Annotated in this window: 877 protein-coding genes, 7 tRNA genes, 1 other RNA gene and 19 pseudogenes (2 of these 904 cut by a window edge); 338 read left to right on the forward strand and 566 right to left on the reverse strand. The window is 67.8% G+C overall.

What is annotated here, in order from left to right; translation table 11 throughout:
• A protein-coding gene (locus G6N34_RS11935) for a helix-turn-helix transcriptional regulator (protein WP_085151236.1) crosses the window boundary here: on the reverse strand, positions 1-797 show its 5' portion. It extends 196 nt beyond the left edge of the window; only the first 797 of its 993 coding nucleotides appear in the window; the start codon lies at positions 795-797; the stop codon falls past the left edge of the window.
• Positions 798-814: 17 nt separating this feature from the next.
• Positions 815-2,173: a Pup--protein ligase gene (pafA, locus tag G6N34_RS11940; RefSeq protein ID WP_109788407.1), complete on the reverse strand. Its 1,359-nt coding sequence runs from the start codon at positions 2,171-2,173 to the stop codon at positions 815-817.
• Positions 2,174-2,315: 142 nt separating this feature from the next.
• Between pafA and G6N34_RS11945 the strand changes: the two genes are divergently transcribed.
• Together G6N34_RS11945 and G6N34_RS11950 are read left to right on the forward strand one after the other, a co-directional pair.
• Complete coding sequence (locus G6N34_RS11945) at positions 2,316-2,594, forward strand: DUF7162 family protein (RefSeq protein ID WP_085151136.1); 279 nt, start codon at positions 2,316-2,318, stop codon at positions 2,592-2,594.
• On the forward strand, positions 2,591-4,306 hold the full coding sequence (locus G6N34_RS11950; RefSeq protein WP_085151137.1) for an alpha/beta hydrolase: 1,716 nt from the start codon (positions 2,591-2,593) through the stop codon (positions 4,304-4,306). Before G6N34_RS11945 ends, G6N34_RS11950 begins: the two co-directional genes overlap by 4 nt.
• A gap of 15 nt (positions 4,307-4,321) precedes the next feature.
• Here the strand turns inward: G6N34_RS11950 and G6N34_RS11955 are convergent, their stop codons facing one another.
• Positions 4,322-5,329, reverse strand: coding sequence for an oxygenase MpaB family protein (locus G6N34_RS11955; RefSeq protein WP_085151138.1), 1,008 nt, complete (start codon positions 5,327-5,329; stop codon positions 4,322-4,324).
• Positions 5,330-5,390: 61 nt separating this feature from the next.
• On the opposite strand from G6N34_RS11955, the gene G6N34_RS11960 reads away from it, so the two are divergent.
• Together G6N34_RS11960 and G6N34_RS11965 are read left to right on the forward strand one after the other, a co-directional pair.
• A complete protein-coding gene (locus tag G6N34_RS11960) occupies positions 5,391-5,993 on the forward strand; it encodes a TetR/AcrR family transcriptional regulator (protein ID WP_085151139.1) in 603 nt (200 codons plus the stop codon).
• 31 nt (positions 5,994-6,024) lie between these two features.
• A complete protein-coding gene (locus G6N34_RS11965) occupies positions 6,025-7,338 on the forward strand; it encodes an adenylate/guanylate cyclase domain-containing protein (RefSeq protein WP_085151140.1) in 1,314 nt (437 codons plus the stop codon).
• Positions 7,339-7,413: 75 nt separating this feature from the next.
• Here G6N34_RS11965 and G6N34_RS11970 read toward each other — a convergent pair whose 3' ends face one another.
• Complete coding sequence (locus G6N34_RS11970) at positions 7,414-7,914, reverse strand: Dps family protein (RefSeq protein ID WP_085151141.1); 501 nt, start codon at positions 7,912-7,914, stop codon at positions 7,414-7,416.
• Between the two features lie 116 nt (positions 7,915-8,030).
• On the reverse strand, positions 8,031-8,768 hold the full coding sequence (locus tag G6N34_RS11975) for an SDR family oxidoreductase (protein ID WP_085151142.1): 738 nt from the start codon (positions 8,766-8,768) through the stop codon (positions 8,031-8,033).
• 64 nt (positions 8,769-8,832) lie between these two features.
• Here G6N34_RS11975 and G6N34_RS11980 point away from each other — a divergent pair, with 64 nt between their 5' ends.
• Positions 8,833-9,408: a TetR/AcrR family transcriptional regulator gene (locus G6N34_RS11980; protein WP_085151143.1), complete on the forward strand. Its 576-nt coding sequence runs from the start codon at positions 8,833-8,835 to the stop codon at positions 9,406-9,408.
• A gap of 4 nt (positions 9,409-9,412) precedes the next feature.
• Here G6N34_RS11980 and G6N34_RS11985 read toward each other — a convergent pair whose 3' ends face one another.
• The 7 genes from G6N34_RS11985 to G6N34_RS12015 form a co-directional block, all read right to left on the reverse strand.
• On the reverse strand, positions 9,413-11,239 hold the full coding sequence (locus G6N34_RS11985; protein WP_085151144.1) for a DUF2339 domain-containing protein: 1,827 nt from the start codon (positions 11,237-11,239) through the stop codon (positions 9,413-9,415).
• A gap of 55 nt (positions 11,240-11,294) precedes the next feature.
• Positions 11,295-11,930, reverse strand: a complete 636-nt coding sequence (locus G6N34_RS11990; protein WP_085151237.1) for a response regulator — start codon at positions 11,928-11,930, stop codon at positions 11,295-11,297.
• A 26-nt stretch (positions 11,931-11,956) separates the two neighbouring features.
• Positions 11,957-13,111 (reverse strand): MacS family sensor histidine kinase, encoded by a 1,155-nt coding sequence (gene macS / locus G6N34_RS11995; protein WP_407663224.1) that lies wholly within the window; start codon positions 13,109-13,111, stop codon positions 11,957-11,959.
• A complete protein-coding gene (gene stpK7, locus G6N34_RS12000) occupies positions 13,108-14,862 on the reverse strand; it encodes a serine/threonine protein kinase StpK7 (RefSeq protein ID WP_085151145.1) in 1,755 nt (584 codons plus the stop codon). Before stpK7 ends, macS begins: the two co-directional genes overlap by 4 nt.
• 123 nt (positions 14,863-14,985) lie before the next feature.
• Positions 14,986-15,747: an amino acid ABC transporter ATP-binding protein gene (locus G6N34_RS12005; protein ID WP_085151146.1), complete on the reverse strand. Its 762-nt coding sequence runs from the start codon at positions 15,745-15,747 to the stop codon at positions 14,986-14,988.
• Between the two features lies 1 nt (position 15,748).
• Positions 15,749-16,669, reverse strand: a complete 921-nt coding sequence (locus G6N34_RS12010; protein WP_085151147.1) for an amino acid ABC transporter permease — start codon at positions 16,667-16,669, stop codon at positions 15,749-15,751.
• Positions 16,670-16,685: 16 nt separating this feature from the next.
• Positions 16,686-17,597, reverse strand: coding sequence for an ABC transporter substrate-binding protein (locus G6N34_RS12015; protein WP_085151148.1), 912 nt, complete (start codon positions 17,595-17,597; stop codon positions 16,686-16,688).
• A gap of 249 nt (positions 17,598-17,846) precedes the next feature.
• Here G6N34_RS12015 and G6N34_RS12020 point away from each other — a divergent pair, with 249 nt between their 5' ends.
• From G6N34_RS12020 to G6N34_RS12045, 6 genes are all read left to right on the forward strand, one after another.
• Positions 17,847-18,434 (forward strand): HdeD family acid-resistance protein, encoded by a 588-nt coding sequence (locus tag G6N34_RS12020; protein ID WP_085151149.1) that lies wholly within the window; start codon positions 17,847-17,849, stop codon positions 18,432-18,434.
• A 93-nt stretch (positions 18,435-18,527) separates the two neighbouring features.
• Positions 18,528-20,027 (forward strand): cytochrome ubiquinol oxidase subunit I, encoded by a 1,500-nt coding sequence (locus G6N34_RS12025; protein WP_085151150.1) that lies wholly within the window; start codon positions 18,528-18,530, stop codon positions 20,025-20,027.
• A 14-nt stretch (positions 20,028-20,041) separates the two neighbouring features.
• Positions 20,042-21,088: a cytochrome d ubiquinol oxidase subunit II gene (cydB, locus tag G6N34_RS12030; RefSeq protein ID WP_085151151.1), complete on the forward strand. Its 1,047-nt coding sequence runs from the start codon at positions 20,042-20,044 to the stop codon at positions 21,086-21,088.
• Positions 21,089-21,174: 86 nt separating this feature from the next.
• Positions 21,175-22,752 carry a thiol reductant ABC exporter subunit CydD gene (gene cydD / locus G6N34_RS12035; protein ID WP_234812838.1) on the forward strand — a complete coding sequence of 526 codons (1,578 nt, stop codon included), beginning with the start codon at positions 21,175-21,177 and terminating at the stop codon, positions 22,750-22,752.
• The gene (cydC, locus tag G6N34_RS12040) at positions 22,739-24,448 is read left to right on the forward strand and encodes a thiol reductant ABC exporter subunit CydC (protein ID WP_407663269.1); all 1,710 of its coding nucleotides are present in this window, start codon (positions 22,739-22,741) and stop codon (positions 24,446-24,448) included. Before cydD ends, cydC begins: the two co-directional genes overlap by 14 nt.
• Positions 24,445-25,023 carry a DUF4190 domain-containing protein gene (locus G6N34_RS12045; protein WP_085151152.1) on the forward strand — a complete coding sequence of 193 codons (579 nt, stop codon included), beginning with the start codon at positions 24,445-24,447 and terminating at the stop codon, positions 25,021-25,023. The genes cydC and G6N34_RS12045 overlap by 4 nt, the downstream gene beginning before the upstream one ends.
• Positions 25,024-25,071: 48 nt before the next feature.
• Here the strand turns inward: G6N34_RS12045 and G6N34_RS12050 are convergent, their stop codons facing one another.
• The 12 genes from G6N34_RS12050 to G6N34_RS12105 all read right to left on the reverse strand — a co-directional run bounded on the left by G6N34_RS12050 (position 25,072) and on the right by G6N34_RS12105 (position 41,965).
• A complete protein-coding gene (locus tag G6N34_RS12050) occupies positions 25,072-25,965 on the reverse strand; it encodes an acyl-CoA thioesterase II (RefSeq protein ID WP_085151153.1) in 894 nt (297 codons plus the stop codon).
• A 30-nt stretch (positions 25,966-25,995) separates the two neighbouring features.
• Complete coding sequence (gene pyk / locus G6N34_RS12055; RefSeq protein ID WP_085151154.1) at positions 25,996-27,414, reverse strand: pyruvate kinase; 1,419 nt, start codon at positions 27,412-27,414, stop codon at positions 25,996-25,998.
• A 77-nt stretch (positions 27,415-27,491) separates the two neighbouring features.
• Positions 27,492-28,994, reverse strand: a complete 1,503-nt coding sequence (locus G6N34_RS12060; RefSeq protein WP_085151155.1) for a glutamate synthase subunit beta — start codon at positions 28,992-28,994, stop codon at positions 27,492-27,494.
• Positions 28,987-33,570 carry a glutamate synthase large subunit gene (gene gltB / locus G6N34_RS12065; protein WP_085151156.1) on the reverse strand — a complete coding sequence of 1,528 codons (4,584 nt, stop codon included), beginning with the start codon at positions 33,568-33,570 and terminating at the stop codon, positions 28,987-28,989. Before gltB ends, G6N34_RS12060 begins: the two co-directional genes overlap by 8 nt.
• A 191-nt stretch (positions 33,571-33,761) precedes the next feature.
• Positions 33,762-34,178 (reverse strand): DUF2752 domain-containing protein, encoded by a 417-nt coding sequence (locus G6N34_RS12070; protein WP_085151157.1) that lies wholly within the window; start codon positions 34,176-34,178, stop codon positions 33,762-33,764.
• Positions 34,168-34,647 carry an NINE protein gene (locus G6N34_RS12075; protein WP_085151158.1) on the reverse strand — a complete coding sequence of 160 codons (480 nt, stop codon included), beginning with the start codon at positions 34,645-34,647 and terminating at the stop codon, positions 34,168-34,170. Before G6N34_RS12075 ends, G6N34_RS12070 begins: the two co-directional genes overlap by 11 nt.
• Before the next feature lie 153 nt (positions 34,648-34,800).
• On the reverse strand, positions 34,801-36,726 hold the full coding sequence (gene lgt, locus G6N34_RS12080) for a prolipoprotein diacylglyceryl transferase (RefSeq protein ID WP_109788408.1): 1,926 nt from the start codon (positions 36,724-36,726) through the stop codon (positions 34,801-34,803).
• Positions 36,723-37,529, reverse strand: coding sequence for a tryptophan synthase subunit alpha (gene trpA / locus G6N34_RS12085; protein ID WP_085151160.1), 807 nt, complete (start codon positions 37,527-37,529; stop codon positions 36,723-36,725). Before trpA ends, lgt begins: the two co-directional genes overlap by 4 nt.
• The gene (trpB, locus tag G6N34_RS12090) at positions 37,526-38,794 is read right to left on the reverse strand and encodes a tryptophan synthase subunit beta (protein WP_085151161.1); all 1,269 of its coding nucleotides are present in this window, start codon (positions 38,792-38,794) and stop codon (positions 37,526-37,528) included. Before trpB ends, trpA begins: the two co-directional genes overlap by 4 nt.
• Positions 38,795-38,836: 42 nt before the next feature.
• The gene (trpC, locus tag G6N34_RS12095) at positions 38,837-39,655 is read right to left on the reverse strand and encodes an indole-3-glycerol phosphate synthase TrpC (RefSeq protein WP_085151162.1); all 819 of its coding nucleotides are present in this window, start codon (positions 39,653-39,655) and stop codon (positions 38,837-38,839) included.
• A 101-nt stretch (positions 39,656-39,756) separates the two neighbouring features.
• Complete coding sequence (locus G6N34_RS12100) at positions 39,757-40,437, reverse strand: TIGR02234 family membrane protein (protein WP_085151163.1); 681 nt, start codon at positions 40,435-40,437, stop codon at positions 39,757-39,759.
• Entirely contained in the window at positions 40,430-41,965 is a 1,536-nt protein-coding gene (locus tag G6N34_RS12105) for an anthranilate synthase component I (RefSeq protein ID WP_109788422.1), read from the reverse strand. The genes G6N34_RS12100 and G6N34_RS12105 overlap by 8 nt, the downstream gene beginning before the upstream one ends.
• A gap of 51 nt (positions 41,966-42,016) precedes the next feature.
• Between G6N34_RS12105 and G6N34_RS12110 the strand changes: the two genes are divergently transcribed.
• Positions 42,017-42,472 (forward strand): peroxiredoxin, encoded by a 456-nt coding sequence (locus tag G6N34_RS12110; protein ID WP_085151165.1) that lies wholly within the window; start codon positions 42,017-42,019, stop codon positions 42,470-42,472.
• A 2-nt stretch (positions 42,473-42,474) separates the two neighbouring features.
• Here G6N34_RS12110 and G6N34_RS12115 read toward each other — a convergent pair whose 3' ends face one another.
• The 9 genes from G6N34_RS12115 to hisD (G6N34_RS12155) all read right to left on the reverse strand — a co-directional run bounded on the left by G6N34_RS12115 (position 42,475) and on the right by hisD (G6N34_RS12155) (position 49,944).
• Positions 42,475-43,497 (reverse strand): zinc-dependent alcohol dehydrogenase family protein, encoded by a 1,023-nt coding sequence (locus G6N34_RS12115; protein ID WP_085151166.1) that lies wholly within the window; start codon positions 43,495-43,497, stop codon positions 42,475-42,477.
• A 69-nt stretch (positions 43,498-43,566) separates the two neighbouring features.
• Positions 43,567-43,914, reverse strand: a complete 348-nt coding sequence (gene hisI, locus G6N34_RS12120) for a phosphoribosyl-AMP cyclohydrolase (protein ID WP_085151167.1) — start codon at positions 43,912-43,914, stop codon at positions 43,567-43,569.
• Complete coding sequence (gene hisF, locus G6N34_RS12125; protein WP_407663225.1) at positions 43,911-44,693, reverse strand: imidazole glycerol phosphate synthase subunit HisF; 783 nt, start codon at positions 44,691-44,693, stop codon at positions 43,911-43,913. Before hisF ends, hisI begins: the two co-directional genes overlap by 4 nt.
• Entirely contained in the window at positions 44,690-45,508 is an 819-nt protein-coding gene (locus tag G6N34_RS12130; protein WP_085151168.1) for an inositol monophosphatase family protein, read from the reverse strand. The genes hisF and G6N34_RS12130 overlap by 4 nt, the downstream gene beginning before the upstream one ends.
• A gap of 6 nt (positions 45,509-45,514) precedes the next feature.
• The gene (gene priA, locus G6N34_RS12135) at positions 45,515-46,261 is read right to left on the reverse strand and encodes a bifunctional 1-(5-phosphoribosyl)-5-((5-phosphoribosylamino)methylideneamino)imidazole-4-carboxamide isomerase/phosphoribosylanthranilate isomerase PriA (protein ID WP_085151169.1); all 747 of its coding nucleotides are present in this window, start codon (positions 46,259-46,261) and stop codon (positions 45,515-45,517) included.
• A complete protein-coding gene (hisH, locus tag G6N34_RS12140; RefSeq protein WP_085151170.1) occupies positions 46,258-46,884 on the reverse strand; it encodes an imidazole glycerol phosphate synthase subunit HisH in 627 nt (208 codons plus the stop codon). The genes priA and hisH overlap by 4 nt, the downstream gene beginning before the upstream one ends.
• Positions 46,881-47,489 carry an imidazoleglycerol-phosphate dehydratase HisB gene (gene hisB, locus G6N34_RS12145; protein WP_085151171.1) on the reverse strand — a complete coding sequence of 203 codons (609 nt, stop codon included), beginning with the start codon at positions 47,487-47,489 and terminating at the stop codon, positions 46,881-46,883. Before hisB ends, hisH begins: the two co-directional genes overlap by 4 nt.
• Positions 47,486-48,619 (reverse strand): histidinol-phosphate transaminase, encoded by a 1,134-nt coding sequence (locus G6N34_RS12150; RefSeq protein ID WP_109788409.1) that lies wholly within the window; start codon positions 48,617-48,619, stop codon positions 47,486-47,488. Before G6N34_RS12150 ends, hisB begins: the two co-directional genes overlap by 4 nt.
• Positions 48,616-49,944, reverse strand: coding sequence for a histidinol dehydrogenase (hisD, locus tag G6N34_RS12155; protein ID WP_085151243.1), 1,329 nt, complete (start codon positions 49,942-49,944; stop codon positions 48,616-48,618). Before hisD (G6N34_RS12155) ends, G6N34_RS12150 begins: the two co-directional genes overlap by 4 nt.
• A 79-nt stretch (positions 49,945-50,023) precedes the next feature.
• On the opposite strand from hisD (G6N34_RS12155), the gene rhtB reads away from it, so the two are divergent.
• Entirely contained in the window at positions 50,024-50,659 is a 636-nt protein-coding gene (gene rhtB, locus G6N34_RS12160) for a homoserine/homoserine lactone efflux protein (RefSeq protein ID WP_109788411.1), read from the forward strand.
• A 7-nt stretch (positions 50,660-50,666) separates the two neighbouring features.
• Here the strand turns inward: rhtB and G6N34_RS12165 are convergent, their stop codons facing one another.
• The gene (locus G6N34_RS12165) at positions 50,667-51,614 is read right to left on the reverse strand and encodes a sensor domain-containing protein (RefSeq protein ID WP_133057737.1); all 948 of its coding nucleotides are present in this window, start codon (positions 51,612-51,614) and stop codon (positions 50,667-50,669) included.
• 300 nt (positions 51,615-51,914) lie between these two features.
• Here G6N34_RS12165 and G6N34_RS12170 point away from each other — a divergent pair, with 300 nt between their 5' ends.
• Both G6N34_RS12170 and G6N34_RS12175 read left to right on the forward strand, forming a co-directional pair.
• Entirely contained in the window at positions 51,915-52,490 is a 576-nt protein-coding gene (locus G6N34_RS12170; protein WP_085151173.1) for a hypothetical protein, read from the forward strand.
• A gap of 5 nt (positions 52,491-52,495) precedes the next feature.
• A complete protein-coding gene (locus tag G6N34_RS12175) occupies positions 52,496-53,572 on the forward strand; it encodes a PrsW family intramembrane metalloprotease (protein ID WP_085151245.1) in 1,077 nt (358 codons plus the stop codon).
• Positions 53,573-53,586: 14 nt separating this feature from the next.
• Here G6N34_RS12175 and nadC read toward each other — a convergent pair whose 3' ends face one another.
• Genes nadC through nadA form a run of 3 tightly spaced genes read right to left on the reverse strand, consistent with a single transcriptional unit; the run spans position 53,587 to position 57,088 of the window.
• Positions 53,587-54,438 carry a carboxylating nicotinate-nucleotide diphosphorylase gene (gene nadC, locus G6N34_RS12180; protein WP_234812839.1) on the reverse strand — a complete coding sequence of 284 codons (852 nt, stop codon included), beginning with the start codon at positions 54,436-54,438 and terminating at the stop codon, positions 53,587-53,589.
• An 11-nt stretch (positions 54,439-54,449) separates the two neighbouring features.
• Positions 54,450-56,048 carry an L-aspartate oxidase gene (locus tag G6N34_RS12185; RefSeq protein ID WP_085151175.1) on the reverse strand — a complete coding sequence of 533 codons (1,599 nt, stop codon included), beginning with the start codon at positions 56,046-56,048 and terminating at the stop codon, positions 54,450-54,452.
• Complete coding sequence (nadA, locus tag G6N34_RS12190; protein ID WP_085151176.1) at positions 56,045-57,088, reverse strand: quinolinate synthase NadA; 1,044 nt, start codon at positions 57,086-57,088, stop codon at positions 56,045-56,047. Before nadA ends, G6N34_RS12185 begins: the two co-directional genes overlap by 4 nt.
• Before the next feature lie 45 nt (positions 57,089-57,133).
• Between nadA and G6N34_RS12195 the strand changes: the two genes are divergently transcribed.
• Positions 57,134-57,826 carry an NUDIX hydrolase gene (locus G6N34_RS12195; protein ID WP_085151177.1) on the forward strand — a complete coding sequence of 231 codons (693 nt, stop codon included), beginning with the start codon at positions 57,134-57,136 and terminating at the stop codon, positions 57,824-57,826.
• 67 nt (positions 57,827-57,893) lie between these two features.
• Positions 57,894-59,231 carry a lipase family protein gene (locus G6N34_RS12200; RefSeq protein ID WP_085151178.1) on the forward strand — a complete coding sequence of 446 codons (1,338 nt, stop codon included), beginning with the start codon at positions 57,894-57,896 and terminating at the stop codon, positions 59,229-59,231.
• Here the strand turns inward: G6N34_RS12200 and G6N34_RS12205 are convergent.
• The 3 genes from G6N34_RS12205 to bioB are packed head-to-tail and all read right to left on the reverse strand — an operon-like array spanning position 59,197 to position 61,109.
• Positions 59,197-59,847 carry a DUF2567 domain-containing protein gene (locus G6N34_RS12205; RefSeq protein ID WP_234812834.1) on the reverse strand — a complete coding sequence of 217 codons (651 nt, stop codon included), beginning with the start codon at positions 59,845-59,847 and terminating at the stop codon, positions 59,197-59,199. The genes G6N34_RS12200 and G6N34_RS12205 overlap by 35 nt on opposite strands.
• Positions 59,844-60,092, reverse strand: coding sequence for a biotin synthase auxiliary protein BsaP (bsaP, locus tag G6N34_RS12210; protein ID WP_109788423.1), 249 nt, complete (start codon positions 60,090-60,092; stop codon positions 59,844-59,846). The genes G6N34_RS12205 and bsaP overlap by 4 nt, the downstream gene beginning before the upstream one ends.
• A gap of 9 nt (positions 60,093-60,101) precedes the next feature.
• Positions 60,102-61,109, reverse strand: a complete 1,008-nt coding sequence (gene bioB, locus G6N34_RS12215; RefSeq protein ID WP_085151181.1) for a biotin synthase BioB — start codon at positions 61,107-61,109, stop codon at positions 60,102-60,104.
• A gap of 67 nt (positions 61,110-61,176) precedes the next feature.
• Here bioB and G6N34_RS12220 point away from each other — a divergent pair, with 67 nt between their 5' ends.
• Positions 61,177-61,788: a TetR/AcrR family transcriptional regulator C-terminal domain-containing protein gene (locus tag G6N34_RS12220; protein WP_085151182.1), complete on the forward strand. Its 612-nt coding sequence runs from the start codon at positions 61,177-61,179 to the stop codon at positions 61,786-61,788.
• Here G6N34_RS12220 and G6N34_RS12225 read toward each other — a convergent pair.
• From G6N34_RS12225 to G6N34_RS12240, 4 genes are read right to left on the reverse strand one after another with little or no spacing between them, the layout of a single operon-like run.
• The gene (locus G6N34_RS12225) at positions 61,785-62,306 is read right to left on the reverse strand and encodes a 2'-5' RNA ligase family protein (protein WP_085151183.1); all 522 of its coding nucleotides are present in this window, start codon (positions 62,304-62,306) and stop codon (positions 61,785-61,787) included. The genes G6N34_RS12220 and G6N34_RS12225 overlap by 4 nt on opposite strands.
• A gap of 2 nt (positions 62,307-62,308) precedes the next feature.
• Positions 62,309-62,986 (reverse strand): dethiobiotin synthase, encoded by a 678-nt coding sequence (gene bioD / locus G6N34_RS12230; RefSeq protein WP_085151184.1) that lies wholly within the window; start codon positions 62,984-62,986, stop codon positions 62,309-62,311.
• Complete coding sequence (locus tag G6N34_RS12235; protein WP_085151185.1) at positions 62,983-64,137, reverse strand: 8-amino-7-oxononanoate synthase; 1,155 nt, start codon at positions 64,135-64,137, stop codon at positions 62,983-62,985. Before G6N34_RS12235 ends, bioD begins: the two co-directional genes overlap by 4 nt.
• Positions 64,138-64,179: 42 nt before the next feature.
• A complete protein-coding gene (locus G6N34_RS12240) occupies positions 64,180-65,466 on the reverse strand; it encodes an adenosylmethionine--8-amino-7-oxononanoate transaminase (protein ID WP_085151186.1) in 1,287 nt (428 codons plus the stop codon).
• A 94-nt stretch (positions 65,467-65,560) separates the two neighbouring features.
• Here G6N34_RS12240 and G6N34_RS12245 point away from each other — a divergent pair, with 94 nt between their 5' ends.
• Genes G6N34_RS12245 through treZ form a run of 4 tightly spaced genes read left to right on the forward strand, consistent with a single transcriptional unit; the run spans position 65,561 to position 73,972 of the window.
• Entirely contained in the window at positions 65,561-67,729 is a 2,169-nt protein-coding gene (locus G6N34_RS12245; RefSeq protein WP_085151246.1) for an acetyltransferase SucT, read from the forward strand.
• Between the two features lie 52 nt (positions 67,730-67,781).
• Positions 67,782-69,947, forward strand: a complete 2,166-nt coding sequence (gene glgX / locus G6N34_RS12250; RefSeq protein ID WP_085151187.1) for a glycogen debranching protein GlgX — start codon at positions 67,782-67,784, stop codon at positions 69,945-69,947.
• A gap of 4 nt (positions 69,948-69,951) precedes the next feature.
• Entirely contained in the window at positions 69,952-72,237 is a 2,286-nt protein-coding gene (gene treY, locus G6N34_RS12255) for a malto-oligosyltrehalose synthase (protein WP_085151188.1), read from the forward strand.
• Entirely contained in the window at positions 72,230-73,972 is a 1,743-nt protein-coding gene (gene treZ / locus G6N34_RS12260; RefSeq protein WP_085151247.1) for a malto-oligosyltrehalose trehalohydrolase, read from the forward strand. The genes treY and treZ overlap by 8 nt, the downstream gene beginning before the upstream one ends.
• Here the strand turns inward: treZ and ilvA are convergent.
• Together ilvA and G6N34_RS12270 are read right to left on the reverse strand one after the other, a co-directional pair.
• Positions 73,969-75,249 (reverse strand): threonine ammonia-lyase IlvA, encoded by a 1,281-nt coding sequence (ilvA, locus tag G6N34_RS12265; RefSeq protein WP_085151189.1) that lies wholly within the window; start codon positions 75,247-75,249, stop codon positions 73,969-73,971. The genes treZ and ilvA overlap by 4 nt on opposite strands.
• Before the next feature lie 50 nt (positions 75,250-75,299).
• On the reverse strand, positions 75,300-75,737 hold the full coding sequence (locus G6N34_RS12270; RefSeq protein ID WP_085151190.1) for a nitroreductase family deazaflavin-dependent oxidoreductase: 438 nt from the start codon (positions 75,735-75,737) through the stop codon (positions 75,300-75,302).
• A gap of 81 nt (positions 75,738-75,818) precedes the next feature.
• Between G6N34_RS12270 and G6N34_RS12275 the strand changes: the two genes are divergently transcribed.
• On the forward strand, positions 75,819-76,049 hold the full coding sequence (locus tag G6N34_RS12275) for a hypothetical protein (RefSeq protein ID WP_085151248.1): 231 nt from the start codon (positions 75,819-75,821) through the stop codon (positions 76,047-76,049).
• Between the two features lie 115 nt (positions 76,050-76,164).
• Positions 76,165-76,821 (forward strand): LLM class oxidoreductase, encoded by a 657-nt coding sequence (locus G6N34_RS12280; RefSeq protein WP_085151191.1) that lies wholly within the window; start codon positions 76,165-76,167, stop codon positions 76,819-76,821.
• A gap of 67 nt (positions 76,822-76,888) precedes the next feature.
• On the opposite strand, the gene G6N34_RS12285 is transcribed toward G6N34_RS12280, so the two are convergent.
• The 4 genes from G6N34_RS12285 to G6N34_RS12300 form a co-directional block, all read right to left on the reverse strand.
• Complete coding sequence (locus G6N34_RS12285; protein ID WP_235680627.1) at positions 76,889-78,421, reverse strand: HNH endonuclease signature motif containing protein; 1,533 nt, start codon at positions 78,419-78,421, stop codon at positions 76,889-76,891.
• A 383-nt stretch (positions 78,422-78,804) separates the two neighbouring features.
• Positions 78,805-79,974 carry an MFS transporter gene (locus G6N34_RS12290; RefSeq protein ID WP_085154702.1) on the reverse strand — a complete coding sequence of 390 codons (1,170 nt, stop codon included), beginning with the start codon at positions 79,972-79,974 and terminating at the stop codon, positions 78,805-78,807.
• Positions 79,975-79,981: 7 nt separating this feature from the next.
• On the reverse strand, positions 79,982-83,521 hold the full coding sequence (gene dnaE, locus G6N34_RS12295) for a DNA polymerase III subunit alpha (RefSeq protein WP_085154704.1): 3,540 nt from the start codon (positions 83,519-83,521) through the stop codon (positions 79,982-79,984).
• Between the two features lie 115 nt (positions 83,522-83,636).
• Positions 83,637-84,245 carry a SecDF P1 head subdomain-containing protein gene (locus tag G6N34_RS12300; RefSeq protein ID WP_085154706.1) on the reverse strand — a complete coding sequence of 203 codons (609 nt, stop codon included), beginning with the start codon at positions 84,243-84,245 and terminating at the stop codon, positions 83,637-83,639.
• Between the two features lie 88 nt (positions 84,246-84,333).
• On the opposite strand from G6N34_RS12300, the gene G6N34_RS12305 reads away from it, so the two are divergent.
• Positions 84,334-84,690 carry a hypothetical protein gene (locus G6N34_RS12305; protein WP_085154708.1) on the forward strand — a complete coding sequence of 119 codons (357 nt, stop codon included), beginning with the start codon at positions 84,334-84,336 and terminating at the stop codon, positions 84,688-84,690.
• Here G6N34_RS12305 and rarD read toward each other — a convergent pair.
• The 3 genes from rarD to lspA are packed head-to-tail and all read right to left on the reverse strand — an operon-like array spanning position 84,586 to position 87,169.
• Positions 84,586-85,581: an EamA family transporter RarD gene (gene rarD / locus G6N34_RS12310; protein WP_085154710.1), complete on the reverse strand. Its 996-nt coding sequence runs from the start codon at positions 85,579-85,581 to the stop codon at positions 84,586-84,588. The genes G6N34_RS12305 and rarD overlap by 105 nt on opposite strands.
• Positions 85,578-86,504: an RluA family pseudouridine synthase gene (locus tag G6N34_RS12315; protein WP_085154712.1), complete on the reverse strand. Its 927-nt coding sequence runs from the start codon at positions 86,502-86,504 to the stop codon at positions 85,578-85,580. Before G6N34_RS12315 ends, rarD begins: the two co-directional genes overlap by 4 nt.
• Positions 86,504-87,169: a signal peptidase II gene (lspA, locus tag G6N34_RS12320; protein ID WP_085154844.1), complete on the reverse strand. Its 666-nt coding sequence runs from the start codon at positions 87,167-87,169 to the stop codon at positions 86,504-86,506. Before lspA ends, G6N34_RS12315 begins: the two co-directional genes overlap by 1 nt.
• A 76-nt stretch (positions 87,170-87,245) precedes the next feature.
• Between lspA and G6N34_RS12325 the strand changes: the two genes are divergently transcribed.
• Positions 87,246-88,148, forward strand: a complete 903-nt coding sequence (locus G6N34_RS12325; RefSeq protein ID WP_085154847.1) for an asparaginase — start codon at positions 87,246-87,248, stop codon at positions 88,146-88,148.
• Between the two features lie 3 nt (positions 88,149-88,151).
• On the opposite strand, the gene G6N34_RS12330 is transcribed toward G6N34_RS12325, so the two are convergent.
• Positions 88,152-89,477 carry a DNA polymerase IV gene (locus G6N34_RS12330; protein WP_234813043.1) on the reverse strand — a complete coding sequence of 442 codons (1,326 nt, stop codon included), beginning with the start codon at positions 89,475-89,477 and terminating at the stop codon, positions 88,152-88,154.
• A gap of 66 nt (positions 89,478-89,543) precedes the next feature.
• Here G6N34_RS12330 and G6N34_RS12335 point away from each other — a divergent pair, with 66 nt between their 5' ends.
• Positions 89,544-89,786 (forward strand): RNA-binding S4 domain-containing protein, encoded by a 243-nt coding sequence (locus G6N34_RS12335; RefSeq protein WP_085154714.1) that lies wholly within the window; start codon positions 89,544-89,546, stop codon positions 89,784-89,786.
• Positions 89,787-89,821: 35 nt separating this feature from the next.
• Here G6N34_RS12335 and ileS read toward each other — a convergent pair whose 3' ends face one another.
• Both ileS and G6N34_RS12345 read right to left on the reverse strand, forming a co-directional pair.
• Positions 89,822-93,004 carry an isoleucine--tRNA ligase gene (gene ileS, locus G6N34_RS12340; RefSeq protein ID WP_085154716.1) on the reverse strand — a complete coding sequence of 1,061 codons (3,183 nt, stop codon included), beginning with the start codon at positions 93,002-93,004 and terminating at the stop codon, positions 89,822-89,824.
• Between the two features lie 257 nt (positions 93,005-93,261).
• The gene (locus G6N34_RS12345; RefSeq protein ID WP_133057806.1) at positions 93,262-93,729 is read right to left on the reverse strand and encodes a hypothetical protein; all 468 of its coding nucleotides are present in this window, start codon (positions 93,727-93,729) and stop codon (positions 93,262-93,264) included.
• 220 nt (positions 93,730-93,949) lie between these two features.
• Between G6N34_RS12345 and G6N34_RS12350 the strand changes: the two genes are divergently transcribed.
• The 5 genes from G6N34_RS12350 (at position 93,950) to G6N34_RS28285 (ending at position 99,627) form a co-directional block, all read left to right on the forward strand.
• Complete coding sequence (locus G6N34_RS12350; RefSeq protein WP_085154720.1) at positions 93,950-94,318, forward strand: transcriptional regulator; 369 nt, start codon at positions 93,950-93,952, stop codon at positions 94,316-94,318.
• Between the two features lie 34 nt (positions 94,319-94,352).
• On the forward strand, positions 94,353-95,087 hold the full coding sequence (locus G6N34_RS12355; protein WP_085154722.1) for a hypothetical protein: 735 nt from the start codon (positions 94,353-94,355) through the stop codon (positions 95,085-95,087).
• A 155-nt stretch (positions 95,088-95,242) separates the two neighbouring features.
• On the forward strand, positions 95,243-98,323 hold the full coding sequence (locus G6N34_RS12360) for an MMPL/RND family transporter (RefSeq protein ID WP_179965748.1): 3,081 nt from the start codon (positions 95,243-95,245) through the stop codon (positions 98,321-98,323).
• Positions 98,324-98,354: 31 nt separating this feature from the next.
• Positions 98,355-99,071 carry a GAP family protein gene (locus G6N34_RS12365; protein WP_085154724.1) on the forward strand — a complete coding sequence of 239 codons (717 nt, stop codon included), beginning with the start codon at positions 98,355-98,357 and terminating at the stop codon, positions 99,069-99,071.
• 49 nt (positions 99,072-99,120) lie between these two features.
• Entirely contained in the window at positions 99,121-99,627 is a 507-nt protein-coding gene (locus tag G6N34_RS28285) for a hypothetical protein (protein ID WP_109788619.1), read from the forward strand.
• A 12-nt stretch (positions 99,628-99,639) separates the two neighbouring features.
• On the opposite strand, the gene G6N34_RS12375 is transcribed toward G6N34_RS28285, so the two are convergent.
• The 10 genes from G6N34_RS12375 to mutA form a co-directional block, all read right to left on the reverse strand.
• Positions 99,640-100,881 carry an Rv1490 family membrane protein gene (locus G6N34_RS12375; protein ID WP_085154726.1) on the reverse strand — a complete coding sequence of 414 codons (1,242 nt, stop codon included), beginning with the start codon at positions 100,879-100,881 and terminating at the stop codon, positions 99,640-99,642.
• Positions 100,882-100,896: 15 nt separating this feature from the next.
• Positions 100,897-102,177 (reverse strand): esterase/beta-lactamase LipL, encoded by a 1,281-nt coding sequence (gene lipL / locus G6N34_RS12380; RefSeq protein ID WP_234813039.1) that lies wholly within the window; start codon positions 102,175-102,177, stop codon positions 100,897-100,899.
• Between the two features lie 66 nt (positions 102,178-102,243).
• Positions 102,244-104,007 carry an AMP-binding protein gene (locus tag G6N34_RS12385; RefSeq protein ID WP_109788620.1) on the reverse strand — a complete coding sequence of 588 codons (1,764 nt, stop codon included), beginning with the start codon at positions 104,005-104,007 and terminating at the stop codon, positions 102,244-102,246.
• 91 nt (positions 104,008-104,098) lie between these two features.
• The gene (locus G6N34_RS12390; RefSeq protein WP_234813040.1) at positions 104,099-105,484 is read right to left on the reverse strand and encodes a hypothetical protein; all 1,386 of its coding nucleotides are present in this window, start codon (positions 105,482-105,484) and stop codon (positions 104,099-104,101) included.
• Positions 105,477-106,901, reverse strand: a complete 1,425-nt coding sequence (locus tag G6N34_RS12395; RefSeq protein WP_163645376.1) for a condensation domain-containing protein — start codon at positions 106,899-106,901, stop codon at positions 105,477-105,479. Before G6N34_RS12395 ends, G6N34_RS12390 begins: the two co-directional genes overlap by 8 nt.
• Positions 106,902-106,920: 19 nt before the next feature.
• Positions 106,921-108,381 carry a condensation domain-containing protein gene (locus G6N34_RS12400; protein ID WP_085154730.1) on the reverse strand — a complete coding sequence of 487 codons (1,461 nt, stop codon included), beginning with the start codon at positions 108,379-108,381 and terminating at the stop codon, positions 106,921-106,923.
• A gap of 28 nt (positions 108,382-108,409) precedes the next feature.
• Complete coding sequence (gene pks2, locus G6N34_RS12405; protein WP_234813044.1) at positions 108,410-114,655, reverse strand: sulfolipid-1 biosynthesis phthioceranic/hydroxyphthioceranic acid synthase; 6,246 nt, start codon at positions 114,653-114,655, stop codon at positions 108,410-108,412.
• 953 nt (positions 114,656-115,608) lie between these two features.
• Complete coding sequence (gene meaB, locus G6N34_RS12410) at positions 115,609-116,595, reverse strand: methylmalonyl Co-A mutase-associated GTPase MeaB (protein WP_085154732.1); 987 nt, start codon at positions 116,593-116,595, stop codon at positions 115,609-115,611.
• A 1-nt stretch (position 116,596) separates the two neighbouring features.
• Positions 116,597-118,873: a methylmalonyl-CoA mutase gene (gene scpA, locus G6N34_RS12415; RefSeq protein ID WP_085154734.1), complete on the reverse strand. Its 2,277-nt coding sequence runs from the start codon at positions 118,871-118,873 to the stop codon at positions 116,597-116,599.
• A 4-nt stretch (positions 118,874-118,877) separates the two neighbouring features.
• Positions 118,878-120,755, reverse strand: a complete 1,878-nt coding sequence (mutA, locus tag G6N34_RS12420; protein WP_085154736.1) for a methylmalonyl-CoA mutase small subunit — start codon at positions 120,753-120,755, stop codon at positions 118,878-118,880.
• 212 nt (positions 120,756-120,967) lie between these two features.
• Between mutA and G6N34_RS12425 the strand changes: the two genes are divergently transcribed.
• Positions 120,968-121,720, forward strand: a complete 753-nt coding sequence (locus G6N34_RS12425; protein WP_407663226.1) for a TVP38/TMEM64 family protein — start codon at positions 120,968-120,970, stop codon at positions 121,718-121,720.
• Here G6N34_RS12425 and G6N34_RS12430 read toward each other — a convergent pair.
• Genes G6N34_RS12430 through G6N34_RS12440 form a run of 3 tightly spaced genes read right to left on the reverse strand, consistent with a single transcriptional unit; the run spans position 121,627 to position 123,636 of the window.
• The gene (locus G6N34_RS12430; protein ID WP_085154740.1) at positions 121,627-121,995 is read right to left on the reverse strand and encodes a DoxX family protein; all 369 of its coding nucleotides are present in this window, start codon (positions 121,993-121,995) and stop codon (positions 121,627-121,629) included. The two genes, G6N34_RS12425 and G6N34_RS12430, sit on opposite strands and share 94 nt — an antisense overlap.
• Positions 121,992-123,182 (reverse strand): SPFH domain-containing protein, encoded by a 1,191-nt coding sequence (locus G6N34_RS12435; RefSeq protein WP_085154859.1) that lies wholly within the window; start codon positions 123,180-123,182, stop codon positions 121,992-121,994. Before G6N34_RS12435 ends, G6N34_RS12430 begins: the two co-directional genes overlap by 4 nt.
• A gap of 19 nt (positions 123,183-123,201) precedes the next feature.
• On the reverse strand, positions 123,202-123,636 hold the full coding sequence (locus tag G6N34_RS12440; RefSeq protein ID WP_085154742.1) for an NfeD family protein: 435 nt from the start codon (positions 123,634-123,636) through the stop codon (positions 123,202-123,204).
• 89 nt (positions 123,637-123,725) lie between these two features.
• On the opposite strand from G6N34_RS12440, the gene G6N34_RS12445 reads away from it, so the two are divergent.
• Positions 123,726-124,589, forward strand: coding sequence for an Rv1486c family protein (locus G6N34_RS12445; RefSeq protein ID WP_085154744.1), 864 nt, complete (start codon positions 123,726-123,728; stop codon positions 124,587-124,589).
• Here the strand turns inward: G6N34_RS12445 and G6N34_RS12450 are convergent.
• The 9 genes from G6N34_RS12450 to G6N34_RS12490 all read right to left on the reverse strand — a co-directional run bounded on the left by G6N34_RS12450 (position 124,555) and on the right by G6N34_RS12490 (position 133,650).
• Positions 124,555-125,610 carry a ferrochelatase gene (locus tag G6N34_RS12450; RefSeq protein WP_085154746.1) on the reverse strand — a complete coding sequence of 352 codons (1,056 nt, stop codon included), beginning with the start codon at positions 125,608-125,610 and terminating at the stop codon, positions 124,555-124,557. The genes G6N34_RS12445 and G6N34_RS12450 overlap by 35 nt on opposite strands.
• An 8-nt stretch (positions 125,611-125,618) precedes the next feature.
• Positions 125,619-126,428, reverse strand: coding sequence for an NADH-dependent enoyl-ACP reductase InhA (gene inhA, locus G6N34_RS12455; protein WP_085154748.1), 810 nt, complete (start codon positions 126,426-126,428; stop codon positions 125,619-125,621).
• A 49-nt stretch (positions 126,429-126,477) separates the two neighbouring features.
• Positions 126,478-127,242, reverse strand: coding sequence for a 3-oxoacyl-ACP reductase FabG1 (fabG1, locus tag G6N34_RS12460; protein ID WP_085154750.1), 765 nt, complete (start codon positions 127,240-127,242; stop codon positions 126,478-126,480).
• Between the two features lie 96 nt (positions 127,243-127,338).
• Positions 127,339-128,346 (reverse strand): VWA domain-containing protein, encoded by a 1,008-nt coding sequence (locus G6N34_RS12465; RefSeq protein WP_085154752.1) that lies wholly within the window; start codon positions 128,344-128,346, stop codon positions 127,339-127,341.
• A 46-nt stretch (positions 128,347-128,392) separates the two neighbouring features.
• Positions 128,393-129,337, reverse strand: coding sequence for a DUF58 domain-containing protein (locus tag G6N34_RS12470; protein WP_085154754.1), 945 nt, complete (start codon positions 129,335-129,337; stop codon positions 128,393-128,395).
• Positions 129,334-130,464 (reverse strand): chaperone MoxR1, encoded by a 1,131-nt coding sequence (gene moxR1, locus G6N34_RS12475; RefSeq protein WP_085154756.1) that lies wholly within the window; start codon positions 130,462-130,464, stop codon positions 129,334-129,336. Before moxR1 ends, G6N34_RS12470 begins: the two co-directional genes overlap by 4 nt.
• A 171-nt stretch (positions 130,465-130,635) precedes the next feature.
• On the reverse strand, positions 130,636-131,361 hold the full coding sequence (ripB, locus tag G6N34_RS12480) for an NlpC/P60 family peptidoglycan endopeptidase RipB (RefSeq protein ID WP_085154758.1): 726 nt from the start codon (positions 131,359-131,361) through the stop codon (positions 130,636-130,638).
• 16 nt (positions 131,362-131,377) lie between these two features.
• Positions 131,378-132,838, reverse strand: a complete 1,461-nt coding sequence (gene ripA, locus G6N34_RS12485; RefSeq protein WP_085154760.1) for an NlpC/P60 family peptidoglycan endopeptidase RipA — start codon at positions 132,836-132,838, stop codon at positions 131,378-131,380.
• A 212-nt stretch (positions 132,839-133,050) separates the two neighbouring features.
• A complete protein-coding gene (locus G6N34_RS12490) occupies positions 133,051-133,650 on the reverse strand; it encodes an Rv1476 family membrane protein (protein ID WP_085154762.1) in 600 nt (199 codons plus the stop codon).
• 165 nt (positions 133,651-133,815) lie between these two features.
• Between G6N34_RS12490 and G6N34_RS12495 the strand changes: the two genes are divergently transcribed.
• Both G6N34_RS12495 and G6N34_RS12500 read left to right on the forward strand, forming a co-directional pair.
• Positions 133,816-136,620, forward strand: coding sequence for an aconitate hydratase (locus tag G6N34_RS12495; RefSeq protein WP_085154764.1), 2,805 nt, complete (start codon positions 133,816-133,818; stop codon positions 136,618-136,620).
• A 22-nt stretch (positions 136,621-136,642) separates the two neighbouring features.
• Positions 136,643-137,206, forward strand: a complete 564-nt coding sequence (locus tag G6N34_RS12500; RefSeq protein ID WP_085154765.1) for a TetR/AcrR family transcriptional regulator — start codon at positions 136,643-136,645, stop codon at positions 137,204-137,206.
• Here G6N34_RS12500 and G6N34_RS12505 read toward each other — a convergent pair.
• From G6N34_RS12505 to G6N34_RS12555, 11 genes are all read right to left on the reverse strand, one after another.
• Positions 137,203-137,403, reverse strand: a complete 201-nt coding sequence (locus G6N34_RS12505; RefSeq protein ID WP_085154767.1) for a helix-turn-helix domain-containing protein — start codon at positions 137,401-137,403, stop codon at positions 137,203-137,205. The two genes, G6N34_RS12500 and G6N34_RS12505, sit on opposite strands and share 4 nt — an antisense overlap.
• Positions 137,404-137,506: 103 nt before the next feature.
• Positions 137,507-139,135 (reverse strand): ABC-F family ATP-binding cassette domain-containing protein, encoded by a 1,629-nt coding sequence (locus G6N34_RS12510; protein WP_085154768.1) that lies wholly within the window; start codon positions 139,133-139,135, stop codon positions 137,507-137,509.
• Positions 139,136-139,154: 19 nt separating this feature from the next.
• Positions 139,155-139,970 carry an enoyl-CoA hydratase gene (locus tag G6N34_RS12515; RefSeq protein ID WP_085154770.1) on the reverse strand — a complete coding sequence of 272 codons (816 nt, stop codon included), beginning with the start codon at positions 139,968-139,970 and terminating at the stop codon, positions 139,155-139,157.
• Positions 139,971-140,015: 45 nt separating this feature from the next.
• Entirely contained in the window at positions 140,016-140,381 is a 366-nt protein-coding gene (trxA, locus tag G6N34_RS12520) for a thioredoxin (RefSeq protein ID WP_085154771.1), read from the reverse strand.
• A 64-nt stretch (positions 140,382-140,445) separates the two neighbouring features.
• Positions 140,446-140,787, reverse strand: coding sequence for a metal-sulfur cluster assembly factor (locus G6N34_RS12525; protein ID WP_085154773.1), 342 nt, complete (start codon positions 140,785-140,787; stop codon positions 140,446-140,448).
• The gene (gene sufU / locus G6N34_RS12530; protein ID WP_085154774.1) at positions 140,780-141,256 is read right to left on the reverse strand and encodes a Fe-S cluster assembly sulfur transfer protein SufU; all 477 of its coding nucleotides are present in this window, start codon (positions 141,254-141,256) and stop codon (positions 140,780-140,782) included. The genes G6N34_RS12525 and sufU overlap by 8 nt, the downstream gene beginning before the upstream one ends.
• The gene (locus G6N34_RS12535; RefSeq protein ID WP_085154776.1) at positions 141,256-142,530 is read right to left on the reverse strand and encodes a cysteine desulfurase; all 1,275 of its coding nucleotides are present in this window, start codon (positions 142,528-142,530) and stop codon (positions 141,256-141,258) included. The genes sufU and G6N34_RS12535 overlap by 1 nt, the downstream gene beginning before the upstream one ends.
• A gap of 1 nt (position 142,531) precedes the next feature.
• On the reverse strand, positions 142,532-143,305 hold the full coding sequence (gene sufC, locus G6N34_RS12540; RefSeq protein WP_085154778.1) for a Fe-S cluster assembly ATPase SufC: 774 nt from the start codon (positions 143,303-143,305) through the stop codon (positions 142,532-142,534).
• The gene (gene sufD, locus G6N34_RS12545) at positions 143,305-144,501 is read right to left on the reverse strand and encodes a Fe-S cluster assembly protein SufD (protein ID WP_085154779.1); all 1,197 of its coding nucleotides are present in this window, start codon (positions 144,499-144,501) and stop codon (positions 143,305-143,307) included. The genes sufC and sufD overlap by 1 nt, the downstream gene beginning before the upstream one ends.
• Positions 144,501-145,931 (reverse strand): Fe-S cluster assembly protein SufB, encoded by a 1,431-nt coding sequence (gene sufB, locus G6N34_RS12550; protein ID WP_085154781.1) that lies wholly within the window; start codon positions 145,929-145,931, stop codon positions 144,501-144,503. Before sufB ends, sufD begins: the two co-directional genes overlap by 1 nt.
• 61 nt (positions 145,932-145,992) lie before the next feature.
• Positions 145,993-146,739: a helix-turn-helix transcriptional regulator gene (locus G6N34_RS12555; protein WP_085154782.1), complete on the reverse strand. Its 747-nt coding sequence runs from the start codon at positions 146,737-146,739 to the stop codon at positions 145,993-145,995.
• A 93-nt stretch (positions 146,740-146,832) separates the two neighbouring features.
• Between G6N34_RS12555 and mptB the strand changes: the two genes are divergently transcribed.
• From mptB to G6N34_RS12595, 8 genes are all read left to right on the forward strand, one after another.
• Positions 146,833-148,503, forward strand: coding sequence for a polyprenol phosphomannose-dependent alpha 1,6 mannosyltransferase MptB (mptB, locus tag G6N34_RS12560; protein WP_085154784.1), 1,671 nt, complete (start codon positions 146,833-146,835; stop codon positions 148,501-148,503).
• Between the two features lie 29 nt (positions 148,504-148,532).
• On the forward strand, positions 148,533-149,441 hold the full coding sequence (locus G6N34_RS12565) for an ABC transporter ATP-binding protein (RefSeq protein WP_085154861.1): 909 nt from the start codon (positions 148,533-148,535) through the stop codon (positions 149,439-149,441).
• Entirely contained in the window at positions 149,438-150,214 is a 777-nt protein-coding gene (locus tag G6N34_RS12570) for an ABC transporter permease (RefSeq protein ID WP_085154785.1), read from the forward strand. The genes G6N34_RS12565 and G6N34_RS12570 overlap by 4 nt, the downstream gene beginning before the upstream one ends.
• 151 nt (positions 150,215-150,365) lie before the next feature.
• Entirely contained in the window at positions 150,366-151,802 is a 1,437-nt protein-coding gene (locus G6N34_RS12575; protein ID WP_085154787.1) for an APC family permease, read from the forward strand.
• Positions 151,799-152,515, forward strand: coding sequence for a cysteine hydrolase family protein (locus tag G6N34_RS12580; protein WP_085154789.1), 717 nt, complete (start codon positions 151,799-151,801; stop codon positions 152,513-152,515). Before G6N34_RS12575 ends, G6N34_RS12580 begins: the two co-directional genes overlap by 4 nt.
• A 60-nt stretch (positions 152,516-152,575) precedes the next feature.
• Positions 152,576-153,535 (forward strand): LysR family transcriptional regulator, encoded by a 960-nt coding sequence (locus G6N34_RS12585; protein WP_085154790.1) that lies wholly within the window; start codon positions 152,576-152,578, stop codon positions 153,533-153,535.
• Positions 153,536-153,656: 121 nt separating this feature from the next.
• Entirely contained in the window at positions 153,657-154,952 is a 1,296-nt protein-coding gene (gene hisD, locus G6N34_RS12590; RefSeq protein WP_085154792.1) for a histidinol dehydrogenase, read from the forward strand.
• Positions 154,940-156,352 (forward strand): aspartate ammonia-lyase, encoded by a 1,413-nt coding sequence (locus G6N34_RS12595; RefSeq protein ID WP_085154794.1) that lies wholly within the window; start codon positions 154,940-154,942, stop codon positions 156,350-156,352. Before hisD (G6N34_RS12590) ends, G6N34_RS12595 begins: the two co-directional genes overlap by 13 nt.
• On the opposite strand, the gene G6N34_RS12600 is transcribed toward G6N34_RS12595, so the two are convergent.
• Entirely contained in the window at positions 156,294-157,007 is a 714-nt protein-coding gene (locus G6N34_RS12600) for a hypothetical protein (RefSeq protein ID WP_234813041.1), read from the reverse strand. The two genes, G6N34_RS12595 and G6N34_RS12600, sit on opposite strands and share 59 nt — an antisense overlap.
• An 87-nt stretch (positions 157,008-157,094) precedes the next feature.
• Here G6N34_RS12600 and G6N34_RS12605 point away from each other — a divergent pair, with 87 nt between their 5' ends.
• Positions 157,095-157,676, forward strand: coding sequence for a TetR/AcrR family transcriptional regulator (locus G6N34_RS12605; RefSeq protein WP_109788623.1), 582 nt, complete (start codon positions 157,095-157,097; stop codon positions 157,674-157,676).
• A gap of 49 nt (positions 157,677-157,725) precedes the next feature.
• Positions 157,726-158,670 carry a COX15/CtaA family protein gene (locus G6N34_RS12610; protein ID WP_085154795.1) on the forward strand — a complete coding sequence of 315 codons (945 nt, stop codon included), beginning with the start codon at positions 157,726-157,728 and terminating at the stop codon, positions 158,668-158,670.
• On the opposite strand, the gene G6N34_RS12615 is transcribed toward G6N34_RS12610, so the two are convergent.
• Positions 158,620-159,555 (reverse strand): ATP-grasp domain-containing protein, encoded by a 936-nt coding sequence (locus G6N34_RS12615; protein ID WP_085154863.1) that lies wholly within the window; start codon positions 159,553-159,555, stop codon positions 158,620-158,622. The two genes, G6N34_RS12610 and G6N34_RS12615, sit on opposite strands and share 51 nt — an antisense overlap.
• Positions 159,556-159,586: 31 nt before the next feature.
• On the opposite strand from G6N34_RS12615, the gene G6N34_RS12620 reads away from it, so the two are divergent.
• Positions 159,587-160,561 carry a quinone oxidoreductase family protein gene (locus G6N34_RS12620; RefSeq protein ID WP_085154797.1) on the forward strand — a complete coding sequence of 325 codons (975 nt, stop codon included), beginning with the start codon at positions 159,587-159,589 and terminating at the stop codon, positions 160,559-160,561.
• A 6-nt stretch (positions 160,562-160,567) separates the two neighbouring features.
• Here the strand turns inward: G6N34_RS12620 and G6N34_RS12625 are convergent, their stop codons facing one another.
• Entirely contained in the window at positions 160,568-161,485 is a 918-nt protein-coding gene (locus tag G6N34_RS12625; protein ID WP_085154798.1) for a heme o synthase, read from the reverse strand.
• 196 nt (positions 161,486-161,681) lie between these two features.
• On the opposite strand from G6N34_RS12625, the gene tkt reads away from it, so the two are divergent.
• The 5 genes from tkt to pgl are packed head-to-tail and all read left to right on the forward strand — an operon-like array spanning position 161,682 to position 168,124.
• Complete coding sequence (gene tkt, locus G6N34_RS12630) at positions 161,682-163,772, forward strand: transketolase (protein WP_085154800.1); 2,091 nt, start codon at positions 161,682-161,684, stop codon at positions 163,770-163,772.
• Positions 163,773-163,819: 47 nt separating this feature from the next.
• Complete coding sequence (gene tal / locus G6N34_RS12635; protein ID WP_085154801.1) at positions 163,820-164,938, forward strand: transaldolase; 1,119 nt, start codon at positions 163,820-163,822, stop codon at positions 164,936-164,938.
• Positions 164,935-166,473, forward strand: coding sequence for a glucose-6-phosphate dehydrogenase (gene zwf / locus G6N34_RS12640; protein ID WP_085154803.1), 1,539 nt, complete (start codon positions 164,935-164,937; stop codon positions 166,471-166,473). The genes tal and zwf overlap by 4 nt, the downstream gene beginning before the upstream one ends.
• Positions 166,470-167,381, forward strand: a complete 912-nt coding sequence (gene opcA / locus G6N34_RS12645) for a glucose-6-phosphate dehydrogenase assembly protein OpcA (protein WP_085154865.1) — start codon at positions 166,470-166,472, stop codon at positions 167,379-167,381. The genes zwf and opcA overlap by 4 nt, the downstream gene beginning before the upstream one ends.
• A complete protein-coding gene (gene pgl / locus G6N34_RS12650; protein ID WP_085154804.1) occupies positions 167,378-168,124 on the forward strand; it encodes a 6-phosphogluconolactonase in 747 nt (248 codons plus the stop codon). The genes opcA and pgl overlap by 4 nt, the downstream gene beginning before the upstream one ends.
• A gap of 2 nt (positions 168,125-168,126) precedes the next feature.
• On the opposite strand, the gene G6N34_RS12655 is transcribed toward pgl, so the two are convergent.
• From G6N34_RS12655 to G6N34_RS12665, 3 genes are read right to left on the reverse strand one after another with little or no spacing between them, the layout of a single operon-like run.
• Positions 168,127-168,747 (reverse strand): LutC/YkgG family protein, encoded by a 621-nt coding sequence (locus tag G6N34_RS12655; RefSeq protein ID WP_085154806.1) that lies wholly within the window; start codon positions 168,745-168,747, stop codon positions 168,127-168,129.
• The gene (locus tag G6N34_RS12660) at positions 168,744-170,243 is read right to left on the reverse strand and encodes a lactate utilization protein B (RefSeq protein ID WP_085154807.1); all 1,500 of its coding nucleotides are present in this window, start codon (positions 170,241-170,243) and stop codon (positions 168,744-168,746) included. Before G6N34_RS12660 ends, G6N34_RS12655 begins: the two co-directional genes overlap by 4 nt.
• Positions 170,240-171,001, reverse strand: coding sequence for a (Fe-S)-binding protein (locus tag G6N34_RS12665; protein WP_407663227.1), 762 nt, complete (start codon positions 170,999-171,001; stop codon positions 170,240-170,242). Before G6N34_RS12665 ends, G6N34_RS12660 begins: the two co-directional genes overlap by 4 nt.
• A 68-nt stretch (positions 171,002-171,069) precedes the next feature.
• Here G6N34_RS12665 and G6N34_RS12670 point away from each other — a divergent pair, with 68 nt between their 5' ends.
• On the forward strand, positions 171,070-171,447 hold the full coding sequence (locus G6N34_RS12670) for an ATPase (protein WP_085154809.1): 378 nt from the start codon (positions 171,070-171,072) through the stop codon (positions 171,445-171,447).
• Positions 171,448-171,469: 22 nt separating this feature from the next.
• Here the strand turns inward: G6N34_RS12670 and G6N34_RS12675 are convergent, their stop codons facing one another.
• Entirely contained in the window at positions 171,470-172,717 is a 1,248-nt protein-coding gene (locus G6N34_RS12675; RefSeq protein WP_407663228.1) for a sulfotransferase family protein, read from the reverse strand.
• A 73-nt stretch (positions 172,718-172,790) separates the two neighbouring features.
• Here G6N34_RS12675 and G6N34_RS12680 point away from each other — a divergent pair, with 73 nt between their 5' ends.
• The gene (locus tag G6N34_RS12680; RefSeq protein ID WP_085154812.1) at positions 172,791-173,939 is read left to right on the forward strand and encodes a DUF1214 domain-containing protein; all 1,149 of its coding nucleotides are present in this window, start codon (positions 172,791-172,793) and stop codon (positions 173,937-173,939) included.
• On the opposite strand, the gene G6N34_RS12685 is transcribed toward G6N34_RS12680, so the two are convergent.
• From G6N34_RS12685 to G6N34_RS12755, 15 genes are all read right to left on the reverse strand, one after another.
• Positions 173,932-174,546, reverse strand: a complete 615-nt coding sequence (locus G6N34_RS12685) for a TetR/AcrR family transcriptional regulator (protein WP_085154814.1) — start codon at positions 174,544-174,546, stop codon at positions 173,932-173,934. The genes G6N34_RS12680 and G6N34_RS12685 overlap by 8 nt on opposite strands.
• Positions 174,547-174,600: 54 nt before the next feature.
• The gene (gene ppc / locus G6N34_RS12690; RefSeq protein WP_085154869.1) at positions 174,601-177,408 is read right to left on the reverse strand and encodes a phosphoenolpyruvate carboxylase; all 2,808 of its coding nucleotides are present in this window, start codon (positions 177,406-177,408) and stop codon (positions 174,601-174,603) included.
• A gap of 63 nt (positions 177,409-177,471) precedes the next feature.
• On the reverse strand, positions 177,472-177,705 hold the full coding sequence (secG, locus tag G6N34_RS12695; RefSeq protein WP_085154815.1) for a preprotein translocase subunit SecG: 234 nt from the start codon (positions 177,703-177,705) through the stop codon (positions 177,472-177,474).
• Between the two features lie 79 nt (positions 177,706-177,784).
• Positions 177,785-178,570, reverse strand: a complete 786-nt coding sequence (gene tpiA, locus G6N34_RS27985) for a triose-phosphate isomerase (protein WP_085154817.1) — start codon at positions 178,568-178,570, stop codon at positions 177,785-177,787.
• A gap of 9 nt (positions 178,571-178,579) precedes the next feature.
• Positions 178,580-179,794 (reverse strand): phosphoglycerate kinase, encoded by a 1,215-nt coding sequence (locus G6N34_RS27990; protein WP_085154818.1) that lies wholly within the window; start codon positions 179,792-179,794, stop codon positions 178,580-178,582.
• Positions 179,795-179,799: 5 nt separating this feature from the next.
• Positions 179,800-180,822, reverse strand: a complete 1,023-nt coding sequence (gap, locus tag G6N34_RS12710; RefSeq protein WP_068255985.1) for a type I glyceraldehyde-3-phosphate dehydrogenase — start codon at positions 180,820-180,822, stop codon at positions 179,800-179,802.
• Between the two features lie 93 nt (positions 180,823-180,915).
• Complete coding sequence (locus tag G6N34_RS12715; RefSeq protein WP_085154820.1) at positions 180,916-182,346, reverse strand: glycosyltransferase family 2 protein; 1,431 nt, start codon at positions 182,344-182,346, stop codon at positions 180,916-180,918.
• Between the two features lie 53 nt (positions 182,347-182,399).
• A complete protein-coding gene (gene whiA / locus G6N34_RS12720; protein WP_109788629.1) occupies positions 182,400-183,377 on the reverse strand; it encodes a DNA-binding protein WhiA in 978 nt (325 codons plus the stop codon).
• Entirely contained in the window at positions 183,374-184,423 is a 1,050-nt protein-coding gene (locus G6N34_RS12725; protein ID WP_085154823.1) for a gluconeogenesis factor YvcK family protein, read from the reverse strand. The genes whiA and G6N34_RS12725 overlap by 4 nt, the downstream gene beginning before the upstream one ends.
• Positions 184,420-185,343: an RNase adapter RapZ gene (rapZ, locus tag G6N34_RS12730; protein WP_085154825.1), complete on the reverse strand. Its 924-nt coding sequence runs from the start codon at positions 185,341-185,343 to the stop codon at positions 184,420-184,422. Before rapZ ends, G6N34_RS12725 begins: the two co-directional genes overlap by 4 nt.
• Positions 185,340-187,376, reverse strand: coding sequence for an excinuclease ABC subunit UvrC (uvrC, locus tag G6N34_RS12735; protein WP_085154827.1), 2,037 nt, complete (start codon positions 187,374-187,376; stop codon positions 185,340-185,342). The genes rapZ and uvrC overlap by 4 nt, the downstream gene beginning before the upstream one ends.
• A 95-nt stretch (positions 187,377-187,471) precedes the next feature.
• The gene (locus G6N34_RS12740) at positions 187,472-187,924 is read right to left on the reverse strand and encodes a PH domain-containing protein (RefSeq protein ID WP_085154828.1); all 453 of its coding nucleotides are present in this window, start codon (positions 187,922-187,924) and stop codon (positions 187,472-187,474) included.
• The gene (ribH, locus tag G6N34_RS12745) at positions 187,921-188,403 is read right to left on the reverse strand and encodes a 6,7-dimethyl-8-ribityllumazine synthase (RefSeq protein WP_085154830.1); all 483 of its coding nucleotides are present in this window, start codon (positions 188,401-188,403) and stop codon (positions 187,921-187,923) included. The genes G6N34_RS12740 and ribH overlap by 4 nt, the downstream gene beginning before the upstream one ends.
• Positions 188,400-189,725 carry a bifunctional 3,4-dihydroxy-2-butanone-4-phosphate synthase/GTP cyclohydrolase II gene (locus G6N34_RS12750; protein ID WP_085154871.1) on the reverse strand — a complete coding sequence of 442 codons (1,326 nt, stop codon included), beginning with the start codon at positions 189,723-189,725 and terminating at the stop codon, positions 188,400-188,402. The genes ribH and G6N34_RS12750 overlap by 4 nt, the downstream gene beginning before the upstream one ends.
• Positions 189,726-190,020: 295 nt before the next feature.
• The gene (locus G6N34_RS12755) at positions 190,021-190,629 is read right to left on the reverse strand and encodes a riboflavin synthase (RefSeq protein ID WP_085154832.1); all 609 of its coding nucleotides are present in this window, start codon (positions 190,627-190,629) and stop codon (positions 190,021-190,023) included.
• 51 nt (positions 190,630-190,680) lie between these two features.
• On the opposite strand from G6N34_RS12755, the gene G6N34_RS12760 reads away from it, so the two are divergent.
• Together G6N34_RS12760 and G6N34_RS12765 are read left to right on the forward strand one after the other, a co-directional pair.
• Positions 190,681-191,397 (forward strand): LppX_LprAFG lipoprotein, encoded by a 717-nt coding sequence (locus tag G6N34_RS12760; RefSeq protein WP_109788625.1) that lies wholly within the window; start codon positions 190,681-190,683, stop codon positions 191,395-191,397.
• Positions 191,397-192,968: an MFS transporter gene (locus G6N34_RS12765; RefSeq protein WP_085154835.1), complete on the forward strand. Its 1,572-nt coding sequence runs from the start codon at positions 191,397-191,399 to the stop codon at positions 192,966-192,968. Before G6N34_RS12760 ends, G6N34_RS12765 begins: the two co-directional genes overlap by 1 nt.
• Here G6N34_RS12765 and ribD read toward each other — a convergent pair.
• The 8 genes from ribD to G6N34_RS12805 all read right to left on the reverse strand — a co-directional run bounded on the left by ribD (position 192,965) and on the right by G6N34_RS12805 (position 202,233).
• On the reverse strand, positions 192,965-193,963 hold the full coding sequence (ribD, locus tag G6N34_RS12770) for a bifunctional diaminohydroxyphosphoribosylaminopyrimidine deaminase/5-amino-6-(5-phosphoribosylamino)uracil reductase RibD (protein WP_085154836.1): 999 nt from the start codon (positions 193,961-193,963) through the stop codon (positions 192,965-192,967). The genes G6N34_RS12765 and ribD overlap by 4 nt on opposite strands.
• A gap of 14 nt (positions 193,964-193,977) precedes the next feature.
• On the reverse strand, positions 193,978-194,667 hold the full coding sequence (gene rpe, locus G6N34_RS12775; RefSeq protein ID WP_085154873.1) for a ribulose-phosphate 3-epimerase: 690 nt from the start codon (positions 194,665-194,667) through the stop codon (positions 193,978-193,980).
• Positions 194,668-194,672: 5 nt separating this feature from the next.
• A complete protein-coding gene (locus G6N34_RS12780; protein WP_085154838.1) occupies positions 194,673-196,064 on the reverse strand; it encodes an RsmB/NOP family class I SAM-dependent RNA methyltransferase in 1,392 nt (463 codons plus the stop codon).
• Entirely contained in the window at positions 196,061-196,990 is a 930-nt protein-coding gene (gene fmt, locus G6N34_RS12785; protein ID WP_085154840.1) for a methionyl-tRNA formyltransferase, read from the reverse strand. The genes G6N34_RS12780 and fmt overlap by 4 nt, the downstream gene beginning before the upstream one ends.
• Positions 196,991-197,032: 42 nt before the next feature.
• On the reverse strand, positions 197,033-197,569 hold the full coding sequence (locus G6N34_RS12790) for a LemA family protein (protein ID WP_085154842.1): 537 nt from the start codon (positions 197,567-197,569) through the stop codon (positions 197,033-197,035).
• Positions 197,563-199,386 (reverse strand): DUF2207 domain-containing protein, encoded by a 1,824-nt coding sequence (locus tag G6N34_RS12795; RefSeq protein WP_163645378.1) that lies wholly within the window; start codon positions 199,384-199,386, stop codon positions 197,563-197,565. Before G6N34_RS12795 ends, G6N34_RS12790 begins: the two co-directional genes overlap by 7 nt.
• Positions 199,387-199,528: 142 nt before the next feature.
• Positions 199,529-201,496 carry a primosomal protein N' gene (locus tag G6N34_RS12800; protein ID WP_085157635.1) on the reverse strand — a complete coding sequence of 656 codons (1,968 nt, stop codon included), beginning with the start codon at positions 201,494-201,496 and terminating at the stop codon, positions 199,529-199,531.
• Positions 201,497-201,546: 50 nt separating this feature from the next.
• Positions 201,547-202,233 (reverse strand): lysoplasmalogenase, encoded by a 687-nt coding sequence (locus G6N34_RS12805; protein ID WP_085157610.1) that lies wholly within the window; start codon positions 202,231-202,233, stop codon positions 201,547-201,549.
• Positions 202,234-202,322: 89 nt separating this feature from the next.
• On the opposite strand from G6N34_RS12805, the gene G6N34_RS12810 reads away from it, so the two are divergent.
• Positions 202,323-203,258 (forward strand): alpha/beta hydrolase, encoded by a 936-nt coding sequence (locus G6N34_RS12810; protein ID WP_085157607.1) that lies wholly within the window; start codon positions 202,323-202,325, stop codon positions 203,256-203,258.
• A gap of 78 nt (positions 203,259-203,336) precedes the next feature.
• Here G6N34_RS12810 and metK read toward each other — a convergent pair whose 3' ends face one another.
• The 5 genes from metK to mihF form a co-directional block, all read right to left on the reverse strand.
• Complete coding sequence (gene metK, locus G6N34_RS12815) at positions 203,337-204,548, reverse strand: methionine adenosyltransferase (RefSeq protein WP_179965749.1); 1,212 nt, start codon at positions 204,546-204,548, stop codon at positions 203,337-203,339.
• Between the two features lie 128 nt (positions 204,549-204,676).
• Entirely contained in the window at positions 204,677-205,918 is a 1,242-nt protein-coding gene (coaBC, locus tag G6N34_RS12820; RefSeq protein ID WP_085157600.1) for a bifunctional phosphopantothenoylcysteine decarboxylase/phosphopantothenate--cysteine ligase CoaBC, read from the reverse strand.
• Between the two features lie 47 nt (positions 205,919-205,965).
• Positions 205,966-206,280, reverse strand: coding sequence for a DNA-directed RNA polymerase subunit omega (gene rpoZ, locus G6N34_RS12825; RefSeq protein WP_085157597.1), 315 nt, complete (start codon positions 206,278-206,280; stop codon positions 205,966-205,968).
• A gap of 54 nt (positions 206,281-206,334) precedes the next feature.
• Positions 206,335-206,928: a guanylate kinase gene (gene gmk / locus G6N34_RS12830; protein WP_085157594.1), complete on the reverse strand. Its 594-nt coding sequence runs from the start codon at positions 206,926-206,928 to the stop codon at positions 206,335-206,337.
• 7 nt (positions 206,929-206,935) lie between these two features.
• Positions 206,936-207,253 carry an integration host factor, actinobacterial type gene (gene mihF, locus G6N34_RS12835; RefSeq protein WP_068246092.1) on the reverse strand — a complete coding sequence of 106 codons (318 nt, stop codon included), beginning with the start codon at positions 207,251-207,253 and terminating at the stop codon, positions 206,936-206,938.
• A 499-nt stretch (positions 207,254-207,752) separates the two neighbouring features.
• On the opposite strand from mihF, the gene G6N34_RS27735 reads away from it, so the two are divergent.
• On the forward strand, positions 207,753-208,208 hold the full coding sequence (locus G6N34_RS27735) for a hypothetical protein (protein WP_085157590.1): 456 nt from the start codon (positions 207,753-207,755) through the stop codon (positions 208,206-208,208).
• Positions 208,209-208,325: 117 nt separating this feature from the next.
• Here G6N34_RS27735 and pyrF read toward each other — a convergent pair whose 3' ends face one another.
• From pyrF to pyrR, 7 genes are all read right to left on the reverse strand, one after another.
• Positions 208,326-209,144 (reverse strand): orotidine-5'-phosphate decarboxylase, encoded by an 819-nt coding sequence (gene pyrF, locus G6N34_RS12845; RefSeq protein ID WP_085157587.1) that lies wholly within the window; start codon positions 209,142-209,144, stop codon positions 208,326-208,328.
• Between the two features lie 2 nt (positions 209,145-209,146).
• On the reverse strand, positions 209,147-212,488 hold the full coding sequence (gene carB, locus G6N34_RS12850; RefSeq protein ID WP_085157584.1) for a carbamoyl-phosphate synthase large subunit: 3,342 nt from the start codon (positions 212,486-212,488) through the stop codon (positions 209,147-209,149).
• Positions 212,489-212,576: 88 nt separating this feature from the next.
• The gene (gene carA / locus G6N34_RS12855) at positions 212,577-213,701 is read right to left on the reverse strand and encodes a glutamine-hydrolyzing carbamoyl-phosphate synthase small subunit (RefSeq protein ID WP_085157582.1); all 1,125 of its coding nucleotides are present in this window, start codon (positions 213,699-213,701) and stop codon (positions 212,577-212,579) included.
• The gene (locus tag G6N34_RS12860) at positions 213,698-214,228 is read right to left on the reverse strand and encodes a PH-like domain-containing protein (protein WP_085157579.1); all 531 of its coding nucleotides are present in this window, start codon (positions 214,226-214,228) and stop codon (positions 213,698-213,700) included. The genes carA and G6N34_RS12860 overlap by 4 nt, the downstream gene beginning before the upstream one ends.
• Positions 214,225-215,526, reverse strand: a complete 1,302-nt coding sequence (locus G6N34_RS12865) for a dihydroorotase (protein WP_085157576.1) — start codon at positions 215,524-215,526, stop codon at positions 214,225-214,227. Before G6N34_RS12865 ends, G6N34_RS12860 begins: the two co-directional genes overlap by 4 nt.
• Positions 215,523-216,464 carry an aspartate carbamoyltransferase catalytic subunit gene (locus tag G6N34_RS12870; RefSeq protein WP_085157573.1) on the reverse strand — a complete coding sequence of 314 codons (942 nt, stop codon included), beginning with the start codon at positions 216,462-216,464 and terminating at the stop codon, positions 215,523-215,525. The genes G6N34_RS12865 and G6N34_RS12870 overlap by 4 nt, the downstream gene beginning before the upstream one ends.
• A complete protein-coding gene (gene pyrR, locus G6N34_RS12875; protein ID WP_085157570.1) occupies positions 216,461-217,033 on the reverse strand; it encodes a bifunctional pyr operon transcriptional regulator/uracil phosphoribosyltransferase PyrR in 573 nt (190 codons plus the stop codon). Before pyrR ends, G6N34_RS12870 begins: the two co-directional genes overlap by 4 nt.
• A 95-nt stretch (positions 217,034-217,128) precedes the next feature.
• On the opposite strand from pyrR, the gene G6N34_RS12880 reads away from it, so the two are divergent.
• Together G6N34_RS12880 and G6N34_RS12885 are read left to right on the forward strand one after the other, a co-directional pair.
• Complete coding sequence (locus G6N34_RS12880; protein ID WP_085157567.1) at positions 217,129-217,743, forward strand: class I SAM-dependent methyltransferase; 615 nt, start codon at positions 217,129-217,131, stop codon at positions 217,741-217,743.
• A gap of 38 nt (positions 217,744-217,781) precedes the next feature.
• Entirely contained in the window at positions 217,782-219,002 is a 1,221-nt protein-coding gene (locus G6N34_RS12885; protein WP_179965829.1) for a serine hydrolase domain-containing protein, read from the forward strand.
• Here the strand turns inward: G6N34_RS12885 and G6N34_RS12890 are convergent.
• The 10 genes from G6N34_RS12890 to G6N34_RS12935 form a co-directional block, all read right to left on the reverse strand.
• Complete coding sequence (locus G6N34_RS12890) at positions 218,999-220,144, reverse strand: acyl-CoA dehydrogenase family protein (RefSeq protein ID WP_085157564.1); 1,146 nt, start codon at positions 220,142-220,144, stop codon at positions 218,999-219,001. The two genes, G6N34_RS12885 and G6N34_RS12890, sit on opposite strands and share 4 nt — an antisense overlap.
• A 175-nt stretch (positions 220,145-220,319) precedes the next feature.
• The gene (locus G6N34_RS12895) at positions 220,320-220,952 is read right to left on the reverse strand and encodes a GPR1/FUN34/YaaH family transporter (protein WP_085157560.1); all 633 of its coding nucleotides are present in this window, start codon (positions 220,950-220,952) and stop codon (positions 220,320-220,322) included.
• Between the two features lie 11 nt (positions 220,953-220,963).
• Positions 220,964-222,010, reverse strand: coding sequence for a hypothetical protein (locus G6N34_RS12900; RefSeq protein WP_085157557.1), 1,047 nt, complete (start codon positions 222,008-222,010; stop codon positions 220,964-220,966).
• Between the two features lie 30 nt (positions 222,011-222,040).
• Complete coding sequence (locus G6N34_RS12905; protein WP_085157554.1) at positions 222,041-223,279, reverse strand: acyl-CoA dehydrogenase family protein; 1,239 nt, start codon at positions 223,277-223,279, stop codon at positions 222,041-222,043.
• 68 nt (positions 223,280-223,347) lie between these two features.
• Complete coding sequence (locus G6N34_RS12910) at positions 223,348-224,295, reverse strand: LysR family transcriptional regulator (protein WP_085157552.1); 948 nt, start codon at positions 224,293-224,295, stop codon at positions 223,348-223,350.
• Between the two features lie 62 nt (positions 224,296-224,357).
• Complete coding sequence (locus G6N34_RS12915) at positions 224,358-225,350, reverse strand: isopenicillin N synthase family dioxygenase (RefSeq protein ID WP_085157549.1); 993 nt, start codon at positions 225,348-225,350, stop codon at positions 224,358-224,360.
• A gap of 86 nt (positions 225,351-225,436) precedes the next feature.
• Positions 225,437-225,649, reverse strand: a complete 213-nt coding sequence (locus G6N34_RS12920) for an Rv1893 family protein (protein WP_085157547.1) — start codon at positions 225,647-225,649, stop codon at positions 225,437-225,439.
• Between the two features lie 77 nt (positions 225,650-225,726).
• Complete coding sequence (gene nusB / locus G6N34_RS12925; RefSeq protein WP_085157545.1) at positions 225,727-226,230, reverse strand: transcription antitermination factor NusB; 504 nt, start codon at positions 226,228-226,230, stop codon at positions 225,727-225,729.
• Positions 226,223-226,786, reverse strand: a complete 564-nt coding sequence (gene efp, locus G6N34_RS12930; protein ID WP_085157543.1) for an elongation factor P — start codon at positions 226,784-226,786, stop codon at positions 226,223-226,225. Before efp ends, nusB begins: the two co-directional genes overlap by 8 nt.
• A 12-nt stretch (positions 226,787-226,798) precedes the next feature.
• Positions 226,799-227,899: a M24 family metallopeptidase gene (locus tag G6N34_RS12935; RefSeq protein WP_085157540.1), complete on the reverse strand. Its 1,101-nt coding sequence runs from the start codon at positions 227,897-227,899 to the stop codon at positions 226,799-226,801.
• A gap of 33 nt (positions 227,900-227,932) precedes the next feature.
• Between G6N34_RS12935 and G6N34_RS12940 the strand changes: the two genes are divergently transcribed.
• Complete coding sequence (locus tag G6N34_RS12940; RefSeq protein ID WP_085157520.1) at positions 227,933-228,532, forward strand: B-4DMT family transporter; 600 nt, start codon at positions 227,933-227,935, stop codon at positions 228,530-228,532.
• 17 nt (positions 228,533-228,549) lie between these two features.
• On the opposite strand, the gene aroB is transcribed toward G6N34_RS12940, so the two are convergent.
• The 9 genes from aroB to G6N34_RS12985 all read right to left on the reverse strand — a co-directional run bounded on the left by aroB (position 228,550) and on the right by G6N34_RS12985 (position 237,853).
• On the reverse strand, positions 228,550-229,650 hold the full coding sequence (gene aroB / locus G6N34_RS12945; RefSeq protein ID WP_085157517.1) for a 3-dehydroquinate synthase: 1,101 nt from the start codon (positions 229,648-229,650) through the stop codon (positions 228,550-228,552).
• Positions 229,647-230,360, reverse strand: coding sequence for a shikimate kinase (locus G6N34_RS12950; RefSeq protein WP_085157514.1), 714 nt, complete (start codon positions 230,358-230,360; stop codon positions 229,647-229,649). Before G6N34_RS12950 ends, aroB begins: the two co-directional genes overlap by 4 nt.
• Before the next feature lie 8 nt (positions 230,361-230,368).
• Positions 230,369-231,577 (reverse strand): chorismate synthase, encoded by a 1,209-nt coding sequence (gene aroC, locus G6N34_RS12955; RefSeq protein ID WP_085157511.1) that lies wholly within the window; start codon positions 231,575-231,577, stop codon positions 230,369-230,371.
• Positions 231,578-231,620: 43 nt separating this feature from the next.
• On the reverse strand, positions 231,621-232,031 hold the full coding sequence (locus G6N34_RS12960) for a prepilin peptidase (protein WP_109788702.1): 411 nt from the start codon (positions 232,029-232,031) through the stop codon (positions 231,621-231,623).
• 55 nt (positions 232,032-232,086) lie between these two features.
• A complete protein-coding gene (locus G6N34_RS12965; RefSeq protein WP_234813129.1) occupies positions 232,087-232,908 on the reverse strand; it encodes a shikimate dehydrogenase in 822 nt (273 codons plus the stop codon).
• A complete protein-coding gene (gene mltG, locus G6N34_RS12970) occupies positions 232,898-234,142 on the reverse strand; it encodes an endolytic transglycosylase MltG (RefSeq protein ID WP_085157503.1) in 1,245 nt (414 codons plus the stop codon). The genes G6N34_RS12965 and mltG overlap by 11 nt, the downstream gene beginning before the upstream one ends.
• Entirely contained in the window at positions 234,135-234,653 is a 519-nt protein-coding gene (gene ruvX / locus G6N34_RS12975) for a Holliday junction resolvase RuvX (RefSeq protein WP_085157502.1), read from the reverse strand. Before ruvX ends, mltG begins: the two co-directional genes overlap by 8 nt.
• A 5-nt stretch (positions 234,654-234,658) precedes the next feature.
• Complete coding sequence (alaS, locus tag G6N34_RS12980) at positions 234,659-237,367, reverse strand: alanine--tRNA ligase (protein WP_085157501.1); 2,709 nt, start codon at positions 237,365-237,367, stop codon at positions 234,659-234,661.
• 84 nt (positions 237,368-237,451) lie between these two features.
• Positions 237,452-237,853, reverse strand: a complete 402-nt coding sequence (locus G6N34_RS12985; RefSeq protein WP_085157500.1) for a secondary thiamine-phosphate synthase enzyme YjbQ — start codon at positions 237,851-237,853, stop codon at positions 237,452-237,454.
• A 214-nt stretch (positions 237,854-238,067) separates the two neighbouring features.
• Here G6N34_RS12985 and G6N34_RS12990 point away from each other — a divergent pair, with 214 nt between their 5' ends.
• Positions 238,068-238,358 (forward strand): GlsB/YeaQ/YmgE family stress response membrane protein, encoded by a 291-nt coding sequence (locus G6N34_RS12990; protein ID WP_085157499.1) that lies wholly within the window; start codon positions 238,068-238,070, stop codon positions 238,356-238,358.
• 50 nt (positions 238,359-238,408) lie between these two features.
• Here G6N34_RS12990 and G6N34_RS12995 read toward each other — a convergent pair whose 3' ends face one another.
• Positions 238,409-239,791 (reverse strand): replication-associated recombination protein A, encoded by a 1,383-nt coding sequence (locus G6N34_RS12995; protein WP_085157497.1) that lies wholly within the window; start codon positions 239,789-239,791, stop codon positions 238,409-238,411.
• A 129-nt stretch (positions 239,792-239,920) separates the two neighbouring features.
• On the opposite strand from G6N34_RS12995, the gene G6N34_RS13000 reads away from it, so the two are divergent.
• The gene (locus G6N34_RS13000; protein WP_085157496.1) at positions 239,921-240,502 is read left to right on the forward strand and encodes a hypothetical protein; all 582 of its coding nucleotides are present in this window, start codon (positions 239,921-239,923) and stop codon (positions 240,500-240,502) included.
• Position 240,503: 1 nt separating this feature from the next.
• Here G6N34_RS13000 and G6N34_RS13005 read toward each other — a convergent pair whose 3' ends face one another.
• The 7 genes from G6N34_RS13005 to G6N34_RS13035 form a co-directional block, all read right to left on the reverse strand.
• Complete coding sequence (locus tag G6N34_RS13005) at positions 240,504-241,343, reverse strand: DUF3097 domain-containing protein (protein WP_085157495.1); 840 nt, start codon at positions 241,341-241,343, stop codon at positions 240,504-240,506.
• A gap of 55 nt (positions 241,344-241,398) precedes the next feature.
• Positions 241,399-242,469 carry a zinc-binding metallopeptidase family protein gene (locus G6N34_RS13010; protein ID WP_085157494.1) on the reverse strand — a complete coding sequence of 357 codons (1,071 nt, stop codon included), beginning with the start codon at positions 242,467-242,469 and terminating at the stop codon, positions 241,399-241,401.
• Complete coding sequence (locus G6N34_RS13015) at positions 242,462-243,406, reverse strand: transglutaminase family protein (RefSeq protein WP_085157493.1); 945 nt, start codon at positions 243,404-243,406, stop codon at positions 242,462-242,464. Before G6N34_RS13015 ends, G6N34_RS13010 begins: the two co-directional genes overlap by 8 nt.
• Positions 243,403-246,075 carry a circularly permuted type 2 ATP-grasp protein gene (locus G6N34_RS13020; RefSeq protein ID WP_234813128.1) on the reverse strand — a complete coding sequence of 891 codons (2,673 nt, stop codon included), beginning with the start codon at positions 246,073-246,075 and terminating at the stop codon, positions 243,403-243,405. The genes G6N34_RS13015 and G6N34_RS13020 overlap by 4 nt, the downstream gene beginning before the upstream one ends.
• A 108-nt stretch (positions 246,076-246,183) precedes the next feature.
• Positions 246,184-249,495, reverse strand: a complete 3,312-nt coding sequence (locus G6N34_RS13025) for a transglutaminase family protein (RefSeq protein WP_085157487.1) — start codon at positions 249,493-249,495, stop codon at positions 246,184-246,186.
• Positions 249,496-249,555: 60 nt separating this feature from the next.
• Positions 249,556-250,896 (reverse strand): hypothetical protein, encoded by a 1,341-nt coding sequence (locus G6N34_RS13030; RefSeq protein WP_085157485.1) that lies wholly within the window; start codon positions 250,894-250,896, stop codon positions 249,556-249,558.
• The gene (locus G6N34_RS13035) at positions 250,893-251,384 is read right to left on the reverse strand and encodes a winged helix-turn-helix transcriptional regulator (protein ID WP_085157483.1); all 492 of its coding nucleotides are present in this window, start codon (positions 251,382-251,384) and stop codon (positions 250,893-250,895) included. The genes G6N34_RS13030 and G6N34_RS13035 overlap by 4 nt, the downstream gene beginning before the upstream one ends.
• Before the next feature lie 86 nt (positions 251,385-251,470).
• On the opposite strand from G6N34_RS13035, the gene G6N34_RS13040 reads away from it, so the two are divergent.
• The 3 genes from G6N34_RS13040 to G6N34_RS13050 all read left to right on the forward strand — a co-directional run bounded on the left by G6N34_RS13040 (position 251,471) and on the right by G6N34_RS13050 (position 256,310).
• Positions 251,471-252,655, forward strand: coding sequence for a thiolase family protein (locus G6N34_RS13040; protein ID WP_085157478.1), 1,185 nt, complete (start codon positions 251,471-251,473; stop codon positions 252,653-252,655).
• Between the two features lie 73 nt (positions 252,656-252,728).
• Positions 252,729-253,658, forward strand: coding sequence for an alpha/beta hydrolase (locus tag G6N34_RS13045; protein ID WP_234813127.1), 930 nt, complete (start codon positions 252,729-252,731; stop codon positions 253,656-253,658).
• A 93-nt stretch (positions 253,659-253,751) separates the two neighbouring features.
• Complete coding sequence (locus G6N34_RS13050) at positions 253,752-256,310, forward strand: flavin-containing monooxygenase (RefSeq protein ID WP_085157461.1); 2,559 nt, start codon at positions 253,752-253,754, stop codon at positions 256,308-256,310.
• Here G6N34_RS13050 and G6N34_RS13055 read toward each other — a convergent pair.
• Positions 256,307-256,756 (reverse strand): nitroreductase family deazaflavin-dependent oxidoreductase, encoded by a 450-nt coding sequence (locus G6N34_RS13055; RefSeq protein ID WP_085157458.1) that lies wholly within the window; start codon positions 256,754-256,756, stop codon positions 256,307-256,309. The genes G6N34_RS13050 and G6N34_RS13055 overlap by 4 nt on opposite strands.
• Positions 256,753-258,528 carry an aspartate--tRNA ligase gene (gene aspS, locus G6N34_RS13060; RefSeq protein WP_085157455.1) on the reverse strand — a complete coding sequence of 592 codons (1,776 nt, stop codon included), beginning with the start codon at positions 258,526-258,528 and terminating at the stop codon, positions 256,753-256,755. The genes G6N34_RS13055 and aspS overlap by 4 nt, the downstream gene beginning before the upstream one ends.
• A gap of 144 nt (positions 258,529-258,672) precedes the next feature.
• Here aspS and G6N34_RS13065 point away from each other — a divergent pair, with 144 nt between their 5' ends.
• Positions 258,673-259,194: an SRPBCC family protein gene (locus tag G6N34_RS13065; protein WP_085157451.1), complete on the forward strand. Its 522-nt coding sequence runs from the start codon at positions 258,673-258,675 to the stop codon at positions 259,192-259,194.
• Positions 259,195-259,355: 161 nt separating this feature from the next.
• Here G6N34_RS13065 and G6N34_RS13070 read toward each other — a convergent pair whose 3' ends face one another.
• Positions 259,356-260,846, reverse strand: coding sequence for a carboxylesterase/lipase family protein (locus G6N34_RS13070; RefSeq protein ID WP_234813126.1), 1,491 nt, complete (start codon positions 260,844-260,846; stop codon positions 259,356-259,358).
• Positions 260,847-260,927: 81 nt separating this feature from the next.
• Between G6N34_RS13070 and ypfJ the strand changes: the two genes are divergently transcribed.
• On the forward strand, positions 260,928-261,815 hold the full coding sequence (gene ypfJ / locus G6N34_RS27995) for a KPN_02809 family neutral zinc metallopeptidase (protein ID WP_234813125.1): 888 nt from the start codon (positions 260,928-260,930) through the stop codon (positions 261,813-261,815).
• Between the two features lie 18 nt (positions 261,816-261,833).
• Here the strand turns inward: ypfJ and G6N34_RS13080 are convergent, their stop codons facing one another.
• Positions 261,834-262,715, reverse strand: coding sequence for an acyl-CoA thioesterase (locus G6N34_RS13080; protein WP_085157433.1), 882 nt, complete (start codon positions 262,713-262,715; stop codon positions 261,834-261,836).
• Complete coding sequence (locus G6N34_RS13085; RefSeq protein WP_085157431.1) at positions 262,712-263,584, reverse strand: LLM class flavin-dependent oxidoreductase; 873 nt, start codon at positions 263,582-263,584, stop codon at positions 262,712-262,714. The genes G6N34_RS13080 and G6N34_RS13085 overlap by 4 nt, the downstream gene beginning before the upstream one ends.
• 135 nt (positions 263,585-263,719) lie before the next feature.
• Between G6N34_RS13085 and G6N34_RS13090 the strand changes: the two genes are divergently transcribed.
• The 5 genes from G6N34_RS13090 (at position 263,720) to G6N34_RS13110 (ending at position 268,651) form a co-directional block, all read left to right on the forward strand.
• Complete coding sequence (locus G6N34_RS13090; protein WP_085157626.1) at positions 263,720-264,334, forward strand: TetR/AcrR family transcriptional regulator; 615 nt, start codon at positions 263,720-263,722, stop codon at positions 264,332-264,334.
• A 133-nt stretch (positions 264,335-264,467) separates the two neighbouring features.
• The gene (locus G6N34_RS13095; RefSeq protein ID WP_085157429.1) at positions 264,468-265,697 is read left to right on the forward strand and encodes an amidohydrolase family protein; all 1,230 of its coding nucleotides are present in this window, start codon (positions 264,468-264,470) and stop codon (positions 265,695-265,697) included.
• A 90-nt stretch (positions 265,698-265,787) separates the two neighbouring features.
• Positions 265,788-266,921, forward strand: coding sequence for an acyl-CoA dehydrogenase family protein (locus tag G6N34_RS13100; protein ID WP_085157426.1), 1,134 nt, complete (start codon positions 265,788-265,790; stop codon positions 266,919-266,921).
• A gap of 2 nt (positions 266,922-266,923) precedes the next feature.
• Positions 266,924-268,186, forward strand: coding sequence for an acyl-CoA dehydrogenase family protein (locus G6N34_RS13105; protein ID WP_085157423.1), 1,263 nt, complete (start codon positions 266,924-266,926; stop codon positions 268,184-268,186).
• Between the two features lie 18 nt (positions 268,187-268,204).
• A complete protein-coding gene (locus tag G6N34_RS13110; protein ID WP_085157421.1) occupies positions 268,205-268,651 on the forward strand; it encodes a nuclear transport factor 2 family protein in 447 nt (148 codons plus the stop codon).
• Here the strand turns inward: G6N34_RS13110 and G6N34_RS13115 are convergent.
• The 3 genes from G6N34_RS13115 to G6N34_RS13125 are packed head-to-tail and all read right to left on the reverse strand — an operon-like array spanning position 268,648 to position 271,260.
• Positions 268,648-269,700, reverse strand: coding sequence for a class I SAM-dependent methyltransferase (locus G6N34_RS13115; RefSeq protein ID WP_085157419.1), 1,053 nt, complete (start codon positions 269,698-269,700; stop codon positions 268,648-268,650). The two genes, G6N34_RS13110 and G6N34_RS13115, sit on opposite strands and share 4 nt — an antisense overlap.
• Positions 269,701-269,751: 51 nt before the next feature.
• On the reverse strand, positions 269,752-270,762 hold the full coding sequence (locus G6N34_RS13120) for an Rv2578c family radical SAM protein (protein ID WP_085157417.1): 1,011 nt from the start codon (positions 270,760-270,762) through the stop codon (positions 269,752-269,754).
• Between the two features lie 51 nt (positions 270,763-270,813).
• Positions 270,814-271,260, reverse strand: coding sequence for an Rv2576c family protein (locus G6N34_RS13125; protein WP_085157415.1), 447 nt, complete (start codon positions 271,258-271,260; stop codon positions 270,814-270,816).
• 276 nt (positions 271,261-271,536) lie between these two features.
• Between G6N34_RS13125 and urtA the strand changes: the two genes are divergently transcribed.
• From urtA to G6N34_RS28000, 6 genes are read left to right on the forward strand one after another with little or no spacing between them, the layout of a single operon-like run.
• Positions 271,537-272,778, forward strand: coding sequence for an urea ABC transporter substrate-binding protein (gene urtA, locus G6N34_RS13130; protein ID WP_179965750.1), 1,242 nt, complete (start codon positions 271,537-271,539; stop codon positions 272,776-272,778).
• A 3-nt stretch (positions 272,779-272,781) separates the two neighbouring features.
• Positions 272,782-273,666 carry an urea ABC transporter permease subunit UrtB gene (gene urtB / locus G6N34_RS13135; RefSeq protein WP_085157413.1) on the forward strand — a complete coding sequence of 295 codons (885 nt, stop codon included), beginning with the start codon at positions 272,782-272,784 and terminating at the stop codon, positions 273,664-273,666.
• Positions 273,663-274,772, forward strand: coding sequence for an urea ABC transporter permease subunit UrtC (gene urtC, locus G6N34_RS13140; protein WP_085157411.1), 1,110 nt, complete (start codon positions 273,663-273,665; stop codon positions 274,770-274,772). Before urtB ends, urtC begins: the two co-directional genes overlap by 4 nt.
• 59 nt (positions 274,773-274,831) lie before the next feature.
• A complete protein-coding gene (gene urtD / locus G6N34_RS13145; RefSeq protein WP_085157619.1) occupies positions 274,832-275,608 on the forward strand; it encodes an urea ABC transporter ATP-binding protein UrtD in 777 nt (258 codons plus the stop codon).
• Positions 275,609-275,614: 6 nt separating this feature from the next.
• On the forward strand, positions 275,615-276,304 hold the full coding sequence (urtE, locus tag G6N34_RS13150; RefSeq protein WP_085157616.1) for an urea ABC transporter ATP-binding subunit UrtE: 690 nt from the start codon (positions 275,615-275,617) through the stop codon (positions 276,302-276,304).
• Positions 276,305-276,347: 43 nt separating this feature from the next.
• Positions 276,348-276,887, forward strand: coding sequence for a hypothetical protein (locus tag G6N34_RS28000; RefSeq protein WP_234813124.1), 540 nt, complete (start codon positions 276,348-276,350; stop codon positions 276,885-276,887).
• Here G6N34_RS28000 and hisS read toward each other — a convergent pair.
• Positions 276,870-278,141, reverse strand: a complete 1,272-nt coding sequence (gene hisS, locus G6N34_RS13160) for a histidine--tRNA ligase (RefSeq protein WP_234813123.1) — start codon at positions 278,139-278,141, stop codon at positions 276,870-276,872. The genes G6N34_RS28000 and hisS overlap by 18 nt on opposite strands.
• Positions 278,142-278,154: 13 nt before the next feature.
• Positions 278,155-278,778, reverse strand: a complete 624-nt coding sequence (locus G6N34_RS13165; protein ID WP_085157407.1) for an MBL fold metallo-hydrolase — start codon at positions 278,776-278,778, stop codon at positions 278,155-278,157.
• A 102-nt stretch (positions 278,779-278,880) separates the two neighbouring features.
• Here G6N34_RS13165 and G6N34_RS13170 point away from each other — a divergent pair, with 102 nt between their 5' ends.
• Both G6N34_RS13170 and G6N34_RS13175 read left to right on the forward strand, forming a co-directional pair.
• Positions 278,881-279,777, forward strand: coding sequence for a peptidylprolyl isomerase (locus G6N34_RS13170; protein WP_085157405.1), 897 nt, complete (start codon positions 278,881-278,883; stop codon positions 279,775-279,777).
• A 7-nt stretch (positions 279,778-279,784) separates the two neighbouring features.
• Positions 279,785-280,795: a peptidylprolyl isomerase gene (locus G6N34_RS13175; protein WP_085157403.1), complete on the forward strand. Its 1,011-nt coding sequence runs from the start codon at positions 279,785-279,787 to the stop codon at positions 280,793-280,795.
• A gap of 98 nt (positions 280,796-280,893) precedes the next feature.
• Here G6N34_RS13175 and G6N34_RS13180 read toward each other — a convergent pair.
• From G6N34_RS13180 to yajC, 6 genes and pseudogenes are all read right to left on the reverse strand, one after another.
• A pseudogene (locus tag G6N34_RS13180) lies at positions 280,894-283,158 on the reverse strand (RelA/SpoT family protein); the annotation flags it as partial.
• A 176-nt stretch (positions 283,159-283,334) separates the two neighbouring features.
• Positions 283,335-283,865, reverse strand: coding sequence for an adenine phosphoribosyltransferase (locus G6N34_RS13185; RefSeq protein ID WP_085157399.1), 531 nt, complete (start codon positions 283,863-283,865; stop codon positions 283,335-283,337).
• Positions 283,866-283,871: 6 nt separating this feature from the next.
• A complete protein-coding gene (locus G6N34_RS13190; RefSeq protein WP_109788701.1) occupies positions 283,872-285,530 on the reverse strand; it encodes an ABC transporter substrate-binding protein in 1,659 nt (552 codons plus the stop codon).
• A gap of 2 nt (positions 285,531-285,532) precedes the next feature.
• On the reverse strand, positions 285,533-286,795 hold the full coding sequence (gene secF / locus G6N34_RS13195; RefSeq protein WP_085157396.1) for a protein translocase subunit SecF: 1,263 nt from the start codon (positions 286,793-286,795) through the stop codon (positions 285,533-285,535).
• A 3-nt stretch (positions 286,796-286,798) separates the two neighbouring features.
• Positions 286,799-288,667 (reverse strand): protein translocase subunit SecD, encoded by a 1,869-nt coding sequence (gene secD / locus G6N34_RS13200; protein WP_085157394.1) that lies wholly within the window; start codon positions 288,665-288,667, stop codon positions 286,799-286,801.
• 86 nt (positions 288,668-288,753) lie between these two features.
• Entirely contained in the window at positions 288,754-289,077 is a 324-nt protein-coding gene (yajC, locus tag G6N34_RS13205) for a preprotein translocase subunit YajC (protein WP_085157392.1), read from the reverse strand.
• Between the two features lie 204 nt (positions 289,078-289,281).
• Between yajC and gabT the strand changes: the two genes are divergently transcribed.
• On the forward strand, positions 289,282-290,622 hold the full coding sequence (gene gabT, locus G6N34_RS13210) for a 4-aminobutyrate--2-oxoglutarate transaminase (protein WP_109788700.1): 1,341 nt from the start codon (positions 289,282-289,284) through the stop codon (positions 290,620-290,622).
• A 35-nt stretch (positions 290,623-290,657) separates the two neighbouring features.
• Here gabT and G6N34_RS13215 read toward each other — a convergent pair whose 3' ends face one another.
• Together G6N34_RS13215 and G6N34_RS13220 are read right to left on the reverse strand one after the other, a co-directional pair.
• Positions 290,658-292,493 (reverse strand): AMP-dependent synthetase/ligase, encoded by a 1,836-nt coding sequence (locus G6N34_RS13215; protein WP_085157388.1) that lies wholly within the window; start codon positions 292,491-292,493, stop codon positions 290,658-290,660.
• A gap of 54 nt (positions 292,494-292,547) precedes the next feature.
• Positions 292,548-293,216: a hypothetical protein gene (locus G6N34_RS13220; protein WP_085157386.1), complete on the reverse strand. Its 669-nt coding sequence runs from the start codon at positions 293,214-293,216 to the stop codon at positions 292,548-292,550.
• Between the two features lie 229 nt (positions 293,217-293,445).
• Between G6N34_RS13220 and car the strand changes: the two genes are divergently transcribed.
• On the forward strand, positions 293,446-296,952 hold the full coding sequence (gene car, locus G6N34_RS13225; protein WP_085157384.1) for a carboxylic acid reductase: 3,507 nt from the start codon (positions 293,446-293,448) through the stop codon (positions 296,950-296,952).
• 136 nt (positions 296,953-297,088) lie between these two features.
• Positions 297,089-297,409: a hypothetical protein gene (locus G6N34_RS13230; RefSeq protein WP_133057830.1), complete on the forward strand. Its 321-nt coding sequence runs from the start codon at positions 297,089-297,091 to the stop codon at positions 297,407-297,409.
• On the opposite strand, the gene G6N34_RS13235 is transcribed toward G6N34_RS13230, so the two are convergent.
• Both G6N34_RS13235 and G6N34_RS13240 read right to left on the reverse strand, forming a co-directional pair.
• The gene (locus G6N34_RS13235) at positions 297,351-297,755 is read right to left on the reverse strand and encodes a DUF1304 domain-containing protein (protein ID WP_085157379.1); all 405 of its coding nucleotides are present in this window, start codon (positions 297,753-297,755) and stop codon (positions 297,351-297,353) included. The two genes, G6N34_RS13230 and G6N34_RS13235, sit on opposite strands and share 59 nt — an antisense overlap.
• A gap of 183 nt (positions 297,756-297,938) precedes the next feature.
• A pseudogene (locus G6N34_RS13240) lies at positions 297,939-298,202 on the reverse strand (hypothetical protein); the annotation flags it as partial.
• 89 nt (positions 298,203-298,291) lie between these two features.
• Here G6N34_RS13240 and G6N34_RS13245 point away from each other — a divergent pair.
• The 3 genes from G6N34_RS13245 to G6N34_RS13255 all read left to right on the forward strand — a co-directional run bounded on the left by G6N34_RS13245 (position 298,292) and on the right by G6N34_RS13255 (position 301,690).
• Positions 298,292-299,059, forward strand: coding sequence for a helix-turn-helix domain-containing protein (locus G6N34_RS13245; protein ID WP_133057829.1), 768 nt, complete (start codon positions 298,292-298,294; stop codon positions 299,057-299,059).
• A 227-nt stretch (positions 299,060-299,286) separates the two neighbouring features.
• Positions 299,287-300,306 (forward strand): ParA family protein, encoded by a 1,020-nt coding sequence (locus G6N34_RS13250; protein ID WP_085157371.1) that lies wholly within the window; start codon positions 299,287-299,289, stop codon positions 300,304-300,306.
• Between the two features lie 115 nt (positions 300,307-300,421).
• Positions 300,422-301,690: a DNA sulfur modification protein DndB gene (locus tag G6N34_RS13255; RefSeq protein WP_085157369.1), complete on the forward strand. Its 1,269-nt coding sequence runs from the start codon at positions 300,422-300,424 to the stop codon at positions 301,688-301,690.
• Between the two features lie 260 nt (positions 301,691-301,950).
• Here G6N34_RS13255 and G6N34_RS13260 read toward each other — a convergent pair whose 3' ends face one another.
• From G6N34_RS13260 to G6N34_RS13300, 9 genes and pseudogenes are all read right to left on the reverse strand, one after another.
• A complete protein-coding gene (locus tag G6N34_RS13260; RefSeq protein ID WP_085157366.1) occupies positions 301,951-302,793 on the reverse strand; it encodes a phage major capsid protein in 843 nt (280 codons plus the stop codon).
• Positions 302,794-302,971: 178 nt separating this feature from the next.
• Positions 302,972-303,472 carry a hypothetical protein gene (locus G6N34_RS13265; RefSeq protein ID WP_085157363.1) on the reverse strand — a complete coding sequence of 167 codons (501 nt, stop codon included), beginning with the start codon at positions 303,470-303,472 and terminating at the stop codon, positions 302,972-302,974.
• Positions 303,469-303,717, reverse strand: a complete 249-nt coding sequence (locus G6N34_RS13270) for a hypothetical protein (protein WP_085157360.1) — start codon at positions 303,715-303,717, stop codon at positions 303,469-303,471. Before G6N34_RS13270 ends, G6N34_RS13265 begins: the two co-directional genes overlap by 4 nt.
• Before the next feature lie 91 nt (positions 303,718-303,808).
• Positions 303,809-304,114, reverse strand: a complete 306-nt coding sequence (locus tag G6N34_RS13275) for a hypothetical protein (protein WP_085157357.1) — start codon at positions 304,112-304,114, stop codon at positions 303,809-303,811.
• A 145-nt stretch (positions 304,115-304,259) separates the two neighbouring features.
• Entirely contained in the window at positions 304,260-305,861 is a 1,602-nt protein-coding gene (locus G6N34_RS13280; RefSeq protein ID WP_085157354.1) for a DNA primase family protein, read from the reverse strand.
• Positions 305,858-305,971, reverse strand: a pseudogene (locus G6N34_RS13285) (hypothetical protein); the annotation flags it as partial. The gene G6N34_RS13280 and the pseudogene G6N34_RS13285, both read right to left, overlap by 4 nt.
• Before the next feature lie 56 nt (positions 305,972-306,027).
• Positions 306,028-306,204 carry a helix-turn-helix domain-containing protein gene (locus G6N34_RS13290; RefSeq protein WP_085157351.1) on the reverse strand — a complete coding sequence of 59 codons (177 nt, stop codon included), beginning with the start codon at positions 306,202-306,204 and terminating at the stop codon, positions 306,028-306,030.
• A 160-nt stretch (positions 306,205-306,364) separates the two neighbouring features.
• Positions 306,365-307,696 carry a recombinase family protein gene (locus G6N34_RS13295; RefSeq protein WP_085157348.1) on the reverse strand — a complete coding sequence of 444 codons (1,332 nt, stop codon included), beginning with the start codon at positions 307,694-307,696 and terminating at the stop codon, positions 306,365-306,367.
• A complete protein-coding gene (locus G6N34_RS13300) occupies positions 307,620-308,837 on the reverse strand; it encodes an HNH endonuclease signature motif containing protein (RefSeq protein WP_085157345.1) in 1,218 nt (405 codons plus the stop codon). The genes G6N34_RS13295 and G6N34_RS13300 overlap by 77 nt, the downstream gene beginning before the upstream one ends.
• A 424-nt stretch (positions 308,838-309,261) precedes the next feature.
• Between G6N34_RS13300 and G6N34_RS28005 the strand changes: the two are divergent.
• From G6N34_RS28005 to G6N34_RS13325, 5 genes and pseudogenes are all read left to right on the forward strand, one after another.
• Positions 309,262-309,407: pseudogene (locus G6N34_RS28005) on the forward strand (adenylate/guanylate cyclase domain-containing protein); the annotation flags it as partial.
• Between the two features lie 462 nt (positions 309,408-309,869).
• Complete coding sequence (locus G6N34_RS13310; RefSeq protein WP_133057828.1) at positions 309,870-310,925, forward strand: hypothetical protein; 1,056 nt, start codon at positions 309,870-309,872, stop codon at positions 310,923-310,925.
• A gap of 177 nt (positions 310,926-311,102) precedes the next feature.
• Positions 311,103-311,384, forward strand: a complete 282-nt coding sequence (locus tag G6N34_RS13315; protein ID WP_085151461.1) for a transposase — start codon at positions 311,103-311,105, stop codon at positions 311,382-311,384.
• Positions 311,385-311,529: 145 nt separating this feature from the next.
• Positions 311,530-311,811: an IS3 family transposase gene (locus G6N34_RS28460; protein ID WP_407663270.1), complete on the forward strand. Its 282-nt coding sequence runs from the start codon at positions 311,530-311,532 to the stop codon at positions 311,809-311,811.
• Positions 311,724-312,176, forward strand: a complete 453-nt coding sequence (locus G6N34_RS13325; RefSeq protein ID WP_163645384.1) for a DDE-type integrase/transposase/recombinase — start codon at positions 311,724-311,726, stop codon at positions 312,174-312,176. The genes G6N34_RS28460 and G6N34_RS13325 overlap by 88 nt, the downstream gene beginning before the upstream one ends.
• A gap of 23 nt (positions 312,177-312,199) precedes the next feature.
• On the opposite strand, the gene G6N34_RS13330 is transcribed toward G6N34_RS13325, so the two are convergent.
• The 10 genes from G6N34_RS13330 to G6N34_RS13375 form a co-directional block, all read right to left on the reverse strand.
• A protein-coding gene (locus G6N34_RS13330; RefSeq protein WP_163645385.1) for an IS3 family transposase occupies positions 312,200-313,344 on the reverse strand; the annotation gives its coding sequence in 2 pieces (ribosomal slippage) (positions 312,200-313,077 and positions 313,077-313,344; 1,146 coding nt in all).
• Between the two features lie 480 nt (positions 313,345-313,824).
• Positions 313,825-314,682, reverse strand: coding sequence for a flotillin family protein (locus tag G6N34_RS13335; protein ID WP_085151474.1), 858 nt, complete (start codon positions 314,680-314,682; stop codon positions 313,825-313,827).
• A gap of 542 nt (positions 314,683-315,224) precedes the next feature.
• Complete coding sequence (locus tag G6N34_RS13340; protein WP_085151473.1) at positions 315,225-315,521, reverse strand: CDGP domain-containing protein; 297 nt, start codon at positions 315,519-315,521, stop codon at positions 315,225-315,227.
• Positions 315,522-315,611: 90 nt separating this feature from the next.
• Positions 315,612-316,676, reverse strand: coding sequence for a Holliday junction branch migration DNA helicase RuvB (ruvB, locus tag G6N34_RS13345; RefSeq protein WP_085151472.1), 1,065 nt, complete (start codon positions 316,674-316,676; stop codon positions 315,612-315,614).
• A complete protein-coding gene (gene ruvA / locus G6N34_RS13350; RefSeq protein ID WP_085151471.1) occupies positions 316,673-317,266 on the reverse strand; it encodes a Holliday junction branch migration protein RuvA in 594 nt (197 codons plus the stop codon). Before ruvA ends, ruvB begins: the two co-directional genes overlap by 4 nt.
• Positions 317,263-317,835: a crossover junction endodeoxyribonuclease RuvC gene (gene ruvC, locus G6N34_RS13355; RefSeq protein WP_085151470.1), complete on the reverse strand. Its 573-nt coding sequence runs from the start codon at positions 317,833-317,835 to the stop codon at positions 317,263-317,265. The genes ruvA and ruvC overlap by 4 nt, the downstream gene beginning before the upstream one ends.
• A gap of 74 nt (positions 317,836-317,909) precedes the next feature.
• The gene (locus tag G6N34_RS13360) at positions 317,910-318,260 is read right to left on the reverse strand and encodes a hypothetical protein (protein WP_179965752.1); all 351 of its coding nucleotides are present in this window, start codon (positions 318,258-318,260) and stop codon (positions 317,910-317,912) included.
• Between the two features lie 22 nt (positions 318,261-318,282).
• Positions 318,283-319,539 carry a formamidase gene (gene fmdA, locus G6N34_RS13365; RefSeq protein ID WP_085151469.1) on the reverse strand — a complete coding sequence of 419 codons (1,257 nt, stop codon included), beginning with the start codon at positions 319,537-319,539 and terminating at the stop codon, positions 318,283-318,285.
• Between the two features lie 11 nt (positions 319,540-319,550).
• Entirely contained in the window at positions 319,551-319,832 is a 282-nt protein-coding gene (locus G6N34_RS13370) for an FmdB family zinc ribbon protein (RefSeq protein ID WP_109788448.1), read from the reverse strand.
• Positions 319,833-320,198: 366 nt separating this feature from the next.
• Positions 320,199-321,197: an SDR family NAD(P)-dependent oxidoreductase gene (locus tag G6N34_RS13375; protein WP_085151468.1), complete on the reverse strand. Its 999-nt coding sequence runs from the start codon at positions 321,195-321,197 to the stop codon at positions 320,199-320,201.
• Between the two features lie 39 nt (positions 321,198-321,236).
• Between G6N34_RS13375 and G6N34_RS13380 the strand changes: the two genes are divergently transcribed.
• The 4 genes from G6N34_RS13380 to G6N34_RS13395 all read left to right on the forward strand — a co-directional run bounded on the left by G6N34_RS13380 (position 321,237) and on the right by G6N34_RS13395 (position 323,652).
• Complete coding sequence (locus G6N34_RS13380) at positions 321,237-322,208, forward strand: AraC family transcriptional regulator (RefSeq protein ID WP_234812854.1); 972 nt, start codon at positions 321,237-321,239, stop codon at positions 322,206-322,208.
• A 65-nt stretch (positions 322,209-322,273) separates the two neighbouring features.
• Complete coding sequence (locus tag G6N34_RS13385; protein ID WP_109788447.1) at positions 322,274-322,450, forward strand: AMP-binding protein; 177 nt, start codon at positions 322,274-322,276, stop codon at positions 322,448-322,450.
• Positions 322,447-322,794: an AMP-binding protein gene (locus G6N34_RS13390; RefSeq protein ID WP_085151466.1), complete on the forward strand. Its 348-nt coding sequence runs from the start codon at positions 322,447-322,449 to the stop codon at positions 322,792-322,794. Before G6N34_RS13385 ends, G6N34_RS13390 begins: the two co-directional genes overlap by 4 nt.
• A gap of 9 nt (positions 322,795-322,803) precedes the next feature.
• Positions 322,804-323,652 carry an AMP-binding protein gene (locus tag G6N34_RS13395; RefSeq protein WP_085151465.1) on the forward strand — a complete coding sequence of 283 codons (849 nt, stop codon included), beginning with the start codon at positions 322,804-322,806 and terminating at the stop codon, positions 323,650-323,652.
• A gap of 2 nt (positions 323,653-323,654) precedes the next feature.
• On the opposite strand, the gene G6N34_RS13400 is transcribed toward G6N34_RS13395, so the two are convergent.
• From G6N34_RS13400 to G6N34_RS13455, 12 genes are all read right to left on the reverse strand, one after another.
• Positions 323,655-324,410, reverse strand: a complete 756-nt coding sequence (locus G6N34_RS13400; protein WP_085151464.1) for a YebC/PmpR family DNA-binding transcriptional regulator — start codon at positions 324,408-324,410, stop codon at positions 323,655-323,657.
• Between the two features lie 101 nt (positions 324,411-324,511).
• Positions 324,512-325,111 (reverse strand): pyridoxal 5'-phosphate synthase glutaminase subunit PdxT, encoded by a 600-nt coding sequence (gene pdxT / locus G6N34_RS13405; protein ID WP_085151463.1) that lies wholly within the window; start codon positions 325,109-325,111, stop codon positions 324,512-324,514.
• The gene (gene tesB / locus G6N34_RS13410) at positions 325,108-325,950 is read right to left on the reverse strand and encodes an acyl-CoA thioesterase II (protein WP_085151462.1); all 843 of its coding nucleotides are present in this window, start codon (positions 325,948-325,950) and stop codon (positions 325,108-325,110) included. The genes pdxT and tesB overlap by 4 nt, the downstream gene beginning before the upstream one ends.
• Before the next feature lie 9 nt (positions 325,951-325,959).
• Positions 325,960-326,877, reverse strand: a complete 918-nt coding sequence (gene pdxS / locus G6N34_RS13415; protein ID WP_163645387.1) for a pyridoxal 5'-phosphate synthase lyase subunit PdxS — start codon at positions 326,875-326,877, stop codon at positions 325,960-325,962.
• A 70-nt stretch (positions 326,878-326,947) separates the two neighbouring features.
• Complete coding sequence (locus G6N34_RS13420; protein WP_085152499.1) at positions 326,948-327,994, reverse strand: NUDIX hydrolase; 1,047 nt, start codon at positions 327,992-327,994, stop codon at positions 326,948-326,950.
• A complete protein-coding gene (locus G6N34_RS13425; RefSeq protein ID WP_085152500.1) occupies positions 327,994-329,118 on the reverse strand; it encodes a glycosyltransferase family 4 protein in 1,125 nt (374 codons plus the stop codon). Before G6N34_RS13425 ends, G6N34_RS13420 begins: the two co-directional genes overlap by 1 nt.
• Positions 329,118-330,086 carry a phosphatidylinositol mannoside acyltransferase gene (locus G6N34_RS13430; protein ID WP_085152501.1) on the reverse strand — a complete coding sequence of 323 codons (969 nt, stop codon included), beginning with the start codon at positions 330,084-330,086 and terminating at the stop codon, positions 329,118-329,120. Before G6N34_RS13430 ends, G6N34_RS13425 begins: the two co-directional genes overlap by 1 nt.
• On the reverse strand, positions 330,086-330,775 hold the full coding sequence (gene pgsA / locus G6N34_RS13435; protein WP_085152695.1) for a phosphatidylinositol phosphate synthase: 690 nt from the start codon (positions 330,773-330,775) through the stop codon (positions 330,086-330,088). The genes G6N34_RS13430 and pgsA (G6N34_RS13435) overlap by 1 nt, the downstream gene beginning before the upstream one ends.
• Positions 330,772-331,335 carry an ATP adenylyltransferase gene (locus G6N34_RS13440; protein ID WP_085152502.1) on the reverse strand — a complete coding sequence of 188 codons (564 nt, stop codon included), beginning with the start codon at positions 331,333-331,335 and terminating at the stop codon, positions 330,772-330,774. Before G6N34_RS13440 ends, pgsA (G6N34_RS13435) begins: the two co-directional genes overlap by 4 nt.
• Entirely contained in the window at positions 331,332-333,398 is a 2,067-nt protein-coding gene (thrS, locus tag G6N34_RS13445; protein WP_085152503.1) for a threonine--tRNA ligase, read from the reverse strand. Before thrS ends, G6N34_RS13440 begins: the two co-directional genes overlap by 4 nt.
• Before the next feature lie 91 nt (positions 333,399-333,489).
• Positions 333,490-333,846, reverse strand: coding sequence for a TIGR02611 family protein (locus tag G6N34_RS13450; RefSeq protein WP_234812930.1), 357 nt, complete (start codon positions 333,844-333,846; stop codon positions 333,490-333,492).
• A gap of 53 nt (positions 333,847-333,899) precedes the next feature.
• Positions 333,900-334,526: a PaaI family thioesterase gene (locus tag G6N34_RS13455; protein ID WP_085152505.1), complete on the reverse strand. Its 627-nt coding sequence runs from the start codon at positions 334,524-334,526 to the stop codon at positions 333,900-333,902.
• Between the two features lie 62 nt (positions 334,527-334,588).
• On the opposite strand from G6N34_RS13455, the gene G6N34_RS13460 reads away from it, so the two are divergent.
• Both G6N34_RS13460 and G6N34_RS13465 read left to right on the forward strand, forming a co-directional pair.
• Positions 334,589-335,092 (forward strand): DUF1990 domain-containing protein, encoded by a 504-nt coding sequence (locus G6N34_RS13460; protein WP_085152506.1) that lies wholly within the window; start codon positions 334,589-334,591, stop codon positions 335,090-335,092.
• 9 nt (positions 335,093-335,101) lie between these two features.
• Positions 335,102-336,004, forward strand: a complete 903-nt coding sequence (locus G6N34_RS13465; protein ID WP_085152507.1) for a hypothetical protein — start codon at positions 335,102-335,104, stop codon at positions 336,002-336,004.
• Here the strand turns inward: G6N34_RS13465 and G6N34_RS13470 are convergent.
• Both G6N34_RS13470 and G6N34_RS13475 read right to left on the reverse strand, forming a co-directional pair.
• Complete coding sequence (locus tag G6N34_RS13470; RefSeq protein ID WP_234812941.1) at positions 335,919-337,004, reverse strand: hypothetical protein; 1,086 nt, start codon at positions 337,002-337,004, stop codon at positions 335,919-335,921. The two genes, G6N34_RS13465 and G6N34_RS13470, sit on opposite strands and share 86 nt — an antisense overlap.
• Positions 337,005-337,119: 115 nt before the next feature.
• Positions 337,120-338,802, reverse strand: a complete 1,683-nt coding sequence (locus G6N34_RS13475; RefSeq protein WP_085152508.1) for an acyl-CoA synthetase — start codon at positions 338,800-338,802, stop codon at positions 337,120-337,122.
• A 75-nt stretch (positions 338,803-338,877) separates the two neighbouring features.
• Here G6N34_RS13475 and G6N34_RS13480 point away from each other — a divergent pair, with 75 nt between their 5' ends.
• On the forward strand, positions 338,878-339,033 hold the full coding sequence (locus G6N34_RS13480; protein ID WP_163645389.1) for a hypothetical protein: 156 nt from the start codon (positions 338,878-338,880) through the stop codon (positions 339,031-339,033).
• 10 nt (positions 339,034-339,043) lie between these two features.
• Here G6N34_RS13480 and G6N34_RS13485 read toward each other — a convergent pair whose 3' ends face one another.
• Entirely contained in the window at positions 339,044-340,534 is a 1,491-nt protein-coding gene (locus tag G6N34_RS13485) for an FAD-dependent oxidoreductase (RefSeq protein WP_085152509.1), read from the reverse strand.
• Between the two features lie 116 nt (positions 340,535-340,650).
• Here G6N34_RS13485 and G6N34_RS13490 point away from each other — a divergent pair, with 116 nt between their 5' ends.
• Positions 340,651-341,121: a DUF4383 domain-containing protein gene (locus G6N34_RS13490; RefSeq protein ID WP_085152510.1), complete on the forward strand. Its 471-nt coding sequence runs from the start codon at positions 340,651-340,653 to the stop codon at positions 341,119-341,121.
• Here G6N34_RS13490 and G6N34_RS13495 read toward each other — a convergent pair whose 3' ends face one another.
• Complete coding sequence (locus G6N34_RS13495; protein WP_085152511.1) at positions 341,122-343,377, reverse strand: molybdopterin-dependent oxidoreductase; 2,256 nt, start codon at positions 343,375-343,377, stop codon at positions 341,122-341,124. It abuts the gene before it with no gap.
• 86 nt (positions 343,378-343,463) lie between these two features.
• Between G6N34_RS13495 and G6N34_RS13500 the strand changes: the two genes are divergently transcribed.
• The 3 genes from G6N34_RS13500 (at position 343,464) to G6N34_RS13510 (ending at position 346,484) form a co-directional block, all read left to right on the forward strand.
• Positions 343,464-344,246, forward strand: a complete 783-nt coding sequence (locus G6N34_RS13500; protein ID WP_109788527.1) for an SDR family oxidoreductase — start codon at positions 343,464-343,466, stop codon at positions 344,244-344,246.
• 105 nt (positions 344,247-344,351) lie between these two features.
• Positions 344,352-345,695, forward strand: a complete 1,344-nt coding sequence (locus G6N34_RS13505; protein ID WP_085152512.1) for an NAD-dependent succinate-semialdehyde dehydrogenase — start codon at positions 344,352-344,354, stop codon at positions 345,693-345,695.
• Between the two features lie 102 nt (positions 345,696-345,797).
• Positions 345,798-346,484, forward strand: coding sequence for a hypothetical protein (locus G6N34_RS13510; RefSeq protein ID WP_085152513.1), 687 nt, complete (start codon positions 345,798-345,800; stop codon positions 346,482-346,484).
• On the opposite strand, the gene G6N34_RS28465 is transcribed toward G6N34_RS13510, so the two are convergent.
• The 4 genes and pseudogenes from G6N34_RS28465 to G6N34_RS28480 all read right to left on the reverse strand — a co-directional run.
• A complete protein-coding gene (locus G6N34_RS28465) occupies positions 346,474-348,990 on the reverse strand; it encodes a beta strand repeat-containing protein (RefSeq protein ID WP_407663271.1) in 2,517 nt (838 codons plus the stop codon). The two genes, G6N34_RS13510 and G6N34_RS28465, sit on opposite strands and share 11 nt — an antisense overlap.
• A pseudogene (locus G6N34_RS28470) lies at positions 348,991-349,413 on the reverse strand (PPE family protein); the annotation flags it as partial.
• A gap of 117 nt (positions 349,414-349,530) precedes the next feature.
• Positions 349,531-350,298: pseudogene (locus G6N34_RS28475) on the reverse strand (hypothetical protein); the annotation flags it as partial.
• 90 nt (positions 350,299-350,388) lie between these two features.
• A pseudogene (locus G6N34_RS28480) lies at positions 350,389-352,500 on the reverse strand (hypothetical protein); the annotation flags it as partial.
• 559 nt (positions 352,501-353,059) lie between these two features.
• Here G6N34_RS28480 and G6N34_RS13520 point away from each other — a divergent pair.
• Together G6N34_RS13520 and G6N34_RS13525 are read left to right on the forward strand one after the other, a co-directional pair.
• Entirely contained in the window at positions 353,060-354,403 is a 1,344-nt protein-coding gene (locus G6N34_RS13520; RefSeq protein WP_276061026.1) for a tyrosine-type recombinase/integrase, read from the forward strand.
• An 86-nt stretch (positions 354,404-354,489) separates the two neighbouring features.
• Positions 354,490-355,470 carry a hypothetical protein gene (locus G6N34_RS13525; RefSeq protein ID WP_133057773.1) on the forward strand — a complete coding sequence of 327 codons (981 nt, stop codon included), beginning with the start codon at positions 354,490-354,492 and terminating at the stop codon, positions 355,468-355,470.
• 202 nt (positions 355,471-355,672) lie between these two features.
• On the opposite strand, the gene G6N34_RS13530 is transcribed toward G6N34_RS13525, so the two are convergent.
• From G6N34_RS13530 to G6N34_RS13545, 4 genes are all read right to left on the reverse strand, one after another.
• A complete protein-coding gene (locus G6N34_RS13530; protein WP_085152515.1) occupies positions 355,673-356,578 on the reverse strand; it encodes an HGGxSTG domain-containing protein in 906 nt (301 codons plus the stop codon).
• A gap of 294 nt (positions 356,579-356,872) precedes the next feature.
• Positions 356,873-359,389: a bifunctional DNA primase/polymerase gene (locus G6N34_RS13535; protein WP_163645393.1), complete on the reverse strand. Its 2,517-nt coding sequence runs from the start codon at positions 359,387-359,389 to the stop codon at positions 356,873-356,875.
• Positions 359,390-359,806: 417 nt separating this feature from the next.
• On the reverse strand, positions 359,807-360,526 hold the full coding sequence (locus tag G6N34_RS13540; RefSeq protein ID WP_085152517.1) for a hypothetical protein: 720 nt from the start codon (positions 360,524-360,526) through the stop codon (positions 359,807-359,809).
• Positions 360,527-360,761: 235 nt separating this feature from the next.
• Positions 360,762-360,968, reverse strand: a complete 207-nt coding sequence (locus G6N34_RS13545; protein ID WP_085152518.1) for a helix-turn-helix domain-containing protein — start codon at positions 360,966-360,968, stop codon at positions 360,762-360,764.
• A gap of 235 nt (positions 360,969-361,203) precedes the next feature.
• Between G6N34_RS13545 and G6N34_RS13550 the strand changes: the two genes are divergently transcribed.
• Entirely contained in the window at positions 361,204-362,388 is a 1,185-nt protein-coding gene (locus tag G6N34_RS13550) for a hypothetical protein (RefSeq protein ID WP_234812931.1), read from the forward strand.
• A 700-nt stretch (positions 362,389-363,088) separates the two neighbouring features.
• Here the strand turns inward: G6N34_RS13550 and G6N34_RS13555 are convergent.
• The 3 genes from G6N34_RS13555 to G6N34_RS13565 all read right to left on the reverse strand — a co-directional run bounded on the left by G6N34_RS13555 (position 363,089) and on the right by G6N34_RS13565 (position 364,994).
• Positions 363,089-363,988 carry a hypothetical protein gene (locus G6N34_RS13555; protein ID WP_133057774.1) on the reverse strand — a complete coding sequence of 300 codons (900 nt, stop codon included), beginning with the start codon at positions 363,986-363,988 and terminating at the stop codon, positions 363,089-363,091.
• A 356-nt stretch (positions 363,989-364,344) separates the two neighbouring features.
• Positions 364,345-364,644: a helix-turn-helix domain-containing protein gene (locus G6N34_RS28485; RefSeq protein ID WP_085152520.1), complete on the reverse strand. Its 300-nt coding sequence runs from the start codon at positions 364,642-364,644 to the stop codon at positions 364,345-364,347.
• 275 nt (positions 364,645-364,919) lie between these two features.
• Positions 364,920-364,994: transfer RNA gene (locus tag G6N34_RS13565), tRNA-Val, on the reverse strand.
• A 393-nt stretch (positions 364,995-365,387) separates the two neighbouring features.
• On the opposite strand from G6N34_RS13565, the gene G6N34_RS13570 reads away from it, so the two are divergent.
• The 3 genes from G6N34_RS13570 (at position 365,388) to G6N34_RS13580 (ending at position 365,647) form a co-directional block, all read left to right on the forward strand.
• Positions 365,388-365,460 (forward strand) — tRNA-Gly (locus G6N34_RS13570).
• Positions 365,461-365,487: 27 nt separating this feature from the next.
• A tRNA-Cys gene (locus tag G6N34_RS13575) sits at positions 365,488-365,558 on the forward strand.
• A gap of 14 nt (positions 365,559-365,572) precedes the next feature.
• Positions 365,573-365,647, forward strand: a tRNA-Val gene (locus G6N34_RS13580).
• On the opposite strand, the gene G6N34_RS13585 is transcribed toward G6N34_RS13580, so the two are convergent.
• The 3 genes from G6N34_RS13585 to G6N34_RS13595 all read right to left on the reverse strand — a co-directional run bounded on the left by G6N34_RS13585 (position 365,618) and on the right by G6N34_RS13595 (position 368,029).
• Complete coding sequence (locus tag G6N34_RS13585) at positions 365,618-366,004, reverse strand: nucleotidyl cyclase domain-containing protein (RefSeq protein ID WP_407663229.1); 387 nt, start codon at positions 366,002-366,004, stop codon at positions 365,618-365,620. The two genes, G6N34_RS13580 and G6N34_RS13585, sit on opposite strands and share 30 nt — an antisense overlap.
• Before the next feature lie 108 nt (positions 366,005-366,112).
• Entirely contained in the window at positions 366,113-367,030 is a 918-nt protein-coding gene (locus tag G6N34_RS13590) for an alpha/beta fold hydrolase (RefSeq protein ID WP_085152521.1), read from the reverse strand.
• A gap of 594 nt (positions 367,031-367,624) precedes the next feature.
• Positions 367,625-368,029, reverse strand: a complete 405-nt coding sequence (locus G6N34_RS13595; RefSeq protein ID WP_085152522.1) for a DUF4267 domain-containing protein — start codon at positions 368,027-368,029, stop codon at positions 367,625-367,627.
• 385 nt (positions 368,030-368,414) lie between these two features.
• Here G6N34_RS13595 and G6N34_RS28490 point away from each other — a divergent pair, with 385 nt between their 5' ends.
• Positions 368,415-369,128, forward strand: a complete 714-nt coding sequence (locus tag G6N34_RS28490; protein WP_234812932.1) for a C40 family peptidase — start codon at positions 368,415-368,417, stop codon at positions 369,126-369,128.
• Between the two features lie 4 nt (positions 369,129-369,132).
• Here G6N34_RS28490 and G6N34_RS13605 read toward each other — a convergent pair whose 3' ends face one another.
• Positions 369,133-369,828 (reverse strand): CATRA system-associated protein, encoded by a 696-nt coding sequence (locus tag G6N34_RS13605; protein WP_085152523.1) that lies wholly within the window; start codon positions 369,826-369,828, stop codon positions 369,133-369,135.
• Between the two features lie 49 nt (positions 369,829-369,877).
• On the opposite strand from G6N34_RS13605, the gene G6N34_RS13610 reads away from it, so the two are divergent.
• From G6N34_RS13610 to G6N34_RS13630, 5 genes are read left to right on the forward strand one after another with little or no spacing between them, the layout of a single operon-like run.
• The gene (locus tag G6N34_RS13610; RefSeq protein ID WP_085152524.1) at positions 369,878-370,369 is read left to right on the forward strand and encodes an SRPBCC family protein; all 492 of its coding nucleotides are present in this window, start codon (positions 369,878-369,880) and stop codon (positions 370,367-370,369) included.
• A gap of 32 nt (positions 370,370-370,401) precedes the next feature.
• Complete coding sequence (locus tag G6N34_RS13615) at positions 370,402-371,139, forward strand: Clp protease N-terminal domain-containing protein (protein WP_085152525.1); 738 nt, start codon at positions 370,402-370,404, stop codon at positions 371,137-371,139.
• Positions 371,140-371,147: 8 nt separating this feature from the next.
• Positions 371,148-371,567, forward strand: a complete 420-nt coding sequence (locus tag G6N34_RS13620; protein ID WP_085152526.1) for a TIGR03618 family F420-dependent PPOX class oxidoreductase — start codon at positions 371,148-371,150, stop codon at positions 371,565-371,567.
• A gap of 48 nt (positions 371,568-371,615) precedes the next feature.
• Positions 371,616-372,122: a DUF1942 domain-containing protein gene (locus G6N34_RS13625; protein WP_085152527.1), complete on the forward strand. Its 507-nt coding sequence runs from the start codon at positions 371,616-371,618 to the stop codon at positions 372,120-372,122.
• A gap of 1 nt (position 372,123) precedes the next feature.
• Positions 372,124-372,663, forward strand: a complete 540-nt coding sequence (locus tag G6N34_RS13630; RefSeq protein ID WP_085152528.1) for a GNAT family N-acetyltransferase — start codon at positions 372,124-372,126, stop codon at positions 372,661-372,663.
• A 116-nt stretch (positions 372,664-372,779) separates the two neighbouring features.
• Here G6N34_RS13630 and zapE read toward each other — a convergent pair whose 3' ends face one another.
• Positions 372,780-373,808, reverse strand: coding sequence for a cell division protein ZapE (gene zapE, locus G6N34_RS13635; protein ID WP_085152529.1), 1,029 nt, complete (start codon positions 373,806-373,808; stop codon positions 372,780-372,782).
• A 35-nt stretch (positions 373,809-373,843) separates the two neighbouring features.
• On the opposite strand from zapE, the gene G6N34_RS13640 reads away from it, so the two are divergent.
• From G6N34_RS13640 to msrB, 4 genes are read left to right on the forward strand one after another with little or no spacing between them, the layout of a single operon-like run.
• Positions 373,844-374,617 (forward strand): pyrimidine reductase family protein, encoded by a 774-nt coding sequence (locus G6N34_RS13640; protein WP_085152530.1) that lies wholly within the window; start codon positions 373,844-373,846, stop codon positions 374,615-374,617.
• A 31-nt stretch (positions 374,618-374,648) separates the two neighbouring features.
• Positions 374,649-376,208, forward strand: coding sequence for an alpha/beta fold hydrolase (locus G6N34_RS13645; protein WP_085152531.1), 1,560 nt, complete (start codon positions 374,649-374,651; stop codon positions 376,206-376,208).
• A 36-nt stretch (positions 376,209-376,244) separates the two neighbouring features.
• A complete protein-coding gene (aftC, locus tag G6N34_RS13650; protein ID WP_109788542.1) occupies positions 376,245-377,540 on the forward strand; it encodes an arabinofuranan 3-O-arabinosyltransferase in 1,296 nt (431 codons plus the stop codon).
• Positions 377,537-377,959 (forward strand): peptide-methionine (R)-S-oxide reductase MsrB, encoded by a 423-nt coding sequence (msrB, locus tag G6N34_RS13655; protein WP_085152533.1) that lies wholly within the window; start codon positions 377,537-377,539, stop codon positions 377,957-377,959. Before aftC ends, msrB begins: the two co-directional genes overlap by 4 nt.
• Before the next feature lie 4 nt (positions 377,960-377,963).
• Here msrB and hemQ read toward each other — a convergent pair whose 3' ends face one another.
• From hemQ to hemE, 3 genes are read right to left on the reverse strand one after another with little or no spacing between them, the layout of a single operon-like run.
• A complete protein-coding gene (hemQ, locus tag G6N34_RS13660) occupies positions 377,964-378,659 on the reverse strand; it encodes a hydrogen peroxide-dependent heme synthase (RefSeq protein ID WP_085152534.1) in 696 nt (231 codons plus the stop codon).
• Positions 378,660-378,719: 60 nt separating this feature from the next.
• A complete protein-coding gene (locus tag G6N34_RS13665; protein ID WP_085152699.1) occupies positions 378,720-380,066 on the reverse strand; it encodes a protoporphyrinogen oxidase in 1,347 nt (448 codons plus the stop codon).
• Entirely contained in the window at positions 380,066-381,127 is a 1,062-nt protein-coding gene (gene hemE, locus G6N34_RS13670; RefSeq protein WP_085152535.1) for a uroporphyrinogen decarboxylase, read from the reverse strand. Before hemE ends, G6N34_RS13665 begins: the two co-directional genes overlap by 1 nt.
• A 133-nt stretch (positions 381,128-381,260) precedes the next feature.
• Between hemE and G6N34_RS13675 the strand changes: the two genes are divergently transcribed.
• A complete protein-coding gene (locus tag G6N34_RS13675) occupies positions 381,261-381,797 on the forward strand; it encodes a DUF3000 domain-containing protein (protein WP_234812943.1) in 537 nt (178 codons plus the stop codon).
• Between the two features lies 1 nt (position 381,798).
• Positions 381,799-383,073, forward strand: a complete 1,275-nt coding sequence (locus tag G6N34_RS13680; protein ID WP_085152537.1) for an HRDC domain-containing protein — start codon at positions 381,799-381,801, stop codon at positions 383,071-383,073.
• Between the two features lie 54 nt (positions 383,074-383,127).
• On the opposite strand, the gene G6N34_RS13685 is transcribed toward G6N34_RS13680, so the two are convergent.
• The 6 genes from G6N34_RS13685 to G6N34_RS13710 all read right to left on the reverse strand — a co-directional run bounded on the left by G6N34_RS13685 (position 383,128) and on the right by G6N34_RS13710 (position 391,742).
• Entirely contained in the window at positions 383,128-384,018 is an 891-nt protein-coding gene (locus G6N34_RS13685; protein ID WP_085152538.1) for an alpha/beta fold hydrolase, read from the reverse strand.
• A gap of 9 nt (positions 384,019-384,027) precedes the next feature.
• Entirely contained in the window at positions 384,028-385,215 is a 1,188-nt protein-coding gene (locus tag G6N34_RS13690) for an alpha/beta hydrolase family protein (protein ID WP_179965754.1), read from the reverse strand.
• A 32-nt stretch (positions 385,216-385,247) separates the two neighbouring features.
• Positions 385,248-387,161, reverse strand: a complete 1,914-nt coding sequence (dxs, locus tag G6N34_RS13695; protein WP_085152539.1) for a 1-deoxy-D-xylulose-5-phosphate synthase — start codon at positions 387,159-387,161, stop codon at positions 385,248-385,250.
• 28 nt (positions 387,162-387,189) lie between these two features.
• Positions 387,190-388,485, reverse strand: a complete 1,296-nt coding sequence (gene nhaA, locus G6N34_RS13700) for a Na+/H+ antiporter NhaA (protein WP_085152701.1) — start codon at positions 388,483-388,485, stop codon at positions 387,190-387,192.
• Positions 388,486-388,569: 84 nt separating this feature from the next.
• On the reverse strand, positions 388,570-389,751 hold the full coding sequence (locus G6N34_RS13705) for a class I SAM-dependent RNA methyltransferase (protein ID WP_085152540.1): 1,182 nt from the start codon (positions 389,749-389,751) through the stop codon (positions 388,570-388,572).
• Positions 389,748-391,742, reverse strand: coding sequence for an APC family permease (locus G6N34_RS13710; protein ID WP_085152541.1), 1,995 nt, complete (start codon positions 391,740-391,742; stop codon positions 389,748-389,750). Before G6N34_RS13710 ends, G6N34_RS13705 begins: the two co-directional genes overlap by 4 nt.
• 116 nt (positions 391,743-391,858) lie before the next feature.
• Between G6N34_RS13710 and G6N34_RS13715 the strand changes: the two genes are divergently transcribed.
• The gene (locus G6N34_RS13715) at positions 391,859-392,530 is read left to right on the forward strand and encodes a potassium channel family protein (protein ID WP_085152542.1); all 672 of its coding nucleotides are present in this window, start codon (positions 391,859-391,861) and stop codon (positions 392,528-392,530) included.
• Positions 392,527-393,183 carry a potassium channel family protein gene (locus tag G6N34_RS13720; protein ID WP_085152543.1) on the forward strand — a complete coding sequence of 219 codons (657 nt, stop codon included), beginning with the start codon at positions 392,527-392,529 and terminating at the stop codon, positions 393,181-393,183. Before G6N34_RS13715 ends, G6N34_RS13720 begins: the two co-directional genes overlap by 4 nt.
• A gap of 3 nt (positions 393,184-393,186) precedes the next feature.
• On the opposite strand, the gene G6N34_RS13725 is transcribed toward G6N34_RS13720, so the two are convergent.
• Together G6N34_RS13725 and G6N34_RS13730 are read right to left on the reverse strand one after the other, a co-directional pair.
• Complete coding sequence (locus G6N34_RS13725) at positions 393,187-393,855, reverse strand: DUF3159 domain-containing protein (protein WP_085152702.1); 669 nt, start codon at positions 393,853-393,855, stop codon at positions 393,187-393,189.
• Between the two features lie 45 nt (positions 393,856-393,900).
• Positions 393,901-394,272, reverse strand: coding sequence for an OB-fold nucleic acid binding domain-containing protein (locus G6N34_RS13730; RefSeq protein WP_085152544.1), 372 nt, complete (start codon positions 394,270-394,272; stop codon positions 393,901-393,903).
• Positions 394,273-394,423: 151 nt separating this feature from the next.
• Here G6N34_RS13730 and G6N34_RS13735 point away from each other — a divergent pair, with 151 nt between their 5' ends.
• A complete protein-coding gene (locus G6N34_RS13735; RefSeq protein ID WP_085152545.1) occupies positions 394,424-395,125 on the forward strand; it encodes an alpha/beta fold hydrolase in 702 nt (233 codons plus the stop codon).
• Positions 395,126-395,132: 7 nt separating this feature from the next.
• Here the strand turns inward: G6N34_RS13735 and G6N34_RS13740 are convergent, their stop codons facing one another.
• Positions 395,133-395,915: a DUF3710 domain-containing protein gene (locus G6N34_RS13740; RefSeq protein WP_085152546.1), complete on the reverse strand. Its 783-nt coding sequence runs from the start codon at positions 395,913-395,915 to the stop codon at positions 395,133-395,135.
• Complete coding sequence (dut, locus tag G6N34_RS13745; protein WP_085152547.1) at positions 395,915-396,379, reverse strand: dUTP diphosphatase; 465 nt, start codon at positions 396,377-396,379, stop codon at positions 395,915-395,917. Before dut ends, G6N34_RS13740 begins: the two co-directional genes overlap by 1 nt.
• A gap of 25 nt (positions 396,380-396,404) precedes the next feature.
• On the opposite strand from dut, the gene G6N34_RS13750 reads away from it, so the two are divergent.
• The gene (locus G6N34_RS13750; RefSeq protein ID WP_109788529.1) at positions 396,405-396,902 is read left to right on the forward strand and encodes a DUF3093 domain-containing protein; all 498 of its coding nucleotides are present in this window, start codon (positions 396,405-396,407) and stop codon (positions 396,900-396,902) included.
• Between the two features lie 19 nt (positions 396,903-396,921).
• Here the strand turns inward: G6N34_RS13750 and G6N34_RS13755 are convergent, their stop codons facing one another.
• Positions 396,922-397,224, reverse strand: coding sequence for a DUF4193 domain-containing protein (locus G6N34_RS13755; RefSeq protein WP_085152549.1), 303 nt, complete (start codon positions 397,222-397,224; stop codon positions 396,922-396,924).
• Between the two features lie 189 nt (positions 397,225-397,413).
• On the opposite strand from G6N34_RS13755, the gene cei reads away from it, so the two are divergent.
• Positions 397,414-398,064 (forward strand): envelope integrity protein Cei, encoded by a 651-nt coding sequence (gene cei, locus G6N34_RS13760; RefSeq protein ID WP_085152550.1) that lies wholly within the window; start codon positions 397,414-397,416, stop codon positions 398,062-398,064.
• Between the two features lie 2 nt (positions 398,065-398,066).
• Here the strand turns inward: cei and G6N34_RS13765 are convergent, their stop codons facing one another.
• The gene (locus tag G6N34_RS13765; protein WP_085152551.1) at positions 398,067-398,927 is read right to left on the reverse strand and encodes an inositol monophosphatase family protein; all 861 of its coding nucleotides are present in this window, start codon (positions 398,925-398,927) and stop codon (positions 398,067-398,069) included.
• 74 nt (positions 398,928-399,001) lie between these two features.
• On the opposite strand from G6N34_RS13765, the gene ppgK reads away from it, so the two are divergent.
• The 3 genes from ppgK (at position 399,002) to G6N34_RS13780 (ending at position 402,563) form a co-directional block, all read left to right on the forward strand.
• Positions 399,002-399,784 (forward strand): polyphosphate--glucose phosphotransferase, encoded by a 783-nt coding sequence (ppgK, locus tag G6N34_RS13770; RefSeq protein ID WP_085152552.1) that lies wholly within the window; start codon positions 399,002-399,004, stop codon positions 399,782-399,784.
• 186 nt (positions 399,785-399,970) lie between these two features.
• Complete coding sequence (locus tag G6N34_RS13775; RefSeq protein ID WP_234812933.1) at positions 399,971-401,395, forward strand: RNA polymerase sigma factor; 1,425 nt, start codon at positions 399,971-399,973, stop codon at positions 401,393-401,395.
• Between the two features lie 73 nt (positions 401,396-401,468).
• Positions 401,469-402,563 (forward strand): methyltransferase, encoded by a 1,095-nt coding sequence (locus tag G6N34_RS13780; protein WP_085152554.1) that lies wholly within the window; start codon positions 401,469-401,471, stop codon positions 402,561-402,563.
• Positions 402,564-402,576: 13 nt separating this feature from the next.
• Here the strand turns inward: G6N34_RS13780 and G6N34_RS13785 are convergent, their stop codons facing one another.
• Positions 402,577-402,942: a DUF952 domain-containing protein gene (locus G6N34_RS13785; protein ID WP_085152555.1), complete on the reverse strand. Its 366-nt coding sequence runs from the start codon at positions 402,940-402,942 to the stop codon at positions 402,577-402,579.
• A 130-nt stretch (positions 402,943-403,072) separates the two neighbouring features.
• Here G6N34_RS13785 and G6N34_RS13790 point away from each other — a divergent pair, with 130 nt between their 5' ends.
• Entirely contained in the window at positions 403,073-403,264 is a 192-nt protein-coding gene (locus tag G6N34_RS13790) for a DUF7455 domain-containing protein (protein ID WP_068252867.1), read from the forward strand.
• Between the two features lie 61 nt (positions 403,265-403,325).
• A complete protein-coding gene (locus G6N34_RS13795; RefSeq protein ID WP_085152556.1) occupies positions 403,326-404,333 on the forward strand; it encodes a YihY/virulence factor BrkB family protein in 1,008 nt (335 codons plus the stop codon).
• Here the strand turns inward: G6N34_RS13795 and G6N34_RS13800 are convergent.
• Positions 404,323-404,559 (reverse strand): DUF3039 domain-containing protein, encoded by a 237-nt coding sequence (locus G6N34_RS13800; RefSeq protein WP_085152557.1) that lies wholly within the window; start codon positions 404,557-404,559, stop codon positions 404,323-404,325. The two genes, G6N34_RS13795 and G6N34_RS13800, sit on opposite strands and share 11 nt — an antisense overlap.
• A gap of 77 nt (positions 404,560-404,636) precedes the next feature.
• Between G6N34_RS13800 and G6N34_RS13805 the strand changes: the two genes are divergently transcribed.
• The 3 genes from G6N34_RS13805 (at position 404,637) to G6N34_RS13815 (ending at position 407,011) form a co-directional block, all read left to right on the forward strand.
• Positions 404,637-405,062, forward strand: coding sequence for a DUF3099 domain-containing protein (locus G6N34_RS13805; protein ID WP_085152558.1), 426 nt, complete (start codon positions 404,637-404,639; stop codon positions 405,060-405,062).
• Between the two features lie 147 nt (positions 405,063-405,209).
• A complete protein-coding gene (locus G6N34_RS13810) occupies positions 405,210-406,172 on the forward strand; it encodes a sigma-70 family RNA polymerase sigma factor (RefSeq protein ID WP_085152559.1) in 963 nt (320 codons plus the stop codon).
• Between the two features lie 146 nt (positions 406,173-406,318).
• Positions 406,319-407,011, forward strand: coding sequence for an iron-dependent transcriptional repressor DtxR (locus G6N34_RS13815; protein WP_085152560.1), 693 nt, complete (start codon positions 406,319-406,321; stop codon positions 407,009-407,011).
• Here G6N34_RS13815 and G6N34_RS13820 read toward each other — a convergent pair.
• Positions 406,941-408,050, reverse strand: coding sequence for a DUF4192 domain-containing protein (locus G6N34_RS13820; protein ID WP_085152703.1), 1,110 nt, complete (start codon positions 408,048-408,050; stop codon positions 406,941-406,943). The two genes, G6N34_RS13815 and G6N34_RS13820, sit on opposite strands and share 71 nt — an antisense overlap.
• A gap of 168 nt (positions 408,051-408,218) precedes the next feature.
• Here G6N34_RS13820 and sthA point away from each other — a divergent pair, with 168 nt between their 5' ends.
• The 4 genes from sthA to G6N34_RS13840 all read left to right on the forward strand — a co-directional run bounded on the left by sthA (position 408,219) and on the right by G6N34_RS13840 (position 412,617).
• A complete protein-coding gene (gene sthA, locus G6N34_RS13825; protein WP_085152561.1) occupies positions 408,219-409,634 on the forward strand; it encodes a Si-specific NAD(P)(+) transhydrogenase in 1,416 nt (471 codons plus the stop codon).
• Between the two features lie 173 nt (positions 409,635-409,807).
• Positions 409,808-410,785: a proteasome assembly chaperone family protein gene (locus tag G6N34_RS13830; protein ID WP_085152562.1), complete on the forward strand. Its 978-nt coding sequence runs from the start codon at positions 409,808-409,810 to the stop codon at positions 410,783-410,785.
• Positions 410,786-410,843: 58 nt separating this feature from the next.
• Positions 410,844-411,866 carry an alpha/beta fold hydrolase gene (locus G6N34_RS13835; RefSeq protein WP_085152563.1) on the forward strand — a complete coding sequence of 341 codons (1,023 nt, stop codon included), beginning with the start codon at positions 410,844-410,846 and terminating at the stop codon, positions 411,864-411,866.
• 55 nt (positions 411,867-411,921) lie between these two features.
• On the forward strand, positions 411,922-412,617 hold the full coding sequence (locus tag G6N34_RS13840; protein WP_085152564.1) for a PhzF family protein: 696 nt from the start codon (positions 411,922-411,924) through the stop codon (positions 412,615-412,617).
• Positions 412,618-412,647: 30 nt separating this feature from the next.
• On the opposite strand, the gene nrdR is transcribed toward G6N34_RS13840, so the two are convergent.
• Together nrdR and G6N34_RS13850 are read right to left on the reverse strand one after the other, a co-directional pair.
• Positions 412,648-413,106 (reverse strand): transcriptional regulator NrdR, encoded by a 459-nt coding sequence (gene nrdR / locus G6N34_RS13845; protein WP_085152704.1) that lies wholly within the window; start codon positions 413,104-413,106, stop codon positions 412,648-412,650.
• Positions 413,107-413,242: 136 nt separating this feature from the next.
• Positions 413,243-413,749, reverse strand: a complete 507-nt coding sequence (locus tag G6N34_RS13850; RefSeq protein WP_163645397.1) for a LysM peptidoglycan-binding domain-containing protein — start codon at positions 413,747-413,749, stop codon at positions 413,243-413,245.
• A 274-nt stretch (positions 413,750-414,023) separates the two neighbouring features.
• Between G6N34_RS13850 and lexA the strand changes: the two genes are divergently transcribed.
• A complete protein-coding gene (gene lexA / locus G6N34_RS13855; RefSeq protein WP_085152566.1) occupies positions 414,024-414,722 on the forward strand; it encodes a transcriptional repressor LexA in 699 nt (232 codons plus the stop codon).
• An 18-nt stretch (positions 414,723-414,740) separates the two neighbouring features.
• On the opposite strand, the gene G6N34_RS13860 is transcribed toward lexA, so the two are convergent.
• Together G6N34_RS13860 and G6N34_RS13865 are read right to left on the reverse strand one after the other, a co-directional pair.
• Positions 414,741-417,011, reverse strand: a complete 2,271-nt coding sequence (locus tag G6N34_RS13860) for a sunset domain-containing protein (RefSeq protein ID WP_085152567.1) — start codon at positions 417,009-417,011, stop codon at positions 414,741-414,743.
• Positions 417,012-417,213: 202 nt separating this feature from the next.
• Complete coding sequence (locus tag G6N34_RS13865; protein WP_085152705.1) at positions 417,214-418,374, reverse strand: acyl-CoA dehydrogenase family protein; 1,161 nt, start codon at positions 418,372-418,374, stop codon at positions 417,214-417,216.
• A 113-nt stretch (positions 418,375-418,487) separates the two neighbouring features.
• Between G6N34_RS13865 and G6N34_RS13870 the strand changes: the two genes are divergently transcribed.
• On the forward strand, positions 418,488-420,836 hold the full coding sequence (locus tag G6N34_RS13870) for a molybdopterin guanine dinucleotide-containing S/N-oxide reductase (protein ID WP_085152568.1): 2,349 nt from the start codon (positions 418,488-418,490) through the stop codon (positions 420,834-420,836).
• On the opposite strand, the gene G6N34_RS13875 is transcribed toward G6N34_RS13870, so the two are convergent.
• From G6N34_RS13875 to G6N34_RS13890, 4 genes are read right to left on the reverse strand one after another with little or no spacing between them, the layout of a single operon-like run.
• Positions 420,775-421,389 carry a TetR/AcrR family transcriptional regulator gene (locus tag G6N34_RS13875; RefSeq protein ID WP_085152569.1) on the reverse strand — a complete coding sequence of 205 codons (615 nt, stop codon included), beginning with the start codon at positions 421,387-421,389 and terminating at the stop codon, positions 420,775-420,777. The genes G6N34_RS13870 and G6N34_RS13875 overlap by 62 nt on opposite strands.
• On the reverse strand, positions 421,386-423,608 hold the full coding sequence (locus tag G6N34_RS13880; protein WP_085152570.1) for an acyl-CoA dehydrogenase family protein: 2,223 nt from the start codon (positions 423,606-423,608) through the stop codon (positions 421,386-421,388). Before G6N34_RS13880 ends, G6N34_RS13875 begins: the two co-directional genes overlap by 4 nt.
• 10 nt (positions 423,609-423,618) lie before the next feature.
• Positions 423,619-424,032, reverse strand: a complete 414-nt coding sequence (locus tag G6N34_RS13885; RefSeq protein WP_085152571.1) for a Zn-ribbon domain-containing OB-fold protein — start codon at positions 424,030-424,032, stop codon at positions 423,619-423,621.
• 2 nt (positions 424,033-424,034) lie between these two features.
• Entirely contained in the window at positions 424,035-425,240 is a 1,206-nt protein-coding gene (locus tag G6N34_RS13890) for a thiolase family protein (protein ID WP_085152572.1), read from the reverse strand.
• Between the two features lie 140 nt (positions 425,241-425,380).
• Between G6N34_RS13890 and G6N34_RS13895 the strand changes: the two genes are divergently transcribed.
• On the forward strand, positions 425,381-427,048 hold the full coding sequence (locus G6N34_RS13895) for a PE-PPE domain-containing protein (RefSeq protein WP_085152573.1): 1,668 nt from the start codon (positions 425,381-425,383) through the stop codon (positions 427,046-427,048).
• Positions 427,049-427,162: 114 nt separating this feature from the next.
• On the opposite strand, the gene hflX is transcribed toward G6N34_RS13895, so the two are convergent.
• From hflX to G6N34_RS13920, 5 genes are read right to left on the reverse strand one after another with little or no spacing between them, the layout of a single operon-like run.
• Complete coding sequence (gene hflX, locus G6N34_RS13900) at positions 427,163-428,575, reverse strand: GTPase HflX (protein ID WP_085152574.1); 1,413 nt, start codon at positions 428,573-428,575, stop codon at positions 427,163-427,165.
• A gap of 49 nt (positions 428,576-428,624) precedes the next feature.
• On the reverse strand, positions 428,625-429,494 hold the full coding sequence (gene dapF / locus G6N34_RS13905; RefSeq protein ID WP_085152575.1) for a diaminopimelate epimerase: 870 nt from the start codon (positions 429,492-429,494) through the stop codon (positions 428,625-428,627).
• A 4-nt stretch (positions 429,495-429,498) separates the two neighbouring features.
• Positions 429,499-430,404 carry a tRNA (adenosine(37)-N6)-dimethylallyltransferase MiaA gene (gene miaA / locus G6N34_RS13910; RefSeq protein ID WP_085152576.1) on the reverse strand — a complete coding sequence of 302 codons (906 nt, stop codon included), beginning with the start codon at positions 430,402-430,404 and terminating at the stop codon, positions 429,499-429,501.
• Positions 430,401-431,084, reverse strand: coding sequence for a class III extradiol ring-cleavage dioxygenase family protein (locus G6N34_RS13915; RefSeq protein WP_085152577.1), 684 nt, complete (start codon positions 431,082-431,084; stop codon positions 430,401-430,403). Before G6N34_RS13915 ends, miaA begins: the two co-directional genes overlap by 4 nt.
• Positions 431,085-431,094: 10 nt before the next feature.
• Complete coding sequence (locus G6N34_RS13920; protein ID WP_085152578.1) at positions 431,095-431,976, reverse strand: DMT family transporter; 882 nt, start codon at positions 431,974-431,976, stop codon at positions 431,095-431,097.
• 98 nt (positions 431,977-432,074) lie between these two features.
• On the opposite strand from G6N34_RS13920, the gene G6N34_RS13925 reads away from it, so the two are divergent.
• Positions 432,075-433,415 carry a DUF349 domain-containing protein gene (locus tag G6N34_RS13925; RefSeq protein WP_085152579.1) on the forward strand — a complete coding sequence of 447 codons (1,341 nt, stop codon included), beginning with the start codon at positions 432,075-432,077 and terminating at the stop codon, positions 433,413-433,415.
• On the opposite strand, the gene G6N34_RS13930 is transcribed toward G6N34_RS13925, so the two are convergent.
• On the reverse strand, positions 433,412-433,987 hold the full coding sequence (locus tag G6N34_RS13930; RefSeq protein ID WP_085152580.1) for an Rv2732c family membrane protein: 576 nt from the start codon (positions 433,985-433,987) through the stop codon (positions 433,412-433,414). The two genes, G6N34_RS13925 and G6N34_RS13930, sit on opposite strands and share 4 nt — an antisense overlap.
• Positions 433,984-435,513, reverse strand: a complete 1,530-nt coding sequence (gene miaB / locus G6N34_RS13935) for a tRNA (N6-isopentenyl adenosine(37)-C2)-methylthiotransferase MiaB (RefSeq protein WP_234812934.1) — start codon at positions 435,511-435,513, stop codon at positions 433,984-433,986. Before miaB ends, G6N34_RS13930 begins: the two co-directional genes overlap by 4 nt.
• Positions 435,514-435,642: 129 nt before the next feature.
• On the opposite strand from miaB, the gene G6N34_RS13940 reads away from it, so the two are divergent.
• The 4 genes from G6N34_RS13940 to G6N34_RS13955 are packed head-to-tail and all read left to right on the forward strand — an operon-like array spanning position 435,643 to position 438,785.
• Positions 435,643-436,371, forward strand: a complete 729-nt coding sequence (locus G6N34_RS13940) for an amino acid ABC transporter ATP-binding protein (protein ID WP_085152582.1) — start codon at positions 435,643-435,645, stop codon at positions 436,369-436,371.
• Positions 436,372-436,388: 17 nt separating this feature from the next.
• On the forward strand, positions 436,389-437,201 hold the full coding sequence (locus G6N34_RS13945) for a glutamate ABC transporter substrate-binding protein (RefSeq protein ID WP_085152583.1): 813 nt from the start codon (positions 436,389-436,391) through the stop codon (positions 437,199-437,201).
• Between the two features lie 43 nt (positions 437,202-437,244).
• On the forward strand, positions 437,245-437,925 hold the full coding sequence (locus G6N34_RS13950) for an amino acid ABC transporter permease (RefSeq protein ID WP_085152584.1): 681 nt from the start codon (positions 437,245-437,247) through the stop codon (positions 437,923-437,925).
• A complete protein-coding gene (locus G6N34_RS13955) occupies positions 437,925-438,785 on the forward strand; it encodes an amino acid ABC transporter permease (RefSeq protein WP_085152585.1) in 861 nt (286 codons plus the stop codon). The genes G6N34_RS13950 and G6N34_RS13955 overlap by 1 nt, the downstream gene beginning before the upstream one ends.
• 3 nt (positions 438,786-438,788) lie before the next feature.
• Here G6N34_RS13955 and G6N34_RS13960 read toward each other — a convergent pair whose 3' ends face one another.
• The 6 genes from G6N34_RS13960 to G6N34_RS13985 form a co-directional block, all read right to left on the reverse strand.
• Positions 438,789-439,610 (reverse strand): TIGR03560 family F420-dependent LLM class oxidoreductase, encoded by an 822-nt coding sequence (locus tag G6N34_RS13960; protein WP_085152586.1) that lies wholly within the window; start codon positions 439,608-439,610, stop codon positions 438,789-438,791.
• Between the two features lie 35 nt (positions 439,611-439,645).
• Entirely contained in the window at positions 439,646-440,170 is a 525-nt protein-coding gene (gene recX / locus G6N34_RS13965; protein ID WP_085152587.1) for a recombination regulator RecX, read from the reverse strand.
• Entirely contained in the window at positions 440,139-441,188 is a 1,050-nt protein-coding gene (gene recA / locus G6N34_RS13970) for a recombinase RecA (protein WP_085152588.1), read from the reverse strand. The genes recX and recA overlap by 32 nt, the downstream gene beginning before the upstream one ends.
• 151 nt (positions 441,189-441,339) lie before the next feature.
• Positions 441,340-442,029: an alpha/beta fold hydrolase gene (locus tag G6N34_RS13975; protein ID WP_085152589.1), complete on the reverse strand. Its 690-nt coding sequence runs from the start codon at positions 442,027-442,029 to the stop codon at positions 441,340-441,342.
• Positions 442,030-442,042: 13 nt separating this feature from the next.
• Positions 442,043-442,237 (reverse strand): DUF3046 domain-containing protein, encoded by a 195-nt coding sequence (locus G6N34_RS13980; RefSeq protein WP_085152590.1) that lies wholly within the window; start codon positions 442,235-442,237, stop codon positions 442,043-442,045.
• Between the two features lie 9 nt (positions 442,238-442,246).
• A complete protein-coding gene (locus G6N34_RS13985; RefSeq protein ID WP_085152706.1) occupies positions 442,247-443,410 on the reverse strand; it encodes a glycosyltransferase in 1,164 nt (387 codons plus the stop codon).
• Between the two features lie 35 nt (positions 443,411-443,445).
• Between G6N34_RS13985 and G6N34_RS13990 the strand changes: the two genes are divergently transcribed.
• Positions 443,446-443,886, forward strand: coding sequence for a limonene-1,2-epoxide hydrolase family protein (locus tag G6N34_RS13990; protein ID WP_085152591.1), 441 nt, complete (start codon positions 443,446-443,448; stop codon positions 443,884-443,886).
• A gap of 11 nt (positions 443,887-443,897) precedes the next feature.
• Entirely contained in the window at positions 443,898-444,305 is a 408-nt protein-coding gene (locus tag G6N34_RS13995) for a DUF5313 domain-containing protein (RefSeq protein WP_085152592.1), read from the forward strand.
• 11 nt (positions 444,306-444,316) lie between these two features.
• Here the strand turns inward: G6N34_RS13995 and pspM are convergent, their stop codons facing one another.
• The 4 genes from pspM to pgsA (G6N34_RS14015) form a co-directional block, all read right to left on the reverse strand.
• Positions 444,317-445,138, reverse strand: a complete 822-nt coding sequence (pspM, locus tag G6N34_RS14000) for a phage shock envelope stress response protein PspM (protein ID WP_085152593.1) — start codon at positions 445,136-445,138, stop codon at positions 444,317-444,319.
• Between the two features lie 18 nt (positions 445,139-445,156).
• Positions 445,157-445,960, reverse strand: coding sequence for a phage shock protein PspA (gene pspA / locus G6N34_RS14005; protein ID WP_085152594.1), 804 nt, complete (start codon positions 445,958-445,960; stop codon positions 445,157-445,159).
• 115 nt (positions 445,961-446,075) lie between these two features.
• Complete coding sequence (gene clgR / locus G6N34_RS14010; protein WP_085152595.1) at positions 446,076-446,402, reverse strand: transcriptional regulator ClgR; 327 nt, start codon at positions 446,400-446,402, stop codon at positions 446,076-446,078.
• A gap of 85 nt (positions 446,403-446,487) precedes the next feature.
• Positions 446,488-447,096, reverse strand: coding sequence for a CDP-diacylglycerol--glycerol-3-phosphate 3-phosphatidyltransferase (gene pgsA, locus G6N34_RS14015; protein ID WP_085152708.1), 609 nt, complete (start codon positions 447,094-447,096; stop codon positions 446,488-446,490).
• Between the two features lie 54 nt (positions 447,097-447,150).
• Here pgsA (G6N34_RS14015) and G6N34_RS14020 point away from each other — a divergent pair, with 54 nt between their 5' ends.
• Positions 447,151-447,663: an amino-acid N-acetyltransferase gene (locus G6N34_RS14020; RefSeq protein ID WP_085152707.1), complete on the forward strand. Its 513-nt coding sequence runs from the start codon at positions 447,151-447,153 to the stop codon at positions 447,661-447,663.
• A 58-nt stretch (positions 447,664-447,721) separates the two neighbouring features.
• Here the strand turns inward: G6N34_RS14020 and G6N34_RS14025 are convergent, their stop codons facing one another.
• Complete coding sequence (locus G6N34_RS14025) at positions 447,722-450,427, reverse strand: FtsK/SpoIIIE family DNA translocase (protein WP_407663230.1); 2,706 nt, start codon at positions 450,425-450,427, stop codon at positions 447,722-447,724.
• Positions 450,428-450,443: 16 nt separating this feature from the next.
• Between G6N34_RS14025 and G6N34_RS14030 the strand changes: the two genes are divergently transcribed.
• From G6N34_RS14030 to G6N34_RS14045, 4 genes are all read left to right on the forward strand, one after another.
• Positions 450,444-450,758, forward strand: coding sequence for a putative quinol monooxygenase (locus G6N34_RS14030; protein WP_085152597.1), 315 nt, complete (start codon positions 450,444-450,446; stop codon positions 450,756-450,758).
• Entirely contained in the window at positions 450,758-451,588 is an 831-nt protein-coding gene (locus tag G6N34_RS14035; RefSeq protein ID WP_085152598.1) for a mycofactocin-coupled SDR family oxidoreductase, read from the forward strand. The genes G6N34_RS14030 and G6N34_RS14035 overlap by 1 nt, the downstream gene beginning before the upstream one ends.
• Before the next feature lie 10 nt (positions 451,589-451,598).
• On the forward strand, positions 451,599-452,471 hold the full coding sequence (locus G6N34_RS14040) for an SAM-dependent methyltransferase (RefSeq protein ID WP_085152599.1): 873 nt from the start codon (positions 451,599-451,601) through the stop codon (positions 452,469-452,471).
• Positions 452,472-452,773: 302 nt separating this feature from the next.
• Positions 452,774-453,505, forward strand: coding sequence for a TMEM165/GDT1 family protein (locus tag G6N34_RS14045; RefSeq protein ID WP_085152709.1), 732 nt, complete (start codon positions 452,774-452,776; stop codon positions 453,503-453,505).
• Between the two features lie 7 nt (positions 453,506-453,512).
• Here the strand turns inward: G6N34_RS14045 and G6N34_RS14050 are convergent, their stop codons facing one another.
• The 3 genes from G6N34_RS14050 to thyX are packed head-to-tail and all read right to left on the reverse strand — an operon-like array spanning position 453,513 to position 456,882.
• Positions 453,513-455,189, reverse strand: coding sequence for a ribonuclease J (locus G6N34_RS14050; protein ID WP_085152600.1), 1,677 nt, complete (start codon positions 455,187-455,189; stop codon positions 453,513-453,515).
• A gap of 6 nt (positions 455,190-455,195) precedes the next feature.
• A complete protein-coding gene (gene dapA, locus G6N34_RS14055; RefSeq protein ID WP_085152601.1) occupies positions 455,196-456,098 on the reverse strand; it encodes a 4-hydroxy-tetrahydrodipicolinate synthase in 903 nt (300 codons plus the stop codon).
• A gap of 34 nt (positions 456,099-456,132) precedes the next feature.
• Positions 456,133-456,882 carry an FAD-dependent thymidylate synthase gene (thyX, locus tag G6N34_RS14060; RefSeq protein WP_085152602.1) on the reverse strand — a complete coding sequence of 250 codons (750 nt, stop codon included), beginning with the start codon at positions 456,880-456,882 and terminating at the stop codon, positions 456,133-456,135.
• A 93-nt stretch (positions 456,883-456,975) separates the two neighbouring features.
• Between thyX and G6N34_RS14065 the strand changes: the two genes are divergently transcribed.
• On the forward strand, positions 456,976-457,563 hold the full coding sequence (locus G6N34_RS14065) for a tRNA-specific adenosine deaminase (protein ID WP_085152603.1): 588 nt from the start codon (positions 456,976-456,978) through the stop codon (positions 457,561-457,563).
• A 102-nt stretch (positions 457,564-457,665) separates the two neighbouring features.
• On the opposite strand, the gene G6N34_RS14070 is transcribed toward G6N34_RS14065, so the two are convergent.
• From G6N34_RS14070 to G6N34_RS14095, 6 genes are all read right to left on the reverse strand, one after another.
• On the reverse strand, positions 457,666-460,551 hold the full coding sequence (locus G6N34_RS14070; protein ID WP_085152604.1) for an MMPL/RND family transporter: 2,886 nt from the start codon (positions 460,549-460,551) through the stop codon (positions 457,666-457,668).
• Positions 460,548-460,952 (reverse strand): MmpS family transport accessory protein, encoded by a 405-nt coding sequence (locus tag G6N34_RS14075; protein WP_085152605.1) that lies wholly within the window; start codon positions 460,950-460,952, stop codon positions 460,548-460,550. The genes G6N34_RS14070 and G6N34_RS14075 overlap by 4 nt, the downstream gene beginning before the upstream one ends.
• Before the next feature lie 399 nt (positions 460,953-461,351).
• Entirely contained in the window at positions 461,352-462,248 is an 897-nt protein-coding gene (locus G6N34_RS14080) for a haloalkane dehalogenase (protein WP_085152606.1), read from the reverse strand.
• 3 nt (positions 462,249-462,251) lie between these two features.
• The gene (locus tag G6N34_RS14085; RefSeq protein ID WP_085152607.1) at positions 462,252-463,460 is read right to left on the reverse strand and encodes a winged helix-turn-helix domain-containing protein; all 1,209 of its coding nucleotides are present in this window, start codon (positions 463,458-463,460) and stop codon (positions 462,252-462,254) included.
• Complete coding sequence (locus G6N34_RS14090) at positions 463,460-463,945, reverse strand: dihydrofolate reductase (protein WP_085152608.1); 486 nt, start codon at positions 463,943-463,945, stop codon at positions 463,460-463,462. Before G6N34_RS14090 ends, G6N34_RS14085 begins: the two co-directional genes overlap by 1 nt.
• Positions 463,942-464,736, reverse strand: a complete 795-nt coding sequence (locus G6N34_RS14095) for a thymidylate synthase (RefSeq protein ID WP_179965830.1) — start codon at positions 464,734-464,736, stop codon at positions 463,942-463,944. Before G6N34_RS14095 ends, G6N34_RS14090 begins: the two co-directional genes overlap by 4 nt.
• Before the next feature lie 83 nt (positions 464,737-464,819).
• Here G6N34_RS14095 and G6N34_RS14100 point away from each other — a divergent pair, with 83 nt between their 5' ends.
• Positions 464,820-465,557 (forward strand): dienelactone hydrolase family protein, encoded by a 738-nt coding sequence (locus G6N34_RS14100; protein WP_085152610.1) that lies wholly within the window; start codon positions 464,820-464,822, stop codon positions 465,555-465,557.
• 28 nt (positions 465,558-465,585) lie between these two features.
• Positions 465,586-466,506: an HpcH/HpaI aldolase/citrate lyase family protein gene (locus G6N34_RS14105; RefSeq protein WP_085152710.1), complete on the forward strand. Its 921-nt coding sequence runs from the start codon at positions 465,586-465,588 to the stop codon at positions 466,504-466,506.
• Positions 466,507-466,510: 4 nt separating this feature from the next.
• Here G6N34_RS14105 and G6N34_RS14110 read toward each other — a convergent pair whose 3' ends face one another.
• Together G6N34_RS14110 and G6N34_RS14115 are read right to left on the reverse strand one after the other, a co-directional pair.
• A complete protein-coding gene (locus tag G6N34_RS14110; RefSeq protein ID WP_085152611.1) occupies positions 466,511-466,978 on the reverse strand; it encodes a hypothetical protein in 468 nt (155 codons plus the stop codon).
• A gap of 9 nt (positions 466,979-466,987) precedes the next feature.
• Positions 466,988-467,941, reverse strand: a complete 954-nt coding sequence (locus G6N34_RS14115; RefSeq protein ID WP_234812936.1) for a DUF1214 domain-containing protein — start codon at positions 467,939-467,941, stop codon at positions 466,988-466,990.
• Between the two features lie 246 nt (positions 467,942-468,187).
• Between G6N34_RS14115 and G6N34_RS14120 the strand changes: the two genes are divergently transcribed.
• Both G6N34_RS14120 and G6N34_RS14125 read left to right on the forward strand, forming a co-directional pair.
• Complete coding sequence (locus G6N34_RS14120) at positions 468,188-469,285, forward strand: ferredoxin reductase (RefSeq protein ID WP_085152612.1); 1,098 nt, start codon at positions 468,188-468,190, stop codon at positions 469,283-469,285.
• Between the two features lie 16 nt (positions 469,286-469,301).
• The gene (locus tag G6N34_RS14125) at positions 469,302-470,696 is read left to right on the forward strand and encodes a fatty acid desaturase family protein (protein WP_085152613.1); all 1,395 of its coding nucleotides are present in this window, start codon (positions 469,302-469,304) and stop codon (positions 470,694-470,696) included.
• 17 nt (positions 470,697-470,713) lie between these two features.
• On the opposite strand, the gene G6N34_RS14130 is transcribed toward G6N34_RS14125, so the two are convergent.
• The 5 genes from G6N34_RS14130 to aldR all read right to left on the reverse strand — a co-directional run bounded on the left by G6N34_RS14130 (position 470,714) and on the right by aldR (position 474,629).
• Positions 470,714-471,169 carry a flavodoxin family protein gene (locus G6N34_RS14130; RefSeq protein ID WP_085152614.1) on the reverse strand — a complete coding sequence of 152 codons (456 nt, stop codon included), beginning with the start codon at positions 471,167-471,169 and terminating at the stop codon, positions 470,714-470,716.
• A gap of 119 nt (positions 471,170-471,288) precedes the next feature.
• Entirely contained in the window at positions 471,289-471,744 is a 456-nt protein-coding gene (locus tag G6N34_RS14135) for a hypothetical protein (RefSeq protein ID WP_085152615.1), read from the reverse strand.
• On the reverse strand, positions 471,744-472,481 hold the full coding sequence (gene dapB / locus G6N34_RS14140; RefSeq protein WP_085152616.1) for a 4-hydroxy-tetrahydrodipicolinate reductase: 738 nt from the start codon (positions 472,479-472,481) through the stop codon (positions 471,744-471,746). The genes G6N34_RS14135 and dapB overlap by 1 nt, the downstream gene beginning before the upstream one ends.
• A gap of 38 nt (positions 472,482-472,519) precedes the next feature.
• On the reverse strand, positions 472,520-474,040 hold the full coding sequence (gene phoA / locus G6N34_RS14145) for an alkaline phosphatase (protein ID WP_085152617.1): 1,521 nt from the start codon (positions 474,038-474,040) through the stop codon (positions 472,520-472,522).
• A gap of 94 nt (positions 474,041-474,134) precedes the next feature.
• Positions 474,135-474,629 carry an HTH-type transcriptional regulator AldR gene (gene aldR, locus G6N34_RS14150; protein ID WP_109788534.1) on the reverse strand — a complete coding sequence of 165 codons (495 nt, stop codon included), beginning with the start codon at positions 474,627-474,629 and terminating at the stop codon, positions 474,135-474,137.
• A gap of 128 nt (positions 474,630-474,757) precedes the next feature.
• On the opposite strand from aldR, the gene ald reads away from it, so the two are divergent.
• Complete coding sequence (gene ald, locus G6N34_RS14155) at positions 474,758-475,870, forward strand: alanine dehydrogenase (protein ID WP_085152619.1); 1,113 nt, start codon at positions 474,758-474,760, stop codon at positions 475,868-475,870.
• A gap of 1 nt (position 475,871) precedes the next feature.
• Here ald and G6N34_RS14160 read toward each other — a convergent pair whose 3' ends face one another.
• From G6N34_RS14160 to G6N34_RS14195, 8 genes are all read right to left on the reverse strand, one after another.
• A complete protein-coding gene (locus G6N34_RS14160; RefSeq protein ID WP_085152620.1) occupies positions 475,872-476,261 on the reverse strand; it encodes a YchJ family protein in 390 nt (129 codons plus the stop codon).
• A 19-nt stretch (positions 476,262-476,280) separates the two neighbouring features.
• On the reverse strand, positions 476,281-477,081 hold the full coding sequence (locus G6N34_RS14165) for a VOC family protein (RefSeq protein WP_085152621.1): 801 nt from the start codon (positions 477,079-477,081) through the stop codon (positions 476,281-476,283).
• A 30-nt stretch (positions 477,082-477,111) separates the two neighbouring features.
• Positions 477,112-478,023, reverse strand: coding sequence for a class A beta-lactamase (bla, locus tag G6N34_RS14170; protein ID WP_109788535.1), 912 nt, complete (start codon positions 478,021-478,023; stop codon positions 477,112-477,114).
• Position 478,024: 1 nt separating this feature from the next.
• Positions 478,025-479,353, reverse strand: coding sequence for a M16 family metallopeptidase (locus G6N34_RS14175; RefSeq protein ID WP_085152622.1), 1,329 nt, complete (start codon positions 479,351-479,353; stop codon positions 478,025-478,027).
• Entirely contained in the window at positions 479,331-481,601 is a 2,271-nt protein-coding gene (locus G6N34_RS14180) for a polyribonucleotide nucleotidyltransferase (protein WP_085152623.1), read from the reverse strand. The genes G6N34_RS14175 and G6N34_RS14180 overlap by 23 nt, the downstream gene beginning before the upstream one ends.
• 277 nt (positions 481,602-481,878) lie before the next feature.
• Positions 481,879-482,391 carry an LppU family putative lipoprotein gene (gene lppU, locus G6N34_RS14185; protein ID WP_085152624.1) on the reverse strand — a complete coding sequence of 171 codons (513 nt, stop codon included), beginning with the start codon at positions 482,389-482,391 and terminating at the stop codon, positions 481,879-481,881.
• Positions 482,388-482,657, reverse strand: coding sequence for a 30S ribosomal protein S15 (gene rpsO / locus G6N34_RS14190; protein ID WP_085152625.1), 270 nt, complete (start codon positions 482,655-482,657; stop codon positions 482,388-482,390). The genes lppU and rpsO overlap by 4 nt, the downstream gene beginning before the upstream one ends.
• A gap of 121 nt (positions 482,658-482,778) precedes the next feature.
• Positions 482,779-483,756 carry a bifunctional riboflavin kinase/FAD synthetase gene (locus G6N34_RS14195; protein WP_085152626.1) on the reverse strand — a complete coding sequence of 326 codons (978 nt, stop codon included), beginning with the start codon at positions 483,754-483,756 and terminating at the stop codon, positions 482,779-482,781.
• A gap of 136 nt (positions 483,757-483,892) precedes the next feature.
• Here G6N34_RS14195 and mntR point away from each other — a divergent pair, with 136 nt between their 5' ends.
• The gene (gene mntR, locus G6N34_RS14200; RefSeq protein WP_085152627.1) at positions 483,893-484,615 is read left to right on the forward strand and encodes a manganese-binding transcriptional regulator MntR; all 723 of its coding nucleotides are present in this window, start codon (positions 483,893-483,895) and stop codon (positions 484,613-484,615) included.
• Here mntR and G6N34_RS14205 read toward each other — a convergent pair.
• The 4 genes from G6N34_RS14205 to G6N34_RS14220 all read right to left on the reverse strand — a co-directional run bounded on the left by G6N34_RS14205 (position 484,612) and on the right by G6N34_RS14220 (position 487,613).
• Positions 484,612-485,022, reverse strand: a complete 411-nt coding sequence (locus tag G6N34_RS14205) for a CBS domain-containing protein (protein ID WP_085152628.1) — start codon at positions 485,020-485,022, stop codon at positions 484,612-484,614. The two genes, mntR and G6N34_RS14205, sit on opposite strands and share 4 nt — an antisense overlap.
• A gap of 76 nt (positions 485,023-485,098) precedes the next feature.
• Complete coding sequence (truB, locus tag G6N34_RS14210; protein ID WP_085152629.1) at positions 485,099-485,992, reverse strand: tRNA pseudouridine(55) synthase TruB; 894 nt, start codon at positions 485,990-485,992, stop codon at positions 485,099-485,101.
• On the reverse strand, positions 485,989-486,657 hold the full coding sequence (gene pptT / locus G6N34_RS14215; protein ID WP_085152630.1) for a 4'-phosphopantetheinyl transferase PptT: 669 nt from the start codon (positions 486,655-486,657) through the stop codon (positions 485,989-485,991). The genes truB and pptT overlap by 4 nt, the downstream gene beginning before the upstream one ends.
• Positions 486,654-487,613, reverse strand: coding sequence for an ACP phosphodiesterase PptH (locus G6N34_RS14220; RefSeq protein WP_234812938.1), 960 nt, complete (start codon positions 487,611-487,613; stop codon positions 486,654-486,656). The genes pptT and G6N34_RS14220 overlap by 4 nt, the downstream gene beginning before the upstream one ends.
• Positions 487,614-487,737: 124 nt before the next feature.
• On the opposite strand from G6N34_RS14220, the gene G6N34_RS14225 reads away from it, so the two are divergent.
• Together G6N34_RS14225 and G6N34_RS14230 are read left to right on the forward strand one after the other, a co-directional pair.
• Complete coding sequence (locus G6N34_RS14225) at positions 487,738-488,307, forward strand: DUF3558 domain-containing protein (protein ID WP_085152632.1); 570 nt, start codon at positions 487,738-487,740, stop codon at positions 488,305-488,307.
• Positions 488,308-488,341: 34 nt separating this feature from the next.
• Positions 488,342-490,015, forward strand: a complete 1,674-nt coding sequence (locus tag G6N34_RS14230) for a CocE/NonD family hydrolase (protein ID WP_085152633.1) — start codon at positions 488,342-488,344, stop codon at positions 490,013-490,015.
• Positions 490,016-490,035: 20 nt separating this feature from the next.
• Here G6N34_RS14230 and G6N34_RS14235 read toward each other — a convergent pair whose 3' ends face one another.
• The gene (locus tag G6N34_RS14235; RefSeq protein WP_085152634.1) at positions 490,036-490,581 is read right to left on the reverse strand and encodes a DUF1802 family protein; all 546 of its coding nucleotides are present in this window, start codon (positions 490,579-490,581) and stop codon (positions 490,036-490,038) included.
• Positions 490,578-490,859 carry a DUF2277 domain-containing protein gene (locus G6N34_RS14240; protein ID WP_085152635.1) on the reverse strand — a complete coding sequence of 94 codons (282 nt, stop codon included), beginning with the start codon at positions 490,857-490,859 and terminating at the stop codon, positions 490,578-490,580. The genes G6N34_RS14235 and G6N34_RS14240 overlap by 4 nt, the downstream gene beginning before the upstream one ends.
• Positions 490,860-490,906: 47 nt before the next feature.
• Between G6N34_RS14240 and G6N34_RS14245 the strand changes: the two genes are divergently transcribed.
• Complete coding sequence (locus G6N34_RS14245) at positions 490,907-491,674, forward strand: enoyl-CoA hydratase (RefSeq protein ID WP_085152636.1); 768 nt, start codon at positions 490,907-490,909, stop codon at positions 491,672-491,674.
• A gap of 49 nt (positions 491,675-491,723) precedes the next feature.
• Positions 491,724-492,107, forward strand: coding sequence for a hypothetical protein (locus G6N34_RS14250; RefSeq protein ID WP_133057775.1), 384 nt, complete (start codon positions 491,724-491,726; stop codon positions 492,105-492,107).
• A gap of 1 nt (position 492,108) precedes the next feature.
• On the opposite strand, the gene G6N34_RS14255 is transcribed toward G6N34_RS14250, so the two are convergent.
• The 7 genes from G6N34_RS14255 to rimP all read right to left on the reverse strand — a co-directional run bounded on the left by G6N34_RS14255 (position 492,109) and on the right by rimP (position 499,794).
• Positions 492,109-493,449: an MATE family efflux transporter gene (locus tag G6N34_RS14255; RefSeq protein WP_085152638.1), complete on the reverse strand. Its 1,341-nt coding sequence runs from the start codon at positions 493,447-493,449 to the stop codon at positions 492,109-492,111.
• A 9-nt stretch (positions 493,450-493,458) separates the two neighbouring features.
• A complete protein-coding gene (locus tag G6N34_RS14260) occupies positions 493,459-494,457 on the reverse strand; it encodes a DHH family phosphoesterase (protein ID WP_085152639.1) in 999 nt (332 codons plus the stop codon).
• Positions 494,432-494,917 (reverse strand): 30S ribosome-binding factor RbfA, encoded by a 486-nt coding sequence (gene rbfA, locus G6N34_RS14265; protein WP_085152640.1) that lies wholly within the window; start codon positions 494,915-494,917, stop codon positions 494,432-494,434. The genes G6N34_RS14260 and rbfA overlap by 26 nt, the downstream gene beginning before the upstream one ends.
• Positions 494,917-497,742, reverse strand: a complete 2,826-nt coding sequence (gene infB, locus G6N34_RS14270; RefSeq protein ID WP_163645399.1) for a translation initiation factor IF-2 — start codon at positions 497,740-497,742, stop codon at positions 494,917-494,919. Before infB ends, rbfA begins: the two co-directional genes overlap by 1 nt.
• Positions 497,743-497,820: 78 nt before the next feature.
• Positions 497,821-498,066, reverse strand: a complete 246-nt coding sequence (locus tag G6N34_RS14275; RefSeq protein WP_308213165.1) for a YlxR family protein — start codon at positions 498,064-498,066, stop codon at positions 497,821-497,823.
• A 175-nt stretch (positions 498,067-498,241) separates the two neighbouring features.
• Positions 498,242-499,273: a transcription termination factor NusA gene (gene nusA, locus G6N34_RS14280; RefSeq protein ID WP_085152643.1), complete on the reverse strand. Its 1,032-nt coding sequence runs from the start codon at positions 499,271-499,273 to the stop codon at positions 498,242-498,244.
• On the reverse strand, positions 499,270-499,794 hold the full coding sequence (gene rimP / locus G6N34_RS14285; RefSeq protein WP_085152713.1) for a ribosome maturation factor RimP: 525 nt from the start codon (positions 499,792-499,794) through the stop codon (positions 499,270-499,272). Before rimP ends, nusA begins: the two co-directional genes overlap by 4 nt.
• A 173-nt stretch (positions 499,795-499,967) precedes the next feature.
• On the opposite strand from rimP, the gene G6N34_RS14290 reads away from it, so the two are divergent.
• Both G6N34_RS14290 and G6N34_RS14295 read left to right on the forward strand, forming a co-directional pair.
• A complete protein-coding gene (locus tag G6N34_RS14290) occupies positions 499,968-500,486 on the forward strand; it encodes a hypothetical protein (RefSeq protein WP_163645401.1) in 519 nt (172 codons plus the stop codon).
• Positions 500,483-500,956, forward strand: coding sequence for a ferritin-like domain-containing protein (locus G6N34_RS14295; protein ID WP_085152644.1), 474 nt, complete (start codon positions 500,483-500,485; stop codon positions 500,954-500,956). The genes G6N34_RS14290 and G6N34_RS14295 overlap by 4 nt, the downstream gene beginning before the upstream one ends.
• A 33-nt stretch (positions 500,957-500,989) precedes the next feature.
• On the opposite strand, the gene G6N34_RS14300 is transcribed toward G6N34_RS14295, so the two are convergent.
• From G6N34_RS14300 to mqo, 8 genes are all read right to left on the reverse strand, one after another.
• Positions 500,990-502,744, reverse strand: a complete 1,755-nt coding sequence (locus tag G6N34_RS14300) for a proline--tRNA ligase (protein WP_085152645.1) — start codon at positions 502,742-502,744, stop codon at positions 500,990-500,992.
• A 120-nt stretch (positions 502,745-502,864) separates the two neighbouring features.
• On the reverse strand, positions 502,865-504,442 hold the full coding sequence (locus tag G6N34_RS14305; RefSeq protein WP_085152646.1) for an MFS transporter: 1,578 nt from the start codon (positions 504,440-504,442) through the stop codon (positions 502,865-502,867).
• Between the two features lie 47 nt (positions 504,443-504,489).
• On the reverse strand, positions 504,490-505,719 hold the full coding sequence (cobA, locus tag G6N34_RS14310; protein WP_085152647.1) for a uroporphyrinogen-III C-methyltransferase: 1,230 nt from the start codon (positions 505,717-505,719) through the stop codon (positions 504,490-504,492).
• A 9-nt stretch (positions 505,720-505,728) separates the two neighbouring features.
• Entirely contained in the window at positions 505,729-507,087 is a 1,359-nt protein-coding gene (locus tag G6N34_RS14315) for a cobyrinic acid a,c-diamide synthase CobB (RefSeq protein ID WP_085152648.1), read from the reverse strand.
• Complete coding sequence (gene cobO / locus G6N34_RS14320) at positions 507,081-507,695, reverse strand: cob(I)yrinic acid a,c-diamide adenosyltransferase (RefSeq protein WP_085152649.1); 615 nt, start codon at positions 507,693-507,695, stop codon at positions 507,081-507,083. Before cobO ends, G6N34_RS14315 begins: the two co-directional genes overlap by 7 nt.
• Positions 507,696-507,715: 20 nt before the next feature.
• Positions 507,716-509,563, reverse strand: coding sequence for a magnesium chelatase subunit D family protein (locus tag G6N34_RS14325; protein ID WP_085152650.1), 1,848 nt, complete (start codon positions 509,561-509,563; stop codon positions 507,716-507,718).
• Complete coding sequence (locus tag G6N34_RS14330) at positions 509,560-510,027, reverse strand: GNAT family N-acetyltransferase (RefSeq protein ID WP_085152651.1); 468 nt, start codon at positions 510,025-510,027, stop codon at positions 509,560-509,562. The genes G6N34_RS14325 and G6N34_RS14330 overlap by 4 nt, the downstream gene beginning before the upstream one ends.
• Positions 510,024-511,610: a malate dehydrogenase (quinone) gene (mqo, locus tag G6N34_RS14335; RefSeq protein ID WP_085152652.1), complete on the reverse strand. Its 1,587-nt coding sequence runs from the start codon at positions 511,608-511,610 to the stop codon at positions 510,024-510,026. Before mqo ends, G6N34_RS14330 begins: the two co-directional genes overlap by 4 nt.
• 138 nt (positions 511,611-511,748) lie before the next feature.
• Here mqo and G6N34_RS27745 point away from each other — a divergent pair, with 138 nt between their 5' ends.
• Together G6N34_RS27745 and mtr are read left to right on the forward strand one after the other, a co-directional pair.
• On the forward strand, positions 511,749-512,786 hold the full coding sequence (locus G6N34_RS27745) for an alpha/beta hydrolase (protein ID WP_085152653.1): 1,038 nt from the start codon (positions 511,749-511,751) through the stop codon (positions 512,784-512,786).
• Position 512,787: 1 nt separating this feature from the next.
• Positions 512,788-514,203, forward strand: coding sequence for a mycothione reductase (mtr, locus tag G6N34_RS14345; protein WP_085152654.1), 1,416 nt, complete (start codon positions 512,788-512,790; stop codon positions 514,201-514,203).
• 3 nt (positions 514,204-514,206) lie between these two features.
• Here the strand turns inward: mtr and G6N34_RS14350 are convergent, their stop codons facing one another.
• The 10 genes from G6N34_RS14350 to G6N34_RS14395 form a co-directional block, all read right to left on the reverse strand.
• Positions 514,207-514,953 carry an energy-coupling factor ABC transporter ATP-binding protein gene (locus tag G6N34_RS14350; protein ID WP_085152655.1) on the reverse strand — a complete coding sequence of 249 codons (747 nt, stop codon included), beginning with the start codon at positions 514,951-514,953 and terminating at the stop codon, positions 514,207-514,209.
• Positions 514,950-515,726 carry a cobalt ECF transporter T component CbiQ gene (cbiQ, locus tag G6N34_RS14355; RefSeq protein WP_085152656.1) on the reverse strand — a complete coding sequence of 259 codons (777 nt, stop codon included), beginning with the start codon at positions 515,724-515,726 and terminating at the stop codon, positions 514,950-514,952. Before cbiQ ends, G6N34_RS14350 begins: the two co-directional genes overlap by 4 nt.
• Positions 515,727-515,730: 4 nt before the next feature.
• Positions 515,731-516,069 (reverse strand): PDGLE domain-containing protein, encoded by a 339-nt coding sequence (locus G6N34_RS14360; protein ID WP_085152657.1) that lies wholly within the window; start codon positions 516,067-516,069, stop codon positions 515,731-515,733.
• Positions 516,066-516,749, reverse strand: a complete 684-nt coding sequence (locus G6N34_RS14365; protein ID WP_085152658.1) for an energy-coupling factor ABC transporter permease — start codon at positions 516,747-516,749, stop codon at positions 516,066-516,068. The genes G6N34_RS14360 and G6N34_RS14365 overlap by 4 nt, the downstream gene beginning before the upstream one ends.
• A gap of 86 nt (positions 516,750-516,835) precedes the next feature.
• Positions 516,836-517,156, reverse strand: coding sequence for an ArsR/SmtB family transcription factor (locus G6N34_RS14370; protein ID WP_085152715.1), 321 nt, complete (start codon positions 517,154-517,156; stop codon positions 516,836-516,838).
• A 10-nt stretch (positions 517,157-517,166) separates the two neighbouring features.
• Positions 517,167-517,901 carry a FadR/GntR family transcriptional regulator gene (locus tag G6N34_RS14375; RefSeq protein ID WP_085152659.1) on the reverse strand — a complete coding sequence of 245 codons (735 nt, stop codon included), beginning with the start codon at positions 517,899-517,901 and terminating at the stop codon, positions 517,167-517,169.
• A 5-nt stretch (positions 517,902-517,906) separates the two neighbouring features.
• A complete protein-coding gene (locus G6N34_RS14380; protein ID WP_179965757.1) occupies positions 517,907-518,689 on the reverse strand; it encodes a 3-oxoacyl-ACP reductase in 783 nt (260 codons plus the stop codon).
• Positions 518,690-520,063 carry an aldehyde dehydrogenase family protein gene (locus tag G6N34_RS14385; protein WP_085152660.1) on the reverse strand — a complete coding sequence of 458 codons (1,374 nt, stop codon included), beginning with the start codon at positions 520,061-520,063 and terminating at the stop codon, positions 518,690-518,692.
• A complete protein-coding gene (locus G6N34_RS14390) occupies positions 520,060-520,824 on the reverse strand; it encodes a gamma-glutamyl-gamma-aminobutyrate hydrolase family protein (RefSeq protein WP_109788538.1) in 765 nt (254 codons plus the stop codon). The genes G6N34_RS14385 and G6N34_RS14390 overlap by 4 nt, the downstream gene beginning before the upstream one ends.
• Entirely contained in the window at positions 520,811-522,175 is a 1,365-nt protein-coding gene (locus tag G6N34_RS14395) for a glutamine synthetase family protein (RefSeq protein WP_234812948.1), read from the reverse strand. Before G6N34_RS14395 ends, G6N34_RS14390 begins: the two co-directional genes overlap by 14 nt.
• Positions 522,176-522,370: 195 nt before the next feature.
• On the opposite strand from G6N34_RS14395, the gene G6N34_RS14400 reads away from it, so the two are divergent.
• The 3 genes from G6N34_RS14400 (at position 522,371) to ngg (ending at position 527,598) form a co-directional block, all read left to right on the forward strand.
• Positions 522,371-523,900 (forward strand): amino acid permease, encoded by a 1,530-nt coding sequence (locus G6N34_RS14400; protein ID WP_085152662.1) that lies wholly within the window; start codon positions 522,371-522,373, stop codon positions 523,898-523,900.
• 111 nt (positions 523,901-524,011) lie between these two features.
• Entirely contained in the window at positions 524,012-525,826 is a 1,815-nt protein-coding gene (locus G6N34_RS14405) for an N-acetylglutaminylglutamine amidotransferase (RefSeq protein ID WP_085152718.1), read from the forward strand.
• Complete coding sequence (gene ngg / locus G6N34_RS14410; RefSeq protein ID WP_085152663.1) at positions 525,823-527,598, forward strand: N-acetylglutaminylglutamine synthetase; 1,776 nt, start codon at positions 525,823-525,825, stop codon at positions 527,596-527,598. Before G6N34_RS14405 ends, ngg begins: the two co-directional genes overlap by 4 nt.
• Position 527,599: 1 nt before the next feature.
• Here the strand turns inward: ngg and G6N34_RS14415 are convergent, their stop codons facing one another.
• The 4 genes from G6N34_RS14415 to map form a co-directional block, all read right to left on the reverse strand.
• A complete protein-coding gene (locus tag G6N34_RS14415; protein WP_276061034.1) occupies positions 527,600-528,148 on the reverse strand; it encodes an alpha/beta fold hydrolase in 549 nt (182 codons plus the stop codon).
• Positions 528,149-528,237: 89 nt separating this feature from the next.
• A complete protein-coding gene (locus tag G6N34_RS14420) occupies positions 528,238-528,888 on the reverse strand; it encodes a hypothetical protein (RefSeq protein WP_085152665.1) in 651 nt (216 codons plus the stop codon).
• Between the two features lie 10 nt (positions 528,889-528,898).
• Positions 528,899-530,389, reverse strand: coding sequence for a cobyric acid synthase (locus G6N34_RS14425; protein WP_085152666.1), 1,491 nt, complete (start codon positions 530,387-530,389; stop codon positions 528,899-528,901).
• On the reverse strand, positions 530,386-531,243 hold the full coding sequence (gene map / locus G6N34_RS14430) for a type I methionyl aminopeptidase (RefSeq protein ID WP_085152667.1): 858 nt from the start codon (positions 531,241-531,243) through the stop codon (positions 530,386-530,388). The genes G6N34_RS14425 and map overlap by 4 nt, the downstream gene beginning before the upstream one ends.
• Positions 531,244-531,360: 117 nt before the next feature.
• Here map and G6N34_RS14435 point away from each other — a divergent pair, with 117 nt between their 5' ends.
• Positions 531,361-531,744 carry a PaaI family thioesterase gene (locus tag G6N34_RS14435; RefSeq protein WP_109788539.1) on the forward strand — a complete coding sequence of 128 codons (384 nt, stop codon included), beginning with the start codon at positions 531,361-531,363 and terminating at the stop codon, positions 531,742-531,744.
• A gap of 3 nt (positions 531,745-531,747) precedes the next feature.
• Here G6N34_RS14435 and G6N34_RS14440 read toward each other — a convergent pair whose 3' ends face one another.
• From G6N34_RS14440 to dxr, 6 genes are all read right to left on the reverse strand, one after another.
• A complete protein-coding gene (locus tag G6N34_RS14440) occupies positions 531,748-532,332 on the reverse strand; it encodes a DUF1707 SHOCT-like domain-containing protein (RefSeq protein ID WP_085152668.1) in 585 nt (194 codons plus the stop codon).
• Between the two features lie 54 nt (positions 532,333-532,386).
• Entirely contained in the window at positions 532,387-534,201 is a 1,815-nt protein-coding gene (locus G6N34_RS14445; RefSeq protein ID WP_085152669.1) for a penicillin-binding transpeptidase domain-containing protein, read from the reverse strand.
• A gap of 129 nt (positions 534,202-534,330) precedes the next feature.
• Positions 534,331-535,185, reverse strand: coding sequence for a GNAT family N-acetyltransferase (locus tag G6N34_RS14450; protein ID WP_085152670.1), 855 nt, complete (start codon positions 535,183-535,185; stop codon positions 534,331-534,333).
• 48 nt (positions 535,186-535,233) lie between these two features.
• Positions 535,234-536,400, reverse strand: coding sequence for a flavodoxin-dependent (E)-4-hydroxy-3-methylbut-2-enyl-diphosphate synthase (gene ispG, locus G6N34_RS14455; RefSeq protein ID WP_085152671.1), 1,167 nt, complete (start codon positions 536,398-536,400; stop codon positions 535,234-535,236).
• Positions 536,401-536,432: 32 nt separating this feature from the next.
• Positions 536,433-537,659 (reverse strand): M50 family metallopeptidase, encoded by a 1,227-nt coding sequence (locus G6N34_RS14460; protein WP_085152672.1) that lies wholly within the window; start codon positions 537,657-537,659, stop codon positions 536,433-536,435.
• Positions 537,656-538,831 carry a 1-deoxy-D-xylulose-5-phosphate reductoisomerase gene (dxr, locus tag G6N34_RS14465; protein ID WP_234812939.1) on the reverse strand — a complete coding sequence of 392 codons (1,176 nt, stop codon included), beginning with the start codon at positions 538,829-538,831 and terminating at the stop codon, positions 537,656-537,658. The genes G6N34_RS14460 and dxr overlap by 4 nt, the downstream gene beginning before the upstream one ends.
• A gap of 103 nt (positions 538,832-538,934) precedes the next feature.
• Between dxr and G6N34_RS14470 the strand changes: the two genes are divergently transcribed.
• From G6N34_RS14470 to G6N34_RS14480, 3 genes are all read left to right on the forward strand, one after another.
• Positions 538,935-540,011 carry an oxygenase MpaB family protein gene (locus G6N34_RS14470; RefSeq protein WP_085152674.1) on the forward strand — a complete coding sequence of 359 codons (1,077 nt, stop codon included), beginning with the start codon at positions 538,935-538,937 and terminating at the stop codon, positions 540,009-540,011.
• Positions 540,008-540,631 (forward strand): TetR/AcrR family transcriptional regulator, encoded by a 624-nt coding sequence (locus tag G6N34_RS14475; protein ID WP_085152675.1) that lies wholly within the window; start codon positions 540,008-540,010, stop codon positions 540,629-540,631. The genes G6N34_RS14470 and G6N34_RS14475 overlap by 4 nt, the downstream gene beginning before the upstream one ends.
• 95 nt (positions 540,632-540,726) lie before the next feature.
• Positions 540,727-541,392 carry a fasciclin domain-containing protein gene (locus G6N34_RS14480; RefSeq protein WP_085152676.1) on the forward strand — a complete coding sequence of 222 codons (666 nt, stop codon included), beginning with the start codon at positions 540,727-540,729 and terminating at the stop codon, positions 541,390-541,392.
• A 20-nt stretch (positions 541,393-541,412) separates the two neighbouring features.
• Here the strand turns inward: G6N34_RS14480 and G6N34_RS14485 are convergent, their stop codons facing one another.
• Both G6N34_RS14485 and G6N34_RS14490 read right to left on the reverse strand, forming a co-directional pair.
• Positions 541,413-542,183: an SDR family oxidoreductase gene (locus tag G6N34_RS14485; RefSeq protein WP_085152720.1), complete on the reverse strand. Its 771-nt coding sequence runs from the start codon at positions 542,181-542,183 to the stop codon at positions 541,413-541,415.
• A complete protein-coding gene (locus G6N34_RS14490; protein WP_109788540.1) occupies positions 542,180-542,992 on the reverse strand; it encodes a MerR family transcriptional regulator in 813 nt (270 codons plus the stop codon). Before G6N34_RS14490 ends, G6N34_RS14485 begins: the two co-directional genes overlap by 4 nt.
• A 75-nt stretch (positions 542,993-543,067) precedes the next feature.
• Between G6N34_RS14490 and G6N34_RS14495 the strand changes: the two genes are divergently transcribed.
• A complete protein-coding gene (locus G6N34_RS14495; protein WP_085152677.1) occupies positions 543,068-544,375 on the forward strand; it encodes a cryptochrome/photolyase family protein in 1,308 nt (435 codons plus the stop codon).
• 34 nt (positions 544,376-544,409) lie between these two features.
• The gene (locus G6N34_RS14500; protein ID WP_085152678.1) at positions 544,410-544,664 is read left to right on the forward strand and encodes a DUF2631 domain-containing protein; all 255 of its coding nucleotides are present in this window, start codon (positions 544,410-544,412) and stop codon (positions 544,662-544,664) included.
• Between the two features lie 31 nt (positions 544,665-544,695).
• Here G6N34_RS14500 and rlmN read toward each other — a convergent pair whose 3' ends face one another.
• Both rlmN and G6N34_RS14510 read right to left on the reverse strand, forming a co-directional pair.
• Positions 544,696-545,787, reverse strand: a complete 1,092-nt coding sequence (rlmN, locus tag G6N34_RS14505) for a dual-specificity RNA methyltransferase RlmN (RefSeq protein WP_085152679.1) — start codon at positions 545,785-545,787, stop codon at positions 544,696-544,698.
• On the reverse strand, positions 545,784-546,653 hold the full coding sequence (locus G6N34_RS14510) for a LysR family transcriptional regulator (protein ID WP_085152680.1): 870 nt from the start codon (positions 546,651-546,653) through the stop codon (positions 545,784-545,786). The genes rlmN and G6N34_RS14510 overlap by 4 nt, the downstream gene beginning before the upstream one ends.
• 161 nt (positions 546,654-546,814) lie before the next feature.
• On the opposite strand from G6N34_RS14510, the gene G6N34_RS14515 reads away from it, so the two are divergent.
• Entirely contained in the window at positions 546,815-547,750 is a 936-nt protein-coding gene (locus tag G6N34_RS14515; RefSeq protein ID WP_085152681.1) for a DMT family transporter, read from the forward strand.
• Here G6N34_RS14515 and G6N34_RS14520 read toward each other — a convergent pair.
• Genes G6N34_RS14520 through pyrH form a run of 3 tightly spaced genes read right to left on the reverse strand, consistent with a single transcriptional unit; the run spans position 547,661 to position 549,891 of the window.
• Entirely contained in the window at positions 547,661-548,536 is an 876-nt protein-coding gene (locus G6N34_RS14520) for a phosphatidate cytidylyltransferase (RefSeq protein WP_085152682.1), read from the reverse strand. The genes G6N34_RS14515 and G6N34_RS14520 overlap by 90 nt on opposite strands.
• 9 nt (positions 548,537-548,545) lie before the next feature.
• Positions 548,546-549,103, reverse strand: a complete 558-nt coding sequence (gene frr / locus G6N34_RS14525; RefSeq protein ID WP_085152683.1) for a ribosome recycling factor — start codon at positions 549,101-549,103, stop codon at positions 548,546-548,548.
• 41 nt (positions 549,104-549,144) lie between these two features.
• The gene (gene pyrH, locus G6N34_RS14530) at positions 549,145-549,891 is read right to left on the reverse strand and encodes a UMP kinase (RefSeq protein WP_085152684.1); all 747 of its coding nucleotides are present in this window, start codon (positions 549,889-549,891) and stop codon (positions 549,145-549,147) included.
• 140 nt (positions 549,892-550,031) lie between these two features.
• On the opposite strand from pyrH, the gene G6N34_RS14535 reads away from it, so the two are divergent.
• Entirely contained in the window at positions 550,032-550,733 is a 702-nt protein-coding gene (locus G6N34_RS14535) for an SDR family oxidoreductase (protein ID WP_085152685.1), read from the forward strand.
• A 1-nt stretch (position 550,734) separates the two neighbouring features.
• On the opposite strand, the gene G6N34_RS14540 is transcribed toward G6N34_RS14535, so the two are convergent.
• Positions 550,735-552,702 carry a primary-amine oxidase gene (locus G6N34_RS14540; protein WP_085152686.1) on the reverse strand — a complete coding sequence of 656 codons (1,968 nt, stop codon included), beginning with the start codon at positions 552,700-552,702 and terminating at the stop codon, positions 550,735-550,737.
• A gap of 157 nt (positions 552,703-552,859) precedes the next feature.
• On the opposite strand from G6N34_RS14540, the gene G6N34_RS14545 reads away from it, so the two are divergent.
• Positions 552,860-554,380 carry an alpha/beta hydrolase gene (locus G6N34_RS14545; RefSeq protein ID WP_163645402.1) on the forward strand — a complete coding sequence of 507 codons (1,521 nt, stop codon included), beginning with the start codon at positions 552,860-552,862 and terminating at the stop codon, positions 554,378-554,380.
• A gap of 1 nt (position 554,381) precedes the next feature.
• On the opposite strand, the pseudogene G6N34_RS14550 reads toward G6N34_RS14545, so the two are convergent.
• From G6N34_RS14550 to rpsB, 5 genes and pseudogenes are all read right to left on the reverse strand, one after another.
• Positions 554,382-554,612 (reverse strand): annotated as a pseudogene (locus G6N34_RS14550) (APC family permease); the annotation flags it as partial.
• 167 nt (positions 554,613-554,779) lie between these two features.
• Positions 554,780-556,204: an amidase gene (locus tag G6N34_RS14555; protein WP_085152688.1), complete on the reverse strand. Its 1,425-nt coding sequence runs from the start codon at positions 556,202-556,204 to the stop codon at positions 554,780-554,782.
• A gap of 27 nt (positions 556,205-556,231) precedes the next feature.
• Positions 556,232-557,095: an LLM class F420-dependent oxidoreductase gene (locus tag G6N34_RS14560; RefSeq protein WP_085152722.1), complete on the reverse strand. Its 864-nt coding sequence runs from the start codon at positions 557,093-557,095 to the stop codon at positions 556,232-556,234.
• A gap of 176 nt (positions 557,096-557,271) precedes the next feature.
• Positions 557,272-558,087, reverse strand: coding sequence for a translation elongation factor Ts (gene tsf / locus G6N34_RS14565; protein WP_085152689.1), 816 nt, complete (start codon positions 558,085-558,087; stop codon positions 557,272-557,274).
• Positions 558,088-558,114: 27 nt separating this feature from the next.
• Entirely contained in the window at positions 558,115-558,936 is an 822-nt protein-coding gene (gene rpsB, locus G6N34_RS14570; RefSeq protein ID WP_085152690.1) for a 30S ribosomal protein S2, read from the reverse strand.
• A gap of 257 nt (positions 558,937-559,193) precedes the next feature.
• On the opposite strand from rpsB, the pseudogene G6N34_RS14575 reads away from it, so the two are divergent.
• A pseudogene (locus G6N34_RS14575) lies at positions 559,194-559,697 on the forward strand (M23 family metallopeptidase); the annotation flags it as partial.
• On the opposite strand, the gene G6N34_RS14580 reads toward G6N34_RS14575, so the two are convergent.
• The 9 genes from G6N34_RS14580 to G6N34_RS14620 form a co-directional block, all read right to left on the reverse strand.
• A complete protein-coding gene (locus G6N34_RS14580) occupies positions 559,640-560,560 on the reverse strand; it encodes an alpha/beta fold hydrolase (RefSeq protein WP_085152691.1) in 921 nt (306 codons plus the stop codon). The pseudogene G6N34_RS14575 and the gene G6N34_RS14580 overlap by 58 nt on opposite strands.
• On the reverse strand, positions 560,557-561,471 hold the full coding sequence (locus G6N34_RS14585) for a tyrosine recombinase XerC (RefSeq protein ID WP_085152692.1): 915 nt from the start codon (positions 561,469-561,471) through the stop codon (positions 560,557-560,559). The genes G6N34_RS14580 and G6N34_RS14585 overlap by 4 nt, the downstream gene beginning before the upstream one ends.
• 18 nt (positions 561,472-561,489) lie before the next feature.
• The gene (locus G6N34_RS14590; protein ID WP_085152693.1) at positions 561,490-562,335 is read right to left on the reverse strand and encodes a siderophore-interacting protein; all 846 of its coding nucleotides are present in this window, start codon (positions 562,333-562,335) and stop codon (positions 561,490-561,492) included.
• Between the two features lie 129 nt (positions 562,336-562,464).
• Positions 562,465-562,728 (reverse strand): hypothetical protein, encoded by a 264-nt coding sequence (locus G6N34_RS14595; RefSeq protein WP_085152694.1) that lies wholly within the window; start codon positions 562,726-562,728, stop codon positions 562,465-562,467.
• Positions 562,729-562,899: 171 nt separating this feature from the next.
• Complete coding sequence (locus G6N34_RS14600) at positions 562,900-564,633, reverse strand: HNH endonuclease signature motif containing protein (RefSeq protein ID WP_235680637.1); 1,734 nt, start codon at positions 564,631-564,633, stop codon at positions 562,900-562,902.
• Between the two features lie 355 nt (positions 564,634-564,988).
• Entirely contained in the window at positions 564,989-565,222 is a 234-nt protein-coding gene (locus G6N34_RS14605) for a hypothetical protein (protein ID WP_085151601.1), read from the reverse strand.
• A gap of 456 nt (positions 565,223-565,678) precedes the next feature.
• A complete protein-coding gene (locus tag G6N34_RS14610) occupies positions 565,679-565,912 on the reverse strand; it encodes a hypothetical protein (protein WP_085151601.1) in 234 nt (77 codons plus the stop codon).
• Positions 565,913-566,080: 168 nt separating this feature from the next.
• Positions 566,081-566,512 carry an SRPBCC family protein gene (locus G6N34_RS14615; protein WP_085151600.1) on the reverse strand — a complete coding sequence of 144 codons (432 nt, stop codon included), beginning with the start codon at positions 566,510-566,512 and terminating at the stop codon, positions 566,081-566,083.
• Positions 566,509-566,838 (reverse strand): ArsR/SmtB family transcription factor, encoded by a 330-nt coding sequence (locus G6N34_RS14620; protein WP_085151863.1) that lies wholly within the window; start codon positions 566,836-566,838, stop codon positions 566,509-566,511. Before G6N34_RS14620 ends, G6N34_RS14615 begins: the two co-directional genes overlap by 4 nt.
• Before the next feature lie 80 nt (positions 566,839-566,918).
• Between G6N34_RS14620 and G6N34_RS14625 the strand changes: the two genes are divergently transcribed.
• Positions 566,919-567,662 carry a DUF899 domain-containing protein gene (locus tag G6N34_RS14625; RefSeq protein ID WP_085151599.1) on the forward strand — a complete coding sequence of 248 codons (744 nt, stop codon included), beginning with the start codon at positions 566,919-566,921 and terminating at the stop codon, positions 567,660-567,662.
• A gap of 64 nt (positions 567,663-567,726) precedes the next feature.
• Here G6N34_RS14625 and G6N34_RS14630 read toward each other — a convergent pair whose 3' ends face one another.
• From G6N34_RS14630 to rplS, 9 genes are all read right to left on the reverse strand, one after another.
• Positions 567,727-567,954, reverse strand: a complete 228-nt coding sequence (locus tag G6N34_RS14630) for a hypothetical protein (RefSeq protein ID WP_133057753.1) — start codon at positions 567,952-567,954, stop codon at positions 567,727-567,729.
• Positions 567,955-568,084: 130 nt separating this feature from the next.
• The gene (gene dprA / locus G6N34_RS14635) at positions 568,085-569,221 is read right to left on the reverse strand and encodes a DNA-processing protein DprA (protein WP_085151597.1); all 1,137 of its coding nucleotides are present in this window, start codon (positions 569,219-569,221) and stop codon (positions 568,085-568,087) included.
• Positions 569,218-570,729 carry a YifB family Mg chelatase-like AAA ATPase gene (locus G6N34_RS14640; protein ID WP_085151596.1) on the reverse strand — a complete coding sequence of 504 codons (1,512 nt, stop codon included), beginning with the start codon at positions 570,727-570,729 and terminating at the stop codon, positions 569,218-569,220. Before G6N34_RS14640 ends, dprA begins: the two co-directional genes overlap by 4 nt.
• Positions 570,729-571,094, reverse strand: a complete 366-nt coding sequence (locus G6N34_RS14645) for a YraN family protein (RefSeq protein WP_407663272.1) — start codon at positions 571,092-571,094, stop codon at positions 570,729-570,731. The genes G6N34_RS14640 and G6N34_RS14645 overlap by 1 nt, the downstream gene beginning before the upstream one ends.
• 108 nt (positions 571,095-571,202) lie before the next feature.
• Positions 571,203-571,619 (reverse strand): DUF6188 family protein, encoded by a 417-nt coding sequence (locus G6N34_RS14650; RefSeq protein ID WP_085151594.1) that lies wholly within the window; start codon positions 571,617-571,619, stop codon positions 571,203-571,205.
• 98 nt (positions 571,620-571,717) lie between these two features.
• On the reverse strand, positions 571,718-572,023 hold the full coding sequence (locus tag G6N34_RS14655) for a DUF2469 domain-containing protein (protein ID WP_003893809.1): 306 nt from the start codon (positions 572,021-572,023) through the stop codon (positions 571,718-571,720).
• A gap of 47 nt (positions 572,024-572,070) precedes the next feature.
• The gene (locus tag G6N34_RS14660) at positions 572,071-572,766 is read right to left on the reverse strand and encodes a ribonuclease HII (protein ID WP_085151593.1); all 696 of its coding nucleotides are present in this window, start codon (positions 572,764-572,766) and stop codon (positions 572,071-572,073) included.
• Positions 572,767-573,570 carry a signal peptidase I gene (gene lepB / locus G6N34_RS14665; RefSeq protein WP_085151592.1) on the reverse strand — a complete coding sequence of 268 codons (804 nt, stop codon included), beginning with the start codon at positions 573,568-573,570 and terminating at the stop codon, positions 572,767-572,769. It lies immediately after the preceding gene.
• 63 nt (positions 573,571-573,633) lie between these two features.
• A complete protein-coding gene (gene rplS, locus G6N34_RS14670) occupies positions 573,634-573,975 on the reverse strand; it encodes a 50S ribosomal protein L19 (protein WP_085151591.1) in 342 nt (113 codons plus the stop codon).
• A gap of 317 nt (positions 573,976-574,292) precedes the next feature.
• Between rplS and G6N34_RS14675 the strand changes: the two genes are divergently transcribed.
• On the forward strand, positions 574,293-575,210 hold the full coding sequence (locus G6N34_RS14675; protein WP_085151590.1) for a serine hydrolase: 918 nt from the start codon (positions 574,293-574,295) through the stop codon (positions 575,208-575,210).
• Here the strand turns inward: G6N34_RS14675 and trmD are convergent, their stop codons facing one another.
• From trmD to G6N34_RS14700, 5 genes are all read right to left on the reverse strand, one after another.
• Positions 575,211-575,909: a tRNA (guanosine(37)-N1)-methyltransferase TrmD gene (gene trmD / locus G6N34_RS14680; protein WP_085151589.1), complete on the reverse strand. Its 699-nt coding sequence runs from the start codon at positions 575,907-575,909 to the stop codon at positions 575,211-575,213. It abuts the gene before it with no gap.
• The gene (gene rimM, locus G6N34_RS14685) at positions 575,906-576,433 is read right to left on the reverse strand and encodes a ribosome maturation factor RimM (RefSeq protein WP_085151588.1); all 528 of its coding nucleotides are present in this window, start codon (positions 576,431-576,433) and stop codon (positions 575,906-575,908) included. Before rimM ends, trmD begins: the two co-directional genes overlap by 4 nt.
• A 6-nt stretch (positions 576,434-576,439) precedes the next feature.
• The gene (locus G6N34_RS14690; protein ID WP_003878715.1) at positions 576,440-576,682 is read right to left on the reverse strand and encodes an RNA-binding protein; all 243 of its coding nucleotides are present in this window, start codon (positions 576,680-576,682) and stop codon (positions 576,440-576,442) included.
• On the reverse strand, positions 576,679-577,143 hold the full coding sequence (gene rpsP, locus G6N34_RS14695; RefSeq protein WP_085151587.1) for a 30S ribosomal protein S16: 465 nt from the start codon (positions 577,141-577,143) through the stop codon (positions 576,679-576,681). Before rpsP ends, G6N34_RS14690 begins: the two co-directional genes overlap by 4 nt.
• A gap of 187 nt (positions 577,144-577,330) precedes the next feature.
• Positions 577,331-577,750 carry a nuclear transport factor 2 family protein gene (locus tag G6N34_RS14700; protein WP_085151586.1) on the reverse strand — a complete coding sequence of 140 codons (420 nt, stop codon included), beginning with the start codon at positions 577,748-577,750 and terminating at the stop codon, positions 577,331-577,333.
• A 105-nt stretch (positions 577,751-577,855) separates the two neighbouring features.
• Here G6N34_RS14700 and G6N34_RS14705 point away from each other — a divergent pair, with 105 nt between their 5' ends.
• The 3 genes from G6N34_RS14705 to G6N34_RS14715 all read left to right on the forward strand — a co-directional run bounded on the left by G6N34_RS14705 (position 577,856) and on the right by G6N34_RS14715 (position 581,206).
• On the forward strand, positions 577,856-579,421 hold the full coding sequence (locus G6N34_RS14705) for a diflavin oxidoreductase (RefSeq protein ID WP_085151585.1): 1,566 nt from the start codon (positions 577,856-577,858) through the stop codon (positions 579,419-579,421).
• A gap of 21 nt (positions 579,422-579,442) precedes the next feature.
• Positions 579,443-580,315 carry a D-alanyl-D-alanine carboxypeptidase family protein gene (locus G6N34_RS14710; protein WP_085151584.1) on the forward strand — a complete coding sequence of 291 codons (873 nt, stop codon included), beginning with the start codon at positions 579,443-579,445 and terminating at the stop codon, positions 580,313-580,315.
• A gap of 96 nt (positions 580,316-580,411) precedes the next feature.
• Complete coding sequence (locus G6N34_RS14715) at positions 580,412-581,206, forward strand: D-alanyl-D-alanine carboxypeptidase family protein (RefSeq protein WP_407663273.1); 795 nt, start codon at positions 580,412-580,414, stop codon at positions 581,204-581,206.
• On the opposite strand, the gene G6N34_RS14720 is transcribed toward G6N34_RS14715, so the two are convergent.
• From G6N34_RS14720 to ftsY, 6 genes are all read right to left on the reverse strand, one after another.
• On the reverse strand, positions 581,196-582,275 hold the full coding sequence (locus G6N34_RS14720) for an amidohydrolase family protein (protein WP_085151582.1): 1,080 nt from the start codon (positions 582,273-582,275) through the stop codon (positions 581,196-581,198). The genes G6N34_RS14715 and G6N34_RS14720 overlap by 11 nt on opposite strands.
• A gap of 2 nt (positions 582,276-582,277) precedes the next feature.
• Positions 582,278-583,843 (reverse strand): signal recognition particle protein, encoded by a 1,566-nt coding sequence (gene ffh, locus G6N34_RS14725; RefSeq protein ID WP_085151581.1) that lies wholly within the window; start codon positions 583,841-583,843, stop codon positions 582,278-582,280.
• A 42-nt stretch (positions 583,844-583,885) separates the two neighbouring features.
• The gene (locus G6N34_RS14730) at positions 583,886-586,360 is read right to left on the reverse strand and encodes a [protein-PII] uridylyltransferase (RefSeq protein WP_085151580.1); all 2,475 of its coding nucleotides are present in this window, start codon (positions 586,358-586,360) and stop codon (positions 583,886-583,888) included.
• An 87-nt stretch (positions 586,361-586,447) separates the two neighbouring features.
• Complete coding sequence (locus G6N34_RS14735) at positions 586,448-586,786, reverse strand: P-II family nitrogen regulator (protein ID WP_085151579.1); 339 nt, start codon at positions 586,784-586,786, stop codon at positions 586,448-586,450.
• A gap of 39 nt (positions 586,787-586,825) precedes the next feature.
• Positions 586,826-588,178: an ammonium transporter gene (locus tag G6N34_RS14740; protein WP_085151862.1), complete on the reverse strand. Its 1,353-nt coding sequence runs from the start codon at positions 588,176-588,178 to the stop codon at positions 586,826-586,828.
• Positions 588,179-588,361: 183 nt separating this feature from the next.
• Entirely contained in the window at positions 588,362-589,693 is a 1,332-nt protein-coding gene (gene ftsY / locus G6N34_RS14745; RefSeq protein WP_085151578.1) for a signal recognition particle-docking protein FtsY, read from the reverse strand.
• 48 nt (positions 589,694-589,741) lie between these two features.
• Between ftsY and G6N34_RS14750 the strand changes: the two genes are divergently transcribed.
• Positions 589,742-590,191 carry a type II toxin-antitoxin system Rv0910 family toxin gene (locus G6N34_RS14750; protein ID WP_085151861.1) on the forward strand — a complete coding sequence of 150 codons (450 nt, stop codon included), beginning with the start codon at positions 589,742-589,744 and terminating at the stop codon, positions 590,189-590,191.
• On the opposite strand, the gene smc is transcribed toward G6N34_RS14750, so the two are convergent.
• The 6 genes and pseudogenes from smc to G6N34_RS14780 form a co-directional block, all read right to left on the reverse strand.
• The gene (gene smc, locus G6N34_RS14755; protein WP_085151577.1) at positions 590,188-593,772 is read right to left on the reverse strand and encodes a chromosome segregation protein SMC; all 3,585 of its coding nucleotides are present in this window, start codon (positions 593,770-593,772) and stop codon (positions 590,188-590,190) included. The two genes, G6N34_RS14750 and smc, sit on opposite strands and share 4 nt — an antisense overlap.
• A gap of 29 nt (positions 593,773-593,801) precedes the next feature.
• Positions 593,802-594,086 carry an acylphosphatase gene (locus G6N34_RS14760; RefSeq protein ID WP_085151576.1) on the reverse strand — a complete coding sequence of 95 codons (285 nt, stop codon included), beginning with the start codon at positions 594,084-594,086 and terminating at the stop codon, positions 593,802-593,804.
• A complete protein-coding gene (locus tag G6N34_RS14765; protein WP_085151575.1) occupies positions 594,083-594,496 on the reverse strand; it encodes an OsmC family protein in 414 nt (137 codons plus the stop codon). Before G6N34_RS14765 ends, G6N34_RS14760 begins: the two co-directional genes overlap by 4 nt.
• Before the next feature lie 92 nt (positions 594,497-594,588).
• Positions 594,589-595,446, reverse strand: a pseudogene (gene mutM / locus G6N34_RS14770) (bifunctional DNA-formamidopyrimidine glycosylase/DNA-(apurinic or apyrimidinic site) lyase); the annotation flags it as partial.
• A 1-nt stretch (position 595,447) separates the two neighbouring features.
• The gene (gene rnc / locus G6N34_RS14775; protein ID WP_085151573.1) at positions 595,448-596,140 is read right to left on the reverse strand and encodes a ribonuclease III; all 693 of its coding nucleotides are present in this window, start codon (positions 596,138-596,140) and stop codon (positions 595,448-595,450) included.
• Positions 596,140-596,721, reverse strand: coding sequence for a YceD family protein (locus G6N34_RS14780; RefSeq protein ID WP_179965758.1), 582 nt, complete (start codon positions 596,719-596,721; stop codon positions 596,140-596,142). Before G6N34_RS14780 ends, rnc begins: the two co-directional genes overlap by 1 nt.
• A gap of 211 nt (positions 596,722-596,932) precedes the next feature.
• On the opposite strand from G6N34_RS14780, the gene G6N34_RS14785 reads away from it, so the two are divergent.
• Both G6N34_RS14785 and G6N34_RS14790 read left to right on the forward strand, forming a co-directional pair.
• Positions 596,933-598,102, forward strand: a complete 1,170-nt coding sequence (locus G6N34_RS14785) for an LLM class flavin-dependent oxidoreductase (RefSeq protein WP_085151572.1) — start codon at positions 596,933-596,935, stop codon at positions 598,100-598,102.
• Positions 598,099-599,319 (forward strand): SfnB family sulfur acquisition oxidoreductase, encoded by a 1,221-nt coding sequence (locus tag G6N34_RS14790; protein WP_085151571.1) that lies wholly within the window; start codon positions 598,099-598,101, stop codon positions 599,317-599,319. Before G6N34_RS14785 ends, G6N34_RS14790 begins: the two co-directional genes overlap by 4 nt.
• Before the next feature lie 13 nt (positions 599,320-599,332).
• Here G6N34_RS14790 and sepIVA read toward each other — a convergent pair whose 3' ends face one another.
• Positions 599,333-600,070, reverse strand: a complete 738-nt coding sequence (gene sepIVA, locus G6N34_RS14795) for a cell division protein SepIVA (protein ID WP_085151570.1) — start codon at positions 600,068-600,070, stop codon at positions 599,333-599,335.
• Positions 600,071-600,162: 92 nt separating this feature from the next.
• Positions 600,163-600,642 carry a pantetheine-phosphate adenylyltransferase gene (gene coaD, locus G6N34_RS14800; protein ID WP_085151569.1) on the reverse strand — a complete coding sequence of 160 codons (480 nt, stop codon included), beginning with the start codon at positions 600,640-600,642 and terminating at the stop codon, positions 600,163-600,165.
• A gap of 190 nt (positions 600,643-600,832) precedes the next feature.
• Here coaD and G6N34_RS14805 point away from each other — a divergent pair, with 190 nt between their 5' ends.
• A complete protein-coding gene (locus tag G6N34_RS14805; protein WP_085151568.1) occupies positions 600,833-601,924 on the forward strand; it encodes a helix-turn-helix transcriptional regulator in 1,092 nt (363 codons plus the stop codon).
• On the opposite strand, the gene rsmD is transcribed toward G6N34_RS14805, so the two are convergent.
• The 7 genes from rsmD to G6N34_RS14840 form a co-directional block, all read right to left on the reverse strand.
• The gene (rsmD, locus tag G6N34_RS14810) at positions 601,914-602,471 is read right to left on the reverse strand and encodes a 16S rRNA (guanine(966)-N(2))-methyltransferase RsmD (protein WP_085151567.1); all 558 of its coding nucleotides are present in this window, start codon (positions 602,469-602,471) and stop codon (positions 601,914-601,916) included. The genes G6N34_RS14805 and rsmD overlap by 11 nt on opposite strands.
• Positions 602,468-605,851, reverse strand: a complete 3,384-nt coding sequence (locus G6N34_RS14815; protein WP_085151566.1) for a pyruvate carboxylase — start codon at positions 605,849-605,851, stop codon at positions 602,468-602,470. The genes rsmD and G6N34_RS14815 overlap by 4 nt, the downstream gene beginning before the upstream one ends.
• Before the next feature lie 75 nt (positions 605,852-605,926).
• Entirely contained in the window at positions 605,927-606,781 is an 855-nt protein-coding gene (locus tag G6N34_RS14820; RefSeq protein ID WP_085151565.1) for an HTD2 family dehydratase, read from the reverse strand.
• Positions 606,778-607,932 carry an acyl-CoA dehydrogenase family protein gene (locus tag G6N34_RS14825; protein ID WP_085151564.1) on the reverse strand — a complete coding sequence of 385 codons (1,155 nt, stop codon included), beginning with the start codon at positions 607,930-607,932 and terminating at the stop codon, positions 606,778-606,780. Before G6N34_RS14825 ends, G6N34_RS14820 begins: the two co-directional genes overlap by 4 nt.
• 80 nt (positions 607,933-608,012) lie before the next feature.
• Positions 608,013-608,654, reverse strand: coding sequence for a vitamin K epoxide reductase family protein (locus tag G6N34_RS14830; RefSeq protein ID WP_085151563.1), 642 nt, complete (start codon positions 608,652-608,654; stop codon positions 608,013-608,015).
• A complete protein-coding gene (locus G6N34_RS14835; RefSeq protein WP_085151562.1) occupies positions 608,651-609,433 on the reverse strand; it encodes a DsbA family protein in 783 nt (260 codons plus the stop codon). The genes G6N34_RS14830 and G6N34_RS14835 overlap by 4 nt, the downstream gene beginning before the upstream one ends.
• 76 nt (positions 609,434-609,509) lie before the next feature.
• Entirely contained in the window at positions 609,510-610,586 is a 1,077-nt protein-coding gene (locus G6N34_RS14840; RefSeq protein WP_085151561.1) for an alpha/beta hydrolase, read from the reverse strand.
• Positions 610,587-610,721: 135 nt separating this feature from the next.
• Here G6N34_RS14840 and G6N34_RS14845 point away from each other — a divergent pair, with 135 nt between their 5' ends.
• Entirely contained in the window at positions 610,722-611,570 is an 849-nt protein-coding gene (locus tag G6N34_RS14845; RefSeq protein ID WP_085151560.1) for an aldo/keto reductase, read from the forward strand.
• A gap of 1 nt (position 611,571) precedes the next feature.
• Here G6N34_RS14845 and G6N34_RS14850 read toward each other — a convergent pair whose 3' ends face one another.
• The 3 genes from G6N34_RS14850 to G6N34_RS14860 are packed head-to-tail and all read right to left on the reverse strand — an operon-like array spanning position 611,572 to position 616,140.
• On the reverse strand, positions 611,572-612,282 hold the full coding sequence (locus G6N34_RS14850) for an HNH endonuclease family protein (protein ID WP_085151559.1): 711 nt from the start codon (positions 612,280-612,282) through the stop codon (positions 611,572-611,574).
• Entirely contained in the window at positions 612,279-614,504 is a 2,226-nt protein-coding gene (gene recG / locus G6N34_RS14855) for an ATP-dependent DNA helicase RecG (RefSeq protein ID WP_085151558.1), read from the reverse strand. The genes G6N34_RS14850 and recG overlap by 4 nt, the downstream gene beginning before the upstream one ends.
• A 4-nt stretch (positions 614,505-614,508) precedes the next feature.
• Positions 614,509-616,140 (reverse strand): fatty acid kinase ATP-binding subunit FakA, encoded by a 1,632-nt coding sequence (locus G6N34_RS14860; RefSeq protein WP_085151557.1) that lies wholly within the window; start codon positions 616,138-616,140, stop codon positions 614,509-614,511.
• A gap of 193 nt (positions 616,141-616,333) precedes the next feature.
• On the opposite strand from G6N34_RS14860, the gene rpmB reads away from it, so the two are divergent.
• Together rpmB and G6N34_RS14870 are read left to right on the forward strand one after the other, a co-directional pair.
• Positions 616,334-616,528 (forward strand): 50S ribosomal protein L28, encoded by a 195-nt coding sequence (gene rpmB, locus G6N34_RS14865; RefSeq protein ID WP_068250986.1) that lies wholly within the window; start codon positions 616,334-616,336, stop codon positions 616,526-616,528.
• A gap of 60 nt (positions 616,529-616,588) precedes the next feature.
• The gene (locus G6N34_RS14870; protein WP_133057752.1) at positions 616,589-616,948 is read left to right on the forward strand and encodes a hypothetical protein; all 360 of its coding nucleotides are present in this window, start codon (positions 616,589-616,591) and stop codon (positions 616,946-616,948) included.
• Positions 616,949-616,952: 4 nt separating this feature from the next.
• On the opposite strand, the gene G6N34_RS14875 is transcribed toward G6N34_RS14870, so the two are convergent.
• Both G6N34_RS14875 and G6N34_RS14880 read right to left on the reverse strand, forming a co-directional pair.
• Positions 616,953-617,633, reverse strand: a complete 681-nt coding sequence (locus G6N34_RS14875) for a uracil-DNA glycosylase (protein ID WP_085151555.1) — start codon at positions 617,631-617,633, stop codon at positions 616,953-616,955.
• Positions 617,634-617,644: 11 nt separating this feature from the next.
• Positions 617,645-618,604 carry a thiamine-phosphate kinase gene (locus tag G6N34_RS14880; protein WP_085151554.1) on the reverse strand — a complete coding sequence of 320 codons (960 nt, stop codon included), beginning with the start codon at positions 618,602-618,604 and terminating at the stop codon, positions 617,645-617,647.
• A 131-nt stretch (positions 618,605-618,735) separates the two neighbouring features.
• Between G6N34_RS14880 and G6N34_RS14885 the strand changes: the two genes are divergently transcribed.
• Both G6N34_RS14885 and G6N34_RS14890 read left to right on the forward strand, forming a co-directional pair.
• Positions 618,736-618,975, forward strand: coding sequence for an Lrp/AsnC family transcriptional regulator (locus G6N34_RS14885; protein ID WP_085151553.1), 240 nt, complete (start codon positions 618,736-618,738; stop codon positions 618,973-618,975).
• The gene (locus G6N34_RS14890) at positions 618,972-619,493 is read left to right on the forward strand and encodes a DUF3515 domain-containing protein (RefSeq protein WP_085151552.1); all 522 of its coding nucleotides are present in this window, start codon (positions 618,972-618,974) and stop codon (positions 619,491-619,493) included. Before G6N34_RS14885 ends, G6N34_RS14890 begins: the two co-directional genes overlap by 4 nt.
• Before the next feature lie 174 nt (positions 619,494-619,667).
• Here the strand turns inward: G6N34_RS14890 and G6N34_RS14895 are convergent, their stop codons facing one another.
• Genes G6N34_RS14895 through G6N34_RS14905 form a run of 3 tightly spaced genes read right to left on the reverse strand, consistent with a single transcriptional unit; the run spans position 619,668 to position 622,922 of the window.
• Complete coding sequence (locus G6N34_RS14895) at positions 619,668-620,780, reverse strand: D-alanine--D-alanine ligase family protein (protein ID WP_085151551.1); 1,113 nt, start codon at positions 620,778-620,780, stop codon at positions 619,668-619,670.
• A 12-nt stretch (positions 620,781-620,792) separates the two neighbouring features.
• Entirely contained in the window at positions 620,793-621,908 is a 1,116-nt protein-coding gene (locus tag G6N34_RS14900) for a cystathionine gamma-lyase (protein WP_085151550.1), read from the reverse strand.
• Between the two features lie 3 nt (positions 621,909-621,911).
• The gene (locus G6N34_RS14905) at positions 621,912-622,922 is read right to left on the reverse strand and encodes an NAD(P)H-dependent glycerol-3-phosphate dehydrogenase (protein ID WP_085151859.1); all 1,011 of its coding nucleotides are present in this window, start codon (positions 622,920-622,922) and stop codon (positions 621,912-621,914) included.
• A 75-nt stretch (positions 622,923-622,997) separates the two neighbouring features.
• Between G6N34_RS14905 and cofC the strand changes: the two genes are divergently transcribed.
• From cofC to mutT1, 3 genes are read left to right on the forward strand one after another with little or no spacing between them, the layout of a single operon-like run.
• Positions 622,998-623,678 carry a 2-phospho-L-lactate guanylyltransferase gene (cofC, locus tag G6N34_RS14910; RefSeq protein WP_085151549.1) on the forward strand — a complete coding sequence of 227 codons (681 nt, stop codon included), beginning with the start codon at positions 622,998-623,000 and terminating at the stop codon, positions 623,676-623,678.
• A gap of 14 nt (positions 623,679-623,692) precedes the next feature.
• Entirely contained in the window at positions 623,693-625,894 is a 2,202-nt protein-coding gene (locus tag G6N34_RS14915) for an RNA degradosome polyphosphate kinase (RefSeq protein WP_085151548.1), read from the forward strand.
• Between the two features lie 48 nt (positions 625,895-625,942).
• The gene (mutT1, locus tag G6N34_RS14920) at positions 625,943-626,854 is read left to right on the forward strand and encodes an 8-oxo-(d)GTP phosphatase MutT1 (protein ID WP_085151547.1); all 912 of its coding nucleotides are present in this window, start codon (positions 625,943-625,945) and stop codon (positions 626,852-626,854) included.
• Between the two features lie 63 nt (positions 626,855-626,917).
• Here mutT1 and G6N34_RS14925 read toward each other — a convergent pair whose 3' ends face one another.
• The 3 genes from G6N34_RS14925 to leuC all read right to left on the reverse strand — a co-directional run bounded on the left by G6N34_RS14925 (position 626,918) and on the right by leuC (position 629,837).
• Positions 626,918-627,586 (reverse strand): HU family DNA-binding protein, encoded by a 669-nt coding sequence (locus G6N34_RS14925; RefSeq protein ID WP_085151546.1) that lies wholly within the window; start codon positions 627,584-627,586, stop codon positions 626,918-626,920.
• A 201-nt stretch (positions 627,587-627,787) separates the two neighbouring features.
• On the reverse strand, positions 627,788-628,384 hold the full coding sequence (gene leuD, locus G6N34_RS14930) for a 3-isopropylmalate dehydratase small subunit (RefSeq protein ID WP_085151545.1): 597 nt from the start codon (positions 628,382-628,384) through the stop codon (positions 627,788-627,790).
• Between the two features lie 25 nt (positions 628,385-628,409).
• Complete coding sequence (leuC, locus tag G6N34_RS14935) at positions 628,410-629,837, reverse strand: 3-isopropylmalate dehydratase large subunit (RefSeq protein ID WP_179965759.1); 1,428 nt, start codon at positions 629,835-629,837, stop codon at positions 628,410-628,412.
• A 74-nt stretch (positions 629,838-629,911) separates the two neighbouring features.
• On the opposite strand from leuC, the gene G6N34_RS14940 reads away from it, so the two are divergent.
• The gene (locus G6N34_RS14940) at positions 629,912-630,613 is read left to right on the forward strand and encodes an IclR family transcriptional regulator (protein WP_085151544.1); all 702 of its coding nucleotides are present in this window, start codon (positions 629,912-629,914) and stop codon (positions 630,611-630,613) included.
• On the opposite strand, the gene G6N34_RS14945 is transcribed toward G6N34_RS14940, so the two are convergent.
• On the reverse strand, positions 630,610-631,854 hold the full coding sequence (locus G6N34_RS14945) for an APC family permease (protein ID WP_264016882.1): 1,245 nt from the start codon (positions 631,852-631,854) through the stop codon (positions 630,610-630,612). The two genes, G6N34_RS14940 and G6N34_RS14945, sit on opposite strands and share 4 nt — an antisense overlap.
• A gap of 63 nt (positions 631,855-631,917) precedes the next feature.
• Here G6N34_RS14945 and G6N34_RS14950 point away from each other — a divergent pair, with 63 nt between their 5' ends.
• Positions 631,918-632,415, forward strand: a complete 498-nt coding sequence (locus tag G6N34_RS14950; RefSeq protein ID WP_085151542.1) for a pyridoxamine 5'-phosphate oxidase family protein — start codon at positions 631,918-631,920, stop codon at positions 632,413-632,415.
• Between the two features lie 60 nt (positions 632,416-632,475).
• Here the strand turns inward: G6N34_RS14950 and G6N34_RS14955 are convergent.
• The 5 genes from G6N34_RS14955 to G6N34_RS14975 form a co-directional block, all read right to left on the reverse strand.
• Positions 632,476-632,548 (reverse strand) — tRNA-Glu (locus G6N34_RS14955).
• 72 nt (positions 632,549-632,620) lie between these two features.
• Positions 632,621-632,692 (reverse strand) — tRNA-Gln (locus G6N34_RS14960).
• Between the two features lie 115 nt (positions 632,693-632,807).
• A complete protein-coding gene (gltX, locus tag G6N34_RS14965) occupies positions 632,808-634,280 on the reverse strand; it encodes a glutamate--tRNA ligase (RefSeq protein WP_085151857.1) in 1,473 nt (490 codons plus the stop codon).
• Positions 634,280-635,056 carry a fumarylacetoacetate hydrolase family protein gene (locus G6N34_RS14970; RefSeq protein ID WP_085151541.1) on the reverse strand — a complete coding sequence of 259 codons (777 nt, stop codon included), beginning with the start codon at positions 635,054-635,056 and terminating at the stop codon, positions 634,280-634,282. Before G6N34_RS14970 ends, gltX begins: the two co-directional genes overlap by 1 nt.
• Before the next feature lie 95 nt (positions 635,057-635,151).
• Entirely contained in the window at positions 635,152-635,766 is a 615-nt protein-coding gene (locus G6N34_RS14975; protein WP_085151540.1) for a TetR/AcrR family transcriptional regulator, read from the reverse strand.
• 94 nt (positions 635,767-635,860) lie between these two features.
• On the opposite strand from G6N34_RS14975, the gene G6N34_RS14980 reads away from it, so the two are divergent.
• The 3 genes from G6N34_RS14980 to G6N34_RS14990 all read left to right on the forward strand — a co-directional run bounded on the left by G6N34_RS14980 (position 635,861) and on the right by G6N34_RS14990 (position 638,746).
• Positions 635,861-637,069 carry an oxygenase MpaB family protein gene (locus G6N34_RS14980; RefSeq protein WP_085151539.1) on the forward strand — a complete coding sequence of 403 codons (1,209 nt, stop codon included), beginning with the start codon at positions 635,861-635,863 and terminating at the stop codon, positions 637,067-637,069.
• Between the two features lie 63 nt (positions 637,070-637,132).
• Positions 637,133-638,335, forward strand: a complete 1,203-nt coding sequence (locus G6N34_RS14985) for an MFS transporter (protein WP_085151855.1) — start codon at positions 637,133-637,135, stop codon at positions 638,333-638,335.
• Positions 638,336-638,365: 30 nt separating this feature from the next.
• On the forward strand, positions 638,366-638,746 hold the full coding sequence (locus G6N34_RS14990; protein WP_085151856.1) for a hypothetical protein: 381 nt from the start codon (positions 638,366-638,368) through the stop codon (positions 638,744-638,746).
• Between the two features lie 17 nt (positions 638,747-638,763).
• Here the strand turns inward: G6N34_RS14990 and G6N34_RS14995 are convergent, their stop codons facing one another.
• Together G6N34_RS14995 and serA are read right to left on the reverse strand one after the other, a co-directional pair.
• Positions 638,764-639,777 carry a 3-isopropylmalate dehydrogenase gene (locus G6N34_RS14995; RefSeq protein WP_085151538.1) on the reverse strand — a complete coding sequence of 338 codons (1,014 nt, stop codon included), beginning with the start codon at positions 639,775-639,777 and terminating at the stop codon, positions 638,764-638,766.
• Positions 639,774-641,360, reverse strand: a complete 1,587-nt coding sequence (gene serA, locus G6N34_RS15000; RefSeq protein WP_085151537.1) for a phosphoglycerate dehydrogenase — start codon at positions 641,358-641,360, stop codon at positions 639,774-639,776. The genes G6N34_RS14995 and serA overlap by 4 nt, the downstream gene beginning before the upstream one ends.
• 12 nt (positions 641,361-641,372) lie before the next feature.
• On the opposite strand from serA, the gene G6N34_RS15005 reads away from it, so the two are divergent.
• Both G6N34_RS15005 and G6N34_RS15010 read left to right on the forward strand, forming a co-directional pair.
• The gene (locus G6N34_RS15005; RefSeq protein ID WP_085151536.1) at positions 641,373-642,812 is read left to right on the forward strand and encodes a phytoene desaturase family protein; all 1,440 of its coding nucleotides are present in this window, start codon (positions 641,373-641,375) and stop codon (positions 642,810-642,812) included.
• A 42-nt stretch (positions 642,813-642,854) separates the two neighbouring features.
• A complete protein-coding gene (locus G6N34_RS15010; protein ID WP_085151535.1) occupies positions 642,855-643,274 on the forward strand; it encodes a hypothetical protein in 420 nt (139 codons plus the stop codon).
• Positions 643,275-643,330: 56 nt separating this feature from the next.
• Here G6N34_RS15010 and ilvC read toward each other — a convergent pair whose 3' ends face one another.
• From ilvC to G6N34_RS15025, 3 genes are read right to left on the reverse strand one after another with little or no spacing between them, the layout of a single operon-like run.
• The gene (gene ilvC / locus G6N34_RS15015; RefSeq protein ID WP_179965832.1) at positions 643,331-644,332 is read right to left on the reverse strand and encodes a ketol-acid reductoisomerase; all 1,002 of its coding nucleotides are present in this window, start codon (positions 644,330-644,332) and stop codon (positions 643,331-643,333) included.
• A gap of 45 nt (positions 644,333-644,377) precedes the next feature.
• On the reverse strand, positions 644,378-644,881 hold the full coding sequence (gene ilvN / locus G6N34_RS15020) for an acetolactate synthase small subunit (protein ID WP_085151533.1): 504 nt from the start codon (positions 644,879-644,881) through the stop codon (positions 644,378-644,380).
• Positions 644,881-646,719, reverse strand: coding sequence for an acetolactate synthase large subunit (locus G6N34_RS15025; RefSeq protein WP_085151532.1), 1,839 nt, complete (start codon positions 646,717-646,719; stop codon positions 644,881-644,883). Before G6N34_RS15025 ends, ilvN begins: the two co-directional genes overlap by 1 nt.
• Before the next feature lie 265 nt (positions 646,720-646,984).
• On the opposite strand from G6N34_RS15025, the gene G6N34_RS15030 reads away from it, so the two are divergent.
• Positions 646,985-647,368 carry a PH domain-containing protein gene (locus G6N34_RS15030; protein WP_234812865.1) on the forward strand — a complete coding sequence of 128 codons (384 nt, stop codon included), beginning with the start codon at positions 646,985-646,987 and terminating at the stop codon, positions 647,366-647,368.
• Positions 647,369-647,372: 4 nt separating this feature from the next.
• Here the strand turns inward: G6N34_RS15030 and G6N34_RS15035 are convergent, their stop codons facing one another.
• Positions 647,373-648,203 (reverse strand): DoxX family protein, encoded by an 831-nt coding sequence (locus G6N34_RS15035; RefSeq protein ID WP_085151530.1) that lies wholly within the window; start codon positions 648,201-648,203, stop codon positions 647,373-647,375.
• Positions 648,204-648,361: 158 nt separating this feature from the next.
• Here G6N34_RS15035 and G6N34_RS15040 point away from each other — a divergent pair, with 158 nt between their 5' ends.
• Both G6N34_RS15040 and G6N34_RS15045 read left to right on the forward strand, forming a co-directional pair.
• On the forward strand, positions 648,362-649,480 hold the full coding sequence (locus G6N34_RS15040; RefSeq protein ID WP_085151529.1) for a PQQ-dependent sugar dehydrogenase: 1,119 nt from the start codon (positions 648,362-648,364) through the stop codon (positions 649,478-649,480).
• 174 nt (positions 649,481-649,654) lie between these two features.
• Entirely contained in the window at positions 649,655-650,608 is a 954-nt protein-coding gene (locus tag G6N34_RS15045) for a hypothetical protein (protein WP_234812864.1), read from the forward strand.
• A gap of 31 nt (positions 650,609-650,639) precedes the next feature.
• On the opposite strand, the gene gatB is transcribed toward G6N34_RS15045, so the two are convergent.
• Genes gatB through gatC form a run of 4 tightly spaced genes read right to left on the reverse strand, consistent with a single transcriptional unit; the run spans position 650,640 to position 655,037 of the window.
• The gene (gene gatB, locus G6N34_RS15050; RefSeq protein ID WP_085151527.1) at positions 650,640-652,148 is read right to left on the reverse strand and encodes an Asp-tRNA(Asn)/Glu-tRNA(Gln) amidotransferase subunit GatB; all 1,509 of its coding nucleotides are present in this window, start codon (positions 652,146-652,148) and stop codon (positions 650,640-650,642) included.
• Between the two features lie 22 nt (positions 652,149-652,170).
• A complete protein-coding gene (locus G6N34_RS15055) occupies positions 652,171-653,202 on the reverse strand; it encodes an ATP-dependent 6-phosphofructokinase (protein WP_085151854.1) in 1,032 nt (343 codons plus the stop codon).
• A gap of 48 nt (positions 653,203-653,250) precedes the next feature.
• Positions 653,251-654,741 carry an Asp-tRNA(Asn)/Glu-tRNA(Gln) amidotransferase subunit GatA gene (gene gatA, locus G6N34_RS15060; protein WP_085151526.1) on the reverse strand — a complete coding sequence of 497 codons (1,491 nt, stop codon included), beginning with the start codon at positions 654,739-654,741 and terminating at the stop codon, positions 653,251-653,253.
• Complete coding sequence (gene gatC, locus G6N34_RS15065; protein ID WP_085151525.1) at positions 654,738-655,037, reverse strand: Asp-tRNA(Asn)/Glu-tRNA(Gln) amidotransferase subunit GatC; 300 nt, start codon at positions 655,035-655,037, stop codon at positions 654,738-654,740. Before gatC ends, gatA begins: the two co-directional genes overlap by 4 nt.
• A 76-nt stretch (positions 655,038-655,113) precedes the next feature.
• Between gatC and G6N34_RS15070 the strand changes: the two genes are divergently transcribed.
• Positions 655,114-656,883, forward strand: coding sequence for an ArnT family glycosyltransferase (locus G6N34_RS15070; RefSeq protein ID WP_085151524.1), 1,770 nt, complete (start codon positions 655,114-655,116; stop codon positions 656,881-656,883).
• A gap of 53 nt (positions 656,884-656,936) precedes the next feature.
• On the forward strand, positions 656,937-657,596 hold the full coding sequence (locus G6N34_RS15075) for an ACT domain-containing protein (protein WP_085151853.1): 660 nt from the start codon (positions 656,937-656,939) through the stop codon (positions 657,594-657,596).
• 7 nt (positions 657,597-657,603) lie between these two features.
• On the opposite strand, the gene G6N34_RS15080 is transcribed toward G6N34_RS15075, so the two are convergent.
• The 3 genes from G6N34_RS15080 to ligA form a co-directional block, all read right to left on the reverse strand.
• On the reverse strand, positions 657,604-658,635 hold the full coding sequence (locus G6N34_RS15080; protein ID WP_085151523.1) for a DUF4878 domain-containing protein: 1,032 nt from the start codon (positions 658,633-658,635) through the stop codon (positions 657,604-657,606).
• Between the two features lie 4 nt (positions 658,636-658,639).
• The gene (locus G6N34_RS15085; RefSeq protein WP_085151522.1) at positions 658,640-659,752 is read right to left on the reverse strand and encodes an Rv0361 family membrane protein; all 1,113 of its coding nucleotides are present in this window, start codon (positions 659,750-659,752) and stop codon (positions 658,640-658,642) included.
• 176 nt (positions 659,753-659,928) lie between these two features.
• On the reverse strand, positions 659,929-662,013 hold the full coding sequence (ligA, locus tag G6N34_RS15090) for an NAD-dependent DNA ligase LigA (protein ID WP_085151521.1): 2,085 nt from the start codon (positions 662,011-662,013) through the stop codon (positions 659,929-659,931).
• A 41-nt stretch (positions 662,014-662,054) separates the two neighbouring features.
• Here ligA and G6N34_RS15095 point away from each other — a divergent pair, with 41 nt between their 5' ends.
• Positions 662,055-662,453: an MmcQ/YjbR family DNA-binding protein gene (locus tag G6N34_RS15095; protein WP_085151520.1), complete on the forward strand. Its 399-nt coding sequence runs from the start codon at positions 662,055-662,057 to the stop codon at positions 662,451-662,453.
• Here the strand turns inward: G6N34_RS15095 and G6N34_RS15100 are convergent.
• The 3 genes from G6N34_RS15100 to G6N34_RS15110 form a co-directional block, all read right to left on the reverse strand.
• On the reverse strand, positions 662,444-662,761 hold the full coding sequence (locus G6N34_RS15100) for an ArsR/SmtB family transcription factor (protein ID WP_085151519.1): 318 nt from the start codon (positions 662,759-662,761) through the stop codon (positions 662,444-662,446). The two genes, G6N34_RS15095 and G6N34_RS15100, sit on opposite strands and share 10 nt — an antisense overlap.
• Positions 662,758-663,240, reverse strand: a complete 483-nt coding sequence (locus G6N34_RS15105; protein ID WP_085151518.1) for an SRPBCC family protein — start codon at positions 663,238-663,240, stop codon at positions 662,758-662,760. The genes G6N34_RS15100 and G6N34_RS15105 overlap by 4 nt, the downstream gene beginning before the upstream one ends.
• An 80-nt stretch (positions 663,241-663,320) precedes the next feature.
• The gene (locus G6N34_RS15110; RefSeq protein WP_085151517.1) at positions 663,321-664,331 is read right to left on the reverse strand and encodes a methionine synthase; all 1,011 of its coding nucleotides are present in this window, start codon (positions 664,329-664,331) and stop codon (positions 663,321-663,323) included.
• 37 nt (positions 664,332-664,368) lie between these two features.
• Between G6N34_RS15110 and G6N34_RS15115 the strand changes: the two genes are divergently transcribed.
• A complete protein-coding gene (locus tag G6N34_RS15115) occupies positions 664,369-665,037 on the forward strand; it encodes a sensor domain-containing protein (RefSeq protein ID WP_179965760.1) in 669 nt (222 codons plus the stop codon).
• Positions 665,038-665,041: 4 nt separating this feature from the next.
• On the opposite strand, the gene G6N34_RS15120 is transcribed toward G6N34_RS15115, so the two are convergent.
• Complete coding sequence (locus G6N34_RS15120) at positions 665,042-665,800, reverse strand: DeoR/GlpR family DNA-binding transcription regulator (RefSeq protein WP_085151515.1); 759 nt, start codon at positions 665,798-665,800, stop codon at positions 665,042-665,044.
• 9 nt (positions 665,801-665,809) lie between these two features.
• Complete coding sequence (locus G6N34_RS15125) at positions 665,810-667,759, reverse strand: PTS mannitol transporter subunit IICBA (RefSeq protein WP_085151514.1); 1,950 nt, start codon at positions 667,757-667,759, stop codon at positions 665,810-665,812.
• 227 nt (positions 667,760-667,986) lie between these two features.
• On the opposite strand from G6N34_RS15125, the gene G6N34_RS15130 reads away from it, so the two are divergent.
• On the forward strand, positions 667,987-669,045 hold the full coding sequence (locus tag G6N34_RS15130) for a zinc-dependent dehydrogenase (RefSeq protein ID WP_085151513.1): 1,059 nt from the start codon (positions 667,987-667,989) through the stop codon (positions 669,043-669,045).
• Between the two features lie 109 nt (positions 669,046-669,154).
• Here the strand turns inward: G6N34_RS15130 and mnmA are convergent, their stop codons facing one another.
• The 6 genes from mnmA to G6N34_RS15160 all read right to left on the reverse strand — a co-directional run bounded on the left by mnmA (position 669,155) and on the right by G6N34_RS15160 (position 675,101).
• On the reverse strand, positions 669,155-670,228 hold the full coding sequence (gene mnmA, locus G6N34_RS15135; RefSeq protein WP_085151512.1) for a tRNA 2-thiouridine(34) synthase MnmA: 1,074 nt from the start codon (positions 670,226-670,228) through the stop codon (positions 669,155-669,157).
• Positions 670,228-671,421 carry a cysteine desulfurase family protein gene (locus tag G6N34_RS15140; RefSeq protein WP_085151511.1) on the reverse strand — a complete coding sequence of 398 codons (1,194 nt, stop codon included), beginning with the start codon at positions 671,419-671,421 and terminating at the stop codon, positions 670,228-670,230. The genes mnmA and G6N34_RS15140 overlap by 1 nt, the downstream gene beginning before the upstream one ends.
• Positions 671,422-671,467: 46 nt before the next feature.
• Complete coding sequence (locus tag G6N34_RS15145; RefSeq protein WP_085151852.1) at positions 671,468-672,250, reverse strand: lysophospholipid acyltransferase family protein; 783 nt, start codon at positions 672,248-672,250, stop codon at positions 671,468-671,470.
• 41 nt (positions 672,251-672,291) lie between these two features.
• Positions 672,292-673,119: a GNAT family N-acetyltransferase gene (locus G6N34_RS15150; protein WP_085151851.1), complete on the reverse strand. Its 828-nt coding sequence runs from the start codon at positions 673,117-673,119 to the stop codon at positions 672,292-672,294.
• A 200-nt stretch (positions 673,120-673,319) separates the two neighbouring features.
• The gene (locus tag G6N34_RS15155; protein ID WP_085151510.1) at positions 673,320-674,276 is read right to left on the reverse strand and encodes an electron transfer flavoprotein subunit alpha/FixB family protein; all 957 of its coding nucleotides are present in this window, start codon (positions 674,274-674,276) and stop codon (positions 673,320-673,322) included.
• A 33-nt stretch (positions 674,277-674,309) separates the two neighbouring features.
• Positions 674,310-675,101 (reverse strand): electron transfer flavoprotein subunit beta/FixA family protein, encoded by a 792-nt coding sequence (locus tag G6N34_RS15160; RefSeq protein WP_085151509.1) that lies wholly within the window; start codon positions 675,099-675,101, stop codon positions 674,310-674,312.
• Positions 675,102-675,329: 228 nt separating this feature from the next.
• On the opposite strand from G6N34_RS15160, the gene G6N34_RS15165 reads away from it, so the two are divergent.
• The 3 genes from G6N34_RS15165 to G6N34_RS15175 are packed head-to-tail and all read left to right on the forward strand — an operon-like array spanning position 675,330 to position 678,906.
• A complete protein-coding gene (locus tag G6N34_RS15165; protein ID WP_085151508.1) occupies positions 675,330-676,154 on the forward strand; it encodes a class I SAM-dependent methyltransferase in 825 nt (274 codons plus the stop codon).
• Complete coding sequence (locus tag G6N34_RS15170) at positions 676,151-677,680, forward strand: 1,4-alpha-glucan branching protein domain-containing protein (RefSeq protein ID WP_085151507.1); 1,530 nt, start codon at positions 676,151-676,153, stop codon at positions 677,678-677,680. The genes G6N34_RS15165 and G6N34_RS15170 overlap by 4 nt, the downstream gene beginning before the upstream one ends.
• A complete protein-coding gene (locus tag G6N34_RS15175) occupies positions 677,677-678,906 on the forward strand; it encodes a glycosyltransferase family 4 protein (protein WP_085151506.1) in 1,230 nt (409 codons plus the stop codon). Before G6N34_RS15170 ends, G6N34_RS15175 begins: the two co-directional genes overlap by 4 nt.
• A gap of 17 nt (positions 678,907-678,923) precedes the next feature.
• On the opposite strand, the gene G6N34_RS15180 is transcribed toward G6N34_RS15175, so the two are convergent.
• Positions 678,924-679,661 (reverse strand): acyltransferase, encoded by a 738-nt coding sequence (locus tag G6N34_RS15180; RefSeq protein WP_085151505.1) that lies wholly within the window; start codon positions 679,659-679,661, stop codon positions 678,924-678,926.
• 80 nt (positions 679,662-679,741) lie between these two features.
• Here G6N34_RS15180 and G6N34_RS15185 point away from each other — a divergent pair, with 80 nt between their 5' ends.
• Complete coding sequence (locus G6N34_RS15185; protein ID WP_109788451.1) at positions 679,742-681,046, forward strand: BamB-related PQQ repeat family beta-propellar protein; 1,305 nt, start codon at positions 679,742-679,744, stop codon at positions 681,044-681,046.
• 1 nt (position 681,047) lies between these two features.
• Here the strand turns inward: G6N34_RS15185 and G6N34_RS15190 are convergent, their stop codons facing one another.
• From G6N34_RS15190 to yczE, 8 genes are read right to left on the reverse strand one after another with little or no spacing between them, the layout of a single operon-like run.
• Entirely contained in the window at positions 681,048-681,737 is a 690-nt protein-coding gene (locus tag G6N34_RS15190; RefSeq protein WP_085151504.1) for an esterase, read from the reverse strand.
• A gap of 21 nt (positions 681,738-681,758) precedes the next feature.
• Positions 681,759-682,430, reverse strand: coding sequence for an esterase (locus G6N34_RS15195; RefSeq protein WP_133057751.1), 672 nt, complete (start codon positions 682,428-682,430; stop codon positions 681,759-681,761).
• Positions 682,431-682,443: 13 nt separating this feature from the next.
• A complete protein-coding gene (locus G6N34_RS15200) occupies positions 682,444-683,658 on the reverse strand; it encodes a THUMP-like domain-containing protein (protein WP_276061701.1) in 1,215 nt (404 codons plus the stop codon).
• Positions 683,616-684,590, reverse strand: a complete 975-nt coding sequence (locus G6N34_RS15205; protein ID WP_085151502.1) for a class I SAM-dependent methyltransferase — start codon at positions 684,588-684,590, stop codon at positions 683,616-683,618. Before G6N34_RS15205 ends, G6N34_RS15200 begins: the two co-directional genes overlap by 43 nt.
• 36 nt (positions 684,591-684,626) lie before the next feature.
• Positions 684,627-685,349 carry an enoyl-CoA hydratase gene (locus G6N34_RS15210; protein WP_085151848.1) on the reverse strand — a complete coding sequence of 241 codons (723 nt, stop codon included), beginning with the start codon at positions 685,347-685,349 and terminating at the stop codon, positions 684,627-684,629.
• 8 nt (positions 685,350-685,357) lie between these two features.
• Positions 685,358-686,161 (reverse strand): NUDIX hydrolase, encoded by an 804-nt coding sequence (locus G6N34_RS15215; protein ID WP_085151501.1) that lies wholly within the window; start codon positions 686,159-686,161, stop codon positions 685,358-685,360.
• Entirely contained in the window at positions 686,158-687,009 is an 852-nt protein-coding gene (locus G6N34_RS15220) for an ABC transporter ATP-binding protein (protein ID WP_085151500.1), read from the reverse strand. Before G6N34_RS15220 ends, G6N34_RS15215 begins: the two co-directional genes overlap by 4 nt.
• Complete coding sequence (gene yczE / locus G6N34_RS15225; RefSeq protein WP_234812874.1) at positions 686,958-687,569, reverse strand: membrane protein YczE; 612 nt, start codon at positions 687,567-687,569, stop codon at positions 686,958-686,960. The genes G6N34_RS15220 and yczE overlap by 52 nt, the downstream gene beginning before the upstream one ends.
• A gap of 302 nt (positions 687,570-687,871) precedes the next feature.
• Between yczE and yczR the strand changes: the two genes are divergently transcribed.
• Positions 687,872-689,347, forward strand: coding sequence for a MocR-like transcription factor YczR (yczR, locus tag G6N34_RS15230; protein WP_085151498.1), 1,476 nt, complete (start codon positions 687,872-687,874; stop codon positions 689,345-689,347).
• A 7-nt stretch (positions 689,348-689,354) separates the two neighbouring features.
• Here the strand turns inward: yczR and serB are convergent, their stop codons facing one another.
• Both serB and ctaD read right to left on the reverse strand, forming a co-directional pair.
• A complete protein-coding gene (gene serB / locus G6N34_RS15235; RefSeq protein WP_085151497.1) occupies positions 689,355-690,602 on the reverse strand; it encodes a phosphoserine phosphatase SerB in 1,248 nt (415 codons plus the stop codon).
• Positions 690,603-690,605: 3 nt separating this feature from the next.
• Positions 690,606-692,351 carry an aa3-type cytochrome oxidase subunit I gene (ctaD, locus tag G6N34_RS15240; protein ID WP_085151847.1) on the reverse strand — a complete coding sequence of 582 codons (1,746 nt, stop codon included), beginning with the start codon at positions 692,349-692,351 and terminating at the stop codon, positions 690,606-690,608.
• Positions 692,352-692,524: 173 nt separating this feature from the next.
• Here ctaD and G6N34_RS15245 point away from each other — a divergent pair, with 173 nt between their 5' ends.
• The 3 genes from G6N34_RS15245 (at position 692,525) to G6N34_RS15255 (ending at position 695,069) form a co-directional block, all read left to right on the forward strand.
• On the forward strand, positions 692,525-693,598 hold the full coding sequence (locus G6N34_RS15245) for an iron-siderophore ABC transporter substrate-binding protein (RefSeq protein ID WP_179965761.1): 1,074 nt from the start codon (positions 692,525-692,527) through the stop codon (positions 693,596-693,598).
• A gap of 7 nt (positions 693,599-693,605) precedes the next feature.
• Positions 693,606-693,881 carry a YciI family protein gene (locus tag G6N34_RS15250; RefSeq protein ID WP_085151496.1) on the forward strand — a complete coding sequence of 92 codons (276 nt, stop codon included), beginning with the start codon at positions 693,606-693,608 and terminating at the stop codon, positions 693,879-693,881.
• A gap of 141 nt (positions 693,882-694,022) precedes the next feature.
• Positions 694,023-695,069, forward strand: a complete 1,047-nt coding sequence (locus tag G6N34_RS15255) for an NAD(P)-dependent alcohol dehydrogenase (protein WP_085151495.1) — start codon at positions 694,023-694,025, stop codon at positions 695,067-695,069.
• On the opposite strand, the gene G6N34_RS15260 is transcribed toward G6N34_RS15255, so the two are convergent.
• Together G6N34_RS15260 and G6N34_RS15265 are read right to left on the reverse strand one after the other, a co-directional pair.
• The gene (locus tag G6N34_RS15260; protein WP_234812862.1) at positions 695,066-695,416 is read right to left on the reverse strand and encodes a DUF3349 domain-containing protein; all 351 of its coding nucleotides are present in this window, start codon (positions 695,414-695,416) and stop codon (positions 695,066-695,068) included. The genes G6N34_RS15255 and G6N34_RS15260 overlap by 4 nt on opposite strands.
• Positions 695,417-695,453: 37 nt before the next feature.
• Entirely contained in the window at positions 695,454-696,500 is a 1,047-nt protein-coding gene (locus G6N34_RS15265) for a cupin domain-containing protein (RefSeq protein ID WP_085151845.1), read from the reverse strand.
• Between the two features lie 154 nt (positions 696,501-696,654).
• Between G6N34_RS15265 and G6N34_RS15270 the strand changes: the two genes are divergently transcribed.
• On the forward strand, positions 696,655-697,308 hold the full coding sequence (locus G6N34_RS15270) for a response regulator (RefSeq protein ID WP_085151493.1): 654 nt from the start codon (positions 696,655-696,657) through the stop codon (positions 697,306-697,308).
• A gap of 3 nt (positions 697,309-697,311) precedes the next feature.
• Here the strand turns inward: G6N34_RS15270 and G6N34_RS15275 are convergent, their stop codons facing one another.
• Positions 697,312-697,674, reverse strand: coding sequence for a response regulator (locus G6N34_RS15275; RefSeq protein ID WP_179965762.1), 363 nt, complete (start codon positions 697,672-697,674; stop codon positions 697,312-697,314).
• Positions 697,675-697,759: 85 nt separating this feature from the next.
• Here G6N34_RS15275 and G6N34_RS15280 point away from each other — a divergent pair, with 85 nt between their 5' ends.
• Both G6N34_RS15280 and G6N34_RS15285 read left to right on the forward strand, forming a co-directional pair.
• Complete coding sequence (locus G6N34_RS15280) at positions 697,760-699,265, forward strand: GAF domain-containing sensor histidine kinase (RefSeq protein WP_234812861.1); 1,506 nt, start codon at positions 697,760-697,762, stop codon at positions 699,263-699,265.
• Between the two features lie 1,159 nt (positions 699,266-700,424).
• Positions 700,425-701,662, forward strand: a pseudogene (locus tag G6N34_RS15285) (IS256 family transposase).
• A gap of 376 nt (positions 701,663-702,038) precedes the next feature.
• On the opposite strand, the gene G6N34_RS15290 reads toward G6N34_RS15285, so the two are convergent.
• The 7 genes and pseudogenes from G6N34_RS15290 to G6N34_RS15310 all read right to left on the reverse strand — a co-directional run bounded on the left by G6N34_RS15290 (position 702,039) and on the right by G6N34_RS15310 (position 708,519).
• Positions 702,039-703,013 (reverse strand): hypothetical protein, encoded by a 975-nt coding sequence (locus tag G6N34_RS15290; RefSeq protein ID WP_133057700.1) that lies wholly within the window; start codon positions 703,011-703,013, stop codon positions 702,039-702,041.
• A 182-nt stretch (positions 703,014-703,195) separates the two neighbouring features.
• Positions 703,196-703,783, reverse strand: coding sequence for a DUF732 domain-containing protein (locus G6N34_RS28035; protein WP_234812792.1), 588 nt, complete (start codon positions 703,781-703,783; stop codon positions 703,196-703,198).
• Positions 703,767-703,949 (reverse strand): hypothetical protein, encoded by a 183-nt coding sequence (locus G6N34_RS28040; protein WP_234812793.1) that lies wholly within the window; start codon positions 703,947-703,949, stop codon positions 703,767-703,769. The genes G6N34_RS28035 and G6N34_RS28040 overlap by 17 nt, the downstream gene beginning before the upstream one ends.
• A gap of 140 nt (positions 703,950-704,089) precedes the next feature.
• A pseudogene (locus tag G6N34_RS28045) lies at positions 704,090-704,980 on the reverse strand (serine/threonine-protein kinase); the annotation flags it as partial.
• 269 nt (positions 704,981-705,249) lie between these two features.
• Complete coding sequence (gene nrdF, locus G6N34_RS15300; RefSeq protein WP_085147913.1) at positions 705,250-706,212, reverse strand: class 1b ribonucleoside-diphosphate reductase subunit beta; 963 nt, start codon at positions 706,210-706,212, stop codon at positions 705,250-705,252.
• 126 nt (positions 706,213-706,338) lie between these two features.
• Positions 706,339-707,817, reverse strand: coding sequence for a flavin-containing monooxygenase (locus tag G6N34_RS15305; RefSeq protein ID WP_085147915.1), 1,479 nt, complete (start codon positions 707,815-707,817; stop codon positions 706,339-706,341).
• A gap of 45 nt (positions 707,818-707,862) precedes the next feature.
• Positions 707,863-708,519, reverse strand: a complete 657-nt coding sequence (locus G6N34_RS15310) for a TetR/AcrR family transcriptional regulator (protein WP_165763634.1) — start codon at positions 708,517-708,519, stop codon at positions 707,863-707,865.
• 139 nt (positions 708,520-708,658) lie between these two features.
• Between G6N34_RS15310 and G6N34_RS15315 the strand changes: the two genes are divergently transcribed.
• On the forward strand, positions 708,659-710,260 hold the full coding sequence (locus G6N34_RS15315; RefSeq protein WP_085147918.1) for an MFS transporter: 1,602 nt from the start codon (positions 708,659-708,661) through the stop codon (positions 710,258-710,260).
• A 3-nt stretch (positions 710,261-710,263) separates the two neighbouring features.
• Here G6N34_RS15315 and G6N34_RS15320 read toward each other — a convergent pair whose 3' ends face one another.
• Positions 710,264-711,025 (reverse strand): TetR/AcrR family transcriptional regulator, encoded by a 762-nt coding sequence (locus G6N34_RS15320; protein WP_085147921.1) that lies wholly within the window; start codon positions 711,023-711,025, stop codon positions 710,264-710,266.
• A 221-nt stretch (positions 711,026-711,246) separates the two neighbouring features.
• Here G6N34_RS15320 and G6N34_RS15325 point away from each other — a divergent pair, with 221 nt between their 5' ends.
• Together G6N34_RS15325 and G6N34_RS15330 are read left to right on the forward strand one after the other, a co-directional pair.
• Positions 711,247-712,428, forward strand: coding sequence for a geranylgeranyl reductase family protein (locus tag G6N34_RS15325; RefSeq protein WP_085147924.1), 1,182 nt, complete (start codon positions 711,247-711,249; stop codon positions 712,426-712,428).
• 10 nt (positions 712,429-712,438) lie between these two features.
• On the forward strand, positions 712,439-712,858 hold the full coding sequence (locus G6N34_RS15330; RefSeq protein WP_085147927.1) for a VOC family protein: 420 nt from the start codon (positions 712,439-712,441) through the stop codon (positions 712,856-712,858).
• Position 712,859: 1 nt separating this feature from the next.
• Here G6N34_RS15330 and G6N34_RS15335 read toward each other — a convergent pair whose 3' ends face one another.
• From G6N34_RS15335 to G6N34_RS15365, 7 genes are all read right to left on the reverse strand, one after another.
• Positions 712,860-713,204 (reverse strand): cupin domain-containing protein, encoded by a 345-nt coding sequence (locus G6N34_RS15335; protein ID WP_085147930.1) that lies wholly within the window; start codon positions 713,202-713,204, stop codon positions 712,860-712,862.
• Between the two features lie 29 nt (positions 713,205-713,233).
• Positions 713,234-713,908 carry a helix-turn-helix transcriptional regulator gene (locus tag G6N34_RS15340; protein WP_085147933.1) on the reverse strand — a complete coding sequence of 225 codons (675 nt, stop codon included), beginning with the start codon at positions 713,906-713,908 and terminating at the stop codon, positions 713,234-713,236.
• Between the two features lie 12 nt (positions 713,909-713,920).
• Positions 713,921-714,721, reverse strand: coding sequence for a class I SAM-dependent methyltransferase (locus tag G6N34_RS15345; RefSeq protein ID WP_085147935.1), 801 nt, complete (start codon positions 714,719-714,721; stop codon positions 713,921-713,923).
• On the reverse strand, positions 714,714-715,496 hold the full coding sequence (locus tag G6N34_RS15350) for an ABC transporter permease (RefSeq protein ID WP_085147938.1): 783 nt from the start codon (positions 715,494-715,496) through the stop codon (positions 714,714-714,716). Before G6N34_RS15350 ends, G6N34_RS15345 begins: the two co-directional genes overlap by 8 nt.
• Complete coding sequence (locus tag G6N34_RS15355) at positions 715,493-716,194, reverse strand: ABC transporter ATP-binding protein (protein ID WP_085147942.1); 702 nt, start codon at positions 716,192-716,194, stop codon at positions 715,493-715,495. The genes G6N34_RS15350 and G6N34_RS15355 overlap by 4 nt, the downstream gene beginning before the upstream one ends.
• The gene (locus G6N34_RS15360; protein WP_085147945.1) at positions 716,191-716,691 is read right to left on the reverse strand and encodes an MTB12 C-terminal domain-containing protein; all 501 of its coding nucleotides are present in this window, start codon (positions 716,689-716,691) and stop codon (positions 716,191-716,193) included. The genes G6N34_RS15355 and G6N34_RS15360 overlap by 4 nt, the downstream gene beginning before the upstream one ends.
• A 112-nt stretch (positions 716,692-716,803) precedes the next feature.
• Positions 716,804-717,511, reverse strand: coding sequence for a LysR family substrate-binding domain-containing protein (locus G6N34_RS15365; protein ID WP_085147948.1), 708 nt, complete (start codon positions 717,509-717,511; stop codon positions 716,804-716,806).
• A 28-nt stretch (positions 717,512-717,539) separates the two neighbouring features.
• Between G6N34_RS15365 and G6N34_RS15370 the strand changes: the two genes are divergently transcribed.
• The gene (locus tag G6N34_RS15370) at positions 717,540-717,926 is read left to right on the forward strand and encodes a DUF5997 family protein (protein WP_085147951.1); all 387 of its coding nucleotides are present in this window, start codon (positions 717,540-717,542) and stop codon (positions 717,924-717,926) included.
• A gap of 12 nt (positions 717,927-717,938) precedes the next feature.
• Here G6N34_RS15370 and G6N34_RS15375 read toward each other — a convergent pair.
• The 5 genes and pseudogenes from G6N34_RS15375 to G6N34_RS15390 all read right to left on the reverse strand — a co-directional run bounded on the left by G6N34_RS15375 (position 717,939) and on the right by G6N34_RS15390 (position 720,477).
• A pseudogene (locus G6N34_RS15375) lies at positions 717,939-718,221 on the reverse strand (hypothetical protein).
• Positions 718,222-718,235: 14 nt separating this feature from the next.
• A complete protein-coding gene (locus G6N34_RS27610) occupies positions 718,236-718,373 on the reverse strand; it encodes a hypothetical protein (RefSeq protein ID WP_179965764.1) in 138 nt (45 codons plus the stop codon).
• 100 nt (positions 718,374-718,473) lie between these two features.
• Positions 718,474-718,806, reverse strand: coding sequence for a contact-dependent growth inhibition system immunity protein (locus tag G6N34_RS15380; RefSeq protein WP_085147957.1), 333 nt, complete (start codon positions 718,804-718,806; stop codon positions 718,474-718,476).
• Positions 718,803-719,696 (reverse strand): RNase A-like domain-containing protein, encoded by an 894-nt coding sequence (locus G6N34_RS15385; RefSeq protein WP_133057701.1) that lies wholly within the window; start codon positions 719,694-719,696, stop codon positions 718,803-718,805. Before G6N34_RS15385 ends, G6N34_RS15380 begins: the two co-directional genes overlap by 4 nt.
• A gap of 37 nt (positions 719,697-719,733) precedes the next feature.
• The gene (locus tag G6N34_RS15390) at positions 719,734-720,477 is read right to left on the reverse strand and encodes a hypothetical protein (RefSeq protein WP_163645407.1); all 744 of its coding nucleotides are present in this window, start codon (positions 720,475-720,477) and stop codon (positions 719,734-719,736) included.
• 193 nt (positions 720,478-720,670) lie between these two features.
• Here G6N34_RS15390 and G6N34_RS15395 point away from each other — a divergent pair.
• Positions 720,671-720,787 (forward strand): annotated as a pseudogene (locus G6N34_RS15395) (DUF5997 family protein); the annotation flags it as partial.
• A gap of 12 nt (positions 720,788-720,799) precedes the next feature.
• Here G6N34_RS15395 and G6N34_RS15400 read toward each other — a convergent pair.
• The 3 genes and pseudogenes from G6N34_RS15400 to G6N34_RS15410 all read right to left on the reverse strand — a co-directional run bounded on the left by G6N34_RS15400 (position 720,800) and on the right by G6N34_RS15410 (position 722,385).
• A pseudogene (locus G6N34_RS15400) lies at positions 720,800-721,129 on the reverse strand (hypothetical protein).
• A gap of 117 nt (positions 721,130-721,246) precedes the next feature.
• A complete protein-coding gene (locus G6N34_RS28380; protein ID WP_163645409.1) occupies positions 721,247-722,107 on the reverse strand; it encodes an Imm61 family immunity protein in 861 nt (286 codons plus the stop codon).
• Positions 722,104-722,385 carry a hypothetical protein gene (locus tag G6N34_RS15410; RefSeq protein WP_085147966.1) on the reverse strand — a complete coding sequence of 94 codons (282 nt, stop codon included), beginning with the start codon at positions 722,383-722,385 and terminating at the stop codon, positions 722,104-722,106. Before G6N34_RS15410 ends, G6N34_RS28380 begins: the two co-directional genes overlap by 4 nt.
• Before the next feature lie 269 nt (positions 722,386-722,654).
• Between G6N34_RS15410 and G6N34_RS15415 the strand changes: the two genes are divergently transcribed.
• From G6N34_RS15415 to G6N34_RS15425, 3 genes are read left to right on the forward strand one after another with little or no spacing between them, the layout of a single operon-like run.
• Positions 722,655-722,843 (forward strand): hypothetical protein, encoded by a 189-nt coding sequence (locus tag G6N34_RS15415; RefSeq protein WP_085147969.1) that lies wholly within the window; start codon positions 722,655-722,657, stop codon positions 722,841-722,843.
• Positions 722,844-724,814, forward strand: a complete 1,971-nt coding sequence (locus G6N34_RS15420; protein ID WP_085147972.1) for an RNase A-like domain-containing protein — start codon at positions 722,844-722,846, stop codon at positions 724,812-724,814. It abuts the gene before it with no gap.
• Positions 724,811-725,140, forward strand: coding sequence for a contact-dependent growth inhibition system immunity protein (locus G6N34_RS15425; protein ID WP_085147975.1), 330 nt, complete (start codon positions 724,811-724,813; stop codon positions 725,138-725,140). Before G6N34_RS15420 ends, G6N34_RS15425 begins: the two co-directional genes overlap by 4 nt.
• Positions 725,141-725,206: 66 nt before the next feature.
• Here the strand turns inward: G6N34_RS15425 and nrdE are convergent, their stop codons facing one another.
• From nrdE to G6N34_RS15445, 4 genes are all read right to left on the reverse strand, one after another.
• The gene (gene nrdE, locus G6N34_RS15430) at positions 725,207-727,375 is read right to left on the reverse strand and encodes a class 1b ribonucleoside-diphosphate reductase subunit alpha (protein ID WP_085147979.1); all 2,169 of its coding nucleotides are present in this window, start codon (positions 727,373-727,375) and stop codon (positions 725,207-725,209) included.
• The gene (gene nrdI / locus G6N34_RS15435) at positions 727,342-727,794 is read right to left on the reverse strand and encodes a class Ib ribonucleoside-diphosphate reductase assembly flavoprotein NrdI (protein ID WP_085147982.1); all 453 of its coding nucleotides are present in this window, start codon (positions 727,792-727,794) and stop codon (positions 727,342-727,344) included. The genes nrdE and nrdI overlap by 34 nt, the downstream gene beginning before the upstream one ends.
• A gap of 28 nt (positions 727,795-727,822) precedes the next feature.
• On the reverse strand, positions 727,823-728,065 hold the full coding sequence (locus G6N34_RS15440) for a redoxin NrdH (protein ID WP_085147985.1): 243 nt from the start codon (positions 728,063-728,065) through the stop codon (positions 727,823-727,825).
• Positions 728,066-728,597: 532 nt separating this feature from the next.
• Positions 728,598-729,149, reverse strand: coding sequence for an NAD(P)H-dependent oxidoreductase (locus tag G6N34_RS15445; RefSeq protein ID WP_085147988.1), 552 nt, complete (start codon positions 729,147-729,149; stop codon positions 728,598-728,600).
• Positions 729,150-729,242: 93 nt separating this feature from the next.
• On the opposite strand from G6N34_RS15445, the gene G6N34_RS15450 reads away from it, so the two are divergent.
• The 5 genes from G6N34_RS15450 (at position 729,243) to G6N34_RS15470 (ending at position 733,589) form a co-directional block, all read left to right on the forward strand.
• Positions 729,243-729,851, forward strand: coding sequence for a TetR/AcrR family transcriptional regulator (locus G6N34_RS15450; protein WP_085147991.1), 609 nt, complete (start codon positions 729,243-729,245; stop codon positions 729,849-729,851).
• The gene (locus tag G6N34_RS15455) at positions 729,848-730,903 is read left to right on the forward strand and encodes a DNA polymerase IV (protein ID WP_085149909.1); all 1,056 of its coding nucleotides are present in this window, start codon (positions 729,848-729,850) and stop codon (positions 730,901-730,903) included. The genes G6N34_RS15450 and G6N34_RS15455 overlap by 4 nt, the downstream gene beginning before the upstream one ends.
• A gap of 61 nt (positions 730,904-730,964) precedes the next feature.
• Positions 730,965-731,675, forward strand: a complete 711-nt coding sequence (locus tag G6N34_RS15460; RefSeq protein WP_085147994.1) for a sensor domain-containing protein — start codon at positions 730,965-730,967, stop codon at positions 731,673-731,675.
• Between the two features lie 23 nt (positions 731,676-731,698).
• Entirely contained in the window at positions 731,699-732,463 is a 765-nt protein-coding gene (locus G6N34_RS15465) for a sensor domain-containing protein (protein WP_085147998.1), read from the forward strand.
• 10 nt (positions 732,464-732,473) lie between these two features.
• Complete coding sequence (locus G6N34_RS15470) at positions 732,474-733,589, forward strand: AAA family ATPase (RefSeq protein ID WP_085148001.1); 1,116 nt, start codon at positions 732,474-732,476, stop codon at positions 733,587-733,589.
• On the opposite strand, the gene G6N34_RS15475 is transcribed toward G6N34_RS15470, so the two are convergent.
• Together G6N34_RS15475 and G6N34_RS15480 are read right to left on the reverse strand one after the other, a co-directional pair.
• Positions 733,555-734,463: an SDR family oxidoreductase gene (locus tag G6N34_RS15475; protein WP_085148004.1), complete on the reverse strand. Its 909-nt coding sequence runs from the start codon at positions 734,461-734,463 to the stop codon at positions 733,555-733,557. The genes G6N34_RS15470 and G6N34_RS15475 overlap by 35 nt on opposite strands.
• A gap of 14 nt (positions 734,464-734,477) precedes the next feature.
• On the reverse strand, positions 734,478-735,131 hold the full coding sequence (locus G6N34_RS15480) for a TetR/AcrR family transcriptional regulator (RefSeq protein ID WP_085148007.1): 654 nt from the start codon (positions 735,129-735,131) through the stop codon (positions 734,478-734,480).
• A gap of 118 nt (positions 735,132-735,249) precedes the next feature.
• Between G6N34_RS15480 and G6N34_RS15485 the strand changes: the two genes are divergently transcribed.
• Positions 735,250-736,737 carry a cytochrome P450 gene (locus tag G6N34_RS15485; RefSeq protein ID WP_234812712.1) on the forward strand — a complete coding sequence of 496 codons (1,488 nt, stop codon included), beginning with the start codon at positions 735,250-735,252 and terminating at the stop codon, positions 736,735-736,737.
• Between the two features lie 6 nt (positions 736,738-736,743).
• On the opposite strand, the gene G6N34_RS15490 is transcribed toward G6N34_RS15485, so the two are convergent.
• Positions 736,744-737,160, reverse strand: a complete 417-nt coding sequence (locus G6N34_RS15490) for a 2-isopropylmalate synthase (RefSeq protein WP_085149911.1) — start codon at positions 737,158-737,160, stop codon at positions 736,744-736,746.
• Between the two features lie 221 nt (positions 737,161-737,381).
• Between G6N34_RS15490 and G6N34_RS15495 the strand changes: the two genes are divergently transcribed.
• Together G6N34_RS15495 and G6N34_RS15500 are read left to right on the forward strand one after the other, a co-directional pair.
• The gene (locus G6N34_RS15495; protein WP_085148013.1) at positions 737,382-737,759 is read left to right on the forward strand and encodes an ArsR/SmtB family transcription factor; all 378 of its coding nucleotides are present in this window, start codon (positions 737,382-737,384) and stop codon (positions 737,757-737,759) included.
• Entirely contained in the window at positions 737,756-739,396 is a 1,641-nt protein-coding gene (locus G6N34_RS15500) for a SulP family inorganic anion transporter (protein ID WP_179965766.1), read from the forward strand. The genes G6N34_RS15495 and G6N34_RS15500 overlap by 4 nt, the downstream gene beginning before the upstream one ends.
• 2 nt (positions 739,397-739,398) lie before the next feature.
• On the opposite strand, the gene G6N34_RS15505 is transcribed toward G6N34_RS15500, so the two are convergent.
• The 5 genes from G6N34_RS15505 to hypF all read right to left on the reverse strand — a co-directional run bounded on the left by G6N34_RS15505 (position 739,399) and on the right by hypF (position 745,592).
• On the reverse strand, positions 739,399-740,778 hold the full coding sequence (locus G6N34_RS15505) for a PE-PPE domain-containing protein (RefSeq protein WP_085148015.1): 1,380 nt from the start codon (positions 740,776-740,778) through the stop codon (positions 739,399-739,401).
• A gap of 81 nt (positions 740,779-740,859) precedes the next feature.
• Positions 740,860-741,930, reverse strand: coding sequence for a hydrogenase expression/formation protein HypE (gene hypE / locus G6N34_RS15510; protein ID WP_085148017.1), 1,071 nt, complete (start codon positions 741,928-741,930; stop codon positions 740,860-740,862).
• Complete coding sequence (gene hypD, locus G6N34_RS15515) at positions 741,923-743,026, reverse strand: hydrogenase formation protein HypD (RefSeq protein ID WP_085148019.1); 1,104 nt, start codon at positions 743,024-743,026, stop codon at positions 741,923-741,925. Before hypD ends, hypE begins: the two co-directional genes overlap by 8 nt.
• Positions 743,023-743,310, reverse strand: coding sequence for a HypC/HybG/HupF family hydrogenase formation chaperone (locus tag G6N34_RS15520; RefSeq protein WP_085148021.1), 288 nt, complete (start codon positions 743,308-743,310; stop codon positions 743,023-743,025). The genes hypD and G6N34_RS15520 overlap by 4 nt, the downstream gene beginning before the upstream one ends.
• Positions 743,301-745,592 (reverse strand): carbamoyltransferase HypF, encoded by a 2,292-nt coding sequence (hypF, locus tag G6N34_RS15525; protein ID WP_234812713.1) that lies wholly within the window; start codon positions 745,590-745,592, stop codon positions 743,301-743,303. Before hypF ends, G6N34_RS15520 begins: the two co-directional genes overlap by 10 nt.
• Positions 745,593-745,711: 119 nt before the next feature.
• Here hypF and G6N34_RS15530 point away from each other — a divergent pair, with 119 nt between their 5' ends.
• From G6N34_RS15530 to G6N34_RS15580, 12 genes are all read left to right on the forward strand, one after another.
• A complete protein-coding gene (locus G6N34_RS15530; protein ID WP_085148026.1) occupies positions 745,712-746,047 on the forward strand; it encodes a hydrogenase maturation nickel metallochaperone HypA in 336 nt (111 codons plus the stop codon).
• Positions 746,048-746,059: 12 nt separating this feature from the next.
• Entirely contained in the window at positions 746,060-746,866 is an 807-nt protein-coding gene (gene hypB / locus G6N34_RS15535; RefSeq protein ID WP_085148030.1) for a hydrogenase nickel incorporation protein HypB, read from the forward strand.
• Positions 746,867-746,935: 69 nt separating this feature from the next.
• Positions 746,936-747,991, forward strand: coding sequence for an NADH-quinone oxidoreductase subunit B family protein (locus G6N34_RS15540; RefSeq protein ID WP_085148032.1), 1,056 nt, complete (start codon positions 746,936-746,938; stop codon positions 747,989-747,991).
• A gap of 30 nt (positions 747,992-748,021) precedes the next feature.
• Positions 748,022-749,818, forward strand: coding sequence for a nickel-dependent hydrogenase large subunit (locus tag G6N34_RS15545; protein WP_085148035.1), 1,797 nt, complete (start codon positions 748,022-748,024; stop codon positions 749,816-749,818).
• Positions 749,819-749,821: 3 nt separating this feature from the next.
• A complete protein-coding gene (locus tag G6N34_RS15550; protein WP_085148038.1) occupies positions 749,822-750,763 on the forward strand; it encodes a NifU family protein in 942 nt (313 codons plus the stop codon).
• Positions 750,760-751,377, forward strand: a complete 618-nt coding sequence (locus tag G6N34_RS15555) for a DUF5947 family protein (protein WP_085148041.1) — start codon at positions 750,760-750,762, stop codon at positions 751,375-751,377. Before G6N34_RS15550 ends, G6N34_RS15555 begins: the two co-directional genes overlap by 4 nt.
• Positions 751,374-752,012, forward strand: a complete 639-nt coding sequence (locus tag G6N34_RS15560) for a DUF6084 family protein (RefSeq protein WP_085148044.1) — start codon at positions 751,374-751,376, stop codon at positions 752,010-752,012. The genes G6N34_RS15555 and G6N34_RS15560 overlap by 4 nt, the downstream gene beginning before the upstream one ends.
• Positions 752,009-753,280, forward strand: a complete 1,272-nt coding sequence (locus tag G6N34_RS15565; protein WP_085148047.1) for a hypothetical protein — start codon at positions 752,009-752,011, stop codon at positions 753,278-753,280. Before G6N34_RS15560 ends, G6N34_RS15565 begins: the two co-directional genes overlap by 4 nt.
• 12 nt (positions 753,281-753,292) lie before the next feature.
• Positions 753,293-753,412: a DUF6893 family small protein gene (locus G6N34_RS28495; protein WP_407663231.1), complete on the forward strand. Its 120-nt coding sequence runs from the start codon at positions 753,293-753,295 to the stop codon at positions 753,410-753,412.
• A gap of 3 nt (positions 753,413-753,415) precedes the next feature.
• Entirely contained in the window at positions 753,416-753,910 is a 495-nt protein-coding gene (locus G6N34_RS15570; protein WP_085148050.1) for a hydrogenase maturation protease, read from the forward strand.
• Positions 753,910-754,155, forward strand: a complete 246-nt coding sequence (locus tag G6N34_RS15575; protein ID WP_085148053.1) for a HypC/HybG/HupF family hydrogenase formation chaperone — start codon at positions 753,910-753,912, stop codon at positions 754,153-754,155. Before G6N34_RS15570 ends, G6N34_RS15575 begins: the two co-directional genes overlap by 1 nt.
• On the forward strand, positions 754,152-754,904 hold the full coding sequence (locus G6N34_RS15580) for a DUF6390 family protein (RefSeq protein WP_085148056.1): 753 nt from the start codon (positions 754,152-754,154) through the stop codon (positions 754,902-754,904). Before G6N34_RS15575 ends, G6N34_RS15580 begins: the two co-directional genes overlap by 4 nt.
• On the opposite strand, the gene G6N34_RS15585 is transcribed toward G6N34_RS15580, so the two are convergent.
• The 5 genes from G6N34_RS15585 to G6N34_RS15605 are packed head-to-tail and all read right to left on the reverse strand — an operon-like array spanning position 754,876 to position 758,743.
• Positions 754,876-755,685, reverse strand: coding sequence for a class I SAM-dependent methyltransferase (locus tag G6N34_RS15585; RefSeq protein ID WP_234812714.1), 810 nt, complete (start codon positions 755,683-755,685; stop codon positions 754,876-754,878). The two genes, G6N34_RS15580 and G6N34_RS15585, sit on opposite strands and share 29 nt — an antisense overlap.
• 31 nt (positions 755,686-755,716) lie before the next feature.
• Positions 755,717-756,574, reverse strand: a complete 858-nt coding sequence (locus G6N34_RS15590) for an SDR family oxidoreductase (protein ID WP_085148061.1) — start codon at positions 756,572-756,574, stop codon at positions 755,717-755,719.
• Positions 756,575-756,598: 24 nt separating this feature from the next.
• Positions 756,599-757,078 (reverse strand): nuclear transport factor 2 family protein, encoded by a 480-nt coding sequence (locus G6N34_RS15595; RefSeq protein WP_085148063.1) that lies wholly within the window; start codon positions 757,076-757,078, stop codon positions 756,599-756,601.
• Positions 757,075-757,944 (reverse strand): LLM class F420-dependent oxidoreductase, encoded by an 870-nt coding sequence (locus G6N34_RS15600; protein WP_085149915.1) that lies wholly within the window; start codon positions 757,942-757,944, stop codon positions 757,075-757,077. Before G6N34_RS15600 ends, G6N34_RS15595 begins: the two co-directional genes overlap by 4 nt.
• A gap of 7 nt (positions 757,945-757,951) precedes the next feature.
• Positions 757,952-758,743: an SDR family NAD(P)-dependent oxidoreductase gene (locus G6N34_RS15605; protein WP_085148065.1), complete on the reverse strand. Its 792-nt coding sequence runs from the start codon at positions 758,741-758,743 to the stop codon at positions 757,952-757,954.
• A gap of 43 nt (positions 758,744-758,786) precedes the next feature.
• On the opposite strand from G6N34_RS15605, the gene G6N34_RS15610 reads away from it, so the two are divergent.
• Positions 758,787-759,593, forward strand: coding sequence for an SDR family NAD(P)-dependent oxidoreductase (locus G6N34_RS15610; RefSeq protein WP_085148067.1), 807 nt, complete (start codon positions 758,787-758,789; stop codon positions 759,591-759,593).
• Between the two features lie 3 nt (positions 759,594-759,596).
• On the opposite strand, the gene poxB is transcribed toward G6N34_RS15610, so the two are convergent.
• From poxB to G6N34_RS15630, 4 genes are all read right to left on the reverse strand, one after another.
• Complete coding sequence (poxB, locus tag G6N34_RS15615; protein ID WP_085148069.1) at positions 759,597-761,330, reverse strand: ubiquinone-dependent pyruvate dehydrogenase; 1,734 nt, start codon at positions 761,328-761,330, stop codon at positions 759,597-759,599.
• Positions 761,331-761,339: 9 nt separating this feature from the next.
• Positions 761,340-762,743, reverse strand: a complete 1,404-nt coding sequence (locus G6N34_RS15620) for a FadR/GntR family transcriptional regulator (RefSeq protein ID WP_085149917.1) — start codon at positions 762,741-762,743, stop codon at positions 761,340-761,342.
• A gap of 5 nt (positions 762,744-762,748) precedes the next feature.
• On the reverse strand, positions 762,749-764,923 hold the full coding sequence (locus G6N34_RS15625; RefSeq protein WP_085148071.1) for an acyl-CoA dehydrogenase family protein: 2,175 nt from the start codon (positions 764,921-764,923) through the stop codon (positions 762,749-762,751).
• A gap of 107 nt (positions 764,924-765,030) precedes the next feature.
• Positions 765,031-765,789 (reverse strand): SDR family NAD(P)-dependent oxidoreductase, encoded by a 759-nt coding sequence (locus G6N34_RS15630; protein ID WP_085148074.1) that lies wholly within the window; start codon positions 765,787-765,789, stop codon positions 765,031-765,033.
• Positions 765,790-765,917: 128 nt separating this feature from the next.
• On the opposite strand from G6N34_RS15630, the gene G6N34_RS15635 reads away from it, so the two are divergent.
• The 5 genes from G6N34_RS15635 (at position 765,918) to G6N34_RS15655 (ending at position 772,364) form a co-directional block, all read left to right on the forward strand.
• A complete protein-coding gene (locus G6N34_RS15635; protein ID WP_085148076.1) occupies positions 765,918-767,417 on the forward strand; it encodes a molybdopterin-dependent oxidoreductase in 1,500 nt (499 codons plus the stop codon).
• An 8-nt stretch (positions 767,418-767,425) separates the two neighbouring features.
• Positions 767,426-768,952 carry an ATP-dependent DNA ligase gene (locus tag G6N34_RS15640; protein WP_085148079.1) on the forward strand — a complete coding sequence of 509 codons (1,527 nt, stop codon included), beginning with the start codon at positions 767,426-767,428 and terminating at the stop codon, positions 768,950-768,952.
• An 83-nt stretch (positions 768,953-769,035) separates the two neighbouring features.
• On the forward strand, positions 769,036-771,327 hold the full coding sequence (locus tag G6N34_RS15645; RefSeq protein ID WP_085148082.1) for a carbon starvation CstA family protein: 2,292 nt from the start codon (positions 769,036-769,038) through the stop codon (positions 771,325-771,327).
• Positions 771,273-771,464: a YbdD/YjiX family protein gene (locus G6N34_RS15650; RefSeq protein WP_085148086.1), complete on the forward strand. Its 192-nt coding sequence runs from the start codon at positions 771,273-771,275 to the stop codon at positions 771,462-771,464. Before G6N34_RS15645 ends, G6N34_RS15650 begins: the two co-directional genes overlap by 55 nt.
• Positions 771,465-771,470: 6 nt before the next feature.
• The gene (locus tag G6N34_RS15655) at positions 771,471-772,364 is read left to right on the forward strand and encodes a hypothetical protein (protein WP_085148089.1); all 894 of its coding nucleotides are present in this window, start codon (positions 771,471-771,473) and stop codon (positions 772,362-772,364) included.
• Positions 772,365-772,463: 99 nt separating this feature from the next.
• Here G6N34_RS15655 and G6N34_RS15660 read toward each other — a convergent pair whose 3' ends face one another.
• Positions 772,464-773,681 (reverse strand): MFS transporter, encoded by a 1,218-nt coding sequence (locus tag G6N34_RS15660; RefSeq protein ID WP_085148091.1) that lies wholly within the window; start codon positions 773,679-773,681, stop codon positions 772,464-772,466.
• 177 nt (positions 773,682-773,858) lie between these two features.
• On the opposite strand from G6N34_RS15660, the gene G6N34_RS15665 reads away from it, so the two are divergent.
• On the forward strand, positions 773,859-775,046 hold the full coding sequence (locus tag G6N34_RS15665; RefSeq protein WP_085148095.1) for an ROK family protein: 1,188 nt from the start codon (positions 773,859-773,861) through the stop codon (positions 775,044-775,046).
• On the opposite strand, the gene lhgO is transcribed toward G6N34_RS15665, so the two are convergent.
• Positions 775,036-776,229, reverse strand: coding sequence for an L-2-hydroxyglutarate dehydrogenase (lhgO, locus tag G6N34_RS15670; RefSeq protein WP_085148098.1), 1,194 nt, complete (start codon positions 776,227-776,229; stop codon positions 775,036-775,038). The genes G6N34_RS15665 and lhgO overlap by 11 nt on opposite strands.
• Before the next feature lie 151 nt (positions 776,230-776,380).
• Here lhgO and G6N34_RS15675 point away from each other — a divergent pair, with 151 nt between their 5' ends.
• From G6N34_RS15675 to G6N34_RS15685, 3 genes are all read left to right on the forward strand, one after another.
• Positions 776,381-777,613 (forward strand): acyl-CoA dehydrogenase family protein, encoded by a 1,233-nt coding sequence (locus tag G6N34_RS15675; protein ID WP_085148101.1) that lies wholly within the window; start codon positions 776,381-776,383, stop codon positions 777,611-777,613.
• 8 nt (positions 777,614-777,621) lie between these two features.
• The gene (locus G6N34_RS15680) at positions 777,622-778,725 is read left to right on the forward strand and encodes an acyl-CoA dehydrogenase family protein (protein ID WP_085148104.1); all 1,104 of its coding nucleotides are present in this window, start codon (positions 777,622-777,624) and stop codon (positions 778,723-778,725) included.
• 362 nt (positions 778,726-779,087) lie between these two features.
• Complete coding sequence (locus tag G6N34_RS15685) at positions 779,088-779,504, forward strand: hypothetical protein (RefSeq protein ID WP_133057702.1); 417 nt, start codon at positions 779,088-779,090, stop codon at positions 779,502-779,504.
• Positions 779,505-779,515: 11 nt separating this feature from the next.
• Here G6N34_RS15685 and G6N34_RS15690 read toward each other — a convergent pair whose 3' ends face one another.
• Positions 779,516-780,973, reverse strand: a complete 1,458-nt coding sequence (locus G6N34_RS15690) for an HNH endonuclease signature motif containing protein (RefSeq protein WP_235680629.1) — start codon at positions 780,971-780,973, stop codon at positions 779,516-779,518.
• A gap of 251 nt (positions 780,974-781,224) precedes the next feature.
• On the opposite strand from G6N34_RS15690, the gene G6N34_RS15695 reads away from it, so the two are divergent.
• Positions 781,225-781,995, forward strand: coding sequence for an SDR family NAD(P)-dependent oxidoreductase (locus tag G6N34_RS15695; protein ID WP_085148110.1), 771 nt, complete (start codon positions 781,225-781,227; stop codon positions 781,993-781,995).
• A gap of 64 nt (positions 781,996-782,059) precedes the next feature.
• Here the strand turns inward: G6N34_RS15695 and G6N34_RS15700 are convergent, their stop codons facing one another.
• A complete protein-coding gene (locus tag G6N34_RS15700) occupies positions 782,060-782,821 on the reverse strand; it encodes an SDR family NAD(P)-dependent oxidoreductase (RefSeq protein WP_085148114.1) in 762 nt (253 codons plus the stop codon).
• Between the two features lie 203 nt (positions 782,822-783,024).
• On the opposite strand from G6N34_RS15700, the gene G6N34_RS15705 reads away from it, so the two are divergent.
• From G6N34_RS15705 to G6N34_RS15720, 4 genes are all read left to right on the forward strand, one after another.
• The gene (locus G6N34_RS15705) at positions 783,025-784,215 is read left to right on the forward strand and encodes a lipid-transfer protein (RefSeq protein ID WP_085148116.1); all 1,191 of its coding nucleotides are present in this window, start codon (positions 783,025-783,027) and stop codon (positions 784,213-784,215) included.
• On the forward strand, positions 784,212-784,661 hold the full coding sequence (locus tag G6N34_RS15710) for a MaoC family dehydratase N-terminal domain-containing protein (protein ID WP_085148119.1): 450 nt from the start codon (positions 784,212-784,214) through the stop codon (positions 784,659-784,661). The genes G6N34_RS15705 and G6N34_RS15710 overlap by 4 nt, the downstream gene beginning before the upstream one ends.
• A complete protein-coding gene (locus G6N34_RS15715) occupies positions 784,658-785,074 on the forward strand; it encodes a MaoC/PaaZ C-terminal domain-containing protein (protein ID WP_085148122.1) in 417 nt (138 codons plus the stop codon). Before G6N34_RS15710 ends, G6N34_RS15715 begins: the two co-directional genes overlap by 4 nt.
• A 94-nt stretch (positions 785,075-785,168) precedes the next feature.
• Positions 785,169-786,353 (forward strand): TetR/AcrR family transcriptional regulator, encoded by a 1,185-nt coding sequence (locus tag G6N34_RS15720; RefSeq protein WP_085148124.1) that lies wholly within the window; start codon positions 785,169-785,171, stop codon positions 786,351-786,353.
• Between the two features lie 37 nt (positions 786,354-786,390).
• On the opposite strand, the gene G6N34_RS15725 is transcribed toward G6N34_RS15720, so the two are convergent.
• Positions 786,391-787,311 carry an alpha/beta hydrolase gene (locus G6N34_RS15725; protein ID WP_085148127.1) on the reverse strand — a complete coding sequence of 307 codons (921 nt, stop codon included), beginning with the start codon at positions 787,309-787,311 and terminating at the stop codon, positions 786,391-786,393.
• Between the two features lie 156 nt (positions 787,312-787,467).
• Between G6N34_RS15725 and G6N34_RS15730 the strand changes: the two genes are divergently transcribed.
• Positions 787,468-788,295 carry an SDR family NAD(P)-dependent oxidoreductase gene (locus G6N34_RS15730; RefSeq protein ID WP_085148129.1) on the forward strand — a complete coding sequence of 276 codons (828 nt, stop codon included), beginning with the start codon at positions 787,468-787,470 and terminating at the stop codon, positions 788,293-788,295.
• Between the two features lie 65 nt (positions 788,296-788,360).
• On the opposite strand, the gene G6N34_RS15735 is transcribed toward G6N34_RS15730, so the two are convergent.
• Genes G6N34_RS15735 through G6N34_RS15785 form a run of 11 tightly spaced genes read right to left on the reverse strand, consistent with a single transcriptional unit; the run spans position 788,361 to position 799,078 of the window.
• Positions 788,361-788,861, reverse strand: coding sequence for a CAP domain-containing protein (locus G6N34_RS15735; RefSeq protein WP_109788271.1), 501 nt, complete (start codon positions 788,859-788,861; stop codon positions 788,361-788,363).
• Positions 788,831-789,403 (reverse strand): Rv1363c family protein, encoded by a 573-nt coding sequence (locus G6N34_RS15740; protein ID WP_085148132.1) that lies wholly within the window; start codon positions 789,401-789,403, stop codon positions 788,831-788,833. Before G6N34_RS15740 ends, G6N34_RS15735 begins: the two co-directional genes overlap by 31 nt.
• Positions 789,400-789,918, reverse strand: coding sequence for an Rv1363c family protein (locus G6N34_RS15745; RefSeq protein ID WP_085148135.1), 519 nt, complete (start codon positions 789,916-789,918; stop codon positions 789,400-789,402). Before G6N34_RS15745 ends, G6N34_RS15740 begins: the two co-directional genes overlap by 4 nt.
• Complete coding sequence (locus G6N34_RS15750) at positions 789,885-791,336, reverse strand: MCE family protein (RefSeq protein WP_085148138.1); 1,452 nt, start codon at positions 791,334-791,336, stop codon at positions 789,885-789,887. The genes G6N34_RS15745 and G6N34_RS15750 overlap by 34 nt, the downstream gene beginning before the upstream one ends.
• 1 nt (position 791,337) lies before the next feature.
• Positions 791,338-792,468 carry an MCE family protein gene (locus G6N34_RS15755; protein ID WP_165763635.1) on the reverse strand — a complete coding sequence of 377 codons (1,131 nt, stop codon included), beginning with the start codon at positions 792,466-792,468 and terminating at the stop codon, positions 791,338-791,340.
• 17 nt (positions 792,469-792,485) lie between these two features.
• Positions 792,486-793,721: an MCE family protein gene (locus G6N34_RS15760; protein ID WP_085148141.1), complete on the reverse strand. Its 1,236-nt coding sequence runs from the start codon at positions 793,719-793,721 to the stop codon at positions 792,486-792,488.
• Positions 793,721-794,998 carry an MCE family protein gene (locus tag G6N34_RS15765; protein WP_085148144.1) on the reverse strand — a complete coding sequence of 426 codons (1,278 nt, stop codon included), beginning with the start codon at positions 794,996-794,998 and terminating at the stop codon, positions 793,721-793,723. Before G6N34_RS15765 ends, G6N34_RS15760 begins: the two co-directional genes overlap by 1 nt.
• On the reverse strand, positions 794,995-796,023 hold the full coding sequence (locus tag G6N34_RS15770) for an MCE family protein (RefSeq protein ID WP_133057703.1): 1,029 nt from the start codon (positions 796,021-796,023) through the stop codon (positions 794,995-794,997). Before G6N34_RS15770 ends, G6N34_RS15765 begins: the two co-directional genes overlap by 4 nt.
• A gap of 16 nt (positions 796,024-796,039) precedes the next feature.
• A complete protein-coding gene (locus tag G6N34_RS15775; RefSeq protein WP_085148147.1) occupies positions 796,040-797,419 on the reverse strand; it encodes an MCE family protein in 1,380 nt (459 codons plus the stop codon).
• Positions 797,420-797,423: 4 nt separating this feature from the next.
• Positions 797,424-798,278 carry an ABC transporter permease gene (locus G6N34_RS15780; RefSeq protein WP_085148150.1) on the reverse strand — a complete coding sequence of 285 codons (855 nt, stop codon included), beginning with the start codon at positions 798,276-798,278 and terminating at the stop codon, positions 797,424-797,426.
• Positions 798,275-799,078 (reverse strand): MlaE family ABC transporter permease, encoded by an 804-nt coding sequence (locus G6N34_RS15785; RefSeq protein ID WP_085148153.1) that lies wholly within the window; start codon positions 799,076-799,078, stop codon positions 798,275-798,277. Before G6N34_RS15785 ends, G6N34_RS15780 begins: the two co-directional genes overlap by 4 nt.
• Positions 799,079-799,870: 792 nt before the next feature.
• On the opposite strand from G6N34_RS15785, the gene G6N34_RS15790 reads away from it, so the two are divergent.
• The 4 genes from G6N34_RS15790 (at position 799,871) to G6N34_RS15805 (ending at position 805,234) form a co-directional block, all read left to right on the forward strand.
• The gene (locus tag G6N34_RS15790; RefSeq protein WP_085148156.1) at positions 799,871-801,064 is read left to right on the forward strand and encodes a cytochrome P450; all 1,194 of its coding nucleotides are present in this window, start codon (positions 799,871-799,873) and stop codon (positions 801,062-801,064) included.
• A gap of 5 nt (positions 801,065-801,069) precedes the next feature.
• On the forward strand, positions 801,070-802,071 hold the full coding sequence (locus G6N34_RS15795; protein WP_085148159.1) for a PDR/VanB family oxidoreductase: 1,002 nt from the start codon (positions 801,070-801,072) through the stop codon (positions 802,069-802,071).
• A gap of 191 nt (positions 802,072-802,262) precedes the next feature.
• On the forward strand, positions 802,263-803,315 hold the full coding sequence (locus tag G6N34_RS15800; protein WP_085148161.1) for an LLM class F420-dependent oxidoreductase: 1,053 nt from the start codon (positions 802,263-802,265) through the stop codon (positions 803,313-803,315).
• Positions 803,312-805,234 (forward strand): flavin-containing monooxygenase, encoded by a 1,923-nt coding sequence (locus G6N34_RS15805; RefSeq protein ID WP_085148163.1) that lies wholly within the window; start codon positions 803,312-803,314, stop codon positions 805,232-805,234. The genes G6N34_RS15800 and G6N34_RS15805 overlap by 4 nt, the downstream gene beginning before the upstream one ends.
• A 74-nt stretch (positions 805,235-805,308) precedes the next feature.
• Here the strand turns inward: G6N34_RS15805 and G6N34_RS15810 are convergent, their stop codons facing one another.
• Positions 805,309-806,856 (reverse strand): long-chain-fatty-acid--CoA ligase, encoded by a 1,548-nt coding sequence (locus tag G6N34_RS15810; protein WP_085148166.1) that lies wholly within the window; start codon positions 806,854-806,856, stop codon positions 805,309-805,311.
• 155 nt (positions 806,857-807,011) lie between these two features.
• Here G6N34_RS15810 and G6N34_RS15815 point away from each other — a divergent pair, with 155 nt between their 5' ends.
• The gene (locus G6N34_RS15815) at positions 807,012-808,214 is read left to right on the forward strand and encodes an acyl-CoA dehydrogenase family protein (protein WP_085148169.1); all 1,203 of its coding nucleotides are present in this window, start codon (positions 807,012-807,014) and stop codon (positions 808,212-808,214) included.
• Between the two features lie 65 nt (positions 808,215-808,279).
• Here G6N34_RS15815 and G6N34_RS15820 read toward each other — a convergent pair whose 3' ends face one another.
• Both G6N34_RS15820 and G6N34_RS15825 read right to left on the reverse strand, forming a co-directional pair.
• Complete coding sequence (locus G6N34_RS15820) at positions 808,280-809,638, reverse strand: histidine phosphatase family protein (RefSeq protein WP_085148172.1); 1,359 nt, start codon at positions 809,636-809,638, stop codon at positions 808,280-808,282.
• A gap of 157 nt (positions 809,639-809,795) precedes the next feature.
• Positions 809,796-810,692, reverse strand: a complete 897-nt coding sequence (locus tag G6N34_RS15825) for an alpha/beta hydrolase (RefSeq protein WP_085148175.1) — start codon at positions 810,690-810,692, stop codon at positions 809,796-809,798.
• Positions 810,693-810,858: 166 nt separating this feature from the next.
• On the opposite strand from G6N34_RS15825, the gene G6N34_RS15830 reads away from it, so the two are divergent.
• On the forward strand, positions 810,859-812,940 hold the full coding sequence (locus G6N34_RS15830) for an acetate--CoA ligase family protein (protein ID WP_085148178.1): 2,082 nt from the start codon (positions 810,859-810,861) through the stop codon (positions 812,938-812,940).
• A 62-nt stretch (positions 812,941-813,002) separates the two neighbouring features.
• On the opposite strand, the gene G6N34_RS15835 is transcribed toward G6N34_RS15830, so the two are convergent.
• Positions 813,003-814,844 (reverse strand): acyl-CoA dehydrogenase, encoded by a 1,842-nt coding sequence (locus G6N34_RS15835; RefSeq protein ID WP_085148181.1) that lies wholly within the window; start codon positions 814,842-814,844, stop codon positions 813,003-813,005.
• Positions 814,845-815,092: 248 nt separating this feature from the next.
• On the opposite strand from G6N34_RS15835, the gene G6N34_RS15840 reads away from it, so the two are divergent.
• Positions 815,093-816,331 carry a TetR/AcrR family transcriptional regulator gene (locus tag G6N34_RS15840; RefSeq protein ID WP_085149925.1) on the forward strand — a complete coding sequence of 413 codons (1,239 nt, stop codon included), beginning with the start codon at positions 815,093-815,095 and terminating at the stop codon, positions 816,329-816,331.
• On the opposite strand, the gene G6N34_RS15845 is transcribed toward G6N34_RS15840, so the two are convergent.
• From G6N34_RS15845 to G6N34_RS15885, 9 genes are all read right to left on the reverse strand, one after another.
• Positions 816,328-816,726, reverse strand: coding sequence for a hypothetical protein (locus tag G6N34_RS15845; protein WP_085148184.1), 399 nt, complete (start codon positions 816,724-816,726; stop codon positions 816,328-816,330). The two genes, G6N34_RS15840 and G6N34_RS15845, sit on opposite strands and share 4 nt — an antisense overlap.
• A 1-nt stretch (position 816,727) precedes the next feature.
• Positions 816,728-817,771 carry a phosphotransferase family protein gene (locus tag G6N34_RS15850; protein WP_085148186.1) on the reverse strand — a complete coding sequence of 348 codons (1,044 nt, stop codon included), beginning with the start codon at positions 817,769-817,771 and terminating at the stop codon, positions 816,728-816,730.
• Between the two features lie 13 nt (positions 817,772-817,784).
• Complete coding sequence (locus G6N34_RS15855; RefSeq protein ID WP_085148188.1) at positions 817,785-818,561, reverse strand: SDR family NAD(P)-dependent oxidoreductase; 777 nt, start codon at positions 818,559-818,561, stop codon at positions 817,785-817,787.
• Entirely contained in the window at positions 818,561-819,700 is a 1,140-nt protein-coding gene (locus G6N34_RS15860) for an acyl-CoA dehydrogenase family protein (RefSeq protein ID WP_085148190.1), read from the reverse strand. The genes G6N34_RS15855 and G6N34_RS15860 overlap by 1 nt, the downstream gene beginning before the upstream one ends.
• Positions 819,693-821,249, reverse strand: coding sequence for an AMP-binding protein (locus tag G6N34_RS15865; RefSeq protein ID WP_085148193.1), 1,557 nt, complete (start codon positions 821,247-821,249; stop codon positions 819,693-819,695). The genes G6N34_RS15860 and G6N34_RS15865 overlap by 8 nt, the downstream gene beginning before the upstream one ends.
• Positions 821,250-821,271: 22 nt before the next feature.
• Positions 821,272-822,255 (reverse strand): DUF7064 domain-containing protein, encoded by a 984-nt coding sequence (locus G6N34_RS15870; protein ID WP_085148196.1) that lies wholly within the window; start codon positions 822,253-822,255, stop codon positions 821,272-821,274.
• 19 nt (positions 822,256-822,274) lie between these two features.
• Positions 822,275-823,144 (reverse strand): enoyl-CoA hydratase-related protein, encoded by an 870-nt coding sequence (locus tag G6N34_RS15875; protein WP_085148199.1) that lies wholly within the window; start codon positions 823,142-823,144, stop codon positions 822,275-822,277.
• A complete protein-coding gene (locus G6N34_RS15880; RefSeq protein ID WP_085148202.1) occupies positions 823,141-823,968 on the reverse strand; it encodes an SDR family NAD(P)-dependent oxidoreductase in 828 nt (275 codons plus the stop codon). The genes G6N34_RS15875 and G6N34_RS15880 overlap by 4 nt, the downstream gene beginning before the upstream one ends.
• Positions 823,969-824,191: 223 nt before the next feature.
• A complete protein-coding gene (locus G6N34_RS15885) occupies positions 824,192-825,775 on the reverse strand; it encodes an HNH endonuclease signature motif containing protein (RefSeq protein ID WP_109788272.1) in 1,584 nt (527 codons plus the stop codon).
• A 172-nt stretch (positions 825,776-825,947) separates the two neighbouring features.
• On the opposite strand from G6N34_RS15885, the gene G6N34_RS15890 reads away from it, so the two are divergent.
• A complete protein-coding gene (locus G6N34_RS15890) occupies positions 825,948-826,889 on the forward strand; it encodes an esterase family protein (RefSeq protein WP_085148207.1) in 942 nt (313 codons plus the stop codon).
• Between the two features lie 114 nt (positions 826,890-827,003).
• Positions 827,004-828,386 carry a magnesium transporter gene (gene mgtE, locus G6N34_RS15895; protein ID WP_085148209.1) on the forward strand — a complete coding sequence of 461 codons (1,383 nt, stop codon included), beginning with the start codon at positions 827,004-827,006 and terminating at the stop codon, positions 828,384-828,386.
• Here mgtE and G6N34_RS15900 read toward each other — a convergent pair.
• Complete coding sequence (locus G6N34_RS15900) at positions 828,383-829,462, reverse strand: NAD(P)H-dependent amine dehydrogenase family protein (protein ID WP_085148211.1); 1,080 nt, start codon at positions 829,460-829,462, stop codon at positions 828,383-828,385. The two genes, mgtE and G6N34_RS15900, sit on opposite strands and share 4 nt — an antisense overlap.
• A gap of 5 nt (positions 829,463-829,467) precedes the next feature.
• Positions 829,468-830,493 carry a Rieske 2Fe-2S domain-containing protein gene (locus G6N34_RS15905; RefSeq protein ID WP_085148213.1) on the reverse strand — a complete coding sequence of 342 codons (1,026 nt, stop codon included), beginning with the start codon at positions 830,491-830,493 and terminating at the stop codon, positions 829,468-829,470.
• 79 nt (positions 830,494-830,572) lie between these two features.
• Here G6N34_RS15905 and G6N34_RS15910 point away from each other — a divergent pair, with 79 nt between their 5' ends.
• From G6N34_RS15910 to hpxO, 5 genes are all read left to right on the forward strand, one after another.
• Positions 830,573-831,205: a TetR/AcrR family transcriptional regulator gene (locus G6N34_RS15910; protein WP_085149927.1), complete on the forward strand. Its 633-nt coding sequence runs from the start codon at positions 830,573-830,575 to the stop codon at positions 831,203-831,205.
• Positions 831,206-831,252: 47 nt separating this feature from the next.
• Positions 831,253-833,157: a PbuX/PucJ/PucK family nucleobase permease gene (locus G6N34_RS15915; protein WP_085148215.1), complete on the forward strand. Its 1,905-nt coding sequence runs from the start codon at positions 831,253-831,255 to the stop codon at positions 833,155-833,157.
• Complete coding sequence (gene uraD / locus G6N34_RS15920; protein WP_407663233.1) at positions 833,154-833,651, forward strand: 2-oxo-4-hydroxy-4-carboxy-5-ureidoimidazoline decarboxylase; 498 nt, start codon at positions 833,154-833,156, stop codon at positions 833,649-833,651. Before G6N34_RS15915 ends, uraD begins: the two co-directional genes overlap by 4 nt.
• A 97-nt stretch (positions 833,652-833,748) precedes the next feature.
• Positions 833,749-834,066, forward strand: coding sequence for a hydroxyisourate hydrolase (gene uraH / locus G6N34_RS15925; protein WP_085148221.1), 318 nt, complete (start codon positions 833,749-833,751; stop codon positions 834,064-834,066).
• Positions 834,067-835,245 (forward strand): FAD-dependent urate hydroxylase HpxO, encoded by a 1,179-nt coding sequence (hpxO, locus tag G6N34_RS15930; RefSeq protein WP_085148223.1) that lies wholly within the window; start codon positions 834,067-834,069, stop codon positions 835,243-835,245. It begins immediately after the preceding gene.
• Here the strand turns inward: hpxO and G6N34_RS15935 are convergent.
• Positions 835,232-836,563, reverse strand: a complete 1,332-nt coding sequence (locus G6N34_RS15935; RefSeq protein WP_085148225.1) for a guanine deaminase — start codon at positions 836,561-836,563, stop codon at positions 835,232-835,234. The two genes, hpxO and G6N34_RS15935, sit on opposite strands and share 14 nt — an antisense overlap.
• Before the next feature lie 85 nt (positions 836,564-836,648).
• On the opposite strand from G6N34_RS15935, the gene G6N34_RS15940 reads away from it, so the two are divergent.
• Complete coding sequence (locus tag G6N34_RS15940; RefSeq protein ID WP_085148227.1) at positions 836,649-837,476, forward strand: FAD binding domain-containing protein; 828 nt, start codon at positions 836,649-836,651, stop codon at positions 837,474-837,476.
• Positions 837,473-840,169, forward strand: coding sequence for a molybdopterin-dependent oxidoreductase (locus G6N34_RS15945; protein WP_085148229.1), 2,697 nt, complete (start codon positions 837,473-837,475; stop codon positions 840,167-840,169). Before G6N34_RS15940 ends, G6N34_RS15945 begins: the two co-directional genes overlap by 4 nt.
• Here G6N34_RS15945 and G6N34_RS28055 read toward each other — a convergent pair.
• Positions 840,159-840,605 (reverse strand): annotated as a pseudogene (locus tag G6N34_RS28055) (SRPBCC family protein); the annotation flags it as partial. The gene G6N34_RS15945 and the pseudogene G6N34_RS28055 overlap by 11 nt on opposite strands.
• An 18-nt stretch (positions 840,606-840,623) precedes the next feature.
• A pseudogene (locus tag G6N34_RS28060) lies at positions 840,624-841,313 on the reverse strand (DUF899 domain-containing protein); the annotation flags it as partial.
• Positions 841,314-841,445: 132 nt separating this feature from the next.
• On the opposite strand from G6N34_RS28060, the gene G6N34_RS15955 reads away from it, so the two are divergent.
• Positions 841,446-842,225 carry an SDR family oxidoreductase gene (locus G6N34_RS15955; protein WP_085148233.1) on the forward strand — a complete coding sequence of 260 codons (780 nt, stop codon included), beginning with the start codon at positions 841,446-841,448 and terminating at the stop codon, positions 842,223-842,225.
• 108 nt (positions 842,226-842,333) lie between these two features.
• Positions 842,334-842,672: a hypothetical protein gene (locus G6N34_RS15960; RefSeq protein ID WP_133057705.1), complete on the forward strand. Its 339-nt coding sequence runs from the start codon at positions 842,334-842,336 to the stop codon at positions 842,670-842,672.
• A gap of 16 nt (positions 842,673-842,688) precedes the next feature.
• On the opposite strand, the gene G6N34_RS15965 is transcribed toward G6N34_RS15960, so the two are convergent.
• The 4 genes from G6N34_RS15965 to G6N34_RS28065 form a co-directional block, all read right to left on the reverse strand.
• Positions 842,689-845,055, reverse strand: coding sequence for an ATP-binding cassette domain-containing protein (locus tag G6N34_RS15965; RefSeq protein ID WP_109788273.1), 2,367 nt, complete (start codon positions 845,053-845,055; stop codon positions 842,689-842,691).
• An 18-nt stretch (positions 845,056-845,073) separates the two neighbouring features.
• On the reverse strand, positions 845,074-845,484 hold the full coding sequence (locus G6N34_RS15970; RefSeq protein ID WP_109788320.1) for a VOC family protein: 411 nt from the start codon (positions 845,482-845,484) through the stop codon (positions 845,074-845,076).
• A 5-nt stretch (positions 845,485-845,489) separates the two neighbouring features.
• Positions 845,490-845,870 carry a helix-turn-helix transcriptional regulator gene (locus tag G6N34_RS15975; protein ID WP_085149929.1) on the reverse strand — a complete coding sequence of 127 codons (381 nt, stop codon included), beginning with the start codon at positions 845,868-845,870 and terminating at the stop codon, positions 845,490-845,492.
• A 100-nt stretch (positions 845,871-845,970) separates the two neighbouring features.
• Entirely contained in the window at positions 845,971-846,219 is a 249-nt protein-coding gene (locus G6N34_RS28065) for a VOC family protein (RefSeq protein ID WP_407663274.1), read from the reverse strand.
• On the opposite strand from G6N34_RS28065, the gene G6N34_RS15985 reads away from it, so the two are divergent.
• Together G6N34_RS15985 and G6N34_RS15990 are read left to right on the forward strand one after the other, a co-directional pair.
• Entirely contained in the window at positions 846,179-846,496 is a 318-nt protein-coding gene (locus G6N34_RS15985; protein ID WP_276061405.1) for a TetR/AcrR family transcriptional regulator C-terminal domain-containing protein, read from the forward strand. The two genes, G6N34_RS28065 and G6N34_RS15985, sit on opposite strands and share 41 nt — an antisense overlap.
• 27 nt (positions 846,497-846,523) lie before the next feature.
• A complete protein-coding gene (locus G6N34_RS15990; protein ID WP_085148240.1) occupies positions 846,524-846,862 on the forward strand; it encodes an ArsR/SmtB family transcription factor in 339 nt (112 codons plus the stop codon).
• Position 846,863: 1 nt separating this feature from the next.
• Here G6N34_RS15990 and G6N34_RS15995 read toward each other — a convergent pair whose 3' ends face one another.
• Positions 846,864-847,901: a TIGR03857 family LLM class F420-dependent oxidoreductase gene (locus G6N34_RS15995; RefSeq protein ID WP_085149933.1), complete on the reverse strand. Its 1,038-nt coding sequence runs from the start codon at positions 847,899-847,901 to the stop codon at positions 846,864-846,866.
• A gap of 20 nt (positions 847,902-847,921) precedes the next feature.
• Complete coding sequence (locus G6N34_RS16000; protein ID WP_234812717.1) at positions 847,922-848,323, reverse strand: nuclear transport factor 2 family protein; 402 nt, start codon at positions 848,321-848,323, stop codon at positions 847,922-847,924.
• A 51-nt stretch (positions 848,324-848,374) separates the two neighbouring features.
• Here G6N34_RS16000 and G6N34_RS16005 point away from each other — a divergent pair, with 51 nt between their 5' ends.
• Together G6N34_RS16005 and G6N34_RS16010 are read left to right on the forward strand one after the other, a co-directional pair.
• On the forward strand, positions 848,375-849,457 hold the full coding sequence (locus tag G6N34_RS16005) for a protein kinase family protein (protein WP_085149937.1): 1,083 nt from the start codon (positions 848,375-848,377) through the stop codon (positions 849,455-849,457).
• 17 nt (positions 849,458-849,474) lie between these two features.
• Entirely contained in the window at positions 849,475-850,092 is a 618-nt protein-coding gene (locus G6N34_RS16010) for a TetR/AcrR family transcriptional regulator (RefSeq protein ID WP_163645413.1), read from the forward strand.
• Here G6N34_RS16010 and G6N34_RS28300 read toward each other — a convergent pair.
• The gene (locus G6N34_RS28300) at positions 850,070-850,192 is read right to left on the reverse strand and encodes a hypothetical protein (RefSeq protein ID WP_264016581.1); all 123 of its coding nucleotides are present in this window, start codon (positions 850,190-850,192) and stop codon (positions 850,070-850,072) included. The genes G6N34_RS16010 and G6N34_RS28300 overlap by 23 nt on opposite strands.
• A gap of 354 nt (positions 850,193-850,546) precedes the next feature.
• On the opposite strand from G6N34_RS28300, the gene G6N34_RS16015 reads away from it, so the two are divergent.
• From G6N34_RS16015 to G6N34_RS16020, 3 genes and pseudogenes are all read left to right on the forward strand, one after another.
• Positions 850,547-850,939, forward strand: a complete 393-nt coding sequence (locus G6N34_RS16015; protein WP_085148245.1) for a CDGP domain-containing protein — start codon at positions 850,547-850,549, stop codon at positions 850,937-850,939.
• Between the two features lie 434 nt (positions 850,940-851,373).
• Positions 851,374-851,472 (forward strand): annotated as a pseudogene (locus tag G6N34_RS28500) (DUF2510 domain-containing protein); the annotation flags it as partial.
• Positions 851,473-851,652: 180 nt separating this feature from the next.
• Positions 851,653-852,231: a hypothetical protein gene (locus G6N34_RS16020; protein WP_234812718.1), complete on the forward strand. Its 579-nt coding sequence runs from the start codon at positions 851,653-851,655 to the stop codon at positions 852,229-852,231.
• 132 nt (positions 852,232-852,363) lie between these two features.
• Here the strand turns inward: G6N34_RS16020 and G6N34_RS16025 are convergent, their stop codons facing one another.
• The 3 genes from G6N34_RS16025 to G6N34_RS16035 all read right to left on the reverse strand — a co-directional run bounded on the left by G6N34_RS16025 (position 852,364) and on the right by G6N34_RS16035 (position 855,470).
• Positions 852,364-853,020 carry a cutinase family protein gene (locus G6N34_RS16025; RefSeq protein WP_109788275.1) on the reverse strand — a complete coding sequence of 219 codons (657 nt, stop codon included), beginning with the start codon at positions 853,018-853,020 and terminating at the stop codon, positions 852,364-852,366.
• A 152-nt stretch (positions 853,021-853,172) separates the two neighbouring features.
• The gene (gene sigJ / locus G6N34_RS16030) at positions 853,173-854,156 is read right to left on the reverse strand and encodes an RNA polymerase sigma factor SigJ (protein WP_085148254.1); all 984 of its coding nucleotides are present in this window, start codon (positions 854,154-854,156) and stop codon (positions 853,173-853,175) included.
• 114 nt (positions 854,157-854,270) lie between these two features.
• A complete protein-coding gene (locus G6N34_RS16035) occupies positions 854,271-855,470 on the reverse strand; it encodes an NAD(P)/FAD-dependent oxidoreductase (protein WP_085148257.1) in 1,200 nt (399 codons plus the stop codon).
• Between the two features lie 129 nt (positions 855,471-855,599).
• Between G6N34_RS16035 and G6N34_RS16040 the strand changes: the two genes are divergently transcribed.
• The 4 genes from G6N34_RS16040 to G6N34_RS16055 all read left to right on the forward strand — a co-directional run bounded on the left by G6N34_RS16040 (position 855,600) and on the right by G6N34_RS16055 (position 859,121).
• Positions 855,600-856,046, forward strand: coding sequence for a hypothetical protein (locus G6N34_RS16040; protein WP_085149939.1), 447 nt, complete (start codon positions 855,600-855,602; stop codon positions 856,044-856,046).
• A 179-nt stretch (positions 856,047-856,225) separates the two neighbouring features.
• Positions 856,226-856,837, forward strand: a complete 612-nt coding sequence (locus tag G6N34_RS16045) for a sigma-70 family RNA polymerase sigma factor (protein ID WP_234812719.1) — start codon at positions 856,226-856,228, stop codon at positions 856,835-856,837.
• Between the two features lie 27 nt (positions 856,838-856,864).
• Positions 856,865-857,779: an SDR family oxidoreductase gene (locus G6N34_RS16050; protein WP_197746685.1), complete on the forward strand. Its 915-nt coding sequence runs from the start codon at positions 856,865-856,867 to the stop codon at positions 857,777-857,779.
• Between the two features lie 127 nt (positions 857,780-857,906).
• Positions 857,907-859,121, forward strand: a complete 1,215-nt coding sequence (locus G6N34_RS16055; RefSeq protein WP_085148263.1) for an NAD(P)/FAD-dependent oxidoreductase — start codon at positions 857,907-857,909, stop codon at positions 859,119-859,121.
• A gap of 258 nt (positions 859,122-859,379) precedes the next feature.
• Here G6N34_RS16055 and G6N34_RS16060 read toward each other — a convergent pair whose 3' ends face one another.
• Positions 859,380-860,123 (reverse strand): vWA domain-containing protein, encoded by a 744-nt coding sequence (locus G6N34_RS16060; protein ID WP_085148266.1) that lies wholly within the window; start codon positions 860,121-860,123, stop codon positions 859,380-859,382.
• A 95-nt stretch (positions 860,124-860,218) separates the two neighbouring features.
• Between G6N34_RS16060 and G6N34_RS16065 the strand changes: the two genes are divergently transcribed.
• The gene (locus G6N34_RS16065; RefSeq protein WP_085148269.1) at positions 860,219-860,995 is read left to right on the forward strand and encodes an NUDIX hydrolase; all 777 of its coding nucleotides are present in this window, start codon (positions 860,219-860,221) and stop codon (positions 860,993-860,995) included.
• 82 nt (positions 860,996-861,077) lie between these two features.
• On the opposite strand, the gene G6N34_RS16070 is transcribed toward G6N34_RS16065, so the two are convergent.
• From G6N34_RS16070 to pgm, 3 genes are all read right to left on the reverse strand, one after another.
• Positions 861,078-861,150, reverse strand: a tRNA-Ala gene (locus G6N34_RS16070).
• Positions 861,151-861,206: 56 nt separating this feature from the next.
• Positions 861,207-862,472, reverse strand: coding sequence for an MFS transporter (locus G6N34_RS16075; RefSeq protein ID WP_085148272.1), 1,266 nt, complete (start codon positions 862,470-862,472; stop codon positions 861,207-861,209).
• A complete protein-coding gene (gene pgm / locus G6N34_RS16080) occupies positions 862,469-864,115 on the reverse strand; it encodes a phosphoglucomutase (alpha-D-glucose-1,6-bisphosphate-dependent) (RefSeq protein ID WP_085148275.1) in 1,647 nt (548 codons plus the stop codon). The genes G6N34_RS16075 and pgm overlap by 4 nt, the downstream gene beginning before the upstream one ends.
• 37 nt (positions 864,116-864,152) lie before the next feature.
• Here pgm and crcB (G6N34_RS16085) point away from each other — a divergent pair, with 37 nt between their 5' ends.
• The 6 genes and pseudogenes from crcB (G6N34_RS16085) (at position 864,153) to mbtN (ending at position 868,980) form a co-directional block, all read left to right on the forward strand.
• Positions 864,153-864,581 carry a fluoride efflux transporter CrcB gene (gene crcB / locus G6N34_RS16085; protein ID WP_085148278.1) on the forward strand — a complete coding sequence of 143 codons (429 nt, stop codon included), beginning with the start codon at positions 864,153-864,155 and terminating at the stop codon, positions 864,579-864,581.
• On the forward strand, positions 864,578-864,946 hold the full coding sequence (gene crcB, locus G6N34_RS16090; RefSeq protein WP_085148281.1) for a fluoride efflux transporter CrcB: 369 nt from the start codon (positions 864,578-864,580) through the stop codon (positions 864,944-864,946). Before crcB (G6N34_RS16085) ends, crcB (G6N34_RS16090) begins: the two co-directional genes overlap by 4 nt.
• Positions 864,943-865,929, forward strand: a complete 987-nt coding sequence (locus G6N34_RS16095; RefSeq protein WP_085149941.1) for a DUF190 domain-containing protein — start codon at positions 864,943-864,945, stop codon at positions 865,927-865,929. The genes crcB (G6N34_RS16090) and G6N34_RS16095 overlap by 4 nt, the downstream gene beginning before the upstream one ends.
• A 47-nt stretch (positions 865,930-865,976) precedes the next feature.
• Positions 865,977-866,240: pseudogene (locus G6N34_RS16100) on the forward strand (acyl carrier protein); the annotation flags it as partial.
• Positions 866,237-867,814: a long-chain-fatty acid--ACP ligase MbtM gene (gene mbtM, locus G6N34_RS16105; protein WP_085148284.1), complete on the forward strand. Its 1,578-nt coding sequence runs from the start codon at positions 866,237-866,239 to the stop codon at positions 867,812-867,814. The pseudogene G6N34_RS16100 and the gene mbtM, both read left to right, overlap by 4 nt.
• A complete protein-coding gene (mbtN, locus tag G6N34_RS16110; protein WP_085148287.1) occupies positions 867,811-868,980 on the forward strand; it encodes a mycobactin biosynthesis acyl-ACP dehydrogenase MbtN in 1,170 nt (389 codons plus the stop codon). Before mbtM ends, mbtN begins: the two co-directional genes overlap by 4 nt.
• Positions 868,981-868,999: 19 nt before the next feature.
• Here mbtN and G6N34_RS16115 read toward each other — a convergent pair whose 3' ends face one another.
• From G6N34_RS16115 to G6N34_RS16135, 5 genes are read right to left on the reverse strand one after another with little or no spacing between them, the layout of a single operon-like run.
• Complete coding sequence (locus G6N34_RS16115; protein WP_085148290.1) at positions 869,000-869,617, reverse strand: GNAT family N-acetyltransferase; 618 nt, start codon at positions 869,615-869,617, stop codon at positions 869,000-869,002.
• A gap of 54 nt (positions 869,618-869,671) precedes the next feature.
• Positions 869,672-870,016 carry a cupin domain-containing protein gene (locus G6N34_RS16120; RefSeq protein ID WP_085148292.1) on the reverse strand — a complete coding sequence of 115 codons (345 nt, stop codon included), beginning with the start codon at positions 870,014-870,016 and terminating at the stop codon, positions 869,672-869,674.
• An 18-nt stretch (positions 870,017-870,034) separates the two neighbouring features.
• The gene (locus G6N34_RS16125; RefSeq protein WP_085148295.1) at positions 870,035-870,466 is read right to left on the reverse strand and encodes a hypothetical protein; all 432 of its coding nucleotides are present in this window, start codon (positions 870,464-870,466) and stop codon (positions 870,035-870,037) included.
• A complete protein-coding gene (locus G6N34_RS16130; protein WP_085148297.1) occupies positions 870,463-870,810 on the reverse strand; it encodes a DUF488 domain-containing protein in 348 nt (115 codons plus the stop codon). Before G6N34_RS16130 ends, G6N34_RS16125 begins: the two co-directional genes overlap by 4 nt.
• A 4-nt stretch (positions 870,811-870,814) precedes the next feature.
• On the reverse strand, positions 870,815-871,684 hold the full coding sequence (locus tag G6N34_RS16135; protein ID WP_085148300.1) for an LLM class F420-dependent oxidoreductase: 870 nt from the start codon (positions 871,682-871,684) through the stop codon (positions 870,815-870,817).
• A gap of 9 nt (positions 871,685-871,693) precedes the next feature.
• Between G6N34_RS16135 and G6N34_RS16140 the strand changes: the two genes are divergently transcribed.
• The 3 genes from G6N34_RS16140 to G6N34_RS16150 all read left to right on the forward strand — a co-directional run bounded on the left by G6N34_RS16140 (position 871,694) and on the right by G6N34_RS16150 (position 873,389).
• Complete coding sequence (locus G6N34_RS16140) at positions 871,694-871,909, forward strand: hypothetical protein (protein WP_407663234.1); 216 nt, start codon at positions 871,694-871,696, stop codon at positions 871,907-871,909.
• Positions 871,910-871,998: 89 nt separating this feature from the next.
• Positions 871,999-872,367: a transfer-messenger RNA gene (gene ssrA, locus G6N34_RS16145) on the forward strand.
• Positions 872,368-872,690: 323 nt separating this feature from the next.
• The gene (locus tag G6N34_RS16150; RefSeq protein ID WP_085148303.1) at positions 872,691-873,389 is read left to right on the forward strand and encodes an alpha/beta fold hydrolase; all 699 of its coding nucleotides are present in this window, start codon (positions 872,691-872,693) and stop codon (positions 873,387-873,389) included.
• Here G6N34_RS16150 and G6N34_RS16155 read toward each other — a convergent pair whose 3' ends face one another.
• Positions 873,390-874,355, reverse strand: coding sequence for a lytic transglycosylase domain-containing protein (locus G6N34_RS16155; RefSeq protein WP_085148305.1), 966 nt, complete (start codon positions 874,353-874,355; stop codon positions 873,390-873,392).
• Between the two features lie 36 nt (positions 874,356-874,391).
• Here G6N34_RS16155 and G6N34_RS16160 point away from each other — a divergent pair, with 36 nt between their 5' ends.
• On the forward strand, positions 874,392-875,090 hold the full coding sequence (locus tag G6N34_RS16160) for an Ntn hydrolase family protein (RefSeq protein WP_085148308.1): 699 nt from the start codon (positions 874,392-874,394) through the stop codon (positions 875,088-875,090).
• 153 nt (positions 875,091-875,243) lie between these two features.
• Here the strand turns inward: G6N34_RS16160 and G6N34_RS16165 are convergent, their stop codons facing one another.
• The 3 genes from G6N34_RS16165 to G6N34_RS16175 all read right to left on the reverse strand — a co-directional run bounded on the left by G6N34_RS16165 (position 875,244) and on the right by G6N34_RS16175 (position 876,509).
• On the reverse strand, positions 875,244-875,432 hold the full coding sequence (locus tag G6N34_RS16165) for a hypothetical protein (RefSeq protein ID WP_085148310.1): 189 nt from the start codon (positions 875,430-875,432) through the stop codon (positions 875,244-875,246).
• A 69-nt stretch (positions 875,433-875,501) separates the two neighbouring features.
• A complete protein-coding gene (locus G6N34_RS16170; protein WP_234812720.1) occupies positions 875,502-875,969 on the reverse strand; it encodes a hypothetical protein in 468 nt (155 codons plus the stop codon).
• A gap of 102 nt (positions 875,970-876,071) precedes the next feature.
• On the reverse strand, positions 876,072-876,509 hold the full coding sequence (locus tag G6N34_RS16175) for a hypothetical protein (protein ID WP_085148312.1): 438 nt from the start codon (positions 876,507-876,509) through the stop codon (positions 876,072-876,074).
• Positions 876,510-876,630: 121 nt separating this feature from the next.
• Here G6N34_RS16175 and G6N34_RS16180 point away from each other — a divergent pair, with 121 nt between their 5' ends.
• Positions 876,631-877,419, forward strand: coding sequence for a TetR/AcrR family transcriptional regulator (locus G6N34_RS16180; RefSeq protein ID WP_085148314.1), 789 nt, complete (start codon positions 876,631-876,633; stop codon positions 877,417-877,419).
• Positions 877,420-877,660: 241 nt separating this feature from the next.
• On the opposite strand, the gene G6N34_RS16185 is transcribed toward G6N34_RS16180, so the two are convergent.
• A complete protein-coding gene (locus G6N34_RS16185; RefSeq protein WP_234812721.1) occupies positions 877,661-878,494 on the reverse strand; it encodes an aminoglycoside phosphotransferase family protein in 834 nt (277 codons plus the stop codon).
• A 272-nt stretch (positions 878,495-878,766) separates the two neighbouring features.
• Between G6N34_RS16185 and G6N34_RS16190 the strand changes: the two genes are divergently transcribed.
• From G6N34_RS16190 to G6N34_RS16205, 4 genes are all read left to right on the forward strand, one after another.
• Positions 878,767-879,435, forward strand: coding sequence for a PAS and ANTAR domain-containing protein (locus G6N34_RS16190; protein ID WP_085148316.1), 669 nt, complete (start codon positions 878,767-878,769; stop codon positions 879,433-879,435).
• A 71-nt stretch (positions 879,436-879,506) separates the two neighbouring features.
• On the forward strand, positions 879,507-879,869 hold the full coding sequence (locus G6N34_RS16195) for an STAS domain-containing protein (RefSeq protein WP_085148319.1): 363 nt from the start codon (positions 879,507-879,509) through the stop codon (positions 879,867-879,869).
• The gene (locus G6N34_RS16200; protein WP_085148321.1) at positions 879,870-884,030 is read left to right on the forward strand and encodes a SpoIIE family protein phosphatase; all 4,161 of its coding nucleotides are present in this window, start codon (positions 879,870-879,872) and stop codon (positions 884,028-884,030) included. It abuts the gene before it with no gap.
• Positions 884,030-884,338, forward strand: coding sequence for an STAS domain-containing protein (locus G6N34_RS16205; protein WP_085148324.1), 309 nt, complete (start codon positions 884,030-884,032; stop codon positions 884,336-884,338). Before G6N34_RS16200 ends, G6N34_RS16205 begins: the two co-directional genes overlap by 1 nt.
• A 6-nt stretch (positions 884,339-884,344) precedes the next feature.
• Here the strand turns inward: G6N34_RS16205 and ligD are convergent, their stop codons facing one another.
• Positions 884,345-885,313, reverse strand: coding sequence for a non-homologous end-joining DNA ligase (gene ligD / locus G6N34_RS16210; protein ID WP_085148326.1), 969 nt, complete (start codon positions 885,311-885,313; stop codon positions 884,345-884,347).
• Positions 885,314-885,431: 118 nt separating this feature from the next.
• On the opposite strand from ligD, the gene G6N34_RS16215 reads away from it, so the two are divergent.
• Positions 885,432-885,704 (forward strand): hypothetical protein, encoded by a 273-nt coding sequence (locus G6N34_RS16215; protein ID WP_085148329.1) that lies wholly within the window; start codon positions 885,432-885,434, stop codon positions 885,702-885,704.
• A gap of 15 nt (positions 885,705-885,719) precedes the next feature.
• Here G6N34_RS16215 and G6N34_RS16220 read toward each other — a convergent pair whose 3' ends face one another.
• The 9 genes from G6N34_RS16220 to prfB are packed head-to-tail and all read right to left on the reverse strand — an operon-like array spanning position 885,720 to position 893,582.
• Positions 885,720-886,754, reverse strand: a complete 1,035-nt coding sequence (locus tag G6N34_RS16220) for a tetratricopeptide repeat protein (protein WP_085148332.1) — start codon at positions 886,752-886,754, stop codon at positions 885,720-885,722.
• Positions 886,751-887,971: an ATP-binding protein gene (locus G6N34_RS16225; protein ID WP_085148335.1), complete on the reverse strand. Its 1,221-nt coding sequence runs from the start codon at positions 887,969-887,971 to the stop codon at positions 886,751-886,753. The genes G6N34_RS16220 and G6N34_RS16225 overlap by 4 nt, the downstream gene beginning before the upstream one ends.
• 56 nt (positions 887,972-888,027) lie before the next feature.
• Complete coding sequence (locus tag G6N34_RS16230) at positions 888,028-888,861, reverse strand: DMT family transporter (RefSeq protein ID WP_234812722.1); 834 nt, start codon at positions 888,859-888,861, stop codon at positions 888,028-888,030.
• Positions 888,862-888,869: 8 nt separating this feature from the next.
• The gene (smpB, locus tag G6N34_RS16235; RefSeq protein ID WP_407663235.1) at positions 888,870-889,364 is read right to left on the reverse strand and encodes an SsrA-binding protein SmpB; all 495 of its coding nucleotides are present in this window, start codon (positions 889,362-889,364) and stop codon (positions 888,870-888,872) included.
• A gap of 9 nt (positions 889,365-889,373) precedes the next feature.
• Positions 889,374-890,267 carry a permease-like cell division protein FtsX gene (gene ftsX / locus G6N34_RS16240; RefSeq protein WP_085148340.1) on the reverse strand — a complete coding sequence of 298 codons (894 nt, stop codon included), beginning with the start codon at positions 890,265-890,267 and terminating at the stop codon, positions 889,374-889,376.
• Positions 890,268-890,957, reverse strand: coding sequence for a cell division ATP-binding protein FtsE (ftsE, locus tag G6N34_RS16245; RefSeq protein ID WP_085148343.1), 690 nt, complete (start codon positions 890,955-890,957; stop codon positions 890,268-890,270). It lies immediately after the preceding gene.
• 39 nt (positions 890,958-890,996) lie between these two features.
• Positions 890,997-891,482 carry an Rv3103c family proline-rich protein gene (locus G6N34_RS16250; protein WP_085148346.1) on the reverse strand — a complete coding sequence of 162 codons (486 nt, stop codon included), beginning with the start codon at positions 891,480-891,482 and terminating at the stop codon, positions 890,997-890,999.
• On the reverse strand, positions 891,479-892,477 hold the full coding sequence (locus G6N34_RS16255; RefSeq protein ID WP_179965768.1) for a mechanosensitive ion channel family protein: 999 nt from the start codon (positions 892,475-892,477) through the stop codon (positions 891,479-891,481). The genes G6N34_RS16250 and G6N34_RS16255 overlap by 4 nt, the downstream gene beginning before the upstream one ends.
• The gene (prfB, locus tag G6N34_RS16260; RefSeq protein ID WP_085148349.1) at positions 892,470-893,582 is read right to left on the reverse strand and encodes a peptide chain release factor 2; all 1,113 of its coding nucleotides are present in this window, start codon (positions 893,580-893,582) and stop codon (positions 892,470-892,472) included. Before prfB ends, G6N34_RS16255 begins: the two co-directional genes overlap by 8 nt.
• Before the next feature lie 224 nt (positions 893,583-893,806).
• Between prfB and G6N34_RS16265 the strand changes: the two genes are divergently transcribed.
• Both G6N34_RS16265 and G6N34_RS16270 read left to right on the forward strand, forming a co-directional pair.
• The gene (locus G6N34_RS16265; protein ID WP_085148352.1) at positions 893,807-895,192 is read left to right on the forward strand and encodes an FAD-dependent oxidoreductase; all 1,386 of its coding nucleotides are present in this window, start codon (positions 893,807-893,809) and stop codon (positions 895,190-895,192) included.
• A gap of 68 nt (positions 895,193-895,260) precedes the next feature.
• Positions 895,261-895,632 carry a group I truncated hemoglobin gene (locus G6N34_RS16270; protein WP_085148355.1) on the forward strand — a complete coding sequence of 124 codons (372 nt, stop codon included), beginning with the start codon at positions 895,261-895,263 and terminating at the stop codon, positions 895,630-895,632.
• 6 nt (positions 895,633-895,638) lie between these two features.
• Here G6N34_RS16270 and G6N34_RS16275 read toward each other — a convergent pair whose 3' ends face one another.
• On the reverse strand, positions 895,639-895,992 hold the full coding sequence (locus tag G6N34_RS16275) for a hypothetical protein (RefSeq protein WP_085149951.1): 354 nt from the start codon (positions 895,990-895,992) through the stop codon (positions 895,639-895,641).
• 24 nt (positions 895,993-896,016) lie between these two features.
• Between G6N34_RS16275 and hisN the strand changes: the two genes are divergently transcribed.
• The 3 genes from hisN (at position 896,017) to G6N34_RS16290 (ending at position 899,477) form a co-directional block, all read left to right on the forward strand.
• Positions 896,017-896,799, forward strand: coding sequence for a histidinol-phosphatase (gene hisN / locus G6N34_RS16280; protein WP_085148358.1), 783 nt, complete (start codon positions 896,017-896,019; stop codon positions 896,797-896,799).
• A gap of 72 nt (positions 896,800-896,871) precedes the next feature.
• Positions 896,872-898,245, forward strand: coding sequence for an acyl-CoA dehydrogenase family protein (locus G6N34_RS16285; RefSeq protein WP_085148361.1), 1,374 nt, complete (start codon positions 896,872-896,874; stop codon positions 898,243-898,245).
• Between the two features lie 14 nt (positions 898,246-898,259).
• A complete protein-coding gene (locus G6N34_RS16290) occupies positions 898,260-899,477 on the forward strand; it encodes an acyl-CoA dehydrogenase family protein (protein ID WP_085148363.1) in 1,218 nt (405 codons plus the stop codon).
• On the opposite strand, the gene G6N34_RS16295 is transcribed toward G6N34_RS16290, so the two are convergent.
• Together G6N34_RS16295 and G6N34_RS16300 are read right to left on the reverse strand one after the other, a co-directional pair.
• A complete protein-coding gene (locus G6N34_RS16295; RefSeq protein WP_085148366.1) occupies positions 899,470-900,330 on the reverse strand; it encodes an oxidoreductase in 861 nt (286 codons plus the stop codon). The genes G6N34_RS16290 and G6N34_RS16295 overlap by 8 nt on opposite strands.
• Positions 900,331-900,351: 21 nt before the next feature.
• Entirely contained in the window at positions 900,352-901,350 is a 999-nt protein-coding gene (locus tag G6N34_RS16300; protein ID WP_085149953.1) for an MDR family oxidoreductase, read from the reverse strand.
• A gap of 35 nt (positions 901,351-901,385) precedes the next feature.
• On the opposite strand from G6N34_RS16300, the gene G6N34_RS16305 reads away from it, so the two are divergent.
• On the forward strand, positions 901,386-901,949 hold the full coding sequence (locus tag G6N34_RS16305; RefSeq protein ID WP_085148369.1) for a TetR/AcrR family transcriptional regulator: 564 nt from the start codon (positions 901,386-901,388) through the stop codon (positions 901,947-901,949).
• Positions 901,950-901,953: 4 nt separating this feature from the next.
• Here the strand turns inward: G6N34_RS16305 and G6N34_RS16310 are convergent, their stop codons facing one another.
• Positions 901,954-902,340 (reverse strand): copper resistance CopC family protein, encoded by a 387-nt coding sequence (locus G6N34_RS16310; RefSeq protein ID WP_085148372.1) that lies wholly within the window; start codon positions 902,338-902,340, stop codon positions 901,954-901,956.
• Positions 902,341-902,474: 134 nt separating this feature from the next.
• Between G6N34_RS16310 and G6N34_RS16315 the strand changes: the two genes are divergently transcribed.
• The 18 genes from G6N34_RS16315 to nuoI form a co-directional block, all read left to right on the forward strand.
• The gene (locus G6N34_RS16315) at positions 902,475-903,578 is read left to right on the forward strand and encodes a homogentisate 1,2-dioxygenase (RefSeq protein WP_085148375.1); all 1,104 of its coding nucleotides are present in this window, start codon (positions 902,475-902,477) and stop codon (positions 903,576-903,578) included.
• 2 nt (positions 903,579-903,580) lie between these two features.
• Positions 903,581-904,783, forward strand: a complete 1,203-nt coding sequence (locus G6N34_RS16320; RefSeq protein ID WP_085148378.1) for an alpha/beta hydrolase — start codon at positions 903,581-903,583, stop codon at positions 904,781-904,783.
• The gene (locus tag G6N34_RS16325; protein WP_085148380.1) at positions 904,780-905,982 is read left to right on the forward strand and encodes a CaiB/BaiF CoA transferase family protein; all 1,203 of its coding nucleotides are present in this window, start codon (positions 904,780-904,782) and stop codon (positions 905,980-905,982) included. The genes G6N34_RS16320 and G6N34_RS16325 overlap by 4 nt, the downstream gene beginning before the upstream one ends.
• Positions 905,979-906,884 (forward strand): hydroxymethylglutaryl-CoA lyase, encoded by a 906-nt coding sequence (locus tag G6N34_RS16330; protein ID WP_085148382.1) that lies wholly within the window; start codon positions 905,979-905,981, stop codon positions 906,882-906,884. Before G6N34_RS16325 ends, G6N34_RS16330 begins: the two co-directional genes overlap by 4 nt.
• Positions 906,885-906,887: 3 nt before the next feature.
• Positions 906,888-907,496, forward strand: a complete 609-nt coding sequence (locus tag G6N34_RS16335; RefSeq protein WP_085148385.1) for a TetR/AcrR family transcriptional regulator — start codon at positions 906,888-906,890, stop codon at positions 907,494-907,496.
• A 25-nt stretch (positions 907,497-907,521) separates the two neighbouring features.
• Positions 907,522-908,760 carry an acyl-CoA dehydrogenase family protein gene (locus G6N34_RS16340; RefSeq protein WP_085148387.1) on the forward strand — a complete coding sequence of 413 codons (1,239 nt, stop codon included), beginning with the start codon at positions 907,522-907,524 and terminating at the stop codon, positions 908,758-908,760.
• Entirely contained in the window at positions 908,757-910,070 is a 1,314-nt protein-coding gene (locus G6N34_RS16345) for a phosphotransferase family protein (RefSeq protein ID WP_085148390.1), read from the forward strand. Before G6N34_RS16340 ends, G6N34_RS16345 begins: the two co-directional genes overlap by 4 nt.
• A gap of 1 nt (position 910,071) precedes the next feature.
• Positions 910,072-910,458 carry a nuclear transport factor 2 family protein gene (locus G6N34_RS16350; protein WP_085148393.1) on the forward strand — a complete coding sequence of 129 codons (387 nt, stop codon included), beginning with the start codon at positions 910,072-910,074 and terminating at the stop codon, positions 910,456-910,458.
• A 60-nt stretch (positions 910,459-910,518) separates the two neighbouring features.
• Complete coding sequence (locus tag G6N34_RS16355) at positions 910,519-910,917, forward strand: Rv3143 family two-component system response regulator (protein ID WP_085148396.1); 399 nt, start codon at positions 910,519-910,521, stop codon at positions 910,915-910,917.
• 169 nt (positions 910,918-911,086) lie between these two features.
• Positions 911,087-911,446 carry an NADH-quinone oxidoreductase subunit A gene (locus G6N34_RS16360; protein WP_085148398.1) on the forward strand — a complete coding sequence of 120 codons (360 nt, stop codon included), beginning with the start codon at positions 911,087-911,089 and terminating at the stop codon, positions 911,444-911,446.
• 2 nt (positions 911,447-911,448) lie between these two features.
• Positions 911,449-912,003, forward strand: a complete 555-nt coding sequence (locus G6N34_RS16365; RefSeq protein ID WP_085148401.1) for a NuoB/complex I 20 kDa subunit family protein — start codon at positions 911,449-911,451, stop codon at positions 912,001-912,003.
• Positions 912,000-912,680 carry an NADH-quinone oxidoreductase subunit C gene (locus G6N34_RS16370; RefSeq protein WP_085148404.1) on the forward strand — a complete coding sequence of 227 codons (681 nt, stop codon included), beginning with the start codon at positions 912,000-912,002 and terminating at the stop codon, positions 912,678-912,680. The genes G6N34_RS16365 and G6N34_RS16370 overlap by 4 nt, the downstream gene beginning before the upstream one ends.
• Positions 912,680-913,990, forward strand: coding sequence for an NADH dehydrogenase (quinone) subunit D (nuoD, locus tag G6N34_RS16375; RefSeq protein WP_085148407.1), 1,311 nt, complete (start codon positions 912,680-912,682; stop codon positions 913,988-913,990). Before G6N34_RS16370 ends, nuoD begins: the two co-directional genes overlap by 1 nt.
• Positions 913,987-914,721 carry an NADH-quinone oxidoreductase subunit NuoE gene (gene nuoE / locus G6N34_RS16380; RefSeq protein WP_085148410.1) on the forward strand — a complete coding sequence of 245 codons (735 nt, stop codon included), beginning with the start codon at positions 913,987-913,989 and terminating at the stop codon, positions 914,719-914,721. Before nuoD ends, nuoE begins: the two co-directional genes overlap by 4 nt.
• The gene (gene nuoF, locus G6N34_RS16385; RefSeq protein ID WP_085148413.1) at positions 914,722-916,047 is read left to right on the forward strand and encodes an NADH-quinone oxidoreductase subunit NuoF; all 1,326 of its coding nucleotides are present in this window, start codon (positions 914,722-914,724) and stop codon (positions 916,045-916,047) included.
• A gap of 94 nt (positions 916,048-916,141) precedes the next feature.
• Positions 916,142-918,499 carry an NADH-quinone oxidoreductase subunit G gene (locus G6N34_RS16390; RefSeq protein WP_085148416.1) on the forward strand — a complete coding sequence of 786 codons (2,358 nt, stop codon included), beginning with the start codon at positions 916,142-916,144 and terminating at the stop codon, positions 918,497-918,499.
• Positions 918,496-919,719: an NADH-quinone oxidoreductase subunit NuoH gene (gene nuoH / locus G6N34_RS16395; RefSeq protein ID WP_085148419.1), complete on the forward strand. Its 1,224-nt coding sequence runs from the start codon at positions 918,496-918,498 to the stop codon at positions 919,717-919,719. The genes G6N34_RS16390 and nuoH overlap by 4 nt, the downstream gene beginning before the upstream one ends.
• A protein-coding gene (gene nuoI, locus G6N34_RS16400; RefSeq protein ID WP_085148422.1) for an NADH-quinone oxidoreductase subunit NuoI crosses the window boundary here: on the forward strand, positions 919,712-920,039 show its 5' portion. It continues 179 nt past the right edge of the window; only the first 328 of its 507 coding nucleotides appear in the window; the start codon lies at positions 919,712-919,714; the stop codon falls past the right edge of the window. The genes nuoH and nuoI overlap by 8 nt, the downstream gene beginning before the upstream one ends.

Below are 920,039 nucleotides of genomic sequence, written 5' to 3' on the forward strand. Positions count from 1 at the left end.
CGGCGCAGCGAGGTGGCTCGGCCCGCGGCGACCCACACCTTGGCCTGGACGCCGGTGGCCGGTTCGCTCACCACCCGGGCGACGATCGCGCGCAGGTCCACCCCCTCGGGCCGATGGACCTCACCCGCGGCTCCGACCGGTCGCACCTCGGCACCGATGCGGGACAGCCGGAAGGTCCGCGTGTCGTCGCGGTCGCGGTCGTGGCCCACCAGGTACCAGCGCCCGTTCATCGTGACGACACCCCACGGTTCGACGGTCCGCGTGGTGAACGGCGACGTCGGCCCGGCACGGTGCGGGAACTGCACGGCCTGCCCGGCGTTGATCGCGGGGAGCAGCACTCCCAGCACGTCCTCAGAACCCCGCAGGCCCGGCAACCCGCTGGGCGCGGACAGCGACAGTCCCGCGTCGGGGTCGACGTCGACACCCGCGGCGCGCAGCTTCAGCAGCGCGCCCTGGGTCGCGGTGACCAACTCCGGAGATTCCCAGAGCTTCGTCGCGACGGCGACCGCGGCCGCCTCGTCGGGAGTCAGTTCGATGTCGGGCAGCGCATACGAGTCGCGGTTGATCCGGTATCCCTCGGTGGGGTCGAACGAGGACACCCGACCGGTCTCCAGGGGGATGCCGAGGTCCCGCAACTCGTTCTTGTCGCGCTCGAACATGCGCGAGAAGGCCTCGTCGCTGGGACTGTCGCCATACCCGGCGACGCTGTTGCGGATCCGCTCCGCGGTGATGTAGCCGTGCGTCGAGAGCAGCGCGATGACAAGGTTCATCAGCCGTTCGACTTTAGAGGTCGCCACCGACAACACCCTAAGGGTCACATGGACGCGATGAGGCGCTTGACTCGCTCATCGACCGACCGGAACGGGTCCTTGCACAGCACTGTGCGCTGCGCCTGATCGTTGAGCTTGAGATGCACCCAGTCCACCGTGAAGTCGCGGCCGGCCTCCTGTGCGGCACTGATGAACTCCCCGCGCAGTTTGGCCCGCGTCGTCTGGGGCGGGGTGTTGACCGCCTCGTCGATGTCCTCGTCGGTGGTGATGCGGGCCGCCAGTCCCTTGCGCTGCAACAGATCGAAGACCCCGCGGCCGCGCTTGATGTCGTGGTAGGCCAGGTCCAGCTGGGAGATCTTCGGGTCGGACAACTCCATGTCGTAGCGGTCCTGGTAGCGCTGGAACAGCTTGCGCTTGATCACCCAGTCGATCTCGGTGTCGACCTTGGCGAAGTCCTGGCTCTCGACGGCGTCGAGTTGGCGGCCCCACAGGTCGACGACCTGCTCGATCTGGGCGTTGGGCTCGCGGGTCTGCAGGTGTTCGACGGCGCGGCTGTAGTACTCGCGCTGGATGTCGAGCGCGCTGGCCTGCCTGCCGCCCGCGAGGCGAACCGGACGACGGCCGGTCAGGTCGTGACTGACCTCGCGGATCGCCCGAATCGGATTGTCCAGGGAGAAATCCCGGAACGGGACGCCGGCCTCGATCATCTCGAGCACCAGCGCTGCGGTGCCGACCTTGAGCATCGTGGTGGATTCGCACATGTTGGAGTCGCCGACGATGACATGCAGGCGCCGGTACTTCTCGGCGTCGGCGTGCGGTTCGTCGCGCGTGTTGATGATCGGGCGGCTTCTGGTGGTGGCGCTCGAGACGCCCTCCCAGATGTGCTCGGCGCGCTGGGACAGGCAGAAGGTCGCGGCCTTGGGTGTCTGCAGAACCTTGCCCGCGCCGCAGATCAGCTGCCGCGTGACGAGGAACGGCAGCAGCACGTCCGAGATTCGGGAGAACTCCCCCGCCCGCACAATCAGGTAGTTCTCGTGGCAGCCATAGGAGTTGCCCGCCGAGTCGGTGTTGTTCTTGAACAGGTAGATGTCGCCGCCGATGCCCTCGTCGGCCAGACGCTGCTCGGCGTCGATCAGCAGGTCCTCCAACACACGCTCGCCGGCGCGGTCATGGGTGACGAGCTGGATCAGGCTGTCGCACTCGGCGGTCGCGTACTCGGGATGGCTGCCCACGTCGAGGTACAGGCGCGCACCGTTGCGCAGGAAGACGTTGGAACTGCGGCCCCACGACACCACGCGCCGGAACAGATAGCGGGCGACCTCGTCCGGGGAGAGCCGCCGGTGACCGTGGAACGTGCAGGTCACGCCGAATTCGGTCTCGATACCCATTATTCGTCGCTGCACGAGTTCGAGCTTACGGGTTGCGGACCCGCAACGGTGTGCAAGAACCGCCAACGGGATGCCGATCGGTATCGGCGACGACGGCCTGTACCAGGGCTGTTGACAGCCGCACACGCTTCCCGCGCAGCTTTGTCACGATGCGGCCATGGAGCATCCTGCGCTGTCGGCTGACCTCGCGAAGTTGCACGAACTGACCGCTCGGGTCGCCCGGATCGCCGACCGGATTCACGCGGAACCCGTCCCCGACCTCGATCCGGCGGCCCTGCCGGGCGCCGAGACCGCGGCCGTCGTCGCGGCCGCCGATGTCGGTGCGCTTCGTCGCGAAGTGGTGGCCGCACTGTACGACTGGTCGGAGACCGCGAGCCGCGTTGCCGCCGAGTTGGCCGACACCGATAAGTCGACCGCGGCGCGGCTGGGTAGATGACTCCGGCACCGACGGTCAGCGAGGTCGAGCACTGGCGACCGTCGGTGCTGCATGAGGTCGCCGAGGCGTGGTCAGTGCTGGCGCTGGCACTGCGTCGGCACACCGAGGGACTGGCGCGCAACGACGGGGACGCCTGGAGCGGAACCGCCGCCGAAGCCGCCTTCGCCCAATTGGCCGGCCGCGTGGAGCGGGCACACCAGTTGGCGCAGGCCTTGGCGTCGGCGGCGGTCGAGGCTCGGCGGGGCGGTCAGGAGCTCATCACCGCCCGGGGCACGCTGGTCGCGGTGCTGCAGTCGGTGCGATCGCTCGGTTGCGTCGTCGACGACGCGGGAGTGGTGTCGGCGGCCGCGCCCCGGTTCGGGTCCGCCGATGACTGGACGGCACAGGTGCAGACCGCGCTGCAGCGTGCCGGTGCCGCTGACCACTGCGTCGCCGCTGCGATTCGCGAGGCGTTGGGTGTGGCCTTCGGTGAGGCCCCTACTGATCCGGTGCGCGCCCCCGCCGCACCGAACACCGCACCCGCGGCCACCGACGTGGTGGCGGCCTGGCCGACGATGAGTCAGGACCGGATCGCGGCGCAGATCTCCGCCATGACGCCCGAGCAGCGTGCGGCCCTGATCGCCGGCGCGCCGCGGCAGGTGGGCAACACCGATGGCGTGCCGTGGCCGATGCGCGTCGCGGCCAACGAGGTCAACATCGCTGATGCCGTTGCCGCACAACGTCGTATCCTCGACCGCCCGGAGAACGAGAAGATCCGCGAGGCGCTGGCACAGGGATTCGGCCAGGGACTGCGCGGGGCCGGTGGCTTCAGTCCCGATCGCGCCGCGGCGGAACGGTTTCAGGCGATGGTGCTCACCGATCCGGCCTGGCGCGCGGCGGCTATCGCCCACCACGACCGCGCGCCGCGGCGCAACATCGCGTTCTACGGCGAGTTGACGGCTGTGGTGCCCGACCCGACGGGACGCAGCGCCGAACCGGTGAAACGCCAAGTGCTGGCGTTCGATCCGGCGAGATCCTCGCTTGTCGAGTTGCACGGTGACCTGAGCCGCGCGACCAGCCTGGCTGTACTCGTGCCGGGCCTCAACACCACGGTGCAGGAATCGGATTCGAATGTCAGGACCGCCCGTCGGTTCGTCGCGGCCGGCGGCGGTGACGTCGCGATGATCACGTATCTGGGTGGCCCGTTTCCCACCGGGGGCGACGTCGTCAGCGGAGTGCTGGACGCCGCGCAGTCTCGGTATGCGCTCGACATGGCGCCCCGCCTGGTGGCGTTCAGCGAGGACGTCGAGCGCACCGTCGACGCCACCGGACGGAACGTCCCAGTGACCTACCTGGGGCACTCCTACGGCGGGTCGATCCTGGGCACGGCCGAACGACTGGGGCTGACCGCGGACAGAACCGTCTACGTGGCCGCGGCCGGGGCGGGTGTGGGTGTCGAGGACCAGAACGACTGGCACAACCGCAATCCCGACGTCGAGCGGTATTCGATGACCGCCCCGGGCGACTGGATCGAGGTGGTCCAGGGCCGGCCGGGCAGCCCGCACGGGGCCGATCCCGACGAGATGGCGGGCGTGTGGCGGCTGTCAACCGGGAGGCGCCTCGACGGCACCGAGATGTCAGGGCCGCGCGCCCACAGCGACATCGTCAACGAACCCTCGGACGCATGGCACAACCTGCTGGCGGTGATCACGGGCCGACCGGTGGTGCGGTGAGCGGTGCGGGCAACCTCAGGCCATCTGCTCGACCTGGGCCCGACTGCGCTCGGGATCGGTGCCCAGGACGTACGTCGGTGAGGTGACGGGCCGAATGCCGTCGTTGGCCACTCGCTTCTGAGCCTGTCGGAACTCCGGCAGCGGGCCCATCGCCGTGTGCACGCCATTGATCAACGCGAACACCGACGCCTGCCGCAGTGCGCGCTCAATCGGGTTGGGCGGCTTGTACTGCACCATGGCCGCGGCCCACCGAGGCAGCGCGTCGCGGATGGCCCAGTCCAGGAATTCTCCGCCGGGCAGTTTGGCCTCGGCGTCGGCCAGGTTCACACCCGTGGCCATGGCCGTGCCGTACGTGATGGCCAACTTGGGCAGGTAGGAGTGCAGGCACTCCAGCGTCTCGGCCTTGGTCTCGGGCAGGTCGGTGCCACCGAGGGCCTGCCCGACCTTGACGAACTCACGGTAGTAGCGGTCGATCTTCTTACCCCGCAACGGATTCGGATGGTAGTACTCGTGCGCGGTGGCGATGCCCCAGACCACCGTCGCGTAGTTCCAGCGCAGCCACTCGGGATCGTCGGCGTCGTACGGCAGGCCGTCGGGGCGGGTGCCCTTGATCGTGTGATGCATGGCGCGCACGGTGGTGGCCAGGCGTTCGGCGGTGGCCGTCGACCCGTACGCGGTGCCGATGAAGAACGACACCGAGTGCCCCAGCCGGACCGCGGCGCCCTCCGGATCGACCAGCATGGTGGGTTCCCCGGTCTCGGAGTCGCGCGCCACGATGCGGGAGTGGTCGACACCCATCCAGAAGATGCTGGGGTCGAAACGCTCGATGTAGGCCGCGCACTGCAGGCCCAACACCAGTGCCGGCAGGTGCGAATGCACGTGCCACACCGCGCTTCCGGGACCGAACCAGCCCGGATCCCCCACCGGGCCGTCGAACTCGAGTCCGCGGAAATACCGACTGCGGATCTCATCGTCGTAGAAGCGGGTGAGCCGGTACTGCAGAAGCTGATGCGGAAGCTGCATGGGACCAGCCTACAATTCTGGTTACAGCCGTGTCCAGAATTTTGGCCGTTAAGCTTGGCCCATGTCCAGCCCCACCAGGTGGGCGGGAGTTCCGCTCACCGATCGCCGCATCGAGCGCCGAAACCTGCTCGTCGGCGCGGCGTTCACGCTGTTCGGCGAGGGCGGCGAGAGCGCGGTGTCGGTGCGGTCCGTATGCCGCGAGAGCGCGCTGAACACGCGGTACTTCTACGAGAGCTTCGCCGACACCGACGAACTGCTCGGCGCGGTGTACGACGTGGTGGCCGCGGACCTGAACGCCGAAGTCGAACGCGAGATCCTCGCCGCGGGCGGCGGACCCCTGAAGCGACTGCGTACCGGGATCCGGGCCGTGCTGGGCTTCAGCAGTGCCGATCCGCGACGCGGGCGCGTGCTCTTCACCGAAGCCCGGGCCAATCCGGTGCTGGCGGCGCGGCGTGAGATCGCGCAGGACACACTGCGGCAGATGGTGCTCAGCGAGCGTGAACAGGCCCTGCCGGACGTCGACCGCACCGCGACACTGGTCGCGGCGGCGATGTATACGGGCGCGATGGCCGAGTTGGCCCAGCAGTGGCTGTCGGGGAACCTGGGCGGCGATCTCGACAAGGTCGTCGAGCACGCGGTTCGACTGGTCTTGCCGACCACCTGACCTGCGACGTCGGCGGCGTTACGCTGCTGCAATGCCGAGAGCACGCGAAGCGGCGGCCTCTGTGCGGGCCGCACGCCGCGCCCGCAGGGACAATCCGTGCGTCTCGAGTCGCAATGCGCACTACGCCGACAGCGCGGCGCGCAGGTTTCTCGTGCTCAAGATCGCCACGTGGATCGCCGCGGCGGTCAGCGGAGCGTTCGGCATCTGGCAGTTGGTAGGCGGATTCAGCGTGGAAAGAATCGCGGCCATCAACATCGCCTCCGCGCTCGTGTTCCTGACGATTCCGCTGCTCCGGAGGTTCGGCGAACTGGTGCCGGCCGTGACCTTCGTGGTCGCGGCATACGCGTCCGTCGCCTTCATGGCCTGGACCATCGGCACCGGATCCGGCCTGCAGTTCTACTTCCTGATCTCGGTGTCGATCGTGGTGCTGGTGCTGGGCGCTGACCGCATCGCGCTGGCCAGCGCATTGGTCGCCGTGGGCGCGATCCTGGTGGTGGTGCTTGAACTCAACGTCCCACGCAACACCGGCGTGATGCCGGACTGGGCCCTGACCGTCGGCTTCATCAGTTCCGTGGTCTCGGCCTGTCTGATGGCCTTCGCCACGGTCTGGTACGTGCTGCGTGAGGTCGGCCGGGCCGAGGTGGCGATGGAACTGGAATACCAACGCTCCGAACAGCTTCTGGCCAACATCCTGCCGTCGCCCATCGCCGAGCGGCTCAAAGACCCCGACCACGACATGATCGCGGACGCCTACGACGACGCGTCGATTCTGTTCGCCGACATCGCGGGATTCACCCGGCGCGCGAGCGAGACCGCGCCGTGCGATCTCGTGGGATTCCTCGATCGCCTGTACACACAGTTCGACGTGCTGGTCGACCAGCACGGCCTGGAGAAGATCAAGACCACGGGCGACTCCTACATGGTGGTCAGCGGAGTGCCGACGCCGCGGCCGGATCACCTGCAGGCTCTCGCCCTGCTCGCGCTGGACCTGGCCACCACCGTGGCCGATCTGCGCGATCCCGAGGGCAGGCCGGTGCCCATCCGGATCGGACTCGCGGCGGGACCCGTGGTCGCCGGCGTGGTCGGCGCCCGGCGCTTCTTCTACGACGTGTGGGGCGACGCCGTCAATGTCGCGTCCCGCATGGAGACCACCGATCAGGAGGGCCGCATCCAGGTGCCCGAGGCGGTCTACCAGCGCCTGCGGAACGACTTCGAGCTCGAGGAGCGCGGCGACGTCGAAATCAAGGGCAAGGGCACCATGCACACCTGGTACCTCACAGGACAGCGCACGGAGCCGGCGGGCGCGCCCAGCAAGGGTGCGGTCGGGGCGACGGGCGGACGCTGAGGGCCAGACACAGACGACCCGCCCGGGAGTCCGGACGGGTCGTCTGCGGTGGGTCTTGGGTGCCGAGCGCGGAGATCAGACCTTGCGGTTCTCCGAACTGATCAACCAGGCGTGCTTCTCGAGGCCGTCGATCAGCTGGTGGAGGATGTCCGCCGTGGTGGGATCCTCGCTGTCGACGGCGTCGTGCACGACGCGCATGGTGTCCACGGCCGCCTGAATGCGGGTGGTGATCAGGTCCACCACTTCGCTGCTGCTCTGCTCGAACGGCGGGAACTGCGGAAGGCTGGTGGTGGCCGCGACGGTGTCGGACCTCCCGTCCGGCGTGCCGTAGAAGGCGCGCATCCGCTCGGCGATGGTGTCACTGCCCTCGCGGGCGAAGTCCACGAGTTCGTCCAACTGCAGGTGCAGATCACGGAAGTTGGTTCCGACGACGTTCCAGTGCGCCTGCTTGCCCTGCAGGTGCAACTCGATCAGGTCGACGAGGACCTTCTGCAGGTTGTCGAAGAACTCGGCGGACGGGACGAAGCCGGTGATCTCGTCGGCTTCACGCCGTTGGTTTCGCACTGCTGCGCTCATGGTGGGAACCCCTCTCTCCTGCACTTCGACGTTTCGATAGGTGTAACGCGGGGTAACAGAAGGAATTCCGACGCGCACTGTCGAGCGCGTCACGTTTCTGCGGCTGCGGCCCGGGGTCAGGATTGCGCGGTGGGACGCACCACGATCTCGCCCACGTCGACGCCTTCCGGTTGTTCGATGGCGAATGCGACGGCCCGGGCCACCGCGTCCGATGGCATGGCGAGGTCGGCGCGGAGTGCACTGAGTTGCCGCGCGACGTCGGGACTCGCGCCTTTGCCAACTCCCTCGGTGTCCGTCAGGCCCGGGGATATGACCGTCACACGCAGGTCCGGGCCAGCCTCCTGTCGGAGCGCTTCGGACACCACCCGAACCGCGGCCTTGGTCGCGGCGTACGCACCCTGGGTGGCGACGATCCGATGGGCCGCCGTGGACGCGGTGTGGATGAAGTGGCCCGATCCCTGCGCACGGAACACCGGCAGGGCCGCGCTGATGCCGTTCAGCACGCCGGTCAGGTTCACGTCGATCATCTGCTGCCAGTCGTCCACGCGCAGGTCGTCGAAAGCGGAGACCGCCATACTGCCGGCGTTCGAGAACAGCACGTCGAGACGGCCGAAACGCCGTCTGGCGGCACCGACGAGATGCTCGACATCGCCCCGCCGCCGCACATCAGTGCACACTGCGACCGCCGCCCCACCGGAATCAGTGATGCGCTGCACCACGTCATCGAGGCGGTCAGTGCGGCGCGCACCGAGGACGACGGCCGCGCCGCGGGCCGCGAGATGGATGGCGGTGGCGGCACCGATTCCGCTCGACGCGCCGGTGATGGCCACCGTTTTACCCTTGATGCCCGTCATCGTCCTCCCCCCGGATAGAATAAACGGACAGTTGTCCGCATCTACTCGAAAGGTTACCGGACATATGTCCGTTTCGCCTGCCGGCGACAGGTCCACTCCGCGCCGCGCCGACGCGCGGCAGAATCGAGCGCGCATCCTCGAGGTCGCCAGCGCCGCCCTCGACGTCGAACCCGACGCCACACTCCAGTCCATCGCCGCGGCCGCAGGCGTCGGGCAGGCCACGCTGTATCGGCACTTCCCGACCCGCGAGGTGTTGCTGGCCGAGGTCTACCGAGACGACTTCGAGCACCTCGTCGAGGCGTCGGCAGACCTGCTGCGGCGACACGATCCCGACGCCGCCCTGCGGGCATGGCTGGACATCTTGGCCGCGTTCGGCCGGAGGAAGCACGCGCTGTCCCATGTCCTGGACGCCGCAACGCGCGATGACCTTCATCACGAGCAGTACGACCGCATCCTCGACGCGATCGGCCAGCTTCTGACCGCGGGCCAGAGCACCAGAACGCTGCGGGGTGATGTGCACCCCGAGGACGTGCTGCCACTGGTCAGCTTCCTGTGGCGACTCGACACCCGCGTCGACGACCGGGTGCCGCACCTGCTGGACTTGGTCGTCGACGCGTTGCGGGCCCGGCCTCAGCCCTGAAACCTCACGCGGTGCGCGCCTCATCGCGCTGCGCCAGGCTTCGCGCGTACCCGGTGCCCATTCCGAGCAGCACCAGACCGACCACGATGAACGCCGCGACACGGAACATGCCGTCCAGGGTCCCGAGGTCGAACAGGAACAGCTTCGTGGTGGCCGCCGCCGTCAACGCCAGTCCGCCGATGATCGGCGCGGTCCGCCGCTGCGGGTCAGTCACGCGCCGCGCGGCGACCAGAAGCGCTGCGGCAGCACCGATCCAGCAGATCGTGGCCGCCATGTGCCCGGCCAGGAACCCACCACCGACACCGCCGATCAGCACACCGGCCGTCACGGTGAACATCGTGACGGAATAGAGCGCCACGAGTCCCGCGCCGATCGACAGCACGCGCACACCGTCACCCGCGAGGTCGGCACTTCCGGCCCACGTGTAGACGATCGCACCCGCGCACGCGATCGCCAGCGCGCTCGCGGCGAGGTTCGAGACCGACAGCGACACAGCGAGTTCGGTGCCCTCGAGCAGGTAGACGGGCGGCGCATAGGCGAGGAACGCCAGACCTCCGACGGCCGCGAACGCCAGGCCGATCCATTTCGCGGTGCGACTGCGGCGACCGGCCAGCGTGACCACCAGCGCCAATCCGAGCAGCGCAGGCGCTTCGACCTCGCCGTCGAAGGCCTCGGTCACCGCGATCAGCGCGGCGAAGGCCGACAATGCCGACCAGATCACGACGACGGGAGCGACGACGCCGGCGATCCTGCGTCCCGACACGCTCAGCGCCAGCATGCCCGCGGCGACGGCGGCAGCCATCAGCACGGCCGGCACTCGAGGCACCGCGACGCCCGCGGCCAACGCGGGGAGCACGCCGACCACCGTGAGCAGTCCCATCGCGGTCGAACGGGTGGAGGTCGGCAACAACACGATCGTGGACACCACGGCCAACAGCGCCGCGACGGCACATGCGCCTCCCAACAGCCAGGCGTCGTCCAGATCCCCGGACACGCTCGTGATGAACAGAGCCACCAGCAAGGGCAGCGTGACTCCGGCCGTGCGCGCGGCGTGCATCCACATCCAGTCCCGGCCCAGTTGCGCGGGCAGTGCCGCCGCGGACAACGCGGTCATGAATCCGATCAGCAGCAACGTGACCCCATCGGCGACGATCGGCGCCAGCACGACCAGGGGCACCAGGACGAGCAGCGCCAGCTGCTGAGAGTTCCATCGCCGCGCCAGGGTCAGCCCCCCGCCTCCGATCGCCGCAGCAGTCACCAACCCGAGCGCGGGTGGGAGCCAACCGTAGATCGTGGTGATCGCGATGACGTCCATATAGGCCGCGGCGATGCCCGTGGCGGTCAGAGCGACACCACCGACCTGTCCACCTGGCCTGTCCTGCAGTCGGATTCCGATCCCGACCAGTCCCGCCGCCAGGAGCGCGCCTGCCGCGACACGAATCTCGGGACGCAGGATCCCGGCCTGCGCCGCCAGCACCAGAAGCAGCACGACGCCGACGAGAGTCACGGCGACCCCTGCGATTGCGAGCAGCTTGCCGATCCAGTTCTGGTCCTCGTCGCGCTGCAACCGTGCCGAGAGCTTCTGCCGCGGCGGTGCGGGCACGTAGGGCGGCATCACCATGGGTTGCGGCGGAAGGGGTTGGGGCATCGGCGGCGGCGGAGGCAGCGGTGCCATGACGGGCACTGGCGGGGGCGCCATGGCCGGAGCCACCTGCGCAGGAACTGCCGAACCGAGTTCCCTGAACTGGACCGACACGGCGGCCATGTGCTGCGACAACTGATCGAGTTCGACGGACAGCCGTTGCAGGGCATCCTGATGCGGTGCAGTCATCGCTCCATCCTGGCCGCCACAACGCGGGCAGCGGATGAGTAGGACTACCGGGTTTTCAGGGTTCCTTGTCGAGACCGTGCTCGATCGCGTACCGGGTCAACTCCACGCGATTGGCCAACTGCAGTTTGCGGAACGTGGCCTGGACGTGGTTCTCGACGGTGCGGTGGCTGACCGACAGCTTGGCCGCAATCTGCTTGGCGGTCAACCCTTTTGCGACATGTCGCAGCACCTCGGTCTCCCGTTCGGTGAGCGTGGGACCGCTGTCGCCTGCCTTGGGCCCCAGCGCGATACGGCGATACTCCCCCAGTACCAGGCCCGCCAGGCTCGGGGTGAACACCGCGCGACCCTGCGCGGTGGCGCGCACCGCGTCGGCGAGTTCGGTTCGTGACGCGCTCTTCACCAGGTATCCCGTCGCCCCGGCCTTGACCGCCTGCAGGACGTCCTCGCGCTCCCCCGAGGCCGACAGCACGAGCACCCGACTCGACGGCGACACCTCGAGTACGCCCACCGTCGCCGCGGCCCCGTCGCCGTCGGGCAGGTGCATGTCCATCAAGACCACATCGGGGCGCACCACCGCGGCGCGACGACGCGCGGAAGCGACACCGTCCGCGGTGGCCACCACCTCGAACCCGTCGTCGGCGAGGTCGCGCGCGACCGCGTCGCGCCAGATCGGGTGGTCGTCGACGACCATCACCGTCGGACTGTCAGCCACGAAACTCACCCCTGTCCGTCAGCACCCCGCGGCACCGTCAACTCCCATTCCACACCCCCACCGACCTCGGTGGTCAAGTCCGCGGTGCCTCCCACGGCCTGCAGTCGCCTGACGATGGACTGCGATATGCCCATCCGCCCTTCGGCTTCGGCCTGCTGGAGCCGGCCGGGCGCGATTCCGACGCCGTCGTCCCGCACACTCACGATGACGCGGTCACCGAGGTCCTCGAGGAGGACATACGCCGTCGCACCCGGACCGGCGTGCGCGGCCACGTTGTCGAGCACGTTGCCGACCGCGGCGCCGATCTCGGCGACGACCCCGGCCGCCAGTGGCACCGTGGTGGCGGGAACGCTCACGACAACCCGTTCGGCCGCAAAACGATTCAACGTCACGCGCAGGTCCACCAGCCCGGTGTCCGCACTGCCGGGGACTTCCTCAGTGCTCACCAGTCGGCGCAGCGCACGCTCCTGCTCGCCGGCGAGCACCGCGAGTTCGGTCGTGGGGCCGCCGATCTCGCGCCCGCGCTTGGCCACCAGCGCGAGCACCTGGATGACTCCGTCGTGCACCTGGCGCGCCAACCGCTCGCGTTCGGCCACCGCCGCCGACATCCGCACGGCCCGTTCGAGTTCGGCGTGCGCTCGCCGCGCCGTCTGCGCTGCCATGCCGACCGCGAGGCCGACCGCGAGTTCGATGATGATCGTCGCGTTGCTGGCCAGATCAATGCTGACGTAACCCTTCAACGCACCGTAGACCGCCATCATCGCGCACCCGGCCAGCATGCCGAAGATGGGTCCGCGCAGGATCGCCGCCGAAATCGTGACATTGGTGGCCCACAGCGTGGTGGGCCAGGACTGGTTGTCCGCGATCCACTCCGCCGAGGCCACAAGGTGGGTGGACCAGATCAATCCTGCGACCACGACGAATTCGGCGAGCACCCAGGCGGGCCGGCGACCGAAGCCCTGCACGTAGGCCACCGCGCAGGCCAGGGTCCACGCCGACAGCACGCCGAACAGCACCCAGCCCAGTACCGGACGCTCGAGTTCATCGACCGAGGCGATCTCAAATCCGGCCGCGTAGACGAAACTCAGCAGGCGGAAGATCTGGGCAGCGCGCCACATCGGCGCGGTGGGATCGTGGAGGGGCGGCGCAGCAGCGCTCACCTGGCCGCCCCGTTGATGATCGGCTCGTCGATCATCCCTCGTTCGACACCCCACATGGTCGCGATGGTCCGGTATTCGCCCGTGCTGATCAGGTGTGCGAGAGCCTGGCGGAGCGACTCGGTCAGGCCCGAACCCTTCGCGACGGCCCACCCGTAGAGGCCGGCGTCGAACACCTCCCCCGTGACCTCGATCGCGCCGCCGCTGGTCTTGACGGCGAATCCGGTGACCGGAGAGTCGGCGGACATCGCGTCGACCTCACCGGCGATGAGCGCAGCGGTCAGATCGTCCTGCCGGGTGTAGACGACCTTATCGATGGGCGGCCGTCCGGCCGCGATGCAGGCCGCGCTCTTGGCCGGGATCTCCTCAGTCTCCTGAATCACGGCGTAGGCCACCCCGACCCGCAGGCCGCACGCGTCGTTGGGATCGACGTGGACGCCGGGACGTTGCGCCCACAGCGTGCCTGCTTCGAAGTAGTCCACGAAGTCGACGATCTCCTGACGTTCCCGGGTGTCGGTCACCGAGGACATCCCGACATTGAAGCTGCCGGACTGCACCGACCCGAGGATGCTCTCGAACGCCGTTTCGCGGAAGTCCGGCGTCAACCCCACCGTGCGGGCCACGGCATTCATCAGGTCGACATCGAATCCCACCAGTTCGCCGTAGGAGTCGCGGAACTCGTTCGGCGCGTACGGCACGTTGACCCCGATGACGAGACGGCCGGTGGCGCGGATCTCCGGCGGCACGGTGTCCGCGATCGCCGGGACTGCACCCGCGGGTGCCGCCTGCGGGACGGTCGCGGTGCTCTCCGACACGCTCGCGGTCCGGGTGCGCTCGTCGTGACCGGAGCGCAGCTGCCAGGCCGCCAGCGTGGACACCGAGGCCACCAGGGCGACGACCGCGCCGACTACGGCAAGCCGACGGCGAATCGACGGCCTCCGGACCGTGGCACGGTGCGCTGATCTGCCGGTGTTCCTGCGATCGGCGCGGATTCGGGGCCGTTCCACCGCCCTGCGAGTGGCAGCGGCCAACTCGGACGCGGTCTGATAGCGGCGCTCCGGATCCTTGGCCATGCCCTTCTCGATGACCTCGTCGAAGGCCACCAGGGCGGGATCCGCATCGGAGGGGCACGGCGGCGGATTCACCATGTGCCCGGCGATCTGCTGTTCCAGGCTGTCGCTCGGATAAGGCCTGCTGCCCGTAAGACACTCGTAGAGCACACAGGCCAGCGCGTAGATGTCCGAACGGGGGTCACTCAGGCCACCGCTGAACCGCTCGGGCGCCATATACGCCAGGGTGCCCAGAGTGTTGCCGGTCGTCGTGACGCCCGGTTCGGTGGTGGCCCGAGCCAGCCCGAAGTCGATGAGGTAGACGAACTCACTCTCGGAGATCAGGATGTTCGACGGTTTGACGTCGCGGTGCACCAGGCCGGCGGCATGTGCGGCATCGAGCGCCGAGGCGACCTGCTCGACCACCACGGCCGCGAGTTCGGTGCCCAGGGGCTTGTCCCGCCGCGCCAGGATGTCCCCGAGGTTGAGCCCCTCGACCAGGCGCATGTCCAGATACAGTCGGCCGTCGATCTCGCCGTAGCTGTGGATGGGGACCACGTGCGGATCGTTGACGCCCGCCGCGGCGTGCGCCTCGCGCCGGAAACGCTGCTGAAAGACGGCGTCCTGGGCCAGATGCGGCGGCAGCAGCTTGAGCGCGACCACGCGATCGGTCTTGGTGTCACGGGCGCGGTACACCTCGCCCATGCCGCCACGACCAAGCAGCTCAAGTAGTTCGTAGTGTCCGAACCGCTGCGAAGACCCCGAAGACCCTGTATCCACCGTCTGCTCCCAGGCGCCCCGGCGCCCCCCGTCCCAAGTTGACTGAGGTTACATCACCTTTGACAGGAAAGTTCGGGTGCGTTCGTGCTGGGGGTTGCTGAGCAGCTCACGCGGGGCACCGCGTTCGACGACGACGCCGGCGTCCATGAACACCAGCTCGTCGGCGACCTCGCGCGCGAATCCCATCTCATGGGTCACGACGACCATCGTCATACCTTCGGCAGCAAGCTTTTTCATGACTGCCAGCACCTCGCCGACCAGTTCGGGGTCGAGCGCCGACGTCGGCTCGTCGAACAGCATGAGCTTGGGGTTCATCGCGAGCGCACGCGCGATGGCGACGCGCTGCTGCTGACCGCCCGACAGCTGAGCCGGATACGCGTCCGCCTTCTCGGCCAGGCCGACCTGCTTGAGCAGATCGCGGCCTCGGTCGTGCGCCTCCCGCTTCTTGACCCTTTTGACCTGGATGGGCGCCTCGATGATGTTCTCCAGCGCCGTGCGGTGCGGAAACAGGTTGAAGTGCTGGAACACCATGCCGACGTCGCGACGTTGCCGCGCGACCTCGCGCGGTTTCATCTCGTGCAGTTTCCCGCCGCGTTCGTGGTAGCCCACCAACTCGCCGTCGACGTAGAGTCGCCCCGCGTTGACGTTCTCGAGATGGTTGATGCACCGCAGGAACGTCGATTTGCCCGACCCGGACGGACCGACCAGGACCAGCACCTGCCCCTTCTGGACCTCCAGGGTGATGCCCTTGAGGACCTTGAGTGCGCCGAAGTCCTTGCAGACCGACTCAGCCTTGACCATCGGTGTCATGTCACTCTCCCGGAGTCTCAAGCTGAGCTTTGGCCAGTGCCTCAAGCTGTTTGGTGGTCAACTTGCGCGACGCCCCCCGCGAGTAATACCGCTCGAGGTAGTACTGGCCGACCATCAGGATGCTCGTGACCACCAGGTACCACGTCGCGGCGACCAGCAGCAGCGGGACCGGTTCGAATGTGCGCGCGGCGATCTCCCGGGACGTGATGCCGTAGAGGTCGAGCGTGAACGGCACCGCGGTGACCAACGACGTGGTCTTGAGCATGCTGATCACTTCGTTGCCTGTCGGCGGAATGATGACCCGCATCGCCTGCGGCAGCACCGTGCGCCGCATCGCCATACCCCACGACATGCCGAGCGCCGTGGAGGCCTCCAACTGCCCCTCGGGCACGGAATTGATTCCCGCGCGGATGATCTCGGCCATGTAGGCCGCCTCGTTGAGCGCCAGGCCAACGATCGCGAGCAGGAACGGGATGGACAGTGCCTGCAGGTTGACCTGCAGCAGTGACGGCCCGAACGGCACTCCCAGCTGGATGTTCTGGTAGATGGTCGGCAGCAGACCCCAGAACACCAGTTGCACGTAGATCGGGGTGCCGCGGAAGATCCACAGGTACATCCAGGCCACCCAGCGGAGCACGGGATTCGGCGACAGCCGCATCACGGCGATCAGCACGCCCAGGGCGATGGCGATGACCATCGAATAGACCGTCAGCTGAAGCGTGTTGAGCAGGCCGACCGTCAGGACCCGCTCATTGAACAGGTACTCGAAGTAGGTGGACCACCGGTAGGCCGGGTTGGTGGCAGCCCCGTAGAGGAAGAGGGCGGCCAGCACCAGGATGACGATCGCCGTCACCCACCGCCAGGGATGCCGTAGCGGGACCGCGTCGATGGCAGCAGGTGGCGACGAAACGTCTGTAGTCATGGTGCGATCCGTGTGATCAGCTGATCGCGCCGTTGATCACCGGCTTGTCGATCATTCCCTCTTCGACACCCCACTTGGTGGCGATGGCCTTGTACTCGCCGTTCTCGATGAGGTGCTCGAGCGCCTTCTGCAGGGCAGCGGCCAGGGCCGAACCCTTCGCGACGGGCCAACCGTACGGGGCCGCGTCGAAGACCTCGCCAGCCGCCTCGAGCTTGCCGTTGGTCTCCTTGATCGCATAGGCCGTCACGGGCGAATCGGCCGACATCGCGTCGGTCTGGCCGAGGATCACCGCGTTGGTGGCGGCGTCCTGACCGTCGAACGGCACGATGTTGATCGCGGGCTTGCCTGCGTCCGTGCACGCCTTGCTCTTGGCGGGCAGTTCGTCGGTCTCCTGATACGTGGTGGCCTGCACCGCGACACGCTTGCCGCACGCGTCATTGGGGTCGATCGGCGTGCCCGGGCGCTGCGCCCACTGCGTGCCTGCCGAGAAGTAGGTCACGAAGTCGACGGTGTTCTCGCGTTCCTTGGTGTCGGTGAACGACGACATGCCGACGTTGTAGGTGCCGCCCTGGATCGAGGGGATGATCTTCGCGAAGTCGGCTTCGCGGTACTCGGGGGTGAGGCCGAGCGTCGCGGCGATCGCGTTCATCAGGTCGACGTCGAACCCGACGATCTTGCCGCTCTCGTCCTTGAACTCGTTGGGCTTGTAGGGGATGTTGACCCCGACGACGAGCTTGCCGGAAGCCTTGATGTCCTCGGGCACCGTGTTGGCGATGTCGTCGACCTTGGTCGCCGAGCCGGCCTCTGAGGTGGCCGACTCGGACGACGACTCACCTCCGCTGGCGCAGCCTGACAGCGCGAACACGCTCGCCGCGGCAACGATGGCTGCGCGGCGCCACCAGCGTGCACTCACCCGACGGTTTTGCATTACTGCTTCCACGTTGATCTCTTTCTGTGCTCTGTCGGGCTCATTCTGCGCAGGGGCCGCGCAGTCGATTCCCGCAGTCTTCGGCCGTCAGCCCTCGCCCAAGCAGAGCACGTTATCCATCCGAGCCCTGGAGCGCACTGTCGGTAACGGAACATTAACGATCAGGCCTGTTTCACGGGTCAACATTCGCCACTTCGATTGCTCCCTCAAATGCCCTGTCGGCTGCGGTGGGTGTGACACACTTTCGACATGGAGAAAAGCGTGGACGACGTCGGGCAAACCACCACTGCCCCAAGCCTGTTGCCGCACCTCTGGAAGACGACGCTGATCTCGGGCATCCTTGCCCTGATCCTCGGTGTGCTGGCGCTGGCGTGGCCCGGCAAGACCATCATCGTGGCTGCCATCTTCTTCGGTGCGTACCTGCTGGTCAGCGGCCTCATGCAGGTGGTGTTCGCCTTCAGTCTGCGGATTTCCGGCGCACAACGCGCCCTCCTGCTGATCAGCGGCCTCGCGTCGCTGGTCCTGGCGGTGCTGTGTTTCCTGAGCCTGCAGGACTCGATCCTGCTGCTGGCGATCTGGATCGGCATCGGATTCGTCTTCCGCGGAATCTCCACCACCATCTCGGCCATCAGCGACAAGACGCTGCCGGCCCGCGGTTGGGAGATCTTCTTCGGCGTCGTGAGCCTGGTGGCCGGCATCGTGATGCTGGTGTGGCCCGGACTCTCTCTTGTCACACTGTTCCAGGTGGTGGGCATCTGGCTGATCGTGCTCGGAGTCTTCGAGATCGTGGCGGCCCTGCGCATCCGTACGGCCACCAAAGTGCTCACCAGCTACTGAAGACGAACTGCAACGCACGTCACCCTGGTTCCACCGGCGCGCTACTACTACAATCCGTAGTAATAAGAACCCGCAGCTCGGGAGTTGGTCCACATGGATGCATTGGACGTATCGCGGTGGCAGTTCGGTATCACCACCGTCTACCACTTCATCTTCGTACCGCTGACCATCGGACTGGCGCCGCTCATCGCGGTGATGCAGACGATCTGGCACGTCACTGGGCGACCCGAGTGGTACCGGCTGACACGGTTTTTCGGCAAGCTGTTCCTGATCAACTTCGCGATCGGCGTGGCGACCGGCATCGTGCAGGAGTTCCAGTTCGGAATGAACTGGAGCGAGTACTCACGGTTCGTGGGAGACATCTTCGGCGCACCGCTGGCCATGGAGGGCCTGGTCGCGTTCTTCTTCGAGTCCACCTTCATCGGCCTGTGGATCTTCGGGTGGACCCGACTGCCGCGGGCCGTGCACCTGGCCTGCATCTGGATCGTGGCGATCGCGGTCAACATGTCGGCGTTCTTCATCATCTCCGCCAACTCGTTCATGCAGCATCCTGTCGGCGCGCAGTTCAACCCGGAGACCGGCCGGGCCGAGTTGCAGAGCATCGTCGCGCTGTTCACCAACAACACCGCGATCTGGGCGTTCATGCACGCTGTGGCGGCCTCCTTCCTGACCGCCTCGGTCTTCGTGGCGTGTGTGTGCGCGTGGTGGATGGTGCGCAACAATCGCCGCCCACAGGCACCTGAGGCGGAGTCGGACACTTCTCGCGCCGACACTTCTGGCGCCGACAACGCGCACATGTTCCGGCCCGCCACGATTCTGGGCTGCTGGGTGGCCCTGGTGGCCGCGGCCGGACTGTTCTGGACCGGCGACATCCAGGGCAAGCTCATGTTCGAGCAGCAGCCCATGAAGATGGCCTCCGCGGAGTCGTTGTGCCACACCGAGACCGACCCGATGTTCTCGGTCCTCACCGTGGGAACCCACAACAACTGCGACAGCATCGTCCGCGTGCTCGAAGTGCCCTACGTACTGCCGTTCCTGGCCGAGAGCAAGTTCAGCGGAGTCACTCTGCAGGGCGTCGAGGACCTGCAGCTCGCCGCCGAGGAGAAGTTCGGCCCCGGCAACTACCGGCCCAACCTGTTCGTCACCTACTGGTCCTTCCGCGCGATGATCGGCTTCCTGGCGTTTCCGATGCTGTTCGCATTGACCGCGCTGTGGCTGACCCGGCGCGGACGCACCCCGCACCAGCGCTGGTTCTCCAACTTCGCGTTGGTCACCCTGCCGACCCCGTTCCTGGCCAGCACGGCCGGATGGGTGTTCACCGAGATGGGCCGCCAGCCATGGGTCGTCGTACCCAATCCCACCGGCGATCAACTGATTCGGCTCACCGTGCAGGACGGCGTCTCCAACCACTCCGCGGGCATGGTGTGGGTCTCACTGATCACCTTCACGCTGACCTATGCCGTGCTGGCCGTCATCTGGTTCGGGCTGCTGCGCCGCTACGTGGCCAAGGGACCGCAGGAACACGACTCCGAACCCGCGCCACCGACCCCACCCCGCGATGACGACGTGGCCCCACTGTCGTTCGCGTACTGAGGAGGTGATCTGACATGGGACTTCAGGAACTCTGGTTCATCATAGTCGCCGTGCTGTTCCTCGGGTTCTTCATACTCGAGGGCTTCGACTTCGGCGTCGGCATGCTGATGGCGCCACTGGGCGCCATGGCTGCGCCCGCGGATCGGGAGAATCACCGGCGCGCGGCGCTCAACACCATCGGCCCCGTGTGGGACGGCAACGAAGTCTGGCTGATCACGGCAGGCGGCGCCATGTTCGCAGCCTTCCCGGGCTGGTACGCGACGGTGTTCTCGGGGCTGTACCTGCCGCTGCTGGCGATCCTGTTCGCCATGATCCTGCGGATCGTCGCCATCGAGTGGCGCGGCAAGATCGATGACCCGATTTGGCGGAGGCGCGCCGACATCGGCATCGCCGTCGGGTCCTGGGTGCCGGCAATACTGTGGGGCGCAGCCTTTTCCATCCTGGTGCGGGGTCTGCCGGTCGGGCCCGACAAGCAGGTCGTGAACCTGGCGTTCACCGACGTGATCAACCCGTACACGCTGCTCGGCGGGTTGGCCACGTGTGGCGTGTTCCTGCTGCACGGCGCGGCGTTCCTGGCGCTGAAGACCGCGGGTGAGGTGCGCGACAACGCGCTGACGATCGCCCGCCGACTCACCATCCCGGTGGTGGTGATCGCGGCCGTGTTCGGCCTGTGGACCCAATTCGCCTACGGCAAGCCCGGTTCCTGGATTCTGCTCGGTCTCGCCGTCGTCTCGCTGCTGACCGCGGTGTTCCTGCTGCACCGGGGCACCCGCGACGGATGGGCTTTTGTCGCCACCACTGTCGTGGTCTTCGCGGTGGTCTCGATGCTCTTCGTCGACCTGTACCCGTACCTGCTGCCCTCCACTCTGGACCCGGAGTGGAGCCTGACGATCTACAACGCGTCGTCGACGCCGTACACCCTCAAGGTCATGACATGGGCCGCCGCGATCTTCGCGCCGCTGGTGATGATCTACCAGGCGTGGACGTATTGGGTGTTCCGGCAACGCATCACCGCCGATCGCATCCCGGCGTCGATCGGGCTGTCGAGGCGCGTGTCCTGACCAGCTCGACGCGCACGTCGAAGGGGCCGCTGGATCCCCGCTTGACCCGCGCCTCCGCGTCGGTCCGCCGGTTCCTCCTCGCCACGGTGTGCTGCGGTGTGGTGACGGCCGCAGCCACGATCGCCTCAGCTGTCGTCGTCGCACACCTTGTGGCGGCGGTCATCACCGATCCGGCGACCCGGACTTTTGCGCGCTGGACGTCGACTCTGCTTCTGCTGGGCGGACTGTGGGCGCTGCGCACATCGGCGCAGTGGGCCCAGGCCCGGATCAGCCAGCGTGAGGCCAGCGGAGCGATCGCCGATCTGAGCACCCAGGTGCTCACCGCCGTCACATCGGCGTCGCCGCGTGCGCTGGCGGCGCAACGCGACGCCGCGGCGGCAGTCGTACTGCGGGGACTCGACGGTCTGCGACCGTACTTCACCTCCTACCTGCCCGCGTTGGTGCTGGCCGTGCTGCTCACGCCGGCGGCGGTCGCCGTCATCGCCGGCTACGACGTGGCCTCGGCAGGCATCGTTCTGGTCGCGCTGCCGCTGATCCCGCTGTTCATGGTGTTGATCGGCCTGGTGACCGCCGACCGCTCCGCCGCCGCACTGCAGGCCATGACCACACTGCAGGCCCGTGTGCTGGATCTCGTCGCGGGCATTCCCACGCTCCGTGCGCTGGGCCGGGCCGACGGACCCGAACGCCGTATCGCGGATCTGAATGCGGCACATCGGCGTTCGGCGATGTCGACGCTGCGCATCGCGTTCATGTCGTCGCTGGTGCTGGAACTGCTCGCGACCCTCGGTGTCGCCCTGGTGGCGGTCAGCGTCGGACTGCGGTTGGTCTACGGCGGAATGACCCTGGCCGACGGGTTGACCGCGCTCCTGCTGGCCCCGGAGGTGTTCTGGCCGCTGCGCCGCGTCGGCGTGGCCTTTCACGCGGCTCAGGACGGTAAGGCCGCCGCCGACAAGGCATTTGAGCTCATCGGCACGACAGCGCAGCGCCCGGCCCACGGTACGCGGACGGTGTGTGCCGCCGGCAGCCCACTGACGTTAGAGCACCTGAGCGTCGTCGACCGGGACGGCGCTCGGCCGGATGATCTGACGGCGACGATCACACCGGGTCGAGTCACGGTGCTCACCGGCCCCAACGGCGCCGGGAAGTCCACAACGCTGCAGGTGATCGCGGGGCTGACGCCGCCCACCTCGGGTCGGGTCATCGTCGAGGGGGTGGACGTGGCCGACCTGGATCCGCGGGCGTGGTGGGCGCAGCTGTCCTGGTTGGCACAGCGGCCTGTACTGGTGCCCGGCACCGTCGCGGAGAACCTACAGTTGTTCGGCCCTGTCCCCCGCCTCGACGAGGCCTGCACCGCAGCGGGTTTCGACGAGGTGTTGGCCGACCTCCCCCTCGGCACCGCCACAGTGCTCGGCCGCGGCGGCGTCGGCCTGTCCCTGGGGCAGCGGCAGCGCCTCGGCCTGGCCCGCACGCTCGGCTCATCCGCGCCGGTCCTGCTGTTCGATGAGCCCACCGCACACCTCGACCCGGACACCGAGGCCCGTGTGCTGGCGGCGATCTCCGAGCGCGCGCATCGCGGGGACACCGTCGTGATCGTGGGTCATCGGCATTCGGTGCTCGCGATCGCCGACGACATCGTGGAAGTCAGTGGCCGTGTTGCGGTCTGACCCCCTGGTGCAGGGACTGCGGCTGTTGCGCCCTCGGATGCCGCGTCTGGCCCTCGCCGTCCTCTGCGGGGTGCTGTCGCTGGGCAGTGCGCTGGCGCTGGCCGCCGTGTCGGCCTGGCTGATCACCCGGGCTTGGCAGATGCCGCCCATCCTCGACCTGTCGGTGGCCGTGGTCGCCGTGCGGACGTTCGGCATCTCCCGCGGCGTGCTGAGCTACTGTGAGCGCCTCGCATCGCACGACACGGCCCTGCGCGCAGCGGGTTCGGCCCGCGTGCAGATCTACCGGCGACTGGCCCGAGGCCCGGTCGAAGTCCCCGCCACCCTGTCAGAAGGTGATCTGGTGGGCCGGGTCGGCCACGACGTCGACGAACTCTCCGATGCGCTGGTCCGGGCGGTCCTGCCGATCACCGTGGCCGCGGTTCTGTCGGTGGCCGCGGTGGTGGTCCTTGCGTTGATCTCACCGGCGGCAGGTCTGGTGCTCGCGGTCTGCCTGGCGGTGTCCGGGGTGCTCGCACCGTGGTTGTCCGCGCGCGGTGCGGCAGCGCAGGAGCACACCGCCCGCGGCCACCACGCGGATCGCGACATCACGGCGATGACCATCCTGGACCACGCACCGGAACTCCGGGTCAGTGGCCAGCTCCCTCGGCTCATCGTCGAAGCCGCCGAGAGCCAGCGGAATTGGGGCCACGCGCTGGACCGTGCCGCACGCCCCGCGGCGATCGGTGCGGCCATCCCCACGGCCGCGATGGGCGTCAGCCTGCTCGGTGCCGTGGTGATCGGCATCGAGATGTCGACGACGCTGGCGCCCACCACTCTGGCAATCCTGATGCTGCTGCCGCTGTCGTCGTTCGAGGCCGTGACGGCGCTCCCGGCAGCGGCCGTGCAGCTGACCCGGTCACGCATCGCCGCGCGCCGCCTGCTGGTCCTCACCCCGTCCGAGGCCTCTGACGTCGACGACACGCAATTTATCGCCCCCACAGCGGATCTGACATTGACCGCGCAGGCGACTGCCGGGCATTCCGGCGGAGGGCACACCGTCGACGTCGACCTCGTGTTGCGGCCCGGTGACCGGATGACCGTGCTGGGGCCCAGCGGATGCGGGAAGACCACGGTGTTGATGACACTGGCCGGGCTGCTCGCACCACGTTCGGGACGTGTCGACATCGGTGGCATACCGCTGGATCGGCTTGCCGAGGACGAACTTCGCGCCCACGTGGTGTTCTTCGCCGAGGATGCGCACGTCTTCGCCACCACCGTTCGCGACAACCTGCTCGTCGTCCGCGGTGACTGCACCGACACCGAACTTCTTGCGGCCCTGGATCGGGTGGGGCTGCGGGACTGGCTGAGCCGCCTGCCGGACGGGCTGTCGACCGTGCTGACGGGCGGTCCCGAGGCGCTGTCGGCGGGGCAGCGCAGGCGCCTGCTTCTGGCGCGAGTGCTGTTGTCGACCGCGCCGATCGTGCTGCTCGACGAACCGACCGAGCATCTCGACGCAGCCGCTTCCGACTCACTGCTGCGGGCCCTGCTGTCGGGCGATCTGATCGGCGAACACCGGACGGTGGTGGTGGCCACGCACCATCTCCCCAGCGACATCGGCACCGTGTGTCTGAGGCTGCAAAGCGGCTCTGGACGCCCGGCGACGGGTACCCTGGCTGGCGGTCCAGCAAGTCGAACCGACGGGGAGCGCAACTCATGACTCAGCCACCGGGGTCGGACTCGCCCGACTCCTCGCCCGATTCCGGCTATCCGCCGCCCCCGCCTCCGCCGCCGGGCGGCTATCCCCCGCCGCCGGGCGGCTATCCCCCGCCACCACCGGGCTATGCCCCTGGGTATCCGCCGGCTCCGCCGCAGCCCTACTCGGGGTATGGGCCGTCGCCGACGGGCATGAAGAACGGTCTGGGACTCGCGGCGCTCGTGGTCGGCCTGATCTCGCTGCCCGCATCCCTGACGATCCTCGGTGGCATCATCCTGGGCATCACCGCGATCATCCTCGGTGTCGTGGCGCGCGGTCGCGTCCGCAGGGGTGAGGCCGACAACGGCGGTGTGGCGCTGTCCGGAATCGTGTTGGGCGCGTTGGGCACCCTGTTGAGCATCGTCGTGATCGTGGTCGCGGTGGTGGCGGGCAACTGGTTCCTGGACATCGGCGGCCGAGACTTCGTCGACTGCATGCGCGACGCGGGCAACGACGCGGCGGCACAGGCACAGTGCGAGGACGAGTTCCGCGGCAAGATCGAGAACAACCTCAGCGTCACTCTCACCCCGACCCGCTGACCGCCACCGCGATCCATCCCAGATGCGCTGTGCCGCATCGGGTTGCGATCAGCGGTCGCGGCTCGGGAAGTGCTTGACGATGCCCTCCTGCACCACCGTGGCCACCACGTGGCCGTCCTCGTTGAAGAAGTGCCCGGTGCCCAGGCCCCGCGACTCCGCGGCGACGGGTGAGGTCGTGGAGTACAGAACCCATTCGTCGAACCGGAACGGCCGGTGGAACCACACCGAATGGTTCATCGTGACCGCGAAGATCCGGTCATGGCCCCAGGACAGGCCGTGCGTGGTGATGATCGAGTCCAGCACCGTGGTGTCCGAGGAGTAGACGAGCGCGGCCTGATGCAGCACCGGGTCGTCGGGCATCGGCCCCTCGGTCTTCATCCACACGCGGTTGTGGGGCAGCTTGGCGCCCTTGTCGCGCATGATCCAGGCGGGGTCATTGGTGTAGCGCCATTCGATGGGCCGTGACGCGTTGACGAACAGCGGCACCGTCTCCTCGTACCCGGCGAGCAGGTCGTCGATCTTGGGCAGCCATTCGGGGCCTGTGACGTCGGGCATCTCCACGTTGTGCTCGAGGCCGCGGCCGCCGGACAGATACGAGATCAGCGCAGTGCCCAGCAGAGCCCCGTTCTGGGTCACGTCCACCCGACGGTTGGCGAACCGGCGTTCGTCCCGGAGGTGGACCACTGAGAACTCGAGGTCCTGTTCCGGGTCGCCGCCCGCGATGTAATGCGCCGACAGCGCACTGGGCGGCAGGTTGGCCGGCACGGTCCGACTGCCCGCCACGAAGGCCTGCGCCATCATCTGTCCGCCGAATGTGCGGACCGGATTCTTCGTCGGGTGTGAACCGAAGAAGGTCTCGACGCCGGGCGCCGACGAGTCCGCTCTCCGGAGATCGAGTACTGCCAGCAGTTCTTCGAAGTCGCTGCTGGCCTGCGTCGTCATCTGGGGACAGTCTCCTGGTGGCGCGAGTTGCTAGTGGTCGTCCTCGCCGATCCGGTGCACATGGATCAGGTTGGTCGAGCCTACTGTGCCCGGCGGTGCGCCCGCGACGATGACCACCAGATCGCCGCGCTTGTAGCGGCCGAGGTTCAGCAGGGACTTGTCCACCTGCCGGATCATGTCGTCGGTGGTCTTCATGGTCGGGACGATGAAGGTCTCGGTGCCCCACGTCAGTGCAAGCTGGCTGCGCACCTCCGGCAGGGCCGTGAAGGCCAGCAATGGAAGGTGCGTGTGCAGGCGGGCCAACCGACGCACGGTGTCACCGGACTGAGTGAACGCCACCAGTGCCTTGGCATCCAGGCGCTCGCCGATATCCCTTGCGGCATAGGAGATCACGCCGCGCTTGGTGCGCGGAACGTGCGTCAGAGGCGGCGCGGCGATCGAGTTGTCCTCGACGGCCTTGATGATCCGGGCCATCGTGCGGACCGCCTCGAGCGGATGCTTGCCCACCGAGGTCTCCCCCGACAGCATCACGGCGTCGGTGCCGTCGAGCACCGCGTTGGCGACGTCGGAGGCCTCGGCCCGGGTGGGGCGGGAGTTCTCGATCATCGAGTCGAGCATCTGCGTGGCCACGATGACGGGCTTGGCGTTCTCTCGGGCCATCTGAATGGCGCGCTTCTGCACCAACGGCACCTCTTCGAGGGGCAACTCGACGCCCAGGTCACCGCGGGCGACCATGACGGCGTCGAACGCCAGCACGATGGCCTCGAGGTTGTCGATGGCCTCGGGCTTCTCGAGCTTGGCGATCACCGGGACCCGGCGGCCCACGCGATCCATGACCTCGTGGACGAGTTCGACGTCGGCCGGAGACCGGACGAACGACAGCGCCACCAGGTCGACGCCCAGGTGCAGCGCGAACTCGAGGTCTGCGATGTCCTTCTCAGACAGTGCAGGCACCGACACGCTCATACCGGGCAGCGACAGACCCTTGTTGTTGCTGACCGGGCCGCCCTCGGTGACGGTGCACACGACGTCGGGTCCGTCGACGTGCTCGACGACCAGCGCCACCTTGCCGTCGTCGACCAGCAGACGATCCCCCGGCTGCGCGTCTTCGGCCAACTGCTTGTAGGTGGTCGAGACCCGGTCGTGGGTGCCTGGGCAATCCTCGACCGTGATGCGCACGGTGTCGCCGGTCTCCCACACCGTCGGGCCGTCGGCGAACCGGCCGAGCCGGATCTTGGGACCCTGCAGGTCGGCGAGGATGCCCACGGCGTGGTTGGTGGCGTCGGAGGCACGGCGCACGCGCTCATAGGCCTCTTTGTGGTCAGCATGGTCGCCGTGGCTGAAGTTCATCCGGGCGACGTCCATCCCCGCGTCGACGAGCGCACGCATCTTCTCGTCAGTCCCGGTAGCGGGGCCCAATGTGCATACGATCTTGGCGCGTCTGGTCACGACGAGCCAGCATAGTCGCAGTCAGAGGCCATCTCGACCGATACAGATCGCGGGGCCGAATTTCGCCTGGCCGACACCTACACGACCGCCAACGGCAACGCGCTGGGCCGCACCGGCTCGGGCAAATCCGAGTCCCCCATCAGGTACACGTCGACGGCGTGCGCGGCGCTGCGGCCCTCGGCGATCGCCCACACCACGAGCGAGGCGCCCCTGTGGGCATCGCCACAGACGAACACCCCGGGCGTGCTGGTCTGCCAGTCCGAACCGCACGGCAGCGCGCCGCGACGGTTGCGTTCCAGGCCCAGTCCGTCCAGCAGCGGCATCGGCTCCACACCCTCGAAGCCGATCGCCAGCAAAGCCAGGTCGCACGGCAGCCGCAGCGGATCGCCCACGGGGGTGATGTTGCGCCGCCCGTCGGCGTCCCTGGTGACACGGACCTCGGCGATCTCGATCGCGGCCAGGTTGCCGTCGTCGTCGCCGAGGAAACGCTGGACGGCCACCTCGTACTTGCGGGCACCACCCTCGGCGTGCGCCGGGGACGTGCGCAGCAGCAGCGGCCAGGTCGGCCACGGCGTGCGGGACTCGTCGCGCGCCTCCGGCGGTTCGGGGTTGTAGTCCAGTTGGGTGACCGACGCCGCGCCCTGGCGGTGTGCGGTGCCCAGGCAGTCCGCACCGGTGTCACCGCCGCCGATGATGACGACGTGCTTGCCCGCCGCGGAGAGGTGTGACGGCCCGTCGCCCTCGCACTCCCGGTTGGCCGGCACGAGGTGCTCCATCGCCAGATGGACACCGTGCAGGTGCCTGCCCTCGACCTCGGTGTCGCGGCCCTGCAGCGCGCCGACGGCGAGGACCACGGCGTCGAAGCGGCTGCGCAGCTCGTCGACCGAAAGGTCGACCCCGACCTCGCAGTCGGTGACGAAACGTGTTCCCTCTGCGCGCATCTGGGTCAGCCGCTGGTTGAGGGTGTCCTTCTCGAGCTTGTACTCCGGGATGCCGTAGCGGAGCAGCCCACCGAGGCGGTCATCGCGCTCGTACACCGTGACGTGGTGCCCGGCCCGCGTGAGCTGTTGTGCGGCAGCCAGTCCCGCGGGACCCGAACCGACGACTGCGACGTTCTTACCGGTCGCGATGGCCGCGGGCTGAGACTCCACGATGCCGTCGAGCCAAGCCTGGTCGGCGATGGTCTGCTCGATCCGCTTGATCGTCACGCTGCCGCCGGTCTGAGCCTCCGAGATCGACAGCACGCATGCCGCCTCACAGGGCGCCGGGCACAACCTGCCGGTGAACTCCGGGAAGTTGTTGGTGGCGTGCAGCCGATCGCTGGCGGCGTCCCAGCGACCGCGGCGCGCCAGGTCATTCCACTCCGGGATCAGATTGCCCAGAGGGCAGCCCGCGGTCCCCGAGTGGCAGAACGGAATGCCGCAGTCCATGCAGCGCCGTGCCTGCTGACTGACTTCGCCGGCGCGCTCATGCGGGTCCTGCCGTTCGTAGACCTCGCGCCAGTCACCCACGCGCTCGTCGACCGGGCGCTTGGCGGCCTCGATCTTGGGCACATGCAGAAAGCCGGTTGGGTCAGCCACGAGTCGCCTCCATGATCGCCGTGTCCACGTCACGTCCCTCCGCCTTGGCCATCCTGGTGGCCTGCAGCACCCGCTGGTAGTCGGTGGGCATGATCTTGGTGAATTGTGCACTGCGCCTTGGCCAATCGTCGAGCACCGAGCTCGCGACGGTGCTGCCCGTGAGCTGGGCGTGCCGGGCGATGACGTTGTGCAGCCAGGCCAGGTCCTCGGCCTCCATGCGCTGCAGTTCCACCATCTGCGTGTTGACCTTGGCCGGGTTGAGTCCGAGCACATACGCGATGCCGCCCGACATGCCGGCGGCCATGTTGCGGCCGGTCGGGCCGAGCACGACGACGCGCCCACCCGTCATGTACTCGCAGGCGTGGTCGCCGACGCCCTCGGTGACGGCCAGCGCACCGGAGTTGCGCGCGCAGAACCGCTCGCCGACTCGGCCCCGCAGGAACACCTCGCCGGATGTCGCGCCGTAGAGCAGCGTGTTGCCCGCGATGACATTGTCCTCGGCAAGGAACAGCACGTCGTCCGGCGGGCGCACGACCACGCGACCGCCCGAAAGGCCCTTGCCGACATAGTCGTTGGCGTCGCCGACCAGATCGATCGTGATGCCCGGCGGCAGGAACGCACCCAGAGACTGACCGGCCGAACCGGTCAGCTTGACCGTGATGGTGTCGGCGGGCAGGCCCGCGGCGCCGTACCGGCGGGTGACCTCCGAGCCCAGCAGCGTGCCGACCGTGCGGTTGACGTTGCGCACGGGCAGTTCCAGCACCACCTTGTGTGCGTCCTCGAGTGCACCCTCGGCCAGTGCGACGAGCGTCTGGTCCAGTGCCTGTTCGAGGCCGTGCTCCTGATCGCGCAGCCTGCGCCTCTGCGGCAGCGGCGCCCCGTGCTGGTCAGTCGGAGTGCCGAAGATCGGCGACAGGTCCAGGCCCTGGCTCTTCCAGTGCGCCACACCGGCTTCGGTGTCTAGCAGTTCCGCGTGTCCGACGGCCTCGTCGATGCTGCGGAAGCCCAGTTCGGCCAGGTGACCGCGGATGTCCTCGGCGATGAACCGGAAGAAGTTCTCGACGAACTCCGGCTTGCCGTTGAACCGTGCACGCAGTTCCGGATTCTGCGTCGCGACACCCACCGGGCAGGTGTCGAGGTGGCAGACCCGCATCATGATGCAGCCCGAGACGATCAGCGGCGCGGTCGCGAAACCATACTCCTCGGCGCCGAGCAGCATCGCGACCATCACGTCGCGCGCGGTGCGCATGCCGCCGTCACACTGGACTGTGATCCGATCGCGAAGACCGTTGAGCACCAACGTCTGCTGCGCATCGGCGAGGCCGATCTCCCACGGGGCGCCGGCGTGCTTGAGCGAGGTCAGCGGCGCCGCGCCGGTGCCACCGTCGTAGCCGCTGATCAGCACGACGTCCGCGTGCGCCTTGGACACACCGGCGGCCACCGTGCCGACTCCGACCGAACTGACCAGCTTGACGTGGATGCGCGCGGCCGCGTTGGCGTTCTTCAGGTCATGGATCAGCTGGGCCAGATCCTCGATCGAGTAGATGTCGTGGTGCGGCGGCGGCGAGATCAGCCCGACGCCGGGCGTGGAGTGCCGGGTCTTGGCGATGCTGGGATACACCTTGTACCCCGGAAGCTGGCCACCCTCACCGGGTTTGGCGCCCTGCGCCATCTTGATCTGGATGTCCGTGGCGTTCACCAGGTACTCGCTGGTGACGCCGAACCGGCCCGAGGCGACCTGCTTGACCGCGCTGCGGCGGCGCGGATCGTAGAGACGGTCGGCGTCCTCGCCGCCCTCACCGCTGTTCGACCGGCCACCGAGGTTGTTCATCGCGATGGCCATGGTCTCGTGGGCCTCGGCAGAGATCGAACCGTAGCTCATGGCGCCGGTGTTGAACCGCGTGCAGATCGAGTCGACGGACTCGACCTCGGAGATCGGGACGGGCGGGCGCACACCCTTTTTGAAGCCGAAGAGCCCGCGCAGCGTCCCGCCCTCACGCGAAAGCTTGTCGACCTCCTCGGAGTACTTCGCAAAGACGTCGTACTGGCCCGTCCGCGTCGCGTGCTGCAGCAGGAACACCGTCTCCGGGGTGTACAGGTGCAGTTCACCCTCGCGGCGGAACTGGTACTCGCCGCCGACCTCGAGGCGCCGGTGCACCCGTTCGGTCGGATTCTCCGGATACGCGCGGCGGTGCCGCAGCTTGACCTCTTCGGCGAGAACGTCGAGGCCCACGCCGCCGAGTTGACTGACCGTGCCCTCCAGGTATTCGTCGACCACACCCTTGTCCAGGCCGATCGCCTCGAACGCCTGCGCTCCGGTGTAGGACGCGACCGTGGAGATGCCCATCTTGCTCATCACCTTGGTGACGCCCTTGGTGAGCGCCTTGAGGTAGTTGCGCACGGCGGTCGCGGGTTCGATGCCGGTGAGCTCGCCCTCGCGGATCAGGTCCTCGATCGATTCGAACGCCAGGTAGGGGTTGACCGCGGCGGCGCCGTAGCCGATGAGCAGCGCGATGTGGTGCACCTCGCGGGCATCACCCGTCTCGACCACGAGCGCGACCATGGTGCGCTCCTTGGTGCGGACCAGGTGATGGTGCACGGCCGAGACGGCGAGCAGTGACGGGATGGGCGCTTTGGTGTGGTCGGAGTCGCGGTCCGAGATCACCAGTGTGCGAGTGCCTTTGGCGATCGCCTCGGAGGCGCGGCGACGCAGGTCGTCGATCGCCTCGGCCAGCCCCTCACCGCCGCGCTCGACGTCGTAGAGTGCGCGCAGCACCGACGTCCGCAGCCCGGGCTGCTCACCGTCGTCGTTGATGTGGACGATCTTGTTGAGTTCGTCGTTGTCCAGCACCGGGTACGGCAGCAGGATCTGCCTGCACGATGCGGCCGTCTCGTCGAGCAGGTTCTGCTCGGGCCCCATCACGCGGGCCATCGAGGTGACGATCTCCTCGCGGATGGCGTCCAGAGGTGGGTTGGTCACCTGCGCGAACAGTTCAATGAAGTAGTCGTAGAACAGCTTTGAGCGCTGCGACAGGACCGCCACCGGGGTGTCGGTGCCCATCGACCCCAGCGGTTCACCGCCGGAGGCCGCCATCGGCGTAAGCAGCAGCCGCAGGTCCTCTTCGGTGTAGCCGAACGCGATCTGGCGGCGCACCACCGACTCGTGGTTAGGCTGCACCCGCGTCCGCTCAGGCAGCGTCTTGAGGTCCAGCAGGCCGGCGTGCAGCCATTCACCGTAGGGGTGGGCGTTCGCCAGGTCATCCTTGATCTCGTCGTCGGACACGATCCGGCCGGCCGCCGTGTCGATCAGGAACATCTTGCCGGGTTCGAGACGGCCCTTGGCCACCACGTCACCGGGAGCCACGTCGAGCACGCCACTCTCACTGGCCAGGATGATCCGGTCGTCGATCGTGCGCCACCAGCGACCCGGGCGCAGACCGTTGCGGTCGAGCACCGCACCCACGACCGTGCCGTCGGTGAAGGTGACACAGGCCGGGCCGTCCCACGGCTCCATGATCGAGGCGTGGAACTGACAGAACGCACGCCGCTGCGGGCTCAGGGTGGCGTTGTTCTCCCAGGCCTCCGGGATCATCATCATGACCGCGTGGGGCAGGCTGCGGCCACCGAGGTGCAGCAGTTCCAGGGTCTGGTCGAACGACGCGGAGTCCGAGGCGTCGGGTGTGCAGATCGGGCTCAGCCGGGACAGATCGCCGCCGATGACTGAGCTCGCCAGCATCGCCTCGCGGGCGTGCATCCGGTTGCGGTTGCCGCGGACGGTGTTGATCTCGCCGTTGTGGGCGACGAAGCGGAACGGGTGCGCCAACGGCCACGACGGGAAGGTGTTGGTGGAGAAGCGGCTGTGCACGATCGCAATTGCACTGTGGCAGCGCTCATCTCGAAGATCGGGGAAGAATTTGGGCAGCTGCATCGTGGTGAGCATGCCCTTGTAGGTCATGGTCCGCGACGACAGTGACGCGAAGTAGACCCCGGTGCCGGCCTCTTCGACGTCGGTGGTGTTGTGACCGGCCCGCTTCCGCAGCGGGTACACCCGGCGGTCGAGGTCGATGCCGGACAGTCGTGGGCCGTCGCCCTCCGGGGCTGCGACGAAGAACTGCGCGAAGTGCGGCATGCAGCCCAGGGCTGTCATGCCGATGTCGGCGCCGTCGGGGTCGACCGGCACCTCACGCCACCCCAGCACCTCCAGGCCCTCGTCGACGGCGATCGCCTCGATGCGGTCGCGGGCCGCCTGGCGGGCGACGGGGTTCTGGGGCAGGAAGCAGATGCCTGCGGCGAACGTGTTGGCACCGTCCGCGGCGGGCGCGGGCAACGGGAAGTCGACGACCTCGGTCAGCAGTTCGACCGGCAGTTGGAGCAGGATGCCCGCGCCGTCACCGCTGTTGGGCTCGGCACCCGCGGCACCACGGTGTTCGAGGTGTTCGAGGGCCACGAGGCCGTCGGAGACGATCGAATGCGAACGTCGGCCCTTGATGTCGGCGACCATGGCGACACCACAGGAGTCCGACTCCTGCGCGGGGTCATAAAGCCCTTGAGCTTCCGGCAAAGCCGAGAACAGCATGCGAATCCACCTCTGCGGTCATGACGACGGCGGGCGGAAAAGCCTTTGCGCACACAGCGTTTCAGTTCTTCTGGCCTGCCGCAGTCTGACGATCTGTCATCCGGGACTGCATCGGCCCGACGAATACCAAGCGCAGCCCAGCGAAAAAGGCGCGCGTCAGCGAGGCAATTGTATCAGCCCGGATGGGGCCGCTAAGCCTCCAGAATGGTCGGGACCAGCGGGAAACCAGTGAGATTGCGCACCACGGTCCAAGCCACCGCACTGACGAGCACCACCGCGCCGGCCCACCAGGTGAACACCCTCTTGCGCTGGGTGTAGCGAATCAGAACCCAGGCCAGCAACAGCGGTATCCCGACCAGCAGGTAGACGTTGTCGTGGACCGCAGCCGCGACGTCACCGTGCAGAAGGTCATGCGTCATCCGCAGACCGCCGCAGGCCGGGCAGTCCCAGCCCGACAGGGCCTTGAAGAAGCACGGTGGGAAGACCGAGCCCGGGCGATGTGGGTCGACCAGGCCGATGTACGTCAGCGCACCGGCGGTGGCCACCCCGCCGACCCCCAGCGCCGCATAGATGCCGGCTCGCCCCGAGCCGATCCGGTCAGGTGCCATCGCGCAGCGGACGTCCCTGCGGGTCGCGGACCCGATCGGTCAGGATCAGCACCGCGTCGACGATTCCCCAGATCGCGGGCAGCGCGAATCCGAGGCCGCAGGTGAGGATGCCGAGGACGGCGCCGCCGATCCAGCCGATCAGCAGTTGGGCGACGCCGTAGCCGACCTGGCCGAGGTACATCCGGCCGATGCCCAGGAAGCCGAAGAGCCCGAGCAGCTGCAGCAGGCCCGCGACCACCTTCGACTTGTCCGAAAACGGCTCACCGGTGATCGCGTGGCGACCGTACGGGGCGGACGGGTCTGCGTAGGGGCCGCTGACCGGGTAATAGCCCGACGGCGGCGGGGGCGGCGGATACGCCTGGTGGCTGCCCGCGCTGTACTGCGGCGGCGGGGGCGGCGGTGGAAACCGCGGGGGTTCCTGCGGTGTCGAGCCATCGCCCGGATACTGGCCGGGCTGCGGATCCGTCATAGTGTCCAGGATGCCAGATGGTTTTCGGGGTCGCGGGTGCGCCGAGATCTATTCGGCGCACGCCGAGATCTACGCCAGGGCTGTTGAACGGGACCGATCACGACCCTCATGTAGAACTCGACTGGCGAGACGCCGAGATGACCGGAACGGTCGTCAGCGCTTGCGCCGCCACCATCGGCGACGGCCACTTTCGGAGGCGTCCTCCTCCTGGTCGGCCTCAGCGGCGGGTTCGTCAGAGCCATCAGCGGGCTCGTCAGACTCGGCGGCCTCATCAGCCACAGCGGCCTCATCAGCCACAGCGGCTTTCACGGCGACCTGCTCGGGCTCAGCTTCGGCGGAGTCGTCATCGGACTCTTCGTCTTCGGCCGCAAGCTCCTCGGCCGCAAGCTCTTCAGCCTGCTCAGACACCGGCCCATCGGCGGGGGCGATCACCGACTCGTCGAGGCTCTCGAGATCCTCTTCGTCGACCGGATCGTGGTCCTCGTCGATCAGATCCTCGGCGACGGGTTCCTCAGGCTCAGCGGCGTCGGGTTCGGGCTCGGCGGTCTCGGACTCGGCGGTCTCAACCTCATCGAGCTCGTCGGCCTCATCAACCTCTGACTCCGCTGAATCCTCGGTTTCGGCGTCTTCGGCCGCAAGCTCTTCGGCCTGCTCAGACACCGGCCCATCGGCGAGGACGGCCACCGACTCGTCGAGGCTCTCAAGATCCTCTTCGTCGACCGGATCGTGATCCTCGTCGATCAGATCCCCCTCCTCAGCGACGGCCGCGGTCTCGGTCTCGACCCCCGGCGCAGCCACCTCGGCTTCGAGAATGTCCTCGTCCTCGGCCTCGTCTACAGCCTCAGCCTCGGCTTCAGGCTCGTCCTCGGCTTCGGCTCCGGATTCGCTGGATTCAGCTGCCTCTTCGACGGCGTCGACGTCCAGCTCGGCCACCGCAGCGGCGTCTGCAGCCTCCAAGTCCCCCGAATCCTCGGAGTCGTCGTCACCGATCTCGACAGGCACGGGCTCAGGCTCGTCGACGGCCACGGCATCAAGCGCCTCGACATCCACCTCTGCGACGTCGGCGGCGGACTGTTCGGCGCCAACCGAGTCGGGTGGCCCTGTGTCCTCCGTGTCCTCCCGACCCGCCACCGTGGCCGCGGCGACGACGCCGGTGGTCGCGGCCACCGCCGCGAGATCCTCGGCGATCTCCTCGACGAGGGTCTCCTCGTCGTTGCCGCGCAGCGTGGCCGGATCCTCCCGGCCCTTCGGCGCGAGGATGAAGTACACGAACGCACCGATGAACACGAAAGTCGCGGTGAACGAGTTGATCCGGATGCCGGCGATGTGCGTCGCCAGATCGTCACGCATCAGTTCGACGCCGAAGCGGCCCAGGCAGTACCCCGCGACGTAGAGCGCGAACAGCCTGCCGTGACCGATTTTGAAGCGGCGGTCGATGTAGATCAGGGCCGCGAAAACCAGCAGGTTCCACAGCAGTTCGTACAGGAAGGTCGGATGCACCACGGAGTGCACCTGCCCCGTCGAGACGCCGTTGAGCGAATGCACATCGACGACGCCCGAGGGGTCCTTGCGATAGAAGATCTCCATGCCCCAGGGCACGGTGGTGACCCGGCCGTAGAGTTCCTGGTTGAAGTAGTTGCCGATCCGACCGATCGCCTGCGCCAGCACGATGCCGGGCGCGATCGCATCGCCGAAGGCGGGCAACGGGATTCCGCGCCGCCGGCAGCCGATCCAGGCACCCAGGCCGCCGAATGCCACCGCGCCCCAGATGCCGAGCCCACCGCTCCAGATGCTGAGTGCGGCAATCGGTCCGGCGCCACCGGGGCCGAAGTAGGTCTGCCAGTCGGTCAGGACGTGATAGATGCGACCGCCGACGAGGCCGAACGGCACCGCCCAGACGGCGATGTCGTAGATGACCCCGCGCTCACCACCGCGGGCGACCCAGCGTCGATCTCCGATGATCAGTGCGGCCACGATCCCGATGATGATGAACACCGCGTAGGCCCGAATCGGCAACGGACCCAGATGCCACACACCCTGGGAAGGGCTGGGGAAATAGGCCAGTGTCGATGTGATCACCCAGTAACCCCAGTCACTCTCTGTCGCACGCCGATTGCCAGTTCTTCGGTGAGCGCACGCACGGCGGGAAGACCGTCGCTGAGTGCGGACACCAGTGCCGAGCCCACGATGACGCCGTCGGCATACGAGCCGATCTCGGCGGCCTGCTCACGCGAACGCACCCCGAGACCCACACCGACCGGGATGTCGGAAACGGCCTTGACCCGGGCCACCAACTCCGGCGCCATATTGGACACCGCGTCCCGCGCCCCGGTCACACCCATGGTCGACGCGGCGTAGATGAAGCCCCGCGACGCCTGCACCGTGGCGGCCAGCCGCTGCGGCGTTGACGACGGGGCCACCAGGAAGATGCGGTCCAGGTCATGGGCATCCGAGGCGGCCAGCCATTGGTCAGCCTCGTCGGGAATGAGATCCGGCGTGATCAGACCAAGTCCGCCTGCGGCGGCCAGGTCTCGCGAGAACGCGTCGACGCCGTAGCGCAGCACCGGATTCCAGTAGGTCATCACGACGGCGCGACCGCCAGCGTTGCTGATCGCCTCGACGGCACGGAAGGCGTCGCGGACCCGGACTCCCCCTTGCAACGCCGTCTCGGTGGCCGCGGCGATGACCGGGCCGTCCATCCCGGGATCGGAGTAGGCGATGCCGACCTCGATGATGTCGCATCCGGCGTCGACCATGGTGGTCATGGCCTCGATCGAGGTCGCGACGTCCGGATAACCGGTGGGCAGATAGCCGATCAGGGCCGAGCGGCCCTCCTGGCGGCAGGATTCGAAGATCGGGCCCAGCCGAGAAGCACCGGTCACGACTGCACCGCCGTCTCGTCGAGCAGGCCGAACCACTTCGCCGCGGTGGCGACATCCTTGTCGCCGCGCCCCGACAGGTTGACCACCACGATGGCACCCGGGCCCAGTTCGGCGCCGAGCTTCAACGCGCCGGCCACCGCGTGCGCCGACTCGATCGCCGGGATGATGCCCTCGGTGCGGCACAACAGGCGGAAGGCGTCCATGGCCTCGGTGTCGGTCACCGGACGGTACTCCGCCCTGCCCGTGTCGAGCAGGAAAGCATGCTCGGGGCCGACCCCCGGATAGTCCAAACCGGCTGAGATGGAATGGGATTCGATGGTCTGACCGTCCTCGTCCTGAAGCAGGTAGGAGAACGAGCCCTGGAATGCGCCCGGTGTGCCGCCCGTGAATGTGGCTGCATGCCGTCCGGTTTCGACGCCGTCACCGGCGGCCTCGAAGCCCACCAGACGCACGCCGGGATCGTCGATGAAGGGGTGGAAGATGCCGATCGCGTTGGATCCACCACCGACGCATGCCGTCACCGCGTCGGGCAGTCGGCCCGCCTGGGCCTGGATCTGGGCGCGAGCCTCCATACCGATGATGCGCTGGAAGTCACGCACCATGACGGGGAACGGATGCGGACCGGCGGCCGTGCCGAAGCAGTAGTACGTCGAGTCGGCGTTGGTCACCCAGTCGCGGAACGCGTCGTTGATGGCGTCTTTGAGCGTCTTCGAACCTGACTCGACCGAGATCACCTCAGCGCCCAGCAGGCGCATCCGGGCGACGTTGAGCGCCTGCCGCGCGGTGTCGACGGCGCCCATGTAGATGACGCAGTCCAGGTCGAGCAGCGCGCACGCGGTGGCCGTCGCGACGCCGTGCTGGCCCGCGCCGGTCTCGGCGATCACCCGCTTCTTGCCCATGTGCTTGGCCAGCAGGGCCTGCCCGAGCACGTTGTTGATCTTGTGGGAACCGGTGTGGTTGAGGTCCTCGCGCTTGAGGAACAGACGCGCCCCGCCGGCATGCTGGGACAGCCTGGTGGCCTCGTACAGCGGTGACGGCCGACCGCTGTAGTGCTCCTGCAACCGGTCGAGTTCGCCGAGGAACTCGCGGTCGATGCGCACTTTGTCGTAGGCCGCGGTGACCTCTTCGATCACGGCCATCAGGGCCTCGGCGACATATCGTCCGCCGTAGACGCCGAAGTGGCCGCGGTCGTCGGGCTCATGCCGCGTGGTTTCGGAGACCGCAGCGCTCATGCGCGGCAGGTCATTACGGGTGTGTTCAGCCATGGCTGGAAGCTCTCTTGCGCGCCCGGAGGCTCATTCGGCCAGCTAGCGGGCCGGCTTCGGACAGGATGGATGGGTGCCTGCGGTCACCAGGTCAGCCACCGCGCTACGCGGGTCGCCGCTGGTCACCAATCCTTCGCCGACGAGCACCGCGTCGGCGCCGGCACCAGCGTAGGCCAAAAGGTCCGCGGTTCCGCGCACCCCGGACTCCGCGACGCGGATGACATTGCTGGGCAGTCCCGGCGCAATCCGTCCGAAGCAGTCCCGGTCGACCTCGAGGGTCTTCAGGTCACGTGCGTTGACACCGATCACCGTGGCGCCGGCCTGCAGCGCCCGGTCGGCCTCCTCCTCGGTGTGGACTTCGACCAGGGCCGTCATACCGAGCGACTCGGTGCGGTCCAGCATCGACACCAGGGCAGGTTGTTCCAGTGCGGCCACGATGAGCAGCAGCATGTCGGCACCATGGGCCCGAGCCTCGTGAATCTGGTACGGCCGCACAATGAAGTCCTTGCGCAGCACCGGGATGGTCACCGCCGCACGGACAGCGTCGAGGTCGTCGAGCGAGCCGTTGAATCGACGCTGCTCGGTCAGCACGCTGATGATCCGCGCGCCGCCGCTCTGATACGCCTTGGCCAACTCCGCGGGATCGGGGATATTGGCCAACTGTCCCCGCGACGGGCTGGCCCGCTTCACTTCGGCGATGACGCCGATGCCGGGCTCCCGCAGCGCGGCGAGAACGTTCAGCGCAGGTGGGGCCGCGTTGGCACGGGCCTTGATCTCCTCCATGCTGACGAGAGCTTCTCGAGCGGCAACATCAGCGCGAACTCCCTCGACTATCGAGTCGAGCACGTTGGCCGAACTCATGCCAGTCGTTCCTTCCTGCACTGCCGCGAATGCTCGTCGGGGCGCTGGTGCACGTTCCGCGATGGCTGGACAAAGGGTATCTGCTGTGTGGCCTGCAAGCGTCACCGACCCTCTGCGGGCGGATCCGGCTTGTCGTCGGTCTCCCGGACGGTGGGGTCATGGCCCTCGTCGAGGGCGTCCCAGATCATCCGTTCCGAGAGCCCGGACTCCGACGCCGCGTCGCCTTCTGTTTCGGCTTGTGCGGATTCGGTCTGCACCGCCGAACGACGTGCGCCTGGAGCGGCGTAACGACTGGTCGTTCGGCGGCCCGCGGTCGCGGAGCGGATCAGCAGCACCGCCGCGACCAGCGTGCAGATCGCGGCGACCAGCGTGCACACCGCGCCGGCGTACTCGCGCTCGGTGAGGACCTGGTCGGCGAACGGAATCTGCGCCAGTTGTGCGGCCCGCTCATCGACATCGGGCACCACCCACTGGCTCACGGCCAGGTAGGCGAGCCCGGCGCTGACGACGGCCAGCAGCAGCGCCACGGCGCGTAACGGCCACCCCCGCACCGCCAGGGTGGCCACGACCGCGGCCCCCAGCAGCAGCGCGACCGGCAGCAGGGCCGTCGACCAGGTCGAACCGGCCAGTTCCACGGTCTTGGGCTGGCCCAGGCCGTCGGAGCTGTGCAGCACCACCCATGTGAGCCGGGCGGCGCCCCACAGCAGCAGGGCCGCGACCACCAGAAGAAGCTGGCCGATGCGGAGGCCGCGCACGCTGCCGCGCTCCGGCGTGTCAGCCATCGCCCGGCACGGTCAGTGTCTCGGCGGCGGCGATGGCGCTGAGCACGGCCTTGGCCTTGTTCGACGCCTCGTTGAACTCATAGGGACCGTTGGAGTCGGCCACCACTCCACCGCCCGCCTGGACGTAGGCGGTGCCGGCCCGCATCAGGGCGGTCCGGATCGCGATCGCGAAGTCGGCGTTGCCCGCGAAGTCCAGGTAGCCCACCACGCCGCCGTACAGGCCGCGGCGCGTCTTCTCGACCTCTTCGATGAGCTCCATGGCGCGCACCTTCGGTGCCCCCGAGAGGGTGCCGGCCGGGAAGCAGGCCGTCACCGCGTCCAGTGCGGTACGTCCCTCCCCCAGCAGCCCCATCACGGTCGACACCAGATGCATGACGTGGCTGTAGCGCTCGATGTGGCTGTAGTCCTCGACCCGCACCGTGCCGGGCACACAGACCCGGCCCAGGTCGTTGCGGCCGAGGTCGACGAGCATCAGATGCTCGGCGCGCTCCTTCTCGTCGGCCAGCAGGTCCTTCTCGAGGAGCTGATCCTCCTCCTCGGTCGCGCCGCGCCACCGGGTGCCGGCGATCGGGTGCGTTGTGGCCCAGCCGTCCTTGACGGTCACCAGGGCCTCCGGGGACGACCCGACGATCGAGAACGCCGTGCCGCCAGCCTCATTGGGCACGTGCATGAGGTACATGTACGGACTCGGGTTGGACACCCGCAGCATCCGGTAGACGTCGATCGGGTCGACGTCGGTGTCCATCTCGAACCGCTGCGAGGGCACCACCTGGAACGCCTCACCCGCTTCGATGTCGCCGACCAGCTTCTCGACGATGCCGGTGTACTCCTCGACGGTCCGCTGCGCGCGGTGCACCGGCTGGGGACGGCTGAAGCTGGCCACCGACGACGGCAGCGGCTGGCCCAGCGCCTCGGTCATGACGTCCAACCGCGCGACCGCGTCGTCGTACGCCTCGTCGACCCGCTCGTCGGTGCCGTTCCAGTTCACGGCGTTGGCGATCAGCGTGATGGTGCCCTCGTGGTGGTCGACCGCGGCGATGTCGGTCGCCAGAAGCATCACCATGTCGGGAAGCTGCAGATCGTCGACGCACAGTTCCGGCAGCCGTTCCAGGCGGCGGACGAGGTCGTAGGCGAAGTACCCGACCATGCCGCTCGACAGTGGCGGAAGGTCCGCCAGCGGCGCGGTCTCCAGCAGCGTCAGCGTGGCGCGCAGCACCTCCAGCGGATCTCCGCCGCTGGGTGCGTCCTGCGGTGTGGTGCCGAGCCAGACGGCCTCGCCGTCGCGCACGGTCAGCGCCGAGGGCGCACCCGCGCCGATGAACGACCAGCGTGACCACGAGCGGCCGTTCTCCGCCGATTCCAGCAGGAACGTTCCGGGCCGGTTGGCGGCGAGCTTGCGATAGGCCGACAGGGGCGTCTCGCTGTCGGCGAGCACCTTGCGGGTGACCGGAACGACACGATGCTCGGCCGCCAGCGCGCGGAAGTCGTTTCGCGTCGTGGTCAAGGCGATGTTGGCGTTGGCGTGCACGCAGACCATCTTCCCAGACGGGTATCCCGGTCCGGGCGTAGCGTGACCCTCATGAAACGTGGGGATGTCGTCGAGGACTTCGCGCTGCCCGATCAGTCCGGCACCGTCCGCAAGCTCAGCGAGTTTCTGACCGGCGGACCGGTGGTGCTGTTCTTCTACCCGGCCGCGATGACACCGGGATGCACCAAGGAGGCCTGCCACTTTCGTGATCTGGCGGCCGAATTCGCCGCGGTCGGCGCCCAGCGGGTCGGCATCAGCACCGACAGTGTCGACAAGCAGGCGCAGTTCGCGGGCAAGGAGAAGTTCGACTACCCACTGCTGTCCGACGCCGACGGTGAGGTCGCCACGGCGTTCGGGGTCAAGCGCGGCCTGTTGGGCAGGCTGATGCCCGTCAAGCGCACCACGTTCGTGATCGACACCGACCGCAGGGTGCTCGACGTGATCGCCAGCGAGATCAGCATGGACACCCACGCCGACAAGGCGCTGACGGCCCTGCGGGCACGTTAGGCCTACACCGTCAGCAGTGTCTTCACGGCGCGCCGCTCGTCCATCGCCCGGTAGCCCTCTGCGGCGTCGGCCAGGGGCAGTTCGAGGTCGAACACCTTGGCGGGGTTGATCTCTCGCCGCCAGATCTTGTCGATGAGCTCGGGCAGGAAACGACGCACCGGGGCCGGGCCGCCCAGCAGGTGGATCTCGGCGAAGAACAGTTCCAGGCCGGGCAGCTCGACATCGTGGGAGACCCCGACGTAGCCGACGTGTCCGCCCGGTCGGGTGGAACGGATCGCCTGCATCATGGACTGCTGGGTGCCGACGGCCTCCACGACGCTGTGTGCACCGAGACCGTGCGTGAGCTCCTTGACGGCGGCGACCCCGTCGTCCCCGCGCTCCTCGACGATGTCTGTGGCACCGAACTCCCGCGCCATGGCCTGACGATCGGCGTGCCGGCTCATGGCGATGATGCGTTCGGCGCCCAACTCCCGGGCCGCGAGCACCGCGAGCAGGCCGACCGCGCCATCCCCGACGACAACGACCGTCTTACCGGGCCCGGCGTCGGCGGCGACGGCGCCGAACCAGCCCGTGCCGAGCACATCGGAGGCCGCGAGCAGGCTGGGAATCAGCTCTGGTGACGGTGTGTCGGGGGTGGCCACCAGCGTGCCGTCGGCCAGCGGAATCCGGGCGAGCTGGGCCTGGGTGCCGATCGCCCCCATGGGCACCGCGTGGACGCAGCGGCTCTGGTAGCCGGCGCGGCAGATCTCGCAGGTGTTGTCGGAGGCGAAGAACGAGCCGACGACGAACTGTCCCGGTCTCAGCGTCGTCACCTCGTCGCCGATCTCCTCGACCACACCGACATACTCGTGCCCCATCGGCGCCGGTGCCGTCACCTCGTCGAGGCCGCGCCACGGCCACAGGTCAGAGCCGCAGATGCAGGTCGCCGACACGCGAATGATCGCGTCCGTCGGCTCGACGATCTTCGGTTCCGGCAGGTCTTCGACCCGGATGTCGCCGGGCGCGTACATCACCACACCACGCATGGGAACCCTCCTCTGGACACACGCCACGCTTCGGTGGTGGCTGGGTACCCAGCTGGGGCCAGATGTCCCCTATTCGGGAGCCAGCAGAACGTCGGCGTCGAAACAGCTGTGGTCGCCGGTGTGGCACGCCCCGCCGACCTGGTCCACCTCGAGCAGGACGGCGTCGCCGTCACAGTCCAGGCGCACCGAGTGCACGCGCTGGGTGTGACCCGACGTCGCGCCCTTGATCCACTGCTCGTTGCGGGACCTGGAGAAGTAGGTGGCCTCGCGGGTGGCCAGGGTGCGGGCCAGCGCGTCGTCGTCCATCCAGGCGACCATCAGGACGTCCCCGGAACCGCGCTCCTGCACCACGGCGGTGAACAGTCCCTCGGCGTTGCGCTTGAGTCGCGCCGCGATCGCGGGATCCAACGCCGTCATCGGACCACGATCCCCTCCGCGGCCATGGCCGCCTTGACCTCACCGATGGTCAGCTCGCGGAAGTGGAAGACGCTGGCGGCCAACACCGCATCGGCGCCGGCGTGCACGGCGGGCGCGAAGTCGCCGACCGCGCCCGCGCCGCCGCTGGCGATCACAGGCACCGTCACCGCGGCGCGCACGGCCTTGAGCATCGGCAGGTCGAACCCGCCCTTGGTGCCGTCGGCGTCCATCGAGTTCAGCAGGATCTCCCCCACGCCGAGCTCGGCGCCGCGCACGGCCCATTCGACGGCGTCGATGCCGGTGCCGCGCCGCCCGCCGTGCGTGGTGACCTCCCACCCCGAGGGGGTGGCCTCTCCGCCCGCGGGCACGGTCCGTGCGTCGACCGACAACACGATGCACTGAGACCCGAACTGGCGTGACAACTCCGCCAGGAGTTCGGGGCGGGCGATCGCCGCGGTGTTGACCGAGACTTTGTCGGCGCCCGCGCGAAGCAGCACGTCGACGTCCTCGACCGAGCGGACTCCCCCGCCGACCGTCAGCGGGATGAAGACCTGCTCGGCGGTGCGCCGCACGACGTCGAGCATCGTGGCGCGACCCGACGACGACGCCGTGACGTCGAGGAACGTGAGTTCGTCGGCGCCCTCGGCGTCGTAGGCCGCGGCCAGCTCGACGGGATCACCCGCATCACGCAGGTTCTCGAAGTTGACGCCCTTGACCACCCGGCCCGCGTCGACGTCGAGGCACGGGATCACCCGAGTCGCAACATCACTGATGATCACAGGTAGTCCTCCGGGTTTCCGACCGATCGCAGAATCTCGAGCATCTCCGCGTGTACGCCGGGCGCGGCGGCCAACGCCGAACGCGACTCGGGCGTCCACTCCTGGCCGGCCAGGTCGGTGACGATGCCGCCGGCCGACCGCACCAGTGCCACGCCTGCGGCGTGGTCCCAGATGTGGTGTCCGAAACTGATGGCGGCGCCCAGGATTCCGGCACCGACGTAGGCGAGGTCGATGCCGGTGGCACCGTGCATGCGAACGCGCGAGCTCACGCGACTGATGTTCTCCAGCACCGTACTGCGGTAACGCCCGGGGAACGTGCCGCGCGAGTCGATGTTGTAGGTCTGGATCCCGACCATCGACTCCGCCAGCGTGGAGGGCTCCAGAGCGGGCAGAGTGACACCGTTGTCCTGCATCGGGAACCCCGCCATCGCGGTGTAGCGCTGCCCGACGAACGGCAGCCAAGTCAGCCCCGCGACCGGTTCGCCGTTGTGCAGCAACCCCAGAAGGATCGCGGCCATCGGCGAGCCCGCCGCGTAGTTGAAGGTGCCGTCGATGGGATCGAGCACCCACACGTACTCGGAGTCCAGCGACTCGCCGCCGAACTCCTCGCCATGCACGCCGATCCCGGTCAACCGGTTCAGTTCCGCGACGACCCGCCGCTCGATCGCGAGGTCGATCTCGGTGGCGAAGTCGTTGCCCTTCTTGGCTACGGCCGAATCGGCGCGGTGCCCCGCGATGAACTGGTCGGACGCGCCGTCGAGGACGCCGGCGGCGGTCTGCAGCCAGCCTGCGAGCTGATCGGAGTCGAGCGCCATCGCGGTCTAACCGCTGACCGCGGCCAGCGCCTGCGGCAGCGTGAACCGCTCGGCGTAGAGCGCCTTGCCGACGATGGCGCCCTCGACGCCGACATCGGTCAGGGTCGCGATGGCCTGAAGGTCGTCGAGGCTCGACACACCACCAGAGGCGATCACGGGCTTGTCGGTGCGCTTGGCGACCTCGCCGAGCAGTTCGAGGTTGGGCCCGGTCAGGGTGCCGTCCTTGGTGACGTCGGTGACCACGAAGCGCGAACACCCCTCGGAGTCAAGGCGATCCAGCACCTCCCAGAGGTCTCCACCGTCGGTCTCCCAGCCGCGGCCCCGCAGGCGGTGCGCACCGTCGATGATCTGGACGTCGAGGCCGACCGCGACGCGGTCGCCGTATTCGGCGATCGCCTGCGCACACCATGTCGGGTTCTCGAGGGCGGCGGTGCCGATGTTGACCCGGGCGCACCCGGTGGCCAGCGCTGCGCGCAGTGACTCGTCGTCGCGGATGCCGCCGGACAACTCGACGGCGACGTCCAGCTTGCCGACGACCTCGGCCAGCAGTTCGCGGTTGGAGCCGCGACCGAAGGCCGCGTCGAGGTCCACGAGGTGGATCCACTCGGCGCCGTCGCGCTGCCAGGTCTGGGCGGCCTCGAGCGCCGACCCGTAGTCGGTCTCGCTGCCGGCCTTGCCCTGCACGAGGCGCACGGCCTTGCCGTCGACCACGTCGACGGCAGGCAGCAGAATCAGTGGTGGTTTAGAAGTCACAGTCCCTCAACCCAATTCGCGAGCAGCGAGGCACCGGCATCGCCGCTCTTCTCCGGATGAAATTGTGTCGCCGACAGCGGGCCGTCCTCCACGGCCGCAAGGAACGGCACGTGGTGGGTGGCCCAGGTCAACAGCGCATCGGGATTGCCCTCCCAGCGCTGCGCGGCGTACGAGTGCACGAAATAGAACCGGGTGGAGGAGTCCAATCCCTTGAACAGCACGCTGTCCGACGGCGCCTGGACGACGTTCCAGCCCATGTGCGGAATGACCGGGGCGTCAAGCCGGGTCACCGCGCCCGGCCACTGTCCGCAGCCCGTCGACTCGACACCGAACTCGACGCCCCGCGCGAACAGGATCTGCATGCCGACGCACACGCCGAGAACGGGACGGCCCGCGGCCACCCGATCGGCGATGATCTTCTCGCCGTTGATGGAACGCAGTCCGGTCATGCAGGCCTCGAACGCGCCGACCCCGGGCACCACCAGGCCGTCGGCGTTGGCGGCCGCGGTGGGATCCGCGGTCACCTCGACGTCGGCACCGACGCGCTCAAGGGCACGCTGTGCGGACCGCAGGTTGCCCGACCCGTAGTCGAGCACCACCACGGACTTGGAAGTGCCGCTCACAGGCTGCCTTTCGTGGACGGCACGCCGGAGACCCGCGGGTCCGGTTCGACGGCTTGGCGCAGCGCCCGCGCGACGGCCTTGTACTGGGCCTCGGTGATGTGGTGCGGGTCGCGCCCGTAGATCGTTCGCACATGCAGTGCGATGCGGGCGTTGAAGGCCAGCGATTCGAAGACGTGCCGGTTGATCACGGTGTGGTACGGCGCGCCGGTGCCGGCGATCGTGAAGGTCACCATGGACTCGGGCTCGCCGGTGTGGACGAAGTAGGGCCGCCCGGAGACGTCGACCGCGGCGTGCGCCAGGGTTTCGTCCATCGGGATGAAGGAATCGCCGAAGCGGCGGATGCCCTTCTTGTCGCCGAGTGCCTGTCCGAGCGCGGTGCCGAGAACGATCGCGGTGTCCTCGACGGTGTGGTGCGCCTCGATGTGGATGTCGCCCACGGCGCGCACCGTCAGGTCGAAGCTCGCGTGGCTGCCCAGCGAGGTCAGCATGTGGTCGAAGAACGGCACACCCGTGTCGATCTGCACCTTTCCGGTGCCGTCCAGGTCGATCTCGACGGTGATGTCGGACTCCCTGGTCTTGCGTTCGACCTTCGCGTAGCGGGTCACGGTGCTCCTACTCGGTTCGGGGCCAGTTCGGTCGCGGCCAGGCGCTGACTCACGGCCAGGAATGCGTCGTTCTCGGCGACCAGGCCGATCGTGGTGCGCAGGAAGCCCGGGATGCCCACGTCCCGGATCAGCACCCCGTCGTCCAGGTAGCGCTGCCACGTGGCCGCGGCGTCGGCGAACTCGCCGAACAGCACGAAGTTGGCGTCGCTGTCGATCACCCGGAAGCCGTACTCGTGCAGCGCCTTCGACACTCGATCGCGCTCGGCGACCAGGGCCGCGACGCTGCCCAGGGTGTCGTCGGCATGCCGCAGTGCGGCACGCGCCGCGACCTGGGTCAGCACCGAGAGGTGATACGGCAGGCGCACCAGCAGCATGGCGTCGATCACCGCGGGCGAGGAGATCAGGTAGCCCAACCGCCCACCGGCGAACGCGAAGGCCTTGCTCATGGTTCGGCTGACGATGACCTTGGTGGGGTGCTCGTCGATCAGGGCGACGGCGCTTGGCTGAGACGAGAACTCGCCGTAGGCCTCGTCGACGACGAGCACGCCGCCCGTCATGGCCTCCAGGATGCGGCGCAGATCGTCGAGCGGAATGCTCTGTCCGGTGGGGTTGTTCGGGCTGGTGACGAACACCACGTCGGGGCGGTGCTGCTCGATCGCGGCCACCGCGACGTCGGTGTCCAGCGCGAAGTCCGCCGTGCGCGCCGCGCTCACCCACCGGGTCTGCGTGCCGTCGGAGATGATCGGGTGCATCGAGTACGACGGGACGAACCCGATCGCGCTGCGCCCCGGCCCACCGAACGCCTGCAGCAACTGCTGCAGAATCTCGTTGGAACCGTTTGCGGCCCAGAGGTTCTCCGCTCCGACCTCGATCCCGGTCGCCGAGGTGACATAGGCCGCCAGATCGGTTCGCAGCGCCACGGCGTCGCGATCGGGATAGCGGTGCAGTTCGGCCGCCGCGACCCGAACGGACTCGGTCACGTCGTCGATCAGGGCCTGCGTCGGCGGGTGCGGGTTCTCATTGGTGTTGAGTCGCACCGGAACCGACAGCTGCGGGGCGCCGTAGGGCGACTTTCCGCGCAGGTCGTCGCGCAGCGGAAGGTCGGCCAGGCTCACGGAGTCACCGATCACCGCTCGAACCTCCGACGGACCGCCTCACCGTGCGCGGGCAGGTCCTCGGCCTTGGACAGCGTGATCACGTGACCCGAGACGTCCTTGAGCGCGGCCTCGGTGTAGTCGATGACGTGGATCCCCTTGAGGAACGTCTGCACCGACAGACCACTCGAATGCCGAGCACAGCCCGCGGTCGGCAGCACGTGGTTCGAGCCCGCGCAGTAGTCACCCAGGCTGACCGGCGCCCACGGGCCGACGAAGATCGCCCCCGCAGAACGGATCCGGCCCGCAACCCCGAGCGCGTCGATGGTCTGGATCTCGAGGTGCTCGGCGGCGTAGGCGTTGGCCACGCGCACGCCCTCGTCGAGATCGTCGACCAGGACGGTCGCCGACTGCCGGCCGCTCAGCGCGGTCGTGACGCGGGCCCGGTGCTTGGTGGTCTCGAGCTGACGGGTCAGTTCGGCATCGGTGGCCTCGGCCAGATCGACGCTGGTGGTCACCAGCACGCTGGCGGCCATCTCGTCGTGCTCGGCCTGGCTGATGAGGTCGGCCGCGACGTGGACGGGATCGGCCGTGTGGTCGGCCAGGATCGCGATCTCGGTGGGCCCGGCTTCGGCGTCGATGCCGACCTGCGAGCGGCAGATGCGCTTGGCCGCGGTCACGTAGATGTTGCCCGGGCCGGTGATCATGTCCACCGGGGCGAGTTCGGCGCCGTCGGTGTCGGTGCCGCCGTAGGCCAGCAGCGCGACGGCCTGGGCGCCGCCGACGGCCCAGACCTCGTCGACGCCGAGCAGGCGTGCGGCCGCCAGGATCGTGGGATGCGGCAGGCCGGCGAAGTCGGCCTGCGGCGGGCTGGCGATGACGAGGGAGTCGACTCCGGCCGTCTGCGCGGGCACGACGTTCATCACCACGCTCGACGGATAGACAGCGTTACCGCCGGGCACGTACAGCCCGACCCGCTCGACGGGCACCCACCGCTCGGTGACCGTGGCCCCGGGCGCGAGTTCGGTGGTGGTGTCGGTGCGACGCTGATCGGCGTGCACGGCGCGGGCGCGCGCGATCGCCACCTCCAACGCCGCACGCACGTCGGGGTCCAACTCGGCGAAGGCCCGCTCGATCGCCTCAGCGGGCACGCGCACCGTATCGGGGCGCACACCGTCGAACGACTGCCCGTAGTCCAACGCGGCCGTCGCGCCATGCTCGGCGACGGCGTCCACGATGGGTCGCACCTTGGGCACCACGGCGTCGACGTCGACGCCGCCCCTCGGCAGGGTGGCGCGCAGTTGCGCCGCGGACAGGCCACGGCCGCGCAGATCGATTCGGGACATCGAGAAGTTGGACATCTCCTCCATTGTCGCCGATCGGTCCAGTCGAATAAAAATCCGTTTGAGCTGCGATGTCGATCACTGCCACACTTCGGGCGTGGAGTTGCAGCTGTGGTTGGCCTTCATCGGGGCCTCGATCGCGATCAGTGTGTCCCCCGGCGCGGGCGCAATCCTGTCGATGGCCACCGGGTTGAGCCATGGCGTGCGACGCACGTATTGGTCGATTCTCGGCCTGCAGATCGGGCTGATGACACAGCTGGCGCTGGTCGCCGTGGGCCTGGGTGCGCTCGTGGCGAGTTCGGTCCTGGCCTTCACGGTGGTGAAGTGGCTGGGCGTGCTCTACCTCGTCTACCTGGCAGTTCGGCAGTGGCGCAGCGCTGCGATGGACCTGGAGAGCGAGTTGGACGACGTGCCGGTGTCCACCCGCCGTGGCCTTGTGGTGCGCGGCGCGCTGGTCAATCTCACCAACCCCAAGGGGTTGGTGTTCCTGCTGGCGGTCCTACCCCAGTTCGTCGTGCCGACCGCTCCGCTGACGCCGCAGTACCTCGCGATCGGCGTCACCATGGTGGTCGTCGACCTCGCGGTCATGGGCGGCTACGCCGCGCTGGCCGCACGGTTGATGCGGTGGTTGAAAACACCACGCCAGCAGCGCGCGGTCAACCGGACCTTCTCCGGTCTGTTCGCGGCGGCCGCGGTGGGGCTGTCCCTGATGCGGCGCGCCGCGACGACCTGAGCCGGCCTCAGGCCGACTGCTCGACGTTCTTGGCGATGGCCTCAGCGGCCTCGAGCCCCTGCCCGGTGTAGGCGGGGCCGCAGACCATCGTGTCGATGACGAGCGCGCCGCTGACGCCCAACGCATGCTCGCAACCGACCATCGCGTCGGGCGAGTCGGGCCCCTGGCTCTGGGTGAGGAAGCCGTCGCCACCCGTTCCGACCGAACCGAAGCGCACCGGCACCGGCGGCTTGTCCGCCCTGGACATCATCACGACGCTGTCGGCACAGCCTCGCCAGGAATCCCGCGCGGTGCTCGCGTAATCCTGGGCGTCACTGGGCGAGTCGAAACTGACGGCGGCCTGGATCAGCAGCAGGCCGCCGTCACCGGCGGACTTGAACCCGCTGACCGCGACCTCGTCGTAGCCGCTTCCCGCGTAAGCCTTGCGTTCAGCCGGCCCCCACGAGGCCATGCACTCGGCCCGATCGATGCGATCACTGTTGTCCAGCAGGGTGTCGCTGGTGCCCATCGCCTTGAGCGAATCGCTCAGGAGATCTTCGGCATCGGAGCGCGACAGCAGCACCGAAGCGGGGTCGATGACCGCCGCCTCGGGTTCGCTTGTGGGCGCGGTGGTCTCGACCGCCGTGGTCGGCGTCACCGTCGTGGTGGTGACCGACGAGGGACCGGTCTGGTCAGAGCCGCCGGTGGTGGCGACCACGACGCCCGCCGTGGCGAGAGCGGCCACCGCGACCGTCGCGGCGGCGATGATGGCCCACTTCTTGCCGTTCCCGCCGTTGTTCGGCGCGGGCGGCATCGGCCAGGGCGCCCCGGGAGGTGCCGGCGGCATCGGCGGGCCCCACTGCCACTGAGGCGGCACAGGCGGGCGTCGGGGAATGACGCGGGTGGGGCCGTCGGCGGCGGGGGCGCTCGGAGCGCGCCAGAGGTCGTGTCCCGAGGGGGTCTGAGTGCTCGTCATCGGTGGCCCTTTCGGCGGCAACCGCCGGACTGTCCGGCTGCGCTACACAGTAACGCACCAAACCGTAGCATTGCAACAGTTTGATGAAGTCACGCTACAGATACGCCGTTCACCGGCCTCAGCTCCGCCTTTAGTGTGCGAATACCGCCCGTCGAAAAATGAAACCGCAGCGTTCTGCACCACGAGCGCATCAAGAACCGAGCGTTGTGGCGAGTCCCGGCGCGTCCCACCCGTTTTGACGCTTACGTAGATTTATGCTGGCGGCTCACCTGTGCCGACCAGAAGGGGTGCCCGCTGTCCATGACCCTGCCAGTTACGCCGACCGTCCCGACGGGCCGACGCAGACTCACCCAGAAGAAGGCGGCGTTCGCACTCGCCGCGCTGATGCTGGCCGTCCCCGGCATCCCGATGCTGCTCAGCGCGCTGGTACCCGAGCGCGAATGGCACGTCGCGGCACCGGGATCCGACGAGGTCGAAATCGTCAGCGCCGCCGGCCACGGTGTGCTGGTCACCGCCCCGCCCGGCTGGGAGACCCGCGACGACGGGCACACCATGGCACTGCGGTCCGGTGGGGCGACGGTCGTGGTCCAGGTCTACGACCGGGGGGAACGCGACCCGGATGCGGTGGCACAGCGGCTGATCCGATCCAACCGGGTGGCCGGGTGGACTTCGGCCCTGGACGGCGGGCGGATCGCCAGCGCCGACGGCGGGTTGACCGGCGACACCTGTGTCGTGGTGGCGGAGAGCCGCACCGGCACGTGCGCATTCCTGGCCGACGACGACGTCGTCGTCTCGGTGCTGGCGCTCGGCGACGCCGAGAACCCGGCCCCTTCGATCGCCGAGATCGTCGCCCCGCTGACCAGGAGCCAGCCGTGACCGTCATGGAGAACCACACCGCCGAGCCCGTGACCGCGACCCGGATCCCGGTGGTCTACCGGCCCGAATCAGCGGTGTTCTGGCTGTTCGTCGCCGCGCTCGGACTGAGCACCGCGCTGGTGCTGCTCAACGAGGGCGCCGCGATCGCCGAAACCCTCGGCGCCCAGATCGCGCTGGCGCCGCTGTGGCTGGGCCTCATCGTGTTCCTGCTGTGGTTGATGCTGAAATTCGACCCATTCCGCAGCGTGCGGGCCCACCCACAGGTGCTGGCCGCCGGCGCCGCCCTCGGCGGCACCACCGCGATGGTGCTCGCACTGCATGGCAACACCGCGCTGTTCGGGTTCTGGCGCAGCGTCCTGGGGCCCGACACCGCGGACCAGTGGTCGGCCGCACTGTCGGCGCCGTTCGTCGAAGAGGCGGCCAAGGCGGTGTGCGCCGCGGTGGTGCTGGTGCTCAGCGCGGCGGTGTTCAACCGGATCTCCCACGCCCTCCTGCTGGGAATGTTCGTCGGCGTCGGTTTCGACCTGATGGAGGACCTGGTGTACGCCAGCCGCCAGGCCATCGCCAGCTTGGACTCCGATGTGGTTGGCGCCGGCGCCAACCTGATCCTGCGGGCGTTCACCGCCGTCCCCGCGCACTGGTCCTACACCGCCCTGGCGACCGTGGGGGTGTTGATGCTGCTCCCGTCGTTCGCCGGTCGCGACAGCTGGCCCCGGTCACGCCGGCTGCTGGCGGCGGTCGGGTTGTTCGGCGCGGCGTCGCTGATGCACTTCATCTGGGACGCTCCGGGCCCCGACGCACCGGCCGCCGCTCTAGGGGTGTTGGCGCTCAAGGTCGTGGCGAACGTCGTCATCTTCCTGGTGCCCGTGCTGGTCCTGCTGCGGTCCGAACGCGCCTGGGTGTCGCACCAGATCGCCGCACGGCCCGACCTGCCGTTCGACCAGGCGCTGCTGGATTCGCTGCTGACCCGCCGCGATCGCCGCCGCTACGTGCGGGAGGCGCGCCGCGACGGCGGCCGGGCGGCCAAGTCGCTTGCCCGGCGCAGTCAGCGCGCCGCGCTGGACGTCATCCAGCGCGGCTGACGGGAACGTCGACGTCAGAAATCGAGGCCGATGTCGAGCACCCGCACCGAGTGCGTCAGCGCGCCGACGGCGAGATAGTCCACGCCCGTACCCGCGTACGCCGCGGCGTCCTCCAGCGAGAGGCCACCCGAGGACTCCAGCAGCACACCGGGCGCGGTCGAATCGCGTCGCTGCACAGCGATCTGGGTCTCCCACACCGCGAAATTGTCCAGCAGCACCAGTTGCACGTCCTCGGCGAGCACCTGGTCAAGCTGCTCCAGCGAGTCCACTTCGACCTCGCACGGCAGGTCCGGCGCCGCCGAACGCACCGCGCGCAGCGCGGCCACGACCGACCCCGCCGCCGCGACATGGTTGTCCTTGATCAACGCCGCGTCACCCAACCCCATGCGGTGGTTGACCCCGCCGCCGACACGCACCGCGTATTTCTGCAGTGCCCGCAGGCCCGGCAGGGTCTTGCGGGTGTCGCGGATTCGGGCCTTGGTGCCCTCCACCTCGGCCACCCAGGCCGCGGTGGCGGTCGCGATACCGGACAGATGGCAGACCAGGTTCAGCATGGTGCGTTCGGCCGTCAGCAGACCCCGTGTCTGGGCCTCCAGCGTCAGCAGTGCGTCGCCCCGACGCAGTCGGTCGCCGTCGTCGGCCCGCCCCGTCACGCGGTAACCGTCACTGCCCAGCACCTCGTCGAGCACCAGCAGAGCGAGGTCGACGCCTGCGGCCACGCCGTCGACGCGAGTGACCATCGCGGCTGTGGTCCGGGCATCCGCTCCGACCGTGGCCATCGTCGTCACGTCGGGTCCGTAGCGCAGGTCCTCGTCGAGGCCCCGGGCGATCACCTGGCGTGCCTCGGCGAGTTCGGCCTGCGTCATCCGGGCGCGGCTCATGCGGCCACCACCGAGTTGTCGACCTTCACATGTCCGTCAACGAGGCGCACCACGGTGCTGCGCGCCTGGGCGCCGTCGGTCTCGGGCCAGTCGGACCGGTGATGGCAGCCGCGACTCTCGGTGCGGTCCGCGGCGGCCACGGCCACGGCCTGCGCCGTGAGTGTCAGAGCGGCGTCTTCGAATCCCGCGCGCGTACCGACGGGCCGCGATCCAGCCTCGGCGAGGGTGTCACTGAGCCTGCGCAGGCCGTCGGCATCGCGGACCACCGAGGCGTCGCGCGACATCGCGATCTGCAGGTCGGCCCGGTCCAGGATCTCCTGACGCGGCAGTGCGGGTGTGCCACCCCGGCCCGAACCTGTCGACGCGGCATGGGCGGCGGCCGCGGCGCCGGCGCGCGCACCCACCACCAGGCCCTCAAGCAGGCTGTTGGACGCCAGCCGATTGGCGCCGTGCATGCCCGTGCGGGCCACCTCGCCGGCCGCGTAGAGACCTGGGAGGGACGTCTGCCCGCTGACGTCGGTGAGGACTCCCCCGCAGCTGTAATGCGCGCCGGGCAGTACCGGGATCGGCTGCCGCGTCGGGTCGATTCCCGCGGCGTGGCAGGACGCGGTGACGGTCGGGAAGCGACGGGCGAAATCGGCGACGCCGCGCGCGTCGAGATAGACACACGGCGCGCCGGTGGCCCGCATGCGCGCGTCGATGGCCGCGGCCACCACGTCGCGCGGAGCCAGGTCCGCCATCGGGTGGACTCCCTGCATCACCGAATCACCGTGTGCATCAACAAGAATCGCTCCTTCTCCGCGAATGGCCTCGGTGATGAGCGGACGCCTGCCGCCGGCACTACCGTCGAACAGCATGGTCGGGTGGAACTGGATGAACTCGAGATCGCTGACCGCGACCCCCGCGCGCAGTGCCAGCGCGATGCCGTCGCCGGTCGACCCGGACGGGTTGGTGGTGGCCGCGTAGAGGTGGCCCAGGCCCCCGGTGGCCAGGACGACGGCGGGCGCGTGGATGACACCGGGCCCGTCGGGACTCACGACGTGGACGCCGCGGACCTCACCGCCGTCGGTCAGGATCTGCAGCGCCGCGTGTTCGTGACGGATATCCAACGTGATCGTGGCGTCGTTGAGCGCACGCTGCACCTCGGCGCCCGTGGCGTCGCCGCCGGCGTGGATGATGCGACGTCGGGTGTGGCCACCCTCGCGCGTCAGTGCCCACTGTCCCGGGGTGGCCTCGTCGAATCTGGCTCCGCTGCGCACCAGGTCGGCGACCGCACCGTGGCCGTCGGCGACGATCGAGGCGACCGCGGCGGGATCGCACAGTCCACCGCCCGCCGCGAGGGTGTCGGCGACGTGGGCGTCGACCGAGTCGGCGGTGTCGGGCAACACCACGGCGATGCCGCCCTGGGCGTAGAACGTGGCTGTGGAGATGTCGCCGCGCGCGGCCTTGCTCAGTACGACGACGCGCAGGGGCCGCTGTTGGGCACTGCGGTGGGCGGCCAGGGCCGCGACCAGTCCCGCGACGCCCGTGCCGATCACGACGACGTCAGCGCGCTGCTGCCACATTCCTGCGCCTCCGCAGGCCGGTGCGGTCATTCTCCGCCGCCGGGCTGCCCGATCTCGATCATCCGCTGCACGCTGGCCCGGGCCAGTCGAGCGGTCTCGGGGTCGACATGCACCTCGTCGGCGCCTTCCACCAGGCAGCGCAGCATCGCGGCGGGCGTGATCATCTTCATGTACTTGCAGGACGCCCGGTCGTTGACCGCCTGGAAGTCGATCTGCGGTGCGGCACGGCGCAACTGGTGCAGCATTCCGACTTCGGTGGCCACCAGCACCTGGCGGGCCTTGGACTCGCGGGCCGCGTCGAGCATGCCGCCGGTGGACAGGATCTTGACCCGGTCTTCCGGGAAGGCGCCTTCGCCGGCGAGGTAGAGCGCCGAGGTCGCACAGCCGCATTCGGGGTGGACGAACAGTTCGGCGTCCGGGTGGCTGCGGGCCTGCGCGGCGAGTTCGTCGCCGTTGATGCCCGCGTGGACGTGGCATTCGCCCGCCCAGATGTGCAGGTTCTTCCGTCCGGTCATGCGTCGCACGTGCGCGCCCAGGAACTGGTCGGGGCAGAACAGCACCTCACGGTCCGGGTCGATCGACGCCACGACCTCGACGGCGTTCGAGGACGTGCAGCAGATGTCGGTGAGGGCCTTGACCGCGGCGGTGGTGTTCACATACGACACCACGACGGCGTCGGGGTGTTCGTCCTTCCACGCACGCAGTTCGTCAGCCGTGATGGAGTCCGCCAGCGAGCATCCCGCGCGCTGGTCCGGGATCAGGACGGTCTTGTCCGGCGACAGGATCTTGGCGGTCTCGGCCATGAAGTGCACGCCCGCGAAGACGATGGTGTCCTCGGGCGCTTCCGCGGCGATGCGGGACAGTGCCAGCGAGTCACCGACGTGGTCGGCCACGTCCTGGATCGCGGGCAACTGGTAGTTGTGCGCCAGCAGCGTCGCGCCGCGCAGGCGGGCCAGGCGCCGGACCTGGTCGGCCCACTCCTCGTCGCCCTCCACCCCGGAGTAGCCGTTGGGGCCGTCGACGATGCGGGCAGCCAACGCGATGTCCATGTCGCGTGCGGTGACGGTCATGACCGGTCCTTTCGGCGTCGAGGTTTTCGACTTACAATCGAAAACATGGCTCATACTAGCACTGCGCATGAAGTGCTCGCCGTCGTGTTCCAGGTTCGCGACCTGGAGACGCGGAACCCGCAGCTCAACGTCCTGCTATGGGAGCGTGCGCTCGATCCCGAGCGCGGCGCATGGGCCCTGCCCGGCGGTAGCCTGCGCCACGACGAGGACATGACGAGTTCGGTGCGGCGCCAGCTCGCGGAGAAGGTCGACCTGCGTGAGATTGCCCACCTCGAACAGTTGGCGGTCTTCTCCGATCCGGACCGCGTACCCGGCCGGCGCACCATCGCGTCGACCTTTCTGGGCCTGGTGCCCTCCCCCGCGACTCCCGAACTTCCGCCCGACACCCGGTGGCACCCATTGCACGCGCTGCCGCCCATGGCGTTCGACCACGGGCCCATGGTCGAACACGCGCGCACTCGACTGGTCGCCAAACTGTCCTACACCAATATTGGATTCGCCTTGGCACCAAAGGAATTCGCACTGTCGACGCTGCGCGACATCTACGGCGCCGCGCTGGACTACCAGGTCGACGCGACCAATCTGCAGCGAGTCCTGGCCCGCCGCGGCGTGATCACCCGCACCGGCACCACCGCGCAGTCCGGCCGAAGTGGAGGCCGCCCCGCGGCGCTGTACCGCTTCACCGACTCCCAACTGCGTGTCACTGACGAATTCGCGGCCCTGCGTCCCCCAAACTGAGTGGGCTGGTCTCTAAGGGATCCGTAAGAGACAATGGATGATCTTTGTCCACGTCCGGAGGAGACGCATGGAGTTGGGCAGCACGGCCGCAGCCAGAAGTGCCGAGTGGATCGGTGCACCCGTCCATGAGGAGTGGGGGCAGCAGAGACGGCCCCTGGTGCCGTCCAAGGACCCGTTCTACCTGCCCCCGGCCGGCTACGAACACGCCCGCCCCGGGACCGTGCTGCGCAGCCGTGACGTCCAGATCGCCTTCCTCGGGCTGATTCCGCAGCGCATCGTCGCGACCCAGCTGCTGTACCGGACCACCGACATGGACGGCGAGCCCGAGGCCGCCGTGACCACAGTCCTGATCCCCGCCGAACGCCCACCGCACAGGCCGACCCCCGTGCTGTCCTACCAGTGCGCGATCGACGCGATCAGCGACCGCTGTTTCCCCTCCTATGCGCTGCGCCGCGGCGCACACGCCGTCGGCTCGCTGCCCCAGGTGGAGTTCCTGCTGGTCGCCGCTGCGCTCGCCGAGGGCTGGGCCGTGTCGGTGCCCGACCACGAGGGCACCCGCGGCATGTGGGGCGCCCCCGACGAGCCCGGTCACCATGTGCTCGACGGCCTGCGCGCCGCGCTCTCGGCACCGCGCCTGGATCTGGACCCGGATGCGCCCGTGGGCCTGTGGGGGTATTCGGGTGGCGGTCTGGCCACCGCGTGGGCCGCCGAAGTGTGTGCCGACTACGCCCCCGAGCTCAACATCGTCGGCGCCGTCCTGGGTTCCCCGGTGGGTGACCTCGGCCACACTTTCCGCAGGCTCAACGGCACGATCTACTCCGGTCTGCCCGCGACGGTCGTCGCCGCGTTGACGCACATGTATCCCGACCTGCGCCGTCTCATCGACGAGCACGCGACACCCGAGGGCCAGAAGATGCTGGCGCGCATCGAGCGGATGACCACGATGCACGCCGTGTTGCGGCATGTGCGCACCGATATGGACGACCTGGTGGACTGCCCGCTCGACGAACTCCTGGACAGCCCGGAAGTCCAGCATGTGTTCGACGCCATCAAACTGGGCCGTACCGCCCCGACCCCTCCGGTGTTGATCGTGCAGGCCGTGCACGACCGCATCGTGTCGGTCGACGACATCGATGTGCTCACCGACGCCTACAAGTCCGGCGGCTCACACGTCACGTACCACCGCGACATGTTCAGCGAGCATCTGCTGCTGCACCCGATGTCGGCGCCGATGACCCTGCGCTGGCTGATCGACCGGTTCGAGGGTCGACCGCTGTCGGAGAACACCGTGCGCACCAAGTGGCCCACGCTGCTCAATCCGATGACCTACCGCGGTATGTGGCGGCTGGGCACCGTGGCGGCCCGAGTGGTCACCGGACGGGTGCTTCACCGCCGTCCACTGTGACGACCGGCGAGCGCAGGACGATGCCCTCGACCGGCGGATGACCGCCGAGGTCGTCGCGGGGAGTCGCCACCGCCGCGATGGCGTACACCATCGCCGCGGCGGCCGCGGGCACCAACAACGATGTGGCGATCTGCAGCGGCGTGTGGCCGAAGAACACCGATGGTGCCTCGGTCACATAGTGGACGCGGTGCTCCGGACTCACCGGCGCGCCCGCGACGTCGATCGCGTCGTACTGCGCGCGGACCAGCAGTCCCCCGACCAGCGCCGCCACCCCGCCGGCCCCGATGGCGCCCAGCGACAACCCGAACACCATGAGCGGCCCCCGGTGGGCCCGCCACTGCCAGGCCGCCGCAGCACCGGTGACGGCAAGTACGCACAGCATGCCCAGCATCAGGAAGGCCGCGACGAAGAAGTGGTCGGCCTCGGCGCCCAGGTAGGCGTAGATCCGATCGCCGCTCTTGGTCAGCGCCACCACACCGTGCGCGGGCGGGGCCAGGGCGGCCCATACGGCACCGACGAGGGCCCCGGCGACCAGGAATCCGAGCACCACGAGGGCAACGGCACGACGACGCGGGATCGACGGTGCGGACAGGGGCCGGGCCTCAGACGACGTCACCGCTGGGTCTCCAGATCCTTCGAGTCGACCAGGCCGTGTCTCGAGCATTTGGCCCACCAGCCGTCCGGCCGGACCTGCACCATCATGCGGCGACCACACGCGGCGCAGAACCGCGGCGGCTCCAGGCCCAGCGAAGCCGCCGTCGGCACCACCGCGCCCGCCTCCGAATCGGCGGACTTGCCGGTGTAGACGTTGAAGACGCCCGCACTCACCGGTTCGGGCAGCGCAGGCAGTTCGGCGATCATCACCTGTTTCTACAGGCTCGCGTTGAGTGCCTTGATCGGCATCTGCAGATCGTCGAGCAGTTCGAGATCGGCCTCGGCAGGCCGGCCGAGCGTGGTGAGGTAGTTCCCGACGATCACCGCGTTGATGCCGCCGAGGATGCCCTGCTTGGCGCCGAGGTCACCGAGCGTGATCTCGCGGCCGCCGGCGAACCGCAGCATGGTCCGGGGCAGCGCGAGACGGAAGGCCGCGACGGCCTTGAGCGCCTCGGAGGCGGGCAGCACCTCGAGATCGCCGAACGGCGTGCCGGGGCGCGGGTTGAGGAAGTTCAGCGGAACCTCGTGCGGGTTCAGTTCGGCGAGGTTGGCCGCGAACTCGGCGCGCTGTTCGAGGGTTTCGCCCATTCCGAGGATGCCGCCGCAGCACACCTCCATACCGGCGTTACGCACCATGCCCAGGGTCTCCCAGCGCTCCTCCCAACTGTGGGTGGTCACGACATTCGGGAAGAACGACCGGGCGGTCTCGAGGTTGTGGTTGTAGCGGTGCACACCCATCGCGGACAGGCGGTCCACCTGCTCCTGGTTGAGCATGCCCAGCGAGCAGGCGATCTGGATGTCGACCTCGTTGCGGATGGCCTCGATGCCCGCGGCCACCTGCGACAGCAGGCGCTCGTCGGGACCGCGGACCGCGGCGACGATGCAGAACTCGGTGGCCCCCGACTTCGCGGTCTGCTTGGCGGCCTCCACCAGACTCGGGATGTCGAGCCATGCACTGCGCACGGGCGAGGCGAAAAGCCCTGACTGCGAACAGAAGTGGCAGTCCTCGGGGCAGCCGCCGGTCTTGAGGCTGATGATGCCCTCGACCTCGACCTCGGGTCCGCACCACTTCATCCGGACCTCGTGGGCCAGGGCCAGCAGTTCTTCGAGGCGGTCGTCGGGAAGCTGCAGCACCTGCAGCACCTGGTCCTGGTTGAGCCCCTCGCCGCGCTCGAGAACCTGCTCCCGGGCCGAACTCAGGACATCGACAGTTGCCTGCGTCACCAGCGCTCCTTCAACCACAACTCGACTGCGATCCGAACTTGAACGGTGTTCAGGCTATGCTAGCCACGTGCAGCTGCACAAACGCGCTCTGGTGACCAAGGCCCTCGAGATCCTCGACAACTACGGCCTGGCCGACCTGACCATGCGCCGACTCGCCCGAGAACTCGAGGTCACCCCCGGTGCCCTCTATTGGCATTTCGCCAACAAGCAGGAACTGCTCGGCGCCGTGGCCGACGACATCCTCGCGCCGGTGTGCTCACCTGCGCAGGCCGCCGACTGGCAGTCGTCGATCACCACGCTGTGCTCACGGTTGCGTGACGCGCTGCTGTCGCACACGGACGGGGCCGAACTGGTCTCCGCCAGCTTCTCCACCGGGCAGTCCACGGCCGTGAGCGCCGTGCTGGAGCGCCTCGCCGAGGCCGCCGTCGACGCCGGAACCACCCCGGCGCGCGCCGAATTGGCGGCCCGCACGATCGTGCATTACGTCCTGGGGTTCACCGGCGACGAGCAGTCCCGTCTGCAATGGGACGCCGCGGGCGCACTGCCTGCCGAACAGTCGGTGTTCGACCCGGCCGCCGCACCGGGTGCGGCCTTCGACTTCGGCCTGTCGCTGCTCATCGACGGATTGGCCGTACAGGCCGCCGCGTCTGCCCCAACGCGGGATCGGGCCGCGAACTAGCCGTAGATCAGGTCCACCCGGGCGTCCCCGTCCCAGCGGCGCAGTCCGGCGAAGTGGCCATGCCGGTCGGCGGAAAGGCCGGGCAGTGTCAGGGCGTCACTCAACTGTTCGGGCCGCAGGCGTCGAGCCAGTGTGGTGTGCGGGGTCCACGCGTCGGGGTCGCTGTGCGCCATGGCGCCGCGCGGCAGATGGGGTCCACACGCCGCCGCCACATCGCGGTGCAGATCCAGCAGATCGACCGTGGGCACGATGAGCCGGGCCAGCACGTAGGGCGCCCGGCCGAACAGCAGCAGGGCGCCGACGGTGCAGGGCAACGGCAGCCGCCGAGCGAACCCGGCGAGAACGTCGTCGACCGAGGCGTCGATGTGCTCGGCGGCCACCAACGTGACGTGCGGGCGGTTGGTCTCGGCGCGGATGCGCGCCTGACTCGGCAGTCCCGCATCGGTCAACTGTTGCCAGCACCCCCGCAGAGCGGCCTCGGTGCGGTCGTCGAACAGCAGCTCGATGGAGTGCGCCATGGTCAGATCAGGCCGGCGACCCAGTCCGCATCGAACGCCGCGGCCGACAGTTTCGCGAAGTCCGTCGGCGACAACGACCCGGCACCGGCAGGCAGGGCCGCCCGCACCGGCGCGAGGGCCTCAAGCGCCCCCCGGTTGGACACCTCGGCGGGGCCGGGTTGCGCGGGCCACGCCCCCACCACCAAACCCGGGCATGAAAGCTGTTTGGCACCAAGCGCTTCCAAGGTCAGCGTGGTGTAGTTCAGCGTGCCCAATTCAGGGCCGACGACCACCACGACCTGGGCGGCGAGGTCTTCGGCCAGGTCTCGCAGCGTGACGCCGTCGGCGCCGAGTTCCACCACCAGTCCACCGGCCCCCTCCACGAGAGTCAGCCGGTCGGGCCGGTCGGTGGCACGGACGAAGTCGACAAGTTCGGTACGGGTGGGCAGTGCCATACCGGCCTCCGCAGCAGCCGCGACGGGCGCGAGCGGTTGCGGGTAGCGGGCCAGGCCGACGAGTTCGGTCGCGCCGGACAACCGGCCGACGGTCGCGAGATCGTCGTCGCCGTCGATCGTTCCGGTCTGCACGGGCTTGCACACCGCGACGTCCATCGCATGCAACCGGGCATGGCAGGCCAGGGCCGCGGTGGCCACGGTCTTCCCCACTCCGGTGCCCGTGCCGGTGATCATCACGACGGTCATTCGCGTGCCCTGAGCACGTCGGTGAGCACCTCGCGGGCTCGGGACAGCTCGTGATCGGTCAGCGAGGCCCTGGCGGTCAGCCGCAGCCGGGACGTGCCCGCGGGCACGGTGGGTGGACGGAAGCAGCCCACCCGGACACCGCGCTCGGCGCACGCGGTGGCCGCCGCCACCGCGACGTCGGGATCGCCCAGGATGACCGACACCACGGCGGACTGGGGTTCCTCAACCACATCGCACATGTCCGCCAGCGCACGGGCGTGGTCGAGAACCGCGTCGGCCAGCGCGGGCCGCTCGGCCAGAAGTCGCAGGGCCGCCGAGGCCGCGCCGACCGCCGCCGGCGCGAGGCCGGTGTCGAAGATGAAGGTGCGGGCTGCGTCGATCAGGTGCTCGCGCACCGCGACCGCGCCCAGGACCACGCCACCCTGGCTGCCGAGCGCCTTCGACAGCGTGGTGGTCATGACGATGTCGGGTTCGCCGGCCAGCCCCACCTCGTCGAGCAGGCCACGGCCGCCGCGACCGCGCACACCGAGGCCGTGGGCCTCGTCGACCAGCAGAACCGCGCCGTGCCGACGGCAGACCTCGTGCAGCCTGGCCAACGGCGCCAACGCCCCATCGGCGCTGAACACCGAGTCCGTGATGACCAGCGCGCGCTCCTCGGACCGCGAGGCCAACGCGGCCTCGACCGCGTCGACGTCACGGTGCGGGCTGACCACGACGCGTGCGCGGGACAGTCGGCACGCGTCGACCAGCGAGGCGTGTGAGTAGGCGTCGGAGACCACCAGGGCATCCGGCCCCGACAGCGCCACCACCGCACCGATGTTGGCGGCGTAGCCCGACGAGAACACCAGCGCCGCGGGCGCGCCCACGAATTCGGCCAGGTCGACCTCGAACTGCTCGTGGAGCTCGGTGTCGCCGGTGACCAGTCGCGATCCGGTGGAACCCGCACCCCAGGTGCGCAGCGCGTCGATGCCGGCCTCGATCACCTGCGGATGCTGCGACAGGCCCAGATAGTCGTTGGATGCCAGGTCGACGTCGGCGGTCCCTGGCGTGCGGGGGCGCAGCGAGCGCCGAAGTCCCGCGGCTCGACGCTGTCGTTCGACGTCGTCGAGCCAGGCCAGCGGTGTTGCGGATGCGACGCCTGCACGTGTCACCTGAGACTCCAAACGGGCGCTCGGGGGTTACTTGAACACCGTTCAGGCTAACGCACGCGCCACGGCCGTCATGGCCGAGGTGATCTGGGTGATCTCGTCGGGAGTGCAGATGAACGGCGGCATCACATACACCAGGTTGCGGAAGGGACGCAGCCACACGCCGTGCTCCAGCGCCACCCGGGTGGCCAGGGGGACGTCCACGGGTTGCGCCATCTCGATCACGCCGATGGCGCCGAGCACCCGGACGTCGGCGACCCCGGGCAGTTCGCGTGCCGCCTCGAGGCCGTGCCGCAGGCCGGTCTCGATCTCCGCCACCCGGGCCTGCCAGTCCTGTGCGAGCAGCAGTTCGACTGCGGCCACAGACACCGCACAGGCCAGCGGGTTGGCCATGAACGTCGGGCCGTGCATCAGTGCACCCGCCTCCGACCCGCTGATCACTGTCGCGATCTCGGCGCTGCACAGCGTCGCGGCCAGGGTGACGTAGCCGCCGGTCAGCGCCTTGCCGACGCACATGATGTCGGGTGCCACACCGGCGTGGTCGGCGGCGAAGAGGGCCCCCGTGCGGCCGAATCCCGTCGCGATCTCGTCAAAGATCAACAGCACGTCGTGGCGATCGCAGATCGCCCGAAGATCGGCCACCTGACGCGGGTCGTGGAAGCGCATACCGCCGGCGCCCTGCACCACCGGTTCGACGATGACCGCCGCCAATTCGTCGACGTGGTCGACCAGCAGTTGTTCGAACTCCGTGGAGTACGCCGCCGAGTACTCCGCGGGCACGGCTGGGGCGAAGACCTGCGGTGTCAGCACGGGGGTCCAGAGGCTGTGCATCCCGCCGTCCGGGTCGCACACGCTCATCGGAGTGAAGGTGTCACCGTGATATCCGCCACGCCACGTCATCAGCCGGTGACGCTCGGGCCTGCCCCTGGCAATCTGGTATTGCAGTGCCATTTTGGCCGCGACCTCGACGGACACCGACCCGGAGTCGCTGAAGAACACGGTGTCCAGGCCGGCAGGCGTGATCTCGACAAGCAGTTGGGCCAGGCGGGCCGCCGGTTCGTGCGTCAGGCCACCGAACATGACGTGGTTCATCACCGACAACTGCCGGGTCAGAGCCTCGTCCAGGGTGGGATGTCCATGCCCGTGCACCGCCGTCCACCACGACGCCATGGCGTCGAGCACCCGGGTCTGCTGACCGTCCACCACCAGCGTCAGCCATGCGCCCTTGGCGGCGACCGCCACCACCGGAGGCATCGACCCGGGTTCGCCGATCGTGCTGTAGGGGTGCCAAATGTGGGCAGCGTCGATCGCGCTGATGTCTTCGGGCGCCATCGCACACACGGGCACCGAGCCTATCGGAGGCGACGTGACACGGGCTTCGCGAAATGAACCGCGAGCCACGATTGGGTAGATTGTGTCCTCGAACATGACTGCCCTGCTCCCCTCCCGGTCGGCGCTCGAAAGCGTTCCGGATCCTGTGCCCCCGACCGCGGTGGGGACCAGGAAAGCGGGTTTCTACCGACATGATCTCGATGGCCTGCGCGGTGTCGCCATCGCGCTCGTTGCTGTCTTCCACGTCTGGTTCGGCAAGGTCTCCGGCGGCGTCGACGTGTTCCTGGTCCTCTCCGGGTTCTTCTTCGGCGGCAAGCTGCTGCGCAACGCGCTGACGCCCGGAACAACTCTGAACCCCGGGCGCGAAGTCGTCCGGCTTGTGCGGCGCCTGCTGCCGGCGCTGGTCGTGGTACTTGCCGCGTCGGCCGTGCTGACGATCCTGATCCAGCCCGAGACGCGGTGGGAGACCTTCGCCGACCAGAGCCTGGCGAGCCTCGGGTATTACCAGAACTGGGAGTTGGCCGGGTCCGCCTCGAACTACCTGCGTGCGGGCGAGGCCGTCAGCCCACTGCAGCACATCTGGTCGATGTCGGTGCAGGGACAGTTCTACATCGCATTCCTGGTGCTCGTGGTGCTGTGCACGGCGCTGCTGCGCAAACCGTTCGGCAAGCGCCTGCGCATCTTCTTCGTGGTGCTGCTGACCGCCCTGACCATCGCGTCATTCGTGTACGCGATCATCGCGCACAACGCCGATCAGGCCACGGCGTACTACAACAGCTTCGCGCGGGCCTGGGAACTGCTGGTGGGGGCGCTCGCCGGCGCCGTCGTCGGATATGTCCGCTGCCCGATGTGGGTGCGCACGCTTCTGGCGATCGTCGGCCTGGCCGCGATCTTCGCGTGCGGGTGGGTGATCGACGGGGTGAACGAGTTCCCCGGTCCGTGGGCGCTGGTGCCCGTGGGCGCCACCGTGCTGATGATCCTGGCCGCGGCCAACCGGCAGGCCGATCCGCACACCAGGGGCCGGATCCCCGTGCCCAGTCGGGTGCTGGCGTGGCGACCGCTGGTGACGCTGGGCTCGATGGCATATTCGCTGTACCTGTGGCACTGGCCGCTGCTGATCTTCTGGCTCTCCTACACCGGGAAGACCGCGGTCAACTTCGCCGAGGGCGCCGCGGTGCTCGCCGTGTCGGGCGTGCTGGCCTACCTGACCATGCGCTTCATCGAGGAACCGTTGCGCTACCGCGCGCCGGCCACTCGCCCCGACGCGCACCGAGTGGGCCTGTGGACCCGCTTGCGCCGCCCGACGATGGTGTTGGGCTCGACCGTCGTGCTGCTCGGCGTGGCCCTGACCGCGACGTCGTTCACCTGGCGCGAACACGTCATGCTGCAGCGCACCGACGGCAAGGAATTGGCCGGTTTGAGCGCCCGCGACTATCCCGGCGCCAAGGCCCTGCTCGAGGACGCGAAGGTGCCACGCGTGCCGATGCGTCCGACCGTGCTCGAAGCCGCCAAGGATCTGCCCGTCTCGACCGACGACGGCTGCATCAGCGACTTCAAGAACGGCGCCGTCATCAACTGCACGTACGGCGACAAGGACGCGACCCGCACCATAGCGCTGGCCGGCGGATCACACGCCGAGCACTGGATCACCGCGCTGGATCTGCTGGGGCGGATGCACAACTTCAAGGTGGTCACCTACCTCAAGATGGGCTGCCCGCTGTCGACCGAGAAGAAACCGCTGGTGATGGGCAGCAACAAGCCCTATCCGCAGTGCTATGACTGGGTGCAGGACGCGATGGCGAAGATCATCGAGGATCGTCCCGACTATGTGTTCACGACATCGACGCGGCCGTGGAACATCAAGCCCGGCGACGTCATGCCCGGCACCTATGTCGGAATCTGGCAGCAGTTCGCCGACGCCGGCATCCCGGTGCTGGCGATGCGCGACACACCCTGGATGGTCAAGAACACCAAACCGTTCATCCCCAAGGAATGCCTCGCCGACGGCGGTGACGACGAGTCCTGCTCTGTGAAACGCTCGGTGGTGCTGGCGCCGCGCAACCCCACCCTCGACTTCACGGCGCGCTTCCCGAATCTCAAGCCACTGGATATGAGCGATGCGGTGTGCCGCCGCACGGTGTGCCGCTCGGCCGAGGGAAATGTGCTGCTGTATCACGACTCTCACCACTTCACCACGACCTACATGCGCACGATGGCGCCCGAACTCGGCCGCCAGATCGCGGCCGCCACGGGTTGGTGGTGACCGTCACGTCCTGCGCCGAGCAGGCCGACCGGCCCGCCGATAAGGTCAAGTGATGTCGTCCCCGGACCCGCTTCGGCCGTCAGCGCCCACCGTCACCACGGTGTGGCCGGGCACGCCGTATCCGCTGGGTGCCACCTACGACGGCGCGGGCACGAATTTCTCGCTGTTCTCGGAAGTCGCCGAGAAGGTCGAACTGTGCCTGATCGCCAAGGACGGCACCGAGACGCGGATCAACCTCGACGAGGTCGACGGCTACGTCTGGCACGCGTACCTGCCGACCATCACCCCCGGTCAGCGCTACGGCTACCGCGTGTACGGGCCGTGGGCGCCCGAGGCCGGGCACCGCTGCGACCCGTCCAAGCTGCTGCTCGACCCGTACGGGAAGTCCTTCCACGGCGACTTCCACTTCACCCAGGCGCTGTTCTCCTACGACCTCGCCGCGGAGGACCCCGCGCAGGGCGGTACTCCCCCGATGGTCGACTCCCTGGGCCACACCATGACGAGCGTGGTGATCAACCCGTTCTTCAACTGGGGAAGCGACCGCGCGCCACGCACGCCGTACCACAAGACGATCATCTATGAGGCGCACGTCAAGGGCATGACGCAGAGCCACCCGGGCGTCCCGGAGGAACTGCGCGGCACCTACGCGGGCCTGTCCCACCCGGTGATCATCGACCACCTCAAGTCGTTGAACGTCACGGCCATCGAACTGATGCCGGCCCACCAGTTCATGCATGACCACCGACTCGTCGAACTCGGGCTGCGAAACTACTGGGGCTACAACACCGTCGGCTTCTTCGCGCCGCACTACCAGTACGCGGCCAACCGCAAGGCCGGCGCCGCGGTCGCGGAGTTCAAGAGCATGGTCAAGGCCTTCCACGAGGCCGGCATTGAGGTCATCCTCGACGTGGTCTACAACCACACCGCCGAGGGCAACCACCTGGGGCCCACAATCAACTTCCGCGGCATCGACAACGCCGGGTACTACCGACTGCTCGACGGGGATCTCAAGTACTACAAGGACTTCACCGGGACGGGCAACAGCCTCAACGCCCGTCACCCGCACACCCTGCAGCTGATCATGGACTCCCTGCGCTACTGGGTGCTCGACATGCACGTCGACGGCTTCAGGTTCGACCTCGCGTCGACGCTCGCGCGCGAGTTTTACGACGTGGATCGACTGAGTGCGTTCTTCGATCTCGTGCAGCAGGATCCGGTGGTCAGCCAGGTGAAACTCATCGCCGAACCATGGGACATCGGCGAGGGCGGCTACCAAGTCGGGAACTTTCCAGGTTTGTGGACCGAGTGGAACGGGAAGTATCGCGACACTGTGCGTGATTACTGGCGGGGAGAGCCCGCAACCCTCGGCGAATTCGCGTCCCGGCTGACCGGGTCGTCGGATCTGTATGAGGCCACGGGCCGACGCCCCGGGGCCAGCATCAACTTCGTGACCGCCCACGACGGCTTCACACTGGCAGATCTGGTCTCCTACAACGAGAAACACAACGAGGCCAACGGTGAGGACAACCGGGACGGCGAGAGCCACAACCGGTCGTGGAACTGCGGCGTCGAAGGTCCCACCGACGACCCCGAGATCCTGGCGTTGCGTGCCAAGCAGATGCGCAACATCATGGCGACCCTGATGGTCAGCCAGGGCACGCCGATGATCAGCCACGGCGACGAGTTCGGTCGCACGCAGTCGGGCAACAACAACGTCTACTGCCAGGATTCGCCGCTGTCGTGGATGGACTGGAGCCTGGTGGACACCAACGCCGACCTGCTGGCGTTCGTCCGTCGTGCCACCGCATTGCGCTCTGCCCATCCGGTGTTTCGGCGGCGCCGGTTCTTTGCGGGCAAACCGATCCGCACGGGTGCTCAGATCCGCGATATCGCGTGGTTGACCCCGGCCGCGCAGGAGATGACGCCGGAGGACTGGGGGGCGGGATTCGGCAAGTCCGTGGCGGTGTTCCTCAACGGGGACGCCATCCCATCGCCGAACGAACGCGGTGAGCGGGTCGTCGACACCTCGTTCCTGCTGTGTTTCAACGCCCATGACGCGGCGCTGGACTTTATGGCACCCGACGACAGTTACGCCTCCGAGTGGACCGCGGTGCTCGACACCGCCGTCGCCGACGGCGCCGGTACGGTCGTGGTCAAGGCTGGCGAGAAGATTCCGCTGGAGCCCAGATCCGTTCTCGTCCTGCAGAAGACAGAGTGAACGCATGGCACACCCAGTGCTGTCCACCTACCGCCTGCAGATGCGCGGCGACGCGTTCACCCTGGCCGACGCCACCCGGCTGGTGGATCACCTCGACGACCTCGGCATCACCCACCTGTACCTGTCGCCGATACTGACTGCGGTCACGGGTTCGACGCACGGCTACGACGTCACCGACCCCACAGCCGTCTCGACCGCACTCGGTGGAGCCGAGGGTCTTGCCGCGCTGTCGGCGGCGGTCCGCGAACGCGGTATGGGGTTGATCGTCGACATCGTGCCCAACCACGTCGGCGTTGATCAACCTCAGCAGAATCCGTGGTGGTGGGATGTGCTGCGGCACGGGCGATCATCGCCCTTCGCGACGTTCTTCGACATCGACTGGACGTTGGATCCCGAGGGACGCATCGTGCTGCCGGCGCTCGGCGACGACGGTGACGTGGACGCCCTTGAAGTCGACGGAGACATGCTGCGCCTGGGTGATCTGGTGTTCCCCATCGCGCCGGGAACCGGTGAGGGCTCGGGCGCGCAGGTGCACGACCGACAGCACTATCGCCTGGTGGGCTGGCGCAACAACATGTGCGGCTACCGCCGATTCTTCTCGATCACTTCGCTGGCCGGTCTGCGACAGGAGGACCGTGAGGTCTTCGACGCGAGCCACGCCGAAGTGCGGCGGTGGTTCGACGAGAACCTGGTCGACGGCGTGCGCATCGACCATCCCGACGGCCTGACCGATCCCGTCGGCTACCTGAACTGGCTGCGCGAGATCATCGGGCCCAGAGCCTATCTGGTGATCGAGAAGATCCTGGCGCCCGACGAGGCGTTGGAGCCCACGCTGCCGGTGGACGGCACCACCGGATATGACGCCCTGCGTGAGATCGGCGGCCTGTTCCTCGATCCCGCGGGCCGACCGGACCTGACGGCGCTGTCGGCCGACGCCGGATTCGCCCACGACAGCGTCGGCGAACAGATCGCGGCCCTGAAGACCGTCGCCGCCACCGAGACGCTGGCCAGTGAACTGGCGCGGGTGCGGCGGTCGATCGTCGCGGCTGCGGGTGCCGATCATGACCTGCTGCCGCAGGCCGTCGCCGCCCTGCTGACCCACATCGACGTGTACCGCTGCGACTACCCCGCGTTGGCCGCGATGATGTCCACCGCGATCGCCGAAACAGCAGCGGCGGCACCAGAACTCGCCGCACCCCTGCAGATCGTCGCGGCGGCGCTCAACGCTCCCGAACCGGCCGCCAGGATTCAGCAGTTGTGCGGCGCGGTGACCGCCAAGGCCGTCGAGGACTGCCTGTTCTACCGCGACACCCGGCTGGTGTCCCTCAACGAGGTCGGCGGTGACCCCGAACGTTTCGGCGTCAGCGCCGCGGAGTTCCACCACAGCGCCGCGGTAAGGGCCGCGCACTGGCCCACCGCGATGACCGCGCTGACGACCCATGACACCAAGCGCGGTGAAGACGTCCGTGCCCGCATCGGGGTGCTCTCGCAGGTCGCGGCGTTGTGGGCGCAACTCGTCGGGCTGTGGCAGGAGATGGCGCCGCCACCGGATGCGAGCACGGGACTGTTCCTGTGGCAGAACCTCTTCGGAGTCTGGCCCCGCGACGGGGTGATCGACGACGCATTCCGCTCCCGCGTGCACGGCTACGCCGAGAAGGCCATTCGGGAAGCGCACGTGCGCACGTCGTGGAACGACCCGGACGAGGAGTTCGAGGCCGCGGTGCACGCCTGGCTTGACCAGGTGCTCGACGGTCCGGTCGGCACCGAGATGACCGCGCTGGTGGGCCAGTTGGATGTCCATGCCCGCAATGACGCTCTCGGCCAGAAGCTGTTGTCGCTCACCGTCCCCGGTGTCCCCGACGTCTACCAGGGCACCGAACTCTGGGAGGACAGCCTGGTCGACCCGGACAACCGCAGGCCCGTGGACTACGCGGAACGGCGCGATGGGCTGGCCACGCTCGAGCACCCGAAGCTCCGTGTTGTGCGGGCCGCGCTGCACCTGCGCCGGCGGCGGCCGCAGACGTTCCTGTCCGGCGGTCACACGCCGGTGCTGCCGACGGGCGACGCGGCGCCACACCTGGTGTCGTTCCTGCGGGGCCACGACGTGCTGGTCGCGGTGAGCCGCTGGACGGTCACCCTTGCCGACGCGGGCTGGGGCGACACCGCACTTCCCCTGCCTGCGGGCACCTGGACCGACTGCCTCACCGGCGCACGGCATTCCGGATCTGTCTGTGCGGCAACCCTGTTCAAGGAACTTCCCGTGGCCCTGCTGGAGCGTGCCGATGACTGAGCACGAGTTCGCGGTCTGGGGGCCGCGTCCGGATCGGGTACAAGTCGACGTCGACGGCACGCTGTATCCGATGACGCGCTCAGGTGACGGATGGTGGCGGGCCACGGTCGCGGCCAACCCGGACAGCCGCTACGGGTTCGTCCTGGACGACGACGCCACGGTGCTCCCCGACCCGCGCTCCGCCCGCCAACCCGACGGTGTGCACGCCCGCTCGGCGCTGTGGGACGCCGCGGCGGCCACCTGGAGCGACGCGGATTGGGCCGGGCGCAGCATCGAGGGCGCCGTGATCTACGAACTTCACATCGGCACCTTCACCCCCGGTGGCACGTTCGACTCGGCGATCGAGCGACTGGACCATCTGGTGGACCTCGGCATCGACTTCGTCGAGATCATGCCCGTCAACGCCTTTGCGGGCCCGCGGGGTTGGGGATACGACGGCGTGCTCTGGTACGCGGTGCACGAACCCTACGGCGGGCCGGACGGCCTGGTGCGATTCGTGGACGCCTGCCACCGCCGCGGACTGGGCGTGCTGATCGACGCGGTGTTCAACCATCTGGGGCCGTCGGGGAACTACCTGCCGCGGTTCGGCCCCTACCTGTCGTCGGGCAGCAACCCGTGGGGTGAGGGCATCAACATCGCCGACGCCGACTCCGACGAGGTGCGCAATTACATCCTCGACTGCGCGCTGCGCTGGATGCGCGACTTCCACGCCGACGGACTGCGACTCGACGCGGTGCACGCCCTGGTCGACACCACGGCGATCCACATCCTCGAGGAGTTGGCCGCCGAGACCGACGCGCTGTCGGAACAGGTGGGTCGTCCCCTGTCTTTGATCGCCGAGAGTGACCGCAACGACCCGCGGTTCATCACGCCGCGCAGCCACGGCGGCTACGGCATGACCGCCCAGTGGGACGACGACATCCACCATGCGCTGCACACCGCCGTGTCGGGCGAAAACCACGGCTATTACTCCGATTTCGGCTCGATGGAGACGTTGGCTCATACTCTGCGGCACGGCTACTTCCACGCCGGAACGCATTCGTCGTTCCGCAGGCGCCGGCACGGCAGGCCGTTGGACACGTCGTTGATCCCCGGCTCACGTCTGCTGGCCTACACCAGCACCCACGATCAGGTGGGCAACCGGGCCATCGGCGACCGGCCCACGGCCTACCTGACCGACGGCCAACTGGCCGTCAGTGCTGCGCTGGCGTTGTTGACTCCGTTCACGGCGATGCTGTTCATGGGCGAGGAGTGGGCGGCCGACACCCCGTTCCAGTTCTTCAGTTCGCATCCCGAACCCGAATTGGGCGAGGCCACCAGGGTGGGGCGCAAGGCCGAGTTCGCCGAACACGGCTGGGACGCCGACGAGGTGCCCGACCCTCAGGACGAGCAGACGTTCCTGCGCTCGAAGTTGAATTGGACGGAACCCGCCGAGGACAGGCACGCGCGCATGCTGGGCCTGTACCGCGACCTGATTGCGTTGCGCCGCAAAGAAACTGATCTCACCGACTTCTGGCTCGACCACCTGGGTGTCGACTATGACGAGGACGCGCGCTGGATTGTGCTTAGGCGCGGTGCGTTGGCGATCGCCTGCAACCTGGGGTCGGACTCGGTGGCGGTCCCGGTGACGGGGGACGTCGTGTACGCCTGGGGAGAGCCACGCGTCGGCAGTGCCGCCACCGCGTTGGACGGGCAGTCGTTCGCGGTGCTGCGGACTGCTGAGGAACCGATCTAGGTCAAGTAGCGGTAGGCGGGTGAACCCGGCTCGAGCAGCTCGATATGGCACTCCGAATCGGACATCCGATCCAGCAGGCCCTCGAGGTCGGAGGCTGCGCCGAGTTGGATGCCGACCAGGGCCTCACCCGTCTCGCGGTTGTTGCGCTTGACGTACTCGAACAGCGTGACGTCGTCATTCGGGCCGAGCACCTCGTCGAGGAAGCGGCGCAGCGCGCCAGGCTCCTGGGGGAAGTCGACCAGGAAGTAGTGCTTGAGGCCCAGGTGGACCAGTGAGCGCTCCAGGACCTCGCCATAGCGGGAGACGTCGTTGTTGCCGCCGGAGATCAGGCAGACGACCGTCGATCCGGGTTCGACGTCGGCTTCCAGCAGGCCGGCCACCGACAGCGCGCCTGCGGGCTCGGCGATGATGCCCTCGTTCTGGTACAGATCCAGCATCGCGGTGCACACCGCACCCTCGTCGACCGTGGTGACCGACACCATGTCGCCGGCCGCGGCCAGTGCTTCGAAAGGCACTGCGCCGATCCGCGCGACCGCGGCGCCGTCAACGAACTGATCGACCTCGTCGAGGGTGACCGGCTCCCCCACGGCCAGGGCGGCCATCAGCGATGCGGCTCCGGCAGGCTCCACCCCCAGCACCGACGTCGAGTTTGTGCGTTCGGCGAGATAGCTCGCGATACCGCTGATGCACCCGCCGCCGCCGACGGGCACGACCACCTGATCGGGCTCACCATCGAGCTGATCGAGGATCTCGACCGCGATCGTGCCCTGCCCGGCCATGGTGCGGGGGTCGTTGTAGGGCGGCACCAGGGTGGCGCCGGTGCGCGCGACGTCGTCGAGCGCGGCCTCGGCCGCCAAGTCGTACGTCTTGCCACCGACGATCAGCTCGATCCAGTCGCCGCCGTGGTAGAGGATCCGGTCCCGCTTCTGCTTGGGCGTCTTCCCGGGGACGTAGACGCGCCCGTGGATACCCATGGACCGGCATGCCAGTGCAAAACCCTGCGCGTGGTTACCGGCCGACGAACACACCACACCCGCCGCGATCTCCTCCGGCGTCAACTGCATCAGCAGGTTGTAGGCGCCGCGCACCTTGTAGGACCGTACGACCTGCAGGTCCTCGCGTTTGAGGTAGACCAGTCCGCCAGTGAGCTGGGACAGCCGGTCACTGAACTGCAGCGGGGTCGGTGAGACGACGCCCGAAATTCGCTGAGCGGCCGCCTCGACGTCTGCCGCGGTCAGCGGCGACACCCGATGCTTCTGGCTCAGTTCAGTGGACACCGCTATATGGTGCCACGTGGGCTTTTGGCAACAGAAATCTTTACCGCACGTCAGCTCACGGGTGTGAGCACAAACACCGGTATCTGGCGATCCGTCTTCTTCTGATACTCGGCGTAGTCGGGCCAGGCCGCAACGGCCCGTTCCCACCACACCGCCTTCTCGTCGCCGAACACCTCGCGGGCCTCGTAGTCGCCTGAGCTGGTGCCATCCTGCAGTTCGACCAGCGGATTCGCCTTGATGTTGAAGTACCAGACGGGATGCTTGGGAGCACCGCCGAGGGAGGCGACGACGGCGTACTCACCGTCGTGTTCGACCCGCATCAGCGGGGTCTTGCGAATCTTGCCGGTCTTGGCGCCGACAGTGGTCAGCAGCACCACGGCCTTACCGTTGAGTTCGGTGCCCTTCGTGCCGCCGGACTTCATGTACTCCTCGGCGTTCTCGCGAGCCCAGTCCGAGGTGCTGGGTGCGTAATCCCCTGTAAGTGGCATGTAGCCAGGCTAGCGAAATCGATGCGCCGGATCCGGGGTTTCGGTTGACCGAAAACTTTTCTGAGAGCTATCGTGGACCTCATGACCACCGCCGAGCAGTTCCGCTCAGCCGTCGCCCACCCCGCATCGCGGGAGGTGACGATCGCCGGTGTGCCCTGGCCCGCCTACAAGGTGTTCGCGCTGATCGTGGCCGCGGTGGTCTTCGGTGTCGTTGGCCTGATGACGGCCAGCATGGGCGCCGGCGTCCTGACCGGCGCGGCTGTGGCCACCGTCGTATGGGTGGGTTTCGGCGTCGCGCATCGCACGCGCTGACCCTCGATCACATCAGAGTGAGCACAACCCTGTCCGGCCCCTAGGGGTCTGCGAGCATCTCGAGGTCCCACCGGGAGTCGAGGGAGTGCGCGGATGATCGAGACGGCCACGCCACGTGAGCCGGGGCCGCGCCGCGTGGAATGTCGTGACCAGCTTTGATCCGTACGCGTGGAACAACTTCGGCCACGGGCACGGGCCCGCCGAGGAGCCGCCCAGCCGGGCCGACCGGTACCGGCGTGCCGCGGAGTTCGTCGAGGTCGTCCGCGCGCTCTGGGACTCGTGGGACGACGACGCCGTGCTCGGCGACAAGGCCAGCGGGGCGTTCGGCAGGGCCTTGGCCGATCAACTGAGCGTCGATCCGGACGAGCTGGACTTGGACAGCCCGCTCCCCCGTTGGCTGCTCGAGGGCGCGGAGTCCATCACCGGCTCGCAAGGAGCCCGCAATATCGTCGTCAAGCTGGCCCGTCGCGAGAACCTCACGGTCCGAGAGATTCTCGACCGCGTGATGGACTGGCATCGTCTTGTCATCGGCACTCCCGAACAGCTCGCCGACACCATCGAGGAATGGTTCCGCTCCGGTGCCGTGGACGGCTTCAACCTCATGCCCGACGTGTTCCCCTCCGGATTGGAGCTTTTCGTCGATCACGTGGTCCCCCTTCTGCGTGCGCGTGGAATCTTCCGGCACGAGTACAGCCACACCACGCTGCGCGGCCACCTCGGCCTGCAGCGTGTGCCTGACAGCTGGGCGCGACTGTTCTCGCAGGCGGGCTGACCCGCTCACTCGCACCCGTCACCGAATTGCTGACGGGGCGAACTGATTCATCCTCATTCACCGCAAATCAGCTCGTGTCTCTCCGCGCGCGTTGACTTTTGATGCGTTGAGCCTCCTCGACTGCACGGGGACGTCTGCGGCGGGGCATCTGCAGTCCGCGGTTGCTCGTCGGTGCGGGTGTCTGCGTCGGCTGGGTTGCTTCCGACAGTGGTGCGGTGGTGGTGTCCCAGTGTGGGAACACGATGCGGCTGCCGGGGTGGGTGGTGTAGGTGTGGCCGGTCGGTGCAGTCCAGACGATGGTGCCGTCGGGGTGCTGAACGTCCGACCAGCCCTGCTCTCCGGTCCAGAATGTCTTGAGCAGGTGGTTCTTTCGGCACAGGCAGCGAAGGTTCGACGGGTGTGTCGGACCGGTTGGGTAGGCGATCGCATGGTCGATGTCGCAGAACTGCGCCGGGGTGGTGCAGCCGGGAAATCGGCAGAACATGTCCCGGTTGCGGACGAACGCCGCCAACGCCGCTGAGGGGCGGTAGCCGGGTTCGGGGTCGGTGGGTGGGGGTCTCATCGGTTTGACGGGGGCACCGTTGATCAACAGCTCTTCCAGTAACGGCTGGGGCACGATGCCGCCGCCCTGCAACACCGCCGCAGGCCGCCGGGACGGCGCGGACGGCGCTATGGGGATTTCGGGTGGTGCCGGCGGCGTTGCGGAGGTGTCGGCTGCCGGGGAACCAGCCTGGCCGCCGGCTGGTGACTCGACCTCGGTGCCGGCATTCGAGCCTGTGGGCGTCTTTGTGGCCGTCTTGGCCGCGGCAATGTTGTTGCGGGCAGCGGTGATCGCCCGTTCATCGGCCAGCACATAAATCACCGCCGCACTGCGGCTCGGCGTCACCTTGGCGCCGACGCACTCCGGATTGCCGCAGCGGCACGTCAGGGGTCCGGACTCGGCAGCTATCGCCCCTATGGCATCGGAACGGCGTTCGCCGGCGTTTCGCGGGTCATCGGCACACAGGTGGCGGGTGAGCTCGGCGAAACGTTTCTTGATCAGTGCAGCGTCGGTCTTGAGGAGCCGTCCCCACATCGAGCAGGTCCCGGTTTCGTCCTCGGGCTTGCCGAACTGCACATCCCGACCCCGGGCGGCGGCTTCGAAGGCGTCCAGGGCATCGGGATCGTATTCGGCGAGCACTTTGTCGATCGCCTGATCCAACTGGGCATCCGACATCACGCCCCACCGCCTGGCCGCAAGGGCGAGCTCACCGTCGATGGCCGCCATCGGTTCGTCGTCGATCACCATGCGGGTGCGCCAGCAGATGGTCGAGGCGGTGCGCGCGGTGATCGTCCCGGCCTGCAGCAGCGTGAAGACCCGAGGCAGGCGGGTGTGCAGGGCTTGGGCCATGTGCATCTGACCGGAGGCTTTGCGGCCGCTGATGTTCAACGCGGCGCCGATTTCGGCCGCGCAGGCATCCCAGGTGTCACAAGCCCACAGGGCGCGCTCGTCCTCATCAACGACCCGCAACTCCATCAACGCATGGATCGCAGCCAACCGACCCGCCGCGGCAGCAGCCTCCGCCCGTGCGAAACCACTGATCGCGGAGACGACAGCCACGTCGTCATCCGGATCAAACCCTGAATCGCACATACGTTCGATTGTCCAGACGGTGCCGACAAATCACCACCACAAGAGCGCCACCCTGGGGATGAAACGCCAACTGTGGATAAATCGCGTGAGAGAGCCTGGATGACCGGTGGGCCGCTACCCGAAGAACGCTTGAACCGTTGAGCGAGAGGGGGTTTGGTACTGCCAGGGCTGACTGCTAGCGCCTACCGCCAGCGCTGAGGGTCCATTACCAGCTGAGTGCCACTGCCAGTGGCCCAAGGGCGACTATGCGTACGGAACCGAAGCCCAGCGGGTCTTGAGTCACGCCTCGACAGTCGACGGCCTATGCCACGGGGATGACGCCGCACGACGTCCACGATCCAGAACGAGAATCAGCGACGCCCAGCGCGCAACACCCACGGCAACGCCGTCAGAGCCACGGCCTGAATGAGTACCACCGCGATCACCACCGCAGTCACCGACCGCTGGTACAACAGACCCGTCAGCACCCCGCCGCCGGCCAGAGCCGTACCGACCACCGCGGCGTAAACGCCGTAGGCCGTGGCCCGCCTCGGTGACGGCACCAGATCGGCGACCACCGCGCGCAGTGTCGAATCCTGGATTCCGACCGCGGCGCCCCACGCCACCGCACCGGCGATCACCAGCCGCAGGTCGGTGCTGAACCCCAATGCAGGCACGGCGGCGGCCAACAGGGGCAACACCGCCAGCACCCGGCCCCCGACCCGGTCATAGGTCCACCCCGTAATGAGTGCCGCCACCGCTGCGGCCGCCATCGCCGCGGCGTAGATGACCGGAACCCACCCCGCGCTGACTATGCCGCGCGAGACCTGGTGAAAGGACAGCACCGCGAACGTGGTGAACCCCAGCATGGTCGCCGCCGAGAACCCCGAATACACCCAGAATGACGACGAAAACCGTGGTGCGGGAGATGATTCGACGTCCACGCCTGACGCCGCAGCCTCATAGCGGGCCGGTTCCGGGACACGGGCGCGCAGCCACAGCAGCAGGGCGATCGCCGCCACGCCCGGAATCGCCAGCAACGCCATCGTCGGCCCGTACGCCCCGCCGAACACCACCAGCAGGCCTGCCACCGCGAGCGGCCCGGCCAGCGCCCCAACCTGGTCGAGCGCCTTGTGCACCGCGAACCCGCGACCCCGTCCGGTGACCGCGGCGGCATGCGAGAGCAGCGTGTCCTTGGCAGGACTGCGCACGGCCTTACCGACACGCTCGGCGATGATCAGCGCACCGGCCACCCACAACACGCCCGCGATCCCAAGGAACGGCACGGTGCACACCGTGAGCAGGTAACCCCCTATGGCCCACGCCCAGAATCGGCCCGTGCGGTCGGTCAACGGCCCCGACGCCAGGCGCAGGATCAGCGCGGCGGCCTCCCCCACACCGCTGATGAGGCCGACGACCGCGGCCGTCGCGCCCAGCGATGCCAGCAGAGGACCGGTGATCGACCGGGCGCCCTCGTAGACGACGTCGGCCAGCAGGCTCACGACACCGAAGGTGGCGACGAACCGCCACGCACTCAGCATCGGGCGGCTAACCGCCGAGGCAGCCCGGGCCCAGCAGGGCCTTCAGATCACCCATCAGCGCCGAGGACGGCGTAACACGCAGGGACTGGTCCAACTCCAGCGTGGTGATGCGCTCACCGCTGATCAACCGCAGGTGCACCTGTGAGGTCCCGGGATGCCGGGCCAGCACCTGCTTGAGCGCGGTGACCTTGTCCATGGTGCACTGCCGGGTGGGCAGGCTGACCGCCAGCGGACGGTCGGGCTGGGCGCTGGAGAAGTCGGGCACCACGAGGTCGTGCACGATCAGCGAGCGACGGTCATCGCGCACGGCCACCTTGGCCTTGAGGATCACCACGGTGTCGTCCGCCACGTCCGCGCCGTACACCGAATAGGTCTGTGGGAAGAACAGCACCTCGATACCACCACTGAGGTCCTCGAGTTGCGCTGAGGCCCAAGGGAGTCCGTTCTTGTTCACGCGCCGGTTGACCGAGGCGAGGATGCCACCGACCTGCACCTGGGCGTCGTGGGCGACGTCGCCGTCGAGGATGGCCGGGATCTGGGTGTCGACCTGGTTGGCCAGCAGGTGCGCGACTCCATCGAGGGGATGCCCCGACACATAGAGGCCGAGCATCTCGCGCTCCAGCGCGAGTTTGTGCTTGTCGTCCCACTCCTCGTCGGGCACCTTGATGGTGAAAACCGAATCCGTGCCGCCGCTCTCGTCAGCGCCGCCGAAGAGGTCGAACTGGCCCATGGCCTCGGCCTTCTTGGTGCCCAGCACCGAGTCGACGGCGTCGGTGTGCACCAGGAACAAACCCTTGCGTGCGTGCTTGAGCGAATCGAACGCGCCCGCCTTGATCAGCGACTCGGTGACCTTCTTGTTGCAGGCCGCGACGTCGATCTTGTTCAGGTAGTCCGAGAAGTCGGTGAAATTGCCCTTCTGCTTTCGGGTTTCGATCAGCGAGGCCACGACGTTGGCGCCCACGTTGCGGACCGCGCCGAGGCCGAACCGGATGTCCTCACCGACCGAGGCGAAGTTCTGCACCGACTCGTTGACGTCGGGCGGCAGCACGGTGATGCCGAGGCGACGGCAGTCGGACAGGTAGACCGCGGCTTTGTCCTTGTCGTCACCGACGGACGTCAACAGGCCGGCCATGTACTCCGAGGGGTAGTTGGCCTTCAGGTACGCCGTCCAATACGACACCAGGCCGTAGCCCGCCGCGTGCGACTTGTTGAACGCGTATCCGGCGAACGGGAGGATCGTGTCCCACAGCGCCTTGACGGCCTTCTCGGAGAAGCCGTTGGCGGTCATGCCCTCGTAGAAACCCTTGTACTCGGCCTCCAGCACCTCAAGCTTCTTCTTGCCCATGGCCTTTCGAAGCGCATCGGCCTTACCCATGGTGTAGGAGGCGACCTTCTGGGCGATGAACATGATCTGCTCTTGGTAGACGATCAGGCCGTAGGTCTCCGACAGGATGTCCTTGAGCGGTTCTTCGAGCTCAGGATGGATCGGCTTGATCGGCTGCCGGCCGTTCTTGCGGTCGGCGTAGTCGTTGTGGGCGTTCATGCCCATCGGACCGGGCCGGTACAGCGCCAGCACCGCGACGATGTCGTTGAACTCGGTGGGCTGCATTCGGCGCAGCAGGTCACGCATCGGCCCGCCGTCCAGCTGGAACACGCCGAGGGTGTCACCGCGGGAGAGCAGTTCGTAGGTCGCCGGATCGTCGAACGGCACTGCGTCCAGGTCGAGTTCAATGCCGCGGTTGGCCTTGATGTTCTCGAGCGCGTCCCCCATGATCGTGAGGTTTCGCAGGCCCAGGAAGTCCATCTTCAGCAGGCCGATGGCCTCACACGACGGGTAGTCCCACCCGGTGATGATCGCGCCGTCCTGGGGACGCTTCCACAACGGGATCGCGTCGATCAGCGGTTCGGAGCTCATGATGACCGCGCAGGCGTGCACGCCCGCGTTGCGCACCAGACCCTCCAGGCCGCGCGCGGTCTCGTAGATGGTCCGGACATCCGGATCGGTGTCGATCAGACCGCGGACCTCGGCGGCCTCCTTGTACCGCTCGTGGTTCGGGTCGGTGATGCCCGACAGCGGAATGTCCTTCGCCATGATCGGCGGGGGCAGTGCCTTGGTGATCCGGTCGGCGATCGCGAAGCCAGGCTGCCCGTAGTGCACGCGGGCCGAATCCTTCAGAGCCGCTTTGGTCTTGATGGTGCCGAAGGTGATGACCTGTGCGACCCGGTCACTGCCCCACTTCTCGGCGGCATACCGCACCATCTCGCCGCGACGACGGTCGTCGAAGTCGATGTCGATATCGGGCGCGGACGGGCGTTCGGGGTTGAGGAAGCGCTCGAAGAGCAGGCCGTGCGGAATCGGGTCGATGTTGGTGATGCCCAGTGCGTACGCCACGAGTGATCCCGCAGCCGAACCACGGCCCGGGCCCACCCGGATGTCGATGGACTTCGCGTAGTTGATCAGGTCGGCGACGATCAGGAAGTACGCCGGGAAGCCCTTGCCGCAGATGACGTCGATCTCGTACTCAGCCCGATCGGTGTACTCCTGCGGCACATTGTCGGGGAACCGCCGCTGCAGGCCCGCACGCACCTCATGCCGCAGCCACGACCCCTGGTCGTGGCCCTCCGGCACGGGGAAGATCGGCATCCGGTCGACGGGCGCCCACACCTCGTCGTACGGCGTGACGCGCTCGGCGATCAGCAGCGTGGAGTCACACGCACCCGGCACCTCGTCGTCCCAGATCGCCCGCATCTCGGCGGCGGACTTCAGGTAGTAGCCGTCACCGTCGAACTTGAATCGGTTGGGATCCGAGAGCGTCTTGCCGGTCTGGATGCACAGCAGCGCCTCGTGGTTGTGCGAATGCTCACGTGTGACGTAGTGGCAGTCGTTGGTGGCCAGCGGCGGAATGCCGAGCTTGCGGCCGATCTCGAGCAGCCCTTCACGAACCCGCCGCTCAATGGACAGCCCATGGTCCATCAGTTCGAGGAAGAAGTTCTCCGGGCCGAAGATCTCCCGCCACTTGGCGGCGGCCTCCAGGGCCTCCTGCGTATGGCCCAGTCGGAGCCGGGTCTGCACCTCACCGGAGGGGCATCCCGTGGTGGCGATGATGCCCTCGGCATTCTCGGCGATGATCTCGGCGTCCATGCGGGGCCACTTGCCGAGCTGGCCCTCGAACGACGCGAGCGACGACAGCTTGAACAGGTTGCGCAGACCGGTCGCGTTCTGCGCGACCATCGTCATGTGCAGATAGGCGCCGCTGGCCGACACGTCGTCGGCCTTCTGGCTGGGGTCGCCCCACGTGATGCGGCGGGTGTCGAACCGCGACGCGGGCGCGATGTAGGCCTCGACCCCGATGATCGGCGTGATGCCGGCGCTCTTGGCCTCGTTGTAGAACTGGCTGGCGCCGAACATGTTGCCGTGGTCGGTCATGCCGATGGCCGACATCTCCAGGCGGGTGGCCTCGGCCAGCATGGGCTTGATCTTGGCGGCACCGTCCAGCATCGAATACTCGGTGTGGTTGTGCAGGTGAACAAAGCCGCGATTACCCATAGGCCCGTCAGTCTAGAACCCCCATCCGACACCGCCCGGGTGACTCGCGGACGGTGCTGGGTGTCTCGGCGTGCCGCCCGGCGTGTCGTCGCCGGGCGGGTCCGAGACGCGGTTTTCAGGCCTCGTCGCGCAGCAGGCGCGCCATCCCCTCGGACTCCTCGGCGGTCATCTCACCGGACAGCTGGAGCGTGTCACCGTCGAGGCGCTGGCCGATCGACGGAGCCGACACGACGACCCCGCCGCGCACGAACGCGACCTGCTTGCCGATGTTGGCCGCGGTGAAGTCGGAGAACGTCTGCGCCGACTCCGGTGTCAGGGCGACCTGCACGTAGTAGGAGTTGTTCAGCGGCGACAACAGCGCCTCGGCCTGGGTCAGTTGAAGCTGCACCGCCTCGGCACTGAGTGTGAACAGCGCCGTCTTCTCGATGTCACACAACTGCACGGTCTCGGTCGGCGGACCCACCATCCCCTGCGGACACTCCTCAGGTGTGGTCATCACGGCCTTGACCACCGGACGCACGGTCAGCGGTTTGATCGACGGCCCGGCAGGCGTGGGCACCGCGGCGACCTCAGAACCCGAGGCGGACTCCGGTGAGCCGAATCCCTGCTGGATCAGCGCGGCTGAGAGGGGCACGATCATGGTCAGCCCGACCAGTGCCGCGGTCACCGCAATCCAGCGCCTGCGGCGATTGCGTGCCGCCTCGCGGCCCGCTGGGTCCGTCATCTGTTCACCTTTCGCATTCGCACCGCCCGTGGGCTGACGAAAATCTGGTGCCGAGCACACCATGGTCGCTGCCGGACAATAACTCAGCATGAAGCTGCTCTGGGCGGGACTCTTCGCCGTCACCCTCGCCGTCGCCGGAATCGGGGTGCTGCGGACCGCGCTCGACCTCCGCACCGGAGAAGTCGTGGAGCGTTCGTGTGGCCCCGCGCCGCTCGCCGAATACTGCGTCGAACGCCGAGTGCTGTCGGCCATTCCGCTGCTGCGTGAGGAACGTCGCACGGTCGAGGTGCACAGCGCGCGCAATCCCGCCCGCAACCTGTACCTGCCCGACCCGTTCCTCTCAGCGGTCACCATCACGTGGAGTCCCCTGCGAGTCACCCTCACCGACGAACTCGGCTACTCCCTGGTGCTCGACGACGGTTATCTGCGCAGGCTCCACGACTGACGGCGCGCGGCGGGCACGCCGGACGGCGTCGGTGGTGAACACCGCCAGGGCCACCCAGATCAGGGCGAAGCCGACCCAGCGGGCGGTCGGCATGGGTTCGTGTCCGACCACCACACCCCACGTCATCTGCATGGCGGGATTCAAGTACATCAGCAGGCCGAGCGTCACCAGTGCCAGGCGCTGAGCCGCGGCCGCGAAGAACAGCAGAGGGATGGCGGTGAGTGGGCCCGCCAGAACCGTCAGGACGATGTGCCAGCCGCCGTTGGACAGGAACTGACCGGTGCCGGCCCACCCGAGGACGGCGAGGTACGCGATCGCGAACGGCGCCGCAAGCCCGGCCTCCACGCCGACGCTGACCCGGGGGTCGGTCGGGACGATCTTCTTGACCACGCCGTAAAGGCCGAACGAGAACGCCAGACCCAGCCCGATCCACGGCGGCGCACCGACCTCGACCACCAGCACCCCCACGGCGGCCACGGCGATGACCAGGGCCACCATCTGCATCCGGTTGAGCCGCTCCCGGAAGAGCAGCATTCCCAACAGCACGCTGACCAGTGGGTTGATGAAGTATCCGAGCGCGGCGTCGACGACGTGGCCGTTGCTCACGGCATAGATGTAGATGACCCAGTTCATCGAGATCAGCGCCGAGGCGGCCGCAAGCAGCAGCCAGACTCGTCCACTGATTCGACGCAGGTCGCCCAGTCGCCGGACCACCGCGAGGACGACCAGCATGAAGATCAGCGTCCAGACGATCCGGTGCGCCAGCACCTCGAACGCGCTGGCGGGCTTCAGCAGTGGAAAGAACGCCGGAAACAGGCCCCAGGTTCCGTAGGCGCCCAACCCGAAGAGCAGGCCGGCGCGCGAATTGCGCTGTGCTGCGTCCTGACTCACTCTTGGTGGCGCAGCACGTCGAGCGCGTGCTGCAGGTCCGCAGGATAGGGGCTGGTGATCTCGATCCGCCGCCCGTCGGCGGGATGCGCGAACGCCAGCGACCGCGCGTGCAGCCACTGTCGTTCCAGCCCAAGCTTTTTCGCGAGCGTCGGATCAGCACCGTAGGTCATGTCGCCACAGCACGGATGGTGCAACGCCGCGAAGTGCACGCGGATCTGATGGGTGCGACCCGTCTCGAGGTGCACGTCGAGCAGGCTGGCCGCCACGAACGCCTCGATGGTGTCGTAGTGCGTGATGCTGTGTCGCCCGTTCTCGGTGACCGCGAATTTCCAGTCGTGACCTCGGTGGCGGCCGATGGGCGCGTCGATGGTGCCGCTGGACGGGTCCGGATGGCCCTGAACCAGGGCGTGGTACCGCTTGTCGACGGTGCGCTGCTTGAAGGCCCGCTTGAGGAGTGTGTAGGCGCGTTCGGACAGCGCCACCACCATGACACCCGAGGTGCCGACGTCCAGGCGGTGCACGATGCCCTGGCGCTCGTGGATACCCGACGTGCTGATCCGGTACCCGGCAGCCGCCAGGCCACCCAGCACGGTCGGGCCGTGCCAGCCGACTGTGGCGTGCGCCGCCACGCCGGGCGGTTTGTCGACCGCGACGATGTCATCGTCGGAGTAGAGGATCGACATGCCCTCGATGTCCTCAGGCGTGTTGGTCGGGGGCGCGGGCGGTTCAGGCAGCCGGACCTCGAGCCAGGCGCCCGCGGCTAGCCGATCGGACTTGCCCGCCGGGACGCCGTCGATGTCGACCCCGCCGTCCTCGGCCAGCGCCGCGGCCGCGGTCCGGGACAGTCCCAGAAGCCGCGCCAGGCCGGCGTCGACCCTCATGCCCGCCAGTCCCTCTGGGACCGGCATCGACCGGTCGGCCATCACTGCTCGGTATCGGACGTGGATTCGGCCGTCCGCCTGCCCGCCACGTCGTAGTCGAATCCGAAGAGCGACAACGTGACCAGCAGGATCGCCCCACCGACGACCGCCGGGTCAGCCACGTTGAACACCGGCCACCAGCCGATCTGCAGGAAGTCGACCACGTGTCCGCGAAGCGGGCCGGGTGAGCGCAGGAAGCGGTCCACGAGGTTGCCGAGCGCCCCGCCGAGGATCATGCCCAGGCCCAGCGCCCACCATGGCGACACGAGGCGTCGGCCCATCCAGATGATGCCGATCACGACGCCCGTGGCGACGAGCGTGAGCACCCAGGTGTAGCCCGTGGCCATCGAGAACGCCGCACCGGAGTTGCGCACCAGCGTCCACGTGACCGTGTCGCCGATGATCGAGACGGGCTGGCCGGGCGTCAGAAGGCGGACCGCGAGAACCTTGGTGACGACGTCGAGCAGCAGCACCACCGCCGCGACGGACAGCAGCAGGCGCAGACGCCCCTGAGGCGCCGGGGCCGGTTCCGCGGCCGGCGTCACGGGGGTTTCGGCCGGGTCGCCGGTCGAGGCGGTGTCGGCCGGGGCGCCACCTGCGGCGTCCTCGATCACCTCGTCTGCCGCGGACGTCCCTGGTTCGACCGCGCCGGGAGATTCGTCAGTCACTCCCCCATCATCCCTCAGTCGCGCGTCGATGCCGGACACCGCACCGTTGCACCAGATCACCAGGCATGATCTGGCCATGACTCGGCTCGTCGTGATCACGACCGGCGGCACCATCGCCACCACCACCGGCGCCGACGGCGTCAAACGCCCCGCACACCGCGGAGCCGAGCTGTTGTCGCAGGTAAACCCCCATGTTGACCTGACGGTGGTGGACCTGCTGTCGAAAGACAGTTCCGAGCTCACGCCCGCGGACTGGGACGCCATCGGCGAGTCCGTCGCCGAGGCCGCGGCCAGCGCGGACGGAGTTGTGGTGACGCACGGCACCGACACACTTGAGGAGACCGCGCTGTGGTGTGAGCTCACCTATGACGGCGCACCCCCGGTCGTGCTCACCGGCGCGATGTACAGCGCGGACTCACCGGAGGCCGACGGTCCGGCCAACCTGCGCCACGCGCTGACGGTGGCGGCCGACCCTGCCGCGCGGGGCGCGGGCGTGCTGGTGGCGTTTGCGGGGCGACTGCTGGCACCACGCGGGTTGTACAAGGCGGGCTCGGGGTTCGTCGGCGACGCGGTGTCGCTGCCGACCGACCGGGCCCGGCCGTTCCTGGGTGCGGTGTCCGCGGCGGCGGCACCGCGGGTGGACATCGTCGGGGCCTATCCGGGAGCCGACGGCGCGGCGATCGACGCGTGCGTGGCCGCGGGTGCTCACGCGGTGGTACTGGAGGCGCTGGGATCTGGCAACGCCGGAGAGGCGATCGTGGCCGCGGTGCGACGGCACTGTGCCTCGGGCGTCCTGGTCGCGGTCTCGACCAGAGTGCCCGGCGGGAACGTCAGCCCCGGATACGGTCCCGGCGCCGCCCTGGTGGATGCCGGGGCACTGGTGGTGCCGACGCTGCGCCCGTCGCAGGCTCGGGTGCTGCTGATGGCCGCACTCACCGCGGGCGCCCCCGTCCCGCAGGTGCTCGCGCGGTGGGGTTGACGCTCACTGGTCGTGGTCGTCGCCCGAGCGGTCGAGGAAGTCCGGCCAGTCCAGGCTGTCGACCGGGTCGGCCCGAACCACCTCGGGATCGTCCACCGCGAAATTGCGGACCAGGCCCGGCCCGCTGGATCTGGTCTCGAACCTCACGGTCATGACGCCGTGTCCGGCGCCCTGTACCCAGCCGTGGCCGAACTCCGGGTGACGCACGTCGTCACCGATGCGCCAACCGTCGACCTGCGGTTCGGGTGCCGCGTCGGGTGCGCGGGCGGCGCCCATCTCGGTCTGCTGCTGCTCCAGCTCCGGAAACAGGGACTCCTGACGCACATCTGACAGACCCGAAAAGCCCACTCCCAGAAGGCGAATGGGGCCGACATCGATCGGGTCGAGCAGCAGCCGGCGCGCGGTCGCGCCCAGGGTCGCGGCGTCGGCGGTCGCGTACGGCAGGGTCGCCGATCGCGTCAGGGTGGACATATCGGCCTTCTTGAGCTTGACCGTCACGGTGCGCGCACCCCGGCCGTCGCGCTGCAGACGTCGATGCGCGTGTTCGGCGATTGGCCCGGTGGCCTCGATCAACTGGGCCAGGGTGGTCAGGTCGGCCGCGAACGTCGACTCGGCGCTGATCTGCTTGGCCTCGGCCCGTTCGGCCACCGGCCGATCGTCGATCCCCTGCGCCAGCCGATGCAGCGCGGGCCCGATCGTGGCGCCCAGGATGCTGGCCACCTCGGTGTCGTCCAGTGCCGCCAGCTCGCCCACGGTCTCGATGCCGAGCCGGTGCAGCTTCTCCTCGGCCACCGGCCCGATGCCCCACAGCTTGCGCACCGGCAGACCGTCGAGCAGCGTCCGCTCCTCACTTCGGCGCACCACCCGCACGCCGTCGGGTTTGGCCAGTCCCGAGGCGATCTTTGCGATCTGCTTGCCCGATCCTGCCCCGACCGACGCGATCAGACCGGTCTCGTCGAGGACACGCCGCCGCAGCCGCTCACAGAACTGCTCGACGTCGTCACCGTCGGCGCCCGCGAGTTCGACCGGCTCGCCGAACGCCTCGTCGAACGACAGCTGTTCGAGCACCGGAACGACCGCGCGGATGGTGTCGAAGACCCGTCGACTGGCCACCGAGTACACCGCGCCGCGCGGTGGCAGCACGACCGCCCCGACCCCGACCTGGCGACGCGCCTGATGCATCGGCATGGCCGAGTGCGCCCCGTAGACGCGGGCCTCGTAGCTGGCACCCGCGACCACGCCCCGGCCGCCGAGCCCGCCGACCAGCACTGGGCGGCCACGCAGCGTGGGCCTGGTGAGCTGCTCAACGGACGCGAAGAACGCATCCATGTCGAGGTGCAGCACCCAACGGGCCGAGGAATCCACGTGCCGATGCTAGGTCGTTAGGCTGACGCCATGAGCCAACAGGCCGGTCCCGCCAGCGGATTCCCCGACGTGCCGATCCGTGACGAGTCGATCAGGCTGGGCCAGTTCCTGAAACTGGCCAACCTGATCGACACCGGGGCCGACGCCAAGGTCGTGATCGCCAACGGTGGCGTCACCGTCAACGGCGAGGTCGAGCAGCGGCGCGGCAGGCAACTGCATGTCGGTGACGTCGTGGTGCACGGCGACTCGGGCGCGCGTGTGGCCGTCGGATAACCCCGCAGGGGGACCCGAGCAGCACTGGCGCGCCGTCAGGCCTTGACGATCGTCACCCGGACACCGTCGCCGATGTCGTGGCCGTCGGGCATGTCGTCCGCGGACACGAAATCGAACGTGGTGGCCAGGATCTCGCCCGCGATCAGATCGCGGTGAGTGCGCGCCCACTGCTGCTTGTCGGTGCCGTCCTCGGGCACGGCGATCCTCACCGCGATCCGGTCTGACACCTCAAGGCCCGTGGACTTGCGCAGATCCTGCAGTTCGCGGATCCGATCCTTGGCCCACCCCTCGGCCTCCAACTCCGGGGTGACCGCCGCGTCGAGCACCACGAGTCCGGCGCCGCCCGGCAGGGCCGCGGTGTACTCGGGGTCGGCCGCGACGAGTTTCGAGCTGTACTCCTCGGGCAGCAGCGTCGCCGGTCCCGCGGTCAGCGTCCCGTCGGCGTTGACGACACCCGCACCGGCCTTGACGGCCTTGATTGCGGCCTGCACATCCTTGCCGATTCGCGGACCCGCGACGCGCGCGTTGACCGTCAACTCGAAGCGACCGTAGCTGGCGATGTCGTCGGTCAGTTCGACGGCCTTGACGTTCAACTCGTCGGCGATCAGGTCGGTGAACGTCGTGAGCTGTTCGGGATCCTCCACCGCGACAGTCAGTTTCGGCAGCGGCAGGCGCACCCGCAGCTTCTTGGCCTTACGCAGCGACGAGCCGACGGAGCAGACCTCGCGGACCTGGTCCATGGCGGCGACCAGAGCGGGATCCTTGGGCAGGTCGGCCTCGGGCCAGTCCGTCAGATGCACCGAACGGCCACCGGTGAGCCCGCGCCAGACCACTTCGGTCGCCAAGGGCAGCAGCGGCGCCGCCAGACGTGCGGTGACCTCGAGCACGGTGTGCAACGTGTCGATCGCATCGCGATCCTCATCCCAGAACCGGTTTCGGGACCGACGCACATACCAGTTGGTCAATGCCTCGGTGAACTGGCGCAGTTGGTCGCAGGCGCCGGAGATGTCGCAGGTGTCCAGCGATTCGGTGAGATCGTCGCGCAGCACCGCGAGCTTGGCCAGGATGTAGCGATCCAGCACGTGCTGCGAATCCGTGCGCCACTGACCGACTTTCGGCGCATACAGGGCCAGGAAGCTGTAGGCGTTGGACAACGGCAGCAGCACCTGCCGCACACCCTCCCGGATGCCCTGTTCAGTGACGATGAGGTTGCCTCCGCGCAGGATCGGCGAGGCCATCAGGAACCACCGCATGGCGTCGGAACCGTCGCGGTCGAACACCTCGGACACGTCCGGGTAGTTGCGCAGCGACTTGCTCATCTTCTGCCCGTCGTTGCCCAGCACGATCCCGTGCGACACACAGGTCCTGAAGGCCGGCTTGTCGAAAAGCGCGGTGGACAGCACGTGCAGCGTGTAGAACCACCCGCGGGTCTGCCCGATGTACTCGACGATGAAGTCACCGGGGAAGTGACCGGCGATCTGCTCGGTGGGATCCTCGCTGTCCACGCCGTCGAACCAGGCTTGGTTCTCGAACGGATAGTGCACCTGCGCGTACGGCATCGAACCCGAGTCGAACCAGACGTCGAACACGTCCTCGATGCGGCGCATGGTCGACTTTCCGGTCGGATCGTCGGGGTTGGGCCGGGTCAATTCGTCGATGAAGGGCCGGTGCAGATTGTCGGGGCGCACGCCGAAGTCACGTTCGAGTTCGTCGAGGCTGCCGTAGACGTCGATCCTCGGGTACGCCGGATCATCGGACGTCCACACCGGAATGGGAGTGCCCCAGTAGCGGTTTCGGGAGATCGACCAGTCGCGGGCGCCCTGCAGCCACTTGCCGAACTGACCGTCCTTGACGTGCTCGGGATACCAGGTGATCTCCTGGTTCAACTCGACCATCCGGTCCCGGAACTCGGTCACCTTGACGAACCACGACGACACCGCGCGGTAGATCAGCGGATTGCGGCAGCGCCAGCAGTGCGGATAGGAGTGCTCGTAGGTCTCGTGCCGCAGGAGCACCGCTCCGTTGCGGCCCGCGGCGCCCGTGCCGTTCTTGAGGTCGCGGATGATCTGCGGGTTGGCGTCGAAGACCTGCTGGCCCTGGTAGTCGGGGACGCCTGCATCGAAGCGTCCCTTGGAGTCGACGGGGGTGGCGGGCACGATGCCTGCCGCGTCGGCGGTCGCCTTGTCGTCCTCACCGTAGGCCGGGGCCATGTGCACGATCCCGGTGCCGTCTTCGGTCGTGACGAACTCGCCACGCAGCACACGGAAGGCGTTTTCCGCCTTGTCGGTGTCCATGAAGTACGGGAACGGCGGGAGGTAGCGGGTGCCGAGCAGTTCGGCGCCGGTGAACGTCGCGAGGACTTCCGGCTCCTCCCCCAATTCCTTTGCGTAGGCGGCCAATCGGGGCTGCGCAAGCACGTAGCGGTTCCCGTCGACTCCGCGCACGTCGACGTAGGTGACATCGGGGTTGACCGCGACCGCCTGGTTCGACGGCAGGGTCCACGGCGTCGTCGTCCAGACCAGGAAGTGCGAGCCCGCCAGCGGGCCCTCCGGGATCGCGAAACCGACGGTCAGCGCGGGGTCCTGCCGGCTCTGGTAGACGTCGTCGTCCATGCGCAGTTCGTGACTGGACAGCGGCGTCTCGTCGTTCCAGCAGTACGGCAGCACACGGAAGCCCTCGTAGGCCAGGCCCTTGTCCCACAACTGCTTGAACGCCCAGATCACCGATTCCATGAAGGACAGGTCCAGGGTCTTGTAGTCGTTGTCGAAGTCGACCCAGCGGGCCTGCCGGGTGACGTAGGCACGCCACTCATCGGAGTACTTGAGCACCGAAGCGCGGCAGGCATCGTTGAACTTCTCGATGCCCATCTCTTCGATCTGGGCCTTGTCGGTGATGCCGAGTTGGCGCTGCACCTCGAGTTCGGCGGGCAGACCGTGGGTGTCCCAGCCGAATCTGCGGTCCACCTTGTATCCGCGCATCGTGCGGTAGCGCGGCACGATGTCCTTGACGTAGCCGGTCAGGAGATGGCCGTAGTGCGGCAGGCCGTTGGCGAAGGGCGGGCCGTCGTAGAAGACGTATTCGGGGGCACCCTCACGGCGGGCGATGCTGGCCCGGAACGTGTCGTCGTCCTCCCAGTACTTGAGGACGTCGGCTTCGAGCGCCGGGAAGTTCGGCGCGCCGCCGGGGAGCTTGGGATACGCGTCGGGACTCGAAACCACTGGGTGCCTCTCCTGTGCCTTGATCAGGGCACGGGGACGATCACCCGCACTGTGTGCGAGCACCGCGGTACCACCCCGCTTGCGCGCCCACAGGGCGCGCCGCTCAACTCTGTGGCTGTGACGGGCCAGCCCCGTTCGGTTCTACTGGGCCGGCGCTGTAAGCCGACTGTTCTTCCGAAGGCTCCCCGGTGATGGCCGGATCGACGCCGCTGAGTGTTGATTCTAGTCCGGGACGCAAATCCGCTGTCGGTGGCCGATCACCCCGAGGTGGTGGTGATGACCGCGAGCGGGAACTGCTCGTCGAGTTCGGCGACGGTCGCGGCGTCGAAGCTGCGCGTGTCGTACCACCAGTCGAGGTAGAGCACGTCGGCGCCCTGCCGAGCGTGCAGGACCAGCTGAAAACCGGCCTCCGGAGAGGTGCCCTCGACAGCCGAGCGGTAGGACACGCACGCCGCAGGCGTCACCGCCTGGGGGGCGGGCTGAACCCGCGAGATCGCCTCCGCGCCGCTGAGCCCCCACTCGTCGGTGCACCCCACGATGAAGGTCGTGGGCGGGCCGGACTCTCCGTCGACGCGGACCGCCAACTCACCCGCGCCCACGGTGCAGCCCACGGTGCGGCCGAAGGCTGCCGTCACGAGGCGCTCGACCGGCACGCCTGCGCGCTCGGACTCCGCGAGAAGTTCAGCGGTCAGCAAACAGCTCAGCCGACCGGCCCTCTTTGCCATGTCATGAGGGGACGGCGACGTGTCCGCGTGGTGATCGGTAATCCAGGCAGTGGACTCCGCCGAATGGACGAGGAAAGGAGCGGCCATTCGCATACGGTACGACGGGTGTCCCAGATTTGGGAGAGATGTGTCAGAAGTCTGACATATGTGTCAATTACAGGTCCGAAATTCGTCACGTTCCCGGGTGCGAAATACGAGGTCGAGCGCTTATGGTGGGTGGGTGCCCCGGACCGATGAGAATGGCAGGCAGCTGAAAGCTCTGCTCGACTATCTACTTGACGGCGACGTCGACGCCAAGGCGATATACACGGCCCTCGGGGTGTCCAGCAGCACCTACTACCGACGCATCAAAGAGCCCGATTACCCCAGCGCGGAGGAACTGCGCCAGGTGGCCGACCGGTTTGCGCTCAGCTATCCAGATCTGCAGATCCGGTTCGGCCTCATGAGCCGCCAAGAGGTCTACAACTATCTTCAGGCCGCCCCGGTCGAGGTTCTGACGGCCACTGATCGGCACCCGACGCAGGTACGTCCCACCCACCGCAGGCGGTTGTCGGAACTGACCCCGCGACCCGACGCACCGCCGCTGTAACCCCCACCGACCTCCATTCGCCGAAAGCTCCGCAATGGCCCTCACCGTCCTCATCACGATCACCATGGTGTGCATCGGATGGAGTCTGTGGATTCGTCGCGTCACCTGGTCATGCCGGTGGGAGGTCGCCGCCACGCTCAACATCGCAATGCAGGGCGCCGCGGTGCTGCTGATGTCACCGATAGCCTCGGAGACGCTGGGCCCCGTGCTGCATCGGTACACCGGGAAGTGGAACCTCGAGGACTATCTGGGCCACGACCTCTACATCGTCGCCGCGTCCGCGATCGTCTACAACGCACTCGGCCGCCTGCAGGACGACGACTCAATGCGGCTGTCGTTCAAGCAGTACGTCGAACGGCCGGCGACACTGTGCATCCCCGTGCTGCTCGCCACGTTCTGGCTGGGCAACGGCTCGTCGGTGTATCGCGCCGACTTCTTCACCGTGCCGACGGACTTCTGGCTCAGCGTCTATTGGATTGTGCTGTGCGGCATGCTCATCTACCTGCTCGGATACGGCGGTCGGGCGCTGCTCATCCTGCGCCGTGATCCGCGATCCCGATCCATCGCGACCGTGTATCTGATCGCCACCGCCAGCGGAATCCTGGCCTGCGGCATCCGCATCGCGACGTCGCTGCTCCCCGAGCTGCAGCCGCTTGAGAACGGCCGGATGGTCTGGTTCTTCGCGTGTACATGCGGAGCGGTCTTCGCGCTGTCGGCCGCACAGTCCTGGCGACAGAAGCTGCGCGGTTCCACGACCGTCAAACGGTGACCGGCTGAGGCACGTCGCAGCGACCTGGCCCTGGCACTTCGGCGCTCCGCATACACTGACTGAACTGAACGGACCCGCCGACCCACGGGCGGGTGCCCGTCACCAGTGTTCCGCCGCAGCGGTTGGATCAAAGAGACACCGGATCACAGGGGTTGTTGAGCATCAGTAGGGCAACGCAGCTGCTGCAGCGTCTGGAGCGCTTCACAGAGCCGGGCGAGGGCGGCATCTTCCGCTGGCTGGGTTCCGTGGTGGTCCGTTGGCCGTGGCTCGTGATCGCGCTCTGGCTGCTGCTTGCGGCCGGGCTGCCGCCGATGTTCCCATCGCTGACCGAGCTGTCCCAGAAGACCCCGTCGGCCATGGTGCCTGCCGATGCGCCCGGGTCCGTGGCCGCCCGCACCATGGCCGAGGCCTTCGGCGAGGCCGGCAACGACAACATGCTGATCGTCGTCCTGTCCAACGAGGACGGCCTGGGCGAGGACGACGAGGCGGTGTACCGCAGCCTGGTCGACAAGCTGCACGCCGATACGCAGGACGTCGTCACGATCCAGGACTTCGTCACGACCCCGCCGCTGCGGCAGGTGATGACCAGCGAGGACAACAAGGCCTGGCTGCTGCCCGTGAGCCTGACGGGTGAGTTGGGCTCGCCGCAGTCCTACACGGCAACCACCAACGTCATCGCGATGGTCAGGGACACCGCCGAGGACACCGGCGTCACGGTGCACGTCACGGGTCCCGCCGCCACCCTGGCCGACATCGCCGAAGTGGGCGAGCACGACCGCGTCATCATCGAGATCGCCACGGTCGGCATGCTGCTCACGATCCTGCTGATCATTTACCGCAACCCGCTGACGATGCTGCTCCCGCTGCTGACCATCGGGGTGTCGCTGCTGACGGCGAATGGATTGGTGGCGTTCCTCGGCGACATGGGGCTCAGCATCTCGGGCCAGACCATCGTGTTCCTCACCGCGATGCTGTGTGGCGCGGGAACCGATTACGCCGTGTTCCTGATCAGCCGCTATCACGACTTCATCCGACTCGGTGAGGACTCCGACCGCGCCGTCCAGAGCGCATTGACCTCGATCGGCAAGGTGATCGTCGCCTCGGCGGCCACCGTCGCGATCACATTCCTCGGCATGATCTTCACCGAGTTGACGATCTTCTCCTCGGTCGGCGTTGCGCTGGCGGTGGCCATCGCGGTCTGTTGTACGGCCGCCGTGACCTTCCTGCCTGCGGTGTTGGTCCTTACGGGGCGTAGAGGTTGGGTCGCGCCGCGGCGCAGCATGACCACCCGCCTGTGGCGCCGCTCCGGTGTGCGGATCGTGCGCAAGCCGAAGTTCAACCTGGTGGCCAGCCTCTTCGTGCTGATCCTGCTGGCGTCGTCCGCGGGACTGGCGACGTTCAATTACGACGACCGCAAGGCGCTGCCGTCGTCGGTCGAGAGCCTGCAGGGCTACGAGGCGATCGGCAAACACTTCCCGGTGAACTCGAGCCTGCCGCAGTACCTTCTCGTGACGTCACCCCATGACCTGCGCAGCCCCAAGGCGCTGGCCGACCTCGAACAGATGGCACAGCGGATCAGCCAGGTGCCCGACATCGAGGCCGTCCGCGGCATCACCCGCCCGACCGGCGAGTCCCTCGAACAGGCCAGGCTCTCATTCCAGGCCGGCGAGGTGGGCTCGAAGCTCAACGACGCGTCGTCGATGATCTCCGGCCGCACCGCGGAACTGGACACGTTGGCCGGTGGCGCCGACCAGGTCGCCGACGCGCTCGGCGGTGTGCGTGGCCAGCTGTCCCAGGCCGCGGCGACGGTCAGTGGGTTGATCGATGCGTTGACGTCGATGGAGAAGCAGTTCGGCGGTGACAAGACGCTGCAGGAGTTCGACAGCGCGGCCAAGCTCGTGACGTCGATGCAGAACCTCGGTGACTCGCTCGGCGTCAGCCTCGACGACACCGCCGGTTCCATCGAGCAGGCCCGTCCCGTCGTGAACGCCCTCAACACCAGCCCGGTCTGCGACGCCGACCCCTCGTGCGTCAACACCCGACGGCAGTTACAGCGTCTGGTCGACGCCGGTGACGACGGCACGCTGGCCAGCATCGCCCAGTTGGCCAAGCAGTTGCGGGCGACCCAGTCCACCCAGACCCTCGGCGGGACCGCCAGCGGCCTGCGCAACGCATTGGACACCGCCACCAAGGCGATGCGCTCGGCAGGTGTCAGCGACTCCGACAGCATGCGCAAGCAGTGGGCCACCCTGCAGCAGGGCGCCAAGACGCTGGCGGAGGCCAGCCGCCAGGTGGCCGACGGCGTGCAGCTTCTGGTCGACGAGACCAAGAAGATGGGCGGCGGCCTCAACGATGCCTCGGCGTTCCTGCTGGCCATGAAGAACGACGCCACCACACCGTCGATGGCGGGGTTCTACATCCCACCGCAGTTCCTGGCCGGGGACGATTTCAAGAAGGCCGCCGATCTGTTCTTCTCCCCCGACGGCCACACCGTGCGCTACATGATCCAGACCAAGCTGAACCCGTTCAGCACCGAGGCCATGGACCAGATCGACGCGATCACCGACGTTGCTCGTGGCGCCCAGCCCAACACCACGCTCTCGGATGCCACGGTGTCGATGACCGGTTACACCGTGTCGCTGCGTGACACGCGTAACTACTACAACAGCGACATCCAGTTCATCATCATGGTGACCGTCGCGGTGGTCTTCCTGATCCTGGTGATCCTGCTGCGTGCACTAATCGCTCCGCTGTATCTCATTGCGTCCGTCGTGATCTCGTATATGTCCGCGCTGGGCATCGGGGTGTTGCTGTTCCAGGAGCTCCTCGGACAGGAACTGCACTGGAGCGTGCCGGGCCTGACGTTCATCATCCTGGTGGCCGTCGGCGCCGACTACAACCTGCTGCTCATCTCCCGCATCCGGGAGGAGGCCAGCCACGGGTTGCGCACCGCGGTGATCCGCACCGTCGCCGCGACCGGCGGAGTCATCACCACCGCGGGCCTGATCTTCACGGCGTCGATGTTCGGGCTCCTGTTCGCCAGCATCAGCACCCTGGTCCAGGCCGGTTTCATCATCGGCATCGGCATCCTGCTGGACACCTTCCTGGTGCGCACGACGACCGTGCCCGCCATGGCGGTTCTGGTGGGCCGGTTCAACTGGTGGCCGTCTCGATGGCAGCCCAAGCCCGCGCATCCGCCGCGGGAACCCGAACCTGTGGCCGCGAGCGTCGACTGACGCATCCGGTTGTTGAGTAAGGTCGCCTCGTATGTGGATCACCGTGCTGGGACTTGCCCTCGCGGTGAACTTCGAACCCATGAGGCTGGGTCTGATCACGGTAGCGCTCAGCAGGCCCAAACCCGTTCTGCAACTTCTGGCGTTCCTGACCGGAAGCTTCGTGATGAGCGCGACCGCCGGGCTGATCGTGCTGTTCGTGGTCCGACCGGGTCTGGTCGGCGCGCTGCAGTTCGACCGTGCCACGGTGCATCTCACGCTCGGTGTGTTTGCCCTCGCGTTGTCCGCGGTGTTCGCACTACGAGCGGGACCCCGTCGCACCACCGTCGACGCCACGATCACAACCTCCTCCTCGCCAGACGCCGACTTTGCGAAAAATCATGGGCCCCGTGCGGTTCGGGCGGTCTTCTCCCGGGCGCGCGGCCTCGCCCGCGGCAGTTCGCCATGGTTCTCGGGGGCGATGGGAATGGGCATCGCAATACCGTCGATCGACTACCTCGCACTGCTGGTTCTGATCGCCACGACAGGCGGCGCCCCGGTGACGCAGGCCGGGCTGTTGTTCACGTTCATCACGGTGGCCAACGCCGTGGTCGCCATCCCGCTCGTCAGCTTCCTGATCGCACCCGAGTCCACCCGAATTCGGTTGGAGGCCCTGCGACTCTGGGTGGCCGCCCGCACGCGCCGCGACGTCGCCCTGGTGCTGGCCATCGCGGGCGTTGTGCTGACAGTCCTTGGCATCAGCGGATTGTGAGCGCCGCTGCCCCTATGATGGACGACAACCCCCAACAGAGGAGTCTGCGGTGCAGCATCGCTCTCGACTGACACGGTCAGCGGTCGTCACCGCCCTGGGATTCGGAGTCTGGCTCATCGGCAGCGTGCCCGCGCACGCCGAACCGGTCGATTCGCAGCGCAACGACATCGCGGCCGAGGACCAAGACCGCGACCGCGAACGCGACGAGAACCAGACGGTGCAGTGCCCGATCTGCCCGCCCGAGATCCAGCAGGCACTCGCGCAGTTGGGGCCGATGCCCGAACCGGGTCCGCTGCCGCCGGTCGATTGGCCTGCCGCCGAGGTCAGCGTGCCGGTCTCGGTGGGCCTGCCGGCACCCCCGCTGCCGCCGCTGGTGTTGGGCTCGGCCGCCGATGCCGTCCTGCCGGAACTGGCGTCGCCGCAACTGCTTCCGCCGCCGCCCGATCTTCCGCCCCCGCCGCCGCCGGTTCTTCTGCCGCCGCCACCCGAGCCGCCGCGGCTTCCGCCGCCGCCGCCCCCGCCGGGGTTGCCGCCGCCACCCTGGCCGCTGGGCTGAGTCTCAGCGGTCTCAGCGCGTCGATCCGCCGCCGGGCGCCACGCCCAGTGGGATCAGCATGAACCCGAGCACCACGAGCGGGAACAGCAGCATCGTCTTGCGTGGTGGCACGTCGTCGATCTCGGGCCTGCGGTGCGCGTAGAGCACAAACACCACGACGATGTCGAACGCGACCACCAGCAGCCATCGGGTCCAGTCGACCCCGGTGAGGAACAGCGGAATGATCAGCAGCAGACCGAATGCCGGAAGCAGGATGTCGGACTTCAACTGAGCGAAGAAGGGGCGCATCGCCACCCCGGAGAACCGCGCGACCGACCACAGCGTCGCCGCCAACCCCGCCAATCCCAACAGCACCGATCCGATCAGCGCTGGAACACCGACCGCCGCCACCTCTTTGAGTCCGTCGGCCACGCTGTGGTCGTAGGTGGCCAGATACCACCCGCACACCCAATCGTGATAGTCCGACAGCACCGGGGTGTCAGTCGTCAGGTATGCCACCAGATCCCCCGGCGCCTTGATCGACGCGAACGGAGTCTCGATCATGCGGTGCGGAACGGACGCACACACCTTCTGACTCACGTCGTGGTTGGCGAATGCCGCAACCACGAGGGCCATCAGAAGGCCGGGCGCAATGGCCAACACCGCTGCCCACCGCTGAGCCCACCGTCCCAGACCCCTGGCGAGCACCATGATGGCCAGGATCGCGCCGAGGCCGAATTCCAGTGCCATGCCCTCGTGCATCAGCGCGAGAACCGCGACGACGGCACCGAACACACCGCAGCAGATCAGGGCCAGGCGACGCTGCTGGACGACACTCAGCGCCAGACACAGCGCGATCAGGGCCGTGGCACCCAACAGATCCGGGCGCCCGGAGTAGACCGCATACGGCACACCGAACGGCAGCACGGCCAGCAGCAACGCAAGCATGATCCGGCCTGGCGTGCGGGCCCGGCGCAGCAGGGTGAACGCCAGCGCCCCCAACCCCAACAGGTAGACACCAGTGGTCAGCCAGCGCATCAGATAGGCGTTGCGGAAGAAGCTTTCGTCGGCGACGCTGCCGACGAGCTCACCAGCCAGTCCGCGGCGCACGAAGCCGAACTGGTAGTCGGCGATGTAGTACGAGATCAGGTAGTGGTCAACGGGAATCACCACCGCCGCCAGGTAGACGAAGGCGGCCGACCAGACCAGGATTGCCAGGGCGACGGCGATGAAGAGGCCAGAACGGCGACGGGTGGGGACGGAATTCACCTGCACCCGGTCACCCTACTGTCATCCTGAACTCAGCCGGGCCACTGGCGTCAGTTGGTCGTAACGCGAACCGAATTCGGCGACAGGACGGTACCCGCGTGAACGAGCCATGGCGGCCCCACGACGGATCAGCGCCGCGGTCGCGACGAATCCGGCCTGATCGGTCAACACGAACGGGGTCAGCAGACGGTTGTGCACGAACCCGATGGCCAGACCGCTCTCCGGGATGGCCCAGCCCATCGAACCGCCAAGGCCCACATGGCCGAAACCGGGCAGAACACCGGGGAAGGGCAGGCCGTGGTAGCCGAGATGGAATGACATCGGCATGCCCACGCTCCGGTCCGGACGCAGGCTTGGACGGCCCGCCAGACCGGCGGCGACGCGCCCCGACAGGTACTGAATGCCGTCGATGGAACCGCCATTGGCGATCGCACCGTACATCCTGGCCAACCCGCGGGCAGTCGCCACCCCATTGGCGGCCGGCATCTCAGCGTCCAGCATCGGAATCTCACCCTGGACAACAGATTTCATACCGGGGAAATACAGTGAGCCGAACCCCGCGGTCAGCGGATTCAGGGCCGCATGCGGCGCCAGCAGATTGAACACCGGGTTCGACAGGTTCGACTGCGGATGGATGATCTGCGCGGCATGAGTCGGTGCGGTCGCCGGCGGACGGCCGAGGTGCACGCCGTCGGTGTCCAGTGGCGCCGCCACCTCCTCCCGAAACAGTTGGCGCATACCCTTGCCCGTCACCGAGCGGGCCAGGCCCGACAGCAGCCACCCGTAGGTCAGCGCGTGATAGGCGGGCTTGCCACGCAGGCGCGACGCGGGGGCCGCGGCCATCCGCGCCTCCATCGCCGTGTGGTCCAGCAGTTCCGCTTTGGTGACTCCGTTCAGATGCGACAGACCCGCGCGGTGCCGCATCATCTCGCGCACCGTGATGTCGGCTTTGCCGTTGGCGCCGAAGTCGCTCCAGTAGTGCGACACCGGGGTGTCGTAGTCGATCAGCCCGCGGTCGACCAGCCGATGGATGACCGTCGACGCCACACCCTTGGTCGCCGAGAACACCATGCTGCCCGTGTCCGCGGCCCAGGGCTGCTCACCACGACGATCGGCATAGCCCGCCCAGACGTCGACGACGGGCTCCCCATGGAGGTACACCGCGAGCGCGCCACCACCGAGCTTGGGACGGCCGAACATCGCTGAGAAGGCACGCACAGCGCACGAGAAGTTGGGGTCCGCGGCACCGTGGACACCCTCCGGGAGCGCCGCGCTGCGCTCCCCAGATGTTGCTTGGCTCACACCGTGCACTTTACCCACCCCCACCGCACAGAATCGACGGACATAAGCGGTGTTACTGGTCCGTTATCAGCGTCCTGCCGGGGCCCCGGCCAGCACTGCGGCGTCCAGGCGCGTGAACTCGCCCGCCCGGTATCTCTCCAGGCTGGCCGAACGTCGGGTCTTGCCGCTCGTGGTGATCGGAATCGAGCCCTGCGCCACCAGCACGACGTCCGCGACTGCGACGCCGTGGGCTGTCGAGATCACCGATGCCACCTCGCCTTTGATGGCCTCCAGGCGTTCGGCCATCTCGGCCGCGTCGAGACCCTTGTTCTTGACCTCTGCGATCACCACGAGTTTCTCGGTGGTGTCGTCGGGCACGGCCACCGCGGCCACCCGACCGCGGGTGATCACCGACACCGAGGCCTCGATGTCGTCGGGATAGAGGTTGCGCCCCCGGATGATCAACAGATCCTTCATCCGGCCGATGATGAACAGCTCACCCTCGGAGAGGAATCCGAGATCGCCAGTGCGCAGCCACTTCTCGGCCGGCGTATCGGCCGATGCGTCAACCAGCGTGCCGCCGAACGTGCGCTCGGTCTCCTCGGGCTTGTTCCAGTATCCGGCGCAGACGTTCTCGCCGTGCACCCAGATCTCACCGATTACGCCTGCGGGGCTCTCGGTGCCGTGGTCAGGGTCGACGATGCGCACCAGCGGCGAGTCCGGCGTGCCGTAGCTGATCAGCGCCGTGCCGGTGGCTGCGCGGTCGGCGTTTCCAGCGGACAGCTTCTCGGGCTCGAAGTGCACCACCTGAGGCGGCTGCCCGGGACTGCGGGTCTGGACGTACAGCGTCGCCTCGGCCAGGCCGTAGGACGGCCGGATCACCTTGGGCGGCAGGTTGAAGCGCGCGAAACGCTCCGTGTACCTGCGCACCGTGACCTCGTGGACGCGTTCGGCCCCGCTCATGATGCTGAGCACGTTGCTGAAGTCGCAGCCCTGCAGGTCCTCGTCGGTGGTGCGCGTGGCCGCCAGGTCGAATGCGAAGTTGGGTGCCGCCGTCAGCGCGTGGGTGTGCGTTCCCACCAGGCGCATCCACCGTGCTGGGCGGGCCAGGAAGGACAGCGGGCTCATCAGCACCGAGTGCCAACCGCCCAGGATCGGGGCGACGATACCGAGCAGAAGACCCATGTCGTGGTAGAAGGGCAGCCACGACACCACGGTGCTGTCTGCCGGCGGAACCCGGTTGTAGTCGGGGTAGAAGCCGCCCATCATCTGCTCGAAGTTGACCGCCAGGTTGCGATTCGACACCATGACGCCGGCCGGGGTGCGCGTCGACCCGGAGGTGTACTGCAGGTAGGCGGTGTCGGGCAGGGTCTCGCGCTTGAGCCGACCGCCCGAGCGGGTGTCGAGGTCGAGCGTGTCGACGGCCAACACCGTCGGCGTCGGACGGCCCTCGGCGGCCTTGGCATAGGGCGTGACGGTCTCGTTGACCGCCGACGTGGTGAGGAGGACCGTCGGTGCGGCGTCGGCCAGTACGGCGTTGACGCGATCGTCATGAGCCCCCACCATCGGCGTCGAGAGCGGCACCGCGATCAGGCCGGCCTCGATCGCCCCGAGGAACGCGATGACGTACTCCATGCTCTGGGGCGCCAGGATGACGGCGCGGTCCCCCACTGTCGCGACCTCGCGAAGCTTCACCGCGAGGTTCTTGACCCGCAGGTACATCTGCGCCCAGCTGAGCGTCTCCTGGACGCCGTCCCAGTCGGATTCGTAGTCGATGAAGGTGAACGCGGGGTCGCCGGGCTGCAGGCCGGCCCGTTCGCGGAGAACACCAGTAAGCGAAGATGCGATCACTGTCAGATACCTTTCGTGCTCGGCGCAGAGATGATGAACTCGGCCGATGTTGTGCGGCTCGCGCCGCGAGAGTCGAGGGTGGTGGCGGGCATCAGATCATCTGCCCGGACAGGTCGTATTCCGCCAGGGTCTGCTGCACCAGATCTGCCAGCCAGGCCTTGGTGTTGGGTGCTCCCGGCTCGTAGCCGACCACCGAGATGGACACCTTGCCCCCGAGCCGGCCGGACACCAGCACCAGATGTCCACCCGCGGCGACGATGTCGCGTTCGATGACGTTCTGGTCGACGCCGCGCATCACCATGTACTCGGCGTCGGAGCCGTCAGGGCGGCCCACCGTGGGTTCGAGATCGCCCATGTTCGAACACGACACCGGAAGGTCGGCCGCACCGACGAACACGTCGGAGAGACGCTTCATGGCACGCCGCGGGACGAACGGGATCAACGGCAGGAATTGCAGCGACTCGTCCGGAGTGTCCTTACGCGCCTGCAGTGCTGACCTGATCGCGGCGCGGGCAGAGGTGAGGTCGGTGGTGACCGAATCCGGGTCGACCCCCACGTTCCCGATCGACATCGCGTTGGCGCGGTAGTCGTCGAAGGACCGATCACTGAGTGCCAGAAGCAGATTCACCGTCGAGCCATCGGGCCCGGTGGGCACCGTGCGGCCCATGCGGGCGCCGAGTCGGGCCGCGACGCCGGCCAGCAGGGAGTAGGTGTTCCCGCCGAGCGAGGCCGCGCGTGCGTCCCATTCGTCGATGTCGACGAAGACCGAGACCGCGGGCACCGACACGACTCGGTTGGCCGCACCGACATCGTCTGCCTGACGCGCCGGGGCCGACCGCGCGAGGTCGTGACGGCGGCGCAGGGTCAGCTTGATCGCCGTGGACAACGTGCGGCGCACCTCGGGCAGATCCCGCAGTGTCGCCCGCGCGTCCTCGCGGGCCGCCCGCAGTCTGGCCCTGCGGGTCGCGCCGCGGCGGGCGGGGTAGCCCAGGTCGGGCCGCTCCCCCTTGACGGCGGAAAAGATCGTCACCAGGCCGGCCACGCCGTCGCCGAGCGCGTGGGAGGCCACCAGGCTCAGCCCGGTGGACCCGTCGGTCATGGGCAGCACCGAGAGTCGCCAGCCGGGGCCGAACTCGGGATCGATCGGTCGGGCGGCCTGCTCATCGGCCCAGTCGCTGAACTCTTCGCGGGGCCTGGCCACGGCCTCGATGTCCAGATCGGACGCCGGACCCAGCGCCGAGACCCAGCGATGCCTCCCGAAGGGCAGCACCGAACGTTCGATCAGTCGGCCCCCGAGCCCGTAGCCGAGGTTCTCGTGGAACCGCTCCAGCGCTTCGAGATCCACCGGATGCTCATAGATCCACAGGCACTGCATCAGCTGCGAACGATTCCCCGCCCGCATGGCGTCGAACATCGCCTGGTCCAGGTGGACCAGGCGGTTATCCATCGGCACAACGTTTTCCGCGGTGTCAGCCACCAATATCACCTTCCGGATGGTCGACATCGGCGAGACCGAACTCAGCCAGCACACTGGACACGACGGCACGCAGGCTCTTCTTGGTGTTCTCGGCACCCGGCTGATAGCCGACGACGGTGAGCGAGACCTTGCCGCAGTACCGACTCGAGACGACAGTCAGCAGGCCACGGCGCTGCTCGAGGAGTCTGCGTGGGATGCGTCCGTTGACCCCGCGCAGCAAGAGGTAATCACAGTCAGTGCCGTCGATCCGGCTCAGCATCGGGTCGAGATCACCCAGGTTGGTGCACGACACCGGCAGGTCGGCAAAGTCGAACAGCACGTCGGCGCCACGCTTGACGGTGAACTTGGGAACGAACGGGATCAGGGGCAGCAGTTCCAACGACTCGTCAGGCTGCTCCCGGCGGCGCTTGAAGCCCTCGCGGAGCACTGTGCGCGCCGCGGTCAGATCCGCGGTGACCGGTCCCGGGTCCACGGCGATCGAGTCGAGTGAGACGGCGTTGGCCCGCGAATCGTCCTCGGTGCGCTCACTGATGGGGATCAACAGGCTGACCGCACCGTCCTCGGCGCGCTGACGGCCCATGCGGGCGCCGAGTCGGGCCGCGAACCCCGCCGCCAGCGAGAAGTAGTTGCCGCTCAGCGCTTCGGCGCGCGCATCCCAGTCCGCGGCGTCCACGAACACCGAGATGGCAGGCACCTGAACTTCGGCCCCCGGATCTCCCACGGGTGTCGTGGTCGGTGGAGGCGCCGACCGCTTGATGTCGCCCCGCCGGCGGTAGGCCAACCGGACCGCGACGGCCAGCGTCTTGGCCAGCACGGGCACCTCGCGCAACGTGTCACGCGCATCCTCGCGCACGGCCAGCCTTTTCGGCCGCGCCCCAGCGGGCGGAAGGTCCAGGTTCCGCCGAATGCCCTTGAGCGCGTCGGTGACGGTGATCACGGCGCCCATACCGTCGGTAAGGCAGTGCGAGATCTCCAGGCTGACTGCGGTCGACCCGTCGGTCATCGGCAGGGCGCCCATGCGCCAACCGGGTCCCGTCTCCGGATCGATGGGCATGCCCGCGCGTTCGTCGGCCCAGTCCGTGAGTTCGTTTCGAGGCCGCGGGGTCTGCTCGAGTTCGAACGGCGTCATGGGCCCAGTCGCGGCCACCCAACGATGCCGGCCGAACGGCAGTGGCGACGACTCGATGAGCCGGCCGAACAGGCCGTATCCGAGGTCGGCATGGCATCGACGCACCGCGTCGAGGTCGATCCCCTTGTCGTACACCCAGACGAGCTGCGCCATCGACTCCTCGCCGGTGGCGCGGAGGGCGAGAAACATCGCCTGATCGGTGTAGGACAGTCGATTGTCCGGCCCGGCATCCTGATTCACCGACCGTCGACGAAGCCGCTGCCGACGCGCCCGATCCACTACCGCCATCACCGAATCTCCCCCCGTGTCAGTTCGCGACAGAGCCCGCGGTCGCAAGAGCGGGCGCATCCTGTTTCGGCGTGACCGCCGGCGCCGCCGTTCCGTCCTGCACCACTGCGAGGTATTCGGCCTTCATCGCCTCGAGGTAGCGCAGGGCCGACACGCGTGCGGTCGGGTTGTTCGGGAAGGCGACGGTGATCGTGGTCCCGCGACCCAACCTGTTCACCCACATGCCGAACTGATGGGCGTCACCGGCGTCGCTGAAGACCCGGCCGTTCAGCTGGTTCCACTCGGCGATGATCGCCGGCGACAGCGGCGGCAGCCCGGCGTCGAGGTAGGACAGCATGGGCACACCCGAATCGGGTTTGTGCACACCGAGTTCCGCTGCGAGCTCGACCACACGCTCGAACGGCACGTGAGCCAGGTCCACCCGAGAGTCGAACGACTCCTGGGCGGCACGGGCGATGGCGCCGAACGACAGGTCGCCCACCGGCACGGTGATCGGGACAAGTCCGGTGAACCAGCCCGTGGTCATGAACTCCGACGGCGAGTTTCGCGTCGTCGTCGGCGTGACCACGTAGTAGGTCTCGTTACCCGTGATCTTGCGCTCAGCCAGGGCCGCGCAGGCGAAGACGCCACCGCTGAAGCGGGTGCCCGCCGCCATGCAGACGGTCTCAAAGCGGTTGGTCTGCTCTTCGTCGAGCAGTTGGACCGTCAGCAGCGCACCGCCGCGGGACTCGGCCATGGTGCCCAGCGGCAGCGAGAACTTCGGCATCGATCCGCCGTTCTCCTCGGCGTAGTCGATCCACGCCCGCACCTCGGGTGAGTCCAACGTCAGCGCCGAGGTGTACTCGTACTGGCGGGTGCAGTAGTCGTGGTAGCTGCCCGGTTCTGGAAGCTGCAGTGGCGCGCCACCGCCGACCAGTGCGGCGTACATCATGTGGATCTCGACGAACAGCGCACCCATGAACATCGCGTCCGCGTGCACGTGGTCGACACTGAGGAAGAACGTGAAGTGATCCGCGCGCTGGATCACACCGAACCGGAAGCAGTCCCACTGCAACGGGTTCGGGGTGGCCAGCGCGTGCTCACGCCAGCCGTCAGCGGCCATCTCGCCGTAGTTCTTCGGCGCGAACCTGATGTCCCGCGGGTTGGTCAGCGTGTGCCGAATGAACTCGCCGGCACCGTCGTACTCGAACCAGCTGTGGAAGGTGTCGTGCCTGCGCAGGTAGGCGTTGATCACATGCGTCATGGCCCGGACGTCGCACTGTCCCTGGATGTTCCACGACGGGATGTTGAGCCTGGCCATATTGCGGCCGTGCGCGGCGTGGTCCCGGTAGGCGTGCAGATGCTGGGCCTGCTGGTAACTCACCGGTACCGGATTAACCGGAGCGGCAGCCACTTTGGCCAGCGTCGACGCCGAAGGCTCCCACGACGTGACCACGCCGGGGGTGTCGTCCCACTCATGGATTGCTTGGAATGCGACCACTACTGCCCCTTACTCCACTGCCGGATCGTCATGATGGACTTGACACCGCCGTATCGGCAGCGAGGGTTTCGCTGAGGCTCTCGGCCAGCGCCCGGATCGTCGTGATGCCCATCGGGCTGATCCGGATGCCGGTCTCGGTCTCGATCCGTGTGCGCAACTCGAGATTGCCGAGAGAGTCCAGGCCGTATTCGGAGAGCGGTCGGTCCGGATCGACCGCTCGCCGCAGGATCAGGCTGATCGAGTCGGAGATCAGCCTGCGCAGGCGGCCCGCCCACTCGTCGTGCGGGAGCGCGCGCAGTTCGGTGAGGAACTGGCTGGAGCCACCGCGGTTCTGGTCGGCGTTGCGGAACGCCTCGGCGAACGGCCGCGCCTGTGCGAAGGACATCAGCCACGGTGCGCCTGCCACCGGCGCGTAACCGGTGTGTGCCCGATCATGGCGCAGCAGCGCGTCGAAGGCGTAGGCGCCGTCGCTCGGCGAGATCGCCATGCTCTCCTCGGCCGCCATCCCCTGCCCGGCACCGATCTCCGACCATGCCCCCCACGCGATCGCCGTGGCCGGCAGACCCTGCGCCCGGCGCCAATGCGTGAACGCGTCGAGCCAGCTGTTGGCGGCAGCGTAGGCGCCCTGTCCGGGCGACCCGACCAGCGCAGCCGCCGAGGAGAACGAGCAGAACCAGTCCAGCGGCTGATCCACGGTGGCCTCGTGCAGATTCCAGGCACCGGTGACCTTGGGCGCCCAGTCCCGTGCGACGAGGTCGTCGGTGATCGCGGCCAGTGTCGCGTCCTCGACCACCGCGGCGGCGTGCAGCACACCCCGCAGGGGCAGGCCTGTGGCCGCGGCCGCGGTGACAAGGCGCCGCGCGGTCGCCGGATCGGCGATGTCGCCGCGGCAGACGTCGACCTGAGTTCCCGCCGCGCGGATGCGGTCGATCACGGCCTGCGCGTGCTGGCTCGGTGAGGACCGCCCGTTGAGCACGATCCGGCCGGCACCTGCGGCAGCCATCTTCTCTGCCAGGAACAGCCCGAGCCCGCCCATGCCGCCCGTCACGACGTACGCGCCGTCACGGCGGAAGGGCTTGGCCTCCGACGGCGGAACCACTGCGGTGTCGTGGCCGCTGTGCGGAATGTCGAGTACGAGCTTGCCGGTGTGCCCGGCCGCACCCATCACGCGGATCGCCGTGGCCCCCTCGGCCAGCGGGAAGTGCGTGGTCTGCGGCGGGGGCAGCACGCCCTCGGCGATCTGAGCGAACACTGTCGAGAGCAGATCCCGCATGGTGGCGGGATCGGTCAGCGCCAGCAGCGCCAGGTCGACGGCGTAGAACGCCAGGTTGCGCCGGAACGGGAACAGTCCCAGCCGGGTGTCGCCGTAGATGTCGCGCTTGCCGATCTCGACGAAGCGACCGCCGAAGGACAGCAGTTCAAGGCCCGCCCGCTGCGCGGCACCCGGCAGCGAGTTCAGCACGATGTCGACGCCGTAACCGGCGGTGTCACGCCTGATCTCCTCCGCGAAGGCCGTGCTTCGCGAGTCGTACACGTGCTTGATCCCCATGGAACGCAGGACATCTCGACGTTCGTCGCTGCCCGCCGTCGCGTAGATCTCTGCGCCTGCGGCGCGTGCGATCGCGATGGCGGCCTGCCCGACTCCGCCTGTGCCCGAGTGGATCAGCACCTTGTCCTTGGCCGAGATCCGGGCCAGGTTGTGCAGGCTGTACCACGCGGTGGCGTGCGCGCTCGGGACCGCCGCGGCTTGACTGGCCGAGAGCGCCGGCGGCAGCGTGACCGCGAGATTCGCGTCCGAGGTGATGTAGGTCGCCCACGCACCTGAGGTCGAGATCCCCGCGACCTGGTCACCCACCTGATGTTCGGTGACGCCGGGTCCCACCGCGGTGACCACACCGGCGTAGTCGGCGCCGAGCGAGGGCATCCGGCCCTCGAACGAGGGGTAGCGGCCGAGCGCGACCAGAACGTCGGCGAAGTTCAGATTGGAGGCCGTGACGGCCACCTCGATCTGCCCGGGTCCCGGTTCCACCCGGTCGACCGCGGCCAGTTCAAGCGACTGCAGGTCACCCGGTGTGCGGATCTGCAACCGGACACCGTCGCGCTGGTGGTCGACGACCGTCGTGCGCAGATCGTCGGCGCCCAACGGGGTCAGGTTGAGCCGCGCCACGTACAGCTGACCGTCGCGCCAGGCCGTCTCGTCCTCGTCGCCGGCCGCGAGCACCTGAGCGGCCACCCGCTCGGCCTCCTCGGCGGCTCCCGGAGTGGCAGCGAGATCGATTGACGTCGGATTGAGGTGAGGGTGCTCGACACCCACGACGCGCAGCAGGCCACGCAGGCCGCCCTGTTCCAGGTTGGCGACATCCCCGTCGACGACCGTCTGGGTGCCGCGCGTGAGCACATAGAGCCGCGGAGCCCCCGAGACCTCGGGAAGCTCACGGGCGATGTGGACGAGGCGACGGACCTGATCGGCGCCGGTGGCCGTCGACGCGGCTGCTGCGCCGGTCGCCGATTCGAGCACCACCACAACCGCGCCGATGACACCACCGGAGAGCTGGGCCACCAACTCGGCCTGTGCCTGTTCGTCGCCACCGTGCAGCGGCCAGCTGAGGCGCTGAACGTCCACGCCGCGCTGACCGAATGCGTCGGCCAGCGCCGACGGCAGCGGGTCGGTCTGGCCGCCGTCGATCACCAGCAGGGAGCGGATGTCCGGGCTCGCGGCCTCCGGGGGCTCTTGCCGAACCCAACCGACGGTCAGTAACCGGCTGTTGAGCGTGCGATCACGCTCGGACTCCGCGGACGTGCCCGTGCCGAGGCGCAGTCCCTGCACCGCGACCAGGACGTTGCCGTCGTCGTCGAGGATGTCGAGGTCGGCCTCCACCGTCGAGGCGTCCAACCGCTGCACCCGGGCGTAGCAGTACTGCGCGTGGCGGGTGCTGGCGTGGGCCCGGATCCGACGCACACCCAGCGGCAGCAGCAGCGTCGGTGACGCGTCATCGCGGATGTCCGGATGGGCGGCGACCGCCTGGAAGCACGCGTCGAGCAGCGCGGGGTGGACGGCGTAGGCCGCCTGCCCCGAGCGCAGCGCACCCGGCAGCGCGACCTCGGCGAGCACCGACCTCTGGCCGTCGGTGCCCACGTGGGCCGCGACCAGGCCGCAGAACGCGGGCCCGTATACGATCCCGCGCTCGGCGAACAGTTCGCGCAGGTGCGCACCGTCCACCCGCTCGGGGTGTGCCTTGAGCAGTCGGGTGATGTCGTGGACCGCAGGCGTCTCGTCCCCGGCTGTGGTGAGCCGCGCACCCGAGCGGCGCACGCGCTCCTCGTCGGCGACGGTGTTCACCTCGAAGTCGACCGCACCGTCACCGCGGCGTTCGGCCTGCGCGCAGACCTCGGTCTGCTCGTCGAGCAGCAGCATCTGGTCGAACGTGACGTCGTGGACCTCGGCGGCCTCGCCCAGAACCGACGCGGCGGCCGACAGCGCCATCTCGCAGAATGCGGCACCGGGCAGCGCCGCGACACTGTTGACCTGGTGATCCTCGAGCCAGGGTTGAGCCACGGTGCCGATGTCGGCCTGCCAGACGTGGCGTTCCTGCGCCTCGGGCAGGCGGACGTGCGCGCCCAGCAGCGGGTGCACGGCCAGGCTGTGGCCACCGCGGGCCTCCTCGCCGACACGGGTCAGCATCAGCGTCTGGTGCGTCCAGGCCGGCAGCGGGGCGTCGATGAGACGACCGTCGGGATAGAGCGCTTCGAAGTCCACTGCGGCGCCCGCGTTGTGCAGGTCGCCGACGAAGCCGCGCAGGCCGTTGGGCATGTCCTGCTCGCGGCGCATGCTCGCCAGCACGGCCATCGACATGTCGAGGCCGCGCGCGGTCTGGTCGACGGCGTGGGTCAGCAGCGGATGGGGCGACAGTTCCCCGAAGACGCGGTACCCGTCCTCCAGCGCGGCCTGCACGGCGGCGGCGAACCGCACGGTGTACCGGAGGTTGTCCGACCAGTAGTCGACGTCGAACACCGGGATGTCGCGCGGGTCGTACAGCGTGGCCGAGTAGTACGGGATGACCGGGTCCATCGGCGACAATTCGTCGAGTTCGTCGGCCAGTGCGTCGAGGATCGGATCCACTTCGGGGCTGTGGGAGGCCACGTCCACCGCGACCTCGCGGGCCATCACGCCGCGCTGTTCCCAGCCGACCACGAGCCGGCGGATCGAGTCCTTGGCCCCGCCCACGACGGTGGACTGTGGGGACGCGACAACCGACAGCACGACGTCGTCGACGCCCTGTGCCGTCAGTTCGGACAGCACCTGCGCGGCGGGAAGTTCGACCGACGCCATGGCGCCGGCACCGGCGATGCTCGCCATGAGCCGCGACCGGCGGCAGATCACCTTGACGCCGTCCTCGAGCGACAAGCCCTCGGCGACGACGGCCGCGGCCGCCTCACCCATCGAGTGGCCGACGACTGCGCCGGGGGTGACGCCGTACGCGCGCAGCGTGGCCGCCAGCGCGACCTGCATCGCGAAGATGGTCGGCTGGACCCGGTCCATCCCGGTGACGAGTTCTGGTGCCGACATCGCCTCGGTGACCGAGAATCCGGACTCGCGCGCGATCAGCGGCTCCAACTCGGCCACGGTCGCGGCGAACACGGGCTCGGCGGCCAGCAGCGGGGCACCCATCCCGATCCACTGGGAGCCGTGCCCGGAGAACACCCACACCGGCCCACGACCGTTGTTGGGGACGGCGGGCTCATGGGGCAGCTCGCCGTCGGCGACCTCACGCAGTGCCTCGACCAGCTCCGCGGACGTGCCCGCGAGCACCGAGGTGCGCACGCTGCGATGCCCACGACGGCGGGCCAGGGTGTAGCCCAGATCACTCAGCTCGTCGTCGCGCAGCTGCTCGGTGGCCCAGTCCGCCAACCGGCCCGCGGTCTGGCGCAGACCGTCGGCCGAGGTGGACGACAGGGGGAACAGCAGCGCACCGTCGACCGCCGCGGGCTTGGCGTCGTGCGCCACGACCTTGGGCGACTGCCCGGCGGGAGCCTGTTCCACCACGGCGTGCACGTTGGTGCCGGAGAGGCCGTATGACGACACCGCGGCGCGGCGCGGCTGCCCCTCGATCGGCCACGGCACGTTCGCCTGCGGGACGAACAGCTTGGTGTCGATCTTGGCCATCTCGTCGGGCAGCTGGTTGAAGTGCAGGCTCTGCGGGATCACACCGTGCTGCAACGCCAAGACAGCCTTGATCAGGCTGACCGCGCCGGAGGCGGACTGCGAATGACCGAAGTTGGTCTTGGAGGAGCCCAGCGCACACGCCGACTCGATGCCGTACACCTCGGCGAGGCCGGCGTACTCGATCGGGTCGCCGACGGGCGTCCCGGTGCCGTGGGCCTCGACCATGCCGACCGAGGATCCGTCGACACCGGCAACGGCCAGGGCGGCCCGGTACGCCACGACCTGCGCGTCGCGCGACGGGGTGGCGATGTTGACGGTGTGGCCGTCCTGGTTGGCCGCGGTCCCCCGAATCACCGCAAGGATGCGGTCGCCGTCGCGTTCGGCGTCCTCGAGACGTTTGAGCAGCACCATCGCACAGGCCTCGCCCGAGACGAAGCCGTCCGCGTCGACGTCGAACGCATGGCACTTGCCGGTGGGCGACAACATGCCCTGCGCCGAACCGGATGCCATCTTGCGGGGCTCGAGCAGGACGTTGACACCGCCCGCCAGGGCCAGGTCGCTTTCGCCGTCACGCAGGCTGCGGCATGCGTTGTGGACGGCCAGCAGGCCCGACGAGCACGCCGAGTCCACGGTGTAGGCCGGCCCGGTGACGCCAAGGGCATACGCGATCCGCCCGGAGGCGAGGCTGAAGTTGTTGCCGGTGAACCCGTACGGCCCGTCGAGGGCCTGGGCATCCGCGGCCACGAGTTGGTAGTCGGCATAGGTCATGCCGACGAAGACGCCGGTCAGTGATCCGGCCAGGCGGTTGGGGTCCAGGCCGGCATGCTCGAGCGCTTCCCATGAAGTCTCCAGAAGCAGGCGCTGCTGCGGGTCGATCGCCGTCGCCTCGCGCTCGCTGATCCCGAAGAACTCGGCATCGAATCCGCCGACGTCGTTGAGGAAGCCGCCCCACTTGGAGACCGAACGGCCGGCAACTCCCGGTTCGGGGTCGAAGAACTCGTCGGCATCCCACCTGTCGGCAGGAACCTCCGTGACCAGGTCATCGCCGCGCAACAGCGCATCCCAGAGCGCTTCCGGTGACTCGATGCCACCGGGCAACCGACAGGCCATCCCAATCACGGCCACTGGGGTGACAGATGCCTCGCCCAACTCATCCACCCCTTCTAGTACTGCGGATTCCTATAAAAATACGTTCGCCGAGCGAAATTTTCGCCACAACGTTCTGGATGAACGCCACGGCGACCTTACCGCTTGACTAAGTAGCCGACTGAGTGCGTACTGTAGCCGCTCTCCTTTAACAGGGTGCCGTTTCAGCCCCCAGTCCACCAAATTGCCAGCTCAGCGTTTTCTCGTCACGCCGGGGGCCGAGCGCGGCCGGGAACCGCTTGGCGACCGCTCAGCCTTTTCTGAAAGCCGCTGCACTGCAAGCATTTTCATAGACCGCGAGCAACTGATTGACCCAGGGTAACGATCCACCCCCCGAGGGCCTTCGAGGTAGCTCAGGCTCCCGACAATATTTGATGTCAATTATTTTGACAGATTGTGCCATGAGCCGACATTGATTGTTGTCAATTTTACTGGCCGCGCCATTGGTTGCTGGGTTGTGAAATTGGTCGGAAATTTCGCTTTGTGAAATTGCGCAAATAATTCATTCGGTTGCCTTACACGCCTCTAAGGGAGTGTCAACATTGCGGTTAACTTCTCATAAAATGAGAAAGCCCGACATTGGACGACTTATCGTAAATCCTTGCGTATGCAAACGATGCAGCCTCACCTCGGAGGACTACAGATCAACGGCAACGCCAGCAATATCGAAAGGGTTTCGGTAACTGGACGGATCGCGGGTATTCGAATGATGCTCGACACTCGGCTCGCGGCGCTGTGACGGCCACCTCACCCTTGCCTGGCCATGGACCAGCAAACATGCTCGTATTTACGTCGGAGTCACTTCGATGTGGCGTGCCCATTTCTCACACTTGAGGCCACAGAAGTGTGTCACCTGTGAGGCAAGTCACCCAATGGGGCAGATGGGAAAACAAATCACAGGAAAAAATCAGCCAAAATCAACCGGCGGCGTCCAAAATCTGCTGTGCAGCCAGTGCCGGCGTCAACTCCCCGTCACGCACCTGGCGCTCCACGTCACCACGGATGCGCCGCACCTCGGGGTTGGTCAGCACACGGTCCAACACCACGTCCCGCACCATCGCCCAGGTCCACTCGACCTGCTGTGCCCGGCGCCGTGCGTCGAACTCGCCCGCCTCGGTCAGCACGTCGCGGTGCTTGAGCACGGCGTCCCACAGGTCCTGCAGGCCGGTTCCCTCCAGCGCGCTCATGGTCAGCACCGGCGGGCGCCAGAGCACGTCGCGGGGGTAGATCAGCCGGATCGCGCCGGACAGTTCGCGTGCGGCCTTCTTGGCCTCGACGGCGTGTGCGCCGTCGGCCTTGTTGACCACCACGATGTCGGCGAGTTCCAGGACACCCTTCTTGATGCCCTGCAGTTGGTCTCCCGTTCGAGCCAGGGTCAGGAACACGAAGGTGTCGACCATGCCCGCGACAGTGACCTCGGACTGCCCGACACCCACGGTCTCGATGAGGATCACGTCGAACCCACCGGCCTCGAGCAGCACGACGGTCTCCCGCGTGGCCCGCGCGACGCCACCCAGCGTCCCTGAGGTGGGCGACGGACGGATGTAGGCGTCCGGATGCGCGGCGAGCCGGGACATCCGCGTCTTGTCACCCAGGATGGAACCGCCGGTACGGGTCGACGACGGATCCACGGCCAGGACCGCGACACGGTGCCCCTGTTCGATGAGATGCATCCCGAGAGCCTCGATCGACGTGGACTTGCCCACGCCGGGCACCCCGGTGATCCCAATGTGCATGGCAGAGCCCGCCTCGGGCATCAGCTCCAGCAGCAGCTCTTGGGCCTGCTGGCGATGGTCGGCCCGGGTGGACTCCACGAGCGTGATCGCTCGGGCCAGTGCTGACCGATCACCGCTGCGGATTCGGTCGGCCAGCTCTGTGGTGCTCACGTTCGCCGGAGCGGCCATGTCAACTCGCGGACGGTGCGCTCAGGTCGTAGCCCAGCCGCTCGGCCAGCTTGTTCAACAGGCCGACGGCGGCGTCGGCGATCACGGTTCCCGGGGGGAAGATCGCCGTGGCGCCCGCGTCGTACAGCTCCTGGAAGTCTCCCGGCGGGATCACGCCGCCCACGACGACCATGATGTCGGGCCTGCCGACCTCCGCCAGCGCGTCGCGCAGCGCGGGCACCAGGGTCAGGTGTCCCGCGGCCAGCGATGACACGCCGACGACGTGGACGTCGTTGTCGGCGGCCTGCCTGGCCACCTCGTCCGGCGTGGAGAACAGCGAACCCACATCGACGTCGAAGCCGATGTCGGCGAAGGCCGTGGCGATGACCTTCTGTCCGCGATCGTGTCCGTCCTGGCCCATCTTGGCCACCAGGATGCGAGGCCGACGGCCGTCGGCCTCGGCGAACTTCTCGACCAGCTCGGTGGCCGCCTCGATTCCCTTCACGTTCGCACTGTTCCCCACCTCGTCGCGGTACACCCCTGCGATGGTGCGAATCTCCGCCTGGTGACGGCCGTAGACCTTCTCCAGCGCATCGGAGATCTCGCCGACGGTCGCCTTCGCGCGCGCCGCGTTGATCGCGAGCGCGAGCAGGTTGTTGCCCAGTCCGTCCTCGCCGGACACACCAGTGGCCGCCGCGGCGCGGGTCAGTTCGGCCAGCGCGGCCTGGGTCGCCTCCTCGTCGCGCTCGGCCCGCAGCTTCTCGAGCTTGGCCAACTGCTCGGCACGCACTCGGCTGTTCTCGACCTTGAGGACCTCGATCTCGTGGTCCTCGTCGACCTGGTACTTGTTGACGCCGATGACCGGCTGGGCGCCGGAGTCGATGCGGGCCTGCGTACGAGCCGCGGCCTCCTCGATGCGCAGTTTCGGGATGCCCTCGTCGATCGCCTGCGCCATGCCGCCGTGCTCGGCGACCTCAGCGATGTGGGCGCGGGCCCGCTCCGCCAGTTGATGGGTGAGCCACTCGACGTAGTAGGAGCCACCCCAGGGGTCGATCGGGCGCGTGGTGCCCGACTCCTGCTGGAGCAGAAGCTGGGTGTTGCGCGCGATGCGGGCCGAGAAGTCGGTGGGCAGCGCGAGCGCCTCGTCGAGCGCGTTGGTGTGCAGGGACTGAGTGTGACCCTGCGTGGCGGCCATGGCCTCGACGCACGTGCGCGCCACGTTGTTGAACACGTCCTGCGCGGTCAGCGACCAGCCCGAAGTCTGCGAATGGGTGCGCAGCGACAGCGACTTGGAGCTCTTGGGATCGAACTGCGCCACGAGTTCGCTCCACAGCAGGCGACCCGCCCGCAGCTTGGCGACCTCCATGAAGAAGTTCATGCCGATGCCCCAGAAGAACGACAGCCGCGGCGCGAACTTATCGATCGACAGACCCGCGTCCAAGCCGGCCTTGATGTACTCAACGCCGTCGGCCAGCGTGTACGCCAGCTCCAGATCGGCCGTCGCTCCGGCTTCCTGAATGTGGTAGCCCGAGATCGAAATGCTGTTGAACTTGGGCATTTTCGTGCTGGTGTAGCCGAAGATGTCGGAGATGATCCGCATCGACGGCTTGGGCGGGTAGATGTAGGTGTTGCGGACCATGAACTCTTTGAGGATGTCGTTCTGGATGGTCCCGGCCAACTTCTCCGGCGGCACACCCTGCTCCTCGGCCGCCACCACGTACAACGCCAGGATCGGCAGCACCGCGCCGTTCATGGTCATCGACACGCTGACCGCGCCCAGGTCGATGCCGTCGAAGAGCTGGCGCATGTCCAGGATCGAGTCGATCGCCACACCGGCCATGCCGACGTCGCCAGCCACCCGAGGATGGTCCGAGTCGTAGCCGCGGTGCGTGGCCAGGTCGAACGCCACCGACAGGCCTTTCTGACCCGCAGCCAGGTTGCGGCGGTAGAACGCGTTGGACTCGGCCGCCGTCGAGAAGCCCGCGTACTGGCGAATCGTCCACGGCTGGTTCACATACATCGTGGGATAGGGCCCACGGACGAACGGCGGCTCCCCCGGGAACGAGTCCAGCGGATAGCCCGCCTCGACCGCGGCGGCCCGGTCGGCCTCGATGTAGACCGGTTTGACGTCGATGCCCTCGGGTGTGGCCCAGGTCAGCTGCTCAGGGGTGTATCCATGTGCGGCCGCCGCGGCGCTCACGGCCTCGGCCGCCGTGTCCGGGGTCGCCGGACGGCCAGCGGCGCCGCCGCGCAGCGGGACGTCGGAGAAGCTGCCGACGGCCGGTGTCGTCGTAGTCATCTGCTCAGGCCCCCAATCGGGTCAGGAGTGCGGAAAGCGCTTCGACCGCATCGATCTTCGCGGTCAGGTATTCGTCGGGCCGGTGCTCGGCCTCGGCCACGGCCTTCTCAGGACCGGCCAGGTACACCCGCTGCACGCCCGCGGCGCGCGCGGCCTGCACCGCGGCCGAGGCCTCCGCGCCGTAGCGGGCGTCCGACCCGCAGATCACGACGGCCGCCTGCGAACCGGCGTCCTGCACCGCCGCTGCGATGTCCGCCGCGGTCAGCGCGCCCGGGTTGACGGCCTCGATGCCGCCCGAGGCCAACAGGTTGGCCGCGAATGAGGTGCGGATGTTGTGCTCGGCCAGCGGGCCCAGAGGAATCAGCAGCGCCTTGGGCCGATCGCCCTTCTTCGCCAGGAACTCATCGGAGCGGTTGCGCAGATCTTCGAAGGCCTGCGCGTAGCGGACCACGCCGTCCAGCGGATCGTGCTGCGCCAGAGGCGGTTCGGTGAGGTTCGGGAACTCGTTGACGCCGGTGACGGCGGTCCGGCGGTGGGCGATGTCCGCGCTGCGCGCGGCGCCGACGGCAGCGATCTGTTCGACGACGAACTCCTGGGCCTGGGCGAACCCGCCCCGAGACTCGATGGCCTGGAAGTGCTGCCACGCGGTGTCGGCCAACTGCTGAGTGAGGTCCTCGACGAACCACGAACCGCCCGCGGGGTCCCACACGCGGCCCAGATGCGACTCCTCAAGCAGCAGCAGTTGGGTGTTGCGCGCGATGCGGCGCGAGAAGTTCGCCGAGATCCCTTCGGCACCACCGGGAATGGCCACGTCGAACGGATGCACCTGCACGGTGTCCGCGCCTCCGACGCCTGCGCCGAATGCCGCAAGCGTGCAGCGCAGCATGTTCACCCACGGATCGCGCTGCGCCATCATCGCCAGCGAACTCACCGCGTGCAGCGTGACCGCGCCCGCTTCGGGCGCGTCGAGCACCTCGGCGACGCGGGCCCACAGCTGGCGCGCGGCCCGCAGCTTGGCGATCGTCATGAACTGGTCATCGTCGGCGGAAACCCGGAAACTGATCTGCCGCAGGGCATCCGGGGCGCTGAGGCCCGCCGCGGTCAATGCCCGCAGGTAGCTGACGCCCGCACCGACGAGGCCAGCCAATTCCCAGGCGGCGTTCGCGCCGCGATTGTGGAACGCCGGACCGTCGACGGTGATGGCCCGCACGCCCGGGCCGAACTCGGCCAACCGCGCCGCGACGGTGGTCACGTCGCCGATCGCCGGTGCCGCGGCGCCCGAGATCGGCGCGGTCAGCGGATCCGCACCGAGGTCGATCGAGAGGTCTGCGCGCTGGTCGGCAGGCACAGCCGAGACCAGCTCGAGCAGCGCCTCGGCGGCCACGGCCCACTGGTCGGCCGCATCCGGGCCGGTCTCCAGGATCACCGGAACCAGTTCGACGAACACGCCTTCGAGCAGACGGTCGACGTCAGAGGCGGGCACCGATTCGGCACCGACGCGCAGCACAACGGCGCTGACCCCGTCCGACAACGCGGACAGCAGCGTCGCGTTTCCGTCGCCCGCGGCTTGACCCGGGGCCGGGAAGGCCTCGGCGATCTTCCAGCCCGACAGGACGTCACGGGTGGCGTCGGCGCCGCGCGTGAACGGCCACTCACCGGGCAGGGCGGGTTCGGGCACGGAGTCCAGCGCGGTGTAGAGGGCCGAGACAGCGAAGCCCTCGTACGTCGGCGTCGCGAGCAGCTGCTCCGGCTCGGCGGGCAGATCGGCGACATCGCGCCGGGAACTCTTGGCGAGGACACCTGCGACGGCATCACGCCATCGGGCCCGCGCCTGTTCGAGTTCCGCTCGATCGGCGGGTACGACTGAGGCCTCTGATGACACCGGCAAGCTCCCTGTTGTCGCAGCGTGCGGCAGTCCGCGAGTGCGGACTATTGGGGTTCAGGCTAGATGATGGCGCGGCGCGCTCATGCAGCGCCCGGCCCGCACCGCCGAGCGCCCCCCGGGGCGTGGGGACACGAGATGTTCATCGGCACCCCGTACGCTTGATTGCCGTGGCCAGGACGATGTTGAGTGTGGGACGAGGGATTCGCGCCATGCCCGCAGCCGTCCGTTCGACGATCCGTCAGATCCCCCGGCGACGCATCATGCTCACCGCGATCGTCATTGTGATTCTCATCGCAGTCGCCCTGCTCGTTCCGGTGCCGACTGCGGTCCAGCTTCGCGACTGGGCCCAATCCCTGGGCCCGTGGTTTCCGCTGGCGTTCCTCGCCCTGCACAGCGTGGTGACGGTGCTGCCGTTCCCCCGAACCGCGTTCACCCTCGCGGCCGGCCTGCTGTTCGGGGCAGGGCTGGGAATCGCGCTCGCGGTCGTCGCGAGCGCGATCAGCGCCCTGATCGCGCTGATCGCGGTACGGGCCTTCGGCTGGCAGATCTCGAGTCTGGTGAGCCACCCGTCGATCGACAGCATCGACGCGCACCTTCGTCGCCGAGGGTGGCTGGCCGTGATGTCGCTGCGGCTCATCCCCGCGGTGCCGTTCTCGGTGATCAACTACGCCGCGGGCGCCTCAGCGGTTCGGGTGCTCCCCTACCTCGGAGCGACGATCGTGGGTCTGGCGCCGGGAACCGCGGCGGTGGTGATCCTCGGCGACGCCCTGACCGGACGGATCAATCCCACGCTGGTGCTGGTGTCGGTGTGCACGGCGTGCGTCGGGGTGGCCGGCCTGATCGTCGAGATCCGCAACCACCGGCGCACTCACGCGCCTGCACGCGCGGAGTCGGGCCCCTTGACCGTCAGCGTCGAGAACAGCGCCAGAAACGACGAGGCCGCGACCAGTCCCGGGCTGTAGTCCTTGGCGCGCAGGTGTGAGCCGACCGCCAATATGAAGTAGATGGTCAGCATGAACGTCGTCAGCCGCGCCAACGCCGGGAACCGACCCGCGGAGAGCAGGCCGATCGCGGAGGCCGCCTTCACCACCGGGACGATCGGCCGGTACTTCTGCGGCAACCCGACATCATCGAAGGACTTGGTGATGACCGCCAGCGGGATGGCGCACGCGACGGCGTCGGCGGCCTGAACCGCCGCCAGCGCGGTGTACGTCCTCGTCGACGTCAGCCCGCTCATGGCTGGGCCCGATGGACACCGGCGGGCGGCAGCGACGACGGCTGCGGGAAGCCCGGCCCCGGAAGCGCCGCGCCGGGAGTCTGTTCAGGGGTCTCGCGGGCGTCGGCCTCGGCCTTCGCCACCGCCTGGGCGATCACCGGATCGGTCTTGGTGTCGAACCAGTCCGCGACCTCGTCGGAGTCGTCGACCGGCGCAGTCTCGGGTTCCACCGGCGAGGGCGTGTAGCGGAACACGCCGTCCTCGCCCGGTGCACCCAGCAGTTTCGTGAAACCCTGCAGCGCAGAACCGAAGTCGCTTGGCACCACCCAGACCTTGTTGGCCTCCCCCTTGGCCATCAACGGCAGGGTCTGCAGGTACTGATAGGCCAGCAGTTCGGGAGTGGGGCGGCCGGCCTTGATCGCGGCGAACGTCTTCTCGATGGCCTTGGCCTGCCCCTGGGCCTGCAGGTACTGCGCGGCGCGTTCACCCTGAGCACGGAGCATGCGGGACTGCCGCTCGGCCTCGGCCGCCAGGATCGCGGCCTGTTTAGCGCCCTCGGCGGCAAGGATCTGGGACTGCTTCTGCCCCTCGGCCTGCTTGATCGACGACTCGCGGACACCTTCCGCGGTCAGGATCATGGCGCGCTTCTCGCGGTCGGCCTTCATCTGCTTCTCCATCGACTCCTGGATCGACGGCGGCGGATCGATGGCCTTGAGTTCGACGCGGGCCACCCGCAGGCCCCACTTTCCGGTGGCCTCGTCGAGCACGCCACGGAGTTGCGCGTTGATCGAGTCGCGCGAGGTCAGGGTCTGCTCGAGCGTCATGCCGCCGACGACGTTGCGCAGTGTCGTAGTGGTCAGCTGCTCGACACCGACGATGTAGTTGCTGATCGCGTACACCGCGGCCTGCGGGTTGGTGACCTGGAAATAGACCACGGTGTCGATGTGCAGGGTGAGGTTGTCCTCGGTGATGACGGGCTGCGGCGGGAAGGACACCACGCGCTCGCGCAGGTCCACCCGGGCCCTGATTCGGTCGATGAACGGCACCAACAGAGTCAACTGGCCGCTGACCGTGCGGCTGTACCGGCCCAGTCGTTCGATCACCGCGGCCTCGGCCTGCGGGATCAGCGCGACGGATTTGGCCACGATGATGATCGCCAGAATGACCAAGACCGCCAGCATCACCAGACCGGCGACTGCACCGTCCATCATCAACCCCCTGTAGTTGTCAGTCGGATTTCCAGACCACCGCGGTGGCGCCGTCGATGCGCATCACCGTGACCTGGTCACCCGGTTTGTAGACGTCACCGCCATTGAGCGGACGCGCCGTCCAGATCTCGCCCTCAAGCTTGACCTGGCCTTGATGTGCGGTGATCTGATCGAGCACGAGCGCTGACTTGCCCTCGAGCGCCTCGATTCCAGTCTCGGCCGGCTCCCCGGACTGCAGGCGCCGCCGCAGGGCGGGCCGGACCAGTACCAGCAGCAGCACCGAGACCACGAGGAACACCGCGCCGTCCGCCCAGATCGGCCAGCCGAAGAGTGCACTCGTGCCTGCTGCGGCCAGCGCACCGCCGCCGAGCATCAGCAGGAAGAGATCGCCGGTGAGGACTTCGGCACCGGCCAACCCGAGAGCTGCGATGAGCCAGATCAGGGCCGCGGGCATAGCGCCAGGATAGCCCGTGTCGAGAAGATTGCGGGGCCCCTTCGGACCGCGCGCCACGGGCCGGGGCAGCTATTACACTCTCCAACATCATGTGGTGTCCGAGTGTGTCGCTGACGTTGTGGGCCAATGCCTGGCTGGCGGGCCAGGCCGCGCCCGATGACGTCCTCGACGCGTTGTCACTCTGGGCGCCAACGCATTCGGTGGCGGCCTACGACGCCGAGGCGGCGCGGGTGACCGGCCTGCCGTGGCCCGACGTCGACAACGCCACGTCGGTGTCGCTGCTGCAGACCGTGCGCGCGGCCGCGGGTGCCCGCCGGAACGAGGGGCCGGCACTGTCGCTCACGCTGCCGGTGCCCGGAGACGTGCGCGGCCTGCCTGCGGGCACCACCTTCGCCCGCGACGCCATGGCCGCCGGCGAAGCCGTCGTGATCGCGTCGGACCGCGGCGCCCCGATCGGACTCGTCCCCGAGTTCGAGTACAGCGGTGACCCACTCGACGTGGACGACGCCGAGGCCGACCTCGACCCACCCCTGCTGACCTGGACCGCATACTCGCTGCCTGCGACGCCGGTGGCCGAACATCCCGACCTCGGCGGCGCCGAACTCGCACTGCGTTCGGCGGTGCGCGCGGCCGCCGACGCACTGACGACGCTGAGGGCCGGTGGGTCGGGCGTCGACGTCGAGGATCCGCGCGGCATGGTCGAACAGGTGCTGCATGCGACGCAAGTGCATCGCGCCCCCGACCACGCGCCCAGCCGTGCACTGCGGGTCATGGAGAACGCCGCGCACGTCGACGCCATCATCACCGTCAGTGCGGGGCTGATGCCGATTGCGGCGAACTCGTCGTCGGAGATTCAGCTTGCGTCAGATGCGTTGCGGCCCTTGGCCAGCGTGGTGCGCAACGCCCGACTGGCCGCCGTCACCGCGATTCTGCACTCGGCCTGGCAGGCCTAGCGGCACCGCCGACCGCCACGCAGTGCGGCGGCTCGCAGGCCTGGCCGTTGACGCTGATCCCGCAGCCCGCAACGGAATCGGCGTGCGGCACCCTGAGCGGCGGTGCACCGGTGCGCAGTTCGTCGATGAGGTCCACGGCCAACCGCGCGTAGCGGACGTCGTCGTTGGGCGTCGTCGCCCGGGCCAGCGCGACACCGAGTTCGCGCGCCTGCTCGGCGACTTCACTGTCGAGGTCCCAGACCACCTCGATGTGGTCGGCGACGAAACCGATCGGGCAGACGATGAGCGCCTTGGCGCCCTGCTCTGCCAGGGCCGCAACATGATCTCCGATGTCGGGCTCGAGCCACGGGATGTGCGGCGGCCCCGACCGGGACTGCCAGACCTGGTCGTAGTCGGTGTATCCGGCCGCCGCGGCCACCAACTCCGTGGCACAGCGGACCTGACGGCTGTAGAGCCGCGGACCGCGCGCGTCGTCGGCCGCGATCGGGATCGAGTGGGCCGTGAACACCAGGCGCGCGGCATCCCGCAGGTGCTCCGGAAGCGTCTGGCGCGCAGCGGCGATCGCGTCGGCGAACATCTCGACCAACAGCGGGTGGTCGAAATACTGTCGCAGTTTGACCAGTTCGGGCGCACCGTCGCCGACAGCGCGGCGCGCGCGGGCGATGTCCTCGACGTACTGCGTGCATCCGGAGTACCCGCCCCAGGCCGAGGTCACGAACACCGCGGCCCGCCTGACGCCGTCGTCGCGCATCGCGGCGACGGCGTCCTCGACGTAGGGCTCCCAGTTCCGGTTGCCGAAGTAGATCGGCAGATCGGTCACGGTACGCAGGCGTTCGATCAGCGCACGGTTGATGCCGTTGATGGGTGACACGCCGCCGAAGTGCAGGTAGTGCTCGGCGACGTCGTCAAGGCGCTCCGGCGGGATGTTGCGACCCCGCGTCACGTTCTCCAGGAACGGGCGGACCTGTTCGGGTCCCTCGGGTCCGCCGAAGGACAGCAGGAGAATCGCGTCGAAGTCCATGCGGGCCGCTAGAGCAGCTGGGTGCTGGCGCCGCCGTCGGCGTAGATGATGGTGCCGGTGGTGGCGGGCAGCCAGTCCGACAGCAGGGCGCACACGGTCTTGGCGACCGGGGTCGGGTCCTTCATGTTCCAGCCGACGGGGGCGCGCTGGTCCCAGCCCTCCTCGAGGAGGCGCATCTGGTCACCGGCCTCGGCGCCCAGTGCGCCGCCGACGATCGCGCTCATCGCGAGCGTCCGGATGGGGCCTGCGGCCACGAGGTTCGAGCGGACGCCGAAGGGGCCGGCCTCGCGAGCGACGAACCGGTTCACCGACTCCAGCGCACTCTTGGCCACCGTCATCCAGTTGTAGGCGGGCATCGCGCGGGTCGGGTCGAAGTCCATGCCGACGATGCTGCCGCCGGAGTTCATGACCGGCAGCGTGGCCTTGGCCAGCGAGGCGTAGGAGTACGCCGAGATGTGGATGCCCTTGGCGACGTCCTCGTACGGGGCGTCGAAGAACGGGTTGACGCCCATGCCGGTCTGGGGCATGAAGCCGATCGAGTGCACCACACCGTCGAGCTTGTTGCCCTCGCCGATCACCTCGGTGATGCGGCCGGCCAGCGAGTCGAGGTGCTCGTTGTTCTGCACGTCGAGTTCCAGCAGCGGCGCGGGCTTGGGCAGCCGGTCGGCGATGCGCTGGATCAGCTTCATCCGGTCGAATCCGGTCAGCACCAACTCGGCGCCGGCCTCCTGCGCCTGCTTGGCGATGTGAAACGCGATGGACGAGTCCGTGATGATGCCGGTGACGAGGATGCGCTTGCCCTCGAGCAGACCTGCCATTGTGGTGACTCCTTATAAGCGAATGTTTGGATAAGCCAAAGCTTTTGGGTCAGTGACCCATGCCCATGCCGCCGTCGACGGGGATCACCGCGCCTGCGATGTAGCTGGCGTCCTCCGACGCCAGGAAGCTGACGGCGCCGGCCACCTCCTCGGCGGTGCCGACGCGCTTGGCCGGGATGAACTCCAGCGCACCCTCCTGGATGCGCTCGTCGAGCGAGCGGGTCATCTCGGTGTCGATGTAGCCCGGGGCCACCACGTTGGCGGTGACGCCGGCCTTCGACAGCTCACGGGAGATGGAGCGTGCCATGCCGATCAGGCCGGCCTTGGCGGCTGCGTAGTTGGCCTGGTTGCCGATGCCCCACATGCCCGACACCGAGCCGATGAAGATGATCCGGCCGAAGCGTTTGCGCTGCATGCTGCGCGACGCACGCTGGGCCACCCGGAACGCGCCGGTCAGGTTGGCGTTGATGACCTCTTCGAACCTGTCCTCGGTCATCCGCATGAGGAACGCGTCCTTCGAGATGCCCGCGTTGGACACCAGCACTTCGACCGGGCCCTGATGCTCCTCGACCTCTTTGAACGCCCGGTCCACCGCGGCATTGTCGGTCACATCGCACACGACGCCGAACAGGCCCTCGGGGGCTCCGGACCCGCGGTGCGTGACGGCGACCTTGTGCCCGTCGGCCGCCAGGCGCTGCGCGATGGCCAGGCCGATGCCCCGGTTGCCGCCCGTCACCAGGACAGAGCGGGAGACGAAAGCCGGCTTGCCTGCGCTCGGAGCCGCCTCGGCCCCGGTGGTCTGGGTGTCGGTCATGATCGTCAACCTATCGTTTCGGCGCGAGCAGACACAAAATCGCCCCTGTACGGGCAAGTGCGTGCAAGTCTGCGTCTGCTCGCGGAGGTGGAGGGGTCAGCCGGGCAGGCGGCGGTTGATCAGCAGCGAGGCGAGTGCGGCCGCCGCCAGGATCAGGGCCCCCAGTCGCAGCCACCCCACACTGGCGTCGCCCTTGATGGTCTCGTAGCCGATCTGCTCCTGCAGCGAGGTGAACACCTCTTTGAGCTGCTCGAGGCTCGATGCGGTGTAGGCGTTGCCGCCCGACAGGTCGGCGATCTTCTTGAGCATCTCGTCATCGACCGGCACGGGCTGGCGCTGATCGTTGATCTCGACGTAGCCGTACGGCGTGCCGAACGACACCGTCGAGATGGGCACACCCTGGTCCTTGGCCGTGCGCGCCGCGTTGAACGCGCCCTTGGGGTTGTCCGGGTTGGACGGCACCGTCTCCTTACCGTCCGACATCAGCACGATGCGGGCTGGCGGTGGTTCGTCACCGCCACCGATCACCGCGCCGACGGTGGCGATGGACTGCAGCGACGTGAAGATCGCCTCACCCGTGGCGGTGCGGTCGGCCAACTGGAGCTTGTCGATCGCGGACTTGGTGGATTCGCGGTTGGTGGTCGGCGACACCAGGACGGTGGCCGTTCCCGCGTAGGCGATCAGGCCCAGGTTGATGCCGGGCGTCAGCTGGTCGGCAAACTGCTTGGCCGCCTCCTGCGCCGCCGCGAGTCGGCTGGGTGCGACGTCGGTCGCACGCATCGACTGCGACACGTCGATCACGAGCATGACCACGGCGCGGTTGCGGGGAATGCGCACATCGTTGGTGGGGCCGGCCATGGCGATGGTGAACAGCACCATCGAGGCGACCATCAGCATCGCCGGCAGGTGCCGCCACCGGGTCGGCCGTTTGGGCGCGACCGTCTCCAGCAGTTCCATGTTGGCGAACCGCAGCACGCGCTTCTCGCGGGCCAACTGCACCACGACGTAGAGCGCGACCAGTCCGAGCACCACGAAGAAGAACAGGAAGAACCAGGGGTGTTCGAACCCGGTCAACGACATCGGCCCGAGCAGCGGCAGGGTCATAAACGCTCAGTCTTCTTTCTCATGGCTGTGGTGTGGCCCCGTCACCTCACTGCTGTCCGGACAGGGCACCGCGGCGCCGCGACGCGACGAACCGCACGATGTCGGCGATCCAGTCCCGGTCCGTGCGCAGCGTCAACAGCGGTGCGCCACAACGACGCAGCGTGCGGGCGACCTCTTGGCGGTGCCCGGCCGCGGCGCGTTCGAAGTCATCGCGCAGGCGCTCGTCGATCGTGAACTCGCGGGTCACGCCGGACTCGGTGTCCTGGAGGACGACGTCGCCGACGGCGGGCAGTTCGACGTCACGCGGGTCGAGCACCTCGATGCCGAGCACCTCGTGCCGTGCGGCGATCGCCCGCAGGGGACGCATCCAGTTGATGGGACCCAGGAAGTCACTGATGATGACTGCCATGCCGCGCCGGCGCTCGGGCCTGCGCAGCGCGTCGATGGCCGCCGCCAGATCGCCGCGCACACCCTGCGGTGCGCGCGGCATGGTCGCGATCGTGCGCAGCAGCGTCTGCTCGTGCATCCGACCCGACAGCGCGGGAACCCGAACCACCTTGTCGCCGTTGGCGATCACCGCACCCAGCCGGTTCCCGCCGCCGCTGTTGAGGTAGGTGATGGCGGCGGCCGCGGCGACCGCGAGATCGCGCTTCTCGCACCCGGTGGTGCCGAAGTCCAGGCTGGCCGACATGTCGACCACGAGCCAGGTCTCGAGCTCCCGGTCGGCGATCATCTGCCGCACATGCGGATGCGTGGTTCGCGCGGTCACCGACCAGTCCATCCGGCGCACGTCATCACCGGGCTGGTAGAGCCGCGACTCCCCCGGCTCCGATCCCGGACCCGGGATCAGGCCGAGGTGGTCACCGTGCAGCACACCGTCGAGCTTGCGTTTGACGGTGAGCTCGAGGGTGCGCAGCGCCGCCGAGAGTTGCGGATCGCCGATCTCGCCGCGCCCGAAGGACGGCGGATGGATGGGATTACGCTCGCTCACCGACCGTTGGCCGCCCCGGCGCCGACCCCGGTGGGCACCGAATGACCCTGCTGCGGAACAGCATTCACCTGGGGCAGGGCCACGGTCTGCAGGATGCGGTTGATCACCGTCTCGGGCGCGATGTCGTCGGCCAGCGCATCGTAGGTCAGGACCAGGCGGTGCCGCAGCACATCCGGGATGACCTCGATGACGTCCTGCGGAATCACGTAGTCGCGACCGCGCACCAGGGCCAGCGCGCGGGCCGCGGCGATCACGCCGAGTGAGGCGCGCGGCGAGGCGCCGAACGCGACCCACGACTTCACGTCGTTCAGACCGAACTGCTCGGGCTGACGGGTCGCGGTGATGACGCGGACGACGTAGTCGACGAGGGCGTGATGGACGAAGTTGTTGGCGGCCAGTTCCTGCAGGCGCAGCAGATCGCCGGGGTTCAGGATGGCCTTGGGCTCCGGCGGGGTGACACCCATCCGGTAGATGATCTCGCGCTCTTCCTCGGGCGTCGGGTAGTCGACGTTGATCTTGAACAGGAAGCGGTCGCGCTGCGCCTCGGGCAGCGGGTAGACGCCCTCGTTCTCGATCGGGTTCTGGGTCGCCATCACCAGGAAGGGCTTGGGCAGCGGGTAGGTCTTGCCGCCGATCGAGATCTTGCGCTCGGCCATGACCTCCAGCAGCGCGGACTGCACCTTTGCGGGTGCGCGGTTGATCTCGTCGGCGAGCAGGAAGTTGACCACAACCGGCCCGAGTTCGATGTCGAACTCCTCGCGGCCCTGCCGGTAGATCCGGGTGCCGATGATGTCGGTGGGCACCAGGTCGGGGGTGAACTGGATGCGGGCGAACGTGCCGCCGACCACCTTGGCGAACGTCTCGACGGCCAGCGTCTTGGCCACGCCGGGCACACCCTCGAGGAGCACGTGCCCCTTGGCCAGCAGTCCGACCAGGATGCGCTCGACCAGTTGGTCCTGCCCCACGATGATCCGCTTGACCTCGTAGATGGCCCGCTCAAGGGTGTGCACCTCGGCAGCCAGTCCGTTGGTGCTCGGCGGAGCGACCGCGGGACCACCCGCCGAAGGTGCTGCCGCATGCGCGCCGGGCGCCGACGAGTAGTTGGGCGGCCCAGCTGGTGATGTCATCGACTACGTCCTCCACATTCCTGCACACCCGGGTGCGCAGCTTCTTCGCATGACTTCGTTCACGGCTCGACGCGCTCCCCGGGGTGTTCCGAGGGCGCACGTGCGTTGCCCGGAGTCAACTATTCCAGGCACTTCGGGATCCGTCGACGTGCCCCACCGACGCGGGGCTGTTCAGGACTCGATGATGCGGGCCACGTAGGGCTGCAGGCCGGAGGTCCGGACGGGGCTGACGGTCACCTTGCCCGCGCTGCCGGAGGCCTCGAGCATGCGGCCACCGCCCAAGAACATCGCGACGTGCTGGCTGCCGCCGGGGCCCCAGAACAGCAGGTCGCCGCGCTTGGCCTGCGAGAGGGGCACCTTGCGCCCGGTGTTGTACTGGTCCCCGGAGTACTTCGGGATCAGCACCCCGACGCCCGCGTAGGAGAACTGCGTGAATCCCGAGCAGTCGAACCCGACGGTGCCTGCGCCGGAGTCGACGCCCGTCGACGGCCCGGTCGGCTTGCCGCCGCCCCACGAGTACGGCACACCCATCTGCGTGCCGCCACGACGGATCACATACTCAATCGCCTGGGGCCCACGCACCCGCCCGGCGGCCACACCGGTGGGCTGCTGCCCGCCCAGACCGATGCTGGACAGGAACTTGCGACCGAGGTCCATGGTCGCCTGCGTGGCCTGCGCCGTGGCGGCCAGCGACGCGTTGGCGATCGCGAGCGGATCGCCGGGAGCGCCGGCACTGAGCAGCTTCGGCAGCGTGGGGTCCCACTGACCGTCTTCGGGCGCCGCACCCGCGATGCCCGAGGTCGCCGGGGTGAGTCCGACGAGGAGTGCAAAGGACAGCAGGATCGCCGCAAGCGCCGGCATCACCGGACGCAGGCGGCGAAACAGCTTGTCACGCATAAAGTGTCGTCTTTCGTCAGTATTCGATGTAGCGGACGACGTACGGCGTCATACCGCTCGTGCGCACCGGCGAGATCTTGACGTGGGAACCGGTGTAGGGGGCTTCGATCATCTGGTTGTTGCCCAGGTAGATCGTGACGTGCTGGCTGCCGCCCGGACCGTAGAAGATGACGTCACCGCGACGCATCTGCGACGACGGGATCTTGCGGCCCATGTTGTACTGCGAGCCCGAGTAGTGCGGCAGCTTGATGCCGACGCCGGCGAACGCGTAGAGCACCAGGCCCGAACAGTCGAAGCCCACGGTGTTGGCCCCGGAGTCGATGCCCCTGCTCGGGCCCGCGGCGTTACCGCCACCCCACGAGTACGGCACGCCCATCTGCGACTGCGCCCGCCGGATCACGTACTCCGCGGCCTGCGCCCCGTAGACCTGCGGGATGGCGCCGTTGGTGATGCCGGTGTCGGCCGGTTTGAGAATGCCGAGCTTCTGCAGGAATTTGCGCCCGAGATCCGCGGTGACCTGCGCCGAACTGGCCGAGATCTGCAGCACCGTGTTGATGATCGCGATCGGGTCACCCGAGATGAAGGCGCTGGGCACCATCGGGAGCGTGGTGTCCCATTGGCTGGCCTCGCCGTAGGGCACGGTCGCGGTGGTGCCTGGGCTGCGATCCCAGTCCGCACCGGGTGCCGCAGGACCGGCGGCGGCCTGCGGTGCCGCACCGGGCACCGCACCGGGTGCCGCCGACGCCACCGGGCCCGAGGCCACGCTCGGCGCCGGCCGTGCGGCGGCGAGCTTGGCCTTGGCCGCATCCCGCTCCGCCGCCAGCGTCGTGATCTGGGTCTGCTGGTGGCCGAACTTCTGCTGTGCGGCCTTGAGCGCCTCGACGGCGCCGTCCTGGCTGGCCTCGGCGTTCGCTTCAGCCTCGTCGGCCTGCTGCTTGGCCAGTCGGGCCATCGACTCCTTGTTCACCTGCTCGGTACGGGCGCGCTGAAGGCTGGCCATGACCTGCTCGGAGCTGACCGCCAGCGTCCGGCTCGCGGCCGTCGTGGCGATCATGTCCTCAGGTGTGGCCGCCGACAGGTAGGACGCCGACGGCCCGGAGATGTAGCTGGCCGCGGCGAAAGTGTTGAATCGCTTCTGCGCGTCGGCGATTGCGGCGTTGGCCGCCTGCACGGCCTCGGCGCTGGTTTCGACGTTGCGCTGCGCGGAGACCGCATTGTCGCGCGCGGTCTGCACGTCGACAATGGCCTTGTTGACGCTCTCCTGCTGGGTCTGAATCTCCGCACCCAGGCTGTCGAGGCGCTGGTTGGCCTCGGCCACCTCGGCGACCAAGGCGGCCAGGCTGGTGGGATTGGCCTCAGGGTCGGCACCGGCCAGCGGCGCGAACAGTCCAGGCGTCGCCAACACCAGCGACGCAATGACCCAGGGAGATGCGCCCCTCATGGGCAGCCTTCGCCCCAGAGGCACCATTCTTCTCATGCGACTCCGTCTCCTCGGCTCAACCGGTCGGGTTCCCGCACCCCCAGTCGCTGGAGGCACACCTACATCAATAGGCATCCTCTGCACCGTACGTCACAGCAGTCGCTAATGACACTTTAGTCACAAATTACAGAAATGTAATTAGCTGAAATGTGACCAAACAGTGACCTGAGGAAATGGCGGAATTCGCGCGACCGGAGCCCGGCGGCTAATCAGGAGGGATCGGCAGAAGTGTTCTGTGCCTGCACATTTGACGCGTATGCAGCCTTCGCGCGACGTTGCAGTAGACGCGTCGCCACTGCGGCAATTAATACGCCGAGAGTGAGCCCGATCGTCCACGTCATCCAGGGGAAATCGGGTGTATGCAACTCACCCACGAAATTCTGCGCGGATTGCACCGGATTCCCGGTCTTGGCCAGATCTTCGCCGGCCTCCAGCGTCACGCGGTCGAACGTCGGACTGTAGGTGCCCGCGAACGAGGGGCTGAGTGCCAGCACCGTGGAACCCGGGTTCGCCTGGCCCACCTCCGTGGCGATATCACGCAACGGAGTGTCGATATACGGGTTGCCGTCGATCACCACGATCTTCAGATCAATGCCGTCGGCGCGCGCGTCGGAGACCACCTGCTGCAGTTGGGCGAACTGCTCCTCGGTCACTCCCCTGGCGCTCACGCCGCCCTTGGCGACGTCGGCCTGCACGAGGTCCATGCACTGGTCGACGGCCTCCGGCGGATCGGGCACCACGCCGACTGTTGTGCACAACTCATACGGGATGAACGACGGCAGATGCGGAATCGTCTGTGGCGCGGTCACGTGCGAAACGGTAGTCGATGATCCTTGGCGGGGGGTGGCACCACACGCGCCCAACGACGAGACTGGAGACCACCCCGAGCCTTATTCAGTACAACCGTACTGTTAGGCTGAATCCACAGCGCCGGCACAGCCCGTCGGCGTGACAACTAAACGCCGGGAGTTGATGTGACCAGCAAGAATTCCTTTGGAGCGCATGACACGCTCAAGGTCGGAGACAACAGCTACGAGATCTACCGCCTCGATGCGGTACCCGGCACCGAGAAACTTCCCTACAGCCTCAAGGTGCTCGCAGAGAACCTGCTGCGCACCGAGGACGGTGCCAACATCACCAAAGAGCACATCGAGGCTCTTGCCAACTGGGATCCCAACGCGGAGCCCAGCATCGAGATTCAGTTCACCCCTGCCCGCGTGCTGATGCAGGACTTCACCGGCGTGCCGTGCATCGTCGACCTGGCCACCATGCGCGAGGCCGTCGCGACCCTCGGCGGCGACCCGAACAAGGTCAACCCGCTGTCGCCCGCCGAGATGGTCATCGACCACTCGGTGATCCTGGACATCTTCGGCCGCGCGGACGCCTTCGAGAGGAACGTGGCGCTCGAATATGAAAGAAATGGCGAGCGCTACCAGTTCCTGCGCTGGGGTCAGGGCGCGTTCGACGACTTCAAGGTCGTCCCCCCGGGCACCGGCATCGTGCACCAGGTCAACATCGAGTACCTGGCCCGCGTGGTGATGACCCGTGATGGTGTCGCCTACCCGGACACCTGCGTGGGTACCGACAGCCACACCACCATGGAGAACGGCCTCGGCGTGCTGGGCTGGGGCGTCGGCGGCATCGAGGCCGAGGCGGCCATGCTGGGCCAGCCCGTGTCGATGCTGATTCCGCGCGTGGTCGGCTTCAAGCTGACCGGCGAGATCAAGCCGGGCGTGACCGCCACCGACGTCGTGCTCACCGTCACCGAGATGCTGCGCAAGCACGGCGTGGTCGGCAAGTTCGTCGAGTTCTACGGCAAGGGTGTGGCCGAGGTGCCGCTGGCCAACCGCGCCACGCTGGGCAACATGAGCCCCGAATTCGGTTCCACCGCAGCGATGTTCCCAATCGACGAGGAGACCATCAACTACCTGCGCCTGACCGGTCGGACCGAGGAGCAGCTCGCGCTGGTCGAGGCCTACGCCAAGGAACAGGGCATGTGGCACGACCCGGACAAAGAGCCGGTCTTCTCCGAGTACCTTGAGCTCGACCTGTCCACCGTGGTGCCGTCCATCTCGGGTCCCAAGCGTCCGCAGGACCGCATCGAGCTCTCGGACGCGAAGAACGCGTTCCGCAAGGACATCCACAACTACGTCGAGGAGAACCTGCCCGTCGAGCACACCCAGCTCGACGAGGCCGTCGAGGAGTCCTTCCCCGCCAGTGACTCCGCGGCGCTGTCCTTCGCCGACGACGGCGCGGTCGACGCGCGACCCTCCGCGGCCAACGGCGCCGAGGGCCGGCCCAGCAAGCCGATCACGGTGACGTCCGAGGAGCGCGGCGAGTTCGTGCTGGACCACGGCGCGGTCGTGGTCGCGGGCATCACGTCCTGCACCAACACCTCGAACCCGTCGGTCATGCTCGGCGCGGCGCTGCTGGCCAAGAAGGCCGTCGAAAAGGGCCTCAGCACCAAGCCGTGGGTCAAGACCAACATGGCGCCCGGTTCGCAGGTCGTCACCGACTACTACAACAAGGCCGGCCTGTGGCCGTACCTGGAGAAGCTCGGCTACTACCTCGGCGGTTACGGCTGCACCACGTGCATCGGAAACACCGGCCCGCTGCCCGACGAGATCTCGGCCGCCATCAACGACAACGACCTCTCAGTCGCGGCCGTGCTGTCGGGCAACCGCAACTTCGAGGGCCGCATCTCCCCCGATGTCAAGATGAACTACCTGGCCTCCCCGCCGCTGGTGATCGCCTACGGCATCGCGGGCACCATGGACTTCGACTTCGAGTCCGACCCGCTCGGCGTAGACACCGAGGGCAACGACGTCTTCCTCAAAGACATCTGGCCTTCGGCCGCGGAGATCCAGGAGACCATCGCCTCCTCGATCAACCGCGAGATGTTCACCGACTCCTACGCCGATGTCTTCAAGGGCGACGACCGCTGGCGTTCGCTGCCCACCCCTGAGGGCAACACCTTCGAGTGGGCCGAGGACTCGACCTACGTGCGCAAGGCGCCGTACTTCGACGGCATGCCCGCCGATCCGGAGCCCGTCTCCGACATCAAGGGTGCCAGAGTCCTTGCACTGCTGGGTGATTCGGTGACCACCGACCACATCTCACCGGCAGGCAACATCAAGAAGGGCACGCCGGCGGCCCAGTACCTCGAGGCCAACGGTGTGGAGCCCAAGGACTTCAACTCGCTGGGTTCGCGGCGCGGCAACCACGAGGTGATGATCCGCGGCACGTTCGCGAACATCCGCCTGCGCAACCAGCTTCTCGACGACGTCTCGGGTGGTTACACGCGCGACTTCACCCAGGATGGCGGTCCGCAGGCCTTCATCTACGACGCGTCGCAGAACTACCAGAAGGCCGGCATCCCGCTGGTCGTGCTGGGCGGCAAGGAGTACGGCTCGGGCAGCTCGCGCGACTGGGCGGCCAAGGGCACCACGCTGTTGGGTGTGCGGGCGGTCATCACCGAGTCCTTCGAGCGCATCCACCGCTCCAACCTGATCGGCATGGGCGTCATCCCGCTGCAGTTCCCGCAGGGTGAGTCGGCGGCGTCGCTCAAGCTCGACGGCACCGAGACCTTCGACATCACCGGCATCGAGGAGCTCAACAGCGGCAAGACGCCCAAGACGGTCAAGGTGACGGCCACCAAAGAAGATGGGCGGACGGTTCAATTCGACGCGGTGGTCCGCATCGACACCCCCGGAGAGGCCGACTACTACCGCAACGGCGGCATCCTGCAGTACGTGCTGCGGAACATGCTGAAGTCCTGACCGGATAACAGGGGCTCAGCGCATGCCCAGAGTCAGCGAGGACCATCTGGCGGCTCGCCGCCGCCAGATCCTCGACGGCGCCCGTCGCTGTTTCGCCGAGTTCGGCTATGACAAAGCGACGGTGCGCCGCCTCGAGCAGTCGATCGGCCTGTCGCGGGGGGCGATCTTCCACCATTTCCGCGACAAGGACTCGTTGTTCTTCGAACTGGCTCGCGAGGACGCCGAGCGGATGGCCGATGTGGCCTCCCGCGAGGGCCTCATCCAGGTGATGCGAGACATGCTGGCGGCGCCTGACCAGTTCGACTGGCTGGCCACCCGCCTGGAGATCGCGCGGAAACTGCGCAACGACCCGGTGTTCAACCGAGGCTGGGCCGAGCGGTCGGCCGAACTGTCGGCAGCCACCAGTGAGCGGCTGCGCAGGCAGAAGAAGGCCGGCCGCCTGCGCGACGACGTCCCCGGCGACGTCCTGCAGACCTACCTGGATCTGGTGCTCGACGGGCTGGTGGCCCGGCTGGCCTCCGGCGATGACCCCGAAAAGCTCGGTGCCGTACTGGATCTCGTGGAAGAGTCAGTACGGCACCGCTAGCTCGACACCGCGCGGCGAGTGCGATGGTTGGGCCCGCCCCGACTGCGCATGGCGGTACCGGATTCGCGCAGCATCGAGTGGATGGACCCGTAAGAGCGCCCAGTGTTGGCCACCAGGGTTCGAATGCTTGCCCCACCCTCGTACGCGCTGCGCAACTCGACGAGCAGTTGGTCGCGCCCCTTACTCGACTTCCTCATTGACGCCTCCCCAAGTCAAGGTCCCCCAACCTCATCAAGGGTAGAAGCCCAGCCGCCCAGTGTGATGCAAATCACGAAATGGCCTGCTGCGAAGAACGACTCGTCAGGCCAACTCGATCAGATCGCGGTAATCGTCGGACCAGAAGTCCTCGGTGCCGTCCGGGAGCAGCACCACACGCTGCGGATCCAGCGCCTCGGCCGCACCCGGGTCGTGCGTCACCAACACGACCGCGCCGGCATAGCTGCGCAGCGCGTCGAGCACCTGCTCGCGGGACGCCGGGTCGAGGTTGTTGGTGGGCTCATCGAGCAGCAGCACGTTGGCCGTCGAGGCCACCAGGCCGGCCAGCGCCAACCGCGTCTTCTCACCGCCGGACAGCGTTCCCGCAGGCTGATCGAGCTGCGGGCCGGTGAACATGAACGCGCCGAGCAGGCCCCGCAGGTCCTGCTCCCCCGTGTCGGGTGCGGCGTGCCGGATGTTCTCCCACACCGTGGCGCCGTTGTCGAGGGTGTCGTGCTCCTGCGCGAAGTAGCCGATCTTGAGTCCGTGACCGGGCTCAAGGCCGCCCGCATCGGGTGTCTCGGTGCCGGCGATCAGACGCAGCAGGGTGGTCTTGCCTGCACCGTTGAGACCGAGCACTACGACCCGGGAACCCCGGTCGATCGCCAGGTCGACACCGGTGAAGACCTCGAGTGACCCGTAGTTCTTGGTCAGCCCCTTGACCACCAGCGGAGTCCGGCCGCACGGCGCGGGGGTGGGGAACTTGATCCGGGCCACCTTGTCGGCCACGCGTTCGGCGTCGAGCTCGGCGATCATCCGTTCGGCGCGGCGCAACATATTCTGTGCGGCAACGGCTTTGGTGGCCTTAGCGCCCATCTTCGCGGCCTGGGCGCGCAGTGCCCCGGCCTTCTTCTCCGCGTTGGCCCGCTCGCGCCTGCGGCGCTGTTCGTCGGTGGCGCGGGCGTCCAGGTACTTCTGCCAGCCCATGTTGTAGACGTCGACCTCACCGCGCACGGCGTCGAGGAACCAGACCCGGTTGACCACGTCGGCCAACAGTTCGACGTTGTGGCTGATCATCACGAGACCGCCGGAGTGGTTCTTCAGGTAGTCGCGCAGCCATCCGATCGAATCGGCGTCGAGGTGGTTGGTCGGCTCGTCGAGCAGCAGGGTGGTCGCCGACCCCGCGCCGCTGTCGGACGCCGCGAAGAGGATACGGGCCAGTTCGACGCGGCGACGCTGCCCGCCCGAGAGTGTGCGCAACTGCTGCGTGAGGACGCGCTCCGGCAGACCCAGGCTGGCGCAGATCCGGCCGGCTTCACTTTCGGCCGCGTATCCGCCGAGGGACGCGAAGCGCTCCTCGAGCTGTCCATAGCGGCGGACGGCCTTGTCACGCGCCTTGTCGTCGACGACCTCGGCCATCAGCGCCTGCTGCTTCTCCAGGTCGGACAGCAGCGTGTCGAGGCCACGCGCCGACAGCACCCGATCGCGGGCCAGCACCTCGAGGTCGCCCTCTTTCGGGTCCTGCGGCAGGTAGCCGACCTCACCGATCCGGCTGACTTCTCCGGCATACGGTTCGCCCTCGCCGGCCAGGATCCTCATCGTGGTGGTCTTGCCCGCGCCGTTGCGGCCGACCAGGCCGATCCGGTCGCCGGGTTGGATCCGCAGCGTGGTTCCGTCGGCGAGCAGCAGTGTGCGTGCGCCAGCGCGGACCTCAAGGTCCGTTGCGGTGATCACGGGTGCGCTCCTGCGTTCGTCATTTGTCGTCGGTGAAGACCGGGGACCGCTTCTCTGCGCGCGCAGCAACCGCTTCTTCGAAGTTCGCGGTGAGCAGGCGAATGTACAGCTGACCCAGGCCTTCCGCCTGCATGTGCCCTTCCAGGGTAGTCGCGTCCAGTCCAGTCCATAGCGTCCGCTTCGTCAACTCGATTCCGGGCCGCGAGAACGAGGCGATGCGTTCTGCCATGGCAGTGCACGTCTCCAGCAGGTCTGCATCGGCGACCTGCTGCGAAACCAGCCCAATCCGTTCAGCTTCCACCGCATCGACGTCGCGGCCCGTGAGCATCAGCTCGAACGCGCGCGAACTTCCGATGGCCCGCGGCAGCAGGTAGCTGAGACCAAGCTCACTGGCGGTCAGACCATTGTTGATGCCCGCCGCGCGAAAATAGGCGCTGGCCCCGGCGACGCGGATGTCGCACGCCAGCGCCAGGCACAGCCCTCCGCCGATCGCGGCGCCGTTGACCGCGGCGATCACCGGTTGGTGCAGGCGCCGCAGGCCGAGGATCACGTCGTCGAGCACCTGCATCGAGCGCAACCCGAACGTCGGCCTGGTCAACCCATCGACGTTCGGCACGCTGCCCGCGGACTTGTGGTCGGCTCCAGACGAGAATCCGTGGCCCGCACCCGTCAGTATGACCGCGCGCACCGAGTTGTCGCCGTTCACCTCGTCGAGGACACGCCGTAACGGGACCATGACGTCGAACGCCATCGAGTTCATCCGCTCCGGGCGGTTCAGGGTGATCACAGCCACCCCGGGGCGCGGGCGGTCGACGAGGACGAATTCAGAACTCACGAGTGGTCACGCTATCGCGTGACACGCCTCGAACCTCTCCGACGCTCAGACCTCTTTGACGTCGCCCTGCTCGGCCACAGCCGCGTCGATGTCGAAGTCCTTGACCTGCTGCACCAGCTCCTCCAGCGCCGCCGGAGGCAGGGCACCAGCCTGGTTGAACACCAGCTTGCCCTTCTTGAACACCATCAGCGTGGGGATGGAACGGATCTGCGCGGCGGCAGCCAACTCCTGCTCCGCCTCGGTGTCGACCTTGGCGTAGACGACGTCGGGGTGCTTCTCCGACGACGCGGCGAAGGTGGGCGCGAAGGCGCGGCACGGACCACACCACGATGCCCAGAAGTCAACGAGCACGATGTCGTTGCCGTTGATGGTGTCGTTGAACTGATCTGCGGTGAGGTCTTGGGTTGCCACGTCTCTCCTAACGTCGGCGGACAGGGGTCTGTTCCCCTGCTAGGACTACCCGAATCGGGCTTGGCTAGACGGTGAACCCCAGGGCGCGCAACTGCTCGCGGCCGTCGTCGGTGATCTTGTCAGGCCCCCACGGCGGATTCCACACCCAGTTGATCTTGATCTCGTCGACCAGGCCGGCGCCGACGAGGGCATTGCGGGACTGATCCTCGATCACGTCGGTCAACGGGCACGCCGCCGATGTCAGGGTCATGTCGATCAACGCGACCGATCCGGCGTCGCCCTTTTCGACGTTGAGTCCGTACACCAGGCCGAGATCGACGACGTTGATCCCGAGTTCGGGGTCGACGACGTCACGCATGGCCTCTTCGAGATCGGCGAGAAGTTCGTCGCTGGCGGTTTCACTCATGTTCGCTCCTCGCTGCCGGAGTCTGGTTCACCGCGCTGGCCTCTGCCAGGGCGGCCTTGAACGCCGTCCACCCGAGCAGAGCGCATTTGACTCTGGCCGGGTACTTCGACACACCGGCGAAGGCGATGCCGTCGCCCAGCACGTCCTCGTCACCGTCGATGTTGCCGCGCGACGAGATCATCTCGGTGAACGCGGCGACCGTCTTCAGTGCGTCCCCCACAGTCTGCCCGATGATCTGGTCGGTGAGCACCGAGGTCGACGCCTGGCTGATCGAACAGCCCTGCCCGTCATAGGACACGTCGGTGACGGTCTCGCCGTCCTCGGACAGCGTGACCCGCAGGGTGACCTCGTCACCACACGTCGGGTTCACGTGCTGCACCTCGGCGCCGAAGGGCTCACGCAGACCGCGGTGGTGCGGGTGTTTGTAGTGGTCCAGGATGACTTCCTGGTACATCTGCTCGAGACGCATCAGTTCCCGCCGAAGAACTCCACGGCACGGCGCACGCCGGCCACCAGACGGTCCACCTCGTCGAGGGTGTTGTACACCGCGAACGAGGCCCGCGCCGTCGCCGCGACGCCGAATCGGCGGTGCAGCGGCCACGCGCAGTGGTGCCCGACCCGCACCGCGACACCCTCGTCGTCGAGCACCTGCCCGACGTCGTGTGCGTGGATGCCGTCGACCACGAAACTCACCGGTGAGCCGCGGTCCTCGACCGTCTGCGGGCCGATGATCCGGACACCCGCGATGCCACCCAAGCCGGCCAGCGCCGCGGCCACCAGTTCGTCCTCGTGGGCCTCGACCGCCGGCATCTCCAGGGCCCGCAGATACCGCGCGGCGGCGGCCAATCCGACGACCTGGGAGGTCATCGGGGTGCCCGCCTCGAAACGCTGCGGCGCGGGTGCGTAGGTGGTGGCCTCCATGGTCACGGTCTCGATCATCGAGCCGCCGGTGAGGAAAGGCGGCAGGTCGGCGAGAAGGGCCCGCCTGCCATAGAGCACGCCGATACCGGTCGGCCCCAGCATCTTGTGGCCCGAGAAGGCCGCGAAGTCGACGTCGAGCGCGTGGAAGTCCACGGGCTGATGCGGCACCGACTGGCACGCGTCGAGCACGGTCAGCGCACCGACGGCCTTGGCCCGCGCCACCAGCTCCGCGACCGGCGCGATCGCACCCGTGACGTTCGAATGATGGCTGAACGTCACGACTTTGACGCGTTCGTCGAGTTCAAGCGAATCCAGGTCGATGCGCCCATCATCGGTGACGCCGTACCACCTGAGCGTCGCACCCGTGCGCCGCGCCAGTTCCTGCCACGGAATCAGGTTGGCGTGGTGCTCGAGTTCGGTGGTGACGATGACGTCGCCGGGGCCGACGGCCCGATCGAACCGCTTGTCCCCCAGCGCATATGCCACCAGGTTGATCGACTCCGTGGCGTTCTTGGTGAACACCAGTTCGTCGACGTCGGCGCCGACGAAGTCAGCGATATCGCATCGGCCCTGTTCGTAGGCGTCGGTGGACTCCTCCATCAGCTGATGCGCACCGCGGTGCACGGCGCCGTTGGAGGTCAGCAGGAACTCCCGTTCCGCGTCGAGCACCTGCAGCGGTTTCTGCGAGGTGGCCCCGGAATCCAGGTAGGCCAGCTGCTTTCCGCCCCGCATCACCCGGCTCAGGATCGGGAAGTCCGCCCTGATCGCCGGGATGTCCAGCACCAGGCCCGCATTCGCATCCGACGTCCGTGCGGCCGTCACGTCAGGCTCCCGCGGCAGCCTGCGTGAAGCGCTCGTAGCCGTGCTCTTCGAGTTCGTCGGCCAACTCCGGGCCACCGGACTGGACGATCCGGCCGTCGAAGAAGACGTGCACGAACTGCGGACGGATGTAACGCAGGATTCGGGTGTAGTGCGTGATCAGCAGCAGGCCGCCGTTCTCGGCCTCCACGTAGCGGTTGACCCCTTCACTCACCACGCGCAGGGCGTCGACGTCCAGACCGGAGTCGGTCTCGTCGAGGATGGCGATCTTCGGCTTGAGCAGGCCCAGTTGCAGGATCTCGTGGCGCTTCTTCTCGCCGCCGGAGAACCCCTCGTTGACGCTGCGCTCACCGAAGGCCGAGTCGATGCCCAGATCGTTCATCGCGCCCTTGACCTCCTTGACCCAATGCCGCAGCTTGGGGGCCTCGCCACGCACGGCCGTGGCCGCGGTGCGCAGGAAGTTGGACATCGACACACCCGGCACCTCGACGGGGTACTGCATGGCCAGGAAGAGGCCCGCACGCGCACGCTCGTCGATGCTCATCTCCAGCACGTCCTCGCCGTCGAGGGTGATCGACCCCGACGTCACGGTGTACTTGGGATGCCCTGCGATGGCGTAGGACAGCGTCGACTTGCCGGATCCGTTGGGGCCCATGACCGCATGGGTCTCCCCCGACTTCACGGTCAGGTTGACGCCCTTGAGGATCGGGATCTCCTGGCCGGCCTCAGCCGGGTTGGCGACCGAAACGTGCAGGTCCTTGATTTCCAGAGTGGTCATTACGCATTTCTCGATTCGGTGATGGCGAGTTCCTTCTCAATGGCTGCGGTCAGGCGTTCCCGCACCTCGGGCACTGCGATCTTGGCGATGATCTCGCCGAAGAAGCCGCGCACCACCAGGCGGCGGGCCTGATCCTCCGGGATGCCGCGAGCGCGCAGGTAGAACAACTGCTCGTCGTCGAAACGGCCTGTCGCACTGGCATGCCCGGCACCGGCGATCTCGCCGGTCTCGATCTCCAGGTTGGGCACCGAGTCGGCGCGCGCCCCGTCGGTCAACAGCAGGTTGCGGTTGACCTCGAACGTGTCGGTGCCCGTCGCCTCGGCACGGATCAGCACATCGCCGATCCAGACGGTGTGCGCGTCGGGCTTGGCGGAGTCCGGATCCCCCTGCAGCGCACCCTTGTACAGCACATCGGACTTGCAGTTGGGCTGCGCGTGGTCCACCAGGAGGCGGGACTCGAAGAACTGGCCGTCGTCGGCGAAATACGTGCCGAGCATCTTGGCGTCTCCGCCCGGCCCGGTGAACCGCACCGTGGCCGTGGTCCGAACGACGTCGCCGCCGAGGGTCACGTTGACGTGGCCGAGCACCGAGTCCTTGCCCAACTTCGCGTGGTGCGCGCTGACATGCACCATGTCGTCGTCCCAGTCGGCGATCCAGATGACTCCCAGGCCCGCGGAGTCGCCGACGATGATCTCGACGTTGTCGGCATAGGTGCCGCTGCCGCGCAGGTCCACCACCACGATCGCGCGGGACAGTTCCTCGACGCGAATCTGCAGGTGGCCGAACGCGACATTGCCCGCACCCGGACCGTCGACCGTGATCTCGATGGGCTCCGCCACCTCGGTGTCCCGCGCCACGGTCACCACGGTGGCCTGGTCGAACGACGAGAAGGCCTGCGCCGCAACTCGATCGGTCGGCGCGCCACCCTGGCCAAGCCGCGCGTCACTGCGTTCGACCGTCTCGACGGTCACGCCGGGGCGCTCGCTGACCGTGATGGCCGCTGCGCCGCGGTTGCCGTCGGCGGCCGCGGTGCCGTCGTGCAGCCCGCGCAGCCGGCGCAGTGGCGTGAAGCGCCACAGTTCGTCGCGCCCACCGGGCACCTCGAAGGCGTCGACGTCGAACGACGAGAACAGCTCGCCCTTGTTCACCGCGGCGATGGCCGAACCCTCGACCGCGGTGTTGAGATCCTGTGCCACTAGCCGACCGCGCCTTCCATCTGAAGCTCGATGAGCCGGTTCAGCTCGAGCGCGTACTCCATCGGCAGTTCCCTGGCGATGGGCTCGACGAAACCGCGCACCACCATGGCCATGGCCTCGTCGTCGGTCAGGCCGCGGCTCATCAGGTAGAAGAGCTGATCCTCGCTGACCTTGGAGACCGTGGCCTCGTGACCCATCGTGACGTCGTCCTCGCGGATGTCGACGTACGGGTAGGTGTCTGAGCGGCTGATCGTGTCGACCAGCAGCGCATCGCATTTCACGCTCGACTTGGAGCCGTGGGCCCCCTTGTTGACCTGGACGAGTCCGCGGTAGGAGGCGCGACCGCCGCCCCGGGCCACCGACTTGGACACGATGTTGCTCGAGGTGTGCGGAGCCAGATGCAGCATCTTGGCGCCGGTGTCCTGGTGCTGCCCCTCGCCCGCGAACGCGACCGAGAGCACCTCACCCTTGGCGTGCTCGCCGGTCATCCACACGGCCGGGTACTTCATGGTGACCTTCGAGCCGATGTTGCCGTCGATCCACTCCATGGTCGCGCCGGCCTCGGCGCGGGCGCGCTTGGTGACCAGGTTGTAGACGTTGTTCGACCAGTTCTGGATCGTGGTGTAGCGCACGCGAGCGCCCGGCTTCACGATGATCTCGACGACCGCGGAGTGCAGCGAGTCGGACTTGTAGATCGGCGCGGTGCAGCCCTCGACGTAGTGCACGTACGAGCCCTCGTCCGCGATGATCAGCGTCCGCTCGAACTGACCCATGTTCTCGGTGTTGATCCGGAAGTAGGCCTGCAGCGGGATGTCGACCTGCACGCCCGGCGGGACGTAGATGAACGAACCGCCCGACCACACCGCGGTGTTCAGGGCCGAGAACTTGTTGTCCCCGGCCGGAATCACGGTGCCGAAGTGCTTGCGGAAGATCTCGGGATGCTCACGCAGGCCCGAGTCGGTGTCCAGGAAGATGACGCCCTGAGCCTCGAGATCCTCGCGGATCTGGTGGTAGACGACCTCCGACTCGTACTGCGCGGCCACGCCGGCGACCAGGCGCTGCTTCTCGGCCTCGGGGATGCCGAGTCGGTCATAGGTGTTCTTGATGTCCTCGGGCAGTTCTTCCCACGAGGTGGCCTGCTTCTCGGTGGACCGCACGAAGTACTTGATGTTGTCGAAGTCGATGCCCTCGAGGTTGGAACCCCAGTTGGGCATGGGCTTCTTATCGAAGGTGCGCAGGGCCTTCAACCGGATGTCGAGCATCCATTCGGGCTCGTTCTTCTTGCCGGAGATGTCGCGCACCACCGCTTCGGAAAGACCACGCTGCGCGGTGGCGCCTGCGGTGTCGGAGTCAGCCCAGCCGTAGCCGTATGTCCCCAGGGAGGCAATGGTCTCCTCCTGGGTCAACGGCGTCTCCGGTGTGAGTGTCATTGCGACACACTCCTTCTGCTCTCGTTATGGCTCCGGCTCGGGCTGAGGGCCGGAGTTCGTGCTATTGGCTTGCCGCCGGGTTCAGCGGGACATGTGTGGTGCAGGCGAGATCACCGTTGACGATGGTGGCCAGCCTCTGCACGTGAGTGCCCAGAACCTGCGCCATGGCGTCCTGTTCGGCTTCACACAGTTCCGGGAACTCCTCGGCCACATGTGACACCGGACAGTGGTGCTGACAGATCTGCACACCCTGGATGGGCCCGCGGACCTGCGTGGTGGTGGTCGCGTAGCCGGCCCTGCTCAACGCCCCGGCGATGCGATCGGCTGCGGCCTCAACGTCGCCGTCCTCGACACCCGCCGGTTCGACCTCGGCCAGGATCGTGTCGATGCGCTTGCGCGCGAACGTCCGGACCGCCTCGTCACCGCCGATCTCACGCAGTTGCCGCATGGCGGCCGAGGCCAGATCGTCGTAGGTGTGCTCGAGCTTGCTGCGCCCCACCGCGGTGAGCTGATAACGCTTGGCCGGCCGTCCCCGGCCCGCCTGCTGCCAGGCCGCCGCGGCATTGGCCTGCGCGTCACCGGTCTCGATCAGTGCGTCGAGATGACGGCGGACGCCCGCGGCGGACAACCCCAACTGCTCCCCGATTCGGCTGGCAGTGATGGGTCCAGACTCCAGAAGAAGCCTGATGATCGCGCTGCGTGTGTGGCCGTCCTGGGCATGCAGCGACCCGTCTGCCGGGGACACCCCGGGGGCAGACAGGCTGCGATCAGCCTCAGGACGGATTTTCACAACACCAGTGTGACGCAATTAAAAGGTGGAATCCAGCAAGGGCACCCTTAGCTGGGCTGTGGAAATGTTCACAGCGCAGGCTCGGAATAACCGACCGCTACGCTGCCCTACGTGGCAGGCCGCCTCCGTTCATTGAGCACCTCGATCGCCGGTTGGCACGGCGACGAGCGAACTGTGGGCTCGCCACTCAACGACATCGAACTGGTCGCACTGCGCCGAACCCGCCTCTTCGGCGCCACCGGAACAGTGCTGATGGCCATCGGCGCCCTCGGCGCCGGGGCCCGTCCTGTCATGCAGGATCCCACGTTCGGAGTGCGCCTGCTGAACCTGCCGTCACGCATCCAGACGGTGTCTCTCACGATGACCACCACGGGCGCGGTGATGATGGCGCTGGCGTGGCTCATGCTGGGCCGCTTCGCCCTGGGACGTCGCCGGATGACCCGCGGCCAACTGGACCGGACCCTGGTGCTCTGGATGCTCCCACTTCTGGTGGCACCGCCGATGTACAGCAAGGACGTGTACTCCTACCTGGCGCAGAGCCAGATTGCGGGCAACGGCCTCGACCCCTACCGCGTCGGACCGGCGCCCGGCCTGGGCCTCGACCACGTGTTCACGCTGTCGGTGCCCAGTCTGTGGCGCGAGACGCCCGCGCCGTACGGTCCACTGTTTCTGTGGATCGGGCGGGGCATCTCCGAGATCACCGGGGAGAACATCGTCGCCGCGGTGCTGTGTCATCGCGTGCTGGTGCTCGCGGGTGTGGGCCTGATCGTGTGGGCGACGCCGCGACTGGCCCGCCGGTGCGGCGTCGCGGAGGTCAGCGCCCTGTGGCTGGGCGCCACCAATCCCCTGCTGTTCATGCACCTCGTGGCCGGCATCCACAACGAGGCCATCATGCTCGGCCTGATGCTGGCAGGCACCGAGTTCGCGCTGCGCGGCGTGGAGTCCACCCGGCGCCTGGCGCCCCAGCCGTTCTCGGCTCTTCCGGCGACGCGTTGGTACCCCCTGGCGATGCTTCTGATCGGAACGGTCCTGATCACGATGTCCTCGCAGATCAAGCTGCCCTCCCTGCTGGCCCTCGGCTTCGTGGCGATGGCCCTCGGGTATCGCTGGGGCAGTTCGGTGAAGTCCTTCATCCTGGCCAGCGGAGGTCTGGGTCTGCTGTCGCTGGCGGTGATGGCCGTGATCGGCTGGGCCAGCGGTTTGGGCTTCGGCTGGCTCTCGACGCTGGGCACCGCCAACGTGGTGCGCAGTTGGATGTCGCCGCCCACGCTCCTGGCGCTGGGCACCGGGCAGGTGGGAATCCTGCTCGGTCTGGGCGATCACACCACCGCGGTGCTGTCGCTGACCCGTGCGATCGGCGTCCTGATCATCATGGTCGTCGTCACGTGGCTGCTGCTCGCGGTGTTCCGCGGTCGGCTCCACCCCGTCGGTGGACTCGGTGTCGCGCTGGGCGCGACGGTGCTGCTGTTCCCCGTCGTGCAGCCCTGGTACCTGCTGTGGGCGATCATCCCGCTCGCGGCCTGGGCGACCCGACCGCGGTTCCGCATCGCGACCATCGCCGTCACGCTGATCGTGGGCATCTTCGGCCCGACCGCCAACGGCGACCGGTTCGCGTTGTTCCAGATCGTCGACGCCACTCTGGCCAGCACGATCATCGTCCTGGTGCTGATCGGGCTGACCTACAACCGGCTTCCGTGGCGTGCGCTGCCCGAGCCGGACCCCGTCTCCAGCGCGCCGCCTGTAACCGGCGGTCGAACCGACGCCTACGCTGAGTCCCCGTGAGCTCGACCGGCACCGCCCCCCGCATCCCCCTGCGGCTGCATGGGGTCACCAAACGATTCGGAGACACCACGGCGGTCTCGAACCTCGATCTCGAGGTGCAACCCGCCGAGGTGCTCGCACTTCTGGGACCCAACGGCGCGGGCAAGACCACCACGGTTGAGATGTGCGAGGGGTTCACCAGGCCCGACGCCGGGACCATCGAGGTGTTCGGCCTCGACCCGTTCGCCGACAATGCGGCGCTGCGTCCCCGCATCGGCGTCATGCTGCAGGGCGGCGGCGGTTATCCGGCCGCCCGGGCCGGCGAGATGCTCAACCTCGTCGCGGCCTACGCGGCCAACCCGCTGGATCCGAAGTGGCTGCTCGAGACCCTCGGCCTGACCGACTCGGCGCGCACCACCTACCGCCGGCTCTCGGGCGGACAGCAGCAGCGCTTGGCGCTGGCCTGCGCCCTGGTGGGGCGCCCCGAACTGGTGTTCCTCGACGAGCCGACGGCCGGCATGGACGCCCACGCACGGCTGGTGGTCTGGGAGCTGATCGACGGCCTGCGCCGCGACGGCGTCACCGTGGTGTTGACCACCCATCAGCTCAAGGAGGCCGAGGAGCTCGCCGACCGGATCGTGATCATCGACCACGGCTCGCAGGTCGCCGCGGGCACGCCGGCCGAGCTGATGCGCTCGGGCGCCGAGGATCAGCTTCGCTTCAGCGCGCCGCGCATGCTGGACCTCACGCTGTTGGTCTCGGCCCTGCCGGAGAACTATTCCGCCGTCGAAGTCGCGCCCGGCGAGTACCTCGTCGAAGGGCACATCGACCCGCAGGTGCTCGCGACCGTGACGGCGTGGTGCGCCCGCCTGGATGTGCTGGCGACCAACATGCGCGTCGAGCAGCGCAGTCTTGAGGACGTGTTCCTCGACGTCACCGGACGGGAGTTGCGACCGTGAGCCAGAGCCTGTTCCCTCCGGGCACGTTCACGCCCGACCCGCGACCGAGCACGGTCGCGCGGATGCTGGCCGCGCAGTTCGGCCTCGAACTCAAGCTGCTGCTGCGCAACGGCGAGCAGCTTCTGCTGACGATGTTCATCCCGATCACGCTGCTGGTCGGCCTGGTGCTGCTGCCGCTGGGCGACTTCGGCGACGACCGTGCGGGAACGTTCACCCCGGCCATCATGGCGCTGGCGCTGATCTCCACGGGCTTCACCGGGCAGGCCATCGCGGTGGCGTTTGACCGCCGCTACGGTGCGCTCAAACGCCTCGGCGCCACGGCACTTCCGGTCTGGGGCATCATCGCGGGCAAGTCGATGGCCGTGGTGACGGTGGTGTTTCTGCAGGCGATCCTGCTGGGCGCGATCGGCGTGGCGCTGGGGTGGCGGCCGGATCCGCTGGGTCTGCTCCTGGGTGCGTTCATCATCGCGGTGGGCACGGTGTGCTTCACGGCGCTGGGCCTGCTGCTCGGCGGCACGCTGCGCGCCGAGATCGTGCTGGCGGTGGCCAATCTGCTGTGGTTCGTGTTCGCGGGCCTCGGCGCACTGACGCTGGAGAGCGGATTGGTTCCCGCGGGATTGCGCTGGGTGGCCCGGCTGACCCCGTCGGGCGCGCTCACCGAGTCGCTGGCTCAGGCGATGACGCTGTCAGTGGACTGGTTCGGCATCGCGGTGCTCGCGGTGTGGGGTGCGGTGGCCGCGGCCTGCGCCGTGCGCTGGTTCCGCTTCATCTGAACTCCGCTGGTGATCCGACGATCAGAAACGTGTTCCGCCAAGACCTTGCCATAAGGAAAAGCTATGGCCTCATGAAGTGTCCGCCAGGTTGTCCGGGGATTGCCTTCGCTCATAGGTTGTGCGAATCCATCGGCGAACCGCAGGAGAGTTCATGACGCATCCACCATCCCCGACCGCAGGTCGACTCACCGGAAATCTGGGCACGACGAGCATCGTTCTGATGGTCGTGGCGGCGGCCGCCCCGTTGACGGTCCTCGGCGGCAACGTCCCGCTGATGATCGGTTTCGGCAATGGGACAGGCGCCCCGATCGGCTTTGTGGTGGCCACCACGGTGCTGTTGTTGTTCGCCATCGGATTCGTGAATATGACACCGTTTGTGCGCGAAGCCGGCGCGTTCTACGCCTACGTCGCCAAGGGACTGGGGTTCGCCCCGGGAATCGGCACCGGATTCCTGGCCCTGCTCTCCTACACCTGCATGCAGGTCGGCATGTACGGCTACATGGGCGCGGTGCTGTCGAACGTGGTCGCTGACGTCACCTCGGTGCAGATTCCCTGGTGGGTGTACGCCCTGGCCACGCTGGCGGTGATCGCCTTCCTCGGCTACCGGCACATCGAGTTGAGTTCGAAGGTGCTGGGCATCGCCCTGATCGCCGAGGTCGGCATCGTCGTGGTGCTGGATCTGGCGATCGTGCTGACCGGCGGCGAATCCGGTCTCAACCTGCAGTCCTTCGCGCCGTCGAACGCGCTGTCCGGACCCATCGGAGTCGCGGTGCTGTTCGCCCTGACCGGCTTCATCGGCTTCGAATCCACGGCGGTATTCCGCAACGAGGCCCGCGATCCCGACCGCACTCTGCCGCGCGCCACCTACATCGCCGTGCTGGGAATCGGCAGCTTCTACCTGGTCTCGGCCTGGCTCATGGTGCTGGGCTACGGGATGGACTCGGTGGTGGACAAGGCCCAGAACGACACAGACAACTTCCTGTTCAGCATCGTCGACACCTACCTCGGGACGGTCGGTCGCGACATCGTTCAGGTGCTGATCATCACCAGCATCTTCGCCTGCCTGCTGGCACTGCACAACGTCGTGGCCCGCTACCAGTTCGCGCTGTCGCGGTACACGTTCATGCCGTCTGCGCTGGGCCGGGTGCATGATGTGCACCGCTCGCCGCACATCTCGTCGTTGACCCAGTCCGCCACGGCCCTGGTGCTGACCGTCATCGCCGCACTGCTCGGTCTGCAGCCGCTGACCCAGGTGTTCGCCACCCTCGGCGGCATCGCCACCATCGGCATGGTCGCCCTGATGACCGTGACCTCGATCGCCGCATTCCGGTTCTTCCGCGCGACGCCGTCGTGCACGAAGCCGTGGCAGCATCGGATCGCCCCGGCGCTCGCGGTGCTCGGCCTTCTCGGCAGCCTGGTGCTGGTGCTGGTCAATTTCCAGCTGGTGACCGGTTTCGGATTGACCGTGGCGGTCATCCTCGCGACCATTCCGTTCCTGGTGTTCGCGGTCGGCACGGCGGTCGGCGCCAAAGAACACCGGTCAGCAGCCGAGCTCGACGCCGATCTGTCGACGGAATCCGCGCAGTGAGCGCGGGGGGCGAGGCCTTCCTCGATTCGCACGGGACCTACATCCAGCCGGTAGCCCTCACCGCCCACACGGCCCTGCTGGTGGTCGACATGCAGATCCACGACGCCCGGCCGGACGGCGCCTTCAACGTGGCGATGGAACGGCTGCAACCGGGATCGATGGCGTACTTCAACGACCGCACCGAACGTGTCGTGGTGCCGGCGATCGGCCGGCTGCTGCAGGCGTGGCGGACACGGGACCGACCCGTGGTCCACCTGCGCCTGGGGTCGCAGTACCCCGACTACCGTGACTTCCCGCCCAACTATCGGGCGTGGATAAAGGCGATCGAGGATGCCAGCGGGGTGCGGGAGATCTTCTACGCGGGATCACCGGATTTCCAGATCCGGCCGGAGTTGGCGCCCGTGGACGGTGAATGGGTGGTGGACAAGCTGACCTACGGCGCGTTCAACTCCTCCAACCTGGATCGGGTCGCCCGAGCCGCCGGGTTCACCGGGTTTGTCGTGGCCGGCATCTCCACCAACTGCTGCGTGGAGTCGACGGTCCGCGGCGCGGCCGAGCGCGGCTATGAGTGCGTCGTAGTCGACGAGGCCACCGCCGACTACGACGAGAGCGCGCACCTGGCATCCCTGCGGGCGCTGGCGGTCAACCACGCCCGGGTGGTGCGCAGTGTCGATGAGGTGTTGGCGGCGGTCGACAGCGGCACACCCATGTAAAGCACCCAACCGGAGACCCCGTGCCGCGCCCCGCCCGTCATTCCCAAGGAGGTGACATGCATGACCCTCGTCCAGCTGCTGGCCTTCGTGACCGCCGCGCGACTCGGCACCTTCAGCGCGGCCGCCCAGGAACTCGGACTCAGCCAGCCGGCGGTCTCCGATCTGATTAGGCGACTGGAACGCGAACTCGGCACCGCGCTGTTCGAACGCGGCGGCCGGGCCCTGGTCGTGACGCCGGCCGGCGACGAACTGTTGCCCTGGGCGTCGCAGGCCGTGCAGGCCGCCGAGGACGGGCGGCGCGCGGTGCGCGCACTGCACGATCTCACCGGCGGCAAAGCGACCTTCGGCCTGCTCCGCAACGTGCACTATTACCTGCGCGCCGACCTCGCCGCCAATTTCCGCCGACAATACCCACAGGTGCGGATGCGGCTGGTCGGCCAAAACAGCGCCGAGACCACCGCCGCCGTGGCGCGCGGCTCCATCGAGGCCGGGCTGGTGACGCTGCCCGTCGACACAGAAGAGCTCCGTGTCCTGCCGGTGGCGCGCGACGAAGTGCTCTACGCCAGCACCGACGAATCAGCTCTCGCCACGCCGCGCACCATCGAAGAATTCTGCTCGGCGCCACTGGTGCTGTACGACGCCCACCACTCGAACACCGATCCAGCCCGTCGACAACTCAACGACCGCGCTCAACTCGCCGGCCTGCGCATTGAGCCCAGCATCGAGGTCGAATACCTGGACATGGCACTCGATCTGGTGGCCCAGGGGTTCGGAGACACCATCGTGTGCCGTGCTGCCGTCACCCGCGAGGTCCTGCCACGCGGCATCGGCATCGTGTCGTTCGCCGAACCCATGTACGACACCCTGGCGTTCGTGCGCCGCAACGACCGAACCCTCAGTTCGGCAACCGCCGAAATGGTCCGACTGTCGCATGAAGCGCTGCTGGAACATCAGGATTCCCCAGCTGGCACCGCCGAGGTGATCGCCAGCGGTCGCGACATCATCGGGTTCCTGCGCTGAATCCCGACCCATAGCGAAACCTTATGCGCTGACCAAGTCACCGACCGCTTGCCCTATGCGCCGACCCGTTCGTACTGTGACGAAGACCCATTGATCTCAATCCACCCGCGAGAGGCAGACGATGAGACGGCATCTGAAATCCGTTGCACAGCAATCGATCACCACCACGGACACAGATGTACGCACGCGCGTCGAGACCATCATCGCCGATGTTCGAGCCGGCGGCGACGCGGCCGTGCGCAGGTACTCCGAGCAGTTCGACTCCTGGTCTCCGCCGAGTTTTCGACTGACCTCCACCGAGATCGACGCGGCGATGGCGCGGTTGCCGCGTCAGACGATCGACGACATCGTCGAAGTGCAACGCAACGTCGAACGATTCGCCCGCCTGCAACTGGAATCGATCCACGACATCGAACACGAGGTCGCGCCCGGCGTCATCCTCGGCCACCGCAACCTACCGATAGCGTCGGTGGGCGCCTACATCCCGGGCGGTCGCTACCCCCTGCTGGCGTCGGCCCACATGATCATCACGACAGCCAAAGTGGCTGGGGTGCAACGCGTCATCGCCACAACACCCCCGACGGCGGGCGCCATACCCGACGCCAGCGTCGCAGCGATGCACCTGGCTGGCGCCGACGAGATCTACGTCCTCGGTGGAGTGCAGGCAGTCGCCGCGATGAGCGTCGGAACCGAGTCGGTCGACCGGGTCGACATGATCGCAGGACCGGGCAACGCCTATGTGGCCGAGGCCAAGCGCCAGTTGTTCGGCGAGGTCGGGATCGACCTGTTCGCCGGGCCCACCGAGGTTCTGATCATCGCCGACGACACCGCGGACCCGCTGACCGTGGCGGTGGACCTGCTCAGCCAGGCCGAGCACGGTCCGGATTCACCCGCGGTGCTGGTCACCACGTCCGAGCAGGTGGGGCGGGACACGATCACGGCGATCGACCGGCTGCTGCCGGGCCTGCCCACCCACGAGGTCGCCGGCGCGGCATGGCGAGACCATGGTGAGGTCATCCTGGTCGATTCGATCGACGAGGCCTATGCGGTCAGCGACGAGTACGCCAGTGAACACGTGCAGGTATTCACCGCCGACCTACGTGACGCGCTGGACCGACTGCAGAACTACGGTGCCCTGTTCCTTGGTGAACAGACCTGTGTCTCTTACGGCGACAAGGTGATCGGCACCAACCACGTGCTCCCCACCCGGGGCGCGGCCCGCTACACCGGGGGCCTGTGGGTGGGCAAGTTTCTGCGCACCGTGACCTATCAGGAGATTCGGTCGGCCGAGAGCAGTCGCGAGTTGGGCGAACTGCTGGGCCGGGCCGCGCGCGCCGAGAATTTCGAGGGACACGCACGGTCCGGCGATCTGCGCGCGGCAAAAGCCAGGGGGACGCTGCCGGAATGGGCGAGGTGACCTCGCAGCAGCCCCAGGTCCGCCAGGAGCGTGACCTGCTGGGCGTACGAGACATCCCCGCCGAGGTGTACTGGGGCATTCACACGCTGCGCGCGTGCGAGAACTTTCCGGCCAGCAGCGAACCGGTCGGCGCCCACCCTGATTTCGTATACGCCTTGGCCGCGGTCAAACAGGCCGCGGCCCAAGCGAATCACGAGCTCGGCGTGCTGGACTCGAGCCGTCGCGACGCGATCGTGGCCGCCTGCACCGAGATCCGCGGCGGCGCCCTGCACGACCAGTTCATTGTGCCGATGGTTCAGGGCGGGGCCGGCACCTCGACCAATATGAACGCCAACGAAGTGGTCACCAACCGCGCACTCGAACTCCTCGAGCGTCCGCGCGCGGACTACGCGGTGCTGAGCCCGACCGACCACACCAACCTCAGCCAGTCCACGAACGACGCCTACCCCACCGCCCTTCGCGTTGCGGTCAGTGCGGGCTGCGCGCAGCTTCGGGCGGCCCTGCATCAGCTCGGCGCGGCCTGCGACGCCAAGGCCGCGGAGTTCGCGACTGTGCTCAAGGTGGGCCGCACCCAGCTTCAGGACGCCGTGCCGATGACACTGGGACGCGAGTTCGCCGCGTTCGGCGCGCTTGTCCGTGCGGATCTGGAGCTGCTCGTCCGCGCGGAACACGCGCTGTATGAGATCAATCTCGGCGGAACGGCGATCGGTACCGGCCTCAACGCACCCTCCGGCTACGCCCCCGTGGTGCGAGCTCACCTGGCGAGCATCGTGGATCTGCCGCTGCGCACGGCACCGGACCTGATCGCCGCCACCCAGGACTGCGGCGCGTTCGTCCAGACCTCGGGTGCCCTGCGCCAGATCGCTGGACGCCTGTCGAAGATCTGCGACGACCTGCGGCTGCTGTCCTCGGGACCGCGAGCGGGCTTCGGCGAGATCACGCTGCCCGCCGTGCAGGCGGGCTCCAGCATCATGCCCGGCAAGGTCAACCCGGTGGTTCCCGAATTCGTCAACCAGATCGCGTTCCAAGTCGCCGGTGCCGACGTCACCGTCGCCATGGCGGCACAGAGCGGCGAGCTACAGCTCAATGCATTCGAACCCGTGATCGGCCACTGCCTTCTGACGGGACTGCGCCAGCTGCGCCGGGCGGTCGATGAGCTCGCGCGGTGCGTGGCCGGCATAGGGTGCGATCGAGACCGGTTGGCCGCGGCCGTGACGGACTCGATCGGCATCGCGACCGCGTTGAATACGCACCTCGGCTACGCCACGGCAACCGATGTGGCCCGCGCAGCGCTGCGGTCCGGGCGCGGAGTGGCCGAACTGGTACGCGAGCGCAAGCTGCTCAGTCCGGCCGAAATCGAGCGGGCTCTGGATCCAGCCATCCTCGCCCAGCCGCGCTGACGGCACCCGCACCATCAATGGTGGCGCACGTCGCCTGATCGCGGTGCCCGTCAGCCAAGCCGGGCAGCAGATACTGCAGTTGGCCGACCTCCTCGATGTTGTGCCGCACCCAGGCGTGCGCCATGGCGTCGGGGAATCTGCGGGTCAGCGCCCAGTTGACCGGGGTTGCGAGCGCCGACCGGGCGCCGATGTCGAGCACGCTCACATAGTGCGCACCCTCGGCCCCGGCCGACCAGGTGTGCTCAAGCTGGAAGACCACCACGCCGGCCAGTCTGGTGACCAGCCTGATACCGGTCTCATCGAGTTTCTCGACGCGGTCCACCACGTCGACCGGGTAGGTCCGGTCCTCGTCGATTCCCCGGAACTGTTCGACGATCCGGAACCGGGCCCCCTCGGCCGCGCCACCGCCGGGCGCGGGGCGGGCCAAATCCCAGCGGATGTGATCGATCGGGTGCCAGGCCAGATAACGCGGGATCACGTCGTCGCCGTAGCGCATGGTGCCGCCGATATGGGTGAACCAGTCCAGCAGCATGGCAGGTGTGACGCTGGCCAACCGGTGATGGTCGATCGTGATCCGTCGTCGCAGGTGCGGCAGCCTGGTGTGGCGTACGACGGCGGACTCGACGGATCGCAGGGGATACAGCACGGGAGTCATGACGTACTCCTAAGATACGTTTGCGTTTCTTAATTCCCAGGCTAGGCTCGTGACATTGGATACGCAAGCGTTTCTTAGGAGGTGTCAGTGGCCCACCGCCGACGGGGTGCAGACCTGGAGAACGCGATCCACGACGCGACCCTGAAACTGCTCGGGGAACGCGGTGCCGCCGGAGTCACGATGGAGGCCGTCGCCGCGGCCGCCGGCACCAGCAAGCCCGTGCTCTACCGCCGCTGGCCCGACAGCACCGCACTGCTCCGCGACACGCTCCTGCGCACCGCCACCGCGGCGGTCCCCCACCTCGACACCGGCAGTTATCGCGAGGACATGCTCGCGATCCTGCGGGGCTGGATCGACCTGTTCACCGGACCGCAGGCGTCGACCATGAAGGCCGTCATCGCCGCGATGTCCGCCGACGACGACCTGGCCGAGGCGTTTCGCACCGAGGTCATCGGATGGCGCAAACAGGAGATGGCCGAACTCCTGCAACGGGGTGTGGCGCGCGGCGAGGTGCGCGCCGACGTCCCGGTCGACATCGTGCGCGAACTGGCCCAGAGCGTGCTGTGGCACCGCCTGTTGGTCACCGGCGATCCCCTCGACGACGGCCTGGCGGTGCGCCTGGTCGACGACATCCTGATACCCGTCGTCGCACCGCGATCACAGCCCTGACCGGCCCCTTACTACGGACTGTAGTTTTTCGTCCTCTACGCTTGGGCCCGTGTTCTTCCGCCGACTGGTCGACCTGCTGCCCGAACCCAGTCTGCGCGCGCAACGCCTGATTGCCGCGCTGGTGATCCTCACCCAGGGCGGTATCGCCGTGACCGGTGCGATCGTGCGCGTCACGGCGTCGGGCCTGGGCTGCCCGACCTGGCCTCAGTGCTTCCCGGGCAGCTTCACACCCATCCCGCACCCCGAAGTGGCGCGGGTGCACCAGTTGGTCGAGTTCGGCAACCGGATGATCACGTTCGCGGTGGTTCTGACCGCGATCCTCGCGGTGCTGGCGGTGACCCGCGCGCGCCGTCGCCGCGAAGTGCTGGTCTATGCCTGGCTGATGCCCGCGTCCACGGTCGTTCAGGCCGTCATCGGCGGCATCACGGTGCTGACCGGCCTGCTGTGGTGGACCGTGGCGATCCACCTGCTGGCCTCGATGACCATGGTCTGGCTCGCGGTGCTGCTCTACGTCAAGATCGGCGAACCCGACACGGGCACCGTGGTGCACGTGGTGGCCGCTCCGCTGCGCTGGCTCACGGTGCTGTCCGCCGTCACGCTCGCGGCCGTGCTGGTGACCGGGACCCTGGTGACGGGCGCCGGACCGCACGCCGGCGACAAGAGCATCGAGCGCCCCGTGGCACGCCTGCAGGTCGAGATCGTCACTCTGGTGCACGCGCACTCGTCGCTGCTGGTCGCGTACCTGGCGCTGCTCGTGGGCCTGGGCTTCGGCCTGCTCGCGGTGCACGCCCCACGCCCGGTGCTGACCAGGCTGGCGGTCGTCGTCGCGCTGGCGTTCGCGCAGGGTACCGTCGGTGCCATCCAGTTCTTCACCGGCGTCCCCGAGGCGCTGGTGGCCCTGCACGTCGCGGGGGCCGCGGCCTGCACAGCCGCGACGGCCGCGCTATGGGCGTCGATGCGAGAGCGGACCCAGACCGAGTCGATCGAGAGCTGATTCGACCCCGAGCGCGAACCGGCGCTGCTGGGCCGCCCTGGTGGTCGCGTCGAGTTGACGCCACCCCAGGCTCGGTTCGACCAGCTCGAGTTCCAGCAGGACCGGATCCCGGTCACCGATGAGGTCGACGCGCGCGTAGAGCAGTTCTGACGGGTCGATGCCCAGATGCGCCGCGGCCGCGGCCAGCGCCGCGTAGCCCGTGTCCCACAGTTCGAAATCCGGCTCGGTAGGCGCCAGCGACTCCTCGGCGTAGGTGCCCGAGTCGTCGAAGGCCGGCCGCTCCCCCGGCGCCCGCAGGATCGGCCCCTTGGTGAAGGCGTGCGACTGCTCCCCGGCGAGGAAGACCAGGGCCGTCTCGCCGTGCTCGACGCGCGCGTCGTACGGCTGAACCAGCACGGTCGAGCCCGACTCCTGCAGCCGCGCCGCATGTTCCCGGGCCGCACGGTGGTCGGTGAATCTCTGGGCGCCGACAGATCCCGCCCCAACCGCCGGTTTGACCACTACCTCGCCCGCGGGCAGGTGCACGATCTCGTCGGGCGTGAAGAACTCGCTCTCGAGCACGCGGACCCCGGCGATGTCGAGATCGCGCAGGTAGCGCTTGTCGGTGTTCCAGGCGACCACCTCGGGCGCATTGAGCAGATTCGGCACCTGCTGCGTCCAGTCCAGGAACTCGTCGAGGCGCTCGATGTAGTCCCACGTGGCCCGCAGGATCACCAGGTCCGCTTTCAGGGTCTGTGGGTCATCCCAGGACAGCCATCGCGCCGCGAGGCCGCGCTGCCGCAGCGCAGCCACCAGGCCGTCGTCGTCACCGTCCCCGTCAATGAGCTTCGGGCACCCCGCCAGAACGATCTTCGGATGGAACACGTCAGGCCGGGCCAGCTTCATGACGGCATCATGGACAAGGATGATAGTCACCATGGACGCGATCGAAGTCAGCCGAACCGGCGGCCCCGAAGTTCTGGCCCTCGTCGACAAGCCGCAGCCCACCCCGGGACGGGGTCAGGTTCTGATCAAGGCAGACGCCATCGGAATCAACTTCATCGACACCTATTTTCGGTCCGGACTGTATCCGCGGCCAGTGCCCTTCATCGTCGGCACCGAGGTGTGCGGGACGGTGGCCGCCGTCGGTGACGACGTGGCCGCGCTGTCGATCGGTGACCGCGTGGTGACCGCGAACGCCGACGGCGCCTATGCGCAGTACTGCACGGCCCCCGCCGATTTCGTCGCCTACGTGCCCGACGCCGTCCCCTCGGACGCCATCGCCTCGGCGCTGCTGAAGGGCATGACAGCGCACTACCTGATCAAGTCCGTGTACCCGATCACCCCGTCGGACACCGTCCTGGTGCACGCGGGCGCGGGCGGGGTCGGCCTGATCCTGACGCAGTGGGCGGTCAGCGTGGGCACCAAGGTGATCACGACGGCGTCGACGCCGGAGAAGGCCGAACTGTCCCGGCAGGCGGGCGCGTTCGAGGTGCTCGACTATCCGGAGGACCCCGCGGAGTTCGCGGCCAAGGTGCGCGACCTCACCGACGGCGTGGGTGTGCAGGCCGTCTACGACGGGGTCGGGGCCAGCACGTTCGACGCGAGCATGGCCAGCCTGGCGGTGCGCGGCACCCTGGCGCTGTTCGGTGCCGCCAGTGGTCCGGTGCCCCCGGTGGACCCGCAGCGCCTCAATACCGCCGGATCGGTGTTCCTGACCCGGCCCAAGCTCGGCGACTTCACCCGCACGGCCGATGAGTTCGCCTGGCGGGCGGGTGAACTCATGGATGCGATTGCGGCCGGGACCATCGACGTCACGGTCAGCCAGAGGTACCCACTGGCCGAGGCGGAGCGGGCGCACCGCGATTTGCAGGGCCGCAAAACGGTGGGCTCGATCGTGCTGGTGCCCTGACCGGGCTCAGGACAGCAGCGTGGGCAGAGCCAGCACCGAGTCCACGGCCAGTGCGCAGAAAACTGCGGCCAGGTAGTTGTTGGACTGCAGGAACAGCCGCAGCGGTTTGACGGGTACGCCGCGGCGCACACCCGCGTAGAGCTGATGGGCCATCACCAGGAACCACGCGCCGGCCAGCACCGCGACCGCGAGGTAGAGCCATCCCGCCGCGGGCGCCAGCGCCAGCGTGGTCAACACCGTGAGCCAGGTGTACACCAGGATGTGGGTGGTCACCTGCTTCTCGGTGGCCACCGACGGCAGCATCGGCACCCCGGCAGCCGCGTAGTCGTCCTTGTAACGCATGGCCAACGCCCAGGTGTGCGGCGGCGTCCAGAAGAAGATGATCAGGAACATCACCAGCGCGGGCCAGCCGATCGTGCCCGTGACGGCCGACCAGCCGATCATCACCGGCATGCATCCCGCCGCGCCACCCCACACCACGTTCTGCGAGGTGCGACGTTTGAGCAGCAGGGTGTAGACGAAGACGTAGAACGCGATGGTGGCGACGGCCAGCACACCCGAGAGCAGGTTGCTCGTCCACCACAGCCAGAAGAACGACGCCACGGACAGCACCAGTCCGAACACCAGCGCGTGCCGCGTGGGCACGGTCTCGCGGGCCAGCGGGCGAAGCGCTGTGCGCTTCATCACCTTGTCGATGTCGGCGTCGGCGACGCAGTTCAGCGTGTTCGCGCCCGCCGCCGCCAGCCCACCACCGATGAGGGTGTTCAGGATCAGGATCGGGTTCACCGATCCGCGTTCGGCCAACAGCATGGCCGGGATCGTCGTGACCAGCAGGAGTTCGATGACTCTCGGCTTGGTCAACGCCAGATAGGCCAGCACGGTGGTGCGGATTCGGCTCCGCGCGACGCGCTCGCGGATGCTCACGCAGTTAACTCCTCATGAAAGCGATTGGTCGCGGCAGCCTCGCAGCTTCTACTACGAACGATGGTAGACCGCGGGCTCGCCATCTCCACATCGCGGGTCCGTTCGGTGGATGCGGACTGCCGCGGCGGAATAGTTGACACTAGGGTTGAGCACAGCGCCCTGTCCGCCTGACATGCAGTTCCCAAGGAGTTCGGTAGTGACCACAGTCGAAGAGATCGCCGCATTGACGGTGCCCAACCATCCCGAGGATTGGACCGACGTCGATTCCCGGGCCGTTGACACCGTGCGCGTTCTGGCCGCGGACGCGGTGCAGAAGGTGGGCAACGGCCATCCGGGAACCGCGATGAGCCTGGCGCCGCTCGCCTACACGCTGTTCCAGCGTCAGATGCGCCACGACCCGTCGGACACCCACTGGTTGGGCCGGGACCGGTTCATCCTGTCCTGCGGCCACTCCAGCCTGACGCTGTACCTGCAGCTGTACTTGGGCGGCTTCGGCCTGGAGTTGTCCGACATCGAGGCACTGCGGACCTGGGGCAGCAAGACGCCCGGCCATCCGGAGTTCCGGCACACCAAGGGTGTGGAGATCACCACGGGCCCGCTGGGCCAGGGCCTGGCCTCCGCGGTGGGCATGGCCATGGCCGCCCGCTACGAGCGCGGCCTGTTCGACCCCGACGCCGCGCCCGGTGAAAGTCCGTTCGACCACTACATCTACGTGATCGCCTCTGACGGCGACATCGAAGAGGGCGTGACCAGCGAGGCGTCGTCATTGGCCGGCACACAGCAGCTGGGCAACCTGATCGTCTTCTATGACAAGAACCACATCTCGATCGAGCACGACACCGACATCGCGCTGTCCGAGGACGTCGCCGCGCGCTACCGCGCCTACGGCTGGCATGTCCAGGAGGTCGAGGGAGGCGAGAACGTGGTCGGCATCGAGGCCGCGATCGCCGAGGCCAAGAAGGTGACCGACAAGCCGTCGTTCATCGCGCTGCGCACGATCATCGGTTATCCCGCGCCCACCAAGATGAACACCGGTGGCGTGCACGGCGCGGCGCTCGGCGACGACGAGGTGGCGGCCACCAAGAAGGTCCTCGGGTTCGACCCGGAGAAGAGCTTCGAGGTCAGCGACGACGTCATCACCCACACCCGCCAGTTGGTGGGGCGTGGCAAGGAGGCGCACGACGCCTGGCAGCAGGATTTCGAGGCGTGGGCTCAGCGTGAGCCCGAGCGCAAGAAGCTGCTGGACCGGCTCCTGGCTCAAGAGCTCCCGGAGGGCTGGGACGCCGACCTGACGCACTGGGAGCCGGGCAGCAAGTCCGTCGCCACCCGCGCGGCGTTCGGTCAGGTGCTCAACGACACCGCATCCAAGCTGCCTGAGCTGTGGGGCGGCTCGGCCGACCTCGCGGGCAGCAACAACACCACCATCAAGGGTGTGAAATCGTTTGGCCCGCCGTCGATCTCGACCGACGACTTCACCGCCGACCCGTACGGCCGAGTGCTGCACTTCGGCATCCGCGAGCACGCGATGGGATCGATCCTGTCGGGCATCGTGCTGCACGGCCCGACGCGCGCCTTCGGCGGCACCTTCCTGCAGTTCTCCGACTACATGCGGCCCGCCGTGCGCCTGGCAGCCCTGATGGACATCGACACCATCTACATCTGGACGCACGATTCCATCGGCCTGGGTGAGGACGGACCGACCCACCAGCCCATCGAGCACCTCGCCGCACTCCGGGCCATCCCGAGGCTCGCGGTGGTGCGCCCCGGCGACCCGAACGAGACCGCCTACGCCTGGCGCAGCATCATCGCGCGGGGCAACGGCAGCGGCCCGGTCGGTTTCATCCTGACGCGCCAGGGCGTCCCGGTGCTCGAGGGCACCGACGCCGACGGTGTCGCCAAGGGCGGCTACGTGCTCGGCGGTGAGCAGGCCGCCGATGCCGACGTGCTGATCATCGCGACCGGTTCCGAACTGCAGCTCGCGGTCGAGGCCAAGAAGCTGTTGGCGGAGAAGGACATCACAGCCGCTGTGGTGTCGATGCCGTCCGTCGAGTGGTTCGAGAAGCAGCCCCGCGAATACCGGGATTCGGTGCTGCCGCCCGATGTTTCGGCCCGCGTCGCCGTAGAGGCCGGCGTGGCCATGCCGTGGCACCGCTACGTCGGTGACACCGGCGAGATCATCTCGATCGAGCACTACGGCGAGTCGGCTGACGACAAGACCCTGTTCCGCGAATTCGGTTTCACCGCAGAAGCCGTCGTCGCCGCCGCCGAACGCGCAATGAACAACTAGGGACCAACGGAGGCGTTGGGCTCTTCGAGAGGATGAGAGAAGGCATCATGACCCAGAATCCCAACCTGGCAGCACTGAGCGCTGCGGGCGTGTCGGTGTGGCTCGACGACCTGTCCCGGGACCGCCTGCAGACCGGCAACCTTCAGGAGCTGATCGACACCAAGAGTGTGGTCGGGGTGACCACCAACCCGTCGATCTTCCAGGCCGCGCTGTCGAAGGGGCACGCCTACGACGACCAGGTCAAGGAATTGGCCTCCCGGGGTGCCGACGTCGACGCGACGATCCGGACGGTCACCACGGACGACGTGCGCAACGCGTGTGACGTGTTGGCCAAGCAGTACGAGCTCTCCGACGGCGTCGACGGCCGGGTCTCGATCGAGGTGGACCCGCGCCTGGCGCACGACACCGACAAGACGATCCTGCAGGCCGTCGAGTTGTGGAAGATCGTCGATCGGCCCAATCTGCTGATCAAGATTCCGGCCACGCTGGCCGGTCTGCCCGCCATCACGGCGGTGATCGCCGAGGGCATCTCGGTCAACGTCACGCTGATCTTCTCGGTCGAGCGCCACCGCGCGGTCATGGACGCCTACCTGGCGGGCCTCGAGGCCGCCAAGGAGGCGGGCCATGACCTCTCCAAGATCCACTCGGTGGCCTCGTTCTTCGTCTCCCGCGTCGACACCGAGATCGACGCGCGACTGGAGAAGATCGGCACCGACGTCGCCCTGGACACCCGCGGTCAGGCCGGCGTCGCCAACGCACGACTGGCGTACGCGGCCTACCAGGAGGTCTTCGAGCAGGGCAGCCGGTTCGCCGCGCTGGCCGAGCAGGGTGCGCGGGTGCAGCGGCCGCTGTGGGCGTCCACGGGTGTGAAGAACCCCGACTACTCCGACACGTTGTACGTCACGCATCTGGTGGCACCCAACACCGTGAACACCATGCCCGAGAAGACCATGGACGCGGTGGCCGACCACGGCGAGATCACCGGTGACACCATCACTGGGACCGCCGAGACCTCTCAGATCATCTTCGACAAGCTGGCCTCGGTCGGGGTCGACGTGCCGGATGTGTTCAAGGTGCTCGAGGACGAGGGCGTCGAGAAGTTCGAAAAGTCGTGGCAGGAGTTGATCGACGCCACCCAAGAGCAGCTCGACGCCGCGGCGAAATGAGCAGCACCACGGCGGCGTGGGTGAATCCGCTGCGGGACAGGCGCGACAAGCGAATGCCCCATATTGCGGGCCCCTGCGCCGTCGTGATCTTCGGTGTGACGGGCGATCTGGCCCGTAAGAAGCTGATGCCGGCCATCTACGACCTGGCCAACCGTGGGCTGCTGCCCCCGCAGTTCGCCCTGGTGGGTTTCGCCCGCCGGGAGTGGGCCGACGAGCACTTCAGCGATGTGGTGCGCGAGGCGGTGGAGCAGCACGCCCGGACACCGTTCCGCCAGGAGGTCTGGGACCGACTGTCGGAGGGAATCCGCTTCGTACACGGCGACTTCGACGACGAGTCCGCCTTCGAGCGGCTCGCCGAACGCCTGCGCAACCTCGATGAAGAGCGCGGCACGGGCGGCAATCATGCGTTCTACCTGTCGATCCCGCCTGCGGCGTTCCCGGTGGTCTGCGAGCAGCTGTCGAAGTCGGGCTTGGCGCGCAACCACGACGGATGCTGGAACCGCGTGGTCATCGAGAAGCCCTTCGGCCACGACCTGACCAGCGCCGAATCGCTCAACGAGGTGGTCAACAGCGTCTTCCCGGAGTCGTCGGTGTTCCGCATCGACCACTACCTGGGCAAGGAGACCGTGCAGAACCTCCTCGCCCTGCGGTTCGCCAACGAGATGTTCGAGCCGATCTGGAACGCGCACTACGTCGATCACGTCCAGATCACCATGGCCGAGGACATCGGATTGGGCGGCCGCGCAGGCTATTACGACGGCATCGGGGCCGCGCGGGACGTGATCCAGAATCACCTGCTGCAGCTTCTGGCGCTGACCGCGATGGAGGAACCGGTCAACTTCTCCCCCGCGGAACTGCAGGCCGAGAAGATCAAAGTGCTCTCGGCCACCCGACTGGTGGAACCGCTGGACCAGACGACCTCGCGGGGCCAGTACACGGCCGGTTGGCAGGGCAGCGAGAAGGTGATGGGCCTGCTCGACGAAGAGGGCTTCTCCACGACTTCCACCACCGAAACGTTCGCGGCGATCACGCTCGATGTGGACACCCGCCGATGGGCGGGCGTCCCGTTCTATCTGCGCACCGGAAAACGCCTCGGCCGCAGGGTCACCGAGATCGCGCTGGTGTTCAAGCGGCCGCCCCATCTGCCGTTCGACGCCACCATGACCGAGGAACTCGGTAAGAACGCTCTGGTGATCCGGGTCCAACCGGATGAGGGCATCACCTTGAGATTCGGCTCCAAGGTGCCCGGCAACCAGATGGAGGTCCGGGACGTCAACATGGACTTCTCCTACGGCGCGGCCTTCGCCGAGGAGTCCCCGGAGGCCTACGAGCGCCTGATCCTCGACGTACTTCTGGGGGAACCGTCGCTCTTCCCGGTCAACGCCGAGGTCGAACTGTCGTGGAAGATACTGGATCCCGCGCTCGAGAACTGGGCCGCGAACGGACACCCCGATCCGTATGTGTCCGGCGGTTGGGGCCCGGAGTCGGCATTCGAGATGCTGCGCCGTGACGGCAGGGAATGGAGACGCCCATGATCGTCGACCTGCCCGACACCACCACCAGCGACGTCAACAGGCGCCTTGTCGCACTGCGCGAGGAGGGCGGTGCGGTCACGCTGGGCCGTGTGCTCACACTCGTGATCGCGCCCGACTCCGAGTCGATGGTTGAGGAGTCGATCGAGGCGGCCAACCATGCCAGCCGTGAGCACCCCTGTCGCGTGATCCTGGTGACGCCAAAGGACCGACGAGCGGCCGAACCGCGACTGGACGCCGAGATCCGGGTCGGTGCGGATTCCGGGGCCGGTGAGGTTGTCGTACTGCGTCTTTCGGGAGCGCTGGCCAACCACGCTGACAGCGTGGTGATCCCGTTCCTGCTGCCCGACACCCCCGTCGTCGCCTGGTGGCCGGATTTGGCGCCGGCGTCTCCCGCCCAGGATCCGTTGGGCCGATTGGCCGTCCGCCGCATCACCGACGCCACCAACGCCGCCGACCCCTTGGAGGCGATCAGAAGCCGCCTCGACGGCTACACCCCCGGTGACACCGACCTGTCCTGGAGTCGGATCACCTACTGGCGGGCGCTTCTGACCGCGGCCGTGGACTTGGCGCCGCATGAGCCCATCCAGTCCGCCATGCTCTCCGGTCTGGCGACCGAGCCCGCCCTGGACATCCTGGCCGGGTGGCTGGCCACCAGGATCGACGGACCGGTGACCCGCAGAGTCGGTGAGTTGAAGGTCGAGTTGCGGCGCGAGTCGGAGACCATCACGCTGCAGCGCCCGCAGGAGGGCATCACCGCGACGCTGTCACGCACGAACCGCCCGGACGCGCTGCTGCCGTTGGCACGCCGCGAACCTCGGGACTGCCTGGCCGAGGATCTGCGCCGCATCGATGCCGACGAGATCTATCACGACGCCCTGCATGGGCTGAGCAAGGTGAAGTACGTATGAGCGAATCCGTGGTCGAAATCTATTCCGATGCAGGCGAAGTCGCCGACGCTGCCGGCGCCCGCCTGATCGGCGCCATCACGGGGGCGATCGCCGACCGCGGGCAGGCCCACATCGTGCTGACCGGTGGCGGCACGGGCGTGGCCCTGCTGCGCCACGTCGCCGAGCACGGCCAGGACATCGACTGGTCGGCGGTGCACCTGTACTGGGGCGACGAACGCTACCTCCCCGAACGCGACGATGAGCGCAACGCCAAGCAGGCCCGTGAGGCGCTCGTGGAGAAGGTCGACATTCCTGCCCGCAACGTCCATCCGATGGCGGCCTCCGACGGCGAGTTCGGGGACGACATCGACGCGGCCGCACTGGCCTACGAGCAGGTGCTGGCCGCCAACGCGCCCGACGGTGATCCGACTCCCCTCTTCGACGTCCACCTGCTCGGGATGGGCGGTGAGGGCCACATCAACTCGCTGTTCCCCTACACCGCGGCTGTGGCGGAGACCTCGCGCATGGTGGTCGCCGTGACCGACTCTCCGAAACCGCCGCCAAGGCGGATCACCTTGACCCTGCCCGCGATTCAGCGCTCCCGTGAGGTGTGGTTGGTGGTGGCCGGTGCGGCGAAGGCCGATGCGGTCGCCGCCGCAATCGGCGGCGCAAAGCCCAGCGACATCCCCGCCGCGGGCGCGATCGGCCGGGAGCGCACCGTGTGGCTTCTGGACACTGAGGCCGCTTCAGCCCTGCCCGGCTGAGTTCAGCCCGCGACGATCACGTGCAGCGTGCGTGGCCCGTGCACGCCCTCCACCCGGTCGAGTTCGATGTCACTGGTCGCACTGGGCCCGCTGATCCAGGTCAGAGGTCTGGTGTGCACACCCGATTCGACCAGGCGCGCAACGGCTTCCGGGACGTCGGTGACAATCTGCTCGACGGCCACCACGCAGACGTGCACATCGGGCACGAGGCTCAGTGCGCGTCTTCCCTGGCCGGGCCCATGGTCCAGCACGATGGTGCCGGTGTTGGCGATGCCGACCGTCGCCGCGGTCACGACGGCGTCCACACGGTCGAGTTCGGTGGCGCTCAGGCCGGTGTCCTCGAGCCAGGAGGTGCTGCCCCACCGCATCCGGGCCTGTGTGTCGGCGATGACGATGGCCGCCCCGACGCGCCGCAGCGCCGACTCGATCGCATCCGCGACGTCGGGTGTCGCCACCCTCTGCACCGTGGCGCGATAGTCGGCGGTGCGTTCGGCGAACCTGGCCACCACATCCTCGGCGCCGGTGCTGACCGCCCGCCCATACTCCCACGACACGCCCGCGACGACGGGGCGGTCCGACAGCGCGGCCCGGACACGGCCGAGGATCTCGTCGCGCGCGCTCACTGCCCCTCCTCCGTGCGTCCGCCGTCGGTGCGTTCCCACCACGATCGGAACGACTCGGTCGGCGGCACCGGGACGTCACGCGAACCGGACCATCGACTGGCCGGCCACGGCAGCCTGCGCAGCACTTTCTTTGATCCGAACAGCCTGCTGCGCAACGTCTTCCCACCCAGCTCGGCCGCCACTTGGGCGGTCTCGAAGCGACGATGGTCGGCGAACAGCCAACTCGCGGCCGTCATGCCGAGGCTCTCTCCCGACGGCAGGCCACCCCGACTCTCGTCGACCACCCGGGTCCGCAGGTGCACCAGCAGTGCCGGGATGTCGATGCGCACGGGGCACACGTCGAAGCAGGCGCCGCACAGGCTCGACGCGTACGGCAGGGATTTGTCGACATCACTTGTGGTGCCGCGCAGTTGCGGGGTCAGCACGGCGCCGATCGGCCCCGGGTACACCGATCCGTAGGAGTGGCCGCCGGCCCGCTCGTACACCGGGCAGACGTTGAGGCAGGCCGAGCAGCGGATGCATCGCAGCGCCTGACGGCCGACGGTGTCGGCGAGCGCCGCGGTCCGGCCGTTGTCGACCAGGACGATGTGCATGTCCTGCGGTCCGTCGCCGTCGGCGGGACCGGTCCAGATGGACGTGTACGGGTTCTCGCGTTCGCCGGTGCTGCTGCGCGGCAACACCTGCAGCATGACCTCGAGGTCACGCCAGGACGGCAGCACCTTCTCGATACCGACGACGGAGATCAGGGTCTTGGGCAGGGTCAGGCACATTCGGCCGTTGCCCTCGGACTCGACGACCACGAGGCTGCCGGTCTCGGCGATCGCGAAGTTGGCGCCGGAGATCGCGACCTCGGCGCGCAGGAACTTCTCCCGCAGGTGCAGGCGTGCGGCCTCGGCGAGTCGCTTCGGTTCGTCGGTGAGGTCGGCGGGTGCGGGCCTGCCGACCTTGTGCATCTCCCGCAGGAAGATCTCGCGGACCTCGGCGCGGTTGCGGTGGATCGCAGGCACCAGGATGTGGCTGGGCCAGTCGTCGCCGAGTTGCACGATCAGTTCGGCGAGATCGGTCTCCCAGGCGGCGATTCCGACGTTGGCCAGTGCCTCGTTGAGCTCGATCTCCTGGGTCGCCATCGACTTGACCTTGACCACCTCGGTGGCGCCTGCCGCACGCACCAGGTCGACGACGATGCGGTTGGCCTCCTCGGCGTCGCGGGCCCAGTGCACGGTGGAACCTGCGGCCGTCGCATTGGCCTCGAACGCCTCCAGGTGCTCGTCGAGGCGCAGCAGCGCGTTGTCCTTGATGGCCTCGGCGGCCAGCCGCAACTGCTCCCAGTTGGGCAGTTCGGCGACGACGTTGGCGCGTTTGGTGCGGATTGTGGCGGTGGCGTGGGCCAGGTTGCGGCGCTGCACCGTGTTCTTCAGCGCGGCCTCGGCGGCCACCTGGAACTTGGGCATGCCGAGGAAGGCCGCGGTCACGCCGACGTGCGGGTGGCCGGTCATGCGGGGCTGTCCTCGGTGGCGGCCAGGATCTCCGCGAGGTGCAGCACCCGCACGCCGCTGCGCTCGCGCGACAGGATGCCGCCGATGTGCGCCAGGCACGAGTTGTCGCCCGCGACAAGCACTTCGGCCTCCGTTTCCCGCACATGTCGCGCCTTGTCCAGCCCCATGGCCACCGACGTGCCCGCATTCTTGAGGGCGAAGGTGCCGCCGAAACCACAGCACTGGTCGGCGGCCGGGAGTTCGACGAGGTCGATGCCGTGCACGGCGCGCAGCAGTTGAAGCGGGCGGTCACCGACCCGCAGCATGCGCAGCGAGTGACACGTCGGGTGGTAGGTGACGCGGTGCGGGAAGTGAGCCCCCACGTCGACGACCCCCAGCACGTCGACCAGAAACTCCGACAGCTCGTGCACCCTGGGTGCCAGCGCCTCCACCTGCGCAGCCAGGTGCGGGTCGCCGGCGCGGGCCGCGATCAGCCTGTGCTGATGACGCACCGAGCCCACACAGGAACCCGACGGTGCGACGACGGCGTCGTAGTTGCCGAACGCCTCGACGAAGGCGCGCACGGCGGGGATGGCCTCGTCGGCGTAGCCGGTGTTGGTGAACATCTGCCCGCAGCAGGTCTGCCGCACCGGGAAGTCGACCTCGCAGCCCAGGCGGCGCAGCAGACGCACGACCGCCTTGGGCGTCTCGGGCCACATGACGTCGTTGAAGCAGGTGGCGAACAACGCCACCCGGTGAGGGCTGGTCACTCTGTCCACCTCATCACGTCTGAGGCCGTCAGACAACCGGCCTCGCGGGAGGCGGTGCCCGGGTGATACTGGCTGCCATGGCAGACAAAGAGGTCAGCGCCGGTCGCTCGCGACCCGCCCAGCAACGCATCAAGACTCTCGCGCAGGCGGCACTCAACGCCGACGTGACCGTCGGGCAGGTCGACACGGTGCTGCAGGGGCTGTCGGAGACCCTGGAGGCTCTGAAACATTCGACCGACAACCTCGATGCGACGATGGAGCGCTTCAACGCGACCATCAGCAGCATCGACGAGTTGGCGCCGCGACTGCTCGCGGTGATGGACCGCCTCGAGGCGATCGTCGACCGCGTCGAGCGCATGGTCGAGGTCGGCGAGGCGGTGACGTCACCGCTGACGGCGACCGAGCACGCGGTGCGCGGTGCGATCACCGCGGTGCGCCACCGCACGGGCCTCTAGAGCTACGGGCGAGGATGGGCGCTCACACCGCCACGAAGCGCTCCACGTAGGGCGCGAACCGCCGGCGCAGGTCATCGCGGTCCAGGCCGAGGTCCTCGGCGCGGTAGTCGATCCGCCCCAGCCTGCCGCGGGTGTGTCCGGCCAGGTAGTCCGCGACAGCGCGCCGCGACTCCTCGGTCGGCGCGTAATCCGCTGTGTCCCAGACCCTCTGCACCATCGCGAGGTCGTCGGCCATGAACTCGTCGAACCGCACGTCGATGGTGCGCTCGGGTGGAAGCAGGTGATGGTCGCGCATACACGCGGTGAGCATCTCCTCGATGCGGGTGATCCAGTAGCCCGCCACGGTCTCGACATCTACCTCGTCGACACTCATCCGCATGGTGTAGGTCATCATCGTGGCCATCGAGACGCTGACGTCCACCGGATCCCGGTGCGTGACGATGAACGTCGCATCCGGGAAGACCTTCAGCAACGGCACGAACTGCTCGAGATGCTGCGGGCTCTTGAGCACCCAGCGCCGGTGGTATCCGTCCTGATGCTGCAACACCTGGAGCATCATTCGCAGAAACTGGTAGCCCGGCGTCTGGTCGTTGTCGCGCAGGTAGTCCGACCATCGCGGCAGATGCGTCAGCGTGGTGAAGAACCCGCTGGCGAAGTCCTGCACCATCAGGCCGATGTCCTCGTGGATGTGGTCGATCGTCATCTCGTGCATCAACTGGAAGTAGGGCATCAGCGTGTTCGAGATGTTGAGCGCGTCGCCCGTGCGTTGGCGCCGCGGTTCGATCGTGCCCTCCTCGCCGGGCGCGGGCAACGGTTCCTGGGCCTCCCAGTACGGCAGCGACCGCAGCGCCGGGTCGGCGGCCAGCAGGCTGTGCAGATGTGTGGTGCCGGTGCGCGGCAGACCGGCGATCACCAACGGCGCCTTGACCTCGAGGTCGAAGATCTCGGGGTGGTGGTTGAGGTGGTCGATGACCCGAAGCCTGCCCTTGAGGAAGGTCAGCATCAGCGAGAACGCGTACGTGCGGCCGAATGCGGTGAAGCTGGGCAGTTCCTGGAATGCCGCGAGCAGCACGTCCATGCGTTCCCGGTAGTCCTGCGAGCCGAAGTCGGTGAGCCCGGTCTGGGCGCTGGCCTGTTCGTGCAACGCCTCAGCGGTCAGCGGACAGTAGTCGGCCATGGCCGCCATCCCGTCGATGATCGCCTGGGCCTCCGGCGTGAAAGTCGGGCGGGCCAGATCGGTGACGTGGATGGCCGAAGAGGAGGTGGTCACATCCGGCACCCTAACCGACACCATTACAGAATTTACACGAATCGTCACATTGTATGTTGTTAGGATGACGGCCATGTCCGCCCCCGAGAGTGCCGCCGCCTGGCGCGAACTGCTCAGCGCCTTCGCCGATTTCGACCAGCAGTTCCTCGACGGCCCGAAGGCGGTCCGCGGCCAGCAGGCCGTCGCCGAGGGCTACCAGAACCTCGCGACGATGCTCGCACTCTCACTTGACATGCACCTCTTCACCGACCCGGTGGCCCCTCGGTTCATCGACAACCTCACGCCGTTCCGCCCGGACCGCCGCTGGGGCGGGGACAACACCGACTGCTACTACAGCTACGCCGTGGTCGACCCCCATCGCACCTACCGAGTCAGCGGCAGCGCAGGCGACAGCGTCATGTACTCCCTGACCGTCTACAACGAACCCGAACCCGGTGCGTGGCCCAACCGCACGGTCGGCCTGCTGTACGACACCGATATGCCTCTGGACGACGAGGGGCGCTTCTCGTGCGTGCTGGGACCGCGCCGCCCCGCGGGCTACGACGGACCCTTCATCGAACTCTCCCCCGACGCACGCGGCATCATCACCCGCGACTACCACGAGTTCCCGGCCACCGAGCGACGGGTCGACTGGAACATCGAGGTCATCGATCATGCGGGTCGCCCTGTCGCACCGGCGAAATCCGACGACGACATCGCGAAGTCACTGCGCGCGGCACTGCGGTTCGCACAGGACATGTACGCCCTTATCCCGCTGATCCTGACCGAACGCAAGCCCGTCGAACTGGCGGACGGACAGAACCTGAGCATCAACACCCTGGCACCGCCCTATCGGGCCGGCGGTGCGACGCACGGTTACTCGATGCAGGACGCGTGCTACTGCCTCGGCGGGTTCTCCCTGGAACCCGGTGAAGCGCTGGTGATCACGTCGCGTCATCCCGTGGCGAGGTTCTGGAACTTCACCCTGTGGAACCAGTACATGGCCGCCCTCGACGTCGAATACGGCCGCGCCGGAATCAATTCCGGCACCGCGGTGCCCAACAGGGACGGCACGGTGACCCTGGTCATCAGCCGGGAGCAGCTTGAGCATCCCAACGCGATCTCGACCAAGGACCATCACGAAGGATTGATGTCGTTCCGCTGGTTTCACGCCGCCGACCTGCCCGAACCGCCGGTCATCTCGCTCGTCGCCGCGGCCGACGCCCCACGGTCGGTCAGTTGATGGGCGCGCCTCGGGACGCGAGCACCGGTCCGATGCACCGACGCAGGTAGGTCCGCAGTTGATCCGGTGAGCGCGGCGGTGTGGACGGGGCGATCACCATCGACTGGATCAGCCGCAGCAGGTACTCGACCAGATCATCCATCGCCGCTCCCGACCAGCCCAGCGCGGCCCAGTCGATGGCACTGTGCTCCAACATGGTTCGTGACCGCTGGATCGAATCCGGTTGCACCATTCGCCGGCTGATCGAGCGGGCCTGGTCGGTGTCGAGCAGTCGCGTCAGCAGCGCTTCGTCGGGCAGGCGCTCGATCAGGTGCGCGACGGCCTCGACCAGGAGTTCGGTCGGGTCCTCGACGCCGACGGTCCGTTCGCCGACACGTGCGGTCCATCCTCCGAGCGCGGCATCGGCCGCCGCGGCGATCAGTTCGTCGCTGGTCGCGAAGTGCCGGTAGATCGTGGGCCGCGTGATCCCGAGGTCGGCCGCGACGTGCGAGAGCGTGGTGCGTTCGGGCCCATGCCGTTCGAGCATTCTGAGCGCGGCGTCGATGATCCGCTTCCGGGCTTCGGCGTCATCGCCCGGCGGCGCACCCCGCCATCCCCTGCGTCCCATACCGCCCGTCCTGTGAAACGTTCCGTGCCGTCAGTGTAACGGCGGGCCCCGAGGTCAGCCGCTGTTGCGCAGTGCGGACGCCAGGCCGCTCATCGTCAGCAGGATCCCCCGCTGCACCAGTTCGTCGTCATCGCCGGAGCGGTAGCGCCGCAGCAGTTCCACCTGCAGGTGGTTAAGCGGTTCGAGGTAGGGGAACCGGTTGAACACCGACCGGGCCAGGGCCGGGTTGTCGGCCAGGAGGTCGTCATGGCCGGTGATCAGCTTGTGCATCGCGATCGTCCGGTCGTGCTCGGCGACGATCTTGTCGAACACCCTCGACCGCAGATCGGGATCGTCGACGAGTTCGGCGTAGCGTGCCGCCAAACCCATGTCGGCCTTCGACAACACCTGCGCCATGTTCGACAGCACGGTCGCGAAGAACGGCCAGCGCTTGTACAGATCGCGCAGCACCTCGATGCGAGCGGCACTGTCCTTGCCGCCGTCGGCGATGTACTGCTCGAACGCGGTGCCGGTGCCGTACCAGCCCGGCAGCATCACGCGCGACTGGCTCCAGGCCAGCACCCACGGGATGGCGCGCAGGTCGGAGATCTTGGTGGTGGGTTTACGCGAGGTGGGCCGACTGCCGATGTTGAGCGCGCCGATCTCGCTGACCGGTGTCGAGGCCTTGAAGTACTCGACGAATCCCGGTGTCTCGTGCACCAATTCGGCATACGCACGCTGCGCGCGGGCCGCCAGGTCGTCCAGCACGGCGTACGCCGGTTCGGCGGCGTCCCCAAGCCCTTCGACGTCGAGCAGGGTGGACTCGAGCGTGGCCGCCAGCAGCGTCTCCAGGTTGCGGTGCGCGCTGCGCGGTTCGGCGTACTTGGCGGCGATCACCTCACCCTGCTCGGTGATCCGCAGCGACCCGCTGACCGCACCGGGTGGCTGCGCCAGGATCGCGTCGTAGCTGGGGCCGCCGCCGCGTCCCACGGTGCCACCGCGACCGTGGAAGAGCCGCAGCCGAATTCCGTTGTCCCGGGCCATCTCGACGAGGTCCAACTCGGCGCGGTACAGCGCCCAGTTTGCCGCAAGGTATCCGCCGTCCTTGTTGGAGTCCGAGTACCCGAGCATCACCTCCTGGCTCTCGCCGCGCGCATGCACGATTCCCCGGTACAGCGGCAGCGCCAGCACGTCGGTCATGATCTGCGCCCCACGCTGCAGGTCGTCGATGGTCTCGAACAGCGGCACGATCCCCACGGGGCAGTACGGGTGCTCGCCTGACGCGTCGAGCAGGCCCGCCTCCTTGAGCAGCAGCGCGGCCTCGAGCATGTCCGAAACCGACTGGCACATCGAGATGATGTAGTTGGGCACGGCCTGCGCACCGAACACCTGGACGGCGCGGGCCGCCGCGAGCACGATGTCGAGTTCCTTGCGCGCCAGTTCCGACAACTGGGCGCCCGGCCCGACCAGCGGGCGACGGGTCGACAACTCGGCGACCAGCAGCGCCACACGGGCCTGCTCCGGCAGCGACGCGTAGTCCGAGTGCACACCGGCCCACGCCAGCAGTTCAGTCACAACCTCCTCGTGCACATCGGAGTTCTGCCTCATGTCCAGGCCGCTGAGATGAAACCCGAAGACGTGCACGGCCTCTCGCAGCCGCGCCAGCCGGTCGTCGGCCAGCAGCGCGCTTCCGTGCGCACGCAGCGAGGAGTCGACGACATTGAGATCCGCCAGCAGTTCACCGGGCGTCGAGTACCGCGGCATGCCGAGATCCAGCACGTGTTCGGGCTGGCGATCCAGGATGTCGGCCGCGGTCGCGGTCAGTCGCGCATGCACGACGCGCAGTGCGCGCCGGTACGGTTCGTCGGCGCGGGCCGGTTCGTGGCAGGCGTCGGCCAGCTCAGCGACGTCGTCGCTGACCGTCACGAGGCGGGCCGACATCGACAGCTCCTCCTCGAGGGCGGTCAATTCGGTGAAGTAGTGCGCGAACGCGGTGTAGGCCGCGCTGCCGGTCGCAAGGCGCACCACGTCACCGGTCACGTTCGGGTTGCCGTCGCGGTCACCGCCGATCCAGGATCCGGGCCGCAGAATCGGCTGAGGCAGCAGATCCGCACCCGGCCAGCGAGCCTGCAGCGCCTGACGCACCCCGGCGTTCACCGCGGGGATGACCTCGAAGAAAGCCGCCGGGTAATACCGCAGGCCGGTCTCGATCTCGTCCTGAATCTTCAACCGGGACAACCTGATCAGCGCGGTCTGCCACAGCATCAGGATCTGCCGGCGCAGTTCCAGGTCGATGCTGCCGCCCTCGGAGGTGCGCTCCTCGCCCTTGGCGTGCAGACGCATGAGTTCGGTGATGCGGTGCTGCGTGTCGAAGACCGTGCGTCGCCGGGTCTCGGTGGGATGCGCGGTGATCACGGGCGACACCAGCGCACCGGTCAGGGCTTCGGCGACGGTGTCGGCATCCAGGTCGGCGGCGTCGAGCTTGCGGTAGGTGGCGGCCAGGCTGCTGTTCTGGGGCGGCTCCCCGGCGGCCACGTGGACCGCGCGGCGACGCTCGCGATGGATGTCCTCGGCGACGTTGGCCAGCAGCGCGAAGTGCGTGAAGGCGCGGATGACGGGGATGGCCTTCTTCGCCTCGATGCCACTGAACATCTCGGCGAGTTCGGCGCGGTCGATCTCGGAACGCCGGACGCGGAACGATTCGACCCGGGCACGTTCCACGAGGTCGAAGATCTCTTCACCGCTCTGCTCACGGACGGTGTCGCCCAACATGGCGCCGAGCAGGCGGATGTCCTCCCGCATGGGCTCGGTGGCTTCACGACCGACCTGGGTGCGGCGGACGGAGCCGATGGGCTCCAGAGCGGTGTCGGGTCCTTGCGCCATCATCCAAGTATCGGCGCAGCAGAACCCATGCGCACGCCGGGTGACGGCGTGTGACGCACGCCGCTAGCTGTATTTGAGCTGCAGTGCCATCCCGACGATGGACACCAGCCAGATGCCGGTCACGAAGAGCGTGAGCCGGTCGAGGTTCTTCTCGACGACGGTCGAACCCGACAGGCTCGACTGCACGCCACCACCGAACAGCGTGGACAGGCCACCACCCTTGGCGCGGTGCAGCAGCACCAGCAGAACCACCAGAACACTGGTGACCACCAGGATGATTTGAAGGGCCATTTCCATGCGGGCCAGCCTACACGGACGTGATTTCGACGCGAAAACCGGCGCTCAGCACCGGTCTCCGCGCCGAAATCACTGTCTGTCAGGGAAGGGGGCCACCCGCGGCGATCGCGGACAGCATCGCGAACTGCTCGCCGTCCAGCGAGGCACCGCCCACCAGCGCCCCGTCGACGTCGGTCTGCGCAACGATCTCGCCGACGTTCTTGGCGTTCACCGAACCGCCGTAGAGCACCCGCACCGAGTCGGCGACCGCAGGCGACGCCAGCTCGGCCAACTGCTTGCGGATCGCGCCGCAGACCTCCTGGGCGTCGGCCGCACTGGCCACCCGTCCGGTACCGATGGCCCACACAGGCTCGTAGGCGATGACGACCGACGCGATCTGCTCGGCCGACAGGCCGGCCAGCGAGCCGGTCAGCTGGGCCACGTTGTAGTCGACGTGGCTGCCGGCCTCACGGACGTCGAGACCTTCGCCGATGCAGACGATCGGGGTCAGGCCGTGCTTGAGCGCCGCAGCGGCCTTGGCGGCCACCAAGGCGTCGTCCTCACCGTGATAGGTCCGCCGCTCGCTGTGGCCGACCACGGCGAACGTGCAGCCCAGCTTGGCCAGGAAGGCCCCGCTGATCTCGCCCGTGTACGCCCCCGAGTCGTGCCGGGACACGTCCTGGGCGCCGTAGGTCAGGCGCAGCTTGTCACCGTCGACCAGCGTCTGCACGCTGCGCAGATCGGTGAACGGCGGGATCACCGTGACGTCGACCTTGTCGAAGTACTTGTCGGGCAACGAGAACGCGATCTTCTGCACCAGAGCGATGGCCTCAAAGTGGTTGAGGTTCATCTTCCAGTTGCCGGCGATCAACGGCTTACGTGACACGCGAACTCCTCAGCTCTCCAGAACGGCGATACCGGGCAATTCTTTGCCCTCGAGGTACTCCAGGGAGGCGCCGCCGCCCGTGGAGATGTGCGAGAAGCCGTCGTCGGGCAGACCCAACTGGCGCACGGCCGCAGCCGAGTCACCGCCGCCGACGACGCTGAACGCACCCTTCTCGGTGGCACCGATGATGGCCTCGGCCACCCCCTTGGTGCCCGACGAGAAGGCCGGGAACTCAAACACGCCCATCGGGCCGTTCCAGAACACCGTCCTGGCGTTGGACAGCAGCGCGCTGAACCGCTTGACCGACTCGGGCCCGATATCCAGACCCATCCGGCCGTCCGGAATCTGATCGGCCGCCACATGCTCCGGCGGTGAGTCCGCCGCGAACTTCTCGGCCACCACGAAGTCCACCGGCAGGTGGATCACGTCGGCGAACTGGTCCAGCAGCTTGGCGCAGGTCTCGATCATCTCCTCCTGCAGCAGCGAGGAGCCGACCGAAAGCCCTTGGGCGGCAAGGAATGTGAAGCACATACCGCCACCGATGATGAGGCTGTCGGCCTTGGTTGCCAGGTTCTCGATGACCGCGAGCTTGTCGGACACCTTCGAACCGCCGAGCACCACGGCGTACGGACGCTCCGTCGACTCGGTCAGCTGCTGCAGCACCTTGACCTCAGCGGCCACCAGCGTGCCCGCGTAGTGCGGCAGCAGTTTGGCGACGTCGTAGACCGACGCCTGCTTACGGTGCACCACGCCGAAGCCGTCGCTGACGAACGCCGCGTCGTCCCCGACCAGTTCCACCAGGGCCTTGGCCAGCTTGATGCGCTCGGCCTCGTCCTTGCTGGTCTCCCGCGGATCGAAGCGGATGTTCTCCAGCAGCAGGATGTCGCCGTCGGTCAGTCCCTCGGCACGGGCCAGCGCGTCGGTGCCGACGACGTCGCCGGCCAACTGCACGTGCCGTCCCAACCGCTCCCCCAGTTCCTTGGCCACCGGGGCCAGCGAGAACTTGGGGTCGGGCTCACCCTTCGGCCGGCCCAGGTGGGCGGTCACGACGACCTTGGCCCCGGCATCCGACAGCGCCTTCAACGTGGGCAGCGAGGCGATGATGCGGCCCGGGTCGGTGATGTTGCGCTCGTCGTCGAGGGGGACGTTGAAGTCGGAGCGCACCAGGACGCCCCGACCCGAAACGCCTTCGGCGAGAAGATCGTCGAGAGTCTTGACGGTCATGAGACTCAGAGCGACTTGCCGACCAGGGCAACCAGGTCGACGAGACGGTTGGAGTAGCCCCACTCGTTGTCGTACCAGGACACGACCTTGGCCTGGTTGTCGATGACCTTGGTCAGACCCGAATCGAAGATCGAGCTGTGCGGGTCGGTGACGATGTCGCTGGACACGATCGGCGCGTCGTAGTACTTCAGGATGCCCTTGAGCGGGCCCTCGGCGGCGGCCTTCATCGCGGCGTTGATGTCGGCGGCGCTCGCCGACTTCTTCAGCTCCGCGGTCAGGTCGGTGACCGAGCCGGTGGGGATCGGCACCCGCAGCGCGTAGCCGTCGAGCTTGCCCTTCAGCTCCGGCAGCACCAGGCCGATGGCCTTGGCGGCACCGGTTGAGGTCGGAACGATGTTCAGGGCCGCCGCGCGCGCACGACGCAGGTCGCCGTGCGGGCCGTCCTGCAGGTTCTGATCCTGGGTGTAGGCGTGGATCGTGGTCATCAGGCCCTTGACGATGCCGAACTCGTCGTTGAGGACCTTGGCCAGCGGGCCGAGGCAGTTCGTGGTGCACGAGGCGTTCGAGATGATGTTCTGGCTGCCGTCGTACTTGTCGTCGTTGACGCCGAGAACGATCGTGATGTCCTCATCGCTGGCCGGGGCCGAGATGATGACCTTCTTGGCGCCCGCGTCGAGGTGGCCCTGAGCCTTCTCGCGCTTGGTGAAGATGCCGGTCGACTCGACGACGACGTCGACGCCCAGGTCGCCCCAGGGAAGGGCCGCCGGGCCCTCCTTGACCTCGAGGGCCTTGATCTTGGTGTCGCCGACGACGATGGTGTCCTCACCCTCGAGGCTCACCTCGTAGGGCAGGCGGCCCAGGATCGAGTCGAACTTCAACAGGTGCGCCAGCGTGGCGTTGTCGGTGAGGTCGTTGACCGCGACGATCTCGATGTCGGCGGCCTTGCCAGCCTGTTTCTGTGCGTCCAGGGCGCGGAAGAAGTTGCGTCCGATGCGGCCGAAGCCGTTCACGCCTACCCGGATTGTCACTTGATTCTCCTCTTGCTCCACGTACCAGAGATGGGTTGACTGCTCGCACGTCAGCCTAGTGGGGCCGATGTTCGCTCGTGCAGGTTGGTGGGCTTACCCGCCCGCGGGCGACGTCATCCCGAATCGGCGCTGGCTGCCCCACCGCGCAGTGCCACCCAGGAATGCGACCCAACCGAGGGCCGCACCTGCGTGAAGGAGCAGCGTGAAGGTGAACGGAGCCACCAGGGTCGCGAGCGCACTTCCGGCCATGCTGGCGCGGCCAGGATCGCCGGTCCAGTGCCGGTATCGGCGCACCGACCAGGCCGCAAAGGCCATGTCGATCACGAGCTTGCCGGCCACCACCAGCAGCACCGGGCCCAGGATGTCGAACCTTCCCGAGATCAGGAAGGACGCCAGCAGGGCGAGCGCCGTGAGCCCGTACAACGGGTGCACGGTGTCGAGCGCCTTGATCGGCAGCATCACGGTGCCCAGCGCGCCGAGGCGACGATCGCCGACCATCGCGCGGTACCACCACTGGGTCTGCAGGAAGCCGCCGAACCAGCGGCGACGCTGGCGCAGGAACGCCAGCAGGGTCCCGGGCGCCTCGGTGCGGGCCTGGGCGTCGCCGAGCGCGCGGAACCGCCACGACAGGTGGTGCTCGCCCGCGTAGCGCTGCAGGCGCGCCACCAGTTCGTAGTCCTCGACCAGGCACGCGTTGTCGAAACCGCCGACCTCGACCACCGCGCTGCGCCGGAAACCCGCGAAGGCGCCCGAGATCAACTGCAGGCAGTCGATGCGCATCCAGGCGTAGCGGCCCAGGAAGTTGCGGATGTACTCATACGTCTGAAACCACTGCAGGACCTGCCCCCGCGCTCCCGGAGCACACACCGGGGTGATCACCCCGGTCACGCCGACGAGGTCCGGCTCGGCCGAAAATGCCTGCCGCACAGCCTTGATTGCCCCTGGCTCGACGACCGTGTCCGCGTCGACCGTCAGGATGACGTCACATGTGCAGGCCGTCAGGGCCGCGTTGAGGGCCGACGCCTTGCCCGCGTGGGGCAGGCGCAGCCACAGCACCACGGTTTGCCCGATCCGCGTGGGCACGCCGCCGTCGCGCAGCCCGAACTGCTCGGTGAGGATCCGGGCGGTGCTGTCGGAGGAACCGTCGTCGGCGATCACGATCTGGTCCGGTGCGCGGTCCGCATTCAGCAGCGCCGTCAGCGTCACGGGCAGCGCCGTCGCCTCGTTGTGCGCGGCGACCAGCACGCCGAGGGTTAAACCGCCGGCGGCCGGCGCGGCCGCGGCATCTCTGGTCGTGATGCGGCTGATCTGCCAGCCCGTGAAGATCAGCAGTGCCAGGTCGTAGGCCAGATAGGCCAGCCCGACGGACCACGCAATCACTCCGCCGCGGCCGAAGGCCAGCAGGAACAGGGCGACCCACAGCACCAGCACCGCGAGGTGGATCACCACGCTGCGCACCGGCGTCGGCGGGGGCGCGAGCCGGGAGGATGCGCGCTGGCGCGCCAAGGCCAGTGTTTCTGTCAACGCGTCGATGACAGGTACACGCGACCGTCGCGCGCCGGGTTCACCGAGGAGGCTCAGGCCTCTTCGAGCAGTTCCGGCGTGACCGCGGATTCGGTGTCCGGGATGCCGTCCTGCTTGGCCTTGCGGTCGGCCATTGAGAGCAGGCGGCGAATCCGGCCGGCCACAGCGTCTTTGGTCATCGGCGGGTCGGCCAGCCGGCCCAGCTCCTCCAGGGACGCCTGCCGGTGCTCGACGCGCAGCTGGCCCGCGGTCGCGAGGTGATCGGGCACGGTGTCGCCGAGGATCTCCAGCGCGCGCTCGACGCGGGCCGCCGCGGCGACGGCCGCACGCGCCGACCGGCGCAGGTTGGCGTCGTCGAAGTTGGCCAACCGGTTGGCCGTCGCGCGGACCTCGCGCCGCATCCGGCGCTCCTCCCACGTCAGCCGGGTGTCTTGGGCGCCCATCCGGGTCAGCAGGGCGCCGATGGCCTCACCGTCGCGCACCACGACGCGGTCGGCGCCGCGGACCTCGCGGGCCTTGGCGCCGACGCCGAGGCGGCGTGCCGCGCCGACGAGCGCGAGTGCGGCCTCAGGTCCGGGGCAGCTGACCTCCAGCGCCGAGGACCGGCCCGGTTCGGTCAGCGATCCGTGCGCCAGGAAGGCGCCCCGCCACGCGGCTTCAGCGTCGGCGACGCTGCCGCCGACCACCTGGGCGGGCAGCCCGCGCACGGGCCGGCCCCGTAGGTCGAGCAGGCCGGTCTGCCGGGCCAGCGCCTCGCCGTCCTTGGCGACCCGCACGACGTAGCGGGTGTTCTTGCGGATACCGCTGGCCGACAGCACATGAACGATCGCGTTGTAGCCGTACAGGTCGAAGATGTCCTTGCGCAGCCGACGGGCGATGATGCCGAGGTCCACCTCGGCCTCGACCACCACGCGGCCCGCGACGATGTGCAGCCCGCCGGCGAACCGCAGCAGCGAGGCCACCTCGGCGCGCCGCGCGCTGACGGATTTCACCACCAAGCGGCTCAGTTCGTCCTTAACCTCGGCCGTCATCGCCACGGGTCGTCACCTCTCGGTCCAAGCACATGCGGTCCATCGACATCGGCGGGGTTCACAGTCGGAATCGACGGCGTCGTCGGCAGCGCCGGCTCGTTCCCCCGCTCACACACCGCCTGCAACGCCGCCGCCAACTTCGCCGGGTCATGTAATGGTGTACCAGGTCGAGACACGTCAGCAAACTGCACCTGAGCATTCAGCACGCCGGCGGTTCGAATCAATTGGTCGCGCTCACGCTCGCTGGCCACTCGGTTGACGTCCACGACAATGTCGTTGACGGTGAAATCGGGTGCGTGCTGGGCAAGCACGTGCAGATGTCTCTCGGCGGAGAAGCCCGCGGTCTCCCCCGGTTCGTCGGCCAAATTGAGCACCACCGCGCGCCGCGCCGTGGTCGCACGCAGGGCAGCAAGCAGGCCGGGCACCAGGACGTGCGGGATCACGCTGGTGAACCACGAACCCGGGCCGAGCACCACGAGGTCGGCGTCCATGATGGCGTCGACGGCCTGCCGGGTGGCCGGCGGATTGCCGGGCAGCAGGCGCACACGCCGCACCTTGCCCGGTGTCGTGGCGACCGCCACCTGACCGCGGATCACGCGACTCATCCGCGGGTCGGACTCCAGACCCGCGACGTCGGCCTCGATCTGCAGCGCGATCGGGCACATCGGCAGCACGCGGCCCTTGACCCCTAGGACGCGGCCCAGTTCGTCGAGGGCAGCGACCGGGTCGCCCAGCACCTCGGACAGTCCGGCCAGCATGAGATTGCCGATCGGGTGTCCGGCCAGTGCCCCGCTGCCACCGAAGCGATGCTGGATGATGGTGGCCCACAGCCGGCCGTACGGACTGTCGGATGCCAAGGCCGCCAGCGCCATTCGCAGGTCACCGGGCGGAATGACGTCGAGTTCGCTGCGCAGCCGGCCCGAGGAGCCGCCGTCGTCGGCGACGGTCACCACCGCGGTGACATGGGGTGTGAGCCGACGGGCCGCCGACAGCGTCGCGTAGAGGCCGTGGCCGCCGCCGAGTGCGACGATGCGTTCGACCGTCATTCGCGGCCCAGATCCCGGTGCAGAACCCGCGCCGACAGGTCATTGCCGCTGCTGAGCCGGGCCGCCAGCGCCTCGGCAATCGCGACGCTGCGATGCTTCCCACCCGTGCAGCCGATGGCCACTGTCATATAGCGCTTGCCCTCTCGACGGTAGCCGTCGACCACCAATCCCAGCAGTTCATGATAGGTGTCGAGGAACCTGTCGGCACCCGGCTGACCCAGCACGTAATCCCGCACCGAGGGGTGCTGACCGGTGTGATCGCGCAGTTCGTCCACCCAGTGCGGGTTGGGCAGGAACCGGACGTCCATCACCATGTCGGCGTCCATCGGCAGCCCGTACTTGAACCCGAACGACTCGACCGTGACGCTGATGTCGGGCACGGTCTCGGCCCCGAAGCCGCGTTCAATGCTCTCGCGCAGTGCCCGCACCGACAGCGTCGAGGTGTCGATGACCAGGTCGGCCGAGGCCCGCACCGGGGCCAGCATCGTGCGTTCGGCGGCGATTCCCTCGGCCAGGGTCAGATCGCCCTGCATCGGGTGGCTGCGCCGGTTGTTCTCGTAGCGGCGCACCAGCATCTCGTCGGAGGCGTCGAGGAACAGGACCCGCGGCGTGATGTTCCGGGTGGCCAATTCGCTGCGCACTGAGTCCAGGTCGCCCGTGAATCCCCTGGACCGCGCGTCCATGACGACCGCGAGTTGCGTGATGCGCGAACCCGCGGCGAGTCCGAGATCGACCATCCGGGTGATCAACTCCGGCGGCAGGTTGTCGGCGACATACCAGCCCAGATCCTCGAGAACCTTGGCCGCGGTGCCCCTCCCGGCACCAGACAGGCCGGTGACCAGAACCACGTCGATACCCGAGTCAGCGTCGACCTCACCGGCCCCAGTTTCGCGTGCCACTTCGTCAATACCGTCCGTCATCGTGCTGCCCGTTGCGCGATGTCATCATCACTCACCGGAATCTCGCTTGGGGCCGATCCCACCGAATCCACGGCGGGCGGGTCGGCGACCGTCACGCCGAGCGCCTCGAGCACCGCGGCCGCCGTCGCCGGCCCGATGCCGGGCACCGAGGTGATCTCCTCCACTGAGGCCTTCTTGAGCCGCGCCACCGAGCCGAAGTGGGTGACCAGCGCCTTGCGGCGATGTTCCCCCAACCCCGGGACCGCGTCGAGCACCGAGGCCGTCATGCGTTTGGATCGCTTGCTGCGATGGTAGGTGATCGCGAACCGGTGGGCCTCGTCGCGCACGCGCTGCAGCAGATACAGCCCCTCGCTGTTGCGGGGCATGATCACCGGGTCGGGCTCACCCGGCACCCAGATCTCTTCGAGCCGTTTGGCCAGGCCGATCACCGCCACGTCGGTGACACCCAACTCGGTCAGAACCGCGGCCGCGGCGTTGACCTGCGGCGCGCCGCCGTCGACGACGAACAGGTTGGGCGGATAAGCGAACTTCCGCGACTTGCCTTCTGCGGAGAAGTCTTCGGGCTGCGCGCGGTCCTGGACGTGACGCCAGAACCGGCGCCGGGTGACCTCGGCGATCGACGCGACATCGTCGGAGCGCCCGTCTCCCGCGGCCTCTTTGATGCCGTAGTGCCGATAGTCGGACTTACGCGGCAGACCGTCCTCGAACACCACCAGCGAAGCCACCACGTCGGTGCCCTGGACGTGGCTGATGTCGACACATTCGATACGCAGCGGCGCCTCCGCCAGGCCGAGCGCATCCTGAATGCTCTGCAGCGCAGCGGATCTGGCGTTGAAATCGCCGGCGCGTTTGAGCTTGTGCTGCTGCAGCGCCTCCTTGGCGTTGCGGTGCACGGTCTCGGCCAGCGCCTTCTTGTCGCCGCGCTGCGGCACCCGCAGCACCACGCGCGAGCCACGCAGTCCCGAAAGCCATTCGGCCAGTTCGTCGGCGTCGTCGGGAAGCCGGGGCACCAGCACCTCGCGCGGGACGGGGTTGGCGGCCTCGTCACCGCCGGAGTCGCTGGCCCCGCCCAACTCCGCCTGCTCGCCGTAGAACTGGGTGAGGAACTGCGCCACCAGTTGCGCCTCGACGCCGCCTTCGAGTTCGTCTGGTTCGCTTGCCTTCTCGACGATCCAGCCACGCTGGCCGCGGACTCGGCCGCCCCGCACGTGGAACACCTGGACGGCCGCCTCAAGCTCGTCGTCGGCGAAGGCCACCACGTCGGCGTCGGTGCCGTCGCCGAGCACCACGGCCTGCTTCTCCATCGCGCGCCGCAGGGCCGACAGGTCGTCGCGCAGCCTCGCGGCCCTCTCGAAGTCCAACTCCTCGGCCGCGGCGATCATCTTGTGTTCGAGCTCACGCGCGAAGCGGTCGGTGCGGCCCGAGAGGAAGTCGCAGAAGTCCTCGACGATTCGGCGGTGCTCGTCGGCGCTGACCCGGCCGACGCATGGTGCCGAGCACTTGTCGATGTAACCCAGCAGGCAGGGCCTGCCGATCTGGTTGTGCCGCTTGAACACTCCGCCGGAGCACGTGCGCGCCGGAAAGACCCTGGTGAGCAGGTCGAGCGTCTCTCGGATGGCCCAGGCGTGCGAGTAGGGGCCGAAGTAGCGGACACCCTTGCGCCGCGGACCGCGGTAGACCGACAGCCTCGGGTACTCCTCGTTGAGCGTCACCGCCAGCACCGGATAGGACTTGTCGTCGCGGTAACGCACGTTGAACCGCGGGTCGTACTCCTTGATCCAGTTGTACTCGAGCTGCAGCGCCTCGACCTCGGTGTTCACCACCGTCCACTCGACCTTGGCCGCGGTGGTCACCATCTGGCGGGTTCGGGGGTGCAGTCCCGAGATGTCGGCGAAGTACGACGTCAGGCGGCTGCGCAGGCTCTTGGCCTTGCCGACGTAGATGACACGCCCGTGCGGGTCGGAGAACCGGTAGACGCCCGGCTCGACTGGAATCGAACCCGGAGGGGGTCGGTAGGTCGATGGATCGGGCACCGGTCCAGCCTAGTCGGCGCGCCGACAACCCCGAGCCACGACTGCGGCCGCGCACGTGCGTCCCGTCACACCGCCGAGACTGCTGGCGAGAGGTGTCAGCTCTTGTATTTGTCGATGAGCGTGCGCACGCCGTCCATGGCGTCCACAGCCCGCGCCTTGTCGATGGCCTGGATCGCCATCACGGGGATGTATTCATCGTCGGGCAGGTCGAGCCGCGCCCAGCGTGCCCCACGGTGGAAGGACAGATCCTGGACCTGCTCCCAGTCAACCAGCTTGTCGCCCACAAGGTTCCGCACGGACACGCCGGCCGGACCGACCCGCAGCCGCGGGCGGGCGAAGAGCAGCACCACGCAGGCGATCACGATGCCCAGCGCGCCAATGGCCACCTGATCGGCGGTCTGGAAGATCACGCCGCTGGATTTGACCTTGAGCAGGGCTCCGACGGTGATGTGCGCGGCCGCGATGACGAACGCCGCACCATAGGCGAACCGGGGTGCCAGATGCGGACGGACCACCAGGTCCCACTCCGTGCCCGGCGACGCGCTCACCGGGCTGCGCGCAGGTCGCGCAGAGTCAGGGCCGTGCTCAGCGCCGCGGCGGCCGCCTGCTCACCCTTGTCCTCCGCAGAGCCGGGCAGACCCGCACGGTCCAGCGCCTGCTCCTCGGTGTTGGTCGTGAGCACACCGTTGGCCACCGGCGTCGCGGCGTCGAGTGAGACCCGTGTCAGGCCCTGCGTGACGGCATCGCAGACGTAGTCGAAATGCGGTGTGCCACCCCGGATCACGACGCCGAGGGCGACGACGGCATCGTGGCTGCGGGCCAGCTCCTGGGCCACGACGGGAATCTCGATCGCACCGAGCACCCGCACGACGGTGGGTTCGGCCACTCCCGCGGCCTTCGCGACCCGCAGGGCGCCGTCGAGCAGCGCATCGCAGATCGTGGTGTGCCACGTGCTGGCGACGATCGCCAGGGAGATCGTCGAGCCGTCGAGCTCGGGCATCTCCGGAACCCCGGCGCCTCCGCTCACGAATTTCCGCCCAGGTCCGTCGGGGCCTGATGCCGGTCACCAAGCAGGTAGACGGCCTCGTCGTAGCCGTCCATCGTGGTCGACTCGTGGTAGTCATCGAGCCCGGTGAGGTCGTGGCCCATCCTGTCACGCTTGGTCAGCAGATACCGAATGTTGTCGGCATTGGCGCGCACCGGCAGCGGCACGCGCTCGATGATGTGCAGTCCATAGCCGTCCAGGCCCACGCGCTTGGCCGGGTTGTTGGTCAGCAGCCGCATCGACCGGACACCCAGGTCGACCAGGATCTGCGCGCCGATCCCGTAGTCCCGCGCGTCGGCGGGCAGGCCCAGCTTCAGGTTGGCGTCGACAGTGTCGTCGCCAGCGTCCTGCAACTGGTAGGCCTGCAGTTTGTGCATGAGGCCGATGCCGCGACCCTCATGGCCGCGCATATACAGCACGATGCCGCGGCCCTCGTTGGCCACCATTGCCATCGCGGCGTCCAACTGCGGGCCGCAGTCGCAGCGCCGCGACCCGAAGACATCGCCGGTCAGGCACTCGGAGTGCACGCGCACCAGCACGTCCTCGCCGTCGCTGTGCGGTCCGGAGATCTCACCACGGACCAGCGCGACGTGCTCGACGTCCTCGTACATGCTCTTGTAACCGACGGCGCGGAAGTCGCCGTGACGGGTGGGGATGCGGGCCTCGGCGATGCGCTCGATGTGCTTCTCGTGCTTGCGGCGCCATTCGATGAGGTCGGCGATCGAAATCAGCGCGAGGTCATGTTCGTCGGCGAAGACGCGCAGTTCCTCGGTGCGCGCCATGGCGCCCTCGTCCTTCTGGCTGACGATCTCGCAGATGGCGCCCGCGGGCTGCAGTCCGGCGAGCCGGGCCAGGTCGACCGCGGCCTCGGTATGGCCGGGGCGGCGCAGCACGCCGCCGTCCTTGGCGCGCAGGGGCACAACATGCCCCGGCTTGGTGAAGTCCTCGGCGATGGCGTTCGGGTCGGCCAGCAGTCGCATGGTGGTGGCGCGGTCCGACGCCGAGATTCCGGTGCCGACGCCAAGCCTGGCGTCGACGGTGACCGTGTAGGCCGTGCCGTGCTTGTCCTGGTTGACGGCGTACATCGGGAGCAGACCGAGTCGGTCGCAGACCTCGCCGGAGAGCGGGACGCACAGGTAACCGGAGGTGTAGCGGACCATGAAGGCCACCAACTCGGGCGTGGCCTTCTCGGCCGCGAAGATCAGATCGCCTTCGTTCTCTCGGTCCTCATCGTCGATGACGACGACGGCCTTACCCGCAGCGATATCGGCCACCGCCCGTTCGACGGTGTCAAGCCTCGTCATCTGTGCCACCTCGCCGGTCCCGTGAAGGACCACAAAACCCTCTGAAACGAACAAAACGTGCCATCAGTATGAACCACCGAAATGCGGTGGTTACTTCCCGCAGGTCACTGGCAGCACCACCACCCACGACCGGCCCCTCCGACCCCATTACGCGGGTCAATCCGCTGTTGACGTCCTTGCAGGTCGGCGTCGGCGAACAGCGCACGCCGCGCCCGCAGACCTCGTGCGCTGTTGCGCGCCCGCGGGCCGAATCTGTGACCAAGCACACGTGACGACTGCGAAGGCAGGGAAACCGCTACCGCTGGTTGGCGAGCAGGCGTTCGACGTACTTCGCGATGACGTCGACCTCGAGATTCACCGGCGTGCCGACCGGGGCCGTGCCCAGGGTGGTCAGCTCCCGGGTGGTCGGGATCAACGACACCTCGAACCAGTCGCCGTCGGCGTCACCGCCGAGACCGGACACCGTCAGCGAGATGCCGTCGACGGTGATCGACCCCTTCTCCACGACGTAGCGGGACAGGTTCTGCGGCAGCGTGATCCGCACGACCTCCCAGTGCTCGGACGGGGACCGCGAGACGATCGTGCCGGTGCCGTCGACATGTCCCTGCACGATGTGCCCGCCGAGGCGGCTGTTGACCGCTGCGGCCCGTTCGAGGTTCACCCGGGACCCGGCGGACAACCCGGCCAGGCTGGACCGGTCGAGCGTCTCGGCCATCACATCCGCGCTGAACTGACCGCCCGGCATCACCTCGACGACCGTCAGGCACACACCGTTGACCGCGATCGAGTCGCCATGGCCCGCATCGGCTGTGACGACCGGCCCGCGGATGACGAAACGCGCCGCATCGGCAAGGTCTTCCTTGTCGACGACTTCGCCCAATTCTTCGACGATTCCCGTGAACACGCGTCAAGGCTAGACCTGCGCTTGACCTGTGGGGTCGACGCACCCTCTACGATGCAAACCATGCAGCCGAGTCGACTCGTGTCCCGGATCGCCCTGTCCCTCGCCGCCGTCAGCACCGCCGCCGCTCTGGTTGTGGGCTGTTCGTCGTCGTCAAAGCCCACCGAAGACCTGCCCGACGCCGCGGGCCTGCTCGAACAGTCCAGCCAGGCCACCAAGGGCCTGAAGAGCGGGCACCTCGAGATCACGGTCGACGGCACCATCGAGGGCCTGCCGGTCAAGCGCCTCACCGGCGACCTGACCAACGTGCCCGCGACCGCCGTTCAGGGCAGCGCCACCATCACGATGGGCGGCTCCGACATCGACGTCGACCTCGTCGTCATCGACAACACGCTGTACGCGGCGATGACCCCCAACAGCTGGCTCGACATGGGTCCGGCCGCCGACATCTACGACCCGTCGACGATCCTGAACCCCGAGAACGGCCTGGCCAACATGCTGGCCAGCTTCTCCGACGCCAAGTCTGAGGCCACCGAGACGATCAACGGCGTGGAGACCGTGCGGGTGACCGGTTCGGTCAACGCCGACGCCGTCAACAAGCTGATTCCTCAGCTGAAGGCCAGCGGTTCGGTCCCGGGCACCGCCTGGATCGCCAAGGACGGCGACCACAACCTCGTGCAGGCCGAGGTTGAGCCTGCCGGCGGCGGTTCGGTCGTGGTGGCCCTCTCCGAGTGGAATGAGCCCGTCACCGTCACCAAGCCTCAGGTCTGATGCAACCGGAGGCCAGGCGCTGGACCGCGATCAGCGCGGGCGGGCTCGCCGTCCTGCTTGGGGCCGTCGACACCTACGTCGTCGTCACGATCATGGTCGACATCATGAAAGACGTCGGCATCCCGATCAACCAGATCCAGCGCGTGGCCCCGATCATCACGGGCTATCTGCTCGGCTACATCGCGGCGATGCCGCTGTTGGGCCGCGCCTCTGACCGGGTTGGCCGAAAGCTGGTGCTGCAGTTGGGCCTGGCGGGCTTCGCCCTCGGTTCGGTGGTCACCGCGCTCTCCGATGATCTGACGATGCTCGTCATCGGCCGTGTCATCCAGGGCGTCGCCAGTGGTGCGCTGCTGCCGGTGACCCTGGCGCTGGCAGCTGATCTGTGGGCGGCGCGCAACCGTGCCGCGGTGCTCGGCGGAATCGGCGCGGCGCAGGAGCTCGGGAGTGTGCTGGGTCCGCTGTGGGGCGTCGCGATCGTGGCGCTGTTCAACACCTGGCGCGACGTGTTCTGGATCAACATCCCGTTCACGGTCGTGTGCATGGTGTTGATCCACATCAGTGTTCCGTCGCACGACCGCGGAACGGGTCCGCGCGAGCGCGTCGACATCGTCGGCGGCGTGCTGTTGGCCGTCGCGCTGGGCCTGGCCGTGATCGGCCTCTACAACCCCCGCCCGGACGGCAAGCAGATCCTGCCTGAGCACGGCCTGCTGCTGGTGGCGGGCGCGGTCGTGGTGGCCGTCGCCTTCTTCGTCTGGGAGCGGTACTCGCGCACCAAGCTGATCGACCCCGCGGGCGTGAAGATGGTGCCGTTCCTGGCCTCACTCGGCACATCGATGTGCGCGGGCGCCGCGTTGATGGTGACGCTGGTCAACGTCGAGCTGTTCGGCCAGGGTGTGCTGGGCCTGAATCAGGTGGACGCCGCGCTCAAGCTGACGTGGTTCCTGGCCGCACTGCCGGTCGGCGCACTGATCGGCGGCGCGATCGCGACCCGCATCGGCGACCGCATCCTGGTGTTCGTCGGCATGATGCTGTCCGGCCTTGCGTACTGGCTGGTGTCCAACTGGGGTGTCGACGTGCTCAACGAGAAGCACAACCTCGGCTTCATCGAACTGCCCGCGTTCTCCACCGACCTGTTGCTCGCCGGCTTCGGTCTGGGCCTGGTGATCGGACCGCTGACCTCGGCCGCGCTGCGCGTCGTGCCTGCGGTGCAGCACGGCATCGCGTCATCGCTGGTCGTGGTGGCGCGCATGACGGGCATGCTGGTGGGCGTCGCGGCCCTCTCCGCCTGGGGTCTCTACCGGTTCAACCAGATCGTGGCGACCCTGCCCAGCGAGGGCGGCGACACACTCGCGGCCCGGGTGGCCGCCGAGGCCGCCAAGTACAAGCTGGCATTCTCGATGCAGTACGGCGAGATGTTCGGCATCACCGCGATCGTGTGTGTTGTGGGCGCTGTCATCGGTCTGCTGATCGCGGCACGCGACGTCCACGCCGAGCCCGAACCTGAACTCGTGCAGTCCGAGTCACCGGAGCCCGAAACCCAGCAGATCGGCAGGCACCGCGCCGACGGCTAGGCCTGTTCGGCCTGGTCCGGCACGAGGCTCAACAGCAGGTCGGGCTCGACGTGCTCGATCACGTCGTACCGCCATTTCGAGGCCCGGGTGATCGAGGCGACGCCCACGTCGTCGACGACGGAGTTGGGGCCGCCGAGCAGGATCGGCGCGACGTAGGCCAGGATCCGGTCCACCAGGCCGGCCCGCAGGAACGCCGACGCGAGCGCGGCGCCGCCCTCGATGAAGACGTCGGTGCGGTCGGTCAGGGCCCGGATCACCTCGTGCGGATCGTGCGTGCGGATCAGCATGGTGCGCGAATCCTCGTTGAGGACATTGGCGTCCTGCGAGATCTCCCGCATGCCGACGACGACCCGAAGCGGTTGATGCTCGGCCAGTTCCCCCTCTGGGGTGCGCGCCGTCAGGCGCGGATCGTCGGCGAACACCGTCCCGGTCCCCACCACGATGGCGTCGGAGGCGGCACGGCGACGGTGCACATCGGCGCGTGCCACGGGTCCGGTGATCCACTGGCTGCTGCCGTCGGCGGCCGCGCTGCGCCCGTCGATGCTGCCGGCGAATTTCCACGTCACGTGGGGTCGTCCGGTGCGCTGCTTGTGCAGCCACTCGCGCAGTGACCCGGACTCGACGTCACCGGCGAGTACACCGCCGAGCACCTCGACGCCCGCCTCGGCGAGCGCCGCCGCACCACCCGCGGCCTCCTGATTCGGATCGGACACCGCGAAGACGACGCGCGAAACACCCGCCGCCAGAAGCGCTTCCACACAGGGTGGGGTCCGGCCGTGATGGTTGCACGGTTCCAGCGTGACGACGGCCGTGCCCCCGCGGGCGGCCGCACCAGCCTGCCGCAGCGCCATCACCTCGGCGTGTGCACCGCCGACGGGTTGGGTGCCGCCGGCTCCGACGATGTCGCCGTTGGCGTTCAGGATGACCGCTCCGACAGGAGGATTCGGGTACGTGCTGCCCTTGACTCGTTCGGCCTCGGCGATCGCCGCCCGCATGGCGGCCTCGGGGGTCACAGCGCCAGGTGAGGTGCGGCCGCCGCGGCCTGGGCCCGAAGCGCCCGCACCGCCTCGGCGGGGTCCGCCGCGTTGTACACCGCGGATCCGGCGACGAAGCAGTCCACCCCGGCCTCAGCGGCCGCCTCGATGGTGTCGGAGTTGATGCCGCCGTCGATCTCCACGACGATGGTCAACTCCCCCGCGTCGACCAGGCGGCGGACGACGCCAACCTTGGACAGCACCTCGGGGATGAACTTCTGGCCGCCGAATCCGGGTTCGACGGACATGATCAGCAGGGTGTCGAACTCCGGCAGGATCTCGAGGTACGGATCGATCGGGGTGCCGGGCTTGACCGACAGGCCGGCCTTGGCTCCCGCCGCGCGGATGTCGCGGGCCACCTTCACGGGCTGCTGCGTCGCCTCGGCGTGAAAGGTCACGTTGTAGGCGCCGGCCTCGGCGTACGGCGGGGCCCAGCGCTCGGGCTCCTCGATCATCAGATGGCAGTCCATCGGGATGTCCGTGACCTTCAGCAGGCTCTCGACGATCGGCAGGCCCAACGTCAGGTTGGGCACGAAGTGGTTGTCCATGACATCCACGTGCAGCCAATCCGCACCCGCGACGGCGGCCACCTCATCAGCCAACCGGGCGAAATCAGCGGACAGGATGGACGGGGCGATCAGGGGGCGTTCAGATGCAGCAGACACGACGATCACCCTACTGTCAGCGCCGCGGCGAACATCGCATCAGTGCCGTGCCGATGCGGCCACAACTGGACGTACTGGCCCTGCGGACCCGTGGCGGTGCCCTGCGCCGGAGCGAACAGTGCCGGGGTGTCCAGCAGCGTGACGTTGTGGCGACGGACCGCGTCGGCGACCACACCCGCGGTCTCCGCCAGATGCGGTGAGCAGGTCGCGTACAGCACGACGCCGCCGGGCCGGGTCATGGCGATCGCCGAGGCCAGCAGTTCCTTCTGCAGTTTGGTCAGTTCGGGCACGTCGGAGGGGTTGCGACGCCAGCGGGCCTCGGGGCGGCGGCGCAGCGCACCCAGTCCGGTGCAGGGCGCGTCGACCAGCACCCGGTCGAAACCTGCCGCTGCCCCCGGCAGCAACTCTCGGCCGTCGGCCTCCACCACCTCGACGTCGAGGCCACGGGTGTTCTCGCGGACCATGTCGGCGCGCTGGGACGCGGGTTCGATCGCCGTCACGCGGGCGCCGGTCTGCGCGCCGATCGCAGCGATCAGCGCGGTCTTGCCGCCGGGGCCCGAACACAGGTCCAGCCAGCGTCCGCCGTCGGGACCGCGCAGGGGTGCCCGGGTCAGCGCCTGGGCCACCAACTGGCTGCCCTCGTCCTGCACGAGCGCCGCGCCGTCACGCACGGGGGCGAGCGCGCCGGGATCACCGCCCGGCAGATACACCGCGTACGGCGAGTAATCACCGGGCGTCCCGCCGACGGCCTCGGCCAACTCCGCGGCCGTCAGCACCCCGGGGCGAGCCGCCAGGTGCACCTTCGGGCGGTCGTCGTCGGCGGTCAGCAGCGCGTCGAGTTCACCCGCGCTCGCCCCCAACGCATCGGCGAAGGCCTGTGCGATCCAGCGCGGGTGCGCGTGCGCGAACGCGGTGTACCCGACGGGGTCGGTGCGGCGGTCCGGCGCCAGTTCGGCGATCCAGGCCTGCTCGTCCTTGGCGGAGATGGCACGCAGCACGGCGTTGACGAAACCGCCTCGGGCGAAGTCGAATTCGATCTTCGCCTGATCGACGGTGGTGGCCAGCACGGCGTGCGGCTCGACCCTGGTGCGCAGCAGCTGATAGGCACCGAGCCGCAGCAGGTCGAGCAGCACGGGGTCGATGCGATCGGTGGGCCGATCGGCGGCCGCGGCGATGATCGCGTCGAGCAGGCCCCGGCAGCGTGACGTGCCATAGGTCAGCTCGCTGGCGAACGCGGCGTCACGGCCCGTGATCCCGCGCTCGCGCAGCAGGGCGGGCAGCAACAGGTTGGCGTAGGAGTCCCGGGTCGAGACAGCCCGCAGGACGTCGAAGGCGGCCCGCCGAGCGGGATCCATCGCCTTGGGGGCCCGCCCGCGCCCTCCGCGTTTGTCGCTCATGACGCGTCCACCCCGTCGGACAGGCGTGCACCGCGGGCCCAGTCGGCCGCGGCCATGGGTTTCTTGCCGGGCGGTTGCAGCACACCGAGTACCACCGCCTGCGAGCCCGTGCCGATGCGCACGCTGCGCCTGCCGGCCTCGACGCGTCCCGGGGGGAGCGCCTCGCCGTCGGGGTCGACGGTGACGGGCCCGAGTTTGACCCGGACGTCGCCGATCACGGTCCACGCCCCGGGCGCGGGGGTGTGCGCGCGGATGCGACGTTCGACGATGTGGGCGGGCAGGTTCCAGTCCACGCGGGCCTGTTCGACGGTGATCTTGGGGGCCAGCGAGACACCGTCGGTCGACTGCGGCACCGCGTTCAGCACACCGTCCTCGACGCCGTCGAGGGTGGCTTCGAGCAGACCCGCGCCGGCGTCGGCGAGGCGCGTCAGCAGATCACCCGAGGTGTCGGTCGGGGCGATCGTCTCGGTGATCACTCCGTACACCGGGCCGGTGTCGAGGTCGGGTTCGATCTGGAAGGTGCTCGCGCCGGTGACGGAGTCGCCTGCCGCGATCGCGGCCTGCACCGGGGCGGCGCCGCGCCAGGCGGGCAACACCGAGAAGTGCAGATTGATCCACCCGTACCGGGGCACCGCGAGCAGCTCGGGCTTGAGCAGCGCCCCGTAGGCCACCACGGCGCAGCAGTCGGGAGCCAGTTCGGTCAGTTCGGCGACGAACTCGGGCTCGTTGGGGCGGGCCGGCCGCAGCACCGGAATGCCCTGTTCCAAGGCCAGTTTCGCGACGGGCGACGGCGCAGGCTTGCCGCGCCGGCCCGCGGCCGCGTCGGGGCGGGTGAGCACCGCCACGACGTCGTGCCGGGGCGAGTCGATGAGCCGCTGCAACGACGGCAGGGCGGGCTCCGGGGTGCCGGCAAAGACGAGACGCACCGCGTCAGTCTAGGCGGGCGACGGCGCAGCGCCGCAAACCGCTCATCGCGGGGTCTGGTAGTACTCCCGTTCACCCACGCCGGTCGGGCCCGCGACGAACATCCACGGGATGCTGCCGATGGTCCGATTCAGGGAGGCGACCGCGTCGTTGTAGTACTGCCGGGCGAACGCCAACTTGTCCTCGGTGTCGGCGAGGTTCTGCTGCAGGTTGAGGAAGTTGGTCGACGAGTTCAGCTGCGGGTAGGTCTGCCCCAGTGCCAGCACCTGGCCCACCGCGTTGTCGAAGTCGCGTTCGGCGGCGCTGCGCTGCGCGACGGAGGTGCCCGTCGTCGACGACGCCAGGGCGGCCCGCGCGGTCGTGACATGATCCAGAATCGCCTTCTCGTGCGCCGCGAAGGACGCCACGGTGCTGACCAGGCCCGGAATCAGGGACGCGCGCCGAGTCAACTGCACGTCGATTCCGCCGAGGGCTTCGTCGACGCGGACGTCGGCCGCCCGAATCTTGTTGTAGCCCACCACGAACACCACCAGCACCGCAATCGCGATGAGCAGCACCAGCACCAACACGAACCTCACCATGAGCCGCCTCCTCCGCCGCCGCCCCCGCCTCCACCACCACCGCCTCCGCCACCACCGCCGCCTCCGCTGCTGGAGGACGTCTGGGTGGCCGCGTAGGCGCCGATCGAGGAGGACAGAGCTGATTCGAAACTGTCGAAACTGGGTGCGCCGGAACTGTCCGTGAAGGACTGACCGGAACCAGACGATTGGTACCAATCAGGCTGCGGGGCAACCTGTCCGGTGAGATCGTGATACTTCTTCGCCCACAGCGCGGCCGCCCCTCCCGCGACCGCGTACGGCAGGTATGCGGTGTAGAGGTCCTTGCGGGCAGCGAAGTCGAATCGTGCCTCGGCCGCGTCGGTGACCAGCATGCGGTGGAATCCACCCGCGCGTGACCACAGTTCGCGGCCCGCTGCGGTGCGCCGGCTTCCGACCCCGTCGACCCATGCGGGCGCCGTGAGAAGGAAGACCACAGCGAAGGGGATCACCCACATGGTCACCGGGAACAGGAATCGGAAGACGGCCATGCCCGCGCACACCAGAGCGATCAGATTGACCACCCGCACGGCGTACTCCACGCGACGCTTCACCATCAGACCCTCATCGAAAGCCCACTTTCGCACCGCATCGGCCTGCTCCGACTTGGCTTTGGAGAGCCGCTCCCCCGATTTCGCGGTGCCGTTGGCGTCGAACTCGCCGCCGGGTTTGTTGATCTTGAGCGCGGACGCGAGCGTCAGGCTGACGGGATCGACGTCGGCCCAGTCGGCGAGTTTGGCGTCGTTGCGGATCGACCACTTCTTCTTGCCCACCTGGTTCATCTGGATGAGCCCACGGTCGGCGAGGTGGAACAGCGTGGCGGTCACCGCGTTGTCGCTGACCGACTCGGTCCGGATGTACTCGGTCTGTACGGGGCCCAACCCCTCGGGCGGCGCGTACTGCAGCGGAAAACCCGGTGGTTTCTCCACCGTGCTCCGGTACAGCAGGATCGCGCCGATCGCCCCGAGGATCGTCCACGCGATCGCCCACTGCACGCCCGACACCGACCGGCCCAGGATCCGGTCGAATTCGAAGGCCCAGGGCAGTTCGGCCCGTGGCGGTGTGGGCATGTCGACCCCGGCCCGCACGGTCACAGGTGTGCGCGGTTGCAGTCCCTCGGTCGCCACGGTCAGTGTCCTGCCGTCGGCGCTCAGTTGCGTGCACGGCTCACCCGTTCCCACGCCCACCGAGCACTGCGCTCCCGTGATGGCCGCGGGCAGGGTCACCGTGACGGAGGAGCGATAGATGTAGTTGTCCCAGCCCGGCGAGATCACGTTCCAGTAGAACACCGTCGGCGGTGTGTCCGTGATGGTGCCGGTGTCGCTGGCGAAACTCTTGGCCGCTGCGGTGTCGCCGGGATCGAGGACTCCCGGGACCGTGTAGCGGATCTCGAAGATGTGCTCGCCGTAGTCCAGGTAGCTGTCCGGGTCGCCGATCTTCGCGACGCTGAACCGGTCGCCGTTGCGCCACAGCATTTCGTAGGGGATCGTGTCGCCGTCCATCAGGATCGAGGTGATCTCGGGCACCTGACGGATGCGGGAATTGTTGGGGTTGACCACATCCCAGTAACGGAACAGGCCATGCCTGCCGCTGGGGAAGTCCGCGGTGATCGTCTCGGTCGCAGTCAGGTTGCCGTCCGCGTCCACCTGGTAGTCGGCGACATAGTCGGTGATGGTGACCGGGTCGGACGGCGGGCTGGCATTCTCGTCGGGCGCGTCGGTGAACACGGCGGGCCAGAGCACGGCGCCAGCGAGCAGGAGGAACAGGATCGTCCACTTGAACAGCCGGCCCAACCAGCCCATGCATCACCCTCGACTCTCTGCGCTGGGCTACACACTAAGCGCAACAGCGTGATGTGCGAGTCCGGATCGGCGGCCGTGCACCACGAGCCACCACCACCGCGGCACCGGCGCCTGCTCGCCCGCCCCCCTCAGCTGGTGCTCCTCAGCCTATGTGCAGTGGATCCACCTGAACTCGCACCAATTCGTGGTCGCGGCGCGCGCTGAGCACCCCGGTGGCGCGTCGAAGCGTCGACGCGAGCTCCAGACCCTGGTCTCGTCTCACGCGCACGAGCATGCGGATCACCTCGGCGTCGGGGTCGAGTCCGGCGGGCCGCCTTGCGCCGAGGGGCAGGTCGACGGGGCCGAGGACGTCCATCGGGCCCGCGAGGTCACCGGGCAGGCCCGCCGTCTCCAGCAGTGCGGAAACCCCGTCGGAGGTTCCGTCGAGGGCGGCGATGTGCACGCTCGGCGGCAGGCCCACCTCGGCGCGGGAGTCGAGTTCGGCTTCAGCGGCCCCGACCGGGTCCCAGCGCACCAGGCACTGGACCGTCGGCAGCGATGCCTCGGCCACCACGACCACCGCCCCGCCCTCGGAATGCGGACGCACCAGCGCCGCCGCCCCCAGCCATCGCCGCAGCGTGTCCTCCGCGGCGCGCAGATCCTGACGGCCCAAAAGCGCCCAGGCGTCCAGCAGCAGTGCCGCGCCGTACCCGTGCGGTGCCGCGGGTTCGGCACCCGGCGTCGCGACCGCGACCACCGGGCCGTCCTCGACCGTGCTCACCATCGACTCGCCCGACGATGTGACGATCGTCGTCCCCGGGAACGCGCGGCCCAATTCCTCTGCGGTCCTGCGGGATCCGATCACGACGGCGCGCACCGCGTCCGAACCGCAGCGCACGCAGCGCAGCGTCGAGTCGTGCCGCCCGCACCATCGGCACACCGCACCGGTGGTGAGCCGATCGGTGAGCGACAGCGGGCCCGTGCAGTGTCGGCAGCGGGCCACGGTGCGGCACTTGGCGCACGCCAGCGACGGCACGTATCCGCGCCGCGGCACCTGCACCAGCACGGGCCGCTCGGCCTGCAGTGCGGTCCGCGCGGCCTGCAGTGCCACCGAGGGCAGACGCGCCGAATGCGCGGCGGCATCCCGTTCCTGCTGGAAGCCGTCGTTCTCCAACGCCACGACGCGCGGTGCGCGGGCCCGCAGCACGGGACGCGTCGCCACCAGATCGTGGGCCCACCCACTGCGCACCAGTGCCTGCGCCTCGGCGGTCCGCGCGTAGCCGCCGATGACTGCGGCACAACGCATCTGATGTGCCCGCAGCATCGCCACGTCGCGCGCGTGCGGATAGGGCGCGCGCGGTTCGGCCAGGGTGTCGTCGCCGTCGTCCCAGATCAGCACCAGGCCCAGCGCCGTCACGGGCGCGAACACCGCACTGCGGGTGCCGATCACGACCGAGGCGTTGCCGCGCAGGGCCGCCAGCCACCGTCGGTAGCGCGCGGAGGGGCCCAGGCCCGCCGAGAGCGCGACGACCGTCGAGGCCGCATCCTTGCCGAGTCGCGCCACGGTGCTGGCGTACAGCGCGTCGACATCGCGCTGATCGGGCACCACCGCGACGACACCCCGTCCCCCGCACAGCGTCGCCGCGGCCATGTCGGCGAAGCGGTCGGCCCAGGACTCACCGGGCAGCGCCTGCCACACCGCGCGCACGGCCCGCGCCTCGGCGAGCGCCGTCAGGAACGACTCCCCTCCGCGATATCCCGACCACGGCGTCGGGTCCGGCGGCTCGAACGTCAAAGGTGTTTCCGCCGTGGCGATGTCTCGTTCTGCGCGGGCGTGCCGGGGTGGGATGGCCAGCCGCAGCACGTCGGCGCGGATACCCGCGTACCGTGCCGCGACGGCGTCGACCAGTCTGCGGATCTCCGGGGTCAGCACGGGTTCAGCCGACACCACCCGATCGAGCCAGCCGAGTTTCCCGGCGTGGTCGGTGTCGCTGCGACGTTCCAGGATGAACCCGTCGACCAGACGGCCGTGGAACCGCACTCGAACCCGGACCCCGGGTTGGGCGTCATCGGACTGTTCGGCGCTGACCAGGTAGTCGAACTCGCGATCGAGGTGCGGCACGGTGAGCATCGGCAGCACCCGGGCGATGGGTTCGTGCTCGGCCGCTGTCCGGGTACTGGTCACCGCACCAGTTCAGCAGGCTGCACCGACGAACGCCGAAAGAGCAGGCCCGCGGTGATCATGACCATCGCGGCCGCGTAGGCCCACCAGATCGGCACGGCCAGCAGTTGGTCGTGGCGGACGAACTCCGAGATGCCGATCATCGAGTCCGACACCGCGAAGGACACCGCGCCCAGCGCGGTCCACACCGTGGGCAGGCGGGCCATCAGCGCCGCACACACCATTGCGCCGAGCACCGTGATGTACAGCGTGACCGGCACCGTCAACCCCTGCTCGGCCAGATTCGGCCAGAACCAGACCAGCAGCGCGATGCACGACACGACGACCACCGCCGCGGCGACCAGGCGCACCGGCGACGGTGACCACAGCGGGATCAGCGCACCGAGGAAGCACACATGGGCCACCAGGAACGCCCCGAGACCGCCGACGAACGAGGGTTCCCACCACGGGATCGCGAGCAGGAAGTCGCCCAGCGCCGAGAACAGCAGGGCCGCAACGAGCCACCGTCGCTCCCGGATCAGGGGGTGCGCGGTGGCTGCGACCGCCAGCAGGACGGCCATCAGGGCCTTCACGACGGGCTGACCGGCGAACTGCCCGGTCAGTGCCGCGCCAGCGGGTGAGGAGACGGCGACCGCGATCAGGAATACGCCGTAGGCGGCACCGACGACCGCGCCGGCCAACCACATCTGCGTTCGGAGTTCTGGAGGCGTGACCACCCTGCGAAGGTAGCGGACGGGTCGAGCAGGGCAACACTGCGAACGGCTAGGTTGGTGCGATGCCAAGCATCGATCCGATCCTTCAGCAGGTGCTCGACGTCGCGCCCTTCCGGTTGACCCCCGCCGACGGCCCCAACGTGGCCCGCAAGCTGTTCGCTGACCTGCCGCGCCCGGCCCTGCACCCCGAGGTGCGCAGCGAGGACCGTCAGGTCGCCGGTGAGGCCGGTGACATCCCGATTCGGATCTACTGGCCGGCGCAGCACGAGTCCTCGTCGCCGGTCGTGCTGTTCTTCCACGGCGGCGGCTTCGCCGTGGGCGATCTCGACACCTACGACAACCAGGCCCGCCAGCACGCCGCCGACGCCGAGGCGATCGTGGTTGCCGTGGAGTACCGTCTGGCGCCCGAGGAGCCGTATCCGGCTGCGGTGCAGGATGTCTGGGCCGTGACGCGCTGGGTCGGCGAACACGCCGGGGAGTTCGGCGGCGATCCGAGTCGGCTCGCGGTGGCCGGCGACTCGGCGGGCGGAAACCTCGCCGCGGTGGTGGCGCAGATGGCCCGCGACGAGGGCGGACCGGCGCTGGTGTTCCAGCTGCTGTGGTACCCGGCGATCACCTCGGACCCGACGCTGCCGTCGTTCACCGAGAACGCCGATGCGCCCATCCTCGACACGGCCGCGGTCGACGGGTTCACCGCGTGGTACGCCGGTCACCTCGACCTGTCGGATCTCGCGGCCCTGCCCGCGACGCTGGCCCCCGAGCGGGCGGCGAGCCTGGAGGGGCTGCCGCCGGCGTATGTCGCGGTGGCGGGGCACGACCCGCTCCGCGACGGTGGCCGCTGGTACGCCGAACTGCTCGAGGCCGCGGGAGTGCCCGTCACCTACGACAACGCCGAAGATCTGGTGCACGGCTATCTGGCGTTCGCCGGTCTTGTGCCCGCGACCACCGAGGCCAAGGATCGCGGGATGGCCGCGCTGCGGCGCGCGCTGCACGGCTGACACTCAGCCCCGCAGCCGAAATGCACTGAGGGTCGTGATCCTGTCCGGATCACGACCCTCAGTGCACTTGCGAGGCTTCTAGACGGAAGCTTTGAGCTCCTCGACCTTGTTCAGCTGCTCCCACGGCAGTTCCACGTCGGTGCGCCCGAAGTGGCCGTAGGCGGCGGTCTGCGCATAGATCGGGCGCAGCAGGTCCAGATCGCGGATGATCGCGCCGGGCCGCAGGTCGAACACGCTGGTGATGGCCTTCTCGATCCGGGCCGGGTCGACGGTCTCCGAACCGAACGTCTCGACGAACAGGCCCACGGGTGCGGCCTTGCCGATCGCGTAGGCCACCTGAACCTCGATGCGCTCGGCCAGGCCCGCGGCCACGACGTTCTTTGCCACCCAGCGCATCGCGTAGGCCGCCGAGCGGTCCACCTTTGACGGATCCTTGCCGGAGAAGGCGCCGCCGCCGTGGCGCGCCCAGCCGCCGTAGGTGTCGACGATGATCTTGCGGCCGGTCAGGCCGGCGTCACCCATCGGGCCGCCCAGCTCGAACTTGCCGGTGGGGTTGACCAGCAGCCGGAAGTCGGAGGTGTCCAGCGTGTCGTGGTTGAGGTCGGCCAGCACGGTGTTGACGACCTTCTCCCGGATATCCGGGGTCAGCGTCGCCTCGAGGTCGATGCCCGCCGCGTGCTGCGTCGAGAGCACGACCGTGTCCAGGCGGACCGGAGTGGTGCCGTCGTACTGCACGGTGACCTGGGTCTTACCGTCGGGCCGCAGGTAGTCCAGCACGCCGTTCTTGCGGACCTCGGTCAGACGACGCGACAGGCGGTGCGCCAGCGCGATCGGCAGCGGCATCAGCTCAGGGGTGTCCTTGATGGCATAGCCGAACATCAGGCCCTGGTCGCCGGCGCCCTGGGCGTCCAGCGGGTCGCCAGCGCCCTCGACGCGGGCCTCATGGGCGGTGTCGACGCCCTGCGCGATATCCGGAGACTGCGCGCCGATGCCGATGTTCACACCGCAGGAGGCGCCGTCGAAACCCTTGTCCGACGAGTCGTAGCCGATGTCGAGGATGCGCTCGCGAACGATGTTGGTGATGTCGGCGAAGGCCTCCTTGGCCGTCGTCGTGACCTCACCGACCACGTGGACCTGACCGGTGGTGACGAGTGTCTCCACGGCCACCCGGGACCTCGGATCCTGGGCGAGAAGCGCGTCGAGCACCGAGTCGCTGATCGCGTCACAGATCTTGTCGGGATGCCCCTCGGTCACCGACTCACTGGTGAACAGCCGACTCTTATCGCTCACGTTTACGTCCTTCCGGCTCGGAAGCCTGGTGGTCATTTAGTTCGCCGAGCATATCGCCGCGCCATCAGACCTCGGCAGCGTGCCCACGGGCAACACTTATGCGCAATCTGAGTGGCACTGGCGGCGTTTCAGCCCCGATCCTGGAGCAGCGCCGCGACCGAGTCCACGATACGACTCGCCATCAACGTCTTCGACCCGTGCTCAAGCGCCGACTCGGTGCCGTCGGCGGCCAGCAACCAGCCGTCATTGTTGTCGACCTCGAACGCGCGACCGTCCCCGACCGCATTGACGACCAGCAGGTCACAGCCCTTGCGCCGGAGCTTGGCGCGCGCATGGAACAGCACGTCGCCGTTCGCGTCGCCGGTCTCGGCAGCAAAACCGACGATCACCCGCATGTTGGGCAGTTGGCCGTCGGTGCGGGCCTGCACGGCGCCGGCGAGCACGTCGTCGTTGCGGATCAGGTCGATCGAACTGGGCTCCTCGGCGCCGCCCTTCTTGATCTTGGCGGTCGCGACGGTGGCGGGCCGGAAATCCGCGACGGCCGCGGCCATCACGAGCGCATTGGCGTCGGGGGCGTGCTTGGACACCGCGTCGCGCAACTGCGCCGCCGATCCGATGTGCACGACGTGCACACCCGCCGGGTCTGCCAGGCCTGCGGTGTTTCCGGCGATCAGCGTCACCTCGGCGCCGCGCTGCGCGGCCACGCGGGCCACGGCGTAACCCTGCTTGCCGGAACTGCGGTTGCCGATGAAGCGGACGGGATCCAGGGGTTCACGGGTGCCGCCCGCGGTCACCAGGAGCTTGGTTCCGGCGAGGTCGTGGGGCAGCGCGTCGGCGCGGGCCAACAGCAGCTCGGCGAAGGTCGTGATCTCTTCGGGTTCGGGCAGTCGGCCCGGTCCGGTGTCGGCGCCGGTCAGGCGGCCGGAGGCCGGTTCGAGGACGACGGCACCGCGGCTGCGCAGCGTCTCGACATTGTCGACGGTTGCGGGGTGCAGCCACATCTCGGTGTGCATGGCCGGGGCGTAGAGCACCGGACAGCGCACGGTCAGCAGCGTCGCGGTCAACAGATCGTCGGCGCGTCCGGCCACGGCACGGGCCAGCAGGTCCGCGGTCGCGGGGGCCACGACCATCAGGTCGGCCTGCTGCCCGATGCGGACATGGGGCACCTCGGGCACGTCTTCGAAGACCCCGGTGCGCACCGGGTTGCCCGACAACGCCTCGAACGTGGCGGCGCCGACGAACTTCAGCGCGGACTCGGTGGGGACAACCCGCACCTCATGGCCGGCCTCGGTGAGTTGGCGGACCACAGAACACGCCTTGTAGGCGGCGATTCCGCCTGCCACACCGACGATGATCCGTTTGCGAGCCATCAGGATCGCTCTCCTCCGCTGGGGCTCATCGGTGTGGGCCTGTGTCGCTACTCGCCCTCGGTGTGCTCGAGCAGGTCGCCGTGGATCTCGCGCATCGCGATCGACAGCGGCTTCTCCTGCAGGCCGGGCTCGACCAGCGGGCCGACGTACTCGAGGATGCCGTCACCGAGCTGGTTGTAGTAATCGTTGATCTGACGGGCCCGCTTGGCGGCGTAGATCACCAGCGCGTACTTGCTCGACACGCGGTCCAGCAGCTCGTCGATTGGGGGATTCGTGATGCCCAGCGGAGTGTCGTAGGCGCCGAATCCCGCGGCGTCGACCGCATCGGTGGCGGTCAGGGTGTCGGCGTGCGAGTTGGTCACTGAATCTCCTGGCAGATGGTGTAAAAGTTTCGGTTTGCGCTGGCTGTCGAAGCCCTAAGGATGGGCTTCCGGCGCATGTCCCACCAGCAAGGATACCAATTCAGAGCAGGCGCTTTCCAATTCCCTGTTCACGACGACGACGTCGAAGTCGTCTTGAGCCGCCAGTTCCGCCCGTGCGGTGGCCAGTCTGCGCTCCATGACTTCGGGCGTTTCGGTGCCTCGTCCGACGAGGCGCGCCTCCAGAACGGCCCAACTCGGCGGGGCCAGGAAGACGCTCAACGCGGTGGGCATCGCGGCCTTGACGGCACGCGCACCCGCAAGATCGACCTCGATCAACACGGGCCGACCTGCATGCATAGCGGCCTGCACAGCGTCCCTCGGGGTTCCCGAGCGCTGCAGACCGCCGTGAATCTCAGCCCATTCGAGCAGCTCATCGCGCTCGATCAGGCTCTGGAACTGCTCTGCGGACACGAAGTGGTAATCCACACCGTCGACCTCACCGGGGCGCGGGGCCCTGGTGGTGGCCGAGACGCTGAAATACAGCTCGGGGATCCGTTCCCGCAGGCAGCGAACGACGGTCGACTTACCGACCGCGGAAGGACCGGACAGCACGACCACGCGGCCGTCCGGTCCTCCGCCAGTGCTCACTGACCGCTTAGGACGGGTCGAACTTGTCCAGCAGCGCCTTGCGCTGCCGGTCGCCGAGACCGCGCAGGCGGCGGGTCGGGGCGATTTCCAGCTCGGTCATGATCTCCTGCGCCTTGACCTTGCCAACCTTGGGCAGGGCCTCGAGCAGCGCGGAAACCTTCATCTTGCCGAGGACCTCATCGGTCTCGGCGTCCTTCAGGACCTGCTTGAGGTTGGTGCCGCCGCGCTTGAGCCGATCCTTGAGTTCGGCTCGTGCTCGACGAGCGGCAGCAGCCTTCTCCAACGCTGCCGCGCGCTGTTCGTCGGTCAACTGGGGAAGGGCCACGATTCCTCCGTCTCATTGCCATTTCTCGCGCCGAGGACACATGGGTGTCAACGACTTGTTGTGCCTTGGCCGGGTACGCCAGCCAGCGACGACGACCGTACCCAGGCTCTGTGACGAAATCTAACCCCACCCCCTGGTTTCGCGGTTAAACGCCCAGCGTATTAGGGCCCACATCGCGGGGTTCCGATGCCGAAGATCACCGCCCGAGACTGGTCGACGCGCTCCCGCAACCCGCCCGACTTGGGTGTGTTTGCCCAGTACAGATGGCATTTCAATCCCGGCGGGCGTGGCCGGGGCCGCATTGTGCAGGTCAAGTGCTTCGCCGGCGGCCCAGCCAAGGAAGTTCGGCGAAACTCTGCGTGCGTGTCGCGGCGTGTCGGGACATCCGCGACCGCCTACGGCACACACATGTCTTTGACAGCGCATTCACAGGTGCCGCTCTTAGCGTCCCTCGATGTCGGGGTCCGCTCGTTCGTCTTCCCCCTGGAAGGAATCCCACATGCGCTTCAAGCGCCTGACCAGCGCGTCAGCCATCCTCATCACCGCAAGTCTGTCCGCCGCGACCCTTGGGGCGGGTGTCGCGGCGGCCGCACCCGGTGGGCCGGGCGGGCCGGGTGGTCCGCCGTGCGGCCCCGGCTGCCAGCAGCCCGGTGGTCCCGGCGGCCCAGGCGGTCCGGGACGCCCCGGTGGGCCCCAGCAGGGACCTCCGGGCCATCCAGGCGGTCCATGGGGTCCCGGCGGCCCAGGAGGGCCTCCACGGGGACCTGAGCGGCCTCCAGGCGGATTCGGCGGTCCCCCGCCACCACCGCCCCCCGGCCTGGCTTGGCGCGGCATGGACCAGGGCCGCTTCGACCACCGGCCGTTCAACTACCGCGGGAGCTGGGTGACGCCCATCTTCCGACCCGACTTCAACCACTGGGGATTCTGGTTCTTCGGCATCTGGATCCCGTTGTGATCCAGCTCTGAGTCAGGGGTCCTGACAAGCCCCTGCCGCGACACTTAAACCTCTGCGATGACACGCCGTGATGCGTCGCAGAGGTTTAAGTTTCGAGGAGCTCAAGCGCTCGAGAGCTCAGCCGGCCAGGTGGGCGACGGCCTCGCGCATCTTCTCGGCCGCGGCGCGCAGATCGGCCACCTGTGGGCCCGCGCGCAGCACCTCCCGCGACACCGCGGGCAGAAGCTGGCCCGGATGCGCGCCGCCGAGTCCCTGCAGCGCCTCGGGCCGCCCACCCTGGGCGCCCACGCCTGGCACCAGGACCGGGCCGCCGAGGTTGCTCACGTCGGGCACCGACGTCAGGGTCGCGCCGACGACCACGCCCACGAACCCGGGTGGGTCGGCGGCGTTGACCGCGGCGGCCTCGTCGACGATCGACTGCGCGAGCGTGCGACCGTCCTCGCGCACCACGCCCTGCACACTGGCACCCTCCGGGTTGGAGGTGGCAGCCAGCACGAACACCCCGCGGCCGTTCTCGGCGGCGGTCTCCAGCAGGGGTTGCAGCGAGCCGAAGCCGAGATACGGCGACGCCGTGACCGCGTCGCTGGCCAATGGCGACTCCCCCGCCCAGGCCTGCGCGTAGGCGGCCATGGTCGTGCCGATGTCACCGCGCTTGGCGTCGGAGAGCACCAGCACGCCCGCCGAGCGCAGATCGGCGATCGTGCGCTCGAGCACCGCGAAACCGGCTGAGCCGTAGGCCTCGAAGAACGCCACCTGGGGTTTGACGATGGCGAAGTCGGCGAACGCCTCGACGCAGATCGCGCTGAACGCCGCCAGGCCGTCGGCGGTGCGCGGCAGCGACCACGCGTCCAGCAGTCCCGGATGCGGGTCGATGCCCAGGCACAGAGGTCCGCGGGCCGCGACGGCCTCGGCCAGTCGGACCCCGAACCGCGCCACCGTCAGTGTCCGTCCAGTGCGGCGTGCAGTTCCTGCAGCGACCGCACCCCGATGTCACCGCGGATGCCGGCCTCGATGCCCTGCACCGCGGCGGACGCGCCCTGCACCGTCGTCACGCACGGAATGTTCATCTGCACTGCGGCGGCCCGGATCTCGTAGCCGTCGACGCGCGGTCCGGAGTTGCCGTACGGCGTGTTGATCACCATGTTGACCTCCCCGGCGCGGATCGCGTCGACCGCCGACATGGCGGGACGTTCCGAGCTCGGCGACTCGAAGTGCTTGCGCACCACCTCGCACGGAATCCCGTTGCGGCGCAGCATCTCCGCGGTGCCCTCGGTGGCCAGGACGCGGAAGCCGAGGTCGGCGAGGCGTTTCACCGGGAACACCAGCGAGCGCTTGTCCCGGTTGGCCACCGACACGAACACCGTGCCCGAGGCCGGCAGCGATCCGTAGGCCGCGGTCTGGCTCTTGGCGAACGCGGTGCCGAAGTCGCGGTCGATGCCCATCACTTCACCGGTGGACTTCATCTCCGGTCCGAGCAGCGAATCCACCTGCGAGCCATCGGCCTTGCGGAACCGGTGGAAGGGCAGCACGGCCTCCTTGACCGCGATCGGCGCGGCCGGGGACACGGTTGCACCGTCGCCCTCGGCGGCCAGCACGCCCTCCTCCCGGAGCTGGGCGATGGTCGCGCCCAGCATGATCCGGGAGCACGCCTTGGCCAGCGGGATGGCGGTCGCCTTGGAGACGAACGGCACGGTGCGGCTGGCCCGGGGGTTCGCCTCCAGCACGTAGAGGATGTCGTCCTTGAGCGCGTACTGCACGTTGAGCAGGCCGACCACGCCGATGCCGTGCGCCAGCGCCTCGGTGGCCGAACGGACCTTCTCGATGTCGGTGCGGCCCAGCGTGACCGGCGGCAGGGCGCAGGCCGAGTCGCCGGAGTGGATGCCGGCCTCCTCGATGTGCTCCATCACGCCGCCGATGTAGACCTCGCTGCCGTCGCACAGCGCGTCGACGTCGATCTCGATGGCGTCCTCCAGGAACCGGTCGACCAGCACCGGATGCTCCGGGGACAGCTCGGTGGCCCGGGTGATGTAGCCCTGCAGGGTCTCCTCGTCGTAGACGATCTCCATGCCGCGTCCGCCGAGCACGTAGGACGGGCGCACCAGCACCGGGTAGCCGATGTCGGCGGCGATGCGGCGGGCCTGCTCGAAGCTGGTGGCGGTGCCGAACCGGGGCGCGGGCAGCCCGGCGTTCATCAGCACCTCACCGAACAGACCGCGGTCCTCGGCCAGGTCGATGGCCTCGGGCTTGGTGCCCACGATCGGCACCCCGGCGCGCTCCAGCTTGTCGGCCAGCCCCAGCGGGGTCTGCCCGCCGAGCTGCACGATGACGCCCACCACACCCGGTCCGCCCGCGCCGGAGGCCTGCTCGGCGTGGTAGACCTCCAGCACGTCCTCGAAGGTCAGCGGCTCGAAGTACAGCCGGTCGGCGGTGTCGTAGTCGGTCGACACGGTCTCCGGGTTGCAGTTGACCATGATGGTCTCGAACCCGGCCGCACTCAGCGTGGTGGCGGCATGCACACAGCTGTAGTCGAATTCGATGCCCTGACCGATCCGGTTCGGGCCCGAGCCCAGGATCAGCACCTTGGGCTTCTCGGTCTGCGGGGCGACCTCGGTCTCGGCCGCCGGATCCAGCTCGTAGCTGCTGTAGTGGTACGGCGTGCGGGCCTCGAACTCGGCGGCGCAGGTGTCGACGGTCTTGTACACCGGGTGGATGCCCAGCCGCTCGCGCAGCGTCCGCACGCCGGCCTCGCCGGCCAGCTCGGGACGCAGCGCGGCGATCTGCCCGTCGGACAGCCCGCTGTGCTTGGCGTGCCGCAGCAGTCTCTCGTCCAGCACCGGGGCGTCGACCAGTTCGGCGCGCAGGTCCACCAGGGTGGCGATCTGCTCGACGAACCAGGGGTCCACCCCGGAGGCCTCGGCAACCTGTTCGACGGTGCCGCCCAGGCGCAGTGCCTGCTCGATGTCGTAGATCCGGCCGTCGGTGGCGGTGCGCAGAGCGGTCAGCAGTTCGGCGAGGGTGGCGTCGCGGTCCGGGCGGGTCCAGAAGCCGGTGCGCTTGGTCTCCAGCGAACGCATCACCTTGCCGAGCGCCTCGATGAAGTTGCGGCCCAACGACATCGCCTCGCCCACCGACTTCATGGTGGTGGTCAGCGTGCCGTCGGCGCCGGGGAACTTCTCGAAGGCGAACCGCGGGGCCTTCACCACGACGTAGTCCAGGGTCGGCTCGAAGCAGGCCGGGGTTTCCTTGGTGATGTCGTTGACGATCTCGTCCAGGGTGTAGCCGATGGCCAGCTTGGCGGCGATCTTGGCGATCGGGAAACCGGTCGCCTTGGAGGCCAGCGCGCTGGACCGGGACACCCGCGGGTTCATCTCGATGACGATCAAACGCCCGTCCTTGGGGTTGATCGCGAACTGGATGTTGCAGCCGCCGGTGTCCACGCCGACCTCGCGCAGGATCGCGATGCCGAGGTCACGCATGGTCTGGTATTCGCGGTCGGTCAGCGTCATCGCCGGGGCGACGGTCACCGAGTCGCCGGTGTGCACGCCCATCGGGTCGAAGTTCTCGATCGAGCAGACCACCACCACGTTGTCGTGGTGGTCGCGCATCAGCTCGAGCTCGAATTCCTTCCAGCCGTAGATGGACTCCTCGATGAGCACGTTGGCCGTCGGTGAGGCGGACAGTCCGTCACCGGCCATCCGCTCGACGTCCTCGGCCGTGTAGGCCATGCCCGAACCGAGCCCGCCCATGGTGAACGACGGCCGCACGACGACCGGCAGGCCCAGATCGGCCACGGTGTCGCGGACCTCGTCCATGGTGTAACAGACTCGGCTGCGGGCGGATTCACCGCCGACCTTCGCGACGATGTCCTTGAACTTCTGCCGGTCCTCGCCGCGCTGGATGGCGTCGAAGTCGGCGCCGATCATCTCCACGCCGTAGCGCTCCAGGATGCCGGCGTCGTGCAGCGCGACCGCGGTGTTCAGTGCGGTCTGCCCACCCAGGGTGGCCAGCACGGCGTCGATCTTGTTCCCGCGCTCCGCCTGCTGGGCGAAGATCTTCTCCACGAAGTCGGCGGTGATGGGCTCCACGTAGGTGTGGTCGGCGTACTCCGGGTCGGTCATGATGGTGGCCGGGTTGGAGTTGATCAGACTGACCTGCAGACCCTCGGCACGCAGCACGCGGCAGGCCTGGGTGCCCGAGTAGTCGAACTCGCAGGCCTGGCCGATCACGATCGGGCCTGACCCGATCACCAGGATGTGCTTGAGATCAGTGCGGCGTGGCATTAGTTCTTCCCTTCACCGCGAGCGGGCGTGTCGGTGCGCCGACACGCCGTCACGGGCGTACAGATGTGGTCGCTCGCGGAGCTTGAGGTCACTTCTCCCCCGCCAAGAGGTCGAGGAACTGGTCGAACAGGTACTCCGCATCGCGCGGACCCGCAGCGGCCTCGGGGTGGTACTGCACCGAGAACGCCCGGCCGTTGGCCAGCCGGATGCCCTCCACGACACCGTCGTTGGCGCAGGTGTGGCTGACGACGCCGGTGCCGAACGGGGTGTCGAACTCCTCGCCGGCCTCGCCCTCGAGCGCGAAGCCGTGATTCTGCGCCGTGATCGCGACCCGGCCGGTGATGTGGTCGATCACCGGGATGTTGATGCCCCGGTGTCCGAAGGTCATCTTGTAGGTCGATCGGCCCAGCGCCCGGCCCAGGATCTGGTTTCCGAAGCAGATGCCGAACAGCGGGATCCCGGCGCCGAGCACCTCGCGGGTCACCGCGACGACGTGGTCGGCGGTCGCGGGGTCACCCGGGCCGTTGGACAAGAACACGCCGTCCGGCTTGAGATCGGCGATCTGCTCGAAGGTCGCCGAGGACGGCAGCACGTGGCTGCGGATCCCGCGGGCCGCGAAGTTGCGGGGCGTGTTGGTCTTGATGCCCAGGTCCAGCGCGGCGACCGTGAAGCGGTGCCCACCTTCAGGTTCGACCACATAGCCCGCGTCCGTGCTGACCTCGCCCGCCAGATCGGCGCCCAGCATCGAGGCCTGAGAAGTCACGCGGGAGACCAACTCGTCGACGCCGGCCAGGGCCGGACCGGAGAAGATGCCGGCCTTCATCGACCCGCGGGTGCGCAGGTGTCGCACCACGGCGCGGGTGTCGATGCCGGCGATGCCGACGATGTTCTGCCGGACCAGTTCGTCGTCGAGGGTTCCGGTGGCGCGCCAGTTCGACGCGCGCGGCGACGGGTCACGCACGGCGTATCCGGCGACCCAGATCTTGTCGCCGCGACTTTCACCGTCCTCGTCGTTCCAGCCCGTGTTGCCGATCTGCGGCGCGGTCGCGACCACGATCTGCCGGTGGTAGCTCGGGTCGGTCAGGGTCTCCTGATAACCCGACATCCCGGTGGAGAACACCGCCTCACCCAAAGTCTGGCCGACGGCCCCGAACGACGTGCCGGTGAAGACCCGGCCGTCCTCGAGCACCAGAACTGCCCTGTTGTCGGTCATGCGACCTCCGCTCCGCTTGATTCTCCGTCTGTTCCGCCCGACACCCACTCCGCGTACTGCCGACGGTCGTCGGCGCGGAATCCGGTGTCGATCTCGGTGCCCGAGGCCAGGCGCCATCGGATGGCCAGGATCCCGTCGTGGGTCATGGCCTTGCCTGCGATGCCGCGTTCAGTGCGGATCGCGACGATCGATTCGTCGGGGATCCAGATCGGCGTCGCCCCGCTGCGCTGCACCATCACGCCTTCGGGGTAGCGCGTGAGCACCGCCTTCGCGCGGTACCCCAGATCCCCCACCGCAATGCGGTCCTGCCAACTCGGCGCGAAAGTGCTGCCGACATAGAGGCCCTTGATGCCCGGGATCAGCGCGGGCCCGACGGTTTCGGGCAGGCCCGGCATCTGGCCGATCAACGCGACCTGCCGTTCGGCGCGGCGGCGCCAGCCCCGCAGCACGAGGTGGATGAGGAACGCGATGAGCGCCGCGACCACGGCCGCGAAGACCAGCGAGCTCATCAGCGTGGGGGTGTTCATTTCTGCACCTCGCCCACATGTCCCCGCAGCGCGGTGACCTTTCCGCGCAGAAGCGTCGCGGTCACCACGGCAGGCAGCGTCATCTCCTCGTACGGAGTGTTGGCTGACTTGCTCGCCATCTCGGCGCCGGCCACGGTCCAGGTGCGCTCGGGGTCGACGACCGTGAGGTTCGCCGGTTCGCCGACCTCAAGGGGCCGGCCCTGATCGGGCAGTCCCGCGATGCGGGCGGGGTTCTCGCTCATCACCTCGGCGACGCCGCGCCAGGTCAGCAGGCCCGAGGCGACCATGGTCTCGGCCACCACCGACAGTGCCGTCTCAAGCCCGAGCATGCCGGGGCGGGCGACCGAGAACTCGCAGCACTTCTCGTGTTCGGCGTGCGGGGCGTGATCGGTGGCGACGCAGTCGATCACACCGTCGGCCAGGGCCTGCCGCAGGGCCTGGGCATCGGAGGCCTCGCGCAGCGGCGGGTTGACACGGTTGACGCCGTCGTAGCTCGCCAGCCTGGTGTCGTCGAGCAGCAGATGGTGCGGAGTGACCTCGGCGGTGATCGAGATGCCCTGCGCCTTGGCCCATTTGAGGATCTCGACGGTACCGGCCGTGGAGGCGTGACAGATGTGCACCCGGGCGCCGGCGTCGCGGGCCAGGATCGCGTCGCGGGCGACGATGGACTCCTCGGCCGAACGCGGCCATCCGGCCAGGCCCAGGCGCGCGGCGTTGGGGCCCTCATGGGCCACGGCGCCCACGGTCAGGCGGGGTTCCTCGGCGTGCTGGGCGATCAGCACGCCCAGTCCCTTGGCGTACTCCAGTGCACGCCGCATCACCAACGGGTCGTGCACGCACTTGCCGTCGTCGGAGAACATCCGGACCTGACCGGCGCCGTTGGCCATCATCGCCATCTCGGTCAACTGCGTGCCCGCCAGGCCGACGGTGACCGCACCCACCGGGTGCACGTCGACCAGGCCGACCTGCTGGCCACGGTGCCAGACGTGGTCGGTGACCACGGGCGAGTCGGCCACCGGGTTGGTGTTGGCCATCGCGAAGACCGCGGTGTACCCACCCAATGCGGCTGCGGCCGAACCGGTTTCGATGGTCTCAGTGTCCTCGCGGCCCGGCTCACGCAGGTGTGTGTGCAGGTCGACCAAGCCGGGCAGCAGCACCTGCCCCGTCGCGTCGATCACCGTGGTCTCGCCGTCGGCGGGCAGGCTCGGCGCGATCTCGGCGATCTGGCCGTCTTTGACCAGCACGTCCACCGCATCACCCTCGCCGTAGAGCCGGACTCCTCGAATCAACACGCTCACGCGACCACTTCCTCAGCACCCACCAGCAGGTGGAACAGCACCGCCATCCGCACATGCACACCATTGGAAACCTGTTGCAGCACAGCCGACTGCGACGAGTCAGCGACCGCCGAGGCGATCTCCATGCCGCGCAGCATCGGGCCCGGGTGCAGCACCACTGCGTGTCCGGGCAGCAGCGCCTGGCGGCGTTCCGAGAGCCCGTAGAGCACCGAGTACTCGCGCGCCGACGGGAAGAACCCGCCGGTCATCCGCTCGGCCTGCACGCGCAGCATCAGCACCGCGTCGGCGACGGGCAGTTCGGCGTCCAGATCGTGTGACACCGTGACCGGCCAGTCAGCCACCCCGACCGGCAGCAGCGTCGGCGGCGCCACCAGCACCACCTCGGCGCCGAGCGTGTTCAACAGCATGACGTTGGACCTGGCCACCCGGCTGTGCAGGATGTCGCCGACGATCACCACCCGACGGCCCTCGATGTCACCGAGGCGCTGGCGCAGCGTCAGCGCGTCCAGCAGCGCCTGGGTGGGATGTTCGTGCGTGCCGTCACCGGCGTTGATGACCGACGGGCCGCCGTCAGCGCTCGCTGTCCACTCGGCCAACTGCTGCGCGGCACCCGAGGCGGGGTGCCGGATGATCAGGGCGTCGGCCCCGGCGGCCCGCAGCGTCAACGCGGTGTCCCGCAGGGACTCGCCCTTGGCCACCGACGACCCCGACGAACTGACGTTGATCACGTCGGCGCTCATCCACTTGCCGGCGACCTCGAAGGACACCCGGGTGCGCGTGGAGTTCTCGTAGAACATCGTGATGACGGTGCGTCCGCGCAGCGTCGGCAGCTTCTTGACCTCGCGGCCCAGCAGCGCCTGGCTGAAGCGGTCGGCGTCGTCGAGGATCGCGGTGGCCTCGTCACGAGTCAGGTCGGACGCGGTCAGCAGGTGTTTCACCTTGTGGGTCCTCCGTACGGGGCGATCTTCACGCCGTCCTCGCCGTCCTGTTCCACCAGGCGTACCTTGACGTTCTCGGCGCGCGAGGTGGGCACGTTCTTGCCGACGTAGTCGGCGCGGATCGGCAGTTCGCGGTGCCCGCGGTCGACCAGTACCGCCAACTGCACCGCCCGGGGGCGGCCGATGTCGCGCAGGGCGTCGAGCGCCGAGCGCACCGAGCGCCCGGAGTACAGGACGTCGTCGACCAGGATCACGAGGGCCCCGTCGATGCCGCCCTCCGGGATCGAGGTGTCCTCCAGGGGGCGGGGCGGCTTGGTGTTCAGGTCGTCGCGGTAGAGCGTGATGTCGAGGGCGCCGGTGGCCACCTGCACGCCGGAGAACTCGGCGATGTTGCGAGCCAGGCGGGACGCCAGGATGACGCCGCGGGTGGGGATTCCCAGAAGAACCACGCGAGGCGCGTCGGCGCCGTCGAGCGCGGTCTTCTCGATGATCTGATGGGCGATGCGAGAGACGGTGCGACTGACGTCCGCGGGGGACATCAGTTCCCGGTCAATGTCTTCAGAGCCCACGAGTGAACCTGACCTCCTTCTCCGCCTCTCTGGACGGTCCGTTAAAGGATGTCGAACTGCCGGGCAGCTTAGCAGCCGTAAGTATCCTCGACTAAATGACGGGAAGCCCGATCGACGACTTCGAAGCGCTCTATCGCAGCGGTGTTCCTGCCCCGTGGGACACCCACGGTCCGAAGGAGAACGTCATCGCCTGGCACGAGGCCGGACTGGTGCACGGTGAGGTGCTCGACATCGGCTGTGGCCTGGGAGACAACGCCATTTATCTGGCGCAGCAGGGGCACCGCGTGACGGGCTTGGACTTCGCCCCGACCGCGATCGCCACAGCCGAGGAGCGCGCCCGCGACGCCGGTGTGGAGGTCACCTTCGGTGTGGCAGACGCCACGAATCTCGACGGTCACGCGGGCGCGTTCGACACCGTCGTCGACAGCGGCTGCTATCACTGCATCGACGACGACGCCAAGGCCGACTACGCCCGCGCCGTGCACCACGCCACCCGGCCCGGCGCGCCCCTGCTGCTGAGTGCGTTCTCCGACGCCAACGCCGAAGCCGGGGAGTGGCCGCGGCCGATGGTCTCCGAGCAGACGCTGCTCCGCACGCTGCAGGACGCAGGTTGGCACGTCGCCTCGCTGGATACGGTCACCATGCCGATCGACGAGGGCGAGACCGCGATCATGTGGTCAGTGCGCGCGCATCGTGGCCCAATAGCCTGAGCCCGGTCGCCTGAGCCCAGCAGTGTGAGACCAGTAGCCTGAACCGCGTGGTGAACCTCGACGGCAATGCCGCCTCCATTCGCGAGGCCTGTGATGCGGGTCTGTTGGCCGGGGCGGTGACCCTGGTCTGGCAGCGCGGAGAAGTGCTGCAGGTCAACGAGGTCGGTTATCGCGACATCGACGCCAACCTGCCGATGCAGCGCGACACCGTGTTCCGGATCGCGTCGATGACCAAGCCCGTGACCATCGCGGCCGCCATGTGCCTGGTCGACGAGGGCCGACTGTCCCTGCGCGATCCCGTCACGCGGTGGCTGCCGGAGTTTTCCGACATGCGCGTGCTGACCGAGGTACGCGGCGCGCTGGAGAACACCGTGCCCGCCCGGCACCCCATCACGATCGACGATCTGATGACGCACCGCAGCGGGCTGGCCTACCAGTTCTCGGTGCCCGGCCCGGTCGCCCGTGCCTACGCCCGGCTTCCGATGCGCCAGGACCAGGACCGCTGGCTGGCCGAGTTGGCCGAACTGCCGCTCGTGCACCAACCCGGCGAGCAGCTGACCTACAGCCACGCCACCGACGTACTGGGCATCGTGCTGTCGCGGATCGAGGGCAAGCCGCTGCACGAGATCCTGTCCGAGCGCATCTTCGAACCGCTGGGCATGACCGACACCGGCTTCTTCCTCTCCCCCGAGTCGCGCCGGCGCGCGGCGACGATGTACCAGCTTGACGCCACGAACACGTTGAAGCACGACGTCATGGGACCGGCGCCCATTGCCGCGCCGCCGTTCTGCCAGGGTGGCGCGGGGCTGTGGTCGACGGTCGACGACTACCTGAAGTTCGCGCGCATGCTTCTGCACAACGGCGCGCTCGACGGCACACGTGTCCTCTCCGAGGCGTCGGTGCGGGCGATGCGCACCGACCAGCTGACCGAGGCGCAGAAGAAGATCCCGTTCCTGGGCATGCCGTACTGGGTGGGCCGCGGGTTCGGGCTGAACCTGTCGGTGGTCACCGATGAGGCCAAGTCCGCGCCGCTGTTCGGGCCGGGCGGCGTGGGGTCGTTCACCTGGCCGGGTGCGTACGGCACGTGGTGGCAGGCCGATCCGGCCGCAGATCTGATCCTGATCTACCTGATCCAGAATGCGCCCGACCTGTCCCCCGACGTCGCGGCCTCGGCCGTGGCCGGCAACACCTCGCTGGCCGCGCTGCGCACCGCACAACCGCGGTTCGTCCGCCGCACCTACAAGGCGCTGGACCTCTAGATCATCGCGATCGGGCTGACCTTGGCGCCGATCTCGGTGGCCCCGGCCAGTTCTCGGCTGACGTCGTAGTCGAACACGACGTGCCCGCAGATCACGTCGACGTCGCGTTTGGCCCGCTGCAGCGGATTGGCCAGAAACTGTGCGCTGGCACCTGAGGATTCGAGCAGGTCGGCGATCACCGCACGGGACTCGTGCACGATGTGCGCGGCGGCGGACCGGGCTGCGGCGCGTTCGGTGCGCGACACCGGCTCACCTGCGACCACCAACGCCTGAATGCGGGTCGTGGTGTGGTCGAGCAGGCCACGCAGCGCCGCGAGGCGCACTCGCGCGTCCCCCAGCCGGATCTGCGCCGAGGGCTGATCCTTCTGCGCCACACCGGAATACGCCAGCACGCGTTCGCTCAGGCGGGCGGCAAAGGCGTCCACCACCGCCTCGGCCGCACCGAAGGCCGGCATGGCGGCCACCAGCGACAGCGCCGGAACCAGCGGCCACCGGTAGGTGTCGGCGTCGTGCAGGCCCGCCCCCGGCGCGGTGCCCCGGTAGACGTCGAACACCTTGACCAGGCGGTGCTGCGGCACAAAGACGTCGGTGACGACGACGTCGTTGGATCCGGTGGCCCGCATGCCCGCGGTGTGCCAGACGTCGACGACCTCCGCGTCGGACATCGGCAGCAGGGCCAGTGCGGGGAACAGATCGGCGCCCTCACCGCACAGTGCACCCACCATGATCCAGTCGGCGGCCATCACGCCCGTCGCCCATGACCACCGTCCCGTGATCCGGACTCCGCCGTCTGCCGGTTCGCCTCGCCCGGTCGGCGCCAACGGCGCGGGGCACAGCACCGGCCCGTCGGCGAAGACCTCGTCCTGCGCACGTTCGTCGAACAGGGCCAGCATCCAGTTGTGCAATATGTAGAACCCCAATGTCCATGCGCTGGAGGCACATCCGTGTGCCATCCGCCTGATGGGGTCGAGGATTGCGGGAAAGTCCGCCTGCAGGCCCCCGTAGCGTTTGGGCAGCAGCAGGGTCGCCAGTCCCGAGGCACGGAAGTCGGCAATGGTCTGGTACGGGACCTTGCGCAGATCCTCGGCCTCGGCCGCGCGTTCGCCGAGTGCGGTCACGAACTCATCGGTGAGCAGTGTCATGCGGGCGACGCTACCATACCTAAAGGTATGGAAATTGGTTCGGCGTGGTGGTGGGTGCGCTCGGACAACGCATCCCGACCACCAGCAGGGTCACCCAGACCGGCGCAGTTCACAGTGGCACTGCGCCGGGTCGAGCACACCTGGCGCCTGAGTGCATGGGCCTGGTCGAAAGGCGTCAGCTGAGCAGCGGCCTGCCCAGCGGCAGCGCCCGCCCGCCCGTCTCCTCCCACAGCGCGGCGACGTAGAAGTACACGACGAACGCCACGAACAGGAACACGAACCACCCGCCGGCGACGGTCGCGGCCGAACTGCCGGTCAGCGTGCCGATCAGCAGAAGCACCAACGCCACGTCGACCACCGCGAACAGCGCCGGGTACGTCCAGGGCAACCGCAGCGTCAGCACGGTCAGCAGCCCGATCACCAGCAGCCAACTGCCCAGCCACAGCGCGGTGGTCTGCGCGGCGGCCTCCGGCGCAATGCCGAACCAGTTGTGTGTCTGGCCCAGCGAGAGCACCGCGAAGCTGCCGTAGAACCCGAAGAACACGCCGTACACCGTGGCGTTGACGTTCTGCCCGAGTGCGGCCGCCCAGATCGTCGTGAGCAGCAGGCCGACCGCCGTGGCCGACAGGAGGATCGGCACGGGTGCCGCGGCCGCCGACACGATGCCGGTGTTGGTGAAACCCAGCCCGACCGCCCCGGCCAGCGTGAGCGGCAGTCCGAGAAGTCCCGGATTGCCCTGTGCCGCAGTGGGTTCTGCGGCCTCCTCCGCCCTGATAGTACCCAGTTCGCGATCCAAGGTGTCTGTCATATCGTCCCCCTCTATCCGGTGAGTGCAGGCTGACGGGAGACGGCGTAGTCCTGCCACCCCACCAGCACCGCTTCCAGTTGTTCCGCCGAGTGCCGGCCCAGCCCGCACTCGGTGGAGATGCCGAATTCCGGCAGGAATTCGGCGGCCAGCGCGGCACGCTGACGGGCCCCCTCGGCGCCGTCCTCGGCGTGCAGGAGACCCAGGTAAAACTCGGTGTCCGGTTCGATGGCCAACTCGGCCAGCGGTCGCCAGTGCGCCCGTCGGTTCCACGCGGCCACCGTCGCGGCCTGGAACGCGTCGATCCGGCGCCGCACATGACGGGACAGTCCGTTGGCCAGCGTGACGATGGTCGACGCGTCCCGCGGCAGGATGTGCCTGCCACCGCGGGCGGCGGCCTCGGCGTCCGGCGGATCACCCATGAACGGCGAGGCGCCGAACTTCGAGTCGCCGTAGCACAGGTGGAACGTCAGGTGCGCGTCGTCGTGCACCCAGTCGGCCAGGCGGGCTGTCGCGGCGAAGATTGCCTCCGGACCCGCGTACGGGTTGGGGAACCAGCCCTCGAGCGTCGCAAGTTCGATCGGCAGGTCCCACTGGATGGCCAGGTCCTGCGCCGGGATCTGCTGCTGCAGGGCCTCGACGCTCTCCCGCAGCCCCTGCTCGTAGGCCAGCGCGACCTCGGCCTGGGAGTCGAACTCGACGAAGAAGTTGGCCGCGTTGAACGGTGTCGGGATCGACACCAGGAAACGCGATTCCGGCGCCAGCACACCGTTGTCGCGCGCCACGACGAACTTCGCGTAGGACTGCACCGCGGTGCTGTGGTAGTCGACATCACCGAACTTCACGGGTGTCCCCGGCTTGGTGCGCACCTTGCCGTCCACGACCTCGAGCGTCGGGTTGTTCAGGAACAGATCGGACTGCGTGAGCACCCAGTTGGCGCGGTCACCGGGTTCGCCGTCGGGCACCCTGGTCGCGCCGGGTTGAAGCCGCGAGCCGACGAGCGCGAACGCGTCCTCGACGGTCGGCACGTTGATACTGCCTGTGAGATAGAAACCGGACATCGGTGAAAACTCCTTTGTTCAAACGTGAATTCAGAGCAGGACGCCCAGGCGGGGCGGTTTGGTGCCGTGCAGGGTGTGATTGCCCAGGTGGACGTACTTCCACCGGGCCGGGTCGTGCAGCGAATGGACTCGGACGTTGCGCCAGTGCCGGTCCAGTGCGTGCTTGCGGTCGGTCGCCGACGATCCGGCGAGTTCCAGTACACCGCTGGCGATCTCGACCGCGAACTCCTGGGCCAGCGCCTTGGCGGCGGCCACGTTCAGCGACGCCGCGGCGGCCGCCTCCCGGGTCAGCTCGGGCTCGGCCAGTGCCTTGTCGACCAGCGCAGCACCGCGTTCCAGCAGCGCCTCCAGCGCGTACAACCGGGCCGTGAGCTCACCGAAGCGGCGGATCACGTGAGGTTCGTCGGCGGCATTGTCGACACCGGCCTCGAACCACGGCCGGCTCTTGGTGCGGACGAACTGGGCGCCGTCCTCCAGTGCGGCGCGGGCGATGCCCACGTCGACCGCGGTGTGCAGGGCCTGGTCGAAGGCACCGAGCACCGAGGGGGCGGCCGTCACGGGATCCGGATCGGGCCCCTCGTCGAGCACGAACGCGGCGTCGACCACGACGTTGTCGAACACCACCTCACCGCTGGCGGTGCCGCGCTGCCCGAACGACGACCAGCGATCCAGGTTCAGCGTGACGCCGGGGGCGTCGGGCCGCACGAACACGGTGGCACCGTGCGCGGGGTCGGTGTCGGGGATGCGCGCGGCCACGGCGATCCAGGTGGCGCCGAGTGTGCCGGTGGCGTAGTACTTCGTGCCGTTGAGCACCCACGTGCCGTCGTCACGCCGCGCGACGGTGGTGAGCCGGTCCTGCGACGTCCGGGTGCCGCGCTCGACCGTCGCGTTGCCCAACTGGGCGCCGGCCAAGATGTCTGCGTAGATTCCGGTGGCTGGCTGCTGGTCGCCGAGCCCCTCGATCGCCGCCGAAAGCACGAAGTGCGACAACAACAACTGCCCCACCGCGGAGTCCGCAGCCGACAGGATCCGCAGCACCTCCACCGCAGTGGCGCGCGGCAGGCCCGGGCCGCCATGCGCGACCGGCACGATCACCGACAGCAGCCCCGACCCCGCCACCAGGGCGAGCGCCTCGGTGGGCCAGACGCCGTCGAGTTCACGCTGCACCGCACCCGCGGCCACCTCCGCGGCGACCTCATGCGCCACCCGCAGCGCCTCCTCGACACCGTCGATTCTCTGCGCAGCAGGGTGAACTTCAGTGACAGTCATGACTTTTCGCTCCTTGTGTTGGTGATGCAACAAAGGCTAGGGAGCGCAACGACCGCCGGGAAGGCCGATCAAGCGACGCTGAAGGGGCGTGCAGGAACGCTGTAGGCCGCATCGTTGGCCAACCGCACACCGACCGCCTGCACCAGGGTGACCAGCGTCGCAAGCGCCGAGTCCCGACATGGCTGCTCGGCCGTGGCCATCGAGATGCGCCGGATGGGACGAGGTCCGGCGACCCGTCGCAGCGCGACGTTGTTGCGGGCCTGCGCCGCCGCCAGGGACGGCACCAGCGACACCCCAAGATTCGCCGCGACCAGGCCCTGCACCGTGGAGTAGTCCTCCGGCCGGAAGGTCACCGAAGGGGTGAAACCAGAACTGCGACAGGCATTCTGGAAGACCTTGGTGTCGGGGCAGGTGCCGGTGGCCGAGCTGACCACCCAGTCCTCGCCGGCGAGGTCGGCCAACGCCACCTCGTTATGGCCGGCCAGCCGATGCCGCCTCGGCAGCACGACGTAGAACTCGTCGTCGTACACCGGGACCGTGACCACGCCCGGATACAGCGGACGTTCGCCGGGCACCTCCGTGACCAGTGCCGCGTCGACCTCACCCCGGTTCAGCAGTGCCACACCCTCGTCCGGGTCGGCGCCCACCAGTGTGGGACGCAGGCCCGGGTGCGCCGCGCGCAGTTGAGACAGCGCCGCGGGCAGGATCGCGGCGGCCGCGGTGGAGAACGACGCCACCCGAAGCGTCTCGGTCGAGTCCGGTCCGGACAGGTCCCGTTCCGCGCGTTCGATGGCGGCCAGGAGGGTGGTGGTGTGCTCGAGCAGGCGGCGCCCGGCGGGGGTCGGCCGCGCACCCGACGGGCCCCGCACCAGCAGCGCGACACCGACCTCGCGTTCCAGGGCGGCGATCTGCTGGGACACCGCAGATGTGGTGTAGCTCAACGCCGCCGCGGCCGCTGACAGTGATCCGGTGCGGACGACCTCACGGAAGACCACGAGCCTGCGGACGTCGAACACCGACTCAATGTATGAAGCGCGGGGCCAGGTTCCCAGTATTGCGATCAGGCGGAGGCAAAGAGTCAGTACGCGCGCGCCGGACCGGTGGCCGTGATGCCGTGGTGGAGTTCGGCGACGTCCGGGTGCGCCCGGGTGCGGGACTTCCACGCGTTCTCGCCGTAGGTGTTGAAGATGGGGTTGGCCGGGTCGAGCTCCACTCCCCTTGACGCTGAGGCCAATTCGGGTGGCAGCTCGATGATCGGCACCTGGGCGTCCAGTGCGGGGTTCAGGAAGAACGGGATCGACACTCGGTCGGTGCCCGGGGCGGGGGCCAGCACCCGGTGCTGCGTGGCGCGCAGGTAGCCGCCGCTGGCGACCTCCAGCAGTTCCCCGGTGTTGACCACGAACGCGTCCTCAACCGGGGGCACGTCGACCCAGCGACCGGGGCTCAGCTGCACCTGCAGGCCCGCCGAATCCGGTTCGAGCAGCAGCAGCGTCAGCACACCGGAGTCCTTGTGCGCACCCACACCCTGCGTGGTGTCGAGAGTGCCCGGGTAGCGGACCACCTTGATCAGCGTGGCCGGCAGCGTCGAGAACGCGTCGTCAAACACGTCCTCCGCAGCACCGAGGGACACCGCCCAGTGCCTCAGCAGGCGCAGGCCCACCTCGGACATCGCCGCACTCCATCGTTCAAACGCCGGGCGCAGCGCAGGAAGCGCGGAGGGCCACAGGTTCGGGCCCTGCAGGCGCCAGTAACCCTGCGCGTCGGGGATGACGGCCCGTTCGGGGCCGATGTCGATCTGCTCGCGCCAGTCGACGGTGCCGTTGGTCAGTTCGCCGCCCAGGCGCGAGTAGCCGCGGAACTGCGGACTCTTCAACTGGCTGATCTCATCCTTGGCCGCGGCCGGCAGCGCGAAGAACTGCCGCGCGAGGGAGAGCACCTCCTGGCACTGCTCGCGCCGGACGCCGTGTCCGGTCAGGTAGAAGAAGCCGAACTCGTGCGCGGCCTCCCGAAGTGCGGTGCGGAATCCCGCGGAGTCGGAGCCGGCGTGTTCAAGGTCGAGGATGGGCAGCACGCCACCAGCATGCGGGGTGCGCCGCCGGGATGCCAGCGCGGTTCAGGGCGTCTTGAGGCCTGTGCAGAATCTCTGCACGCCCGCCCTCACTCGGCGTCGGGGCCCGTCACGATCTCCTTGACCTTGGCGAAGGTGTGGCCGGCGATGTCGAGCGAGTCCTGCACGATGTTGCCCACCCCCTCGGAGATGTTGCCCTTGAGGATCTCGACGGAGTTGTCCACGATGTCGCTCGACATGTCCACCGCGTAGGTCGCGATGTCCCGTGCGGAGTCCACTGCATCCTTGGGGTTGAAGCCCATCACAGGCCGCCTTTCGCTGAGGTGTCCGTACGACAGATGCTGCAGACGTAACCAGATCGGCGCCGCGACCGCCAGCCTCAGACCTCGTCGTCGGGGCCCGTCGACCGCACGGCTTCCGCGGCAGCGCGGATCTGCGGCGTCACCAACATGATCTGCCCGAGCACGCCGTTGACGAAGCCCGGCGAATCGTCGGTGGACAGCTCCTTGGCCAACTCGACGGCCTCGTCGACGGCCACCGGTTCCGGAACGTCCTCGGCGTGCAGCAGTTCCCACACCGCGACCCGGAGGATCGCGCGGTCCACCGCAGGCAGACGTTCCAGCGTCCAGCCCTGCAGATGCGAACTGATCAGGTCGTCGACGTGCGCGGCGTGCTCGGTGACCCCGCGCGCCACGGTGTAGGTGTACGGCGCAACGGGATCGATTTCTGGTTTCACTCGCGCGAGCTCGGCCCGCGCGTCGGCGATCTCGGCGGGTGTCAGCCCGCGCGCCTCAGCCTCAAAGAGCAGGTCGACCGCGCGCTTGCGGGCCTGATGCCTGCCCTTGACCGGCTTGGAAGCCTTGTTCAGCCTGCTGTCAGCCATTCACGCGGCCCAGGTAACTTCCGTCGCGGGTGTCGACCTTGAGCTTGTCACCGGTGTTGATGAACAGCGGCACCTGCAGCTCGGCACCGGTCTCCACGGTCGCCGGCTTGGTGCCCGCGCTGGAGCGGTCACCCTGCAGGCCCGGCTCGGTGTGGGTCACCACGAGTTCGACCGACACCGGCAGCTCCAGGTACAGCGGCACGCCGTCGTGGAACGCGATCTGCACCGGCATGCTCTCCAGCAGGAAGTCCGCGAGCCGACCGACCAGCGCCTCGGACAGCGGGTGCTGCTCGTAGTCCTCGGAGTCCATGAACACGAAGTCGCTGCCGTCGCGGTACAGGTAGGTGGCGTCGCGGCGGTCGACGGTGGCGGTCTCGACCTTCACACCCGCGTTGTACGTCTTGTCGACGACCTTGCCGGACAGCACGTTCTTGAGCTTGGTGCGGACGAAGGCCGGACCCTTACCTGGCTTGACGTGCTGGAATTCGATGATCTGCCACAGCTGTCCGTCAATGTTGAGGACGAGGCCGTTCTTGAAGTCGGCAGTCGATGCCACGGTCGGTGCTCCTTAAATCGGGAGAATGTGCAGTTCCTTGGGGAACCGCGTAAGCAGTTCGGGAGCGTCCGCCTCCCCGACCACAAGCGTGTCCTCGATGCGGACACCGCCGCGATCGGGCAAGTAGACACCAGGCTCCACGGTCACCGCCGAGCCAGCAAGCAGTGTACCGGCGGCGCTGGCATTGATTCCCGGCGCTTCATGGATCTGCAGTCCGACGCCGTGTCCGAGGCCGTGGCTGAAGGTGTCGCCGTAGCCTGCGTCGACGATGATCTGCCGAGAAGCGGCGTCGACGTCCGACAGCGCGACGCCGGGAGCCAGCGCGTGCCGTCCGGCGCGCTGCGCGGCCGCCACCAGGTCGTAGATTTCGCGCTGCCAGTCGGCGGCGTGCCCCAACACAAAGGTCCGGGTCATGTCCGAGTGATAGCCGGCCACCAGTGCGCCGAAGTCAATTTTGACGAAATCGCCTGCGGCCAGGACGGTTTCGGTGGGGCGGTGGTGTGGAATGGCGGAGTTCACACCCGCGGCGACGATCGTCTCGAACGACACGCCGTCGGCGCCGTGATCGAACATCAACGCCTCGAGGTCGTTGCGCACCTGCTTCTCGGTGCGCCCAGGTCGCAGTCCCCCGCGCTCGATCAGATCGGCCAGGGCCGCGTCGGCGGCCTCGCACGCCAACCGCAGCAGGGCCACCTCACCGGCGTCCTTGACCTCCCGCAGCGATTCGACGGCACCCGAAGCCCGCACCAGATCCGTGCTCGCATGGTCGACCAGCGTTCGGGACAGCACGTCGAACGCATCGACCGTCAGCACATGCCCCTCGAACCCGAGACGGCGCACGCCGTCGGTGGCTGCGCGCAGTGCCAGGCACCGCCCGCAGGCGCGTTCGATGACCACCTCGACGTCCGGGGCCTGCTTGGCCGCCTGGGTGCGATAGCGCCCGTCGGTGGCCAACACGGCGGTCCGTCCGTCGGCGTAGACCAGCAGCGCCGCGTTCGACCCGCTGAACCCCGAGAGGTACCGGACGTTGTTGAGGTCGCTGACCAGCATCGCGTCCAGATCCGCGGACTGTAACGAAGCACACAACCTGTCACGGCGCTGGGAATGTGTCACGCCGCATCACGGTACTCGCTACGCTGACTCCCCATGAGCAAGTGGTTGTTGCGCGGACTGGTGTTCGCAGCGCTGATGGTCGTGGTCCGTCTGGTGCAGGGCACCCTGATCAATCAGTTCGAGACGCAGGCGTTGTTGATCAGCGTCGTGGCGCTTGCGGTGTTCGGGCTCATCGCTCTGCTCTGGGGCTTCGCCGACGGACGCTTCGACGCGCGCGCCAACCCCGATCCGGACCGCCGCAACGACCTCGCGATGACCTGGCTGGTCGCCGGTCTGGTTGCGGGCCTGTTGTCCGGGGCGGTGTGCTGGCTGCTGTCGCTGCTGTACCCCGCGCTGTACGTGGGCGGGCTGATCAACGAACTGACGACGTTCGCCGCGTTCACGGCGCTCCTGGTGTTCCTGCCGTCGATCACCGCGGTGGCCGTCGGCCGCTGGCTCGTCGACCGGAAGGCCCCGCCTGTGCAGCGCAAGACGCACAGCCTCGAGGAGTCCCGCACCGACACCGACGTGTTCGCCGCGGTCCGCGACGACGAAGGCGCCGCGGCGCAGACCGAACAGCAGACCTCGTCTGTCGCGGTCGCCGAGCGGGACACCGAGACCGTCAGCCCGGACAAGGACCGTCCCAGGGACTGAGCGGGTCGGCCCGGGGCTCAGGCCCCGCGGGCGACCTCGGAGTAGGCCGCCGCCAGCAGGGCGGGATCGGGTCCCTCGAGCCGTCCCGGCTTGGCCAGCCCGTCGAGCACGACGAACCGCAGCACGCCGGCCCGGTTCTTCTTGTCGCCGGCCATGTACTCGAGCAGTTGCGGGAGCGCGTCGGCGTCGTAGCTGACCGGCAGGCCCAGCGCCTCCAGCACCGTGCGATGCCGATCGGCGGTCTCGTCGTCGAGGCGTCCGGCCAACCGGCCGAGTTCGGCGGCGAACACCAACCCCACCGACACCGCGGCGCCGTGGCGCCAGCGGTACCGCTCGCGACGTTCGATCGCGTGCGCCAAAGTGTGGCCGTAGTTGAGGATCTCGCGCAGCGCCGACTCCTTCTCGTCGGCGGCCACCACCTCGGCCTTGACCGCGATGGCGCGGCGGATCAGTTCGGGCAGCACGTCACCGCCCGGGTCGACGGCCGCGGCCGGGTCGGCTTCGATGAGGTCGAGGATCACCGGGTCGGCGATGAAGCCGGCCTTGACGATCTCGGCCATGCCTGCGACGAGCTCGTTGGGCGGCAGCGTCTGCAGCGTCGCCAGATCGACCAGCACCGCGCGCGGTTGGTGGAACGCACCGACGAGGTTCTTGCCGGCATCGGTGTTGATGCCGGTCTTACCGCCCACGGCGGCGTCGACCATGCCCAGCAGGGTGGTCGGAATGTGCACGATGTCCACGCCACGCAGCCAGGTGGCCGCGGCGAAGCCCGCCACATCGGTGGCCGCTCCCCCGCCGAGGCTGACCACGGCGTCCTTACGGCCGATGCCGATGCGGCCCAGCACCTCCCAGATGAAGCCCACGACCGGCAGTTCCTTGCCGCCCTCGGCGTCGGGGATCTCGATGCGGTGGGCGTCGATTCCCTTGTCCGCCAAGTGGCTTCGAACGGCCTCGGCGGTCTGCGCCAGGGTGGGCTGATGCAGGATGGCGACCTTGTGGGTGCCGGCCAACTGCTCACCCAACTCACCGAGCAGGCCGGTGCCGATGATGACCGGGTACGCCGGGTCGGTCGCCACCTCGATGGTGACGGGTGCGGGGACGGGTGTGCTGTCGCTCATTCACGAACCTCGGTGCGGCGGGCAGCCAGCGCGGCGGGTGTCGCCGGCGTGACTGGCCCGGTGGGCGGACTGGGGGTCTCGGGGGCCTTCGGGGATGTGGTGGCGTCGCCGGATCCGTTGCCCGGCTTGGCCGAACCGCCGTTGGACAGCCGCCACGGGGGACGGCGCCTGCGGCGGTTGGAACGTGCGGAGCGATCCGTATCGGGCTCCTCCAACCTGGCCGCAAGATGCCGCACGACGGCACCCGGATTGCGGCGGTTGGTGTTGATCCGGATGGTGGCCACCCGCCGGTACAGCGGAACGCGGTCGGCCATCAGCTTGCGGTACTTCTCGGCCGGGTCACCGCCTTCGAGCAGTGGCCGCACCGCGCCCTGCGTGGTGCGCCGAACCCCTTCTGCGGCACTGATCTCCAGATAGACGACCGTGTGCCCCACCAACGCGTCGCGGACGCCGGGGGTGGTGACGGCCCCGCCGCCCAGCGACACGATGCCGTCGTGCTCGGCAAGCGCGGCCCTGACGACCTCCTCCTCGATGCGGCGGAACTCGGCCTCACCGCCCTCGGCGAAGATCTCGGGGATCTCCTTACCCGTGGTCTCGACGATCTTGACGTCGGTGTCCAACAGCGGCAGCCCCATCGCCTTGGCCAGGCGTCGCCCGATGGTCGATTTGCCCGAACCCGGCATGCCGACCAGCACGGCCTTGGGAGCCATCGTCGCGCCTAGCCCGACGCGACCGTCTGTGACGCGGTGGGTTCGCGCTCGGCCACGGCCTTCAGATAGGAGTCGATGTTGCGGCGGGTCTCGGTCAGCGAGTCCCCACCGAACTTGTCGAGCACCGCGCGCGCGAGCACCAGCGCCACCATCGTCTCGGCGACGACACCGGCGGCGGGCACCGCGCACACGTCCGAGCGCTGGTGGATCGCCACGGCCTCGTCACCCGTCGCCATGTCGACCGTGGCCAGGGCGCGCGGCACCGTCGAGATGGGTTTCATCGCGGCCCGGACCCGCAGCGGCTGGCCGTTGGTCATGCCGCCCTCGAGTCCTCCGGCGCGGTTGGTGGAGCGCACCACACCGTCGGGGCCCGGGTAGATCTCATCGTGCGCCTGGCTGCCGCGACGCCGCGCGGTCTCGAAGCCGTCACCGACCTCGACGCCCTTGATCGCCTGGATACCCATCAGGGCCGCCGCAAGCTGGCTGTCGAGGCGGTTGTCGCCGCTGGTGAAGGAGCCCAGGCCGATCGGCAGGCCGTGGGCCACGACCTCGACGACGCCGCCGAGCGTGTCGCCGTCGCGCTTGGCGGCCTCGATCTCGTCGATCATCGCGGCTTCGGCGTCGGCGTCGAACGCGCGCACCTGACTGGCGTCGATGGCCTCCAGGTCACCCGGTTCCGGTGTCGGTCCGGTGTAGGGCGCCGACGCACCGATGGAGATGACGTGGGAGAGCACCTCGACGCCCAGTGCCTGGCGGAGGAATTCCCGCGCGACGGTGCCTGCGGCCACCCGGGCCGCGGTCTCACGCGCGCTGGCGCGCTCCAGGACGGGCCGAGCGTCGTCGAAGCCGTACTTGAGCATGCCCGCGTAGTCGGCGTGGCCGGGGCGCGGACGGGTCAGCGGCGCGTTGCGCGCGACGTCGAGTTCGGACGCGTCGACGGGGTCGGCCGCCATGACCGTCTCCCACTTGGGCCATTCGGTGTTGCCGATCTCCACCGCGACCGGGCCACCCATGGTGAGGCCGTGGCGGACTCCCGCGAGCACACTCACCTGGTCCTGCTCGAACTTCATCCGCGCACCGCGGCCGTAGCCGAGGCGGCGCCGCGCCAACTGGGCGGCGATGTCGGCAGAGGTGACGTGCACTCCGGCGACCATGCCTTCGATCACGGCCACCAGTGCACGGCCATGGGATTCACCGGCAGTAGTCCATCGCAACACGTGTCTCATCTTCCCACGTGGGCGCGCGCAGACGTAATTGGTCCTAACCGGCGGCGATCACCGCCAACGCCGTCGCGGCGCACATGCCCGGACCGTGCGGCACCGCGGTGCGCCGGACGGCGAGCGCACCGACGACGGTCAGCACGGGCGCGCCCACCGCAGCGAGAGCCCACGCCCCGGTCCCGAAGGCTCCCGTGAGCGCCCCGACTCCGAGCGCGAGCTTGACGTCGCCCGCGCCCAGTCCCGTCGGCGAGACGAGGTGCACCACCAGATACGCACCGGCCAGGGTCAGCGCGCCCGCCAACGCCGCACCTCCATGTCCGAGAAGGGCCGCGGTCACGAGAATCACCGCGGCAGGCGGCAGTGTGAGCGCATTCGGCAGTCGGTGCGTGCGCAGGTCCCAGACGCTGAGCGCCACGAGCCAGGCCGTCACCACGATCGCCGTCGCCCACACGCGGGCCAGGCTAAGCACCGAAGTGGCACGCTCGTGGACCGCGATCCCCAGGGCGCTACTGCAGCGCGGCCGCCATCTCCGCGCGTGGCGCGGGACGCCCGGTGAACTGCTCGACCTGCGCGAAGGCCTGATGCAGCAGCATCTGCAGTCCGCTGACGACGGTCCCACCGGACTCGGCGACCGCGGCCGCCAACGGGGTGGGCCAGGGGTCGTACAGCACGTCGAGCAGCGCCGCGGCGCCACGCAGTGCGTCGACGTGCGTCGCAGCGACGTCGGCGGGAACGGTGCTGACCACCACTGAGGCGTCGGCGACGGCCTCGGCCAGCGCGCGGTGCTCCAGCGGGCAGTGCCGGGCCACCACCCCGAGGCGCTGCGCCACGTCGATCAACTCGGCGGCCCGTTCCGCGTTGCGGGCGGCGATCGTCACCGACTCAGCACCCGCGTGCACGAGGCCGGCCAGCGCGGCGGGCGCGGTGCCGCCCGCGCCGACCACGACCGCACTTCCCGACACGGGCACCGACGCCGAGGCCAGCGCCCCGATGACGCCGTCGACGTCGGTGTTGTCGGCGCGCCATCCGCGCTCGGTGCGTACCAGGGTGTTGGCCGAGCCGACCAGTTCCGCACGCGCGGTGCGCTCGTCGGCAAAGGCCAGCGCCGCGAACTTGCCCGGCATGGTGACCGACACTCCGACCCATTCCGGACCGAACCCGCCGACCAACGCGGGCAACTGTTCGGCCGTGCACTCGATGCGGTCGTAGGTCCAGCCCGTCAGGCCGAGCGCGCGATACGCCGCCAGGTGAAGCAGCGGTGACTTCGAGTGCGAGATCGGCGAACCCAGCACTGCGGCGCGGCGCGCCCCGGCGGGATCAGCGGGCACTGTCGAGGACACCGTTGCGCTGGGCCACCTCGATGTTGGCGAGATGCTGCTCGTAGTCCTTGGTGAACAGCGTGGTGCCCTGCATGTCGATCGTCACGAAGTACAGCCAGTCGCCGGGCGCGGGGTGCTCGGCGGCCTCCAGGGCCGGGTCACCGGGGGCTCCGACCGGCGTGGCGGGCAGACCCTCCGACGCGTAGGTGTTCCACGGGGTGACCGTGGCGCGGTCCGCATCGGTGGTGGCGATCTCCTGGCGGTCCAGGGAGTAGTTCACGGTCGAGTCGAACTCGAGGCGCTGAGGCACGGCGAGGCGGTTGTAGATCACCCTGGCGACCTTGGCGAAGTCCTCGGGCGTCGACTCCTTCTGCACCAGGGACCCCACCACCAGGACGTCGTAGGGCGACATCCGCAGGTTGGCGGCGGTCTCGATGAGGCCGCGGTTGGTGTAGTGCGTGGTGCTGGTGCCGATCAACGAGGACAGGATGCTCGTCGGGGACCCGTCGGGGTCGACGTTCCAGGTGCCGGGCGCGATCAGCCCCTCGATGCGGCGGTGGTCGTCACCCATCGCGGTCACACGCTCAGCCGCCCATTCCGGCACCTGCAGTTCCGTCAGCGTCGCGGTGCCTGCGGCGGCCTTCAAGTCGGCCGCGGGCACACACTTCTGCTCGCCGTTGAGATCGACACAGCTGGCCTTGGAGATCATGGTGAACACGCCGTCGGTCACGGCACCGGACTTGACGTCGGCGATGTCGTCCAGTTGCCGCCCCTCGGGGATGGTCAACTTACCGACCCGGTTGCTGGGATCGGCGAGCTTCTCGACGGCCAGGGCAGCCGGAATCTCGGTGCGCACGCGGTAGAAGCCGGGCTGAATGGCGGCGATCGCATCGCTGCCCGCGGCGGCGTCGACGAAACTCTTGGACGTGGCGACGACGTTGGCCTCGGCCAGGGTCTTCCCGACCGCCGTGGTCGAGTCGCCCTCGTGGATCTGGATCACGACGTCGTCGACACCCTCGCCCGCGAAGTCATCCGGAGTGCCCGACATGCCGTGCCAGAGCTTGGATCCGACGAACACGAGGCCGAGCACCACCGCGATGAGCACCGCCACCGTCAGCACGGAGACCCATCGCCTGTGCCGCCGATGCCGTTCGGCCCGCGCGCGTGCGGCCCGGGACATGCGGCGACGCGGTGGCCCGACTGCGACCGGTTGCGCCCGTCCGGGTTCCACATCGTCAGTCATTCGACCCCTCGGGTTGAGAATTGCCCAGTACTGTACGGCGCTGGTCCAACCAGCCCTGCAGAATTGCCACCGCGGCGGCCTGATCGATCACGCTGCGCTGTCCTTTGGCGCGCACGCCGGCCTCCCTCAACGACCGGGAGGCCGAGACTGTGGTGAGCCGTTCGTCGGCCATCCGGACCGGAATGTCGGCAAGCCGTCTGCTCAACGCCTCGGCCACCTCGATGGCGTCCTGAGCCGACGCGCCGGCCCGGTCGGCCAGGGTGCGCGGCAGCCCGACGATCACTTCGACGACGTCGTATTCGGCGGCCAGCGCGCAGAGCCGGGCCAGATGCCTGGTGCTCGACTTCTTGCGGTCTCGCGCAACGGTTTCCACGGGTGTGGCCAGGATGCCGTCCGGATCGCTCACCGCGACACCGATGCGGACCGTCCCCACATCGACACCGAGCCTTCTGCCGCGGCCAGGGTCATCGGCGCCGGGTCGGTCAGGCTGCCGGTGCGGGTCGGAATCCACGCCGGTCAGCTCCGCGCGACCTCGGCTCGAAGCGCCGCCAGCGCCGTCTCGATGCCACCGGGGTTCTTCCCGGAACCCTGCGCCAGGTCCGCTTTTCCGCCGCCGCGACCGTCGACGGCCGACGCGAGGGCCTTCACCAGATCGTTGGCGCGCAGACCCAGATCCTGGGCCTGCGTGTTGGTGCCCACCACGTAGGGAACAGATCCGTTGTCGCCCTCGGCGATCAGCGCGATGACGGCGGGTTCTGAGCCCAGGCCGGCGCGGATATCACCGACCAGCGAGCGCAGATCGTTCGCCGTCATCCCGGCCGACATGCGCTGCGCCACGAGTCGGACCCTCCCGACCGTCTCGGCGCCCGCGGCGGCATTCGCGGCCGCTGCGCGCGCCGTCGCCAACCGCATCTTCTCGACTTCACGCTCGGCGACCTTGAGCCGCTCCACCAGGGTCGCGACGCGGCCGGGCACCTCCTCCGAGGGCACCTTGAGCGAGGACGCCAGTCCGGCCAGCAGCGCGCGCTCCTTGGCCAGGTGCTTGAACGAGTCCAGGCCGACGTAGGCCTCGACACGGCGCACGCCCGATCCGACCGACGATTCGCCGAGCAGTGTCACGGGCCCGATCTGCGCCGAGTTGTGCACGTGGGTGCCGCCGCACAGTTCCAGCGAGAACGGCCCGCCGATCTCGACGACCCGCACCTCCTCCGGGTAGGCCTCACCGAACAGCGCCATGGCGCCCATCGACTTGGCCTTCTCGAGTTGGGTGTGGAAGGTGTTCACCGCGTAGTCGGCCTCGACCGCCTCGTTGGTGATGAGTTCGATGTCACTGCGCTGCTGCTCGGAGAGCGCACCCTGCCAGTTGAAGTCGAAGCGCAGGTAGCCCGGGCGGTTCAGCGAACCGGCCTGGACGGCGTTGGGCCCCAACACCTGCCGCAGGGCGGCGTGCACCATGTGGGTGCCCGAATGGCCCTGCGTCGCGCCGTGGCGCCACTTGGCGTCGACGGCCGCGGTGACGGTGTCACCCTCGACGAACTCTCCGGACTCGACGTTGACCCGGTGCACGAACAGCGTCTTGGCGATCTTCTGCACGTCGGTGACCGCAGCCTTGGCGCCGCCGCCGGTCCCGGTGCCCGAGATGGTGCCGATGTCGGCGATCTGACCGCCCGACTCGGCGTACAGCGGGGTGCGGTCCAACACGATCTCGACCCGGTCCAAGGCGGGCGCTTCGTTGCCTGACCGCGCGTGGTGGCTCACCACCGGCACCCGCTTACCGTCCACGAAGATGCCGAGAATCTTTGCCTCGGAACTCAATTCATTGAATCCGGTGAACTCGGTGGGACCGGAGTCGACGAGTTCGCGGTACGCGCTGAGATCGGCGTGGGCATGCTTGCGGGCCGCGGCGTCGGCCTTGGCGCGACGGCGCTGCTCGGCCATCAGCTCGCGGAAGCCCAGTTCGTCCACCGAGAGTCCGGCCTCGGCGGCCATCTCCAGGGTCAGGTCGATGGGGAACCCGTAGGTGTCGTGCAGCGTGAAGGCGTCGGTGCCCGACAGCACCGACTTACCCGCCGTCTTCGTGCTCTGCGCGGCCTCGTCGAAGAGGCGCGAACCCGCGACCAGCGTGCGGTTGAACGCGGTCTCCTCGGCCACCGCGATCCGGTGGATGCGGTCGAAGTCCGTGACCAGTTCGGGGTACGACGGGCCCATCGCGTCGCGGACCGTGGTCATCAGTTCGCTCATGATCGGCTGGTCGACACCCAGGAGCTTGGCGGCCCGGATGATCCGGCGCAGCAGTCGGCGCAGCACGTAGCCGCGGCCCTCGTTACCCGGTGTGACGCCGTCACCGATGATGATGGCCGCGGTCCGGCTGTGGTCGGCGATGATCCGGTACCGCACATCGTCGGTATGGCTTCCCTGGCCGTACCCGCGCGGTGCGACCGCGGCGACCGTGTCGATCACCGGGCGCACCAGGTCGGTCTCGTAGACGTTGTCGACGTTCTGCAGAAGGCACGCGATGCGCTCGACGCCCATACCGGTGTCGATGTTCTTGCGCGGCAGCGGACCCAGGATCTCGAAGTCGTCTTTCGAGGTGCCCTCGCCGCGCTCGTTCTGCATGAACACGAGGTTCCAGATCTCGATGTAGCGATCCTCGTTGGCCTCAGGCCCGCCCTCGATGCCGTACTCCGGGCCCCGGTCGTAGTAGATCTCCGAACACGGGCCGCACGGCCCCGGGATGCCCATCGACCAGTAGTTGTCGGCCATTCCACGGCGCTGAATGCGCTCAGACGGCAGGCCGGCCACCTCCTGCCACAGTCCGACGGCCTCGTCGTCGTCGTAAAAGACGGTGGCCCAGAGCCTTTCCGGGTCGAAGCCGTAACCGCCCTCGGACACCGGATTGGTCAGCAGCGTCCAGGCCAGCTCGATCGCGCGCCTTTTGAAGTAGTCGCCGAAGCTGAAGTTTCCGGCCATCTGGAAGAACGTGTTGTGCCGAGTGGTGATCCCGACCTCGTCGATGTCCGGGGTGCGGATGCACTTCTGCACGCTGGTGGCCGTGGCGTACGGCGGGGTGCGCTGGCCGAGGAAGAACGGGACGAACTGCACCATGCCGGCGTTGACGAACAGCAGGTTCGGATCGTCGAGAATCACCGAGGCGCTCGGCACCTCGGTATGGCCCGCGTTCACGAAGTGATCGAGGAACCGCTTCCGGATCTCGTGTGTCTGCACGTCGTCACTTTCCTCTTGCCGAATCGGCGACCGCCGCTGAAGCGCTCACCTGCGTTGACCGACCTACATTACCGGTCCCATGAGTCAGCCCTCCACGAAGCTCAACCGCACCGACCGCTGCGGATTGTCCCTGTTCAGGTCGACCAGCACGACACTCTGCCAGGTGCCCAGCAGCGGCCTGCCGTCCAGCACGGGAATGGTGACCGACGGGGACACGATCCCGGGCAGCACATGGTCGGCGCCGTGCCCGGGTGAACCGTGTTCATGCCGGTAGCGGCCGTCCCGGGGCAGCAGGCGCTCGAGTGTGTCGACAAGGTCGTGGTCTGAGCCCGCACCCGTCTCGATGATCGCGACGCCCGCGGTGGCGTGCGGGACGAACACGTTGCACAGGCCCGCGCCGCGGGGCGCGCAGAACGCCTGCACCTCGTCGGTGAGGTCAGCGATCCGACGCCGCGATGTGTCGACTTCGAGCACCTTGCTGTCCATCTGTCCAGGGTAGGCAGGTCCAGACGTGGTGGTCTCCCACCTCCCGGCGCGAAAGTGCAGTGAGGGTCGTCGTCCATTGCCGGTGACGACCCTCACGGCAATCTGGGCGCCACCGCTGACGTCGGGCGGAGTAATTCACGCCCGCGTTTATCGCTCTGGGCAGTGGGGTATCTCACCGAAACCAGTTCATCGGCTCCCAACCAGCGAGGCAGACATGACCATCACCGGAATCATCAGTGCGATCCTCATCGGCGCGCTCGTCGGGGTGCTGGCGCGCCTTGTGCTGCCCGGCAAGCAGTCCATCGGCGTCCTTCTGACCGTGATCGTGGGCATCATCTCAGCGTTACTCGGCACTGCCCTGGCCCGGGCCATGGGCATCCCGACCGCGACCAACGGGGTCGACTGGCTGGAACTGCTCGTCCAGGTGGTCGTGGCGATCGCCGGCGTGGCCCTGGTCACGGCCCTGATGGGTCGACGCCGTCGCTCAGGCCTCCTGCGGCGCTAGACCACCCGGACCTGGTCCCGGCTGACTCCCCTCCACCGGGTCAGCCGGGATCACTGCTGTGTGGGGCGTTGCCGACCCCCGGCCCGGCGGATGATGGCCCGCAGTTTCTCCACCCGCGTGGAGATCTCGCGCTCGGCCCCGCGCGACGTGGGGCGGTAGTAGTCGGTACCCACCAGGTCGTCCGGCGGATACTGCTGCGCCACAACACCGTCGGGATGATCGTGGGCGTACTTGTAGCCCTGCGCATGGCCCAGCGCCGCCGCACCGGCGTAGTGGCCGTCGCGCAGGTGCGCAGGCACCATGCCGGCCTTCCCCGCCCTGATGTCGGCCATCGCCGCACCCAGGGCCGTGGTGACGGCGTTGGACTTGGGCGCCGTCGCCAGGTGCACGGTCGCGTGCGCGAGGGTCAGCTGCGCCTCGGGCAGCCCGATCAGCTGGACCGTCTGCGCCGCGGCCACCGCGATCGGCAGCGCGGAGGGGTCCGCCATACCGATGTCCTCACTGGCCAGGATCATCAATCGGCGCGCGATGAACCGCGGATCCTCACCTGCGGTCAACATCCGCGCCAGGTAGTGCAGCGCGGCGTCGACATCGGACCCGCGCACGCTCTTGATGAAGGCACTGATGACGTCATAGTGCTGATCGCCGTCGCGGTCGTAGCGCACCGCGGCCTGGTCCAGCGACTGTTCGACGGTCTCGACGGTCACCGGCTCCCCCGCTGCCGCGGCCGTCTCGGCGGCCACCTCGAGTGCGGTGAGTGCGCGCCGCGCATCCCCCGCGGCCAACTGGACCACGAGGTCGACGGCGGTGTCGTCGACCTCGATCCGGCCGCCGAGGCCGCGGTCGTCGTGGATGGCGCGCCGCACCACGGTGGCGATGCCCGCGGGGTCCAGTGGCCGCAACTGCAGGATCAGCGATCGGGACAGCAGGGGCGCCACCACCGAGAACGACGGGTTCTCCGTGGTGGCGGCGACCAGCAGCACGATCCGGTTCTCGACCGCGGCGAGCAGCGCGTCCTGCTGGGTCTTGGAGAAGCGGTGCACCTCATCGATGAACAGCACGGTCTGTTCGCCGTAGGCCGCCGCGCGGCGGGCCACATCGATGACCGCGCGCACCTCCTTCACCCCGGCCGACAGCGCCGACAACGCCTCGAACCGCCGTCCGGTGGCATGCGAGATCAGTGACGCCAGAGTGGTCTTGCCGGTGCCGGGCGGCCCGTACAGGATCACCGAGGCTGCGCCGGAGCCGTCGACCAGGCGGCGCAGCGGCGAGCCGTGCCGCAGCAGGTGGTCCTGCCCGACGACCTCGTCGAGGCTGGCCGGCCGCATGCGAACCGCCAGCGGCGTGGACGGACCGACGGCGGACAGCGCCGAACCGCCGTCGGCCGACTCCGAGGGGTCGGCGCCGGGCACGTCGAACAGGCCGTCGCTCACGTTGTGTGCTTACCACGCGCCCGCGACATGCACGAGATGCCGCACCACTGAGGCGACAGGGGTGACTGCGATCACCCCGAGGTGATAAACCTGGGAGGTCTCACCACGCGGGTGGGCGAAAGGAATGTTATGACGCTGCTGCACCGGATCGGCGCGATCTGCCTGCTCGCCGTCGCCGCCACCCTCGGACCTGCCCCGACCGCCGCGGCCGACCTCGTCCCGCCCGCCGACGGCTACTACGTGTACTCCGAGCCCGGCAAGCCGGCCGCGTACTGGACCATGCAGGCGCTGTGCGTCCAGGCCAGCGGCACGCGGGCCCAGGAGGACTACACCGACACCACGATTCAGACGCTGGGCTGCACACTGCTGGTGTCGTCCAAGACCGAGGACAACTTCACGCCCGACGAGGCGCTGCTCAACATGGCCGGCCGCAGCCGGCTGACCGGCGGACAGTGGACATTCACGAACACCGCGGCCAGGCTCGTGTGCCCCGACGGCAGCAACGCGCCAGTCACCGACAACTTCGCGTTCGACCAGGCCACGCTCACGGGCACCCGGACCACCATCTGGGACGCGGTGTGCGGCCGCCAGCCGGGCATGACGAAGACTCCTTTCACACTGGCCTTCGCCGGCCCGCTGGACCCGCCGGTGGACAACAGGTTCCCGCCGATGTGCGATTACCTGGCGGGACGGCCCAGCATCTGCTCCTGAGTCACTCGGGGGCCGTGACGAAGTCGATGAGTTCCTCGACGCGGCCGATCAGCGCCGGTTCGAGGTCGTTCCAGTCCCGGACCGTGGAGCGGATGCGCTGCCAGGCCCGCGCGATGTCGGCCTGATCGGCGTGCGGCCAGCCCAGGGCGTCGCAGATGCCGTGCTTCCATTCGACGCTGCGCGGGATCTTCGGCCAGGCCGCCAGGCCCAGCCGGTCGGGTTTGACCGACTGCCAGATGTCGACGTACGGGTGGCCGACGACCAGGGTGTGCGCACCGCCGGGTCCGCGTTCGACCTCACGCGCGATCCGCTCCTCCTTCGACCCCGGCACCAGGTGGTCGACGAGGCAGCCGAGCCGGCGGCCCGGACCCGGAGCGAAATCGGCCACAATCGCGGGTAGATCGTCGACGCCGCCGAGGTATTCGACCACCACACCTTCGATGCGCAGGTCGTCGCCCCACACCTGCTCGACGAGTTCGGCGTCGTGCCGGCCCTCGACGTAGATGCGGCTGCGCAGCGCGACCCGAGCCCGCGCTCCGGTGACCGCGACCGATCCGGATGCGGTGCGCGCGGGGGCCTTCGGCGCCGCGGCCTTCGGCGGGGTGAGGATCACCGGCGCACCGTCGATCAGGTAGCCCGGGCCGACGGGAAAGCCCCGGACCCGGCCGTGCCGGTCCTCGAGGTCCATCCGGCCGTACTCGATCCGCACGATCGCGCCGACGAATCCGCTGGTCGCATCCTCGACGACGAGACCGATCTCCGCGGCGCGTTCGACGGACTTCGGCCGGCTGCGCTGATGCGGATTGCGGGACAGGATGTCGTTGCCGTAACGGTCGCTCACCCGAGCGATCCTAGGCAGCCCGGACCTCGACGCCGGGTTTCGCCACGCCCGACTCTCAACCCCCGGCGGCGACCGCCAGTCTCGCCGGATCGGAGGTGACTTCGTCGATCACGGTGTGGATGAACCGCATTTTCTCCAGCACCGGAGCGGGCAGCACGAACGGGTAGAGGTCGTCATGGCCCATCGACCGGTTGACCATGTTCAGGCCCCACGCCAGCGGCAGCCACATCTCGATGATGCGGTCGAAACCGCTGGGGCCGAGCACCCTTCGGTCGAACGTCGCACCCGCCGGGGCGAAGCCGAAGGCGGCGGAGGTGTCCAGGGTGTCGCGGATGTGAAGGTAGTGCGCGAACGTCTCGGCCCAGTCCTCGGCCGGGTGCATGGTGGCATAGGAGGAGACGAACTCCTGCTTCCAGCCGGCTGGTGCACCGTTGGTGTAGTGCCGGTCCAGCGCCTCCTGATAGTCGGCATCGGGGTCCCCGAACAGTTCGCGGAACCGGGCCGAGTATTCGACCGAGCTGCCGATCAACCGGTAGAAGTAGTAATGCCCGATCTCGTGGCGGAAGTGGCCCAGCAGGGTGCGATACGGCTCCTCCATCGAGATCCGCAACTGCTCGCGGTGCACATCGTCACCCTCGGCGAGATCCAATGTGATGACCCCGTTCTCGTGGCCCGTGAACACCTTCTCGTTCTCACTGGAGAGCAGATCGAAGGCAAGCCCGAACTGCGGGTCGGCGTCGCGGCCCACGATGGGCAGCTTCAGCTCCGCCAGTTCGGCGATCAGTCTGCGCTTGGCGCGCTCGGCGGCCGCGAATGCCGCCAGGGCCTTGGTGTCGGTGTCATGGGGCCGGGTCTGGGTGAGCCGGCATGAGGCGCACAGCTCACCCTGCACGGTGCCGGCGGGGTCGCGTTTGACCAGCCAATTGCACTCCGCCAGATGCAGGTTGGCGCACAGCCGGTACTGCGAGGAGTCCACCGCGCCACCGTGTTCGCTGTCCTGCCCCGACGCGATGACCAGCATCGCACCGTCACTCAGGGAGAAGCCGACGGCGCTGCCGCAGGACAGGCACAGGGAGTTCTCGAACGTCAGATGCTGACCGCAGTTGGGGCACAAGAAATCACGCATGCAGCACCCCTCCATCGAATGGCGCCACGTCCACCGACACCTCGATCGTGCTTTTCTCGGAGTCGGTGTAGATGATGCCCCGCAGGGGTGGGACGTCGGCGTAGTCACGACCCCATCCCACGACGACGTAGCGTTCGTCGACCATCTGGTCGTTCGTCGGATCCAGCCCCAGCCATTGGCCCTGCGGTGTCCACACCGCCGCCCAGGCATGGGTGGCATCGATGCCCACCATGCGCTCCTTTCCCGGTGGAGGGTCGGTGGCCAGGTACCCCGAGATGTAGCAGGCGGCCAACCCATTCGCGCGCAGGCAGGCGATCGCGAGCCTCGCGAAGTCCTGACATACCCCCTCGCGCGCAGCCAAAACCTCGGCCACCTGGGTGGAGACGGTCGTCGAACCGGACCGGTAGGTGAAGTCGTCGAAAATACGGGCGTTGAGGTCGGTGAGAACCTCGATCAGCGGGCGGCCGGGGAGGAAACTCGGGGCGGCGTACTCCCGGACGGCGTCGGTGATCTCGGGCGGTTGCAGGTCGAGGGTGAACTCGGTGGCCAGCGCGCTGTCGAGGCCCACGGGCCGGGCGATCTCCCACGGCGCCACCGCCGAACCTGCGCCGTAGTGCTCGGCGGGCGGCGGGTCGACCTCGACCACCGAGGTGCCGGTGACGGTCAGCTGCCGGTGCCGCTGGGTGACGTGGAAGTAGCTGCTGATGTTGCCGTACGCATCGCGGCTCGTGGAGCGGTCGGCGGGCGCTGGGTCGATGTCCAGTTCGTGGGTCAGGCAGCGCTGTCGCGCGACGTCGCGCGGGGTGAGGAAACCCCGCCCGTAGGAGCTGGTCACGACGTCCGAGTAGCGGTAGCGGGTTTCGTGGGTGATGCGATAGCAGCGGCTGGGCCGCTCGCTGGCCGGGGCCGGGACGGGTCCGTCGGGATAGCTGGTCATGGCAGCAGCCGCCTCTGATCGGGTCCCCACAGGGGCTGGATGTCGCCGGGCAGTGACAGCTGCGTCGCGGTGATGACCGTCGACAGTTCGCGCAGGCCCTCGTTCACACCGTCGAGCAGGCCACGCAGTTCGGCGCGGGTTCCGTCGCTGTCGGTGGCCTCCAGATCCTCGGGGTCGATGCGGCGCAGGCGCGTGCTGATCTCGTCGACCAGGCGCTCGGCACGCGAGGAACCGGAGGCGCCGGGCAGCGCACGCAGATTCGCCCGCAACCGCTCCAGCTGGTACACCAGCGACCGCGGGTTCTCGGCGTCGAACAACACGAGTTCAGCCACTGCGGCCACACTGACCTTGCCGAGATTGCGGCGCCGGTAGATCATCGCCGATTCGCAGACCACGAGCGTGGACTCGGTGATCGCCTGATCGGATTCGGGGCTGCGGGCCGTGGTCATGGTCGCCCGCAGCAGCGCCGAGAGCCCGAGGCCGCGTTCGATGCGCCTGCCGATGTCCATCATCGTCCAGCCCACGTCCTGGACCATCGACTCCGCGGCGACGCCGGCCAGCGCGAGCATCCCGGCCAGGGTCCCGGAGTGGGCCGCGGCCATCTGGGTGTCGGCGATCACCTGTGAGTTCGGCGTGGTCGACGCCAGCGGCAGCACCGCCCGGTCGACGGCGGCCAGGACCATCCAGGTGTCGTTCGACATCTGGTCGCGCACACCGCGCGCGACCCGGCCGAGACGCTCGATGGACTGCGCCAGCGATCCCGGCCTGGCCCGGTCGGTGGTCAGCGACCACAGCGTCGTCGGCGTGGTTGCGATCATCTCGGCGCGGTCGCCGCCGGATCCAGTGTCGGTGCCGGTGAGCTGCCCCAGGGCCGTCAGCAGCGCGGGCACGCACTCACTGGCGTCGCTGTACTGCCGGTGCCGGTACTCGTGATACCGCTCGCGGGTGACCGTGAGCAGTCTTGCCATATGCTCGGCCCGCTCGGCGTAGCGACCCGTCCAGAACAGATCGGAGAGCACACGCGGCGAACTGACCGCGCGGATGCCCGCCGCGCTGACGGGCCGAACGGGCGCGAGGTCGGCGGCCGGCGCCGGGGCCTCAGCCTGAACCCCTGCCGCGGTGGTCGGCAGGATCCAGATGTCCTTGGCCGCAACGGTGTTCGGCGTGTGCGAGCCGGGACCGGGCGCCACGACATAGCCCAGCCCCCCGATCATCGGCGCATAGCCACCACGCTGCGACACGCTGAACAGGCGCAGGCCCACACCGGCCGAGGACAGGCCACCCCGCTGGTGTGCGGTCGGCGCGGAGGAGAACTGCGCGAACTCCTGCCCGATCCACTTCCAGGGTTCGGAGGTGATGCACCCAGCCAGCGATTCACGCCGGACCGACGACAGGTTCGGACCGATGATGTCGGGTCCGCCGACGGTGGACCGGATGAGCAGCGAGCCCAGGTTGGCGAGCAGATGGGATCGCTCGACATCGATTCCGCCCCAATAGGTTTGGACGGTCGGCAGCAGCGTCGTCTCGCCGAGCAGTTCCTGTGCCAACTCCGGCAGGAATCGCAGCAGCGCCGGGCTCTCCAGGATTCCGCTGCCGATGGTGTTGACGACGGTCACGGCTCCGCGGCGCGCCGCCTCGACCAGGCCGACGACCCCCAGTCGCGAGTCGGCTCTCAGGTCCAACGGATCGGACCAGGCCGCGTCGACGCGCCGGAGCACGACGTCGACGCGCTTGAGGGTGCCCAGCGAACGCATCCACAGCTTCCCGTCACGGACAACGAGATCGGCACTCTCGACGAGCGGGAAGCCCAGCAACGAGGCGAGGTAGGCCTGGTCGAACGCGGTCTCGGAGAGGATGCCCGGGCTGAGCACCACCACCACGGGATCCTCGGCCTTCTCGGGCGCCGCCTCGATCAGCGAGAGCCGCAACGCCTGGGCGAACGGCGAGGTCGCCCGCGGTGCGACCTGTTCGTACAGTTCGGAGAACGCATGCGCGATGACCCGGCGATCGGCCAGCGCGTAGCCGGCACCCGAGGGTGCCTGGGTCCAGTCGGCGTTGACCACGAACCCGTCGCCGTCGGGCCTGCTGACGTCGCAGCCGTGCATGAACAGTTGGTGGCGCCCTGGCACCTCGATGCCGCGCGCGGCACGCAGGTAGCCGGGGTGAGCAAACAGCAGTTGAGCAGGGAAGGCCCCGGACGTCAGAGCGCGGCGCGGACCGTAGAAATCCGACAGCACGGCGTCGAGCAGCCTGGACCGCTGCACCAGGCCGGCCTCGAGGGTGTCCCAGTCCGCCGACGAGATGAGGAACGGGATGGGGTCGAGGCGCCACGGCCTCGGATCGGTGGTGTCGACGCCGCCGGCATCGGGCGCAGCCTCGACCGGCGTGTAGGAGATCCCGTCATGGTCGATGAGTGTGAGCACGTCGCCGCGCAGCCGGTCCAATCCGGTCCGGCCGCGGCGGGCCACAGCCTCGGCCAGGTCGCGCCAGACTTCCCGCACATCGCCCGTCTCGTCGACGAACTCGTCGTACCGGTCCCCGGCATCCCCGGTCGGGCCGAACAGCGTCTCCTGGTTCCTCCCGGCCCGGTATCCGGCCAGCAACCCGTCGGGGTCTGCGGGAACCTCCGCATACACCTCGGGATCAGGGGCGGGCAGCGGGACGGACAACCTCGACCTCCTGTCCTCTGGCAAATGTCCAGAATCGTACAAGGACAGGGATGCCGCCGAAGATCCGCGCCGCCGGAGATCGATTCGGCAGCGCTGCGGCTCGGCAGGTCATTGCAGCACGGTACGCACCCGGCGCAGATCGAGGATTCCCGGCGCGCCCACGTCGGTCGACTGGCGCGCCTGCTTCTCGCGGAGGTCGCCGAGGTCGACCCTCCCGGGGGTGAACCCGGTGGCCTCGAAACGTCGCCCGCGGCGGGATTCGGCCTCGACGGCGTTGACGGGCGGGGTGTCATACGACCGACCCCCCGGGTGTGCGACGTGGTAGGTGCATCCGCCCCGGGACATGCCCGCCGCGGTGTCGACGAGTTCGAAACGCAGAGGCCCGTCGACCGTGATGGTCGGGTGCAGGGCGCTCGGCGGCTGCCAGGCCCGGTAGCGGACTCCCCCGACCTGGACGTCGGGGTTGTCGGTGGCCAGCAGCGGAATCGGGTGACCGTTGCAGGTGACGACGTGGCGCTGCCGGTCGGCACCGATCAACCGGACCTGGAGGCGTTCGATCGAGGAGTCGACGTAGCGCGCGGTGCCGGTGCCGGTGGACTCCTCGCCGAGGGTGTTCCACGGTTCGATCGCACCTCGGAGTTCGATCTCGACACCGTCGAAGACCGCGGTGCCGATGCGCGGGAAGCGGAACTCGGTGAACGGGTCCAGCCAGCTGGTCTCGAAGTCGATGCCGTGCGCGCGCAGATCGGCGGCCACGTCGGCGATATCGTGGATCAGGTAGTGCGGCAACAGGTATCGGCCGTGCAGGTTCGCACCGTGCCGGATCAGGGGTGCCCGCAGGGGCTGGTCCCAGAACCACGACACCAGCGAGCGGACCAGCAGCGACTGCACCATCGCCATCTGCGGGTGCGGCGGCATCTCGAAGCCGCGCAGTTCCAGCAGGCCCAGCCGGCCGCGGGCGCTGTCGGGGCTGTAGAGCTTGTCGATGCAGAACTCGGCTCGGTGGGTGTTGCCGGTGATATCGGTCAGAAGATGGCGCAGCGCACGGTCGGTGATCCACGGCTGGGGAGCTCCGGACGCGGTCAGCCTGGCGATCTCGGCGAACGCGATCTCGAGTTCGTAGAGGGCTTCGGCACGGCCCTCATCCACGCGCGGTGCCTGCGACGTGGTGCCGACGAACCGGCCCGCGAACAGATAGGACAGTGCGGGGTGCCGCTGCCAATAGGTCAGCAGCGACACCAGCACGTCCGGCCTGCGCAGCATCGGAGAGTCCGCCGGCGTGGTCCCGCCGAGCGTGATGTGGTTTCCGCCGCCGGTGCCGCCGTGGGTTCCGTCGACCTCGAAGGACTCGGTGGACAACCGGGACAGGCGGGCCTGCTCGTACAGCGTCTCCAACTGCGCGCGCTGTTCGGCGAAGCTTGCGGTGGGCGCGACGTTGACCTCGATCACGCCGGGATCCGGGGTGATCGACATGATCTGCAGTCGCGCGTCCGGCGGCGGGCCGTATCCCTCGATCACCAGTGGGCAGCGCAGCGCCGCGGCGGCGCTCTCGAGCCGTCCCACCAGATCGAAGAAGTGGTCCAGTTCGTCGGTCGGCGGCAGGAACACGTAGAGCAGCCCGTCGCGAATCTCGGCGACCAGGGCCGTGATCGGCGCATCCGGCGCATCCTCGACTTCAGCGGTCTCAGCCTCGTCGGCGTCGGAGTCGCCGCGTTCGGCCAACGGATCGGCGGTGAACGTGGTGCGGGGCGGCTCCCAACTGATGGCGTTCAGCGGCAGTCGCAGGCCTGCGGGCGAGTCGCCCTCGAGCAGCACGATGCGGCCGCGGCGCAGTCTCCAGTCCGCACTGGCCCAGCCGGCGTCGTCCTCGGCGCGGTGCAGCGGCAGGACATGGGCCGCGGGTTCGGTGACGGCGCTGTCCAACCGGGCCAGCAGGGCCGCGCGGGCCGCCCTGCTGTCGTCCGCCAGATCGTCGTCCTCGGAGACCGCGGCACCGGCCGGCAAGCGCACCGAGGCGGCCAGTCGACTCAGTGGGTCCTCGAAGGCGGGCCGCACCTGGGTGCGCGGGAGTCCGAGCCCGTCGGCGATCGCGGTCAGCAGATCACGGTCGCTGCCGTCGGCCACCGAGTCGAGTTGCGGACCCTGCGTCCACGGGTCGGCCAGAAGCGTTTCGTCGTGCCACACGGGTTCGCCGTCAGAGCGCCAGTACAGCCCGATCTGCCAGCGCGGCAGCGGTTCTCCCGGATACCACTTGCCCTGGTTGCGCTGCACCAGGCCGAAGGGCGCCCACACCTGCTTGAGGCGGGCGGCCAGAACCGAGGCTCGTTCCCGCTTGTGTGGCCCGTCGGCCTCGGTGGTCCACTCGGGGTCGACCTGGTTGTCGATCGACACGAATGTGGGCTCACCGCCGACCGTCAACCGGACGTCGCCCTCATTGAGCCGCTTGTCGACACGTGCGCCCAGGTCGACGATGGCCGCCCACGCGGAGTCCGTGTAGGGCAACGTGACCCGCGGGTCCTCGTGGATCCGCGTGACGGTGTTGGAGAAGTCCAGTGTGGTCTCGGCGACGCCGGTGGAGCCTGTGATGGGCGCCGCCGACGACGGGTGCGGTGTCGCCGACAGCGGGATGTGACCCTCCCCCGCGAACAGGCCCGACGTGGGGTCCAGGCCGATCCAGCCCGCGCCCGGCACGTAGACCTCGGTCCAGGCGTGCAGATCGGTGAAATCGGCTGCCGGGCCGGACGGCCCGTCGAGGGCTTCGACATCCGACGACAGCTGGACCAGATAGCCGGAGACGAACCGGGCCGCGAGACCCAGCTGACGCAGGATGGACACCAGCAGCCAGGCCGAGTCGCGGCAGGAGCCCACCGCGGTCCGCAACGTGTGATCCGGCGTCTGCACACCGGGTTCCATCCGGACGCTGTAGCCCACGTCGGCGTTCACAGCGTGGTTGAGCGCCACCAGGAAATCGATGGTCCTGGTGGCCGGCGGCACGATGAAATCCCGGACCCAGGCGCTGACCAGATCCCCCGGGCCCGTGCCCTCCTCCCCCTCGTCCACGGGGCGCAGATACGGCTTGAGGTCCTCAGCCATCGCCTTGGGGTAGACGAACGGGAAGGTCTCGGCGAACTCCTCGATGAAGAAGTCGAACGGGTTGATCACCTTGAGGTCGGCGATCAAGCCGACGGTGATGGTCAGCTGCCGGGTGCGGTTCGGGAACACGAGGCGGGCCAGGAAGTTGCCGAACGCGTCCTGCTGCCAGTTGATGAAGTGGTCGGCGGGTTCGATGTCCAGCGAGTAGGCCTCGATCGGCGTACGCGAATGCGGTGCGGGGCGCAGTCGCACGACGTGCGGATGCACCTCAACCAGACGATCGAACGTGTAGCTGGTGCGATGTTCCAGCGCCACTTTTATGCCCATGACAACTGATCCCATCACAAGCTCGGAAGGCCCGCATCGCACGAGGCGGGCCCGCGCGGGTCAGTCGACGACGCCGGACAGCCCGAAATCGTCCAGGGTCCGCTCGACGACGGCACGCACCGCCGAGCGGGAGTTCTGGGCGCCGACCGTCCAGGCCGCGACGGTGACGAAGACCTTTCCGCCGGCGCGTCCCGACGCCAGGTACAGGTGGCCGCCGAGGCCCTCCAGGATCTTGGGCGTGACCTGCGGTTCGAGCATCCGCAACGAGATGAGGTCGGCGTCGGTGCCGTCGGGTCGGTTGACCTCAGCGTCGAGGTCGCCGAGGTTTGAGCAGCCGATCGGCTGGCCGACCTTGAGGATCATCTTCTCCAACCGGCGCATCAGCACCTTGGGCACCAGCGGGGTCAGCGGGAGCGGCGCGAGATTCGCGTCACCCGCCGCGGTGAGCTCCGTGAGCTCCTTCTTGAGCGCGCCGCGGATCGCCGCGAGGTCGATGAGCGCGAGTTCCGGGTCGGCCATGACGGTGATGGTGTTCAGGGCATTGGCGCGGGTGTCGTTCTCGGTCCGGTTGCTGACGGGGAACGACAGCATGGCCTGGCCGTCGGCGTCGAGCCGGCCCAGGTTGTGCCCGAGCCTTGCCGCGAACCCGGCGAACATTGAATTGCTTGTTCCACCAAGCGCTTTGGTCTTGGCGTCCCACTTCTCGGCATCGATGTGGACCGTGACGGTCGGCACCACGACGGGTTCCTTCGACGCCTCGCGACTCGCCGCCCCGACCGACTTGGCCGACGTCGCAAGTTCATCGCCCTGCTCGCGGGCCACCTTGGCGGTGGCCGCGACGGCGCGGGCGATCTCGGGGATCGAGCGCAGCGACTGCGCACCGTCCTGCAGGAGGGCCTGCATGCGGGTTCGCGACTTCGGCGCTGGATATCCGAGGTCTCGACGGACCCCGCCCGCGGCGTCGGCGATCGCCAGGCTCAACCCCAGTGCGTCGGCGACCGAATGCGAGACGACCAGCGACACCGCCGAACCACCCGTGCTCAGCGGTGTGACGCCCAGATGCCATGCGGGCCCCCACTCCGGGTCGACGGGAACACGAATGCGTTCGTCGGCCCAGGCGGCGACGTCGGCGCGGTCGCAGTCGCGCACCGCGATCTCGATGTCGTCGGGACCGCGCGAGGTGACCCATCGGGGCTGGCCGAACGGCAGGGGTGAGCGTTCGATGCGGCGACCGAGCAGGCCGTGTCCCAGTTCGCGGTGAAACCGGCGCAGGCCGTCGAGGTCGGCGCCGTTCTCGTAGATCCAGAGGAACTGAATGATCGGGGCACGCCCGAGCGCGCGCAGACCCTTGAAGGAACCCTGATCCATGTAGGTCAGCGTGTTGGACACCTCACCGCTCATGCGGGCACCATACCGTCACCGCGGCGGCGGCCCAGCTTGATGCCGAGTTCGTCGGGTGGCACCACATGATCGTCCGCACAACGAATTTCAACCCGCGCCTCGGCCCCACAGCCCAGGTGAGTCAGCCGCAGTCTGGTGTCCTCGAGATACCGAAGCCCCCATTCGAACATCGCCCAGACGACGGGCATCAGATCGGTGCCCGCCTGCGTCAGCACGTATTCGTGCCGGGTCCGCTTCCCGGGCTCACGGTAGGGACGTTTGGTCAGCAGGCCCGCGTCGACGAGTTCGGTCAGGCGGGCCGACGCGGCGGCGTTGGTGATGCCCACGCGTTGCGCGAAATCGTCGAATCGCGTGGTGCCGTAGTAGGCCTCTCGCATGATCAGCATGGCCGATTTGGTGCCGACCACGGCCATGGTCTTCTCGATCGGGCAGTGGCCGACGGCCGACCACGAGTCGCGGTCCTTCAGTGGGCCCACGAGTGTCACCACCGGAATCAACCTCGCTCCTGAGTTGTTTTAACTATACCCAGGCTGGTATGTCTGGGTATACATCAGAATAGTCAGCGGAGGTTCACATGACCGGATTTTCAGATCGCGACGCCGTCATCGTCGGTGCGGTGCGCACCCCGGTCGGCAAAGGCAAGCCCGGCGGGGCGCTGCACGGTGTGCTGCCCGCCGATCTCCTGGCCCACAGCCTGCGGGAACTCGTCGCGCGGACGGGCATCGACCCCGCTGAGGTGGACGACGTGATCGCCGGCGCAGTTACCCAGGTGGGCGATCAGGCCGTGAACATCGCCCGCAACGCCCTGCTGGGCGCGGGCTTCCCCGAGTCGGTGCCCGGCACCACCGTCGACCGGCAGTGCGGCAGCAGCCAGCAGGCCATCAGCTTCGCCGCCCAGGGCGTGCAGGCGGGTGCCTACGACATCGTCATCGCCGCGGGCGTGGAGTCGATGAGCCGAGTGCCGATGGGCTCCTCGGTGACACCGGGAAGCAACCCCTTCGGCAACGACATGGCCGCGCGCTACCCCGAGGGCCTCGTCGCCCAGGGCATCAGCGCGGAGTTGATCGCAGCCAAGTGGAACCTGTCGCGCACCGAACTCGACGAATTCTCCGCGAACAGCCACGAGAAGGCCGCCCGCGCGACCAAGGAGGGCCTGTTCGACAACGAACTCGCGCCCATCGCGGGTCTGACCACCGACGAGATCATCCGCCCCGGCAGCACCGTGGAGAGCCTGGCCGGCCTACGACCCGCGTTCTACAACGAGGCCGTCGGCGCGCGATTCCCACAGATCAACTGGTCCATCACGCCGGGCAACTCCTCGCCGCTGTCCGACGGCAGCGCCGCAGTGCTCATCACCAGTGGTGCGGCGGCCAGGCGACTCGGGCTGACCCCGTTGGCGCGCGTCCACACCACGACGGTCGTGGGGTCGGACCCGCTGTACATGCTCACCGGTGTCATCCCGGCGACCGAGAAGGTGCTGCACCGCTCGGGCCTGGCGCTGTCGGACATCGACCTGTTCGAGGTCAACGAGGCGTTCGCGCCCGTCGTGCTCTCGTGGGCGAAGGAGACCGGCGCCGACCTGGCCCGCACCAACGTCAACGGCGGCGCCATCGCGATCGGACACCCGCTGGGCGCCAGCGGCGCGCGGATCATGACGACCCTGGTCAACGCCCTGCATCAGCGCGGCGGCCGCTACGGCCTGCAGACCATGTGCGAGGGCGGCGGCATGGCCAACGCGACCATCATCGAGCGCCTGTGAGCCATCGCACCCGGTGATCATCGACACCCGGCGGGCGCGGAATCCGCGCCCGCCGGGGTGCAAAGATGGTCAAGTGACCCAACTTCAACCCGACGTTCAGATGCTTCTCGATCAGGTGGCGGCCCTCGACGCGCCGCCGCTGGAATCGCTTCCGGTGGAGGAGGCTCGTGCAGCCTTCCTGGCCGCGGGCACCGGGCGGCCTCGGGGACCTGAGGTCGGCGAGGTCGTCGACGGAACATTCGCCGGCCCGGCCGGTGAACTGGACTATCGGCTGTACCGCCCGGCGACGCCCGGTCCGCATGCGGTGATCGTCTACTACCACGCCGGTGGCTGGGTGCTGGGCGAGACCCGTTCGGATGATCCGCTGTGCCGAGACCTGTGTGACCGCACCGGCGCCATCGTCGTGTCGCTGGGTTACCGACATGCTCCCGAACATCGCTTTCCAGCAGTGGTCGATGACGCGTTCGCCGGACTGCAGTGGGTCGCGGAGAACGCCGCCGGCCTCGGTGGCCGTGCCGATCAGCTGATCGTGGCCGGCTGGAGCGCCGGTGGCGGCACCGCCGCGGTGGTGGCCCAGTTGGCCCGCGACGCCGGTGGTCCGCAGTTGGCCGGCCAGGCCCTGCTGACTCCGGTGACCGACAGCGACACCACGCGGCCCTCCTACGTCGAGAACGGCAAGGGCTATGGCCTCGACACCACGCTGATGCAGTGGTGCTTCGAGCAGTACGCAGACCCGGCCGACCACACCGATCCGCGCATCGCGCCGCTGCGCGCCAAGGACTTTCGCGGACTGGCCCCGGCCGTCGTCGTCACGGCCGAGTTCGACGTTGTGCGCGACGAGGGCACGGCCTACGCCGAGGCGCTGTCGGCGGCTGGCGTGCCCACCACGCACATCCGCGCCGAGGGGCACAACCACCTCTCGCTGAGCATGGTCGACATCATCGCCTCGGGTGCGCCCGTGCGCGAGCAGTTCGCGGCGGCCATCCGCGGCTTTCTGGCCTGAACGCGGGTCTGATCTCGGCATTCCCCTGACCCCGGCCCCCGGAGCGGGTCGATACTGAACCCGTATCCGGGGTTGGGTTCTGGGGGGAAGCCGATGACTGTTCCAACCACCGCCGACGTCATCGTGGTCGGCGCCGGGGCCGCCGGTCTGTATGCGGTCCACCGGTTGCGGCGCGACGGCTTCTCGGTGCGGGTTCTCGAGTCCGCCGACGACCTGGGCGGCACCTGGTTCTGGAACCGCTATCCGGGCGCGCGCGTCGACATCCCGAGTGTCGACTACATGTACAGCTTCGACCCGGACTGGCGCAACGACTGGCAGTGGTCGGAGAAGTACGCAACCCAACCGGAGATCCTGCGCTACCTGAACCACATCGCCGACAAGTTCGACCTGCGGCGCGACATCGCGTTCGACACCAGGGTGCGGCGCGCCGTCTGGGACGATCAGGGCGCGTCGTGGCACATCGACACCGATCGCGGCGCCTGCGCGTGCAGGCACCTGGTGATGGCGACGGGATGCCTGTCCACACCGAAAGACCCCGACATCGCCGGGGTCGACCGCTTCCGCGGCGAAACCCTGTTCACCAGTCGCTGGCCGCACCACCCGGTCGACTTCTCGGGCCGGCGGGTCGCCGTCGTCGGCACCGGTTCGTCGGGCATTCAATCCATCCCCCTGATCGCCGAACAGGCCCGGGAGCTGGTGGTGTTCCAGCGCACGCCGAGCTTCTCACTGCCCGCGCACAACGGTCCACTGGCACCCGAGCGCGTGGCCCAACTCGACGATGAGGCCGAATACCGCGAAGCCGCACGGTATTCGCGCGGCGGTGTGCCGCAGGAGCGCAGCATCACCCCGACCATGAGCGTGTCCGCCGAGGAACGTACGCTGCGCTACGAGCGGGCCTGGCAGATCGGCGAACTGCTCGAAACGATGAACGTCTACGCCGACGTGTTGAGCAACCCGGAAGCCAATCATCAACTGGCCGAATTCTTTCGGGGAAAGATCCGCGCGACGGTCACCGACCCGGAGACCGCCGAACTGCTCTGCCCCACGCGGTACCCGATCGGCGCCAAACGGATCTGCCTCGACACCGACTATCACGCGACCTTCAACCGACCGAACGTGCGCCTGGTGGATCTGCGCCGAGACCCGCTGGAGACCGTCACCGAGACGGGAATCGACACGCGCGACGAGAGTTTCGAGTTCGACACCATCGTGTTCGCCACCGGGTTCGACGCGCTGACGGGCGCACTCGCGGCGATCGACATCAGGGGCCGCGACGGTCAGAGCCTCAAGGACAAGTGGGCCGCGGGACCGTCGACGTACCTCGGCCTGACGTCGGCGGGCTTCCCCAACCTGTTCCTGGTGACAGGTCCGGGCAGTCCGTCGGTGCTGTCGAACATGATGGTGTCCATCGAGCAGCACGTGGACCTGGTCGCCGATCTCATCGGCGGGCTTCGCTCCGACGGTCTGGACACCATCGAACCCACAGCGCGCGCCGAGGCCGGGTGGATGCAGCACGTGCAGGACTGCGCCGACATCTCCCTGTTCCCGCAGGCGGATTCCTGGTACATGGGCGCCAACGTCCCCGGCAAACCCCGCGTCTTCCTGCCGTACGCCGCGGGCGTCGACTCCTACCGGAACGCCTGCGACGACATGATCCAGCGAGATTTCCTCGGATTCAAGAGATCTGGGCCAGCGGGGACCGTATGCAAGGATGGCGTGGTGCGACGACTTCAGCCTGACGTGCAGGCGGTTCTCGAAGAAGTGGCCGCCCTGAACCTTCCGCCTCTGGAATCGCTGTCCCCCGCGGGGGCGCGCGCCGGATTCGCCGAGGCCAACACGCAGCGCCCACCGGGTCCGGAGGTCGGCGAGATCGTCGACGCATCGTTCCCCGGGCCCGCAGGTGATCTGGACTACCGGTTGTACCGGCCCGCCAGCGCGGGACCACACCCCGTGCTGGTCTATTTCCACGGCGGCGGCTGGGTGCTCGGTGACGCCCGCTCCGACGACCCCCTGTGCCGGGATCTGTGCGTGCGCACCGACGCCGTCGTGGTCTCGGTCGACTACCGGCACGGCCCCGAACACCGCTTCCCCGCAGCCATCGAGGACAGCTTCGCCGCGGTGCGCTGGGCCGCCGAGAACGCCGCGGAACTCGGCGGCACCCCCGGACCCATCGCTGTGGCGGGCTGGAGTGCCGGCGCCGGGAACGCGGCCGTGGTGTGCCAACTCGCGCGCGACGCAGGTGGTCCGGAGATCGCCGTGCAGGTGCTGGTGGCGCCGGTCGCCGACGCCGACACCGACCGCCCGTCGTATGCCGAGAACGGCACGGGCTACGACCTGGACGCCACACTGATGCAGTGGTTCTTCGACCATTACTCGGACCCAGCGGTCCGCACCGATCCGCGGATCGCACCGCTGCGGGCGGCCGATCTGACCGGTCTGCCCCCGGCGGTGGTCGTCACGTGTGAGTTCGACGTCCTGCGCGACGGTGGCACGGCCTACGCCGAGGCGCTGGCCGCCGCGGGTGTGCGGACTGAGCACATCCGGGCCCGCGGCCACACGCACTGCTCACTGACCATGGTCGACGTCGTGCTCAGCGGCGTCCCCGTCCGCGAGGAGTTGGCGACGGCGTTCCGCCAGCTTGCGAAGGACTAGACCCGGACCAGTTCGAACAGCGGGATGACGCGCGTGGTGGCCGCCTGGTAGGCCGCGAACGTCGGCACCATCTCGGCCAGCGCGGCGTAGACGACGTCGCGCTCGTCGTGGGGCAGTTCACGGGCCTGCACGTCGTATTCGTCGGTTCCGATCTCGATGCGCGCGCGTGGGTTGGCCCGCAGGTTGTGCACCCAGGCGGGATCCTTCGGGGCGCCCGCGAACGAGCCCACGATGTAGTTGCGGCCGTCGATGGTCACGTAGGCAAGCGGGCTCATGCGCTGCTTGCCCGTCTTGGCCCCGGTGGTGTGCAGCAGCACCAGGGTGCTGCCCTCGAACGGGCCGCCGACCTTGCCGCCGTTGCTGCGGAACTCCTCGACGATGGCGGCGTTGAGGTTGTTCAACGCCGCCGCGTCGTCGGCGTACCTGCGCGAGTCGTAGTCGCTCAAGACTTTTCGGCCTCTTTGGGTTTGGCGTCTATTCCCGACTCCTTGCGCTGCGCCGCGGTGATGGGCGCGGGCGCATCGGTCAGTGGATCGACGCCGCCGCCGGTCTTCGGGAACGCGATGACCTCGCGAATCGAATCCTCGCCGGCCAGCAGCGCGGTGATGCGGTCCCACCCGAACGCGATGCCGCCGTGCGGGGGTGCGCCGAAGGTGAAGGCGTCCAACAGGAATCCGAACTTGTCCCGGGCCTCGTCGTGCTCGATGCCCATCATCGCGAACACCCGTTCCTGGAGGTCGCTGCGATGGATACGGATCGAACCGCCGCCGATCTCGTTGCCGTTGCAGACGATGTCGTAGGCATCGGACAGCGCGGTGCCCGGGTTGGAGTCGAAGGTGTCCTCCGACTCCGCCTTGGGCGCGGTGAACGCGTGGTGCATCGCCGTCCAGGCGCCGGCTCCGACGGCGACGTCACCGGAGGCCGTCGCCTCCTCGGCGGATTCGAACATGGGCCAGTCGACCACCCACGTGAACGCCCACTGGTTGGGGTCGATCATGTCCAGGCGCTTGGCGATCTCGATGCGCGTCGCGCCGAGCAGCGCCCGTGCGGCCTTGGCCGTGCCGGCCGAGAAGAACACACAGTCACCGGGCTTGGCGCCGACGTGGGCCGCGAGGCCTTCGCGTTCGTCATCGGTCAGGTTCTTGGCGACGGGTCCACCCAGCGTGCCGTCCTCGGCGACCAGCACGTACGCGAGCCCCTTGTGACCGCGCTGCTTGGCGAACTCCTGCCATCCGTCGAGCGTTCGCCGCGGCTGTGAGGCGCCGCCGGGCATGACGACCGCACCCACATACGGCGACTGGAACACCCGGAACGGCGTGTCCTTGAAGTACTCGGTGCACTCGACGAGCTCGAGACCGAACCGCAGGTCGGGCTTGTCCGAGCCGAACCGGCGCATCGCGTCGGCGTAGCTGATCCGCGGCAGCGGAGTGGGGAGGTCGTAGCCGATGGTCGCCCACACGGCCTTCAGAACCTGCTCGGAGATCGCGATGACGTCGTCGGCCTCGACGAAGCTCATCTCCATGTCCAGCTGGGTGAACTCGGGCTGGCGGTCGGCGCGGAAGTCCTCGTCGCGGTAGCACCGCGCGATCTGGTAGTAGCGCTCCATGCCTGCGACCATCAGAAGCTGCTTGAACAGCTGCGGGCTCTGCGGCAGCGCATAGAACGAACCGGGCTGCAGGCGGGCCGGGACCAGGAAGTCGCGGGCACCCTCGGGCGTCGAGCGGGTCAGCGTCGGCGTCTCGATCTCGATGAAGTCGTTCTCGGCCAGCACCGCGCGGGCGGCCGCGTTCACCTTGGAGCGCAGCCGAATTGCGTTGCCGGGGCCTTCGCGGCGCAGATCCAGGTAGCGGTACTTGAGCCGGGCCTCTTCGCCCGCGGTCTCGTCGAGTTGGAACGGCAGCGGCGCGCTCTCGCCCAGCACCGTCAGCGAGGTCGCATTGACCTCGATCTCACCCGTGGGGATCTCGGTGTTGGCATTGCCCTCGGGCCGAACCTCAACCACGCCCTCGACGGCCACGCAGAACTCCGCGCGCAGACGGTGGGCTTGGGCGAGCACGTCAGCCTCACGGAACACCACCTGCGAGACGCCGCTGGCGTCGCGGAGGTCGATGAAGATGACGCCGCCGTGGTCCCGACGACGCGCCACCCAGCCAGCCAGGGTCACGGTCTGTCCGGCGTCGGTGGCGCGCAACGATCCGGCGGTGCGGGTGCGCAGCACGAAGTACTCCTCGATTCGGGGTGTGGAACGACTGACCAGTCTAAACGGAGGCGCATATACGACTGCCCGCGCGTGCGAGCTGCACCCAGTAGACAGCTATCGTGATGTGTCAACTGTGCATCCCCACCCGAGGAGCGATCGACCATGGCCAAGCGCCACCCCTGCGAGCGCGTCGAGCTGGACTTCATCGAATCCGCCCCGTACCGGTTCGTGAGCACGGTCGATCTGCCCATCACCCCGCAGCAGTTGTTCGAGGTGCTCGAAGACGCCGAATCGTGGCCGCACTGGGCGACCGTCATCACCAGGGTCACCTGGACCAGCGAACCCCCGCGCGGGGTGGGCACCACCCGGACGGTGAACATGCGCGGCGGCATCACCGGGGACGAGGAGTTCCTGGCCTGGGCGCCGTACACACATATGGCGTTCCGGTTCAACAACTCGACCACTGATGCCATCGCGGCGTTCGCCGAGGACTATCGCGTGGTCGAGACACCGGAGGGCTGCCATCTCACCTGGGTCATGGCCCTGAAGCCGAACGGACTCGCGGGCCGGTTCGGCCTGTTCACCGGCCAGCCCGTGATGGCCTGGCTGTTCCAGCGGTTCCTGCACAACCTGCGGCGCTACAGCATCGAACGGTTCTCGGTGGAGGGCGCCCGAGAGGGCTGACCCGGCGACATCCCTCGTCGAGGGCCGCATTGTGTACGCACCCGACCAGGTCGGGGTGTCAACAAACCGGCCCTCGGCGTCAGGACAGCCCCAGCGCCGCTGCCCAGCGCGGCCTGCTGCTGCATCGACAGTCGGCTCACGAGCGCGACGCTACCTGTGCGTCAGTACAGTCCGGCCCAGGCCGCGCGCCGCGTCGCATCGGGATCGTCGACGACCACGTCACGCGTGGTGCGGATGACGCGAGTGCGACGACGGTCGGTGTCGTAGCGGGGCCATGGCTCGGGCTGATCGGCTGTGGCGAAGTGCAGCCAGGCCTTCTGCATGCGCCGCCCGACGGCGGGCGGCAGCCTCCGGCCCAGCGGGTGCAGTCTGCGCCCGAGGTGGGACCCGTAGCTGTGCTGGATGTGCACGATCTCGCTGCCGTGGGTGGCGCCGAGGCGCAGGGCCCGCAGCGTCGTGGGCATGTGGTCGAACCGGTAGGCGAACGTCGGGGCCTGCGCACCGTAGGCGTCGGCGAATGCCCATGTCGGGGCGCCGAACATGGCGTCGGCGCCCACCGCGACGAGCGCGCTGCGCCGCGGGTAGCCCGGATACGCCGCGAGCACGCGGTCTTTGGCTCCCGCGTCTCGCCGGGCGAAGTAGTGCTCGACGTTGGCCTTCGTGGTGGGCAGCATGGGCGGCCGCGACCACGCGAACATCGACGCCTCGTCGCTGTTGGTCCCGACGATCAGCGGAATGTCGGCGACCGCCCCGCGTCGGGCCGCGTCAATGGGGTCGAACGGGAGCAGATCGACCCCGTGGGTCAGCCCGTGGGCGAGCGTCGGGGTGCTGGACACGCTGCGCAACTGCACCATCCCGGCGGCATGCCGCAGCTGTCGCTGCGGCAGGCCCTTGAGTTCGTCGGGGCGGGCCCCGACCTCACGCAGGAAACGCTGCGCCTGCTCGGCCCGGGTCTCGTAGTCGGCGATCAGCGGCAACGCGGGACTCTGCGCGACGGCACGGTGAAACAGCCCGGAGGCGGCCGGGCTCGCCAGCAGCGCCAGCACCGACGTGGCTCCAGCGGATTCGCCGAACACCGTCACCCGGCCGGGATCGCCGCCGAACGCGGCGATGTTCTCCCGCACCCACTGCAGTGCCGCGAGCTGGTCGCGCAGGCACAGGTTGTCGTCGAACCCCTCACCGAGAGAGCCGAGTTCGAAGCCACCGAACACGCCGATGCGATACGTCACGTTCACCACCACGACCCGGCCGTTGGCCGCGAGCCGGGAACCGTTGTACAGCTGAAACTGCCCGGCCCCGTAAAGGAACGCCCCGCCCGGGATCCAGACCATCACCGGCAGGCTCGCGCTCGGATCCGGCGACCAGACCGTCAGGGTCAGACACGCCTCGTCACGCACCTTGGGGTCGTCGCGCCCGCCACCGACGAACGTCTTGCCCTGCGGCGGCAAAGGTCCGTGCTCGAGCGCATCGCGGACACCAGTCCACGGCTTCGGCGGGATCGGGGCCATGAATCGGCGTGGTCCGACCGGCTGCTCGGCGTACGGAACGCCACGCCAGACTGCGACATCGCCCTCGACGCCGCCGCGCAGCACACCTGCCGACGTCTGCGCCAGACGCGCGGTGTCGCCGGTGCCGGTGCGAATGGCAGCCACGCTCCGAATCGTATGTGCAAAGCTGTAACCCCGACGACCGGCCACGGCGGCCGGCACGGTGAGCTCGGATGGAGAGTGCCCATGACCTTCAGCGAAGGGATGCGGATCGACACCAGCACCACCTCCACGAGCGGCGGTGGCCGCGGTGGACGCGGAATGGCCATCGGTGGCGGTGTCGGCGGCCTGATCGTGCTGTTGATCGCGCTCTTCCTCGGCGTGGACCCGGGTGGTGTCGTCTCCCAGCAACCCATGGACACCGAGGGCGTGGAGGCCGCGGGCTTCGACGTCAGCCAGTGCCGCACCGGTGCCGACGCCAACAACATCGTCGAATGCCGGGTGATCGCCACGGGCAACTCCGTCGACGCGATCTTCGGTCAGTTGGTGCAGGGCTACACGCGGCCCAACCTGCGTCTGTTCACCGGCGAGGTGCAGACCGCCTGTGGTCCGGCCACCTCCGATGTGGGCCCGTTCTACTGCCCGGGCGATCAGACCGCCTACTTCGACACCGGCTTCTTCGACGTGCTCAAGACCCAGTTCGGCTCCAGCGGCGGACCGCTCGCGCAGGAGTATGTGGTGGCCCATGAGTACGGCCATCACCTGCAGAACCTGCTGGGCAACCTCGCCAAGGCACAACGCGGTCCGCAGGGCGCCGAGGGCAACAGCGTCCGCACCGAACTGCAGGCCGACTGCTACGCCGGTGTGTGGGCGCACTACGCCGCGATCGCCAAGCAGCCCGGCACCGATGTGACGTTCCTGGAACCGTTGAGCGACAAGGACATCGCGGACGCACTGTCGGCCGCGCAGTCCGTCGGCGACGACCGGATCCAGAAGGCCGCGACCGGACGGGTCAACCCGGAGTCCTGGACGCACGGATCCTCGGCACAGCGCCAGCACTGGTTCACCGTCGGCTACCAGAACGGTGACCTGAAGAAGTGCGACACCTACCGCGCTGCAAGCCTGGACGGCTAGGTTCTCACCGCGGGGTGACTAGAGGCGGGACTTCTCCTCGATCGCGGTGTCGTTGGTGCGCAAGGGGCGGATCAGCGCGTCCTGCGTGAACGACGCCAGCAGCGCCCCGTCCTCGGTGTGCACCGTGCCGCGCACATAGGACATGCCGGAACCGACCTGCGTGCTCTCGTGCGAGTAGAGCAGCCACCCATCCCACGTGACGGGCTCGTGGAAGCTGACGCTGATGGTCATCGGTGCGGTCGACACCGTGAGGTGCGCCTGCGCGGTGCCAATGCCCTCATGCGCGCGCATGGTCGTCGAAATACCAAGGTGGCCAGTGAAATACGCGATCAGCGCCTTGGCCAGGTCGTCGCGCTGCGGGATCGGGTCGTAATGCAGCCAGGCGTACAGTTCCGGCGGGCCGACCTCGTCGGGGCTGTTGACATCGACGACGTCGACGAGGCGCAGGTCGCGACCCGCCATCGGCATCTGTGAGACGTGGGACTCAGCGGGCGACTTGACGTCGGGACGCGGCAGATGGTGGGTGATGACGTCTGCGGTGGGCACGTCGCACAGCACCGTGACCGTGATGCAGCGCTTGCCGTTCTGCAGCGCGGTCACCACCGCGGTCGCGGCCGACCGGCCCTCCTGAACCACGTCGACGTTCAGTTCGACGGGCGCGCCGACGAGCACGACGCGACTGAAGACCGCGTACACCGAGCGCACCGACTTCTCCGGAAAACGCTTGGCGACAGCGACGATCGCCTGCGACAGCACCTGGGAGCCCTCGACGACCTGACGCTCGTCCTCACCCGTCGGCCCCGTCGGGGCGTCGAACGCACCGGCGTCGTTGGCCTCGACGTCGAACAGGTCGAGCAGGGTCTGCACCGTCCAGACCACCTGGCTGGATTCCGTTGTCACGTTGTCGTCCCTTCTGATTGCGCGATGACTTTCATCACCGTGTCGGAGAATTCGGCCAGGGTGGCCGGAGCCGCGAAGTCCGCGAACCACACGTAGAAACGCTCGACGCCCTTGTCGACGAGCGCGGTGAAATGCTCGACGAGTCCGTCGGCGTCGCCGCACACCAGACCCGAACCGAGGTGTCCGAACCGCCTGGTGCTCACCGCGGCGACCTCGGCCAGGTCGGCGCCACGTCCGGCGAACCCGACCATCTGCTGCATGGACACCCGGGCGTCGCCCACGGTCGGCAGCAGTGCGTCGAGGCGCGCCAGTTGGTGCGACGGGATGTTCCACCACTGCGCGTATCGGCGCACCAGATCCATCGTGGTCTTGCCGGTTCCGCCGAGCACCAGTGGAATCTGTTGCGAAGGAACGGGTTCCTGCCTCAATGGGGAATCGCCGTCGAGGCCCCAGCAGTGTCGGATCACCTCGACGTCATGGGCGAACCGGCGCGCCCTGCCCTTGGCGTCGTCACCGCCCTCGATGCCGAACCGGTCGAACTCGGCCGGCCAGGACCCCGACCCGAGACCGAGTTCGAATCGACCGCCGGACGCCTCGGCCAGCGTCACGGCCTGCTTGGCCAGGACCGCGGGATGTCTGAAACCGTCACACAGCACCAGGTGCCCGATCGTGAGCCGCTCAGTGCGGGCCGCCGCCCAGGTCGCCAGTGTCATTGCCTCCCAGATGCTTTGACCGGTGGCACCGGGAGGCTCGAGGTGGTCGATGAACGCGATGCCGTCAAATCCGTTGCTCTCGGCGGCTTGTGCACGCACCACCACATCGTCGATGCCCATCCGCACCTGAGGGAGGAAGAGAAACCACTGGGCCATGGGTCCAAGACAGTAACGGTCGATTGCCGATGTGCGCTAGACACTCGCACGCCAGGGTGTAAAGCCGGTACCCTCGTCCACCACAGTGCGGGGCACATCCCACACGGTCACACCCGATGAGTTCAGGACCCCATGATGGCGAAGCCGAACGGAGCCGCTGCCTCCCAGCCCGCGGCCGAGTCGCGCGCCCAGAGTTTCATGCGGTCGGCCCTGGCGATTCTCGGCGAGACGGGCCGCACCGACTTCACGGTCCTCGAGGTCGTCGAACGGTCCAAGACGTCGCTGCGGGCCTTCTACCAGCACTTCGCCACCAAGGATGAGCTGCTGTTGGCCCTGGTCGAGAAGATCATGGCCGACGCCACCGAGCGTTGGCGCGCCGACACCGAGGGCGTTCCCAGCGACGAGGCCCTGCGCCGCCTGATCGAGCGCATCAGCGCACCCGCGGAGTCCAGCACGCAGGACAGCATCAACCGCGGCCTGACCTACTACAACGACCATCTCTTCGAGGCCAGGCCCATGGAGTTCGCCAAGGTGCTGACCCCGTTGCACACGCTGGTGGTCGACATCCTCAACCGCGGAATCGCCGAGGGCACCTTCCGCGCCGACCTCGATGTCGAGACCGACGCCGCGATCCTGATGCAGACCGTGTTGGGCGCACTGCGCCTGCGCGACCTCGGGACGGGCTTGAACGGCATCCCGATCGAAGGCTCAAACCTGTTCACCTTCTTCCTGCGCGGCCTGACCAGCTGAAGCTCCTGACCTGCTGAAACAGCCGGTGGATCGACCCTGGTCCCGTTACACTTCTGCGTGGTAATGTCGTTACCACGAACGGTAATGTCATTACCGTTCTCCGCAGAAACGTCATGCCAGGGAGCCCACAACCATGCCGTCACGCATCCTCGACTATCCGGTGTTCGACGCCGACAACCACTTCTATGAGCCCAAGGAAGCGCTGACCAAGTTCCTGCCGGACAAGCGCAAGGGCGTCATCGACTACATCGACGTGCACGGTCGCACCAAGATCATGGTGCGCAACCACATCAGCGACTACATCCCCAACCCGACCTTCGAGGTCGTCGCACGCCCGGGCGCGCAGGAGGACTACTTCCGGCACGGAAGCGGCGGCAAGAGCTACCGCGAGGTCATGGGCAAGCCCATGAAGGCCATCCCGGCCTTTCGCAATCCCGAGGCACGCCTTGAGGTCATGGACAGCCTCGGCCTGGACTACACGCTGATGTTCCCGACGCTGGCCTCGCTGGTCGAGGAGCGCCTCAAGGACGACCCGGAACTCATCCACGACATCATCCACGCGCTCAACGAATGGATGTATGAGACTTGGCAGTTCGACTACGAGGGCCGGATCTTCTCCACCCCCGTGATCACACTGCCGATCGTCGACCGCGCGCTTGAGGAACTGGAATGGTGCCTCGAGCGCGGCGCCAAGACCGTGCTCGTGCGTCCGGCCCCGGTGCCCGGCTACCGCGGAACCCGTTCGTTCGGCACCGAGGAGTTCGACCCGTTCTGGCAGGCGTGCGTCAAGGCCGGCATCCCCGTGGCGATGCATGCGTCAGACAGTGGGTACGCCCAGTACCTCAACGACTGGGAACCCGCCGACGAGTTCCTGCCGTTCAAGCCGACATCCTTCCGGATGGTCGCGATGGGCAAGCGGCCCATCGAGGACACGATGGCCGCACTGGTGTGCCACGGCGCGTTCACCCGCAACCCGGACCTGCGCATCCTGTCCGTCGAGAACGGCGCCTCCTGGGTGCCCTACCTCTTCTACCAGTTCAAGGACGTCTTCGCGAAGATGCCGAACGAGTTCCCCGAGGACCCGATCGAGGCTTTCAAGCGATGCGTGTACGTCGCGCCGTTCTGGGAGGACGACTTCAAGAAGATGGCCGAGTTGTGCGGCATCGACCGGGTGATCTTCGGTTCGGACTGGCCGCACCCCGAGGGCCTGGCCGACCCGATCAACCTGGTCTCCGATCTGCAGGCGCACGGCCTCGATGAGGAGGGTGTGCGAAAGGTCATGGGCAAGAACCTGATCGACCTGTTCAAGGTCGAGAACAAGGTGGTGTACAAGCCCGACGTCCCCGCCCTCGTCCTCACGTAAGAACCATCGATCATCGACTGCGAGCGTGCTGGAGTTCTCCGGCACGCTCGCGGCACGCTCACCCCGAACCCGGAGAGGGGCAACCGCCTCATGACAGACGTGGCAAACCCGGAGCAGATGCTCTTCGCCTCCACGGCCCAGGCGTTCCTGGAACGGGAGGCGTCCCTGCCGAAGGTGCGCGAACTGCACGACCGCGACGAATCCTTTGACGCGAAGTGGTGGCAGCAGGCCGCCGAACTCGGGTGGGCCAGCCTGCTGGTGCCCGAGGAACTCGGCGGCGGAAGTGTCTCCGGTGACGGCGTCGCCGACCTCGCCCTGGTGGCCGAACAGGTCGGCCGCACCGTCGCCCCCGGCCCATTGCACCCGGTCAGCGTGGTGCTCGCCGGTCTGGTGGAGGCTCCGGAGGGCCACGAGGACACCATCGAGGCCCTGGTCTCCGGTGAGGCGATCGCGTCATGGGCGACCTATGAACCCAAGCGCCCGTTCGACCCCACACACCCGACGACCACGGCCACCCGCACCGACTCCGGGTACCGCATCGACGGCGTGAAGGACCGCGTCGAGGCGGGTGCCGAGGCCGGTCTGCTGCTGGTCGTCGCACTGCTCGACGGGCAGCCACGCCAGTTCGTCGTCCCGGCCGACGCGGCCGGGGTGAGCGTGACCGTGCAGAAATCGGTCGACCTCGTGAAGCGTTATGCGCGTGTGGAGTTCGACGGCGTCACGGTCGACGAATCGGCGGTCGTCGGCTCCGCGGAACAGACCGCGGCCGTCATCGAACGTCAGCGCCAGGTGGCATTGGTGCTGCAGTGCGCCGAGATCGTCGGCATCCTCGACGCGGTGCTCGCCATGACCAATCAGTGGCTGCTGGACCGGCACAGCTTCGGCCGTCCGCTGGCGTCCTATCAGGCCCTCAAGCACCGCTTCGCGGACATGAAGATGTGGTTCGAGGCCGCGCGGGGCACCACCGCCGGTGCAGCCGCGGCCGTGGGCGCACGTTCGGCCGACGCCGCCAAGCTCGTCAGCGTCGCGAAAGCCTATGTCGCAGAACGCGCCCCGGTGATGCTGCAGGACTGCGTGCAGTTGCACGGCGGTATCGGCGTCACCTGGGAACACGACCTGCACCTGTACCTGCGACGCGTCTCGCTGAACCGAGCCATGTTCGGCTCACCCGAGGACCACCACCGCGCAGTGTACGAACTGAGCCGTAAGACACAGGAGGCATGAGCATGACGGACACCGCGGTCTCCACGGGCACCCAGGAGTCGGTGGCCGAGTTCGTCGCGCGCGCCAAGGTCTGGCTCGCCGACAACATGCCACGCATCGACCCCGACAACCCCCCGTTCTCGGTGCGCGCCCACCAGGAGTCCTGGGACCGCGCCAAGGAACTGCAGAAGCGCCTGTACGAAGGCGGCTTCGCTGGAATCTGCTTCCCACGCGAATACGGCGGCCTCGGACTCGATTACGCCTACCAGAAGGCGTTCAACGACGAGTGCCGCAACTATGAGATGCCGCTGATCCTCAACACACCGTCGTTCACCATCTGCGCCGCGACCATCCTCGACGTGGGCAGCGAAGACCAGAAACGGGAACGCATCTCGGCCGCGATCCGCGGTGAGGAGATCCTGGTCCAGCTGTTGAGTGAGCCCAGTGGCGGCTCCGACCTGGCCGGTGTCATCACGCGCGCCGACCGCCGCGACGGCAAGTGGATCATCAACGGCGCCAAGACCTGGAGCACAAGCGCCTTTGCGGGCGACTACGGGCTCATGCTGGCCCGCACCGACTGGACCGTGCCCAAGCACGAGGGCCTGACGATGTTCCTGGTGCCGCTCAACGCGCCCGGCATCACGATGCGCCGCATCAAGGAGGTCAACGGCAACGAAGAGTTCTGCGAGGAGTTCTTCGACGGCCTCGAACTCGGCGACGACGCCGTCGTCGGTGCGGTCAACGACGGTTGGACCGTGGCCTCGCGCCAGCTGTTCCACGAGCGCCGCGCGGTCGGCGGCGGATCGGAGTTCGCCAGCGGCACCGGCGCCGAGAACGCCAACGAGATGCCGCCGGATCACGTCGGCCTCGCGGAGGCCACGGGTCAGGGCGACGATCCGGTGATCCAGAATCTCGCGGGCCGGGCGCTGGCCCGCCGCATCGTCAAGGCCCAGTTGATCGAGCACGTTTCGCAGGCGATCGCGGCCGGCGCTCTGCCCCCGACCTCGGGCACCCTGATCCGGCTGTTCCACGCGGAGACCACCGAACTCGAGGTGGACACCGCGCTGACCATCGCCGGCACCGCGGGCGTCGTCGACGAGGGCGGTGACCTCGACGGGCTGATCGACATCGGCGTGCGCTACCTGTCCCGGCAGACGGGGTCGCTGGGCGGCGGCAGTTCCGAGATGGCCCGCAATGTCATCGGTGAACGCATCCTGGGCTTCCCCCGCGAGTTGGCCGCCGACCGCGGCGTGCCGTTCAACGAGGTGAAGCGGGGCCGCCAGTGACATGGCTAGGGTGCAACTGTGACTGAATCCACTACCGACATCTCCCCTGCCCTGGCCGCATCGCGGGCGTCGTGGGCCGCCGTCCACGCCAACGACCGCGAGGCATGGCTCGCCCTGATGGCCGACGACGTCGTCATCGAGGATCCCATCGGGCCCGCCCCGACCAACAGCGACGGCAACGGGGTGCGCGGCAAGGAGAGCGTCTACGCGTTCTACGACAGCACCATCGCCAAGACCACGGCGCGGCGCATCACGTGCGAGGAGACCTTCCCGTCGAGTTCGCCGCAGGAGATCGCGCACATCCTGAACCTGCACTTCGAGTTCGAGGGCGGCTTCACCAGCGATGTCCGCGGCATCTTCACCTACAAGGTGAACGACGCCGGCCTGCTGACCAACCTGCGCGGCTACTGGAACATGGACGCGATGACGTTCGGCCAGGTCGAGGGCAAGGCCGAAGACAACTAAGCCCGCGCCTCGAACACCAGGTTGAACGGGGTCTCGGCGACCCGGCGAAACAGGCTGAAGCCGCCGCCGTCGACCATGACCTCGGCCAGGCGCCGCTCACCGGCCTGCGCCCCCAACGCCGGTCCGTGCCGGGCCAGCGACACCGGGACGCACACCATCGAGGACGCCCCGTAGAACACCCGGCCCACCGGATTCAGGTTCTCCGAAAGGCTGTCCCCCGCAGCGGGTTCCACCAGCATGCAGCGCCCCTCGGGGGCGAGCGACTCGCGGGCGTGCCGGGCCGCGCCCGCCGGGTCGGCCATGTCGTGCAGGCAGTCGAAGAACGCGATCAGGTTGTAGTCCCCACCCGGATACGAGGTCGCGTCGCCCACCTCGAAGCGGGCGTTGGCGGCACCGGCCTCGGCGGCATGGGTGCGCGCGGTCTCGATCGACTGGTCGTGGTAGTCGATACCGACGAACTGCGATTTCGGAAAGGCCTGCGCCATCAGGATTGTCGTCACTCCGTGGCCGCAGCCCACATCGGCCACCAGCGCTCCGGCCTCGAGTTCGTCGACCATGCCGTCCAGTGCCGGCAGCCACGACGACAGCAGGTTGGCGTGATAGCCGGCCCGGAAGAACCGCTCGGTGCCGCAGAACAGCGACGGGTGGTGCTCGCCCCACTCCATGCCCGCACCGCTGCGGAAGTTCTCGGCCACCCGCGACTTGATGTGGAAGAAGTCCTCGACCACCGAGTAGCCGCCGGGCAGGTCCATCGGACCGTTCGGGTCGGTCAGGCACAGCGCCTGCTCCTCGCTCAGGTGGTACCGGTCGCCGTCGGCGTCGTACTCGACGTATCCGCCCGCGGCCTGATTGGCCAGCCACTCACGGATGTAGCGCTCACTGGTCCCGGTGCGCTCGGCCAGTTCGCCCGCGGTCAGCGGTTCGCCACCCAGCGCTGAGTAGAGCCCCAACTCGTCGCCGATCAGGATGAGCACCGCGCTGAAGGCGGCCCCGAGATCGTCTATCGCTCGCCCCAGAAAGGCATTGAGTTTGTCTTCGTTGACAGTCATGACACGCCCCCGATTGCGTCGCTGATGCCGAACGTACGCCGATCGAGACGGTCAGAACAGAGTCGGTTGCAGCACCTCAGCGACGCGTTGCACGGGTCGTGGCGGGGGTGTCGCCCGCGGGCCGCCGAGGCCGTGTCTGGCCACCAACGGCCCCACGCGGCGGCGCAGGTCCTCGCGGTACTCCGACGGCAGGTAAGCCCCGCGCCGATACAGCGTGCGGTACGGCCCGACCAGGGCCGGATGCGAGCGCTCCAGCCAGCCCATGAACCACCCGCGCGTGGCGCCTCGCAGGTGCAGGCCGAACACCGTGACGCTCGTGGCGCCCGCGACCGCGAGGCGGCCCAGCAGGTCGTCGAGGTGCTCGGTGGAGTCGGTCAGGTACGGCAGCACGGGGGCGACCATCACGTGGCAGTCCAGGCCGGCCTCGCGGATGGCGCTGATCAACTCCAACCGTGCCGCCGGGGACGGGGTGCCCGGTTCGACGTCGCGCTGCAGTTCCGCGTCGCCGATGGCCAGCGACACCGCCAGCGACACCGGCACCTCCGTGGACGCCTCGACCAGCTGAGGCAGGTCCCGCCGCAGCAGGGTGCCCTTGGTGAGGATCGACATGCCGGTGCCCGAGTCCGCCAGCGCGGCAATGATCCCCGGCATCAGCGCATAGCGGCCCTCGGCACGCTGGTACGGATCGGTGTTGGTGCCCAGTGCCACGGTCTCGCGCTGCCAGGAGGGCCGACGCAGTTCCCGGCGCAGCACGTCGACAACATTGGTCTTGACCACGATCTGGGCATCGAAGTCGTTGCCCGAGTCCAGATCCAGGTACTCATGCGTGGGCCGGGCGAAGCAGTACCGGCATGCGTGCGAGCACCCGCGGTAGCCGTTGACGGTGAACCGGAACGGCAGCATCGCGGCCTCGGGGATCTTGTTCAGCGCTGACTTGCACAGCACCTCATGGAACGTGACGCCCTCGAACTGCGGGGTCTTCACAGTGCGGACGAAGCCGATGCGCGCCAACCCCGGCAACGCACCGTCGTCGACCCTGACCGCCTGCGCCTGCCACCGCATGACACCATGCGAACATACGTTCGATGGTGCTGTCAATCACCGGTCAGCGAGTCACCACTGCGAAAGCATGCAGATCGGGCTGTAGGGATTGTCGCCCGTCACCGCGACGGCACCGTCCACAAGCACCTCGCAGTGGGCGTTCGGAGCGCCCACTCCGCCGCGCGTGGTACTGCTGACCTGCAGGAAGGCCCACTGAGGATCGGCAAGCGTGGTGTCGAAGACCCAGGGCGCCTCCGGCGTCACCATGATGGTCTCGCGCTTGAGGTACGCGTCGGCGTTGGCGTTGTACTCGGCCTTGCTGGCGGGCTGATTGACCAGGTAGGTGATCTGGAACTGATACGGGGCGCCCGTGGCGAGGACGTACCGGACGTTGCCGGCCCCAGCGTTCTCAGTGCCCTCAGGCTCGGCCGCTGACGTGCCATGCGTGACCGCTGTTGCGGCGGCGGCCAGAGCGAAGGCGGCCGCGATCCGACGTGTAGCTGTTCCCATGTTCGTCATATCTTCCGACGCTACCGGATCGTTACACGGTCCTCACGGGCTGCCCGCGCGACCGCTCGACGCCGCAGACCAACCGCTGAACACGGGTGGAACAAGTCGTTAACTTGTTCGTGACACACAGATATTTCACAGAAACACCGGCCCCATAACGTCCGGATCTGGCACCCGATGTGGGTGCCGTTCGGCCCGGTTGGGGAACGCGTCTTGAGCCGACTCACCAAGGGCCGCACTGTCCGTGACGAAAGGCTCTCGATGGTCAGCTCCAACCGTCCGCGCATGAGTAAGTCTGCCCTCGCAGCGGGATCGATCGCCCTTGCCACCGCCATGACCCTCGCGGGCTGCGGCAGCAAGGCCGGCGACACCGAGGCCGCAAGCGCTGAATCCTGCGTCGACACTTCGGGTTCCACCATCAAGGTGGGATCGCTGAACTCATTGTCGGGCACCATGGCGATCTCCGAGGTCACCGTGCGCGACGCCATCAAGTTGGCCGTCGAGCAGATCAACGCCGACGGCGGCGTGCTGGGCAAGCAGATCGAGATCGTGGGCGAGGACGGTGCCTCCGATCCCGCGGTGTTCGCGCAGAAGGCCGAGAAACTGATCAACTCCGACTGTGTCGCAGCGGTGTTCGGCGGATGGACGTCGTCGAGCCGCAAGGCCATGCTGCCGGTCTTCGAAAGCAACAACTCCCTGCTCTACTACCCCGTCCAGTACGAGGGCCTCGAGGCGTCGAAGAACATCTTCTACACCGGCGCCACCACCAATCAGCAGATCGTGCCCGCGCTGGACTACCTCAAGGAGAAGGGCGTCAAGACGCTCTACCTGGTGGGCAGCGACTACGTGTTCCCGCAGACCGCCAACCGGATCATCAAGGCCTACGCCGCGGCCAACGACATCGAGATCAAGGGCGAGGACTACACGCCGCTGGGATCGACGGACTTCTCGACCATCGTCAACAAGCTGCGCGCCTCCAACGCCGACGCGGTGTTCAACACCCTCAACGGCGACTCCAACGTCGCGTTCTTCAAGGAGTACACCAACGCCGGCCTGACACCGGAGAAGATGCCGGTGGTCTCGGTGTCGATCGCCGAGGAGGAGGTCGTGGGCATCGGCGCCAAGAACATCGAGGGCCAGCTCACGGCGTGGAACTACTACCAGACCGTCGACAACCCGGTGAACAAGGAGTTCGTCAAGGCCTACAAGGACAAGTACGGCGCCGACAAGCCGACCTCTGACCCCATGGAGGCCGCCTACGTCTCGGTGTTCCTGTGGAAGAACACCGCCGAGAAGGCGAACGCGTTCGACACCAAGGCGATTCAGGACAACGCCGGCGGGGTGACGTTCGACGCACCCGAGGGCCTGGTCACCATCGACGGCGAGAACCACCACATCACCAAGACCGCGCGGATCGGTGAGATCCATCCGGACGGCCTGATCTACACCGTGTGGGAGTCCGACGGCCCGATCGAGCCGGACCCCTACCTGAAGTCCTACCCGTGGGCTGAGGGACTTTCGGGCTAATCGATGGATGTCCTCATCGGGCAGCTGGCAACGGGGTTGAGCCTCGGCTCAATCCTGTTGCTGGCCGCACTCGGACTGTCCCTGACCTTCGGTCAGATGGGCGTCATCAACATGGCGCACGGCGAGTTCATCATGGCCGGCTGCTACACCGCCTTCGTGGTGCAGATGGTGATCTCCAATGCCGGTGCCTCCCTGCTGATCTCACTGGTCGTGGGATTCGTGGTGGGCGGTCTGCTCGGCGTTCTGCTGGAGACCACACTGATCCAACGGATGTATCACCGACCGTTGGACACCCTGCTGGTGACCTTCGGCGTGGGACTGATCCTTCAGCAGGTGGCCCGCGACATCTTCGGCGCTCCGGCGGTCAACGTGGCCGCGCCGACATGGCTGTCCGGCGGGATCGAGATTCTCGGCGCCGTGGTGCCCAAGAGCCGCATCTTCATCCTGGTGCTGGCCATCGTCTGTGTGACGGCCCTGGCGTTGGCGCTCAAGGCCAGCCCGATGGGCCGCCGGATCCGGGCCGTCGTGCAGAACCGCGATCTCGCTGAGACCAGCGGCATCTCGTCGCGGCGGACCGACATCACGACGTTCTTCATCGGGTCGGGGCTGGCCAGTGTCGCGGGTGTCGCCCTGACCCTGATCGGCTCGACGAGTCCGACCACCGGGCAGGCGTATCTGATCGACGCGTTCCTCGTCGTCGTCGTCGGCGGCCTCGGCCAGATCAAGGGCACCGTCATCGCGGCATTTGCGCTGGGGCTGATCAACTCGTTCATCGAGTACAGCACGACGGCGTCTCTGGCCAAGGTCATCCTGTTCGTGATCATCGTGGTGTTCCTGCAGGTCAGGCCGCAGGGCCTGTTCACCGTGCGGACAAGGAGTCTGGTATGAGAAGCCTGCTCGGGCGATGGCAGACGTGGGCCGGGTTCGCCGTCGCGGCCGTGCTGCTGTTCGGCGTCGCGCCCGCGGTGCTGAGCACCTTCCGGCTCGGTCTGCTGGGCCAGTACCTGTGCTTCGCGATTGTGGCCGCTGGCATCGGCCTGGCATGGGGCCGCGGCGGCATGCTCACGCTGGGTCAGGGCGTGTTCTTCGGCCTCGGCGCCTACATGATGGGTATGCACCTCAAGATCGCGGACGCCGAGATCCGGGGCAACAGCGTGCCGGACTTCATGCAGATCGCCGGAATCCCTGTCCTGCCGGGCTATTGGGCGCCGTTCGCCTCCCCCGCCTTCACCCTGCTGGCGATCGTGGTGGTCCCGACGGCGATCGCCGCGCTGCTGGGCCTCGGCGTGTTCAAGCGCCGGGTCAAGGGCGCCTACTTCGCGATCCTGTCCCAGGCCCTGGCCGCCGCGATGGCCATCCTGCTCGTCGGCCAGGCCACCCTGGGCGGCAGCAACGGGCTCAACGGTTTTCGCACGTTCTTCGGGTTCACCCTGTCCGATCCGGTGAACCGGCAGATGCTCTACTTCATTGCCGCGGCCGTGCTTCTCGTGGTCGTCGCGATCGTGCGCCAACTGATGCAGAGCAGGTATGGCGAACTCCTGGTCGCGGTGCGGGACGGCGAGGAGCGCGTGCGCTTCCTCGGCTACGACCCGGCCAACATCAAGGTCGTGGCCTACACCGCCGCGGCACTGTTCGCCAGCATCGCCGGGGCGCTGTTCGCCCCGATCATCGGGTTCATCACCCCGGCCCAGGTCGGCATCGTGCCGTCGATCGCCTTCCTGATCGGCGTCGCGATCGGTGGTCGCACCACGCTGCTGGGACCGGTGCTGGGCGCGATCGGTGTCGCGTGGGCCCAGACGGCGTTCTCCGAGCGTTTCCCGGCCGGGTGGACCTACGCCCAGGGGCTGCTGTTCATCGTCGTCGTCGGGTTCTTCCCGGCCGGCCTGGCGGGTATCGGAGCGCTGCGCAAGCGACGCGCGCGGACCAAACCGGCCGCGCAGCCCGTCCCCGATCCGGATCCCGACCCCGAACCAGAGAAGGTGACCGCGTCGTGACCGCAGCAGAAACCGAACCGACGACAACGGTGGAACCCGTCGCGGGCGGCAACGTCGGGATGGGTACCGAGTACCTCGAAGTACGCGGCCTGACAGTCGATTTCGACGGATTCAAGGCGGTCAGCGAGGTCGATCTGACCCTGTTCCAGGGCGATCTGCGGTTCCTGATCGGCCCCAACGGAGCCGGTAAGACCACGGTCATCGACGCGATCACCGGACTGGTCTCCGGGACGGGGTCGATCAGCAAGTCCGGCGTGGAACTGATCGGCAAGAAGGTGCACCAGATCGCCCGACTCGGCGTGGGTCGCACCTTCCAGACCGCCTCGGTGTTCGAGCAGTTGACCGTGCTGCAGAACCTCGACATCGCTGCGGGGGCCGGTCGGTCCTGGCTCACGCTGCTGCGGCGACGCAGCGGTGTGCTGCCCGCGATCGAGGAGGCGCTCGAGACGATCGGGTTGACGGACCTGGCCGACAAACCCGCGGGCGTCCTGGCGCACGGCCAGAAGCAGTGGCTCGAGATCGGCATGCTGCTGGTGCAGAACGCCGACGTGCTGCTGCTCGACGAACCCGTGGCGGGTATGAGCGCCGAGGAACGCGAGGAGACCGGAAACCTTCTGCGCCGCATCGGCGCCGAGCGCACCGTGGTCGTGGTTGAACACGACATGGACTTCATGCGGGCCTTCGCGACGTCGGTGACGGTGCTGGCACGCGGCCAGGTGATCGCCGAGGGCACGGTCGCCGAAGTCCAGGCCAATCCCAAGGTCCAGGAGGTGTACCTGGGCACCGCGGCGGCCGGAGCCGACGGAATCCCAGACGAACTGATCGAGGAGACCTGAGTGACCCTGCAATTGGTCGACGTACGCAGCGGCTACGGCCGATCCGAGGTCATCCACGGCGTGGGCCTCGAGGTGCCCTCCGACGGGGTCGCCGCGGTCATGGGACACAACGGCGCCGGGAAGACCACGCTGCTGCGCACCGCGGTCGGCCTGCTCAAGTGCACGTCGGGCAAGGTGCTGTTCGAGGGCGAGGACATCACCAAGCTGCGCCCGTCGGCACGCGTGGCCCGCGGCCTGGCCTATGTGCCGCAGGGCCAGCAGTCCTTCGGCCAGCTCACGACCGCCGAGAACCTTCAGGTGGTGGCGGACGGCCGGAAGAACGGCAAGAAGCTGATCGACGAGCAGCTGGACCTCTTTCCGGCGCTCAAGGAACTGCTGACCCGCCGGGCCGGTCTGCTCTCGGGTGGACAGCGCCAGCAGTTGGCCATCGCGCGCGCCCTGATCACCTCGCCCAAGACCCTGATCCTCGACGAACCCACCGAGGGCATTCAGCCGTCGGTGGTCGCCGAGATCGAGGCGGCGATCACGGCGCTCACGCAGCGCGGCGACCTCGGCGTGCTGCTCGTCGAACAGCACATCGGGTTCGCCCTCGAGTCGGCGCAGCAGTACTACATCCTGGAGGCCGGTCGGGTGACCAGTTCGGGCACGGGCGGTTCGGCCTCCGAGGAGGACGTGCGCGCGGCCATGGCGATCTGACATATCGGCCGCGCAGTAAGCCCTCAACTGGCAGGCTGCGCACATGGACTCACGTGACGACTTCCGGATCCTCACCGACACCGGTGCACTCGTGGTGGCCGAGGAGGGCCAGCGCGTCATCGTCTTCGACCGCAACACCGGGACGCCGGCCACGGCGGCGTTCGTGCTGGGCATCCTGGCGCTCGTCACGGGCGGCATCGGCATCGTCGCCCTCGTGGGCGGCGTACTGCCCACCCTGGCGGCGGTGGCGTTCCTGTCCGTCGGGGTCATCGCGGCCGGTGCCGCCGGTTGGCTGGTGCGGACCATTCGGCGGCGACGGTCGCTGCCCCTGCCGCAGTGCCGCACCGTGGCCGTGCTCGACCGGAAGCGCGGCCTGTTCAGTTCGGCGGGCGGCGCCCTGGTCGGCCTCGATCAGGTGCGGTTCGAGCGGCGGATGCAGATGACGTCGAGTTCACCCAAGCTCGTCGCGATCACTCCCGGCGGCGTGCGGGTGCTCAAGCGCGGAAACCCGTTCGACGGCGGCATCGGAAACGTCGACGCGGTGCTCACCGACGCCGCGACGGCCTCAGTTCGACAGGCGTGAAAGCACGTCGGCGACAACGGAATCCACCGCGACGTCGACCTGTTCACCGGAACCGAGGTTCTTGACACCGACGGTGCCCGCCTCGATGTCGCGGTCACCGGCCACCAGCGCGAGCACCGCTCCCGAGCGGTCCGCGGCACGCATCGCACCTTTGAGGCCGCGGTCGCCGTAGGCGAGGTCGACGCGCACGCCCGCCGCCCGCAGCTTGGCGGCCAGCACGACGAGCACCGACTTGGCCTGCTCCCCCAGCGGTACGCCGAAGACGTCGACGCGGGACGTCGCGCCCACTGACTTGCCCTCGGCCGCCAGGGCCAGCACGGTGCGGTCGACACCCAGGCCGAACCCGATGCCGGACAGGTCCTGCCCGCCGAGTTGGCTCATCAGGCCGTCGTACCGTCCGCCGCCGCCGATTCCCGACTGGGCGCCGAGACCGTCGTGCACGAACTCGAAGGTGGTCTTGGTGTAGTAGTCCAGGCCGCGCACCATCCGAGGGTTCACCACGTAGGGCACGCCGAGTGCGTCGAGGTGCGCGAGGACGGTGTCGAAGTGCGCCTTGGCCGACTCCGAGAGGTGATCGAGCATCACCGGCGCGTCGGCCGTCATCGCGCGCACATCGGGGCGCTTGTCGTCGAGCACCCGCAGCGGGTTGATCTCGGCGCGCTTGCGAGTCGCCTCGTCGAGGTCGAGCTTGAACAGGAAGTCCTGCAGCAGTTGGCGGTACGCGGGCCGGCACGTGTCGTCGCCCAGCGACGTGATCTCCAACCGGAACCCGTCGAGCCCCAGCGAACGGAATCCGGCGTCGGCGACCGCGATCACCTCGGCGTCGAGTGCGGGGTCGTCGACGCCGATCGCCTCGATACCCACCTGCTGGAGCTGGCGGTACCGGCCGGCCTGAGGCCGCTCGTACCGGAAGAACGGGCCGGAGTAGCACAGCTTGACCGGGAGGGCGCCGCGATCGAGTCCGTGCTGGATCACGGCGCGCATCACACCCGCGGTGCCCTCGGGCCGCAGCGTGACCGAGCGCTCGCCGCGGTCGGCGAAGGTGTACATCTCCTTGGAGACCACATCCGTGGACTCGCCGACGCCACGCGCGAAGAGGGCGGTGTCCTCGAAGATCGGCAGTTCGATGTCGCCGTAGCCGGCACGCCGGGCGGCGTCGAGCAGGCCGTCCCGCACCGCGACGAACTGCGCCGAGTCGGGCGGCAGGTAGTCCGGGACGCCCTTGGGTCCTTGAAAAGCCGCTGAGTCGCTCACGCAGTCCGATCCTTCATGGGTGTTCATTGTCGCGCAGGTGCTTGTTGAATCGACGTTCGCCACCAATCGTGGTCGACGTGCCGTGCCCCGGTAGTACCACGGTGTCGTCATCGAGCACCAGCAATGTAGCCGCGATCGAATCCAACAGCATCGCGGGGTCCTCACTGTGACCGCCGGCGCAGCCAGGGTGCCCGACGGTGCGGAAACCGAGCGTGTCGCCCGTGAACGCGACGGCCGCCGGGCCCTCGTCGGTGTCGGCGGCCACCCGGTACACCACCGATCCCGCGGTGTGGCCGGGCGTGTGGTCCACCTCGACGTCGACACCGGCGATGCTGAGCCGGCTCGGCGGGTCGAGGATGATTTCGGGCGGGTCGGTCAGCAGGTCGTGGTCGGCGGCGTGCAGGTAGACCGGGATATCCCAGGCCGCGCACAGGTCGTAGGCCATCGCCGCGTGGTCTCGGTGGCCGTGGGTGAGCAGCACCGCCGCCGGGGTCAGGTCGTTGGCCGCGAAGTAGTACTCCAAGGTCAGGACCGAGTTCTCCCCCGGATCGATCACCAGGGCCTCTCCCCCCGCCCTGGGCGCCACGAGGTAGCAGTTGGTCTCCAACTCACCCACCGCGAACCCCGTGATCAGCACGACGAACAGTCTCTCACCAGCGGGTCGACCCGCCCGCGCCCAGTCGCGGCTGGCACACTCGGGGGCGGCAGATTCACAGGTGAGAGTTGGAGGGCATCGGCAGTGCCGACGAACGAAGAACGGCGTGAGGCCGCCAGGCGCAGACTCGAAGAGCAGCTTGAGCGTCAGGAACAGCAGGCGAAACGACGACGGATGCTCGCGATCATCGCGAGTGTGACGGCTGCGGTGCTGGTGATCGGCGCCATCGTCGCGGTCGTTCTGGTCAATCGCAAGGACAAGGACAGCGACTCGGTGGCGTCGGCCACGGAGACGTCCGCCGACCCGTTCGCCACGCCCGACGCACCGCCATCCGAGCCGCCTGTCGACGGCGCGCTGCCGCCGTTCACCCCGTCGGCGAACACCGGCGCCAACTGCCAGTACCCGGCGCGCGGCGAGGCCAGCAAGCCCAACACCCCGCCGCGGACCGGCAAGGTGCCCACCGAACCGGCGCAGGTGAGCGTCAGCATGGCCACCAACGAGGGCAACCTGGGCCTGCAGTTGGACAACGCGAAGTCGCCGTGCACGGTAAACAGCTTCGCGAGCCTGGCCCAGCAGGGCTACTTCAACGACACGGTGTGCCACCGGCTGACCACCACTCCGGGCCTGTCGGTGCTGCAGTGCGGCGACCCGACCGGCACGGGCACGGGCGGCCCGGGCTACGAGTTCGCCAACGAGTACCCCACCGACCAGTACCCCGTCGGCAGCCCCGCCGCGCAGAGTCCTGTGCTGTACCCGCGCGGCACCATCGCGATGGCCAACGCCGGGCCCGGCACCAACGGCAGCCAGTTCTTCCTGGTGTACCAGGACTCCCAGCTTCCGCCGCAGTACACGGTGTTCGGCACGATCGACGAGACCGGACTGGCCACGCTGGACCGGATCGGCGCGGCCGGGGTGGCCGGCGGCGCGGGTGACGGCGCCCCCGTCGACGAGGTCAAGATCACCTCGATCCAGCTGGACTGACCCGACGATGACGTATCCGCCCACCCCGCCGGGTCCACCACCTTCGGGGTGGGCGGACCCGTATCTGCACCCCTACGGCGCACCGCCGAAGCGGCCCACCAACGGCATGGCCGTTGCGGCCCTGGTGACCTCACTGGTGTTCGCGCCCCTGGGCATCGTGTTCGGGCACATCTCCCTGCACCAGATCAAACGCAGCCACGAAGAGGGCCGCGGTATGGCGATCGCCGGGCTCATCATCGGGTATCTGGTGACGACGCTGGTGATTCTCGGCCTGATCCTCTTCATGGTGTTGACGCTGCTGCTGATCAAGGAATCCGGCCGGAACTCGCACTACGACCGCGGCCCGAGTTACACCGCGGCGCCCGTGCCCGATCCGTCGATTCCGGCACTGCCGTCCTTCGCACCACCCGCCGGTCTCGGCGAGGCGTGCACCTACCCGGCCGCCGACGGCGCCCCGGCCCGTCCGGCGAAACCTCCACGGGAGGGCCGGGTCCCCACCCAGCCGCGCACCGTCGAGGTCACGATCGACACCGACCGGGGTGCGATCGGCGTGACCCTCGACAACCAGAAGGCCCCGTGCACGGTCAACAGTTTCGTGAGCCTCGCGCAGCAGGGCTGGTTCGACAGCACCCGGTGTCACCGGCTGACCGCGAATCGGTCGCTGTCGGCGCTGCAGTGCGGTGACCCCTCCGGCACCGGACGCGGAGGCCCCGGGTACACCTTCGCCAGCGAGTACCCCACCAATCAGTATCCGAAAGATTCTGCGGCACTGCGTGATCTGGTTCTCTACCCCCGGGGCACCGTCGCGATGGCCCACGCGGGCGCGGACACCAACGGCAGCCAGTTCTTCATCCTGTACGCCGATTCGGTGCTGCCGCCGACCTACACGGTGTTCGGGTCAATCGATGAGACCGGCATGGCGACGATCGACGAGGTGGCCGAGGCCGGGGTCAAGGGCGGCAACCTGGACGGGCCGCCCGAGCAACCGGTGACGGTGAAGTCGATTCGGCTGCAGTAGAACTGGCGAACGGGCTGGGGTCCCCGCTTGCGGGGCGTTTGTACGTTGTGCCGCGGTGTGTTGCGTACCAACATGCACGCTCACGGGATACCGGCGGCTCAGGCGGCGCTGGTGACCCGGTAGACGTCGTAGACGCCCTCGACGTTGCGCACCACGTTCAGCACGTGCCCGAGATGCTTGGGATCACCCATCTCGAACGTGAACCGACTGATGGCCACGCGATCGTCCGACGTGGTCACCTGCGCGGACAGGATGTTGACCTTCTCATCGGCCAGCACGCGGGTCACATCGGAGAGCAGTCGATGCCGGTCCAGCGCCTCGACCTGGATCGCGACCAGGAACACCGACTTCGGCCCGGGCGCCCAATGCACCTCGATGATGCGCTCGGACTGCTCCTGCAGGGACGACGCGTTGGTGCAGTCGGTGCGGTGCACGCTGACGCCGCCACCTCGTGTGACGAACCCCATGATGGAGTCGCCGGGCACGGGCGTGCAGCACTTGGCGAGCTTCGTCAGCACGCCCGGAGCACCCGGCACCGCGACACCGGTGTCGTCGTTGCTGCGTTGGCGCACCGGGATGTTCGACGGCGTGGACCGCTCGGCGATCTCGTCCTCGGCGTCGTCGGCCCCGCCGAGTTGGGCGATCAGGCGCTGCACCACGTGCCGCGCGGAGATGTGCCCCTCGCCGACCGCGGTGTAGAGCGCCGACACGTCGGTGTAGCGCAACTCGCGCGCGAGTGCCGCCACGGATTCGCTGTTCATCAAGCGCTGCAACGGAAGTCCGCCGCGACGCACCTCGCGAGCGATGGCGTCCTTACCGGACTCCAGCGCCTCCTCGCGGCGCTCCTTGGCAAACCACTGCCGGATCTTGGCCTTGGCCCGCGGCGACACCACGAAGCCCTGCCAGTCACGGGATGGCCCGGCGTTGGGGGCCTTCGAGGTGAACACCTCGACGACCTCGCCGTTCTCGAGCTTGCGCTCCAGGGCCACCAGACGTCCGTTGACCCGCGCGCCGATGCAGCGGTGCCCCACCTCGGTGTGCACCGCGTAGGCGAAGTCCACGGGCGTGGATCCGGCGGGCAGCGTGATCACGTCGCCCTTGGGCGTGAATACGAAGATCTCCTGCACCGCAAGGTCGTAACGCAGCGATTCGAGGAACTCCCCCGGGTCGGCGGCCTCACGCTGCCAGTCGAGCAGTTGCCGCATCCACGCCATGTCGTCGATCTCGGCGGCAGCGTGGTGTGCGGGCGCTCCGTTGCGGCCCTTGGCCTCCTTGTAGCGCCAGTGCGCGGCGATGCCGTATTCCGCGGTGCGGTGCATGTCCCGCGTGCGGATCTGCACCTCCAGAGGCTTGCCCTCCGGACCGACGACGGTCGTGTGCAGCGACTGATAGACGCCAAACCGGGGTTGGGCGATGTAGTCCTTGAAGCGGCCCGCCATGGGCTGCCACAGCGAGTGCACGACACCGACCGCCGCATAGCAGTCCCGGATCTCGTCGCACAGGATGCGGACGCCGACCAGGTCGTGGATGTCGTCGAAGTCGCGACCCTTGACGATCATCTTCTGATAGATCGACCAGTAGTGCTTGGGCCGGCTTTCGACGGTCGCGCTGATCCGTGACGCATTGAGCGTCGCGACGATCTCGGCACGCACCTTGGCCAGATAGGTGTCGCGTGAGGGTGCCCGGTCGGCGACCAGGCGCACGATCTCCTCGTAGCGTTTGGGGTGCAGGATCGCGAACGACAGATCCTCGAGCTCCCACTTGACCGTGGCCATACCGAGCCGATGAGCAAGCGGCGCAATGACTTCCAGGGTCTCGCGGGCCTTGCGGGCCTGCTTCTCCGGCGGCAGGAACCGCATGGTGCGCATGTTGTGCAGGCGGTCGGCGACCTTGATCACCAGCACCCGGGGGTCGCGGGCCATCGCGATGATCATCTTGCGGATGGTCTCGGCCTCGGCCGCGGTGCCCAGCACCACGCGGTCGAGTTTCGTGACGCCGTCGACCAGATGGCCGACCTCCTCACCGAACTCGGCCTTGAGCGCCTCAAGTGTGTAGCCGGTGTCCTCCACGGTGTCGTGCAGCAGTGCCGCGACCAGCGTGGTGGTGTCCATGCCCAGTTCGGCGAGGATGTTGGCCACCGCCAACGGGTGCGTGATGTACGGGTCGCCGGACTTGCGCATCTGGGTCGCGTGGCGCTCCTCGGCCACCGCGTACGCGCGCTGCAGCAGGCCCAGATCGGCCTTGGGGTAGATCTCGCGGTGCACCGCCACCAGCGGTTCGAGCACAGGGTTGATCGCACTGCGCTGCGATGTCATCCGCCGCGCCAGGCGTGCGCGCACCCGGCGGGAGGCGCTGCTGGATCCGCGCGTGTTCTCAGGAGTGGACTCGGCGGGCGCCACCGACGACGGACTCGGCTCGACGGCCGCGACCGACTTCTGCTCCTCGCTCACGCCGTCACCTCCCACGCTCGAGCAACGCCCCGAAGGTCCCCAGACTAGTCCTGATCGTCCGCGTGCTCACCGGGGCCTGCTGTCCCGCGTCAGATCAGGTGCAGGCTGGTGACCGGCAGCGGCGCCACGACGCCTCGTCCGTCGAGGGCCGACAGTTCCAATACGACCGCGGCACCCGGTACGTGGGCCCCGCAATGCTCCAGGAGGCGGTGGGCCGCGGCCAGCGTGCCGCCCGTCGCCAGGACATCGTCGACGATGAACACCGAGCGGCCCGCGAGATCGATGCCCTCGGCCGGGATCTCCAGTGTCGCGGTGCCGTACTCGAGTGCGTACTGCTCGCTGTGTACGGGCGGCGGCAGCTTGCCGCCCTTACGGACCGCCAGCACACCGGTGCCCATCCGTGTCGCGACTGCGGCGCCCAAGAGAAAGCCCCTGGCGTCGACACCCGCGATCAGGTCGGCCCCGGCCGCGGCCTCGGCGAGGGCAGCCGTGACGGCGGCCAGGCCCGCGCGGTCGGCCAGCAGTGGCGTGAGGTCCTTGAACTGGATTCCCGGCTCGGGGAAGTCGGGGACCTCTCGGGTCAGCGATCGGACCAGTTCACTGATGGTCAGCTCAGTCATGGCGGGTCACTTTCTGAGCACCCAGCGGTCCATGTTCCAGCCTGCGCCCCATCGGGTCGGGTTACTGCTCACGGCATACATCTTCTTCGATGTCAGCAGCGTGCGCTGCTGACGGTAGAGCGGCAGGGTGGGCATGTCAGCCCACAGCACCGGGGCACCTTCGGACAGCAGCCGGGCCTGTTCCTTCGGGTCCACGGTGACCGCGAGTGCGCTGATGATGCCGTCGATCTGGCCGTTGGCGTACCGCGACAGGTTGTTTCCGTTGGGCCCGAACAGCGTGTAGGCGTCGATGGACGAGACACCGGCCGAACCGGACCCGGTCGCGCCCCCGGTGCTCGCGATCAGGACATCGATCCGCCCGTCGAGCAGCGCCTGTGGGCCGATGTCCGCTCCTGCGGATTCCTGCACGGTGATCCCCGCGGGTTCGCACGCCTTCGAGATGGCGCCGACAGTCGCGGCGAGGCGGGGGTTGGGTGTCTGATACCCGATCCGCACCGTCAGCGGGCGGTTGTCCAGTGCGTCCCGCGCGGCACCGACGTTGCCGGTGATGAACTGGCCGGCCTCCGGGACATTCTCGGCCTGGGTCAGGGCGTCCTCAGCCGCGGGGTTGAGACGGGCATTGCTGATGGGAAGCTCGGCGTTGCGTGCGATCGCCTCGCGCGGCGTGCAGAACGCCAGCGCGCGACGGGCCGGCACCGGTGCCAGCGGGCCCTGCGGCGCGAAGATCAACTGCTCGATGCCCGCCGCCGGCGAGTCGGTGCGGTCGTACTCGTCCGGTGTGGTCAGGGTTCCCGACGAACCCGTCGCAACGTCGACCACGTCGAACGTGCCGTCGTTCACGCGGTCCTGCACGTCGGTGCTGCGCGGCCAGACCGTCACGCGCGGGGTCACCGGGTCCTGGCCCCACCAACGCTCGTTGGCGACGAGGACGATCGAACCGTCCTCGCGCACCTCCTCAAGCCGGTACGGGCCCGAGGACGGGAAGTTCTTGAGGTCGATGCCGGGCTTGAGGTCCCACACCGTGTTCCACGCCTGTGCGATAGGCGCGACCCTGGCCTGATCGCCGGACTGCACCGCGGTCGTGACACCGCCCTCACCGAGGCCCAACTGGTCGGCGATGACGTGCGCGGGCATCATCGTCGTCGCCGTGAACAGCTGGTTGAACTCGGAGAAGTTGCGGTCCACCGCGAACGCGACCCGGGCCTTCTTCTGGCCGGGTGCGCAGTCGATGGTGGCGACGTCGATGTAGCCGGCCCGACTGGCCGCGTTGAACGCCGGGAAACGTCCCGACTGCGCGGCCCAGGCGAGCACCATGTCGTCGCACGTGACCGGCTTGCCGTCGGAGTACACCGCGTTGTCGGCGATCTGGTAGTCCAGCACCAGCGGCTCGCGGCCGACGACCGACACCGACCCGAAGTCGTGGTCGGCGACCACCTGTCCGTCCGGTCCGTGGTAGCCGAAGCCCGTGAGCACGCGCCCGAAGGCCTGCGGCCCCGCCGACGCCGCGCCGGAGACCGTGTTGACGTTGTAGGTGGTCAGGGTGCCGTCGACGGCGTAGTCAATCTCCGCCTCCGCACCCGTGCCGCACGACGTCAGCCCCGCAGCCAGCACTCCCGCCGCGACCGCGGCGGTGATCCGTCGTCGCCTGGACACCGCTGTCGACACGACTAGGACCGTCGGGTGTTCCGCTTGCCGCTCGGTCGGCCGCTGCGTTGCGCCGGCCTCGACGGACGCGACGGCTTACTCCCGGCCGCGGGCTTGGCCGCCAGCGCCTTTTCGGGCTTGTCCTCGTCCTCAGTGGCGTCGCTGTCGGCGTCCGCGGCATTGCCGGCCAGACGCTCGCGACGACGCAGCACCTTGCGGGTGTGCTTGCGCACCTTCTCCGTGCGCTCGAACAGAGTCACCAGCAGCGGCGTGGCGAAGAAGATCGACGAGTACGTACCGACGATGACACCGATCAGCTGCACCAGCGCCAGGTCCTTGAGCGTGCCGACGCCGAGCAGCCACACCGCGACCACGATCAGCGACACGATCGGCAGCACCGAGATGAGGCTTGTGTTGATCGACCGCATGAACGTCTGGTTCACCGCGAGGTTGGCCTGTTCGGCGTACGTGCGCCGGGTGGTGTGCTCGAAGCCCTCGGTGTTCTCCTCGACCTTGTCGAACACGATGACCGTGTCGTACAGCGAGAAGCCGAGGATGGTCAGAAGGCCGATCACGGTGGCAGGCGTGACCTCGAACCCTACGAGCGCGTACACGCCTGCCGTGACGATGAGGTCGAAGAACATCGTCGCCATGGCCGAGATCGCCATGAATTTCTCGTAGCGCAGCGTGATGTAGATCGTCACGATCACGACGAACACCAGCAGCGCGATGAGCGCCTTCTGGGTGATCTGCCCGCCCCAGGTCTCCGAGACCGCCGAGTCGCTGATGGCCTGCTTGCTGGGCTCACCGTCGGTGCCGCGCGGTTGGAACTTCTCGAACAGCGCGTCCCGCAGTTTCGCGGTCTGCTCGTTGTCGAGGGTCTCCGACCGGATCTGCACGGTCGCCGAGTCGCCGGCGCCGACCATGACCACGGATTCGGGTTCGGTGCCGATGGTGTCGCTGAACACCGTCTCCACCTGTTCGGTGGTGACCGCGCTGTCGCCTGCACCCCGGGGCATCGACACCTTGGTGCCGCCCTCGAAGTCGATGCCGAACGAGAACCCGCGGATCAGGATCGCCGCGATCGAGATCGCCACGATCGCGCCGCTGACGGCGAACCACAGCTTGCGGCGTCCGATGACCTCGAACGCACCCGTGCCGGTGTAGAGGCGGGTGAAGAACCCGTGCTGCGGAAGTTGGGCCGCGGCGGCTGCCGACAGCTCGTCGCCGTTGCTCTCGGTGAGCTCGACATCCGTTGCGGTGGTGCCGTTTTCGTCAGTCGCCATCGTCTATTCCCGTCCCGCCGAATGCGCGGCCGCTCGGCGTTCGCGCGCGATCTGCTGAACTGCACCGAGTCCGTTGAGCGCCGGTTTGGCCATGGTCGGCGACTTGGACGCCAGGTACACCAGCGGCCAGGTCACCAGGAACACGACCAGGACGTCCAGGATCGTGGTCAGGCCCAGCGTGAACGCGAAGCCCTTGACCTGACCGACGGCCAGGAAGTACAGCACCGCGGCCGCGATGAAGCTCACCGCGTTGCCGGACAGAATCGTCTTGCGGGCGCGCGCCCAGCCTCGTGGCACGGCCGACCGGAACGATCTGCCCTCACGGATCTCGTCCTTGATGCGTTCGAAGAACACCACGAAGGAGTCCGCGGTCATACCGATACCGATGATCAGACCCGCGATGCCCGCGAGGTCGAGCGTGTAGCCGATGTAGCGGCCCAACAGCACAAGGATCGCGTACACCATCGCACCGGACGCCACCAGGGACACCGCGACCAGAACTCCCAGCGCTCGGTAGTAGAGCAGCGCGTAGAGCAGCGTCAGGACCAGGCCCACCGCGCCGGCGATCAGGCCGGCCTTGAGCGACGTCAGTCCCAGGGTGGCCGAGACGGTCTCGGCTTCCGAGGACTCGAACGACAGCGGCAGCGAGCCGTACTTGAGCACGTTGGCCAGGTCACGCGCCTCGGTGGTGGAGAAGTTGCCGGTGATCTGCGTGCGACCGCCGGGGATCGCCTGGCGGATCTGCGGCGCGCTGACCACCTGCGAGTCCAGCGTGAACGCCGTCTGGGTGCCGATGTTGGCCGCGGTGAAGTCCGCCCAGGTGTCGACGGCCTTGCCGGTGAACTCCAGGTCGACCACGTACTGGGCGCCCTGCTGATCGAAGCCGGACGTGGCGTTCTTGATGTCCTCACCGCTGATGATCGACTTGTCGAGCAGGTAGACGGTGGTGCCGTCCTGCGAACACGTCACCAGCGGCAGGTTTGGATCGTCGTTGCCTGCCAGCACGTCGTCCTGTCCGCAGCGCTCGGCCACGTAGGGCACGGCGAGGAACTTCAGGATGTTCGGGTTGGTGTTCTGCCGGAGCTGCTGCTCGAACTTGATCCGGCCGGCCAGATCCTTGCGCGGATCGGGCGGTCCCGCCGGAGCGTTGGGAGCACCGGCGTTCGGTGCGGGCGCGGGCGTGGGAGCCGGGCTCTCGGGCGCCGGGGTGGGCTCGGTGGGGCTGGGCGCGGGTTCCTGCGGGTACGGGCGCGGCTGCGGGGCCGGGGCCTCGGGCGCGGGAGGCGCCTGGCCAGCGGGCAGGCCGGGGTCACCGGGCGCCGGCGCGCCGGGCAGACCCGGGAGACCGCCGGGAAGACCCGGGAGTCCGCCGGGAAGGCCCGGGAGTCCGGGCTGGCCCGGCTGACCGGGCAGTCCGGGCTGACCGGGCTGACCGGGCTGACCGGGCTGACCGCCACCCTGGAGGCCCTCGGCGGCCTGCTTCAGCTGGTCCACCGGCACACCCTGGACGACGGGACGAACGAACAACCGCGCGGTCTGTCCCAGACTGCGGGCCTCGCTGCCGTCGTTGCCCGGGACCGTGATGACCAGGTTGTCGCCGTCGATCACCACCTCGGAGCCCGAGACGCCGAGGCCATCGACACGGGAGCCGATGATCTGCTGCGCCTGTTGGAGCGCATCGCGGGTGGGGGCCGATCCGTCGGGGGTGCGGGCAGTGAGGGTCACCCGCGTGCCGCCCTGAAGGTCAATGCCCAGCTTGGGCTTGGCCTGTTTGTCCCCGGTCAGGAACACCAGCAGATACGCGCCGATGAGCAGGACCAGAAACAGCGTCAGGTAGCGGTACGGGTGCACCGGCGCCGTAGACGATGCCACGTTGATGCGTCTCCTCAGAGTCTGTTGCGGGCGGTCGGTTCGCCCGCAACCGCAAAGGGTACGTGCCCGACCTGATCAGATGTGAGTCAGCGCCCCTGGTCGTTGGACGTGTCGCTGTCGGTGATCTCGGTCGCCGCGCTCTCGGTGTCGAAATCGGGCTCGATCTTGTCGCGGATCGCGAGCTTCATCCACGTCGTCACCACGCCCGGCGCGATCTCCAGATCAACCGTGTCGTCGGTGATCGCGGTGATGGTGGCCTGCAGGCCAGAGGTGGTGTGCACCCGGTCGCCGATGCTCAGCGACTCGTGCAGGTCGATGGTGGCCTGCATGGCCTTACGCTGGCGCCGAGAGGCAAAGAACATGAACGCGCCCAGGATGATGAACAGCGGTAGCAGGGTCACGATTTCCATGGCGGTTCCGATTCTCTTCGAGGCTTTCGCGTCAGACGGCGCCACAAAGCTCAGGGCATGGCAGCAGGTCAACGCGTTTCGTCAGGGACCAGTGTGCCATTGCGAGACCTCGGCGACTCCCCCCGGTCACCCCGTCCCCGCGCCACGGCAGTCCTGACGCCCAGATTCGCTCTGGGCGGCGCGGCCACGGATTACGCTCTACGCGTGACCGACCTGGAACAGAGCCGCCTGCTCAAGACCGAGATCCCCGGCCCGCGATCGATCGAACTCGGCAGACGAAAGACGGCCGCGGTGTCGCACGGCATCGGCACGACGATGCCCGTGTACTGCACGCGGGCCGCGGGCGGAATCATCGAGGACGTCGACGGCAACCGCCTGATCGACCTCGGCTCGGGCATCGCGGTCACCACGATCGGCAGTTCGTCGCCGCGCGTCGTCGACGCGGTGCGAGACCAGGTCGGCGACTTCACCCACACGTGCTTCATGGTCACGCCGTACGAGGAGTACGTCGCGGTCGCCGAGCACCTCAACCGGCTGACCCCGGGGTCGGGCGAGAAGCGTTCGGTGCTGTTCAACTCCGGCGCCGAGGCCGTGGAGAACGCCATCAAGATCGCGCGGTCCTACACCGGCAAGCAGGCCGTCGTCGCGTTCGACCACGCCTACCACGGCCGCACCAACCTGACCATGGCGCTGACGGCCAAGTCCATGCCCTACAAGAGCGGGTTCGGGCCGTTCGCGCCCGAGGTCTACCGCGCTCCCCTGTCCTACCCCTACCGCGACGGTCTGGTGGACAAGGAGATGGGCACCAACGGCGAACTGGCCGCCGAGCGCGCGCTGAGCGTCATCGACAAACAGATCGGCGCGGCCAACCTGGCCGCGATCATCATCGAGCCCATCCAGGGCGAGGGCGGCTTCATCGTCCCCGCGCCGGGCTTCCTGCCCGAACTGCTGCGATGGTGCCGCGACAACAACGTGGTGTTCATCGCCGACGAGGTGCAGACCGGCTTCGCCCGCACGGGCGCAATGTTCGCGTGTGAACACGAGGGCATCGAGCCCGACCTCATCGTGACGGCCAAGGGCATCGCCGGGGGCCTGCCCCTGTCGGCGGTGACCGGTCGCGCCGAGATCGTCGACGCGCCTCATGTTTCAGGTCTGGGCGGCACCTACGGCGGCAACCCGATCGCCTGCGCGGCGGCGCTGGCCACCATCGAGACGATCGAACTCGGCGGACTCGTCGAGCGCGCACAGCAGATCGAGAAATTGATGAAGGACCGCCTCGGCCGCCTGCAGGCCGACGACGACCGCATCGGTGACGTCCGTGGCCGCGGCGCCATGATCGCCGTCGAACTGGTCAAGTCAGGCACCGCCGAACCCGACGCGGATCTGACGAAGCGGCTCACGGCCGCGGCGCATGCGGCGGGGGTCGTCGTCCTGACCTGCGGCACCTACGGCAACGTCCTGCGGTTCCTGCCGCCGCTGGCGATCAGCGACGACCTGCTCACCGAAGGCCTCGACGTGCTGGCGCAGGCCCTTTCCGACCTGTAGCGCCCGATAGGCCGACCTCGCGAGCCGCTCGAGGGTCAGTAGAGGCCGTCGAGGGTGTCCGTGAAGTTCTGCAGGACGATCTTGCGCCGTATCTTCATGCTCGGCGTCAAATCGCCTGCCTCGACGGACAGTTCGCGTTCGATGATGGCGAACCTCTTGATCTGTTCCCAGCGGTTGAGGTCCTTGTTGAGAGTGTCGATGTAGCCGCCGATCAATTCCCGGGTCTTCTCATCGCGTGCGATCTCGCCAAAGGACTTGTCGCCCAAGCCGTTCTTGTCGGCCCATTCGGTGATGGCCTCGGCGTCGAGGCCGACCAGCGCCGTGCAGTAGGGCTTGCCCTCGCCGTACACGATGAACTCCGTGGCGTACGGACAGATGCCGGTGAACGTCGCCGCGATCGGGGACGGCGCGACGTACTTGCCCTGCGAGGTCTTGAACATGTCCTTCTTGCGGTCGGTGATCCGCAGGAAGCCGTCGGCGTCGACCTCACCGATGTCTCCGGTGTGAAACCAGCCGTCCGGTTCGAGGGCCTCGGCGGTGGCGTCGGGCAGGTCGTGATAGCCGGTCATCACACCGGGACTCCTGAGCAGGATCTCACCGTCGTCGGCGATCTCGACCTCGGTGCCGGGGAACGCCCAGCCGACCGTGCCGAACCGATAGGCGTAGGGCCTGTTGATGAACGATGCCGCCGAGGTCTCGGTCAGTCCATAGCCCTCGAGCACGAGGATTCCCACGGCGTCGAACCACTGGGCGACGTCGCGGTTCAGGGCCGCGGCCGCGGAGACGAAGAACCGCAGGCGGCCGCCGAACCGCTCCCGGATTGTGGAGAACACCAGCCGATCAGCGACGTTGTACTGGAGTGACGTTGCCAGCGACGGCCTCTCTCCGGCCTGCTTGGCCCGGGACACGTTTAGGCCCACCCCGATCGCCCAGTCGAAGATCCGCTTCTTGAGTCCGCCCTCCTCGGCGACCATGCCCTCGATCCGGGCATGTGCCTTCTCGAAGATGCGCGGGGCCGCACCCATGATGGTCGGACGCACGACGGCGAGGTTCTCGACGATTTTGTCGACGCGACCGTCGATCGCCGTCGGGAACCCGATCGCCAGGGGCAGCGCCAGCATCACCTTGCCGAAGGCATGCGCCAGCGGCAGCCACAGGAAGTTCAGGTCGTCCGGGCCGAGGATCTGCAGGGCGTCGATGGCCGCAGCCGTGTACGTCCACGCCCCGTGCGTGAGCCGCACCCCTTTCGGCCTGCCGGTGGTGCCGGAGGTGTAGATGATGCTGGCCAGGTGCTCGGGCCCGATGCTGTGGATGCGCTCGTCCACCGCATCCGGGGTCTCGGCGAGCAGTTGCCTGCCCAGCGCCTCGAGTTCGTCGAGGGTGATCACCCAGTCGCCGTCGCCCACGCCGTCGATGATCACGATCTTCTGCACGCCGGGCAGTTCGGCACGGTGCGCGATCAGTTTGTCGACCTGGGTCTGATCCTCGGCCACCACGATGCGGCTCCCCGAATTAGCGACGATGAACGCCACGTCGGGGGCGTTGGTGGTCGGGTACACCGTGGTCGTGGCGGCACCCGCACACATGACGGCGAAGTCGACGAGGACCCACTCGTATCGGGTGGAGGAGGCCAGCGCGACCCGGTCCTCAGGAGCGATCCCCAGCGCGATCAAGCCCGCTGAGATCTGGCGGACGCGCTCATCGACCTGCTGCCAGGTGACACTCGACCAGCCACTGCCGTCGGGGTACCGGAACGCCTCGGCCCGCGGAGTGGCCGCGACGCGATCGACGAACAGTCGAGCCACCGAGGAGGCCCGGTTCTCAATCTTGGTCTTGTCCGGCGACTCGTCGGCCCGTTGCAGGTGCCCCATGGCCTGATTCTAGGAACCCGACCGCCGGTCGTATACGGAATCGCGCAGGTCAGGTCAGTGCGGCACTGGGTGGTGGTGCCGACGACCGAACATGCCCGAGAGCCGGCTCCGCACACCGCGGTGTTCGGGTTCCTTCTCAATGACTTCGGTGCGCTGCTCGGGCATCGGCGCTGCCAGCGGGGCCGCCTGCTCGTCAGCCTCGTCCACTGCGACGGCCTGTCGCTGGACATAGCCGACATCGCGGACGCTGCGGACCGACACGCGGCCCAGTGCCATCGCGCCCAGGAACACGATCAGCGCGCCCAGGCCCGAGAAGAACGCGAGCTCGAGCACGACGGTCTTGGCGGGCGTGGCCGCTGCGGGCACGCCCATCTCACCCATATCGACCATCGTCGCGAAGGCACGACCGACGATGAACCAGGCGCCGGCGGCCACGGCCAGCCAGCCGCCAAGCATGGCGGTGGCCCGGTTCCGGGACATGGCCAGCATCAGCCCGCCCAGCACGGCGACCACACCTGGCAGCACTTCCAGCCACCCGCGGGCGTCGGTCCACACCCACGGCCGATCCGGTGAGTACGCGAAATCGAAATACGGCCCCACGAATGGGATCAGTGCGCCCCACAGACCGAGCAGCACCAGCAGCAGCCCACTGGCTGCGCCGCGACTGCGCGCGATGTGGAGGCGCCCGCCCTGGGGATGCTCCGGAGTGTCATACGTACGCATGATCGATCACCTCTCCTGTCGTCTGAACTGCGGGTACCCGGCCTCCGTGCGCCGAAACCGCACCGTTGCGCAGTGACCTGAGACACACCTGGCCAGGCAATTCACAGCACACTCCCAGGCCGGCAGGCACCTTCCCGGGAATATCATTAGTTCGGCTAACGTAGTTTTCTGTGTGCACCGTCGCACGCCCCCGAAACTTCTATCGATTACGCATTGAAGGACGACCGATATGTCCAACGACACTCGCGAAGGCCGCTTGGCCCAGCGCATCGAAAACCTGTATGCGACCGACCCGCAGTTCGCCGCGGCCCGCCCCGACGCGGCTGTCAGCGCCGCCGTCGCGTCCCCCGATCTGCGCCTCCCGCAGGTCGTCGAGACCGTCCTGCGCGGGTACGCCGACCGTCCCGCCCTCGGCCAGCGCGACGTGCGGTTCGTCACCGACCCGCAGACCGGACGCACGTCGGCCGAACTTCTGCCCAAGTTCACGACCATCACCTACGCACAACTCTGGGAACGCGTCGCGGCCCTGGCCGCCGGCCTGCAGGACAGCCCGGTGCGTCCCGGTGATCGAGTCGCGATCCTGGGCTTCACCAGCATCGACTACACCGTGGTCGACACCGCGCTCGGACAGCTTGGGGCGGTGAGCGTGCCCATGCAGACCAGCGCCGCGGTGGCGTCGCTGCAGCCCATCGTCGCCGAGGCCGAACCCACCCTGATCGCCTCGAGCATCGACCAGCTCGACGACGCCGTCGCCCTCATCCGCAGCGGTCCCGCGCCACAACGACTCCTGGTGTTCGACCACCTGCCCCAGGTCGATGCGCACCGGGAAGCCTTGGAGAAGGCGACGTCCGAACTCGCGGACCTCGGCGTCGTCGTCGAGCCGCTGGCAGACGCCGAACTGCGCGGCGCAGGAGCGCCCAGCCCCGGCCTCGTCGGCCCCGGAGAGGACCCCCTCGGTCTGCTCATCTACACCTCCGGCAGCACCGGCGCCCCCAAGGGCGCGATGTACCCCGAGAAAAAGGTGGCCAACCTGTGGCGCGCCGCCGCGAACTCGCACTTCGACGAGAACCAGGGCGCGTTCCCGACCATCGTGCTGTGCTTCCTGCCGATGAGCCACGTCATGGGCCGAGGCGTCCTGATCGGCGCGCTGGCCAGCGGCGGCACCGCGTACTTCGCGGCTCGCAGCGACATGTCGACCTTCCTCGAAGACCTCGCACTGACGCACCCGACGCAGTTGAACTTCGTGCCGAGGGTCTGGGACATGCTGTTCCAGGAGTGCACCAGCCAGGTGGACCGCCGGCGGGCCACCGAAGGCGCATCCGCCGAGGAGAGCGTGCGAAATGATCTGCGCCGAAAGCTGTTCGGCGATCGGCACGTCACCGCCATCACGGGTTCGGCGCCCATCTCCCCCGAACTGCACGCCTGGGTCGAGGAGTTCCTCGATATGCACCTGGTCGAGGGTTACGGGTCGACCGAGGCCGGCGCGGTGTTCGTCGACGGGCATGTGCGCCGTCCTCCCGTGACCGACTACAAACTCGTCGACGTCCCCGATCTCGGCTACTTCGGCAGCGACGTCCCGCATCCGCGCGGTGAACTTCTGGTCAAGTCGGAGCAGCTCTTCCCCGGGTACTACAAGCGGCCCGACGTCACCGCGGCGATGTTCGACGAGGACGGTTTTTACCGCACCGGCGACATCGTGGCCGAGATCGGACCGGATCAGCTGGCCTATGTGGACCGGCGCAACAACGTGCTCAAGCTGTCACAGGGCGAGTTCGTCACGGTGTCGAAGTTGGAGGCTGCCTACAACGACAGCCCACTGGTGCAGCAGATCTACCTGTACGGCAACAGCGCACGCCCATACCTGCTGGCCATCGTCGTCCCCACCGAAGACGCCCAGAACCGTTATGACGCTGCCGAACTCAAACCCGCCATCGCGGAGTCCCTGACGGCCGCGGCGCGCCGGGCCGGGCTCCAGTCCTATGAGATTCCGCGCGACTTCCTGATCGAGACCACGCCCTTCTCGCTGGAGAACGGGCTGCTGACGGGAATCCGCAAGCTGGCGTGGCCGCGACTGAAGGAGCGGTACGGCGCAGCGCTGGAGCAGCTTTACGTCGACCTCGCCGAAGGGCAGGCAAACGAACTGAGCCAACTGCGCGTGTCCGGCGGCGCGGGCCCCGCCCTCGACACCGTGAGCCGGGCTGCGGGCGCGCTGCTGGGCGCCTCGGCCGCCGACCTGCGACCCGACGCCCATTTCGCCGACCTCGGCGGCGACTCGCTGTCGGCCCTGACGTTCGCCAACCTGCTGCACGACATCTTCGGTGTCGATGTCCCGGTCGGCGTGATCGTCAGTCCCGCAACGGATCTTGCGGCCATCGCCGACTTCGTCGACGAGCAGCGCAGCGGCGGCAGCAGGCGACCGACGTATGACGCGGTGCACGGTCGCGACGCGACCGAGGTGAAGGCCTCGGACCTGACCCTGGACAAGTTCCTCGACCCCGCCGTCCTCGCGGCAGCGTCGACACTTCCGGGGCCGGCCTCCGAGATCCGGACCGTACTGCTGACCGGTGCCACCGGCTTCCTGGGCCGATACCTGGCCCTGGAGTGGCTCGAGCGCATGAATCTGGTTGGCGGAAAGGTCATCTGCCTGGTGCGCGCCAAGGACGACGACGCGGCCCGCGCCCGCTTGGACGCCACGTTCGACAGCGGTGACGCCACCCTGTTGGCGCACTATCGCGAACTGGCGGCCGACCACCTCGAGGTCATCGCCGGCGACAAGGGCGAGGAGAACCTCGGCCTGGACCAGCAGACTTGGCAGCGGCTTGCCGACACCGTCGACCTCATCGTGGATCCGGCCGCCCTGGTCAACCACGTGCTGCCTTACAGCCAACTGTTCGCACCCAACGCGCTGGGCACCGCCGAGCTCATCCGGATCGCCGTGACGTCGCGGATCAAGCCGTTCATCTACGTCTCGACGATCGGTGTCGGCGCTGGGATTGAGCCCGGAAAGTTCGTGGAGCAGGCCGACATTCGTCAGATCAGCCCCGTTCGCCGGGTCGATGACAGCTATGCCAACGGCTACGGCAACAGCAAGTGGGCGGGTGAGGTTCTGCTGCGCGAAGCCCACGACCTGTGCGGACTGCCGGTGTCGGTGTTCCGATGCGACATGATCCTGGCCGACACCACCTACGCGGGCCAGTTGAACCTTCCCGACATGTTCACCCGCCTGATGCTGTCGCTGGTGGCCACGGGCACCGCGCCCGGGTCGTTCTACGAACTCGGCCCCGACGGCGCACGTCAGCGCGCGCACTATGACGGACTGCCCGTCGAGTTCATCGCCGAGGCCATCTCCACACTGGGCTCCCGGGTGGTGGACGGGTTCGACACCTATCACGTGATGAACCCGTACGACGACGGCATCGGCCTCGACGAGTACGTCGACTGGCTGATCGAGGCCGGCCATCCCGTGAGCCGGATCGCCGACTACGGCCAGTGGCTCGAGCGGTTCGAGAGGTCCCTGCGGGCGCTGCCCGACAAGCAGAGGCAGGCTTCGCTGCTGCCGCTGCTGCACAACTACCAGCGACCGCAGCCTCCACTCAACGGGGCGATGGCACCGACCGACGCGTTCCGGGCCGCCGTCCAGGACGCCAAGATCGGACCCGACAAGGACATCCCGCACGTGGACCGGGCCGTCATCGTCAAGTACATCTCGGACCTGAAGCTGCTCGGGATGCTCTGAGAATCGCTACAGTTTCTACTGCGGGCCGGGCTCCCACGGGTGCCCGGTCCGTCGTTTCCGGCCAGCTAGATAGTGGTTTCACGAGGCGCTACGGTTTTGTGTTGCATTGCTACGGTTTATTTGCAATAGTTGCAGCATGATCACCACTCAGCCGGTCTTCGAGGTTCACATCACCAAGCACGTCGGACTGCTGCTCGTCTGGTTCACCCGGACGTACACGTTCCGGGGCACCTACGCCCAGTGCGGCGCCGAGTTGGCCCGCGCACAGCGGCAGAACAAGCTCCTCGGTTGGTGGAGCATCCCGTCGCTGTTCTGGAACGCCATCGCGCTGGCCGGCAACTCCGCGGCGGCCAAATCCCTCGCCCGCGACGCCGCAGTCGCGTTCGGCCACCCGTCCGCTATGCGAGGCCCCATGCCAGCAGCACGATCGCAAGCACGGGAAAAAGTCCCTGCGTGATCGCGGCCCGCGCCTTGTCGGGTGACGAGATCAGCAGCACCACGGCCGCGGCGGCCATCGACCCCACGCCCGCGAACACCAGTGCCGCGCCGCCGAACACCGACGGCACACTGGTCACCCGGTCCCCCACGATCACCAGCACCAGGCCGATCACCGTGACCACGGCCAGAAACAGGTTGTAGAAGCCCTGGTTGAAGGCCAGCACCTTGGTGGTCTCGGCCTCTTCGGGCGTCGTGCCGAACGTCGCGCGAGTGCGCGGCGACGTCCACGTCACCGACTCCATCACGAAGATGTACACGTGCAGCAGCGCCGCCAAGGCGGCGAACACCAGTCCGGCGATCACCATGTGTGCACAGTAGCCATACGGCCGTCGACCGGGACCTGGTTTCTCGACACCGAACCCGTCCGAATGGATCCGTCAGGGTTCGCCAGTCCCCACCCGCCTGGTGCGGTGTCACTACCTGATGACGCCGCCGACCACACGGCCACGACGAACTCTCCTACTCACCAACCCTTTTGATCCGGTTGGTTACAGGTATTCGCCCTTGGGTTGGACGGTGATGATGTCGTCCTGCATCTCATTCTGCGATCGGGGTTGGTACGGGGTGTACCACCACCAGTCGCAGCGTTCCCCGGAAGTCCCGGAGTAGGGCCGCACCCGCGGCGGGGGTCCGTTCGGTTGTCGCGCCAGGGTGCCGTGACTGAGTTCGTCACCGTCGCAGTCGAGCACCCGCAGGCGGCTGGCCGGCCCCAGCACGGTGATCTCGCCCTTATGGTGCATCCGATGGTGAAAACGACTCGGTGAAGAACACTTAAGCGAGGCGGCCTGTGGTGACTCGAATACCATTGAATACTCACTGAGTACTAAGTAGTCTTTGATGCATGAATGAGCGACGGCAACGGCGCGAAGCTATGGACTTTAGCCAAGCGACCGCCGCCGCACGCGCAGGAGTGAGCCTCGCGACCTGGCGGCGGTGGGAAGAGGACCCCGAAGCGGTGAGCGCAAGCACGCGCATCAAGTGCGGAGGTGTGCTCGATGCGGAGCGGGCTATTCACGAACGGCGTGTGGCACTACGAGCTGAACACGAGAAGGTTGAACGGCAGTGGAATGACCACCCCCTCCTTACGCCACGTCAGGCGTTGGCGATTCGAACCCAGCTCGACATGTGGCAAGACCTGTTCCTCGGCCCCTGGCTGGAGTCCAGCGGGGCTAGTGGGCCGCTGTACACCGTCAGCCCTTTCGACAGCCTTGATCCGCGTGTCATGGTCTACGTCAACGACAACAAGGCATGGGCCTACCTCGCGCGTCAGCGGTGCATCGCCGTACGCGATGAAATGGGCTGCGGCTTGCTGCCTTTCGATCGCGCCGGGTGCTTTTTCGATGAAGTGCTGATGGCGCTCGTTATCGACTGGCTGGAAGAAACCTACGACGATGACGTCGCCGAAGGCGCGTTTAACGGCCTCCCGTCGCATCGGAATGACGGTCATTGGAACGCCGTCTCAGACGCCTTCGATAATGCCGCTCGCTGGGCAGAATGGGACGTTCCTGCCATCATCGGTCACCCACTACTGCCGGCCATGCTGGCTGAGCGTCACCCATTCACTTGGTTCGACGCGCCGCCGTTGCCGCCGTCCTCGGGCCGCAACTGAGGACCAATCTGGTGGTGTCGACACCGATTCTCTGAAGTGCGCTTAGTCCGTATGTCATCCTCCGGGTTCGCAGCCATCGCCCGCCTTGCGGGAAGCCTCGATTGGGCGCCAGTTCCGCCGAGGCAGTACGACACGCCGAACATCGATGGACGTCATAGCGTCCCTTTCGGACGGCATGATGTACTCTGCGGACGTTCACCTGTCCACAAGTACCGTCGGGAGATTCGATGCTCAGCTATGGGTTCTGGAACAACAAGGGCGGCACCGGGAAGACCTCGCTCTGCTTCCAGTCAATCTGTTTCTACGCTCACCAGCACCCCGAAGAGCGGATTCTCGTGATTGACGTCTGCCCGCAGGCGAACTTGTCCGAGTTGCTGCTCGGAGGTTTGGCGAATGGAGGGAGCGACCGACTGCTCGCGCGCCAGGGTGCGGTCCCGCGGGCCACCATCGGTGGGTATTTCCAGCAGCGGCTCCCTTCGCCGTACCAACCTCCAGCCATCGAGCCGCTGGACTACATCACCACTCCGTGTGAATACAACGACGAGATCCCCGAGAACGTCGACCTGATCTGTGGGGACCCACTGCTCGAGTTGCAGGCGAACGCCATCTCGACACTGGCAAACAACAACATTCCAGGCACCGACTCATGGATCGCGATCATCGATTGGATCAAGGATCTGCTGCAGCCGTTGAGCGGCAAGTACGACGTTGCGTTCATCGACTGCAACCCAAGCTTTTCGATCTATACGCAGATCGCCCTCTCGACGGTCGACCGCATGGTGTTGCCGGTGATGGCCGACGACTCATCGCGCCGGGCGATCCAGAACGCCTTCTCGTTGGTGTACGGACTCAAGCTGCCGTCCGACATCTACGCGACATACGCGTTCGCGACACGTTTGCGAAATGCCAACCGCACCTTGCCGAAGGTGCACATGATCGTGAAGAACCGCCTCACCCAGTACATGGGAAAGGCGTCGGCCTACGCCGCCGTACTTCGCTCGATCGACCGCGACATCGAGAAGTTGATGGACAGCAATCCGGAGATCTTCACATTCGAAGCGCTGAACGACGGGATCGTCGATGTGCGCGACTTTCAGACGACCGGCGTCGTGGCGTTCGCGAAGGGCACGCCGCTCTACAGCCTTAAGACGGGCAAGCGTGACGTGATGGGCCAGCGCGTCACCGTGCACGAGGACTACAAGGCCAACTGCGTCGAGCACATGAACGACCTCGTCGGTCAGCTTTAGGCACAGGCAAGGGATAAATCTTCAAATAAGATTTTATTTGACGAAGCAACACGTTGCTTGTATGGTTTGTCATTACCGCCTCCGGTTAGGAGGTTAATCCCCAACAGGAGGCACTATGACCGCCATCACCGTCGACCCGCTTCGCCTGTCGAAGCCGCAGGACTCCAGCACGTACCTCGCCATCCGGACCCAGCAGGGCGGCCGTGACGTGTACAGCGTGCGGGTTCCGCTGCTGGACCTGCCGACGATCCTCCCGGTGCCCGATCCGAACAACGTGGACAAGGACAACCGCAAGGTCGATCGCCTCCACGCCAAGCACTTCGGGGAGTACCTCGACGCCAAGAAGGACTGGGTCGCTCCGGCGCTGCTGGCCCGCGACACCGGAGGCTGCGTCTTCGAGAAGGTGGACGAGAACGGGGCGGTTGGCTACCTGTCCGTCCCGTGGGCCATCGGCGGGATCTCAACGCTGAAGACCATCGACGGACAGCACCGCGTCCTCGGGGTGTCCCTGGAGAAGCAGCGCATCACCGACGCTGTAGCTGCGAACGATCGTGAGACGGCGCGCAAGGTCGGGCCCGAGAAGGCCGCGAAGCTCGCCGAGGAGCGCAAGTTCCTGATCGCTCAGATGGAGCGGCTCAAGCAGGAGTACGTCGGCCTGGACATCTATGTCGAGACCGATCCGATCAAGGGTCAGCAGATGTTCGTGGACGTCGCCGACAACGCCAAGGGCATCAGCAGCGCCGTGCGCGCCCGCTTCGACAGCTACAAGGTCGCCAACCGCACCCTGTCCGACGTCATCGACCACCCGCTGCTCAAGGGTCGGGTCGACGCCGAGCAGGACCGCATGACGCTCAAGAATCGCAACCTGATGGGGGCCAAGCACGTGGCCGACATCACCCGGGCCGTCATCGCAGGCGCGGGCGGTCGGATCAGCAAGAAGGCGGAGCAGAACCTCACCGACGGTGAGGTGATCGAGCAGGTAAAGGACTTCCTCGACGTCATCTCCACAGCCTTCGTGGGGCTGGCCGCGGTCACCGAGGACGATCCCGAGGCCGAGCTGAAGGCCGACGAGCTGTCGATGTCTCAGAAGCTGCGGCGGGGCTCACTGCTCGGCTCGGTGGGCATGCTGCGGGTCCTGGCCGGGGTGTTCCGCGAGTTGCGCGCAGGCGATGAGCCGGTTGAGCTGGATGACATCACCGAGTTCTTCAAGCGCCTGGACCGCCATATGCCCGCCCCGGTTGAGGAGACGAGCATCTGGCGCACCACCGACGCGAACGTCGACTTCGAGCCGAACGCGAGCGCGCCGATCATGAGGACCCAGAACATCGTCCACCTGGTGGGCGTCATCTCGGGCTGGTACAAGAAGCCCCCGGCCTCCCTGTAAACCACGCCACGAAGGGCGTCACCCGCGCGGGTGACGCCCTTCGTGGTTCTTAAGACCACCTGCGGCAGTCGTGCGGGAAAAAATTGTGGGGAGAGAAACCTGCCTATGCCGCGAGGTGCACAAAAAGGGGTTACGGGGAGTACCCGCCCGGGGTGTTGAGCGCCCCGCGGCTGCGAGCTGGCGTCGGCCGACAACGCCGCCGCGCCGCGGGGGCGCCCTGGGCGGCGAGGCTCGTTACTCCTCGCCCGCCGGTCTGCGGACTACGGTGCGTCGTACAGACGCACGATGGCCTCGGGGTGCGGGAATGCGATCCCGGCGCGCAGGGTGGCCTTGATGCCGATCTTGTCGAACTCGAAGTACCTGCTGCGGTCGACGTCGAGGCGCACATCGTCGCGCAGCACGACGAGGACCTTGGCGGCAGGGATTGCCCACACATCACCGAGTGCCACCGCGGCCGACGGGATGAGCGGGATTCCGAGCACCTGGCGTTGAGTGGGCTGCGATGCGTCGTAGCCCAGTAGCGGCTCATTGCTGCCGGTCTGCTTCTTCACCTTGGCCAGTGTGAGCACCGTGGTCGGGTGTGCGACGAACGCGGTGACTGTGGCTCCGACGGTCTCGGCCTTGGACAGTGCCTCTGCGAAGGGGTCGGTGTTGGCGATCGTGCCGCCGGTGTCCACGGTGGATACGCCGGTCACGGACAGCAGACCGGACGGGCCGTTGGCGACGGTGTTGCCGAAGAATGCGGAGTCGAGGCCTCGGGCGATCTTCTCGGCCAGGCCGTCGCCGACGACGGCCTGAGCCGACGGCGCGGAGTCCTCTGCAAGCTCCCGGGAGATGACTGACAGGCCGCCGACTTTGGCCGGGCGCACGACGAGTTCATCGAAATCGGCGTCGGATGCGGTGATCTCGGAGCCTTCGGCGAGCCACGCGACCCCGGCGTCGCCTTGGACTACCGGGATGCGGTACTCGTTGGAGGTCGTCGTGACCACGGTGGCGACGCGCAGTGCGACGGACTTTTCGCGGACCGGCTGGACGATCAGCGTACCGAGCTGTTCGGGGAGCAGTCCGTGAGTGCCGCCGCTGGTGGAGGTGAGTAGAGTCATGAGAAATGTTGCCTTCCAGGCGAATTGAAACGTGATTGGTTTACGTCTGCGCGGCTTACAGCCGAATGCAGATTGCCCGCCTGGGGCGATCGGTGCGGTGGCCCGAGTACCTGACTCGCGAGGCCACCGCACCGACCAATGTACTGCCGGTGTGACTCAAACCGTCCGCCCCTTGCGGTCAGTCGACGCCCGCCCTTGTGTTCAGCAGCCCGGCCCACGACACGCCGGGCCGGTGGTCGGTGCCGGTCGCGCCGCTCCTGAGCCCGGCCCCGACGCTGGCGGGGTTGCGTTTGACCACAGGTTTGCGCGGCGACCAATGCGGATGCGCTGCGAGGGTCGCCTGCGCAGCCTCGACGACCTTGGCGTGAGAGAGGTTGCCGTCGTCGTCGAGGAGTGCGGACAGGTCGAGGCCGTCGCGGAATATGTCGGCGCCGTCGGCCAGGTGCTCGGCGGCCAGGCGCATGACCTCACCGCGTTGCAGGGCGGTCAGGCGGTCGTTGGTTTCGGCGAGTTGCGCCTCGGTGTCGCGCAACTGCTTGCGCCACTTTGCGGCCTCACGGCCTGCGCCGCGGTCGTCGACGGCTTCTGCGGCGTCGACTGTTGCTGCCTCGACAGGTGTGGTCTCAGCCTCGACCGCCGCCCCCACGGCGGCCTCGGTATCAATTGCGTTCTCGCTCATTGGTGTTCCCTTTCGGATTTGATGAATGGTGCGGTGATGCCGACGCATTCGCTGTGCGCCGTGACGCCGTGTTCGTTGTACTCGTAATGCGTCACGGTGACCTGCGCGGTGCCGTCGGCCAGCAGGCGCAGGTCGTCGAGCGAATGCTCGACACGGCGGGGCACGATGTCGCGCGGTGCGCTCCGGTAGTCGTCGAACGCTGCCTGTATGGGATCGTGCGCGTCCCGGTCCTCGTCGTCGATCATTGTGTACCTTCCTGTTTGGTGTGTGCTGAGCCTGTCGCCGCACACAGGTGGTGGGTGTGTTTCACACCGATGTATTGCTCGTCGCAGCGCGTCACGCCAGTTCGCCGCCGATGGGGGTGAAGTCGCGACCCATGCTCAGCACGATGTTGTTGCGCCAGTCCTCGCGGCAGACAGTGGCGAGGTAGCCGGGCACGTCGGGCGCTGGAATGAGTTCGCCTGTCGTTTTGTCGACACTGGCGAAGACCTCGCGTCGGGTGCCGGTCGCCGGGTCGTGCTGTACGAGGACGACTGGTGCCTCCGCGGCGGCCTGGCGGCCGTCGGGGTTGCGGTAGACCACGACGAAGCCTTTGACTTGCGTCACGGCGAGGGTGCTCCAGGTGGTGTTCGTGTACGTCATGCGTCTACTCCTTGTGCAGTTGTTGTGGTTGAGCTGCGGTTATGTTGAGGCAGTACGCATTAGCACCCTTTAGGGGTAAATCGCTCTGTGTTGTGCTCATGTGGGGATTTACCTTTGGTACGTGCTGTGCGTACTGCCTCGCCTGTCACGCCTCGGTTTTCACTTCGAGGGCAATACCTGATCGCCACCGCTTGCCGTTGCTGGGCTTCCCGGCGGGGTAGCCGCGCTTGTCGAGTGCCTGCCCGAACGCCTTCTGGCTCAGCTGTTCTGCGCCGTCGGCGCTGCGCCACCGATCCCATGCGTTGAACAGATCCGTCGTGGTCGCCTTCAACACCGGGCTGCTCGTCGAGCATTCCTCGTCGATGAAGCGTGCCACCGCGTCGCTGTCCCGCTGATAGTCGCCCGTCGCGGCGAGCACCTGCGGTGGCTCGGCGAGCTTGTCGCCGTTGGCGCGGTAGGCATTCCATCCGGCGATGGCCCACCCGAGTACGGCGTCGGCCTCGGCCTGCAGCTTCTCGTCGAGGTGCGGGTCGCGGTCCTCGGGTGGGATCACGACGTCGAACGGGATGACGCGCAGCCGCCGCCATACCGCTGGGTCGTCACCTGACACCTTGGGCAGGTGGTTGGTGACCAGGAACGCGGTGTGCGATGGCGTGAACTCCACTAGGTCACGGTGCACATACCGGGCCTTGATGGTGTCGCCACCAGTGAGCCGCTTCATCGTCGCCTCGGCGAGCCGCCGCCCCTCGTCGCTTTCGGACACGACGATGAACCGCCGCCCTCGTAGGTCCATCTGCCCGGTGGGGTGTGCGCCCTCGCGGGCCATGAACAGATCGGGGTCGGCTGGCGCGGCGTAGTCGCCGAGGGTGAACAGCATCGCCCCGTACCAGGTGCCCTTGCCGTTGGCGCCGGTGCCGGTGAGGATCGGCAGAATGTGCTCGGCGACCTTGCCGAGCAGCGACAGCCCGGCGACCCGCTGCAGATACGCCCGTACTTGCTCGTCGGGCTGCACCTGGTCGATGAACCGCGCCCATGCGGTGGCGTGCGCTGCCTTGTCCCATGCGCCGTGGGTCACCTTGGTGATGCAGTCCCGTGGGTCGTGGTCGCGCAACTCCATCGTGCGCAGGTCTAGTGTGCCGTTGGCGACGTTGAGTAGGTACGGGTCGGCGTCGAGATCACCGACCGTGCACGCGAACCCGTCCAGTGCGGCCGCGACGCGCAGCACCCCTTCGATGCCGTTGGCGGTCTCGCACTTGGCGACGTCCTTGCGCAAGTTCTGGTCAACGATCGACTCGGCCAGAGCTACGGCCATCACGTCGAGTACGGCACGCTTGGCGAACCCGCCGTCATCGGGTGCCCACCTCTTGCTGTCCCAGTACAGCCACCCCAGGCCGTGCAGGTAGAGCAGTCGGCCGACGTACGCCGTTTGCAGTCGGTAGGCGATCCGCACTTGGCCGCTGTGTTCCTCGGTGCCTTGCCGCCGCGGTGGCGGGTCGACCTGTTGAACACCGCGGAATCCGATCAACTGCAGGATGGCCACCGATTGGCAGCCGTTGCGGCACTGCAGTTCTAGGTTGCCCATGCGGGACTGGACGCGCAGTGACATGTCTGCCGGGTTGTGCGCTGAGCAGTTCGGGCATTGCACGTCGTGCCACCGCGCGCCCGGCTTCTCGACGATCGGCACGCCCCACCGCTTGAGAGCGTCGATGCCGTCTCGATAGCAGATGCCCTTGACACCAACGGTCATGCGGCGACCACCTTGCTCTGGGGCTGGCCGGTGCGGCGCGCTGGGCGCAGTAGCTCGGCCAACTGTGCTCGCTGCTGATCGGTGAGCGGCGGGGCTGCCGCGACCACCCGGTCGACATACTCGTCGAGCGCAACAGCTTTGGCGCGCATTGTGGGTTGAATGCGGGTCATTTGGCGACCGTGGTGAGGAGATCGTTGACGTCAGCGACGCTGACGCGCAGCAAGCGGGGGCCGATGCGGTAGCCGGTGATGGTGCCCTCGGCGATCCAGCGGCGCACAGTGCGGGGGTGGACCCCGGCCCGGTGGGCTACCTCGGCGGTCGAGACAGTCTGTTCAGGCGTCATAGGACGCTCCGTTCGTATTCTGTTGTCAGATTCAGTTGTGAGTACGTCCCGTAAGTTACATCCCGTCCGGCTCAGCCCGACCGCCCTGCGACGCGAATGAACCCAACGCCATCTGTTGTTGACACCTCAACAGTTACAACAGGTTTCGCTGCCGTGGCGGCTAGCGCCAGTTCACGGCCACCCGCTCGGGGTGGAATACGTGACCGCCTTTCCCGACGGGCGCGACGACGAACTCGACCAGGACGTCGATCACGGCACGCAGCCGATCCGGCGACAGCTCTGTGATCGCCTCGACGACCTCGGGCTTGCCGAGCGGCAGACCGTCGAAGACTCGCAGCCGCTCCGTGTCCTGTTGGCGCCGCTCGATTGCTTCGAGCTTGTCGGTGATCCGTGCCGTCGCACGCTGCGCCTGCTGTCCGGTGAGCAGCCCGTCGGCCCGTTCGTCGGCGATCTCGTCGAGGCGAACCAGCAGGGCCAGCCGCTCGACGCGCAGCGCCTCAGCTTCGGCAGCGTCGTGCACCTCGGCTTTCAGCAGGTCGACGGCATCGGCCCGAGCGAGACGCCCGGCGACCACCTTGTAGATCAGCGGCTCGACATGCTCAGCGCGGACACTGCATCTGCGGCATGTCTTGCAGGCGTATGTGATTGAGTGCGACCGTGGCGCATCCTTGTGGGCCTGCATGACCCACTGACCGGACAGGTAGCCACCGCAACCAGGTTTGCCGCACTGCAGCACGCCGGTCAGCAGATGCTTGCGTACCGATTTACGCCCCGGCGCGCGACCCGGCGCGTTGAGCACCGCCTGAGCCGATCGCCAGGTCTGCTCGTCGACCAGGCCCGGCCAGGTGCCCTTGCCGACAATCTCGCCGCGGTGATCGCGCAGCCCGGCATTGCGCGGCGCGCGCAGAAACAGCGAGACAGTCGAGGCGCTCCACGGCCTGCCGTTGAGCCCATGCACCCCGGTCCCATTCCACGCGCGGGCTATGTCGCTGATCGACCCGCCAGCCAGCACCGCGGCGTACGCCTCACGGACCAGCGGCGCGGTGGCCGGGTCAGGTTGGTGCGTGTCGTCGAGGTAGCCGAACGCCCGGCGCCATTGCGGTCGGCCCGCCTCGGCTTTCTGCTGGGCGGCACGTAGCTGCCGGGCGCGCTTGTGCTCGATCTCATGCGCGGCCACGCTGCCTTTCAGCCGTGCCATCAGGCGCCCTTGAGCGGTGGCTAGGTCAATGTCGCCCGATACGGTTGCCAACGCCAGTCGCTTGTCGTCGGCCAACGCCATGAACGCCTCAAGCTCGATCGGACGTCGGTGCAGCCGGTCCAAGTCCCAGGCGACGACGGCACCGATCCGGCCCTCGCGCACATCGTCGAGCATCCGCTCATATGCGGGCCGCTTCTTACCCGAAGACGCACTCACGTCATTGTCGACAAACTCGACCGGCGTCCACCCACGGTCGGCGCACAGCTTGAGGCAGTCCTGGCGTTGGCGGGTCACCCCTAGCTGCTGGCCGGTCGGATCGGAGGATATACGCAGGTAAACGGCTGCTTGGGGGGCGTCCATCCCTTAAATGTACTTCACCAAGTCGATTGTGATACGGGCACAACAGCACCAGATTCTCCAGCTCGGTCTCCCCGCCGTCCTCCCAATGCCGGATGTGATGCGCATGCAGACCCCGCGTGGCCCCACACCCCGGCACAGCGCAGGTGGGGTGCCGATGCTCCAGGGCGCGGCGCAACCGCCGGCTGATCGTGCGCGTGGTGCGCCCAGACCCGATGACCTGACCGTCACGTTCGAACCACACCTCACAGGTGGCATCACAGGCCAGGTACCGGCGGTCGGCGGCAGACAGAGCCGGCCCCAGATGCAGATTGGCCAGCTTCTCCTCGACATCGACGTGCAGCACCACCGTGGTGCGATGCCCCTGCGGGCGCGCGGCGGCCTCGGCATCCCAACCGGCCTCCACCAACCGCATGAAACCGTCTGACAACGTCGGAAACGGTGGACGACGCAACTCATCACGATTGTGCCCGGTATCGGATTCATCAGCGTCGTGATCACGCTTCCACTCACCGATCAACGCCTCATGGTGCGACTGCAGTCCGGCCTCGAACTTCGCCGACTCGATCGCAGGCAAGGTGATGCGCCACGTGACGGTGTCCTCACCCACCGACTTGCTGATCGACGCTTGCGGTTCCGGCCGCGGCGCAGGTTCTGGCCGCGGCTCCAACTTGATCGCCTTCTTCAACTGGCTGACCGAGGCATGGGTCGCGAACTGCGCATAGTGCTCATCGGAGCCCTCGCCGGCGCGGCGGGCGATCACCCCCACCTGATCCAGCGACAACTGCCCCTCCCGCAGTGCACCCACACAGCGGGGGAACTCCTCAATCCGCTCGGCGATCGCGGCGATGGACTTCGAGTGCTCCGACGAGGCGCCCAACCGCCAGGCCAGCAGTGCCGCCAACGACCGACAGCCCGTATGACCCCACAGCCCGTCCATCCGCGCGGCGATCTCCACGATCCGGCCGTCAATCGCGTTGCGCTGCCCCGCCAACTCCGCCAACTCCTCGAACAACACCCCCAGTCGGTCACCGATCGGCAGCTCAACCGCCTCGCCGGGGAACGCCGTGATCGACATGACCCCAGTCAACCAGCACCCACCGACAGAAATCGCGCCGCAAAGCAGTGGCCGGATTCGTTGGCAACGCAGAATCGCGTGCTGACCGATCTATGGCGCAACGGCTGAATGCCAGTGCCGGTCGGCACCCTCCAGCAACCTCCGTGTGACACATCAAAATTGTTGCGGGGGAAATCATATGGCGATCGCCGTTGGCTGGTTCCCTCTACCGCTGCCATGCGCAGTGCACACAAACTGATCGTTGGAGCCCCGGGCTAACCGAGGCACGATGATGAGTCCATGAGGCGACCTGAACCGTCATTCCTCTGCGAGGACCACCGCATGGCCGTCGACCACGAACGCATATTCGCGATGGTTGCCGACGAGAGACGCCAACTGTCCGATCTCATCGACAGCCTCGATCAGACGCGGTTGGCCACGCCCAGTCTGCGCGAGGGCTGGACCGAGCGAGGTTCTGGTCTCAATTACGTTGCGCGACGCGGTGACTGGGTCGGACTTGAGTTCGAGCAGCGTCGCACGCATGAGCTCAAAGGGGTGCCCGGTGAATGGAAGCTCTTCGCCGTCACGTAGGTGTGCGGATGCGGCGCCGTTAGAACGGTGGTGGGTACTTGTCGGCTTCGCGTTGTTGCTCAGGGGTGAGCACAGGCAGATTTCCGCCATCAGGGCTTGACGCCGCGCTTCGCGGCGTTGTTGGTTGTGGCGTCGATCGTCGGCGATGGCCTGGGAGCGCTGCTTGGCCCGAGTGGTCTTGCGCCGCAGTATCTTCGCGTCGCGATCGGCGCCGGCGGGGGTCGCCGGCCGGGTCTCGGCCAGCGTGCCGTAGGCGCGCAGAGTGGGGAACAGCACCGAACTGTCCGAGCTGGTGACGTGGCATTCGCCCGTGGGCAGAATCCAGATCACCGTCCCGCCTGGAAGTTTCATATCATGCCAACCCAGAATGTTTTTCAGCTGATGATGTAAACGACTGGCATGCGTTGGACATTTTGACTGGGTGACCAGCGTCTATTCTCCATCAGCCCGTATGCTCAGCCTGTGCCACAACGCACCAACTTGTTCCAGGATGTTGTTTCGATCATTCACGAGCACCTCGCGGAGGGCGCAGAGATCGAACGATCCGCGATGCTCACCAACCGACTGACCGGTGAACAGCGTGAGGTCGACGTTGTGTTGCGCACAAGGACTGGGCCAGGGTCCGGATACCACACAGTGATTGGGATCGAGGCCGCCTCACGGGGGCGTCGAGCCGCAGTAGATTGGGTGGAGGGGATGGTGGCCAAACATCAACACCTTCCAACTGACAAGGTGGTCCTGGTCGCCGAAAGCGGCTTCACTGAGCAGGCCCGGAGGTTGGCACTAGCCGAGGGAATGATCCCGATCACCCCTCAAACCCTCGACCACTCCGACCCCACACGCCAAGTGCTCAACTCAATGCGGTCTCTCTGGCCCAAGACGGTCAGCCTGACACCAATTCGCGCCGAAGTGGGCGTCGCCGTCCCCGGTGCCGGAATTGAGTGGTTCCAAGCACCAGCGAACCTGCATGTCTATGCCGAGGACCGATCACACATTGAGCTTCTGCCCATGGTGAAGGCGCTGCTGGATGCGAACATGGAACGGACGTTCGACCAGATCGACCTTCAGAACATCGCTGAGGACATTGATGCGTATGCGGTGATCACAGTGGGACCTAACTGGACAGTGAAGTTCCAGGATGCACAGCACTCGCTATATGTCGAGCGCCGCGTAGACGAGCAGAGCCCAGAACTTCTTCGGATCGACGGCGTGAAGATCACCGCGAAGGCTGTCATCCGCGTTAGCGAGATTCAAATGCACCCAAGGCGCCTCGCTGACATCGACGTCGACTATGCGTTTGGGCAAGGGCTCGTCGGCGATCGAGAGGCATTGATCGTTGTCACGGAGGCCGAGAATGGAGGCAAGCTATCGATCCAATTCGGACCAAACCCGAACGTAGATGCGCGGGTCCGCGTCAACTTTGACCATAGTTCCTGCTATCAGCGTGGGCTTCACGAGAAGTCGAAGCGCGGGCGCGACTGGTGCCGAAAGAACGGGCCGGCATCGGAGACGACATAGTTCGGTTACCACGCGTCGAGCACGCCCTGAAGCAGTGCGCAGCGCTCGTGCCACCCGTGGACGGTCGATCCACTTGGTCGTACGGACGAACATCGGCGTGGCGTGTTCCCACTGACTGAGTCCAACCAGTTTTAGAGTCCTGTAGCCCGATGTAGGGCGAGAAGGGACGATGAACGTATGGCTGGTCGGAAGCGGAATTCCGCGGAGGACATCGTGCGCAAGTTGCGCCGCGCCGATGAGTTGGCTGCCGAAGGCAAGACCGGCGAGCAGATCGCCGCGGAGCTGGAGGTGTCGCCGGCGACGTTGTACAACTGGCGCCGCTCCTACGGTGGCATGGACACTGACGCCGCCAAAGAGCTCAAGGAGTTGCGTGAGCAGAACGCGCGCCTCAAGCGCCTGCTCGCCGAGGCCGAGCTGGTCAAGGACGCTTTGCGGGAGGTCGCGAAGGGAAAATTCTGAGCCCAGCTGCCAAGCGCCGCGCCGTCGACATGCTCACCACCGCGTTGGGCATGTCGGAACGGTTGGCGTGCAAAGCTGTTGGGCTGGCCGTTCCACCTGCCGACGTCTGCCGTTGTCGCAGACCCCCGCCGATCCTGACGCCGAGATGCGGGCCTGGCTGCGCTCCTACGCGGTCAAGCACCCGTGCCATGGGTTCCGACGTGCCTGGGCGGCGTTGCGCTACGACGAGCGCCGTGAGGTCAACAAGAAGAAGATCCACCGTCTGTGGCGCGAGGAGGGACTGCAGGTGCGGGTCCGTAGTCCGCGTAAGCGGGCCGGATCTCCTCGATACCGCCGATCGTGGCCGACGCGCCGAACGTGGTGTGGGCGATCGACTTCCAGTTCGACTCCACTATCGACGGCAAGGCGATCAAGATCGCGTCGATGATCGACGAACACACGAGGGTGTCGCTGCTCAACATCGTCGAACGCTCGATCACTGCCGAGCGGCTCGTCGACGAGCTCAAGAAAGTGTTCGCCGCGGCGGGCGGGCCACCGAAGGTGCTGCGGATGGACAACGGTCCGGAGTTCATTTCTCAAGCACTGCAACAGTTCTGCGACGGGAGATTCGGCATGTCGTATATCCCACCGGGCACGCCGTGGAACAACGGACACATCGAATCGTTCAACAACCGGCTACGCAAGGAGTGCCTCAACCGCAACCACTGGAACACCCTGCTCGAGGCCCGCGTGGTCATCGGCGACTTCAAGGCCGAGTGGCGAGTCCCCGTTTCTGAGTCCACCCGTTTCTAGAGTCGGGTTGGTGTGATCCAGATTCAGTTGATGCTGCAGGCCATCGGGGTGTGGCTACACCTGCAGACCGCAGCGTACTCGGCCGGTGTGCGGTAGCCCAGGGCCGAGTGCCGGTGGCGGTGGTTGTGGTCGGCCTTGAAGTCGCCGATGACCACGCGGGCCTCGAGCAGGGTGTTCCAGTGGTTGCGGTTGAGGCACTCCTTGCGTAGCCGGTTGTTGAACGATTCGATGTGTCCGTTGTTCCACGGCGTGCCCGGTGGGATATACGACATGCCGAATCTCCCGTCGCAGAACTGTTGCAGTGCTTGAGAAATGAACTCCGGACCGTTGTCCATCCGCAGCACCTTCGGTGGCCCGCCCGCCGCGGCGAACACTTTCTTGAGCTCGTCGACGAGCCGCTCGGCAGTGATCGAGCGTTCGACGATGTTGAGCAGCGACACCCTCGTGTGTTCGTCGATCATCGACGCGATCTTGATCGCCTTGCCGTCGATAGTGGAGTCGAACTGGAAGTCGATCGCCCACACCACGTTCGGCGCGTCGGCCACGATCGGCGGTATCGAGGAGATCCCGGCCCGCTTACGCGGACTACGGACCCGCACCTGCAGTCCCTCCTCGCGCCACAGACGGTGGATCTTCTTCTTGTTGACCTCACGGCGCTCGTCGTAGCGCAACGCCGCCCAGGCACGTCGGAACCCATGGCACGGGTGCTTGACCGCGTAGGAGCGCAGCCAGGCCCGCATCTCGGCGTCAGGATCGGCGGGGGTCTGCGACAACGGCAGACGTCGGCAGGTGGAACGGGCCAGCCCAACAGCTTTGCACGCCAACCGTTCCGACATGCCCAACGCGGTGGTGAGCATGTCGACGGCGCGGCGCTTGGCAGCTGGGCTCAGAATTTTCCCTTCGCGACCTCCCGCAAAGCGTCCTTGACCAGCTCGGCCTCGGCGAGCAGGCGCTTGAGGCGCGCGTTCTGCTCACGCAACTCCTTGAGCTCTTTGGCGGCGTCAGTGTCCATGCCACCGTAGGAGCGGCGCCAGTTGTACAACGTCGCCGGCGACACCTCCAGCTCCGCGGCGATCTGCTCGCCGGTCTTGCCTTCGGCAGCCAACTCATCGGCGCGGCGCAACTTGCGCACGATGTCCTCCGCGGAATTCCGCTTCCGACCAGCCATACGTTCATCGTCCCTTCTCGCCCTACATCGGGCTACAGGACTCTAAAACTGGTTGGACTCAGTCAGTGGGAACACGCCACGACCACAACCACCGCCACCGGCACTCGGCCCTGGGCTACCGCACACCGGCCGAGTACGCTGCGGTCTGCAGGTGTAGCCACACCCCGATGGCCTGCAGCATCAACTGAATCTGGATCACACCAACCCGACTCTAGAAACGGGTGGACTCAGAAACGGGGACTCGCCAGGCGTACCCCCTAACAGCGGTGGATCCCTTACTGCCCCGCGTGTCCAGTGGGTATCTATTCGACCTTGAGTGTCGACACCTGCAGCGGATATCCCGCGCCTCAGCATCACCGAAAAGGGGTGACGCATTCGCTTTCCGGCGGGGAAGACCCCTACCGGGCGGCAAGGGCGGCGCGAGCCAAGCCGAGCCGAGTTTCGACCCAACCCCCGGCCCTTCCAACAGTGGGACAGCAATCAGTCCCATCCGGTGAGCAGTAGCTCCGCTGCCATACGCCGCGCATCCCCAATCACACGGTGCAATCGCTCCATCAGCATGAAAATCGGAGTGTAGTCGGGATCCTGCCCCTCCATGATTACGGTATTGCGGAAGTTACTCTCACTCAGCGGGCCACTCATCGCTGCAGCGTTCACTGCGTCAAGCGCGTTGTGGAGCTCGTCATTATTGGTCAGCATGTGCGCTCCCGAGATTTCCACCGACAAATCCTCGGCAAGTGCGCCCAGCTTCTTGCTGATGGGTCGGAGCGCGTCGGCTCTTTCCTGTCGGGTTGGCATGTTGACCACACGCCCGGTCTGCTCCACCATGGTTGCCAGTTCGTGCGTGTACGCGCTTGCGGCCCGAGATACGCGGATCAACGCCAGTTTAAATTCTTGTTCACGTAGATGAACCCGCTGAGTACGTGCAACCTCGCGCTGGACTTCTAACTCAGCTTCGTGACGTTCGGCCGCGGCCTGCTGCTCACGCTGCGATCTCTGTTCTGCAGCATCCACCTCCTGGCGGGTGCGTGCGCTCGCTGCTTTGATCTCGTCTTCGAAACGGTCTGCGGCCTCCTTGGCGGAATCTTTGGCCTGTCGCCGGATAACAACCGATTGCCACAACGCCACGATGACGGCGCTTATGGTCCCGACTGCGGCGAACGCGTCCGAGACACTCCCCCACGTGATGACTGGATAGCGTTGGCGCAGTTCACTTGCCTGGAGCGCAATGACCGCCAAGAGGACGACCACCAAGACAGAAGAGAATACGGCGACATCGCCTTTGTCCTCGGACCAGCGCTTCCGCCACCGCTGCGAGAAGTTCCCCCAAGCATTCATGGGCGGGAATCTAGCGCACTGGCTCGACAGGCGACTTGTCATGCCGAGTATTGCGGTGACCGCGGGAGACGACCAGGAATGCCGCGGCCACTGAGCCTAGTTGTGGTTAGTGGTGGCCGGCAGCACGAAAAATACCCCGAACCAACGGGCGTGACCGCAGCACACGTTATCGAACCGGTTGGCGCACAAGCTGTTCGGTGACGGCCATCTCGCCAGCCGCCTATTCCACCGTCACGAAGCCGTCCCGCTTGTCGTTCATGATAATGGTGTGAAGTCGGCTTTAGCCGACGCGGACGGCATCAGGTGGCCTACGCCGAGCGTCCCTCGGCGCGGATGCTGACGGTGTCGTTGGTGAAGTAATCGCCGCTGGCGTCCACCATGAGTTTGGTGGCTTCTCAGATGTAGAGGCGGATCTTCTACTAATCTCCTAGGCTGTGATGCCTGCGGGCGGTGTTGGACACCACCCGTTGGTGGGGCGGCTTGAACTTCGGCCGCTCGAACATACTTGTCGGCGCTGGACCCGCCCCTGACAACCCCGCTCGTCAGCCCTCGATGCGCGCCGGCGGTTCGATGAAGTCGAAATCCCCAGGAGGGTACTGGTGCCCAGGCCCCATCAGGCCGCAGCGATTGACGGGCACCAGGTGGGAACTGAGCCCGCTGGGCACGTATCTGTAGATCGCCACACAACGCTCCCAGGTGCCGTCTGGCTGGAGCGGACCGTCGCACTTGCTGATGACGGGTCCGCCGTACAGGCAGCCGGCGCTGGCCGGCGGCGCAGCGGCGATCAGCCCTCCGGCCATCAACGCGACAGCCAGTCCTCCGACCGTGCAGATCTTCATGGGTTCGCCGCCAAGTGCGTTACGGGGTACTTGCGATCAACGACGCTACCGCGTGGACAACTGGCGTGCGTCGCGTTTTGAATCGCGGCTCTACTCGAACAACCCCGGCTGCCCCAGCCCCACAGCCCCCGCCGGCGGCGTGAGGCCCAGATGCGTCCAGGCCAATGCGGTGGCCACCCGCCCGCGCGGGGTCCGGGCGATCATGCCCGCGCGCACCAGGAACGGTTCACAGACCTCTTCGACCGTGGTGGCCTCCTCGCCCACCGCCACGGCCAAGGTCGACACCCCCACCGGTCCCCCGCCGAAGCTGCGGGTCAGCGCCGAGAGCACGGCCCGGTCCAGGCGGTCCAGACCCAGTTCGTCGACGTCGTACACCTCCAGCGCTGCCTTGGCGATGTCGCGCGTGATGATGCCGTCGGCCCGGACCTCGGCGTAGTCACGCACGCGGCGCAGCAGACGGTTGGCGATACGTGGTGTGCCGCGGGAGCGCCGCGCGATCTCGGCCCCGGCATCGGCCCCCAGTTCGATCCCGAGAATGCCCGCCGAGCGGGCCAGCACGCGTTCGAGTTCGGACGGCTCGTAGAAATCCATGTGGGCGGTGAACCCGAAGCGGTCGCGCAGCGGACCGGTCAGTGCGCCCGAGCGGGTCGTCGCACCGACCAGGGTGAAGGGCGCCACCTCCAACGGAATCGACGTCGCGCCAGGGCCTTTGCCGACCACCACGTCGACGCGGAAGTCCTCCATGGCCAGGTACAGCATCTCCTCGGCGGGCCGGGCGATGCGGTGGATCTCATCGATGAACAGCACGTCGCCCTCGACGAGATTGGACAGCATGGCCGCCAGATCCCCGGCCCGCTCCAACGCCGGACCCGACGTCACCCGCAGGGCCGAACCGAGTTCGGAGGCGATGATCATCGCCAGCGAGGTCTTGCCCAGGCCGGGTGGACCCGACAACAGGATGTGATCCGGTGTCCCGCCACGGTTCTTGGCGCCCTCGAGCACCAACTGAAGCTGCTCCCGCACGCGGGCCTGGCCAATGAACTCGCGCAGCGACCGCGGCCGCAGGCTCGCGTCGATGTCACCCTCGCCGACCGTCAGCGCGGGCGAGACCTCGCGGTCCTCGGTGTCGTCCTGCTCGTCGTCGAAGCGGCTCACTTGTTCTTACCCAGCAGATTCAATGCGGCCCGCAACGCGCTCGACGTGGTGGCCTCCTGGTCCAGCGCCAGCACCTTGTCGGTGGCCTCCTCAGCCTGCTTGGCCGCAAAGCCAAGGCCGACAAGCGCTTCGACGACGGGCGCGCGCACCGCATGCCCACCCGAACCGGCTGCCGCGGCGGCCCCAGGGGACGCACCGATCTTGTCGCGCAGTTCGAGCACCATGCGCTCGGCACCCCGCTTGCCGATGCCCGGCACCCGGGTCAACGCCGAGATGTCACCGTCGGCCAGAGCCTGGCGCAGTGTGGCGGCGTCGTAGACCGCCAATGTCGCCAGCGCGATCTTGGGCCCCACACCGGAGACCCCCAGCAGAGTCGTGAACACGTCACGGGCGTCGGCGTCGGCGAAGCCGTACAGCGTCATCGAGTCTTCCCGCACGATCATCGCCGTGATCAGGCGCGCCTCGGTCCCGCGCCGCAGTGTCGCCAACGTCGACGGCGTGGCCATCACCTTGTAGCCCACCCCGGCGGCCTCGACGACCGCGTGGTCCAACGCGACGTCGATGATCTCGCCGCGCACTGAGGCGATCACTGCGCCACCTTGGCCTTGGCCTTGGCCTTCAGCGTGGCCTGGTACTTGCGACGCTGCTCTGCTGCCATCGCCTCGGCCGCGGCCATCCGCGCGATCATCGGCGCACGCCAGCAGTGGCAGATGGCCAGCGCGAGTGCGTCCGCCGCATCCGCGGGCGTCGGCTTCTGCTGCAGCGCAAGGATCTTGGTGACCATTGTGGTGACCTGCGCCTTGTCCGCTCGTCCGTTGCCGGTGACGGCGGCCTTCACCTCACTGGGAGTGTGGAAATACACCTCGATGTCACGCTTGGCCGCTGCGAGGGCGATGACGCCGCCGGCCTGCGCGGTGCCCATCGCGGTGTTCGCGTTCTGGTTGGCGAACACCCTCTCGATGGCGATCACGTCCGGCAGGTGGGTGTCCATCCAGTGCTCCACGGTGTCGCTGATGGTCAGCAGCCTGCGGTGCAGCGGCTCATCGGACGGGGTGCGCACCACGTCGACGTCCAAGGCGATGACGTTGCGCCCGCGTCCGCTCTCGATCACCGACAACCCGCACCTGGTCAGCCCGGGATCGACTCCCATCACCCGCACCGCAGCCCCTTCGACGAGAACATTTGTTCGATAGCCTAGCGGGCGACGAGGAGGCGGCGGCGCCGCGACACACCTCAGGTGTATGGCCGCAGGTCCGGCAGCTGCTCCCCCGGTTCCGGAACCCTGCCGACGACCCGGATGCCGTGCGCGATCTCGTCGATTCGCCGGCCCGACGCGCGCCAGCCGGCCACCTTCTCGACCGTGACCTCCTCGCCGTCGCGTTTCACCAGGACCCGCCACGGCACGCCGAACAGCTTCGCCAGCAGCCAGAACGGCCAGGCCAGGATGAACGGCAGCGCGACGACGAAATTCAACACGCCGAACCAGTCGGTTCCCCACGAGGCCATGTTGACGTAGTCCAGCAGCGGCATCCACTGCCGGCGCACCGACCATCGCACCCCGTCGGCGTCCGTGACCTTCGGCACGCGCGACAGCCTAGGGGTCCAGTCAGCCGAACGACGCGTGCGGCGCGCCGATGCCCGGGTCGATCTTGACCGGGCCGGTCGCCGACGGGGCGACCGGGAAGTCGAAGATCGCGGTCGGGATGTACACCGTCGCACAGGCATTCGGGATGTCGACGACACCGGACAGCCGACCTTCGATCGGTGCGGCGCCCAGCAACAGGTAGGCCTGCTCGGGGCTGTAGCCGAACTTGGTCAGGTAGTCGATCGCGTGCAGGCACGCGCGCTGGTAGGACAGGTGCGAATCCAGGTAGCGCTGTTCGCCGTCGAGGGTGACCGATGTCCCGGAGAAGGCCAGCCACTCGGAGTACTGCGGATCGGTGTTACCGGGCATGAAGATCGCGTTCTCGCTGACGCCGTAGGTCTCCATACCGCCGGGGATGACGTCGACGCGGAGATCGATGAAGCCGCCCATCTCGATGGCGCCGCAGAAGGTGATCTCGCCGTCGCCCTGCGAGAAGTGCAGGTCGCCGACGGACAGGTTGGCGCCGTCGACGAACACCGGATAGAAGATCCGGCTGCCCTTGGTCAGGTTCTTGATGTCCTGGTTGCCGCCGTTCTCCCGCGGCGGAGCGGTGCGGGCGGCTTCGGCGGCGGCCGCGGTGAACGCGTCGCCGGTCAGGCCGCCCAGGATGGCGTCCCGCGGCTCCGGCTGCAGTGCCAGCGGCGGCACTCGGTCCGGATCGGTGGCGATCAGCGCCGCCTCGCGGGTGTTCCAGGTCGTCAGCAGCTCCCGCGACGGGGCGGTCCCCATCAGACCGGGGTGCACGATGCCGGTGAACTCGACGCCCGGGATGTGGCGCGACGTGGCCTTCTGCCCGGAGAAGTCCCAGATCGCCTTGTAGGCGTCCGGGAACTGCTCGGTGAGGAACCCACCGCCGTTCTGGGTCGGGAAGATGCCGGTGTAGCCCCAGCCCTGCCCGGCCAGCGGGCCGGAGTCCTCCTGCGGGATCGGCCCGACGTCGAGGATGTCGACGATCAGCAGGTCGCCGGGCTTGGCACCCTCCACGGCGATCGGACCGGAGAGCACGTGCACCGTGGTCAGCGGCGCGTTGAGGATGTCCTCGGCCGAGTCGTTGTTGTGGATGGCACCGTCGAACCACTCCCGGCAGTGCACCCGGAAGGAGTCGCCCTTCTTGACCGTCACCGCGGCGGGGATGTCGGGATGCCAGCGGTTGTGACCGAGCTTCTCCTGCTCGGTGAACTTCTTGGTGGAGTCCAGCGGAAAGACGACGTCGGGCATGAGATCTCCTCCTAGGGTCGCGGGAGCTTGCGGTGCAGCGGGTTGGTGCTCACCGGACGCCGCCGCCCGGCGGGGGGTGGCGCGCCGACCACCGCCGGACGGTCGGCCGTGGCCCGGGTGGCGTCCTGCAGGGCCATCGCGGCGCCGCCGGCGCCCAGATGGGGTGTCGCCATCATCCGCCGGGCCGGCCCTGCGCAGTCCGGGCAGTCAACCACGTCCGGACGGGTGTGCATCGAGTGCCTCTGCTCGGTGGTGCCGCACCCGGCTTCGCAGCGAAAGACATAGAGAACCAAGGCGTTTCCTCACTGTGTGGAATCCCGCGAGAGCCACCCTACCCAGTCACAGTGCACTCTGCGCGGCAGTTGGAGAACCCGACAGCCAGCACCGGTGCAGCTGTGCCCGGCTACACCGCCGGGCTCTGCCCTGGTGTCGGATGAGTCAACCGGCGGGCACCCGCCGGAGATCGGAACGCGTTGGCCGACTGGGGTTTCCCGGGACCGACGCAGCCTTGGCGGCGGGCGCCTCGCTCCCCCAGGCCGAAAGACCAAATGCGGTTTCGGCGTACAGTCGCCGATTGTGGGACCGGAGGACGCCGGCGAAACGCCGGCGCGGGCGACCCGTCCCGACGGGGACACGCCGCCCGCACCGGGTGCGCAGTCTCAAACCGTCAGCTTCTCGCTGAGCTCCCACAGGCGCTGCGCCGACTCAGGGTCGACCGCGTAGCGCGTCACACCCACAGTCGTCTGGAGCGGCCCGGACCCGAAATCAATGCTCAGAGGCGAATCGATGTCCTCCAGCGGGGCGATGTCGTTGTTCTGCAGGAACACCCCTCCGACACCCTCGAGCAGCGGGCTCGTGGCGGCCCACACGCTGGTGGAGGCGCCCTGCTCCGGAATCTTCAGGTCCCGGTCCGGGTCGTTGACCACGTTGCCGTGCTCGTCGATGAGCCCCATGGCCTGCCATCCCTCGTCAGGCATCCAGGGCGCCAGATTGGTGCCGAGGATGCCACCCGGATGCAGGGCATATCCGCGGATTCCGTCGTCGGACCACCGCCGGTCCAGTTCGACGGCGAACAGCACATTGGCCGTCTTCGACTGTCCGTACGCCACCATGCCGTCATAGGTGTCTTCGTCGTCGAAATGAGGATCGTCCCAACGAATGTCGGACAGATGGTGCCCCCAGGACGAGACTTCGACGACTCGCGCGCCCGACGCCGCACGCAGCGCCGGCAGCAGCGCGCCTGTCAGCTGGAAATGGCCGAGATGGTTGGTCGCGAACTGCGCCTCGTAGCCGCGGGCATCGCGTACCAGCGGACCTCCCATGATTCCGGCGTTGTTGACCAGGATGTGCAGGGGCCGCCCGGAGTCGCGGTAGCCGGCGGCGAAGGCGTCGACCGACGCCGGATCCATCAGGTCCAGGGGTCGGACCTCGACCCCCGGCAGGCCCGCCACGGCGGCCGCGGCGCGTTCGGGTGAGCGTGCCCCCACCACCACCGAGGCGCCCGCGCGCGCCAGCGCTCGAGTGGTCTCCAACCCGAGTCCGACGTGCCCGGCGGTGACGACGACCTGCCGTCCGGTGAGGTCGATGCCTGTGAGAACGTCCGTGGCTGTTGATGCTGCAGTGAATCCTGAACCGAGAGGGTGCTGTGTGTTCGTCATGCCAGGAATAACGTCCGCGCCGAGGGACTTCCCATCGTCATGAGTCCGCAAGACATGCGTGATCGTCCGGAACCGGCGTCCGACCCCCTCTCGGAGGTGCTGCGTCTCGTCGAGGCACGCGGCGTGATCTCCGGTGCCGTGGCGGCCGGGGGCGCGTGGACCACCAGCACCGAGATCACCGAACCACTGAAGTTCATCGCGGTCGTGCGCGGCGGACTCCGCGTGCAGACCGACGGCGTGGCCCCTGTGCAGGTGGGCGCTGGCGACGTCGTCATCCTCAACCATCGCCGCGAGGTGACCCTGTCGAATGCACCCGGCGATGCCGTTCCGATCAGGTTCGAATTGAGCGCAACCGAGTCATTCGTGCGGGTCGGCAACGGCGAACAGGACGTGCTCCTGGGCGGTCATGTCGGCGTCAACGACGTGGGTCGGCAGTTGTTGCGCACCGCCCTGCCACCGATGCTGCACGTGCGGGCCTCCGCGGCCGAGGCTTCACACCTCCACGACCTTGCCGCGCGGGTCTACGACGAGATCACCGGCCACCGCGTCGGAAGGGATTTCGCCGTCGGCCAACTGACCCAACTGCTCGTGCTGGCGGTACTGCGGACTCACCTCGACCGGACCGGGTCGGTGCCGCCGAGCCTGCTGCGGGTGCTCACCGACGAACGTCTGCGCCCCGCGGCGGCCGCCATGCACGCCCACCCCGGAAAGCCTTGGCAGTTGGCCGAACTGGCGCGGCTCGCGGCGATGTCTCGGACCTCGTTCGCCGAGCGGTTCCGCGAGTCAGCCGGCGTCCCGCCGATGACGTACCTGAGCACGTGGCGGATGCTGCTCGCGCAACGTGCCCTGCGCGACGGCGACGCGAGCGTCGGCGCCCTGGCCTATGAGCTCGGCTACGCGTCTGAAAGCGCATTCTCCAACGCGTTCAAACGCGAGGTGGGGATGGCACCGCTGCACTATCGACTGAACTCGAAAGCGCGGGAGCTGGCCTCGGCCGATTCGATCGTGTGATTCCACTCGCCGCCCGACGCCGTGGTGCCAGACTGTCGAAAACAGCCGGCAGGGCGGGGCCCACGATGCGACTGCACGATTTCTTCGACTACTTCGCCCGCGAGCAGCCCGACGCGCCCTATCTGGAGTTCGAGGGGCGCGAGCTCACCTGGAACGACGCTGCGCGTGAGGTGAACCGGCTGGCCAACGCCATGGTGCGCAGCGGCGTCGAACCTGGTCAGCGCCACTGCGCGAGGAGTTGAGCGGCATTGCGACCTGGGTCGCGCTCGACGCGGCGGTCCCCCACGGCTGGACCGGCTACGGCGACTGGGTCCGGGAGGCGGACGCCACGGCGCCGAGCCACGTCGCGCACCCCGCCGACGACCTCTATCAGATGTACACCAGCGGGACGACGGGCCGGCCCAAAGGCGCGGTCCTGACGCATTCGGCGGTCTGCGCCAACATCGAACAGGTCAACGAGGTGCTGCGGCTCACCCGCAACGATCGGTTCCTCCTGAGCCCCCCGATGTATCACGCGGCCGCCTGCATCAACCTGTTCTGCGCGACCCGAGTCGGCGCCAGCGTGGTGCTCATGGAGGATTTCTAACCGAATGCCGTGGTGCATGCCCTGGCCGAGAAGCGCATCACGGCAACCGTTCTGGTGCCCGCGATGCTGCAGGCCTGTCTGGTCGGTGCGCCCGACGTCGCCGACCTGACGTACCCGGATCTCGGGTACGTCGGTTACGGCGCCTCGCCCGTCGCCGTCGAGACGCTGCGGCGCGCAGTCGACGTGTTCGGGTGCAGTTTCGCGCAGGGTTACGGCATGACCGAGACGACGGCCGTCGTCACCGCCCTCACGCGGGCGGACCATGTCCGCGCGCTGGCCGGTGCGCCCGAGCTTCTGCTGTCCGCGGGACGACCATTGGCGGGCACGGAGATCCGCATCGCCGACGCCAGCGGAGCCGACGTCGGTGTCGGTGAGATCGGCGAAGTGCTGGCCCGCGGTCCGCAACTGATGCGCGGGTACTGGCGGATGCCCGAGGCCACCGAGCAGGCGTTGGCCGACGGGTGGATGCACACCGGTGACGCCGGGTGCATGGACGACGAGGGTTACATCTACATCCAGGACCGGGTCAAGGACATGATCATCTCCGGCGGAGAGAACATCTATCCCCGCGAGGTCGAGAACGCACTGTTCGAGCATCCCGCCGTCGCCGACGCCGCGGTCATCGGGGTGCCGGATGAACGGTGGGGCGAGGCGGTCAGGGCCGTCGTCGTCCTGCGGGACGGAAGGACCACGGACGCAGCCGAACTCATCGAGTTCTGCCGCGCCCGGATCGCCCGCTTCAAGTGCCCACGCTCAGTGGACTTCGTCGACGAACTGCCGCGCAACCCGAGCGGCAAGGTCCTCAAGAAGGACCTGCGCGAACCCCACTGGCAGGGTCGCACCCGCTCGGTGAGTTGAGCTCAGTCCTCTTCGAGTTGGGCGGCGACGTCGTCCGGGATGTCGATGTTGGTGTAGACGTCCTGCACGTCGTCGCTGTCCTCGAGGGCGTCGACCAGCTTGAGCACCTTGCGGGCGCCCTCGAGGTCAACGGGCACCGTCACCGACGGCTGGAAGCTGGCGTCGGCCGAGTCGTAGTCGATGCCGGCCTCCTGCAGCGCGGTGCGCACCGCGACCAGGTCGGTGGGCTCGGAGATGATCTCGAAGCTGTCGCCGAGGTCGTTGATCTCCTCCGCGCCGGCCTCGAGTACGGCCGCGAGCACATCGTCCTCCGACAGGCCGTTCTTCTCCAGCGTAACCACGCCCTTGCGGGAGAACAGGTAGGACACCGAGCCGGGATCGGCCATGTTGCCGCCGTTGCGGGTCATCGCGACGCGCACCTCACCGGCGGCCCGGTTGCGGTTGTCGGTCAGGCACTCGATCAGCACGGCGACACCGTTGGGGCCATAGCCCTCATAGGTGATGTTCTGCCAGTCCGCGCCGCCGGCCTCCTCGCCGCCGCCACGCTTCCGGGCCCGTTCAATGTTGTCGTTGGGCACCGACGACTTCTTGGCCTTCTGGATGGCGTCGTACAGCGTCGGGTTGCCGGCCGGGTCACCGCCGCCCACACGGGCCGCGACCTCGATGTTCTTGATCAGCTTGGCGAACATCTTGCCGCGCTTGGCGTCGACCACGGCCTTCTTGTGCTTGGTGGTCGCCCACTTGGAATGGCCGCTCATGGTGCAAGTCCTCTTTCGTCGACGGCGAAGTCTGCCGGACGAGTCTACGTGGACGTTTACGGCTCCATCGAACCGCGCCGACTTGCGGAGTTTGACGGCGCTCAGCGCAGGTGAGACTCCACAAGTCGGACGAACATGGCGTGCACTCGGCGGTCGCCGGTCATCTCGGGGTGGAAGGACGTCGCGAGTACCGCACCCTGACGCACCGCGACGATGTGGTCGGCCGCGCGGGCGAGCACCTCGACTTCGGAGCCCACGCGCTCGACCCACGGTGCCCGGATGAACACCGCGTGCACCGGATCGTCGAGGCCGACGAAGTCGAGATCACCTTCGAATGAGTCGACCTGACGGCCGAACGCATTGCGCCGCACCGTCATATCGATTCCACCGAGCGGCAGTGCCTCGCGCCCCGGGGTTCCGGCGTCGTTGATCTCCGACGCGAGCAGGATCATCCCGGCACACGAACCGTAGGCCGGCATCCCTGCGGCCAATCGGGCCCGCAGCGGTTCGAGCATCTCGAACTCACGCAGCAGATGACTCATCGCGGTCGACTCGCCACCGGGGATCACCAGGGCGTCGACGGCGTCCAACTCGCTGCGGCGACGCACGGTGACTGCCTCGGCGCCCGCCTCACGCAGCGCCGCCAGGTGTTCTCGGGTGTCGCCCTGGAGGGCCAACACCCCAACGAGGGGCGCGCTCATTGGCCCGGAGTGAAGCCGCGCTGGTACCGGGTCAGGCCCTCCTGCATGACCGCCGCGACCATCTCGCCGTACTGGTTGAAGATCTTGCCCTGCGTCAGCGCGCGCCCCCCGCACGCCGACGGCGACGTCTGGTCGTACAGCAGCCATTCGTCGGCCCGGAACGGGCGCATGAACCACATCGCGTGATCCAGCGAGGCCACCATCAGGTGTCCGCGCTCCGCGGGGTGGTTGACGTTTGCGGAACCCAACAGGGTCAGATCGCTCATGTAGGCCAGGGCGCAGATGTGCAGGACCGGGTCGTCCGGCAGCGGGTCACGATGCCGGAACCACACCTGCTGCTGCGACGCCTCGCCCTCGCGCACCCCGAGGCGATCGCGCGGGACGATCCGCACGTCCCATTCGTCGAACTGCGCGAAGCCGGCGTCGTCGAACGCCCCGCCGGACCGGAAGCCCTGCGAGTCGTCGGGTCCCGGTGCGGCCGGCATCGCGTCCTGATGCTCGATTCCGCTCTGATCGGTCTGGAAGGACGCCGACATCGAGAAGATCGTCTGGCCGTGCTGGATGGCGCTGACCCGGCGGGTGCAGAACGACCCGCCGTCGCGGATCCGCTCGACCAGGTACACCGAGGGTGACCGGGCGTCGCCGGGTCGCAGGAAGTAGCCGTGCAGCGAGTGGACCTGGAAACTCGGGTCCACCGTGCGCACGGCCGACACCAGCGACTGGCCGGCGACGTGACCACCGAAAGTCCGCTGCAGGAAGCCGGATTCGGGGCTGAACACGCCTCCTCGATAGATGTCGACCTCAAGTTGTTCGAGGTCGAGGATCTCCTCGATCGCCATCCGCCGGCGTTACCAGCCGCGTTCGGCGAGGCGGTGCGGCTGCGCGATGTCCTCCACGTTGATGCCGACCATCGCCTCACCGAGTCCACGGGAGACCTTGGCCAGCACATCCGGGTCGTCGTAGAAGGTGGTGGCCTTGACGATCGCCGCCGCACGGGCCGCCGGATCGCCGGACTTGAAGATGCCCGAGCCGACGAACACGCCCTCGGCACCGAGCTGCATCATCATCGCCGCATCGGCAGGCGTCGCGATGCCGCCCGCGGTGAACAGCGTCACCGGCAGCTTCCCGGCGCGGGCCACCTCGGCGACCAGCTCGTAGGGGGCCTGCAGTTCCTTGGCCGCCACGAACAGCTCATCCTCGGACAGCGACGTCAGCCGGCGGATCTCGCCGCCGATCTGGCGCATGTGGGTGGTCGCGTTGGACACATCACCGGTGCCGGCCTCGCCCTTGGAGCGGATCATCGCCGCGCCCTCGGTGATCCGGCGAAGCGCCTCACCGAGATTGGTCGCACCGCACACGAACGGCACGGTGAAGCGCCACTTGTCGATGTGGTGGGTGTAGTCGGCGGGGGTGAGCACCTCGGACTCGTCGATGTAGTCCACGCCAAGGCTCTGCAGGATCTGCGCCTCGACGAAGTGTCCGATGCGGACCTTGGCCATCACCGGGATGGTCACCGCGGAGATGATTCCCTCGATCATGTCGGGGTCGCTCATCCGCGACACCCCGCCCTGGGCGCGGATGTCGGCGGGCACTCGCTCCAGGGCCATGACGGCCACTGCTCCGGCACCTTCGGCGATCCGGGCCTGCTCCGGCGTGACGACGTCCATGATGACGCCACCCTTGAGCATCTCCGCCATACCGCGCTTCACACGCGCAGTACCGGTCTGGCCGCTAGCCGACCCATTGTTGTGAGCCGAGCTGTCCACTGGCTATCTCTCCTTAGTCGATCCCTCGCCCAGTCTAAGCGGCGCAGCAAATCGGATTTGACCGCGATGATCAGTGGATGGCGCGCAGGCCCAGATCGTCGGGGTCGGCGACCGGCTCACCGTGACGTTCCACGTCATTCGCGCTGGCCAGAAGCTCGCCCAACTGCTTGGGGTAGACGGTCTCCCCGGCCGCGGCCAGTGCCGTGATGTCGTCAGAATCGCACCAGCGGTGGCCATGGATGTAGCGGTGCTCCAACTCGGTGCGGCCCTCCTCCGACGGCTCGAAGCGCCGGGTCCGGTGCACGAAGAAGTACTCCTGACTGCGCACCACCGAACCGTTGAAGTCGACGATCGCGTCGCGTCGCCAGATCGGTCCGATCAGGTCGGCACCGATGACCTGCAGCCCCGTCTCCTCGGCCAGTTCGCGGGCCGCGGCCTGGGCCAAGCGCTCACCGGGCAGCGCCTGCCCGCCCACGGTGAACCAGAACCGCTTGGCGGTGCCGTCGGTGATCGTCGGGTCGGAGCCGCAGAACAACAGCACCGCACCCGTCTCGTCGAGCAGGACCACGCGCGCCGACGTGCGTGTGGTGTTCTCCCCCTGGTCCTGTTCGGTCGCCCGTTCGGCGATCTCGAAGTACACCGGCAGCGCGGCCCGGCCGCCCAGTCTCAGCACGCGCACCGCGGGCCGCTGCCGCAGCGCGAGGGTGTCCCGGACGGCGTCGTTGTGGAACCGCCGCGCGAGCAGCACCCGTGCCTCGGCGTCGGCCAGTTCGGCCACCAGCGCGATCGGCAGTCGGGACGTGTCGACCATGGCCAGGCTCGCCGACAGTTCGTTCTCCGCGGTCTCGCGCAGAGGGCGGGGCGCGCGTTCGGCGGCATCGGCAAGCCGGGTCAGGCGCCGGCCCTCGGGTTCGGCGCCCGGCGCTGAGTAGGCCGCCGCGGACACCGCGCGGGCCACGACGGCCCGCCGCGCCAGGGCCGCGTCCAGCGCCTGCCAGGACAGGTCATAGCGGACGTGCAGGCGGTCCAGTCGGTTCGCGGTCTGATAGGCCCACAGCCCGACCAGGGCGAGGGCCACGAGCACCAGGACGCCGAGGACGATCAGCGCAATCGTCATCAGCCGGCCACCTTGACCTTGGCACCCGCACCCGCGACGGTCTCGTAGACCCGCAGGATCTGGCGGGACACCACCGACCAGTCATAGCGCTGCACCGCCTCGGTGCCCGCCGCGCTCAACCGCGCGCGCTCGGCGTCGTCGGACAGCACCGCGGTCAACGCCGCGGCCATGGCCGCGGCGTTGTCGACGGTGACCAGGCGGCCGGCTTCGCCGTCGAGCAGCACGCGCCGGAACGCGTCGAGTTCGCTTGCCACGACTGGGGTGCCCGCGGCCATCGCCTCGACGAGCACGATGCCGAAGCTCTCCCCTCCCGTGTGCGGTGCGCAGTACACGTCGGCGCTGCGCATCGCGGAGGCCTTCTCGGCGTCGTCGACCTGGCCGAGGAAACGCAGATGCGAAGCCAGATCGCCTGCCTCCGAGCGCAGTTCGTCCTCGTCGCCGCGGCCCACGATCAGGATCTCGACATCCGGGAAACTCTCCACCAGGGTGGGCAGCGCACCCAGGAGCACGGCCATGCCCTTGCGCGGTTCGTCGTATCGCCCCAGGAACAGCACGGTTCTCCCCTGCCGCGGGTAGCCCGGCAGCGGCGCGGCCTCGGCGAATGCGGCGACGTCGACGCCGTTGGGGATCTCGACCGCGTCGGAGCCCAACGCCTCCATCTGCCAGCGTCGCGCGAGGTCCGACACGGCGATGCGGCCGACGATCTTCTCGTGGTACGGCCGCAGAATGCCCTGAAACACCGACAGCGTCAGGGATTTCGTGGTCGACGTGTGGAACGTTGCGACGATCGGACCCTCCGCGGCCTGCAGCGCCAGCATCGACAGGCTCGGGGCGTTCGGCTCATGCAGGTGCAGAACGTCGAAATCGCCCTCGATGAGCCACTTCTTGACCTTGCGATGCGTCGCCGGACCGAACCTCAGCCGTGCCACCGAACCGTTGTACGGGATCGGCACGGCCTTACCGCCGGACACCACCCAGTCCGGAAGCTTCGCATCCGGCGACGCCGGCGCCAGCACACTGACCTCATGGCCGTCGGCGCGCAGCACCTCGGCCAACTGCAGCACGTGGGCCTGCACACCGCCCGGCACGTCGAACGAGTATGGACAGACCATGCCGATGCGCATCAGGTCTCCTGAGCCCGGTCCAACCGCCTGCGCCGTTCTTCGGACAGATCCGCCAGCCACTGAGGCTGCAGCATGTGCCAGTCTTCGGGGTGCTCGGCGATCGCATGCGCGAAAGTGTCGGCGAGCGCCTGGGTGATCGTCGTGACGTCACCCGAACTGGTGTCCAGCGGTTCGAAGACGTGCACCACGCAGTCCTCGCCGCGGTAGTGGATGTGCGCGGGGATCAACGGGGCCCCGGTCTCGAGCGCCAGCCGCGCCGGGCCACCCGGCAACCGCGTGGCCTCCCCGAAGAAGTCGACCTCCACACCCGACCGGGTCAGGTCACGGTCGGCCATCAGGCACACGAACGTGTTCTCGCGCAGGCGCTCACAGAGCACCTCGAAGGGCGGCCGCTCACCACCGGAGAGCGGGAACACCTCGAAGCCCAGGCTTTCGCGGTACTCGACGAATCGGTTGTACAACGACTCCGGCTTGAGCCGTTCGGCCACCGTGGCGAACGTGCCGAATTCCTGGGCGAGCCACACGCCGGCCATATCCCAGTTGCCGCTGTGCGGCAGCGCGATCACGCCGGCGCGACCCGCTTCATGCGCGCCGCGCAGCACGTCGGCGCCGATGAACACCTGGTCGAGGCGCTCGGCCACCGCCGCGAGATCCATCGAGGGCAATCGGAACGCCTCCCGCCAGTACCGAGCGTAGGAGGCGAGCGAAGCACGGATCAGCGATCCCGGCACCTCGTCCGGCGGCACGCCGAGCACGCGGGCCAGGTTCTTCCGCAGCTGCGCGGGCCCCCCGCCGCGCGAGGCGTACCGCGCGCCGGCCTCGAAGGTGTTGCGGGCCGCGAACTCCGGCATCGCCCGCACCAGGCGCCAGCCCGCGGCGTAGCCCCAGTCGGACAGTTGGCCGGTGAGCCCGTTGGTGAAGCTGGGCAACTTGGGCGCGCCCGGCAGACCCGAGGTGGGGGTGGACATCAGTGGCCGCCTGACTCTGACTCGTCGGGAGTGTCGCCGGAGGTCGGCGTGCCGTCGGCGGGCAACGGATCCATGGCGCCGATCGAGCACCTCACGGTGTGCACGCGCTGTGCCAGCGTGACCAGGCTCGCCAGCGCCAACACCCACATCGCGACGTCGAGGAGCCACGGCATGGTGTAGAACGGCAGGCCCGAGAGGCCGGCGCCGGTCAACACGATGATCAGGCGTTCGGGCCGTTCGATCAGGCCGCCGTCGCCGCGCAGTCCGCTGGCCTCGGCGCGGGCCTTCACATACGAGATGACCTGGGAGGTCACCAGGCAGATCATGGTCGCGACCGCCAGCGGCGTGCTGTGCAGGCCAAACGTCGCCCACCACAGCAGTCCGCAGAACACCGCACCGTCGGCGATCCGGTCGCACGTCGCGTCGAGCACGGCCCCGAAGCGCGTTCCGTATCCGCGTTCCCGCGCCATCGCACCGTCGAGCATGTCGGCCAGGACGAAGAACGCCACCGCGACCGCGCCCCACCACAGCTGGCCGATGGGAAACAGCGTCAGGGCCGCGATGACGGTGCCCGCGGTGCCGACGATCGTGATGCTGTCGGGCGTCAGGCCCGCCTTGAGCGCAACCTTGGCGACCGGCCTGCTGAGCTTGGCATAGGCCGCCCGAGTCATCAGGTAGAAGTCACTCACGACTGGCGCGACCATTCCTCGGCGAGCAGGGAGCGGGTGTCGCGCAGAAGCTGCGGGATCACCTTGGCGTCACCGATGACGGTGATGAAGTTGGCGTCCCCGGCCCACCTCGGCACGATGTGCATGTGCAGATGCTCGGCCAGTGAGCCGCCCGCGGACTTGCCCAGGTTGAGGCCCACGTTGAAACCGTCCGGGTTGGAGACGCCCTTCATGACGCGAATCGCCTTCTGCGTGAACACCATCAGTTCGGCGCTCTCGTCGCCGCTGAGGTCCTCGAGTTCGGCGACCCGGCGGTAGGGCACCACCATCAGGTGGCCCGGGTTGTACGGGTAGAGGTTGAGCACCGCGTAGACGAGTTCACCGCGCGCCACCACCAGACCGTCCTCGTCCGACATCTGCGGGATGTCGGTGAACGGCTGCTTGGAACCCGCCGAACCCTGTGAGTTGCGGGCGTCGACCGCGCCGACGATGTAATTCATCCGGTACGGCGTCCAGAGCCGCTGAAGATGGTCGGGCACACCGACGCCGGTATCGACGAGTTCCCCGCGCTCCTCGGTCACGTCGCGGCACCCTCCTCGATCAGCACGCTGACCAGATCAGCGGTGGGAACCTCGTTGCGGCGTTCGGCCACCCACTTAGCGATGACGGCGACTGCGACGTCGCGCGGCACACCGTTGATCTGGGTGCGGTCGGCGAACCGGAACGACACGGCCGAGGCCTCGACGTCGCGGTCACCCGCCAGCAGCATGAACGGCACCTTCATGTTCGTCTGGTTGACGATCTTCTTGGCCATCCGGTCATCACTGGAGTCGACCTCAGCCCGCAGTCCCTGCGAACGCAGTTGCGCCGCAACGTCTTGGAGGTAGTCCACGTGCGCGTCGGCCACGGGGATGCCGACCGCCTGCACAGGTGCCAGCCAGGTCGGGAACGCACCCGCGTAATGCTCGGTGAGCACGCCGAAGAACCGCTCGATGGAACCGAACAGCGCGCGGTGGATCAGCACGGGGCGCTTGCGAGTGCCGTCGGCCGCGGTGTACTCCAACTCGAACCGATCGGGCATGTTGAAGTCCAACTGGATGGTCGACATCTGCCAGTTGCGGCCCAGTGCGTCCTTGACCTGCACCGAGATCTTGGGGCCGTAGAACGCCGCACCACCGGGATCGGGCACCAGGTCCAGCCCCGAGGACTCGGCCACCTCGCGCAGCGTCTCAGTGGCCTCCTCCCACACCTCGTCGGAGCCGACGTACTTGTCGGGATCCTTGGTGGACAGTTCGAGGTAGAAGTCGTCGAGGCCGTAGTCCGACAGCAGGTCCAGCACGAACTGCAGCAGTGACGCCAACTCGTCGCGCATCTGCTCACGCGTGGTGTAGATGTGCGCGTCGTCCTGAGTCATGCCGCGCACGCGGGTCAGGCCATGCACGACGCCGGACTTCTCGTACCGGTACACCGAACCGAACTCGAACAACCGAAGCGGCAGCTCGCGGTAGGACCGCCCACGCGACCGGTAGATCAGGTGGTGCATGGGGCAGTTCATGGGCTTGAGGTAGTAGTTCTGCCCGGGTTTGCGCAGCGTGCCGTCGTCGTTGTACTCGGCGTCGATGTGCATTGCCGGGTACATGCCGTCGGCGTACCACTCGAGGTGCCCGGACGTGACGTAGAGCTGCTCCTTGGTGATGTGCGGGGTGTTGACGAACTCGTAGCCGGCCTCGGCGTGCTTGCGCCGCGAGTAGTCCTCGAGTTCACGGCGGATGACGCCGCCCTTGGGGTGGAACACCGGCAGGCCGGAGCCCAACTCGTCGGGGAAGCTGAACAGGTCGAGTTCCACACCGAGCTTGCGGTGGTCGCGACGCTGCGCCTCCTCGATCAGTTCGAGGTGGCGGTCGAGAGCCTCCTGCGACTCCCAGGCGGTGCCGTAGATGCGCTGCAGGCTGGCGTTGCGCTGGTCGCCGCGCCAGTAGGCCGCCGAACTGCGGGTCAGCTTGAACGCCGGGATGTAGCGGGTCGTGGGGATGTGCGGGCCGCGGCACAGGTCACCCCAGATCCGTTCGCGGGTCCGGGGATTGAGGTTGTCGTAGGCGGTCAGCTCGTCGCCGCCGACCTCCATCACATCGGGGTCGCCGGACTTGTCGTCGACGAGTTCGAGCTTGTAGGGCTCACCGGCCAGTTCGGCGCGGGCGGCATCCTTGGACTCGTAGACCCGGCGGTCGAACAGCTGACCGTCCTTGACGATCTTGTTCATCCGCTTCTCGAGCTTGGCGAGATCCTCGGGCGTGAACGGCTCGGCGACGTCGAAGTCGTAGTAGAACCCGTCGGTGATCGGCGGGCCGATGCCCAGCTTGGCGTCGGGGAACAGTTCCTGCACGGCCTGGGCCAGCACGTGGGCCGCCGAGTGGCGGATGACGCTGCGTCCGGCCTCGGTGTCGGCGGCCACGGGCCTCACCTCGACGTCGGTGTCCGGCGCCCAGCTGAGGTCGCGCAGTTTGCCGTCGGCGTCGGCCACCACGACGATCGCGTCGGGTTCGCCGCGGCCCGGCAGTCCCGCCTCGCGCACCGCGGCGCCCGCGGTGGTCCCGGCAGGAACCCGGATAGGGGCTGCTGCTGCGGGGGTTACGGGGGCGCTCATCGGTCTCTTCTCCAGTTGTCGTGGGCACAGGTCAGGTGCCGGTGTGTCAGACCGCGAACCATGCTATCGGGGGCGGATAACGGGTTAGTACTCACGACCCGAGGCCGAGTGGGCTCTTCAGCCACGGCCAGTCGATTCCCACCAGCCCAGCCGCCCAACTGACGGCACCCAGCACCCACATGGTCGCCATCACCACAGCCGCCGTGAACAGCACGCCCAACGCCTTGACCCACCAGCCCTGAAGCCAGAACCAGGCCATGAACCGGCTGTAGCGCTCACGGACCCAGGCCAGCAGTCGGCGTGCCCAGTCGAACTCCGTGGCCAGGATGCCCAGGCCGACGAACACGATGGCCCACCCGGGGCCGGGGTACGGGATCGCCAGGATGCCGATGCCCAGCACCAGAAGACCGACCGCTCCGACAACGATCCGGTACGCCTGGTTGGCCACGCGACGCTCCCGGAGGCGGTCGCGCCAGCGGGCCCACCGGCGTACGTCGGGTTTCACGGCTGTCCCGGTTTGAGCTTGACGAACAGGGCGTTGGCCTCGGTCAACAGCGCACCGCCGTCCTCGTCGTCGTAGAGGCGGGCCTCGACGAAGATCTTGCGCCCCTCTTCGCTGCTGATCCCGGCGTCGACCCGCAGCGTCCTGTCGACCGGGACGATCTTGCGGTAGTCGACGTGCAGGTAGGCCGTGCGCTGATGCATGCGCCCGGTGAGCACCGCGGCCGTGAATCCCATCACCGAGTCGAACAGCAGGCCCAGCGCTCCGCCGTGCACCGCACCGTTGCGGCCCAGGTAGAACCGGCCGAACCGGACCGTGCCGCCGACGCGGCCGTCCTCGGTGCGGGCCAGGTCGGTCGGGACGCCGAGGATGCCGCCGCGTTGCGGAAGGTCGAAACGACGGCCCGACGGCGTCGTCCACTCGTCCCCGTCGTACGGGTCGAGCAGGGCGTTGAGCTTGTCCAGCAGTTCGGCGGCCTCACTGACCACCCCGTCGGGCGCGTCGATCGTGCGGGCCCGGTTCTGCAACTCACGGATTCCCGCAACGAACCGGCCGAAGTCGGGGCCGCCCCTGGTGGTGGGCTCGGGGATGTTGAATCCGCCGCCGGAGTGCTGCTCATGGACCATTCCCACACCGTATTGCCTGTCGATGCCGCCACGCCCACCGGAGGGCGTGCGAGGCTGGCTCCGTGAGACTCGCGGACCTCGCCGACCTGCCCCTGACCTATGCCGAGGTGGGAGCCACCGGCGACGACGCGACGCTGCCCGCGGGGTATCACCACGTGCGCTGTTCCGCGCGGATCGGCCGCGGCCGGGATCGGTTCACCGAGGCGGCCGAGCGGGTCATGCGCTACGGCATGTTGCGCGGCGCTGGTGTGCGGGTGGTGGCCGGCACCGAGGTCGCGGCCGTGGGCACCGACGTGCTCGGGCGCCTCGGGCCGATCTGGGCGCCGTGCCGTGTGGTCTACGTCGTCGACGACGCGAACTGCCGAGGGTTCGCCTACGGCACGCTGCCCGGCCACGCCGAATCCGGTGAGGAGCGGTTCGCGGTGCGCTACGACCCCGCCGACGACGCGGTGTACTCGGAGGTGATCGCCTTCTCCCGGCACGCCACGTGGTGGAGCCGACTCGGCGCACCGGCGGCTTCGCTCGTCCAGCGTGTCGTGACCCGGCGATACCTGCGGACGGTCTAGATTCGCGCTGTGCCGGGGAAGCCGTCGCTGCGTAACGCGCGTTCGGTGCTCAGCGCCGAACTCGCCGCGATCCGGCGCCGCGATCCCGACCTCGACGCGGCCGACCTGACCCTCTTCACGTTCCCCCTGATGGTGCGCGCGCTGGGTGTCCTGGCGATCGGCGTGGTGCCACTGCTCGTGGTGCGCAGCAGCGACGACGAGGACGCCCTGCTGGTGCCGCTGATCGGCTCGCTGGCGCTGGTGATCATCTGCACCGCGGTGGTCGCGTGGCTGATGTCGATCGTGCTGTCGGGGCTTGTGGTGATGATCCTGTACCGCACCCGGCCCGGGGCGTCCTCTCAGTTGGTGGTGCGGATTCTCACCGAGTCCTTTCGGCGGGTCAGCGACTCTTCGTCGCATCTGACGCTGTTGGCGCTGGTGGCGGGCCTGATCTCGCTGGCCATCGGGTTACCGACACGCCGCGGGGACGAGCAGGCGAATTCCGTGATCGACGACCTGCTGGCGGCCCAGGTGGGCGTGCTGCTGGCGGTGCTGGGGTTCGCGTTCATCGCCGAGTCGATCCGGTCCTCGGCCGACATCGTCGACGATCAGTCGCTCATGCTGGCCTGGCCGTGGGCGCTGGTGATCGCGTGCCTGTCCTGGTCGACGGCCACCATGATCGGCCCGTTCGAGACCACCCGGATGCTGACGATCCTGCTCAACGAGTGGCTGCCCGCACTGGTCGACGGCACGCCGCGCAGCGAGGTGATCGCCGATCTGCTGCCGCCGAACGCCCGGTGGTGGGCCGCATTCGGCCCGTTGCCCGTCATCGCGCTGGTGTGGGCCCTCACGGCATGGCGGCATGAGGGGTTTGTCGCGCTCCGGGAGTTCCTCGAGGGTGATGACGAGGTTCCGTCGACGCGCCTTCGCTGACCTCGCGGCTCGCGGCTATGTCGAGTTGATACGTCAACACTGCAAGGGTGAACAGTCCGATCGCCATGCCGGACAGCGCACCGAACCCCTCCGTCGCGAAGTCCACCAGCGCGTTGAGAAACGTCGAGACCAGTGCGGCGTTGCGCAGCCAGCGCATGGGCCACACGGCCTGCGGGTGGCGCCGGCGTCCGATCATCGCGGGCACGGCCAGGGCCGCGGTCAGCGTCGCGGCGATCAGCAGGATCACCGACGCCGGTGTGGGACCGTCCAATTCGAGCCGGACATCCTCGTGCTCGTAGAGGTAGCCGCCGAGGGCGATGCCCAGCGTCCCGAACAGCACCCCGGCCACCGCGCTGATCACCAGCAGCCACCCGACGATCGGGATCCAGCGCGGGCTGCGGAAGAAGCCCGGGATCAGGGTGGGGGCCCAGCGCTGCAGTCGGTACAGCCGATCCGACGCGCCTTCGGCGCCCAGGAGCAGCGCGCGCACGCGATCGGCGTCGGCCTGATCGGCACCACCGTTCTCCGCCTCGTCCACCAGGCGCAGGCCGATCTCGCGGTGGTGATCGGACAGGCCGCGAGCGACGCCGTCGGCGGCCAGCAGGGCGGCCGACGCCAGGCATTCGCGGGCCGAGAGCGGCTTGACGTCGCGGATCACGCGGGCGCCGAGCAGGATCGCCACCACCAGGATGTACATAATCTCGGCGGACGGGCCGTAGAAGTAGTCGTTGTCCTTGGTGACGAACTTGCCGACCTCGTCGAGGAACAGGCCGAAGCCGACGCCGCCCAGAACCACCCCGAGGATGCGCGGCCCGCGGCCCAACGTCATCCAGCCCAGCACCAACGCGATCATCATCAGCGCACCGCCCCACAGCGCGTGCGCGATATGCAGTGTGCCGCCGCCGATCTGCGGGTAGCCGGTCAGCTCGAGATAGGCCCGGGTGAGCAGGATGGTGGCGACTGAGATGAGCACGAACGCCTCGGTGGCCGTGAGCCCCATGGCGTCCCGGGTGAGCAGGCCGCGGCGAATTCCTGGTTGCACGCCCAGGATTAGACCATCCGACGGCCCGGCACAGGCCTGGATTCGTCTGCGACACCCACGCGCTGCGGCGGCCTCAGACCCCTTCAGCCACCTGACTCTTGGCCCAGCGGTAGTCCGGCTTGCCGGAGGGCGAGCGCATCACCTTCGGACAGAACAGGATGTCCTTGGGCAGCTTGTAGCGCGCGATGTGGCGCGCGGCCTCGGCGAGGATCTCACTCCCGGTCGCGGCGTCGGCGCGCACCCCCTCGGCAGGTTGGACCAGAGCGACAACCTCACTCCCCCAGCGCTCACTCGGCCTGCCGACGACCACGACGTCGTACACCGCGGGATGATGCCCGACGGCGGCCTCGACCTCTTCGGCGAAGATCTTCTCGCCGCCGGAGTTGATGGTCACCGAATCCCGGCCGAGCAGTTCGATCGACCCGTCGGCGAGCCAGCGCGCACGGTCACCGGGCACCGAATGCCGGATGCCGTCGATGAGCGGGAAGGTCCGTGCCGACTTCTGCGCGTCGTCGAGGTAACCCAACGGGACCAGGTTCTGCTGGGCCAGCCAACCGGTTTCGTCGTCTCCCGGCACCAGGATGCGGGTCATGTCCTCGCTGACCACGACCGCGCCGGGATTGGGCGCGAATCTCCCAATGCCCGTGGCCGGCACAGGCGCTCTGGGGGCTTCCGTGGCCTTGGTGATCTGGCCCATCTGCGATCCGGTCTCCGACGAACCGCCGGCGTCCAGGATGCTCAGGTGCGGCAGTTGTGCCAGCAGACGCCGTTTGACACCGCCGCTGAACAGCGCCCCGCCGCTGCCGATGGTGGCCAGCGCCGACAGGTCCCAGCGACCGGGGTTGGCCTCCAGTGCGTCGGCCAGGGGTTTGGCGAACGCGTCACCGACGATCAGCAGCATCCCCACCTTCTCCCGGGCGGCCAGTTCCCAGGCCTCCTCGGCATCGAAATGGCTTGTTGTGGAGGACATCACGAAGCTGCGTCCGGCCAGGATGCAGCTGAAGGCCGACCACTGCGCCGCGCCGTGCATCAGGGGCGCACACGCCATCGATCCCGGTGTCGGGCGCTGCGAACGCGCGACGATGCCGTCGAGGCTCGGCATCACCTCACCCGTGCCGAAGGCCCGGCCGCCCATGGCGTTGACGTAGATGTCGTGCTGACGCCACAGCACGCCCTTGGGCATGCCCGTCGTGCCGCCGGTGTAGAGGACGTAGAGGTCATCCGGCGACAGGGCGAGATCGAGCGGTTCCGAGGAGGCTGAGGCCAGCAGGTCCTCGTAGCGGACCGCGCCGGGCAGTGGCGCCACCCCGGAACCGTCGTCGACGTGGATGAGTCGCACCGGTGGCAGTCGGTCCAGAGCGGCGGCCAGGGTCGGTGCGAACTGCGCGTGATACATCACCGCCGCGGCGTTCGCGTTGTCCAACACGTAGGTGAGTTCGTCTGCGACATAGCGGTAGTTGACGTTGAACGGTGCGACGCGGGCGCGATAGGCGCCGAGCATCCCCTCGAGGTATTCGCCACAGTTGGTCAGGTAGAGCGCGAGGTGGCTCTGCCCGGACTGGTGCCCAGCCAACTGCTCGCGCTCGGTGTGCGCGCCCAGGCCCCACTCGTGCAGTGCACGGGCGAGGCGGTGTGTGCGCTCGTCGACCGCGGCGAACGTGCGGCGCCCGTCGCCGAAGACCACGCAGTCCCGGTCGGGGTGGGCGGCAGCGACAGCTCCGAAGACCTGCGCGATGTTGAACTCTGCGGTGGGCACCGATCCATTGTCACAAAGCCGGCGTTTGGACTGGTGCGCGCGGGGTACGCACGAGACACAGGAAAGGGGGTCGAGATGACCAGCATCCCCGCTTTTGGCGGACTTCCCGCAGCGAAGCCCGTGCAGTCGTCGGGCACCGCCGCGCACTATGACGTGATGTGCTGGACCGCCTCGGCGTTGGGTGATCTCTGCCGAACTCTCTCGGTGCTGATGCCGCGCCTCCCCCGCTGACTGCGCCTGATTACGTCGCGAGATCGCTTGTCGTGGGCCCTTCCAGCAGAGTCCCGTCCTGCGCGAACCGCGATCCGTGCAGGGGGCAGTCCCACGAGCGGTCGGCGTCGTTCCACGACACGATGCCGCCAAGGTGCGGGCACACCGCCGACGGAGAGCACTCGACGCCGTCGATGCTGCTGCGCGCGCGGGGATTCCACGGCGGGCCCGACACCACGCCGTGATCGGAGCTCGGCGGATGAGGCATCAGGGTGCTGATCCATCCTCGGGCGAGGTTGAGCCCGACTTCGGCGTTGTACTTCATCGCGGTCGGAAGCCCCGAGATCTCGTGCGGGCCCCAGCTTCCGAATGCGCTTGCCCAGTCCATCCGTCCACCAAGGATCCGGCTCGAGAGCGCCAACGCCGATGCGACCCCGTTGGTCATCCCCCACTTGGCGAAACCCGTTGCCACGAAGATGTTCTCAGCGCCAGGGAGCACCGGTCCGGCGTACGGCAGGCCCGCGGCGGGCGTGTAGTCCTGCGCCGACCACTGATGGGTGCGCACCGCGCCTGGATAGTGCTTCTTGGTCCACTCGGTGAGTTCTTCCAGGTCCCCGCGCACATTCGAGCCGCGACCCACGGTGTGTCCGGCCCCGCCGACGACCAGTTTCTCGCCCGTTTCGCCGAACGCGTAGCGGACCGACCGGGTCGGTGAGTCCGCCGACAGGAACATCGGCCGCGTCAGCGGTCCGGGCACATCGAACGCCAGGCAGTACGACCGCTGAGGGTGAAGACGGGCGAAGAACGCCCCGCGATCGAGAATCGGGATACCCGTGGCCAGGATGCAGTCAGTCGCGGTGACCGTGAATTCGGGGCCGTCGTCGGCGGGCAGCACCTGGGCCTGCACCCGCAGCGGATGCGAACCGCGCACCGCGCGGGCCCGTACGCCCTGCAGCACCCGCCCGCCGTGCTGTTCGAGTTCCACGACCAGGCTCTGCAGCACCGGAACCGGATCGATCTGCGCCTGGTCCGGCAACCGGACACCGCCGTGGAACGGGAACGGAACGTCGGCGTCGTCCTCCCAGTACGCGTCCAACCCGGCGTCGCGGCAGGCCTTGAGCTCGGACTGGACCGCATCGACGCCCCTGGGGCTCTGGGCGTAGGTGTAGGCGTCCTCGCGCTGTGCGCTCAGGCCGTGCTGGTCGCAGTGGCGCAGCAGCCACTCCCGGCCCTCCTGGTTCCCGGCGACATAGGCGCGCAGCACATCAGTGCTGTGCCGCTTCGCGATCCGGGACAGTGTCGTGCCCTGCAGGACACTCACTTTGCCCGTCGTGTTGCCACTGGCGCAGGCACCCACGTGGCGGGCCTCGAGCACCACCACCTGCTTGCCGGCGCGCGCCAGCAGCGCTGCGGTGACCAGGCCCGTCAGACCGGCACCGACGACGACCACGTCGGCCGAGCAGTCGGAACCGTCATACGGGCGCAAGGGATCGGGTCGATTGGAAAGCCACAACGACGTCACGCAGTGGTGCTACCCCGTACCGGCGCATTCAAACTCCGCGAGGTGAGGTTTAGCCGCGCTCCTTTGGGAAACGCCTTGTTCTGGGATGAACACATCACGTCACACGGGAGGACGACATGACGACAGGACAACCGAAGCGCAGCGCACTCTCCGAGCGCACCCGAACACCGATTCAAGTCGCGGCGCTCGCGGTGGGCGCGGTGTTCCTCCTGGTGGGAATTCTGGGCTTCATTCCGGGTATCACGACAAACTACGATCAGCTGTCCTTCGCCGGGCACCACTCGGGCGCTCTGCTTCTGGGGGTGTTCAACGTGTCAGTGCTGCACAACCTGGTGCACCTGGCGTTCGGCGTGGCCGGACTCGTGCTGTCACGCACGTTTTCGGGCGCCCGCGGGTTCCTGATCGGCAGCGGCATCATCTACGCCGTGCTGTGGATCTACGGTCTGGTGATCGACCAACAGTCCAGCGCAAACTTCGTGCCGGTGAACACGGCCGACAACTGGCTGCACATCCTCCTGGCGGTGCTCATGCTCCTGCTGGGCGCGACGCTGGGCCGAAGTGAGGCGCGCGGGACCGCGATCCGCTGATCAGCTGAGCGCGCCGACCGGGTCGAGCGCTTCAATCCGCGCGGGCACATGCTTGTGCCACGGCGTTCCGGCGAACGCGTCGCGCCAGTCGGACGACGTCAGCGCGTTGGGCGCCACACCGGGCACGGTGACGGTGCCGTCCTCGCCGGTGTAGTCCAGGCCGAAGCCGTTGGGCAGCGCGGCGTGCCCCGGCAGCATCGCCTCACTGACCTCGACGGTGGCCTCGGCGCTGCCCGCTGCCGTCGTGACCCGGGCGCGCGCCCCGTCGGCCAGGCCCAGCGCCGCGGCGTCCTCGACGCTGATCCGCAGAGCGCCGTCCCCGTCGCGTTTACGCCAACTCGGGTCCCGCAGGATGTCGTTGGCGGTGTAGGCCCGTCGTTCCCCGGCGGCCAGCACGATCGGGAATTCGTCGGTGGTCAACTTCGGCGGCGCGGACGGCAGTCGGCGCAGTTCGTCGAGCAGTTCGGGGATCTCGAAGGCGATCCGGTGGTCGGCGTGCGTGATGAGCGCGAAGTCGTCGGCGTAGTCGTGCACGGTGAACGTCACGCCGGACCGTTTTGTGAGGATCGCCTCGAAGAGTGCATTGCCGTCGGCGTGCCCGGCCCGCCGCATGGCCTCCGGGTAGGTCATCGCGACCTTCTGCGCCAGTCCCCACAACGCCGCGGCGCCCCGCAGGCCGTCGGGAAGCGTCGGCCCGAGCGTCTCGTAGAGAACGTACGGCAACGCCTTGGCCAGGGTGGGCACGGTCGACACCGCGGTCAGGAAGGCCACCGCATAGGCGTCGAGTCCCTCACGGGCCGCGCGGCGCAGCGGTTCGAGGTCCGCGTCGTCGACGTATCCCAGGGCGCGCATCAGGCGCGCCCAGATCTCCGGTTCGGGCAGAGTGCCCTCGGCGGGTTCGAGGATCGGGTGCCTCAGTTGAAAGGTGTTGTGCGGGAACTCGAGGTTGAAGAAAGTCGCCTCGGCCTTCTCGAACTGGGACGCGGCCGGAAGCACATAGTGGGCCAGCCGGGCGGTCTCGGTCATCGCGACGTCGATGACGACGACGAGTTCGAGGGCCCGCAGCGCGGCGGCAACCTGCCCCGAGTCGGCGATGGAATGGGCTGGGTTGCTGCTCTCGACGATCATGGCCCGGAACCGGTCCGGGTGATCGGTCAGAATCTCCTGCGGCACAACGTTGCTCGGCGTCAGACCGCCGATCACCGGCGCTCCGGTGACCGGTGTCCGGCCCACCCCACCCGGCGCGAACAGCGGGGCCATCCATGAATGCAGGTGCTGGCCACCACGTTTGGCGAAACTGCCGGTGAGGATCCACAGCATCTTGTCCAGGTAGGAGCACAGCGTGCTGTTCGGGGCCTGTTGGACGCCGAGGTCTTCGAACACCGCGACGCTGTCGGCGGAGGCCATCCGCCGCGCGGCGGCCCGCAGCAGTTCCTCGTCGACGCCGCAGTGTGCGGCGTACACGGTGATGTCCACGTCGCGCAGCACGGCCTTGACGGCGTCGACACCGGTGACGTGCTCGGCCAGAAACGCCTCGTCGCACAAGTTCTCCTGCACCAGGACGGCCGCCATCGCGGCGAGGCACCAGGCGTCGGTGCCGGGTGTGACCCGCAGGTGGAAGTCGGCCATCTTCGCGGTGTCGGTCAGCACCGGATCCAGCACGATCATCGACCGCGCGGGATCCTTGGCGATCTCATTGAGGACGACCCTCGCGCGGGGAAAGCTCTGTGACATCCACGGGTTCTTGCCGACGAACACCGAGACCTCGGCGTGCTCGAACTCGCCGCGCGTGTGCCCGCCGTAGAGAAGGCTGTCCACCCACCCCTCGCCGGTCTTCTCCTGCGCCAGGGCGTTGGACCTGTACCGCGCGCCGATCGCCTTGAGGAACGCGCCACTGTAGGCGCCGCCGAGGTGGTTGCCCTGACCACCACCGCCGTAGTAGAAGACCTTGTCGCCGCCGTAGGTGTCGCGGATCTGGGAGAACTTCTCGGCGATCTCGGAAATCGCGGTGTCCCAGTCGATCTCCTCATAGCTGCCGTCGGCGCGACGGCGCAGCGGGGACGTCAGACGGGCCCGGTTGTTCTGATAGTGGTCCAGCCTCAAGGCTTTGTTGCAGGTGTAACCCTGCGTCCCGGGATGGTCCTTGTCTCCGCGGATCTTGGCCAGAGTGCGCCCTTCCGTCTGCACGATGATGCCGCAGTTGCATTCGCACAGAATGCACGCGGTGGGCTGCCAGTCGGACGTCTGATCACTCACGGATCACTCCCTCGCCGAAGTCGGTCCCAGCATAGACCAGTCAGTCCATCTAGTCACGGTCTTTCTGCGCGTCTACATTTCGGGACGTGCTTGATGAACTGTTCTCCATCGCCGGCAAGACCGCCCTGATCACCGGCGGCACGAGCGGAATCGGGCTGATGATCGCGCAGGGTTACCTGCGCGCGGGGGCCAAGGTCTACATCGCGTCACGGAAACCAGAGGCCTGCGCCGCGGCGAGTGAGACGTTGTCCGAGTTCGGCGAGGTGCACGCGATCCCGGCCGACGTCAGCGACGTCGCGCAGTGTCAGGCGCTGATCGACGAGGTCGCCGCCCGTGAGGACCGACTGCACATCCTGGTCAACAACGCCGGCGCGGTCTGGGGTGCACCCTTCGACAGCTTCCCCCTTGAGGCGTTCGACAAAGTGCTGACGCTCAACGTCAAGGCGCCCTTCGCACTCACCCAGGCGGCCCGCCCCCTGCTGGACGCGGCCCGCACCGACGACGATCCCGCCCGCGTGATCAACGTGGGCTCGATCGACGGGATCGCGGTACCCCGCACCCCCACGTTCTCCTACTCGGCGTCCAAAGCCGGACTGCACCAGCTGACCCGGCACATGGCGCACGTGCTGGCCCCCGACATCCTGGTCAACGCGATCGCCCCCGGCCCGTTCCGGTCCAAGATGATGGCCGCGACCCTCGACGCCGTCGGCGACCGCCTGGCCGCGGCCACTCCCGTCGGGCGCATCGGCAGGGACGAGGACATGATCGGCGTGGCGATCTACCTGGCGTCGCGCGCCGCGAACTACGTGACCGGCGCGGTGATTCCCGTCGACGGCGGGTTGAGCACCACCGCGGGCATGACCCTGTGACACAGGACCGACGGATTTCGTCGCGGCAACGCCTCGCACATGACGTACCCGTCAGCCTAGGCTGGCCTGAACGGAACGATCCGTAGAACGGAAGGAGAGCGCGTTATGAGCCTGTACGCCGTAGTCGATCCCGCCACCGGGGAGACGGTTCAGGAATACCCGACCGCCACCGACCAGCAGATCGAGGAGGCCCTGGCCTCGGCCTCCAAGGCGTTCAAGGAGTGGTCGAAGACGACGACGGTCGCCGACCGCGCCGCGCTCATCCGCAAGGTCGGACAACTGCACGCCGAGCGCGCCGAGGAACTGGCCAAGATCATCGAACGCGAGATGGGCAAGCCGTTCGACGACGCCAAGGGTGAGGTCGAGTTCTCCGCCGCCATCTACGAGTACTACGCGGACAACGCAGAGAAGTTCCTGGCCGACGAGCCGATCGACCTGCTCGACGGCGAGGGCAGTGCGGTGATCAAGCGGACGCCGGTGGGCGTGCTGCTGGGCATCATGCCGTGGAACTACCCGTACTACCAGGTGGCGCGGTTCGCCGGTCCCAACCTGACGCTGGGCAACACGATCGTGCTCAAGCACGCGCCGCAGTGCCCGGAGTCGGCGGCGGCCATGCAGAAGATCTTCGACGACGCCGGCTACCCCAAGGGCGCCTACGTCAACGTCTACGCGACCAACGAGCAGATCGCCGACGCAATCGCCGATCCCCGCGTCCAGGGTGTGTCGCTGACCGGTTCGGAGCGCGCCGGTGCGGCGGTGGCCGAGATCGCTGGCCGCAACCTCAAGAAGGTCGTTCTCGAACTCGGTGGCTCGGATCCGTTCATCGTGCTGTCCACCGACAACCTCGACGAGACGGTCGAGGCCGCGTTCAGCGGTCGGTTCGAGAACACCGGCCAGGCCTGCAACGCCGCCAAGCGGTTCATCGTCGCCGCCGACATCTACGACGACTTCCTGGCGAAGTTCACCGAAAGGGTGCTCGGCGCCGCGGGCAGCCTCGCCCCGCTGTCGTCGGTCGCCGCCGCAGAACGCCTCGAGCAGCAGGTGCAGAAGGCCGTCGACAGCGGCGCCAAGCTGGTGTCGGCCGGCGAGCGCAAGGGCGCGCACTTCCCGCCCGGCGTGCTCACCGGTGTCACGCCCGAGTCACCGTCCTACAAGGAGGAGCTGTTCGGACCCGTCGCCACGGTCTACAAGGTGGCCGACGAGGACGAGGCCGTCGAACTGGCCAACGACACCCCGTTCGGGCTGGGCTCCTACGTGTTCACCGCCGACCAGGAGCAGGCGCTGCGGGTCGCCGACAAGATTGAGGCTGGCATGGTCTTCGTCAACGTCGTCGGCGCCGACGGTGTGGAACTGCCGTTCGGCGGCGTCAAGCGGTCCGGTTTCGGCCGCGAACTGGGCCGTTTCGGCATCGACGAGTTCGTCAACAAGAAGCTGATCCGCGTCGGCTGACGCGATCACAACCTGCGCGCAGGGGCGGTGACCGGTCCGGTCGCCGCCCCTGCCTGCAATTTCATGCCCATATGGCCCCTCGACGCGGGGTAACTTCACCGTATGCACACCCCGCATGCAGGCCTCGTGTCGGCCGTCGCCGTGACCGTCGGACTGCTTACCGGTTGCAGCGAGCTGACCGCGGGCGCCCCAATGGCCGCGCCCGACACCGCGACGACAAGCGCATCTCCCACCACGACGACCACGACGGTGGCGCCGCCGCCCGACGCCGCGGGTCTGCTGTTGCCGTCAGGGGCCGAGACCCCCGCAGGGCCGGTGACCTCGATCCCCGTCGGGCCCAACTACTTCACCAGCGCCGACCCGCCGACGTGTGATGCCGCGGTGCTGTTCAGGAATTCGCCTCTGGTACCCCCGGGAGCGGTCCAGCAGGCCGAGAAGGCATACACCTCGCCCGGCACGGCCCTGATGGCCGAGGCCGCCAGCGTGTACACGAGTCCCATCGATCCGGCCACGGTCGTGCGGGACGGGTTCAGCGCCGTGAGCGGGTGCAGTGGCGAGGCCGTGGGCCTGGCGCCGCAGGGCCCGGGAGAGCCGATGCGCCTCACGCGGTTCGAGATGGCGGGCGTCGGCGTGCTGGTCTGGCAGATGTCGCAGCCGACGTGGACGTGCGACTACGGTCTGGTCGCCGTCAGCCAGGCGGTCCTGATGCTCTCACTGTGTGACGCCCAACCGGGCTTCCCGATGGCCGAGTGGGCCAGTACCCGACGCGCTGAGATCTTCAGGGGTTGATCAGCGCCACGAAGATCAGGTTGGCGAGGTACAGCGCGCGCGGGATGTAACCGATGCCGAGGAGCCCTGCGGTGTACACCCCGGGATTCAGCCCACCCGACAACCATGCGCCGATGTTGAGATCACCGGAGTTGCCGGCACCGAGAATCAACTTGCCGGAGTTCCCGACGCCCGCGATCAGCAGGCCGGAGTTCCCGGTCCCCACGATCAGCAGGCCGGAGACACCCGCGCCCCAGTTGAGGGCACCGGAGTTGCCCGCGCCCGGCGTCAGCAGACCCGAACTGCCCACCCCGAAGGTCAGGAGGCCGGAGTTGCCGGAGAACGGGTTGAGGTGCCCTGAGGTACCCGCTCCGATGTTGAACGAGCCGGAGCTTCCGATGCCCGGGTTGCGGTTTCCTGAGCTGCCCAGGCTGAGATTGTTGGTCCCGGAGGTGCCGAGGCCGATGTTCCCGTCGCCGTCGTTGCCGCCACCTGAGTTGCCGATGCCGATGTTGTCGTAACCCGCGTTCCCGATACCGGGGTTGTTCTCCCCCGAGTTCCCGGCGCCGGGGTTGGTGGTGCCTGAGCTGCCGAACCCGATGTTGCCCGCGCCGGAGTTGCCGCCACCGATGTTGGCGCTGCCGGAACTGCCTGCCGAGCCGGAGTTGTTCGTGCCGGAACTTCCGAAGCTTCCGGCGTTGTTCGATCCCGAGCCGCCGCCGTTACCGTGATTGCCGCTGCCCGAACTGCCCAGCGCGGCATTGTTGTTCGTGCCCGACGAACCGGCGCCGCCGTTGTTCCCAGAACCCGACTGCCCCGCGCTGCCCGCATTGTTCGTCCCCGAATTGCCTGCGGTGCCGTGGTTGCCAGACCCCGAGCTGCCCGCACTGCCGGAGTTGCTCGAACCCGAGCCGCCGCCGTTACCGTGGTTGTCACTGCCCGAACTGCCCAGCGCGGCATTGTTGTTCGTGCCCGACGAACCGGCGCCGCCGTTGTTCCCAGAACCCGACTGCCCCGCGCTGCCCGCATTGTTCGTCCCCGAGTTGCCCGCGGCACCATGGTTGCCCGACCCCGAGCTGCCGGCGCCGCCGCTGTTGTACGAGCCGGACTGGCCGGCCGCACCGTTGTTGTGTGACCCGGAGTTGCCGCCACTGCCCGCGTTGGCCTCGCCCGAACTGCCCGCGGCACCATGGTTGCCCGAACCCGAGTTGCCCGCACCGCCACTGTTGTTGGACCCGGACTGGCCAGCCGCACCGCTGTTGGAGGACCCGGAGTTCCCACCGCTGCCCGCGTTGCCCTGGCCCGAACTGCCCGCCGACCCGTGGTTCCCGGATCCCGAGTTGCCCGCCCCAACGCTGTTGCCCGAACCCGACTGCCCGAAGCCGCCACTGTTGCCGAACCCCGAGTTACCACCGGAGCCGGAGTTCTGCTCACCGGAACTGCCCGCGCTGCCGGAGTTCCAGCTGCCCGCATTGCCGACGCCGACGTTGTTGTTGCCGGAGTTGCCGCCGCCAACGCCGTCGTTGTCGCTGCCCGAGTTGCCGCCGCCGACGCCGTTGTGCCCGGACCCTGAGTTCCCGCCGCCCAGACCGGCGTTGCCGGTCCCGGAATTGCCGGCGCCCCAGGAGTTGTTCCACCCGGAGTTGCCTGCCGAGCCGCCGTTGTTGTACCCCGACGTTCCAGCGGTTCCCACATTGCCGTACCCGGAGGACCCCGCACTGAGCTCGTTGTTCTCACCTGAACTGACCACCCAGATCGGGCCGTCGCCGGCCTGGTGGTTCCCGGTGTTCCTGTCCCCGGAGTTCCAATCGCCCGTGTTCAGGTTGCCGCTGTTGTGGTCTCCGGTGTTGGTGTCTCCGGTGTTGTAATTGCCCGTATTGGTGCTGCCCGAGTTGCCGTTGCCGGTGTTGGTGCTGCCCGAGTTGTTGTCCCCGGAGTTGGTGTTTCCGGAGTTCTGGTTCCCGGTGTTGGTGTCCCCAGAGTTCTGATGGCCCGTGTTGGTGCGCCCCGAGTTGTAGTCGCCGGTGTTGGTGTCGCCGGAGTTGCCGTTGCCGGTGTTGGTGTCGCCCGAGTTGTAGTCGAACCGGTTGGTGTTGCCCGAGTTGGCATTTCCGGTGTTGGTGTTCCCCGAGTTGTAGTCGCCGGTGTTGGTGTTGCCCGAGTTCCGGTGACCCGTGTTGGTGTCGCCGGAGTTGGCGTGGCCGGTGTTGGTCCTCCCCGAGTTGCGGTCGCCGCTGTTCGTGTCACCCGAGTTGGCATTCCCGGTGTTGGTGTTCCCCGAGTTGGCATTCCCGGTGTTGGTGTTGCCCGAGTTGGCATTCCCGGTATTGGTGTTCCCCGAGTTGCGGTCACCGCTGTTCGTGTTCCCGGAGTTCGCATCGCCGGTGTTCGTGTTGCCCGAGTTGACGTTTCCGGTGTTGGTGTTCCCCGAGTTCGCGTAACCGGTGTTCGTGTCGCCCGAGTTGAGGTTGCCGGTATTGGTGTTGCCTGAATTGGCGTTGCCCGTGTTGGTGTCACCGGAGTTGATGTTTCCGGTGTTGGTGTTGCCCGAGTTGGCGATGCCGGTATTGGTGTTGCCCGAATTGGCGTTCCCGGTGTTGGTGTTCCCCGAGTTCAAGACGCCGGTGTTGGTGTCGCCGGAGTTGAGGTGGCCGGTATTGGTGTTGCCCGAGTTCAGGTTTCCGGTGTTCGTGTTGCCCGAGTTGAAGTCCCCGGTGTTGGTGCTGCCGGAATTGTGGTGGCCGGTGTTCGTCCCACCCGAGTTGTAGTTACCGGTGTTCGTCCCACCCGAGTTGTAGTCGCCGGTGTTCGTCCCACCCGAGTTGTAGTCGCCGGTGTTCGTCCCACCCGAGTTGTGGTTACCCGTGTTGGTGCCACCGGAGTTGTAACTGCCCGTGTTGGTGCCACCGGAGTTGTAACTTCCGGTGTTCGTACCGCCGGCGTTGTAGTGGCCGTAGTTGGTGCCACCGGCATTGCGGTTCCCGGTGTTGGTGCCTCCGGCGTTGTAGCTCCCCGTGTTCGTTCCACCGGCGTTGTGGTGGCCGGTGTTGGTGCCACCCGCGTTGTGGTTTCCGGTGTTGGTGCCGCCCGAATTATGCTTGCCGGTGTTGGTGTTTCCGGAGTTGTAGAACCCGGTGTTGGTGTTTCCGGAGTTCCAGCACCCGGTGTTGGTGTCGCCTGAGTTGTAGCAACCGGTGTTGGTGTTGCCCGAGTTCCAGAACCCAGTGTTGGTGTTGCCCGAGTTCCAGAACCCCGTGTTGGTGTTTCCGGAGTTGTAGAAGCCGGTATTGGTGTTGCCCGAGTTGTAGAAGCCCGTGTTGGCCTTGCCTGCGTTCCAGAACCCGGTGTTGCCACTGCCTGAGTTCCAGAACCCGACATTGCCGTCGCCGGAGTTGAAGAAGCCGATGTTGTAGTTTCCGGAGTTGCCGAAACCGATGTTTCCGACACCGGAATTGCCGAATCCAATGTTGAAGTTGCCGGCGTTGCCCAGGCCGAGGTTGAACCACCCCGAATTGAACCCGCCGATGCCGACCAGGTTGTCGCCGACGAGGCCGATCCCGAAATTGTTGTTTCCGGTGTTGCCGAACCCGACGTTGTTGTTCCCCTTGTTGCCCAACCCGATGTTGTTGCTTCCGAGGTTGCCCCAACCCTGGTTGGCGTTGCCCGTGTTGCCGCCGCCCTGATTGCCGCTGCCGATGTTGCCGCTGCCCTGGTTGCCGCTGCCGACGTTCCCAGACCCGGCATTACCGTCACCGATGTTGCCCGAACCTTCGTTGCTGTCACCGATGTTGGCGTGCCCGGAGTTGTCGTCGCCCTGGTTGGCGTGCCCCGTGTTGGCGTTGCCGATGTTGCCCGACCCCGAGTTATCGCTGCCGTGGTTGCCGCTTCCGGAGTTGTTCTCCCCGATGCCCAGGCCTATGCCGGTGTTGCCGTGACCCGAGTTGTTGTCGCCCTGATTGCCGTGACCGGTGTTGTGGTCACCGATGTTTCCGCTGCCGGAGTTGTCGTCACCGCGGTTGCCGCCGCCGGAGTTGTCACTGCCCTGGTTGCCGCTTCCGGCGTTGTTGTCGCCGATGTTGCCGGATCCGGTGTTCGCGTCGCCGATGTTGCCGTCGCCACTGTTTCCGTCGCCGATGTTGCCGCCACCGGAGTTGCCGTCACCGAGGTTGCCGGACCCGCTGTTGTCGTCACCCGTATTGCCGTGCGCCCCAGGCAGATTGTTGTCTCCGGTGTTGCCACTGCCCTGGTTGCCGCTGCCCTGGTTGCCGTGTCCGGTGTTGGTGTTACCCGTGTTGCCGTGGCCGGTGTTGCCGTCACCGGCATTACCGGACCCGGTGTTGTCATCACCGGCGTTCCCGCTGCCGGCGTTGCCGCTGCCCGTGTTGCCGTCGCCGTCGTTGTTGTCACCCTGGTTGGCGTCGCCGGTGTTCGCACTGCCGCTGTTGCCACTGCCGGAGTTGCCGCTGCCGTCATTGCCGGATCCGGAATTGCCGTCGCCGTGATTGCCTGAGCCCGTGTTGTTGTCGCCGGTGTTGCCGTTGCCGTCGTTCGCACTGCCGTGGTTTCCGTGACCGGCGTTCCCGGTCCCCTGGTTACCGTCACCGCCGTTGTCGTCGCCGATGTTGCCGTCACCGATGTTCCCGCTGCCGGTGTTGCCGTCGCCGCCGTTGTTGGCGCCCTGGTTGCCGTCGCCGCCGTTGTTGGCCCCCTGATTGCCGTCACCGGAGTTTCCGTTGCCGGTGTTGCCGTCGCCCGCGTTGTTGTCGCCAATGTTTCCGCTGCCGGGGTTCGTGCCGCCGGTGTTGCCGTCGCCGACGTTGCCGCTGCCCGTGTTGCCGTCACCCGCGTTCCCCGTGCCCTGATTACCGTCACCGGCGTTGTTGTCGCCCGTGTTGCCGTGACCGGGGTTGTCGGCGCCCTGGTTGCCGTCACCGATGTTCTCGCTGCCGGTGTTGCCGTTCCCGTCGTTGCCGTTGCCGGTGTTGCCGTCGCCGGCGTTGCCGCTGCCCTGGTTACCGCCGCCCGTGTTGCCGTCGCCGGTGTTGCCGTCACCGCCGTTGTTGTTGCCCGTGTTGCCACTGCCGATGTTGCCGCTGCCCTGATTGCCGCCGCCGGTGTTCCCGCTGCCCTGATTGCCGAGTTCCGAAGAGTCGGCCGCGACGTAGGCGTTGGCGAGCTCGGCGGCGGCCTGCGCGGTGCTCAGTCTCGAGATGCTGTTGATGCCCTCGGCGATCTGACCACGCTGGTGGGTGTCGGCCGCTCGCGTGACCCCGGCCGAGGTCAGCGCGTTCTGTCGTCGTGTCCACGCCAGCAACACCAGGTCCAGGGGCGCCGCCGGGGGCGAATCGGGATTCGGCGTGGCACCGAACGGCCGCAACCCGACCGCACCCCGCAGCTGGGACCAGACGCTTTCCGCCCTTTCGCGTGGCGGCGACGCGGAGGGGGCGGGCGTCGAACTGGTCAACGTCTCCGTGGCCGACGGCGCCGGAGCATGGGCCACCGGCGCAGGAGTGATGGTCGGCGCCGACGGCCGGCGGACCTCAAGCGAGTGCCTGCCGGGCTCAGATCGCTGGGGCCGCACCTGGACATCCGATCGCTCGGCCTCGACGTCACGCAGGTGTCGGCCGGGTCGCTGCTGAGTCGGGCGCGAGTCGCGAGTCCGCGGCTGGCGGGGGTTCGAGTCAGTGTCTCCGCGCTGAGTGTCGAGGCGGGCAAGTGCCTCTCTGACACCCTTGGTCAGATGGTCGATCGAATCACGCACCGCCGCTGAGGAATCCGACCGATCCCGCGTCCGAAGAGGGCGCTTTCCCGTCCCGACGCCCGGCGCCGAGTCAGCCGTGGCACGCGCTGCGCCGGAGGTTCTTGAGGAGCTGGATCCCGGCTTGGCCCCTGGCGACGCGTCGCCACCCCCACCGGGGCCGGCGTCCGCCTGTGAGGGTTCGGCCCATGCCGTCCCAGGAGTCGAGGCGACTGCGGCCCCGACGCCAAGCGCGACCGCGAGCGCACCAATCCGTCCGACGAATCTGCCAGCATCCATCACGCGTCCCTTTGGGGCTCCGTGCGCCGGCCAAGGTATGCCGCCGCCATCAGCACACGTGTGACTTCTAACACACTGACTGCAGGACACGAGCAGGTATTGACGAATCAGGCAGTTAACTTTGGCAACGAAGTGTCACGATCCGACGGGTTGGGTCTGGCAATGCCGCGCCCAGCCCAGGCCGTCGCCGACAAGGTTCCACGCTGCGCCGAACCCGTGCCGACCTGCGCGACCGCGTGCGTACCCAATCGATGAACATTCGCAAAATCGCCGACGCTGGCTAACTCATATCATTAGCCATGCGAATGATCTTGAAGCCAGCGCTTCCGGCGCGTTGATCTTCGCGGGGGTGATTCGTGAAAGCCGGCAGGGCCGGTGAGATGTCGCATGAAATGTGTGGTCCCGGCTGGTATCGAACCTTTCGGTCAGCAAAATCAGAAACATGCTCCGATCAGGCAATTACCTTGCCGCCCTGTCACTTTGGGTTACATTTGCGTACCAACAGACACAAACGGGTACCAGCGATATACTGCTAAGCACAGCCCATGGATAGCCCGAATTGGCAACCCTGCTGGTCACCTACCTAACCGGCTGGAATGGGTGGGATCGGCTCACCGGCTCGAAACCGGAATCGTCGAAACCGGACAACAAGGAGAAACACATGTCGGGCAGAAAAGGCCATCGCGGTTGGGGTTGGATTCGCAAACGTTCATCGGGCCGCTTTCAAGCGTCATACATCGGCCCCGACAACGTTCGACACTTCGCACCGACGACGTTCGAACTCAAGATCGACGCCGAAGAATGGTTGACACAGGAACGCCGAGCGATCCAAAACGCGATCTCGTCGCTTGCGCCGGTTGGCGGGAACGGGCCACAACTGCAATGGCTCTCCCCCGCCGAACGCGTCGGCCTGGCGGTTGAGGTCAACCGCGAAACGTTGGAACAGTACGGAAGGCGATGGATCGAACAGCGCGATCTCAAGCCGAAGACGGTTGCGCACTACACGAACTTGCTCGAAAGGCACATCGCGCCGAAGCTCGGCAATATCGTTGTGTCGAATCTGAAACCGGCGCTGATTCGCGACTGGCACGCGCGCACCCTGACAGACAAACCCACAATGCGGGCACACGCCTACCAACTTTTGCACGCGATCTGTGACACAGCGGTCAGAGACGAGCTGTTGGAGAGAAACCCGGCGATGATCAGCGGGGCGACATCGACCAAAAGCAATCGTGAATCGGTGGTGCCGAGCATTGAGGAAATGGCTGTCATCGCGGACAAGATCGAAGACAAGTTCCGCGCCCTCGTGCTCATCGCCGCCTGGTGCGGTCTGCGCTTCGGCGAAGTCATCGAACTTCGGCGAAAGGACATCGGCGTCGACTGCGAGCTGATCACCCTGACGCGCGGTGTCACCCACCTGACCGAGAAGCAGGCGGCAGCTAGCGGTAAACCACGGTGCAACGTCAGCACGCCGAAATCAGGCAAGGGTCGCAACGTCGTCGTACCGCCACATATCCGCGACGACATCGAGCATCATCTGGCCGAGTTCGTCGGCCCCGGTCCTGCTGCGCAGTTGTTTCCCCCGGTGCGCGGCGGATGTCATATTTCAGATCGGGTGGTGCGCGATGCGTTCCGCGAAGCGTGCGCGTCGGCTGGCGTGACCGGAATGCGGTTGCATGACATGCGCCATTTCGCTGGTCACCAGACCGCGCGAGTTGCGAACCTGCCCGAGACAATGGCCCGTCTTGGCCACAGCACCCAAACCGCCAGCCTGCGCTACCAGGGCCAGGTGTCGGGCCGTGCCGTTGAGGTCGCCGAAGCGCTTTCGGCGTTAGTCGAAACGCCGAAGCTGGCCGAGGTTGCCGACGCGCGGATTGAAGACAAGGCAGAATCCGCGGTGTGACGCTATTCCTCGGACCGGTCCCCAAAGATGGTTTTGAAAGCGCATCGATGCCGCCAATGAAACCCGATTCAGCCGGACGGTGATGCATGACGCTTATTACCTCCGCAGTCGTCGGCAACTGGGCAATCCACGCGAGCGACCGACTCGTAAGCAAGAAGCGCTCGCCCAAAGCGACTCCTTCCGAACACGACCCACACAGCAACAAGACCGTGATTGTTTGCGCCCGAGGGTGCTGGATCGTGATGGGGTACACCGGACTTGCATACCTCGACGGCAAGCCGACCGACCAACTCATCGCAGAAGCAGTGAGCGGTTATGACGACCTGTCGGATTCGGCGTTTAGTTTCTGGCGTCCGCCGCCTGAACTGCACTATCGCGAGATCCGAAATCGAGTCGAGCAGAAGCTGCGGAGCGCCTACAGCAGGCTACCGAAAACGGTTGCAGCACAGTACGCAACGATCATTCTCGGCGTAGGTATCCAGCGTAAAGACGGCAGGGTTCACAAAGTAATGTTCCGAACCACTGTGCAAGGTGATTCCGCAACGAGCATTGAGCTAGGACCCGAAGTCGACGCTTTCAAAGCCTTCCGAATTAATGCCGTCGGCGTGGTTTACAGGCCGATCATCGACCGGGCACGGGACCGAATTCAGCAGCTCCGAGGCCGCCCCGAAACACTCGCTGACGCCGTTCGTGACATATTGAAAGATGCGGTTCTGGAGACTCATTCGCTCGCCCCTTCGTCTGTGGGTGAAGATGTGATGACCGTGATCCTCGACAACGGAAGCCGGAAGGTCCGCACGGCATTGCATATCGCCGATCCCGCGCGCCAGGCGGAGCTACACCGACAATCCATGGACCCCGGAGACGAGCAGTTCGGCCTGCTGTCAACGATTTCAACGCCGTTCGTGCTGACACCAGGCATGATCTACGGCCCATCAGTCGCCAATCCTGGGGGTTGGACAATGACCAATGGCATTACATTCGACTTCAGCGGGTTCAATGACGCCCCACCCCGCGGGCAACGCGGCGCATATTTTGGCGCGCAACCACGCAAAGCACGCCCTTAGTGCATTCAGGTACTTGTCAGATGCCACTCCGCTGGCTACGCACCAGCCGGAAAATCAACCAATCAGAGCAGTTAGAGCCACTTTCGAGTCGCTCTAACGCAACCGTTGGGCTATGCAATGGCTATCATGATTCAGAACTTTTTTGAAACATGTTCTGACCCAACTGTTTTCAAATCATGTCGTTCTCCCAGTCGTGCTGTCGTCATGACCTCCCCCGTGGCAGCGCTCGGCGTACCGGGTGAACGACGGCGCGGCCCGTGTCGCCGCGCTGCCGCTGCGCGCGCTCGGCGTTGCGCCGGTTGATCTCGGCGACGATCTCCGCACCTTCGAAGATCGTCATGCCCTGATTCATCCGCGACGGGTCGATGTACTCGTCTCCGGTCAGCGGGTTGACCGGCCCGCCAGATGACCCCGATTCGCCCGCCGTGTGGGCCGTGGTCACGCGTTCGTGGTCGTCAGGTGTCTCGGTGTGGTCGATCCGCGTGACATGGCGCGTGGCGACCCTCGCGGCGTATTCGTGCTCGGTCAGGATCTCGGCGTCGATCACGTCGGCAACCTCGGCGACGGCGACACCGTCGAGCGCGGGCGACTCTGCCAGGGCGGGTGGGTGGCCGTCTCGGGCCGCGCGATACGCGTCGCGTGACGTGGTTTCGAGCGGAGTGAACACTGCGTCCATCACCTGTTCCCACGGTTTCGCCGAAACCTCCACGCCAACAGTCGACTTCACACTGAGGCCGGCGCGGTCAAGCGCGGCCAGGACCGCCGACAGCGCGACCTGATCGGGCGCAGTCCCGTCCAATGCGATTCCCAGCAGACGCTGAACCAGAGCATCGGCGGCCTGCTCAAGTCGCCTGCGCGCGGCCTTTTGGACCTGCGGGGCCGATCCGCCGTGCGTGCGGCAGACGGTTGCGCCCGCAACCGGGTATTTCTGGCACGGCTTGCCGGTGCGGGAGCTTCGCGCACTGCACTTGACCGGCGCGACTTTCGTCGGTTTCCCGACCTGCGGTTTGGCTGCCTTCGATGGGTTGGCGGCTCCATAGGTGCCCGCGCGCATCGTCTTCGAACCCGTCTTGTTCTTCGCGTTCGCCTTGTACGCCTTGTTACTCATCTCGGCACTACTCCAATCTCATCGGTTGTTTGATCTCGTCTGTCTCTCGGGTTTGCTTGCTCGGCGTCACATATGTGCTCGCCTTCTCCCCGACGAGTGGAACGGTGGAACGTTCCACTCATCGCGTGCGCAACCCAGCTCGAAGGGCCATACCCGCGAATGAATGAATCTGTGTGACCTGGTGTTTTGGAATGGGTCGGTGGCGGTGTTCCGCGCGAAGGGTGGAACAGTTCCACCGTTCCACCCTTCGCGCGGGTACCGCCGCCGCCCGCCAGCGGAGTTTGCTGGACGTGCTCACACCAGCCATAGCCGTGCGCTTTCCTGGCCGTTGGTTGCCGTGAAATCTTCGCGTCGGACCATCCCGTTGCTGGCCGCGAACACAACGGCTTTATCGAAAACATCGCGGTTGCGATTTCCCCCCGCAAGAGCCTTGCGCAACTTCGACAGCGTTTGTCCGTCGTCGGCCTTGAGCGCTTCGCGAATCCGTTCGGACATTCGGAACACCCGCTGCCGATCTTCAGCGATCACGTCGGACTTGATGATCTCGCGTTCGCCTTCGGCGCGACCACGCGCCAGATTCAATTCTCGCGATTTCGACGCCAGTTCATCGCGCACCGCTTTGCGCGTGATGTTCGACATGGCCATCACGACCGCGGCGCGCTGCCAATCCGAGTCGGTGATCTCGTGGCGTCGGCCTTCCAACGCCATGAGCGCGGCAGCCACTTTCAACTGGACAAGCAGGCGATGCCCGTCGAGCGGATCGACGCCGCCGAGACCGCGCCGGATCGCGCGCTGAACGTCTCTGATCTCGCGCTCGGCAATGGCGGGAACCGTCAGAACGTCGAACTCTGCCGGATCGGCGGGAACCGCAAGATTGGCGTTACGGTCGATATCGGGATCGACCAACGCCGCCGAGTGGGTGCCGGAAGTGCCGTTTTCCCAACGGCCCAAATCGAGCACTGACGGTGCGTCGGGTTCCACATCGGGTAGATCGTGATCGACCGCCGAGAACCACACGAACCGCTGCGGCGTTCCGCCATCTGCATCATCGAAGATCGGCGTGGCCCGCAACGGCTGAACGCCGAGACTCAGACACAGCCGGTATCGGTTGTCTTGCAGAATGATCCGCTTGTCATCTCCTGCGTAGTCCTGACCGAGACGTTCCCCCGACCAGCCTTCGCGAAGGGCGCTCATGATGGTCGAACCGCTGCGGTTGCCGGTCGCGGCCAATGTGTCCACTTCGGGGATCTGCGCCAGAACTGACCATTGCTTGCCGACTTGCACCCATCCGCCACCGCCCGCAAGTTTCGACGGGTATGCGAAGCATTTCGCCAGCCCTTCGCCGCTGCCGGGTTTGGACGGTTGGTAGTTCGGTTCGATCCGCAACCAATCGGCGCTGGCGCGCATCGACGCCGACTTGCTTTCACCGCTTTTGCCGACCAGTGCGACGAAAAGATTCAGGCTGGCGTAGCTGCCAACGATGGGCGGCAAAACGACGTTCGGCGGAATCGACGCAACGACGCGCGCCAACGAGTTACCCAACATCGACATCGGCCCGACCAGCCGAGATTGCGCGAACTGGCGCAGGTCGGACAGTTGCGGCGACGACGACCAGAACGCGGCCAGATCAGACCGAATCGAGTCGAACGGATCGGCGTAGGTGTCGCGATTGACGCGCTGGCGGGTTTCGCTGGGGTCGGCGTTTTCGGCCTGTGCTGCCGCCCACCTAGCGATCCGGTCGAACTCTCCGGTCCCTTTCGTCTCCGGTTTGGCTTGGTAGAACGCGTATTTGAGGGCGTCATACGCGGTTTGGGCGCCGAATCGCCCGATCATGGATTCCCGAAAAGCCCACACCATGACTTTCGTCATCGTGTCGTGCCGGGACTCTCCACACCCCACCGCCGTGGCGAAACTCGTCAGATGACCTTGCAACCCGTGGGGTTGATCGGCGCGTATGTGTGCGCCGAGGAACGTGGTCAGTTCGGCCGGCGTATTCGGATCGTGGTTTCTCGCAGCGCTGGACAACAGACCGCGCAGCACATCGGGCAACGGCGGCAATTCGCCGAACTTGCGCCAGCGGTAGGAACCGCCTTTCGTGTCTGCGTCAGGGTGCGGTGTCGGCGCGAGAACGATCACGCCGTTGCTGCATCGGACTTGGCCCCATCTCCCGAACGCACCCGCTCCGTTTCCGAACTCGTCGGGCTTGCAAGCGAACACGTAGTGTGCCCGCGCATCCTTTCCACAGCCAGGTCGGCGCGTGGCGTGAACGGCGCCTGTCTGTAGTGCGTCCCAGACTTCGTCTGTCATGTCAGCGGGCTTATCGTCGAGATCCTCGTCCATGTCGAACGCGATCAGACCGGATCGGCCAACGTCGAGCGCGATACCCGCGTTGGGGTGGTCGAACCACCATTGCCGAATCTGGTCGGGATCATGGCTCGACTGGTCTTGCCATTTCTTGCCGAGAATCGAACCGGGATTCTTGATGTCATCAGCACTGGTCGGCACCAGGTACATCCCCGCCTCGGCGTAGTCCAGGGCGGCTTGGGCGGTGTCGAGGCCGCTCACGTCGGGGATCGCGGTCACAGCGTCGGCCTGGCCGTCGTCGGCGGGCATGGTGCCGCCGAAGATCGGAGACTCCGACACAAGCCGCAGGATGCGCTCCAGCTCTGCGTTGCTCGCCGCCCATCGCCGCGCCATCTCGCAGTCGAAGGCCAGGTCGTCGGCGTCGAGCGGAATCGGACCGGTCGCGATGATGTCGCGCGGATCAATTCGACCAATCGGGGGCAACCGAAAAATGCGTGTGCGCGTCACTGGCGAATTGTCGGCGGGTGCGTCTACTATATGCATTAGCTTTCACTTTCTCGGCAAAGGTGGCGGCTTGTTCTGCTCCCGGTGGTCTCCCATTCCTGATGGGGCCACCGGGAGCATTCTTTTGTGTGACATTACCCGCGCAATGCCGTTCAATTCGAATGCCGCGCGCTATTGTCGATAGGTCATCAACTCGACTGCGGTGACCCATACGGACCCCGGTCGTCCTGCTCTTCTGCGCGGCAGGTCGACCGGGGTTCGCCGGTGTGAGGACTCTAAATCGACTGTGCTGGTGTATAATTCGAGTTCTCGCCAAGATGGCAGGCGAACCGTTTTTTGTTTCGACATACCTGCTCGGTTTGGTCGGATCAATGGAAACGTCCCGAAAGTCCCGAAGTGGCGTTTGGGACGTTTTCCATTTCAGTCGACTACGTCGTCTGGATCGATGAACTTGGGTTTTGAAATCTCATGTTTGTTGCAGTAGAAATACCAGCAATCGCGGCATATTGACAGCCAGATCACAACGTCGCCGCGCACGTAAGGAACTGGAATTGCATTCGGCCAACCATCGAAATCTGGCCTGCTCAGCAGAAAGTCAAACTTGCCTTGATCGTGCAGTCGGCGCAACATCCCATTGCAGTAGGGTCCGTTGAACTGAAAATCGCAACTCGGTTCGCTGCGGACCTGTTCGGCGTAGTCGTTGAACTCGGCTTGTGACGTGATCGGCGTTCTCTCAAGCGGGAAGCTGGCACGGATCGCATAGACGCGCGTGTCGGGCGTACTACCAACTGACAGACTGGCGCTCTCGTCGGTGAAACCGACCGGCGTCAACCCGGGCCGCCCTGGCGGGCTTGCGAAGTTGCGATTGTAGGACTCGAATGCCCGATCAGCTTTCGTCCGAAGCTTGACGAACCTTTCGCCTGCAATCTCGACGGCAAGCGCGGCGCGGCCAACTCCGGCGAAGTAGTCAGCCACCCACCGATGCAGATTGACGGTTCCGGCCAAGATCTGATCGACCATAGCGTCAATCGCCGGATCGTCGCGCCCGAACGGATCTCGGTTTTCGTCCAACGCTGAGAACCGGGCGGCGAGGTCGGCACGCGTCGCTGCGTCGATCGATCGTCTGTTGTCATGGTTCATTTCTCGTAGCCTCCCGTGAGTGCGATTTCTGTGGCTTGTGTCATGGCTCGCCGTGCGTGTTCCCGCAGGTTGCGGTCGGCGGGAGCGAAGGCGTAAGAACGTCGCTCGATGTCTCGGCTCAGATCTGCCAAACGGATTTGTTCGTGAGCCAATACGTGGGTCAAATTGTGCTTCGCGCGCTCGGACCTTATTTCAGCGATCTTGTCGCCTACTCGGTTGAATTTGATTTCTCGATTCATGCGCTTTTGTCCGATTTTGAAATGAGACGAATGAGGTCGTCTCGGCGAAATCGAAGCAGCCGCTTGCCGACTCTGTGGGCCGGGATCAACCCATCACGGGCGTAGCGGCGTATCGAATCCTGGCTTACACCAACGAGTTTCGCGGCTTGCGCGGTAGACAGCATGCCTCCGACTGCATCGAGCCGCACGCGATCGCGTGACATGAGAAACGGGCACCTTTCATTACCGATGGCCTTGCGGCCCTCGCGCTAGCCTGGCGCGCTCAGGTGTCCGTTTCAGGGTCCAGAATATCACAATATGGACGCTATGCGGCGAACGCGGTTAATGCGGTGAGGAAAGTCGTGACATGTCGTACACGCTTATGCCTGCCGCGCTATATGCGGCGTAATATCAAGCCACACGCGCGACAATTGCGCCTGAAAGCGTGAGGTTCTGATAATGACCACGATTCTCGACTTCGCTGATTTCCCGTTGCTCGATGGCGTGCCCGTTCCGCCGATCTTCGGCGGCGAGGGCGGCCAGATGGGCATCGTCCCGGCGGGCGACGCACTGGCAACGCACACCGCTGACGGCGTGGATCTGAACACCATCTGGGCCGAACTGGTCGCGGGGTTCGACGCATGGAACCAGCACCGCACCGACCTGACCAGCCTCCTGTCGTTCCGGACCGTCGTCCCCGGCGAAGCGGTGCCACAGAACATTTCGTCGCCGAGCTTCGAACAGCTCACCGAGTTCGGCGTGCCCAACGCTGCCGGTGTGCCCAGTTCAGCGCTGGTGCTCGGATACGACTTCGGCGATTTCGGCCTGCGCTCGGCCTTCACCTGGCAGGCACTTCGGCGGATGACCGCCGAACAGGTCTATGCATCGATCAACGGCATCATGCACAGCGACAATCGACTGGTCACGGGAACGATCCTGAAGCGGCTGTTCGACCCGACGCAGAAGGTCAACGCCGAAGGCTATATGTGCCGGGGTCTCTACAACGCCGATGGCCAGTACGTGCCGCCCCACCTCGGAAATGAGTTCGACCCCGACACCACGACGCACTACTGGAAGTCCGGAGCAACGCAGCTCGACTCCGGCGACATCGAAGATGCGCTCAAGGCGATTCGCGCCAAGGGCTACGGAGTGGAAGCCACTTCGCAGATCCTCATCCTGGCCTCCCAGATCGAAAGCGAGCACATTCAGACCTTCCGTCAGGGCGAGGAGTCGCGCACTGGCGGGCCGATCGCCAAGCAATCGTTCATCCCGTCGAAGAAGGCCCCGGCCTATCTGCAACCCGACAACATCGTCGGTGAACCGATCGATGGCGATTTCCACGGCATCGAGTGCCTTGGTTCCTACGGACCGGCGTGGTTGGTCGAAACCGCGTTCATTCCCGCTGGCTACATCGCGGTGGTGGCGACTGGCGGCCCGAACTCGCAGAACAACGTCGTAGGGGTCAGAGAACATCCGATTGAGTCTTATCGCGGCTTGCTTGCAGTTCCCGGGAACACCGCCTATCCGATGACCGATTCGACCTACATCCGGTCATTCGGAGTAGGCGTGCGCCAGCGCGGCGCAGCGGTGGCGATCCAGATCGGCACCGGAACCACCTACACCCCGCCGACGATCACTCTGTAGCGGCTACAGGCCCCGAACGGGCGACTCGACCCCTGGGGCGCTTTCGGGGAACTGACGAAAACGAGGCAGCGATGAGTTTGGACAACGGGCGGGCGGCGATGACCACGGAAACGCTAAACGCGATTCACGACGCCAAGACGCGCAGCGACAGAGCGGGGGCATCCGAGTTCGGGCCGGGACTGTCGCGTAACCGTCAGGACGTCGCACCGTTGGTCAACCGAAACCACCGGCGCACCGCCAGCCCGCCACCGATCAAAGTCACGTCCGCGCGTCCGCACCCTGGCCGACCCCGGCCACGGCTGGCCGACTGACATCTAGACCACCAACCGACGATTTCCGAGGGCGACGACATGGCGAAAAAGGGCAAAGGCAAACGCCGGCCACGTGGCAAGTCTGGACGCTTCACCAAGAAGCGCTGACCGGGGGCGGATTGACAGCATGGCGACAAGACGCAACTACAAACGCGACCGAAAAGGCAGGTTCGCCTCCAAAGCGACCAAGGCAGCGCGCGTCAAACGGTCGCTACCGACACGCGTCGTGCGAGGCTCGGCACGTCAACATCTCCGCGTTGGCCGAGTGGGGCCTGGCGGCCAGTACGCCGGTTTCCGCGCTGGCGTCGAACTCAAACCGCGCAAGGGCAGCGCTCGGTACTACGTCGGCGTCAGCGCGGGCCGGAAGATCTCGTACTGACCAACGTGAATCACAAATCTCGCGGCGGGGGTTGATCGCCCAGCCACTCCATTCCTTGTTCCTCCATGAATTCGAAGACCCACTCGTTCGCGCTACGCACATCGTCTGCGATCGGCGAAACCGGATGCGGAGTGAAGAGCCAAACGAGTTCTTGTATCTGTTCCTCCGACAGGGGCGGGAGCAGCCGGACGGTAGGCATCTCACTGTCAGAGGCCCTAACCTCTCGGACGACGCCGCCTCGAACTCGGTTGTACTGCCTGAAATTCTTGAAGCAGTTGGTCGATACTTCGTCAGTACCCCAGATCCGCAGAGCGGTGACTACACCGTGGCCAAGGGTCCAAGATACCTGCGTGATCCCGAAGGGCTGGCCTCCCGGCGCTGCATATACCACTGGGCCTACTCCACACAGTGCGTGTCGGTGCTCGGGCAGCAATGACCGCCCGATGAAGACGCGCCACTCGGGTATGTCCTGATCCGCGTAGATCCTTGGCGGGTCGTCGGAGTGGACGAGGAACCGATTGTCGTAGTAAGCGCGCAGAAGAGCGACCTTGATTGCCCATCGCCGGAATACTCTCGGATCGCAACGATTGTCGTCGTTGTCGGGTTCGAAGACCCAAGGTTCGACGATCGAATCCAAGTCGTTCATCCACTCGTTGTTGCACTTCTCGCAGACGCGTTTCACCACGACCGAGAACAAGTCCTCAGATCTGTCGTAGACCATCGTGCCGTCCGCTTGGCTGAACCGTTGAAACTTTCGTTCGACCCCCGGCAGGCCTGTCATGTATTCGCCGGTTTCGAGCGTTTTCTTCCACGACGACCTGAAGACGTGCTCGCGTGTCACGGGCGAGTCACTGCCGCAGAACATGCAGATTGGGCGTTGTTGCGGTTTCCCTTTGTTCTTCTTGCTCATTTAGACGCTGCCGACACACGTTCCCATGCACTCGGCGGCCACCACCCATTGCTTGACGACCCGCCCGTTTGAGGCCTTGGTTCTGATGGTCTGTTGCACCGGGCCTCCGCACTGCTTGCACGGTTCGGCCCGCGTGACAACCCGATCACTAGTTGACATGGCCCGATTGTCTCGCCGGGCGTTGTGGTGGAGTGCAGACGACACGCGCGTTTCGGGAAACGACAGAATCAAGCTTTCGCCGAGATGACCGCGCGGGTCCGGCACGCCGAGCGCTTGTCGTTCTTTCGAGCAATCCACGACAGGAGTCCGACACGCCCCTTCGGCTGCACGCTCAGGTCACGACAATCTCGGCGTGCTCATCGGCCCATACCTTTGACAACTTCGTCAAGTTCGGCGGGATCGAATTTCAGCAACCGCGGTCCAACTCGGTGGGCCGGAACGATCTTTTTGTGAACGTAGCTGCGAAGCGTGTTCGTAGAAACGCCGATATATGCGGCAGCTTCGACCGTTGACAAAAAGCGAGAATTGGTTGGATTGACGGACACAACAAGCAGCCCTTTCGGGTGATTTGGCGTGCGATCTCGGCTCGCCAGCGAGGTCCGTTCCTCGTGCAACCTTAGTCTTATTGTTGCGCAATTGCCACTGGCGCATGCCATTGTTTCGCAGTGGTGATTAATGGCGGCAGTGGGTGGCTGTCGGCCCTGAATCGTGAGACTTACCGGGTTGTCGATGGCGCAGGCCGGTCGCCGCTACGCGGGGCCGTGCGTGCGCCTGGCGTGCCGTCATGGTAAGGCGCGTCGAGACCACCCCGCCATGGCGGAGGGTTGACGAGCGCGCGCCAGCAACCACGGTAAGAAAAGGGAGATCGCCCGTGGATAGCCCATCGGGCGATGCCAATCGGCAAAAAGCGCCGTTGACTTGCGTAAACAGATGGTGGTCCCGGCTGGTATCGAACCAGCGACCTTCCGCGTGTGAGGCGGACGCTCTCCCACTGAGCTACGAGACCGTCATTCGAAGGATTCGAACGAGGCAGAAGATTAGCACGCTTGTCTGCAGGTACCAGAATCCGCTGGTCAGCACAGGTCGATTGACCTTCCCCTCGGGCCGCCGACTCGCCACTCACCGCCGCGGGGAGTCCGCCACGCGGAGGACTCCGCTTGCCCCCCCCCCTGGGGGACCACCGCCCGACCGACAGTCCACCTTGACACCTGCTGCCGCCGCGCGGGTTCCGGGAGGGCGCTTGATGACGCCCCCTGGGCCGCGGATTCGCGGCGTCTCGGCCGAGACGCGCGCTCCTCTGAACGCACCAAATACCGCTGGTGAACAAGGGATTTGTGTCTGGGCGCCAACGTGCACTAATGTTCTGCATCGCACCGGGCGACGATCTCGCCCGAGGCACGCGGATGTAGCGCAGTTGGTAGCGCATCACCTTGCCAAGGTGAGGGTCGCGGGTTCGAATCCCGTCATCCGCTCGAAGGTGCAGTGGCATCAACCCCAGCGGTGGAGTGGCCGAGTGGTGAGGCAACGGCCTGCAAAGCCGTGCACACGGGTTCGATTCCCGTCTCCACCTCCGAGATTTACCCGGCGCGATTAGCTCAGCGGGAGAGCGCTTCCCTGACACGGAAGAGGTCACTGGTTCAATCCCAGTATCGCGCACCATACAACGTCAGGCCCGGTTTCGACCGGGCCTTCGTCGTCTCCGCACCACTTCCTTCTCCGTTGCGGCTCAACGGATCTCCGTTCGGTCGTTCCTGGCACTCCGCGCAACTCGACTGTTCCGCGGTCCTCGAATCCGGTGCCCGAGCCGGCCACGAGGTCACGGACGGTGCGCGAAACGAGGATCTCCCCGGCGCCGGCCAGGTTGACGATCCGCGCCGCGATGTGCACGGCGATTCCGGCGATGCGGTCATCCCGCAGTTCGCACTCCCCGGTGTGGATGCCCGCGTCGCGCAGAGCTCCTGAGCCCAACGGATGGCCTGTGTGTGTCGAGGGTGAGGAGATGACCGTCGCCAGCACTCTCCACCACCGTGCCGCCGAATCGGTGCGTGAGGTCGGTGGTGATCTCGTTGAACCGGTGCAGCACCGCACCCCACCGCTCGTCACCCGGGGTCCGCGGAGCCGGCCTCACCCCGGAGCGGCCGACGGACTCCCGATGAACTCGATGGCCGCGTTGATCGCGGGCCGGTGCCGCAGCACCCGGTAGTGCGCCAGACGGCCCAGGCCGCGCGTGGTGAACAGCGTCGACTCCGGCCACGTCTCGATGATCTGCTCGCTGGCCTCATAGGGCGCGTCGGGGTCGTCAGGGTCGTGCACCAGCAGCAGTGGCAGGTGTCCCGTGCGACTGGCCAGCACGGGGATGTCGGTCTCCAGCAGCGGCATCCCGATCCGGCGAGACAGCCTGCGGTGCAGCCCATCCCGGATCCGGGGGCCGAATCCGTGCCGTTCGGCGAACAGGTCCAGATAATGCGGGAAGTTCCCCATCGGGGCCAAGAACACCAGGCGTTCGACGGGCAGGCCCTGCGCGACCGCCAGGGCCGACGCCTTGGCGCCCAGGGAGTGCGCCACGATCGCCCGGGCGGGGCCGTGCTCACGCACCATGGCGTGGACCGCGTGCGTGCACTCGAGCAGTGTGGTCCGACCCGGGGCCAACTCCCCCGGCCCCGACTCGTTGTGGCTCGGCAGGTCGAAGGCGATGACTCGATGCCCCGCCTCGACGAGGGGCTTGACGAACACCCCCATGTGCGCGCGGAAACCGCCCCATCCGTGGACCAGATAGACCGGCGGCCCCTCACCCCACGCCTCGCCGACCACCAGGTGGCCGTCCCACGTCGCCTCGACCCGCGTTCCTGGCGGCACGCCGGGAGGCATCTTCAATGCCGAGTCCACCGTCGGCGGGGTGCACCACAGTTCGACGGCCCACCGTGACCCGATCACCGGCGCGAACCGTTCCAGCAGGCCGAACGCCCTGCGCACCTTCGGGTCGACAGGCTCCTCTATGCCCGACTGCTCCAGTTTCTCGCCCCCACCGGCAACCCGGTCCATCCTCGCCCCACCCTTCGATACGGTCGGCAGGCTGGCTCCCCCGCGCCTGCCCGACGCGTCGCTAACACTCAGGCACACCGCGGCCCTGGTCAACCCGACGTCAGAATCGCGTCAGAACCGATTGTGCACGCACTCATGGCCCTTGAGCGGACCGCGCCGCCACCGAAATCGACGTGAGGGCTGTAAATCGCGCCGAACCACGACCCTGGTGTCGATCTCGGAGACGCCATGACAGCCGGGTCGTCACAGCCCGGTGGAGGTGGCCCGGTGGGCGCCGGGCAGCGGTGGATCGCCCGGACACCAGTGCGTGCACGTGACACCCGGCGGACAGTTCCCGCCTTCATAACTGGGACCGAAAGCGGGGCCGGCCCCAGCGCCTCCCACGCCGAGCGCCGACCCCGGGCAGGTTCCCCCTGCCAGCACCGCGGCCATGAGCCATCGCGACGTCCGTGTCGCGGCCGCGTCCCCTCCCGTGCGCCAACGGATGAGTCCAGAGTCCCCCTCTCGGCGGCCTCACGGGCGGTATTGACTACACGTCCAGCATCCCCACAGGAGCCCTCGACATCGACGCCAGGGTTGTGAGTGCGGAGCCGGCTACGACCCTGGTGCAGAAACGGGCGGTCGCACCGAGCGGCGCGGGCGCAGCGCACCCCACAGCCCCACTCCGATACCGACCACGGCCCCACCCAGGCCGATCAGCTGCTGTCCCCGCTTGAGGTCGCCGTGCACGCTGAGACCGCCCAGCAGGTCGGCCGCGTCGGCGCCGCCAGAGGCCAGGAACCAGCCGCGGGTGTCGCGCCGGCGCAGCGCCGCCCCGATCAACAGGCCGCCGATGAGCGCGTCCCGGTACCCCATCGACCGGAGCAGCAGACGCGCCGACGGCCCCGGATCCTCGGGTTCACCCCAGAGCCTGTTGGCCCGCAGGGGGTCGATGAGGAAGGACGTTCCCGACGCAAGCCGGACGCCGCCAGCGATGAGCGCGGCACGGTCGATCGACATGTCCGCAGCCTAGGGATCAGCAGCGGGCGGGAAGGCCAAGTCGCAGAAATGAGCCATCTCAGAACGGCAACGGTCCGCTCACGCCACGGCCGCAGATAGCCCTGATATTTATGGCATAAGTCTCATTTCTGTGCGCCCAGCTAAGAAGACGGGCTAAAGAAAAACAGTTTTTACTCGAATCTGGTCACGTCCGACACCAGATCCCCCTTCGAGTTGGCACACCACCGTTGAACTGGTAGTTTTCTCGCTCGTCGTTGTTCAAATACGCGCAGAATTTGAATTTAAATTGCGCAGAAACATGTTGTTCACGCCATAAAAATTGGTAAACGTGACAGAGGGCACGTTTTTTGCGACCCCCAAAAGTGTGTTGTTAGCGTCCCTCTGCATGTTTGCTCTAGCCACTTTGTTGACACTCGTCAATCAGGTGTCGGGCACTCCGTACGTCTCCGGCGGTGACTCACCGCGGGGAACGGATTGCTCGGGCCTGGCCTCGTGGGTCGCCAACGCCGCGACGGGACGCCCCGTCTACGGCGATCGGTTCCACACCGGAAATCAGGAGCGGGCCCTACTGGCTCGCGGCTTCAAATACGGCACCGCGCCCAACGCTCTGGTGATCGGCTGGAACGGCGGCCACACCGCCGTGACGCTGCCGGACGGCACCCCGGTCTCCAGCGGCGAGGGCGGCGGAGTCAAGGTCGGTGGCGGCGGCGCCTACCAGAAGCAGTTCACCAAGCACATGTACCTGCCCGCGGAGCAGATGGCCGGCGCCGAGCCCGCGCCGATCGATCCGATGCTGCCCCCGCCCCCGCCGGAGCCGGTGATCGTCCAGGCCGACACCCTGATGCCGCCGCCCCCGCCGCCGGCACCCGAGCCGTTGCCGCCTCCTGGCCCCGAGGTGATCCCGGTCGACGCGATGCTTCCGCCGCCGCCGGCACCCGAGCTGCTGCCGCCTCCTGGCCCCGAGGTGATCCCGGTCGACGCGATGCTTCCGCCGCCGCCGGCACCCGAGCTGTTGCCGCCGCCCGGCCCCGAGTTCATCACCGCCGACAACAACATGGTGCCGCCTCCGGCGCCGGACGCCCCGCCGATCGGGGTCTGACCCCCTACCCGCGACGCCGCTCCAGTTCCGCCACCAGGCGGCCGACGGCGTCGCGGAGGTCGTCGGGCACCGCGACCGTCTGCAGACGCCCTGAGGCGCGCGGTTCCCGCGCCCCAGCGGTCATGCGCGCGGCCTTGGCGCGCCGCCGCCAGATCACCATGACGAACCCGCCGAGACCGGCGACGGCGATCAGGCCCACAGTGGCCAGGTGAAGTCCGCCGCCACCCTCGGCGGGTTCGTGCCGTGTCTCGGGTTGCCCCTCGGCGCTCGGCGTCGCCTCCGCCGACGTTCTGGTCTCGGGTGACGTCGAGCCCGGCTGCGAGTCGCCGCCCACGGCCAACACCACGATCAGCGAAACCACCAGCGTTGCCAGCAGCACTGCACTGCCGATCAGGAACAGCGTGATCGCGCGCAGCGGCGTGCGTGTCGCGTAATCGGTCGTTCGATACGAGAGCGGATTGACCGTCGGCGCGGCGCCCTCACCGGGCTGCGGCCGCGGCGCGGTGCCGATCACGGCCCCGCGCAACCTCTTCAACTCAGCGCGCAGAGACTTCTCGTCGTCGGCCCACAGCGCGTCATCCAGCCCATTGACGGCTTCTGCGACAGCGGGCCAGCGTTCGGGCGGCAGCGTCAGCCGCGGCAGCGAGGTCAACGTCACCGATGCCTCGTCGATGAGGGCCATCGGCAACTCGTCAGACACAAGGCGCGATCTTAGTCAGCCGCCCAGGCCCGCCTGTCAGGATCGAACCATGGCCGACCGCATCGAAGTCACCCGCACGATCGCCGCACCCGCCGCCGACATCTTCGCGCTGCTGTGCGACCCCCAGGGCCATGTGGCCATCGACTCCTCCGGGATGCTGCAGGACGCCGAGGGTGCGCCCGCGGCAGGCGTCGGCGACGAGTTCGTGGTGCACATGGATCGCGAGTCCCTCAACGACTTCCCCGAACTCGGGCGCTACGACGTCACGGTGCACATCACCGAGTTCGAGCGTGACCGACTGATCGCGTGGACGATCCTGGGGCAGATCAAACCGCAGATCGGCCATGTCTACGGCTACCGCCTGGACCCGCAGGCCGATTCCACGGTGGTGACGTCCTTCTATGACTGGTCCCAGATCGGTCAGACCTGGCGCGACGCGGGCATCTTCCCGGTGATCTCCGAGGGTGCGCTGCGCGCGACGTTGGGCGTGCTCGATCGCACTGTGCGGCGCGGATACCCACAGGCGTCAACTCGAGGTTGACGTACGCCTGGCGTCAACCTAGCGTTGACGACATGACCGCGCCCAGCTCCCTCAGCCAACCCGTCAGCCTCGACGCCCTGATTCGGGCCATCAAGTCGGTGCACGAGGACGCACTCGACCAGCTGACCGACGCCATGCTGGCCGCTGAACACCTCAGTGAGGTCGCCGACCACCTGATCGGTCACTTCGTCGACCAGGCGCGCCGTTCCGGTGCGTCCTGGACCGAGATCGGCAAGTGCATGGGCGTGACGAAGCAGGCCGCGCAGAAGCGCTTCGCCGCCAAGGGCGAGGCGCTGGACCCCAACGAGGGATTCCAGCGCTTCACACCAAGGGCCCGCAGTGCAGTCGTCGCCGCCCAGACCGCCGCGCAGGCCGCCCGCAGCCAGGAGATCACGACCGATCACCTGATCCTCGGTCTGCTGACCGACCCCGAAAGCCTTGCCGTCACGCTGTTGACCAAGGAGCGGATCGACCTCGACGCCCTGCGGGCCGCCGTCGAGTCGCCGCCCGGACCGGGCGAGGCCCTCGAACTGGTGCCCTTCAGCGCCGCCGCCAAGAAAGCCCTCGAACTGACCTTCCGCGAGGCGTTGCGCCTCGGCCACAACTACATCGGCACCGAGCACCTCGTGCTGGCCCTCCTCGAATGCGAGAACGACGCGGCGACGCCCGGTCCTCTGCATCGCGCCGGCGCCGACAAAGCACGGTTCGAGGCCGACCTGATCTCGGCGCTGTCGGCCCTGACAGGAACAAAACCAGACGATGCGTCGTAGACCTGGTCATGAAACTCGATCACAGCGCCCGGGCCCTCATCGGCGACGGTGCCAACGCGACACTCGTGACCCTCAACCCCGACGGCAGCCCGCAGGTCAGTGTCGTCTGGGTGGCTCTGGAGTCCACGCCCGACGGCGACGAACTGGTCTCCGCTCATCTCGCCGTCTACCAGAAGATCCGCAACATCAGGCGAGACCCCCGGGTCGCGGTCACCATCATCTCTGACACCGCCGGCCCCGGAATGCGGCCTTACCTCGCGATCACCGGCACCGCCCATATCGTCGAAGGAGGGGCTCCCGAACTGCTGACGAAACTGTCGGCGGTCCTGACGCCCGGCAGCGGATTTCCCCCGCCGGGATCACCTCCCGGCTACCTGACCCGAATCCGCATCGAGAAGGTGGGCGGGATCGGCCCCTGGGCCGCCTAAACGCAGACTCCCGACGCCGCCGACGCGGGGTGTGCCATCATGCCAGGCATGCGTCGTTGGTTCACCACCCTGCTGACAGTCGTCGCGACTCTCGCGTTGAGCGGCATCACCGTCGGCGCGATGCCGACCGCGGTTGCGGCCGACAGCCCGATCGGTCGACTCGGCGACACGTTGCGGGTCCAGGACGGCGACCTGATCGCCGACGTCACGGTGTTGAGCCTGGAGCCCTCCGAGGTCCCGCCCGGGTTCGGCTATCCCCCGCGCCCGCCGCGCCAGCAGGTGTGGAAGGCCAAGGTCGCCGTCCAGGCCGTGCAGGTGCCCAATCCGTACGCCATGGCGGTGTCGTTTCAGTTCAGCGGTGTGACGCCGACGGGCGACGCCTATCAGCCGCGCAACAGCGACGCTCCCGAGGCTCTGCAGTACGGACTGCAGAACGCGCCGCAGGGATCGGCAGTGGGCGGTTTCGTGTACTGGGACTGCTACCGCGACCTGGTGTCCAACATCGTCCTGACGAACAAGAAGACCGGCCAGCGGCTGGCACAGTGGAACGTCTGAGTTGGACCAGCGGGTAACCGTCACTGCTGCCACGGATTCCGATCTCGACGAGCTGGCTGCCGTTGCAGCACAGACCTTTCCGTTGGCCTGCCCGCCCGCGGTGTCGCACGAGAACGTCGCGGCGTTCATCGCGCAGAATCTGACGGCGGACCGGTTCGCCACCTACCTTCGCGACCCGGAGCGCGCGGTGCTGATCGCAACGGTCGATGGCCGAATCGTCGGCTACGCCATGATGATTCGTGGTGTTCCCGACGATCCGGTGGTTCAGGAGGCCGTCACCGTACGGCCCGCCGTGGAGCTGTCGAAGATGTACGTGCTGCCCGACGCGCACGGCTCAGCGGTGGCCGCGGAACTGATGACCGCAGCCGTGCAGCGTGCCACTGAGGACGGCGCCGCCGCGGTGTGGCTCGGGGTGAACCAGAACAACCGACGGGCACAGCGCTTCTACGCCAAGCACGGCTTCAGCGTCAGCGGCACCAAGACGTTTCTGCTCGGCACGCATCTCGAGAACGACTACGTGATGCTGCGGGTGCTGGCATAGCTTCACGGGCCGTCCAATGCCCGCCGACGGTCCGCATTTGTACGCCAAATACGGCTGGGGTCCCCCCGCGTGCAGGGGCGTCACCGTACAAACACGGCCCGTTGCGGGGTTAGTTCCTAGCCCAATTCCATGCCGGCTGCGGTCAACGCCAACAACCGCGAGGTCGCGCGCAGATACTTCTTCCGGTAACCGCCGGCCAGCATCTCCTCGCTGAAGATGGTGTCCAGCTTCTCACCCGAGGCCACCACCGGGATGCCCGCGTCGTAGAGGCGGTCGGTCAGCGACACCAGGCGCAGTGCCACGTTCTGGTCGTCGAGGGCGTGCACACCGGTGATGAACACGGCCTCCACATCCTCGATCAGCGTCAGGTAGCGCGACGGGTGCATGGTCGCCAGATGCGCACACAGCGCGTCGAACTCGTCCAACGTCGCACCGGGGACCCGACCGGCACGCTCGGCGACCTCATCGTCGGTCAGGGGCTCAGGCGCGGGAGGCAGGCCACGGTGCCGGTAGTCGGGGCCCTCGATGCGCACGGTCGTGAAGATCTGCGACAGCGTGTTGATCTCGCGCAGGAAGTCCTGGGCGGCGAACCGGCCCTCGCCCAACTGCTCGGGCAGCGTGTTCGACGTCGCCGCGATGGACACGCCGCGCTCCACCAACTGCGACAGCATGCGCGAGACCAGCGTCGTGTTGCCGGGGTCGTCGAGTTCGAACTCGTCGATGCAGACCACGACGTAGTCGGCCAACAGGTCGATGCACTCGGTGAACCCGAACACCCCCGCCAACTGCGTGAGCTCGCCGAAGGTCGCGAACGCCGCCTTCCCCGCGTCGGCCCCCGCGAGCGTGAAGTACGTCGACGCCAACAGGTGCGTCTTGCCCACGCCGAACCCACCGTCGAGATAGATGCCGACACCGGGCAGCACCTCGCGCTTGCCGAACATCTTCTTCTTGCCGGCCCGGCGCGCGACCGCGTTGGTGCAGAAGTCCCGGCATGCCACCACGGCGGCCGCCTGACTCGGTTCGGCGGGATCAGGACGGTAGCTGTCGAAGCTGACGTCGGTGAACGTCGGCGGCGGAACCAACTGAGCGATCAACCGTTCTGGCGACACCGTCGGATGCCGGTCGACGAGATGGGGGGCGAGCATGGCAGGAACTGTAGCGACGTGCTGCAATCGAACTCATGGCCGAACCCGACGCTGGGACGCAACTCACACTGCTCGACGGTGCCGGCCCGGTCGGAGAAGAGCGCCTGGCGCAGTTGTACGCCTACCCGCCGGAGCTGACCCGCTGCTGGGTCCGATCCAACTTCATCGCCAGCCTCGACGGGGGCGCGACGGCCGGCGGGAAGTCCGGGGACCTGGGTGGGCCCGGCGACCGCGCCCTGTTCACCCTGATGCGCGGGAACGCCGACGTGGTGGTCGTCGGCGCCGGAACCGTCCGCGTCGAGAACTACGGCGGCGTGCAGTTGTCCGTCGCCGCCCGCCAGGCCCGACAGGCGCGCGGGCAGGCCGAGGTCCCTCCGATCGCGGTCGTCTCGAGGTCGGGTCAGCTGGACCGCGACATGAAGGTGTTCACTCACACTGAGGTGCCGCCGCTGATCCTCACGTGCGGCTCCGCCCTGGCTGCCACCACCACACGGCTCGGGGACGTCGCGACCGTCATCGACTGCTCCAACTCCGACCCAGACCAGGTCGACCTGAGGTTCGCGCTGGCCGCGCTCGCCGGCCGCGGGCTGCTGCGTGTGCTGACCGAAGGCGGCCCCCTGCTGCACGACACGTTGATCGCGGCGGGCCTGCTTGATGAAATCTGCCTGTCCATCGCCCCGGCGCTGGTCGGTGGAGCTGCGCACCGCATCGCGAGCGGCCCAGACGAGACGCGGATGCCGATGCGCCGGGCCCACCTGCTTGCCGACGACTCCGGATTTCTGTACACGCGCTACGTGCGGGAAGCATGAGTCGGGTGATGTGCTCGCTACTCTTGGCGGCATGAGTCGGCAGGCCCAGTTCGCCACGCTCCTTGTCGCGGCGACAACACTTCTGGCGGGCTGCGCCCCCATCATCGGCGCCGACCCGCGCTACGCCACCGACCGGAGCCACGGCGACCACGACGCCGCACCCACCAGCGAGGCACCTTCGGGACCGGCTCCGATCGCGGCCCCGAAGGCCGATCTGGCCTGGCAGGACTGCACCGACCGGGTCTTCGGCGACGCCGGGGTGCGCGGCGCTCCCGGGGTGACGCTCGAATGCGCCGACTATGACGCAGACCTCGACCCGATCAACGGTGCCACCGGGTCCCTGCGTATCGGCGTGGTGCGGGCACGGTCGGAGGAGACACCGGCCGACGCCGGGCCTGTCGTCTTCACCAGCGGCACCGACATGGCCAGTTCGCATCAACTGCCGGTCTGGGTGACCGGCGCGGGCGCCGACATCCTCAAGACGAACCCCGTCGTCGCCGTTGACCGTCGCGGACTCGGCACGTCCAGCGCGGTCGACTGCCGCGACCTGTACGACCGTCAGGAGATGCGCGATCAGGCGCAGTTCGAACCGGGCGACGATCCCGTGGCCAACCTGGGGGCCGTCACGCTGACGGCAACGACCTCGTGCACCGACATCATCGCGCCCGGCGACTCGGCCTACGACAGCGCGCACGCCGCCGAGGATCTGGAACGGCTGCGCAGCATCTGGGACGTCCCGGCACTGGCACTCGTCGGTGTCGGCAACGGCGCGCAGATCGCGATGGCCTACGCCGGCTCACACCCCGACAAGGTCTCGCGCCTGGTCCTGGACTCACCACTGCCCCCTGCCATCAGCGCCGAGGCCACGGCCGAACAGCGGGTGAAGGGACAGCAGGCCGCACTCGACGCCTTCGCGGCCCAATGCGCGGCCGTGAACTGCCCGTTGGGCCCCGACGCCAAAGCCGCGGTCGGCTCGCTCTTGTCGGCCGCGCGGAACGGCAACGGCCCGGGCGGGGCCTCGGTCGCGGCGCTGACCAACGCAATCGTTTTCGCGCTGGGCTTTCCCGACGGCGACCGCATCGCCTCCACCAACGCGCTGGCCCGGACGCTGGCCGAGGCGCGCTCGGGTGACGCCGGACCGCTGCTTGACCTGATCGGTCGCGCCGAGGCGCTTCGCGACACCGACGGGCAGTTCATCAACCGCTGCAGCGACTCGCTGAACCGGCCGACCCCGGACCGGGTCCGCGAACTCGTCGTCGCCTGGCCCAAGCTGTACCCGCAGTTCGGCGTCGTCGGCGCGCTCGATCTCGTGAAGTGCCTGAACTGGCCCAGCGGATCCGCACCGCAGGACCCCAAGAACCTCAAGATCGACGTGCTGCTGCTCGGGGTGCAGAACGACCCGATCGTGGGCTCGGAGGGCGTGGCCGCGACCGCGGCGACGATCATCAACGCCGGCGCCACCAGCAAACGCGTGATGTGGCAGGGCATCGGGCACGGTGCGAGCATCTACTCGACCTGCGCGGTGCCGCCACTGCTGTCCTACCTCGACAGCGGCAGGGCGCCGTCGACGGACACGTACTGCCCCGCCTGATACGCCCCTCGTGCGCTCCGGTGTAGGTTGCCGTTCGTGACGGAAGCTGAATCGACCCCCACAGGCCTGCGCAGCGCCCTGCTCGCGCCGTTCCGCCCACGCACCAGTGCGCCGAGCACCGCGACCGTGCTGCGCTCGATTCTGTGGCCGATCGCGATCATGTCGGTCTTCCACCGCAGCTATGTTCTGGCCACCAACGGCTACATCACCGACGACTTCGGCCCGGTGTACCGCGCTGTCAGCAACTTCCGCCGCGGCCTCGACATCTACAACGAGCACTTCGACCACGTCGACCCGCACTACCTGTATCCGCCGGGCGGCACGCTGCTGCTGGCACCGTTCGGCTTCCTGCCCGTCGACGCCTCGCGGTACTGGTTCATCGCGATCAACACGCTGGCCATCATTCTGGCCGCCTACGTTCTGCTGCGGCTGTTCAAGTTCTCGCTGACCTCGGTCGCGGCCCCGGCCGTGCTGCTGGCCATGTTTCTCACCGAGTCGGTGACCAGCACCCTCGTCTACACCAACATCAACGGCTGCATTCTGGCGGCCGGGGCACTGTTCTTTCTGTGGTCGCTGGACGGCCGGCGCAGCCGAGAATGGCTGGCCGGTGTGGCGATCGGCCTGACGCTGGTGGTGAAACCCTCGCTGGCTCCTCTGCTGCTGCTGCCCGTGCTGAACCGACAGTGGCGACCCCTGGTGGGCGCGTTCGGTGTGCCCTTGGTGTTCAACGTCGCGGCCTGGCCCCTGGTGGCCGACCCGTGGGGCTTCGTCAAGAACACCGTGCCCTACATCCTGACCACGCGGGACTACTTCAACTCGTCGATCCAGGGCAACGGCATCTACTACGGGCTGCCGGGCTGGCTGATCCTGGGGCTGCGAATCCTGTTCCTGCTGTTGGCAATCGGCAGCATGTACCTGCTCTACCGGTACTACCGGACCCGCGATCCGCTGTTCTGGATGCTCACGTCCTCGGGCGTTCTTCTGACGGCGTCCTATCTGGTGCTGTCCCTGGGCCAGGGCTACTACTCGATGATGCTGTTCCCCTTCATCATGACGGTGGTGCTGCCCAACTCCGTGCTGCGCAACTGGCCGGCCTGGCTGGCGATCTACGGGTTCCTGACGATGGACCGCTACCTGATGTGGCACTGGCCGACGACCGGTCGGTTCCTGGAGTACATGAAGATCACCTACGGCTGGTCGCTGCTGCTGATCGTCGTGTTCTGTGTGCTGTACTTCCGCTACCTCGACGCCAAGCAGGACGGCCGATTGGATGAAGGCATTGATCCGCCATGGATGACGCAGGAGAAACAGCGCGCTAGCGTAGACCGATGAGCCCCTCTCCCCTGCCGCCGCCCAAGATTGCGCTCACCGACGACGAGTGGCGCGAGAAGCTCACGCCTGAGGAGTTCGCGGTGCTGCGCCGGGGGGGAACGGAGCGCCCGGGGGTCGGCGAGTACACCGACACCCACACCGAGGGCGTCTACCAGTGCAGGGCGTGCGGGGCCGAATTGTTCCGCAGCACAGAGAAATTCGATTCGCACTGCGGTTGGCCGTCGTTCTTCGACCCGACCCACTCAGATGCGGTGATCCTGCGGCCCGACGACTCGCACGGCATGCGTCGCGTCGAGGTGCTGTGCGCGACGTGCCACAGCCACCTCGGGCACGTGTTCACCGGCGAGGGGTATCTGACGCCCACGGACCAGCGCTACTGCATCAACTCGATCTCGCTGAGGCTGGTGCCCAAGCCTTAGGGCCTTACGGCAGCGCGGTCACCAACTGCTCGACGCTCACGCGCGGGCCCGTGAAGAACGGGGTCTCCTCGCGGACGTGCCGACGCGCCTCGGTGGCCCGCAGATCACGCATCAGGTCGACGATCCGGTACAGCTCCGGGGCCTCGAAGGCCAGCAGCCACTCGTAGTCGCCCAGCGCGAACGCGGGAACGGTGTTGGCCCGGACATCCTTGTAGCCACGCGCGGCCATGCCGTGGTCGGCCAGCATCTTTCGGCGGTCCTCGTCGGGCAGCAGGTACCAGTCCAGCGAGCGCACGAACGGGTACACGCAGACGTAGTTGCCGGGCTCCTCGCCGGCCAGGAATGCCGGGATGTGGCTCTTGTTGAACTCGGCGGGCCGATGCAGTGCGACGCTGCTCCACACCGGGGTGCTCGAGCGGCCCAGCGTCGTGGTGCGACGGAAGTCGGAGTAGGTGGACTGGAGATCCTCGATGCGCTCGGCGTGGGTCCAGAACATGAAGTCGGCGTCGGCGCGCAGGCCGGCGACGTCGTAGATTCCGCGCACGACGACGCCCTTGTCCTCCTGCTGCTTGAGGAAGGTCGCGGTCTCGTCGATGACCGCGGCGCGATCCTCGGGAAGCGCCCCCTGCTCAACCGCGAACACTGAGAACATCAGGTAGCGGATGGTGGCGTTGAGTTCGTCGAAATCCAAGCGAGCCATGGCTCCATCGTGCCACGTCGCGTTTTCGGACCCGTCAGGAGGAGGGCCGCGCGGAGTCCGTCAAGCCAGGGCCGCGATCTCGGTGGCCGCTCGTGTGGCGGCGGCCACACAGGCCGGCACTCCGATGCCGTCGAGGTGGCTTCCCGCAACCGCGAGACCTCGTGGCAGACCGTCTCGGATCTCGGCGGCCACCAGCGCGTGGCCCGGCCCGTACTGCGGCATCGCGTCGAGCCAGCGCTGCACGCACACGTCCTCGACGGCGACGTCGATGCCGAAAACCGTGCCGAGGTCCTCGAGCGACCAGGCCAGCAGTTCGTCGTCGGAGGTGTCGCGCGCGACGGTGTCGCCACAGCGGCCGAACGACAGCCGAAGCAGTTCGACATTGCCGCGCCGGCCCCACTTGCGGCTCGACAACGTGATGGCCTTGGCGTGCAGGCGCTCGCCGCTGGCCACCAACACACCGGAGCGCTGCGGCAACGGCGTGCCACCCGGCACGGCCAGTGCGACGACGGCGGCCGACGCCACGGGCACCCGGCTCGCGGCGGCCGCGGTGCGGGGCGCCACGGACGCCACCAACCGTGCCAGGCGCGGCGCGGGGACGGCCAGGACCACGGCGTCGGCGGTGTAGCCGGTGCCCTCGTCGTCGCGCAGCGACCAGCGCGCACCGTCGGGGGCCAGTGATTCGACGCTCGTCTGGATCCATCGCAACCCGCTGTGCTGGACCAGGGCCCGCACCAGCACCTCGTATCCGCCGTCGATGGCACCGAACACCGGGGCGCCGGACACCTTGGGCAGTGCGGACCGCACGGCCTCGGTCAGTGACGGCGCACCGCGATCCAGCGCCGAGGCGACGGTCGGGACGGCCGAACGCATGCCGATGGTCGCCGCGGAGCCCGCGTAGACGCCGCCCAACATCGGATCGACGGACCGGGCCACGACCTGCGCGCCGAACCGGTCCCCCACGATGTCGGCGACCGACGGGTCGGAGCCGGGCTGCCACCGCAGGGGCCGACTCGGTTCGCCCGCCATCCGGGCGACGGTCTCGTCGTCGACCAGTCCGGCCATCGATGCCGACGAGCTCGGAATGCCGTTGACGGTGTCGGGCGGCAGGCTGTGCAGCCGGGCCCCACTGTAGAGCAGCGGACGGACCCCGGTGGTGCCCAGTTGGCTTGCCGCCAAACCCAATTCGGCCAGCAGGGTGGGCACTTCGGGACGCCGCACAATGAAGGCTTCGGCGCCGATGTCCAGCGGTTGCCCGCCGACGCGCTCGGTGCGCAGGATTCCGCCGAGACGGTCGGCGGGGTCGAACAGGGTGATCGAGGCGTCCGCTCCGACGAGGCGGCGCAACCGGTAGGCGGCGACCAGGCCGGAGATGCCTCCGCCCACCACGCAGTAGGACGCCGCGATCACTGTTCGTGCACCAGCGCCACCAGGTCGGTCAGCAGGACGGGGTCGGTGGCGGGCAGCACCCCGTGCCCGAGGTTGAACACATGGCCTGCGGCACCGGCCTCGACCGCCGCGCGACCGTCGGCGAGGACGTCGCGGGCCCTGCGCTGCACGACGTCCCAACCCGCCATCAGCACGACGGGGTCGAGGTTGCCCTGCAGGGCGCGGCCGGCACCGACCCGGCCTGCAGCGGCGGTCAGAGAGGTGCGCCAGTCGACACCGACCATGCGGGCCGGGCCGTCCCCAAGGGCCTCCGACATGGCCCCGAGCAGTTCGGCGGTGCCGATGCCGAAGTGCGTCATCGGCACGCCGGCCTCGGCCATTGCGGTGAAGACCCGGGTGCTGTGCGGCAGCACATAGGTGCGGTAGTCGGCGAGCGACAACGTGCCCGCCCACGAGTCGAACATCTGGATCGCGTCGACACCGGCGTCGACCTGCACGCGCAGGAACTCCACCGTGATGTCGACCAGGGCCTCCATCAGGGCGTGCCACGTGGGCTCGTCGCCCAGCATCATGGCCTTGGTGCGCTCGTGGTTCTTGCTGGGACCGCCCTCGACCAGGTACGACGCGAGCGTGAACGGCGCGCCTGCGAAGCCGATCAGAGGCACGTCGCCGAGGTCTCGGACCAGGTTGCCCACGGCCTCGGCCACCGGCGCCACCGGCTGGCGCTCGAGCGGCCTGATCGAGGCCACGTCGGCGGCCGTCCGGATCGGGTTCGCGATCACGGGGCCCACGTCCGGCACGATGTCCAGATCGATGCCCGCCGCCCGCAGCGGCACGACGATGTCGGAGAACAGGATCGCGGCGTCCACACCGTGGCGCCGGACCGGCTGGAGGGTGATCTCGGTGACCAGATCGGCGTCAAAGCACGAGTCCAGCATCTTGTGCTTGGCCCGCAACTCGCGATATTCGGGCAGCGAACGCCCAGCTTGCCGCATAAACCAGACCGGGACATGGGCCGGGGTGCGGCCGGCTACGGCAGCCAGATAGGGCGAATCGGGCAGCTCACGACGGTTACTCATCGGCTCTCATGCTGCCATTGGCAACTGAACCCGCCAAAACGGCGCGCCTGCGCCCGTAGCTGCGCCAACAGGTCTACCGTCAAACGACGTGACGTCCGGAGAACCGGCAGAATTCCGCGCGGCGGTTGCGGCCATGAGTGACGTGGCCGTCCGTCCGGAGATCGAGCTGGGGCCAATCCGACCCCCGCAGCGGCTGGCCCCCTTCAGTTACGCCGTCGGCGCCGAGGTCAAGCACCCCGACACCGACGTCGTCCCCGAGGAGTCCGAGGGTGACGCCTTCGGTCGCCTGATCCTGCTCCACGATCCCGAGGGATCCGAAGCGTGGGACGGCACCATGCGCCTCGTCGCCTATATTCAGGCCGACCTGGACGCCAGTGAGGCGATCGACCCCCTGCTGCCCGAGGTCGCCTGGAGTTGGCTGATCGACGCGCTGGAGTCGCGCTCCGAGCACGTGACGGCACTCGGTGGCACGGTCACCGCGACCACGTCGGTGCGCTACGGCGACATCTCGGGACCGCCGCGGGCCCATCAGCTGGAACTGCGGGCATCGTGGACGGCGACGAGCCCCGACCTGGGCACCCACGTGCAGGCGTTCTGTGAGGTGCTCGAGCACGCCGCGGGACTTCCCCCGGTCGGAGTGACCAACCTCGGATCGCGGTCACGCGCCTGACATGTCCGCACCACCCTCTGAGTCCGACGACCCAGTCGACGGCCCGTCGTCACCCCCCGACGAGGCCGGAGAACCCGAGCCCACCCCCCTGCTCGCACCCGCCGACGGCGTTCCCCCTCTGGCGATCTACGCCGACGACATCGCTTCGGCCGCAGAGCTTCTCGCGACGGGCCACGGTGCGTTCGCGATCGACGCCGAGCGGGCCTCGGGTTTCCGCTACTCCAATCGGGCCTACCTGATCCAGATCCGGCGCGCCGGGGCGGGCACCGTGCTGATCGATCCCGTCAGCCATGGCCGCGATCCGCTTCAGACGCTGCGACCCGTGGCGGAGGTGCTCAGCGAGGACGAGTGGGTCCTGCACGCCGCGGACCAGGACCTGCCGTGTCTGGCTGAACTGGGTATGCGCCCGCCCGCGCTGTACGACACCGAGTTGGCAAGCCGGCTGGCCGGTTTCGAGCGCGTGAACCTTGCGGCGATGGTGCAGCGACTCCTGGGTCTGAGCCTGGCCAAGGGCCACGGCGCAGCCGACTGGTCACAGCGTCCGCTGCCCGAAGCGTGGCTCAACTACGCGGCCCTGGATGTCGAAGTGCTCCTCGAGCTTCGGCAGGCCATCGCCGACGTGCTCGAGCAGCAGCACAAAACCGAGTGGGCGGCACAGGAGTTCGAGCACCTGCGCACCTACGAATCTCCGCCGACCCGGCGAGACCGATGGCGTCGCACGTCCGGCATCCACAAGGTGCGCAACCCGCAGGCACTGGCCGAGGTGCGGGCGCTGTGGAACGCCCGGGACGCGATCGCGCGTCGGCGGGACATCGCCCCGGGCCGGATCCTGCCCGACGCCGCGATCATCGAGGCCGCGCTGGCGGACCCCAAGACTATGGCGGAGTTGACCAAGCTCCCGGTGTTCGGCGGCCCCAAACAGAAGCGCAGCGCCCAGACCTGGCTGGCGGCCCTGGCCGAGGGACGGGAGGATCCCGATCCCCCGCAGCGCAACGAACCCAACAGCGGTCCCCCGCCCGCAGTGCGCTGGAGCCGGCGCAAGCCCGAGGCCGCCGCGCGCCTGGAGGCGGCCCGATCGGCGTTGTCGGAGCTGTCGGAACAGATCAAGGTGCCGACTGAGAATCTGGTCTCCCCCGAGACCGTGCGCCGCCTGTGCTGGGACTGGAAACCCGTCGCGGACCCCGAGTCCGTGATCGAGGCCTTCCTCACCGAGGCCGGGTCACGGCCATGGCAGCGGTCGCTGGTGGTGCCGGTGCTCAGCGCTGCTCTGCGTTGAGACCGCAACCTTGGCGGGAATCACTGGCTGCCATTTCCCGCCGTGGTTGCGGTCTCAGCGTGAGGAGAAGCAGAGCAGATGCTCGAGCACCGCGTCGGGTGCCTCGATCTGCGGCCAATGCCCAATGTCGTCGGCCAGCATGACCACATCGGGGTTGGGGATGACCTCGCGGTAACGGGCGGCCATGTGCGCACCGGAGTTCGGGTCGGCAGGCCCATCGATCAGCCGCATCGGGACGTCCGTCGACCGCATGGCCCGCACCCAGCGGTTGCGGTGCGTGCGGCGATCACCCAGGAACCGACCGACCTTGTGCAGCACGCGCTTTCCGTCGTTGTACTCCAGAATCTGGTGGAACTTCTCCATCAACTCCGGACTCGGCTGGGTGTTGACGCCAAACATCTGGCGCAGCGTCGGTTCCAGCACGCGCCGGGACAGTCGACTGCCCTGCAGCGGGCTCACCACGTCACCCAGCGGAGTCTGCGACATCAGCTTCTGCATGGCGCGCGGCGTGTACGCCTCGTTGAACATGCCGCCGTTGAGCCAGGTGATCGTGGTGATACGCGCAGCACCATAGGCCTGTTGTCCAAACTCCTGGCGCGCCAACAGTTCTTGGCCCACCGAATCCCCGAGGTCGTGCGCCAGGACATGCACGTCCGTGACCCCGAGGCTCTCGAGCAGCGCCTCGTGCATATCCGCGTGGTCGTGCACCGAGTACTGGTACTCGACGGGCTTGGCCGAGAAGCCCATCCCCATCATGTCCGGTGCGATCACCGTGAACCGCTCGGTGAGCGAGGGCCAGATCAGCGACCAGTCCCACGAGTTGAACGGATAGCCGTGGATGGCCAGCAGGGCCGGACCGCTGCCCTCAACCCGGTAGAAGATGTCGAAGCCCAGGTAGTCGAAGTGGTGTCCCGCCGACTTCCACGCTTCAAGCTCGGGGTGCATGCGGCCACCCTAGTCCGCGAAGACCCCCTGCAGGAATGGCGTCGAGTCCCGCATCGAGGCCAGCACCGCACTGCTGTGGTCGTCATCCGGATAGGTGTGCAGCACGACGTCCTGGCCGTTGGCCACGAGTTGGTCGTAGAACTTCAACGTCATATCGGGCGGGACGTCGCGGTCCTGCAGGCCGACGCCGAGGAAGATGGGTGCGTCGAAGCCGGACTGCGGTGTGCCCATGTGGACGTCGACGTACTCGACGGCCCCGGGAACCGACGCCAGCGGCGCGGTGAAGAAGCCCGGCACGGTCATGTCCGACAGTGAGTCCGCCAGTTCGCGCAGGCACACGGTCTCAGCCCGATCGGCCGCGGCACGACCCGCGGGCGTCAGCACCCGATTGAGGTCCAGGTCGGGCCGCGCCTCACGCAGGGCCGCGACGATGTAGGCCGTGTAGGCGTTGGCGACCGGATCGAGGTTGGGCGGCACCGCCATGTCCGGACCCGCCTGCTTGACCAACGTGGCGACGTTGGCGGGGGTGCCGGTCGCGACCACGCCGCGGTAGTCCAGCCCCGAGCCCGCACTGAATTCGGTGGCCCACCGCGCGGTGTCGATCGCCGCGCCGCCGCCCTGCGACTGCCCGACCACGGCCCACCTGGAAGACAGCGGCAGGTCCAGCTTGTGTGCGGCGACGACGGCGTCGACGATCCCGTGTGCCGTCGCCGTCCCGTTCAGGTAGCTCATCAGCCCCGGTGTGCCCAGACCGACGTAATCGGCGGCCACCACGGCGTACCCCTGGTCCAGCCAGTGCGACAGGTACTCGTTGTCTCGTGGGCTGCGCGGGCGTGCCGAGGGGGTGCAGTCGTCACCGAGGCCGACCGTGCCGTGCGCCCACGCCACCACGGGCCAACCCCCCTCGGGTGCGGGCGTTCTCGGCGTGAAGACCGCGGCCGTCCCGACCGCGGGCCGTTGGTGCTGGTCGGTGGACGAGTACAGGATGCGGTAGGCAGACGCGGCGCCGGCGACCGACAGCGCGGGGTTCAGCGGCACGGACTCGATCAGCGCACCGGGCGCCGGGATGGGGCCGTCGTAGAACCGTGCGTCCAGGCCCGACCAGTCCGGAACGGTCGCCGCGGCGACCGCGTGCGAACCCATCAGAGAGGCCAGACCGAGCAGCAGTGCGACGAGCACACGCGAGAAGTTCCGCATGGGCGCTGACACTACCGTGTCACCCCGCGAGGTCAGTCGAGCCGTTCGCTCACTTCCGGCTCCGAGGCCGAACTTCCCAGTGCGGCAACCCATCCGGTGATCCGGCGGGCGATGTTCTTGTCCGTCATGCCGATGTCGGCGAAGATCTCGCCACGCGACGCGTGCGGCAGGAACTCCTGAGGCACACCGACGTCGCGGCACGGCACGTCGATCTCGTTGCGCCGCAATGCGGCCGACACCGTGGAACCGACACCGCCGGCAAGTCCGTTGTCCTCCAACGTCACCACGAGCTTGTGCTCACGGGCCAGATCGGAGAGCACCTCGGGCACCGGGAGCACCCACCGCGGATCCACCACGGTCACGCCGATTCCCTGGGTGCGGAGCCGCTGCGCGGTCGACAACGCCATGGTGGCCATCGGACCCACCGCGATCAACAGCACGTCGGGCGTCAGTCCCTCGGCCGGTTCGGAGAGCACATCCACGCCGGTGCGGCGCGTGACGGCCGGAACATCCTCGCCCACAGCGCCCTTCGGGAACCGCAGGGCCGTGGGTCCGTCGTTGACGGACAGCGCCTCCCCCAGTTCCTCGCGCAGGGTGGCGGCGTCGCGCGGAGCGGCCACCCGCATGCCCGGCACGATGCCCAGGATCGACAGATCCCACATGCCGTTGTGGCTCGCGCCGTCTGGGCCCGTCACACCCGCGCGATCCAGAACCATGGTGACCGGCAGCTTGTGCAGCGCCACATCCATCATGACCTGGTCGAACGCGCGGTTGAGGAACGTCGAGTAGATCGCCACCACCGGATGCAGGCCACCCATCGCGAGGCCGGCCGCAGAGGTCATGGCGTGCTGTTCGGCGATGCCGACGTCGAAGAGCCGATCAGGGTAGGCCTGCCCGAACGCCGACAGTCCGGTCGGACCGGGCATCGCCGCGGTGATCGCCACGACGTCGCGGCGCTTCTTCGCGATCCGGATCAGCTCGTCGGAGAACGTGGCCGTCCACCCGGGTGCCGACTCGGAGGTGGCCCGCCCCGTCACCGGGTCGATCACGCCGCAGGCGTGCATCTGCTCGGCCTCGTCAGCCTCGGCGGGGCCGTAGCCCATGCCCTTGCGGGTGACGACGTGCACGATCACCGGAGCGTTGAAACCACGCGCATGCCGCAGCGCGGCCTCCACCGCGTGCTCGTCATGTCCGTCGATCGGGCCGACGTACTTCAGCCCGAGGTCGGTGAACATGGCCTGGGGCTGCAGCGCGTCCTTCAGACCGGCCTTGACGCTGTGCATGCACTGGTAGCAGACCTCGCCGATGATCGGGACTCCGCGGACCGCCGCGCGCCCCTTCTCCAGCAGCTTCTCGTAGCCGGGCTGCAGGCGAAGCGCGGCCAGGTGGTCGGCCAATCCTCCGATGGTCGGCGCGTAGCTGCGTCCGTTGTCGTTGACGACGATCACCACGGGCCGCTTGGCCGCCGCGATGTTGTTCATCGCCTCCCAGCACATGCCGCCGGTCAGCGCTCCGTCGCCCACGACCGCCACGACATGGCGGTTGCGGTGACCGTTCAGTTCGAACGCCTTGGCCAGTCCGTCGGCGTAGGACAGCGCGGCCGAGGCGTGACTGGACTCGACCCAGTCGTGTTCGCTCTCCTCGCGGCTGGGGTAGCCAGACAGCCCGTCGCGCATGCGCAACGAGTCGAACTCGGCGGCGCGCCCGGTCAGCATCTTGTGCACGTAGGCCTGATGCCCCGTGTCGAAGATGATGGGGTCGTGCGGCGAGTCGAAGACCCTGTGCAGCGCCAAGGTCAACTCGACGACGCCCAGGTTGGGTCCCAGATGTCCGCCGGTCGCAGCCACCTTATGGATCAGGAAATTGCGGATTTCGTGAGCCAAGTCACTGATTTGTGACTGCGAAAGGTGCTGCAGATCAGCGGGTCCGCGGATCTGATCAAGCATCCCGACAGTCTACGCACGCATCCTGAGATCAGTCCTGCCGAGGCTGGTAGACATCCGGCACACCGTCGTGGTCGTCATCGGCGGTCTCCCGCTCGTGGATACGCCGGTACGCGGCGTTGCGGCTGAGCAGTACGCCCGCCGCCAGCAGTGCCGCGATCACACTGCCCAGCAGGACACCGATCTTGACGTGGTCGGCGTGTGCGCTGCCGTAGCCGAAGGCGAGTTCGCCGATCAGCAGCGACACCGTGAACCCGATCCCGGCCAGCAGGGACACCCCGAAGACGTCCCGCCAGGCCAGATCGTCGTCCAGGCTGGCCCGGGTGAACCGCGCCAGCAGGTACGTGGTGCCCAGGACACCGATGGGTTTGCCCAGCACCAGGCCCGCGACGACGCCCAGCACCAGGGGTTCACGCAGGGCTGTGGCCAAGCCCACGTCACTGACCGTCACCCCGGCGGCGAAGAACGCGAAGACCGGGATCGCGAAGCCCGCGGACAGGGGCCGCAGCAGGTGCTCGAAGCGCTCGCTGGCGGCGTGTCGGCCCAGCACGGGCACCGTGAAGCCCAACACCACCCCGGCCACCGTCGCGTGGATGCCGCTGGCATGCATCAACGCCCAGGTCAGCACGGCCAAAGGCACCAGAATCCAGACCCGGTGTACGCCACGCTGCACCGCCAGCGCGAACAGGCCCGCGGGCAGCAGCGCGCACAGCAGCGGCACGACGTTGAGGTGGTCGGTGTAGAACACCGCGATGACGGAGATCGCCAGCAGGTCGTCGACCACGGCCAGCGTCAGCAGGAAGGTCCGCAACGCCGCTGGCAGGTGGCTGCCGAGCACCGCCAGCACCGCAACCGCGAACGCGATGTCGGTCGCGGTCGGCACCGCCCAGCCGCGCAGTGTTTCCGTAGAACCCATCCCGGCGTTGACTGCGACGAAGATCACAGCGGGCACCACCATGCCGCCGACGGCCGCCAGGATCGGCAGCGCCGCGCGCGCGGGGCTGCGCAGATCGCCGGCGACGAACTCGCGTTTGAGCTCCAGGCCGACGACGAAGAAGAAGATCGCCAGCAGGCCGTCGGCTGCCCACGTGGCCAGGTTCAGGTCCAGATGCCAGGACTCGGGCCCGATCACGAACGACGAGATGCGGTCATAACCGGCCGACCACGGTGAGTTCGCCCAGATCAGGGCCGCGGCGGCCGCGCACAGCAGGATGATTCCACCGACGGTCTCGCGGCGCAGCACCTCGGCGATCCGAGACGTCTCACTCCACGATCCCCGGCTGAACAGCCGGCCTCCGAGCGACCGGCGCGGGTTCTGCTGCGACAACGAAATCACCTCATGCTGATCGACGCATCAATAACTCACTGCCGACCAGACTTCCCGGCGCACCAGGGTGAAGTGTAGGCGACCTCAGCGGGTGAGCAGGGCGAAGCATTCCACGTGATGGGTCAGCGGGAACGCGTCGAACACCCTGATCTGCTCGACGGTGTATCCCTGCTTCCGATACAGCCCGACATCGCGCGCGAACGACGCAGCCTCACAACCGATGTGGATGACGCGCGGCACACCGGCGGCGGCCACCTGTTCGATGATCTCGCGACCTGCGCCCGTGCGGGGCGGATCCAGGACCGCGACGTCGGGTGCGGCACCGTGATGCGCGCCCAACATCCGACGTACCGAATCGGTGACGAAACGCACCTGCGGGGTGTCGGCGAGCGCGGCCCGGCCCGCCTTGGACCCGGACCGGGACGTGTCCACGCTGACGACGTGGCCGTCCGCTCCGACGACGTCGGCCAACGCCGCGGCGAAGACACCCGCGCCGCCGTAGAGGTCCCAGGCGCTGCCTCCGGGGGCCAACCGCGCCCAGTCCACCACGAGGGCGCTGTAGAAGTCGGCGGCCTCGCGATGGGCCTGCCAGAACGCGGTGACCGGCAGGCTCCACCGGCGGTCACCGACGATCTGCTGCCCCTCGTAGGCGCCTTCCACCACACGGGTGCGGCGCTGGGGACCGCCACACACGATGTGCCGGGTGCCCTCGTCGTCGAGCACGACATGGACTTGGTCGCCGGGCCGGAACTGATCTTCCGGCAGATCCTGGAGCAGGCCGGCGGGCAACTGCGCGCAGTTCAGGTCGGTGACCAGGTCATTGCTGTGATAGCGGTGGAATCCGGGCCGCCCGTCGGCGCCGACCTCCAGCCGGACCCGGGTGCGCCACCCGACGGCTGACGGGGTGCGGATGAATTCGGCACCGGCCCCCTCGGTCTCCCATCGGTAGCCGCCGAGACGTTCGACCTGGTTGGCCACCACCTCGGCCTTGATCCGGCGCACCGCCTCGGGGGTCGCGAAGGACAAGTCGCAGCAGCCCGCGCCCTCGGGCCCGGCGATCGGGCACAGCGGGTCCACCCGGTCCGGCGACGGATCGACGATCTCGACCGCGGCGGCATGCCAATACGATCCGCGCTGGTCGGTGATGTGGGCCCGCACGGTCTCCCCCGGCAGTGCGTACCGGACGAACACCACGCGGCCGTCCTCGCGGGCCACACAGCTGCCGCCGTTGGCTGCCGCGCCGACCGTAAGCGTGAGAAGACTCAATCTACGAATCCTCGACGTGTGTCGCCGGGAGCCGACTGAGGCTGCAGCGTCTTGAGACGCTCCGACGAATTGAGCTGCCACGGAACCGAAGTCACCATGACATTGGGCTCGAAAAGCAGCCTGCCTTTGAGGCGCAGGGCGCTCTGGTTGTGCAGGACGCCCTCCCACCAGTGGCCGACGACATACTCAGGGATGAACACCGTGACCACGGTACGCGGTGACTCCTTGGTGATCCGCTTCACGTACTCCAGCACCGGTCGAGTGATCTCTCGATACGGCGAGGCGATCACCTTCAGCGGGACCGAGATGTCACTTTCCTGCCAATGATGAACCAGCTCACGGGTTTCCGCGTCGTCGACGCTGACCGTGATGGCTTCCAGGGTGTCCGGCCGGGTGGCGCGCGCGTAGGCCAGCGCGCGCCGGGTCGGCAGATGCAGCTTGGACACGAGCACCACGGCGTGGTTGCGGCTGGGCAGCACCATGTCGTCGGCGTCGCCCTCCTGATCGGCCAATTCCCGCGACACCGCCTCGTAGTGCCGGTGGATCAGCTTCATGATCACGAACAACGCACCCATTGCGGTGATCGCGATCCACGCTCCGGCCACGAACTTGGTGACCAGCACGACGATCAGAACCGAACCGGTGCAGACGAAGCCGATCGTGTTGACGACGCGCGAGCGCTGCATCTGATGACGCACCGCGGGATCGGCCTCGGTCTTGAGGTGATGCGTCCAGTGCCGCACCATGCCGATCTGGCTCAGCGTGAACGACACGAAGACGCCGACGATGTAGAGCTGGATGAGCGCGGTGACCTCGGCCTGGAAGGCCACGACGAAAGCGATCGCGGCGATCGCCAGGAACAGGATGCCGTTCGAGAACGCCAGCCGGTCCCCGCGGGTGTGCAGTTGCCGGGGCAGGTAACGGTCCTGGGCCAGGATCGAGCCCAGCACCGGAAAGCCGTTGAAGGCCGTATTGGCGGCCAGCACCAGGATCAGCGCCGTGGCGACGGTGATGAACACGAAACCGATATGGAAACTGCCGAACACGGCCTGCGCCAACTGCGCGACCAGAGTCTTCTGGTGGTATCCCTCGGGCACTCCGCTCAACTGCGTGGCCGGGTGCTCGACGATCTGCACGCCGATCTTCTGGGCCAGCACGATGATGCCCATCAACAACGCCACCGAGATTGCGCCGAGCATCAGCAGCGTGGTCGCAGCGTTGCGGCTCTTGGGCTTGCGGAACGCCGGCACGCCGTTGCTGATCGCCTCCACACCCGTCAGCGCCGCACACCCCGACGAGAACGACCGCGCGACCAGGAACACCAGCGCGAAGCCCAGCACGTCACCGTGGTCGGGATGCATCTCGAAGCCCGCCGACTCGGCCTGGACCGTGTCCCCGAGCACATAGATGCGGAACAGGCCGTAGCTCAGCATGATCGCCATACTCGCGATGAAGGCGTAGGTGGGAATCGCGAACGCGATACCCGACTCACGGATGCCGCGCAGGTTCATCGACATCAGCAGCAGGATCGCCAGGACCGCGAAGAGCACCTTGTGCTGCGCGATGAACGGCACCGCCGATCCGATGTTCGACATTGCCGCCGACATCGAAACCGCAACGGTCAGAACGTAATCGACCAGCAATGCGCTGGCCACCGTGAGGCCCGCGGTGGGACCGAGATTGGTGGTGACCACTTCGTAGTCCCCTCCTCCGGAGGGGTAGGCGTGCACGTTCTGCCGGTAACTGGCAACGACCACCAGCAGAACGAAGGCGACAGCCAGCCCGATCCACGGCGTCCAGGCGTAGGCCGACAGGCCCGCGACCGAGAGCACCAGGAAGATCTCCTCCGGCGCGTACGCCACCGAGGACATGGCGTCCGAGGCGAACACCGGCAGGGCGATCCTCTTGGGCAGCAGCGTGTGACCGAGCTTGTCGCTGCGGAACGGCCGACCCAGCACCAACCGACGTGCGGCGGTCGAAAGCTTAGACACGAGGTCCAAGAGTATGCCTAAGCGCGGTTGGCGGTAGCGTTCCGCGTACGGTCGGTTTTCGGACGTCGCATGCATTCAGGGGGTCATGCGGCAACTCGGGCCCGAAAGGACACCAGGTGCGGGTAGTGGTGATGGGATGCGGCCGGGTCGGCGCGGCACTTGCGGATGCGTTGTCGCGGATCGGCCACGACGTGGCGGTGATCGACCGGGACAGCGCCGCGTTCCAGCGACTGTCCCCCGACTTCGCCGGTGATCGGGTCCTCGGCATGGGTTTCGACCGCGATGTGCTGCTGCGGGCCGGAATCGAGGAGGCCGGCGCCTTCGCCGCGGTGTCCTCCGGGGACAACTCCAACATCATCTCCGCCCGCGTGGCCCGCGAGACATTCGCCGTCCAGCGCGTCGTCGCGCGCATCTACGACGCCAAGCGCGCGGCGGTCTATGAGCGCCTCGGCATCCCGACCGTGGCGACCGTGCCGTGGACCACCGATCGTCTCCTCAACGCTCTGACGCGGGACGCCGAGACGACGAAGTGGCGCGACCCCACGGGGACGGTCGCGGTCGCCGAAGTCGTCCTGCATGAGGGCTGGGTGGGGCGTCTGGTGACCGATCTGGAGGCCTCGACCAACGCCCGGGTGGCGTTCCTGATCCGGTTCGGAGAGGGTCTGCTGCCCGAGCCGAAGACTGTGCTGCAGGCCAGCGATCAGGTTTACATCGCCGCGGTTTCGGGACGCGCCGGCGAGGCGATGGCGATCGCTGCGTTGCCACCCGGCGAGGAGGAGGGACTGTGAAGGTCGCGATCGCCGGAGCCGGCGCGGTGGGTCGCTCGATCGCGCGTGAACTCATCGAGAACGGCCACGAGATCACGCTGATCGAGCGCAACCCCGAACACATCGACGTCGACGCGATCCCCGCGGCGCACTGGCGGCTTGGCGATGCGTGCGAACTGTCGCTGCTGGAGTCGGTGCAGGCTCAGGATTTCGACGTCATGATCGCGGCCACCGGCGATGACAAGGCCAATGTGGTGCTGTCGTTGCTGGCCAAGACCGAGTTCGCTGTGGCCCGCGTCGTGGCCCGCGTCAACGATCCCCGCAACGAGTGGCTGTTCGACGAGTCCTGGGGCGTCGACGTCGCGGTGTCGACCCCTCGCATGCTGGCCTCGCTCGTCGAGGAGGCCGTCGCCGTCGGCGATCTGGTGCACATCATGGAGTTCCGCAAGTCGGGCACCAACCTCGTGGAGATCACGCTGCCCGACGACACGCCGTGGGGCGGAAAGCCGATCCGCAAGCTGGAACTCCCCCGCAACGCGGCGCTGGTGACCATCCTTCGCGGTGCGCGCGTGATCGTGCCCGAGGCCGACGAACCCCTTGAGGGCGGTGACGAACTGCTTCTGGTGACCGTCCCCGAAGTCGAGAACGAACTGCGCGCGCTGCTGCTGCCCTGACGGTCAGTCCGTGCGGCGCGCCGCGTCGTCCTCGTATGCCGCGTCGTCCTCGTATTCGACGTCAGCGTGGGCGATCTCCGCGGGGATGCCCTGGGCCTGTTCCGCGGCGTGGATGGCCCGCTGGGCGGATTTGATGGCCAGGTAGGTGACCAGTGCCGCGGTCGCGGTCAGCGGCCATCCCATGGCGATTCGGGCCACCCCGAGCCAGCCCGTCTGATCGGCGTCATAGAGGTGGTGTTGCACGACGAACCGGGACCCGAACACCAGCACCCAGGTCAGCGTCGCGATGTCGAAGACCCGCACCGCGCGCGGCACCGCGCGCCATCCGGTGCCGTGCCCGTTGACCCATCCCCACACGTAGCCCACAACGGGCCGCCGCACCAGCACCGAGAGGCCGAAGACCACCGCCCAGAACAGCGATGTCCAGATGCCCAGCAGGAAGTACCCCTTGGATTCGCCCATCAGGTAGGCGATCAGCGCGCACACTCCGACCCCGATGAACCCGGACACCGCCGGTTGGGTGGTCTCGCGCCGGATCAGGCGCCACACCAGGATGACGGCGGCCACCGCGAGGGCCGAGATGACGGCCGGTTTGAGCCCGGCCAGGGTCGATACGGGGACGAAGACCAGGACGGGCAGGGACGAATAGATCAGGCCGCTGACGCCGCCCATCTGGTCCAGGATCGCCTGGGCGCCGGTTCGTTCTTGAGTCAAAGTTCAGTGTTGGATCTCGTAGTGGGGGTTGTAGACGGCCTTGGAGCCGTTCTCGAGCTTGCCCAGGCGGCCGCGCACCAGCAGCTTCCGACCGGACTCGATGCCCGGGATGCGCCGCTGACCCAGCCAGACCAGCGTCACCGAGTCGGTGCCGTCGAACAGTTCGGCCCGGACTCCGCTCGCGCAACCCTTGGCGTTGGCCTCCACGGTGCGCAACGTGCCGACCATGGTGACCTCCTGGCCGCGCTGACAGTCGATCGCGCGCTGCGCCCCGGTCTGGGCGGCCTCATCGGACAGCTCCTCGACGTCGCGCTGCGCGGGATCCTCCGTGAGCCGACGTGTGAGCCGACGCAGATAACCTTCGGCCGTAGCCATGGCACTCCTGCTTTGAGTAGTTGGATCCACCAGAGGCGAATCCGCATTGCCAACGCCACGGTAGACCCGTTGGTTGCCGATTGCCACGTCGCCGTGCCGGAGGGTGACCCACCCTTTCACCGCCACCTGTGGACCAGGCACGATCACAGGCATGGGCGTCGATCTCACCGGCATTCCGACCGTGCTCCTGCCGGGCACCGGCTCCGATGACGACTACGTCTACCGGGCGTTCTCCCCCGCATTGCACGACGTCCGGGCTGTACCGATCCCGCACACACCCGAGCCCGGCCGGTTGATCGCCGGATACCGGCATGCGCTCGACGACGCCGCGCAGCAGGGGCCGATCGCCGTCGCCGGAGTGTCCCTGGGCGCCGCGGTCGGGCTGGCGTGGGCGATCTCACACCCGGATCGCATCGTCGCGGTCCTGGCCGCTCTTCCCGCGTGGACCGGCGACCCCGAGACCGCACCCGCCGCGGCGGCCGCGCGCGCGTCGGCGCACGAACTGCGCCGCGACGGACTGGTCGCAGCGACCGCCCGGATGCAGCAGAGCAGCCCGGCGTGGCTGGCCGACGAGCTGACGAGATCCTGGGTCGGTCAGTGGCCGCTGCTGCCTGACGCGATGGAGGAGGCCGCCGCGTTCGTGGCACCCACGAGCCTGGAGATGGAGACGCTGCGCTGCCCGATGGGCGTGGCGTCGGCGATCGACGATCCGATCCACCCGTTGGAGGTCGGCGTCGAATGGGTGACCGCTGCGCCGCGCGCAGCACTGCGGACGGTCACACTCGCCCAGGTTGGGGCGAATCCAGCGGAACTGGGCGCCGCGTGCCTGACGGCGCTGGCCGAGGCCCCCTGACGTCGGGTCAGCCGCCGGTGATGGTGTTGGTGTTGCGCAACTGCTGCATCGCAGACAGCGTGCGTCGCGCCGCCGGGGTCGGCGGCTGCGGCGGCTGCTCGGTCTGCGGCGCGGCCTGTTGGCCGCCGGCCTGACCCTGCGCGGCCTGCTCCGCGGCGGCCCGCAGTTGGGCGGCCATCGGCTCGGGCAGCTGCACCGGCAGCGGCGTGCGCACCGGCAGAGGGGTGTCACCGCGCCGAACCACAGTGTCGGCCAGTGCGTTTCGCGCCTCCGCGGTCAGCGCCGCGAAAGTCTCGTGGGTGCCGTTGACCACGCAGCGGATCATCCACCGGTATCCGTCGACGCCGATGAAGCGCACCGCACCCTGGGCGACCCCGACGACCTCACGGCCCCACGGACCCGATTCGATGCTGACCTGCGGGGTGTCCTTGCGCAGCGACTCGGCCAGTTCGCCCGCCACCTCGCGCCACAGCCCCGCACTCTTGGGGGCCGCGTAGGCGGCGATCGTGAACCGTCCGTTGGGGGTGACGACCCACACCGCACTGGGGACGCCGACCTCGTTGAGTTCGACCTGGACCTGACCCGCCTCAGGCATCGGAATGAGCACCGAACCCAGATCGAGTCTGCCCACCTCGGCGACCGACGGGTCGTCGAAGTCCTCGATGTCGAACGGGCCGTCCTCGTCCATCGGATCGACGTCGTCGTCCGCGGCCGCGGTGACGGGCGCCTTCGCCTCGTCGGCGCCGCTCGGCGTGTCGCCCTGCTTGTCCTTGCGTTTACCAAATGCCATCACAGACTCGCATGTCCTCCAGAGGAACCGTGGCCGCCAGCGCCACGGGTGGTGTCAGCCAGCCCCGCTTCGTCGAACGAGGTGACTTCGATGATCTCGGGCAGTTCGACACGTTGCAGCACAAGCTGCGCGATGCGGTCGCCGCGCTGGATCACGATGGGTTCGCTCACGTCGAGGTTGATCAGGGAGACCTTGATCTCGCCCCGATACCCGGCGTCGATCGTGCCGGGACTGTTGACGATCGAAAGGCCAACGCGCGCAGCCAAACCCGAACGGGGATGAATCAGGCCGACCATTCCCATCGGGACCGCGACCGCGATTCCGGTCGGCACCAGGGCACGCTGCCCCGGCGCCAGGTGGACATCCTGGGCGCTGAACAGGTCAACCCCCGCGTCTCCCGCGTGAGCGCGGGTGGGCAGCGGGAGCTCGGGGTCCAGGCGTACGACCGCCAGGCGAGTGGACACGGTGCCACAGACTACCCTTGGCCGAGTGTCAGGTTCGCAATTGACCTCGCAGAGTGTGCGTTACCGCGAGCGCCTGTGGGTGCCGTGGTGGTGGTGGCCGCTGGGCATGGGCCTGGCAGGGCTGATCGCGTTGGAGGTCAACCAGGCGTTGTCCGGCGTGTCGGGCGTGCCGGACTGGGCTCCGTTCGCGGCCCTGTTCGCGGTGGCCGCGGCGGCGCTGCTCTGGCTTGGCCGCGCCGAGGTCTCCGTTATCGCAGGCGAGGACGGCCTCGAGCTGTGCGCCGGGCCGGCGCACCTGCCCGTCAGCGTCATCTCCCGCACCGCGGTGGTGCCCCGCAGCGCCAAGTCGGCCGCGCTCGGCCGCCAACTCGATCCGGCGGCCTACGTGTTGCACCGCGTGTGGGTGGGACCCATGGTGTTGGCCGTGCTGGACGACGCCGACGATCCGACGCCGTACTGGCTCGTGAGCAGCCGACATCCCGACCGCCTGCTGGCGGCTTTGAAGAGCGAGCAGAGCAGCTAGAACCCCCCGGTCGGGCTGCTCAGGCGGCGCAGTCGGTGCAGATCATCACGCCGTTCTTCTCAGTGGCGAGGCGGCTGCGGTGATGCACCAGGAAACAGCTCGAACAGGTGAACTCGTCCGCCTGCTTGGGCACCACGCGCACCGAGAGTTCCTCACCGGACAGATCGGCGCCGGGGAGTTCGAAGTTCTCCGCGGACTCCGACTCGTCGACGTCGACGACGGCCGACTGCGCCTCGTTACGCCGTGCTTTCAGTTCCTCCAGCGAATCCTCTGAGACCTCGTCGGTCTCAGACCGCCGTGGCGCGTCATAGTCGGTAGCCATTCTTCTCTTCCCCTCGTAGTCCCGCGCGCAATGTCTTGCAGCAAGGCTTTGTACCAGTGCCGAACGCGTGCGCCAAATGATTCGTGCCCTCAACCCACCCCGAACCACTGTGATTTAACTCACATTGTGACGTGGCTTCCACGTTATGGGTGCGGGGACGACCGGACTGCGTGCATCTAGAGTGCAGGCGTGGTCTCACAAATCACCGAGGGAACGGCGTTCGACAAGCGCGGACTGCCGTTTCGGCGGCGCAATTACTGGCCCGGCGCCATCACAGCCGGCGTGCTCGCCGTGGTCACGGCTCTGGTCTGGATGATCGCGCTGACCCGGCCGCCGGACGTCCATGAGGCCGCGGTGTGCAATGCACCCCCACCACCCGCCGAGGGCAACGCCGTACCCCTCGGCGAACCGGTCAGTCGTGCCGACATGACCGAGGTGATGCCGGCGAAACTCGCCGATACCCAGATTCGAGTGCTCAACGCCAGCGGTCAGGGCGGGCAGGCGGGCGAGGTCTCCGGTGCGCTGCGTGACCTCGGCTTCGCCCAGCCGACCGCGGCGAACGACCCGGTCTACGGCGACACCCGACTCACGTGCCAGGGTCAGATCCGCTTCGGACCCAACGGTCAGGCCGCTGCGGCCGCGGTGTGGCTCGTGGCGCCGTGCACGGAGCTGTTCTCCGATGGCCGCACCGACGCGTCCGTCGACCTCGCGATCGGCACCGAGTTCACGACGCTGACGCACAGCGACGACATCGACGCCGTCCTCGCGGGCCTGCGTCCCGACGCCACCGAGCCCGCCGACTCCACGCTGCTGTCCAAGATCCACTCAGCCTCCTGCTGAGGTCACTCGGGAAGCGGCGCCAACCCGCCGAGGCGCTCCAGCGCGGCCGTCAGCTGGTCGGCGATGCCGGGCGCGCTGACCATCACCAGACCGGCGGGCTGCCCGGGATCCGGCAGCAGCACGCGTGCACCGGCCTCGGCCGCGATCAGCGCGCCTGCGGCCCAGTCCCACACGTTCAGGCCGTGCTCGTAATGCGCGTCCAACCGTCCGGCGGCCACCAGGCAGAGGTCCAGGGCCGCCGACCCGATCCGGCGGACGTCGCGCACCGCGGGCAGCAGCCCGGCCAGCAGGCGGGCCTGTGCGGTGCGCCGGGACACCGAATAGCCGAAGCCCGTGCCGACCAGGGCCATGCCCAACTCGGTGGTCGGCGCGCACCTCAGCACCCGCGTTCCGTCTGGACCGCTCACCTGAGCACCAGAACCGACTGCCGCTGAATAGATCTCGGAGCGGGCGACGTCGGCCACCGCCCCAGCGACCGAGACTCCGTCGACCTGGGCTGCCACCGACACCGCGTAGGCCGGGATGCCGTAGACGAAGTTCACCGTGCCGTCGATCGGGTCGAGCACCCAGCTCACCGCGCCCGGGGCCGGACGCGCGGCCGGACCGCCGCCCTCCTCCCCCAACACCGCGTCGCCGGGACGCAGCTGCGCCAAGCGGTCCCGCAGCAGGGCCTCGGTCTCGGTGTCCACGACCGTGACCGGATCGGTCGGCGTGCTCTTGGTGCGGACCGCGTCCGCCAGGGGTGTGGCGCCGAACACCTCCTCACGGCGCGCCCGGACGAATTCGGCCGATTCGGCGGCCACCGTCTCGGCGACATGGCGCAGCGCCGCGGGATCGTGTGGGGTCGGGATGGGGCGGGTCACGGCTCTATCGCAACACACCCCGTCTCCGACCCACTATCGTTTAAGCGCCGACTGCCCCGCCCCAAGGAGCCGCCATGACTGCGCCCGACCCGAACAAGAACCACGGCTTCGGTATCGACGTCGGCGGCAGTGGCGTCAAGGGCGGAATCGTCGACCTCGACACGGGCCAACTCGTCGGTGAGCGGTTCAAGCTCCCGACGCCCCAGCCCGCCACCCCCGAGGCCGTGGCCAAGACCATCGCCGACGTCGTCGCGCACTTCGGCTGGACCGGCCCCCTCGGCGTCACCTACCCGGGCGTCGTCACCGACGGCGTCGTGCGCACCGCCGCCAACGTCGACAAGTCGTGGATCGGCACCAACGCCAGCGAGGTGTACAGCAATGCGCTCGGCGGCCAGGCCGTCACGGTGCTCAACGACGCCGACGCGGCCGGACTCGCCGAGGAGCGGTTCGGCGCGGGCCGGGACAACTCCGGGGTGATCGTGCTGTTGACGTTCGGCACCGGCATCGGCTCGGCCGTCATCCACAACGGTCTGCTGCTGCCCAACACCGAGTTCGGCCACATCGAGGTCGACGGCAAGGAAGCCGAGCACCGCGCCGCGTCCTCAGTCAAGGAACGCAAGGCTTGGACCTACGAGCGCTGGACCAAAGAGGTCACCAAAGTGCTGGTAGCCGTCGAGAACGCGATCTGGCCCGAGCTGATCATCGTCGGCGGCGGCATCAGCCGTAAGGCGGACAAATGGGTGCCGCTGTTGACCAACCGCACACCCGTCGTCGCCGCGGCGCTGCAGAACACCGCGGGCATCGTCGGCGCCGCGATGGCCGCCCACGGTGACGGCACCGAACACGCGTCGGCGTGACGGAGACTCGCTGATTTCCTCGCTCGGCGCGGTGTAGTGCCGCACTGTCGTTACAATGGTCGATGGCGGCCGCCAACGAATAGCGGCGAAGCTCCCCAACAGAGACTCACGCCGACATTCCAATGCCGACGCTTTCGGTGACGCATGCCCTGCGCGCCGGAAGTCAGCAAGACCGAAAGGGTGTACGTGGCAGCGACGAAAAGCCCGGCAACCGAAGAGCCGGTGAAGGCCACCGACACCAAAGCTTCTGCCTCCGGAACGGGTGCCGCCAAGCGCGCACCCGCCAAGCGGGCGGCAAAGGCCCCTGCGGCAAAGAAGGCCGCCGCTCCTCGCAAGGCCGCCGCCAAGAAGGACGCCCCGGCGCGCGGTCGGACCAAGAAGGAGCAGGCGACCGACACGGTCGCAGACGATGTCGACACCGAGGTTGATGACCTCGAGACGGAGCCCGGCGAAGACCTGGAGGACGTGGCCGACCTTGTGGTCGACGACGAGATCGAGGATCTGACCGAAGACGCCTCCGACGACGCCGAGGACGACAGCGACGAGGCCAAGGCCGGCAAGGGCGCCAAGGCCGGCGAGGACGAGGCCATCGCCGAGCCCTCCGAGAAGGACAAGGCCTCCGGTGACTTCGTCTGGGACGAAGAGGAGTCCGAGGCACTGCGGCAGGCCCGCAAAGACGCCGAGCTCACTGCGTCGGCCGACTCGGTGCGCGCTTACCTCAAGCAGATCGGCAAGGTCGCGCTGCTCAACGCCGAGGAGGAGGTCGAGCTCGCCAAGCGCATCGAGGCCGGGCTCTACGCCACCCAGTTGATGGCGGAGAAGGCAGCCAAGGGTGAGAAGTTCACCCCCACCGAGCGCCGCGACATGACGTGGATCTGCCGCGACGGCGACCGCGCGAAGAACCACCTCCTCGAGGCCAACCTGCGCCTCGTGGTCTCGCTGGCCAAGCGCTACACGGGCCGCGGAATGGCGTTCCTGGACCTGATCCAGGAGGGCAACCTCGGTCTGATCCGCGCCGTCGAGAAGTTCGACTACACCAAGGGCTACAAGTTCTCCACGTACGCCACGTGGTGGATCCGTCAGGCCATCACCCGCGCCATGGCCGACCAGGCCCGCACCATCCGTATCCCGGTGCACATGGTCGAGGTGATCAACAAGCTCGGCCGCATCCAGCGTGAGCTGCTTCAGGATCTGGGCCGCGAGCCCACTCCTGAAGAGCTGGCCAAGGAGATGGACATCACGCCGGAGAAGGTGCTGGAGATCCAGCAGTACGCGCGTGAGCCGATCTCGCTGGACCAGACCATCGGCGACGAGGGCGACAGCCAACTCGGTGACTTCATCGAGGACAGCGAGGCCGTGGTGGCCGTCGACGCGGTGAGCTTCACGCTGCTGCAGGATCAGCTGCAGTCCGTGCTCGAGACGCTGTCCGAGCGCGAAGCCGGCGTCGTGCGTCTGCGGTTCGGCCTGACCGACGGTCAGCCTCGCACCCTCGATGAGATCGGCCAGGTCTACGGCGTCACGCGCGAGCGCATCCGCCAGATCGAGTCGAAGACCATGAGCAAGCTGCGGCACCCCAGCCGTTCGCAGGTTCTTCGCGACTACTTGGATTAGCAGTCAAGAAACCTCCAAGAGCGCGGTCGTAGCGTCACCGACGACACGTTCCGCCGACTCTTCGAGGTTTCTTATGACCGCCACGGCCACCAAGGCCCCGCCCGCCGCTCTGATCGCCGGAGTCAACAGGATTCGCGGTGCGCTCGACTGGCTGCACAAGGCCACCGCGCCCAGCCACATCGCGATGCTCGAACTCGGGCTGGGCTCGTGGGTCACCGCGGCCCTGTACGCGACGGTGAAACTGCGCATCGCCGACGTACTGGCCGACGGGCCGCTGACAGCCGATGAGGTCGCGCAGCGGGTCGGGACGCACCCGGAGGCCACGTACCGCCTGCTGCGCACGCTGGCGAGCCGCTCAGTGCTCAAACTGCACCGCGACGGCCGGTTCTCGCTCACGCGACTGGGCCAGGCGCTGCGCTCCGATGCTCCGGAGTCGATGGCTCCGATGATCGAGTTCGTCGGCAGCCCGCGCCATTGGGAGCACTGGGGCGACGTGGTGCACTCGGTCCAGACCGGCGGCACCTCCGTGGAGAAGCTGCGCGGAACCGGGGTGTTCGAATACCTCGACACCGACCCCGAATTCGCCGCGATCTTCAACAACGCGATGACCGGCGGTTCCCGGGCCGTCCTTGAGAACGCGGTTCCGGCTTACGATTTCAGCGGCTGCAGGCGCATCGTCGATGTGGGTGGCGGGCATGGCGGCCTGCTGGCGGCGGTGCTCAACCGCGCCCCCGAGGCCAGCGGAGTGCTGTTCGACCGTCCCTCGGTGGTAGCGGGCGCGGCCGACGTTCTGGAACCCGCCGGTGTCGCTACCCGATGCGAGACGCAGGGCGGCTCATTCTTCGAGTCGGTGCCCGACGGCGGCGACACCTACCTTCTCAAGGCGATCATCCACGACTGGGACGACGAACAGTCGATCGCGATCCTGCGCAATGTCCGGGCCGCGATCGCCGACGGCGGCCGGGTCCTGCTGTGGGAGATGGTGCTGCCCGATGGCGCCCCCAACAACATCGGATTCCTCATCGACCTGGAGATGCTCGTCAGTGCAGGCGGGCGGGAACGCACCGAGGCGCAGTACGGGAAGCTGCTGGCGGACGCGGGCTTTCGGCTGACCCGCGTGGTCGCCACCGCGAGTCCGCTGTCAATCATCGAGGCCGTCCCGGTCTGAGCACCGACTCCTGTCAGTCGACGGGCCCGAGCGCGGCAAACCGCCCGTCCGGACCCGGCACGTACGGCATGACGTTTGTCACAGCGGCCGTCGGCAACGGCCCGTACAGATGCGGGAACAGCATGGCCTCGGGATCCGTCGGCACGCCGGGTTCCCACCTGATGGGGTCTGCCACCGCATCCGCGTTCACGTACAGCAGTATCAAATCTGTTCGCCCCGCGTAGATCCGGTTGGCCGGCAGGTGCACCTGCTCGGGCGTCGAAAGATGGATGAACCCGACCTCGTCGAGTGACGTGGGCCGGTACTCGGCCGAGGAAGAGCCCTCCAACCAATCCTGCTCAGAACAGATATGCACCAGCCGAGATTGGGTATTTGACATAAGCCCACCCTGCCGCAGCCGCAAACGGGGACCGACGTGAGACACGACACACCTGCGAACCCCTCGGGAACAACGCCGTAAGCCCAAACGTCTGACAGAGTAGAGAAACGCGAGGAACGGAGGAGCCGCCATGACCGCAACTCTGACCAGTCCGGAACTGACACGGGCTGATCGCTGCGACCGCTGCGGTGCCGCCGCCCGGGTGCGTGCGAAGCTGCCTTCAGGGGCCGAACTTCTGTTCTGCCAGCATCACGCCAACGAGCATGAGGCCAAGCTGATCGCACTCGCCGCAGTGCTGGAGACAAGCTCCACCGAGCTGTAACACACACGTTGGAGCGTCCCGCTTTCCACATTCGTCTCCTGTCAGGAATGCTGGACTGGTCATGAGTGACCAGACCATCAAACCTTCCCGACACCACATCCTGCGAGTCAGCAGGAGGACCCTGTCGAAAGCCTGGGACGACTCCATCTTCGCGGAGTCCGCACAGGCCGGCTTCTGGTCGGTGCTGTCCCTGCCGCCACTGTTGCTGGGCATGCTGGGCAGTCTCGCCTACATCGCGCCGATGTTCGGCCCGGACACCCTGGACACCATCCAGGACCGGCTGATCAGCACCGCGGGCAGTTTCTTCTCCAAGAACGTCGTCATCGAGATCATCGAGCCGACGATCCGGGACATCGTGCAGGGCGCCCGAGGCGAGGTCGTCTCGCTGGGCTTCGTGATCTCGCTGTGGGCTGGGTCGTCGGCCATCTCGGCGTTCGTCGACTCGATCGTGGAAGCCCATGACCAGACGCCACTGAGGCATCCGGTCCGCCAACGGTTCTACGCCCTGGGTCTGTACGTGATCGGTCTGGTGATCATCATCGCGACCGCGCCGTTCCTGGCGCTGGGACCGCGCAAGGTCGCCGAGTACATCCCCGACAGCTGGGACAACATCCTGCGCTTCGGCTACTACCCTGCCCTGGCGCTGGCGCTGGTCATCGCGATCACCCTGCTGTATCGCGTGTCGCTGCCGAAACCGCTGCCCACTCACCGTCTGGTGATCGGCGCCGTGCTGGCCACCGCGGTGTTCATGATCGCCACCGTGGGCCTGCGCATCTATCTGAGTTCGATCACCCAGACCGGCTACACCTACGGCGCGCTCGCGACACCGATCGCCTTCCTGCTCTTCGCGTTCTTCCTGGGCTTCGCGATCATGCTGGGCGCAGAACTGAACAACGCGATCGAAGAGGAGTGGCCGGCCCCCGCGACCCACGCCGACCAGCTTCGGACGTGGTTCGAGGACAAGGCCACGGCCAAGCTCGAACAGAAATCGGCGGACTCCCCCACGTCCGCACCGCCTGCGCCGGACTCCGACCCAGACCCGACGCGGTCGGCGCCGACTACTTCTTGAGCTGCTCGTAGATCTTCTTGCAGTCGGGGCACACCGGCGAACCGGGCTTGGGCGACTTCGTCACCGGGAAGACCTCACCGCACAGCGCGACGACGTGCGTGCCCATGACGGCACTCTCAGCGATCCTGTCCTTCTTGACGTAGTGGAAGAACTTGGGAGTGTCGCTGTCGGTCCCGTCGTCGACGCGTTCATCGGTGTCGGTGCGTTCGATCGTCTGCGTCTGCATCCCGCCATTCTGCCGCAGAAAATTACGGCCCGGGAACCACCCGCGCCCCGGAATTCGGATTGTGCAAGAGTGGAGGTATGAAGCACAGCCAAGAGCTGGGTTTCGACGACGACGGTCGGCCGGTACTCATCACACGCGCAGCCATTCCTTACGAAGAGGAACATCGGCAGCGGGTCCGTAAGTACCTGACCATCATGGCCTTCCGCATCCCCGCCCTCCTGCTCGCCGCGGTCGCCTACGGCATCTGGGAGAACGGCTGGGTCTCCCTTCTGATCATCGCGGTGTCGATCCCGCTCCCGTGGATAGCCGTGCTGATCGCCAATGATCGACCGCCGCGGCGGGCCGAGGAGCCGAGGCGCTTCGACGACGACCATCGGCGCACTCCGCTGTTCCCCACCGCGGAGCGGCCGGCTCTGGGCCGCCCGTGGGAGCCCGGCAGCGGGCCGGACGGGACCGGCGCGCAATCGAAATCGGCGGATTCCGACGCCGATGGGCCACACTGAGCGACTTCTCGTTCATTTCTTAGGACCTTCTCAGGTCGTCGCGTCATTTCTGCACGTCAGAGGGTGTGATGCAGACGATTTGTGGGAACTCTTTCCTCCACTGGCGCGTTAGAACGAATGACAGTTCGAGCCACTAAGGAGGCCGATATGGCAAATGCCGCCGCAACCCGGATCGACAACGGCGATCTGGACGCTCAGAGCCCAGCAGCAGACCTGGTACGGGTCTATCTGAACGGGATTGGCAAGACGGCTTTGCTCAACGCTGCCGATGAGGTGGAACTCGCGAAACGCATCGAGGCTGGCCTGTATGCGCAGCATCTGCTGGATACCCGCAAGCGTCTCGGCGAGAACCGCAAGCGCGATCTGATGGCAGTGGTGCGTGACGGTCAGGCTGCGCGCAGCCACCTCCTGGAGGCGAACCTGCGCCTGGTGGTGTCGCTGGCCAAGCGGTACACCGGCCGCGGAATGCCGCTGCTCGACCTGATCCAGGAGGGCAACCTCGGCCTCATCCGCGCGATGGAGAAGTTCGACTACGCCAAGGGCTTCAAGTTCTCCACGTATGCCACCTGGTGGATCCGGCAGGCCATCACCCGCGGCATGGCTGATCAGAGCCGCACCATCCGTCTGCCGGTGCACCTGGTCGAACAGGTCAACAAGCTCGCGCGGATCAAGCGCGAGATGCATCAGCAGCTGGGCCGCGAGGCCAGCGACGAGGAGTTGGCCGAAGAGTCGGGCATCCCCGTGGAGAAGATCAACGACCTGCTCGAGCACAGCCGTGATCCGGTGAGCCTGGACATGCCGGTCGGTTCGGACGAGGAGGCCCCGCTGGGGGACTTCATCGAGGACTCTGAGGCGCTCTCGGCCGAGAACGCGGTCATCGCCGAACTTCTGCACACCGACATCCGGCACGTGCTGGCCACACTGGACGAGCGTGAGCAGCAGGTAATCCGGCTGCGGTTCGGTCTCGACGACGGCCAGCCACGCACGCTCGACCAGATCGGAAAGCTGTTCGGCCTGTCGCGTGAACGCGTCCGGCAGATCGAGCGCGAGGTGATGGCGAAGCTGCGCCACGGTGAGCGCGCCGACCGCCTGCGCTCCTACGCAAGCTGACGACCGACCTGCCTCAATCAGTGTGCCCGCCGATCCTTCGGCGGGCACACTGCTGTGAGCAGCGCCCGTGTGAGCGACGCCGCGCCGACGCGAGCGGGCCGACAGTGCCATTGGCCAAGTAGAATGGCGCGGACGGAGGGTGGCAGATGAACGACCTGGTCGATACCACTGAAATGTATTTGCGCACGATCTACGACCTCGAGGAAGAGGGCGTGGTTCCGCTGCGCGCGCGCATCGCCGAGCGGTTGGAGCAGAGCGGACCCACCGTCAGCCAAACCGTGTCGCGCATGGAGCGCGACGGGCTGCTGCATGTCGCGGGCGATCGTCACCTCGAACTCACCGAGAAGGGCCGCGCGTTGGCTGTCGCGGTCATGCGCAAGCACCGCCTGGCCGAGCGCCTGTTGGTCGATGTGATCGGCCTGCCGTGGGAGGACGTGCACGCCGAGGCGTGCAAGTGGGAACACGTCATGAGCGAGAACGTCGAACGGCGCCTCGTGGCCGTCCTCGACAATCCCACGGTGTCACCGTTCGGCAACCCCATTCCGGGCCTGTCGGAACTCGGGATCGGCTCGATCGGCGGGTTCGAGGACTACAACCTGGTGCGCCTCACCGAACTGCCCGCCGGGTCGCCGGTGGCCGTCGTGGTGCGCCAACTCACCGAGCACGTGCAGGGTGACACGGGTCTGATCAGCAGGCTCAAGGATGCCGGTGTGGTGCCCAACGCCCGTGTCACGGCGGAGATCAGCCCTGCGGGCGGGGTGACCATCGTCATTCCCGGCCACGAGAACGTCGACCTGCCGCACGAGATGGCGCACGCCGTGAAGGTCGAGAAGGTCTGACATCCTGGCCTCGCTCACCCGGCAGGGTGATGCCGAGGTCGCGTGCGAGGCCGGCCCCCGTCGTCGCCAGATCGCGGATCTTGTCGGGCCGCATTCCGGCCTGCAGCGCACTGTCGAGCATGCCGGCCATGCGGTGCGCTGGATCGATGCCCAGTGCGGCACTCAACGCGACACCGGCCAGCGGCCCATCTCCGCGGGCGTAGGCGAAGAACCCGACGAACGTCAGCGCCTCCGCGCGCCACGGCGGCGGCAGGACTCGCGCGAGGTACACCCACAACTGCTCGGCCGCATCCGCCGACGAACCGACCGCCAGGGCGTACGCCGCATCGCGGACAGTCAGGTCGGTCAGGTCGTACGCCAGCCTGGCCACCTCCGGATCGCTCAGGGTCTTCCCCCGCGCAACCCTGCGGGCCGCCGCGATGATTCCCCGGACGGCCTTGCGCTGAACGCCCCTGCCGTCCTGATCGCCGAGGCGCGGTCCATCGTCCAGCTCCTGCACAGCCCGCGCGATGCCGGCGGCGTCGCGGTCGAGGTCCGTGGCGATGACCGACTCGAGCTCGTCGCGGTTGGCGTACAGCCGGCGCCCGTCGAGCACGGCAGCCATCGACAGCGGCGAGGCGGCCGGATCGTCGACGGCACCGCCGGCCCCACAGCCGTCGGCGCAGTGCCACCGGCCGCCTGCCGCGATCCTGTCGACGACGTGCGCGTCGATGAGCGTCATGTCGACGGCGTCGAGGCGATCGTCCAGCGCGGCACACAGGCCCGCATAGTCCTGGCCACACGACGCGCAGTCCGACCCCGCGTCGTCCACGATGACCGCGATGGCCGCATCAGCCCCGCTGGAGGCCACGACCTCCACGAGGTGGCCCACTCCGCCTGCGAGTGCGTCGGAGAGGTCGATGCGCAGCACGGCGCCCATCTCTCCGCGGTCGATGCCGACGATGACCAGCGAGCGTTCGGGGACGAAGCCGAGCACCGCCGGAATGGCGGCGATCAGCGAACCGGGATGGGTGAGGTTGAAGTCGCGGCGAGGTGTCATGTGCTCGACCGTCCCAATGGACACCGTCAGCACGCGTCCAACGGCGGCGGATCGGAGGTGACCTGTGGACGAACTCGCAACTGTGGACACCGGGCGGGTGCGAAATGTTCACGCGGAGTTGACGTCGCCGGCACGTTCGACGCCATTTCCCGGCGTAAACACGCGGGTATGGGCTCGATGCAGGAGTACGACCTCGTCGTCATCGGTTCGGGACCGGGTGGGCAGCGCGCCGCCATCGCCGCGGCCAAACTCGGCAAGTCTGTGGCCGTCGTCGAGCGCGGCACGATGCTCGGCGGCGTGTGCGTCAACACCGGCACGATCCCGTCGAAGACACTCCGCGAGGCCGTCGTCTACCTGACGGGCATGACCCAGCGTGAGCTCTACGGCGCGAGCTACCGGGTCAAGGAGAAGATCACCCCGGCCGACCTGCTGGCCCGCACCCAGCACGTGATCGGCAAGGAGATCGAGGTGGTGCGCTCACAGCTGCTGCGCAACCGCGTCGAGTTGTACACGGGGCACGGCCGATTCGAAGACGAGCACACGATCTCCGTCGACGATCCCAGCCGCGCCGAGCGGATCACGGTCCGCGGCCGATACATCGTCCTGGCCACCGGCACCAAGCCGGCACGCCCGGCCGGTGTGGAGTTCGACGAGCACCGGGTCCTGGACTCTGACGGCATCCTGGACCTCAAGACGCTGCCGACGTCGATGGTCGTGGTCGGCGCCGGGGTCATCGGCATCGAGTACGCCTCGATGTTCGCCGCCCTCGGCACCAAGGTCACCGTCGTGGAGAAGCGGAATTCGATGCTCGAGTTCTGCGATCCGGAGATCATCGAGGCCCTGCGCTTCCACCTGCGGGACCTCGCCGTGACGTTCCGATTCGGCGAGGAGGTCACCGCGGTCGACGTCGGGGCCGCGGGCACCGTCACGACATTGGCCAGCGGTAAGCAGATTCCGGCCGAGACCGTCATGTACTCGGCGGGCCGACAGGGGCAGACCGATCACCTCGACCTCGCCAAGGCGGGCCTGGAGGCCGACGCGCGCGGGCGGATCCACGTCGACGACAACTTCACCACCAAGGTCGACCACATCTACGCCGTCGGCGACGTCATCGGATTCCCCGCACTGGCCGCGACGTCGATGGAACAGGGCAGGCTCGCGGCGTATCACGCATTCGGCGAACCGACCAAAGGCATGATGGAACTGCAGCCGATCGGCATCTACTCCATTCCCGAGGTGTCCTACGTGGGCGCCACGGAGGTGGACCTGACGAGGAACGCCGTGCCTTATGAGGTCGGTGTCTCCCGGTATCGCGAACTCGCGCGCGGGCAGATCGCCGGCGACTCCTACGGCATGCTCAAGCTGCTGGTGTCCACCGACGACCTGCGACTGCTCGGCGTGCACATCTTCGGCACGAACGCGACGGAGATGGTGCACATCGGCCAGGCCGTCATGGGATGCGGCGGGACGATCGAGTACCTCGTCGACGCGGTCTTCAACTACCCGACCTTCTCCGAGGCGTACAAGGTCGCCGCGTTGGATGTGATGAACAAGCTGCGGGCCCTGCAGTTGTACCGGAGTTGACGTCACCTCCTATTCATCGGTGGGCGAAATTACGCCCGACCAGGGATTTTCGCCACCAGCGGAGGCGTTGCACCGCTGTGAGGCCGTGCCGCCGCTGGCACGTCCGACAATGTGAGGGACACTTGAACCCTGAATGACCACGCAGCGTTCAGGCAGTGACGAGGAGGCGAACAATGGCGCACGTACCAGGTCCGAACCAACCCGAGCAGACCGGTATGTACGAGTTGGAGTTCCCCGCGCCGCAACTGGTCAACAACGAGGGCCAGGGGCCGGTGCTGATCCACGCCCTTGAGGGCTTCTCCGATGCGGGCCACGCGATTCGGCTGGCGGCCAAGCACCTCAAGGATCACCTCGACACCGAACTCGTGGCGTCGTTTGCGATCGACGAACTTCTCGACTACCGGTCGCGCCGCCCGCTGATGACGTTCAAGACCGATCACTTCTCCGACTACGAGGATCCCGAACTCTCGCTGTTCGCGCTGCACGACGAGTCCGGGACGCCATTCCTGCTGTTGGCGGGACTGGAGCCCGATCTCAAGTGGGAGCGGTTCATCACTGCGGTCCGACTTCTCGCCGAACGCCTCGACGTGCGGCGCACCATCGGGCTGGGCGCCATTCCGATGGCGGTGCCGCACACCCGGCCGATCACGATGACCGCGCACAGCAACAACGGCGATCTGATCACCGAGCACACGCCCTGGGTCGGCGAGGTCCAGGTGCCCGGAAGCGCCTCAAGCCTGCTCGAGTACCGCCTCGCCCAGCACGGCCACGAAGTCGTCGGGTTCACGGTCCACGTGCCGCACTACCTGGCGCAGACCGACTACCCGGCCGCAGCGCAGGCGCTGCTCGAGGAAGTTGCCCGCAGCGCGTCGCTTGACCTGCCCACCGCGGCGCTCACGGCGGCGGCGGCCGACGTCCGCACCAAAATCGATGAACAGGTCGAGGCCAGTGCGGAGGTCGCTCAAGTGGTGAGCGCGCTGGAGCGTCAGTACGATGCTTTCGTCGCCGCCCAAGAGAATCGATCTTTGCTGGCTCACGACGAGGACCTGCCAAGCGGGGACGAACTCGGAGCTGAGTTCGAGCGCTTCCTCGCCCAGCAGGCGGGTGAGAAGAATCGGGATCCGTTCCGGGACGACGACGGCACGCTGTAAACACGACGGCGGGCCGTAGAGACAACGCCCCACCGGGCCCGACGACGAGGTTGGCGTTATGAGCCCACAGAAGCCGAACCTCCGGTCGGTGCGCGAGCTCTCCCCCACGCTCGAATACCGCACGATCCACGGCTACCGGCGGGCGTTCCGGATCGCCGGAACGGGTCCCGCCCTGCTGCTGATCCATGGCATCGGCGACAACTCGACGACGTGGGACACCGTGCACGCCAAGCTCGCCCAACGATTCACGGTGATCGCGCCCGACCTCCTGGGCCACGGGCAGTCCGACAAGCCGCGAGCCGACTATTCGGTGGCGGCCTACGCCAACGGCATGCGCGACCTACTCAGCGTGCTCGACATCGAGCGCGTCACGGTCATCGGTCATTCCCTCGGCGGCGGAGTCGCCATGCAGTTCGCCTATCAGTTCCCGCAGTTGTTGGAGCGTCTCATCCTGGTCGGGGCAGGCGGTGTGACCAAGGACGTCAACGTGGCGCTGCGGATGGCCTCCCTGCCGTTGGGCGGCGAGGCGCTGGGACTGCTGCGACTGCCGATGGTGCTGCCCGCGCTGCAGGCATTCGGCAAGGCCGCGGGCGCGGTGCTCGGATCCACTCGTGTCGGGCGCGACCTGCCCGATGTGCTGCGCATCCTGCGCGACCTGCCCGAACCGACCGCATCGTCGGCCTTCACCCGCACCCTGCGTGCCGTTGTTGACTGGCGTGGCCAGGTGGTGACGATGCTCGACCGGTGTTATTTGACGGAATCGGTTCCTGTGCAACTCATCTGGGGTGACCAGGATGTCGTCATCCCGGTGGCCCATGCCCGCATGGCGCACGCCGCCATGCCCGGCTCACAACTCGAGATCTTCCCACGCTCAGGCCACTTTCCGTTCCACGACGACCCCGACCGCTTCGTCGAGGTCGTCGAGCGCTTCATCGACACCACCGCACCGGCCGAATACGACCAGGCCGCACTGCGGGAACTCCTGCGGTCCGGGATCACCGAATCCACCCTCACCGGCACGTCCGACACCAAGGTCGCAGTCCTCGACGCGATGGGTCACGACGAGCGTTCGGCGACCTGAGACCGTCGCCGAGGATCCAGACCAAATCCGCGTCACTGCCCAGTACAGTCGGGACATGGGTATCGACGTCACGGTGCTTCGGGTGTTCACCGACTCAGACGGCAACTACGGCAACCCACTCGGCGTGGTCGACGCGAGGACCGTCGCGCCCGAGGACCGGCAGGCCCTTGCCGCTGAATTAGGTTACAGCGAAACCATTTACGTCCACATCCCGGCTGCCGGCGCGGCGACGGCACAGGTGCAGATCTTCACGCCGACAACCGAATTGCCGTTCGCGGGCCACCCGACCGTGGGTGCATCGTGGTGGCTCAAGGAGATCGGGACACCCGTGCACACGCTGCAGACCGCAGCCGGGATCGTTCAGGTCAACTACGACGTCGGCCCTGACAGGCTCACCTCAATCAGCGCACGCTCCGAATGGGCGCCTGAGTTCGCGATCCATGATCTGGACTCGGTCGACGAACTGATGGCGGCCGATCCCGCCGACTACACCGACGACGTCGAGCACTATCTGTGGACGTGGACCGACCGGGATGCCGGGGAGATCCGCTCCCGGATGTTCGCGCCACATCTGGGCATCGTCGAGGACGAGGCCACTGGCGCTGCGGCGGTGCGCATCACCGACTACCTCAGCCGGGACCTGCGCATCACGCAGGGCCAGGGTTCGCGCATCGAGACAACGTGGTCGCCCGAGGGCTGGGTGCAGGTTGCCGGCGCCGCCGTCAACGACGGCATTCGGCGCGTCGACTGAAACTGCCCCAGGACAGCAGGAACGCCAGGGTCAACCCGCGGAGACCCCGCGGTGCTGACGCAGGGCCTCGATTTCGCGTTCGAAGTCGTCGGCCGAGGTGAAAGACCGGTACACCGAGGCGAACCTGAGGTAGGCGACCTCGTCGAGTTCCCGCAGCGGCCCCAGAATCGCGAGACCAACCTCGTTGCTCGGAACTTCAGGACCTGCGGCCCGGACCGCGTCCTCGACCTGCTGGGCGAGCAGGTTGAGCGCGTCATCGTCCACCTGGCGCCCCTGACAGGCCCGGCGCACGCCGCTGATCACCTTCTCCCGACTGAACGGTTCAGTGACCCCGCTGCGTTTCACGACGGCGAGCACGGCCGTCTCGACAGTGGTGAATCTGCGCCCACACTCCGGACAGGAACGGCGCCGACGGATGGCCTGGCCTTCGTCCGTCTCCCGGGAGTCCACGACACGCGAGTCAGGATTCCGGCAGAAAGGACAGTGCATGCCCGCTCCTTCGTCGTGCCGCCTGTGGGATGACCCCAACGACTCAGAGACTACCTGGGTGCGCCGCTCAGCGGCCAGGGCACCGAAGTCCACGACGATCATGACTGTCCGCCACCTGAATTCGAACGTACGGCTGTCAGGCGACCGGCGCGATCAGCGTCTGGCCGGCGTCCAGCGCCCCGGACTCGAGCTCGTTGAGTTCACGGATGCGGTCCACCACGCTGTTCACCGGGGCATCCGGCGCCACCCGGGCGGCCACGTGGGCCAGCGTCTCCCCCGACCGGACCTGCACCACTGCCAGTCGATCCGGAACCGGGGCCGAGGCGTGCGCGGCCTCACCGAACTGCGCGACCACGCCGAGCCACATCGTGATCAGCGCGGCCGTGAAGGCCAGGCCCACCAGGGTCAACGGCGTGATCCGGCGCCCGGGCGTGCGGGCATGGGGAGCGCGCGACACCCGCACTCCGGTACCGCGGTAGCGCGGCGCGATGGCCGCCGGTCGCGCCGGTGCGGGCCGTCCCGCGACGCCGCTGCCGCTCCGAGGGCGCCGCGGTGCGTCGACGCCCGGGGACGTCCGGGGGGCGGGCCACCTGTCTTCACAGAAGGCCGATGCGGTCCTCGGGTACACGCTGGTGTGGGTCATGTCCGGTCCTTTCGGTCGCTGCGGGCGGTCCATGCGTTCGCTCCTGTGTTCGAATATAATCGATCATGTGTTCGACTAGAAGTCTGAAACCGAACATGTGATCGAACCGTAGCCGAACGATAGAACGGGCCTCCGACAAAAAATCGCTCCAGGCCGCCGCGACGAGTCCTCGCCACACCAACATCACCGGCCACAGGGGCACCAGCAGGACAGATGGCGACACGCCTCGAACACATGTTTGATTCTTGCCCCCTGCGGGACTACATTCGAACGCATGGCTGACACCGAGAACGGCAGCAGTTCACCCGCGACCAGTCGCGAAGGCGCGCTCGACCCTGCTCTCACCGAGCGGCAGCGGACCATCCTCGAGGTCATCCGGGCCTCGGTGACCACACGGGGCTATCCCCCGAGCATCCGCGAGATCGGCGACGCGGTGGGCCTGACGTCGACCTCGTCGGTGGCCCACCAACTGCGCACCCTTGAGCGCAAGGGCTATCTGCGCCGTGACCCGAACCGCCCCCGCGCGGTGGACGTCCGTGGCGCTGATGATGTTGCGCACGCCGTGGCGACCGACGTGGCCGGATCCGACGCCCTGCCGGAACCCACGTTCGTGCCCGTGCTGGGACGGATCGCGGCTGGCGGCCCCATCCTCGCCGAGGAGGCTGTCGAGGATGTCTTCCCGCTGCCGCGTGAACTCGTCGGCGAGGGTTCGCTGTTCCTGCTGAAGGTGGTCGGCGAGTCCATGATCGACGCCGCGATCTGCGACGGCGACTGGGTCGTCATACGCCAGCAGAATGTCGCCGACAACGGTGACATCGTGGCCGCGATGATCGACGGCGAAGCCACGGTCAAGACCTTCAAGCGCACCGCGGGTCAGGTGTGGTTGATGCCCCACAACCCGGCGTTCGACCCGATCCCGGGCAACGACGCGGCCATTCTCGGCAAGGTCGTGACCGTCATCCGCAAGATCTGAGCCGCGGTCTGAACGCGGTCAGTCGGCGCGGCTGAACCCGTTCGCCTCAGCCAATTCCGGGCTGGCGAACCAGATCTCGGCGACCGTCTCGTCGTAGCCGGGTGATCCCGGTACGTGGTAGCGCCCCGTTCGCATGCTGCCCTTCACGGGATAGCCCTCTGGCGCCGTATGCGGGTCGTCGAGCGGCAGATGGATGGCCGGCGGTGCGGCCACCTCCGCATGTTCGTCCTCGGCCTCGCCCGACACGACCACGGCGTCCTCGTCGCGCTGGCCCTGGTCGCCGTAGTCCGGCTCCTCGTAGTCCGATTCCCGGTAGCCGCGTTCCGGTTCCTGGTAGCCGCGTTCCGGTTCCTGGTAGCCGGCGTTGACGTCCTGCTGATAGTCCTGCTCGTATTGCGACACGTACCGGCTGGGCGGCGCCTCGAAGCTGCGCGCGGGCGGCGGCGCCGCGCCGTAGACGGGCGCGAACAGCGAGCCCGGACCCGGCAGGTAGTCGTCGTCGTCGTCCGGCTGCGAGGACCAGGACTGGTCGCCCACATCGTGTGCGGCGTGGCGTCCGGCCTGATCGTCACCAACATTGATGACCCGGGTCGGAGCGGTGTCGGCGTCGAGATCGTCCTCGTCGTCCTCGACCGCGTCGGCCGACTCGTGGGCGCCGCGATGAGTGAACAGACCGTCGTCGTCGTCGGCCTGTGGTGCAAGGCGGGGCAGCGACGTGGTCTCTTCGCCCCACGCAGGCCGCGACACCGGCGGCAGGTAGGCGTCGTCGTCGTGCTCGCCGAAGTCCGTGCGGCGCGACCAACCGTTCTCGTCGTCGCGGGCCTCGCCGAACCTCTTCTCGTACGTGGGCTCGTACCCCGAGTCGTAGCCGGGCTCGTACCCGGCGTCGGGGCCCTCGTCCTCGTCGTCGTCCTCGTCGTCGTAGTCGGCGTGCTGCGCGGACCGGCGCCTGCGCATCGCGACCAAGGCGTACACCGAACCCAGCAGCAGCAGGGCGACCGGGATGATCCACCACAGCCACCAGCTCTGCCAGGTGATTCCGCTGTCCGTCTCACCTTCGGGGGCCGCGGGCGGGGCGCTCGGCACGGGTGCGTCCGGTATCTCGAGCCCGCCCAGCGACTGCGCCAGGTTCGCGGGATCGGAGGTGAAGGTGTTGTCCTGACTGTTCCACGAGAGCTCGCCACCGCTGAACTTCTGCGTGACAATCCCGCCCTCGGTGTTCTGATCCCCAGTGGGGACGCCGAGCGCACCCGTGGCGCCGCCCAGCTTGTCCCACGCGGCCTTCATGGCGCCGCGCACGATGACAGCACCGTGTTCCCGCGTCCAGAAGATCGTCGGATTGTCCGGCGCGGAGAAGACCTGGATCCGGCTGTCCGGCACCCCGCCGTCGGCCTCACCGCCGGCCGGAAGACCGAAGTCTCCGGTGGGACCACCGGCCGACTCGTACTTGGCCAGGATGTCCCCCGAAACGGCATGGGCGCCCGTCTCCGGGCTGTAGAACACCTTGCCGCCGGAGAAGTTCTGTCCGGCCCCAGCGTCTCCGATGGCGTACTGCTCCCCGGCCTTGACCCCGAGCGGTCCTGAGGACCCGCCGGCGGCACGCCAGGCGGTCGCGATCGCCGACGCCGCGTCGGACGGGATCTCAAGGCCGACAAGCTGTCCGGCAAGGTCGGCCGGTTCGGTCGTGAAGACCTTGGTGCCGGTGTCGAACGACAGTTGACCACCGGTGAACCGCTGCGAGATGACGTCGCCGGTGTACGTCTCGTCGGCGATGGGGACACCGAGGACGCCAGCCGAGCCACCGAGCTTGTCCCACGCGGCATTGATCGCACCGCGCACCACCCAGGCGCCGGTCTCCGGCGTCCAGAAGATCACGGGGTTGTCAGCGGCGCTGAACGTGCTGTTACGGCTCTCCGGGCTGATCCGGCCCGGACCCTCATCGATGTTCGGGAAGCCCAGATCACTGTCCGCGGGTCCGCCGAGGTCGCGGTACTTCTCCAGGATGGCGCCGTGCATGATTCGCGCACCGGTTGCTGGCGAGAAGAAGATCGCCCCACCGGCAAAGTTCTGCCCGAAACCCGGGCCCACGGCATAGACACCGCCATCCCGCGGGCCCAGGGTCGACGCGTCTCCACCGGCGGCGTCGAACGCCGCATTGATCGCGTCCGTGGCGTCACTTTCCGGTGACGCATGCGCAGTCGGCGCAAAAAGCGCGACCGCGGCGGCAGCGAGAACAATTCCCAACGCCGTTCGACCGATTCCCCCGAATCGTTTCCACTGCCGTGTCATCGACTCACCCCGCGCTTTCCGACCCTGCCATCTGCATCGTCAGCCTGCGAGGACCAGCCCGAATTCAGGGCACAGTCGAAGACGGGCCAACCTCATCCGGCACAGAATACCCATACGTAACGTAAATAACATGCATCCGGGACCCGAAAGCACGGTTTCGATACGGGACGGTTATTCTCTTCGCTCTTGAAAGAGCGCCGGATCAGACGCCCAGGCTGCGCCCGATGATCTCTTTCATGATCTCGGTGGTGCCGCCGAAGATGGTCTGCACACGGGCGTCCAACCAGGCGCGGGCAACGTTGTACTCGCGCATGTAGCCGTAGCCACCGTGCAACTGCAGGCAGCGGTCGATGAGCTTGACCTGCGCCTCGGTGGCGTACCACTTGGCCATCGCGGCCTGCTCGGCCGACAGGTGCGCCTTGGTGTGCATCTTGAGGAACTCGTCGATCATGATGCGCACCGCGGTGGTCTCGGTGGCCAGCTCGGCCAGCACGAACCGGCTGTTCTGGAAGCTGCCGATCGGCTTGCCGAACGCCTTGCGCTCCTTGCAGTACTGGATGGTCTCCTCGAGAACCGCCTCCATGGCTGCGGCGGCCGAGATCGCGATCGTCATGCGCTCCTGGGGCAGGTTCTGCATCAGGTAGACGAAGCCCTGTCCCTCCTCGCCGAGGAGATTCTCGACGGGCACCTTGACGTCGGTGAAGGACAGCTCGGCGGTGTCCTGGGCCTCCAGGCCGACCTTGTCGAGGTGGCGACCGCGCTCGAAGCCCTCCATGCCGCGCTCCACCATCAGCAGCGAGAAGCCCAGCGCGCCCTTCTCGGGGTCAGTCTGAGCGACGACGATCACCAGGTCGGACAGGATGCCGTTGGTGATGAAGGTCTTCGAGCCGTTGAGGATGTAGTGATCGCCCTGCTTGACGGCGCGGGTCTTGATGCCCTGCAGGTCGCTTCCGGTGCCCGGTTCGGTCATGGCGATCGCGGTGATCAGTTCGCCGGAGCAGAACCCGGGCAGCCAACGCTGCTTCTGCTCCTCGGTGCACAGGCGCAGCAGGTACGGCGCCACGACGTCGTTGTGCAGCGCGAAGCCCAGTCCGCTGAAGCGGCCGCGCGTGTTCTCCTCGGCGATCACCGCGTTGTAGCGGAAGTCATCGTTGCCGCCGCCGCCGTACTCCTCCGGCACCGCCATGCCGAGGAAGCCCTGCTTGCCGGCCTCGAGCCACGCACCTCGGTCGACGATCTTGTCCTTCTCCCACTGCTCGTGGTACGGCGCGACATGCTTGTCCAGGAAGGCGCGGTACGACTCGCGGAAGAGATCGTGCTCGGGCTCGAACAGGGTGCGCTGGAACTTCACGGCGTTGCTCACGGGGACCTCCGGGGCGGGTTTGATCAAACTGCGAATCTTGCGCACGACGATATACCAACCGGGTGGTTGGTCGGGAATCGGGCTGCCGACCTGCGCACCTAGACTCGGGAGTCATGAGTGCGCGCGGCAACACCGCACCGATGAGCCTCACCCACTGGGGTGCGTTCCATGCCGACGTCGCCGACGGCGACATCACCGCCGTCACCGCCCCGGCCTACGACACTGACCCGTCGCCGCTGCTCGACAACCTGGTCGGGTCGATCCGGCACCGCTCCCGCGTCGCGGCCCCCGCGGTGCGGCGCGGTTGGCTCGAACACGGCCCCGGCCCCACCGGGGCACGCGGCTCCGACGAGTTCGTCGAACTGTCGTGGCCCGAGCTGACCGAGGTGCTCGCGACCGAACTGCGTCGGGTGGTCGACCGGTACGGCAACGAGGCCATCTACGGCGGCTCCTACGGCTGGTCCAGCGCCGGGCGCTTCCACCACGCACAGAGCCAGGTGCACCGGTTCCTGAAACTGCTCGGCGGATACACCTTCTCGCGACACTCCTACAGCCTCGGCGCCACCGGCGTGATCATGCCGCGCGTGGTGGGCACGCACGACAACCTGTTCAAACGCTCCACGAGCTGGGACGTGATCGCCGAGCACACCGATCTGCTGGTCTGCTTCGGCGGTGTCGGCCTCAAGAACACCGCGATCAACGATGGTGGCACCACGGCACATCCGGCCCGCGAGGCGCTGGCGCGGTTCCGCGCCCGCGGCGGGCACATCGTGTCGGTCTCCCCCCTGCGCGACGACGTCGTCGGGCCCTGCGACTGGCTGGCCGCCGTACCGGGCACCGATGTGGCCATCATGCTCGGCCTGGCGCACACCCTGGTCTCTGAGGGGCTGCACGACAAGGAGTTCCTGCGCGAATTCTGCACGGGCTACGACGTGTTCGAGGGGCACCTGCTCGGCCACGACGACGGCGTGCCCAAGTCGGCGGAGTGGGCCGCACAGATCAGCGGGGTGCCCGCCGACACGCTGCGCGCCCTGGCCCGGCGGATGGCGGCGGGGCGCACGATCCTCACTGTCAGCTGGTCGCTGCAGCGCACCCGCTACGGCGAGCAGGCCCCCTGGATGGGCCTGACACTGGCCGCGATGCTCGGCCAGATCGGTCTTCCCGGAGGCGGTTTCGGCCACGGCTACGGGTCCATGAACGAGCCCGGCCTGCCGCCGGTGCGGTGCCGCCTGCCCCGCCTGCCGCAGGGCCCCAACCCCGTGCAGACGTTCATTCCGGTGGCCGCGGTCAGCGATATGCTGCTGCACCCCGGCGAGATGTTCGAGTACAACGGCCAGCGCCTGCGTTACCCCGACATCCGATGCGTGTACTGGGCCGGCGGCAACCCGTTTCACCACCACCAGAACATTCCCCGCCTGCGGCGCGCACTGAGCCGAGTGGACACCGTTGTCGTGCACGACCCGTACTGGACCGCGATGGCCAAGCACGCCGACATCGTCGTCCCCTCCACGACACCGTATGAGCGCGACGACTTCTCGGGTTCCCGCAACGATCCCCGACTGGTCGCGATGCCCGCCCTGGCACCGCCGTACGCCCAGGCTCGCAACGACCACCGGACCTTCGCCGCCCTCGCGCACCACCTGGGATTCGGCGAGGCGTTCACCGACGGCCGCACCGAACGGGAATGGCTCGAGCACATGTACACCACGTGGGCCGCCGAACTCGACTTTTCAGTCCCCACCTTCGACGAGTTCTGGGCCCGTGGCCACCTGGACCTGCCCGTCGAGGAGGGGCTGACACTGCTGTCGGAGTTCCGTGCCGACCCGGCCGCGCATCGACTGGCCACGCCCAGCGGACGCATCGAGATCCACTCGGACACCATCGCCGGGTTCGGTTACGCCGACTGTGCGGGCCACCCACGCTGGTATGAGCCCGCCGAATGGCTCGGCGGGCCGCGGGCCGCCGAGTTCCCCCTGCACCTGCTGGCCAACCAGCCGGCCTCCCGACTGCACAGCCAACTCGACGCCGGGCGCACCAGCCAGGCGTCGAAAGTCGCTGGCCGCGAACCGATCCGGATGCATCCCGAGGACGCGACGGAACGTGGGCTGGAGCCCGGGGACGTGGTGCGGGTGTTCAACGATCGCGGCGCGTGCCTGGCCGGGGTGGTGCTCGACGAAGGTGTGCGCCCGCGTGTGGTTCAGTTGGCCACCGGCGCGTGGTATGACCCCGTCGATCCGGCCGACCCGGATTCGCTGTGCGCGCACGGCAATCCAAACGTCCTCACCGACGACGTCGGAACCTCTGCGCTGGCGCACGGGTGCACCGGTGCGCACGTGCTGGTGCAGGTGGAGAAGTACACGGGCACTCTTCCCCCGGTGCGGGCCCACGAACCCCCGCGGATCACCGCCCGCGCTGATCGTCGGGAAACCGCGGCGCCACCAGATCCACGAACGCCTCGCTGATCCGATAGGCGTGCGCCATCGGATGGCCGCGCAGAATCGCCGCCGACAGCACGGTGTTGATGATGCCCCACAACATCACCGCGGCGTCGTGGGCCTCCTGCTCGCCGAGAGCCGAGAAGTCGTGCGCAAGGGTGCGGGTCGCGACCTCGGCGAACTCGTCCATCATCTGCGCGGCGGCCGGGTCGGTGGAGTTCTGCAGCAGGAGACAGACTTTGAAGAACCCCGGCCGTTTCTCGAAGCTCGTGACGATGGCTCGCACCTTGGCGCGCAGACGCTGCACCGCGGGCCGCGAGTCCGAGTCGTCGGCCACGAAGACCGGTTGCGCCCATTCCGCAAGCACCGCGGCGTAGACGTGTTCCTTGGAGCCGAAGTACCGGTACAGGGTGCCGAGTGCGACGTCGGCGCGTTCGGCGACGTCGCGCATCTGGATCTGCTCGTAGTCGTGCTCCTTGAGCGCGGCAAGGGCCGCGTTCACGATCTGGGTGCGGCGCGCACGCTTGTACTCGGGCAGTTCGTCCGACGCCCCCGCGAGACTGACCGGACCGCCCGTCATCGCCGCGGCAATCCCAGGATCATGGTGGCGATGATGTTGAGCTGGATCTCCCGGGTGCCGCCGCCGATGATCTCGGCGGGCAACTGCAGCGTGTGGGCCACCGCGGTGTCCCCGACCCCATGGGTCAGTGCCGCAGGACCCGCGAATTCCACAGCGGCGGTGCCGATCCGGCGCAGGACGGCGCCGGTGGCGACCTTGGCGATGCTGGTCGCGGGGCCCGGTGAGTGCCCTGCGAGCCGGGACAGCGTGTCCCGCAGGTTCAGTGCGGCGATGGCATTGGTGGCGGCGCGGACCTCACCGAGCGCGCGCACCAGGGCCTCGCGGTCGGCCCCGGGGCCGTCTGCGAGGTTCCGCAGCACCGACTCCCGGTCGTTGTTGATGTACCCGCTGATCGCGGCGCGTTCGTTGGCCATGGTGGCCAGGGCCAACGACCATCCGGCGTCGGGAGCCCCGACGAGCATGTCATCGGGGACGAACACGTCGTCGAAGAACACCTCGTTGAAATGCGCGTCGCCGGTGGCCGTACGCAGCGGACGCACCGTGATCCCGGGCGTCGTCATGTCGACCAGGAAATAGCCGATCCCCTTGTGCTTGCGGGCCTCTGGATCGGTGCGCGCCAGCAGTGCACCCCAGTCGGCGCAGTGCGCCGAGGACGTCCACACCTTCTGCCCGTCGATACGCCAGCCACCGTCGACCCGGGTGGCTCGCGTACTCAGCGCCGCCAGATCCGATCCCGCGCCGGGCTCACTGAACAGCTGGCACCAGGCGTGGGTGCCGCGCAGGATCGGTTCGGCGAACTGTGCGCGCTGCGCGTCGGACCCGAAGGCCAGGATCGTCGGCAGGATCCATTCGGCGATGCCCAGCGAGGAGCGGACGACCTCGGGTCGCCGGTCGAACTCCTCGGTGATGATCAACTGCTGAACGGGCGTGGCGTCCAGGCCCCAGGGTGCGGGTAGGTGCGGGGCCAACAGGCCCGCGGCCGCCAGGACATCGCGCTGCGCCCCGGTGTAGAGGTTGGCGTAGTCCGGGCTCTGCCGGCCGGGTTGGTCGTTGACCACGGTCGCGGCGTGGTCGAGGATCTCGACGACGCGCGCCCGGAACTCGGTCTCGACGTCGGGCAGTTCGATGGAGAAGTCGCGGGTGGGGGCCGCAGGCTCACCGAGTTGGCGCGCCCACCGGCCGACAGGTCCGCTGGCCGCGGACAGGCTGATCGCCCGCCGCCAGTACAGGTGCATATCGTGTTCCCACGTGTAGCCGATGGCCCCGAACATCGTCAGCGCGTCCAGCGCCAGGTCGGGCAGCTTGGCGTTGCCGACGATGGCCGCGCCGGCGGCGGCGATGAGCTGCTGGGCCGCTGGCTGATCGGCGGCACGGGCCGCATCCCAGGCCGATGCGGCGATGAGTTCACTGTCGATGTAGAGCGCGGCGGCCCTGTGCTGCAACGCCTGGAAGGCGCCGATCGGCTGGCCGAACTGCTCCCGGACCTTCAGGTGCGCGATGACGTTGTCCGTGCACCAGCGGGCGACACCCGCCGCCTCGGCCGCGGTCAGTGCCACCGCGGCGAACCGCGCGGCGTCGACGTCGAACCCGTCCGCGACGGCAGCGCTGCTGACCAGGTGGCCGTCGACCCTCAGGGTGGCGACGTCGCGGGTCAGGTCTGTGCCCGCCTCCGCGACGACGTCCAGGCCGTCCCCGCCGGTGTGCAGCACCGTCCACACGGTGTGGGTGTCGGTGCGCGCCGAGACGACGAACCGCTGCGCACCCGCGAGCCCGACCACCGGTCCGACCGCACCGGTCAATTCCCAACCGCCGTCGACGGGGGTGGCCGTCAGCTGGCCGGATTCCGGCAGCACCACGACGGCCCTGGTGCCCTCGGCGATCTCAGCGGCGAGCGTGCGCAGCACGGGCCCGGCGCCGGGCGCAGCCGCGACCGCGCCGGCGATCATGGTCGGCAGCAGCGGTCCGGGCAGCAGTGCGTAGCCGGCGGCATCGAGGACGCACGCGGCCTCAGTCAGGCCGCCGCCCTGGCCTCCCGCGGACTCCGGCAGATGGACGGCGTGGAAACCCTGGCCGGTGAAGGCCTTCCACCAGTACGGAACGTCTCCGGCGGCGAGTTCGTCGAACTGCGTCCTGGTCTGCGCCAGCGGCGCGTGGCGCGTCGCGAAACCCGCCACGGCAGCGGACAACTGCGCCTGTTCGTCGGTCAGTGCGAGGGCCACATCGTCTCCTTCACCGGCGCGGCGCGTACTTGAGCAGCGTCACGTCGTGGTCCAGAACGTCGACGAACACCGGCGTCACGGGCATGCCGACCTCGAGTTCCTCAGGTGCGACGTCGACGAGTTCGGTGGCGAAGCGCGGCCCCTCATGCCATTCCACGATGGCCAGCAGGTGTGGCACCGCGTCGGCGAACTGCGGCGCCACCGGGCGTTCCGCGACGGCGAAGCTGACCAGGGTGCCCGCGCCGGAGATCTGGCGCCATTCCAGGTCGTCGGCCAGTGTGCCCGGCGCCAGCACGCGCGGGTAGAACACGTACCGCCCCAACGACGGGGAGTACTGGATCCACACCTCGTGGCGACGCAGTCCATCCCAGTAGGGCTGCGAGACCGGGGTGGGCAACGGCATCGGACGTTCGAGTGCGGTCATGGCTAGTCCCCCACCAAGATCAGGGCTTCCTGCTCACTGAGCACGCCGCCGTTGCCGGAGACGAAAGCCCGGTTGCAGTCGTCAATCTGGGTGTCGGCGGCGCGGCCCATGAGTTGGCGAGTGGCGTCGCAGACGTGGTGCATTCCACCGGCATTGCCGGGTTGGCCGTAGCCGAGTTGGCCGCCGGCCGTGTTCATCGGGAAGTCACCGCGGAAGGTGAGGTCGTGGTCGGTCACGAACTGCATGCCCTTGCCCTTCTCGCAGAAGCCGGCGTCCTCCAGTGTCAGCAGCGCGGTGATGGTGTAGCAGTCGTAGATCGACACCATGTCCACGTCGGCCGGGGTGAGTCCGGCCATGCCGAAGGCTTTGGGGGCGATGTGCTGCATGGGTGTGTTGAGCGGGTCCTCGGCGTAGACCGGTGACTTGTAGGGCACGCGTTCGCCGAAGCCCTTGATCCAGACGGGCCGGTTGCGGCCCTTGCGGGCCAGGCGCTCACTGGTGACCAGGACCGCCGATCCGCCCATGCACGGCATCACGATTTCGAGCATGTGCAGTGGTGAGGCGATGATCGGGCTCGCGAGCACGTCGTCAACGGTGATCGGTTTGTCGCGGAACACCGCGCCCGGGGTGTGGTTGGCGTTGACCCGCTGGTCGACGACGATCTTGGCCATCGCGCGTTCGTCGTATCCGTATGTGGCGGCGTACATCTGGGCGACCTGCGCGTACGGCCCGTTCTGGCCGAGGTAGCCGTAGGGAATCTCGAACTCCGCCTGCGGCGACCCGTAGCGGAAGCTTGAGGCGCCGAAGTACACCGCGTCGCCCATGTTCAGTGGCCGCTGCTCGTGCATGGGCGTGAGGTAGATGGCCGGGATGGCGCACAGCACCGCTTCGCAGATGCCCAACTCGATGGCCGCGGCGGCGCGCCACACCATCGCGGCCGCGCTCGCGCCGCCGAGGTCGACGTACTCGGCGAAGTTGACCTTGATCCCGAGGTACTCCACGACCGTCGAGGGCACGAAGAGTTCGGATTCGAAGACTCCCGTGGTCACCAGTCCGTCGACGTCCTGCACGCTCAGTCCCGCGTCGGCCACGGCCGCCGCGGCCAGCCTGGCCCACTGCTCGATGGTGAACTCCGGTGTGCCAGAAGGCATGCGCTCGCACGGCAGTTCGTGGAAGCCGACGATCGCAGCCTCGCCTCTCAGACCCATGCCGCCAGCATAGAGGAATTGAAATCTCATTCCTGTTTTGGGGTGGCGACACACGGTTTGGCGAAATTGACAGTGATCTTCGTGCGCCGATGCAAGGATTCCCTGGCGTCGACGGAGCATCGGCTGGCAAGGACAGGAATATGCGGACACAGATACGTTCAACAGTCGGTTCGATCACGGTGGTGGTGATCGCGTTCGTCAGTGCGATGGTGCTTGCGCTGACCGGAACGATGCAGGCCGCGATCACCCTGGCGGCCAACACGGCCCTGATCGTCCCGGGTACGGGCACGTCGAATCCCGACGGCTCCACCAACTACCTCAAGAACGCCGTCAACCACTACGTGAACCCCTCCTGGAGCGCGATCAATCCCTGCACCTCCGATGTGGGCTGCGCCGAAGGTGTCCCCTACACCGCGCAGTTCTGGCCCTTCCCGTTCGCCGGGTGGGGTGGCCTGGAGGGCGCGAAGTGGAACGACTCGGTGCAGAACGGCGTGGTGTCGCTGTCGTCACGCTACGGCGAGGCGCAGGCCGCCGCCGGTCCCGGCGACGAGGTCGTCATCTTCGGCTACTCGCAGGGTGCGACGGTTGCCAGCATCGTCAAGCGGCAGTTGGCCAACCCGCCCGAAGGGCTGCCCGGCCTTCCTGACAATGTGCGGTTCGTCCTGATCGGCAACCCGAATCGGCCCAACGGCGGCCTGTTCGAACGCCTCGCGATGTTCGGCACCGTACCGATCCTGGACGCGACGTTCGGCCAACCGACCCCGACCAACACGTCGCCGACGGTGAACACCACCGACATCGCGTTCCAGTATGACGGCGTGGCGGACTTCCCGGCGGTGCCGTGGAATCTGCTGGCGGTTCTCAACGCCGCGCTCGGCTTCGAGTACGTGCACGGCACCTACCTGGACCCGCGCGGCCGACCCGGTCCCGAAGAGGGCGAACTCCCCTACGGCTATGACGCGGCCGACATCGAGGCGGCCATCACGGCCTGCAAGGCGGACCCCTCCGGTGCGAACTGCCAGCGGCACGGCGACACCGTCTACGTCACGCTGGCCGCGAACTCGCTGCCGCTGTTCCAGCCGTTCATCGACCTGGGTACCTCGACGGGCACCAGCTGGCTCATCAACCCTGTCGTCGCGCTGCTGCAGCCGTTGACCCAGACGCTGATCGAAACCGCCTACATCCGTGACGACTACGGCCGGCCCACACCGTTCACCCTGATCCCGCGGGTGAACCTGGTGAAGCTGATCGTCGACCTGATCAACGACATTCCGGAGGGCATCAACGCGGCGATCGCGACGATCAACGACCCGAACCACAAGATCCCGGACCTGCCGCGGATGTGGGGCGAGGAGAGCGACTCGGCGGACACGCTGACCGTCCTGGCCCGCACTCAGAACGGCGGCACGGGCACCACCGAGATCCCGGACCCGCAGACGACGGTGGTCGGAGATCCACAGGACGACACCACCACGGTGGCGAAGTCCAACGTGGAACTGCCGAAGCTGCCCGCCCTGAAGCTGCCGAAGCTGGTGTCGGTGAAGACGTCTGAGGACGACTCCGTGACACCCGCCGGCACGGACGCTGACGCTCTCGAGCCGAAGTCCGATGTCGAGCCCGTGCGCGATCTGGCCAAGGCGGCCCGCAAGGTGCTGGGCCCGCCGCCCAAGGCCGTCGAGAAGGCCATCAAGAAGGCCGCAGACCGGGCCGCTGCAAGGACGGAGCGGGTCCAGTCGCGGTTCAGCGGGAAGAAGGCTGCGGCCGCAGAGACGGCGGACAAGCCGGCAGCCGACAAGCCCGCAGCCTAGGAGCCTGATCACCGCCGAAAGTTGACTTGTTCACGGGTCTTCCCAGCCCAGGACGGCCCCTAAACAAGTCGACTTTGGGCGCAATCCGGCAGGCCCGCGGCCTCGCGGCCGTGGCTAAACGGTCGCGAACTCCCGCAGGCTGGCAGCCAGAGCGGCCGGCACCTGCGCCTTGATCCGGGTGCCGCCCTCGGTGTGCTCGGTGGCGTCGACCCGTCCGACTTCGTGCACGCGCGCCACGAGTTCGCCTCGGTCATACGGAATGGTCACATCCACCGAGATGTCGGTGGGCTCGACCATCTCGCCCATCCGCTGCCGAAGCCGCTCCAGGCCGTCACCGGTGTGCGCCGAGACGAACACGGCCCCGGGCAGCGCGCGGCGCAGCTTGGCCAGCGCGAGGTCACCGGCGGCGTCGATCTTGTTGACCACCAACAACTCTGGCGGCGGGGCGGCGTCATGCGAGGCGATCACCTCGTTGACCACCTCACGCACGGCCTTGATCTGCCCCAGCGGATCGACGTCGGACCCGTCGACCACGTGCACCAGCAGGTCGGCGTCGAGCACCTCCTCCAGCGTGGACTGGAAGGCCTCGACCAGCTGGGTCGGGAGATGCCGCACGAATCCCACGGTGTCGGTCAGCACGAACGGCCGGCCGTCGTCGAAAGTGCCGCGGCGCGTGGTGGGTTCGAGCGTCGCGAACAGCGCGTTCTCGACCAGCACACCGGCCCCGGTCAGGGCGTTGAGCAGGCTGGACTTGCCCGCGTTGGTGTAGCCGACGATGGCCACCGACGGCACATCGTTGCGCCGGCGGCTTCCGCGCTGGGTGTCGCGGATCTTCTTCATGTCCTTGATCTCGCGCCGCAGCTTCGACATCCGCTCGCGGATGCGGCGGCGGTCGGTCTCGATCTTGGTCTCACCGGGTCCGCGCGTACCGACGCCGCCGCCGGCACCACCGGCGCGGCCACCGGCCTGCCGGGACATCGACTCACCCCAACCGCGCAGTCGCGGCAGCATGTACTCCATCTGCGCCAGCGACACCTGCGCCTTGCCCTCTCGGCTGGTGGCGTGCTGGGCGAAGATGTCGAGGATCAGCGCGGTGCGGTCGATCACCTTGACCTTGACGGCCTTCTCCAGCGCGTTCAATTGCGCGGGCGAGAGTTCACCGTCGCAGATCACGGTATCGGCGCCGGTGGCGACCACGACCTCGTGCAGTTCGATGGCCTTGCCGGAGCCGATGTAGGTCGACGGATCCGGCTTGTCGCGGCGCTGGATGAGGCCCTCGAGCACCTCCGAGCCTGCGGTCTTGGCCAGTGCCGCGAGTTCGGCCAGGCTGGCTTCGGCGTCGGCGGCACTGCCCTCAGTCCAGACCCCGACCAGGACCACGCGCTCAAGGCGCAGCTGCCGGTACTCGACCTCGGAGATGTCCTCGAGTTCGGTGGACAGTCCGGCGACGCGGCGCAGGGCCGACCTGTCGTCGAGGGCCAGCTCACCTGCGGTGGGCTCATGGGGAAAGCGCGGATGTTCAGTCATAGGCAGGACCCGATGGTGTCATGCCCGGATGCCCGACGGCCAACGAATATCAAGCGGGCGCACTCCACCAGTCGTCGGAGATCTCGCCGTGGGCCAGCAGCACCGACGGCCCGCGAAGCCAACTGGTCGCGTCGGTGACGGTGACGGTGACCTCACCGCCGGGAATCCGCACCACCACGGTGCCGGTCGCGGCGTCCTCGTGGCGCAGGGCCGCGACGGCCGCGGCGACGGTGCCGGTTCCGCAGGATCGGGTCTCCCCGACTCCACGCTCATGCACGCGCATCGACACCGCACCGTCGACCGGTGCGGTCAGCACCTCGACGTTGACGCCGTTCGGAAACAGCCCAGCGTCGAACTGCACGGGTGCGGCGACGTCGAGCGCCGCCAGGTCGGCGAGGCTCAGCTGCGGGTCGACGCAGGCCAGATGCGGGTTGCCGACGTCGACGGCCAGGCCGGCGAACGAGCGTCCGCCCACGGTGGCGGTGCCTGCGCCGAACTGATTGGCCTTGCCCATGTCGACCGTGACCTCCGCGGTGACGGGATCCCAGCCGTGGATCATGACGGGCCGCGCGCCCGCCCGGGTGCCGACGACGAACTCCTGGCCGCTGACCAGCCCGGATGCGGCAAGGTAGTGCGCGAAGACCCGCACGCCGTTGCCGCACATCTCGGCGATCGACCCGTCGGCGTTGCGGTAGTCCATGTACCAGTCGTCGGCGCCGACGCCGGCGGGCAGGGCCGCGAGCACACCGGCGTCGCGGGCCGCTCCCGCCGTGGTCACGCGAAGCACACCGTCCGCACCGAGACCGCGGCGGCGGTCGCACAGCGCCGAGACGCGCGCGGGCGTCAGATCCAGTTCGGCAGCAGGGTCCGGCAGCACGACGAAGTCGTTCTGCGTGCCGTGTCCCTTGGCGAACTTCACTCGGTCAGGATACGTGCCGCCACGCGGCCGACGCCGCATCGCACAGGTCCGAGGCCGCACCGTTGAGCCATTGCACTCGGTGGTCCCGCCGGAACCACGAGCGTTGTCTGCGCACATAGCGGCGCGTGCCGATGAACGTCGGCTCCCGCGCGGCCTGACCGTCACCGCCGGCGTCGAGATCGGAGAGCACCTGCGCATAGCCCAGTGCCCGCGAGGCCGTGACGCCGTCGCGCAGGCCGTCTGCCAGCAGCGCGCGCACCTCGTCGACCAGTCCCTCATCGAACATCATCTCGGTGCGCAGACGCAGGCGCTCGTCGAGAAGTTCGGTGTCCCAATCCAATCCGATGATCACGGTGTCCCAGCGGGGCGCGCCGATGGTCGGCGCGGACGCCGCGAACGGCTGCCCGGTCAGCTCGACGACCTCCAGCGCCCGCACGATCCGCCGACCGTCGGTGGGACGGATCGCCTCGGCCGCGGCCGGGTCCTGCCGGGCCAGTTCGGCGTGCAGGGCGGCCGTGCCGACGTCGGCCAGGCGCGCCTCCCAGCGGGCCCGCACCTCCGGATCGGTCGCCGGGAACACCCACTCGTCGAGCAGCGACTGGATGTAGAGCATCGACCCGCCGACGATCACTGGGACCAGTCCGCGGGCCGCGATGGCCTCGATGTCCGCCGACGCGGCCTCCTGATAGCGCGCCACGGTCGCGGTCTCGACGACGTCGAGCACGTCGAGTTGGTGGTGCGGGATGCCGCGACGTTCGGCGGCGGGCAGTTTCGCGGTGCCGATGTCCATGCCCCGGTACTGCTGCATCGCGTCGGCGTTGACGATTTCGCCGCCGAGCGATTCGGCCAGGTCCAGGGCCAGGGCTGATTTGCCGGTGCCGGTCGGTCCGATGACCGCGATGGGTCTCATGGCCGCCAGACGCCCGCGAAGTAGCCGACGCCGTACGGCGCGCCACGGTAGCGCTCCTGCGCACCCCTGGGCTGCGGCAGCAGGCCCGCCAGCACCTGATAGGCCACGCGGCCCACGACGCCGTCGGGCAGCGCGGCCAGCACCTCGGCGTCTCCGGCGGCGAGCGCGTCATCGAGTGCGGCCTGCGTGACGACCGACTCCGGGTCGTGGCCGCCGGGGGCCGACGGCGTCAGGGTGTGCAGACCGTCGGCAACCACGAGCACCCCGATCTGCGCGTCGGAGCGCTCGATGTCGGCGCGCAGGTCGGCACCCAGACGACGCGCCGTGGCGACGTCATGGGTCGCGGCGAAACAGTGCACGCGGGCTTTTGCCTGAGGCGCCACCTGGGCCCGCACCCATCCGCTGATCAGCGCGCACAGCGGCAGTTCGGTCAGCGGACCGGTGTCGGTCGGCCCCAGGGTGACCCGCACGTCGACGCCATAGCCGGCCAGCGTGCCGGCCGCTTCGGGGCCGATGACGGCGTCGGCCCCGGCGACGCCCACGCAGATCCACTGGTCGGGCAGTGTGGCCGCGGACGCGAAGACCGCGTCACGCAGCTCCATGAGTTCGTCGGCGGCGGCACCGGCAAGCTGCGGGACGAGCAGCGGCGCCGACGGGATGATCGCAACGGCTGTCAGCACGGCGTCAACGTTATCCGTGCAACTCGGCGTCGATCGCGACGCTGTCTTTGGCCTCGCCGCGGGCCAGCGCGACGGTCGCCACGACCATCGCCGCGATCGCCGCGACGAGGACGAACCAGCCGGCCTCGCCGGGGCGCAGCGTCTCCCCCAGCACCACCACGCCGAGCACGGAGGCCACCACCGGTTCGGTGATGGTCATCGCGGGCAGCGACGCGGTGATCGGTCCGGCCCGGAACGACGACTGCTGCAGGGCCGTCCCGCCGACCGCCAGCGCGGCCCACACGTACAGCTCGGGCGACAGAAGCAGGGGCTCGAGTCCCTTGCCGAGCAGGTCCACCACGCCCTTGGTCAGCACCGCGAAGACGCCCCACAGGATGCCCGACACGATGCCCAGCAGCACCGCGCTGACGGGCCCACGCCGCCGGTTGGCGGCCAGCACGCACACCACCACCACGGGGATGGCCACCGCCGCGACCGCACCCCACGTCTCGACGTCGGCACGCGACTGCCCGGCGGTGGGGTTGCCGACGGTGACGATGATCACGACGGACGCGGCCAGCAGCACGGCCCATGCCCACTCCCACCGAGTCACCCGCCGGTGCGCCGCCCGCGCACTCATGGGAAGCGCGAACAGCAGCGAGGTCACCAGCAGCGCCTGCACCAACAGCACCGACCCGAGCCCCAAAGCGGCGGCCTGCAGCACGAATCCGACCGCGGCGACCCCGCTGCCCAGCCACCAGGCGCGGTCCTTGAGCAGTTGCAGGAACAGGCCCACATGCCCGACGTCGGCCCCGGGCACCTCGTTCGCGGTGCGCTGGTGAATGACGTCGCCGATCGCGATGAACAGCGCCGCGCCGAGCGCCAGGAGTGCAGCGATGTCGGCTTTGACCATGTCGCGGGAGACTACCTGCTTGAATACGTGGGAGAAGAAGGCGCCGCGTCGCGCGGCAGTGCGCGGGAAATCCGCGTGGAGAGTAGGGACAGCTGGTCATGACCACACAAGATCCGACGAACGCCGGCTCGGCACCGACACCGGGCCCGATCCCCGGTCCGAAACCGGGTCCGCGCCCCGGACCCCGCCCGTCCGCCGCACCCGTGCCACCACCGACCTCCGTGGCACCCGGCAGCGATCCGCACCGGTTCGGCCGGGTCGACGACGACGGCACCGTCTGGCTGATCAGCTCGGCAGGCGAGCGCATCGTCGGGTCGTGGCAGGCCGGTGACGCCGAGGCGGCCTTCGCACACTTCGGGCGGCGTTTCGACGACCTCTCCACCGAGATCGCGTTGATGGAGGCCCGACTGGAATCGGGCACCGGCGACGCGCGCAAGATCCGTGCCGCGGCCGCGACGCTGGCCGAGACGCTGCCCACCGCAAGCGTATTGGGCGATGTGGACGCCCTGGCCGCCCGCCTGTCGGCCATCACCGAACACGCCGAGTCCGCCGCCGCGGAGGCCAAGGCCAAGCGCGAGGAACAGCGCGCCGAGCAGACCGCACGCAAGGAGGCGCTGGCCGCCGAGGCCGAGGAGCTGGCCGCCAACTCCACGCAGTGGAAGGCCGCGGGCGATCGCCTGCGCACGATCCTCGACGAGTGGAAGACCATCACGGGACTGGACCGCAAGACCGACGACGCGCTGTGGAAGCGGTATTCGGCGGCCCGCGAAACGTTCAACCGCCGCCGCGGCTCCCACTTCGCCGAACTCGACCGTGAGCGCGCCGGGGTCAAACATGCCAAGGAGACGCTGTGTGAGCGCGCCGAGGCGCTGTCGGGCTCGACGGACTGGGGCCCCACCAGCGGCGCGTTCCGTGACCTGCTGGCCGAGTGGAAGACCGTCGGCCGGGCCGCCAAGGATGTCGACGACGCGCTGTGGCGCCGCTTCAAGGCCGCGCAGGACACCTTCTTCGCGGCTCGCAACGCCGTGACCGCCGAGCGGGATGCCGAGTTCAAGGCGAACGCGACGGCCAAGGAGGCGCTGCTGGTGGAGGCCGAACGCATCGACACCTCCGACGCGGATTCCGCGCGTGCCGCACTGCGCACGATCACCGACAAGTGGGACGCCATTGGGAAGGTGCCGCGGGAACGCACGGACCTCGAACGGCGTCTGCGCGCGATCGAGAAGAAGGTGCGCGACGCCGCCGAAGCCGACTGGACGGACCCGCAGGCTCAGGCCCGCGCCGAGCAGTTCCAGGCCCGGGTGGAGCAGTACGAGAAGCAGGCCGCGAAGGCCGAGGCCGCGGGACGCACCCGCGAGGCCGAAGAGGCCAGGGCCAATGCCGAGCAGTGGCGGCAGTGGGCCGACGCCGCGGCCAGTGCGCTGACGAAAAAGCGTTAGTCGGACTGCTCGTCGGGTCCGAGGTCGTCGAGCAGTCCCTTGGACTGCCTCTCGGCGGCCTCGCGCCGGCGGGCGTCCTCTGCGGCCAACTGCACCGCGGTGCGGGTCCACACCACGCGGGCCCAGTGGAACGCCAACACGATGACGGTGATCCACGCGATCACCAGGCCGATGCTCGGGCCGGGTTGACCCGCGGCGGCGGTCTGGCGGGTCCACACCGCCAGCAGGCCGGTCGCAGCGGCCAACCAGGTGCCTGCCAAGGCCACCCAGGCCACCACCCACCGCCGCGTCAGCAGCGCCAGCATCGAGAATCCGATGCCGAAAACCAAAGTCAGCCACACGAATACGCGTGACGGCAGGCGGATGCCGACGTCGACCGCGGCCTCGTTGCCCAGCAGGACATCGACACCGCGCGCGGCACCGGAGTGCGGCAGGATGAACGTCACCAGCAGCACGAACACCAGGATCGCGACGACCAGCGCCCGGGCCCCCGGCTCGATCTCACCCGCGACGCGCTTCTCGGCGGCGTCGATGTCGCTCCGGAAGTCGTCGAAACCGTTGGACCTGCTCATCGCTCACACCCCACAACCTGTGGCGCAGGCTCCGGCGCGCCGAGTCCCGGCAACCCCAACCCGATCGTGCGGGGGCGTTGCCCCGCCTCGTGCGCGTCTCCGGCGCGAGTGCGGCGATGCGACAACAGCGCAGCGTCGGCGATCAGGTGGTGCGGTGCGGCCCCAGTGACAGTCGTGGTCACGACGTCACCGGGCCGAACGTGAATGTCCCCGGCCGTGAAGTGCACCAGTCGCCCGTCACGCGCGCGTCCGCTCATCCGCGACGTCGCGGTGTCCTTGCGGCCCTCGCCCGCGGCGACCAGGAGTTCGACAGTGCGCCCCACCTGTGCGGTGTTCTGCTGCAGGGAGATCTCCTCCTGCAGGGCGATCAACCGCTCGTAGCGCTCCTGCACGACGGCCTTGGGCAACTGGTCGGGCAGGTCGGCGGCCGGCGTGCCCGGACGCTTGGAGTACTGGAACGTGAACGCGCTGGCGAACTGTGCCCGCCGGACGACGTCCAGGGTGGCCTGGAAGTCCTCTTCGGTCTCACCGGGGAAGCCGACGATGATATCGGTCGTGATCGCCGCGTGCGGCATCGCGGACCTGACCCGGTCGATGATGCCCAGGAACCGCTCGGCACGGTAGGACCGGCGCATGGCCTTGAGCATGCGGTCCGAACCGGACTGCAGCGGCATGTGCAGCGCGGGGCAGACATTCGGGGTCTCCGCCATGGCCTCGATGACGTCGTCGGTGAACTCCGCGGGGTGCGGCGAGGTGAACCGGACGCGCTCGAGTCCGTCGATCTGCCCGCACGCGCGCAGCAGCGACGCGAAAGCGCCGCGGTCACGCGGGGTCTCGGGATCGGCGAACGACACGCCGTAGGCGTTCACGTTCTGCCCCAGCAGCGTGACCTCGAGCACACCTTGGGAGACCAGTGACTGAACCTCGGCGAGGATGTCGCCGGGCCGGCGGTCCACCTCTTTGCCGCGCAACGACGGCACGATGCAGAACGTGCAGGTGTTGTTGCAGCCGACCGAGATGGACACCCATGCCGCATAGGCTGATTCGCGTGCGGCCGGCAGCGCCGACGGGAACTCCTCGAGCGCCTCGACGATCTCGACCTGGGCGGCCTGGTTGTGTCTGGCGCGTTCCAGCAGGGTGGGCAGCGATCCGATGTTGTGCGTGCCGAAGACGACGTCGACCCACGGGGCGCGCTTGAGCACCGCGTCGCGGTCCTTCTGCGCGAGGCATCCGCCGACCGCGATCTGCATTTTCGGGTCGCTGGCCTTGCGCGGCGCGAGATGGCTGAGGTTGCCGTAGAGCTTGTTGTCGGCGTTCTCGCGGACCGCACACGTGTTGAACACGACGATGTCGGCGTCGGATCCTTCGGGGGCCCGGGTGTAGCCGGCGCCCTCCAGCAGGCCCGCAAGACGCTCCGAGTCGTGCACGTTCATCTGGCAGCCGTAGGTGCGCACCTGGTACGTGCGCGCAGCGGCACCAGACGTCTCAGTTGACGCCCCCAGATCCTTTGCCGGTGCCGAAGTCACTCGACCATGGTACGGACGCGCTGCGCAGCGACCCAATCCGCAGATTGCCCAGTTGCGGGCACGCTGGGGTTTTCCTGGGTAAGGTCTTGGCGCATGGCCGCCGATGCCGATCATCTCGACACCGTGCCGATGATCTCACTACATGAGGTCAACAAACATTTCGGAACCCTGCATGTCCTCAAGGACATCAATCTCGACGTCTCTCGTGGGCAGGTGATCGTCGTTCTCGGCCCGTCCGGTTCCGGCAAGTCCACGCTGTGCCGCACCATCAACCGTCTCGAGACCATCGACTCGGGGACCATCGCGATCGACGGGCAGGCAGTGCCTGCGGAGGGCCGCAGGCTCGCCCAGCTGCGCTCGGACGTGGGCATGGTGTTCCAGTCGTTCAACCTGTTCGCCCACAAGACCATCGTCGAGAACGTCATGCTCGCGCCGGTCAAGGTCCGCAGGACCGGCAAGTCGCAGGCCCGCACCGAGGCCATGGCCCTGCTGGAGCGCGTCGGGGTGGCCAATCAGGCCGACAAGTATCCGGCCCAGTTGTCCGGCGGCCAACAGCAGCGTGTGGCGATCGCGCGGTCGCTGGCGATGAAGCCCAAGGTGATGCTGTTCGACGAGCCCACCAGCGCGCTGGATCCCGAGATGATCAACGAGGTCCTGGCGGTCATGACCGCCCTGGCCGAGGAGGGCATGACGATGCTCGTGGTCACCCACGAGATGGGGTTCGCGCGCCGGGCCGCCGACCGTGTGGTGTTCATGTCCGACGGCGCGATCGTCGAGGACGCTCCGCCCGAAGAGTTCTTCTCCAACCCGAAGACCGATCGCGCCAAGGATTTCCTCGGCAAGATCCTCAACCATTGATCGCGAAAGGAAACCCCATGTCCACCATGCGATTCCGCGTGGCGGCCGCCGTAGCGCTGGCCGCCGCCCTCCCCCTGGCGCTGACAGCGTGCGGCGGTGGCGGCGACGAGAACAAGATCGTGATCGGGACCAAGTTCGACCAGCCCGGGCTGGGGTTCAAGAACCCCGACGGCACAGTCACCGGCTTCGACGTCGACGTGGCCACCTACGTCGCGGGCGAACTCGGCTACACACCCGAGCAGATCGAGTGGAAGGAGTCGCCGTCGCCGCAGCGCGAGACGATGATCCAGAACGATCAGGTCGACTACATCGTCGCGACGTACTCGATCACCGACGCCCGCAAGGAGAAGGTCTCCTTCGCCGGCCCGTACCTGCTGACCGGGCAGAGCCTGATGGTGCGCGCCGACAACACCGACATCACGGGCAAAGAGTCGCTGCAGAACAACAAGAAGCTGTGCTCGGTGTCGGGCTCCACTCCGGCGCAGAAGATCAAGGCTGAGTTCCCGGGTGTTCAGTTGCAGCAGTACGACACGTACTCGGCGTGTGTCGACGCGCTCAAGAACGGCGGCATCGACGCCGTCACCACCGATCAGGTGATCCTGGCCGGCTATGTGGCGCAGGCTCCCGACAAGCTCAAGCTTGTGGGCGAACCGTTCTCCGAGGAGCGCTACGGCATCGGCCTGAAGAAGGACGACACCGAACTGCAGACCAAGATCAACGACGCCCTGGAGAAGATGGCCGCCGACGGCGCCTGGACGGCCGCGTTCGAGAAGAACCTGGGCCCGGCCGGTCTGACCGCGCCCACGCCGCCCGCCGTCGACCGCTCCTGACCGAACCGCCCAGCCCGAGTACACGAAAGATTCCGACGCCCCGATGGAGATATTCACCGAGTACCGCGATGCGATCTTCGCGGCGTTCTGGATGACCATCAAGCTGACCGTGTACTCGGGCCTCGGCGCGCTGGTGCTCGGCACGGCGCTGGCCGCGATGCGACTGGCGCCCGTGCCGGTGCTGAACTGGATCGGCACGGCGTACGTCAACATCATCCGCAACACCCCGCTCACGCTGATCATCGTGTTCTGTTCACTGGGCCTCGGCCAGACCCTGAGAATCACGCTGGTCGATCCGAATTCGACAACCTCCATCGCGGACAGCAACTTTCGGCTCGCGGTCCTCGGGCTGACGGTCTACACCGCGTCCTTCGTGTGTGAGACCGTCCGCTCGGGAGTGAACACCGTCCCAATCGGGCAGGCCGAGGCCGCGCGGTCGCTGGGGCTGACGTTCACCCAGAATCTTCGATTCATCCTGATGCCGCAGGCATTTCGCGCGGTGATCATCCCGCTGGGGTCGGTGCTGATCGCCCTGACGAAGAACACCACGATCGCCTCTGCCATCGGCGTCGCCGAGGCGGCGCTGCTGATGAAGGAGTTGACGGAGAACACCGCGGCCCTGCTGACGGTGGGCACGATCTTCGCCGCCGGGTTCGTACTGCTGACGCTGCCGATGGGTCTGCTGTTCGGCTGGCTGGGCCGGCGACTGGCGGTGAGACGCTGATGTCGGGCGCCTCAGTCCTTTTCGACGCACCCGGGCCGCGCGCCCGGGCTCGCAACCGCATCGCCACGGCCGCGACGGTGGTCGTTCTCGCGGCAGTGGCCGCCGCGGTGCTGTGGCAGTTCGCCGAGAAGGATCAGCTGACCGCGGAGAAGTGGTCGCCGTTCTTCACCGCCAACCTGTGGAAGACCTACCTGCTGCCGGGCCTGCAGGGCACGCTGATCGCGGCCGCGCTCTCGATCGTGGCCGCGATGGTGCTCGGCTTCCTCCTCGGCATCGGCCGCCTGTCCCCCCACGCCGTGGTGCGCTGGCCGTCCGCGGTGTTCGTCGAATTCTTCCGAGCCGTGCCCGTCCTGATCATGATGATCTTCAGCTTCGCGCTCTTCGGCGCGTACGACGTCGTGCCGTCGAAGTATCAGGCGCTGGCCGGTGTGGTCACGGGCCTGACCCTGTACAACGGCGCGGTGATCGCCGAGATCATCCGGGCCGGTGTCCATTCGCTGCCCAAGGGCCAGGCCGAGGCCGCTTCCGCACTCGGAATGCGGTGGGGCCAGACCATGCGGTCGGTGCAGTTGCCGCAGGCGGTCACCGCGATGCTGCCGGTGCTGATCTCGCAGATGGTGGTGGTGCTCAAGGACACCGCGATCGGCTACCAGATCCTTTACCTGGAGGTCGTGCGCCAGGCCACCAATGTGGCCGGGGCTTACGGCAACTACATCCCGGCCCTGATCGTCGTGGCACTCGTGTTGATCACCATCAACTTCGGCCTCTCAGCGTTCGCGACGTGGTTGGAACGTCGGCTGCGCCGATCGCGGCGCACGCCCGAACCCGTGCGGGCGCACGCGTTGGAACCGGGCGACTGACCCCTAGATCAGGGTGGCCGCCCGCTCGAGCTGCTGGGTGTTCGGCGGCTGATAAAACGACAACACCACATGCTGGCAGCCCGCCGCCTCGTATTCCGGCAGGGTGGCCAGTTCCTTGTCCATCTGCGCGGGGTCCTGGGGATGCAGGAACAGCTGCACCGAACGGCGGATGTCCGAAGGATCGCGACCGACCTCGGCACACGCGCCGTCGAGACGCGCGCTGGTCGCAGCCCACTCGTCGGCGCCCTGGGCGGGCATGTTCCACTCGTCCGCGTGGCGGGCGACGACCCTCAGCATCTTGGGCTTGCCGCCGCCGATCACGATCGGCGGGTGCGGCCGCTGCAGCGGCTTCGGGTTTGCCAACGCGTCGTCGACCGTGAAGAACTGCCCGGCGTGGCTGAACCGGTCATTCGCCCACAGCCCGCGGATCACGGTGAGCGCCTCGTCCAGCATGGCGACCCGCCGCCCCGGGCTGGGAAACGCCAGGCCGTAGCCGGCGTGCTCATTCTCGTGCCATCCCGCACCGATGCCGAATTCCAGCCGGCCACCGGAGATGTGGTCGACGGTCACCGCCATCTTCGCGAGCACCGCCGGATTGCGGAATGTCACCGAACTGACCAGGCAGCCGATCCGGGCGCGCTGCGTCACCGCTGCCATAGCCGCCAGCGACGTCCAGCCCTCGTACGTCGGCTGCTCGGGATCGACCAGTCCGTAGAAGTGGTCGTAGTTCCAGACACCGTGAAATCCCAGATCGTCGGCGGCGCGCCAGAACTGTTCGAGGACCGGATAGTCGAACACGGGCGCGAGTTTGGCGGAGACCAGCATGTCCGCAACCTACCCGCTCATCGCCAGGAAGGACCTCAGACCCGGCGACGCTCTCGTTCGGCTGCCAACTCGACGTTGACCACGTCGAACGCCAGGCCCTGACTGTAACCGCGGCGGGCCAGCATGCCCACCAGCCGACGCATGACCTTAGTGTCATCGTCATCGGCCAAGCGCTCGCGGCGCAGCTTGGCGCGCACCAGTTCCTCGGCCCGCTGGCGCTCGGCGCCCGCGTCGATGTCGGCCAACGCCTCTTCGATGACCTCGTTATCGACGCCCTTGGTCCGCAGCTCGGCAGCCAAGGCGCGCTTGCCTTTTCCGGCATTGACCCGCCGCGAGCGCACCCACTGTTCGGCGAAGTCCGCGTCATCGATCAGGCCGACATCGGTCAACCGGTCGAGCACCGCGGCGCTCACGTCCTCGGGATAGCCCCGCTTGGTCAGCTGACCCTCGAGTTCGGCCCGTGTCCGTGCCCGCACGGTGAGCAGACGCAGGCACAGCGCCCGCGCCTGCTCCGTGCGCTTGGCCGGGTCAGAAGTCGACTGGGGCTGGCAGGACGTCATCGGCCAGATCGTCGGTCATCACGGCACCGATGCCGAGCTTTTCCTTGATCTTCTTCTCGATCTCGTCGGCCGTCTCGGGGTTGGACAACAGGAAGTTGCGGGCGTTCTCCTTGCCCTGACCCAACTGCTCACCCTCGTAGGTGAACCAGGACCCGGACTTGCGGATGAAGCCCTGCTCCACACCCATATCGATCAGTGAGCCCTCCTTGGAGATGCCCTTGCCGTAGAGGATGTCGAACTCAGCCTGCTTGAACGGCGGCGACACCTTGTTCTTGACGACCTTGACGCGGGTGCGGTTGCCGACCGCGTCGGTGCCGTCCTTGAGCGTCTCGATGCGTCGCACGTCCATGCGCACGGAGGCGTAGAACTTCAAAGCCTTACCACCCGTGGTGGTCTCGGGCGAGCCGAACATCACGCCGATCTTCTCGCGGAGCTGGTTGATGAAGATCGCGGTGGTGCCGGAGTTGCTCAGTGCGCCCGTGATCTTGCGCAGCGCCTGGCTCATCAGCCGGGCCTGCAGGCCGACGTGGCTGTCACCCATCTCGCCCTCGATCTCGGCGCGAGGCACCAGGGCCGCCACCGAGTCGATGACCAGGATGTCCAGCGCGCCGGACCGGATCAGCATGTCGGCGATCTCCAGCGCCTGCTCACCGGTGTCGGGCTGCGACACCAGCAGCGCGTCGGTGTCGACACCGAGCTTCTTGGCGTAGTCGGGGTCCAGCGCGTGCTCGGCGTCGATGAAGGCCGCGATGCCGCCGGCGGCCTGAGCGTTGGCCACCGCGTGCAGGGCCACCGTGGTCTTACCCGAGGATTCCGGGCCGTAGATCTCGACGACGCGGCCACGCGGCAGGCCGCCGATGCCCAGGGCGACATCCAGGGCGATGGATCCGGTGGGGATGACCGAGATCGGCTGCCGCGCCTCCTCACCGAGGCGCATCACCGAGCCTTTGCCGAAATTCTTCTCGATCTGGGCCATCGCCAGTTCGAGGGCCTTCTCGCGATCGGGTGCCTGCGCCATGGTGGTACCTCTCCGGTAGTCGTGGTTGACCGGTTCTCGGTCGGTTGGCCGTGACGCTAGATCAGGGCACCGACAAGTCTGGGAATCATCGATCGAACTTCCACCAGACTAGCGAACAGGTGTTCGAAAGCAAGTAGGCGCGCCGGGTGTGTCAGGCCAACCCGTCGAGCACCTCGGCGAGCGCCTCGGGCCGGGACAGAAACGGCGAATGTCCACCCGGCAGTTCGACCAGGTCCGCCCCCAACCGCTCCACCGCCACCTGCCGTGACCAGGACGGATACACCATCCGGTCCTCCGTGCACACGATGTAGGTCGACGGCACGGCCGGCAGCGGATCCGTCCAGACCTCGCGCACCACGCCGTAGCTCTGCGGCCGCAACCGCACCGCGGCCGCCGCCGCCACGTCGTCGGGGCAGTCGGCGTAAAACATCTCCCGCGCCAAGTCGAGATCGCTCCACGACGTGCACCCGTCCGCACGGCTCAGACCGCTCAGATACCGCGGATCCATCAGGTCTTCGTCGCGTTCCTGCTGGGCCTGGCTGCGCCCCGGGTCGGGCACCATGGCGCACAGGAAGACCAGGCGGCTCACCGGACGCCGCGCAGCGACCAGCGGCAGCACATGGCCGGCCAGCGAGTGCCCGACCACCACCGTGTCGCCGTCCGAGCAGGCGTTCATCGCCTCAGCCACGACGTCGGCGTAGTCGGCCAGGGTGGCGTCGCGGTCGTCACAGGGCAGATCGACCACGATGGCCCGATGTCCGCGCCGCTCCAGTTCCGGGACCAGAAGCTCCCAGCACCAGGCGCCATGCCAGGCCCCGTGGACCAGAACGACGGTGCTCACCGGGCCGATGCTTTCACCATTGATCGCGCGGGACGTCGAAATCGGCGCACAGCGCGCGCCACACATCACGCGGTTCCACGCCGGCCTCGATCGCCTGGGCGGCCGTCCGGCCACCCAGTTCGGTCAGCACGTGGTCGACCACCAGCGACGCCCCCCGGACGGCGCCGAACTGGTGCTCGACGAGTTCACGGAATTCGGTCAGTCGCACACCGACAACCTACCCAAGTGCGTCTTGGCACACCTGTACCGGATCGGCCACCGTCGCGACGGACGCCGCGGCCGAACGCGCGGCCTCGGTATGGCTGCGCGACGCCAGCACCTTCGCCGCGGCGGCGGCCAACGCCGGTCCGGACAGCGGCCGGATCAGCTCACCACTGCCTTGCCGCACAACACGATTCGCCATCTCCCACTGGTCCCCGCCACCGGGCACGACAACCATCGGCACCCCGGCGAGCAGGGTTTTGGACACGATGCCGTGCCCGCCCCCGCAGATCATCAGATCCGCATGCCGCAGCAGTTCGTCCTGCCGGCCCAACCCGGCGACCGCCCACGGCGGCAGGTTCAGATCCGCACCGCCCAGTCTCGACACCACCACCCGCGCACCGGCCGGCAGCGCCTCCCCTGGCACCAGCGACTCGATCGCGAGTTCGGCCATTCCCGCCGCACCGGTCGTCGCCGTCGACGGCGCAACCACCACCAGTGGCCCGTCCCCGGGCGGCGGAGTCAGGACATCGGAGGTCGGCTCGAAGTGCAGGGGGCCCACCACCACGGCCTCGTCCGGCCAGTCGGGGCGCGGGACCTCGAGCGCGGGCAGTGTCGCGATCAGGCGACGCAGCGGACCGGGATCATCGGCGGGCAGCCCGATACCGACCCGTGCCGCCGAACGCTGCGCCAGCCCCTGTTTGAGCGAGCGCGCCGTGAGCCTGCGCATGAGACTGTCCCGCAGGCGCCCACGCAGGCCCGTACCCGGCGCCAGGCCGCTGCCCACGGGCGGCAGTCCCTTGGACGGCAGATACAGCGGGTGGGGGTTGAGTTCGACCCACGGCAGGCCGAGCAGTTCGGCGGCCATCCCGCCGCACGCGGTGATGACGTCGGAGACGACGAGATCGGGCGCGAGTTCACGAATCACCGGCGCGTTGAGCACTGCCATCCGCGCTGCTCGACGGTGGATCTTCTCCCCCGCGTCAGCGTCATCGTCGTCCTCGGTGGGGTCGAGGCCCAGCAGTTCGGCCGCCTTCAGTCCGGCCGCACGGGCGGTGTCGAGCCACTCGACGCCGGTCAGCAGAGTCGGATCGGCTCCCGCGGCCTGAAATCGCTGACACAGGGCGATGGCGGGGAACGAATGCCCTGGATCGGGGCCGGCAACCACGGCGAGACGCATCGCCACAGACTGCCACAGCGGTTTAGGCTGACCGCATGACGGAGCAGAGCACCGAACTCAGCACTGACACTGACATCGCGGTCGTGGAGAAGTTCCTCTTCGCGCTGCGCGACAAGGACCTCGACACCGCGGGCAGCCTGCTCGACGATGACGTGGTCTACCAGAACGTGGGCTTCCCGATCATTCGCGGCCGCGCCCGCACCATCAAGATCTTCAAGGGCATGGACCGCGACAGCTTCGGTTTCGACGTCAAGTTCCACCGCAGCGTGGCCGAGGGCGGATCGGTGCTCAACGAGCGCACCGACGCGCTCTCAGTCGGCCGCGTTCGGATGCAGTTCTGGGTGTGCGGCGTCTTCGAGGTGCGCGACGGCCGGATCACGCTGTGGCGCGACTACTTTGACCTGTTCGCCATCGCCAAGGGCGTGGTGCGCGGACTGCTGGGAGCGGTACTGCCCGGGCTGCGCCCGCACTTCTGAGCAGTCCGTCGATGAGCGACGCACGCACACCGAACCCCTGGCAGTACATCAAATACAGCTACGGCGGGCGCCTGCCCGACACCATGAGTGACTGGGTACGCAACGACCTGGCCGGCAGGGGCGCCACGCGCCGCATGATGGTCCGGATGTTCATCCCGGCCTTCGTGATCGTCATGCCGTTCTGGCTGATTCCGACGACGCTCGACGTGCATCTGAGCATGACGGTGCCGATCCTGATCCCGTTCGTGTACTTCTCGCACGCGCTGAACAAGGTCTGGCGCCGCCACATGCTGCGGGTGCACAACCTGGATCCCGGTCTGGTCGATGAGATCTCGCGGCAGAAGAAGGCGCACGTCCACCGCGCCTACGAGGAGCGCTACGGCCCGCGGACCGGGCCGCGCTCAAGCCACGACGTCTAGTCGGGGTCGCGTCAGGCGCGGCGCAGCTGACCCAGCTCGTCGAACGCCTGCGCCCAGCCGAGCAGTTTGTCGGTGGCCGTGGTCAATTCGCCGCGGTAGTCCCGTCGGGACTGCGGCCACTGGGCCGCCGCGTCCTGGCCGCCGCTGGCTGCGGACACCAGTTGCGCTGCGGCGGTGACCATCTCGTTGTACTGACGCACACCGTTGCCCAACTGCGAGGTGTAGGCGTTGATGGTCGGCACCAGGTACTGGCGGGACGCGGCGTTGGTGGTGACCGCGCGTTCCATCGACACCACCTCGGCCGCGGTCGCGGCCATCGCGGTCGCGGTCTGGTTGGCCGCCGCCGTGAGATCGGCGATCTCGTCCTCGGGCAGCAGGCGGTTGCGCTCCATCACCCCGAGCAGTGAGAACAGCCCACGCTCCGAGGCGCCGAGGGCGTACATCGCCGGGCGGGCCGCCGAACCGTGCGGGGGAAGGCGACGCGTGGCCGCGGGCCGCTGCGCCGGAAGCGGGGTGGCGCGCAGCCAGCGGTAGCGCAGGAACGCCAGCGTCATCGGAAAAGCCGAGCCCGCCGCGAGCAGGCCCGTGATCAGCAGCGCCCACACCGGGGTGTTCCAGGTGGCCAGCAGTGCGGTGACCAACGCGAACAACGCGGTGCCGAACCCGAAGAGCAGGCCGATCCGGAACGCCCACTTGCGTTTACGCAGCAGCCGAGCCCTCGGGTCCGCGGCCACGCTGAGCTTGTGGGCGACGACGTCAGCAGCCTCGCTGACCCCGTCAATCCCACGCTGCAGGACTGCGCTCCACTGCTTGGCGAAGGGCTTGGCTGCCATCGAGACGTCTCCTGAAAGTTATTGGCTGAGCGGCTTCTCGGCGCTGGGCTCGGCTGCCGGCGCCGCCGGGGTGGCGTCGGCAGATCCGGCGGTCAGCGAATCACCGCGCATGGAGGCGCGGATCTGCTCCAACCGGGAATGCCCAGCCATCTGAACGCTGGCCTGCTGAACCTCAAGCATGCGACCCTGCACGGAATTCTGCGCCAGCTCGGCCTCGCCCATGGCGTTGGCGTAGCGGCGTTCGATCTTGTCCCGCACCTCGTCGAGGCTCGGGGTGTTGCCCGGCGCGGCGATCTCGGTCATCGACCGCAGCGAGGCGCTGACCTGTTCCTGCATCTTGGCCTGCTCGAGCTGGGACAGCAGCTTGGTGCGCTCGGCGATCTTCTGCTGGAGCACCATCGCGTTCTGCTCGACGGCCTTCTTGGCCTGCCCAGCGGCCTGCAGCGCCTGGTCGTGCAGCGCCTTGAGGTCTTCGACGCTCTGCTCGGCGGTCACCAGTTGGGCCGCGAACGCCTCGGCGGCGTTGTTGTATTCGGTGGCCTTGGCGGCGTCGCCGGAGCCGACGGCCTGATCGGCGAGCGTGATCGCCTGGCGGACATTGGCCTGCAGCTTCTCGATGTCGGCCAGCTGCCGGTTCAGGCGCATCTCGAGCTGGCGCTGGTTTCCGATCACCTGCGCAGCCTGCTGCGACAGGGCCTGGTGCTGCCGCTGGGCTTCCTCGATGGCCTGCTGGATCTGCACCTTGGGGTCGGCGTGCTCGTCGATCTTGGAGTTGAACAGCGCCATCAGGTAGCGCCACGCCTTAACGAACGGATTGGCCATGAGTTCATGCCGCCTAACGTTGTCGGTGTCTGCCGGACTCACCCTGCGTTGACCAATTTATCGGGTCAGCGCAGTTCACCACACTCTCGGACCCAAATCGGGCCAAGGACACGGCTCAGGCGACCGCCATGGTGACGACCGGCGGAATCACGACCTTGGTGCCGGCGTCGATCCGAGTGGCACCGGCCGCCGACATCGCGGACCGCTCATTGCGCGCCAAGTGCTCGCCGGCGTCGGAGAGCACCTCCGACAACGGTACGTCCAGCGCCGTGCAGATCGCGTTGAGCAGCTCACTGGAGGCCTCTTTGCGGCCGCGTTCGACCTCGGACAGGTAGCCGAGGCTGACCCGGGCAGAGTCGGAGACCTCACGCAGGGTGCGTCCCTGGGAGATGCGGGCCCGACGCAGGACATCGCCGACCACCTCGCGCAGCAGAAGCGTCATCGTGTCTCCTTACAGCTTTTGGGGAGCGGACCATTCGCCATGGACCAGCCATGGGTGGACCTTGTGATGACAACGCCGAGGGCGCTCAGTTTGGTTCCCGAGGAACCGTTCGAAAATCTCGCACCGCTGATACGAGGTAGTCGATGCCCGTGACGATCGTCAGCACGATCGCGGCCCACATCACCACCCAGGCCGTGGTCAGCCACACCGACGGCCACTCGTGCAGCGGCAGGATGAAGAGGCCGATGGCGACGGCCTGGACCAGCGTCTTGAGCTTGCCGCCGCGACTGGCCGGGATCACTCCGCGGCGCAGGACCGCGAATCGCAGCACGGTGATGCCCACCTCGCGGCACAGCACGACCACGGTGACCCACCAGGGCAGATCCCCCAGCATGGACAGTCCGATGAGCGCCGAGCCGATCAGCAGTTTGTCGGCGATCGGATCGGCGAGCTTGCCGAATTCGGTGACGATCTCGTACTTGCGGGCGATCTGTCCGTCAAGCCGGTCTGTGATCACGGCCACGGCAAAGATCGCAAATGCCGTAATCCGGCTGCCGAACTCATGTCCGTCGCCGATGAACAGGACCAACAGGAACACCGGAACGAGGACCAACCGGAACGCGGTGAGCAGGTTCGCGACATTGGCAATCGAGGGGCCCGGGGCCGCAGGCTGAGTCTCTGGTTGCCCCGTCACCGACACAGAATATCCGGTGGCGTGCGCGCCATCGGCAACCGATACTGTCCACCCGTGAGCGACCCGCAGACCATCTCGCCGATTGTGCGCCGTGCCCGGACCTCCGATGTGCCCGCCATCAAGCGTCTTGTCGACACCTACGCGGGCAAGATCCTGCTCGAGAAGAACCTGGTCACGCTGTACGAATCGGTGCAGGAGTTCTGGGTCGCCGAACTCGACGGCGAGGTGATCGGCTGCGGCGCGCTGCACGTGATGTGGTCGGATCTCGGCGAGGTGCGCACCGTCGCGGTCGACCCCAAGGTCAAGGGGCGCGGGGCCGGGCACGCCGTGGTGAAGAAACTGCTCGAGGTGGCCCGCGAACTGCAGTTGCAGCGCCTGTTCGTACTCACCTTCGAGACCGACTTCTTCGGTCGGCACGGATTCCGTGAGATCGAGGGCACGCCCGTCACCGCCGAGGTGTACGAGGAGATGTGCCGGTCCTACGACATCGGCGTGGCGGAGTTCCTGGACCTGAGCTACGTCAAGCCCAACATCCTGGGCAACACGCGGATGCTGTTGATCCTGTAGACCGCGAACGTCGCTCCGCGAGCGACCGGTTGGGTCGCTCGCGGGCTGGGAGCCAGGGTCAGAACGGCGCCTCGTCGTCGTCGGCGTCGCCGCCGTTGGCATCGGATCCGCCGCGGATAAGAGCCAGCGTGCCCGCCAGTTCGTCCGGCTTGACCAGCACCTCACGCGCCTTCGAGCCCTCCGACGGGCCGACGATGCCGCGCGTCTCCATGAGGTCCATCAGACGACCGGCCTTGGCGAAACCGACCCGCAGCTTGCGCTGCAGCATCGAGGTCGAGCCGAACTGCGAGGACACCACGAGTTCGACGGCCTGCAGCAGGACGTCCATGTCGTCGCCGATGTCGGGGTCGACATCCTTGCGCTCGCCGGCCTTGACGGCCGTGACTCCCTCGACGAACTCGGGTTCGGCCTGGTCCTTGGTGGCGCTGACGACGGCGTGGATCTCCTCGTCGGTGATGAAGGCACCCTGAAGACGGATCGGCTTGTTGGCACCCATCGGCAGGAACAGCCCGTCGCCCATGCCGATCAGCTTCTCGGCACCCGGCTGGTCCAGGATGACGCGGCTGTCGGTCAGCGACGACGTCGCGAACGCCAACCGCGACGGCACGTTGGTCTTGATCAGGCCCGTCACGACGTCCACCGACGGGCGCTGCGTGGCCAGCACCAGGTGGATGCCCGCGGCGCGCGCCTTCTGGGTGATCCGGACGATGGCCTCTTCGACATCACGGGGCGCGGTCATCATCAGGTCGGCGAGCTCGTCGACGATGGCCAGGATGTAGGGGTACGGCTTGTACACACGCTGGCTGCCCAGCGGCGCCGAGATCTCACCCGACCGCACCTTTTCGTTGAAGACGTCGATGTGCCGCACGCGCGAGGCCTGCATGTCCTGGTAGCGCTGCTCCATCTCTTCGACCAGCCAGCTCAGCGCGGCGGCGGCCTTCTTGGGTTCGGTGATGATCGGCGTGATCAGGTGCGGAATGCCTTCGTACGGCGTCAGTTCCACCATCTTCGGGTCGATCAGGATCATCCTGACCTCCTCCGGGGTGGCCCGGGCCAACAGCGACACCAGCATGGAGTTGACGAAGCTGGACTTACCGGAACCGGTTGAACCGGCGACCAGAAGGTGCGGCATCTTGGCAAGGTTGGCCGAGATGAAGTCGCCCTCGATGTCCTTGCCCAATCCGATCACCAACGGGTGGTGATCGCGTCGCGTGGACGGTGCGGTGAGCACGTCGGCCAGGCGCACCATCTCGCGGTCGGTGTTGGGCACCTCGATGCCGACGGCGGACTTGCCCGGGATCGGCGCGAGCATGCGCACACTCTCGGTGGCCACCGCGTAGGCGATGTTGCGGTGCAGTGCGGTGATCTTCTCGACCTTCACGCCAGGCCCGAGTTCGACCTCGTAGCGCGTGACGGTCGGACCCCGCGTGCATCCGGTCACCGCCGCGTCGACCTTGAACTGCTGAAGCACCGAGGTGATGGCGTTCTCCATCGCCTCATTGGCGGCACTGCGCAGCTTGGGCGGCTCGCCGGCGACCAGCAGGTCAAGCGACGGCAGCGCGTACGGCCCCTCGATGACACGGTCGAGTGACCGGTCGAGCACCTTGGTGTCCTTGACACCCTTGGTGTCCGCATCATCCTTGGGCGCCTTGCGCTTGCGTGGACGGGGCACCACGGCCGGTTCGGGGACGGTCGGCGCGTCGGCGACCGTCGCCTCATCGAGCGGGTAGTTCTCCTGCGGCGTGCCGCCGGGCCAAGCCTGTGGCTCCTCGGCGGAATAGGCCACCGGGTCGTCGTAGTAGCCGTCGGAGAAGTCCTGAGCGTCGTCGTCGGCGGATTCGTCGTAGTCGTCGTAGTCGTCGTCGTCGTCGTAGTAGTCGTCCTCGTAGCGGCCCAGCTTGGTGCTGAACATGTGGTACAGCGTCGCGGGCACGTCGCGGATGGTGGTACCGGTCAACAGCAGCACCCCGAACACCACTCCCATGGCCAGAAGCGGGGCCGCGATCCACGGGGTGAGCCCCTCTGACAGCGGTCCCCCGATGGCGAAGCCGACGAAGCCCGCCGCATCCTGGCGTGCGCCCGGCGCCGCGGGCGAACCCGCCCAGAGATGCAGGAGACCCAACACCGGCAGACCGATCATCGAGGCGCCCAGGATCAGCCGGGGTCGCACCTCAGGATTCGGCGCGGTGCGCATCAGGACGACGGCGATGCCGCCGATGAGCAGCGGCAGCACCACGACCGCCGATCCGACCAGCGTGCGCAGCGCGCCGTCGATCCAGGCACCGACCGGGCCGGCCGCCTCGAACCACGAACTCGCGGCGATCACGACTGCGACCCCGAGCAGCGCCAACGCGATGCCGTCGCGCCGGTGTCCGGGATCGATGTCGCGGGCCCGGCCAACCGATCGAGCGGTGCTGCCCGCGCCGCGCGCCAGCATCAACCACGTCGCGCGTGAGGCGCGCCCGACGGCGACCCCCGCGGCCGCAACCGGAGAAGGCTGATTCCTCGGCCGGCGGGCTGGAGCCTTCTTTCGGGGTGGCGCGGGCCGCTTGGGCTTGGGGCCCGACTTCGAGCTGGTCCGCGAAGCGGCGCCTGACCTGCTCGTTTTGGCGCCGGTTCGGGCAACGGTCTTACTAGCCATGCGGGCCAGCCTAATCGCATAGACACCATCTGCACCATCCGCCACACTGGTCACGCGACCCCGCCGAGACCTGTTCGTTACCTGCATCCCGTTAGGGTGAAGGGCGTCACACGTCGGTTTCATCGAGGAGCAGCACCACATGCCAGTCGTCGTCGTCGCCACCATGACCGCCAAGCCCGAATCCGTCGACGCGGTGCGGGCCGCCTGCACGGCCGCGATCGAGGAGGTGCACTCCGAACCCGGTTGCCAGCTCTACTCGCTGCACGAGGCCAACGGCACCTTCGTCTTCATCGAGCAGTGGGCCGACGAAGAAGCCCTCAAAACCCACAGCACCGCCCCGGCGATCGGCAAGCTGTTCGGCGCCGTCGGCGAGCACCTCGACGGCGCACCCGACATCAAGATGCTGGCCCCAGTGGTGGCCGGCGATCCCGCCAAGGGTCAACTGCGCTCCTGATGAGCACGTCCGGAGACACCCTCAAGGGCAAGGTCGCCTTCATCACGGGCGCCGCGCGCGGACAGGGCCGCGCCCATGCGGTCAAGCTGGCGTCCGAGGGCGCTGACATCATCGCGGTCGATCTGTGCGCTCAGATCGACTCGGTTCCCTATCCCCTGGCCACCCCCGACGACATGGCGGCCACCGTCAAACTCGTCGAGGACGCCGGTGCACGCATCGTCGCGGTCGAGGCCGACGTCCGGGATCGGGATTCGCTCAAGTCCGCGCTGCGCACCGGCACCGCTGAACTCGGCGACCGCCTCGACATCGTGGTCGCCAACGCCGGCATCGCGCCGATGGCCGGCGAGGACGCGTGGCAGGACGTCATCGACGTCAATCTGACCGGGGTCTATCACACCGTCGACGTCGTGATGAAGCCGATGATCAAGTTCGGCAACGGCGGGTCCATCGTGCTGACCAGTTCGGTCGCCGGCCTGGTGGGCCTGGGCTCGCCGATCGCCGGATCAGTCGGCTACGCCGCGGCCAAACACGGCATCGTCGGGCTGATGCGGGTCTACGCGAACGTCCTCGCGCCCTACAGCATCCGAGTGAACTCGGTGCATCCCGCCGGGGTGAACACACCGATGATCGACAACGACTTCACCCGATCCTGGCTCGAAGGCATCGCACAGGAGACCCAGGGCGGCCCCGACATGGGCAACGCACTGCCGGTGCAGGCGCTGGAACCCGAGGACATCGCCAACGCGGTGTTCTGGCTGGTGGCCGACACCGGACGCTACGTCACGGGCGTCGCGCTTCCGGTCGACGCTGGATACGTCAACAAGCGATAGCCGAAACACCATGGCCCGCAACGCCGCCGCCCAGACCGCCTTCGGGCCCATGGTGCTCGCCGCCGTCGAACACAACGAACCGCCGCAGCACCGCCTCGTCGACGACGACCTGGCGGCGACGTTTCTGCCCGCCCACCTGCGGGCATTGGTCACCGCGACGCGGTGGTCCCCGCTGCGCAGTGCGGTGGTGAAGGCATCCGAGCGTGCCGGTCCGGGCCTGTGGGCCAGCATCGCGTGCCGCAAGAGGCTGATCGACGAGCGTCTCAGCGACCCACTGCACGAGTTCGACGCCGTGGTGATCCTGGGCGCCGGCCTGGACACCCGGGCCTACCGGATCGCGCGACACAGCAGCCTGCCGGTCTTCGAGGTGGACCAGCAGATCAACGTCGAGCGCAAGGCCGCCGTGGTGGCACGTGCACTGGGAGAGATGCCCGGGTCGGTGCATCTGGTCCCGGTGGACTTCGAGCAGGCCGACCTGCTGGAGAAACTGTGCGAGCACGGCTACAACCCGGCGGATCGCACGTTCTTCGTCTGGGAGGGCGTGACGCAGTACCTCTCACCGCAGGCTGTCCGGGCGACCCTCGAGGGACTGCGTGGCGCCGCCGCGGGCAGCCAGCTGATCTTCACCTACATCCGGCAGGATTTCATCGACGGCGACAACCGCTACGGCGCCGATTCCGTCTACAGGAAGTTCTGCGGAGACAAGCCGTTGTGGCACAGCGGGTTCGATCCCGAGCGTCTGCACGACCAACTCGCCGACCACGGCTGGACGCTCGTCGAGCAGGCCGGTCCGAGCTACTTCCGCGACACCTACATCCGGCCGACAGGCCGGACGCTGGCCGCCTCCCAGATCGAGTGGACGGCGCACGCCACGCTCGTCTGAGTGGCAGCCGTCAGAAGTTGTTCGTACACCCAAACTTTTCTTCCTCGTTACCCAAACTTGTTGGCGCAACGCCCTTTTGGGCGCACCCGGGTTGCACCTCCCCCGACGCCAAGGTAGCCTGTCCAAAGCGAAGGGGAGTAGCCCCCAATTCGGTGATCGACATACTGGCCGCAGCGTTTCCGCGGCCCGGTCGCCGGAACCGGAGTCAATCCGGTGGGCGAGACCTTCGGCCGTAGAACCGCGTATCGGTTGCCGGCCGGAGGCATTTCTGTCCCCATGGCGACCACGAAGGAGTCGCTGTGGTGTTGTCTGCGCTGCTGCTGAGTTTCGCCGTCATCTTCGTCGCCGAACTGGGCGACAAGACCCAGTTGGTCGCGATGATGTTCGCGCTGCGCTACCGCTGGTGGGTGGTGCTGTCGGCGATCACGGCGGCCACAGTCGCGGTCCACCTGCTCTCCGTGGCCATCGGTCATTACCTCGGCGCGGCCCTGCCCACGCATCTGCTGGGCCTGATCGCCGGCGTCATGTTCATCTTCTTCGGCATGTGGACGCTGCGCGGTGACAGCCTCAGTGACGAAGAGGCCAGTCGGGCACAGAAGGCGACTGCCCCGGCGTTCTTCGTGGTCACCTCGGCGTTCGTGCTCGCTGAGTTGGGCGACAAGACCATGCTCGCCACGGTCACCCTGGCCGCCGACCGGAACTGGCTGGCGGTGTGGATCGGCTCCACGCTGGGCATGGTGGCCGCCGATGCGCTGGCCATCCTGGTCGGCGCTGTGGCGGGCAAGCACCTGCCCGAACGCCTCATCCAGATCGTCGCCAGCGCCCTGTTCCTGCTGTTCGGGGCCTACATGGTGCTGGAGAACGTCTTCTCGGCGTGGCCCGTGGTTGCGGTCGGCGCGGGTGCGGCGGCGGTGCTGGCGATCGTCGCCGCGGCGCTGTGGGCGTTGCCGGAGAGGCTTCGCCCGGCGGTGCTGCGTCGGCCCGCCGAACCCGACGAGTTCGAGGCCGACGAGTCGGTCGCACAGCGGGGCTGAGGCTGGATCAGACCTCGAGGACGGTGGGGACGATCATCGGCTGACGCCGGTACGTCTCCCCCACCCACTTGCCGACGGCGCGACGCACGGCCTGAGCGATTCGCACCGGATCGGTGACGTTCTCCGCGGCCAGGCTCTCCAGTTCGGCCTCGACCTTGAGCCCGGCGGGTTCCAGCGCCTTGGGGTCCTCGGAGAAACCTCGCGAGTGCAGATGCACCGGCGCGGCGGGCTTGCCGGTGCCGCGGTGCAGCACGACGGTCACGGCGACGAATCCCGAGGACAGGATCAGCCGCTCCCCCAGCGTCGCATCGCCAACGTCTCCGGTGATGAGCCCGTCGACGAACATCTTGCCCACGGGCACGGCACCGGCGATCGAGGCGACGCCGCCGACGAGGTCGACACTGACGCCGTTCTCGGCCAGCACGACGTTCTCCTCCGGCACGCCAGTGCTGACGGCCAGCTTGGCGTTGGCCCGCAGATGGCGCCAGGTGCCGTGTACGGGCATCACGTTGCGTGGCCGCACCCCGTTGTAGAGGAACAGCAGTTCACCGGCGTACGCGTGCCCTGAGACGTGCACGCGCGCCTGCGCATTGGTGACGACGCGGGTGCCGATCTTGGCCAGCGCGTCGATGACGCCGTAGACGGCCTCCTCGTTGCCTGGGATCAGCGAGGACGACAGGATGATCAGGTCACCGGCGGTCAGGGTGATGCTGCGGTGCTCACCGCGCGACATCCGCGACAGCGCGGCCATCGGTTCACCCTGCGTACCCGTGGTGACCAGCACCACGCGGTCGGCCGGCAGCATCTCGGCCGCGCCGATGTCGATGACGTCGTCGTCCGCGACCGAGAGGAACCCCAGTTCGCGGGCGATGCCCATGTTGCGCACCATCGAGCGCCCGACGAACGACACCTTGCGGCCCAGGGCCACCGCGGCGTCGATGATCTGCTGCACGCGGTCGACGTTCGAGGCGAAACACGCGACGATGACGCGGCCGTCGGCGCCGCGGGTGAGGCGGTGCAGCGTCGGCCCGATCTCGCTCTCCGACGGTCCCACCCCGGGATGCTCGGCGTTGGTCGAGTCACACAGGAACAGATCCACCCCGGCGTCGCCGAGACGCGACATGCCGGGCAGGTCAGTCGGCCGACCGTCGAGGGGCAGTTGGTCGAGCTTGATGTCGCCGGTGTGCAGGACCGTGCCCGCACCGGTGTGCACGGCGATCGCCAGCGCGTCCGGGATGGAGTGGTTGACCGCGAAGTACTGGCATTCGAACACCCCGTGGGTGCTGCGCTGCCCCTCCTTGACCTCGACGAACACGGGCTTGACCCGGTGTTCGCGGCACTTGGCCGCCACCAGCGCCAGGGTGAACTTCGACCCGACGACGGGGATGTCGGGACGCAGTTTGAGCAGGAACGGGATCGCGCCGATGTGATCCTCGTGGGCGTGGGTCAGGACCAGCGCCTCGATGTCGTCGAGGCGGTCCTCGATGTGCCGCAGATCGGGCAGGATCAGGTCGACGCCGGGTTCGTCGTGCGTCGGGAACAGCACGCCGCAGTCGATGACGAGCAGGCGTCCGAGGTGCTCGAACACCGTCATGTTCCGGCCGATCTCGCCGATGCCGCCCAGGGCCGTCACCCGAAGTCCGCCCGGGGCCAAAGGTCCCGGCGGTGTGAGGTCGGTGTCCATCCGGGCCTACCGCAGCACGCCGGCGGCCCGCATGTCTGCGGCCAGCGCCTCGATCTGCTCCGGCGTCGCAGGAACCTGCGGCAACCGGGGTTCGCCGGTCTCGACACCCTGTAGGCGAAGTCCGGTCTTGGACAGCGTCACCCCGCCGAGGCGGGTCTGCGCGGCGTTCAGAGGGCCCAGCGCAACACTGATCTTGCGCGCGGTCGCGATGTCACCGGAGGTGAAGGCCGACAACATCTCTCGCAGCTGACCGCCGGCCACGTGGCCCCACACGCTGATGAAGCCGACCGCACCCATGGCCAGCCAGGGCAGGTTGAGCGCGTCGTCGCCCGAGTAATAGACCAGACCGGTGTCGGCCATGATCTGGGCGCCGCCGTGCAGGTCGCCCTTGGCGTCCTTGACCGCGACGATGTTGGGATGCGTCGACAGCGTGCGCATGGTGTCCCACTCGATCGGCACCACCGAACGGGGCGGGATGTCGTAGAGCACGTTGGGCAGGTCGGTCGCGTCGGCGACAGCGTTGAAGTGCCCGATCAGCCCAGCCTGCGGGGGGCGCGAGTAGTACGGCGTGACGACCAGCAGGCCGTGCGCACCCGCCGCGGCGCTGCGCTTGGCCAGATGCACGCTGTGAGCGGTGTCGTAAGACCCGGCACCGGCGATGATGCGGGCCCGGTCACCGACCGCGTCGAGCACGGCCGAGAGCACTTCGATCTTCTCGTCGTCGCTGGTGGTCGGCGATTCGCCGGTGGTGCCTGAGACGACAAGGCCGTCGCAACCGGAATCCACGAGGTGTACGGCGAGCTTCTTCGCGGTGGCCGTGTCCAGGGCGCCGTCCGAGTCGAACGGCGTCACCATCGCAGTCAATACGGTGCCCAGTCGTGCTGGGGCGTCGAATCCGCTGGTGCTCACGGCCTAAAGGTTACCGTGCGGGTCCAAATCGCTTTCAGGCCTCGGTGGCCAGCGGACTTGTGGCCACTTCGGTGCCGTCGGGCAGGGCGTAGATGTCGAAGTCACCGAACGCCTGCGGTGCCACGGCGACCAACTGGCGCAGGCACTCGACGGCCAGGCGGCGGATCTCGACGTCGGCCTGCTCGCTGGCGCGCATCGCGATGAAATGGCGCCACGCCCGGTAGTTGCCCGTGACCACGATGCGGGTCTCGGTCGCGTTGGGCAGCACCGCGCGCGCGGCCTGGCGCGCCTGCTTGCGGCGCACGGTCCCCTCGTCGCCGGCCAGCTTCTCGTTCAGCTTGGTCAGCAGTTCGGTGTACGCGGTGCGCGCGGCGTCGGTGGCCGTCAGGAACAGTTCCTCGAGCTCGGGGTCGCCCTCGATCCCCGGCGGCAGCACGACCTGCGAATCGTGCTCGGGCACGTACCGCTGGGACAGCTGCGAGTAGGAGAAGTGCCGGTGCCGGATCAGCTCATGCGTGCAGGAGCGGGAGATGCCGGTGATGTAGAAGGTCACCGTCGCGTGTTCGAGGACCGAGAAGTGCCCGACGTCGATGATGTGCTTGAGATAGGAGGCGTTGGTCGCGGTGCGCGGGTTGGGTTTGTCCCAGCTCTGGTAGCAGGCCCGGCCGGCGAACTCGACGAGTGCGGCACCGCCCTCGGCGTCGGTGCTCCACGGCACGTCCTCGGGTGCGATGAACTCCGACTTGGCGATCAGCTGCACGCGCAGCGGGGCGGTCTCGGCCACCCGGGCAGCCTATCGTGCGGATTTCGGCGGGCCGGGGCTCGACGCTCGGCGGGCACACCCGGCACCCCCCAGCGACCCGCGTTAGGGTTGCCCATGGCCGCACCCGCTCCCCCGTCGCGACTGCTCGACGTCATCGAGGACGACATCCTTCCCCTCACCGAAACCGGTGTGGCACAGGGCAACAAGGTCTTCGGGGCGGCCCTGCTCCGCAAATCGGACCTGTCCCTGGTGATCGCGGGGACCAACGCCGAAACCGCCAACCCGTTGTGGCATGGCGAGGTCCACACACTCAAGGCGTTCTACGAGCTCCCCGACCGCCCGCCGACCGCCGAGCTGGTGTTCATCTCCACCCATGAGCCGTGCACCATGTGCATGTCGGCGATCACCTGGGCCGGTTTCGACAACTACCACTACTTCTTCAGCCACGAGGACTCCCGCGACTCCTTCGCGATCCCGCACGACCTGTTGATCCTCAAGGAGCTCTTCTGCCTGGAGCCCGGTGGTTATCGCCGCAGCAATGCGTTCTGGACCGCGTACTCGATACCCGAGCTGGTCGCAGGTGAACCGGAACCGCTGCGCAGCCGGTTACGCGCCCAGAAGCAGCGCATTCGCGATCGTTACGACGCCCTCTCGGCGCGGTATCAGGAGAACAAGGGCGAGCACGACATCCCGCTCGCGTAATGCGTGGACCGTGATGCGTGGACGTAGCCACAAATGTGCCGAATTGCATGCAGAATCGCGTTCTCACCTGCAATTCCGCACATTCGGGCCCGGGCTGCGAGCTCAGGCCTCCTCGCGCGGCGAGTCCTTCACCCCGAGCAGCGCCCGAACGGCATTGCGGGACCCGAACGGCCGCAGCATTCGACTCGCAGGGCGCGGGCGAACGGTCAACGGCCACCAGAACCAGCGGCCCATCATGGCCGCGATCGACGGAGTCATGAACGAGCGCACGATCAGGGTGTCGAACAGCAGGCCGAGGCCGATGGTGGTGCCGATCTGCCCGAGCACGACGAGATCGCTGAAGATGAACGACGACATCGTGGCCGCGAACACCAGGCCAGCCGCGGTGACGACTCGACCGGTGCCGGCCATCGCCCTGATGACCCCGGTGTTCAGCCCGGCCCCGATCTCCTCTTTGAACCGGGAGATCAGCAGCAGGTTGTAGTCGGCGCCCACGGCCAGCAGCAGGATCACCGCCAGCGCCAACACGATCCAATACAACTGGATGCCGAAGATGTACTGCCACACCAGAACCGACAGGCCGAATGACGCACCCAGCGAAATCGCGACGGTTCCGACTATCACGACGGCGGCCACCAGGCTGCGGGTGATGAACATCATGATCAGCAGGATGAGCGACATCGCGGCGAGCGCGGCGATCAGCAGGTCGTAGCGCGACCCGTCCTGAATGTCCTTGTACGTCGCGGCGGTTCCCGCGACATAGATCTTCGCGTCCGACAGCGGGGTGGCCTTGACCGCGTCGAAGGCGGAGTCCTTGATCGCGTTGATGTGCGAAATACCCTCAGTGCTGGCGGGTTTGCCGGAGTGCGTGATGATCATCCGGGCCGCGTGGCCGTCGGGCGAGAGGAACAGCTTGAGCCCGCGTTTGAAGTCGGGGTTGTCGAACGCCTCCGGCGGCAGATAGAAGGTGTCGTCATTCTTGGCGGCGTCGAAGGCCTGTCCCATCGCCGTGGAGTTCTTCAACGACTCCTCGGCCTGGCTGTTGATGCCGGTGGTGGTGGCGAAATTCGACAGCGTGAGGTCCCGGTTGCGCTCCTGGATCGCGATCTGCGGTGGCAGCAGCGCCAGGAGTTGCGGTTGCAGCGCGTCGAGCTTGTCCAGGCTCGCGGTGATGCTGGTGAACTGCTCGCTCAGTTCACTGATGCCGTCGAGGGCGTCAAACAGCGACCGGGCCGCCGCGCACATCGGAATGTCGAAACAGTGCGGCTCCCAATAGAAGTAGTTGCGCAGCGGACGGAACTGGTCATCGAAGTTCGCGATCTTGTCTCGCAGGTCGTTGACGATCGTGACGGTGTCGTGGAACGCCTCGGTCTGCTCGTGGGTGGCCGCCGCACTGGCCTGCTGCAGGGCCAACTGCTGCCTGAGGATGTCGATGGTGTTGGTGATCTCTCCTGCCTGCTTCATCAGATCGGCGCCGCGCTGCTGCTGGTAGCCGAGGTTCATGATCTGGCTGGCGCTCTGCGCGCTGATCTGAAACGGGATGGAGCTGTGGCTGATCGGTGTCCCCAGTGGCCGGGTGATGGACTGGACCAGCGAGATGCCCGGCGTGTGCAGGACGCTCTTGGCGACGCGCTCCAGGATCAGCATGTCCGCGGGATTCCGCAGGTCGTGGTCGGCCTCGATCATCAGCAGTTCGGGATTGAGCCTCGCCTCGGAGAAGTGCCGCTCGGCGGCGGCGTACCCGACCTTCGCGGGCGCCCAATCGGGCAGGTAGGGACGCCCGTCGTAACTGACCTCGTAGCCGGGCAGCGCGAGCAGGCCGACGGCCGCGATCCCACACGAGACAGCGAGGATGGGACCTGGCCAGCGCACGATCGACGTGCCGATGCGACGCCAACCGCGAGTCCGCACCGTGCGCTTCGGCTCCAGCAGGCCGAACCGGGTGGCGATCAACAGGACCGCGGGTCCGAGTGTCAATGCCGCCGCCAATGTCACCAGCACACCCAGTGCGGCGGGGACGCCCAGAGTCTGGAAGTAGGGCAGCCGCGTGAAGACCAGGCAGGCCACCGCGCCGGCGATGGTGAGCCCGGAACCGACGATGACGTGCACGGTGCCGCGGAACATGTCGTGGTAGGCCGATATTCGGTCCATGCCCTTACTGCGGGCCTCGTGATAGCGGCCGACGATGAAGATCGCGTAGTCGGTTCCCGCGGCGATCGCCAGCAGCGTCAGCAGGTTCGTCGCATACGTCGACAACCCGATGACGCCCCAGTGCGCCAGCGTCGAGACGACACCGCGGGCTGCGGCGAGTTCGATCAGGACGGTGAACAGCATGATCAGTGTCGTACTGATCGAGCGGTAGACCACCAGCAGCATCACCGCGATGACCAGGAAGGTGATGGCCGTGACCTTCTCAGTGCCCTCGCTGCCGACCTCGAAGTTGTCGGTGATCAGCGGTGCTGCGCCGGTGACGTGGGCCGTGACCCCGGGCGGCGGGGGCGTGCTCTCGACGATCTCGCGGATGGCGTCGACGGACTGGTTCGACAGCGCCTCGCCCTGGTTGCCGGCCAGGTACACCTGGACCAGCGCGGCCTTACCGTCCTTGCTCTGAGATCCGCCCGCGGTCAGTGGGTCGCCCCAGAAGTCCTGAATGTGCTGGACGTGTTCGGTGTCCTCGGCCAGCCTCTTCACCAGGCCGTCGTAGTACCGGTGCGCCTCGTCGCCCAGTGGCTGCTCGCCCTCGAGCACGATCATGGCCGCGCTGTCGGAGTCGAACTCCTCGAAGACCTGGCCGATGTGCCGCATCGCCTGGATCGACGGGGAGTCCACGGCATTCAGCGACACCGACCGGGCCGCCCCGACCACCTCGAGTTGGGGCGAGATGACATTCGAGATCACCGCGACAGCAAGCCACAGGAGCAGGATCGGCACCGCCAGTCGGCGGATGATGCGCGCGGCGCGAGTGCCGTCAACGTCGTTGGCACTCATGCGGTCTTGTCCATGCAGGAGATGTAGCCGTTCACGTTGTGGGTGGACCTCTCGTCCTTGACCACGCCGTTGACGGTGATGCGGCACGTCAGGACGTCCGCGTCACCCTGTGCCCGCAGGTCGGCGAACATCGTCGGTTCGTCGGTGGTCACGAGGTGCGACCACGGCAACGGCGCGTCGTCGACGCGTTGGGGTTGGGCGTTCTCGTCCAGCCAGTTGATGGTCGCCACTGATCCGGGGGTGCCGATCACTTCGAAGAGGACATGTTTGGGGTTGTAACCGGTGTTCTCCAGGGCCTCCGCCCCCGGCCGGGACACCTGATTGTCGGATCCGAAGATCCCGTGCAGACGATGGATGCTGAACCCCACCACTGCGACAACAAGAATCGCGACGATGACCATCCACCGTCGCCCCAGAAGACCTCGAACCGAGAACCCGCCGATGAAACGTACGGTACCGCCACACGACTCGTGATGTATGCGTGATTTCCGAACTCACGGGTCACTCGAACATGCCATCCGCAGCCCGCCGCAGGGTGACTGGAAGGGCGTCGTCCAGGCCTCTATGGTCGCGGGAACCAACGGGACCGAGCAGGGGGACGACATGTGCACGTTTCGCAGAAGTCGTGCGCCGCTGTGGGACTCGATTGATTTTCAGCCCAGTAAATGGAATCGAGCGACGCCGCACTACGGGTTCTCCGTCAACGTCGGCGTAGGCTCCACCGAGATCGAGGACGCGCAGCGCGAACTGGGGGTGTTCACCGCACCTCTGAGCATCTTCGATCGCCGCTCCGCTGATGCTCACCTCGGATTGGCGGCGATGAAATCGACCACGACCCCCGCCAACTCGATACCCTTGTCCTCCTGCAGGAAGTGCCCCCCGCCCGCGATCGTGATCAGCGGTTGCCCGGCGGCGCCGGGAATCAGCTTGCGCAGCACCGCATCCGCACCCCGCGTGATGGCGTCGGAGTCGGAGAACGCGCACAGGAACGGTCGCTCGAATCTGGCGAGCACCTCCCAGGCGGCCCGGTTCGCCTCGGCGGCCGGATCGTCGGGTGTGATGGGCACGAGCAGCGGGAACTGCCGCGCGCCCGCCTTGTACGAATCGTCGGGGAACGGCGCATCGTAGGCCGCGACCACCTCGGGACTGAGCGTGGTGACGCAACCACCGGCGACGATCTTCCCGACCGGGAAGTCGGGGGTCTGCTGGCTGAACTGCCGCCACGCGAGGAAGGCGTCACCGGGATGGTGGTCACCGGTGGGCAGCATGGTGTTGGCCGCCACGACGCGGGCGAAGCGGTCCGGGTGCTCACCCACAAGGCGCAGCCCGAGCAGACCGCCCCAGTCCTGGCAGACCAGGGTGATGTCGCGGAGGCCGATCGCCTCGATGGCCGCCCAGGTCCAGTCGATGTGCGCCGCATACGTGTAGTCCTCGCGACGCGCGGGTTTGTCGCTGCGGCCGAACCCGACGAGATCGATTGCCACCGCACGGAATCCGGCGCCGGTGAGCACCGGGATCATGGTCCGGTACAGGTAGCTCCAGGACGGCTCGCCGTGCAGCAGCAGCACCACCTCGGCGTCGGCCGGCCCCTCGTCGAGGTAATGCATCCGCACCCCGTCGACGTCGACGTAGTGGGGCGCGAACGGGTAGTCGGGCAGGTCCTCGAAGCGCTCGTCGGGGGTGCGCAGAACGTCCATGGCTCAGTCAACCAAAGCGGTGCGCAGCGGCGCCACCAGATCCCCACGATCGCCGATCGCGACGTCGCCCAGCCCCAGCCAGTCGGCCATGCTGCGCAGTTGCGGCGCCAACGCCTCGGCCACCCGCACGCGGTCGTGGCCGTCCTCGGTGAAGGCCCCGAGGACCTGCAGGGCATCACCGGCGCGGTCACCCTTGAGGTCGACGCGGCCCACCAACTGCCCGTCGAGCAGGAACGGCCACACGTAGTACCCGTACTGCCGTTTGGGCGCCGGGGTGTAGATCTCGATGCGGTAGTGGAATCCGAACAGCCGCTCGACCCGCGGCCGAAAGAAGATCAACGGGTCAAACGGGCACAGCAGCGCCGTGCCGCGGTCGACGCGCGGGATCTTCTGCCCCGCGCGCAGGTAGGCCGGGGCGCCGTCCAGGTCTATCGCCTCAAGCTCCCCTGCCGCCACCAGGTCGGCCAGTGCGGGCTTGACCTGGGCGGCCCCGAGCCTGAAGTAGTCGCGCAAGTCGGCCTCGGTGCCCACGCCCAGGGAGGACGCGGCGCGCAGCATCAGCTCCCGGATGGCCTGCTGGTCATCGACCTCACGCGCGAGCACCTCGGGCGGCAGCACCCGCTCGGTGAGGTCGTAGTGCCGCGCGAACCCCACCCGGGTGGCGGTGGTGAGCACGCCGGCCGACCACAGCGCCTCGGCCACCCACTTGGTGTCGCTGCGGTCCCACCACGGACCTTTGCGACCGCGCGGTTCGGCCTCCAGGTGCGCCTCGATCTGCCCTGCGGTCGACGGACCGAGTTCGGCCACGGCCGCCACGATGTCCTCGGCCAGGCGCGGATTGCGGCGGACGATCTCGCGACCCCACCGCCCGTCGGTGTACTCGCGCATGCGCCACCGCAGCAGCGGCCAGTCATCGACGGCCATCAAAGCGGCCTCGTGCGCCCAGTACTCCACCAGCAGACGCGGTGAGCGCGCGCTGTGACTCCAGGCCGCACGGTCCACCAAGTCGCGGTCGTAGGGGCCGAGCCGGCTGAACACCGGTGCGTAGTGCGCCCGCACCGCAACCGACACGGAGTCCAGTTGCAGGACCTGGATCCGGGAGATCAGCCGCCGCAGATGGGCACGGGTCACCGCACCGGTGGGCGGGGCCTCGTGGAAACCCTGTGCGGCCAGCGCGACGCGGCGCGCCTGGGGCAGGGTGAGCCGCGCCATCAGCGCACGTAGGACAGGAACCGGTACCGCAGGCCCGACGCACTGGTGAGCCAGTCGCCCGCCGTGCCCCGCCACGTGTCATCGAGCACCGGGGCCACCGCATCGTCGTCCTCGCGGCGCAGGTCGATCTCGATCTCGGTGACCTCACACCGGTTCGCCAACGGCAGCGCGGCCGCATAGATCTGCGCGCCGCCGATCACCCATGCGTCATCCAACGGGGCGTCCTGCAGGGACGTCACCACATCCGCACCTTCAGCCATATAGTCAGCCTGCCTGGTGACTACGACATTTCTGCGGCCCGGCAGCGGACGCACCTTGGCCGGCAGCGACTCCCAGGTCAGACGGCCCATGACGACGGCGTGGCCCAGGGTCAGCTCTTTGAACCGGGCCTGGTCCTCCGGCAGGCGCCACGGGATGCCGTTGTCCCGGCCGATGACGCCCGAGGTGGACTGCGCCCAGATCAGGCTCAACGACGGTGCCGTCATACCGCGACGGGCGCCTTGATCGCCGGATGCGGGTCGTAGCCCTTGACGGTGATGTCGTCGTAGGTGTAGTCGAACAGTGAATCACGTTGGGCGAGAACAAGTTCCGGATAGGGTCGCGGATCCCGGGACAACTGCTCGGTGACCTGCTCGACGTGGTTGTCGTAGATGTGGCAGTCTCCCCCGGTCCAGATGAACTCCCCGACATCCAGGCCGGCCTGTGCCGCCATCATGTGGGTCAGCAGCGCATAGGAGGCGATGTTGAACGGGACGCCGAGGAACAGGTCGGCGCTGCGCTGATACAGCTGGCAGGACAGCCGTCCGTCGGCGACGTAGAACTGGAAGAAGGCGTGGCAGGGCGGCAGCGCCATCTGCGGGATCTCACCGACGTTCCAGGCCGAGACGATGTTGCGTCGTGAGTCCGGGTCCGACTTCAACAACTGCAGTGCGGCACCGATCTGGTCGATGTGCTCGCCCGACGGCGTGGGCCAGGACCGCCACTGCACGCCGTAGACGGGCCCGAGTTCACCTGTCGGAGAAGCCCATTCGTCCCAGATCGTGACACCATGCTCCTGTAGCCACCGCACATTGGAGTCACCGCGCAGGAACCACAGCAGTTCGTAGACCACCGACTTCAGGTGCACCTTCTTGGTGGTGATCAGCGGGAAGCCCGCCGAGAGGTCGAACCGCATCTGGTGGCCGAAGAGGCTGCGGGTGCCGGTTCCGGTGCGATCGGACTTCGGCGTCCCGGAGTCGAGCACCAGACGCAACAGATCCTCGTACGGGGTGGGAATCGACGCAGCGGTCTGCACGGGGTCAGCTTACGTCCAGGCACCGACGCGCCGCGGCACCACACACCAGGAGTAGAACGGAGGTCATGCCGACGATCACCGACACCGTCACGACGCCCGATGGAGCCTGCACCATCACCCTGGCCACTCCCGAGGGCGACGGACCCTGGCCCGGCGTGGTGATGTACCCGGACGCCGGCGGCGCCCGCGACACGTTCACGCAGATGGCGACGCAGCTTGCCGAGTACGGCTACGCCGTCCTGGTGCCGGACGTGTACTACCGCAACCCGGGCTGGGAGCCGTTCGACATGGCCAACGTCTTCACCGTGCCCGAGGAGCGCGCGCGATTGTTCACGATGATCTCGACCGTCACCCCCGACCACATGGCCTCGGACGCGAACGCGTTCTTCGACTACCTGCAGGCCCGGCCCGAGGTCAGCGGCACGAAGTTCGGCACCACCGGCTACTGCATGGGTGGACGCACCTCGCTGATCGTGGCGGGCCGCGTGCCCGACCGCGTGGCCGCGGCGATGTCCTTCCACGGCGGCGGCCTGGTCACCGACGATCCCAGCAGCCCGCACCTGCAGGCCGACAGGATCCAGGCCGCGGTGTACGTCGGCGGGGCCGAGAACGACGGATCGTTCACCGCCGAGAACGCCGAGACGCTGGAGAAGGCCCTGGCCGCCGCGGGTGTCGAGCACACCGTCGAGATCTATCCCGCCGGGCACGGCTTCGCGGTCCCGGACAACGCGCCGTACGACGCCGCCGCGGCGAGGAGACACTGGGCCGCGATGAAGGACGTCTTCGGGGCGCATTTGTCCTGACAGTGCCTGGTGCGGGAACATGAACGCCGTGTATGACCAGGCGTTCAACGATGCGGATTCCAGCGGCGAGTACGGGTATCGGGTCGACCCGGTGCTGGCACGCAGTTGGCTGCTGGTCAACGGCGCGAAGTACGACAAATTCGCCGTGGCCGCGCGGTCCAAGGCCGACATTGTTGTCCTCGACATCGAGGACGCCGTCGCGCCCAAGGACAAGCTCAGCGCGCGCGACAACGTGGTGCGGTGGCTCTCCGAGGGCAACAGCGACTGGGTCCGCGTCAACGGTTTCGGCACCGCCTGGTGGGCCGACGACCTGGCGGCGCTGGCCTCGACCTCGGTCGGCGGCGTCATGCTGGCGATGGTCGAGTCGGTCGACCATGTGACCGAGACCGCCAAGCGACTGCCCGGGGTGCCGATCGTCGCCCTGGTCGAGACCGCACGCGGGATGGAACGCATCGCCGAGATCGCGTCGGCCAAGAGTGTGTTCCGCCTGGCGTTCGGCATCGGCGACTTCCGCCGCGACACGGGCTTCGGCGACAACCCGCTGACCCTGGCGTACGCCCGGTCGCGGTTCACCATCGCGTCGACGGCCGCGCACCTGCCCAGCCCGATCGACGGGCCGACGGTCGGTTCGAGCGCCCTGAAACTGTCGGAGGCCACCGCGGTCTCCACTGAGTTCGGCATGACCGGCAAGCTGTGCCTGACCCCCGATCAGTGCGGCACCGTCAACGAGGGGCTGTCCCCGTCCACGGAGGAGATCGCCTGGGCCAAGGAGTTCTTCGCCGAGTTCGAGCGCGAGGGCGGCGAGATCCGCAACGGCTCAGACCTGCCCCGCATCGCGCGTGGTAACAAGATCCTCAAGCTGGCGCGGGCCTACGGCATCGAGGCGCACCTCGACGACGTCGAGGACCCGGTGCACATCCCGGCGCCGTCGGACACCTACCACTACTGAACAGCTACTGAGCGGCGTCGCCCCTGCGCCGTGAGTGCATGTAGGTCGCGATCCCGCGGAAGATCCCGCGCGCCGCGTACACCGCGGCGACGACCGACAGCAGGATCAGCACGATGAACATCACCAGCCAGTTGGTCCGTTCATGGCTGACGTTCCACCAGACGATGGCGAACAGCACCGAGCAGATGAAGACCACGATGTCGCGCCAGTTGCCGCTGTAGGACGTCGCCATCTCGCGGATCTGCCGATTGCGGTCGACTGCGGCGACGATGTCGTCGAGGCGGGCGTCGATCACGCGCTGTAACTCCGCGCGCCGCTCCACCTGATCGTCGGGGATGCGGTCCAGCAGGTCCATGTCGGCCTTGATCGCGCCCCGCAGGTCGGGTCCCTTGAAGTTTCCCGCGGCCAATCCGAGCAGCGCGCCGCCCGCGATCGGCGCGGCACCCAGTGCGAGTTCAGCGATTCCCGGCATGGCGGCCTCTCAGTTCTGCTCGACGGCGGTCAGTGGTGGGGGCGCCCATACCCCGTCGAGGATCGCCGCGCGCGGTCGGTACAGCCGGATCAGGCAGTTCCAGCCCTGCGGTGTGACGATGCGGTTCGCGCCCGGCGCGGCGCCGTCCGCGGTGAAACGGACGGTGACCGAACCGTCGGCGTTCTTGGCGCCGGTGATGCTGTTGACCGAGTACAGGTTCTCGGGATTCGCTTCGAAGAATCCTTCGGCGTTGTACACCGACACCGACCAGAACGCGTCCACCGGAACGTCTTTGAACGTCATCTCGTACTCCCCCGGCGGCATGCCCGGGTCGACACCCAGGTAGAACGCCTCCGAGGCCGGCAGCCCACCCCAGGCCGCGGCCGACCCGATCAGATGGTGCACCGGATCGACGTCCTCGCGGCGCCCGAACGCACGTCGGTAATCCGGCAGGCCGGGGGCCAGGCGCAGCAGCGCCTCCCGGGTGGTGTCGAAGGTCGTCTTGTCGTACTCCGGCGACGAGAACGCCTCGGACGAACCGGGTTCGAGCACCGTCGCGTCCTGCAGGCGCCCGACTTCGGCAATGTCATCGGGGTTCGACGGGTCCACCAGCGTGCGGATTGCGACGAGCACATATCGCGATCCGCACTCCTCCTGCGTGAGGCGGTGCCTCCCGGCATCGTGCAGGACGACGTTGATGAGATGGTCCTCGCTGACCACCATCACCGAGCGGTAGCGCTCCCCCGCTTCCGGCAGCGTCAACCAGGCGGGCTCGGCCAGATCGGCGATGGCATAGCTGTACAGCGTGTCCCGATTCAATCGGATGACCAGCTGATTCTCGATCGGCGCTGGTTCCCGGTTGTGATGAAAGGTGTTGATTTCGCCTGCGTCACGCTGGATGTCTGTGAACATGCGGTGTGTCTCGGCCGCCACGAAGTTGTCGACGTTGACCTCTGTTGTCACACGCGTCAGCCTAGTGTGCCCGTCCTGCGATGGGCCACTGGTTCAGCCGCCACGCAGGACGACGTCGGCGAAGCACTCTCCGGTCCTGGGTGCGGGGCGCGGAACAGCGAATCTCGTCCACACCCATCCATGAGCACCCGTCGACAGGTTTCAACTCCTCCCAGAGGGGGTTACCCCCCGGTAACCGGGATTCGGGTCCGCGATGTAATCGGCGGCCCGCACCGCCGTCGCGGAGAGGGAGTGAACATGGCAGAACGAGGTGCCACACCCTCGGTCCCACGCGGTCGTCGGTTGTTCCTGCGGGCGGTGCGGCATCTGTTCAGTCCGCTGCGGCCCGACGACTACCTCGAGATGATCAACCCGCTGTGGACGACCAAAGAGCTGCGCGGAAAGGTTGAGCGGGTCGAACCGCAGGGGTCCGAGGCGGCCAGCGTACTGATCCGGCCAGGGTATGAGTGGCCGGGACACAAGCCCGGCCAGTACGTACGGCTCGGCTTGATCATCGACGGCCGCTACCACTGGCGCGCCTATTCGCTGACGTCGGACCCGCAGCCCGAGGATGGGCTGATCAGCGTCACGCCCAAGAAGGTTGACAGCGGTGTGGTGTCGCCGTATCTGGTGCACAAAATCCAACCCGGCGAGGTCGTCCGACTCGGCGAAATCGAAGGTGTCTTCACCCTGCCGGAGCCGCTGCCCGCCAAAATGCTGTTCATCAGCGCCGGCAGCGGCATCACGCCGATCATCAGCATGCTGCGCAGTCTCGATCACCGCGGTGCGCTCGACGACGTGGTGGTGTTCCATTCCGCCCGCACCCGCGAGCAGGTGATGTTCCTGTCGGCACTCGACGACCTCGACCACCGTCACGAACACATGAGGCTGGATCTGCGCCTCACCGCCGAACGTGGCCGACTGTCGCCTGGCGACCTGGACGAGTTGTGTCCGGACTGGCGCGAACGTGAAGCCTTCTGTTCGGGCCCGAGCGAACTGCTCGATGCGATGATCGCGCACTGGGAAGACAACGGCGACCCGGATCGGCTGCACTATGAGCGGTTCCAGCCGAAGATCGGCGGTGACGCCGGCAAAGGCGAGGGCGGTGAGATCACATTCCTCGACAGCGATACGACCGCGGAAAGCGACGGCGGCACACCCATTTTGGAAGCCGGTGAGCAGGCGGGCCTGAACCTTGCGTACGGCTGTCGAATCGGTATCTGCCACACCTGTGTTGGGACGTTGAAGTCTGGGAAGGTGCGAGACCTTCGTACCGGTGATGTCACCGAGCCGACCGGTCAGGACGTGAGGATCTGTATTCACGCTGCTGAAGGTGACGTGGAATTCGAATTGTGATTGTGAAGGAGTCATCGTGACCGCTGCTGTCGAAAGCCCCCTTGCTCGTCTCAGCGAGCAGGACCTGGAAAAACTTGCCAAAGAATTCGACGCAATCCACGACGAGGTGTTCGCCGAGCTCGGCGACCGCGACCGTCATTACATCAAGACGGTGATTTCGGTGCAGCGGCAGATCGTCGTCGTGGGACGGGTGCTGCTGCTGGCCTCGCGGTCACGAACCGCGTGGGTTCTCGGCACGGCCTGCTTGGGAATGGCCAAGATCCTGGAGAACATGGAACTCGGCCACAACATTCTTCACGGGCAATGGGATTGGATGAATGATCCCGACATCCATTCCTCGGTCTGGGACTGGGACACCGCCTCGACAGCGCGGTCGTGGAAGCATTCGCACAACTACATCCACCACACCTACACGAACATCCGCGGTAAGGACCGCGACCTCGGTTACGAGATCATGCGGATCGACCCCAATCAGCCGTGGCATCCGATCTGGCTCGCGCAACCACTGTTCAATTTCTTGCTGACAATCTTGTTCGAATGGGGCGTGGCCGTTCACGACATCGACTTCCGCGCCGCACAGCGCGGCGAGAAGCCGTGGTCGGAGGTGCGCGAAGAACTCAGGGGAATTCGAGGTAAGGCGCGCGCGCAGATTGTCAAGGACTACCTCGGCTGGCCGGCGATCAGCGCCGGTGCCTTCGCGCTGGCCCAGCTGGCCTCGCGTGGTCGGCTGGATCAGCCGGCAGAGTCGCGGGTGGCGAAGGGACTTCGCAGGATATCGAGCAGCGGATCAGTAGGCGCCACTGCGGCCCTGCTCGACCGGCTGTTGCCCGGTGTCGAGAGCACCTTCCTGCGTACTTTGGCAGCCGACGCGCTGGCCAATCTCATCCGCAATGTGTGGGCACACGCAATCATCTTCTGCGGGCACTTCCCTGACCAGACATACACCTTCAGTGAAGAAGAGGTGGAGAACGAGACCCGCGGCGGTTGGTATGTCCGCCAGTTGGTCGGCGCAGCCAATATCGACGGCAGTCCGCTTTTCCACGTCATCAGCGGCAACTTGGGCTACCAAGTCGAACACCATCTGTATCCGGACATGCCCAGTAGCCGGTACTCCGAGATCGCGCCCAAGATCAAGGACATCTGCGAGCGTTATGAGTTGCCTTACAACTCCGGGCGCTTCTCCAAGCAGTGGTTCACGGTGCACCGCAGCATCTTCCGCTTGGCCTTCCCCGGCGGAAAAGCCCGACCGAAGCCTGGGCCGTACCGCAGCCCCGAGGGGCGCATCAGGCCTGGCGGTCCCAGTGAGGCCAGCAGATTCCGCGACCGACTCCCGGCCGAGCACCCTGACGCAGGCCCGGAACACAAGTCAGGGGGCGTGCAGGTACAGCCCCCGCCGCGCGGCAACGACTAGCAGGCACCCGAGGTCGCTCAGGTCGACCCCATCAATGTCGCGGCGACGGTTGCCCCGAGGTTCCAACACGCCTCGAGGTCAGCCTTGGTCGGCTTGCCCGCCACGACGACGTTCGGCGCGGCACGTTCCCAGCCCAGGCCCGCGGTGATGGAGTCGACGGCCCGCTCGGCGCCTTCGGTGCCCTCGTTGCCGTGCAGCCAGAGGCCGAACGGACGCCCACGCGTGGCGTCCAGGCACGGGTAATAACAGACGTCGAACGCATGCTTGAGGGCCCCGGAGATGTATCCGAGGTTGGCCGGACTGCCGAGCAGATACCCGTCAGCCTCGAGCATGTCGCTGGGCGCGACGGTGAGCGCGGGGCGGCGGATCACCTCCACGCCCTCGATCTCGGGGTCCGTCGCGCCTGCCAGCACGGCCTCGAACATCTCCTGGCAGTGCGGCGACGGGGTGTGGTGGACGATCAGCAGCTTCATCTTCTCTTCATCTCCCCCGAGCGTGCATGTCCCCGACCGACACGCCGACACACACTCGTATTCTGCGCACGCTCACCGGGAGACAACCTTCACCGTGCCCGCGCCACGGATCGCAGTGCTCACGGGTGCCCGCGTTCCAGTTCGACGGCCTTCTTCATGGCTTCCCGGGCCCGGGTGCGGTCACCGGCGTAGTCGTAGGCGCGGGCCACGCGGTACCAGCGCACCCAGTTGTCGGGATCGGCGTCCAGTTCGGCACGCACGGTGTCGAACAGCTGATCGGCGGCCTGACGTTCGATCCGGCCACTGGCCCGGCGCGGGAGGGCGCTGACGTCGAGGTCCATGCCCTGCTCGGCCGCCAACCGGGCCAATTTCTGGTGCGCGAAACCGGCCCGCAGCGTCGCGACCATGGCCCACAGCCCGATGAACGGCAGGATCAGCAGTGCGAGGCCCATCCCGACCGGCGCCGCGCGCCCGTCGGCGATCAGCGCCACCGCGATGCGGCCCAGCAGCACGAAGTAGACGAGCAGGGCCACACACAGGAACCCGATCAGCACCTGAGTGCGCAGATTTCGCATCAGCCCAGGTTGAGCAGCGGTTCGAGGCCCACCGTGAGGCCGGGGTGTTCGGCGATCTTGCGCACCGCGAGCAGCACGCCGGGCACGAACGACGTGCGGTCCAGGCTGTCGTGGCGGATGGTCAGCGTCTCGCCCTGCGTGCCGAACAGGACCTCCTGGTGAGCCACCAGGCCCGTCAGCCGCACCGAGTGCACGGGGACGCCGTCGACGTCGGCGCCACGCGCCCCGTCGAGTCCGGTGCTGGTGGCATCGGGGTTCGGCGGCAGGCCTTTTCGCGCCTCCGCGACCAGTTTGGCGGTGCGGGCCGCGGTGCCCGAGGGGGCATCGGCCTTTTGCGGGTGGTGCAGTTCGATGATCTCGACGGATTCGAAGTACGGCGCGGCCTGCTGCGCGAAGTGCATGGTCAGCACCGCGCCGATGGCGAAGTTCGGCGCGATCAGCACCGCGGCGCCGGGCTTGGCGTCCAACCACTGCTGCACCTGGTCGAGCCGGTCCTGCGTGAAGCCCGTGGTTCCGACGACGGCGTGGATTCCGTTGTCGATCAAGAACTTCAGGTTGTCCATCACGACGTCGGGGTGGGTGAAGTCGATGATCACCTCGGTGCCCGAATCGGTCAGCGCCGACAGCGGATCACCGGCGTCGACGCCGGCCGAGAACTCCAGATCGTCGGCGGCCTCGACCGCCGCCACCATCGTCGCTCCGACCTTGCCCTTGGCTCCCAGCACTCCGACACGCATGCAAGCAGCGTAGTCGGGGCGCTGGGAGCGCCGGTCGGCTACTGGGCGTCGCGGTCGATGCCCAATGCGTCGGTCATCGTGAAGAACAGGTCCGTCTGGTCCGTCAGACCCAGCACGTTGGCCGCCCGCGGACCGTACGCCGCGACCCTGACCTGGGTGCCGGTGTGCGATTCATCCTCGACCTCGACATCCGCCGAGGTGCCGTAGCTGATGATCATCTCGGCGTCGTCGGCCGTGGTCAGTCTGCGGGTCAACCCCGGGTACATGACGTCGCGCACCTTCTCGATCGGCTGCTGGGCGTCCCCGGCCAGATCCCGCAGATCGTCCTCGGTGTACTCCTCGACGATCTGGCTGCTGTGGCCGTGATCGGCCGTGACGATCACCAGCGTGTTGCCGTCGGCACGAGCGAACTCGAGCGCCTGCTGAACCGCGGCGTCGAAGTCGACGGTCTCGCCGATCTGACCGCACGGGTCGGCCGCGTGGTCGCGCTTGTCGATCGAGGCGCCCTCGACCTGAAGGAAGAAGCCCTTCTCGGAGCCGCTCTTGGAGTCCTTCAGCAGGTCGATGGCCTTGGCGGTCATATCGGCGAGCTTGGGCACACCGGCACCGCGCGCGGGGTTGTCGGCGCACCGACCCGCGGGCTGCAGGTAGCCCTGCCGGACCGCGGCGGGCCCGGTCCATCGCACCGGCAGGTTGCCGTCGGCGAACAGGCCGAGCACGGGCTTGTCCTGATCCGCCTGCGCGACGGAGTCCAATTCGCCTGCGGTGCGCACGATCTGGTAGCCACGTTCCTTGGCCTGCACCTCAAGCGTCTTGCCTGCGTAGTCCCCCGCGGTGGCGGTCTGGGCAAACGTCTCGAAACCACCGCCGAGGGTGAGGTCGGGGCGGGTGGCCAGCATCTGCTCGGTGACTGAACCCGGGCCACCCTTCTCCAGGGTCTCGGCCGGGCAGGCGTCGGCCATCTCCTCGGGTCCGTAGCAGTCACGCTCGGTGATGTGGGAGAACTGCGACGCCGGGGTGGCGTCCTGGATCTCGGAGGTGGTCACGTCGCCGGTCGCGAACCCCTGCGCCTTGGCAAGTTCCAGGATCGTGGCGTGCGGGGCGTCTTTGATGTCGATGCCCAGTGCGCCGTTGTAGGTCTTGGTGCCCGTCGACCAGGCCGTGGCACTGGCCGCGGAGTCGGTGACGTAGTTGGGCTTTCCGTCCTTGCGCAACGCGTAGGTGGTGTACTGCCCCGTCAGCGGCAGGGCGTCGAGGCCGTCGAGGACACCGCCGGCACCCTTCTCATAGTTGCGGGCGATCGTGATCTCCGAATCGCCCATGCCGTCACCGATCAGCAGGATCACGTTGCGCGGCGTGCCGTCGTTGATCGCGGCCCGGACGGCACCGGACTGATCGCCGTCGAGTCGGCGCGCCCCTCCGGGTGCGGTGAGGTCACCGGCGGCCTGCCGAGTCACGGTGTCGCCGTTGGATTTCGCGTTGTTGTCGCCGCCGCAGGCCACCAGCGGCAGCATCGCGAGCGCGCCCAGCACCGCTGCTGACTTCAGATACTTCTGCATTCCACCGTCTTTCGTCCGTTCGGATGAGCCCGGCAGAGTGAACAGGACCCCGATGAACGGAGACTGACGACGCAGCGAAGTTCCGGCAAGCGGATCACAAAGGTGACGCGCCGCGCAGGTGCTCGAAGATCAGTGAGGTCTGCGTGCCTGCCACATCGCGGTCCGCGTTGAGATTCTCCACCACGAAGGCGCGCAGGTCATCGGTGTCGCGCGCGGCCACGTGCAGGATGAAATCGTCGGCGCCGGCCAGGAAGTACACGTCCATCACCTGGGGCTTGCTCCGGATCTGCGAGATGAAGTCGCGGATCCTGCCGCGCGCCCCGGCCTGCAGGCTGACCGAGATCATCGCCTGCAGCGACAGGCCGATCGCCGCGGGGTTGATGTCAGTGTAGAAACCGCGGATCACGCCGAGCTCCTGCAGTCGGCGCACCCGCCCGTGACAGGTCGATGCCGCGATGCCCACCGCGTCGGCCAGAGCGCTGTTGGAAATGCGGGCATCGGCATGCAGTGCGGTCAGGATGCGGCGGTCGACGTCGTCGAGATCTGTGGGCCGAACATCCTTCGGCGCGGACGGCAGACTCGCGCGCACTTTTGATGATTCTTCATTGCCAGATGCCACGACACGAATCTTAGCCGTAAATATTGCGCCGTTCCCGATGTTTCTTCAGACTTAATGGTGACGGCCATCCGGCTGGCGACAATCGACAAGGAGCGATCATGCGCGTCGGCATTCCGACGGAGATCAAGAACAACGAGTACCGGGTGGCGATCACCCCGGCGGGCGTCGCCGAACTGACCCGCCGCGGTCATGACGTCGTCATCCAGGCCGGCGCCGGCGACGGATCGGCGATCTCCGACAGCGACTTCAAGGCCGCGGGCGCCGAGATCGTCACAGGCGCCGAGCAGGTGTGGGCCGAGGCCGACCTGCTGCTGAAGGTCAAGGAGCCCATCGAGGCCGAGTACGCGCTCATGCGCAAGGGCCAGACCCTGTTCACCTACCTGCATCTGGCGGCGTCGAAGCCGTGCACCGATGCACTGCTGGCGTCGGGTACCACCTCGATCGCCTACGAAACCGTCCAGACCGCAGACGGATTCCTGCCGCTGCTGGCACCGATGAGCGAGGTCGCCGGACGACTGTCGGCTCAGGTCGGCGCCTACCAGCTGATGAAGACCCAGGGCGGCCGTGGCGTGCTGATGGGCGGCGTCCCGGGCGTCGCGCCCGCCGAGGTCGTGGTGATCGGCGGTGGCACTGCCGGTTACAACGGTGCACGGGTGGCCAGCGGCATGGGCGCCAACGTGACGATCTTCGACGTCAACATCAACAGGCTGCGCGAACTCGACGCCGAGTTCGGCGGGCGGATCCAGACCCGCTATTCGTCGACCTACGACCTGGAGACGGCGGTCAAGGAGGCCGATCTGGTGATCGGCGCGGTGCTGGTGCCCGGCGCCAAGGCCCCCAAGCTGGTGTCCAATGCGCTTGTCGCACAAATGAAGCCGGGCTCGGTTCTGGTCGACATCGCGATCGACCAGGGTGGCTGCTTCGAGGACTCCCGCCCCACCACGCACGACGACCCGACCTTCACCGTGCATGACAGCGTGTTCTACTGCGTCGCCAACATGCCGGGCGCGGTGCCGCGGACGTCGACCTACGCGCTGACCAACGCCACCATGCCCTACGTGCTCAAGCTCGCCGACAAGGGCTGGCAGGCCGCGTGTGTGGCCGACCCGGCCCTGGCCAGGGGTCTGTCCACCCATGAGGGTGCGCTGCTGTCCGAGCAGGTGGCCGACGACCTGGACCTGCCGTTCACCGATCCGGCGAGCCTGCTGTAGCTCAGCTGAGCTCGTCACCATCCACGTAACACCACCTTCGGGCACGCACGACGAACCGCGACCGCTCGTGCAGCGCCCCGTCCTGACCGTCGATGCGGTGCCGGGCGACGAACTCCACCTCCCCCTGTTCGTCGCCCGGCTTTCCCTCGGCGGTGTCGAGGACCGACAGGCCCAACCACTGCAGCCCGTCCACGGGATGCGACTCAGGGGGCCGGGTCCGCGGATGCCACGTGCGCCACACATAGTCGAGATCGCCCACCGCATAGGCGCTGTAGCGGGCCCGCATCAACTGTTCGGCGGACTCGGCCTCGCGGTCGCCGAGATGCAGGGGCAGGCAGCAGCGTCCGAAGGCTTCTTCGGAACCGCAGGGACACGGGTCGATGGCTCGCACCGTGACAGTGTGCCCCGGCTCATCTGTCGGCTGGAGGATGCCCCAGGCAGATCAGTGCACCCAGCGGGTCTCGCAGCGCCGCCAGCGTGCCGTAGGGCGTCTCCTCGCCGGGCATCAGGATCTCCGCGCCCAACTCCCGGGCCTGCTGCACCGTCGCCGCCACATCGTCGACGGTGATGTAGACCTGCCAGAACGAGGGCACCTCGGCGGGATACAGCGTCGCGGCGTCCATGATCCCCGAGTACGACAGCTCACCCGCGAACACCTGCGCGTACCTGTCCGGGCCGACGGCATCCGGGTCCCCGCCCGTGCCGACCTCCTCAGTGCGCGCGCCGATCACGGCGGTGTAGAACGCACACGACTTCTCGTAGTCCTTGCTCTGGCACTCGAACCAGTACGGCGTGCCGTGCTCGCCCCATTCGGTGAAGCCGACGTGGGTGCCCGGCTGCCAGAACCCGATCACCGCACCGGCCGGATCCACCGCGACCATCATCGAACCCAGGTCGGCCACCGGCATCGGCGGCACCATGATGGAGCCGCCCGCGGCCTCGATGGCCTTCTGCGTGGCCTCGGAGTCCGCGGTGTGCAGGTACACCGACCAGATGTCGCTGGGGCCGGCCTCTTCTCCCATGGGCGGCACCAGGCCCGCCACGCGACGGCCGTTCTTGGTGAAGTTCTGGTAGCCGCCGAATTCAGGATGTGCGGGCTCTGCGAGTTCCCACCCGAAGATCGCGTGATAGAACTCGGCGGCCTTGGCGGGGTCGCTGCTCATGAGGTCGAACCAGATCGGGGCGCCCACGGGGGCGGAGTATTCGGTCATATCCCTACAGACACCCGCGGTGCCGAAAACTCATCGCGCGTCGGGCATCAATTCGGTCACCGCGAGTGCGGTCACCTCGGCGATGAGCGGTTGCAGCCATGGCGCGTCCGGATTCGTGGACCTCGACCGCGTCATGACCGACAACAGTAGGCGCCGGCCGTCGGGCGCGAACGCGATGCCGACGGCGTTGGTGCTGCCGTAGTCCCCCGCGCCGGTCTTGTCGGCGGAGGTCCATCCGGGTGGCAGACCCGCCCGCAGGCTCTTCTCCGAGGTGGTGTTGCCGCGCATCCAGGTCTCCAGTTGAGCCCGATGTGTCTCGTCGAGGACGTCGCCGGTCAACAGGGCCCGATAGCCGCCGCCCAGCGCCCGGGGTGAGCTGGTGTCACGGGGGTCGCCCGGCAGCGCCGAGTTCAGTTCGGTCTCCCAGCGGTCCAGCCGAGACCGATTGTCGCCGATCGACCGCGCGAACTCGGTGATGGCAGGCGGGCCGCCGATGGTCTGGAGCAGCAGGTTGGCCGCGGTGTTGTCGCTGCGCTGCAACGCGGCCACGCACAGCGCGGCCAGTGTCATCGACGAACCGGCGTTCGCCTCGGTGACCGGCGAATTCGCCACCAGTTCAGCCGGATCCACGAAGACCTGCTGGTCCAGCCGAAGCTCATTGCGCTGAGCACGCTGCAACACGCTGCCCGCGGCGTAAGTCTTGAAGGTCGAGCACATCGCGAACGGGTCGTCGTCGCGGCGGGCCAACGAGCGTCCCGAATCCAGGTCCAGGGCGAACAGGCCGACCAACGCGTCGTAACGCTGTTCCAGGGCCGCAAGCGCGGCGTCGGCCGGTGCTGGTGGCGCGGCGTACGCGACCGGCATCACCTGGCGGGTCCCGGCGGCCAGGGCGGCCACTCCGAGTCCGGCGAACAGAACTTCACGGCGTGACCAAGCCACCAAATCACCTCATTATCGACGAAAGTCGTTCTGGGAGTTGTTTTTTGGACGTACGCGAGCCTAGCACGGCCCCACCGAACGGTCTGGAGAGCAGTTTACGGGCCACCGCGTTGACTTCGTCAAGGGTGACGGCCTCGATCTCCGCGAGCGTGTGATCGAGGCTGCGATGCTCACCGTAGTTGATCTCGCTGCGACCGATGCGATTCATGCGCGATGCGGAGTCCTCGAGTCCGAGCACCAGTCCGCCGCGCAGCGACCCCTTGGCGATCCGCCACTCCTGTTCGGTGATGCCGTCGGTCGCGACGTCGGCAAGCACGTCGGTGGCCACGTTGACGACCTCGTCGAAACGCTCGGGCAGGCACCCCGCGTACACCGACAGCGCGCCGGTGTCGGAGAACGTGTCCACCGTCGAGTACACCGAGTAGGCCAACCCGCGGGATTCCCGAATCTGTTGGAACAGCCGTGAACTCAGACCGCCGCCGAGAGCATTGTTCAACACCGCGAGCGCCCAGCGCTGCGGCCAGTGTCGACCCGGGACCCGAACACCGAGCATCATGTGCGTCTGCTCGGCATCGCGGTTGACCACCTGCAGGGTGGGCTCACCGGGCACACGCCCGGTGCCCGCGCGGGGCGGGACGGTGGTGCGCCCCTCGACGAGTCGCCGGCCGAAGTGCTCACGCACCAACGCCAACACCTCGTCATGGTCGATGTTGCCGGCGACCGCCACAACCATCCGCTCCGGCGTGTAGCGGCGCATGTGGAACGAATGAAGTTGGGTGCGGGTCATCGCCGAGATCGAGTCGACGCTGCCGATCACGGGCCGGCCGATCGGATGATCACCGAACATGGCCGACAGGAACACATCTGCGAGCGCGTCCTCGGGATCGTCGTCGTGCATCGCGATCTCTTCGAGCACGACGTCGCGCTCGACTTCGACATCCTCAGCCGCGCAGCGGCCGTTGAGCACCACATCGGCCGCCAAGTCGACCGCCAGCGCCAGATCGGTGTCGAGCACATGCGCGTAGTAGCAGGTGTGCTCCTTGGCCGTGAACGCGTTCAGTTCCCCGCCGACGGCGTCGACGGCCTGCGCGATCTCGACCGCCGACCGCGTCGGGGTCGCCTTGAACAGCAGATGCTCGAGGAAGTGCGCCGCACCGGCCACCGACGGACCCTCGTCGCGGGAGCCGATGTTGACCCACACTCCGACCGATGCCGACCTCACGGACGGCACGTATTCGGTGACCAGGCGGAGACCACCCGGAAGAGTGGTGCGGCGCACGGCCGAATGGCCGCGCGCCGCACCGTCGTGATTAGGCGTCGGCGGTCGCAACATCGGCGGGCGCCGGCGTTCCCTCCGGTGCGTCTTCGGCCTGATCCTCGGCGACCAGGATCAGCGAGATCTTGCCGCGGTTGTCGATGTCAGCGATCTCGACACGCAGCTTGTCGCCGATCTTGACCACATCCTCGACCTTGGCGATGCGCTTGCCGCGCCCCAGCTTCGAGATGTGCACCAGGCCGTCGCGACCGGGCAGCAGCGACACGAATGCACCGAAGTCGGTGGTCTTGACGACCGTGCCCAGGAACCGCTCGCCGACCTTGGGCAGCTGCGGGTTGGCGATGGCGTTGATCTTGTCGATCGCGGCCTGCGCGGCCTCGCCATTGCTGGCGCCGACGAACACCGTGCCGTCGTCCTCGATGGAGATCGACGCGCCGGTCTCCTCGGTGATCGAGTTGATCATCTTGCCCTTGGGCCCGATGACCTCGCCGATCTTGTCCACCGGCACCTTGATGGTGGTGATCCGGGGCGCGTACGGGCTCATCTCGTCGGGCTCGTCGATGGCCTCGGCCATGACCTCGAGGATCGTGATGCGGGCATCCTTGGCCTGGGCCAGGGCACCGGCCAGAACCTTCGACGGGATTCCGTCGAGCTTGGTGTCCAACTGCAGCGCGGTGACGAAGTCCTTGGTGCCCGCGCACTTGAAGTCCATGTCGCCGAAGGCATCCTCGGCGCCGAGGATGTCGGTCAGGGTGACGAACCGGCGCTCGGTCGATTTTGCACCGTCTCCCGCTTCAATTTCCACGTCGTCGGACACCAGGCCCATGGCGATGCCCGCGACCGGAGCCTTCAGCGGCACACCGGCGTTCAGCAGCGACAGGGTCGAGGCGCACACCGAACCCATCGAGGTCGAACCGTTGGAGCTCAACGCCTCCGACACCTGACGGATCGCGTAAGGGAACTCCTCGACGCTCGGCAGCACCGGCACCAGGGCCCGCTCGGCCAGGGCGCCGTGGCCGATCTCGCGGCGCTTGGGCGAACCGACACGGCCCGTCTCACCGGTGGAGAACGGCGGGAAGTTGTAGTGGTGCATGTAGCGCTTGCTGGTCTCGGGTCCCAGCGAGTCGACCTGCTGCGCCATCTTGACCATGTCCAGCGTGGTGACACCCATGATCTGGGTCTCGCCGCGCTCGAACAGCGCACTGCCGTGCGCGCGCGGGATGATCGCGACCTCGGCCGACAGCGCGCGGATGTCGGTGACGCCGCGGCCGTCGATGCGGAAGTGGTCGGTCAGGATGCGCTGGCGCACAAGCTTCTTGGTCAGCGACCGGTAGGCGGCGCCGATCTCCTTCTCGCGGCCTTCGAACTGGCCGGCCAGGCGCTCGAGCACCTCGACCTTGATCTCGTTGGTGCGATCGTCGCGCTCGTGCTTGCCCGCGATGGTCAGCGCCTTCGACAGCTCGTCGGTGGCCACCGAGGCCACTGCGTAGTAGACGTCGTCCTGGTAATCGGGGAACAGCGGGTACTCCGCGGTCGCCTTGCCGGCGGCCTCGTTGAGCTCCTGCTGCGCCAGACACAGCACACGGATGAACGGCTTGGCGGCCTCGAGGCCCTCGGCCACGACGGCCTCGGTGGGCGCACCGGCACCGCCGGCGATGAGCTCGATGACGTTGTCGGTGGCCTCGGCCTCGACCATCATGATCGCGACGTCGTCACCGGCGATGCGGCCCGCGACCACCATGTCGAACACGGCGCCCTCAAGCTGCTCGACGGTGGGGAAAGCAACCCACTGACCGTCGATCAGCGCGACCCGCACGCCGCCGACCGGGCCGGAGAACGGCAGGCCCGAGATCTGGGTGGACGCCGACGCGGCGTTGATCGCCAGCACGTCGTAGAGGTCCTTGGGGTCCAGGCTCAGGACCGTGACCACGACCTGGATCTCGTTGCGCAGGCCGTCGACGAACGTCGGGCGCAGCGGGCGGTCGATCAGGCGGCAGGTCAGGATCGCGTCCGTGGAGGGACGGCCCTCACGGCGGAAGAACGACCCGGGAATGCGACCCGCGGCATACATGCGCTCTTCGACGTCGATGGTCAACGGGAAGAAGTCGAAGTGGTCTTTGGGGGTCTTGCTGGCGGTGGTGGCGCTCAGCAGCATGGTCTCGTCGTCGAGGTAGGCGACGACGGCGCCGGCGGCCTGCTGGGCCAGCCGGCCGGTCTCGAAGCGGATGGTGCGGGTGCCGAAGCTCCCGTTGTCAATGACGGCGGTCGACTCGAACACGCCCTCGTCGATTTCAGCAACAGACATGGATGTCCGCATGCCCTCTCTGGTTATTCAACTGTTTCGCGTCGTCACGCGTCCAGGACCCCAGATGCGGCTACGGCCGTCGATCGAAGCGGTCGGATGTCATCCGGCCGCCACTACCGAAGACCGCCCACAAGTGGCAGGTCCTGCTCGTGACGCGCAGGGACGGTGCACGCGGTTGCGCGAACCGCACCGTTGTTCTGCCATGCCGAAGACGACATTGGATACAGAACAGCCTCACTCTACACTGCCGACGCCCGGATTTCGGCAAACACGCAGGTCATCGGAGGTTCTCCACACAGACGGTGAATTGCCTCTGGGTGTAGGCGTAGCCGAGGCCGCTGGCGCACTGATCGACCCTGGCCACATCGGTCAGGATCTGGGTGGCGCGCTGCCGGAACGGCACCGTCCGGTCGGCGCAGTCCACCCGCACCGAGTGCGTCCGGTGGTCGGGGTCCACGCTCATGCATTCGCCGAGCACCCAGTCGATGTCCATGCAGACAGTGGTCTGATCAGCGAGTCCGCCGCGCTGAGAGTAGAACGAGTCCACGTCGGGTGGGCACAGTTCGGCCCCGCCGGTGACCGTGGCCACCACCTTGTAGTTGGACTCGGCGCTGCCGCAGGCCACCTCGGCGGCTTCGGGGCGGTCGATCGCGCCGCCGACTCGCAGGCAGTCGCCCACCTCGAAGTCGGCGGCCTTCGTCGACCCCGGGAACACCTCATCACCACAGCCCACAGACCACAACGCCGCGATCACGAGGATCGCGGCGCAGGTGGCGGGCCTGTGGGTCAGCGGCGCAGACCCAGGCGCTCGATCAGCGAGCGGTAGCGGGCGACGTCGACCGCAGCCACGTACTTCAGCAGGCGGCGACGGCGGCCGACCAGCAGCAGCAGGCCGCGGCGCGAGTGGTGGTCATGCTTGTGCTGCTTGAGGTGCTCGGTGAGGTCGGAGATGCGCTTGGTCAGCAGCGCGACCTGGGCCTCGGGAGAACCGGTGTCGGTCTCGTGCAGGCCGTAGCTGCTCAGGATCTCTTTTTTCTGCTCGGCGGTAAGCGCCACGAATTCACTCCATCAATCGGTCCGTGTCCAGATGTCGACCCCGCGGGCGGGATCATGACGCGGCCACCACGGCCTGCAGCACGCGCCAATTGTCGGGCAGAAGTCTAGCAAGGAAGCCGGGTCAGACCGAATCGCGCAGAATTGCGCGGGCCTTCTCGGTGTCCCGCTCCATGGCCTTGATCAGGTCATCGACATGGGAGAACTTCTCCTGGCCCCGGATCCGGGCGACGAAGTCGACCGCGACGTGCTGCCCGTAGAGGTCGGCGGCCGTGTCGAGGACGAACGCCTCGACCGTGCGCGTGCGCCCGGAGAACGTCGGGTTGGTGCCCACCGACACGGCGGCCTGATAGCGCTCCCCCGGAGTCACGGTGCCCATCACGGGGCCGTGGCCGAGCACCGTGAACCATGCGGCGTACACACCGTCGGCCGGGATCGCGGAGTGCATCGGCGGGGCGACGTTCGCGGTCGGGAAGCCGAGTCCGCGCCCGCGGCCGTCACCGCGCACCACGACACCCTCGACGCGGTGCGGGCGACCCAGTGCCTCGGCGGCGGCCACCACATCACCGGCGTCCACGCAGGACCGGATGTAGGTGGAGGAGAACGTCACCGACTGTTCGTCGTGATGATCGGTGACCAGAGACATGGCCTCGACGGCGAAGCCGAACCGCTCCCCCGCCCTGCGCAGCATGTCGACGTTGCCCGCGGCCTTCTTGCCGAACGTGAAGTTCTCGCCCACAACGACTTCGAGGACGTGCAGGTGTTCCACCAGAAGTTCATGGACGTAGCGGTCCGGCGTGAGCTTCATGAAGTCCGCGGTGAAGGGCATCACCAGGAAAACGTCGACGCCCAGTTCCTCGGCCAGTTCCGCGCGCCGGGTCAGCGTCGTCAGTTGAGCCGGATGACTGCCCGGGAACACCACTTCCATGGGATGTGGGTCGAACGTCATCAACACCACCGGCACACCGCGACTGCGCCCCGCCTTGACGGCGCGAGCGATCAGTTCGGCGTGTCCGCGGTGCACACCGTCGAACACGCCGATCGTGAGTACGCATCTGCCCCAGTCCGAGGGGATCTCGTCCTGTCCCCGCCACCGCTGCACGGGATAAGCCTACGGTGCCGCTGTCGGCGAGTCTGCGGTGGACACCAAATCCACACGTGGTGTTCCCCGCCACGACCGCCCCGGCGGGTGTCCGTGGGTGCCCGGACGTAAGAAGGTCTGCCTAAACTCTAGTGTTGTGAGCCCCGACAGCGGCCCTGAGACTGGGGCGACCGACCTGACGACGGTCGCTCAGGACTACCTGAAGACCATCTGGACGGCACAGGAGTGGTCCCACGAGAAGGTGAGCACCAAAATGCTCGCCGAACGCATCGGGGTCTCGGCGAGCACGGCCTCGGAATCCATCCGCAAACTCGCCGACCAGGGCCTGGTGCACCACGAGAAGTACGGTGCGGTGACGCTGACCGAGGCGGGTCGCAGCGCGGCCCTGGCGATGGTCCGCAGGCACCGCCTGCTGGAGACCTTCCTGGTCAACGAACTCGGGTACAGCTGGGACGAGGTGCACGACGAGGCCGAAGTCCTCGAGCACGCAATCTCCGACCGCATGCTCGACCGCATGGACGCCAAGCTCGGCCACCCGACCCGCGACCCGCACGGCGACCCGATCCCGGCCGCCGACGGGCAGGTGCCCACGCCGCCGGCGCGCCAACTGTCGGCCTGCGACGACGGTGACGAGGGCACCGTGGCGCGGATCTCGGATGCCGACCCGGAGATGCTGCGCTACTTCGACACCGTCGGGATCAACCTGGACTCGCGGGTGCGCGTGCTGGCGCGCCGCGACTTCGCCGGCATGATCTCGGTGGCCATCGAGAACGGCGAGCCGTCCGCGGACACCGAGGCCGTCACCGTCGAACTGGGCAGCCCTGCCGCACAGGCGATCTGGGTGACGGAACGCGCTTAGGCCGGTTCCGCGTCGGACGCGTAGACACCGAGCAGATCCCGCGCCGAGACGATCCCCACCAACGTCTCGCCGTCCTCCACCAGCAGATGCCGGATGTGTTTGTCGGTCATGCGCTGGGCGACCTCGTCGACGGTCGCGTCGGCGGCACACCACACCAGGTTCGTGCTCGCCACATCGGCAGCCCGCACGGCCGTGGGATCCTGACCGGCGGCCACCACGCGGGCGACGTCACGCTCACTGATCAGGGCCGTGGGCCGGGCCTGCGCCCCGACGATCACCGCGCCCACCTCGGCGTTGATGAGTGCGGCGGCGGCCGCGGCGACGGTCGCGTCGGATGGCACGCGCACCACCGCATCTCCAGTCAGATCTGCGACGGCTATCGATCCGGCGGCGGGAACTCCAGTCATATCTTCATGCTGGCACCGCAACCGCTGGCAGCACAGGGACCAAGGTCGTCGACCGTCGGGACCTCCGCTGCGCTCCCTAGGCCAACGTGGCCGGGCGCACCACCACCACCGACTTGGTGCGTGCGCCGCGATCCTCCAGCAGCGCCATCACATTTCCGTCGGGGGCGACGGCGGCGTACACGCCCTCGATGCCCGCGCTGGGCAGGGGCCTTCCGTGGCTGACGTCCTGAACTTCTCGGTCGTCGATGTCGCGCCGCGGGAACGCCAGCAGGCAGGCCGCGTCGAGTGTCAGACTCAACTGAGCCGACTCGGCCAGCTCCTCGAGCGTGCGCGCGGTGTCCAGCCCGAACTCACCCACCCTGGTGCGGCGCAGCGCCGTCAGGTGCCCGCCGACACCCAGTGCCGTGCCGATGTCGCGCGCGAGGGCGCGGATGTAGGTGCCCGACGAGCAGTCCACCACGACGTCGACGTCGACCACGTCGGCCTCCCGCCGGACCTCGAGCACGTCGAAGCGGTCGATGCGGACGCGGCGGGCCGCGAGTTCGACCTGCTGTCCCTCGCGCGCCAGCTGGTAGGCGCGCTTGCCGTCGATCTTGATGGCGCTGACGGACGAGGGCACCTGCTCGATGTCACCGCGCAGCGCGGCGACGGCATCGGCGATGTCCGCATCGGTGACCGCGGCGGCCGAAACCTCCCGCACCAGCTCACCTTCGGCGTCATCGGTCGAGGTGGCCTGCCCCAGGCGGATGGTCGCGGTGTAGGTCTTCGAACTGCCCGCCACCAACCCGAGGATCTTGGTGGCCCGTTCGATGCCGATCACGAGCACGCCCGTGGCCATCGGATCCAACGTCCCGGCGTGGCCCACCTTGCGGGTGCCGAAGAGTCGACGGCACCGTCCCACGACGTCATGGCTGGTCATACCCGGCGGCTTGTCGACGATGACGATGCCGGGGTCCGGCGCCGCGCTCACAGCACGATCGCCGTCAGCGCCAGGCCCTCGGCCACCGACCAGCGCCCCTGCAGAGCGGTCAGCGGGGGTCCGGACTCGGCGGCCGGGTCGATCAGGATCCGCGACGTGAAACTTCCCGCGGTCCCCGAAGAGTCCACGGCGAAGGTGATGTGCGCGTCCTCGAAGCCCAGCCAGCGGTGTGTCAGGGGATACCAGGCCTTGTAGGTCGCCTCTTTGGCGCAGAACAGGATTCGGTCCCAGTGCAGGTCGGTGGGCAGACCCGCCAACGCGTCACGTTCGGCGTCGAGGCTGATCGCGCCCAACACGCCGTTGGGCAGCACGTCGTGGGGTTCGGCGTCGATGCCCACCGAGCGCACCTCGGTCGACGGCGCGACGACCGCGCCGCGGTACCCCTCACAGTGCGTCAGGCTGCCGACCACACCGGCGGGCCAGCACGGTTCGCCCTTATCCCCCTTGAGGATCGGCACCGGCGGGACGCCGAGTTCGGCGAGCGCCAGCCTCGCGCAGTGGCGCACCGTGACGAACTCGTTGCGCCGCTTGGCCACCGACTTGGCCACGAGTGGCTCCTCGGCGGGCAGCGGCATCAGACCGGGCGGATCGGAGTACACCTCGGCGGAACGCACATCGCCGGGCGCATCGGCGAGCAGCGTCGACAGCAGCGTCATGACCGCCGACTCCGCAGCCGATCCCGGAACTTCTCCGACTGCTCCCGCATCTCGGGCGTGATCATGAAGTGCCCGCCGAACTCGTTGAGGTAACCGGGGGCATACATCGGGTCCGGCAGCACCTGCCGCAGCCATCGATACGGCTTGCGGCGCCGCCACTCTCGCGGATACCCGACCGACACCTCCTCGAAGCGCACCCCGTCGTACCACGTGGTCCGCGGGATGTGCAGGTGGCCGTACACCGAGCAGATCGCGTTGTAGCGGGTGTGCCAGTCCCTGGTCGCGGTGGTCCCGCACCACAGCGAGAACTCCGGGTAGAACAGCACGTCGCAGGGTTCGCGCACCAACGGGAAGTGGTTGACCAGGACCGTGGGTGTCATCCAGTCGAGGTCCTCGAGCCTCTTCTTGGTGTGCTCCAGACGGTCCCGGCACCACGCGTCCTTGGTGGCATACGGTTCGCTCGAGAGCAGGAACTCGTCGGTTGCCACGACATTGTTCTGCTTGGCGATCGCCAGGCCCTCACCCTTGGTCGTCGCACCCTCGGGCAGGAACGTGTAGTCGTAGAGCAGGAACATCGGCACGATGGTCGCCGGACCGCCCTCGTCGGTCCACACCGGATACGGATGTTCGGGCGTCACGACACCCATCTCGTCGCACATGTTGACCAGGTAGTCGTACCGGGACCGGCCGAACACCTGCATCGGGTCCTTGCCGGTGGTCCACAGTTCATGGTTGCCGGGCACCCAGATCACCTTGGCGAAACGCCGGCGGAGCAGGTCCAGGGACCATTTGATGTCGTCGGTGCGCTCCGCGACGTCGCCCGCGACGATGAGCCAGTCGTCCGGGGTGGCGGGATACAGCGACTCGGTGACCGGCTTGTTGCCGGTGTGACCGGTGTGCAGATCACTGACCGCCCAGAGCGTCGGGCGCGACCTGGTCGCAGTCTCGTGTGTCACGGCAATCCAGCCTAGGCGAAGCACGTTGCGCCCGCGCGGACCCACCATGCGGCGAACTAGAACACGTTCTCGTTTTTCCCTTGTACACTCCCCGCAGGGTCGGATGAATCCACGAAGGGGTGTGATGGTCGCCAGAATGCGGTTGTTTGCGGCACTGGGGGCGCTGATCGCCGCCGTGGTGATCGTGCTGCCGACGACACCACCGGCGCTCGACGGGTACGCGGAGGTCGCGCTGCGGTCCACCGATGCCCCGCTGACTCCCACGGGTCCGGTCGTCAACATCACCGACCCCGAACCGTTCAATCCGTGCACCGACATCCCGCTCGACGTCACCAACGGCCTGGGCCTGGGCTTCACGCCGCCCGAGCAGGAGAACAGCCTGCGGTGCCACTACGACGCGGGCAACTACCAGATGGCGGTCGAGGCCTTCGTCTGGCGGACCTACGAGCAGTCGCTGCCGACCGACGCCGTTGAACTCGACATCGACGGCCACCGCGCCGCGCAGTACTGGGTCATGAAGCCCACGGACTGGAACAACCGCTGGTGGATCACCTGCATGATCACGTTCCGAGCCAGCTACGGCGTCATCCAGCAGTCGCTGTTCTACTCACCGATCCACTCCCCCAACGGCCCGGACTGCATGCAGGAGAACCTGATGCGCGCCCACCAGTTGGCGCCGTACTACAAGTTCTGAGCGCCTTTCGAATTCGTCCACGTAGCCTGGCCGCATGACCGCGATCTCGGACGACTCCGCGCCCGTCTCAGTGGCCGTCACCGCGCGCCGGCGGGCCCGGGGGCTGCTCAGCCGCGTGCTGCGCGTGCCCGCGCCCACCACCACCTACCAGGTGCAGCACCGCGTGCGGATCCCAATGCGCGACGGCGTCGAACTGCTCGCCGACCACTACGCCCCCGACACCGAGACCCCGGCAGGCACCCTGCTGGTGCGCGGCCCCTATGGCCGCGCTTTTCCCTTCTCGTCGCTGTACGCCCGGGTGTACGCAGCGCGCGGTTACCACGTCGTGCTGCAGAGCGTGCGCGGCACGTTCGGCTCCGGCGGCGAGTTCGTCCCGCCCGTGCACGAGGCCGCCGACGGTGCCGACACCGCCGCGTGGCTGCGCGAACAGGATTGGTATACGGGTTCATTCGGCACGGTCGGGCTGTCGTATCTGGGCCAGACCCAATGGGCGCTGCTGGAGAATCCACCCGAGGACATGTTGGCCGCGGTGGTGGTGGTCGGCGTGCACGACTTCGCCGCGTCGTCGTGGGGCACCGGCGCGTTCGCCGCCAACGACTTCCTGGGCTGGAGCAACATGATCAGCCATCAGGAGGAGCCCAACAAACTGCGAATCGTGCTGAACCACCTGCGATCCCGCAAGCAGGTCGCCCACGCGATCGGCCGACCGCCGCTGGCCGCCTCGGGTCGCGCCCTGCTCGCCGACGGCGCGCCGTGGTGGGAACAGTGGCTTGAGCACCCGGATGTCGACGACCCGTTCTGGGACCGCTACAAGTTCTACGGCGGACTCGACCGCGCTGCGGTGCCGGTGCTGCTGATGGGTGGTTGGCAGGACCTGTTCCTGGAGCAGACCATCGAGCAGTACCACCGCCTGCACAACCGCGGAGTCGACGTGCAGTTGACCCTGGGGCCGTGGACGCACACACACATGACGGGCAGGGCCGCGGGCGCAGTGCTGCGCGAGAGCCTGGACTGGTTCGGCCGCCACCTCGGCGGTGGACCCGCTGCGGACCGCGCGCCGGTGCGCTATTTCGTCACCGGCGCGGGCACGTGGCATGACGCACCGCAGTGGCCGCCGATGACCACGACCGAGCACGTGCTGCACCTGGCCCCCGAACATCGACTCACCGACAAGGCCCCCGAGGGCCCCTGCGCGTCGTTCACGTTCGACCCGCAGAGTCCCACGCCGACCATCGGTGGGCGCCTGCTCGCACCGAACGCCGGACGCCGTCGCGACGACTCCCTCGCCCAACGCCCCGATGTGCTGGCCTTCACCGGTGAACCGCTGGCCACCGATCTCCACGTGTACGGCGCGCCGGTGGTCGAACTCGACCACGAATCCGACAACCCGCATGTGGATCTGTTCGTCCGAGTCAGTGAGGTCGATCGAAAAGGGCGCTCCCGCAACATCAGTGACGGGTATCGGCGCCTGGTGCGCACCGACTACGACGGCGATGCGGTGCGCATCGAACTCGACGAGATCGCGCATCGGTTCGCCGCGGGCAACCGAATCCGGGTGCTGGTGGCGGGTGGGTCGTTTCCGCGCTTCGCGCCGAATCTGGGCACCGGGGACCATCCCGCACACGGCAGTCGCACGGCACCGGCCACGCACACCGTGCACCTGCGCGGCGGATCACGGCTGGTGCTGCCGCAGGGGCCGCGGCCCTGAGTCTCAGCCGACCGCTTGGATCAGCCGACCGCAGTGCGCACCCGTGCCGCCACCGCGGTGAGGTCCGCCGCGCTGTGCACCGATGCGCCGGCCTCACCGGTGACCGGCAGGTCGACCCAACTCCGGCAGCCGCCGAACTCGGGCGAGCGGGGCACCCGCACAGGCTCCGCGAGCGGCCGGACGTCGACGACGAGCACCGCAAGCCGGTGCTTGGGCCGGAAGTCCAGCCGATCGGCGCGCACCGACTCCTCGGTCCAGATGTGCAGGTCGGCGATGTCACCGATCTGGTCGGGCCGCTCCACGGCGATCACGTCGACGACCTTCGCGGCTGCACGCACCACGACGGCGTCCTCGGTGCTGTCGGCGGCCGCCGGCGCCAGCAGGTCCTGATGTTCGGGCCGCACCCGCTCGGCATGGCTGTGCGCCACCGTCGGCATCAGCACGAATTCGCCCGCACTGACCTCGAATCGCTTCTCCCCGATACCGCCCTTGCGCAGCAACACGGTCTGCCGGCCGTCCAGGAGTGCATGCACGGCCGCACTCCACTCCTTGAGCGCGGTGGTCACGCGGGTGCGCCGCCGCGGGCCGCGATCCGGGCCTGCACCTCGGGGCGGCGCAGCGGCGGCACGGTCTTGGGGGGTTGGCGGCGTGGCGGCAGCGCGTCGAGGAGTCGGTGCGTCGCGGCCGTCACGTCGGCCACGGCGGCTTCGAACGCCGCGACGTTGGCCTCCGACGGTCGGGTGACACCGCTGACCTTCCGGACGTACTGGCGCGCGGCCGCCTCGATCTCCGCGGGCGTGGCCGCAGGCTCCAGGCCGCGCAATTCGGTGATGTTCCGGCACATGGGCACCAAGGTAAGCGCGTTACGCCTCTGCGGCTACCGTGACCAACATGTCTGGCGCCAACGCATCTGAAGTCCTGCTGATCGACACCACCGACCGGGTCCGCACGCTGACCCTGAACCGGCCCAAGTCCCGCAATGCGCTGTCCGCCGCGCTGCGCACCGAGCTGTTCCAGGAACTGGCCGTCGCCGGGGCCGACGACGACGTCGACGTCATCATCCTCACCGGCGCCGACCCGGTGTTCTGCGCCGGCCTGGACCTCAAGGAACTCGGCGACACCACCGACCTGCCCGACATCTCCCCCAAGTGGCCGGATCTGGACAAGCCCGTGATCGGCGCGATCAACGGCGCGGCCGTGACCGGCGGCCTGGAGCTGGCGCTGTACTGCGACATCCTGATCGCGTCGGAGAAGGCCGCCTTCGCCGACACCCATGCCCGCGTCGGCCTGCTGCCCACGTGGGGGCTGTCAGTGCGGTTGCCGCAGAAGGTCGGCGTCGGCATGGCCCGCCGGATGAGCCTGACCGGCGACTACCTGTCGGCCGCCGACGCGCTGCGCGCGGGCCTGGTGACCGAGGTGGTGCCGCACGAGCAGCTGCTGGACGCGGCACGGGCCGTGGCCGCCTCGATCGTCGGCAACAACCAGAAGGCCGTGCGGGCCCTGCTGGGCTCCTACCACCGCATCGACGCCGCGCAGACCAACAACGGCCTCTGGATCGAGGCCGAGTCTGCACGCACGTGGATGCGCTCGACGACGGGCGACGACATCGCCGCCAGTCGCGCGTCGGTCATTGATCGCGGCCGCGCGCAGGTGCACTGAGTAATTCTGCTGCTGGGCGAGGGCGCGCGGCGGTGTCACGATGGGTGCTGTGACGATGCCGCCCTTCGCCCAGCCAGCACCGCCCGCACCTCGACCGGCCGATACGGGCCGAGTCCTCGACATCATCCTGACCGTGCTGTTCCTCGGCGTCCTGCTCGCTGGATCGGGGTTCATCGGACTTCTCACCCTCTACGGGTTCTCGATGTCCACAGACAGCTGCTACGGCGACAGGTGCCGCGAGGAGTTCGTCATGCCGGCCCTGCTCGTCGAATGGGGCAGCATCGCCCTGGGCGTCCTGGTCGCGTTTGGCGGCGTCATCTACGGCGCGGTCCGGCGCAGGCTCATGCTGGTGTGGCCACTGGTCGGGATCGGGCTTGTGCTGGTGGGCACCGCGATCGCCTTCGCGCTGATCGACTACGCGGTCGGCCGCTGACCTAGTGGGTGCCCGGCACGGCCCAGCGACCTGACAGCGTCCGGACGCCCACAAACACCAGGCGCAGCACCATGAACGTCGACAGGCCGGCCCAGATGCCGCGCAGCCCCCAGTCGAACGCAAGAGACAGCCAGATCAGCGGTAAGAATCCGAGCAGCGCGCTGGCCAGCGTGGCGTTGCGCATGAATTTCGCGTCGCCGGCGCCGAGCAGCACGCCGTCGAGCGCGAAGACGATGCCCGCCACCGGCAGCTGGGCCACCAGGAACCACCACGGCACGCCGATCGCATCCAACACCGACTCGTCGTGGGTGAAGAGCGTGGGGAACACCGTGGCGCCGCCGGCGAGGATTGCGGCCAGCGCGAGTGCGGCCACGGCGGAGAACACCGTCACTCGGCGCGCCACCGACTTGGCGTGCGGCAGCTGCCCCGCCCCCAGCGCCGCCCCGACCAGCGACTGCGCGGCGATCGCCAGCGAATCGAGCACCAGCGCAAGGAAACTCCACAGCTGCAGCACCACCTGATGCGCGGCGACGGCGGCGGCGCCGAATCGGGCGGCGACCGCGGCGGCCGAGACGAAGCAGGCCTGGAACGCCAGGGACCGCAGCAGAAGGTCGCGGGCCATCACCACCTGGGTGCGCAGGACCTGCGGGTCCATCCGCAGCGGCACACGTTCGGCCAGCAGCGCGCGGCAGAACAGCGCCGCGGCCAGCCACTGCCCGCACAGGTTGGCCACGGCGGAACCCGCGAGTTCCAGCCGCGGCAACCCCAGCCAGCCGTACACGAGCATCGGGCACAGCACCGCCGACACCGCAAAGCCGGTGATCACATACCGCAGCGGGCGGACGGTGTCCTGCACACCGCGCATCCAACCGTTGCCGGCCAGGGAGATCAGGATCGCCGGGGCGCCGAGGATCGCGATCCGCAGCCACGGCAGTGCGGCCGCGGTGATGTCCTCGGATCCGGCGATGGCCGACACCATGGGACGCGCGACGCTCTCGACGACGGCGATGATCAGCAGCCCGAGTCCGACGGCCAGCCAGGTGGCCTGTACGCCCTCGCGGACCGCGGCGCCGCGGTCCCCCGCGCCGAAGTGCCGGGCCGAGCGGGCCGTGGTGCCGTATGACAGGAACGTGCCCTGCGACGCCACGAGGCTGAGCACCAGTCCGCCGATCGCCAGGCCCGCGAGGGCCATCGCGCCCAAGCGGCCGACCACCGCGATGTCGAACAGAAGATAGAGGGGCTCCGCGGCGAGCACGCCCAGGGCGGGAAACGCCAGTCCGGCGATCGTCCTGCCGGTGGGAGGCCTCAGCGCCTCGTCGGGATCGGGGTTGTGTTCAGACAAGCGCGGTGCTCAGACAAGCGCGGCGCGCAGCTCTTCGACGACGTCGGTCGCTGCGCCCGCGGTCGAGTAACCCGCAGCCAGGCGATGTCCGCCGCCGCCGAAACGCGTGGCGACCGTGGCCAAGTCGTAGGACTTGGCGCGCATCGAGACCGACCAGTGCTCGGGCTCGATCTCCTTGAACACCACCGCCACCTCGGCCTGCTGCGCCGTCCGAACGATATCGACGATGCTCTCGACCTCTTCGGGCCTTGCGTTGGCCCACTCGTGATACGGCACGACCGCGTAGACCAGTCCGCGACCCTGCGCCGCATCGGGCACCAACTGCGCCGAGGCCAGCACGCGCGAGAGCATCGGCAGCCAGGAGAACGGGTGGGTGTCCAGCAGTGTGCGGCTGATGTCTGCGTTGTCGACACCGAGTTCGACCAGCCGGGCCGCCAACCGGTGTGCGCGGGGGGTGGCCCAGCGGAACGACCCGGTGTCGGTGGTGAGACCGGCGTAGAGGCAATGCGCGACCTGCGCGTCGATGGGCTTGTCCCACGCGTCGAGAAGGTCGGCGATCAGCATCGTGGTGGAGTCCGCCGCGGGATCGACGAAGTTGGCGGTGCCGAACAGCCGGTTCGACGCGTGATGGTCGATGACCAGGACCTCCGAGTCCCCGTCCAGGAGGTATCGCAGCGCGCCGAGTCGGTTCTCGCTCGGGATGTCGACGGTGACCACGAGGTCGGGGGTCTCCTGCACCGCGTTCGGCGGCACCAGAAGGTGACCGCCAGGCAGGCTCTGCAGCGACTCGGGCAGCGTGGCCGGCGCGGCGAAACTCACCGCGACGTCCTTGCCGACCCGTTCGAGGACCTGTGCCAGCGCCAACCCCGCGCCGATCGTGTCGGCGTCGGGGAAGACGTGCGCCACCACGACGATGCGCTGGGCGGCATCAAGCACCGCAGCGGCCCCCCGCGCGTCGACGCGGCGGCCCACCGCGGCTGGTTCAGTCTTCGGATCGATCGCCGTCACCGGTGCCCTCAGGGTCTGAGTCCTGCTCCGTCCCACTGACACGGTACGGGTCTGCGTCCCCCGCCGGCTTCGCACCCTCGCGAACCTTCGCCACGTCGGCGTCGGCCGCCCGCGCACGCGCGAGCAGTTCCTCCATCCGAAGCGCGGCGTCGGGCACGGTGTCCCGCTCGAACGTCAGTGTCGGAGTGAACCGAACCCCGGTTGCGGCACCGACTTTCGTGCGGAGTACACCCTTGGCGCTGTCCAGTGCGGCCGCGGCCCCGGCGTAATCCGGGTCCTCGTCGAGGCTGCGGCCCAACACTGTGTAGTAGAGCGTGGCGTCGTGCAGATCGCCGGTCACCTTGGCGTCCGTGATCGTCACACCCGCCAAGCGGGGATCCTTGATCTCGTACTCGATGGCCGAGGCGACGATCGTGGAGATCCGCTTGGCGAGCCGTCGCGCGCGTGCCGGATCAGCCACTAGACGCGCTCTTTCTCGACGAGCTCATAGGTCTCGACGACGTCGCCTTCCTTGATGTCGCTGTACGTCAAGGTCAGACCACACTCGTAACCCTCGCGCACCTCGGTGGCATCGTCCTTCTCGCGCTTGAGCGAGGAGACCGTGAGGTTCTCGGCGACGACGATGTTGTCGCGAAGCAGTCGAGCCTTGGCGTTGCGACGCATGATTCCGGACTGAACCAGGCAGCCGGCGATGTTGCCGACCTTGGACGACCGGAAGATCGCGCGGATCTCGGCACGGCCCAGTTCCTTCTCCTCGTACACCGGCTTGAGCAGGCCCTTGAGCGCGCTCTCGATCTCGTCGATCGCCTGGTAGATGACGGAGTAGTACCGGATGTCGACACCCTCGCGGTTGGCCAGCTCGGTGGCCTTGCCCTCCGCGCGGACGTTGAAGCCGATGATGATCGCATCCGAGGCCGACGCCAGGTTGACGTTGGTCTCGGTGACACCGCCGACGCCGCGGTCGATGACGCGAAGTTCGACCTCGTCGTCGATCTGAATCCCCAGCAGGGCCTCCTCCAGCGCCTCCACGGTGCCGGAGTTGTCGCCCTTGAGGATCAGGTTGAGCTGACTGGTCTCCTTCAGCGCTGCATCGAGATCGTCGAGGCTGATCCGCTTGCGCGAGCGCGCGGCCAGCGCGTTGCGCTTGCGCGCACTGCGCCGATCGGCGATCTGGCGGGCGATCCGGTCCTCGTCGACGACGAGCAGGTTGTCACCGGCACCCGGCACCGACGTGAAGCCGATGACCTGGACCGGACGCGACGGCAGCGCCTCTTCGACGTCGTCGCCGTGCTCGTCGACCATGCGCCGCACACGTCCGTAGGCGTCGCCGGCCACGATCGAGTCGCCGACCCGCAGCGTGCCGCGCTGGATGAGCACGGTGGCCACGGGGCCACGACCGCGGTCGAGGTGCGCCTCGATGGCCACACCCTGGGCCTCCATGTCGGGGTTCGCCCGCAGGTCCAGTGCCGCATCCGCGGTGAGCAGGACCGCTTCGAGAAGGTTCTCGATGTTGGTTCCCTGCTTCGCCGAGATGTCGACGAACATGGTGTCGCCGCCGAAGTCCTCGGCCACCAGGTTGTACTCGGTGAGCTGCGCCCGGATCTTCGCCGGGTCGGCGCCCTCCTTGTCGATCTTGTTGACCGCGACCACGATCGGCACATCTGCGGCCTGCGCGTGGTTGATGGCCTCCACCGTCTGCGGCATGACGCCGTCGTCGGCCGCGACCACCAGGATCGCGATGTCGGTGGCCTTCGCGCCACGGGCACGCATGGCGGTGAACGCCTCGTGACCCGGGGTGTCGATGAAGGTGATCAGGCGCTCGGCACCGTCGTGCTCGACGGCCACCTGGTAGGCACCGATGTGCTGGGTGATGCCACCGGCCTCGCCCTCACGCACGTTGGCCTTGCGGATGGTGTCCAGCAGTCGGGTCTTGCCGTGGTCGACGTGGCCCATGACCGTGACGACCGGCGGACGCTGCTCGAGGTCCTCTTCGCCGCCCTCGTCCTCGCCGTAGGTGAGGTCGAACGACTCCAGGAGCTCGCGATCCTCGTCCTCGGGCGAGACGACCTGAACCTTGTAGTTCATCTCGCTGCCGAGCAGTTCGAGGGTGTCGTCGCCGACAGACTGCGTGGCGGTCACCATCTCACCGAGGTTGAACAGCGCCTGCACCAGCGAGGCCGGGTTGGCGTTGATCTTCTCGGCGAAATCGCTCAGCGACGCGCCGCGAGCCAGGCGGATGACCTCGCCGTTGCCGTGCGGCAACCGCACGCCACCGACGACGGGCGCCTGCATGTTCTCGTATTCGGCGCGTTTCGCCCGCTTCGACTTGCGACCACGCTTGGGCGCACCGCCGGGGCGACCGAACGCACCTGCGGCGCCGCCGCGCTGACCGGGACGGCCACCGCCGCCACCGCCACCGGGGCGACCCCGGAAACCACCTGCGGCCGCACCGCCAGCACCGGCACCTGCGCCTGCGCCGCCACCGGCACCGCCGCCGCGGTAGTTACCGCCGCCGCCACCGCCGGGACGTGCACCCTGACCTGCGCCACCGGGGCGCGGACCGCCGCCCGGGCGCGGACCCGGACGTGGGCCGGCGCGACCGGGCAGGCCGGTCGCGGGGCGCGGGGGCATATTGCCCGGCGTGGCGCCGGGACGCGGGCTGGGACGCGGACCGCCCGCACCCGGACCGGGACGGGGACCGCCCTGGGGACGCGGCGCCGGACGTTCGACCGGCTGCTGCGACGAGAACGGGTTGTTGCCAACGCGGGGCGGACGCGGCGCGCCCGGCTTGGGACCACCGGGCTTGGGGCCCGGAGCCGTGGGAGCCGGAGCCGCGGACGCCGCGGGGGCGGCCGGAGCAGCCGGAGCGGCCGGTGCCGGAGCGGCCGGTGCCGCAGCCGCCGGAGCGGGCGCGGGTTCCGGGACCGGGGCCGGGGCCGGGGGCTTCGGGGCGCCGGGCTTGGGGCCACCGGGCTTGGGGCCCGGAGCCGTGGGAGCCGTGGGAGCCGCCGCTGCGGGGGCGGACGGGGCACTGACCTCGGCGGCCGCGGCGGGGGCCGCGGGTGCTGAGGTGGCGCCATTGCCTGCCGGCGCGGGCTTGGCGGGAGCCTTCTTCTCGGGCTTTCCGCCGCCGAACGACTCACGGAGGCGACGTGCGACGGGTGCTTCCACCGTCGACGACGCTGACTTGACGAATTCGCCCTGCTCACTCAGCCGGGCGAGTACTTCCTTACTTGTGACACCGAGTTCCTTAGCCAACTCGTGCACGCGGGCCTTACCTGCCACTACATCTCCTCATCATGAGACGGCAGCGGAGGTCGGCCGACGCCTCGGGTTTAGCTATGACGCATGGTCATCGGGACTTCACGGTGTGCTCATGTTCTTCGCTACCTGTTCTGTTGCCGCGGTGTAGTGCTCGACCACCGCGGAGGTGTCCGGTGAACCGGCGATACGCAGCGCTCGGGTGAAGGCTCGCCGTCGAAGAGCGTCCTGCAGGCACTGCGGGTTGGGATGCAACCATGCACCCCGACCTGAAAGATTACCGGCCCTGTCAACGACCACGACAGCGCCACTGGGGCGGCCACCGGGATCGCCCGACTGGGCCACCATCCGAAGCAGATCGACGGCCAACTCTCGTTTCCGGCACCCGATACACGTTCGCACCGGACCTTCGGTGCTGCGGTGCTCCCGTGGGATGGGTGCAGGACTCTCGCGCTGGATCACGGCTCAGTCTACCGTCATCGGCGCCCCGCTCTAAACCAGCGCCACACCGGTCGACTGCGGGTCAGTGGGCGGGTGCCGCACCCCCGCTCTCGGGAGCGTCCACCGGCGCATCCGCATCGCTGCGAATATCGATGCGCCAGCCGGTCAGCCGGGCCGCCAACCTCGCGTTCTGCCCTTCCTTGCCGATCGCCAGCGACAGCTGGAAATCGGGCACGACGACGCGGGCCGCGCGGGTGTTGGGGTCGATCACCGTGACCGAGACGACTTTCGCGGGTGACAGCGCGTTGGCCACGAACCGCGCCGGGTCCTCGTCGTAGTCGATGATGTCGATCTTCTCGCCTGACAGTTCGCTCATCACGTTGCGCACACGCTGACCCATCGGTCCGATGCATGCGCCCTTGGCGTTGAGCCCCGGCATCTTGGAGGCCACCGCGATCTTCGACCGGTGTCCGGCCTCTCTGGCCACCGCGACGATGTCGACGGACCCGTCGGCGATCTCGGGCACCTCGAGCGAGAACAGCTTGCGAACCAGGTTCGGGTGGGTCCGCGACAGCCGGATCTGCGGCTCCCGCACTCCCCTGGTCACGCCGAGGACGAAACAGCGCAGTCGGTCGCCGTGCTCGTAGCTCTCGCCGGGCACCTGCTCCGAGGAGGGGATGACGCCTTCGGAGTACTTGGTCTCACTGCCCATCCGCAGCACCACCTCACCGCGCGCGTTGGCACGCGCGTCCCGCTGGATGACGCCGGCGACGATGTCACCCTCGCGGGCGGAGAACTCGCCGTAGATCTTCTCGTTCTCGGCGTCGCGGAAGCGCTGCAGCATGACCTGGCGGGCCGTGGTGGCCGCGACGCGGCCGAAGCCCTCGGGGGTGTCGTCCCACTCACTGATGAGCCGGCCCTCGTCATCGTGCTCGCGGGCCATCACCTTGACCTCGCCCGACTTGCGGTCGATCTCGATGGAGGCGTCCGCCTGGTGACCGTCGGTGTGTCGGTATGCGGTCAGCAGTGCCGATTTGATGGTCTCGAGCAATTCGCCTTCGGGGATGCCCCGATCCACTTCGATGGCGTGCAGTGCGGCCATGTCGATGTTCATAATCCGGCCTCCCTTCGGGTCTGGTCCAGGAAATCCTGCTCCGGCTGGGTGGGCCCGGAGAAGTCAACTTGGACAACGGCTTTGGCAATGTCAGTGAGTGGGGTTTCGCGCACCGCCCATTTCCGGCCGGCACGGATCACCAGGTGCAGGACACCGTCCGCGACACCCGCGATACGCCCGCTGGCGCGGTTGCCGTCGGCCAGTTCGAGTTCGACCAGTCGGCCCGTGGCGCGACGGTAGTGCTTCTCATGGGTCAGCGGACGGTCCACGCCGGGTGAGGTGACCTCGAGCACGTACGCCTCGTCGAAGCCCGACACCTCATCAAGGAGCTGGGCCGCGGACCGCGAGAGGTCGGCGACGGTGTCGAGATCGAGGGGAACGTCGCCGTCGGCGGTCACGGTGATCTGCGGCGGGCGCCGGTGGCCGTCGACCACCACGTCCTCGATCTCGTAACCGGCGCGCTCGAATTCCGCACTGAGAAGCTCGATCACCTGCGACGGAGCAGGCAGACCCGCGGGCATCTGCGTCACGGCGAAGCTCCTCATCTTGAGTTGTGCGGACTCGTGGCGGGTGCGGATGGGGCACGCCGCCAGGTACTTACGATACGCCAGGCTCGGAGTGGTTCCCGCGCATTCCAAGGTGGCGGCACGCTCCTGCCCCGTTCCGCCTGCGCGACCAATGGCAGGATGTGTCCGTGCGCAGGCGTGAGGTGTTGAAGTCCGCCGGTCGCGGCGTGATGGGCCTGGCGTTGCTGGCGGTGACCGCGGGGACGTCGTCCGCCTGCGGCTCCGGTGGTGACGACGAGATCGACCCGCTCCAGGAGCCCTACGAGACAGCCGTCGCCGACGCGGAGATGGCGCGTTCGGCCGCCACTGCGGCCACCCCAGCGATCGCCCGGGCGCTGACGCAGATCGCCTCCGAGCGCGCGCAGCACGCCCAGGCCCTGGCCGACGAGCTGGCGCGTGAATCGGGCCAACCGGCGCCGACCACCACGACCGAGACCACGACGTCGACGGCTGCGGGCGCGACGGGATCGGCCCCGCCACCGCCGTCGCCGTCGGACGTCGCGATGATGCTGCGCCGCTCCGGCGAGAATGCCGCCGCCGTCGCCGCGTCCCAGTCGGGGTATCGGGCTGGACTGCTGGCCTCGATCGCCGCAGCGTGCACCGCATCAGTGACCGTGACACTGCCACAGGAGAAGGCCGGCTCATGACCACCGAGCAGAACTCCCCGGACGCCGACCGACCCACCGATCCGGCCGCCGCGGCGCTGTACGACGCGCTGGTCACCGAGCACGCCACGATCTACGGCTATGGCATCGTCTCGGCGCACTCGACGCCCGAGGACAACTATCTGGTGGCCCAGGCCATGGCGAGCCACCGCGAACAGCGTGAGGCGCTGCTGAGGATGCTCGACCGCCGCTCGGTAACCGCCCCGCTCACCGCCCCTGGCTATGAGCTGCCGATGAAGGTCGACGACCCCGACGATGCCGCGAACCTGGCGCTGCTCATGGAGAACGACGCCGCGGTCGCCTGGCGCGCCGTGGTCGAACAGACCGAGGACAGCGAGGAGCGCGCCTACGCGGTGGCGGCCCTGACGCAGAGCGCGGTGACCGCCGCGCAATGGAAACAGATCCTCAAGGTCTGGCCCGTCACGGTGCCGTTTCCCGGCGGCAGCGAGTAACGCCACTCACTGCGCGCCGGGCGCCGTTCGGATTTACCTCAGCGCGTCGGCGATCGCCGTGGCCGCGCCCTCGACCGCCAATTCGGTGGTCTCACCGGTGAACCGGTTGCGCAGTTCCAGCACGCCGTTGGCCCACCCGCGACCCACGACGACGATCCACGGCACGCCGAGCAGTTCGGCGTCCTTGAACTTCACCCCCGGCGAGGCCGTGCGGTCGTCGAGCAGCACGTCCAGCCCCAACCGGTCGAGGTCGCGCGCCAGGTCGGTGGCGCCGGACCGTGCCGCGTCATCCTTGTTGGCGATCACCAGGTGCAGGTCGAAGGGTGACACGCTGGCGGGCCAGCGCAGCCCCAGGTTGTCGTGGTGCTGCTCGGCCAGCACCGCAACCAGACGCGACACCCCGATGCCGTAGGAGCCCATGGTGAGTCGCACCGGCTTGCCGTCCTCACCGAGGACGTCGGCCGAGAACGCGTCGGTGTACTTGCGGCCGAGTTGGAAGATGTGCCCGATCTCGATGCCCCGTGCGCTGACCAGCTCACCCGCACCGTCCGGTGAGGGGTCGCCGTCACGAACCTCGGCGGCCTCGATCGTGCCGTCGGCGGTGAAGTCCCGTCCGGCCACCAGCCCCACGACGTGCTTGTTGGGCTCGTCGGCGCCGGTGATCCAGGACGTGCCGTCGACCACCCGCGGATCGATGAGGTAACGGACTCCGTTGGCCTGCAGTGCCTTCGGGCCGACGTAACCCTTGACCAGGAATGGGTGCTTGGCGAAGTCGGCGTCGTCGAGCAGTGCGTACTCGGCCGGTTCGAGGGCCGCGCCCAGGCGCTTGTCGTCGATCTCGCGGTCGCCGGGCACGCCGATGGCCAGCAGTTCCCACTCCCCGCCCGGTTCGCGAACCTTGAGCAGCACGTTCTTCAGGGTGTCCGCGGCGGTCACCGTCCGGCCCGCGAACTGGGGCAGGCCGGCGCCGTTGGCCCAGTCGACCAGCGTCGCGATCGTCGGGGCGTCCGGAGTGTCGTACACGACGGCCTCGGCCTGACCCTCGATCGGCAGCGCAGCCGGCACATGGGTGACGACGGCCTCGACGTTGGCGGCGTAGCCCGACTCCAGGCAGCGCACGAAGGTGTCCTCACCGACCTCGCTCTCGGCCAGGAACTCCTCGGAGGCGCTGCCGCCCATGGCCCCGGAGACCGCCGACACGATGACGTAGTTGACGTCGAGACGCGAGAAGATCTTCTGATAGGCCTCGCGGTGCGCGTGGTAGGCGTTCTTCAGGCCGCCGTCGTCGATGTCAAACGAGTACGAGTCCTTCATCAGGAACTCACGACCCCGCAGGATGCCCGCGCGAGGACGCGCCTCGTCGCGGTACTTGGTCTGGATTTGGAACAGGATCAGCGGGAAGTCCTTGTAGGAGTTGTACTCCCCCTTGACCGTCAGCGTGAACAGCTCTTCGTGGGTGGGCCCGAGCAGGTAGTCGTTCTTCCGGCGGTCCTGCAGGCGGAACAGGTTGTCGCCGTACTCGGTCCAGCGGTTGGTGGCCTCATAGGGCGCGCGCGGCAGCAGGGCCGGGAAGAGGATCTCCTGCGCACCGATGGCCTCCATCTCCTCGCGGACGACCTTCTCGATCCGCCGCAGCACGCGCAGCCCCAATGGCAGCCAGCTGTAGAGGCCGGGGCCGATCGGGCGGACGTAGCCCGCGCGGATCAGCAGCTTGTGGCTGGGTACTTCGGCATCGGCTGGGTCGTCTCGGAGTGTTCGCAGGAACAGCTCCGACATACGCGTGATCACGGGAGGCCAGCTTATACGCGGGCGGCAGCTCACCCGCCCCCGCCTCATCCGGCGAGCAGACGCGGACTCGCACGTTTCGAGGCGAATTCAGGCGATTATGTGTCTGCTCGCGAGATCGGGCTAGAGCTCGCCCGCGTCCAGGGCGTCCTTGACCTCTTGCGCGTGTGCGACCTGCTTGGCGGTGTAGCCGATGAACAGTGCCGCGGCGCCCACGAGTACGGCGACTGCCGCCACCCACAGCAGGCCGTGGGTGTAACCGGCGTCCAGGGCCGCCAGTTGCGCGTCGTTCATGTTCTTGACGGGGCCTGTGGTACCGCCCAGGTACAGCGTGCGGGACGTGATGACGGCCTGGATGATGGCCAGCACGACGGGCCCGCCGAGGTTCTGCAGCATCAGCGCGATCGCGGTGACGGGGCCGATCTCGTCGAAGCCCACGCCGGCGATCGCCGAGACGGTGAGCGGAACCACGATCATGCCGATGCCGAGGCCGCCGACGACGATCGGGATCACGAGGTTCGGGAAGTACGGGATGCCCGCATTCAGCGTCGAGCCGTAGATCATGGCGCCCAGCACGAGGATGCCGCCGCCGATCACCAGCAGACGCGGCGGGAACAGCGACACCAGGTGCGACGAAAGGCCCAGTCCGACGCCGAGGGCGATCACGAACGGGATGAAGCCGACGCCCGCCCGCAGCGCGCTGTACCCCATGATGTCCTGCACGTACAGGCCGATCAGCACAGTCAGCGTGAACATGACGCCGCCGGCCAGGAAGATCGCGGCGAAGGTCGCCACCCGGTTGCGGTCGCGGAACAGCGCGAACGGGACCACCGGGTTGACCGCGCGGCGTTCGACGAAGACGAAGGCGGCGAAGCACACCAGCGCCGCCAGGCCCGAGCCGAGCGTGATCGGGGTCAGCCAGCCGTGCTCGGGTCCGCTGGAGAAGCCGAGCACCGCGGCCGTGCAGCCGAGGGTGGCCAACAGCGCTCCGGCCGCGTCGAGCTTCATCCGCTCGCGGTGCGTCTCACGCAGGGTGTTGTAGGCGAGGTAGATGACCAGCAGGCCGATCGGCACGTTGACCAGGAAGGCCAGCCGCCAAGACACCTCGGTCAGCGCGCCGCCGACCACGAGGCCCATGACGGAGCCGACGCCGGTCATCGCGGCGAAGACCGCGGTGGCGGCGTTGCGTGCGGGTCCCTTGGGGAACGTCGTGGCCACCAGCGCCAGGCCCGTGGGGCTCGCGATGGCCGCACCGACGCCCTGCAGCAGTCGCGCGATCACCAGGGTGGCCTCGTCCCATGCGACACCGCACAGGATCGAGGCGATGGTGAACAGCGCGACACCGACGATGAAGGTCCGCTTGCGCCCGATCGTGTCGCCGAGGCGGCCGCCGAGCAGCATCAGGCCGCCGAAGGTCAGCACATACGCGGTGATGACCCAGCTGCGGCCGGCGTCCGAGAGCCCGAGCTCGTCCTGGATCTGGGGCAGGGCGACGATCGCGATGGTGCTGTCCATCGTCGCCAGCAGCTGCATTCCGCCGATCGCGACCACGGCGTAAATGAACCGACGCGACGGCAGCCAGGGCGGCAGTGACCGGCCGGAACGCTCGATCTCCGATGGTTCGACGCGCACCGGAAGTGCGCGGTCATCGGTGGGAGCAGCGCCCGACTCTGCCCGCTCTGCATCATTGAGAGCCGTCATAGCGGCCTACCCTACAGTAATATTAAGAGTTGTTTAAGCGACCGAGGTCAGAGCGAGGCCGAACCGATACCTTCGCTCATGTTCACGACCGGCCCGATCACGATGATCGCCGGCGGCCTTATCCCCTCGGCACGCACGGTCTCCGCAACATTGCCCAGCGTGGCGCGCACCTGGCGTTCGGACGTGGTGGTGCCGTGCTGGATCACGATCACCGGAGTGTCCTGCGGACGTCCGCCCGCGAGCAGCACGTCGGCGAACAGTTCGATGCGCTCCACGGCCATCAGCAGAACCAGAGTCCCACTCAGCGCTGCCAGGGCGGGCCAGTTCACCAGCGACTCCGGGTGATCGGGCGCCAGATGGCCGCTGACCACCACGAACTCGTGGTTGACGCCGCGGTGTGTGACCGGGACGCCCGCCATCGCGGGGACGCCGATCGCGCTCGTCACGCCGGGCACCACTGTGACGGGGATCCCAGCCTGGGTGCAGGCGATGACTTCCTCATACCCGCGCGCGAACACGAACGGATCGCCGCCCTTGAAGCGCACGACGAACTGTCCGGCCTTGGCGCGGTCGATCAGCACGCTGTTGATCGCCTCCTGGGCCATCGCGCGGCCGTAGGGGATCTTCGCGGCGTCGATCACCTCGACGTGGCTGGGCAGTTCGGCCAGGAGTTCGGCCGGTGCGAGTCGGTCGGCGACGACGACGTCGGCCTGTGAGAGCAGTCGGCGGCCGCGCACGGTGACGAGTTCCGGGTCGCCGGGGCCGCCGCCCACGAGCGCGACTGTGCCCTTGAGCGCCGAGGTGCCCGCCTCGTCGCGTCCCGCGCCGATGACGCCGCTGGACAGCGCCTCGTGGATCGCGGTGCGGATCGCGGACGACCGGCGGTGCTCGCCGCTGGCCAGAACTCCCACTGCGAGTCCCTCGTGTTCGAAGGTCGCGGGAGTGACGGCGGAGCCCTCGACCGCGACGTCGGCGCGCACGCAGAAGATCTGCCTGCTGTCGGCCTCGGCCACGATGGCCGCGTTCACCTCGGCGTCGTCGGTGGCCGCAATGGCGTACCAGGCGCCGGCGAGGTCACCCTCGCGGTAGTCCCGCAGCGTCAGCGTCACGCCGGCCATGGCCTCGACCGAGGGGGTCGCGGTGCGTGCGATGACATGCACGTCGGCCCCGCTGGCCACGAGCAGGCCCAGTCGTCGCTGGGCCACTGTTCCCCCACCGACGACAACGACCTTCTTGCCGGCCAGCCGCAGGCCGACCAGGTAGGCGTTCTCGATCACCCGGCGAGCCTACGACGCCGCCGCGTGTGCGACGAACCGCCGCACCCCCTCGGGCGTCCCGGCCGGATGGGTGTGCAGGTACGACGCGTGCACCCCGCCATGAACCGCGCCGTCGCCGGCCACGGTCCCGTCGGCCCGCCGGAACCGCCAGGCGGGAGCGTACTCCTGCGCGAAATCAACTGTGGTGCGGTGGAATTCATGACCAACGACGCGTTCCCCTGCACGCTGCACCGGCGAGTCGGCGACCGCGACGGCCTCGCGGTAGCCCAACGTGAGCCGCGAGGTGAATCGCGCCGAGCCGTGCAGCACATCACACATCTCGTGCCCGTCGAGGTCCGTCATCAGGTAGGTCAGCCCGGCACATTCGGCGTGCACCGGGACGCGCTGGGCCAGATCTGCGATCTCGGCGCGCAGGGCGGTGTTGGCCGACAACTCGGCGGGGTACTGCTCGGGGAACCCGCCCGGCAGCACCAGGGCCGCGGTCCGTTCGGGCAGGCGATCGATCAGCGGGTCGAACTCCACGACCTGGGCCCCGGCCGCACGAAGCAGTTCGGCGTGCTCGGCGTAGGCGAAGCTGAAGGCGCGCCCGGCCGCGACGGCGACCACTGGCGAACCGGCCACCGGCGTCCCGACGGCACCCTCGGGTCGCCACGGGACGGCGACGCTGGGTGCGGCGGCCAGGGCGGCCACGGCGGCGACGTCGACATGCGTGCCGATCAGATCGGCCATCGCCGCGACGGCGGTCCGGGCCGCCGCGCCGTGTTCGACGGCGGTGATCAGCCCGAGATGCCGCGACGGCACCTCGAGTTCGGCGAGTCGCGGAATCGCGCCGAGCACCGGCACTCCGGCGGCCTCACACGCCTGACGCAGCACCTCTTCATGGCGCGCGCTGCCGACGCGATTGAGCACCACACCGCCCAACCGGGTTCCGGAGTCGAACGTCGAAAATCCGTGCAGCAGAGCCGCAATGCTGTGACTCTGGCCGCGGGCGTCCACCACCAGCAGCACGGGCGCCCGCAGCAGGCCCGCCACATGCGCGGTCGAACCCGTCGCCGGAATGGCGCCTGAAGGCTCGATCCGTCCGTCGAACAGGCCCATCACGCCCTCGATCACCGCGATGTCGGCGCCCGTGCTGCCATGTGCGTACAACGGTCCGATGAGCTGCTCGCCGACCAGCACGGGGTCGAGGTTGCGGCCGGGCCTTCCGGTGGCCAGCGCGTGGTATCCCGAGTCGATGTAGTCGGGGCCGACCTTGAATCCGGCCACCCGTCTTCCGGCCCGGACCAGTGCGGCCATCAGACCCGTTGCCACCGTAGTCTTTCCACTGCCCGAGGACGGGGCGGCGACGACGACGGCCGGGGTCACCACTCGATGCCCCGCTGGCCCTTGCGTCCGGCGTCCATGGGGTGGCGGACCTTCGCCATCTCGGTGACCAGGTCGGCGGCCTCGATCAGCGGCGCGGGCGCGTCCCGGCCGGTGATCACGACGTGCTGGGTGCCCGGCCGACTCCGCAGCGTCTCCACGACCGCGTCGACGTCGACCCAGCCCCACTTGAGCGGGTAGGTGAACTCGTCCAGCACATAGAAGCCGTGTCGTTCCTCAGCGAGGCGGCGGGCGATCTCTGCCCAGCCTTCGGCCGCGGCCGCGGCGTGGTCGGCCTCGTCCCCCTGTCGGCGCGACCACGACCAGCCCGAGCCCATCTTGTGCCATTCGACGGCGCCGCCGGTGCCGTGTTCGTCGTGCAGCGTGCCGAGTTCGCGGAAGGCGTTCTCCTCCCCCACCTTCCACTTGGCGCTCTTGACGAACTGGAACACCGCGACGTCCAGGCCCGCGTTCCAGGCGCGCAGCGCCATGCCGAACGCGGCGGTGGACTTCCCCTTGCCCGCGCCGGTGTGCACCGCGAGGACGGGCTGATTGCGGCGAGCCCGCGTGCTCAGCCCGTCGTCGGGCACGGCGATCGGACGACCCTGTGGCATGACTCTGCGCTCTCTTTCGATCAGGCGGCGCTGCGCACCACGGCCGTCAACGCCTCGGCGCGCAACTGTTCCAGACGCAGCACGGGCGCCCCCAGTGCGTCGGCCAGCACCCCCGCCAACCCGAGCCTGATATAGGACGTCTCACAGTCCACCACCACCGCTGACGCTCCCTCGGCGACCAGGCGTGCGGCGGCGATTCGGCTGCGGCCCAACGGGTCCGGGCCGCCGGTGGCTCGACCGTCGGTCAGCACCACGACCAGCGGACGCCGGGTTCGGTCCCGCACCTTCTCACGCCGGACCAGATCGGCCGCGGCCAGCAGACCCTGCGCCAGTGGCGTCCTGCCCCCGGTGTCGAACCGCGCGAGGCGACGCCCGGCGATGTGCGCCGACGTGGTCGGCGGAAGGAGAAGCTGCGCCTGATCGGCACGGAAGGTGATGACCGCAACCTTGTCTCGGCGCTGATAGGCGTCGCGGAGCAGCGAGAGCGCGGCACCACTGACGGCCGACATGCGGTCCCGGGCGGCCATCGACCCCGACGCGTCGACGACGAAGATCACCAGGTTGCCCTCGCGACCCTGCCGTACGGCCAAGCGGATGTCGTCGACGTCCGGCCGTAGCCGGCCCGCCTGCCGCGAGCGCCCCGCGGTCGCGAGCATCGTCGCGAACAGGTGCAGACCGTCACCGGTGTCGCCCGGACTGACACCCACCACGGCGCCGGATCTGTTGCGGGCCACCGATCGTCGGCCCGGGGCGCCCTCGCCCACGCCGGGCACCCGAAGCGCCCGGGTCTGGAAGGTCGGTGTCGGCGCGGCGCTCTGCTGCGCCGGTGCGGGAGATGGGGAGGGCGAACCCTCCGACTGCCCACTGGTCTCACTCTCGGCAGGCGGTGGCGTACCGCCGCCGGGCGGATCCGAGTCGGGGTCCGGATCGGGCTCCGGTTCCGGGCCGGTGTCCTGGTCGCCGAGGATCTCATCGAGCGCACCGGGGTCAAGGCCGGGATCGTCGAACGGGTCACGGCGACGGCGATGCGGCAGCGCGAGTTCGGCCGCGACTCGAATGTCTTCGGCGGCAACGTGTTCAGCACCGCGCCAGGCGGCGTGGGCGACGGCCGTGCGGGCCACCACCAGATCGGCACGCATACCGTCGACGTCGAAGGCCGCGCACAGCGCTGCGATTCGGCCCAGTTCGTCGTCGCCCAGCACGACGCCGGCCACCCGTGTACGGGCGGCAGCGATGCGGCGGGCGACGTCGGCGTCGGCGTCGGCAAACCGCGCCGCGAACCCCTGCGGGTCGGCCTCATACGCCAACCGGGCTCGGATCACCTCGGTGCGCACCGCCACCTCGCGGGAGGCGCGGACGTCGACGGTCAGGCCGAACCGGTCCAACAGCTGCGGACGCAGTTCCCCCTCCTCGGGGTTCATCGTGCCGATCAGCACGAATCGCGACTCATACGAGTGCGAGACACCGTCGCGTTCGACGTGCACACGCCCCATCGCCGCGGCGTCCAGCAGCACGTCCACGAGGTGGTCGTGCAGCAGGTTGACCTCGTCGACGTAGAGCACGCCGCGATGCGCGCGCGACAGCAGCCCCGGGGAGAACGCGTGCTCGCCGTCGCGCAGCACCTTCTGCAGGTCCAGCGACCCGATAACCCGGTCCTCGGTGGCGCCGATCGGCAGCTCCACCAGGCAGGCGCCGTCGATCGAGGACAGGATGCCGGCCAGGGCCCGCACCGCGGTCGACTTCGCGGTGCCCTTCTCGCCGCGGATCAGGACGCCGCCGATCTCGGGACGCACGGCGCAGAGGATCAGCGCGAGCCGCAGCTGGTCGTGGCCGACGATGGCGCTGAACGGAAAGTCCGGGTGGCTCACGGTGTCTCCTCGATGCGCCCCGGGCGGAGCATGGGCACGTGCGGAATGCCGTCCTCGACGAATTCGTCGCCGGCGCGGACGAATCCGTGCTGGGCGTACATCGCCTCAAGGTAGGTCTGGGCGTCGATGCGGCAGGGGTGATCCCCGACGTCGGCCAGCGCGGCCTGCAGCAGCCTGCTGGTGTGGCCTTCGCCCCGGCTGCTCTGTCTGGTGCAGACGCGGCCGATCCGGAAGGACTTCTCGCCGCCCGGGTACTCCTCCATGAGGCGAAGCGTCGAGATCACTTGGCCGTCGGGCTGTTCGAGCCAGAAGTGCCGGGTCTCGGCCAGCAGGTCACGCCCATCCAGTTCCGGATACGCGCAGGCCTGCTCGACGACGAAGACTTCGACGCGCAGCTTCAGCAGTTCGTAGAGGGTGGCCGCGTCGAGGTCCCGAGCCCAGCTTCGGCGCAGCGCAACCGTCACACCACGCCCGCAGGCTCGGGATCGTCGCTGCCGTGCGCGGGCGAGGGGGCGTCGGCACCGACCGTGAGCGCCTGCGCACCCGCATCGGCACCGGCCTCCAGGCCCAGGACCTTGGTGCCCCACGACCACACCTCGTCGAACAGCGCGGGGTTCTCCGAGAGCTTGGTGCCCAGCGACGGGATCATCTCCTTGAGCTTGGGCTGCCACTGCGCGTACTGGTCGGCGAAGCAGCGCTCCATGACCTCGAGCATCGCGGGCACCGCGGTGGACGCACCCGGCGAGGCGCCCAGCAGGCCGGCGATGCTGCCGTCGGCCGCCGAGAGCACCGTGGTGCCGAACTCGAGCGTGCCGCCCTTGCCCTTCGCGGGCTTGATGACCTGCACGCGCTGACCGGCCACCGACAGTTCCCAGTCGGCGTCCTGCGCACTGGGCGCGAAGACCCGCAGCGCATCGACCCGGTCGGCCTCCGACATCAGGAGCTGGGCGATCAGGTAGTTCACCAGGCTCATCTGTGTCAGGCCGACGCCGACCATCGAGGCGAGGTTGTCCGGCTTGACCGACAGTGGGAGGTCGAGGAAGTGGCCCTGCTTGAGGAACTTGGGCGACCATCCGGCGAAGGGGCCGAACAGCAGCCACTGCTTGCCGTTGATGATGCGGGTGTCGAGGTGCGGTGCCGACATCGGCGGTGCGCCCAGGGGCGGGAAGCCGTACACCTTGGCCCGATGACCGGCGGTGACGGATGCGTTGGAGGTGCGCAGGAACTGCCCGCCGACCGGGAAGCCGCCGTAGCCCTTGGCCTCGGCGATGCCCGACTTCTGCAGCAGCGGCAGGGCGTCGCCACCCGCGCCGACGAACACGAACTTGGCTTCGATACGACGCACCAGGCCCGTGCGGCGATTGCGCACCTTGACCGTCCACGTGCCGTCGGAGTTCTTCGACAGGTTGCGCACCTCATGCCCGAACAGCACCGACGTGCCGTTGCGCACGCCGTATCCGATGAGCTGCTTGGACAGTGCGCCGAAGTCGATGTCGGTGCCGTCGGTGGTCCAGTTCAGCGCGACGGGTTCGGCGAACGTGCGCTGCGCGGCCATGAACGGCAGTCGGCGGGCGAACTCGTCGTTGTCGTTGATGAACTCGGTGGTCGCGAACAGCGGGTTCGACGCCAGGGCGTCGCGGCGCTTGCGCAGGTACTCGACCCGGTCGGCACCCTCGACGAACGACACGTGCGGCACCGGGTTGATGAAGCTGCGGGCGTCGGTCAGCACGCCGCTCTCGAGCGCGTGTGACCAGAACTGCCGGGACACCTGGAACTGCTCGTTCACGGTGACGGCCTTGCTGATGTCGATCGACCCGTCGGCGTTCTCGGGCGTGTAGTTGAGCTCACACAGCGCCGAGTGGCCGGTGCCCGCGTTGTTCCACGGATCGCTGCTCTCGGCGGCGGCCCCGTCGAGGCGTTCGATCATCGTGATCGACCAGTTCGGCTCGACCAACCGCAGCAACGCCCCGAGCGTGGCGCTCATGATGCCGGCACCCACCAGCACGACGTCGGTCTTGACTGTCTGACTTGTCTTGGCGTCTGACACCGGTTTGCCGATCCTTTGTTCCGTCGGGTGATCCGATGTCAAGGTTATCCCGCTCAGTCTGCGGAGAAACTGTCGAGGCGGGTGATCTTCACCCCAACGGCCACGATGCGCAACACGAGACGCGACTAAGGTGAACACGTGACGGCATGGGAGACCGACGTCCTGCCCGGCTACCACCAGCACACTCTCGAACTGGGTGCTGACCCCGACGGCGAGGGTGACCTCTACGCCACGCTGGTCCGGCGTGGTTCGGCAGCACCCGCGGCGCACGCAGTGCTCGCGGTGCACGGCTACACCGACTACTTCTTCAACACCGAACTGGCCGAGTGGTTCGGCGCGCGCGGTTTCGCCTTCTACGCGCTGGACCTGCACAAGTGCGGCCGGTCCTGGCGGGAGGGCCAGACCCCGCACTTCACCACCGACCTGGCCCGCTACGACACCGAACTGCAGCGTGCGCTCGAGATCATCGCGCGCGAGACCGGCGGGGCTCCAGTGTGCGTATATGGGCATTCGGCGGGTGGCTTGATCGTCACGCTGTGGCTCGACCGCCTCCGGCAACGGGACCTCACGGCCACGCTGGGCGTCGGCGCGCTGGTGCTCAACAGCCCGTTCTTCGATCTGCACGGCCCGGCGATCCTGCGGGCGGCGCCTACGCGGGCCGCACTGCGCGCGCTGGCGCGGGTCCGCAAGACTCGGGTGGCGCGCAGGCCGACCCAGGGTGGCTACGGCACATCGCTGCACCGGGATTACGCCGGCGAGTTCGACTACAACCTGGCGTGGAAGCCCGTGGGCGGATTCCCCATCACGTTCGGCTGGATCAGTGCGGTGCGTCGCGCGCAGGCCAGCCTGCACCGCGGGTTGGATGTCGGGGTGCCCAACCTGATCCTGCGATCCGACCGCAGCGTCCCGGAGGCTCAGGGCGACCCGGACGCCATCGCCCGGGGGGACGCGGTACTCGACGTGCGTCAGATCGCGCGGTGGGCGGGGTGCGTGGGTGACCACACCACGGTCGCGCCCATCACCGACGCCAAGCACGATGTGTTCCTGTCGCTCGCGCAACCGCGGGCGCAGGCCTACCTCGAACTCGACGAGTGGCTGCAGCGCAGGGTGACGGGCACCCACCAGAGCGACACCCGCCAGGCGGGCTCGAACTCCTCCAACAGAAGACAGGGCTGACGTGGACCATTTCGATCTGACGATCATCGGAACCGGCTCGGGCAACAGCATCCTCGACGAGCGCTACGACTCGAAGAGGGTGGCGATCTGTGAGCAGGGCACCTTCGGCGGCACCTGCCTCAACGTCGGGTGCATCCCGACCAAGATGTTCGTCTACGTCGCCGAAGTCGCCGCCACGATCCGGGAGTCCGCGCGGTACGGCATCGACGCCCGCATCGACGACGTGCGCTGGCGCGACATCGTGTCCCGGGTGTTCGGCCGCATCGACCCGATCGCATTGGGCGGGCAACGGTATCGGCGGTCCTCCCCCAACGTCACGGTGTTCGATTCGCACACCCGGTTCGGCCCCACCCGCTCCGACGGCCGCCATGTGCTGCGCACCGAGGCGGGCGACGAGTTCACCTCGGATCAGGTGGTGATCGCCGCTGGCGCCCGCGCCGTTGTGCCGCAGGCGATCACCGACTGCGGCGTCGAATTCCACACCAGCGACACCATCATGCGGATTCCGGACCTGCCGGAGCACCTTGTGATCATCGGTGGCGGGTTTGTCGCCGCGGAGTTCGCGCATGTGTTCTCGGCGTTGGGAACTCGGGTCACCTTGGTGCTGCGGGGGGCGACCATGCTGTCCTACTGCGACGACGACATCGGCGAGCGGTTCACCGACATCGCATCGCGCAAGTGGGAACTGCTGATGCACCGCAACGTCACCGGCGGGAGCACGGACGCCAGCGGCACCACACTGCACCTCGACGACGGTTCGACGTTGCATGCCGACGCGGTCCTGGTCGCGACGGGACGCCGCCCCAACGGCGATCTGCTGGACGCCGGACTGGCCGGGGTCAAGGTCACCGACGGCGGTCAGGTCGTCGTCGACGAGTACCAACGCACCACCGCGCGTGGCATTTTCGCGCTCGGCGACGTCAGCTCGGACTATCAGCTCAAGCACGTCGCCAACCACGAGGCCCGCGTGGTGCGGCACAACCTGCTGCAGGACTGGGACGACACCGAGCAGTTGGTGCCCGCCGATCACCGGTTCGTGCCGTCAGCGGTGTTCACCGACCCGCAGGTCGCGTGTGTCGGCATGACTGAGAACGAGGCCCGCGCAGCGGGTCTCAACCCCAAGGTCAAGCTCCAGGATTACGGCGACGTGGCCTACGGGTGGGCCATGGAGGACACCACAGGGACGGCCAAGATCGTCGTCAACGCCGACACCGGCGACATCCTCGGCGCGCACATCATGGGCTATCAGGCCTCGACGCTGATTCAGCCGCTGATCCAGGCCATGAGCTTCGGCCTGCGCGGGCAGGACATGGCCCGCGGGCAGTACTGGATCCATCCGGCGCTGCCCGAGGTGATCGAGAACGCGCTGCTGTCCCTGTGCGGTGAACCGTCCTGGCCGCCACCCAAGCGGCACTGAGACTCAGCGCAGCGCCGCCGAGAGGTCGAATCCCCAGGGCAGTTCGAGGCGATGCGCCGCCAACAGCGCTGCGTCGCCGAGGATCTCGGGCATCGGACCGTCGGCGACCACCACGCCGTCGTCGATCACCACCGCCCGCCGGCACAGCTGCGCGGCGTACGGCAGGTCGTGCGTGACGATCAGCATCGTGGCGGGCAGTCCTGAGAGCGTGTGCGCCAATTCGCGGCGCGCGACCGGGTCGAGGTTGGCCGACGGTTCGTCGAGCACCAGGATGCCGGGCTCACAGGCCAGCACCGAGGCCAGCGCGGCCCGCCGCTTCTGGCCCAGCGACAGGTGTGCGGGACTGCGCTCGGCGTGTTCGGTCATGGCGACGAGTTCCAGCGCCGTGGCCACGCGCTGGCTCAGTTCAGCGCCGGAGACGCCGAAGTTCGCAGGCCCGAATGCGACGTCCTGGGCGACGGTGGGCATGAACAGCTGGTCGTCGGGGTCCTGGAAGACCAATCCGACGCGGCGGCGGACGTCGCGAAGGGTGTTGCGCGCCACGGTGATCCCGGCGATCTCCACGCTGCCCGACGTCGCGGTCAGCACCCCGTTGAGGTGCAGCATCAGCGTGGTCTTGCCCGCACCGTTGGGTCCGAGCACCGCGACCCGCTCACCGGCGTCCACCGTGAGGTCGACCCCGCCGAGTGCGACGTGGCCGTCGGGATAGACGTGGCGCAGTCCGGTGACCCGGACGCCGTCCGGGGTCATCGCAGCCCCCAGGCCGCTGCCGCGACGACGACGGCACCCGCGGCGGGCAGCAGTGCGAAGACCCATTGGTTCGTGGTCGCGCGCGCACCCGCGCCGACACCGGCCAGGTCGGGCACCCGGCCGTCGAAACCGCGCGACAGCATGGCGAGATACACGCGCTCACCGCGCTCGTAGGAGCGCAGGAACAGCACGCCGACACTCTTGGCGATGGCGCCGGCCTGATGCAGGGTGCGCGGAGAGTCCCCGCGGGAGATGCGCGCCATCCGCATTCGAGCGGCCTCGGCCGCCAGCACATCGATGTAGCGCAGCATCAGCACGAGCATAGACGTGACCAGGGCAGGCACCCCGAGCCTGGCCAGCGCCAGCGGAAGCTGGCGAGCGGTGGTGGTCGCCGCGACGGTCAGCGCGGCCGCCACACCCAGCGTGCCCTTCACGACGATGCCCCACGCGGCCCACAGGCCCGCAACCGACAGGTGCAGGCCGGCCACCTCGACGCGCTCCCCGCCCTCGGCGAACGGCAGCAGTACCGCCAGGACCACGAACGGCGCCTCGATCAACATGCGCGGCAGCACCCAATGCAGCGGGATGTGCGCCCAGCGCCACACCGCGACGACGATGCCGGCATAGATCGCATACGGCCAGAACATGTCTCGCGGCGTGGCCACGACGGCCAACAGGAAGACCACGAGGCAGACGATCTTGACTTCCCCCGGCGCCCGATGCACCGCCGAGTGCCCGTCACGGTAGAGCGGATGGGAGTGCCCCGCCCCCACCGGATCAGTCCTTGGTGGCGCGCTGGCGGGCGATCAGACGGAACGCGCCGAACGCGACACCGGCCACCACCACGACGCCCAACACACCGGCCAGGCCGCCGCTGTACTCGTGGCCGAAGATCGTGTAGTCGGCCAGCGGTGACGCCGACAGCTGATGGTCACTCGCGTGCTGCGCGATGCAGTCGCCGGTCAACTCTTCGACACCGTCGACCTCGACCACCTCGCACCCGCGCAACGTCGTCGCATCGAGGCCGTCGGGCGACGAACTGGCGAAGTACGACACTCCACCGGCGACCGCGACGATGGCCAGCGCGAAGACGATCCAGAATCTGCGCCCGGTCATGCCGCGACCTCGACCCGGTCGGCGTTGCGCCGCAGCAGGTACACCAGGTCGGGCCGCGACCGCGCGACGGCCACCACCGTCAGCGCAGTGATGATGCCCTCACCGATCCCGATCAGCACGTGCGTGCCGAGCATGTACCCGAACACCGCCCCGAGCGACGCGCTGGCCGCCCCGCCGAATGCGTACTGGACCACGAACCCCATTGCCGCGCAGACTGTTCCAACCAGAGCAGCGATGAACGCCACGACTCCGAGGCGACCGGTACCGGTGTCGCCGCGGCGGCCCAGCACCGACATCAGCAGCACCGCGGTGCCGTATCCCGCGGCGACGCCGATCACGGCCATGTTGGTGATGTTGGTGCCCAGAGCGGTCACACCGCCGTCGGCGAACAGCAGGCTCTGGACCACCAGGACGATCGCGATGCACAGTGCGCCCGTATAGGGCCCGACCAGAATCGCGGCGAGTGCGCCGCCGAGCAGATGGCCGCTGACCCCCGGCAGGATCGGGAAGTTCACCATCTGGACGGCGAAGATGAACGCCGCGACCAGACCCGCCAACGGCACGGTGCGCTCGTCGAGTTCGGCACTGGCGCGCCGGGCGCTGAATCCGATCGCCACGACGGCGATGACGCCGAAGATCACTGAGGTGGGGGCGTTGACGATGCCGTCGCTCATATGCATTGCAAGAGTCGATATGACCACGGATGAAAGCCTAGGTGCGCGGCGTGTCATCTGTCTAGCTGTTCAGATGTTCATGCGACGGGAGATCAGCTGTGCCGGGCACCGATCCAGTGCAGCAGGTCGTGCACGGTGTGATCCTCGAGGCGGTAGCAGACCGACCGCCCGACCCGGGTGCTGCTCACCCAGCCCTGCTGCCGCAGCACCCGCAGGGCCTGCGACACCGCGTTCTCCGAGCGGCCCAGCGCGGTGGCCAGATCACTGACGCAGATCCCCGGTGCGCGGTGCAGGCTCAGCAGAATCTCAAGGCGATGCGGGTCCGACAGCAGGTCGAAACGCTGGGCCCACCCGCTCGTGTCGACATCGACGAGCGCCGACGACGCCCGCTCGACCACCGACTGATCAGCCATGTCCTGCAATCTAGTCCAAGAATCCGTGCAGAAGCGCTGAAGATCCCGCGACATGCGCGCGCATTGCCTCGGCCGCCGCGTCGGCATCGCCGGCCAGGATCGCGATCACGATCGCCTGGTGCTGCTCGTCCGAGTGGGTGAGGTTCTGGCGCAGCAGCGGAATCCGGTCGAGCAGGGCATTGAGCCGCATGCGGTTCTCGGCCACCAGCGGCACCAACGACGGCGCTCCAGCGGCCTCGGCGATCGCGAGGTGCAGTCGGGAGTCCAGCCGCCGGTAGTCCTCTCCGGCGGCGTCGCGGACGTCGGACAGCCGGGACCACAGGGTCTCCCGCTCGACCGCGGTCAGGGTGCGCGCCGCGGCCATCCGGGCGCCCCCGACCTCCAGGATCTCCCGCAACCGCAGCGCGTCGTCGATCTCCTCGCGCGTGACCCGCTCCCCGGGGCCCGGGTGGGCGGGCAGCGGCTGCGCCAGGAAGGTGCCGCCGTAGCGTCCTCGCCGCGACACCAGATAGCCCGCCTCGGCCAGCGACTTGATGGCCTCCCGGACCGTGTCGCGGCTGACGCCGAGTCGGGCCGCGAGCTCGCGCTCGGGCGGCAGCGACTCCCCCGGGGCCAGCACTCCGAGCCGGATCGTCTGCAGCAGCCTGCCGACGGTGTCCTCGAAGGCATTGCCGAGGCGGACGGGGCGCAGCAGTGCGTCGCCGGCTTCACAGCCGGCGACCGTGGGGTCTGGCACCGCAGTCATGACACCTACAGCGGCGTGACGTAGTGGCCGCTGATGCCGCCGTCGACCAGGAAGCTCGACGCCGTGATGAACGACGCGTCATCGCTGGCCAGGAATGCGACGGCGGCCGCGAGTTCCTCGGGTTCGGCGAACCTGCCCACCGGAACGTGCACGAGGCGGCGCGCCGCGCGCTCGGGGTCCTTGGCGAACAACTCCTGCAGCAGCGGGGTGTTGACCGGTCCCGGGCACAGCGCGTTGACCCGAATGCCCTGACGCGCGTACTGCACACCGAGTTCGCGGGACATCGCGAGCACCCCACCCTTGGAGGCCGTATAGGAGATCTGCGAGGTCGCCGAGCCCATCACCGCCACGAAGGATGCGGTGTTGATGATCGACCCGCGCTGCTGCGGCACCATGTGTCGCAGTGCGGCCCTGCAGCACAGGAACACCGACTTGAGGTTGACGTTCTGCACGCGGTCCCACGCGTCGAGGCCGGTCACCTCGATCAGGTCGTCCTCGGGCGGGCTGATTCCGGCGTTGTTGAACGCGATGTCGACCGAACCGCAGGTTTTCACCGCGGTGTCGAAGAGATCGTTGACCGCGGCCTCGTCGGCGACGTCCACGGGGACGAAGAGCGCGCCGAGGTCCTCGGCCACCGCACCGCCGGCCTGCGGGTCGATGTCGCCGATCACGATCGTGGCACCCTCGTCCTGCATTCGCCGCGCCGACGCGAGGCCGATGCCGCTGGCACCGCCGGTGACCACGGCCACCTTCCCGGCCAGTCGCTGAGTCAGATCCACCCTGGTCATCTATTCACTCTCCGTAATCGCGAAGAAGACATTCTTGGTCTCGGTGAAGTGTTCGGGTGCGTCGGGGCCGAGTTCACGCCCCAGCCCGGACCGTTTGAAGCCGCCGAACGGTGTCGAGTACCGCACCGACGAATGCGAGTTGACACTGAGGTTGCCGGCCTCCACGGCCCGGGAGACCCGCAGGGCGCGCGAGAGGTTGTCGGTCCAGATCGACCCCGACAGGCCGTATTCGGTGTCGTTGGCCAGGGCGATCGCGTCGGCCTCGTCGTCGAACGGCAGCACCACCACGACGGGCCCGAAGATCTCCTCGGTGACGGTGCGGGCCGAGCGGTCGGGGGTCAGCACCGTGGGCGGGAACCAGAACCCCGCACCCGAGGGGGCCGACCCGCGGAACGCCACGGGTGCGTCGTCGGGGACATAGGCGGCCACCGACGCCAGGTGCGCCTTGGACACCAGCGGGCCCATCTCGGTCTCCCGCTGGGCGGGATCTCCGACGACAACGCCGGCGACCGCGGGTTCGAGCAGTTCCATGAAGCGGTCATAGACGCTGCGCTGCACCAGGATCCGGCTGCGTGCGCAGCAGTCCTGACCCGCATTGTCGAACACCCCGTACGGCGCGGTGGCGGCGGCACGTTCCAGGTCGCAGTCGTCGAACACGATGTTGGCGCTCTTGCCGCCGAGTTCGAGCGTGACGCGTTTGACCTGTCGGGCCGCGCCGGCCATGACCTGGGTGCCCACCTCGGTGGACCCGGTGAACACCACCTTGCGGATGTCCGGGTGGGTCACGAAGCGTTCACCGACCACCGATCCCTGACCCGAAAGCACCTGGAACAGGTCGGGGTCCAGACCCGATTCGGCCGCCAGTTCGGCGATCCGCAACGTGGTCAACGGCGTCCACTCCGCGGGTTTGACCAGCACTGCGTTGCCCGCCGCCAGGGCCGGGGCGAAACCCCACGCCGCGATGGGCATCGGGAAGTTCCACGGCGTGATGACGCCGACCACACCCAGCGGTTCATGGAACGTCACATTCAGGCCACCGGCCACCGGGATCTGCCTGCCCGACAACCGTTCCGGACTGGCCGAGTAGTACTGCAGCACGTCGCGGACGTGCCCGGCCTCCCATTCGGCCGCACCGATCGGATGCCCGGAATTGGCCACCTCGAGTGCCGCGAGTTCGCCCACGTGGGCGTCCACGGCGGCGGCGAAGTCCCGCAGTGCGGCGGCCCGTTCGGCGGGTGCGCGCCGCGCCCATCTGCGCTGCGCGTCCCGGGCCCGCGCGACGGCGTCGTCGACCGCGGCCACATCGAGACGTTCGACGGTGCGCAGCACCTCCTCGGTCGCCGGGTTGATCACTGTCGTTGTCGCAGAACTCATCCGGCCTCTCTCCTTCTCGCACCCGCATACGCGCGCGCCGCCTCGACCGCGCCGGCGAACAACCGCAGATCGTCCAGACGCTCTTCTGGGTGCCACTGCACCGCGACGCAGAACATGTCCGGGTGGGCGCCGGGATCCAACTCGACCGCCTCGATGACCCCGTCGACATCATGCGCACTGACCACGAGGCCGCGGCCGACCTCGGCGATCGCCTGATGGTGGTAGCACTGCGCGTCGGTGGACTCACCCACCAGTGCCGCGGTTCGGGTGCCCGCCACCGTGCGCACCGACGACGTGGTGAACATCGCGTTGCCGACCTGATGCCGGTCGTGGCCGACGACGTCGGGCAGGTGCTGGTGCAACGTGCCGCCGAGCGCCACGTTGAGCACCTGGGCGCCGCGGCAGATCCCGAGGACAGGCAGGCGACGTGCGAGTGCCCCACGCAGCAGCGCGAACTCCCATGCGTCGCGATCCCGCGCGGGCTCATCGGATCTGGCGTGCCGCACCTGCCCGTAACTGGCCGGATCGACGTCGCGCCCGCCGGTCAGCACCAGGCCGTCGAGGCCGTCGAGCACACGCGCGACGATCGCGTCGTCGACCGGTTGCGGCGGCAGCAGCGTCGCGACACCACCGGCCGACGTGATGCCCTCGAGGTAGATCGCGGGCAGGAAGCTCGCGCGCACATCCCACACTCCGGTCTGCGCCTGCTGCAGATAGGTGGTCAGGCCCAGCACCGGGCGCAGGGGCTCAGAACCGCTCAAATCCGCGCACCCTCTCCCAGTCGGTCACCGCGGAGTTGAACGCATCCACCTCGACGCGGGCGTTGTTGAGGTAGTGCTCGACGACATCGTCGCCGAACGCCGTGCGGGCCACCTCGGACGCGGCGAACAGTTCCGCGGATTCGGCCAGAGTGGTGGGCAGGTGCGGCACGTCCGAGACGTAGGCGTTGCCCGCGCACGGGTCCTCAAGCTCGAGACCCGCGTCGATCCCGTGCAGTCCGCCTGCGATCAGCGCCGCGGTGGCCAGGTACGGGTTCACGTCACCGCCGGGCGCACGGCACTCCATCCGCATGCCCTCGCCGTGGCCGACCACGCGAAGTGCGCACGTGCGGTTGTCCATCCCCCAGGCCACCGCGGTCGGGGCGAAGCTGCCGTCCACGAACCGCTTGTAGGAGTTGATGTTCGGCGCGTAGCACAGCGTCAGCTCGCGCAGCGTGGCCAACTGTCCGGCGACGAAGCTGCGGAACATCGCCGACATGCCCAGCGGGTCGTCGGGGTCGGCGAACACGGCCGAGGAGTCGTCACCGCGGAACGAGATGTGGATGTGGCAGCTGTTGCCTTCGCGCTCATCGTATTTCGCCATGAACGTCAGCGCCTTGCCGTGCTGATCGGCGATCTCCTTGGCGCCGTTCTTGTAGATCGTGTGGTTGTCACACGTGACCATGGCCTCGGCGTAGCGGAACGCGATCTCCTGCTGTCCGAGGTTGCACTCCCCCTTGACGCCCTCGCAGTACATCCCGGCACCCTCCATGCCGAGTCGGATGTCGCGCAGCAGCGGTTCCATCCGCGTCGACGCCAGGATCGCGTAGTCGACGTTGTAGTCCGAGGCCGGGGTGAGGCCGCGGTAGCCGGCCTGCCACGCCTCGCGATAGGTGTCGTCGAACACCATGAACTCCAGCTCGGTGCCGACGTGGGCGCTCAGCCCACGCTCGGCCAGGCGAGCCAGTTGACCGGCCAGGATGCTGCGCGGGGCCTGTGCGACGGGCGTGCCGTCGAGCCAGGAAAGATCGGCCACCACCAACGCGCTTCCGGGCAGCCACGGCAGCAGGCGCAGCGTGGAGAAGTCGGGCGTCATCACCATGTCGCCGTATCCGGTCTGCCAACTCGAGATCGCGTACCCGTCGACGGTGTTCATCTCGACGTCGACCGCCAGCAGGTAGTTGCAGCACTCGGCTCCGTGGGCGGCGACCTCCTCGACGAACAGGCGCGCCGACACCCGTTTGCCCGTCAACCGGCCCTGCATGTCGGCGAAGGCCACGATCACGGTGTCGATCTCGCCTGCCGCGACCAATTGTTCGAGTTCGGTTCGCGCGAGCAGGCCTCGGTTGGTCACACGGGTCACAGGACCTCCTTGGCGACGTGGCGGCGAGTCGACCATTGGACCGCCGGCACTGCTGGTGTCGCAGCCAAGGTTTGCATACCAGTCGCCCCAAAGGTAGGACAACAGACCTTTGTGCCACTTATTCTCACTTCCCAGCGGGGGGCGCTCAGTCGGGTGGCCCGGTGCCTCGACGAGAAGGAGCGACGCATGCCAGAGGACAAGCTCACGAGGTCGGGGGTGACCTACCGGCAGGCCGGCGAGGGGTACTTCGAGAAGCGCCAACTCAAGCGCACGGCCGGATTCTGGGGCCTCTGGGGCATCGGCATCGCGGCAGTCATCTCCGGCGACTTCTCCGGTTGGAACTTCGGGATCGGCGCGGCCGGGTGGGGCGGCCTGGGCATCGCCTCGATCCTGATCGTGATCATGTACTTCGGCATGCTGTTCTCGATCGGCGAGATGTCGGCGGCCATGCCCCACACCGGTGGCGCGTACTCGTTCGCACGCGCCGCGATGGGGCCATGGGGCGGTTTCGTCACCGGTTTCGCCGAGACCATCGAATACGTGTTCACCACCGCGGTCGTGGTGTTCTTCTCGGCCAGTTACGCCAACGCGGTCACCACCGACCTGTTCGAGCTGTCGCTGCCGATGTGGCTGTGGTGGATCATCCTGTACGCGCTCTTCGTCGGACTGAACTCGTGGGGTGCGGCGATCTCGTTCAAGTTCGCCCTCGTGGTGGCCATCATCTCGATCGGCATCCTGGTGCTGTTCGGGGTGCTCGCGCTGGTCAACGGCGCGGTGGACTTCAGCAAGCTGCTCGACATCGCACCCGATCCGGATGCGGCCGGGTCCAGCACATTCCTGCCGTTCGGCTGGCTCGCCGTGCTGTACGCGCTGCCGTTCGCGATGTGGTTCTTCCTCGGCATCGAAGAACTTCCACTGGCGGCCGAGGAGGCCCACGACCCGGCCCGCGACATCCCCAGGGCGGGCCTGTGGGGCCTGGTCTCGCTGGTCGGCTGCGGTGCGATCGTGTTCTTCCTCAACCCGGCCGTCACGGGATCCGAGGCGCTGGGCTCCTCCGACGAACCGCTGCTGGACGGTTTCCGCGCCTTCCTACCGACCGGGTGGGCCGCGGTGCTGTCGGCATTCGCACTGATCGGCCTGTTGGCCAGCCTGCAGGGCATCATGTACGCCTACGGCCGCAACCTGTACTCGCTGAGTCGGGCCGGCTACTACCCCAAGTCCCTGTCGCTGACCGGGTCGAGGCAGACGCCGTACGTCGCGCTGATCGTCGGCGCCGTCATCGGGTTCGTCGCGCTGCTCATCGTCAACGCCAGCGAAGGCGCGGGCGCGGTCGTGCTCAACATCGCGGTGTGGGGTGCGGTGCTGGCCTACATGCTGCAAATGGTGTCGTTCGTGCTGCTCCGGCGCAGGTTCCCGAACGCCCGCCGGCCGTGGGTCAGCCCCACCGGCAACGCCGGCGCCTGGGTCGCGTTCGTGATCGCCGCTGTGACGTTCGTCGGCGTCCTGATCAACCCCGACTACCGGCCCGCAGTCATCGCGATCGTCATCTTCTATGTGGTGGGCCTCCTGGTGTTCGGCCTCTACGGAAGGCACCGACTGGTGCTCTCCCCCGAGGAGGAGTACGCGGTGACCGGCGGCCTGCACGGCTACGACCCCGAGAAGGAGGGCCTCGGCGGCACCATCGAGGACGAGATCCTCAAGGGCCACACCGACTGATCCGATGCTCCGCCGCGTGAACTGCGTCTTCGCCGCACAAGTTTGGTCACCGCCAGTCTGGGTACACCACCTCGGCCAAACGAATACGCAGACAACATGGGGTCGGAATCGATGTGCGGAGCGACCGGCGAGGTCAGACTCGACGGCAGAACACCCGATGTCGCGGCGGTCGCCGCCATGGCCGAGACGATGGCGCCTCGCGGCCCGGACGGCGCGGGTGTGTGGTCGCAGGGGCGAGTCGCGCTCGGACATCGCAGGCTCAAGATCATCGACCTGACCGAGGCCGGCGGTCAGCCCATGGTCGACGCCGACCTGGGTCTGGCGATCGCCTGGAACGGCTGCATCTACAACTATCAGCAGTTGCGCGACGAGCTCATCTCCGTCGGCTACCGATTCTTCTCCCACAGCGACACCGAGGTCCTGCTCAAGGCTTACCACCACTGGGGTGACCGCTTCGTCGACCGGATGTACGGCATGTTCGCGTTCGCGATCGTCCAGCGGGACAGCGGTCGTGTGCTGCTCGGCCGCGACCGCCTGGGCATCAAACCTCTGTACGTGACCGAGGACGCGCATCGCGTCCGGTTCGCGTCGTCATTGCCGGCCCTGCTGGCCGGCGGCGGCGTCGACACCCGCATCGACCCCGTCGCCCTGCACCACTACCTGAGCTTTCACTCCGTGGTGCCGCCACCACTGACCATCCTTCGGGGCGTCAAGAAGGTGCCGCCCGCGACGCTGCTGGCGATCGAACCCGACGGCACCCGTCGCACCATCACCTACTGGGCGCCGGACTTCAGCCGCGATGCGGACCGCGCCGACTGGACCGAGAAGGACTGGGAGGACGCGGTCCTGGACACGCTGCGCCGCGCCGTCGAGCGCCGCCTGGTGGCCGACGTGCCGGTGGGCTGCCTGCTGTCCGGCGGGGTGGACTCCAGCCTCATCGTGGGACTGCTCGCCGAGGCCGGACAGCATGGCCTGCAGACATTTTCGATCGGTTTCGAGGCGGTCAACGGTGTCGCGGGCGACGAGTTCAAGTACTCCGACATCATCGCCGAGCGTTTCGGCACCCACCACCACCAGATCAGGATCGACACCACGCGGATGCTGCCCGCACTCGACGGTGCGATCGGGGCCATGAGCGAACCGATGGTCAGCCATGACTGCGTTGCGTTCTACCTGTTGTCTCAGGAGGTGTCCAAGCACGTCAAGGTGGTGCAGTCCGGGCAGGGCGCCGACGAGGTGTTCGCGGGTTACCACTGGTATCCCCCGATGGCCGAACCCGCCACCGCGGCACTTCCACGCGCGGTGTCGAGCTACCGTGGCGCGTTCTTCGACCGCGACCAGGACGCCATCAACGCACTGGTGGCCGGCGCACCGGGTGACATCGTCGCGGCCGACGACCCCAGTGGCCGGTTCGTCACCGAGCATTTCGCGCACGAGGGCGCCGCCACCGGCGTGGACCGCGCCCTGCGCCTCGACACCACCGTGATGCTGGTCGACGACCCGGTCAAGCGCGTCGACAACATGACCATGGCGTGGGGTCTGGAGGGCCGCGTGCCGTTCCTCGACCACGAACTCGTCGAACTGGCCGCCACCTGCCCACCCGAGCTCAAGATCGCCCACGACGGCAAGGGCGTGTTGAAACAGGCAGCGCGGCAGGTGGTTCCGGCCGAGGTGATCGACCGGCCCAAGGGGTACTTCCCAGTCCCGGCCCTGACCCATCTCGAGGGCCCCTACCTCGACATGGTGCGCGACGCGCTGTACGCGCCCGCGGCCAAGGAACGCGGACTGTTCGCGCCGGAGGCCGTCGACCGACTGCTCACCGACCCCAACGGCCGGCTCACTCCCTTGCGCGGCAACGAACTGTGGCAGATCGCGCTGCTGGAACTGTGGCTGCAACGGCACGGCATCACCGGACCCGCGGCATGAGCGCCCCACCAGACACCGATCAGGGGCGCGAACCCATCACGCTCGGCCTGCACGACGCCACGCCCGCGCACCTCGTCGAGGCGATGGCCAACGATGTCGTGCTTGAGCTGGGTTGGGGCCGACTGATTTTCGGCCAGACTTTTGCCGACCCGGCCGTACTGGCGTCGGCACTCGCGCACGAGGAGCGCGGACGACGCGACATCTGCATCTACGCCCGCGAGTCGCACGTGCTGATCTCGCGGGCCCCGCAGGAACTGTTCATCGACCCCAGCCACACGTATCGCCTGCGCTTCGGCGCGCCGCACCCCACACCCCGCGCGCCCGCCGGCTTCACGGTCCGGCACCTGCAGAGTTCCTCCGACGCCGACGAGATGAACCGCGTATACGTGCGGTGCGGCATGGTCCCCGCGCCCACCGACGTCATCTGGGACAACCACAACAACGCCGAGGCCGTCGAGTACCTCGTGGCGGTCCGGGACGAGGACGATGTCGTGATCGGCACCGTGACGGGCGTCGACCATCGCCGCCTGTTCTCCGACCCTGAGGACGGCTCAAGCCTGTGGACGTTGGCCGTCGACCCTTCGGCGGGCCTGCCCGGCGTGGGCGCAGCGCTCACCGAGGCCCTCGCCGCCATCTTCCGCGACCGTGGCCGTGCTTACATGGACCTGTCTGTGGCCCACGACAATTCGGCGGCAATCGCGCTCTACGAGAAGCTCGGATTCGCGCGGGTGCCGGTGCTCGCGGTCAAGCGCAAGAACGCCATCAACGAACCGCTGTTCTCGCCCGCGCCGGAGACCGTGGACGACCTCAACCCGTATGCGCGCATCATCGCCGATGAGGCCCTGCGCCGCGGCATCCGCGTCGAGGTGCTCGACGCCGAGACCGGTGAGATGCGGTTGTCGCACGGCGGGCGCAGTGTCATCACGCGGGAGTCGCTGTCCGAGTTCACCTCCGCGGTCGCGATGAGCCGATGTGACGACAAGCGCCTGACCCGGCGAATCGTCAACGAGGCCGGGGTCGTGGTCCCGCGCGGTCGTCTCGCGACGTTCGACGCCGACGACCACAAGTTCCTCGACGAGGTCGGCGACGTCGTGGTGAAGCCCACCCGCGGCGAACAGGGCAAGGGCATCACGGTCGGCGTCACCGACCACGGCTCCCTCGACGCCGCGCTGGCCCGCGCCCGCGAGCAGCATCCCGAGGTCCTGATCGAACAGCGCGCCCCCGGCGACGACCTGCGGTTGGTGGTGATCGACGGCAAGGTCGTGGCCGCCGCACTGCGGATGCCCGCCGAGATCACTGGCACCGGCACCCACACGATCGCCGAACTGATCGAAGCGCAGAGTCGCAGGCGCGCCGCGGCCACGGGCGGAGAATCGCGTATCCCGATGGACGATGTCACGGCGGAGACGGTCACCGAAGCCGGATGGTCGTTCGACGACGTGCTGCCCGAGGGCACCCACCTGCGCGTGCGCCGCACGGCCAACCTGCATCAGGGCGGGACCATCCACGACGTCACCGAGCAGGTCCACCCCGCACTGTGCCGCGTTGCCGTCACGGCGGCCGAGGCGATCGGCATCCCGGTGACCGGCATCGACCTGCTGGTCCCCGACGTCGCGGGTGAGGAGTACGCCTTCGTCGAGGCCAACGAGCGACCCGGCTTGGCCAACCACGAACCGCAGCCCACGGCGGTGGCGTTCGTCGACTTCCTGTTCCCGGGACAACCGGGCCTTCCGCAGGCCTGGACCGCGGGCACCGTGCCGTCAGGGACCTGAGCTACCAGGTGCTGGTGCGGAGCACGATCTCCCCGGCCAGTTGCGCCGTCGACTCGGCCGGATTGCGCCGCCCCAGCATGTCGACGACCCGGAAGTCACCGAAGACATACCGCTGACTGGCCTGCGCCGCCGCGCGCGCGGCGGGCGTGCTCACCAGGGCCGTGGTGTTCATCTCGACCGGCGGGCAGGTCTCGTCGTGCACCTGGCCGTCGGCGTCGGGTGCGCTCGGATGCCCGCGGTCGACGACCACCAGCGCGGTGAACCGATCGAGGCGGCGCGCGGCCAACGGCCACGCGAGGTCGGCGCCCGACCGGTCACCGACGAGCACGGCCCACGGCACATTGAGCCAGTCGAGGATGCCGATCACCGAATCCGGCTTGAGCCTGGGGTCGGGACCGATCACCACGGTGCGCAACGACGCGGTGTGCAGTCGCTGGCAGACCCCCTCGTACGCCGCGGTGGCCTGCCGGGCAGCGCCCAGCAGCACGACGGCGGGGGCATTCTCCGGACCCGAGACGTCGACCGGGATGGGGAACCCATCAACGGTCATCGTGGTCGGGGGCACTCGGTCACGCTACAGGCACTCATCAGCGCCCGCAGCCGTTTCCTGCGGGTTGGCAGCGCACCGACCATCCGCCCTCAGAGCGTGCGGATGCGATCCGTCTGCAGGCTGACGACATCGAAAAATGTTTGTGGCAGTGCCGCTTTCACCGGAATCTTCGGGTTGGGCGTGGGTGAGGCCAAGCCGAACAACGCCATCGAGTCCACGTTGGCGAACACCATGTAGATGCTGCTCTCCTCGCCCCCCAGGGACATGGTCTGCTGGTACATAAGCTGCCCCTCGGAGGACGGCAGCCGGGTTGTGGTCATCGGGATGCCCGGGGAGGACCGGTCGAAGAAGGCCTCGAACGTCGCGCACCGCGATGCGGTGTCCTCCAACTGCGCCAGGTCCAGGTGCCATGACAACACCGTCATCACAATCCGCGCGCCGTCGTAGATCGCGCTGTACTTGGCGGCGCTGCCGGGCCCGCGCTCGGCCGACGCCGCGATCACCTTGGTCAGGCCGTCCGTGCAGCCGGGGGGCTCCGAGAGCATCGGGGGCGGACCGCCGACCCCATCCGGTTCACCCGCCTGCTGGACCACACGGTCATAGAGCACACCTGGTGGGAAGTCCGCCGCGGTCAGCACGGCGCGGTCCAGTTTCGCGCCGGGCCAGGTCGGGACGCCTTCCAGCGTGGCTCCGCACGCCGTCAGCACCACAGCCAGTGCCACCGCGGCCCACGCCTTCATGCGGCCAAGGCTACCGGCGGAGGTGAGTGTCCACGATCGGACGCGGCGGGGCACCGGCGCCCAGAAGTCCCAGCACCGCGTCGACGTCGCAGTGCTCAGCCAGCAGGTCGGCCATGACGTCGAGTTGCGCGTCGCGTCGGCCGGGCACGTCGGTGTCGGGCGCTACGACGAACCCGTCCCGCCCCGCGGCCGCGGCCGCCTCCCGCAGCCATGTCCGCCGGATGTCGTTGTTGTCGAGCAACCCGTGCCAATGCGTGCCCGCCACCGCGCCACGGCGGTGGCCCACCCCCAACCAGTCGGCCTCGTCGTTGCGCACCACCTGACCGTGGTGAATCTCGTAGCCGGTGAGCGGATCCTCGTGCAGCAGGAGCGTTTTGACGTCCATAAACTCGATGTCGAGGTCCAGCAGCCCCAAGCCGGGAACCCGACCCGCCCCAGATTCGACGCCGTCGTCGATGGTCCGGCACAGCATCTGATAGCCCCCGCAGATACCCAGCACCGCCCGGCCCGCCTTGGCGTGCTCGGCGATCGCGGCGTCGATGCCGCGCTCGCGCAGCCAGGCCAGGTCGGCCACGGTGGCCTTGCTGCCCGGGACGATCACGGCGTCGGAGTCCACGACGTCGGCCGCGTCGGACACCCAGCGCACCGCCACCCCCGGCTCACATGCCAGCGCCTCGACGTCGGTGCTGTTGGAGATCCTCGGCAGTCGCACCGCGGCCACCCGCAGCCAGTCCCGTCCGAGCGGCGGTCGCGGGATGCCCACCAGGCGGTGCGACACCACCGACACTGAGTCCTCGGCGTCCAGCCACAGGTCGTCGGCGAAGGGGATGACGCCGTAGGTCGGCCTGCCCGAAAGCTCTTCGAGTTGGCGCAGGCCCGGTTCCAGCAGGGTGGGGTCACCGCGGAACTTGTTCACCACAAAGCCCGCGATCAGCGCCTGATCCTCTGGCTCCAGGACCGCGACGGTGCCGAACAGGTGCGCCAGCAGTCCCCCGCGGTCGATGTCGCCGACCACTACGACCGGCAGGTCGGCGGCGCGCGCCAGGCCCATGTTGGCCAGGTCGGTGCGGCGCAGGTTGATCTCGGCCGGCGAACCCGCCCCTTCGCAGATCACCGCGTCGAATTCGGTTCGCAGTGAGTTCAATTCGTCGACGACGACCGCCGCCAGGCGTTCCCGGTGGGTGAAGTAGTCCGCGGCCCGAACGGTGCCCGCGACCGCGCCCCGCACCACAAGCTGCGAACTGCGGTCACTTCCGGGTTTGAGCAGCACGGGATTGAACCGGATGCTGGGAGCAAGTCCCGCCGCGCGGGCCTGCATGGCCTGGGCCCGGCCGATCTCGCCGCCCTCGACGGTGACGGCCGAGTTGTTGGACATGTTCTGCGCCTTGAACGGCGCGACCCGAACACCGCGGCGGGCCAGCAGCCTGCACAGGCCCGCGACCACCATGGACTTCCCGGCGTCGGATGTGGTGCCCGCGATCAGCAGGGCCCCGCCGGTCACAACTGGGTGAGAATCTCGGCACCGTCCTCGGTGACCACCAGGGTGTGCTCGAACTGCGCCGTCCACTTCCGGTCGGTCGTGGCCACGGTCCAGCCGTCGTCCCAGATCTCGTAGTCCAGCGAGCCGAGGTTGATCATCGGTTCGATCGTGAAGGTCATCCCAGGCTCGATGACGGTCTCGACGGCGGGCTGGTCATAGTGCAGCACCACCAGACCGTTGTGGAACGTGGTGCCGATGCCGTGCCCGGTGAAATCGCGAACCACGTTGTAGCCGAACCGGTTCGCGTACGCCTCGATGACCCGGCCGACGACCGACAGCTGCCGGCCCGGTTTGACGGCCTTGATGGCACGCATCGTCGCCTCGTGAGTGCGCTCGACCAGCAGGCGGTGCTCCTCGGAGACGTCCCCGGCCAGGAACGTGGCATTGGTGTCGCCGTGCACACCGTCCTTGTAGGCCGTGACGTCGATGTTGACGATGTCACCGTCCTCGATCACCGTCGAGTCCGGGATCCCGTGGCAGATGATCTCGTTCAGCGACGTGCAGCAGGACTTGGGGAACCCCTTGTAGCCCAGCGTCGACGGGTAGGCACCGTGGTCGAGCATGTACTCGTGCGCGACCCGGTCGAGGTGATCGGTGGTGACCCCCGGCGCGACGGCCTTACCGGCCTCGGCGAGCGCACCGGCGGCGATCCGCCCGGCGATGCGCATCTTCTCGATCACCTCGGGCGTCTGGACCCAGGGTTCGCTGCCCTCCTGGACCTCTGCCTGCCACGCGTACTCGGGGCGGGGAATCGACTTGGGCACCGGCAGCGTGGGAGACACGTCACCGGCGCGGAGCGCGGCACGAACAGGCATGTCTGTAAGGGTAGCCAATCCCGCGAGCCCCCTCCCACTCTGCGCGAGCGACCGCTCGCGGGGGCAGGGCGAGAATCAGGCTCTCTTCTGAGGAGAACGGGGTGATACCGTGTCCGCGTGACGGAGACCGTGCACATCCTCCACCTGCTCGGCTACCGCATGGTCGAGGAGACCGACGAGCGCGTCGTGATGGAGATGGACAACCGACCGGACCTGACCAACGTGCGCGGTGCGTTGCAGGGCGGTTTGGTGGCCACGCTGATCGACATCGCCGGTGGCATCCTGGCGGGGCGAAACGTCGGCGCCGACCAGGACGTCACGACCGCCGACCTGACCATCCACTACGTGGCACCCGTGGTCGAGGGCCCGGCACGCGCCGAGGCGACGATCGTGCGGGCAGGAAAAAGGCTGATCGTCACCGCGGTCGACCTGTACGACGTCGCGCGGGATCGGCTGGCCGCGCGCGCGACACTCAGCTTCGCGGTGCTCGACAAGCGCTGAGGGTCAGCCGCGGCGCAGTCCGCGCCACGCCCTGCGGGGCCCGCGGACGTCCACTGACCCGCACACCACCTTGCCGGACAGCACCACATGGGGTCGGCCCTCGCCCGGGGCGTCAGCGCGGTGGTCATGCGCGCTGCCCACGACCACCTCGACGTCGTCGATGGACGCGCTCGCACCGTCGGGCAGGCGCAGGTCCAGGGAGCCGAACTTCAGGTCGAGTTCGATGACGACGATCGGGCCTGCGAAGCGCGCCCGGGTCAGGTCGAGGTCGACCGAACCCATGCGCCGCACGAGGGCGAGCCGCGTCGGCACGGTCCAGGCGCCCTGCCGCTTGAGCGAGCCCATCACACCGCGCAGTTCGACGCGATCGGTGGCCGAGGAGACGATGGCGCCGGGGCCGGGAAGGTCGTCGACCAGGACGTCGAGTTCGGCACGCATCCGCGCCACCGACACCTGAGCGGACCGCTCCTCGAACTCGTCGATGTCGATCAGGCCGAGCGCGACGGCGTTGTGCAGCCGACGCAGCGTGCCGTTGCGGTCGGCATCCGAGATCCGCAGCGCGATGGACGATTCGTCGATTCCGGTCATGGCGGTTTCCAACTTACTCGCCGAAACCGCTCACACCCTGTGATGCGGACGACGTCAGGCCAGGTAGCCGTCGGGCAGGCTGTCGAACATCACCTTGGTCATGCGGACCGCGTACTCCGAACTGCCGCCCCCGACGATGAGCGACGCGAAGGCCATATCGCCGCGATAGCCCGCGAACCAGGCATGCGAGCCACCCGCGAACTCGGCCTCACCGGTCTTGCCGCGCACATCGCCGTAGCCGGCGAGGTCTTTGGCCGTGCCGTTGGTGACCACCATCCGCATCATGGATCGCAGGCCCTCGAGCATCTCGGGATTGGCCTCGGGGCGTTCGCCCGTGATCTCGGTGTGCCGTCCGACGATCAGCTGCGGCACGGGTGCGCGGCCCGAGGCCACCGTCGCAGCGGCCAGCGCCATGCCGAATGGACTGGCCAGCACCTTGCCCTGGCCGAATCCGTCCTCGGTGCGCTCGGCAAGGTCGACGGTCGGCGGGACCGAACCGGACACCGTCGCGATGCCGTCGATCATGTAGTCGGGGCCGATTCCGAACTGTGCCGCGGCCTGGTTCAGCGCGCGCGGTGGCATGCGGCTCGCGAGTTCGGCGAACGTCGTGTTGCAGGAGTTGGCGAACGCCTTGGACAACGGGACGGTGCCGAGGTCGAAGCGGTCGTAGTTGGGGATGGTCCGGTGCCCGATGTCGATCGTGCCGGGGCAGCCCAGCAGTGTGTTCGGGGTGGCCATGTCGCGGTCGATCGCCGCACCCGCGGTGACGATCTTGAATGTCGACCCGGGCGGGTACAGGCCCATCGTGGCGGTGGGCCCGTCGACGTCGGCCGCGGCGTTCTGGGCGACCGCCAGGATGTCGCCCGTCGACGGTTTGATCACGACGAGCATGGCTTTGCGGCCCTGGGCGTTGACGGCGTTCTGGGCGGCGTTCTGCACAGCGCGGTCCAGCGTGATCGACACCGACGCTGCGGGGTCCGGTTCGACCTCGTTGAGCACGTCGACGTCGACGCCGTTCTGGTTGACGCTGACCACGCGCCATCCGGCCGCGCCGTCGAGGTCGCCCATCACCGACTTCTTGACCTCGCTGATGATGGCCGGGGCGAAGGTCGGGTCGGTGGGCAGCAGATCGGCCAGTGGGCTCACGATGACGCCGGGCAGGTGCGCGATGGCCGGGGCCACCCGGTCGTTGTCGTCCTTGCGCAGCGTCACGAGTTCCATCGGAGTGGCTGTCGCGCTGGCCTGTTCGGCCAACCGCTGCGGGTCGAGCGTGTCGTCGAACGGGTGCAGCGCGTCGACGACCGAACGCGCCGTGGCCATCAGGGCCGGGCCGGCCTCGCGCGCGTCGATCGAATACTTGTAGAGGTTGCCGGGCACCAGGACATCGGTGCCGCCGAGTTCGTTCACCGATGCCCGCCGCGGCGGGTCAGCGCGCAGTTCCAGCGTCTGGTTCTCCCCCAGCCTCGGGTGCAGACCCGTTGCGGTCCAACGGACCTGCCAGCCGCCCTCGTTGCGCACCATGTTCAGCACGCCGTCATACGTCCAGGTCCGGTCCTTGGGCAGATGCCAGGTGTAGCGGAAGTTGACCGCGCCGGTGTCCTCGGTGAAGCGCGAGCCGAGAAGCTGGGCGTCGAGGTGATGGGCCTGCAGGCCCGACCATGCCGCGTTCAGCGCGGTGCGCGCCTCCTCGGGGCGGTCCGCCAGGTCGGCGGCGCCACTGGTGTCCCCCTTGGCCAATTTGGCGAAGAACTGCTCGGCCACCGGGGCCGGGCCGTCGGGGCGCGGCGTGCACGCAGGCAGCGCCGCGGTGAGAACAGCAGCCGCCAGCAGTGCTGCTACGCGTGTTGCTCTTGATCTAATTGTGACCATTGAGGCTGATGTTAAGACTCCGCGCGGGGGGAATCGGGGAACGACGCGCAGGTCTGGGCGTCGAATCGAGATGAACGAAAGGTCGTCACAGGGCCAAAAACACGACCGCGGCGTGCAATTCGCCGAGGATCAGTCGAGCAGCACTGTGGCGAACGTGCCGACCTGCGTGAAGCCGACGCGCTCATAGGCCGCGCGGGCCGCGGTGTTGAAACCGTTGACGTACAGGCTCGCGATGCGACCACCCTCGACCACCGCACCGGCCAGCGCTGCCGTACCGGCCGCACCGAGTCCTTGTCCGCGGCGCTCGGGATGCACCCAGACCCCCTGGATCTGGCCCACCCGTGGGGACTGCGAGCCGACCTCGGCCTTGAATATCACCTCACCGTGTTCGAACCGGGCCCAGGCGCGGCCCGCGGCGATCAGGCTCGCGACGCGGCGCCGATAGGCCCGGCCGCCGTCGCCGAGACGCGGGTCGATGCCGACCTCGCCGATGAACATGTCGATCGCGGCCACGAGGTACGCGTCCAACTCGTCGATACGCACCTTGCGGACAGTGGGGTCCGCCGGGATGACCGGCGGCCCCGACAGCGCCAGAAGCGGTTGCTGCCCACGCACGTCGCGGGCCGGGCCCCACGCGGCGTCGAGGCGCTGCCACATGGGCAGCACCAATTCGGCGGGACCGACGAGCGAGGAACAGCGCCGTGCCGAACTCATGGCCTTGTCGGCGAACGCGTTGAGATCGTCGGGAGTCCCGCGAAGCGGAATGATGTTCGCCCCGGCGAAGCACAGGGACTCCTCCGCGTTCCGGCGGGTCCACAGCTCACCGCCGATCGCGGTGGGATCGATGCCGTAATCGGCCACCCGCGCGTCGACCATGCACGCGGCCACCGGATCAGCGTCGAGCACGCGGCGCACCGCAGCGGCGTCACGCACCACCGACACCCGTCGTTCATCGACCAGGCGAAAGAGCGGTGGAGCCGACATGGGCACTCTCTCTACGACTGCGGCCATCCTTGCAGGCCGCACCTGGCGTCAGCTTACGGTCACGACCGGCGGTCCGCTGGGACTTGCCTCGTCAGCGCGCGCCGAGCCCATCTCCTCGGCGAGTCGCAGTGCCTCCTCGATGAGAGTCTCCACGATCTGGGCCTCGGGCACGGTCTTGATCACCTCGCCCTTGACGAAGATCTGGCCCTTGCCGTTGCCCGACGCCACACCGAGATCGGCCTCGCGCGCCTCACCGGGTCCGTTGACGACGCAGCCCATCACCGCGACACGCAGCGGGACGTCCATACCCTCCAGGCCTGCGGTGACCTCGTTGGCCAGCGTGTAGACGTCGACCTGCGCGCGTCCGCACGACGGGCACGACACGATCTCCAGGCCACGCGGACGCAGATTCAGCGACTCCAGGATCTGCGTGCCGACCTTGACCTCTTCGACCGGCGGCGCCGACAGCGACACCCGGATCGTGTCGCCGATGCCGCGCGACAGCAGCGCGCCGAACGCGACCGCGGACTTGATCGTGCCCTGGAAGGCCGGGCCGGCCTCGGTGACGCCGAGGTGCAGCGGGTAGTCGCACTGCGCCGCAAGCTGCTCGTAGGCGGCGACCATGATCACCGGGTCGTTGTGCTTGACGCTGATCTTGATGTCGCCGAAGCCGTGCTCCTCGAACAGCGAGGCCTCCCACAGCGCCGACTCGACCAGCGCCTCCGGGGTGGCCTTGCCGTACTTCTTGAGCAGCCGGGGATCGAGCGACCCCGCGTTGACGCCGATGCGGATCGGGATGCCCGCGTCACCGGCGGCCTTGGCGACCTCCTTGACCCGGCCGTCGAACTCCTTGATGTTGCCCGGGTTCACGCGCACCGCGGCGCAACCCGCGTCGATCGCGGCGAAGATGTACTTGGGCTGGAAGTGGATGTCGGCGATCACCGGGATCTGCGACTTCTTGGCGATCGCCGGCAGCGCGTCGGCGTCCTCCTGGCGCGGGCACGCCACCCGGACGATGTCGCAGCCCGACGCGGTCAGCTGCGCGATCTGCTGCAGCGTCGCGTTGATGTCGTGGGTCTTGGTGGTGCACATCGACTGCACCGCGATGGGATGGTCGCTGCCGACCCCAACGTCGCGGACCATAAGCTGACGGGTCTTGCGGCGGGGCGCCAGAGTGGGCGCGGGCGGCGCCGGCATCCCCAGTCCGATGGACATTCTTGCTTCCTTCTTCTGTGCTCTTCGGTGCTCTAGAACAGGGTGATCGGGTTGACGACGTCGGCGGTGACGGTCAACAGCATGTAGCCGGTCACGACCACCAAGACTACGTAGGTGGCAGGCATCAGCTTGAGATAATTCACCGGACCTGCGGGAACGAGCCCGCGGGCCCTGCGGAACAGGTTGCGGATCTTCTCGTACACCGCGATCGCGATGTGTCCGCCGTCGAACGGCAGCAGCGGGATCAGGTTGACCACGCCGAGCACGAAGTTCAGCTGGGCCAGGAAGAACCAGAACGCCACCCAGATTCCGTGCTCGACGGTTTCGCCGCCGATCCGAGACGCACCCACGACGCTGATCGGGGTGTCCTGGTCGCGCTCACCGCCGCCGATCGCCTCGACCAGCGCTCCGACCTTCGTCGGGATGTTGAGCAGGGCCTTGCCGAGGTGCACGCTCAACTCGCCGGTGAAGACGAAGGTGCCCGGCACCGCCGTGAGCGGGTTGTACTCCGTGAAGGCCGGACCGGTGTCGGCGCTGCTGACACCGATGGCGCCGACCGTGCTCGGCGCGGTGGCCTCGGCGCTGGTGAAGCGCTGCGTCTGGGTGACGTCGACGACGGTCTCGATCCGTGTTCCGTCGCGCTCGAGGACGATGGGGACGGGGCCGGCGAGGCCGCGGATCACCTCGGCCATCTCCGCGAAGCTCGCGACGTCTTTGTCCCCGACCTTGACGATCGCGTCGCCGGGTTGGATTCCCGCCAACGCCGCGGGTCCGGGCCCGGTGCAGTCGGTGAGGTCGGTGTCGTCCTTCGTGAGTTGCGGTGCCACGCAGGTGGTCTGGCCCACAACCGCGGTGGCGGTCTGGCTGAGGTTCGGCAGGCCCCAGATGACCGCGACACCGTAGAGGATCACCAGTCCGAGCACGAAGTTCATGCCGGGACCGGCGAACAGCACCGCGACGCGCTTCCACACCTTCTGCCTGTACATCGCGTACGGGCGGTCCTCGGGCGAAAGCTCCTCGACCGCGGTCATACCGGCGATGTCGCAGAAGCCGCCCAGCGGAATGGCCTTGATGCCGTACTCGGTCTCCCCGAGGCGGTTGGGCCTGCGGGTGGACCACAGCGTCGGGCCGAAGCCGACGAAGTAACGCCGCACCTTCATGCCGGTGGCGCGCGCCACCCACATGTGGCCGCACTCATGCAGTGCGACCGAGAACAGAATGGCCAGCGCGAACAGCGCAACGCCCAGTACGTACATCATCGGGCCGACGAAACCTCCTGTGCGAACGCGTTCTGTGCTCGCTCCCGGGCCCAGCGCTGCGCGTCAAGTACGTCCTCAACGGTAGCTGGTGCGGCCGCCCACTGTTCTGCGGCGTGCAGTACGTCACCCACAGTTCGCACGATGGCCGGGAATGAGATGCGGCCGGCGAGGAACGCTTCCGCGGCCTCCTCGTTGGCCGCGTTGTACACCGCGGTCATGCAGCCGCCGGTCCGCCCAGCGTGCCGCGCCAGGTCGACCGCGGGAAACACCTCGTTGTCCAGCGGTTCGAAATCCCACCGCGACGCCGTCGAGAAGTCGCATGCGAACGCGGCGCCTGCGACCCGGTCGGGCCAGCCCAGCGCCAGCGAGATCGGCAGCTTCATATCGGGCGGACTGGCCTGGGCGATGGTCGACCCGTCGGTGAACGTCACCATCGAGTGCACGATCGACTGCGGGTGCACCACGACATCGATGCGGTCGTAGTCGACGCCGAACAGCAGGTGCGTCTCGATGAGTTCGAGTCCCTTGTTGACCAGCGACGCCGAGTTCAGGGTGTTCATCGGCCCCATCGACCAGGTCGGGTGCGCCCCGGCCTGTTCGGGTGTGACGCTCTCGAGGTCGTCCGCGGCCCAGCCGCGGAACGGTCCGCCAGAGGCCGTCAGCACGAGCTTGGCCACTTCGTCGGCGGATCCCGAACGCAGGCACTGCGCCAGGGCCGAGTGCTCCGAGTCGACGGGCACGATCTGCCCCGGCGCTGCCGCGGCGAGCACCAGGGGGCCGCCCGCCACCAGGGACTCCTTGTTGGCCAGCGCGAGCGTCGCGCCGCACTCGAGAGCAGCCAGCGTCGGTGTGAGTCCCAGCGCGCCGACCAACGCGTTGAGGACGACATCCACCCCGGTCTTCTCGGCGGTCTCCTCCACGATGCGGGTCGCGGCCTCCGGGCCCACAAAGGGCACGTCCCCGAGGGCCGCCGCGGCGCGCTCGTCGGCGACGGCGATGTTCGTCACGCCGGTCGCGGCCCGCTGAGCAGCCAGGACGTCCGGATTTCCACCACCCGCGGCCAGCCCGACGATCTCGAATCGGTCCGGATTGGCGGCGATCACCTCCAGGGCCTGGGTGCCGATCGACCCGGTACTGCCGAGGATCAGGACCTTGCGACGCTCATCTGCCACCCAACCATTGTGCCGCCTGCAGCGCATACCTCCCGCATTGAGAAAGCCAACAAATTTCCTACCACGTGTTGGAATTTCCGACACCCTGTAGGAATATCGGTTCATGAACATCCGCGAATGGCTGATGCCGCCGGTGATCGAGCCGGCACAGGACTACGGCTTCTTCGGGCCCGATTCGGTGACCTGGAAGGTGTGGAGCTTCCCGACGTCGCTGACGATCGGCTTCCAACGCGCCGTCGTCATCGAGGAACTGGACCCCGCTCTGGTCGCGGCGGTCGACAAGACCCACGACATCTACCGCCGCCCCCGCACCCGCTACGACCGCACGCTGCGTTACTTCGCCATGGTCGCCTTCGGCGACAGCGCGTCGACCGCCAAGGCCGCCGACGTTCTGGTCAAGATCCACTCCAAGGCGGTGGGGACCGACCCCGTGACCGGTGGTCGTTACGACGCCAACGATCCGCACTCCCAGCTGTGGATCCACCTGACGGCTTGGCACTCGATCCTCAAGGCCTACGAGCAGTACGGGCCGGGCCGACTCTCGGAGGCCGAGGAGAACCAGTACTGGGCCGAGTGCGCACGGGCCGCCGAACTGCAGACCTGCGATCCCGCCGACGTGCCGCGCACCCGCGAGGGCGTGCTGGCCTACTTCGAGAGCATGCGACCGCAGTTGATCGGCTCCGACATCGCCCGGCAGGCCATGAACCACCTGCTGCGGGCCGACGTCATGCTGCCCGAGATGCCGCGCGTGCTGCGCCCGGCCACCCGGGTCGTCAGTGCGTTCCTGCGCCGCGGGACACTGGCCACCATGCCGGTGTGGATGCGCGAGATGTCGGGCCTACCGACCTCGCGCGTGCTCGACGCCGCCGTGGCGCTGCCCCTGCGCGTGTCGTTCGCGACGGTCGCCACCAACACCCGCCTGCAGTTGATGCTGCTGAGGCTGCTGTCCCCGACCACCATCGAGGTGGCCGCACCGGTGCTGCGGTCGGTTCCGGCGATCGACCCCGTGACCACCACCCCGTACGAGACGCAGAAGGCGTTGGGCCTGGACCGCCCCCGCGACGCGCACCTCGCCCTGCGCACCCGCCAGCACAACCGGGTATTCGGCCAGCACCTGCCGCCCAGCGACGAGGGCCTGATCGAATCCCAGCCGATCCTGGGCCGGGTCGGCGCCACGTGAACCTGCGCCGAGCAGGTGTGCGGGCCGAGCACCTCGGCCCGCAGCGGCGCCGCCCGCAGGTTCTGGACACGGCGCTGGACATCGCCGCCGATGAGGGCCTGGCCCAGATCACCTTCGCCAACATCGCAGCCCGGATGGGGGTGAGCCGACCTGTGGTCTACGACTGCTACCGAACCCGTGGCGACCTCCTGGCCGCGCTGCTCGAACGCGAGACCGAGGTGGCGCTGAGCCGGCTCACCGCGATCCTGCCGCCGCTGAAGACCGGATCGGTCGAGGACATGTTCGTCGAGGGCTTCCGGTCCCTGCTCGGCGACGTCCGAGAACGTCCCGCCTCATGGCGCATCATTTTTACCGAGGACCCGGATCCGACTCTGGCCGAAGCGATTTCGGGAGGCCGCAGGCAGTTGACCGAGCACACCGCGGCCGTCATGCGCCCACTGTTCGAGCGGTGGCAGATCGCCGACCTCGAACGCGTGCTGCCCGTGCTGACCGAGGTGTTCCTCGGGATCTGTGAGACGTCAGTCAGGACCATGCTCGCCCCGGAATCCACCTGGGCGCCCGACGAACTCGCCGACATCGTCGGACGCGCGGCGTATCGCGCGCTGCGGGCCAGGACTTGATGACGTAACTGTGACGCCTGTCACCGTGACCACTCCGGGACGGCGGCGGCCCCGAATGCCGGGTGTAGTGCACATCTGACAAAGGAGTCCGCCCCATGAAAACGTTCAAGTCGATCACGTTCGGCATCGCCGCCGTTGCAGCCCTGGGGTTGTCGGCCTGTTCCAGCGACACCTCAAACTCCGATGCCGACGCCACCACCTCAATGGCGGAGGCGACCTCGGTGTCGGTCACGCCGATGAAGACCACCCCCACCTCGGGATCCTCGAGTGGGCTCATCGGCTCGGGGTGCGCGGCCTACGCCGAGCAGGTGCCGTCGGGCCCCGGATCGGTGGACGGCATGTCGAAGGATCCGGTGACCGTCGCGGCATCCAACAACCCCATGCTCAAGACGCTCACGCAGGCACTGTCGGGCCAGTTGAACCCCGACGTCAACCTGGTCGAAACGCTCGACAACGGCGAGTTCACAGTGTTCGCGCCGACCGACGACGCCTTCGCCAAACTCGACCCGGCGACCATCGACACGCTCAAGACGGACTCCAAGTTGCTGACGTCGATCCTGACCTACCACGTGGTGCCCGGTCAGGCGGGCCCGGACAAGGTGGCCGGCGAGCACGTCACCGTGCAGGGCGCCCCCGTCACCGTCACGGGCGCCGGCGATGGCCTGAAGGTCAACGACGCCGGATTGGTGTGTGGCGGTGTGAAGACCGCGAACGCCACGGTGTACATGATCGACACCGTGCTGATGCCGCCGGCGGCCTGAGCACGGGCGTCCTCGAGGCCTCACACGGTGCGCACGGTGCCGCCGTCGACGACGATGTCGGCACCCACCACCGACGAGGCCGCCTCTGACGCCAGAAAGGCCACCACATCGGCGATCTCGCTGGGCCGGGCCGGCCGGCCCAGCGGGATCCCTCCGAGCGCGGCCATCACGGATTCCAGCGCCGCCACTTGATCGATGTCAGCCGCCCGGGATATCCGCTCGATCAGCGCGTCGGCGGCGTCGGTCTGGATGAAACCCGGTGATACAGTGTTGACGCGAACACCCTTGGGCGCCAACTCGACTGACAGACCCTTGCTGTAGACGCGCAGCGCCGCCTTGGCCGCCGCGTAACCGAGGGTGCCGTCGTACAACGGCATTCGGCTCTGGATGGAGCCGATGTGGATGATCACCCCAGACCCCGCCTCCAGCATCGCCGGGATGAGAACACGATCCATCCGCACGGCCGCAAGCAGGTTGAGGTTCAACTCGGCCGCCCAGTGCTCGTCGGTCATCACCGCATGTCCACCCGCCGGCGTGGCCGAGCCTCCCGCGACGTGGACCACGATGTCCATCGGACCGTGTGCCGCGACATGCTCGGCCACCGCGGCGACACCGGCGCCGGAGGTGATATCCGCGGCCACGAAATCGTCTGCGATCACACCGATTTCAGGACGCGAGCGGGCCACCGCAGTGACATGCACTCCGTCGCGGCGTAACGCCGCCACGACCGCCGCACCGGCACCCCTGGTGCCGCCCGTGACCAGGGCGCGCCGTCCCGTCGTGGCACTCATGCGTCCGCCCTGAACACCGGCCAGCACAACTCCGTCTCCCACTCCGCCAGATCTTCTGTGTCCCAGTAAAACCGGCGGTAGTACTCGCGCAGCGGCGCCGCCACGCTGATCTCGTGACGCGTCGCGTAGGCGCCGAGCTCGCTGTATGCGAGATCGGCGTCGTCATGGCGGCCATGGTGAGTCAGCACCACCAGGTCGGCGGCGGGGAGCACAGCGGTTCGGATCCGGCCGGCCGGGTCGCCGACGAGGCCGCCCACCGGGAGGAACACCGTCACCTCACCGCGGTCTCGTTCGAAGATGTCGAAAGCGAACAGGGCTCCCGGCACACCGCGGGCCCCGACCTCGCCGGCGGCCGCTCGCAGTTCCTCCATTGCGGCCTCCCACCAGGACGTCAGTTGGTCCCGGTCCACCGTGGCGGTGATCAGCCACACCGGCGTCGCCGGCGCCGTGCGCCGCTGAATCCGGGACGTCGCGGGCGGCCGTTCCAGGATGGCCCGCAGTGACTCCACAGCCCGCCCAGTCGCAGCCAACTGCGTCTCGAGCCTGGCCAGATGCCCAGCGATCAGCGAGTTGCGCTGTTCGGGCGTCGCGGCCAGCACCGCCCGAACGTCCGGGATCGGCATATCGAGTTCACGCAGGCGCCGGACCACGGCCGCGGTGGCCACCTGCTCCGGCAGGTAGTACCGGTAACCCGTCGCCGGATCGACCTGATCGGGCACGACGAGCCCGACGTCGTGATAGTGCCGCAGGGCCTTGACCGTGAGTTGCGTCATCCGGGAGAAGTCCCCGATCGACAGGAGTGTCGCCACGAGGAGAAGTCTGGTGCCTCCCCCAACGGGAGGGTCAAGTTTCGCCGACGACCGGACGGGGCAGATGCTGTAACCATGGCAGGAGCGACGCGTGTCCTCTGGTTTCGTCGCGATCTGCGCATCCACGATCACCCGGCACTGCTCGCGGCCGCGGCCGACGGCGCCGACGTGCTCGCGTGCTACGTGCTGGACCCGCGACTGACGGCCTCGGCCGGAGCGAGGCGCCTGCAGTTCCTCTACGACTCCCTGCGCGAGGTTCGCGATGCGCTGGACGGGCGGCTGCTGGTGACCCGGGGCCGGGCGGAGACGCGAATCCCCCACCTGGCCAAGGCCGTTGGCGCCGAGTCGGTGCACATCACCGCCGACTGCACGCCGTTCGGCACCCGTCGCGACGACGCGGTCCGGGCCGCACTCGGTGACGTCCCGCTCGAGGCGACGGGGTCGCCATACCTGGTTTCCCCCGGCCGAGTGACCAAGAATGACGGCTCGGTCTACAGGATCTTCACGCCGTATCACCGGCGCTGGGTCGAACACGGCTGGCGTTCCGCCGCGACGTCGACGCCCACGTCCGCCCGGTTCCTGTCACTCGAGGACACCGGCGAGAAGACGCAGAAGATTCCCGACCCCGGAACCGAATTGAGCCTGCCCGCCGGAGAGCAGGCCGCCCGCGCGCGCTGGCACGAGTTCGTCGACGACGGTCTCGCCGACTACGCCACCACACGTGACCGCCCCGATCTGGACGCGACCAGTCGCATGTCGGCCTACCTGCACTTCGGCAACATCCACCCACGCACCATGGCAGCCGACCTGACCGGACCGGGCGAGGGGCCGCGGGCCTATCTGCGGGAACTGGCGTTCCGCGACTTCTACGCCACGGTGCTCAACGAGTGGCCCCGCAGTGCGTGGTCGAACTTCAACTCGGGCTTCGACGCGATGCAGGTCGACGAGGACGCCGAGGCCGAACAGGCCTATGCGGCCTGGAAAGCCGGGCGGACAGGGTTCCCCATCGTCGACGCGGGCATGCGCCAACTGCTCGAGACCGGGTTCATGCACAACCGAGTCCGGATGATCACCGCGTCATTCCTGGTGAAGGACCTGCACCTGCCTTGGCAGTGGGGAGCACGCTGGTTTCTGGAGCAGTTGATGGATGCCGACATGGCCAGCAATCAGCACGGCTGGCAGTGGGCCGCGGGGACCGGCACCGACGCCGCGCCGTACTTCCGGGTGTTCAATCCCGACTCCCAGCGCGACAAGTTCGATCCGACCGGCGACTACGTGCGGCGCTGGGTGCCCGAGATCAACACCGCCGGCTATCCGGCGCCCATCGTCGACCACGGTCAGGAGCGTCGTGAGGCGCTGCGCCGCTACGGGGAGATCAGCTGAGAACGCGCCGGGACCGTATGCCAGAATGTCGGGCATGGTCAGCACCGAAGTTGAGCGCTACAACGACGTCGATCCGGCCGACGTGCCGTCGGCCAAGTGGGGCTGGAGCAGGGTCAATCACCGGACGTGGCACATCACGGGCCTGGTGATCGTGGTGTTCCTGCTCGCAATGCTGCGCGGCAACCACACCGGCAGGGTCGAGGACATCTTCCTGGTGGCGTTCGCGGTGCTGGTGCTCGGTGTCGTGGTCCGCGACATCTGGGGCCGCAAGCGGGGTTGGCTGCGCTGACGCGCGGCCCCGTCCCAGCCCTCGTGGCCTTCTAGCCTTCCGCGGCCAACTGGCCGCACGCCGCGGCGATCTCCTGCCCGCGCGTATCCCGCACCGTGCACGACACACCCTTGGCGCGCACCCGGCGGACGAACTCACGCTCGACCGGCTTGGGGCTGGCATCCCACTTGCTGCCCGGCGTCGGGTTGAGCGGGATCAGGTTCACGTGCACCAGCGACCCGAACACCGAGTGCAGCTTTTTGCCCAGCAGATCGGCGCGCCACGGCTGATCGTTGATGTCGCGGATCAGGGCGTACTCGATCGACACCCGGCGTCCCGTCACGTCGGCGTAGTGGCGCGCGGCCTCCAGCGCCTCGTCCACGGCCCAGCGGTTGTTCACCGGGACCAGGGTGTCGCGCAGTTCATCGTCGGGCGTGTGCAGCGACAACGCCAGGGTCACCCCGAGGTTCTCCTCGGCCAGTCGGCGGATCGCGGGTGCAAGACCCACAGTCGACACCGTCACCGAGCGCGCTGAGATGCCGAAGCCGTTCGGCGGCGCCTCGATGATGCGCCGGACGGCGGCCAGCACCCGGTTGTAGTTGGCCAGCGGCTCGCCCATGCCCATGAAGACGATGTTGGACAGCCGGCCGTCGAACTCGTCACGCATCGTGGCGGCCGCACTGCGCACCTGCTCGACGATCTCGGCGGTCGACAGGTTGCGCGTCAGCCCGCCCTGGCCCGTCGCGCAGAACGGGCAGGCCATGCCACATCCGGCCTGTGACGAGATGCACACCGTCGCGCGATCCGGGTAGCGCATCAGCACCGACTCGAACGTGGTGCCATCTCCGGCCCGCCACAACGTCTTTCGGGTCTCCCCCGCATCGCACTGAATCTGGCGCAGCGGTGTCAGCAGCGTCGGGAACAGCGCCTCAGCCACCTGCTCGCGCACTGCGGCAGGAAGATCCGTCATCTCTCGGGGGTCGGCGATCAGCCGCCCGTAGTACTGATTGGCCAACTGCTTGGCGCGGAACTTGGGCAGCCCCAGTTCGGCGACCGCTTCGGCCCGGCCGTCCTCGTCGAGGTCGGCGAAATGCCGGGGCGGCAGTGCCCGGCGCGGAGCTTCGAAGACCAGTTCCTGTTTCATGCGGACACCTTCGTTACGACGTCGGCGCTGAGTACATCGCGCACCGCGGCGTCGACGGTCTCAAGCAGTCTCTGTTCCACCCCGGGCCGGCCCCGCACGAACACCGAGGCCCGATTCGCCTCGGGCAGCTCCTCGGCGACACACAACCCGTCGGGCAGTCGGCCGATCATGGGCAGCAGCGCCACGCCGAGCCCGGAGCGCACGGCCGACGCCAGACCGGAGAGGTCCGAGCATTCCGCGGCGATCTCGTAGGACGTGCCGATCTTGTCGAGGGCGGCGAATGTCGGCTCCCGCAGCGTGCACGGTTCCGAATAGACGACCAGGGGCAGCGGGCCGTCCGCCGGAACGCTGAACCCGCGCGCCGAGATCCAGCGCAGCGCCACCATGCCCGACGCGTTCGAGCGGTCCCAGCCGGAACCGTCGAGCAGAACCGCCAGGTCGACAGCACCGTGCTCGATGGCGTCGGCGAGCGTGACGTTGCGATCGAGCCGGAACCGGATGCGCCACGCGGGAAGCCGTTCACTGAGCGCATCGGTCAGGCCCGGCAGCATCACGTCGGCGCCATGTTCGGTGGCGCCGATCGTCAGCACCTTCTCCTGTGTCGCGCCGAGATCGGCCAGCGCCGCGTCGTGGGCGGCCAGGATCCGACGCGCGTGCACGACGACCCGGTGGCCCACTTCGGTGAACACCGCGCCCCGGCCCGACCGTTCGACGATGGGCGCCCCGACGACACCCTCGATGCGGCGGACATGCTGGCTCACCGCGGACTGCGTCAGGTGCAGAACGGCGGCGGCGCGGTGAAATCCGCCACAGTCGGCCACCGCGACGACACTGCGCAGCGGGGCGATGTCGAGTACCTGAGGCATTGCGACAACGGTACTCTGATCAGCAGAGCCGATCAATTTCGCTGGCCTGGGTCACATTACCCGGGACAAACGATCAGCGATCACGATCAGTGGTGATCGGAGAAAATCGTTGGACGCGCCCCACTTCCGGCTTCCACGATGTCGGAGTGACTCAGCCCCGGATGTCCGCCCAGACCGCGTCGACCGTGACGTTCTTCTATGCCCTGGGCTACCCCGTGGGCAACGCCGCGGTCGCGGCCATGTCACCGATGGCTGTGTTGGTGTTCCGCTTCGGACTGGCGGCGGCGATCCTCGGCACCTGGGCCCGTGTCGCGGGCGTGTCGTGGCCGCGCGGAACCAAACTGGGCCACGTCGCGGTCACCGGCCTGCTCATGCAGGCCGTGCAGTTCTGTTTCCTCTACCTCGCGATCGAGCGCGGCGCCCCGGCGGTGCTGTGCGCCGTGCTGATCGCGATGAACCCGGTGGCCACGGCACTGCTGGCGACGGTGTTCCTGCGGGACCGCCTCGGTGCACTGCGGGTCGTCGCGCTGTCCCTCGGCGTGGCGGCGGTGTTGGCCGCGTGCGCGAGTCGTCTGCGGGCCGAACACGGCGTCGACCCCGTCCTGGGACTGCTGCTCGTCGCGCTGCTGGGACTGGCGACCGGGGGCGTCTATCAGCAGCGGTTCTGCGCCGACGTCGACTTCCGGGCGGCCGCGACGGTGCAGAACGTCGTGGCCCTGGTCCCGGCCACGGCGCTGGCCGCCATCACTCCGTTCGCGGTGCACAACACCGCGCATGCGGTGTGGGCGGTCGCGGGGGTGGTCCTGCTGAACGCGGTGGTCGGGGTGTCGCTCTACGTCCGCGCGATCAGCATCCACGGCGCCACCGCGGTCACGATGCTGTTCTGCGTCATCCCCGCGGTCGCGGGTGCCCTGTCGTGGGCGATGCTGGGTCAGCGGATCGACATCGGGGTGGGCATCGGCCTCGCGTTGGGGGCGGCGGCGTGCTGGCTCAATGCCCGCGCGTCGTCACACCAGAAGCGTCAGGACGATCCACGTCGCGGTGGCCGACGGCAGGATCGAGTCGATGCGGTCCATGATGCCGCCGTGGCCGGGTAGCAGCGTGCCCATGTCCTTGATGCCCAGATCGCGTTTGACCTGGGACTCGACCAGGTCGCCGAGCGTGCCCGTGATCACCAGGAAGATGCCCAGCGGGATGCCGACCCAGGCCGGCTTCTCCAACAGGAAGGCGACTGCCACGACTGCCATCGCGGTGCCGCAGATCAGCGACCCGGCGAAGCCCTCCCAGGACTTCTTCGGGCTGATCGCGGGGACCATGGTGTGCTTGCCGAACAGCACGCCCGCGGCGTAACCGCCGATGTCGGAGAACACCACGGGCAGCAGCAGGCAGAAGACCCGCGCCCAGCCGTCGTCGGGATAGACCAGCAGCACACCGAAGGCCCCGAACAGCGGGATCCAGGCCGCCAGGAAGACCGTCACCGCGACGTCGCGCAGGTAGTTCTCGGGCGCACTCTTGAGCCCCTGGGACAGCAGGCGCCACACGAGGCAGACCAGGACCGTGCCACCGAATCCGCCGAGCGCACCGGCCGCACCGAAGGGCCAGGTCAGCCAGATCATGGCCTGACCGCCCACGAGCAGTGGCACGACGGGGATCGAGTAGCCGCCGTCGCGCAGTCGGCGCACCACCTCGTGGGTGGCGATCGCGATGGCCGCCGCGACGACACCGATCCAGATGTAGGGCGCCAGCAGCAGGATCGCGATGAGGCCGCCGCCGAGGGCGGCTCCGACGGCGATGGCCGCCGGCAGGTTGCGGCCCGCGCGGGACGTCTTGGGCGACGGCTCGGTGGAGGACTGACCGGTGTCGGTTTCAGCCACGGGAATGATTGCTGGAGGTCAGACCTCCAGCAGTTCACCTTCCTTGTGCTTCACCAGGTCATCGATCTGGCTCACGTACTGCGCGGTGCTCTTGTCCAGGTCCTTCTCGGCCCGACCGACCTCGTCCTCGCCCGCTTCGCCGTCCTTCTTGATCCGGCCCAGCTCCTCCATGGCCTTGCGGCGGATGTTGCGCACCGCGACCCTGGCGTCCTCACCCTTGCCCTTGGCCTGCTTCACGAGTTCGCGACGGCGCTCCTCGGTCAGCTGCGGGACCGAGATCCGGATGACGTTGCCGTCGTTCGACGGGTTCACCCCAAGGTCGGAGTTGCGGATCGCATCCTCGATGTTGCGCAGCTGCGACGCCTCGTAAGGCTTGATCACCACGAGCCGTGGCTCGGGGACGTTGATGCTCGACAGCTGGGTGATGGGGGTCATCGAACCGTAGTACTCGATGTTGATGCGGGAGAACATGCCCGGATTGGCGCGGCCGGTCCGAATGGACGCGAGGTCATCCCGCGCGACCGCCACGGCCTTCTCCATCTTCTCCTCGGCATCGAACAATGCCTCGTCGATCACCGTCTCTTCTCCCGTCGCTTCGCTGCCCGCCCGATGTCCACCTAGGTGGTGACCAGGGTTCCGATCTTCTCACCTGCGACTGCCCGAGCGATATTGCCGTCGGCCAACAGGTTGAACACCAGGATCGGCATGCCATTGTCCATGCACAGACTAAACGCGGTGGCATCAGCCACACGCAGACCACGGTCGATGACCTCACGATGGGTGATCGCGGTCAGAAGTTGGGCCTCGGGGTTGGTCCGCGGGTCGTCGGTGTACACCCCGTCGACCGCCTTGGCCATCAGGACCACCTCGGCGCCGATCTCAAGCGCGCGCTGCGCGGCGGTGGTGTCGGTGGAGAAGTACGGCAGGCCCATGCCCGCACCGAAGATGACCACCCGCCCCTTCTCCAGGTGCCGCACGGCCCGCAACGGGAGGTAGGGCTCGGCGACCTGACCCATTGTGATCGCGGTCTGCACCCGGGTGTCGATGCCCTCCTTCTGCAGGAAGTCCTGCAGCGCAAGGCTGTTCATCACCGTGCCGAGCATGCCCATGTAGTCGCTGCGCGTCCGTTCCATCCCGCGCTGCTGCAGTTGGGCGCCGCGGAAGAAGTTGCCGCCGCCGATGACCACCGCGACCTGGACGCCGCTGCGCACCACCTCGGCGATCTGCCGCGCCACCAGCGCGACGACATCGGGGTCGAGGCCCACCTGGCCGCCGCCGAACATCTCACCACCGAGCTTGAGCAGCACCCGCGAGTACTTGGGGCGCAGTGCTGATGTGTTGCCGGTGGTGCTGGGCTCCCCCATGGGATTCGGCCTCCTCGCATGACAGTGCCATCCGGCCATCCGTTCTGTCCTCCGAACGGCCTCAACCATCCTGCCTCATCGCCGCCGGAAAACTCGGCGCGGGGCGGAATGGGTCGGCTCCGCGTGGCGTTCGAGTCGACATGGACCTCTCCTCTTCGACCGCATTGATCACCGGCGCCAACCGTGGGCTGGGCGCAGCCTTCGCCCGGGACCTCGTCTCCCGCGGCGCCAAGGTGTACGCCGGCGCCCGTGACCCCGCCTCCGTGCACATCGACGGCGTCATCCCGGTGCGTGTGGACACCACCGATCCGGCCTCGATCGCGGCGGTCGCCGCACAGGCCGGCGACGTCACCCTGCTGGTCAACAATGCGGGCATCGCCCGCGACGTCGACCTGCTCACGGGCGACCTCGCCGACGCGCGCGCTGAGATCGAAACCAACTACTTCGGCACCCTGGAGATGATCCGCGCGTTCGTCCCCGTACTCGAGGCCAACGGCGGGGGCGCCATCCTCAACGTGCTGTCGGTGTTGTCGTGGCTGAGCTCACCCGACACCGGCGGTTACTGTGCGGCCAAGTCCGCGGAGTGGTCGATGACCAACGCCGTGCGCGCACAGTTGGCCGGTCGCGGGGTCGCCGTCACGGGCCTGCACGTGGGTCTCATGGCCACCGATATGGCGGCCAACTTCGACGCGCCCAAATCGAATCCCGCCGACGTCGCACGCCTTGCCCTCGACGGGGTGGCCGCCGGCGCGTACGAGGTCCTGGCCGACGATCTGAGCCGCCACGTGCAGGCCAACCTGTCCTCCGGGGTCGCCGCCCTCTACCCCAGCCTGGCCGGCTGACTCAGCAGGAGTGACAGCCCTTGGGCGCTGACGGCGGCAGGTCCATCGCCGGATTGCCGTCGAAGAAGCCCACCGGCTTGATCTTGAAACCGGTGTAGTGGCACGGCATCACGGGCCAGTCCTCGGGGCACACCACGTGGTGGGCACCGACGGTGTACCAGAGCACGAGGTCGGTGTTCTCCAGCGGTGCGTCGTCGGCGATGAACTGCGGCAGGCCCTGCGCCTCGGCGCACTGGTACATGTAGTCCCCCGCCGCGTAGCGTTCGGCCGGGTCGTACTTGGTCACCCACAGGTTGTGCTGGACGAACCGGGCACGGTCGTAGATCACCGAGCCCTCCTGCACCATCACGGGCACCACGTCCTTGGGCATGATCTTGTAGCCCACCGGGCTGCCCAGGCCGTTGAGCTTGTTGGGGTTGACCACCTTCCAGTACCGGCCCGTCTTGTGCTCCCAGTCGCGCCCGCCCTCGGCCTCCGAGGCCACCAGCGTGTCGCGGGTGATCCAGGCGTTGTGGTGCGGGTTCAGCTCGGGATCGGGCTCGGGGATCGAATCCACCTCGTACACACTGTTTCCTGGACCGTCGACGTTCATGTCGAGCCGGAAGTTGAAGAAGTGCTGGTGGTTCGGCCCGTACATGCCGGGGGCCACGACCTTGCCGTACCGCGACGTCTCCCCCTCGGCCAGCGCGCCGGTGGTGATGATGCCCGTCAGCTTGACCTCGACCTCGATACCGGCGTCGTTGTAGAAGTACCAGAAGAAGCCATACTCGTAGTTGCCGACGGTGCAGATCATCGAGATCACCAGACGCCGGGACCGGCGCACCTCGACATCTCCCGTGCGGAAGTCGGTGTGTTTCCAGGAGATTCCGTAGTCCTCCTCGTGCATGCAGATGGCGTTGGGGATCACCACCGCGTTGCCGTTGGAGTCGTTGAGCGTGGCGTCGAAGTAGTGGATCTCGCCCAGGCAGTCGCAGCCCAGCCGCAGCGAGTTGGCCGAGAAGCCCATGCCCACTTCGCCCATGTCGAAGACGTTCTTGTTCCACTGCATGGGCGACGAGTCGCCGTAGGGCACCACCATCTCCGAGAGCGCGCCGCGGTACATGATGGGCCGCACCTGGCCGCGGTCGGTGTAGGTGATGTCGTGCAGCGTCAGACCCTCACGCGGGTTGAATCCCACACGCATCGACCACTTCTGCCAGGTGACCTTCCAGCCGTCGACGGTGAAGCTCGGCCCGTCGGGCTGGACGATCTCGAGAGGCTTGACGCCGTCGCGGAATTCGGTGAACGCCGGCAGGTTGTCGGCGTCGAACATGAACTCCGGCGTGTAGTTGCCGGGCTTGGTCGGCAGCGGCACCACGCCGTGGTCCTCGATGTCGATGACGCTCATGGTGTCGAGGTCGAACAGCACGATCAGGCCCTCGACGGGGCGTGCGTAGCCGTTCTCCCCCGGTGCGGACCGGACGAAGGTCAGCGGACGGCAGACCCACGGCGAGTTCTCGTAGTCGTCCTGCGGGCCGTAGTAGCCCGCAGGCCACGGATCGACCATCGTAAGGCTGAAGTCGGTGACGCCGCGATTGCGCATGGCCTCCTGCCAGCGCGGGTCCGCCTGCACCGCCTCCTCGATGCCCATGAAGGCATCCGACAGGTACGACGGGAACTTCCCCGGGATCGACTTCCACGAGTCGACCGTGCCCGCCCGCACGTCGACCACGGCCTCGTAGACCACCTTCTTGTCGTACGTCGACACGAACGCCCGGCGCGGAACAGGGATGGCGGGATCGAAGGTCAGCGTCGCCGGCTTCTCCGGCTCGGCCAGCTCGATCATCACGAACTTCAATGTCGGCGTGCTGTATTGGGATTCAGTGACAATCCGGGCTGCCGCCTCGATCTCGGCGCCGGTCAACGGGTCCAGCGGGTGGGGCGCTGCGGCCGTGTCCTCGACCTTCGCGATTGTGCTGTCCATCGTCATGGGGAATACGCCTCCTGCTGTGATTCGACTGGCATATGGTCGGACGACCAGGTTTCGCGGGACGCCGCGCTCCGTGACCGCCGCGTAAACTCCACGCCCTCTCCGGTTACTTCGGGATTTCGCACCACCAGTCGCCCGGTGCCCTACAGTCATGCGGATGCGATCGAGGATGGCGGTGCTGACCGCGTTCGCACTGCTGATGTGCGGGTGCGGTACCCCACCCGTCGCCGAGGAACCCGAATCCCCCACCGCGGCTTTCGAATCCGCACCGTGCCCGCAGTTCGCGCCGATGCCCGAGACCACGCTCGGACCCGAGTTCTCGTGCGGTTTCCTGGTGGTGCCCGAGAGCCGCGACCGACCCGACGGCCGCACCATCAGGATCGCCGTCGCCCGCGCGAAGGCGCAGTCGGCCGCGCCGAAACCGGACCCGTTGGTGTACCTCACGGGCGGCCCCGGTGGGCCCGGCCTGCTCCTGGGCAACGGCCTGGCGACTGTCGGACTCAACCGCGACCGCGACCTCATTGTCGTCGACCAGCGCGGCACACTGTTCTCGCAACCGACGCTCACCTGCCCCGAGGTGGACGAGTTCCTCGAGGCCGCGTGGGAGATGCCGACGCAGGCGCCGGGCACCGCCGAGAAGGATCTGGCTGCGGTCAGGGCCTGCCGGGACCGGCTCGCGGGGCAGGGAATTGATCTGTCCGCCTTCAACACCCGCGAGAACGCCGCGGACATCGCCGACCTGCGCACGGCACTCGGCATCGAGGAGTGGAACGTCTACGGCGTGTCCTATGGCAGCGACCTCGCGCTGCAACTGCTGCGTGACCATCCCGAGGGCATCCGCAGCATCGCGGTGGATTCGGTGGTGCCACCCCAGACGAACCTGGTGGAGCAGATGTGGCCTAGCGCCGCCGAGGGCCTCGACGCGCTGTTCACGGCGTGTGCGGAACAGCCCGCGTGTGCCGCAGCCCACCCTCGGCTTCGCGACGAGTTCACGGCCACGGTGCGTCGTCTCGCGAAGGAACCCGCCGTCATCGAGGTGCCCGGCACCGCCGAGGTTCCGCCGCGGCGCGTGGTCGTGGACGGCTACGCGATGGCCAACCTGGTGATCCAGGCAACCCTGGACACCCGGAAGATCCCCGGCCTGCCGAAGGTCATCCACGCGTTCGCGACCGACGACCACGCGACGCTGGCCGCAGGCGTGCTGGCTCCCGCGCCTGCCGTGCCCGGCCTCGTCGCCTACGGCCTGACGTATGGCGTGTTCTGCCGCGAGGGAGCGGCTTTCACCGACACCGCCGGAATCCTCGCGACGGCGCAGCAGGCCCTCCCCGAGCTGCCCAGCGAGGTGCTCTCGCTGGTCCCGCAGATACCGCGGGTGGTCGCCGAATGCGGCGTCTGGGACGTCGGGCGCGCCGACGACAGCGTCCACGACCCCGCCGGCGCGGACATCCCCGCGGTGTTGTTCGCCGGGACACTCGACGCCGTCACGCCACCCAGTCAGGCCGACCTCGCCGCGCAGCGCTTCCCCAACGGCCGGGTCGTGCGCATCGCGGGTTCGGGTCACGACGTGCTGAGCAAGTCGACGTGTGCGCAGCAGATCCTGATCGACTTCCTCGACGATCCCACCGGCTACGACGTCACCTGCGCCGGCGAACTGCGCACGCCTGCGTTCACCACCTGAGTCATTTCGCCTCACCCTCGGCCTTGTCGAGATCGAAGACCGCCAGGTGCGCCAGCGCGTCCTCCTGGGAGACCTTGTGGGCCGAGCGCCTACCGAAGACGTAGACCGTGAGGCCGAGCGCAGACATGCCCAGGCTGATGCTGCCCACCCACGTCATCCACGTGGCGGACGGCACGTCGATCCACGGCGTGACGAACGAGTAGTAGATGCCGCCGACGGCCCCCAGCGATCCGCGTACTTCTTCCGGCGGCCGAATGTGCTGCCGGGGGCGGCGGCGATCGACGTCGATCGAGAGAGGGGCTCAGTGGCCGGGGTGGACGCTGTGGTCGCAAAATCACCGGTCACAGTGTCACTCCGGTTAACTACTCCCGACTTGGGTAACGCGGGAGTGTCATGACCTCAACGGATTTCGTCGTGTGCTCGGTCCTGGATGCGCCGGAACGGTTGCGCCTGCTCCAACTCGAAGGCGAGTTCCAGCAGCGTGGCCTCACGTCCCGCGTCCGCCGCGAACATCATCCCGATCGGCAGACCGTCCGCGGATTCCGCAAGCGGGAGCGAGACCGCCGGGTCGCCGGTCACGTTGTGCAGCGGCGTGAACGCCACCCAGTCGATCAACCGGTCGATGATCTGGTCGTAGTCCGCCATGGGGTCCAGGTGACCGATGCGGGGCGGTTCGTCGGCCAGTGTCGGGGTGAGCACGACATCGAAGCGCTGGGCCAGTGACCGCAGGTGCCGCCTTGTCCGCGCAAGGCGCGCCATCGTCAACGGCATGCGGTGCAACTGCCGGGTGGCGTGCCGGTCAAGACCCAGCGACAGGTTGTCCAGCCGGGTGCGGTCGAACGACGGGCCGAACCGCTTGCGCCCGCCCCGCACCAGCGCGGTCGCCAGGAGCGCCCAGTAGCGGACGAAGTCGTCGACGAAGGTCGCGGGCACGGGCATCTCGTCGAGCGTCTCGACATGGTGTCCCAGGCTCTCGAGCAGGGCCGCGGTCTTGGCGGTGGCCTCGCAGACCTGTGCCCCGCTCTCCCGGCGGATCGAGCGCGTCACGACGGCGATCCGAAGGCGCTTCGACGACGGGCCGGTGATGTCGCCGATCGGCGGCAGTTTGGGGTTGCGCCAGGCGCGCTCGGCCTCACGGTAGAACGCCGCGGTGTCGCGCACCGAGCGGGTCAGCACACCGTTGGCGACGATCTTGATCGGCATCTCGCCGTGCTCGGCCTCCAGCGGCAGCCGGCCCCGGGTCGGTTTCAGGCCGATCAGGCCGTTGCAGGCGGCCGGGATTCGGATCGACCCGCCGCCGTCGTTGGCGTGCGCGATGGGCACCGCTCCCGCGGCAACCAGGGCGGCCGACCCCGACGACGATGCGCCCGCGGTGTGCTCGGTGTTCCACGGGTTGCGGACCGAGCCGAGTCGCGGGTGCTCCGCGGCGGCGCTGAACCCGAACTCCGACATCATGGTCTTGCCGAGGATGTTGAGCCCGGTCGAGAAGTACAGCCTGGTGAAGTCACCGTCGACGGCCGCGGGAAACGGCTCCCAGGCGTCGGCGCCCTTGCCGGTGGGCATGCCCGCCACGTCCGAGTTGTCCTTGATGAAGGACGGCACGCCGTCGAAGAAGCCGCCGTAGGGCGCCTCGGCCCGCTCCCGGGCCCGCTCGTAGGACTTGTAGACCACAGCGTTCAGCTGTGGGTTGACGGCCTCGGTACGGGCGATCGCGGCGTCGGCGGCCTCGGAGCGGGAGATCGCGCCGGACTGGATCGCCTCGGCGACGCCGACCGCGTCGAGGTCTCCGAGCGCGTCATCGGTGAATGCATGTACGTGGCCCATTGGGCCGACGGTATCAACCACGCGCGGTCAGCGGTGAAGGCCCGCGTCGGCGGCCACCCGGGCCAGGGCCGCCACGTGGTCGTCGACCGTCGCCAGGCCGGCCTTCATCGTGTTGACCGACACGTGGGTGGCGCCCGCGTCTTTCCATGCAGTGAGTCCGGACGCGGCCTTGTCGGGGTCACCCACCCAGGTCACGCGCCCCTCCATCCCGAGCGCGGCCGCGTCACGTCCGGCGTCCTCGGCGGCCTTCACCACGTGCCCACGCGCGTCGTCAAGGGCCGGGCCGGGTTCCATCATCGGGAACCAGCCGTCTCCGAGTCGGCCTGCCCGCGCATAGGCGCGCTCCGACGCGGCGCCGAACCAGACCGGGATCGAGCGCGTGGGCAGCGGCGCCAAACCTGCTCCGGTGATCTGGTGGTGCTTCCCGGTGTAGGTCACCGTCTGCTCGGTCCAGAGCCGCCGCATGACGTCGACCTGCTCTTCGCTGCGTCGGCCGCGGTTGGAGAAGTTCTCCCCCAACGCCTCGTATTCGACAGGGTTCCACCCCACTCCGATGCCCAGCCGGAACCGTCCGTTGGTCAACAGGTCCACCTCGGCGGCCTGTTTGGCCACCAGCGCGGTTTGGCGCTGCGGCAGGATGATCACCCCGGTGACGAGCTCCAGCGTCGTGACGGCGGCGAGGAACCCGAACATCACGAACGGTTCGTGGAACGTCGTGTGGACGTCATACGGGCCCTGCCAACCCTGGTGCACCGCTGGGTCGGCGCCCAGCACGTGGTCGTAGGCCAGGATGTGGGTGAACCCCAACTCCTCGACGGCCTGGGCGTAGGACCGCAGGGCCCCAGGATCGCCGCCGAGTTCGGTCTGAGGGAAGACAACTCCGATGCGCATCGGTCCAGTCTGCCGAAAGGCGAAACCCCACGCCTCCGGGATCACCGGATGGCGCGGGGTTTCACAAATGAGCGGTTGGTGCGCCGCTCAAGTTTCTAGGCCCGAAGGCTCAGATCAGGCCTGGGCTCGATTGGCCCGACTCCTCCGCCGGGCTCGTCCCTCGCCCGGCTTCGTCGTCAGGCCTGGCCGACCTCGAAGCGGGCGAACCGCGTGACAGTCACGCCGGCCTCGTCGAGCAGGGCCTTGACGGTCTTCTTGTTGTCGGACACCGACGGCTGATCCAGCAGCACGACGTCCTTGTAGAAGCCGTTGACGCGACCCTCAACGATCTTGGGCAGAGCCTGCTCGGGCTTGCCCTCGGCCTTCGCGGTCTCCTCGGCGATGCGACGCTCGTTGGCGACGAGATCCTCCGGCACGTCCTCACGGGTGAGGTAGCGGGCCTTGAGCGCGGCGATCTGCAGGGCCACGGCGTGCGCGGCTTCCTTGGAATCACCGGTGTACTCGACCAGCACACCCACGGCCGGCGGCAGATCCGCGGCGCGCTTGTGCAGGTAGGTCTCGACAGTGCCGTCGAAGTAGGCGGCGCGACGCAGTTCGAGCTTCTCGCCGATCTTCGCCGACAGGTCGGCGACGGCCTGCTCGACCGTGGTGCCGTCCAGATCGGCCGCCTTCAGGGCGTCGACGTCGCCGGCCTTGGCAGCCAGCGCAGCGGCGACGACCTTGTCGGCCAGGGCCTGGAACTCGGCGTTCTTGGCGACGAAGTCCGTCTCCGAGTTCAGTTCGATGAGCACGCCGTCCTTGGCGGCCACCAAGCCCTCGGCGGTGGCGCGCTCAGCGCGCTTGCCGACGTCCTTGGCGCCCTTGATACGCAGCACCTCGACGGCTTTGTCGAAGTCGCCATCGCTTTCGGCGAGCGCGTTCTTGCAGTCCAGCATGCCGGCGCCGGTCAGCTCCCGAAGGCGCTTGACGTCGGCAGCGGTGTAGTTAGCCATTGAAAGCTTCTCCTGGGGATGAAGAGGTTAGGAAGCGTCGGTGGTGGGTTCGGCGGCAGGAGCCTCGGCTGCACCAGTCGTGGTGGCCGAAGCCAGCAGCTCCTGCTCCCACTCGGTCAGGGGCTCGCCCGCATCGGGCTTGCCGTCGCTGGCGGAGGCGCCGGCACGGGCCTGCAGACCCTCAGCCACCGCGGAGGCGACGACCTTGGTCAGCAGAGCAGCCGAGCGGATCGCGTCGTCGTTGCCCGGGATCGGGTAGTCGACGAGGTCGGGATCGCAGTTGGTGTCCAGGATCGCGATGATCGGGATGTTCAACTTGCGAGCCTCAGCGACCGCGAGGTGCTCCTTGTTGGTGTCGACGACCCAGATCGCCGACGGCACCTTCTGCATGTCACGGATACCGCCGAGCGAGCGCTCCAGCTTGTTCTTCTCACGCGTCAGCATGAGGATTTCCTTCTTGGTGCGACCCTCGAAGCCACCGGTCTGCTCCATGGCCTCAAGTTCCTTCATGCGCTGAAGACGCTTGTGCACGGTCTGGAAGTTGGTGAGCATGCCGCCGAGCCAGCGCTGGTTCACGTACGGCATGCCGACGCGGGTGGCCTCGTCCGCAATGGACTCCTGGGCCTGCTTCTTGGTGCCGACGAACAGCACGGACCCACCGTGGGCGACGGTCTCCTTGACGAACTCGTACGCCTTGTCGATGTAGGTCAGCGTCTGCTGCAGGTCGATGATGTAGATGCCGTTGCGGTCGGTGAAGATGAACCGCTTCATCTTGGGATTCCAACGACGGGTCTGGTGCCCGAAGTGTGCGCCGCTGTCAAGCAGCTGCTTCATGGTCACGACGGCCATGGGTGTGCCTTACCTTTACTTTGTCGGTTGTCGTTCGACTGGTTGAGCCGAACCCTGGCGACTGCTTCGATGCCGGACCCCTTTCAGGGACCACCCGGCATCCAGGTTGTGCAGACGCGCGAAGTCAGCCCGCGCAAACGAGCTGCGGAGAAGAGTTTACACCGTCTCAGCACGTGCTCTGTCCACAGCGACGTGCCGGTCCACAGACCGCGACGTCGGGTCTGGCCTTGCCGTCATCCACGCGCTGAACTGGGCCGATGCGCGTGGTTGTCTCCATCATGGTCGCACTGCTGACCGCGGCGCCTGCCTTTGTGACCGCCGCCCCTGCCTTCGGCGCCCCCGAGCGTCTGCAGTGGCCGCTGCGGCCGCCGCCTGCGGTGGTGGGTGAGTTCGACCCGCCCACTCCCGACTGGCTGCGAGGCCACCGTGGGGTCGACCTAGCCGGGTCTGTCGATCAGGTCGTCTACGCCGCGGGACCGGCAACCGTGGTGTTCGCCGGGGTTCTGGCGGGCCGCGACGTCGTCTCGCTGGCACATCCCGGCGGCCTGCGCACCAGCTATGAACCGGTACGCGCGGCCGTGCGGGCGGGCCAGCGAGTCGATGCGGCCATCCCGATCGGCACGCTGCAGCCAGGCCATCCGGGCTGTCCGGGCGCGGTCTGCCTGCATTGGGGTGCGATGTGGGGGCCGGCCTCGCGCGCCGACTACGTGGACCCGCGTGGACTGTTGGAGTCGACGCCCGTGCGGCTCAAACCGCTGAGAAACTCCGTGATCGCGGCCAGCACCCGTGCCGGGTTGTCACGCTGCACCCAGTGCCCCGCACCGGGGACCTCGACCAGAGTGGCGTCGGGAATCAGCGCGGCCGCCGCACGGGCGCGGGCGATCGGCACCGCGGAGTCCTCACTGCCGTGCACGAGGAGTGCGGGGGGTGCGAACGTGCCCAGCTGCGAGGTGTAGTCGGTGGTCAATCCGCGGAAGCCGACCTGTTCGCGTTGCCATTGAGCGAACTGGGCCAGGCCACGACCCTGCTTGCCGGCGCGGCGCACCGCGTCCTGCAACTCCGGCGTGCGCTGATCGGGGCTTCGGACGAGGCTGGCCAGGCTCGCGGAGACGGCGGTCGCGTTGGCCGAAAGCCAGCGCGTGCTCCAGGCCAGGGCTCCGGTTCGCACCAGCAGCCATGTCGTGGCCTCGCGCAGCGCCGACAGGGGGCCGTCGGAAAGCCGAGGCATCAGCCCGTAGCTCGCGAGAAGCATTGCCCCGCTGACCTTCTCGGGGCTGGCCAGCACATGACCGACGGCCATCCCGCCACCCAGCGACAACCCGCCGATCGCGTAGCGGGCGAGGCCGAGGGAGTCGACGAATTCACCCGTGTAGCCGACAAGGCGCTGTTGGGTCGCCGGCCAGGGTGCGGGCGGGCTCTCCCCGTATCCAGGGTGGTCGGGGGCCAGCACGCGGTAACCGCTGCGGGCGAGGTCGGCGCCGAGGCCGCCCCACGACAGCAGCGCGCTGTCGACTCCCCCGCCGTGCAGCAGCACGACTGTCCTCTGGTGGGCTGCGGTCTGTTCCGGAGCCCACTCCAGGTAGCTCACCGGGCCCCACGACAGGGTCACGGTCCGCCGGTTCATGCCCGCGGGTGCGCCTGATCGTGCACGGCCCGCAGACGGGCGACGGTGACGTGCGTATACAGCTGGGTGGTCGCGAGCGTCGAGTGGCCGAGCAGTTCCTGGACGATGCGCAGGTCGGCGCCGCCCTCCAAGAGGTGGGTGGCCGCGCTGTGCCGAAGCCCGTGCGGGCCGAGGTCGGGCGCGCCGTCGACGGCCGAGACGGTCTGGTGGACGACCGTGCGGACCTGCCGGGGGTCGATCCGGCGACCGCGTGCGCCGAGCAGCAGCGCAGGCCCGGAGTCTGGGCGGGCGAGTGCGGGCCTGCCCTCAGTGAGCCAGTCCCGCAGCGCCTCTTCGGCGGGCTCGCCGAACGGTGTGGTGCGCTGTTTGTTGCCCTTGCCCAGTACGCGCAGCACTCGGTGGCTCACATCGATGTCGTCGATGTCGAGGCCACAGAGTTCGCTGACGCGGATGCCGGTCGCGTACAACAGCTCGACGATCAGCCGGTCCCGCAGTGCCAGCGGATCACGCTCAGCCGCACCGGCTTTGGCCGCGGCCATCGCCTCCAGCGCCTGGTCCTCGCGGAGCACGGAGGGCAGCGTGCGATGAGATTTCGGCACCTGCAGGCGTACGGCGGGGTCGATGGCCAGGTATCCGCGGCGCAGCGCCCAGGCCGTGAACGTCTTGACCGCGGATGTGCGCCGGGCCAGGGTGCTGCGAGCTACGCCGGCGGTGGCCTGGCTGGCCAGCCACGATCGCACGGTCGGCAGCGTCAGTGTCGTGAGGTCGGCGCCGGGAGTGCGTTCGGCAACGAAGGCGAACAGCGCGCGCAGGTCGCCGAGGTAGGCGCGCCGGGTATGCGCCGACCGAGACCGCTCCAGACCGAGGTGTTCGTCGAACTCCTCGAGGATCACGTCAAGGGGTGGGTGCACTCCCCTACGGTGCCAGACTCAGTCGGCTTTGCCTGCCTCCGACTCGGCGAGTTCGCGCTTCCACTGCCGGAACGTCTCCTCGGTGCGCCCGCGGCGCCAGTACCCCGAGATCGAGTTGGCCCACTTGGCGTCCACACCACGCTCTTTGCGGATGTACGAGCGCAGATTGTGCATGACGGCTTGGGCTTCACCGTGGATGAAGACCTGCACCTGGCCGGGCAGCCACGGCGAGCCCTTGACGGCCTCGATGAGGGGTGCGTTGTCCCCGGCCTGCTGATCGGTGACCATGTCGGCGCGACCGCCGCGGTACACCCACCGCAGTTCCACACCGTCCGGCCTGGTCAGTTCCAGTTCGTCGTCGGGACCGGAGATCTCGATGAAGGCCTGCCCCACGGCGTCGTCGGGCAGAGCCTCGAGTGCGGCACTGATGGCGGGGATGGCGGCTTCGTCACCTGCGAAGAGGTGCCAGTCCGCCGCGGGGTCCGGCGAGTAGGCACCATTCGGGCCCGCGAGGTACACCACGTCGCCGGATTGGGCCGATGCGGCCCACGGACCGGCGATGCCGTGCTCACCGTGCACGACGAAGTCGATGGTCACTTCCCGGGCCGACGGGTCGGCGCGGCGGACCGTGTAGGTGCGCAGCGTGGGTGCCTGATCTTTGGGGAAGCTGTCGAGCGTCAACGGGTGCGGCAGGCCCTCGACGTCGACGCCCGCGGGGACGAACGCGATCTTCACGTACGAGTCGGTGAATTCGCTCGGGGTGAAAGTGTCGAAACCCTTGCCTCCCAAGACCACTCGAACGATGTGGGGCGTGAGCCATTCGGTGCGGACCACTTCGAACGTATGCAGGGGGCGACCGGCCATAACGCCGACTATACGAGGACCGCCGACGTGGCGGCGGTGTCGGTTGCCCGCACGCATGACCCGTCGCAGCCCGCACGCATGAAAAGGGGCGCCCACAGTGGGACGCCCCCCTTCACAAGAGTTTCCTGGTCAGCGACCTTCTCCGGCAGTGCTGAACATGGGCCGATCCGGGCCGGCGCCGAAGCCGGGGCCCTGGACGCCGGTGCGGGGACCGCGATCCCCCAGCACACCGAAGTCTTCGTACTGATCGCCCGGGGCGTTGAGGCTGTAGGGCACGCCACTGGTGGCGGGGAGCTGAATGTCCTGCGCAGACGCGATGGCCGTCGAGGCCAGTCCTACGCTCACTGCGGCCAGAGCGCCTGCGGCGATGGAGGCGATCGTGATGCTCTTCATTGGAAATCCCACCTAGTTCGTTTGCCGTGTCTTCCGTCTCGTGGGGCGGGAGGCGTGTTGTCGTTCTGATCGTTGGAACCGGCGTGTGAAGTGTTTTCTTCCATGCCATTTCACTCTTTTCGACGTTGGCAGGATGTTGGCGCTGAGTGGCAGCAATGCGTCGCACCGGACTCAGAACGGTGGTTCTTCGGTGTCGTCGATGGGTGGTGGGGGTGGTGGTTGCCAGTCGGGGGGCAGGGTTTCGGGTTCGGGTGGGTCGTTGACCCAGGTGCACCAGGGGCTGGTGGAGGGGGTGCCTTTGAACAGGTGCAGCATTCTGCGCATGTGGTTGCGCCACTGGCGCTGGTCGATCTCTTGGCGGCGGGCAGCGTTGAGGCGGCGTTGTTCGGCGTTGCGGGGCCGGTGGGCTGTGAGTTGCGCGCGGGCGTGGGTGTGGCGGCGGGCTTTGTCGCGTTGGCGGTGGCGGCGCCGTGGTGGTGGCGGTGGGCCGAACAGGTCGGGGGCTGGCGGTGGGCCGAACAGGTCGGGGGCCGGCGGTGCGCCGAGCAGGTCGGGGGCCGGCGGTGGGCCGAGCAGGTCGGGGAACAGTTCGGCCCCGGCGGGGGTGGTTGTGTAGGTGCGGCCCGTCGGTGAGGTCCACACGATGGTTCCGTCGCCTTGTTGTTGGTCGGTCCAGTCGAGGAAGGTTTTGTCGCGGTGGTGTTCGCGGCAGTAGCAGCCCAGATTCCACGGCGCGGTCAGTCCGCCGGCGGTGGGGTTGGTGTGGTGGAACGGGGTGGTGTGGTCGAGGTCGGCGAACCAGGCTGGGCGGTCACAGCCGGGGAATCGGCAGGTCAGGTCGCGGGTCTTGATGAACCGCGCCAACCCCGCTGACGGGGTGTAGGTGTGTGCCTGGGCCGCGGTGGCGGTGAGGGTGGGGCAGGACACGGGGCGCAGCAGGGCGGTCGGCACCAGGTCGCGGACCTGGGCGGCGTCGATGATCCCGAAGCCCTGCAGGTAGCCGGGCTGATCACTGTCGCCGGAGACGGTGGCCGCAGACGCGACCACGTTGATCACGGTGCGCACCGCCGGCACCCCCGCGGCACCGGTGGCCGCGCCGCCTGCACGGGCACCTTCCCCGCGGGCACCCGCTGCCGCCGCGGCGTCGGCGGCGGCGGTGTGGGCCGCGGTGCGGCTGGGGCATTGGGCCTGTCCGCAGTCGCAGCTCAGCAGCTGGTCTTGGTTCAGGGCGGTCAGGGCGTCGGCGCGGCGCTGCCGCACAGTCCGCGAATCCGCGGCGCACACCGAGGTCGCCATCGCTGCCAGGCGGGCATCCAGGATTGCGGCGCCGGGGCCGGTCAGGATGCCGCGCAACTGGGCCGTGCCGTCGGGTTGAGCGGTGACCGTGACGTGGCGGCCGGCTTCGGCGTGCACGCGGCGTTCCTTGGCGGCCTCGGGATCGAGGGTGCGGATGGCGGCGTCGACGGCGTCGATGACCCGGCGCCGCGACCACGACGACCAGGTGGTCAGCTTCTGCGTCATCTGCGCATCGATCTGCGGCATCAAGGTGCCGGTGACGTATTCGGTGCGGGTCAGGATGAGTTTGACGGTGGGCCAGTCGACGTCGCCGCCGCGCAGCAGCGCCCCCACCAGCGGCAGGCGGGTGTCGAGGGCTTCGGCGTGGGCGACGGTGTCCTGGGCCAGTTTGGGCGCCAGGTTCAGGGCGGCGCCGATCTCGGCGCTGGTGCGGGTCAGGCCGGTGATGATGCAGTAGCCGGGATCGGGATCGTCCGCCTCGGCCTCATAGGTGCGGTGTTCGACCAGCCGGGCGATGGCGGCCATGCGGCGGCCGATGAGCATCGTCTCGAAGCGGTGGCACGCCTCGATTTCGGTGAGCAGCCCGTCCGGCGAATCATCATCGAACACATGTTCGAGTATGCCCTCACCCACCGACAGATCACGCACGTCAAGCCGCAGGCTGTGGACCAACTCGCAACTGTGGATAACCCCGGATCTGGGGGTGGCGGCAGGCAGGAGCCCGGGGCCAGCGGTGCGGAGGGTGCCGTGTCCCGGCTGGCGATCACTGGTGCGTGGCCACGCAAGCGGTGATTCTTGCCGGCGCTGCGATCGTCGATGGCAATGTTCGCGACGGTGGCGGCGACGCAACCGGGAGACGGCGGGCCGTGGCCGGTTCCGATGGTCAGGCGACGACGGCCAGCACCGGTGAGAACACACACTATGAGGGGCGCCCCCGTGGGGGCGCCCCTCATAGTGGTGGGGATCAGCGGCGCGCGGTGCCCGAACCGAAGCCGGGACCGGCAACACCGGTACGCGGGCCGCGATCGCCCAGCACACCGAAGTCAACGCCGTAGTCGCCAGGAGCGCTCAAGCTGTACCCAGCGCCCGCGGCAACCTGCTCAACCTGACCGACCGCGGCCACCGCCGGAGCGGCCAAACCCACGGCCACCACAGCCAGGGCACCAGCAGCGATCGAGGCAATCGAAATGTTCTTCATTGGAATCCCACCTTGCTTATTCCAGGTCTTCCGTCTTGTGGGCGGGAGGCTCGTTGTCTGTTCTGATGGGTGCAACCCCAACGGGAACCGTTTTCTTCCAACAGATTTCACCAACACAAGGCCTGGCAGGAAATTATCGACCCCTGGCAGAATCGAACCGAATTTCAACCGCGCCGTTCGGCGGCCCCGTGGGCACCCCCGACGGGAGCGCGATGACCCGACGAACAGCGAGAGCTGGCGGGAAGCCAAAACTCGACGAAATCAAAACCCGACAAAATCAACGCCCGCCAGAATCAAAGCCCGCCAGAGCCAAAGCCCGCCAGAGCCAAAGCCCGCCAGGTCCATGACCACCCTGAAACATCTACGTCGACGAGATCCCTCCAGTTCAAACCATTTCAGGGTCACAACACACTATGAGGGGCGCCCCCGTCGGGGCGCCCCTCATAGTGGTGGGGATCAGCGGCGCGCGGTGCCCGAACCGAAGCCGGGACCGGCAACACCGGTACGCGGGCCGCGATCGCCCAGCACACCGAAGTCAACGCCGTAGTCGCCAGGAGCGCTCAAGCTGTACCCAGCGCCCGCGGCAACCTGCTCAACCTGACCGACCGCGGCCACCGCCGGAGCGGCCAAACCCACGGCCACCACAGCCAGGGCACCAGCAGCGATCGAGGCAATCGAAATGTTCTTCATTGGAATCCCACCTTGCTTATTCCAGGTCTTCCGTCTTGTGGGCGGGAGGCTCGTTGTCTGTTCTGATGGGTGTAACCCCAACGGGAACCGTTTTCTTCCAACAGATTTCACCAACACAAGGCCTGGCAGGAAATTATCGACCCCTGGCAGAATCGAAGCGGAATACCTTCAGTGAAGAACGCCAGCCAACTGCTCGAAGGTGAGTTCCCAGCCACTGTGGAAGCTCTCGTACTCCTCGGGCGGTAGCAGGGTGTGCTCGATCGCCATCAGGGTCTGCCCATCGGCAACAGGCGAGAACGTCACCTCAACGATGCTCACGACGGTGGGGTCCGCCCAGTTTGAGTTGCTCCAGGTGAACCGCAGCAGTCGCGGACGGTCGATCGCCAGGAACTGCCCCACGATCAGGACCGACTTCCCGGAGTCATCGAGGTCAAAGCGCACGCCTCCCCCGACCCGGGGTTCAACGGCAACCGCGACGCAGAAGACGGGACGCGGGCACATCCAGTCGGCAAGGGATTCCGGGTCCAGCCACTGATCGAACACGACCTCGGGCTCGGCGGGCATCACCCGCCGCACCCGCACTGTCGCTGCGTCGGTCACGGAGTCCGCTTCCGCCGCAGGCGGTCGGAGAGCGCATCAGCCCGCGCCGACCAGAAGTCAGCCTGTTCATCAATCCACTTCTGCGCCATGGTCAAACCACGGGGATCGAGCGAGAACCAGTGCTCCCGCCCACGAATCTCGCGCCGAACCAGACCCGCCCGCTCGAGCACGCCTACGTGGCGGGAGACCCCCGCGAAGGTCATCGGCAATGGTGCGGCCAGATCGGTGAGACGCGCATCGCCGTGCCGGAGCGCCTCCAGGAGCGCCCGACGAGTCGGATCCGCCAGCGCGGCGTAGGCGCGATCCAGCACCTGATCTTCAACCACCTTGTTGACTATAGCCGCCAACCGTGGTGTGCTGGACCGATCCAACATTCAACATATAAGTTGAATAATGCGGAGGACATATGAAACCCGAGATCGTCACTGCGACTGAGTGGGACGCCGCCTACGAGACACTGCTGGCCAAGGAGAAGGAACACACCCGAGCGGGAGATGCGCTCGCGGCCCTGCGCCGCCGAATGCCCTGGACGAAGGTGGACGGGAAATACGCCTTCGAGGGACCGCGGGGCTCAACGACACTGCTCGACCTGTTCGAGGGACGCCGACAGTTGATCGTCTATCGCGCGTTCATGGACCCCGGTGTGCACGGCTGGCCCGAGCATGGGTGCGTGGGCTGTTCCCCGATGGCAGACCACATCGGCAACCTGGCGCACCTCAACGCCCGCAACACCACACTCGTCTATACCTCCCGCGGATCCCAAGAGGACATCGCCAGAATCAAGTCCCGAATGGGCTGGAACATCCCCTGGTACACCATGATTCCCGACGAGAACGACCACGCGTTCGACAACGACTTCGGCGTCCGGGACTGGCACGGCACCAACGCGTTCATTCGTGACGGCGACGACGTGTTCCGCACCTACTTCATCAACAACCGCGGTGACGAGGCCTTCGTCAACACGTGGGCCTTCCTCGACATGACCGCATTGGGCAGGCAGGAGACCTGGGAGGACTCGCCAGCGGGTTACCCGCAGAGCCGGCCCTACGAATGGTGGAACTGGCACGACGAATACGGCGACCGCGAACCGTACCGCTGGTTCGGAGATCCCACTCCCGAGGATCGGCACGACCCACGTCCACCGCGCTAACAAGCCGACCAGCAGACACAGCATGAGGGGCGCCCCATTTGGGGCGCCCCTCATGTGGTGGGGGTCAGCGGCGCGCGGTGCCTGAACCGAATCCAGGACCTGCAACACCGGTCCGCGGGCCACGGTCGCCCAGCACGCCGAAGTCGTCTCCGTAGTCACGGCCCGGGGCACTCAAGCTGTATCCGGCGGCAGTTGCCACCTCACTCGCGGAGGCGACGGCCGGAGCGGCCAGACCCACGGCCACCAGGGCCATAGCACCAGCTGCGATTGCGTTGATTGTGTACTTCATCATTGGAATACACCCACCTTTCATGTTGTCTGCACGGCTCAACCGACACCAGAAGGGTTTTCTTCCAACAGATTTCATCACCGGCGAACTTGGCAGGAAGTTGTCGGAACAGTGGCAGAATCACGTCACAGGGTCAGGTCCCCGACGGTTTTCGCACCAGCTGCCAACCTCCGTCCACCCGGGAGATCAGCCCCGCAAGCTCCAACATCGCCAGCGGCCCCAGCACCCGCTGCGGCGGCATGGCGGCGTTGACCCCGATCTGCTCGACGGTCGCCACACCACGGCCCGGCATCGCCTCGAACACCACACGTTCGGCGTCCGTGAGCTGATCCAACGGGGTCTGCGGATGCACCGGATCCTCGGCGAGCTCCCCCATCCGCCCGACGATCTCCACGATCTCGTCGCTCCGCGACACCAACTGCGCACCCGACCGCAACAGCGCATGGCAGCCCGCCGAGGCGGCCGACGTCACGGGACCGGGAACCGCACACCGCACCCTCCCCAGGGCCTCGGCCCACGCCGCGGTGTTGGCCGCCCCGCTGCGTAGACCGGCCTCCACCACGACCGTCGCGCCAGACAGCACGGCCACCAACCTGTTGCGGGTCAGGAACCGATGCCGCGCGGGACGGATGCCCGGCGCATACTCCGACACGATCAACCCCGCACTCGCGATTCGATGCAGCAGCGCCGAATGTCCCGACGGATAGAACACGTCCACACCCCCGGCCAGCACCGCGACCGTGCAACCCTCGGCGGCCAGCGCAGCACGGTGCGCCGCGCCGTCAATGCCGAAGGCGCCGCCCGACACCACCGCCACATCGCGCTCCACGAGCCCACTCGCCAAATCGGCGGCCACATGCTCGCCGTAACTGGTGGCCGCACGCGTACCCACGATCGCCGCGGCACGCATCGCTACCTCGTCCAGCCGCTGCGGCCCCAACACCCACAACACCAGCGGGGCCCAACCCCCGGGCCGCTTCTGGGCCTTCTCGGACTCAAAGGCCCTGAACGCCAGCGTCGGCCATTCGTCATCGACCGGCGTCACCAGCCGCCCACCCCGACGATCCAGTGTCTCGAGATCCTCTGCCGCACAGTCAAGATCGCGACGCGCCAGCGTGCGATCACGCAGATCCACGTCGACGCCGCCGCTGCGGACCATCCCCGCGGCCTCGATCGGCCCGACCGCGTCGACCAACCGCGCCAACGTCGGGCACGGCGGTTCGACCACGCGCGACAGGTAGGCCCAGGCCAGGCGCTCCTTGTCGGTCATCGCGGAGCCCCCGACTGGCGGAAGCTCAACGCCGTCGCCACATCCTCACGGCTGGGCGAATCGCGGCCCGACAGATCCGCGAGAGACCACGCCACCCGCAACGATCGATCCGCCCCGCGCACACTGACGGCGCCGTTGTCCAGCGCGGAGCGCAGCGGTGCCATCGCCTCACGGCTGAGCCGAAAGGAACGCCGCAACACCGGACCCGGCACTTCGGCGTTGGTCCGGACCCCGACGACGCTCCACCGCTGCGCCGCGGCCTCCCGTGCCGCCGCGACCCGAGCCCGCACCACCGCCGTCGACTCCCCGACCTCGCCGGCCAGTGCCCCGGCGCGCACCGGGTTCATCGCCACCCGCAGATCGACGCGGTCCAGCAGCGGCCCGGACAGCTTGCCGAGGTAGCGACGCTTGATTCCGCCGGGACAGATGCAGTCCTGCGGGGCAGCGGGTGCACAGGGACACGGGTTGGCGGCCATGATCAGCTGAAACCGCGCCGGATACCGCGCCACGCCGTCGCGGCGCGCGAGCCGGATCTCCCCCTCCTCCAAGGGAGTTCGCAACGCCTCCATGACGCTGACGCCGATCTCGGCGCATTCGTCGAGGAACAGCACCCCGCGGTGGGCACGACTGACCGCGCCGGGCCGCGCCATGCCCGCCCCGCCCCCGACCATCGCGGCGACGCTCGACGTGTGGTGCGGTGCGACGAAGGGTGGTCGAGTGATCAGCGGCGTGCTCTCCGACAACAGCCCGGCGACCGAGTGGATCGCGGTGACCTCGAGCGACTCGTCATGCGACAGCGGCGGCAACAACCCGGGCAGCCGCTGGGCCAGCATGGTTTTGCCGATGCCGGGCGGTCCGGTCAACATCAGATGATGCCCGCCGGCAGCGGCCACCTCGACCGCGTAGCGGGCCTGGGTCTGCCCCACCACGTCGGCGAGATCAGCAGTCGATTCGTCCTCGGGCGTCTGCACCTCGACCCTCCCGGACAGCTTCGTCGATCCCCCCAGCCAGGCCTTCAGTTGCCGCAGTGTGCGGGCACCGAGCACCTCGATACCGTCGATGAGGCTGGCCTCGGGCAGGTTCTCGACGGGCACCACCACGGAGGGCCAGCCCTCACGACGGGCCGCCATGACCGCAGGCAGCACGCCGCGCACCGGGCGGACCCGGCCATCGAGCGCCAACTCCCCGAGCAGCACGGTCTTGTCCAACTGCGACCACTGCTTCTTGAGACCCGCCGCCAGCACCGCACAGGCCAATGCGATGTCATACACGCTGCCCATCTTCGGCAGGGTCGCCGGCGAGAGCGCCAGGACCAACCGGGACTGGGGCCACTCGCTGTCGCTGTTGATGATCGCCGACCGCACCCGATCACGGGACTCCTGCAGCGCCGCATCCGGCAGCCCAACCAGATGCACACCGGGCAGACCACTGGTGATGTCGGCCTCGATCTCGACAACCTCACCGTTGAGGCCCGCCACCGCGATCGAGTACGCCCGCCCCAGCGTCATCAGCCCACCCCCCGCAGATGGCTGATCTCCGGGGTGCGCGAACGGCCGATCCGCACCCTGATCACATCGATGCGCACGGCCGGCCAATGACGGTCCTGCTGTTGCAACCACAACCCGGCCAACCGACGCAGCCTGCGCACCTTGGCGTGAGTGACCGCCTCCGCCAGGCCACCGAACCCGTCCCCGGTGCGGGTCTTCACCTCAACGAAAACCACTGCGCCCGAATCGTTGTCGACCGCGACGATGTCGAGCTCACCGTAGCGGCAGCGCCAGTTGCGAACCAGTACGGTCAGCCCGAGACCGCCGAGATGCTCGACGGCAAGATCCTCCCCGAGCGCACCGATCTCCGCACGCGTCCACTGCATTTCAGCCATGCGCCCAGACTGACCCGCACGACAGACAACTCGCACTCACGCACGGGCGAATCCGCCCAGTTGTCCACAGTCACGCACTCATCCACAACCCAGAACGGGTCAGCCGGAGACGTCCTCATCCTCGGGCAGATCATGGCGGACGACCTTCACCCGCCCATGCGGCAGGCAGGCCATGTAGCCGTGGTGCTTTCCGTACAACTCCCACGACGTCGCACTGTCGTCGGGATCGACATCGATGCGATGCCCCTTGGAGAAGTTCAGATGCAGGGCTCCCTCGTCGCTGCACCAGGCCTCGGTGCACACCGCACCCGCGAGATCCAACAGAGGACGCTCCTGAACGGAGACATGCGACGGGTCGATGACGACCTGTTCCTCCGGGTAACCGTCGAGGGGCGGCAGAGTCAGCCGGATCGGACGCGAGATGACCAGTTCGTTGTAGTCCTCGAGATCCAGAACCAAGCCACCCCGCAACGACACGCGCTGGACGGTGCACTTCTCAATCCACTGGGTGAGCATGAGCGCTCCCTTCGCCACGCCATTGGGGCCAAGCCCCATCCTAGGCCGGGTGCGCACTCCGAGACTATGAGTCTCGAAAACTGCGAGAACCAGAAGACCTACTCCGGCAGCCGAAGCTCAGGCTTCTCGACTTCCTCGATGTTGACGTCCTTGAACGTGATCACCCGCACCTGCTTGACGAAGCGCGCCGGCCGGTACATGTCCCACACCCAGGCGTCGGCCAACCGCAGCTCGAAGTACACCTCGCCGTCGGCGTTGCGCGGAATCAGCTCAACGCTGTTGGCCAGGTAGAACCGTCGCTCGGTCTCCACCACATAGCTGAACTGCCCGACGATGTCCTTGTACTCGCGATACAGCGAGAGCTCCATCTCGGTTTCGTACTTCTCGAGATCCTCAGCGCTCATCTGTCCAGCAGTCCTTCGTGTCCGATCGTCTTGCCTGCCATTGTCGGTTACCCGTTCTCGCGGCGCTGTTCAGGTTCGCACGGCGCCGCGACCCGCCGCACGTTGATGAACGAATAGCGGTGTTGACTGCACGGGCCCAACGCCGTCAACGCCGCGGAGTGCGACGGTGTGCTGTAGCCCTTGTGCTCGGCGAACCCGTACCCGGGAAAGTCTTTCTCCATCTCGACCATAAGCCGATCGCGGCTGACCTTGGCGAGCACGCTGGCCGCCGCGATGCAGGCCGCCGCGGCGTCCCCGCCGATCACCGGCAACGAAGGCATCGGCAGCCCCGGCACCCGGAAGCCATCGGAGAGCACGTAACCGGGCCGCACCGACAGTCCCGCGACCGCGCGCCGCATGCCCTCGATGTTGGCGACGTGGACACCGCGCCGGTCCACCTCGGTCGAGGGGATGAACACCACGTGGTAGGCCAGCGCGTAGCGGCGGATCAGCGGGAAAAGCTGCTCGCGCTGCTTCTCGGTCAACTTCTTGGAGTCGTCCAGCAGCGACAGGCTCTCCAGCCGATTCGGGCTCAGCACACACGCCGCGACGACGAGTGGGCCGGCGCAGGCACCACGGCCGACCTCGTCGACCCCGGCCACCGGCCCCAAACCGCTGCGATACAGGGCCGACTCCAGTGTCCGCAGTCCGGACGACTTACGGATCACGGTCCGTGGCGGCCAACACCGGTTCGTCGGGGGCATTCAGTCACCCTGTTGTGGATTGGGCGAGCTGATTCCGCCCCACCGGGTCGGCGGCCACGCGATGAACTGGGCCTTGCCGATCACGTTCTCCACCGGGATCGTCCCGTTGGTGGGATCGCCGGTGCAGATCAGGCCCTTCTGGAAGTCCTCGGGCGTGCTGGTGCAGTGCGCCCGCGAATCCGCCGAATGGGTGCGGTTGTCGCCCATCACCCACAGCCGGTCCTCCGGCACCTTGACTGGGCCGAACTCGCCGCCCAGGCACGGAATGAGGGCCGGGTCGGCCAGCATCGTCTCGGGGTCCAGGTAGGGCTCGTTGAGGCGCTTGCCGTCGACGGTCAGACCTGTGTCGGTGCGGCACTCCACGGTCTGGCCCCCGACCGCGATCACACGCTTCACCAGGTCGTTCTGGTCGGGCGGGACGAAGCCGACGACCGCCAACGCGTTCTGCAGCGTGCGGATTGTCGGGTTGTCGGACCGGATCGACTTATAGCCGACGCTCCACGAGGGCGGGCCCTTGAACACGACCACGTCGCCGGGTTGCGGCTCGCCGAAGCGGTAGGACACCTTGTCGACCATAATCCGGTCGCCGACACAGCCGTTACAGCCGTGCAGCGTGGGCTCCATCGACTCCGATGGAATCAGGTACGGCCGTGCCACAAACGTCAACATGACGTAGTAGAGGCCGACCGCGATCACCACCAGGATGACGGCTTCACGAAGGGCAGATTTCGCCTTGCTCGGCTTCGCGGAGTCGCCTTCCGGCGGTGATTGCGATGAGTTGGCCGAGTCCTCGGTGTCGGTCACGGGATCAGAGTAGCGATGACGCCGATGAGACCGCGCAACGCGCGCCCACGACAGGCGCGAGGATCAGCGCTTCTCCTTGATCTTGGCCTTCTTGCCACGAAGTTCGCGCAGGTAGTACAGCTTCGCGCGACGGACGTCACCACGGGTGACCACCTCGATCTTGTCGAGGTTGGGCGAGTGCACCGGGAAGGTGCGCTCGACGCCGACGCCGTAGCTCTCCTTGCGAACGGTGAAGGTCTCGCGGATGCCACCGCCCTGACGGCGGATGACGACACCCTTGAAGACCTGGATGCGCTCCTTCGCGCCCTCGATGACCTTCACGTGCACATTCACGGTGTCGCCAGGGCCAAAGGCTGGGATGTCGTCGCGCAGCGACGCCTGGTCGACGAAGTCCAGCGTGTTCATCGGTGACTCTTCCTTGCGGTAGCGGGCTGGCGGACAGCATCGACGCCTGGTGGCGAGCGGTGCGGTTGCCGAGCCGATGTTCGGGCTTGTCTTGTCCTCGCGCAGCGGGCGATCAAACCTCAACCCGCGCGGACAACTGCTCAATTGTGCCAGATTGCGCGCACGCAGCGAAATCGCCGCCGGCGAGCAGTTCCGAACACCATGGTGACAGACCGTGGCCGGCTACGCGATCTCGACCCCCCGAGGTTAGTCTTTAGGGGCGGGTGACGGCAGCGCAGCACCCCGATTCCGCCCCTCACAACCTCTTGAGGAGAAGCATGCGTCGGCGCCCGATCCTGGTGCGGGGCATGGCGGCGTTGTTGACGGGGGTGCTGCTGGCCAGCAGCGCGGGGTGCGAGGCACGGGTCTACGGCGCACCGGACAGGAGAGCCGAGGCGCCTCAGCTGACGGTGGTGGCCCCCAAGGCCCCGACCGACGCAACTCCCGCGGCGGCCCCACATGTCCCGTCCCCCACGTTCGACGGGCTCGACGTGCGCGCTCGCCAGTCGGTGGCCGAGGCTTCGGAGAAGGGCGCGGACATCACCTTCATGGTGCTCGATCGCGAAACCCGCCAGCAGGTGAGCGTCGGCGACGGCGAGTGGGCCACGGCTTCCGTGGCCAAGCTGTTCATCGCCGACGATCTGCTGATGCGCGAGCCCAACCTGTCGCCCGAGGACCGTGAGTCGCTGGAGGTCATGCTGCGCTCGTCCGACGACGACGCAGCCGAGATCTTCTGGAATCGCGGCGGCGGCGGGGAGATCATCGAGAGGGTCGCGGCGCGCTACGGCCTGACCGACACCGCACCGCCGGAGCAGGACGGCTGGTGGTTCACCGTCACCTCGGCGCCGGATCTGGTGCGCTACTACGACATGCTGCTCAACGGCACGGGCGGCCTGCCGCCGGAGCGCGCCAACATCATCGTCAACAACCTCGCGCAGTCCACTCCGTTCGGCATCGACGGCTATCCGCAGCGCTTCGGCATCCCCGACGGCCTGTCCGGGGAACCCGTTGCCGTCAAACAGGGTTGGATGCCCCTGATCGGAAACGACTGGATGCACCTGTCCACCGGAATCGTGGGCCCGGGCAGGCGCTACGTCATGGTGATCCACTCGCTGCAGGCCGCCAACGACGCGACCGCCCGCGCCACCATCACCGAAGCCGTCAAGACGATGTTCCCCGACGGCCGGATTCGGTGACTAGTTCTCGCCCAGCAGATCCGGACCCAGCAGATCAGGACGGCGATCCCGCGTCCGCTGCAGGGACTGCTCATGCCGCCAGGCCGCGACGCGCGCGTGGTCACCGGACAGCAGCACCGGCGGCACATCGAGGTCGCGCCAACTCGGCGGCCGGGTGTAGCTCGGCCCCTCAAGCAGTCCGTCGGAGTGTGAATCCTGTTGGTGGGACGCAGGATTGCCCAGCACGTCGGGCATCAGGCGCACGACGGCCTCGATCATGACCAGGGCGGCGACCTCTCCGCCGTTCAGCACGTAGTCGCCGATCGAGACCTCCTCGACCCGCATCCGGCGCGCCGCGTCGTCGGCGACGCGCTGATCGATGCCCTCGTAGCGGCCGCACGCGAACACCAGGTGCTCCTCAGCGCTCCAGCGCGCGGCGGTGGCCTGGTCGAAAAGCCGTCCCGCCGGGGTCGGGATCACCAGAACTGTTTTGTCCGTGCAGATCTCGTCGAGTGCCTCGCCCCAGACCGGGGCTTTCATGACCATGCCCGGGCCGCCCCCGTACGGGGAGTCGTCGACCGACCGGTGCACATCGTGGGTCCAGTCACGCAGATCGTGGACTGCCAGGTCGACGATGCCGGATTCAATCGCCTTGCCGGGCAGTGACTGACGCAGTGGACTCAGGTAATCCGGAAAGATCGTGACGACATCGATCTTCACAGCTCGTCCAAGTTCAGCAGACCGTCGGGCGGGTCGATCTCGACGAATCCGCCCGACACCGAGACGGTGGGCACGATCGCTGTGACGAACGGGATCAGGATCTCCTTGCCCGCCTCGTTCTTCACGCTCAACAACTCCCCCGCCGCGGTGTGCAGCACCTCCGCGATGCGGCCGACGGCGGCACCGTCGAGCGTGCGCACCGCGAGGCCTTCGAGTTGGTGGTCGTAGTACTCGTCGGGCTCGTCGATCGGCGGCAGGTCCTCGGAGTCGACCACGAACAGCGTGCCGCGCAACGCGTCGGCGGCAGTGCGGTCGGAGACCCCGACCAACCGCACCAGGAGTCGTTCCCCATGCGGACGGACCGACTCAACTGTGAAATTCCGTGCCGGTTTGTCGCGAGAAGCCCTGGCGTGCAGGGTCTTTCCCGCGACAAACCGGGAATCGGGATCGTCGGTGCGGACGTCGATGACGACCTCACCTGTGATGCCGTGCGCCTTGGCGACGCGGCCGACAATCAGCTCCACAAGAAGTTACTGGTCGGTGTCCACTACGTCGACGCGGATGCCCCGACCGCCGATGCCCGCAACCAGTGTGCGCAGCGCGGTGGCGGTGCGTCCTCCGCGTCCGATCACCTTGCCGAGATCGTCGGGATGGACGTGCACCTCGACGGTGCGGCCACGCCGCGACGTGACCATGTCGACACGCACATCGTCAGGGTTGTCGACGATTCCGCGGACCAGATGCTCCACGGCGTCGACGACGACCGTGCTCATTCGGCGGGCGTCTCGGCGGTCTCAGCCTCAGTGGCCTCAGCCTCTGCCGGAGCGGCCTCGTCGGCCTTCTTCGGCGCCTTCTTCTTCTTGAGCGTGGTGGCCTCGCCGCCGGAGGCGCCGTCAGCCTGGGCCAGCGCGGCGTTGAACAGGTCGAGCTTGCTGGGCTTGGGCTCCTTGACCTTCAGGGTGCCCTCGGCGCCCGGCAGACCCTTGAACTTCTGCCAGTCACCCGTGATCTTCAGCAGCGCGAGGACGGGCTCGGTGGGCTGTGCACCCACACCCAGCCAGTACTGCGCACGCTCCGAATCGATCTCGATCAGGCTGGGCTCTTCCTTCGGGTGGTACCGGCCGATGACCTCGATGGACCGGCCGTCGCGGCGCGTGCGCGCATCGGCGACGGAGATGCGGTACTGGGGGTTGCGGATCTTCCCGAGACGGGTGAGCTTGATCTTGACAGCCATGTGAAGCTTCTTCTCCTACGATTGCCACGCTGCAATTCAGCGATGCGGGCGGGTTGCCCGGATCCGGTTTTGCCTTACGTGTGTGACGCCGCGCGGCGCATCCGGACCAGCCGAAAGCCGCAGGGCAGACAGCCGACCATTGTGCCAGACCACGGGGCAGCCACAAAAACCGCTGAACTCGCCGCCCTCACAGCAGCTTGTCGAAGCACTTCACCTCGACCCGCCGGGTCATCCGCCACCCTGGGTCGGTGCGCAGGAGTTCGTCCTCGTACCAGATCCCGACGAAGAGGATCTGCTTGCTCTCGGAGTCGAAGACCATCGGGTTGAAGCAGATCGTGCGCGCGGTGGCCGTGTCCCCGTCGATCCGGATGTCGAAGTTGCCGAGCATGTGGGAATACGCCGGAAAGTTCGGTAGCACGTCCTTCAGCCAGGCCTTGACCTCGGGAAACCTGCCGTCGATGCCTCCGGTGACGCGGTAGTCGATGTAGGCATCCGGGGTGAACACCCGGTCCAGGTCGTCGAACCTCCGCTGGTCGATCGCGCTCGAATAGTCGACGAGCAACTGCTGGATCTCCAGGCGGTCGGAGATCTCCTCCAGGCTGAGCATGGGTCGATTCAACACCGGCCAACCGAAAAAGGGAGCACCCACAAGCACCCGACACCTAAGTAAGGTCACCCTAAGTTGCGGTTCGCCTGAGTGAGGGGTTCTCCAGTGTCTGATCAGCCCGAGTTCTCGCTGATGGTCGGTTACGGCAGCGATATGGGCAGCGCCGAGTACGTCGCCATGCAGTTCGCCGAAGCCACCACCGCCATCGGCATCACGGCGACCGAGACCGAGCTCAACCAGATTCCGCTCGAAGCCCTGCGGGACGTCACGCACTTCGTCGCGGTGACCTCGACCTTCGGTGATGGCGAGTTCCCGGACAACGCCGCCCTGTTCTGGGAGGCGATCAGCGCCGACGACGCGCCCCGTCTGGACCACCTCAGCTTCGCAGTGCTGGCCCTCGGCGACTCCGGTTATGAGCTGTTCTGCAACGCCGGACGCCTGCTCGACGACCGCCTTGAGGGTCTCGGCGCCACCCGGCTGGCGGACCGCCAGGAGATCGACGGCCACTACGACCCCGACTCCGGCGTGTGGATCGCCGACATGGTCAAGATCGTGCAGGCGCTGCACGCGGAGGCGCCCGCGGCCATCACCGTCTCCGAATCCCCCTCCCCTGCCCCGCCCCGGCCCGAACTGGCCGGATGGGACCGCGACAACCCGTACGAGGCCACGCTCGTCGTGAACCGACTGCTGTCCGCGCCGGGTGCGGACAAGGAGGTCCGCCACTACGAGATCGATCTCGGCGACTCCGGCATCACCTATCAGGCGGGCGATTCGATTGCGGTGCACGCCACCAACGACCCGCACCTGGTCGAACAGTTGTTGGACGCGCTGGGCGTCGGCCCCGACCACCAGGTCGAACACCACGATCACCCACTGGGGACGCTGCTGACCGAACACCTCGAGATCCGCACGCCGTCGAAGGCCCTGCAGACCCTGGTCGGCGTGGACGGCCATGACGTGCTCGACCTGGTGAGGCGGGCCGACCTCGGGGTCGACGAGGTGGTGGAGACGCTGCGCCCGCTGCAGTTCCGCGACTACTCGATCTCCTCGAGTCCCGTCGTCGACCCGCGGCGGGTGCACCTGACTGTGGCCACCGTGCACTACGTCCACGCGGGCAGGCGCCACGGCGGTGTCGCCTCGACGTTCCTTGCCCAGCGGTGCGACACCGTGCGGGTGCACCTGCGGCCCAACCAGCATTTCCGCCTGCCCGCCCCGGACGTGCCCATCATCATGATCGGCCCCGGCACCGGCGTCGCGCCGTTCCGCGGCTTTCTGCACGAACGGCAGGCGACGTCGGCGTCGGGTTCGTCATGGCTGTTCTTCGGCGACCGGCGCCGCGCGACGCACTACCTCTACCGCGACGAGTTGGAGGGCTTCGTGGACTCCGGTGGGCTGACGCGCCTGGACCTCGCGTTCTCTCGGGACGGAAAGGCCGGGGCCGCCAAGCATTACGTCTGGCACCGGATGCTCGAGCAGGCCTCTGACCTGTGGGCGTGGCTGCAGGAAGGGGCACATCTGTATGTGTGCGGCGACGCCGACCGGATGGCCCGCGACGTCGACGCCGCGCTGCATCAGGTGATCGCGCAGGCCGGCGCACTGGACTCCGACGACGCGCACGCCTACCTCAACCAGATGGTCCGAGATCACCGCTACGCTCGCGACGTGTACTGAGCCGCCTTAGGCTGGTGGCCCATGCGCAGACTTCTCGCGGGTGCGGCGATGCTTCTCAGTGCGGTCCTGGTGGCCCCAGTGGCCGGCGCGGACACCATCAACGTCCAACCCGCCGGGTCGGCGCCGATCCCCGACGGACCCGCGGTGGCCTGGATTATTGCCGACATGGACTCCGGTGAAATCCTCGCGGGCCGCAACGAGAACGCGCACCACGCCCCCGCCAGCACCATCAAGACCCTGCTGGCCCAGGTCGTGCTCGACGAGGTTCCCCTCGACGCGACGATCGTCGCGACCGACGAGGACACCCGCGTCGAGTGCAACTGCGCGGGTGTGGCGCCCGGACAGACCTACACCACCCGCCAACTGCTGGACGGACTGCTGCTGGCCTCGGGCAACGATGCCGCCAACACCCTGGCGCGCATGCTCGGCGGAGCCGACAGCGCCGTCGCGAAGATGAACGCCAAGGCCGCCCAACTCGGAGCGTTGGGCACCAACGCCGGCAGTCCGTCGGGCATCGACGGCCCCGGTATCGCGATGTGGTCCACCCCGCACGACCTCGCGGTGATCTTCCGCGGTGCCATGGCGTATCCGGTGTTCGCCGAGATCGTCGCGCAGCCCTCCGCGGTGTTCCCCGCCAAGTCCGGCGACCGCGTCCTGGTCAACCAGAACGAGATGCTCGCGCGGTATCCGGGCATGCTCGGCGGCAAGACCGGCTACACCGACCTGGCCCGCAAGACCTATGTCGGCGCGGCCCAGCGCGACGGCAGGCGCCTGGTCGTCGCGTTGATGTACGGCCTTGTCAAAGAGGGCGGTCCGACCTACTGGGACCAGTCGAGCGCACTGCTGGACTGGGGCTTCGGGCTGGGCCGCGGTTCCAGCGTCGGGGTGCTGTAGCCGGTTCGATACCGCATCGGGGCCGTGACTTGACCTGCGCTCCCTACGCTTCGGCGAGTGCCTGCGTCCAGACCCCTTCCCCGGGCGGTCGCCGCACTGGCCTGCCTGCTGACCCTGGTCCTCCCCGGCACAGCCACAGCTCAACCCGGGATCCCGGCGGCCTCGGCGCCCGACGGCCCGGCCCGCGCCTGGCTCGTCGCCGACATCGACACCGGCGCCATCCTGGCCAGCAAGGACCCCTACGGCCACTACGCACCGGCGAGCACCATCAAGGTGCTGCTCGCGATGGTCGTGCTCGACCATCTGCACCCCAACGCGGCCGTGCGCGCGAGCCAGGTGCACACCCAGGTGGAGTGCTCGTGTGTCGGACTGGTGCCGGGGCAGGCCTACACCACCCGCCAACTGCTCGAGGGTCTGCTGATGGTGTCGGGCAACGACGCGGCCAACCTGCTCGGCGACATGCTCGGCGGCTACCGCGCGGCGATCGCCCGGATGACGGCCAAGGCACAGAGCCTGGGCGCGAAGAACACTCGCGCCATGTCACCGTCGGGCCTCGACGGTCCGGGCTGGGAATCCATCACGACGCCGCACGACCTGGCCCTGCTCTTCCGGTCGGCGCTGGCCTACCCGCTGATCGCGCACATCATGCGCCAGCCCAGCGCGCAGTTCCCGTCGCGCACCGGCTACAAGACGCTGGCCAACCAGAACGAACTGCTGCAGCGGTATCCGGGCGATCTCGGTGGTAAGACGGGCTACACCAACCTGGCCGGAAAGACCTACGTCGGTGCGGCCCAGCGTGGTAATCGCCGTCTCGTGGTGGTCCAGATGAAGGGCAGCGGAGACCTCTACGGGCAGGCGATCGGCCTGCTGGACTGGGGTTTCACGCAGTGAGCTTCCGGTACACCTGACCGCGCAGCATCACCAGGTCCGGGTGTGCCAGCACGCCCGGATCCCGAGGGTCGGCCGAGTAGCAGATCAGGTCGGCGGGCGCGCCGTGGGCCAGTGCGGGCCGGCCCAGCCACTCGCGCGCACCCCAGGACGCCGCCCCCAGGGCTTCGGTGGCGCTCATCCCGACGCCGCGCAGCGCCTCCACCTCGTCGGCGATCCGCCCATGCGCGACGAAACCGCCCGCATCGGTGCCCGCGTAGATCGGCACGCCGGCCTCGCGCGCGGCGCCCACCCGGTCCCGACACGAGGCGTACAGGTCCTGCATGTGCTTGGCGTACGTCGGGTATTTCGTTGCCCCAGCGGCGATTCCGGGAAAGTTCTCGATGTTGATCAGGGTCGGCACCAACGCCGTGCCGTGCTCGAGCATCAGCGGAATGATGTCCTCGGTGATGCCTGTGCCGTGCTCGATGCAGTCGATGCCTGCCCTGATCAGGCCGGGCAGCGCGTCCTCGCCGAACACATGAGCGGTGACGCGGGCGCCGTTGGCGTGCGCGGCGTCGATGGCCGCGGTGAGCACGTCGTCGGACCACAGCGGGGCCAGGTCCCCCACGCCACGGTCGATCCAGTCGCCGACGAGCTTGACCCACCCGTCGCCCCAGCGGGCCTGCTGCGCGACGTACTCCGGCAGCTGGGACTCGTCCTCGATGTCGATCGCGATGCCGTGGCCGTACCGCTTGGGCCGGGCCAGGTGCCTGCCCGCGCGGATGATGCGCGGCAGGTCGTCACGGTCGTCGAAGCTGCGGGTGTCGACGGGTGATCCGGCGTCGCGCAGCAGCAGCGCACCGGCGTCGCGCTCGATCTCGGCCTGCTCGACGGCCTCGTCGAACTCGACGATCCCGTGCGGGCCGAGGCCCACATGGCAGTGCGCGTCCACCAGGCCGGGGATGATCCAGCCACCCGCGAAGACTGTCTGCGCGTCGGCGACCGGTTCGGCCGACAACACACCGTCGACGATCCACCAGTCAACGGGTTCGCCGTCGGGCAGGCCGATGCCGCGCAGGTGCAGCCGCACGGTTACTTCTGTCCCGGGAACTTCAACTTCGAAAGGTCGAAATCGGCGAGGCCGGGCGGCAGCTCGTCGAGGCCGGCGGGCATACCCGACAGGTCGGGGAAGCCGCCGGGAACGCCGAGCGGGTTGCGCACCTTCGGCGGCGTCGGTCCCCTGCCCTTGCCCTTGCCCTTCTTGCCCTTGGCGTTCTTGCCGCCCTTGCGGTTGTTGGCCTTGCGGCCGCCGACTCCGGGCATGCCGAACTTGCCTGCCATCGAGGCCATCATCTTGCGGGCCTCGAAGAACCGGTCCACCAGCTGATTGACCTCGGAGACGCTGACGCCCGAGCCGTTCGCGATGCGAAGCCGGCGGGAGGCGTTGATGATTTTGGGGTCGTCGCGCTCCTGCGGGGTCATGCCGCGGATGATCGCCTGCAGACGGTCCAGCTGTTTGTCGTCGACGGCGGCCAGGGCGTCCTTCATCTGCCCGGCGCCGGGCAGCATGCCCAGCAGGTTGCCGATCGGCCCCATCTTGCGGATCGCGAGCATCTGCTCGAGGAAGTCCTCCAGCGTCAGTTCACCGGAGCCGATCTTGGCGGCGGCCTCCTCGGCCTTCTCCGCGTCGAAGACCTGCTCGGCCTGCTCGATCAGGCTCAGCACATCGCCCATGCCGAGGATGCGGCTGGCCATCCGGTCGGGGTGGAAGACGTCGAAGTCCTCGAGCTTCTCGCCCGTCGACGCGAACAGGATCGGCACGCCGGTGACCTCACGCACCGACAGCGCAGCGCCACCGCGCGCGTCACCGTCGAGCTTGGTCAGCACCACACCGGTGAAGCCGACGCCGGCGCCGAACGCCTCGGCGGTGGCGACGGCATCCTGGCCGATCATGGCGTCCAGCACGAACAGCGTCTCGTCGGGTTGCACGGCGTCGCGGATCGCGGCGGCCTGCGCCATCAGCACATCGTCGATGCCGAGGCGACCCGCGGTGTCAACGATCACGACGTCGAAGTGCTTGGCCTTGGCCTCAGCCAGGCCCGCGGCAGCCACCGCGACGGGATCGCCCGGGCCCGCACCCTCGGTCACGGCGGCGCTCGCCGCCGTGCCCGGATGCGGCGCGAAGACGTCCACACCCGCGCGTTCACCGACGATCTGGAGCTGGCTGACGGCGCCGGGACGCTGCAGGTCACAGGCCACCAACAGCGGGGTGTGCCCTTGTCCACGAAGCCATTTGGCGAGCTTGCCGGCCAGCGTCGTCTTACCGGCGCCCTGCAGGCCCGCGAGCATGATGACCGTCGGCGGGGTCTTGGCGAAGGCCAGCTGCCGGGTCTCGCCGCCGAGGATGCCGATGAGCTCCTCGTTGACGATCTTGACGACCTGCTGGGCGGGGTTGAGCGCGCCGGAGACCTCAGCGCCCTTGGCGCGGTCCTTGATGCGGGCGATGAACTCGCGCACCACGGGCAGCGACACGTCGGCTTCGAGCAGGGCCAGACGGATCTCGCGAGCGGTGGCGTCGATGTCGGCGTCGGTGAGCCGGCCCTTGCCCCGCAGGCCCGCCAGCGCACCGGTCAACCGGTCGGACAGGGATTCAAACACGCAGCCAGCCTAGCTGCTGGCCGATGTCGAGCACGGACAGCATCAACTCGCCTCTTCGGCCGGTTTGGCCGGCGGCGGCGCGGGCAGTGCTTCGTAGAGTTCGCGCTCCAGCGTTTCGCGCTTGCCCTCGAGGTCCGCGCCGACGATGCCGAACACGTCCACCACCGAGGACCCCAGCGTCGTGACCCGCGCCCATTCGATGTCCACGTCGGCCCGCTCAAGCACGGTGGTGAGCACCGCGAGCATGCCTGTGCGATCGGTCGTACGGACCTCGACGGTGAGCTGGTCGGGCGTGGCGCCGCTATGCCAGATGATCCGTGGCGGTGCCGCGGGCGCGTTGATCGGCACGGCCTGGCGCACCTCACCGGCCCGTCCGCGCGGGGCATCCTGCGCCTCCCGGTCGCGGCGCTGCAGCGCACCGATTACGTCCAGTTCGCCGTCTAGCGCCAGAATCAGCTGCTGGCGCAGCAGTTCCACGGCGGGTGGATCACCGAAGTGGGGCGCGACCACGAACGAGTTGATCGCCGAGCCCTCGTGGCTGTTGACCGACGCCGAGTACACCCGCAGCGAGTTCAGCGCCAGCACACCGGCCGTCTTGGACAGCAGGCCTCGCCGATCCGGAGCGATCATGGTCACGTTGTAGGTTCGGGTGCTGTCGCCGGGTGTCATCTCGACGTACACCCCGCCGACCTCGGTGGCCAGCGAAAGGTGCCGCGGGTCAATGGGTTCGGCGTGCGGCAGCGGCTCACCGGCCATCACCAGGCGGCAGCGCCGAACCAGGTCGCCGATCAGCGACGCCTTCCAGTCTCCCCACACGCCGGGCCCGGTGGCCAGCGAATCGGCCTCGGCCAGGGCGTCAAGCAGTTCGAGCAGAACCGGATCGCCGCCCAGCCTGTCCACCACGGCGGCGATGGTCTCGGGATCCTGCAGGTCCTTTCGCGTCGCGGTGCCCGGCAGCAGCAGGTGGAAACGGACCATCGCGGACAGGATCTCGATGTCCGAGGGCCACAGTCCGAGGCGCGTGCCGATCTGGGTCGCCAGTTCGGCACCGATCACGCTGTGGTCACCTCCCCGGCCCTTGCCGATGTCGTGACACAGCGCGCCCAGCACCAGCAGGTCGGGTCGCGACACCCTGGTGGTCAAAGCGCTTGCCTGGGAGACGGTTTCGACCAGGTGCCGGTCCACCGTCCAGATGTGCACGACGTCGCGCGGCGGCAGGTCGCGGATCGCGCCCCACTCCGGAAACAGCCTGCCCCACAACCCGGTTCGATCCAGCGCCTCAACCGTCGTGACCATTGCGGGTCCGGCCGCGAGCAGGACCAACAGGTCCTTCAGCGCCGGCCGCGGCCAGGGGGTGCGCAGTTCCGGAGCCGAGGCGGCCAGTCGACTCAGTGTCGACGCCGACATCGGCAGCCCCGTGGTCGCCGAGGCCGCTGCCACGCGCAGGATCAGGCCGGGGTCACGCTCGGGGCGCGCGTCGCGCGCCAGGATCACCTCGCCGTTGAACTCGATGACACCCTCGTCGAGAGGCCGGCGGGCGGGCCTGCGCAAGGCCGCGAAGCCGCGCTTCGGCAACGCGTTCCTCGCCGTGCGAACCCCGGCGTCGACGTAGTAGCTGATGGTGCGGGCCGAGTCGGACAGCGCGCGGGCCAGGTCGAAACGGTCGCCGATGTGCAGTGCAGCACCGATCTCGTCGGCGTGCTGAGCCAGCAGCAGGTCACGTCCCCGGCCCGAGACCCGATGCAACTCGGTGCGCACGTCGAGCAGCACGCGGTGCGCATCCCCGAGAGACCCCATGGGTGAGGCCAGCAGTCGGCTGGGATAGATGTCGGCCAACTGGGCGATCGCGAGAGCATTGAGGAGTTGGACGTCGCGCAGCCCGCCTCGCCCGCACTTCAGGTCGGGCTCGGCTCGGTGCGCGATCACACCGCTGCGCTGCCACCGCGCCTCGGTGTGCGCGACGAGTTCCTCGAAACGGCCCGCGATTCCGGTCCGCCACTGCCTGCGGGCACCGCCGATCAGCAGTGCGGACAGTTCGGCGTCACCGGCGATGTGCCGGGCCTCGAGCATCGCCAGGCCGGCCGAGATGTCGTCGCCGGCCACCTGCAGCGCCTCCGGCACCGTGCGGACGCTGTGGTCGATGCGAATGTTGGCATCCCACAGCGGATACCACAGAAGTTCGGCGACCTGAGTGACGATCTCAGCCGGCATGTTGTCATGCAGCAGAGTCAGGTCGAGGTCGGAGTGCGGCACGAGTTCACCGCGGCCCAGGCCGCCCGTGGCGACGATGGCGAAACCACTGGTCGGCGTGATTCCGATCTCGGTCGCCTTTGTGGTCAGCCAGAATTCATGCAGGTCGAGCAGTGCCTCGCGCAGTGCGGCGGCATCGAGTCGATGCGCGGATCCCGCCAGCAGGTTCTTGACCGCTGCGGCAAGGTCTTTCGCGGGCTTGGACGCGCCGGCCGCCGGCGCCTCCCAACGGGAGGCTCCGGCGGCGGGTTCCGGTTTCTGGCCCATATTCGTCCCCTCTTTCCAACTGCCGATCAACGCTCACCGGTCAGGTGAGGTCGAGGACGACGGAGAACCGTCAGAAACCGTTGCGCATCAAAGGGCGTCGCTGCCCCGCTCACCCGTGCGGACCCGCACGACGGTGTCGACGGGACTCACCCAGACCTTGCCGTCACCGATCTTGCCGGTCCGGGCGGCCTGGACGATGATGTCCACCACCTTGTCGACAGCCGAGTCCTCGACGACGACCTCGACGCGGACCTTGGGCACGAAGTCCACGGAGTACTCCGCCCCGCGGTAGACCTCGGTGTGCCCCTTCTGGCGGCCGTAACCCTGGACCTCACTGACGGTCATCCCGAGGATGCCGGTCTGCTCCAGTCCTGTCTTGACATCTTCGAGCGTGAACGGCTTGACGATCGCCGTGATCAGTTTCATTTAGTTGATCCCTTCCAAGACACTGTCGATTGTTCCCGATCAGGCGAGTTCGTAAGCAGTTTCTGCATGCTCGGTCTCATCGATGCCGGTGTGCTCGGCCTCTTCGCTGATTCGCCAACCGAGCGGCTTGACGATGAAGGCGATGATCGTCGTCAGAACCGCGGTGAAGATGACCGCCGCCAGCGCGATGACGACCTGAACCACCAACTGCTCGATGCCGCCGCCGGTGAACAGGCCGGTTTCAGTGGCGAAGAAGCCCAGCGAGATGGTGCCCCACAGGCCGGCGACGAGGTGCACGCCCACGACGTCCAGCGAGTCGTCGTAGCCGAACTTGTACTTCAGCCCGATGGCCAGCGCCGACAGCGCACCGGCGATGGCACCCACGACCAGTGCCCAGACGGGTGTCAGGTTGCCGCACGCCGGGGTGATCGCGACCAGGCCGGCGACGATGCCCGATGCGGCACCCACGCTGGTGGCGTGTCCGTCGCGCAGGCGTTCGACCAGGAGCCAGGCCAGCATCGCGGCCGCGGTGGCGGCGGTGGTGTTGATCCAGACCAGGCCTGCGGCCATGTCGGCGGCACCCTCGGAGCCCACGTTGAAGCCGAACCAGCCGAACCACAGGATGGCGGCACCCAGCATCACGAACGGGATGTTGTGCGGGCGGAACGCGGTCTTGCCGAATCCGACGCGCTTGCCCAGCAGGATCGCGAGCACCAGCGCGGCCATACCGGCGTTGATGTGAACCACAGTGCCACCGGCGAAGTCGATGGGAGACACATTGGCCGCACCCTCGTCGTCAACACCGAACAGCTTCGCCGCGATGCCCTTCTCGGAACCCGACAGCAGGCCGCCACCCCAAACCATGTGGGCCAGCGGGAAATACACGAAAGTGACCCAGAGACCACCGAAGACCAGCCAGGTGCCGAACTTCATGCGCTCGGCGACCGCGCCGCTGATCAGCGCGACGGTGATGACCGCGAAGGTCAGCTGGAAGGCGGCCCACACGATCGCGGGCACGGTGCCGAATCCACCGGAGACGAAGGTGTCGACGCCGTCGATCTCGCGCACCTCGGTCAACTGGTTGAGTCCGAACAGTGCAAACGGGTTGTCGAAGATACCCGCGAAGTTCCCCTCACCGGTGTGACCCGAGGAGAAGGACATCGAGTAGCCCCAGAGCACGTAGATGACGCTGACGACGCCGATGGAACCGAACGACATCATCATCATGTTCAGGACTGACTTCTGCCGCGACAGGCCACCGTAGAAGAAGGCAAGCCCGGGTGTCATGAACAACACCAGTGCGGCGGCGGTGAGCACCCATGCGGTGTCACCGGCACTCAGGCCGTCTGGCCCAAATGGCAGGAATACGTCGTCTGGCAAGGCTAAGACCACTTTGTGTGAACCTCCTCGGGGAATGGGCACCGACAGGATCGGCGTCACGAGAAGACTCTTTTGCCGAGGTTTCGCACGTGGTTCTGTTGTGTTTCTGCAATGTGAACGCAGCGCCGATGACCGTTACGCTCACGTTTCGTCACGCTGTGACAGCACTTTTCGCGCCCGGGAACGCGGTTTCGGTCAGCCCAACAGCGCGTCGACGAAGGCCGTCGGCTCGAACGGCGCGAGGTCGTCGGCCCCCTCCCCGAGACCCACCAGCTTCACCGGAACACCCAGTTCCTGCTGTACCCGGAACACGATGCCACCCTTGGCCGTTCCATCGAGCTTGGTCAGCACCACACCCGTGATGTCGACCACTTCGGCGAACACCTTGGCCTGCGCGAGACCGTTCTGACCGATGGTCGCGTCGAGCACCAGCAGCACCTCGTCGACGGCGGCACGCTTGCTCACCACGCGCTTGACCTTGCCGAGTTCGTCCATCAGACCGGTCTTGGTGTGCAGTCGCCCCGCGGTGTCGATCACCACCACGTCGGCGCCCGTGACGATGCCCTTGTCGACCGCGTCGAACGCCACCGAGGCCGGATCGGCACCCTCTGGACCGCGGACCACCTCGGCGCCCACCCGCGAGGCCCAGGACTCCAGTTGATCGGCGGCCGCCGCGCGGAACGTGTCCGCGGCGCCGAGCACCACGCGGCGCCCGTCGGCGACCAGGACGCGGGCCAGCTTGCCGACCGTCGTCGTCTTCCCCGTCCCATTGACGCCGACGACCAGAAGCACCGAAGGCGCATTGTCGTGGGGCAGGGCCTTGATGGACCGGTCGAACTCGGGATGCAGCTGCCCCACCAGCGCCTCTCGCAGCACCGCACGGGCGTCCGCACCCGTACGCACACCGCTGGCGGCCACCTTGGCCCTCAGCTGTTCCATGACCGCGGCGGTGACGGTCGGGCCCAGGTCGGCGATCAGCAGCGTGTCCTCGACGTCCTGCCAGGAGTCCTCATCCAGATCACCGCCGCCGAGCAGCCCCAGCATGCTCTTGCCCAGCGCGTTCTGTGACTTGGCCAGCCGCCCGCGCAGCCGGTCGAGGCGACCCTCGATGGGGGCAATGGTGTCGAGTTCGACGGCAGGGGCCGGCTCGGGAATCGGGACCGGCGCGGGCTCCAGGGTCGGGATCGGCGCAGGTTCGGGCTCGGGCTCAGGGACCACCTCGGGTTCAGGGGTGGGCACGGGCGCGGGTGCCACGTCGGCTTCGGGCAGCTGAACGTTGGAGATGGTGCGCTTGGGCGCGTCCCGGGGGATCTCGGCGTCGTCACCGATGACGGGGATCTGGTCCTCGCTGCGGCTGAACGTGATGCCCGAACCCGCGGTGTAACCGCCGGAGCGGTCGATCGACTTGTCGGCCTCCGTCGGCGGCAGGCTGATTCTGCTGCGCCGATAGCGCACCAGGCCGACGATGAGCGCAGCGATGACCAGGACAGCGACGACCGCTACAGCGATCCAGAGACCTTCTGACACCCCGCCATTGTTTCAGCGCGTCCGGGCAAAGTGGGTACCCGGGCAGTCATGGCAACCGTTGACGTATCCCAATCCTCGACCCTGACCCCAACGCAGGCCTGGGCGCTGGCCTCGGACCTGCGGCGATTCGACGAATGGCTGACGATCTTCGGCGGCTGGAAGGGCCCGGTGCCCGACGAGGTGGCCGAGGGCACAGAGGTTTCGTCGCTGATCAAGGTCAAGGGGTTTCGCAACGTCATCACGTGGGCGGTGGTCGGTTATGACGAACCGCGGTGCATCGACATGCGGGGCCACGGCCGAGGCGGCGTGCAGATCCGGCTGACGATGACGGTCTCCGATGAGGACCCCGGGTCGACGTTGCACCTGATCGCCGACCTGGGCGGCGGCCTGTTGTCCGGGCCGGTCGGCCGCCTGGTGGCCAAAGTCCTGGAGTCGGATGTCCGGCGGTCGGTGCGGAACCTGGCGAGGCTCGCGCCCGTGGACTCGCAGCGCCGCTAAGCGGAGCTGACGAGTTCCTGACCGCGCATCCGCTGCGAGATCACCTGCGTGATGCCATCGCCCTGCATGGTGACGCCGTAGAGCGCGTCGGCGATCTCCATGGTCGGCTTCTGGTGGGTGATGACGATCAGCTGCGAACGGTCCCGAAGCTGTTCGAACAGGCCGATGAGCCTGCGCAGGTTGACGTCGTCGAGCGCGGCCTCGACCTCGTCCATGACGTAGAACGGCGACGGCCGGGCCCGGAAGATCGCGACCAGCATGGCGACCGCCGTCAACGACTTCTCGCCGCCGGACAGCAGGGACAGACGCTTGACCTTCTTGCCTGGTGGGCGCGCCTCCACCTCGATGCCCGTCGTGAGCATGTCCGAGGGGTCGGTGAGCAGCAGCCTGCCCTCTCCACCCGGGAACAGCGACGAGAACACGTCGCTGAACTCACGTTCGACGTCGGCGTAGGCCTCGGCGAACACCTGCAGGATGCGCTTGTCGACGTCCTCGATCACGTCCAGCAGGTCCTTGCGCGCGGCCTTGACATCCTCAAGCTGTGTCGACAGAAAGTTGTAGCGCTCCTCCAGCGCCGCGAACTCCTCGAGTGCCAGCGGGTTGACCCGGCCCAGTTCGGCCAGTTCCTTCTCGGCGCGCTTGGCCCGGCGTTCCTGGGTGGGCCTGTCGAACGGCATGGGCGCGGGCGCGGTCACCTGCTCGCCGCGCTCGCGGGCCTGCTCGTACTCGGCCATCTCCAGCTCGGTGGGCGGCAGCGCGACCTGCGGACCGTACTCGGCGACCAGGTCGGCCGCGGCCATGCCGAACTGCTCGAGCACCATCTGCTCAAGCTGTTCGATGCGCAGGGCGGCCTGCGCCTTGGCCATCTCGTCGCGGTGCAGCGAGTCGGTGAGCGCCGAGATGCGGGTGTTGAGCGCATCGACCTCTTCGCGGGCCGCCGTGAACGCGGCGGCACGGCGCTGCCGTTCGGCGGCCAACTGATCGCGGGATGCCGACGCCGCGGCCACCACCACGGCCAACCGCGCGGCGACCGCGCGACCCGACTCCGCCACCGCCGCGGCCACTGCGGCCGCATGCTCCCGTGCGGCTGCCGCGCGTTGCGCCCGCTCGCGTGCCTCACGTTCGGCGGCCGCGGCTCGGCGCAGTGAATCAGACCGGCCCCGAACGGCATTCGCGCGCTCCTCGGCGGTGCGCACGGTGAGTCGGGCCTCGACCTCGGCGCTGCGGGCCTCGTCGGCCGCCGCGGTGAACAGCTCCCGGTCGACCGGTTCGGACACGTCCTCGGCCGGGATGTCCTGGGCGTTGTGCAGCCGCGTCTCAAGCTCGGTCAGTTCGGCGACGGTCTGCGCGCGGCTCAACTCGAGTTCGGCGCGCTGGTCCATCTGCCTGCGGAACTCCTCGTCGGCGATCCGGGACTCCTGCCCCAGCCGACCCAACTGCTCGTAGATCTGCGAGATCGCGGCGTCGGACTCGTTGAGGGCGGCCAACGCCTGCTCGGCGGCGTCGGAGCGGGCTGCCTGCTCCGCGACCGCACCGGCCAACGCCGCGGACAACTCCGCGGACTGCGTCTCGGCCGCCGCGAGTTCGTCGCGGGCCGTCTCGATCCGGGTGGCGATCTCGAGGGTGGACGGCTTGCGGTCCGATCCGCCCGTCACCCACCCCGGTCCCACCAGGTCACCGTCCGCGGTCACGGCACGAAGCTGCGGTTGCTTCGCGACGATGTCCACCGCGGAGTTCAGGTCGCCGACCACGACGACATCGCCCAGCAGTGCCGTGATCGCTCCTCGCAGCCGGTCCGGTGCCTCGATCAGGTCCAGCGCCCACTGGGCTCCGGCGGGCAGTTCACCGGTGGCGCGGGCCGGCACCGGCCAGTCTCCGACGACGATCGCCGCGCGTCCGCCGTCCGCCGCCTTGAGCGCCTCGACGGCCGTGCGCGCGGCGTGCGGGTTCTCGGCGGCCATCGCATCGGCAGCGGTGCCCAGCACCGCGGCCAACGCGGTCTCGTGGCCGGGCCGCACCTTCAGCAGCTTGGCGACCGTTCCGAAAAGTCCGTCCCCGGAATGGTTCTCGGCGAGCCAGGCGGCGCCATCCTTGCGGTCGAGGCCCACCGCGAGCGCGTCGATGCGGGCCAGCAGCGAGGCGACGAGCCGCTCGGAGGCACGCTCGGCGGTCTGCAGTTCGGCGACCCGCTCATCGGCCAAGCGCAACGCGGCCACGGTGCGGTCGTGGTGTTCGTCGAGGCCGACCTCGCTCTCATCCAGCTCGCCCACGCGGCTCTGCACGGTCTCGAACTCGGCCCTGGCGACCTCGACCCGGGACGCGGCCTCCTCGATGCCCTCGGTCAGCTGAGCCACCCGCTCGTCGATCGATTCGACGCGGGCCCGCATGGTCTCGACCTGACCGGACAGCCTGGCCAGCCCCTCACGGCGATCGGCCTCGGCCCGCACCGCGGCAAGATGGGCGCGCTCAGCCTCGGTCGCGACGCGTTCGGCATCGGCCAGCGCCGAGCGGGCGCCGTCGAGCCGAATCCGGGCCTCTTCGAGGTCGGCCAGCAGTTCCTGCTCCTGCTCGGCGATCGCGTCGGCTTCGGCCTCGAGTTCGTCGGGGTCGCGGCCACCGGTGTGCACCGGCTGAGCCTCCAGCAGTTGGGCGCGCTCGCTGGCGATGCGCACTGTCGCACTGACCCGCTCGGCCAGCGCTGAGAGCCGGAACCAGGTCTGCTGCGCATGGTCGGCCCGCTCGCTCAGCGTGGCCACAGCGGTCTCGTGCTCGGTCAACTCGTCGGTGGCCACCGCGAGCCGCTCGACGGCCTCCTCGTGGTCCCTGCGCAGGGCCGCCTCGGTGCCGCCGACGCCGTCGAACTCGGCCTGTCTGGTCACCAGGTCGTCGGCGGCCAACCGCAGTCGCGCATCGCGCAGGTCCATCTGGATGGTCTGCGCGCGGCGCGCCATCTCGGCCTGGCGGCCCAGCGGCTTGAGCTGACGACGCAACTCGGTGGTCAGATCCGTCAGCCGGGCCAGGTTGGCCGCCATCGCGTCGAGCTTGCGGACCGCCTTCTCCTTGCGCTTCCGGTGCTTGAGCACACCGGCGGCCTCTTCGATGAAGGCGCGGCGGTCTTCGGGCCGGGACTCCAGGATCTGCGAGAGGCGGCCCTGACCGACGATGACGTGCATCTCACGACCGATGCCGGAGTCCGACAGGAGTTCCTGGACGTCCATCAAGCGGCAGCTGCTGCCGTTGATCTCGTACTCACCGGCGCCGTCGCGGAACATCCGGCGCGTGATCGACACCTCGGAGTACTCGATGGGCAGCGCGTTGTCGGAGTTGTCGATGGTGAGGGTGACCTCGGCGCGGCCCAGCGGCGCGCGCGTCGAGGTGCCGGCGAAGATGACGTCCTCCATCTTGCCGCCGCGCAGCGTCTTGGCGCCCTGCTCGCCCATCACCCAGGTCAGGGCGTCGACGACGTTGGACTTACCCGAACCGTTGGGGCCGACGACGCAGGTGATCCCGGGCTCGAAGCGCAGAGTCGTCGGCGCGGCGAAGGACTTGAACCCCTTCAGCGTCAGACTCTTGAGGTGCATGGCAGGCCAGCGTACCGGCCCCGGTCAGCTCAGCGTTCAGCGAAACCCTGGATCGGCTCGATGTTCTCCGACCAATCGGAGATGACCTTGTCCACCTGGCCGGGAGTGGCGGGGCCACCGAGCAGTTCCAGCAGCTGTTCGCACGCCCGCCGCGGCCCCTGCGCCACCACCAGGACGCGGCCGTCGGCCTGGTTCTTGGCGTAGCCCGTCAGCCCCAGCTCGAGCGCCCGAGACCGCGTCCACCAGCGGAAACCCACGCCCTGCACGTAGCCGTGCACCCAGGCGGTCAGCCGGACCTGCGGCTCCTCGGTCACGGTCGGTGGTCGTCGATGTCGAAGGTCACCTGCGTGCCGGCCTTCAGCGTCCGGCCCACGGTGCAGACCTGGTCGATCGCGCGGTTGACGACGATGCGCAGCCGCTCGGCGTCTGCCTCGGTCAGTCCCGACAGGTCGATCTTCAGGGTCTCCTCCAGCAGGGGGTAGACCTCACGCTCGCGGTCGGCCGCACCCGTGACCTCGATGGTGGCGTCGTAGTCGTCGCCGAGGCGCCGCGACAACGGTGCATCGCTGGCCATGCCACTGCAGGCCGCGAGCGCGATCTTCATCAACTCACCGGGGGTGAAGACGCCATCGACGGTCTCCGAACCCACGAGCACCTCGGCGCCCCGGGAACTGCGCCCGGTGTAGCGGCGGGTGCCGGTGCGTTCGACCCACAGTTTGGTCATGACGTGCTCCTCTGCTCTCCGCCGACCGCCCGTGTCGGTACGGTTTTCGGCGGCGTGTTGCGTACCGCTGCGGACGCTCGCGGTGTGATTTGGCGCGGTTTGGGTTGGCAGCGTGGACAGTAGAACGACGAGCGGTTCATGAACCTTTCCCGGCGGATGATGGCTCCGCACCGCCGGCATGGTTCCCCCTCGCGCCCGTAGGCGTCCAGCGACCGGTCGAAGTATCCGGACTCCCCGTTGACGTTCACATACAGCGAGTCGAAGGATGTGCCGCCCTGGGCCAGCGCCTCGCGCATCACCTCGGCGGCCGCGTCGAGCACCTGCGCCAGCTTGGCCCGGCTCAGCGTCTCCGCGATGCGGGTGCCATTGACCTTGGCCCGCCACAGCGACTCGTCGGCGTAGATGTTGCCGACTCCTGACACCACGGTCTGATCAAGAAGTTGACGCTTGATCTCAGAATGCTTGCGGCGCAACACCTTCACGACAGCATCGCGGTCGAACAGGGGATCCAGCGGATCGCGCGCGATGTGGGCGACGGGGACCGGCACGGCACTGCCGTCGACCTCGACGAGGTCCGCCAGCTGCCAGCCGCCGAACGTCCGCTGGTCCACGAAGCTCAGCGCCGTGCCGTCGTCGAGCAGGGCTGCGATGCGCACGTGGTCGCTGCGGGGCACGGGCCCGAGCAGCATCTGCCCGCTCATCCCGAGGTGCACCACGAGCGCCTGCTCCCCCACCCCGTCCTGGTCGGCAAGCAGCAGCCACAGGTATTTCCCGCGCCGACCGGTTCCCGTGATCTGGGCGTCGAGCAGTCGCGCGGTCAGGTCTGCGGGACCGGCCTCGTGGCGGCGCACCGCCCGCAGGTGGTGCACCCGCACGGCACGCAGCGTCCGCCCCACGACGTGTTCGGCGAGGCCGCGGCGGACGACTTCCACCTCGGGGAGTTCGGGCATATCAGGCCTGGTCCAACGCCGTCCACGCTGTCGCGGCGGCCTTCTGCTCGGCCTCCTTCTTGGACCGGCCCACGCCCGCACCGTATTCGACGTCCATCACCACGACGGTCGCGGTGAACTGCTTGTCGTGGTCCGGACCGGTCGAGGTGACCAGGTAGATCGGGGAACCCATGCCGCGTGCCGCCGTGAGTTCCTGCAGGCTGGTCTTCCAGTCGAGGCCCGCGCCCAGTGTCGGCGCGGTGTCGATCAGGGGGCCGAACAGGCGCAGGATCACCTGACGGGAGATGTCGATGCCGTGATGGAGGTAGACCGCGCCGAGCAGCGATTCCATGCCGTCGGCCAGGATGCTGGACTTGTCCGCCCCGCCGGTGTTCATCTCACCGCGCCCCAGCAGCAGGTAGGACCCCAGCCCGTCCTCGGTCAGGTCGCGCGCGACGTCGGCCAGGGCATGCGTGTTCACCACGCTGGCGCGCAGTTTGGCCAGATCCCCCTCCGAACGATCGGGGTGGCGGTGGAACAGTTCGTCGGTCACGGTCAGGCCGAGCACCGCGTCGCCGAGGAACTCGAGGCGCTCATTGGTGGGCAGTCCGCCGTTCTCGTAGGCATAACTGCGGTGCGTCAGGGCCAACGTCAGCAGTTCATCGGGCAACGTCACGCCGAGTGCGTCGAGCAGTGGCCGCCGGGCCTCGTCCATCACGAATCCTGGCCCGGCTCTGTGACTTCCAACTGCGCCAGCTTGGCCCAGCGCGGATCGATCACGTCGTGGGAGTGGCCGGGCTCGGCCTGGGCGAGCGGCACGCCGCAGTGCTGACACAGGCCCTGGCAGTCCGTGCTGCACACGGGCGAGAGCGGCAGTTCGATTCCGACGGTGTCGATGATGACCTGCTCGAGATCCACGGAGTCGTCGATGACGTGACCGACCTCGTCGGCCTCGGTACTGGCCTCGGTTGCGCTGTCGGGGTAGGCGAACAGTTCGGTGATCCCGATGGTGACCGAACCCGACGTCGGCTCCAGGCAGCGCGAGCACTCGCCGACGGTCGGTGCCGTCACGGTTCCGGTGACCAGCACGCCCTCGGAGACTGATTCAAGACGCAGATCGAGGTCCATCGGCGCACCCTCGGCGATCGCGACAAGGTCCAGACCGATGCGCGACGGGCTGGGAACGGTCTCGGTGTACGTCATCATGGAGCCCGGTCGTCGACCCAGTCGAGATACGTCGATCGACAGCACCGACTTCGGATGGCGCTGCGCGGCCTTTGCTCGTGCTCCAGACATAGCCTCCGATTCTACTTGGGAAAAAGCGCCGACCGCCCAGGCCAGCCGATGTCGACACAGTAGAAATCAACTTGATTTTTTCTCGCCCCACGGCGCGTGTGAGGTCTGACCGTTCGCAATGCGTCTGCGTGTAGCGAGCGTCACTCCCACTGTGGAACCCTGTGGCGCGTCCGCACACCACAATGGGAGCTCCGCCTCGAAAGGATGGTTCGTGTCCCTCAAGCTGCACTGGTTCCTGCCCACCTACGGCGACAGCCGCTCGATCGTCGGGGGCGGCCACGGCACGCCTGCCGGCGCGGCCGGCGGTGACCGCGACGCGTCCATCGACTATCTGGCGTCGATCGTGCGCGCTGCCGAGACCTTCGGTTTCACCGGTGCGTTGATCCCGACCGGCGCCTGGTGCGAGGACGCCTTCGTCACCGCGGCGCTGCTGGCGCGCGAGACCACGTCGCTGGCATTCCTGGTGGCGTTCCGGCCCGGCCTCATCAGCCCCACGCTGTCCGCGCAGATGGCCGCGACGTTCGCGCGCCACGCGCCGGGCCGCATCCTGCTCAACGTCGTCGTCGGCGGCGAGGCCCACGAACAGCGTTCGTTCGGCGACCACCTCGAGAAGGATGCGCGCTACCACCGCGCCGACGAGTTCCTCGAGGTCGTGCGTCGGCTGTGGGCCGGCGAGACCGTGACCCTCAAGGGCGACTACATCGACGTCGAAGAGGCCGCGCTGGCCAAGCCGCCCAGCCCCATTCCGCCGCTGTACTTCGGCGGCAGTTCGGCCGCGGCGGGCCCCGTCGCCGCCCGGCATTCCGACGTCTATCTGACCTGGGGCGAGCCGCCCGAGGCCGTGGCCGAGAAGGTCGCCTGGATCCGCGGCCTCGCGGAGGCCGAGGGCCGCACGGTGCGCTTCGGCATCCGACTGCACACCATCTCGCGCGACACCTCCGATGAGGCATGGGCACAGGCCGACCGCCTGGTGGCCGCCCTCGACGAGGACGTCGTGCGCAAGACCCAGGAAGGTCTGGCGCGCAGCCAGTCCGAGGGCCAGAAGCGCATGCTGGCCCTGCATGAGGCCAACCGCGCCGACGGTTCCTGGCACGACGCCCGCAGCCTCGAGATCGCGCCGAACCTGTGGTCCGGTGTGGGCCTGGTGCGTGGCGGCGCGGGCACCGCACTGGTGGGCAGCCACACCGAAGTCGCCGATCGGATCGCCGAATACGCCGCGATCGGCATCGACGAGTTCATCTTCTCGGGCTACCCGCACCTCGAAGAACTGTTCTGGTTCGGCGAGGGCGTCGTGCCCATCCTGCGCGAGCGCGGACTGTTCGACCAGGGCGCCGACTGTGGCTCCCATGTGTCGATTCCGTTCGTCGGCGCCGCACGATGACGGCACAGGTTGCCGTGACACGAATCTCCTCCGCTGAGGAGGCACTGGCCACCGCGGCCCGCCTGAGTGAAGACTTCGCGACGGCCGCGAACCTCCGCGACGCCGAGCGGGAGTTGCCCGGCGAACAGGTGCGCGCGCTCTCCGACGCCGGGCTGTTGGCGTTGTCGGTGCCGGTCGAGTTCGGCGGAATCGACGCCCCGGCAACGGTTCTGGCCGAGGTCTTCCGGCTGATCGCGGAGGCCGACCCCTCGTTGGCGCAGATCCCGCATTCGCACTACACGTTCCTGGAGGCTCTCCGCCTGCAGGGCACGCGGGAGCAGCAGGCGTTCTTCTACGACCTGGTGCGTGACGGCGCGATGTTCGCGAACGCCCAAACCGAGCGTGGGCCGCACCCGATCAACGTCGACGCCACTTCCCTGGTGCCCGACGGGTCCGGCGGGTACATGCTCAACGGCCGCAAGTTCTACTGCACGGGATCGCTTTTCGCCGATTGGCTGGTGGTGCGCGCGTCGTTGGTGACGACGGCCGACGAGCAGACATGCGCTTCGACGCCCAAGGCCGTCGCCTTCGTTCCCGCCGACGCGGTCGGCGTGACGATCGTCGACGACTGGGATGGTATGGGGCAGCGCACGACCGCGTCGGGCACCGTGACGCTCGACGCCGTCCGGGTGCCCGCCGAGCACGTCGTGCCTTTCACACCGATCTTCGACACCGTGAGCACTTACGGTGCCCGTGCCCAGCTTCTGCACGCCGCCCTCGACGTCGGTATCGCGACGGGGGCCCTGGCAGAGGGCGTACGCCAAGCTGCCAAGGCGCGACCGCATTTCGAGGCGGGCGTGGAGAGCGCGGTCGAGGATCCCACGCTGATTCAGGCCGCCGGTGAGCTCACCGTGACGGTGCGCGCCGCGGAGGCCCTGCTGGTGCGGGCAGCTCAGTTGGTGGACGCCGCCGCCGCGAACCTGCACGAGGACAGCGCGGCCGAGGCGTCGGTGGCCGTGGCGATCGCGAAGGTGGCCGCCACCAAGGCCGCCCTGGACGCCTCGAGTGTGCTGTTCGAACTCGGCGGCACGCGCAGCGCGTCCGGTGCCGCGAACCTGTCACGGTTCTGGCGTGATGCGCGCACCCACACGCTGCACGACGCCAGCAGGTGGAAGCTTCAGCACATCGGCCGGTTCACCCTGTCGGGGACGAAACCGCCTCGGCACGGCCAACTCTGAGGGATTCTCCCCGCTACCGCTGCACGTAGTCGTGCGTGCCCGCGGCGGTCCGAAGCTGGTGACGGCCCCGGCTGACCGACCGCAGGGTGCCGTTGAGGTAATCCTCGAACTCGGCGAGCTTATTGTCGACGTAGATGTCGCATTCGCCGCGCAGGCGGTCGGCCTCGGCGTGTGCGGTGTCGATGAGGCGGGTGGCTTCGGCGGTCGCGGTGTTGACCACCTCGGTCTGCGACACCAGGCGCTGCTGCTCCTTGATGCCCTCCTGAACGGCCTTCTCATAGGACAGGTTTCCGCTCTCGACCAGTCGATCGGCCTCGGCCTTGGCCCGTCCGAGGCTGGCCTCGTAGTCGCGCTTGGCGTTGGCCGCCAACCGACTGGCCTCCTCGCGCGCTTCGCCGACCATCCGGTCGCAGTGCGCCCTGGCCTCGGCCACCATGCGGTCGGCCTGCGACTTGGCATCCGACAGCAGGCGATCAGCCTCGGCACGGGCATGGCCGAGCGTGGACTCGGCCTCCGTGGTCGCCGACGCCACCATGCCGTCGGCGTGCTGACGCGCGTCGTGCAGCATGCCGTCGCGTGCGTCGAGCACGTCCTGGGCATCATCGAGTTCGCCCGGGATGGCGTCCTTGATGTCGTCGATCAGTTCCAGGACGTCGCCGCGGGGAACCACACAACCGGCCGTCATCGGCACACCACGCGCCTCCTCGACGATGGCACTCAGTTCGTCAAGCGCTTCAAAGACTCGGTACACGGCGCACCCTCCAGGCTTAGTCGTTGTTACAAGTGTGCCTGGTGTTACGCCTGTGACTGCGTTGGCGGCGCCGGTGTGTCGAGTATTTCTGGTCAGCGAGCGCGCAGTTTGTCCTGCAGACGCCGGTTGACCGCGTCCGGCAGAAGGGCCGTGACATCGCCGCCGAGGGTCGCGACCTCCTTGGCCAACGACGACGACACGAACGAATACTGCGGCGCGGTGGCCACGAAGAACGTGTCCACCCCGGCGACGTGCCGGTTCATCTGCGCCATCTGCAGTTCGTATTCGAAATCGGTGCCGGTCCGCAGGCCCTTCACGATGGCCGTCAGTCCGTGCGCCCTTACGAAGTCGACCACCAGGCCCTGCCCCGACTCCACCCGCAGGTTGGGCAGGTGCGCACAGGCCTCTTCAATCAACTCGATGCGCTCGTCCAGGCTGAACATGCCCTTTTTGTTGGGGTTCACCAGGACCGCGACGACCACCTCGTCGAACTGCGCGGCCGCCCGTTCGAAGACATCGAGGTGTCCGAGGGTGACGGGGTCAAAGGATCCGGGGCAGACGGCGCCACTCATGGGTGACGACGCTAGCAGGCGGCCGCCGAAGGCTGCCCCCGAACCTTCGTCGGCCACCGGCCACAGCCCCCCACGACAAATCGGCCGCCAAAGCCGTCAGAGTCAACCAACACCTCTAGGTGCTCCGACGCCTCATCCGAACGGTTGAAATCCACTAAAGTCTGCACAGGCGCGGTGGCTCTGGAGGCCCATGGTTACACTCGATGACTTTTCCCGGATGGTCACCGGTGTCTACGGCGCGGCACTGACCCCGCAGACCTGGCTGTCGGCGATCAGCGACATCAGTTCGACCCTGGGTGCCCACAGTTCCGCGGTGGTCCTCGGCGGCGAGATCGACCGCACCGTCAAGGTGGCCAATCTGCCTCCGGAAGTGGGTCAGGCCTACATCGAGTACTACGCCAAGCTCGACTACATCCTTGAGGCGGTGGAGCGCGGCCCAGTGGGGCGACTGAGCCCCACCGCACCACTACGGGCGCTGAATCCCCGCTCCGAGTTCGACGCCGACTGGATGCGCCCCAACCATATGGACGACGGCCTGTTCGTCCGCCTGCGCAGCGGTCCGGCCACGGCGACGTTCCTGGTGGCCAACTCCGCGACCGATGAGGGCTTCGCGACCCCGGAGCGCATCAAGGTGGTCAATGCCCTTGTCCCCCACCTTCAGCAGGCCCTGCGCACCGAACATGCGTTGCGCGACAGCGCGATCAGCGCTTCCGACGTCGCCGCAGCGGCCGACAGCGTCCGGCACGGCGTCGCGGTCGTGACGGCCGATTCCGCTGTTGTCCACATGAATTCGGCGGCCGCCGAGATACTCACCGCCGATGACGGGCTCACGCTTTCCGGTGGCCGGATTGAGACCGGGCACAGTGCCACGACGGCGCGCCTGGCGCGCAGCGTCGGGGGCGCCGCGGCCGGGAATGCCTCCGGAGTGCGTGGTGGGGATTCGCTGTTGTGCGCGCGCCCGTCCGGCCGCAGGCCCTATGTCGTCCACGTGCTGCCCTCGGAGGTGGTCGAACCGCGCCAGCCGCGGGCCCTGGTGATCATCGTCGATCCCGACCAGCAGATCGATCCGCCGGCCGCGCTGCTGCGCAGGCTCTTTGGCCTCACCCCGGCCGAAGCCGAGGTCGCGGTGCGGGTGCTGCGCGGCGACGGCCTCACACCGATTGCCGAAGAGCTTTCGGTGTCGCTGGCCACGGTCAAGAGCCACCTGCAGCGGGTCTTCGAGAAGACCGACACACACCGGCAGGCCGAACTGGTGCGCCTGCTGCTGTCGATCACGCGATGACGCGCTCGGCGAACTCCACCGTGGTGTCGCCGTAGCGGCGCGCCTTCAACGGCTCCCACCCGGCGGGCCACTCCAGAGCCTGCGCCGACGAGGGGCGTTCGATGACCGCGAGCCCGCCGTCGGCGACCCAACCGCCGGCGAGGGCCTCCAACACGGCACCCACCTCGGCGCTGCTCACGTCATAGGGCGGATCGGCGAACACCAGATCGAACTGCCCCACGGCCCCGGCCGACAGCACGGCGTTCACCGTGCCGCGTCGCACAGTGGCGCCCGAGACACCCAGTGCCTTGATGTTCGCCTCGATCACACCCACCGCGCGCGCAGCGGATTCGACGAACAACGCCTTCTGGGCACCGCGCGACAACGCCTCCAGGCCCAGCGCCCCCGACCCCGCGAACAGGTCCAGAACCGCCAGACCGGCGAAGTCGAGCCGCGCGGCGAGCACGTTGAACAGCGATTCCCGCACGCGATCGGTCGTGGGCCGGGTGCCGCGCGGCGGCACCACGATCCGCCGGCCGCCCGCCGAACCGGCAATGATGCGCGTCAGTTGACCACCACCAGCAGGTCACCACCCTCGACCTGAGCGGTCGCCGAAACCGCCACGCGCTCCACGGTTCCCGCCTTGGGCGCGGTGATCGCCGCCTCCATCTTCATGGCCTCGATCGTCGCGATTGTCTGGCCGCTCTCGACGGCGTCACCGGCGTTGACATTGACGGTGACCACCCCGGCGAACGGCGCCGCGATGTGGCCGGAGTTGCCCCGGTCCGCCTTCGCCGCGGTCGGGACGTCGGCCGCGATCGAGCGGTCGCGGACCACCACGGGTCGCAGTTGGCCGTTGAGAATGCACATCACGGTCCGCATGCCTCGTTCGTCGGCCTCGGAGATCGCCTCGAGTCCGATGAGCAGTTCCACGCCCTTCTCCAACCGGACCCGATGCTCCTCGCCATACCGCAGGCCGTAGAAGAACTGGTTGGCGCTCAGTCGGGAGGTGTCCCCGTACTCCTCGCGGTGCGCCTCGAACTCCTTGGTGGGCCCAGGGAACAGCAACCGGTTCAGGGCGGCCTGCCGTTTGGGTCCCGGCGCCGCCAGCAGCGCCTCGTCGTCGGCGCTCAACTCCTGCTCGGGTCGGGCCGGACCACGACCCTCAAGTGCCTTGGTGCGCAACGGTTCCGGCCATCCACCGGGCGGGTCGCCGAGTTCGCCACGGAGGAAACCGATCACGCTGTCGGGGATGTCATAGCGGGCCGGATCGGAGGCGAACTCCTCGGCGTTGACACCCGCGCCCACGAGTGCGAGCGCGAGATCACCGACGACCTTGCTCGACGGGGTGACCTTGACCAGGTGTCCCAACACCCGATCGGCGGCCGCATAGTTGGCCTCGATCTCCTCGAACCGGTCCCCAAAGCCCAACGCGATCGCCTGCTGCCGCAGGTTGCTCAACTGTCCGCCAGGAATCTCGTGGGTGTACACGCGACCAGTCGGCGCGGGCAGGCCCGACTCGAACGGCCCGTACACCTTGCGCAGCGCCTCCCAGTAAGGCTCGAGCTCGCACACCGCGTCCAGCGAGATACCAGTGTCGAACTCGGTGTGCGCCGCGGCCGCCACGATCGAACTCAGCGCGGGCTGACTCGTGGTGCCCGCCAAGGGCGCCGCGGCACCGTCGACCGCGTCGGCGCCGGAATGCCAGGCCGCGACGTAGGTGGCCAACTGACCGCCTGGGGTGTCGTGGGTGTGCACGTGCACCGGCAGATCGAAACGCGACCTGAGCGCCGAGACGAGCTTCTGGGCCGCCGGCACCCGCAGCAGACCAGCCATGTCCTTGATCGCCAGCACGTGCGCGCCCGCATCGACGATCTGCTCGGCGAGCTTGAGGTAGTAGTCCAGCGTGTAGAGCGTCTCGCGGGGATCGGACAGGTCACCGGTGTAACACATCGCGACTTCGGCGACGGCCGTGCCGGTTTCGCGCACCGCGTCGATCGCGGGTCGCATGGACTCGACGTTGTTCAGCGCGTCGAAGATCCGGAAGATGTCGACGCCCGTCGCGGTGGCCTCCTGCACGAACGCGGTGGTGACGACTTCCGGATAAGGCGTGTAGCCCACGGTGTTCCGCCCACGCAGCAGCATCTGCAGACAGATGTTCGGCAGTGCCTCGCGCAACGCCCCGAGCCGTTCCCACGGGTCCTCCTGGAGGAACCGCAGCGCCACGTCATAGGTGGCGCCGCCCCAACATTCGATCGACAGCAGCTGCGGGGTCATGCGCGCGATGTACGGGGCGATAGCCAACAGCCCGGTGGAGCGCAGGCGCGTGGCCAGCAGCGACTGGTGAGCGTCGCGGAACGTTGTGTCGGTGACTCCCACGGCCTTCGAGTCGCGCAGCCAGCGCGCGAATCCCTCCGGCCCCAACTCCGTCAGGCGCTGTTTGGAACCCGACGGCGGCGCGGTGCGCAGGTCCAGGGTCGGCAGCTTGTCGTGCGGGTACACCGTCGCGAGGCGCTCGCCATGCGGTTTGTTGACTGTGACGTCGGCCAGGTAATTCAGGATCTTGGTGCCGCGGTCGGCGCTGCTGCGCGCCGTCAACAGGTGGGGTCGCTCTTCGATGAACGACGTGGTGACCCGGCCCGCCTCGAAGTCGGGGTCGTCGAGGACCGCCTGCAGGAACGGGATGTTGGTGGACACGCCGCGTATGCGGAACTCTGCCACTGCCCTGCGAGCCCGCCGCACCGCGGTGGCGAAATCCCTTCCACGGCAGGTCAGTTTGACCAGCATCGAGTCGAAGTGCGCGCCCACCTCGGCGCCCAGGTTGGTTCCGCCGTCGAGGCGGATTCCCGCGCCGCCGGGTGAGCGGTAGGCACTGATCCGGCCGGTGTCGGGCCGGAAGCCGTTGGCGGGGTCCTCGGTGGTGATCCGGCACTGCAGCGCCGCCCCATGCAACTGCACCGAATCCTGGCTAAGGCCAAGGTCTTCCAGGCTCTCCCCCGCCGCGATGCGCAACTGTGACGACACCAGGTCGACGTCGGTGATCTCCTCGGTGACCGTGTGCTCAACCTGGATGCGGGGATTCATCTCGATGAACACGTGCTCGCCGCGCTCGTCGAGCAGGAACTCGACCGTACCCGCACACGAATAGCCGATCTGGCGGGCGAACGCCACCGCGTCGGCGCAGATCCGGTCCCGCAGAGCGGGATCCAGATTAGGCGCGGGGGCCAGCTCGATCACCTTCTGGTGCCGGCGCTGCACACTGCAGTCCCGCTCGAACAGGTGGATCACATTGCCTTGGGTGTCGGCAAGGATCTGCACCTCGATGTGGCGAGGGTTGACCACAGCCTGCTCCAGGAACACTGTCGGGTCCCCGAATGCCGATTCGGCCTCCCGGCTGGCGGCTTCGATGGACTCACGCAGCGTCTCCGGGTCGGTCACCCGCCGCATGCCGCGCCCGCCGCCACCCGCGACGGCCTTGACGAACACCGGGAACTCCATCGAGTCCGCGGCCGCGAGCAGTTCCTCGACGTCGGCCGACGGCGCCGAGGACGCGAGCACCGGCAACCCGGCCTTGCGCGCCGCGGCGATAGCGCGGGCCTTGTTGCCGGTCAGCTCCAGCACCTCGGTGGACGGTCCGACGAACGTGATGCCCGCCGCCTCGCAGGCCGCGGCCAGGCCGGGATTCTCCGACAGGAACCCGTAGCCGGGATATATCGCGTCGGCTCCGCAGGCCTGTGCCGTCGCGACGATGTCGTCGATGTTCAGGTACGCGCGGACGGGGTGCCCCTCCTCGCCGATCTGATAGGACTCGTCCGCCTTCAGACGGTGCACCGAGTTGCGGTCCTCGTACGGGTAGACGGCCACCGTCGAGAGCTTCAACTCCGTGGCGGCACGGAACGCACGGATCGCGATCTCCCCGCGATTCGCGACCAGGACCTTACGGATCATCTTTCGAGAATACTGACGCCGAAGTTCTCACAGAGGCGTGGCCGTCCGCCGTGAGATTGCGCGCCCGAAAACCGGCTACCTCAGGGTCGCGGTGGCCGAGGCGTGCACGTCCCCCGCGCCGGAGACCACAGCGAGTTCGATCGGGTCCCCGGGCGCGCCCTGCACCCTGATCTCGTCACCGACGAACACCGGCTTCTGCAGCCGGAACGTGAAGTCGCCGATCGCGCGGTCGGGAAGCTTCGCGCGCACCAACTCGGCGAGGTACACCGCCAGCAACGGTCCGTGCACCACGAGCGCCGGGAACCCCTCGGTCGAGGTGGTGTAGGCCTCGTCGTAATGGATCCGGTGCGCGTTGCCGGTCAGCGCGCTGAACCGGAACAGGAGCGCGGGGTGGGTCTGCGGGTGCTCGACCCAGGGCGTCTGCGGCGCGGGCAGCGGGGCGCTGACCCGGGCGAACGGCGTCGAGCCGCCGTCGTCACTGCGGTACACCAGATCCTGTTCCTCGACGATGCGCACGGCGTCGCCCTGCCGATAGGTGTGCCGGACCGTGACGAAGAGCAGTTCGCCGGTACGGCCGTGTTTGACCGCGGTCTTGAGCACCTCGGAGTGCCGCGTCGCCGGCTCGCCGATGATCAGCGGCTCCGTCACTGCAAGGCGCCCGCCGGCGAACATCCTGCGCCGGTGGGGAATCGGCGGCAGGAAATGCCCATGCAGGGGGTGCCCGTCGGGACCCAGTTCCTCGGTGCGCGGCCAGTCCAGGAAGTGCACCCACTGCCACAGCAGTGGCAATGGGTCACCGGCACCGGGCGCCGTCTCGAGGTCGAGGGTGGCCGCGAGCTGTGCCGCGCGCTCGGCCGAGATCACGTCGTGCGCGTCGATCGGTCCGGGCTGCCAGTCGGCGACGAAGGCCGCGAGTCCTGCCTCGGTCACGTGTCGAGTCCCCCGCGCTTCACCAGCTGTTTGGCGATGACACCCTTCTGGATCTCGTTGGTGCCTTCGCCCACGATCATCAGGGGCGCATCCCGGAAGTAGCGCTCTACGTCGTACTCGCATGAGTATCCGTAGCCGCCGTGCACCCGCACCGCGTCGAGCGCGATCTGCATGGCGGTCTCGGAGGCGAACAGCTTGGCCATCCCGGCCTCCATGTCGCAGCGCTGGCCCGAGTCGAACTTCTCGGCCGCGGCGAGCAGCAGTGAGCGTGCGGCGTAGAGCTTGGTGCCCATGTCGGCCAGCATGTTGCCCACGGCCTGGTGTTCCCAGATGGGCTTGCCGAAGCTCTCCCGATCCTGCGCGTAGGCCAGAGCGTCGTCGAATGCCGCACGAGCCACCCCTGTGGCGCGGGCCGCGACCTGCAGACGGCCGACCTCGAGGCCCTTCATCATCTGCGCGAAGCCCTTACCCTCCTCGGTGCCGAGGAGAGCATCGGCGGGCACGCGGCAGTCGGCGAAGTTCAGCTCGCAGGCCTCGACACCCTTGTAGCCGAGCTTGGGCAGATCCTTGGAGATGGTGAAGCCCGGAAGCTTCTCGACCAGCAGGATCGACACGCCGCGGTGGGCAGGGTGTGCGTCGGGGTCGGTCTTGCACAGCAGCGCCACCAGATCCGAGCGGCGCGCGTTGGAGATCCACGTCTTGCTGCCGTTGACGACGTATCCGTCGTCGTCCCGGCGCGCCACGGTCCGCATGGCCTGGAGGTCGGAGCCGCCGCCGGGTTCCGTCAACGCCATCGTGGCGCGAATCTCACCGGTCGCCATGCGGGGCAGGTACTTCTGCTTCTGCTCCTCGGTGCCGAACAGCACGAGCAGCTTGGAGACGACGGTGTGCCCACCCATCGCGCCGGCCAGGCTCATCCACCCGCGGGCGAGTTCCTCGGCGACCTGCACGTAGCACGGCATCGAGACCGCCCCGAAGCCGTACGGTTCGGGGATCGACAGACCGAAGATCCCGATCTGCTTCATGGTCTCGATGAGTTCTTCGGGATAGGTGTTGGCGTGCTCGAGTTCCCGCACCACCGGGCGGACCTGCCTGTCGACGAAGTCGCGGACAGTCGCGACGATGGCCTCTTCCTCAGGCACGAGCTGCATCACTGGCCTCCCTTTCTTTAATAAGAATTAAATAATGCGGGGAGACGGGCGGGCAGGGCGCCCCCCTCGCCGCAGCCATGTCAGATCAGAGTGGACCAGTAGTCCCAGAACCGCACCAGGATCATCAGCACGACGGCCGTGAACCACAGCGTCACGATCGACCAGCGCCACTGGTACAGCACCCGCAGCACAACATTTCCGGCCAACGGCCGCAGCGCGATCGACGCCGCGACCACCAGAAGCGGGATCGTCACGGCCCACACCACCATGCAGTACGGGCACAGCGCGCCGATGCGGTAGAGGCTCTGGAAGATCAGCCAGTTGACGAACACCGCGCCCAGCGTGGTGCCGATCGCCAGGCCGACCCAATACCACTGCGGCAGGCGCACTTTCGAGATCGCCAGGACACCGGTCACGATCACCACGGTGAACGAGACGATGCCGATCAGCGGATTGGGGAAGCCGAACAGACCCGCCTGCGGAGTCACCATCACCGAGCCACAGGACAGGACCGGGTTGATGCTGCAGGACGGGACGTAGGACGGGTCGACCAGCAGTTCGATCTTCTCGACGGTCAGCGTGAACGACGCGACGAAGCCGAGGACTCCCGCGATCAGCACCCACAGCGCGCTCGCCCTGCCCACCGCCACGCCCCGACGGGCGTCGGCGCGGTCGCCGGCCGTTTCGGCGCCAGCGACCTCGACGGTGGGCTCGGCGGTCATGGCGCGGGGGCCGGGACGGGAGCGGGAGCCGGAGCGGGGGCGTCGAGGGCCGGGACGTCCCCGACGATCTCCTTCACCTTGGCGATCAGCGCGTCGGGGGTGCTGACCTTGAAGTCCTCACCGTTGACCCGCACGGACGGGGTGCCGGTGACCTTGGTGGCGCCAGCCAGGCCGTCGACGATGTCGTTGAACTTCCCGCTGGTGACACAGTCCGGCACGCTGCCGACGACGCCGGCCTGCCGGGCGATCTCGATGAGCTTCGCGTTGTCGGGGGCGTCCGCCGAGTTCTCCGCGGGCTGCTGGGCGAACAGCGCCGTATGGAAGCGCTGGAACACCTCTTTGTTGGGCGTGGTGTCGGCCTCGGCGACGCAGTAACCGGCGTTGGCCGCACGCGTCGAATAGTTCTGGTTCTGCGGCGAATCGAGGATCGCCAGCATGTAGTAGTCAGCGGCGACGGCGCCGGACTCGACCAGCTTGCTGATCGTCGGGCCGAACTGCTGCTCGAAGATCGCGCAGTGCGGGCACTGGAAGTCCTCGAAGAGGCTGAGCACCACCTTGGGCTCTTCGGTGCCCTCGTTCTTGATCAGCGACGTCGACTCCACCCGCACGGACTTGATCGCCTCGGAGCGCTTGGCCTCGCCATTCTTGACGATGTAGAGAACCAGGCCCACAGCGAAGATGACGACGATGGCCGTCAGGCCGATCTGGACCGCCAGGTTGCGCTTGCGGTCGGCCGCCTTCAGGTCGTACTTGGCGGGGCGTTTCGATGACTTGGCCACAGGTGTGTTGATCCTCGTGCTTGAAGTGCGTCGATGATTGGCGCGTCCCAGCCTACCGGCGCTCCGGTGTGTCGCCTCAGGCGCGCCGCAGATGCGCCCGCAGCGCGAGGGTCACCTCATCGATCGCGCGCTCGCACGCGCCGCCGAACGCCTTGAAATTCACGAACCCATGCACCAGCGAGCCCATCGACCGGAGGTCACATCCGACCCCGGCCGCCGCAAGGGACTGCGCGTACCGTTCACCCTCGTCACGCAGCGGATCGAAACCCGCGGTGACCACCAGCGCGGGCGGCAGACCGGACAGATCCGACGCCCGAGCCGGCGAGACGCGGGGGTCGGTGACCTCGACGCCCGAGCCCCCGACGTAGGCGTGGCCACAGAAGTCCAGGTCGCGTTGCGTGAGAACCAGGCCATCGGCGAACAGCGTGCGCGACCGACTCGGCGCCGTGAGGTCGACCCACGGATACAACAGCACCTGCAGCGCAGGCAGGGGCGCACCCTCGTCACGGGCCCGTTGTGCGACGACGGCCGCCAGGGCTCCGCCCGCACTGTCCCCCGCGACCGCGATCCGGGCGGGGTCGGCCCCGAGGGCCAGGGCGTGCTCGACGGCCCACAGGTAGGCCGCCCACGCGTCGTCGGCCGCCGCGGGAGCCTTGTGCTCGGGTGCCAGGCGGTAGTCAACCGACAGCACGTGCACCCCGGCGTCGTGGCTGATCAGCCGGCACAGCGCGTCATAGGTGTCCAGTCCGCCGAGCACATAGCCTCCGCCGTGGAAGAACACCACCAGCGGAGCGGGCCCGTCGACGTTGCGGGCTTCAGTGTTCGGGGCGTAGTGGCGTGCGGCGATGTCGGGTTGCCCCTCGAGTCGGCCGGGCACGGTGACTCCAGAGACGGCGACCGGGGCCGGCGGGCCGCCCAGCGCCACGCACAGGTCGAGCATCGCCTGCCGGCTGTCGGCGAGGTTGTGCTCGTCGAGGACCAGGCCGGGCACACCGCTGGCTCGCAGCGACGCGGTGAACAGCTGGAGCGTCGGGTCGAGGATGTTCCCGTCGACGACGAGGGGCCGGAACCCCGTCAGCCCGCGCTGCACGATCTCAGGGAGAACGGGCAGCACGGAGGCCGAGAACTTCGACCCCGCCCGAAGAACCGCCATGGGCGGTCGACGTCGGCGCTTCGGTGGTGGAGGCAGCACATCGGTCACGCCCACCGAAGGTAGTCGGCGCCGCTTCGCGAGGGAACAACGTGAGTAATATAGGACCGCTAACCATCACTTCAACAGGTAGGTGAAATGACGTCGACTGGCCAGTCGGGGGCCGTTCCGGCCATCGGACTCAATGACGAGAACACCATTCCAGCTCTGGGCCTGGGAGTCGGTGAGCTCTCCGATGCCGAGACCGAGCACTCCGTGGCCACGGCGCTCGAACTGGGGTACCGGCTGATCGACACCGCAGCGGTCTACGGCAACGAGGCCGCGGTGGGCAAGGCCATCCGGGAATCGGGCATCCCCCGCGCCGAAATCTTCGTCACCTCCAAACTCGCCAACGCCGACCAGGGCTTCGGCTCGTCCCAGGACGCCGTGAAGGCCAGCCTGGAGCGCCTCGGCCTCGATTACATCGACCTCTACCTGGTCCACTGGCCGATGCCCGGCAAGGGCAAGTTCATCGACAGCTTCGCTGGCATCATGACAGCCCGCCAGAACGGACTGGTCCGCTCGGCGGGTGTCGCCAACTTCACCGCCGACAACCTGTCCGACCTGATCAACCTCACCTACGTGGTGCCTGCGGTCAACCAGATCGAACTGCATCCGCTGCTCACCCAGACCGAGTTGCGCGCCGCCAACGCCGAGCACGGCGTCGTCACCGAGGCCTACGGGCCGCTGGGCGTCGGCAGGCTGCTGGACAACGAGACCGTCACCGCGGTCGCCGCCGGGTACGACAAGTCGCCCGCTCAGGTGCTGATCCGGTGGAGCCTGCAGTTGGGCAACGTGGTGATCCCGCGGTCCTCGTCGGCCGAGCGCATCGCCGCCAACCTCGACGTGTTCGACTTCGAGTTGAGCGCGCAGGACATGGACCGACTCAGCGCGCTGGACAACGGCACCCGGTTCCGTCCCGACCCCGAGACCTACACAGGCGTCTGAGTCAAGCCACCGGACAGGTGCTGGCCGCGGCGCGCAGTCGATCCGCCGAGGCCCCATCGACGCTCAGGCCGTAACCGCGCAGCACCTCGGCGAACTGCACCGCGTACTGACACCAGAACGCGGTGTTGGGCGGCATCCAGACCGCCGGCTCGGAGTCGCTCTTGTCCTGGTTGGCGCCGCCCGCGACGGCCAGCAGGTTGGCGGGGTCGTTGGCGAACCGTCGCCGCAGATCCTCCGGCCAGGCCCGAGCCCCCATGTCCCAGGCCAGGGCCAGCGGGACGATGTGGTCGATCTGGACCGAGGCCCCGATCTGGTTGCCGCGCACGAAGGCCACAGTCGCGTTGGTGTAGGGGTCGTACAGCGTGCCGGTGGCCACGGCCGTGGGACAGCGTTTGATCGCCACAAAGGTCTTGTCGACCAGATCGCGGTTCAGGATGTCGTTTCGGGTGTCACAGCCGTTGCGCCCACCGGGGGCGTCGGTGTCGTCGGTCCACGAGTCGCCGAACGCCGCGCGGTGGTAGTCGTAGCCGCGGATGCGCAACGGCACCACTGGGATTCCCGCCAGGATGTCGACGCCGGGGGCGACCGTCGGCGGACCCTCGGCCTGCGCCACGGACTGGGACCGCTGCCCCACCCCGGCGACCGTCGTCACGGCGACCACGACGGACAGCACCGCCACGGCCACGAGCCAGAGCAGTTTTGCCCGGGTCACGACTTCTCCATGTAGACGATGCGTTCCCCGGTGAACCATGCCGCCAACTGGGCCATCCCGGGATCGTCGGGAATCATCTCGTAGGCGTTCATGCAGAAGGCCCGGGCCTCCTCGATGATGTCGCGGTGTTCGATCAGGGACAGCAGCCGCAGACCGAACGCGCGGCCGGACTGGTTGCGGCCCAACACATCTCCTTCACGACGCTCCAGCAGGTCCAGATCTGCGAGCTCGAACCCGTCGAGGGTGGAGGCCACGGCCTTCAGGCGCGTCGCGGCCTTGGACCCCTCCGAGAGCGACGTCACCAGCAGGCACAGGCTCGGATGCTGGCCGCGACCGATTCGGCCGCGCAGCTGATGCAGCTGGCTGATGCCGAACCAGTCGGCGTCGTAGACCACCATCACCGTCGCGTTCGGCACATCGACGCCGACCTCGATCACCGTGGTGCACACCAGCACATCGATCTCACCGGCGCGGAAGGCCGCCATCACGGCGTCCTTCTCGTCAGACGGCAGCCTGCCGTGCATGAGGCCCAGGCGCAGACCCGCCAACTGTCCGGCCTTGAGCCTGCCGAAAAGCTCGACGACCGAGGTGGCCTTGCGACCCGACTGGTCCTGACCGGCCTTGTCGTCCTCGTCGATGCGCGCGGTGACGACGTACGCCTGCCGTCCGCTCGCCACCTCCTCGTGGATCCGCGCCCAGGCCCGGTCCAGCCATTTCGGCTTCTCGTTCGCGAAGATCACGTTGGTGGTGATCGGCTGGCGACCCCGCGGCAGTTCGCGCAGCGTCGACGTCTCGAGGTCGCCGTACACCGTGAGCGCCACGGTCCGCGGAATGGGCGTGGCGGTCATCACCAGCAGGTGCGGTGTGGTGCCTTCGGGAGCCTTCGCGCGCAACTGATCCCGCTGTTCGACGCCGAACCTGTGCTGCTCGTCGACAACCACCATGCCGAGCCGGCGGAACTCGACGACATCCTGCAACAGCGCATGCGTTCCGATGACGATTCCGGCTGCACCCGAAGCGATCTCGTCGCGCGCCGCCCGCTTCTGCGCTGCCGTCATCGATCCCGTCAGCAGCGCCACGCGCGTGGCCTCGTCGGCGCCGCCGATCTCACCTGCCATGGCCAACGGCCCCAGCACCTCTCGCATGGAGCGGGCATGCTGTTCGGCCAGCACCTCGGTGGGTGCCAGCAGGGCACACTGATGGCCCGCGTCGACGACCTGCAGCATCGCCAGCAGCGCCACCACGGTCTTGCCGGAACCGACCTCGCCCTGCAGCATCCGGTTCATCGGACGCGGCCCGGCCAGTTCATCCGAGATGACGTCGAGGACTTCGCGTTGGCCGCCGGTCAGTTCGAACGGCAGGCGGTGGCGCAGTCCGGTGACCAGACCGTCGTGTCCCAGAGGCGCCGACGGCCCGGCTTCCGCCAGTTCACTGTGCCTGCGCTGCATCAGCGCCCACTGCAGACCCGCGGCCTCGTCGTAGCGCAACCGCTCGATCGCGCGGTCGCGTTCCTGCGCGTTCTCGGCCAGATGCACGGCCCGCAGGGCGGCGTCCTCCGACATCAGACCGCGTTGCCGCACAATCGATTCCGGAAGCGGATCCGGAACAGGGTCGAGCACCGCGAGCACCTGCCGGACGCAGGCGTAGATGTCCCAGCTCTGCAGCTTCGAGCTGGCCGGGTAGATCGGGAAGAAGTCGCGCTCGAACACCGAGATGTCGAAGCCGCCATCGGCTTCGGCGGCTTCGGCGATGGAACGAAGCTCCTTGCTGCCCTTGAGCCCCAGCCCCTCGGGGTGGTCCAGCACGAGATAGGCCGGGTGGCTCAGCTGCATGGTCTGCCGGAACCACTTCACCTCGCCGGACAGCATGACCTTGGTGCCCACGATCAGGTTGGGCGCGATCCATTCGGCGTTGAAGAACGTCGCCGTCACCTCGGGCCTGCGCTTGCCCAGCGTCACCACGAGGTACTTGCGCTGACGCTTGCCGGGCTGCGGCTTCATGTCCCTCAGGACATGCTTGGTGATGGTGTCGACGAACGTGACATGCTCGCCCTCTTCGAGGTCGAGAGCCTCGCCCTCGTCGCGGACACTCATGCCCTCGCTGTACTTGCGGGGGTAGTGCCGCAGCAGATCGTCGACCGTGAGGATGCCGAAGGTCTCATCCAGCGCCTTGGCGGCCTTCTTGCCGACGATGAAGTCCAGGCGGTCTCCGAGTGTGGCCACAGCGTTACTCGACTCCGATGATCAGGGCGTCACCGTCGTGCCCGGTGGCGTAGGTGACCACTTCGGTGCCCAGGTGATGCCGGTGCACATGTTCACTGAGCAACACGCCGACCTGTTCGTCGACCCGCGCCCCCATCAGGACGGTGACCAGTTCGCCGCCCACCCCGAGCAGCAGGTCGATGAGCCCGCGGCCCGCGGCGACCACGTCGTGGCGGACCACCAGCACTTCGTCGCCGAAGATCCCCAGCCCGTCGCCCACCCGGCACGGACCAGCCCAGGTCAACGCATCCTCCTCGGCGACCCGCACGGACCCGAACCGGGTCGCGCCCGCCGCGGCCGCCATGGTGTAGCCGTCGTCGACGGCTTGGCGGGCCCGGTCATGCACCGCCAGCGCCGCCAGGCCCTGCACCATCGAACGGGTGGGAAGCGGCACCACGTCGACGCCCCACCCGATGGCCGCGGTGCACCCTGCGACCAGTTCCTCGGCGGCGACGTAGCCGTTGGGGAGCACCAGCACCGACGCGGCGCCGGTGTCGACGACAGCGCGCAGCAGTTGCCGGGCGCTGACCGAGGGGCCGTCCCCGGCTGGTTGCGTGCGCAGCACCGCGGCGCCCTCGTCGGCGAAGAGGTCCGCCGCACCGTCGCCGTCGACGACCGCCAGCACCGCGCGATCCCGGCTCCAGCCACCCGAACCCGCACCCACCGGCCCGGCCCGCAGCGACGAGATCTGAATGCGGCTGGGGGTTCCGAGGTCCAGCGCGGCCTCGACGGCCGCGCCCGCATCGTCGGCGTGCACGTGCACGGAGTGGCCGACGTCGGGAACCGCGGCGATCACCACCGAGTCGCCCAGGGCCTCGAGTCGCTCGCGCAGCACCTCGACGGAACCCGGTGCACATTCGGACAGCAGGTACATCACCTCGAAGGCGGGAGCGGCCGTCAACGGTGTCTCGGGCGCCTGCCCCTTCGGTTCGTAGCTGCCTCGCTGCGGCGCATGCCCGGTGACGGTCCTGGTCAGTGCGTCCATCAGCACCAGCAGGCCGCGTCCGCCGGAGTCGACGACGCCGGCCTCGGCCAGCACTGCGAGTTGGTCAGGGGTGCGGTCGAGCGCGACGGCCGCCGCCTCGGCCGACGCCAGCACCGCGTCCGAGAGATCACCGCCCTCGGCGACGCAGTGTTCGGCGGCCAATGCGCCGGCCTGCAGCACCGAGACGATGGTTCCGGCGACGGCTTCGCCGCCCATGGCGTCGACCACCAGCGCGACCGCATGCCGCAGCGTCGCCGCGTACAGGCCGGCATCAACCTCATTCACGTCGCCGCCGGTGTCCGCCGCCGCCGAGTCGAGGACGTCGGCGAAGGCACGCAGGATCTGCGACAGGATCACGCCGGAGTTGCCGCGCGCCCCATGCAGCGCCCCGGCGGACAGCGCGCTGGCCATGGCCACGAGGTCCTCGCTGCCGACCGCGTCAGCCTGCTCGAGCGCCGAACGCATGGTGAAGAGCATGTTGGTGCCGGTGTCCGCATCGGCGACGGGGAAGACATTGAGGCGGTTGATCTCGTCGGTGTGCGCGATGAGGTCACTGACGGACGTGTGCGCCCATACTCTGAGGGCGGCGCCGTCGAGTCGACGATCCGACATCAGTGCCCCTTTCTCGCCGCCCCACTGCGGGCGCAAGCCTAGTCGGCGTCGCCGACATGAGTGTTCGACGCGGCGCGACGGAGGCCATTTTGGTGATCGTCGCGATCGTCGGTATCCTGGTCAGGTTGTTGGGTCACCCGTGATCGGTCGTTGGCCCCAGTACTGATGAGCTTTACGTAGAGGAGTGGTGACCATGGCTGCCGTGTGCGATGTTTGCGGCAAGGGACCGGGCTTCGGCAAGTCGGTGTCGCATTCGCATCGTCGGACCAGCCGTCGCTGGGATCCGAACATCCAGGTTGTGCACGCTGTGACCCGCCCCGGCGGCAACAAGCAGCGCATCAACGCCTGCACCTCGTGCATCAAGGCCGGCAAGGTCGTGCGCGGCTGAGCCGAGCGGCTCAGCTTTGGCCTGTGTTTCAGGCCGTACCGGGTCGGGTAGGCAGCGGCAATGACCGCAACTCCTTCCCGACCTGTCACTCTCGTCGCTGCTCTCGCCGCGTCCGGCTTGCTGCTGGCCGCATGTGGGAGCAAGAGCGATTCCGGTGACACCGAAGACACGACCTCGGACACCACCACGACGTCGGTCGAGATGACCGAAACCGAGACGGTGACGACGTCTGTTCCCGTGAACCCGTCGCCGGCCACCGAGAGTCCCATGGCGCCCGCGCCCACAGAGGACGGCGGTGGTTCCGTCGAGATCACGATTCCGTCGCCGCCGGCCATCCCGTCGCCGCCGGCCATCCCCTCGCCGCCGCCGATCCCCGACATTCCGTCGCCGCCGCCGATCCCGGCGATCCCCAACCCGTGACGGGTTAGGGCAGGCGCCAGTCGACCGCTTCAGCGCCGCGGTCGGCGAGCAGTTTGTTGGCGCGACTGAACGGTCGCGACCCGAAGAATCCACGCGACGCCGACAGCGGCGACGGGTGCGGTGACTCGATCACACCGCAGTCGGGTCCGAGCATCGGCTTAAGGGTGGATGCGTCGCGCCCCCAGAGGATCGCCACCAGCGGACCGGGACGCGCGGCCAGGGCCCGGATCGCGCACTCGGTCACGGCCTCCCAGCCCTTGCCGCGGTGCGAGGCCGGCGTGCCGGGACTCACCGTCAGCACCCTGTTGAGCAGCATCACGCCCTGCCTCGACCACGGCGTCAGGTCGCCGTTGGACGGCTTGGGCAGATCGAGGTCGCGCCCGTACTCGGCGAAGATGTTCTCCAGGCTGCGCGGCAGGGGTCGCACCTCGGGGGCCACCGAGAAACTCAGCCCCACGGCGTGGCCAGGCGTGGGATACGGGTCCTGCCCGACGATCAGCACTCGCACCTGATCGAACGGAAAGGTGAAGGCGCGCAGGACATCCGGACCGGCGGGCAGATACCCGCGGCCCTCCGCCAACTCAGCCCGCAGGAATTCCCCCATCCTGCTGACGTCTTCGGACACCGGGGCGAGGGCGTGCGCCCAGCCCTCGTCGATGAGTTCGTTCAACGGCCGCGCAGTCACGAGGCACCAACCTAATTGAAGGATTCCCACCCGCGCGCACCGGACCAGAGAAGACCGTCGACGGTCACCGCCGGCTCCCCCTCGACGACCTCGCCGATGGACCGCCACCCCGGCGGGAGTGCCTGCGGGAAGCTGGCCACCAGGGCGTGGTCCTCACCCCCGCCGAGCACCCAGTCCCAGGCATCCGCATCCGTGACGGCGGCGGCGCCGGCGAGCGCCTCGACATCCGGTGCCAGCCCTGCCGCAGTCAACGCGATCCCGACCCCCGAGGCCGTCGCGATGTGTCCAAGATCTGCCAGAAGTCCGTCGGACACGTCGGTCATCGCGGTGGCCCCCGCCTCCGCCGCGATCTGGCCCTGACCGTAGGGCGGTTCGGGCACCAGATGGCTGCGCACCAGGTCGGAGAAGCCGTCGGCACCGGCGAGCAGCAGTGCATAGCCCGCCGCCGACCGGCCGAGTGCGCCCGCCACCGCGACGGTGTCGCCGGGTCTGGCTCCGCCGCGCGGCACCGCGGCGCGGCCGCGCAGGTCACCGAACACCGTCACCGACACGACCCACTGCGGGCTGGCCACGAGGTCGCCACCGATGATCGACGCTCCCCCGCAGCGCTGGGCCTCAGCCCACATTCCGTCCGACAGCTGCAGTGCCGCGCTGGCGGGGGTGTCCGGTGGTGCACCGAAGGCCACGACGAACGCGGTCGGCTGTGCGCCCATGGCCTCGACGTCGGCGGCGTTCTGGGCGATCGCCTTCCGGCCGATGTCGTGCGGATTCGACCAGTCCCGCCGGAAATGTCTGCCCTCGACGAGCATGTCGGTGGAGATCACGACGCGGCCGTCCGGCGCGGCGAGCACCGCCGCGTCGTCGCCCGGACCGACGAGCACCGAATCGGACAGGGTTCGGCCCGCGACCAGTCGGTCGATCACGGAGAACTCACCCATCTCGTTCAGCGTCGGGTCCAAATCGTCGGGCATCTCACCTCCAGAGCGGGCCTGACTGGTCTGAACACCGCCCCCACCTGCGGTAAATTCAATCAGTCGGCCTGCGCCGCCTCGGTCAGCGGCGCGGAGACGTCAGTGTATGAGACAGGTGAGGAGACATCCGCGTGGTCGAGGCGTTCATGCTGATCCAGACCGAGGTCGGCCGCGCAGAGGTGGTGGCCAAGCAGGTCGCAGCTCTTCCCGGTGTGCTGTCGTCCGAGTACGTCACCGGTCCGTACGACGTCGTGGTGCGTGTGACGTCGGAGACCCTGGCCGATCTGCAGGCCACGGTGGTCACCAGCGTGCAGGCCGTTGAGGGCATCACCCGCACCCTGACCTGTCCGATCGCCAGCGCCTCGGCGTGACCGAGACCGACGGACCGCCGCGGGCGGTGTTCATCGCCGCACTGGCGGTGGCGGTCGCGGCGCTCGTCGGGGTGATCGTGGTGGCGGCCAACCAAGAGCCCGCACCCGTCCCTATCGCGGCTGTGCCCGCCCCGAAAGCCGAGGACCCGGCGTGTGCGGCACTGCTCGCGGCACTGCCCGACAGTCTCGGCGACTACGAGCGCGCCGAGGCCGCACCCCCGGCGCCACCGGGAACCGCCGCCTGGCGGGGCACCGACGAGACCGAACCCGTGATCCTGAGGTGTGGCCTTGACCGTCCCGTGGACTTCGTCGTGGGCGCGCCGCTGCAGATGGTCGACGACGTCAGCTGGTTCCGAGTCGGCGAGGGCGACCGCATCACGTGGTTCGTCGTCGACCGCTCGGTGTACGTGGCCCTGACCCTGCCGCAGAACTCCGGGGCCACCCCGATTCAGGAGATCTCACGGGCCGTCAGCGCGACGCTGCCCGCGCAGGAGATCGATCCCGCACCCGCGCGCTGATGGGCTCAGCCGAGGGCCGCCTTGTTTTACACATCTCGCGAGTGCGACCGTAAACAACCCGGCCCTGGACGAAGGAAGCCCTCAGCGGGCCTCGTACCTCGGCCCGCATCGTCGTCAGCGCGGCTTGTCTGGCGCTGCTCCTCAGCGGGCCTCGTACCTCGGCCCGCATCGTCGTCAGCGCAGGCCCGTCCCCCGGGCCAGCGCCGTCTCCACCATCGTCGCCAGCAGCGTCGGATAGTCCACGCCGCTGGCCGCCCACATCCGCGGGTACATCGAGATCGTGGTGAACCCCGGCATGGTGTTGATCTCGTTGATCACGGGGCCGTTCTCGGTGAGGAAGAAGTCCACCCGGGCCAGGCCCTGGCCGTCGATCGACTGGAACGCGCGGATGGCCAACTGACGGATCTCGTCGGCCACGTCATCGTCGATCTTGGCGGGCACGTCGAGTTCGGCCGCATCCTCGAGGTACTTCGTGGCGAAGTCGTAGAAGCCGTCCTCGCGGCCCCGGACCCCGGCGACCCGAATCTCGCCGACCGTGCTGGCCTCGAGGTGGCCGTCGGGGAACTCCAGCACACCGCACTCGAGCTCACGGCCGACGATCGCGGCCTCGACGATGACCTTGGGGTCATGCTGGCGGGCTGCGGCGATCGCGGCGGGAAGGTCGGCCCACGACGTCACGCGACTCACGCCGATCGAGGACCCCGCGCGTGCGGGTTTGACGAACACGGGCAGTCCGAGGCGCTCGCGCTGTTCGGGTGCCAGCGTGGCCTGATTGGCCCGCAGCACCACCTGCTCACCGATCGGCAGTCCTTCCGACGCCAGCAGCTTCTTGGTGAACTCCTTGTCCATCCCGGCCGCGCTGGCCAGCACACCGGCACCGACGTAGGGCACGCCGGCCAGTTCCAGCAGACCCTGGATGGTGCCGTCCTCGCCGTAGGGGCCGTGCAGGATCGGGAACACCACGTCGACGGACGCCAGGACCGCACCCGCCTCGGAGGCGTCGAGGGACAGCAGTTCGCCGCGGCGGTGCGGATCGGCCGTCAGCGCCAGCGCGGTGCCGGACGCGTCAGTGACCTCGGGAAGTCGGCCGTCGACGATCGCGAGCGTGGCCGGTGTGGCGTCGGAGAGCACCCACCCGCCCTGCGCGGTGATGCCGACCGGGACGACGTCGAACCGCGCCGGGTCGAGATTGCGCAGGATGCTTCCGGCCGACACACAGGAGATGGCGTGCTCACTGCTGCGGCCACCGAAGACGACAGCCACTCGAACACGCTTTTGGACGCTCACAACTCCAAGAGGCTACCGCCCCGGGTCTGACAGGGCGCGCTCGATATCGGCCACCAGGTCGTCGGTGTCCTCGATGCCCGCCGAAATCCGGACGAATCCGTCCTTCACGTCATCACCCCACCGGGCCCGCCGGTCGACAGACGTGTGGATGCCGCCGAAGCTCGTCGCCGCGACCAGCAGTTCACTGCGTTCCACCAGTCGGTGCGCGGCCGCGGTGTCGTCGAGTTCGGCCGAGACCAGACCACCGAACCGCGTCATCTGGGTGGACGCGACCGGGTGCGACGGGTCGCTGGGCAACCCCGGATAGCGCACAGAACGGACCGTGGGATGACTGGCCAGCATCGTGGCCACGGCCTGCGCATTGACACACTGGCGTTCGAATCGCAGACCCGCACTGCCGAGGCTGCGCAGCACCAGCCAGGTGTCGAACGCGCCCAGTACCGCTCCGGACAACAGGCGTTCACGCGCGATCGCCGCCATCACATCCGGTTGGCTGCCCGCGACATAACCCGACAACAGGTCACTGTGGCCCGACAGGGCCTTGGTGGCGCTGGCGACCACGAGGTCCGCGCCGAACGACAGCGGCTGTTGCGCCAGCGGGGTCGCGGTCGTGTTGTCCACCACCAACCGAGCGCCCCTGCGTCGGCAGACCATGCCGAGCTTGTGCAGATCGACGACGTCGAGGCTGGGATTCGCCGGAGTCTCCGCGAGCACCACGTCGGCGTGCTCGGCCTGCTCAAGCATCTCGTGACACGACGCCAGCCGGACGGTGATCCCTTGCGATGCAAGGTATTCGGTTGCATAGGCCCGAACCTGGTAGTAGCCGTCGGCGGGCACCACCAGGACCGAACCCGGCTTGGCCAGGGTCCGCAGCACCGCGCTGATGGCCGCCATGCCGGAGCCGAACACCAGGGCGTCGGTCGCGCCCTCGAGTTGCGCGAGCGCCGATTCCAGTTGGCGCCACGTGGGATTTGAGCTGCGCCCGTAGGTGTCGAGGCCGGCGTCCTCGTCACCGGAGAGGTGGTAGGCCGACACCGGAACCGGCGTGGCCATCACGGGTTGACCTGGAACCGCCTGCGAGCTGACGGCTTTCACCGTTCGGGTCGAGGAACCGTAGGAATCCACCATGCCTCACTCCGGTTTGGTGCTGCGTCCCAGCAGCAGCGCGACTGCCTCGTCCACCGAGAGGCCTCGATGGCACACACGGTGCACGGCATCGGTCAGGGGCATCTCCACGTCATAGCTCGCCGCGAGCGCGAGCACCGACTCGCAGGACGTCACCCCTTCGGCGACGTGGCCGCTGGTGGCCAGTTGCGCGGCCTCGATGGAGTCCCCGCGCCCCAATCGCTCACCGAAGGCCCGGTTACGCGACTGCGGCGAGGAACAGGTGGCCACCAGGTCGCCGACGCCGGCCAGACCGGCCAGCGTCGCACCCTTGGCACCCAACGCGATGCCCAGGCGCATGATCTCGGCCAGTCCCCTGGTGATGATCGCCGCGGCGGTGTTCTCCCCCAGGCCCACCCCCGCGGCCATGCCGCACGCCAACGCGATCACGTTCTTGCAGGCCCCGCCGATCTCGGTGCCGACCACATCGGAGTTGGTGTACGGACGCAGGTATCCGGTGCTCAGGGACCGCTGCAGAGTCACCGCGCGCCCCGAGTCGGTGCAGGCGATGACGGTGGCCGCCGGTTGACCCGCGGCGATCTCACTGGCCAGGTTGGGGCCCGACAGCACCGAGATCTGACCCGCGTCGATGCCGGTGACCTGCGCGATGACCTGACTCATCCGCATCAAGGACCCGAGTTCGATGCCCTTGGCCAGGCTGACCAGCGTGGCGTCCGGCGCGATCAGGGGCACCCACGGTTCCAGGTTGGTGCGCAGCTTCTGCGCGGGCACCGCGAGCAGCACCGTGGTCACACCGTCGAGTGCGGCGGCCGCGTCCGTGGTTGCCGTGATGCCCTCGGGCAGCTTCGCGTCACCGAGATACTCGGTGTTGGTGCGACGGGAGTTGATCTCGTCGGCCACCTCGGCCCGGCGTGCCCACAACCGAACCTCGCCGCCGGCGTCCGCCAGCACTTTGGCCAGCGCCGTTCCCCACGCGCCTGCGCCCATCACCGTCGCCGTACCCACCGTGCTGGCCATAACTCCCTCGTCGACGAGATGCACCTGTTGCATGTGCCCGTCAGCCTAGCGAGGACCGCTGGCAGGATGATCCACATGAGCGGCACGCAGAAGCGCGCGCCGAGCGACGGCTCGGATGTTGCTGACATCGGGCTGGTGATCGCGGTCAAGCGACTCCGAGCAGCCAAGACACGGTTGGCGCCGGTGTTCTCGGCGCAGACGCGCGAGGCCGTGGTGCTGGCCATGCTCGTCGACACCATCGGCGCGGCCACCCAGGTCCCCGCGCTGGCCTCGGTGACAGTGGTCACACCCGATGCCGACGCCGCCGCCGCCGCGACCGGCCTCGGGGCGCGGGTGCTGACCGATCCGACACCGGAGGGGCACGGCAACCCACTGAACAACGCCATCGCCGCGGCGGAGGCCGATCTCTGCACCGAGGTCTCCAATATCGTTGTGCTGCAAGGTGATCTACCCGCACTGCAGCCTCAGGAACTCAGTGAGGCGATCGCGGCGGCCAGGAGACACCCCCGCAGTTTCGTCGCCGACCGGCACGGCACCGGCACCTCTGCGCTCTTCGCGTTCGGAGTGGCGCTGCAGCCCGAGTTCGGCACGGATTCAGCCGCGCGGCATCGCCATTCAGGCGCCATCGAACTCACCGGTGCCTGGCCCGGGCTGCGCTGTGACATCGACACCCCCGACGACCTGATCGCCGCCCGCCGCCTGGGCATGGGGCCGACTACCCGGCGCGCGACAGATCACGCAGGCCGAACTCGCTAGCAACCCCCTGCGGCATGGGGGATGATCGACGAGTGACCGACACCGACGCCGCCGAGACCGCCGAGACAGCCGTCGCGAATCGAACTGAGGAGTGGCAGGTCAGGAGTTCAGCGCCGGAGGCCCCGCCAGCGGCCACCGACGCCGGGGCCGACGACGAACTCCCCGAGGACCGGTACCTCAACCGCGAGCTCAGCTGGCTCGACTTCAACGCCCGCGTTCTCGCACTGGCCGCCGACCCGTCGCTGCCCCTGCTCGAGCGCGCGAAGTTCCTGGCGATCTTCTCCTCGAACCTCGACGAGTTCTACATGGTCCGCGTCGCGGGCCTCAAACGCCGCGACGAGATGGGACTTTCGGTGCGGTCGGCCGACGGCCTGTCCCCGCGGGAACAACTGCGCCGCATCGGTGAGCGGACCCAGCAGGTCGCGAGTCGGCACGCCCGGGTCTTCCTCGACTCGGTGCGACCCGCGATGGCGGAGGAGGGCATCGTCGTGGTCGGCTGGGCCGATCTCGACGAAGCTGAGCGCAGCCGACTGTCGACGTACTTCCACGAGCAGGTGTTCCCGGTCCTGACACCGCTGGCCGTCGACCCCGCGCACCCGTTCCCGTTCGTGAGCGGCCTGAGCCTCAACCTGGCGATCACGGTCCGCCAACCTGAGGACGGCACCACGCACTTCGCGCGCATCAAGGTGCCCGACAACGTCGACCGATTCGTCCAACTGCCCGGCGAGGACACCCCGTCGGGCCGGCCGGGATATCGATTCCTGCCCATGGAGGAGTTGATCGCGGCCTTCCTGACGGTGTTGTTCCCCGGCCTGGACATCGTCGAGCACCACGCGTTCCGCATCACCCGCAACGCCGACTTCGAAGTCGAGGAGGACCGCGACGAGGACCTGCTCAAGGCGCTCGAACGCGAACTCGCGCGCCGCAGATTCGGCACTCCGGTGCGCCTCGAGGTCGCCGACGACATGACCGAGCACATGCTCGAACTGTTGTTGCGCGAACTCGACGTCGATCCCGGCGATGTCATCGAGGTGCCGGGACTGCTGGACCTGTCGTCGCTGTGGCAGGTCTACGGGGTGGACCGGCCGGCGTTGAAGGATCCGACGTTCGTGCCCGCCACGCCGCCGGCCTTCGGCGAGCGCGAGACACCCAAGAGCATCTTCTCGACACTGCGTGACGGCGACGTTCTGGTGCACCACCCCTACGACTCATTCTCAACGACGGTGCAACGGTTCATCGAGCAGGCCGCGGCGGATCCGAATGTGCTTGCCATCAAACAGACCCTGTACCGCACGTCGGGTGACTCCCCGATCGTCAACGCGCTGATCGACGCCGCCGAGGCAGGCAAGCAGGTGGTGGCACTCGTCGAGATCAAGGCGCGCTTCGACGAGCAGGCCAACATCAAGTGGGCCCGTGCCCTCGAACAGGCCGGCGTGCACGTGGTCTACGGCTTGATCGGACTCAAGACCCACTGCAAGACCTGCCTGGTGGTGCGCCGCGAGGGTTCGACGATCCGGCGCTACTGCCACATCGGCACGGGCAACTACAACCCGAAGACCGCGCGCCTGTATGAGGATGTGGGCCTGCTGACCGCGGCACCCGACATCGGTGCCGACCTCACCGATCTGTTCAATTCACTGACCGGGTACTCGCGCAAGGTCAACTACCGAAACCTCCTCGTCGCACCGTACGGCGTACGCAAGGGCATCATCGAGCGCATCGAACGCGAGGTTGCCGCCGTGCGCGACGGCGCCGAGGGCCGAATCCGCTTGAAGGCCAATGCCCTGGTGGACGAGCAGGTCATCGACGCGCTGTACCGGGCCTCCCAGGCCGGGGTGCGGGTCGAGGTGGTGGTGCGGGGCATCTGCGCGCTGCGCCCGGGAGCCGACGGATTCTCGGAGAACATCGTCGTGCGGTCGATCCTCGGACGCTTCCTCGAACATTCCCGAATCATTCATTTCAAGGCCAACAACGAATTCTGGATCGGCAGCGCCGACATGATGCACCGCAATCTCGACCGCCGGGTCGAGGTGATGGCTCAGGTCAAGGATCCGCGCCTGGCCGCTCAACTCGACGAGGTGTTCGAATCCGCCATGGATCCCGCGACCCGATGCTGGGAACTGGGACCGGACGGGAACTGGACCGCCCTGCCGCACGAGGGTGAGACGGTGCGCGACCACCAGGTGTCGTTGATGAACAAGCACCGGCAGCGCTGACGCGGGCCGCCCCGATTCTGTCGGCGAATTGACCTGTAGGAGTTGAGGTTGCCCAAGGACGCGTCCCCGCCGGTGCGGGCTGCCGGAGCCGTGCTGTGGCGGCCCGGTCCCGGCGGGCCTGACCGTCCGGAGATCGCCGTGATCCACCGTCCCCGCTACGACGACTGGTCGCTGCCCAAGGGCAAGGTCGACCCGGGCGAGACCGAACCGGTGACGGCCGTGCGCGAAATCTGGGAGGAGACCGGCTGTCAGGCGCAACTCGGGCGCAGGCTGGCCACCGTGACCTATCCGTTGGAGCAGGGCACCAAGAAGGTGCGGTACTGGGCCGCGCGCGCGGTCGGCGGTGAGTTCCGCCCCAATCACGAGGTCGACAAACTTCTCTGGCTTCCGGTCGGCGATGCGATCACCAAGCTGCGTTATCCGCACGACCGCAAGGTGGTCCGGAGATTCAGCCGACATCCCGTCGACACCCGCACCCTGTTGATCGTCCGGCATGCCACCGCGGGCCGCAAGAGCCGCTACAAGGGCGACGATCGAAAACGGCCGCTGGACAAGCACGGCCGCGCCCAGGCCGAGTCTCTGGTGCCCCTGCTGCTGGCATTCGGTGCCACCGATCTCCATTCGGCCGACCGGGTGCGATGCCGGCAGACCATCGAACCACTCGCCGACGAACTCGGCGTGGGCATCACGGATGAGCCCACGCTGACCGAGGAGGCCTACGCGGACAACCGCAAGCGCGCCCGAGCCCGCGTGCTCGAGATCGCCGAAGAGCCGGGCACGCGCGTGATCTGCAGTCAGGGAAAGGTGATACCCGACCTCATCTCCTGGTGGTGCGAAAACACCGGGGTCAAGCCGGACAAGTCACGAAACCGTAAGGGCAGCGTCTGGGTCATGTCGCTGGCCGGCGATCGGCTGATCGCCGCGGACCACATCGGCAGTCCCCTCGCGACCTCGGACTGAACCGGCTGCGGACACAAATACGCCGCGGGAGCAGAGCTTCCGCGGCGTATTCGTGTCGAGGTGTTACTTGCGACCCCGGGCCGAAGCCTTCTTGGCCGGAGCCTTGGTCGCCGCCTTCTTGGCCGGAGCCTTCTTGGCGACGGTCTTCTTGGCCGGTGCTGCCTTCTTCACTGCCGCCTTCTTCGCGGGAGCAGCCTTCTTGGCAGCGGTGGTCTTCTTGGCCGGTGCCGCCTTCTTCACGGCCGCCTTCTTGGCGGGCGCGGCCTTCTTGGCCGGTGCCGCCTTCTTCACAGCCGCCTTCTTGGCGGGCGCGGCCTTCTTGGCCGGTGCCGCCTTCTTCACAGCCGCCTTCTTCGCGGGAGCAGCCTTCTTGGCAGCCGTCTTCTTGGCAGCCTTCTTGGCCGGAGCCGCGACCACACCGCGCTTCACAGCGGGGCCCTCGGCCGGGAGCTTTTGCGCGCCAGACACAACCGCCTTGAACTGTGCGCCCGGACGGAACGCCGGAACCGAGGTCGCCTTGACCTTCACGGTCTCGCCGGTGCGGGGATTACGCGCGACACGCGGAGCACGCTTGCGCTGCTCGAAAACGCCGAAACCAGTAATGGTCACGCTGTCACCCTTGTGCACGGCGCGCACGATGGTGTCGACAACATGCTCGACGGCCGCGGTGGCCTGCCGGCGATCCGAGCCCAATTTCTCCGTTAGGACGTCGATGAGCTCTGCTTTGTTCATGCAAAAACCTCCGAAACCAGTGGCCCTGGTTGGACCGACTAGAGGACACGGTAAACCCTGCAATGGCTGATTTCCAAGAGCCACGCGCAGTTTCAGGCAATCCCAGCGAACTTTTTCTCAATCAGCTTGGGGCGCACCGACGGTGATTCCGGGGTTTCAGAACCTCGTTCACACACCGCATTTTCGGGATACTTGATCCAATCAAGGGGCAGGCAGAGTCTTCGGCTTCCACTCCGGACGACCGGCCTCATAGGACTCGATGGAATCGAGTTTCCGCAGCGTAAGGCCTATATCGTCGAGTCCCTCGAGCAGTCGCCACGCCGTGTAATCGTCAATGTTGAACGGCACCATCGCCGTTCCGGCCGTGATATTTCGATCTTGAAGATTCACAGTGATTTCCAGACCTGGGGACTGCTCGATGAGCTTCCACAGCAGTTCCACATCGTCTTGAGAAACCTCCGCCGCCAACAGACCCGCTTTCCCGGCGTTGCCCCGGAAAATGTCGGCGAACCGGGACGAGATGACCACCCGGAAGCCGTAGTCCATGAGCGCCCACACCGCGTGCTCACGCGAGGACCCGGTGCCGAAATCCGGTCCGGCGACCAATACCGAACCTCGGTCGAACGGGCTGAGATTGAGAATGAAACTCGGATCGTTGCGCCAGGCCGCGAACAGTCCGTCCTCGAAACCCGTTCGGGTTACGCGCTTCAAATAGACCGCCGGAATGATCTGATCGGTGTCGACATTCGACCGGCGCAGCGGGACACCGATGCCGGTGTGCGTGTGAAAAGCATCCATGATCTTGAAATCTCGCTCGTCTTCTCTAGTTCAGGTCGGCAGGTGAGGACAGGGTGCCGCGCACGGCTGTGGCGGCGGCCACCAACGGCGACACCAGATGGGTTCGGCCACCCTTGCCCTGGCGGCCCTCGAAATTGCGATTGGACGTCGAGGCGCACCGCTGTCCGGGCGACAGCTGATCGGGATTCATTCCCAGGCACATCGAGCATCCGGCCTGGCGCCATTCCGCGCCCGCCGCAGTGAAGATTTCGCCGAGGCCCTCGGATTCGGCCTGCGCCCGCACCCTCATCGAACCCGGCACGACGAGCATTCGGACTCCGTCGGCGACCCTGCGACCACGCAGGACGTCGGCGACGGCACGCAGGTCCTCGATCCGGCCGTTGGTGCACGAGCCGACGAACACCGTGTCCACCGCGATCTCACGCATGGGCGTACCGGGCGTCAAATCCATGTACGTCAACGCCTTCTCGGCGGCCTGCTTGGACGCATCGTCAGTCATCATCTCGGGATCGGGCACGGTCGCCGACAGCGGGACACCCTGACCCGGATTGGTCCCCCAGGTGACGAACGGGCTCAGCGTCGAGGCGTCGATGTACACCTCGGTGTCGAATTCGGCACCCTCGTCGGTGCGCAGCTGATCCCATGCCGCCACCGCGTGATCCCAGTCCGCGCCCGTGGGCGCATGCGGGCGGCCCTTGAGGAATTCGTAGGTGATCTCATCCGGGGCCACCATGCCCGCGCGGGCGCCGGCTTCGATGCTCATGTTGCACACGGTCATCCGGCCCTCCATCGACAGCGCTTCGATCGCGCTGCCGCGGTACTCGATGACATGTCCCTGCCCGCCGCCGGTTCCGATCTTGGCGATCACCGCGAGGATGATGTCCTTGGCCGTCACGCCCGCAGGCAGGGTGCCGTCGACGTTGACCGCCATAGTCTTGAAGGGGCGCAGCGGCAGAGTCTGTGTGGCGAGCACGTGCTCGACCTCAGAGGTGCCGATTCCCATTGCCAGCGAGCCGAACGCGCCATGTGTCGAGGTGTGGCTGTCGCCGCACACCACGGTCATACCGGGCTGGGTCAGACCCAGCTGAGGTCCGATGATGTGCACGATGCCCTGCTCAGCATCCCCCATGGGATGCAGTCGAATGCCGAACTCCTCGCAGTTGCGCCGCAGCGTCTCGACCTGTGTCCGCGACACCGGGTCGGCGATCGGCTTGTCGATGTCGATCGTGGGGACGTTGTGGTCCTCGGTCGCGATCGTCAGATCCGGGCGTCGCACGGGGCGTCCGGCCAGTCGCAGGCCGTCGAAGGCCTGCGGACTGGTCACCTCGTGCACCAGATGAAGGTCGATGTAGATCAGGTCGGGTTCACCGTCGCCGGAGGCGACCACATGGTCCGCCCAGACCTTTTCGGCCATGGTGCGTGGTCTGGCGGTGGGCACTGCGTCGTTGGACATCACATCTCAATTCCCCCGCGGCGCCGGATTGAGTGGGCTGGCAATCTCAGCATGCGGGACGTTAGTATCTCTCTGTGAGACAGGATAGCGGTATCGGCGTTCTCGACAAAGCCCTGGGCGTACTCCATTCGGTGGCCGAGTCCCCATGCGGGCTGGCCGAGCTCTGCGACCGCACCGGACTGCCGCGGGCCACGGCCCACCGCCTGGCCGCGGGGCTCGAAGTGCACCGGCTGCTCACCCGGGACACCGAGGGCCGGTGGCAGCTGGGCCCCGCACTCGTCGAACTCGCCGCGCACGTCAACGATCCGCTGCTGGCCGCGGGCACCGCGGTGCTGCCGCGCCTGCGCGAGATCACCGGCGAGAGCGTGCAGTTGTACCGCCGCGAGGGCACCTCGCGCATCTGCGTCGTGGCGTTGGAACCACCTGCCGGCCTTCGCGACACCGTGCCCGTCGGCGTCCGGATGCCGATGACGGCCGGTTCGGGCGCCAAAGTCCTGCTGGCCTACAGCGACCACGCCACGCAGCAGGCAGTCCTGCCCGGGGCCAAGTTCAGCGATCGCACCCTGGCCGAGGTGCGCCGGCGGGGTTGGGCGCAGAGCGTCGCCGAGCGCGAGCCCGGCGTGGCCAGCGTCTCCGCACCAGTGCGCGACCCCAAGGGCGCGGTGATCGCGGCGATTTCGGTGTCGGGCCCGATCGACCGCATGGGCCGGCGCCCCGGCGAACGGTGGGCCACCGACCTGCTCGCGGCCTCCGACGCACTGACCCGCCGGCTCTAGCCGCTGCGCGCCCGCCGCACACCGAACACCGTCGCCCCCAGCGTCAGCACCGCGACACCGGCCAGCACCGCCGCGACCGGCAGGGTGAATGCGAGTACCGCACAACCGATGCCGCCGACGACGGGGATCACCCGGGCCCGGCCCGGGGCGAGGGTGAACGCCGACGCGTTCGCGATCGCGTAGTACACCAGCACGGCGAACGACGAGAATCCGATCGCCGACCGCAGATCCGCGGTCGCGGCCAGGATTGCCACGACCACCCCGATCGCGATCTCGGCGCGCTGAGGCACGGCGTGGTGGGGATGCACCGCGGCCAATGCCCGCGGGAGATGTCCGTCGCGGGCCATCGCCAGTGTCGTGCGTGACACCCCGAGCAGCAGCGCAAGCAGCGCTCCCCCGGCCGCCAACACCGCGGCGACGCCGACAACCGGAACCAGCCAACCGATCTCGGCCACCCGCACCGCGTCGGCCACCGGGGCCGCCGAGGCCGCCAGGCCGTCCGGGCCCAGGGCCCCGAGCACCGCGGCCGCGACGGCCACGTAGGTGACCAACGTCAGCGCCAGTGCGACACCGATCGCCCGCGGTATCACGCGCACGGGGTCGCGCACCTCCTCAGCCATCGTCGCGATGCGGGCGTACCCGGCGAACGCGAAGAACAGCAGCCCCGCGGCCTGCAGGATGCCCGGCACCGACGCGGTCGTGTCGACCGTCCACCGCTGAGCCTCGACGGCGCCCGACGAGAAGACCGCCACCACCACGGCACCGAGTACGGCCAGGACCACCGCGACGATCCCCCGCGTCACCCACGCGGACTTCTGGACGCCGACACAGTTCAGTGCCGTGAGCCCGATGACGACGGCCACCGCGATCTCGCGCGCGTGGGCGGGCCAGGCGTAGGAGCCGACCGTCAGCGCCATGGCCGCGCACGACGCCGTCTTCCCGACGACGAACCCCCAACCCGCCAGGTGCCCCCAGAAGTCGCCGAGTCGTTCCCGGCCATAGACATACGTGCCGCCCGAGACCGGGTAGCGCACCGCGAGTCTCGCCGAGGACATCGCATTGCAGTAGGCGACGCCGCACGCAATCGCCAGTCCGATCAGCAGTCCCGAACCGGCAGCACGGGCGGCAGGGCCCAGGGCCGCGAAGATCCCGGCGCCCAGCATGGCTCCCAGGCCCACAGCGACGGCGTCGAGGACACCGAGACTGCGCCGCAGTTCGTCTGGCTGTTCGGCGCCCGGCACGCTCGCAGACGCTACTGCGACCAGTGGGCGGCGTCACGCTGATCACCTGACACACTGACCCGCATGGGAACCAATCAGCGCTCACAGATCGTGATGACCGACGACGAGATCACGCAGTTCGTGACCGACAGCAGGACCGGAACGCTGGCCACCATCGGGGCCGACGGACAGCCTCACCTCGTGGCCATGTGGTACGGCCTCCTCGACGGTGAGATCTGGTTGGAGACGAAGATCAAGTCGCAGAAGGCCGTGAACCTGCGTCGAGATCCCCGGTTCACGTTCATGATCGAGGACGGTGACACCTACGACACCCTGCGGGGCGTGTCCTTCGAGGGGACCGCCGAGATCGTCGAGGACCCCGACACGATCTTCCGCGTGGGGGTCAGCGTCTGGGAGCGCTACACCGGTCCCTACACCGAGGACATGAGGCCGGCCGTCGACATGATGATGAACAAACGGGTTGCTGTGAGACTCATCACCACGCGTGCCCGGTCCTGGGATCACCGCAAGCTCGGCATGCCGGCGATGCCGTTGTCGGGGTCCACCGCGCCCACGGCGTGACCTTCCGCAGCTACGCGAAAGGCCCCTCACAACCGAGGTTGTGAGGGGCCTTACTCGTTGTACCCCCGATGGGATTCGAACCCACGCTACCGCCGTGAGAGGGCGGCGTCCTAGGCCGCTAGACGACGGGGGCTAGAACTTCCGGAGGGTCAGCATAGCCGAATGGTTGACGCTGACCTAATCCGGTTCTGATTGCTCAGAACCGCTGGGGTACCAGGACTCGAACCTAGAATGGCTGAACCAGAATCAGCTGTGTTGCCAATTACACCATACCCCATTGGCGGCCTATTCGTGCTGGTCAGAACGCTTTCGCCGGTTTCCCGCCGATCTGGTGGCGCTCTTTCCAGCCCTCAAGGGCCGACGAGGAGACTACCAAAGATTTCGACCCACTTTTACACACCCCCCTGTGCGCGGGTCTCCCGCAGGCGCGCCAGGCTCCGCTCCCGGCCCAGCAGCGTCATCGACTCGAAAAGCGGCGGGCTCACCTGAGAGCCCGTGACGGCCACCCGGATCGGGCCGAAGGCCTTCCGGGGCTTGAGGCCCAGTTCGTCGATCAGGCTGGCTTTCAGGGCCGTTTCAATGGCCTCGGTGGTCCACTCCGGCAACGCATCGAGCGCGACAATGGCCGCGTCGAGCACCGCGTTTGAGTCGGGCCCCAATTCCTTGCCACGAGCCTTCGGGTCGATCTCGTAGGACGCGTCGTCGAAGAACTTCAGCAGGCCCCACGCGTCCCCAAGCACGACGATGCGGGTCTGGATCAATCGGGCCGCCTCGGCGAACCCGTCCTCGTCCAGACCAGTGTCGTGACCGTGCTCTTCCAGGTGGGCGTGCAGGCGCGCAGCGAAGTCCGCCTCGTCGAGCAGACGGATGTGTTCGGCGTTCAGCGCGTCGGCCTTCTTCTGGTCGAAGCGCGCGGGGTTGGAGTTGACGTTGACCACGTCGAAGGCCGCGACCATCTCCTCGATGCTGAACACGTCGCGGTCATCGGCGATCGACCAGCCAAGCAGCGCAAGGTAATTCAGCAGACCCTCGGGAATGAACCCGCGGTCGCGGTGCAGGAACAGGTTGGACTGCGGATCCCGCTTGGACAGCTTCTTGTTGCCGTCGCCCAGCACGGGCGGCAGGTGCGCGAACTGCGGTGTGAAATCAGTCACCCCGATCCGGATGAGCGCGTCGTAGAGAGCCAACTGGCGCGGAGTCGACGGCAGCAGATCCTCACCGCGCAGCACGTGGGTGATCTTCATCAACGCGTCGTCGACCGGATTGACCAACGTGTACAACGGATCACCGCTGCCGCGCGTCAACGCGAAGTCCGGCACGGAACCAGCCGGGAACGTGGTCTCCCCGCGCACCAGGTCCACCCAGGTGAGGTCACTGTCGGGCATCCGCAGTCGGACGACGGGACTGCGTCCCTCGGCACGGAAGGCCGCGCGCTGCTCCTCGGTGAGGTCGCGATCGAAGTTGTCGTAGCCCAGTTTCGGGTTGCGCCCCGCCGCGAGGTGTCGCGCCTCGACCTCTTCGGCCGTCGAGTAGGCCTCGTAGGCCTCCCCCGCCGCGAGCAGGCGCGCGATCACGTCGAGGTAGATCTCGCGGCGCTGCGACTGCCGGTACGGCCCGTACGGGCCGCCCACCTCGGGGCCCTCGTCCCAGTCCATTCCCAACCAGCGCAACGCATCCAGCAGCGCGAGGTAGCTCTCCTCGCTGTCGCGTGCGGCGTCGGTGTCCTCGATGCGGAAGACGAAGTCACCGCCGGTGTGCCGGGCGTAGGCCCAGTTGAACAGCGCCGTGCGGATCAGGCCGACGTGCGGCGTGCCAGTGGGCGACGGACAGAATCGAACTCGGACGTGCTTGTCTGGCGAGGCCATCATTTCCCTTTGCGCACTACGGGATTGGACAGAGTGCCGATCCCTGAAACGGTGATGCTGACGGTGTCCCCGTCCTCAATGGGGCCCACCCCTTCGGGTGTGCCGGTCAAGATCACGTCGCCGGGCAGCAGCGTCATGACCGCCGAGACCCATTCGACGATGGCGCCGACGTCGTGGATCATCAGCGACGTGTTCGACTGCTGCCGCACCTCTCCGTTGACCTCGGTGCGCAGATCGAGCCCACTGGGATCCAGGTCGGTGACGATCCATGGGCCCAATGGGCAGAACGTGTCATGCCCCTTGGCCCGCATCCACTGGCCGTCCTTGCGCTGCTGATCGCGCGCCGACACGTCGTTGGCGATCGTGTAACCGAGGATGTTCTCGGCGGCCCGCGCGGCCGGAACGTCCTTGCAGGGCCGCCCGATCACCACCGCCAGCTCCCCCTCGTGGTGCACGGGGTGGGCGTCGGCGGGCAACTGGATCGCCACGTTGGGGCCGATGATCGAGGTGTTGGGCTTGAGGAAGATCACAGGATCCTCCGGCGCCACGCCGCCCATCTCCTCAGCGTGCGCGGCGTAGTTCTTGCCCATGCAGATCACCTTGCTGGCCAGGATCGGCGCCAGCAGGCGGACGTCGGCCAACGGCCACGTCCGACCGGTGAAAGTCGGGTTGCCGAAGGGATGCTCGGCGATTTCCTTGCAGACGGCCTCGTTCGGGTCACCTTCGATACTCACGAAAGCGACGCCGTCGGGGCTGGCGATTCGACCCAGGCGCATTGGTCCAGCCTAGTAGGGGCGACGAACGCGCCGAGGAACGAGGCGCGGCAGGAGCACCGCCATCGGGCCCAGCGGGCGTCCACACCACCCCGGGTTCAGCCGACCCGACGAGCGGTGACCATCGTGACCAGGAAATCCTCCAGGTGCTCTCCAGTGACGTCGACCTCACCGCGCAGCCATCCCGTCACGAGGTCGAACCCCCCGGCCACGAGCGTCAGCGCCGCGAGGTCCATATCGGGGTCGAGCGACTCCTGCCCGGCCAACAGCGCACGGCCCTGCTCGGTCATCACCTGCGCCAGCATCGTGATCAGCCCGCGACGCCTGGCGCGCAGAGCGTCGGTGGCCTGCGACTCGATCAGCAGGCTGCCGCGGCGCGGGTCCGCGGTCAGGTGCTGCAGTCCGGTGCCGATCGCCGCGCGGGCGCGCTGGACGGGATCGGGCGGGCTTTCGGCGATGGCGGTCAGCATCGCCGCCGAGGCCTTCGCGACCTCGTGGTCGAAGACCGCCAGCAGCAGATCGTCAGTGCTGCGGAAGCTTTCGTAGAAGTAGCGGTCGTTGAGGCGTGCCCCGGCGCACACCCCGCGCACCGTGAGACCGCCCGCACCGGACTGTGCGACGAGGTCCAGCGCGGCCTCGAGCAGTGCGGCGTGCCGCCTGGTGCGGCGCTCCGCGGACGTGGCGCCGGCGTAGGTGCGCGCTCCGGCCGACATGGCACTGATTGTCGCATCCGCACCCTTGACCGTCCCGGATATCTGGTGAAAACTGTCACCAAATACCGCGTCGACGGCTGGAGGGTGACACGGCATGGCCCCTGAACACGGCAGACTTCCGAATCCACCGTCACTGCGGGAGTTCCCCTTCAACGTCTTCATGAGACTGCTGCCGCAGGGCGACATCCGCGCCACGGCCGGCCAGCACGAGTCCTTCCGGCGCTATGCGGACCTGGGCGACCCGCTGGCCGACGACGTGGTGGCGATGATCCAGCGACTGCCCACCGGCGTCGGACGGGCGATGTTCGAGACCGCGGTGGAGCAGGGCATCGAGGCGGTGCCCGACGCCCCTGAGGAACTGCGCGCGTTCTTCGCCTCGATCGACGACGAGCCGTACTGGCTCGACCACGACAAGCTCGACCTGGCGGCCCGGGTCAGCATGCGCACCGGCGTGGTGGGCATCGGCCTCGCCCTGCCCGGGCTCGCACTGACCGGGGGCTATCTTGCCTCCAAGGCCGACAAACCCCTCGTGGGCACGGGCGATCTGTACCGCATGGCGCCGCGCCGCCTCAACGAGACCGCGACCTGGTACATCGACGTCACCTCCCCCGGCGGGCTGCGCCGGTTCGCACCGGGTTTCACCGGCACGGTGCGCGTGCGCCTCATGCACGCACTGGTGCGCGCGGCCATGAACCGCCGCGAGGACTGGGACTACGACGAGTGGGACGCGCCGGTCAACCAGGTGCAGTTGGCCGGGACGCTGATGCTGTTCTCGCTGGCCAACCTCGCCGGTTGCCAGGCGATGGGCATGCGCTTCTCCGACCGGGAACGCGATGCGGTGTTCCACTTCTGGCGCTATGTCGGGTTGTTGATGGGCGTGCACCCCGAACTCGTGCCGACCAGCGAGGCCGACACCTGGCGGCTGTTCTGGCTCGAGGCCGACACCGAGTTCGAGCCCGATGAGGACTCGCTGCGACTGGCGCAGGCCCTGCACGCCAACCGCCATGAGGGGCCGGTGACCGAGTTGGCCCGTGCCTACCTGTCGTCCTACAGCAGGCTCATCCTGGGCAAGTCCAATGCCGACCGCCTCGGCCTGGTGGACAGCAAGCCGCTGCAGGCCGCGGTGCTGGCCACCTCCGCGGTCAACCGCGTGTTCGACCTGCGCCGGGTCGTACCCGGGATGACCTGGCTCAGTGAGGAATTGGGACAGCGCGCGCGCCTGGGCCTCGTGACGCGCGGGATGGCCGTGACCGGCGGCGACCGCAGCTACGGCAGGCACGACACCCTGGCCGCTGTCGGCTAACCCTGTCTCATATCGCGAGACAGCAGTTCGGCATTCTGAGACGCTCGTGGGACCATGAGCGCCATGGGCACCACCGCGATCAGCACCGCGCGGCGCTGGTCGATGCTCGTACTCGCCCTGACCGCCACGCTCTTCGCCAACGTGTTCATCAACGGTGTCGCGTTCCTCATTCCGTCGCTGCACGCCCAACGCGGACTCGACCTGGCCCAGGCCGGCCTGGTGGCCGCCATGCCCAGCTTCGGCATGGTGGTGACGCTGATCGCGTGGGGATACGTCGTCGACCTGATCGGCGAACGGTTCGTCCTAGCCTGCGGATCGGCCCTGACGGCCGCCGCGGCGTTCGCCGCCGCCACGGCCGACTCCCTGGTGGTGATCTGCGCGCTGCTCTTCCTCGGCGGCATGGCCGCGGCGAGCAGCAACACCGCGAGCGCGCGCATCGTCGTGGGCTGGTTCCCGCCGGAGCGCCGCGGGCTGGCCATGGGCATCCGGCAGACAGCCCAACCGCTCGGAGTGGGCTTGGGCGCCTTGGTCATTCCGCAGCTGGCGCAGGATCATGGCGCCGCGACGGCGCTGCTGTTCCCGGCCGCACTGTGCACCGTGGCCGCGGTGATGACCGCCGTCGGCGTGCTCGATCCCCCGCGACCGGACCGGGCCGACGCCCACAGCGCCGACCTGGCCAACCCCTACCGAGACTCGTCGACGCTGTGGCGCATCCACGCGGTCTCGGTACTGCTGGTGGTGCCGCAGGGTCTGGTCTGGACCTTCACGCTGGTCTGGCTCATGACCGACCGCGGGTGGTCGGCCGAATCGGCGGGTGTGCTCGTGATGATCTGCCAACTGCTCGGCGCCGCGGGCCGCATCATCGCGGGCCGCTGGTCGGATGTGGTCCGGTCTCGATTGCGGCCGGTCCGAACCATCGCGATCGCCGCAGCCGTCAGCATGGCGCTGCTGGCCATCACCGACGCGTTCGACTCACCCGTGAGCATCGCGATCATGATGGTGGCGGCCACAGTCACCGTGTCCGACAACGGATTGGCGTTCACCGCGATCGCCGAACTGGCGGGCCCGTTCTGGAGCGGGCGCGCCCTCGGCGTGCAGAACACCAGTCAGCTGTTCACCACGGGCCTCGTGCCCCCGGCGTTCGGCGCGTTGATCTCGGCGGCGGGTTTCCCGGTCGCCTTCGCGGTGTGCGCGCTGTTCCCGTTGGCGGCACTGCCACTGGTGCCGGTGCACGCCGATCCCCTGCGGGAGACCGAAATCGCCTAGCGCGGCGTGGAGCCGGGCTACCCTCATCGCATGCGCACCACGCGAATCACAGTCGGCGCGACGCTGCTGGCCTCGCTGGCCATGGCCGCACCGGCAGGCGCCGACCCGACGTATCCGGGCAGTTACGGCAGCAACGGTGTCTTCGGTGTCGGGGTGGGCAACACCGATCCCCGGGCCACCGCGGTCATCCCGCCCGGCAGGTACCGCGTCGACCAGGCACCCAGCCTCGCACCGTTCCAGAGCGCCCCGGGCTCCTGGTACCGCTGCAGCGACTTCCCGTGCGGTCCAGGCTATTCCGCGAACGTCATCGCGTCGGGGGCGGCACTGCGCGACATCGCGACGGAGGTGGACATCCTGCCCACCGACGTCGCGGTGTCACTGCACAACGTCACGCTGACCGCCGTCCGCTGACCCCGCGGGCTGACCGCTCAGAGCTTGCCGAGGATCCGCTCGCCGACCTGCGCCGTCGACAACTTCTCGTCACCGCGGGTCGCGAGGTGCTCCTCGACGGCGCGGTCCACGCGCGCGGCGGCCTCGGTCTCCCCCAGGTGCGCGAGCAGCAGGGCGACCGACATCACCGCGGCGGTGGGATCAGCGATCCCTTGGCCTGCGATGTCGGGGGCACTGCCGTGCACGGGTTCGAACATCGACGGGTGGGCCTTGGTCGCATCGATGTTGCCGCTCGCGGCCAGGCCGATGCCACCGCACACCGCGGCGGCCAGGTCCGTGATGATGTCGCCGAACAGGTTGTCGGTCACGATCACGTCGAACCGGCCCGGATCGGTCACCAGGTGGATGGTCGCGGCGTCGATGTGCTGATAGGCGACCTCGACATCGGGATATTCCGCGGCCACGCGGTCCACGGTGCGCGACCACAGGCTGCCCGCGAACGCCAGCACGTTGGTCTTGTGCACCAGCGTCAGGTGCTGACGCCGCCCCGCGGCGCGGGTGAACGCGTCGCGGACCACACGCTCGACACCGAATGCGGTGTTCACGCTGACCTCGGTGGCCACCTCGTGCGTGGTGCCGACGCGCAGCGCACCGCCGTTGCCCGTGTACGGGCCCTCGGTGCCCTCCCGGACCACGACGAAGTCGATGTCGGAGACACCCGAAAGGGGGCTGCTGACACCGGGATACAGCCGCGACGGGCGCAGGTTCACGTGATGGTCGAGCGCGAAGCGCAGCTTGAGCAGCAGACCGCGCTCGAGCAGACCAGGGGGCACCGACGGGTCGCCGATCGCGCCCAGCAGGATCGCGTCGTAGCCGCGCAACTCCTCGATCACGGACTCGGGCAGGATCTCCCCGGTCGCGTGGTAGCGGCGCGCACCGAGGTCGTACTCGGTCTTCTCCACACCCGGAAGGACCGCGTCGAGCACCTTGACGGCCTCGGCGATGACTTCGGGTCCAATGCCGTCGCCGGCGATGATGGCCAGTTTCGTCATGTCAGGTCAACCACTTCCAGCGTGCTGGCGCCGACCGCCGAGGCGATCTCGGAGCGCAACTCGGCGGGCACGTCACGGTCGAGGCGCAGCATGATGGTCGCGCCCTCGCCGTCGGCGTCCTGGCTCAGCTGAGCGGCTTCGATGTTGACGTCGGCCCCGCCCAGCAGCGTGCCGATCTTGCCGAGCGCGCCGGGCTGGTCGCTGTAGTTGATGATCAGGTTCTCGCCCGAGGCCCGCAGATCGAAGTTGCGGCCGTTGATCTGAACAATCTTCTGCACCTGCTGCGGACCAGACAACGTTCCCGCCACGTTGACCGATGTGCCGTCGGCGTGGACCGCGCGCACGTCGACGAGGCTGCGGTGGTTGGGGCTCTCGCTGCTGGTGACCAGATCGGCCGTCACACCGCGGTCCGCGGCCAGCGCCGGCGCGTTGACGAACGTGACCTGCTCGTCGACCACCGCGGAGAACAGACCCCGCAGCGCCGAGAGCCGAAGAATCTCGACGTCCTCGGACGCGAGCTCACCGAACACATGCACCGTGAGCGACACGGGCGGTTCAGCCGACAGCGCACCGATCAGCACGCCGAGCTTGCGCACCAGGTCGAGCCAGGGCGCGACCTCCTCACCGACCGAGCCACCGCCGACGTTGACGGCGTCCGGCACGAACTCACCGGCCAGCGCAAGGCGCACGCTGGCGGCGACGTCAGTGCCGGCCCGGTCCTGCGCCTCTTCGGTGGAGGCACCCAGGTGCGGCGTGACGACGACCTGCGGCAGATCGAACAGCGGGCTGTCGGTGCACGGTTCGGTCGCGTACACGTCCAGGCCCGCGGCCCGCACGTGTCCGCTCTTGATGGCGTCGGCCAGCGCCTGCTCGTCGATCAGGCCACCGCGGGCGGCGTTGACGATCACGACGCCCTTCTTGGTCTTGGCCAGCGCCTCCTTGCCGATCAGACCCGCGGTCTCGGGGGTCTTCGGCAGGTGCACCGAGATGAAGTCGGCGCGCGCGAGCAGGTCGTCCAGCGTCAGCAGTTCGATACCCAGCTGGGCCGCCCGCGCCGACGGGACGTAGGGGTCATAGGCCACCACGTGGGTGCCGAAGGCGGCCAACCGCGCCGCCACCAACTGGCCGATCCGGCCGAGGCCGACCACGCCCGCGGTCTTGCCGAAGATCTCGGTGCCGGAGAACGACGACCGCTTCCAGGTGTGTTCGCGCAGCGTGGCGTCGGCCTGCGGGATCTGGCGGGCCGCCGACAGCATCAGCGCGAGCGCATGCTCGGCGGCGCTGTGGATGTTCGAGGTCGGCGCATTGACCACGAGGACGCCGCGGGCCGTGGCCGCGTCGACGTCGACGTTGTCCAGGCCCACTCCGGCGCGGGCGACGATCTTCAGCTTGGGCGCGGCGGCGAGCACCTCGGCGTCGACCGTGGTGGCCGAACGCACCAGCAGAGCGTCCGCCTCCGGCACGGCGGCCAGCAGCTTCTCGCGGTCGGGGCCGTCGACCCAGCGGATCTCAACCTGGTCACCCAGGGCTTCCACAGTCGATTCGGCCAACTTGTCGGCAATCAGTACAACGGGCAAACTCACTCGGACAGCCTAATGGTCTCTCATCGAAACACAGACATCACCGTCGTCGGCAGCGGTCCCAACGGACTTGCGGCCGCTGTGACCTGTGCCCGCGCGGGCCTCACAGTGCGGGTATTGGAGGCCGAGAGCACGCCTGGCGGCGGTGCCCGAACGCTGCCCGACCCCGAGTTCTCCGGGGTGTCCCACGACGTCTGTTCGGCGATCCACCCGTTGGCGTTGGCCTCGCCGTTCTTCCAGGCGTTCGGGTTGGCCGACCGCCTCACGCTGACCACCCCGGAGGTCTCGTACGCCAACCCCCTGCCGGACCGGCGCGCCGCGGTGGCCTACCACGAGCTCGACCGCACGTGCGCCGAACTCGAGCACGGAGAGTCGTGGCGGCGCCTGGTGGGCCCGTTCGTGGATGACCCGTCCCCCGCGGTCGAGTTCGTGCTCGGCGACAAGCGTTCGGTGCCGTCGCACGCCGTCACGGTCGCGCGCCTGGTGCAGCGGATGCTGATCCAGGGCACGCCGTTGTGGAGCACGCTGCGCGGCGAGGACGCCCGCGCGCTGTTCTCCGGCGTCGCGGCCCACGCGGTGTCCCGCATGCCCTCGGTGACCACCGGCGCGCTGGGCATGATGCTGTCGGTTCTGGCCCATGCCGGAGGCTGGCCCGCGCCCGTCGGCGGCAGCCAGGCGATCGCCGACGCACTGCTGGCCGACCTCGCCGCCCACGGCGGCGAACTGGTCCTCGGCGAACGCGTCACCAGCCCGCCTCCTGGCGTCGTGCTCTACGACACCCCCGCGACGGCACTGCTGGACATCTACGGCGACCAACTGCCCGCGCGGTATGCGAAAGCGTTGCGGCGCAGAACGTTCGGCATTTCCGCAGCCAAAGTGGACTTCGTGCTGTCCGAGGAGATCCCGTGGCGCGACCCCAGGCTCCGGCACAGCGCGACCTTCCATCTCGGCGGCACCCGGGCGCAGATGGCCCACGCCGAATCCGTCACCGCCAAGGGCGATCACAGCGACTGGCCCATGGTGCTCGCCGCCAGCCCGCACGTCGCGGACCCGTCGCGCATCGACTCGACGGGACGCAGGCCGTTCTGGAGTTATGCCCACGTGCCCAACGGTTCACCGATCGACCAGACCGACACCATCCTGCGGATCATGGAACGCTTCGCCCCCGGATTCTCCGACATCGTCGTGGCCGTGCGCAGCGTGCCCGCCGCGGAGATGGCCGGGCACAACGCGAACCTGATCGGCGGGGACATCACCGGCGGCGGCAACAGCGCATGGCGCGCACTGGCCGGACCGACGCTGCGCCTTGATCCGTGGTCGACACCCGTGCCGCGCGCCTATCTGTGCTCGGCGGCCACCCCGCCCAACGGCGGTGTGCACGGCATGGCGGGCTTCTACGCGGCCCGCACGGTGCTGCGACGGGAGTTCGGCCTACCGGTGCCGTCCCTGCGCTGATCACGGCGTGTGGAACTGCTCGCGAGTGGATAATCCCCTGGCATGACCCTGGACAGGCGGCCCCACGGGGTCGACGACGACACCGTTGAGGCCGTCGGAAAGCTCTCGGAGGCACTGGAGTACATCGAACGGGCCCGCGGCCACCTGTACTCGTTCCATCAACTGATCGGGCACGCCGACGCCCTCCTCGACGAGGTGTGCGAAGGATTGCGCAAGGCCGGACACGATGCGGTCGCCGAACGCCTGGAGACCGAACTCATGGGCCACAACGTGCTGGCTGGCCGGTGGACCTTCCAGGTGGTCGAGGAGTTCGACGACACCTACTGGTCGGTGTTCCGCGAGCATGAGCGCCGGGTGCGCGACGAACTGCAGGGCGGGGCGCGTCATGTGTTCGAGGCTGAGATGAAGGAGCGCCGCCGCACCCACGGCCAACCCGGTCACGAGGCCGAGCCCCAGACATGACTTCGGCGCGGTTCCCGGCGTCTGCCGCCGGAAACCGCGCCGAAAAAAGCTGACCGCTACGCGGTCTCGGTGATCGGGCGATCCACCCAGCTCATCAGGTCGCGCAGCTTCTTGCCGGTGACCTCGATCGGGTGCTCGGCGTTCTGCTTGCGCAGGGCTTCGAGTTCCTTGTTGCCGCCCTCGACGTTCGCGACCAGGCGCTTGACGAAGGTGCCGTCCTGGATGTCCTTGAGGATGTCCTGCATGCGCTTCTTGGTGTCGGCGTCGATGACCCGCGGGCCCGACAGGTAGCCACCGAACTCGGCGGTGTCGCTCACCGAGTAGTTCATCCGGGCGATGCCACCCTCGTACATCAGGTCGACGATCAGCTTGAGCTCGTGCAGCACCTCGAAGTAGGCCATCTCGGGGGCGTAACCCGCCTCGACCATGACCTCGAAACCGGTCTTGACCAGCTCTTCGGTGCCACCGCACAGCACGGCCTGCTCACCGAACAGGTCGGTCTCGGTCTCCTCCTTGAAGGTGGTCTTGATGACGCCGGCGCGCGCGCCGCCGATGGCCGCGGCGTAGGACAGCGCCAGGGCCTGACCCTCACCCTTGGGGTCCTGGTCGATCGCGATCAGGCAGGGCACGCCCTTGCCGTCGACGAACTGGCGGCGCACCAGGTGGCCGGGGCCCTTGGGGGCGACCATGCCGATGGTGACGTTGGCCGGGGGCTTGATCAGACCGAAGTGGATGTTCAGGCCGTGCCCGAAGAAGAGCGCGTTGCCGTCCTCGAGGTTGGGCTCGATGTCGTTCTTGAAGATCTCGGCCTGCGCGGTGTCAGGAGCCAGCAGCATGATCACGTCGGCCCACTTGGCCACCTCGGCCGGGGTGTCGACGGTCAGGCCCTGCTCGGTGACCTTCTCGCGGGACTTCGATCCCTCCTTGAGGCCGACCTTGACCTCGACGCCGGAGTCGCGCAGCGAAAGCGAATGCGCGTGTCCCTGGCTTCCATAGCCGATGACCGCGACCTTGCGCCCCTGAATGATCGACAGGTCCGCGTCGTCGTCGTAGAACATCTCAACTGCCACTTTTGGATTCCTTCTTTAGTGTTGATACCGAAGTTATTTCACGCCGATGCCGCGGGGCCCACGGGCCAGCGACACCACACCGGACTGAACGATCTCGCGGACACCGTACGGTTCGAGAACCCGCAGGAACGCGCTGAGCTTCTCCTGCGTGCCGGTCGCCTCGATCGTCAGGGACTCGGTGGAGACGTCGACGACCTTGGCGCGGAACAGGTTCACGGCCTCGATCACCTGGCTGCGAGTGCCGGCGTCGGCCCGCACCTTGATCAGCGCCAGTTCGCGGGACACCGAGTTCTCCTCGTCCTGCTCCACGATCTTGATCACGTTGACCAGCTTGTTGAGCTGCTTGGTGATCTGCTCGAGCGGGAAGTCCTCGACGGACACGACGATCGTCATCCGCGACATGTTCTTCTGCTCGGTCGCGCCGACCGCGAGTGACTCGATGTTGAAGCCGCGCCGCGAGAACAGCGCCGCGACGCGAGCCAGGACACCGGGCTTGTCCTCGACCAGGACCGACAGGGTGTGCGTGGTGACTGTCATCAGACCTGGTCCTCGTTGTCGAACAGCGGACGGATGTCGCGTGCCGCCATGATCTCGTCGTTGCTGGTGCCTGCGGCGACCATGGGCCACACCTGCGCGTCGGCGCCGACGACGAAGTCGATGACCACCGGGCGGTCGTTGATGGCCCGCGCCTGGTTGATCACGTCCTCGACGTCTTCCTCACGCTCGCAACGCAATCCAACGCAGCCCAGGGCCTCGGCCAGCTTGACGAAGTCCGGGATGCGCTGGCTGTGCGTGGCCAGATCGGTCTGGCTGTAGCGCTTGTCGTAGAACAGCGTCTGCCATTGCCGGACCATGCCGAGGTTGCCGTTGTTGATCAGCGCAACCTTGATCGGGGCACCCTCGATGGCGCAGGTGGCCAACTCCTGGTTGGTCATCTGGAAGCAGCCGTCACCGTCGATGGCCCACACCTCGGCCTCGGGCTGGCCCATCTTGGCGCCCATGGCCGCGGGCACCGCGAAGCCCATGGTGCCCAGGCCGCCGGAGTTCAGCCAGGTGCGGGGCTTCTCGTACTTGACGAACTGCGCCGCCCACATCTGGTGCTGGCCGACGCCCGCGACGTACACCGCGTCGGGTCCGGCGATCTCACCGAGCTTCTCGATGACGTACTCGGGGCTCAGGCTGCCGTCGCTCTGCGGGCCGTAGCTCAGCGGGTAGGTCGAGCGCACCGAGGACAGGTACTCCCACCACTGATCCAGCTTGAGGTTGCCGGGCACGCCTTCGCGACGGAGGGCCTCGATCAGGTCGGTGATCACGGCCTTGACGTCACCCACGATCGGCACGTCGGCGTGCCGGTTCTTGCCGATCTCGGCGGGGTCGATGTCGGCGTGGATCACTTTGGCGTCGGGCGCGAACGAGTCGAGCTGACCGGTGACCCGGTCGTCGAACCTCGTGCCGAGGGCGATCAGCAGATCGCTGCGCTGCAGCGCGGCCACGGCGGCGACCGTGCCGTGCATCCCGGGCATGCCCATGTGCTGCGGGTGGCTGTCCGGGAAGGCGCCGCGGGCCATCAGCGTGGTGACCACGGGGATGCCGGTCGACTCAGCCAGATCCAGCAGTTCGGCGTGGGCCTCACCGCGGATCACTCCGCCGCCGACGTACAGCACGGGCTTGCGCGCCGCGGCGATCAGCTTGGCGGCCTCGCGGATCTGCCTGCTGTGCGGCTTGGTGTTGGGCTTGTAGCCGGGCAGATCCAGCACGGGCGGCCAGCTGAAGGTGCACTGGCCCTGCAGGATGTCCTTGGGGATGTCGACGAGCACCGCACCGGGCCGCCCCGTCTGGGCGATGTGGAACGCCTCGGCGATCACCTGCGCGATCTCGTCACCGCTGCGCACCAGGAAGTTGTGCTTGGTGATGGGCATCGTGATGCCGGAGATGTCGGCCTCTTGGAACGCATCGGTGCCGATCAGCCCGCGGCCGACCTGCCCGGTGATGGCGACCACCGGGATCGAGTCCATCTGCGCGTCGGCGAGTGGCGTGACCAGGTTGGTCGCGCCCGGACCGGACGTCGCCATCATGACGCCGACCTTGCCGGTCGCATGGGCGTAGCCGCTGGCGGCGTGCCCGGCGCCCTGCTCGTGCCGGACCAGGACGTGCCGCAGACGCTTCGAGTCGAACAGCGGGTCGTACACGGGCAGCACCGCGCCGCCGGGGATGCCGAAGATGGTGTCGACGCCGATCTCCTCGAGCGCGCGCACGACGGCCTGCGCGCCGGTCATCTGCTGCGGCGGAACCCGCTTCGCGGAGTTCTGAGTCTTTCCGTCGGCCGGCTTGGGCGCCGCCATCGGTTCCGGTGGTCGCGTGGTGGGTGCGCTCACTGTCTCGTCCCTAGGGTTGATGTGTGTTCTGTGGTCATCCGGGGCAACAAAAAACCCCCGTCAGCTTGCTGCTGCACGAGGGTTGCGCGTTGATGCTCGTAGGCGAATAGCCCGCTAGTAGCTACGCGGCACCGACGCGCCGACGACGTACTACGAGAATCTTGCGGGTGGTCATGGGTGATGACGGTAGTCTCCGGACGGCCCAGGCGTCAAATTCCCTGACCTGCGCGGACACGCGACGTGGCGCAGGGGCAAGATGGCGGGCATGGCAGCCGCAACCCATGCTCCCGTGGTGATCCGCATTTCGCCGATGGCGCATTTCGCTGCAGCAGTGTTGGCAGGGGCCATGATGCTGCCCATTCTGGCGTTGCCGTGGCTGGCTCCGCTGCTACTGATCCCCGCTGCCGCGTCGTTCGCTGTGGTCCGGTTGCGCACGGTCGCCTCCGACGCCGACGTGACGACCCGTGGGCTGCTGCGCAGCACGACCGTGGGCTGGGATCAGATCGAGGGTCTGAAGTTCGTCAAGGGCTCCTGGGCGCGCGCCACGCTGGTCGGCGGGGGCGAGATCACGCTGCCCGCGGTGTCGTTCTCGACGTTGCCGCTGTTGGCGCAGGCCAGCGGGGGCCGGGTGCCCAACCCCTACGAGTGACGCGTCAGGCCAGCGGGTTGGCCCCGTTGAGCAGGATCCACACCGCGATGCCGCCGCCGATGCCGAGCAGCAGCGCCACAAACGAGCCGATGAACGGGCGCCGCGCCCATCCCCGGCCCGCGTCGAATCCGTAGCGTCCCGGACCCACCAGGATGATCGCGGCCGCCACCACGATCAGCGTGAGCTGGAACTCGTGGCCGTCGGGCAGGAAGAACAGGAACCGACCCGACTCCTCGGAGTTCAGGACGGACGCCAGCAGGCCGTTGATCAGGTAGGCGAGCGCGGCTGCCCCCGCCAGCGGCGTGAACAGTCCGAGGACCAGAAGGATCCCGGCCGTGATCTCGGTTCCGGCGGCCGCATAGGTCAGCAGGTTCGCATGCTGGTAGCCCGCCGCGGTCAGCGAGTCGGACAGGCCGCCGAGGCCGGATCCGCCCCACCAACCGAACACCTTCTGCAGTCCGTGCACGACCAGCAGTGCACCGAAACCCGCGCGCAGCAGCAGAAGACCGAGGTCCTGGGTGCCGCGGCGACCCGCATTGCGCGCGGCGTCGTAGTCCAGCGGTTCGATCGCGGTGGGCCCCATCATGGGCGGCGCATCCACCTGCGGCGCGACATAGGGCAACGGGTCAGGATCGTTCATCAGGCTGTACCCCGCCGATGAGGGGCTCGATCCGTAGTTCGGGATCGCAGTGGTCTCGAAGTCGCCGCCATAAGTGTCAGACGGCATGTCGTCCTCGGGGTCAACCAGGCTCGCCGTGCTGGGCCGCGAGGATCCGGCCCCGGACGACGATTCGCCCGGCCGCTGCCAGCGTGGGTCATTCGATGGACTCGTCACGCTGTCAGGGTAAGTGCAACCCTGCACAGAACCCGGTATTTGCGGGGCGCTTTCGCCGACGTATATCGGATGGTTATTTTCCCTGCACACGCCCGGTGGGCGCGCCGCCGGCCGGGCGGCGTGGCGGATATCGGCCACCGATCCGTAACCTGGCTGGCATGCTGATCCGCCGTCCGGTCGTCCAAGCCCTGACCGTGGCCTGTGCCGCGATGGTTCTGGTGGCCGGGTGCGCCCGCTTCGACGACGCGGTCTCCCAGCCGTTCACCACGCAGCCCGAACTCTCGCCGCCGCCGCCGTCGACCACCACACCGCCGCCCCCGCTGCCCGGCAAGCCGTTCCCCAAGGCATGCCCGGCCACCGGTGTGATGCAGGGCTGCCTGGACAGCACCAGCGGCCTGATCATGGGGCCCGACGGCAAGACAGCCCTGGTGGCCGAACGCGTCACGGGCGCGGTCAAAGAGGTCGCGATCGCCGCCGAGCCCAAGGTCAAGACCACCATTCCGGTCGATGGGTCGGGCGACGGGGGCCTGCTGGACATCGTGCTGTCCCCGACCTACAGCCAGGACCGACTGATGTACGCCTACATCAGCACGCCGTCCGACAACCGAGTGGTGCGCATCGCCGACGGCGACGTACCCAAGGAGATCCTGACCGGAATCCCCAAGGGCGCCAGTGGAAATGCGGGATCGCTGATCTTCAAGGGGCCGACCACGCTGCTGGTCCAGACGGGCGACGCCGGAAACCCCGCGATGGCCGGGGACCCGGGTTCGCTGGCCGGCAAGCTGCTGCGCATCGAGCAGCCGACGACGGTCGGGCAGGCCCCGCTGACCACGGCGATGAGCGGTCTGGGCGCTGCGGGCGGTATGTGCATCGATCCCGCCGACGGGTCGCTCTATATCACCGACCGCGCCCCGTCGGGAGATCGCCTGCAGCGCATCACCAAAGACTCGAAGACCTCCACGGTGTGGACCTGGCCGGACAAGCCCGGCGTCGCCGGATGCGCCGCGATGGATGGCACGGTTCTGGTGAATCTGGTGAACACCAAGCAGACCGCGGCGGTGCGCCTTGCCCCCGACACGGGAGCGGTGACGGGCGACCCGGAGGTGGTCCGCGACGGTCAGCACGGTCACGCGTGGGCGCTGCAGTTGTCCGGCGACGGCAACGTGTGGGGTGCGACCGTCAACCGCACGATGGGTGATCCCGACAAGCTCGACGACGTGGTGTTCCCGTTGTTCCCGCAGGGTGGGTTCCCGCGCAGCGACGCCGACAACACCTGAGTCTCCAGTCCGTGTCGGTTCAATAACAGCCCCATCTGCAACTTGAGTAACTCCTGCAACACGATAGGTTGAGTTACACAATCAAGATCACGGGGAATCGGGGATACCTTGTCGCGGACGGCGAATCGTCTGTCAGTCGTCGCTGTCTCGGCAGCGGCAGTGTGTTGGCCACTGATGCCTCTGGTGTTCAGTCCCACCGTCGCAGCCGATTCCGAGCTCAGCCCCGGTGTGCCGTGCGGGGAACTCGTGCAGCAGTTCGCCTCGTCGCCGACTGCACTGCCCGACGCACTCAACGGTGCGGCCACCGCGCTCGGCGGACTGCCCGAGGCCGCGGCCCTGATGCCGACCAGTGAGGTTCTCGACGCCGCCGGTGCCGCGATGCAGGCCCTGCCCACCGCCGCGGAGATGATTCCCGCCGGGGCGGGTGTGCCCGCGATACCCGTTGGCGCACCGCCTGTTCCGGCCGTGGCCGTCCCAGCTCCGCCTGTTCCGGCCCCGCCCGCCCCGCCTGCTGCACCCGCTGCGCTGGACGCGGCGCCCATGGTCGAGTCCGCACTCGTCCCCGAAATCCCGCCGGCCCCAGTCGGGGCCGCGCCACCACCTCCGGTCGCACCGGTCGACGCCGCGCCTGTCGAGCAGGCCGCCGCCGTACCTGTGCAGGAGGCCGCTGCAGGGGCACCACCGGTGCCCGTTGAGGGAGCCGCAGCGGCCGCACCGGTGATCGAGGAGGCTGCGGCGGCCGCACCGGTCGCCGCAGCCCCTCCGGTCTCCGAATCCGTTGCCGCGCCGATGATTGAGACCGCGGCCACTCCGTTGGCGGCGCCGATCGTGCCAGCTGGCGCGCCGGGTCCGGCCGCACTGCCCGCGGTTCCGGCAGGCCTGCCCGCGGTTCCGGCGGGCCTCCCGCCGGTGCCCGCGGTCGCGGCGCCTCCGATTCCTGCCGTTCCCCCGGTGCCAGTCGCCGCACCCGCGGCCGCCGCGGCGGCGTCGGCCCCCGCTCCGGCACCAGCGCCCGCCCCCGCAGCGGCACCGGTCACGGGACTGCCCGCGATGCTGCCGACCGGGGTTCCCCTGCCCCGCGATCTGGTGTGCGAGGGAACCGCCTGGTCCGCCAAGCGCAACGGGTGACCCCAGGGCGGGGCGCTCAAATCAGAACAGATCAGCCCTGCCCGCAGGCCGCCATCACGAGTTCGCGCACCCGCGCGGCGTCGGCCTGCCCCTTGGTGGCCTTCATGACCGCGCCCACGATGGCGCCCGCGGCCTGGACCTTGCCGCCCTTGATCTTCTCCGCGACATCGGGATTGGCGGCCAGCGCCTCGTCCACCGCGGCCTGGATCAGGCTGTCGTCGCGCACCAGCGCGAGTCCTCGTGCCGACATCACGGCCTCGGGCTCACCCTCGCCGGCCAGCACACCCTCGACGACCTGACGGGCCAGTTTGTTCGACAGCTTGCCCTCGTCGACGAGCTTGACCACCGCGGCCACCTGGGCCGGCGTGATGGCCAGGTCGGCCACGGCCACCTCGCTCTCATTGGCCTTCTGCACCAAGAAGTTTCCCCACCAGGCCCGAGCAGCCTCGCTGGATGCGCCTGCCGCGACGGTCTCGGCGACCAGTTCGACGACACCGTTGTTGACCAGGTCGCGCATCACCTCGTCGGAGACACCCCAGTCGTCCTGAATCCGCTTGCGCGACAACCACGGAAGCTCCGGGATCGTGGCGCGCAGACGCTCGACCAGTTCCGCACTCGGCGCCACCGGTTCGAGATCCGGTTCGGGGAAGTAGCGGTAGTCCTCCGCGGTCTCCTTGGTGCGGCCCGGGCTGGTGTAACCGTCTTCGTGGAAGTGCCGGGTCTCCTGCTTGATGGTCCCGCCGGCCTCGAGCACCGCGGCCTGGCGCCGCATCTCGTAGCGCACGGCGACTTCGACGCTCTTGAGCGAGTTGACGTTCTTGGTCTCGGTACGGGTGCCGAACTCCTTGACGCCGTTGGGTTTCAGCGACACGTTGGAGTCACAGCGCATTGAGCCCTGGTCCATCCGCACGTCGGAGACACCGAGCCCGCGCAGCAGATCACGCAGCGCGGTCACATAGGCGCGGGCGATCTCCGGTGCCCGCGCACCGGTCCCCTCGACGGGTTTGGTGACGATCTCGATCAGCGGGACACCGGCGCGGTTGAAGTCGGCCAGCGAAGTGGTCGCGCCGGTGATCCGACCGGTGTCACCACCCAGGTGGGTCAGCTTGCCGGTGTCCTCCTCCATGTGGGCCCGCTCGATCTCGACCCGCCACGTGCTGCCATCGTCCAAGGGCACGTCCAGGTAACCGTTGACGGCGATCGGCTCGTCGTACTGGGAGATCTGATAGTTCTTGGGCTGATCGGGGTAGAAGTAGTTCTTTCGGGCGAACCGTCCCCACGGCGCGATTTGGCAGTTCAGCGCCAAGCCGATCCGGATGGCCGACTCCACGGCGGCCTCGTTGAGCACGGGCAACGCACCGGGCAGGCCCAGGCACACCGGGCACACCTGTGTGTTGGGCTCGGCACCGAAAGTCGTCGCACAGCCACAGAACATCTTGGTCGCCGTGGACAGCTCGACGTGCACTTCGAGGCCGAGGACCGGGTCGTACTTGGCGACGACATCGTCGTAGTCGAGCAGCTCAGCCGTGGCAACAGTCATGCCGGAGAGTCTAGTTGTCGGCTCAGCCGAAGAATGCCGCGGCGTCGTCGTACCGCCACTGCGGGACGAGCTTGAGATGTGCGGTGGCCTCGGCCAGCGGAACCCGGCCGATCTCCTCGCCGCGAAGTGACACCATCATCCCGTACTCCCCGGCGTGTGCCGCGTCGGCCGCGTTCACCCCGAACCGGGTGGCCAGCACGCGGTCGTAAGCCGTGGGCTTGCCGCCGCGCTGGACGTGCCCGAGCACCGTGACCCGGACCTCCTTCTTGATCCGCTTCTCCACCTCGGGTGCCAACTGCTGGGCTACGCCCGTGAAGCGTTCGTGCCCGAACTCGTCGGTACCGCCCTTGCGCAGCTGCATCGACCCCTCGGCGGGCTTGGCACCCTCGGCGACCACGCAGATGAAGCTCGACTCACCGTGTTGGAAGCGCTGTTTGACCAGCCGGCACACCTCTTCGACGTCGAAGGGCTGCTCGGGGATCAGGGTCATGTGCGCGCCCGACGCCAGCCCCGCGTTGAGCGCGATCCAGCCGGCGTGACGGCCCATCACCTCGACGAGCATGACCCGCTGATGCGACTCCGCGGTGCTGTGCAGGCGGTCGATGGCCTCGGTGGCGATCATCAGCGCGGTGTCGTGCCCGAATGTGACGTCAGTGCAGTCGATGTCATTGTCGATGGTCTTGGGCACCCCGACGACGGGCACACCCTCCTCCGCGAGCCAATGCGCGGCGGTCAGTGTGCCCTCGCCGCCGATCGGGATCAGCACGTCGATCCCGTTGTTTTCGAGCGTCTGCTTGATCTGGTCCAGGCCGGCCCGCAGCTTCTCCGGGTTGACCCGCGCGGTGCCCAGCATGGTGCCGCCCTTGGCGAGCAGTCGGTCGTTGCGGTCGTCGTTCTTCAACTGCACACGACGGTCCTCCAGCAGGCCTCGCCAGCCGTCCTGGAACCCGACCACCGTTGAGCCGTACCGCATATCCGCTGTCCGCACGACGGCCCTGATGACCGCGTTCAAGCCTGGACAGTCGCCGCCTCCGGTGAGCACTCCGATCCGCATGGGGTCCATCTAACCCTCTCTGCGGCCCGGGTGACCCGGCGAACGCGGTTACAGTGCGGTCGGAAGCGGCCCGCGGGCCGCCTCGTAGGCCGCACCCACGCGGTAGAGACGATCGTCGGCCAGCGCGGGGGCCATGATCTGCAGACCGACAGGAAGGTTGTCGTCCGAGGCCAGACCCGACGGCACCGACATTCCGCAGTGACCGGCAAGGTTCAGCGGCAGCGTGCACAGGTCGAACAGGTACATCGACAACGGATCGTCGACCTTCTCGCCGAGCCGGAACGCGGTGGTCGGGGTGGCCGGCGACACGAGCACGTCGACGGACTCGTAGGCCCGGTCGAGATCGCGCGCGATCAGCGTGCGGACCTTCTGGGCCTGGTTGTAGTACGCGTCGTAGTACCCAGCCGACAGCGCGTAGGTGCCGATCATGATGCGGCGCTTGACCTCTGGGCCGAAGCCCGCCGCGCGGGTCAGCGCCATGACCTCCTCGGCGCTGTGTGTGCCGTCGTCGCCGACGCGCAGGCCGTAGCGCATGGCGTCGAACCGGGCGAGGTTGCTCGACACCTCCGACGGCAGGATCAGGTAGTACGCGGGCATCGAGTAGTCGAAGTGCGGGCAGTCGACCTCGGTGACCTCGGCGCCGAGGGCACGCAACTGGTCGACCGCAGCGTTGAAGGACTCCAGCACACCGGGCTGGTAGCCCTCGCCGCTGTGCAGCTGGGCCACGACACCGACACGGACGCCCTTGAGGTCGCCGGTCGCGCCGGCCTTCGCGGCTGCCACCACGTCGGGCACCTGGGCGTTGACCGAGGTGGAGTCGCGCGGATCGTGGCCCGCGATGACCTCATGCAGCAGCGCGGTGTCCAGCACGGTCCGCGCGCACGGGCCGCCCTGGTCCAGCGACGAGGCGCACGCGATCAGGCCGTACCGGCTGACGGTGCCGTACGTGGGCTTCACGCCGACGGTGGCGGTCAGCGCGGCGGGCTGGCGGATCGAGCCGCCGGTGTCGGAGCCGATCGCCAGCGGGGCCTGGAACGCCGCGAGCGCTGCGGCGCTGCCGCCGCCCGAGCCGCCCGGCACGCGCTCGGTGTCCCACGGATTGCGGGTCGGGCCGTACGCGGAGTTCTCGGTCGAACTGCCCATCGCGAACTCGTCCATGTTGGTCTTGCCCAGGATCGGGATGCCTGCCGCGCGCAGGTGCGCGGTCACGGTGGCGTCATACGGCGAGACCCAGTTCTCCAGGATCTTCGAGCCGCAGGTCGTGGGCATGTCCTTGGTGGTGAACACGTCCTTGAGCGCCAACGGCACCCCCGCGAGCGCCGACGGCAGCTGGTCACCCGCGGCGACCAATGCGTCAACCTCGCCGGCCGCGGCCAGGGCCTGCTCACCGGCGACGTGCAGGAAGGCGTTGTAGTCGCCGTCGGTGCGCTCGATCTGGTCCAGGCACGCCTGGGTCACCTCGGTCGACGACACCTCCTTGGCGGCGATCTTGGCGGCCAGATCGGCCGCGGACAGCCGGACCAGGTCAGACGTGCTCACTGGCTCTCTCCCAAAATCTGCGGGACGGCGAAGCGTCCCTCGGCGGCGCGCGGCGCGGCGGCGAGCGCCTCCGGCTGGCTCAAGCCCGGCACGACGGTGTCCGGCCGCGTGACGTTGACGTCCTTGAGCGGGTTGTCGGTGGCCTCGACGTCGGTGACGTCGACAGCCTGGATCCGGCTGACATGCTCGAGGATTGCGTCGAGCTGGCCGGAGAAGCTGTCCAGTTCGTCGTCGGTCAGCGCCAATCGGGCCAGTCGCGCCAAATGGGCGACGTCATCTCGGGAGATCTGCGACACGAGCGTCAAGCCTAGCCGCAGCCCGAGTGACCCAACGCCGCTGCCTGGCGCACGCGGGCGTGCGAATCTGTTCGGCGTGGCGTGGGCCGGGCTGCCGATCGGGTTGGTGCTGCTGACTGTCCTGGTCCTTCACCTGGGCCCGGTGGCGCTCCCCGACGGCACCGGCTTCGAGCGCCTGCTGGCCGGCGGGCTACTGACCACCGCACTCGTCGTGCTCGGCACCTGGTCGCTGGCCGCCGTCGGCATGCTGAACGCCACGACTCTGCTGACTGTCCTGGGTCTGGCGGCCGTGGCGGCAGTCGCCGCGGCCCGCCTCCGGGGCACCCCGGTGGGCATCCCCTGGCGCTCAGCGGTCAGTTGGGCGAGTGCCCCGGTGCTCGCGGTCGCGGCGGTCGCGGTGCTGCTGGCCGTGGTCAGCGCCTGGCTGCTGCCGGTGTGGCAGTGGGACGCCCTCGGGTACCACCTCCCGTTCGTCAACCTCGTGTTGCAGCGCGGGACGCTGGCCGACGTCCCCGTCGACGTTCCGTACCTGTCCACCTACCCGCACGTCGTGGAGTGGGCGTTCACCGCGGGGCGGGCGCTGCTGCCCGACGACCGCCTTGTCGAGTTGGGGCATCTGCCGTTCGGGCTGCTGGGTGTGGTCGCCATCGCGGCCGTGGCGCACCGCTTCGGCGCACGACCCGACGTCGCGCTGGCCGCGGGTGCCGCGTGGCTGACGCTGCCCGCGGTGTTCCTGCAACTGCCCACCAACTACACCGATGTCGCCTCCGCGGCCTTGGCGCTGGGGGCGATCGCGTTCCTGTTGGCCGACCTCGACCGTGCCCGCGTGCTGCTCGCCGGTCTGGCCATCGGGCTGTTCCTGGGGTCCAAACCGCAGGCACCGCTGGCGGCTGCGGTGCTGCTGGGTGTGCTGGCCGTGGCGGCCTGGCGGGCCGGGCTTCGACGTGAGGTCGGGCTGGCCTGGCTGCTCGCGCTGGCGATCGGGACGCCGACCTATGTGGTCAACATCGCGCGCCACGGGAATCCGGTCTGGCCGGTGCGGGTCGACGTCGGGCCGGTGCACCTGCCCGGCACCACGCCGATGACCAGCCTGCTCAACTCGGGTGCGGCCGTTCCCCGCGCGCATGGCACGGTGCCCGCCCGCGTGCTCGAGTCCTGGACCACGCTGCTGCCGCCAGTGCCCGCGTTCGACATGCGCCTCGGCGGCCTCGGACTGCTGTTCCTGATCGCGCTGCCGGTGGCGGTCATTCGGGCGGTACGCACCCGGTCCTGGGCAGTGGCGACCTGTTTCGTCGCGACGCTGGCCACGCCCGATCCCTCGGTGGCCCGGTACGTCCTGGCGTTCGCGGGGCTGACGCTGGCATTCGCGGCGGGCGGGCTGCCCGCGCGGGGTTGGGGTCGGGGCGCGGTGGCGGCGGCGATCGCCGTCATCGCGGCAGGCAACCTCGTCATCGCCTATCCGGGCCTGACGGGCGAGGGTCCGCCCCTGACCGCGTATCCGGCGATGAGTCCGGCCGAACGGCAGCGCGCGGTCGGCGCCTCGGGGCCACCCATCGACTATCTCGACGCGCTGGAGCAGATGGCACCCGGGGAGGTCACGGTCATCGACACCGGTGCCGAACTCCCCTACCTGGCCTGGCCGGCCGATCTGTCGCGCGCGGCGTTCTTCGCTCCCGTCGACCTCGATGCCGCCGGCGCGAACCGGGTGCTCGACCGCGGGGACGTCGGCCTGCTCATCGTCGGTGACGACGGGGTCCTCGGGCGCGCCGCCCGCGCCCGTCCCGACCTGTTCGAACCCGCCTTCCGGTGCAGGTCAGCACCCTGCACCGGGTATCTGCGGCGCTGAAGCGGCCCCCACCCCGGCATGCCCGGCGCACGGCGCTGTGGAACAGTGTGCGCGTGCCGTCCTATCTACTGCGGGTCCAGTTGGATGACCGGCCAGGCAGCCTTGGCTCCCTGGCGGTCGCGCTCGGCTCGGTGGGTGCCGACATCCTGTCCCTCGACGTCGTTGAGCGGGCATCTGGTTATGCCATCGACGATCTGGTGGTCGATCTGCCGGCCGGTGCCATGCCGGACATGCTGATCACGGCCGCCGAGGCGCTCAAGGGTGTGCACGTCGACTCCATCCGGCCGCACACCGGCCTGCTCGAGGCGCACCGCGAACTCGAACTCATCGACCACATCGCCGCGGCCGGTTCCAAGGCCGCGCGGCTGCAGGTGCTCGCCGACGAGGCGCCCCGCGTGCTGCGGGTCGGTTGGTGCACTGTCGCCCGGCTCACCGAGGAGGGTCTGAAGCGGGTCGCCGGAAGCTCGGGAGCCCCTGAGACACAGGTGGATTCGGCGCCATGGCTGCCGCTGGAGCACGCCGCCGCATTGGACGCCACCGCCGACTGGGTGCCGCAGTTGTGGCGCGATATGGACACCACGTTGGCCGCCGCACCCCTGGGTGATCCGAACACGGTCGTGGTGCTGGGCCGGCCCGGCGGGCCGGATTTCCGGCCCTCGGAGGTCGCTCGATTGGGCTACCTCGCGGGGATCGTCGCGACGATCCTGCGCTGAGGCGGGTTCACCGCAGCGCGCCGACCGCAGGCGGATCCCTGCTGAGGTCGACGGTGGTGCCGATCGGCCCCTTGGTGCTGTAGGTGGTCGGCCGCCCGTCGGCGGTGTCAGCCGCGATCGTGTAGCGCACCTCGCCGCTGACGTCCACGCCGAACGACCCGGATCGCAGGGTCTGTGTCAGGCCGCTGACATCGACCGGTCCCCGGATCCGTGCGGTCGCGCGGTTCATCGGCGGGTCGGTGGTCAACTCGACGCAGCGATAGTTGGCCTCAGGGTTCTTGACGCAGGCGCTGAGCCAGGTTTCGATCGCCTTGTTGACCGCGGCACGGCCCGCGTCGTTGATCGCGAAGCGTGGGCTGGTGAGGGTCTGCAGGTCACCCATGCGCAGCCCGTCCAGCAGCAGCGGCGGCACCTGGACCCCGAGATAGGGGTTGCTGGAACCGAATTCGAGATACCCCGGAAAGACATAGACGTTGTCGACGTCACCGATCGGCTGTCCGAAGAGCGTCAGCGTGTGCTCGGGGCTCTTTTCGGAGTACTTGGACACCGTGACGTTGAGGGTGGCGCTGTCGAGCTTCCACTCGCCCCCGCGCTTGCGCACCACGACCTCGGTCTCCGACGGTTTGCCGCCGAACTCGGCCTTGGCCTTGATCATCGCGAATCCCTGCGCACCGGGTTGATCGGTGACCTCGATCCCGGTGATCGGCCAGCGCTCGATCTGTCTCTTCAACACATCATCGGTGAGGAACGTCGTCGAGGCCGGTTGGGCGTCGCTGAGCGCCAGCGCGGCCTGCGCATCCCCTCTCGCCAGGGCGTCGAGGTAGGCCCGCACGGTGTCGGCGGGGCGGGCGGAATTCCCGGCCCGGATCAGCACAACGGCGACCACGACGCCGATCACGAGGGCCACCGCGAGAATCGACGACAGTGCGATGATCAGCGGCCTGCGGTTGGGTTTCGGGGGCGGCGGCGCGGGCTGATACCACGGCGGCTGACCCGGCGGCGGTGGGTACTGCGGCGGGTACGGCGGGTACGGCCCCACGGGGTCAGCTCCGCAACGTGACGACGGGCGGATCCTGGCTGACGTCGGCCTCTCCGCTGATGTAGGCCTTGACATCACCGGAGCGCGTCCCGTTGCCACCCTGCGCGCTGACCTGGTAGCTCGTGGTGCCGTTGAGCCGCACCTTGAGATCCGCGGGCAGGTAGTCGGCGATGCTCAGATCGTCGATGTTGCGCGACCAGGTCCACTTCGCCGTGCCGTCGACCAGACCCGAATCACGCACTCCCTGAGGGCAGTTCGCGGGCTTCAGGGATGTCGACTTGGCGCACTGCTCCAGGGCGGACTTGAGCGCGTTCTGCACCGCGGTGCGCCCGGTGTCGTTGAGCGAGTACTGGAAGGACACCGAAGTGCCCGATGAGTAGCCGCTCATCTGGTCGAGCAGCAGCGGGAACTGCCGCGACTCCTGCTCGATGTTCGGGTTGGTGTTCCCCACATCCAGCCACCCCGGGAAGACGTAGGTGGGCTTGGCGACGTCCACCGGCTTGCCGAAGAAGGTCAGCGTCTTGGACCCGGCCTCCTCGGTGACCAGCGAGGAGAACGTCAGCTTGATGGCGCCCGTCTTGAGCTTCCAACCGCCGTCGACGCGGTCGAGGTGGACGGTGACATCGGAGACCTTGTCTCCGAAGTTCACCGCGACGTGCACGCTGCCGAGGCTGCCGACGCCGTCGTCGCTGAGGATTCGGATGTCCTTGATCGGCGAGTGCTCGATCTGCTTCGCGAGCACCTCGTCGGTGAGGTAGGTCTTGTCGGCGGGGGTGTCGACCGCGTACGCCAACGCGGCCTCGGCGTCCCCGCGGGCCAGTGCCTCGAGGTACCCCTTGACGGCGTCACCGGGACTGCTCGCCTTGCCCGACCCGCCCGAGGAGACCGCCACGACGGTCACGATTCCCACGACGAGCACCAGCACGGCGGCCACCACGCCGCCGATCACCCACGGGGCGCGACTGCGCTTCGGCGGCGGCGGGTACCCGCCGGCGGTCCAGTGCGGGGGCTGGTTGCCGAACTGGGGCGGGGCTCCGTACGGAGTGGGCTGCTGCCACTGGCCCGGCTGCTGCCACTGCGCGCCGCCGTACCCCGGGTCATTGCTCCAGTTGGTCACAGCAACACACCGCCCACCCGGCTGGCCTCCACACGATCCCCCATCGTCACGTCGGTTCGACCCCGCATATCGGGATCGAACCGATCAGATTGGACCACTGACGTGGCCGATTCCGTCTCATTCTACCAACGCGGGCGGTTCCGCTCTGCACTAACTGCGCACCCGCGCAGGCATTTCTAGCTAACCTGCGGCCCCTCTTCCAGCAACCGCCGGAAACCGTCCTCGTCGAGGATGGGCACCCCGAGTTCGACCGCCTTGTCGTATTTCGACCCCGGCGAGTCACCCGCCACGACGTACGCGGTCTTCTTCGACACCGATCCGGCGGCCTTGCCGCCGCGCGCGAGGATCGCCTCCTTGGCCTCGTCGCGCGAGTACCCCGGCAGCGATCCGGTCACCACAATCGACAGGCCCTCCAACGTACGGGGCGTGTTCTCATCGCGCTCGTCGGCCATCCGGACACCGGCGGCGCGCCACTTCTCGACGATCGAACGGTGCCAGTCGACCGTGAACCAGTCGATGACGGCCGCCGCGATGGTGGGGCCGACGCCCTCGACCGCGGCCAACTGCTCCTCGGAGGCCTCCTCGATGGCCTCGAGGCTGCCGAACTCTCCGGCCAGGGCCCGCGCCGCGGTGGGGCCGACGTGCCGGATGGACAGCGCCACGAGTACGCGCCACAGCGGCTGCTCCTTGGCCTTGTCCAGATTGCCCAGAAGTCTCTTGCCGTTGGCCGACAGCTCACCCTTCTTGGTGGTGAACAGGTCGGTGCGCAGCAGATCCTCGGCGCTCAGGGTGAACAGGTCACCCTCGTCGGGAATGACACCGGCCTGCAGCAGCGCGACGGCGGCCTCGTACCCGAGACCCTCGATGTCGAAGGCGCCGCGACCGGCCATGTGGAACAGTCGCTCCCGCAACTGCGCGGGGCAGCTTCGGGAGTTCGGGCAGCGGATGTCGGCGTCACCCTCCTTGGCCGGCGCCAGCGGGCTGCCGCATTCGGGACAGTGCGTGGGCATGACGAACTCCGTCTCGGAACCGTCACGGGCGTCCACGACCGGCCCGAGCACCTCGGGGATGACGTCACCCGCCTTGCGGATCACCACGGTGTCGCCGATCAGGACGCCTTTGCGCTTGACCTCCGAGGCGTTGTGCAGCGTCGCGAGGCCGACCGTCGACCCGGCGACCTTCACCGGTTCCATGTAGGCGAACGGTGTCACGCGGCCCGTGCGACCGACGTTGACGCGGATGTCGAGCAGCTTGGTGGTGGCCTCCTCGGGCGGGTACTTGTAGGCGATCGCCCAGCGCGGGGCGCGCGACGTGGCGCCGAGCCTGCGCTGCAGCGACACCTCGTCGACTTTGACCACCACACCGTCGATCTCATGGTCGACGTCGTGGCGATGCTCGCCCCAGTAGGCGATGCGCTCCTCGACCGCGGCCAGCCCCTGCACGCGCGCCGTGTGCTCGGACACCGGCAGTCCCCACGCCTTCAGCGCCAGATAGGCGTCGTGCAGGCTGGTGGGCGCGAACCCCTGGGTGCGGCCCAGGCCGTGACAGATCATCCGCAGCCTGCGCCGTGCGGTGACCGCCGGGTTCTTCTGGCGCAGCGACCCGGCCGCGCTGTTGCGCGGGTTGGCGAACGGCGGCTTGCCCTCTTCGACCAGGCTGGCGTTGAGCGCCTCGAAGTCGGCCACCCGGAAGAACGCCTCACCGCGGACCTCGAGCAGTTCGGGCACCGGGTAGTCGGGGCTCTCGGTCAACCGTTGTGGGATGTCCTCGATGGTGCGCGCGTTGAGGGTGACGTCCTCACCCGTGCGCCCGTCACCGCGGGTCGCGGCGCGCTCGAGGCGGCCGTCGCGATACACCAGCGCCAACGCGACACCGTCGATCTTGAGCTCGCACAGGAAGTGCTCGTCGGCACCGATCTCGGTCTGCAGGCGCGTGGTCCAGGCCGCCAGTTCGTCGGCGTTGAAGACGTTGTCGAGGCTCAGCATCCGCTCGAGGTGGTCGGCCGGCGCGAACTCGGTCTCGAACCCCGCGCCACCGACCAACTGGGTCGGCGAGTCGGGCGTGCGCAGTTCGTGATGCTGCTCTTCGAGCGCGATCAGCTTGCCCAGCAGTTCGTCGAACTCACCGTCAGTGATGATCGGAGAGTCGCGGACGTAGTAGCGGAACTGGTGCTCACGCACCTCATCGGCGAGTTCCTGCCACCTGCGGCGCAGATCCGCCTCGTCCGCGTCGGCCTCGGTGTCGGGATCTGTTGCACTCACCCTGGCAGGCTATCCAACGCCACTGACGTAGGCTCCGCCCTGTGCCGCATCCGATCATGTTCAGCGACGACGATTTCGGGCTGGCCGACGTGCGCCGGATCGCACTCGCGCTGCCGGGCGCCTCCGAGAAGGTGTCGTGGGGCAGGCCGGTGTTCAGCGCGCCGAAGATGTTCGCGATGTACGGCGGCAGCTGCAAGTCGACCGGCGAGATGGTCACGATGCCGCATGCGCTGCTGATCAAGGTCGAGGAGTCCGAGCGCCCCGCGCTTGAGCAGGACGACCGGTTCTTCTTCCCGGCGTACATGGGTCCGTTCGGCTGGCTGGGCCTGGACTTCACGGCCGCGAAGGTGGACTGGGACGAGGTCGCCGAACTCATCGACGCCTCCTACCGGCAGATCGCGGCCAAACGGCTGATCAGGGAATTGGACGCTCAGTCCTGATCCCGCTCGACGAGCGCCCGCAACGCCTCGATCCGCTGATCCCACTTCCGGGACAGCGCGTTGAGGTAATCGGCTGCCGCCGTGAGGGATTCGGTCTGCACCGACCAGATCCGCTCCCGGCCGCGCTTCTCACTGCGCACCAGGCCCGCCTCCTCGAGCAGCGCGAGATGCTTGGCGGCGGCCTGCCGCGTGATGGACTCGCTCAGCGCGGACGTGGACTTCGGCCCGTCCTCGCACAGGCGGATCACGATGCGCAGCCGGTTCCGATCGCCGAGCGCGTCGTAGACGGGTGCGGCGACAGCGGTCATGCCCGCGACTCGGCCGTGACGTAGCCGGCGACCATCCGAAGCTGCTCGGCCCAGCCCTGGTCGTTGTTGCCGAAGGCCGTGGCGCGATGCTCCTCGGGGACCGCGTCGAAGCCCGACTCCACGATCTCGAGGAGGACGCCGTCGTCGACCTCGCTGAGCGTGAACTCCACCAGCGTGGTCAGATCGGCGTACTCCTGGCCGGGAACGGGGTTCCAGCGGAAGCTGAACTGGCGGGGCGGTTCCACGGCCACGATGTGCAGCGGGAACCGTTCGCCGGCGTACTCGCTCTGCTGCGCCGCAACCGCGTCGTCGACCACGGTCTCCCCCATCACGCACTGCACCGTGACGCCGGGGACGAACGGGCCCTCGATCACCATCCCGAACCACGTGCCGAACTCGGCGGAATCGCTGATCGCACGCCATACGCGGTCCAGCGGGGCCCGCAGCACAGCGCTCTTCTCGATTCGATCATCGGCCATAATACGCAACCTCCTGGTTTCCTTTATGCCGCCGACGGTAGTCCGCCCACGACATATACGCAACCTTTTGTTTGCGTTTTTCAGATCGACTCAGGGTCCTGCGCGAATCCGTCGGCCACCTGCTGGCACAGTTCGACGGCCCGGCGCGCCCAGTCGGCAGTGGCACCGGCCAGCCCGCATGCGGGGGTGATGCCCACCTGCCCGGCCAGCACGCTGCGCGGGAAACCGAGGCGGTCCGTGATCGCCGCGGCGGCCTTGGCGACCTCCTCAACGGCGGGCCGCGCCGCCGGGGCCGCCGTCGGGACCACGCCGAGCAGCACCGTGCGACCGGATTCGAGGAATTCCCCGAGCCCGTCGAGGTCCGCCGCGCGCAGTACTCCGGTGTCCACGCCGACTGCGTTGGCAGTGCTGCGGGACAACACATTCCATGGAATGTCAGCGGCGCAGGTGTGCACGGCCGTCTGCGTGCCCGCGGCGGTCAGGCACGTGTCGAGCAGTTCGACGGCCACCCCCACCTCCATCGGGCGCACGGGGCTCAGGCTGGTGACGCCCAACAGCCTTCCGGCCAGCGCCGCGGTCAGCAGCGGCTCGTCGAACTGCACCACCACCTCGGTCTCCAACCGGCGCGCGAGCGTCGCCAGGTGCACGGCCACCCCCTCGGCCAGCGAACCCGTCAGGTCCCGCACGGCACCCAGGTCGGTGATCGCGCGGTGTCCGTTGGGAAGTTCGAGTTCGGCGGCCAGCGTGATCGGTCCAGGCGCCTGCACCTTCACCGGCCGTCCCGACCCCCGCAATCCGGCGATCTCCCAGGCCTCCTCGAGGGCGTCGATGTCCTCGTCGAGCAGGCTGCGGGCGCGGCGGGTGACCGCTCCGGGTCGGGCCACCAACCGGTATCCGCGGGGCACGGTGTCGATCGCGATGTCGACCAGCAGTGCGCCCGCTCGCCCGATCAGGTCGGCGCCCACCCCCCTGGCCGGCAGTTCGGGAAGATGCGACAGCGAATGCAGTTCGCCCACAACCACTTCTGCTGCCTGGCGGGCCGCGGTGCCGGGCCACGATCCGATTCCGGTCGCAGTGGCGAAGGTGTTCACCGGTCAACCGTAGGGGATGGCGGTTAGTCTCCCAAGAGTGGGCAGGTTCAGCTGGGGCGTGCTGGTCCTGGTCTTGGGCCTGATCGCGGGCGCCACGACCGGGTGCACGCTGACGGTCGCGGGCCTCGGCGCCAAACCGTCCGCCGAACCACCGCTGTGGGCGCCGGTGGTCGATGCCGACGCCGTGATGCTCACCCTGGCGCAGATGCGCGGTATCACCGGCGGAGGCGAGGATCTCAGCGTCATCCCGTCGATGGACTCCGACTATCCCGTCGACATCGACCTGCTGGCCAGGGATGCTCCCCCGCCCTGCCGCTTCCTGTTCGTCGAAACCGAGGTGTTCGGGAAGTACCGCAGTGGCAGCGCGGGTGTCATCGATGACTTCCACAAGGTGACATATCAGAACCCGCCCGCTGCCGCCCTGATCTCTCAGGCCGCCGCGACCTATCCCGACGAGCAGATCGCACTGCGGGTGTTCTCCGATCTTGTCGCGACGTCCACCGAGTGCGCCCAGACGTCGTTCGGACAGGTGTTTCTCGGCGATGTCGTCACCGAGGAATCGGCACTGCACACCAGGGCTTCCGCCGAGTGCGGTCGGGACTATCGGCTCAAATCGGTGGTGCTGGCCGAGGTCACGTTCTGTGCGTACGCCGAATCCGTGCCGCGGATCGTCATGACGAATCTGCTGCGCAACGTGCCCGGGTGACGGTTCACTGCCGCAGGACCGTCGGGCCCAGCGCCTCGTAGCGCCGCGCCTCCGCGGCGGGCAACTCGGTGCCGGTGACGATCGTGTCGAAGTCCCCAACGTTGGCGAACCGGCAGAAACTCGTGACGCCGAATTTCGAGTGTGCGGCCACCAGGATGCGTCGCCGCGCCACCCGCACCGCGGTCTGCTTGACCGCGGCCACCGCCGGGTCCGGCGTGGTCAGACCGTGATCGAGCGAGATCCCGTTGGTACCCAGGTAGGCGACGTCGATCACGAGGCTGCTCAGCATGTCGACGGCCCAGTGATCGACCGTGGCCAGAGTGCGGCCACGCATGCGGCCACCCAGCAGCAGGACCGTGACCGTGCTGCTGTCGGCCAGCGCCTCCGCGGCCAGCAGCGAGGACGTGACGACGGTCAGTTCCTGATCCGCCAACCGTTCGGCGATCAGGCGCGGACTGAACCCCTCGTCGAGGTACACGGTCTCCGCACCCTGAAGCAGAGCCGCTGCGCCCGAGACGATTCGGTGCTTCTGTGCGAGGTCGACCTGGCTGCGGTACTCGACGCCGGACTCGAAGGCGGCCGTCTCGAGCGGAATCGCGCCGCCGTGAACACGTTTGAGCAGCCGCCGCGAGGCCAGGACCTTCAGGTCCCGCCGGATCGTCTCGGTCGCGACGTCGAGTTCTTCTGCCAGTCCCGCGACCTCGACGCGGCCCCGGGTCCTGGCGAACTCGACGATGCGGGCCTGTCTGCTCTCCGAATCCACGGCGACACGCTACTCGGCGACAGCCAGGATCGCCTTCACTTCCTCGGCGGTGCGCGCGGCGCGCAGCTTGGCCACCTCGTCGGAGTTCAGGAACACGCTCGCGATCCTGCTGAGCAGCGCCATGTGGTCCTTGCCCGCGCCCGCGATGCCGACGACGAACTCGGCCGGTTTCCCCTTCCAGTCGATCGGTTCGGGATACCGGACGAACGAGATGCCGGTGCGTCGGATGGCCCCCTTGGCGTCGTTGGTGCCGTGCGGGATCGCCAGACCGTTGCCCATGTAGGTCGACACCGACTTCTCCCGTTCGTGCATCGCCTCGACATAGCCGGGTTCCACCGCACCCGCGGTCACCAGCAGCCGACCGGCCTCGTCGATCGCCTCGCCGGCATTGGAGGCACGGCCGCTCAGGACGATCGAGTCGATCGCCAGCACGTCGGCACCGACACCGTCCGCCTCGGCCTCGGGTTCGGCGGTCGGCGGCTCCGCCGATGCCCGGGTGCCGCCCTGCCCGAGCAGTTCGACGATCTCGTCGTAGCGCGGACTGTTCATGAAGTCGTCCACCGAGACATGCAGGGCCGACGGGGTTTTCAGCCGCGCCCGATCGGTGAGGTCGCGGTGCGTGACCACCAGATCGTAGGTGTCGGCCAGATTGGCAATGGACTGGTTGGTGACCTTGACGTCACCGAATCCCGCCTTCTGCACCTTCTTTCGCAGCACCGAGGCCCCCATCGCCGACGATCCCATGCCCGCATCGCACGCGAACACGATGCTCTGGATCGCATGCGCGCCCCCGGCACCGACCAGCGCCGAGGCCACGCTGGACTTCTTACCCTTCAGGGCCTCCATCTCGGCGGTCGCGGCGGCCAGGTCCGGTTCGTCGGCGGCCCGGTCGGTCTTGAGCAGCAGGGCCGCGACGGCGAAGGACACCGCGGTGGCACCGAGCACCGCCAGCGTCACCCCGATGAAGCTTCCCGACGCGGTCTGGGCGTAGATCGCGATGATCGACCCCGGTGCGGCCGGCGCCCGCAGTCCCGACCCGAACAACACGTTGATGAAGACGCCGGTCATGCCGCCGAGGATGGCCGCCGCGATCAGCTTGGGCTTCATCAGCACGTACGGGAAGTAGATCTCGTGGATGCCGCCGAAGAACTGGATGATCGCCGCGCCGGGCGCCGACGCCCGCGCCACTCCCCGGCCGAACACCATGTAAGCCAACAGGATTCCCAGGCCTGGTCCCGGGTTGGTCTCCAGCAGGAACAGAATCGACTTGCCCGTCTCCAGCGCCTGGGTGGTGCCCAGCGGCGTCAGAACGCCGTGGTTGATCGCGTTGTTGAGGAACAGCACCTTGGCCGGTTCGATGAAGATCGACGTCAGGGGCAGCAGGTCGTTCTCGACCAGGAAGTCGACGGCGTTGCCCGCGGCGCGCGTGAACGACGACACGATCGGACCGATGCCGAAGAAGCCGAAGATCGCGAGGAACATTCCGAGGATGCCCGCGGAGAAGTTGTCGACCAGCATCTCGAAGCCGGGGCGGATTCTGCCCTCCCACAGTGCGTCGACCTTCTTCATCAGCCACCCGCCGAGCGGGCCCATGATCATCGCGCCCATGAACATCGGCACGTCGGCGCCCGCGACCACGCCGATGGTCGCGATCGCGCCGACCACCGCGCCGCGGGTCTGGTAGACCATCCGCCCGCCCGTCGCACCGATCAGGATCGGCAGCAGGTAGGTGATCATCGGGCCGACGATGCCTGCGCCGTCGTAGTCGCCCCATCCGCCGATCTTGGCGACCCATCCGCTGGGGTCACGCAGGTCCTCGAACAGGCTCGGCAGCCATCCGGTCTTGATGAACAGGGCCGTGATCAGGCCCCATGCGATGAAGGCTCCGATGTTGGGCATGACCATGTTGGACAGGAAGGTGCCCAGCTTCTGCACCCGGACCCGGGCCCCGGTGCGCATCGACGATGGTGTCGTTGTGGTGGACAACTGCTGCCTCCGATCGCTGACAGTGATGCCCGTCACATCACCCGATAGCAGCAGTAAACTCCACAATCGGTCACGTTGGCAAGCATTCGGGCATAAATGGGCAGTCATCGAGGTGGTTTTGTGCCCATATTCGCGCTACAGTGCTAACTGGCCGACTTTTTGTGACCTGGCCCACACGTGTTCTACGGAAGGACGACACCATGCTGGCCCTGCGCTTCTACGCCCCCGAGGATGTCCGCCTCGAGGATGTGCCCGAGCCGACGTGCGGGCCGGATGAGATCAAACTGCGCGTGCGCAACTGCTCGACCTGCGGCACCGACGTCAAGATCTTCTACAACGGTCACCAGAACCTGTCGCCACCACGCACCATCGGCCACGAGATCGCGGGCGAGGTCGTCGAGGTGGGCGCCGAGGTCAACGCCGCCTACGGATCGAACTGGCAGGTGGGCGACCGTGCCCAGGTGATCGCGGCGGTGCCCTGCGGCGAGTGCCACGAATGCCGCAAGGGCTGGATGGCCGTGTGCCAGAACCAGACCTCGATGGGCTATCAGTACGACGGTGGCTTCGCCGAGTACATGATCGTTCCGCGGCAGGTGCTCAAAGTCGATGGCCTGAACCGCATTCCGGACAACGTCGGCTTCGACGAGGCCTCGGCCGCCGAACCCTTCGCGTGCGCGATCAACGCGCAGGACCTGCTGGGCATCGAGGAGGGCGACACCGTCGTGGTGTTCGGCGCGGGGCCCATCGGCTGTATGCACATCCGCATCGCGCGTGGCGTGCACAAGTGTGGGCCGGTCTACCTGGTCGACGTCAACGAGGCTCGGCTGAAAATGTCCGCCGACGCCGTGAACCCCGATGAGACCATCAACGGCGCCGAGGTCGACGTCGTCGAACGGGTCATGGAGTTGACCGGCGGGCGCGGCGCCGACGTCGTCATCACCGCGACCGCGGCCAACGTCACGCAGGAGCAGGCGATCGCGATGGCGGCCCGCAACGGACGCATCTCATTCTTCGGCGGTCTTCCCAAGACCAACCCGACCATCACGTGCGACAGCAATGTGGTGCACTACCGCCAGTTGCACATCCACGGCGCCAACGGGTCGGCTCCCGAGCACAACAAGCGGGCGCTGGAGTACATCTCGACCGGTCAGGTGCCGGTCAAGGATCTGATCACCCGGCATGTGCCACTGGCGAAGGTGCTTGACGCTTTCCAGATCGTCAAGAACGGCGAGGCAATCAAGGTCACCGTCGAGCCCTAGCCAATCCCCCGCGAGCGGCCTCAGGTCCCCCGCGACGGGCCGTGTTGGTACAGCGCCACGCCGTGTTTGGCGTACAAAAGGGGACGCTCGTGGGAAGGAAAGGGGACGGTCAGCGCGCGGAGACGATCGTCGCGCTGGCCAGCACCTCGTCGCCGTCGGAGTCGGGGCGGTAGAGCACCATGGTCTGCCCCGGCGCCACGCCCCGCAGCGGGGTGTTCAACCGCATCCGCAGGGCACCGTCCACGACCTCGGCCACGCCGTCGCCCAGGCCGCCGTGCGCGCGCACCTGGACCTGGCATTCGACCGCACCGACCAGTGGTGTGCCGGAGGTGAAAACCGGCCGTTCGCCGGTCAACTCGGCGACCTCGAGGTCTTCCTTCGTCCCGACGCGCACCGTGCCGGTCTCGGCGTCGATCGCGGTGACGTAGCGGGGCTGACCATCGGGTCCCGGGCCCGCGATGCCAAGACCCTTGCGTTGTCCGATCGTGAACCCGTGCACGCCTTCATGTTCGGCGAGCACCGTGCCGCCGGCGTCGACCACGGCGCCCGGGCGAATACCGATCCGTGCCCCCAGGAAGGCCTGCGTGTCACCGGACGGGATGAAGCAGATGTCATGGCTGTCGGGCTTGTCGGCCACCAGGAGTCCGCGCCGCGCGGCCTCCGCGCGGATCTCCGGTTTGGGGGTGTCCCCCACCGGGAAAGCCGCGTGGCGCAACTGTTCGGCCGTCAGCACGGCGAGCACATAGGACTGGTCCTTGTCGCCGTCGACCGCGCGCCGCAGGCGACCCTCCGACAGGCGCGCGTAGTGCCCGGTCGCGACGGTGTCGAAGCCCAGGGCCAGGGCACGCGCGGACAGTGCGGAGAACTTGATGCGCTCGTTGCAGCGCACACACGGGTTCGGGGTCTCGCCACGCGCATACGCCTCGACGAAGTCGTCGATCACGTCTTCCTTGAAGCGGTCCGCGAAATCCCAGACGTAGAACGGGATGCCGAGCACGTCGGCCACGCGGCGCGCGTCGGCGGCGTCCTCCTTGGAACAGCACCCACGCGACCCGGTGCGCAGCGTGCCGGGCGCCGAGGACAGCGCCAGGTGCACGCCCACCACGTCGTGGCCCGCGTCGACCATCCGGGCCGCGGCCACCGAGGAGTCGACGCCGCCGCTCATGGCAGCCAGAACCCGCATCAGCGCACCGACCCTGAACTGGCCAGCGCGGCCTGCCGCGCCCTCAGGACAGCGGCGGGCAGCACGCGAAGTGCCGCGTCGACGTCGGCGTCAACACTGGTGTGCCCCAAAGACAAACGGATGGAACCACGGGACGTCTCCGGATCGGCGCCCATGGCCAGCAGCACATGCGAGGTCTGCGCGACCCCGGCCGTGCATGCTGACCCGGTCGAGCATTCGATTCCGTTGGCGTCCAACAACATCAGCAGCGAGTCGCCCTCGCAGCCGCGGAACGTGAAGTGCGCGTTGCCCGGCAGCCGCCGAGCCAGGGAGCCGTTGACCACGACGTCGTCGATCTCGGCGAGCACGCCTTCGATCAGGCGGTCGCGCAGCGCACGCATGCGTGCGCCGTTGGCGGACATGCCCTCGACCGCGATGCGCAGCGCCTCGGCCATGGCGACCGCGCCCGCGACATCCGGTGTACCGGAGCGCACGTCGCGCTCCTGCCCGCCGCCGTGCGCCAGTGGCACGCAGGCGGTGTCCCGGCGCAGCAGCAGGGCGCCCACACCGGTGGGGCCGCCGAACTTGTGCGCGGTGACGCTCATCGCCGCACACCCGCTGTCGGCGAAGCTGACCGGAATCTGGCCTGCGACCTGGACGGCGTCGGTGTGCATCGGCACGTCGAACTCCGCTGCCACCGCGGCGAGTTCCTCGATCGGCATGATCGTGCCGACCTCGTTGTTGGCCCACATGATCGACACCAGCGCGACGTCATCGTGCGCTTCCAGCACCGCGCGCAACGCAGCGGGCGTCACCGACCCGTCGGCCTCGGTCGGAAGATAGGTGGTCTCGGCGTCCTCGTGCTCACCGAGCCACTGCACCGCATCGAGTACGGCGTGGTGCTCGACGGCGGTGGTGACGACGCGGCGACGGCGGGCGTCGGCGTCGCGGCGGGCCCAGAAGATTCCCTTGACGGCCAGGTTGTCACTTTCGGTGCCGCCCGCGGTGAAGATCACCTCGGAGGGCCGGGCCCCCAACGCCGCGGCGATCGACTCGCGCGACTCCTCCATGCGGCGCCGCGCGGTGCGCCCGGAGGTGTGCAGCGAGGACGCGTTCCCGACTGTCGCCAGCACCGCCGTCATCGCCTCGATGGCGGCGGGGTGCATCGGAGTGGTGGCGGCGTGGTCGAGGTAGACGGGGCTGGCGGGACTCATGACCCACCCAGAGTACCCGCAGGTGGGCTGTACAACCGATTCGCTGTCAGGCCGCCAACGCGTGGTCCGCACCGCAGTGACGCACCCGGGTGTGGCGCACAGCGGACTGGCAGCGCGCCGCGAGGTCGCGCCGGTCGGTTCCGGGCAGTTGCAGCGACTCGACCTGCACATGGACCACGGTGCGCCGGGCCACCACGAGGCGGCGCAGAGACGCCAGCAGCGTGTCGTCGCCGATGTAGGCCGGCACCGTCGAGGCACGGCCGTCGCGGTGGTGATAGGTCAGGCGCAGCGGTTGCACGGGTCGGCCCGCGTCGATCGCGGCCTGGAACATGGCTGGGCGGAACTCTCCGTACCCCAGGCCGCACCACGTGGTGCCCTCGGGAAAGGCGACGACGGTGCGCCCGGTGCGCAGGCGCGCCGCCACTGTCTGCACGACGTCGGGCAGCCTGCGCAGGTTCGACCGCTCGATGGGGATGACCTTCATCAGCCTGGCCAGCACTCCGAAGGCGGGCCAGCTGATCAGCTCAGCCTTGGCCACGAACGACCCGGGCATCACCGCGCCAATCGAGAAGATATCCACCCAGGAGATGTGCCCGCTGACCACCAGGACGCCTCTCAGGTTGCGAATCGGCCCGCCCGACACCGTGATTCGCACACCCAGCGCCCGCAGCATCAGGCGGCAGTAGCCGCGCTGCAGATGTGAGCGGCCCGGGAGCGGGACCGCAAGCAGCGGCATCGCGGGCAGCAGCGCCAGGGCCAGCATCGTCCGCAGCAGCACCCGCAGCGCCACCACGGGCCGACGCCCCAACGGGGCCATGCCGGCGTGCATGCAGTCGTCGGTGCACGACGCCCGCGGCACCCAGGGGGTGGTCACCGCGCCGCCTCCGTCGCGCCGGCCATCGTTCGCAGGCGGGTCAGGTAGCGGATGTCGGCCCGCCGCTTGTCGAGCAGTGCCGGGAAATCCCCGACGCCGAACGCCGGATCGTGGGCGGGTTCACCGCACACCTGGGCGCCGAGGCGCAGGTAGCCGCGCATCAACGCGGGGATCGTCGGTCGCGGCGGGGGTTCGATGTCGTCAAGGCCGTGGCCGTCGATCACCACCGGACGGTAGGGGTGGACGGTGTACCGCGGGTCGGCGGCGTGGCTGCGGCCCACGAGGTCGCGCACTCCCCTGATCTGGCAGCCGGGGCCGGTCTGCCCCGTCGGGTCGAGCACCGGAACCGAGACGCAGCCCGCGACGTAGTCGTATCCGCAGCGGTCGACATACGCCAGGATGCCCGTCCACATCATCAGCACGACGGCACCGTTGCGGTGGTCGGCGCGCACCACCGCGCGCCCCATCTCGACCAGCGAAGGCCGCAGTGCATCCAGGCCGCGCACGTCGAACTCCGTTGCGGTGTAGAGGCCGCCGGCCGCGATGGCGCCTGGGGGCGGGAGCATCCGATAGCAGCCCACGAATTCTCCGGTGCTGTCGTCGCGGACCAGCAGGTGATCGCAGTGCTCGTCGAACTCGTCGGCGTCGCGGCCGTCGAGGGCCCCGGTCAGCTCGAATCCGGGCTCAGAGGTGAAGACGTCGTGCCGCAGTCGTTGCGCGGCCTCGATCAGGTCGGCGTCGGCGCTCAGGAGCAGCGTGTAGCGCGGCGCGTCGGCGGGTTGGTTGTGGTGATCTGCGGCGATGAGTACAGATGCGGTGCTCATGGTCAGCACGCTCGCGCAGCCAGTGGGCCGGTCGGCAATCGCGACGTGACGCGTCGGTGAACTCTCCACGCCTTTTCCGCCGAGACTGCGGTGGCTGCGACGTCTGGGGCCGGATTTCGCAGTGGCAGCGGTCTCGGCGCCAAGGGAGATGCGAAAAGGCCCCCCGGGACACGTCCCGGGGGGCCAATCTCGAAGCGGACTCAGCCCTTGCGAGCCTTGACCGCCTCGGTCAGCTGCGGGGTGACATTGAACAGGTCACCCACGATGCCGTAATCGGCGATCTCGAAGATCGGCGCCTCTTCGTCCTTGTTGACGGCGACGATGGTCTTCGAGGTCTGCATGCCGGCACGGTGCTGGATGGCGCCGGAGATGCCCAGCGCGATGTACAGCTGCGGCGACACGGTCTTGCCGGTCTGACCCACCTGGAACTGACCCGGGTAGTAGCCCGAGTCCACCGCGGCACGCGAGGCACCGACGGCGCCACCGAGAGAGTCGGCGAGCTCCTCGACGATGGAGAACTTCTCGGCGGACCCGACACCACGGCCACCGGCGACGACCACCGAAGCCTCGGTGAGCTCGGGACGGTCGCCGGCCACCGCGGGCTCACGCGCGGTGATCTTGGTGGCGTTCTCGGCCTGCGCGGGCACCTCGACGGCGACCTGCTCGCCGGCACCGGCGGCGGGCTCGGCCTCGACGGCACCCGGACGCACGGTGATCACCGGGGCGTCACCGTTGGCCTGGGCCTCGACGGTGAAGGCGCCACCGAAGATCGAGTGGATGCCCTTGGCGCCCTCTTTGACCTCGACGACGTCCACCAGCAGGCCCGAGCCCTGACGCGCGGCCAGACGACCGGCGATCTCCTTGCCGTCCGCGTTGGCGGCGATGAGCACGGCAGCCGGAGCGGCCTGCTCGACGAGCGCGGCCAGCACGTCGACGAAGGGGGTGATCAGGTAGGAATCGACGTCGGCGGACTCGGCGACGTAGATCTTGGCCGCACCGGCGGCCTTCAGGTCATCGGCCAGACCGGCCGCGGTGCCCGGAGCGGCCACCACGACGGCGGACGGCTCACCGAGCGCACGGGCGGCGGTGATGAGTTCGGCGGTGACCTTCTTCAGGGCACCTTCGGCGTGCTCGACGAGCACCAATACTTCAGCCATGGGTATGTAGCCTCTTTGCTCTCGATGGAAGGTCTAGATCAGCTTCTGGCCAACCAGGTACTCGGCGATCTTGGTGCCGCCGTCGCCCTCGTCGGTGATCTTCTCGCCGGCCGTCTTCGGCGGCTTCGGGGTGGACGACAGCACGGTCGAACCGGCGTTGGCCACGCCCACCTCGTCGGCCTCGACGCCGATCTCGGCCAGGCTCAGCGTGGTGACTTCCTTCTTCTTCGCGGCCATGATGCCCTTGAAGGACGGGAAGCGGGGCTCGTTGATCTTCTCGTTGACGCTCACGATGGCCGGCAGGCTGGCCTCGAGGGTGAACACACCGTCGTCGGTCTCGCGCTCGCCGGTGACCTTGCCGCCCTCGACGTTCAGCTTGCGCACGTGGGTCAGCTGCGGCAGGCCCAGGTACTCGGCGATGACCGCGGGCACTGCGCCGCCGACACCGTCGGTGGCCTCGTTGCCTGCGATGACCAGTTCGACGCCCTCGATGGTGCCCAGCGCGCGGGCCAGCGCCCACCCGGTCTGGATCACGTCGGAGCCGTGCAGGCCGTCATCCTTGACGTGGACGGCGTTGTCGGCGCCCATCGACAGGGCCTTGCGGATCGCCTCGGTGGCGCGCTCGGGACCGGCGGTCAGCACCGTGACAGTGCCCTCGCCGCCCTCCCTCTCCTTGATGAGGAGCGCCTCTTCGACGGCGCGCTCGTTGATTTCATCCAGAACAGCGTCAGCGGCCTCACGGTCAAGCGTGAAGTCACCGTCGGACAGCTTTCGCTCCGACCACGTGTCTGGGACCTGTTTGATCAGGACCACGATGTTCGTCATGACTCTGGTTCGTCCTCCTCGACGGGCCCCACGGCGGCGTGAACTGCCGTGAGGAGCTTGGGCCTTGGGCCGGTGTTTCGGGCCACCTCGCAATGTTACTAGCGGGTAACTTATGGCGGTCCGCTCGTACACCATAACCGAGCACGCTGCATGTTCTGCCCCCACATGCCTCGCAAGACTTCCGGTGCGCTGTGTCGCCGAACGCCGACGGGTTAGCCTGCCTTCACAATGAGCTCATTCGTGACCGACGGACCCGTCGACCCGACCCCCGCCGAACGACCCGCCGACGCCCGCCCCGAGGCACCCTCGGAGCTGCCGCTGACCGGCGAGCGCACGATTCCCGGTTTGGACATCGAGAACTACTGGTTCCGCCGCCACGAGGTGGTTTACCTGCAGCTTGCCGACCGCTGCGCGGGCAGAGACGTGCTCGAAGCCGGTTTCGGCGAGGGCTACGGGGCCGATCTGCTCGCCGGCGTCGCGCGCCGCGTGATCGGCGTGGACTACGACGAATCCGCGGTCGCGCACGTCCAAGCGCGGTACCCCCGAGTCGAGGCGCACCAGGGCAATCTGGCCGAGCTTCCGCTTCCCGACGCGTCCGTCGACGTTGTGGTCAACTTCCAGGTCATCGAACATCTGTGGGATCAGTCACAGTTCGTCTCGGAGTGTCTGCGGGTGCTTCGCCCGGGCGGCCTGCTGCTGATGTCGACGCCCAACCGGATCACCTTCACGCCCGGCAGCGACACCCCCGTCAACCCGTTCCACACCCGCGAACTCAACGCGGCAGAACTGACCGAACTGCTCGTCGACGGGGGCTTCCACCTGGAGGCCATGTACGGGGTGTTCCACGGCCCGGCCCTGGAGGCACTCGACGCCAAGCACGGCGGGTCCATCATCTCCGCGCAGATCGCCCGGGCCCTGGCCGACGCGCCCTGGCCCGAGGATCTGCTGGCCGATGTGGCGGGCGTGACCAGCGCGGACTTCGACCTGCTGCGCGACTCCGAACGTGACATCGACGAGAGCCTCGATCTAGTGGCGATTGCGGTACGCCCGTGAAAGAAGTCCCGGGGCTTTTCACCCTCGTCCTGCACACCCACCTGCCGTGGCTTGCGCATCATGGTCGCTGGCCGGTCGGTGAGGAGTGGCTGTACCAGTCCTGGTCGGCGGCCTACCTGCCGCTGATGCGCGTGCTGCGCACGCTGGCCGCCGAGGATCGGCGCGGCCTGCTCACGCTCGGGATGACGCCCGTGGTCACCGCGCAACTCGATGACCCCTACTGCCTCGACGGCATGCGGCACTGGCTCGCCAATTGGCGGTTGCGTGCGCTGCAGGCCACCACCTCGGATTCAGAATCCCTGCGCGAGTTCGGGATTCGCGAGCTTGCCGAGGCCACGCAGGCGATCGAGGACTTCGAGACGCTGTGGCGTCACGGCGCGAGCCCACTGCTGCGCGAACTGGTCGACGGCCAGACCATCGAGCTGCTCGGCGGTCCGTTGGCTCATCCGTTCCAGCCACTGCTGCATCCGCGCCTGCGGGAGTTCGCGCTCCGCGAGGGCCTGGCCGACGCCCAGCACCGCTTCGCCCACACCCCGACCGGCATCTGGGCCCCCGAATGCGCCTACGCCCCCGGAATGGAGCGCGACTACAGCGCTGCCGGGGTCGGCCACTTCATGGTCGACGGTCCGTCACTGCACGGCGACACCGCGCTTGGCCGCCCGGTCGGCGACAGCGACGTCCTGGCCTTCGGACGCGACCTGCAGGTCAGCTACCGCGTGTGGTCGCCGAAGTCCGGTTACCCCGGCCACGCGGCCTACCGCGACTTCCACACCTACGACCACACCACGGGCCTCAAGCCCGCGCGCGTCACGGGCCGCAACGTCCCCTCGGACGCCAAGGCGCCGTATGACCCGCAGCGCGCGGACGCCGCGATCGACGCCCACGTCGCCGACTTCGTCGACGTCATCCGCCGTCGCCTCATCGCGGAGTCCGAGCGGATCGGCAGGCCCGCGCACGTCGTGGCCGCGTTCGACACCGAACTGTTCGGACACTGGTGGTACGAGGGCCCGACGTGGCTGGGACGCGTGCTGCGGGCGCTGCCCGAGGCCGGCGTCCAGGTCGGCACCCTGCGGGACGCGACCGCCGGCGGATATGTCGGCAGCCCCGTCGAATTGCCGCCCAGCTCTTGGGGTTCCGGCAAGGACTGGCAAGTGTGGTCCGGTGAGAAGGTGGCCGACCTGGTCCAGCTCAACGCCGAGGTGGTCGACACCGCACTCACCACGGTGGACAAGGTGCTGGCCCAGACCGACGCACCGGGACGCACCCCGGCGCGCAGCTTCGTGGCCGACCAGATCCTGCGCGAGACACTGCTGACGGTGTCGTCGGACTGGCCGTTCATGGTCAGCAAGGACTCGGCGGCGGAGTACGCGCGGTACCGCGCGCATCTGCACGCCCATGCAACGCGGGAGATCGCCGGCGCACTGGCCTCGGGGCGCGCCGACACCGCCACCCGACTGGCCGAGGGCTGGAACCGCGCCGACGGCCTGTTCGGCGCACTGGACGCCAGGCGGTTGCCACGGCCATGAAGATCCTGATGGTGTCGTGGGAGTACCCACCTGTCGTGATCGGCGGTCTCGGCCGCCACGTCCATCACCTGGCCACCGACCTGGTGGCCGCGGGCCATGAGGTCGTCGTGCTGTCGCGCCGACCGACCGGCACCGATCCCGCGTCGCACCCGACGACCGACACGGTCAGCGAGGGTGTGCGGGTCATCGCCGCCGCGCAGGACCCGCACGAGTTCACGTTCGGCACCGACATGATGGCCTGGACGCTGGCCATGGGCCATTCGATGGTCCGGGCCGGTTTCAGCCTGTCGGACTGGCAACCCGATGTGGTGCACGCGCACGACTGGCTGGTCGCGCATCCCGCCGTCGCGCTGGCCGAATTCTTCGACGTGCCACTGGTCTCCACGATCCATGCCACCGAAGCGGGACGGCACTCGGGCTGGGTTTCGGGTGCGGTCAGCAGGCAGGTGCACGCGCTGGAGTCATGGCTGGTCCACGAATCCGATTCGCTCATCACGTGTTCGGCCTCGATGCGTGAGGAGATCACGACGCTGTTCGGCCCGGGTCTGGCCGAGATCACGGTCATCCCGAACGGAATCGACACCGACGGTTGGCCGTTCGCCAAACGCCTCCCCCACGACGGCGCCCCCGAACTGCTGTACTTCGGCCGCCTCGAGTACGAGAAGGGTGTGCACGACGCGATCGCCGCGCTGCCGCGCATCAGGAGGTCGCATCCGGGAACGACGCTGACGATCGCGGGCGACGGCACGCAGATGGACTTCCTGGTGGAGCAGGCGCGGAAGAACCGCGTGCTCAAGGCGACGAACTTCGTTGGCCGGGTCGATCATTCGCAGCTGCTGACGCTGCTACACCGCGCCGACGCCGCGGTGCTGCCCTCGCACTACGAGCCGTTCGGCATCGTGGCGCTGGAGGCGGCTGCGACGGGCACTCCGCTGGTCACGTCCAACGTCGGCGGTCTGGGTGAGGCCGTGATCGACGGGGACACCGGCTTGTCGTTCCCGCCGCGCGACGTCGCCGCACTCGCCGCCGCGGTGCGTGCGGCGCTCGACGACCCCGCCTCAGCGCAGCAGCGCGCCGAGGCCGCGCGGGCCCGACTCACGGGTGACTTCGCCTGGCCGACGGTGGCCGCCAACACCGCCGAGGTCTACCTGTCGGCCAAGCGTGGGGAACGTCAGCCGCAACCGCGACGCGTGATCGTGGAACGGCCGCTGCCCGACTACGGCTGAGGCTGACCCCGGAACCGCTACTTGGCGGCCTTCTTGCGTTCGATGTCGGCCAGTGCGGCCGCGAGTTCGGCGCGCTCGGCCGCGGTGGCCTCCCAGGACACCTTGCGGTTCTTGACCACCTTCGCGGGCGCACCCACGGCGATCGAGTAGTCCGGCACGTCACCCTTGACCACGGCGTGCGCGCCGAGCACACAGCCGCGCCCGATCGTGGTGCCGCGCAGGATGGTCACCTTGGCCGCGATCCAGGTGTCGGGTCCGATCCGCACCGGGCCCTTGATGATGCCCTGGTCCTTGATCGGCATGTTGATGTCGTCCATCTTGTGGTCGAAGTCGCACACGTAACACCAGTCGGCCATCAGTGCGGAGTCACCGAGTTCGATGTCGAGGTAGGTGTTGATGACGTTGTCGCGGCCCAGCACCACCTTGTCGCCGATGCGCAGCGAACCCTCGTGGCAGCGGATGGTGTTCTTGTCGCCGATGTGCACCCAGCGGCCGATCTCCATCTGCGCCAACTCGGGCGTGGACTGGATCTCGACGTTCTTGCCGAGGAACACCATGCCGCGCGTGATGATGTGCGGGTTGGCCAGCTTGAACTTGAGCAGTCGCCAGTAGCGCACCAGATACCACGGTGTGTAGGCCCGGTTCGCCAGCACCCACTTGAGCGAGTCAACGGTCAGGAACTTGGCTTGACGCGGGTCGCGCAGCCGCGAACCCCGCCACCGCTTGTGGATCGGCGCACCCCACATGGTCGTCATGGCCGGAAAGCCTACGCGAGGGCCGAATCACCGACGGGATACCCTCGTAGGCGCCCCGATCACATCGCGACCAGGAGGGAATGACGCTGGTGCTACGGCGACTTGTCTCGCTGGCTGCCGTTCTGTCGGGGACGGTCCTGATCGCGAGCAGCCTCACGGCGTGCACCGACGACGACACCTGGGTGCAGGCCGCACCGGCCGGCGGTTGGGCCGCGCAGTACGCGGACGCGGCCAACAGCAGCTACACCGCCACCGAGGGCGCTGCGGATCTCGAGCTGGCCTGGACCAGGTCGGTCAAGGGCGATCTCGGTGCCGCGGTCGGACTTGGGGCACGTGGCTATCTGGTGGCCAACGCGCAGACTCCCGGCGGGTGCTCGCTGATGCTGTGGGAGAACGACAACAACGGCCGGCAGCGCTGGTGCACCCGTCTGGTGCAGGGCGGTGGCTTCGGCGGCGCGCTGATCGACGGCTTCGACAACGTCTACGTGGGCCAGCCCGGTGCCATCCTGTCGTTCCCGCCCACACAGTGGATCCGCTGGCGCCAGCAGGTGATCGGCATGCCGCACACCCCGCGTCTGCTCGGCGGCGGCCAGCTGCTGGTCGTGACGCATCTGGGCCAGGTGCTGGTGTTCGACGCGCACCGCGGCACGGTCGTCGGCAACCCGCTGGACCTGGTCGAAGGGGTCGACCCGACCGACTCCCAGCGCGGCCTGGCCGACTGCGCACCGGCGCGGGCACGCTGCCCGGTGGCCGCGGCCCCCGCGTTCTCCCCCGCCTCCAACATCCTCGTCGTGACCCTGTGGCAGCCGGGCGCGCCGAAGTCGACCCTGATGGGCCTGCGGTACCGCCCCGGCCAGGAACCGCTGCTGACGCGCGAGTGGACCAGCGACGCCCCGACCGAGGGCGTGTTGGCCTCCCCGGCGTTGTCGGCCGACGGGTCGACGGTCTACGTCAACGGCCGCGATGACCGCCTGTGGGCGCTGCACGCCGACGACGGCAGCGTCAAATGGTCACTGCCACTGGAATACCTGGCGCAGACCCCGCCCACGGTGGCCCCCGACGGCACACTCATCGCGGGCGGCGGTCCCGGCGCGGCACTGACCGGCATCAAGGATTCCGGTGACCGTGGCGAAGTGGTGTGGCGCCGCGGCGACGTCGAGTCGTTGACCACCGCCAGCCAGGCCGGCACCGACCTCGCCTACACCGTCGCGACCGAGGACGACGGGATGGCCCTGATCGCGTTCGATCCGCGCGACGGCCAGACCCGCAGCAGCCATCCCCTGCCGGAGGCCACGGGCTTCCCCGTCGGGGTGTCCGTCGCCGCCGATCGCAGCGTCGTAGCCGCCACCAGCGACGGTCAGGTCTACAGCCTGCGCGCCGAGTAGCTCAGGCGATCATCGAGTCGACCGGACCGCGCGGAATGCTCACCTCGAACGCGCCGACAGCGCCGGACAGCACAGCGCCCCGATCGAAGAAGAAGACCAGCGTGTCGCCTGTGATCGCGAAGTTCTGATAGGTCAGCGGGTCCAGACCCGCTGCAGCCGGGAAGATCTCGGACTCACCGAACCGCTTGGCCACCTCGGCCTGCACGAGCGGCAGGATCACCGGGTAGGGGTCGGTGCCCTCATGGAACAGGTTCTCGATGGTGATCGGCTTGCGTAACCCCTGATCCCAGTTGAAGGTCTTGTAGAACGTCGTCGGGTGCGCGCCGCCGACGGATTCGTAGGCCTCGAGCACCAGGGTCTGGGTGCCCCGCGGGGGCACCGCGGACCCGTACTGGGTGGACTTGATCTCCAACGCGTACGGCGCGACGCGGGAGTCCTGCGTCTTGGCCAGGTTCAGGAACCCGTCGCGGGTCGCCTTGATGTACTCGTGCACGGGCTTCTGGTCAGGGTAGTCGGCCGGGAAGCTGATCGACACCGAGTAGCCCGGATCGATGACCTGCACCTGGCACGTCGAACCCACCTGGACACCGGAGAGATCCGCACACTTGGGCGGTGCCGCCGAGGCGGTCGCCGCACCGAAACCACTGAACACCAACGCCGCTGCCACCGCGGCCACAGAACGCGTGCGCATGGCCCACACGATACCGAGCTCTCAGATCGCCAGCGGGGGAAGCTCCGAGCGTGGAATCTGCACGGCCTGGGCCCCGGCGGCGCCGGCCAGCAGGGCGCCGCGGTCGAAATGGAAGACGACGTGCGACGGCGTGATCGAGAAGTTCTGGTAGTTCGCCGGGTCTCGTCCCGCCGAAGGCGACACCAGATCGGGCACCCCGAGGCGTTCGGTCAGGTCGCGCTCGACGATCGGGGCGATGATGTCGAGAGGATCGGCGGTGGCGAACAGGGTGTCCAGCGTGATGGCCCGCTTCTGCGCGAGGTCGTAGTTGAACGACTTGAACCACGTGTTCGGGTGGGCGCCGCCGAAGTTCTGATACACCTCGAAGGTCACCGACCGGGTGGTCTCGGTGGCGTCGAGCAGAGGTTTGATTTCCAAGGCGTGCGGCAGATTTCGGGCATCCGGGGCGCGGGCCTCGTCGGTGAACTCCGCACGCGTGGTGGTGATGAAGTCGGTGACCGCGGGCTCATCGGGGTAGGCGATCGGAAAGGCCGCGTCCAGGATGAAGGCCGGGTCCTCGACATGCACGCGGCACAGACCGTCGGGGTCGACGGCCCCACCCATTCCGCTGCACAGTTCCACGGCCGCGGCCGTCGGCGCCGACCAGAGCGCAGTGGCCGCGGCCACCGCGGCGGCCGCCAGGGTCCGTCTCATACTCGCAGCGTAGTCAGATCGATGCTGCGACAGGCACCGATCGGCAGATGAACGCGCGCCGACGGGCATTCGCGCCCGCCCCGATGCGCGTGATGACCACCGACAGCGACACCGTCCCCCGCAGTCGGAGGCGACGGCGCAGTTCGTCCGGGTTGACGTTCACACCGCGCACCAGAATTTCCAGGACACCGCAGTCATGCACCGAGAGCGCCTGCCGCAGAGCCTTTTCGGTGAACGCCAACTCCTCGATCACCTCGAAGCCGCGAACCCCCGGCGGCACCGTGTCCCCCGAGAGGTAGGCGATCTCGGGGTCCAGCTGCCACAACCCGTGCCGGGCGGCGTAGTGACGCACCAGACCTGCGCGCACCACGGCCCCGTCGGGATCGACGATCCAGCGCCCGACCGGGCCGACCTCGCAGTCGGAGTCCTCGGCGTCGGTGAGTTGTTCACCGGTGTCGAGCACGGTGGCGCGTCGGGTCACCCCGGACTCCCCCAGGCCCGGCGACCACAGGCAGGCCTCGCGCACCGAACCGGCCCAGGACGTGATCTCCACCTCGCCGCGAAAGCCCATGTCCCCCAGTGCATCGAAGTCGATCCCGGGCGCGCATTTGACGGCGAGATCGCGGTCCGAACAGACCTCGAGCAGATCGTCGAGGGCCGGCATGTACTCCCGCGGGTCGAATCTGCGCCGGCCCTCGCTGCGGCGCGCCGGGTCGGCCACGACAGCCGCATCACGCGTGACGGGATGCAGTGCGTCGGCGCGGCAGATCAGCACCTCGCCGCCGAGGTTGTGCCGCGCCATCGCGACCCGCACGGGGTCGAGGTCACTGCCCACGACCTCTGCCGCGGTGCGCCGCAGTGCAGCCAGGTCGGCGCCCACCGAACACGTCACGTCGTGGACGACCCGGCCTGCCAGACGCAAAGCCCGATGCGCGGCGACGGGTTCGGCGGTGGCCTGCTGCAGGGCCTCGTCGGTGAACAGCCACTGCCCCGCGTCGGGCAGTTTGGCGACGGCCCTGCGGCGCAGCAGCGTGGTCTCGATGAGCACCGGGGCGCGCGCAGCGTGACGCTCCCGCACCACCGCGACATCCCGCACGCCGTCCAACGACGGCAGCGCGGCGACGTCGGCCAGGGCCGCGACGCCCTCGTCCGACGTCAGGTAGGCGACGTCGTCGAGTGTGAACTTCAGGAGGGCTTCACTCCGGTGATCATCACGTTGTAGAACCAGCCCTTGGGCACCACCCGGCGCCACACGTTGGCGTCGACCCAGCTGAGTGACGTCCAACTGCCGAAGGCGAACTTCGCCCACCCCCAGCCCAGCTTGCCGGGCGGGACGGCGGCTTCGAAGGTGCGGACCGGCCAGCCCAGCATGGCGGCGGTGAACTCCTCACTGGCGGTGCGCACGTCGACGGCGCCGGCGTTGCGGGCCATGCGCTCGAGATCGGCGGGATCGAAGGTGTGCAGATCGACGACGGCCTCCAGGGCGGCGGCGCGCGAGGACTCGTCGAGTTCGGTCTGCGGGCGCCGCCAGTCACGCAGGAACGGCAGCTTGGTGACGTTGGTGGCGACGTGCCACGTCAGCGTCGACAGTTCGCGCGCATAGCGGTTGCCGATCGTGGTGGGCTCTCCGGCGAAGACGAACCGCCCGCCCGGCTTGAGCACGCGGACCACCTCGCGCAGCGACAGTTCCACATCCGGGATGTGGTGGAGCACGGCGTGGCCGACCACGAGGTCGAAGGTGTTGTCCTCATACGGGATGCCCTCGGCGTCGGCGACCTTGCCGTCGATGTCCAGGCCCAGCGACTGCCCGTTGCGGGTGGCGACCTTGACCATGCCCGGCGACAGGTCGGTCACCGATCCGCGCCGCGCGACGCCGGCCTGGATGAGGTTGAGCAGGAAGAACCCGGTTCCGCAGCCCAGTTCAAGCGCCCGGTCGTAGGGCAGCTCGCGCTGGATCTCCTCGGGCACCGCGGCGTCGAAGCGGCCCCGCGCGTAGTCGACGCAGCGCTGGTCGTAGGAGATCGACCACTTGTCGTCGTAGGTCTCGGCTTCCCAGTCGTGGTAGAGGACCTGGGCGAGCTTAGTGTCCTTGAGGGCGGCCTCGACCTGTTCCGCGGTGGCGTGCGGGTTGGGAGCCGGGGATTCGTGCGTGCTCGTCATGGCACGAAAGCCTAGCGGGCGTTCCCGGCCGGTGTGTCAGCCCTCCGGGGCGTGCAGCGCGGCCGAGAACACCTCTTCATACCGGCGGCGCTGCTCGTCCGGGGAACACTGGCCGTCGAGCATTGCCTTCGCGGCGGCCACCGCCACGGCCGGGGCGTCGAGGTGGCGCTTGGCCCAGGCACAGGCCGCGTCGTAGACGTCGTCGGGTGCCACAAGCTGGTCGAACAGGCCGACAAGCTCGGACTCCTCGGCGTCGACGAACCGACCGGTGAACACCATGTCCTTGGCCCGGCTGCGACCCGTGATCTCGGCCAACCGCGCCAGGCTCGCGGCGCTGGGCACCAGCCCGGCCAGGATCTCCGTCGCTCCGGTCTTGACGTTGTCGCCGGCGATGCGCCAGTCGGCGGCCAGCGCCAGCGACAGGCCGCTGCCCAGCGCGTAGCCCGTGATCGCGGCGACCGTGGGCTTGGGGATCGCGGCCACCGCGGCCATCGCGTCGTCGCGCACCCGGGCGGCCACGACGGCCTCGGCCGCGCTCAACGTGCGCAGTTCGGGCACGTCGTCGCCGGCCGAGAAGATCTCGTGCCCGCCATAGAGGATCACGACGGCGATGTCGTCGCGCGCGCCGGCTTCGTGCGCCACCTGGGTGAGCTCGCGCAGCATCTGCCGGGACAGGGCGTTGGTCGGCGGCCGGGACAGCAGCAGCGTGCCCACCCCGGGATGCTCGGGGTGGGTGTGCAGGCCGACGAACTCGGGCACCGGGGCCGTCACGGCGCCCGTCCGGCGCGCGCGGCGTTATACCGGTCGCTGTCGAAGAACTCGATCTCCCAGTTGCCGTTGTGCTCGCTCAGGCTGGGCTGCACCGTGACGATCCTGCGCTCGACGGCGAGCACCTCGGAGACCGTGCGTCCGGCCAGCGAGTCCAGCTGAGTCCAGGTCGGCGGCAGCAGGAAGATGCGCTTCGCCTCGAACTCGCGCAGTGCCGCCTCGGGTTTGGCCCACGCGACCTTGTCCGCCTCGGTGTTCTCGCCGTCGGCACGCTGCCCCGACGGCAGTGCGCCGACGAAGAAGTACGTGTCGTAGCGCCGGGTGCGCTCCTCTTCGGGGGTGACCCAGTTGGCCCACGGCCGCAAAAGGTCGGCCCGCAGCACCAGACCCTCGCTGCGCAGGAAGTCCCCGAACGACAGGGAGTTGTCGGCCAGCGCGGCGCGCGCCTCGGCGTACACGCTGGCGTCGCTGACGATGCCGGGGTCGCCGTCCTGATGCGGGCCGGCGAACAGCACGCCCGACTCCTCGAACGTCTCGCGCGCGGCGGAGCACACCAGGGCCAGCGCCAGGTCCTCATCGACGCCCAGGCGCTCCGCCCACCACGACGGCGGCGGCCCGTACCAGTCGATGTCGGCGTTGCGGTCGCGGTCGTCCACCCCGCCGCCGGGGAACACCACGACGCCGCCGACGAACTCCATGTCCCGATGCCTGCGCATCAGGAACACCTCGATGCCGGTGTCGGTGTCGCGGACCAGCATCACGGTCGCGGCCGGACGGACGGGCAACGGCACTGCGTCGCTCATGCGCGCCTCCTGTGTGCGGCGCGGGGGCGTACCCGTCGCGCGAAATAGCGGCCGTCGAGGACGTCGACGGCGATCTGCTGCCCGAAGGCCTTGGACAGGTTCTCGGCGGTCAGCACGTCGCTGAGCAGGCCCGCCGCCACGACGCTGGCCTCCGAGAGCATGAGGCAGTGCGAGAAGCCGGGCGGGATCTCCTCGACATGGTGGGTGACCAGGACGATCGCGGGCGCGTCGGGGTCCGCGGCCAGATCTGCCAGCCGGGCGACGAGTTCCTCACGGCCACCGAGGTCGAGGCCCGCAGCGGGTTCGTCGAGCAGCAGCAGTTCGGGGTCGGTCATCAGCGACCGCGCGATCAGCACGCGCTTGCGTTCGCCCTCCGACAGCGTCCCGTACGTGCGCTCGGCCAGGTGCTCGGCGCCGACGCTCTCGAGCATGTCGAGGGCTTGCGCGTAGTCCACCTCTTCGTACTGTTCGCGCCATCTGCCGAGCACCGAGTAGCCGGCCGACACCACGAGGTCGCGCACCACCTCGGTGTCGGGGACACGCTGAGACAACGCCGAACTCGACAACCCGACGCGGGCGCGCAGTTCGGCGGTGTCGACCCGGCCGAGGCGCTCCCCCAGCACGTACGCCGTTCCGCTCGACGGATGCTCCATGGCCGCGGCGATGCGCAGCAGTGAGGTCTTGCCCGCGCCGTTGGGACCGATCACCACCCAGCGCTCGTCCAGTTCAACCTGCCAGGTGACGGGCCCGACCAGGACCCGGCCCGCGCGGCGCAACGCCACGTCGCGGAAGTCGATCAGCAGGTCGGGGTCGGCGATGTCCTCGGACTCGATATCGGCTTCGGGCACTCGACCATGGTAGTCATGGGCGCGCTGAAGTCGTCGAACAGCAGGCTTCTCGGCATCAGGCGCAGGAAGAGCTGCACCAGCGGGCCGATGCCCAGTGCGTAGAGCACGGTGCCGACGCCGACCGTCCCACCCAGCAGCGCACCCGCGATCAGGACGGTGGCCTCGATCATGGTGCGCACCAGTCGCACTGATCGACCGGTGCGGGCCACCAGGCCGGTCATCAGTCCGTCGCGTGGGCCCGGCCCCAAACCGGCGCCGATGTAGAGCACCGTGGAGATCGCATTGATGACGACGGCGCCGACGAGCATGGCCACCCGCACGGGCATCTGCGTGGGTGCGGGCAGCAGCGCCAGCGACACGTCGACCGCGACGGCGATCACGATGACGTTGGCGACGGTGCCGATGCCGGGGCGGATCCGCAGTGGGATCCACAGCAGCAGCACCGCCACACCCACCGTGGCGGTGACGGTGCCCAGCGACCATCCGGTCAGCCGCGCCAGGCCGACGTGGAACACATCCCACGGGTCCAGGCCGAGGCCGGCGCGGACCATCAGCGCCATCGAGAACCCATAGCCGATGAGGCCGGTGATCAGCGTGGTGCCGCGCAGGACCACCCGCCCCGCCGTCACGCGTGGTCTGGGAAACGGGCCCGGATCGCGTCGAGATCGACGTGGGCACGGCGTTGGTCGGCGTCGTCGCCGACGAACCCTGCGCGTGGCTGAGGAGTCCTCAGCCACTGCGTGCAACCCCGACGGATCGCCTTGATCCTGCCGTCACCTCGTAACCAGTTTCGCGCCATGTCCCCATGATTTCGGCGAAGTGGCTTGTTCTTCAATAGCCAGTTGGGGCAAACTGGCACGTAATGAGCGCAGATATGGCCGTCCGTCGCCTCGACGTACATCTTCTGGCCCGCGAACTGGGCAACTGGCGCACCGCCACTGCCAGCGGACCCATGCATCAGGGCCTGTCCGACGCGCTGCGCATGCTGATCGTCGACGGCCGGCTTCCCGTCGGGTCGCGACTGCCCAGCGAACGGGCCCTGGCCGACGTCCTGCGCATCTCTCGCACCACGGTGACCGCGGCGTATGCGCAGATGCGGGACGAGGGCTACTTGAACGCCAAGCGCGGTGCCCGCAGTTCGGTGGCTCTGCCGCCGCAGTCCAGTCCCGTCACCATCGAACCCAGCGACGCCTCTCGCGAGCGGATCAATCTCGCCGAGGCCGCGATGTCCGCACCGTCCTCCCCTGTTCTCGAGGCGTATGCGGCCGCCTCAGGCGAGATCAGCGCGTATCTGCGGCTGCCCGGGCTGGAACTCTATGGCGTGGCGCCACTGCGGGCCGCCATCGCCGAGCGGTACTGCCAGCGCGGCCTTCCCACCGAACCCGACCAGATCATGGTGACCACCGGCGCGCTGGGCGCCATCGGGCTGATCCTGGCGACCTTCGTGGAGGCCGGCGATCGGGTCCTGGTCGAACAGCCGACGTTCACCGGCGCGCTGGCCGCGATCTCCGCGGCGGGTGCGCGCGCGGTGCCGGTGTCGATCGCCCCCGATGAGGGCTGGGATCTCGACGCGCTGCACATCGCGATCCGCCAGCTTGCGCCCAACCTGGCCTACGTCATTCCCGACCAGCACAACCCGACCGGCCTGACGATGACGCCCGCGCAGCGAGAACAGTTGGCGCACATCATCTCCGACACCCGTACGCGCACCATCATCGACGAGACCATGACCGACATCTGGCTCGACCAGCCGGTTCCACCACCGGTGGCCTGCGCCGTGACGCGCCGGTCGGACCTCGTGATGTCCATCGGGTCGATGTCCAAGTCCTTCTGGGGCGGCCTGCGCATCGGATGGATTCGCGCCGAGCGTGCCACATTGGCCACCATCGCGGCCCGACGGCCGTCGGTGGACCTTGGCACGCCGATCTTCGAACAACTCGCCGCGGCCCACCTGCTCGCGGTCACCGACCGAGTGGTGCCGGAACGGTGCGACCTGATCCGGAACCGGCGTGCGCTGCTGCGTCGGCTGCTGGCCGAGCACCTGCCGGACTGGCACGAGTGCAACGTGAACCAGCCCACCGGCGGACTTGCCCTGTGGATGCGACTTCCCATCCCGTCGAGTTCCGCGGTCTCGGCGGCCGCATCCCGCCTCGGGGTCGACATCCCACCGGGTCCGCGGTTCGGCGTCGACGGCACCCTCGAGCGCTACATCCGCGTGCCCTATACCCTGCCGGAAGACACACTGGCCGAAGCGGTTTCGCTGCTGGCGCGGGCCTGGGCCAGCGTGGTCGGGGCCGATCTCGCACCCGCCGCAGCGGCCACCGGGCCCGTGGTCTGACGCGGGGTCAGTCCACCGGCGGGATCTCGACCCGTCGCACCATACCGTCGATGGCGTCGGCGGCCTCGATCTCACCGCGCGTGACGCCCAGGATGAACAGCACGGTGTCCAGATACGGGTAACTCAGCGACGTGTCGGCCACCTCGCGCAACGCAGGCTTGGCGTTGAACGCCACACCCAGGCCCGCAGCCGACAGCATGTCGATGTCGTTGGCGCCGTCGCCGACGGCCACCGTCTGCTCCATGGGCACCCCGACCTGACTCGCGAAGTCCCGCAGCGCCTTCGCCTTGCCGGGGCGGTCGATGATCTGGCCGACCACCCGGCCCGTGAGCCTGCCGTCGACGATCTCGAGGTGATTGGCCGCGACGTAGTCGAGCATGAGTTCCTCGGCCAGCGGTTCGATGACCTGACGGAATCCGCCGGACACCACGCCGCAGTGGAAACCGAGGCGACGCAGGGTCCGGATCGTGGTCCGCGCCCCCGGCGTCAGCTCAAGCTGTTCGGCCACCTCGTCGACGACCTCGGCGGGCAGGCCCGCCAGCGTCGACACCCGCTCACGCAGGGACTCCTCGAAGTCCAGTTCGCCGCGCATCGCCGCCTCGGTGATCTGGGCGACCTTGGCCTCCGCACCGGCTCGGGCGGCCAGCATCTCGATGACCTCACCCTGGATCAGGGTTGAGTCCACATCGAAGACGATCAGCCGTTTGGCCCGTCGGTCGAGCGTGTAGTCCTCGACGGCGACGTCGACGCCCTCGTCCACAGACACTCGGGCCAGCGCGGTCTTCAGCGCGCCGACGGCGCCCGGCGGCACCGAGACACGCAGTTCCAGCCCGGTGACCGGGTAGTCGGAGATGCCGCGGATGGTGTCGATGTTGACGCCCAGCACAGCACCCTCGCGGGCCAGCACGCCGAACGCCTGCGCGGTGATCGGCCGGCCCAGAACGACGATCGTGTGGGTCGACGGTTGACGGATGATCGGGGCGTCGACGCTGTGCTCGATCGTCACGTCCAGGCCGACACCGTGGATCGCCGCCTCGACGTCGGCGCGGAAGGCCGCATCGTTGGAGAGATCCGTCGGCCCGGACACCAGCACCCCGAGCGTCAGCCGGCCACGGATGACCACCTGCTCGACGTTGAGGAGCTCCACGCCGTGGGCGGACAGCACCTCGAACAGCGCCGAGGTCACGCCGGGCTGGTCACCACCGGTGACGGTGATGAGGACAGACACCTTCCCCGAACCAGGGGACACGGTCATCCCTTAGGTGCGAACGTTCTCGCCGTCGAGCCGGGTGACGTCACCGTCGGCCGGCCCGTGGGCGCGACCCACGTGCGCCTCGGCGCGCATCCGCTCCACCATGTGCGGGTAGTGCAGCTCGAACGCCGGACGCTCCGAACGGATCCGCGGCAGCTCGGTGAAGTTGTGTCGCGGCGGCGGGCAGCTGGTGGCCCACTCGAGCGAGTTGCCGTAGCCCCACGGATCGTCAACCGTGACGACCTCGCCGTAGCGCCAACTCTTGAACACGTTCCACACGAACGGGATGGTCGAGATGCCGAGGATGAACGCACCGATGGTCGACACCACGTTGAGGTTGGTGAAGTTGTCCATGGGCAGGTAGTCGGCGTAGCGACGCGGCATGCCCTCGTCACCCAGCCAGTGCTGCACCAGGAACGTGGTGTGGAAGCCGATGAACGTCAGCCAGAAGTGCAGCTTGGCCAGGCGCTCGTCGAGCATGCGGCCCGTCATCTTCGGGAACCAGAAGTAGATGCCGGCGTAGGTGGCGAACACGATCGTGCCGAAGAGCACGTAGTGGAAGTGCGCGACCACGAAGTAGCTGTCGGTGACGTGGAAGTCCAGCGGCGGGCTGGCCAGCAGCACGCCGGACAGGCCACCGAGCAGGAACGTGATGATGAAGCCGACGGAGAACAGCATTGGTGACTCGAAAGTCAACTGTCCCTTCCACATCGTGCCGATCCAGTTGAAGAACTTGATACCCGTGGGCACCGCGATCAGGAACGTCATGAAGGAGAAGAACGGCAGCAGCACGGCGCCCGTGGCGTACATGTGGTGCGCCCACACCGCGATCGACAGGGCCGCGATGGCCAGCGTCGCGTAGATCAGCGTGGTGTAACCGAAGATCGGCTTGCGGCTGAACACCGGGAAGATCTCCGACACGATGCCGAAGAACGGCAGCGCGATGATGTACACCTCGGGGTGCCCGAAGAACCAGAACAGGTGCTGCCACAACAGCACACCGCCGTTGGCGGGGTCATAGACGTGCGCGCCGAGGTGACGGTCGGCCGCCAGGCCGAACAGTGCGGCGGTCAGCAGCGGGAACGCCAGCAGCACCAGGATCGAGGTCACCAGGATGTTCCAGGTGAAGATCGGCATCCGGAACATCGTCATACCCGGGGCGCGCATGCAGACCACGGTGGTGATCATGTTGACGCCACCGAGGATGGTGCCCAGACCACCGACGGCCAGGCCCATGATCCACAGGTCGGCACCGGCACCCGGGGAGTGGATGGCGTCGGTCAGCGGCGAGTAGGCGGTCCAACCGAAGTCGGCCGCGCCACCCGGGGTGATGAAGCCGGCGGTCGCGATCATCGCGCCGAACAGGAACAGCCAGAACGAGAACGCGTTCAGACGCGGGAACGCCACGTCGGGGGCGCCGATCTGCAGCGGCAGCACCAGGTTCGCGAAACCGAACACGATGGGCGTCGCGTAGAACAGCAGCATCACCGTGCCGTGCATGGTGAACAGCTGGTTGAACTGCTCGTTCGACAGGAACTGGAGCCCGGGCAGGGCAAGCTCGGTCCGCATCAGCAGAGCCATCAGGCCGCCGATGAAGAAGAAGATGAAGCACACGACGCAGTACATGATTCCGATCAGCTTGTGATCGGTCGTCGTGATGAGCTTGTAGATCAGGTTGCCCTTGGGGCCCATGCGCTCCTTATAGGGGCGCGTCGCCTCGAGTTCTCGCAACGGGGGCGCTTCGGCGGTCAAGAACTCCTCCAAACATCCAAAATCCGGGTCTGAAACCGCGGAATCCCTGGGATCGTGCGCGATCTTCAAGGAGATCCTATCCCCCGTCCGCGCTCACGTAAGCCCGGGTCCGACAAGACGTCGTAGATGTCAGGGAAACGGGGCCGCCGGACCCGGGTGTTAACGTCGGGGCCGTGCCGATCCGCGCCGCATATCTCCTGTCCACCGCGCTGCTGGCGACGCTCTGTGCAGGGTGTTCGTCCCCGCAGGGCCAAGAACCCGTCCCGCCGTCCCGCAGTGTGATCACGAGCACTACGAAGGTCGCGGGCGCGGGCGTGTTGGGCAACCACCGCAGGCCCGACGAGTCGTGCGCACCCGAACCCGCCCCGGTCGATCCGGGCGAGCCGATGCGACGGGTCGACAGCGGCACGGAGCGCGGTGACGTGGACGTGCCCGCCGACCCGCAGCGCATCGTCGTGCTCTCGGGTGACCAACTCGACGTGCTGTGCGCACTGGGCCTGCAGTCGCGCATCGTGGCGGCGGCGCTGCCCGACGGGTCCGAGACGCAGCCCTCCTATCTGGGCAGGGTCGTGCTCGACGTGCCGCCCGCGGGCTCACGCAGCACCGTGGATCCCGCCGCGATCTCCGAAGCCCGGCCGGACCTGATCCTCGGTTCGCGGGCCCTGACACCTGACGCGTACGGCGAGTTGGCGGCGATTGCACCCACGGTGTTCACCGGAGATCCCGGAGCGGGGTGGCGGGACACCGCTCGCCGGGTCGGTGCGGCCACAGGCCGGGTGGGCGCAGCGGACGCCCTGGTCACCTCGTTCGACGAGGATGCCCGCCAGACCGGAATCGCCAACGACGCAACACATTTCCAGGCTTCGGTGGTGCAGTTCACTGAGAACGGCGTGCGCGTGTTCGGCGAGGAGAACTTTCCGGGCAGCGTCCTGTCGGTCGTCGGCGTGGACCGCCCCGAGGCCCAGCGGTTCACTGACAAGCCGTTCATCGAGATCGCCACCGACGACTCCGACGGTGCCGACTTCGGCCCGGTCGACGCCGACATCGTCTACGTGTCGTTCGACTCCCCCGCCGCCAAGGAGCGCGGCACGGCGGTCATGAAGGGCGACGCCTGGCGCGAGCTTTCGGCCACCCGGGACAATAGGGTGTTCGTGGTCAACAACGAGGTGTGGCAGACCGGACAGGGGCCCATCGCGGCCCGCGGCATCCTCGACGACCTGCGCTGGATCAACGCCCCCATCAACTAGGAGTTCCATGTTCCACGTCCTGACCCTGACCTACACGCAGCCGCTGGAGGAGGTCGACAAGGTCCGGCCCGACCACCTCGCGTGGATCGAAAGTGAGATCAAGGCCGGCCGACTGCTGTTGGCCGGACGTCAGGAGTCGCAGAAGGGCGGCATCCTCATCACCGCGGACATCGACACCTCCGCCGCCGACGAACTGATTGCCGCCGATCCCTATGCACTGGCCGGCCTGGTCGAATACGAGCGCGTCGGGTTCAACGCGGGCCTGCGCGCGCCCGGCCTCTGATCGGTTTACCTTTCTGGGGAATGAAGCGTCAGCCCCGCTCCGTTGGGGTTGACCAAGGGCTCGACGCTGCGCCGCCATTAAATTAACTTTGCTAAGCTATATATCTACCCGCATAGCGACGATCACACGAGGCACGCACACATGACCACGACAATTTCCGCTTACGCAGCCACCTCCACCACTGGGCCGTTGAGCAAGACCACGATCGAGCGTCGCGAGGTCGGACCGCACGATGTCGCCTTCGACATCAAGTTCGCCGGCATCTGCCACTCCGACATCCACACCGTCAAGGGTGAGTGGGGCAAGCCCAACTTCCCCGTCGTCCCCGGCCACGAGATTGCCGGCGTGGTGACCGCGGTCGGCTCCGAGGTCACCAAGTACAAGGTAGGCGACCATGTCGGCGTCGGATGTTTCGTCGACTCGTGCCGCGAGTGCGACAACTGCCACGCCGGTCTGCAGCAGTACTGCACCGGCACCGGCATGGTCGGCACCTACAACGCCATCGACCGTGACGGCACACCCACCCAGGGCGGCTACAGCACCGCGATCGTCGTCGACGAGAACTACGTGCTGCGCATCCCCGACTCGATCCCGCTCGACAAGGCCGCTCCCCTGCTGTGCGCCGGAATCACCCTCTTCTCGCCGCTGCGGCACTGGAACGCCGGCCCGGGCAAGAAGGTGGCCGTGATCGGCCTCGGCGGCCTCGGTCATATGGGCGTCAAGCTGGCCCACGCCATGGGTGCGCACGTCACGGTGCTCTCGCAGTCGCTGAAGAAGATGGAGGACGGCCTGCGCCTGGGCGCCGACGAGTACTACGCCACCGCCGACTCCGACACCTTCAAGAAGCTCGCGGGCAAGTTCGACCTGATCATCAACACGGTGTCGGCCAACCTCGACATGGGCCTCTACCTCAACCTGCTCGCCGTCGACGGCACGCTGGTCGAACTCGGCATTCCCGAGCACCCGATGCCGATTCCCGTGTTCCCGCTGGCCAGTGGGCGCCGCAGCCTGTCGGGATCGATGATCGGCGGCATCCCCGAGACGCAGGAGATGCTCGACTTCTGCGCCGAGCATGACGTGACCCCCGAGATCGAGGTCATCGAGGCGTCCTACATCAACGAGGCCTACGAACGGGTTCTCGCCAGCGACGTGCGGTACCGCTTCGTCATCGACACCTCGACCATCTAGGTCGTCGGCTCCTCGGCGTCGTCGTCGGCGTCGACCACGTCGTCCAGGCCGGCCAGCGGCCATCCCGCCGCGGCCAGCCTCGCGGCGACGCGGCGAACGCTCTCGGGGCCCGCGTCGTAATGGGCGACCTCGGCGATGTAGGCGTCGATGCGCTCCGGCGTGATGGGGTCGGCGACGTCGGCCGGCGCCGAGGCCTCGGCGATCTTGAACACCACCTCGTGGATCTGCTCCTCGGTCAACGGTGTGTCGCGCAGCAGCGCCAGAAGCGGCACTCGGTCCGGACCGGGCACCCCCTCGGGGTAGCCGGCCCGCAGCCATTCGATGACACGGGTCAGAAGGTTCGCCACAGCTGCCACAGTAGAACAGGCCGCCGGGCGACCGCCGTCAGTGGTCGACGGGGTTGCGCCGGGGCACGATCAGCGGATCTGCCGTTGTGAGCGGGAAGTTCGGCAGATCATCGATGTGGGTGTCGAACGCCGCGGCCAGGACTTCACGCGAATACGCACTCGCGGAAGCCCTGTAGCCGATGTCGGCGGGGAACGGTTGGTCGAAGAAGATCAGGAAGTGCCACTCGTCGCTTCCGATGTTCTCGATGTGGTGCGGATAGGCGCGCGGAATGAAATACATGTCGCCCGCCGTCATGTTCCAAGTGTCAAGCGTGCCATCGGGATTCATGATCGTCATGCGCGCGTCACCGTGCTGCACGTAGCCCATCTCGGCGGTCACCGGATGCCAGTGTGGTTCGCGCATACCGTCTTCGGAGACGCGCAGCGAGTACATCGAGATGTCCTTCAGTGTGGACCAGAACTGGTCGCGGGCGAATCGGGCGTTGCCGTACGCATAGGTCAGGCCCGCGGGTTGGGCCTCGACGTCGAACCTGTGCGGGTCCTCGAAATACGCCGACGCCGAGATGTCGGGGGCGCCGACCCGGGCGGCCAACTTGTGGTCGGTGGTGTCGCGGCGGATCTGGGCGAAGTCCGCGGCGGGCAGGTCATAGGTGTTGCCCAGCACGGCATCGCTGAACGCACCCAATGTGGCGCCGAAGCCGAAGTCTTCGGGACGTTCACTGCGGAAGGCGATGATGAACTCGGCGACGCCCGCGCCGATGTTCTCGATGTGGTGCAGCGAACCTGAGTCGATGTGGAACATCTGCCCGGCCGTGACGACGAAGCTGGAGAACCTGCTGCCGTTGTCGAGCACCGACACCAACGCGGTGCCCGCGACACAGTAGGTGAGTTCGTTGGCGTTGGCGTGCCAGTGCGGAGTGCGCATGGCCCCGGGATTCAGCACAAGCCTTTTGATCGAGAGCCGTTTCAGGATCGGCAGGTTGTCCACGGTGACCCGGCGCATCGAGCCCAGTTCGGACTCCTCGACGATCTCACCATCGTGCAGTGAGACGGAGTGTGTGGAGCGGGACAGGGCTGCAGTCATTGCGATCTCCTCGATGACCGGTGGACTCGACACCTAAACCCTCCCCCAGGTCGACCTCGGTGTCTGCGCAGTTGACCACCGTTCGCACTACCTGCTGGCATCCATAAGTGCGACAATGACTCGCCGCATCCAAGTTGACGCCGGGGAGGACGTGATGGGCGCTCTGCAGGTCGTCGTCGCCGACGACGACGTGTTGCTTCGGGAGGGCCTGGCCAGTCTGTTGAGCCGGTCCGGGTTCGACGTCATCGGCCAGGCCGGAGACGCGACCGAACTGCTGAGCCAGGTGCGCGAGGCGCAACCGCACCTGGTGCTCACCGACATTCGGATGCCACCCGACCACAACACCGAGGGTCTGGACGCCGCGCGCATCATCCGAGCGGACTACCCCGACGTCGGAATCGTCGTGCTCTCAGCGCATATCGACGTCGAGCACGCCACCGAACTCCTCGCGGGCGGGCACGGCATCGGCTATCTGCTCAAGAGTCGGGTCACCGACGTCACCGATTTCATCGACACCCTGCAGCGCGTCGCCAACGGTGGCTCGGTGGTCGATCCGGCGCTGGTGGCCGAACTCGTGTCGGCGCGCCGGCACAACGACCCACTGGCCGCGCTCAGCGAGCGCGAGCGTGAAGTGTTGTCGTTGATGGCAGAGGGCCTGTCCAATGCGGGTATCGGTCGGCGACTGTGGGTCACCGAAGGCACGGTCGAAAAGCATGTCCGCAGCATCCTGACGAAGCTGAACCTGCCGGAGACCGGCGACGATCACCGCCGGGTGCGGGCCGTGATCATGTTCCTCGACGCGCGCTGAGCCTCAACGGGACAGCACCCCCCGGATCGCGTCGGGCGACAGTGCGAACTTGGGCAGGAAACCGCGCGCCGAACTGTCCGCGATGAGATCGATCAAATCCTGTTCGTCATGCGTGGAGATCAGGATGACCGCGACACCGGAGAGCTCTTCGGCGACGTCGAAACCGCTTTCGGCACCCAGATCGACGTCCACCAACGCGACATCGGGTCGCAGTTCGGTGTTCTGGCGCACCGCCTCGGCACCGTTCTGGGCCGTGCCGACCACCGTGATGCCGCCCCGGGCCAACATCGTCACGGCGGCATCGCGAAAGGCGGCGCTGTCGTCGACGATCAGACAGCGCACGGCAGTGGTCGCCGAACTCAACATGTCCCCAGCTTCTCATCGGCGCGGGCATGCGTCATTACCGCTAACCGGAAAGATTCCGGCCGCATTTGCGCTTAGCATCGGATCGGTGAACTGGCGATCGGTGTCACAAGGCCTGTTGGCGCAACTCGTTCGGCCCAACCCACGTCCGCTGGGCTGGGGAATCGTGGTCGCCCTCGGGTTCATCATCGCCGAGACCCTGTTGGTGCTGGCGCTCAAACAGGTCGCACCCGACAACGCCTTCGGCGCACTCCTGCTGCTCGGTGTGCTGGTGATCTCGGCGGGCTGGGATGTCGGGTTGGCGGTGGCGATGTCGCTGACCAGTGCCCTGCTCTACGTCTACTTCCACCTCGAGGGTCGGGGCACCCTCGTGCCCGCGGTGCTGGTGTTCCTCACGCTGGCGCTGCTGACCAATGTCCTTGTGGGACAGGCACGTCTTCGGGCCGCCGAGGCCGAGGCGCGTCGCCGCGAGGCCGACGCGCTGGCGGCCCAGCAGGCCGCGTTGCGCCGGGTGGCGACCATGGTGGCGCGCGGCGCCGCGCCCGACGAGGTGTATCCGGTGGCGGTGAAAGAACTCGCGCAGAGTCTGGGTGTCGACCATGTGACGCTGCTGCGTTTCGAGGAGCCCGCCCACTGTGTGGTGCTGGCCAGCACGGACCGCCCCGGCGCCACCAAGTTCATTGCTGGAGAGCGCTTTTCACTGGACGGCGACAGCGTCACGGCGCGTATCCGCGCCGGTGGGGCCGCCGCACGCATCGAGGACTACCACGGCGCCGAGGGTGAACTCGCGGCTCGACTGCGCCAGATCGGCATCCGCTCGGCGGCCGGCGTGCCGCTGGTGATCGACGGCGCAGTGCGGGCGGCCCTCGTCGCCGGGTCACCGGCCAGTTGGGCGCTGCCCGCTCAGGCCGAAGCCCATATCGGCGATTTTGCCGACCTGATCTCGACCGCGATCGCCAACGCCGAGACGCGCGCCGAGTTGACCGCCTCGCGGGCCCGCATCGTGGCGGCTGCCGATCAGGCGCGCCGCGGATTCGAACGCGATCTGCACGACGGCGCGCAGCAGCGCATCGTCTCGCTGGGGCTTGCACTGCGGGCCGCCCAAGCCGGCGTGCCTGAGGATCAGGACGGCCTGCGCGGCGAACTCACCACAATCGTCGACGGGTTGGCCGGCCTGTACGCCGATCTGCAGGAACTCTCGCGCGGCATCCATCCGGCGATCCTGTCCAAGGGCGGGTTGGCGCCGGCGATCAAGACGCTGGCCCGCCGCTCCCCCGTGCCCGTCGAACTCGACGTTCGCGTCGACGGCCGACTGCCCGAACCCGTCGAGGTGGCGGCGTACTACGTGATCGCCGAATCGCTGACCAATGCGGCCAAGCACGCCGAGGCCGAGTTCGTCACGGTGGCAGCCGACCTCGACGAGGGCGTGCTGCGGTTGTCGGTGATCGACGACGGAGTGGGTGGTGCGACCCCCGGCGGCGGCTCAGGCCTGGTGGGCCTGCGCGACCGCGTCGAGGCGCTGTCCGGTCAGCTTCAGGTCAGCAGTGTGCCGGGTGAGGGCACCACGGTGACCGCGAGCATTCCGGTGGGCTAGAAGTCCGTGCCCGGTCTTGCGCTTTCCGCGCCTACTCCGTCGAGTGCAGCGATTCCACAGCAGGGACTTCTGGATACCTGGCGGAAATCACTTCGAGCAACTTTGGGTCCGTCACGCGCCGGAACCCAGAACACCTAGCCTCCGCCGGGGTCCAACACACGGAGGCCGACAAATCGATCCGGGGATAAGTGATACGACAGAGCGCTCTCCGCCAGACCAGTGAACGCCAGCTAGGTACCGGGTTGCACCGCCCCAGCATGCCGAGTGACGTGTGTTACACTTCACGACGGCGCTGCAAAGTGCCGATTCTCGCCCCGCAAGGGTGTGATTGATAGGGATCTACTTAGGCCCGTCTACCAATTGGTGGCGGGCCTTTTTGTTGCGCGTCAAACACCCATGGCAGCGTCCGGCTTCGCCGGCCTTCTCAAGTCATCTGCTACTCGCTGTCCTCCCGGTCGCGGACTGTGACCGGGATTTTCTTTCTCTCCGATCAGCAGGAGGTCATCGATGAAAACAAAGAGAATCGCATGCAACACCCGCGCGAGGCGACGGAAACCCTTGCGGGGCAGCGCCGAGGGCACCCTAGTCAATATCGGTCGAGTGTCACACGGGACCGACCAATGCGCTCGGCCGAACCACCCGGTCGGCAACCAACATCTCCGAATCGACGATGCTTTGCCCCGACGCCCCGAGATGCGCTGCCATTCCCAGAATTGGAGGCCCTACCAACCGAGACGGCAGGGGCCCTTCTTCCGGAATGTTCACGAGAACACACCACCACCGAACTGTTACCACTGCTGCGGGCCAACACAACTCGCAGGTGGCGGGACATCCTGCGACCACATCGTCCGCTTCGAAACGAGGTGGCACTGCACCGACAGTTCATGCATTGGTTGGTATGACGAAATCGTGTACAGATCGCCGCATGGCCAGTACGAACGGCGTGGCTGACCCGCCCGGGAAGCATAAACATCGACAACAGCCCACCCACACCGACGTCACACGGAAAGGGTAAGTCCCTTGGTGTGGTGGGGTTTCGGGGCTGAAGCCGACCAGGCTGGACCATGTCCGGTGTGTGATTAGGGCTTCGGGGTGGGCCATCGCGTAGTGGTCATTGAGTTACCGACCAAAGTGACTCAAGCAAAGGACACACCACGCGATGACCCAGGACCATTCTGCCCTGCTGGCCCAGCTCGATGCGCTCCGCTCCGCTGATGTCGGGGCGGTATTCGCCGAGTTGATCCGCGCCGGCCTGCAGGCGTTGATCGAGGCCGAGGCCACCGAGGCGATCGGCGCCGGCCGCTACCAACGCACCGATGGACGCAGCACTCACCGCAACGGGCATCGACCCAAGACGGTGTCGACCACCGCTGGCGACATCGAGATCCAGATCCCCAAGCTGCGGGCCGGCTCGTTCTTCCCGTCGCTGCTGGAACGGCGCCGCCGCATCGACAAAGCCCTGCACGCGGTGATCATGGAGGCCTACGTGCACGGCGTCTCCACCCGCAGCGTCGATGACCTCGTTACCGCGATGGGTGTCGGTTCGGGTGTCTCGAAGTCGGAGGTCTCGCGCATCTGCGCCGGCCTGGACCGCGAGATCGAAGCTTTCCGTACCCGCAGTCTGACCCACACGTCGTTTCCCTACGTGTTCTGTGACGCCACATTCTGCAAGGTGCGTGTCGGGGCGCATGTGGTCTCCCAAGCCCTGGTGGTGGCCACCGGGTCTCCATCGAGGGCACCCGCGAGGTGCTGGGCACCGCCGTCGGTGACAGCGAATCCTTTGAGTTCTGGCGCGAGTTCCTCGCCTCGCTCAAAGCCCGCGGCCTGAGCGGCGTGCATCTGGTGATCTCCGATGCCCACGCCGGTCTCAAGGCTGCCGTGGTCCAGCAGTTCGCCGGATCGTCGTGGCAGCGGTGCCGGGTGCACTTCATGCGCAATCTGCACGGCGTGGTGGCCGCCAAACACGCCCCCGCGGTGACCGCGGCGGTCAAGACGATCTTCGCTCACACCGACCCCGCCGACGTTGCCGCCCAGTGGGACCAGGTCGCTGACACGCTGTCGTCGAGCTTTCCGAAAGTGGCGGCGATGATGGATGAGGCCAAGACCGACGTGCTGGCGTTCACCGCGTTCCCGCGCACCCATTGGCAGAAGATCTGGTCGAACAATCCGATCGAGCGGCTCAACAAGGAGATCAAACGCCGCGCCGATGTCGTGGAGATCTTCCCCAACCCCGCGGCGTTCCTGCGCCTGGCCACCGCTGTGGTCATCGAAGCCCACGACGAATGGCAGGTCACCCGCCGCTACCTGTCAGAGGTCTCCATGGCCGAACTGCGCAAAGTCATCGCCACCAAACAGCAAGCAGCCCAACCCGTCGCCGAACCACGTCAAATCGCCTAGCATTCACCACGACTCGTTGATCACCACGCGTGCACCCACGCCGATCCGAAGTCCACCACCCCAAGGGGCACTATCCACGGAAAAGTGCTCGTCAATTCCGCAAGGCCGCTGGCTGGGATTTATTCCCAGACCTGAACCAGCAGTCGCACGCCGCTGCGGCGCTGAACGGTCGCGTCGCGGTTGATGTGCATATCTTCGACTCGAGGACGAAACGACGTTGGTGCACAAAGAAATAGGAGACGCAGGTTCACTACTGGACTCGCGTGGAACGTGGACAGAACGTGAGCACGAACCAGAGAAACCCGGGGAGGTTCGGGTGCTGCCCAGCGCCCGAACCGGGGGACTCGCGCTCTCCGGAGGCGGTTAGGTAGGACACTCATCCGTTGGCGTAGCGGGGTATCCATTCCATCACCGTCGGGGCCAACCACTTTGGATAGTTTTCTCGCACAGATGCTCTGGCTGGATGTGTAGCCTGCGCCTCGAATAGCGCTACCGCGCACTCAGTCATGATGAGAGCGGCAGCGAACCCGTCGGCGATGATCTTCAGAGTATCTTCGTCGTTGCGGATGTAGTCGGTCATCCATTTGAACCCGTGCACGAAGCTTGAACCTGCCGAGTAGAAGCTCATCGCGCCGAGCGTCAGACCATTCGGTAGCTGCTCGGAGGCGTGGGGCGGCGTGTTTTCATCGACCCACTTTGCCGACCACTCGACAGTTTTTTCGAAACTCCTCGGAGGTTTGACTATCTGGTCCTCGGGCATGCTAGAGATTGCTTCTTGTAGTTCGTTGTACTCGTCACGGTGACGCACGAAGTTCTCGTAGGCACTGGCCTGTTCGCTGCCAGTACGCCTTTCCAGAATCTGTTCTTCCAGGCTGATGAACCGTTCCTGATAGGACCGTTCTCGAATCGTATGGCCACGACTCCTCGCACGACGCACTTCGCGACTTGGATCGGCGAGTAGCCAGATTGTTTTTGCCGAGGATTCAAGTGCGGCCCGGCACAGTGATCCCGCGCCTGCAACATCTGTCCGATGTTCCTGAAAGGTTGCCGACTGTACTTGCCCAGCACCCACCAGGTTCTGTGCTGCACTCATCACAGGGAAGCGTGCTGTCGAGCTGACGAAGTGTTCACCAATTGCGTCGAGTTCCGGTGTGAACCCCAAATCGTCCAGCGCCAAACTGCTGCCCTTATCCGGCATGAAACGTCGAGGATCAGGGTTTGTACTGCCACCGTCAGGTAGCACTCGCCGAAGCAAAGCCCACTCGCCTAATGGCCACGTTCGCACAGCACGTTCCGTGACCCGTGAGACAAGTTGGATCATGCGCAGCCGGTACATCTGGTCAGCGTTCATATTTGGGATGGTAGCCAGTTGCTCCGACACTCACTCTTGGTTAATTCCCAGGTCAACATTGGTCAACGAATGAACCAAGCGGCTTCGACGGCCCGGCCATAAAGCGTTTGACTGCCTGAAGTACGCGGCGACCGAGAAGAGGGTCAAGCGAGAGACGCCGAGGCCTCAGAAAGATAGCGGTGTCAGGGGATGACGTCGTTACACAAGGGATGTGGGCCGTCGGCCATGCTTCCCGTATTTATGTAGCCGCCGCTGCTGACGCTGTACCACGCTTCCTTGCCGAGGAAGAAGGCGCTGTTGTCGTCCAGTCCGTAGCGATTCATCAACATCTGCTTGAGGTCTGTGACGTAGTCAGCGCCACCTGCCACGGCCCTGCAGGCGAACGCGGCTTGTTCGGGCGTCCAAGGGCCGCATTTCTCCGGTCGTTGTGACGAACACCCAGGGCCGTTCGGGTTGGACGGAGCCGTGGCCGACACCGTGGGAATGGATGTGGGACCCGCCAGCGGACAGACCCAGTCCATCGCAGAACGGTAGATCACGCTGGCATCGTCATAGCTAAGGCCGTTGTACTTGTCCACCAGCCTGTCCTCCACCGCCGCCTGGTCGGCACCCCGTTTATCCCAGTCGCACACCCAGGCATCGGAATCGGTGAAGGTCACCCCGGACATCAGGTCATAGCCCTTTCGCGACAGCCCCTGCTCCATAGCCTTGCTGTAGTCGGCCCAGTCCGCCCCTTCTATTTTCGGATACTCGTCATCGGGCGTGTACACCGTCGGGGTTCGACCCTCCGTAGGAGTCCCCGCCGCACTCGTCGGGGGATGCTCCGGCGCAGCAGAAGTCAGGGCCGAGGATGGTGCGGCTGCCGTCGCGGTGGTGGAACTGATCGGTGCAGCGCTCGATGAGATAGCCGAGGTATTCGATTGCGGGTCCTGCCATGGCCGCCAGAGCACCCCGCCAGCACCGAGCAGTAGCAGCAGTACTGCCGCGATCGAGATGGCGATCAGCCAGCGAGTCCCGAAGCTATTAAAGACATCCCAAGGCGCAGCACCACCGCTTTCGGCATTGATTCGCGGCCTGCGGGCTGCTGGGGCGGGGGTGGTGGGCGCTGCGGTGACTCCCAAGGTATGCGGAGCAGCGGTTTCGGTGAGGGCTCGGGAGAAGTCGGAGCAGCACTCGAACCGGTCGTCAGGATCCTTGGCCAACGCGGCGGATAGAACTGGGTCCAGAGATGCGAGTTGTGGTCGGGTGTCGCCAATGGCTGGTGATGGTGCGTTGAGGTGGCGACTGATGACGACGGCAGGGTTGGAGTTCGGGAACAACTGCGCGCCTGTTAAGAGGTGATAGGTGGTGGCGGCGAGGGCCTACTGGTCAGCTCGGCCGTCCATCGGCTCGCCCATGAGCTGCTCGGGGGCCGCGTAGGCGACCGTACCGACAGTCATGTTGGTGGTGGTGATCCCGTTGGTGTCCTCCAGTGGTCGAGCGATCCCGAAATCGGCGAGGTACACATCGGGATCGTCAGTGTCCAGGTTCGCGGCGATGATGTTGGCTGGTTTGACGTCTCGGTGCAGTAGGCCCTTCTTGTGGGCGTAGTCCAACGCGCTGGCCACTGCGGTGACGATCGGAAGGACATGGCTGAGGGGCATACCTGTCGGGTAACGGTGTGCCAGTAGGTTGGCTAGGTCAGTGCCGTCGATGTAGTCCATCGCGATCCACAGGTGCCCGTCGTGCTCGCCTCGGTCGTGGATGCCGACTACGTGGGGGTGGCGTAGTCCGGCGGCTAAGTCAGCTTCACGGATGAACCGCTCCCGAAACGAGGCGTCATTGGAGAGATCTGAGCGGAGGACTTTGAGCGCCTCTTGGCGAGGCAGGCGGGGATGCTGGACCAGGTAGACCTCGCCCATGCCGCCGGATCCCAACAACCGCAGAACCCGATACCCGGCGAAAGTGTCCCCTATCTGCAACGGCATGGCGAGATGTTAGCCGTATAGGGCTCGACATCGGGCTTAGCGCCAAGAGGATCGACACCTCAGAAGTGCCGAGAGCAGGCGGCGAATTGGGAACATGTCCGTCATAACCCACGACGTCGATCGTCATGTTGGTCATTGCCAGGCGCGCACTGAGTACCGCGCGTAGAGAAATGTGGGCAAAGGCACCTCGAAGCGCGCGCCGATCCACGCTAAAGGCGGACCGTTTCCAGTCCGCCTTTAGTGGAGAAAATCGCCCTGACGTGCGAAGACTAGAAGTCCCAGTCCTCATCTTCGGTGTTGACGGCCTTGCCGATCACGTAGCTCGACCCCGAGCCGGAGAAGAAGTCGTGGTTCTCGTCGGCGTTGGGGCTCAGCGCCGACAGGATCGCCGGGTTCACATCGGTCTCGTCGCGCGGGAACAGCGCCTCATACCCGAGGTTCATCAGCGCCTTGTTGGCGTTGTAGCGCAGGAACTTCTTGACGTCCTCGGTGAGCCCGACCTCGTCGTAGAGGTCCTGGGTGTACTCCACCTCGTTGTCGTAGAGCTCGAACAGCAACTCGTAGGTGTAATCCTTGAGCTCCTGACGCTTGGCCTCGTCCACCAGCTGCAGCCCGCGCTGGTACTTGTAGCCGATGTAGTAGCCGTGCACGGCCTCGTCGCGGATGATCAGCCGGATCATGTCGGCGGTGTTGGTCAGCTTGGCCCGGCTGCTCCAGTACATCGGGAGGTAGAAGCCCGAGTAGAACAGGAAGCTCTCCAGCAGCGTGGAGGCCACCTTGCGCTTGAGCGGCTCATCGCCCTTGTAGTACTGCAGCACGATCTCGGCCTTGCGCTGGAGGTTGGGGTTCTCCTCGGACCAGCGGAACGCCTCGTCGATCTCGACGGTGGAGCACAGCGTCGAGAAGATGTTGCTGTAGCTCTTGGCGTGCACCGACTCCATGAACGCGATGTTGGTGTAGACGGCCTCTTCGTGCGGCGTGAGCGCATCGGGGATCAGGCTGACCGCGCCCACGGTGCCCTGGATGGTGTCGAGCATCGTCAGGCCCGTGAAGACCCGCATGGTGAGCTGCTTCTCGTGATCGGTCAGGGTGCCCCAGGACGGGATGTCGTTGGACACCGGCACCTTCTCGGGCAACCAGAAGTTGCCGGTCAGGCGGTCCCAGACCTCGGCATCCTTCTCGTCTTGCACGCGGTTCCAGTTGATGGCCGAGACACGGTCGATCAGCTTCATTCCGTCGGACACCTGAACCCCTTAAATCTGCGCTGCCGGACTGGTGCCCGCAACACTACAACTGGTGGGTGAGAACACGGCGCAACACAACACTTTGTGCCCCGGCGTGTTCTCCGCGCGACCGGCTCAACGGGCCTCGAGCAGCCGGTATTCGTCCATGTCGACCGTGCGGGTGGCCAGCCAGTACTGCCACGTCATGCCGCTCCAGAGGGTGCGGTTGACGCCGTGGGAGTCCATGTACCAGCTACGGCAGCCGCCGGTGTTGAACACCGTGCGGGCCAGATCGTGCTGCAGGCGCTGGTTGTAGCGGTCGGCGGCGGCCCGGGTCGGGGCCAGCCCCTGCGCGCCGGCACGGTCGGCGGCCTCGATGGCCTGGGCGACGTAGCGGATCTGGCTTTCGATCATGAACACCACGGAGTTGTGGCCCAGCGCCGTGTTGGGGCCGAGCAGGAAGAACAGGTTGGGCATGTCGGCCACGGCGATGCCGCGCAGTGCGGACATCCCCTCGCGGTTCCACCGATCCACGAGGTCCTCACCGCCGGGGCCCTTGATGTCGACGTAGGTGTAGGAGTCGGTGACGTGGAATCCGGTCGCGAACACCACCACGTCGGCGGCGTGTTCGGTGCCGTCCGCGGTGACGATGCCGCCCGGGGTGAACCGCGAGATGCCGGACGTGATCACCTGTGTCCGGGGATCGGCGATGCCGCGATAGTAGGTGTCGGAGTTCAGGATTCGCTTGCACCCGGCGCGATAGTCGGGGGTGAGCTTGCGCTGCAGCTCCGGATCCTTGATGTGGTGGCGGATGTTCCACTTGCCCATCAGTTCGCCGATCTTGAGCAGGCGGGGCTGCTGGGTCATGGCGAATCCGACGCCCTCGTGGATCCAGTAGATGCCCGCGCGCATGGCCGCGCGCGTGCCCGGGACGCGCGCGAACACCCGTCGCAGCCACGGCGGGATCGGATTGTTGGGCCGCGGCATCACCCAGGCGGGCGTGCGTTGGTACAACTGCAGTTCGGCGACGTCCTTGACGATCTCGGGCACGATCTGGATCGCGCTGGCCCCGGTGCCGATCACCGCGACCCTCTTGCCGGTGAGGTCGACGCTGTGGTCCCACTGCGCGGAATGGAATGCGGCACCGCCGAACTGGTCGAGGCCCTCGAAGTCGGGGATCAGCGGTACGTGCAGGCCGCCGGCACCGGAGATCAGGTACTGCGTGACGAACTCCTGGCCGTCCTTGCTGAAGACGTGCCAGCGCATCTCGGCGTCGTCCCAGTGCGCCCGGTCCACGTGGGTGCCGAACCGGATGTGTGGGCGCAGCCCATATTTGGCCGTCACACCCAGCAGGTAGTCCTGGATCTCGGGCTGGAAGGACCACATGTGGGACCAGTCGGGCTTGGGCTCGAACGAGAACGAGTACATGTGCGACGGGATGTCGCACGCACACCCGGGATAGGTGTTGTCACGCCAGGTTCCGCCGATCTCGTCAGCCTTCTCCAGGATGAGGAAGTCGACGCCCTGCTTCTGCAGCGCGATGCCCATCCCCAGCCCCGAGAATCCGGAGCCGATGACGAGAGCGCGGGTGTGCACGGGCTGAGCAGCAGTCATGGATTCAGGCTACTCGTAATACCCAGGACCGCCGGTACCGGTTCTTCAGGGCGCCAGCATCGCAATCGATCGACGCAACTGCTGTTCCTCCGGCGCCGCAGGCAGCGCGCCGACGGCAGCGGGTTCGGTCGCGAACGCGTCGACCATGAGCGCCGCGAAGCGCCGCCAGGTCTCCGGCGCGGTCTCCCCCGTGGCGGCGACGACGCCGGAGTTGGCCAGCAGCATCACCACGACGTCGGCGACGGCCACGTCGGAGCGCAGGTGACCGTCGGCCTGTGCGCGCCGCATCAGCGTGCGCAGTTTCTCGACGGCCTCGCCGGTGCGCTGTTCCACGACACTGCTCGGCGGAAAGGCCGTGGTCAGCATCTCGCGCAGGCCCGCATCGCTGGCCTGCAGTTCACACAGGTCGAACACCAGGGCACGGAAGCCCTCCCACGGACGCTCAGCGGCCAGCGCACGGTCGACCGCCTCGGTGAATCGGGAGATGTTGCGTTCGAAGGTCGCCGCGGCCAGATCCGCGCGCGTCGGGAAGCGTCGGTACAGCGTCGCGACGCCGACGCCGGCGCGCCGCGCGACCTCCTCAAGAGGGGCCGAAATGCCACGACTGGCGAACAGTTCGGCGGCCGCGTCGACGATTCGGTCCCGGTTTGCGGCGGCGTCGGCCCGCAGGGTCCGCGGCCCCTTCGGTGGCCGCCCTCTCACCCCTTGCGGTGCAGCGCCGGAAATCACATGACCACTCTAGCGGAATAAGTGGAGGGAATAATCCACTTGAGCGTAACGTCTCGCACATAAGTGGTTATACCCCTCCACTTAAATCACTGCGTCCTGATGGAGCACATCAATGGCTGTACTGAACCACCCCCACACCGGTCGGCACCGGCTCGAGAAATCCCATTCGACGCTGCACGGCAACCCGTGGTGGACGCTGCTGGCGGTGTCCATCGGCGTCATCATGGTCGGCCTGGACGCGTCGGTGGTGGCGATCGCCAACCCGCACATCGCGACCGACCTGAATGCGTCGCTGTCGGATCTGCAGTGGATCACGGACTCCTACATGCTGGCCCTGGCCGCGCTGCTGATCTTCGGCGGCAAACTCGGCGACCGGTTCGGCCGGCGCCGCATGTTCTTCATCGGCGTGGTCGGATTCGCCGCCGCCTCGGTGGCCATCGGCCTGGTCGGCTCCGTCGCCGGCGTCATCGCCATGCGTGCCGTTCAGGGTGTCTTCGGCGCACTCCTGATGCCCAGCACCCTGGCCATCATCCGCAGCACCTTCCCGGCCGAGAAGCTGAATGCCGCCGTCGGCATCTGGGGCGCCGCCACGGGCGTGTCGATCGCGGCGGGGCCGATCGTCGGTGGCCTGCTGGTCGAGCACGTCAACTGGGAGTCTGTCTTCTACATCAACGCACCCATCGGGGCCGCAGCGCTGCTCATCGGGGCGCTGGCGATCCAGGAGAGCCGCAGCGGAGGCGCCCACCGTATGGACGTGGCAGGCATCGCGGCACTGTCCGGTGGACTGTCACTGATCGTGTACAGCCTGATCAAGGCACCCGAGTGGGGCTGGTTGGCCAGCCAGACGCTGGGCCTGCTGCTCGCCGGCGCCTTGGCCCTGGTGATCTTCGTGCTGGTCGAACAGCGCGCAGCCGAACCGCTGCTGCCGATGCGCCTGTTCGCCAACCGCGCAGTGTCGATCGGCACCGCCGTGGTCATCATCAACTTCTTCGCGCTGTTCGGAACGTTGTTCTTCATGACGCTCTACCTGCAGAACGTGCAGGGCATGAGCCCGGTCGAGGCGGGCCTGCGCACCCTGCCGCTGTCGGGCGCTCTGATGGTCACGGCCCCGTTGAGCGGCGCGCTGACCCAGCGCTTCGGCCCCCGACCGGCGATGACGGGTGGACTGGCCGCCGTGGCCGGGGCACTGCTGCTGCTGACCCGGCTGACCATCGACTCCGACTACGGCGCCCTCTGGCCCGCGTTCGTGCTGCTCGGTGCCGGCATCGGCCTGGTGCTCACCGCGAGTTCCGATGCGATCGTCGGCAACGCCCCCGTGGACGACGCCGGCGTGGCCGGCGGCCTGCAGAGCACCGCGGTGCAGTTGGGCGGCGTGCTGGGCACGACGATTCTGGGCTCAGTGCTCTCCAGCCGTGTCGGATCCAGCCTGAACGGTGAGCTGACCGACGCCGGCGTGCCCGCACAGGTCGCCTCGCAGGCCGAGGCCGCCAAGGAACTCATCGCACAGGGGCTGAGCCCGGCTCAACTGCCGAACGCTCCCACGATGCCCGCCGCATTGGCCGACGCACTGACCACCGGCAGCCACAACGCGTTCATGGCGGGCCTGGAGACCTCGGTGCTGGTTGCCGCCGTCGCCGCCGCGATCGGCGCGGTGCTGGCGGTGTTCACTCCGCGCGGCGCCACCGGCGAAGCTCAGGCCGTCGAAAAGGACTGAGGCTTAAGCCTTCTCATCCTCAGGGTGGTCCCTCGGGACCGCCTTGTGGATGGGCAGGTCCGGGTCGATCCGGATGCCCAGCAGCGCCGTCGTCCCAATGATGGCGCCCATCATGATGGTCGTCAGGTGCGAGATGAACTTCTCACGCGGCATCCGACGCGGACTGTCCGGGGCGGGCCCAAGCCACCAGTCCGTCGAACTCGCGGCGGTGCCGAAGGTGGCGAACGCGGCGAGTTCGATCGCCTCGCGGTCCAACTCCATCTCACGCAGTTCGTTGTTGAAGAGCTCGGCCATCGCCAGGGTGATCTCGCGGCCCTCATTGACCGCACGCATGGTGGCCTCGGCCTGATCGGGGAACCTGCCCTGCAGCACGAAGCGGACCACGTTGGGGTGTTCGTCGACCAGGTAGACGTACTGCTCGATGGTGCGCTTGATGACATCGCTGGCCGAATCGGTGGTGAGGTTTATCACCGGGAAGATCTCGGCCCACAGCATGTCGCGCAACCGCTCACCGATGGCCTGGAACAGGTCGGACTTGTCGGCGAAGTGACGGTAGATCTTGGGCTTGGCGGTGCCGGCCTCCTCCGCGATTTCGCGGACGCTGACCTCAGGACCGCGCTCGTCGATGGCCCGGAACGCGGCGTCGACGATCTCGGAGCGCACCTTCTTGCGGTGCTCACGCCACCGTTCGCTGCGGGCGTCGACCTTCACGCCGGCAACGGGTTCGCCGCCGGGCTTGGGCTTGGCTCGAGAGACAACTCGCACGCTTGCACTGTACTCGCCGCAGCACGCTGACCTGGCAATACAGACCGGCCGCGGGTTGGGGACCCGACGGGATCGGTCACACTTGCGTCACGCGTCGCGAAAATTATTGACCCTCAAGATGATTCACTGTGCAACCGGTTTCGTTCCCGGTGGAGTTTCGTTGACGTCGGCTAACATTGGCCTGGTAATCCGTTTCCGAGAACACGAAACGAGACATACCTGTGACACAGAGTTACGACCTGGTCATCGCAGGTGGGGGGCCTTCCGGATCGGCTGCCGCATGGCAGGCCGCGCAGACCGGCGCGCGTGTGGTGGTGCTCGACAAGGCGGAGTTCCCCCGCGACAAGCCGTGCGGTGACGGACTGACGGCCCGCGCCGTCAGCTACCTGCAGAAAATGGGTCTCGCCGAGGAGGTCGGCGCGTTCCACCGCGTGAACAGAGTCACGGTGTTCAGCCCCACCCGATGGGAGCTGTCCTTCCCCCGACGTCCGGGCATGCCCGACCACGGCCACACCGTCAGCCGAACCGAACTCGATGCCCTTCTGCTCAAGCACGCCGAGTCGGCGGGCGCCGAGGTGCGGCAGTCGTGTGAGGTCGTCCGCCCGGAACTGGACGAGTGCGGACGCGTCGTCGGCGTCGTGCTCAAGAGCGGCGAGAAGGTCCTCGGAGATGCGGTCATCGCGGCCGACGGGGCCTACTCCCCCATCAAGCGCGCCTTGAAGATCGACTCGCAGTACAACGGCTACTCGGCGATCGCGATCCGGTCCGAGATGCACGCCGATCGCGAGGACTCAGATTCACTCGACATCCACCTGCAACTGCGGTTCCGCGGCGATCAACTGCCCGGATACGGCTGGGTGTTCCCCATGGGCGGAGGACGTTTCAACATCGGCCTGGGCTACGTCAACAGCTATAAGAACTGGCAGTCGATCAACGCCACGCAGTTCCTCGGCGAGTTCCTGCACACGCTGCCCGCCGAGTGGAATCTGCCGCCAATCGAGGAGTTGAAGAAGAACCGGAGCGTGCGCGCCTGGCGACTGCCGATGGGCTTCACGGCATGGCCGCCGTGGCGACCGGGTGTGCTGTTCGTCGGCGACTGCCTCGGGGCGGGCAAACCCGCCTCGGGCGCGGGCATCTCGAAGGCCCTCGAGTCGGGCCTGGCCGCCGGGGAGTGCGCAATCGCCGCGCTGACCAACGGCGGACCGGACGACTTCACCAACTACGCGCAGCGGATGGAGGCCGCGTGGGGTCGGGAGTACCGGCGCGGGCGCTGGTTCCACAAGCTGCTGGGCTACCCGCCGGTGGCCAACGCGGGCATCAGGCTGATCGACAACGCGGCGTTCCGCGACCGCATGCTCAAGGCCCTGTACAAGAAGGCACAGGGGCCGCAGCACACCTACTAGGGTCGTGGTGATGGAACAGCGCATCAGCTTGCTCACCCTGGGCGTCGACGACCTGGCGGCGTCGAGGAGGTTCTTCGAGGACGGCCTGGGCTGGACCGCGACGGGCGCCTACGAGGGTGTGGTGTTCTATCAGCTGCCGGGCATCGCGTTGGCGCTGTTCGGTCGGGCGGACCTGGCCACCGACACCGGCGTCCCGGTCGACGGCCGATTCAGCGGAATCAGCATCGCGATCAACCAGCGCACCGAGGCCGAGGTCGACCAGGTGCTCGCACAGGTCGAGGCGGCCGGCGGAACCATCGTCAAGCCCGCCGAAAAGACCTACTGGGGCGGCTATTCCGGCTATTTCACCGACCTCGACGGCCATGTCTGGGAGGTGGCGGTCAACCCGGCGTGGCTGATCAACGACGACGGGTCGACCACCGTCCAGTAGGTCAGCGGCGCGCGACCACCGACAGCAGCACCACCGAGTCCTCCAGCGCGACCAGGTTGTGCACCTCGTCGGGGATCACCAGGTAGTCACCTTCGGATCCTTCGACGGTGGTCGTCGCCGTGCCGATCTGCACCCTGCCGCGCAACACCAGAAGCGTTGCCTCACCGGGGCTCTTGTGGTCGTCGAGCCGGTTGCCGGCGGTCAGTGCGAGCACAGTCTGACGCAGCGTGCGTTCCGAACCGCCATAGATGGTGTGTGCAGAGCGCCCGGCGCGGGCAGCTTCTGCCGCCTCGAGCTGCTCGGCACCGAGTGTCTTCAACGAGACCGCGTCCTGGATTACGTCCACGGGTGGGTGTCCTTTCTAATACTGATCTCTCATCGATTCTTGACGGGCCGCAGGAGCAGACCCACCTCGCAGGACCCGGCGTGCGGATCGGGAGTCACCTCCACCTGGTAGTCGCCACCGATCGACTCGGTGTTCAGGTCGACCACTGCCTGGATCAGGCCCTGCTGGATGCCCCGGACCACCTCCGGCGCGGTCTTGGCCACCTCGGCGAGCGGGCACGTGCACAGCTGCACGGTCACCTCGCCGAACGACGACAGCACCGAGCGCATTTGGAAACCCAGCTCGGTCAACGTCGCCACCACCAGGTCGGCGACGGTGGCCTCGTCCCGCGGACGGGCCACCCGCACCCGGCGGGCCAGATCCGCGCCGATGCGCCGGGCACGCGACTCGCGTTCCTCCACGGTGCCGCCCAGGTGGGTGGCGAACAACGCCACGATCTCCGCGTAGTCCAGCCGCGGCGCCAACTCGTAGGTCAACTTGGGCCGGCCCGCCCCGGCCGCCCGACGGCTGCTGCCGCGCCGGACGTACCCCTGCGACTCCAGCGCAGCGAGATGGAACCGCGCGGTGGTGATGTGGATGTTGAGCGACTCGGCGACACCCTGCGCGTCAACCGGACGACGCGTCTCGCGCAGCAGACCCAGCACCTTCTCCCGCTGCCGGCCCACCCCGCGATCGGTCTTCACGTCGTGGCGTTGCTCTGGCATGGGATCAGTGTGTCACTGACCCGGTTTGACGCCGACGACCGCAACGGCGGTCAGCGCGCGCCGGTACCGCTGAAACGTGCCGCGCATGCCGAGGACCCGGCGCCGCGCCGCGGGGCGACGGATCAGATTGCCGACGATGCGCAGCGCGCCGAGGGGACCCTCGTCGGCGAGCACCCGCGCGGGGTTGAGCAGCGCCATCGGGGCGTGCTCGACGGTCTTGACTTCGAAGCCGGCCTCGGTCAGCAGCTGGGTCCACTCCGCGGTGGTCAGCGGGCGCGCGTTGACCTTGATGGCGCGCGACATGTCCTTGCGGATGTCGTCCTTGAGCTCTTGGGGCAGGTTGTCGGGGGTCAGGCCGAGTTCGTGGATCGCGTAGCGGCCGCCGGGACGCAGCACCCGGAACGCCTCCTCCATGATGGCGCGCTTGGCCTTCTCCCCCTGCATCGTCAGCATCGCCTCGCCGACGACGACGTCGGCGCTGGCGTCCGGCAGGCCGGTGGTCGACGCATCGGCGACCACCACCTTCCCGGCGACCGGGGCCACGATGGCGCGGACGTTCTCGGTCGCGGCGGCGGTGTCGTCGACCCCGACATAGGAGTGCGGCTGCTGCGCGATGATGTCGCTGGCCGTGCGGCCGAGGCCGGGACCGAGTTCGACGACGTCGGCCCCGTTGAGGCGGGCGGCCGAGAGCAGGCGGCTGGTCAGCTCCAGACCCCCGGGACGCAGCACGCGCTTCCCGAGGCGCGCAAGCAGCCAGTGCCCGGGAAGGTCGGCGTCGGATCGCTCGGCGAGCGGAAGTGGTGCGTCAGCCATGGCGGACAGTCCTTTCGATGGTGGCGACCAGGAACATCGCCGTGAACAGTGAACACACATAGAGCAGAGCGGCGTTCTGACCCCAGGGCGGAGTCAGAACGGCGTCCTGCCCGGTGGCGAAAACGCCGTTGAGAACAGGCATGAAGCGCTGCAGGAAGGCACCGCTGGGCAGATACCCGGCCGCGGATTCGACGGCGTACACCCACAACAGGATCACCGCGGCGGCACCGAGCGGAGACGGGATCAGGGCACCGATCCCGACGCCGGCGCCCGCGGCGAAGAAACTCAGCAGCGGCACCGTCCACAGCAGCCGCAGCGCCACCGGGTCGGTGGCCGACACCGCCCCGTACACCAGCGGCGAGGCGACCGGCAGCAGCAGGAGCACGGCGAGCAGGGTGACGGCCGCGACCACCGCGCCGAGCACCCCGTAGAACAGCCAGCGGCCGAGCAGCGCAGGCCACTGCCGCCGCATCGCCAGGCGCACGTATTCACCTGCGCGGTAACGACTCTCCGAGGCCTGCCCGTCGGAGGCCGCGATCGCGACCACGACGGTGGTGATGGTGATGACCCAGTAGGCCGCGTTCGATGTGGGCACCTGCAGCACCGAGATCTGGCCGGGGATGCGGGCGAACATCTCGGCCGCGGCGGCGATCGCGAAGGTGATCACCAGCGGCATCGCAACGGCGGCCGGAACCAGCACGGTCCACAGCCGGCTGCGTCCGGCGGTGCGCACCATCTCGGCGCGCACGCCGCGGATCACCGGGGCCGCGCTCATGCGCACGCCACGCAGTCGAGCAGGGCCGACTCCAGCCAGTCGCGGGGGTCCGCGCCGGCGGGAACCACCTCTGCCAGCGTGCCGTCGGCGTGCACGCGGCCACCCCGCAGCATCAGCACCCGGTCGGCGGACAGCACCACCTCGGCGAGCAGATGGGTGGCGACGACGACCGCACAGCCGCTGTCGGCCAACCTGCGCAGCAGGCCGCGGAACCAGACGATCCCGGGAACGTCGAGACCGTTGAGCGGTTCGTCGAACAGCAGCGCCCGCGGGCGGCACAGCAGGGCGCCGGCGATCGCGACACGCTGGCGCGCTCCCAGCGACAGCGCACCGATTCGGCGATGCCGCAGCGGCGTCAGACCGGCCTCCTCGAGCACGTCGTCGACCCGGCCGGCCTCCACGCCGGTCAGCGCGGCCAGCCAGCGCAGGTGCCGGGTGACGGTGTGGCGTGGGTCGAGTGCGCCGGGCCCGAGGTGCACGCCGACCAGTTGCGGGTCGCCGAACGGAATGCGCCCGTCGAGGGTGACGGTGCCGGCGTCGGGTCGGTCCAGTCCGGCGATCAGGCGAAGCAACGTGGTCTTGCCTGCACCGTTGAGACCGAGCAGCGCGGTCACCGCACCCGACGGGACGGTGACCGTGACCCGGTCGAGCGCCTGACTCCCGCCGAAAGTCTTTGTCAAGCCCTGGGTTTCGATCATTCGAAGTTGCACGGGATCGGCAGGCCGATCGTCTTGATGCCGTTGCACAGCGACTTGCTGGCCAGTTTCCACTGCCCGTCGATGCGGCGCCATTCGGCGACCACCTGGACCGTCGGCGAACCCTGACGGCTGGCGTTGATGACGGCGGTGTGCCGGTCGGGCTCGTGGGTCTCGGGGCCGGTGACCACGCTGGAGCCTTTGGGCGGCCGGAAGAACCCCACGCGGTAGATCATCTTCGGCACGACGACCGCGCGCGAGCCACCCTCGAGCTGATTGGCCTTGACCCAGTCCGGCGCCGGAGTGGCGACCAGCAGCCGAATCTGCGCGTCGAGTTCGGCCAGGGTCGGCACCTCGGAGGTGATGGCGAAGTCCTCGATGTTCACCGGGGCGGCGTGGACCTCCGGCTCAGCGACCGCGCCCGGCGCCAGGGCAAGGGCCATCGGCACCATCGCCGTTGCGGCCGCTGCCACTGCCGCCCTGCGGAACCTTCGGAACATCAACCACTCCTCATTAACAGGAAAATATTCCGGTAAATCTAGGAGGTCAGCGCGCAATAGGCAAGCCTTACCTTTCACCCTGGTTCTTGAAGGTGGCCGCCGTCGCGTTCGGTCAGCGACGCTTCGGCCGGCCCGGCTTGTGGGCCACCTTGCCCGCGGCGGCACGGGCGGCCTGCTTGGCCAACGCCTTCTCCCGTGCCGTGCGTTTCGGTGCGGGCTGGGTCTGGCCCCGCGACGACCCGGGCCTGCGACCCCGGACGATCCCGACGAACTCCTCGACCAGCTCCGACGGCTCACCTTCCGAAAACGCCAGCGCCACGGCGCAACTCGGTGCGTCGGTGATCGGCCGGTAGGTCAGGTCCTTGCGGTGGTGCAACCGCGCCAGCGACTGCGGAACGACGAGCGCGCCCAGTCCGGCGGCGACGAGTTCCACAGCGGCTTCGGTGGTTTCGGGCCGATGCTCGATCGGGGCGCCGACGGTGCGAGCCCACTCGATGACGCTGTCGAGCGGCAGCAGCGTGGGTTCGCCGTCGAGGTCGGCGGTGGTGATCTCGTCGGCCGCGCTGACGACGTGGTCGGTGGGCACCACGGCCACCGGGGTCTCCTCGTACAGCGGGATGACAGCCAGCCCGGAGGTGTCCGCGGGCAACCGCAGCAATGTGACGTCGACGGTGCCGTCGCGCACCGCATCGGCCGCCTCCGCGGCGGCCACCGCCTGCAACTGCAGGGGCACGTCGGGGTGGCGTTCCGCCCAGATCCGAGCCCACTTCGCGGGCGTTCCCCCGGGCACGTACCCGAGGGTGAGGGACTGCGGGGTCACCGCCTCAGGCTACCGATAGGCTGGTTCCATGAGCAGGCCCAACGCGCAGTCCATGAAACCCGCCACCGCGGCGAAGAAGCTGGACGTGTACCTGCCCGCGACGCCCGCGGAGTTCCAGGCGAACGCGATCACCCGCGCCGAGCTTGAGGCCCTGCAGGCGGACCCGCCGCAGTGGCTCAAGGACCTGCGCAAGAACGGCCCGCACCCCAAGAACCTCGTCGCCGCCAAGCTGGGCATCTCGATCGCCGCGCTGGCCCGCAACGAGGTGGGCGATGCGCTCACCACCGAGGAGATCAACCAGATCCTCGAGGACAAGCCCGAGTGGCTGGCCACCGAACGCGAGAGCTACCAGGAGGTGCTGCGCGAGGAGCGACGGCTGAAGGCGCTGCGGGCCGACAAGGCGCGCGAGAGCTGAATTTCTACAGCGTCACAGGGCTTCCCCGATGTCGGGCAGCATCGCGACGTCTTCAGGCTGACCATTGCGGAACACGGCCGCCAGTTCACGCACTCGCCTCTTGGCCATTCGGTGTCGAACCGACTCAACACCTCATACTCGAACGCGAATCGCTGTGCGCGGTCACCGAAGATGTTGAGTCCGTCGTTGTCTTGAGACCAACGGGCATGGGCCGTACACCCAACTGCTGGGACAGCCTGTCAATTTCGCGCTGCAGTTCACCAGACTTATCTTGCGAGGGGCGGTCCGAACTCATCCAGAACCTTCCCTCTACCGGAGTCGCCAGCCGACGCCCCGGCCGATCTCGGCGAGGGCCTTCACCGACAGTTCAGGATGCACGGCGCCAAACCTGCCCAGGATGTCCTGAACGCCCTCGGCGAGAGTCTTTGTGCCCCATTCGACAGGCATCGACGCTGCTGAATCCTTGGTGGCCGCAACGATCGCCTCGTTCGGGGTCGCGTCCGCACTCGCGTGTTCATCGCGCTCGTGGGAGGACGCATCCGCCACCTCAACGCTCGGATGCGGTGCGCTCGTCGATCATCGCCGCGTGCGTACGTAGACGGTCTGCGATCTGGCCCAGCCACTCGGTGTAGGTCAGCGGGTCTGGAAGGTAATCGACACCCACGCTGTTGACCAGGAACTGTTCCAAGTCGGGTTCAGCGCGGGCCTGGCGTAGGTTATCGATCTCCTGGGCCAGGTTGCACAGGGCCCGAGCGACAGGTCGTGCCTTGACATAACTGTCGACCACTCCCTCCCAGTCCTCTGCTTCGAGATCCCAATCCTGGTGGAAGTAGGCACCGAGAAATTGGTCGAGGTCCCTGGAGATCGAGCCATCGTTCATGGTGTGGGGAACCCTGTAAGCACGTACCACCCGCCATTTCCGTCGCCTTTGAGCACCACTTTAACTCCGGTGCCCGGCACCGCCTCCGTATCCCCACGCACGAGCACCGATCCGCCGTTGAAAGGTGCATCGAGCCTGAGATACAAGTCGGCTCCACTCGACAGCCACTCGGCAATCTCTTGTTGATGGCGTTGGAGCACGGAGCCGACGGCTGCGGCTGCCTCATCGAGGTTGTTGAACGACGAGGCCGTTCCCAATTTGGTTGAGTCGAGGCGAGCAGAAAGATCGTCGAAGGTTCTCCCGACATGACGTTCGATGAGATGTCCGCCAGCGTTTTCGCTCGCCGTCAACAGCGCGCCAGTGTCCTCGACGCCGTATGGCACGACGTATCCGATGTCTGCAGTGCTGTGGTCAGGCACTGACGTGTTGGCGTCGGACGTTGGAGTGTCCGGGTAGGCGCGCGATGTGGATCCGCCATCCATGGCCATGGCGGGTTTGGCGACCGACGTTGTGCTGTCGAGGGTTTCATGAGTAAGGCCGCCGAGTGCGGCTCGCGCGGCAAAAGTTTCCGGCCCGAACACCACGGCGCTGCCGGCAGACTGGGTTCCATCCGCCGCCCATTCGCCGAGGTAGTAAGCAGCACTGGGTGAGTTGAGCGCACGATCGATCTCGTCCTTGACCGCCCCGACGGGATCGGAAATCGTCTCCTGCAGACCGCCCAGGAGTGCCTGCCATGATTCGAGAACACCTGGAGACTTCGAGTCGCCGGTTCCAAACAGGCTCTTGGCGAAGGCTTCATTGGCAAACCACCGATCGCGGAAGCCGTCGACGAATCCAGGCGCGGGCTGTGGGACCGGGTCGGGCTGCGGCATGGTGGGGTTGAGCGCCAAATACTCACCAAGTCGGTGTGTGTCCTGCAGGAATCGGTCAAGCGCGGGCGTCCATGGACTCAGGCGGCACTCCCTGCATTGCAAGCAGGTCCCGCGCAGCGGCGATGACTGCGAGGTCGGACTTGAGATCCTGCACCGATGGCACTCGGCTCAGCGCCGCCTGCCGTTGCTGCTCCATCGCCGCGCCCAGTCCCGGCGCCGTCGCCTCCAGCGCCTGATCCAGATTCTTAGGCACCTCCTTGGGGTCCGCCGTCGTTCCCGGCGGGAACAGTTGGTCCTGCAGCGTGGGCGAACGCTCCTCGTCCTGAGCCGGGTTCTCGGCCGCGGAGGGCCCCTCCGGCAACAACATGTCCTGCCAAGTCTTCGGCTCTTCCGCCCCCTGCTCTGCGTCACCGCCCCCGCCGCCACCGTCGGGTTCCGGTGCCGGGGAAAGGTGCGGACTCAGCGGCGCGTCCATCGGCTGCACTGTCCCCTCGGCGAAGCTGACCTCCCCCAGTGGCGCGACCGCGGCGCTGATCGTGGCCGCGACCTCAGCGTCCAGTTCCGCCACGCGGAGCGCACGGGCGCTGATCTCGGCCGACAGTGCTTGCCCCTCAGCCAGTTTCGCCGGATACTCCGCAGCCGTGACCCCGTGTCGAGTCGACACGGACAGATCGTCGTGCACCTCGAACCCGGCCGCCGCGGCCTTGCGCACCGAGTCGAGCACCTGCTGCTTGGCCGTCTCCAGATCGGCCGCACCGGCACGCGCAGCCCTCGCCGCACCATCCAGGACATCTGCCAAACCACGCACTCGATACAGGTCCGCCAGCGCGCGCCTGGGTGGCTTCGGCGGCTCGGCCGTCCCAGTCGGTGCCGCCTGGGCTCAGCGCGCCACGATGCGCGGTGGAGAAGGCACCCTCCCAGCCCTCGGCGGTCGTGGTCCAGTGGCGGGCGGCCGTCTGCAGATGGGCGGTGTCCCAATTGCGGATCTGCGACAGATCCTCGAGGACAAGCCCGAGTGGCTGGCCGCCGAACGTGAGAGCTACCAGGAGGTGCTGCGCGAGGAGCGCCGCCTGAAGGCGCTGCGGGCCGACAAGGCGCGCGAGAGCTGAATTTCTACAGCGTCACAGGGCTTCCCCGATGTGGGGCAGCAGCGCGATGTCCTCACGCTGGCCGTTGCGGAACATGGCCGCCAGTTCACGCACTCGTCGCTTGGCCCATTCGACGTCGAACCGGCTCAACACCTGATACTCGAAGGCGAATCGCTTTGCACGGTCACCGAATCGCCGTGCCGCCTCAGTCGTGACGACATCCTGGCAGTACCAGCACAACAGATCATCGAGACGTCCGACCCGATCGAATCCGAGTTGTCCGCGTTCATGGAACGCGAAGTGCTAGCCAGCGTCGTCGACGAAGATGTTGAGTCCATCGTTGGTCTTGAGACCAACGGGCACGGGCCGGACCCCCAACTGCTGGGACAGCCTGTCGATCTCGCGCTGAAGCTCATCAATCTTGTCGTTCGGGAAGCTTTCCGTAGTCATCCATAGTCCGATCGATCGATTGCATCGATGTCACCCCAGTCCCGAACTGACTTCCAGTTCAATGTCTTTGACCTGCCGGTCCATCAGATGGCTGAAGATCGTCGCCTTGACCAACGGAAGTACCACGGAGCCCGCGGGCGAATTCAGCTCATACTTGCCCGCGCTGATCTGCTTGGTCTCGACAGAGGCGGCGAATCCCTGTGCATACAGGGATGATCCCAGGTTCGGTGCATCGACAGCTGATCGAGCCAGACTTGCCCACGCCCAGATCAGGTATTTCTCCGCCAACTCGAACGTGGAGAACCGACCGACGGCGCGCCGCCACTGGTTGCGATCATCGAGTTCGTCCAGAACCCAAGAACCGTCATCGAGATGAAGGCGGTACGAGAAGTCACTCGATCGGAACACGATCTGATCCCCATCGTGGTCGTCATCGATCGACACTCCTGTGGACCCTAACAGCGTGGTCCATCTGGTCCAATTGTCTGCCAACCGCCCGTCGCGAGGCACCCGTGTGTTGCCGCCGCGGCTGCGTTTCGGTCGAGTCGTCGATTCCATCTCACCCGCGGGCAAGTCACGTCCGTCGATCATCGCCGCATGCTCACGCAATCGATCTGCGATCTGGCCCAGCCACTCGGTGTAGGTCGGTGGTTCGGGAAGGTAAAAGACGCCGACTGTGTACACCAAGAACTGTTCCAAGTCAGGTTCAGCGCGGACCTGACGCAGCGTGTCGATCTCCTCGGCCAGCATCCTCAAGAGCTCGGCAACTCGGTAATCCTTGACGTAGTCGTCGACGATTCCCTGCCAGTCGTCGGCCTCGAGATCCCAGTCCTGATGGAAGTAGGCGCCGAAGAACTGCTGGAGGTCCCAGGAGATCGAGCCGTCGTTCACGGATGCACCGCAGAGATCTGCTGCGCCGACGCGTGATCCTGCTCGGACATCACCGCCCCGACCGTACCGACCTTCGCACCCGTGGCGGACAGCCTTGCGCCCAGCAGCCCGGAGGCCGAATTCACCAACGTATTCGCCGCCGCCACCGCCGCTGACGTTGCCTGGCCAACTGCCGAAGCGTTGCCTGCGGAAGTCCCGTCGAGGACATCGCGCGCCGCGGCAGCATGCTGATTCACAGCAAGCTGCAGACCCTCGATGTTCAGGCCAATGACGTCCACGGTGAGGAGTTTATTGCTGGCCGATCCATGCGCAATTCACTTACTGTGCGGTCGATTCGCCGCGGCGTGCCGGCGCACCCGGTCTGCGATCTGGCCCAGCCACTCGGTGTAGGTCGACGACTCGCTTCCGGACCCTATTCTTGGAGGTCCCAATCCTGGTGAAAGCACGCACCGTCGCCATTGAGCACCGCCTCAACGCCGGTACCTGCCACGAGAACCCGCCATCAGGGTGAATTGCGGACCCTCGCACTGCCCCTGAGAATCTGCGCATGGACCTGATCCGGTTGACCACCGTCGGCCTGCAGCATGCCGTTACGCAGCACCTAGCAGTATCCGGTCAAGTTGCTGCCAGCCTGCCCGCAATAGGCGGCACGGTCAGCATCGTCGGCACCGGCATGAGCGAGCAGGAGCACGACTCGGCGCTGCGACTCGCCGCCGTACACCACGCCGGGATGTAGATGGCTGCGGCGGGCGGCACACCGGGCACCCCGGCTGCGTTGCCAAACCTGTCCCAGATCCGCAACTGGGACACCACACATCTAGAGCAGGCCGCTCGCGACTGGACGACCGCTGCCGAGGTCTGGGAGGACAGCTTCTCGCGCGCGCTTCGGGCTTCGCTGAATCCCGGTGGCACCGACTGGGGCGGGCAGGCTGCCGAAGCGACGAAACAGCGCACCCTGTCGGATCTCTACACGGCAAGGGGCCTGACTGATCATCTTCACCGCGCCGCATCGGTGGCACGCGGCGGCGTCTCCGAACTCGACTACGCCAAACAACAGGTACTCGACATTGTCCGCAGAGCCGAGAGCGCTGGCTTCGACGTCCACGACGATCTCTCGTTGTCGACCCGCCTCACGTTCGCCCCCGGACCGGAGATGGCCGCGAAATCAGCCGAAGGAGAAGCGCTCTCGGCTGAGATCAACGCGCGCGCCGCGCTCTTGATGACGCTGGACCTCTCGGTCGCTGGGAAGATCACCACCACTATCAGACCGCTGAGCGAGGTCAGCTTCCCGACAACACTTCCCGAAACGCCGCTGCCAAGCGACGGCACCGTGCAGATGCTGGACACCCCAATACCCGAGCCAGTCCCGGAACCTGGCCTGACGGGTAATCAAACCGAGCAGAGCACGCCTAAGACCTGGCAGGACATACTCGTACCCGCCGAGCTGGCTGACACCCCGTCCGGTGGCACACAGCTGACTCCGGAGCCCCTGCCTGCCAAGACCTCACAGGTCGAGGACGACCACCCCAGGAACCTCGATGAAGCGCAGAGCGTCGTAGCCGGCTTTCCCGCGGTCCCGCCGCCCAGCGCACTGGACAAGATCACCGATGCCCACAAGAACGCGCCGGGCAAAGGCGAGGACAAACCCAACCCAGGGTCACCGCTCGACGTACTGGCCGTCGCATCCGACCCCAAAATCGTTGATCGCCAAGCCGACCGCGTCGATGCTGCCCACCAGAGCCTCGCCGACGCGCAGACCAACGCTGACAGCCTCGCGGCCGAGTGGAGCATGAGCAGACCCGGTACAGGTCCGACCCTCGACGACCTCGACGCAGCGGGTCGGGCGGTGTTTGATGCCCGCCGTGGCCTCACCGAACAGACCGAGGGCCTCAAGGGGCTCAGCCAAGCACAGGAAGCGCTTGGTGGCCTCGGTGTGCCGATACCCTCGCTGCCGCCGAACATCGATGTGCAGGCATTCCCGCCACAGCCATCCGCATTCGCAGACGCCAGCCAGGCCCTCAGCGAAGGAAGTCACGGTTTCATCCCCGACGTCGCCAAAGACATCCACGTGTTCACCAACTGGGGTGAGAGCTCCGGAAACGAACGCACCCAAGCAGTCCTGGATGCCGCTGGACTGGTCCCCATACCCGGGTCCAAAGCCCTCACCGAGGGAATCGAACGTGGACTTGACGGCCTCGCCGGTGCAGCCCGCCACATCGACGACGCCCCCACCCCACTCAGCGACGTCCCCAGCAGCGGACACAATCCCACGAGCGGTACTCCCAGCATCGACCATCCCGCGGACGCGGGGCATCACGCGCCGAATGAGGTCGAGGATGTCGGCGCACTCTTGGCAACAAGCGAGAGCGCTGGCGGGCATCTTCTGGAACGCCATGTCAGCCAAAGCCTCGATGACCTCTCCGCCCGTTTGGAAGCAGACCCGCGACCCGGAGCCGTGTCGACATTCGCTTCAACAGAGGAGGCAACGACCGCAGTCAGCAGCGCACTTCAGCACAACCAGGCAGCAGTCGACGCATGGTCGGCGAACGGCGCTACCGACCGACTCAGACTTTCGGTACCGTTCGACGGCGGGGAGGTTCTCGTTCGCGGCTCTCGCGCGACAGTGCCCGCCACCTCTGTCGTAGTGGTTCTAGAAGGAATTGGAAATGGGCGGTGGATTGTGTTGACGGGATACCCCATACCATGACTGCCCATCGAGCGCCGTACGGCCTGGAACAGTTCTTTGGCGGCTATTTCCACCAAGATTGGCCCCTTGAGGCCGATGACTGGCAAGAAGTCGTTGACCAGTATTCAGCTTCGCCGGACCGCACATCACAACAACTCCACGCGCTCGCTGCGCAGGTAGACGAGTTGCTCCGCAGTTTCCCCGCTTCCGAACTCGCTACCGCAATCATGGACATGGGCGGCTTCTACGACCCGAGGCCGGACATGACCTACTCCGAGTGGCTGGGACACGTCGCCGAGCGACTGCGCCAGCACGCCGCCGACATCGAGAATGACAGCGCCGACTGAGCCCAGAAAGCAGAACGCAGGCCAGGAGAAGATTCTCCTGGCCTGCGACCTATGACTAGAACAGCCCTACAGCATGCAGGACACGCAGCCCTCGACTTCGGTTCCCTCCAAAGCCATCTGGCGCAGCCGGATGTAGTACAGCGTCTTGATGCCCTTGCGCCAGGCGTAGATCTGCGCCTTGTTCACCTCACGCGTGGTGGCGGTGTCCTTGAAGAACAGCGTCAACGACAGACCCTGGTCCACGTGCTGAGTGGCCGCGGCGTAGGTGTCGATGATCTTCTCGTAGCCGATCTCGTACGCGTCGTCGTAGAACTCAAGGTTGTCGTTGGTCAGATACGGCGCCGGGTAGTAAACGCGCCCGATCTTGCCTTCCTTGCGGATCTCGATCTTGCTGGCGACGGGGTGGATCGAGGACGTCGAGTGGTTGATGTAGCTGATCGAACCGGTCGGCGGAACGGCCTGCAGGTTCTGGTTGTAGATGCCGTGCTTCTGCACCGACTCCTTGAGCTGCTTCCAGTCGTCCTGGTTTGGGATCCGGATGTTCGCGTCGGTGAACAGCTTTCGGACCCGGTCGGTGGCCGGCTCCCACACCTGATCGGTGTACTTGTCGAAGAACTCCCCCGACGCGTACTTCGACTTCTCGAAGCCGCCGAACGCCTTACCGCGTTCAATCGCGATGAGGTTCGAGGCCCGCAGTGCGTGGTAGAGCACCGTGTAGAAGTAGATGTTGGTGAAGTCCACACCCTCTTCGGACCCGTAGTGGATCCGCTCGCGGGCCAGGTACCCGTGCAGGTTCATCTGCCCCAGGCCGATGGCGTGCGAGTCGTTGTTGCCCTTCTCAATGGAGGGCACCGAGGTGATGTGGGTCTGGTCCGACACCGCGGTCAGCGCCCGGATGGACACCTCGATGGTCTGCGCGAAGTCCGGCGAGTCCATGGCCTTGGCGATGTTCAGCGAGCCCAGGTTGCACGAGATGTCCTTGCCGATCTTGGAATAGGACAGATCGTCGTTGAACTCCGAGGCCGTCGAGACCTGCAGAATCTCCGAGCACAGGTTGGAGTGCGTGATCTTGCCGTCGATCGGGTTGGCTCGGTTCACCGTGTCCTCGTACATGATGTACGGGTAGCCGGATTCGAACTGCAGCTCGGCCAGCGTCTGGAAGAACTCGCGCGCCTTGATCTTGGTCTTACGGATCCGCGCGTCGTCGACCATCTCGTAGTACTTCTCGGTCACCGAGATGTCGGCGAACGGCACGCCGTAGACCTTCTCCACGTCGTACGGCGAGAACAGGTACATGTCCTCGTTCTTCTTGGCCAGCTCGAAGGTGATGTCCGGGATCACCACGCCCAGGCTCAGCGTCTTGATGCGGATCTTCTCGTCGGCGTTCTCCCGCTTGGTGTCCAGGAAGCGGTAGATGTCGGGGTGATGCGCATGCAGGTACACCGCACCGGCACCCTGGCGGGCACCGAGCTGATTGGCGTAGGAGAACGAGTCCTCGAGCAGCTTCATGATCGGGATGACACCCGAGCTCTGGTTCTCAATGTTCTTGATGGGCGCGCCGTGCTCACGAATGTTGGTGAGCAGCAGGGCGACACCGCCGCCGCGCTTGGACAGCTGCAGCGCGGAGTTGATGGAACGCCCGATGGACTCCATGTTGTCCTCGATGCGCAGCAGGAAGCACGACACCGGCTCGCCGCGCTGCTTCTTGCCCGAGTTCAGGAACGTCGGCGTGGCCGGCTGGAACCGCCCGTCGATGATCTCGTCGACCAGCTTCTCGGCCAGGTCGGTGTCACCGGAGGCCAGGGTCAGCGCCACCATGACGACGCGATCCTCGAACCGCTCCAGGTAGCGCTTCCCGTCGAAGGTCTTCAGCGTGTAGGAGGTGTAGTACTTGAACGCGCCCAGGAAGGTCGGGAACCGGAACTTCTTGGCGTACGCGCGGTCGATCAGCGACTTGACGAAGTTGCGGGAGTACTGGTCGAGCACCTCACGCTCGTAGTACTCCTTGTCCACCAGGTAGTCGAGCTTCTCATCCTGGCTGTGGAAGAACACCGTGTTCTGGTTGACGTGCTGCAGGAAGTACTCGCGGGCAGCCAGCACATCCTTGTCGAACTGGATCTTGCCGTCCGCGTCGTACAGGTTGAGCATCGCGTTGAGCGCGTGGTAGTCGGTCTCCCCCGGCAGCGCGTGCGTGGTGGCGGTTACAGGCTCTGCAGCTGTGACGGTTGGTGGCACGTCTGTTCCTTCCAGAAGTCTTTCAAGCCGGCACGGACGGCGAACACATCATCCGTCGTGCCCATGAGTTCGAACCGATAGAGAAAGGGGACACCGCACTTACGCGAGATGACCTGACCCGCGTAGCCGAATTCGGCGCCGAAGTTGGTGTTGCCCGCGGCGATCACGCCGCGGATCAACGACCGATTCTTTTCGTTGTTGAGGAACGCGATGACCTGCTTGGGGACATAGCCCCCGCGGTCTGGATCGGGACCGTTGGCGTGCCCGCCGCCGTAGGTCGGCAGGATCAGCACGTACGGGGTGTCGACCTCGATCCGCTCGTGCAGTGGGATGCGGGTGGCGGGCAGGCCGAGCTTCTCGACGAATCGGTGCGTGTTCTCCGAAACGCTGGAGAAGTAGACGAGATTGTTGCCGGCCATGCCGGGCCTCCCCTCTGCGCTCGGCGGGTCAGGCAGTCGCCGTGACCGCTCCGGCCAGCGTCTTGATCCGGTCCGGCCGGAAGCCCGACCAGTGGTCATCTCCGGCCACCACAACGGGAGCCTGCAGGTAGCCCAGCGCCATGACGTAGTCACGGGCCTCGGGATCGGTGGTGATGTCAACGACGTTGTATTCGATGCCCGCCTTGTCCAGGGCCTTGTACGTGGCGTTGCACTGCACACATGCGGGCTTGGTGTAAACGGTGACGCTCATCTTGCTCCTACGCTCCCTTATGACGCTCAGCGAAGTCATCTGCTGGCTCGACTTCGACGTTCTCGGACTTCTCAACGGACGGGACTCACTGTGGTTCAGCGCGCCGGTGGTCCCCTTGATTCCATCTGCTCCGAGCCGCCCAAATCGTGGGAATCCAGTGGACACCGGGTTGATCTGCGCGGTCCGGCTGACCTCGATGAGCTTGGGGTCTGTCGGCCTGTCAGACACTACACCTAGTGTCCGACATTGCGAAGTACTACAAGATGTTCTGAACCACATTCGTGAAATTCCCAGGTCGTAAGCCCAACACGCCCCCGCCATCGGCGTGTCGCAGATCACAACACGCCGGAGCGGAACCCGCGTCAAGTTGTCCACACCCTGTGTATCACCGGGCACCGACAGATTCGGTGCCCCGGCCCGAGGCCGCCCGGAGCCGCTCCCCCCAACAGCAAAGTCGCCGACGGGTCAAGTCAGACCCGTCGGCGACTTCTGTGATTTGGGCCCGGCTCACCGCCGGGCAGCGCTCACCTCACTAATGGGAGACGTCGGCGATCAGCTTCTCCAGCACTTCGCGCACCCTCGCCGTCACCTCGGCGCTCTCACGCGGATGCTTACCGTCGAAGACCTTCGACGACACCGAGAACTCGCTGGACTCGACCACCGCCGCGCCGGCGATACCGAACGACTTCCGGGCGTCGTCGTGCGCCCACTTTCCGCCATAGCTGCTCAGCGACGAGCCGATGACCGCCACGGGCTTGCCCTTGAGCGCCCCGGAACCGTAGGGCCGGGACAACCAGTCGATCGCGTTCTTCAGCGCTGCCGGGATGGTGCCGTTGTGCTCGGGCGTCACCACCAGGACGGCGTCGGCGTTTCCGCCCGCGGTGCGCAGCGCGACCGCGGCGGCCGGGGCGTCGGCGGTGTCGATGTCCTCGTTGTAGAGCGGCACGTCGCCCAGCCCCTCGTAGAGGCTCACCTCCACACCGCTGGGCGGATTCTCCACCGCCACCTCGGCGAGCTGCCGGTTCAGCGAGCCCGCCCGCAGGCTGCCCAGCAGCACCAACACCTTCGTCTTGTCCTCAGACATGTCCTATCCCTTCACCACTGTGGTGCCCAGAATCATCGCACCGTCGAACCGGACCACGGTCCGATTAATTTCCCCCTGAGCTAAAGTAGTGGAGTGGATGCGGCAGGCGCAGCGCGAGGGTTACCCGTCGTCGACGTCGCGCCCGCCGAACGCGGCGACGCCGCACGCAACCGGGCCCTCCTCCTCGACGCCGCCCGCCGACTCGTCACCGAACGCGGCGCAGACACCGTCACCATGGACGACATCGCCCACGCCGCGGGCGTCGGCAAGGGCACGGTGTTCCGTCGCTTCGGCAGCAGGGCGGGGCTGATGATGGTGCTGCTCGACGAGGACGAGCGCGCCAGCCAGGAGGCCTTCCTGTTCGGGCCGCCGCCCATGGGACCCGGCGCCCCTCCCCTGGACCGCCTCGTGGCGTTCGGTCGCAGCCGGATCAGGTTCGCTCACACGCACCACGAACTGCTTTCGGCGGCCAAACGCGACCCGCAGTTCCGCGCCACCCAGGTGGTCCTCGTGCAACGCCGCCATGTCGAGTTCCTGCTCGAGTCTGCGGGCACCACAGGCGATCTGGCCGCGCAGACCGACGCACTGCTGGCCCTGCTCGACGCCGACTACGTCGAACATCGACTGACCGCGGGCGGGCTCACGGTCGACGAACTCGGTGACGCCTGGGCAAGCCTGGCCACCAAGCTGTGCGGGCGGTGACCACCGGAACGCGCACCCACAGGTGGATTCTGCATGTCGACCTCGACCAGTTCCTGGCCTCGGTCGAACTGCGCCGACGGCCCGACCTGGTCGGACTGCCCGTCATCGTCGGTGGCAGCGGCGATCCGACCGCACCGCGCAAGGTGGTGACGTGCGCGTCCTATGAGGCCCGGGAGTTCGGCGTGCACGCGGGCATGCCGCTGCGGACCGCCGCCCGACGCTGCCCGGAGGCGACGTTCCTGCCGTCGGATCCCGACGCGTATGACGCGGCGTCCGGCGAGGTCATGGGCCTGCTCCGCGATCTCGGGCACGCCTGCGAGGTGTGGGGTTGGGATGAGGCCTATCTTGGTGCCGACGTCGACGACCCCGTGGCGCTCGCGGAACACCTCCGAGCGGTGATCGCCGCCGCGACCGGCCTGTCCTGCTCGGTGGGGATCAGCGACAACAAGCAGCGGGCCAAGGTGGCCACCGGATTCGCCAAACCGGCCGGCGTCTTCACCCTCACCGACGCCAACTGGATGTCCGTGATGGGAGGCCGCCCCGTCGACGCACTGTGGGGCGTTGGCCCCAAGACCGCGAAAAAGCTTGCGGGCATGGATATCACGACCGTTCGCGAATTGGCCGCCGCCGATGCCGAGACACTGACGTCGACCTTCGGCCCCAGCACCGGACTCTGGCTCCTGCTGTTGGCCAAAGGCGGTGGCGACGACACCGTCAGTTCCGAACCCTGGGTGCCGAGGTCCCGCAGTCACGTCGTGACGTTTCCGACCGACCTCACCGACCGCGACGAGATCGACGCCGCAGTCACGCAGTTGGCGCGGCGCACTCTTGATGACGTGCTCGCCGAGGGTCGGGTCGTCACCCGCGTGGCCGTCACGGTGCGCACCAGCACCTTCTACACCCGGACCAAGATCCGCAAGCTGCCCGAACCCGACACCCGCGACTCCGTCATCGTCGCGACCGCGCTGGCGGTGCTCGACCAGTTCGAACTCGACAGGCCCGTCCGCCTGCTGGGCGTGCGCCTCGAACTGCGGATGCCGTCGACCTCCTGAAACCGTCGCATCGCTACGGTTTGGTCAGATATAGTGGAGCAGACCCCGAGGAGGAATCGCCATGATCGCAACCCGTCGAGTCATCGCGGCCCTCGCGACCGGCATCGTCGCCGCGACCGCAGCGCTGGCCGGGCCCGCCACGGCCGCCCCCCAGCCACCGATACCCGCCCTGACCCACGGCACCCACCTCGAGAACGTGCTGGTCGGCGCCGGCCCACTGAGCCGGCTCATCGGGGTCGACGGCATGCACGTCGTGGGCACCTCGACCACGCTGCTCGATCGAACCCCCACCGTCGAACCGGCGCGGTGCGTCGGGGCGTTTGAACCCGGCCACCGAACCGCCTACGCCGCAGCGCAACCCGATGATGTCGTGAGAGCGATCGTCGCCGACGGCAAGCCGGGCCGGGCCGTGCACTCCGTCAACCAGACTGTCGTGCGCGTCGCCGATCGCCGGGCGGCCCGTGACCTGGTGTCCGCGGCCACCGCGGACTGGGCGCGCTGCAGTGAGCAGGCCGTCACCAGCACGCCGCGCCCCGGCAGGCTCGACGAGTGGCAGCTGCACCCCGTCCACCTCCGCGCGGACGGAACCATCCTGGTGCAGTTGCAGACCAGTGCGCGGGCCACCTGCGAGCGCGCCATGACCGCGACTGAAGCGCAGGAGGGCGCCATCATTGTCGATGTGATGTCCTGCGACAAGAGTGGCGAAGATCCAGCCGGCCAAGCCGAGCGCATCGCCATGACCATCGTCGACAATGTAGGTCGGGCCCACTGACCAGTGCCGAGAGGAGCGCGCCGATGAGCAGGCGAAGTCGCGCAGTGGTGGTCTCAGTCGCCGTGCTCAGCGCGGTGATCGTGTTGGCTGTCAGCGCCGTACTGCTGATCCCGCAGGAGGACTCCTCCGGAAGCGCCGCGGCCACTCAGACACCGCCGACCACCACACCCACGGACATGCCGTCCACACCGGTTCCCCTCGAAGCGCTGACGGGCCTGCTGCTGTCGCCGGCCGAGGCCGGGGCCGTGGTGGGGACCAAGGACATGACCGGCAACCCCGACTACGGCGACAAGGTCTACGAGGCGATGGCCGACAAGGCGCTCGTCGACGAGTCATGCATGTCCCTGTCTCCTGGTCTTGAGATCCCCTACCGCGCAAGTGGGTTCACTGGGTCTCGGCAACAATTCCTCAAGGGCACCGATCCCGACCGCAAGCTCGTGCAGACCGTGGTGTCCTTTCCCGACACCCGTTCCGCTGCAGCGCATTTCACCGTCATCACCAACAGGTGGAAGGCCTGCGCCAATCGCAGCATCAACCTGGCGCCCGTCGGCGGCGACCCGAACCATTGGAACGTCGCCGACGTCGTGGTGCTCGGCGCGGGAGATGACGCGATCCTGACCGCCTCACGCACCGAGGAGGGCGGGGCCGGATGGGGTTGTCGAGACGGTCTCGCGGCCCGCAACAACATCGTCATCGACTTCGCAGTGTGCGGTGAGGACGTTCCGGAGTCAGTGCTGCCCGCATTCGTCGAGGCGGTCACCGGCAAGATCAAGATGGCCGCGCGATAACGTCGATCCCATGCTGTCCACTGTCGCAGTGCACGGATACCGCTCGCTGCGCGACATCGTGCTGCCACTCAGTCGACTGACCGTGGTGACGGGCGCCAACGGCACCGGCAAGTCCTCGGTGTACCGGGCCCTTCGCCTGCTGGCCGACTGCGGCCGGGGCGAGGTGATCGGCGCACTGGCCCGCGAGGGTGGCCTGCAGTCCGCCCTGTGGGCAGGCACCGGCACCAAGAAACGCACCGTCGAGTTGAAACTGGGTTATTCCGCAGACGATTTCGGCTACCTGGTGGACCTCGGACTGCCGCAGATGGCCGGCATCAACTCGTTGTTCGGCCGGGACCCTGAGATCAAGCGCGAGGTGGTCTTCGCCGGACCGGTGCTGCGGTCGAGTTCGACACTGGTGCGCCGGGCCGGGCCGCTGGCCCAGGCGTGCGACGAGTCGGGTCGCGGGTTCATCGACCTGACCCGCGGCCTGCCGACCCACCGCAGCGTGCTGGCCGAGTTCGCCCACCCGGGTGAACTGCCGGAACTGGCGGCAGTACGCGATCGACTGCGGGCCTGGCGGTTCTACGACGGGTTTCGCGTCGACGCCGACGCGCCCGCGCGGCGTGCGCACGTCGGGACTCGGACCCCGGTGCTGGCCGAGGACGGCCACAATCTGGCGGCGGCCATTCAGACCATCATCGAGGCCGGCTTTGAGGACCTGCAGCGCGCCGTGGCCGACGCGTTCGACGGCGCGTCGGTCGCCACGGCGGTCAGTGACGGCCTCTTCGACGTCGAACTGCGCGCACCCGGTGTCCTCCGGCCGCTGCGCGGCGCCGAATTATCGGACGGCACACTGCGTTTCCTGCTGTGGGCGGCCGCGCTGCTGAGCCCGCAGCCCCCGTCACTGATGGTGCTCAACGAGCCGGAGACCTCGCTTCATCCCGACCTGGTGCGCCCGCTGTCGACACTGATCCGCGCGGCGGCCGAGGTCACGCAGGTCTGCGTCGTCACCCACTCCGCCGCGCTGCTGGGTCACCTCGGCGCCGACGCCACCCACATCGAACTGACCAAGGACGCGGGTGCGACTCAGATGGTCGGGCAGGGCCTGCTCAATGCTCCTTCGTGGCACTGGGGTTCGCGCTGAGGGGCGCACCGCTCTGCGGTGCCGGGCGCAGCGCCCGGGTGAACAGCACGTTCACCCGCCGCATGGCCACGCTGTAGGGCAGCCAGGCCAACCGTTTGAAGGCGTAGAACGCTCGGATGTCCGAGGACGTGTAGATCAGGAAGCGGTTCTTCTCGATGCCGGCCAAGATCTTGTCGGCGGCCCGTTCGGGCGACACCGCATGCCCGCTGAAGCGGCGCACCCACCGGTCGACCTTGGGGTGGTCGCGGTCGACGCCGGCGATCTCGACGGTCCTGACCAGCGGGGTCTTCACGGCCCCAGGCACCACCACCGACACCCCGATGCGGTGCCTGGCCAGATCGAATCTCAGCACCTCCGACATGCCGCGCAGGCCGTACTTGCTGGCGCTGTAGGCCGCGTGCCAGGGCAGCGCGACCAGGCCGGCCGCCGACGACACGTTGACCACATGACCGCCGTTCCCGGCGGCCATCATCGGCGGCACGAACGTCTCGATGACGTGGATCGGGCCCATGAGGTTGATGTCGATCATCGACCGCCACTGCCGGTGCGTGAGTTGGTCGACGGTCCCCCACGCCGAAACGCCTGCGATGTTGAGGATCACGTCCATGGCCGGATGCCGGGTATGGATGTCGGCGGCGAAAATGGCCACCGCGTCGTAGTCGGAGATGTCGAGGGCGCGATGCTCGGGAACCTGTGCGCCCAACGCGCACGCGTCGGCGACGGTCTGCTCCAACCCCGCCGCGTCGCGGTCGGTCAGATACAGTTCGGCGCCCTGGGCCGCCAACCGCAGTGCGGTCGCACGGCCTATCCCGCTGGCCGCCCCCGTGACGAAACACCGTCGGCCCGCGAAGCTGTTCCCCATGCCTTGGAACATACCGGCGGCCTCACTCAGTTTTTGGGACCGCCGCCCCATAGGCAGGTCAGCCACAACTGCTCGAGCACCTCGACGCCGCGTTCGACGCCGTTCTCGGGGGCCAGGAACCTGTTGTCGCGAGAGAGCGTCATGACCGTGGTGGCACCCAGGGTTCTGATAAGCGCCGGGATGTCGTCGCTGATGGGATGTGCGGTGCCTGCCGCGATTTCGTTGCGGACCACCTCGACGATCTGATCGACGACACCGGAGAACTGGTCGTCCTGCACCTTGCGGATCTCGGCGTCACTGCTTCTGGCCGTGTTGCACGCCACCATGATCGGATCGTTGCGGGCGAAGACCTCTGCGGCACTGCGGACCATGCGCTTGGCGAAGGCCGCGGGCGATTCGTCGGCGCCGCGGGGCGCGAAATACTCGGTGAGCTCCTCGAGTTCCCGCGCGGCCTCGGCCAGGATCTGAGCCAGCACGGCGTACTTGGTGTCGAAGTAGAAGTAGAAGCCGGACCGCGCCACGCCGGCCCGGTCGCTGATGGCGCTGACCGAGAGATCGGCGAAGGACTTCTCCTGAAGCAGGTCACGCACCGCGTTGACGATCGCCTGCCTCTGCCGGTCGCCGCGCCGACGGGGTTCCCCGTCCCCGGAATCAAGCGTCTGCTCAGCCCTCACGCTCATACCTTGCACCACACCGCTGCAGGAATGAAACTTGACACGCGTCAACAGTACCGGTGAAATGAACCTCACGTGGCATACGCCACACCCCGACACCCGTTTGCGGCAAAGGAGCGTCCAGGTGGCCCCAGCGACGATCAGCACTCCCCGTTACCTTCTCGACCAGGCGAAGCGCAAGCTGACACCCACCCCGAACACCATCCCGGGGATGGGCGCGGTCGACAAGCGCCTTCAAGAGAAGGAGTGGGATCAGTTCGTCTTCGCCGAGCCACCCGCCGGCAGCGACCTCAAGCCGATCATGGGCGACTCCGGCGTGCCGATCATCGGCCACATGATCGAGATCTTCCGTCGCGGCCCGGACTACATCCTGGAGCGCTACCGCAGGGAGGGCCCGGTCTACTACGCCGAGTCCCCCGCATTGTCCTCGGTGCTCGCCCTGGGACCGGACGCCACGCAAGCCGTGTTCTCCAACCGCAACAAGGACTACTCGCAGCGCGCCTGGGATCCCGTCATCGGGCCGTTCTTCGAGGGTGGCCTGATGCTGCTCGACTTCGAGGAGCACATGTTCCACCGGCGGATCATGCAGGAGGCGTTCACGCGCACCCGACTGGCCGGGTACGTGCCGCACGTCGACTCGGTGGCCACGAAGGTCCTGGCCAACGACTGGGTGGCCAACGACCCGAGGTTCCTGTTCTTCCCCTCGATCAAGGAACTCACCCTCGACATCGCCTCCGAGGTGTTCATGGGCCACCCGGCCGGCACCGACAAGGAACTCGTCACCACGGTCAACCACGCGTTCACCACCACCACGCGGGCCGGCAACGCGATCGTGCGCAAGCCGGTGCCGCCACTGAAGTGGTGGCGTGGGATCCAGGCCCGCAAGACCCTCGAGAACTACTTCTTGAGCCGGATCGACGAGAAGCGGCGTTCGGAGAGCACCGACATGTTCAGCGTGCTGTGCCATTCCGCCGATGAGGACGGTCAGACCTTCACCGACGCCCAGATCGTCAGTCACATGATCTTCCTCATGATGGCCGCCCACGACACCTCCACGTCGACGATGACGACCATGGCCTACCACCTGGCCGCGAACCCGGAGTGGCAGGACCGCCTGCGCGAAGAGTCCGAGCGCATCGGCGACGGACCGCTCGACATCGATTCGCTCGACAAGCTCGAGAACTACGACCTGGTGATCAACGAGTCGCTGCGGATGATGACGCCGCTGCCGTTCAACTTCCGCCAGGCCATCCGCGACACCGACCTGCTCGGCTACTTCATCCCGGCCGGCACCAACGTCGTGACCTGGCCGTCGATCAACCACCGGCTGCCCGAGCTGTGGACGGATCCGGAGAAGTTCGACCCGGAGCGGTTCGCCGAGCCGCGCAGCGAGCACAAGAAGCACCGCTACGCGTTCGCGCCGTTCGGCGGCGGCGCGCACAAGTGCATCGGCATGGTGTTCGGTCAGCTGGAGATCAAGACCGTCATGCACCGACTGCTGCGCCAGTACCGCCTCGAACTGCCGCGCCCCGGCTACCAGCCGCGGTACGACTACGGCGGCATGCCCGTGCCGATCGACGGTATGCCGATCGTGCTGCGCCCGCTGCGCTGATCCTCGTCAGACACCCAGTCGGTTCGCACAGGCGATGATCGCCGTGAGAGCCGACTGGGTGGAGTCGACCGACCAGCCGAGCGCCCACTCCTCGGCCGCCCCGTTACCACCACGGATGAACGTCGCGGTGTTCTCTCCCGCGTGCAGTTGGTGGAATTCGAGCGTCTCGAACGCGACACCCTGCTCGTAGAGCATGGCCGTCAGCGCGCCGATGGGCCCGACGGCCGACGCCGTCGCGGTGCACACACGGTCACCGATGGCGAGGGTGGCCTTGAACTCGCCGGCGGCGGCGCGCTCCCAGCCGCCCAGCTGCACTGGGCCTGAGCAGGTCGCGAAGGTGTTGAGGACGGCGTCCCAGGACATTCCGGCGGTCTGCTCGCGCAGGCCGCGTGGGAGGGGTGCGTCAAAGAGGTTCGAGATCATGTCGGTCGGTCTTCTCTGGTCGAACGGAGGGTGACCGACAGGCAGCAGCTTGTGACCCACAGCGGGGGGTCGGTCCGGATCAGACCCCGCTGCGGGCAGCTACTACCAGAAGACGCCTGCGCACGATCGCCGAGCCTAGTCCCGTCCGGAACGACCGCGCAACGTGATTTGTGTACAGTGGATTGCGGTTTTGTTCAATCCATAAATTGTTAGGCCGCACCATGCCCGCACGTTTCCTCGAAGACGGTGAACACCCGCTCTACGAGATCAAGGCGAACCTGTTCAAGGCGCTCGCCCACCCCGCCCGAATCCGCATCCTGGAGATCCTGTCCACCGACCCCGAACCGACGGGGGTGCGCGACATCCTCAACGCCACGGGCCTGGAGCCCACGCTGCTGTCCCAACACCTGGCGGTGCTCAAGCGGCATCAGGTCGTCACGGCCGAGCGGGTGGGCAACGCGGTCTTTTATCGGCTCGCGCACCCGCAGGTCTCCGAACTGCTGCGCATCGCGCGGATCTTCCTCACCGACACGCTGGCCGCCCGCAAGGAGCAGCTCAACGCCGTTCGGTCGCTGCCCGCGATCGGCCCCACCCCGTGATCGCGACGCTGGGCGCACGCGCCGCAAGGCTGCTGCCCCATCGATCCGACTACGCCGAGGCGCCCCGGTCGTGGCGCCGCGACGTCCTGGCCGGAGTCACCGTGGGTGTGGTGGCGCTGCCGCTCGCCCTGGCGTTCGGCATCAGCTCTGGGGTCGGCGCCGCCGCGGGCCTGATCACGGCCGTGGTCGCGGGCATTGTGGCCGCCGTGTTCGGCGGATCGCACGTTCAGGTGTCGGGTCCGACCGGGGCGATGGCCGTGGTGCTCGCGCCCGTCGTCGCGCACTACGGCCTGGGCAGTGTCGCCCTGGTGACGGTGCTGGCAGGGCTGATTGTGGTGGCAGCCGGGGTGACCGGGCTCGGCCGAGCCGTGACGTTCATACCGTGGCCGGTGATCGAGGGGTTCACCGTCGGTATCGCCGCCATCATCTTCCTCCAGCAGGTCCCAGCCGCGCTGGGCCAGACGGCGGCGCCGGGCCAGACGCCGCTCAAGGCGGCCTGGCAGGTCGTGACCTCGCTCGACTGGACCGTCGCCAAGACGGCGCTGATGGTGGTGGCGACGGTCGTGGTCCTGATGGTCGCGCTCCCGAAGATCCACCGCGCCATCCCGGAATCACTGACCGCGGTCGTGGTGGCCACGGTCCTCGTGGTGAGCGTCGGCATTCCGGCGGCACGGATCGGCGAACTGCCCGCGCACCTTCCGGCCCCCGTACTTCCGCACGCCGACCTGAACGCGCTTCGCACGCTTCTGGGTGCCGCGCTGGCGATCGCCGCGCTGGCGGCCATCGAGTCACTGCTGTCGGCGCGGGTCGCGGCGACCATGTCGCCGTCGGGGCCCTATGACCCGGATCGGGAACTCGTCGGCCAGGGGCTGGCTTCAGTGGCCTCCGGCATCTTCGGAGGCATGCCCGCAACCGGGGCGATCGCCCGCACCGCGGTCAACGTCCGCTCCGGCGCGCGTACGCGCCTCGCCGCGGTCGTGCACTCGGCGCTGCTGCTCGGGGTGGTCTACCTCGGCACCGATGCGGTGTCCGCAATCCCCCTGGCCGCGCTGGCGGCGGTCCTGATGGTCACCTCGCTGCGGATGGTCTCAGCAGGGACCGTGCTGACGATTCTGCGCTCGACCCGATCGGATGCGCTGACGTTCGCCCTGACCGCGATCGTCACCATCTGCTTCGACCTGATCGACGCCGTGGCGATAGGGCTCTTGGCCGCAGCGTTTTTCGCCCTCCGCAGCGTGGCTCGGCGTAGCAGCGTGCAGCACGAACCCCTGCCTGGCCCGCCGCAACCGTATGACGACAGGATCGTCCTTCTGCGCCTCGACGGGGCCATGTTCTTCGGTGCGGCCGAACGGATTTCGTCGCTCATCGCCGACGCCGAACACCCTGACGTCCGTGTGGTGATCATCAGGATGTCGAACCTGGGAATGCTCGACGCGACGGGAGCCCACACGCTGGCGCTCATCGCCGAGGAGTTGGAGGCGCGCGGCGTCACCGTGATCATCAAGGGCGTGCAGGCCGAGCACTTGGACCTGCTCACCAATGTCGGTGTCATCGATGCCCTACGGCACGAGAACCACCTGATCGACTCCCTTGACGAGGCCGTGGCCCACGCGCGCCAACACGCCTCGGCCGGTTGACGTCAGGCCGCGGCGTCAGCGGTGCTCGGCGAGTTCTGCGACTCGCGTCCCGACTCGGTCGTGGTCTGTGTCTGCGCCCGTGACTTGACCTTGAATCTGGCTCCCGCCCGCTGGAATCCGTCCCGCACCCTGTCGACGGCAGCCTTCAGATTCTGGGTCGCCCGAACGGCCGACCCTCGCCGGGCGGGCCGCTCTGCGCTGAACTCCGCGCGTTTGACTGATGACGGCCACAGCACTTTCGAGCTCCGCTTGGCTTCCAGAGACGTCTGCGCGAGCGGCGCGGAAGCGACGGATGTGCCGGCCGATTCGTCGGACAACGTTCGCGCGGCGGGGGTACGCCCGACCAGGATCTTGACGCCCTTCTTCAGCGCGGCAACCAACTTCGGCAGCGCCTTGAGGAGCAGCTCCGGCCGCGGAAGCAGCTTGGCCGACGTCGCCTGCCACACCGGGGTCTCACGGTCATAGCCGAGCTCGACGATCTCGGTCAGCAGCGGTTCAATCGCATCGAGCAGGCGCGCCGGCACGCCTGCGTCGTAGAACGGCTGCAGCAGCGGCAGATGCCTTGGGGCGATGGTGATGTAGTCGGTGAGCTCGCCCTCCTTGGCGCCGGTCCACTTCGGATCGGACACCACCAGGTCGGTGTTGTTGGGGTCAGCCTCGTAGTAGTAACTGTGCAGATAGAAGAACCCGAGGGCCGCGTTGGCGAGCGCCACCAGGTTCAGCGGATACGTCGGGAAGTCCGAGACCAGGTCGTACTTCCAGCTGATGTCGGTGAGCTGGTAGCCGGTTTCGGTGTTGGCGCCGTCTGTGGTGACGCCCAGGATCGGGATGTGCAGACCGGGAAAGCGCGCGAACAGGCCACCGTTGGGGCGATTTGGGCTGCCGAGGGCCAGAAACCGGACCTGGTCGGGACTGGGCACATCCTCGCCGGCCATCGCCTGGGCGTGCAGTTGGCGCAGGTACCGAACCACCACGCTGGCACTCGACGAGTACCCGACCACCACGACGTCGTCGTCGGGCGCGGTGTCGTTGAGCTCCGCGCGCAGCGTGGCGTCCAGACTGCGCACACCATCCGCCTGTTGGACGTCGAACGGTGAATCCGGCCGCCACACCTGAGCGTTCCAGCTGATGACGCCGTAGGTGTCCAACTCGCAGTCGGGGCGCGCATCGCACAGCCCGTAGTTCACACTCGCCGGGTCGAAGTAACCGTTGAGTTCCGCGAGCATGTTGTCGCCGTCGGGACGGCCGTTGCCGCCCATCGCCAGCACCCGCTGCGCCAGAAGATCCACGGGCGAGGACGGCACGGGCATCACCTGCGCCACCGTCACTGCCGTCGCGATCGCCAGGCACGCCGCAGGTGCCACCCACACCGAGAACTTCACGAAGACCCCTCCCGACCTTGGGGCCAGATGTTACGTGTCGGAAGATTTCTGTAAAGCAGTTTCGCGAGATTCGGGTCGGGATCAGCAGATTCGGGGCAACTGCTCCCCCAGTTCGCGCTCGACGACCCGCATGGTTCCGAAGGCGGTCTTCGCCACGGCCATCCCGGGGTGCTCGCCGACGACGCGCCCGATGATCACGGCGTCGGCCCCCTCGGGACGCGACCGCATCACGTCGAGAATCTCTTCGCTGTGCGCGGGGTCGACGAATGCCACCACCTTCCCCTCGTTGGCCACCTGCAGCGGGTCCAGCCCAAGGAACGAGCACGCCGACGAGACAGTCTCGGGCACAGGAATTCTCGCCTCGTCCAACTCGACGCCCACCGATGCGGCCCGCGCGATCTCCACCACCGAGGCGACCAGGCCGCCGCGGGTCGGGTCGCGCAGCACGTGGACCGCCGACGGGTCACCGACACCGAGCATCGCCGCCACCAGGTGGTGCAACGGGGCGCTGTCAGTGGTCACGACCGTCCCGAAGTCGATCCCCTCGCGCACGCTCATGATCGCAACCCCGTGCTCGCCGAGCTTGCCCGACACGATGATGTGGTCGCCCGGACGCGCGCGCTCCGGGCCGATGTCGACGCCGGCGGGCACAACTCCCACTCCCGCGGTGTTGACGAACAGTTGATCAGCACCGCCCCTTCCGACCACCTTGGTGTCACCGGTGACGATGGCCACCCCGGCGTCCGCGGCGGCCTTGCCCATCGTCTGCGCGACGGCACCGAGTACGTCCAGTTCCAACCCCTCCTCCAGGATGAACCCGGCGGTCAGCGCAATCGGCTGTGCCCCACTGCAGGCAAGATCGTTGATGGTGCCGTTGACAGCGAGGTCGCCGATGTTGCCGCCGGGAAAGAAAAGTGGTTGAACCACATAGGAATCCGTGGTCAGCGCCACCCTGCCGCCCGGCACGTCCAGCAGCGCGGAGTCGCGGGCCGGCCCGCCCGCGGTGCCGAACGCCGGCAGGAACAGGTTCTCGATCAGTTCCTCCGACAGCACACCCCCGCCGCCGTGGCCCAGCACGATCCGCTTGGTCTCCCGCAGCGGCAACGGGCACACCCAGTCCGCCGGGTCGATGGTCACGGGCCGCTCACGCATGGGCGGGCGCTTCAAGCCGGCGGAACTGGTAGTAGGCGGCGCAGGCTCCCTCGGCCGAGACCATGGTCGCGCCCAGCGGGGTCCGCGGTGTGCAGGCCGTGCCGAAGGCGGGACATTCGTTGGGTTTCATCAGTCCCTGCAGCACCTCACCGCTGTGACACAGCGTTGACTCCTCGACCTGCAGATGCCCTACTCCGAACCGGATCTCGGCGTCGAACGGCGCCCACCGCGGCGAAAGCGTCCACCCCGACTGCGGGATCATGCCGATGCCTCGCCACTGCCGATCGGTCACGGTGAACACCTCGGACAGGGTCTGCTGCGCCACGGTGTTGCCCTCGGGGCTGACCGCGCGCGGATAGGCGTTGCGCAGTTGCGGGGTCCCGGCTTCCAGCAGGTCGACCACCTGACGCACCCCCTCGAGCAGGTCGAGGGGCTCGAAACCCGTGACGACAATCGGGACCTTGAATTCGTCCACCAGCGGCCCGTATTCGGACATCCCCATCACGGTGCAGACGTGACCGGCCGCCAGGAACCCCTGCACCCGATTCGTCGGCGAACTCAGGATCGCCCGCATCGCCGGAGGCACGAGCACATGCGACACCAGCATCGAGAAGTTCGTCAGCCCAAGCCGCTGGGCATGCACCACCGCCATCGCGTTGGCCGGTGCGGTGGTCTCGAATCCGACACCGAAGAAGACCACCTCCTTCTCCGGATTGTCGGCGGCCACCTTGGTCGCGTCCAGTGGGGAGTAGACGATGCGGACGTCCCCACCGCGGGCCCGCACACTGAACAGGTCGTGCCGGCTTCCCGGAACCCGCAGCATGTCGCCGAATGAGCAGAAGATCACGTCCTCCCGCGCGGCGATCTCCAGGGCCCGGTCGATCATCTCCAGCGGTGTTACACACACCGGACACCCCGGGCCGTGGATGAACTCCACGGCGCCGTCGAGCAGTTGGTCTAAGCCGTTGCGGATGATCGAATGCGTCTGCCCGCCACAGACCTCCATGATCGTCCACGGTTGGGTGGCACGGTCGCGGATCTGGTCCACCAACTGTCGTGCCGCCACCGGATCGCGGAACTCGTCCAGGTATCTCATGCTCGTTCCCTCCTTCCAGGCTCCCCGACCTGACCTGCCTCTCCGGCAAGCTCCTCGGCGAGCACACCGCGCTCACCGAACATCTGCAGCGTCGCGTTGGCGGACTCCTCGTCCAGGCGGGCGATCGCGAAACCCGCATGCACGATGGCGTATTCGCCGATCGTCATCTCCGGGAGATAGGCAAGACACACTGTTTTCGTGGTGCCGCCGAAGTCGACAGTCGACATCCGCGTCCCCGAGTCGTCCCAGATTGCCACCACTCTTCCGGGAATTCCTAGGCACATCTCGCGCTCCTTTCCGCAGCCGCGATCACAGCCTGCCCCAATGCGAGGCCCCCGTCGTTGCACGGCAGCACCCGATGAGTGAGAACTTCGAAACCACGGTCCAACAGGACTTTCCGAAGACCGTCGAGCAGCAGACGGTTGACGAACACCCCGCCGGTCAGCCCTACGGTGCCGATCCCGGTGGAGGCCGCGCACGCATCAAGACCCAGCGTGCTGGCACGGATCACCGCCTCGTGGAAACCGGCGGCCAAGTCGGCCACGCCGACGCCGGTCCGCATGCCCTCGACCAGACCGGTGATCAAAGGACTCGGGTCGAGCACACCGGCATCCACCGCGAAGTCCAGCGCCACCGGGCGCCCCGACCGGGCGACCTGTTCGAGTTCGACCGCCGCCTGGCCCTCGTAGGTGACCCACTGGCATACGCCGAGCAGGCTGGCCACCGCGTCGAACAACCGGCCCATGCTGCTGGTCGGAACGCAGCCGACCTGACGCGGAATCTGTTGGGCCAGAATCCTGATCGCGGTGTCGTCGAGCGCGCGCACGCATGGCAGCCGGTGATCCCAGTCGATGCCGGCGCGGTGCAGCAGATCCAGCGCGATGCGCGCCGGTTGGCGCACCGCTCCCTCCCCGCCCGGCAGCCCGAAGGTCTGCACGTGCCCGAACCTGGTGAACCGTGCCGGGTCGGTGATCACGAGCAGTTCGCCACCCCAGATGGTGCCGTCGGAACCGTAGCCGGTGCCGTCGTAGGCCGCGGCGATCATCGGACTCGCCAACCGCCCCTGCTCGGCCAGCAGTGACACCGCGTGCGCGTGGTGGTGCTGAACGCGGTGCACCGCACTGGAGTGACGAGTGGCCCACGCCGTGGTCGCATAACCCGGGTGCAGATCACAGGCGAACAACTCCGGCGTGCGGTCGGTCATGAACGCCAGATGACGGTAGGCCGCCTCGAAGCAGGTCTGGGTACGCGGGTCGGCCATATCCCCCAGGTGCGACGACATATGTGCGTGGCCGTCGTCGCCCATCAGACAGAAGGTGGTCTTGAGATCACCGCCGGTGGCCAGGATCACCTGTGGGCTGTTGATTCCGACCGACACCGGCAGCGGCGCATACCCACGCGAGCGGCGGATCGGCACCGGGTCGCCCGCCGCGTCGAGAGCGAGCACCGAGTCCTCACAGGAGACGTGGACGGGGCGGTCGTGGGTGAGCACTCCGTCGGCGAGGCCGTCGATCCAACACAGATCGGCGTCGCGGAAGACGATCGGCGACCCGCCCTGATTGGCCGAGGTCATCACGAGCGGGTCACCACCGAGTCGATCGAACAACAGGTGGTGCACGGGCGAGTAGGCCAACATGAGGCCGATATCCCGCAGGCCAGGGGCCACCGCACGCTGGATCCGCTCGTCGCGGCCGGGCAGCAGCACGATGGGCGCGGCCGGTGAGCACAGCAGCACCTCGGCGTCGGGGCCGACGTCGGCGAGACGTCGTGCGGTCGCGAGATCGGGCACCATCACCGCAAAGGGCTTAGCGGGACGATCCTTACGCCGCCGCAGCTCAGCCACCGTCGCCGCGTTCTCGGCCCGACAGGCCAGGTGATACCCGCCGATCCCCTTGATCGCGACGATCATTCCGTCCCGCAACGCTGCCGCCGCGGCGGCCAGCGGGCCGTCGGCGCTGACTCCCCCGGGCCCCTCCCAGCGCAGGGTGGGCCCGCAGTCGGGACACGCGATGGTCTGGGCGTGGAATCGCCGGTCGGCGGGATCGTGGTACTCGGCGGCGCACCGCGCACACATCACGAATCCGGCCATGGTCGTCGCGGGCCGGTCGTAGGGCAGGTCGGTGATCACCGTGTACCGCGGACCGCAGTTGGTGCAGGTGATGAAAGCGTGCCCCGAGCGCCGATCGGTCGGGTCTCGGAGTTCCCGCAGGCAGTCGGCGCAGATCGCGATGTCAGGCGGCACGAGGGTGCGTCCCTGACCGCGCGCGCTGTCGACGATCTCGAAACCGACGCCACCACGCGGCGGCACATCGGTCCGCTGAAGCGCATCGATCCTGGCCATCGGAGGGGCTCGCAACTGGATTTCGGCCACCACGGCGTCGACGACCTCGGGCGCACCCTCCACCTCGCAGTGCACCGATCCGGCATCGTTGAACACGAACCCGATGGCGCCGTACCGGAGGGCCGCGCGCGCCACCGCGGGCCGAAAACCGACGCCCTGCACCACGCCGGCGATGTCGAGGCGCACTCGCACCGTCGTCGGAGACGTCGTCAATCTGCTGGTCACTGACCCCCTCGCACCGGATGGGCTGTCGATGCGTCGGCAGCTTCCAGGCTAGACCCGCGGGCGGCCGCCGCGATCACGATTCGGCACAGAATCTGCGCGCGACGGAGCACCATGGAGGGGTGCACGAGTTGTCGCTGTGCCAGGCGATCGTCTCCGTGGTCAGATCCGCTGCCCAGGGCCGGCATGTCGAGGTCGTGCGGGTGCGGGTCGGGGCGCTGCGTCAGGTGGTGCCCGAGTCGCTCGAGTTCTGTTGGTCGCTGCTGCGGGACCACGAGGATCTGGCCGACGCCGAACTGGAACTCGAACTGGTGTCCGGTGAGGTGGTGTGCCGGAATTGTCGGCAGCGTTCACAGATCGACTCGCGCTGGTCGGTCTGCTGCCCGGCATGCGAGAGCGCCGACGTCGAGATCACCCGGGGCAGTGAATTCCTCGTGACATCGCTGGACGTCACGTGAAAGGTGGCAGCCATGGGCCGATTTCACCGTCATGACGACGGTACGGTGCACAGCCACGAGCACAACGGCACCGGACATGATCACGGCGACCACAGCGGCTATTCGACCGGTTCACAGCGGATCGAGGTGCTCGAGTCGATCTTCGCTGAGAATGACACGCGCGCCGCCATCAACCGAAGCATGTTCGAGGCCAACGGGATCCGGGCGATGAACCTGATGAGCTCGCCGGGGTCGGGCAAGACGACGGTACTGTCCGCGACATTGGACGCACTGGCCGACGAGTTCTCGATCGGCGTCATCGAGGGCGACATCGCCACCGATCTGGATGCCGCCAAGCTCGAAGGCCGCGGCGCCCAGATTTCACTGCTCAACACCGACAACGGCTTCGGTGGCGAATGCCATCTGGACGCGCCCATGATCAACCGCGCACTGCAGGGGCTCGACCTGCCCGGCCTCGATCTCGTCATCGTCGAGAATGTCGGCAACCTGGTGTGCCCGGCGGAATTCGACGTCGGCGAGCACGCCAAGGCGATGGTCTACTCCGTGACCGAGGGGGAGGACAAACCGCTGAAGTATCCGGTGATGTTCCGCGCAGTGGATGTGGTGCTGCTGAACAAGATCGATCTGGTTCCTCACCTCGGCGTCGACCTCGATCAGTACGTCGATCATGTCCGCATGGTCAACCCGTCGGCCGTGATCCTTCCGGTCAGCGCGCGCACCGGAGCAGGCATGAGGGCCTGGTTCGATTGGCTGCGCCGGTTCATCGCAAACGACGATTCGTTGACATCGACGAGTGCACGGAGTAGACCCAAGAACTAACGCCGCGCAAGTGGGCCGACGCTCGACTCCTGCGGCGCAGGGGTTCAGCCCGCCCCGGGAAGCTGCAGCATGCTCACTGAAGCAGCAGTCAAAGCGGAAGAAACACTGATCCATGTTCTGTGGATCAATGCAGGTCTCAGTTGTGACGGCGATTCGGTGGCGTTGACTGCCGCCACCCAGCCCACGGTCGAGGAGATAGCCCTCGGCGCGCTGCCAGGCCTGCCCAAGGTCGCGGTGCACTGGCCGTTGATCGACTTCGAATGTGGACCTGCCGGTGGTGCCGACGATTTCCTCTCCTGGTTCTTCAAGGCCGACCGCGGCGAACTCGAGCCCTTCGTCCTCGTGGTCGAAGGCTCGATCCCGAACGAGGAACTCCATGACGAGGGGTACTGGTGCGGATTCGGCAACGATCCCGCCACCGGCCAACCGATGACCACCAGTGAATGGCTGGACCGGCTGGCGCCGAAGGCCACGGCCCTCGTCGCCGCAGGCACCTGCGCCACCTACGGCGGCATCCATGCGATGGCCGGGAACCCGACTGGGGCGATGGGGGTGCCGGACTACCTGGGGTGGGACTGGAAGAGCAAGGCCGGAATTCCGATCGTCTGCGTACCGGGGTGTCCCACCCACCCGGACAACCTGTCGGAGACGTTGACCTACCTGCTCTACATGGCCACCGGCCAGGCACCGATGATCCCCCTCGACGACGCGCTGCGACCGCAGTGGCTGTTCGGCAACACGGTGCACGAAGGCTGCGATCGGGCCGGCTACTACGAGCAGGGCGACTTCGCCACCGAGTACGGCTCCCACAAGTGCATCGTGAAGCTGGGCTGCTGGGGTCCGGTCGTGAAATGCAATGTGCCCAAGCGCGGTTGGATCAACGGCATCGGCGGCTGCCCCAACGTCGGGGGGATCTGCATCGGCTGCACAATGCCTGGATTCCCGGACAAGTTCATGCCGTTCATGGATGAACCGCCCGGCGGGAAGCTGTCCACCGCGGCGTCGGGTCTGTACGGATCGGTGATCCGCAGCCTGCGCCACGTCACCGGCCACACCGTGGACCGGGAGCCGAAGTGGCGACACCGCGGCACGGAACTCGTCACCGGCGCGCGTCGCACCTGGTAGCACTGACCAACGGAATCGAAGGCACCCACGATGACCACCATCATCCCCGAGCCGTCGCAGATGACGAACGAACCAGGCCAACTCGTTGAGATGGCCTGGGATCCGATCACCAGAATCGTCGGCAGCCTCGGCATCTACACCAAGATCGACTTCGAGAACCGGCAGGTCGTCGAATGCAGGAGCACCTCGTCGATATTCCGCGGCTACTCAATCTTCATGAAGGGCAAGGATCCGCGTGATGCGCACTTCATCACCAGCCGCATCTGCGGAATCTGTGGCGACAACCACGCCACCTGCTCCTGCTACGCCCAGAACATGGCCTACGGAGTCAAACCCCCACACTTGGGCGAATGGCTGATCAACCTCGGCGAGGCCGCCGAATACATGTTCGACCACAACATCTTTCAGGAGAACCTGGTCGGCGTGGACTACTGCGAGAAGATGGTCGCCGAGACCAACCCCGGGGTGCTCAAGAAGGCGGAGAACACCGCGGCGCCGCACGCTGACGCCCACGGCTACAAGACCATCGCCGACATCATGCGCGCCCTCAACCCGTTCTCCGGGGAGTTCTACCGGGAAGCCCTGCAGGTCAGCCGTTACACCCGAGAGATGTTCTGCCTCATGGAGGGTCGGCACGTCCATCCGTCGACGCTGTACCCAGGTGGCATCGGCACGTCGGCCACCGTTCAGTTGATGACCGACTACATGAGCCGGCTGATGCGCTACATCGAGTTCATGAAGAAGGTCGTGCCGATGCACGACGATCTCTTCGACTTCTTCTACGAAGCCATCCCCGGCTACGACAAGGTCGGCCTGCGCCGCACCCTGCTCGGGTGTTGGGGCAGCTTCCAGGATCCCGAGGTGTGCAACTTCGCCTACAAGGACATGGAACGGTGGGGCGACGCGATGTTCGTCACCCCGGGTGTGGTGATCGACGGCAAACTGCACACCCACTCGCTGCTGGACATCAACCTGGGGATCCGGATCCTGCTCGGCAGTTCGTATTACGACGACTGGTCCGATCAGGAGATGTTCGTCAAGACCGATCCCCTCGGCAACCCGATCGACCGCAGGCACCCGTGGAATCAGCACACCAATCCACACCCGCAGAAGCGCGATCTGGAGGACAAATACAGCTGGGTGATGTCACCGCGCTGGTTCGACGGCACCGATCACCTGGCCCTGGACACCGGCGGCGGTGCGCTGGCCCGGATGTGGTCCACCGCGCTGGCGGGCCTGGTCGACATCGGCTACGTCAAGTCCACCGGACACAGCGTCCAGATCAACCTGCCCAAGACCGCGCTCAAAGGCCCGGTCGAACTGGAATGGCACGTGCCCACGGCCGGGTCGAACACCATCGAACGCAACCGGGCCCGCACGTACTTCCAGGCCTACGCGGCCGCTGCCGCACTGCATTTCGCCGAGAAGGCGTTGGTGGAGATCCGCGCGGGGCGTACGAAGACGTGGGAGAAGTTCGAGGTGCCCGACGAGGCGATCGGCTGCGGGTTCACCGAGGCGGTGCGCGGCGTGCTGAGCCATCACATGGTGATCCGCGACGGCAAGATCGCCAACTACCATCCCTATCCGCCCACCCCGTGGAACGCCAGCCCACGCGACAGCTACGACACACCGGGCCCCTACGAGGATGCGGTGCAGGACCAGCCGATCTTCGAGGAGAACAACCGGGAGAACTTCAAGGGCATCGACATCATGCGCACGGTCCGCAGTTTCGACCCGTGCCTGCCGTGCGGTGTCCACATGTATCTCGGAGGCGGCAAGACCCTGCAGAGGCTGCATTCGCCCACCCAGACCGCCACCGGGGAGTAGCACATGGCAGGCCGCGCGGATCCTTCGGCGGAGGACGGCCGATGGCGCGCGGCGGGCGACCGGATCCAGGCGCTGTTCGACGCCGCCGGCGGGATGGGCGGCACCCGCGCGCGGGAGCGTGCCGAAGCGCTCGTCGGTGAGGTCGTCGGCCTTTATGGCGAGGCGCTGCACCGGATGCTCGCGATGGCCGATGACGCGCAGGTCGAAAGACTGGCCCAGGACGATCTGGTGGCCAGCCTGCTGCTGGTGCACGGTCTGCACCCGCACGATGTGCACCGCAGGGTGTCCGACGCCCTCGAGCGGGTGCGCCCCTACCTGGGGTCGCACGGCGGAGACGTTGAACTGCTCGAGGTGGTGGCCGGGCCGCAGGGCAGCACCGCCCGGTTGCGTTTCGCCGGCAGCTGCCAGAGCTGCCCGTCCTCGGCGGTGACGCTCGAATTCGCGGTCGAGGACGCCGTACGGGCTGCCGCACCGGAGGTCACCACCGTCGAGGTCGTCACCGAGCAGGCCGAACCGGCCGAACCCGGCGCGCCGGTGATTCCCGCCGACTCCCTGCTCGACCAGGTGCGGGCCCGAGGAGCCGCAGCGGTGCGGACCGTCTGGCATGCGGTCCCGGAACTCGGCGACCTGACCCCCGGCGAGGTCGGCGGGTTCGAGGTCGGCGGCACCGGTGTGCTGGCCTGCCGGGTCGGTGATTCCCTCTACGCCTACCGCGACCACTGTCCGTCGTGTGGCGACTCGTTGTCCGGGGCCGCCCTGCACCGCGCGGCGGGCTCGCGGGATGCGGTGCTGCGCTGTCCCCGATGTCATGCCCACTACGACGCGGTGCACGCCGGTGCAGGACTGGGTGACACTTTCGGGCACCTGGACCCGCTGCCACTGCTGATCCGCGACGGCGTGCTCAGTCTCGCGGTCGACGTCGAACCGACCGAGGTTTCGGCATGACCACACCCTTCGACATCCTGTCGCGCATCACCTCCCGGCCGCCGCCACAGACCGGTGAGCGCTGCGAGATGTGCTCGGAGCCGATCGGCGACGAGCATCAGCATGTCGTCAGCGTGGCCGGCCGCCAACTCATGTGCGTGTGCCGCGGGTGCTGGCTGTTGTTCCCCGCTGACACCGCCGACCTGCGCTACCGTGCGGTGCCCGACCGGTGCCTGTCGTTTCCGGATTTCGCCGTGGACCGGCGAGCCTGGGACGCGCTGCAGATCCCGGTCGGGGTGGCGTTCTTCTTTCGGAACTCCGCGCTCGGCCGCGTCGTCGCCTTCTATCCCGGTCCGGCCGGGGCGTGCGAATCCGAACTCGACCTCGCCCAGTGGGAGGCGATCACCGCGGCCGACACCCGCATCTCCGAAGTCGTCGACGACGTCGAGGCGCTGTTGATCCGGCTGCCCGAAACCGGTCCACCGCAATGTTTTCTGGTTCCGATCGACGTCTGCTATGAGTTCGTCGGCGGCCTGCGCACGGTGTGGCGCGGGTTCGACGGCGGCGGCGACGCCCGCGCGTTCATCGACGCCTTCTTCGCCGCGCTCGCCGCACGCGCCAAGGAGCGGCGATGAGCGAACTGACGTTCTCGGTACTCGGCGTCGAACCGGAGCCGTATGCCGTGACGCCCACGCTGGCGGCACACGTCGGGGTGGCCGGCGCCAGCGACGATCCGGTCCATGCGATCGCGCTGCGCTGTCAGGTGCGCATCGAACCCTCCCGGCGCAGCTATGCCGACCAGGAGGAACCCGGACTGCTCGACCTGTTCGGTCCGCGCGAACGCTGGGCCGAAACCCAGCGGACATTCCTGTGGCAGCACACCGCGGCGATGGTGCCCGGATTCTCCGGCGCGGCGACGACCGCGCTTCCCCTGCCATGCACCTACGACTTCGAAGTCGCCGCGTCCAAGTACCTGCACGCGCTGCGCGACGGAACCGTTCCGCTGCAGTTCCTTTTCAGCGGAACCGTGTTCTTCAAGGGGGACAGCGGTTTCCGCGTACAGCAGGTGCCGTGGCACTGCGATGACCACTACGACATGCCCGTGTCGGTCTGGCGCACCCTGATCGCCACGCACTTTCCCGACAGGGGTTGGGTGCGCCTGGAGCACGACACGATCGCCGCTCTGGCCTCCTACAAATCACAGCGCGGACTGCTCAACCTCGACGACGCGGTCGCCAGTCTGCTCACCGCACGGGCCGAGACGCCGTGACCGTCGAGTCCGCGGTCTGGGAACGGGCCCGCGCGGTCGCCGACGCGGTGCTCTACGAGGGCTACCTGCTGTACCCGTACCGAGCCACGTCGAGCAAAAATCAGGTGCGCTGGCAGTTCGGCGTGCTCGGACCGCCGGGCGCGGCCGACGCGGGCCTCGGCGAAGAGGACCACCTCGCCGCCGATTTCCTGGTGCACGGCACCACTGCACTCCGGGTGGCGGTTCGATTCCTGCACCTGCAGAACCGGCGCGCCGAACGCCTTGACGAGTTCGGCGGCCACCGACCCGTGCCGGAACTCGTCACCCCGTCCGGCACCTGGCTGACATGGGACGAGGCCGTCGAGACCGAGGTGTGGTTCGGCCCAATCGATCTCACCGCCTCCGCGTCATGGTCGCAGCCCATCGCCGCGGCGCCGTGCATCGAGGTCGAGGTGCTCGACGGTGGGCGCCTGGTCCGCGAACGCCACGGTGTGCACGGTGTGGTGGAGTTCGACGTCCATGCCGGCACCGGCGACGTCGAACGCGTCACCCTCACGGTGCGCAACACCGGCGCCCCGCCGACCGACCGGCAGGACGCCATCGAGCGCTCGCTGATCGGTGCGCATGTGCTCGTCGAGGCCCTCGATGGCGGCTTCGTCTCACTGCTCGAACCGCCCGACGATCTTCCCGGTGCGGCCGAAGCGGTCGCGGAGTGTCGTCAGCACCGCTGCTTCCCGGTGCTGGCCGGGCCTGCCGGGTTCGATCGCCTGCTGTTGATCTCGCCGATCATCCTCTACGACCATCCCGAGATCGCCGAACAGAGCAGCGGCGCGCTGTACGACTCGACCGAGATCGACGAGATCCTCACGCTGCGCGTGATGGCGATGACCGAGGAGGAGAAGGCCCAGGCGCGGGCCACCGACTCGCGGGCGGCCCGGATCATCGACCAGTGCGACGGCATGTCCGCCGAGGCGATGCTGGACCTGCACGGGGTGTGGTGGGATCCCCTGGCCGAGCGCTCCGTCCGTCCCGACACCGACGCCGTCCTGGTCGACGGTGTGCGCGTGGCCTGCGGAAGCCGCGTGCGGTTGCGGCCCTCGCGCCGGGCCGACGCGCAGGACATGTTCGTCAGCGGCCGGATCGCCCGCGTCACCGCTGTCCACGAGGACTTCGACGGCGCCACCCATGTCGCCGTCGTGATGGACGACGATCCGGGCACCGAGGTGCACGAGTGGTACGGCCGTCATCTGTACTTCTCCCCCGAGGAGATCGAACCACTGAACTCGTGAAAGGAGGCCCTCATGGAGGTCCTGGGTTGGGCGGCGGCAATCGTCGTGGTGCTGGCGCTGTCAGTCGGTGTCGTTGTCGGTGTGCGGTCGATCCCCGACGTTCGCCGCTATCTGAAGATGCGGCAGATGTAGCCGGTGGCCGCCCGCATCCTGATCGCCGGCATAGGCAACATCTTCCTCGGTGACGACGGGTTCGGATCCGAGGTCGTGCGCAACCTGCGCTACGGCGCGGACACCGGCGTGCGCGTGGTCGACTACGGCATCGGCGGCATGCACCTCGCCTACGATCTGCTCGACGACTGGGATGCGCTGATCCTGGTGGACGCCGTTCCCGACCGCGGTGCGCCCGGCCGCGTCGAGGTGTTCGAGGCCGACCTCGAATCCGATTCGGGCGCTGTGGGTCTCGACGCACACGGGATGGATCCAGCGACGGTGTTCGCGAGCCTGCGCGCTCTCGGCGGCAGCCCACCCCGCACCGTGGTGGTGGGCGCCCAGGTGCACGACGTCGACGAGGGCATCGGGTTGTCCGCTTCGGTGCGCGCGGCCGTGCCCGCGGCGGTGCGCGCGGTCGAGGACACCGTCGCGCTGCTGCGTGCCGGCGACGATGCGCTGTCTGAGAGTGCGAACTGATGTGCCTGGGCATTCCGGGCCGGGTGGTCCGCGTTCTCGACGGTTACGAAGGGCAGTTGGCGCTCGCCGACGTCGCCGGTGAACAGCGCCGGGTCAACATCGGCATGCTGGCCGACGAGTCGTTCGCGCCGGGCGACTGGGTGATCATCCACATGGGCTTTGTCGTGGAGAAGACCGACGAGGCCGGCGCCGCCGAGGCGATGGCCGGGCTGCAGCTCATGGGTCGTGGCGAGGTCGAGCCATGACGGCCGACACGCGGTCCCCACCTCGCGGATGGCAGCTGTTCGCCAGCTATGCCTACCCGCCGAACGAACTCGGGTACTGCGGGCCGCCAGATTCCGGAATTCTTCTGTCGGATGATGCCGGTGCCGAAATCGCGGCACACGCGCGCGGTTTCGACGGTGCGTGGCCCTATCTTGAAGAGATCGCCGCGGCGGCGGGCATCTCCGATCCGCTCGACGCCGACGTGGTGCGCAGCTACTGGCTGGGGACAGCGGGTCTGCCCCGGGTCGACGGCACTCGGTTGGTGCAGCATCTCCGGCGAGCGCTGCGGGGGCAACCGACAGGTCTGCTGGATCACCCCGACCTGGACCGCCATGCGTGTGCCGACCACAGCTTCCATGTCTTTGCGGTGTACCCGTGGGTGCGCTTCCTGAGCGCCGGAAGTGGGCCCTCGACCCCGGTGCGAATCCTGCAGTCCTGCCGGATCCGTTGGGGCACAGTCGAGTCGGTTGACGACGACCAAGTGGTGCTGCGCTCGCGTCCGTTGCTGTTCACCAAGGGTGCACTGACCCTGGGTCCAGCCGTTCCGGAGTCGGTGCGCTGGGCCCGCGGGACGATGTCGTTGACTGCGCGGCCGAGGACCGGCGACACCGTGTCAGCTCACTGGGACTGGGTGTGTGCGAGGCTGGACGGCGCCGAGTGCGACGCGCTGGCAGCAGCCACCGCGACGACACTGCGCACCGTCAACCTGCTGCTGCCCGACGCGCGATGACCTGCAGGTATTCCCACTCCATGGTCGAACCGTCACCCAACGCGGCATCCCCGAGCTGGGCCAGCGCGGCGTCGAGTTCCGCGACCCGGTCCGGATCGTCGGCGATTCCGCGATACGCCGCGATCGTCGGACCGTAGTGGGCCTTGAAATGGTCTCGGAACGCCGCACCGTCGGGAAACCGGTCCACCGTCAGCGACCGGCGCTCAACGACCACGTCGTCGACCGCGCCGTCGAGCAGCACCACCACATGTCCCTCACTGCCCCACAGGGGCGGTGGTGACACTCCTGGCGGCGGCGGAGGAACGTACGGCCGCATGGTCGCGAACATCTGCCCGACGAATCCCTCGGGTGTCCAGTTGATCAGCGCGATGGTCCCGCCGGGTCGGCACACACGCGTCAACTCATCGGCGGCGTCGTGGTGATGCGGTGCGAACATCACTCCGATACAGGACATCACGACATCGAACTCGGCGTCCGCGAAGGGCAACGCCTCGGCGTTGGCCGCACGCCAGTCCAGCGACAGGCCTGCGGCCTCGGCGCGCGCACGGCCCACATCGAGCAGTTCGGGCACCAGATCGGTGGCCACCACGTCGGCGCCCGCTTCGGCCGCCGGGATCGCGGCGTTTCCGGTGCCCGCGGCGACGTCGAGCACCCTTGCGCCGGGTCCGATACCGGCTGCCCCCACGAGGAGCCGGCCCAGTGGTTCAACCACCTCAGCGATGGCGGCGTAATCCCCCTGCCCCCACAGCGTGCGGTGTTTGGTCTCCAACTCGCTGTCCACCGGTCCAGTGTGCGCCGAGCTGGGCCGCTGGTCAGCCGTTTGAGCGCTTGAACCTGGCGAACCGCCACAGATACCGCGGCAGACCGGCCACCGGGACCGCGCCCGGCCAGTCATCCGCCCGGAAGTATGCGTCGGACCCACCGTCGACGAAAATGACGCTGCCGCAGAGGAAATCGGCCCGCTCCGACAGCATGAACTCCATCCAGGCGGCGAGGTCTTCGGGTTCGCCGAATCCGCCGATGGGTACCGGGAAGGCGTTGACGGCCTTGGCCTCCGACGGGGTGTCCAACTGCTTCTGCAGCAGTGGGGTCATGATCGCGCCCGGAGCAATGGCGTTGAGCCGGATCCCGGCGCCGGCCCAGTCACGCGTGATCGCCATCCTTCGGACCCAGCGCGCCACCCCGATCTTGGACCCCGCGTAGGCGATCGACGGCGCAGCCTTGCCGAACTTGCGCAGCGGTCGCAGTGCGCGGTCGGCGTCCTTGGCCAGCAGTGCGCGAACGGTGCGGTGCGGCACCACCGGCACCGTGGTCGTCGAATTGCTCGCCACGACCACGACCTTCGCGTTGCCGGCCGATGCCAGGGCGGGCCGCCAGGCTTCGAGGAGTTCGACGACGCCGAAGTAGTTGATCTGCATGATCAACCGCGGGCGATCCTTACCCGGGGTCGGCCCGACGCCCGCGGCCAGCACGGCGCCGTCGAGGCGCCCGCCTGCGGCCTCAAGCACGCCGGAGGCCGCCGCCTGCCGCCCTTCCGGAGTCGACAGGTCGGCGACGACCTCCGCGTCGCGCAGGTCCACACCGATCACAGTGTGTCCGGCAGCGCGCAGCCTTTCGGCCGCGGCGCGTCCCATCCCCGATGCCGATCCGGTCACCGCATACGTCGCCATCGATTTCCTCCGTCTTCCGTTGGATCAGACCTGTGTCCCGCTGAGCCCGGAGCGCAGCAGGCCGTGTGCGCCGGGATCCCCGTTGAGCAGCCGACTGGTCCGCCGGGTGATCTCCCACCCGTGCGCACCACGCCGCAGGACGAAATGGTTGGCCGTGGCGCGCCAGACGCGGTAGCCGTCGCCGTCGTTGACCAGCACCAGGGATTCGCACACCGCCACTGCGGCATCCCCGGTGACCGTGACGACGCACGGTCCGAGGAAATGGCTGCAACCCTTGGCCACCAACGCCTGATGCGACGACGAGCTGACCATGGCGTGGACGTCGGCCCGGGAGCCCATCTGCCAGCCCTCGACGTCGTACACGCCGTCGGTCGCCCACAGCTTGGCCGTGGTGTCGGCGTCACCGGCGTCCACGGCGGGGCCGTAAGAGGCGATCAACCGGGCGATGTCACGCTCGTCCTCGAGTCGGCGCACGCGGGCCAGCAGGTCATCGAGATCGCTCATGCGGGATCCCCCTCCAACTCCTGTGCGAGCGCCATCAGGGCCGCCAACTGGTCACAGTAGTGGTCGGCGGACACTGCGCCGACGGTGCAGGTGACAGCCGTCGCGCCGACGTCGCGCAGGCGGCGAAGCACAGTGGCGGCACGTTGCGGGTCACCAACGGGGTCCAGCGCGGCGGCGGTGCTGAGCACGACGTCGAAGCCGTCGGGCAGGTCGACGGACGCGAGCATCGTCTGCAGCTCGTCGAACCCGAGCCCGAACGGCATCCAGCCGTCACCGAGATCGACCGCGCGGCGCAGGGACCGCCTGGTTCTGCCGCCAACCCAGATCGGCACATGAGCTTGCACGGCGTACGGGCGCACGGACATGCCGGAGAACGCGTAGTACTCGCCGTCGTAGTCCGGCTCGGGTGTCGCCCACGCCGCGCGCAGTGCCCGCAGCGCATCGTCGGCCCTCGCGCCGCGGTCCTCGAACTGCGCACCGAGAAGCTCGAACTCCGGCTGCAGCGAGCCGACGCCGGCACCCAGGACCACCCTGCCGCCGCTGAGCACATCGACCGTGCCGTAGCTCTTGGCGATCTGCAGGGGGTGGTGATACCCCAGCACCACGACCGAGGTGGCCAACCGGATCCTGCTGGTGTGCGCCGCGAGATAGCTCAGCGTGGCCACCGGATCCCAGTAGACGTCCCCGCGACGGGCTCGTTCGGCGACCGGCACCACGACGTGTTCGGCGCAGATCAGGTAGTCGTAACCCAGGTCGTCAGCGGCCCTGGCCACGGTCGCCAGGTCGGCCGGTGTCATCCCGGCCTCCCATGTGGAGGCGACGCCCGGCATCTGGATCACCCCGGGCGTCGACAGTCCGAGCCGTATCACGGCGTCACTGCCTGCCCAGAAGCTTCTGGATCCTGCGGTGCGCCCCGAGCACGATGCCGGCCCGGTCCGGTCCGCTGCCCTGATGCACGGCATCAGCGTTGCCGCCCGCGATGAACACGGGCCCGTTGGCGAGGTTCGCCAAGCCTTCGCGCGCCACATCGGCGGGCTCGGACACCTTCAGCCCGGGCACGTCGAAGTTCAACCCCACGCGGGCCATCGCTGGCGTCCGGGTCACCCCCAGCACCAGTTCCAGGACGTCGATCCCCTGCTCACGCAGTTCCAGCCAGAGACTCTCGGCGAACAGCCGGCCGAACGCCTTGACGCCTGCGTACACCGAGTGCCGCATCGATCCGTGCGCGCCGACCATCGATCCGACGAGCAGGATGCCGCCCCGGCCCCGTGGGCGCATCAGGCGCGCGTAGTGCTGCACCAACTCCAGCATCCGGGTCATGTTGAGGTCGATCACGCGGCCGAAGTCGGCCAGCTCGCCGTCCAGGAACAGTTCACTGCAGGTGTTGGCGCCGGCGTTGTAGATCAGCAGGCCGACCTCGACGTCGTCGGTGGCGGCCGTGATCTGCGAAACCGCATCCGGATCAAGCAGGTCCACAGACACCGTCCGCACGTCGGCGCCGAGGCCGCGGCACCGGTCGGCGGTCTCCTCCAGCGGGCCGGGTTTGCGGGCGATCAGCACAAGGTTGAAGCCGTCGGCCGCCAGTTGGGCGGCGAACTCCGCGCCCACGCCTTCTGAGCCCCCGGCGATCACTGCCCACGGCCCGTACTTAGCCAGGTCGGTCACAGCTCGCACAATAGCTGCCGAGGTGACGCCGTAATCTCGCGGTATGACGCACGAGATGCCCGTGGCCGTGGTGACCGGCGCCACCCGAGGAGCCGGCCGGGGAATCGCCACGGCACTGGTGGCGCGAGGCTGGCGGGTGTACGGAACCGGACGCAGCAGCGGGGACACGCCCGATGGCGTCGTTCCCGTGCAGGTGGACCATCGGGACGACGCAGCGGTGGCCGCACTCTTCGACCGCGTGAGCGAGGACGAGGGTCGGCTGGACCTCCTGGTGAACAACGCCGCCGCGGTCGCCGATGAATTGGTGAGCCCGAAACCATTCTGGGAGAAGCCCCTTGGGTTGGCCGATGTCTTGGACGTGGGACTCCGATCGTCGTACATCGCCACATGGCACGCCGCACCGCTTCTCATTCAGCCGGACCACGGCCTGATCGCGTTCACGTCGTCGCCGGGCGCGGTCTGCTACATGCACGGACCGGCCTATGGCGCTCAGAAGGCCGGAGTCGACAAGATGGTCGCGGACATGGCCGTCGACTTCCGCGGCACCGGTGTGGCCACGGTGTCGATCTGGATGGGCATCCTGCTCACTGAGAAGATGCGGGCCGCCTTCGCCGGCAATCCGGAGGGGCTTGCGCAGTTCTCCCACCACGCCGAGACGCCGGAGTTCACGGGCCATCTCATCGACGCGCTGTACAACGATCCCGATCTTGACACGCTGAGCGGACACGCCGTCATCGGGGCAGAACTCGCGCTGCGCTACGGGATCAGCGACGAGGACGGCAGGCAGCCACCGTCGCATCGGGACATGCTGGGCGCGCCCCGCGAGCCCAGCACCGTCGTGGTGCGCTGAGGCTCAATCCAGGATCCGGCGCGCGACGTTCGTGCTGACCAGATCCAGGAGTTCGTCGGTGCGACCGGCCAGGATCGTGCGGATCGCGTACAGCGAGAAGCCTTTGGCCTGTTCTGCGGTGATGGTGGGCGGAATGGACAGCTCCTGACGTGCGGTGACGACGTCGACGAGGGCGGGACCATCGTGGGCGAACGCGGCCGCCAGTGCGCCGTCGAGGTCACCGGGCTTCTCGACGCGCCGGCCGAAGATGCCCAGGGACTGGGCCACCGCCGCGAAGTCTGGGTTGGTCAGTTCGGTGCCGAAGTTCACGATGCCCGCGGCCTTCATCTCCAGTTCGACGAAGTTCAGCGACGAGTTGTTGAACACGACCACCTTGACCGGCAATCTGTTCTGCACCAGCGTGATGAGCTCACCGAAGAGCATCGTCAGCCCGCCGTCGCCGGCCAGCGCGACCACCTGCCGCCCTCGGTCGACGGTCTGCGCGCCGAGCGCCAACGGCAGCGCACACGCCATGGTGCCGTGATTGAACGAACCCAGCAGCCGTCGACGGCCGTTCATCGTCAGATACCTGGCTGCCCACACGACCGGCGAGCCGACGTCCACGGTGAACACCGCGTCGTCGGTGGCCAGTGAGCTGACTTGGGCGGCAACGTATTCGGGCCTGATCGGGGCCCGGTCGCGATCGTTGACCGCCAGATCATCGAGACGCCTGCGGGTCCTGCGGTAGTGCTCGACGCACCGGTTCAGATGCGCGCTGTCCCGATGCTGGGTCAACAACGGCGCCAGTGCGGCCAGGGTGTCGGCCACCGAGCCGACCAGTGGGACGTCAACGGGCGTGCGCCGCCCCAGATTTCGCCCGCGGATGTCCACTTGGATGACCGTGGCGTGCTCGGGATAGAACTGCGTGTACGGGAAGTCGGTGCCGAGCATCAGCAGGACGTCGGCCTCCTTCATCGCCTTGTATCCCGAGGCGAAGCCCAGCAGTCCCGTCATACCGACGTCGTAGGGGTTGTCGTATTCGATGAACTCCTTGCCCCGCAGCGCGTGCACGATCGGGGCCTGCAGCGTCCCCGCAAGCGCCAGCAGTTGGTCGTGCGCGCCGGCCACGCCGGCGCCGCCCAGGATCGTGACCCTCTCGGCGTCGTTGAGGATCTTCGCCGCGTTGGACAGCGACTGCTCGTCGGGTCGCACCACGGATCGGGTCGGAAGCACCGGATGGGGTGACCACTGCGCGGGCGCCTTGGCCAGCAACACCTCCCCCGGTACGACGACGACGGCGACGCCGTTCTCCTCGACCGCCGTGCGCATGGCCATCTCCAGGATGCGCGGCGCCATCTCGGGGGTGCTGATCAGTTCGCAGTACACGCTGCATTCGCGAAACAGGTCCTGCGGGTGGGTCTCCTGGAAATACTCCGACCCGATCTCGGCGCGCGGGATGTGCGCGGCAATCGCCAGCACCGGCACCCTGCTGCGCTGCGCGTCGAACAGCCCGTTGATCAGGTGCAGATTGCCCGGACCGCAACTGCCCGCACACACCGCGAGCCGACCCGTGAGCGCGGCGTCAGCCGCGGCCGCGAACGCCGCGGCCTCCTCATGCCGAACGTGCTCCCAGGAGAACCCGTCAGCGCGCCGGATGGCGTCGGTGAATCCGTTGAGGCTGTCACCCGGCAGTCCGAAGACGCGGCGTACACCACTGAGCTGCAGCGCGGAGATGACGTGATCGGCGACGGTGGCCATCAACCCACCCTAAGCGTGCATCCACCACGACGACAGTGCTTCAAGATGACGCCGGGACCGGTGTTGGGCCAGACTGGCGTCCCCGCTGCGGATCGCCTCGATGATGCGCACGTGCGCGTGGTGCATGTCCGCCACGTCCGCGGCGGCCGGAACGGGTTGCTGTGTCGGAGTCCAATGCCGGCGGACCAGTTCGGCAAGGATGGCCAGGAACATGTTGAGGACCCGGTTCCCGGCCAGATCGGCGATGCCATTGTGGAAGCACAGTTCGGCCTGCCCCACGCGTTCGACCTCCGGTGGCGGCACCTCGGCCGCGGCGTGATCCGCCAGGAAGGCCGCGACAGTGGGGTCATCGCGCCGTTCGACGACGGTGACGACGTTGTCGACCTCGATGGCCTCCCGCACCTGACGCACGTCGCCGGCCGTGGGACGGCGGTACTCCAGGTAGAGCGCGACGGTGTCCAGCGCGGGGCCGGGTTGCGGCTCGGTGACGATCAGACCGCCGCCCGGGCCGCGTCGCATCCGCGCGACGGTGTGGTATTCAAGCAGCCGAACCGCTTCCCGCAGCACCGATCTCGACACCGCATAGCGCTCCAGCAGGTCTGCCTCGGCGCCGAACACCGAGCCGGTCCGCCACCCGCCCGCGGCGATGTCGCGGCGGATCTGGGTGGCCAGCACCTCCGCGCGCTTGCCCGGCTCGGTCACCGCGGGGGCCGCTCGGCGGGTTCCAGACCGGTAGTGCTGACGCAGCCAGTCGGTCACCATGCGGACGTGCTCGCCGGTGAGCGTCTTGGCCCGTGCGCTGTCCCCCGCCGTGATGGCTTCCACGATCCCGGCATGGTCGGCCGACAGGCGTCGCACGGTGTCGGACACCTCGGACTCCGACGGCAGTCGGGTGTCGAGGGCATAGCGGGCCGTGAGTCGCGTCAGGATGTCGACGAACAGCGCCAGCACCGGGTTTCCGGTGAGTTCGGCGAGCGCGACGTGGAACTCGTCATGCCGGCGCGGCGACCCGGACGCCGCGAGACTGGTTCGCAGCCGGTCGATTCCGGCTTCGTCGATTCGTTCGGCCGCCAGCCCTGAGGCCAGCGGTTCCAACAGCAGGCGCGCCGCCAGGAGTTCGTCAATGGTCACCCCGGCGTACTCGAGGTAGATCACCATCGCACGGGTCGCCGGCGCGGCGTCGGGTTCGGTGATCACCAGACCACCGTTGGGGCCCTTGCGCATCCGGGCGACCTGATGGTGTTCGACCAGTCGAACGGCCTCACGCAGCACCGATCGGCTGGCCGAGTACTGGAGTTGCAGCGCCGCCTCGGATCCGAGGGACTCACCGACGGGCCATCCGCGTCGGATGATCTCGGTTTCGATGAGCGCCGCGATCTGCGCGGCCCTCGGACCCGGTGACTCGGCGGCCACCACCGCTACTTGATCAGGGGATCCCGCGGCATGCCCAGGATCCGCTCGGCGATCTGGTTGCGCGTGACCTCCGAGGTGCCGCCGGCGATGGCCATGCCGCGCGCACCCATCGCCATCAGCGTCGCCAGAGAGGCCGGTCCGTCGAACAGTGCCGCGTCAGCGCCGTACAGCGACACCGCGATCGCCGCATGCTCGTTCATGCCCTCGGCGATCTTGAGCTTGGTGATGTTGCCTTCGGGGCCCGGGCCGGCGCCCTCGATGCTGCGCACCGCACGACGCAGGTTCAGCAAGCGCACGGCGTGCTCGTCGGCCAGGTGGGTGCCGACCCGAACCTTGGCGCCCGCCACGCGATCCGGGTGAGCGTTCACCAGCGGGATCAGGGTTTCGGCGGCGATGCCGCTGACCCCGGAACCGCCACCGATGCTGACGCGCTCGTTGCCGAGTGTCGCGCGCGCGACGGTCCATCCGGTGTTGGGTTCGCCGACCACGTCCTCGTCGGGCACAAAGACGTCGTTGAAGAAGACCTCGTTGAATTCTGACCCGCCCGAAATCATGCGCAGCGGACGGACCTCGACTCCGGGCGCCTTCATATCGATGATCACGGTGGTGATGCCAGCGTGCTTGGGCACGTCGAAATCGGTGCGCACGGTGGCCAGACCGCGGCGGCAGTAGTGTGCACCGCTGGTCCACACCTTCTGGCCGTTGATCTTCCAGCCGCCCTCGACCCGAGTGGCCCGGGTCTTGATGCCCGCGGCGTCCGAACCGGCGTCAGGCTCGGAGAACAGCTGGCACCAGATCTCCTCCTTGCGCAGCGCCTTATCGACGAATCGCTCGATCTGCGAAGGGGTTCCGTGCTGGATCAGCGTCAGGATCACCCACCCGGTGATCGAGTAGTCCGGGCGCTTGACGCCGGCCTTACGGAACTCCTGGTCGATGACCAACTGCTCGACGGCGTTGGCGGCCCGCCCGAACGGCTTGGGCCAGTGCGGCATGACGTAGCCGGTGGTGATCAGCTTGTCGAGTTGTCCCTGCTCGTCGCTGATTCCGGCGATCTCTTCGACATCGGCGCGGACCGACACCCGCAGCGTCTCGGCCTCCGGCGGCAGGTCCAGGCTGTTGGCGCGCTTGACGCCTGCCTCGGTGCGGTCGAACACGTCGACAGCGGGCGCGTCCCCACCCAGCACCGCGCGCACCGACAGGGCCCGGCGCAGGTGCAGGTGTGCGTCGTGCTCCCAGGTGAAGCCGATTCCGCCGTGCACCTGGATGTTCAGTTCGGAGTTGCGCACGTAGGCCGGGAAGGCCAGAGCCGCGGCCGAGGCGGCCATCAGCTGGAACTGCTGCTCGGCGTCGTCGGCGTCCTCAGCGGCGGCGCGCGCGGCGTCCCACGCCAGGGCGACGGACGACTCGGCGGCAACCGCCATGTTGGCGCAATGATGCTTCACCGCTTGGAAAGTCGCGATCGTGCGGCCGAACTGTTCGCGCACCTTGGCGTACTCGACCGCGGAGTCGACGCAGTCGGAGGCACCACCCGCGGCCTCGGCGGCGAACAACGCACGGGCACGGGCCAGCGCCCCATCCCGGGCACCGGCGAGGACGTCCTGCGCCGCGACGTCGGTCAGCACCACACGTCCGGACCGCCGGGTGGGATCCAGATTGGCGGGCACCTCGACCTTGACGCCGTCGGCCGCGCGGTCGATCACGAGCACGTCGTCACCCGCGGCCAGCAGAAGCACATCGGCGAGGCCGGCGCCCAGCACGACTCCGGCGTCACCGGAGACCTTGCCGCCCGCGACGGTCAGGTCACCACCGAATCCGACGGCCGCGATCCGGCTTCCGTCGATCAGGCCCGGCAGCAGCTTGGCCTGCTGTTCGGCGCTGCCGTATGCGGCGATGGTCGCCGACGCCGTCACGGTCGGGACGAACGGACCCGGCGCGACCGCGCGGCCCAGTTCCTCGACCACGACGACGAGTTCGGGTAGTCCGTAACCGGAACCGCCGTGCTCCTCGGGGACCGCGAGACCGAGCCAGCCCACCCCGGCCAGGTCGTCCCAGAACGCCGGACGGGCCTCCTCGGGGGCGTCCAGCAGTTCGCGGGCCGCCGCGCGGGCTTTCTGTGCGGTCAGGAACGACCGCGCCACGTCGGCGAGTTCACGATGATCATCGGTCAGTGCGATACCCATACCCCAGCCAGTCCCTTCGCGTGCTGCATCCCGCCCCGATGCGGGCGTGACGCCAAAGAGTGTACTTTTCTCGATTCACTCCGTGGCGTCAACCCGGCACGGACGTCTTACTTGGGTGCGAACCTCTGCCCGGCGTCCAGGCGCAGGCACTGCCCGTTGAGCATCGGGTTCTCGACGATGGCGGTCACGAGCTTCCCGTACTCCTCGGGGCGGCCGAGGCGCTTCGGGAAGGCCGCGTCCTTGGTGAGCGCGTTGGCGAACTCGTCCGGGATGCCCTTGGTCAGACCCGTGGCGAACAGGCTCGGCGCGATCGCGAGCACGCGGATGCCCAGCGAGCCCAGGTCGCGGGCCATGGTCAGGCACATGCCCGCGATGCCGGCCTTGGCCGCGGTGTAGGCGACCTGGCCGATCTGGCCCTCGAACGCCGCGATCGACGCGGTGTTGATGATGACGCCGCGCTCCTCGTCCTCCGGATCGTTCTTGGCCATGTGAGAGGCCGCCAACCGGCTGATGTTGAACGTCGCGATGAGGTTCAGGTCGATGGTCTTGCGGAAGGTGTCGAGGCTGTGCACACCTGCCTTGCCCAGCGTGCGCTCACCGATGCCGCCGCCGGCGGTGGTGACGATGACGTGCAGGCCGCCGAGGTCGGCCACGGCAGCGGCCAGCGCCTCCTCGGTGCCGTCGAAGTCGGTGACGTCGACCGCGTGGAACGTGCCGCCGAGCTCCTGCGCGACGTCCTTGCCGTCAGAGCCCTCGCGATCCAGGATCGCCACGTCGGCGCCCTTAGCCTTGAGCAGTTCCGCAGAGGCCCGGCCCATGCCGGACGCGCCGCCGACGACGATCGCCTTCTTGCCGTTGATCTCCATAGATGAGTCCTCCTCGCCTGATTTGAGTTACAAATTTAGCGGGTCATGTCACGTTTAGGGAACCCACCCCCACGAATTGAGTATCCGGTACTCCCCGGAGGCCGGTTCGGCTCGGTACCTTGGCGGCTATGGAGGCACCGCGCGGTGTGCGCATGGTCCTCGGGGTGGCTGCCGCGCTCTTGGCGCTCGGTGTCACCCAACTCGCGGCCGTCCCGTTCGGGCCCGGGGCCGACGCGCGCAACGCGGTCGGGTCGACGGTCATCGATCACACTCCCGGTCCCGTCAAGGAATGGGCGATCCAGACCTTCGGCACCGCCGACAAGCTGTTCCTGACCATCGCAATCGTGGTCGTCATCCTGGTGCTCGCCGCCGTCACCGCCGCGGCCGAGACCCGGCGCCGGCCCGTTGGGAGCATCGCGATCGCGGCGGCCGGTGTCGCCGGGGCCGCCGCGGTGCTCAGCCGGCCAGAAGCGGGTCTGGCCGACGTGATTCCCAGCCTGCTCGGCGCGGCCTGCGGTGTCGCCGCGCTGCGGATGCTGCTGCGCGAGCGTCCATCCGACACCGAGCGTCGGCGCGCCCTGGCAGCACTGGGCGTGCTGGCCGTCGGCGTCGTCGGTGGCGTCGCGGGAGTCGCCTGGTCCCGGCGATTGAACTCCGTCGAAGGGGACCGCGAGGCCTTCGCCGCCCCCACCCCACAGGCCCCGGCCCCGCCCATTCCCGACGACGTGCAACCGCGCGGAGTGACACTGCCCAGCTTCGTCACCAGCAACGCCGACTTCTACCGCATCGACACCGCGCTGGTCGTACCGCAGTTGCCCCGGGACCAGTGGAAGTTGCGCATCCATGGCCTGGTCGATCGCGAAATCACCTTCGACTTCGACGATCTGGCGGACTTCGAACTGGTCGAGAAGGTCGTCACGCTGACGTGTGTGTCCAACCCGATCGGTGGTGACCTGATCTCCAATGCGGTCTGGACCGGCTACCGCGTGCGGGATCTGCTGGCGCGGGCCGGGGTGAAACGCGAGGCGGACATGGCGCTGTCCACCTCGAGCGACGGTTTCACCGCGGGCACCCCCGTCGACGCGCTCACCGACCGCCGCGACGCGCTGCTGGCCATCACCATGAACGGCCAGCCGCTGCCGCCCGAGCACGGGTATCCGGCCCGCCTCGTGGTGCCCGGCCTCTACGGCTATGTGTCGGCCACCAAATGGGTGGTCGACCTCGAACTCACCAGATTCGACCGCGCGCAGGCGTACTGGACGAAGTTGGGCTGGTCTCCGCGCGGGCCCATCAAGACGTCCTCGCGTGTCGACGTCCCGCGCAGCGGTCAGGTCGTGCCGGTCGGCCCGGTGACCCTCGGCGGGGTCGCGTGGGCGCAGAATCGCGGCGTGCGCGCCGTCGAGGTGCGCATCGATGACGGCATCTGGCAACCGGCCGAACTCGGCGCGAGCTACTCCGGCGACACCTGGCGGCTGTGGAGTTTCCCGTGGCGGGCCGAGGTCCCCGGAGTGCACACCGTCACCGTCCGAGCCACCGACAACACCGGTCAACTGCAGACCGAGCAGTACGCGCTTCCGGTGCCCGACGGGGCCACGGGCTGGCATGAAGTGTCGTTCTCGGTCCGATAATCGGGTTCATGCTGCTTCACGACGTCACCGCGGCCTCGCGAGAGGTGGGCGCGACCTCGTCGCGACTGGCCAAGGCCCGCCATATCGCCGAACTGCTGACCCGCGCGGCCGCCGAGGGATCGGCCGAGCAGGTGGCGGTGATCGTCGCGTGGCTGTCCGGGGACCTGCCCCAACGCCAGATCGGCGTCGGCTGGGCCGCACTGCGCTCTCTTCCGCCCGCCGCTGCCACCCCCACCCTGACCGTCGCCGAGGTCGACACGACGTTCACCGCGATCGGTGCGGTCGCGGGCCCAGGCTCGCAGGCCCGTCGGTCGACGCTGCTCACCGGGTTGTTCAGCGCCGCAACCGGCGACGAACAGGCCTTCCTGCGTGCGCTTCTCGGCGGCGAACTGCGCCAGGGCGCGCTGCGAGGACTGATGGCCGACGCCGTCGCCAAGGCCGCGAACCTGCCCGCGACCGAGGTCCGCCGCGCGGCGATGCTCGGCGGTGAGCTTCCCGCGGTGGCGGCCGCGGCGCTGACCGGCGGTGCACCCGCGCTCGCGGAGTTCACCCTGCGGGTGGGCCGACCGGTCGGCCCGATGCTGGCGCAGACCGCGTCCGGGGTCGCCGAGGCGTTGGAGAAGCTCGGTGGCACAGGCATTTTCGAAGCCAAGCTGGACGGCGCGCGGGTCCAGATCCATCGGAGCGGCTCCGACGTCGCGGTGTATACGCGCAGCCTCGACGACGTCACGGCCCGCCTGCCGGAGGTGGTCGACGCCGCGAGGGCCCTGCCGGTGCGCAGTTTCATCGCCGACGGTGAGGCGATCGCACTGCGCGACGACGGGCGTCCACACCGGTTTCAGGTCACGGCCTCGAGGTTCGGAAGCCGCGGCGGCGGCGCCATCGGTCTGTCTGTGTTCTTCTTCGACCTGCTGCACCTCGACGGCACCGATCTGCTCGACGCACCCACCGCCGAGCGACTCGCCGCACTCGATGCGGTGGTGCCAGCGCAGCACCGCGTCGACCGATTGGCCACCTCGGACGAGGAAGCGGCACAGGAGTTCCTGACCGCGACTTTGGACGCCGGACACGAAGGCGTGATGGCCAAGTCCCCGACCGCGGGCTACGAGGCGGGCCGCCGCGGCGCCGGATGGCTGAAGGTCAAACCCGTACACACCCTGGACCTCGTGGTGCTCGCGGTCGAATGGGGGTCGGGGCGCCGCACCGGGAAACTGTCGAACATTCATCTGGGTGCCCGGGATCCGGCCACCGGCGGATACGTGATGCTGGGAAAGACCTTCAAGGGCATGACCGACGCGATGCTGGACTGGCAGACAACGCGGTTCACCGAACTCGCCGACGGACCGACCGACGGGTATGTGGTGCGGGTTCGACCCGAGCAGGTCGTCGAGATCGCATTCGACGGCGTGCAGTCCTCCACCCGCTACCCGGCGGGTATGGCGCTGCGATTCGCCCGCGTCGTGCGGTATCGCGACGACAAACCCCCAGCCGAGGCGGACACGGTGGACGCGGTGCGCGCGATCTTCGAGCGCTGAGCCGACCCAATTGCTTCGATTCCCCGGCCCGCAGTGCAAGGATCGCACTCAAGCGACACAGACACCGGAGGGATCTGAGACACGTGGCCACACCCGCCGCTCCGCCAGAGCGTCTCGAGGAGACGGTCGGCGACATCACCTACATTCGCACCGAGGCGGACCTGCCGCCGGTCGCGATCATCGACCGCTCCCCCATCACCACCAAACACAAGGCGATCTTCGGCACCATCGCCCTGGTCGGCGCCATCGCCTGGGCGATCATCGCGTTCTTCCGGGGTGAGACCGTCAATGCCGTGTGGTTCGTGTTGGCCGCGATCTGCACCTACATCATCGGTTTCCGGTTCTATGCCCGGTTGATCGAGATGAAGATCGTCAAGCCCAAGGACGAGAACGCCACGCCCGCCGAGATCTTCGAGAACGGCACCGACTACATGCCGACCGACCGGCGGGTGCTGTACGGGCACCACTTCGCGGCGATCGCGGGCGCCGGTCCCCTCGTCGGACCGGTGCTCGCCACCCAGATGGGATTCCTGCCGGGCACCATCTGGATCATCATCGGCGCGGTCGTCGCGGGCTGTGTGCAGGACTACCTGGTGCTGTCGATCTCGACGCGCCGGCGCGGACGCTCGCTGGGCCAGATGGCGCGGGACGAACTCGGGGTGGTCGGCGGTGCCGCGGCGATCATCGGCGTGCTGGTCATCATGGTGATCCTGTTGGCGGTGCTGGCGCTGGTGGTGGTCAACGCGCTGGCCGAAAGCCCGTGGGGGGTCTTCTCGATCGCGATGACCATTCCGATCGCCATCTTCATGGGCCTGTATCTGCGGTTCCTCCGTCCAGGCCGGGTCTCCGAAGTGTCATTGATCGGCGTCGTGCTGCTGCTGCTGGCCGTGGTCTCCGGCGGCTGGGTGGCCGAGACCGCCTGGGGCGCCGACTGGTTCACGCTCTCGAAGGTGACTCTGTCGTGGTGCATCATCATCTACGGCCTGGCCGCGTCGGTGCTGCCGGTGTGGCTGCTGCTCGCACCACGCGACTACCTGTCGACCTTCATGAAGGTGGGCACCATCGCCCTGCTGGCGGTCGGAATCCTGTTGGCTCGCCCCCTTATGGAGGCGCCGGCCATCTCGCAGTTCGCCACCCGCGGTGACGGCCCGGTGTTCGCCGGATCGCTGTTCCCGTTCCTGTTCATCACCATCGCCTGCGGCGCGCTGTCGGGCTTCCACTCGCTGATCTCCTCGGGCACCACGCCCAAGCTCCTCGAGAAGGAGAGCCAGATGAAGCTGATCGGCTACGGCGGCATGCTGACCGAGTCGTTCGTCGCGATCATGGCGCTGATCACCGCGTGCATCCTGAACCAGCACCTGTACTTCGTGATGAACGCCCCCGCCGCCGCGACCGGCGGTACCGCGGAGTCGGCCGCCGCGTACGTGAACGGCCTGGGCCTGTCCGGCGCCCCGATCACCGCCGAGGAGATCACCGCGGCCGCCGAAGGGGTCGGGGAGAATTCGATCGTGTCCCGCACCGGCGGCGCGCCGACGCTGGCGTTCGGCATGTCCGACGTGCTGCACCAGGTGTTCGGCGGTGAGAGCCTCAAGGCGTTCTGGTACCACTTCGCGATCATGTTCGAAGCGCTGTTCATCCTGACGACCGTGGACGCCGGCACCCGGGTGGCCAGGTTCATGCTGTCCGACGGTCTGGGCAACCTGGGCGGGCCGTTGAAGAAGCTGCGCAATCCGAGTTGGCGGGTCGGCGCGTGGGCGTGCAGCGTGATCGTCGTCGCGGCCTGGGGGTCGATCCTGCTGATGGGCGTCACCGATCCACTCGGCGGGATCAACACGCTGTTCCCGTTGTTCGGCATCGCCAACCAGTTGTTGGCCGCGATCGCGTTGACCGTGGTCACGGTGGTGGTGATCAAGAAGGGCCACCTGAAGTGGGCCTGGATCCCCGGCGTTCCGCTGCTGTGGGACCTGATCGTGACGATGACGGCGTCATGGCAGAAGATCTTCTCGGCCGACCCCAAACTCGGCTACTGGAAGCAGCATTCGCAGTACGTCGCCGCCAAGGAGGCTGGTGAGACATCGTTCGGTGCGGCCAAGGATCCGGGGCAGATCGACGCCGTCATCCGCAACACCTTCATCCAGGGCACGCTTTCGATCGTGTTCGCGGTGGTGGTGATCATCGTCGTCACGGCCGGTGTGGTCATGGCGTTGCGCTCGATTCGCGGGGTCGGCAGACCCCTTGCCGAGGACGAACCTGTGCCGTCGCGCATCTTCGCCCCATCCGGCATGATCCCGACGGCTGCCGAGAAGGAGGTGCAGAAACAATGGGACGCGCTTCCCGCCTCAGCCACCAGATCCGTTGGTACTTCTCCACATTGATGGGTGACAACCACTACCGCCGGTACGTCGAGCATCGGCGGCGGTTGCACCCCGATGAGCCGGTCTGCACGGAACGGGAGTACTGGCGGATGCGCGACGCCGCCGTCGAGGCCAACCCCGGCGCCCGCTGCTGCTGATCGCCCATGACCGACGTCGATCGCACCAGGCGCAGGTACATCGAACCTGAGACCACGCTGTCGACCTACCGGTACCTGCGGATCAGTCTGGTTTCGGCGGTCGCCGCGCTGATCGCGTCGGTGGTGATCACCCGGTTGGCGTCCGGTGTTCCGCAGGACTCGGTCAGCGCCTACTACTACACCGTCAGCCACAGCATCTTCGTTGCGTCGCTGGGCGCCACCGGACTCGGGCTCATCGTGTACAAGGGTGAGGCGATCACCGAGGACATGCTGCTCAACTTCGCCGGCTTCATGGCGTTCGTCGTCGCCCTTGTCCCGACGGGGCGCCCGGCCTGCCAGGATCCGGACCCGCGGGCCTGCGGACTGTGGCTGCCGAGCAGCGCCGACACTGACGTGCCGATCCCCAACAACATCTTCGCGCTGCTCATCGCGGTCGCCGTCGGTTATGCGTTCTTCGTGGTCGTCGATGCGGTACAGGGCAATCCGCGGGCCACTCGTCCCCGGCGAGCGAAACTCGAGGTGGCGGTGCGGGTTCTCGGCGGGGCGGTCGTGGTTTTCGGAGTGGTGGTCCTGATCGTCAGTCCCCAGACGTTCGCCGACAAGGCCCACGGTTATGCGGCCATCGCGATGTTCGTGGCGATGACGGGTGTGGTCTGCCACTACGCGCTGTGGGCTGAGACCGGCAAGTACAGCGCGATCTACACGGCCACGGCGATGCTGATGGTGATCGGCGTGGTCTGGGCCGTGGTGTGCCTGTTCACCAAGGGTCCGGTGTTCTGGCCGGAGGTGCTGTTGATCGCGTCCTTTGCGACCTTCTGGATCACCCAGACCTTCGACCTGTGGCCCCAGGAGCACAAGTACGCCGACGAGGCCGACGCGATGGAACGCGCGCAGCCCTGACTCAGACCGAGGGCTTTCGGTGCACGCGCAGTCCCAAGCCGCCCATCCCCGTGGTCAGCGTCACGCGCATGCGTCCGGGCAGATGCAGTTCGATGTGGGTCATGCGTCAACCTCCTTTCGCTGCAACAGCACCGAGCAGGTGAGGATCACCAGGCCCGCTGCCGCCAGCAGTGCCCCCGCTGCCGCGGGAGCGGTGTAGCCGAATCCGGCCGCGATCACCATTCCGCCGATCCAGGCGCCCGCCGCGTTGGCGATGTTGAGCGCCGAGTGATTCAGGGCGGCGGCCAGGGTCTGTGCGTCGGCGGCGACGTCCATCAGGCGGGTCTGCAGGGCAGGCGCGATGGCCGCACCGCTGGCCCCGATCACGAACAACACGATCAGCGCGGTAACCGAGTGGTGGGATGCCACAACGAACACCGCCAGCGCAATGCCCAGGGCAGCCATCGTCGCGTAGAGGCTGCGGATCACCGACCAGTCCGCGAGCCGGCCGCCGAGGAAGTTGCCGACGACCATCCCCGCGCCGAAGACCATGAGCCCTACCGGAACCCACGCCCTGCCCACGCCGGTGACATCGGTCAGCGTGGTCGCCACATAGGTGTAGACGGCGAACATTCCGCCGAACCCGACCATGCCGACGCCCAGCGCCAGCCAGACCTGCGGACGCTTGAGGGCGCCGAGTTCGGTCAGCGGACTGCTGGCGTGGGTTGCGCCGACGCTGGGCAGCCACAGCCACAGCGCGACGATCGTCGCGATGCCGATCCCCACGACGAGGACGAAGGCACTGCGCCAGCCCAGGTGCTGGCCGAGCCACGACGCCAGCGGAACACCCACCACGGTGGCGACCGTCAGGCCCGTCATGACCTGCGCGACGGCCTTGGCGCGGTTTCCGGGGCCCAGTAGGCGCGCGGCGACGAGTGCGGCGATGCCGAAATACGCGCCGTGCGGCAGGCCCGCGACGAACCGCGCGGCCACCAGCGTGCCGTAGGTCGGCGCGAGAACCGACGCCACGTTGCCGAGCACGAACACCGCCATCAGGGTCAGCAGCAGCGCCTTGCGCGGCGCTCTGGCGGTCAGTGCGGCGATGACGGGCGCGCCGATCACCACACCGAGCGCGTAGGCCGAGATGATGTGGCCGGCCGACGGCTCACTGACGCCGAGGCTGGCGGCGATGTCGGGCAGCAGGCCCATTGCGACGAACTCGTTGGTGCCGATGCCGAAACCCCCGAGCGCCAGCGCCAGCACCGCCAACTTGAGGACCGAGGGAGGCGGCGCCACCAGCGCGGCGGGCGCGGTGGGTGGCACAGCAGCAGTCGTCACGGTCGTCCCGCTTCCGGTTTCGTCAGGAGGGCTCCTGCACCGTTGCAGAACACCAGATCGCGTTCCAGCCTATCCGCCCTTTCAACTCATTTCTCACTGACTTATGTCTTTTTCAGGCAGAAGTAACGAGCCTTTCAGGCATTGCTGACATAAAGCACGGATTGTTAAATAGGGCCCATGCCCGTGCTCAGGCGTTCCTCACACCTCCGGTCGGCGTCTGTGGGCGAACTGTTTGCGCTGATCCGCGACGGCGTCGCGACCACACGCAGCGAACTGCGGCACGCCACCGGACTGTCACGAACGGCCGTGGCCGCCCGCGTCGCGGCGCTCACCGAGTGCGGCCTGGTTGTCGAACACGACGAGGGGCCATCCACCGGAGGCCGACCGCCCGCACTGCTGCGGTTCAACGCCGACGCGGGAGTCGTCGCGGCCGTGGCGATCGGACGCAGTCGCACCCACCTGGCCGTCACCGACCTAGCGGGCCACGTCCAGGCGCACGCCGATGTCGATCTGGACGGCGCCCCCGGACCCGACGAATTGATGCCCAATCTGGTCACACGCCTCGAGGCGCTGCTCACCGAAAGCGGCCATGAGTTCGCCGAGGTGCGCGGTATCGGCGTGAGCCTGCCGGGCACCGTCGACCTGGCCGCGGGCGCCAGCCTGGACTCACCCGTCATGAACGGGTGGGACGGCATCGCACTGGCGCCGTACTTCAGCGGCCTCACGTCCGCTCCGGTGATCGCCGACAACGACGCCAACGCCATGGCACTCGCCGAGTGGCGCGGCGGCCACCGCGACGTCGGGAACCTTCTCCTGCTCAAGCTTTCGACGGGCCTGGGCGCGGGCATCATCGCGGGCGGGGCGCTGCAGCGCGGAGCGGTCGGCGCCGCCGGCGAGTTCGGCCACAACAAAGTGGCTGCCGCCCAAGGGGTGCTATGCCGCTGCGGAGACACCGGCTGCCTGGAGGCCATCGCCGGCGGCTGGCCGATGGTGCGCACACTGCAGCAGCAGGGTCACCCAGTGCACCACGTGCGGGATGTGGTCGAGCTTGCGCATCGCGGCGAACCGGAGGCGCGGCGCCTGCTTCGCGACAGCGGACGCCACATCGGTGAGGCGATCGCGGCAGCCGTCAACCTGCTCAATCCCGCGGTGCTGGTCATCGGCGGGGACATGACCGGCGCCTATGACATCCTCGTGGCCGGACTCCGAGAGACGTTGTACGGCAACGCGACCGCGCTCGCGACGCGCACCCTGCAGGTGGTGCCCGCGTCCTTCGGAGACCGCTCGGCCGCGCAGGGATCAGCCGTGCTGGTGCTCGACCACATCCTGTCGGTCGACGCGGTCGATGCCACCCTCAGCGATTGACGCCCACCGACGCGAGGTGCGCGCCGATCGGCAGTGCCGCCGTCGCGGCCGGCGACGGTGAGTTCAGCACGTGCACCATCCGGTTGGTCTCCTCGATCACGAAGTCATGCAGCAGCGTGCCGTCCCGCCGGACTGCCTGCGCCCGAATCCCGGCGGGAACGGGCAGCAGGTCCGACTTCTGCAGTGCCGGTGCGTATCTGCGGCACTCCCGCAGGTAGCTGCCCTTGAACAGCGAGTTGCGGATCTCGCGCAGGCCCACGCCGACGTTGCTACGGGCGACGCGCCAGGTGCCCGGGAAGCGCGCCATCCGCATGACGTCGGCGACGTCGACCGAGAACTTCGGGTAGCGCTGACGGGCCAGGCCCAGCACGGCATTGGGTCCGACCGTGATGTCGCCGTGGACAGTCGGACTCAGATGCACACCGAGGAAAGGCAGTTCGGGATCGGGCACCGGGTAGATCAACCGCGTGACGAACCCGACCCGATGCGGCGGCAGCCTGAAGTACTCGCCGCGAAACGGCACGATCTGGGTGTCGACGTTCAGTCCGGCCATCTGCGCGAGGCGGTCGGACTGCAGTCCCGCGCACGCGATCAGCCGATCACAGGTGACCGAGATGTACTGAGTCGACACCGAAACCCGCTGCATGGATTCGGCGATCGCGACCACGCGGGCACCCCTGCGCACATCGCCGCCGCGGGCCGCCACGAGTTCGGCGAGTTTCCGCGCGATCCGCGGATAGTCGACGATGCCGGTGCGCGGCAGGTGCAGGGCCGCGAGGCCGGTGACGTTGGGCTCAAGTTCAGCCAACTCGTCGGCGCCCACGCGTCGGCATTCAATGCCGTTGATCTCTGCACGGCGTTCCAGGTCGGCCATCCGGGCCAGCTCGGCCGGGGTGGTGGCCACGATGAGCTTGCCGCACTCCTCGAACGGGATGCCGTGTTCGGTGCAGAACTCTTTGGTCGCCTTCTCCCCCGCCTTACACAGCGTGGCCTTGAGGCTGCCCGGTTCGTAGTAGATGCCGGAGTGGATGACGCCGCTGTTGTGCCCGGTCTGGTGTGACGCGACGTCGCCCTCGGCCTCCAGCACCAGCACGGTGGCGTCGGGATCCGCTTCCAGCAGGTGATACGCCGTCGACAATCCGACGATTCCGCCGCCGATCACGCAGTACCGAAAGTGGCTCACCCGGACATCCTGCTACCGATCCGCACGACACGACCACCAGGGCGCTCACCGGAATCGCCACCAAACCCCGCAAGATTTGATCAAATATCGGATCTGTCCCTAACATGACAACCAAGCCGTGTACGGTCACACCACCCAGCAGAGGACAACCATGGACCTAGAGTGGTCGGAGAAGGACCGCGCCTTCCGCGATGAAGTGCGGGGGTTCCTCGAAGAAAAGCTCACCCCCGATCTGCGCGCCGCCGGGCGACTGATGACCAGCGTGTACGCCGATCACGAGGCGAGCATGGAGTGGCAGGCCATCCTGCACGAGCGGGGCTGGGCCGCCCCGGCGTGGCCCGTCGAGCACGGCGGATGCGACTGGACGCTGACCCAGCACTACATCTTCAGCCGCGAGTCGACGCTGGCCGGTGCGCCGTCGCTGTCGCCGATGGGCATCCGGATGGTCGCGCACGCGATCATCAAGTTCGGCACCGAGGAGCAGAAGGCGTTCTTCCTGCCCCGGATCCTGACCGGCGAGGTGTTCTTCTGCCAGGGCTACTCCGAACCGGAGTCCGGCAGTGACCTCGCGTCGCTGCAGATGGCCGCCGTCGACGACGGGGACGACCTGATCCTGACCGGCAGCAAGATCTGGACCACGCACGCGACCGAGGCCAACTGGATGTTCGCCCTCGTGCGCACGTCGCGCCTGGAGCGCAAGCAGCAGGGCATCACGTTCATCCTGTTCGAGATGGACACCCCCGGCATCGAGGTGCACCCCCTGGTCATGACCTCGGGCGAAGAGGTGCAGAACCAGGTGTTCTTCGACAGCGTGCGCGTGCCCAAGGCCAACGTGCTGGGCCGCATCGACGACGGCTGGACCGTCGCGAAGTACCTGCTGGAGTTCGAGCGCGGCGGCGGCGCCACCGCACCCGCTCTTCAGGTGATGGCCGAGGAGATCTCCACTGCCGCAACACAGCAGACAGGCCCCCACGGCGGCGCACTCATCGACGACCCCGCGTTCGCGCGCAAGCTCGCCGATGTCCGCATCCGCACCGAGGTGCTCGAGATCCTCGAGTTCAGGACGCTGGCCGTCGTCGCCGAAGGCGGCAACCCGGGCACGGCGTCGTCGATGCTCAAGGTGCTCTCGACCGAGTTGAGCCAGTTGATCACCGAACTGGCACTGGAGACCGCAGGCCCGCGTGGCCGGGTGTACCAGCCTCACGCGACCCGCCCCGGCGGGCCGGTGACCGAATACGAGCCGCCCGCCGACGGATACGTCAGCGGAGAGCCCTGGCAGGCGGTCGCACCGCTGCGCTACTTCAACGATCGCGCCGGTTCGATCTACGCCGGCAGCAACGAAATTCAACGAAACATCCTCGCCAAAGCGCAACTCGGGCTCTAGGACAGGTCATGGACTTCAACCTCACCAAGGAACAGGAACTGCTGCGCGACGGGCTCGCCAAGTTCCTCGACACCCGCTACGACCTCGCCAAGAGTCGCACCGCGGCCAAGACCGGCCCCGGCTGGCAACCCGACATCTGGCGTTCCTTCGCCGACGAACTCGGCATCCTGGGCGCGACCTTCGACGAGGAGGTCGGCGGAATCGGCGGTGGCGCCGAGGAACTCATGGTGATCACCGATGCGCTCGGGCATGCTCTCGTGGTCGAGCCCTACGTGAGCACCGTGGTGGTCAGCGGCGGACTGCTGCAGCGCGCCGACGCTTCCGCGGCCACCGAACTGCTGGAGCAGATCGCCTCCGGCACCGCGGTCGTCGCGCTGGCCTCCCACGACGACGAGGAACCCGCCACCGCGGCACGCGACGGCGGGGCGTGGGTGATCAACGGATCCAAGCCGGTCGTGCTTGACGCACCGCTGGCCACCCATCTGCTCATCACTGCGCGCACGACCGACGGCCTCGGACTGTTCCTCACCGAATTCGACGCGGCCTCCCCCGCCTCCGGGTTGGCCGTGCAGAGCTACCGGACCATCGACGACAGGCGCGCCGCCGATCTGGTGTTCACGGGCCTGCGTCTGCCCGCCGAGGCGCTGCTGAGCGCCGATGCCGAGGGATCGCTGGCGCGTGCGCTGGACGAGGGTGCTGCGGCAGTATCTTCCGAGGCCGTCGGCTGCATGCGAAAGGTGTTGACCGACACCGTCGAATACTCCAAGCAGCGCCAGCAGTTCGGGCAGCCGATCGGCAGCTTCCAGGCACTGCAGCACCGCATGGTCGACATGTACATGGAACTCGAGCAGTCGGTGGCCGCGGTGTTCCTGGCGATCCTGAACCTCGACGCCGAACCGGAGGTGCGGTCTCGCGCGGTGTCGGCGGCCAAGGCCACCATCGGACGCGCGGCGCGGTTCATCGGCCAGAACGCCGTGCAATTGCACGGCGGCATGGGTATGACCGAGGAACTCGCAATCGGCCACTACTTCAAGCGCCTGACGGCCGTGCAGTACGAGTTCGGCACCACCGACTACCACATCACGCGGTACGCGGAATTGACCAAGCCATAGGCTGAGCAGCGGAAACGCCGCTGACGCGCGGGTCCCCGGGCATAGACTGCCAGCGTGTTCTCCGAGACACGCTATGCGAGGAACGGGGACCTGCGCGTCGCCCATCGTTCCACCCGAGTGGGGCAAGGACGTCGCCGATCGCATTCCCGGTGCGAAATACGTTGCGCTGCCTGGCCACAACATCAATCACTGCTACGAGCCCGGCTGGCGGTCCTCCTTCCAGGAGGTCACGTAGACGCGCCTCGCCGCGGCCATGGGTGATCGCGATTCCCGGCGAGTGGCGCCTCTTCGCGGTCGCCTCTCCCCCGACTGAGTTTCCGAGACCGCCAACATAACCCGTCTTTGAGCGCGATCATCGAATGATGGCACTACAACCGTTCGCCGACACCGGGCACAACGACAACCATGGCCTGGTTGTCGCGCCATACATCCAGGTGATCCTGGCCGCCGTGCCGATGGGGAAGATCCTGGTCGTCGAGCACATCTCTGGGCAGTTGGCCGCACAGGACGGTGCCACAGTGAACTTCATCGAGGCTACGGTCCACGGGGAGAACTCAGTGGTGTACCTGCCGGTGCATTTCGTCTCCGGCGTGCGTCAGTTCGGCCCAGACCAGGGGCTGGGTCGACACCACCAATTCGGCTCTCCTGTCGGGCTTTACGTGAGCGGCGGGAACAACATTGTGGTTTCTGGCGGCGCCACGAAAGCGGTCACCGGCTCAGACCCGGGCGCGGCGATCTCGATGTTCGCCTCGGTGGTCGGGCATCTGGTCGACGCCTGAACCGGTCAGCCTCAGCTCGTATCCCGTTTTGCGCGTCGGCTTTTGATGCGTTGAATTCGTTCTTCCTCACGGGTGCGCCGACGGCCGGGCATCTGCACACCCTTGTCGAGGCTTGGCGTGCTCGACGGTGCGAGCTTCGACAGTGGCGCGGTGGTGGTGTCCCAGTTGGGGAAGAACAACCGACTGCCCGGAGACGTGGTGTAGGTGTGACCCGTGGGCGAAGTCCATTCGATGCGGCCGTCGGGATACTGGATGTCTGACCAGCCATCCTCGCCGACAAAGAACGTCTTGAGCAGATGATTTTTGCGGCACAGGCACCGTAGATCCGACGGATGCGTGGGCCCCGCCGGATACGGAATGGCGTGGTCGATATCGCAGGCTTGCGCTGGGGTGGTGCAGCCCGGGAACCGGCACCACATATCCCGGCTGCGCACGAACGCCGCCAACGCCGCCGACGGCCGATAGTGCGGCTCCGGCTCCGCCGAGGGAGTCTTGAGCGGGGTGACCTTGGCGTCGCCCAGAAGCAGCTCCCGCAACAGCCGGTTGGGAATGATACGGCCGTCCTCCAGCACCGCGGCCGGACGCCGCACCGGCGTGCTTGGAGGCGTCGCCGGCAGACTGGGTGATGATGCGCCAGGCCGAGACGCCGCCGACCGCGCTTCACCGGCACCAGTGGCATTCTCGGCCCGGGCCGAAGCCACAGCAGCCTCATCCGCCACCACATGAATCACCACCGGACTGCGAACTGGCTTCACCGAGGCGCCCGCACACTCAGGCCTGCCACACCGACACGCCAACGGCCCCGCATCAGCGGCCAACGCACCCAACGCATCAGCCCGACGCTCCCCCGCACTGCGCGGATCATCGGAGCACAGATGGCGAGCGAGCTCAGCGAGGCGTTTCCTCAACACCGCGGCATCAGTGCTGTAGATCCGCCCCCACATCGAGCAGGTCCCCGTCGCATCATCCTGCTTGCCGAACTCGACGTCGCGCCGGCGGGCGACCTCCTCAAACGTCGCCAGGGCCAGCGGGTCGTACTCGGCCAACACATGATCGATGACGGCATCCAACCTGGCATCCGACAAAGCACCCCAGCTCGCGGCCTGGGCGGCGATCACCCGATCGATGGCCTCCATCGGCTCGTCGTCGAGGACATCCCGCGTGCGAAACGAAATGGCCGAGGCCGTCCGGACCGACACCACCCCCGACTTGAGCAACTCGAACACCCGCGGCAGCCGGCTGAGCATGGCGCGGGCGAAACACATCTGACTTGACGCCTTCCGGCGGCTGATACCCATCGCCGCGCCGACCTCGGCGACCGTGAAATCCCACAGATCGCAGGAGCGGTGATTGCGCTCGTCGTCCGGGGTCAGACGCAACTCCATCAAGGCAAAGATCGCCGCCAGCCGCCCAGCAGTCGCGGCAGCCTCAGCACAAGTGGCGACACTGATCGCGGACACGACAGCCACGTCGTCACCCGGATCAAACACCACTTCGCACATACGTTCGATTCTCGTCATCTAAGACGCCGACCGCCACCCCCGACCGCCAACCTGTGGATGAAAACGCAACTGTGGACAACCACCAGCCACGACCTGGTTATAGTAGAACTGAAATTAACAACACTGGCTCAGGCGGTGCCCCAACGCACGCCCACCGAGTCAACGCGCTCCCCACCCGGTTGCGCACGAAAATTCTTATCTGACAGAGGGAGTCAGCGTTGACCGAGAATTCCTACGCAATCGTCGTCGGCGGGGCGTCCGGTCTGGGCGCCGAGATCGCCCGCACCATGGCCGCTCACGGCTATGCGGTGGTCATCGGAGACCGGAACCTTGGGGCCGCCCAGGAACTGGTGGCCCAACTCGGCGACGGCGGGCACGCCGCGGCCGCCGTCGACGTCTCCGACGAGGACAGCGTCGCAACATTTTTCGAGTCGGTGACCCAGCGCCCCGACAACTTCGACGTCGCGGTCAACTGCGCTGGCATCACCGCGCTCGGACTGGTCACCGAACTGCCGGTCGCGAAGTTCCGCCGCGTCGTCGATGTGTGCCTGACCGGCGCGTTCCTCTTCACGCAATACGCCGGCAGGCACATCGCCGACGGCGGCGCCATCATCTCCCTGAGCTCACTGAACGCCCGCCAGCCCGCGGTCGGGATGAGTGCCTACTGCTCCGCCAAGGCCGGCCTGTCGATGCTGACCCAGGTCGCGGCACTGGAACTCGGCTCCCGCGGGGTCCGGGTCAATGCCGTCGCGCCAGGACTGGTGCGCACCCCGTTGACCTCGGGCGCGCTGGGCGTTCCCGGCGTGGAGAGCGAGTACGTCGAGAACATCCCTCTCGGCCAGCCGGGCACTCCCCAGGACATCGCCCAGGCCGTGCTGTACATGGCCCAGGCGCAATGGCTCACGGGCGAGGTGCTCGACCTCAACGGCGGCGCCCACATGATGCGCTACCCGAACGTCAAGGCGCACTTCGAGGCCGCACAGGGCTGACCCCCCAACCACAGGAACTCCGGACCAGACAGTCCGGAGTTCCTGTTTTTCAGATGTTCTCAGATCACAGCCGAGTGGCGGCGTCCAGCCGGACGACCTCACCGTTGAGCAGCGTGGTCTCCATGAAGGTCGCGACCAGCGACGAGAAGTCGTCGGGGCGGCCGAGGCGCTTGGGGAACACGTGGATGTCCATCAGCGCTTCGCGACGCTTCTCATCGGTGCCGGCCAACATTCCGGTGTCCATGATGCCCGGGCACACCGTCATCACGCGGATGCCCCAGATGGCCAGGTCGCGGGCGAGCGGAAGGGTCAGCGCGACAATGCCTCCCTTGGACGCGGCGTAGGCGGCCTGTCCGACCTGCCCCTCCAAAGCTGCCGCCGACGACACGTTGACGATCAGTCCGCGTTCGCCGTCCGGGCCGGGCTCGTTCTGCGACATGACCCGAACCGCATGGCGCAGAACGTCGAACGTGCCGATCAGGTTGACCTCGACTGTCTTGCGGAAGACGTCCAGCGGGTGCATGTCACCCTTGCGGGACAGCACCCGGGAGGCCGGGCTGATGCCCGCGGCGTTCACGCACACGTCGATGCGGCCGAACTTCTCAGCCACCGCGTCGACGGCAGCGGCCACCGAGGCCTCATCGGCGACGTCAGCCTCCACGAAGAACGCGTTGTCGCCGAGCTCTGCGGCAAACTCCACACCGTTCGAGCTCGGCAGATCCAGGATGCCGACGCGACCACCCCGCTCGACGAGCATGCGGGCCGTCCCGGCCCCAAGGCCCGATGCGCCACCGGTGACCAGTCCGACCGACTTGGCGATTTCCACTGCTTTCCTCCATTTCGGCCCCTGGGCGACAGATCTCGGGGCGTGCTGAACCCGGAGCGGACAGTAGTTTCAGCCGCACCGCCAGTCAACCCGATAGTTATCTGCGATATCAGCCCGCATCCCGACCCAATGGTTGCATTAGTGCAGGGAGTATCCATATAGTTATTACTGATTCTAGTGGTAACCCGAATGTGAGGGTGGGTATGGAACGCAAGGTATGCGTCGCAGGGGTCGGCATGACCCCCTTCGCCAAGCCAGGCAAGAGCCGGGACTATCAGGAGATGGGTGCCGACGCCGCGCGCGCCGCCCTCGCCGATGCCGGGGTGGACTACACCAAGGTGCAGCAGGCCTACGCCGGCTACGTCTACGGCGACTCGACGTCGGGGCAGGCGACGCTGTACCACCTGGGGCTCACGGGCATCCCGGTGGTCAACGTCAACAACAACTGCTCGACGGGTTCGTCGGCACTGTGGCTGGCCCGCCAGGCCGTGGCCTCGGGTGCAGCCGAATGTGTTCTCGCAGTGGGCTTCGAACAGATGCGTCCGGGCGCGCTCGCCGCGGTGTGGGATGACCGGCCCAGTTCGACCGGCAAGTTCGAAGAGGTCGCGCTGGGCCAGCCCGGCGCCGACCCGAAGGCGCCGATGGCCGCTCAGCTGTTCGGCGGCGCCGGTGTCGCACACATGGAGCGCTTCGGCACCAAACCAGAGACGTTCGGCCGCATTTCGGTCAAGGCACGCCAGCACGCCGCACGCAATCCGTTCGCCGTCTTCCGCGACACCGTGACGCTGGAGGAGGTGATGGCCTCACCGACGATCTGGGGACCCCTGACGCGACTGCAGTGCTGCCCTCCCACGTGCGGTGCGGCTGCCGCAGTGGTGTGCAGCGAGGAGTTCGCTGCCGCCAACGGAATCGCGCAGACCGTCCACATCCGGGCCCAGTCCCTGGTCACCGACCTCCCGGGTGCCTACAACGGCGAGGACATGCGCCGCGTGGTCGGCTATGACATGTCGGCGAAGGCCGCCCAGGACGTCTACGAGGCCGCAGGCGTTGGCCCCGAGGACATTCCGGTGGTCGAACTGCACGACTGCTTCACCACCAACGAGCTGATCACCTACGAGGCGCTCGGCCTGACCCCTGAGGGCACCGCCGAGAAGTTCATCCTCGACGGCGACAACACCTACGGCGGGCGCGTGGTGACCAACCCCTCCGGCGGTCTGTTGTCGAAGGGTCATCCGCTCGGTGCGACGGGCCTGGCCCAGTGCGCCGAACTGGTGTGGCAGTTGCGCGGCCAGGCCGGTGACCGTCAGGTCGAAGGTGCCCAGCTCGCCCTGCAGCACAACCTCGGTCTCGGTGGGGCCTGCGTCGTCACGCTGTACGAAAGGACTTCTCGATGAGCGCCGAATCCCTCAAGGGCTACCAGTGGCCGGAGAGCAGCGTCGACGTCGAACGGGGCCGTGTGGCCATGTTCGCCAAGGCGATCGGTGAAACCGATCCGGTCTACTTCGACGTCGAGGCCGCTCGTGCCGCCGGTCACCGAGACCTGCTCGCACCTCCGACGTTCGTGTTCGGGCTTGATCTCGAACACTCCGACACGCTCGGCGTCCTCGAGGCCAACGGCGTGGACGTGTCGTCCGTCCTGCACGGCGAACAGAAGTTCGTCTACCACCGGCCCGTGTATGCCGGCGACACGCTTGAACTGCAGGCCGAGTTCACCGACTACTTCTCAAAGAAGAACGGCGCCTTGGAGTTTCTGGTGCGTCGTTCCCAGCTGTCCTCCGGCGGCGAACTGGTCGCCGAGATGGAGAGTGTGTCCGTCATCCGGAATGGAGCACCATCGTGACCACCGCCACCACTGAGATCCAGGTCGGAACCGAACTGCCACCGCTGGTGGTGGAGCCGATCTCCCGAACCACGTTGGCGCTCTTCGCCGGTGCGTCGGGTGACCACAACCCGATCCACGTCGACATCGACGCCGCCAAGGCCGCGGGTTTCGACGACGTGTTCGCGCACGGGATGCTGTCGATGGCCTACCTGGGACGTCTTGTGACGTCATGGGTCCCGCAGTCGCAGTTGCGCGCGTTGAGCACGCGGTTCACCTCCATCACCCCGGTGCTCGCGCAACCGACGTGCACTGGGACAGTCGTGGGCGTCGACGATGTCGACGGCGAGAAGCGGGCCACCGTCGAGGTGAAGATCACCCTGGCCGACGGCACCGTGACGCTCAGCGGCGAAGCCGTGGTGGCGCTGCCGTAGATCCGGACGAGGCCTGGAGGAGTGGACTATAATCATGGTTCACTCTTCCGGGGTTCGATGGCCGCCGGAGGGCAGAAAAGGGAGGACCGCCGACGTGGCGCAGCCCGTTCGACAACACGCGCGAAGTTCGGTGCGCAAACTGCAGTTGTCTCAGGCTGCCGCCCGCCTGTTCACCGAACGCGGCTACCACAACGTCAGCATGGACGACGTCGCCTCGGCGGTCGGACTCACCGGTCCGGCACTCTATCGGCACTTCCGCAAGAAACACGACATTCTCGCGCAGGCGATCTCTGAGCAGTTGGGAGCAGTCGAAGCCGTTGCGGCCAAGGCCGCCGAAGCCGACCTGGAGCCCGACAAGCGCGCCACGATGTTCCTTTCCGACCTCGCCGACCTGGTCTTGGAGCGCGAGGAGGTCCTGCTGTGGAAGCGTGAGCGCCGGCAACTCGCCGAGAGCGAGCAGGACGAATTCCGGGCGAAGCTCAACGAGGTTCTCCGCCTGACGGTCAAGGCACTCGGCCTCGGAGACGGCGGCCAGCCCAGCAGCGATGCCGAACTGCGGGCGTGGAGCGTGCTGGCGATCTACTCCACCGTCGCCCCCGCCCGCAAGCGCCTCGACGACTCCGCGATCAAGCGCCTTCTGCAGACCATGGCCGAGGGCATCCTGCAGTGCAACCTGAAAGGCGCCGCGACGACGTCCGGACTGCCTGTGGCCCTGCAGCGCCGCCCACCGGGCCGCCGCGAGCGAATCCTGGCCACCGCCACGCGTCTGTTCCACGCGCAGAGCTACCATGCGGTCGGCATCGAAGAGATCGCGGCCGAGTCGGACACCGCGATCGCCACGTTCTATCAGTACTTCAGCGGTAAGGCCGAACTGCTGCAGGCCGTGTTGAGCCGCGGCGCCGAGGGGCTTCACTACGTCACCAATCACCGCCTCCCCTCCGCGAGCACACCGCAGGAGGCCATCGACACGATCGTCTGCACGCTCATCGAACTGGCCCTCGGCCCGCATCAGCCGATTCTGGCGATCCTCGCCGCGGATCTGATCTACCTCCCGGAGAACGCCCAGGACGCGATTCGGATGAGCGAGCGCGAGTACGTCGATGAGTGGGTGGCTGCCATTCTCGCTGTGCGGCCAGAACTTTCGGCGCCGCACGCGCGCCTGCTGGCGCAGGCGTCCATCGGGTTGGTCACCGACATCACCCAGACGCAGAGCATGCGCAGCCGTCCGGGCATCGCGGAGGAACTGCACCGGCTCGTGTCGGCCGTTCTCGCCGCCTAAGCTCCTGCGGCGCGGCCGCGGCCCGACCCTCGGACCGTCACTTCAGAACCTTGCGAACGAACTCGCCGATCTCCCCCGCCGCGTGCTGTGCGCGCGGCATGTACGTCGTGAACATCGTCCAGGCATGGCAGACACCGGAGTACACCGAGAGTGTCGACGGCGACCCGTCGCGCTCCATCCCGGCGTGCAGCATCCTGGCGTCGTCGAGGAGCACCTCGCGGTCGCTGACCAGGATGAGGGTTTCCGGAAGTCCATCGAATCGCCCGAACACCGGCGACGCCAGCGGATCTCGGGGATCGTGACCCTGCAGAACCGCCATCGCCAATGACTGCACCGAACGACGTGAGATCGCCTTGTCGGTGCCCGCGTGGACGTCGAAACTCTCCCCCGATGCGGTGAAGTCCGCCAGGGGTGACATCAGGACCGCGCCGGCCGGCGCAGATGTCTTCTGGTCGCGGGCCCGCATGAGCGAGGCCATGGTGAGACCGCCACCGGCCGAGTCACCCGCGAGCACCCAACGACCGTCGAAGCTCTCGGCGGCCCAGCCCATCACGGCCTGCGCATCCTCGACGGCTGCCGGGAAGGGAGATTCGGGAGCAAGGCGATAGTCGGGCACGACGACGGGGTGCCCACACGCCGCCGAGATCGCCGCAGCCACGCCGCGATAGCCAGCTGCCGAGCCCATGACGTACCCGCCGCCGTGCAGCCAGACGACCGCGGCGCTGTCGTCGACGCCCCCCGCGGCGACGCGAAGCGCGGGGACGCCCCCGGCGGACACCTCGGTGAAGGTCACCCCCTCGGGAAGCCCGAAGGAGGACATCATCTCGTCGAGGCTCTCGCGCATGACGGGCAGCGGCCTGCGTCCATCACCGAACACCCTGGCGAGGTCGCCATCGGCGCGCTCCAGAGCCTGCGCGTCGACCTCCGACACGTCCTGTCCCGTCAGCGACGACCCCATGTCGACACACCACCCATCTCAGTTCAAGCAAGAATAGAAACTAACTACAACCCGATAATAACTCGTCAGCGGACCATTGACGCTCATCTTCGATGAAGTTAACCTTCACACAAGGGTCCCTGCAACGAAGCCCGGACAGAACACGTGAGGAACGACATGCCACGACTCTCCGACAAGATCGCCCTGGTGACAGGTGCCACGACCGTGGAGCCGGGCGGGCTCAACATCGGCGGTGCCGCGGCCACCGAACTGGTCGCCGGAGGCGCCCGTGTGGCGCTGGCCGACATCAACATCGAGGGCGCGTCCGCACTGGCCGACCAGCTCAACCAGAAGTATGGCCCGGACGTCGCGATCGCGGTCCACACCGACCTCCGCGACGAGGCCGCGATCGCAGAACTCGTCGCCACCACCGTCTCGACCTTCGGCGGACTCAACGTCCTGCTCAACATCGCGGGTGTGTTCCCCGCCGGGGACGGTGACGTCGCCACCATGCCGATCGAGGTCTGGGACGACGTGATGGCAGTCAACCTGCGCAGCGCACTGCTCACCACCAAGCATTCGCTGCCCCATCTCCGCGCCGCGGGCGGTTCCATCGTGAACACCGCATCCACCCACGCCTTCGCCGGGGACACCAGCCTGACCGGATACGGCGCGACCAAGGCCGCACTGTTGGCGCTGACCAAGTACACCGCGACCCAGTACGGCCGAGAAGGTGTGCGGTGCAATGCCATCTGCCCCGGCACCACCACGACCCCACCGGCCCAGCAGCTGCCGAAGGTGGTCACCGACGTCTACCGGCGCCATACGCCCGCCGCTGACCTGAACGCCCCCGACGATCTGGCCAAGGTGTACGCCTTCCTCGCCTCGGACGACTCGCGCGGCATCAACGGCGAATCCATCAGGGTCGACGGTGGTCTGCTCGCCCATCAGCCGTTCGTCCCGGACATGGACTCCCTGGGAGCCTCGACGGCCACCTCGCAGTAGCCGAACACAGCACAGAACTGGCGCGCCGGCCTGAAGCAGCCGGCGCGCCAGTTCTTTTCGTGCAGTCAGTCCGGACGTCCGAACATCGCGACGACGACGGTGCGATCCAGACTGTTCTCCGACCACACCCCGATCCGGGTGTTGGCACAGTCGGCCATCATCGAGTAGTACGCGGGGTTGTGGTACCAGAGGTTGATCAGTTCGATCCCGCTGATCGCCAAGGCGGGATGGATGGCCACCGCCTCGGACACCGCCCCGCGGAACCCCGCGGCCTCCGCCCGCTGCTGGGGTGTGGATCCGTCGGTGCCGGCATCTCCCCCCAGGCTGCGATTCGCCATGAGATCACGGGCGTGCCATTCGGCCGCCAACAGCAGTTGCGGACTCACGGTCAGCTCACCTGTGCATTCCGCTTGGCGCTGAACCGCATACACGTTGGCGACCACACTGCTGTTGAACCGTCTGTTGTCTGCATGCGCCGCAGGCAAGGCGGCCGTCGAGGCGATCGTCACGCCGAGCGCCGTGGCCAGAACTGCTTTCAGAGGGGTTCGAACCCTGAGATCAACCATCGGTCTCCGACCTTCTCCAAATCGACTCGTGCGCTGGACCGCGTGTCTGTGGGCGGGTCCGCCCCCACGGTCGTGGTCTGGTTGACGTACACGAGAACCTGCGCGCGATCGGCGTCGGCCGACAGCAGTGCCGCGGCAGGGACCGTGGCGACGGCCGAGATGCGCTTCTGTTCGGCGCCGGGGATCACCAGGTCATTGATCAGCGTGGTGTACTCGTTGCGGAAATCGCCGGTCATCCGCTGCGTGGCGGCGGTCAGATCCTCCTGCACGTGGTCGGCACGGTAGGACAGCATCGCGCCGGCGCCCTCGGTCGCGGCGACCACAGCCTGCGCGGCGACCCCCTGAGACACCGACACCGAATTGGCTTGCCACTTCAGGTATCCCACGCCAAGGGCCATCGCCAGCACCGCCAGTGGCAATACCACACAGACGAGCACGTGACCGCGGTTGCGGGGCTTGTCCTCGGTCTCGATTGCCTCGGTCTCCGTGACCTCAGCCTCGGGAGCCTCGGTCTCTGTGGCCTCACTCTCAAGCACGGTCATGACACGAACTGAACGTCGGAGACCCGGGCGGTGTCGCCGGTCTGCTGCACCCCGATGCGCATCCGCCAGACCCGTGGATCTGGCTCCGCGGCACCGGCATTGGACATCTTGACTGACATCACCACCAGAACCTGCGCACCGTCTCCGTCGCGGGATTCCAGCGCGGCCGAGCTCACAGTGCCCTCCGAGGTGGACTGGGCCTGCTTGACGACGTCGGCGAAGGGTTGCGAACGCTTCTCGAAGTCCTCGTGGAACGTGCCGGTCGAGGAATCGAGGATGCGCTTGATATCCGCGTCCACGGTGCTGTGGTCGATGGTGGTCAGGTTGATCGCACCCTGCCGCGCGGCCTCGACGAACATGCTCTGCTGCGCTTGGTCCCGCCGGTCCTCGACCAGACGGTAGCCCAGCCAACCTCCGATGGAACCCAACGCGACGAATGCCACCGCACACACCGCAACCACGGCCTTGGTGGTCGAACCCGTCAGCCCATCGGCGGGATCAACATGCTCTGCCATGTCCTGCCTTCCGTCTTCGCGCCCAGGTCGGCCTGGGTGTAGATCTTCCCGTCAGGTGCGACGTACTCGCCGGTGTCCGGGTTGTACTCGGCCACCGCGACAGGTGCCGGGGCCGGAGCCGGAGCGGCGGCGGGCGGCTGATCGGCCGTCGGCAACAACTGCGGGACGCCCTGGCCGGTCAACGTCGCGTTCGGGTCGCCCTTCCAGTTGAAGCCCTCGTTGAGGGGTACGTACTCCTCGTCGCTCTCACACATGCGTGCCGTCGGCGCGCGCTTGCCCGGGCGGTTCAGGCACGGGTAGTTGCGGTTGCCGCGCACCACATTCCAGGAGTCCTGCGGGATCCGGCAGTACAGATCGCCGGGCGGGAGATCCGCCGACGTCTCCACATTCGGGGTGAGCTGCTGGTGCACAGGCAGGAACCCGGTGGTGCATGGTGGCGGCAGGTTGAGGTTGAGGTTGAAGCTCACGTACAGGCCGGGGGTCTTGCGCTTGGAGTCACGGTTGGCCAGAAGTGCACCCTGAAGGCCCGCGACGAGTTGCGGCTCGAGGACCAGCACCTGCTCGATCGCGGGCTGGTACACCACCGCGACTTCACCGACGCTGACGAGGTTCGCCATCAGCACCGGCAGTGTCGGCTTCAGCGTGTCGAACAGCGCCCGCGCCTCCTCGGTCGCCGCAGCGCCGCGCTCGAGCAGGCCGGCGACCGCGGGGTCGGCATCGCGGACCTGACCGGTCAGGTTGGCCAGGTTGGCGGCCCAGGCGTTGATGGAGTCCGCCGTCTCGCTCTGCGCGTCCATCAGCGGCTTGGCCTTGTCGATCAGCGCGAGCAGCGGATCGAGGTTGGCGCGTGCATCCGAAGCCAGGCGCGTGGAGCCCTGCACGATGCGGGACAACTCAGGCCCGAGACGCCCGACCGCGGTATAGCTCTCGTCGACAACGGTTTTGACGTTGTCGCGCGGGATGGCCTGAATTCCCTCATTCGCGGCGTCCAGCAGTTTGTTGATCGGCGGGGGCACCGTCGCCCGATCCAGCGGAATGACATCGCCATTCGCCAAGGGCGCCGCACCGGCACTGCGCGGCACCAGGGCGACGTACTGCTCGCCGATCGCCGAGGTGCTGTGCACCTCCGCGGTCAGATCCGACGGGATGTCGATTCCGGAGTTCAGCGACAGCACCGCCTCGACCCCGCCGGTCCGGGTCAGGCGCACCTCGGTGACCCGTCCGACCGTGGTGCCGCGGTAGGAGACGTTGGCGGTCTCGTACAGTCCGGCGGCCTGCGGGAGTTCCACGGTGACGGTGTACTGACCGACGCCGAACATCGCGGGCACCTTGATGTATCCGAACGCCATGATCCCGCCCGCGACCACGGAGACGATCGCAAAGAGCGCCAGTTGGAGCTTGATTCGCCTGGTCAACATGTCAGGGCCCCTGGTTGAACTGGTAGGGAGCGACCAGCGGGTTCACCGCGGTGTAAGGACTGGGCAGTTGGCCGATGGTCCGCCCCCACTGCATCTCCAACTCAGTGAGATCACCTTCGAAGCGGGTGCCGTTGAGCAGGCCGTCTCCAAGCCGGCTCAGGGTGAGGTCGAAGATCACCGACGTGTTGAGGTAGTCGCCGCGGACCACCTTGTCGATGTTCTCGATCGGCCACGGGAACGTCGCCAGCAGACTCAACGACCGGGTCATGGCCGGTCCCGCGTCGGCCAGCGACTTGAGCACCGGGCCGACGGATCGGATCTCGGAGACCAGGTTCTGCTTCGTCTGGTTGACCGTGTCCGCCGCCAGTGCGCTGAACTTTCCGAAGCCGTCCACGGCCTCGGTCAGGTTCTCACGGCGCTCGCTGAGGACGGCCAACGCATCCGGAATCGTCCGCATCGCGTTGTCCAGGATGGGTTTCTGGTCCGCCAACTGGCCGACGAGATTGTTGAAGCTGTCACTGGCGGCGATGATGTCACCCGTCTGGGTGTTGAGGCGTCCCACGAACAGATCCACCTGCTCGATGAGGCTGCGCAGATCGCTCTCGCGGCCCGCGAACGCGGTGGCCAGGGCCGCGGTGATGTCCTGAATCTGGCCGACCCCGCCGCCGTTGAGCAGCAGCGACAACGCCGCCAGGGTCTGATCGGTGCTCGGATACGACGACCCGGCATCCAACGGGATCAACGACCCCTCACGCAGCCTGCCCTCCGGCGGCACGTTCGTCGGCGGTGCCAGTTCGACGTGCAGCGAGCCGAGCAGGCTGGTCTGCCCCACGGTCGCGGTGGTGTTGGCCGGCAGTTCCACATCGCCGTTGAGCCTGATGGTCACCAGCGCGTGCCACCCCTGGCGCTCGATCTTGGTGATCGTGCCGACGTTGACATCACCCACTCGCACCCGGGAGTTCGGTTCGATCGTGCCGATGTCGGGCAGCTGAGCCTGCACCAGATATGAGCCGTCCCCACCGCCTTGGGTGCCCGGCATGGGCAGCGAGTTCAGACCTTTCCATTGGCAGCCGGACAGCGCGAGCGCGGTGACGGCGACGAGCGCGGCGACACTCTTGGCACGCAATGTGATTCGACGAATGTCCACGCTCACCCTCCTGCGCCTGGAAGAAGCATTCCGGGCAGCCCGGCCTGCTCTGCGGGCACCTGCGGCGGCACGTAGTCGGGCCGCAACCAGTTCTCGCTGTAGGTGATCTCGTTCGGTCGGGCCTGCTGCCCGACGAACAGGTTCTCCCCCAGCGGCGGGAAGTTCATCTGCCGGTTCTTGACGATCGGCGCGAGGTACTGCGCGCACAGCTTCGACGAGTACACCGAATTGAGCCGCGATGCCGCCTCGACGGATCCGCACAGGAACTGCACGGGGTCGGCGAGGTTGTTGACCGCGAGCATGCCCGTCAGTGCGGCCTGAGAGGGCTGGTAGACGTTCGCGAAGTTCTGTGCAGCGTTGGGGAACGCGTGCAGTGCCTGCTTGATGTCGTCGAGGCTGCCGTGCACCGCTGTCGAGATCGATGCGAGCTTCTCGGTCGCGATCCCGGCGGCCTCGCGGTTGTCCTTGACGAACTGCGTCGCCTCGGCGACAACCGAATTCAGATCGTTGACGGCGTCGCTGACGGCGCCCGGATCGTCGGCCACCAATCCCGTGACGGCGGCCATGTTCCGGTTCAGCTGCGCCAGCAGGTCCGAGCTGTCCTCCAGCGCCGTCACCACCACCGACAGATTCTTCAGCGTGGAGAAGGTGTCATCACTGTGGTCGCCCAACGCCGACATGGCCTTACCCATCGTCGTGACGGTCTCGCGGATGTTCGCGCCCTGCCCGCGCAGGTTGTCGGCCGCGGTGTTGACGAACTGGCCCAGCGTGCTGACGCCGCCCGGTTGAGTGGGCGCAAGCGCATCGGTGAGCTTCTCCAACTGCGTTCGCAGGTCATCCCATTCGAGCGGAACGGCGGTCCGGTCCAGAGGAATCTCCGCGCCGCTGTCAAGCACGGGACCGGACTCATAGGCCGGGGTGAGCTGAATGGCTCGGGCGGTCACCAACTGCGGTGACACGATGACGGCCTTGGCGTCGGCGGGCACCTTGTGCTTGGCGTCAATCCAGAACGTGACCTTGACCCGCTCCGGTTGAGGCTCAATGGTCTCGATCGCCCCCACCGGGACACCGAGGATGCGCACCTCGTCGCCGATGAAAAGGCCGTTGCTGTTGTCGAAGTACGCGACGATCTGGTTGCGGCCGGCGTGGTTGAACGCACGCACAGCGACCACCCCACCGACGACCAACGCCACGGCGAGGGCCGCCACCAGCATGGTGCGCAGAGACGGCTTACGCATCACTGTTCTCCGTCCTGCCCTTGTGGTGCGGGATCCGGGATCGGGGTCGGCTGCTGACCTTCGGGCCAGAGCGCCGGCGGTCCAGGAGCGGGTCCCCCCGGTGGCGGCGCGGGATCGGGCTCACGGTAGGGATAGCGCGGGTCACCCGGGTTGCCGGTGATCGCATCGGGAATCGTCAGGTGCGGGTCACCGCCCTGACCGGTACGCGGGAAGGGCTGGGGCAGCGCCGGCGTGCCGGGCTGGCCGGTCTGCGGATCCGAAAGCTGCGACGGGGGAAGCACATTGGGGTCCAACCCCAGGTCGGAGAAGGCCGCATCGATGAAGGGCTGCACCAGTTGACCCGGCAGGTTGGCCAGATAGGCCTTGAAGAACGGCCCCGAACCCACCGTTTCGCCCAATCCCATTGTGTACTGGTTGAGGTACTTGATCGCCAGCATCACCCGTTCCTTGCGGTTGTCGACGATCGTCAGCACTCCATTGAGTCTGTCCAGTGCGCCGCGCATCTGGTCACGGTTGTCGTCGATGAACCCCGACAGCTGCTGGGCGAATGTCGAGAGGTTGCGAGAGATCTGCTCCAGCGCCGCGCTCTGCTCGCGAAGCTTGCCCAAGAGTGCGTTGCTGTTGGCGACGAGTTCGGCGACCTGCTCCGCACGTTCGGACAACACACCCGTGGCTTTACTCGCGTTGCTCAGCAGCGAGCGCAGTTCCTCGTCCCGCTGGCCGAGGGTGTTCGAGAACCGGCCCACCCCCTCCACCGCGGCCCGCAGGTCCGGCGGCGTGCTCTGGAAGGTCTCCGCCAGAGTCGCCAGGGACTCCGACACCGTGTCGGTGTCCAGACCACTGATGGTGCTGGACAGGTCTCCCAGCGCATCTGGCAGCTGGTACGGGGATCGGGTCCGCTCGATCGGGATGGTCCCGGCCAGTTCACCGTCGCCACGGGGGGTCACCTCGAGAACCTTGGAACCGAGCAGACTCTTGGTTCGGACATGCACTTCGGTCAGGTCACCGAGATGGACGTCCTTGTCCACATCGAAGTCGATCCGAACCTGGTTGCCCTCCAACTCAACCGACGACACCTGGCCGACCCGGAATCCAGCGACCTGCACCGGCGCACCGGTCCGCAGACCGCCGGCCTCGGCGAAGTACGCCGAATAGTCCTCGGTCGAACCGTTGAACGGCAGCTTGTCGTACTGCAGGGCGAGCACGGCGATGCCCGCGGTCAGCGCCATACCGGTGAGGCCGACCAGAAACGGATTGCGTTCAGCGAAGGGTTTCACTTGGGTGAACACCGTCCTGTCGTCTGCTCGGCGATCTTGACGTAGACCGGCTGTCCGCCCTTGCCGTTCAACTTCAGCGACATCGCACAGAGATACTCCGGGAGGAAGTCACCGCGGCTGCCCAGACGGGCCAGCTTCTTGTAGGCGTCCGGCAGCATGTTGAGCAGGCCGTCGAAGTACTCGTGATCGGCCAAGACGGTCGAGCTCACACGGTCCGACTGCGCCACAGCCTCTTTGAAGGGCTGACGGGCCTGCATCAGCAGGTCGGCAACCGTCGCCGAGGCGGCATTGGTATAGGCGACCGCGTTGACCACGTCGGTTTCTCGTTCTTCGAGTGCCTCCACCAACTGCGACAGCGAGTCCACGGCCTTGCCGAACTGCTCGGTCTGACCGCCGAAGGTCCCCAGAACCGAATTGAGGTTCCCGATCACCTGGCCGACCAACTCGTCCCGGTCGGCCAGGGTGTTGGTGACGGCCGCTGCCTGACGCATAAACGAACCGATGGTCGCACCCTCCCCCTGGAACGCCTGGATCAGCGCGCTGGACAGCGTGTTCACCTGCTCGGGATCCAGTGCCCGGAACAGGGGGCGGAACCCGCCGAGCAGGGTGTCGAGATCCAAGGCGGGTTCGGTGCGCGTCGCCGGGATGGTTTCGCCAGCGGCGAGCCTCTGGGGCTCGCCCGGGCCCTCCAGCAGGGCCATGTAACGGTCGCCGATCGGGTTCTCCCAACGGATCTGGGCCTTGGTGCCCTCGGTGAGCACCACCGAGGGGTCGGCGGAGAACTCGACGATGGCGCGTGCGTCCGGACCGATGGAGATGTTCTTGACCTGACCGACCTCGACACCGGCGATGCGGACGAAGTCGTTCACCTCAAGGCCGCTGACGTCGGTGAACTCGGCGCGATAGTTCTGCTCGTCCGAGAACCGCAGGTTCGCGAAGATCGCCATCAGCCCGAATGCGGACAGGACACAGGCCATCACGAATGCGGTCAGGTTGATGACAACCCTTCTGAGGCTGTTGTTCACTGCTGATCCTCGATGCTCATGGTGACGGTGCCGCCGCTTCTGCCGGCAGCGGAGCCTCCGGCGCCGGTGCGGGCAGTTCCGGCACGCCCGGCCACAGCGGGGTTCCGTCCGGTCCGTACAGCGGCGCACCGTAGGGCGCTCCACCGGGCACGGCCGGCGCCGGGCCAGGGGCGGGGCCACCGGGGTGGCGCAGCTTCGGCGGTTCCGGCACACCCTTGGTCACCGGGAAGTAGTTGACCCAGCCTGGGAACCCGATGCCCGGGTTCGGCCGGACGTCCATCCCGGTACCGAATCCCGTGTCGGTGACCAGGTAGCGCACCGGGAAGTTCTTGCTGACGTCGGGAAGCGAACCGCAGCCCGGCTGGCCACCCGGGCCACCCTTGGCGCCCACCTTGGGCAGGTTCTCGGGGAAGCGGTAGGGGTCGTCGCCGAGCAGCAGTCCGACGTCCTGCACCACCGAATACCCGTTGCCACCGATGTTCTCGTATGCGCCGTGGTCAAGCGCATACTTCGCACCCTGCAACAGGCAGGTGTAGATCGGGTCGTACTTCAGCAGCAGACTGGTGGTCGGCTCGAGGACGTTGATGCCCTTGATGATGTTGTCCCGGTTCGGCCCGATCAGGTCGATCCCGCTGTTGGAGAAGCCGATCGAGCTCAACAGCAGCGCGTCGAGATCCTGCGCGTGGCCGGCGATCGTCTCACTGGTCCCGCTCGCCGCATCCAAGGTGTTCAGGATGTCTCGCGCGGCGGTGCTGTAGGCGTCGCTCACGTTCTTGAGAGACACCCAGTTGGCGCCCACCTGGTCCATCTTCGGATTGATCGCCAGCAGAACCTCGTTGGCGTCGGTGGTCGCCTGACCGATTCGCTCCCCCTGGCCGCGGACACCGTCGGCCACCGCGGTCAGCACCGCGCTGAGCTTCGCGACGTCGATCTGGTTCAGCAGGCCGACCAGGTTGTCGAACACCGTGTTCACCTCAGTGGTCACGTTGCGTGACCGCAGGACGGCGCCCGCCGTGATCCGTTCGGTGGTGGGCTCGTTCGGATAGATGAGGTCGACGTACTTGGTGCCGAACGCCGTGGTGGCGGCGATCTCGGCCTCGACGTTGGCCGGAATGTAGGAGACCTGGTCCGGGTCGATCTCCAGCTTCAGGGCGACGGGATGCCGGCCACCGGCGATACCGGCCACGCGGCCGACCTCGACGCCGTTCATCTTGACCTTCGCGCCCGACTCCATCACCAGGCCGGAACGGTCGGAGGTCAACGTGACTGGCACATAACGACGGAACGTGCCGGCGAAGATCGCTGAACACACCACGACCAACGCGATGACGGCGGCGAACAGGGCTGCGGTCCACCAGATCGGGTGGACGCCGACACGACTGCTTCTGTGTTCCATGCGTCTACCCGGCGAGATGGAAGTTGCCCGACTGACCGTAGATGGCCAGCGAGAGGAACAGGACGACGAGGACCGCGGCGATCAGGGATGTGCGAACGGCGCGACCGACAGCCTCGCCGACACCCGCGGGACCACCGGATGCGGTGAACCCGTAGTAGGTGTGCACGAGCATGATCACGACCGCCATCACCACCGCCTGGAAGAACGACCAGATGATGTCGGTGCTGTTCAGGAACGTGGTGAAGTAGTGGTCGTAGACACCGGAGGACTGCCCGTAGATCACGATCGTGCCGAATCTCGCGGCCCAGAAGGCCGACAGGACGGCCACGCAGTACAGCGGAACCACGACGATGACGCCAGCGAGGACCCGACTCGACGCCAAGTAGGCCACTGAGCGGACACCCATGACCTCCAGTGCGTCGATCTCCTCGTTGATCCGCATCGCGCCGAGTTGCGCTGTCGCACCGGCACCGATGGTCGCCGCCAACCCGATGCCCGCGATCACTGGTCCGATCAGTCGGACGTTGAAGTACGCCGAGGCGAATCCGGTCAGGGCCTCGACGCCGACTTCGGCGAACTGGTTGTAGCCCTGCACCGCGACCAGTGCGCCGGTCGACAGGGTGAGGAAGCCGACGATCACGACAGTCCCACCGACCACCGCCAGAGCGCCTACGCCGAGGCTCATCTGGGCGATCAGCCGAAGCAGTTCGACCTTGTAGTGGATCAGGACGTCCTTGATGGAGCCCAACGTCTGGAAGTAGAACTGCGCCTGGGTGCCGATGCGGGTCAGCCCGTCCACCCAACCCTTGACGGTGCGGTGGATCTGCGGATGAACCCTGCTCGGGTCGCCGGCGGTCACAGTGTCGCCTTGATGCCGACCGCGGACGCGATGATGTTGATGGCAAACAGCGCGACGAACGTGAACACGACCGTCTCGTTGACCGCGATCCCGACACCTGCCGGACCGCCGCCCACGGAAATGCCCTTGTAGCAGGCGATCAGACCGGCGGCCAGACCGAAGAGCGCGGCCTTGATCAGCGAGATGATCACGTCGGCGGCCCCGGTGATGACCGTGAGTCCACCGACGAACGCGCCGGGGGTGACGTCCTGGACGAAGACCGAGAAGATGAATCCCCCAACCAGACCCACGAGGATCACCACCGACGACAGCAGGGTCGCCACCAGAGTCGCGGCCAGCACCCGGGGCACCACCAACGACTGAATCGGGTCGACGCCCATCACCCGCAGCGCATCGAGTTCGTCGCGAATGGTGCGCGCTCCGAGATCGGCGCACATTGCCGTCGCTCCCGCTCCGGAGACCACAAGCACCGTCACCACCGGACCGATCTGCGTGACGGTTCCGTACGCGGCGCCCGTGCCCGCGAAGTCAGCCGCACCGAACTCCAGCAACAGGATGTTGAAGGTGAAGATCAGCAGGACCGTGAAGGGGATCGCGAGCATCAACGTCGGCACCAGCGACACCCGCGCGACAAACCACGACTGCTCCAGGAATTCACGCCACGCGAACGGCCTGCGGGGAATCGTCACCAGGGTGTCGAGCGCCATCGCGAAGAACCCGCCGAGCGCGTTCACGGGCTTCGCGCCCCGCGACGACGAGATGGCTTCGAGCGACGAACGCGGTGACTCAGTGGTGGTCATGGCGCCACCGTGAGCTGCAGCAGGTCAGATTGTGAAGAACAATTCTGCGCTTCCTCGGACAACCTGCCGCCTTTCATTCGGATCACGATGGGGGTCTCACACCGCGGAGCTGGAGTGTTCCCGATCACAACTGTGATCCGCGATAGCATCGCATAGCGTCATTTCGACCGTCAAGCAGCGCTCGCCATCGGCGCCCCAGCGGGCGTACCAATCCCGTCGCCACGGGACGATCAAATGGCTTCGAACTGCACTTATTGCAGGCATTCCGGATGCCCAGAGCGCAGAGGCCGCCGACGCCCGGAGGCGTCAGTTCGCACCCCATTTGTAAATGTTGATTCTGCGCTGTCTTTTACAGCCGACATGGGATGGTCAGACCGGGAGCAGTCGGGACAACACCCCGCCGCTTCCCTGAACCAGTTAGTTCCCCTTGAGGAATGATCGTCACGGCCACCTCATCTAGACGCAGGATCTGCCAATATCGCGCCCAATCCCCCCACCGATCATGGCCCGAGCTCCTCGGTGACAGAACTGACATTAACTATCAACGCCAGCATCGACAGCCGAAGCCATGGCCTGTGACGTTCTCCAGCTACCTCGTATAACGAGTATTTCTCCAGCATATCGAACGTGCAGCGCCCCTGATGGCTACCTGCGACCGCGGCCCAATTCCGTCCCCGACACACCACGTCTTGACGCCCGAAGAAGTTCTATGTGATGCTATCGCCAATCACTGATGTGATCGAGATCATTCACTTCGGACATCGTGTTCGAGCTTTCCAAGGAGGCCTCAGAGTGACGACCAGCGAGCAGATTTCGGCCCAAGAGGCGCCGGTATTCCCGTTCACGCGGACGTGTCCGTTCGCGCCCGCGGCCGACTACGCCGATGGCGGTTCTATCCGCAAGGTTTCGTTCAAGAACATCGTCCCGGCCTGGCTGGTCACCGACTACAGCGATGTCAAAGCGGTGCTCGGCGATCGGCGCTCCAGTGTCCGGAACATCCCCGACCCATCCCGGGGCGACGAGGGCGGCGAGCCACTGCCCGGCTTCTTCGTCGCGATGGATCCGCCGGACCAGACCCGGCTGCGCAAGATGCTCTCCCGCGAATTCACCCCGCGCCGCATGGAAGCCATGCGGCCCGCGGTGGAGCGGATCACGAACAAGCTGATCGATCAGATGCTCGAGCAGGACGGGCCGGTCGACCTGGTCCAGGCCTTGGCGCTCCCGTTGCCGTCATTGGTGATCTGCGAATTGTTGGGCATCCCCTACGACCGGCACGACTGGTTCCAGGAAGAGACCGTGAAGTTCCTGCGCCTCGATACCTCACCGGAAGAGGCGGCCCAGACGGTCGCATCGGTGATGGGGTATCTCGGCGAACTCACCGTCTCCAAGATGGATGATCCCGGCGACGATCTGATCAGCTTGCTGCTCAACCACGTTCGCAGCGGCGACCTGACCATCCCGGAGGTGGCTGGCATGGCCGCGTTCCTGCTGATGGCCGGGCACGAGACGACCGGCAACATGATCTCATTGGGCGTGTACGCCCTCCTGGAGCATCCCGATCAACTCGAATTGCTGCGCCAGGACCCGTCCCGGGTGCCGGCTGCGGTGGAGGAACTGCTGCGCTTCCTCGACATCATCGGAAATCTGCCGCGCTACCTGACCGAGGACATCGAACTCGCGGGTCAGACCATCCCGGCCGGCGACATCGTCATGGTGGCCATGGACAAGGCCAACCGCGACCCCAAACAATTCGAGGATGCGGACACGCTGAACATCCTGCGCACGGACGCCAAAGGCCACGTCGCCTTCGGGCACGGCATCCACGTGTGCCTCGGCGCGCCGCTGGCCCGGGTGGAACTGCAGTCGGTGATCAGCACGCTGTTCAGCCGGATTCCGACACTCAAGGTCGCGGTCCCCTCCGACGAGATCCAGGTGAAGACCGACGCCAAGATCTTCGGGCTGAAGTCGCTGCCCGTCACGTGGTAGACCGCATGGCCAACGTTGACTGCCGGGAACAGGCAAGCACCGTGCGTCTGGTCATGCGGGAGTACGAGGCCGACGTCGTCGTCGCCGGCAAGGATGTCATCGCCGACGGCATCGCCGCACTGACCTTGAAAGAGGTTGGGGGCCATCCGCTCCCGGAGTGGACACCCGGATCGCACATCGACCTGATCATGTCCTCAGGCCTGGTGCGCCAGTACTCGCTGTGCGGTGACCCCGCCGACCGGGGCACCTGGCGCATCGCGGTGCTCCGCGAGCCCGATGAGCGTTCCCGCGGCGGATCGGTTTACGTGCACGACACCCTTGAACAGGGCGCCGAGATCCGTATTCGCGGTCCTCGCAACCATTTCCAGCTCGCGCCGTCACCGAATTACCTGTTCATCGCCGGCGGCATCGGTATCACGCCGATCCGGGCGATGCTGGCCGAGGCCGAGGCGGTGGGCGCGAACTGGAAGTTGTTCTACGGCGGTCGCAGCACCGAATCCATGGCATTCCTCGACGAACTGGCCCCGTACGGTGACCGGGTCGAGTTCTGGGCGCAGGATCAGCGTGGGCTGCTGGACCTGGAGTACATCCTCGGCGCCCCACAGGCAGACACCTTGGTGTACTGCTGCGGTCCGCAGGGTCTGCTCGCCGCGGTCGAAGAACGCTGCACAACCTGGCCCGCCGGCGCGCTGCGGCTGGAACGATTCAGCTCCAGCACTGTCGAGACCGAATGGGTCAACACCCCGATCGAGGTCGAATTGGCCCGCCACGGTGTGACATTGACCGTGTCCGCGGACCAGAGCGTGCTCGAGGCGATCGAGGCGCACGGTGTCGACGTGATGTCCTCGTGCCAGTCCGGCATGTGCGGAACCTGCGAAACACCGGTCCTCGACGGCATTCCCGAACACCGCGATGACGTCCTCACCCACGAGGAGCGTGAACGCAATGACTGCATGATGATTTGCGTCTCCCGGAGCCGCGGCGACAGGCTCGTCCTCGACATCTGAAACCAGCCGACTCCACCGAAACCGGCGGGACCCTCCTAAGAGGATCCCGCCGGTTTCGCGTCTACCGCCCAGGTTTCGCGCCGATGAAGAATCTTGCCTAACAATTGGGCCTTAAGTCCCTTTATAGTTAGGTAATATCGGGTCATACTACTGAAGTTGACCCTCACAACGGGAGAGAAAGGGCTTCGCACATGCGCATCGGCACCGTCCTCGACTTCGGCAGGCCGATGGCCGCCGTCGGCGAGGAGATCGCAGCGTGGGAGGAGGCCGGCCTCGCGTCAGTGACCCTCGGAGAGGCCTACTCGCTTGACGCCCCCACCCAACTGGCCTACCTCGCGGCGCGGACGACCTCGGTCGAACTGGCCACGGGCGTACTGCCATTGGACACCCGCACGCCGACCCTCATCGCGACGACCGCCGCCGGACTCGACTACGTGTCCAACGGCAGGGCACGACTGGGCCTGGGTCCGTCAGGGCCGCAGGTGGTCGAGGGCTTCCACGGGATTCCCTTTGCGGACATCCTCGGAAAGACCCGGGAGACCATCGAGATCTGCCGGTCGGTCTGGCGGCGCGAAACGCTCAAACATGACGGACGGCACTATCAGATCCCGATGGACCCGAGCCGCGGCACAGGTCTCGGCAAGCCGCTCAAGCTCATCAACCGCCCGGTGCGCAGCGACATCCCGATCTCGATCGCGTCGCTCGGACCCCGCATGGTCGAACTGACCGCCGAGCTCGCACAGGGCTGGGAGCCGATCTTCTTTTATCCCGAGAAGCTTCCACACGTCTGGGGCGAGGCACTCGCGAAGGGCAACGCCAAGCGCAGTGACGATCTCGGTCCGCTGGAGATCATCGTGCGGGCTCCACTGGCCATCACCGAGGGCGATCCATCCCAGTGGATCGACGCCGCCAAACCTCAACTGGCGCTGTACGTGGGCGGAATGGGCTCGCGGGAGAAGAACTTCTACAACCAACTGGTGTCGGCCTACGGTTTCGCCGACGAGGCCGCCGTCATCCAGGACCACTTCCTGGCCGGCCGCATCGCGGAGGCCACCGCCGCCGTGCCGGACGAACTGGTCCGGGCCACCTCCCTGATCGGCGACGCCGATCACATTCGTCAGCGTCTCACCGTGCTGCGGGACGCGGGCGTGACATTGGTCAACGTCACCCCCATGACAACCGATCCCACCGAACGCCTCGAGGCCGTACGGACGGCCGCCACCCTGAGCAAGGAGATCTCGTGAGCCAAGTCCTGGAACCCAGCGTCACCATCGACGCCGAGGAACTGCGCGACGCCCTGGCAGAGGCCAATGTGCCCTGCCTGATCGGCGTCCTGTATCAGCTCACCGGAGATGCCCGGTGGCTGGCGGAGCCATACACGGTCACCCCGACCCTCGGCTTCGAGAGCCACGACGACGGTGGGCTGCCCGCCGAGCGCGTCGCCGAAGTTCGCGACGCCGCCTTCGCCGCAATCATGGAGTGGAGCACCGGAACTCCGGTCGCCCACCCCTCCCCCAACGGCGCAGAACTGGTCAAGCTGATGTCCGCGGTGATGGGTGAACCGGTCACCGAGAAGTATGTTCCGCTGGCCGCCGAGCAGCTCGGGTTCGCGCCGTTCGTCGCCGATGACGTCACCGATCAGTGTGCAGATACCGGTTTTTCGGTGATCGTCGTCGGTGCCGGCTTCTCCGGCCTGGCGGCGGCGGTGCACCTCAAGCGGGCCGGCATCCCGTTCCGGGTGCTCGAGCGCAACGACCACGTCGGCGGCACCTGGTACGAGGCCAACTACCCCGGCGCCCGCGTCGACGTCCCGAACGATCTGTACTCGTACTCGTTCTTCCCTCGCGAGTGGAGCCAGAACTTCGCCCAGCCCGACGAGATCCGGCAGTACATCGACGATGTGATCGCCCACTTCGGCCTGGCGCCGCACATCGAGACTTCAGTCAGCGTCGAAGGCGCCGAATGGGACGCCGATGCCAGCGCGTGGGCGGTGAAGATCAACTCGGGCAACGGATCCGAGACCGTGCGCTGCTCCGCGCTGATCACCGCCGCGGGGCTGCACAACACTCCGAACATCCCGCAGTTCCCCGGAATGGACGAGTTCTCGGGACAGGTGCTGCACTCGGCCCGGTGGTCACCGGAGACCGACCTGCGCGGCAAGAAGGTCGCCGTCGTCGGCGCCGGGGCCAGCGCGATGCAGGTGGTCTGCGCGATCGCCGACGACGTCGAGCAGATGGTCGTCGTGCAGCGCGAACCACACTGGACCACACCGAATGAGCAGTACTACCGCAAGCAATCCCCTGCCCGGCACTGGCTGTACCGCAATGTGCCGTTCTACCGCGCCTGGTTCCGGTTCCGCCTCTACTGGATCTACACCGAGCGCAACTACCCGGCGCTGCGGGTGGACCCGAAGGCCGCCGAGAAGGGCAGGCTCGTCAGCGGGCTCAACGATGCCTACCGGCGCAACCTGACCGCGTATCTGCGCGCCCAGTTGGAGGGCCGCGAGGACCTCATCGAGAAGTCGCTGCCCAAGTACCCGCCGTTCGGCAAGCGCCTGCTGATGGACAACGGCTGGTTCGCCACGTTGCGCCGACCGAATGTCAGCCTGGTCGCCGAGGGTGTCGACCACCTCACCGAGAACGGGCTGGTGACCGATTCCGGGGAGACCTTCGACGTCGACATCCTGATCCTGTGCACCGGATTCCAGCAGCAGCGCTACCTCTATCCGATGGAGTTGCGCGGTCGCGACGGCGTCGAGCTGCGGGAGTCGTGGAGCGATGACAACGCCCGGGCCTACCTCGGCATCACCGCGCCCGGTTTCCCCAACCTGTTCTTCCTGTACGGCCCCAACACCAACCCGCCGGGCGGCAGCTGGCTGACCGTCGCCGAGGCGCAGGTGCGCTACGTGGTGGAGATGCTGACCGAGATGGTCCGCGACGATCTGGCCACCGTCGAGGTCCGCGAGGAACCGTTCGAGGCCTACAACCGTGAACTCGACGACACCAACAACGCCATGGTGTACGCGATGGACGGCGTCGAAAGCTACTACCGCAACAGCACCGGCCGGGTCGTCACGAACTCACCGTGGGCCGTTCCCGACTACTTCGCCCGCACCTCGGCCCTGAACCTGGCGGACTACGAGGTCAGTCCGCGCACCGACTGAGGGCCGATCAGTTCAGCCCAACGCAATGTGGTCCGCGCCGATGACGTCGCGGACCACATTGCGTTGGCGTCCGATCAGGACACTGAGCGCGATTCGTCTTTCCAATACGTCTCGCGCAGTTCGACTTTGGACACCTTCTGCGCCGCGGTCAACGGCAGCGCCTCGACGAAGTCGACGCTGCGGGGTGCCTTGTAGCGCGCGATCAGGGCACCGCAGTGCTCCCGCAGCTCCTCGAACGTGGCGGTCGCACCCTCATGCAGCACCACAACCGCATGAACGCGCTCACCCCAGTCAGCGTCCGGGACGCCGATCACCGCGCAGGTGGCCACACTCGGGTGCTGGGCGAGGGCGTTCTCGACCTCCGCGGAGTACACGTTCTCACCACCGGTGACGATCATGTCCTTGATTCTGTCGACGATGAACAGGTAGCCGTTCTGGTCCATGTAGCCGCCGTCGCCGGTGTGCATCCATCCGCCGCGCAGCGCCTGCGCGGTCTCCTGCGGCCGGTTCCAGTAGCCGAGCATCACGTGCGGACCTCGGGCGACGACCTCGCCGACGGTGCCGAGCGGCACCTCGTTGTCGTCCTCGTCGACCACCTTCACCTCGGCGATCGGCACGGCACGGCCCGCCGACCTCAGCAGCTCCGGGGTCTGGTGATCCTCGGCCGTGAGGACCGTGGTCGTCGGCGAAAGCTCCGTCATCCCGTACGCCTGAAGGGGCTTCACGAGAGGCAGCAGCCGCATGGTGCGCTCCAGCAGTGCCTGTGAGATCGGTGAGGCGCCGTAGAGCAGATGCCGCAGGCTCGACAGATCGTGCGCGCGTGCCGCCGACGAGTCGACCAGCATCTGAATCATCGTGGGCGCCAAAAACATATCGGTGATCTGATGCTGCTCGACGGCGGCCGCGACGGTCTCCGCGCTGAATCCCGGCAGGATGACATGTGTGCCGCCGACGAGGTTGCGGGCGACCCAGCCGGAACCATCGGCGAGGTGGAACATGGGCGCGCTGTGCAGCAGGCGTCCACGCGGTGCGAGGAACTGTCCCGTGGCCAGCGCGCCCAGGGCCGCCGACATCAGGTTGGCCTGACTGAGCATCACCCCCTTCGGGGTTCCCGTCGTGCCGCCGGTGTAGTAGATCGCGGCCAACGAGTCACCGCCACGACGCGCGTCCTCGATCGGGTCATGCGCGGCGATGAGGTCCTCGAAGCCGTGGAGGTCGGCAGGCCGGGTCCGGTCGCCACTGTGGACGAAGGCTTTGACAACGGGCGCCAGGTGCTTGAGTTCGTCGACCATGTCGAGGAACGCGTCATCGACCACCAGGGCCACCACTCCGGCGTCCTCAAGCGAGAACGCGATCTCGCGCGCGCTCCATCGCGTGTTGACCGGCACCGCCACCGCATCGGCCCAGGGCACCGCGAACAGGAAGTCGTGGTAGTCGTCGCAGTTCTGCGCAAGGATCGCGACACGGTCGCCACTGTGGACTCCCAGACCCTTCAGAGCCGCCGCCAGGCGCGCCGCGCGGTCTGCGCTCTGCGCCCATGTCCGCACTCGTTCACCGAACACCGTGGCCGGCAGGTCGGGGGTCTGCTGCACCGCTCTGTGCAACGCTTGCGTCAGATGCATGGTTAGTGCTCGTTTCGGTCTAGAGTCGGACTGCTCAGGCTTCTGGCCTGCAAACTAGCCTCTTGACATTAGCATTAATTTCGTTACCTTGGTCACAGCAGTGCATTCACGAGGCATCCACGCGGTCCCGCCCGAACCTGCAAGAAAGGCACGATATGACAGACACGCTGACCCACGAATCCTCCGTAGACGGCGACCGGCTGGCCGACTATCTCGAGCGAGTTCGTTCGATCACGCCGCTGATCCGAGCCGAGGCCGAGGCCATGGAGCGGGCACAGTCGCTGACCGACACCGTTCGCGAGGCGATCTCCGAGCAGGGCCTGCACCGCATGCTGGTCCCGACCGAACTGGGTGGCGGCGGCCTGCTGCCGAGTGAGGGCCTGCGGGTCTACGAGGAGATGGCCAAGGCCGACGCGTCCACTGCGTGGGCGTTCATGGCGACCTCCTGGTCGACTGCCGAGGTGCTCGGCTACCTCAAGCCCGAGGTGGCCAAGGACCTCATGAGCCGGGACGAGGACTTCCGCGTCGCCGGTCAGCTGCTCCCCCGCTACCCGGCCAAGCAGGTCGAGGGCGGTCTGATCGTCGAGGGCGATTTCGCTTTCGCCAGCGGGTCGGACCATGCCACCTGGATCGGCGCCGGTGTGTTCGTCGCCGACGAGGACGGCAACCCGATCCTCGGCGAGGACGGGCAGCCGCAGCCCCGGGTGGCCATGTTCCCCAAGGCCGAGATCGACCTCAAGCAGAACTGGGATGTCTGGGGTCTCGGCGCCACCGGCAGCCACGACTACCGGGTCGACAAGAAGTTCGCACCTGACGAGCACACCATCGTCACCTTCGGCGGCACTCCCTACCGGTCGGAGACGATCTACAAACTGTCCAACGAGTTCGTCGGCCCGCTGCCGCACGTTCCGGTGGTGCTCGGTATCGCGACCCGCGCGCTGGAACTGCTTGCCGCAGTGGCCATCAAGAAGTTCCGGCCCAACTACGGGGGGCCGATCGGAGAGGCCGAAATCTTCAAGCTCGAGTTCGCCCGGATGGAGGCGCTGCTGCACGCAGTCCGATTGGCGTTCTACGACCTCGTCGAGTCGGCAGAAGCCACGGTGAACGCCGGTCACACCCGCACACCCGAACAGATGGCCCGGATGCGTCAGCAGCTGGCCTTCAGCCATGAGGCCATGGACACCATCGTGGGCTTCGCGCATCGCTGGAGCGGCAGCCAGAGCATCGGCCGCACAAGCACATTGGGCCGGTACGTGCGCGATATGCAGGTTGCCACCCAGCATCTGCTGGTGGACCCGAAGTTCTTGGCCGACGCGGCCACCGATCTGCTCCCGATCTACGCGGCAGCAGGAGCCTGATCCCCCTCCCCAAGATATGAGGAAGGCGCCCAATCGACCGATTGGGCGCCTTCGTCATTCAGGGGTCAGTCCTCGCTGCCGCCGCTGTCACCAGCAGAGCCCGAAACGGAGCCGGAATCCGAACCGGAACCGGTGCCGGAACCGGTGCCGGAACCGGAGTCGGCCTCGACAGCAGAGCCCGCGGTGCCACGCTTGGAGTCGTTCCCCAACCGCGACTTCACGGCCTCCGCCCGTTCGGCCCGCTTGGCCTCACGATCAGCCTTGAGAGCCGCACGATCGGCTTTCACGGTCTCACGCTTGAGTTCGAAGCTGGACTTCACCGTGTCGATGGCCGAGGCACCCTTGTCCGCAACCACACGGCCGACCAGTTCCTTTGCCGGGCTTGAGGTCTCAGCAGGTTCACTGAGCTCCTTGACCGACTGTCGGTTGACCTCGGTGATCTCGTTCCGCTGCGCCGGCGCACTGCGCGTGAACGCCTTCTCCAACCGTTCGATGGCCTCCGCGGCCACGGCACGGTTGAACTTGACCACCGAGAAGGCCGCCTCACTGACCGCGTGATTGAGCGCGGTCGCGATGGTCACGGGATCACGCGTGCCCAGCGCCTGGCCCACCGAGTCCACCACGACCTTGAGCTGCCGAGCCAGTGTCCGGATCTGGAGCTTCACCTCGGCCCCGAAGGTCCGCTGCTGGCTGAACTCCTGGCCGTTCCAGTTGACCAGCTTCCAGCCGTCCTCCGGATTGCCCTCGATCACGACGTACCCGGTGTTCGGCATCGAGCCACCCAACAGGGCGAGCTTCTGGGGCAGGGTGAGGTTGTCGACGCTCATGAACGTCCAGAACATGATCGCCGCCCCATGGGAGAAGACGATGGCGTTGCGGTCACCGTTGTCGTACATGTTCTGCAACGCGCCGTCCATCCGAGCCTTGAACTCGTGCCCGTCGAGCGACCCTGGAAGGCGAGCGTCCAGGTCGCCCTGCAACGCCCAGGCCATCGGTGCCAGCATGTAACCGCTGCCCGCATCGCGCTCCGGCGTGCCCTCGTAATCGCCGGCTTCGATCTCCTGAATGCCGGGGACCACCTGGATGGGCAGGCCCAGGTACCGCGACATGGGCGCCGCCGTCAGCTGGGTTCGCACCATCGTGGATGCGTAGATGGCGTCATAGTTGTTGTCGCCCAGCCTGCCGATCAGTGATTCGGCCTGCTGGTGCCCCAACTCGCTGAGCACCGGACCCGGTGTCGACGAATCGATGGTGCCGGAAGCGTTTCCGAGCGACTGCCCGTGACGTACGAACGTCACGCGCATCAACTCGGCGGCCGCCGCCGGAATCGCCGCTCCAACGAGCAGAGCGAGTGCCGCGACGACCGAGCCCAGCCAGAGTGTGAATCTTCGCCGGCCCGACCTCGTGTCGGATGCATTGTTCATGGACTTCTCCTTTCGACGATGAACGGAATGCCCGGAAGTGAACGCAGGAACATTTCGTCACTTCCCACCGACGTGACGACATGCAGTGCAGGCAACGAGAATCACCCAGGGCCCGGTGTCAGGGCTCTGGGGGCAGAGATCGAGATGCTGTGTGCGCCTAGAAGCTCAGGTGCTTACGAACGAACAGACCCGCCTCCTCGGCGGCGGCGATGCCCTCGGGGAGGATCGACGAGAACAGGGGCCAGACGTGGACCATGTCGTCATACAGCGACACCGTTGCGGTGCCGCCACTCTCGGTGATCGACATGGCCGCGCGGTTGGAGTCGTCAAGCAGAACCTCGTGGGACCCGACCATGAACAACGCCGGCGGCAGGCCCGCCAGATCAGCGAACACCGGTGACGCGAGGGGGTCCTGCGGATCGTGGCCCTGCAGATAGGCCTCCCGCAGATTCGCGATCGAACCACGCGAGACGGCAACGTCTTTGCCGTCGTACAGGTCGACGCTCGCGCCACTTGCGGTGAAGTCCAGCAGGGGCGAGACGAAGACCGCCGCGGCGGGAAGTGGCGCACCTCGGTCACGCAGTGCCGTCAACGCGGCGAGCGTCAGGCCGCCACCGGCGGAGTCCCCGCCGACCGCGACGTTCTCCGCGCCATAGGTCGACACCAGATGTTCGATCGCGGCGACACCGTCATCGACCGCCGCCGGGAACTTGCACTCCGGTGCGCGGCGATAGTCCGGCAGGACGACTGTCATACCGGAGGCCGCGGACAGTGTGTGTCCGAGTTCCTGGAACCCCCTGGCGCTGCCGAGCACGTACCCGCCACCGTGGAACCACACCAGCACCTTGTCCTGGGCCGCTCCCTCGGCGCTCACGTACAGGGCCGGGATGCCCCCGACCACGCCCTCGGAGGGTTCGACGCCGGCGGGCAGCGGGAACTGAAGGAGCAGATCGTCGTAGGCCCTGCGCAGATCCTCGACCGTCGCGGTCGCCGGGTCCGGGAAGCCGTTCACATACATATGCTCGACGCGTTCGAGTGCCTCAGTCCTCGCCATGAATCCTCCGTTGCTGCTCGTCAGCCCGGTTCACCTCACCACCGGGACGATGTGATGCTACATAGCGGGTCTTAACTTTTTCGCTACTTTGCAGCATTTTTCTGGAGTTTCTCGTGATCGCCTACCATAATCAGAGTTCACACTTCCCGATTGAAGGGCAGCAGCGATGACCCTCGTTGACCATCGGCTCGACCGGCTGATGAATCCTGCGACGATCGCCGTGGTCGGCCTGAGCGACAAGTCACCGTACGCGGACTTCATCGCACCGACACTCAAGAGCGGGGCCACGGTCCACTTCGTCCATCCCACCGCCGACACGGTCCTCGGGGCACCCGCCGTCCGATCGATCCGCGACATCGCCGGACCGATCGACGCCGTGCTCTCGGTGATGTCCGCAGAGCGCACCGTCGCACTCGCCGAGGAGTGCGCAGACCTCGACTGCGGCGGCCTGGTGGTCTACGCCGCGGGGTTCTCCGAACTCGGCGACGAGGGCGCAAGCCTGCAGGCTCGCCTGGTGGACGCCGCCACGCGTGGCGGCATGGCCGTGATCGGCCCCAACAGCCTGGGATACATCAGCGTCCCCCGCAGCCTGCACCTGACCGCCTCGGCCGACTATCACCCCGCGCCGGGCGGCATCTCCATCGTGTCCCACAGCGGCGCGATGATCGGTGGCATCGCGATCGCCGCGCGAGCGCGCACCGGGGTCGGGATCTCCCGGCTGATCTCGGCCGGCAACGAGGCCGCCACGGACATCGCCGACTACCTCGACTTCCTCGCCACCGACCCGGACACCAACGCGGTCGGCCTCGTGATCGAGGGAATCCGACGGCCCGCCGAGTTCTTCGCGGCCGCCCGTCGTTGCATCGCGGCGGGCAAACCTATCGTCGCGGTCAAGCTCGCGCGTAACGCGCGCACCCAGCAGATGGCGGCCTCCCACACCGGCGCACTGGCGGGCAACGCGTGGGCGTACGACGTGGCCTTCCGTCAGGTGGGGATTCAACTGGCCTTCGACCTCGAGGAACTCGTCGACCGTCTCTCGATCGTCAGCCAACTCGACCCCGCGGTGTGGAATCCCGTGCAGCGCATCGGCGTCGTCGCGGGCACCGGAGGATTCGCCTCCCTGGCCTTCGACGTCGCCGAGGAGGAGGGACTCACGCTCCCGCCGCTGGAGAGCCTCGCGGACTGGGTCGCATCGACGATCCCCGGCATCACTGTGCCGAACCCCCTGGACACCACCGGTTTCGGGGCGACTTTCTGGACCGACATCGTCGAGAAGTACGTGGGCTCAGACGAACTCGACGCCGTGGTGTTCGTCAACATGTGGAGCGACTCACCGCTGTACCGACGTCTGATCGACGACGTGGCCGTCGCCGCGCGGCGACACCGTAAACCCGTCGCGATCGCCGCGGGCGCAGGCGAGGTCGGTGAGTTCGCCAAGGAGGTCATCGGTGACGACGGGGCCGTCGCACTCGGGTACGGCATCCGGGGCACGCTGCGCGGCTTGCACGCTCTCGGCAGCGTCGTCCGCGACCGACAGAACATCGGAGACCTCGCCGACACCCCCGCACCCGTGCCGTGCCCATCCGAGCCCGTCACCGATGCCGCGGGCACCCGGTTCCTGCCGTTCCGCGACGTCATGGAACTGCTTGGCCGGTTCGACATTCCGACTGCACCGTACGCCGTGATCGACGAGGACGACTCGGACATCAGCGCCCCGTTCCCCGGGCCGTATGCCGTCAAACTCGCCGACGTGGCCCACCGGACCGAGTTGGGCGCGGTGGCCCTGAACATCAGCGCCGACGGACTCCCGGAGGCCGTGGCCCACATGCGCGACATCGCAGCGCAACACGGCGTCGCGTCGGCCGTGGCCGTGCAGCCGATGACCGCCTCGCGCGGTGAACTGCTCATCGGGGTCGACGGGCGCAGTGAACTGGGCCCGATCGTGATGCTCGGTCTCGGCGGCGTCTTCGTCGAGGTGTTGCAGCGCGTCGGTGGTCGGCCCGCGCCGTTGACGACCGCCGACGCCGAGACCCTGATCGAGGAGTTCCGGGACGTGCGGTTGTTGCACGGCTTCCGCGGATCGCAGCCGTGGCACCTCGACCAACTCGCGCAGACACTGGTGGGCTTCGGGAATCTGGCCGCGGCGGGCCATGACTGGATCGAATCACTGGACGTCAACCCACTTCTGGTCACCGAGGACGGTCTCGTGGCAGTCGACGCGCTGTGTATCGTGCGCCAGTCGGAATAGCTTCTGACACAACGACGAAGGCCACCACCCGATGGGTGGTGGCCTTCGTCGTCAGCGGCTGATCAGAACGCCGCCTCGTCGAGTTCCATCACGAAGTTGTCCACCCGCAGCGCCGCCTCGCGCTGGGCCGCGACCAGCGGCAGGATCTCACGGGCGAAGAACCGTGCCGCGGCCACCTTGCCCTGGTAGAACGCCACATCGGACGCACTCGGGTCGGCTCCCAGTGCACGCAGGGCGACCTGGGCTCCGCGCAGAAGCAGCCAGCCGACGACCACATCGCCCAGTACGTAGAGCAACCGCGTGGCGTTGAGTCCGACCCGATAGATCTGCTCGGCGCTGTCCTTGGATGCGGCGAGATCACCGGTCATCTTCTCGATGATCGCCTCGACATCGGCCACAGCCGTGCCGAGCAGTTCCCGTTCGAGAGCCAGCTCGGCGGCGCCGTCGGCCACCAGTTGATTGATCTCACCGAACACGTGACCCAAAGCCTTGCCGCGGTTGCGAATGACCTTGCGGAAGAACAGGTCCTGAGCCTGAATCGCCGTGGTGCCCTCGTAGACGGTGTCGATCTTCGCGTCGCGCACATACTGCTCGATGGGGTACTCGCGCAGATAGCCGGAACCGCCGTAGGTCTGCAGCGACTCGGTTCCCAGCACGACCCAGGTCCGTTCCGAACCGTAACCCTTGACCAGCGGCAGCAGCAGATCGTTGACCGCCTCGGCCAGCGCGGCGTCCTCACCGGCGGCGGTCTTGATCGCGACCTCGTCCTGCCAGGCGGCGGTGTAGAGGATCAGTGAGCGCAAACCCTCGGCGAAGGCCTTCTGCGTCAGCAGCGAACGGCGGACATCGGGGTGACGGGTGATGGTCACCCGGGGCGCCGCCTTGTCCGAGGACTGCGCCAGATCCGAACCCTGGATGCGCTGCTTCGCGTAGTCCAGCGCGTTGAGGTAACCACTGGACAGGGTGGCGACGGCCTTGCTGCCCACCATCATCCGGGCATCCTCGATCACGTCGAACATCTGCGCGATGCCGTCGTGCACCTCGCCCAGCAGCCAGCCCCGAGCCGGGGTGTCCTCGCCGAGGGTCACCTCGCATGTGGTGGACACGTTCATGCCCATCTTCTTCTCGACGTTGGTCGCATAGGCGCCGTTGCGCTCCCCGGTGAGCTCGCCGGTCTCCAGATCGAAGTGGTACTTCGGCACCAGGAACAGGCTCAGGCCCTTGGTGCCGGGCCCGCCGACGCCGTCGACGCCGACCGGGCGGGCCAGCACCAGATGCAGGATGTTGTCCGCCAAATCGTGCTCGGCGGCCGTGATGAACCTCTTGACGCCTTCGATGTTCCAGGAGCCGTCCTCGTTCGGAATGGCCCGAGTGCGGCCGGCGCCAACATCCGAGCCGGCATCCGGTTCCGTGAGGAGCATCGTTGCGCCCCAGTGGTTGTCGATAGCGAACTGGGCGATCTTCTTGTCCCGTTCGGTCCCGTGCTTCCACACCACCCGGGCGGCGGTCGGCACACCGACATAGGTCCACAGGGCCGGATTGGCACCCTGGACAAACTCCGCCAGGGCCCAGTTCAGCGAGCTCGGTGCGTGCGTGCCCCCGAGTTCGGGAAGCACCCGCAGTCGCCACCATTCGGCGTCCATCCAGGTCTTGTACGTCGCGGCGAAGGCTGGCGTGACGGTGACCGACTTGGTCACCGGGTCGTAGACCGGCGGGTTGTGGTCGCCCTCCTCGAAGGACTCGGCGAGGTCTTCACGCGCGAGGCGGTCCACCTCCCGAAGGATGAACTTCGCGGTGTCGAGGTCGATCTCCGCATACGGCTGCGCGCCGAAGATGTTCTCGCGGTCGAGCAGTTCGAACAGGTTGAACTCGATGTCGCGCAGGTTGCTCTTGTAATGGCCCATTCTGGCTGCCTCTCGATTCTGTCGGCCTGTCTGACGTCCACGCCAGCGCCATCTGTGAACTTTAACTCCGGCATATATCCCGGTCAATAACGGCCTATCCGGCACTGATGGCTTCTTTAGTTAATTCAGACTATAGTCGGGTGGGATAGTGGGCACTGCTGTCGGCGCGCCCGGAACCTTCAGGGCGGGCTGGTCTGCAGCGTGGATGCGAAACTGGAGCCATGCCCCAGCCGATGGGAAAGAGTGAGATGCCACGATCGACGGCAGCGCGCGTGGAGAACGTGAAGAAGACTCTGCACTCGTCCGCCCGGGGCAGTCATCGGACCGAACAGGTCGCGCGTGCTGCGGCCCACCTCTTCCAGGACTACGGCTACCAGAACGTCAGCATCGATCGGATCGGCGCCGCGGTCGGCCTGACCGGACCGGCCGTCTACCGGCACTTCAAGGGCAAGCACGAGATCCTGGTGCACGCGCTCATGAGCCAGGTGCGCCTCGCCGAGGATCTGCACGCGGCGGTCAACGACCAGGGCACGACGGCCGAGGAGAGACTGCATCTTCTGCTGGCCGGTTTCGGGGATCTCACGGCCAACGGCAACGAGGCCACCCTGTGGCGACGTGAACAGCGACACCTCGACCCCGCCGAACGCGAGATCTTCCGAAAGTACTTCGCCGACAATCAGGAACAGATCGCCGCACACATCAACGCTTTCAAGCCCGAACTCGGCGAGTACAAGTCCGAGCTCCTGGGCTTCGCGGTGCTGGCGATGTTCTCGAGCACACCCGACATTCGAGGATCCCTCTCCGCCGATCGGCTGCAGGAGATCCAGCGGGCACTCGCGTGGTCGATCATCGAATGCCCACTGCCCGAACATGATCCGGACGTCGCCCCTGATCCCGCACCCACGCACCGCCAGCCCGCGGGCCGCCGGGAACGCATCATCGACGCCGCCGCGCGACTGTTCGACGAGCGCGGTTTCTACGATGTGCACATCGACGACATCGCCAAGGCCTCCGAGATGTCCACCGCCACGCTCTACCAGCATGTGGCGAGCAAGACCGAGGTGCTGCGCGCGGTCCTGGACCGGGGCGCCGAGGGTCTGCTCTACGTCACCGCCGATGCGCTGGCCTACGCGGCCACTCCGCAGGAGACGCTCGACGCGCTCGTCGGCACCTACATCCGGCAGGCCGTGGGCCCATACGGCCGGCTCATGCACATCCTCGCCTCGGATCTGCTGTACCTGCCCGAGGAGGAACAGCAGACGCTGCGCAACGCGCAACGGGAGTATGTGGCCGAGTGGGTCGAAGCCATCGAGACGCTGTCCGACGGGCTCAGCACCGGTGACGCCCGCGCGCTCGCCCAGGCCGCGATCGGCGTCGTCACGGATGTCACCCAGAACCCGAGGCTGCGTCACCGTCCGAAGATCACCGAGGAGCTCACGGCCCTGGTGCTCGCGATGGTGCGGCCCGAAGGACTGACCTCCGCCTAGTCCGGGAGGCCGGGCAGCAGGCCCCGCGAGATCTCGGACTTGACGTCGGCCGCCGTGAATTCGGCGACCGCACGGGCGATCTCCGGGCCGGAACCGTCGGCATACGCCGATGCCAGCGCATCGCCGATCGCGACGCGACCGCTGCGCAGTGCCTCGAGACCGTCACCCTCGACGTCGCGGCCGAGCAGTTCGGCCAGCGCCCTGGTCTGGGAGACGCTCTCCGACAACGGCGCCGAAGCCCAGGCCAGCCGCCCGTCGAGGTTGTCCAGCATCTCGATGACGGCGTGCAGTTCGCCTCGGGCGCTCTCCGATTCGATCGCGGGCAGCACGCTGTTGACCAGCGTCTCCCGGATCGTGTGCTGCACCTTGTTCAGATCCAGTGCATAGATCGTCATCTCAGGATCCCCACTCTCCGTCGCGCAGCATCTGATTGAGCCATCCGAGGCTGTAGTACACGCTGTGCGCCATGTTTGCGTAGCGCAGTTCGGGCCGGTCTCCGCGTTCGTAGATCGCGACGGCCTGCAGGCACCCGATGGCGGTCTTGGTCAGGGACTGCACGGCCCACCAGGTGAGGCTCGCCGGCTCCGGACGCCATCCGGCGGCCTCGGCGTAGACGTCGAGGAACTCGTCGACCGGGAGCAGCTTGCAGGCCAGCGGTGAGCGACCACGCGAGGTGCGCTGGAAGAACCAGGCCAGATCGGCGATCGGGTCACTGAAATGTGCAGTCTCCCAGTCGAGGACGCCGACAAGGGACCCGTCGTCCGGGCTGACCACGAGGTTGCCCACCCTGAAATCGTTGTGCACCAGCGCGACCCGGCCCGAGACCTGATCGGCACGGTGGTCCAGCCACGCCAGTGCCAGATCCAGGACAGGTATCCGGACCGTGGCGACTTCGTCGTAGGTCTTGCGCCACTGGTCGTTCTCGACCCGTCCCGTGTCCCCGGGTGCCGGCGGCGCGTCGAGTTCGGGCAGGGTCAGCGACTCAGGTGCTGCCGCGTGCAGGGTCGCCATCTCACGCGCCACCCGGCGGCCGAGCGCCGCGCGGTCCGCGGCGTCGGTGACCATGCGGGACACGTTGTGCGGCATGGGAACCACGCCGACCAGGCGCTCCATCACGAAGAACCCGCGATTGCCGGGCTCACCGACACGATGCGCGACCACGCCGGGCACCGGCAGGCCCAGGCCGTCGGCGGCGCGCAGCAGCGCAACCTCACGACCCACGTCGTAACTGCCCACAATGCCGCTGAGGGGTTCACGCTTGACGGCGTATGACGCACTCTTGGCCCCGGAATCCCAGGACGCGGTGATCAGATAGGTCTCCCACGAGTTGCCCTCGCCGCGCTGATCGACGTCGACCAACTCGACCGGACTGCCGTCGGCCACACGGGCACTGAGGACCGCGGCCAACTCCTCGAGGAATTCCGAAGTTCCCTCACTCATCTCTGCACCCTCCTCAGATCACGCTGACCGGACGGCCGCCACCGTCGACGGTGACCCGCTGCCCGGTGACATAGCCCGCGTCGGCCGACACCAGGAATGCCACGACCCCGGCGATGTCCTCCGGCGTGCAGACCCGGCCGAACGGATAGGTGCGGGCGAGATCCTCGATCGACCCACCGCCGGTGGCCGCACGGACCAGGCGTCGTCCCATCTCGGTCTCGACCAGGCCGGGCGCCACGATGTTGGCGCGGATGCCGTGCTCGCGCTCCTCCTGCGCCAGCGTGCGGACGCACATCTCCATGGCGGCCTTGGCCATGGTGTAGGGAGCCGACAGCGCCGGCGCCTCGGTCACGGTGCTGCTCGAGATCATCACCACGTCACCGCGTTCCGCGGCCCGCATGTCCGGCAGGACTCTCTGCACCAGGTGGATGGGGCCCAACGCATGCACCTGCAGCAGCGACACGAAGTCAGCGCCCGGCGTGTCACTGACGGGTTGCCCCTTGCTCGCGGTGCCCGCGTTGCTGACCACGATGTCCACCGGGCCGAGGTCCTCGCGCACCGCGTCCACCATCGCGTCGACGGCGTCGTGATCGTCGATCGCCGCGCAGTACGCCTTGGCTCGGCCACCTGCCGACACGATCTCGGAGACCACCTCGTCGGCGGCCTCAGCGCCGCGACGGTAGTTCACCGCGACCGCCGCCCCGTTGCGCGCCAGGCGCAGGGCGATACCGCGGCCCACTCCTCGAGAACTGCCGGTGACCACTGCCACCCGTCCATCCAACGTCGACATCAACCCACCACCGCTCGTCCGACGAGGTCCTTCATGACCTCGTTCGATCCGCCATAGATCCGCTGGATGCGCGCATCGCGCCACATCCGGGCGATCGGATACTCCTCCATGTAGCCGTAGCCACCGAACAACTGCAGCACGCGGTCGAGAACCTCCCACTGCAGTTCAGTCGCCTTGTACTTCGCGCCGGCGGCCTCGGCGGCGGTGAGCTCACCGTCGTTGAGGGCCACCACACAGCGGTCGACGTACTCCTGCAGCACGGCGATGTCGGTGTGCATGTCCGCGATCTGCATCCGGACGGACTGCAGATTCGTCAGCGGTCCACCGAACGCGTTGCGCGCGCGGGTGTGGTCGAGTCCCAACTCCAGTGCGTGACGCGCGGAGGCGACCGCCGCGACGGCGATCGACAGCCGTTCGCGTGGGAGATTCGCTATCGCAGAACCGAATCCGCGTCCCGGCTCGCCGATGATGTTGGACACCGGCACCCGGCAGTCGTCGAAGAACAGTTCGGCGGTGTCCTGAGCCTTGCGGCCGATCTTGTGCATGGGACGGCCGCGCTCGAAGCCCGGCGTGCCGTTCTCGACGGCCACGAACGTCGTGCCGCGGCCGTCACGTTCACCCGTGCGCACCAAGACGATCGCCAGATCGCAGGTGGCGCCGCTGGTGATGAAGGTCTTCTGGCCGTTGATCACCAGATGATCGCCGTCTCGGCGTGCGGTCGTCTTGATCGCCGCGAGATCGGATCCGGCACCCGGTTCGGTCATGCCCAGGGCCGTGACGCAGTCACCACGCGTGAACGCGGGAAGCCAACGCTCCTGCTGTTCGGGGGTGGCCAGATCGCGCAGGTAGGGCACGATGATGTCGTTCTGCATCGAGAAGAGGTCACCGGCCATACCCGAGGCGACGACCTCTTCGGTCATCACCGCGTTGTAGCGGAAGTCCTCGATGCCCAGACCGCCGTACTCGGCACCGAATTCAAAACCGAGGAAACCGTTTTCGCCGGCGGCCCGGATGAACTCCCGGTCGACGGTTCCGGCCTCCTCCCACGCGTCGACGTGGGGCACCGCGGCATGGTCGATGAACGCGCGGAACGCCTGCCGGAACGCCTCGTGCTCCTCGGTGTAGAGCGTCCTACGCACTCGTCTTCTCCTTCTGGTCCTGCCAGTACTTGTCGCGAAGTTGGCGCTTGTACAACTTTCCGGTCGGCAGCCGGGGCATCTCATCAATGAAGTCAAAGGACTTGGGACACTTGAACTTGGCAATGTGTTCGGTGCAGAACTCAAGAAGCCGCTGCGCGAGTTCTTCTGTCCCGCCGTCTGGATCGACAGGCTGGATGACCGCCTTCACGGCCTCCCCGAAGTCCTCGTCCGGGACACCGAACACCGCGGCGTCCATGACCTCGGGATGGGTGATCAGCAGGTTCTCAATCTCCTGCGGGTAGATGTTGACTCCGCCGGAGATGATCACGAACGCCTGCCGGTCGGTGAGGAACAGATAGCCTTCCTCGTTGACGTAGCCGATGTCGCCGATCCTCGACATCGTGCCGGTGGAATCCTGTGCCTGCGCGGTCTTCTCAGGGTCGTTCAGATACTCGAACGAGCTGTTGCCGCCACGGAACCAGATGGTTCCCGGAACTCCCGCGGGAAGTTCGTTGCCGTCGTCGTCCCGGATGACGATCTCGCCGAAGAACGCCTTGCCGACGGTGCCCGGGTTGGCCAGCCACTCCTGCGGGGTGCAGCCACAGGTTCCGTTCGCCTCGGTGCCGCCGTAGTACTCGTAGATCACCGGGCCCCACCAGTCGAGCATGGCCTGCTTGACCTGGCGCGGGCACGGTGCGGCGCCGTGTACGACGGCTTCCAGCGAGGAGTGGTCGTACTTCTCCCGGATCTCCTTGGGCAGCTTGAGCGCTCGGGAGAACATCGTCGGCACCACCATCGTGTGGGTGACCCCGAACTCCTCGATGAGCGCCAGGAACTGCTCGGTGTCGAACTTCTCCATCACGATGTGGGTGGCGCCAAGGCGCAGGCCGATCGAGATGCTGGACTGCGGGCCGGAATGATAAAGCGGGGCGGTCGACAGGAACGTCATACCCTCGCGCATCCGGAAAAGCCGCTTTCCCATCTCCTCGATGCCGAGCTGTTCCTGCGGCGACACATCGGGAAGCTGGCGCTTGACCGCCTTGGGCCGGCCCGTGGTGCCCGAGGAGTAGAACATCGGGGTGCCGAGTCGCTCGTCATCGGCGGGTGTCGACGGGTACTGCTCGATGACCGCTGCGAAGTTCTCAAACGGCTGCGGCGGGTCGGCCAGGTCGATGACGAGCCAGTGCTCGACCTTCGGGCAGTGCTGCGGAAGCTGCTTCGCCACATCGAATTTGGCGGCGCTGGTGACCAGCAGTCTGGCGCCGCAGTCATCCGCGATGTAGGCCGCCTCCTCCACCGAGAGGAACGAGTTGATCGGGGTGTAGTACAGCCCGCAGCGTTCGGCTGCCGACATCGTCACGATCATGTCGAGGTGGTTCTCGGTGAAGATCGCGATGGGGTCGGTGCGCCGCAGACCGAGTGCGCGGAAGTGGTTGGCGACTCGGTTGGCGCGCTCGTCGAACTGCCGGTAGGTGAGTGTCTCTCGGCTGCCCGCCATGATCAGCGCGGGACGGTCGGGATTCTCCTGTACGTGACGTCCGGGGTACATCGTTGTTGCCCTCCGTCGTTCGCTAGGTGAGGGGCCGCAGGAACTCTGCGATGCCCCAGCCGCCTTGGCCGCCCGCGTAACGGACGGACATCTGCCCCATGCGCGCGGCGCGGTCGGCGGTGCGCTGAGTGACCGGCACGAAGTGGTTGATCGACCCGTCGAGCACCAGCGTCGGAAGACCGTCGGCGGTGATCACTCCGACGTTGCGCCCGTCGTAGGTGGCCTCACCCGCGTAGTCGGTGTAGACGGTGTAGTCCCGGATGGGGTGGAAGACCCCGTCCGGGGTGACCACGACGCCGCCCGACGCGCGTTCACCGTTCGGTTCGAACTCGCCGTACGCAGTGATCGCCGTGCCGTCGGCCAGCCATGCGGCGAGCCACTCCCCTGTGTAGGACGCCCACTCCCGCGGGCCCCACGAGTGGTCGCGGAAGGAGGTCGCGCGGTCGATGGTCCACGTCGTCGACCCCAGCCGCACGGTCCCGCTGACATGACCGAACTGCTCGTAGTGGTCGGTGGCGATCTGCGAACTGCCCGGCGTGCAGTCCCCGTCCTCGGCGATGGTGAACATCGGCACCGACGCCTCGAACGTCAGCGAGATCTCGCACTCCACCGACGGGGAGTTCTTCAGCGCCTGCCTGCCCCGCTCAGCCAGCAGCGACGGCGTGCTGATGAGCGCCACAGTGTTGCGGTAGGTCACCTCCCACGACCGAGTCGGATCCTTGGGCTTGATGGTGAGGCCCTGGGTCGACCACTGCTCGTTGGACTCGTTGGGCTTACGCCCGGCGCGCAGCGCGATGCGCCCACCCGGCAGCGTCAACTGCACCGTGGCCTCCGAGTACCCCATCGTCGGCCGGTTGCCGATGCGCATCAGAGCGCTCACTTCGCTGATCGGGTCGACGAAGTTGACGTAGACGCTCTCGTTGTAGTTGGCGATACCCGCTGGATCGTGGGTGAATTCGGCATCCGTGCCGTACTGGCATGCCGTGAACGGCGCTGAGGTGTCCATGCAGGGGCCTCCGGGGGTGTCAGAAGTGGTCGGCGGGATGGTCGTTGAGTGGCGGGAACACCGCGGGGCGGCGCTCCAGGAACGACATCACGCCTTCGTGGACATCGGCGGTACGCAGCCGGCTGGCGTACACACGGGACTCGTCCTCGCATGCCGCCCTCGGGGTGGCGTGCCCCCAGCTGCGGCCGAGGAGTCGCCGAGACAACGCGACCGATGCCGGTGAAGTCTCGGTGACGAACACCCGGGCGTAGGTCATCGCTTCGTCGAGAACGGCATCGGCCGCCACGACGCGGGTCAGCAGACCGGCCTCGTAGGCCTCCGCGGCCCCGAACACCCGCCCGGACAGCACCCAGTCGGTGGCCCGGGTCAGGCCCACCAGTCGTGGCAGGAACCACGAGGAGGCGCTCTCCGGAACCACACCGCGACGGGTGAACACGAACCCGAAACGCGAACGCTCACCGGCGATCCGCACGTCGGTGGCCGCCATGATCGACGCTCCCCCACCCACTGCGTCGCCGTTGACCGCGGCGATCACCGGGGTGCGCATGTCGAACAACCGTTCACTGACACGGCCACCCGGCTCACGGTACCCCGTCGGCGTGTGGCCCTGGACGTCCTCCTCGAGAGCCTCGAGGAGGGTGTCCGGTCCGTTGAGCTCAGCTCCGACGCAGAAGTGGTCACCCGCACCGGTCAGGACGACCGCACGCACGGCCGGGTCCCGATCGGCGATGTCGAGCGCATCCCACAGGTCACGCAACATCTGGTTGCGCAACGCGTTTCGGCGTTGAGGCGCGTTGAAGCTGATGACCGCGACGCCGTCGTCGAAGCGGTAGTCGACCTCTTCGTACGCCGGCGGCGCGATGTGGGCCGCCGGCTCCGCGCCGGTCACGCTCCGCCGCTGCAGACCAGCGTCTGAGCGGTGATGTAGCTCGACTCCGGGGCGCACAGCAGGTACACCGCACCGGCCGCCTCTTCGACGCTGCCGCCGCGGCCGAGCGCGATCTGGGTGGTGACGGCTTCGTAGACGTCCGGGTTGACGCCGACCTTGATCTCGCGGCCGTCGACGTCGATGGTCTTCGCCTCGGTGGTGATCGTGGTCAGCCGAGTGTTGATGACGCCGTAGGCGATGGCGTTGACGGTGACGTTGTAGCGGCCCCACTCCTTGGCCAGCGTCTTGGTCATGCCGATCAAGCCCGCCTTGGCCGTCGAGTAGTTGACCTGTCCGGGGTTGCCCAGCAGGCCCGAGGTCGACGACGTGTTGACGATGGCACGGCGGGACGCCTGCCCGTTTTCGGCCTTCTCCTTCTTGGCCAGACCGGAGATCACCGGCTGGGCGGCCCGCAGGATGCGGAACGGCGCGGTGAGGTGCACGTCGATGATGTCGTTCCACTGCTGGTCGGTCATCTTCTGGATGACGTTGTCCCAGGTGTAGCCGGCGTTGTTGACGATGATGTCCAGACCGCCGAAGTTGTCGACCGCCGCCGCAACGAAACGATCCGCGAACTCAGGGTCGGTGACGCTGCCCGTGCACGCGACGGCCTGGCCGCCGGCGGCCTCGATCGCGGCAACCACTTCCTTGGCCGGTTCGGCGTCGAGATCGTTGATGACCACCTTGGCACCCTCGGCGGCCAGCTTCTCCGCGACCGCACGCCCAATTCCGCGGCCCGAACCCGAAACCAGCGCGACCTTTCCGTCAAGTCGTCCTGTGGTCACTGCAACGTCCTCTCAAGTGGTGAAATCCCTACGTTGTTGTGAACCCTAACTCTATAGCGTGGTTAGGTCAACTACCTGTTTACCTGGGGTTATGTGCATTTGGTGAATCATGAGTATGCATTGACGCGGCGGCTCGCCCTTTGTGGTGTCTGGCGGCGCCATGAAGCCGACGCTGGCCAACACCAGCGCGTGGTCAGGCATCTGGTCGATGCCTGAACGACTGTCAGCTCGTGTCCCGCTTTGCGCGTCGGCTTTTGATGCGTTGAATTCGGTCTTCCTCACGGGTGCGCCGACGGCGGGGCATCTGCAGGCCCCGATTGCTCGTGGGCGCGTCCTTCGGTGCCGGTCTCGGCGGTGGCAATGGCGCGGTGGTGGTGTTCCAGTTGGGGAAGAACAGCCGACTGCCCGGATAGGTCGTGTAGGTGTGACCCGTCGGTGAAGTCCATTCGATGCGACCGTCGGGATACTGGATGTCTGACCAGCCACCCTCACCGACGTAGAACGTCTTGAGAAGATGATTTTTGCGGCACAGACACCGCAGGTCCGACGGATGCGTGGGCCCCGCCGGATACGGGATGGCGTGGTCGATATCGCAGGACTGCGCCGGAGTGGTGCAGCCCGGAAACCGGCACCACATGTCCCGGCTGCGCACGAACGCCGCCAACGCCGCTGATGGGCGATAACCCGGTTCGGGTTCGGCCGACGGCATCTTCAACGGGGTGACCTTCGCCCCGCCCAGCAGCACCTCGCGCAGCAGGCTATTGGGAATGATGCGGCCGTTCTCCATCACCGCCGCCGGACGCCGCCGCGGTGCCGCGGGTGCCGCGGACGGTGCCGAAGGCGCGGACGGTGCCGAAGGCGCGGAGCCGGCTGAGGGACCGGTGGCAACGGCAGGTGCTGGTGTGGCAGGCGCGGCCGCGTCAGAAGATGTGAGATCAGGACCGGGCTGACACGCCGCCGATCGCGCGTCGACGGCAGCAGCGTTCTCGGCCACCGCCGCCGCCACCGCAGCCTCATCAGCCACCACATGAATCACCACCGGACTGCGCTCCGGCCTCACCTGCATACCCGCACACTCGGGCTTGCCGCACCGGCACGCCAACGGCCCGGCATACGCCGCCAACGCCCCGAATACATCCGAACGGCGTTCCCCGGCACTGCGCGGGTCGTCGGCGCACAGGTGCTTGGTCAACTCCACAAAACGTTTGCGCAACACCGCCCCATCGGTGCTGTAGATCCGGCCCCACACCGAACAGGTGCCGGTCTCGTCGTCCTCTTTGCCCAGACAGACATCACGCCCGCGGGCGGCCTCGGCGAAGGCCTCCAAAGCCAACGGATCATATTCGGCCAACACATAATCGATCGCGGCATCCAGCCTGGCATCCGACAGACCACCCCAGGTGCCGGCCTCAGTGGCGAGCACCCGGTCGACAGCCTCCATAGGCGCCTCATCAAGCACATAGCGGGTACGAAACGAGATGGTCGAGGCCGTCCGGACCGACACCACCCCCGACTTGAGCAACTCGAACACCCGCGGCAGACGCGTGTGCATGGCGCGGGCGAAACACATCTGACTTGACGCCTTCCGGCGGCTGATGCCCATCGCCGCGCCGACCTCGGCGACCGTGAAATCCCACAGATCGCAGGCATAGAGATGCCGCTCATCGTCAGGGGTCAGACGCAACTCCATCAACGCAAAGATCGCCGCCAGACGCCCAGCAGTCGCGGCAGCCTCAGCACGAGTGGCAGCACTGATCGCGGACACGACAGCCACGTCGTCACCCGGATCGAACACCACTTCGCACATACGTTCGATTCTCCTCAGCAGACAAGCCCCACACCACCCCCGACCACCAACCTGGGGATGGAGTCGCAACTGTGGATAACGTGCGGCATAACTTTCGCCGCCTCGGGTAACCATCCGGCGCACGCGAAGCGATACACCGTTATCAACCCGGGTCGGGGTGAACGGAAAGCTCATGTTCAGAAAGTTCGTCCTCGCCCTGGCGGTCGCCCTGACCGCCGGGTTCCTCACCGTGGCCACTCCTCCCCCGGCGTCGGCCGACACCGTCGAAGTGCTCGACGTCCCGTCGGCTGCCATGGGCCGCAACATCCGCGTCCAGTTCCAGGGCGGCGGCCCGCACGCGGTGTATCTGCTCGACGGCCTGCGCGCGCAGGACGACCGCAGCGGCTGGGACATCAACACCGGCGCGTTCTCGTGGTTCAACGGATCCGGACTCTCGGTGGTGATGCCCGTCGGCGGCATGTCCAGCTTCTACACCGACTGGTACCGCCCCGCCGTCGGCAACGGCACGACGCAGACCTACAAGTGGGAGACCTTCCTGACCTCCGAACTGCCGGCCTGGCTGTCCGCCAACCGCGGCGTCAGCCCCAACGGCAATGCCGTGGTGGGCCTTTCGATGTCAGGAAGCGCGGCGTTGATCCTGGCCGCCTATCACCCGGGACAGTTCATCTATGCGGCGTCGCTGTCGGGCTTCCTCAATCTGTCCGACGGGTTCTGGCCCATCCTGGTGAGCGTGGCCATGGCCGACGCCGGTGGGTTCAACGCTCTGGACATGTGGGGGCCCTACGGCGGCGCGGCGTGGAAGCGCAACGACCCGATGCTGCAGATCGGCCGCCTCGTCGCCAACAACACCCGCATCTGGGTGTACTGCGGCAACGGCAACCCCTCCGACCTGGACGCCGGACTGGGCAACGCCCAGATCCCCGCACAGTTCCTGGAGGGCGTCACTATCCGGACCAACAAGGCTTTCGCGTCCGCCTATCAGGCGGCAGGCGGAACCAACGGGGTGTTCAACTTCCCGGCCAACGGAACCCACAGCTGGGGCTACTGGGGCGGGCAACTCCAGGCGATGCTGCCCGACATGCAGCGCGTGTTGGGGGCCGCACCCACCGCGTGAGCGTGCGCGCTGAACCGCGGGTGGCCACGAGACGAACAGTGACCACCCGACGATTCGGCGAACACCGGGCTCAATATGCTGCCGAGGGCTTGCCGTCGCCCGAAGGAGTTGCCGATGAGTCCCACCGACACCACCGAACCCGCAGTCAGCGTCCGACAGGCCATTGCCCTGCGCACCACCAAGGCCGTGCAGCTGTGGCTGGAGATCATCGACGATCCCGCGGAGCGGGAACGTGAACTCAACGCGCTCTCCAAAGCCGATCTGAGAGACCTCGGCGAACTGCTGGACACCGACACCGGCGTCGATCTGCTGGAGAGCGTCAGCGAAGACTCTGGGGCGACACTTCTGCGGGTGCTGCCGACACCGCGCGCGGCCGGATATCTCGACCTCCTCAACTCCGACCACGCGGCCGACCTCCTGCGTGAAGTCGACGCCGGCACTCGCGAGGAATGGCTCACGGCAATGCCGCACGAACGCTCGCAGGTGCTCCGCGGCCTGCTGTCGTGGCCGCAGGACTGCGCCGCGGCGCACATGGTGCCGGAGACCCTGACGGTGCACCCGGACATGACCGCTGCCGAGGCAGTGGAGGCGATTCGGGGCCACGCCTGGAGACTGCGCGGCGATTCCCGCACCAGCGCCTACGTTTACGTCACCGATGCCGATGCCCGCCTGCTCGGCGTGGTGCCGTTTCGAAATCTCGTGCTGGCCGAAGCCGATCAGGCCGTGGCCGACATGATGAAGCGCGACATCGTCACGGTGTCGCCGCTCACCGATCAGGAGGATGCAGCGACCCTGCTGACCGATCACCGCCTGGTGGCGCTGCCGGTGGTCGACGCCGACGACAGGCTGCTCGGTGTGCTGACCGAGGACGGCGCGGCCGGAATCGCCGAGGAGGAGGCCACCGAAGACGCCGAGAAGCAGGGCGGCTCGGCGCCATTGGAGGTGCCCTACCTCAAGGCCTCACCATGGTTGTTGTGGCGCAAGCGGATCGTCTGGCTGCTGGTGTTGTTCATCGCCGAGGCCTACACCGGGACGGTGCTGCGTCACTTCGAGGAGGAGATGGAAGCCGTTGTGGCGCTGGCGTTCTTCATCCCACTGCTGATCGGCACGGGCGGCAACACCGGGACTCAGATCACCACCACGTTGGTGCGCGCGATGGCCACCGGAGACGTGCGCCTGCGGGATCTCCCCCAGATCCTGGGCAAGGAGATGACGACCGGGTCCATGATCGCGTTGGCGATGGCCGTCGCCGCCACGATCCGGGCCTGGACCCTGGGTGTCGGCCCGGAGGTGACGGTGACGGTCGCGCTGACCGTTGCCGCGATCGTGTTGTGGGCGTCGTTGGTGTCATCGATCCTGCCGATGGTGCTCAAGAAGCTTCGGATCGACCCGGCTGTGGTGTCGGCGCCCATGATCGCCACGATCGTCGACGGCACAGGGCTGATGATCTACTTCTGGATCGCGCACCTGACCCTGCCGCAGTTGGCCGGTCTCTAGATCTTGAACCGCCCCGCAAACCCGCGCAGCGGCACGTCGGCGCTGGTCAGCAGACCCGGCGGTGCGGCCACCACCGAACGTATGGAGTTCAACGCCGGAAGCCCGGTGACGGTCATGCCAATCGAGGCGAAGTTCGTCGGATCCGACAGGTCCACACCGGGTTTGGGGAAGATCATGTGCTTGTTGTACACACACGGATCGCCCTTGATCTGGGTGATGTAGCAGCCCTTGATGTTCCAGCTCGGGTCGGTGTGCGGCGTCATCTGCCACTCCAGGTGGGTCTCCACGCGCGGAACACCGTCGACCATGCCCTCGTACTTGATGTAGTTGCCACCCAACGACCCCTTCGGCAGCTGATACCAGCCGAGGTCGACGTCCTTGGTGCACGCGCCGAGTTCGGCGCTGAACTTCACCTCGTCCAATGTCAGGTCGAAGCAGTCCGCCATCATCAGCACACTGTCGGCGAAGACGCGCGTGTACTTCTCCAGCTTCCCAGGGATCGACGGATCGTCGACCGGTTGGCCGTAACCGACCTCGATCCAGGTGTCGCGCGAGTGGTGACAGGACACGTCGACCGACTCGATGGTGGTGACGTTCTCGATCTCGGCGACGTCGGCCGAACACGCCACGCCCAGAATCTGATTCACCCCGGGGTTCATGCCCGTGCCGTAGAACGTCGAGCCACCCTTCTCGCACGCCTCGGCCAGGAGTTGGGAGACGGGCCTGCCCGACGGATGCGGATGGTTGGTGTCGCGGTGCCATCCGGTGATCCAGTCGGCCGTCGTGACGATGTTGATGCCGGCCTCGAGCACCCGCACATACAGGTCCTCGTCGGGGAACACCCCGTGGAAGGTCAGCACATCCGGCTTGGCGGCGATGATCTCCTCGACCGATCCGGTGGCCGTCACGCCGACGGGTCCGATGCCGACCAGTTCACCAACGTCTCGGCCCACCTTGTCCGCCGAATAGCAGTGCACACCAACCAGTTCCAGATCAGTGCGGTGCTGCAGGCGTTTGATCATCTCGGAGCCGACGTTGCCGGTGGCCACCTGGAAGATCCGGATCGGTGCGGTCATGCTGGTCAGCCTCTCTGCTGTGCGGCATAGACTTCGGCGGCACTGCCCCCGATGCCGTCGGGATAGAACTGCTTGGCCCAGTTACGGATTGCGGTGAACCCTTCGTATTCGGAACTGGACAGCGCGGGCGGGTCGGAGTAGCGCTGGTGCGCCCAGATGGCGATGTCCTGACTGAACTGTCGGATGACCTCGAGGCCGAACTCCTCGGCCTTGACCTGCGCCCGTTCGGGATTCCGGCTGGGGGTGCGTCCGATGTAGACCATGAACCGCACGTCGGAAGTGAACTCGTCGACGGGGGTGATCGCGGAGATCGTGCGGTTGTCGATCATTCCCCAACTCTTGGTGACCGCGATGCCCAGTCCGCCGTTGATGGCCTCGACACCGCTCTTGACGTCGTCGATGCTCTGCTGATCGTCGCCTTCGAAGGTGATGGTGAAGTCGACGTAGGACACCGGTTCGGCGAAGTCGTGCCGCGTGAACACGGGCACGATCGGCGTGTTGTGCACGTACTTGAAATGCGCGAAGTCGACGCCGTTTTCGAGCACGTACTGCGGATGCATCTCCAGGCCGCGTTCGAACAGGCGTTGTTGCGGGTAGTAGTCGTCGACACTGCTGCCGTCACCGAAACTGGCGAACACGTCCGGGGCGTCAAAGTAGGGGTCACGGCCGTGCACGTCGTGCCAGATGTAGATCGACTGATTGCGCTCGGCCACCGGGTAGGTCGTGATGCGCCTGCCGCGATTGGGCCGGTCCTCGTACGGGATACAGACGTTGCGGCCCTCGGCATTCCACTGCCACCCATGGAACGGACACTGCAGCACCTCGCCGACGACTTTGCCGCCGTGCCCAAGATGCGCGCCGAGATGCTCGCAGTAGGCGTTCATCACCGTCACCTGACCGGACTCCGCGCGCCAGGCGATCATCTCCTGGCCGAAGTACGTCATCCGGTGCACGTCACCGACTGAGACCTCGTCGGACCACGCGACCTGGAACCATCCCGTCGGCTTCATCGACAGTGGCGGTTTTGCCATGCCTGAAGATGATAGGGGTCACTGTGAAACTTTCATAGAGGGCGCTGTGAAAACCCGCGAACAGAACTACCATCGCTGCATGACCGTCGCGGGCACCGAGGGCAGGCGCAGCAACCGCCGCGGTATGGCGACCCGGGAGAACATGCTCGACGCGGCCCTGCGGTCGCTGGCCTCCGGGGATCCGGGCGCGGTCTCGGCCAGTCGCATCGCCAAGGAGATCGGGGCCACCTGGGGCGCGGTGAAGTACCAGTTCGGTGACGTCGACGGGTTCTGGGCAGCCGTGCTGCACCACTCCGCACAACGACGGGGCGACATCCCGGCCACGGTGACAGCCGTCGGCGCACCCCTGGACACCCGCGTCGCGGCGATCATCGACACGCTCTACGACGGCCTGACGTCACACCACTCTCGCGCGATCGAGAACCTGCGCGCCGCGCTGCCCAGCGACCGCACCGAACTCGAACGACTCTTCCCCCGCACCGCCGCCGAACTGTCGTCCTGGGGCGACACCTGGCTGCTGGCCTGTCAGCACGCCTTCGCCGACCTCGACGTCGACCCGCGCCGGGTGCGCGAAGTGGCCGCATTCATCCCAGGCGCCATGCGCGGCATCGTCTCCGAACGCCAACTCGGCAGCTACTACGACCCCGATGAGGCCAAGCGGGGGCTGACAAACGCGATCGTCGCGTATTTGGAGCAGTCGCAACAACGCTGAAACTCCCACGACATCGGAATTCACCGCAACTGTCGGATTCTTGTCCGATGTCGGCACCCACCAGCAGCCAGAAACTGAACCGCCAGCATCCCGTCGACGAGGTGCTGCCGATTCCGAAACTCGCGACCTACGGTTTCCAACACGTCGTGGCGTTCTACGCCGGTGCGGTGCTGGTGCCGATCATCATCGCCGGCGCGGTCGGGTTGTCCGAGCAGGAACTGGTCATGCTCATCACGGCGGACCTGTTCACGTGCGGTATCGCCTCGATCATCCAGGCCGTCGGGTTCTGGAAGATCGGTGTGCGCCTGCCACTGCTGCAGGGTGTCACCTTCGCCGGCGTCTCCCCCATCATCGCGATCGGCCTCGCCAACGGCGGCGGCGCGGCCAGCATGTTGTACGTCTATGGCGCGGTGATCGTCGCGGGCATCTTCACGTTCTTGATCGCGCCGATCTTCATCAAGCTGCTGAAGTTCTTCCCACCCGTGGTGACAGGCACCCTCATCACGATCATCGGCCTGTGCCTGGTGCCGGTGGGCGCCCTGGACGCCGTGACGAATCCCCACACCCATGAGATCGATCCGACCAACATCCGCTGGTTCCTGTACGCGCTTGGCACCATCGCGATCATCGTCGCGATCCAGCGCCTCTTCCGGGGCTTCCTGGCCACCATCGCGGTGCTGCTCGGCCTGGTGATCGGCTGTGTGGTGGCATATGCGTTGGGCGACATGAACTTCGACAAGGTCGGCGACGCCGCGATGCTCGGTTTCACGCCGCCGTTCCTGTTCGGCATGCCCAAGTTCGACTTCGTCGCGTGCCTCACCATGATCATCGTGCTGATGATCACGGCCGTGGAGTCGACGGGATCCACCATCGCCACCGGCGAGATCGTCGGCAAGCGCGTCAAGCCCTCCGACATCGGCAACGTGCTGCGCGCCGACGGTGTGGCCACCGCGATCGGCGGCGTGTTCAACTCGTTCCCCTACACCGCGTTCTCCGAGAACGTCGGCCTGGTGCGCCTGACCGGGGTCAAGAGTCGCTGGGTCGTGGCCGCCGCCGGCGTGATCATGATCCTGCTGGGCTTCCTGCCCAAGGTGGCCGCCGTCGTCGCCTCCATCCCGAACCCGGTGCTCGGCGGTGCGGCGTTGACGCTGTTCGCCACGGTTGCCGTCGTCGGAATCCAGACGTTGGGCAAGGTCGACTTCACCGACCACCGCAACCTGATCATCGTCACCACCAGTCTGGCGCTGGCGCTGTGGGTGACGTCGTACCCCGACATCGCCAAGGCCATGCCGACGGGCCTGGACCTGATCTTCGGCAGCGGCATCAGCATCGGCGCGGTCAGTGCGATTCTGCTGAATATCGTGTTCTTCCACACCGGTTCACGCGGCCCCCGCGTCGCCGGCGGTGGATCGATCACCCTTGACGAGGTCAACTCCATGACCAGGGAGCGCTTCACGTCGATCTTCGGCCACGTGGTGCAGGACGTTCCGTGGGCCATCGAGCGCGCCTTCGACCAGCGTCCCTTCGCCGACACCACCGCGTTGCGTGAGGCGTTCCAGGACGCGGTGCTCACCGGCTCCTCCGAACAGCAGCACGAACTGCTCAACGCCTTCCATGACCTCGGCGCCGAGGATGAGACGGGTCAGGTGCTGGCCGTCGACCATGTCGCGCTGTCCAACCTCGACGAGGACGACCACAATGACGTCGTGGAGTTGGCGACGGCCTATCGGGAACACTTCGGCTTCCCGCTGATCATCTGTGCCCGTGAGACCGAACGCTTCGACCGGGTGCTGCGCAACGGGTGGTCGCGGATGGACAACTCCCCGGCCACCGAGAAGGCGTTCGCGTTGATCGAGGCCGCCAAGATCGCGAACTACCGGTTCACCGATCTGGTCGCCGACGCCAACCCGATCGCCGCCGCCCGCTTCAGCCGCTTCAGTGAATTGTCGTGAAAGCCGTTGGCCTGAGGGACTTCAACGCGGCCTCAGAGCGTCAGCGGATGCACCTGCTGTTCGAGGTGTGCTCGTCGACGATCTGGGCGCGCCGAGTGCTCGCGGGCGCCCCGTTCCGTGACGTCGATGCACTCTACGACCGCGCCGAACGGGTGCTCGCCGAGCTTCCCGACGCTGAGATCGACGCGGCCCTTGACGGGCATCCCCGCATCGGCGCCAAGGCCGACAACCCTTCGTCGGCGCAGGAACAGGCCCGGGTTGCCGATGCCGACGCCGCGGTGAAGGCCGAGCTTGCGGCCAAGAACCGCGAGTACGAGGACCGGTTCGGGTACGTGTACCTGGTGTGCGCCAGCGGTCGTTCGGCCGAGGAACTGCTGGCGATCCTCACCGACCGGTTGGGCAACGACCCGGACACGGAGCGACGGGTGATGCGCAGCGAGTTGGCGAAGATCAATCGGCTGAGGTTGGAGCGGCTGATGAGCGAACCGACATGATCACTGACGTGAACGTCCCCGCGAGCGGCCTCTTTTGTACGCGATCTGCGGCGTGTCGGCGTACCAACACGGGCGCTCGCGGAATAGGGAGGAGGGCATGAGCCTCTCGACGCACGTCCTGGACGCCAGCACGGGCCGCCCGGCCTCCGGAGTGACGGTCACGCTGTCGCACTCAGGCGCCGAACTCGCCACGGGGGTCACCGACGGCGACGGCCGCATCAGCGGTCTGGGCGGTGAGCTGTCCGCGGGCATCTACCGACTGCGGTTCGACACCGGCGCGTACTTCGCGGCGCAGCGCGTGACGGGCTTCTACCCCGAGGTCGTGATCACCTTCGAGATCACCGACTCCGCGGCCCATCACCACGTGCCCCTGCTGCTGTCCCCGTACTCGTACTCCACCTACCGAGGGAGCTGAATGAAGGCCGTGATCATCGGCGCGGGCATGGGCGGGATGAGCGCCGCAATCGCGTTGCGCCAGATCGGCATCGAGACCCACGTCTACGAGCGGGTCAGTGAGAACAAGCCCGTCGGTGCGGCGATCTCGGTGTGGTCCAACGGCGTCCTGTGCCTCAACCACCTCGGCCTGGAGCAGCAGACCGCCGAACTCGGCGGCATCGTCGACTCCATGAGCTACATCGACGGCCACACGGGCGACACCATGTGCCGGTTCTCGATGCAGCCACTGATCGACGAGGTCGGGCAGCGCCCCTACCCCATCGCGCGCGCCGAACTGCAGCAGATGCTCATGGACGCCTACGGCATGGACGCCATCAACTTCGGCATGAAGATGGTCGCGGTCGAGAACAGCGCAGGCGGCGACCGCGCGGTGGCCACGTTCGCCGACGGCACCACGGTGTCGGCCGACCTCATCATCGGTGCGGACGGCGCCAATTCGATCACCCGCGAGTACGTGCTGGGTGGCCCCGTCGAGCGACGCTACGCCGGCTACGTCAACTTCAACGGCCTGGTGGACGTCGACGAGGAGATCAGCCCGGCCAGCGAGTGGACCACCTATGTGGGTGACGGCAAGCGTGCGTCGGTGATGCCCGTGGCCGGCGGCAGGTTCTACTTCTTCTTCGACGTCGTCGAACCACAGGGCCTGCCCTACGAAAAGGGCAGCGCGCGTGAAGTTCTGCGCCACCACTTCGCCGGTTGGGCGCCCGGGGTGCAGAAGCTGATCGACACCCTCGACCCGGACACCACCAATCGGGTGGAGATCCTCGACCTCGACCCGTTCGACACCTGGGTCAAGGGCCGGGTCGCGGTGCTGGGCGACGCCGCACACAACACCACCCCCGACATCGGCCAGGGCGGGTGCTCGGCCATGGAGGACGCCGTGGCGCTGCAGTGGGCGTTCCAGGACCACCCCGACGACGTCCACGCCGCACTGGCCAGCTATCAGACCGCCCGCACCGAACGCGCAGGCGATCTGGTGCTCCGCGCCAGGAAGCGCTGCGACGTCACCCACGCGAAGGATCCGCAGGCCACCGCGCGGTGGTACGACGAACTGCGAAAAGAGACCGGTGACAACATCATCCGCGGCATCGTCGGCAACATCATGGGCGGGCCCCTGACCCCGATCAGCCCGGGCTGACCCGCCGGCCCCGCACGTAGACCTCGGCGATCGCCGCTTCACGCATCCCAAGCAGCAGCGCGAACAGCAGCCGGTCGGCGTCCTCGACGTCGATCTGCTCGAGAAGCTCGGGCAGCAGCAGCTGCCGCTGCGGGTCGATCACCAGGAAGTCGGCCTCCTTGCCGACGTCGAGGTTGCCGATTCGGTCCTCGAGGTCCAGCGCACGCGCACCCGCGAGGGTGCCGGTGAACAGCAGATCCGCGGGCGGTATCGACAGACCCGCGGGTTCGCTGATGTGCACCTTGTAGCAGTCGTTGAGCACCCGCGCCAGCAGCCACTCGTCGCCGGCGCCGACGTCGCTGCCGAGCGCCACGTTCACCCCGCTGGCCGTGGTGCGTCGCCACGGCATGGTGCCCGATCCGAGGAACTGCTGCGATGTCGGACAGTGCGCGATCGACGTGCCGGTTTCGGCCATGCGCGCCAGTTCGTGGTCGGTGCAGTGCACGGCGTGGGCCAGCACGCTGCGCGGGCCGAGCAGGCCCTCATAGGTGTCCAGATAGTGCTGCACGCCGTGCACCTCGTGGACCGCGGCGACCTCATGCACGTTCTCCGACAGGTGCGTGTGGAAGTACACCCCGGCGTCGCGGGCCGAGGAGTACAGCTCACCCAGAGCACCCAGCGTCTGGCGGGTGACCGACAGCGCGAACCTCGGCACCACCGCGACGTGCAGCAGCGACGTCGCGGGATCGCCCGTGTCGGCGCCGTGCCAGCGCGTGATCTCGGCCTCGGTCAAGGTGATCGCGGCGTGCTCATCGGTCAGCAGCGGGGTCGCCGACTCGGGTCCCACGGTCTGGATGGCCCGCCCGGACACCGTGCGCAGGCCTGCCCGCATCGACTCTTCGTAGAGTGCGTCCTGTGCGTCGGGGAACGCCGATCCGAACACCAGCGCGGCCGTGGTGCCTGCGCTGATCCGGCCCGCGCAGAACGCCTGGGCGACGCGGCGCGCGTACTGCGGGTCGGCGAGTTTGGCCTCGGCGGGAAAGATGCAGCGCTGCAACCAGTCCAGCAGCTGTCCCCCACCGTAGGAGTCGGTGCAGAAGGTCTGGGGGTAGTGGATGTGGGTGTCGACGAATCCCGGCAGCAGGAACCCCGGGCGGCAGTCCACGACGTCGACGTGGCTGAGTTCATCAGGCACCGCCGCGTGCGCACCGCTGAACACGATGACGCCGTCGGCGTCGACGATCAGGGCACCGTCGGGGACGCTCACCAGATGCTCGCTGGCCTGCGCGAGCCGGGGTGCACCGCCGATGTGGAACAGGTGCCCCCGGTATGCGCGCATCCTGTGATTGTCACAGTGTCCCCGCCCACCCGCAGTTCGGCGATTTCGGCCTGCGGGCGAACCCGCGGGCAACTACGGTCGGGCCATGGACCTCAACACCGTCGAAGAGGTGCGGACACCCGCCCGCCGTGAAGACGTGTGGCCACTCGGTCCAGCCGACGCGATCCTGGCGGGCGGCACCTGGCTGTTCTCGGAGCCCCAACCCGACGTGCATCGCCTCATCGACATCACCGGCCTGGGCTGGCCTCCGATCACCCTGACCGACAATGGAATCGAACTCGCCGCGACCTGCACGCTGGCGGAGGTGGCCCGGCTGTCGACCACTCTGCCCGCGCAGCGCCCCGACTGGGCGGCCGCGCCGCTGTTCCGGCAGTGCTGCACGGCATTGTTGGCGTCGTTCAAGATCTGGGGCACCGCGACCGTCGGTGGCAACATCTGCCTGTCGTTTCCGGCGGGGTCCATGATCTCACTCACCTCCGTCCTCGACGGCGCCGTCACGGTGTGGCGCGCCGACGGCACCGACTACGCCGTCCCGGTGACCGATTTCGTCACGGGGCAGGCCAGCAACATCCTGGAACCCGGTGACGTGCTGCGCGCCGTGCACCTGCCCGCCGCGGCGTTGCGGGCGCGCACCGCCTACCGCAAGCTCGCCCCCTCACCGTTGGGCCGCTCCGCCGTCGTCGTCCTTGGTCGCCGCGCCACCGACGGCACCGGCTTCGTCCTGTCCGTCACGGCCGCCACCGTCCGCCCCTACGTGTTCTCCTTCCCCACCACCCCGGACTCAGCGGCACTGCGCCACGCCCTGTCCGCGATCCCGGACGACGCCTGGACACTCGACGCTCCCGGGGACCCAGACTGGCGCCGCGCGATGTCCTCGACACTGGCCGAGCAGATCCGCACCGAGCTGTCATGAAGTTCGAGCTCAACGGGGAGAGCCGAGACGACGAACCGCGGCCGGGTCAGTGCCTGCGCACCTTCCTGCGTGATCTGGGCCGGTTCGAGGTCAAGAAAGGCTGCGACGCCGGGGACTGCGGCGCCTGCTCGGTGCTGATCGACGGATCCGCCGTGCATTCGTGCGTGTATCCGGCGTTCCGGGCCGCGGGCCACACCGTGACCACTGTCGCCGGCCTCGGCACGCCCGAGGATCTGCACCCAGTCCAGCGTCGGTTCGTCGAGTCGGGCGGATTCCAGTGCGGGTTCTGCACGGCCGGTATGGTCACGACGGCGAGCACGCTGTCCGACGAGCAGGCCGCCGACCTGCCGCAGCATCTCAAGGGAAACCTGTGCCGCTGCACCGGATATCGCGCCATCTGCGACGCGCTGTCGGGCACGGTGAACGTCGAGAAACCCAGTGGCGGCGACGCTGGGCGGTCGATCGGCGCCCCCGCCGGGGTACGCGTGGTCACCGGCACCGAGGAGTACACCATGGACCGCGACCCGCCGGGTCTGCTGCACATGGCCGTGCTGCCCAGCCCGATCGCGCACGCCCGGATCACCTCGATCGACACCTCGGCGGCGGCATCGATCCCCGGTGTGCGCCTGATCCTGACGCATCACGACAGCCCGTCGGTCGCGTTCTCCACTGCGCGGCACCAGTTCCGCGACGACGACCCCGACGACACCGTGATCCTCGACGACACCGTGCGTTTCGTCGGCCAACGGGTGGCCGCGGTGGTCGCCGACTCGCTGGCGACGGCGGAGGCCGCCTGCCGCGCCATCGTCGTCGACTTCGACCCGTTGCCCGCGGTGTTCGACCCCGACGAGGCCCGCGCCCCCGGTGCACCGCTGGTGCACGGCGACAAGGGGTCGCAGGCCCGCATCGCCGACCCGAGTCGCAACATCGTGGCCGAACTGCACGGCGAAGTCGGTGACGTCGCCTCGGCGGTGACGGCCGCCGACGCGGGCGGTGCGGTGGTGCGAGGACGGTGGACCACCCAGCGCGTACAGCACGTGCACCTGGAGACCCACGGCTGCACAGGATGGCGGGATGGGCTGGGCAGGTTGACGATTCGGACCAGTTCGCAGGTGCCGTTCCTGGTGCGCGACGAACTGTGCCACGTCCTCGGCCTGGCTCCCGCCGAGGTGCACGTCTTCACCAAACGACTGGGCGGCGGGTTCGGTGCCAAACAGGAGATGCTCGTCGAAGATCTGGTGGCACTGGCGGTGCTGCGCCTGGGCGAACCGGTGCGTTACGAGTTCACCCGCAGTGACCAGTTCACGGTCGCCCCGTGCCGGCACCCGTTCCGCGTCGACGTCACCGCAGCGGCCGACCCGGCCGGAACTTTGACCGCGTTGGCCGTCGACGTGCTGATCGACGCCGGGGCCTACGGAAACCACAGTCCCGGAGTGATGTTCCACGGGTGCGGCGAGTCGCTGTCGATCTATCGCTGTGCGAACAAACGCGTTGACGCGCAGGTGGTGTACACCAACAATCTGCCGTCGGGTGCGTTCCGCGGTTATGGCCTGGGGCAGGTGATGTTCGCGGTCGAGTCAGCGCTCGACGAACTCGCCTCGCAGTTGAGTATCGATCCCTTCGAATTCCGCCGCCGCAACGTCGTGGTTCCGGGCGACCCGTTCGTCGACGCGCATGTTCTCGACGACGACTTGACGTTCGGCAGTTACGGTTTGGACCAGTGCCTGGACCTCACCGAGGCTGCCCTGAAGCGCGGCAACGGCATCACGGCCCCCGACGATCCGCAGTGGCGCGTGGGTGAGGGTATGGCCGTTTCGATGATCGCGACGATTCCCCCGCGCGGGCATTTCGCGGATGCGTCGGTGTCCGTCGACCCGGACGGCGTCTACACCCTGCGGGTCGGCACCGCGGAGTTCGGCAACGGCACCACGACGGTGCACACCCAGTTGGCGGCTACCGAACTCAGCACCGTCGCCGACCGCATCGATGTGAGTCAATCTGACACCGATACAGCCGATTTCGATACAGGAGCGTTCGGTTCCGCAGGCACCGTGGTCGCGGGCCAAGCGGTGCTGCTGGCGTGCCGGGACCTGCGCACAGCCATGATCGACGCTGCCGCCGAACTCACCGGGGCGTCACCGGCATCCTGCGTGTTGGGCCGCAACGGCGTGCAGTGCGGCGACCGCCTGGTCGACTTCGCAGCCCTGCCCGCCCTGACCGGTCACGGAAGCCATGACGGCACACCGCGTTCGGTGGCGTTCAACGTGCACGCCTTCCGGGTCGCGGTGAACACCGAGACCGGCGAGGTACTGATCCTGCAGAGTGTGCAGGCCGCCGACGCCGGCGTGGTGCTCAACCCGCAGCAGTGCCGCGGGCAGGTCGAAGGTGGTGTGGCCCAAGCGATCGGTTCAGCGCTCTACGAGGAGATGCTGATCGGCCCCGACGGAACCGTGCTCACCCAGACCCTGCGCAACTACCACATCCCGCAGATGGCCGACGTGCCCGTGACCGAGGTGTACTTCGCCGACTCCCACGACGAACTCGGCCCGTTGGGCGCGAAGTCGATGAGCGAGTCACCGTACAACCCCGTGGCACCGGCACTGGCCAACGCGATCGCCCGGGCCTGCGGCGCGCGCCTGCGCGAACTGCCCATGACTCCCGCCCGAGTGTGGCGGGCGCTGGTCACTGCGTGACCGAACGCTCCAGGGTGGCAAGCGATTCGGTGAGGTAGCTCTCCCCGAAGGGCGGCATGCCTCCGATCTCGTCACGGAAGCTCTGCGGGGTGGCGCTCCAGTCGTAGGTCAGGGTGACCTCGGTGCCCGTCCCGACTGGCCTCAGGTCGTAGCGCCAATTCCAGCCGCCGGGTTGATGCTGGCCGGATTCATCGAGTGAACCGGTCAACCAACCGATGGCGCGGTCCTGCTCGAAGACGTTGACCAGGTTGTGCGTCACGTAATGCCCGCCGGCTTTGTCGAAGAACATGTTCATCTCGAACATCTGCCCGGCGCCGGTGATCGGCTTCGGATCCACCGCGTCGCGCACCCAGTCGCCGGGCTCAGTCTCGTGGTGACGGGCCGGATCGGCCAGCAGGGCGAAGACCTGTGCCGGCGGGGCCGCGATCGTTCGGGTGGCGACGAAGTGTTCGGGACCGTAGGCGCGGGCGACGTCGGGGCTGTCCAGCCAGCCCGAATACGTCGGGCGAGACGGCCATCCGGCCGGCGAGTCCTGCCACTCCTCCTGGCGCCCCCACGGCAGGAGGTCGATCAATGCGAAGGAGTGGCTCAACTGCTCGGTGCCGCGGCCGTTGGTGTGCCACGTGCGGTAGACGGTGTCGCCGTCGCGCAGGAACACGTTGACCGCGAACCCCTCGCCGGGCGCGGCGTCGACGTCGGACCCGAACGAACTGCCCGCCGACGAGTACCACTCCATCTTGTTGCCCACCTTCTCGCGGTAGGCCAGGGCCTCCTCGATGGGCCCGTTGGTGACGATGACGAATCGGGCGTCGTAGTTGTCCAGGAACTCCAGCCTGGTGAACTGCGACGTGAATCCCGTGCACCCGCCGCACTGCCAGTCCGCGCCGTCGGTCCACATGTGGTTGTAGACGATCAGCTGGGACCGCCCGCGGAACACGTCGGCCAGCTTCACGGAGCCCTCCGCACCGACCAGGGTGTACTCGGGCAGTTCCACCATCGGCAGTCGTCGCCGCTCGGCCGCGATAGCGTCGAGTTCCCGGGTGGCCGCCTTCTCGCGCGCGCGCAGCTGCGCCAAGGCCTGTGACCAGGTGTTTTTGTCGACAACCGGCGGCAACGCCGTCGCGACGGGGGCTTCTGTGCTCATCGACGACTCCTCAACTTCTCTGGTGGTCTCCACCCAATACAGACACAGGTGAGGGCCGAAAATCATCGCCAACTTGCCGCCAGGTAGATTCCCGTCACAAAGGATGCCCTAACACGAAGGCAGGTCACCTGCATGAGCGGTCAACTGCAAGACGCGGCCGGGTTGCGGATCCTGGTGGTCGGCGCGTCGTCCGGAATCGGCCACGCCGTCGCCACGAGCGCGGCCGAACGCGGCGCCAAGGTCGCGGTCGCGGCGCGCCGGATGGAACTGTTGACTCAACTGGCGAAGTCGATCGACGGCACGGCCTTCGAACTCGACGTCGAGGACCTCAAAGCCATCGAACGGGTGGTCGGCGAGGCGGCGAGCGCTCTGGGTGGCCTGGACGCGGTGGTGTTCACCAGCACCGTGGTGCCGTTCGCCTACATCGAAGACACCGACGTCGCCACCTGGCTGCATGCCTTCGCGGTCAACACGATCGGCGCCAACAACGTGCTGCGCGCCGCGCTGCCGCACCTGTCGGAGAACGGCGTCGCGCTGATCACCTCCAGTCGTGATGTCGGCCGTCCCCGCGCCGGCGTCGCGGCCTACGACGCCAGCAAGGCCGCACTCGACGAGATCCTGCACTCGTGGCGCAGTGAGCATCCCGAACTGTCGGTCATCCGCGTCGGCATGGGACCCACCGAGGACACCGAGATCCTCCGAGGGGCGGACCGCGACCTGCTCGAAGAGCTGTTCAAGTCGTGGGTCGAGCATGGTCAGCTGCCCGCGCAGATGTCCGCACTGCGCGACGTCGCCGAAACCCTGGTCTCGCTGGTGACCACCGCGTACGCCAATCCGAGCGTGGTGCCGGAGATCGTGCAGTTGGCACCGCGCATCCGGCCACGCACGAAGAATGCCGCCGACCAGCAGTGACCACACCGGTCACTGTGTCGCATGTGGCAGATTACGATTCCTGTGAATTCGCTGCGCAAAACTGACGCGGCCGACTACCGTTCTGCTTTCGACCAGAGAGGGTTCTCCATGACCAAGCACGTTGCAGGGATCTCCACGCTCAGCGCGGTGCTGGCGGCAGGCGCGCTGATGTTCGCCGGCCCGGCCTCCGCCGCTGACGAAGAGGGCACCGTGGAGATGCCGGACGTGCGGGGCATGAGCCTTGCCGCGGCTTATGCCGAGGTCGCGGGCCTGGACGAGAGCGTCCGGATCCCCACCGGCACCCTGGACATGAACGGCTTGGCCCGCCAGCAGTTGAGCCCCGCGAACTGGACCGTGTGCGCCACCGCGCCGCGCGCCGGTAAGGCGTTCGTGCCTCAGGAGGGCGTGCTGTTCGGCGTGGTGCGCCGCGGCCTCGAGTCCTGCTGAGTTCGTCTCACCCCTCTCACCCGGCGACGTAGGCCGCCAGGTGCTCCCCCGTCAGCGTCGTCGCGTTGGCCACCAGGTCTTCGGGCGTGCCCTCAAAGACCACCCGGCCGCCGTCATGGCCGGCACCCGGCCCCAGATCGATGATCCAGTCGGCATGCGCCATCACCGCCTGATGGTGCTCGATCACGATGACCGATCTGCCGCCGTCGACGAGCCGGTCCAACAGGCCCAGAAGCTGCTGGACGTCGGCCAGGTGCAGACCCGAAGTCGGCTCGTCGAGGACGAAGACGTCCGCCTTGTCCTTGTCGCCGAGGCGGGTCGCCAGTTTGAGGCGTTGACGCTCGCCGCCTGACAGCGTGGTGAGCGGTTGGCCCAGTTGCAGATACCCGAGTCCGACATCCGCGAGGCGTTCCAGGATGCTGTGCGCCGCCGGTGTCCGTGCCTCACCGTCGCCGAAGAAAGCCTGCGCCTCGGCCACGGGCATCGCCAGCACCTCGGCGATGTTGCGGCCCCCCAGGGTGTGCTCCAGCACCGACGCCTGGAACCGACGGCCCTCGCACTCCTCACACGGGGATTCGACGGTGGCCATGACACCGAGTTCGGTGTAGATCACGCCTGCGCCGTTGCACGTGGGGCAGGCGCCCTCCGAGTTCGAACTGAACAGCGCCGGTTTGACCCCGTTGGCCTTGGCGAAGGCCTTGCGGATCGGGTCGAGCAGGCCGCTGTAGGTGGCCGGGTTGCTGCGGCGTGAACCACGGATCGGGCTCTGGTCGACGGTCACGACTCCGTCGCGGCCGGCCACCGATCCGGTGATCAGCGAACTCCTGCCCGAGCCCGCGACACCCGTCAGCACCACCAGCACCCCCGTGGGGATGTCGACGTCGACGTCACGCAGGTTGTTGGTGGCGGCCCCGCGGATCTGGAACGCGCCGTTGGGTTTCCGCACCGAGTCCTTCAGCGCCGCCCGATCTTCGAGGTGCCGCCCGGTCACGGTGCCACTGGCGCGCAGGCCGTCGACGGTGCCTTCGAACACCACCTCGCCGCCTCCCGAACCGGCGTCCGGACCCAGGTCGACGACGTGGTCCGCGATCACGATCGTCTCGGGCTTGTGCTCGACCACCAGCACGGTGTTGCCCTCGTCTCGCAGACGCAGCAGTAGGCCGTTCATCCGGTCGATGTCGTGCGGGTGCAGTCCGATCGTGGGCTCGTCGAACACATAGGTGACGTCGGTCAGTGAACTGCCGAGGTGGCGGATCATCTTGGTGCGCTGTGCCTCTCCCCCGGACAGCGTGCCAGCCGGCCTGTCGAGGGACAGGTAACCCAGCCCGATCTCGGTGAACGAGTCCATCAGGTGTTGCAGGCCTTGCACCAGGGGCGCCACCGACTTCTCGTCGACACCCCGCAGCCACTCGGCCAGGTCGCTGATCTGCATCGCGGACACATCGGCGATGTTGAGGCCCTTGATCTTTGACGACCGCGCCAGGTCCGACAACCGGGTGCCGGCACAGTCGGGGCACACCGTGAAGGTGATCGCCTTCTCGACGAAGGCCCGGATGTGCGGTTGCATGGCATCGACATCCTTGGCCAGGAACGACTTCCGGATCTGCGGGATCAGCCCCGCATAAGTCAGGTTGACGCCGTCGACCTTGATCTTGGTCGGCTCCTTGTGCAGCAGAGCGTCGAGTTCTTTCCTGGTGAACTTGGCGATGGGCTTGTCAGGGTCAAAGTATCCGCAGCCCCGGTAGATTCGCCCGTACCAGCCGTCCATGCTGTAGCCGGGCACGGTGATCGCGCCCTCGTTGAGCGACTTGGAGTCGTCATACAGCGCGGTCAGATCGAAGTCGTTGACCGATCCGCGCCCCTCGCATCGAGGACACATGCCGCCGGTGATGGCGAACTCCCGACGCTCCTTGACGGTCCTGCCGTCCTTCTCGACCGTCACCGCACCGGCACCGCTGATCGAGGCGACGTTGAACGAGAACGCCTGCGGTGAGCCGATATGCGGCTTACCGAGCCGACTGAACAGGATGCGCAGCAGGGCCCCGGCGTCCGTGGCCGTCCCGACCGTCGAGCGCGGGTCGGAGCCCATCCGCTGCTGGTCAACGATGATCGCGGTGGTCAACCCCTCGAGCAGGTCCACCTCGGGCCGGGCCAGCGTCGGCATGAACCCCTGCACGAAGGCGCTGTAGGTCTCGTTGATCAGACGTTGCGATTCGGCGGCGATGGTGTCGAAGACCAGTGAACTCTTACCCGACCCGGACACTCCGGTGAAGACCGTGAGGCGGCGCTTGGGAAGTTCGAGGTCGATGTCCTTGAGGTTGTTCTCGCGTGCCCCGACGACACGGATCACGTCGTGGCTGTCAGCGATGTGCTTGCCCGGCATGCAGTTTCGTCCTCTCGGTCAGGCGGCCTGTCGGATGCGGATCATGGTCCCGGCGGGATCGCGGACGGCGCAGTCCCGCACGCCGTAGGGCTGGTCGGTGGGTTCCTGCACGATCTCGGCGTCACCGGCGACCAATCGATCGAACACCGCGTCGAGGTCCTTGGCGGCCAGGACCACCATGGCGAAGGTGCCCTTGGCCATCATTTCGGCGATGACGCTGCGCTCCTCGTCGGAGGTGCTCGGATCGACGACGGGCGGTGCCAGGACGATCGCCGTGTCCGGCTGATCAGGCGGGCCGACCGTGATCCATCGCATGGCGCCGCCGCCGACATCGAGACGGACCTCAAACCCCAGAAGATCGCGGTAGAAGGCCAGCGATGCGTCCGGATCCTCGTGCGGAAGGAAGGTGTTGAAGATGCTGATGTCCATGACCGTCACGCTAGGTGCAGCGTCGGGGGCGGCGCTTCTCGATTCCTGACCGGTCTGGTGGCGTGTCTCTCGACGCATGACGGCATTCCGTCGCTCGCGCCGCCGTGCCTGCGGCGATACTCGCTGGGCGGTACACCCATCAATTCACTGAACCTGGTGCTGAACGTGCCGAGCGAGGAGCATCCGACCGTGAAACAGACCTCGGTGACGGTCATGTCCCCCCGGCGCAGCAGGGCCGCGGCGCGTTCGATGCGGCGCGTCATCAGGTAGCTGTACGGCGATTCGCCGTAGGCGAGGCGAAACTGACGAGACAGGTGGCCGGCCGACATATTCACGCCGCGGGCCAGTGCCTCGACGTTGAGCGGCTGGGCGTACTCGCGGTCCATCCGGTCCCGCACACGCCGCAGCAGTTTGAGGTCACGCAACCGCTGTGAGTCCAACGGGGTGGGCACGCACTCGATGCTGCCACGACGGTGCGTCGACGTCCTACTGCACCCACTGCACGAACTGGATGATGATGCCGTTGGGATCTTCGAACTGGCAGTAGCGTTCGCCCCACGGTTCGGTCTGAGGTTCGGTGATCACCGTCGCGCCGCCGGCACGAACAGTCTCGAAGGCGTGGTCGACGTCATCGACGACGTATGCCAGAAGCAACCCGTCACCTGCGCTAACCCTGGCCAAATACGAACGCGAACTGGCCGCCGTGGAACCTCTGCCCCTGCCCGACGCCGGCAAGGACGCGGCCCTGGCCCTGGTGCTCGATTTCGTCCGCTCGTGCGCCAGGTCGATGCACCATGCCCAGCGCGAGCGCGCCCAGGAGTCACCGCAGCAGTGGTGGGAGCGCGAGGGTGCGCAGCTGGCACGCCTGGGCGTCATCGAGCGCTTTCCCCTGGCCTCGCGGATCGGCAGCGCCACCGGCGAGGCTCAGGGTGCCGCGCAGGACGCCGACGCGCACTACGCCTTCGGCCTGGAGGTGATCCTGCGGGGCATCGCGGAGACGGCGAAGGTTTGAGTTCATCAGTTTCTGTACCATGAGTGCATGAAGACCGTGGCGCACGCTGATGCGCTCGCCCGATTCGGCCACGCACTGTCCGACGCCACCCGCACGCGAATCCTGCTCAACCTCAATGCCGAACCGAGCTATCCCGCTGATCTGGCGGACCGGATCGGTGTGTCGCGACAGACGCTGTCCAATCACCTGGCCTGCCTGCGCGGTTGCGGCCTCGTCGTGGCGGTGCCGGAGGGCCGGCGCACCCGCTATGAACTGGCCGACAAACGCATCGGCCACGCCCTCGACGATCTGATGGGCCTGGTGCTCGCCGTCGATCCCGACTGCCGATGCGACGGGCCCGACGGCGCCGCCTGCGGATGCGGGTGAGCTAGCGAATCCGCTTGTAGGCCGCCACAATCGGCTCAAGCTCGGCGGGGGTCGCCCCGTGCAGAATGACCCCGTCGGCCCCGAGGTCCAACTGCCCCCGCACCGCCGCGGCACACTGCTGCGGTGTTCCCGTGGCCGCCGGTGCCAGCCACTCATCGGGAATGAGTGTCGCGATGTGCTCCAACTGCTCCACCGGCGTCGACAGACTGTCGATGGGTTTCAAGCCGCCCACATAGAAGCTCTGGACGAACGAATCCTCGCGGAAGCGCTGCAGCACCTGGGGATCCCAGCCGTTTGTGCGGACCATCAGATCCCCGTAGGCCTGCAGGTAGGTCGCCAGCCGGCCCACGGTCTTGCGCAGCCGCAGGTCCTCCGACAGATGGTCCCCCACCGTCGCGAAGCAGGACCACACCTTGACGGCCTCGGGATCGCGGCCCGCCTGCTCGGCCGCCTCCTTCACGGTGCGTACGCAGCGCGCCAACGTCTCGTCGGTGAAGAACGTGTGCAGCACCACCTGATCGAACGCCCGCCCACCCAGCGCCAGGGACTCCGGGCCGAACGCCACCAGGCCCAGCGGGATGCCCTCGGCGTAGTCACCAAGGCGCAGCACCGGATAGCGGCCGATCGGACCGTCGTGCCCGATGACGGTCTCCCCGCGGAACAGCCTCCGCATGACGCCGGCGAAGTCCTCCATCTGTGCGGTGGTGATCGGGGACATCCCGAACGCCTCCTGCAGGGGTCGGATGCCGCGTCCGATTCCGAGGGTGAACCGTCCTTCGGTGAGCCGGTGCATGGTCAGTGCGTAGGCGGCGGTCACCACAGGGTGCCGGGTGTTGTGATTGGTTGCAGCCGTGGCGATTCCGATGCGCTCAGACACCGCGCCCGCCGCACCGGACAGGGTCGAGGCCTCCTTGGTGTTGAAGCGCTCGGAGATGAAGACGTGCCCCAAACCCATGGCCTCGCCCTGGCGGACTTCGTCGACGAGTTCGCGGGGACGGTCCGGCTGCCCACCCAGCGTGTAGAAGCCGAGTTCGGGCATCTCGGTGGTGTTCACGTCGGTCACTTCGCGCCACTTTCTTCGAGTTCGGGCCAGCGGCCGTGGTCATGGACGTTGTTCCAGACCTCGACGATGCGCCCGTCAACCACCCGGAACACCTCGATGGAGGCGATGGCGTCGGCAGCTCCCCCGGGCAACCGGATGTCGGCCTGGTAGACGATGGTGCACATCTCGCCGTCGACGATGGTGTGCAGCAGTGAGAACTCGACATGCTCGACCGAGGCCCACATCGTCCGCACCCGTTCGATGGACTGCTCTCGGCTGAGCACCTCGCGGCCGGCCGGGCTGTTGCGGATGACCTGTTCGCCGAGGAGTTCATGGCCCAACTCGAACCGGCGCTGGTTCCACAACTCCAGGTTGTAGCGCTGAACGACCTCGCGAGTGAGTGATGCGTCTGTGGACACGGTCACAAAACATAGTTGTTTGTGTGCAACCAAACAAGTAGCGTCTGCGTCATGAGTACGACCATCCCCACCACCGCTGCAGGACTGACACCCGAATGGCTCACGACTGCCCTTCAGTCCGCGGGCACCCTCAGCCCGGACACCACCGTCCAGGCGGTGCGCGCGGAGCAGATCGCCGAAGGCGTCGGCTTCCTCTCCTACCTCTACCGGCTTCATCTCGACCTGGACGGAACCGGTCCGGCCACCCTGGTGGCCAAGCTGCCGACCGACACCGCCTACCTCCATCTGGCGCAGATGACGGGGGCCTACACCCGCGAGGTGCACTTCTACGCGAACGTCGCACCGTCGGCGCCACTGCGCACCGCGCACGCCCACGTCGCGCAGATCGCGCCGGAGTCCACGGACTTCGTGTTGGTCCTCGACGACCTCGGTGGACTGGACGCAGCCGATCACCTCGACGGCCTGCCCATCGACCGGGTTGAGCGCGTCATCGATCAATTCGCCGAGTTCCATGCCTGGGCGTGGAATCTCGGCCCCGAAGTGACACGCGCGCAGGTGATTCCGGCCATCGACGATCCCGCCATGGCGGGGCTGTATTCGATGGGAGTGGCACTTGGGTGGGCCACCTACCGGACCCATGGCCGAGTGGCGGCGCCTACGGGCCTGGGTGAGTTCCTCGACGGATTCGCGCAGCACCTGCCGGGACTGCTGGCCGCCCTGGGCGAACCGCAGACCCTCCTCAATGGCGACCTGCGGGCCGACAACCTGTTCTTCGACGCGGACGAGAACCCGACACTCGTCGACTTCCAGCTGGTGATGCGGGGCGCGGGCGTCTGGGACATCGCCTACCTGGTCGGCCAGGGGATGACGCCGGTCCAGCGGGCCGGACGCGAACGAGAACTGGTGCAGCGCTATGTCGACGCCCTGACGTCCCACGGTGTGCGCAACTACGGCTTCGACGATGCGTGGCGCCAGTTCCAGGCGGCCGTTCTGGCGCAGATCACGTTCCCGCTCACCGCGATGATGTCGTGGGACACCCTCACCGATCGCGCGCGCGAACTACTGCACGCCCTGACCGAGCGAGCCTTCGCGATCATCAGCGACACCAACGCACTCCAGACCATCGGCGACTGAACCCCTATCGTGACCTCGTGACCGATAAGCCGCGCCGGACGCAGCAGGAGCGCGTCGACGAGTCGTCGCGACGGCTCATCGACGCCGCGATCATCCTGATCGGGCAACAGGGCTACGCGGCGACCACCGCGCAACAGATCGGCCTGCACGCCGGCTACAGCCGGGACATGGTCCGGGTGCGGTTCGGCAGCAAGGACGCCCTGCTCGACGCGATGCTCGCGTCTCGGTACGAGAGCCGCCTCGACATTCCGGACGAGCCGGGCGATTCGGGCCTGCAGCGTGTTCTCCGTCGAATCTCCGGCCTGCGCGAGTTCGCGATCAGCGACCCCGACCTACTGCGGGCGATGCTGGTGTTGAACTTCGAGGCCGCCCAGGCTGATACCCAACTGCGGACCCGCATCCGCAACTGGATAGACCGAGTCCGGACAGGATTCGCGGAGGCGATCCGCACCGGCCAGGCCGACGGCAGCATCACCGACAGCCTCGACGCCGGCGCGGAGTCCAGGGAGATGGTCTCGGCCACAATCGGTTTCGCCTACTGGTGGATTGTCGAACCCGGCTTCGACCTGGCCGGTGAACTGACGGAATGGTCGGAGCGAGTACAGGCGAGACTCAGTTCGACTGCGACTGTGTGACTTCGGGCCGCAGCAGCAGGTTGGGCAGCGCGTGGGCCAGCCACTGCTTGTAGCGTTCGACGTTGCCGCTCCGATCGACGCGGTACCTCGACGGCGCCACGTCGGCCGGACTGGGGCGATGATTCCGAGGCGCCACAGATGCCGCCAGCCGGTCAGTATCTGTAGCTCGCGGGCGGCGAATCGGCGCAGACTTCGGACGTTATCTCCCCACGAGGGCGTCGACCAATTCGCTTCCGACGAACTGGACAAATTTCACACGACGGAACAAATCAGGTCGTACGAATTGAAATAGGGACCAAAGTCGTATGGCGTACCCACTCGCCCCCGTCCAGATAATAAATTGACCACATGAGCACCGCTAGCAACAATTGCCCCAGTGTTAACTTCACCAGGCACCGGCCCGCTTGGCGGGGTACATTCTGCGGGTAAAACTGCAGTTCATCGGGGGAGAATTGTGAAATTGAGCTTCGCCATTGGCGCCGCGCTGGGTGTTGCCGCGGGCCTCACGCTCGCACCGCCCGCAAACGCCGACGTCCAACCCGGCTGTCAACACGATCGTTGGGGGTTCCTCGGCACCCAGACACGCAGCATCTGCGATGGCCCCCAACTGCCGGACGGCAGTTGGGTCCGTTACCGCATTGTCTGGATTCCGGCCCATACGGTGCCAGTCACCACCAGCTGTGGTTCTTACAGCTGCTCCACTAGCGGCGGCTACTGGCAGGACGAACAGGTCTTCGAAAAGGTGAAGTATCCGGTTCGGCCCGAAACAGTGGTGGCCGGCGAACCAGGTTGGCTGCCGCCCACATACACAGACTCAGCCGGCTTCACACCCTTGAATTTCAATTAGCGCCGGTCACCATCCCCAACTCGCTTGACTTTAGCTTTGAACAACCACTGCCGATCATTCGCAGCGCAGTGTTTCTGCGGTGGCGAGGTCGGGTTGGGGAGAGGTCAGGATTCGGCTAGGCATCCCATGATGATTGGGGGGAATCCAACGTTCAGCGACGTCGCGTCCAAATGCGCATGTTTCAGACTGTCAATTGGCACCGCCGGATCCAGTCCGGTCTCCTACGAAAACGGACTGGGGCGTATCGAGTGCGCGGGTGGGCTCACTGGCGACTACTTCAATCCGGTCCGGCGGGAACACAAACAAGACGACAGCTACACCCCGCGAATGCCGGGTTTCATTCGATCCGTGCGCTTCCCAGCACCCCAGCATGCTCACGCCGCTCCCGCGACCCTCATTTTGGGCGGCGCGGCACTGGCAGATTGTCGTCCGAAATGGTGACTGGGCCCGGTTGGTACCCTGACCCACTGGGCGGTCAGGGCGCCCGCTATTGGGACGGCAGCCAATGGGATGGAGCGATCCAACCCAGCCCGCCGACAGTTCCCCACAAGGACGCAGAACCGCCGCCGACGACGGGGAAGTCGCGAAACACATGGTCGGTGTGGATACCGGTTGCGGCTGTCGCAATTGCTGTCGGCGCAGTGGTATTCGTGTTGACACGCCCCACCGGGGAAGCTTCGCAGGCCGCACCGCCCACCCCGTCGACTACCACTGTGGCGAGTCCGACTTCTCCCCCGGCGGAAGTTGCCGCCGCGGCCGTCAAAATCTCGATGCAGAGAAAGCTGGACAGCGACCCAGATCTGAAAGAGCTCGGTTTGACCGTAGTTGAAGTCATACTGGTCAACAGGTCGGGCAATGAATTCAAGGGCATCGCGACAGTGAAGGAATCGGACGGCGAAGAGCACGATGTTCCGGTAAATGTCACTTCCGATACGGACAACACGCTGTGGGAAACCCCGCCTGGCGCGTTCGTATTCGCGCACGAACAGCCTGCGCCCTCGCCAACTGCTGCCATAACCCCGCCCCCGCCCTCGGACACTCTCGAGGACTTCAAGGTCTGCCCATCAGGCTTGAGCGGGGTCGCCTCCGATGACACAAGCTGCGCATTCGCAGACAGCGTTCGATTCTCTTGGTATTCCAATCCGGGCCCCGCCGTAATGGCCTACAGCCCGGTCACCCACCAGTCGTACATGATGCATTGCAGCCCGGCGACGACCACTCTATGGCCGGACGCGATGCGGTGCGTGGGCACGAACGCCCAAGGCACGCTTCTGATCGTCTACATCGACTAAGCGTAGGTGTACACGGGCTTTCGAGCGCGAGCAGCACGGTTCGATCGTCGAGGGCGTCCGGTCCGCGTGGGGACGGTGAGAGGGAAGGGTTCTGCTGTGCTCGCGCCTGATCCTCGGGTTGGTCACCAAGGCTCAGTGCATCTGCAGCCGCCGTGCAACGAAGTCGGCCGCCTGGTCCACCATCCCGTTGACGGTGTAGCTGCTGTGCGCCGCACGATTGAAGCTGCCGGGTTGACAGACCGGATCGGCCGGAGCGCAGAGATCCAGGGTCTTGCCGGCATACGGAGCGCCGAGCGCCAACGGCGGGGATCCGCGGTGTACGAGTTGCACCACCTCGCTGGACGGCTTGCCGAACAGAGTCACGGCCGCCACGTGCTCGGCAACCGATGTCGGCAGCACGCCGTCGATACCGGCAGGAAGGACGAAATCCGCCGGAACGGAATCCGAAGTCACGTAGGCACTCACCGCAGCACCCTGGGAGTAGCCACCCAACACGATGTCGGTGTCGGGGCACCGTTCGTACAGTCGCCGAATGTGCCCGCTCGCGTCGGCGACACCCTCGGCAGCGCGACCGAAGTCCAGCGACGCTGGGTAGTTGACCGCATACACCGCGACAGTCCGTTCCGGAAGTCGCGACCGCAAGGAGGATGCCAACGCATCACCGACCCGGCCGAGTCCCGACGGCTCGAACGTGCCTCGCGCGAAGACGAGTTCGACATCCGGACACCCGCCCGCAGTGCTGGCGGCGACCGGCGGCGACAGGAATGCCGGCGCTGCGAAAAATGCCATCGCAAAGGCGAATACAGCAGCCCGTAACGCGAACGGGGGCCAGGCGGTCATAGGTGCTCCTCTTCGCAGTGCCCGGCGCGACAGCATCCGGTCGAATGGGCCGACCCGCTCAGAGGCGGGGCGCCAGCTGAAATGTTGTGGTCCAGTCGTAGTCACTCAACGCCGGCAGCGGTGCCGATTCTTCCCTGAGCCGACGTCGAACTCTCCGGCGCCGACCCCACTGGGACGCTGCTGGCGTGCTCAGCGGTGTTCCAGTACGTGAGCTTGTCGGAGTTTCTGACGACCCAGAGGTGGGTGATCAGTCCATTGCGAACCTGCAGTGCCGCAACGGCAATGGTGACGCCGTCGCGCTGCATCCGCAGACCGGCCTGGCCGTTCACATCGATCACTGACGTGTCCACCGCGGCCTCCAGACGACGGACCCCCGCCAGGTAACGCAGAACTCGCTCGGCGCCGACGATCGGTCGCAGCGCAGCACGCACTCGGCCGCCCCCGTCGTTGGTCACGCAGACATTGGGGTCGAGCAGACCGATGACGGACTTGATGTCTCCGCGCTGAAACGCCCTGGACAACGCGAGCGTGGTGTCGTTGTGGCGCTGCGGATCACCGGCGCTCTGCCGCGCCGGTTCGACTCGGCGCCGAGCGGACACCGCGAGTTGACGGCAGGCCGCCTCCGACCTGCCCACGATCGCGCTGATCTCCGAGAAGGGATAGCCGAATACGTCTCGCAACACGAAAGATACGCGCTCTGCGGGTGTCATCGACTCCAGGACCACCAACATGGCCATGCTGACGTGTTCGTCTATGGCGACCGCCTCGGCGGGGTCAGTCGGCAACGAGGACGGCTGGGCGCTCCGACCCGGAACCGGTTCGGGCAACCACGGCCCCACATAGTGTTCGCGTCGATGACGTGCCGAGGTCAGATTGTCCAGACAGATTCGGGTCGCCACCCGGACGCACCACGCGGCAGGAGTGCGGATGGAATCGCGTTCCGCCTCCGTCATCCGGTACCAGCGGACGTAGGTCTCCTGCGCCACGTCTTCGGCGTCCGCCATCGAACCCAGCATCCGGTACGCAAGGTTGATCAGCAGTGCGCGGTCCAGATCGCGTTCCAACCTGTCGATCACGATGGTCATGTCGTCTCTCCCGTCATCCGAACTTGAGAATCACCGTGGGCCGTTCGCCGCGCCCCGTCCCATGCGACGACGCTGACTTCGACTGCACCTGGGAACGCATCGCCAGTGCCGCAGTCATCCCGCGGGGGTCGGTGCCACCGCGTCGGGTCGCTTGTTGGCCCCTGGCCACCGGTAACTGCCCGGTTTGCGACTCTCCTTGGCGATCTGCTTGACCACGGTGGCGCAGACCATCTCTTTGATGACGGCCGCAAGCCATCCCCCGATGTACAGGCCGCGGGGCGAATCATCATGACGCGCGGTGGCGATGGTGCCGTGACGACGTCCGATGCTGATGTTCGAGCCGACGAAGGACTGATTGAGAACGTTGACCTCGGTACCCGCGATGCGCGCCAGCACAGTACTCGTGGCCCGAGCAGCCAACGGCATCGCCGCCTGGCAACTCATCCGCAGCGCAGGGCCCGCCGGCGCCGATGCGTCCCCAGCGCCGATGATCCACGGATCGTCGACGCTGGTCAGGGTTTCATCTGTGACCAGCCGACCGATGCTGTCGGTGGTGAGTCCACTTCGGACCGCCAAGTCAGGGACGCCGAAGCCGGCGGTCCACACGGTGACGCCGCTGGGGAGGCTACGACCGTCGGACAATCTGACCCGGTCTGCGAGGACTTCCGCGACCACCGCGTCATCCTCGACTGCCACACCCAGCCTGGTGAGCTGTCTGGCCACCGATGCTCGGGCCTTCTCTCCGACCGACGGGGCCAGGATGCCGCCGCACAGCAGCGACACCTTTGCGTCGGGGCGCTGCTCAGCGAGTTCGGAGGCCGTTTCGATTCCGGTCAATCCACCACCCACCACGCAGATCGGTGCGTTCTTCGGCAGCAGAGCGACCGCCGCACGCAGGCGCTCGGCCTGTTCGAGCTCGCTGATCGGATACGCGTGGGCGCGTGCACCCCGAACTCCTTCAGGTACCGTCCCAGTGCTGCCCACCGCGTAGACCAGATAGTCGTAGGAGACCTGGGATCCGGACTCCAGTTCCACCGTCCGTGCCGCCGCATTGATTCTGGTGGCGGTGTCGACGATGAGGTGGACCCTCTCCCCCAACAGGTCGGCGAGGTCGACCGTGGCGTCACCACTGCCGGCGACGAACTCGTGTAGGCGCACCCGTTCGACGAAGACCGGGCGCGGATTGATGATCGTGATCTGGATGTCGCGGTTCTGCTGCAGCCGATTTGCGGCCAGCGCGCCAGCGTAGCCGGCGCCGATCACGACCACATGGGGATCACTGGACGACCTCAGTCGTGGGTTGTTGGCAGACATCTGAATCCTCCTGGTGTGTGCGGACACCCTTATGACACCGGGGGGCCCGGAAATGTGACGTTGATGCACCAGGAGTGGCGGACATCACCGATGGCCTCACAAATCCGGCCGCTGCGTCGTCACAATGGCGTGAACCCTTTACTGCACCGCTTCTGCCTGACCGTCCTCGCACTCACGGGAGTCGTCGTGGGTGTGTGGGCCTACTTCGCTCCACTGCACTGGTACAACACGTTTCCGGGTTTTGGTCTTCAGTGGCTGCCCGTGCTCGGACCCTACAACGAGCACTTCGCCAAGGACGTCGGCGCGATGTACCTGGGGACGGCCGCGCTCGCCGCGATGGCGTTTGCGTATCTGGGCAATCGGGCACTGATGCGCGCCACGGCCCTGATGCTGTCGATCTTCAACCTGCTGCATCTCGTCTATCACGTTCCGATGCTGCACATGTACGGCCCGCTCGACGCCACTCTGAACGTGATCTCGCTGACGGCGATCCTGGCATGCTCACTGGCGACAGCACTTCCAGTCAAGACACACACCAGCCGGGAGCGCTCAACTGCCCCGGCCCGAACAGGTTGATCACGGGTTCACGGGGCCGCTGAGTGCAGACATGACATCTGCCTCGGCGGCTTCGGTGTTCTCTCGGCATGGACCGTCCTCGTGATTCCTGCCACCTTTCCCGCCGCGACCTCACTGAAGCTCCACCCCAATCGTCACATATGCAGTGTCAGAGGATCTTTCAATCGAAGAGGTGCGATGTGACGACGAGCAGTGCTCAGTCCGACAAAGCCGCGGATCAGCGCGAGAGGTTTGTTCAGGAGGCCTGGCCTCTGTTGGATCAGCTCTACCGGGCTGCCTGGAACCACACCCACAGTCATTCCGATGCTGAGGCTCTCGTCCAGGAGACCATGCTCAAGGCGTACCGGAGTTTTGACCAGTACTCCGGCGGGACCAACATTCGGGCGTGGCTGTTCCGGATTCTGGTCACCACATGGATCAATCGGTACCGCAGTCGGCAACGGCGCCCGGATGAGGTGTTGACCGGGAAAATCACCGACTTGGAGTTCAACGCCACGGTGCGGCAGTCGTCGATCACGTCGGCGTCCGCCGAACTGCTCGCCCTGGAAACTCTCGCCGACGACGAGGTGAAGGCCGCCCTCGCCGCGCTGCCCGAAGGACAGCGCATGGCGGTCTACTACGTCGACGTCGAAGGGTGTCGCTACGCCGAAGCCGCTGCGCTGCTTGCCGTCCCGGTGGGGACTCTGATGTCACGGCTGCACCGTGGCCGCCGAGCACTGCGCCAGGCTCTTGTCGACAGGGCACCGACAACCCGTCTTCCATGCGACGCCGCAGACGGGGCGACCCCATGACTCGACGCCACCCGCCGGCATCACAGCATGCGGCGCTGGTTCGTCAAGAAGCTGTGCGCGGACCACGCGGCCCGCGTCCACATCACCAAGGAGTTCACCATGCGTCTCGTCATCGCCGGAGCGACAGGCACCGTCGGTCGGCACGTCGTCGAAGCGGCGCGCTCACGCGGTCATCAGACAGTCACGCTGTCTCGCGCGACAGGCCAGGACCTTCTCAACGGCTCTGGACTGACCCAGGCAATGGCCGGCGCCCACGCGGTCATCGATGTCACCAGCACGCGGACAACCAGCGCAGCAAAAGCCACCGCGTTCTTCACGACCGTCACCCGCAACCTGCACCGCGCCGAGACGCAGGCCGGCATCGGCCACCACATCGGACTGTCGATCGTCGGCATCGACAACCTCGACGCGGGCTACTACCGGGCGAAATTGGCCCACGAGCGCGCGATCAGCGACGGCCCGGTGGCGTGGTCACTGTTACGCGCCACCCAGTTTCACGAGTTCGCCGAACAGATCGTGCAGCGGGCATCCCTCGGGCGCATTGTCGCCGTGCCGAGGATGTTGCTGCGCCCCGTTGCCGCCCGCGACGTCGGGACTCGGCTGGTCGAACTCGCGGAGGGGCCGCCCGCCGGGCGTGTGACCGACTTGGCCGGCCCCGGCGACGAAATGTTGATCGACATTGGTCCGTCGGATGTTCGCGTTCGACGGAGTCCCACGGCTCTGCTTCCCGCTGGCGTTGCCAGGAAGAGTCTGGCGCGGATCAGCTTGCGGGGCACTGCGGGGCAACGACGCCGCCGACCGCGGCAGCATCGGGTTCGACCAATGGCTCGCCGGTCCCGATCACAACAGAGGCAGAGGGGTCGGACCCTGCGGCGCATCTGCGGAGTGACGGTGGTCACCCCGGATCACAATCAGCACCGCTGCGGCGTCGTAACGGTGTGAACGCCCACTGTCCTGCCCACCGTAGGCCCGTACCTCTTGGTGGCGCTTGCGCTTCCGAGGGCGGGATCCACGGTGCTGCTGAGCCATGGCAATCGAAGAGACAACAAACAAGGGAGTGTCAAAGGTGATGAAGATCCTGGTGATCGGCGGCGGTTTCGCCGGCGTGTGGAGTGCCGCGGCAGCTGCGCGGGTAGCGCGCGAGAACGGAACTGCGGGTACCGCTCCGCAGATCACCCTCGTCAGCGACAGCGATGAGATGGTGATCCGGCCCAGACTGTACGAACGCGATCCCGGCCAGATGTCGGTCCTGCTGGACCGCGTGCTCAAGCCGATCGGCGTTGAGCGCATTCGCGCCCGCGTGACCAAGATCGACACTGCGGCAAAGGCTGTCACGATCTGCGACGCCACCGGCCAGGTTCGGAGCCTGATATATGACCGACTCGTGCTCGCCACCGGAAGTCAGGTCTTCCGACCGGAGCTGCCCGGTCGGGAGTTCCTGTTCAACATCGACACGATCGCTGCCGCGGACACGCTTGAGCGCCACGTCCAGCGCCTCGAAACCCACGCCGACAATGTCGCGCCGGAGAGCCGGTTCGCTGCCGTCGTCATCGGTGCCGGCTTCACCGGCTTGGAGATCGCCACCGAGCTGATGGGGCGCCTGCGCGAGATGGCCGACGCGCACACTGGGCGCGCCCGGGTCCTCCTTGTCGATCGGTGCGATGAAGTCGGGGCGCAGCTTGGTGAGGGTCCGCGCCCCTACATCACAGAGGCGCTGCAGCAGTTGGGAATTGAGCTTCGTCTGGGTTCTGAGGTCAGCGAAGTCACCGAATCGCAGGTGCGGCTCGCCGACGGTGAGATCATTCCAACCGCCACGACGGTATGGACCGTAGGGATGTCTGCGAGTCCGCTCACGCAGATGATCCCGGGTGAGCGAGACGGGCTCGGCCGACTCGTCGTCGACGAATTCCTGCGGGTCCCCACGACTCCGAGCGTGTTCGCCGCCGGTGACACCGCGGCGGCGACGGTTGAGGGCGGCCACGTCACGATGCAGAGCTGCCAGTACGCGACACCGCTGGGCAAGTTCGCCGGCCACAACGTCGCGGCCGATCTCATGGGCCTCGAGCCGGTCCCCTTCGCCCCCAACCCGTACGTGACCTGTCTGGATCTCGGCCCCGCAGGAGCGGTGCTCACCACCGGCTGGGACCGCAGGGTGCAGATGACCGGCAGCGAGGCCAAGGCGTTCAAACACCGCATCAACACCGAGTGGATCTATCCGCCCGTCGATGATGAGGACGCCATCCTCCGGGTGGCCGACTACCACTTCACCTGGACCATGGACTGAGCAACGCCTCTAGTCGTCGGTTCGGTACGCCGACCTGAAGTACAGCTGCCGCCGGTGGGACACCACCTGCGGCAGCTGCCTTTTCGGGGCTTGAGTGGGCGTACGCAGCCCCTGGGCACGCTCACCGTCGTGTTGCCGGCGGCTTCGTCGGCCTGGGAGGAGCTGGCGCGGGCCGCCACGTCTTCGACGCGATCACCCCCGCCCCGGTGGCAGCGAACGCCATTCGTTCACCCTCAACTGCTGCGCGGCGCGTCCACATCATCCGTTCGCACCCTCGCCCTCACCTTCCTTGACGCCGCCCCAGAAGTCGTCGGCATCGGCGAGTCGAGTGGCCCGCGGCTTGCCCCGCCACTCCCGCACGGACCGGGTCAGTCCGCGGTGGGTGGCCAGCACACTCGTCGGCGAAGCGGTGAAGTTGGACGTGTTTCCCTTGGCCATGCCAAGTTCCGCACCGGTTTCGTAACTGTCCTGGTTGGCGCCCGCGAACACGAAGGTCCAACCCGCCTTCCGCAGCCCTTCTATACGTTGGAAGATCGCCGTGGTGCTCCAGTGCTGGCTGGCATTCTCCAAACCGTCGGTCATGATGACGACCAACTGGTCTGCCGCTTCGCCGCCCGATCGCTCCAGGTGAGCCTCGGCGCGGTCCAGCATCACCGCGATCGCGTCGTACAAAGGCGTCATCCCGCGTGGTGCGAACCGTCCGGCGATCGACCGGACCCGGTCCAGCGGTTCGGCGTCGATCAGCACGTCGTGGACATCCTCACCGTCGAACTGAACCAGGGTCATGGTGGCCACCCCCTGCTCCTCGCGCTGTTCCGCGACGAACTCGTCGAAACCCTGCACCACGTATTCGGCGATCGACCCCATCGATCCGGACCGGTCGAGCAAGTACCAGATATCAGCGCGGGAGGTCTCAGCGGCGGACTGCTGCGCGAGCAGGGCCTCCAACTTCGCGATCCGCGCATGCAATCCGTTGACGTCGGTGTTGCTCTCATTCGCCATGGTGCCCCCGTTCCGGCCGTCCCCAGCCTGGTAATTGTCGGACTGACCATAACAGATATTTGTCGATCTGACCATTACCGGTTAGGCTGCCCAGCATGAGCGGGTCTGGAGGCAGTGTCCCCAAGGGGTACGACAGCTCCGCCTACCCCTCTTTCGCTGTGACGGTCGACATCGTGATCTTGACGATGTGGGAAGGCCGCCTCCATGTGCTCCTGGTGCGGCGTGGTCGCGACCCCTACGCGGGAACATGGGCATTGCCCGGCGGATTCAAACGGCCCGACGAGACCCTCGACGACGCGGCGCGGCGGGAACTGCGCGAAGAGACCGGGGTGATCGCGCCCAAACACCTGGCGCAGTTCGGCGCCTATGGCGACCCCGGGCGCGACCCGCGCACCAACGTCGTCACCGTTGCCTACCTCGCCGTAATGCCGGACCCCGGAGGCCTGCGGGCCGGCACCGATGCCGCCGCTGTCCGGTTATGGCCGGTCGCCGACGCGGTGGAGAATCTCCCGCTGGCATTCGACCACCACCGCATCCTCTCCGACGCCATAGACCGGGCGGCTGAACAACTCGAACAGACCGACCTGGCAACGGCATTCGTCGGCGAGACCTTTGCGCTGTCGGAACTGCAGAGCGTGTACGAAGAGTTGTGGCAGGCCGAGATCGATCCGGCCAACTTCCGTCGCAGCCTGACCACGCTGACACCGACGACCGCGTCGCCGGACAGCTACGTCACGCCGACCGGCAAACGAGCCAAGGCCAGCCCCCGCGGCGGCCGGCCACCGGAGTTGTTCCGCGCCGGTGGTGCGTGGTCGACCCAACCACCGGTGCGGCGCCCGCGCAGGCCCAAGGAGCGCCCGGACGAGGCCTGATCAGCTTCCAGCGCCAGGCGCTCGTGTCCCACGAGACACGAAAAAACCCGCCCCGGCCGAAGCCGGAACGGGTTTTCCCTTGTGGAGCTAAGGGGATTCGAACCCCTGACCCCCACACTGCCAGTGTGGTGCGCTACCAACTGCGCCATAGCCCCTCAAGTGGTGCGTGTAGAAGTTACACCACATACGCACCAAGCCTCAAAACGGCTGGTCACGGCACCTCTCCACCGGCCTCCGGGCCGATCGAACGGGCCGGAGTGTGCCCCGCGGGCGGTTCCCGATGGGTCTCCGGGGCGAAGATCCAGCCCAGCGCGGCCAGCAGCAGGATCAGCCCGCTGATGACAAAGGCCCAGGAGAACGACAGGTACTGGGCGATCAGCCCGACCAACAGCGATCCACCGATCGATCCGACGTCGGCCATCATCTGGAACGTCGCCACCGCGGTCCCACCGCGCGCCTTGTTGCCCACCACGTCGGCGACCGCGGCCTGCTGCGGCGAGATGAAGATCCCGGTCGCCGCGCCCGCCACATAACCGGCCACCAGAAACACCGTCAGCGAGTCGCTGAAGCCCACCAAACCGGTCGACACGGCCGCCAGCACCAGACCGAAGATCACCAGCCTGCGCCGGCCGAACCGATCGGACATATACCCGCTGGGAACCACCACCGAGATGTTGCCCACCGCGAAGGCGGTCAGCGCCATCCCGGCCGCGCCCGGGCTGCGACCCAGCACCTCCACCACGAACAGCGGCACCAGCGCGATCCGCAGCCCGAACGACGCCCAGCCGGTCGCGAAGTTCGACAACAGCGCCGCCTTGTACGCCCCGTGCCGGAACACCGTCGCGAACGGCACCGGCGGCTCGGTGGACTCGTCCGGGGCGGCCAGATGGGAATGCCGCAGGCTGACGAACACCACCAACGCGGCGACCACCAACGCGGCGCCGTAGATCAGGAACGGCGCCGACAGGCCGAAGCCGGCGGTCAGGGCGCCCAGGATCGGCCCGCCCACCGAGCCGATCATGAAGCCCGAGGAGAACAACCCGGCCACGCGGCCCCGCGCGTCGGCCGGCGAGATCCGGATCATCAGGCCCAGCGAGGACACCGTGAACATGGCCGACCCGACGCCGCCCAGCGAGCGGAACAACAGCAGCTGCCAATAACTTTCGGCCAGCGCGCAGGCCGCCGTCGAGACTGCGACGATCAGCAGGCCGGAGATGTAGACCCGCCGCTCCCCCAGCCGCTGCACCAGGAATCCGGCCGGCGGCGCCCCGACCAGTCGCATGACGGCGAAGGCGGTGATGACGAACGTCGCCGCAGCGATGCTGACGCCGAAGTGGCGGGCGTATTGCGGCAACACCGGAGCGACCACCCCGTAGCCCAGCGCGACCACCACGTTTGCTGCGACCAGTACCCAGACCTCGCGCGGCAGCTTCCGCTTGGCGGGCTTCTTACAGTCGTCCTCCGTACAAGAGCTCACCCGATGACTGTATTGACCACGTCCTTGGCGGCCTCCTGCACCTCCGCCAGATGCTCGGGCCCCAGGAAGGACTCCGCGTAGATCTTGTAGACGTCCTCGGTGCCCGAGGGCCGCGCGGCAAACCAGGCGTTCTCGGTGGTCACCTTCAAGCCCCCGAGGCCCGCACCGTTGCCGGGTGCCGTCGTCAGCTTGGCGGTGATCGCCTCGCCGGCCAGTTCGGTGGCCCTGACCTGTTCCGCGGACAGCTTCGACAGCCGGGCCTTCTGCTCCCGGTCGGCCGGGGCGTCGATGCGCGCATAGGTCGGCGCGCCGTACTTGGCGGCCAGTTCGGCATACCGCTGCGACGGCGTCTGTCCGGTCACCGCCAGGATCTCCGAGGCCAGCAGTGCCAGGATGATGCCGTCCTTGTCGGTGGTCCACACCGTGCCGTCCTTGCGCAGGAACGACGCGCCCGCGGACTCCTCGCCACCGAATCCGATTGTCCCGCCGATCAGCCCGTCCACGAACCACTTGAACCCGACGGGGACCTCGACGAGCTTGCGCCCGATCCCGGCCACCACGCGGTCGATGATCGAACTGCTGACCGCGGTCTTGCCGACGGCCACGGTGTCGGGCCAGTCGGGACGGTGCGTGTAGAGGTAGTCGATGGCCACCGCGAGGTAGTGGTTGGGGTTCATCAGACCCCCGTCGGGGGTGACGATGCCGTGCCGGTCGGAGTCGGCGTCGTTGCCGGTGGCGATCTGGTAGGCAGCGCCACCTCCGTCGATCTTGCTGATCAGCGACGCCATGGCATTGGGTGAACTGCAGTCCATCCGGATCTTGCCGTCGGTGTCCAGCGTCATGAACCGCCATGTCGCGTCCACCAGCGGATTGACCACCGTGAGGTCGATGCCGTGACGTTCGGCGATCGCCCCCCAGTAGTCCACACTGGCGCCGCCCAGCGGGTCGGCGCCGATGCGCACGCCTTCGGCACGGATCGCGTGCAGATCGACGACGTTGGGCAGGTCGGCCACATAGGCGTCCATGTAGTCGTGACGCTGCGCGGTCTGCAGCGCGCGCACCAGCGGGATACGTTTGACGTCTTTGCGACCATCGCGCAGGATCTCGTTGGCGCGCTTGGCAATTGCGGCTGTCGCATCGGTGTCGGCCGGGCCGCCGTTGGGCGGGTTGTACTTGAAGCCGCCGTCACGGGGCGGGTTGTGTGACGGGGTGACCACGATGCCGTCGGCCAAGTCGGCGTCGCGGCCGGAGTTGAAGGTCAGGATCGCGTGGCTGATCGCGGGTGTGGGTGTGTAGCGGTCGGCCGAATCGATCACCGCGACAACGTCGTTGGCGGCCAGCACCTCCAGTGCCGACGTCCACGCCGGCTCCGACAGGCCGTGTGTGTCACGCCCGATGAACAACGGTCCGGTGGTGCCCTGGGCGGCACGGTATTCCACGATCGCCTGCGTGGTGGCCAGGATGTGCGCCTCGTTGAACGCGCCGTCCAGGCTGGACCCGCGGTGCCCGGACGTCCCGAACACCACCTGCTGGGCGATGTCCTCGGGATCGGGTTGCACGCTGTAGTACGCGGTGACCAGGTGCGGCAGGTCGATCAGGTCTTCGGGTTCTGCCGGTTGCCCGGCACGCGGATTGGCGGCCATGGGCCAATTCTGCCCACGTTCTGCCGTCCGTGCGCGCATGACGACGTCCGCCGTCATACTTTGCCTCGTGTTCGGTCACGACAACCGCGAACTTGCCGCGGTCTTCATCGGCGGGGCGTTGGGCACATTGGCACGCGCCGGACTGGCGAACCTGACCGCACCCGATCCCGCGCACTGGCCGTGGCCGACGTTCGTCGTCAACATCATCGGGGCATTCCTGCTCGGCTACTTCAGCACCCGACTGCTCGAGCGACTGCCGCTGTCGAGTTACCGTCGACCGCTCCTGGGCACGGGCCTGTGCGGCGGCCTGACGACGTTCTCGACCATGCAGGTGGAGACCCTGCACATGCTGGCACACCAGCACTACGGCTTGGCCGCGGGTTACGTCGCCGCGAGCCTGGTCCTGGGCCTGCTGGCCATCCACGTCGCCACCGGCCTGGTGCGCAGGTCTCGGGTGCGCGCGTGACGACGGCGCTGGTGTGGCTCGGGGTGGCGGCGATAGGTGGTCTGGGTTCGGTGGCGCGCTTCGTCGTCGACCGCGCGGTCGCGCGGCGCATGGCCGCGGCGTTCCCGTACGGCACGCTGACCGTCAACCTGACGGGCGCGGTGCTGCTGGGGTTCGTCGCCGGCCTGACCCTGAGCCACCACGCGGCCCTGCTCGCCGGAACGGCCTTCGTCGGCGCCTACACGACGTTCTCCACCTGGATGTATGAGACCCACCGACTGGCCGAGGAGCGGCAGTACCGGCCGGCGATCGCGAACATCGTGGTCAGCGTGGTGCTCGGAGTCGCGGCCGCCTGGCTGGGACAGTCGATTGCGAGATGGTGGTGAGTGCGTTGAACGAAACCGCCAAGCTCGGCGTGTACTGCGCCGAACGGGAGCGCAGCGACGCGGGGTTCCTGGCCGATGTGCTGCTGGACCGGTTCGCCGAACGCCGGGTCGCCGACAGCATCATGCTGCGCGGAGTGGCCAGTTTCGGGCTGCACAACATCGCGCGCACCGACGAGTCACTGACCCTGTCGGAGGACCTGCCGGTGCTGATCAGCGCCGTCGACGACGCGACGGTCATCGACGCGCTGGTCGCCCAGATCGCCCCGCTGTCCGGGCGCGCTCTGGTGACCGTCGAGCGCGCCGTGGCCACCGGGCAGGCGCTGCCGAGCGGGCCGGTGAAACTGAATCTGTATCTGCGGCGCCAGCAGCGGGTGGGCCGCACGCCGGCCTACCAGGTGGCGTGCGCGGTGTTGCACCGGCTCGGATTCGTCAGCGCCACCGCGTTTCTCGGTGTCGACGGCACCTCGGCGGGACAGCGCCGTCGGGCCCGGTTCTTCAGCCGCAACGCCGAGGTCCCGATGGTGGTGACGGCCGTCGGCACCCCGGCCCAGGTCGCGCTGGCCACCGCGGAACTGGCCGACGTCCTCGGCGGGGCGCTGCAGACCACCCAACCGATCCAGGTGTGCAAACGCGACGGACGGGTGTTGAGTGCACCGGCCGGCACCGGCGCCTTCCAGCAGATGACGGTGTTGTCGGCGGAGGACAACCACGACGACGGGGCGCCCATTCATCGCCTTCTCGTCCGCTCTCTGCGCGAGGGGCAACACGTCTCCGGCGCGACGGTCCTGCGCGGCCTGTGGGGGTTCCAGAACGGTCAGCCACCCCGCGGCGACACGATGGCGCGACTGTCGCGGCGCGTGCCGGTCGCGACGGTGGTGATCGACACTCCCGCGCGGGTGGCGCGCGCGTTTGAGATTGCGGACACACTCACCGCCGAGCACGGGCTGATCATCTGCGAAGATGTCGAGGTCCACGCCTCCTGACCGGGGGTAAGCCTAGCCTTGGCTAACCCCGCGGTGTAGCGTCGCACGCCATGGAAACGTCTCACCCGGAAGCCGTCACCGCCGCTCTCGAGGAGATCCTGCGCGACGATCTCAACGTCGATATGAGCCGCGTCTCACGGGATTCACGCCTGGTCGACGACGTCGGAATGGATTCGGTGGCGTTCGCCGTCGGCATGGTCGCCATCGAGGACAAGCTCGGGGTGGCGCTGTCCGAAGAGGACCTGCTCAGCTGCGACACGGTCGGAGACCTTGAGGCCGCCATCCTGGCCAAGGTCCCCGCCGAGAAGTGAGCGTCCTCGCGTCGGCGCTGACGCAGTCGATGACGCAGTCCTCGCACAGCCTGGTGGTGCTGGATCGGGACAGCGGCGAGTGGATTCCTCGTCCGTGGCAGGAGGTGCACGCCCGCGCCGAGAACGTCGCCGAGCGCGTCGCCGACGGCCCCCTCGGCGACATCGGTCTGGTGGGCGAAGTCTCGGTCGAGTTCGTCGCCGCCATCCAGGGCGCCTGGCTGGCTGGTCGCGCGGTGTCGATCCTGCCGTCCCCGATCCGCGGCGCCGACCCCGCCCAGTGGGCGACGTCCACTCTGACCCGGTTCACCGACATCGGTGTCGGGACGGTGCTGTCCACCGGCGAGACCCTCGGCCTGCTGCGCGACGCCGGTTCCCCACTGCGCCTTCTCGACCTCCCCGACGTCGCGCACCAGCAGCGGTCCACGACGTTTCACGCGGTGCCCAACGACACGGGCTGTGCGGTGCTGCAGGGCACCGCCGGTTCCACCGGCACACCCCGCACGGCGATGCTGTCCCCGCACGCCGTGCTCAACAACGTCGGCGGCCTGCTCACGCACACCGGCGTGGACCCGGGTGTCGACGTCGGTCTGACGTGGCTGCCGGTGTACCACGACATGGGCCTGACATTCCTGCTCAGCGGGGCGCTCGCCGGCGCCGACATGTGGCTGGCGCCCACCTCCGCGTTCTCGGCGTCGCCGTTCCGATGGCTCACCTGGTTGTCGCAGAGTCGCGCATCCCTGACTGCCGCACCGAATTTCGCCTATAACGTGATCGGCAAGTACGCCCGTCGCGTGCCGGAGGTCGATCTGTCGGCACTGCGTTTCGCCATCAACGGTGGCGAACCGATCGACTGTGACGGCTTTGCGCAGTTCCTCTCGGAGTTGAGCCGGTTCGGACTCGATCCGGGCGCCGCCGCACCCTCGTATGGGCTGGCCGAGGCCACCTGTGCCGTCACCGCGCCGACACCGGGCACCGGCCTGCACCACGACGAGCTGCTGGACCCGGCAACGGAATCCGTGCGCCGGCACGCCATCCTCGGTGAGCCGATCCCCGGTATGGAACTGCGCATCTCCCCCTCCGAACAGCACTCGGCGGATGCCGGGCGTGACGTCGGCGAGGTCGAGATCCGCGGCACCTCGATGATGTCGGGATACCTCGGCGGTGAAAGCCTGGCCCCCGGCGAGTGGTTCCGCACCGGTGACATCGGCTACCTGACCGACGGCGGTCTGGTGGTCTGCGGGCGCGCCAAGGAACTCATCACGGTGGCGGGGCGCAACATCTTCCCCACCGAGGTCGAACGCGTCGCCGCCGGCGTGCGCGGCGTGCGCGAGGGCGCCGTCGTCGCGGTCGGCACCGACGAGGGATCGACGCGTCCGGGCCTGGTGATCGTCGCCGAGTTCCGCGGGCCCGATCAGGACGGCGCCCGTGGCGAACTCATCTCGCGGGTGGCCTCCGAATGTGGTGTCGTGCCAGCAGATGTGGTGTTCCTGGCACCGGGTTCGCTGCCGCGCACCTCGTCGGGCAAGCTGCGCCGACTCGAAGTCAAACGCGACCTGGAAGGGGTTCGGACATGACGGCGACCATCGGGGCCTCGCTCGAGGAGTACCGGGACCTGCTCGCCGAGGTCTTCGACGACCGCGTGACGGCCTGGACCGCAGAGGCCGAGGAGACCGAACGCTTTCCTCGCAAACTGATCGAACACCTGGGCAGCTCAGGGGTTTTCACCGCCAAGTGGGGCGATTCCCAGCACCCCGACGTCGCCAAACTCCTGGAGTTGGCCTACCGGCTGGGGCGTTTGGGTTCGGCCGGCATCGGAGTCGGTGTCAGCCTGCATGACTCGGCGATCGCGATCCTGCGCAGGTTCGGCAAGTCGGATCACCTCAAGGCGATCTGCGAACAGGCCATCCGCGGCGAGTCGGTCCTGTGCATCGGCGCCTCCGAGGAGTCGGGCGGCTCCGACCTGCAGATCTGTGAGACCGAGATCCGTTCGGCGCGAGACGGTTTCGAAGTCCGGGGCGTCAAGAAGTTCGTGTCGCTGTCCCCTATCGCCGACCACATCATGGTGGTGGCCCGCAGCGTCGACCACGACCCGAACAGCCGGCACGGCAGCGTGGCGCTGATCGCGGTGCCGACCGCGCAGACCGAGGTGCAGACGCCCTACCGCAAGGTCGGCGCCGGACCCCTGGACACCGCGGCGGTGCACATCGACACCTGGGTGCCCGCCGACGCCCTGATCGCGCGCGCCGGGACCGGACTGGCCGCCATCTCCTGGGGCCTGGCGCACGAGCGGATGTCGGTCGCCGGGCAGGTCGCCTCGTCGTGCCAGCGGGTGCTGGGCATCACCCATGCCCGCATGGTCAACCGCAGGCAGTTCGGCTCAACGCTTTTCGAGCATCAGGCACTGCGGATGCGAATGGCTGACATGCAGGCCCGCGTTGATCTTCTGCGGCACGGACTCAACGGCGTCGCCGCGGTGAACAAGCTCGATCTGCGCACCGCCGCAGCGTTGAAGGTGACGGCGGCCCGCCTGGGCGAAGAGGTCATCAACGAGTGCATGCACATCTTCGGCGGCGCGGGCTACCTCGTCGACGAGACGCCGCTGGGCCGCTGGTGGCGTGACATGAAGTTGGCGCGCGTGGGCGGCGGCACCGACGAGGTGCTGTGGGAACTGGTGGCCGCGGCGATGAAGCCCGACCATGACGGCTACGCCGAACTCATCGGCGGCGCAGTTCCCGACTGACGCTGACAGGCCGCGGGATTCAGTCCCGCGGCCGGTGCAGTGCGTAGAGCGACATCCTGCGGTTGGCCATGTCGTGCTCGCCGAGGAACTCGCAGCCGGCGTATTCACACAGGCGCCGCGCCGCCGAGTTGCGGTGATCCGGGTCGAACATGATGCGCTGACACTGCGGTTCGAGTTCGAACAGGCTCTTGGCCACGCGAGGCAGCAGCAGCGGACCGAAGCCCCGGTTGACGATCCGCAGGTCGGCGATGGCTGCGTGCAGACCCAGGTCGTACGGATCGGCGTCATACCGCGGCGCGATCGAATCCTTGGCGGCACGGTAGACCTCGACGTAGGCCAGCGGCTCACCCTTGAAGCTGCCGATCAGAGGGCGCGAGTACTGTCCCGCGAGTTGCGCGCTCAGGTAGGCACGCCAGCGCTCCTCGGGCCACGGGTACTCCCACGCCTCGACCAGGTGTGGTCGGTTCATCCACTCGGAGATCAGCGCGGCGTCTGCATCTGCGTCCACCACCCGGATCGCGTACGGGTCAGCGAGGACCGGCGTCGGGGGTGGCGGAACCGCGCGCACCTCGTCGGAGATGTCCGTGAGTTCGCGGGGCAGAACGGGCAGCGCGGCAGACGAAACGGAATCGGTCATCGTGACCGCTGAGCCTACCCGAGGGGTGAGGCTAGGGTTACCTTACCCTCGGCGTCAGTGTGCTTCGCGACTGTCGGCCAGAACCGTCAGCAGCACCGCGGAATCCTCAAGCGCCTCAAGCGAGTGCCGGCTGCGCGGGATCACCGCGAAATCACCCGTCGCCAACTCGACGGCGTCCTCGCCAGCGGCCAGGCGCACCTTTCCCGCCAGCACCTGCAGCGTGGCCTCACCGGGGCTGTCGTGCTCGGCCAGGGCCTGGCCCCCGGCCAGGGCGATCACGGTCTCCCGCAGGAAGTGGTCGTGGCCGCCGCGCACCGTCTGGGCCGAGCGTCCGGCTTTGGCCGTGCGGGCCGCCGCGAGCTGCTCCTCGACAACCTTGGTCAACGAAATCGATTCCACAACCGCACCTCTTTCAGCTCATCCGCCCAGCAGCAGGATGCCGGCGGTCACCAGGGCCACGACCTTCACAATCTCAAGCGCGACATAAGCGTAGTGAACCCGCGACCTGGACTCGCCAACGGCTGGGGATCCGGCGAGAACGCTATCGGATCTGCGGGTCAGCGCCGGGCGAACCGCACCCAACTGGACGACCAGGGCGGCGACGGCCAGCACCAGCGCCACCATGGCCGCCGTCGACGGACGATGCAGCGCGGCACCCACCAGGACCGCCGCGGCGAGCACCACCTCGCAGGCGTTGAGCGCGCGGAACACCACACGGCCGATGCCCAGGCCGATCTGCAACGTCACGCCCGGGGCGCGGAACTTCAGCGGTGCCTCAACGAAGGAGATCGCCAACACCATGCCCAACCAGATGAAAACTGCTGCCACAGCGATTGATTCGCCCATCATCTGCCCTCCAACAGACGAGTCAACACGATCAGATGGCTCAGATTGAGGTCTTTGGTCGCCGTCACGAGAGTTAAAGGTCCCTCGTTGGCGAGGCGACGCAGTTCGGCCAATGCATCAGCCTCGGGCCCGTCGGCCAGTTCCGCGAGATAGCGCTTTTCGAACTCGTCGAACTTCGCCGGGTCGTGTCCATACCAGTGCCGCAGTTCGGTCGAGGGCGCGACGTCCTTGAGCCAGCGCCCCACTCGAGGATCGGTCTTGGCGATGCCGCGGGGCCACAGCCGATCAACCAGGACCCGCCTGCCCTCGTCGGGCTCCACGGCGTCGTACACGCGCCTGATCTCCATCAGGTCAGTGCAGCACCCACATCCACTGCCGAGCAAGGTCACCGACCCAGGCCTCCGCCTCGAGCGGATCGGCTGGCGGGCTCCCCACCAGCACCAATTCGTCGACCCCGATGTCGGCGAGCCTGCCCACGTCATTCGGCGAGGGGTGCCGCAGCGACACCGACAGCCGCAGGTCACCGGCGTCTCGGTGGGCCTCACGACACAGTCCCCGCAGCAGCGACACCCGCTCGGCGACCTCCTCGAGGTCGGCAAGGCTGTAGCCGTACCAGCCGTCACCCCATTCCACGACCCGGCGCAGGGCGGCGTCGCTGTTGCCGCCGAGCACCACCGGGACCCGTCCGCGGCGCGGTTTGGGGTTGACCCGGATGCCGTCGAAGTTCACGAACTCGCCGTGAAACGACGCCGGTTCGTCTCGCCACAGGGTGCGCATCGCCGCGACATATTCCTGGGTCCGCTGCGCCCGCCCCTCGAACGGCACGCCGAGCGCGTCGAACTCGTCGCGGGACCATCCGATTCCCACCCCGAGCGTGAAGCGGCCCCCACACAGCCGGTCCAGCGACGCGGCCTGCTTGGCCACGATGACCGGGTTGTGCTCGGCGAGCAGAAGCACTCCGGTCGCCAGTTCGATGCGGGTGGTGGCGGCCGCGGCGAAGCTCAGCGCGATGAGGGGGTCCAGCCAGTCCGCGGTCGGCGGCACCGCCATCTGGCCGTCCTGGGAGTAGGGATAGCGCGAGGCGGACTCGTCGACCATGGCGACGTGCTCACCGGCCCACAGCGTGGAGAAGCCGGCCCGTTCGGCGGCCCCGGCCACGGCATCGATCACGGTGCGCTCGGCACCCGAGTCGATGCCAAGCGCATGCAGTCCTATCTCCACCCGGCGATCATGGCAGGCAAGATCATGGGAATGAGCCTCGATCCGGTTGCGGTACTGCAACGGTGGGAGCAGTCCGGCGCGCATTGGCGGGTGCTGCACCGCGGCGCCGGATCGGTGACCGTCGCTCTGGTCACGTGCGACGGCGGCGAAGAGGTGGATCGCCTCACGTCCGGGGACGCCGCGCTGCTGGAGTTCCTGCGCGAACGCGACTCTGACCTCGACTGATACCGGTCTGAGACGTTTAATCGCTGGCCCTTGTCGGACCTGACGGTAAGATGGACGAGTCCCGCCGAAAGTCGGCGGGATATGTGCGAGGGGCTGAACGGTTTCGACTTCGCGCATCGAATCAAGGGAAGCGTGCCGGTGCAGGCAAGAGACCACCGTAAGCGTCGTTGCAACCAATTAAGCGCCGATACCAATCAGCGCGACTACGCCCTCGCTGCCTAAGCGATAGCTAGTCCGTCAGCCCGGGAGCGCCCTCGACCCGGATCCTGGCGTCATCAAGAGGGACAAACCCATACGTCCGGTCGCGGGATGTACGGGGACACCAAACAGCGACTGGGATCGTCATCCTGACTTGTTCGCGTGATCAGGAGATCCGAGTAGAGACATAGCGGACTGCGCACGGAGAAGCCTCGAGGGAATGCCGTAGGACCCGGGTTCGATTCCCGGCAGCTCCACCGAGAAAGGCCCTGGTCAGAGCAAGTTTTCTGACCGGGGCCTTTTTCTACGTCCACACCGCGGTCCACATTTCATAGAGTTCGGCGTTTTGGCATCCATTCGCCCACGCGCCCGCAAGCGAGGAAACCTCGACGTCGTTCGACGACGCCGGGCAGGCCGTCGAGTTCACGCTAATGGTCGACCAGCTCGGCGCCGCCAAGGCTCTAGAGGTGATCGAATCGACCGACGCGGCCGGTGCGCGCTAGGCGTATCGACGCCGCGCGACCTCTCGGTCCAAAGGTGACACGCTCGGAATGGAACGGCCCGCAGTCCGGTTTCTGAGGTGATGGGTACCGGCTTTTTGGCATCGAGGAACGTGGTTTTGGTTCACGGCGCTTTTGTGGACGGGTCGACGTGGCGTGCGGTTTACGACCTGCTTACGCGGGACGGTTATCACGTTGCCGTAGTGCAGAACCCGAACTTGTCGCTGCAGGGCGACGTCGCCGCGACGAGGCTGGTCATCGACGCGCAGGACGGGCCGGTCGTGTTGGTGGGGCACTCTCACGGCGGGGCGGTCATCACCGAGGCGGGCACGCACCCCAAGGTCGTCGCCCTTGTGTACGTCGCCGCCTTTGCGCCGGATACCGGCGAGTCGGTGACGACACTCTACGGCGACCCGAACGCTGCCGAGTCGCCGCTCGTGTCGGCGCCCGGTGGGTTCTTGTTTCAGGACCGGGACGGGTTCCACAGTTCGTTCGGTGCTGACCTGCCCGCTGCAGACGCCGCGTTTCTGGCCGACGCGCAGGTGCCGTTCGCCGCGAAGGCTATGGGGGACCCGGTCACCGAGCCCGCATGGCGCACCAAGCCCAGCTGGTACCTGGTCGCAACCGAGGACCGCATGATTCCGGCGTCAGCTCAGCGCGCGATGGCGAAGCGCGCCGGTGCGACAACGGTCGAGGTGGCTGCTGGCCACGCCGTGTACATGTCACGTTCGGCTGAAACGGCAGCCCTCATTCGACAGGTAGCGTGCGAGGTGTGTAGCTAATCAGCGTGTCGGCCTCGGTGGAGAAGCCGATGGACGGGCCAGGTACTCCGCGACCGGGATCGGCGCAGTCTCCGAGTAGCCAAGGGGCAGCAGAACATCGCCGGCGGTGGTGACGTAGTAGACCTGCCACCGGTGATACCCGCGAAAAGCCGCCGGATCGGAGTCCATCACCGCGGCATAGTCGTTGACCGCCCGGACATATCTGTCGGAGTTGTTGTAGCGGAACAAGGCGTTGTCGCGATCGGCCGTAAAACCCTGCGCGGCAAGGAATCGGGCCGCCGCCATGATGGCATCGCGCGGGGCGTGAATGTCACCGCCCGCACCGTATTCGGCCCACGTGGTGGGCATGAACTGCATCGGCCCCTGAGCACCGGCGGTGCTCGTGCCCTCGATGCGGCCGAAACCGGTCTCGATGAAATTGATCGCCGCGAGGTGGGCCCAGGGCACTCCGGTGGCCGCTTCCGCCTCGCGGTAGTGCGCCAGCAGTTCATCGGCCGGCGCCGGTGTGACGATCCGCCACGCCGGCACCGTGTCGCGGATGCCGGAACTCTGCCCCAACGCGGCGAGGTTGCGGCGCGCGTCGATGTTGCGGTCATAGCACTCCAAGAGCCCCGGCGGCATCCGAGTCCGCACAATCGACTCCCGGTCGAGATCGCGTCCGAGCATGCGATAGGCCGCCTGCTGCCGCTGCGCGGCCGCGGCCCGGGCGGCCTCCGACGACGACGGGTCACGCAGCGTGCGGTCGTCGTCGACGAGGTCATCGGCGATCTGCACGGGGTCCTCCGCCAGTTCCCCGCGCGGGACCTCCGGCGTCGACGACGGGGCGGCCGCCTCGGTCTTCGAAGAGGTCGCGGAAGTGGTGGGTGACGGGGCCGCTGGATCCTCCGCGCTCGAACACCCGCCGAGTGCCAGCAGAACAGCGACGAGAAGCGCCGAGCGCGTCCCGCAGCAAGACGCTGTGGTCATGGTTCGCACACCCTCGACTATGGCAGCATCGATCAGATGACCGTTGTCATCGCCCTGCGCTGTGCGGATGGTCTGGTCATGGGCTCGGATTCACAGATCACCGACCCCGGCCGCGGACTGACCTACCCCGACCAGAAGCTGCACGCGTTGGGTAAGCGTGCGGCGTGGGGTGGCAGCGGCTCCCGCGCGGTGCTTCATGACCTCGAGCAGATCTTCGGGTCCGAGCCCGAATCCATCCTCGAATCCGACGACATCGGCCGCGCCCTGCAGGCGCGCGCCGTACCCGTGCTCAAACATCACTACGAGAACTTCATCGAGAACGTCCCAGCGCAGAAGTCCAGCGGCGCCACTCCGGCGACGTATCTGCTGGCGGCCGGCTACACCGGAGGCCAGCCCTTCATCGCGGACATCGACCCGCACGGACTGATCGGCCGTCACGAGGACACCGGATTCCAGGCAATCGGCAGCGGCGCACCGATGGCGCAGCAGGCCTACACGCTGATGGAGAACTTCACGATGTCCGACCGCGGAGTCGACTACGGCCTGCTGGGCGTGCTGCGGGTGCTCGACGCGCTGGCCGTCTCGTCGCCGAGCGTGGGTGGCCCGATGGACCTGTGCAGGATCACTTCCGAGGAGGCGCACCACCTCGATCCCGACGAGGTCGCCGAGGTCCGCGAACAGGTGAGCCGATGGAAGGACCGCGAGCGGGAAACGCTCGACAACCTCTTCGGCTAGTTGATCGGCGACGCGGACCCTGAACAACAACCGAGCCCGAACAACATCACCGTTGGTGACAGTCGCGGTGGATCCCAGACGAAGTCGTCGATCAGGTTCGCCGCGTCGCAGACAAGCACGTCCTCAAGCCAGGAGACCAGAAGGTCCTGCGGCCTATTTCGCAAACGGGGCGGTCATGCCGGCGAGAGTTCCAACCGGCTCCACATCGGGATTCTCTTCTGTCCTCATCTCGCGGATGAACTTCTCGACGCTCTTCTGCCGATCCGCGTGTGAGTCGAGCTCCCGGGACGGACCCAGCGGATGCTGTAGTGCGTACCAGAAGCCGCCGAGGCGAGTGGTCATGATTGTCCTATCTTTTTTGGGGGCAGCTGAGCGGCAACATGATTGGTCAGCAGCTGCAGCCGGTGGGGTCTACCTGTTCCTGGGCATGGCAGGCGGCGCCTGCCTGCCTGTCGGCGCACTTCGATCCGCACCATTGCCTGAGGGGTTCGGACGGCCTGTGGAGTTCGGACGCGATGTGTCATCACGATGCGTGTCCGGGTCGATCTTGTCGGCACGGTCGAATTCCTCGTTCACCTCGTCACGCGCGGAAGCCGCCTCTGTGCGCCGCACCTGCGCCTGGTGTTGTAAACCCGTCGCATGCGCTGCGTTGGCGTCGGCTTCGGCTTGAGCGGCGCGGGCTTTGGCCGCGGTCTCCTCGGCGAGCGCCTCCTGCTGCCCAACCCGGTGCGACTGCTCGGCGGCGGTGTCACGGATGTCGCCAGCCTCGACACGGTGGGATTCGGCACGTTTGTTACGCGACACCCAGGCGACTGCCACAATCAGCAGAATTGCGATGATCGCGACGATGACGAGCAGGACGATGGTGTTGGTGGTCATGGTGACTCCTCATTGGTTCAGTGTGTGACGAGCGGGCGTGTGGCGGACTCTTGCCTGTGACGGGGCCAACAGCTTCCTTCCCTCGGTGTTTGAGCGATCGCGCTACAGGTTGACGTCGCGCTGACTGGACTCAGTCGGCTGCCGAACGCGAAACCAACGACGGAACAGTCCAGGTCGATTCGAGCCAGCCTGGCCACCTTCGCCGTAGGCAGGATCCAGGCTCTGCTGTTCCAGCAGGGTGGCACGGTCGCGATTGATGAATGCCGTCTCGCGTTGGGATCGAGCGAGCTCACGCCGCGCGTCCTGCCCGCGGGCCGCCGTGCGCCGGGCACCGGCCAACAGCGTGCTCATTCCCAACATGGCCACGGCACCGACCACGATGCCGAACAGAAAGAGCGTGCCCGTCGACCCGGTGACGTGATAGCCGAACACAGCGAAATTGTCGGTCAACGGGTGCGCAGGACCGGCGTTGCTCAGCACTCCCAAGACTCCGACGATCACCGCGACGAGCAGAACTGCCAATCCGATGATGACGATCATGGCGACGCCTCGTATTCCCTGCTAGATACCTCAGTCAACGCCGAAGCGCAGCCCTTGTCAACACCGTTGACACACAACGTGGGACTACAGTGTGGGCGGAGTGTCATATAAGGAGGCATTGATGACGCAGCAACCGACTGGTGGCCCCTCTGACGGCGAGTCATCGGAGGCTCTCGACCGCAAGAACGGTCAGATCACCCGGTCCCTCATACTGCGATCAGCACTGGAGATCATCGACCGTGACGGCGTCGACGCACTGTCGATGCGCCGACTCAGCGACGCCGTGAACCGCGACACGACAGTGCTTTACCGTCACCTACCAAACAAAGCCGCCGTCCTCGACGGGGTGGCCGAGATCGTCTTGAGTCAGCTTGCGGTGGACACCGCCGACCGAGACTGGTCGGGCCAGTTGCGCGCCGTCGCACATCGATTCCGCGCGTTGGCCCTCGACCACCCCAAGGTGGTGCCGCTGCTGGTCACCCGGCCTCTGGCCACCCCACTTGGGCAACGGCCACCGGGCACTCTGCGGCCCCTTGAGAACATCCTCGCCCTGCTGACCTCCAACGGGTTCGCCAGCAAAGACGCCCTCCGCGTCTACCGGGTGCTTTTCGCCTATCTGCACGGCCACATCCTGACCGAACTCCAGGAGGTCATCGAGAGACCCGAAGAGACCGATCATGTCCTCCAGCTCGGGCTCCATCGGCTGCCGATCACGGAGTTCCCCCACATACGTTCGGTGGCACCTGCGTTGGCCACCTACGACGGAGCCGCCGAACTCGACCGTGGCCTCGACCTTCTTCTCACTGGTCTCACCGCCACCCTCACCTATGCCGACGGAACCTCCTGCACCACCACAGCCGCGCTCCACGACCGCTCCTGCGAATCCCCCGAACTGCTGCGCCCCCGCTGACCGCGCCCCTGGATTGACAGCGCCGGTCCAGGCCCCGCCAGAGAGGCGGACAGTGATTCCACAGATCAAGCGGGCCATGCGGATGGCCTTCGTCCGATGCCGCGCTGGCGGACCCGCCCGCGCATCAACCTGCGCGGCAGGCGCCGTGGCCGCAGGCAGGCTCGCCGCGCAGGGCGCGTCGGTCATCCTGGTGGCACGCCGAGTCCGGGTTGGTGGCGGTGCGGGCCAGGCCGTCACCCACCTAATCCTGGACCGCCTTGGCGATCGCGACGAACCGGGTCAATGCCGCACCGTCTGCGGCTGCGCCCCTGGCCAATTCGCGCGTCGCCTCATGGACCACACGCACGATCACCCATGCCCGGGCACGGTCCTCATCGAAACCCGCGGCGTCGGCCAGCGCCCAGAACCGCGCCCGAACACCGTCGCGGATATGACCCGCAAGATCGTCCCAGCGGTGCCAGAGCATCGGCGCGATCTCGGCGTGCGGATCGCCGTTGAGGGGCCGAGGCGAGATGCTCAGCCACGGTTGGCGATCGGAGGCCAACACCGTGCCGTAATGCAGATAGCCATGCAGCACCCGCTCGGAATCGACGCGCTCCCCAGCCAATTCGCGTCCCAGTGCGCTCGCCTGCTCGACAAGGCGGCGCGGGATCGGCGCGCTGCGAGGCAGTGCCCCGAAGTCGCGCACCCAGTCCTGGACCTGGGACCCCAGTGGGCTCAGCTGCGGCATGGCCGGTACGTGCAGGCGTCGGTACAGATCGGCGATCACACCGCAGGCCTCGACGTCGGGCACCGCCGCAAGGCTGCGCGCCTGCAGGCGTTCGAGCAGCAGCGCGCGCCGACGTGGGTCGGCCCGCAGCAGACGCGCCGCGCCGTCACCAGCCCACCGCCGAAGCACAAGGTGCTCCTGACTGTCCGGCGCATCGGGCCCGCCGACCTTGAGCACGGCCGGCAGGGAAGCCGACGTGCGCACCGGCACCACGAGGGAACGGGAACCGTGGATGGCTGGGCCGTCGGGGCGAAGATCCCACTGCTCCATGAGGCTGTCCACGACAGCGCCGACCACGTCACCCACGTGTTTCACCGTAGGGGCCCGGGGGTACAGGCCAACCACGCTGCGTCAAGATCAGCGCTCCCATGACCTGGAAGGCGACCCCCCCATGATCCCCTTCATCTGCCCCACGTGCGGTCAGTTCGACCTCGAGTCGCCCGCGTGCGCTTCCTGCGCCACTGACGACGGTGGCCGCACATCCGACCTCCGGTAACGGCTGTCAAACACGCTCGTGAACCTTCCGGTTGCAGCCGTTCGCACTCCGTTGGCGCAGACGTGAATGAAATAATGGCCCCATGCCCGACCCGTCATCCGCTCCGGACGCCGAGACCGACGCGTTGGCCCAGGCCGCCGGGGATCTGAGTGTCGGCAGCTTCCGGTTCTGGTTCCTGAGCCAGCGCTGGGAATGGTCCGATCGGGTGGCACGCATGCATGGCTACGAGCCCGGAACCGTGACCCCCACCACCGAACTGCTGCTGTCACACAAGCATCCGGAGGACCGGCAGCACGTTCAGGAGCTTCTCGACAAGGCGCTGCACTCGGGCGGGTCGTTCTCCAGCCGACATAGGTTCATCGACACCGCGGGGCAGGAACACGCCGTCCTCGTGCTCGCCGACCGCATGGTCGACGATCGCGGCGCGGTGGTGGGCACCGAGGGTTACTACGTCGACCTGACCCCGACCGTCGACCAGGCCCGGCGGGACGCACTCGAGACGTTGCCGGGCATGTTCAGGTCCCGCGCGGCTATCGAGCAGGCCAAGGGCATGCTGATGCTGGTCTACCGGATCGGCGCCGACCAGGCCTTCGAACTGCTCCAGTGGCGGTCGCAGCACACCAACACCAAGCTCCGGACGCTCGCGACCCAGGTGGTGGCCGCGGCGAGCGCCGAGGATCTCGGCTCGGACGCACTGCGCCGCCGGTTCGACCACCTGCTGCTCACCGCACACACCCGCACTAACGGGTGACCATTTCGGGTACATACTGATCGCAATGATCGATTTCCAGTGACGGATCGAGGGCGGACAGGTTCACGGCGGTGGGGCAACTGGACATACGGCAGGACGTCCACGACGGGGCGATCGTCGTGTCGGCCGAGGGTGAAGTCGACTCCGGCAACGTGGGTGAACTGGCCGCACATCTCGACGAGGCGCGCGGCGCCGCCGCGACGTCGCAGCGCAGGCTTCTCGTCATCGAGTTGGACCGCGTGAAGTACTTCGGCAGTGCAGGGCTCAGCGCGGTGCTGGACTGCCATGAGCGGGGCGGCGTTGAGGGGGTCACGGTGCGGCTCGCGGCAAGCAACACCGAGGTGCTGCGCCCGATCGAGGTGACCAAGCTCGACGAGGTGCTCCACCTCTACGACACGGTTGCCGCGGCCACCCACGACGACGGCCGAGACTAGATGAGCGCCCGCGATCCCGACCGCTCACCGTCATCGAGGGTGTTCGCCGACGGCGGTGAGGTTGGCCGGGATCTCGGGCAGGTGGACTGGGACGCGACGCCACTGGGGCCACCGCAGCAGTGGCCGCAGAGCCTGCAGGCGGCGGTCGGAATTCTGCTGTCGTCACGGTTCCCGATGTGGATGGCCTGGGGGCCAGATCTGACGTTCTTCTGCAACGACGGCTACCGGCGCGCCACCCTGGGAGAAAAGTACCCGTGGGCGCTGGGCAGGCCCGCGCGGGACGTGTGGGCCGAGATCTGGGATGACATCGGATGGCGGGTGCATCAGGTGCTGGACACCGGTCAGGCGACCTGGGACACCGCGCTGCTGCTGTTGCTGAAACGCTCGGGATACATCGAGGAGACCTACCACACCTTTTCCTACAGTCCGCTGCGCGACGACGACGGCCGGGTCGTCGGAATGCTGTGCGTGGTCAGCGAGGACACCGACCGGGTGATCGGCGAGCGGCGGATGTCGACGCTGCGCGACTTGGGCTCGGACCTGAGTGTCGTCCGCAATGAAGAGGAGATCCTGGCCTTCTCCGACCGCCAGCTGAGCCAGAACCTGCGCGACCTGCCGTTCACGCTGACATATCTCTTCGACGACGACGGCAACGCCCGACTGGCCGGCACCAGCGGCGTCCCCGCGGGCCATGCCGCGGCGCCCGACCGTCTGGAAGCCGGGGACGACACCCTGTGGCCAGTGCGACCGCCGGCGCACGGCGAAACCGTCCTGGTCGACCTCGACGAGCACCGGTTGCCCGACCTGCCGACTGGCGCCTGGCCGGATCCTCCCACGCACGCCCTCGTGGTCCCGCTGCAGCAGCAGGGCGGTTCACCGTCCGGATTCCTGGTGGCCACACTCAACCGCTATCGCCGGCTCGACGACGCCTACCGCGGCTTCGTCGCGCTGGTGGCCTCGCACGTGGCCACCGGTCTCGGCCTCGCGCGCAGCTATCAACTGCAGCAGCGGCGGGCCGAGGAACTGACCGAACTTGACCGGGCCAAGACGACGTTCTTCTCGAACATCAGCCACGAGTTCCGCACCCCCCTGACGCTGATCCTTGACCCCGTCGACGCACTCCGGCAGTCCCCGGACCTCACGCCTGAGGCACGTCAGGAGCTGGACGTCGTGTGGCGCAACGGCTTACGGCTGGCAAAGCTGGTGAACTCGCTGCTCGATTTCTCACGAATCGAGGCCGGCCGGGGCCAGGCCGCCTACCACCCAGTCGACATCGGCACGGTCACCGCCGATTTGGCGAGTGTGTTCCGCTCCGCGGTCGATCGCGCCGGGCTGAGTTTCGAGGTGGACTGCCCGCCGCTGGACATGCCCGTGCACCTCGACCTCGACATGTGGGAGAAGGTGATCTTCAATCTGCTGTCGAACGCACTGAAGTTCACCTGCGAGGGCAGCATCGCCGTCACGGCACGTCGCGACGGGGACGCCGCGGTGATTGAGGTGGCGGACACCGGGATCGGGGTTCCGGAAGCCGAGCAGTCCCGGCTGTTCGAGCGGTTCTATCGGATCGAGAACGTGTACGCGCGCTCCAACGAGGGCAGCGGGATCGGTCTGGCCCTGGTCAAGGAACTCGTCGGCCTGCACGGTGGGACGATCGACGCCGTCAGTGCCGAGAACGAGGGCACGACCTTCACGATCCGTGTGCCGTTCGGCACCGCCCACCTGCCTGCCGCGGCGGTCGCAGCCGGTTCCGCCCCGCGCACCAGCGGCGACGGCGCACAACCGTACATCGAAGAGGTGTTGCGCTGGCTGCCCAGCGGATCCGAACCCGACAACAGCGCCGCCCCCGGAACCGACACCTCCCCGGCGCAGGAGAAAGCGCCGCAGACCCGCATCCTCGTCGCCGACGACAACGCCGACATGCGCGAGTACCTCGCGCGCCTGCTGCGCAGCGACGGCTATCGCGTCGACACCGCGGTCGACGGCCGCGAGGCCTTGGAAGCGGTCCGTGCCGACGTACCCCATCTGCTGATCAGTGACGTGATGATGCCACGCATGGACGGGCTGGCGCTGGTCAGTGCACTGCGGGCGGACCGGCGGACGGCGTTGGTGCCCGTTCTTCTGCTGTCCGCACGGGCCGGCCAGGAGGAATCGATCACCGGCCTCGCGGCCGGAGCCGACGACTACCTGGTTAAACCATTCACCGCGGCCGAACTGCTGGCCAGGGCCCGGGCCATCGTCCACCTGGCCCGCCTGCGCGACCACCAGTCGCGTTGGCGCGCAGCCCTGGTGGACTCCCTGCAGGAGGCGTTCTTCCTCTGCGATGAACACGGGTCGGTGATCGAGATCAACGCTGCGTTCACCGAGATCCTCGGATACGACGCGAGCGGACTGCCCTATGAGCAGCGGCATCCGTGGTGGCCTTCCGAGGGGTCCGACCCCGACGCCAACCGCCAGAGCGAAGAGGCGTTCCGAACCCTCCTGGAACAGCCGCACGGCATCCTCTCCGCGGTCCCCGTCATTCATCGCGACGGGCACCGGATGTGGGTCACCGCAACGTTCAACCACGCCGACGATCCCGACACCGGCAGGCGCGTCACCATCGGAACGCTGCGCGACGTCACGGCCGACCACTACCAGGCCCAGCGCGAGACCGCACTGGCGGCGCTCAGCGAACAACTCGCACAAGCGGAGACGTTGGACGGCGCTGTACTGGCCGTCGCAGAAGGCCTGCAGCGCGTCTACAACTCCGACCGCGTTCTGGCGGTCACATTGCCCGGGAGAGACGACGTGGACGCGGCGCCCTCATTGTTCTCGGTGGGCGATTCCGCCGAATGGGCCGATCTCGCTCAGTCCACGCGTGCGACCCTGACGCGGTTGTCGCACGGGGACCTGCTGGTGGCCGACACCAGTGACGCCGGCACGGCCGGCATCGCACTGCAGCATCCGCGCGGGGTTCTGGTCATCTACGTCGAACTTCGCGAGCGGAGGGCGTTCACCCCCGAAGAGCGCACGCTGCTGACCGTTCTGGCGGGTCGCCTCGGCCAGGGACTGCAGCGGGTTCATCTGCTCGACCAGCAGCGCGAGACCGCACTGGCACTGCAGCACGCGATCCTCGGGCCTGCGGTCTCAAGCGGGTTCGCGGTCCGCTACCAGCCCGCCAGCCGGCCGCTGCAGGTCGGCGGCGACTGGTACGACGTGGTCAACCTCGATGACGGCCGGATCGGACTCGTCGTCGGCGACTGTGTCGGACACGGCTTGTCGGCCGCCACAGTGATGGGCCAACTGCGCAGCGCCTGTCGCGCACTGCTGCTCGAACATCTCAGTCCCGCAGCGGCATTGGCCGGTTTGGACCGGTTCGCGATGCATCTGCCCGGCGCCCGTTGCACCACCGTCTTCTGCGGGGTGCTCGACCCGGAGTCCGGCGAACTGGTCTACTCCTGCGCCGGTCACCCACCGCCGATCCTGGTCCATGCCGACCTGTCCACCGAACTGTTGGAGGACGCCCGCGCGATACCGCTGGGACTGCCCCAACACCGAGCGCGCCCCGAGGCCCGTGTGACCATTCGACCGCGCGCGACTCTGGTTCTCTACACCGATGGCCTGGTGGAACGCCGGCGTGAATCGCTCGACGACGGCATCGCGCGGGCGGTCGATGTGGTGCAGGACAATCGCTCCGTCGTGCTGGACGGGCTGGCCAAGCAGCTGATGGCGAATCTGGCCCCCCACAGTGGTTACCAGGACGACGTCGCGCTGCTGCTGTATCGACAACCGGCCCCCTTGGAGTTGGAATTCGCCTCTGACGCAGCACAACTCGCGGGCGTGCGGACCGCCCTCCGCGGCTGGCTGCAGCGGGCCGGCGTGGGCAGGGACCAGGCTCTCGACGTCCTGATCGCCACCGGCGAGGCCATTGCGAATGCGATCGAGCACGGCCATCGCGACACCCCGGGCACGGTGTGCCTGCGCGCGACCGCCTGGGCTGATCGATTGAAGCTCACAGTGATCGACACCGGGAGGTGGGTGAAACCGCAACCCGCCCCCGCCACCGCCGTCACGTCGTTCCGCGGTCGCGGAATCAGCTTGATGCGCGCGTTGATGCAGGACATCGACATTGAACCGGATCACACCGGCACCACCGTCCATCTGAATGCGAGGATCGCCTGATGGCCACCCCGCTGGACCTGCGCAACCGTCGTCTGCCGGACGGCACTCCAGTCTTGGCGGCCGTGGGCGAATTGGATCTCAGCAACATCGCCGCCTTCTCTGCGGCCGTCACGGAGACGCGCGCGTCGGCCCCGAAGGGGACTCGGGTCACCCTCGACCTCAGCGAGGTCTCCTATCTCGACAGCGGCGCCATCAACGTGCTGTTCGACCACGTCGACGGCGTCGACATCGTGGCGCACCCGGATCTGATGGCCGTGTTGAAGATCAGCGGGCTCAGCGACGTCGGGTCCGTTCGCTCCGCGCCGTGACGTCAGTCAGTCCGGGGCACCTGACTCGGCGCGACGTGCCCTGGCCCGGCGCTTCCCTTCATGCATGGCGGCGACCCGTGCGACCGGGATGGTGCGGCCCTGCTCGATCAGGTCGGTGGGCAGTCGCTGCGCCGACGGCATCGCCTCCGTCCACGACTCGCGTGCGTCGGCGAGGCCTACAGCGGTGTGCACCGTGAAGTCGCCCGGCTGGATCCGGCCCAGGTCCGACCACGCCACTGGAAACGACACCGGCAGGCCCGGTCGCCAGCGTGGACTGTACGCGGCGACGACCGTCGCGCCACCGGACCGCGTGGAGTCGACGAAGACCCGACCGCCGCGGTCATCGACGATGAACGCGGTGGTGGCGATGTCGGGATCGAGGGCCTCGGCCCGCGCCGCGATCGCCCGTGTCGCCGCCGCCACGTCATCGACGGGCGCGGAATCGTCGATCGGCACGAACACGTGCAGGCCCCGCGATCCGCTGGTCTTGACCGCACCCTGCAGGCCACAGTCGTCGAGCACGCGTCGCACCAGGTGGGCCACCGCGACGACCGCCGGGAAATCGTCGGCCGTGGGCGGATCGAGATCGATGATCAGGTGCGTTGGCCGGTAGATGTCCTCGGCCAGTCCCAACGCCGGGTGGTACTCGATGGCCCGCTGATTGGCCAACCACAGCAGCGTGCGGCGATCGTTGCACAGCGCGTACCGGATCTCGCGGTGCGAGGCCTCCGCCCAGACCGGGACCGTCGCCACCCACTCGGGGGTGTACTTCGGCACGTTCTTCTGCATGAACGCTTCTCGGCCCCGCAGCACCCGCAACACCGTCAGGGGCCGGTGCGCCAGGCCGGGCAGCATCCTGTCCGCGATGGCGTCGAGATAGTCGATCAGGTCGCGCTTGGTCGCCCCGGCGTCCGGTCCGAGTTGCTGGTCGAGGTTGGTCAACTCGACACCGGCGCGCTGCTCCCCGCCGCTCATGTCCCCACCCTACGACCCCATGCGAAGCCACGTCTTCAGCGACCGGAATCCGTGCCGACACCGCTCAATTGACGCCTACGTCGCGCATTTCCTGCGACCATCGTCTAGGCTCCCGGCCATGATCACCCGGCCCGCCCTGCTGCTCTGCGCGTCCGCGATTGCGTTGGCATGCACCGGATGTGGCACTTCGCATGACCGGCACTCCTACGACATCGGTCGCGGTGTCAGCGCGGATGCGCACCGCATCGCCCAGAATTCAGGCTCGGCCGACATGACCGAATCCTGCCGTGAGGCGGTGCGGGCACGGTTCTCCAGCGAGCTGATGTTCCGCGATTCGCCTGCCGGGATCGACATGCCGTCGGCGATCGCCGGGTGTGTCGACGCCGGCTGATCCGTTCGACACCCGTCAGCCGCGGACGATCAAGCCCACCACGATCACCACGAGTACCGCGCACATCAGCCAGAACGTCGCCCACGTCAGCACGGGGACAAGCACTCCCGCGGCACCGAGCAGCGCATACATCCCACAGACGGTGAGCACGACGATCCGCACGGCGAAGAACCTTCGAGCCCGCCACGCCAGTCGCCACGCCTGCCGGGGCAGCCGTCGACCCACCCACACCAGCAGCAGCACGTAGCCGACGGCGGCGAGACCGACCGCGATCCGAATACCGGGCACGGACTGGCCCTCGTACTGCGGGATCACCGCCAGACTCGCGAAGATCAGCAGTACCGCAGCAAATCCGGTCAGCAGCCGCAGCGGTGTGCGCACTGCCACAACGATGTTGCTGCGGGCCAGGTCGCCGACGGCAGGGTCCAGGCGGGCGGCGGCCATCAGGCCGTGCACACCGCTGAACCAGCGGCCCCGGTTGATCCTGTTGACCGCGATATCGTGAAGCGCGTCACTGGACTCCGGTTCGAGGCGCAGCGCCTCCCGGAACGCCCCGGTGGACTCCTCGCGCCGACCGAGGCCCCTCAGAATTCTGCCGTGCGCCACATGGAGATCCGCGTCGGCGGGGTTGCGTCGCAGTGCCTCGACGATCACCGGCAGCGCCTGGTGTGCCCTTCCCGCCTCGCACAGCAGCGCCGCGTAGACGTGGTGGTTGGCCACGCCCTGCGGGTCGGTGTGCACGGCCCGCCACGCCACGGCAAGCGCATCGTCGTGCCGGTTCAGGCCGGCCAATGCCAGCGCATAGACCCGCATCGGGTAGGTGTCCTGTGGTGCCCGCCCCATCGCCGCATAGGCCGTGTCCGCGGCACCGCGCTGATCGCCGAGGTACATCTGGGTCCGGGCCAACTCCGTCAGCAGACCGGCATGATGCGGCGAGATCGTCAGCGCTGAACGCAGGATCTCCTGCGCACGGGTGTAGCTGCGCGCCTCGAGGTACTGCTGCGCAACTGCCACCGCGCGGTCGGGATCCTCGGCGCGCGCCTGAGTCACCGAAACTTTTTCCGCCGCAGATACTTCGCGAGATCGTCGTAGCTTCCGTCGCTGTTGCCGAACTCGATGACATTGCGTGCCACGTCGAACCACGGTCCGGCGCTCGGCCGGGTCTGGGCCAACCCCGCATCGATGTCGGGCATCGACACCGGCCGGACCTGCCCGGTGCGCACCGAATCCGCCATCGCCAGTTGCGTTGCCGTGGCGCACACCTGCGCCAGGTCGGCGCCGGAGTAACCCTCGGTGCGCGCCACGACCGAACCGAGGTCGATCGCGGTGACCGGTCGGTCACGCAGGTGCAGGCGGACGATCTCGGCGCGGGCCTCGGCGTCGGGCAGTGACACGAAGATCATCCGGTCCAACCGGCCGGGACGACGCAGCGCGGGATCGATGTCCCACGGCATGTTCGTCGCGCCGATCACGTAGACGCCCTCGTTGTCGGACGTCGCCGAATCAAGCTCAGCGAGCAGGGCATTGACCACCACGCGCAGCGCCGAACTGTTCGACAGCGAACTGCGGCGCAGGCCGAGAGCGTCCATCTCGTCGAAGAACAGCACGCACGGCGCGTTGCGGCGGGCCGCTTCGAAGATGTTGTGCAGCGCCCGCTCGCTGTTGCCCAGCCAGAGGTCGAGCACGTCGGAGATGGCGACCGGATAGAACGAGGCGCCGATCTCACCCGAAACAGCCCGTGCCAGAAACGTCTTGCCGCATCCCGGTGGTCCGTACAGGAGCAGTCCGCCGCGCGCCGAGAGGTTGAAGGCCCTGGCGACCTCGGGGTTGCGCATGGGCCCCAGCAGTGCGAGGTCCAACTGCCTCTTCACATCGGCCATGCCCGCGACGTCGGCCAGTCGCACGTCGGGGCGCTGCACCACGTCGTAGTCGGCGTCCGAGATCCCCGCGCCAGCGTGTTCGACTTCGATGAACTCAGGCTCGATGATCTCTGCGACCTGTTCCTCGGCGGCCCGCCAGTCGAATTCGACGGGCGGGGGCGCCTTCTCGTCGGTGGGGGCCGCCAGGGCGGCGGTGCATCGCTGCAGCAGCACCAGGGCGGTCCTGTTCGCCGCGTCCTGCGAGAGCACGGTGCTGCAGTGCGTCAGGGCCTCGGCGTATCTGCCGTCGGTGGCCAACAATTCGGCCAGATGAAGCCGCAGTTCGACCACATCCGGCGCCCGGTTCACGGCCGCCTCGATCTCCCGAATCAACGCCTCCTGCGCCACTGAGACCTCCCCACCTCGTTGCTCAGCCGTTTCGATCGTACTGAAGCTCGGAGGTGTCAGCCGACGGCAATGAGTGCGACGGCGGCCAGTGCCGCCACCATGCCGACGGCCTGCCACCGAGTGATCCGCTCCTTGAGCACCACCATGGCCAGAATCACGGTGGCCGCGGGATACAGCGACATCAGCACGCTGGCCAGCGAGAGCATCGACGCCTGCAGCGCCAACAGCATCGCGACGTTGGCGACCGTGTCGAGCACACCCGCGGCCAATGCCAGCCGCATCGGCACCCCGGTGGGCAGCTTCAGATTCGCCGTCAATGCGGCCACCAGAAACACCAGTGCGGTCGCGGATATCCGCGCGAACACCAGCGGCCACAGCTTGGCCTCGACGGGCGCCTGGTCGATCAGCACGAAGTTGAGCCCGAACGCCACCCCCGACCCCAGCGTCAACCACGCCACCTTGGCGGTGAACCGATGTGGGGTCGAATCAGCGTCGCCCGCACCGTGGCTGACCAAAAGCACCGCCAGCAGTGCCATCACGATTCCGACACCGGCCAGCAGGCCCGGCCGCTCCCCCAGCGCGAGACCCACGCCCACGGGGACGCCCGCGACGAGGATCGCGGTCAGCGGTGACACCACGGAGATGGGCCCGGCCCCAAGTGCGGCGTAGAACCACCAGACCCCGAACGCCTGGCTCACGCCGCACAGCGCGCCCCACACGACGGCCGGCGTGGTGATGTGCCCGCCGACCACCGAGGCGATCACCGCGAGCAGCACCATGGCCACCGGATAGGACACCAGGACCACGCGCAGGGCAGCGATACGGCGCGAGGCGATCCCTCCGACGAAATCGCTGACGCCGTAGCCGAGCGCTGAGACCAGCGCGAACACCAGGCCGATCAGTTCATGCCCTTGGCGCGGCGCCCCATCTCTCGGATGATCTCGCGGTCCGCATCGCGGCGGGCGAGGTCCTGCCGTTTGTCGTGGGCCTGCTTGCCTCGGGCCAACGCCAACTCGACTTTGACCTTGCCCTCGGAGAAGTACAGCGACAACGGCACCAGCGTCAGGTTGCCGTCGCGGACCTTGCCCACCAGGTTGTCGATCTGCTTGCGGTGCAGCAGCAGTTTGCGGTTGCGGCGCGGTGCGTGGTTGGTCCAGGTGCCGTGGAAGTACTCCGGGATGTGCAGGTTGCGCAGCCAGATCTCACCGTCGTCGACCGTCGCGAACGCGTCGGCCAGCGACGCCTGCCCCTCCCGCAGGCTCTTCACCTCGGTGCCCTGCAGCACCACGCCGGCCTCATAGGTGTCGAGGATCGTGTAGTTGTGCCGGGCTCTGCGGTTGGTGGCGACGACCTTGTGATTGTTCTTCGCATCGTCCTTCTTGGACTTAGCCACAGCTACCATTCACCTTCGGACATACAGGCGCAGCGTGACGTAGGACGTGACCCCCGCCATCACCACGCCGACGAAAAACAGAATCGGCGCGATGTAGAGGATATCGGCGAAGTCGATTCTCGCAATGAGATTTGCTTGGTAGAACTGGTCCAGCGCGCGTTCGAGGAACAGTGAGCGCACCACCAGCAGGCCGATCACGGCCAGCACCACGCCGATCGTCGCGGCCAGCACAGCCTCCAGCAGGAACGGCAGCTGGGTGTACCACCGACTTGCACCCACCAGGCGCATGATCCCGATCTCCGTACGCCGGGTGTACGCCGCCACCTGAACCATGTTCGCGATCAGCAGCACCGCTCCGATCGCCTGCACGAGCGCGACGGCGAACGCCGCGTTGGACAGTCCGTCGAGGACGGCGAACAACCGGTCGATCAGGTCCTTCTGGTTGAGCACGTTGTACACACCGGGCTGGCCGCGCATCGCGTCGTCGAAATCCTGGTGCTGTTCCGGGTTCTCGAGCTTGACGATGAACGAGGCCGGGAACGCGTCGCGCCCCGCGAACTCCTTGAACTGCGGGTTGCGCTTGATCGCGTCCTCGTACGCGTCGTCGCGGTTGAGGAACCGCAGCGACTTCACGTCGTCACGAGCGTCGATCTGCGCGCGCAACGCCTTGCACGGGTCGGCGTCACAGCCCGGGTCGTTGTCCGACACGTCGTTGGTGAGGAAGACCTGGGTCTCGACGCGGTCGAGGTAGATGTCGCGGGACTGGTCGGCCAGCCGGACCACCAGCAGGCCGCCACCGAACAGGCCGATCGAGATCGCCGTCGTGAGGATCATCGCAACCGTCATCGTGACGTTGCGCCGAAGGCCTGTCAGGACTTCGTTGAACAGGAAGCCAAAGCGCACTTATCGATCCATTCCGTAGACGCCGCGCTGTTCGTCGCGGACCAGACGGCCCAGCGACAGCTCGACCACGCGCTGGCGCATCGAGTCGACGATGTGATGGTCATGAGTTGCCATCAGGACCGTGGTACCGGTGCGGTTGATCCGCTCCAGCAGATCCATGATGTCCTTGCTGGTTTCGGGGTCCAGGTTGCCCGTCGGCTCGTCCGCCAGCAGCACCAGGGGACGGTTGACGAAGGCGCGTGCGATGGCGACGCGCTGCTGCTCACCGCCCGACAGTTCCGCGGGCAGTCGGTTGGCCTTGCCGGACAACCCGACCATCTCCAGCACGTCCGGCACCACGCGATTGATGGTGTCGGCAGGCTTGCCGATCACCTCGAGCGCGAACGCGACGTTCTCGAACACGGTCTTCTGCTGCAGCAGGCGGAAGTCCTGGAACACGCAGCCCAGAACCTGGCGCAGGCCGGGGATATGGCGGCTCCGCAGCTTGTTGACGTGGAACTTCGACACCTGGATGTCGCCCGCGGTCGGGTGCTCTTCACCGAGCAGCAGGCGCATGAACGTGGACTTGCCCGAACCCGAGGGTCCGATGAGAAACACGAACTCACCCTTGTCGATTTTCAGGCTGACATTGTCGAGCGCGGGACGCGCCGACTGTTTGTACTGCTTGGTGACATGGTCAAGGGTGATCATCACGGCACGCCAGTGTAGCCGGGGTAGTCCCGAGCGCCGTTATTCCGCGCGGGGCAGTGTCGGCGACGGGACCGGGCCCGGCAGAACGGGGGTGGTCGTCGGCGGAACCGGGAAGAACGGATTGGGCGCCGGCGTGGGCGTCGTGGGCGTCGTGGGCGTCGGCGGTTCGCCTGTGTCGGTCGGCCCGCCGTCGGGGACGGGCGCGTCCGTGTCGGTGGTGGGCTCAGGCGACGGCGTCGTGGTGGTCGTCGTGGTGGTGGTGGGAGTCGTCGTCGTCACGCGCGGCGCCTCGACGATGGTGCGCGGCACCCAGGTGTAGGCCGGATCCGGCACGAAGCCCGGCGGCACCACCTGCGAACCGGGTGCCGGCCTCGGTTCGGGCGAGGGTGAGTAGTTGTCGTAGACCCACCACAGCGCGAAGAAAGCGATGATCAGCACGATCGTCGACGTGCGCATCCACCCGAGCACATAAACCGGCCAGCGCCGATGCTCGCCCTCACGGCGGCCGATCAGCGTGAACTTCATCGCCGCTCCTCCTGCTGCGACGGGTGGGAGCCCTGGGTCTCCTCTTCAGCGCCGGCGGAGGTGGCCGGATGCACGATGGCGCCCACCATGGGTCTGGTCTCGGCGGTCGTCACGATGCCGTTGCGGGCCAGCGCGGCGATCACCAGCACGCGCAGCCTGCGGCCGACCTCGAACTGCTTGCCGGGCAGCGTGCGCGCGACGATGCGCAGGTTGACGTTGTCCAACTCGATGCTCTCGACGCCCATCAACTGCGGCGCGTCGAGCAGCAGGTCCTTCATGACCGGGTCCTTGATCGACGCCTCACACACCCGGTGCAGCACGTCGTTGACGAGGTTGAGGTCGGCGCTCGTCGGCACCGGGACATCGACGACGGCCCGCGCCCAGTCCTTGGACAGGTTGACGGTCTTGACGATCTGACCGTTCGGGATTGTGAGCACCTCGCCCTCCGAGGACCGCAGCTTGGTCACCCGCAGGGTGACATCGATAACCGTGCCCTCGGCCGGGAGCGCCACGCTGGTCACCGTCAGCGCGACCAGGTCACCGAACCCGTACTGCTTCTCGGTGATGATGAAGAATCCCGACAGCAGGTCCTGGACCAGGCGTTGCGCGCCGAAACCGAGCGCGGCGCCCAGCACCGCGGCGGGCGCCACCAATGACGCGACGGGAATCGCCAGGATCTCGGTGAGCTGGACGAAGACCATGACGCACAGCAGCGCGATGGTCACCCACGAGATGACCGACGCGACCGCCTGCCGGTGCTTGGCCGTCTCCGAGCGGACCAGGGCGTCGCTCTCCTGGAAGTCGGCGTCGATGCGCTGGGTGATCCGCTGTGCGGCCCAACTGACCAGGCGGGCGATCAGCACCGCGCCGATGATCAGCATCCCGATCCGCAGACCGCGCGTCAGCATCCATTCGCCCACGGCGCCGGTCCAGAAGTTGTGCCACTTCTGGTCCCAGTCGAATGCCAGGAGACTGGCTGAGGAGATGTCAGTCATCCTTCCTGTTGCGCCATCGGATGCCGGCTTCGAGGAAGCCGTCGATGTCACCGTCGAGGACAGACCCCGGGTTGCCCACTTCGTAGTCCGTCCGCAGGTCCTTGACCATCTGGTAGGGCTGCAGGACGTAGGACCGCATCTGGGTGCCCCACGAACTGCCGCCGTCGCCCTTGAGCGCGTCCATCTCGGCGCGCTCCTCCAAGCGCTTGCGCTCCAAGAGCTTCGCCTGCAGAACCCGCATCGCGGACACCTTGTTCTGCAGCTGTGACTTCTCGTTCTGGCACGTCACCACGATGCCGGTCGGGATGTGTGTGAGCCGGACCGCCGAGTCGGTGGTGTTGACCGACTGACCACCGGGACCACTGGACCGGTAGACGTCGACGCGCAGGTCGCCCTCGGGGATCTCGATGTGGTCGGTGGTCTCGACGACGGGCAGCACCTCGACGTCGGCGAAGGAGGTCTGCCGACGGCTCTGGTTGTCGAACGGGCTGATCCGCACCAGTCGGTGCGTGCCCTGTTCGACCGACAGCGTGCCGTAGGCGAACGGCGCGTGCACCGCGAAGGTCGCGCTCTTGATGCCCGCCTCCTCGGCGTAGGAGGTGTCGAAGACCTCGACGGGATAGTCGTGCTTCTCCGCCCAGCGGATGTACATCCGCATCAGCATCTCGGCCCAGTCCGCGGCGTCCACACCGCCGGCGCCGGAACGGATGGTGACGACGGCCTCGCGCTCGTCGTACTCCCCGGACAGCAGCGTGCGGACCTCCAAGGCCTCGATGTCCTCGCGGAGCTTCGCCAATTCGGCGTCGGCCTCGGCGACGGCGCTCTCCGCGTCCGCCCCACTTTCCTCTTCGGCGATTTCGTAGAGCACCGGCAGGTCGTCGACGCGCTGACGCAGTTCTTCGACGCGGCGCAGTTCACCCTGGGTGTGGGACAGCTCGCTGGTCACCTTCTGGGCGCGAGTCTGGTCGTCCCAGAGCTTCGGGTCGGAGGCCTCGTGTTCGAGCTTGGCGATGCGATCGCGAAGGCCTTCGACGTCGAGCACTCGCTCCACGGTGGTCAGAGTGGTGTCCAGCGCGGCGATATCGTTTTGACGGTCGAGGTCCACGGCTGTTCAGGTTACCGGCGTGCCGGTTCGGCTTACTACGGGCGGCGGTCTACCGTGCCGATTAACATCCAATCTGTAATCACTTTTGGCAGCGCGCGACCCCACAGCCTGGCCGGTTCAGCCCACGTACCGGCCAGGGTCGCATGCGCGGCAGTCAATGCGCCGCGACCGCGCGGGACAGCCCTCCTGCACACGGCCCGGCTTCGACAGGAAGCACATCCTCCATGCCTGATTCCCGTCCCTTCCACGTGGCGATCGTCGGCGCCGGACCCTCCGGGTTCTTCGCCGCAGCGGCTCTGCTGAAGGCGGGAGGCGACGACTCCGCTGGTCCGGAGGTGTTCGTCGACATGCTCGAGATGCTGCCCACCCCGTGGGGCCTGGTCCGTTCGGGCGTGGCACCGGACCACCCGAAGATCAAGACCATCAGTGCACAGTTCGAGAAGACGTCCGCCGATCCGCGGTTCCGGTTCTTCGGCAACATCACCGTCGGAGAGCACGTCACGGCCGCCGAACTCGCCGAGAAATACGACGCGGTGGTGTACGCGATCGGGGCGCAGTCCGACCGACCGCTGGGCATCCCGGGTGAGGACCTGCCCGGCAGCGTGGCGGCCGTCGACTTCGTCGGTTGGTACAACGCGCACCCGCACTTCGAGCAGATGGCGCCCGACCTCTCCGGCGGGCGCGCCGTCGTGGTCGGCAACGGCAACGTCGCCCTCGACGTGGCGCGCATCCTCGTCACCGATCCGGCGGCCCTCGGCGTGACCGACATCGCCGACCACGCGCTGAAGTCACTGCACGGCGGTGCCGTCCAGGAGGTCGTGGTGATCGGCCGGCGCGGCCCCCTTCAGGCACCGTTCACGACGCTGGAACTCCGCGAACTCGGTGCCATGAAGGGCCTCGAAGACGTCGACGTCGTCCTCGACCCGTCCGACTTCGCCGCCATCACCGACGAGGATCTCGAGGCTGCGGGCAAGACCGTCAAGCAGAACGTCAAGGTGCTGCGGAGCTATCTCGACCGTGAGCCCACCCCCGGGCACCGGCGGATCGTGTTCCGTTTCCGGACGTCGCCGATCGAGATCAAGGGCACCGACCGCGTCGAGTCGATTGTGTTGGGCCGCAACGAACTCGTCACCGACGAGAACGGGCGCGTCGCGGCCAGGGACACCGGCGAGCGTGAGGAACTGCCCACCCAACTCGTGGTGCGCGCCGTCGGCTACCGCGGTCGCCCCATCCCCGGCCTGCCGTTCGACGAGCGCAGCGGAATCATCCCCAACACCGACGGCCGAGTCGACGGCAGCAGCAACGAGTACGTGGTCGGGTGGATCAAACGGGGCCCGTCAGGGGTGATCGGCAGCAACAAGAAGGACTCGGCCGACACGGTCACGCTGCTGTTGGAGGGCCTGTCCGAGCGTGGAGGGCACGAGGTGTCCGGCGACCGCGGCGAGGATCTCGCCCGCTGGCTGCTGTCGCGCCAACCGGCCCTGGTGACCGACGACCACTGGCGCGTGATCGACGCGCACGAACGCGCCTCCGGTGAACCGCACGGCAGGCCGCGCGTGAAGCTCACCAGCGTGGCCGAGCTGTTGCGTATCGGGCACACGGCGCAGTGAGCACTTCGTAACGGGGTCGGCAGTCGCGACGCCATCGGTTCGTAACGCCGTCGCCGGATGCTGGGGCGATGAGCATCTACGACGAGATCGGCGGCGCGAGTGCGGTTTCGGTGGCCGTCGACGATTTCTACGCACGAGTCCTCGGCGATCCCCAGCTTTCGGGCTACTTCGAGGGCACCGACGTGAGCCGGCTCAAGCGTCATCAGCGGGCGTTCATCTCGGCAGCGATAGGCGGACCGGCGCCCTATCTCGGGCGCACGATGCGCGAGGCACATGCGCGCCTCGACATTGATCCGGCCGATTTCGATCGCGTCGTCGAGCACCTGGTGGCGACTCTGGCCGCACTCGGTGTGCCCGAGGCGACCATCGGAGCCATCGGCGCCACGCTGGCACCCCTGAAGGACGAGATCGCGCCGGGGTCCGCCGCCCGCGCGGGCTGACGCCGCCTAGTTGAGCGGCGGTTCGGGGCTGGCCGACTCCTCGGGCGAGGCGAACCGCCAGTTGTCCGGGTTCTTCGGCGAGTAGGCGACGTCGAACAGCTGACCCATCGTCGGCCAGTTGTTCACATCGAGGGCGAGTCGCTGATAGACGACATGCTCGCGGACCGTGGGCCCGCTGATGACACCGGTGATGGTGACGAACTGTTCACCGTCCACGTCTGGCCGAGGGCTCACGCCGGTCACCAACAACGTCCCGTAGGCGAGGGCGGACCCCGGCCGTGGTCCGCGCTTCATGAACCGCGGACCGATGATCAGCACCAGCGCCCCGACGAGAAGCAGCAGGACAAAGATTTCCCACACGCTGCTCATGGTAGGACTCCAGTCATGGGTGGATACCAGCAGGACCTTTCCTTGGCGCTTGAACTCGCCGACCAGGCCGACGACATCACGATGGCCCGCTTCGGCGCACTCGACCTGCGCATCGACACAAAACCGGATCTGACCCCGGTGACCGACGCCGATCAGTCCGCCGAGGAGCGGCTGCGCGAGGCGCTGTCGCGGCAGCGACCCGGCGACGCGATCTTCGGCGAGGAGTTCGGCGGCGACCCCTCGCTCGTCGGCAGGCAGTGGGTCATCGACCCCATCGACGGCACCAAGAACTTCGTGCGCGGCGTCCCGGTCTGGTGCACGCTCCTCGCGCTGCTCGAGGACGGCGAGCCGGTGGTCGGCGTGGTCAGCGCCCCGGCGTTGGGCCGCCGATGGTGGGCCGCGAAGGGCGAGGGCGCGTTCGGCTCCTTCAACGGCACTCAGCGCGCGCTGTCGGTGTCGGCGGTCGCGGAGTTGGACGCCGCGAGCCTGTCCTACTCCGACCTCACCACGGGATGGGAGGACCGCCGCGACACATTCATCGCACTGACCGACGAGGTGTGGCGTGTACGGGCGTACGGGGATTTCTGGTCGTACTGCATGGTCGCCGAGGGCGCCGTCGACATCGCGGTCGAGCCCGAGGTGAAGCTCTGGGACCTGGCCCCGCTCGACGTCATCGTGCGCGAGGCCGGCGGCGCGTTCACCAGCATCGATGGCCAGGATGGGCCCCACGGCGGCAGCGCGTTGGCCACCAACGGACTGCTGCACGATCAGGTGGTCGAACGGCTGCGAACCGTGTGAGTTAGGTAACAGTCGGCTCGGACCTTACTTCGGAGTAAGATACGGTTGTTCACACACCTACCGCAGAGGCTGATGATGAATAACCATGAGAGTGCTGTCGGTCTGAAGAAGCACAAGCGCACGGCGACTGACATCGGCCTGGCTCTGATCATGCCGATCGTGGGCCAGGAGTTGCTCGACAAGTACAACCTGCGCGACCCGTTCAACCGCGGCCTGCGCTACGGCGTCAGGACCGCGTTCTCGGCCGCAGGCGCCACGACTCGTCAGTTCAAGCGCGTGCAGGGCATCGGCAAGGCGCCCACCCGCCTGGCGTCGAGTCGCTCCGAGAAGGCATCGGACTACTTCGACCTCACTCCCGACGACGACCAGAAGATGATCGTCGAGACGGTCAAGGAGTTCGCCGAGGAGATCCTGCGCCCCGCCGCGTACGACGCCGACGATGCCGCGCAGTATCCGGCCGACCTGCTGACCAAGGCCGCGGAACTCGGCGTCACCGCGATCAACATTCCCGAGGACTTCGACGGCATCGCCGAGCACCGCTCGACGATCACCAACGCCCTGGTGGCCGAGGCCCTGGCCTACGGGGACATGGGTCTGGCGCTGCCGATCCTGGCCCCGGGCGGCGTCGCGTCGGCCCTGACCCACTGGGGCAGCGCCGACCAGCAGGCCACCTACCTGCGTGAGTTCGCGGGCGAGAACGTGCCGCAGGCATGTGTGGCCATCGCCGAACCGCACGCTCTGTTCGACCCGACCTCTCTGAGGACCACCGCAGTGCGCACCCCGAGTGGCTACCGCCTCGACGGCGTGAAGTCGCTGGTGCCTGCCGCGGCGAACGCGGAGGTGTTCATCATCGCCGCGCAGTTCAACGGAAGGCCTTCGCTGTTCCTCGTCGAGGCGGCCAGCGAGGGGCTGACCGTCAAGGCCGACCCGAGCATGGGCATCCGCGCCGCGGCGCTCGGCCAGGTTGAACTGAACAAGGTCAGCGTTCCGCTGAGCGCACGCCTCGGCGAGGACATCTCCGAGTCTGAGCACGCGCAGAACTACTCCGAGGCCATGGCGCTGTCTCGACTGGGCTGGGCCGCCCTGGCGGTCGGCACGTCGCACGCCGTGCTCGACTACGTCATCCCCTACATCAAGGAGCGGCAGGCGTTCGGCGAGCCCATCGCACACCGCCAGTCGGTGGCGTTCATGGCGGCCAACATCGCGATCGAACTCGACGGGCTGCGCCTGATCACCTGGCGCGGTGCGAGCCGCGCCGAACAGGGTCTCCCCTTCGCCCGCGAGGCCGCGCTGGCACGAAAGCTCGGTTCCGACAAGGGAATGCAGATCGGCCTCGACGGCGTCCAGCTGCTCGGTGGCCACGGCTACACCAAGGAACACCCCGTCGAACGCTGGTACCGCGACCTGCGGGCAATCGGCGTCGCCGAGGGCGTGGTCGTCCTCTAGAAAGGCTGGAAAACATGGCTATCAATCTGGAAATGCCGAAGAAGCTCCAGGCCGTCATCGAGAAGGGCCACCAGGGAGCTGCCGAGATGCTGCGGCCCGTCTCCCGCAAGTACGACCTCAAGGAGCACGCCTACCCGGTCGAGCTGGACACCCTGGCCGACCTGTTCGAGGGCATCTCGGAGGCCAAGACCATCTCGTTCGCCGGCGCCGAGGCGTTCGCGGACACCGCCGACGACGGCAAGAAGGCGAACATCAACGGCGGCAACATGTCTGCGCTGTTGAATGCCCTGGAGATCTCCTGGGGTGACGTCGCACTGCTGCTCTCAGTCCCCCGCCAGGGTCTGGGCAACGCCGCGATCTCGTCGGTGGCCACCCCGGAACAGCTTGAGCGCCTGGGCCGCAACGTCTGGGCGGCGATGGCGATCACCGAGCCCAGCTTCGGTTCCGACTCCGCCGCGGTCACCACCACCGCGACCCTCGACGGCGACGAGTACGTCATCAACGGCGAGAAGATCTTCGTCACCGCGGGTTCGCGGGCGAGCCACATCGTCGTGTGGGCCACGCTGGACAAGTCGAAGGGACGCGCGGCGATCAAGTCGTTCATCGTGCCCCGCGAGCATCCCGGGGTGATCGTCGAACGCCTTGAGCACAAGCTCGGCATCAAGGCCTCCGACACCGCGGTGATCCGATTCGACAACGCCCGAATCCCCAAGGACAACCTGCTGGGCGACCCGGAGATCCACGTGGAGAAGGGTTTTGCCGGGGTCATGGAGACCTTCGACAACACCCGCCCGATCGTCGCGGCCATGGCCGTCGGCGTCGCCCGCGCCGCCTTGGAGGACCTGCGCAAGATCCTCACCGACGCAGGCATCGAGATCTCCTACGACAAGCCGGCCCACGCGCAGAGCGCACCCGCCGCGGAGTTCCTGCGGATGGAGGCCGACTGGGAGGCCGGATACCTGCTCACCGTGCGTTCGGCCTGGCAGGCCGACAACCGGATCCCAAACTCCAAGGAAGCCTCGATGGGTAAGGCCAAGGCCGCCCGCGTGGCCAGCGATATCACGCTCAAGGCTGTCGAAATGGCTGGCACCGTCGGCTATTCCGAGCAGACCCTGCTGGAGAAATGGGCGCGCGACTCGAAGATTCTGGACATCTTCGAGGGCACCCAGCAGATTCAGCAGCTTGTGGTGGCCCGCCGTCTGCTGGGGCTCTCGTCGGCCGAACTCAAATAACGGCGTCGAGGCGCTCGCGCAGCGACGCGTCGAGTTCGATGTCGGCCACCGCGAGGTTCTCCTTGAGGTGCCCCACCGACGACGTGCCCGGGATGAGCAGCACGTTGGGTGCGACGCCGAGTGTCCAGGCCAGCGCGATCTGGGCCGGCGTGTGACCGAGGTCCTCCGCGGCTTGGGTGACGATCGCGTTGCCCAGGACGGGATTGTCGGCCACGAACGCCGATCCCAACGGGAAGAACGGCACGAAAGCGACACCGCGCCGGGCAGTTTCGTCGAGCACAGGCTGTGAGCTGCGATCCACCAGGTTGTAGGGGTTCTGCACGCAGACGATCTCGGTGCGGTCCAACGCGCGGGTGAGGTGCTCGAGGGTGATGCTCGACAGCCCGATGCCGCCGATCAGACCCTCGTCGCGCGCGGCGATCATCACGTCCAGCTGCTCGTCGAACAGAGCGTCGGCCCTCTCGCCCTCCATCACCCGCAGGTTGACCGCCGCGAGGCGGTCCACCCCCAGGGTCTCGAGGTTCCTCTCGAGGTCGGCCCGCAGGTCGGCCGGTCGTTCGATCGGCAGCCAGGCGCCGGTGTCGTCCCGTCGGGCGCCGAGCTTGCTGACCAGTGCCAGGTTGTCGGGATAGGGGTGCAGGGCCTCGCGGATCAGCTGATTGGCGACATTGGGACCGTAGTACTGCGCGGTGTCGATGTGGTCGACACCGGCTTGCACCGCATGCCGCAGCACCTCGATGGCGGCGCCGTGGTCGCGTGGCGGTCCGAACACTCCCGGCCCGGGCAACTGCATGGCCCCGAAGCCGACTCGGTGGACGGTGAACTGCCCGAGCGGAAAGCGATCTGAGCTCATGTGCGACCCAACGCCGAAGGGTCAGAAACCATTCCGGACCACCACTCGGGTCCGGCCGGTGACGCCACCCGCGAGGATCGTGCGCAGCACCTCGGGGACCTCGAGCACCGACACGTCAGCGGTGATGAGGTCCAGGTGGCGAGGGCGCAACTCGGATTCGATCTGATGCCACACGGCGCGGCGGCTCTCGATCGGCAGCAGCACCGAGTCGATACCGACCAACGTCACGCCACGCAGGATGAACGGGTGCACCGTCGCGGGCAGATCGGCCGACCCGGCCAGCCCTGAGATCGCCGCCACACCGGCATATTTCAGAGTGCTCAGGGCGTAGGCCAGAGTCTTGCCGCCAACGCAGTCCACCACCGCGGCCCACTGCGCCCGGCCCAGCGCGCGCATCTTGTCATCGGGGCCGGGGATCCGCTCGATCACCTCGGCCGCGCCGAGACCACTCAGCAGGTCCTGCGCGCCGATCTTCCCGGTCGACGCCACCACCTCATAGCCCAGGCCCGCCAGCAGGTCGACGGCGATGCTGCCGACGCCGCCGGTGGCACCGGTGACCAGAACCGGACCGTCACCCGGTGCGACGCCGTGCCGACTGAGGGCGTTGACGCTCATGGCCGCGGTGAATCCCGCGGTCCCGATCGCGGCCGCGTCAGCCGCACTGAGATCGTCGAGTTTGACGACGTAGTCGGCAGGGTAGCGGGCCACCTCCGCGTAACCGCCGTGGCGTCCGGTGCCGATGTCCTGGCCGTGCGCGATCACGGTGTCGCCCACGGCGAAGTCCGGCGACGAACTCGCGGACACGGTGCCGACGACGTCGATGCCGGGTATCAGCGGATAGGACCGGGCCACTCCAGCTTTCGGGGTGACCGCGAGCGCGTCTTTGTAGTTGACGCCCGAATACTCGACCGCGATCTCGACGTCACCATCGGGCAGGAACGACTCGTCGACCACCTCGGGACGCAGGACCACACCCCGTTCGGCGTCCTCGTGCGCGACCAGCGCATTGATTCCCGTCATGACGGCCATCATGCCGCTCCCCGTAGGCTGCCACCATGACAACCCGCGAATCCGGCACCGGTCGGCGGTCGGTGGACGACTGGATTCAGGCGGGTTACACGATCCTGGCGGAGGAGGGCATCGGAGCCCTCAAGATCGATCGCCTGTGTCAGCGTCTCGGCGTCACCAAGGGCAGCTTCTACTGGCATTTCACCGACATGGCCGGCTACCGCACCGCGCTGATCGAGTCCTGGGCACAGCAGCGCGGCGAGGAGCATCGCGTCTATCACGACATCGACGACAAGGCCCCCGCCGAACGTTTGTCGATCCTGATGACCGCACTGGTGGCGCCGCGGCATTGGAAGCTCGAGCGCACGATGCGCGAATGGGCTCGCACCGACGCCCACGTCGCCGCCAGCGTCGACGAGGCGGATCGCCGCGTGCTGCACACCGTGCGTAAGGCCTTCCTAGATCTGGGATTTCCCGCCGAGGAGGCAGATCTGCGCGCGCACACCACGTTTGCGGCCGGAATCGGCTTCCTTCAGATCGCGGGCCAGAAGACCAGCCCGCTGACCACGGCTCAGCGAGATCGCTTCCTGCAGTTCATGCTCCGGCCCTGAGAGATCACAGGCCCGCGAGCTCGGGCGCGGACACCATGAATGACCACGACCCCGCCACCTCATTCCCGTCCACGGTGAGCGCACGGTAGCGCGCCGTGTAGCCGCCAACATGCCGCAGCGGCATCAGCGGCGCCGACAGCTGCGATCCCGACACCTCGACCTGACCCGTCGTCCAGGTGTAGCTGTCGGGCCCGACCACCGTGAGAGTCGCGAACGAGCCCACGGGTTGGTCGAGGGTCGCGGTGACGCGGGTGGGCGCCACATGCAGGACTGTGCCCGCCGGCGGCGAACTCGCGACCAGGGCCGTGTCCGCGGCCGCGGGTGTGGGCCACCCGATGACCGCCCCCAGAGCCAGTGCGCCAGCAACGATCGTTCTCCCGCAGATCGGCATGGCCGAACCGTACCGACGGGCCTGCGCCAATGTGCCGGGTTGGGAGGAACTGGTCGACTGTTGACCTCCCCCCAAGATGAAAGTAATGTCAGTTTTACTTTTTACGGAGCAGGCCTGAGAGGGAGCACTCGCCCATGGAATCGTTCGTCCACCTGCGCAAAGGCAAGACGCCAAAGCGCATCCACGCCGATCTCGACGGGCTCAAAGACGACGAATTAGGCCGCGGCGGGTTCGTCGGACGCACCGCCAACATGTATCGCCGCAACGACCCCACCGCCTACCGTTCGGTCGGTCCCCTGCGCCCCACCGACGTTCTGAGTTCCGAACTCAAACCCAGCGACGCCACCGACGCGCACGGCAGACCCATGCTGCTGTTCTCCAACGCCGACTGCCTGGTGCTGCTGTCCCGGCGGACCGAACCCATGCCGTTCTTCGTCCGCTACGTCGACGGCGACCTGCTGTCCTTCGTGCACAAGGGCTCGGGGTCCCTGGAGACCGAGTTCGGCCCCCTCGACTACCGCGTGGGTGACTGGATCTACATCCCCAAGGCGTGCACCTGGCGGCAGATTCCGGCCGAGGAGACCACGCTCCTGATGATCCAGGCCACCGACGAGTTCCGGGTTCCACCCGCAGGCACACTGGGCCGGCACTTCCCCTTCGACCCGGCCCAGGTGATCATCCCGGACCCCCAACCCATCGACGACGACGGGCGGGACGAGTACGAGGTGCGCCTCATCCATTCCGACATCGACGGGGTCGGGACGACCTCTCTTTTCTACCAACATAATCCGCTGGACGTCGAAGGCTGGCGCGGGGACAACTTCCCGTTCACGTTCAACATCGACGACTACACCGTCATCACGTCCGAGAGTGTGCACCTGCCGCCCACCGTGCACCTGTTCATGCAGGCCACCGGTGTCTACGTGATGAACTTCCTGCCCAAACCGGCTGAGACCGTCCCCGGCACCGAACGCACGCCCTGGTACCACCGCAACGTCGACTACGACGAGATCGCGTTCTTTCACGGCGGTTCGCTCTACGGCATCCCGATGCCGCCCGGCCTGCTCTCGCACGCGCCGCAGGGGGTTCACCACGGCGCCCCCGAGAAGGCCCGCGAACGCGCTCGGCGGAAGTTCGACGACTACGACCGCGTGGACTGGTCGGTCATCGCGATCGACACCCGCCGCCGACTGATTCCCTCCGACGAGATCCTGGCCAACGATTTGGGGCAGCACTGAATATGACCACCACCGAGACCCGCACCACATACAAGTACGACCGCATCCCCTATCTGGTTGCCTACCAGAACAATTCGGCGGTCCGCGACGTCTACGGCGGAGTCGCCGAACTCGTGGTGCTGGAGAGCTACCTGCTCAAGCCCAGAGACGAGAACGGGCCAAAGCCGTCCGATACGGTCCTGGTGTTCATGCACCCGATCGGTGGCGGCGCGTACCTTCCGATGATCAACGCCCTGGCCCGGGCGGGGCATCACGTCATCTACTGCAACAGCCGGTTCCGGGGCACCGACTCGGCTCTGCTGATGGAGAAGGTGGTCGAAGACCTCGGCGAGTGCATCAAGGACGCCAAGAACCGCCTCGGCTACTCCAAGGTGGTGCTGGCCGGGTGGAGTGGCGGTGGATCGCTGTCGGTGTTCTACCAGCAGCAGGCGCAGAACCCGACCGTGACGGCCAGTCCGTCGGGCGACGGTCCCGACCTGACCAAGCTGGGCCTGATCCCCGCCGACGGCATCATGCTGCTGGCCGCGCACATCAGCAGGCACGGCACCATGACGGAATGGCTGGACGCCTCGATCCTCGACGAGTCCGACCCCAGCAAGCGCGACCCCGAGTTGGATCTCTACAACCCCGACAACCCGAATCAGCCGCCGTACACGCCCGAGTTCCTCGAGCGCTACCGTGAGGCCCAGATCGCCCGTAACCGGCGAATCACCAAGTGGGTCAAAGAGAAGCTCGCGGAGATCAAAGCCTCCGGGCGGCCCGATGACGAGTTCGCGTTCGTGGTGCACGGCACCATGGCCGATCCGCGCTGGCTCGACCCCGCGGTCGACCCCAACGACCGCAAGCCCGGAACCTGTTACCTCGGCGATCCCCAGGTGGTCAACAACTCCCCCGTCGGACTGGCCCGGTTCTGCACCCTGCGCAGTTGGCTCTCCCAGTGGAGCTACGACGACGCCAACGGCGATGCTGTCAAGGCCGGCCCCGACATCGCGATCCCCGCACTGGTGATCGGCAACCTCGCCGACGACGCGTGCACCCCCAGCCACACCCGTCGACTGTTCGAGGCCATCGGCCACCCCGACAAGGAGATGGCCGAGATCCCCGACGCCAACCACTACTACGCCGGCCCTGACCAGCGCGACACCCTGCGCCAGGCTGTTGGCATCTGCACGGACTGGCTGCACCGGCACGGGTTCTCGCTGTGACCGCCGGTGCACTCGACGGCGTCCGGGTCCTCGAACTCGGCACGCTGATCTCCGGACCGTTCGCGGGCCGGCTGCTCGGCGACATGGGTGCCGAGGTCATCAAGATCGAGTTGCCCACCGCGCCGGATCCGCTGCGCACCTGGGGGCAGGCCGAACTCGACGGGCACCACTTCTTCTGGACCGTACACGCGCGCAACAAGAAGGCTGTCACGCTGGACCTGCGCACCGACCGCGGACGAGACCTGTTCCTCGAGTTGGTGGACAACTCCGACATCATCGTGGAGAACTTCCGGCCCGGCACACTCGAGAAGTGGAACCTGGGTTACGACGTTCTGCGCGAACGCAATAAGGGCATCATCCTGGTGCGCGTGTCCGGCTATGGCCAGACCGGCCCCGAAGCAGGCAAGGCCGGGTACGCCTCGGTGGCTGAGGCCGCCAGCGGGCTTCGGCACATGAACGGCTTCCCCGGCGGACCGCCACCCCGGTTGGCGCTGTCCCTGGGCGACAGCCTGGCGGGGATGTTCGCGACCCAGGGCGCCCTGGCGGCGCTGTACCGGCGCAGCGTCACCGGCGAGGGCCAGATCGTGGACACCGCGCTGACCGAAAGCTGCCTGGCGATCCAGGAGTCGACGATCCCCGACTACGACATCGGCGGTGTCGTGCGCGGGCCGTCGGGCACCCGGTTGGAGGGCATCGCGCCGTCGAACATCTACCAGAGCGCCAACGGCAGCTGGGTGGTGATCGCGGCCAACCAGGACACCGTGTTCCGCCGCCTGTGCTCGGCGATGGGCCAGCCCGACCTGGCCACCGATGACCGGTTCGTCAATCATGTTGCGCGAGGCCGTAATCAGGACGAGCTCGACAAGATCATCGGTGACTGGGCCGCACAGCGTCAGCCCGAGGAGATCATCGCGATCCTGTCGGAGGCGGGCGTGATCAGTGGACCGATCAACACCGTCGCCGAGGTGGTGGCCGACCCCCAACTGCAGGCCCGCGGCATGATCGCCGACCACTTCGACGAGCGCATCGGGCGTAACGTCAAGGGTCCAGGTGTCGTGCCGGTGCTCTCAGAGTCCCCCGGCACCATCCGCAACGCCGGATCGGCCCGGCCAGGCCAGCACAACGACGAGGTGTACGTGGGCCTGCTGGGGCACACCGCCGACGAACTGAGGCGCCTGCACAGCGAGGGAGTGATATGACCGAACTGCCCGCCCATGTCGACATCCGCGAGGTGTGTCTTCGCGACGGTCTGCAGATCGAGGAGCCGATCTCGCTGGCCGCCAAGATCGAACTGCTGGAGGCCGTGGTGGCCACCGGTGTCCGCGAAGTCGAGGCCACCGCGTTCGTGTCGCCGTCGAAGGTTCCCGCCCTGGCCGACGCCGAAGCCCTGGCGGCCGAACTCACACGGTTCGACAACGTGGAGTTCTCCGCACTGGTCGCCAGCCCCAACGGCGCCAAACGTGCAATCGCCGCGGGCCTGAACTCCATCGAGTACGTGGTGTCGGCCTCCGACGCCCACAGTCGGGCCAACGTCGGGCGCGGCACCGCCGACGCCACGGTCGCCATCGCCGACGTCGCCCGCATCGCGCACGACAGCGGCGCCTCGGTGGAGGTCATCGTCGCCACCGCATGGGACTGCCCGTTCGACGGCCCCACCGCATCCCAGCGGGTGCTCGACATCATCACCGCCGCAGTCGATCTCGGCGTCGACCGGATCGCGATCGCCGACACCATCGGCACCGCTACACCGCGCCGGGTCCAGACGTTGATCGGCCAGGTGCGCCCCATCCTCGCAGGAACGCCCCTGGGCGCGCACTTCCACAACACCCGCGGGGCGGGCCTGGCCAGCGCGTTCGCAGCGGTCCAGGCCGGCGTCACACGCCTGGACGCCTCAGTGGGCGGGTTGGGTGGCTGCCCGTTCGCGCCCGGCGCCAGCGGCAACATCGCCACTGAGGATCTGGTGTACCTGCTGCGCGACAGCGACATCGGCACCGACGTCGACCTGCCGAAGGCCATTGAAGCGGCCGCGGTCGCACAACGGCTCGTCGGTCACGATCTGCCCAGTTCGCTGCTGCGGGCCGGCGACCGGATCATCGGCTGAGCTGTGACCCGAGCGCTCTCGAACAAGGGACAGCAGACCCGCGAAGCCATCACCGCGGCAGCGCGGAAGCTGTTCGCCGAGCGCGGCTTCCACGGCACCACGCTGGCCGACATCACCTCGGCCGCGGGTAAGTCCCCCGCGGTGTTCTACCGCTACTTCGACGACAAGGAGGACCTGCTCGCGGTGCTGGCCGAGTCGTTCCTGCGCGATGTACTGTCCGGTCTTCCGGTGCGCCTTCCCGAATCCGCGGACGACACCGAGTTCTTCACCACCGCGGTGACCGGGTACTGGAACATCTTCAAACAGAACCTGGGGCTCATGGTGGCCGTGGCCCAACTCGGGTCGACACAGCAGCGGTTCGCCGAGGTGCAGAACGAGTTCCGCCGCTTCGGCATGGACATCGTGCGCGCGTCGGTGCTGCGGGCGCAGGAGCAGGGTTACGGCGCCGACCTGGACCCCGATCACATCGCGCTCGCGATCTCGCTGCTGTTCGAGAGCTTCACCGTCGTGTACCTGCGCCCGGATGCCGCCGCACTCGGCGTGCACAGCACGGATGAGGACGCGATCCGCACCCTGACCACAATCTGGAAAAAGACCGTCTACGGTCACTGAACGTCACCGACGACGAAGGAGCACTGTGGATTTCACCCTGCCGGACCACCTGCCCGGTTTGCTGGCCGAGATGGACGAGTTCATCGAAGCCGAGATCAGACCCCTGGAACGGGAGCACATCCAGTACTTCGACCGGCGCCGGGAATTCGCCCGCACCGACCTGGAGAACGGTGGCATCCCCCGTCGGGAGTGGGAGGACCTGCTCGACGAGATGCGCCGCCGTGCCGACGCCGCCGGGTGGCTGCGCTACGGCCTGCCGTCGGAGTTCGGCGGCCGGGACGGCACCAACCTCGACATGGCGGTGATCCGCGAACACCTGGCCCACCTGGGCCTGGGCCTGCACAACGACCTGCAGGACGAGTCGTCGATCGTCGGCAATTTCCCGCAGGTGATCATGATGTCCCGGTTCGGCACCGAGGCGCAGAAGAAGGACTGGATCGAGGCCATGCTCACCGGTGAGCGCTCGATGGCCTTCGGACTGACCGAACCCAACCACGGCAGCGACGCCACGTGGCTGGAGACCCGCGCCGTCCGCGACGGCGACGAATGGGTGATCAACGGCGCCAAGCGCTGGAACACCGGCGTCCACCGCGCCACCCACGACCTGGTCTTCGCCCGCACGTCCGGCGAGGACGGACAGGCAGAAGGCATCACGGCCTTCCTGGTGCCCACCGACACCCCCGGTTTCGAGGTGCCCTACTACTGGTGGACCTTCAACATGCCCAGCGACCACGGCGAGGTCGAACTCAACGACGTGCGGGTGCCCGCCGATGCGGTGCTCGGCGAGGTGGACCACGGACTGGCTGTGGGCCAGACGTTCCTGCACGAGAACCGCATCCGGCAGGCCGCCAGCAGCCTCGGCGCCGCCCAGTACTGCATCGACCGGGCCGCGGACTACGCCGGACAGCGCGTGGTGTTCGGCAAGCCGTTGAGCGTGAACCAGGCCGTGCAGTGGCCGCTGGCCGAACTGCAGACCGAGGCCCAGATGGTGCGCCTGCTGGTGTACTACGCCGCGTGGCATCTGGACCGCGACCACCACATGGAGGTCTCCGACAAGGTGTCGATGGCCAACTACCGCGCCAACCGACTGGTGTGTGAGGCCGCCGACCGCGCGATGCAGATCCATGGCGGCGTCGGGTACAGCCGCCATGAACCGTTCGAGCACATCTACCGGCACCACCGCCGGTATCGCATCACCGAAGGTGCCGAGGAGATCCAGATCCGCCGCGTCGCGCAGCGCATGCTCAAGTTCGGCCGCAAATGAGTCTCGCGGACGCGCTGAGCGCTGTCCTCGGCGCCGAGATCGAGGACCTGACCCGGCTGACCGGTGGCGCCAGTCGCACCACGTGGGCGTTCACGGCCCGCACGGCCGACGGCGCGCGCCCCCTGATCCTGCGCACCGGCGAGGCCGACGAGGTGCATGCGGGGATGGAACTCGAGGCACAGGTGCAGCGGCTGGCGGGCGCGCAGGGCGCACCGGTGCCCGAGATACTGGCGTCGTCGAACAGCGTTGAACCGCTGGGACATCCGTACCTGATCTGCTCGGCGATCGCGGGCGAGACCATCGTGCGCAGAATCCAGCGTGCGCTCGACGACGCGGGCCGCGACAAGCTGCTGCGGCAGTGCGCCGCCGCACTGGCCGCGATCCACCGAGCCGATCCGAACGACGCCGAACTGTCCGACACCGACCAACTCGCCCAGTGGCGCGTCGAACTCGACGACATGAACGACACCACCGCGACGTTCGAGTGGGCGTTCCGGTGGCTGGACCGCAACCGCCCGAAGTCCCTGCGCACGACCCTGGTGCACGGCGACTTCCGGATGGGCAACCTCATCGTCGACGGCTCCGAACTGGCCGCGGTGCTCGACTGGGAGCTCGTGCACGCCGGCGACCCGGCCGAGGATCTGGCCTGGTTCTGCATCCGGGCCTGGCGATTCGGGGCGCCGCGGGAACTGGACGCGGGCGGCCTGGGCAGCATCGAGGATTTCGTGACCGCCTACGAACAGGCCGGCGGCGCGCCCATCGACCGGACCGAGTTCCGCTGGTGGCTGGTGTCGGCGACCCTGCGGTGGGGCATCATCTGCCGGTTCCAGGCACAGCGACACCTGTCGGGGCAGGCACCCTCGGTGGAGTTGGCGACCATCGGTCGCCGCGTCTGCGAAACCGAATTTGACCTGCTCAACCTCCTGGGCGCCCCGCTCGTCACCGCGGCGGATTCCGGTGAGGACCGCGACTCCCCCGGCCTGCACGGCCGGCCCACCGCGGCCGAACTCCTCGAGGCCGTCGCCGACTTCCTCGACAAGGACGTCCGCGACGCCACCACCGGCCAGGTCAACTTCCACACCCGCGTCGCGGCCAACGCGCTGCGGATGGTGCAGCGTGAGCTGACGTCGACGGGAGCGGAGGCGGTCAGGGCCGCGATCGCCGACCTGGGCGCCGACGACGAGGCCGCGTTGGCCGCCTCGATCCGCCGCGGTGACTTCGACGAGCGCGCCGACGACCTGCTTCCGGCGCTGCGCTATCTGGTCGGACACCGGCTGGCCGCGGCCCACCCCGGCTACGAACAGGAGTGACATGTCTGTGACGGATGAACCGGCGATCCTTGACGTCGCCGACACGCTGTTCCGCGCCATCGAGCAGACCGACGTCGGCCTGATCGAGGAACTGTTCAACGACGACATCGCGGTGTGGCACGCCGGCGACGAACGAGACAACGAGCGCGAGCGGGCCCTTCGGGTGCTGGCCTGGTTCATCAACCGCACCTCGCGGCGCCGGTACGAGGTGCTGGACCGGCGGGTGTTCGAGGGCGGGTTCGTCCAGCAGCACGTCCTGCACGCCACGGGCACGAACGGCGCCGCGATCGCGCTGCGCGTGTGCATCGTGGTGAGGCTCGGCGCCAACGGACTGATCAGCCGCATCGACGAGTACTTCGACCCCGCCGATATGGCCGCGCTGTACTGACACCGCGGTCTGATACCGAAAACCACGCAGTCGCAGCGGGAGTCGCCGTAGCATCGGCCCATGGCCGACAGTCCCGTCCGCGTGCTCGTGTACAGCGACAACGCGCGCACGCGTGAGCAGGTCATGCTCGCACTGGGCAGGCGCATCCACCCCGAACTGCCTGAGTTGAGCTATCTCGAGGTGGCCACCGCGCCCGTGGTGATTCAGCACATGGACGCCGGCGGCGTGGATCTGGCCATCCTGGACGGTGAGGCCGCCCCCGCCGGGGGGTTGGGCATCGCCAAACAACTCAAGGACGAGATCGAGCACTGCCCGCCGATCCTGGTCCTGACCGGCCGCCGCGACGACGCCTGGCTGGCCCGCTGGTCACGCGCAGAAGCGGCCGTTCCGCACCCGATTGACCCCATTGCGCTGGGCGAGGCCGTGGTGAGTCTGCTGCGTTCCCCCAGCCTCAGCTGACAGCGTGAATCGACGCGAATTACCCTGAGACCCTTGGCCGTTCGCCATCTGCGGCCATCCGACGCGCCCTCACTGCCGATAGTAACGAAAATGCGGCGAGTGCCCCGTCAAGATCGCTAGGCTGTGTTGTAGCTCACATCGACAGCCCGAGCGAGGAGCGCAGTACGGTATGGAGCTCTACACGCCCATCCTCATCCTGGGGGTCATCGCGGCCGCATTCGCGGTGGGATCGGTCGGGATCGCGCTGGTGATCGGCCCGAGAAGATACAACCGAGCCAAACTCGAAGCCTACGAATGCGGTATCGAACCGGCCAGGCAGCCGCCCGGCGGGGGCCGGTTCCCGATCAAGTTCTATCTGACCGCGATGTTGTTCATCGTCTTCGACATCGAGATCGTGTTCCTCTACCCCTGGGCGGTGTCGTTCGACCAGTTGGGCACGTTCGCGCTGGTCGAAATGGGGCTCTTCATGGCGACGGTGTTCGTCGCCTACGCGTATGTGTGGCGGCGCGGCGGACTGGACTGGGATTAGACATGGGACTCGAAGAACAGCTGCCCGGCGGGATTCTGCTCTCCACGGTGGAGAAGGTCGCCGGGTTTGTGCGCAAGGGCTCGCTGTGGCCGGCCACCTTCGGCCTGGCCTGCTGCGCGATCGAGATGATGGCGACGGCGGGCCCACGCTTCGACATCGCCCGCTTCGGCATGGAGCGGTTCTCCGCCACACCGCGGCAGGCCGACCTGATGATCGTCGCAGGCCGGGTCAGTCAGAAGATGGCACCGGTGCTGCGGCAGGTCTACGACCAGATGGCCGAACCGAAGTGGGTGCTGTCCATGGGGGTCTGCGCCTCCTCGGGCGGCATGTTCAACAACTACGCGATCGTGCAGGGTGTCGACCACATCGTGCCCGTCGACATCTACCTGCCGGGCTGTCCGCCCCGGCCGGAGATGCTGCTCAACGCCATCCTGGCGCTGCACGCCAAGATCGCCGAGATGCCGCTCGGAGTACATCGCGACGAGGTCGTGGCGGCCGCCGAGAAGGCCGCGCTCGCGGCCCCCACCACGATCGAGTTGAAGGGGCTGCTCCAATGAGCGACCGTCCCGAGGACCCCCGGGACTCCGAGGTGATCGGGGTGCGCCGGGGCATGTTCGGCGCGCGCGGCAGCGGCGACACCTCGGGATATGGCCGCCTGGTCAGCGAGGTGTCACTGCCCGGCGGCTCGCCCCGACCCTACGGCGGATACTTCGACGCCGTTGTGGATCGACTGGAGCAGGCGCTGGGGCAGACGTTCGACGCGGCAGTCGAGCGTGCCGTGGTGCACCGTGACCAGTTGACCCTGGAGATTCGCCGTGACCGCCTGCCCGACGTCGCGCGGACGCTGCGCGACGATCCGGAACTGCGCTTCGAGCTCTGCGCGGGGGTCTCCGGCGTGCACTACCCGGGTGACGCCGGCCGCGAACTGCACGCCGTGTATCCGCTGATGTCCATCACCCACAACCGGCGCATCCAGCTCGAAGTCACCTGCCCTGATTCCGATCCCCATGTGCCGTCGCTGTTTTCGGTGTACCCGACCACCGACTGGCATGAACGGGAGACCTACGACTTCTTCGGGATCGTCTTCGACGGCCATCCCGGGCTGACCCGTATCGAGATGCCCGACGACTGGGACGGGCACCCGCAGCGCAAGGACTACCCACTCGGCGGAGTCCCGGTGGAGTACCACGGCGCGCAGATCCCGCCCCCAGATGAGCGGAGGGCCTACCACTGATGACCGACACCCACGAGACCACCGTCACCCTGGGCGGTCAGGACTGGGATGAGATCGTCGCGCTGGCACGCGAAGCCGCGAACGCCTCAGCCGGTGACCGCATCGTGGTCAACATGGGCCCACAGCACCCCTCCACCCACGGGGTGCTGCGCCTGATCCTCGAGATCGAGGGCGAGACCGTCATCGAGGCCCGCTGCGGCATCGGCTATCTGCACACCGGCATCGAGAAGAACCTCGAGTACCGCAACTGGACCCAGGGGGTCACCTTCGTGACCCGGATGGACTACCTGTCCCCGTTCTTCAACGAGACCGCCTACTGCCTCGGCGTAGAGAAGCTGCTCGGCATCACCGATCAGATTCCCGAGCGCGCCACCGTGATTCGGGTGATGCTCATGGAGCTCAACCGAATCTCGAGTCATCTGGTCGCCCTGGCCACCGGCGGTATGGAACTCGGCGCGATGAGCGCGATGTTCTACGGATTCCGAGGGCGCGAAGAGATCCTCACGGTGTTCGAGAACATCACCGGTCTGCGGATGAACCACGCCTTCATCCGGCCCGGTGGACTGGCCGCCGATCTCCCCGACAACGGTGCGGACCAGGTGGCCGCGCTGCTGGATGCGCTGCCCGGCCAGTTGGATGAGCTGGAGAGCCTGCTGCGCGAGAACGCCATCTGGAAGGCCCGCACCCGCGACATCGGCTTCCTGGATCTGACCGGATGTATGGCGCTGGGGATCACCGGACCGGTGCTGCGCTCGACCGGGCTGCCGCACGATCTGCGCAAGTCACAGCCGTACTGCGGATACGAGACCTATGACTTCGACGTCATCACCGGCGAGAACTGCGACTGCTACGACCGCTACGTCATCCGCGTGGAGGAGATGAAGGAGTCGCTCAAGATCGTCGAGCAGTGCCTGCAGCGCCTGCGTCCTGGCCCGGTGATGATCGAGGACAAGAAGCTCGCCTGGCCCGCCGACCTCACCCTGGGCCCGGACGGCCTGGGCAACAGTCCCGAGCACATCGCCAAGATCATGGGCACCTCGATGGAGGGCCTGATCCACCACTTCAAGCTGGTGACCGAGGGTATCCGGGTGCCGGCTGGGCAGTGCTACGTGGCGGTCGAGTCGCCGCGCGGCGAATTGGGCGTGCACATGGTCTCCGACGGCGGGACGCGGCCCTACCGCGTGCACTACCGCGACCCGTCGTTCACCAACCTGCAGGCCGTGGCGGCGATGTGTGAGGGCGGCATGGTCGCCGACGTCATCTCCGCGGTCGCCTCGATCGACCCCGTGATGGGAGGCGTAGACCGATGACCGTCATCGACCTGACCCTGGGTCCGGCCCCCGACGAACCCGGGCCACCCGTCGGCGGTGCGCTGACCTACCCGCCCGACGTCGAAGAACGCCTGCGGGGCGAGGCCACCGAGATCATCGCCCGCTACCCGCAGGCCCGCTCGGCACTGCTGCCGCTGCTGCATCTGGTGCAGTCCGAGGACAGCTGCCTGACCGCCGCCGGAATCTCCTTCTGCGCAGCGCAATTGGGGTTGACCGACGCCGAGGTCACCGCGGTCGCGACCTTCTACTCAATGTACCGGCGCACCCCGACCGGCAAGCACCTGGTGGGCGTGTGCACCAACACGCTGTGCGCGATCATGGGCGGCGACGCGATCCTCGAGGCGCTGGAGAACCATCTGGGCATCCACCCTGGACAGACCACGGCCGACGAGTTGATCACCCTCGAACACATCGAATGCAACGCGGCCTGCGACTACGCACCCGTCGTGATGGTCAACTGGGAGTTCTTCGACAACCAGACACCAGCCAGCGCAACGGATCTGGCCGACGCGCTGCGCTCCGAGGAGCCCGTCCAAGCCAGCCGCGGCGGCGTGGTGTGTCCGTTCACCGAGACCGCCCGCACTCTGGCCGGGTTGTCCGATCCCGCGCGGGAAGCCGACGGCACCGGTCCGGGGGCCGCCACGCTGGCCGGACTGCGGGTGGCCCAGGCGCTGGAGATGTCCGCACCGGCAATCGAATCGGGAGAGTGAATGCCCACTCCGACACCGCTGACCCCGGTCCTGAGCCGGTTCTGGGATGCCGAACAGCCCTGGACACTGCAGACCTACCTCGACCACGACGGATACCGCGCATTGCGCACCGCGCTGCAGATGCCGCCGGACGACGTCACCGCCCTGATCAAGGAGTCGGGTCTGCGCGGCCGAGGCGGCGCCGGCTTCCCCACCGGCACCAAGTGGTCGTTCATCCCGCAGGACACCACCGGTGCGGGCGCCAAACCGCACTATCTGGTGATCAACGCCGACGAGTCAGAACCCGGCACCTGCAAAGACATTCCACTGATGATGACCACACCGCATCTCCTCGTGGAGGGCGCGATCATCGCCGCCTACGCGATCCGGGCCCGGCACGCGTTCATCTATGTGCGCGGTGAGGTGGTGCCGGTGCTGAGGCGGCTGCAGGCCGCGGTGGCCGAAGCCTACGAGGCCGGATATCTGGGCATCGACATCGGCGGATCGGGTTTCGACCTCGACCTGATCGTGCATGCGGGCGCTGGGGCCTACATCTGCGGCGAGGAGACCGCGCTGCTCGACTCGCTGGAAGGCCGCCGCGGACAACCCCGGCTGCGCCCTCCGTTCCCAGCCGTGGCGGGGCTCTACGCATGCCCGACGGTGGTCAACAACGTCGAGTCCATCGCGTCGGTGCCCCCCGTGCTGCTCGGCGGCGTGGACTGGTTCAAGTCGATGGGTACGGAGAAATCACCCGGTTTCACGCTGTATTCGCTGTCCGGCCACGTCACCAACCCCGGCCAGTACGAGGCGCCGCTGGGCATCACGCTGCGCGAACTGCTGTCGTATGCCGGTGGGATCCGCGCCGGCCACGAGCTGAAGTTCTGGACACCCGGCGGTTCGTCCACACCGCTGCTGACCGCCGAACACCTCGACGTGCCATTGGACTACGAGGGTATGGCCTCGGTTGGGTCGATGCTGGGCACCAAGGCTCTGCAGGTCTTCGACGAGACGACGTGCGTGGTGCGTGCGGTGCGGCGCTGGACTCAGTTCTACGCCCACGAGTCGTGCGGCAAGTGCACGCCGTGCCGCGAGGGCACCTACTGGCTGGCCCAGATCTACGAGCGACTCGAAACCGGTCGCGGCACCGCCGAGGATCTCGACAAGCTCCTCGACATCTCCGACACGATCCTCGGCAAGTCGTTCTGCGCACTCGGTGATGGTGCGGCCAGCCCGATCATGAGTTCTCTCAACTGGTTCCGCGATGAGTACGAGAGCCACCTGGGCGTCGTGTGCCCGTTCGACCCGTACGCATCGATGCTCGCCACACCGGAAGGGGTCGGCGCATGACGGTCACCACCACTGCCGAGCAGACACAGAATCGCACTCTTGGGACCGAAATCACGCGATTCTGCGTCTGCTCGCGAGAGGAGGCGGGTGTGCGATGACACTGGCCGAACACAGCCACGACGCTCCTCCGGTCGAACTGGTCACGCTGACCATCGACGATCATGAGATCTCGGTTCCCAAGGGCACTCTGGTGATCCGCGCGGCGGAGCTGATCGGCATCCAGATCCCCCGGTTCTGCGATCATCCGCTGCTCGACCCGGTCGGCGCGTGCCGACAGTGCCTCGTGGAGGTCGAAGGGCAGCGCAAGCCGACGGCGTCCTGCACCACCACGGTGTCCCCCGACATGGTGGTCCGCACACAACTGACCAGCGCGGCCGCCGACAAGGCCCAGCGCGGCGTCATGGAACTGCTGCTGATCAACCATCCGCTCGACTGTCCGGTCTGCGACAAGGGCGGGGAATGCCCGCTGCAGAACCAGGCCATGTCCAACGGTCGGGCGGAGACCCGCTTCACCGACGTCAAACGCACGTTCCCCAAACCGATCAGCCTCTCGGCACAGGTGCTGCTGGACCGCGAACGTTGCGTGCTGTGCGCCCGGTGCACCCGGTTCTCCAACCAGATCGCCGGCGACCCGTTCATCGAACTCCTGGAACGCGGTGCGCTGCAACAGGTCGGCATCGCGCCGGGTGAGGCGTTCGACTCGTACTTCTCCGGCAACACCGTGCAGATCTGCCCGGTGGGTGCGCTCACCGGCACCGCGTACCGGTTCCGGGCCCGCCCGTTCGATCTGGTGTCGGTGCCCAGCGTGTGTGAGCACTGCGCCTCCGGGTGCGCGCAGCGCACCGATCACCGGCGCGGCAAGGTGCTGCGGCGCCTCGCCGGTGATGATCCCGAGGTCAACGAAGAGTGGAACTGCGACAAGGGACGCTGGGCCTTCACCTACGCCGACCGGGGCGACCGCATCCACACGCCGCTGATCCGGGACACCGACGGTTCGATGCGACCAGCGTCGTGGTCGGAGGCGGTGACCGTGACAGCGGCCAGACTGGCGTCCGCCGCCGGGCGCGCAGGCGTCCTGGTGGGCGGACGAACCACCGCCGAAGACGCACACGCGTACAGCAGATTCGCCCGAATCGTGCTGAACACCAATGACATCGACATGCGATCCCGGGCGCATTCCGCCGAAGAGGCCGAGTTCCTGGCCGCCCGCGTCGCCGGCCGCGTCATGACCGTCACGTACTCCGACCTCGAGAACGCACGAGCTGTGGTGCTGGCCGGGTTCGACCCCGAAGAGGAGTCTCCCATCGTGTTCCTGCGACTGCGCAAGGCCGTCCGCCGCAACGGTCTGGCCGTCACGGCAGTCGCGCCCTTCGCCACCCGGGGGCTGACCAAACTCAACGGCCGCGTGGTGATGTGCGCCCCCGGAGCGGAGGCCGACGCGCTCGATGCGCTGGCTCCCGATCTGCCCCCCGACGCCGTCATCCTGGTCGGCGAGCGACTGGCCACCAGCGCGGGAGCGCTCTCCGCGGTGGCCCGGTTGGCCGACCGTGCCGGTGCGCGTCTGGCCTGGATCCCGCGGCGCGCTGGCGAACGCGGGGCGCTGGACGCCGGATGCCTGCCCAACCTGCTGCCCGGCGGCCGCCCGGTCACCGACACGACAGCCCGCGCCCAGACCGCGGCGGCCTGGAATGTCACCGACCTCCCCGCTGCCCCCGGTCGGGACACCACCGCGATCCTGGCCGCGGCCGGCTCCGGCGACCTAGACGCGCTGATGGTCGGCGGTGTCGAAGTGGCTGACCTGCCCGACCCTGAGGCGGCGCGGGCCGCCCTCACCGCGGCCGGGTTCGTCGTGAGCCTCGAAGTGCGACACAGCGCCGTCACCGAACTCGCCGACGTGGTGTTCCCCGTCGCGCCGGTCAGCGAGAAGGCCGGGTCGTTCCTCAACTGGGAGGGGCGCCCTCGCCCGTTCGGCGCGGTCCTGCCCAGCAATGCCACCTCGGATGCGCGGGTTCTGCAGGCCCTGGCCGATGAACTCGGTGTCGATCTCGGGTTGCGCGATCCCGCGATGCCGTCGTGGGACGGGCCGGCGGCCCCCGACCCGACACACCCGGCCCGACCCGTGTCCGTCGGTGCCGGTGAGGCCGTGCTCGCGAGTTGGCGCCTGCTGCTCGACGCCGGGCGCCTCCAGGACGGCGAACCGCATCTGGCCGGCACTGCACGGGCACCCCAGGCGCGGCTGTCGGCCGCGACCGCCGCCGAGATCGGCGTCGACGCAGGCGAACCGGTCACGGTGCGCTCAGAACGCGGGACGCTGACGCTGCCACTGGTCGTCACCGATATGCCGGACCGCGTGGTGTGGGTGCCGATGAACTCCCCCGGCAGCGCGCTGTATTCGCAGCTGGGCGCAGACGTCGGCGACGTGGTGCGCATCGAGCGCGGAGGTGCGTCATGACCCAACCGGACCCGCAGGTCTTCGGCCATGACCCGTTGTGGCTCATCCTCGTCAAGGCCGTGGCGATCTTCGCGTTCCTGTTGCTGACGGTCTTGGTGGCGATCCTGATCGAACGGAAGATCCTGGGCCGCATGCAGATGCGGTTCGGCCCCAACCGCGTCGGGCCGGCCGGACTGCTGCAGTCGCTGGCCGACGGCGTCAAGCTCGCCCTCAAGGAGGGACTCGTTCCCGCCGGGGTCGACAAACCGATCTATCTGCTGGCACCGATCATCGCGGTGATCCCAGCCATCATGGCGTTCGCGGTGATCCCGCTGGGCCCCGTGGTGTCGGTCTTCGGTCACCACACGCCACTGCAGTTGACCGACCTTCCGGTGGCCGTGCTCTACGTGCTGGCGGTCACCTCGATCGGCGTGTACGGAATCGTGTTGGCCGGCTGGTCATCCGGGTCGACCTATCCGCTCCTGGGTGGGCTGCGGTCAACCGCCCAGGTGATCAGCTATGAGATCGCGATGGCGTTGACGTTCGTCTCGGTGTTCCTGTACGCGGGCACCATGTCGACGTCGGGAATCGTTGCCGCGCAGAACCACACGTGGTTCGTGTTCCTCCTTCTGCCGTCGTTCCTGGTGTACGTGACGGCCATGGTCGGTGAGACGAACCGGGCCCCGTTCGACCTTCCCGAGGCCGAGGGCGAATTGGTGGGTGGCTTCCACACCGAGTACTCGTCACTGAAGTTCGCGATGTTCATGCTCGCCGAGTACGTCAACATGACCACGGTCTCGGCCCTGGCCGCGACTATGTTCCTGGGCGGCTGGCACGCGCCCTGGCCGATCAGCCTCATCGACGGTGCGAATTCCGGTTGGTGGCCGCTGATCTGGTTCGTGGCCAAGGTGTGGACATTCCTGTTCCTCTACTTCTGGCTGCGCGCGACGCTGCCGCGGATGCGTTACGACCAGTTCATGGCCCTCGGGTGGAGGCTGCTGATCCCGCTCTCACTGGCATGGATCCTCACCGTGGCCATCGCCAAAAACGTCCGGTCCACGGGCGCCGAACCGTGGGTGACCGTGGTCATCTACGGCGCCTTCACTGGCGCACTGATCGTCGGCGCCGCGGTCTGGAACGCCCGTCGACACCACCGGCGCCGCGCGGCAACACCGCCGCTGCCCGACGACGGTCCGTTCCCCGTTCCACCGATTCCCAGCAAGGAGAACGCCCGTGTCTAAACTCCTCGACGCCATCTCAGGTTTCGGTGTGACCTTCTCGACGATGTTCAAGAAGCCGATCACGGAGCAGTACCCCGACGACAAGACGCCCACGCAGGCGCGCTATCACGGCCGCCACCAACTGAATCGGTATGCCGACGGCCTGGAGAAGTGCATCGGCTGCGAGCTGTGCGCGTGGGCCTGCCCCGCCGACGCCATCTACGTCGAAGGCGCCGACAACACCGAATCCGAACGGTTCTCGCCAGGCGAGCGGTACGGGCGGGTTTACCAGATCAACTATCTGCGCTGCATCGGGTGCGGGCTGTGCATCGAGGCCTGCC

Origin of the sequence: Mycolicibacterium confluentis, from assembly GCF_010729895.1 — a bacterium.
GTDB lineage: Bacteria > Actinomycetota > Actinomycetes > Mycobacteriales > Mycobacteriaceae > Mycobacterium > Mycobacterium confluentis.

Bases quoted from the DNA above. Each gene is read 5' to 3' on its own strand.
- G6N34_RS12045 (WP_085151152.1), top strand. From the start codon at position 24,445: ATGACTCAGCCACCGGGGTCGGACTCGCCCGACTCCTCGCCCGATTCC.
- G6N34_RS14660 (WP_085151593.1), bottom strand. From the start codon at position 572,766: ATGCCCCCGACGAACCGGTGTTGGCCGCCACGGACCGTGATCCGTAAG.
- G6N34_RS16315 (WP_085148375.1), top strand. From the start codon at position 902,475: ATGGAATCGTTCGTCCACCTGCGCAAAGGCAAGACGCCAAAGCGCATC.
- G6N34_RS13120 (WP_085157417.1), bottom strand. From the start codon at position 270,762: ATGCGGTGGCAGGCGCAGGCGGTCAGGGTCGACGACGGTGCGTTGCCG.
- G6N34_RS16055 (WP_085148263.1), top strand. From the start codon at position 857,907: ATGAAGATCCTGGTGATCGGCGGCGGTTTCGCCGGCGTGTGGAGTGCC.
- G6N34_RS14825 (WP_085151564.1), bottom strand. From the start codon at position 607,932: ATGCAGCTCGTGCCTGAGGAAGAGGCCATCGTCGCGACTGTCCGCGAC.
- G6N34_RS14040 (WP_085152599.1), top strand. From the start codon at position 451,599: ATGGCCCGCAACGCCGCCGCCCAGACCGCCTTCGGGCCCATGGTGCTC.
- treY (WP_085151188.1), top strand. From the start codon at position 69,952: ATGGCACACCCAGTGCTGTCCACCTACCGCCTGCAGATGCGCGGCGAC.
- G6N34_RS13430 (WP_085152501.1), bottom strand. From the start codon at position 330,086: ATGTCCACCCCCACCTCGGGTCTGCCGGGCGCGCCCAAGTTGCCCAGC.
- ngg (WP_085152663.1), top strand. From the start codon at position 525,823: ATGAGCGCCCCACCAGACACCGATCAGGGGCGCGAACCCATCACGCTC.
- ilvN (WP_085151533.1), bottom strand. From the start codon at position 644,881: ATGACAGTCACCACGCACACCCTGTCGGTCCTGGTCGAGGACAAGCCC.
- G6N34_RS15010 (WP_085151535.1), top strand. From the start codon at position 642,855: ATGACCCTGGACAGGCGGCCCCACGGGGTCGACGACGACACCGTTGAG.
- meaB (WP_085154732.1), bottom strand. From the start codon at position 116,595: ATGGCCGCTCCGGCGAACGTGAGCACCACAGAGCTGGCCGACCGAATC.
- rpmB (WP_068250986.1), top strand. From the start codon at position 616,334: ATGGCTGCCGTGTGCGATGTTTGCGGCAAGGGACCGGGCTTCGGCAAG.
- G6N34_RS15825 (WP_085148175.1), bottom strand. From the start codon at position 810,692: ATGGCGAGGACTGAGGCACTCGAACGCGTCGAGCATATGTATGTGAAC.
- G6N34_RS12435 (WP_085154859.1), bottom strand. From the start codon at position 123,182: ATGGACGGTGCAGTCGCCGGTCTGGTGATGCTGGCGGTCTTGGTCATT.
- G6N34_RS13835 (WP_085152563.1), top strand. From the start codon at position 410,844: ATGAGCCCACAGAAGCCGAACCTCCGGTCGGTGCGCGAGCTCTCCCCC.
- ribD (WP_085154836.1), bottom strand. From the start codon at position 193,963: ATGCGGGCGGCGATCGCCGAGGCCGAACGAGTCAAGGGCAGCACGTAC.
- urtB (WP_085157413.1), top strand. From the start codon at position 272,782: ATGGATGTCCTCATCGGGCAGCTGGCAACGGGGTTGAGCCTCGGCTCA.
- G6N34_RS15330 (WP_085147927.1), top strand. From the start codon at position 712,439: ATGGAACAGCGCATCAGCTTGCTCACCCTGGGCGTCGACGACCTGGCG.
- G6N34_RS16320 (WP_085148378.1), top strand. From the start codon at position 903,581: ATGACCACCACCGAGACCCGCACCACATACAAGTACGACCGCATCCCC.
- G6N34_RS13115 (WP_085157419.1), bottom strand. From the start codon at position 269,700: ATGACTGTCAACGAAGACAAACTCAATGCCTTTCTGGGGCGAGCGATA.
- hisI (WP_085151167.1), bottom strand. From the start codon at position 43,914: ATGACGGCGTTGGATCCCGCGATCGCGGCGCGACTCAAGCGCAACGCC.
- G6N34_RS13790 (WP_068252867.1), top strand. From the start codon at position 403,073: ATGACCGCAACTCTGACCAGTCCGGAACTGACACGGGCTGATCGCTGC.
- G6N34_RS13420 (WP_085152499.1), bottom strand. From the start codon at position 327,994: ATGACGATTGCGCTGATCGTCCTCGGCGTCCTGGTGCTCGTGGCCCTC.
- G6N34_RS14515 (WP_085152681.1), top strand. From the start codon at position 546,815: ATGTCCGCCCAGACCGCGTCGACCGTGACGTTCTTCTATGCCCTGGGC.
- G6N34_RS12110 (WP_085151165.1), top strand. From the start codon at position 42,017: ATGAAACGTGGGGATGTCGTCGAGGACTTCGCGCTGCCCGATCAGTCC.
- rimP (WP_085152713.1), bottom strand. From the start codon at position 499,794: ATGCCCGCGGGTCTGCCTGCTCCGTCGCAGGTGATCGAGCTTCTCAGT.
- G6N34_RS16130 (WP_085148297.1), bottom strand. From the start codon at position 870,810: ATGGAGATCAGGCGCGTGTACGACGCCGTGGAGCCCGACGAGGGCAGG.
- G6N34_RS15730 (WP_085148129.1), top strand. From the start codon at position 787,468: ATGCCACGACTCTCCGACAAGATCGCCCTGGTGACAGGTGCCACGACC.
- ripB (WP_085154758.1), bottom strand. From the start codon at position 131,361: ATGCGTGACAAGCTGTTTCGCCGCCTGCGTCCGGTGATGCCGGCGCTT.
- cofC (WP_085151549.1), top strand. From the start codon at position 622,998: ATGAGCGGCACGCAGAAGCGCGCGCCGAGCGACGGCTCGGATGTTGCT.
- G6N34_RS14120 (WP_085152612.1), top strand. From the start codon at position 468,188: ATGGCAGAACGAGGTGCCACACCCTCGGTCCCACGCGGTCGTCGGTTG.
- G6N34_RS16285 (WP_085148361.1), top strand. From the start codon at position 896,872: ATGATGAATAACCATGAGAGTGCTGTCGGTCTGAAGAAGCACAAGCGC.
- G6N34_RS13525 (WP_133057773.1), top strand. From the start codon at position 354,490: ATGACGCTTATTACCTCCGCAGTCGTCGGCAACTGGGCAATCCACGCG.
- G6N34_RS12670 (WP_085154809.1), top strand. From the start codon at position 171,070: ATGGCAGACAAAGAGGTCAGCGCCGGTCGCTCGCGACCCGCCCAGCAA.
- G6N34_RS13625 (WP_085152527.1), top strand. From the start codon at position 371,616: ATGCGTCGTTGGTTCACCACCCTGCTGACAGTCGTCGCGACTCTCGCG.
- G6N34_RS15005 (WP_085151536.1), top strand. From the start codon at position 641,373: ATGGTCTCTCATCGAAACACAGACATCACCGTCGTCGGCAGCGGTCCC.
- G6N34_RS13615 (WP_085152525.1), top strand. From the start codon at position 370,402: ATGACCGCGCCCAGCTCCCTCAGCCAACCCGTCAGCCTCGACGCCCTG.
- G6N34_RS15440 (WP_085147985.1), bottom strand. From the start codon at position 728,065: ATGAGCGTCACCGTTTACACCAAGCCCGCATGTGTGCAGTGCAACGCC.
- G6N34_RS15470 (WP_085148001.1), top strand. From the start codon at position 732,474: ATGCTGTCCACTGTCGCAGTGCACGGATACCGCTCGCTGCGCGACATC.
- moxR1 (WP_085154756.1), bottom strand. From the start codon at position 130,464: ATGACATCACCAGCTGGGCCGCCCAACTACTCGTCGGCGCCCGGCGCG.
- G6N34_RS13925 (WP_085152579.1), top strand. From the start codon at position 432,075: ATGACCACACAAGATCCGACGAACGCCGGCTCGGCACCGACACCGGGC.
- yczR (WP_085151498.1), top strand. From the start codon at position 687,872: ATGAGCGCAGATATGGCCGTCCGTCGCCTCGACGTACATCTTCTGGCC.
- G6N34_RS28460 (WP_407663270.1), top strand. From the start codon at position 311,530: ATGCGGGCCTGGCTGCGCTCCTACGCGGTCAAGCACCCGTGCCATGGG.
- G6N34_RS15915 (WP_085148215.1), top strand. From the start codon at position 831,253: ATGTCGGCACCCACCAGCAGCCAGAAACTGAACCGCCAGCATCCCGTC.
- G6N34_RS12015 (WP_085151148.1), bottom strand. From the start codon at position 17,597: ATGCAAAACCGTCGGGTGAGTGCACGCTGGTGGCGCCGCGCAGCCATC.
- G6N34_RS15465 (WP_085147998.1), top strand. From the start codon at position 731,699: ATGAGCAGGCGAAGTCGCGCAGTGGTGGTCTCAGTCGCCGTGCTCAGC.
- G6N34_RS14085 (WP_085152607.1), bottom strand. From the start codon at position 463,460: ATGGCGCGGCTCACCCTGCCCCAGGCGCGCCGCGTCGCGCTGGCCGCA.
- G6N34_RS14990 (WP_085151856.1), top strand. From the start codon at position 638,366: ATGCGCACCACGCGAATCACAGTCGGCGCGACGCTGCTGGCCTCGCTG.
- pdxT (WP_085151463.1), bottom strand. From the start codon at position 325,111: ATGAGCGCGCCCCTCGTTGGGGTGTTGGCCCTCCAGGGCGACACCCGA.
- G6N34_RS12660 (WP_085154807.1), bottom strand. From the start codon at position 170,243: ATGACCGGCCACCCGCACGTCGGCGTGACCGCGGCCTTCCTCGGCATG.
- G6N34_RS16345 (WP_085148390.1), top strand. From the start codon at position 908,757: ATGAGTCTCGCGGACGCGCTGAGCGCTGTCCTCGGCGCCGAGATCGAG.
- G6N34_RS12575 (WP_085154787.1), top strand. From the start codon at position 150,366: ATGACGCATCCACCATCCCCGACCGCAGGTCGACTCACCGGAAATCTG.
- G6N34_RS13540 (WP_085152517.1), bottom strand. From the start codon at position 360,526: ATGAACCATGACAACAGACGATCGATCGACGCAGCGACGCGTGCCGAC.
- G6N34_RS11970 (WP_085151141.1), bottom strand. From the start codon at position 7,914: ATGAGCGCAGCAGTGCGAAACCAACGGCGTGAAGCCGACGAGATCACC.
- carB (WP_085157584.1), bottom strand. From the start codon at position 212,488: ATGCCACGCCGCACTGATCTCAAGCACATCCTGGTGATCGGGTCAGGC.
- coaBC (WP_085157600.1), bottom strand. From the start codon at position 205,918: ATGGCTCGCAAACGGATCATCGTCGGTGTGGCAGGCGGAATCGCCGCC.
- G6N34_RS15520 (WP_085148021.1), bottom strand. From the start codon at position 743,310: ATGTGCCTAGGAATTCCCGGAAGAGTGGTGGCAATCTGGGACGACTCG.
- G6N34_RS12345 (WP_133057806.1), bottom strand. From the start codon at position 93,729: ATGGCAAAGAGGGCCGGTCGGCTGAGCTGTTTGCTGACCGCTGAACTT.
- G6N34_RS14700 (WP_085151586.1), bottom strand. From the start codon at position 577,750: ATGCTCAGCCTGGAGGAGATCTCCGACCGCCTGGAGATCCAGCAGTTG.
- G6N34_RS14985 (WP_085151855.1), top strand. From the start codon at position 637,133: ATGGGCACCACCGCGATCAGCACCGCGCGGCGCTGGTCGATGCTCGTA.
- G6N34_RS12070 (WP_085151157.1), bottom strand. From the start codon at position 34,178: ATGGCACCTGACCGGATCGGCTCGGGGCGAGCCGGCATCTATGCGGCG.
- G6N34_RS12600 (WP_234813041.1), bottom strand. From the start codon at position 157,007: ATGACTCCCGTGCTGTATCCCCTGCGATCCGTCGAGTCCGCCGTCGTA.
- G6N34_RS15305 (WP_085147915.1), bottom strand. From the start codon at position 707,817: ATGACTGCTGCTCAGCCCGTGCACACCCGCGCTCTCGTCATCGGCTCC.
- urtA (WP_179965750.1), top strand. From the start codon at position 271,537: ATGAGTAAGTCTGCCCTCGCAGCGGGATCGATCGCCCTTGCCACCGCC.
- G6N34_RS14655 (WP_003893809.1), bottom strand. From the start codon at position 572,023: ATGAGCGCTGAGGATCTCGAGAAGTACGAAACCGAGATGGAGCTCTCG.
- G6N34_RS15900 (WP_085148211.1), bottom strand. From the start codon at position 829,462: ATGACCGCACCGATCCGGATCTTCCAGGTGGCCACCGGCAACGTCGGC.
- G6N34_RS11965 (WP_085151140.1), top strand. From the start codon at position 6,025: ATGCCGAGAGCACGCGAAGCGGCGGCCTCTGTGCGGGCCGCACGCCGC.
- G6N34_RS14555 (WP_085152688.1), bottom strand. From the start codon at position 556,204: ATGGGCCACGTACATGCATTCACCGATGACGCGCTCGGAGACCTCGAC.
- G6N34_RS15270 (WP_085151493.1), top strand. From the start codon at position 696,655: ATGGGCGCTCTGCAGGTCGTCGTCGCCGACGACGACGTGTTGCTTCGG.
- G6N34_RS12315 (WP_085154712.1), bottom strand. From the start codon at position 86,504: ATGGCCGACCGGTCGATGCCGGTCCCAGAGGGACTGGCGGGCATGAGG.
- G6N34_RS13270 (WP_085157360.1), bottom strand. From the start codon at position 303,717: ATGATCGACGACGAGGACCGGGACGCGCACGATCCCATACAGGCAGCG.
- mgtE (WP_085148209.1), top strand. From the start codon at position 827,004: ATGAGTCCCACCGACACCACCGAACCCGCAGTCAGCGTCCGACAGGCC.
- ypfJ (WP_234813125.1), top strand. From the start codon at position 260,928: ATGACCTTCAGCGAAGGGATGCGGATCGACACCAGCACCACCTCCACG.
- G6N34_RS14790 (WP_085151571.1), top strand. From the start codon at position 598,099: ATGACGGCACAGGTTGCCGTGACACGAATCTCCTCCGCTGAGGAGGCA.
- G6N34_RS14540 (WP_085152686.1), bottom strand. From the start codon at position 552,702: ATGACGATGGACAGCACAATCGCGAAGGTCGAGGACACGGCCGCAGCG.
- G6N34_RS16310 (WP_085148372.1), bottom strand. From the start codon at position 902,340: ATGCCGATCTGCGGGAGAACGATCGTTGCTGGCGCACTGGCTCTGGGG.
- G6N34_RS12225 (WP_085151183.1), bottom strand. From the start codon at position 62,306: ATGGCGCACTCCATCGAGCTGCTGTTCGACGACCGCACCGAGGCCGCT.
- G6N34_RS14205 (WP_085152628.1), bottom strand. From the start codon at position 485,022: ATGACTGGAGTTCCCGCCGCCGGATCGATAGCCGTCGCAGATCTGACT.
- G6N34_RS15815 (WP_085148169.1), top strand. From the start codon at position 807,012: ATGACAGACACGCTGACCCACGAATCCTCCGTAGACGGCGACCGGCTG.
- G6N34_RS14245 (WP_085152636.1), top strand. From the start codon at position 490,907: ATGTCTGGCGCCAACGCATCTGAAGTCCTGCTGATCGACACCACCGAC.
- G6N34_RS13105 (WP_085157423.1), top strand. From the start codon at position 266,924: ATGACGGACACCGCGGTCTCCACGGGCACCCAGGAGTCGGTGGCCGAG.
- G6N34_RS14840 (WP_085151561.1), bottom strand. From the start codon at position 610,586: ATGGCGGTTCTTCGGGCGGGGTCGAAGTTCTCGGCCTCCGTGCTGCCC.
- G6N34_RS13815 (WP_085152560.1), top strand. From the start codon at position 406,319: ATGAACGACCTGGTCGATACCACTGAAATGTATTTGCGCACGATCTAC.
- G6N34_RS13590 (WP_085152521.1), bottom strand. From the start codon at position 367,030: ATGGACCGGGTTGCCGGTGGGGGCGAGAAACTGGAGCAGTCGGGCATA.
- G6N34_RS13505 (WP_085152512.1), top strand. From the start codon at position 344,352: ATGAGCCTGTACGCCGTAGTCGATCCCGCCACCGGGGAGACGGTTCAG.
- G6N34_RS14590 (WP_085152693.1), bottom strand. From the start codon at position 562,335: ATGGCCGGTCGCCCCCTGCATACGTTCGAAGTGGTCCGCACCGAATGG.
- sufC (WP_085154778.1), bottom strand. From the start codon at position 143,305: ATGACCACTCTGGAAATCAAGGACCTGCACGTTTCGGTCGCCAACCCG.
- G6N34_RS15760 (WP_085148141.1), bottom strand. From the start codon at position 793,721: ATGCGTAAGCCGTCTCTGCGCACCATGCTGGTGGCGGCCCTCGCCGTG.
- G6N34_RS15185 (WP_109788451.1), top strand. From the start codon at position 679,742: ATGACGCTGGTGCTACGGCGACTTGTCTCGCTGGCTGCCGTTCTGTCG.
- G6N34_RS15140 (WP_085151511.1), bottom strand. From the start codon at position 671,421: ATGAGTCCCGCCAGCCCCGTCTACCTCGACCACGCCGCCACCACTCCG.
- G6N34_RS14750 (WP_085151861.1), top strand. From the start codon at position 589,742: ATGGCAACCGTTGACGTATCCCAATCCTCGACCCTGACCCCAACGCAG.
- G6N34_RS12175 (WP_085151245.1), top strand. From the start codon at position 52,496: ATGGAGAACCACACCGCCGAGCCCGTGACCGCGACCCGGATCCCGGTG.
- zapE (WP_085152529.1), bottom strand. From the start codon at position 373,808: ATGCTCGCCCCCCATCTCGTCGACCGGCATCCGACGGTGTCGCCAGAA.
- G6N34_RS13050 (WP_085157461.1), top strand. From the start codon at position 253,752: ATGACTGTTCCAACCACCGCCGACGTCATCGTGGTCGGCGCCGGGGCC.
- G6N34_RS15595 (WP_085148063.1), bottom strand. From the start codon at position 757,078: ATGAGCGATCTCGATGACCTGCTGGCCCGCGTGCGCCGACTCGAGGAC.
- G6N34_RS13265 (WP_085157363.1), bottom strand. From the start codon at position 303,472: ATGAGCGAGAACGCAATTGATACCGAGGCCGCCGTGGGGGCGGCGGTC.
- G6N34_RS14815 (WP_085151566.1), bottom strand. From the start codon at position 605,851: ATGATCCGTAAGGTCCTGGTCGCGAATCGCGGGGAGATCGCGATCCGT.
- ispG (WP_085152671.1), bottom strand. From the start codon at position 536,400: ATGTCCATCGGACTGGGGATGCCGGCGCCGCCCGCGCCCACTCTGGCG.
- G6N34_RS12905 (WP_085157554.1), bottom strand. From the start codon at position 223,279: ATGACTGTCACTGAAGTTCACCCTGCTGCGCAGAGAATCGACGGTGTC.
- G6N34_RS15350 (WP_085147938.1), bottom strand. From the start codon at position 715,496: ATGAGCGCGGCCCCGGTGATCCGCGGCGTGCGCGCCGAGATGGTGCGC.
- G6N34_RS14275 (WP_308213165.1), bottom strand. From the start codon at position 498,066: ATGGTGGCCCAGTCGGGCGATCCCGGTGGCCGCCCCAGTGGCGCTGTC.
- stpK7 (WP_085151145.1), bottom strand. From the start codon at position 14,862: ATGGGCGAGGTGTACCGCGCCCGTGACACCAAGACCGATCGCGTGGTC.
- smc (WP_085151577.1), bottom strand. From the start codon at position 593,772: ATGCACCTCAAGAGTCTGACGCTGAAGGGGTTCAAGTCCTTCGCCGCG.
- G6N34_RS28485 (WP_085152520.1), bottom strand. From the start codon at position 364,644: ATGGCATGCGCCAGTGGCAATTGCGCAACAATAAGACTAAGGTTGCAC.
- G6N34_RS12790 (WP_085154842.1), bottom strand. From the start codon at position 197,569: ATGGTGAGGTTCGTGTTGGTGCTGGTGCTGCTCATCGCGATTGCGGTG.
- G6N34_RS16215 (WP_085148329.1), top strand. From the start codon at position 885,432: ATGATCACCCGGCCCGCCCTGCTGCTCTGCGCGTCCGCGATTGCGTTG.
- G6N34_RS12300 (WP_085154706.1), bottom strand. From the start codon at position 84,245: ATGACGGACCCAGCGGGCCGCGAGGCGGCACGCAATCGCCGCAGGCGC.
- G6N34_RS14385 (WP_085152660.1), bottom strand. From the start codon at position 520,063: ATGAGTTCTGCGACAACGACAGTGATCAACCCGGCGACCGAGGAGGTG.
- rapZ (WP_085154825.1), bottom strand. From the start codon at position 185,343: ATGACGGACGGTATTGACGAAGTGGCACGCGAAACTGGGGCCGGTGAG.
- G6N34_RS13255 (WP_085157369.1), top strand. From the start codon at position 300,422: ATGACCGCCATCACCGTCGACCCGCTTCGCCTGTCGAAGCCGCAGGAC.
- gltX (WP_085151857.1), bottom strand. From the start codon at position 634,280: ATGGCCTCGCCAGACAAGCACGTCCGAGTTCGATTCTGTCCGTCGCCC.
- hypD (WP_085148019.1), bottom strand. From the start codon at position 743,026: ATGAGATACCTGGACGAGTTCCGCGATCCGGTGGCGGCACGACAGTTG.
- G6N34_RS13090 (WP_085157626.1), top strand. From the start codon at position 263,720: ATGGCGAAGCCGAACGGAGCCGCTGCCTCCCAGCCCGCGGCCGAGTCG.
- G6N34_RS15205 (WP_085151502.1), bottom strand. From the start codon at position 684,590: ATGACGAGCACGCACGAATCCCCGGCTCCCAACCCGCACGCCACCGCG.
- G6N34_RS15315 (WP_085147918.1), top strand. From the start codon at position 708,659: ATGGCTGTACTGAACCACCCCCACACCGGTCGGCACCGGCTCGAGAAA.
- G6N34_RS13555 (WP_133057774.1), bottom strand. From the start codon at position 363,988: ATGAGCAAGAAGAACAAAGGGAAACCGCAACAACGCCCAATCTGCATG.
- G6N34_RS15345 (WP_085147935.1), bottom strand. From the start codon at position 714,721: ATGGCTGACGCACCACTTCCGCTCGCCGAGCGATCCGACGCCGACCTT.
- G6N34_RS13640 (WP_085152530.1), top strand. From the start codon at position 373,844: ATGGCCGAACCCGACGCTGGGACGCAACTCACACTGCTCGACGGTGCC.
- G6N34_RS13820 (WP_085152703.1), bottom strand. From the start codon at position 408,050: ATGACACCTCGCCGCGACTTCAACCTCACCCATCCCGGTTCGCTGATC.
- G6N34_RS15100 (WP_085151519.1), bottom strand. From the start codon at position 662,761: ATGACCGCTGTCGCCGCACCCGTCTACGACGCGCTCGGCGATCGGAAC.
- G6N34_RS15710 (WP_085148119.1), top strand. From the start codon at position 784,212: ATGAGCGCCGAATCCCTCAAGGGCTACCAGTGGCCGGAGAGCAGCGTC.
- G6N34_RS11985 (WP_085151144.1), bottom strand. From the start codon at position 11,239: ATGACTGCACCGCATCAGGATGCCCTGCAACGGCTGTCCGTCGAACTC.
- G6N34_RS14035 (WP_085152598.1), top strand. From the start codon at position 450,758: ATGAGCACGTCCGGAGACACCCTCAAGGGCAAGGTCGCCTTCATCACG.
- hisD (WP_085151243.1), bottom strand. From the start codon at position 49,944: ATGTCCAACTTCTCGATGTCCCGAATCGATCTGCGCGGCCGTGGCCTG.
- G6N34_RS14180 (WP_085152623.1), bottom strand. From the start codon at position 481,601: ATGTCTGTTGCTGAAATCGACGAGGGCGTGTTCGAGTCGACCGCCGTC.
- G6N34_RS12685 (WP_085154814.1), bottom strand. From the start codon at position 174,546: ATGGGACGCAGGGGATGGCGGGGTGCGCCGCCGGGCGATGACGCCGAA.
- G6N34_RS27990 (WP_085154818.1), bottom strand. From the start codon at position 179,794: ATGACCGTCAAGACTCTCGACGATCTTCTCGCCGAAGGCGTTTCGGGT.
- G6N34_RS12395 (WP_163645376.1), bottom strand. From the start codon at position 106,901: ATGGCGGTAGTGGATCGGGCGCGTCGGCAGCGGCTTCGTCGACGGTCG.
- G6N34_RS12750 (WP_085154871.1), bottom strand. From the start codon at position 189,725: ATGACGAGGCTTGACACCGTCGAACGGGCGGTGGCCGATATCGCTGCG.
- G6N34_RS14925 (WP_085151546.1), bottom strand. From the start codon at position 627,586: ATGAACAAAGCAGAGCTCATCGACGTCCTAACGGAGAAATTGGGCTCG.
- G6N34_RS15835 (WP_085148181.1), bottom strand. From the start codon at position 814,844: ATGGGCCATTACAAGAGCAACCTGCGCGACATCGAGTTCAACCTGTTC.
- miaA (WP_085152576.1), bottom strand. From the start codon at position 430,404: ATGAGACCCATCGCGGTCATCGGACCGACCGGCACCGGCAAATCAGCC.
- G6N34_RS13850 (WP_163645397.1), bottom strand. From the start codon at position 413,749: ATGACCCACACCAGCGTGTACCCGAGGACCGCATCGGCCTTCTGTGAA.
- G6N34_RS28490 (WP_234812932.1), top strand. From the start codon at position 368,415: ATGTTTGCTCTAGCCACTTTGTTGACACTCGTCAATCAGGTGTCGGGC.
- G6N34_RS13175 (WP_085157403.1), top strand. From the start codon at position 279,785: ATGACGTATCCGCCCACCCCGCCGGGTCCACCACCTTCGGGGTGGGCG.
- G6N34_RS15995 (WP_085149933.1), bottom strand. From the start codon at position 847,901: ATGCCCGAACTCGGCTTCTACACGCTGGGTGGGCAGCCGGACCGTCCC.
- G6N34_RS14560 (WP_085152722.1), bottom strand. From the start codon at position 557,095: ATGCGCATCGGAGTTGTCTTCCCTCAGACCGAACTCGGCGGCGATCCT.
- msrB (WP_085152533.1), top strand. From the start codon at position 377,537: ATGAGCCCCTCTCCCCTGCCGCCGCCCAAGATTGCGCTCACCGACGAC.
- G6N34_RS13100 (WP_085157426.1), top strand. From the start codon at position 265,788: ATGACAGACGTGGCAAACCCGGAGCAGATGCTCTTCGCCTCCACGGCC.
- G6N34_RS13875 (WP_085152569.1), bottom strand. From the start codon at position 421,389: ATGACGGGCGGTCCGGTCAGTCTCGCGGGGGCGTCGGACGAACTGCCC.
- mltG (WP_085157503.1), bottom strand. From the start codon at position 234,142: ATGACTGACGATGTGGAACCCGGACGGGCGCAACCGGTCGCAGTCGGG.
- G6N34_RS12170 (WP_085151173.1), top strand. From the start codon at position 51,915: ATGACCCTGCCAGTTACGCCGACCGTCCCGACGGGCCGACGCAGACTC.
- G6N34_RS13795 (WP_085152556.1), top strand. From the start codon at position 403,326: ATGAGTGACCAGACCATCAAACCTTCCCGACACCACATCCTGCGAGTC.
- G6N34_RS14480 (WP_085152676.1), top strand. From the start codon at position 540,727: ATGAAAACGTTCAAGTCGATCACGTTCGGCATCGCCGCCGTTGCAGCC.
- mnmA (WP_085151512.1), bottom strand. From the start codon at position 670,228: ATGCGGGTTCTGGCTGCCATGAGCGGCGGCGTCGACTCCTCGGTGGCC.
- G6N34_RS15845 (WP_085148184.1), bottom strand. From the start codon at position 816,726: ATGACGATCTATGCACTGGATCTGAACAAGGTGCAGCACACGATCCGG.
- G6N34_RS14240 (WP_085152635.1), bottom strand. From the start codon at position 490,859: ATGTGCCGGAACATCACCGAATTGCGCGGCCTGGAGCCTGCGGCCACG.
- G6N34_RS12805 (WP_085157610.1), bottom strand. From the start codon at position 202,233: ATGTGGTTGGCCGGCGCGGTCGTCGGTGCCGCCTACGGCGTATTCCTG.
- G6N34_RS12020 (WP_085151149.1), top strand. From the start codon at position 17,847: ATGGAGAAAAGCGTGGACGACGTCGGGCAAACCACCACTGCCCCAAGC.
- G6N34_RS14595 (WP_085152694.1), bottom strand. From the start codon at position 562,728: ATGAAGAGCATCACGATCGCCTCCATCGCCGCAGGCGCTCTGGCCGCA.
- nrdI (WP_085147982.1), bottom strand. From the start codon at position 727,794: ATGGCCGGCAACAATCTCGTCTACTTCTCCAGCGTTTCGGAGAACACG.
- G6N34_RS13860 (WP_085152567.1), bottom strand. From the start codon at position 417,011: ATGACACGGCAGTGGAAACGATTCGGGGGAATCGGTCGAACGGCGTTG.
- G6N34_RS15160 (WP_085151509.1), bottom strand. From the start codon at position 675,101: ATGACGAACATCGTGGTCCTGATCAAACAGGTCCCAGACACGTGGTCG.
- G6N34_RS15190 (WP_085151504.1), bottom strand. From the start codon at position 681,737: ATGCGCACGCGTTCTGTGGCCGCGGTGGCAGCGGCGTTGGTGTTCAGT.
- G6N34_RS11955 (WP_085151138.1), bottom strand. From the start codon at position 5,329: ATGCAGCTTCCGCATCAGCTTCTGCAGTACCGGCTCACCCGCTTCTAC.
- G6N34_RS16200 (WP_085148321.1), top strand. From the start codon at position 879,870: ATGAGCGCCCGCGATCCCGACCGCTCACCGTCATCGAGGGTGTTCGCC.
- G6N34_RS14995 (WP_085151538.1), bottom strand. From the start codon at position 639,777: ATGACGAAACTGGCCATCATCGCCGGCGACGGCATTGGACCCGAAGTC.
- G6N34_RS15910 (WP_085149927.1), top strand. From the start codon at position 830,573: ATGACCGTCGCGGGCACCGAGGGCAGGCGCAGCAACCGCCGCGGTATG.
- G6N34_RS14730 (WP_085151580.1), bottom strand. From the start codon at position 586,360: ATGGGCCAGAAACCGGAACCCGCCGCCGGAGCCTCCCGTTGGGAGGCG.
- G6N34_RS15125 (WP_085151514.1), bottom strand. From the start codon at position 667,759: ATGCGCACCGGGGCCCGGGTCCGGGTGCAGAAGCTGGGCACCTTCCTG.
- G6N34_RS15255 (WP_085151495.1), top strand. From the start codon at position 694,023: ATGACCACGACAATTTCCGCTTACGCAGCCACCTCCACCACTGGGCCG.
- G6N34_RS13250 (WP_085157371.1), top strand. From the start codon at position 299,287: ATGCTCAGCTATGGGTTCTGGAACAACAAGGGCGGCACCGGGAAGACC.
- G6N34_RS12290 (WP_085154702.1), bottom strand. From the start codon at position 79,974: ATGCTGAGTGCGTGGCGGTTCGTCGCCACCTTCGGTGTCGTGAGCCTG.
- G6N34_RS15965 (WP_109788273.1), bottom strand. From the start codon at position 845,055: ATGCCGGGCAAGCACATCGCTGACAGCCACGACGTGATCCGTGTCGTC.
- coaD (WP_085151569.1), bottom strand. From the start codon at position 600,642: ATGAGTGGCGCCGTCTGCCCCGGATCCTTTGACCCCGTCACCCTCGGA.
- G6N34_RS13985 (WP_085152706.1), bottom strand. From the start codon at position 443,410: ATGCGTCTCGCCGTGGTTGCCGGCCCCGATCCAGGGCATTCGTTCCCC.
- G6N34_RS15445 (WP_085147988.1), bottom strand. From the start codon at position 729,149: ATGTCTGAGGACAAGACGAAGGTGTTGGTGCTGCTGGGCAGCCTGCGG.
- G6N34_RS16060 (WP_085148266.1), bottom strand. From the start codon at position 860,123: ATGGCGAATGAGAGCAACACCGACGTCAACGGATTGCATGCGCGGATC.
- G6N34_RS13510 (WP_085152513.1), top strand. From the start codon at position 345,798: ATGCACACCCCGCATGCAGGCCTCGTGTCGGCCGTCGCCGTGACCGTC.
- G6N34_RS11960 (WP_085151139.1), top strand. From the start codon at position 5,391: ATGTCCAGCCCCACCAGGTGGGCGGGAGTTCCGCTCACCGATCGCCGC.
- G6N34_RS13025 (WP_085157487.1), bottom strand. From the start codon at position 249,495: ATGGGCATAAAAGTGGCGCTGGAACATCGCACCAGCTACACGTTCGAT.
- nrdF (WP_085147913.1), bottom strand. From the start codon at position 706,212: ATGAAGCTGATCGACCGTGTCTCGGCCATCAACTGGAACCGCGTGCAA.
- G6N34_RS14645 (WP_407663272.1), bottom strand. From the start codon at position 571,094: ATGCAGTGGACGCGTGCGGAGATCGGTGCGCTCGGGGAGGATCTTGCC.
- G6N34_RS14780 (WP_179965758.1), bottom strand. From the start codon at position 596,721: ATGTCTGGAGCACGAGCAAAGGCCGCGCAGCGCCATCCGAAGTCGGTG.
- G6N34_RS12765 (WP_085154835.1), top strand. From the start codon at position 191,397: ATGCAACCGGAGGCCAGGCGCTGGACCGCGATCAGCGCGGGCGGGCTC.
- G6N34_RS16205 (WP_085148324.1), top strand. From the start codon at position 884,030: ATGGCCACCCCGCTGGACCTGCGCAACCGTCGTCTGCCGGACGGCACT.
- G6N34_RS12465 (WP_085154752.1), bottom strand. From the start codon at position 128,346: ATGACCCTGCCGCTGCTCGGGCCGATGTCGTTGACCGGGTTCGAACAC.
- G6N34_RS13950 (WP_085152584.1), top strand. From the start codon at position 437,245: ATGGAGATATTCACCGAGTACCGCGATGCGATCTTCGCGGCGTTCTGG.
- fmdA (WP_085151469.1), bottom strand. From the start codon at position 319,539: ATGCCCGACGTCGTCTTTCCGCTGGACTCCACCAAGAAGTTCACCGAG.
- G6N34_RS12595 (WP_085154794.1), top strand. From the start codon at position 154,940: ATGGGCGAGGTGACCTCGCAGCAGCCCCAGGTCCGCCAGGAGCGTGAC.
- G6N34_RS15130 (WP_085151513.1), top strand. From the start codon at position 667,987: ATGCTGGCCCTGCGCTTCTACGCCCCCGAGGATGTCCGCCTCGAGGAT.
- G6N34_RS15675 (WP_085148101.1), top strand. From the start codon at position 776,381: ATGGACCTAGAGTGGTCGGAGAAGGACCGCGCCTTCCGCGATGAAGTG.
- G6N34_RS16050 (WP_197746685.1), top strand. From the start codon at position 856,865: ATGCGGCGCTGGTTCGTCAAGAAGCTGTGCGCGGACCACGCGGCCCGC.
- G6N34_RS15775 (WP_085148147.1), bottom strand. From the start codon at position 797,419: ATGGAACACAGAAGCAGTCGTGTCGGCGTCCACCCGATCTGGTGGACC.
- hisD (WP_085154792.1), top strand. From the start codon at position 153,657: ATGAGACGGCATCTGAAATCCGTTGCACAGCAATCGATCACCACCACG.
- G6N34_RS15550 (WP_085148038.1), top strand. From the start codon at position 749,822: ATGGCAGGCCGCGCGGATCCTTCGGCGGAGGACGGCCGATGGCGCGCG.
- G6N34_RS13645 (WP_085152531.1), top strand. From the start codon at position 374,649: ATGAGTCGGCAGGCCCAGTTCGCCACGCTCCTTGTCGCGGCGACAACA.
- G6N34_RS12050 (WP_085151153.1), bottom strand. From the start codon at position 25,965: ATGACGACGCAGGCCAGCAGCGACTTCGAAGAACTGCTGGCAGTACTC.
- hemQ (WP_085152534.1), bottom strand. From the start codon at position 378,659: ATGGCTCGCTTGGATTTCGACGAACTCAACGCCACCATCCGCTACCTG.
- G6N34_RS28495 (WP_407663231.1), top strand. From the start codon at position 753,293: ATGGAGGTCCTGGGTTGGGCGGCGGCAATCGTCGTGGTGCTGGCGCTG.
- G6N34_RS16300 (WP_085149953.1), bottom strand. From the start codon at position 901,350: ATGACGGGAATCAATGCGCTGGTCGCGCACGAGGACGCCGAACGGGGT.
- G6N34_RS16250 (WP_085148346.1), bottom strand. From the start codon at position 891,482: ATGAAGTTCACGCTGATCGGCCGCCGTGAGGGCGAGCATCGGCGCTGG.
- G6N34_RS12620 (WP_085154797.1), top strand. From the start codon at position 159,587: ATGGACGCGATCGAAGTCAGCCGAACCGGCGGCCCCGAAGTTCTGGCC.
- G6N34_RS14225 (WP_085152632.1), top strand. From the start codon at position 487,738: ATGGTCGCCAGAATGCGGTTGTTTGCGGCACTGGGGGCGCTGATCGCC.
- G6N34_RS13730 (WP_085152544.1), bottom strand. From the start codon at position 394,272: ATGGCTACGGCCGAAGGTTATCTGCGTCGGCTCACACGTCGGCTCACG.
- G6N34_RS13400 (WP_085151464.1), bottom strand. From the start codon at position 324,410: ATGAGCGGCCATTCCAAGTGGGCGACCACCAAGCACAAGAAGGCCGTG.
- G6N34_RS13945 (WP_085152583.1), top strand. From the start codon at position 436,389: ATGTCCACCATGCGATTCCGCGTGGCGGCCGCCGTAGCGCTGGCCGCC.
- G6N34_RS16180 (WP_085148314.1), top strand. From the start codon at position 876,631: ATGACGCAGCAACCGACTGGTGGCCCCTCTGACGGCGAGTCATCGGAG.
- hemE (WP_085152535.1), bottom strand. From the start codon at position 381,127: ATGAGTAACCGTCGTGAGCTGCCCGATTCGCCCTATCTGGCTGCCGTA.
- G6N34_RS14110 (WP_085152611.1), bottom strand. From the start codon at position 466,978: ATGCCGGGAATCGCTGAACTCGCACTGGGTGCCGCGCCGATCGCGGGC.
- pgl (WP_085154804.1), top strand. From the start codon at position 167,378: ATGAGCGAATCCGTGGTCGAAATCTATTCCGATGCAGGCGAAGTCGCC.
- ald (WP_085152619.1), top strand. From the start codon at position 474,758: ATGCGCGTCGGCATTCCGACGGAGATCAAGAACAACGAGTACCGGGTG.
- G6N34_RS12305 (WP_085154708.1), top strand. From the start codon at position 84,334: ATGAAGCTGCTCTGGGCGGGACTCTTCGCCGTCACCCTCGCCGTCGCC.
- pptT (WP_085152630.1), bottom strand. From the start codon at position 486,657: ATGACGCTGCTGTCGACGCTGCTCGCCGATGCGCCCGGCGATGTGCGT.
- pspM (WP_085152593.1), bottom strand. From the start codon at position 445,138: ATGGCAGCCAAGCCCTTCGCCAAGCAGTGGAGCGCAGTCCTGCAGCGT.
- G6N34_RS13755 (WP_085152549.1), bottom strand. From the start codon at position 397,224: ATGGCTACCGACTATGACGCGCCACGGCGGTCTGAGACCGACGAGGTC.
- G6N34_RS13125 (WP_085157415.1), bottom strand. From the start codon at position 271,260: ATGACGAACATGGGAACAGCTACACGTCGGATCGCGGCCGCCTTCGCT.
- G6N34_RS12450 (WP_085154746.1), bottom strand. From the start codon at position 125,610: ATGGACTTCGACGCGATTCTCCTGCTGTCCTTCGGCGGACCCGAGGGA.
- G6N34_RS15625 (WP_085148071.1), bottom strand. From the start codon at position 764,923: ATGGGTATCGCACTGACCGATGATCATCGTGAACTCGCCGACGTGGCG.
- G6N34_RS12680 (WP_085154812.1), top strand. From the start codon at position 172,791: ATGTCCGCCCCCGAGAGTGCCGCCGCCTGGCGCGAACTGCTCAGCGCC.
- G6N34_RS16035 (WP_085148257.1), bottom strand. From the start codon at position 855,470: ATGTCTGCCAACAACCCACGACTGAGGTCGTCCAGTGATCCCCATGTG.
- G6N34_RS14070 (WP_085152604.1), bottom strand. From the start codon at position 460,551: ATGAGTGCCAACGACGTTGACGGCACTCGCGCCGCGCGCATCATCCGC.
- G6N34_RS12795 (WP_163645378.1), bottom strand. From the start codon at position 199,386: ATGGGCTGGTTGGGCCGGCTGTTCAAGTGGACGATCCTGTTCCTCCTG.
- bioD (WP_085151184.1), bottom strand. From the start codon at position 62,986: ATGACCGTCGTGATGATCACCGGCACGGGCACCGGAGTGGGGAAGACC.
- ripA (WP_085154760.1), bottom strand. From the start codon at position 132,838: ATGAGAAGAATGGTGCCTCTGGGGCGAAGGCTGCCCATGAGGGGCGCA.
- glgX (WP_085151187.1), top strand. From the start codon at position 67,782: ATGTCGTCCCCGGACCCGCTTCGGCCGTCAGCGCCCACCGTCACCACG.
- fabG1 (WP_085154750.1), bottom strand. From the start codon at position 127,242: ATGACCGACACCCAGACCACCGGGGCCGAGGCGGCTCCGAGCGCAGGC.
- G6N34_RS12725 (WP_085154823.1), bottom strand. From the start codon at position 184,423: ATGACGGTCGAACGCATCGTCGCACTCGGCGGCGGCCACGGCCTCTAC.
- G6N34_RS15030 (WP_234812865.1), top strand. From the start codon at position 646,985: ATGGCAGCCGCAACCCATGCTCCCGTGGTGATCCGCATTTCGCCGATG.
- G6N34_RS15425 (WP_085147975.1), top strand. From the start codon at position 724,811: ATGACTGCCCATCGAGCGCCGTACGGCCTGGAACAGTTCTTTGGCGGC.
- G6N34_RS12985 (WP_085157500.1), bottom strand. From the start codon at position 237,853: ATGGACAGCAAGGTGCTCGAAGTCGACACATCGCGGCGTCGGATCGCT.
- G6N34_RS28040 (WP_234812793.1), bottom strand. From the start codon at position 703,949: ATGGCAGGACCCGCAATCGAATACCTCGGCTATCTCATCGAGCGCTGC.
- G6N34_RS16360 (WP_085148398.1), top strand. From the start codon at position 911,087: ATGGAGCTCTACACGCCCATCCTCATCCTGGGGGTCATCGCGGCCGCA.
- G6N34_RS28000 (WP_234813124.1), top strand. From the start codon at position 276,348: ATGGACTCACGTGACGACTTCCGGATCCTCACCGACACCGGTGCACTC.
- G6N34_RS15265 (WP_085151845.1), bottom strand. From the start codon at position 696,500: ATGACTGCAGCCCTGTCCCGCTCCACACACTCCGTCTCACTGCACGAT.
- G6N34_RS15945 (WP_085148229.1), top strand. From the start codon at position 837,473: ATGAAGTTCGAGCTCAACGGGGAGAGCCGAGACGACGAACCGCGGCCG.
- G6N34_RS12430 (WP_085154740.1), bottom strand. From the start codon at position 121,995: ATGAGCGGGCTGACGTCGACGAGGACGTACACCGCGCTGGCGGCGGTT.
- recX (WP_085152587.1), bottom strand. From the start codon at position 440,170: ATGACGTCCTGCCAGCCCCAGTCGACTTCTGACCCGGCCAAGCGCACG.
- thrS (WP_085152503.1), bottom strand. From the start codon at position 333,398: ATGAGCGCCCCCGTAACCCCCGCAGCAGCAGCCCCTATCCGGGTTCCT.
- G6N34_RS13830 (WP_085152562.1), top strand. From the start codon at position 409,808: ATGGCGCACGTACCAGGTCCGAACCAACCCGAGCAGACCGGTATGTAC.
- G6N34_RS14305 (WP_085152646.1), bottom strand. From the start codon at position 504,442: ATGACGGCTCTCAATGATGCAGAGCGGGCAGAGTCGGGCGCTGCTCCC.
- G6N34_RS15380 (WP_085147957.1), bottom strand. From the start codon at position 718,806: ATGAACGATGGCTCGATCTCCAGGGACCTCGACCAATTTCTCGGTGCC.
- G6N34_RS13870 (WP_085152568.1), top strand. From the start codon at position 418,488: ATGAGTGCGCGCGGCAACACCGCACCGATGAGCCTCACCCACTGGGGT.
- yajC (WP_085157392.1), bottom strand. From the start codon at position 289,077: ATGGAAATCGTGACCCTGCTACCGCTGTTCATCATCCTGGGCGCGTTC.
- G6N34_RS13890 (WP_085152572.1), bottom strand. From the start codon at position 425,240: ATGGGTCTGAGAGGCGAGGCTGCGATCGTCGGCTTCCACGAACTGCCG.
- G6N34_RS13810 (WP_085152559.1), top strand. From the start codon at position 405,210: ATGGCAAATGCCGCCGCAACCCGGATCGACAACGGCGATCTGGACGCT.
- G6N34_RS14630 (WP_133057753.1), bottom strand. From the start codon at position 567,954: ATGATGAAGTACACAATCAACGCAATCGCAGCTGGTGCTATGGCCCTG.
- G6N34_RS13470 (WP_234812941.1), bottom strand. From the start codon at position 337,004: ATGGGGCTCACGGCCACCGAGGCGTTCGTGCTCATCTCAGTCGCCACC.
- G6N34_RS13610 (WP_085152524.1), top strand. From the start codon at position 369,878: ATGGCCGACCGCATCGAAGTCACCCGCACGATCGCCGCACCCGCCGCC.
- G6N34_RS13785 (WP_085152555.1), bottom strand. From the start codon at position 402,942: ATGTCAAATACCCAATCTCGGCTGGTGCATATCTGTTCTGAGCAGGAT.
- G6N34_RS15745 (WP_085148135.1), bottom strand. From the start codon at position 789,918: ATGGCAGAGCATGTTGATCCCGCCGATGGGCTGACGGGTTCGACCACC.
- G6N34_RS15630 (WP_085148074.1), bottom strand. From the start codon at position 765,789: ATGGAGATCAACGGCAAGAAGGCGATCGTCGTCGGCGGCGCGTCCGGC.
- G6N34_RS14075 (WP_085152605.1), bottom strand. From the start codon at position 460,952: ATGGTCATCGTCGCGATTCTTGTTGTCGCAGTGGTGGGGTTCAGCATC.
- G6N34_RS13245 (WP_133057829.1), top strand. From the start codon at position 298,292: ATGAATGAGCGACGGCAACGGCGCGAAGCTATGGACTTTAGCCAAGCG.
- clgR (WP_085152595.1), bottom strand. From the start codon at position 446,402: ATGACGCTTCTGCTGCGCGAGGTGGTCGGCGATGTCCTGCGTCGGGCC.
- G6N34_RS14690 (WP_003878715.1), bottom strand. From the start codon at position 576,682: ATGAGCACGGTCGTCGTCGACGCCGTGGAGCATCTGGTCCGCGGAATC.
- G6N34_RS13030 (WP_085157485.1), bottom strand. From the start codon at position 250,896: ATGAGCGGTGAGGTGTCCAACACGCTGACCTACATGGATCAGGGTTCC.
- G6N34_RS14135 (WP_085152615.1), bottom strand. From the start codon at position 471,744: ATGCGAAATCTGCGCACTCAGGTGCTGATCGGGTTCCTGTGTGTGGCC.
- G6N34_RS15850 (WP_085148186.1), bottom strand. From the start codon at position 817,771: ATGAGTGAGGGAACTTCGGAATTCCTCGAGGAGTTGGCCGCGGTCCTC.
- G6N34_RS12010 (WP_085151147.1), bottom strand. From the start codon at position 16,669: ATGACTACAGACGTTTCGTCGCCACCTGCTGCCATCGACGCGGTCCCG.
- G6N34_RS13780 (WP_085152554.1), top strand. From the start codon at position 401,469: ATGACCGCCACGGCCACCAAGGCCCCGCCCGCCGCTCTGATCGCCGGA.
- pks2 (WP_234813044.1), bottom strand. From the start codon at position 114,655: ATGGCCTGTCGGTTGCCCGGTGGCATCGAGTCACCGGAAGCGCTCTGG.
- hypE (WP_085148017.1), bottom strand. From the start codon at position 741,930: ATGCGTGAGCGGCCCGTGACCATCGACCCGGCGGACTGGGTGTGCCCG.
- G6N34_RS15960 (WP_133057705.1), top strand. From the start codon at position 842,334: ATGACCAAGCACGTTGCAGGGATCTCCACGCTCAGCGCGGTGCTGGCG.
- G6N34_RS16005 (WP_085149937.1), top strand. From the start codon at position 848,375: ATGAGTACGACCATCCCCACCACCGCTGCAGGACTGACACCCGAATGG.
- G6N34_RS14710 (WP_085151584.1), top strand. From the start codon at position 579,443: ATGCGCAGACTTCTCGCGGGTGCGGCGATGCTTCTCAGTGCGGTCCTG.
- bsaP (WP_109788423.1), bottom strand. From the start codon at position 60,092: ATGATCGCCGAACTGCCTGCGCTGCCCGAACCGGTGAGTGCGGGCGTC.
- G6N34_RS13260 (WP_085157366.1), bottom strand. From the start codon at position 302,793: ATGACTCTACTCACCTCCACCAGCGGCGGCACTCACGGACTGCTCCCC.
- G6N34_RS12005 (WP_085151146.1), bottom strand. From the start codon at position 15,747: ATGACACCGATGGTCAAGGCTGAGTCGGTCTGCAAGGACTTCGGCGCA.
- G6N34_RS13220 (WP_085157386.1), bottom strand. From the start codon at position 293,216: ATGCGTACGTATGACACTCCGGAGCATCCCCAGGGCGGGCGCCTCCAC.
- pgm (WP_085148275.1), bottom strand. From the start codon at position 864,115: ATGGCCGCCAATCCGCGTGCCGGGCAACCGGCAGAACCCGAAGACCTG.
- G6N34_RS14450 (WP_085152670.1), bottom strand. From the start codon at position 535,185: ATGTCGGCTCCACCGCTCTTTCGCCTGGTCGATGAACGACGGGTGTCG.
- G6N34_RS14675 (WP_085151590.1), top strand. From the start codon at position 574,293: ATGCGTCGGCGCCCGATCCTGGTGCGGGGCATGGCGGCGTTGTTGACG.
- G6N34_RS13545 (WP_085152518.1), bottom strand. From the start codon at position 360,968: ATGTCACGCGATCGCGTGCGGCTCGATGCAGTCGGAGGCATGCTGTCT.
- ppc (WP_085154869.1), bottom strand. From the start codon at position 177,408: ATGGCGCAAGGACCCGACACCGCTCTGGAGCCCATCGGCTCCGTCCGC.
- G6N34_RS15355 (WP_085147942.1), bottom strand. From the start codon at position 716,194: ATGATCGAAACCCAGGGCTTGACAAAGACTTTCGGCGGGAGTCAGGCG.
- G6N34_RS13620 (WP_085152526.1), top strand. From the start codon at position 371,148: ATGAAACTCGATCACAGCGCCCGGGCCCTCATCGGCGACGGTGCCAAC.
- G6N34_RS12270 (WP_085151190.1), bottom strand. From the start codon at position 75,737: ATGCCACTTACAGGGGATTACGCACCCAGCACCTCGGACTGGGCTCGC.
- G6N34_RS13995 (WP_085152592.1), top strand. From the start codon at position 443,898: ATGAGCGACGCACGCACACCGAACCCCTGGCAGTACATCAAATACAGC.
- G6N34_RS15655 (WP_085148089.1), top strand. From the start codon at position 771,471: ATGACCGACGTCGATCGCACCAGGCGCAGGTACATCGAACCTGAGACC.
- G6N34_RS12615 (WP_085154863.1), bottom strand. From the start codon at position 159,555: ATGAAGCTGGCCCGGCCTGACGTGTTCCATCCGAAGATCGTTCTGGCG.
- G6N34_RS15215 (WP_085151501.1), bottom strand. From the start codon at position 686,161: ATGAGCGACGCAGTGCCGTTGCCCGTCCGTCCGGCCGCGACCGTGATG.
- G6N34_RS15590 (WP_085148061.1), bottom strand. From the start codon at position 756,574: ATGGCGACGTATGCGGTGACCGGATCGGCATCGGGGATGGGACGCGCC.
- G6N34_RS13375 (WP_085151468.1), bottom strand. From the start codon at position 321,197: ATGACGAACACACAGCACCCTCTCGGTTCAGGATTCACTGCAGCATCA.
- G6N34_RS12130 (WP_085151168.1), bottom strand. From the start codon at position 45,508: ATGGCGCTCGACTCCGATCAGCTCGCAGGCTGGCTGCAGACCGCCGCC.
- G6N34_RS14605 (WP_085151601.1), bottom strand. From the start codon at position 565,222: ATGAAGAACATTTCGATTGCCTCGATCGCTGCTGGTGCCCTGGCTGTG.
- zwf (WP_085154803.1), top strand. From the start codon at position 164,935: ATGAGCAGCACCACGGCGGCGTGGGTGAATCCGCTGCGGGACAGGCGC.
- G6N34_RS15195 (WP_133057751.1), bottom strand. From the start codon at position 682,430: ATGAGACGGACCCTGGCGGCCGCCGCGGTGGCCGCGGCCACTGCGCTC.
- G6N34_RS16270 (WP_085148355.1), top strand. From the start codon at position 895,261: ATGAGCATCTACGACGAGATCGGCGGCGCGAGTGCGGTTTCGGTGGCC.
- lexA (WP_085152566.1), top strand. From the start codon at position 414,024: ATGGCTGACACCGAGAACGGCAGCAGTTCACCCGCGACCAGTCGCGAA.
- car (WP_085157384.1), top strand. From the start codon at position 293,446: ATGTCCAACGACACTCGCGAAGGCCGCTTGGCCCAGCGCATCGAAAAC.
- G6N34_RS12990 (WP_085157499.1), top strand. From the start codon at position 238,068: ATGACCATCACCGGAATCATCAGTGCGATCCTCATCGGCGCGCTCGTC.
- G6N34_RS14375 (WP_085152659.1), bottom strand. From the start codon at position 517,901: ATGACTGCGGTGCCAGACCCCACGGTCGCCGGCTGTGAAGCCGGCGAC.
- dapB (WP_085152616.1), bottom strand. From the start codon at position 472,481: ATGCGTGTCGGAGTGCTGGGAGCCAAGGGCAAGGTCGGAGCGACGATG.
- G6N34_RS15680 (WP_085148104.1), top strand. From the start codon at position 777,622: ATGGACTTCAACCTCACCAAGGAACAGGAACTGCTGCGCGACGGGCTC.
- nuoH (WP_085148419.1), top strand. From the start codon at position 918,496: ATGACCCAACCGGACCCGCAGGTCTTCGGCCATGACCCGTTGTGGCTC.
- G6N34_RS14905 (WP_085151859.1), bottom strand. From the start codon at position 622,922: ATGGCCAGCACGGTGGGTACGGCGACGGTGATGGGCGCAGGCGCGTGG.
- carA (WP_085157582.1), bottom strand. From the start codon at position 213,701: ATGACCGACAACAGGGCAGTTCTGGTGCTCGAGGACGGCCGGGTCTTC.
- G6N34_RS13425 (WP_085152500.1), bottom strand. From the start codon at position 329,118: ATGCGCATCGGCATGGTCTGTCCATACTCGTTCGACGTGCCGGGCGGT.
- G6N34_RS14420 (WP_085152665.1), bottom strand. From the start codon at position 528,888: ATGAAGGCGTGGGCCGCGGTGGCACTGGCTGTGGTGCTGACGGCGTGC.
- G6N34_RS14445 (WP_085152669.1), bottom strand. From the start codon at position 534,201: ATGGTCACAATTAGATCAAGAGCAACACGCGTAGCAGCACTGCTGGCG.
- G6N34_RS13335 (WP_085151474.1), bottom strand. From the start codon at position 314,682: ATGAATGCTTGGGGGAACTTCTCGCAGCGGTGGCGGAAGCGCTGGTCC.
- G6N34_RS13990 (WP_085152591.1), top strand. From the start codon at position 443,446: ATGACGGAGCAGAGCACCGAACTCAGCACTGACACTGACATCGCGGTC.
- G6N34_RS16175 (WP_085148312.1), bottom strand. From the start codon at position 876,509: ATGATCGTCATCATCGGATTGGCAGTTCTGCTCGTCGCGGTGATCGTC.
- G6N34_RS14100 (WP_085152610.1), top strand. From the start codon at position 464,820: ATGCCGACGATCACCGACACCGTCACGACGCCCGATGGAGCCTGCACC.
- G6N34_RS16255 (WP_179965768.1), bottom strand. From the start codon at position 892,477: ATGACTGACATCTCCTCAGCCAGTCTCCTGGCATTCGACTGGGACCAG.
- G6N34_RS15975 (WP_085149929.1), bottom strand. From the start codon at position 845,870: ATGGACCGCGAGTACGCCCAGCCGCTCAACGTCGAGGCACTGGCCCGC.
- G6N34_RS16265 (WP_085148352.1), top strand. From the start codon at position 893,807: ATGCCTGATTCCCGTCCCTTCCACGTGGCGATCGTCGGCGCCGGACCC.
- G6N34_RS13595 (WP_085152522.1), bottom strand. From the start codon at position 368,029: ATGTCGATCGACCGTGCCGCGCTCATCGCTGGCGGCGTCCGGCTTGCG.
- G6N34_RS15175 (WP_085151506.1), top strand. From the start codon at position 677,677: ATGAAGATCCTGATGGTGTCGTGGGAGTACCCACCTGTCGTGATCGGC.
- gatB (WP_085151527.1), bottom strand. From the start codon at position 652,148: ATGACTGTTGCCACGGCTGAGCTGCTCGACTACGACGATGTCGTCGCC.
- G6N34_RS12075 (WP_085151158.1), bottom strand. From the start codon at position 34,647: ATGACGGATCCGCAGCCCGGCCAGTATCCGGGCGATGGCTCGACACCG.
- G6N34_RS12920 (WP_085157547.1), bottom strand. From the start codon at position 225,649: ATGGGCTTCAACCCCAAGGATGCAGTGGACTCCGCACGGGACATCGCG.
- G6N34_RS15885 (WP_109788272.1), bottom strand. From the start codon at position 825,775: ATGTGCGAAGTGGTGTTCGATCCGGGTGACGACGTGGCTGTCGTGTCC.
- G6N34_RS14405 (WP_085152718.1), top strand. From the start codon at position 524,012: ATGTGCGGAGCGACCGGCGAGGTCAGACTCGACGGCAGAACACCCGAT.
- G6N34_RS16350 (WP_085148393.1), top strand. From the start codon at position 910,072: ATGTCTGTGACGGATGAACCGGCGATCCTTGACGTCGCCGACACGCTG.
- G6N34_RS14950 (WP_085151542.1), top strand. From the start codon at position 631,918: ATGGGAACCAATCAGCGCTCACAGATCGTGATGACCGACGACGAGATC.
- G6N34_RS12940 (WP_085157520.1), top strand. From the start codon at position 227,933: ATGAGCAAGTGGTTGTTGCGCGGACTGGTGTTCGCAGCGCTGATGGTC.
- G6N34_RS13215 (WP_085157388.1), bottom strand. From the start codon at position 292,493: ATGGGGCACCTGCAACGGGCCGACGAGTCGCCGGACAAGACCAAGATT.
- opcA (WP_085154865.1), top strand. From the start codon at position 166,470: ATGATCGTCGACCTGCCCGACACCACCACCAGCGACGTCAACAGGCGC.
- G6N34_RS11980 (WP_085151143.1), top strand. From the start codon at position 8,833: ATGTCCGTTTCGCCTGCCGGCGACAGGTCCACTCCGCGCCGCGCCGAC.
- G6N34_RS12195 (WP_085151177.1), top strand. From the start codon at position 57,134: ATGGCTCATACTAGCACTGCGCATGAAGTGCTCGCCGTCGTGTTCCAG.
- G6N34_RS12275 (WP_085151248.1), top strand. From the start codon at position 75,819: ATGACCACCGCCGAGCAGTTCCGCTCAGCCGTCGCCCACCCCGCATCG.
- rnc (WP_085151573.1), bottom strand. From the start codon at position 596,140: ATGGACGAGGCCCGGCGGCCACTGCTCGACGCACTCGGCGTGACGTTG.
- G6N34_RS13675 (WP_234812943.1), top strand. From the start codon at position 381,261: ATGAGTGACGTGGCCGTCCGTCCGGAGATCGAGCTGGGGCCAATCCGA.
- G6N34_RS12780 (WP_085154838.1), bottom strand. From the start codon at position 196,064: ATGAGCGACAAACGCGGAGGGCGCGGGCGGGCCCCCAAGGCGATGGAT.
- G6N34_RS13280 (WP_085157354.1), bottom strand. From the start codon at position 305,861: ATGACCGTTGGTGTCAAGGGCATCTGCTATCGAGACGGCATCGACGCT.
- G6N34_RS13550 (WP_234812931.1), top strand. From the start codon at position 361,204: ATGACCACGATTCTCGACTTCGCTGATTTCCCGTTGCTCGATGGCGTG.
- poxB (WP_085148069.1), bottom strand. From the start codon at position 761,330: ATGGCCACCGTCGCCGATCACGTCATCTCCGCGCTGCAGCTCAGTGGT.
- G6N34_RS14735 (WP_085151579.1), bottom strand. From the start codon at position 586,786: ATGAAACTGATCACGGCGATCGTCAAGCCGTTCACGCTCGAAGATGTC.
- G6N34_RS14460 (WP_085152672.1), bottom strand. From the start codon at position 537,659: ATGATGTACGTACTGGGCGTTGCGCTGTTCGCGCTGGCCATTCTGTTC.
- G6N34_RS14870 (WP_133057752.1), top strand. From the start codon at position 616,589: ATGACCGCAACTCCTTCCCGACCTGTCACTCTCGTCGCTGCTCTCGCC.
- G6N34_RS12100 (WP_085151163.1), bottom strand. From the start codon at position 40,437: ATGGCTGACACGCCGGAGCGCGGCAGCGTGCGCGGCCTCCGCATCGGC.
- G6N34_RS15250 (WP_085151496.1), top strand. From the start codon at position 693,606: ATGTTCCACGTCCTGACCCTGACCTACACGCAGCCGCTGGAGGAGGTC.
- G6N34_RS14640 (WP_085151596.1), bottom strand. From the start codon at position 570,729: ATGACGCTGGGGCGGGCGTACTCGATCGCGGTGGCGGGCCTCAACGGT.
- G6N34_RS11990 (WP_085151237.1), bottom strand. From the start codon at position 11,930: ATGGTCGTCGACGACCACCCGATCTGGCGCGACGCGGTCGCGCGCGAC.
- G6N34_RS15970 (WP_109788320.1), bottom strand. From the start codon at position 845,484: ATGGACATCAGCATCTTCAACACCTTCCTTCCGCACGAGGATCCGGAC.
- G6N34_RS12445 (WP_085154744.1), top strand. From the start codon at position 123,726: ATGTGGTGTCCGAGTGTGTCGCTGACGTTGTGGGCCAATGCCTGGCTG.
- dxs (WP_085152539.1), bottom strand. From the start codon at position 387,161: ATGCTTGATCAGATCCGCGGACCCGCTGATCTGCAGCACCTTTCGCAG.
- G6N34_RS13725 (WP_085152702.1), bottom strand. From the start codon at position 393,855: ATGGGCGGCGTCAGCGGCCTGATCTATTCGTCCCTGCCCGTCCTGGTC.
- G6N34_RS15990 (WP_085148240.1), top strand. From the start codon at position 846,524: ATGAAGACCGTGGCGCACGCTGATGCGCTCGCCCGATTCGGCCACGCA.
- G6N34_RS13740 (WP_085152546.1), bottom strand. From the start codon at position 395,915: ATGGCATTTGGTAAACGCAAGGACAAGCAGGGCGACACGCCGAGCGGC.
- G6N34_RS14510 (WP_085152680.1), bottom strand. From the start codon at position 546,653: ATGCCTCAGGTACTCGACATCGCCCCGCTGCGCAGTGTCGTCGCGGTG.
- G6N34_RS13930 (WP_085152580.1), bottom strand. From the start codon at position 433,987: ATGAGCAGGTCCAACGGTTTCGACGACTTCCGGAGCGACATCGACGCC.
- G6N34_RS15665 (WP_085148095.1), top strand. From the start codon at position 773,859: ATGCCCGTGCTCAGGCGTTCCTCACACCTCCGGTCGGCGTCTGTGGGC.
- G6N34_RS12505 (WP_085154767.1), bottom strand. From the start codon at position 137,403: ATGAGGAAGTCGAGTAAGGGGCGCGACCAACTGCTCGTCGAGTTGCGC.
- urtC (WP_085157411.1), top strand. From the start codon at position 273,663: ATGAGAAGCCTGCTCGGGCGATGGCAGACGTGGGCCGGGTTCGCCGTC.
- G6N34_RS12185 (WP_085151175.1), bottom strand. From the start codon at position 56,048: ATGACCGCACCGGCCTGCGGAGGCGCAGGAATGTGGCAGCAGCGCGCT.
- ftsE (WP_085148343.1), bottom strand. From the start codon at position 890,957: ATGATCACCCTTGACCATGTCACCAAGCAGTACAAACAGTCGGCGCGT.
- secG (WP_085154815.1), bottom strand. From the start codon at position 177,705: ATGGAAATGGCCCTTCAAATCATCCTGGTGGTCACCAGTGTTCTGGTG.
- G6N34_RS15955 (WP_085148233.1), top strand. From the start codon at position 841,446: ATGAGCGGTCAACTGCAAGACGCGGCCGGGTTGCGGATCCTGGTGGTC.
- G6N34_RS13480 (WP_163645389.1), top strand. From the start codon at position 338,878: ATGACCAGCATCCCCGCTTTTGGCGGACTTCCCGCAGCGAAGCCCGTG.
- G6N34_RS16330 (WP_085148382.1), top strand. From the start codon at position 905,979: ATGACCGAACTGCCCGCCCATGTCGACATCCGCGAGGTGTGTCTTCGC.
- G6N34_RS12880 (WP_085157567.1), top strand. From the start codon at position 217,129: ATGACGGGAAGCCCGATCGACGACTTCGAAGCGCTCTATCGCAGCGGT.
- G6N34_RS15155 (WP_085151510.1), bottom strand. From the start codon at position 674,276: ATGGCTGAAGTATTGGTGCTCGTCGAGCACGCCGAAGGTGCCCTGAAG.
- G6N34_RS13490 (WP_085152510.1), top strand. From the start codon at position 340,651: ATGACGACAGGACAACCGAAGCGCAGCGCACTCTCCGAGCGCACCCGA.
- G6N34_RS13805 (WP_085152558.1), top strand. From the start codon at position 404,637: ATGAAGCACAGCCAAGAGCTGGGTTTCGACGACGACGGTCGGCCGGTA.
- G6N34_RS16140 (WP_407663234.1), top strand. From the start codon at position 871,694: ATGGCAGGCAAGATCATGGGAATGAGCCTCGATCCGGTTGCGGTACTG.
- yczE (WP_234812874.1), bottom strand. From the start codon at position 687,569: ATGGCGCTGATGGTCCGCGCCGGCCTCGGCCTGGACCCGTGGGATGTG.
- scpA (WP_085154734.1), bottom strand. From the start codon at position 118,873: ATGACTACGACGACACCGGCCGTCGGCAGCTTCTCCGACGTCCCGCTG.
- G6N34_RS14350 (WP_085152655.1), bottom strand. From the start codon at position 514,953: ATGACCCCGGACGGCGTCCGGGTCACCGGACTGCGCCACGTCTATCCC.
- inhA (WP_085154748.1), bottom strand. From the start codon at position 126,428: ATGGCAGGTCTGCTCGAGGGCAAGCGCATCCTCGTCACCGGCATCATC.
- G6N34_RS15855 (WP_085148188.1), bottom strand. From the start codon at position 818,561: ATGTCGACGTTGGATGGACGGGTGGCAGTGGTCACCGGCAGTTCTCGA.
- G6N34_RS15865 (WP_085148193.1), bottom strand. From the start codon at position 821,249: ATGTACCCCGGACGTCACGTACAGGAGAATCCCGACCGTCCCGCGCTG.
- G6N34_RS12325 (WP_085154847.1), top strand. From the start codon at position 87,246: ATGACTCGGCTCGTCGTGATCACGACCGGCGGCACCATCGCCACCACC.
- G6N34_RS13000 (WP_085157496.1), top strand. From the start codon at position 239,921: ATGACGCTGCTGCACCGGATCGGCGCGATCTGCCTGCTCGCCGTCGCC.
- G6N34_RS14860 (WP_085151557.1), bottom strand. From the start codon at position 616,140: ATGTCGGATCGTCGACTCGACGGCGCCGCCCTCAGAGTATGGGCGCAC.
- G6N34_RS14415 (WP_276061034.1), bottom strand. From the start codon at position 528,148: ATGACCGTTGATGGGTTCCCCATCCCGGTCGACGTCTCGGGTCCGGAG.
- sufU (WP_085154774.1), bottom strand. From the start codon at position 141,256: ATGCGTCTCGAGCAGATGTACCAGGAAGTCATCCTGGACCACTACAAA.
- G6N34_RS13455 (WP_085152505.1), bottom strand. From the start codon at position 334,526: ATGGTCCATGAGCAGCACTCCGGCGGCGGATTCAACATCCCCGAGCCC.
- G6N34_RS14470 (WP_085152674.1), top strand. From the start codon at position 538,935: ATGAACATCCGCGAATGGCTGATGCCGCCGGTGATCGAGCCGGCACAG.
- G6N34_RS14370 (WP_085152715.1), bottom strand. From the start codon at position 517,156: ATGGCTGATCAGTCGGTGGTCGAGCGGGCGTCGTCGGCGCTCGTCGAT.
- G6N34_RS16125 (WP_085148295.1), bottom strand. From the start codon at position 870,466: ATGATGGGCGAATCAATCGCTGTGGCAGCAGTTTTCATCTGGTTGGGC.
- G6N34_RS12335 (WP_085154714.1), top strand. From the start codon at position 89,544: ATGAGCCAACAGGCCGGTCCCGCCAGCGGATTCCCCGACGTGCCGATC.
- sthA (WP_085152561.1), top strand. From the start codon at position 408,219: ATGGGCTCGATGCAGGAGTACGACCTCGTCGTCATCGGTTCGGGACCG.
- G6N34_RS16065 (WP_085148269.1), top strand. From the start codon at position 860,219: ATGAGCGGGTCTGGAGGCAGTGTCCCCAAGGGGTACGACAGCTCCGCC.
- G6N34_RS14970 (WP_085151541.1), bottom strand. From the start codon at position 635,056: ATGCGCCTGGGTCGAATCGCCAGCCCCGACGGCGTCGCTTTCGTGAGT.
- rpsB (WP_085152690.1), bottom strand. From the start codon at position 558,936: ATGGCCGTCGTGACCATGAAGCAGCTGCTTGACAGCGGCGCACACTTC.
- G6N34_RS15800 (WP_085148161.1), top strand. From the start codon at position 802,263: ATGCGCATCGGCACCGTCCTCGACTTCGGCAGGCCGATGGCCGCCGTC.
- G6N34_RS14065 (WP_085152603.1), top strand. From the start codon at position 456,976: ATGGCCGCACCCGCTCCCCCGTCGCGACTGCTCGACGTCATCGAGGAC.
- G6N34_RS13085 (WP_085157431.1), bottom strand. From the start codon at position 263,584: ATGGCCCAGTGGTTTCTCTTCCTCCCTCAGGTGCGGATGGGCATCGAC.
- G6N34_RS27735 (WP_085157590.1), top strand. From the start codon at position 207,753: ATGCGCTTCAAGCGCCTGACCAGCGCGTCAGCCATCCTCATCACCGCA.
- G6N34_RS15940 (WP_085148227.1), top strand. From the start codon at position 836,649: ATGGACCTCAACACCGTCGAAGAGGTGCGGACACCCGCCCGCCGTGAA.
- rlmN (WP_085152679.1), bottom strand. From the start codon at position 545,787: ATGAAACAGGAACTGGTCTTCGAAGCTCCGCGCCGGGCACTGCCGCCC.
- G6N34_RS16155 (WP_085148305.1), bottom strand. From the start codon at position 874,355: ATGACCACAGCGTCTTGCTGCGGGACGCGCTCGGCGCTTCTCGTCGCT.
- G6N34_RS14025 (WP_407663230.1), bottom strand. From the start codon at position 450,427: ATGAAACCGACGTGTGACGCCCTTCACCCTAACGGGATGCAGGTAACG.
- G6N34_RS12950 (WP_085157514.1), bottom strand. From the start codon at position 230,360: ATGGCTCCCAAGGCCGTGCTGGTCGGCATGCCGGGTTCGGGCAAATCG.
- G6N34_RS15290 (WP_133057700.1), bottom strand. From the start codon at position 703,013: ATGAACGCTGACCAGATGTACCGGCTGCGCATGATCCAACTTGTCTCA.
- G6N34_RS14090 (WP_085152608.1), bottom strand. From the start codon at position 463,945: ATGACGGCACCGTCGTTGAGCCTGATCTGGGCGCAGTCCACCTCGGGC.
- nusB (WP_085157545.1), bottom strand. From the start codon at position 226,230: ATGGCTGACAGCAGGCTGAACAAGGCTTCCAAGCCGGTCAAGGGCAGG.
- G6N34_RS14380 (WP_179965757.1), bottom strand. From the start codon at position 518,689: ATGACCAGGGTGGATCTGACTCAGCGACTGGCCGGGAAGGTGGCCGTG.
- G6N34_RS12895 (WP_085157560.1), bottom strand. From the start codon at position 220,952: ATGACAGACACCTTGGATCGCGAACTGGGTACTATCAGGGCGGAGGAG.
- G6N34_RS14365 (WP_085152658.1), bottom strand. From the start codon at position 516,749: ATGCATATGAGCGACGGCATCGTCAACGCCCCCACCTCAGTGATCTTC.
- nusA (WP_085152643.1), bottom strand. From the start codon at position 499,273: ATGAACATCGACATGGCCGCACTGCACGCCATCGAAGTGGATCGGGGC.
- G6N34_RS13275 (WP_085157357.1), bottom strand. From the start codon at position 304,114: ATGACGTACACGAACACCACCTGGAGCACCCTCGCCGTGACGCAAGTC.
- G6N34_RS15420 (WP_085147972.1), top strand. From the start codon at position 722,844: ATGGCTGCGGCGGGCGGCACACCGGGCACCCCGGCTGCGTTGCCAAAC.
- G6N34_RS15480 (WP_085148007.1), bottom strand. From the start codon at position 735,131: ATGAGCGTGAGGGCTGAGCAGACGCTTGATTCCGGGGACGGGGAACCC.
- G6N34_RS13040 (WP_085157478.1), top strand. From the start codon at position 251,471: ATGACCGGATTTTCAGATCGCGACGCCGTCATCGTCGGTGCGGTGCGC.
- G6N34_RS14295 (WP_085152644.1), top strand. From the start codon at position 500,483: ATGACCACCGAGCAGAACTCCCCGGACGCCGACCGACCCACCGATCCG.
- G6N34_RS12025 (WP_085151150.1), top strand. From the start codon at position 18,528: ATGGATGCATTGGACGTATCGCGGTGGCAGTTCGGTATCACCACCGTC.
- G6N34_RS16370 (WP_085148404.1), top strand. From the start codon at position 912,000: ATGAGCGACCGTCCCGAGGACCCCCGGGACTCCGAGGTGATCGGGGTG.
- G6N34_RS15275 (WP_179965762.1), bottom strand. From the start codon at position 697,674: ATGTTGAGTTCGGCGACCACTGCCGTGCGCTGTCTGATCGTCGACGAC.
- G6N34_RS15105 (WP_085151518.1), bottom strand. From the start codon at position 663,240: ATGGCCGATGATCGAATCGAGAAGAGCGCTGTGCTGCGGGCCCCGCTG.
- G6N34_RS13680 (WP_085152537.1), top strand. From the start codon at position 381,799: ATGTCCGCACCACCCTCTGAGTCCGACGACCCAGTCGACGGCCCGTCG.
- G6N34_RS15735 (WP_109788271.1), bottom strand. From the start codon at position 788,861: ATGGTTGATCTCAGGGTTCGAACCCCTCTGAAAGCAGTTCTGGCCACG.
- G6N34_RS14625 (WP_085151599.1), top strand. From the start codon at position 566,919: ATGAAACCCGAGATCGTCACTGCGACTGAGTGGGACGCCGCCTACGAG.
- G6N34_RS14485 (WP_085152720.1), bottom strand. From the start codon at position 542,183: ATGAGTGCCACGACGGGACGGCGCGCCCTGGTCACGGGCGGCACCAGG.
- G6N34_RS12585 (WP_085154790.1), top strand. From the start codon at position 152,576: ATGACCCTCGTCCAGCTGCTGGCCTTCGTGACCGCCGCGCGACTCGGC.
- G6N34_RS11975 (WP_085151142.1), bottom strand. From the start codon at position 8,768: ATGACGGGCATCAAGGGTAAAACGGTGGCCATCACCGGCGCGTCGAGC.
- G6N34_RS12355 (WP_085154722.1), top strand. From the start codon at position 94,353: ATGGCCCTCACCGTCCTCATCACGATCACCATGGTGTGCATCGGATGG.
- G6N34_RS12240 (WP_085151186.1), bottom strand. From the start codon at position 65,466: ATGGCGCCCGAAGACATCAGCGCGATCGACGCTGCCCACATTTGGCAC.
- G6N34_RS13340 (WP_085151473.1), bottom strand. From the start codon at position 315,521: ATGAAGATCTGCACGGTCGGAGGACTGGCTGTCGCGTTGATGGCCGGA.
- nuoF (WP_085148413.1), top strand. From the start codon at position 914,722: ATGCCCACTCCGACACCGCTGACCCCGGTCCTGAGCCGGTTCTGGGAT.
- G6N34_RS13010 (WP_085157494.1), bottom strand. From the start codon at position 242,469: ATGCGTGATTTCTTGTGCCCCAACTGCGGTCAGCATCTGACGTTCGAG.
- G6N34_RS15795 (WP_085148159.1), top strand. From the start codon at position 801,070: ATGGCCAACGTTGACTGCCGGGAACAGGCAAGCACCGTGCGTCTGGTC.
- nrdR (WP_085152704.1), bottom strand. From the start codon at position 413,106: ATGCACTGTCCTTTCTGCCGGAATCCTGACTCGCGTGTCGTGGACTCC.
- pyrH (WP_085152684.1), bottom strand. From the start codon at position 549,891: ATGGGGGAGCCCAGCACCACCGGCAACACATCAGCACTGCGCCCCAAG.
- G6N34_RS13185 (WP_085157399.1), bottom strand. From the start codon at position 283,865: ATGACTGAGCTGACCATCAGTGAACTGGTCCGATCGCTGACCCGAGAG.
- uraH (WP_085148221.1), top strand. From the start codon at position 833,749: ATGAGCCTCTCGACGCACGTCCTGGACGCCAGCACGGGCCGCCCGGCC.
- G6N34_RS15370 (WP_085147951.1), top strand. From the start codon at position 717,540: ATGAGCAGGCCCAACGCGCAGTCCATGAAACCCGCCACCGCGGCGAAG.
- G6N34_RS14440 (WP_085152668.1), bottom strand. From the start codon at position 532,332: ATGACCGGAATCGACGAATCGTCCATCGCGCTGCGGATCTCGGATGCC.
- G6N34_RS15150 (WP_085151851.1), bottom strand. From the start codon at position 673,119: ATGAGCACCGCATCTGTACTCATCGCCGCAGATCACCACAACCAACCC.
- G6N34_RS14080 (WP_085152606.1), bottom strand. From the start codon at position 462,248: ATGGACGTTCTGCGCACCCCCGACGAGCGCTTCGAGGACCTGCCCGAC.
- G6N34_RS15635 (WP_085148076.1), top strand. From the start codon at position 765,918: ATGGAGGCACCGCGCGGTGTGCGCATGGTCCTCGGGGTGGCTGCCGCG.
- G6N34_RS15830 (WP_085148178.1), top strand. From the start codon at position 810,859: ATGACCCTCGTTGACCATCGGCTCGACCGGCTGATGAATCCTGCGACG.
- G6N34_RS15415 (WP_085147969.1), top strand. From the start codon at position 722,655: ATGGACCTGATCCGGTTGACCACCGTCGGCCTGCAGCATGCCGTTACG.
- G6N34_RS13940 (WP_085152582.1), top strand. From the start codon at position 435,643: ATGATCTCACTACATGAGGTCAACAAACATTTCGGAACCCTGCATGTC.
- G6N34_RS16165 (WP_085148310.1), bottom strand. From the start codon at position 875,432: ATGACCACTCGCCTCGGCGGCTTCTGGTACGCACTACAGCATCCGCTG.
- G6N34_RS14975 (WP_085151540.1), bottom strand. From the start codon at position 635,766: ATGTCGGCCGGAGCGCGCACCTACGCCGGCGCCACGTCCGCGGAGCGC.
- G6N34_RS16160 (WP_085148308.1), top strand. From the start codon at position 874,392: ATGACCGTTGTCATCGCCCTGCGCTGTGCGGATGGTCTGGTCATGGGC.
- G6N34_RS14845 (WP_085151560.1), top strand. From the start codon at position 610,722: ATGACGTCGACTGGCCAGTCGGGGGCCGTTCCGGCCATCGGACTCAAT.
- cobO (WP_085152649.1), bottom strand. From the start codon at position 507,695: ATGCCACAGGGTCGTCCGATCGCCGTGCCCGACGACGGGCTGAGCACG.
- G6N34_RS16390 (WP_085148416.1), top strand. From the start codon at position 916,142: ATGACACTGGCCGAACACAGCCACGACGCTCCTCCGGTCGAACTGGTC.
- G6N34_RS12115 (WP_085151166.1), bottom strand. From the start codon at position 43,497: ATGCGTGGTGTGGTGATGTACGCGCCCGGCGACATCCGGGTCGAAGAC.
- G6N34_RS13230 (WP_133057830.1), top strand. From the start codon at position 297,089: ATGATCACCACTCAGCCGGTCTTCGAGGTTCACATCACCAAGCACGTC.
- G6N34_RS15460 (WP_085147994.1), top strand. From the start codon at position 730,965: ATGATCGCAACCCGTCGAGTCATCGCGGCCCTCGCGACCGGCATCGTC.
- pspA (WP_085152594.1), bottom strand. From the start codon at position 445,960: ATGGCCAATCCGTTCGTTAAGGCGTGGCGCTACCTGATGGCGCTGTTC.
- G6N34_RS14535 (WP_085152685.1), top strand. From the start codon at position 550,032: ATGGACCTCTCCTCTTCGACCGCATTGATCACCGGCGCCAACCGTGGG.
- G6N34_RS16025 (WP_109788275.1), bottom strand. From the start codon at position 853,020: ATGGCATTTTTCGCAGCGCCGGCATTCCTGTCGCCGCCGGTCGCCGCC.
- G6N34_RS13300 (WP_085157345.1), bottom strand. From the start codon at position 308,837: ATGTCGATCACGGCGTTCCCCGGCGAGGCGGTTGAGCTGCCGATCGGT.
- G6N34_RS15580 (WP_085148056.1), top strand. From the start codon at position 754,152: ATGACGGCCGACACGCGGTCCCCACCTCGCGGATGGCAGCTGTTCGCC.
- G6N34_RS16290 (WP_085148363.1), top strand. From the start codon at position 898,260: ATGGCTATCAATCTGGAAATGCCGAAGAAGCTCCAGGCCGTCATCGAG.
- G6N34_RS12800 (WP_085157635.1), bottom strand. From the start codon at position 201,496: ATGCTCACCGTGCCGCACCTCGATCGCGAGTTCGACTACCTGGTCAGC.
- G6N34_RS15870 (WP_085148196.1), bottom strand. From the start codon at position 822,255: ATGGACACCTCAGCGCCGTTCACGGCATGCCAGTACGGCACGGATGCC.
- G6N34_RS15610 (WP_085148067.1), top strand. From the start codon at position 758,787: ATGACGCACGAGATGCCCGTGGCCGTGGTGACCGGCGCCACCCGAGGA.
- G6N34_RS15145 (WP_085151852.1), bottom strand. From the start codon at position 672,250: ATGCACGCCGGCATGGCCCCGTTGGGGCGTCGGCCCGTGGTGGCGCTG.
- G6N34_RS12810 (WP_085157607.1), top strand. From the start codon at position 202,323: ATGCCAAGCATCGATCCGATCCTTCAGCAGGTGCTCGACGTCGCGCCC.
- nadA (WP_085151176.1), bottom strand. From the start codon at position 57,088: ATGACCGTCACCGCACGCGACATGGACATCGCGTTGGCTGCCCGCATC.
- G6N34_RS14580 (WP_085152691.1), bottom strand. From the start codon at position 560,560: ATGAACCGGCGGACCGTGACCCTGTCGTGGGGCCCGGTGAGCTACCTG.
- G6N34_RS16305 (WP_085148369.1), top strand. From the start codon at position 901,386: ATGACAACCCGCGAATCCGGCACCGGTCGGCGGTCGGTGGACGACTGG.
- G6N34_RS15475 (WP_085148004.1), bottom strand. From the start codon at position 734,463: ATGTTCCAAGGCATGGGGAACAGCTTCGCGGGCCGACGGTGTTTCGTC.
- G6N34_RS15820 (WP_085148172.1), bottom strand. From the start codon at position 809,638: ATGAACAATGCATCCGACACGAGGTCGGGCCGGCGAAGATTCACACTC.
- G6N34_RS14900 (WP_085151550.1), bottom strand. From the start codon at position 621,908: ATGGTGGATTCCTACGGTTCCTCGACCCGAACGGTGAAAGCCGTCAGC.
- G6N34_RS15785 (WP_085148153.1), bottom strand. From the start codon at position 799,078: ATGACCACCACTGAGTCACCGCGTTCGTCGCTCGAAGCCATCTCGTCG.
- G6N34_RS14400 (WP_085152662.1), top strand. From the start codon at position 522,371: ATGCCAGAGGACAAGCTCACGAGGTCGGGGGTGACCTACCGGCAGGCC.
- G6N34_RS13895 (WP_085152573.1), top strand. From the start codon at position 425,381: ATGCGGACACAGATACGTTCAACAGTCGGTTCGATCACGGTGGTGGTG.
- G6N34_RS14880 (WP_085151554.1), bottom strand. From the start codon at position 618,604: ATGCCCGACGATTTGGACCCGACGCTGAACGAGATGGGTGAGTTCTCC.
- G6N34_RS14610 (WP_085151601.1), bottom strand. From the start codon at position 565,912: ATGAAGAACATTTCGATTGCCTCGATCGCTGCTGGTGCCCTGGCTGTG.
- G6N34_RS16295 (WP_085148366.1), bottom strand. From the start codon at position 900,330: ATGAGCTCAGATCGCTTTCCGCTCGGGCAGTTCACCGTCCACCGAGTC.
- G6N34_RS13800 (WP_085152557.1), bottom strand. From the start codon at position 404,559: ATGCAGACGCAGACGATCGAACGCACCGACACCGATGAACGCGTCGAC.
- G6N34_RS13685 (WP_085152538.1), bottom strand. From the start codon at position 384,018: ATGCACCCCGAGCTTGAAGCGTGGAAGTCGGCGGGACACCACTTCGAC.
- nadC (WP_234812839.1), bottom strand. From the start codon at position 54,438: ATGACGCAGGCCGAACTCGCCGAGGCACGCCAGGTGATCGCCCGGGGC.
- nuoE (WP_085148410.1), top strand. From the start codon at position 913,987: ATGACCGTCATCGACCTGACCCTGGGTCCGGCCCCCGACGAACCCGGG.
- G6N34_RS13315 (WP_085151461.1), top strand. From the start codon at position 311,103: ATGGCTGGTCGGAAGCGGAATTCCGCGGAGGACATCGTGCGCAAGTTG.
- G6N34_RS12200 (WP_085151178.1), top strand. From the start codon at position 57,894: ATGGAGTTGGGCAGCACGGCCGCAGCCAGAAGTGCCGAGTGGATCGGT.
- G6N34_RS13920 (WP_085152578.1), bottom strand. From the start codon at position 431,976: ATGGTCAAAGCCGACATCGCTGCACTCCTGGCGCTCGGCGCGGCGCTG.
- G6N34_RS14980 (WP_085151539.1), top strand. From the start codon at position 635,861: ATGGCCCCTGAACACGGCAGACTTCCGAATCCACCGTCACTGCGGGAG.
- mbtN (WP_085148287.1), top strand. From the start codon at position 867,811: ATGACGGCGACCATCGGGGCCTCGCTCGAGGAGTACCGGGACCTGCTC.
- phoA (WP_085152617.1), bottom strand. From the start codon at position 474,040: ATGCAGAAGTATCTGAAGTCAGCAGCGGTGCTGGGCGCGCTCGCGATG.
- G6N34_RS16150 (WP_085148303.1), top strand. From the start codon at position 872,691: ATGGGTACCGGCTTTTTGGCATCGAGGAACGTGGTTTTGGTTCACGGC.
- sigJ (WP_085148254.1), bottom strand. From the start codon at position 854,156: ATGACCATCGTGATCGACAGGTTGGAACGCGATCTGGACCGCGCACTG.
- hpxO (WP_085148223.1), top strand. From the start codon at position 834,067: ATGAAGGCCGTGATCATCGGCGCGGGCATGGGCGGGATGAGCGCCGCA.
- rplS (WP_085151591.1), bottom strand. From the start codon at position 573,975: ATGAACACGCTGGACTTCGTCGACCAGGCGTCGCTGCGCGACGACATC.
- G6N34_RS14500 (WP_085152678.1), top strand. From the start codon at position 544,410: ATGGTCAGCACCGAAGTTGAGCGCTACAACGACGTCGATCCGGCCGAC.
- G6N34_RS12245 (WP_085151246.1), top strand. From the start codon at position 65,561: ATGACTGCCCTGCTCCCCTCCCGGTCGGCGCTCGAAAGCGTTCCGGAT.
- G6N34_RS15750 (WP_085148138.1), bottom strand. From the start codon at position 791,336: ATGTTGACCAGGCGAATCAAGCTCCAACTGGCGCTCTTTGCGATCGTC.
- G6N34_RS12165 (WP_133057737.1), bottom strand. From the start codon at position 51,614: ATGACGAGCACTCAGACCCCCTCGGGACACGACCTCTGGCGCGCTCCG.
- G6N34_RS15495 (WP_085148013.1), top strand. From the start codon at position 737,382: ATGCCCGCACGTTTCCTCGAAGACGGTGAACACCCGCTCTACGAGATC.
- G6N34_RS15840 (WP_085149925.1), top strand. From the start codon at position 815,093: ATGCCACGATCGACGGCAGCGCGCGTGGAGAACGTGAAGAAGACTCTG.
- G6N34_RS13735 (WP_085152545.1), top strand. From the start codon at position 394,424: ATGGGCGTCGATCTCACCGGCATTCCGACCGTGCTCCTGCCGGGCACC.
- G6N34_RS15935 (WP_085148225.1), bottom strand. From the start codon at position 836,563: ATGCGCGCATACCGGGGGCACCTGTTCCACATCGGCGGTGCACCCCGG.
- G6N34_RS15640 (WP_085148079.1), top strand. From the start codon at position 767,426: ATGCTGCTTCACGACGTCACCGCGGCCTCGCGAGAGGTGGGCGCGACC.
- G6N34_RS11950 (WP_085151137.1), top strand. From the start codon at position 2,591: ATGACTCCGGCACCGACGGTCAGCGAGGTCGAGCACTGGCGACCGTCG.
- G6N34_RS14650 (WP_085151594.1), bottom strand. From the start codon at position 571,619: ATGCTCACCCAGTGGATTGAGAAGTGCACCGTCCAGCGCGTGTCGTTG.
- G6N34_RS15540 (WP_085148032.1), top strand. From the start codon at position 746,936: ATGCTCACTGAAGCAGCAGTCAAAGCGGAAGAAACACTGATCCATGTT.
- G6N34_RS12425 (WP_407663226.1), top strand. From the start codon at position 120,968: ATGCCCGCAGCCGTCCGTTCGACGATCCGTCAGATCCCCCGGCGACGC.
- G6N34_RS27610 (WP_179965764.1), bottom strand. From the start codon at position 718,373: ATGCCTGTCGAATGGGGCACAAAGACTCTCGCCGAGGGCGTTCAGGAC.
- G6N34_RS12890 (WP_085157564.1), bottom strand. From the start codon at position 220,144: ATGACACTGCTCACCGATGAGTTCGTGACCGCACTCGGCGAACGCGCG.
- G6N34_RS15180 (WP_085151505.1), bottom strand. From the start codon at position 679,661: ATGACGACCATGTGGGGTGCGCCGATCCACAAGCGGTGGCGGGGTTCG.
- G6N34_RS15055 (WP_085151854.1), bottom strand. From the start codon at position 653,202: ATGCGGATCGGAGTGCTCACCGGAGGCGGCGACTGTCCAGGCTTGAAC.
- G6N34_RS15685 (WP_133057702.1), top strand. From the start codon at position 779,088: ATGGCACTACAACCGTTCGCCGACACCGGGCACAACGACAACCATGGC.
- hisN (WP_085148358.1), top strand. From the start codon at position 896,017: ATGGGTGGATACCAGCAGGACCTTTCCTTGGCGCTTGAACTCGCCGAC.
- G6N34_RS15705 (WP_085148116.1), top strand. From the start codon at position 783,025: ATGGAACGCAAGGTATGCGTCGCAGGGGTCGGCATGACCCCCTTCGCC.
- trpB (WP_085151161.1), bottom strand. From the start codon at position 38,794: ATGGCTGAACACACCCGTAATGACCTGCCGCGCATGAGCGCTGCGGTC.
- secF (WP_085157396.1), bottom strand. From the start codon at position 286,795: ATGGCGACTGACGAAAACGGCACCACCGCAACGGATGTCGAGCTCACC.
- G6N34_RS15560 (WP_085148044.1), top strand. From the start codon at position 751,374: ATGAGCGAACTGACGTTCTCGGTACTCGGCGTCGAACCGGAGCCGTAT.
- G6N34_RS11945 (WP_085151136.1), top strand. From the start codon at position 2,316: ATGGAGCATCCTGCGCTGTCGGCTGACCTCGCGAAGTTGCACGAACTG.
- leuD (WP_085151545.1), bottom strand. From the start codon at position 628,384: ATGGATGCTTTTCACACGCACACCGGCATCGGTGTCCCGCTGCGCCGG.
- crcB (WP_085148278.1), top strand. From the start codon at position 864,153: ATGACGACGTCCGCCGTCATACTTTGCCTCGTGTTCGGTCACGACAAC.
- G6N34_RS14545 (WP_163645402.1), top strand. From the start codon at position 552,860: ATGCGATCGAGGATGGCGGTGCTGACCGCGTTCGCACTGCTGATGTGC.
- G6N34_RS13290 (WP_085157351.1), bottom strand. From the start codon at position 306,204: ATGACGCCTGAACAGACTGTCTCGACCGCCGAGGTAGCCCACCGGGCC.
- map (WP_085152667.1), bottom strand. From the start codon at position 531,243: ATGCCTGTTCGTGCCGCGCTCCGCGCCGGTGACGTGTCTCCCACGCTG.
- tsf (WP_085152689.1), bottom strand. From the start codon at position 558,087: ATGGCTAACTACACCGCTGCCGACGTCAAGCGCCTTCGGGAGCTGACC.
- G6N34_RS13235 (WP_085157379.1), bottom strand. From the start codon at position 297,755: ATGGTGATCGCCGGACTGGTGTTCGCCGCCTTGGCGGCGCTGCTGCAC.
- serB (WP_085151497.1), bottom strand. From the start codon at position 690,602: ATGACCGTGTCCCCTGGTTCGGGGAAGGTGTCTGTCCTCATCACCGTC.
- G6N34_RS14805 (WP_085151568.1), top strand. From the start codon at position 600,833: ATGGTTACACTCGATGACTTTTCCCGGATGGTCACCGGTGTCTACGGC.
- G6N34_RS13955 (WP_085152585.1), top strand. From the start codon at position 437,925: ATGTCGGGCGCCTCAGTCCTTTTCGACGCACCCGGGCCGCGCGCCCGG.
- G6N34_RS15905 (WP_085148213.1), bottom strand. From the start codon at position 830,493: ATGGCAAAACCGCCACTGTCGATGAAGCCGACGGGATGGTTCCAGGTC.
- tesB (WP_085151462.1), bottom strand. From the start codon at position 325,950: ATGGCGATCGAGGAGATCCTCGACCTCGAACAACTTGAGGTCGACATC.
- ppgK (WP_085152552.1), top strand. From the start codon at position 399,002: ATGACTGCGCCCGACCCGAACAAGAACCACGGCTTCGGTATCGACGTC.
- G6N34_RS12330 (WP_234813043.1), bottom strand. From the start codon at position 89,477: ATGGATGCGTTCTTCGCGTCCGTTGAGCAGCTCACCAGGCCCACGCTG.
- aroB (WP_085157517.1), bottom strand. From the start codon at position 229,650: ATGAGCGACAGCACACCCGTCCCCGCACCCGTCACCATCGAGGTGGCG.
- G6N34_RS13840 (WP_085152564.1), top strand. From the start codon at position 411,922: ATGGGTATCGACGTCACGGTGCTTCGGGTGTTCACCGACTCAGACGGC.
- G6N34_RS12440 (WP_085154742.1), bottom strand. From the start codon at position 123,636: ATGCCCGCGGCCCTGATCTGGCTCATCGCAGCTCTCGGGTTGGCCGGT.
- G6N34_RS13385 (WP_109788447.1), top strand. From the start codon at position 322,274: ATGCGACTGCACGATTTCTTCGACTACTTCGCCCGCGAGCAGCCCGAC.
- G6N34_RS15165 (WP_085151508.1), top strand. From the start codon at position 675,330: ATGAGCTCATTCGTGACCGACGGACCCGTCGACCCGACCCCCGCCGAA.
- treZ (WP_085151247.1), top strand. From the start codon at position 72,230: ATGACTGAGCACGAGTTCGCGGTCTGGGGGCCGCGTCCGGATCGGGTA.
- tal (WP_085154801.1), top strand. From the start codon at position 163,820: ATGACCCAGAATCCCAACCTGGCAGCACTGAGCGCTGCGGGCGTGTCG.
- G6N34_RS15360 (WP_085147945.1), bottom strand. From the start codon at position 716,691: ATGTTCCGAAGGTTCCGCAGGGCGGCAGTGGCAGCGGCCGCAACGGCG.
- ligD (WP_085148326.1), bottom strand. From the start codon at position 885,313: ATGAGCGGCGGGGAGCAGCGCGCCGGTGTCGAGTTGACCAACCTCGAC.
- urtD (WP_085157619.1), top strand. From the start codon at position 274,832: ATGGGTACCGAGTACCTCGAAGTACGCGGCCTGACAGTCGATTTCGAC.
- hflX (WP_085152574.1), bottom strand. From the start codon at position 428,575: ATGACTGAACATCCGCGCTTTCCCCATGAGCCCACCGCAGGTGAGCTG.
- G6N34_RS13690 (WP_179965754.1), bottom strand. From the start codon at position 385,215: ATGCGGAACTTCTCGCGTGTGCTCGTCGCACTGCTGCTCGGTCTGGCC.
- G6N34_RS15810 (WP_085148166.1), bottom strand. From the start codon at position 806,856: ATGCATCTGACGCAAGCGTTGCACAGAGCGGTGCAGCAGACCCCCGAC.
- G6N34_RS15545 (WP_085148035.1), top strand. From the start codon at position 748,022: ATGACCACCATCATCCCCGAGCCGTCGCAGATGACGAACGAACCAGGC.
- dprA (WP_085151597.1), bottom strand. From the start codon at position 569,221: ATGACCGACAAGGAGCGCCTGGCCTGGGCCTACCTGTCGCGCGTGGTC.
- G6N34_RS14360 (WP_085152657.1), bottom strand. From the start codon at position 516,069: ATGACCGGGCGCAGATTCTGGATCGTCTTCGCGCTGGCCATCGTCGCG.
- G6N34_RS13530 (WP_085152515.1), bottom strand. From the start codon at position 356,578: ATGAGTAACAAGGCGTACAAGGCGAACGCGAAGAACAAGACGGGTTCG.
- G6N34_RS14175 (WP_085152622.1), bottom strand. From the start codon at position 479,353: ATGTTGCGACCGCCGACGCCTAATCACGACGGTGCGGCGCGCGGCCAT.
- ilvC (WP_179965832.1), bottom strand. From the start codon at position 644,332: ATGTTCTACGACGACGACGCGGACCTGTCGATCATTCAGGGGCGCAAG.
- G6N34_RS13885 (WP_085152571.1), bottom strand. From the start codon at position 424,032: ATGACCGCACTCGAACGTCCGATGCCGTTGCCCACCCCGGTCTCGCAG.
- G6N34_RS16115 (WP_085148290.1), bottom strand. From the start codon at position 869,617: ATGACCGATTCCGTTTCGTCTGCCGCGCTGCCCGTTCTGCCCCGCGAA.
- G6N34_RS12860 (WP_085157579.1), bottom strand. From the start codon at position 214,228: ATGAACACCCCCACGCTGATGAGCTCGCTGGTCTTCGCGGCCGTGGTC.
- cydB (WP_085151151.1), top strand. From the start codon at position 20,042: ATGGGACTTCAGGAACTCTGGTTCATCATAGTCGCCGTGCTGTTCCTC.
- G6N34_RS15340 (WP_085147933.1), bottom strand. From the start codon at position 713,908: ATGCCAGAGCAACGCCACGACGTGAAGACCGATCGCGGGGTGGGCCGG.
- dnaE (WP_085154704.1), bottom strand. From the start codon at position 83,521: ATGGGTAATCGCGGCTTTGTTCACCTGCACAACCACACCGAGTATTCG.
- G6N34_RS15890 (WP_085148207.1), top strand. From the start codon at position 825,948: ATGTTCAGAAAGTTCGTCCTCGCCCTGGCGGTCGCCCTGACCGCCGGG.
- G6N34_RS15040 (WP_085151529.1), top strand. From the start codon at position 648,362: ATGCTGATCCGCCGTCCGGTCGTCCAAGCCCTGACCGTGGCCTGTGCC.
- G6N34_RS14230 (WP_085152633.1), top strand. From the start codon at position 488,342: ATGACCGCGATCTCGGACGACTCCGCGCCCGTCTCAGTGGCCGTCACC.
- hypB (WP_085148030.1), top strand. From the start codon at position 746,060: ATGGGCCGATTTCACCGTCATGACGACGGTACGGTGCACAGCCACGAG.
- nuoD (WP_085148407.1), top strand. From the start codon at position 912,680: ATGACCGACACCCACGAGACCACCGTCACCCTGGGCGGTCAGGACTGG.
- G6N34_RS13095 (WP_085157429.1), top strand. From the start codon at position 264,468: ATGCCGTCACGCATCCTCGACTATCCGGTGTTCGACGCCGACAACCAC.
- G6N34_RS15045 (WP_234812864.1), top strand. From the start codon at position 649,655: ATGCCTCTGGTGTTCAGTCCCACCGTCGCAGCCGATTCCGAGCTCAGC.
- trpC (WP_085151162.1), bottom strand. From the start codon at position 39,655: ATGAGTTCGGCCAACGTGCTCGACTCGATAGTCGAGGGAGTTCGCGCT.
- leuC (WP_179965759.1), bottom strand. From the start codon at position 629,837: ATGTCCAACGACGCAGTGCCCACCGCCAGACCACGCACCATGGCCGAA.
- recA (WP_085152588.1), bottom strand. From the start codon at position 441,188: ATGGCGCAGGCACCCGATCGCGAGAAGGCCCTCGAACTGGCGATGGCC.
- G6N34_RS14765 (WP_085151575.1), bottom strand. From the start codon at position 594,496: ATGACCAAACTGTGGGTCGAACGCACCGGCACCCGCCGCTACACCGGG.
- G6N34_RS14130 (WP_085152614.1), bottom strand. From the start codon at position 471,169: ATGAAGCTGCTGATCGTCCACCACACCCCGTCGCCGCACTGCCAGGAG.
- G6N34_RS12500 (WP_085154765.1), top strand. From the start codon at position 136,643: ATGCCCAGAGTCAGCGAGGACCATCTGGCGGCTCGCCGCCGCCAGATC.
- G6N34_RS16190 (WP_085148316.1), top strand. From the start codon at position 878,767: ATGCCCGACCCGTCATCCGCTCCGGACGCCGAGACCGACGCGTTGGCC.
- G6N34_RS13015 (WP_085157493.1), bottom strand. From the start codon at position 243,406: ATGACCAGCTATCCCGACGGACCCGTCCCGGCCCCGGCCAGCGAGCGG.
- G6N34_RS15555 (WP_085148041.1), top strand. From the start codon at position 750,760: ATGACCACACCCTTCGACATCCTGTCGCGCATCACCTCCCGGCCGCCG.
- G6N34_RS16355 (WP_085148396.1), top strand. From the start codon at position 910,519: ATGGCCGACAGTCCCGTCCGCGTGCTCGTGTACAGCGACAACGCGCGC.
- G6N34_RS13960 (WP_085152586.1), bottom strand. From the start codon at position 439,610: ATGCTGGTCTCCGCCAAACTCGCGCCCGTGTTCGACTATCCGGTCCTC.
- G6N34_RS15575 (WP_085148053.1), top strand. From the start codon at position 753,910: ATGTGCCTGGGCATTCCGGGCCGGGTGGTCCGCGTTCTCGACGGTTAC.
- G6N34_RS12525 (WP_085154773.1), bottom strand. From the start codon at position 140,787: ATGAGTGAAACCGCCAGCGACGAACTTCTCGCCGATCTCGAAGAGGCC.
- whiA (WP_109788629.1), bottom strand. From the start codon at position 183,377: ATGACGGCCGAGGTTAAGGACGAACTGAGCCGCTTGGTGGTGAAATCC.
- G6N34_RS15490 (WP_085149911.1), bottom strand. From the start codon at position 737,160: ATGATCTCGAACCTCTTTGACGCACCCCTCCCACGCGGCCTGCGCGAG.
- G6N34_RS14495 (WP_085152677.1), top strand. From the start codon at position 543,068: ATGGCAGGAGCGACGCGTGTCCTCTGGTTTCGTCGCGATCTGCGCATC.
- G6N34_RS14830 (WP_085151563.1), bottom strand. From the start codon at position 608,654: ATGACCGCCGAGCCCACCGTCGAGGTCGCTGGCGCCGAAACGGCCGGC.
- G6N34_RS15740 (WP_085148132.1), bottom strand. From the start codon at position 789,403: ATGACCGTGCTTGAGAGTGAGGCCACAGAGACCGAGGCTCCCGAGGCT.
- rpsP (WP_085151587.1), bottom strand. From the start codon at position 577,143: ATGGCTGTCAAGATCAAGCTCACCCGTCTCGGGAAGATCCGCAACCCC.
- G6N34_RS14915 (WP_085151548.1), top strand. From the start codon at position 623,693: ATGGGGGATGATCGACGAGTGACCGACACCGACGCCGCCGAGACCGCC.
- G6N34_RS16365 (WP_085148401.1), top strand. From the start codon at position 911,449: ATGGGACTCGAAGAACAGCTGCCCGGCGGGATTCTGCTCTCCACGGTG.
- G6N34_RS14050 (WP_085152600.1), bottom strand. From the start codon at position 455,189: ATGGACACCGACCTCACACCGCCGGGACCTTTGGCCCCGGGCGGACTT.
- G6N34_RS12900 (WP_085157557.1), bottom strand. From the start codon at position 222,010: ATGTCCGGTTTCTATCTCACAGGCAGTATCAACGTGCCGACCGTCGAG.
- G6N34_RS12365 (WP_085154724.1), top strand. From the start codon at position 98,355: ATGTGGATCACCGTGCTGGGACTTGCCCTCGCGGTGAACTTCGAACCC.
- G6N34_RS14165 (WP_085152621.1), bottom strand. From the start codon at position 477,081: ATGACCGAATACTCCGCCCCCGTGGGCGCCCCGATCTGGTTCGACCTC.
- sufB (WP_085154781.1), bottom strand. From the start codon at position 145,931: ATGACACTCACACCGGAGACGCCGTTGACCCAGGAGGAGACCATTGCC.
- G6N34_RS13380 (WP_234812854.1), top strand. From the start codon at position 321,237: ATGAGTCCGCAAGACATGCGTGATCGTCCGGAACCGGCGTCCGACCCC.
- G6N34_RS15725 (WP_085148127.1), bottom strand. From the start codon at position 787,311: ATGGGGTCGTCGCTGACGGGACAGGACGTGTCGGAGGTCGACGCGCAG.
- G6N34_RS12760 (WP_109788625.1), top strand. From the start codon at position 190,681: ATGCAAACCATGCAGCCGAGTCGACTCGTGTCCCGGATCGCCCTGTCC.
- G6N34_RS16170 (WP_234812720.1), bottom strand. From the start codon at position 875,969: ATGACCACCAACACCATCGTCCTGCTCGTCATCGTCGCGATCATCGCA.
- G6N34_RS15650 (WP_085148086.1), top strand. From the start codon at position 771,273: ATGGGACGCGCTTCCCGCCTCAGCCACCAGATCCGTTGGTACTTCTCC.
- gltB (WP_085151156.1), bottom strand. From the start codon at position 33,570: ATGCTGTTCTCGGCTTTGCCGGAAGCTCAAGGGCTTTATGACCCCGCG.
- G6N34_RS13065 (WP_085157451.1), top strand. From the start codon at position 258,673: ATGGCCAAGCGCCACCCCTGCGAGCGCGTCGAGCTGGACTTCATCGAA.
- G6N34_RS14030 (WP_085152597.1), top strand. From the start codon at position 450,444: ATGCCAGTCGTCGTCGTCGCCACCATGACCGCCAAGCCCGAATCCGTC.